This is a genomic window from Anoxybacillus sp. FSL W8-0382 (assembly GCF_038003845.1).
In the GTDB taxonomy this organism is placed as follows: domain Bacteria; phylum Bacillota; class Bacilli; order Bacillales; family Anoxybacillaceae; genus Anoxybacillus; species Anoxybacillus flavithermus_G.
This window is the reverse complement of record NZ_JBBOPX010000001.1, coordinates 1,198,368-2,121,113: the sequence shown is the minus strand read 5'-3', so window position 1 is coordinate 2,121,113 and position 922,746 is coordinate 1,198,368. Positions and strand designations below refer to the sequence as shown.

General features: G+C 41.8%; 895 protein-coding genes, 2 tRNA genes, 1 other RNA gene, 73 pseudogenes, 2 CRISPR repeat arrays, 7 riboswitches and 1 other annotated feature (2 of these 981 running past the window's edge). Of the genes and pseudogenes, 613 read left to right on the top strand and 358 right to left on the bottom strand.

The window, feature by feature from the left end; genetic code table 11:
- A protein-coding gene (locus NSS60_RS11205; protein WP_340720857.1) for an FtsW/RodA/SpoVE family cell cycle protein crosses the window boundary here: on the bottom strand, nt 1-358 show its start. Its footprint begins 806 nt before the window's first position; 358 of the gene's 1,164 nt are visible here — the first part of the coding sequence; the start codon lies at nt 356-358; its stop codon lies off the left edge, out of view.
- 113 nt (nt 359-471) lie between these two features.
- On the opposite strand from NSS60_RS11205, the gene mgtE reads away from it, so the two are divergent.
- From mgtE to NSS60_RS11170, 7 genes are all read left to right on the top strand, one after another.
- Nucleotides 472-1,794 (top strand): magnesium transporter, encoded by a 1,323-nt coding sequence (gene mgtE / locus NSS60_RS11200; protein WP_340720856.1) that lies wholly within the window; start codon nt 472-474, stop codon nt 1,792-1,794.
- A 90-nt stretch (nt 1,795-1,884) separates the two neighbouring features.
- Nucleotides 1,885-2,661 (top strand): enoyl-ACP reductase FabI, encoded by a 777-nt coding sequence (fabI, locus tag NSS60_RS11195; protein ID WP_004891773.1) that lies wholly within the window; start codon nt 1,885-1,887, stop codon nt 2,659-2,661.
- Between the two features lie 393 nt (nt 2,662-3,054).
- Complete coding sequence (locus tag NSS60_RS11190) at nt 3,055-3,474, top strand: hypothetical protein (protein WP_004891771.1); 420 nt, start codon at nt 3,055-3,057, stop codon at nt 3,472-3,474.
- Nucleotides 3,475-3,793: 319 nt separating this feature from the next.
- On the top strand, nt 3,794-4,570 hold the full coding sequence (locus tag NSS60_RS11185; RefSeq protein ID WP_230456210.1) for a hypothetical protein: 777 nt from the start codon (nt 3,794-3,796) through the stop codon (nt 4,568-4,570).
- Between the two features lie 150 nt (nt 4,571-4,720).
- Nucleotides 4,721-5,542 carry a multinuclear nonheme iron-dependent oxidase gene (locus NSS60_RS11180; protein ID WP_155116437.1) on the top strand — a complete coding sequence of 274 codons (822 nt, stop codon included), beginning with the start codon at nt 4,721-4,723 and terminating at the stop codon, nt 5,540-5,542.
- A 74-nt stretch (nt 5,543-5,616) separates the two neighbouring features.
- On the top strand, nt 5,617-5,973 hold the full coding sequence (locus tag NSS60_RS11175; protein WP_035018832.1) for a CotO family spore coat protein: 357 nt from the start codon (nt 5,617-5,619) through the stop codon (nt 5,971-5,973).
- A 254-nt stretch (nt 5,974-6,227) separates the two neighbouring features.
- Nucleotides 6,228-6,560: a DUF1360 domain-containing protein gene (locus NSS60_RS11170; protein WP_004891761.1), complete on the top strand. Its 333-nt coding sequence runs from the start codon at nt 6,228-6,230 to the stop codon at nt 6,558-6,560.
- A gap of 21 nt (nt 6,561-6,581) precedes the next feature.
- Here NSS60_RS11170 and NSS60_RS11165 read toward each other — a convergent pair whose 3' ends face one another.
- The gene (locus tag NSS60_RS11165; protein ID WP_064214206.1) at nt 6,582-7,271 is read right to left on the bottom strand and encodes a hypothetical protein; all 690 of its coding nucleotides are present in this window, start codon (nt 7,269-7,271) and stop codon (nt 6,582-6,584) included.
- Between the two features lie 199 nt (nt 7,272-7,470).
- On the opposite strand from NSS60_RS11165, the gene NSS60_RS11160 reads away from it, so the two are divergent.
- Nucleotides 7,471-7,731, top strand: a complete 261-nt coding sequence (locus NSS60_RS11160) for a hypothetical protein (RefSeq protein WP_004891751.1) — start codon at nt 7,471-7,473, stop codon at nt 7,729-7,731.
- Between the two features lie 33 nt (nt 7,732-7,764).
- Here the strand turns inward: NSS60_RS11160 and NSS60_RS11155 are convergent, their stop codons facing one another.
- The gene (locus tag NSS60_RS11155; protein WP_064214207.1) at nt 7,765-8,484 is read right to left on the bottom strand and encodes a hypothetical protein; all 720 of its coding nucleotides are present in this window, start codon (nt 8,482-8,484) and stop codon (nt 7,765-7,767) included.
- Nucleotides 8,485-8,639: 155 nt separating this feature from the next.
- Between NSS60_RS11155 and NSS60_RS11150 the strand changes: the two genes are divergently transcribed.
- The 13 genes from NSS60_RS11150 (at nt 8,640) to NSS60_RS11090 (ending at nt 14,333) form a co-directional block, all read left to right on the top strand.
- Nucleotides 8,640-8,906, top strand: a complete 267-nt coding sequence (locus tag NSS60_RS11150; RefSeq protein WP_064214208.1) for a hypothetical protein — start codon at nt 8,640-8,642, stop codon at nt 8,904-8,906.
- A 71-nt stretch (nt 8,907-8,977) separates the two neighbouring features.
- Entirely contained in the window at nt 8,978-9,100 is a 123-nt protein-coding gene (locus NSS60_RS11145; protein WP_269194780.1) for a hypothetical protein, read from the top strand.
- 18 nt (nt 9,101-9,118) lie between these two features.
- Complete coding sequence (locus NSS60_RS11140) at nt 9,119-9,310, top strand: hypothetical protein (RefSeq protein WP_004891742.1); 192 nt, start codon at nt 9,119-9,121, stop codon at nt 9,308-9,310.
- Nucleotides 9,311-9,394: 84 nt separating this feature from the next.
- Nucleotides 9,395-9,598, top strand: a complete 204-nt coding sequence (locus NSS60_RS11135; protein WP_064214209.1) for a DUF1657 domain-containing protein — start codon at nt 9,395-9,397, stop codon at nt 9,596-9,598.
- Between the two features lie 59 nt (nt 9,599-9,657).
- On the top strand, nt 9,658-10,113 hold the full coding sequence (locus tag NSS60_RS11130; RefSeq protein ID WP_064214210.1) for a YhcN/YlaJ family sporulation lipoprotein: 456 nt from the start codon (nt 9,658-9,660) through the stop codon (nt 10,111-10,113).
- 12 nt (nt 10,114-10,125) lie between these two features.
- On the top strand, nt 10,126-10,608 hold the full coding sequence (gene spoVAC / locus NSS60_RS11125; RefSeq protein ID WP_340720855.1) for a stage V sporulation protein AC: 483 nt from the start codon (nt 10,126-10,128) through the stop codon (nt 10,606-10,608).
- Entirely contained in the window at nt 10,605-11,621 is a 1,017-nt protein-coding gene (gene spoVAD / locus NSS60_RS11120; protein WP_064214212.1) for a stage V sporulation protein AD, read from the top strand. The genes spoVAC and spoVAD overlap by 4 nt, the downstream gene beginning before the upstream one ends.
- Nucleotides 11,618-11,974 (top strand): stage V sporulation protein AE, encoded by a 357-nt coding sequence (gene spoVAE, locus NSS60_RS11115; protein WP_004891731.1) that lies wholly within the window; start codon nt 11,618-11,620, stop codon nt 11,972-11,974. The genes spoVAD and spoVAE overlap by 4 nt, the downstream gene beginning before the upstream one ends.
- Before the next feature lie 6 nt (nt 11,975-11,980).
- Nucleotides 11,981-12,187: a DUF1657 domain-containing protein gene (locus tag NSS60_RS11110; RefSeq protein ID WP_088223447.1), complete on the top strand. Its 207-nt coding sequence runs from the start codon at nt 11,981-11,983 to the stop codon at nt 12,185-12,187.
- Nucleotides 12,188-12,189: 2 nt separating this feature from the next.
- Nucleotides 12,190-13,047 carry a DUF421 domain-containing protein gene (locus NSS60_RS11105; RefSeq protein ID WP_340720854.1) on the top strand — a complete coding sequence of 286 codons (858 nt, stop codon included), beginning with the start codon at nt 12,190-12,192 and terminating at the stop codon, nt 13,045-13,047.
- A 296-nt stretch (nt 13,048-13,343) separates the two neighbouring features.
- The gene (locus tag NSS60_RS11100; protein ID WP_019418193.1) at nt 13,344-13,571 is read left to right on the top strand and encodes a helix-turn-helix transcriptional regulator; all 228 of its coding nucleotides are present in this window, start codon (nt 13,344-13,346) and stop codon (nt 13,569-13,571) included.
- Between the two features lie 5 nt (nt 13,572-13,576).
- The gene (locus NSS60_RS11095) at nt 13,577-13,870 is read left to right on the top strand and encodes a hypothetical protein (RefSeq protein ID WP_019418192.1); all 294 of its coding nucleotides are present in this window, start codon (nt 13,577-13,579) and stop codon (nt 13,868-13,870) included.
- Nucleotides 13,871-14,039: 169 nt separating this feature from the next.
- Nucleotides 14,040-14,333, top strand: coding sequence for a hypothetical protein (locus NSS60_RS11090; RefSeq protein WP_230456209.1), 294 nt, complete (start codon nt 14,040-14,042; stop codon nt 14,331-14,333).
- Between the two features lie 20 nt (nt 14,334-14,353).
- On the opposite strand, the gene NSS60_RS11085 is transcribed toward NSS60_RS11090, so the two are convergent.
- Nucleotides 14,354-14,674, bottom strand: a complete 321-nt coding sequence (locus NSS60_RS11085; RefSeq protein WP_004891717.1) for a thioredoxin family protein — start codon at nt 14,672-14,674, stop codon at nt 14,354-14,356.
- Nucleotides 14,675-14,760: 86 nt separating this feature from the next.
- Here NSS60_RS11085 and NSS60_RS11080 point away from each other — a divergent pair, with 86 nt between their 5' ends.
- From NSS60_RS11080 to NSS60_RS11070, 3 genes are all read left to right on the top strand, one after another.
- Complete coding sequence (locus NSS60_RS11080) at nt 14,761-15,003, top strand: hypothetical protein (protein WP_004891715.1); 243 nt, start codon at nt 14,761-14,763, stop codon at nt 15,001-15,003.
- A 68-nt stretch (nt 15,004-15,071) separates the two neighbouring features.
- On the top strand, nt 15,072-15,206 hold the full coding sequence (locus NSS60_RS11075) for a YjcZ family sporulation protein (protein ID WP_004891713.1): 135 nt from the start codon (nt 15,072-15,074) through the stop codon (nt 15,204-15,206).
- 87 nt (nt 15,207-15,293) lie between these two features.
- Entirely contained in the window at nt 15,294-15,548 is a 255-nt protein-coding gene (locus tag NSS60_RS11070) for a stage VI sporulation protein F (RefSeq protein WP_004891710.1), read from the top strand.
- 17 nt (nt 15,549-15,565) lie between these two features.
- Here the strand turns inward: NSS60_RS11070 and NSS60_RS11065 are convergent, their stop codons facing one another.
- Nucleotides 15,566-17,689 carry an ATP-dependent helicase gene (locus NSS60_RS11065; protein WP_340720853.1) on the bottom strand — a complete coding sequence of 708 codons (2,124 nt, stop codon included), beginning with the start codon at nt 17,687-17,689 and terminating at the stop codon, nt 15,566-15,568.
- Nucleotides 17,690-17,798: 109 nt separating this feature from the next.
- On the opposite strand from NSS60_RS11065, the gene NSS60_RS11060 reads away from it, so the two are divergent.
- A complete protein-coding gene (locus NSS60_RS11060) occupies nt 17,799-17,936 on the top strand; it encodes a hypothetical protein (protein ID WP_192954434.1) in 138 nt (45 codons plus the stop codon).
- On the opposite strand, the gene NSS60_RS11055 is transcribed toward NSS60_RS11060, so the two are convergent.
- The 3 genes from NSS60_RS11055 to NSS60_RS11045 form a co-directional block, all read right to left on the bottom strand.
- A complete protein-coding gene (locus NSS60_RS11055; RefSeq protein WP_064214214.1) occupies nt 17,933-18,610 on the bottom strand; it encodes a DUF421 domain-containing protein in 678 nt (225 codons plus the stop codon). The genes NSS60_RS11060 and NSS60_RS11055 overlap by 4 nt on opposite strands.
- Before the next feature lie 66 nt (nt 18,611-18,676).
- Nucleotides 18,677-19,108, bottom strand: coding sequence for a GNAT family N-acetyltransferase (locus NSS60_RS11050; protein WP_004891704.1), 432 nt, complete (start codon nt 19,106-19,108; stop codon nt 18,677-18,679).
- Between the two features lie 4 nt (nt 19,109-19,112).
- The gene (locus NSS60_RS11045; RefSeq protein WP_004891703.1) at nt 19,113-19,625 is read right to left on the bottom strand and encodes a YjcG family protein; all 513 of its coding nucleotides are present in this window, start codon (nt 19,623-19,625) and stop codon (nt 19,113-19,115) included.
- Between the two features lie 193 nt (nt 19,626-19,818).
- Between NSS60_RS11045 and NSS60_RS11040 the strand changes: the two genes are divergently transcribed.
- Nucleotides 19,819-20,334 (top strand): phosphatidylglycerophosphatase A family protein, encoded by a 516-nt coding sequence (locus NSS60_RS11040; RefSeq protein WP_003395314.1) that lies wholly within the window; start codon nt 19,819-19,821, stop codon nt 20,332-20,334.
- Between the two features lie 103 nt (nt 20,335-20,437).
- Here the strand turns inward: NSS60_RS11040 and mscL are convergent, their stop codons facing one another.
- From mscL to NSS60_RS11020, 4 genes and pseudogenes are all read right to left on the bottom strand, one after another.
- Nucleotides 20,438-20,833 (bottom strand): large conductance mechanosensitive channel protein MscL, encoded by a 396-nt coding sequence (gene mscL / locus NSS60_RS11035; RefSeq protein ID WP_340720852.1) that lies wholly within the window; start codon nt 20,831-20,833, stop codon nt 20,438-20,440.
- A gap of 13 nt (nt 20,834-20,846) precedes the next feature.
- Nucleotides 20,847-21,023: pseudogene (locus NSS60_RS11030) on the bottom strand (dioxygenase); the annotation flags it as partial.
- Nucleotides 21,024-21,076: 53 nt separating this feature from the next.
- Nucleotides 21,077-22,357, bottom strand: coding sequence for an RNA-guided endonuclease IscB (gene iscB / locus NSS60_RS11025; protein ID WP_340720851.1), 1,281 nt, complete (start codon nt 22,355-22,357; stop codon nt 21,077-21,079).
- Between the two features lie 236 nt (nt 22,358-22,593).
- A pseudogene (locus NSS60_RS11020) lies at nt 22,594-22,806 on the bottom strand (extradiol ring-cleavage dioxygenase); the annotation flags it as partial.
- 852 nt (nt 22,807-23,658) lie between these two features.
- A riboswitch (SAM riboswitch) is annotated at nt 23,659-23,766 on the top strand.
- Between the two features lie 62 nt (nt 23,767-23,828).
- On the opposite strand from NSS60_RS11020, the gene NSS60_RS11015 reads away from it, so the two are divergent.
- Together NSS60_RS11015 and metC are read left to right on the top strand one after the other, a co-directional pair.
- Nucleotides 23,829-24,932, top strand: coding sequence for a methionine biosynthesis PLP-dependent protein (locus tag NSS60_RS11015; protein WP_004891692.1), 1,104 nt, complete (start codon nt 23,829-23,831; stop codon nt 24,930-24,932).
- 4 nt (nt 24,933-24,936) lie between these two features.
- Nucleotides 24,937-26,076 carry a cystathionine beta-lyase gene (metC, locus tag NSS60_RS11010; RefSeq protein ID WP_004891689.1) on the top strand — a complete coding sequence of 380 codons (1,140 nt, stop codon included), beginning with the start codon at nt 24,937-24,939 and terminating at the stop codon, nt 26,074-26,076.
- A gap of 20 nt (nt 26,077-26,096) precedes the next feature.
- On the opposite strand, the gene NSS60_RS11005 is transcribed toward metC, so the two are convergent.
- Nucleotides 26,097-26,633, bottom strand: a complete 537-nt coding sequence (locus NSS60_RS11005) for an HD domain-containing protein (RefSeq protein WP_128356832.1) — start codon at nt 26,631-26,633, stop codon at nt 26,097-26,099.
- Nucleotides 26,634-26,826: 193 nt separating this feature from the next.
- Between NSS60_RS11005 and NSS60_RS11000 the strand changes: the two genes are divergently transcribed.
- A tRNA-Val gene (locus NSS60_RS11000) sits at nt 26,827-26,899 on the top strand.
- An 18-nt stretch (nt 26,900-26,917) separates the two neighbouring features.
- The gene (locus NSS60_RS10995; RefSeq protein WP_064220971.1) at nt 26,918-27,682 is read left to right on the top strand and encodes an Rpn family recombination-promoting nuclease/putative transposase; all 765 of its coding nucleotides are present in this window, start codon (nt 26,918-26,920) and stop codon (nt 27,680-27,682) included.
- A 333-nt stretch (nt 27,683-28,015) separates the two neighbouring features.
- On the opposite strand, the pseudogene NSS60_RS10990 reads toward NSS60_RS10995, so the two are convergent.
- The 4 genes and pseudogenes from NSS60_RS10990 to NSS60_RS10975 all read right to left on the bottom strand — a co-directional run.
- Nucleotides 28,016-29,104: pseudogene (locus NSS60_RS10990) on the bottom strand (IS701 family transposase); the annotation flags it as partial.
- 240 nt (nt 29,105-29,344) lie between these two features.
- A complete protein-coding gene (locus NSS60_RS10985) occupies nt 29,345-30,919 on the bottom strand; it encodes a multicopper oxidase family protein (protein ID WP_340720850.1) in 1,575 nt (524 codons plus the stop codon).
- A 149-nt stretch (nt 30,920-31,068) separates the two neighbouring features.
- A pseudogene (locus tag NSS60_RS10980) lies at nt 31,069-31,942 on the bottom strand (C39 family peptidase).
- Between the two features lie 183 nt (nt 31,943-32,125).
- A pseudogene (locus NSS60_RS10975) lies at nt 32,126-32,364 on the bottom strand (IS982 family transposase); the annotation flags it as partial.
- Between the two features lie 145 nt (nt 32,365-32,509).
- On the opposite strand from NSS60_RS10975, the gene asnB (NSS60_RS10970) reads away from it, so the two are divergent.
- The 5 genes from asnB (NSS60_RS10970) to NSS60_RS10950 all read left to right on the top strand — a co-directional run bounded on the left by asnB (NSS60_RS10970) (nt 32,510) and on the right by NSS60_RS10950 (nt 38,695).
- A complete protein-coding gene (gene asnB, locus NSS60_RS10970) occupies nt 32,510-34,408 on the top strand; it encodes an asparagine synthase (glutamine-hydrolyzing) (protein ID WP_004891673.1) in 1,899 nt (632 codons plus the stop codon).
- Between the two features lie 351 nt (nt 34,409-34,759).
- Nucleotides 34,760-36,109 (top strand): ISLre2 family transposase, encoded by a 1,350-nt coding sequence (locus NSS60_RS10965; protein WP_340720849.1) that lies wholly within the window; start codon nt 34,760-34,762, stop codon nt 36,107-36,109.
- A 244-nt stretch (nt 36,110-36,353) separates the two neighbouring features.
- On the top strand, nt 36,354-36,605 hold the full coding sequence (locus tag NSS60_RS10960; RefSeq protein ID WP_004891660.1) for a FeoA family protein: 252 nt from the start codon (nt 36,354-36,356) through the stop codon (nt 36,603-36,605).
- Entirely contained in the window at nt 36,598-37,332 is a 735-nt protein-coding gene (locus NSS60_RS10955) for a FeoB small GTPase domain-containing protein (RefSeq protein WP_004891658.1), read from the top strand. The genes NSS60_RS10960 and NSS60_RS10955 overlap by 8 nt, the downstream gene beginning before the upstream one ends.
- Nucleotides 37,333-37,339: 7 nt before the next feature.
- A complete protein-coding gene (locus tag NSS60_RS10950; RefSeq protein WP_413432305.1) occupies nt 37,340-38,695 on the top strand; it encodes a nucleoside recognition domain-containing protein in 1,356 nt (451 codons plus the stop codon).
- Nucleotides 38,696-38,739: 44 nt separating this feature from the next.
- On the opposite strand, the gene NSS60_RS10945 is transcribed toward NSS60_RS10950, so the two are convergent.
- Together NSS60_RS10945 and NSS60_RS10940 are read right to left on the bottom strand one after the other, a co-directional pair.
- Nucleotides 38,740-39,357: a histidine phosphatase family protein gene (locus tag NSS60_RS10945; protein WP_004891652.1), complete on the bottom strand. Its 618-nt coding sequence runs from the start codon at nt 39,355-39,357 to the stop codon at nt 38,740-38,742.
- Between the two features lie 39 nt (nt 39,358-39,396).
- Nucleotides 39,397-39,675: pseudogene (locus tag NSS60_RS10940) on the bottom strand (EAL domain-containing protein); the annotation flags it as partial.
- A gap of 482 nt (nt 39,676-40,157) precedes the next feature.
- Here NSS60_RS10940 and NSS60_RS10935 point away from each other — a divergent pair.
- From NSS60_RS10935 to NSS60_RS10925, 3 genes are all read left to right on the top strand, one after another.
- Nucleotides 40,158-41,063, top strand: a complete 906-nt coding sequence (locus tag NSS60_RS10935) for an Rpn family recombination-promoting nuclease/putative transposase (protein WP_004891643.1) — start codon at nt 40,158-40,160, stop codon at nt 41,061-41,063.
- 402 nt (nt 41,064-41,465) lie between these two features.
- Nucleotides 41,466-41,783 (top strand): hypothetical protein, encoded by a 318-nt coding sequence (locus NSS60_RS10930; protein WP_013146668.1) that lies wholly within the window; start codon nt 41,466-41,468, stop codon nt 41,781-41,783.
- Nucleotides 41,762-41,977: a DUF7667 family protein gene (locus tag NSS60_RS10925; RefSeq protein ID WP_230456207.1), complete on the top strand. Its 216-nt coding sequence runs from the start codon at nt 41,762-41,764 to the stop codon at nt 41,975-41,977. The genes NSS60_RS10930 and NSS60_RS10925 overlap by 22 nt, the downstream gene beginning before the upstream one ends.
- Nucleotides 41,978-42,354: 377 nt before the next feature.
- Here the strand turns inward: NSS60_RS10925 and NSS60_RS10920 are convergent.
- Nucleotides 42,355-42,906, bottom strand: a pseudogene (locus NSS60_RS10920) (MFS transporter); the annotation flags it as partial.
- Between the two features lie 42 nt (nt 42,907-42,948).
- Here NSS60_RS10920 and NSS60_RS10915 point away from each other — a divergent pair.
- Nucleotides 42,949-43,481, top strand: a pseudogene (locus NSS60_RS10915) (IS256 family transposase); the annotation flags it as partial.
- 295 nt (nt 43,482-43,776) lie between these two features.
- Here the strand turns inward: NSS60_RS10915 and NSS60_RS10910 are convergent.
- Nucleotides 43,777-43,932: a hypothetical protein gene (locus tag NSS60_RS10910; RefSeq protein WP_155116435.1), complete on the bottom strand. Its 156-nt coding sequence runs from the start codon at nt 43,930-43,932 to the stop codon at nt 43,777-43,779.
- Nucleotides 43,933-44,250: 318 nt separating this feature from the next.
- Here NSS60_RS10910 and NSS60_RS10905 point away from each other — a divergent pair, with 318 nt between their 5' ends.
- On the top strand, nt 44,251-45,432 hold the full coding sequence (locus tag NSS60_RS10905; protein ID WP_088223590.1) for an IS701 family transposase: 1,182 nt from the start codon (nt 44,251-44,253) through the stop codon (nt 45,430-45,432).
- 182 nt (nt 45,433-45,614) lie between these two features.
- On the opposite strand, the gene NSS60_RS10900 is transcribed toward NSS60_RS10905, so the two are convergent.
- The gene (locus NSS60_RS10900) at nt 45,615-46,493 is read right to left on the bottom strand and encodes an IS982 family transposase (RefSeq protein ID WP_088223411.1); all 879 of its coding nucleotides are present in this window, start codon (nt 46,491-46,493) and stop codon (nt 45,615-45,617) included.
- 483 nt (nt 46,494-46,976) lie between these two features.
- Here NSS60_RS10900 and NSS60_RS10895 point away from each other — a divergent pair, with 483 nt between their 5' ends.
- From NSS60_RS10895 to NSS60_RS10830, 15 genes and pseudogenes are all read left to right on the top strand, one after another.
- On the top strand, nt 46,977-48,452 hold the full coding sequence (locus NSS60_RS10895; protein WP_004891590.1) for a SpaH/EbpB family LPXTG-anchored major pilin: 1,476 nt from the start codon (nt 46,977-46,979) through the stop codon (nt 48,450-48,452).
- 42 nt (nt 48,453-48,494) lie between these two features.
- Complete coding sequence (locus NSS60_RS10890; protein WP_004891589.1) at nt 48,495-49,346, top strand: class C sortase; 852 nt, start codon at nt 48,495-48,497, stop codon at nt 49,344-49,346.
- A 36-nt stretch (nt 49,347-49,382) separates the two neighbouring features.
- Nucleotides 49,383-50,348 carry a Cna B-type domain-containing protein gene (locus tag NSS60_RS10885; RefSeq protein ID WP_004891586.1) on the top strand — a complete coding sequence of 322 codons (966 nt, stop codon included), beginning with the start codon at nt 49,383-49,385 and terminating at the stop codon, nt 50,346-50,348.
- Between the two features lie 94 nt (nt 50,349-50,442).
- Nucleotides 50,443-51,609 carry an IS256 family transposase gene (locus NSS60_RS10880; RefSeq protein ID WP_340720588.1) on the top strand — a complete coding sequence of 389 codons (1,167 nt, stop codon included), beginning with the start codon at nt 50,443-50,445 and terminating at the stop codon, nt 51,607-51,609.
- Nucleotides 51,610-51,794: 185 nt separating this feature from the next.
- On the top strand, nt 51,795-55,073 hold the full coding sequence (locus tag NSS60_RS10875; RefSeq protein ID WP_340720848.1) for a VWA domain-containing protein: 3,279 nt from the start codon (nt 51,795-51,797) through the stop codon (nt 55,071-55,073).
- Between the two features lie 81 nt (nt 55,074-55,154).
- The gene (locus tag NSS60_RS10870) at nt 55,155-55,463 is read left to right on the top strand and encodes a hypothetical protein (protein ID WP_004891577.1); all 309 of its coding nucleotides are present in this window, start codon (nt 55,155-55,157) and stop codon (nt 55,461-55,463) included.
- Nucleotides 55,447-55,920 (top strand): hypothetical protein, encoded by a 474-nt coding sequence (locus NSS60_RS10865; RefSeq protein ID WP_155116434.1) that lies wholly within the window; start codon nt 55,447-55,449, stop codon nt 55,918-55,920. Before NSS60_RS10870 ends, NSS60_RS10865 begins: the two co-directional genes overlap by 17 nt.
- Nucleotides 55,921-56,008: 88 nt before the next feature.
- A complete protein-coding gene (locus NSS60_RS10860; RefSeq protein ID WP_004891576.1) occupies nt 56,009-57,184 on the top strand; it encodes an ISL3 family transposase in 1,176 nt (391 codons plus the stop codon).
- Nucleotides 57,185-57,338: 154 nt separating this feature from the next.
- Entirely contained in the window at nt 57,339-58,550 is a 1,212-nt protein-coding gene (locus tag NSS60_RS10855; protein ID WP_064213934.1) for an MFS transporter, read from the top strand.
- Nucleotides 58,551-58,555: 5 nt separating this feature from the next.
- Nucleotides 58,556-58,720 carry a flavoprotein gene (locus NSS60_RS15000; RefSeq protein ID WP_080601159.1) on the top strand — a complete coding sequence of 55 codons (165 nt, stop codon included), beginning with the start codon at nt 58,556-58,558 and terminating at the stop codon, nt 58,718-58,720.
- Between the two features lie 77 nt (nt 58,721-58,797).
- Nucleotides 58,798-59,727, top strand: a complete 930-nt coding sequence (locus NSS60_RS10850; protein WP_340720847.1) for an Rpn family recombination-promoting nuclease/putative transposase — start codon at nt 58,798-58,800, stop codon at nt 59,725-59,727.
- 35 nt (nt 59,728-59,762) lie between these two features.
- Nucleotides 59,763-59,828, top strand: a pseudogene (locus NSS60_RS10845) (urease accessory protein UreG); the annotation flags it as partial.
- A 238-nt stretch (nt 59,829-60,066) separates the two neighbouring features.
- Entirely contained in the window at nt 60,067-61,347 is a 1,281-nt protein-coding gene (gene iscB / locus NSS60_RS10840) for an RNA-guided endonuclease IscB (protein ID WP_340720846.1), read from the top strand.
- A 74-nt stretch (nt 61,348-61,421) separates the two neighbouring features.
- Nucleotides 61,422-62,237, top strand: a complete 816-nt coding sequence (locus NSS60_RS10835; RefSeq protein ID WP_035018805.1) for an urease accessory protein UreD — start codon at nt 61,422-61,424, stop codon at nt 62,235-62,237.
- Between the two features lie 23 nt (nt 62,238-62,260).
- Nucleotides 62,261-62,809 carry an urease accessory protein UreH gene (locus NSS60_RS10830; RefSeq protein ID WP_340720845.1) on the top strand — a complete coding sequence of 183 codons (549 nt, stop codon included), beginning with the start codon at nt 62,261-62,263 and terminating at the stop codon, nt 62,807-62,809.
- Between the two features lie 53 nt (nt 62,810-62,862).
- Here the strand turns inward: NSS60_RS10830 and tnpC (NSS60_RS10825) are convergent, their stop codons facing one another.
- The 3 genes from tnpC (NSS60_RS10825) to NSS60_RS10815 all read right to left on the bottom strand — a co-directional run bounded on the left by tnpC (NSS60_RS10825) (nt 62,863) and on the right by NSS60_RS10815 (nt 66,507).
- On the bottom strand, nt 62,863-64,311 hold the full coding sequence (gene tnpC / locus NSS60_RS10825; protein ID WP_088223283.1) for an IS66 family transposase: 1,449 nt from the start codon (nt 64,309-64,311) through the stop codon (nt 62,863-62,865).
- A gap of 319 nt (nt 64,312-64,630) precedes the next feature.
- Nucleotides 64,631-66,172: a solute symporter family protein gene (locus NSS60_RS10820; RefSeq protein ID WP_004891562.1), complete on the bottom strand. Its 1,542-nt coding sequence runs from the start codon at nt 66,170-66,172 to the stop codon at nt 64,631-64,633.
- On the bottom strand, nt 66,172-66,507 hold the full coding sequence (locus NSS60_RS10815) for a DUF485 domain-containing protein (RefSeq protein ID WP_004891560.1): 336 nt from the start codon (nt 66,505-66,507) through the stop codon (nt 66,172-66,174). Before NSS60_RS10815 ends, NSS60_RS10820 begins: the two co-directional genes overlap by 1 nt.
- 418 nt (nt 66,508-66,925) lie before the next feature.
- Between NSS60_RS10815 and NSS60_RS10810 the strand changes: the two genes are divergently transcribed.
- Nucleotides 66,926-68,332, top strand: coding sequence for an amino acid permease (locus NSS60_RS10810; RefSeq protein ID WP_004891557.1), 1,407 nt, complete (start codon nt 66,926-66,928; stop codon nt 68,330-68,332).
- Between the two features lie 221 nt (nt 68,333-68,553).
- The gene (locus NSS60_RS10805; RefSeq protein WP_004891554.1) at nt 68,554-69,159 is read left to right on the top strand and encodes a DedA family protein; all 606 of its coding nucleotides are present in this window, start codon (nt 68,554-68,556) and stop codon (nt 69,157-69,159) included.
- A gap of 42 nt (nt 69,160-69,201) precedes the next feature.
- On the opposite strand, the gene NSS60_RS10800 is transcribed toward NSS60_RS10805, so the two are convergent.
- The gene (locus tag NSS60_RS10800) at nt 69,202-69,504 is read right to left on the bottom strand and encodes an AzlD domain-containing protein (protein ID WP_004891553.1); all 303 of its coding nucleotides are present in this window, start codon (nt 69,502-69,504) and stop codon (nt 69,202-69,204) included.
- Entirely contained in the window at nt 69,494-70,183 is a 690-nt protein-coding gene (locus NSS60_RS10795) for an AzlC family ABC transporter permease (protein WP_004891551.1), read from the bottom strand. The genes NSS60_RS10800 and NSS60_RS10795 overlap by 11 nt, the downstream gene beginning before the upstream one ends.
- A gap of 126 nt (nt 70,184-70,309) precedes the next feature.
- Here NSS60_RS10795 and NSS60_RS10790 point away from each other — a divergent pair, with 126 nt between their 5' ends.
- Both NSS60_RS10790 and NSS60_RS10785 read left to right on the top strand, forming a co-directional pair.
- Nucleotides 70,310-70,486, top strand: a complete 177-nt coding sequence (locus NSS60_RS10790; protein ID WP_003399256.1) for a hypothetical protein — start codon at nt 70,310-70,312, stop codon at nt 70,484-70,486.
- On the top strand, nt 70,483-71,241 hold the full coding sequence (locus NSS60_RS10785; RefSeq protein ID WP_004891548.1) for a serine/threonine protein kinase: 759 nt from the start codon (nt 70,483-70,485) through the stop codon (nt 71,239-71,241). The genes NSS60_RS10790 and NSS60_RS10785 overlap by 4 nt, the downstream gene beginning before the upstream one ends.
- Nucleotides 71,242-71,254: 13 nt before the next feature.
- Here the strand turns inward: NSS60_RS10785 and NSS60_RS10780 are convergent, their stop codons facing one another.
- Nucleotides 71,255-71,584: a helix-turn-helix domain-containing protein gene (locus NSS60_RS10780; protein WP_035019248.1), complete on the bottom strand. Its 330-nt coding sequence runs from the start codon at nt 71,582-71,584 to the stop codon at nt 71,255-71,257.
- A 179-nt stretch (nt 71,585-71,763) separates the two neighbouring features.
- On the opposite strand from NSS60_RS10780, the gene NSS60_RS10775 reads away from it, so the two are divergent.
- The 8 genes and pseudogenes from NSS60_RS10775 (at nt 71,764) to ytvI (ending at nt 79,601) form a co-directional block, all read left to right on the top strand.
- Nucleotides 71,764-72,774: an asparaginase gene (locus NSS60_RS10775; RefSeq protein WP_004891543.1), complete on the top strand. Its 1,011-nt coding sequence runs from the start codon at nt 71,764-71,766 to the stop codon at nt 72,772-72,774.
- A 3-nt stretch (nt 72,775-72,777) separates the two neighbouring features.
- A complete protein-coding gene (locus tag NSS60_RS10770; RefSeq protein ID WP_164875835.1) occupies nt 72,778-72,939 on the top strand; it encodes a hypothetical protein in 162 nt (53 codons plus the stop codon).
- Nucleotides 72,887-73,110 (top strand): annotated as a pseudogene (locus NSS60_RS10765) (malic enzyme-like NAD(P)-binding protein); the annotation flags it as partial. The gene NSS60_RS10770 and the pseudogene NSS60_RS10765, both read left to right, overlap by 53 nt.
- A 114-nt stretch (nt 73,111-73,224) precedes the next feature.
- Nucleotides 73,225-73,362 (top strand): annotated as a pseudogene (locus NSS60_RS10760) (ATP-binding protein); the annotation flags it as partial.
- 101 nt (nt 73,363-73,463) lie between these two features.
- Complete coding sequence (locus NSS60_RS10755) at nt 73,464-74,351, top strand: Rpn family recombination-promoting nuclease/putative transposase (protein WP_004891539.1); 888 nt, start codon at nt 73,464-73,466, stop codon at nt 74,349-74,351.
- A gap of 192 nt (nt 74,352-74,543) precedes the next feature.
- Nucleotides 74,544-76,063: a CRISPR direct-repeat array (repeat unit 30 nt; unit sequence ATTTGTATCGTACCTATGAGGAATTGAAAC).
- A gap of 225 nt (nt 76,064-76,288) precedes the next feature.
- Nucleotides 76,289-77,371 carry a DUF1611 domain-containing protein gene (locus tag NSS60_RS10750; protein ID WP_035018798.1) on the top strand — a complete coding sequence of 361 codons (1,083 nt, stop codon included), beginning with the start codon at nt 76,289-76,291 and terminating at the stop codon, nt 77,369-77,371.
- On the top strand, nt 77,368-78,468 hold the full coding sequence (locus NSS60_RS10745) for an alanine/ornithine racemase family PLP-dependent enzyme (RefSeq protein ID WP_004891533.1): 1,101 nt from the start codon (nt 77,368-77,370) through the stop codon (nt 78,466-78,468). The genes NSS60_RS10750 and NSS60_RS10745 overlap by 4 nt, the downstream gene beginning before the upstream one ends.
- A gap of 110 nt (nt 78,469-78,578) precedes the next feature.
- On the top strand, nt 78,579-79,601 hold the full coding sequence (ytvI, locus tag NSS60_RS10740) for a sporulation integral membrane protein YtvI (protein WP_004891532.1): 1,023 nt from the start codon (nt 78,579-78,581) through the stop codon (nt 79,599-79,601).
- A 15-nt stretch (nt 79,602-79,616) separates the two neighbouring features.
- Here ytvI and NSS60_RS10735 read toward each other — a convergent pair.
- Both NSS60_RS10735 and NSS60_RS10730 read right to left on the bottom strand, forming a co-directional pair.
- Nucleotides 79,617-79,835, bottom strand: a pseudogene (locus tag NSS60_RS10735) (EamA family transporter); the annotation flags it as partial.
- Between the two features lie 43 nt (nt 79,836-79,878).
- Nucleotides 79,879-80,514 (bottom strand): FMN-dependent NADH-azoreductase, encoded by a 636-nt coding sequence (locus tag NSS60_RS10730; protein WP_004891529.1) that lies wholly within the window; start codon nt 80,512-80,514, stop codon nt 79,879-79,881.
- Nucleotides 80,515-80,808: 294 nt separating this feature from the next.
- On the opposite strand from NSS60_RS10730, the gene NSS60_RS10725 reads away from it, so the two are divergent.
- Nucleotides 80,809-81,480: an N-acetylmuramoyl-L-alanine amidase gene (locus NSS60_RS10725; RefSeq protein WP_340720844.1), complete on the top strand. Its 672-nt coding sequence runs from the start codon at nt 80,809-80,811 to the stop codon at nt 81,478-81,480.
- A gap of 67 nt (nt 81,481-81,547) precedes the next feature.
- On the opposite strand, the gene NSS60_RS10720 is transcribed toward NSS60_RS10725, so the two are convergent.
- Nucleotides 81,548-82,714: a tetracycline resistance MFS efflux pump gene (locus tag NSS60_RS10720; protein ID WP_004891525.1), complete on the bottom strand. Its 1,167-nt coding sequence runs from the start codon at nt 82,712-82,714 to the stop codon at nt 81,548-81,550.
- 137 nt (nt 82,715-82,851) lie between these two features.
- On the opposite strand from NSS60_RS10720, the pseudogene NSS60_RS10715 reads away from it, so the two are divergent.
- Together NSS60_RS10715 and NSS60_RS10710 are read left to right on the top strand one after the other, a co-directional pair.
- Nucleotides 82,852-84,109 (top strand): annotated as a pseudogene (locus NSS60_RS10715) (ATP-binding protein).
- A gap of 97 nt (nt 84,110-84,206) precedes the next feature.
- Complete coding sequence (locus NSS60_RS10710) at nt 84,207-85,622, top strand: amino acid permease (RefSeq protein WP_064221125.1); 1,416 nt, start codon at nt 84,207-84,209, stop codon at nt 85,620-85,622.
- Between the two features lie 236 nt (nt 85,623-85,858).
- Here the strand turns inward: NSS60_RS10710 and NSS60_RS10705 are convergent, their stop codons facing one another.
- Nucleotides 85,859-87,232 carry an IS1380 family transposase gene (locus NSS60_RS10705; RefSeq protein WP_340720843.1) on the bottom strand — a complete coding sequence of 458 codons (1,374 nt, stop codon included), beginning with the start codon at nt 87,230-87,232 and terminating at the stop codon, nt 85,859-85,861.
- A 324-nt stretch (nt 87,233-87,556) separates the two neighbouring features.
- Here NSS60_RS10705 and NSS60_RS10700 point away from each other — a divergent pair, with 324 nt between their 5' ends.
- From NSS60_RS10700 to NSS60_RS10690, 3 genes are all read left to right on the top strand, one after another.
- Complete coding sequence (locus tag NSS60_RS10700) at nt 87,557-88,342, top strand: TerC family protein (RefSeq protein WP_004891520.1); 786 nt, start codon at nt 87,557-87,559, stop codon at nt 88,340-88,342.
- A 56-nt stretch (nt 88,343-88,398) separates the two neighbouring features.
- Entirely contained in the window at nt 88,399-88,902 is a 504-nt protein-coding gene (locus NSS60_RS10695; protein WP_035019246.1) for a ferritin, read from the top strand.
- Nucleotides 88,903-88,965: 63 nt separating this feature from the next.
- Nucleotides 88,966-89,835, top strand: a complete 870-nt coding sequence (locus tag NSS60_RS10690; RefSeq protein WP_004891513.1) for a DnaD domain-containing protein — start codon at nt 88,966-88,968, stop codon at nt 89,833-89,835.
- 12 nt (nt 89,836-89,847) lie between these two features.
- Here the strand turns inward: NSS60_RS10690 and NSS60_RS10685 are convergent, their stop codons facing one another.
- From NSS60_RS10685 to NSS60_RS10675, 3 genes are all read right to left on the bottom strand, one after another.
- A complete protein-coding gene (locus NSS60_RS10685) occupies nt 89,848-91,194 on the bottom strand; it encodes a (Fe-S)-binding protein (protein ID WP_004891510.1) in 1,347 nt (448 codons plus the stop codon).
- Nucleotides 91,191-92,603, bottom strand: a complete 1,413-nt coding sequence (glcD, locus tag NSS60_RS10680) for a glycolate oxidase subunit GlcD (protein WP_340720842.1) — start codon at nt 92,601-92,603, stop codon at nt 91,191-91,193. Before glcD ends, NSS60_RS10685 begins: the two co-directional genes overlap by 4 nt.
- Nucleotides 92,604-92,698: 95 nt before the next feature.
- The gene (locus tag NSS60_RS10675; RefSeq protein ID WP_340720841.1) at nt 92,699-93,802 is read right to left on the bottom strand and encodes a CdaR family transcriptional regulator; all 1,104 of its coding nucleotides are present in this window, start codon (nt 93,800-93,802) and stop codon (nt 92,699-92,701) included.
- 337 nt (nt 93,803-94,139) lie between these two features.
- Here NSS60_RS10675 and NSS60_RS14995 point away from each other — a divergent pair.
- Nucleotides 94,140-94,262, top strand: a pseudogene (locus NSS60_RS14995) (carbohydrate ABC transporter permease); the annotation flags it as partial.
- 9 nt (nt 94,263-94,271) lie between these two features.
- Here NSS60_RS14995 and NSS60_RS10670 read toward each other — a convergent pair.
- A complete protein-coding gene (locus tag NSS60_RS10670; protein ID WP_004891503.1) occupies nt 94,272-94,607 on the bottom strand; it encodes a DUF3905 domain-containing protein in 336 nt (111 codons plus the stop codon).
- An 83-nt stretch (nt 94,608-94,690) separates the two neighbouring features.
- Here NSS60_RS10670 and NSS60_RS10665 point away from each other — a divergent pair, with 83 nt between their 5' ends.
- The 3 genes from NSS60_RS10665 to NSS60_RS10655 are packed head-to-tail and all read left to right on the top strand — an operon-like array spanning nt 94,691 to nt 95,120.
- Nucleotides 94,691-94,831, top strand: a complete 141-nt coding sequence (locus NSS60_RS10665; protein WP_004891500.1) for a hypothetical protein — start codon at nt 94,691-94,693, stop codon at nt 94,829-94,831.
- A complete protein-coding gene (locus NSS60_RS10660) occupies nt 94,831-94,989 on the top strand; it encodes a hypothetical protein (protein ID WP_003396831.1) in 159 nt (52 codons plus the stop codon). The genes NSS60_RS10665 and NSS60_RS10660 overlap by 1 nt, the downstream gene beginning before the upstream one ends.
- Nucleotides 94,986-95,120, top strand: coding sequence for a hypothetical protein (locus NSS60_RS10655; RefSeq protein ID WP_004891495.1), 135 nt, complete (start codon nt 94,986-94,988; stop codon nt 95,118-95,120). The genes NSS60_RS10660 and NSS60_RS10655 overlap by 4 nt, the downstream gene beginning before the upstream one ends.
- Nucleotides 95,121-95,132: 12 nt before the next feature.
- Here NSS60_RS10655 and NSS60_RS10650 read toward each other — a convergent pair whose 3' ends face one another.
- A complete protein-coding gene (locus NSS60_RS10650; protein ID WP_340720840.1) occupies nt 95,133-96,860 on the bottom strand; it encodes a B12-binding domain-containing radical SAM protein in 1,728 nt (575 codons plus the stop codon).
- A 154-nt stretch (nt 96,861-97,014) separates the two neighbouring features.
- On the opposite strand from NSS60_RS10650, the gene NSS60_RS10645 reads away from it, so the two are divergent.
- The 5 genes from NSS60_RS10645 (at nt 97,015) to NSS60_RS10625 (ending at nt 102,958) form a co-directional block, all read left to right on the top strand.
- Entirely contained in the window at nt 97,015-97,734 is a 720-nt protein-coding gene (locus NSS60_RS10645; RefSeq protein WP_064221132.1) for a FadR/GntR family transcriptional regulator, read from the top strand.
- A 104-nt stretch (nt 97,735-97,838) separates the two neighbouring features.
- A complete protein-coding gene (locus tag NSS60_RS10640; RefSeq protein ID WP_340720839.1) occupies nt 97,839-98,555 on the top strand; it encodes a (Fe-S)-binding protein in 717 nt (238 codons plus the stop codon).
- 11 nt (nt 98,556-98,566) lie between these two features.
- On the top strand, nt 98,567-99,985 hold the full coding sequence (locus NSS60_RS10635) for a LutB/LldF family L-lactate oxidation iron-sulfur protein (RefSeq protein ID WP_004891486.1): 1,419 nt from the start codon (nt 98,567-98,569) through the stop codon (nt 99,983-99,985).
- Nucleotides 99,986-100,648, top strand: coding sequence for a LutC/YkgG family protein (locus NSS60_RS10630; protein WP_004891483.1), 663 nt, complete (start codon nt 99,986-99,988; stop codon nt 100,646-100,648). It begins immediately after the preceding gene.
- Between the two features lie 153 nt (nt 100,649-100,801).
- Nucleotides 100,802-102,958: a PAS domain-containing sensor histidine kinase gene (locus tag NSS60_RS10625; RefSeq protein WP_035019245.1), complete on the top strand. Its 2,157-nt coding sequence runs from the start codon at nt 100,802-100,804 to the stop codon at nt 102,956-102,958.
- 334 nt (nt 102,959-103,292) lie between these two features.
- Here the strand turns inward: NSS60_RS10625 and mtnA are convergent, their stop codons facing one another.
- The 3 genes from mtnA to NSS60_RS10610 form a co-directional block, all read right to left on the bottom strand.
- Nucleotides 103,293-104,330 (bottom strand): S-methyl-5-thioribose-1-phosphate isomerase, encoded by a 1,038-nt coding sequence (gene mtnA / locus NSS60_RS10620; RefSeq protein WP_004891475.1) that lies wholly within the window; start codon nt 104,328-104,330, stop codon nt 103,293-103,295.
- Nucleotides 104,331-104,337: 7 nt separating this feature from the next.
- Entirely contained in the window at nt 104,338-105,507 is a 1,170-nt protein-coding gene (mtnK, locus tag NSS60_RS10615; RefSeq protein ID WP_004891473.1) for an S-methyl-5-thioribose kinase, read from the bottom strand.
- A gap of 72 nt (nt 105,508-105,579) precedes the next feature.
- Nucleotides 105,580-105,679, bottom strand: a riboswitch (SAM riboswitch).
- An 87-nt stretch (nt 105,680-105,766) separates the two neighbouring features.
- The gene (locus NSS60_RS10610) at nt 105,767-106,561 is read right to left on the bottom strand and encodes a carbon-nitrogen family hydrolase (protein WP_004891470.1); all 795 of its coding nucleotides are present in this window, start codon (nt 106,559-106,561) and stop codon (nt 105,767-105,769) included.
- 96 nt (nt 106,562-106,657) lie between these two features.
- Here NSS60_RS10610 and NSS60_RS10605 point away from each other — a divergent pair, with 96 nt between their 5' ends.
- The 5 genes from NSS60_RS10605 (at nt 106,658) to NSS60_RS10585 (ending at nt 111,118) form a co-directional block, all read left to right on the top strand.
- Nucleotides 106,658-107,830, top strand: coding sequence for a pyridoxal phosphate-dependent aminotransferase (locus NSS60_RS10605; protein ID WP_004891468.1), 1,173 nt, complete (start codon nt 106,658-106,660; stop codon nt 107,828-107,830).
- A gap of 90 nt (nt 107,831-107,920) precedes the next feature.
- Nucleotides 107,921-108,028: riboswitch (SAM riboswitch) on the top strand.
- A gap of 60 nt (nt 108,029-108,088) precedes the next feature.
- A complete protein-coding gene (gene mtnW / locus NSS60_RS10600; RefSeq protein WP_004891466.1) occupies nt 108,089-109,309 on the top strand; it encodes a 2,3-diketo-5-methylthiopentyl-1-phosphate enolase in 1,221 nt (406 codons plus the stop codon).
- Nucleotides 109,306-109,965: a 2-hydroxy-3-keto-5-methylthiopentenyl-1-phosphate phosphatase gene (locus NSS60_RS10595; RefSeq protein WP_004891464.1), complete on the top strand. Its 660-nt coding sequence runs from the start codon at nt 109,306-109,308 to the stop codon at nt 109,963-109,965. The genes mtnW and NSS60_RS10595 overlap by 4 nt, the downstream gene beginning before the upstream one ends.
- The gene (locus NSS60_RS10590) at nt 109,962-110,567 is read left to right on the top strand and encodes a methylthioribulose 1-phosphate dehydratase (RefSeq protein ID WP_004891461.1); all 606 of its coding nucleotides are present in this window, start codon (nt 109,962-109,964) and stop codon (nt 110,565-110,567) included. Before NSS60_RS10595 ends, NSS60_RS10590 begins: the two co-directional genes overlap by 4 nt.
- 14 nt (nt 110,568-110,581) lie before the next feature.
- The gene (locus tag NSS60_RS10585) at nt 110,582-111,118 is read left to right on the top strand and encodes a 1,2-dihydroxy-3-keto-5-methylthiopentene dioxygenase (protein WP_004891460.1); all 537 of its coding nucleotides are present in this window, start codon (nt 110,582-110,584) and stop codon (nt 111,116-111,118) included.
- An 8-nt stretch (nt 111,119-111,126) separates the two neighbouring features.
- On the opposite strand, the gene NSS60_RS10580 is transcribed toward NSS60_RS10585, so the two are convergent.
- The 4 genes and pseudogenes from NSS60_RS10580 to NSS60_RS10565 all read right to left on the bottom strand — a co-directional run bounded on the left by NSS60_RS10580 (nt 111,127) and on the right by NSS60_RS10565 (nt 115,678).
- Nucleotides 111,127-111,978: a DMT family transporter gene (locus tag NSS60_RS10580; protein ID WP_064214355.1), complete on the bottom strand. Its 852-nt coding sequence runs from the start codon at nt 111,976-111,978 to the stop codon at nt 111,127-111,129.
- A gap of 12 nt (nt 111,979-111,990) precedes the next feature.
- A pseudogene (locus NSS60_RS10575) lies at nt 111,991-112,725 on the bottom strand (ZIP family metal transporter).
- An 11-nt stretch (nt 112,726-112,736) separates the two neighbouring features.
- Nucleotides 112,737-114,152, bottom strand: coding sequence for an ATP-binding protein (locus tag NSS60_RS10570; protein ID WP_004891456.1), 1,416 nt, complete (start codon nt 114,150-114,152; stop codon nt 112,737-112,739).
- Nucleotides 114,153-114,256: 104 nt separating this feature from the next.
- Nucleotides 114,257-115,678, bottom strand: a complete 1,422-nt coding sequence (locus tag NSS60_RS10565) for an amino acid permease (protein WP_004891455.1) — start codon at nt 115,676-115,678, stop codon at nt 114,257-114,259.
- A gap of 129 nt (nt 115,679-115,807) precedes the next feature.
- Nucleotides 115,808-115,986: riboswitch (Lysine riboswitch) on the bottom strand.
- Between the two features lie 138 nt (nt 115,987-116,124).
- Between NSS60_RS10565 and NSS60_RS10560 the strand changes: the two are divergent.
- Nucleotides 116,125-116,247 (top strand): annotated as a pseudogene (locus tag NSS60_RS10560) (TetR/AcrR family transcriptional regulator); the annotation flags it as partial.
- Between the two features lie 125 nt (nt 116,248-116,372).
- A complete protein-coding gene (locus NSS60_RS10555; RefSeq protein WP_004891452.1) occupies nt 116,373-118,475 on the top strand; it encodes an ATP-dependent Clp protease ATP-binding subunit in 2,103 nt (700 codons plus the stop codon).
- A gap of 40 nt (nt 118,476-118,515) precedes the next feature.
- Here the strand turns inward: NSS60_RS10555 and NSS60_RS10550 are convergent, their stop codons facing one another.
- Genes NSS60_RS10550 through NSS60_RS10535 form a run of 4 tightly spaced genes read right to left on the bottom strand, consistent with a single transcriptional unit; the run spans nt 118,516 to nt 121,891 of the window.
- Nucleotides 118,516-118,800, bottom strand: a complete 285-nt coding sequence (locus NSS60_RS10550) for an MspI family type II restriction endonuclease (protein WP_035018781.1) — start codon at nt 118,798-118,800, stop codon at nt 118,516-118,518.
- Between the two features lie 49 nt (nt 118,801-118,849).
- On the bottom strand, nt 118,850-120,256 hold the full coding sequence (locus NSS60_RS10545) for a sensor histidine kinase (protein ID WP_192948385.1): 1,407 nt from the start codon (nt 120,254-120,256) through the stop codon (nt 118,850-118,852).
- Nucleotides 120,243-120,914 carry a response regulator transcription factor gene (locus NSS60_RS10540; RefSeq protein ID WP_004891448.1) on the bottom strand — a complete coding sequence of 224 codons (672 nt, stop codon included), beginning with the start codon at nt 120,912-120,914 and terminating at the stop codon, nt 120,243-120,245. The genes NSS60_RS10545 and NSS60_RS10540 overlap by 14 nt, the downstream gene beginning before the upstream one ends.
- A 2-nt stretch (nt 120,915-120,916) precedes the next feature.
- Complete coding sequence (locus NSS60_RS10535) at nt 120,917-121,891, bottom strand: YncE family protein (protein WP_004891445.1); 975 nt, start codon at nt 121,889-121,891, stop codon at nt 120,917-120,919.
- A 92-nt stretch (nt 121,892-121,983) separates the two neighbouring features.
- Between NSS60_RS10535 and NSS60_RS10530 the strand changes: the two genes are divergently transcribed.
- The 3 genes from NSS60_RS10530 to NSS60_RS10520 all read left to right on the top strand — a co-directional run bounded on the left by NSS60_RS10530 (nt 121,984) and on the right by NSS60_RS10520 (nt 123,931).
- Nucleotides 121,984-122,361, top strand: a complete 378-nt coding sequence (locus NSS60_RS10530) for a FixH family protein (protein ID WP_340720838.1) — start codon at nt 121,984-121,986, stop codon at nt 122,359-122,361.
- Between the two features lie 73 nt (nt 122,362-122,434).
- Nucleotides 122,435-123,430 carry a YkvI family membrane protein gene (locus tag NSS60_RS10525; RefSeq protein ID WP_192948387.1) on the top strand — a complete coding sequence of 332 codons (996 nt, stop codon included), beginning with the start codon at nt 122,435-122,437 and terminating at the stop codon, nt 123,428-123,430.
- A 42-nt stretch (nt 123,431-123,472) separates the two neighbouring features.
- Nucleotides 123,473-123,931 (top strand): hypothetical protein, encoded by a 459-nt coding sequence (locus NSS60_RS10520; RefSeq protein WP_004891439.1) that lies wholly within the window; start codon nt 123,473-123,475, stop codon nt 123,929-123,931.
- A 17-nt stretch (nt 123,932-123,948) separates the two neighbouring features.
- On the opposite strand, the gene NSS60_RS10515 is transcribed toward NSS60_RS10520, so the two are convergent.
- A complete protein-coding gene (locus NSS60_RS10515) occupies nt 123,949-124,074 on the bottom strand; it encodes a hypothetical protein (RefSeq protein WP_268915715.1) in 126 nt (41 codons plus the stop codon).
- Nucleotides 124,075-124,179: 105 nt separating this feature from the next.
- Between NSS60_RS10515 and NSS60_RS10510 the strand changes: the two genes are divergently transcribed.
- Complete coding sequence (locus tag NSS60_RS10510) at nt 124,180-124,293, top strand: DUF6254 family protein (RefSeq protein ID WP_003396753.1); 114 nt, start codon at nt 124,180-124,182, stop codon at nt 124,291-124,293.
- A gap of 46 nt (nt 124,294-124,339) precedes the next feature.
- On the opposite strand, the gene NSS60_RS10505 is transcribed toward NSS60_RS10510, so the two are convergent.
- Both NSS60_RS10505 and phoU read right to left on the bottom strand, forming a co-directional pair.
- The gene (locus NSS60_RS10505) at nt 124,340-124,915 is read right to left on the bottom strand and encodes a hypothetical protein (RefSeq protein WP_088223394.1); all 576 of its coding nucleotides are present in this window, start codon (nt 124,913-124,915) and stop codon (nt 124,340-124,342) included.
- A gap of 96 nt (nt 124,916-125,011) precedes the next feature.
- The gene (phoU, locus tag NSS60_RS10500) at nt 125,012-125,671 is read right to left on the bottom strand and encodes a phosphate signaling complex protein PhoU (RefSeq protein ID WP_004891436.1); all 660 of its coding nucleotides are present in this window, start codon (nt 125,669-125,671) and stop codon (nt 125,012-125,014) included.
- A gap of 138 nt (nt 125,672-125,809) precedes the next feature.
- Nucleotides 125,810-125,854, top strand: a riboswitch (PreQ1 riboswitch).
- A 75-nt stretch (nt 125,855-125,929) separates the two neighbouring features.
- On the opposite strand from phoU, the gene queC reads away from it, so the two are divergent.
- The 5 genes from queC to NSS60_RS10475 all read left to right on the top strand — a co-directional run bounded on the left by queC (nt 125,930) and on the right by NSS60_RS10475 (nt 129,070).
- Nucleotides 125,930-126,595: a 7-cyano-7-deazaguanine synthase QueC gene (gene queC, locus NSS60_RS10495; RefSeq protein ID WP_004891434.1), complete on the top strand. Its 666-nt coding sequence runs from the start codon at nt 125,930-125,932 to the stop codon at nt 126,593-126,595.
- The gene (gene queD, locus NSS60_RS10490) at nt 126,592-127,029 is read left to right on the top strand and encodes a 6-carboxytetrahydropterin synthase QueD (protein WP_004891431.1); all 438 of its coding nucleotides are present in this window, start codon (nt 126,592-126,594) and stop codon (nt 127,027-127,029) included. The genes queC and queD overlap by 4 nt, the downstream gene beginning before the upstream one ends.
- Nucleotides 127,029-127,751, top strand: a complete 723-nt coding sequence (queE, locus tag NSS60_RS10485) for a 7-carboxy-7-deazaguanine synthase QueE (RefSeq protein ID WP_004891430.1) — start codon at nt 127,029-127,031, stop codon at nt 127,749-127,751. The genes queD and queE overlap by 1 nt, the downstream gene beginning before the upstream one ends.
- 18 nt (nt 127,752-127,769) lie before the next feature.
- Nucleotides 127,770-128,261 (top strand): preQ(1) synthase, encoded by a 492-nt coding sequence (gene queF / locus NSS60_RS10480; RefSeq protein WP_004891427.1) that lies wholly within the window; start codon nt 127,770-127,772, stop codon nt 128,259-128,261.
- Between the two features lie 119 nt (nt 128,262-128,380).
- Entirely contained in the window at nt 128,381-129,070 is a 690-nt protein-coding gene (locus NSS60_RS10475; RefSeq protein ID WP_035018776.1) for an oxidoreductase, read from the top strand.
- A gap of 15 nt (nt 129,071-129,085) precedes the next feature.
- Here NSS60_RS10475 and NSS60_RS10470 read toward each other — a convergent pair whose 3' ends face one another.
- The 3 genes from NSS60_RS10470 to NSS60_RS10460 all read right to left on the bottom strand — a co-directional run bounded on the left by NSS60_RS10470 (nt 129,086) and on the right by NSS60_RS10460 (nt 131,125).
- Nucleotides 129,086-129,262 (bottom strand): YkvS family protein, encoded by a 177-nt coding sequence (locus NSS60_RS10470; RefSeq protein WP_003396733.1) that lies wholly within the window; start codon nt 129,260-129,262, stop codon nt 129,086-129,088.
- Nucleotides 129,263-129,357: 95 nt separating this feature from the next.
- Nucleotides 129,358-129,612, bottom strand: coding sequence for a hypothetical protein (locus NSS60_RS10465; RefSeq protein ID WP_004891424.1), 255 nt, complete (start codon nt 129,610-129,612; stop codon nt 129,358-129,360).
- Nucleotides 129,613-129,895: 283 nt separating this feature from the next.
- On the bottom strand, nt 129,896-131,125 hold the full coding sequence (locus NSS60_RS10460; protein ID WP_064214420.1) for an IS110 family transposase: 1,230 nt from the start codon (nt 131,123-131,125) through the stop codon (nt 129,896-129,898).
- A 433-nt stretch (nt 131,126-131,558) separates the two neighbouring features.
- Here NSS60_RS10460 and NSS60_RS10455 point away from each other — a divergent pair, with 433 nt between their 5' ends.
- The gene (locus tag NSS60_RS10455; RefSeq protein WP_003396728.1) at nt 131,559-131,753 is read left to right on the top strand and encodes a hypothetical protein; all 195 of its coding nucleotides are present in this window, start codon (nt 131,559-131,561) and stop codon (nt 131,751-131,753) included.
- Here the strand turns inward: NSS60_RS10455 and NSS60_RS10450 are convergent.
- Nucleotides 131,719-132,207, bottom strand: coding sequence for a sigma-70 family RNA polymerase sigma factor (locus NSS60_RS10450; RefSeq protein WP_004891419.1), 489 nt, complete (start codon nt 132,205-132,207; stop codon nt 131,719-131,721). The genes NSS60_RS10455 and NSS60_RS10450 overlap by 35 nt on opposite strands.
- Nucleotides 132,208-132,454: 247 nt before the next feature.
- On the opposite strand from NSS60_RS10450, the gene NSS60_RS10445 reads away from it, so the two are divergent.
- Complete coding sequence (locus NSS60_RS10445; protein ID WP_413431913.1) at nt 132,455-132,706, top strand: YueH family protein; 252 nt, start codon at nt 132,455-132,457, stop codon at nt 132,704-132,706.
- A 21-nt stretch (nt 132,707-132,727) separates the two neighbouring features.
- Entirely contained in the window at nt 132,728-133,984 is a 1,257-nt protein-coding gene (locus NSS60_RS10440) for an ATP-binding protein (protein WP_004891414.1), read from the top strand.
- A 19-nt stretch (nt 133,985-134,003) separates the two neighbouring features.
- Here NSS60_RS10440 and NSS60_RS10435 read toward each other — a convergent pair whose 3' ends face one another.
- Together NSS60_RS10435 and NSS60_RS10430 are read right to left on the bottom strand one after the other, a co-directional pair.
- Complete coding sequence (locus NSS60_RS10435) at nt 134,004-134,606, bottom strand: nitroreductase family protein (RefSeq protein ID WP_004891411.1); 603 nt, start codon at nt 134,604-134,606, stop codon at nt 134,004-134,006.
- Between the two features lie 139 nt (nt 134,607-134,745).
- Complete coding sequence (locus NSS60_RS10430) at nt 134,746-135,927, bottom strand: IS701 family transposase (protein WP_088223189.1); 1,182 nt, start codon at nt 135,925-135,927, stop codon at nt 134,746-134,748.
- Nucleotides 135,928-136,092: 165 nt separating this feature from the next.
- On the opposite strand from NSS60_RS10430, the gene NSS60_RS10425 reads away from it, so the two are divergent.
- From NSS60_RS10425 to NSS60_RS10410, 4 genes are all read left to right on the top strand, one after another.
- On the top strand, nt 136,093-136,401 hold the full coding sequence (locus NSS60_RS10425; RefSeq protein ID WP_004891410.1) for a winged helix-turn-helix transcriptional regulator: 309 nt from the start codon (nt 136,093-136,095) through the stop codon (nt 136,399-136,401).
- Between the two features lie 57 nt (nt 136,402-136,458).
- Nucleotides 136,459-136,662 carry a DUF1659 domain-containing protein gene (locus NSS60_RS10420; RefSeq protein ID WP_004891408.1) on the top strand — a complete coding sequence of 68 codons (204 nt, stop codon included), beginning with the start codon at nt 136,459-136,461 and terminating at the stop codon, nt 136,660-136,662.
- A gap of 12 nt (nt 136,663-136,674) precedes the next feature.
- Nucleotides 136,675-136,890, top strand: a complete 216-nt coding sequence (locus NSS60_RS10415; RefSeq protein ID WP_004891406.1) for a DUF2922 domain-containing protein — start codon at nt 136,675-136,677, stop codon at nt 136,888-136,890.
- 67 nt (nt 136,891-136,957) lie between these two features.
- Nucleotides 136,958-137,101: a YvrJ family protein gene (locus NSS60_RS10410; protein ID WP_004891403.1), complete on the top strand. Its 144-nt coding sequence runs from the start codon at nt 136,958-136,960 to the stop codon at nt 137,099-137,101.
- Nucleotides 137,102-137,116: 15 nt separating this feature from the next.
- Here NSS60_RS10410 and NSS60_RS10405 read toward each other — a convergent pair whose 3' ends face one another.
- Nucleotides 137,117-137,284: a hypothetical protein gene (locus NSS60_RS10405; protein ID WP_164875837.1), complete on the bottom strand. Its 168-nt coding sequence runs from the start codon at nt 137,282-137,284 to the stop codon at nt 137,117-137,119.
- Between the two features lie 113 nt (nt 137,285-137,397).
- Here NSS60_RS10405 and NSS60_RS10400 point away from each other — a divergent pair, with 113 nt between their 5' ends.
- The 8 genes from NSS60_RS10400 (at nt 137,398) to NSS60_RS10365 (ending at nt 144,241) form a co-directional block, all read left to right on the top strand.
- The gene (locus NSS60_RS10400; protein ID WP_004891400.1) at nt 137,398-139,782 is read left to right on the top strand and encodes a Na+/H+ antiporter subunit A; all 2,385 of its coding nucleotides are present in this window, start codon (nt 137,398-137,400) and stop codon (nt 139,780-139,782) included.
- The gene (locus NSS60_RS10395) at nt 139,779-140,201 is read left to right on the top strand and encodes a Na(+)/H(+) antiporter subunit B (protein WP_004891397.1); all 423 of its coding nucleotides are present in this window, start codon (nt 139,779-139,781) and stop codon (nt 140,199-140,201) included. The genes NSS60_RS10400 and NSS60_RS10395 overlap by 4 nt, the downstream gene beginning before the upstream one ends.
- On the top strand, nt 140,201-140,533 hold the full coding sequence (locus tag NSS60_RS10390) for a Na(+)/H(+) antiporter subunit C (RefSeq protein WP_004891396.1): 333 nt from the start codon (nt 140,201-140,203) through the stop codon (nt 140,531-140,533). The genes NSS60_RS10395 and NSS60_RS10390 overlap by 1 nt, the downstream gene beginning before the upstream one ends.
- Nucleotides 140,526-141,998, top strand: coding sequence for a Na+/H+ antiporter subunit D (locus NSS60_RS10385; protein ID WP_004891393.1), 1,473 nt, complete (start codon nt 140,526-140,528; stop codon nt 141,996-141,998). Before NSS60_RS10390 ends, NSS60_RS10385 begins: the two co-directional genes overlap by 8 nt.
- Nucleotides 141,999-142,004: 6 nt before the next feature.
- Nucleotides 142,005-142,481: a Na+/H+ antiporter subunit E gene (locus NSS60_RS10380; RefSeq protein WP_004891391.1), complete on the top strand. Its 477-nt coding sequence runs from the start codon at nt 142,005-142,007 to the stop codon at nt 142,479-142,481.
- Nucleotides 142,478-142,756 (top strand): Na(+)/H(+) antiporter subunit F1, encoded by a 279-nt coding sequence (locus tag NSS60_RS10375; RefSeq protein WP_004891389.1) that lies wholly within the window; start codon nt 142,478-142,480, stop codon nt 142,754-142,756. Before NSS60_RS10380 ends, NSS60_RS10375 begins: the two co-directional genes overlap by 4 nt.
- Nucleotides 142,737-143,087, top strand: coding sequence for a monovalent cation/H(+) antiporter subunit G (gene mnhG, locus NSS60_RS10370; protein WP_077429818.1), 351 nt, complete (start codon nt 142,737-142,739; stop codon nt 143,085-143,087). Before NSS60_RS10375 ends, mnhG begins: the two co-directional genes overlap by 20 nt.
- A gap of 173 nt (nt 143,088-143,260) precedes the next feature.
- A complete protein-coding gene (locus NSS60_RS10365) occupies nt 143,261-144,241 on the top strand; it encodes a C40 family peptidase (protein ID WP_064214034.1) in 981 nt (326 codons plus the stop codon).
- A 26-nt stretch (nt 144,242-144,267) separates the two neighbouring features.
- Here the strand turns inward: NSS60_RS10365 and NSS60_RS10360 are convergent, their stop codons facing one another.
- Nucleotides 144,268-145,071, bottom strand: a complete 804-nt coding sequence (locus NSS60_RS10360) for a Cof-type HAD-IIB family hydrolase (protein ID WP_004891383.1) — start codon at nt 145,069-145,071, stop codon at nt 144,268-144,270.
- A gap of 195 nt (nt 145,072-145,266) precedes the next feature.
- On the opposite strand from NSS60_RS10360, the gene glcT reads away from it, so the two are divergent.
- From glcT to ptsP, 4 genes are all read left to right on the top strand, one after another.
- Entirely contained in the window at nt 145,267-146,112 is an 846-nt protein-coding gene (gene glcT, locus NSS60_RS10355) for a glucose PTS transporter transcription antiterminator GlcT (protein WP_004891380.1), read from the top strand.
- 229 nt (nt 146,113-146,341) lie between these two features.
- Nucleotides 146,342-148,354, top strand: coding sequence for a glucose-specific PTS transporter subunit IIBC (gene ptsG, locus NSS60_RS10350; RefSeq protein ID WP_004891378.1), 2,013 nt, complete (start codon nt 146,342-146,344; stop codon nt 148,352-148,354).
- An 83-nt stretch (nt 148,355-148,437) separates the two neighbouring features.
- A complete protein-coding gene (locus NSS60_RS10345; RefSeq protein WP_004891375.1) occupies nt 148,438-148,710 on the top strand; it encodes a phosphocarrier protein HPr in 273 nt (90 codons plus the stop codon).
- Nucleotides 148,710-150,425 carry a phosphoenolpyruvate--protein phosphotransferase gene (gene ptsP / locus NSS60_RS10340; RefSeq protein WP_064214033.1) on the top strand — a complete coding sequence of 572 codons (1,716 nt, stop codon included), beginning with the start codon at nt 148,710-148,712 and terminating at the stop codon, nt 150,423-150,425. Before NSS60_RS10345 ends, ptsP begins: the two co-directional genes overlap by 1 nt.
- A gap of 124 nt (nt 150,426-150,549) precedes the next feature.
- On the opposite strand, the gene NSS60_RS10335 is transcribed toward ptsP, so the two are convergent.
- Nucleotides 150,550-151,767 carry an RNA-guided endonuclease InsQ/TnpB family protein gene (locus tag NSS60_RS10335; protein WP_340720837.1) on the bottom strand — a complete coding sequence of 406 codons (1,218 nt, stop codon included), beginning with the start codon at nt 151,765-151,767 and terminating at the stop codon, nt 150,550-150,552.
- A gap of 407 nt (nt 151,768-152,174) precedes the next feature.
- Between NSS60_RS10335 and NSS60_RS10330 the strand changes: the two genes are divergently transcribed.
- Both NSS60_RS10330 and NSS60_RS10325 read left to right on the top strand, forming a co-directional pair.
- Nucleotides 152,175-152,942, top strand: a complete 768-nt coding sequence (locus NSS60_RS10330) for an SDR family oxidoreductase (RefSeq protein WP_340720836.1) — start codon at nt 152,175-152,177, stop codon at nt 152,940-152,942.
- A 15-nt stretch (nt 152,943-152,957) separates the two neighbouring features.
- The gene (locus NSS60_RS10325; RefSeq protein WP_004891367.1) at nt 152,958-153,824 is read left to right on the top strand and encodes an NAD(P)-dependent oxidoreductase; all 867 of its coding nucleotides are present in this window, start codon (nt 152,958-152,960) and stop codon (nt 153,822-153,824) included.
- Between the two features lie 11 nt (nt 153,825-153,835).
- On the opposite strand, the gene NSS60_RS10320 is transcribed toward NSS60_RS10325, so the two are convergent.
- The 4 genes from NSS60_RS10320 to NSS60_RS10305 form a co-directional block, all read right to left on the bottom strand.
- Nucleotides 153,836-154,987 (bottom strand): aminotransferase A, encoded by a 1,152-nt coding sequence (locus NSS60_RS10320; RefSeq protein WP_004891365.1) that lies wholly within the window; start codon nt 154,985-154,987, stop codon nt 153,836-153,838.
- Nucleotides 154,988-155,099: 112 nt separating this feature from the next.
- Nucleotides 155,100-155,333: an IDEAL domain-containing protein gene (locus NSS60_RS10315; protein WP_004891362.1), complete on the bottom strand. Its 234-nt coding sequence runs from the start codon at nt 155,331-155,333 to the stop codon at nt 155,100-155,102.
- Nucleotides 155,334-155,498: 165 nt separating this feature from the next.
- Nucleotides 155,499-155,648 (bottom strand): hypothetical protein, encoded by a 150-nt coding sequence (locus tag NSS60_RS10310; protein WP_164875838.1) that lies wholly within the window; start codon nt 155,646-155,648, stop codon nt 155,499-155,501.
- Between the two features lie 153 nt (nt 155,649-155,801).
- A complete protein-coding gene (locus NSS60_RS10305) occupies nt 155,802-156,380 on the bottom strand; it encodes a TetR/AcrR family transcriptional regulator (RefSeq protein WP_004891359.1) in 579 nt (192 codons plus the stop codon).
- Nucleotides 156,381-156,539: 159 nt separating this feature from the next.
- Between NSS60_RS10305 and NSS60_RS10300 the strand changes: the two genes are divergently transcribed.
- The 9 genes from NSS60_RS10300 to NSS60_RS10260 all read left to right on the top strand — a co-directional run bounded on the left by NSS60_RS10300 (nt 156,540) and on the right by NSS60_RS10260 (nt 168,767).
- The gene (locus NSS60_RS10300) at nt 156,540-156,698 is read left to right on the top strand and encodes a hypothetical protein (RefSeq protein WP_340720963.1); all 159 of its coding nucleotides are present in this window, start codon (nt 156,540-156,542) and stop codon (nt 156,696-156,698) included.
- Between the two features lie 67 nt (nt 156,699-156,765).
- A complete protein-coding gene (locus tag NSS60_RS10295; protein WP_340720835.1) occupies nt 156,766-157,671 on the top strand; it encodes a chemotaxis protein in 906 nt (301 codons plus the stop codon).
- 17 nt (nt 157,672-157,688) lie between these two features.
- Nucleotides 157,689-159,344 (top strand): diguanylate cyclase, encoded by a 1,656-nt coding sequence (locus NSS60_RS10290; protein ID WP_340720834.1) that lies wholly within the window; start codon nt 157,689-157,691, stop codon nt 159,342-159,344.
- Nucleotides 159,345-159,346: 2 nt separating this feature from the next.
- Nucleotides 159,347-160,387 carry a HEAT repeat domain-containing protein gene (locus NSS60_RS10285; RefSeq protein WP_340720833.1) on the top strand — a complete coding sequence of 347 codons (1,041 nt, stop codon included), beginning with the start codon at nt 159,347-159,349 and terminating at the stop codon, nt 160,385-160,387.
- Nucleotides 160,380-161,765, top strand: a complete 1,386-nt coding sequence (locus tag NSS60_RS10280; RefSeq protein ID WP_340720832.1) for a glycosyltransferase family 2 protein — start codon at nt 160,380-160,382, stop codon at nt 161,763-161,765. Before NSS60_RS10285 ends, NSS60_RS10280 begins: the two co-directional genes overlap by 8 nt.
- The gene (locus NSS60_RS10275; protein WP_340720831.1) at nt 161,762-164,944 is read left to right on the top strand and encodes a hypothetical protein; all 3,183 of its coding nucleotides are present in this window, start codon (nt 161,762-161,764) and stop codon (nt 164,942-164,944) included. The genes NSS60_RS10280 and NSS60_RS10275 overlap by 4 nt, the downstream gene beginning before the upstream one ends.
- A gap of 153 nt (nt 164,945-165,097) precedes the next feature.
- Complete coding sequence (locus tag NSS60_RS10270) at nt 165,098-166,561, top strand: spore germination protein (RefSeq protein ID WP_064214028.1); 1,464 nt, start codon at nt 165,098-165,100, stop codon at nt 166,559-166,561.
- Nucleotides 166,558-167,658 (top strand): GerAB/ArcD/ProY family transporter, encoded by a 1,101-nt coding sequence (locus NSS60_RS10265; RefSeq protein WP_081254026.1) that lies wholly within the window; start codon nt 166,558-166,560, stop codon nt 167,656-167,658. Before NSS60_RS10270 ends, NSS60_RS10265 begins: the two co-directional genes overlap by 4 nt.
- Nucleotides 167,655-168,767 (top strand): Ger(x)C family spore germination protein, encoded by a 1,113-nt coding sequence (locus tag NSS60_RS10260; RefSeq protein WP_064214027.1) that lies wholly within the window; start codon nt 167,655-167,657, stop codon nt 168,765-168,767. The genes NSS60_RS10265 and NSS60_RS10260 overlap by 4 nt, the downstream gene beginning before the upstream one ends.
- A 272-nt stretch (nt 168,768-169,039) precedes the next feature.
- Here the strand turns inward: NSS60_RS10260 and NSS60_RS10255 are convergent, their stop codons facing one another.
- Entirely contained in the window at nt 169,040-169,480 is a 441-nt protein-coding gene (locus NSS60_RS10255; protein WP_004891336.1) for a YkyB family protein, read from the bottom strand.
- A gap of 119 nt (nt 169,481-169,599) precedes the next feature.
- Between NSS60_RS10255 and NSS60_RS10250 the strand changes: the two genes are divergently transcribed.
- Genes NSS60_RS10250 through crcB form a run of 4 tightly spaced genes read left to right on the top strand, consistent with a single transcriptional unit; the run spans nt 169,600 to nt 173,916 of the window.
- Entirely contained in the window at nt 169,600-171,111 is a 1,512-nt protein-coding gene (locus tag NSS60_RS10250; protein WP_004891335.1) for a Ppx/GppA family phosphatase, read from the top strand.
- A gap of 2 nt (nt 171,112-171,113) precedes the next feature.
- Nucleotides 171,114-173,186, top strand: coding sequence for an RNA degradosome polyphosphate kinase (locus tag NSS60_RS10245; protein WP_340720830.1), 2,073 nt, complete (start codon nt 171,114-171,116; stop codon nt 173,184-173,186).
- A 14-nt stretch (nt 173,187-173,200) separates the two neighbouring features.
- Nucleotides 173,201-173,587 (top strand): fluoride efflux transporter FluC, encoded by a 387-nt coding sequence (locus NSS60_RS10240; RefSeq protein WP_035019241.1) that lies wholly within the window; start codon nt 173,201-173,203, stop codon nt 173,585-173,587.
- Nucleotides 173,584-173,916: a fluoride efflux transporter CrcB gene (gene crcB / locus NSS60_RS10235; RefSeq protein WP_035018761.1), complete on the top strand. Its 333-nt coding sequence runs from the start codon at nt 173,584-173,586 to the stop codon at nt 173,914-173,916. Before NSS60_RS10240 ends, crcB begins: the two co-directional genes overlap by 4 nt.
- Here crcB and NSS60_RS10230 read toward each other — a convergent pair.
- Entirely contained in the window at nt 173,911-174,759 is an 849-nt protein-coding gene (locus NSS60_RS10230) for a metallophosphoesterase (RefSeq protein WP_340720829.1), read from the bottom strand. The two genes, crcB and NSS60_RS10230, sit on opposite strands and share 6 nt — an antisense overlap.
- 148 nt (nt 174,760-174,907) lie before the next feature.
- Between NSS60_RS10230 and NSS60_RS10225 the strand changes: the two are divergent.
- Nucleotides 174,908-175,006 (top strand): annotated as a pseudogene (locus tag NSS60_RS10225) (SDR family NAD(P)-dependent oxidoreductase); the annotation flags it as partial.
- Between the two features lie 246 nt (nt 175,007-175,252).
- Here NSS60_RS10225 and NSS60_RS10220 read toward each other — a convergent pair.
- Entirely contained in the window at nt 175,253-176,911 is a 1,659-nt protein-coding gene (locus tag NSS60_RS10220) for an IS1634 family transposase (RefSeq protein ID WP_088223227.1), read from the bottom strand.
- Between the two features lie 138 nt (nt 176,912-177,049).
- Between NSS60_RS10220 and NSS60_RS10215 the strand changes: the two genes are divergently transcribed.
- The 8 genes from NSS60_RS10215 (at nt 177,050) to NSS60_RS10180 (ending at nt 182,494) form a co-directional block, all read left to right on the top strand.
- Nucleotides 177,050-178,258 (top strand): EAL domain-containing protein, encoded by a 1,209-nt coding sequence (locus tag NSS60_RS10215; protein ID WP_340720828.1) that lies wholly within the window; start codon nt 177,050-177,052, stop codon nt 178,256-178,258.
- Nucleotides 178,259-178,300: 42 nt separating this feature from the next.
- Nucleotides 178,301-178,534, top strand: a complete 234-nt coding sequence (locus tag NSS60_RS10210) for a hypothetical protein (protein ID WP_004891323.1) — start codon at nt 178,301-178,303, stop codon at nt 178,532-178,534.
- A gap of 99 nt (nt 178,535-178,633) precedes the next feature.
- Complete coding sequence (locus NSS60_RS10205) at nt 178,634-178,873, top strand: YkuJ family protein (RefSeq protein ID WP_003396622.1); 240 nt, start codon at nt 178,634-178,636, stop codon at nt 178,871-178,873.
- 67 nt (nt 178,874-178,940) lie between these two features.
- Complete coding sequence (gene cbpB / locus NSS60_RS10200) at nt 178,941-179,399, top strand: cyclic-di-AMP-binding protein CbpB (protein ID WP_004891322.1); 459 nt, start codon at nt 178,941-178,943, stop codon at nt 179,397-179,399.
- Between the two features lie 61 nt (nt 179,400-179,460).
- Nucleotides 179,461-180,168 carry a 2,3,4,5-tetrahydropyridine-2,6-dicarboxylate N-acetyltransferase gene (gene dapD, locus NSS60_RS10195; RefSeq protein ID WP_004891321.1) on the top strand — a complete coding sequence of 236 codons (708 nt, stop codon included), beginning with the start codon at nt 179,461-179,463 and terminating at the stop codon, nt 180,166-180,168.
- Nucleotides 180,169-180,210: 42 nt separating this feature from the next.
- Nucleotides 180,211-181,338 (top strand): N-acetyldiaminopimelate deacetylase, encoded by a 1,128-nt coding sequence (locus NSS60_RS10190; protein WP_340720827.1) that lies wholly within the window; start codon nt 180,211-180,213, stop codon nt 181,336-181,338.
- 32 nt (nt 181,339-181,370) lie between these two features.
- Complete coding sequence (locus NSS60_RS10185; RefSeq protein WP_340720826.1) at nt 181,371-181,829, top strand: TlpA family protein disulfide reductase; 459 nt, start codon at nt 181,371-181,373, stop codon at nt 181,827-181,829.
- Entirely contained in the window at nt 181,829-182,494 is a 666-nt protein-coding gene (locus NSS60_RS10180) for a potassium channel family protein (RefSeq protein ID WP_340720825.1), read from the top strand. The genes NSS60_RS10185 and NSS60_RS10180 overlap by 1 nt, the downstream gene beginning before the upstream one ends.
- 33 nt (nt 182,495-182,527) lie before the next feature.
- On the opposite strand, the gene rnjA is transcribed toward NSS60_RS10180, so the two are convergent.
- Both rnjA and NSS60_RS10170 read right to left on the bottom strand, forming a co-directional pair.
- Nucleotides 182,528-184,195, bottom strand: a complete 1,668-nt coding sequence (gene rnjA, locus NSS60_RS10175; RefSeq protein ID WP_340720824.1) for a ribonuclease J1 — start codon at nt 184,193-184,195, stop codon at nt 182,528-182,530.
- Complete coding sequence (locus NSS60_RS10170) at nt 184,192-184,407, bottom strand: DNA-dependent RNA polymerase subunit epsilon (protein ID WP_340720823.1); 216 nt, start codon at nt 184,405-184,407, stop codon at nt 184,192-184,194. Before NSS60_RS10170 ends, rnjA begins: the two co-directional genes overlap by 4 nt.
- 447 nt (nt 184,408-184,854) lie before the next feature.
- Here NSS60_RS10170 and NSS60_RS10165 point away from each other — a divergent pair, with 447 nt between their 5' ends.
- The gene (locus tag NSS60_RS10165; protein WP_340720822.1) at nt 184,855-185,631 is read left to right on the top strand and encodes a Cof-type HAD-IIB family hydrolase; all 777 of its coding nucleotides are present in this window, start codon (nt 184,855-184,857) and stop codon (nt 185,629-185,631) included.
- Nucleotides 185,632-185,804: 173 nt separating this feature from the next.
- On the opposite strand, the gene def (NSS60_RS10160) is transcribed toward NSS60_RS10165, so the two are convergent.
- Together def (NSS60_RS10160) and NSS60_RS10155 are read right to left on the bottom strand one after the other, a co-directional pair.
- The gene (gene def, locus NSS60_RS10160) at nt 185,805-186,359 is read right to left on the bottom strand and encodes a peptide deformylase (RefSeq protein WP_004891311.1); all 555 of its coding nucleotides are present in this window, start codon (nt 186,357-186,359) and stop codon (nt 185,805-185,807) included.
- 214 nt (nt 186,360-186,573) lie between these two features.
- Nucleotides 186,574-187,923: an ISLre2 family transposase gene (locus NSS60_RS10155; RefSeq protein WP_088223306.1), complete on the bottom strand. Its 1,350-nt coding sequence runs from the start codon at nt 187,921-187,923 to the stop codon at nt 186,574-186,576.
- Nucleotides 187,924-188,438: 515 nt separating this feature from the next.
- On the opposite strand from NSS60_RS10155, the gene pdhA reads away from it, so the two are divergent.
- From pdhA to NSS60_RS10130, 5 genes are all read left to right on the top strand, one after another.
- A complete protein-coding gene (gene pdhA / locus NSS60_RS10150) occupies nt 188,439-189,545 on the top strand; it encodes a pyruvate dehydrogenase (acetyl-transferring) E1 component subunit alpha (RefSeq protein WP_340720821.1) in 1,107 nt (368 codons plus the stop codon).
- A 3-nt stretch (nt 189,546-189,548) separates the two neighbouring features.
- Nucleotides 189,549-190,526 carry an alpha-ketoacid dehydrogenase subunit beta gene (locus NSS60_RS10145; protein ID WP_004891307.1) on the top strand — a complete coding sequence of 326 codons (978 nt, stop codon included), beginning with the start codon at nt 189,549-189,551 and terminating at the stop codon, nt 190,524-190,526.
- Nucleotides 190,527-190,574: 48 nt separating this feature from the next.
- Nucleotides 190,575-191,858, top strand: coding sequence for a dihydrolipoamide acetyltransferase family protein (locus NSS60_RS10140; RefSeq protein WP_004891306.1), 1,284 nt, complete (start codon nt 190,575-190,577; stop codon nt 191,856-191,858).
- A gap of 4 nt (nt 191,859-191,862) precedes the next feature.
- Nucleotides 191,863-193,275 carry a dihydrolipoyl dehydrogenase gene (gene lpdA, locus NSS60_RS10135; protein WP_004891305.1) on the top strand — a complete coding sequence of 471 codons (1,413 nt, stop codon included), beginning with the start codon at nt 191,863-191,865 and terminating at the stop codon, nt 193,273-193,275.
- A 78-nt stretch (nt 193,276-193,353) separates the two neighbouring features.
- Nucleotides 193,354-193,590, top strand: a complete 237-nt coding sequence (locus tag NSS60_RS10130; RefSeq protein WP_004891303.1) for a hypothetical protein — start codon at nt 193,354-193,356, stop codon at nt 193,588-193,590.
- Here the strand turns inward: NSS60_RS10130 and NSS60_RS10125 are convergent.
- Nucleotides 193,578-193,958 carry a DUF1885 family protein gene (locus NSS60_RS10125; RefSeq protein ID WP_004891301.1) on the bottom strand — a complete coding sequence of 127 codons (381 nt, stop codon included), beginning with the start codon at nt 193,956-193,958 and terminating at the stop codon, nt 193,578-193,580. The genes NSS60_RS10130 and NSS60_RS10125 overlap by 13 nt on opposite strands.
- A gap of 127 nt (nt 193,959-194,085) precedes the next feature.
- Here NSS60_RS10125 and NSS60_RS10120 point away from each other — a divergent pair, with 127 nt between their 5' ends.
- Together NSS60_RS10120 and NSS60_RS10115 are read left to right on the top strand one after the other, a co-directional pair.
- A complete protein-coding gene (locus tag NSS60_RS10120) occupies nt 194,086-194,385 on the top strand; it encodes a DUF3055 domain-containing protein (protein WP_004891299.1) in 300 nt (99 codons plus the stop codon).
- A 132-nt stretch (nt 194,386-194,517) separates the two neighbouring features.
- Entirely contained in the window at nt 194,518-194,631 is a 114-nt protein-coding gene (locus NSS60_RS10115) for a GapA-binding peptide SR1P (protein WP_003395198.1), read from the top strand.
- Between the two features lie 90 nt (nt 194,632-194,721).
- On the opposite strand, the gene NSS60_RS10110 is transcribed toward NSS60_RS10115, so the two are convergent.
- A complete protein-coding gene (locus NSS60_RS10110) occupies nt 194,722-196,191 on the bottom strand; it encodes an aminotransferase class I/II-fold pyridoxal phosphate-dependent enzyme (RefSeq protein ID WP_340720820.1) in 1,470 nt (489 codons plus the stop codon).
- Nucleotides 196,192-196,377: 186 nt separating this feature from the next.
- On the opposite strand from NSS60_RS10110, the gene NSS60_RS10105 reads away from it, so the two are divergent.
- The 4 genes from NSS60_RS10105 (at nt 196,378) to NSS60_RS10090 (ending at nt 198,741) form a co-directional block, all read left to right on the top strand.
- Entirely contained in the window at nt 196,378-197,337 is a 960-nt protein-coding gene (locus NSS60_RS10105) for an NAD(P)H-dependent flavin oxidoreductase (protein WP_340720819.1), read from the top strand.
- 32 nt (nt 197,338-197,369) lie between these two features.
- A complete protein-coding gene (locus NSS60_RS10100; protein ID WP_192951375.1) occupies nt 197,370-197,639 on the top strand; it encodes a UPF0223 family protein in 270 nt (89 codons plus the stop codon).
- Between the two features lie 77 nt (nt 197,640-197,716).
- Nucleotides 197,717-197,908 carry a hypothetical protein gene (locus NSS60_RS10095; protein ID WP_004891291.1) on the top strand — a complete coding sequence of 64 codons (192 nt, stop codon included), beginning with the start codon at nt 197,717-197,719 and terminating at the stop codon, nt 197,906-197,908.
- 50 nt (nt 197,909-197,958) lie between these two features.
- Nucleotides 197,959-198,741 carry an inositol monophosphatase family protein gene (locus NSS60_RS10090; protein ID WP_004891290.1) on the top strand — a complete coding sequence of 261 codons (783 nt, stop codon included), beginning with the start codon at nt 197,959-197,961 and terminating at the stop codon, nt 198,739-198,741.
- 10 nt (nt 198,742-198,751) lie between these two features.
- On the opposite strand, the gene NSS60_RS10085 is transcribed toward NSS60_RS10090, so the two are convergent.
- On the bottom strand, nt 198,752-198,925 hold the full coding sequence (locus NSS60_RS10085) for a DUF5325 family protein (RefSeq protein ID WP_171699735.1): 174 nt from the start codon (nt 198,923-198,925) through the stop codon (nt 198,752-198,754).
- Between the two features lie 104 nt (nt 198,926-199,029).
- Between NSS60_RS10085 and typA the strand changes: the two genes are divergently transcribed.
- From typA to NSS60_RS10065, 4 genes are all read left to right on the top strand, one after another.
- Nucleotides 199,030-200,865, top strand: a complete 1,836-nt coding sequence (gene typA / locus NSS60_RS10080) for a translational GTPase TypA (protein ID WP_340720818.1) — start codon at nt 199,030-199,032, stop codon at nt 200,863-200,865.
- Nucleotides 200,866-200,877: 12 nt separating this feature from the next.
- Nucleotides 200,878-201,180 carry a YlaH-like family protein gene (locus tag NSS60_RS10075; RefSeq protein WP_004891287.1) on the top strand — a complete coding sequence of 101 codons (303 nt, stop codon included), beginning with the start codon at nt 200,878-200,880 and terminating at the stop codon, nt 201,178-201,180.
- Nucleotides 201,177-201,464 (top strand): hypothetical protein, encoded by a 288-nt coding sequence (locus tag NSS60_RS10070; protein WP_192950878.1) that lies wholly within the window; start codon nt 201,177-201,179, stop codon nt 201,462-201,464. The genes NSS60_RS10075 and NSS60_RS10070 overlap by 4 nt, the downstream gene beginning before the upstream one ends.
- A gap of 94 nt (nt 201,465-201,558) precedes the next feature.
- Entirely contained in the window at nt 201,559-202,494 is a 936-nt protein-coding gene (locus tag NSS60_RS10065) for a DarT ssDNA thymidine ADP-ribosyltransferase family protein (protein ID WP_192950879.1), read from the top strand.
- 147 nt (nt 202,495-202,641) lie between these two features.
- Here the strand turns inward: NSS60_RS10065 and NSS60_RS10060 are convergent, their stop codons facing one another.
- A complete protein-coding gene (locus tag NSS60_RS10060) occupies nt 202,642-203,871 on the bottom strand; it encodes an IS110 family transposase (RefSeq protein WP_064214420.1) in 1,230 nt (409 codons plus the stop codon).
- Between the two features lie 432 nt (nt 203,872-204,303).
- Between NSS60_RS10060 and NSS60_RS10055 the strand changes: the two genes are divergently transcribed.
- The 3 genes from NSS60_RS10055 to NSS60_RS10045 all read left to right on the top strand — a co-directional run bounded on the left by NSS60_RS10055 (nt 204,304) and on the right by NSS60_RS10045 (nt 206,609).
- On the top strand, nt 204,304-205,032 hold the full coding sequence (locus tag NSS60_RS10055) for a macro domain-containing protein (RefSeq protein WP_192952422.1): 729 nt from the start codon (nt 204,304-204,306) through the stop codon (nt 205,030-205,032).
- 11 nt (nt 205,033-205,043) lie between these two features.
- Nucleotides 205,044-205,316 carry a hypothetical protein gene (locus NSS60_RS10050; protein WP_192950881.1) on the top strand — a complete coding sequence of 91 codons (273 nt, stop codon included), beginning with the start codon at nt 205,044-205,046 and terminating at the stop codon, nt 205,314-205,316.
- 351 nt (nt 205,317-205,667) lie between these two features.
- A complete protein-coding gene (locus tag NSS60_RS10045) occupies nt 205,668-206,609 on the top strand; it encodes an Rpn family recombination-promoting nuclease/putative transposase (RefSeq protein ID WP_338123207.1) in 942 nt (313 codons plus the stop codon).
- A 26-nt stretch (nt 206,610-206,635) separates the two neighbouring features.
- On the opposite strand, the pseudogene NSS60_RS10040 reads toward NSS60_RS10045, so the two are convergent.
- Together NSS60_RS10040 and NSS60_RS10035 are read right to left on the bottom strand one after the other, a co-directional pair.
- A pseudogene (locus NSS60_RS10040) lies at nt 206,636-206,916 on the bottom strand (IS982 family transposase); the annotation flags it as partial.
- 220 nt (nt 206,917-207,136) lie between these two features.
- The gene (locus NSS60_RS10035; protein ID WP_004891284.1) at nt 207,137-207,337 is read right to left on the bottom strand and encodes a YlaI family protein; all 201 of its coding nucleotides are present in this window, start codon (nt 207,335-207,337) and stop codon (nt 207,137-207,139) included.
- Between the two features lie 93 nt (nt 207,338-207,430).
- Here NSS60_RS10035 and NSS60_RS10030 point away from each other — a divergent pair, with 93 nt between their 5' ends.
- Nucleotides 207,431-207,886 (top strand): pyridoxamine 5'-phosphate oxidase family protein, encoded by a 456-nt coding sequence (locus tag NSS60_RS10030; protein WP_004891283.1) that lies wholly within the window; start codon nt 207,431-207,433, stop codon nt 207,884-207,886.
- A 19-nt stretch (nt 207,887-207,905) separates the two neighbouring features.
- On the opposite strand, the gene NSS60_RS10025 is transcribed toward NSS60_RS10030, so the two are convergent.
- Nucleotides 207,906-208,490 carry a YhcN/YlaJ family sporulation lipoprotein gene (locus NSS60_RS10025; RefSeq protein WP_004891281.1) on the bottom strand — a complete coding sequence of 195 codons (585 nt, stop codon included), beginning with the start codon at nt 208,488-208,490 and terminating at the stop codon, nt 207,906-207,908.
- A gap of 109 nt (nt 208,491-208,599) precedes the next feature.
- On the opposite strand from NSS60_RS10025, the gene NSS60_RS10020 reads away from it, so the two are divergent.
- Nucleotides 208,600-209,931 carry a PhoH family protein gene (locus NSS60_RS10020; protein WP_004891279.1) on the top strand — a complete coding sequence of 444 codons (1,332 nt, stop codon included), beginning with the start codon at nt 208,600-208,602 and terminating at the stop codon, nt 209,929-209,931.
- A gap of 23 nt (nt 209,932-209,954) precedes the next feature.
- On the opposite strand, the gene NSS60_RS10015 is transcribed toward NSS60_RS10020, so the two are convergent.
- Nucleotides 209,955-210,449 carry a peptidyl-prolyl cis-trans isomerase gene (locus tag NSS60_RS10015; RefSeq protein WP_340720817.1) on the bottom strand — a complete coding sequence of 165 codons (495 nt, stop codon included), beginning with the start codon at nt 210,447-210,449 and terminating at the stop codon, nt 209,955-209,957.
- 140 nt (nt 210,450-210,589) lie between these two features.
- Between NSS60_RS10015 and NSS60_RS10010 the strand changes: the two genes are divergently transcribed.
- The 3 genes from NSS60_RS10010 (at nt 210,590) to pyc (ending at nt 215,655) form a co-directional block, all read left to right on the top strand.
- The gene (locus tag NSS60_RS10010; protein WP_004891276.1) at nt 210,590-210,880 is read left to right on the top strand and encodes a YlaN family protein; all 291 of its coding nucleotides are present in this window, start codon (nt 210,590-210,592) and stop codon (nt 210,878-210,880) included.
- A 75-nt stretch (nt 210,881-210,955) separates the two neighbouring features.
- Nucleotides 210,956-212,149 (top strand): FtsW/RodA/SpoVE family cell cycle protein, encoded by a 1,194-nt coding sequence (locus NSS60_RS10005; RefSeq protein ID WP_004891275.1) that lies wholly within the window; start codon nt 210,956-210,958, stop codon nt 212,147-212,149.
- 65 nt (nt 212,150-212,214) lie between these two features.
- A complete protein-coding gene (gene pyc, locus NSS60_RS10000) occupies nt 212,215-215,655 on the top strand; it encodes a pyruvate carboxylase (protein WP_340720816.1) in 3,441 nt (1,146 codons plus the stop codon).
- Nucleotides 215,656-215,679: 24 nt separating this feature from the next.
- On the opposite strand, the gene NSS60_RS09995 is transcribed toward pyc, so the two are convergent.
- Nucleotides 215,680-216,627 (bottom strand): COX15/CtaA family protein, encoded by a 948-nt coding sequence (locus NSS60_RS09995; protein WP_004891272.1) that lies wholly within the window; start codon nt 216,625-216,627, stop codon nt 215,680-215,682.
- Between the two features lie 388 nt (nt 216,628-217,015).
- Here NSS60_RS09995 and cyoE point away from each other — a divergent pair, with 388 nt between their 5' ends.
- The 8 genes from cyoE to NSS60_RS09955 all read left to right on the top strand — a co-directional run bounded on the left by cyoE (nt 217,016) and on the right by NSS60_RS09955 (nt 223,743).
- The gene (cyoE, locus tag NSS60_RS09990; RefSeq protein WP_064220835.1) at nt 217,016-217,921 is read left to right on the top strand and encodes a heme o synthase; all 906 of its coding nucleotides are present in this window, start codon (nt 217,016-217,018) and stop codon (nt 217,919-217,921) included.
- Nucleotides 217,922-218,007: 86 nt separating this feature from the next.
- On the top strand, nt 218,008-219,072 hold the full coding sequence (gene coxB / locus NSS60_RS09985) for a cytochrome c oxidase subunit II (RefSeq protein ID WP_004891270.1): 1,065 nt from the start codon (nt 218,008-218,010) through the stop codon (nt 219,070-219,072).
- Nucleotides 219,073-219,101: 29 nt separating this feature from the next.
- The gene (ctaD, locus tag NSS60_RS09980; RefSeq protein WP_340720815.1) at nt 219,102-220,970 is read left to right on the top strand and encodes a cytochrome c oxidase subunit I; all 1,869 of its coding nucleotides are present in this window, start codon (nt 219,102-219,104) and stop codon (nt 220,968-220,970) included.
- Nucleotides 220,970-221,590, top strand: a complete 621-nt coding sequence (gene ctaE, locus NSS60_RS09975; protein ID WP_004891267.1) for a cytochrome c oxidase subunit III — start codon at nt 220,970-220,972, stop codon at nt 221,588-221,590. The genes ctaD and ctaE overlap by 1 nt, the downstream gene beginning before the upstream one ends.
- Nucleotides 221,591-221,594: 4 nt before the next feature.
- Entirely contained in the window at nt 221,595-221,927 is a 333-nt protein-coding gene (gene ctaF / locus NSS60_RS09970; RefSeq protein ID WP_004891266.1) for a cytochrome c oxidase subunit IVB, read from the top strand.
- 83 nt (nt 221,928-222,010) lie between these two features.
- On the top strand, nt 222,011-222,868 hold the full coding sequence (gene ctaG / locus NSS60_RS09965) for a cytochrome c oxidase assembly factor CtaG (protein WP_004891264.1): 858 nt from the start codon (nt 222,011-222,013) through the stop codon (nt 222,866-222,868).
- A 33-nt stretch (nt 222,869-222,901) separates the two neighbouring features.
- On the top strand, nt 222,902-223,366 hold the full coding sequence (locus NSS60_RS09960; RefSeq protein WP_064214023.1) for a DUF420 domain-containing protein: 465 nt from the start codon (nt 222,902-222,904) through the stop codon (nt 223,364-223,366).
- A gap of 116 nt (nt 223,367-223,482) precedes the next feature.
- Complete coding sequence (locus NSS60_RS09955; RefSeq protein WP_064214022.1) at nt 223,483-223,743, top strand: Asp23/Gls24 family envelope stress response protein; 261 nt, start codon at nt 223,483-223,485, stop codon at nt 223,741-223,743.
- Between the two features lie 6 nt (nt 223,744-223,749).
- Here NSS60_RS09955 and NSS60_RS09950 read toward each other — a convergent pair whose 3' ends face one another.
- Nucleotides 223,750-224,109, bottom strand: coding sequence for a YugN family protein (locus NSS60_RS09950; protein ID WP_004891257.1), 360 nt, complete (start codon nt 224,107-224,109; stop codon nt 223,750-223,752).
- Nucleotides 224,110-224,240: 131 nt separating this feature from the next.
- On the opposite strand from NSS60_RS09950, the pseudogene NSS60_RS09945 reads away from it, so the two are divergent.
- The 7 genes and pseudogenes from NSS60_RS09945 to NSS60_RS09915 form a co-directional block, all read left to right on the top strand.
- Nucleotides 224,241-224,354, top strand: a pseudogene (locus NSS60_RS09945) (CBS domain-containing protein); the annotation flags it as partial.
- A 99-nt stretch (nt 224,355-224,453) separates the two neighbouring features.
- A complete protein-coding gene (locus tag NSS60_RS09940; RefSeq protein WP_340720814.1) occupies nt 224,454-225,464 on the top strand; it encodes a CAP domain-containing protein in 1,011 nt (336 codons plus the stop codon).
- 65 nt (nt 225,465-225,529) lie between these two features.
- On the top strand, nt 225,530-225,859 hold the full coding sequence (locus tag NSS60_RS09935) for a YlbD family protein (protein ID WP_004891253.1): 330 nt from the start codon (nt 225,530-225,532) through the stop codon (nt 225,857-225,859).
- 11 nt (nt 225,860-225,870) lie between these two features.
- Nucleotides 225,871-226,113, top strand: a complete 243-nt coding sequence (locus NSS60_RS09930) for a YlbE-like family protein (RefSeq protein ID WP_004891251.1) — start codon at nt 225,871-225,873, stop codon at nt 226,111-226,113.
- Between the two features lie 45 nt (nt 226,114-226,158).
- Nucleotides 226,159-226,527 carry a hypothetical protein gene (locus NSS60_RS09925; protein WP_004891249.1) on the top strand — a complete coding sequence of 123 codons (369 nt, stop codon included), beginning with the start codon at nt 226,159-226,161 and terminating at the stop codon, nt 226,525-226,527.
- Between the two features lie 71 nt (nt 226,528-226,598).
- Nucleotides 226,599-227,048, top strand: a complete 450-nt coding sequence (locus tag NSS60_RS09920) for a YlbF family regulator (RefSeq protein ID WP_004891247.1) — start codon at nt 226,599-226,601, stop codon at nt 227,046-227,048.
- 19 nt (nt 227,049-227,067) lie between these two features.
- Nucleotides 227,068-227,334, top strand: coding sequence for a YlbG family protein (locus NSS60_RS09915; protein WP_004891246.1), 267 nt, complete (start codon nt 227,068-227,070; stop codon nt 227,332-227,334).
- A 38-nt stretch (nt 227,335-227,372) separates the two neighbouring features.
- On the opposite strand, the gene NSS60_RS09910 is transcribed toward NSS60_RS09915, so the two are convergent.
- The gene (locus NSS60_RS09910; protein WP_004891245.1) at nt 227,373-227,762 is read right to left on the bottom strand and encodes a DUF7147 family protein; all 390 of its coding nucleotides are present in this window, start codon (nt 227,760-227,762) and stop codon (nt 227,373-227,375) included.
- Nucleotides 227,763-227,905: 143 nt separating this feature from the next.
- Here NSS60_RS09910 and NSS60_RS09905 point away from each other — a divergent pair, with 143 nt between their 5' ends.
- The 3 genes from NSS60_RS09905 to coaD all read left to right on the top strand — a co-directional run bounded on the left by NSS60_RS09905 (nt 227,906) and on the right by coaD (nt 230,559).
- A complete protein-coding gene (locus NSS60_RS09905) occupies nt 227,906-229,234 on the top strand; it encodes a hypothetical protein (protein ID WP_064214020.1) in 1,329 nt (442 codons plus the stop codon).
- 258 nt (nt 229,235-229,492) lie between these two features.
- Nucleotides 229,493-230,059: a 16S rRNA (guanine(966)-N(2))-methyltransferase RsmD gene (gene rsmD, locus NSS60_RS09900; protein WP_004891244.1), complete on the top strand. Its 567-nt coding sequence runs from the start codon at nt 229,493-229,495 to the stop codon at nt 230,057-230,059.
- A 2-nt stretch (nt 230,060-230,061) separates the two neighbouring features.
- Nucleotides 230,062-230,559, top strand: a complete 498-nt coding sequence (coaD, locus tag NSS60_RS09895; protein ID WP_004891242.1) for a pantetheine-phosphate adenylyltransferase — start codon at nt 230,062-230,064, stop codon at nt 230,557-230,559.
- Here coaD and ylbJ read toward each other — a convergent pair.
- Nucleotides 230,556-231,761, bottom strand: coding sequence for a sporulation integral membrane protein YlbJ (ylbJ, locus tag NSS60_RS09890; protein WP_004891240.1), 1,206 nt, complete (start codon nt 231,759-231,761; stop codon nt 230,556-230,558). The two genes, coaD and ylbJ, sit on opposite strands and share 4 nt — an antisense overlap.
- Before the next feature lie 99 nt (nt 231,762-231,860).
- Between ylbJ and NSS60_RS09885 the strand changes: the two genes are divergently transcribed.
- Nucleotides 231,861-232,637: a patatin-like phospholipase family protein gene (locus NSS60_RS09885; RefSeq protein ID WP_035018755.1), complete on the top strand. Its 777-nt coding sequence runs from the start codon at nt 231,861-231,863 to the stop codon at nt 232,635-232,637.
- Nucleotides 232,634-233,647 carry a SepM family pheromone-processing serine protease gene (locus tag NSS60_RS09880; protein ID WP_004891236.1) on the top strand — a complete coding sequence of 338 codons (1,014 nt, stop codon included), beginning with the start codon at nt 232,634-232,636 and terminating at the stop codon, nt 233,645-233,647. Before NSS60_RS09885 ends, NSS60_RS09880 begins: the two co-directional genes overlap by 4 nt.
- On the opposite strand, the gene NSS60_RS09875 is transcribed toward NSS60_RS09880, so the two are convergent.
- Nucleotides 233,639-234,844: a nucleotidyltransferase gene (locus tag NSS60_RS09875; RefSeq protein ID WP_004891234.1), complete on the bottom strand. Its 1,206-nt coding sequence runs from the start codon at nt 234,842-234,844 to the stop codon at nt 233,639-233,641. The genes NSS60_RS09880 and NSS60_RS09875 overlap by 9 nt on opposite strands.
- 141 nt (nt 234,845-234,985) lie before the next feature.
- Between NSS60_RS09875 and NSS60_RS09870 the strand changes: the two genes are divergently transcribed.
- The 46 genes from NSS60_RS09870 to pyrE all read left to right on the top strand — a co-directional run bounded on the left by NSS60_RS09870 (nt 234,986) and on the right by pyrE (nt 280,798).
- Nucleotides 234,986-235,501, top strand: a complete 516-nt coding sequence (locus NSS60_RS09870; protein WP_004891232.1) for a YceD family protein — start codon at nt 234,986-234,988, stop codon at nt 235,499-235,501.
- Nucleotides 235,502-235,564: 63 nt separating this feature from the next.
- The gene (gene rpmF / locus NSS60_RS09865; protein WP_003395111.1) at nt 235,565-235,738 is read left to right on the top strand and encodes a 50S ribosomal protein L32; all 174 of its coding nucleotides are present in this window, start codon (nt 235,565-235,567) and stop codon (nt 235,736-235,738) included.
- 22 nt (nt 235,739-235,760) lie between these two features.
- The gene (locus NSS60_RS09860) at nt 235,761-236,594 is read left to right on the top strand and encodes an enoyl-CoA hydratase/isomerase family protein (protein WP_004891229.1); all 834 of its coding nucleotides are present in this window, start codon (nt 235,761-235,763) and stop codon (nt 236,592-236,594) included.
- Between the two features lie 60 nt (nt 236,595-236,654).
- A complete protein-coding gene (locus NSS60_RS09855) occupies nt 236,655-237,101 on the top strand; it encodes an RsfA family transcriptional regulator (protein WP_004891227.1) in 447 nt (148 codons plus the stop codon).
- Nucleotides 237,102-237,168: 67 nt separating this feature from the next.
- Nucleotides 237,169-238,062: a 2-dehydropantoate 2-reductase gene (locus tag NSS60_RS09850; RefSeq protein WP_004891225.1), complete on the top strand. Its 894-nt coding sequence runs from the start codon at nt 237,169-237,171 to the stop codon at nt 238,060-238,062.
- Nucleotides 238,059-238,454: a DUF3397 domain-containing protein gene (locus tag NSS60_RS09845; protein WP_004891223.1), complete on the top strand. Its 396-nt coding sequence runs from the start codon at nt 238,059-238,061 to the stop codon at nt 238,452-238,454. Before NSS60_RS09850 ends, NSS60_RS09845 begins: the two co-directional genes overlap by 4 nt.
- Before the next feature lie 19 nt (nt 238,455-238,473).
- On the top strand, nt 238,474-240,084 hold the full coding sequence (gene bshC / locus NSS60_RS09840; RefSeq protein ID WP_004891222.1) for a bacillithiol biosynthesis cysteine-adding enzyme BshC: 1,611 nt from the start codon (nt 238,474-238,476) through the stop codon (nt 240,082-240,084).
- A gap of 152 nt (nt 240,085-240,236) precedes the next feature.
- Nucleotides 240,237-241,169, top strand: coding sequence for a 16S rRNA (cytosine(1402)-N(4))-methyltransferase RsmH (gene rsmH, locus NSS60_RS09835; RefSeq protein WP_004891221.1), 933 nt, complete (start codon nt 240,237-240,239; stop codon nt 241,167-241,169).
- Between the two features lie 15 nt (nt 241,170-241,184).
- A complete protein-coding gene (gene ftsL, locus NSS60_RS09830; protein ID WP_004891220.1) occupies nt 241,185-241,547 on the top strand; it encodes a cell division protein FtsL in 363 nt (120 codons plus the stop codon).
- A gap of 6 nt (nt 241,548-241,553) precedes the next feature.
- Nucleotides 241,554-243,731, top strand: coding sequence for a penicillin-binding protein (locus NSS60_RS09825; protein WP_128356462.1), 2,178 nt, complete (start codon nt 241,554-241,556; stop codon nt 243,729-243,731).
- Between the two features lie 65 nt (nt 243,732-243,796).
- The gene (locus NSS60_RS09820) at nt 243,797-245,713 is read left to right on the top strand and encodes a stage V sporulation protein D (protein WP_004891217.1); all 1,917 of its coding nucleotides are present in this window, start codon (nt 243,797-243,799) and stop codon (nt 245,711-245,713) included.
- A 70-nt stretch (nt 245,714-245,783) separates the two neighbouring features.
- Nucleotides 245,784-247,250, top strand: coding sequence for a UDP-N-acetylmuramoyl-L-alanyl-D-glutamate--2,6-diaminopimelate ligase (locus NSS60_RS09815; protein WP_004891216.1), 1,467 nt, complete (start codon nt 245,784-245,786; stop codon nt 247,248-247,250).
- 23 nt (nt 247,251-247,273) lie between these two features.
- Nucleotides 247,274-248,248 (top strand): phospho-N-acetylmuramoyl-pentapeptide-transferase, encoded by a 975-nt coding sequence (mraY, locus tag NSS60_RS09810; RefSeq protein WP_004891214.1) that lies wholly within the window; start codon nt 247,274-247,276, stop codon nt 248,246-248,248.
- The gene (murD, locus tag NSS60_RS09805; RefSeq protein ID WP_340720813.1) at nt 248,248-249,582 is read left to right on the top strand and encodes a UDP-N-acetylmuramoyl-L-alanine--D-glutamate ligase; all 1,335 of its coding nucleotides are present in this window, start codon (nt 248,248-248,250) and stop codon (nt 249,580-249,582) included. Before mraY ends, murD begins: the two co-directional genes overlap by 1 nt.
- A gap of 68 nt (nt 249,583-249,650) precedes the next feature.
- The gene (spoVE, locus tag NSS60_RS09800) at nt 249,651-250,715 is read left to right on the top strand and encodes a stage V sporulation protein E (RefSeq protein ID WP_049754165.1); all 1,065 of its coding nucleotides are present in this window, start codon (nt 249,651-249,653) and stop codon (nt 250,713-250,715) included.
- 55 nt (nt 250,716-250,770) lie between these two features.
- Nucleotides 250,771-251,862 carry an undecaprenyldiphospho-muramoylpentapeptide beta-N-acetylglucosaminyltransferase gene (murG, locus tag NSS60_RS09795; RefSeq protein ID WP_004891210.1) on the top strand — a complete coding sequence of 364 codons (1,092 nt, stop codon included), beginning with the start codon at nt 250,771-250,773 and terminating at the stop codon, nt 251,860-251,862.
- 40 nt (nt 251,863-251,902) lie between these two features.
- Nucleotides 251,903-252,811 carry a UDP-N-acetylmuramate dehydrogenase gene (gene murB, locus NSS60_RS09790; protein ID WP_004891208.1) on the top strand — a complete coding sequence of 303 codons (909 nt, stop codon included), beginning with the start codon at nt 251,903-251,905 and terminating at the stop codon, nt 252,809-252,811.
- A gap of 131 nt (nt 252,812-252,942) precedes the next feature.
- Nucleotides 252,943-253,731 (top strand): cell division protein FtsQ/DivIB, encoded by a 789-nt coding sequence (locus tag NSS60_RS09785; protein WP_004891205.1) that lies wholly within the window; start codon nt 252,943-252,945, stop codon nt 253,729-253,731.
- Nucleotides 253,715-254,407 carry a DUF881 domain-containing protein gene (locus tag NSS60_RS09780; protein WP_004891204.1) on the top strand — a complete coding sequence of 231 codons (693 nt, stop codon included), beginning with the start codon at nt 253,715-253,717 and terminating at the stop codon, nt 254,405-254,407. Before NSS60_RS09785 ends, NSS60_RS09780 begins: the two co-directional genes overlap by 17 nt.
- A 10-nt stretch (nt 254,408-254,417) precedes the next feature.
- On the top strand, nt 254,418-255,134 hold the full coding sequence (locus NSS60_RS09775; protein ID WP_004891202.1) for a DUF881 domain-containing protein: 717 nt from the start codon (nt 254,418-254,420) through the stop codon (nt 255,132-255,134).
- Nucleotides 255,135-255,139: 5 nt separating this feature from the next.
- Nucleotides 255,140-255,499, top strand: coding sequence for a small basic family protein (locus tag NSS60_RS09770; protein ID WP_004891201.1), 360 nt, complete (start codon nt 255,140-255,142; stop codon nt 255,497-255,499).
- Nucleotides 255,500-255,579: 80 nt separating this feature from the next.
- Complete coding sequence (ftsA, locus tag NSS60_RS09765) at nt 255,580-256,860, top strand: cell division protein FtsA (RefSeq protein WP_004891200.1); 1,281 nt, start codon at nt 255,580-255,582, stop codon at nt 256,858-256,860.
- 26 nt (nt 256,861-256,886) lie between these two features.
- The gene (ftsZ, locus tag NSS60_RS09760) at nt 256,887-258,005 is read left to right on the top strand and encodes a cell division protein FtsZ (protein WP_004891199.1); all 1,119 of its coding nucleotides are present in this window, start codon (nt 256,887-256,889) and stop codon (nt 258,003-258,005) included.
- A 137-nt stretch (nt 258,006-258,142) separates the two neighbouring features.
- Nucleotides 258,143-259,036: a sigma-E processing peptidase SpoIIGA gene (gene spoIIGA / locus NSS60_RS09755; RefSeq protein WP_004891197.1), complete on the top strand. Its 894-nt coding sequence runs from the start codon at nt 258,143-258,145 to the stop codon at nt 259,034-259,036.
- A 49-nt stretch (nt 259,037-259,085) separates the two neighbouring features.
- Complete coding sequence (sigE, locus tag NSS60_RS09750) at nt 259,086-259,805, top strand: RNA polymerase sporulation sigma factor SigE (RefSeq protein WP_004891195.1); 720 nt, start codon at nt 259,086-259,088, stop codon at nt 259,803-259,805.
- Between the two features lie 65 nt (nt 259,806-259,870).
- The gene (sigG, locus tag NSS60_RS09745) at nt 259,871-260,650 is read left to right on the top strand and encodes an RNA polymerase sporulation sigma factor SigG (protein WP_004891193.1); all 780 of its coding nucleotides are present in this window, start codon (nt 259,871-259,873) and stop codon (nt 260,648-260,650) included.
- Between the two features lie 104 nt (nt 260,651-260,754).
- A complete protein-coding gene (locus NSS60_RS09740) occupies nt 260,755-260,997 on the top strand; it encodes a YlmC/YmxH family sporulation protein (protein WP_004891192.1) in 243 nt (80 codons plus the stop codon).
- A gap of 69 nt (nt 260,998-261,066) precedes the next feature.
- Nucleotides 261,067-261,870: a peptidoglycan editing factor PgeF gene (pgeF, locus tag NSS60_RS09735; RefSeq protein ID WP_035018748.1), complete on the top strand. Its 804-nt coding sequence runs from the start codon at nt 261,067-261,069 to the stop codon at nt 261,868-261,870.
- A 4-nt stretch (nt 261,871-261,874) separates the two neighbouring features.
- The gene (locus tag NSS60_RS09730) at nt 261,875-262,558 is read left to right on the top strand and encodes a YggS family pyridoxal phosphate-dependent enzyme (protein ID WP_004891190.1); all 684 of its coding nucleotides are present in this window, start codon (nt 261,875-261,877) and stop codon (nt 262,556-262,558) included.
- Entirely contained in the window at nt 262,559-262,981 is a 423-nt protein-coding gene (locus NSS60_RS09725) for a cell division protein SepF (protein ID WP_004891188.1), read from the top strand.
- A gap of 1 nt (nt 262,982) precedes the next feature.
- A complete protein-coding gene (locus NSS60_RS09720) occupies nt 262,983-263,255 on the top strand; it encodes a YggT family protein (protein ID WP_004891187.1) in 273 nt (90 codons plus the stop codon).
- The gene (locus tag NSS60_RS09715; RefSeq protein ID WP_004891186.1) at nt 263,255-264,028 is read left to right on the top strand and encodes a YlmH family RNA-binding protein; all 774 of its coding nucleotides are present in this window, start codon (nt 263,255-263,257) and stop codon (nt 264,026-264,028) included. The genes NSS60_RS09720 and NSS60_RS09715 overlap by 1 nt, the downstream gene beginning before the upstream one ends.
- Nucleotides 264,029-264,090: 62 nt before the next feature.
- Nucleotides 264,091-264,594, top strand: a complete 504-nt coding sequence (locus NSS60_RS09710) for a DivIVA domain-containing protein (RefSeq protein WP_004891184.1) — start codon at nt 264,091-264,093, stop codon at nt 264,592-264,594.
- A gap of 44 nt (nt 264,595-264,638) precedes the next feature.
- Nucleotides 264,639-264,854: a binding site (T-box leader), on the top strand.
- A gap of 44 nt (nt 264,855-264,898) precedes the next feature.
- Nucleotides 264,899-267,655, top strand: a complete 2,757-nt coding sequence (gene ileS, locus NSS60_RS09705; protein WP_004891183.1) for an isoleucine--tRNA ligase — start codon at nt 264,899-264,901, stop codon at nt 267,653-267,655.
- Nucleotides 267,656-267,730: 75 nt separating this feature from the next.
- Nucleotides 267,731-268,219, top strand: a complete 489-nt coding sequence (gene lspA / locus NSS60_RS09700; RefSeq protein WP_340720812.1) for a signal peptidase II — start codon at nt 267,731-267,733, stop codon at nt 268,217-268,219.
- A complete protein-coding gene (locus NSS60_RS09695) occupies nt 268,194-269,105 on the top strand; it encodes an RluA family pseudouridine synthase (protein ID WP_004891180.1) in 912 nt (303 codons plus the stop codon). The genes lspA and NSS60_RS09695 overlap by 26 nt, the downstream gene beginning before the upstream one ends.
- Before the next feature lie 154 nt (nt 269,106-269,259).
- A complete protein-coding gene (gene pyrR / locus NSS60_RS09690) occupies nt 269,260-269,796 on the top strand; it encodes a bifunctional pyr operon transcriptional regulator/uracil phosphoribosyltransferase PyrR (RefSeq protein WP_340720811.1) in 537 nt (178 codons plus the stop codon).
- Nucleotides 269,797-269,917: 121 nt separating this feature from the next.
- Nucleotides 269,918-271,210 (top strand): solute carrier family 23 protein, encoded by a 1,293-nt coding sequence (locus NSS60_RS09685; RefSeq protein ID WP_004891177.1) that lies wholly within the window; start codon nt 269,918-269,920, stop codon nt 271,208-271,210.
- A 142-nt stretch (nt 271,211-271,352) separates the two neighbouring features.
- Complete coding sequence (locus tag NSS60_RS09680; protein WP_340720810.1) at nt 271,353-272,276, top strand: aspartate carbamoyltransferase catalytic subunit; 924 nt, start codon at nt 271,353-271,355, stop codon at nt 272,274-272,276.
- Complete coding sequence (locus NSS60_RS09675) at nt 272,242-273,528, top strand: dihydroorotase (protein ID WP_004891175.1); 1,287 nt, start codon at nt 272,242-272,244, stop codon at nt 273,526-273,528. The genes NSS60_RS09680 and NSS60_RS09675 overlap by 35 nt, the downstream gene beginning before the upstream one ends.
- Nucleotides 273,525-274,619 (top strand): carbamoyl phosphate synthase small subunit, encoded by a 1,095-nt coding sequence (locus NSS60_RS09670; RefSeq protein ID WP_340720809.1) that lies wholly within the window; start codon nt 273,525-273,527, stop codon nt 274,617-274,619. The genes NSS60_RS09675 and NSS60_RS09670 overlap by 4 nt, the downstream gene beginning before the upstream one ends.
- On the top strand, nt 274,612-277,803 hold the full coding sequence (carB, locus tag NSS60_RS09665; protein WP_004891173.1) for a carbamoyl-phosphate synthase large subunit: 3,192 nt from the start codon (nt 274,612-274,614) through the stop codon (nt 277,801-277,803). Before NSS60_RS09670 ends, carB begins: the two co-directional genes overlap by 8 nt.
- A complete protein-coding gene (locus NSS60_RS09660) occupies nt 277,800-278,564 on the top strand; it encodes a dihydroorotate dehydrogenase electron transfer subunit (RefSeq protein WP_004891171.1) in 765 nt (254 codons plus the stop codon). The genes carB and NSS60_RS09660 overlap by 4 nt, the downstream gene beginning before the upstream one ends.
- Nucleotides 278,561-279,499 (top strand): dihydroorotate dehydrogenase, encoded by a 939-nt coding sequence (locus tag NSS60_RS09655; protein ID WP_004891170.1) that lies wholly within the window; start codon nt 278,561-278,563, stop codon nt 279,497-279,499. Before NSS60_RS09660 ends, NSS60_RS09655 begins: the two co-directional genes overlap by 4 nt.
- On the top strand, nt 279,471-280,184 hold the full coding sequence (pyrF, locus tag NSS60_RS09650) for an orotidine-5'-phosphate decarboxylase (protein WP_004891168.1): 714 nt from the start codon (nt 279,471-279,473) through the stop codon (nt 280,182-280,184). Before NSS60_RS09655 ends, pyrF begins: the two co-directional genes overlap by 29 nt.
- Entirely contained in the window at nt 280,184-280,798 is a 615-nt protein-coding gene (gene pyrE / locus NSS60_RS09645; RefSeq protein WP_004891167.1) for an orotate phosphoribosyltransferase, read from the top strand. Before pyrF ends, pyrE begins: the two co-directional genes overlap by 1 nt.
- Nucleotides 280,799-280,840: 42 nt before the next feature.
- Here pyrE and NSS60_RS09640 read toward each other — a convergent pair whose 3' ends face one another.
- Nucleotides 280,841-281,476, bottom strand: coding sequence for a hypothetical protein (locus NSS60_RS09640; RefSeq protein WP_004891165.1), 636 nt, complete (start codon nt 281,474-281,476; stop codon nt 280,841-280,843).
- Between the two features lie 307 nt (nt 281,477-281,783).
- Between NSS60_RS09640 and NSS60_RS09635 the strand changes: the two genes are divergently transcribed.
- The 18 genes and pseudogenes from NSS60_RS09635 (at nt 281,784) to NSS60_RS09550 (ending at nt 304,561) form a co-directional block, all read left to right on the top strand.
- A complete protein-coding gene (locus NSS60_RS09635) occupies nt 281,784-282,965 on the top strand; it encodes an IS701-like element ISBsm1 family transposase (protein WP_088223322.1) in 1,182 nt (393 codons plus the stop codon).
- Between the two features lie 78 nt (nt 282,966-283,043).
- Nucleotides 283,044-284,021, top strand: coding sequence for a helix-turn-helix transcriptional regulator (locus NSS60_RS09630; protein ID WP_340720808.1), 978 nt, complete (start codon nt 283,044-283,046; stop codon nt 284,019-284,021).
- A gap of 55 nt (nt 284,022-284,076) precedes the next feature.
- Nucleotides 284,077-284,907, top strand: a complete 831-nt coding sequence (locus NSS60_RS09625; protein WP_340720807.1) for a GTPase — start codon at nt 284,077-284,079, stop codon at nt 284,905-284,907.
- Nucleotides 284,864-285,772 carry a hypothetical protein gene (locus NSS60_RS09620; protein ID WP_340720806.1) on the top strand — a complete coding sequence of 303 codons (909 nt, stop codon included), beginning with the start codon at nt 284,864-284,866 and terminating at the stop codon, nt 285,770-285,772. Before NSS60_RS09625 ends, NSS60_RS09620 begins: the two co-directional genes overlap by 44 nt.
- A gap of 6 nt (nt 285,773-285,778) precedes the next feature.
- Nucleotides 285,779-287,533 carry a dynamin family protein gene (locus NSS60_RS09615; RefSeq protein ID WP_340720805.1) on the top strand — a complete coding sequence of 585 codons (1,755 nt, stop codon included), beginning with the start codon at nt 285,779-285,781 and terminating at the stop codon, nt 287,531-287,533.
- A 19-nt stretch (nt 287,534-287,552) separates the two neighbouring features.
- The gene (locus tag NSS60_RS09610) at nt 287,553-289,151 is read left to right on the top strand and encodes a GTPase (RefSeq protein WP_340720804.1); all 1,599 of its coding nucleotides are present in this window, start codon (nt 287,553-287,555) and stop codon (nt 289,149-289,151) included.
- A gap of 374 nt (nt 289,152-289,525) precedes the next feature.
- Nucleotides 289,526-290,074, top strand: a pseudogene (locus tag NSS60_RS09605) (transposase); the annotation flags it as partial.
- A 124-nt stretch (nt 290,075-290,198) separates the two neighbouring features.
- Nucleotides 290,199-291,764, top strand: a complete 1,566-nt coding sequence (locus NSS60_RS09600; RefSeq protein ID WP_340720803.1) for a hypothetical protein — start codon at nt 290,199-290,201, stop codon at nt 291,762-291,764.
- 27 nt (nt 291,765-291,791) lie between these two features.
- On the top strand, nt 291,792-292,826 hold the full coding sequence (locus NSS60_RS09595) for a hypothetical protein (RefSeq protein ID WP_340720802.1): 1,035 nt from the start codon (nt 291,792-291,794) through the stop codon (nt 292,824-292,826).
- 26 nt (nt 292,827-292,852) lie between these two features.
- On the top strand, nt 292,853-293,323 hold the full coding sequence (locus NSS60_RS09590; RefSeq protein WP_340720801.1) for a hypothetical protein: 471 nt from the start codon (nt 292,853-292,855) through the stop codon (nt 293,321-293,323).
- 88 nt (nt 293,324-293,411) lie between these two features.
- The gene (locus NSS60_RS09585; protein WP_340720800.1) at nt 293,412-294,245 is read left to right on the top strand and encodes a DUF4352 domain-containing protein; all 834 of its coding nucleotides are present in this window, start codon (nt 293,412-293,414) and stop codon (nt 294,243-294,245) included.
- 403 nt (nt 294,246-294,648) lie between these two features.
- Nucleotides 294,649-296,076, top strand: a complete 1,428-nt coding sequence (locus NSS60_RS09580; RefSeq protein ID WP_230456200.1) for a dynamin family protein — start codon at nt 294,649-294,651, stop codon at nt 296,074-296,076.
- A gap of 20 nt (nt 296,077-296,096) precedes the next feature.
- Nucleotides 296,097-298,346 carry a dynamin family protein gene (locus NSS60_RS09575; RefSeq protein WP_340720799.1) on the top strand — a complete coding sequence of 750 codons (2,250 nt, stop codon included), beginning with the start codon at nt 296,097-296,099 and terminating at the stop codon, nt 298,344-298,346.
- 22 nt (nt 298,347-298,368) lie between these two features.
- Nucleotides 298,369-298,833 (top strand): hypothetical protein, encoded by a 465-nt coding sequence (locus NSS60_RS09570; protein ID WP_004891157.1) that lies wholly within the window; start codon nt 298,369-298,371, stop codon nt 298,831-298,833.
- 249 nt (nt 298,834-299,082) lie between these two features.
- On the top strand, nt 299,083-302,229 hold the full coding sequence (locus NSS60_RS09565; RefSeq protein WP_004891156.1) for an ATP-binding protein: 3,147 nt from the start codon (nt 299,083-299,085) through the stop codon (nt 302,227-302,229).
- Entirely contained in the window at nt 302,226-302,921 is a 696-nt protein-coding gene (locus NSS60_RS09560; protein WP_004891153.1) for an HNH endonuclease, read from the top strand. The genes NSS60_RS09565 and NSS60_RS09560 overlap by 4 nt, the downstream gene beginning before the upstream one ends.
- 25 nt (nt 302,922-302,946) lie before the next feature.
- The gene (locus NSS60_RS09555; RefSeq protein ID WP_051035087.1) at nt 302,947-303,375 is read left to right on the top strand and encodes an SMI1/KNR4 family protein; all 429 of its coding nucleotides are present in this window, start codon (nt 302,947-302,949) and stop codon (nt 303,373-303,375) included.
- A 140-nt stretch (nt 303,376-303,515) separates the two neighbouring features.
- Nucleotides 303,516-304,561, top strand: a protein-coding gene (locus tag NSS60_RS09550; protein ID WP_088223366.1) for an IS630-like element ISBs2 family transposase whose coding sequence is annotated in 2 segments (ribosomal slippage) — nt 303,516-304,019 and nt 304,022-304,561 — 1,044 coding nt in all. Because the reading frame shifts where the segments join, the coding sequence is not laid out codon by codon here.
- Nucleotides 304,562-304,670: 109 nt separating this feature from the next.
- Here the strand turns inward: NSS60_RS09550 and NSS60_RS09545 are convergent.
- Entirely contained in the window at nt 304,671-306,380 is a 1,710-nt protein-coding gene (locus NSS60_RS09545) for an Rqc2 family fibronectin-binding protein (protein ID WP_004891150.1), read from the bottom strand.
- A 100-nt stretch (nt 306,381-306,480) separates the two neighbouring features.
- Between NSS60_RS09545 and NSS60_RS09540 the strand changes: the two genes are divergently transcribed.
- The 16 genes from NSS60_RS09540 to spoVM all read left to right on the top strand — a co-directional run bounded on the left by NSS60_RS09540 (nt 306,481) and on the right by spoVM (nt 323,608).
- The gene (locus NSS60_RS09540; RefSeq protein ID WP_004891148.1) at nt 306,481-309,150 is read left to right on the top strand and encodes a calcium-transporting P-type ATPase, PMR1-type; all 2,670 of its coding nucleotides are present in this window, start codon (nt 306,481-306,483) and stop codon (nt 309,148-309,150) included.
- A 108-nt stretch (nt 309,151-309,258) separates the two neighbouring features.
- A complete protein-coding gene (locus tag NSS60_RS09535; RefSeq protein ID WP_088223365.1) occupies nt 309,259-310,137 on the top strand; it encodes a YicC/YloC family endoribonuclease in 879 nt (292 codons plus the stop codon).
- Nucleotides 310,138-310,167: 30 nt separating this feature from the next.
- Nucleotides 310,168-310,782 (top strand): guanylate kinase, encoded by a 615-nt coding sequence (gmk, locus tag NSS60_RS09530; protein ID WP_004891145.1) that lies wholly within the window; start codon nt 310,168-310,170, stop codon nt 310,780-310,782.
- A 1-nt stretch (nt 310,783) separates the two neighbouring features.
- Nucleotides 310,784-310,993: a DNA-directed RNA polymerase subunit omega gene (gene rpoZ / locus NSS60_RS09525; protein ID WP_003395016.1), complete on the top strand. Its 210-nt coding sequence runs from the start codon at nt 310,784-310,786 to the stop codon at nt 310,991-310,993.
- Between the two features lie 69 nt (nt 310,994-311,062).
- Nucleotides 311,063-312,265 carry a bifunctional phosphopantothenoylcysteine decarboxylase/phosphopantothenate--cysteine ligase CoaBC gene (gene coaBC / locus NSS60_RS09520; protein ID WP_004891143.1) on the top strand — a complete coding sequence of 401 codons (1,203 nt, stop codon included), beginning with the start codon at nt 311,063-311,065 and terminating at the stop codon, nt 312,263-312,265.
- Nucleotides 312,262-314,676 (top strand): primosomal protein N', encoded by a 2,415-nt coding sequence (gene priA / locus NSS60_RS09515; protein WP_004891141.1) that lies wholly within the window; start codon nt 312,262-312,264, stop codon nt 314,674-314,676. The genes coaBC and priA overlap by 4 nt, the downstream gene beginning before the upstream one ends.
- A 17-nt stretch (nt 314,677-314,693) precedes the next feature.
- Entirely contained in the window at nt 314,694-315,167 is a 474-nt protein-coding gene (def, locus tag NSS60_RS09510) for a peptide deformylase (protein WP_004891139.1), read from the top strand.
- Nucleotides 315,164-316,108 carry a methionyl-tRNA formyltransferase gene (fmt, locus tag NSS60_RS09505; protein ID WP_004891137.1) on the top strand — a complete coding sequence of 315 codons (945 nt, stop codon included), beginning with the start codon at nt 315,164-315,166 and terminating at the stop codon, nt 316,106-316,108. The genes def (NSS60_RS09510) and fmt overlap by 4 nt, the downstream gene beginning before the upstream one ends.
- A complete protein-coding gene (gene rsmB / locus NSS60_RS09500; RefSeq protein WP_004891135.1) occupies nt 316,101-317,441 on the top strand; it encodes a 16S rRNA (cytosine(967)-C(5))-methyltransferase RsmB in 1,341 nt (446 codons plus the stop codon). Before fmt ends, rsmB begins: the two co-directional genes overlap by 8 nt.
- The gene (rlmN, locus tag NSS60_RS09495) at nt 317,438-318,487 is read left to right on the top strand and encodes a 23S rRNA (adenine(2503)-C(2))-methyltransferase RlmN (protein ID WP_004891133.1); all 1,050 of its coding nucleotides are present in this window, start codon (nt 317,438-317,440) and stop codon (nt 318,485-318,487) included. Before rsmB ends, rlmN begins: the two co-directional genes overlap by 4 nt.
- Before the next feature lie 58 nt (nt 318,488-318,545).
- Nucleotides 318,546-319,295, top strand: coding sequence for a Stp1/IreP family PP2C-type Ser/Thr phosphatase (locus NSS60_RS09490; RefSeq protein WP_004891132.1), 750 nt, complete (start codon nt 318,546-318,548; stop codon nt 319,293-319,295).
- A 6-nt stretch (nt 319,296-319,301) separates the two neighbouring features.
- Nucleotides 319,302-321,230: a Stk1 family PASTA domain-containing Ser/Thr kinase gene (gene pknB / locus NSS60_RS09485; protein ID WP_192950951.1), complete on the top strand. Its 1,929-nt coding sequence runs from the start codon at nt 319,302-319,304 to the stop codon at nt 321,228-321,230.
- Between the two features lie 12 nt (nt 321,231-321,242).
- Nucleotides 321,243-322,124, top strand: a complete 882-nt coding sequence (gene rsgA / locus NSS60_RS09480) for a ribosome small subunit-dependent GTPase A (RefSeq protein WP_004891130.1) — start codon at nt 321,243-321,245, stop codon at nt 322,122-322,124.
- Between the two features lie 2 nt (nt 322,125-322,126).
- Nucleotides 322,127-322,783 (top strand): ribulose-phosphate 3-epimerase, encoded by a 657-nt coding sequence (gene rpe, locus NSS60_RS09475; RefSeq protein WP_340720798.1) that lies wholly within the window; start codon nt 322,127-322,129, stop codon nt 322,781-322,783.
- A 31-nt stretch (nt 322,784-322,814) separates the two neighbouring features.
- Nucleotides 322,815-323,453, top strand: a complete 639-nt coding sequence (locus NSS60_RS09470; RefSeq protein WP_004891126.1) for a thiamine diphosphokinase — start codon at nt 322,815-322,817, stop codon at nt 323,451-323,453.
- A gap of 74 nt (nt 323,454-323,527) precedes the next feature.
- Nucleotides 323,528-323,608 (top strand): stage V sporulation protein SpoVM, encoded by an 81-nt coding sequence (gene spoVM, locus NSS60_RS09465; protein ID WP_003394991.1) that lies wholly within the window; start codon nt 323,528-323,530, stop codon nt 323,606-323,608.
- 57 nt (nt 323,609-323,665) lie between these two features.
- Here the strand turns inward: spoVM and rpmB are convergent, their stop codons facing one another.
- On the bottom strand, nt 323,666-323,851 hold the full coding sequence (gene rpmB / locus NSS60_RS09460; protein WP_003394988.1) for a 50S ribosomal protein L28: 186 nt from the start codon (nt 323,849-323,851) through the stop codon (nt 323,666-323,668).
- Between the two features lie 220 nt (nt 323,852-324,071).
- On the opposite strand from rpmB, the gene NSS60_RS09455 reads away from it, so the two are divergent.
- From NSS60_RS09455 to NSS60_RS09225, 47 genes are all read left to right on the top strand, one after another.
- On the top strand, nt 324,072-324,434 hold the full coding sequence (locus NSS60_RS09455) for an Asp23/Gls24 family envelope stress response protein (RefSeq protein WP_004891123.1): 363 nt from the start codon (nt 324,072-324,074) through the stop codon (nt 324,432-324,434).
- A 17-nt stretch (nt 324,435-324,451) separates the two neighbouring features.
- Nucleotides 324,452-326,110, top strand: a complete 1,659-nt coding sequence (locus NSS60_RS09450) for a DAK2 domain-containing protein (protein ID WP_004891121.1) — start codon at nt 324,452-324,454, stop codon at nt 326,108-326,110.
- Between the two features lie 83 nt (nt 326,111-326,193).
- Nucleotides 326,194-326,856 (top strand): L-serine ammonia-lyase, iron-sulfur-dependent subunit beta, encoded by a 663-nt coding sequence (gene sdaAB, locus NSS60_RS09445; RefSeq protein ID WP_004891119.1) that lies wholly within the window; start codon nt 326,194-326,196, stop codon nt 326,854-326,856.
- A 23-nt stretch (nt 326,857-326,879) separates the two neighbouring features.
- Nucleotides 326,880-327,767 carry an L-serine ammonia-lyase, iron-sulfur-dependent, subunit alpha gene (gene sdaAA, locus NSS60_RS09440; protein ID WP_004891117.1) on the top strand — a complete coding sequence of 296 codons (888 nt, stop codon included), beginning with the start codon at nt 326,880-326,882 and terminating at the stop codon, nt 327,765-327,767.
- The gene (gene recG, locus NSS60_RS09435; RefSeq protein WP_004891115.1) at nt 327,760-329,808 is read left to right on the top strand and encodes an ATP-dependent DNA helicase RecG; all 2,049 of its coding nucleotides are present in this window, start codon (nt 327,760-327,762) and stop codon (nt 329,806-329,808) included. The genes sdaAA and recG overlap by 8 nt, the downstream gene beginning before the upstream one ends.
- 75 nt (nt 329,809-329,883) lie before the next feature.
- Entirely contained in the window at nt 329,884-330,480 is a 597-nt protein-coding gene (fapR, locus tag NSS60_RS09430; RefSeq protein ID WP_035018741.1) for a transcription factor FapR, read from the top strand.
- Complete coding sequence (gene plsX, locus NSS60_RS09425) at nt 330,464-331,450, top strand: phosphate acyltransferase PlsX (RefSeq protein ID WP_004891110.1); 987 nt, start codon at nt 330,464-330,466, stop codon at nt 331,448-331,450. Before fapR ends, plsX begins: the two co-directional genes overlap by 17 nt.
- A gap of 14 nt (nt 331,451-331,464) precedes the next feature.
- The gene (fabD, locus tag NSS60_RS09420; protein ID WP_004891108.1) at nt 331,465-332,406 is read left to right on the top strand and encodes an ACP S-malonyltransferase; all 942 of its coding nucleotides are present in this window, start codon (nt 331,465-331,467) and stop codon (nt 332,404-332,406) included.
- Between the two features lie 3 nt (nt 332,407-332,409).
- Complete coding sequence (fabG, locus tag NSS60_RS09415) at nt 332,410-333,147, top strand: 3-oxoacyl-[acyl-carrier-protein] reductase (protein ID WP_004891107.1); 738 nt, start codon at nt 332,410-332,412, stop codon at nt 333,145-333,147.
- 59 nt (nt 333,148-333,206) lie between these two features.
- Entirely contained in the window at nt 333,207-333,443 is a 237-nt protein-coding gene (acpP, locus tag NSS60_RS09410; RefSeq protein WP_004891105.1) for an acyl carrier protein, read from the top strand.
- Between the two features lie 70 nt (nt 333,444-333,513).
- Complete coding sequence (rnc, locus tag NSS60_RS09405; RefSeq protein WP_035018739.1) at nt 333,514-334,230, top strand: ribonuclease III; 717 nt, start codon at nt 333,514-333,516, stop codon at nt 334,228-334,230.
- A gap of 59 nt (nt 334,231-334,289) precedes the next feature.
- Complete coding sequence (smc, locus tag NSS60_RS09400) at nt 334,290-337,850, top strand: chromosome segregation protein SMC (protein WP_064214142.1); 3,561 nt, start codon at nt 334,290-334,292, stop codon at nt 337,848-337,850.
- A 6-nt stretch (nt 337,851-337,856) separates the two neighbouring features.
- Nucleotides 337,857-338,855, top strand: a complete 999-nt coding sequence (gene ftsY / locus NSS60_RS09395; protein ID WP_004891102.1) for a signal recognition particle-docking protein FtsY — start codon at nt 337,857-337,859, stop codon at nt 338,853-338,855.
- Nucleotides 338,856-338,926: 71 nt separating this feature from the next.
- The gene (locus NSS60_RS09390; RefSeq protein WP_004891101.1) at nt 338,927-339,259 is read left to right on the top strand and encodes a putative DNA-binding protein; all 333 of its coding nucleotides are present in this window, start codon (nt 338,927-338,929) and stop codon (nt 339,257-339,259) included.
- A gap of 12 nt (nt 339,260-339,271) precedes the next feature.
- The gene (ffh, locus tag NSS60_RS09385) at nt 339,272-340,612 is read left to right on the top strand and encodes a signal recognition particle protein (RefSeq protein WP_004891100.1); all 1,341 of its coding nucleotides are present in this window, start codon (nt 339,272-339,274) and stop codon (nt 340,610-340,612) included.
- Nucleotides 340,613-340,707: 95 nt separating this feature from the next.
- On the top strand, nt 340,708-340,980 hold the full coding sequence (gene rpsP / locus NSS60_RS09380) for a 30S ribosomal protein S16 (RefSeq protein ID WP_004891099.1): 273 nt from the start codon (nt 340,708-340,710) through the stop codon (nt 340,978-340,980).
- Between the two features lie 3 nt (nt 340,981-340,983).
- Nucleotides 340,984-341,211, top strand: coding sequence for a KH domain-containing protein (locus tag NSS60_RS09375; RefSeq protein ID WP_004891098.1), 228 nt, complete (start codon nt 340,984-340,986; stop codon nt 341,209-341,211).
- A gap of 49 nt (nt 341,212-341,260) precedes the next feature.
- Nucleotides 341,261-341,644, top strand: a complete 384-nt coding sequence (locus NSS60_RS09370; protein WP_004891096.1) for a YlqD family protein — start codon at nt 341,261-341,263, stop codon at nt 341,642-341,644.
- On the top strand, nt 341,644-342,165 hold the full coding sequence (gene rimM / locus NSS60_RS09365) for a ribosome maturation factor RimM (RefSeq protein WP_329403935.1): 522 nt from the start codon (nt 341,644-341,646) through the stop codon (nt 342,163-342,165). The genes NSS60_RS09370 and rimM overlap by 1 nt, the downstream gene beginning before the upstream one ends.
- Nucleotides 342,162-342,899 (top strand): tRNA (guanosine(37)-N1)-methyltransferase TrmD, encoded by a 738-nt coding sequence (trmD, locus tag NSS60_RS09360; protein WP_004891093.1) that lies wholly within the window; start codon nt 342,162-342,164, stop codon nt 342,897-342,899. Before rimM ends, trmD begins: the two co-directional genes overlap by 4 nt.
- Before the next feature lie 125 nt (nt 342,900-343,024).
- Nucleotides 343,025-343,369: a 50S ribosomal protein L19 gene (rplS, locus tag NSS60_RS09355; RefSeq protein ID WP_003394943.1), complete on the top strand. Its 345-nt coding sequence runs from the start codon at nt 343,025-343,027 to the stop codon at nt 343,367-343,369.
- Nucleotides 343,370-343,441: 72 nt separating this feature from the next.
- Entirely contained in the window at nt 343,442-343,993 is a 552-nt protein-coding gene (lepB, locus tag NSS60_RS09350; protein WP_004891091.1) for a signal peptidase I, read from the top strand.
- A gap of 14 nt (nt 343,994-344,007) precedes the next feature.
- A complete protein-coding gene (ylqF, locus tag NSS60_RS09345; protein ID WP_192948324.1) occupies nt 344,008-344,862 on the top strand; it encodes a ribosome biogenesis GTPase YlqF in 855 nt (284 codons plus the stop codon).
- 57 nt (nt 344,863-344,919) lie between these two features.
- Complete coding sequence (locus NSS60_RS09340; RefSeq protein WP_340720797.1) at nt 344,920-345,699, top strand: ribonuclease HII; 780 nt, start codon at nt 344,920-344,922, stop codon at nt 345,697-345,699.
- Nucleotide 345,700: 1 nt separating this feature from the next.
- A complete protein-coding gene (locus tag NSS60_RS09335; protein ID WP_340720796.1) occupies nt 345,701-345,964 on the top strand; it encodes an EscU/YscU/HrcU family type III secretion system export apparatus switch protein in 264 nt (87 codons plus the stop codon).
- Nucleotides 345,965-346,085: 121 nt separating this feature from the next.
- Nucleotides 346,086-347,246: an ADP-forming succinate--CoA ligase subunit beta gene (gene sucC / locus NSS60_RS09330; protein WP_004891085.1), complete on the top strand. Its 1,161-nt coding sequence runs from the start codon at nt 346,086-346,088 to the stop codon at nt 347,244-347,246.
- A gap of 19 nt (nt 347,247-347,265) precedes the next feature.
- A complete protein-coding gene (sucD, locus tag NSS60_RS09325) occupies nt 347,266-348,168 on the top strand; it encodes a succinate--CoA ligase subunit alpha (protein WP_012575319.1) in 903 nt (300 codons plus the stop codon).
- Nucleotides 348,169-348,229: 61 nt separating this feature from the next.
- Complete coding sequence (gene dprA / locus NSS60_RS09320) at nt 348,230-349,117, top strand: DNA-processing protein DprA (protein ID WP_077429204.1); 888 nt, start codon at nt 348,230-348,232, stop codon at nt 349,115-349,117.
- A 104-nt stretch (nt 349,118-349,221) separates the two neighbouring features.
- Entirely contained in the window at nt 349,222-351,291 is a 2,070-nt protein-coding gene (topA, locus tag NSS60_RS09315; RefSeq protein ID WP_004891082.1) for a type I DNA topoisomerase, read from the top strand.
- A gap of 45 nt (nt 351,292-351,336) precedes the next feature.
- Nucleotides 351,337-352,635, top strand: a complete 1,299-nt coding sequence (gene trmFO, locus NSS60_RS09310; protein ID WP_064214144.1) for an FADH(2)-oxidizing methylenetetrahydrofolate--tRNA-(uracil(54)-C(5))-methyltransferase TrmFO — start codon at nt 351,337-351,339, stop codon at nt 352,633-352,635.
- Nucleotides 352,636-352,695: 60 nt separating this feature from the next.
- On the top strand, nt 352,696-353,598 hold the full coding sequence (gene xerC / locus NSS60_RS09305; protein WP_004891079.1) for a tyrosine recombinase XerC: 903 nt from the start codon (nt 352,696-352,698) through the stop codon (nt 353,596-353,598).
- An 8-nt stretch (nt 353,599-353,606) separates the two neighbouring features.
- Nucleotides 353,607-354,155 carry an ATP-dependent protease subunit HslV gene (gene hslV, locus NSS60_RS09300; protein WP_269767874.1) on the top strand — a complete coding sequence of 183 codons (549 nt, stop codon included), beginning with the start codon at nt 353,607-353,609 and terminating at the stop codon, nt 354,153-354,155.
- 12 nt (nt 354,156-354,167) lie between these two features.
- On the top strand, nt 354,168-355,547 hold the full coding sequence (hslU, locus tag NSS60_RS09295) for an HslU--HslV peptidase ATPase subunit (RefSeq protein WP_004891077.1): 1,380 nt from the start codon (nt 354,168-354,170) through the stop codon (nt 355,545-355,547).
- A 12-nt stretch (nt 355,548-355,559) separates the two neighbouring features.
- Entirely contained in the window at nt 355,560-356,339 is a 780-nt protein-coding gene (codY, locus tag NSS60_RS09290; RefSeq protein WP_004891076.1) for a GTP-sensing pleiotropic transcriptional regulator CodY, read from the top strand.
- 141 nt (nt 356,340-356,480) lie between these two features.
- Nucleotides 356,481-356,861, top strand: a complete 381-nt coding sequence (flgB, locus tag NSS60_RS09285) for a flagellar basal body rod protein FlgB (RefSeq protein ID WP_004891075.1) — start codon at nt 356,481-356,483, stop codon at nt 356,859-356,861.
- Between the two features lie 3 nt (nt 356,862-356,864).
- Nucleotides 356,865-357,302, top strand: coding sequence for a flagellar basal body rod protein FlgC (gene flgC, locus NSS60_RS09280; RefSeq protein WP_004891074.1), 438 nt, complete (start codon nt 356,865-356,867; stop codon nt 357,300-357,302).
- 12 nt (nt 357,303-357,314) lie between these two features.
- Nucleotides 357,315-357,608, top strand: coding sequence for a flagellar hook-basal body complex protein FliE (gene fliE / locus NSS60_RS09275; protein WP_004891073.1), 294 nt, complete (start codon nt 357,315-357,317; stop codon nt 357,606-357,608).
- A gap of 26 nt (nt 357,609-357,634) precedes the next feature.
- Nucleotides 357,635-359,221, top strand: coding sequence for a flagellar basal-body MS-ring/collar protein FliF (fliF, locus tag NSS60_RS09270; protein ID WP_004891071.1), 1,587 nt, complete (start codon nt 357,635-357,637; stop codon nt 359,219-359,221).
- A gap of 13 nt (nt 359,222-359,234) precedes the next feature.
- Entirely contained in the window at nt 359,235-360,245 is a 1,011-nt protein-coding gene (gene fliG / locus NSS60_RS09265; protein WP_064214146.1) for a flagellar motor switch protein FliG, read from the top strand.
- The gene (gene fliH / locus NSS60_RS09260) at nt 360,229-361,008 is read left to right on the top strand and encodes a flagellar assembly protein FliH (protein WP_340720795.1); all 780 of its coding nucleotides are present in this window, start codon (nt 360,229-360,231) and stop codon (nt 361,006-361,008) included. Before fliG ends, fliH begins: the two co-directional genes overlap by 17 nt.
- The gene (gene fliI / locus NSS60_RS09255; RefSeq protein WP_004891067.1) at nt 361,005-362,318 is read left to right on the top strand and encodes a flagellar protein export ATPase FliI; all 1,314 of its coding nucleotides are present in this window, start codon (nt 361,005-361,007) and stop codon (nt 362,316-362,318) included. The genes fliH and fliI overlap by 4 nt, the downstream gene beginning before the upstream one ends.
- A gap of 7 nt (nt 362,319-362,325) precedes the next feature.
- Nucleotides 362,326-362,769, top strand: coding sequence for a flagellar export protein FliJ (gene fliJ, locus NSS60_RS09250; protein ID WP_064214148.1), 444 nt, complete (start codon nt 362,326-362,328; stop codon nt 362,767-362,769).
- Nucleotides 362,770-362,775: 6 nt separating this feature from the next.
- A complete protein-coding gene (locus tag NSS60_RS09245; RefSeq protein ID WP_088223356.1) occupies nt 362,776-363,384 on the top strand; it encodes a MotE family protein in 609 nt (202 codons plus the stop codon).
- 14 nt (nt 363,385-363,398) lie between these two features.
- Nucleotides 363,399-364,838, top strand: a complete 1,440-nt coding sequence (locus NSS60_RS09240) for a flagellar hook-length control protein FliK (protein WP_004891063.1) — start codon at nt 363,399-363,401, stop codon at nt 364,836-364,838.
- An 11-nt stretch (nt 364,839-364,849) separates the two neighbouring features.
- Nucleotides 364,850-365,317 carry a FlgD family protein gene (locus NSS60_RS09235; protein ID WP_004891062.1) on the top strand — a complete coding sequence of 156 codons (468 nt, stop codon included), beginning with the start codon at nt 364,850-364,852 and terminating at the stop codon, nt 365,315-365,317.
- Between the two features lie 13 nt (nt 365,318-365,330).
- Nucleotides 365,331-365,693, top strand: a complete 363-nt coding sequence (locus tag NSS60_RS09230; protein WP_004891061.1) for a TIGR02530 family flagellar biosynthesis protein — start codon at nt 365,331-365,333, stop codon at nt 365,691-365,693.
- Nucleotides 365,694-365,769: 76 nt separating this feature from the next.
- Nucleotides 365,770-367,092, top strand: coding sequence for a flagellar hook-basal body complex protein (locus NSS60_RS09225; protein ID WP_340720794.1), 1,323 nt, complete (start codon nt 365,770-365,772; stop codon nt 367,090-367,092).
- A 203-nt stretch (nt 367,093-367,295) separates the two neighbouring features.
- Here NSS60_RS09225 and NSS60_RS09220 read toward each other — a convergent pair whose 3' ends face one another.
- Nucleotides 367,296-368,669, bottom strand: coding sequence for an IS1380 family transposase (locus NSS60_RS09220; protein ID WP_088223251.1), 1,374 nt, complete (start codon nt 368,667-368,669; stop codon nt 367,296-367,298).
- 312 nt (nt 368,670-368,981) lie between these two features.
- The gene (locus NSS60_RS09215) at nt 368,982-370,355 is read right to left on the bottom strand and encodes an IS1380 family transposase (protein ID WP_088223305.1); all 1,374 of its coding nucleotides are present in this window, start codon (nt 370,353-370,355) and stop codon (nt 368,982-368,984) included.
- 149 nt (nt 370,356-370,504) lie between these two features.
- On the opposite strand from NSS60_RS09215, the gene NSS60_RS09210 reads away from it, so the two are divergent.
- The 16 genes and pseudogenes from NSS60_RS09210 (at nt 370,505) to NSS60_RS09135 (ending at nt 384,743) form a co-directional block, all read left to right on the top strand.
- Nucleotides 370,505-370,732 carry a flagellar FlbD family protein gene (locus NSS60_RS09210; RefSeq protein ID WP_004891058.1) on the top strand — a complete coding sequence of 76 codons (228 nt, stop codon included), beginning with the start codon at nt 370,505-370,507 and terminating at the stop codon, nt 370,730-370,732.
- Nucleotide 370,733: 1 nt separating this feature from the next.
- Nucleotides 370,734-371,147, top strand: a complete 414-nt coding sequence (gene fliL / locus NSS60_RS09205; protein WP_004891056.1) for a flagellar basal body-associated protein FliL — start codon at nt 370,734-370,736, stop codon at nt 371,145-371,147.
- 31 nt (nt 371,148-371,178) lie between these two features.
- A complete protein-coding gene (gene fliM / locus NSS60_RS09200) occupies nt 371,179-372,177 on the top strand; it encodes a flagellar motor switch protein FliM (protein ID WP_064214582.1) in 999 nt (332 codons plus the stop codon).
- A complete protein-coding gene (gene fliY, locus NSS60_RS09195) occupies nt 372,167-373,318 on the top strand; it encodes a flagellar motor switch phosphatase FliY (protein WP_064214583.1) in 1,152 nt (383 codons plus the stop codon). The genes fliM and fliY overlap by 11 nt, the downstream gene beginning before the upstream one ends.
- A 19-nt stretch (nt 373,319-373,337) precedes the next feature.
- Nucleotides 373,338-373,697: a response regulator gene (locus tag NSS60_RS09190; protein WP_003394872.1), complete on the top strand. Its 360-nt coding sequence runs from the start codon at nt 373,338-373,340 to the stop codon at nt 373,695-373,697.
- A gap of 12 nt (nt 373,698-373,709) precedes the next feature.
- Nucleotides 373,710-374,336, top strand: coding sequence for a flagella biosynthesis regulatory protein FliZ (fliZ, locus tag NSS60_RS09185; RefSeq protein ID WP_064214584.1), 627 nt, complete (start codon nt 373,710-373,712; stop codon nt 374,334-374,336).
- Nucleotides 374,329-374,994 (top strand): flagellar type III secretion system pore protein FliP, encoded by a 666-nt coding sequence (gene fliP, locus NSS60_RS09180; RefSeq protein ID WP_004891046.1) that lies wholly within the window; start codon nt 374,329-374,331, stop codon nt 374,992-374,994. Before fliZ ends, fliP begins: the two co-directional genes overlap by 8 nt.
- 14 nt (nt 374,995-375,008) lie before the next feature.
- Entirely contained in the window at nt 375,009-375,278 is a 270-nt protein-coding gene (gene fliQ, locus NSS60_RS09175) for a flagellar biosynthesis protein FliQ (protein ID WP_035018732.1), read from the top strand.
- Nucleotides 375,275-376,054 carry a flagellar biosynthetic protein FliR gene (gene fliR, locus NSS60_RS09170; protein ID WP_004891044.1) on the top strand — a complete coding sequence of 260 codons (780 nt, stop codon included), beginning with the start codon at nt 375,275-375,277 and terminating at the stop codon, nt 376,052-376,054. Before fliQ ends, fliR begins: the two co-directional genes overlap by 4 nt.
- Nucleotide 376,055: 1 nt before the next feature.
- On the top strand, nt 376,056-377,138 hold the full coding sequence (gene flhB / locus NSS60_RS09165) for a flagellar biosynthesis protein FlhB (protein ID WP_192952087.1): 1,083 nt from the start codon (nt 376,056-376,058) through the stop codon (nt 377,136-377,138).
- Nucleotides 377,139-377,168: 30 nt separating this feature from the next.
- Entirely contained in the window at nt 377,169-379,205 is a 2,037-nt protein-coding gene (flhA, locus tag NSS60_RS09160; protein WP_340720793.1) for a flagellar biosynthesis protein FlhA, read from the top strand.
- Nucleotides 379,202-380,307, top strand: a pseudogene (flhF, locus tag NSS60_RS09155) (flagellar biosynthesis protein FlhF). The gene flhA and the pseudogene flhF overlap by 4 nt, the downstream one beginning before the upstream one ends.
- Entirely contained in the window at nt 380,304-381,173 is an 870-nt protein-coding gene (locus tag NSS60_RS09150) for a MinD/ParA family protein (RefSeq protein WP_064220596.1), read from the top strand. The pseudogene flhF and the gene NSS60_RS09150 overlap by 4 nt, the downstream one beginning before the upstream one ends.
- Nucleotides 381,174-381,185: 12 nt before the next feature.
- Nucleotides 381,186-382,256, top strand: coding sequence for a protein-glutamate methylesterase/protein-glutamine glutaminase (locus NSS60_RS09145; RefSeq protein ID WP_064214589.1), 1,071 nt, complete (start codon nt 381,186-381,188; stop codon nt 382,254-382,256).
- A gap of 14 nt (nt 382,257-382,270) precedes the next feature.
- Nucleotides 382,271-384,292: a chemotaxis protein CheA gene (locus NSS60_RS09140; protein WP_064220595.1), complete on the top strand. Its 2,022-nt coding sequence runs from the start codon at nt 382,271-382,273 to the stop codon at nt 384,290-384,292.
- Between the two features lie 25 nt (nt 384,293-384,317).
- Nucleotides 384,318-384,743: a chemotaxis protein CheW gene (locus tag NSS60_RS09135; RefSeq protein ID WP_340720792.1), complete on the top strand. Its 426-nt coding sequence runs from the start codon at nt 384,318-384,320 to the stop codon at nt 384,741-384,743.
- 130 nt (nt 384,744-384,873) lie between these two features.
- On the opposite strand, the gene NSS60_RS09130 is transcribed toward NSS60_RS09135, so the two are convergent.
- A complete protein-coding gene (locus NSS60_RS09130) occupies nt 384,874-385,989 on the bottom strand; it encodes an IS4 family transposase (RefSeq protein WP_032101754.1) in 1,116 nt (371 codons plus the stop codon).
- 178 nt (nt 385,990-386,167) lie between these two features.
- On the opposite strand from NSS60_RS09130, the pseudogene NSS60_RS09125 reads away from it, so the two are divergent.
- The 48 genes and pseudogenes from NSS60_RS09125 (at nt 386,168) to NSS60_RS08890 (ending at nt 435,783) form a co-directional block, all read left to right on the top strand.
- A pseudogene (locus NSS60_RS09125) lies at nt 386,168-386,804 on the top strand (chemotaxis protein CheC).
- The gene (locus NSS60_RS09120; RefSeq protein ID WP_004891035.1) at nt 386,797-387,297 is read left to right on the top strand and encodes a chemotaxis protein CheD; all 501 of its coding nucleotides are present in this window, start codon (nt 386,797-386,799) and stop codon (nt 387,295-387,297) included. Before NSS60_RS09125 ends, NSS60_RS09120 begins: the two are co-directional and overlap by 8 nt.
- The gene (locus NSS60_RS09115) at nt 387,297-387,611 is read left to right on the top strand and encodes a hypothetical protein (protein WP_088223351.1); all 315 of its coding nucleotides are present in this window, start codon (nt 387,297-387,299) and stop codon (nt 387,609-387,611) included. Before NSS60_RS09120 ends, NSS60_RS09115 begins: the two co-directional genes overlap by 1 nt.
- 37 nt (nt 387,612-387,648) lie before the next feature.
- Entirely contained in the window at nt 387,649-388,377 is a 729-nt protein-coding gene (locus NSS60_RS09110) for a FliA/WhiG family RNA polymerase sigma factor (protein ID WP_004891033.1), read from the top strand.
- A 37-nt stretch (nt 388,378-388,414) separates the two neighbouring features.
- The gene (locus NSS60_RS09105; RefSeq protein ID WP_004891032.1) at nt 388,415-388,672 is read left to right on the top strand and encodes a hypothetical protein; all 258 of its coding nucleotides are present in this window, start codon (nt 388,415-388,417) and stop codon (nt 388,670-388,672) included.
- 10 nt (nt 388,673-388,682) lie between these two features.
- Entirely contained in the window at nt 388,683-389,138 is a 456-nt protein-coding gene (locus tag NSS60_RS09100) for a hypothetical protein (protein WP_004891030.1), read from the top strand.
- A 139-nt stretch (nt 389,139-389,277) separates the two neighbouring features.
- Nucleotides 389,278-389,985 (top strand): 30S ribosomal protein S2, encoded by a 708-nt coding sequence (gene rpsB, locus NSS60_RS09095; protein WP_004891029.1) that lies wholly within the window; start codon nt 389,278-389,280, stop codon nt 389,983-389,985.
- A 125-nt stretch (nt 389,986-390,110) separates the two neighbouring features.
- Entirely contained in the window at nt 390,111-390,992 is an 882-nt protein-coding gene (tsf, locus tag NSS60_RS09090; protein WP_088223350.1) for a translation elongation factor Ts, read from the top strand.
- Between the two features lie 62 nt (nt 390,993-391,054).
- Entirely contained in the window at nt 391,055-391,777 is a 723-nt protein-coding gene (gene pyrH / locus NSS60_RS09085; RefSeq protein WP_088223349.1) for a UMP kinase, read from the top strand.
- 1 nt (nt 391,778) lies between these two features.
- Entirely contained in the window at nt 391,779-392,330 is a 552-nt protein-coding gene (gene frr / locus NSS60_RS09080; RefSeq protein ID WP_004891025.1) for a ribosome recycling factor, read from the top strand.
- 93 nt (nt 392,331-392,423) lie between these two features.
- Nucleotides 392,424-393,188 (top strand): isoprenyl transferase, encoded by a 765-nt coding sequence (locus NSS60_RS09075; protein ID WP_004891024.1) that lies wholly within the window; start codon nt 392,424-392,426, stop codon nt 393,186-393,188.
- Between the two features lie 6 nt (nt 393,189-393,194).
- On the top strand, nt 393,195-393,962 hold the full coding sequence (locus tag NSS60_RS09070) for a phosphatidate cytidylyltransferase (protein ID WP_004891023.1): 768 nt from the start codon (nt 393,195-393,197) through the stop codon (nt 393,960-393,962).
- 6 nt (nt 393,963-393,968) lie between these two features.
- Nucleotides 393,969-395,123 carry a 1-deoxy-D-xylulose-5-phosphate reductoisomerase gene (dxr, locus tag NSS60_RS09065; RefSeq protein ID WP_080601152.1) on the top strand — a complete coding sequence of 385 codons (1,155 nt, stop codon included), beginning with the start codon at nt 393,969-393,971 and terminating at the stop codon, nt 395,121-395,123.
- Between the two features lie 15 nt (nt 395,124-395,138).
- On the top strand, nt 395,139-396,395 hold the full coding sequence (gene rseP / locus NSS60_RS09060) for an RIP metalloprotease RseP (protein WP_004891020.1): 1,257 nt from the start codon (nt 395,139-395,141) through the stop codon (nt 396,393-396,395).
- Nucleotides 396,396-396,420: 25 nt separating this feature from the next.
- Nucleotides 396,421-398,115, top strand: a complete 1,695-nt coding sequence (locus NSS60_RS09055; RefSeq protein WP_004891018.1) for a proline--tRNA ligase — start codon at nt 396,421-396,423, stop codon at nt 398,113-398,115.
- An 83-nt stretch (nt 398,116-398,198) separates the two neighbouring features.
- On the top strand, nt 398,199-402,491 hold the full coding sequence (locus tag NSS60_RS09050) for a PolC-type DNA polymerase III (protein ID WP_004891017.1): 4,293 nt from the start codon (nt 398,199-398,201) through the stop codon (nt 402,489-402,491).
- A gap of 148 nt (nt 402,492-402,639) precedes the next feature.
- Complete coding sequence (rimP, locus tag NSS60_RS09045; protein ID WP_004891016.1) at nt 402,640-403,110, top strand: ribosome maturation factor RimP; 471 nt, start codon at nt 402,640-402,642, stop codon at nt 403,108-403,110.
- 27 nt (nt 403,111-403,137) lie between these two features.
- Nucleotides 403,138-404,241, top strand: a complete 1,104-nt coding sequence (gene nusA / locus NSS60_RS09040) for a transcription termination factor NusA (RefSeq protein ID WP_004891014.1) — start codon at nt 403,138-403,140, stop codon at nt 404,239-404,241.
- A gap of 1 nt (nt 404,242) precedes the next feature.
- Nucleotides 404,243-404,527 carry an RNase P modulator RnpM gene (rnpM, locus tag NSS60_RS09035; RefSeq protein ID WP_004891012.1) on the top strand — a complete coding sequence of 95 codons (285 nt, stop codon included), beginning with the start codon at nt 404,243-404,245 and terminating at the stop codon, nt 404,525-404,527.
- Nucleotides 404,517-404,816, top strand: coding sequence for a YlxQ family RNA-binding protein (locus tag NSS60_RS09030; RefSeq protein WP_004891011.1), 300 nt, complete (start codon nt 404,517-404,519; stop codon nt 404,814-404,816). The genes rnpM and NSS60_RS09030 overlap by 11 nt, the downstream gene beginning before the upstream one ends.
- Nucleotides 404,817-404,834: 18 nt before the next feature.
- Nucleotides 404,835-407,018, top strand: a complete 2,184-nt coding sequence (gene infB, locus NSS60_RS09025; protein WP_004891009.1) for a translation initiation factor IF-2 — start codon at nt 404,835-404,837, stop codon at nt 407,016-407,018.
- The gene (locus tag NSS60_RS09020; protein WP_004891008.1) at nt 407,015-407,293 is read left to right on the top strand and encodes a DUF503 domain-containing protein; all 279 of its coding nucleotides are present in this window, start codon (nt 407,015-407,017) and stop codon (nt 407,291-407,293) included. Before infB ends, NSS60_RS09020 begins: the two co-directional genes overlap by 4 nt.
- Before the next feature lie 14 nt (nt 407,294-407,307).
- Complete coding sequence (gene rbfA / locus NSS60_RS09015; protein WP_003394813.1) at nt 407,308-407,667, top strand: 30S ribosome-binding factor RbfA; 360 nt, start codon at nt 407,308-407,310, stop codon at nt 407,665-407,667.
- Nucleotides 407,668-407,714: 47 nt separating this feature from the next.
- Nucleotides 407,715-408,611, top strand: a complete 897-nt coding sequence (truB, locus tag NSS60_RS09010; protein WP_004891007.1) for a tRNA pseudouridine(55) synthase TruB — start codon at nt 407,715-407,717, stop codon at nt 408,609-408,611.
- 9 nt (nt 408,612-408,620) lie between these two features.
- Complete coding sequence (ribF, locus tag NSS60_RS09005; protein ID WP_004891006.1) at nt 408,621-409,592, top strand: bifunctional riboflavin kinase/FAD synthetase; 972 nt, start codon at nt 408,621-408,623, stop codon at nt 409,590-409,592.
- A gap of 82 nt (nt 409,593-409,674) precedes the next feature.
- The gene (gene rpsO / locus NSS60_RS09000; RefSeq protein WP_004891005.1) at nt 409,675-409,944 is read left to right on the top strand and encodes a 30S ribosomal protein S15; all 270 of its coding nucleotides are present in this window, start codon (nt 409,675-409,677) and stop codon (nt 409,942-409,944) included.
- Between the two features lie 109 nt (nt 409,945-410,053).
- Entirely contained in the window at nt 410,054-412,162 is a 2,109-nt protein-coding gene (gene pnp, locus NSS60_RS08995) for a polyribonucleotide nucleotidyltransferase (RefSeq protein WP_004891003.1), read from the top strand.
- A gap of 120 nt (nt 412,163-412,282) precedes the next feature.
- The gene (locus NSS60_RS08990) at nt 412,283-413,245 is read left to right on the top strand and encodes a polysaccharide deacetylase family protein (RefSeq protein WP_004891002.1); all 963 of its coding nucleotides are present in this window, start codon (nt 412,283-412,285) and stop codon (nt 413,243-413,245) included.
- On the top strand, nt 413,238-414,479 hold the full coding sequence (locus tag NSS60_RS08985; protein WP_004891001.1) for a M16 family metallopeptidase: 1,242 nt from the start codon (nt 413,238-413,240) through the stop codon (nt 414,477-414,479). Before NSS60_RS08990 ends, NSS60_RS08985 begins: the two co-directional genes overlap by 8 nt.
- A gap of 58 nt (nt 414,480-414,537) precedes the next feature.
- Nucleotides 414,538-414,774, top strand: coding sequence for a YlmC/YmxH family sporulation protein (locus NSS60_RS08980; RefSeq protein WP_004891000.1), 237 nt, complete (start codon nt 414,538-414,540; stop codon nt 414,772-414,774).
- A gap of 114 nt (nt 414,775-414,888) precedes the next feature.
- The gene (gene dpaA / locus NSS60_RS08975; protein ID WP_004890998.1) at nt 414,889-415,791 is read left to right on the top strand and encodes a dipicolinic acid synthetase subunit A; all 903 of its coding nucleotides are present in this window, start codon (nt 414,889-414,891) and stop codon (nt 415,789-415,791) included.
- Nucleotides 415,788-416,381 (top strand): dipicolinate synthase subunit B, encoded by a 594-nt coding sequence (dpaB, locus tag NSS60_RS08970; RefSeq protein WP_004890997.1) that lies wholly within the window; start codon nt 415,788-415,790, stop codon nt 416,379-416,381. The genes dpaA and dpaB overlap by 4 nt, the downstream gene beginning before the upstream one ends.
- 105 nt (nt 416,382-416,486) lie before the next feature.
- Nucleotides 416,487-417,536, top strand: coding sequence for an aspartate-semialdehyde dehydrogenase (gene asd / locus NSS60_RS08965; RefSeq protein ID WP_004890995.1), 1,050 nt, complete (start codon nt 416,487-416,489; stop codon nt 417,534-417,536).
- Nucleotides 417,537-417,558: 22 nt separating this feature from the next.
- Nucleotides 417,559-418,788 carry an aspartate kinase gene (gene dapG / locus NSS60_RS08960; protein WP_192948331.1) on the top strand — a complete coding sequence of 410 codons (1,230 nt, stop codon included), beginning with the start codon at nt 417,559-417,561 and terminating at the stop codon, nt 418,786-418,788.
- Between the two features lie 12 nt (nt 418,789-418,800).
- Nucleotides 418,801-419,670: a 4-hydroxy-tetrahydrodipicolinate synthase gene (gene dapA / locus NSS60_RS08955; protein WP_004890993.1), complete on the top strand. Its 870-nt coding sequence runs from the start codon at nt 418,801-418,803 to the stop codon at nt 419,668-419,670.
- Nucleotides 419,671-419,772: 102 nt separating this feature from the next.
- Nucleotides 419,773-421,434, top strand: a complete 1,662-nt coding sequence (locus tag NSS60_RS08950; RefSeq protein WP_004890992.1) for a ribonuclease J — start codon at nt 419,773-419,775, stop codon at nt 421,432-421,434.
- Between the two features lie 112 nt (nt 421,435-421,546).
- The gene (locus NSS60_RS08945; protein ID WP_004890990.1) at nt 421,547-422,260 is read left to right on the top strand and encodes a ClpP family protease; all 714 of its coding nucleotides are present in this window, start codon (nt 421,547-421,549) and stop codon (nt 422,258-422,260) included.
- A complete protein-coding gene (locus NSS60_RS08940) occupies nt 422,257-422,481 on the top strand; it encodes a YlzJ-like family protein (RefSeq protein WP_004890988.1) in 225 nt (74 codons plus the stop codon). The genes NSS60_RS08945 and NSS60_RS08940 overlap by 4 nt, the downstream gene beginning before the upstream one ends.
- Before the next feature lie 64 nt (nt 422,482-422,545).
- On the top strand, nt 422,546-424,780 hold the full coding sequence (locus NSS60_RS08935) for a DNA translocase FtsK (protein WP_004890986.1): 2,235 nt from the start codon (nt 422,546-422,548) through the stop codon (nt 424,778-424,780).
- A 180-nt stretch (nt 424,781-424,960) separates the two neighbouring features.
- On the top strand, nt 424,961-426,076 hold the full coding sequence (locus tag NSS60_RS08930; RefSeq protein WP_032101754.1) for an IS4 family transposase: 1,116 nt from the start codon (nt 424,961-424,963) through the stop codon (nt 426,074-426,076).
- A 316-nt stretch (nt 426,077-426,392) separates the two neighbouring features.
- Nucleotides 426,393-427,118: a GntR family transcriptional regulator gene (locus tag NSS60_RS08925; protein WP_004890985.1), complete on the top strand. Its 726-nt coding sequence runs from the start codon at nt 426,393-426,395 to the stop codon at nt 427,116-427,118.
- A 112-nt stretch (nt 427,119-427,230) separates the two neighbouring features.
- Nucleotides 427,231-428,304: a BMP family lipoprotein gene (locus NSS60_RS08920; RefSeq protein WP_004890982.1), complete on the top strand. Its 1,074-nt coding sequence runs from the start codon at nt 427,231-427,233 to the stop codon at nt 428,302-428,304.
- Nucleotides 428,305-428,426: 122 nt separating this feature from the next.
- Complete coding sequence (locus NSS60_RS08915) at nt 428,427-429,956, top strand: ABC transporter ATP-binding protein (protein ID WP_004890981.1); 1,530 nt, start codon at nt 428,427-428,429, stop codon at nt 429,954-429,956.
- Nucleotides 429,953-430,999 carry an ABC transporter permease gene (locus NSS60_RS08910; protein ID WP_004890980.1) on the top strand — a complete coding sequence of 349 codons (1,047 nt, stop codon included), beginning with the start codon at nt 429,953-429,955 and terminating at the stop codon, nt 430,997-430,999. Before NSS60_RS08915 ends, NSS60_RS08910 begins: the two co-directional genes overlap by 4 nt.
- Nucleotides 431,000-431,953: an ABC transporter permease gene (locus NSS60_RS08905; protein ID WP_004890979.1), complete on the top strand. Its 954-nt coding sequence runs from the start codon at nt 431,000-431,002 to the stop codon at nt 431,951-431,953.
- 107 nt (nt 431,954-432,060) lie between these two features.
- A pseudogene (locus tag NSS60_RS08900) lies at nt 432,061-432,720 on the top strand (proline dehydrogenase family protein).
- Between the two features lie 131 nt (nt 432,721-432,851).
- Nucleotides 432,852-434,309 carry a sodium/proline symporter PutP gene (putP, locus tag NSS60_RS08895; RefSeq protein ID WP_064220584.1) on the top strand — a complete coding sequence of 486 codons (1,458 nt, stop codon included), beginning with the start codon at nt 432,852-432,854 and terminating at the stop codon, nt 434,307-434,309.
- Nucleotides 434,310-434,550: 241 nt separating this feature from the next.
- Nucleotides 434,551-435,783: a GntP family permease gene (locus NSS60_RS08890; RefSeq protein WP_192950945.1), complete on the top strand. Its 1,233-nt coding sequence runs from the start codon at nt 434,551-434,553 to the stop codon at nt 435,781-435,783.
- A 148-nt stretch (nt 435,784-435,931) separates the two neighbouring features.
- Here the strand turns inward: NSS60_RS08890 and NSS60_RS08885 are convergent, their stop codons facing one another.
- Nucleotides 435,932-436,306 (bottom strand): zinc ribbon domain-containing protein, encoded by a 375-nt coding sequence (locus NSS60_RS08885; protein WP_004890970.1) that lies wholly within the window; start codon nt 436,304-436,306, stop codon nt 435,932-435,934.
- A 169-nt stretch (nt 436,307-436,475) separates the two neighbouring features.
- On the opposite strand from NSS60_RS08885, the gene NSS60_RS08880 reads away from it, so the two are divergent.
- The 7 genes from NSS60_RS08880 to NSS60_RS08850 all read left to right on the top strand — a co-directional run bounded on the left by NSS60_RS08880 (nt 436,476) and on the right by NSS60_RS08850 (nt 446,377).
- Nucleotides 436,476-437,138, top strand: a complete 663-nt coding sequence (locus NSS60_RS08880) for a DUF975 family protein (RefSeq protein WP_004890969.1) — start codon at nt 436,476-436,478, stop codon at nt 437,136-437,138.
- 252 nt (nt 437,139-437,390) lie between these two features.
- A complete protein-coding gene (locus NSS60_RS08875) occupies nt 437,391-438,881 on the top strand; it encodes a malate:quinone oxidoreductase (protein ID WP_064214598.1) in 1,491 nt (496 codons plus the stop codon).
- Nucleotides 438,882-438,971: 90 nt separating this feature from the next.
- Nucleotides 438,972-439,151 (top strand): hypothetical protein, encoded by a 180-nt coding sequence (locus NSS60_RS08870; protein ID WP_043966531.1) that lies wholly within the window; start codon nt 438,972-438,974, stop codon nt 439,149-439,151.
- A 118-nt stretch (nt 439,152-439,269) separates the two neighbouring features.
- Complete coding sequence (locus tag NSS60_RS08865) at nt 439,270-440,025, top strand: HIRAN domain-containing protein (protein WP_340720791.1); 756 nt, start codon at nt 439,270-439,272, stop codon at nt 440,023-440,025.
- Nucleotides 440,026-440,321: 296 nt separating this feature from the next.
- The gene (gene hsdR, locus NSS60_RS08860) at nt 440,322-443,567 is read left to right on the top strand and encodes a type I restriction-modification system endonuclease (protein ID WP_340720790.1); all 3,246 of its coding nucleotides are present in this window, start codon (nt 440,322-440,324) and stop codon (nt 443,565-443,567) included.
- The gene (locus tag NSS60_RS08855; protein ID WP_064214601.1) at nt 443,568-445,046 is read left to right on the top strand and encodes a class I SAM-dependent DNA methyltransferase; all 1,479 of its coding nucleotides are present in this window, start codon (nt 443,568-443,570) and stop codon (nt 445,044-445,046) included.
- Complete coding sequence (locus NSS60_RS08850) at nt 445,043-446,377, top strand: restriction endonuclease subunit S (protein ID WP_340720789.1); 1,335 nt, start codon at nt 445,043-445,045, stop codon at nt 446,375-446,377. Before NSS60_RS08855 ends, NSS60_RS08850 begins: the two co-directional genes overlap by 4 nt.
- 463 nt (nt 446,378-446,840) lie before the next feature.
- Here NSS60_RS08850 and NSS60_RS08845 read toward each other — a convergent pair whose 3' ends face one another.
- Both NSS60_RS08845 and NSS60_RS08840 read right to left on the bottom strand, forming a co-directional pair.
- Nucleotides 446,841-447,338 (bottom strand): PIN domain-containing protein, encoded by a 498-nt coding sequence (locus NSS60_RS08845; RefSeq protein ID WP_004890937.1) that lies wholly within the window; start codon nt 447,336-447,338, stop codon nt 446,841-446,843.
- Between the two features lie 3 nt (nt 447,339-447,341).
- A complete protein-coding gene (locus tag NSS60_RS08840; protein WP_128356953.1) occupies nt 447,342-447,638 on the bottom strand; it encodes a hypothetical protein in 297 nt (98 codons plus the stop codon).
- Between the two features lie 81 nt (nt 447,639-447,719).
- Here NSS60_RS08840 and NSS60_RS08835 point away from each other — a divergent pair, with 81 nt between their 5' ends.
- The 5 genes from NSS60_RS08835 to NSS60_RS08815 all read left to right on the top strand — a co-directional run bounded on the left by NSS60_RS08835 (nt 447,720) and on the right by NSS60_RS08815 (nt 452,886).
- Nucleotides 447,720-448,043 carry a hypothetical protein gene (locus NSS60_RS08835; RefSeq protein ID WP_241736782.1) on the top strand — a complete coding sequence of 108 codons (324 nt, stop codon included), beginning with the start codon at nt 447,720-447,722 and terminating at the stop codon, nt 448,041-448,043.
- A gap of 225 nt (nt 448,044-448,268) precedes the next feature.
- The gene (gene iscB / locus NSS60_RS08830) at nt 448,269-449,549 is read left to right on the top strand and encodes an RNA-guided endonuclease IscB (RefSeq protein ID WP_004892226.1); all 1,281 of its coding nucleotides are present in this window, start codon (nt 448,269-448,271) and stop codon (nt 449,547-449,549) included.
- 389 nt (nt 449,550-449,938) lie between these two features.
- A complete protein-coding gene (locus tag NSS60_RS08825; RefSeq protein WP_340720788.1) occupies nt 449,939-450,367 on the top strand; it encodes an NUDIX hydrolase in 429 nt (142 codons plus the stop codon).
- A gap of 130 nt (nt 450,368-450,497) precedes the next feature.
- A complete protein-coding gene (locus NSS60_RS08820; RefSeq protein WP_340720787.1) occupies nt 450,498-451,622 on the top strand; it encodes a conserved virulence factor C family protein in 1,125 nt (374 codons plus the stop codon).
- A 562-nt stretch (nt 451,623-452,184) separates the two neighbouring features.
- On the top strand, nt 452,185-452,886 hold the full coding sequence (locus NSS60_RS08815) for a DsbA family oxidoreductase (RefSeq protein WP_340720786.1): 702 nt from the start codon (nt 452,185-452,187) through the stop codon (nt 452,884-452,886).
- Between the two features lie 50 nt (nt 452,887-452,936).
- Here the strand turns inward: NSS60_RS08815 and NSS60_RS08810 are convergent, their stop codons facing one another.
- A complete protein-coding gene (locus tag NSS60_RS08810) occupies nt 452,937-453,506 on the bottom strand; it encodes a Uma2 family endonuclease (RefSeq protein WP_004890919.1) in 570 nt (189 codons plus the stop codon).
- A gap of 161 nt (nt 453,507-453,667) precedes the next feature.
- On the opposite strand from NSS60_RS08810, the gene NSS60_RS08805 reads away from it, so the two are divergent.
- The 3 genes from NSS60_RS08805 to NSS60_RS08795 all read left to right on the top strand — a co-directional run bounded on the left by NSS60_RS08805 (nt 453,668) and on the right by NSS60_RS08795 (nt 455,312).
- Nucleotides 453,668-454,447, top strand: coding sequence for a GNAT family N-acetyltransferase (locus NSS60_RS08805; RefSeq protein ID WP_004890916.1), 780 nt, complete (start codon nt 453,668-453,670; stop codon nt 454,445-454,447).
- Between the two features lie 73 nt (nt 454,448-454,520).
- A complete protein-coding gene (locus NSS60_RS08800; protein ID WP_004890914.1) occupies nt 454,521-454,949 on the top strand; it encodes a thiol-disulfide oxidoreductase DCC family protein in 429 nt (142 codons plus the stop codon).
- 27 nt (nt 454,950-454,976) lie between these two features.
- Nucleotides 454,977-455,312 (top strand): hypothetical protein, encoded by a 336-nt coding sequence (locus NSS60_RS08795; protein ID WP_004890909.1) that lies wholly within the window; start codon nt 454,977-454,979, stop codon nt 455,310-455,312.
- A 65-nt stretch (nt 455,313-455,377) separates the two neighbouring features.
- Here the strand turns inward: NSS60_RS08795 and NSS60_RS08790 are convergent, their stop codons facing one another.
- The 3 genes and pseudogenes from NSS60_RS08790 to NSS60_RS08780 all read right to left on the bottom strand — a co-directional run.
- Nucleotides 455,378-456,850 carry a potassium/proton antiporter gene (locus NSS60_RS08790; RefSeq protein ID WP_128356775.1) on the bottom strand — a complete coding sequence of 491 codons (1,473 nt, stop codon included), beginning with the start codon at nt 456,848-456,850 and terminating at the stop codon, nt 455,378-455,380.
- Nucleotides 456,851-456,962: 112 nt separating this feature from the next.
- Nucleotides 456,963-458,651 (bottom strand): phosphomethylpyrimidine synthase ThiC, encoded by a 1,689-nt coding sequence (thiC, locus tag NSS60_RS08785; RefSeq protein WP_004890904.1) that lies wholly within the window; start codon nt 458,649-458,651, stop codon nt 456,963-456,965.
- Between the two features lie 107 nt (nt 458,652-458,758).
- Nucleotides 458,759-458,873: riboswitch (TPP riboswitch) on the bottom strand.
- A gap of 89 nt (nt 458,874-458,962) precedes the next feature.
- A pseudogene (locus NSS60_RS08780) lies at nt 458,963-459,217 on the bottom strand (Sir2 family NAD-dependent protein deacetylase); the annotation flags it as partial.
- 206 nt (nt 459,218-459,423) lie between these two features.
- Between NSS60_RS08780 and NSS60_RS08775 the strand changes: the two are divergent.
- Nucleotides 459,424-459,597 (top strand): H-type small acid-soluble spore protein, encoded by a 174-nt coding sequence (locus tag NSS60_RS08775; RefSeq protein WP_004890899.1) that lies wholly within the window; start codon nt 459,424-459,426, stop codon nt 459,595-459,597.
- Nucleotides 459,598-459,635: 38 nt separating this feature from the next.
- On the opposite strand, the gene NSS60_RS08770 is transcribed toward NSS60_RS08775, so the two are convergent.
- Nucleotides 459,636-460,517, bottom strand: coding sequence for a LysR family transcriptional regulator (locus NSS60_RS08770; RefSeq protein WP_003397454.1), 882 nt, complete (start codon nt 460,515-460,517; stop codon nt 459,636-459,638).
- Nucleotides 460,518-460,653: 136 nt separating this feature from the next.
- On the opposite strand from NSS60_RS08770, the gene NSS60_RS08765 reads away from it, so the two are divergent.
- The 17 genes from NSS60_RS08765 to NSS60_RS08685 all read left to right on the top strand — a co-directional run bounded on the left by NSS60_RS08765 (nt 460,654) and on the right by NSS60_RS08685 (nt 483,694).
- Nucleotides 460,654-462,435: an assimilatory sulfite reductase (NADPH) flavoprotein subunit gene (locus NSS60_RS08765; RefSeq protein ID WP_128356777.1), complete on the top strand. Its 1,782-nt coding sequence runs from the start codon at nt 460,654-460,656 to the stop codon at nt 462,433-462,435.
- Nucleotides 462,436-462,446: 11 nt separating this feature from the next.
- A complete protein-coding gene (cysI, locus tag NSS60_RS08760) occupies nt 462,447-464,162 on the top strand; it encodes an assimilatory sulfite reductase (NADPH) hemoprotein subunit (RefSeq protein ID WP_340720785.1) in 1,716 nt (571 codons plus the stop codon).
- Nucleotides 464,163-464,273: 111 nt separating this feature from the next.
- Complete coding sequence (locus tag NSS60_RS08755) at nt 464,274-464,591, top strand: YbjQ family protein (RefSeq protein WP_004890888.1); 318 nt, start codon at nt 464,274-464,276, stop codon at nt 464,589-464,591.
- 555 nt (nt 464,592-465,146) lie between these two features.
- A complete protein-coding gene (locus NSS60_RS08750) occupies nt 465,147-465,719 on the top strand; it encodes an NYN domain-containing protein (protein WP_035019232.1) in 573 nt (190 codons plus the stop codon).
- Between the two features lie 60 nt (nt 465,720-465,779).
- Nucleotides 465,780-466,064, top strand: a complete 285-nt coding sequence (locus NSS60_RS08745) for a type II toxin-antitoxin system HicB family antitoxin (RefSeq protein ID WP_004890881.1) — start codon at nt 465,780-465,782, stop codon at nt 466,062-466,064.
- Between the two features lie 279 nt (nt 466,065-466,343).
- Nucleotides 466,344-469,214 (top strand): SNF2-related protein, encoded by a 2,871-nt coding sequence (locus NSS60_RS08740; protein ID WP_004890877.1) that lies wholly within the window; start codon nt 466,344-466,346, stop codon nt 469,212-469,214.
- Nucleotides 469,215-469,231: 17 nt separating this feature from the next.
- Nucleotides 469,232-470,830, top strand: a complete 1,599-nt coding sequence (locus NSS60_RS08735; protein ID WP_340720784.1) for a site-specific DNA-methyltransferase — start codon at nt 469,232-469,234, stop codon at nt 470,828-470,830.
- Between the two features lie 12 nt (nt 470,831-470,842).
- Nucleotides 470,843-473,512, top strand: a complete 2,670-nt coding sequence (locus tag NSS60_RS08730) for a DEAD/DEAH box helicase (RefSeq protein ID WP_340720783.1) — start codon at nt 470,843-470,845, stop codon at nt 473,510-473,512.
- 148 nt (nt 473,513-473,660) lie between these two features.
- On the top strand, nt 473,661-475,565 hold the full coding sequence (locus NSS60_RS08725; protein ID WP_035018706.1) for an ATP-binding protein: 1,905 nt from the start codon (nt 473,661-473,663) through the stop codon (nt 475,563-475,565).
- A gap of 163 nt (nt 475,566-475,728) precedes the next feature.
- Nucleotides 475,729-476,046, top strand: coding sequence for a YbjQ family protein (locus NSS60_RS08720; RefSeq protein WP_004890869.1), 318 nt, complete (start codon nt 475,729-475,731; stop codon nt 476,044-476,046).
- A gap of 204 nt (nt 476,047-476,250) precedes the next feature.
- Nucleotides 476,251-477,573, top strand: a complete 1,323-nt coding sequence (locus tag NSS60_RS08715; protein ID WP_340720782.1) for a radical SAM/SPASM domain-containing protein — start codon at nt 476,251-476,253, stop codon at nt 477,571-477,573.
- Nucleotides 477,574-477,810: 237 nt separating this feature from the next.
- A complete protein-coding gene (locus NSS60_RS08710; protein WP_064220759.1) occupies nt 477,811-478,089 on the top strand; it encodes an autorepressor SdpR family transcription factor in 279 nt (92 codons plus the stop codon).
- On the top strand, nt 478,086-478,712 hold the full coding sequence (locus NSS60_RS08705; protein ID WP_340720781.1) for an SdpI family protein: 627 nt from the start codon (nt 478,086-478,088) through the stop codon (nt 478,710-478,712). The genes NSS60_RS08710 and NSS60_RS08705 overlap by 4 nt, the downstream gene beginning before the upstream one ends.
- Nucleotides 478,709-479,476, top strand: coding sequence for a YhfC family intramembrane metalloprotease (locus NSS60_RS08700; RefSeq protein ID WP_004890864.1), 768 nt, complete (start codon nt 478,709-478,711; stop codon nt 479,474-479,476). The genes NSS60_RS08705 and NSS60_RS08700 overlap by 4 nt, the downstream gene beginning before the upstream one ends.
- A 172-nt stretch (nt 479,477-479,648) precedes the next feature.
- Nucleotides 479,649-480,566, top strand: coding sequence for an aldo/keto reductase (locus NSS60_RS08695; RefSeq protein WP_004890860.1), 918 nt, complete (start codon nt 479,649-479,651; stop codon nt 480,564-480,566).
- A 123-nt stretch (nt 480,567-480,689) separates the two neighbouring features.
- On the top strand, nt 480,690-482,378 hold the full coding sequence (locus NSS60_RS08690; RefSeq protein ID WP_064213994.1) for a formate--tetrahydrofolate ligase: 1,689 nt from the start codon (nt 480,690-480,692) through the stop codon (nt 482,376-482,378).
- 125 nt (nt 482,379-482,503) lie between these two features.
- Complete coding sequence (locus NSS60_RS08685) at nt 482,504-483,694, top strand: MFS transporter (RefSeq protein WP_004890855.1); 1,191 nt, start codon at nt 482,504-482,506, stop codon at nt 483,692-483,694.
- A gap of 157 nt (nt 483,695-483,851) precedes the next feature.
- Here NSS60_RS08685 and NSS60_RS08680 read toward each other — a convergent pair whose 3' ends face one another.
- The 3 genes from NSS60_RS08680 to NSS60_RS08670 are packed head-to-tail and all read right to left on the bottom strand — an operon-like array spanning nt 483,852 to nt 485,463.
- Entirely contained in the window at nt 483,852-484,556 is a 705-nt protein-coding gene (locus NSS60_RS08680) for a pirin family protein (RefSeq protein WP_340720780.1), read from the bottom strand.
- An 11-nt stretch (nt 484,557-484,567) separates the two neighbouring features.
- The gene (locus tag NSS60_RS08675) at nt 484,568-484,966 is read right to left on the bottom strand and encodes a DoxX family protein (protein WP_035018704.1); all 399 of its coding nucleotides are present in this window, start codon (nt 484,964-484,966) and stop codon (nt 484,568-484,570) included.
- Between the two features lie 56 nt (nt 484,967-485,022).
- Nucleotides 485,023-485,463, bottom strand: a complete 441-nt coding sequence (locus tag NSS60_RS08670; RefSeq protein ID WP_004890850.1) for a MarR family winged helix-turn-helix transcriptional regulator — start codon at nt 485,461-485,463, stop codon at nt 485,023-485,025.
- Between the two features lie 180 nt (nt 485,464-485,643).
- On the opposite strand from NSS60_RS08670, the gene NSS60_RS08665 reads away from it, so the two are divergent.
- The 7 genes from NSS60_RS08665 to NSS60_RS08635 are packed head-to-tail and all read left to right on the top strand — an operon-like array spanning nt 485,644 to nt 492,249.
- The gene (locus NSS60_RS08665; RefSeq protein ID WP_035018702.1) at nt 485,644-486,066 is read left to right on the top strand and encodes a c-type cytochrome; all 423 of its coding nucleotides are present in this window, start codon (nt 485,644-485,646) and stop codon (nt 486,064-486,066) included.
- A gap of 18 nt (nt 486,067-486,084) precedes the next feature.
- The gene (gene nosZ / locus NSS60_RS08660) at nt 486,085-487,950 is read left to right on the top strand and encodes a Sec-dependent nitrous-oxide reductase (RefSeq protein WP_192950971.1); all 1,866 of its coding nucleotides are present in this window, start codon (nt 486,085-486,087) and stop codon (nt 487,948-487,950) included.
- Nucleotides 487,951-487,999: 49 nt separating this feature from the next.
- Entirely contained in the window at nt 488,000-488,563 is a 564-nt protein-coding gene (locus tag NSS60_RS08655; protein ID WP_340720779.1) for a hypothetical protein, read from the top strand.
- Nucleotides 488,563-489,861, top strand: a complete 1,299-nt coding sequence (gene nosD / locus NSS60_RS08650; RefSeq protein WP_340720778.1) for a nitrous oxide reductase family maturation protein NosD — start codon at nt 488,563-488,565, stop codon at nt 489,859-489,861. Before NSS60_RS08655 ends, nosD begins: the two co-directional genes overlap by 1 nt.
- Nucleotides 489,858-490,655, top strand: a complete 798-nt coding sequence (locus tag NSS60_RS08645) for an ABC transporter permease subunit (protein WP_064213992.1) — start codon at nt 489,858-489,860, stop codon at nt 490,653-490,655. The genes nosD and NSS60_RS08645 overlap by 4 nt, the downstream gene beginning before the upstream one ends.
- On the top strand, nt 490,652-491,323 hold the full coding sequence (locus NSS60_RS08640) for an ABC transporter ATP-binding protein (protein WP_004890837.1): 672 nt from the start codon (nt 490,652-490,654) through the stop codon (nt 491,321-491,323). Before NSS60_RS08645 ends, NSS60_RS08640 begins: the two co-directional genes overlap by 4 nt.
- The gene (locus NSS60_RS08635; protein WP_004890835.1) at nt 491,320-492,249 is read left to right on the top strand and encodes a FixH family protein; all 930 of its coding nucleotides are present in this window, start codon (nt 491,320-491,322) and stop codon (nt 492,247-492,249) included. Before NSS60_RS08640 ends, NSS60_RS08635 begins: the two co-directional genes overlap by 4 nt.
- Here NSS60_RS08635 and NSS60_RS08630 read toward each other — a convergent pair.
- The 5 genes from NSS60_RS08630 to NSS60_RS08610 all read right to left on the bottom strand — a co-directional run bounded on the left by NSS60_RS08630 (nt 492,246) and on the right by NSS60_RS08610 (nt 495,032).
- Nucleotides 492,246-492,551: a metal-sulfur cluster assembly factor gene (locus NSS60_RS08630; RefSeq protein ID WP_004890833.1), complete on the bottom strand. Its 306-nt coding sequence runs from the start codon at nt 492,549-492,551 to the stop codon at nt 492,246-492,248. The two genes, NSS60_RS08635 and NSS60_RS08630, sit on opposite strands and share 4 nt — an antisense overlap.
- A gap of 14 nt (nt 492,552-492,565) precedes the next feature.
- Nucleotides 492,566-493,819, bottom strand: coding sequence for a hypothetical protein (locus NSS60_RS08625; RefSeq protein WP_414429492.1), 1,254 nt, complete (start codon nt 493,817-493,819; stop codon nt 492,566-492,568).
- The gene (locus NSS60_RS08620) at nt 493,816-494,025 is read right to left on the bottom strand and encodes a DUF2249 domain-containing protein (RefSeq protein ID WP_064220755.1); all 210 of its coding nucleotides are present in this window, start codon (nt 494,023-494,025) and stop codon (nt 493,816-493,818) included. Before NSS60_RS08620 ends, NSS60_RS08625 begins: the two co-directional genes overlap by 4 nt.
- 5 nt (nt 494,026-494,030) lie before the next feature.
- A complete protein-coding gene (locus NSS60_RS08615; protein ID WP_035019229.1) occupies nt 494,031-494,261 on the bottom strand; it encodes a DUF2249 domain-containing protein in 231 nt (76 codons plus the stop codon).
- A 78-nt stretch (nt 494,262-494,339) separates the two neighbouring features.
- Entirely contained in the window at nt 494,340-495,032 is a 693-nt protein-coding gene (locus NSS60_RS08610) for a Crp/Fnr family transcriptional regulator (protein WP_004890822.1), read from the bottom strand.
- 423 nt (nt 495,033-495,455) lie between these two features.
- Here NSS60_RS08610 and NSS60_RS08605 point away from each other — a divergent pair.
- Nucleotides 495,456-495,722, top strand: a pseudogene (locus NSS60_RS08605) (GTP 3',8-cyclase MoaA); the annotation flags it as partial.
- 40 nt (nt 495,723-495,762) lie between these two features.
- Here NSS60_RS08605 and ric read toward each other — a convergent pair.
- Entirely contained in the window at nt 495,763-496,467 is a 705-nt protein-coding gene (gene ric, locus NSS60_RS08600) for an iron-sulfur cluster repair di-iron protein (RefSeq protein ID WP_004890817.1), read from the bottom strand.
- Nucleotides 496,468-496,745: 278 nt separating this feature from the next.
- Here ric and NSS60_RS08595 point away from each other — a divergent pair, with 278 nt between their 5' ends.
- The 12 genes from NSS60_RS08595 to NSS60_RS08540 all read left to right on the top strand — a co-directional run bounded on the left by NSS60_RS08595 (nt 496,746) and on the right by NSS60_RS08540 (nt 512,339).
- On the top strand, nt 496,746-497,333 hold the full coding sequence (locus NSS60_RS08595) for a cell wall hydrolase (RefSeq protein ID WP_004890814.1): 588 nt from the start codon (nt 496,746-496,748) through the stop codon (nt 497,331-497,333).
- A gap of 589 nt (nt 497,334-497,922) precedes the next feature.
- Nucleotides 497,923-500,115 (top strand): CRISPR-associated helicase Cas3', encoded by a 2,193-nt coding sequence (gene cas3 / locus NSS60_RS08590; protein WP_192949375.1) that lies wholly within the window; start codon nt 497,923-497,925, stop codon nt 500,113-500,115.
- 19 nt (nt 500,116-500,134) lie between these two features.
- Complete coding sequence (gene cas5c / locus NSS60_RS08585; protein WP_035018693.1) at nt 500,135-500,845, top strand: type I-C CRISPR-associated protein Cas5c; 711 nt, start codon at nt 500,135-500,137, stop codon at nt 500,843-500,845.
- Nucleotides 500,826-502,601, top strand: a complete 1,776-nt coding sequence (gene cas8c / locus NSS60_RS08580) for a type I-C CRISPR-associated protein Cas8c/Csd1 (protein WP_155116429.1) — start codon at nt 500,826-500,828, stop codon at nt 502,599-502,601. Before cas5c ends, cas8c begins: the two co-directional genes overlap by 20 nt.
- Nucleotides 502,598-503,713 carry a type I-C CRISPR-associated protein Cas7/Csd2 gene (cas7c, locus tag NSS60_RS08575; protein ID WP_004890797.1) on the top strand — a complete coding sequence of 372 codons (1,116 nt, stop codon included), beginning with the start codon at nt 502,598-502,600 and terminating at the stop codon, nt 503,711-503,713. The genes cas8c and cas7c overlap by 4 nt, the downstream gene beginning before the upstream one ends.
- Before the next feature lie 22 nt (nt 503,714-503,735).
- A complete protein-coding gene (gene cas4, locus NSS60_RS08570; RefSeq protein WP_004890794.1) occupies nt 503,736-504,347 on the top strand; it encodes a CRISPR-associated protein Cas4 in 612 nt (203 codons plus the stop codon).
- Nucleotides 504,344-505,375 (top strand): type I-C CRISPR-associated endonuclease Cas1c, encoded by a 1,032-nt coding sequence (cas1c, locus tag NSS60_RS08565; protein WP_192949376.1) that lies wholly within the window; start codon nt 504,344-504,346, stop codon nt 505,373-505,375. The genes cas4 and cas1c overlap by 4 nt, the downstream gene beginning before the upstream one ends.
- A 6-nt stretch (nt 505,376-505,381) precedes the next feature.
- Nucleotides 505,382-505,672 (top strand): CRISPR-associated endonuclease Cas2, encoded by a 291-nt coding sequence (gene cas2 / locus NSS60_RS08560; RefSeq protein WP_004890789.1) that lies wholly within the window; start codon nt 505,382-505,384, stop codon nt 505,670-505,672.
- A 222-nt stretch (nt 505,673-505,894) separates the two neighbouring features.
- Nucleotides 505,895-506,869: direct repeats of the CRISPR family, unit length 37 nt; unit sequence GTTGCACCCAGCATAAAAGCTGGGTGAGGATTGAAAC.
- A 14-nt stretch (nt 506,870-506,883) separates the two neighbouring features.
- Nucleotides 506,884-507,066: a hypothetical protein gene (locus tag NSS60_RS08555; protein ID WP_155116428.1), complete on the top strand. Its 183-nt coding sequence runs from the start codon at nt 506,884-506,886 to the stop codon at nt 507,064-507,066.
- Between the two features lie 132 nt (nt 507,067-507,198).
- Complete coding sequence (locus NSS60_RS08550) at nt 507,199-509,382, top strand: malate synthase G (protein ID WP_004890787.1); 2,184 nt, start codon at nt 507,199-507,201, stop codon at nt 509,380-509,382.
- 59 nt (nt 509,383-509,441) lie between these two features.
- Nucleotides 509,442-510,206, top strand: a complete 765-nt coding sequence (locus NSS60_RS08545) for an IclR family transcriptional regulator (RefSeq protein ID WP_192949634.1) — start codon at nt 509,442-509,444, stop codon at nt 510,204-510,206.
- Between the two features lie 66 nt (nt 510,207-510,272).
- Nucleotides 510,273-512,339: a GDYXXLXY domain-containing protein gene (locus NSS60_RS08540; protein ID WP_340720777.1), complete on the top strand. Its 2,067-nt coding sequence runs from the start codon at nt 510,273-510,275 to the stop codon at nt 512,337-512,339.
- 36 nt (nt 512,340-512,375) lie between these two features.
- Here NSS60_RS08540 and NSS60_RS08535 read toward each other — a convergent pair whose 3' ends face one another.
- Entirely contained in the window at nt 512,376-513,140 is a 765-nt protein-coding gene (locus NSS60_RS08535; RefSeq protein ID WP_035018685.1) for a CAP domain-containing protein, read from the bottom strand.
- Nucleotides 513,141-513,367: 227 nt separating this feature from the next.
- On the opposite strand from NSS60_RS08535, the pseudogene NSS60_RS08530 reads away from it, so the two are divergent.
- Both NSS60_RS08530 and NSS60_RS08525 read left to right on the top strand, forming a co-directional pair.
- Nucleotides 513,368-513,808, top strand: a pseudogene (locus tag NSS60_RS08530) (PTS transporter subunit EIIC); the annotation flags it as partial.
- A gap of 244 nt (nt 513,809-514,052) precedes the next feature.
- A complete protein-coding gene (locus tag NSS60_RS08525) occupies nt 514,053-514,442 on the top strand; it encodes an ATP-binding protein (protein ID WP_035018683.1) in 390 nt (129 codons plus the stop codon).
- A gap of 29 nt (nt 514,443-514,471) precedes the next feature.
- Here the strand turns inward: NSS60_RS08525 and NSS60_RS08520 are convergent, their stop codons facing one another.
- Nucleotides 514,472-515,308 carry a response regulator gene (locus NSS60_RS08520; RefSeq protein WP_340720956.1) on the bottom strand — a complete coding sequence of 279 codons (837 nt, stop codon included), beginning with the start codon at nt 515,306-515,308 and terminating at the stop codon, nt 514,472-514,474.
- Between the two features lie 19 nt (nt 515,309-515,327).
- Nucleotides 515,328-516,461 carry an IS4 family transposase gene (locus NSS60_RS08515; RefSeq protein ID WP_064214037.1) on the bottom strand — a complete coding sequence of 378 codons (1,134 nt, stop codon included), beginning with the start codon at nt 516,459-516,461 and terminating at the stop codon, nt 515,328-515,330.
- A gap of 477 nt (nt 516,462-516,938) precedes the next feature.
- Between NSS60_RS08515 and NSS60_RS08510 the strand changes: the two genes are divergently transcribed.
- The 4 genes from NSS60_RS08510 (at nt 516,939) to NSS60_RS08495 (ending at nt 520,892) form a co-directional block, all read left to right on the top strand.
- Nucleotides 516,939-518,087: a YcaO-like family protein gene (locus NSS60_RS08510; protein WP_064220516.1), complete on the top strand. Its 1,149-nt coding sequence runs from the start codon at nt 516,939-516,941 to the stop codon at nt 518,085-518,087.
- Nucleotides 518,088-518,117: 30 nt separating this feature from the next.
- Nucleotides 518,118-518,873, top strand: a complete 756-nt coding sequence (locus tag NSS60_RS08505; RefSeq protein ID WP_004890727.1) for a hypothetical protein — start codon at nt 518,118-518,120, stop codon at nt 518,871-518,873.
- 65 nt (nt 518,874-518,938) lie between these two features.
- Nucleotides 518,939-519,649, top strand: coding sequence for an AAA family ATPase (locus NSS60_RS08500; protein ID WP_155116425.1), 711 nt, complete (start codon nt 518,939-518,941; stop codon nt 519,647-519,649).
- Nucleotide 519,650: 1 nt separating this feature from the next.
- The gene (locus NSS60_RS08495; RefSeq protein ID WP_064214547.1) at nt 519,651-520,892 is read left to right on the top strand and encodes a M16 family metallopeptidase; all 1,242 of its coding nucleotides are present in this window, start codon (nt 519,651-519,653) and stop codon (nt 520,890-520,892) included.
- A gap of 6 nt (nt 520,893-520,898) precedes the next feature.
- On the opposite strand, the pseudogene NSS60_RS08490 reads toward NSS60_RS08495, so the two are convergent.
- From NSS60_RS08490 to NSS60_RS08460, 7 genes and pseudogenes are all read right to left on the bottom strand, one after another.
- Nucleotides 520,899-521,388 (bottom strand): annotated as a pseudogene (locus tag NSS60_RS08490) (IS66 family transposase); the annotation flags it as partial.
- Nucleotides 521,389-521,777: 389 nt separating this feature from the next.
- Nucleotides 521,778-522,020, bottom strand: a pseudogene (locus NSS60_RS08485) (iron-containing alcohol dehydrogenase); the annotation flags it as partial.
- Nucleotides 522,021-522,114: 94 nt separating this feature from the next.
- Nucleotides 522,115-523,157 (bottom strand): IS630-like element ISBs2 family transposase gene (locus NSS60_RS08480; RefSeq protein ID WP_269767873.1). Its coding sequence is split into 2 segments (ribosomal slippage): nt 522,115-522,654 and nt 522,657-523,157, totalling 1,041 coding nucleotides; the frame shifts between segments, so codons are not numbered across the junction.
- A gap of 173 nt (nt 523,158-523,330) precedes the next feature.
- Entirely contained in the window at nt 523,331-524,449 is a 1,119-nt protein-coding gene (locus tag NSS60_RS08475; RefSeq protein WP_004890711.1) for an NAD(P)/FAD-dependent oxidoreductase, read from the bottom strand.
- A gap of 173 nt (nt 524,450-524,622) precedes the next feature.
- Nucleotides 524,623-525,741 carry an RNA-guided endonuclease InsQ/TnpB family protein gene (locus NSS60_RS08470; RefSeq protein ID WP_339170009.1) on the bottom strand — a complete coding sequence of 373 codons (1,119 nt, stop codon included), beginning with the start codon at nt 525,739-525,741 and terminating at the stop codon, nt 524,623-524,625.
- A gap of 138 nt (nt 525,742-525,879) precedes the next feature.
- Complete coding sequence (locus tag NSS60_RS08465; RefSeq protein WP_004890710.1) at nt 525,880-526,869, bottom strand: sodium-dependent bicarbonate transport family permease; 990 nt, start codon at nt 526,867-526,869, stop codon at nt 525,880-525,882.
- 120 nt (nt 526,870-526,989) lie between these two features.
- Complete coding sequence (locus tag NSS60_RS08460) at nt 526,990-527,349, bottom strand: DUF2294 domain-containing protein (protein WP_004890707.1); 360 nt, start codon at nt 527,347-527,349, stop codon at nt 526,990-526,992.
- Between the two features lie 301 nt (nt 527,350-527,650).
- Here NSS60_RS08460 and NSS60_RS08455 point away from each other — a divergent pair, with 301 nt between their 5' ends.
- On the top strand, nt 527,651-528,568 hold the full coding sequence (locus tag NSS60_RS08455) for a diacylglycerol/lipid kinase family protein (RefSeq protein ID WP_064214265.1): 918 nt from the start codon (nt 527,651-527,653) through the stop codon (nt 528,566-528,568).
- A gap of 80 nt (nt 528,569-528,648) precedes the next feature.
- On the opposite strand, the gene NSS60_RS08450 is transcribed toward NSS60_RS08455, so the two are convergent.
- Entirely contained in the window at nt 528,649-528,786 is a 138-nt protein-coding gene (locus tag NSS60_RS08450; protein ID WP_003398171.1) for a hypothetical protein, read from the bottom strand.
- A 337-nt stretch (nt 528,787-529,123) separates the two neighbouring features.
- On the opposite strand from NSS60_RS08450, the gene NSS60_RS08445 reads away from it, so the two are divergent.
- Genes NSS60_RS08445 through NSS60_RS08430 form a run of 4 tightly spaced genes read left to right on the top strand, consistent with a single transcriptional unit; the run spans nt 529,124 to nt 532,696 of the window.
- Nucleotides 529,124-529,411, top strand: coding sequence for a MerR family transcriptional regulator (locus NSS60_RS08445; protein ID WP_340720776.1), 288 nt, complete (start codon nt 529,124-529,126; stop codon nt 529,409-529,411).
- A 47-nt stretch (nt 529,412-529,458) separates the two neighbouring features.
- Entirely contained in the window at nt 529,459-529,734 is a 276-nt protein-coding gene (locus NSS60_RS08440) for a hypothetical protein (protein ID WP_004890702.1), read from the top strand.
- Nucleotides 529,735-529,770: 36 nt separating this feature from the next.
- The gene (gene yidC, locus NSS60_RS08435) at nt 529,771-530,505 is read left to right on the top strand and encodes a membrane protein insertase YidC (protein ID WP_088223728.1); all 735 of its coding nucleotides are present in this window, start codon (nt 529,771-529,773) and stop codon (nt 530,503-530,505) included.
- Between the two features lie 46 nt (nt 530,506-530,551).
- Nucleotides 530,552-532,696, top strand: a complete 2,145-nt coding sequence (locus NSS60_RS08430; protein WP_004890695.1) for a DNA topoisomerase III — start codon at nt 530,552-530,554, stop codon at nt 532,694-532,696.
- Between the two features lie 12 nt (nt 532,697-532,708).
- Here NSS60_RS08430 and NSS60_RS08425 read toward each other — a convergent pair whose 3' ends face one another.
- Both NSS60_RS08425 and NSS60_RS08420 read right to left on the bottom strand, forming a co-directional pair.
- Entirely contained in the window at nt 532,709-533,077 is a 369-nt protein-coding gene (locus NSS60_RS08425) for a rhodanese-like domain-containing protein (RefSeq protein ID WP_004890691.1), read from the bottom strand.
- 117 nt (nt 533,078-533,194) lie between these two features.
- Nucleotides 533,195-534,313, bottom strand: coding sequence for an RNA-guided endonuclease InsQ/TnpB family protein (locus NSS60_RS08420; RefSeq protein ID WP_340720613.1), 1,119 nt, complete (start codon nt 534,311-534,313; stop codon nt 533,195-533,197).
- A 255-nt stretch (nt 534,314-534,568) separates the two neighbouring features.
- Here NSS60_RS08420 and cysK point away from each other — a divergent pair, with 255 nt between their 5' ends.
- From cysK to NSS60_RS08295, 25 genes and pseudogenes are all read left to right on the top strand, one after another.
- Nucleotides 534,569-535,486, top strand: a complete 918-nt coding sequence (gene cysK, locus NSS60_RS08415) for a cysteine synthase A (RefSeq protein WP_004890688.1) — start codon at nt 534,569-534,571, stop codon at nt 535,484-535,486.
- A gap of 46 nt (nt 535,487-535,532) precedes the next feature.
- Nucleotides 535,533-536,810, top strand: a complete 1,278-nt coding sequence (gene yfmF, locus NSS60_RS08410) for an EF-P 5-aminopentanol modification-associated protein YfmF (protein ID WP_004890686.1) — start codon at nt 535,533-535,535, stop codon at nt 536,808-536,810.
- Nucleotides 536,807-538,087 carry an EF-P 5-aminopentanol modification-associated protein YfmH gene (gene yfmH / locus NSS60_RS08405; RefSeq protein WP_004890684.1) on the top strand — a complete coding sequence of 427 codons (1,281 nt, stop codon included), beginning with the start codon at nt 536,807-536,809 and terminating at the stop codon, nt 538,085-538,087. Before yfmF ends, yfmH begins: the two co-directional genes overlap by 4 nt.
- Before the next feature lie 6 nt (nt 538,088-538,093).
- A complete protein-coding gene (ymfI, locus tag NSS60_RS08400) occupies nt 538,094-538,807 on the top strand; it encodes an elongation factor P 5-aminopentanone reductase (RefSeq protein ID WP_004890681.1) in 714 nt (237 codons plus the stop codon).
- 65 nt (nt 538,808-538,872) lie between these two features.
- A complete protein-coding gene (locus NSS60_RS08395) occupies nt 538,873-539,121 on the top strand; it encodes a DUF3243 domain-containing protein (RefSeq protein ID WP_004890680.1) in 249 nt (82 codons plus the stop codon).
- 179 nt (nt 539,122-539,300) lie between these two features.
- A complete protein-coding gene (locus tag NSS60_RS08390) occupies nt 539,301-540,092 on the top strand; it encodes a DUF3388 domain-containing protein (protein WP_004890678.1) in 792 nt (263 codons plus the stop codon).
- Nucleotides 540,093-540,101: 9 nt separating this feature from the next.
- Nucleotides 540,102-540,977, top strand: a complete 876-nt coding sequence (locus NSS60_RS08385; protein WP_004890675.1) for a helix-turn-helix domain-containing protein — start codon at nt 540,102-540,104, stop codon at nt 540,975-540,977.
- Nucleotides 540,978-541,006: 29 nt separating this feature from the next.
- Nucleotides 541,007-541,585 carry a CDP-diacylglycerol--glycerol-3-phosphate 3-phosphatidyltransferase gene (gene pgsA, locus NSS60_RS08380; RefSeq protein ID WP_004890673.1) on the top strand — a complete coding sequence of 193 codons (579 nt, stop codon included), beginning with the start codon at nt 541,007-541,009 and terminating at the stop codon, nt 541,583-541,585.
- Between the two features lie 22 nt (nt 541,586-541,607).
- Complete coding sequence (locus NSS60_RS08375) at nt 541,608-542,840, top strand: competence/damage-inducible protein A (protein ID WP_004890671.1); 1,233 nt, start codon at nt 541,608-541,610, stop codon at nt 542,838-542,840.
- Between the two features lie 106 nt (nt 542,841-542,946).
- Nucleotides 542,947-543,984, top strand: coding sequence for a recombinase RecA (recA, locus tag NSS60_RS08370; protein WP_004890668.1), 1,038 nt, complete (start codon nt 542,947-542,949; stop codon nt 543,982-543,984).
- Nucleotides 543,985-544,260: 276 nt separating this feature from the next.
- Nucleotides 544,261-545,817, top strand: a complete 1,557-nt coding sequence (rny, locus tag NSS60_RS08365) for a ribonuclease Y (protein WP_004890666.1) — start codon at nt 544,261-544,263, stop codon at nt 545,815-545,817.
- A gap of 97 nt (nt 545,818-545,914) precedes the next feature.
- The gene (locus tag NSS60_RS08360; RefSeq protein WP_004890664.1) at nt 545,915-546,709 is read left to right on the top strand and encodes a TIGR00282 family metallophosphoesterase; all 795 of its coding nucleotides are present in this window, start codon (nt 545,915-545,917) and stop codon (nt 546,707-546,709) included.
- A gap of 126 nt (nt 546,710-546,835) precedes the next feature.
- Complete coding sequence (gene spoVS, locus NSS60_RS08355) at nt 546,836-547,096, top strand: stage V sporulation protein SpoVS (protein ID WP_003181955.1); 261 nt, start codon at nt 546,836-546,838, stop codon at nt 547,094-547,096.
- A gap of 48 nt (nt 547,097-547,144) precedes the next feature.
- Nucleotides 547,145-548,104: a dipeptidase gene (locus NSS60_RS08350; protein ID WP_004890661.1), complete on the top strand. Its 960-nt coding sequence runs from the start codon at nt 547,145-547,147 to the stop codon at nt 548,102-548,104.
- 202 nt (nt 548,105-548,306) lie between these two features.
- Nucleotides 548,307-550,043 (top strand): 2-oxoacid:acceptor oxidoreductase subunit alpha, encoded by a 1,737-nt coding sequence (locus NSS60_RS08345; protein ID WP_064213983.1) that lies wholly within the window; start codon nt 548,307-548,309, stop codon nt 550,041-550,043.
- Nucleotides 550,044-550,045: 2 nt separating this feature from the next.
- The gene (locus tag NSS60_RS08340) at nt 550,046-550,912 is read left to right on the top strand and encodes a 2-oxoacid:ferredoxin oxidoreductase subunit beta (protein WP_004890656.1); all 867 of its coding nucleotides are present in this window, start codon (nt 550,046-550,048) and stop codon (nt 550,910-550,912) included.
- A 117-nt stretch (nt 550,913-551,029) separates the two neighbouring features.
- Nucleotides 551,030-552,610: a tRNA (N6-isopentenyl adenosine(37)-C2)-methylthiotransferase MiaB gene (gene miaB / locus NSS60_RS08335; RefSeq protein ID WP_004890653.1), complete on the top strand. Its 1,581-nt coding sequence runs from the start codon at nt 551,030-551,032 to the stop codon at nt 552,608-552,610.
- A 1-nt stretch (nt 552,611) separates the two neighbouring features.
- Nucleotides 552,612-553,043, top strand: a complete 432-nt coding sequence (locus NSS60_RS08330) for a RicAFT regulatory complex protein RicA family protein (RefSeq protein WP_004890651.1) — start codon at nt 552,612-552,614, stop codon at nt 553,041-553,043.
- 154 nt (nt 553,044-553,197) lie between these two features.
- Complete coding sequence (locus NSS60_RS08325; protein ID WP_004890648.1) at nt 553,198-553,734, top strand: outer spore coat protein CotE; 537 nt, start codon at nt 553,198-553,200, stop codon at nt 553,732-553,734.
- Nucleotides 553,735-553,809: 75 nt separating this feature from the next.
- A complete protein-coding gene (mutS, locus tag NSS60_RS08320; RefSeq protein WP_004890644.1) occupies nt 553,810-556,374 on the top strand; it encodes a DNA mismatch repair protein MutS in 2,565 nt (854 codons plus the stop codon).
- 13 nt (nt 556,375-556,387) lie between these two features.
- Complete coding sequence (gene mutL, locus NSS60_RS08315; protein ID WP_004890642.1) at nt 556,388-558,214, top strand: DNA mismatch repair endonuclease MutL; 1,827 nt, start codon at nt 556,388-556,390, stop codon at nt 558,212-558,214.
- Between the two features lie 102 nt (nt 558,215-558,316).
- The gene (miaA, locus tag NSS60_RS08310; RefSeq protein ID WP_004890639.1) at nt 558,317-559,252 is read left to right on the top strand and encodes a tRNA (adenosine(37)-N6)-dimethylallyltransferase MiaA; all 936 of its coding nucleotides are present in this window, start codon (nt 558,317-558,319) and stop codon (nt 559,250-559,252) included.
- A gap of 35 nt (nt 559,253-559,287) precedes the next feature.
- On the top strand, nt 559,288-559,512 hold the full coding sequence (hfq, locus tag NSS60_RS08305; RefSeq protein ID WP_004890637.1) for an RNA chaperone Hfq: 225 nt from the start codon (nt 559,288-559,290) through the stop codon (nt 559,510-559,512).
- 116 nt (nt 559,513-559,628) lie between these two features.
- Nucleotides 559,629-560,558, top strand: a complete 930-nt coding sequence (spoVK, locus tag NSS60_RS08300) for a stage V sporulation protein K (RefSeq protein ID WP_004890634.1) — start codon at nt 559,629-559,631, stop codon at nt 560,556-560,558.
- A 19-nt stretch (nt 560,559-560,577) separates the two neighbouring features.
- Nucleotides 560,578-560,829 (top strand): annotated as a pseudogene (locus NSS60_RS08295) (steroid 3-ketoacyl-CoA thiolase); the annotation flags it as partial.
- A 35-nt stretch (nt 560,830-560,864) separates the two neighbouring features.
- Here NSS60_RS08295 and NSS60_RS08290 read toward each other — a convergent pair.
- Nucleotides 560,865-561,473, bottom strand: coding sequence for a trimeric intracellular cation channel family protein (locus NSS60_RS08290; RefSeq protein WP_004890631.1), 609 nt, complete (start codon nt 561,471-561,473; stop codon nt 560,865-560,867).
- A gap of 144 nt (nt 561,474-561,617) precedes the next feature.
- Between NSS60_RS08290 and hflX the strand changes: the two genes are divergently transcribed.
- From hflX to glnA (NSS60_RS08270), 4 genes are all read left to right on the top strand, one after another.
- Nucleotides 561,618-562,865: a GTPase HflX gene (gene hflX, locus NSS60_RS08285; protein ID WP_004890629.1), complete on the top strand. Its 1,248-nt coding sequence runs from the start codon at nt 561,618-561,620 to the stop codon at nt 562,863-562,865.
- 13 nt (nt 562,866-562,878) lie between these two features.
- A complete protein-coding gene (locus NSS60_RS08280; protein ID WP_064214152.1) occupies nt 562,879-564,147 on the top strand; it encodes a methionine gamma-lyase family protein in 1,269 nt (422 codons plus the stop codon).
- Nucleotides 564,148-564,248: 101 nt separating this feature from the next.
- Entirely contained in the window at nt 564,249-564,653 is a 405-nt protein-coding gene (locus tag NSS60_RS08275; RefSeq protein WP_004890623.1) for a MerR family transcriptional regulator, read from the top strand.
- A gap of 54 nt (nt 564,654-564,707) precedes the next feature.
- Nucleotides 564,708-566,042, top strand: coding sequence for a type I glutamate--ammonia ligase (gene glnA / locus NSS60_RS08270; protein WP_004890621.1), 1,335 nt, complete (start codon nt 564,708-564,710; stop codon nt 566,040-566,042).
- Between the two features lie 44 nt (nt 566,043-566,086).
- On the opposite strand, the gene lexA is transcribed toward glnA (NSS60_RS08270), so the two are convergent.
- Nucleotides 566,087-566,704, bottom strand: coding sequence for a transcriptional repressor LexA (lexA, locus tag NSS60_RS08265; RefSeq protein WP_004890619.1), 618 nt, complete (start codon nt 566,702-566,704; stop codon nt 566,087-566,089).
- Nucleotides 566,705-566,851: 147 nt separating this feature from the next.
- Here lexA and yneA point away from each other — a divergent pair, with 147 nt between their 5' ends.
- The 8 genes from yneA (at nt 566,852) to NSS60_RS08225 (ending at nt 572,279) form a co-directional block, all read left to right on the top strand.
- Nucleotides 566,852-567,154 carry a cell division suppressor protein YneA gene (yneA, locus tag NSS60_RS08260; protein WP_004890617.1) on the top strand — a complete coding sequence of 101 codons (303 nt, stop codon included), beginning with the start codon at nt 566,852-566,854 and terminating at the stop codon, nt 567,152-567,154.
- A gap of 15 nt (nt 567,155-567,169) precedes the next feature.
- Nucleotides 567,170-567,865 carry a YneB family resolvase-like protein gene (locus NSS60_RS08255; protein ID WP_004890614.1) on the top strand — a complete coding sequence of 232 codons (696 nt, stop codon included), beginning with the start codon at nt 567,170-567,172 and terminating at the stop codon, nt 567,863-567,865.
- Nucleotides 567,866-567,871: 6 nt separating this feature from the next.
- Entirely contained in the window at nt 567,872-568,102 is a 231-nt protein-coding gene (locus tag NSS60_RS08250) for a DUF896 domain-containing protein (protein WP_004890611.1), read from the top strand.
- A 148-nt stretch (nt 568,103-568,250) separates the two neighbouring features.
- On the top strand, nt 568,251-570,254 hold the full coding sequence (tkt, locus tag NSS60_RS08245; RefSeq protein ID WP_004890608.1) for a transketolase: 2,004 nt from the start codon (nt 568,251-568,253) through the stop codon (nt 570,252-570,254).
- 119 nt (nt 570,255-570,373) lie between these two features.
- On the top strand, nt 570,374-570,586 hold the full coding sequence (locus NSS60_RS08240; RefSeq protein WP_003398951.1) for a YneF family protein: 213 nt from the start codon (nt 570,374-570,376) through the stop codon (nt 570,584-570,586).
- 113 nt (nt 570,587-570,699) lie between these two features.
- Entirely contained in the window at nt 570,700-571,404 is a 705-nt protein-coding gene (locus NSS60_RS08235) for a cytochrome c biogenesis CcdA family protein (RefSeq protein WP_064214153.1), read from the top strand.
- A gap of 26 nt (nt 571,405-571,430) precedes the next feature.
- On the top strand, nt 571,431-571,790 hold the full coding sequence (locus NSS60_RS08230; protein ID WP_004890603.1) for a response regulator: 360 nt from the start codon (nt 571,431-571,433) through the stop codon (nt 571,788-571,790).
- Between the two features lie 21 nt (nt 571,791-571,811).
- The gene (locus NSS60_RS08225) at nt 571,812-572,279 is read left to right on the top strand and encodes a CcdC family protein (protein ID WP_004890601.1); all 468 of its coding nucleotides are present in this window, start codon (nt 571,812-571,814) and stop codon (nt 572,277-572,279) included.
- A 14-nt stretch (nt 572,280-572,293) separates the two neighbouring features.
- On the opposite strand, the gene NSS60_RS08220 is transcribed toward NSS60_RS08225, so the two are convergent.
- Both NSS60_RS08220 and NSS60_RS08215 read right to left on the bottom strand, forming a co-directional pair.
- Nucleotides 572,294-572,734: a DUF2621 domain-containing protein gene (locus tag NSS60_RS08220; RefSeq protein ID WP_004890598.1), complete on the bottom strand. Its 441-nt coding sequence runs from the start codon at nt 572,732-572,734 to the stop codon at nt 572,294-572,296.
- 78 nt (nt 572,735-572,812) lie between these two features.
- A complete protein-coding gene (locus NSS60_RS08215; RefSeq protein ID WP_006318326.1) occupies nt 572,813-572,956 on the bottom strand; it encodes a small acid-soluble spore protein P in 144 nt (47 codons plus the stop codon).
- A gap of 103 nt (nt 572,957-573,059) precedes the next feature.
- Here NSS60_RS08215 and NSS60_RS08210 point away from each other — a divergent pair, with 103 nt between their 5' ends.
- Nucleotides 573,060-573,320 carry a hypothetical protein gene (locus tag NSS60_RS08210; protein WP_004890593.1) on the top strand — a complete coding sequence of 87 codons (261 nt, stop codon included), beginning with the start codon at nt 573,060-573,062 and terminating at the stop codon, nt 573,318-573,320.
- A 17-nt stretch (nt 573,321-573,337) separates the two neighbouring features.
- On the opposite strand, the gene sspO is transcribed toward NSS60_RS08210, so the two are convergent.
- Nucleotides 573,338-573,487: a small acid-soluble spore protein O gene (gene sspO / locus NSS60_RS08205; protein ID WP_004890592.1), complete on the bottom strand. Its 150-nt coding sequence runs from the start codon at nt 573,485-573,487 to the stop codon at nt 573,338-573,340.
- A 169-nt stretch (nt 573,488-573,656) separates the two neighbouring features.
- Here sspO and acnA point away from each other — a divergent pair, with 169 nt between their 5' ends.
- Entirely contained in the window at nt 573,657-576,365 is a 2,709-nt protein-coding gene (gene acnA / locus NSS60_RS08200) for an aconitate hydratase AcnA (protein ID WP_004890589.1), read from the top strand.
- A 24-nt stretch (nt 576,366-576,389) separates the two neighbouring features.
- Here acnA and sspL read toward each other — a convergent pair whose 3' ends face one another.
- Nucleotides 576,390-576,521 carry a small, acid-soluble spore protein L gene (gene sspL, locus NSS60_RS08195; RefSeq protein ID WP_035018667.1) on the bottom strand — a complete coding sequence of 44 codons (132 nt, stop codon included), beginning with the start codon at nt 576,519-576,521 and terminating at the stop codon, nt 576,390-576,392.
- Nucleotides 576,522-576,990: 469 nt separating this feature from the next.
- On the opposite strand from sspL, the gene NSS60_RS08190 reads away from it, so the two are divergent.
- Nucleotides 576,991-577,461, top strand: a complete 471-nt coding sequence (locus NSS60_RS08190) for a divergent PAP2 family protein (RefSeq protein WP_340720775.1) — start codon at nt 576,991-576,993, stop codon at nt 577,459-577,461.
- Here NSS60_RS08190 and NSS60_RS08185 read toward each other — a convergent pair.
- Both NSS60_RS08185 and NSS60_RS08180 read right to left on the bottom strand, forming a co-directional pair.
- Nucleotides 577,456-578,352 carry a DMT family transporter gene (locus NSS60_RS08185; protein WP_004890580.1) on the bottom strand — a complete coding sequence of 299 codons (897 nt, stop codon included), beginning with the start codon at nt 578,350-578,352 and terminating at the stop codon, nt 577,456-577,458. The two genes, NSS60_RS08190 and NSS60_RS08185, sit on opposite strands and share 6 nt — an antisense overlap.
- A 59-nt stretch (nt 578,353-578,411) precedes the next feature.
- Nucleotides 578,412-579,095, bottom strand: a complete 684-nt coding sequence (locus NSS60_RS08180; protein ID WP_004890578.1) for a queuosine precursor transporter — start codon at nt 579,093-579,095, stop codon at nt 578,412-578,414.
- 109 nt (nt 579,096-579,204) lie between these two features.
- On the opposite strand from NSS60_RS08180, the gene NSS60_RS08175 reads away from it, so the two are divergent.
- Nucleotides 579,205-579,864: a ribonuclease H family protein gene (locus NSS60_RS08175; protein ID WP_035018665.1), complete on the top strand. Its 660-nt coding sequence runs from the start codon at nt 579,205-579,207 to the stop codon at nt 579,862-579,864.
- Nucleotides 579,864-580,052, top strand: a complete 189-nt coding sequence (locus tag NSS60_RS08170; RefSeq protein ID WP_035018664.1) for a zinc-finger domain-containing protein — start codon at nt 579,864-579,866, stop codon at nt 580,050-580,052. The genes NSS60_RS08175 and NSS60_RS08170 overlap by 1 nt, the downstream gene beginning before the upstream one ends.
- Before the next feature lie 32 nt (nt 580,053-580,084).
- On the opposite strand, the gene NSS60_RS08165 is transcribed toward NSS60_RS08170, so the two are convergent.
- The 3 genes from NSS60_RS08165 to NSS60_RS08155 form a co-directional block, all read right to left on the bottom strand.
- Nucleotides 580,085-580,366: a DUF2564 family protein gene (locus tag NSS60_RS08165; protein WP_004890571.1), complete on the bottom strand. Its 282-nt coding sequence runs from the start codon at nt 580,364-580,366 to the stop codon at nt 580,085-580,087.
- Nucleotides 580,367-580,475: 109 nt separating this feature from the next.
- On the bottom strand, nt 580,476-580,676 hold the full coding sequence (cspD, locus tag NSS60_RS08160) for a cold-shock protein CspD (RefSeq protein WP_003398931.1): 201 nt from the start codon (nt 580,674-580,676) through the stop codon (nt 580,476-580,478).
- Between the two features lie 383 nt (nt 580,677-581,059).
- Nucleotides 581,060-582,289 (bottom strand): IS110 family transposase, encoded by a 1,230-nt coding sequence (locus NSS60_RS08155; RefSeq protein ID WP_064214420.1) that lies wholly within the window; start codon nt 582,287-582,289, stop codon nt 581,060-581,062.
- A 433-nt stretch (nt 582,290-582,722) separates the two neighbouring features.
- On the opposite strand from NSS60_RS08155, the gene NSS60_RS08150 reads away from it, so the two are divergent.
- The 4 genes from NSS60_RS08150 (at nt 582,723) to glpK (ending at nt 585,660) form a co-directional block, all read left to right on the top strand.
- Complete coding sequence (locus tag NSS60_RS08150) at nt 582,723-582,971, top strand: hypothetical protein (RefSeq protein WP_004890569.1); 249 nt, start codon at nt 582,723-582,725, stop codon at nt 582,969-582,971.
- A gap of 120 nt (nt 582,972-583,091) precedes the next feature.
- The gene (locus NSS60_RS08145; RefSeq protein ID WP_004890566.1) at nt 583,092-583,493 is read left to right on the top strand and encodes a secondary thiamine-phosphate synthase enzyme YjbQ; all 402 of its coding nucleotides are present in this window, start codon (nt 583,092-583,094) and stop codon (nt 583,491-583,493) included.
- Nucleotides 583,490-584,044, top strand: coding sequence for a glycerol-3-phosphate responsive antiterminator (locus NSS60_RS08140; protein WP_004890563.1), 555 nt, complete (start codon nt 583,490-583,492; stop codon nt 584,042-584,044). Before NSS60_RS08145 ends, NSS60_RS08140 begins: the two co-directional genes overlap by 4 nt.
- Nucleotides 584,045-584,175: 131 nt before the next feature.
- Nucleotides 584,176-585,660: a glycerol kinase GlpK gene (gene glpK / locus NSS60_RS08135; protein ID WP_004890561.1), complete on the top strand. Its 1,485-nt coding sequence runs from the start codon at nt 584,176-584,178 to the stop codon at nt 585,658-585,660.
- Nucleotides 585,661-585,951: 291 nt separating this feature from the next.
- On the opposite strand, the gene NSS60_RS08130 is transcribed toward glpK, so the two are convergent.
- The gene (locus NSS60_RS08130; RefSeq protein WP_032101754.1) at nt 585,952-587,067 is read right to left on the bottom strand and encodes an IS4 family transposase; all 1,116 of its coding nucleotides are present in this window, start codon (nt 587,065-587,067) and stop codon (nt 585,952-585,954) included.
- A 187-nt stretch (nt 587,068-587,254) separates the two neighbouring features.
- Here NSS60_RS08130 and NSS60_RS08125 point away from each other — a divergent pair, with 187 nt between their 5' ends.
- The 6 genes from NSS60_RS08125 to NSS60_RS08100 all read left to right on the top strand — a co-directional run bounded on the left by NSS60_RS08125 (nt 587,255) and on the right by NSS60_RS08100 (nt 595,090).
- Nucleotides 587,255-587,836, top strand: a complete 582-nt coding sequence (locus NSS60_RS08125) for a DUF5317 domain-containing protein (RefSeq protein WP_004890556.1) — start codon at nt 587,255-587,257, stop codon at nt 587,834-587,836.
- Nucleotides 587,837-588,022: 186 nt separating this feature from the next.
- Complete coding sequence (locus NSS60_RS08120; RefSeq protein ID WP_192948550.1) at nt 588,023-589,852, top strand: diguanylate cyclase; 1,830 nt, start codon at nt 588,023-588,025, stop codon at nt 589,850-589,852.
- 152 nt (nt 589,853-590,004) lie between these two features.
- Nucleotides 590,005-590,754, top strand: coding sequence for a DeoR/GlpR family DNA-binding transcription regulator (locus tag NSS60_RS08115; RefSeq protein ID WP_004890553.1), 750 nt, complete (start codon nt 590,005-590,007; stop codon nt 590,752-590,754).
- A complete protein-coding gene (gene pfkB / locus NSS60_RS08110) occupies nt 590,754-591,677 on the top strand; it encodes a 1-phosphofructokinase (protein ID WP_035018662.1) in 924 nt (307 codons plus the stop codon). Before NSS60_RS08115 ends, pfkB begins: the two co-directional genes overlap by 1 nt.
- Nucleotides 591,674-593,530 (top strand): PTS fructose transporter subunit IIABC, encoded by a 1,857-nt coding sequence (locus NSS60_RS08105; protein ID WP_004890550.1) that lies wholly within the window; start codon nt 591,674-591,676, stop codon nt 593,528-593,530. The genes pfkB and NSS60_RS08105 overlap by 4 nt, the downstream gene beginning before the upstream one ends.
- A gap of 210 nt (nt 593,531-593,740) precedes the next feature.
- Nucleotides 593,741-595,090: an ISLre2 family transposase gene (locus NSS60_RS08100; protein ID WP_339172569.1), complete on the top strand. Its 1,350-nt coding sequence runs from the start codon at nt 593,741-593,743 to the stop codon at nt 595,088-595,090.
- 205 nt (nt 595,091-595,295) lie between these two features.
- On the opposite strand, the gene NSS60_RS08095 is transcribed toward NSS60_RS08100, so the two are convergent.
- Nucleotides 595,296-596,477 (bottom strand): IS701 family transposase, encoded by a 1,182-nt coding sequence (locus tag NSS60_RS08095; RefSeq protein WP_192952838.1) that lies wholly within the window; start codon nt 596,475-596,477, stop codon nt 595,296-595,298.
- Nucleotides 596,478-596,683: 206 nt separating this feature from the next.
- Between NSS60_RS08095 and NSS60_RS08090 the strand changes: the two genes are divergently transcribed.
- A complete protein-coding gene (locus NSS60_RS08090; protein ID WP_004890548.1) occupies nt 596,684-597,124 on the top strand; it encodes a flavodoxin in 441 nt (146 codons plus the stop codon).
- 72 nt (nt 597,125-597,196) lie between these two features.
- Here NSS60_RS08090 and NSS60_RS08085 read toward each other — a convergent pair whose 3' ends face one another.
- Entirely contained in the window at nt 597,197-598,504 is a 1,308-nt protein-coding gene (locus NSS60_RS08085; RefSeq protein ID WP_004890545.1) for an ATP-binding protein, read from the bottom strand.
- A gap of 193 nt (nt 598,505-598,697) precedes the next feature.
- Here NSS60_RS08085 and NSS60_RS08080 point away from each other — a divergent pair, with 193 nt between their 5' ends.
- Nucleotides 598,698-599,504, top strand: coding sequence for a uroporphyrinogen-III synthase (locus tag NSS60_RS08080; RefSeq protein ID WP_004890543.1), 807 nt, complete (start codon nt 598,698-598,700; stop codon nt 599,502-599,504).
- Between the two features lie 21 nt (nt 599,505-599,525).
- On the opposite strand, the gene NSS60_RS08075 is transcribed toward NSS60_RS08080, so the two are convergent.
- Nucleotides 599,526-600,158 (bottom strand): methyl-accepting chemotaxis protein, encoded by a 633-nt coding sequence (locus NSS60_RS08075; RefSeq protein WP_230456192.1) that lies wholly within the window; start codon nt 600,156-600,158, stop codon nt 599,526-599,528.
- Nucleotides 600,159-600,347: 189 nt separating this feature from the next.
- On the opposite strand from NSS60_RS08075, the gene NSS60_RS08070 reads away from it, so the two are divergent.
- On the top strand, nt 600,348-601,721 hold the full coding sequence (locus tag NSS60_RS08070; protein WP_088223305.1) for an IS1380 family transposase: 1,374 nt from the start codon (nt 600,348-600,350) through the stop codon (nt 601,719-601,721).
- 276 nt (nt 601,722-601,997) lie between these two features.
- On the opposite strand, the gene NSS60_RS08065 is transcribed toward NSS60_RS08070, so the two are convergent.
- A complete protein-coding gene (locus tag NSS60_RS08065; RefSeq protein WP_004890538.1) occupies nt 601,998-603,104 on the bottom strand; it encodes an acyltransferase in 1,107 nt (368 codons plus the stop codon).
- Between the two features lie 165 nt (nt 603,105-603,269).
- Between NSS60_RS08065 and NSS60_RS08060 the strand changes: the two genes are divergently transcribed.
- On the top strand, nt 603,270-603,770 hold the full coding sequence (locus NSS60_RS08060) for a metal-dependent hydrolase (protein ID WP_004890537.1): 501 nt from the start codon (nt 603,270-603,272) through the stop codon (nt 603,768-603,770).
- A gap of 65 nt (nt 603,771-603,835) precedes the next feature.
- Nucleotides 603,836-604,312 (top strand): ribonuclease E activity regulator RraA, encoded by a 477-nt coding sequence (gene rraA / locus NSS60_RS08055; RefSeq protein ID WP_004890534.1) that lies wholly within the window; start codon nt 603,836-603,838, stop codon nt 604,310-604,312.
- A gap of 231 nt (nt 604,313-604,543) precedes the next feature.
- Here the strand turns inward: rraA and NSS60_RS14990 are convergent, their stop codons facing one another.
- Nucleotides 604,544-604,642, bottom strand: a complete 99-nt coding sequence (locus tag NSS60_RS14990) for a hypothetical protein (RefSeq protein ID WP_369126949.1) — start codon at nt 604,640-604,642, stop codon at nt 604,544-604,546.
- Nucleotides 604,643-604,698: 56 nt separating this feature from the next.
- Nucleotides 604,699-604,980, bottom strand: a pseudogene (locus NSS60_RS14985) (IS3 family transposase); the annotation flags it as partial.
- 60 nt (nt 604,981-605,040) lie between these two features.
- On the opposite strand from NSS60_RS14985, the gene pxpB reads away from it, so the two are divergent.
- The 4 genes and pseudogenes from pxpB to NSS60_RS08035 all read left to right on the top strand — a co-directional run bounded on the left by pxpB (nt 605,041) and on the right by NSS60_RS08035 (nt 607,785).
- The gene (pxpB, locus tag NSS60_RS08050) at nt 605,041-605,763 is read left to right on the top strand and encodes a 5-oxoprolinase subunit PxpB (RefSeq protein ID WP_004890530.1); all 723 of its coding nucleotides are present in this window, start codon (nt 605,041-605,043) and stop codon (nt 605,761-605,763) included.
- Nucleotides 605,747-606,757 (top strand): 5-oxoprolinase subunit C family protein, encoded by a 1,011-nt coding sequence (locus NSS60_RS08045; protein ID WP_064214217.1) that lies wholly within the window; start codon nt 605,747-605,749, stop codon nt 606,755-606,757. Before pxpB ends, NSS60_RS08045 begins: the two co-directional genes overlap by 17 nt.
- Nucleotide 606,758: 1 nt before the next feature.
- Nucleotides 606,759-607,546: pseudogene (gene pxpA / locus NSS60_RS08040) on the top strand (5-oxoprolinase subunit PxpA).
- Nucleotides 607,547-607,554: 8 nt separating this feature from the next.
- Nucleotides 607,555-607,785, top strand: coding sequence for a purine/pyrimidine permease (locus tag NSS60_RS08035; RefSeq protein ID WP_064214218.1), 231 nt, complete (start codon nt 607,555-607,557; stop codon nt 607,783-607,785).
- Nucleotides 607,786-607,806: 21 nt separating this feature from the next.
- Here NSS60_RS08035 and NSS60_RS08030 read toward each other — a convergent pair whose 3' ends face one another.
- Nucleotides 607,807-607,941, bottom strand: a complete 135-nt coding sequence (locus tag NSS60_RS08030) for a hypothetical protein (RefSeq protein WP_268915713.1) — start codon at nt 607,939-607,941, stop codon at nt 607,807-607,809.
- A gap of 64 nt (nt 607,942-608,005) precedes the next feature.
- Between NSS60_RS08030 and NSS60_RS08025 the strand changes: the two genes are divergently transcribed.
- On the top strand, nt 608,006-608,680 hold the full coding sequence (locus NSS60_RS08025) for a class I SAM-dependent methyltransferase (RefSeq protein WP_004890518.1): 675 nt from the start codon (nt 608,006-608,008) through the stop codon (nt 608,678-608,680).
- Nucleotides 608,681-608,689: 9 nt separating this feature from the next.
- On the opposite strand, the gene NSS60_RS08020 is transcribed toward NSS60_RS08025, so the two are convergent.
- Both NSS60_RS08020 and metA read right to left on the bottom strand, forming a co-directional pair.
- Nucleotides 608,690-610,192, bottom strand: a complete 1,503-nt coding sequence (locus NSS60_RS08020; protein ID WP_064214219.1) for an MDR family MFS transporter — start codon at nt 610,190-610,192, stop codon at nt 608,690-608,692.
- A gap of 90 nt (nt 610,193-610,282) precedes the next feature.
- The gene (gene metA / locus NSS60_RS08015; RefSeq protein WP_004890517.1) at nt 610,283-611,191 is read right to left on the bottom strand and encodes a homoserine O-acetyltransferase MetA; all 909 of its coding nucleotides are present in this window, start codon (nt 611,189-611,191) and stop codon (nt 610,283-610,285) included.
- 144 nt (nt 611,192-611,335) lie between these two features.
- Here metA and NSS60_RS08010 point away from each other — a divergent pair, with 144 nt between their 5' ends.
- The 3 genes from NSS60_RS08010 to NSS60_RS08000 are packed head-to-tail and all read left to right on the top strand — an operon-like array spanning nt 611,336 to nt 612,753.
- Complete coding sequence (locus tag NSS60_RS08010; RefSeq protein WP_004890513.1) at nt 611,336-611,770, top strand: BrxA/BrxB family bacilliredoxin; 435 nt, start codon at nt 611,336-611,338, stop codon at nt 611,768-611,770.
- Nucleotides 611,771-611,810: 40 nt separating this feature from the next.
- On the top strand, nt 611,811-612,587 hold the full coding sequence (locus NSS60_RS08005) for a class I SAM-dependent methyltransferase (RefSeq protein ID WP_004890511.1): 777 nt from the start codon (nt 611,811-611,813) through the stop codon (nt 612,585-612,587).
- A 34-nt stretch (nt 612,588-612,621) separates the two neighbouring features.
- Complete coding sequence (locus NSS60_RS08000; protein ID WP_080601142.1) at nt 612,622-612,753, top strand: YuzL family protein; 132 nt, start codon at nt 612,622-612,624, stop codon at nt 612,751-612,753.
- Between the two features lie 116 nt (nt 612,754-612,869).
- On the opposite strand, the gene NSS60_RS07995 is transcribed toward NSS60_RS08000, so the two are convergent.
- Complete coding sequence (locus NSS60_RS07995) at nt 612,870-613,160, bottom strand: GIY-YIG nuclease family protein (RefSeq protein WP_230456191.1); 291 nt, start codon at nt 613,158-613,160, stop codon at nt 612,870-612,872.
- Between the two features lie 166 nt (nt 613,161-613,326).
- On the opposite strand from NSS60_RS07995, the gene NSS60_RS07990 reads away from it, so the two are divergent.
- From NSS60_RS07990 to NSS60_RS07970, 5 genes and pseudogenes are all read left to right on the top strand, one after another.
- Nucleotides 613,327-613,521, top strand: coding sequence for a twin-arginine translocase TatA/TatE family subunit (locus tag NSS60_RS07990; RefSeq protein WP_035018658.1), 195 nt, complete (start codon nt 613,327-613,329; stop codon nt 613,519-613,521).
- An 88-nt stretch (nt 613,522-613,609) separates the two neighbouring features.
- Nucleotides 613,610-614,329, top strand: coding sequence for a twin-arginine translocase subunit TatC (gene tatC, locus NSS60_RS07985; protein WP_192948883.1), 720 nt, complete (start codon nt 613,610-613,612; stop codon nt 614,327-614,329).
- A gap of 160 nt (nt 614,330-614,489) precedes the next feature.
- Nucleotides 614,490-615,560, top strand: coding sequence for a hydrogenase small subunit (locus NSS60_RS07980; RefSeq protein ID WP_004890503.1), 1,071 nt, complete (start codon nt 614,490-614,492; stop codon nt 615,558-615,560).
- Between the two features lie 2 nt (nt 615,561-615,562).
- A pseudogene (locus tag NSS60_RS07975) lies at nt 615,563-617,286 on the top strand (nickel-dependent hydrogenase large subunit).
- An 11-nt stretch (nt 617,287-617,297) separates the two neighbouring features.
- A pseudogene (locus NSS60_RS07970) lies at nt 617,298-617,717 on the top strand (cytochrome b/b6 domain-containing protein); the annotation flags it as partial.
- Nucleotides 617,718-617,863: 146 nt separating this feature from the next.
- Here the strand turns inward: NSS60_RS07970 and NSS60_RS07965 are convergent.
- Entirely contained in the window at nt 617,864-618,979 is a 1,116-nt protein-coding gene (locus tag NSS60_RS07965; RefSeq protein WP_032101754.1) for an IS4 family transposase, read from the bottom strand.
- A gap of 131 nt (nt 618,980-619,110) precedes the next feature.
- On the opposite strand from NSS60_RS07965, the pseudogene NSS60_RS07960 reads away from it, so the two are divergent.
- The 20 genes and pseudogenes from NSS60_RS07960 to NSS60_RS07865 form a co-directional block, all read left to right on the top strand.
- Nucleotides 619,111-619,248, top strand: a pseudogene (locus NSS60_RS07960) (Ni/Fe-hydrogenase, b-type cytochrome subunit); the annotation flags it as partial.
- Nucleotides 619,249-619,324: 76 nt separating this feature from the next.
- Nucleotides 619,325-620,773, top strand: a complete 1,449-nt coding sequence (gene tnpC / locus NSS60_RS07955; RefSeq protein ID WP_088223283.1) for an IS66 family transposase — start codon at nt 619,325-619,327, stop codon at nt 620,771-620,773.
- Nucleotides 620,774-620,845: 72 nt separating this feature from the next.
- Nucleotides 620,846-621,106, top strand: a pseudogene (locus NSS60_RS07950) (cytochrome b/b6 domain-containing protein); the annotation flags it as partial.
- Between the two features lie 145 nt (nt 621,107-621,251).
- The gene (locus tag NSS60_RS07945; RefSeq protein ID WP_088223305.1) at nt 621,252-622,625 is read left to right on the top strand and encodes an IS1380 family transposase; all 1,374 of its coding nucleotides are present in this window, start codon (nt 621,252-621,254) and stop codon (nt 622,623-622,625) included.
- 142 nt (nt 622,626-622,767) lie between these two features.
- Nucleotides 622,768-623,256 carry a HyaD/HybD family hydrogenase maturation endopeptidase gene (locus NSS60_RS07940; protein ID WP_004890493.1) on the top strand — a complete coding sequence of 163 codons (489 nt, stop codon included), beginning with the start codon at nt 622,768-622,770 and terminating at the stop codon, nt 623,254-623,256.
- Entirely contained in the window at nt 623,253-623,672 is a 420-nt protein-coding gene (locus tag NSS60_RS07935) for a hypothetical protein (protein WP_004890490.1), read from the top strand. Before NSS60_RS07940 ends, NSS60_RS07935 begins: the two co-directional genes overlap by 4 nt.
- A complete protein-coding gene (locus NSS60_RS07930) occupies nt 623,665-624,024 on the top strand; it encodes a hydrogenase maturation nickel metallochaperone HypA/HybF (protein WP_003397239.1) in 360 nt (119 codons plus the stop codon). Before NSS60_RS07935 ends, NSS60_RS07930 begins: the two co-directional genes overlap by 8 nt.
- Nucleotides 624,021-624,692 (top strand): hydrogenase nickel incorporation protein HypB, encoded by a 672-nt coding sequence (gene hypB, locus NSS60_RS07925; protein ID WP_035018657.1) that lies wholly within the window; start codon nt 624,021-624,023, stop codon nt 624,690-624,692. Before NSS60_RS07930 ends, hypB begins: the two co-directional genes overlap by 4 nt.
- On the top strand, nt 624,665-626,944 hold the full coding sequence (gene hypF, locus NSS60_RS07920) for a carbamoyltransferase HypF (protein WP_340720774.1): 2,280 nt from the start codon (nt 624,665-624,667) through the stop codon (nt 626,942-626,944). Before hypB ends, hypF begins: the two co-directional genes overlap by 28 nt.
- Nucleotides 626,935-627,174 (top strand): HypC/HybG/HupF family hydrogenase formation chaperone, encoded by a 240-nt coding sequence (locus NSS60_RS07915; protein WP_003397236.1) that lies wholly within the window; start codon nt 626,935-626,937, stop codon nt 627,172-627,174. Before hypF ends, NSS60_RS07915 begins: the two co-directional genes overlap by 10 nt.
- Entirely contained in the window at nt 627,143-628,243 is a 1,101-nt protein-coding gene (hypD, locus tag NSS60_RS07910; protein WP_004890482.1) for a hydrogenase formation protein HypD, read from the top strand. The genes NSS60_RS07915 and hypD overlap by 32 nt, the downstream gene beginning before the upstream one ends.
- A 3-nt stretch (nt 628,244-628,246) precedes the next feature.
- On the top strand, nt 628,247-629,239 hold the full coding sequence (hypE, locus tag NSS60_RS07905) for a hydrogenase expression/formation protein HypE (RefSeq protein ID WP_004890479.1): 993 nt from the start codon (nt 628,247-628,249) through the stop codon (nt 629,237-629,239).
- A gap of 88 nt (nt 629,240-629,327) precedes the next feature.
- On the top strand, nt 629,328-630,122 hold the full coding sequence (gene thyA / locus NSS60_RS07900; protein WP_004890477.1) for a thymidylate synthase: 795 nt from the start codon (nt 629,328-629,330) through the stop codon (nt 630,120-630,122).
- 13 nt (nt 630,123-630,135) lie between these two features.
- Nucleotides 630,136-630,630: a dihydrofolate reductase gene (locus NSS60_RS07895; RefSeq protein WP_004890475.1), complete on the top strand. Its 495-nt coding sequence runs from the start codon at nt 630,136-630,138 to the stop codon at nt 630,628-630,630.
- A 123-nt stretch (nt 630,631-630,753) separates the two neighbouring features.
- On the top strand, nt 630,754-632,022 hold the full coding sequence (ilvA, locus tag NSS60_RS07890; protein WP_004890473.1) for a threonine ammonia-lyase IlvA: 1,269 nt from the start codon (nt 630,754-630,756) through the stop codon (nt 632,020-632,022).
- Nucleotides 632,023-632,119: 97 nt separating this feature from the next.
- The gene (locus NSS60_RS07885; protein WP_004890472.1) at nt 632,120-632,371 is read left to right on the top strand and encodes a YpmP family protein; all 252 of its coding nucleotides are present in this window, start codon (nt 632,120-632,122) and stop codon (nt 632,369-632,371) included.
- A gap of 141 nt (nt 632,372-632,512) precedes the next feature.
- Entirely contained in the window at nt 632,513-633,355 is an 843-nt protein-coding gene (locus NSS60_RS07880) for a DegV family protein (protein WP_004890470.1), read from the top strand.
- A gap of 13 nt (nt 633,356-633,368) precedes the next feature.
- Nucleotides 633,369-633,941: an SCO family protein gene (locus NSS60_RS07875; RefSeq protein ID WP_004890468.1), complete on the top strand. Its 573-nt coding sequence runs from the start codon at nt 633,369-633,371 to the stop codon at nt 633,939-633,941.
- A gap of 65 nt (nt 633,942-634,006) precedes the next feature.
- Nucleotides 634,007-634,759, top strand: coding sequence for an SGNH/GDSL hydrolase family protein (locus NSS60_RS07870; protein ID WP_004890466.1), 753 nt, complete (start codon nt 634,007-634,009; stop codon nt 634,757-634,759).
- Nucleotides 634,760-634,762: 3 nt separating this feature from the next.
- Nucleotides 634,763-635,323, top strand: a complete 561-nt coding sequence (locus tag NSS60_RS07865; protein ID WP_004890463.1) for a YpmS family protein — start codon at nt 634,763-634,765, stop codon at nt 635,321-635,323.
- A 30-nt stretch (nt 635,324-635,353) separates the two neighbouring features.
- On the opposite strand, the gene NSS60_RS07860 is transcribed toward NSS60_RS07865, so the two are convergent.
- Nucleotides 635,354-636,718 carry an RsmF rRNA methyltransferase first C-terminal domain-containing protein gene (locus NSS60_RS07860; protein WP_088223308.1) on the bottom strand — a complete coding sequence of 455 codons (1,365 nt, stop codon included), beginning with the start codon at nt 636,716-636,718 and terminating at the stop codon, nt 635,354-635,356.
- Nucleotides 636,718-637,299 carry a glycerol-3-phosphate 1-O-acyltransferase PlsY gene (plsY, locus tag NSS60_RS07855; protein ID WP_035018654.1) on the bottom strand — a complete coding sequence of 194 codons (582 nt, stop codon included), beginning with the start codon at nt 637,297-637,299 and terminating at the stop codon, nt 636,718-636,720. The genes NSS60_RS07860 and plsY overlap by 1 nt, the downstream gene beginning before the upstream one ends.
- Before the next feature lie 135 nt (nt 637,300-637,434).
- Between plsY and NSS60_RS07850 the strand changes: the two genes are divergently transcribed.
- The 4 genes from NSS60_RS07850 (at nt 637,435) to NSS60_RS07835 (ending at nt 642,792) form a co-directional block, all read left to right on the top strand.
- Entirely contained in the window at nt 637,435-637,839 is a 405-nt protein-coding gene (locus NSS60_RS07850; RefSeq protein WP_004890457.1) for a CoA-binding protein, read from the top strand.
- Between the two features lie 123 nt (nt 637,840-637,962).
- Nucleotides 637,963-639,936, top strand: a complete 1,974-nt coding sequence (gene parE / locus NSS60_RS07845; RefSeq protein ID WP_340720773.1) for a DNA topoisomerase IV subunit B — start codon at nt 637,963-637,965, stop codon at nt 639,934-639,936.
- A 4-nt stretch (nt 639,937-639,940) separates the two neighbouring features.
- Complete coding sequence (gene parC, locus NSS60_RS07840) at nt 639,941-642,337, top strand: DNA topoisomerase IV subunit A (RefSeq protein ID WP_340720772.1); 2,397 nt, start codon at nt 639,941-639,943, stop codon at nt 642,335-642,337.
- Nucleotides 642,338-642,405: 68 nt separating this feature from the next.
- Nucleotides 642,406-642,792, top strand: coding sequence for a PilZ domain-containing protein (locus NSS60_RS07835; RefSeq protein ID WP_035018652.1), 387 nt, complete (start codon nt 642,406-642,408; stop codon nt 642,790-642,792).
- A 103-nt stretch (nt 642,793-642,895) separates the two neighbouring features.
- Here the strand turns inward: NSS60_RS07835 and rpmG are convergent, their stop codons facing one another.
- Complete coding sequence (gene rpmG, locus NSS60_RS07830; protein ID WP_080601141.1) at nt 642,896-643,069, bottom strand: 50S ribosomal protein L33; 174 nt, start codon at nt 643,067-643,069, stop codon at nt 642,896-642,898.
- A gap of 98 nt (nt 643,070-643,167) precedes the next feature.
- On the bottom strand, nt 643,168-644,016 hold the full coding sequence (gene speE, locus NSS60_RS07825; protein ID WP_035018651.1) for a polyamine aminopropyltransferase: 849 nt from the start codon (nt 644,014-644,016) through the stop codon (nt 643,168-643,170).
- Nucleotides 644,017-644,257: 241 nt separating this feature from the next.
- On the opposite strand from speE, the gene NSS60_RS07820 reads away from it, so the two are divergent.
- The 10 genes and pseudogenes from NSS60_RS07820 to NSS60_RS07775 all read left to right on the top strand — a co-directional run bounded on the left by NSS60_RS07820 (nt 644,258) and on the right by NSS60_RS07775 (nt 654,705).
- Nucleotides 644,258-645,076: a formate/nitrite transporter family protein gene (locus NSS60_RS07820; protein WP_004890446.1), complete on the top strand. Its 819-nt coding sequence runs from the start codon at nt 644,258-644,260 to the stop codon at nt 645,074-645,076.
- Between the two features lie 90 nt (nt 645,077-645,166).
- On the top strand, nt 645,167-646,069 hold the full coding sequence (purU, locus tag NSS60_RS07815; protein ID WP_004890443.1) for a formyltetrahydrofolate deformylase: 903 nt from the start codon (nt 645,167-645,169) through the stop codon (nt 646,067-646,069).
- Between the two features lie 111 nt (nt 646,070-646,180).
- Nucleotides 646,181-647,512, top strand: coding sequence for an IS4 family transposase (locus NSS60_RS07810; RefSeq protein WP_340720650.1), 1,332 nt, complete (start codon nt 646,181-646,183; stop codon nt 647,510-647,512).
- 306 nt (nt 647,513-647,818) lie between these two features.
- Nucleotides 647,819-648,193 carry a helix-turn-helix transcriptional regulator gene (locus NSS60_RS07805; protein WP_003397201.1) on the top strand — a complete coding sequence of 125 codons (375 nt, stop codon included), beginning with the start codon at nt 647,819-647,821 and terminating at the stop codon, nt 648,191-648,193.
- A 61-nt stretch (nt 648,194-648,254) separates the two neighbouring features.
- Complete coding sequence (locus tag NSS60_RS07800) at nt 648,255-648,518, top strand: metal-sensitive transcriptional regulator (protein WP_003397198.1); 264 nt, start codon at nt 648,255-648,257, stop codon at nt 648,516-648,518.
- Between the two features lie 196 nt (nt 648,519-648,714).
- Nucleotides 648,715-649,536, top strand: coding sequence for an AAA family ATPase (locus NSS60_RS07795; protein WP_230456253.1), 822 nt, complete (start codon nt 648,715-648,717; stop codon nt 649,534-649,536).
- Between the two features lie 10 nt (nt 649,537-649,546).
- Complete coding sequence (locus tag NSS60_RS07790; RefSeq protein WP_004890435.1) at nt 649,547-651,451, top strand: vWA domain-containing protein; 1,905 nt, start codon at nt 649,547-649,549, stop codon at nt 651,449-651,451.
- 69 nt (nt 651,452-651,520) lie between these two features.
- Nucleotides 651,521-651,643, top strand: a complete 123-nt coding sequence (locus NSS60_RS07785; RefSeq protein WP_268915712.1) for a hypothetical protein — start codon at nt 651,521-651,523, stop codon at nt 651,641-651,643.
- A 119-nt stretch (nt 651,644-651,762) separates the two neighbouring features.
- Nucleotides 651,763-651,957 carry a hypothetical protein gene (locus NSS60_RS07780; RefSeq protein WP_006318467.1) on the top strand — a complete coding sequence of 65 codons (195 nt, stop codon included), beginning with the start codon at nt 651,763-651,765 and terminating at the stop codon, nt 651,955-651,957.
- Between the two features lie 659 nt (nt 651,958-652,616).
- A pseudogene (locus NSS60_RS07775) lies at nt 652,617-654,705 on the top strand (DNA topoisomerase III).
- Nucleotides 654,706-654,728: 23 nt separating this feature from the next.
- On the opposite strand, the pseudogene NSS60_RS07770 reads toward NSS60_RS07775, so the two are convergent.
- Nucleotides 654,729-655,553, bottom strand: a pseudogene (locus tag NSS60_RS07770) (FAD-dependent oxidoreductase); the annotation flags it as partial.
- 541 nt (nt 655,554-656,094) lie between these two features.
- Complete coding sequence (locus tag NSS60_RS07765; protein ID WP_032101750.1) at nt 656,095-656,478, bottom strand: hypothetical protein; 384 nt, start codon at nt 656,476-656,478, stop codon at nt 656,095-656,097.
- A gap of 120 nt (nt 656,479-656,598) precedes the next feature.
- Here NSS60_RS07765 and NSS60_RS07760 point away from each other — a divergent pair.
- Nucleotides 656,599-657,069: pseudogene (locus NSS60_RS07760) on the top strand (helix-turn-helix domain-containing protein); the annotation flags it as partial.
- 109 nt (nt 657,070-657,178) lie between these two features.
- A complete protein-coding gene (locus NSS60_RS07755) occupies nt 657,179-657,682 on the top strand; it encodes an IS630 family transposase (protein ID WP_445290610.1) in 504 nt (167 codons plus the stop codon).
- Nucleotides 657,683-657,912: 230 nt separating this feature from the next.
- On the opposite strand, the gene NSS60_RS07750 is transcribed toward NSS60_RS07755, so the two are convergent.
- The gene (locus NSS60_RS07750; RefSeq protein ID WP_088223306.1) at nt 657,913-659,262 is read right to left on the bottom strand and encodes an ISLre2 family transposase; all 1,350 of its coding nucleotides are present in this window, start codon (nt 659,260-659,262) and stop codon (nt 657,913-657,915) included.
- Between the two features lie 146 nt (nt 659,263-659,408).
- Between NSS60_RS07750 and NSS60_RS07745 the strand changes: the two genes are divergently transcribed.
- Nucleotides 659,409-660,512, top strand: coding sequence for an IS4 family transposase (locus NSS60_RS07745; RefSeq protein ID WP_088223726.1), 1,104 nt, complete (start codon nt 659,409-659,411; stop codon nt 660,510-660,512).
- 218 nt (nt 660,513-660,730) lie between these two features.
- Here the strand turns inward: NSS60_RS07745 and NSS60_RS07740 are convergent, their stop codons facing one another.
- The gene (locus NSS60_RS07740; RefSeq protein ID WP_032101754.1) at nt 660,731-661,846 is read right to left on the bottom strand and encodes an IS4 family transposase; all 1,116 of its coding nucleotides are present in this window, start codon (nt 661,844-661,846) and stop codon (nt 660,731-660,733) included.
- Between the two features lie 232 nt (nt 661,847-662,078).
- On the opposite strand from NSS60_RS07740, the gene NSS60_RS07735 reads away from it, so the two are divergent.
- Together NSS60_RS07735 and NSS60_RS07730 are read left to right on the top strand one after the other, a co-directional pair.
- Nucleotides 662,079-662,633, top strand: coding sequence for a recombinase family protein (locus tag NSS60_RS07735; protein WP_004890419.1), 555 nt, complete (start codon nt 662,079-662,081; stop codon nt 662,631-662,633).
- A gap of 27 nt (nt 662,634-662,660) precedes the next feature.
- The gene (locus NSS60_RS07730) at nt 662,661-665,618 is read left to right on the top strand and encodes a Tn3 family transposase (protein ID WP_004890417.1); all 2,958 of its coding nucleotides are present in this window, start codon (nt 662,661-662,663) and stop codon (nt 665,616-665,618) included.
- 44 nt (nt 665,619-665,662) lie between these two features.
- Here NSS60_RS07730 and NSS60_RS07725 read toward each other — a convergent pair.
- Nucleotides 665,663-666,508: pseudogene (locus tag NSS60_RS07725) on the bottom strand (FAD-dependent oxidoreductase); the annotation flags it as partial.
- Nucleotides 666,505-666,912: an Hg(II)-responsive transcriptional regulator gene (gene merR, locus NSS60_RS07720; protein WP_004890413.1), complete on the bottom strand. Its 408-nt coding sequence runs from the start codon at nt 666,910-666,912 to the stop codon at nt 666,505-666,507. The pseudogene NSS60_RS07725 and the gene merR, both read right to left, overlap by 4 nt.
- Nucleotides 666,913-666,949: 37 nt before the next feature.
- Between merR and NSS60_RS07715 the strand changes: the two are divergent.
- Nucleotides 666,950-667,012, top strand: a pseudogene (locus tag NSS60_RS07715) (VOC family protein); the annotation flags it as partial.
- A gap of 131 nt (nt 667,013-667,143) precedes the next feature.
- Here the strand turns inward: NSS60_RS07715 and NSS60_RS07710 are convergent.
- From NSS60_RS07710 to NSS60_RS07695, 4 genes and pseudogenes are all read right to left on the bottom strand, one after another.
- Nucleotides 667,144-669,825, bottom strand: coding sequence for a helicase-related protein (locus tag NSS60_RS07710; protein WP_192948447.1), 2,682 nt, complete (start codon nt 669,823-669,825; stop codon nt 667,144-667,146).
- A 61-nt stretch (nt 669,826-669,886) separates the two neighbouring features.
- Nucleotides 669,887-670,684 (bottom strand): ABC transporter ATP-binding protein, encoded by a 798-nt coding sequence (locus NSS60_RS07705; protein WP_004890407.1) that lies wholly within the window; start codon nt 670,682-670,684, stop codon nt 669,887-669,889.
- Between the two features lie 227 nt (nt 670,685-670,911).
- Nucleotides 670,912-671,772, bottom strand: a complete 861-nt coding sequence (locus NSS60_RS07700) for an oxidoreductase (protein ID WP_004890406.1) — start codon at nt 671,770-671,772, stop codon at nt 670,912-670,914.
- Nucleotides 671,773-672,024: 252 nt separating this feature from the next.
- Nucleotides 672,025-672,699 (bottom strand): annotated as a pseudogene (locus NSS60_RS07695) (DMT family transporter); the annotation flags it as partial.
- 99 nt (nt 672,700-672,798) lie between these two features.
- Between NSS60_RS07695 and NSS60_RS07690 the strand changes: the two are divergent.
- The gene (locus NSS60_RS07690; protein ID WP_088223305.1) at nt 672,799-674,172 is read left to right on the top strand and encodes an IS1380 family transposase; all 1,374 of its coding nucleotides are present in this window, start codon (nt 672,799-672,801) and stop codon (nt 674,170-674,172) included.
- Between the two features lie 208 nt (nt 674,173-674,380).
- Here the strand turns inward: NSS60_RS07690 and NSS60_RS07685 are convergent.
- A pseudogene (locus tag NSS60_RS07685) lies at nt 674,381-674,641 on the bottom strand (EamA family transporter); the annotation flags it as partial.
- A gap of 123 nt (nt 674,642-674,764) precedes the next feature.
- Here NSS60_RS07685 and NSS60_RS07680 point away from each other — a divergent pair.
- Nucleotides 674,765-675,165, top strand: a pseudogene (locus tag NSS60_RS07680) (LysR family transcriptional regulator); the annotation flags it as partial.
- A 396-nt stretch (nt 675,166-675,561) separates the two neighbouring features.
- The gene (locus NSS60_RS07675; protein ID WP_004890399.1) at nt 675,562-676,482 is read left to right on the top strand and encodes a CobW family GTP-binding protein; all 921 of its coding nucleotides are present in this window, start codon (nt 675,562-675,564) and stop codon (nt 676,480-676,482) included.
- A 13-nt stretch (nt 676,483-676,495) separates the two neighbouring features.
- Here NSS60_RS07675 and NSS60_RS07670 read toward each other — a convergent pair whose 3' ends face one another.
- The 20 genes and pseudogenes from NSS60_RS07670 to NSS60_RS07575 form a co-directional block, all read right to left on the bottom strand.
- Nucleotides 676,496-677,098: a ribonuclease H1 domain-containing protein gene (locus NSS60_RS07670; protein WP_004890398.1), complete on the bottom strand. Its 603-nt coding sequence runs from the start codon at nt 677,096-677,098 to the stop codon at nt 676,496-676,498.
- Between the two features lie 73 nt (nt 677,099-677,171).
- Nucleotides 677,172-677,264 (bottom strand) — tRNA-Ser (locus NSS60_RS07665).
- A 50-nt stretch (nt 677,265-677,314) separates the two neighbouring features.
- Entirely contained in the window at nt 677,315-678,274 is a 960-nt protein-coding gene (locus NSS60_RS07660) for an MBL fold metallo-hydrolase (RefSeq protein WP_004890395.1), read from the bottom strand.
- Nucleotides 678,271-678,909 carry an NUDIX hydrolase gene (locus tag NSS60_RS07655; RefSeq protein WP_004890393.1) on the bottom strand — a complete coding sequence of 213 codons (639 nt, stop codon included), beginning with the start codon at nt 678,907-678,909 and terminating at the stop codon, nt 678,271-678,273. Before NSS60_RS07655 ends, NSS60_RS07660 begins: the two co-directional genes overlap by 4 nt.
- Nucleotides 678,909-679,889 (bottom strand): ABC transporter permease, encoded by a 981-nt coding sequence (locus tag NSS60_RS07650; RefSeq protein WP_004890391.1) that lies wholly within the window; start codon nt 679,887-679,889, stop codon nt 678,909-678,911. The genes NSS60_RS07655 and NSS60_RS07650 overlap by 1 nt, the downstream gene beginning before the upstream one ends.
- Complete coding sequence (locus NSS60_RS07645) at nt 679,882-680,793, bottom strand: ABC transporter ATP-binding protein (protein ID WP_004890389.1); 912 nt, start codon at nt 680,791-680,793, stop codon at nt 679,882-679,884. The genes NSS60_RS07650 and NSS60_RS07645 overlap by 8 nt, the downstream gene beginning before the upstream one ends.
- Nucleotides 680,793-681,587, bottom strand: coding sequence for an SGNH/GDSL hydrolase family protein (locus NSS60_RS07640; RefSeq protein WP_004890386.1), 795 nt, complete (start codon nt 681,585-681,587; stop codon nt 680,793-680,795). Before NSS60_RS07640 ends, NSS60_RS07645 begins: the two co-directional genes overlap by 1 nt.
- 99 nt (nt 681,588-681,686) lie before the next feature.
- A pseudogene (glnA, locus tag NSS60_RS07635) lies at nt 681,687-683,048 on the bottom strand (type I glutamate--ammonia ligase).
- A 271-nt stretch (nt 683,049-683,319) separates the two neighbouring features.
- The gene (locus NSS60_RS07630; RefSeq protein ID WP_004890380.1) at nt 683,320-683,520 is read right to left on the bottom strand and encodes a cold-shock protein; all 201 of its coding nucleotides are present in this window, start codon (nt 683,518-683,520) and stop codon (nt 683,320-683,322) included.
- A 189-nt stretch (nt 683,521-683,709) separates the two neighbouring features.
- Nucleotides 683,710-684,270 carry a thioredoxin family protein gene (locus tag NSS60_RS07625; RefSeq protein WP_004890377.1) on the bottom strand — a complete coding sequence of 187 codons (561 nt, stop codon included), beginning with the start codon at nt 684,268-684,270 and terminating at the stop codon, nt 683,710-683,712.
- An 83-nt stretch (nt 684,271-684,353) separates the two neighbouring features.
- Nucleotides 684,354-686,820 (bottom strand): annotated as a pseudogene (locus tag NSS60_RS07620) (DUF3656 domain-containing U32 family peptidase).
- Nucleotides 686,821-686,920: 100 nt separating this feature from the next.
- Nucleotides 686,921-688,846, bottom strand: coding sequence for a DUF6449 domain-containing protein (locus tag NSS60_RS07615; RefSeq protein WP_004890372.1), 1,926 nt, complete (start codon nt 688,844-688,846; stop codon nt 686,921-686,923).
- Complete coding sequence (locus tag NSS60_RS07610; RefSeq protein ID WP_064214268.1) at nt 688,821-689,720, bottom strand: ABC transporter ATP-binding protein; 900 nt, start codon at nt 689,718-689,720, stop codon at nt 688,821-688,823. The genes NSS60_RS07615 and NSS60_RS07610 overlap by 26 nt, the downstream gene beginning before the upstream one ends.
- Complete coding sequence (locus NSS60_RS07605; RefSeq protein WP_004890367.1) at nt 689,707-690,102, bottom strand: GntR family transcriptional regulator; 396 nt, start codon at nt 690,100-690,102, stop codon at nt 689,707-689,709. The genes NSS60_RS07610 and NSS60_RS07605 overlap by 14 nt, the downstream gene beginning before the upstream one ends.
- Before the next feature lie 119 nt (nt 690,103-690,221).
- A complete protein-coding gene (locus NSS60_RS07600; protein ID WP_004890365.1) occupies nt 690,222-690,863 on the bottom strand; it encodes a nitrous oxide reductase accessory protein NosL in 642 nt (213 codons plus the stop codon).
- A gap of 98 nt (nt 690,864-690,961) precedes the next feature.
- The gene (locus tag NSS60_RS07595; RefSeq protein ID WP_004890363.1) at nt 690,962-691,171 is read right to left on the bottom strand and encodes a DUF6501 family protein; all 210 of its coding nucleotides are present in this window, start codon (nt 691,169-691,171) and stop codon (nt 690,962-690,964) included.
- A gap of 14 nt (nt 691,172-691,185) precedes the next feature.
- Nucleotides 691,186-691,389, bottom strand: a complete 204-nt coding sequence (locus NSS60_RS07590; RefSeq protein WP_003398692.1) for a hypothetical protein — start codon at nt 691,387-691,389, stop codon at nt 691,186-691,188.
- 97 nt (nt 691,390-691,486) lie between these two features.
- Entirely contained in the window at nt 691,487-692,695 is a 1,209-nt protein-coding gene (ilvA, locus tag NSS60_RS07585; protein ID WP_064221399.1) for a threonine ammonia-lyase, read from the bottom strand.
- 156 nt (nt 692,696-692,851) lie between these two features.
- Nucleotides 692,852-693,748: a manganese catalase family protein gene (locus NSS60_RS07580; RefSeq protein ID WP_004890357.1), complete on the bottom strand. Its 897-nt coding sequence runs from the start codon at nt 693,746-693,748 to the stop codon at nt 692,852-692,854.
- A gap of 13 nt (nt 693,749-693,761) precedes the next feature.
- Nucleotides 693,762-693,968: a YuzF family protein gene (locus tag NSS60_RS07575; RefSeq protein ID WP_003398689.1), complete on the bottom strand. Its 207-nt coding sequence runs from the start codon at nt 693,966-693,968 to the stop codon at nt 693,762-693,764.
- A gap of 168 nt (nt 693,969-694,136) precedes the next feature.
- On the opposite strand from NSS60_RS07575, the gene NSS60_RS07570 reads away from it, so the two are divergent.
- Nucleotides 694,137-695,390: a two-component system sensor histidine kinase NtrB gene (locus NSS60_RS07570; protein ID WP_004890354.1), complete on the top strand. Its 1,254-nt coding sequence runs from the start codon at nt 694,137-694,139 to the stop codon at nt 695,388-695,390.
- Nucleotides 695,391-695,414: 24 nt separating this feature from the next.
- Here NSS60_RS07570 and NSS60_RS07565 read toward each other — a convergent pair whose 3' ends face one another.
- Nucleotides 695,415-696,830 carry an alanine/glycine:cation symporter family protein gene (locus NSS60_RS07565; RefSeq protein ID WP_004890353.1) on the bottom strand — a complete coding sequence of 472 codons (1,416 nt, stop codon included), beginning with the start codon at nt 696,828-696,830 and terminating at the stop codon, nt 695,415-695,417.
- 155 nt (nt 696,831-696,985) lie between these two features.
- Between NSS60_RS07565 and NSS60_RS07560 the strand changes: the two genes are divergently transcribed.
- Nucleotides 696,986-698,326 carry an MATE family efflux transporter gene (locus NSS60_RS07560; protein ID WP_004890351.1) on the top strand — a complete coding sequence of 447 codons (1,341 nt, stop codon included), beginning with the start codon at nt 696,986-696,988 and terminating at the stop codon, nt 698,324-698,326.
- Nucleotides 698,327-698,353: 27 nt separating this feature from the next.
- On the opposite strand, the gene NSS60_RS07555 is transcribed toward NSS60_RS07560, so the two are convergent.
- The 4 genes from NSS60_RS07555 to NSS60_RS07540 all read right to left on the bottom strand — a co-directional run bounded on the left by NSS60_RS07555 (nt 698,354) and on the right by NSS60_RS07540 (nt 700,487).
- On the bottom strand, nt 698,354-698,467 hold the full coding sequence (locus NSS60_RS07555; RefSeq protein WP_006318569.1) for a YjcZ family sporulation protein: 114 nt from the start codon (nt 698,465-698,467) through the stop codon (nt 698,354-698,356).
- Nucleotides 698,468-698,493: 26 nt separating this feature from the next.
- Entirely contained in the window at nt 698,494-698,598 is a 105-nt protein-coding gene (locus NSS60_RS07550) for a YjcZ family sporulation protein (protein ID WP_021094060.1), read from the bottom strand.
- Between the two features lie 104 nt (nt 698,599-698,702).
- Nucleotides 698,703-699,602, bottom strand: a complete 900-nt coding sequence (rarD, locus tag NSS60_RS07545) for an EamA family transporter RarD (protein WP_004890348.1) — start codon at nt 699,600-699,602, stop codon at nt 698,703-698,705.
- Between the two features lie 21 nt (nt 699,603-699,623).
- Nucleotides 699,624-700,487, bottom strand: coding sequence for a cation diffusion facilitator family transporter (locus NSS60_RS07540; protein WP_035018641.1), 864 nt, complete (start codon nt 700,485-700,487; stop codon nt 699,624-699,626).
- Between the two features lie 179 nt (nt 700,488-700,666).
- On the opposite strand from NSS60_RS07540, the pseudogene NSS60_RS07535 reads away from it, so the two are divergent.
- Nucleotides 700,667-700,906 (top strand): annotated as a pseudogene (locus NSS60_RS07535) (Na+/H+ antiporter NhaC family protein); the annotation flags it as partial.
- Nucleotides 700,907-700,985: 79 nt separating this feature from the next.
- Entirely contained in the window at nt 700,986-701,318 is a 333-nt protein-coding gene (locus NSS60_RS07530; RefSeq protein ID WP_035018639.1) for a hypothetical protein, read from the top strand.
- Between the two features lie 2 nt (nt 701,319-701,320).
- Here NSS60_RS07530 and NSS60_RS07525 read toward each other — a convergent pair whose 3' ends face one another.
- Complete coding sequence (locus NSS60_RS07525) at nt 701,321-702,124, bottom strand: M15 family metallopeptidase (RefSeq protein WP_004890339.1); 804 nt, start codon at nt 702,122-702,124, stop codon at nt 701,321-701,323.
- Nucleotides 702,125-702,197: 73 nt separating this feature from the next.
- On the bottom strand, nt 702,198-702,902 hold the full coding sequence (gene deoD, locus NSS60_RS07520; RefSeq protein WP_004890338.1) for a purine-nucleoside phosphorylase: 705 nt from the start codon (nt 702,900-702,902) through the stop codon (nt 702,198-702,200).
- A gap of 302 nt (nt 702,903-703,204) precedes the next feature.
- Here deoD and NSS60_RS07515 point away from each other — a divergent pair, with 302 nt between their 5' ends.
- Nucleotides 703,205-704,578 (top strand): IS1380 family transposase, encoded by a 1,374-nt coding sequence (locus NSS60_RS07515; protein ID WP_088223305.1) that lies wholly within the window; start codon nt 703,205-703,207, stop codon nt 704,576-704,578.
- A 203-nt stretch (nt 704,579-704,781) separates the two neighbouring features.
- On the opposite strand, the gene NSS60_RS07510 is transcribed toward NSS60_RS07515, so the two are convergent.
- The 3 genes from NSS60_RS07510 to NSS60_RS07500 form a co-directional block, all read right to left on the bottom strand.
- Nucleotides 704,782-705,051, bottom strand: a complete 270-nt coding sequence (locus NSS60_RS07510) for a hypothetical protein (RefSeq protein ID WP_241737708.1) — start codon at nt 705,049-705,051, stop codon at nt 704,782-704,784.
- A gap of 302 nt (nt 705,052-705,353) precedes the next feature.
- On the bottom strand, nt 705,354-705,704 hold the full coding sequence (locus NSS60_RS07505) for a hypothetical protein (RefSeq protein ID WP_004890336.1): 351 nt from the start codon (nt 705,702-705,704) through the stop codon (nt 705,354-705,356).
- A gap of 111 nt (nt 705,705-705,815) precedes the next feature.
- On the bottom strand, nt 705,816-706,586 hold the full coding sequence (locus NSS60_RS07500) for a sporulation protein (RefSeq protein WP_004890333.1): 771 nt from the start codon (nt 706,584-706,586) through the stop codon (nt 705,816-705,818).
- A gap of 241 nt (nt 706,587-706,827) precedes the next feature.
- On the opposite strand from NSS60_RS07500, the gene NSS60_RS07495 reads away from it, so the two are divergent.
- Nucleotides 706,828-708,201, top strand: a complete 1,374-nt coding sequence (locus NSS60_RS07495) for an IS1380 family transposase (RefSeq protein WP_088223330.1) — start codon at nt 706,828-706,830, stop codon at nt 708,199-708,201.
- A gap of 185 nt (nt 708,202-708,386) precedes the next feature.
- Here the strand turns inward: NSS60_RS07495 and NSS60_RS07490 are convergent, their stop codons facing one another.
- The 6 genes from NSS60_RS07490 to NSS60_RS07465 all read right to left on the bottom strand — a co-directional run bounded on the left by NSS60_RS07490 (nt 708,387) and on the right by NSS60_RS07465 (nt 712,829).
- Nucleotides 708,387-708,542, bottom strand: a complete 156-nt coding sequence (locus tag NSS60_RS07490) for a YozD family protein (RefSeq protein WP_340720769.1) — start codon at nt 708,540-708,542, stop codon at nt 708,387-708,389.
- Between the two features lie 232 nt (nt 708,543-708,774).
- A complete protein-coding gene (locus NSS60_RS07485; RefSeq protein ID WP_004890325.1) occupies nt 708,775-708,969 on the bottom strand; it encodes a hypothetical protein in 195 nt (64 codons plus the stop codon).
- 83 nt (nt 708,970-709,052) lie between these two features.
- Nucleotides 709,053-710,042 carry a biotin synthase BioB gene (gene bioB, locus NSS60_RS07480; protein ID WP_004890322.1) on the bottom strand — a complete coding sequence of 330 codons (990 nt, stop codon included), beginning with the start codon at nt 710,040-710,042 and terminating at the stop codon, nt 709,053-709,055.
- Between the two features lie 107 nt (nt 710,043-710,149).
- Entirely contained in the window at nt 710,150-711,586 is a 1,437-nt protein-coding gene (locus NSS60_RS07475) for an NAD(P)/FAD-dependent oxidoreductase (RefSeq protein WP_004890319.1), read from the bottom strand.
- Nucleotides 711,587-711,734: 148 nt separating this feature from the next.
- Nucleotides 711,735-712,673 (bottom strand): magnesium transporter CorA family protein, encoded by a 939-nt coding sequence (locus NSS60_RS07470; RefSeq protein WP_004890318.1) that lies wholly within the window; start codon nt 712,671-712,673, stop codon nt 711,735-711,737.
- 24 nt (nt 712,674-712,697) lie between these two features.
- Nucleotides 712,698-712,829 carry a hypothetical protein gene (locus NSS60_RS07465; protein ID WP_268915711.1) on the bottom strand — a complete coding sequence of 44 codons (132 nt, stop codon included), beginning with the start codon at nt 712,827-712,829 and terminating at the stop codon, nt 712,698-712,700.
- A gap of 164 nt (nt 712,830-712,993) precedes the next feature.
- Between NSS60_RS07465 and NSS60_RS07460 the strand changes: the two genes are divergently transcribed.
- Complete coding sequence (locus tag NSS60_RS07460) at nt 712,994-713,281, top strand: HesB/YadR/YfhF family protein (protein WP_035018635.1); 288 nt, start codon at nt 712,994-712,996, stop codon at nt 713,279-713,281.
- An 18-nt stretch (nt 713,282-713,299) separates the two neighbouring features.
- Here the strand turns inward: NSS60_RS07460 and NSS60_RS07455 are convergent, their stop codons facing one another.
- From NSS60_RS07455 to NSS60_RS07420, 8 genes are all read right to left on the bottom strand, one after another.
- The gene (locus tag NSS60_RS07455) at nt 713,300-713,719 is read right to left on the bottom strand and encodes an acyl-CoA thioesterase (protein WP_004890314.1); all 420 of its coding nucleotides are present in this window, start codon (nt 713,717-713,719) and stop codon (nt 713,300-713,302) included.
- A 92-nt stretch (nt 713,720-713,811) separates the two neighbouring features.
- Nucleotides 713,812-714,039 carry a small acid-soluble spore protein Tlp gene (tlp, locus tag NSS60_RS07450; RefSeq protein ID WP_004890313.1) on the bottom strand — a complete coding sequence of 76 codons (228 nt, stop codon included), beginning with the start codon at nt 714,037-714,039 and terminating at the stop codon, nt 713,812-713,814.
- Between the two features lie 124 nt (nt 714,040-714,163).
- Nucleotides 714,164-714,307, bottom strand: coding sequence for an acid-soluble spore protein N (locus NSS60_RS07445; RefSeq protein WP_004890310.1), 144 nt, complete (start codon nt 714,305-714,307; stop codon nt 714,164-714,166).
- 34 nt (nt 714,308-714,341) lie between these two features.
- Nucleotides 714,342-714,473, bottom strand: coding sequence for an FbpB family small basic protein (locus NSS60_RS07440; protein WP_077428929.1), 132 nt, complete (start codon nt 714,471-714,473; stop codon nt 714,342-714,344).
- 80 nt (nt 714,474-714,553) lie between these two features.
- Complete coding sequence (locus tag NSS60_RS07435) at nt 714,554-715,075, bottom strand: peroxiredoxin family protein (protein ID WP_004890304.1); 522 nt, start codon at nt 715,073-715,075, stop codon at nt 714,554-714,556.
- A 50-nt stretch (nt 715,076-715,125) separates the two neighbouring features.
- Complete coding sequence (locus NSS60_RS07430; protein ID WP_088223298.1) at nt 715,126-715,266, bottom strand: hypothetical protein; 141 nt, start codon at nt 715,264-715,266, stop codon at nt 715,126-715,128.
- A gap of 60 nt (nt 715,267-715,326) precedes the next feature.
- Complete coding sequence (locus tag NSS60_RS07425; protein WP_004890299.1) at nt 715,327-715,599, bottom strand: YpbS family protein; 273 nt, start codon at nt 715,597-715,599, stop codon at nt 715,327-715,329.
- A complete protein-coding gene (locus NSS60_RS07420) occupies nt 715,592-719,227 on the bottom strand; it encodes a dynamin family protein (RefSeq protein ID WP_340720768.1) in 3,636 nt (1,211 codons plus the stop codon). Before NSS60_RS07420 ends, NSS60_RS07425 begins: the two co-directional genes overlap by 8 nt.
- Before the next feature lie 380 nt (nt 719,228-719,607).
- On the opposite strand from NSS60_RS07420, the gene NSS60_RS07415 reads away from it, so the two are divergent.
- The 4 genes from NSS60_RS07415 (at nt 719,608) to NSS60_RS07400 (ending at nt 722,620) form a co-directional block, all read left to right on the top strand.
- The gene (locus tag NSS60_RS07415) at nt 719,608-720,063 is read left to right on the top strand and encodes a chemotaxis protein CheX (RefSeq protein ID WP_004890295.1); all 456 of its coding nucleotides are present in this window, start codon (nt 719,608-719,610) and stop codon (nt 720,061-720,063) included.
- A gap of 266 nt (nt 720,064-720,329) precedes the next feature.
- On the top strand, nt 720,330-720,479 hold the full coding sequence (locus tag NSS60_RS07410) for a cytochrome c oxidase subunit 2A (protein ID WP_003396066.1): 150 nt from the start codon (nt 720,330-720,332) through the stop codon (nt 720,477-720,479).
- Between the two features lie 21 nt (nt 720,480-720,500).
- Nucleotides 720,501-720,974, top strand: coding sequence for a cytochrome c oxidase subunit II (locus tag NSS60_RS07405; RefSeq protein WP_035018632.1), 474 nt, complete (start codon nt 720,501-720,503; stop codon nt 720,972-720,974).
- Nucleotides 720,971-722,620, top strand: a complete 1,650-nt coding sequence (locus NSS60_RS07400) for a b(o/a)3-type cytochrome-c oxidase subunit 1 (protein WP_064214400.1) — start codon at nt 720,971-720,973, stop codon at nt 722,618-722,620. Before NSS60_RS07405 ends, NSS60_RS07400 begins: the two co-directional genes overlap by 4 nt.
- A 103-nt stretch (nt 722,621-722,723) precedes the next feature.
- Here the strand turns inward: NSS60_RS07400 and tnpC (NSS60_RS07395) are convergent, their stop codons facing one another.
- The 8 genes from tnpC (NSS60_RS07395) to NSS60_RS07360 form a co-directional block, all read right to left on the bottom strand.
- On the bottom strand, nt 722,724-724,172 hold the full coding sequence (gene tnpC, locus NSS60_RS07395) for an IS66 family transposase (RefSeq protein WP_088223283.1): 1,449 nt from the start codon (nt 724,170-724,172) through the stop codon (nt 722,724-722,726).
- Between the two features lie 98 nt (nt 724,173-724,270).
- A complete protein-coding gene (locus NSS60_RS07390; protein ID WP_004890289.1) occupies nt 724,271-725,785 on the bottom strand; it encodes a carboxypeptidase M32 in 1,515 nt (504 codons plus the stop codon).
- Between the two features lie 53 nt (nt 725,786-725,838).
- Complete coding sequence (locus tag NSS60_RS07385) at nt 725,839-727,767, bottom strand: ATP-dependent DNA helicase (RefSeq protein WP_004890285.1); 1,929 nt, start codon at nt 727,765-727,767, stop codon at nt 725,839-725,841.
- Nucleotides 727,768-727,863: 96 nt separating this feature from the next.
- Nucleotides 727,864-729,015 (bottom strand): THUMP domain-containing class I SAM-dependent RNA methyltransferase, encoded by a 1,152-nt coding sequence (locus NSS60_RS07380; protein WP_004890284.1) that lies wholly within the window; start codon nt 729,013-729,015, stop codon nt 727,864-727,866.
- A 6-nt stretch (nt 729,016-729,021) separates the two neighbouring features.
- On the bottom strand, nt 729,022-730,755 hold the full coding sequence (locus tag NSS60_RS07375) for a putative bifunctional diguanylate cyclase/phosphodiesterase (protein ID WP_004890281.1): 1,734 nt from the start codon (nt 730,753-730,755) through the stop codon (nt 729,022-729,024).
- Between the two features lie 57 nt (nt 730,756-730,812).
- Nucleotides 730,813-731,205: RNase P RNA component class B (gene rnpB, locus NSS60_RS07370), an RNA gene on the bottom strand.
- Nucleotides 731,206-731,272: 67 nt separating this feature from the next.
- Nucleotides 731,273-731,569: a cell division regulator GpsB gene (gpsB, locus tag NSS60_RS07365; protein ID WP_004890279.1), complete on the bottom strand. Its 297-nt coding sequence runs from the start codon at nt 731,567-731,569 to the stop codon at nt 731,273-731,275.
- 124 nt (nt 731,570-731,693) lie between these two features.
- Complete coding sequence (locus tag NSS60_RS07360; protein ID WP_004890278.1) at nt 731,694-731,927, bottom strand: CotD family spore coat protein; 234 nt, start codon at nt 731,925-731,927, stop codon at nt 731,694-731,696.
- A gap of 372 nt (nt 731,928-732,299) precedes the next feature.
- On the opposite strand from NSS60_RS07360, the gene NSS60_RS07355 reads away from it, so the two are divergent.
- The gene (locus NSS60_RS07355) at nt 732,300-732,836 is read left to right on the top strand and encodes a protoglobin domain-containing protein (RefSeq protein ID WP_445290609.1); all 537 of its coding nucleotides are present in this window, start codon (nt 732,300-732,302) and stop codon (nt 732,834-732,836) included.
- 22 nt (nt 732,837-732,858) lie between these two features.
- Here the strand turns inward: NSS60_RS07355 and NSS60_RS07350 are convergent, their stop codons facing one another.
- From NSS60_RS07350 to thiM, 3 genes are read right to left on the bottom strand one after another with little or no spacing between them, the layout of a single operon-like run.
- Nucleotides 732,859-733,665: an enoyl-CoA hydratase gene (locus NSS60_RS07350; RefSeq protein ID WP_004890274.1), complete on the bottom strand. Its 807-nt coding sequence runs from the start codon at nt 733,663-733,665 to the stop codon at nt 732,859-732,861.
- Nucleotides 733,666-733,707: 42 nt separating this feature from the next.
- Nucleotides 733,708-734,361: a thiamine phosphate synthase gene (gene thiE / locus NSS60_RS07345; RefSeq protein WP_004890272.1), complete on the bottom strand. Its 654-nt coding sequence runs from the start codon at nt 734,359-734,361 to the stop codon at nt 733,708-733,710.
- Nucleotides 734,362-735,156 carry a hydroxyethylthiazole kinase gene (gene thiM, locus NSS60_RS07340; protein ID WP_081253644.1) on the bottom strand — a complete coding sequence of 265 codons (795 nt, stop codon included), beginning with the start codon at nt 735,154-735,156 and terminating at the stop codon, nt 734,362-734,364. It lies immediately after the preceding gene.
- A 56-nt stretch (nt 735,157-735,212) separates the two neighbouring features.
- Nucleotides 735,213-735,328, bottom strand: a riboswitch (TPP riboswitch).
- A 163-nt stretch (nt 735,329-735,491) separates the two neighbouring features.
- On the opposite strand from thiM, the gene hcp reads away from it, so the two are divergent.
- On the top strand, nt 735,492-736,781 hold the full coding sequence (hcp, locus tag NSS60_RS07335; RefSeq protein WP_004890267.1) for a hydroxylamine reductase: 1,290 nt from the start codon (nt 735,492-735,494) through the stop codon (nt 736,779-736,781).
- Between the two features lie 30 nt (nt 736,782-736,811).
- Here hcp and NSS60_RS07330 read toward each other — a convergent pair whose 3' ends face one another.
- The 24 genes and pseudogenes from NSS60_RS07330 to NSS60_RS07215 form a co-directional block, all read right to left on the bottom strand.
- A complete protein-coding gene (locus NSS60_RS07330) occupies nt 736,812-737,339 on the bottom strand; it encodes a thermonuclease family protein (RefSeq protein ID WP_004890265.1) in 528 nt (175 codons plus the stop codon).
- Nucleotides 737,336-737,961, bottom strand: a pseudogene (locus NSS60_RS07325) (histidine phosphatase family protein). Before NSS60_RS07325 ends, NSS60_RS07330 begins: the two are co-directional and overlap by 4 nt.
- Nucleotides 737,962-738,010: 49 nt before the next feature.
- Nucleotides 738,011-738,712, bottom strand: coding sequence for an ABC transporter ATP-binding protein (locus NSS60_RS07320; protein WP_004890263.1), 702 nt, complete (start codon nt 738,710-738,712; stop codon nt 738,011-738,013).
- On the bottom strand, nt 738,705-739,514 hold the full coding sequence (locus NSS60_RS07315) for an ABC transporter permease (RefSeq protein WP_004890260.1): 810 nt from the start codon (nt 739,512-739,514) through the stop codon (nt 738,705-738,707). The genes NSS60_RS07320 and NSS60_RS07315 overlap by 8 nt, the downstream gene beginning before the upstream one ends.
- Nucleotides 739,511-739,957: a nitrous oxide reductase accessory protein NosL gene (locus NSS60_RS07310; RefSeq protein WP_004890257.1), complete on the bottom strand. Its 447-nt coding sequence runs from the start codon at nt 739,955-739,957 to the stop codon at nt 739,511-739,513. Before NSS60_RS07310 ends, NSS60_RS07315 begins: the two co-directional genes overlap by 4 nt.
- A complete protein-coding gene (locus NSS60_RS07305; RefSeq protein ID WP_004890254.1) occupies nt 739,941-741,272 on the bottom strand; it encodes a right-handed parallel beta-helix repeat-containing protein in 1,332 nt (443 codons plus the stop codon). Before NSS60_RS07305 ends, NSS60_RS07310 begins: the two co-directional genes overlap by 17 nt.
- Nucleotides 741,273-741,370: 98 nt before the next feature.
- Nucleotides 741,371-741,787 (bottom strand): annotated as a pseudogene (locus NSS60_RS07300) (EAL domain-containing protein); the annotation flags it as partial.
- A 74-nt stretch (nt 741,788-741,861) separates the two neighbouring features.
- On the bottom strand, nt 741,862-743,310 hold the full coding sequence (gene tnpC / locus NSS60_RS07295; protein WP_088223283.1) for an IS66 family transposase: 1,449 nt from the start codon (nt 743,308-743,310) through the stop codon (nt 741,862-741,864).
- A 68-nt stretch (nt 743,311-743,378) separates the two neighbouring features.
- Entirely contained in the window at nt 743,379-744,068 is a 690-nt protein-coding gene (locus NSS60_RS07290; RefSeq protein ID WP_241737913.1) for a bifunctional diguanylate cyclase/phosphodiesterase, read from the bottom strand.
- The gene (locus NSS60_RS07285) at nt 744,028-744,798 is read right to left on the bottom strand and encodes a sensor domain-containing diguanylate cyclase (protein ID WP_241737912.1); all 771 of its coding nucleotides are present in this window, start codon (nt 744,796-744,798) and stop codon (nt 744,028-744,030) included. Before NSS60_RS07285 ends, NSS60_RS07290 begins: the two co-directional genes overlap by 41 nt.
- 117 nt (nt 744,799-744,915) lie before the next feature.
- Nucleotides 744,916-746,979 (bottom strand): heavy metal translocating P-type ATPase, encoded by a 2,064-nt coding sequence (locus NSS60_RS07280; RefSeq protein WP_004890249.1) that lies wholly within the window; start codon nt 746,977-746,979, stop codon nt 744,916-744,918.
- Between the two features lie 11 nt (nt 746,980-746,990).
- The gene (locus NSS60_RS07275) at nt 746,991-747,296 is read right to left on the bottom strand and encodes an ArsR/SmtB family transcription factor (RefSeq protein ID WP_340720767.1); all 306 of its coding nucleotides are present in this window, start codon (nt 747,294-747,296) and stop codon (nt 746,991-746,993) included.
- A gap of 87 nt (nt 747,297-747,383) precedes the next feature.
- Entirely contained in the window at nt 747,384-748,103 is a 720-nt protein-coding gene (locus NSS60_RS07270; RefSeq protein ID WP_004890245.1) for an exonuclease domain-containing protein, read from the bottom strand.
- 3 nt (nt 748,104-748,106) lie between these two features.
- Complete coding sequence (locus NSS60_RS07265) at nt 748,107-749,135, bottom strand: DUF294 nucleotidyltransferase-like domain-containing protein (protein WP_004890244.1); 1,029 nt, start codon at nt 749,133-749,135, stop codon at nt 748,107-748,109.
- Between the two features lie 13 nt (nt 749,136-749,148).
- Nucleotides 749,149-750,462 carry an ammonium transporter gene (locus tag NSS60_RS07260; RefSeq protein ID WP_064214479.1) on the bottom strand — a complete coding sequence of 438 codons (1,314 nt, stop codon included), beginning with the start codon at nt 750,460-750,462 and terminating at the stop codon, nt 749,149-749,151.
- Nucleotides 750,463-750,617: 155 nt separating this feature from the next.
- Nucleotides 750,618-751,580, bottom strand: a pseudogene (locus tag NSS60_RS07255) (hypothetical protein); the annotation flags it as partial.
- Between the two features lie 87 nt (nt 751,581-751,667).
- Nucleotides 751,668-751,973 (bottom strand): contact-dependent growth inhibition system immunity protein, encoded by a 306-nt coding sequence (locus NSS60_RS07250; RefSeq protein WP_019417960.1) that lies wholly within the window; start codon nt 751,971-751,973, stop codon nt 751,668-751,670.
- Nucleotides 751,974-752,149: 176 nt separating this feature from the next.
- Nucleotides 752,150-753,598, bottom strand: a complete 1,449-nt coding sequence (gene tnpC, locus NSS60_RS07245) for an IS66 family transposase (protein ID WP_088223283.1) — start codon at nt 753,596-753,598, stop codon at nt 752,150-752,152.
- 58 nt (nt 753,599-753,656) lie between these two features.
- Nucleotides 753,657-754,877 (bottom strand): peptidoglycan-binding protein, encoded by a 1,221-nt coding sequence (locus NSS60_RS07240; RefSeq protein WP_340720765.1) that lies wholly within the window; start codon nt 754,875-754,877, stop codon nt 753,657-753,659.
- 108 nt (nt 754,878-754,985) lie between these two features.
- Nucleotides 754,986-755,663, bottom strand: a complete 678-nt coding sequence (locus NSS60_RS07235; protein WP_004890232.1) for an N-acetylmuramoyl-L-alanine amidase — start codon at nt 755,661-755,663, stop codon at nt 754,986-754,988.
- The gene (locus NSS60_RS07230; RefSeq protein WP_004890231.1) at nt 755,663-755,917 is read right to left on the bottom strand and encodes a phage holin family protein; all 255 of its coding nucleotides are present in this window, start codon (nt 755,915-755,917) and stop codon (nt 755,663-755,665) included. Before NSS60_RS07230 ends, NSS60_RS07235 begins: the two co-directional genes overlap by 1 nt.
- Entirely contained in the window at nt 755,917-756,114 is a 198-nt protein-coding gene (locus NSS60_RS07225) for a hemolysin XhlA family protein (protein ID WP_004890228.1), read from the bottom strand. Before NSS60_RS07225 ends, NSS60_RS07230 begins: the two co-directional genes overlap by 1 nt.
- Nucleotides 756,115-756,207: 93 nt before the next feature.
- On the bottom strand, nt 756,208-756,432 hold the full coding sequence (locus NSS60_RS07220) for a hypothetical protein (protein WP_035018629.1): 225 nt from the start codon (nt 756,430-756,432) through the stop codon (nt 756,208-756,210).
- A 66-nt stretch (nt 756,433-756,498) separates the two neighbouring features.
- A pseudogene (locus NSS60_RS07215) lies at nt 756,499-756,996 on the bottom strand (endonuclease I family protein); the annotation flags it as partial.
- A gap of 120 nt (nt 756,997-757,116) precedes the next feature.
- Between NSS60_RS07215 and NSS60_RS07210 the strand changes: the two are divergent.
- Complete coding sequence (locus NSS60_RS07210; protein ID WP_088223189.1) at nt 757,117-758,298, top strand: IS701 family transposase; 1,182 nt, start codon at nt 757,117-757,119, stop codon at nt 758,296-758,298.
- Nucleotides 758,299-758,354: 56 nt separating this feature from the next.
- Here the strand turns inward: NSS60_RS07210 and NSS60_RS07205 are convergent, their stop codons facing one another.
- Entirely contained in the window at nt 758,355-758,810 is a 456-nt protein-coding gene (locus NSS60_RS07205) for a hypothetical protein (RefSeq protein ID WP_230456183.1), read from the bottom strand.
- A 347-nt stretch (nt 758,811-759,157) separates the two neighbouring features.
- On the opposite strand from NSS60_RS07205, the gene NSS60_RS07200 reads away from it, so the two are divergent.
- Nucleotides 759,158-760,084, top strand: a complete 927-nt coding sequence (locus NSS60_RS07200; protein ID WP_004890221.1) for an MBL fold metallo-hydrolase — start codon at nt 759,158-759,160, stop codon at nt 760,082-760,084.
- 25 nt (nt 760,085-760,109) lie between these two features.
- On the opposite strand, the gene NSS60_RS07195 is transcribed toward NSS60_RS07200, so the two are convergent.
- On the bottom strand, nt 760,110-761,876 hold the full coding sequence (locus tag NSS60_RS07195) for an ABC transporter ATP-binding protein (RefSeq protein WP_004890217.1): 1,767 nt from the start codon (nt 761,874-761,876) through the stop codon (nt 760,110-760,112).
- Nucleotides 761,873-763,627, bottom strand: a complete 1,755-nt coding sequence (locus NSS60_RS07190; protein WP_004890216.1) for an ABC transporter transmembrane domain-containing protein — start codon at nt 763,625-763,627, stop codon at nt 761,873-761,875. Before NSS60_RS07190 ends, NSS60_RS07195 begins: the two co-directional genes overlap by 4 nt.
- A gap of 168 nt (nt 763,628-763,795) precedes the next feature.
- Here NSS60_RS07190 and NSS60_RS07185 point away from each other — a divergent pair.
- Nucleotides 763,796-764,054 (top strand): annotated as a pseudogene (locus NSS60_RS07185) (FAD-dependent oxidoreductase); the annotation flags it as partial.
- Between the two features lie 65 nt (nt 764,055-764,119).
- Nucleotides 764,120-764,656, top strand: a complete 537-nt coding sequence (locus tag NSS60_RS07180) for a hypothetical protein (protein ID WP_004890214.1) — start codon at nt 764,120-764,122, stop codon at nt 764,654-764,656.
- 30 nt (nt 764,657-764,686) lie between these two features.
- Here the strand turns inward: NSS60_RS07180 and NSS60_RS07175 are convergent, their stop codons facing one another.
- Complete coding sequence (locus NSS60_RS07175; RefSeq protein ID WP_230456182.1) at nt 764,687-765,553, bottom strand: DUF3992 domain-containing protein; 867 nt, start codon at nt 765,551-765,553, stop codon at nt 764,687-764,689.
- A 192-nt stretch (nt 765,554-765,745) separates the two neighbouring features.
- Between NSS60_RS07175 and NSS60_RS07170 the strand changes: the two genes are divergently transcribed.
- Nucleotides 765,746-766,087 (top strand): DUF3992 domain-containing protein, encoded by a 342-nt coding sequence (locus tag NSS60_RS07170; protein ID WP_004890209.1) that lies wholly within the window; start codon nt 765,746-765,748, stop codon nt 766,085-766,087.
- A gap of 34 nt (nt 766,088-766,121) precedes the next feature.
- Here NSS60_RS07170 and NSS60_RS07165 read toward each other — a convergent pair whose 3' ends face one another.
- The 6 genes from NSS60_RS07165 to NSS60_RS07140 form a co-directional block, all read right to left on the bottom strand.
- Nucleotides 766,122-766,556 (bottom strand): DnaA N-terminal domain-containing protein, encoded by a 435-nt coding sequence (locus tag NSS60_RS07165; RefSeq protein WP_004890207.1) that lies wholly within the window; start codon nt 766,554-766,556, stop codon nt 766,122-766,124.
- 52 nt (nt 766,557-766,608) lie between these two features.
- Complete coding sequence (locus NSS60_RS07160) at nt 766,609-766,854, bottom strand: DUF1450 domain-containing protein (RefSeq protein ID WP_004890203.1); 246 nt, start codon at nt 766,852-766,854, stop codon at nt 766,609-766,611.
- A gap of 79 nt (nt 766,855-766,933) precedes the next feature.
- Nucleotides 766,934-767,446: a hypothetical protein gene (locus NSS60_RS07155; RefSeq protein ID WP_004890201.1), complete on the bottom strand. Its 513-nt coding sequence runs from the start codon at nt 767,444-767,446 to the stop codon at nt 766,934-766,936.
- Nucleotides 767,447-767,450: 4 nt separating this feature from the next.
- The gene (gene menC / locus NSS60_RS07150) at nt 767,451-768,572 is read right to left on the bottom strand and encodes an o-succinylbenzoate synthase (protein ID WP_004890197.1); all 1,122 of its coding nucleotides are present in this window, start codon (nt 768,570-768,572) and stop codon (nt 767,451-767,453) included.
- A gap of 164 nt (nt 768,573-768,736) precedes the next feature.
- Nucleotides 768,737-769,636 (bottom strand): DMT family transporter, encoded by a 900-nt coding sequence (locus tag NSS60_RS07145; protein ID WP_004890195.1) that lies wholly within the window; start codon nt 769,634-769,636, stop codon nt 768,737-768,739.
- An 89-nt stretch (nt 769,637-769,725) separates the two neighbouring features.
- The gene (locus NSS60_RS07140; RefSeq protein WP_340720764.1) at nt 769,726-770,247 is read right to left on the bottom strand and encodes an MFS transporter; all 522 of its coding nucleotides are present in this window, start codon (nt 770,245-770,247) and stop codon (nt 769,726-769,728) included.
- A 296-nt stretch (nt 770,248-770,543) separates the two neighbouring features.
- Between NSS60_RS07140 and NSS60_RS07135 the strand changes: the two genes are divergently transcribed.
- A complete protein-coding gene (locus tag NSS60_RS07135) occupies nt 770,544-771,725 on the top strand; it encodes an IS701 family transposase (RefSeq protein WP_088223189.1) in 1,182 nt (393 codons plus the stop codon).
- Between the two features lie 62 nt (nt 771,726-771,787).
- On the opposite strand, the pseudogene NSS60_RS07130 reads toward NSS60_RS07135, so the two are convergent.
- The 6 genes and pseudogenes from NSS60_RS07130 to NSS60_RS07105 all read right to left on the bottom strand — a co-directional run.
- Nucleotides 771,788-772,321, bottom strand: a pseudogene (locus NSS60_RS07130) (MFS transporter); the annotation flags it as partial.
- A 101-nt stretch (nt 772,322-772,422) separates the two neighbouring features.
- Nucleotides 772,423-772,719, bottom strand: coding sequence for a rhodanese-like domain-containing protein (locus NSS60_RS07125; protein ID WP_004890191.1), 297 nt, complete (start codon nt 772,717-772,719; stop codon nt 772,423-772,425).
- An 11-nt stretch (nt 772,720-772,730) separates the two neighbouring features.
- Nucleotides 772,731-774,371, bottom strand: a complete 1,641-nt coding sequence (gene cdr, locus NSS60_RS07120; protein ID WP_004890189.1) for a CoA-disulfide reductase — start codon at nt 774,369-774,371, stop codon at nt 772,731-772,733.
- A 72-nt stretch (nt 774,372-774,443) separates the two neighbouring features.
- Complete coding sequence (locus NSS60_RS07115; protein WP_340720763.1) at nt 774,444-774,797, bottom strand: sulfurtransferase; 354 nt, start codon at nt 774,795-774,797, stop codon at nt 774,444-774,446.
- Between the two features lie 66 nt (nt 774,798-774,863).
- The gene (locus tag NSS60_RS07110; protein ID WP_004890184.1) at nt 774,864-776,015 is read right to left on the bottom strand and encodes a toxic anion resistance protein; all 1,152 of its coding nucleotides are present in this window, start codon (nt 776,013-776,015) and stop codon (nt 774,864-774,866) included.
- A complete protein-coding gene (locus tag NSS60_RS07105; protein WP_340720762.1) occupies nt 775,999-776,274 on the bottom strand; it encodes a 5-bromo-4-chloroindolyl phosphate hydrolysis family protein in 276 nt (91 codons plus the stop codon). Before NSS60_RS07105 ends, NSS60_RS07110 begins: the two co-directional genes overlap by 17 nt.
- Nucleotides 776,275-776,365: 91 nt before the next feature.
- Between NSS60_RS07105 and NSS60_RS07100 the strand changes: the two genes are divergently transcribed.
- Complete coding sequence (locus NSS60_RS07100) at nt 776,366-777,547, top strand: IS701 family transposase (protein ID WP_088223288.1); 1,182 nt, start codon at nt 776,366-776,368, stop codon at nt 777,545-777,547.
- A 33-nt stretch (nt 777,548-777,580) separates the two neighbouring features.
- Here the strand turns inward: NSS60_RS07100 and NSS60_RS07095 are convergent, their stop codons facing one another.
- The 7 genes from NSS60_RS07095 to NSS60_RS07065 form a co-directional block, all read right to left on the bottom strand.
- Complete coding sequence (locus NSS60_RS07095) at nt 777,581-778,027, bottom strand: 5-bromo-4-chloroindolyl phosphate hydrolysis family protein (RefSeq protein ID WP_340720761.1); 447 nt, start codon at nt 778,025-778,027, stop codon at nt 777,581-777,583.
- A 136-nt stretch (nt 778,028-778,163) separates the two neighbouring features.
- The gene (locus NSS60_RS07090; RefSeq protein WP_004890179.1) at nt 778,164-778,793 is read right to left on the bottom strand and encodes a PEGA domain-containing protein; all 630 of its coding nucleotides are present in this window, start codon (nt 778,791-778,793) and stop codon (nt 778,164-778,166) included.
- A gap of 206 nt (nt 778,794-778,999) precedes the next feature.
- The gene (locus NSS60_RS07085) at nt 779,000-780,241 is read right to left on the bottom strand and encodes an MDR family MFS transporter (protein ID WP_004890176.1); all 1,242 of its coding nucleotides are present in this window, start codon (nt 780,239-780,241) and stop codon (nt 779,000-779,002) included.
- Nucleotides 780,242-780,505: 264 nt separating this feature from the next.
- Entirely contained in the window at nt 780,506-781,375 is an 870-nt protein-coding gene (locus tag NSS60_RS07080) for a metal ABC transporter permease (RefSeq protein WP_004890174.1), read from the bottom strand.
- Nucleotides 781,372-782,271, bottom strand: a complete 900-nt coding sequence (locus NSS60_RS07075; RefSeq protein ID WP_004890171.1) for a metal ABC transporter permease — start codon at nt 782,269-782,271, stop codon at nt 781,372-781,374. Before NSS60_RS07075 ends, NSS60_RS07080 begins: the two co-directional genes overlap by 4 nt.
- 5 nt (nt 782,272-782,276) lie before the next feature.
- A complete protein-coding gene (locus NSS60_RS07070; RefSeq protein WP_004890169.1) occupies nt 782,277-783,017 on the bottom strand; it encodes a metal ABC transporter ATP-binding protein in 741 nt (246 codons plus the stop codon).
- Entirely contained in the window at nt 783,014-783,925 is a 912-nt protein-coding gene (locus NSS60_RS07065) for a metal ABC transporter solute-binding protein, Zn/Mn family (RefSeq protein ID WP_004890167.1), read from the bottom strand. The genes NSS60_RS07070 and NSS60_RS07065 overlap by 4 nt, the downstream gene beginning before the upstream one ends.
- Before the next feature lie 312 nt (nt 783,926-784,237).
- Here NSS60_RS07065 and NSS60_RS07060 point away from each other — a divergent pair, with 312 nt between their 5' ends.
- A complete protein-coding gene (locus tag NSS60_RS07060) occupies nt 784,238-785,548 on the top strand; it encodes an APC family permease (RefSeq protein ID WP_004890165.1) in 1,311 nt (436 codons plus the stop codon).
- Nucleotides 785,549-785,564: 16 nt separating this feature from the next.
- Here the strand turns inward: NSS60_RS07060 and NSS60_RS07055 are convergent, their stop codons facing one another.
- Nucleotides 785,565-785,774, bottom strand: coding sequence for a DUF1722 domain-containing protein (locus NSS60_RS07055; RefSeq protein WP_035018628.1), 210 nt, complete (start codon nt 785,772-785,774; stop codon nt 785,565-785,567).
- A gap of 362 nt (nt 785,775-786,136) precedes the next feature.
- Here NSS60_RS07055 and NSS60_RS07050 point away from each other — a divergent pair, with 362 nt between their 5' ends.
- From NSS60_RS07050 to NSS60_RS07040, 3 genes are all read left to right on the top strand, one after another.
- A complete protein-coding gene (locus NSS60_RS07050; RefSeq protein WP_004890162.1) occupies nt 786,137-787,507 on the top strand; it encodes a YjiH family protein in 1,371 nt (456 codons plus the stop codon).
- Nucleotides 787,508-787,603: 96 nt separating this feature from the next.
- Entirely contained in the window at nt 787,604-788,200 is a 597-nt protein-coding gene (locus NSS60_RS07045) for a Stand-alone sensor domain-containing protein (RefSeq protein WP_035018626.1), read from the top strand.
- 146 nt (nt 788,201-788,346) lie between these two features.
- On the top strand, nt 788,347-788,721 hold the full coding sequence (locus tag NSS60_RS07040; protein ID WP_081254018.1) for a hypothetical protein: 375 nt from the start codon (nt 788,347-788,349) through the stop codon (nt 788,719-788,721).
- A 42-nt stretch (nt 788,722-788,763) separates the two neighbouring features.
- On the opposite strand, the gene NSS60_RS07035 is transcribed toward NSS60_RS07040, so the two are convergent.
- A complete protein-coding gene (locus NSS60_RS07035; RefSeq protein ID WP_004890157.1) occupies nt 788,764-789,690 on the bottom strand; it encodes an alpha/beta hydrolase in 927 nt (308 codons plus the stop codon).
- Between the two features lie 95 nt (nt 789,691-789,785).
- Between NSS60_RS07035 and trhA the strand changes: the two genes are divergently transcribed.
- Complete coding sequence (gene trhA, locus NSS60_RS07030) at nt 789,786-790,439, top strand: PAQR family membrane homeostasis protein TrhA (protein ID WP_035018625.1); 654 nt, start codon at nt 789,786-789,788, stop codon at nt 790,437-790,439.
- A 30-nt stretch (nt 790,440-790,469) separates the two neighbouring features.
- Here trhA and NSS60_RS07025 read toward each other — a convergent pair whose 3' ends face one another.
- The 4 genes and pseudogenes from NSS60_RS07025 to NSS60_RS07010 all read right to left on the bottom strand — a co-directional run bounded on the left by NSS60_RS07025 (nt 790,470) and on the right by NSS60_RS07010 (nt 792,752).
- Nucleotides 790,470-790,634, bottom strand: a complete 165-nt coding sequence (locus NSS60_RS07025) for a hypothetical protein (RefSeq protein WP_230456181.1) — start codon at nt 790,632-790,634, stop codon at nt 790,470-790,472.
- A 30-nt stretch (nt 790,635-790,664) separates the two neighbouring features.
- Nucleotides 790,665-791,108, bottom strand: a pseudogene (locus NSS60_RS07020) (acetyl-coenzyme A synthetase N-terminal domain-containing protein); the annotation flags it as partial.
- Between the two features lie 113 nt (nt 791,109-791,221).
- On the bottom strand, nt 791,222-792,112 hold the full coding sequence (locus NSS60_RS07015; protein ID WP_340720955.1) for a FapA family protein: 891 nt from the start codon (nt 792,110-792,112) through the stop codon (nt 791,222-791,224).
- 22 nt (nt 792,113-792,134) lie between these two features.
- Complete coding sequence (locus NSS60_RS07010; protein ID WP_340720760.1) at nt 792,135-792,752, bottom strand: flagellar assembly protein A; 618 nt, start codon at nt 792,750-792,752, stop codon at nt 792,135-792,137.
- Nucleotides 792,753-792,836: 84 nt separating this feature from the next.
- Between NSS60_RS07010 and NSS60_RS07005 the strand changes: the two genes are divergently transcribed.
- On the top strand, nt 792,837-793,367 hold the full coding sequence (locus tag NSS60_RS07005; RefSeq protein WP_004890151.1) for a helix-turn-helix domain-containing protein: 531 nt from the start codon (nt 792,837-792,839) through the stop codon (nt 793,365-793,367).
- 26 nt (nt 793,368-793,393) lie between these two features.
- Nucleotides 793,394-793,897: an IS630 family transposase gene (locus NSS60_RS07000; RefSeq protein ID WP_088223292.1), complete on the top strand. Its 504-nt coding sequence runs from the start codon at nt 793,394-793,396 to the stop codon at nt 793,895-793,897.
- On the opposite strand, the gene NSS60_RS06995 is transcribed toward NSS60_RS07000, so the two are convergent.
- Entirely contained in the window at nt 793,850-794,335 is a 486-nt protein-coding gene (locus NSS60_RS06995) for a Jag N-terminal domain-containing protein (RefSeq protein WP_232467198.1), read from the bottom strand. The two genes, NSS60_RS07000 and NSS60_RS06995, sit on opposite strands and share 48 nt — an antisense overlap.
- Before the next feature lie 167 nt (nt 794,336-794,502).
- On the opposite strand from NSS60_RS06995, the gene NSS60_RS06990 reads away from it, so the two are divergent.
- Complete coding sequence (locus tag NSS60_RS06990; RefSeq protein ID WP_088223189.1) at nt 794,503-795,684, top strand: IS701 family transposase; 1,182 nt, start codon at nt 794,503-794,505, stop codon at nt 795,682-795,684.
- A gap of 143 nt (nt 795,685-795,827) precedes the next feature.
- Nucleotides 795,828-796,298, top strand: a complete 471-nt coding sequence (locus NSS60_RS06985) for a PCYCGC motif-containing (lipo)protein (protein ID WP_004890144.1) — start codon at nt 795,828-795,830, stop codon at nt 796,296-796,298.
- Between the two features lie 25 nt (nt 796,299-796,323).
- Here NSS60_RS06985 and NSS60_RS06980 read toward each other — a convergent pair whose 3' ends face one another.
- The gene (locus tag NSS60_RS06980; RefSeq protein ID WP_004890142.1) at nt 796,324-797,553 is read right to left on the bottom strand and encodes an ABC transporter permease; all 1,230 of its coding nucleotides are present in this window, start codon (nt 797,551-797,553) and stop codon (nt 796,324-796,326) included.
- Nucleotides 797,543-798,445 carry an ABC transporter ATP-binding protein gene (locus tag NSS60_RS06975; RefSeq protein WP_004890140.1) on the bottom strand — a complete coding sequence of 301 codons (903 nt, stop codon included), beginning with the start codon at nt 798,443-798,445 and terminating at the stop codon, nt 797,543-797,545. The genes NSS60_RS06980 and NSS60_RS06975 overlap by 11 nt, the downstream gene beginning before the upstream one ends.
- A gap of 432 nt (nt 798,446-798,877) precedes the next feature.
- Between NSS60_RS06975 and NSS60_RS06970 the strand changes: the two genes are divergently transcribed.
- The 5 genes and pseudogenes from NSS60_RS06970 to NSS60_RS06950 all read left to right on the top strand — a co-directional run.
- Nucleotides 798,878-800,107: an IS110 family transposase gene (locus tag NSS60_RS06970; RefSeq protein WP_064214420.1), complete on the top strand. Its 1,230-nt coding sequence runs from the start codon at nt 798,878-798,880 to the stop codon at nt 800,105-800,107.
- A 526-nt stretch (nt 800,108-800,633) separates the two neighbouring features.
- Nucleotides 800,634-801,755, top strand: a complete 1,122-nt coding sequence (proB, locus tag NSS60_RS06965) for a glutamate 5-kinase (RefSeq protein WP_004890135.1) — start codon at nt 800,634-800,636, stop codon at nt 801,753-801,755.
- Between the two features lie 21 nt (nt 801,756-801,776).
- Nucleotides 801,777-802,181: pseudogene (locus tag NSS60_RS06960) on the top strand (gamma-glutamyl phosphate reductase); the annotation flags it as partial.
- Nucleotides 802,182-802,286: 105 nt separating this feature from the next.
- Entirely contained in the window at nt 802,287-803,420 is a 1,134-nt protein-coding gene (locus NSS60_RS06955; RefSeq protein ID WP_064214037.1) for an IS4 family transposase, read from the top strand.
- Nucleotides 803,421-803,426: 6 nt separating this feature from the next.
- A pseudogene (locus NSS60_RS06950) lies at nt 803,427-804,278 on the top strand (glutamate-5-semialdehyde dehydrogenase); the annotation flags it as partial.
- 34 nt (nt 804,279-804,312) lie between these two features.
- Here the strand turns inward: NSS60_RS06950 and NSS60_RS06945 are convergent.
- The 3 genes from NSS60_RS06945 to ilvD form a co-directional block, all read right to left on the bottom strand.
- On the bottom strand, nt 804,313-805,146 hold the full coding sequence (locus NSS60_RS06945; protein WP_004890127.1) for a 5'-3' exonuclease: 834 nt from the start codon (nt 805,144-805,146) through the stop codon (nt 804,313-804,315).
- Between the two features lie 329 nt (nt 805,147-805,475).
- Nucleotides 805,476-805,664, bottom strand: coding sequence for a hypothetical protein (locus NSS60_RS06940; protein ID WP_081253619.1), 189 nt, complete (start codon nt 805,662-805,664; stop codon nt 805,476-805,478).
- Between the two features lie 190 nt (nt 805,665-805,854).
- Complete coding sequence (gene ilvD / locus NSS60_RS06935) at nt 805,855-807,570, bottom strand: dihydroxy-acid dehydratase (protein WP_051035070.1); 1,716 nt, start codon at nt 807,568-807,570, stop codon at nt 805,855-805,857.
- 155 nt (nt 807,571-807,725) lie between these two features.
- Here ilvD and NSS60_RS06930 point away from each other — a divergent pair, with 155 nt between their 5' ends.
- Complete coding sequence (locus NSS60_RS06930) at nt 807,726-808,841, top strand: IS4 family transposase (protein WP_032101754.1); 1,116 nt, start codon at nt 807,726-807,728, stop codon at nt 808,839-808,841.
- Between the two features lie 243 nt (nt 808,842-809,084).
- Here NSS60_RS06930 and NSS60_RS06925 read toward each other — a convergent pair whose 3' ends face one another.
- Together NSS60_RS06925 and gltB are read right to left on the bottom strand one after the other, a co-directional pair.
- Nucleotides 809,085-810,530 carry a glutamate synthase subunit beta gene (locus NSS60_RS06925; RefSeq protein WP_004890122.1) on the bottom strand — a complete coding sequence of 482 codons (1,446 nt, stop codon included), beginning with the start codon at nt 810,528-810,530 and terminating at the stop codon, nt 809,085-809,087.
- Between the two features lie 35 nt (nt 810,531-810,565).
- Complete coding sequence (gene gltB / locus NSS60_RS06920) at nt 810,566-815,110, bottom strand: glutamate synthase large subunit (RefSeq protein ID WP_004890120.1); 4,545 nt, start codon at nt 815,108-815,110, stop codon at nt 810,566-810,568.
- Nucleotides 815,111-815,229: 119 nt separating this feature from the next.
- Between gltB and NSS60_RS06915 the strand changes: the two genes are divergently transcribed.
- Nucleotides 815,230-816,129, top strand: coding sequence for a LysR family transcriptional regulator (locus tag NSS60_RS06915; protein WP_004890118.1), 900 nt, complete (start codon nt 815,230-815,232; stop codon nt 816,127-816,129).
- Between the two features lie 89 nt (nt 816,130-816,218).
- Here the strand turns inward: NSS60_RS06915 and NSS60_RS06910 are convergent, their stop codons facing one another.
- Nucleotides 816,219-816,482 (bottom strand): GtrA family protein, encoded by a 264-nt coding sequence (locus NSS60_RS06910; RefSeq protein ID WP_230456179.1) that lies wholly within the window; start codon nt 816,480-816,482, stop codon nt 816,219-816,221.
- A 219-nt stretch (nt 816,483-816,701) separates the two neighbouring features.
- On the opposite strand from NSS60_RS06910, the gene NSS60_RS06905 reads away from it, so the two are divergent.
- Nucleotides 816,702-817,163 carry a GyrI-like domain-containing protein gene (locus tag NSS60_RS06905; RefSeq protein ID WP_004890116.1) on the top strand — a complete coding sequence of 154 codons (462 nt, stop codon included), beginning with the start codon at nt 816,702-816,704 and terminating at the stop codon, nt 817,161-817,163.
- 53 nt (nt 817,164-817,216) lie between these two features.
- Here the strand turns inward: NSS60_RS06905 and NSS60_RS06900 are convergent.
- Together NSS60_RS06900 and asnB (NSS60_RS06895) are read right to left on the bottom strand one after the other, a co-directional pair.
- Nucleotides 817,217-817,657 (bottom strand): annotated as a pseudogene (locus NSS60_RS06900) (AEC family transporter); the annotation flags it as partial.
- Between the two features lie 213 nt (nt 817,658-817,870).
- Complete coding sequence (gene asnB, locus NSS60_RS06895) at nt 817,871-819,763, bottom strand: asparagine synthase (glutamine-hydrolyzing) (RefSeq protein WP_064214459.1); 1,893 nt, start codon at nt 819,761-819,763, stop codon at nt 817,871-817,873.
- Between the two features lie 247 nt (nt 819,764-820,010).
- Between asnB (NSS60_RS06895) and NSS60_RS06890 the strand changes: the two are divergent.
- The 3 genes and pseudogenes from NSS60_RS06890 to NSS60_RS06880 all read left to right on the top strand — a co-directional run.
- Nucleotides 820,011-820,244, top strand: a pseudogene (locus NSS60_RS06890) (multicopper oxidase family protein); the annotation flags it as partial.
- Nucleotides 820,245-820,360: 116 nt separating this feature from the next.
- A complete protein-coding gene (locus NSS60_RS06885; RefSeq protein WP_088223189.1) occupies nt 820,361-821,542 on the top strand; it encodes an IS701 family transposase in 1,182 nt (393 codons plus the stop codon).
- A 63-nt stretch (nt 821,543-821,605) separates the two neighbouring features.
- Nucleotides 821,606-822,964, top strand: a pseudogene (locus NSS60_RS06880) (multicopper oxidase family protein); the annotation flags it as partial.
- Nucleotides 822,965-823,029: 65 nt separating this feature from the next.
- Here NSS60_RS06880 and NSS60_RS06875 read toward each other — a convergent pair.
- The 10 genes and pseudogenes from NSS60_RS06875 to NSS60_RS06835 form a co-directional block, all read right to left on the bottom strand.
- Nucleotides 823,030-823,368, bottom strand: coding sequence for a HepT-like ribonuclease domain-containing protein (locus NSS60_RS06875; RefSeq protein ID WP_004890112.1), 339 nt, complete (start codon nt 823,366-823,368; stop codon nt 823,030-823,032).
- A gap of 19 nt (nt 823,369-823,387) precedes the next feature.
- A complete protein-coding gene (locus NSS60_RS06870; protein ID WP_004890110.1) occupies nt 823,388-823,663 on the bottom strand; it encodes a nucleotidyltransferase family protein in 276 nt (91 codons plus the stop codon).
- 153 nt (nt 823,664-823,816) lie between these two features.
- Nucleotides 823,817-823,903, bottom strand: a pseudogene (locus NSS60_RS06865) (copper-binding protein); the annotation flags it as partial.
- A 301-nt stretch (nt 823,904-824,204) separates the two neighbouring features.
- Nucleotides 824,205-825,250 (bottom strand): IS630-like element ISBs2 family transposase gene (locus tag NSS60_RS06860; RefSeq protein WP_015374552.1). Its coding sequence is split into 2 segments (ribosomal slippage): nt 824,205-824,744 and nt 824,747-825,250, totalling 1,044 coding nucleotides; the frame shifts between segments, so codons are not numbered across the junction.
- Nucleotides 825,251-825,452: 202 nt separating this feature from the next.
- The gene (locus NSS60_RS06855; RefSeq protein ID WP_004890104.1) at nt 825,453-825,743 is read right to left on the bottom strand and encodes a hypothetical protein; all 291 of its coding nucleotides are present in this window, start codon (nt 825,741-825,743) and stop codon (nt 825,453-825,455) included.
- A gap of 88 nt (nt 825,744-825,831) precedes the next feature.
- Nucleotides 825,832-825,933, bottom strand: coding sequence for a cytochrome bd oxidase small subunit CydS (cydS, locus tag NSS60_RS14980; protein ID WP_413431589.1), 102 nt, complete (start codon nt 825,931-825,933; stop codon nt 825,832-825,834).
- Complete coding sequence (locus NSS60_RS06850; protein WP_004890102.1) at nt 825,933-826,961, bottom strand: cytochrome d ubiquinol oxidase subunit II; 1,029 nt, start codon at nt 826,959-826,961, stop codon at nt 825,933-825,935. Before NSS60_RS06850 ends, cydS begins: the two co-directional genes overlap by 1 nt.
- Complete coding sequence (locus NSS60_RS06845) at nt 826,958-828,304, bottom strand: cytochrome ubiquinol oxidase subunit I (protein ID WP_340720759.1); 1,347 nt, start codon at nt 828,302-828,304, stop codon at nt 826,958-826,960. The genes NSS60_RS06850 and NSS60_RS06845 overlap by 4 nt, the downstream gene beginning before the upstream one ends.
- Before the next feature lie 294 nt (nt 828,305-828,598).
- Nucleotides 828,599-829,237: pseudogene (locus NSS60_RS06840) on the bottom strand (SpoVR family protein); the annotation flags it as partial.
- Between the two features lie 224 nt (nt 829,238-829,461).
- Nucleotides 829,462-829,932 (bottom strand): annotated as a pseudogene (locus NSS60_RS06835) (transposase); the annotation flags it as partial.
- Nucleotides 829,933-830,092: 160 nt separating this feature from the next.
- Between NSS60_RS06835 and NSS60_RS06830 the strand changes: the two are divergent.
- Nucleotides 830,093-831,442 carry an ISLre2 family transposase gene (locus tag NSS60_RS06830; RefSeq protein ID WP_075039588.1) on the top strand — a complete coding sequence of 450 codons (1,350 nt, stop codon included), beginning with the start codon at nt 830,093-830,095 and terminating at the stop codon, nt 831,440-831,442.
- A gap of 96 nt (nt 831,443-831,538) precedes the next feature.
- On the opposite strand, the pseudogene NSS60_RS06825 reads toward NSS60_RS06830, so the two are convergent.
- Nucleotides 831,539-832,467, bottom strand: a pseudogene (locus NSS60_RS06825) (IS1380 family transposase); the annotation flags it as partial.
- Between the two features lie 209 nt (nt 832,468-832,676).
- Between NSS60_RS06825 and NSS60_RS06820 the strand changes: the two are divergent.
- The 3 genes from NSS60_RS06820 to NSS60_RS06810 all read left to right on the top strand — a co-directional run bounded on the left by NSS60_RS06820 (nt 832,677) and on the right by NSS60_RS06810 (nt 834,826).
- The gene (locus NSS60_RS06820; protein WP_192952348.1) at nt 832,677-832,850 is read left to right on the top strand and encodes a hypothetical protein; all 174 of its coding nucleotides are present in this window, start codon (nt 832,677-832,679) and stop codon (nt 832,848-832,850) included.
- The gene (locus NSS60_RS06815; protein ID WP_340720758.1) at nt 832,804-833,868 is read left to right on the top strand and encodes a C39 family peptidase; all 1,065 of its coding nucleotides are present in this window, start codon (nt 832,804-832,806) and stop codon (nt 833,866-833,868) included. The genes NSS60_RS06820 and NSS60_RS06815 overlap by 47 nt, the downstream gene beginning before the upstream one ends.
- 490 nt (nt 833,869-834,358) lie before the next feature.
- A complete protein-coding gene (locus NSS60_RS06810; protein WP_004890085.1) occupies nt 834,359-834,826 on the top strand; it encodes a hypothetical protein in 468 nt (155 codons plus the stop codon).
- Here NSS60_RS06810 and NSS60_RS14975 read toward each other — a convergent pair.
- The 4 genes and pseudogenes from NSS60_RS14975 to NSS60_RS06795 all read right to left on the bottom strand — a co-directional run.
- Nucleotides 834,781-835,005, bottom strand: a pseudogene (locus NSS60_RS14975) (hypothetical protein); the annotation flags it as partial. The gene NSS60_RS06810 and the pseudogene NSS60_RS14975 sit on opposite strands and share 46 nt — an antisense overlap.
- A 288-nt stretch (nt 835,006-835,293) precedes the next feature.
- Nucleotides 835,294-835,497: a copper chaperone CopZ gene (gene copZ, locus NSS60_RS06805; RefSeq protein WP_035019187.1), complete on the bottom strand. Its 204-nt coding sequence runs from the start codon at nt 835,495-835,497 to the stop codon at nt 835,294-835,296.
- 21 nt (nt 835,498-835,518) lie between these two features.
- A complete protein-coding gene (locus NSS60_RS06800; RefSeq protein WP_004890082.1) occupies nt 835,519-837,915 on the bottom strand; it encodes a heavy metal translocating P-type ATPase in 2,397 nt (798 codons plus the stop codon).
- Between the two features lie 15 nt (nt 837,916-837,930).
- On the bottom strand, nt 837,931-838,242 hold the full coding sequence (locus NSS60_RS06795) for a metal-sensing transcriptional repressor (protein WP_004890079.1): 312 nt from the start codon (nt 838,240-838,242) through the stop codon (nt 837,931-837,933).
- 246 nt (nt 838,243-838,488) lie between these two features.
- Here NSS60_RS06795 and NSS60_RS14970 point away from each other — a divergent pair.
- Nucleotides 838,489-838,675: pseudogene (locus NSS60_RS14970) on the top strand (IS1634 family transposase); the annotation flags it as partial.
- A 312-nt stretch (nt 838,676-838,987) separates the two neighbouring features.
- On the opposite strand, the gene NSS60_RS06790 reads toward NSS60_RS14970, so the two are convergent.
- From NSS60_RS06790 to NSS60_RS06725, 14 genes and pseudogenes are all read right to left on the bottom strand, one after another.
- On the bottom strand, nt 838,988-839,260 hold the full coding sequence (locus tag NSS60_RS06790) for a hypothetical protein (RefSeq protein ID WP_021095624.1): 273 nt from the start codon (nt 839,258-839,260) through the stop codon (nt 838,988-838,990).
- 60 nt (nt 839,261-839,320) lie between these two features.
- Complete coding sequence (locus NSS60_RS06785) at nt 839,321-839,506, bottom strand: hypothetical protein (protein WP_004890077.1); 186 nt, start codon at nt 839,504-839,506, stop codon at nt 839,321-839,323.
- 159 nt (nt 839,507-839,665) lie between these two features.
- A complete protein-coding gene (locus NSS60_RS06780) occupies nt 839,666-840,790 on the bottom strand; it encodes an IS4 family transposase (RefSeq protein WP_064221133.1) in 1,125 nt (374 codons plus the stop codon).
- A gap of 118 nt (nt 840,791-840,908) precedes the next feature.
- On the bottom strand, nt 840,909-841,352 hold the full coding sequence (locus NSS60_RS06775) for a hypothetical protein (RefSeq protein WP_004890076.1): 444 nt from the start codon (nt 841,350-841,352) through the stop codon (nt 840,909-840,911).
- Between the two features lie 61 nt (nt 841,353-841,413).
- Entirely contained in the window at nt 841,414-842,877 is a 1,464-nt protein-coding gene (locus tag NSS60_RS06770) for a transposase (RefSeq protein WP_230456178.1), read from the bottom strand.
- A gap of 8 nt (nt 842,878-842,885) precedes the next feature.
- Nucleotides 842,886-843,287 (bottom strand): IS200/IS605 family transposase, encoded by a 402-nt coding sequence (gene tnpA, locus NSS60_RS06765; RefSeq protein WP_004890072.1) that lies wholly within the window; start codon nt 843,285-843,287, stop codon nt 842,886-842,888.
- Between the two features lie 97 nt (nt 843,288-843,384).
- A complete protein-coding gene (locus NSS60_RS06760; protein WP_004890070.1) occupies nt 843,385-843,621 on the bottom strand; it encodes a hypothetical protein in 237 nt (78 codons plus the stop codon).
- 198 nt (nt 843,622-843,819) lie between these two features.
- Nucleotides 843,820-844,794 carry a F510_1955 family glycosylhydrolase gene (locus NSS60_RS06755; RefSeq protein WP_004890068.1) on the bottom strand — a complete coding sequence of 325 codons (975 nt, stop codon included), beginning with the start codon at nt 844,792-844,794 and terminating at the stop codon, nt 843,820-843,822.
- 57 nt (nt 844,795-844,851) lie between these two features.
- Nucleotides 844,852-845,406 carry a TVP38/TMEM64 family protein gene (locus tag NSS60_RS06750; RefSeq protein WP_004890066.1) on the bottom strand — a complete coding sequence of 185 codons (555 nt, stop codon included), beginning with the start codon at nt 845,404-845,406 and terminating at the stop codon, nt 844,852-844,854.
- A complete protein-coding gene (locus tag NSS60_RS06745) occupies nt 845,391-846,065 on the bottom strand; it encodes a response regulator transcription factor (RefSeq protein ID WP_035018615.1) in 675 nt (224 codons plus the stop codon). The genes NSS60_RS06750 and NSS60_RS06745 overlap by 16 nt, the downstream gene beginning before the upstream one ends.
- Nucleotides 846,040-847,441 (bottom strand): annotated as a pseudogene (locus NSS60_RS06740) (ATP-binding protein). Before NSS60_RS06740 ends, NSS60_RS06745 begins: the two are co-directional and overlap by 26 nt.
- A gap of 223 nt (nt 847,442-847,664) precedes the next feature.
- Nucleotides 847,665-848,033 carry a PIN domain-containing protein gene (locus NSS60_RS06735; protein WP_035018613.1) on the bottom strand — a complete coding sequence of 123 codons (369 nt, stop codon included), beginning with the start codon at nt 848,031-848,033 and terminating at the stop codon, nt 847,665-847,667.
- Nucleotides 848,020-848,262, bottom strand: a complete 243-nt coding sequence (locus NSS60_RS06730; RefSeq protein WP_004890056.1) for a hypothetical protein — start codon at nt 848,260-848,262, stop codon at nt 848,020-848,022. Before NSS60_RS06730 ends, NSS60_RS06735 begins: the two co-directional genes overlap by 14 nt.
- A gap of 167 nt (nt 848,263-848,429) precedes the next feature.
- A pseudogene (locus tag NSS60_RS06725) lies at nt 848,430-848,531 on the bottom strand (RHS repeat-associated core domain-containing protein); the annotation flags it as partial.
- Here NSS60_RS06725 and NSS60_RS06720 point away from each other — a divergent pair.
- Nucleotides 848,531-848,722: pseudogene (locus NSS60_RS06720) on the top strand (IS3 family transposase); the annotation flags it as partial. The pseudogenes NSS60_RS06725 and NSS60_RS06720 sit on opposite strands and share 1 nt — an antisense overlap.
- Nucleotides 848,723-848,815: 93 nt before the next feature.
- On the opposite strand, the pseudogene NSS60_RS06715 reads toward NSS60_RS06720, so the two are convergent.
- The 5 genes and pseudogenes from NSS60_RS06715 to NSS60_RS06695 form a co-directional block, all read right to left on the bottom strand.
- Nucleotides 848,816-850,132: pseudogene (locus tag NSS60_RS06715) on the bottom strand (glycoside hydrolase family 32 protein); the annotation flags it as partial.
- An 84-nt stretch (nt 850,133-850,216) separates the two neighbouring features.
- Nucleotides 850,217-851,665 (bottom strand): IS66 family transposase, encoded by a 1,449-nt coding sequence (gene tnpC, locus NSS60_RS06710; RefSeq protein ID WP_088223283.1) that lies wholly within the window; start codon nt 851,663-851,665, stop codon nt 850,217-850,219.
- Between the two features lie 91 nt (nt 851,666-851,756).
- Nucleotides 851,757-851,924: pseudogene (locus NSS60_RS06705) on the bottom strand (glycoside hydrolase family 32 protein); the annotation flags it as partial.
- 59 nt (nt 851,925-851,983) lie between these two features.
- Entirely contained in the window at nt 851,984-852,844 is an 861-nt protein-coding gene (locus NSS60_RS06700) for an amidase (RefSeq protein ID WP_339174325.1), read from the bottom strand.
- A 152-nt stretch (nt 852,845-852,996) separates the two neighbouring features.
- The gene (locus NSS60_RS06695) at nt 852,997-854,178 is read right to left on the bottom strand and encodes an IS701 family transposase (RefSeq protein ID WP_088223189.1); all 1,182 of its coding nucleotides are present in this window, start codon (nt 854,176-854,178) and stop codon (nt 852,997-852,999) included.
- Between the two features lie 148 nt (nt 854,179-854,326).
- On the opposite strand from NSS60_RS06695, the gene NSS60_RS06690 reads away from it, so the two are divergent.
- Entirely contained in the window at nt 854,327-855,031 is a 705-nt protein-coding gene (locus tag NSS60_RS06690; protein ID WP_035019183.1) for a polysaccharide deacetylase family protein, read from the top strand.
- An 80-nt stretch (nt 855,032-855,111) separates the two neighbouring features.
- Nucleotides 855,112-855,942 (top strand): aldo/keto reductase, encoded by an 831-nt coding sequence (locus NSS60_RS06685; protein WP_004890037.1) that lies wholly within the window; start codon nt 855,112-855,114, stop codon nt 855,940-855,942.
- A gap of 150 nt (nt 855,943-856,092) precedes the next feature.
- Here the strand turns inward: NSS60_RS06685 and iscB (NSS60_RS06680) are convergent, their stop codons facing one another.
- Nucleotides 856,093-857,373, bottom strand: coding sequence for an RNA-guided endonuclease IscB (gene iscB, locus NSS60_RS06680; protein WP_340720757.1), 1,281 nt, complete (start codon nt 857,371-857,373; stop codon nt 856,093-856,095).
- Nucleotides 857,374-857,726: 353 nt separating this feature from the next.
- On the bottom strand, nt 857,727-858,548 hold the full coding sequence (locus NSS60_RS06675; RefSeq protein WP_004890033.1) for an undecaprenyl-diphosphate phosphatase: 822 nt from the start codon (nt 858,546-858,548) through the stop codon (nt 857,727-857,729).
- 333 nt (nt 858,549-858,881) lie between these two features.
- On the opposite strand from NSS60_RS06675, the gene NSS60_RS06670 reads away from it, so the two are divergent.
- A complete protein-coding gene (locus tag NSS60_RS06670) occupies nt 858,882-859,013 on the top strand; it encodes a hypothetical protein (protein ID WP_006319602.1) in 132 nt (43 codons plus the stop codon).
- A gap of 236 nt (nt 859,014-859,249) precedes the next feature.
- A pseudogene (locus tag NSS60_RS06665) lies at nt 859,250-859,450 on the top strand (hypothetical protein); the annotation flags it as partial.
- Here NSS60_RS06665 and NSS60_RS06660 read toward each other — a convergent pair.
- From NSS60_RS06660 to NSS60_RS06570, 19 genes and pseudogenes are all read right to left on the bottom strand, one after another.
- Entirely contained in the window at nt 859,441-859,734 is a 294-nt protein-coding gene (locus NSS60_RS06660) for a nucleotidyltransferase domain-containing protein (RefSeq protein WP_192949410.1), read from the bottom strand. The pseudogene NSS60_RS06665 and the gene NSS60_RS06660 sit on opposite strands and share 10 nt — an antisense overlap.
- Before the next feature lie 61 nt (nt 859,735-859,795).
- Nucleotides 859,796-859,993: a hypothetical protein gene (locus NSS60_RS06655; RefSeq protein ID WP_340720756.1), complete on the bottom strand. Its 198-nt coding sequence runs from the start codon at nt 859,991-859,993 to the stop codon at nt 859,796-859,798.
- A gap of 164 nt (nt 859,994-860,157) precedes the next feature.
- Nucleotides 860,158-861,378, bottom strand: a complete 1,221-nt coding sequence (locus tag NSS60_RS06650) for an IS110 family transposase (protein ID WP_340720755.1) — start codon at nt 861,376-861,378, stop codon at nt 860,158-860,160.
- A gap of 60 nt (nt 861,379-861,438) precedes the next feature.
- Nucleotides 861,439-862,644, bottom strand: a complete 1,206-nt coding sequence (gene iscB, locus NSS60_RS06645; RefSeq protein WP_340720754.1) for an RNA-guided endonuclease IscB — start codon at nt 862,642-862,644, stop codon at nt 861,439-861,441.
- Nucleotides 862,645-862,940: 296 nt separating this feature from the next.
- Nucleotides 862,941-863,177 (bottom strand): annotated as a pseudogene (locus NSS60_RS06640) (3'-5' exonuclease); the annotation flags it as partial.
- Between the two features lie 24 nt (nt 863,178-863,201).
- Entirely contained in the window at nt 863,202-863,417 is a 216-nt protein-coding gene (locus tag NSS60_RS06635) for a DUF262 domain-containing protein (RefSeq protein ID WP_192952281.1), read from the bottom strand.
- A 384-nt stretch (nt 863,418-863,801) separates the two neighbouring features.
- Nucleotides 863,802-864,008 (bottom strand): annotated as a pseudogene (locus NSS60_RS06630) (YdbC family protein); the annotation flags it as partial.
- Between the two features lie 12 nt (nt 864,009-864,020).
- Complete coding sequence (locus tag NSS60_RS06625) at nt 864,021-865,700, bottom strand: UvrD-helicase domain-containing protein (protein WP_241737705.1); 1,680 nt, start codon at nt 865,698-865,700, stop codon at nt 864,021-864,023.
- Nucleotides 865,675-868,182 carry a hypothetical protein gene (locus NSS60_RS06620; protein ID WP_241737706.1) on the bottom strand — a complete coding sequence of 836 codons (2,508 nt, stop codon included), beginning with the start codon at nt 868,180-868,182 and terminating at the stop codon, nt 865,675-865,677. Before NSS60_RS06620 ends, NSS60_RS06625 begins: the two co-directional genes overlap by 26 nt.
- Nucleotides 868,175-870,484, bottom strand: coding sequence for a UvrD-helicase domain-containing protein (locus NSS60_RS06615; protein WP_241737707.1), 2,310 nt, complete (start codon nt 870,482-870,484; stop codon nt 868,175-868,177). The genes NSS60_RS06620 and NSS60_RS06615 overlap by 8 nt, the downstream gene beginning before the upstream one ends.
- Nucleotides 870,485-870,766: 282 nt before the next feature.
- Nucleotides 870,767-875,680, bottom strand: coding sequence for an AAA domain-containing protein (locus tag NSS60_RS06610; protein WP_340720753.1), 4,914 nt, complete (start codon nt 875,678-875,680; stop codon nt 870,767-870,769).
- A gap of 490 nt (nt 875,681-876,170) precedes the next feature.
- A pseudogene (locus NSS60_RS06605) lies at nt 876,171-876,650 on the bottom strand (DUF4411 family protein).
- Between the two features lie 20 nt (nt 876,651-876,670).
- Entirely contained in the window at nt 876,671-877,828 is a 1,158-nt protein-coding gene (locus NSS60_RS06600) for an ImmA/IrrE family metallo-endopeptidase (RefSeq protein ID WP_192953567.1), read from the bottom strand.
- A gap of 579 nt (nt 877,829-878,407) precedes the next feature.
- Complete coding sequence (locus tag NSS60_RS06595) at nt 878,408-881,419, bottom strand: type I restriction endonuclease subunit R (protein ID WP_340720752.1); 3,012 nt, start codon at nt 881,417-881,419, stop codon at nt 878,408-878,410.
- On the bottom strand, nt 881,398-882,732 hold the full coding sequence (locus NSS60_RS06590; protein ID WP_340720751.1) for a restriction endonuclease subunit S: 1,335 nt from the start codon (nt 882,730-882,732) through the stop codon (nt 881,398-881,400). Before NSS60_RS06590 ends, NSS60_RS06595 begins: the two co-directional genes overlap by 22 nt.
- Entirely contained in the window at nt 882,722-884,215 is a 1,494-nt protein-coding gene (locus NSS60_RS06585) for a class I SAM-dependent DNA methyltransferase (RefSeq protein WP_340720750.1), read from the bottom strand. Before NSS60_RS06585 ends, NSS60_RS06590 begins: the two co-directional genes overlap by 11 nt.
- A gap of 155 nt (nt 884,216-884,370) precedes the next feature.
- Nucleotides 884,371-886,266 (bottom strand): N-6 DNA methylase, encoded by a 1,896-nt coding sequence (locus NSS60_RS06580; protein ID WP_340720749.1) that lies wholly within the window; start codon nt 886,264-886,266, stop codon nt 884,371-884,373.
- 176 nt (nt 886,267-886,442) lie between these two features.
- Nucleotides 886,443-888,848, bottom strand: coding sequence for a DEAD/DEAH box helicase family protein (locus NSS60_RS06575; RefSeq protein WP_340720748.1), 2,406 nt, complete (start codon nt 888,846-888,848; stop codon nt 886,443-886,445).
- Nucleotides 888,841-889,167: a nucleoside triphosphate pyrophosphohydrolase gene (locus NSS60_RS06570; protein ID WP_340720747.1), complete on the bottom strand. Its 327-nt coding sequence runs from the start codon at nt 889,165-889,167 to the stop codon at nt 888,841-888,843. The genes NSS60_RS06575 and NSS60_RS06570 overlap by 8 nt, the downstream gene beginning before the upstream one ends.
- Before the next feature lie 238 nt (nt 889,168-889,405).
- Between NSS60_RS06570 and speD the strand changes: the two genes are divergently transcribed.
- Complete coding sequence (speD, locus tag NSS60_RS06565) at nt 889,406-890,176, top strand: adenosylmethionine decarboxylase (protein WP_340720746.1); 771 nt, start codon at nt 889,406-889,408, stop codon at nt 890,174-890,176.
- A 33-nt stretch (nt 890,177-890,209) separates the two neighbouring features.
- Here the strand turns inward: speD and NSS60_RS06560 are convergent, their stop codons facing one another.
- The 6 genes from NSS60_RS06560 to NSS60_RS06535 all read right to left on the bottom strand — a co-directional run bounded on the left by NSS60_RS06560 (nt 890,210) and on the right by NSS60_RS06535 (nt 895,773).
- Nucleotides 890,210-891,223 (bottom strand): FecCD family ABC transporter permease, encoded by a 1,014-nt coding sequence (locus NSS60_RS06560; protein WP_340720745.1) that lies wholly within the window; start codon nt 891,221-891,223, stop codon nt 890,210-890,212.
- Nucleotides 891,220-892,194, bottom strand: a complete 975-nt coding sequence (locus NSS60_RS06555; RefSeq protein ID WP_340720744.1) for a FecCD family ABC transporter permease — start codon at nt 892,192-892,194, stop codon at nt 891,220-891,222. The genes NSS60_RS06560 and NSS60_RS06555 overlap by 4 nt, the downstream gene beginning before the upstream one ends.
- Nucleotides 892,195-892,255: 61 nt before the next feature.
- Nucleotides 892,256-893,188, bottom strand: a complete 933-nt coding sequence (locus NSS60_RS06550) for an iron-hydroxamate ABC transporter substrate-binding protein (protein WP_429636038.1) — start codon at nt 893,186-893,188, stop codon at nt 892,256-892,258.
- Nucleotides 893,124-893,996, bottom strand: a complete 873-nt coding sequence (locus NSS60_RS06545) for an ABC transporter ATP-binding protein (RefSeq protein ID WP_340720743.1) — start codon at nt 893,994-893,996, stop codon at nt 893,124-893,126. Before NSS60_RS06545 ends, NSS60_RS06550 begins: the two co-directional genes overlap by 65 nt.
- A gap of 221 nt (nt 893,997-894,217) precedes the next feature.
- Nucleotides 894,218-895,339 (bottom strand): glycerate kinase, encoded by a 1,122-nt coding sequence (locus NSS60_RS06540; RefSeq protein WP_340720742.1) that lies wholly within the window; start codon nt 895,337-895,339, stop codon nt 894,218-894,220.
- Nucleotides 895,336-895,773, bottom strand: a complete 438-nt coding sequence (locus NSS60_RS06535) for a hypothetical protein (RefSeq protein ID WP_004889966.1) — start codon at nt 895,771-895,773, stop codon at nt 895,336-895,338. Before NSS60_RS06535 ends, NSS60_RS06540 begins: the two co-directional genes overlap by 4 nt.
- Before the next feature lie 117 nt (nt 895,774-895,890).
- Here NSS60_RS06535 and NSS60_RS06530 point away from each other — a divergent pair, with 117 nt between their 5' ends.
- The 5 genes from NSS60_RS06530 (at nt 895,891) to NSS60_RS06510 (ending at nt 899,949) form a co-directional block, all read left to right on the top strand.
- Nucleotides 895,891-897,123 (top strand): aminopeptidase, encoded by a 1,233-nt coding sequence (locus NSS60_RS06530; protein ID WP_192954033.1) that lies wholly within the window; start codon nt 895,891-895,893, stop codon nt 897,121-897,123.
- A gap of 167 nt (nt 897,124-897,290) precedes the next feature.
- Nucleotides 897,291-898,259, top strand: coding sequence for a hypothetical protein (locus NSS60_RS06525; RefSeq protein WP_340720741.1), 969 nt, complete (start codon nt 897,291-897,293; stop codon nt 898,257-898,259).
- Between the two features lie 11 nt (nt 898,260-898,270).
- A complete protein-coding gene (locus tag NSS60_RS06520) occupies nt 898,271-898,531 on the top strand; it encodes a hypothetical protein (RefSeq protein WP_340720740.1) in 261 nt (86 codons plus the stop codon).
- Between the two features lie 73 nt (nt 898,532-898,604).
- Entirely contained in the window at nt 898,605-899,030 is a 426-nt protein-coding gene (locus NSS60_RS06515) for an Hsp20/alpha crystallin family protein (protein WP_004889956.1), read from the top strand.
- A 73-nt stretch (nt 899,031-899,103) separates the two neighbouring features.
- Nucleotides 899,104-899,949 (top strand): EcsC family protein, encoded by an 846-nt coding sequence (locus NSS60_RS06510; protein ID WP_340720953.1) that lies wholly within the window; start codon nt 899,104-899,106, stop codon nt 899,947-899,949.
- Between the two features lie 82 nt (nt 899,950-900,031).
- On the opposite strand, the gene NSS60_RS06505 is transcribed toward NSS60_RS06510, so the two are convergent.
- The 3 genes from NSS60_RS06505 to NSS60_RS06495 all read right to left on the bottom strand — a co-directional run bounded on the left by NSS60_RS06505 (nt 900,032) and on the right by NSS60_RS06495 (nt 903,388).
- Nucleotides 900,032-901,363 carry an IS4 family transposase gene (locus tag NSS60_RS06505; RefSeq protein WP_340720650.1) on the bottom strand — a complete coding sequence of 444 codons (1,332 nt, stop codon included), beginning with the start codon at nt 901,361-901,363 and terminating at the stop codon, nt 900,032-900,034.
- A 112-nt stretch (nt 901,364-901,475) separates the two neighbouring features.
- Nucleotides 901,476-903,122, bottom strand: a complete 1,647-nt coding sequence (locus NSS60_RS06500; protein ID WP_340720952.1) for a glycerol-3-phosphate dehydrogenase/oxidase — start codon at nt 903,120-903,122, stop codon at nt 901,476-901,478.
- Nucleotides 903,123-903,235: 113 nt separating this feature from the next.
- Nucleotides 903,236-903,388 (bottom strand): hypothetical protein, encoded by a 153-nt coding sequence (locus tag NSS60_RS06495; protein ID WP_155116420.1) that lies wholly within the window; start codon nt 903,386-903,388, stop codon nt 903,236-903,238.
- A 124-nt stretch (nt 903,389-903,512) separates the two neighbouring features.
- On the opposite strand from NSS60_RS06495, the gene NSS60_RS06490 reads away from it, so the two are divergent.
- The gene (locus tag NSS60_RS06490) at nt 903,513-903,935 is read left to right on the top strand and encodes an Hsp20/alpha crystallin family protein (protein ID WP_004889949.1); all 423 of its coding nucleotides are present in this window, start codon (nt 903,513-903,515) and stop codon (nt 903,933-903,935) included.
- A gap of 21 nt (nt 903,936-903,956) precedes the next feature.
- On the opposite strand, the gene NSS60_RS06485 is transcribed toward NSS60_RS06490, so the two are convergent.
- Nucleotides 903,957-904,292: a YppG family protein gene (locus NSS60_RS06485; protein ID WP_004889947.1), complete on the bottom strand. Its 336-nt coding sequence runs from the start codon at nt 904,290-904,292 to the stop codon at nt 903,957-903,959.
- Between the two features lie 153 nt (nt 904,293-904,445).
- Between NSS60_RS06485 and NSS60_RS06480 the strand changes: the two genes are divergently transcribed.
- The gene (locus NSS60_RS06480; RefSeq protein WP_004889946.1) at nt 904,446-904,658 is read left to right on the top strand and encodes a YppF family protein; all 213 of its coding nucleotides are present in this window, start codon (nt 904,446-904,448) and stop codon (nt 904,656-904,658) included.
- Nucleotides 904,659-904,695: 37 nt separating this feature from the next.
- Here NSS60_RS06480 and NSS60_RS06475 read toward each other — a convergent pair whose 3' ends face one another.
- Nucleotides 904,696-904,899: a hypothetical protein gene (locus NSS60_RS06475; protein ID WP_006319523.1), complete on the bottom strand. Its 204-nt coding sequence runs from the start codon at nt 904,897-904,899 to the stop codon at nt 904,696-904,698.
- A 384-nt stretch (nt 904,900-905,283) separates the two neighbouring features.
- Between NSS60_RS06475 and recU the strand changes: the two genes are divergently transcribed.
- Both recU and NSS60_RS06460 read left to right on the top strand, forming a co-directional pair.
- Complete coding sequence (gene recU, locus NSS60_RS06465; protein WP_004889942.1) at nt 905,284-905,883, top strand: Holliday junction resolvase RecU; 600 nt, start codon at nt 905,284-905,286, stop codon at nt 905,881-905,883.
- A gap of 15 nt (nt 905,884-905,898) precedes the next feature.
- Nucleotides 905,899-908,565, top strand: coding sequence for a penicillin-binding protein 1A (locus NSS60_RS06460; RefSeq protein WP_088223256.1), 2,667 nt, complete (start codon nt 905,899-905,901; stop codon nt 908,563-908,565).
- A 25-nt stretch (nt 908,566-908,590) separates the two neighbouring features.
- On the opposite strand, the gene NSS60_RS06455 is transcribed toward NSS60_RS06460, so the two are convergent.
- From NSS60_RS06455 to bshA, 15 genes are all read right to left on the bottom strand, one after another.
- Nucleotides 908,591-909,082 (bottom strand): YpoC family protein, encoded by a 492-nt coding sequence (locus tag NSS60_RS06455; RefSeq protein WP_340720739.1) that lies wholly within the window; start codon nt 909,080-909,082, stop codon nt 908,591-908,593.
- Complete coding sequence (nth, locus tag NSS60_RS06450; protein WP_004889938.1) at nt 909,083-909,733, bottom strand: endonuclease III; 651 nt, start codon at nt 909,731-909,733, stop codon at nt 909,083-909,085. It abuts the gene before it with no gap.
- Nucleotides 909,734-909,746: 13 nt separating this feature from the next.
- Nucleotides 909,747-910,418, bottom strand: a complete 672-nt coding sequence (locus tag NSS60_RS06445) for a DnaD domain-containing protein (RefSeq protein WP_004889937.1) — start codon at nt 910,416-910,418, stop codon at nt 909,747-909,749.
- Nucleotides 910,419-910,485: 67 nt separating this feature from the next.
- A complete protein-coding gene (gene asnS / locus NSS60_RS06440) occupies nt 910,486-911,778 on the bottom strand; it encodes an asparagine--tRNA ligase (protein ID WP_340720738.1) in 1,293 nt (430 codons plus the stop codon).
- 116 nt (nt 911,779-911,894) lie between these two features.
- A complete protein-coding gene (locus NSS60_RS06435; protein ID WP_340720737.1) occupies nt 911,895-913,082 on the bottom strand; it encodes a pyridoxal phosphate-dependent aminotransferase in 1,188 nt (395 codons plus the stop codon).
- Nucleotides 913,079-913,561, bottom strand: a complete 483-nt coding sequence (locus NSS60_RS06430; RefSeq protein ID WP_339173852.1) for a cell wall elongation regulator TseB-like domain-containing protein — start codon at nt 913,559-913,561, stop codon at nt 913,079-913,081. The genes NSS60_RS06435 and NSS60_RS06430 overlap by 4 nt, the downstream gene beginning before the upstream one ends.
- Before the next feature lie 12 nt (nt 913,562-913,573).
- Nucleotides 913,574-913,744, bottom strand: a complete 171-nt coding sequence (locus NSS60_RS06425; RefSeq protein WP_006319505.1) for a YpmA family protein — start codon at nt 913,742-913,744, stop codon at nt 913,574-913,576.
- A 183-nt stretch (nt 913,745-913,927) separates the two neighbouring features.
- On the bottom strand, nt 913,928-914,686 hold the full coding sequence (locus NSS60_RS06420) for a ComEC/Rec2 family competence protein (RefSeq protein ID WP_340720736.1): 759 nt from the start codon (nt 914,684-914,686) through the stop codon (nt 913,928-913,930).
- A gap of 34 nt (nt 914,687-914,720) precedes the next feature.
- On the bottom strand, nt 914,721-917,363 hold the full coding sequence (gene dinG / locus NSS60_RS06415; RefSeq protein ID WP_340720735.1) for an ATP-dependent DNA helicase DinG: 2,643 nt from the start codon (nt 917,361-917,363) through the stop codon (nt 914,721-914,723).
- A gap of 54 nt (nt 917,364-917,417) precedes the next feature.
- Nucleotides 917,418-917,801 carry an aspartate 1-decarboxylase gene (gene panD, locus NSS60_RS06410; RefSeq protein ID WP_340720734.1) on the bottom strand — a complete coding sequence of 128 codons (384 nt, stop codon included), beginning with the start codon at nt 917,799-917,801 and terminating at the stop codon, nt 917,418-917,420.
- 12 nt (nt 917,802-917,813) lie between these two features.
- Nucleotides 917,814-918,662: a pantoate--beta-alanine ligase gene (gene panC / locus NSS60_RS06405; RefSeq protein ID WP_004889918.1), complete on the bottom strand. Its 849-nt coding sequence runs from the start codon at nt 918,660-918,662 to the stop codon at nt 917,814-917,816.
- A gap of 2 nt (nt 918,663-918,664) precedes the next feature.
- Nucleotides 918,665-919,495 (bottom strand): 3-methyl-2-oxobutanoate hydroxymethyltransferase, encoded by an 831-nt coding sequence (gene panB / locus NSS60_RS06400; protein ID WP_004889915.1) that lies wholly within the window; start codon nt 919,493-919,495, stop codon nt 918,665-918,667.
- A 229-nt stretch (nt 919,496-919,724) separates the two neighbouring features.
- Nucleotides 919,725-920,705 (bottom strand): bifunctional biotin--[acetyl-CoA-carboxylase] synthetase/biotin operon repressor, encoded by a 981-nt coding sequence (locus tag NSS60_RS06395; protein ID WP_035018588.1) that lies wholly within the window; start codon nt 920,703-920,705, stop codon nt 919,725-919,727.
- Nucleotides 920,675-921,868, bottom strand: coding sequence for a CCA tRNA nucleotidyltransferase (locus NSS60_RS06390; RefSeq protein ID WP_004889913.1), 1,194 nt, complete (start codon nt 921,866-921,868; stop codon nt 920,675-920,677). The genes NSS60_RS06395 and NSS60_RS06390 overlap by 31 nt, the downstream gene beginning before the upstream one ends.
- On the bottom strand, nt 921,865-922,746 hold the 3' portion of the coding sequence (gene bshA, locus NSS60_RS06385) for an N-acetyl-alpha-D-glucosaminyl L-malate synthase BshA (RefSeq protein WP_004889912.1). The gene runs 252 nt beyond the window's last position; 882 of the gene's 1,134 nt are visible here — the last part of the coding sequence; its start codon lies off the right edge, out of view; it ends in the stop codon at nt 921,865-921,867. Before bshA ends, NSS60_RS06390 begins: the two co-directional genes overlap by 4 nt.

Here is a 922,746-nt window from a genome sequence, read left to right as displayed (position 1 = left end):
TTAGCTCAGACGGCTGAAAGTTTCCGCCCGGCAGGCTGTACCAGCTCGTTGCTCCTTTAATCGTTAATGTACCCGGAACGTTTAATTCTAATCCAAGTAAAAGAATCATCCCGAAGCCGTACAAATACCAAGCGATTTTAAACAGCCGGTCGTAATCGATAAGCATCGTCACCGCGATGACGACGGCTCCGATGGCGTACCACATGAGCTGCTTTTGCGCAAAGTTAATATGTTGCAGTTTAGCGGGGAGCGTCTCGCGCGCGCTTTCGATGGCAATGGCGCTGACGATCGCAATTAAAAATAAAATGAACAATAAATGATAATCTATTTTCGATTGAACGGTTTTTTCGTTTTCCATTTTTGTTCCCCCTGCGTTTCATCGTGCATTATCATTTTACATTGTCGGTTGCAAGTTGGCAAAGATTCGCGCATAATAAAAAAAGCGATTTTCGTCGAGAGGAGGGAAACATCATGTTGCAAGCTTTATACGACGAAAAGATGGAAGAGTTTCGCCGACAGTTTTTAAAATTGCATCCGTATGATCGGGCGAAGTTTTACGTTGAACAAAGCCCAGAAGTGAGAAAACGCATGTATGAATATTTGTCGCCAGCGGAAATGGCGGAAATTTTTGACCACCTCGACATTGAAGAAGATGAATATAAAATTTATTTGTCGGAAATGGATCCGTTATTTGTGGCGCAAATGCTCGCGCACATGTATGCCGACAATGCGGCGGACGTATTAAATGAACTAGATAAAAACGAAGTAGCGAATTATTTAACGATTATGGACGATGAAGCGGCGAAAGATATTCAAGGGCTGCTTCATTATAAAGAATATACGGCCGGAAGCATTATGACAACGGAATATATCGCCATTCACGCCAATCAAACGGTGCGTTCGGCGATGCAAATTTTAAAAAGAGAAGCAGCGAATGCGGAAACGATTTATTATTTGTATGTCGTCAATGAACAACGGCAGCTCGTTGGGGTATTGTCGCTACGCGAGCTGTTGACATCGGATGATGATGCGATGATTTGTGATGTCATGAACGATCGGGTCGTTTCTGTATTTGTTGATGAAGATCAAGAAGAAGTGGCGCGCAAAATGCAAAACTACGATTTTTTAGCGCTTCCTGTCGTCGATATGAACAATCATTTGCTTGGTATTATTACCGTCGATGACATTGTCGACGTCATTTCGGAAGAAGCGACAGACGACTATTCGAAACTCGCGGGGGTTCCGGATGTCGATATTCAGCGCAATCCGTTTGAAGCGGCGAAAAAGCGGTTGCCGTGGCTCATTATTTTACTGTTTTTAGGCATGATGACGGCGAATTTAATTAGCCGTTTTGAAGATACACTGCAAAAAGTTGCGATTTTAGCCGTCTTTATTCCGCTCATTGCGGGCATGTCGGGAAATACAGGGACGCAGTCGTTGGCGGTGGCGGTGCGCCGACTGGCGATGGGCGATTTCGAAAAAGAAGGAAAGTGGAGTATGATCGCGCGTGAGGCGTTGACAGGGCTGATTATTGGGTTGTCGTGTGGCATCGTCATTACGATTGTCGTGTATGTATGGAAGCAACAATTTTTCTTAGGGATGCTCGTCGGGCTGGCGTTATTTGCGACGCTGACGGTTGCCACAGTCGCTGGGGCGCTCATTCCGCTTTTTATGCATAAACTGCGCATCGACCCTGCCGTTGCCTCTGGTCCGTTTATTACGACGATTAACGACTTAATTAGCATTCTCATTTATTTCGGTTTAGCAACGATGTTTATGGACTATTTATTATAATTCCCTATTTGAAAGTAGGGAATTTTTTGTTATAATCATATTAATACTAGGTTCTAATAACAAATCATAATTTTAAGGGGATGAACGAACATGCAATTATCATTACAAGGAAAAACGTACGTCATTATGGGTGTGGCAAATAAACGAAGCATCGCTTGGGGCATTGCGCGCGCGCTTCATGCGGCAGGGGCGCGATTAATTTTTACATATGCAGGTGAGCGCTTTGAAAATGAAGTGAAAAAATTAGTTGCGACGTTAGAAGATGACACAGCGCTTGTATTGCCTTGCGATGTGACGAAAGATGAAGAAATTGAAGCATGCTTTGCGCAAATCAAAGAACAAGTAGGCGTCATTCACGGCCTTGCGCATTGTATCGCGTTTGCGAATAAAGAGCATTTAGAAGGCGAATATATGAACGTGGATCGCGAAGGATTTTTGCTGGCGCACAATATTAGCGCATATTCATTAACAGCTGTGGCGAAAGCGGCGAAAGAGTTAATGACGGAAGGCGGAAGCATCGTCACGTTAACGTATTTAGGAGGCGAGCGCGTCGTACAAAACTATAACGTTATGGGCGTAGCGAAAGCGTCATTGGAAGCGAGCGTCAAATATTTAGCAAACGACTTAGGCAAATACGGCATTCGCGTCAACGCCATTTCCGCAGGTCCGATTCGCACATTATCAGCTAAAGGCGTCGGCGACTTTAACTCGATTTTAAAAGAAATTGAAGAACGCGCACCGCTGCGCCGTACAACGACACAAGAAGAAGTAGGCGATACTGCTCTATTTTTATTTAGCGACTTATCGCGCGGCGTGACAGGCGAAATTATCCACGTTGACTCTGGCTACCACATTTTAGCACGCTAATTTGAAAGCTGTTTGGCATTTGCCGAACAGCTTTTTTTCTGTACACATCAATCCAAATAACATTTTAAAGTCCTCTGATGGGTTTTTACCAGCATGTGGCGTGTCGCGTTAGGGGTTAATATGTGGTATAAGTAAACAACTGGATTAAGATCTCTTGAATTTAATCGATTTTTATTTTTGGAAAATTTTTTATTGACAAAATTATATATATATATATATAATTACTAATGTATTTAATTTTTGGAGAGAGGAGGAAAAACATGCAGGTAAAAGTGATTAAGAAATCTAAGAAAAAGTTGGCTAAGGAGACTTGTTATAACTGGTAAATTAACTTTCCGTGACTGGTGACTTTACTCAGTCACGGAGACCATCTTTTACTTGCATGTGCATTAAATGTGTATTTATTCGAAAGATGAGATTTTTAAAAAGTTTGTTGTTCAATCCCTTGATAGATTTATGATTGTGTTCAAACAGTATTTACCTAAAAATGTTGAACTTCCTCGTGATGTTCAAGTTGATATACTTCGGATCTACTTTGAAAAAGAATGTTCATTTTCTTTCTTTTTTTTCTTAGAAGTTGTTAAGTATGCCTATGAAAAAGAGATGAATGTTATCGTAGAATCACTTTTACAAACAATAGTTATCTACTTTGAAGATTTTAACTATGGTGTGTTAGTGAAGTATAAAAATGGTTATGAGCTATATGTTTCTGAAATAGGTGAGGATGCCTCTGTCTTTTTCTTTCATGATAAGCTAGAGTTTGAAAACTTCAAGGAACAAAAAAAGGGAATTACGTATTATGAAATATGTTAAAATAATACATAAATTAATTTTATTGTATTTGTTCTTAGTTTTGTCTTCAGGGATGACCTATTCCTACACGATTACTAGAGTTGTGTCAACTTCTAATTTATCGCCTTTTTTAGTTATAGTTATAAATTCAATTATTAGCATCTTAGTCTTTATTTTTATAAAAAAAATATCGATTTTGCATTTTCGAATTATTAGTTTGATCACAAGCTTTTCTTTGTTGATATTATTTTTTCTATCTTACTTTTTACAAAGTGAGATAATCATTCTATTGGTTACATATGTAGTTTTATTTTTTTCATCTTCATATGTAGGGAGAAGCTTGGAGGAAAAGATATTTGAGAGTGAGGAACGTCTGTTTGGTGGTATGGCAAAAATAAGCATAGCTGGGAATCTAGCTAAACTTATAGGATTTGGATTAGGGGCTTTCATTTTTAATATTCCGTCGACGATATATATCTTCTTATCACTAGTTTTGTTTATAGTAATCGCGAGTATAAATGTCGAAAGTAACTTTTCATATGATAAAGTTGTTACTATATCTCCCAGAAAAGTAGAAAGTGTATTTTTGTTAATATTTATGAGTTTTATATCATCTATCCCAATGCTTTGGATCCCATCTTTAGTAGAAAGATTTGATCAAGAAGGAATGATAAGGTTATCCTTTATTCCATTTATTTTACCAGGAATAATGAATGTTTTATTTTTGAGGTATCTCAAAGACAAGGAGTATAGTAGATATATTCCCCTTTCTTACTTTGTGATATCCTTACTTTTTATGGTGATATATTTCACCGATACTCCCCTTATCTTTCAAGTTATCATGCTAAGTACTACTATCACTTTAGGCGTATCCATAAATGTTTACATCAATACGATTTTTATTCACAAAAATAAGACAAGAGATAAGAGGGAGTTAATGCAAATCATTCAAGTGTCTATATCGATTTCCAATCTATTATTTAGTTTTTTGGGTATGTACATTCATTCTATAGTTCACTTTATGTTATTAATAAACGCTATTTTAAGTTTAGTTTTTTTTATATCTTTCGAGCGCATGAAAGTGAATGAAAAGGGATACAGCAGCCCTAAACGGTAGTGTCAAAAGTTTTATGAAAAGCATCAGTGGGGGGACGGAAGGTATGATGGAGTAGGATTCCCCTTTGACCAGTACTCGCTAAATATACAAAAAAAATAAAATTTCCAGTCGTATATATTTAACAAAAGAAGGTAGGTGTCTTCGCTAATCATGAAAATAGGAATATGTTATAGAGATTCTATCCATGAGGATCTTATCAATGAAATCATTGAATATGTAGATTTTATTGAACTTATGCCTGATATAACAGGATATAAGGAAACGAAAAGATTGTTGGAAATTTGTAAGGATAAAAATATTGGGATAGGTATACATTGTCTAAGATCTTCCTTAGGGTCAAAGGAAGGAATATATAGATCGGCAATTGAACAATATGCTTTTTATAGTGATTATGTAGAAGCTGAATATTATTCAGATCACGTCGCCTACTCCCATATGCACGGGGTTTATTTATCAAAAGTTTTTCCGATAGAGTATGATGTAGAAAATGTACTCATAATGAGGAGGAACTTAGAAATTATATTAAGCTTCTTTTCTAACCAAATACTCGTAGAGAATATTACGCAAAATAAATTGTCTAACAATGATCAATTAAATGAGGGAAGATTTTTCAGCGAATTATTGAAGGATGCAAATCCTAGGATAAAAATTTTGTTTGATGTTACAAATGCTTACGTAACAGCCTTAAATAATAACCACTCTTTCGAAAAATATGTTTCAGAATACCCTTTTGAAAAAATTGAATGCATTCATGTTTCTGGATTTGAGAGGGATGGTAAGGGAACGCTGAGAGATACTCATTCCAACTCCCTTAATGAAGAGATTTTAATATCAACGGAGTGGATGTTGCAACGCGTGAATCCAAAGTACATACTGATAGAGAGAGATTTTAATGTTCGATCCATTGATGATGTGTTAGAGGATATTTATAAACTTAGGGGCATCGTTCATAAAAAGAAGAGTATCTTGTAAATTTGTTACTCATTCCTTTAGCATGCCCCTTTCTTTTTGCGCATATAGTAGTCGTAAAAAGGAGGGGTATGGAAATGAAAAAGCATGTGGAAAATGCACCGTTGTTGTATATCGTTCAGCCGAATTTAGGGCCGAAAACGTGCTATATGCAACAGACGTTTCGGACAAAAAAAGAAAAGCCGTCGTATCCACCGCCATCGTTTGCGAACTTTCGCGACATGGATACGATCGAGCGCATTGAGTTTTTAGCGACGCTCCCGAATGAACTTCGCCCGGTGACGTGCGAATTAAAAACGAAAAACAAGACGTATGAAGGGGTTATTCAAACGTGCGATAAGAAAAAAGTCGTTTTTACATTGAGTGAAGAAGAAAAAACGATCACGATCCCGCTAGAACATATCGTATCCGTATCGCTTATTGGCAAATCGTAATATATACACGATCGAGCTGCTCGGCTGTGTTTGCGAATGAAAACGTCGTTTCTGCCCGTTTTCGTCCTTCGCGAGCAAGTGCGAGCGCTTTTTCTTTATTTGTTTTTTTTTGCTAAAAAGTCTTTGCTGAAAAAAATGCGATACATTCGTTCCACTCCTTTCTTCGTCTAGTACGGAAAGGAAAAGGGGAATGGGCGGTTTGCCGACATTTTTTCATCGTATGTCACATACAGTAGAGCGAGGAGGCGAGAAAGATGGATGCGTTTCACTTTTTTCTTTTATGTATTGCTTCGTTTCGCTTGACGCACCTCATTGTATATGACCGTATTACGTCGTTTTTGCGCGCGCCGTTTCACGATGAAGTTGAACAAGATGGAGAAACGTATATCGTCATAAAAGGAACAGGAATACGGAAATGGATCGGAGAACTGTTAAGCTGTCATTGGTGTACAGGGGTATGGTGCGCAGCGGCGTTGTACGTTGGCGTGATGTTCGCCACGTACATTGTCATGCCGTTTGTGTGGATATTAGCGATTGCGGGAGGTGCTGCGCTTATCGAAGTCGTTGTCCAACAATGGAGCCGATAAAAAAAGCGGGCAAATGCCTGCTTATTTATTGATAACGATATGATTGAAGGAGGGGATTCCTTGTTTGAGCTGGCGGAAATAAACGAACGCTTCTACAACGATCGTATGGAATATGCTCAATTCAAATGACGGAAAGCGCAGTTGTTCGTTCGGTAAAAGCGTTGTCTGGTCGATCGGTTTTAGCCAATATTCCCCTTCTTTTACTTTTTGGCGCCAATCTTCGACCGCAAACGTCCATCCGCCTTCTTCTTGCAGTTGGCGAAATGAAAATTTTCCGCTTAACTGAGCGTGATGTGCGGGGCGGAGACGAAGACAAATGATCGGGTCATTGAGCGGCGTATTGCCGATATTTTCAATGACGAAATCGCCAACAATCGTCACATGTTCTTCTTTTTCTTCCGGGATCATGACGGCATATGCAAAATAGGCGTGGGCGCGCACGATCTCTTCTTTTTTTGTTTCTTTTTTTGTTTCTTTTTTTCGCTTTTTTTCTTCTTCAAGCGCCACTTCGTAAAACAGAAGCTGTTGTTCGAGCTTTTCGATCGTTTGTTCATATTCATCCATTTGTTCAAGCTGTTTTTGTAAATAATGATTGCGCAGCTGCTCACGTTTTAGTTCGGTTTCAGCAAGCTGCAAAAGTTGTTTATATTTGGCCACTTCCGAGCGATAATGAATCACTTTTTGTTGAAGTTGAATATGTTGGTCGTTCATCTCCTCCCCCCTATAAGCATTCTGGACATCCTTGCCAACCATTTGGAGTCATATGACTTGGTTGAATGATAAACATCGAACAAATGAAAAATACGACCAATATTTTTTTCGTCATTTTATGCCATCCTCTCTTTTTGTTGTTTCAATATTCATTTTATTTTATCATATGTCATATATACCAAAATAAAGGTTTGATTGAATGGGAACATCGCTTTCTATTTTGACTACAATCGTATTTTTATTTTTTGTTCCATATGCCGCAAGTGAAAAAACAGGCGTGCCATATATGGAATGGACGTTTCTTGTCGGTGTGATTGCCACAAGTTTTCTCTTCTATATACATGGAAGTGGGTATATGTGGAATAGGTCTTCAGAAGAAGTGAAAAATACGTGCTATCGTTCTTATTCCTTTTGGATTGCTTGCACATATACGGTAATCAGCTACATGTTAAACATATAAAAAAGCAGGCTGTATGTGAGCCTGCTTTACTCATTAATGTGCTGGGAATACTTCAGGGCATTGCGGTGGGAATTTGTCTGTTGGGCAAAGCGTCGCTTCTAAAATTTCTTCGCGCGGCTGGCAGTAGCGTGCTTCGACTTCAAGTTTTACCTCGGCTTCCATTTGCACTTCTAAACATAATGTAATCGATACATCGAGCTGTGAGAAGTTGTCGGTGCAAATTAAGCTAGCGTCACATTCGAAAAATGAAATGTGGCAATCAAGCGTCGTTCCTTCTGGGGCGCATAAAATAAATGTTTGCGCTGTCGCGAATGGAATTGGATTTGATTCACAAACAACGTAGCCATTTGCGTTTACGACTTGCACAACAACGTGGCCTTTTACGAGCACTTTTACTTTTTGTAATGTAACTGTGTCGCCTGATGGAAGAGTGACGTGAACAGGTTGGCGTCCGTCTGGTTGCAAAATTTCTTGGCAAATAAGAGCATTGTTATCTACTGTTTGATCGATGCGGTTTCCTTCATCGTCTGTTAAAAAGCAGCGAATCGAGAAATCGCCAGCGCTTAAGCCGTTGGACGCGAAGAAATCACAAACCGATTGCCCTCCACGCGGACATTTGCATTCAGGAAAGATATTTTCCAAATCCCCATTTGAAAAACTACGCAACGGCACATCGACTTGACGAGTAACCCAGTCATACACTTTGCGTGTTTTAATACACACTTTTTCTTTACATTCTTTATGATGCGTCATGCCTCGTTCCTCCTATTTCAGTTTTTCCCGTCGCATGTATCGGGACTACTGTATAGTATGAGAAAGGTAGGTAAGTGTGCAGGGATATGTGCGGAATCTTTTTGTCATAAATGAGCGCAATGTTGAATTGTTATGTAGTAGAGAGGAGGCGGCATATGCAAAACGAGTTAGACGTGTTGCGGGCGGAAAATGTGTTGTTAAAAGAATTAGCAGCGTTAAGTGAACAGCGCTATCAAGAAATGAAACGGTTAAAAAAAGAAAATGAGGAGTTAAAAAAGCAGCTCGAACAAATGACCAAACAGTTATTTGCCCAAGGAACAGATTCATGGTTTATGCACAATATCAAGCGACAACAGACGTTAAAGCATGACGGACAGCTGCCACTTTCGACCCCATTTTCGTTTGCGGAAAAAAAGAAATAGGGAAAACGCATAGTCGTTCGCTCCATCTTTTTCATATGTTATTGTATCTTACATGTGTGGAGGGTTACAAAATGGAAAAGAAAAAGACGATGGCGCTTTACGGAACACAGTCGGCAAAAGTATATACGTCTTCCCCAGCACCTGTCAAAAAAACGGGTGGCTGCGGATGTGGAAAAAAAATAAAAAAACAATAAGCACGGGGTGAGAAGAAGATGGAGCGTTTTAAAAATTACGGGCTATGGCTCGCGATCGGCGCTTTTATACCGCTTTTTTTGCAAACGTTTGGAGTCGATATTGATTTAGGAAAATATGAGCAATTATGGAACGCCTTTTTAAGTATTTTAGTCATGGCTGGAATCATCAATAACCCGTCGCTCGGAAACGGATTTCGCGATAAATGTTAGCTCCTTCGGGGGCTATTTTTTTTGTATAACTTTACGAGATGTGTGCACACTATGGGATGAAAAAGAAAAAGGAGGTTTTTCAATATGACTGTTGCAAGTTCTGTGAAACAAACGTTAGCTGGATTAAAATCGGCGCAAGCAAGTTTTGAAACGTTTGCCCTGCAAACAGAAAACCAACAAGCGAAACAATTGTATCAACAAGCGGCTCAACAAACGCAAGCGATCGTTGATATGTTGTCCCCGCGCCTGCAAGAAATTGAACAAGAAGAGCCACAATACAAACAGTGAGTGAGTCGGGTGTCCAATCGTGGGCGCCCTCTCATTACATGAACAGAAAGGTGAATGCGATGAGACAATTGCTCGTAATGATCCTCTTTTTTTTCATCATAGGTTGTGCACATGAGCCAAAAGAACAAAAACAGTCGCTGCAAAACGAAAACATCACGAACGTAAGCCATGACGGGAGCGCAAGTCGAAGCGACCAATGGCACGCAAAAAAAGCGGTCGATATGTTAAAAGCACGACGCGATGTGAAAGATGCGGTGGCGGTCGAAGCGAACGGACGACTGCTTGTTGCGTATCAAGTGAAGCATATGCAACGATTTCGTATGAAAGATATTGAAAAAGATATAGAGCGCATGTTAAACGATACGTTCGATAAACAAGTGATCGCTTCACGCGATTTAAAAATTTTTTGGGAAACGAAAGCGTTAAAAGAAAAACTCGAAACGAAGCATATGAGTGAAAAAGAGATTGAAAAAAAAATGATGACCATTCAGAAATTAAGCGAAGAACAAACGTAGCGAGGTGAGATGATGGCAAACGAAAAACGAAAAAATTCAACACCCGTTCAACAAGAATATCATCAGTTTGAACAAGCGCGTGAAACGAAGCGACCGGTGTTAAAAAATTGCGTGCGTGCCTTTCTTGTTGGCGGTTTGATTTGTGCGATTGGCCAAGCCATTTCTTATTTTTACATGTACTTTTTCGACTTTACAGAAAAAACAGTCGGCAATCCGACGGTGGCGACGATGGTGTTTATCGCGATGTTATTAACGGGGTTTGGCGTATATGACCGATTGGCGCAGTTTGCCGGGGCAGGAAGTGCGGTGCCTGTCACCGGATTTGGAAATGCCGTCATTTCGCCTGCGATTGAGCATCGGACGGAAGGGTTTGTGCTCGGTGTCGGTGGAAATATGTTTAAATTAGCGGGCCCTGTCATTTTATTTGGCACGTTTTCTGCCTTTGTCGTTGCGCTCATTAAAACGATTGCGGTGAGATGGGGTGGTCTCGGATGATGAAAGGGCATCGTACGTGGGTGTTTGAAAACCGTCCGGTCATCGTCTCCACCGCCACAGTCGGCGGACCGTTTGAAGCGAACGGAAAGATTGCCGATGATTTTGATTTGCTTCACGAAGACCTTTGGCTCGGGGAAGATTCGTACGAAAAAGCGCATAAAGTGTTGATTGAAGAAGCGTTTTTTCAAGCGATGAAAAAAGCGCGCATCGAAAAGGAACAAGTGCAGTTTATTATTTGTGGCGATTTAATTAATCAAATGACGCCGTCAAGTTTTGCGGCGCGCACGCTTAGCACGCCGTATCTCGGTGTATTTGGCGCATGTTCAACGTCGATGGAGGCGCTCGCACTAAGCGCGTTTATCGTCAATTACGGCGGCGCAAAGTACATATTAACAGGAGCGGCAAGCCATAATACAGCGGTCGAAAAGCAGTTTCGCTATCCGACGGAATACGGGGGACAAAAGCCGCCGACGGCACAATGGACGGTGACCGGGGCAGGCGTGGCGCTCGTCGGGGGCGAAGGAGACGGTCCGCGCATTACGTCCGCAACGATCGGGCGCGTCGTCGATATGGGATTGACCGATCCGTTTAATATGGGGGGAGCGATGGCGCCAGCGGCTGTTGATACAATTGAGGCGCATTTGCGCGATATGCAAGTCGATGCGTCGTATTATGACTTAATTGTCACAGGTGATTTAGGAAAAATTGGCCGCACCGTCTCGCTCGATTTATTGCGGAAAAACGGAATGGAGCTAGAGGAGGAGCGATATCAAGATTGCGGGTTAATCATTTATCGCGAAGGGCAGCCGGTGTTGTCAGGTGGAAGTGGGGCGGGATGTTCTGCGACGGTCGTGTACGGTCATTTGTTGAATCGTATGAAGCGAGGAGAGATAAAGCGCATGCTCGTCGTCGCGACGGGCGCACTTTTGTCGCCGCTGACGTTTCAACAAGGGGAAACGATTCCTTGTATTGCTCATGCAGTGGCGATTGAATATGGAGGCGATCATTCATGATAGCGATGTTTTTTTGGGCGTTTGTCGTCGGAGGGCTCATTTGTGTCATCGGGCAGTTGATGTTTGATGTATTCAAACTTACCCCAGCCCATACGTTAAGCACGCTCGTTGTCGTCGGAGCGATTTTAGACGGCTTCGGCTTATACGAGCCGCTTATTGATTTTGCTGGAGCGGGTGCGACTATTCCAATTACAAGTTTCGGTAATGCGCTCGTGCACGGAGCGATGCAAGAAGCGGAAAAGCATGGCATCGTCGGGGTGTTGACGGGCATGTTTGAAGTGACGAGCGCCGGCATTTCGGCAGCCATTGTATTCGGCTTTATCGGAGCATTATTATTTAAACCGAAAGGATAGAGGAAGATGACCATTGGTTCACAAGTAAAGCAAAGTTTAGCGAACATGAAGGCCATTCATGCGACGCTGCAACAGTTGGCGCTCACTTCGACAAACGAGGAAGCACAACGGGCGTTTCATGAAGCGATGCTTAAAACGGAACAAATGATTGCGGCGCTGAAAGGTCGAATATCGACGCTTGAACGCGAGGAGCCGCAATACAAGGGGATGTAAATATGCCAGCATGGTTAGAAGTTGCGATTCGCTCCATTTGCATTTTAATCGGACTGTTCATCATTACGAAATTGTTAGGAAAAAAACAGTTGTCAAAGCTGTCGTTTTTCGAATATATCGCCGGCATTACGATCGGGGATATTGCTGGCACGATGTCAATGGATTTAGATATTCGATTAACGGAAGGGATTACGAGCATTTTAATTTGGACGCTTTTCCCCGTCGCCATCTCGCAAATTTCGTTACGAAGCAAAAAATTTCGTGATTTTGTCGCAGGAAAGTCAACCGTATTTATTAAAAACGGAAAAATCTTAGAAGATAATTTGAAAAAAGAGAAATATACGGCGGACGAATTGCTTGAACAGCTGCGGAAAAAAGATGTGTTCCGCGTCGCCGACGTGGAATTTGCGACGCTTGAAGCGAACGGTGATTTAAATATTTTATTAAAACGCGACAAACAGCCGTTGACGCTCGGAGACATCAAACCGTATGTGCCAGGAGAAAAAGAACCCCAAACGGTCATTATGGACGGCAAAATTTTAGACGAACCGCTCACAACTGCGCGCTTAAACCGCGGCTGGTTAAAGCAGCAACTCGATCAAATGGGCGTCGCTATCGAAAACGTCTTTTTAGCGCAAGTCGATTCGTACGGCCAGCTGACCGTCGATTTATATGACGACCGCATTCAAGTACCAGCACCGCAACAAAAACAACTATTGCTTGCCTCGATGAAAAAAGCAGAAGCGGACTTTGAACTATTCGCCTTGCAAACGAATGACGAGGACGCAAAGCAAATGTATGAACAACAAGCAAAACAAATGCAGCAGCTTATTCAAAAATTGAAGCCGTTTCTTATGTGAAAGATAAACACCGCTCTTATGCGAATAGGCATAGGGGCGGTATTTTTGTTTTTCTAAGGGGAAATGGTTCAGCTTACATATAGAAAGCAAAGTGGACGATGGGTCATTGTCGCATGTAGTGGTTAAGCGATTTAACGTTGACACATGCGAACATTTCATTTTGCCAAGTTATTTTCGGATAGTATACGAGTTCTAGGTGAAAAACGTAACGTTTTTATGTAAAATAAACTTTACATTTTGTAAAAAATACTTTACTATGTGTATATAGAAATCTTTGCATAATGGAGGTGTGATAAATGACAAAGAACAACGGCTCTTTATCCAATCGAATCAACGTTTTAAGAGCCGAACGGAAAATGACACAAAAAGATTTAGCTGAAAAAGTAGGGGTTAGTAGACAAACGATTATTTCAATTGAAAAGGGAAACTACACACCCTCGTTAGTATTAGCGTTTGAAATTGCAAATGCTTTTGGAGTGGACATTAATGATGTATTCCAGTTTAAAAAAAATGAGGAGGTTTGATAATAATGGGTACTTTCGTTCATTTTACTAATATTTTAGCAGTATTAGCACTGGCTGCTTTTTTAGTTTTAATTTTTTTGATTAAGCGAGAAGGTAACGATGAAAGAACACAATATATGGTTTATAAATTGTTTAGTTTTCTGTTTACTTTCCTGCTGATCGGACTATCTTTAATTATAATTGTGACAGGGTGGAAAACTATAGATTATACTTTGCTTAGAGTTAGCATCACTACTTTAATGTCATTGAACATTTTTGTTGGACTTGTTTATTGGATATATCTTAGTAAAACAGCTTAGTAAAAATAAAAGTTGTACACCATTTTTTATAACATGTTGTACTGACATTTATACGAAAGAATAAGCAAATGAATGATGTTTTCACATTCTTGTTCAGGAGAGAGCATCATTTGTCAAGTACATGTTGTGATAATGAACCAAAAAATTTTATCAAAAAATGAAGGAACATTTGAAAGAGGCAGCTGAAAAACCGTATGCCGATATTTATTTACAATCTTCTGTTCCGTTTGTTTTTGTTGATTCCCAAAAAGTATATTTAGCGTTTGTGGATGGCAATCTCAGCTATGAGCATGCGCATGATATGAAATCGGGCGATTATCTTGTTGGATTTTACAAAGATACGTATGTTGGTTTTGGGCTATACAACAACATCAAAAATGAAAAAACGATTCAAGACTGTTATTCACGGTTGTTTACTGTATTAGAAAGAATAAAATATACAGGAAAAGTGGAGATTCGATAAAGAAGGGCTGACATCATTTGTCAGCCTTTAATTGTTTGCAGAAACTCCTCGACTTGTTCGCGTGTTTTTGCATTGGCGCTATGCAAGTGGGCGATTTTTTCGCCGTTTTGGAATACAAGTAAGCTCGGAATGCCCATGACGTTGTACGTTTCGGCGATGTCTGGCACATCGTCGCGATTGATGTCATACCATGTAAATTGTGGGTAAGCGGCAATGACTTCATCAATAAACTGATCCATTCGTACGCAATCTGGGCACCATGTTGTAAAAAATTTCACGACAACAGGTGTAGCCGATGCGATTGCTTGTTCAAATTGTTGTGCGTCTTGTAGCCGTTCCATATGACACGTCCTTTCTTTTGATTTCGTCTTTTATTTTAGCACATGTTTTCGTTTTTTACGTATGAAAAAGCAAGGGGGGAAAAACGATGGATCGATTGGAAAAAGAACTGCAATCGTATACGCGCGCCAAACATCAAAAGCACGATGCGTTCATGAAGGAGTTTGACACATGGGGGAAAGAAGTCGAAGCAACGCTAAGCAAACTTGAAAACATAAACGGTAAGCTATTGCAACAATTTGAAGCAAACATGAGCGATGCAGAAGCGTTTTTTGCGAAAAAAGAAAAGCAGTTCGCGCGGATGTTTCGGCAAGGAGGGGAATTTTTATAGGAGCGCCCATACCAAATTCATTTGTATGCATATGATGTAAGCGACAACGTTCAAGGAGGTGGAGTTTCATGGGCTTCGGATATTGCGGATATGGTTACGGTGGCTACGGCGGCGGATACGGCGGCGGATACGGTTCAACATTCGTGTTGATCGTTGTGTTGTTCATCTTGTTGATTATCGTTGGTGCAGCGTTCGTTCACTAAGAAGAGACGTTCCAAAGGGCATACCTTTGGAACGTTTTTTTTTGTTTTTTCATATGCTGAAAAAGAAAAGTGAAGGAGGTAGCGAAGATGGATCAACATTTTTTTAAAAACATTGAAAAGAAAACGGGTGTGAATATGCAAGACATTTTTGCGCTCGCCAATTCGTTGCAACATGCGAACTTTAAAGATGAAAAAACGGTGCGCGATATCGTGAAGCGCGTGGCGCAAATCGCGAATCGCAACGTGCCGAAAGAATTGGAAGATAAAATTGTTCAATCGATTATCAACAACGGAAAACAAATGGACTTCAATACGATCGCGAACATGTTAAATAAAAAATAACGCAAAAGCGAAAAGTCTTAGACGAGGCCTTTTGCTTTTGTTTGAAGAAAGGAAAGCAAGCGCGAGGCGTTTGCTTTTTTTAATCGGCGCATCGACGGGACGGAAATAAAGAGACGCTCTTTGGCGCGCGTGACGGCGACGTAAAGAAGGCGGCGCTCTTCTTCAAGCGGTGCGACATCGCCGTTTCGGTACGCCTCAAGCGCATAATCGTGAGGCAATAGTCCGTCCACCGCCCCGATGATATAGACGATTGGAAATTCTAGCCCTTTTGAGCGATGAATCGTCATAAGTTGAACGCCATCGTCGCACGTTTTATTGGCGTATGCTTGAACGCGTTTGACGTGAGATAGAAACGCTTGAATCGTTTTAAATTTGCGCGCGACAACTTTTACATCGCGCACGTCGTCGGATCCTTTTTCAATTGCGTTACCTTCGTTGCCGCGCTTTTTTAAAAAGTCGCCAAACCCCATTTCTTTTTCAATGAAATCGATCGCCTCAAACGGCTTCATCTCTTTCACTTTCGCAAACAGCGGGGCGATCGTGCGCAATTTTTGTTGTTGAAACGGTGCGATACGATCGAGTTTAGCGAGCGCCTCCACGAGCGAACAGTCTTGTAAAATGGCGTTCGCCTTTAAGTCGTTCATAATCGTTTGTTTTAAAAACAAAACGGTGGCGACGTCGGTCATTGCTTGTTCGTCATTTGGATCGAGCGCAAGTTGAAAAAAGCTTAACAAATAGCGCACGATGCGACGGTTGTAAAACGAATCGCCGTCTGTCGTGACGGGGATGTGAAGTTGTGAAAGCCGTTCAAAGACGGCGCGCGCCGATGCGTTCGTGCGACATAAAATGGCGATATCGCTCGGTTTCGCACCTTGTTTCATTCGCTCTTGTATGTCGCAGGCAATCATCGTCGCTTCTTCTTCTTCATCGTACGGAAAGAAACATATCGGCATATGTGCGCTATCCGTTTGGGCGTTCATTTGTTTCGGAATGCGCGTGCGACTTTTAGAAATAATGCTGTTGGCAAGCGATACGATCGGATGTGGCGAACGATAATTTTCCGTTAACTTTACGATTTTTGTATGTGGAAAATCTTGTTGGAATTGATGAATAAACGATGAATCAGAGCCGCGAAACGCATAAATCGCTTGATCGTCATCGCCGACGGCGCATATATGGTGCGTATGTGACGCAAGCAACTTCATCGTTTCATATTGCACGCTGTTAATGTCTTGAAATTCGTCGATTAAAAAGTAATGAAACCGTTCGTGATATTGTCGCAATCGTCTTTCGTCCGTCCGCAACATGTCATAGCACGCGTATAACATATCATCAAAATCAAACAATTCGAGCTGTTGTTTTTTCGCTTCATATTGTTTGTACAATTGCACAACGCGCTCGTCCCATTCGTTTTCAATGGTGATGGTGTGAAGGGGCGTCAGCGTATTTTTCCAATATGAAATACGTTGCATCGCTTCATCGTACGGAAAATCGCGCTCATCGATGCCGATGTCGCGCCCGATTTCTTTCATCATCTTCTCTTTTTGCCAGTCGCGAATGAGCCGCTCATGTCGCCAACGGAACGGATCGGCATGTTGCAACATGCGATAAAATAAGCTATGAAATGTGCCGATTGTCGGCAGGACATCAAGGTTGTATGCATACAGTCGTTCCGCTAGCTCTTTTGCCGCTTTTGTCGTAAAGGTGACGATCATCATGTTTTTCGATTGAATGCGATGATGTGCGATCATGGCGGCAGCCCGCGTCGTTAACGTGCGCGTTTTGCCGCTTCCTGCACCGGCGAGGACGAGAAGCGGTCCTTCGACGTGGCGGACAGCTTCATATTGATCCGCATCGAGCGACACTCCGCATACGATCGTCTGTTTTTTTTCTTTCGCTTGAAACGGTTGGTGCGGTCGAATAGCAACCGCGTTTCCTCGTTGTCGTTCTTTTTTTATGCACGGATTCGAAACATGATAAAAGTGCGGGGCATGTTCAATCGCTAAATGAAAGCGAACGATTCCACCGCACATCGGGCACGTCCATTTGTTGCGTAAACTTTGTTCGTAAACGAGCTCGTATTTTTCCCTTGGTAACGTATGAATGTCAAACAATTTGCCGTTATATTGCGCCTTATTCATCAGTCAAACTCCTTCGTCTAACGTCAACGTCTATGTTAACAAAACATACAATAAGAGAAAAGGAGTTTTTTGTTGGTTGGCGAATATATAAACAAAGGAGGCGATTTGTATGCACATCCCACCGATTCGTTCAAACCCGCTTCATATTCCGCGCGTCACAAACATACAACGAGCAACAAACGAGAAAAAACAAGAAACGTCCCAAAAGAAAAAACGACCTCAAGATCGTTCTTTAAAAAAGCGTTAGTATGATTGTACGTGCATGCCTTTGCCGTCTTGCCATTCGGCGTATAAAATGTCGCTATAGTTTTCAAAGCCCGCATGGCGCATATGTTTTTTCAGCCATTGTTCGTCCCAGCCGTTTTCACGTAAATTGTCCCAAATGACTTCCCCGTCGATAATGACCGTCACAGGCAATACCGCTTCAGATGCAGATATGTTGTGGTCTTGGCGCGTCGGTTGTTCGTATGGGGCTTTTTTCATGACGCTTACGGTTCCGTCTGTTTCTAAAATGGCGTATTCGACTTCGCGAATGGAAAAGACGTTGCGAGAGCGAAGTAAATGTTGCAGTTGGTTTAAATCAAGCTTCGTTTTTTTCAATGCGTCATATAAAATTTTTCCTTTTGAAATGACGATCACCGGTTTTCCTTCTAGCAGTTCCCTCAGCTCTTTTTTCTTTTGCGTAATCATTTCAGTTGCGTAAATTAAAAGTCCCCAAAGAGCGATTGCGAACAATACTTGCGCAAGTCCGACATTTACATCGTATAGTCCATTTCCGACAAGCTCTCCGAGAACGAGGGCGGAAATGAAGTCAAATGGTGTAATTTGCGTAATTTGTGTCCGTCCGAGTATTTTCGCCATAATAAACAAGGTGATATAACCGACAATGAGTTCGACCGCAATTTGTCCAAATTCGTTCATCACGATATCCTTTCTTCTGTCGCTTTTTTTGTTAGTATGCCAAGGGAAAAAGAAAACATGCGACCGTTATGATCGCATGTTGATTGCTTTGACCATTGTCACATGTGGAATGCCAGCGTCAAGGAAGACGCCTGATACGGTTTCATAGCCGAGTTGTTTGTAAAACGGTTCGGCGCGTGTTTGGGCGTTTAGCTTCACTTTCGTCACGTGCTGTTTCGCGTATTGTTCGATCGCTTCCATGATGCGTTTGCCAAGGCCGCGTCCGCGATAAGAAGGGAGGACGCAAATGCGTTCAATTTTACCGACGTCGTCAATCGTTCGGAAGCGTCCTGCCGCAATCGGTTTGTCATCGTCGTATAGTACGAAATGAATGGACGTTTGTTCAAATGCGTCAATTTCTTCCTCTTCCGATACCCCTTGTTCGTCAATAAAAACGGCGCGGCGAACGATCAGGGCGTCGCGCCAAAGCGTTTCCTCTTGTCCGTATTTGACGTACATATGATTATTCCTTTCCGAGATGAAATGTTTCGTATGTCGACCAAGATCCGTTGTCAAGCTGATATAACAGATGGAAGCGGTCGACTTGTTCTTCAAAATGGATGGACTGCATGTTAAAGCGTCCGAATACGTCGGAATATTCGTCGTTTGATAAATCGCATGCGATCGTAATGTGCGGTACGAACGCATAGTCCGTTTGTTCGATAAACGGTGGACGATGTAATTTTTCATGTAGTTTGATGAGCGGCTCTGTTTTTTCCACTTTTAAATAAATGACATTGTTGACTGGATAAAACGAACTAAATTTCGTGACGCGCAACGTGAATGGCTCTGTTTCGCGCGCGACGTTGCGAAGTTGTTGAACGAGCTCATTGAGCTTGTCCTCTTCCACCTCAAACGCATACTTTAACGTGATATGCGGTGGGATTAAGGCGTAGTGAGAGTCGTACCGTTTACGATACGAATTTGCAAAATCTTGAATTTTTTTTGATGGAAAAATCGCGATACCACATTTCATGCGATTTCCTCCTTTCGTCATTATATTTATATATTATAACAAATTTTCGGAAAATACTGTTCCATTTCAATAACTTTTTTTAACTCTTGCATGTTCTCCCATCCTTTTACGACGTTGTTCTTTTTTATCGTATCACATTTCTGCATTTTTTGTCGTTGCGTGATATAATGATAGAACGAGAGGAGGATGAGGAATGAAGCGTGTGACAAGTAAAGAAGTGTACGAAAGAACGTTGCAGTTATTAACAGAACGTGGGGTAACGATTCCAGCCATTGCTGAGATTGTATATGAAATGCAAAGTCCTTACAACAAAGAGCTAACGATGGCAGAATGTATCGAAAGCGTCGAAAAAGTGCTACAAAAACGCGAGGTGCAACATGCGATTTTAGTTGGCATCGAGCTTGATAAACTAGCAGAGCAAGGCATGCTGTCCGAACCGCTTCAGACGATTGTTGAAACGGACGAAGGACTGTTTGGCGTCGATGAAACGTTGGCGCTCGGCGCAGTGCTCGGATACGGAAGCATCGCGGTGACAACGTTTGGTCATCTCGATAAAAATAAAGTCGGGATCATTAAGCAGCTTGATACGAAACGTGGCAAAGGCGTGCATACGTTTTTAGACGATTTAGTCGCAAGCGTTGCCGCAAGCGCCTCTGGTCGCCTTGCGCACAACTTGCGCGACGAGGAAGAAGCTGCGTTGAATGCGTAAAAAAAGCCGTAAATCCGCATGGGTTTACGGTTTTTTTTACGGAGAAAATGTGAAATATAAACGGCTTGCTTATTATGCGAATGAAGCCCCCAAACTTTGAGGGCTACGGTGTTTCTTTTTGCTGTTTTAACAAATCGCGAATTTCTGTGAGTAGTTGTTGTTCTTTTGTCATCGTTGGTGCGGTTTGTTTCGTTTCTTCTTGTTTTTTCATTCGCTCGTGCAAGTTGTTTAAAAGTTTGACAAATAGAAAAATCGAAAAGGCGATAACTAAAAAGTCAACGACGGTTTGAAGAAACGCCCCGTATTTCACTTCCGCTTCGCCGACTTTCCAAGATAACTCGCTAAAATCAATGCCGCCTAAAATAAGACCAACGAGCGGCATAATGATGTCGTTGACGAGAGAAGAAACGATTTTCCCGAACGCCCCGCCGATAATGACCCCGACAGCTAAGTCGATGACGTTGCCCCGTACTGCGAATTTTTTAAATTCTTGCCACATCCGAACCCCTCCTTTAAAACGATACAGCCATTAAACTTAAGCTTCCGTACTCGTATGCTCGAAATAAGACGCGTGGAGCTTCTTTGCGGTCGCCTGCTCCGTAAGCGATCCAGTACGGTGCTAAATGTTCTGGTGTTGGGACAGCTTGTTTCGCATAAGGGGCTTTTTCTTCATAGTGAAACACATCTTCACGAAACTTACGCAAGGAAGCCCCTGCCTTTAGGCACGGGGAGGAATTGCACCTTACGCAAGTTCCGCCACCCCCTTTCCATAAGCATATCCGTCAAATCGCTGAATGACTTGGACATATCTATAATTTATTCCTTGTGCGATACGCTTTCCGTCCTTGCCTTTAATATCGAAACTTCCAGTCTTTCTACATGCGACTTCGCCAAACCAAACGCCTTGATATTTCCCTCTTGGGACAACAGCCTTAACCATGTCCCCTGTTTGGAAGCCAAAGAAGAATTTTTGTCTTGCAAGATAACCTCTTGGGAAGCCATATCTATCTAGGTTTGTGCGTGAACGACTACCACGCCCTTTTGCCTTGATAAATAACACTTCTTTTGTTTTGAAATATAAGTGATTTGGTGTGCTTTCTCCCACGCAACAAGCGTCAAAATAGTGTGTTTTCGGCAAGTCTAAACGAATACGATTCATTTTCGTTCGTGCACCTGTTCCACACTCGACATCTAATCCTGTCTGCTTTAACACTTCATACGCTTTCCATCTTGTCGAGTTGATAGCACTTGCATCCTTTAATGATTCTTTGACTTGCTTTTGAATGTGCGGATACCCGAATTCTTCTGCTGTCTTACTTCCTTTGCGCTGATTACAGTCATGACAGGCAAGACATAGGTTATCCACTCGGTCTGTTCCACCTCTCGATTTTGGAATGATATGCTCCACTTCAAGTGGAACATTTTCTTTTCCGCAATAACAACACTTCCGCCCAAACTTTTCAAGCAAATACTCCCGTACTTCATATCCTTGTAGCGTGCCTTGTTGATACTCTACACCATTGATTTCAGGATTTCGCATGAGTTGCGTGTCGAATTTGGCATTTTCGTATGATATATGTCCAATGGGGCATAACTTTTTTAGACGGCTAACCCATGTTTGGATATTTTGCACACGACTCTCTAGTGATGGAGGCAACCATCCCTCCTTTCGCTTGCGGTTCAGAAAGCGTGGTTTTCTGTATCTTGTTTTTCGATTTCGTCTTGCTCGACGAAAAGCACGCCTTTTATCTATTCTTTCCTTGATGTCTGTGCGATGGTCAAGTTGCCCTAACCATACCACTTCTTGTCCTCGCAAAATCGCTAATCCTGTATGCCTGCTTCCATAGTCGATTTTTAGCCGATATGTTGCTTTAATTTCTGATTCGTCTACTGATTTTTTCAAGATGATGGTAAATGGAAATCGCCTGTAAATCGCCGCCTTCCCTTGTTTCAACAGCTTTCTTGCAACTGCTTCGTGACAAGGAGCAAGCGGACGTTTGTTTGTGTCTAACACAAAAACCATAGGGTTCTCCCCTTTCCTCTGCATAAAGCAGGTCATATTCTCCTCGACCATGTTATAGATGCTTGTTATGTGCAAGACACTAGCGCTACCCACCACGCTTGTTTAACCTTGCACGACAGAGGAACGGGCTGGAGAAGCACCCGAACGTGTCATGACATCTATAACGTAGGCTCTGTTTCAAGCCTTGGTCTGGTCAACATGGGGCTTACAAGCCCATGACCTTAGTCATTGGGTTGTTGACGTGGGAAGCCGGAAAAGTCATAAATCATCTCATACGTTCCGTCAATCGACGAAACGGTCGGTTGACGCGTCGTCCAATGTGCAGTGAAGACGACGATAGCTTTTGGATGCATCTGTTTTCCGAGCGTTGTTAAAAACGATGCATATGAGCTATCTTCAATCGCTAACATCGGTGATCCATGCGCAAGAAATAAAGCAGGTGCTTTCATTATCTCACTCCTTTTTTTAATGTACCATATATATTTCTGATTTGTCGATTTTTGCATCCGAGGCGCATGGTCGGGCAGTTGTGCATAACATGACGATGAATGTGATTAATCATGAAAAAGAGGTGAGAACATGTATTATTACATTATCTCTTTTTATGATTTTGTTCTATTAGTAATTGGATAATGTGTTCGTTTTGTTTAATTTGTATATCGCTATTTTTTTTTAGCTGGTAAGCACATTTCAAAAGAAAAAATAGTGAAAATGCAAAAATAATAATGGCTACAAGTGAAAAGTATCCCATTGCTCTCCGTCCTTAGTAATTAGTTACTTTGTCATAATTCATGCTTTCCGATAAAATAAAGGGCTCAACGATAAAGGTTATTTCTTTCCCAAATTCATTGACGATACTCATCTCGTGTTTTTCTTGATTAGACAAATCGAACTGAACGACAATCTCTTTTTCGTTTTCTGTTTCTTCTGTAATAATTATAATTTAAGATATATTTTACATGATTTATAGTCAAAAATTCTATATAATTCACATTATTGTAAAAAATAAGGTTTGTCATATTCCTATATAAGGAGGTATGCGTTCCGTTATATCAGATAAGACTTATTTGTTGTTTTTTATATAAAAAAGGGGTTCATCATCACAACATGTGCTTGACAAGCGATATGCTCTCCTAGACAAGGATTTGCAAAAATCATTGACTCACTGATTTTTCCTTACAAGCGCGAGGGGGGCATGTTGCGAAAAAATCAAGCACAACTTTTAGTGAAGAAAACAGTTGCAATTTTGTTGTAAATGATGTACATTAGTTAAAAATCAGAAAATTCAATACCGTTTTACGTTCTTATCAAGAGAAGGGGAGGGACTGGCCCGATGAACCTTCAGCAACCAGCCGAAAGCGGTCAGGTGCTAAATCCAGCGAATTGGCGTTCAATTCGGAAGATAAGAAGAAGCGACTGTAAAAGCCTTCTTCTTTGAAGGCTTTTATTTTTTTAGAAAGGAAGAGAGCGAATGAGTCATGTGGAAACGATATTAGCGCAAATTGGCAATCGAAGCGAGACGGTGACAGGGACGGTCAATCCGCCTGTCTATTTTTCAACAGCGTATCGGCATGAAGGGATCGGACAGTCGACAGGGTACGATTACATTCGAACCGGCAACCCGACGAGACGTATTGTCGAGGAGGCGATTGCGCAGTTAGAAGAAGGGGATCAAGGGTTTGCGTGTAGCTCAGGTATGGCAGCGATTCAAACGGTGTTTGCTCTGTTTGAAAGCGGCGACCATTTTCTCGTTTCCGCCGACTTATATGGCGGAACGTATCGGCTATTTGAAAAAGGGTGGAAGAAATACGGTTTGTCGTTTACATACGTCGATTTTCGCGATCTCGATGCGGTAAAGGCGCATGTGACTGAAAAAACGAAAGCGATTTTTTTAGAAACGCCGACAAATCCACTTATGCAAGAGGCGGATATTGAAGCGGTGGCAACGTTCGCGAAGCAATATGGGCTTCTTCTTATCGTCGATAATACGTTTTATACCCCTGTGTTACAAAAGCCATTAACGAAAGGAGCTGATATCGTCATTCATAGCGCGACAAAATATTTAGGCGGACATAACGATGTGCTAGCCGGGCTCATTGTCGCCAAAGGAAAAGAGCTGTGCGAGCAACTCGCGATGTATCATAACGCGATCGGGGCGGTGTTATCACCGTTTGATTCATGGCTGTTAATTCGCGGCATGAAGACGCTTGCGCTGCGCATGCGCCAGCACGAACAAAACGCAAAGGCGATATATAAATTTTTAGTCGAACATGAAGATGTGACGGACGTATTGTATCCGGGGAGAGGCGGCATGTTGTCGTTTCGCGTGCGCGATGAAAAATGGGTGAATACCTTTTTACAAAGTTTAAAACTGATTACGTTTGCGGAAAGTTTAGGCGGTGTCGAAAGTTTTATTACGTATCCCGCAACGCAAACGCATATGGATATTCCAGAGGATATTCGCATCGCAAACGGGGTGTGTAATCGTTTGTTACGTTTTTCGGTCGGCATTGAACATGCGGACGATTTAATTGCCGATTTAACTCAAGCGTTTCAACGCATGAAAGAGGTGTAAAAGGATGGATTTACAAACGCAACTTGTTCATAATAAATGGCGAATTGATGCGCAAACAGGGGCAGTTAGCGTCCCGATTCATCATGCATCGACGTTTCATCAGTTTGATTTTGATACGTTTGGCAAGTACGATTATAGCCGTTCTGGCAACCCGACACGCGAGGCGCTTGAGGAAACGATTGCGGAACTGGAGGGGGGCGTCAGCGGTTTTGCGTTCGCATCGGGCATGGCTGCCATTTCAACAGCATTTTTATTGTTGTCAAAAGGAGATCACGTATTAATTACCGATGATGTGTATGGTGGAACGTATCGCATCATCACGGACGTATTGAGCCGATTTGGCATCGAACATACGTTTGTCGATATGACTGATTTAGATGCGGTAGCGCGTCACATTCGCCCGAACACGAAAGTCATTTATATGGAAACGCCATCGAATCCGCTTTTGAAAATTACGGATATTCGTGGGGTTGTGAAGCTTGCGAAAGCGCACGGTTGTTTGACGTTTTTAGATAATACGTTTGCGACCCCTTTGTTGCAGCGTCCGCTTGATCTCGGCGTCGATGTCGTTTTGCATAGCGCGACGAAATTTTTAGCTGGCCATAGCGACGTTGTAGCCGGGCTGGCGGTTGTAAAAGACGAGCGTCTCGCAAAACAGCTGCGCAAACTGCAATATTCGTTCGGGGCGGTGCTTGGCGTGCAAGATGCGTGGCTCGTGTTGCGCGGGTTAAAAACGCTTCACGTTCGGTTAGATTATGCTTCACGTTCGGCGTTGCAGCTGGCGCAGTTTCTCCATCATCATCCGAAAGTTGCGCACGTATATTATCCTGGGCTTTCTTTTCATGAAGGACACGATATTCATCGCGATCAAGCGCGCGGATTTGGTGCGGTGCTGTCGTTTGAATTGGAGGACGAACAAGCGGTGCGGACGTTTGTGAAACATGCGCGCATCCCTGTGTTTGCGGTCAGTTTAGGAGCGGTCGAGTCGATTTTATCGTATCCGGCGAAAATGTCGCACGCAGCGATGCCGAAAGCGGAGCGCCATCGCCGCGGCATTACGGACGGCTTGTTGCGCTTAAGTGTTGGATTAGAGGCGACCGATGATTTGCTTGCTGATGTGGAACAGGCGTTATCATATGTATAGGCTAGGAACATCGCCTAGCCTTAGCTAATTTGGTCGAGCGCGTCACGCTTCATTTGCTGTTCGACCATGCGATCAAGTTGTTGAATTTTTTTCAAGGCGAGTTTGTCATCGATTTGGCGATAATGATGTTTGCCACCCGGTTCTTCATCTGCTTCATCGGCGAGCTTCACGATCGTTTGGAGCGGCTTTCGTTTTAATTCTCCTTCTGGAAGATACGAATCGGTATGAAGCAAAATGGCGAGGGCGATTTCTTTGGCGTGTTGAGGATGTTCACCGAGTCGAATAAGCAGTTTATGTGCTCGCTCCGCCCCTTTAATCGCATGAATGTCGTTTTGTTTATATGTTTCATAGTCCCATGTTCCATTAGAGTACCATTCATAATGCCCGATATCATGAAGCAATGCGGCTTTTGTTGCTAAATCAACATTCACTCCATATTGCAAGGCAAGGCGATACGCATGATATGCGGTCGCAATGGCGTGCGCGACGCCTGAACGTTTTAAATATTTTTGGGTGATGGGGTGAAGGAAGATGTCAGTTAATGTGACACGTCTCATAGCTCACCATCCCTTTCAAATGTTTTTCTAATTATCATATCATGTCTTTTTTAAAGAAGGCAATATCTATTTTTACAGAAAAGAAAAAACAGACGAAAGACGTCATGACGAAAAAATTTTTTAAAAAAAGTATTTGACAAACTAGGGAACGATACGTATAATGAAAAATGTGTTCGATAACACAACAACATACGATTCCGTAGCTCAGCTGGGAGAGCGCCACCTTGACAGGGTGGAGGTCGCTGGTTCGAGCCCAGTCGGAATCATCGCAAACCCCGAGTTCGATGAAAGAGCTCGGGGTTTTTTGTTGTTTCTCCCCTGTAGTGGCAGGGGAGAAGTATCGCGTTGATTTGCTTGTGGAAACGAAGCTGAGAGGGGAGGATAGCTTAATTATCGTTCATATCGAAAATCAAAGCTACGTTCAATCGTCGTTTTCCGAACGGATGTTTATTTATTTTAGCCGTTTGTTTGAAAAGTACCGTAAAAACATTGTACCAATTGCTGTATTTAGCTACGATACGATCCGCGACGAGCCATCGACATTTACCCTCCAATTTCCTTTTGGCCACGTGCTTGACTTTCGTTTTTTTACTGTCGAATTGCGCAAACAAAACTGGCGCAACTACATCCGCCAAGACAACCCGATCGCCGCTGCACTACTAAGTAAAATGGGGTATACTGAAAGTGAACGGGTAGAATTGAAAAAACAATTTTTACGCATGCTTGTCCGAATGGAATTAGACGAAGCGAAACAACGGTTATTGTTTGGCTTTTTTGAAACATATGTGAAACTATCAGATGAAGAAGAACGAAGACTGCGAAGCGAGGTGAATGAAATGGAGACGAAAGAAAAAGAACAAGTGATGGAATTGATTATTTCTTATGAACAAAAGGCGTTAGAAAAAGGAAGAGAAGAAGGGGTGAAGCAAGGAATAAAGCAAGGAATGAAGCGTCTTGTACAAACGATGGCGAAAAAAGGGATGAGTGTAAAAGACATTGCGAACGTCACGGACCTTTCGGAAGAAGAAGTGGAGCGGTTGTTGGAGTAGGGGGGACTGTCGTCGACCTTTTTGGAGACGGCAGTTTTTTGTTTTACAATGAGTGGGTGCCAATATGATGTTCGTTTGCCGTTTAACACGCTTTCTTCTAACGTTGCAAATTATCACGAATATTTCTTAAGATGTTCTCATTTTGTTGTCATTGTGCGTGTGTCCGTAAGTATGAGTGTGATAAAAATTTTCATTGACAAACATTTAAAAATCATCAATCCTTCTAAATAAGAGCGTCATTAGTACTATCGTTTATAGTGAAGAAGGGATTGGATTGAAAATAGCTAAGGTACTGTAGTTGAGCAATTTTAATCACAATAATTACCATGTAATCTTGCGCAGGAGATCGAGCCCATCCGAAACATCACTGTTCGAATCGAACATGCTGTACACGTAAGCAAGCTGCACCAAGATCCAGTAGCGTTTCACCGCCCGACGCCCGCGAACGCGGTATCCATCGAGTTTCAGCTGGTCTTTCGCTTGACGGAAAAAACATTCGATCGACCAACGTGCAGCATAGTAGCGCAAGATCTCTTCATCGCTTAGCTCGCGATCGGTGCTCAACACGCAATGAAGATGTTCCGATGTCATCGATTGATCGGCTTTCCATGCGAGCAGCACCACGGCATCATCGAGACCTTTGAGAGAGCCTTCGTAGCGATAAACCCGATAACGCTCTTCTCCCACCGTGACGAGGTGAGTGTCTTTCGGTTCGATGTAGCGGGCAAACTCCCTCACCTGAACCGCAATGCCTTTTGGATAAAGAAGCCGATTGGCCTTGAGCATTGCGATGACGTGGAATCCCTTTTTCAGACAAGCTTCCACGAGCGTTTGCGATGGATACCAAGAGTCCATCAGCACATAAACAGGACGGTGTACATCCAAAGAAGAAAGCATCTCGATCGCGAGTTCCCCCTTGCTTTTCCCAGCCGCCTTGTCGTAGAGGCGGAACGCAAAGGGAAAAGCCTGGGTCATCGCATGAACCATGAGCCAAACGAGAGAATGTCCCCAGATCGACTTTTTCTCTGTGTGAGAATAGTGCCAATCACACCCTTGAATGGCGTGCGTTGCCCGTGACGAGGGCTTCGTTTTTTGGCAAATCGTATCATCGATCGAAACAAAAATGGGTTGATTCTCTCGTTTCGAGCTGCGTTCGACACGATGAAGCACCCACTGTTGGAGTTTGCGAAGCAGCGTCTCTTCCTCCCATGGGCTTTTCGTGAAAAAATGGCTCAGTGTCGTGCGATGGTTCGGATGAAAACTCCCATGATGTAGATCGGTCAGCGTTCCCGAAAAGCCCTTTGTAATCATCGCATCCACGATATGAACGAGATGCTTCATGACAGGTTTTGAAAAATAAAGTGCCAACCCCAACATCGTGAAAAACTTGTGAATTCCTTGATGATGTGCTAATCTATTCATGAGACATGAACCTCCTTGTGGATAGTTGTGGCACATCTATTCTAATCAAGGAATCGGGTTCATGTCTCTTTTTTTGTTTGGTTGTAAATTTATGTTAGCGAATTTGCTCATCTACAGTTCATTATTATTTTTTTCTAACTAAAAAAAATAAACTGGAAATAAAAACAAAAAAATAAGAGGCTGTCTCAAAAGGGTGTTAACCTTTTGAACTCAGCCTCTTTTATTTACTACGATAAGCTGTTATTCCCCTTTATTCGTTGTGTCATTCGGATCTGGGGTATAGTCCGATTTGTAATCGGTATATTTTACTTCTGTGACCATTCCGGCTGAAGCATGGTGCAAGTCATGGCAATGGAACATCCAATTTCCCGGATTATCCGCTTTAAACGCGACGACATATTCTTCACCAGGGTTTACATTTAAGGAATCCTTTATCAATGGAGAGCCTGTGACCGGCTTGCCGTTTTTGCTTAATACTTGGAAGAAATGTCCGTGTAAATGCATCGGATGTACATCTTTTGGTGAATTGTTCACTATTTTTACTTTTACTAAATCTCCTGTCTTCACATTGACAGGTGCTGTTTCAGGATACGTTTTCCCATTAATCGTGAAGACCATGCCATCTTTGCCCATGGCTGTTCCTAAATCCATTGTGTACTCTACATCATATTTTTGGTCTAGTGTAAATTGACCTACTTCATATTTTCTGTATGTTGTCATATCCACAACAGGGAGATTTTCTTTTGCGTTCGCTTTGTCCGTATTGTTTGTCTGGTCTTCGTATTGAATTTTCACTTTCATGCCATCGGTACCTTCCATATCACCATGACATTCTAATAACCATTCACCCGGGTTATTCGCGATAAATTCAATATCATAACGTTCACCCGGAGCAATACTTAAAAGTTCATCTTTGATTGGTTGCGGGTTCTTTAACGGTTGGCCGTCAGTTGCGACAATTTTAAACTCATGACCATGCAGGTGAAGCTTGTGGGACATGTACCCTGCGTTAATTAGGCGAAGTCGCACTTTTTCGCCTTTTTTCACTTTTAACGGTTTGACAGCAGCCCCGCTTTTTCCGTTAATCGTGAAAATATCGTACATATTCATATTATGTCCCATGCTGCTCATATCCATTTGTTGATTATCAGAGCTATTTCCATTATTCATATTACTATGATCCATTCCACTCATATCCATATTTCCTTCATCCGGATTGCTCATCCATTCATCTAACACAAGTGTATAATCTCGATCGACTTTTTCTTCATTTTTCGGTTCTACGATTAATGTACCGTATAATCCCTTGTCCACTTGCTCGGCGCTTTTTTGATGGGAATGATACCAATACGTTCCCGGCACGGTTGCTGTAAATTCATACGTAAACGTTTCACCCGGTTTAATGGCGTCCATCGTGACACCCGGTACTCCATCTTGGTTATTTGGAACAGGGTAGCCGTGCCAGTGAATCGTAGTCGGTTCTGGCAATTCATTTTTTAAAACAATTTTCACATTATCCCCTTGCTTTACGCGGATTTGCGCACCGGGTACCGATCCATTATACGTGTATACCGGGAGTTTGACTTTATCATTTATTTGTAATAATGCTTCCTTAGCAGTAAGATTAATCTCTTTACCGGATAAAACTTCTGTATTGGTTGCCAAAGGCAGTTTCTTACTGGAGTCCTGTGCGGTGTTTTCTTCCTTCATATTCATGTTGGACATGTCGTGTCCTTGCATCGAAGAATTATTTGAGCAAGCTGCACCAATCGCAACAACTCCTGCCAAAACAGTTCCTAACAATAATTTCTTCATCGCTTTCCCTCCATAAACTTGTGATGTAAGTCATAGTAACATCATCATAAAAAATAAATGTGCAAAATTTATGGGGAAAAATTATATTTTTTTCACACGAAGTAGTTCGAAGATTAAAATAAAAAAGATAAGCCACTACCTATAACCGGTTAATTGCGGTTATAGGTAATAGCTTGTTTGCCCATTTGTATCCAAGCTTGAATAAATTCAGACTTAGGTGCTTTTTTATTTTTCGTACCTGTCAATGGGTCATTAAAATAAATATATTTCTCATCATATCCGGTGATTAACACGGAATGCTCCCGGTATGTTATTTTTATAGGGCCTTGCGGGGTCTGCCATTCAATAAATTCAGACGGAGGAAGTATACGAAAGGTTGTGTTGGTAATAACCCAAACTGGGGTACCTTCAGACAAATACTTATATATTTCTTCAAATGATTGTCCTGTTAAATCAACGATTTGGTTTGGTAAATAAATCTCGGCTAATTCTTTTATAGGTTTATGATAGACACCATATCCCGGTTTCTTTATTGTATACATGTCACCAACAAACCCTTCATTTGGATGTCCATAAAATACTTTTCCATTATGTATTCGATAAGGGGTTGGATTTTTCTTTATTTGCTTCGCTAGTGTCATCTTGTCTACATTGATTCCCGCGTGATTCAAAAGCATTGCCAGACTTGTTACCTCGCACCCCCCTTGGTAGTTCTGGGAGTTGCGAGAAAAGGGGGGCATCAATGAGAGCTGATTTAACCGGGATTTGTTCTTTTGAATGTCTAGATGATGGATTTCTCGCTTCAACTTTATTTTTATATGATGTTTTCTGTACTAGATTGTTTATAGCGTCGACCATATTTTCAGAATTTACATAATGGAAAAATAGAGTTAAAAACAATAGGAAAAAAGCGATATAGGATCCTATTGCTAGTTTATATAACTTCTCATTGGTTGGCTTTCGTAAAAGAAAAATAGAAAGTGAAACAATCATAAAGGCTAAAAAAAGTATAATCCCTAACATGATAGTTGCAACTCCTTTGTTAAACTTGCTGTTTTTATATTATCGACTACATATGCAGAAACAATGGAGATGATTCTTATCATGTAATTATGTAACAATTATGTAACAATCTCAAAAAATCCATAATTTCTCCACATTTTATTGTTTTAATATGTTAGAGGAATGAAAATATCGCAAGCAGGTCAAGTTCCCAGTCACAAAGCGATGCCATGCATGTTCGGAAGAGAAGCCAAGCAGCTTTCCTAAAAGATGTAAAAGATGAATAGCAATGATCACCGTATCTTCTTGTTTCACCAAATGACGATTGCGACGTTGAAGATAGCATTGAATTTGTGACAGCTGGGCAGAAACAAAAAGAAAATGACTGCATATTGTTTTTGAATCTTTGCTTGATCTGTAGTAAAATGAAAGTGCTCTTGCATAGGGATTCTCCTTTCGAATGTTGGATCGCCCTTTCATTCTACAGGAGATCCACAAGCAAGGGCTATTTTTATGCTTACTCGATTTTATCTAGCACCACGGGTTCTATAAAATTTAAATTTAATAAAGTGGGGGAATAACAACATAATGTGCGGTTTTATTGGTTGTATTCATGATCATCCAAGAATCATTGATGAAAAATGGAAAGAAACGTTTCAAGAAATGAATGATATCATTACTCATCGTGGTCCTGACGATGGTGGTTATTTTTTTGATGAATATGTGAATTTTGGATTTCGACGTTTGAGTATTATCGATCTTGAGACAGGGCACCAGCCATTGTCCTATGAAAATGAACGATATTGGATCATATTTAATGGGGAAATCTACAACTATGTGGAATTGCGAGAAGAATTGCTTGCAAAGGGATATAAATTTACTACTCATTCCGATACAGAAGTCATTATTGCTCTTTATAGTGCTGAAAAAGAAAAAGCTGTAGAAAAGCTTCGAGGTATGTTTGCTTTCGTCATCTGGGACAAACAAGAGAGAACGATTTTTGCGGCACGTGACCCGTTTGGCATAAAACCATTTTTCTATATGGAACAGGGCGACCGTACGTTTTTTGCTTCCGAGAAGAAAAGTATTTTGCTAGCTCTTAAAAATGATTTATTAGACTATGATTCACTGCAGCATTATTTAACATTCCAATATGTACCTGAACCAATGACGATGTCTGTTGGTATTAAAAAGTTAGAACCGGGTCATTATATTAAGAAAAAAATCGGTGAAAAATTAACCATTCATCGCTATTGGAAAGCCCAATTCCAACCTATCATCAAATCAGAAGATGAACTTGTCAAAGAAATTCGCAACGCGCTGTTCGATTCCGTGCAAGTGCATATGCGCAGCGATGTGCCGGTAGGTTCGTTTTTATCAGGAGGAATTGATTCATCCTTCATTGCAGCAATTGCTAAACAATTCAATCCTAATATCAAGACATTTTCTGTCGGCTTTGAGCGGGAAGGCTTTAGTGAAATTGATGTGGCAAAAGAAACAGCGGAAAAGCTGGGCGTTGAGAATATTAGCTATGTCATTTCACCAGAGGAATATATGGCGGAATTACCGAAAGTTATGTGGCATATGGATGATCCACTTGCCGATCCTGCGGCAGTACCGCTTTATTTTGTTGCCCGGGAAGCAAGAAAGCATGTAACGGTCGTTCTTTCCGGTGAGGGAGCTGACGAGTTATTTGGCGGTTACAACATTTATCGTGAGCCACAGTCATTGGAACTTTTTGAGCGAATGCCAAGTACGGTTAAATCAGCTTTGAGAGTGATTGCATGGCTACTCCCGGAAGGAATAAAAGGAAAAAGCTTTATTGAGCGCGGTACAACACCAATGGAAGAACGATATATCGGCAATGCGAAAATGTATAGCGAGACAGAAAAACAAGAACTGCTAAAAGGATATAAGAGGGGATTAGAATATATATATATTACAGCTCCTTTTTATAGAGAAACAACTCATTATCCTCCTGTAAACCGGATGCAATATATTGATATTCATACATGGCTGCGAGGCGATATTTTATTAAAAGCCGACAAAATGACGATGGCCCATTCATTAGAGTTAAGGGTTCCATTTTTAGATAAAAAGGTATTTGAAGTAGCCGCCAAAATTGCTCCGGAAATGAAAACGACAAACAAAACGACGAAATATATTCTACGAAAAGCAGCAAAAGGAATTGTTCCAGATCATGTTTTAAATCGCAAAAAATTAGGATTTCCGGTGCCAATTCGTCATTGGTTAAAAAATGAAATGCATGATTGGGCGAAAAACATTATAAAAGAAAGCGAAACCGATCATTTATTTAATAAAGATGTATTGTATCGTTTACTAGACGAACATTGCAAAAATAAAGCAGACCATAGCCGAAAAATCTGGACCGTCCTTGCTTTTATGATTTGGCATCAAGTATACATGGAAAAGAAATACGATTTTACAAATATATATAGAAAAGACAAGCTGTCGCTATTAATCTAATTTGACTGATTTTCGTTGCCTGTCTTCTATTGTCGGCCTCCAATCTTGCAAAAACTCCGGGGGATTGACGACAAATGTACCAATCCATAAAGATGATGGACTAAACTTAACCCCAGCTATGTTCAGATAGCTGGGGTTTCGTATATTTGGGCATATGAGACGAGACATGATGTTCTTATCCATTGTTGTCAAGTATGAGTAAAATGTTTGTGGGAGAAAAAAAGACAGGTTCCTGATTTGGTATAATAAGGAACCTGTCAGATATGTAAGCAAAATAGATGAAAAACGGGCTCTCCTCCTGGTAAGGTAGTAAGTGAGAAAAAAATACAACCAAAGAAAGGAGTGGAGCCCATGCAGGATTATATCACAAACGGCTTGACATTAAAAGAGATCGAACAGTCTTTATTTAGACATATGCAAAAACAATATGGTCATCTCCTTCAACAGGTGTTGGAGGAGATCGACCGCACATTGGCAGAACAGCGGGACAAGAAACGATATGCGCTCAAAGATAAGCGGACGATCCGACTCCAAACGCTATTTGGAGAGGTGGAAGTGAAGCGAAACTACTACTTTGACCGTGAAAAAAAGGTGTATACGTCTTTACTCGATGTCTTTCTTCAGTTCGATGGGGCGCATGGAGTGAGTCCGCTATTAGAGGAGACAGCGATTCATCTCGCCGTGACGGGTTCTTCGTATCGACAGGCTGCGCAGTCGCTTGAAAAGCTGGTGGGGTATGCATGTATGAGTCACGAAACGATTCGCCAGTCCATCATCGAGGCAGAGGTGGAAGGGCACCGTGCGATGGAGAAAAAAGGGCGCGTGTTTTTTATCGAAGCAGACGGGTTGTACGTGAAACGTCAACGAAGCCGCATCAAAGGAAAAGAAGAAAAGATCATCACGATTCACCAAGGATGGGAGAAAAACGGGAAACGCGTATCCTTAGTGAATCGACGGTATATGGTTCATCAAACGAATGAACCGATTTGGGAAGCTGTAGAGAATTTTCTGATGAAGGAATACAGCTATGATCCGTTTGAGGATTGGGTGGTCATCAATGGAGATGGAGCCCCATGGATTACAGCGTGTCGAGAATATTTCGGGGACAGGGGGTACTTTCAGCTTGATCGGTTCCATGTGGCAAGAGAGATTCGTCAATTGTTCCGAGGTCATGCGAGATATCGGGTGATTCGAAAGAAGTTAGCATCATGGGATGAAGAAGGTGTGTTACGAGAACTCACAAGTGCCATCGGTACGTTAGAACATGAGGAGAAGGAAAAGCAACTCGAGGCGCTTGTTCGTCGAATCGAGGAGATACCAGGATGTTTACGTGACTATCGCGTATGGTTGAAGGAAAAAGGGATTGACACGACAAACATGAGGGCGATGGGGAGTGCGGAAGCAACGATGCATGTGTTTGCGAAACGAAGTAAAAACGGTCGAAGTTGGAGGGATGCAGGGATTGAAGCGATGTTGCGAGCGATCGTCGCGATAAAAGATACGTTACTCATTCGGACACGCGATGGAGTGATGTATGGCGTGGAAGAACGAGAAGAAACGAAACGAGAAACGATCGTGAAAAAGGCACTGAAGCGCGTGCAAACGCAAATGACAGAAGTGGTACGAGATAACATCCCATACCTTCGCCAATCTTCAGGGACACCGATTTACGAGGCATTGCAAGCATTGAAAGGTTTTTAAAACGAGAGAAAACGCACATACCTACAGGATGAGAGTAAGTAAAAGCGCTTACATATAACGATTTTATAAAACCATATATAACCAAAAAAATCGGTCGAGAAAAAAATCTCCCACAAAGTCTTGACTCAAACAAAACAAGCAAAATCGTTGACAAAATGACATTCGCTGAATAAAATAAGATTAAAAGTTGGTTTAGGGAAAAATTATAACCTCTGTACAAATTGTTAATAGGAGGGAAACTGTTATGACTCAAGCAAAACTCGAACGTTTATGTGATGCTCAACCAGGAGAACGTTTTCGTATCACAAAGATTAATATAGAAGGAACAATGAAGCGGAGACTGCTTGATTTAGGGTTTGTGCCCGGCTGTGAAGTAACAGTCTTGCAAAAAAGTCCGTTAGGTGACCCAACGGCTTATCGTGTCAGCCATACGACCATTGCTTTAAGAAAGGAAGAAAGTTCTAATATTTACGGGGAGAGGATCGGCAATGAATAATCGTGAATATACGATTGCACTCGCAGGAAATCCAAATACAGGAAAAAGTACGTTATTTAACGTGTTAACGGGCTTGCGGCAACATACAGGAAACTGGCCGGGGAAAACGGTCGTTCACGCCGAAGGCTTTTTCACCTATAAAGATGAACAATATCGAATCATCGATCTTCCCGGAACGTATTCGTTATACTCTAACTCCGTGGACGAAGAAGTGGCGCGGGATTTTATCATTTTTGCCAAGCCTGATGTTACGCTCGTCGTGTTGGATGCAACGGCGCTGGAGCGAAATTTGAATTTAGCGTTGCAAGTATTAGAAATGACCGACCGTGTCATCGTCTGCCTCAACTTAATGGACGAAGCGAAAAAGAAAGGAATTGTCATTGATATCGCTAAACTTTCCAAAAAACTAGGCGTTCCGGTTGTACCGCTTGCGGCGCGTAATAAAGAAGGCATCGAGGAATTGCTCGAAACAATCGTCCGGATGGTTCATGGGGAAATCAAAACAAAACCGATCGTTGTTTCATACAGTCGCGCGATCGAAGAAAAGATCACCAAACTTCTCCCGCTTGTTAAAGAAATTGTCGGGGAGGAATATCCGGCGCGCTGGGTTGCGCTTCGTTTATTAGACGGAGATACGTCATTGCTTCACGCCTTGCAGCATCAGCCGCATCATTTGTTAAAGGGGGTGCCGAACTATGCGTGCCACTGTTCCGCTAAATCCATTTGATGAATTGATGGATTATGCGAAAAGTTTATCGGACGGCGATACAAGGGAACAAATTGTTTCCGCTATTTTCCAAACATCAAGAGACATTTGCAAAGAAACTATTACGTACACAAAACGTGAAAAGCTGCATGAAACCGAAAAGCTCGATCGTATTTTTACTTCAAAAATCTGGGGATTCCCTATTATGCTCGCCATGCTTGCCGTCGTTATTTATATCACAATCGCTGGCGCAAACGTTCCTTCTTCGCTGCTCGCTGAATTTTTCGGATGGTTTGAAGGATATATAACGCTTGCTTTTGAGAAAATGCATGCCCCAGAGTGGCTGCACGGAATTCTCGTGCTAGGATTGTACCGTGGCACAACGTGGGTCGTGAGCGTCATGTTGCCGCCGATGGCGATTTTCTTCCCGATTTTTGCTTTGCTCGAAAACTACGGATATCTTCCACGCGTTGCTTTTAACATGGACCGGTTATTTAAAAAGTCAGGAGCGCACGGAAAGCAGTCGCTGACGATGGCGATGGGGTTCGGCTGCAACGCTGCGGCGATCATGTCCACAAGAATTATCGAGTCGCCACGTGAACGAATGCTGGCCATTTTAACGAACAACTTTGTCCCTTGCAACGGCAGATGGCCGACGTTAATTTTGCTTGCTTCATTATTTATGGCAGCTGGCTATACAGGTGGCTGGAAGACGTTGATGACAGCAAGTGTGGTCGTCGCGATGGTCGTATTTGGAATCGTCGTCACCCTCACCGTTTCCTGGGTGTTATCCAAAACCGCGTTACGCGGCATGCCGACCCATTATACGCTCGAACTTCCGCCATACCGGCGGCCAAAAATATGGGATACGATTGTTCGCTCCACATTGGATAAATCCATTTGCGTCTTAAAGCGGGCTGTAACAGTCGCTGCTCCAGCTGGCGTGTTGACATGGGTGTTAGCTAACATTCATATCGGTGATACAACAGTCCTTGCTTATGTCGCCCATTTGCTTGATCCGTTTGCCCGCCAGTTAGGACTCGACGGCTACATTTTGATGGCGTTCATTTTAGGGCTCCCTGCCAATGAAATTGTGCTTCCGATTTTATTGATGGGGTATTTATCGACAGGAGCGTTAACCGAAGTTGATGGGCTTCATTCTCTGAAACAAATTTTCCTCGACCACGGCTGGACATGGCTGACGGCGTTAAATATGATGCTGTTTTCGTTGCTTCACTATCCGTGCGGGACAACACTCATCAATATTTATAAAGAAACGAAAAGCAAAAAATGGACGTTTGTGGCGTTCGCACTTCCAACAGGTATTGCGATTGCCGTAACGTTTACAACCGCCCATATCGTACAGTGGCTAGGGCTCCTTTAATGAACATCCCGCTTCCTTAGTTAAAAGGCAAGCGGGATATTTTGTTATACCTCTTTCACTTCCTCTAAATGCGACACATCTGCTTCTACAAGCAACTCCAATCGCCCGTCTTTCACTCGAACGGTTGTAAGACTCGCACCATGCATAAACGGCCGAGCCCAAAGTTCTTCCAGCGGGGCTTGTTTCAGACGAGTCACGATCGTTTTTAAGACAACTCCGTGCGTTACAATTACAATATTGCCGGAACGGTACTCATTGATGATGTCAGTTAATGCAGCAAACGCCCGATTTTGCACGTCACTAAATCGTTCCCCTCGCTTCGGGGCGTACAAGTGCGGCTCATTCCAAAAATGGTGAAACAAAATGGGGTCGAACCGCTGAATTTCGTCATGCGTTTTTCCTTCCCAATCCCCGAGATGGATTTCCCGCAATCTTTCCTCTTGATAAATCGGAATCAACCGCTCCCCACGGATGATCTTTGCTGTATCAAGCGCCCGTCCGCTTGTGCTCGCATAAATTGCTGTCAAATCGACTTCCTCTAACCTTTTCCTAAGCCGGCGCGCATCTTCCCTGCCTTTTTCCGTCAGCGGCGAATCTTGCCAACCTTGCATGCGCTTCTCTATATTCCACTCCGTTTCCCCATGTCTTGTCAAATATAGCATAAGCACGCTAGTCCCCCCTTGTAACATACCCTCTCACCATTACGTGTTAGAGGGCATGTTTGCTCGGTTATATTGCTCAAGCCATTGCTTTAACTTTTCCGCTTCGAGCGATTTGCTGAAATAAAAGCCTTGGGCAAAATCACAGTGCATTTGTTGAAGGAGAGATAATTGGTGATTCGTTTCGACCCCTTCTGCAAGTACTTGAATATCAAGGCTTTTCGCTAAATGAATAATCGTATCGACAATCGTTGCATCTTTTGAATTTTCAACAATCCCTTGAATAAAGCTGCGGTCAATTTTTAACATCGACACCGGCAAATAGGATCGGTGCCTGTCACCGCCCGAAGTATGTCGAAAAGCTCTGCGGAGAGAAATCTCTGCGGGGCTTTTCTTTTGTCTTCCCTTTCTTTGATTAAAAAGAAAAAAGGCAAAGCGACAATGGCTTTCCCCTGAAATGGATGTGGATGATATCTAGTCATCTGAGACTTTAATCAAAACTTCTTCTCTTTTCCGTTTTATTCGTTTCCAAAGATATGGTCCAGCGAAGAATAAACACTTTGTAACTATTCAGCCACATGATCAAGTGGGCTGAATTTAAACAGTTGGAATTTATTTTATCTTTTAATCACTCTCTCCCTTCAAAAATTAAATTTTCAACCTAAAAAACGGTTCATCCTCTCACTTTTTTACCCCATTTGTCATAAAAATTTTCCGCAAAATTCAATTTTCTACTTTTGCATTTCCCTTATTTCCCGATTTTAATCAAATTGTCCCTTATATTCTACGAAAGGATGATTTGTATGCAATACCTCGATTTAAAAATGGATTTTATGTTTAAACAACTGTTCGGCCACCCAAGTAGAAAGTCAATCACGATGGCGTTTTTAAATGCGTTGCTACATCGGACTGGAGATGATCGCATCATCGACGTACAGTTTGAAAACACCGAACTAACGAAAGAAACAGAAGACGGTAAGACTGGACGGTTAGATGTCATCGTTCGCACAAACCGCGGCGAGCGCATTCACGTTGAAATTCAAATCATCCCACAATACGGTATGCCCGAACGGCTATTGTATTACTGGGCAAGGTTGTTTTCATCTTCACTATCGAAAGGAGAACGGTACGACATCCTCCCTCCAACGATTATGATCGCCATCTTAAATTATCCCCTTTTCCCACATGAAACAGATCGCTTCCATACCGTTTTTCACATTCGTGAAGACGAAGAACAGTTTCTTTGGAGCCATCACCTTGAATTTCATGTACTCGACTTGTCACAATTTATGGTAAAATGGAAGAAATATCGGAGAGAAGTGAAACAGTCACCAGAATGGCCATGGCTAACGATGTTGTCGGCTGTCGATGGACGAACGAAAAAAATGGATGAAGAGATGTTTCGTGAATTGGAGGGAATAGCCATGACAGAACAAGACATTTTAGAAGCGCTAGAAGAATGGCAAAACTTAAGCGTCGACCCCGAAAACCGCTACGCATACGAAATGCGGCTGAAATGGCTCCTTGATCAACTCTCAAACATTCGCGGCAGTCGGGAAGAAGGATTGAAAAAAGGATTAGAACAAGGTCGAGAAGAAGGGAAAAATGAAACGATTCGAAAAATGGTCGAAAAAGGAATGAGTATAACAGACGTTGCCCATATTCTCGACATGACAGAGGAGGAAGTACGGGAGCGGTTGGGAGATTAGCGAACGGTGTCGGGTGCTGTTCAACTATGTTGTGTCCCTCTTTGTCCCACGTCAATGATGTTGCACAGGTGATTGGAGAGCGATCAGAAAATCGATTCGCTGTTCAAATACGTCCTAAATTAGCGAACGGTGCCAGGCACTGTTTAGCGAACAGTGCCAGGCACTGTTCGTAAGGACTACGGCAGTAAAAAGGTAGCAGATACTATCAGGGAATATGCCGATAATATTGCTGATACCTTGCGGACCATAGCTTCTTGGAAAGACCTTTCTATCCAAATCATTCAAGATCAAGTTAGCGGGGCGTTATATGATCTGGGAGTACCACTGAGTACAGCGAGACAGGTTGGTTGGGTCATTTCAAAATTCGTAGACTGGGTATTACTATAGTACAAGGAGGGTGCTATGAACGAGGAAAGAATCAAGGATCTTGAAGCAAAATTGAGTCTAGCCACCGACGCAATTACGTTACTCTTAGATATGGTGAACAAGGAGCACAAAAGCTTTGCGATTCTGGCCTTAGCCACTGGCTTTACTGCCGACGAGTTGGAACGCCTGGAAAAGCTGTTTTATCACGCTGGCAAATCACAGTGGGACAAGGACACATTTGTGGCAGAGTTCGAGAAGCAGCTTCCCAAAAGAAGTGCAATGTTGAGAAGCATTTTGGAAGGGCTAAAGTCAGATGGAAAGTTCGTATCGTTATGCGAGAAGTATTTGGATTGACAGAAAAAACCCGCCCATGTCGAGGCGGGTTTATTTTTCTTCAAAACATCCAAATCTTCACCAAACGATTCTGTCAATGTCAAGAGAGTATGGAGATCGCGAAACTCAAAAACCTGTCGCTACTGGCCAGCATGACCGGCGACGTTGAGTGGCAGCATGAGTTGTGCGCGAGGCTGGAGAAGTTGTCGGGATGAAAAAGGAGCCCTTCTCGCTTGATATTATCCCTCTAGTGTAGACAGTTGGGAAAATGCCCATACTGTCATGAAAAACACTGGAGGGATTTGTTTATGTTCGAGACCAAGCAAACACCGAAAGGGAAGACCACCTATTCCGTGGAGTTTAAATGGAGGGCTGTCCAGATGTACATCGAAGAAGGATGGGGATATAAGCGGATATGCCAAGAGTTATAGGGATTCCCTGCACGAAAACGATCAGACTTTGGGTAAAACGTTATCATGAACATGGTCGAAAAGGGCTCGAAGAACGGCGCGGGACATCCAAGTCTCCATTCAAGGGAAGACCCCGAAAAAAAGAGTGCAGTTTAGAGGAAGAGAATCGAAGACTGAAAGCTGAGGCGGAGGCGCAAATAGATCGCATACAGCGCCGGAATCGCCGCCAGCCATAACGCCGTCCGCCAGCCGTAAGCTGGTATGACGAAATACGAGATGAGCGCTGCCAATAGCCAACCGCCAGCCCAAAAGCTCTCGAGCAGCACGACAGCCCGGCCGCGATCCTTAGCTGGCACCGCTTCTGAGACGAGCGTTGACGCGACCGGCAGCTCGCCGCCAAGTCCCATGCCGATCAAAAAGCGGAGCGCCAAAAACGCCGCCAACGTCGTCGTCAGCGCCGACAGCCCACTGCCAAGCGAGAACAGCAACAATGTGAAAATAAAAACGTTTTTCCGCCCGATCCGGTCCGCAAGCAATCCGAACACGAGCGCCCCGACCGCCATGCCGATCGAGTTGACGCTGCCGATCCAGCCGACTTGTTCGGCTGTCAAGTTCCAGTCTTTTTGCAAGGCGGCCATCAAAAACGACAACATGCCGACATCCATCGCGTCAAACAGCCAACCGAGATCGGCAATGCCTAACAGCTTGCGCTGGGAAATCATCGGTTGATTCATGTGTATCCCCCTGTCATCAATATGGTGCCAGGCACTGTTCGTAAGGAAGTGCTTTTAGGCGTATTTGATGGTCTTCCGGGGCTGGAGGAAGCCTTTCGGGCGGTTTATCCGAAAGCTGACGTACAGCGTTGTGTCGTTCACAAAGTCCGTAACACCCTCAGCCGTGTTCGGAAAAAAGACCAATTCGAAATGGCGGAGGATCTCAAACTGATTTATCGCGCACCGAATAAGGGGATGGCGTTACAGATGTTTCGACAGTTTGAATCGAAATGGTCGAGCAAGTACCCGAGAGAAGTGCAATCTTGGGCCAATGAGTTGAATGTCCTCCTCACCTTTATGAATTATCCAAACAGTATTCGAAGTGTAATTTACACGACGAATGCCATCGAACGAACGATCAAGGAGATTCGAAACGTCTAAAGCCGATGAACAGTTTGAGCAGTTTAGAAACCGCTGAAAAAGTCGTGTATTTGACCATTCAAGATTTTAATGAGAAATGGGCAGGGCGAAAGTTACGAGGATTTGCCGAAGCGCATGAAGCCCTCGAGCGAATGTTTGAAGAACGTTATCATTAACCAAATAATGCAAATGACAAAGTAAGGGGATGCTCCCTTTCCGCACAGGAGACAGAATATTCTGTCTCCTGTGCGGAGGAAACCGACTCCTTATCCATTCTAAATCCATTCAGAGATACCCTATCTATCTTACATTACACAAAATTCCTGACGGTACCTAGTTCGGTCAAGTCCTGATTATTGTGTAAAATTTCGCTCTCGTTCCAACGAATTTAGGCCTTGGGAAAATTAAACAGCTTTTTGGCGTTTCTTTTTACACAAAAACTCGGACTTCATCGAATTATCAATCAGAACTTTAATCTCTTTTGTTCTTTTCATTTAAAATTTTATCTATTTTTTCAGTTAATCTAGAGCTATCTATAGCTCTTCTAACTGCTGTTTCAATTATTACATATAAAATTAACCCTGAAAGAAGACACCAAAATATTAGTAACCCCAAAGATACTTTCACAATCTTCCCCCCAAAACAGATGTTTATCATATTATAACACATAGTTATATTTTTCCTCTTAATAAAACATATCCTACTTTTTGTCTATTTTATTTTAAATTTGGATCTTCATCGAAAGTTGTACTATTCTTTGGTTAAGAAATAGTAAACCTCATTATCTTTTTGCGGATAATGAGGTTTATTGTTTTTAGCTAATAGACTGTAGATGAGCAAATTTACTAACATAAATTTACAACCAAACAAAAAAGAAGACATGAACCCGATTCCTTGGTTAGAATAGATGTGCCAACAAACCATTCACAAGGAGGTTCATGTCTCATGAATAGATTAGCACATCATCAAGGAATTCACAAGTTTTTCACGATGTTAGGGTTGGCCCTTTATTTCTCGAAACCTGTGATGAAGCATCTCGTTCATATCGTGGATGCGATGATTACAAAGGGCTTTTCGGGAACACTGACCGATCTACATCACGGGAGTTTTCATCCGAACCATCGCACGACACTGAGCCATTTTTTCACGAAAAGCCCATGGGAGGAAGAGACGCTGCTTCGCAAACTCCAGCAGTGGGTGCTTCATCGTGTCGAACGCAGCTCGAAACGAGAGAATCAACCCATTTTTGTTTCGATCGATGATACGATTTGCCAAAAAACGAAGCCCTCGTCACGGGCAACACACGCCATTCAAGGGTGTGATTGGCACTATTGTCACGCAGAGAAAAAATCGATTTGGGGACATTCTCTCGTTTGGCTCATGGTTCATACGATGACTCAAGCGTTTCCTTTTGCCTTTCGCCTCTACGACAAGACGGCGGGGAAAAGCAAAGGGGAACTCGCGATCGAGATGCTTTCTTCGTTGGATGTGAGTCGCCCCGTTTATGTGCTCATGGACTCTTGGTATCCATCGAAAACCCTCGTGGGAGCCTGCTTGAAAAAAGGGTTCCACGTCATCGCGATGCTGAAGACGAATCGGATTCTCTATCCAAAAGGGACGGCCATTCAAGCAAAGGAATTTGCCAAATCTATGGAGCCACGGGATACCCGCCTCGTCACGGTGGGAAAAGAGCGTTATCGGGTGTATCGCTACGAAGGTGCTCTGAACGGTCTCAAGGATGCCGTGGTGCTGCTCGCATGGAAAGCCGATCAGCCGATGACGCCGAAACATCTTCATTGCGTCTTGAGCACCGATCGCGAGCTAAGCGATGAAGAGATCTTGCGCTACTATGCTGCACGTTGGTCGATCGAATGTTTTTTCCGTCAAGCGAAAGACCAGCTGAAACTCGATGGATACCGCGTTCGCGGGCGTCGGGCGGTGAAACGGTATTGGATCTTGGTGCAACTTGCGTATATGTACAGCATGTTCGAGTCGAACAGTGATTTTTCGGATGGGCTCGATCTCCTGCGCAAGAGAAAAGGACATAGCCTCGTGGAGTTCATTTACCGTGCAGCGAAACAAAATATTCCCATTGATACCGTGAAAAAACAGCTCCACGTGGCATAAGGGGTACCCTGTTTGTCTCTTTTTAAATGGTAATTATTGTGACGAAAATTGCTCAACTACAGTAAATACTTGAATAATAAAAGAAATGGGGTATAATATATTCAAACGGAAATTTGAATATGAAAGGGGGATAATGAATGAGTAAGAAAGATACATGTGAAACCCGTGGTGCTAGTTGAGCGCTAGCGCTCAACTAGCCCAAGTGTTACAAGTGAATACACCAACAATATGCCATCTAGTGCTACTTCAAATCCCGCAATCGAATTCGCACGAATGTCTGTGATACGATACTGGTCAACGAGGACAGAGAACACCGTTTCAATGACTTTCCGTTTTTGTTTGAGCCATTTCTCCCATGATTCAGATGGGCGGTGTTTCTGATTTTTGCGAGATGGAGTCCAAAAAGCGATTTGGTACGCTTCATACAACTTTTTTTGCAATTCGCTACTGATAAATCCTTTATCACCCAAATTAAAAGGATGAGGAATTTGGGTCATGACGGTTTCCGCTGCGGTTCGATCGTGACAGGACGCCTCCGTTACCACGTATCCCATGGGCAGTCCTTGGTCGGTCACTTGAAGATGAAGCTTAAACCCATAGTACCACTGCTGTTTCGACGCACAAAGCCCGATGTCCGCGATTCCTTGGAATCGTTTGACACGGTACATTCTTGCGGCATGGCACAACTCGAGTGGCATACTATCTACGACTGCATAGGCGTGGTGCTGCCCACGTTTGGCTAGCTCATGGCGAATCCATTTGATCGCAAAGCGTAGCGCTCGACAACGACGATTGTAGCGAGAACGTTCGAGAAAATGTCCATCCGTAAACAAGTTCCCAGTCACAAAGCGATGCCATGCACGTTCGGAAGAGAAGCCAAGCAGCTTCCCTAAAAGATGAATAGCAATGATTACCGCATCTTCTTGTTTCACCAAATGACGATTGCGACGTTGCAAATACATTTGAATCGATGGCAGTTGAGCAGAAACAAAGAAAAAAATGGCTGCATATTGTTTTTGAATCTTTGCTTGATCTGTAGTAAAATGAAAGTGCTCTTGCATGGGAATTCTCCTTTCGAATGTTGGTTGGCACTTCCATTCTACAGGACATCCACAAGCAAGGGCTATTTTTATGCTTACTCGAGTTTATCTAGCACCACGGGTAACAGTATTGAATTAGTAAGCGATTTATACGTAAACAAAAGTCTAAGATTATTGCCATTAAAAGTCTGATATTATTGACAGTGGTTCATCACCAAAAGATGTACTTGACTTTTAAAGACAAACATGATAGCAATGTTGCTCAAAGAGATGTGTGGTATAAAAAGGAAAAATGCTGTTTTGATTTTCTCTATCATAATCGTCTTTCTTTGTCAAGTACACTTTGTGGTGAAGAGCCTTGACAGTCAAAGTTAGAATTAAACCAAAAAATTTAAATGGAAGGAGGAGTTAAAAGACAATAATTAATGACAAATAAATCTATACGACATCAGTGTTTTATTACACAAATAAGAAACTAAAAATCAAGTCATAAGGAGGAAAAACATGACAAAAAAAATTAAAAGTTTACTAGGTATAATGATGGCACTAGCAATGATTCTATCAGCAGGCTTTGGAAGTTCAAAGGTATTAGCTGCTGGAGGTAATGGAGAAATTGAAGTAACAGGAACAACACAAGGTAAGAGTTATTCAATATATAAGATTTTTGACTTAACTCAAAGTGGAGAAAATGTTTCGTATACTATTGCAAAAGAATGGGAAGACTTTTTCACTAATGGTGCAGGTAAAGAATATATCGCTGATAAAAATAATGAACAAGGAAACCTAAATCCAATAGTAGTAAGCGGTGCTGTTAAGTATATAAATATAACCAACGAAAATATTGCTGACTTTGCAAAAGCTGCATTGGGTGAATTAAATAAGGAAAGTATAAAGAAAACTCAGACAAAAAAAGCATTAGGAGACTCGGTGACTTTTAGTGGATTAGAACTTGGTTACTATTTAGTACATCCAGAAGGAGCTACAGATAAAGCAGATGGCCAAAATTCAATTGTGTCTTTAACTTCAACAACTCCAAAAGCAGAAGTTAAAGTGAAAGCAACATATCCAACTGTAGAAAAGAAAGTGGATAAGCCAACAGCTGACATTGGACAAGAACTTACTTATACATTAACAAGTAAAGTTCCTGACACTACAGGATATAGTAAGTATACCTTTAAAATGAAAGATACATTATCAAAAGGGCTAACTTTTATTTCTAAACCTGAGGAAGTAACAGTAACAATTGGTAGTGACCCTATTGAAGAACATGTAACAAAAAAAATAAATGGGCAAGTCTTAGAAGTATCTTTTGATATGTTACAACTACAAGATAAAGTAGGTCAAACAATTACGATAACATATAAGGCAAAACTAAATAAAGATGCAGTGATTACAGATAAAGCTAATCCAAACGAAGTTACTCTTGAATATAGTAACGATCCAAAAGATCCTGAATCAACAGATACAACAAAAGATAATGAAAAAGTGTTTACAGCTAAAGTTATAGTAAATAAAGTTGATGGAAAAGACCAAAAAGCTTTAGAGGGTGCAAAATTCAAGTTAAAAAATGACCAAGGTAAATATTATAAAGTTGATGAGTCAACTAAAGAAGTAACTTGGGTTGACAAAGAAGAAGCAACAGAAGTTGAAACAAAAATCGGAACTGATGGAAAAGCAACTGCTTCTTTTGAAGGTTTAGCTGCTGGAACATATTATTTGGTAGAAACTAAAGCACCAGAAGGATATAACCTATTAACAGAAGAAAAAGTAGTAGAAATTAAAGTGACTAAAGAAAATGAAACTGTTACTGCTATTATAGATGGTCAAGCAACAGTTGAAAATAATTCAGGTGTAGAACTTCCAGGAGTTGGTGGTATGGGTACAACCCTATTTACAATTTTAGGTGGAGGAGTTATCTTAATCGCTCTATTTGGTCTTGCAAAAGGAAAAGTAAAAAAAGGAAAGGAGCTAAAAATTTGAGTAGAGGTGGACTTACCACCTCTACTTAAATAATAGTTAATTATGAAAAAAAGCAAATCAATTTTTTTTCGCGTTCTTTTATTAATAGGTTGTAGTATTTTCTTCTACCCTACTATTAGTGATTATGTCAATAGCATCACTCAATCCAGAGCGATTGTTGAATACCAAGAAGCACTAAGTCAGCTCGAAGGGATGGAGATAGAGAAAATAAAAGAAAAGGCGGATAAGTACAATCAAAATTTATTAAAGATAGAACATCCCTTATCCAACCCTCTTTCACTCAAAGGATATAAAGAAAACCTGGATCCTTTTAAAAACGGAATGATGGGAACGGTAATCATAGACAAAATAAATGTCAACTTACCTATTTACCATGGTGTCAACGAGGGGGTACTCCAAGTAGGAGTTGGACACCTTCCGGGATCTTCTTTACCGGTAGGAGGCAAAGGCACACATGCTGTAATTACAACTCATAGTGGACTGCCATCGGCTAAATTATTTACTGATTTAAATAAACTGAAAATAGGTGATGAATTTACCTTATCTGTCTTAGGGGATAATTTAACCTATAAAATAAATCAAATTATTACTGTTTTACCAAAAGAAGTAGAAGCCTTAAAAATTGAAGAAGATAAGGACTATGTAACCATGGTTACATGCACACCCTATGGAATAAATACTCATAGGCTTTTAGTAAGAGGAGAAAGAGTAATAAAAGATACAAATCATAAAGAAGCAAAAACTCTTGAAAAAGCAGAAAAAAGTATAAAAACACATCTAATTAAGATGATATTTTTCTTGATTGTATTCCTTATTATTCTATTTACTATTATAAAAGATTTAATATCTTTGATAATAAATAGGAAAAAGCATAAAAACCAAGATAAAAATTAAAAATTTGCTTAAAGCAAGATTTATTGGTGGTGAAAGATGAATAAAACTAAAAAAATCCTACCATTATTTCTTATGTGCTTAATATTAAGTCTTATTATATTTCCTTCAAAGATTTTAGCAAGTAGTGAGTTTGATGCAAACAAAGACGTTGAGTTTACTATCGACTATCAGAATGAAGGTAAAAGATTATCTAATGCGGAATTTGACATATATAAAGTGGCAGATGTTGATAAAGATTTAAACATTAAACTTACAGAGGAATTTAGTAAATATCCTGTGGATTTAACAAAATTAAATCAAGATGGTTGGAACGATTATGCTCTGACTCTTAAGGGATATGTACAAAGTGACGGGGTAAAACCCTTACAGACAGGAATAACTGATGCCAAAGGAATTTACAAAACAAAACTAAAAGCAGGCTTGTATCTTGTTATCGGTAAAAATCTAACTTTGGATAATTATATATATGAGTCTAGTCCTTTTCTAGTATTACTACCTAATGTCGAAAAAGAAACAGGAACATGGAATTATGATGTTATCTCAAAGCCAAAGACAACAAGAAATGAAAAAATCATAAAGGAAGTATCTAAAAAAGTCATTAAGATTTGGAAAGATAAAGGATTTGAAAACTTACGTCCTAAAGAAATAGAGATTGAACTATTAGGAAACGGGAAGCTAAGAGAGACCATAGTTTTAAGTGAAAAAAATAATTGGCAACACACATGGCATAAATTAGACGAAAGTGTTAATTGGACATTGGTAGAAAAAGGCGTGGATAAAGGAAAATATAAAGTATCTATAAGTGAAGAGGGGGATACTTTTATAGTTGAAAATACCTATATACCACCTAAAAGACCACCAAAAGAACCACCCAAAAAAACAAAAGAACCCTTGCCACAAACGGGTCAGTTATGGTGGCCGGTGTATACACTAGTTGGTCTCGGCTCAGTCATGATTGTGTTAGGCTTTATTCAAAATAGAAGAAAGAAGGATGATGTATAAAATTTTGTGTAAAGCATTTTGCTAGGCAAAAAGAAAAAAGGTAGGGTATTCTCTGATTTGAACCAAAAATCTTAGAGAAAGGAGTACCCTACCTATGTCTAAAAGTATACCGAATGTAGACTGGGCAAATCAACTGGAAAGTGTCATTCGTCAGTTTGTAAAGGAAAAATTAGAACTGATCATGCGGGAAGAAATCAAACATTTCCTCGAAATCGAACAGGCCGGAACATCGAATATGAGAAACGGCTACTATCAACGAAATCTAGATACGCAATATGGCCGAATTGAAGGCCTTTTGGTCCCAAGGGATCGAAATGGGGAATTTCAAACGCAGCTGTTTGCCCCTTACCAACGTCATACTGGTTGGCTCGAGGAAGCCGTCATCAAAATGTATCAAAGTGGCATGAGTACGAGGGAAATTGGCAAGTTTATCGAACGAATTTTAGGAAATGCCTATTCTCCAACGACAATCAGTCGTATTACCGATGTAGTGAAGGAAGACATCGAGAAATGGCACAATCGTCCTCTACATCAGCGTTATTCGGTTTTATATTTGGATGGTTTATACGTAAAACTTCGTCGCGAAACCGTGGAGAAAGAAGTCATTTATGTGGTGTTAGGGGTGAACGAAGAAGGATATCGCGAAATTCTTGATTTCTTTGTGGGAGGACAAGAAAGCGCCTATGTATGGCAGGAAATCCTTCAACACCTCTATCAAAGAGGCGTCAAGGAAGTGCTTCTGGGCGTATTCGATGGACTACCGGGGTTGGAGGAAGCCTTTAAGGCGGTTTATCCGAAAGCCGATGTGCAGCGTTGTGTCGTTCACAAAGTCCGTAACACCCTCAGCCGTGTTCGGAAAAAAGATCAATTTGAAGTGGCAGAGGATCTCAAACTGATTTATCGCGCGCCGAATAAGGAGATGGCGTTACAAATGTTTCAACAGTTTGAGTCGAAATGGTCCAGCAAGTATCCGAGAGAAGTTCAATCTTGGGCCAATGAGTTGGATGTCCTCCTTACATTTATGGATTATCCAAGCAGTATTCGAAGTGTGATTTATACGACGAATGCCATTGAACGAACGATCAAGGAAATTCGGAAACGCCTAAAACCGATGAACAGTTTGAATAGTTTAGAAGCCGCTGAAAAAATCGTGTATTTGACCATTCAAGATTTTAATGAGAAATGGGCAGGGCGAAAGTTGCGAGGATTTGCCGAAGCGCATGAAGCCCTTCAACGAATGTTTGAAGAACGTTACAATTAACCAAATATTGTAAATAAACAAAATAAGGGGATTCTCCCTTTCCACACAAGAGACTGAATATTCAGTCTCTTGTGTGGAGGAAACCAGTCTCCCCTCTATTCTAAATCTATTTCAGAGATACCCTATCTATTTTACATTACACAAAATTCTTGACGGTACCGAAAGAACCGAAAGAAGGTGGATGAATGAAAATTAAAATTAAAATGAAAAAAATTATATCGATAGTTTTAGCGTTGCTAATATTATTTTCAAATTCCCCTCTTTCTCTAGCTATGGGTAAAGATTCTTTTGATGAGAATACAAAAGAAAGTAATTCAATTGTTACAACAAACACACAAGAAATAAAAAAAGGCTCATTAGACGAAAAAAAGAGTGAGAGTAATTCACTAGATGAATTTATTCAGCTTGAAAAGAGTTTATCAGGTAATAAGAAAATTACTATTGAGGGGTTGAGAAAAGACTTTTCAGAATTAGAAGGTGAAATACAGCTTGAGGTAAAAGAACTTAATCCAAACAATGGGAAAGATAAAGAGCAAATTGAAATTATCGAGACAGAGATGGAAAAATTTATTCCTGAAAAAAGTGATTCCATTAAGATCAATTGGCATCATTATGATATAAGCATCTTGTTAGATGGGGAGGAAATTGAACCTGTTAATAAGTTAAGGGTGTCCTTCTCAGGTTTTGATACTACTGATCTTGATGATGCTACAAAGGAAGTAAAGGTTCTTCATCTGAATGAATTAACAAATGAGGTAGAAGATAAGGAAATTGAAATTGGGGAAAACGGAGTTATAGAAGCTGAATTTGATAGCTTCTCTCCTGTGACAGTTGTTGAAGTAATAGCAGATCATCCCTCTACTCTTAAGGCAACAGACTTTGTTAATGATGTTAAGCACTATATAGAATATGCTCCCGGTTCTCTTGGAAAAGCAGTAATAGACTCTTCTCAAATACTGAATCCAGGTCGTACTTCCGATGCCTTTGGTAATATAGTTCTTGAACATGGCCAAGTTATAACAAAGAAAACAGCAACACCTGTTAAGGGAAAGGTTAATACTTGGGATATTACTGTTCGTGTAGAAGGTAGGGACAACATACCTGATACTACAGATGTTGTTCTAGTTCTTGATAATTCATATAGTATGTATAAAAACAAACTAGCTGATGGACGAACTCGTTTTCAAGCGGCACAAGAGGCTGCTAAGAAATTTGTTGATATAGCACTGAATGAAAATCCTAACTTAAGAATTGCTATAGTAGTTTATAATGGTGAGGTAACGATAATCTCTGGGGATATTAAACAACCATTTTCACAAGACAAACAAGCACTATATTCAAATATTGATGCGATTAAAAAACCGCCTTCATTTGACCCAGAGAAGAAAGGGGGAACTTTTACTCAAGCAGCTATTAAACAGGCTGGTGAAATTTTAAAAGGTTCTTCAGCAGATAATAAGCACATGGTGCTTATGACTGATGGTTTTCCGACTTTTAGTTATGACTTAGATTCTTCATCTTGGGATGAGAAAATAGAACAAACAGAATTATATTACCAGCCAGGTGGTCCTTTTAATATAAAGGATCTTTATAAAAAGACTAAATACTACAGACTACCTGAAGATGAAAGTAAGATTCAATTTAATTACAATAATAGGGTAGGTTTGGGAACTGAAAATATGTCGTCAGCAGCATATAAGACTCTGAAAGTTAATAAGAATATACGAAATGTTTACTGGTATACCTATGGAGAATATAAAACAGGTACTAAAGATCCGAATAATATAGACCTAACTGTACAAGCTCATCGTTATCATGTGGACGGTGAGAACTTTGCAAGAGAATACAGATATTCACATCAAAAATCAACTGTTTTAGAAGCTAAAAGATTAAGAGAAGACCCAAACATAGGTTTGGATACTTTGTATGCTGTAGGTGTTGGCTTTGAAACCTATACTGGACAAGCATTGGAAATTGCTGTTAGAACGCTAAGCGAAATTGCTGATTCTGGAAAGTTTTATGATGTTAGAAATGAGGAGCGATTGACAGATACCTTTAAAGAAATAGCAAAAACTATTAGTATCAAAAGTGCTATGCGTGACTTCAAAATCGTTGACATCATGGGTAAAGGCTTTACGGTAACAGATGAGTCAAAAATAAAAGTAAGTGAAGGGAAAATAAGTTTTGATCGAAATTCAGAAACAATAAATTGGGATATAGGAACTGTAACTAAGAGTGTGGCTGCAAAAAGTGACGTAAGATATGCAGAATTAACTTATAGAATTGAAATCAACGATGATATTCTAACTCTACCAGGTGCAAAGACTAATCAACACGAGAAGTTTATTACCAATGCCGTAACTGATTTGACTTATACAGATATTAAGGATGAGAAGAAGACCGTATCAATTGATTCTCCAAAGGTAGATCCAGTTCTTTTGAAGGTTAAAAAGGTCTTATTAGATATTAATGGAAAATTATTAAATGAAGATATAACATTTACAATTAATGTTACTAATGATTTGAAGACCTACGATGAAAGCCATGTATTAAGTCCAAATGAAGATTATAAGTGGCGTACTACTCTGAGAGATGAGGGAACCTACTCGGTTGATGAAATAGCTACTCCAGAAAAAAACTATATTACGACTATTAAGATTGATGGAGAAGAAACTAGTAAGTTCTTGGTAAATCATGAAGGTGATATTCCGAGAGGAGATGTTAATATTGAGGTTATAAATCAGGAATTAGGAGGCTATGAACTGCCAACAACTGGTGGATCAGGAAATACTATATTCAGATTAACTGGGCTTTTAGTGTTAGCCATTGCCTTAATCATCCCTTATAGAAAGAGACAATTTAGAATGCGAAAGGTAAATAAGTTTTTCTTATTTGGTACTATCTGTATTTTAGCAGGACTTGTACTTTTTTCTAAAAACTTATGGGAAGATTATCAGGTTGGAAAAGAAACCGAGATTATCAAAGAAAGGCTTGAAGAAAAGAAGGTCACAAAAATTGAAAAACCAATTGATGATAGACCTGATTATGTTAAAAACCCGTATATGGAAATGCCAAAAACAACGATTGATGGCAATGACTATATCGGATATGTAATTATACCGAGCTTAGAGCTGGAACTTCCGGTTCTGAGCTCTTGGTCTTATCCTAAGCTTAAGATCGCCCCGGCAAGATATGAGGGATCGGTATACCTAAATAATATGATCCTGTTAGCACATAACTATAAAGCCCATTTTGGCAAGCTTCATCGATTAAATATTGGAGATATCATTCAATTTAAAGATATGAATGACAATCTTTTCGATTTTACTGTAGAAAAGAAAGAAGAGTTAGATGAAATACAAGTTGAAGAGATGGTCTCTGGAGATTGGGACTTAACATTATTCACTTGCACTCTAAGTGGTGAAGCAAGAACAACTATACGATGTAAAAGAATTGAAAAATAGGCAATAATTTTTCTTCATATATCATTGTAGAAATAAAATTTAAGAGAGGTTATATTTTGAAAAGAGAAAATTTTTGTAGATATGACATCAAACAAAGCAAAAGAAATAAATAAAAAAGATAAACTTGTAGGAAAAAGGTTTGGAAAATTAAAAGTATTATCTGTTTATAAAAAAGGCAAGTACAAAAAATGTAAATGTATTTGTGATTGTGGAAATACTACTGATGTATACTATAGCAATCTTGTTTCAGGAAGAACAGTAAGTTGCGGTTGTCGAGGGGCAGAGATTGCTAATAGCTATAAAAACATAGTAGGGGAAATATATCACGATCTTATAGTCGAAGAGAAGACTGAAAAACGTGAAGATGGCTTAATTGTTTGGAAAATGTAGATGTCTTAAATGTGGAAAATATATTGAAGCCACTAAAAAGCAACTGGACAGAGGATATGTCAAAGACTGTGGGAATCATAAATATGAAGACTTATTGGGACAAAAAATCGGAGAACTTACAGTTATCTCATTTGATAAAAATAGAGAAAAATATCTTTGCCAATGTTCTTGCGGTAAGTCCACTTATGTATCCAGATCTAATTTAATCAGCAGGCATACACTTATTAGTTGTGGTCATCTTGGTAATGACCGAAAATATAACTATGTAGACGGAGCTTTACCATACCTATTAACAGGAAAAGTTCCATCAAATAATACCAGTGGTGTAAAAGGCGTTAGTCAAACTAAAAGTGGCAAATGGGTTTCTTATATTACCTTAAGAAAAAAGAGATATACACTGGGAACATTTAAGAAAAAAGGCTCTTCACCACAAGTTGTACTTGATCATTTAAGGTAGGTGTGCATAGAGGAAATAGAGGGTACAAAAAATGCGAATTTTCCTGTATGGTAAAGGTGACCAAACCAAACCATGGAGGGAAATTCGCATGTACTCTCAGTTTATCAAAGAACTCATCGATTTACCAGATGTTTTGATTCAAAAGGTGCGGAAAGAAGGGGAACGTTGGATTTTCGAACTTTCTCTACCCGAACAATGCCCGTTATGTCCTGTCTGCTTGAAGCGCACGATCAAAATGACAGACAAAAAGAAGCAATGGATGCATGGCTATGCTCAGCGAATCGGAATTTTTTGGATCGAACTTCCTGTCGAGCGCAGACGTTGTAGCACGTGTGGCGTGACGTTCAGCACGTCGTATCCAGCCATCTCTCCTCGAAGTGTGGCGACGGATGCTTTTCAGCGATGGGTCGCGCAATCTTGCATCGGAACATCCATTCAGGCGGTGGCTCGTATGCTCAAGCTTCCTTACACGACCGTTGAACGCTGGTTTTATACCCATGCCCCTTCCTTCCTATCGAATGACGTCCAACCAAAGGCGGTTTGTGTCGATGAGTTTGCTTTTCGAAAAGGGCACGACTATGGAGTGGCGATCATGGATGCCGAAACGGGAGAAGTGTATGCCATGGAAGCAGGAAAGAACGAGGAAGCCATTGGGCGTGCATTGGCTCATGTGTCTCGTTCCGTTCAGTATGTCGTGAGTGACTTGACTCCAGCGATGAAAAAAGCGATTCAACGGGTTTGCCCAGAGGCGACACATGTCGTCGACTATTTCCATGTCATTCAGCTGTTTACCGATGCTTTAGAACGTTGTCGCAAATATTTGGGCAAAGGAGGCAAGAAACACGGAAATGTTCGTTACGTTTGCCGTTTATTGAGCCAATGTCCAGAGAAATTGACGGAGGAAGAACGTCAAATCATACGAGAATGGTGTAATGAAAGCGATTACTTAAAGTCTGTTTACCAATCGCTCCAACATGTTCGCTATGTGTTCAAAAGCAAAGATGAGCAACAGGCGAAACGTCGTTTGAACGCCTGGGTTCATCGGTATTTGTTTTGTCCTTGTTCTGCTGTTCGCGCCATCGCAAAATCACTCGTCAAACGAACAGACGAAATCATATCGTGCATTTTATCCCCTTATTCAAATGGGAAAATGGAGGGAACAAATAACAAGATCAAGCTGATGAAACGTCGGGGATACGGATACAGAAATATCCAGCGTTTTGCATTGCGGGTTCGGCTAGAAACAGCTAACATACTTTCATGACAGGTGCAAGTACAACTTTTGGTGATGAACCTAATTATTGTAATAATTGTAATATAATGAATCTTTAGTTATATTAAAACCGCCCCTTATCCTATGTTTTGATTTTGTTCTGTTTCACAAGTGCATTACATGCCTAGTCTCAATCTTTCTAAGGGTGATCATTTTGAACGCTACAAAATTTTGTATAGCAACGTTTCTTTCAAACTTGGGGGATGTCATATACAGTGTTGTTATAGCTTGGTATATTGCTGATGTTTTACAATCAGGTTTTTTGATGGGAGCAGTTTTATTTTCCCTAGGTTTGTCGAGATTTATTGCTGGGCTTCTTTGCGGACCGGTTATTGATCGAATAGGGGCAAAGTTGTTTCTGTGGTTGTCAGACATGATAAGGGCAATCATTGTGTTAGTTTTGGCTATTCTGTTATGGGATCATACTATCTCTTTTGTAATTCTCATAATGGTCTCCGTTTTGTTTGGAGCGATTGATGCTTTTTATTGGTCAGCCTCAGAATCAATAAAGCCAAGATTAGTCGCTACTGAATATTTGAGTCGTCTCAATAGTCAATACTTCACTGTTGTAAGAACAACGATCATTTTGGGACCTTTAATCGCCGCTTGGACGGTTGAATCAATCTCAATAGAACATTCCTTGATAGCCATTTCTATCTTATATGTATTTTCAACTTTTTTAATTTTGTTTATTGACTCTAAAAATAGTCATCTTGAAAATATGAACGATAATAATGACAAAACTTCTTACTTTTCGGATTTAAGACTTGGTTTTAGTTTTTTGAATAGACAAAAAATGATTTTTTATTTGGTTATAACTATGTTTTTTGTAAATATTGGAGCAAACGGGGTTAATGTATTGTTCCCTTTTTTAGCTAAAAATGTTAGTGATGATGCTAAGTATTTAGGATATATATATTCATCGATGTCAATGGGAAGTTTGTTAACTGGTTTAATCTTTTCAGTTAAAAGCATTCACAGGGTTGAATTGAAGATTATTTATTTATCTTTTCTTTTACAAGCTACTGGTATTGCCGCACTATGTTTCACCCGAAATTTTTTGATTATTCTAATTTTTGTTTTTGTAATTGGCTTAATTACTGGTTTTATAGGAGTCCTTATACCTACTTTTGTTCAACGTTCTGTACCTATTCATTTATTAGGAAGAGTTAATAGTATTATGATGGCGATTTCAATGCTTTCAACGCCAGTAGCCCAGTTTATTTTTGGGGTCAGTGTCGATTATTTCAATATAAAATATCTTTTCTTCATTGCAGGTGCTTTGGGTATAGTTACTAGTTTATCTTCGTTATTAATTAATGAGAGAAAAGGTACGCCAAGAGAAACTGTAATGTAAAGGAGGTGTTAAGCTTGAATATATTAGTTGGCGTTACAGGTTCTTCAGGAGTTGTTGAACTACCTATGTATTTACGAGTTTTTAGAGAAAAACTAGATGCTAACATTAGACTAGTTTGTACATCGAACGTTCAGAAATTTATTGCGAACGGTGCCAGGCACTGTTCGTAAATTTTCCACTTTTGCATTTCCCTTATTTCCCGATTTTAATCAAATTGTCCCTTATATTCTACGAAAGGATGATTTGTATGCAATACCTCGATTTAAAAATGGATTTTATGTTTAAACAACTGTTCGGCCACCCAAGCAGAAAGTCAATCACGATGGCGTTTTTAAATGCGTTGCTACATCGGACTGGAGATGATCGCATCATCGACGTACAGTTTGAAAACACCGAACTAACGAAAGAAACAGAAGACGGTAAGACTGGACGGTTAGATGTCATCGTTCGCACAAACCGCGGCGAGCGCATTCACGTTGAAATTCAAATCATCCCACAATACGGTATGCCCGAACGGCTATTGTATTACTGGGCAAGGTTGTTTTCATCTTCACTATCGAAAGGAGAACGGTACGACATTCTCCCTCCAACGATTATGATCGCCATCTTAAATTATCCCCTTTTCCCACATGAAACAGATCGCTTCCATACCGTTTTTCACATTCGTGAAGACGAAGAACAGTTTCTTTGGAGCCATCACCTTGAATTTCATGTACTCGACTTGTCACAATTTATGGTAAAATGGAAGAAATATCGGAGAGAAGTGAAACAGTCACCGGAATGGCCATGGCTAACGATGTTGTCGGCTGTCGATGGACGAACGAAAAAAATGGATGAAGAGATGTTTCGCGAATTGGAGGGAATCGCGATGACAGAACAAGACATTTTAGAGGCGTTAGAAGAATGGCAAAGTTTAAGCGTTGACCCCGAAAACCGTTACGCGTACGAAATGCGGCTGAAATGGCTCCTTGATCAACTCTCAAACATTCGCGGCAGTCGGGAAGAAGGAAGACAAGAAGGATTGAAAGAAGGATTGAAAAAAGGATTAGAACAAGGTCGAGAAGAAGGGAAAAATGAAACGATTCGAAAAATGGTCGAAAAAGGAATGAGTATAACAGACGTTGCCCATATTCTCGACATGACAGAGGAGGAAGTACGGGAGCGGTTGGGAGATTAGCGAACGGTGTCCAAAAGGTGCCAGGCACTGTTCGTAAAAGCGGCGGCGATAATTTGGCCGCCACATTCAGTCCGGAGCTCGTTGACTTCTCTATTTATGTCAACAACCCAATGACTAAAGTCATGGGCTTGTAAGCCCCATGTTGACCAGACCAAGGCTTGAAACAGAGCCTACGTTATAGATGTCATGACACGTTCGGGTGCTTCTCCAGCCCGTTCCTCTGTCGTGCAAGGTTAAACAAGCGTGGTGGGTAGCGCTAGTGTCTTGCACATAACAAGCATCTATAACATGGTCGAGGAGAATATGACCTGCTTTATGCAGAGGAAAGGGGAGAACCCTATGGTTTTTGTGTTAGACACAAACAAACGTCCGCTTGCTCCTTGTCACGAAGCAGTTGCAAGAAAGCTGTTGAAACAAGGGAAGGCGGCGATTTACAGGCGATTTCCATTTACCATCATCTTGAAAAAATCAGTAGACGAATCAGAAATTAAAGCAACATATCGGCTAAAAATCGACTATGGAAGCAGGCATACAGGATTAGCGATTTTGCGAGGACAAGAAGTGGTATGGTTAGGGCAACTTGACCATCGCACAGACATCAAGGAAAGAATAGATAAAAGGCGTGCTTTTCGTCGAGCAAGACGAAATCGAAAAACAAGATACAGAAAACCACGCTTTCTGAACCGCAAGCGAAAGGAGGGGTGGTTGCCGTCATCACTAGAGAGTCGTGTGCAAAATATCCAAACATGGGTTAACCGCCTAAAGAAGTTATGCCCCATTGGGTATATATCATACGAAAATGCCAAATTCGACACGCAACTCATGCGAAATCCTGAAATCAATGGTGTAGAGTATCAACAAGGCACGCTACAAGGATATGAAGTACGGGAGTATTTGCTTGAAAAGTTTGGGCGGAAGTGTTGTTATTGCGGAAAAGAAAATGTTCCACTTGAAGTGGAGCATATCATTCCAAAATCGAGAGGTGGAACAGACCGAGTGGATAACCTATGTCTTGCCTGTCATGACTGTAATCAGCGCAAAGGAAGTAAGACAGCAGAAGAATTCGGGTATCCGCACATTCAAAAGCAAGTCAAAGAAACATTAAAGGATACAAGTGCTATCAACTCGACAAGATGGAAAGTGTATGAAGTGTTAAAGCAGACAGGATTAGATGTCGAGTGTGGAACAGGTGCACGAACAAAAATGAATCGTATTCGTTTAGACTTGCCGAAAACACATTATTTTGACGCTTGTTGTGTAGGCGAAAGCACACCAAATCACTTATATTTCAAAACAAAAGAAGTGTTATTCATTAGAGCAAAGGGGCGTGGTAGTCGTTCACGCACAAACCTAGATAGATATGGCTTCCCAAGAGGTTATCTTGCAAGACAAAAGTTCTTCTTTGGCTTCCAAACAGGGGACATGGTTAAGGCTGTTGTCCCAAGAGGGAAATATCAAGGCGTTTGGTTTGGCGAAGTCGCATGTAGAAAGACTGGAAGTTTCGATATTAAAGGCAAGGACGGAAAGCGTATCGCACAAGGAATAAATTATAGATATGTCCAAGTCATTCAGCGATTTGACGGATATGCTTATGGAAAGGGGGTGGCGGAACTTGCGTAAGGTGCAATTCCTCCCCGTGCCTAAAGGCAGGGGCTTCCTTGCGTAAGTTTCGTGATGTTGGTAGGGTTAGAAGAATGAGCTGGTCAGGACTGTTGCAGTGTACGGCTGTGGAGAAAAACGGCCGTACGGTTATTTCCGATTGCTATTATGAAGGAGCGTTGAAGTTGACCCGGCCGGTATACCTTCACCCGTCTCAGCCGACGATTTACTTGATTCATGTAGGGGGAGGGTATGTAGACGGGGATCGATATAAAACGGAAATAATGTTGCAAGAAGGAGCACATCTGATTGCCACCACCCAATCGGCAACGAAAATATACAAGACAGTCAAGGTGCCGGTACAACAATATACGTCAGCTTACTTGGATGATCAAAGTGTGCTCGAATTTTTTCCCGATCCAGTCATTGCTTATGAAAAAGCTCAATTTTATCAAGAAATGACCGTTTATATGAAAGAAAGTTCTACATTTATTTATGGGGATATTATTACGCCAGGGTGGTCAGAAAGTGGCGAGTTGTTTCGCTACGATTGGATCCGCTCTAAATTAAAGATATATTATGAGGACAATTTAAAGTTGTTTGATCATCTCTATTTAGAGACAAGCACAGGGATGACAGGAATTTTTCAGATGGAAGGATATACTCATTTTGGTTCGCTTTTTGTGATTAGCCCTTTTATGACACAGGATCTTCTTCAAAAATTTGAATCGATGGCAGCGCGTTTTCCTGCTTCTGTACACCTTGGCTGGTCCATCCCTATGATCCCTGGATTGGTTATTCGTGTTTTGGCCCATGAAACGCATGCTATTGAAACGATTTTTCAAATGATTCATCAGTTTATTCGCGAAGAATGTTTTCAAGAGGAACCTATTTTTCTGCGAAAGTACTAAAAAGATAAGGAGATGGAGTGTTGGTGAGTACCGTATTACCGATTTTACTTTTTGGATTTGTCTTAGGCATCAAACATGCAACCGAACCGGATCATGTCATTGCTGTATCCACCATTGCCAGCCGAACAAATAAGCTTTCGCTTTCATCGCTTGCAGGGGTTTTTTGGGGGATCGGCCATACCGTAACCCTGTTTGTCATTGGCATGGTTATAATAGGGATGGAGCAACAAATACCAGAAACCACAGCAATGTGGCTGGAACTAATCGTTGGAGTGATGATCGTAGTCTTAGGAATTACAAGCTTTCGTTCCGCTTATATGATTCCTATTAGAAAAGAAATGAATATAAACCATCTGCATTTAAAGTCGACCTTAATTGGAATTATTCATGGATTAGCCGGCAGTGCCGGGATGGTGCTTTTAACGTTAACAACTGTTGATAATCGATGGCAGGCGCTGCTGTTTATACTCATATTTGGCGTAGGAACGATCATTGGCATGATGTTATTCACTACTTTTCTAGGGCTTCCGTTCATCTGGATGAAACAGAAGCGTAACTATTCACTCCGATAGTAGTATGTAAAGAAGCGCAACACAAATAGGGCATCCCCGTAATAGAAAATGCCCTAAGTGGTAGAAAGAACGCGATCAAGCGTGTCACCCGTCAACAGAAGACATAACGAATCCCACACGTTTTTTTCGTGTTTCGTCAGTGTGGAAACGATGCTTCTTGTGATACAAAAAGACTGGGCGAATGTTTCTACGCGAAACGTACCCGAAATGTTCTCTTTGACTTTAACCATGCGAAGATCGCGTTCGGCTTGGTTGTTGTCAAAGGGAACATGTACTTCACGTAAGAAACGCAACGCTTCTTCCTTTCGTTTCTGAAGCCGTCGAACAAAAGCGAGTGCTTTTTTCGGAAGAGGTGTCATCGTTTCCAATCGATGTTGTGCTCTTTCTAGGATGCGATCATACACTCGTTCCCACCGTCTCGCTTCTTCTTCGGAAAGTGCACCGTGATGGGCTTCGACGGCTTGCTTGGCGGCTAACAGAAACGTGGTCATGCGCATCGCCCACGTATGCCCTTGTTCGATGAATCCTTTTAACTCACGCAAATGGTGGGCATGACAAAGGGCATGGGTGGCATGTGTGTATTTCGGATACGTACCGAACCCATCGTGCATCATCGTCCCTTTGTATTGTGGAAGAATCCCGATCTCATCCGTTGCTTTCTTTCCACGAGAAGCGTGAGAAGCCAAGTATGTATATCTCGATGTACACGCGACATGCACCCATGCGAGTTTCCCATTGATGCGCAAACTCGTTTCATCGACATGCAGGATGTTGGATTCAAGTAAGGCGTCTTCGATGATGTCCATATTTGATTCCAGCGCTTCGCGTCCTCGTTTCACCATATTGGCAAGGGTTCCTGTACTAATCGAGTGTTGATATAACGCTTCGATTGTATCACTTAAACGCTTGTACGGGATCAATTGGATATGATGTAAATAAACAACGAGCGCAGTAAGGCGTGGACCGTATTGCACATGATTCGTGACATGGGATGGGAATTCGGCTTGTTGCACGCATCGACAATGCGGACACGATTTCACTTCACGTTCATGTTGTGTCACCTCGATCGCCACAGGAGGGACATCAAACACTTGACGGATATCGACTTTGAACGGTTTGACGTCACGCAAAGAAACCCCACATCCTTGACACGTATGCACACGGTGGACGACACGATGATGTGGATGTTCCACTTGACGGAGCGTCGTTCCTTGATGTCCTTCTTGTCCGCCTGGCTTGTTGCCAGATGGTTGACGAGAAGAACGTGTGTTGGCAAAACGGTCAGAAGATGGGGGCAAATGGCTATTGGAGCTGTTTTTTTTCGTGCGTGCTTCCAGCTCTTGAACACGGTACTTCAGTTGTTCATTTTCTTTGCGTAGCTGTTTGTTTTCTTTCAACAGTTGCTCAATGACTTGTTGTTGGTGAGTAATGAGCTGCTTTTGTTGTTGGACTTTGCTGATTAAGCTTTCAACTGTAAATACAGCTTGTTGTACCGTCAACATGCGATTCACCTCCTTGTCTATCAATATTCACATCATGGACAGGAAAAGCAAAAAATATTCAGCTCACTTTATGATGTGGCTGAATAGTTACACAGAAGCAAACGATTTATCAGTTCATTGTAAAAGTAGTTTCCTTAATTAGTATAGTATATGGTTTATACTATATGTATCGCATAAGTAGTGAAATCATTGTTTAATCGCTTGCAAGGTTCGAAACGAAAAGCATAAGCGAACGGTGCCAGGCACTGTTCGTAAAAAGAATCAGAGCAATTTCGCCCTGATTCTTTCAGATGATTGTTTCGGATGTACCGATCGAACATTAATGTGTTAGTTCTTTTATGCCGGTATTTGCTTTGACGAGAATTTCTTCGTATTTTTTCTCGTCTGCTTTTTTCGACGAGAGGAGCGTACCGACAATAGCCCCGATAAAGCCTAACGGAATGGACACAATTCCTGGGTTTGAAAGTTTGAAAATTGGTTCGCCAACGAGAATGGCTACACCAGGTTCTGGTGCCCAAACGTTCGGGCTAAGCGCTACAAGCAAGAGTGAGCTAAACAAGCCGACGAGCATGCCTGTAATGGCGCCTGTTGTATTAAAGCGCTTCCAAAAGATCGTTAATAAAATGATTGGCAAGTTGGCGCTTGCTGCTACGGCGAACGCTAATGCAACGAGGAATGCCACGTTCATTTTTTGAGCAAATAACGCTAATAAAATGGACAATACGGAAACTCCAACTGATGCCCAACGCGCAGCCAACATTTGCTCTCTTTCTGTTGCTTGCCCATGACGAATAATATGGCTATAAAAGTCGTGGGCAAATGCTGATGCGGCAGATAAAACAAGTCCAGCGACAACCGCTAAAATGGTTGCGAATGCGACCGCAGAAACGAATGCGAACAAGAAGTCGCCGCCTAACGTTTCAGCTAATAATGGCGCAGCCATATTTCCAGCTGGGTTTGCTGCAACGATTTTATCGTAGCCTACAAACGCTGCTGCTCCGAATCCTAAGAAAATCGTCATAACATAGAACAATCCGATAATCCACGTTGCATATACGACTGATTTTCGAGCTGTTGGTGCGTCTTTTACTGTAAAGAAACGAATTAAAATGTGTGGAAGTCCTGCTGTACCTAAGATGAGAGCCAAGTTGAGTGAGATGGTGTCAAGTGGATTTTTAAACTTATTGCCTGGATTTAAAAACGCTTCGCCTAACGGTGTTGCTGTTTTTACTTCTTCAAACATTTTGAAAATGCTAAAATCAAATTTCGCAAATACCATGATGGAAATAATGAACGTACCAACCATCAATAAAACAGCTTTTACAATTTGCACCCAGCTTGTTGCTGTCATTCCGCCGAATACGACATAAACGGTCATCAACGTTCCGACGATTAAGACGGAGTACACATAATCAATACCTAATAAAAGTTTAATGAGGGCACCTGCACCGACAAGTTGTGCAATCATGTAAAAAATAGAAATCGAAACGGTGTTTAATGCTGCCACACCGCGCACTTTTTTATCATCAAAACGTGCAGCGATCATGTCTGCCATCGTATACTTCCCTAAGTTGCGAAGCGGCTCTGCAACGATGTAAAGAACGACAAGATATGCGACGAGGAAGCCGATGCTGTAGAAAAATCCGTCAAAACCAACTAACGCAATCATTCCGGCAATACCTAAAAATGAGGCAGCTGACATGTAGTCTCCGGCGATTGCTAATCCGTTTTGCCAGCCAGTTAATGAACTGTCGGCTGTGTAAAATTCACTCGTTGTTTTTGTTCGTTTAGAAGCAAAGTACGTAATAATAAGCGTTAATGCAACAATCGCTAAAAATAGGGTGAATGCTAATCCGTTCATTACATGTTGCCTCCTTTTACTTCTTGTTTCATTTTTTCAACGATTTCATCAAAACGTGCGGCGCGCTTAGAGTACAACATGCAAAGCACCCATGTCATGATGAATTGAGCGAAAGCAAACACCCAAGCCCAGCTAATGGAGCCGAATGCTGGAGTATTGAGCACAGTTGAATACGATGTTAAAATCGGCAACGTAAAATAAAACGCTAAAAAGAACAATGAGAAAGGTAAAATGAATCCGCGTTTTTCACGCATAAGCTGTTGGAAAGAAGCTGATTGAACGACTTTGCTATAGTCAATCGTTTGCTGTTGAGAAGAAAATTCTTTCAAAGCCATGATTTAACTAACCCCCTCTTACAAATATTTTTTTGCTTTTGATGGGCAAGATAAAAGTAATGTGATCCTCCTTTCATTTCGTTTTCATAAGTATGACACATGATGTTCACAAGTATGTCACAATTTCATTATACATTTATCTGAAAAATTAGTAAATTAAAAAATTTAAAAAATTAATTGTCATTTAACTATATTTTTATCAGAAAAACAACCGAAATTATTTTTGTAAAATTAAAATAATAATTTATTTTCTGATAAATAAGGTAATTTTCGTGTTTAGAAGATGAGTTTGTGAAAAAAGAAAAGTAATCGGACTATTTCTTTATTTTTCAACTTTACAAAAAATATCGAATAGTATACAATTTCAGTCGTGCAACTTCTGCAACATTCGACAAAAAACGACAAGGAGAGACAGCGGATGAATTTATTCAGAAAGAAACCGATTGATGTCCTTCTGAGAGAAGCAGAAGGAAAAGGGGCATCACTAAAAAAAGAATTAGGTGCATTTGATTTAACGATGCTCGGAATTGGTGCGATCATCGGTACAGGAATTTTCGTACTTACAGGGGTAGCAGCAGCAGAACATGCCGGGCCAGCACTTGTTCTTTCATTTATTCTTTCCGGTCTTGCGTGCGTGTTTGCGGCACTTTGCTATGCAGAATTTGCATCGACTGTTCCGGTATCGGGAAGTGCGTATACGTATAGCTACGCAGCTTTTGGTGAATTAATGGCTTGGATTTTAGGTTGGGACTTAATTTTAGAGTACGGGGTCGCTTCCTCTGCCGTTGCGGTAGGATGGTCCGGTTATTTTCAAGGGTTGTTAGCAGGTTTTGGCATCGAACTTCCGAAAGCACTTACAAACGCTTACGACCCAGCAAAAGGAACATTTATTGACTTACCAGCCATTTTAATCGTTTTACTTATTACGTTCTTATTAACGCGTGGAGTAAGAAAATCGGCTCGCTTTAATGCGGTGATGGTAATTATTAAAGTTGCGGTTATATTATTGTTCCTTGCAGTTGGCGTATGGTATGTGAAGCCAGAAAACTGGACGCCATTTATGCCGTACGGTTTCTCAGGCGTTGCGACAGGAGCGGCGACAGTATTTTTCGCATACATCGGATTTGACGCCGTTTCTACTGCTGCGGAAGAAGTGAGAAATCCACAACGCAATATGCCAATCGGAATTATCGCATCACTTTTAATTTGTACGTTATTGTACATTGCCGTTTCACTCGTATTAACAGGTATTGTTCCGTATGATCAGCTAGGCGTAAAAAATCCGGTAGCATTTGCTTTAAACTACATCCAACAAGATTGGGTCGCTGGATTTATTTCACTTGGAGCAATTACAGGAATTACAACAGTATTGCTCGTTATGATGTACGGTCAAACTCGTTTATTCTATGCAATTAGCCGTGACGGATTGTTGCCAAAAGTATTTTCACGTGTTAGCCCAGTTAGACAAGTTCCATTTGTGAACACATGGCTAACAGGTTTATTAGTTGCGTTCTTTGCAGGAGTTGTACCATTAAATAAACTTGCAGAATTGACAAATATCGGAACATTGTTCGCGTTTATCGTCGTTTCAGCGGGTGTTCTTGTTTTACGTAAAACGCAGCCAGATTTAAAACGGGCGTTTAAAACACCACTCGTTCCACTTGTGCCATTATTGGCGGTGGCGTTCTGCGGCTATTTAGTGCTTCAATTGCCGTTAACGACGTGGATCGGTTTCGTGACTTGGTTATTGATTGGTCTTGTGATTTACTTCACCTACGGACGCAAACATAGCACGCTAAACGAAAAAGCTTCTGCTAGCGAATAATGTAAAAAGGTCTTTGCTACATGTTAGCAAAGACCTTTTTACATAGCGTCAAAGTTGACTGTATGGTTGTTTTTTTATATCCTTCTGTTTAAGGTTGTGCAATATGTTGAATTCTATAAATAAGTAGTAAGCAGGAGGTAAGGTGACGAACTTAGGTGAATATTTATTGCTTGGTCATATTATAATATTGTAGTCTTTGAAATTCATTCATGAGGTGGGTTATGGAAAATTGGATTATACATATTATAGAACAATACGGGTACATCGGCATTCTCTTTTTAATTGCGTTGGAAAACGTATTTCCCCCGATCCCTTCTGAAGTGATTTTAACTTTTGGCGGATTCATGACGACGAAAACGAATTTAACGATCGGTGGCGTAGTAGTTGCATCGACGCTAGGTTCTGTGTTTGGGGCTGCAATCCTTTACGGTGTCGGTTTGTTGATGGATATTGAGCGGCTCGGAAAAATCGTTGACAAATGGGGACATATTCTCCGCCTGACGAAAAAAGATGTCGATCATGCGAATGCTCGCTTTTTAAAATACGGGGTGTGGGCGGTATTTTTATGCCGTTTTATTCCTTTAATAAGAAGTTTAATTTCCATCCCAGCTGGCATGGCGCACATGAAATTTAGCATCTTTTTATTGTTGACAACGATTGGTACAGCCATTTGGAATATTGTACTCATTAAAATTGGCGCGATGGTTGGCGAATCGTGGGAAAATATTGTCGAGTATATGAACATGTATTCACATGCTGTTTATGCGTTGTTAATCGTTCTTTTTATTGCTTTTATTGTGTGGTTAATGAAAAAGAAAAGAGCTTAAATGAACATCCCCCACTTTCACTTGTTGAAGTGGGGGATTGTTTTATAGTGTCGTATACACGCTTAACACAAGCACCGCAACGAAAACGACGATCATGACGTTAGCGCCGAGTGAAGCGGCGAGTACGGCGCTAAAAAAGCCGAGAATGCCAAACCACGGATCGTCTTGGATAAGAAAAATGCCTGGGATAATGAGCGCACCAAGCGTAGCGTATGGTACGTTTCGCAACACGCCGCGCCAAAACGGCGACAAGTCGATGCGATGAAAAAGCGTCAATGGAAGCATGCGCGGAATGTATGTGACGATGCCCATGCCGAGAATGATAAAAATGATGTCACTGCGCATATTCCGTCTCCTTTCCTTTCTCGGCAAGCCATTGGATGACCACAGCCGATACAATCGTGGCGATGACGATCGCCCATCCTTTTGGGACGTTGAGCCATAAGAAGAGCGCGCAGTTCATTAGCCCGGAACTGATCGCGAGCCAAAGCGCTTTTCGCTCTGTTTTGATGGCTGGGACTAACAAGCCGATAAACATCGCATACAAGGCGACAGATAAGCTTTGTTGTACGTTTTCCGGCAAATATGCGCCGACGATATGCCCGATCGCAGAGTTGATTACCCAGCTGCTGTAAGAAATAAAAATAAGCCCGAACATATACGAAGCGGAGACGGTCCCTTCTTTCATCGCAGCGACAGAAAACGTTTCGTCCGTTATGCCGAATGCGTACAACGCTTTTTTCCAAAGCGACTCGCGTTCGGCTTTTTCGTTTAATGATGCCGACATTAAAAAATGGCGAATGTTTAAAATAAATGTCGTTAAAATGATTTCAAATGCGCCTGTCCCAAGAGAAAGTAAATTGAGCGAAATGTATTGCGCCGCCCCCGCAAATACAATCATGCTCATCAGCGTTGTTTCTACAATCGAAAGTCCTGTCGACTTGGCTAACAAACCGAACGTTAGCGCAACGGGCGCATATCCAATCGCAATGGCGATTCCTGCTTTGACACCACTATGAAACATATGTATCCCCCCTTCCTGTGTATTTTCTTAAAATTTTTTCTATTTCGCAAGGATATACTTTAAATATGAAACTTTTTTCTTATTTTTCCGTATAGTAAGCTATCCGTTATGAAGGGGATGATAACCATGCTGAAAAAATTGCTTGAGATGCTTTTACACAAAAATATGCACAAGCATCGTTACAGCAGCAGCGATCGCTATACGTACCGTCCGCATCGCCATCCGTCGCAATACGGCTACAAACATTATAAAAAGAAGCATCGTAGCCATAGCGTATTTTCTAGCTTTTTTGGCAGTTCATGATTTTTATTGAAAAGCCGTATCGGGAAGGAACGGTCGTAAACGGGCGATACACGATTGAAGCGCGGCTCGGTGAAGGAAGCTACGGGATAACATATGTGGCGCGCGATGAGGAGACGAACCAGCTTGTCGTTGTAAAGCAAATGAAGCGGACGAAAACAAAGAAGCGAATCGCATCGTTTGAACGAGAAGCGCTCATGTTACGAAAGCTAAACCATCCGCAAATTCCAAAGCTATATGATATGTTCGATGTGCGCGGCATTCCGCATCTTGTCATGGAATATATCGATGGAGATACGATCGAAACGCTTATTTTTGAGAAAAAACAAACGTATGGGGAAAAAGAAGCGTTTTCGTTATTGGCAGATGTGTTACGTGTCGTGCAATACATCCACGCGCACGGCATTGTGCATCGCGATTTGCGCATTCCGAATATCGTCTTTCGCAATGGGATTGTATATGTGCTCGATTTTGGGCTTGCGCGCTTTTTATATGAAAAAAACGAACGGTTGTTCACGCTTGAACAGCGGCTAAGGCGAAGCATTCATGTAAAGAGCGACATATATGCCCTCGGTCATTTTTTACTGTTTTTGTTATATTCGTCTTATGAGCCAACAGAGGACAAAGAGAAAAGTTGGGAAGACGAACTTTCCTTGTCAATAGAAGCACGCCACGTGTTGCGGCGCATGTTGCAGTTGGATCTGCCGTATGCATCTGTTGAACGGCTAGCGCGCGATGTCGCATACGTGATGAAGTAGGCGTTGTTGACGCCTATTTTTTATTTTCGATGTCGCGTTTTGCGCGGATGAATGCGATGAGTTGAATGATTTCGTCTTCCGTTAACGGTTCACCGTCTACTGTCAGTCGAACCGTCGGGCGAGTGAGCTCGATCGACGGTTGTTCCTCGTCTGTTGTCCCGAGTAAGTAGTCTGTTGTTGTGCCAAACAACGTTGCCAGCTCCTTGACCGCTTCGAGCGACGGTTGGCGATACCCAGATTCATAGCCTGCGTACGTGCTTTTAGCAATATTTAGCTGGTCGGCAATATATTGCAGCGACCATTGCTTTCTCTTTCTTAATTCCGATAGTCGTTTTGAAATCATCATGTTTCCCCCCTTATTGCTGTTCGCGAAATGAATAAAAACACTTGTTATTTTCTTTTTTCCTAAATATAATTGAAATGAATGTACGCGAATCGCGAACGAATGTATTCATAGTTTACACTACATGACACAAACAATACAATAGATGACTTAAAATCGCCATATTTGAGGTGACGATGATGAAAAAAATTTTGTTGCTTGCGACAGGCGGCACAATTGCTTCCGTGCCAAGTGAAGAAGGATTGACACCGAAACTAACCGCAAAAGAATTAACAAGCTACATTACGATTGAAAATCAGCCGTATCATTTAGATAGCCAAATTTTAATGAACATCGATAGCACAAACATGCAGCCGGAGCATTGGCGTGACATTGCGGAGGCGATTTATGAGCAATACGATCGCTATGACGGCTTTGTCGTGACGCACGGAACGGATACGATGGCGTATACGGCAGCTGCGTTGTCATATATGCTTCAAAACGTGAATAAGCCGATTGTATTGACTGGCTCTCAAGTGCCGATCGGCTTTCCGAAAACGGATGCGAAAAAAAATATACGCGATGCGCTTCGCTTTGCGTGCGAAGATGTGAGTGGGGTGTTCGTCGTTTTCGATGGGCGCGTTATTTTAGGTACGCGGGCAGTAAAAATGCGGACGAAAAGCTATGATGCGTTCGAAAGCATTAACCATCCGTACGTCGCTTACATTCATCACGATCGCATCAATTATCAATACGAACTGCCAAAGCCGAGCGGCGAGTTGCAATTTGATCCGTCGCTTTGCCCGGACGTGTTTTTACTGAAGCTTCATCCGGGTACGAAGCCAGAAATATTTGATTACATTCGCCATTTATATCGCGGTGTGATTATTGAAAGTTTTGGAAGCGGGGGCGTGCCGTTTCAAGGGCGTAATTTATTGCCGAAAATGAAGGAACTGATCGACGATGGCATGGCGGTTGTTATTACGACGCAATGTTTAGAAGAAGGAGAAGATTTAACATTATATGAAGTCGGGCGAAAAGTGGCGCAAAATACGGTCATTTTATCAGGCGATATGAATACGGAAGCGATCGTACCGAAACTGATGTGGGCGTTAGGAAAAACGAGCAATTTGATGGAAATTAAAAACATGATGGAAACGCCAATCGCAAACGACATGACAAAAAAACATGAAGAAAGTTGGGATGCATAGATGTTGCAAACAAAAGCAGTACGAATCGAACAAGATTTGCTCGGCGAAAAAGAAATTCCGTACGATGCGTATTACGGCATTCAAACGATGCGTGCGGCGGAAAACTTTCCGATGTTTCCCTGGCATTTTCCGCGGGGCGTTGGACTGCCGCGCCATCGAAATTAACGAAGAAATGAAACTTGCCGCGGCCCAAGCGATCGCCTCTGTCGTCACCGACGAAGAATTAAGCGAACAAGCGTCTTTAACAACAAAGTCGCCGAACGCGTGCGCGAAGCCGTCATGAAAGCGGCATACAAAACAGGCGTTGCCCGTAAAGACGATATGATGTTTCGATAAAAACATGGCGCAATGACGCCATATTTTTTGTTAACCTTTTCCGCCCATATCACGTCTTTCTTATTTACGAGGAAGCGCAAGAAAGCCCCTTTAGACACTGGGATGAATTGCAACACGACAAAGTCATCGGGGACAGGCTTAGGGCTGACGATCGTGAAACGAATTATTGAAAACCATGGCGGAACGATTGCGCTTCACGACAGTTCGGAGAAAGGAACGACGTTTGTTATCAGCTTGCCGATTAGGCGATAAAAAGCCAGCTCGCTAGGAGTTGGCTTTTTATTATGACATGCAGGAAAAGAGATGATATTGTCGAATAAAACCATCGAAACGATTGTATGTGAGGTGAATGTATGCCGATTGACCACGACCGTTTGTTTAAAGAATTGATCCAAACGTTTTTTGAGGAGTTTATCGTTCTCTTTTTTCCAACGATGCATGAGCATATCGACTTTCGCCACGTATCGTTTTTATCGGAGGAGTTGTTTACCGATGTAACGGCAGGGGAGAAATACCGCGTTGATTTGTTGGTCGAAACGAAATTAAAAGGAGAGGATAGCCTCATTATTGTCCATATCGAAAACCAAAGCTACGTCCAACCGTCGTTCCCTGAACGCATGTTTATTTATTTTAGCCGTTTGTTTGAAAAGTACCGTAAACATATTGTACCGATTGCTGTATTTAGCTACGATCCGATCCGCGACGAACGATCTACATTTATGATCCACTTTCCTTTTGGCAAAGTCCTCGATTTTCATTTTTTCACTGTGGAACTTCGGAAACAAAACTGGCGCAACTACATCCGCCAAGACAACCCGATCGCCGCTGCATTGTTAAGCAAGATGGGTTATACTGAAAGTGAACGGGTAGAACTGAAAAAACAATTTTTACGCATGCTTGTCCGAATGGAATTAGACGAAGCGAAACAACGGTTATTGTTTGGCTTTTTTGAAACATATGTGAAATTATCAGACGAAGAAGAACGAAGACTGCGAAGCGAGGTGAATGAAATGGAGACGAAAGAAAAAGAACAAGTGATGGAGTTGATTATTTCGTATGAACAAAAGGCGTTGGAAAAGGGAAGAGAAGAAGGGATAGAACAAGGAATCAAACAAGGAATCAAACAAGGGATGAAGCACCTTGTACAAACGATGGCCAAAAAAGGGATGAGTGTAGAAGATATCGCAAACATCACAGACCTTGCGGAAGATGAAGTGCGTGAGTTGTTAGAAAAGGAATAAGTAATTTGCGCATAATTTCACAACCGTCGTCGACCTCCAATCTTGCAAAAACCCCAGGGGATCGACGACAATTTGTTTTTTGCAACTTTTTTAGACGTATCAACGCATCAAGACGATTGACAGAATTTTCGAATGTATGTATAATGACATTGTATAGCTTTTCCAAGTATTGATTTATCAGCACTTTTTGGGATTTGTATCGTACCTATGAGGAATTGAAACCGCTGCAGAAGGTTGTGTCGAAGTTGAAACGCGGTCATATTTGTATCGTACCTATGAGGAATTGAAACCTAATTCAACCTCATTGATCTCTACCCCCTCTTTTAGAATTTGTATCGTACCTATGAGGAATTGAAACTTCTCTTTAACATCGTAATAGGCATTTTGTAAAGTAACTAATTTGTATCGTACCTATGAGGAATTGAAACTCATATGATCACGTTCAACGCGCCGTATGTTCCGCATTTGTATCGTACCTATGAGGAATTGAAACACTTCTTCACTTTCCGAATGGCCAACTGTGCAATACGCATTTGTATCGTACCTATGAGGAATTGAAACTCGTCTGTACGGACATCGTACACTACTGTGTAGCCGTACATTTGTATCGTACCTATGAGGAATTGAAACTTTCAACATCATAATCATATCCGTTTTCTGTTAAGTGAAATTTGTATCGTACCTATGAGGAATTGAAACGACGATGCAAGCCTTCCCCCGTTTTTTTTGCTAAAATTTGTATCGTACCTATGAGGAATTGAAACAGCTCATCGAAAGAGGTCTTTATGGTTATCATCAGCAATTTGTATCGTACCTATGAGGAATTGAAACGACAACACAATGAAAAAGCCGCTTCTGCTTCTTCGTCCATTTGTATCGTACCTATGAGGAATTGAAACTTTAAAAAAAATGGGGGGGTATATCATGCTTCAGCTATTTGTATCGTACCTATGAGGAATTGAAACATTGGTACGACAAGGTGGTTGATACTAGTATTGTACATTTGTATCGTACCTATGAGGAATTGAAACTTTTGGGCAGCGCGGCTCGCATGGATTCGTTCGTATAATTTGTATCGTACCTATGAGGAATTGAAACTGATTTTGAAAATGATTTCGGTGAGCGTGTGAAGGGCATTTGTATCGTACCTATGAGGAATTGAAACTCAGCAGGAGTCACCAGATGCGGACAAGGTTGTTCAAATATTTGTATCGTACCTATGAGGAATTGAAACAAACAACAGGGGTTATTTCACGCGCAACTTTTGCCCAATTTGTATCGTACCTATGAGGAATTGAAACGAGAGCAAGATAGATGCGCAACTGCTGAAAAAGCGGAGCATTTGTATCGTACCTATGAGGAATTGAAACGAATGATGTTAACAGTTGTTAAAAAATGATGTAGGAGTGATTTGTATCGTACCTATGAGGAATTGAAACTGTATTCGTACAAGTGGTATCAAACGAAATTGCCCGCAAATTTGTATCGTACCTATGAGGAATTGAAACACTGTCGTTGACCCAGCACCTCTCAATTCGGTTTCGAAATTTGTATCGTACCTATGAGGAATTGAAACTCAGACTCCAGCCGATCAACCGATCCAACAGGTTGAACAATTTGTATCGTACCTATGAGGAATTGAAACATGTACCCCATGTACATAAGTCATAGGCGATGAATTAATTTGTATCGTACCTATGAGGAATTGAAACACCTTTGTAAAAATTCTTCAATTACTTGAGCTTTTTCGTTTGGTTTGTATCGTACCTACAAGAACCAGTATGTTAGGGTCTGGATTTTTTTGTATATACCATTTTACTTTTTCTTTAACATTTGTTATAATATAAGGTAGAGAACATCTTTCTTTCCGATTATGGTAAAGTGAGATGTTTTTTTCGTGGAAATATTGATTTCACAAAGAAATGGAGGGATTTCTGATGAAGAAATACGCCATTGTGTATTGTGAACATCAATTTGGTTCCATGGATGGAAAAACAGCGAATGGGCTTGTGCGCGATTCAGGGCTGTATGAGATCGTTGCAGTCATTGATTCGACAAAAGCTGGTCAAGATGCCGGAGAGGTGCTTGATCAAAAGAAAAATGGCATTCCGATTTGTAAAAACCTTCAAGATGCAATAGCCTCCGCAAAAGAAAAACCGAACTACTTCATCTTAGGAATTGCTCCAGCGAACGCTTTTCTCAAAAAAGAAGAACGCCAAGTAATCATCGAAGCAATGGAAGCAGGCATGCACATCATTAATCCACTTCAAGAGTTTTTAACAGAAGATGAAGAAATGATGACGATGGCGAAGCGATACGGGGTAACGATTCGCGACGTTCGCAAACCGCGTCCGAAAAAAGAATGGACGTTGTTTACGGGACGTATTTTGCAAGTGAAAACGCCAATTGTGGCGGTGCTCGGGACAGACGGAGCGTGCGGGAAGCGGACGACAGCGATGATCGTTGATAAAGCATTACAAAAGCGCGGCTATAAAACGGCATTTGTTGCCACAGGGCAAACGGGCTTAATTCAAGGCGCTTCATACGGCTTTGCGATGGATGCGTTTCCGCTTCAATATATGATCGGCGAACTTGAACGAGAAGTTGTGCGCGCATATGAAACAGAACGTCCAGATATTATTATCGTTGAAGGCCAAGGGGCGCTTAGCCACCCAGCTTACGTCAGCTCGGCTGGCATTTTAAAAGGGGCGCGGCCGCAAGCCGTTATTTTACAACACCCACCGAAGCGAAAAGTGCTTGGTGATTTCCCGTTTGTTGAAATGCCAACAGTTGAAAGTGAAATTGCGTTAATTGAACATTTCGGAAAAACAAAAGTTGTTGCGATTACGTTAAATCATGAAGGTATGACAGATGACGAACTAAAACAAACCATTTACGAATACGAACGAAAATTCCGTATGCCTGTGACTGATGTATTAAAATACGGAGCCGACAAAGTCGTTGATCGTCTCATTGACTATTTCCCATCTCTACAAAAACTTGAGGTGGCGGTGTCATGACGGCGAAAGTCGAAATTGACTTGCGGAAAATTCGTCATAATGCTAAAACGCTGAAAAAATGGTGCGAAGAAAAAGGAATTCAAATGACCGCTGTCATCAAAGGGGTAAACGGAGATATGGAAATTGCCCGCGCTCTTGTCGATAGCGGTATCACAAGTTTAGCGGATACGAAAGTCGAGCGCATCGCAAAATTAAAATCAGCGCAAATTCCAGCAACGTATATGCTTATTCGCACGCCTGCGCTAAGCGAAGTGAGCGAAGTTGTTCGACATGTCGATGTGAGCGCTCAATCGGAAATCGACGTCGTGCGTGCCATCTCTGCAGAAGCGGTGAAGCAAAACAAAACGCATGCGATCATTGTGATGGTCGAGATGGGCGATTTGCGCGAAGGCGTCATGCCGAAAGATGTGCCGGCGTTTATTGAACAAATCTTGCAGTTGCCAAACATTCAAGTGGTCGGCATCGGGGCGAATTTCGCCTGCTTTGGCGGCATTATTCCAACAGAGCAAAAAATGCGTGAGCTTTCGTCACTTGCGAAACATATTCAAAAAGAGTATTCGTTATTTTTACCGTACGTATCCGGTGGCAATTCCGCGAACTATTATTGGTTAAAACAAACGAAAGACGTCGGTTGCATTAACCATTTACGATTAGGTGAAGCCATTTTTTTAGGACGCGAGACGATTCGTGGCGCAGCCATCCCCGGCCTATATCAAGATGCGTTTTGTTTCGTCGCAGAAGTGATTGAAGTAAAAACGAAACCGTCTGTCCCATATGGTGTACAAAGCCGCAATGCATTTGGCGAAGCGCCGACGTTTCCAGAGCGCGGCATGATGAAACGCGCCATTGTCGGCATCGGCCGCCAAGACGTGTACGTCAACGGATTAACTCCTCTACAACCCGTTCAAATCATTGGCTCAAGCAGCGACCATATGATTGTTGACGCTACATACACCGACATTCAAGTCGGCGACCATCTTCGCTTTGCGGTTGACTACGGTGCGATGATTTCGCTCATGACGTCCCCGCACGTTCAAAAAACGTATGTACAAACAGATGAAAAAAACGGTCGTTTTCCGACAAAAACGTCGGCGTAAACAAGCCAGCGCATTAGGCGCTGGTTTTTTTTGATAGGTGACAGGAAGCGCGAGAGTGTTATATTATGATAAAGTAGGAATTGAAAAAGAAATGGGTTGAATGAAGCATGATGAAAAAGTGGCTTGTTCTTGCACTATTGGCAGCAATCGCGTTTTTTTTGCTTCCGTACAGTTTACCGCTCGTGTTTGCGTTCTTTACCGCCCTTCTCCTTGAGCCGGGAGTACAAAAGCTGCAAAAAAGCGGATTGAAACGAATCCACGCAGTAACGATTACGTTTATGCTCTTTTTGCTTGCGATGGGAGGACTTGCTTATTTTGTTGTTGCGATTCTCGTTGAACAGACGATGATGTTTTCGCAAAAAATGCCGCTCTTTTTATCGGAAATTACCGCAGTTGTCAATGAGCTCATTCAAAAATGGCAGTCGTATTCTAGCGACATTCCGCGTGAAATCATTACATCGCTCGAAAATAGCGTCGAAACGGTGAAAAATATGCTTTTGTCGTTTGCGACAAATTTGACGCAAGCGATGATTGGCTATTTGACGAAAATTCCAGAATTTTTAATTCATTTTCTCGTCTATTTAGTTGCGCTTTTTCTTATTAGTCTCGATTGGCCGCGGCTCAAAAAAGCGCTCGAAAAACATTTGTCCGAGCGCACAAAGCAACGGTTGACAATCATTATAACGCAGCTAAGCCGTGCAGGTGTCGGCTTTATTAAAGCGCAGTTTTTATTGAGCGTCATTACGTTTTTGCTTGCGTTAGGCGGCTTGCTTATGTTAAGGGTCGATTATCCGATTCTTTTTTCCTTGTTAATTGTTGTTGTCGATATTTTGCCGATTTTAGGGACAGGTTCGGTGTTAGTGCCATGGGGAATTTTTCATATTGCCAACGGACATAGCGCGACAGGCATTGGGTTAATTGTCCTATTTGTCGCCATTACGGTCATCCGCCGAACAATCGAACCGAAAATTTTCTCGTCGAACTTAGGCATTAGCCCGCTCGCCGCATTAGTAAGCGTCTACTTAGGATTCCGCCTCCTTGGCTTTCTTGGACTGTTCGTCGGCCCTGCCATCGTCATTGTCATTGAAGCGATGGTAAAAGCAGGGATTATTAAATTCACATTTAAACTGTGACAAGCTGACGACATGTCAGCTTTTTTGTTCGACAGATGGCGCGTATCGTCTCACATGTTTTCGCGGCATTTCGGCGTATAAAATGCCAAAAAGCACAAGTGCAGCACCGATGTACCCTTTGACTGACAATACTTCTCCTAAAAACAAATAGCCAAACAGCGCCGCAAATACAGGTTCGAGGGAGAAAATTAGTCCAGCATGGGTAGCGGTCGTTTGTATCGTACCTATGAGGAAATAAAAAAGTCAGCGCTGAACACGCTGACTTTTTTGTTTGTTATTAAAACTGTTTCGCTGCTTCTTTTGCTCGTTCGATTGCTTGTTGTTTAATGGCTTCTGCTTCGTTTGGAAAAGCGTTCATGCCTTCGACCGCAATCGTTTGAACGTCTGTTATGCCGATAAAAGCGAGAACAGCTCTTAAATAGCGGTCACCAAACTCCATTTCTTTCGCCGGACCTTCAGAATATATACCTCCTCGCGCTTGAATGTGGAGCGCTTTTTTCCCTTTTAGTAGTCCAACAGACCCTTCTTCTGTATATTTAAACGTTTTTCCGGCGATACAAAGCGTATCGATATATGCCTTCAATTTTGGAGGGAAGCTAAAGTTCCACATCGGTGTGACGAATACATATTTGTCAGCTTCAATAAATTGGTCGCATAATTCGTTGATGCGCGCTACTTTTTGTTGTTCATCTTTGCTTAATTGGTCAAATGCTTGTCCTTGTTGTAGTTTGCCCCAGCCGCTAAATACATCAGCATCAATGTAAGGGACGTCGATATCGTACAAGTGTAGTTCAACGATTTCATCTTCTGGATGATGTTGTTTGTAAGTTTCTAAAAACGCACGACCGACTGATAAACTAAATGATTGTTGTTCTTGTTTTGGATTTGCAGTAATATAAAGTACTTTTGCCATAACAGATCCTCCTTGATGTAAGTTTATACTTACTTATATTCCGCTTTAATATGAAAAGCTATAACTATAATATAGTTTGTTACTCACTTTTGTAAAGTAAAAAGATTGCTGATTAGATGATAAACAGCGAAGGAATAGGCAAAATACGTATGTAGGTATAAAAATAAAAGGACGGATGATTCATGTGCGGGCGAAAGAAAAAATAGATAAATACGAAAAGGCCGTATCCTTTGTCCGAGATCATGTATATGTCATTAGCAGAGAGAAAATTTGTTAGAAAGGTGTGAGGATATGATGGTAAAAATTGTTTTAGATGCAGGGCACGGAGGACGTGATCCGGGGGCGGTCGGAAACGGACTTCGTGAAAAAGATGTAACGTTAACGATTGTGACGAAAATAGGGGAGATGTTGAAAGAGTATGAACGTGTCGATGTACACTATACGCGGACAGACGACCAGTTTATTGAACTCTCGGAACGGGCAGCGATGGCGAATCGGATCGGTGCGGACTTCTTTTTATCCGTTCATGTGAACGCAGGTGGTGGAACAGGATTTGAATCATATATATTCAATGGAAATGTGAGCAAAGAAACTGTTTCATATCAAAACATCATTCATGATGAAGTGATGAAAGCGATTGGAGATGTGCGCGATCGCGGAAAAAAACGTGCGAGCTATGCGGTGCTTCGTCAAACGAATATGCCAGCTTTATTGACGGAAAACTTATTTATCAACAACGCAGGAGATGCCGCAAAGCTGAAATCAGACGAATTTCTGTCGCAAATTGCCCGCGGTCATGTAGAAGGAATGGCGAAAGCGTTCGGATTGCAAAAGAAACCGCCTGCTCCACCGAAAGACGATGGAAAGTTATACCGCGTGCAAGTCGGAGCATTTCGCGATAAAAAAAATGCAGAACGTCTCGTCGAAGAGTTAAGAAAAAAAGGATACGATGCGATCATTGTTTAACCTCTGCGATTGGCAGGGGATTTTTTATTTGTTGTTAAAAAATACAAGTCATAATCTAAGGCTCCGATTACGCGGAGCCTTTTTGCATCATTGCTCGTTGAAACGACTGAAATAGGGCGAACGAAACGAACGTCAGCAATATGCCTGTCACATACGGCAAACTCGGTTTTAATGTAAACAGCCAACCTGCGATTGCCGGACCGCCGATGCGCCCGAGCGAATCGAACGATGATAATACGCCTGTCGCGCTTCCTTGTCCGCCCGTTGTATATTTCGTAAGCAAGGACGATACACATGGGCGAATGACACCGTTACCGATGCCGAAAATCGTTAAGTAAAGCGCCGCTGTCCAAAAATGATTGATGAACAAAATAAGAAAAAAGCCGAGCGCTGAAAGAAATAAACCAGCGCGAATGACCGTTCTTTCACCGAACGATGCGATCAGTTTTCCGAGCAGTCCCCCTTGAACGATCGCACCAGCAAGTCCCATAATCATAAAAATGTAGCCGAGCTCTTTTGACGTAAGACCTGCGCGTTTTGCGGCAAAATAAGCGAACGTCGCTTCAAGACCAGCGAGGGAAAATGTGACGATCAGCTGCAACATATATAAGCGCGCCAAAGGTCCTTGAAGGGCGGAGGAAAGCGATGGCCGTTTCGCTTGTCCGATCGAACGCTTTTCTTTCGGAAGTGACTCTTGTAAGAAAAAGAAAACGAACACGGCAGTCAAGAGCGATAAACAGCCGGCGATCCAAAATGGGACCGTTAAGCTTGTAGCGGAAAAGATGCCGCCGATCGCTGGTCCGAAAATAAATCCGAGTCCGACAGCCGCACCGATCATGCCCATTCCTTTTCCGCGGTTTTCTTCTGTCGTTACATCAGCCACATACGCCATCGCTGTCGGCATCGTCGCGGCAGATAAGAAGCCGCCAATGATGCGGGCCGCAAACAACATCCAAAGTTTTGTTGCTAAGGCGAATAAGAAAAACGACAGCGCCAAGCCGGAAATACCGATAAGTATCATCGGCTTTCGCCCGTATCGGTCAGATAAGTTTCCCCACATCGGTGCGAACAAAAATTGCATAAAAGAATACACAGCCATGAGCCAACCGAGCTCTGTTGGGGTTGCACCGATGTTTTCAGCGAAAAACGGAAGGACGGGAATAATAATTCCGAATCCCATCATGACGAAAAACATGACAATAAATAAAAGCGGCAAATAACGCCGTTCGTTCATATGACCATCTCCACTATGTAGTTTGCATCTTTATCATAATGGAAACGAGGCAATTTTTCAAAGATGTCGATGCGTTGACAACAGAAAAAATTTTAGCGAAACTGAACGTGTATGAATGACGCCGGGAGAGATGAGAGATGACATATATAAATGAGCACGTGTTAAACAATTTATTTTACATGCTAGTGAGCATTTTTTTTCTTTTATTTTTTATACGATCACGTTCGGTTTTTCCAGAGAAAAAAGGCGCATCAACGATTGTTGCTTATCGCATGTTCAAGCGTTCCGATCATTTTATGTATGAAATATCCGATTTACATCGCCCCTGATTGCGTGCACGATTTGCGGCAAGTTCCGTTTTTACTTGGCACGTTTTACGGCGGATGGACGGTCAGTTTTCCCCTCTTGCTTATTTTGCTGCTCGCGCGCTGGGTGATGTACGGCTATCAATTCATTACCGTCGCTGTTTATGTCATGATGTTCGTTTTCGGTAGTTTGTTTTCTCCTATTTTCCAACGGCTGTCGAGAAAACAACGATTATTCGCTTCGGGGGTGGTGACGTTTATATTAGCGATTGTTGCTACGATTTTGGCGATCGTCATTTCTGATTTTCAAGTGACAGAGTCGTACATCATTCACTTTATTCTCGTTCCTCCTTTTGCCGTATCGTTCGTTGTGCTTATCGTTGAAACGTTGCGTGAAGCGTTGCTCGTTCGCTCGGAAGCGATTAAGCTTGAAAAAATGGAAGTCGTCAGCCAGCTTGCCGCAAGCATTTCTCATGAAATACGCAATCCGTTAACCGTCGTCAAAGGATTTTTGCAGCTCATGAAATCAAAAGACATATTAGCGGAAACGAGAGAACAATATATCAATATCGCCCTTGAAGAATTAAACCGCGCCTGCGCCATTATTGACGATTATTTAACGTTTGCGAAGCCGTTTCCAGAAAAAATGGAGCCGCTTGACGTGCATCATGAGTTAACGAAAGTCATTGACATGTTGCGTCCGTTAGCGAACATGTCGGGGGTAGACATCGTGTCAACGCTCATGCCTGCGAAAGTAAGTGGCAACGCCCAATATTTTCGGCAATGTTTTTTAAATATAATAAAAAATGGAATAGAAGCGATACAGCATGGCGGTGCGGTATATGTCCATATGCACGTCGATGAACGAACGGTGACGATCGTTGTGCGCGATGAAGGAGCCGGCATGACGAAAGAGGAAATCGCGCGCTTCGGAGAACCGTATTTCAGCATGAAACAAAAAGGGACAGGTCTTGGGGCGATGGTGGCAGTTCGCATCATTGAAATGATGAACGGCACGTGGACGATAAAAAGCAAAGTCGGATCCGGAACGACGATGACGGTGACGCTTCCTTTGTTATTAGAAAAATAAAAATATTTCGAAATAATAAAAATGTATTGCCTTTAACGATTTTGGGCGTTAAAGTATAAAACAAGATGTTTATTTTTCAAAAGGGGAGTTTACAACGATGAGTTTGTTCAGGAAAAAGTCGATTGACGCGCTCATGAGCGAGTCAGGAAAAAGCGGCGCTGCACTAAAAAAAGAATTAGGCGCCTTTGATTTGACGATGCTTGGCATCGGAGCGATTATCGGGACGGGCATTTTCGTCTTGACGGGCGTAGCGGCGGCAGAGCATGCGGGACCAGCGCTTGTTCTTTCGTTTATTTTATCTGGATTAGCGTGCGTATTTGCGGCGCTCTGTTATGCGGAATTTGCATCGAGCGTGCCCGTATCGGGAAGCGCGTATACGTACAGCTATGCGACGTTTGGTGAGATCATCGCATGGATGCTTGGCTGGGATTTAATTTTAGAATACGGTGTGGCTGCATCGGCGGTAGCGGCCGGATGGTCGGGCTATTTCCAAGGGTTGCTTGCCGGTTTTGGCATTGAGCTTCCGCATGCCCTCACAAGCGCATACGATCCATCCAAAGGAACGTTTATTGATGTGCCAGCCATCGTTATTGTTTTACTTATTACGTTTTTATTGACGCAAGGTGTGAGAAAATCAGCGCGCTTTAATGCGGTGATGGTCGTCATTAAAGTGGCAGTCATTTTATTGTTTATTGCGGTTGGCGTATGGTATGTGAAGCCAGAAAACTGGACGCCGTTTATGCCGTTTGGCTTTTCTGGTGTTGCGGCAGGAGCGGCGACGGTGTTTTTCGCATATTTAGGGTTTGATGCGGTATCGACAGCGGCAGAGGAAGTGCGCAATCCGCAGCGCAACATGCCGATCGGTATTATCGCTTCGCTTGCTGTTTGTACGTTGTTGTATATTGCGGTGTCGCTCATTTTAACAGGAATTGTACCGTACGATCAATTAGGTGTGAAAAATCCAGTTGCTTTCGCGTTAAATTACATTAACCAAGATTGGGTTGCTGGATTTATTTCGCTCGGTGCGATTACAGGCATTACGACGGTGCTTCTTGTCATGCTTTATGCACAAACGCGCCTCTTTTATGCGATTAGCCGCGACGGCTTGCTTCCGTCATTGTTTGCGAAAGTGAGCGAACGGAAACAAGTGCCCCTTGTCAATTCATGGGTAACAGGTATTGCTGTTTCCATTTTTGCCGGTGTTATTCCGTTAAATAAATTAGCGCATTTAACAAATATCGGAACGTTGTTTGCATTTACGACTGTTGCGATCGGCATTTTAGTGTTGCGAAAAACAGAGCCGAACTTAAAACGAAGCTTTATGGTGCCGTTTGTACCGGTCATTCCGCTTCTTGCGGTCGCGTTTTGTACGTATTTAGCCCTTCAGCTTCCTGCCATGACGTGGCTTAGCTTTGGCGGTTGGCTCGCGATTGGTCTCGTCATTTACTTTTTGTATGGTCGCAAGCACAGCAAGCTAAACGAGGTGCATGCGGAACAAAAACAAGTAAGTTGACGGGTTGACAAAATGCGTTCATGTCTTTATCCTGAATCCGTGATGGATTGACATCGACTTTGACTTTTTTGCTGGTTTTATGGATGTGTGATCCACCATTCCCTTTTTATGTTTAAAACAGATGTCATCTTCACTCTCAGAAATGAAATAAATATCTTTTTTAGGTATATAAACCAAAGAAAAAACAAAAAAGGACAGAGGGTTAGGATGAGTACAGAATTGCGAACAATCGTTCGTTATGCTCCTTCTCTCCATTTTATGTAAATGTTCAGTAGGGGCTCGCTATAGCCACTCCTTCGCGTCAGTTTCATCCAGATCTGTCGTGATCGGCGGACGAGTCGACCTGCCATCGTGATCACCGTCTGAATGATCGTCTTGATGCGGCGGCGTTTCACTTTATGATGTAATGGATGTCTCGGATCGCTTAATAGATCTTGTCCAATCAGGCGAAGAAGGTTGTACACGAATGCTCCCATGACTAACACGAGCGCATTCGTTTTCATCTTCCCTGATGGAAGTCGCTCTAAATCTAAGTCGCTTTTCAGTTCGCTATGAAACTGTTCGCATGTCGCATGATCGTGATACAATGCGAGCACATCACTCATTCGAACATGCTCGTATCCTTCGAGGCGCACCCAGTAGCTTTCGACTTCGTAATTAGGAACGAGCATCAGCTGTCCATTTCGTTCCATCGTTCGTTCCGTCACTTGGGTGACTTGAACGTACGTATACGTGTGTCCATCGATTGCTGCGGTCTGTGGAAGGCATAACTCATACGTTTGTACTCCTTCTGTTTGTCCATCATCGACGCGTCTGCCCTTTTGCGAAGCGATCTGGAACCAAAGCGCTTTCGATTCTCGGCGTAAGTTTCGCTTGATGACAAAGTCCACGTCTTCCTTTAGACATACGTGCACATTCGCTTCCGCATCGTTTCCTGCATCCATGCGGACAAGCAGACGAGACGAGGTCAGCGGACGAGCTCGACGGATGGCGGTAGTTAAAAACGAAGGCATGTTGTCTTGTACATGTTGTTTCCCTGGACGCAGCTCGGCATGAACGATATACCCTTCCTTCCCTGCGTACGCAAACAACGGCGTAAAACCGTCAAATCCTTTATACGTTCGACTCACTCCTTCTTTCTTCGTATCGGAGTTGTCAAATGGGGAAGCATCTATATCAAGGGGAAGCCATGTCGTTTTCCCTTTCGCCCAACAAGGGGACAAGGTAGCGTGTTGTCGAACCAACAGACGCATCGATTCCTCCCAAATGATTGCTTCGGTCATCGGAAGACAAGCGAGCTGATCGAGACGCTGTCGCAACGTTGGGGAGGAAGGCACGTGCTGAATCCCCATCGATGCCGAAAAGATATCGTCCTGACGATACGCTTCGATATGATCGAAATCCGTTTTTCCTGTGGCAAGCAAGCCAATCATCGAGCGAATGACATCGCTATGGGAAATGTGCACATCTCGACGAACCGTTGGGAGCCGAAGGGCGTTTACTCGTTTATCCAGCTTCGTTTGGTGCAGTAAGTAGCCCACGAGAGCAAGCCCAGCACTTGGAGTAATCGCTTCATCTGTCAATACAAACCGAATCGGGAAATCTTTCATCACATTCACCTACTTGATGAAGAATCGTCAACGTCGTTTTCCCTTATCATATCAACGGTTTGCGACCATTGTAAAGATGTTTTGTCACGGATTCAGGTTTATAATAAAATTACAGTTAAATTATAGTTTTCCTTTTACAAAGGGGAGTAGCGTTCAGGCGTTGCCTGAAAACAAAGTCGTCAATTCGTGGACCTTGTCCATCGGCTTTGTTGGCACAACATGTGTCTAGCGAGACCTTTGCCGTTCGGCGAAGGTCTTTTTTGCGTTTTCATGATTTTTTGCCGACGGGCGAGGGAAAACTACATATTACAGGAGGGATCATTGATGGATGTATCATTGTTGTTAGAGTATGGTTGGGTGCTTCTCGTTTTAATCGGATTGGAGGGCATTTTAGCGGCCGATAACGCTGTCGTCATGGCGGTGATGGTCAAACATTTGCCAGAAAAACAACAAAAACGGGCGCTCTTCTACGGGCTTGCCGGGGCGTTTATTCTTCGCTTCGCTGCGCTTTTCGTCATTTCGTATTTAGTGAATATTTGGCAAATTCAAGCGCTCGGCGCGTTGTATTTAATGTTTATTGCCGTACATCATTTTATAAACAAAAATCGAGACGGTTCGCATAAAGAAGGGAAAAAGCAATCTGGTTTTTGGATGACTGTACTGAAAGTGGAGATCGCTGACTTAGCGTTTGCGATCGATTCGATTTTAGCAGCGGTCGCTTTAGCGATGACGTTGCCAGATACGAACTTACCGCCTATTGGAGGCCTGGACGGCGGAAAGTTTTTAGTCATCTTCGCTGGTGGATTGATTGGTGTCATTATTATGCGTTTTGCGGCAAATGCGTTCGTGAAATTGTTGCATAAACGCCCAAGCCTAGAATCGGCCGCATTTTTAATCGTCGGCTGGGTCGGTGTGAAGTTGGCAGTATATACGCTTGCGCATCCGAGCTTAGCTGTCGTTCCTGAACATTTCGCGCATTCGGCGTTATGGAAAGCGATTTTCTGGATCGTTCTTTTAGCGATTGCTGCTGGCGGCTGGTTTTTCTCCGGAAAAGAAACGAAACAACAGAAAGAAGCGATTCAAACGTTGAAAAAAGCGCAAAACGAATAAGGGGAGGCACGTTCCTCCTCTTTTTGTTATAATAAAGAAAGAGAGGAGTGTTGATGTTGTTAAGTGAAAAATTGTTAAACGGACTGAATGAACAAATGAATTTCGAATTTTATTCCGCACATGCGTATATGGCGATGGCGGCATATTGCTCAGCGGAAGGATTGGATGGTTTCGCAAATTTCTTTTTAGTGCAAGCGGAAGAAGAACGTTTTCATGCGATGAAGTTTTACAACTTTATTAATGCGCTTGGCGAACGGGCCATTATGACAGGTTTTCCTTCACCGAACAACGAATTTACATCCGTTCGTGACTGCTTCGAAAAAGCGCTCGCTCATGAAAAAGAAGTGACGCGCCGCATTTATAAACTATCTGACTTAGCGTTAGATGAGCGTGAACACGCGACGATGAACTTTTTGAAATGGTTTATCGACGAACAAGTAGAAGAAGAGTCGATGTTTGATACGCTTATTCAAAAACTGAAACGCATCGAAGGCGACAGCAATTCGCTATTTATGCTCGACAACGAACTCGCACAACGTACATTTACACCAGAACCGTAAAGGGAATGCGAAGGCATTCTCTTTTTTATCCCCCCTAACCAAATGTCGTGTATGAGGCGATAAATGGATATAGGGGGGATTGTGATGAAGAAGTGGTTAGTCGATGATGAGCCGTTGTTCGTATTGCCGACGGTGGCGGTAAAGCTTGGACTAAATGAAAGCATTTTTTTACAGCAGCTTCATTATTGGCTCGGAAAAAGCACGCATACGCATGATGGACATGTATGGGTGTACAACACGTACGAAGGGTGGAAAAAGCAATTTCCGTTTTGGTCAGAAAGTACGATTCGGCGCACGATCGTACGGCTTGAGAAAAAAGGGATCGTCGTCTCGCGCTATCGCTCACAGATGGATAAAACGAAATGGTATCGCATTGACTACGATGTGCTTGCCAAAGTGCTTGACACAAACGTTGTACATGACGAGCAAGTGACGGAAGATGACGAGAACATGTGTATCGAAAAAACGAACGGTCAACATGACGAGCGGACGATGCAACATGACGCATCGCACGCGTCAACTTGCCAAGACGCACGTCGCAATATGAACAGACAAACAGAAATAACAACAGATCATACGTTACAAAACTTGATTTATTTTTATGAACAAAACGGTTTCGGGACGATCAGTAGCTATGTCGGTGAACAGATGGCGCTATGGGTGAATGACACGTCAGCGGAATGGGTGCTCGAAGCGTTAATGATCGCGTTAAAAAACGGAGTGAAAACGTGGAAATATGCCGAGGGGATTTTGCGCAATTGGAAGAAGCATGGTCGCATAAAAAAAGAAAAACGAGCGGTGCGAACGGAATTGATTCCGGAATGGCTACATATCGACTATACGCAATATGAGCGAAAAACGTATAGCGAAGCGCAGTTAGAACAAAAGCGTGCTGAATTAGAAAAGCGTTTAAAAAAGAGGGTAAGGGCATGAATGTCCATACCCTTACCCTGTTTGTTTCACCGGCTCGTTTGCTTCTTTTGTCGCTTCTACCGCTTCTAAAAGCAGCTCGACAAGGTGAACGGCACGCACGTTCGTCAGTCCTTCTCGTTCAATGCCGAGCTTCATTTGTAGTAAACAGCCGGGATTGGCGGTCACAATCGTCGTCGCTTTCGTTTGTTTTACTTGTTCCATTTTGTAATCAAGCACTTGCATCGACATGTCTGGCTCGATGATGTTATAAATGCCTGCTGAACCGCAGCATCGATCGGCATCTTTCATTTCGCGAAACTCGACGCCGGAAATGGATTGAAGCAACAGGCGCGGCTCGTTTGCGGTTTTCATGACGTTGCGTAAATGGCATGAATCTTGATACGTCACGATTTGCTCAGGCAAGCGCCATCCTTCGAGATGAAAGCCGAGTTCGACTAAAATGACGGACACATCTTTTATTTTTGCGACAAACGCTTTCGCACGCTCTGCCCAAATCGGATCGTCTTTTAATAAATGGTCGTATTCGATTAAAAACGCCCCGCACCCGCCAGCGTTTGTGACGATATAGTCGACATCGAGCGCTTCAAACGCTTCAATGTTTTGTTTCGCGAGCGTTTTCGCGTCCGCTTTTTCGCCGCTATGCCCGTGAAGTGCACCGCAACACGTTTGGGCCGGTGGAATGACGATGTCGCAGCCGACAAGCTGCAATAGTTTCATCGTCGCATCGTTCGTGTCCATAAACATCGTATCCATTAAACAGCCGCTAAAAAAGGCGACCCGTTTTTTTCGTTTCGTTTCCGCTTCGATGTGCGTTGGTCGTTCGTTCATTTGTTTCCACGTCGGCACGTTCGGCAACACGTTTTCCATCATCGCTAAATGATTTGGCAACACGCGCAATAAGCCGAGTTTGCGAACGAGCGCCTGCAACCCTGAACGTTGATAAAAACCGATAAGTGCCGTCAACATGCGCATCCGCTTTGGATGCGGAAAAAGTTGTTTAAATACGACGTGGCGAACGAGACGAACGAACCACGGATATCGTTTATGTTGCGCAATAATATCGCGCGCTTCTTCTAATAAATGGCCGTAGCGCACGCCAGAAGGGCAAACCGGTTCACACGCGCGGCAGCCAAGACAGAGTTGAAGGGAACGTTCGACATCTTCGTCCGGTTCAATCAGTCCATCGACGACTGCTTTCATTAATGCGATCCGGCCGCGCGGCGAGTGCGACTCTTGAAAGCCGGATTCAATATACGTCGGGCATGTCGGCAAACAAAAACCGCACCGCATACAGTTTAGTAGTTCGTCTTCATTCATGCGCGCTTGAAATTGTTGTTGGATGAGCTGTTCGTTTTTCATCGCGTTATCACCACCCGTTTGCGCGTGCTTTTTGCGAACACTTTCCCTGGATTCATAATGTTGTTCGGATCGAGCGCTCGTTTAATCGCCTGCATCGCAGCGATTCCTTCTTTGCCGAGCTTCCATTCTAAATACGGCGCTTTCATGACGCCGACGCCATGCTCGCCAGTAATCGTGCCGCCAAGCTCAATCGCTTTGGCGAATATGTCTTCAAACGCCTGCTCGACGCGATGCAGTTCGTCTTTGTCGCGCACATCGGTCGGACATGTCGGATGAAGGTTGCCGTCACCTGCGTGACCGAACGTGCAAATGTTGACGTTATATTTTTTAGCAATATCGTTAATCGCTTTCACCATATTTGCAATTTGCGAACGTGGAACGGTCGCATCTTCTAAAATCGTCGTCGGTTTTAAGCGAGCGAGCGCCGATAGCGCTGAGCGACGCGCTGTGCGTAAATTGTTTGCTTCTTCTTCCGTTTGTGCCACTTGAACAGAAATGGCGTGTTGTTCGCGGCAAATGCGCGCCATCGCTTCCATATCGCGCTCAACGACTTCTTTCGGGTCGTCTTGTTCGATGAGCAACACCGCTTTCACGTCCGTCGGCAAGCCGATGTTGACGAACGACTCGACGACTTGTAACGTCGGCTGGTCTAAAAATTCAAGCGTCGTCGGAATGATTTTGTTGGCGATAATGGCGGAAACGGAGCGTGCTGCCGCTTCTAAATCTTCATAAAGCGCGAGCATCGTTTGTTTCGTCTCCGGCATCGGAATGAGTTTTAACGTCGCTTCTGTAATAATGCCGAGAGTGCCTTCTGAGCCGACGAATAGGCGCGTTAAATCGTAGCCAGCGACGTCTTTTGCGAGCTTGCCGCCCGTGCGAATGATGTCGCCGTTGGCGAGTACAACTTCAAGCCCCATGACGTAATCGCGTGTGACACCGTATTTCAATCCGCGCAAGCCGCCGGAATTTTCGTTAATGTTTCCACCAATCGTTGAAATTTTCATCGAGCTTGGATCAGGTGGATAAAATAATCCTTTCGCTTCGACCGCTTGAATGAGGTCGAGTGTAATGACTCCCGGTTGAACGGTCACCGTCAAATTTTCTTCGTCAATTTCTAATATGCGATTCATATGTTTAAAAATGATGACGATGCCGCCTTCCGTTGGACATGTGCCTGCACAAAGATTTGTTCCTGAGCCGCGTGGAACGATCGGAATGCGCTCGTTGTTGCAAATTTTTACGATTTCACTCACTTCTTTTGTGTTGCGTGGTGCGATAACTGCGTCAGGAAGCGATTGAAAGTTTGGTGTTGCGTCATAGGAATAAACGAGCCGTCCGGCTTTCGAATCGTCGTAGTTTTCTGCGCCGACAATTTGAATGAACTGTCGTTTCACTTGTTCAGTAATCATATCATCCACCTTCTTCCCTTTGTTTGTACTGTAAGCATATAAAAAAGCGGGAAAACCCGCTATGTATAAACATATAAAAATAAAACGCTTACACATTATTTTTTTGTTGTTTCATCTAAAAAACGAATAGCTAAGTATAAGGTGATGATATGTTCGAGATGGCGCACGTTCAGTTTCGTATAATCTTGTATTTTTTTTAGCCGGTAATGAAGTGTATTAATGTGAATGTGAAGCGCCTCTGCCGTTCGTTTGAGCGATAAGTCGTTAGCGAACAACGTCCGCAGCGTATGCAACAATTCTTCATCGTGTATGAGCGGTTCAATCGTTCGTTTAATAAGTTCTTGTTTTGTCGCAGGCGAAATGTCTTCTAAACACATGTCCAATCGTAAATCTTCATCGAAAACGATGTCGCCTGTTTGTTTGGAGATATGAAGGGCACGTTCAGCTTGCTTATACGAATGGTACACCTGTTTACTATCTCCCATTTTTCCGCATCCGATATGAAGCGTCACATCGTATTTGTCTAATAATGAGCGTTGCATCGTTTTGAGTTTAGCGATCGTTCGTTCTTTGTCGTCGTCTGTTTGTAAAATAAGTAAGCGATCGTTTCCCCAACGGACGATGACATCACGTGCATCGCTCCAAACGATTTGAACGTATTTCCACATGTCAACGGAAATCGTTTGTTTTGTTTCATTTAACGAAGCGATAATGACGCGCCGCGAGCAAGCGAGGTCGATATGAAACAGTTGGGCTCGCTCGTGCAAGGATGGCGACCATTCGCGCGCTTGCAGCCAATCGAAGACGAACGTTTCAAGCGCACGCGCTTCAAGTTGTAACTGTTCCGTATAGTAGTTTTCTTGAATGAGAAGCTCGGTCATTTTTTTTAATAGCTCACCGTATGGTGATACGTTCGCTGGATCTCCTGTAATGCCGATGACGCCAATGACGTCACCGTGAAAAAAAACAGGTAAGTTGATGCCAGCTTTTACTCCTTTGAGCTTTCCTTCGTCTTCTTTCGTAATGATTCGTTTTTGTTTTTCTTGGCAAACGAGAAACGCGCCTTCATGAAATTGCCCGATGCGCGTCGGGTCGGTGCTGGCGATAATGATGCCATGCGTGTCGACGATAATGAGATTTTCATGAATGAGGCAGCGGACGTCCGACACAATTTTTTTCGCAAGGTGAGGGGAAAGCATGCGTCCACTTCCTTTCTGAGTGAATACAAACGAAGAAACCGTCCTTTTGATGATGCGAAAGGACGGTTATCTATTTGTTACATTTGAAAGCGTGCGACCGCCTGACGAAGTTGCTCTGCTGTGCTTGCGAGTTCTTGCGACGAGGCGAGCAGCTCTTGCATCGTTGCGTTTTGTTCTTCTGTCGTTGCGGCGACTTGTTCAATATTATGGGCGGATTGAGATGATTATAGCACGACAGTTCGTGGGAAGGGGAGAACATTTTTGGACAAAATACCACGAATTTTGTTACAAATTTTTTGTTGCAATCGGTTTCAAGTTTGGTTGAAATTCAAATCAACAAGGACAATACATTAGCTATTGGAAGTACATTATGGCGGCGTCGATGGTGTTTACGATGCCTGTGTTAGTCATTTATGCATTTTTTAATCGCTACTTTCTCAAAGGTATTTCGTTTACGGGGGAAATAGCTTTAATCTGCCCCATATCCGACGTCTTTGTCTGGATGCATAAACGGAGCGTTTTCGCTTCGTTTTTCTTCTAATTGGGCACGGTTTTCAGGGGTGTTCCAGCCGATGTCGTTCGTCGGATGCACCCATTCATCACCCGCCATGACACTCGGATCTGTTTCATCGCTCCATTGATTGAGCGGGGAGTTTGGCGAATTGTATTTACTGTCGCCAATAACGCCCCCGTGTTGATTGACAAACGGCGGCTGCATGCGCATGCCCGTTCCTTTAAACGACGGAGCATGTATTTGATGCGGTTGTGTTTCGTCCAAAATTGGCGATTCGATATCTTTTTCCATCCATCATCACCTCGCTATTAATATGGCTTAACAACGTATAAAATATGTCGTTTTGCATGACATTACTTGTAGGGGGGATTTATATGCGTTTTCCTATTGCGCAGTTGCATGAGCGCGACATCGCCCAAGTGCAACAATTTGAGCGAAAGCTTCGTGAACAAACGGGCGAAGACATTATACTCATTGCATACAAAAAAGAACAAACAGACGGACGAGGTGAATGATGATGAAGCGAAAAGTGACACACGATGCAGCGAAGACGAACAATCAAACACCGACGGAAAGCATGCCGAAAGATGAATTTGCTGCGCAATACGCTGGTGGCGAAGATATGAGCCGCGGCGCGAATCGCAATTCGAAAAAAGGACGGCAAGGAAAATGAAAAATAAACAAGCAGGGAAAACGATTCCAATTCCAAGCGATATATTAAAGGAAGAATTCGGGAGCGAACAAGGCGACATCAATGCGCATAAAGTGATGGAGTTAATGGAAGAGGCAAAGAAGAAAAAGTAGGAGTGGAGGCTCCTACTTTTCCATTTCCAAAAAATACGTCTCTGCTTTCATTGTCGTTTGGTTAAAGTATACGATCATCGCCATGTTGCATATGCGCACTTGTTTCGTTTGTAAATAATGCGGCAAGTCGAACGGGATCATTTCGACGACGGTATGTTTAAATAGTTCTTTTTCGCTTAGTGAAAGAAGGTGCGGTTGTTCGGACAGTTTTTCATATACGCGCGCGCGTACATGTTTGTCCGTTTTTTCATCCCACCACGGTTTGCGTGGTTTTTGTTTTTGATTGCGCAAATAGTCGTATTTCATGAGCGCTTCGACGATCGGCAAGTCGTTCGTGTGTAACGTTTGTAAAAACGAATAGAGGCGGCGGAATAAATCTTCAAGTTGATGTCCGATGCGCGCCCATCCTTGTTCGTCCCAATACGTGCCGAATGATTGGAAAAAGTCAAACGGTGTGTCAAATAAATGGGTGACGATATATTCAATCGTTTCGTCCATCCGATGGTCGTTCCAATATTTTTCAAGCACATCTTCGACTTGTTTTAAGCGAATGACGTCGTCAAATGATAGCACGCGGTTGCGCAACATTTCATACGGTGCCCGATCCATAAAGATGTAGCCGTACTCGTCTGCTTGACGGCGCAGTCCTGTGCCGCGCAACATTTTTAAAAACCCGAGCTGCAATTCTTCAGGGCGAAGGGCAAACACGTCGTTAAACGTTTTTCGAAACGATGTGTAATCTTCTTCAGGAAGTCCGGCAATTAAATCGAGATGTTGCGCAATTTTTCCACCTTGTTTTACCATCGTAACCGTTCGGGTAAGTTTATCAAAATTTTGTTTCCGCATGACGAGTTTATTCACTTCATCGTTCGTCGATTGCACGCCAATTTCAAAACGGAATAGCCCTGGCGGCGCTTCACGGTTTAAAAACTCGATCACTTCTGGGCGCATAATATCCGCTGTAATTTCAAATTGGAACACGACGCCCGGCACGTGCTCGTCAATTAAAAATTGGAACATATCCATCGCATAGCTGCGGCTAATGTTAAATGTGCGATCGACAAATTTAATGACTTTCGCTCCGTGTTTCATTAAGTAGCGTAAATCTTCTTTTATTTTTTCACGATCAAAGTAGCGGACGCCAACTTCAATCGACGATAAACAAAATTGGCAACTAAACGGACAGCCGCGGCTCGTTTCGACGTATGTGACGCGTTTGGACAAATGCGGAATATCTTCTGGAAAGCGAAACGGCGACGGCATATTCGCTAAATTGATTTTATTTCGCTGCGGATTGATGACCGGTTTGCCGTCTTGATGAAAGGCAAGTCCAGCGATCGTTGCGACATCTTCACCGCGATGAAGCGCTGTCAGAAGCTGTTTAAACGTTTCTTCTCCTTCGCCGATGACGATATAATCAAACTGTGGTACGCGCTCAAGCCAATAAGCAACGTCGTATGACACTTCTGGTCCACCGACGACGATCGTAACGGTCGGATGCACTTTTTTCAAAAGCTGAATAACTTCAATCGTCTGTTCGATGTTCCAAATGTAACAGCTAAACCCGACGACATCGGGTTTGCGGCGATATAAATCGGTGACGATGTTTAACACAGGGTCTTTAATCGTATATTCGACAAGCTCCACGTCAAACTCTGGCTGGGCGTATGCTTTCAAATACCGGATCGCTAAGTTTGTATGAATATATTTCGCATTTAACGTTGTACAGATGATATGCACTGCAAACGACTCCTTTGCATATATGTTGCGACGAATTATTATATCACATAGGAAGGGAAAGAAAAAAGGAAGGAAGATAAACAACAATTTTATTTTTTAGAAAAATACGATATGATATGCTATTTACATAGGGGAGTAAACAAAAGATGATGGGGTGGACAATGTGTACAAACAAATTAAGCCGAAAAAAATATATGAAGAAGTAGCCGAAGCCATTTTACATATGATTCAAACGGGACAGTTAAAGCCCGGAGATAAACTCGACTCCGTTCAACAACTAGCTGAAAATTTCCAAGTCGGCCGCGCGGCCATTCGCGAAGCGTTAACGGCGCTTAGGGCGATGGGGCTCATTGAAATGAAACAAGGGGAAGGCACATACGTGCGCGAATTTGACCCAGCGATGTTATCGTTTCCGATTTCTGCTGCTTTGCTGATGAATAAAGAAGACGTGGCCCATTTATTAGAAGTGCGCAAACTGCTTGAAGTTGGCGCAGCTGGATTGGCGGCGCTAAAACGGACGGAAGAAGATTTGCGCGCCATGCAAAGCGCCCTTGCGCAAATGCGTGAGGTGATCGGCGATGAAGAGCTTGGCGAAAAAGCCGACTTTTTATTTCATATGGCGATTGCGGAGGCAACGAAAAATCCGTTGTTAGTTAGCTTAATGAACAACGTGTCGGGAATGATGATGGAAACGATGCGTGAAACGCGACGCATTTGGCTGTTTGCGAAACAAACGACGACGGAGCAGCTGCTTGAAGACCATATCGCCATCTTTGAAGCGATTCGCGAACAAAACATCGAACTTGCGCAAGAGCGAATGAAAGACCATTTAGGACACGTAGAAAAAGTGCTTTCTGACTACATTTCTTTATGATGGGAGGGCTCCCTCCACACATACTCATCAGATGACCGGTTGACTAATTTGGCAATTGCGTGTAAAGTGAAGGAAAAGAAAACGTTTTCGAAAGGGGATCGGGGATGAACGTTACATTATTCGTTACATGTTTAGTTGATTTATTTCACGTGAACGTCGGAAAGGCGACCGTTGAACTATTAGAACGGCTCGGCTGTACGATACATTTTCCAGAGGGGCAAACGTGCTGTGGTCAGCCTGCGTACAATAGCGGGTATGTAAAAGAAGCGAAGGAAGCGATGAAACATATGATTCGCACGTTTGAACACGCAGAATATATCGTGACCCCATCCGGTTCGTGTGCAACGATGTTTAAAGAATATCCGCACATTTTTCAAGGTGATGGGGAATGGGAAGAACGCGCGCAACGCCTCGCCGATAAAACGTACGAACTGACGCAATTTATTGTTGATGTGCTAAAAGCGGAAGATGTTGGCGCGCGGTTAGAAGGGAAGGCGACGTACCATACATCATGTCATATGACGCGCCTGCTCGGCGTGAAAGACGCGCCGTTTACGTTATTACAACACGTGAAAGGGCTGGAAGTTGTCCCTTTGCCAAACGCGCACAATTGCTGTGGATTTGGCGGCACGTTTTCAGTAAAAATGGGGCCGATTTCGGAACAGATGGTCGATGAAAAAATTCAATGCATTGAACAAGTCGAAGCCGACTATTTAATCGGTGCAGACTGTGGCTGTTTAATGAATATCGGCGGGCGCATCGAACGAAAAGGCAAACCGATTCGCGTCATGCACATTGCCGAAGTGCTCAATAGTAGATAGGGGGGATTCATATGGCGATGAAAATTAACATGGGAGAGTTTCACGAACGCGTCGAGAAAGGAATTCATAATACGTTTATGCGCGGAGCGGTTGCTGGAGCGCAAGAGCGGCTGCGCACGCGCCGGTTGGAAGCAGCTGCTGAGCTTGGCAACTGGGAAGAGTGGCGCGCGCTCGGAGAAGAAATTCGCCAACATACACTTGAAAACTTAGACTATTATTTAATGCAACTGAGCGAAAATGTAAAAAAGCGCGGCGGCCATGTGTTTTTTGCGCAAACGGCAGAAGAAGCGAACGACTACATTTGCCGCGTCGTTGCAAGCAAACAAGCGAAAAAAATTGTGAAATCGAAATCGATGGTGACGGAAGAAATTCATATGAATGCCGCATTAGAGAAGCTTGGCTGTGAAGTCATTGAAACGGATCTTGGTGAATACATTTTGCAAGTCGACGACCACGATCCACCGTCTCATATCGTTGCGCCGGCGCTTCATAAAAATAAAGAACAAATTCGCGACGTATTTAAGGAAAAGTTAGCGTACACAAAAACGGAAAAGCCGGAAGAGCTTGCCCTTCATGCGCGCCATATGCTTCGCCATGAATATATGACAGCTGATGTGGGCATTACCGGATGCAATTTTGCGATTGCCGAGTCCGGTTCGATTACGCTCGTGACGAACGAAGGAAACGCCGATTTAGTCACCGCATTGCCGAAAACACAAATTACAGTCATGGGAATGGAGCGCATCGTACCGACGTTTGAAGAAATGGAAGTGCTCGTTAGTTTACTGACGAGGAGTGCGGTCGGGCAAAAGTTGACGAGCTACATTACCGTATTAACCGGTCCGCGCGAGGAAGGGGAAGTGGATGGACCAGAAGAATTTCATCTCGTCATTGTCGATAACGGGCGTTCTGACATTTTAGGAACGGAATTTCAGTCGGTGTTACAATGCATTCGCTGCGCGGCTTGCGTCAACGTCTGCCCGGTATATCGCCATATCGGCGGTCATTCATACGGTTCGATTTATTCCGGGCCGATCGGGGCGGTATTGTCCCCGCTTCTTGGCGGTTACGATGATTATAAAGAATTGCCGTATGCGTCCACGTTATGCGCGGCATGTACGGAAGCGTGCCCGGTTAAAATTCCGCTTCATGAACTGTTGTTAAAACATCGTCAAACGATTGTCGAACGGGAAGGAAAAGCGCCGATTTCAGAAAAATTAGCGATGAAAGCGTTCGGATTAGGTGCGGCATCGTCGCTTTTATATAAAATCGGGTCAAAAGTGGCGCCGAGCGCTATGAATCCGTTTACCGTCAACGACCGCATTTCGAAAGGACCGGGACCGTTAAAAGCGTGGACGGACATTCGCGAGTTTCCAGCGCCAGAAAAAGAGCGATTCCGCGACTGGTTGAAACAAAGGGGGAACGAATAAATGGAAGCTTTTTTACAACGAATTGCTTCACGACTTGGACGCGATGTGCGTACGTCTGTAGAACGCCCGAAATGGAAACATGCCCCGCAACATACCGTATTTCAAGGGTATAGCCAAGACGAGTTGCTTGATGAATTAAAAAAGCAATGTACGCGCATTCATACGACGCTTGTCGAAACGACAGCAGATTGTCTCGTTGACGCGATAGACGACGTTATAGCGGCACATGGCGGCGGCTCGATTGTCGTCGCAAACGATGAGCGTTACGAGCAGTTTGGATTAAGCTCGCTTTTCACGCGCGAAGATGTACACGTATGGGATCATACGCTCGGACGGGCGAATATCGAAGCGGCTGAGCGAGCCAATATTGGCATCACCTTTAGCGACATCACATTAGCTGAATCAGGAACGGTTGTGCTATTAAACAACCGCGATCAAGGGAGAACGATTAGCTTTTTACCGACGACGTATGTGGCGCTTATTCCGAAAAGTACAATCGTTCCCCGAATGACGCAAGCGGCGCACATCATTCGGGAGAAGCATGTTCCGTCATGCATCAATTTCATTACAGGTCCGAGCAACTCCGCAGATATTGAAATGAACTTAGTTGTCGGCGTGCATGGGCCGGTGAAAGCAACATATATCGTCATTACCGATCGATGAGCAGCGAACAAGCTGCTCTTTTTTATTCCGATCAGATTAGTGAAATTATCAGAAAGTTAAGAAGGAATAACAAAAAATGTAGCGAATATAATCAAAAATATAGTAGAGAGGGAGTTAGTCGGGGAGGGAAACCATTTGAGTGCGAAAGGAAATATGATTGAAAAACCTCAATCCATCCACATGGCCAACCAAGAAAAAGAAGCGATAGAGGAGAAAATTCGTCAATATCGTTTTATTTTTGAACAAGCGATAGATGCGATTGCGTTAGTGAATAAAGACGGTGCGTTTATCGACATGAATGAAGCGGCGTGCCGCCTGTTTCGTGCGTCAAAAGAAAAACTGCTACAAAAACATTTTCAAGACTATTTGCATCTTGTTCCTGAACATATTTTCCAATTTCAAAAACAAATGCTTCATAAGTTCGGGTCATACGATGACGAGCTTGTCATCCGTTTAGCTGATGGCGAAACGAAGCATGTGCAATTGTTTATGCGCCGCCACCCATCATTTGATTTATACATCATCCGCGACATTTCCTCAAAAAAAGTGCTTGAGCGTGAACGTTCGATTAACGAAACGTTATTTAAAGATTTGTTTAACCGCGCAGGTGATAGCATCATCATTTTTGATGCACGAGGGCGATTTATTGATGCGAATCCTTCCTTTTGCGCGAGCGTCAACGCAAACAAAGAGGAGCTGTGCAAGCTTTCTATTCAAACATTTATCCCGATCGAATATCATCATTTGTTCGAACAACTGTTGCTGATGTTAAAGCGCACAGGGACAGTATCGAGCGAACTGCCGTTTATTTTAGCGGACGGCATGCAAAAGTTGTTTGAAATGACGCTCACGGCGAACGTACATAGCGGCTTTTTTATGGCGATTATGCGCGACGTCACCGAAAAGCGAAATATGGAAATGAACTTACAGCGAAGTGAAGAGCGATTTCGTGCCATTTTTGAACAAGCTCACGAAGCGATTTTCATTTGCGATGATTTTGGCAACATTTTGCGCGCCAACCCTGCGGCAAGCCGAACGTTTGAATTGCCGCTCCACGATCTTGTCCGTGCGAACTTAATGCAGTTTATTGATGCAAAAGATGAAAAAGTACGTCGCGTATTACGGCAATTTTTCCGCGACGGAGAAATTCGCGACGAATTAACGTTTCATATGCCAAATGGAGAGCGAAAACAGCTTGAATTTACGTCAAAAAAAGGAGTCATTAACGGCTACCATTTAACGATTTTTCGCAACGTTAGCGAACGTAAAAAAATGGAGAAAGAGTTGCGCGAACAAGAACAAAAGTTTCGCAGCATATTTAATCATGCGATGGACGGGATGATGTTAATTGACGATGAGCAGCGCATTTTTGATGCGAATCCGGTAGCGTGTCGCATTTTCGCTTTAAAAAAAGAACAGTTGATCGGAAAACGTGTGCACGCTTTTATCGAAACGAATCATTTAAAACATTTTCAAACGTGGTTGAGCGAAGCAGGGGAAGAAGAATTCGTCATGGTGGACGGAAAAGGGAAACAAAGAATTGTTGAACTGTCGTTTAAACGAAACGTCATTGAACATGTTGGACTTATGATGGTGCGCGACATCACGGAGAAAAAAGAAATGGAAGAACGTCTGCGCAAGTCGGATACGTTAAACGTCGTCGGGCAGCTTGCGGCAGGAATCGCCCATGAAATTCGCAACCCGATGACGGCGTTAAAAGGGTTTATTCAACTGTTACAAGGAAGCATGAGTCATGAGAGCGAAACGTATCATATGTACTTCGAGGTCATTACGTCGGAATTAAAACGAATTGAATCGATTATTACCGAGTTTCTCGTGCTCGCTAAACCGCAAGCCACTCATTATGAAAAAAACGATGTCGCGAAAGTGATGCAAGAGACGGTTGACTTATTAAGCGTGCAAGCGACGATGCATAACATTCAAATTGAAGCCACATATGAGCCGGTTCCGCCCGTTTATTGCGATTCGAAACAACTGAAACAAGTGTTTATTAACATGTTAAAAAATGCGATCGAAGTGATGCCAAAAGGCGGGACGATTACCGTGTCCGTTCAGCATGTCGACGAAGGCGTGCGCATTGCCATTCGCGACCAAGGTTGCGGCATTCCGAAAGAAAAAATAAAAAAAATAGGCGAGCCGTTTTATACGACGAAAGAGCGCGGAACGGGACTTGGCTTAATGGTCAGCTATAAAATTATTGAAGAACATCGCGGACGCATCGATATTGAAAGCGAAGTAGGTGTCGGCACGACGTTTTATATTACTCTGCCAGCGACGAACGATATGTAGTACAATAGACTGACAGCTAAAGAGGTGGATATGATGTCTTCGTTCGGCAGTAAGCGAACTGCTTGAAGGACGTCGATACGTTATCGTATAGCCATTTTACAACGGAAGATTTCGCAAAGTTAAAACAAATTGATGAACTCATTGCCCGCACAAGCAAGAAATATTTGCCGAAGTCATTCGTCTCATCGATGAACTCATCGAAAAAGTCGAAAAAGAACGGACGTTTGAAACCCACCTCGCATAAGGTGGGTTTATTTTTTTACGATATGGGACAACGCAAGTGCGAAAATTAAAATGGCGCCTTTGACAATATCTTGAGCGTAATATGGCACGTTCACACGAAAACCTCCTCAAATAATGTCGGTAGCTTCGTTTTGTAGTCGCCAGACACGATGCCTTTTTCGGTAATGATGCCGGTAATGAGTTCATGCGGCGTAACGTCAAATGCAGGATTGTACACGTTCACATTCGGCGCGATGTTTACACCAGCGATATGGGTCACTTCTTCTTTCGCCCGTTCTTCAATCGGAATGTCGTCGCCTGTTTCCGTCTGTAAGTCGATCGTCGATAGCGGAGCGGCGACGTAAAACGGAATGTTGAACGCGTTCGCTAAAATCGCTAAGCCGAGCGTGCCGATTTTGTTCGCTGTATCGCCGTTGGCGGCAATGCGATCGGCGCCGACGATGACTGCGGAAATATGTTTGGCTTTCATCGTTTGCGCTGCCATATTGTCTGTAATGAGCGTCACATCGACGCCAGCTTGCGAAAGTTCCCAAGCGGTAAGTCGCGCACCTTGCAGCACAGGGCGCGTTTCGCAAGCGTACGCATGAAGCGTCATTCCTTTTTCTTTCGCTAAATGAAACGGTGCGAGCGCCGTGCCGTATCGGGCGGTAGCAATCGCCCCCGCATTGCAAATTGTCATGATGCGGTCGCCGTCTTGGAACAAAGAAAGGGCATGTTCGCCGATGCGTCGGCATACGTCTTCATCTTCAACTTGAATGCAAATCGCTTCATGAATGAGCGTCGTTTTCGCTTCATTGACCGAGGTGGCGTTGGCGACGCTTTTCATAAGCCGGTCAAGCGCCCAAAATAAATTGACGGCAGTCGGGCGCGAGCTCGCTAAATAGTCGCGGTCGCGCTTTAAATTGGCGTGAAACTGTGCTAAGTCGTTTGTTTCATATGATTTTGCCGCAAGCGCTAACCCGAAGGCAGCAGTCATGCCGATCGCCGGCGCCCCGCGCACTTTTAACGCGACGATCGCGTCCCATACGTCTTTTATGTTTTTTAAGTCTAAATATTCAGTCTTATGAGGCAACGCTTGTTGGTTTAAAATCGTAATATGCGTATCATGCCATTGTACAGATTTCATCATTTTCCTCCTAGCTGTTGACATGTGCGGTTTGTTGTACGAGACGTTTGATAGCATGAATCGGCAAATGTTCACGTTGCACGATGAGTTCGCGTCCGAGGCGAAGAGCGTGCCGTTTTGCTTCTAGCCGCCGTTCAAGCGGCAATTCATCGAGGTCCGCCACATGCGCTAAGCCGATCGTGCGGCGAATGACTTCGCAACCCGCAAATCCGATCGCTTCGACGAGCGCGTCGCTTACGATGTCGTCGAGCACGAAAGAAACGCGCGCATACGGTTCGTTGCTTTCTTGCCAACATGTTGTAAATGTACGAACAAACACGTCCCACGTTTTTTCAATATGCGTAAAGAGCGGCTCGCGTTCGCTTTCATGGCGAGAGAGGGCGTTTAATAGTAAATTGGCAAAAAATTGCCCTAAATCAAAGCCGATCGGACCGTAAAATGCAAATTCTGGATCAATTACTTTCGTGTCATCGTCGCTTGCGAATATGCTTCCGGTATGTAAGTCGCCATGAAGCAACACGTCTGCTTTTGTTAAAAAGAGCCGTTTTAATTTCGCTGCTTCGCGCTTGAGTTCATCATCTTGCCAAAGCTGCTCGACATCAGCACGAAGCTCCGTTTCAAAGCTGTTCGTGTCGTGGTCAAAAAACGGGTCGGTAAAGACGAGATCTTCCGTAATTTTACAAAGTTCAGGGTTTGTAAATTGTTGGGCGAGCTTCTTTTTTTGTTGTTGATTCATGCCAAAATCAGACGTATAAAACGCCGTTTTCGCGACAAACTCGCCGATATGTTCAGAAAGCTTCGGAAATGTTTTTCCTTCGATCAGCCCGCGACGTGCAATTTGTAAATGGGATAAATCTTCCATCACCGTAATCGCTAAAGTCTCATCGGAATAATACACTTTTGGTACATACTGAGGGACGTAGCTTGCGAACGTGCGCAACGCTTGGCTTTCGATTGTCGCGCGCTTTAATGTAAGCGGCCAGCTTTCGCCGACGACTTTCGCGTACGGCAATGCTTGTTTTATGATGATGCTGTCGTTTGTGCGCTCGTTGACGATGCGAAAGACGAGGTTTAAGTTGCCATCGCCAATTTCTTGGCATGAAAGAAGCGCATCTTCTTGGAATAGCCCTAAACGAATCGCGAGCGCGACCGCCTTTTGCTCTGTTAACGGTTCGTACATAGTAATTCCTCCCTTAGCATAAATAAAAAACCTCTTTCGCTGAACGAAAGAGGTTTGAAGTTTGCTTCGCACCTCTTATCTCTCAGCCTACTGCTGCAAGAATTAGCACCGTGCGTCATCGCCGGTTGCCGGGTTTCATCGGGCTCGTCCCTCCACCTGCTCTTGATAAGAGTGTTTATCATTATTTGAATGTTTTGAATAGTGAAAACGTTTCGTGAATTCGCTTGATTTGAATCATACATCGCTTCTCGCTTGTTTGTCAATCTTTTTTTTCAAAAATTTTATACACGTCTGGACGACGATCGGCAAAAATCGGGATGCGGGCGCGTACGCGTTGTACTTCGCTTATGTCGATCGTTGCCTTGATGACTGTTTCTTGTTCGCTTCCTTCTGCAAGAATATTTCCCCACGGATCGATAATCATCGAATGCCCAGCAAACGTGTTGTTCGGGTCTTTTCCTGCGCGGTTGCACGCGACGACGTAACATTGATTTTCGATCGCTCGCGCCATTAATAACGTGCGCCAATGATGAAGGCGCGAAAGGGGCCATTCCGCAACGACAAATAACACTTCCGCACCGTTTAGCGTATGCGCGCGAATCCATTCTGGAAAGCGAATGTCATAACAAATGACGCCTGCGCCCGTCACACCGTCAAGCGAAAATATACCCGTCGTTTCCCCAGCTTGCAAATGTTTATGTTCATCCATCAATTTGAACAAATGAAGTTTACTATATTCACAAACGACATCGCCGTTTCGATGGACGATATACATCGTATTCGTTATGTTGTCCGCCACTTTTTTCGCGACCGATCCACCGACGATATGCACACGATACGTGCGGGCAAGTTCGGAAAGAAACGCCTTCGTTTGTTCGCCGTTTTCATCGGCAATATGAGTAAGCCTCGTTAAATCGTAACCTGTCGTCCATAGTTCAGGTAAAACGACGACATCGGCTTCTTTCGCGATTTGTTCCATGTAGCGCACGACTGTTTGTTTATTTTTTTCCGGTGCTCCAAACGCAATGTCCATTTGCACGCAAGCGATATTCATCTCATTCACCTCAAAAAAATTTTCTTTACATTTTGATTTTTACGATATATGATTCTTGACTAGAATTTCAACCTTTTTGTGAAGTAGGTGTGAAAAATGAAAACATTTCCGCAATCGAACTTGTTACAGCAACTTCCGAAGCAATTTTTTGCTTCGCTCGTGCAAAAAGTGAACGCAGTCATTGCCAAAGGGCATGATGTCATTAATCTCGGACAAGGAAATCCAGATCAGCCGACACCAGCGCACATTGTAAGCGCGATGCAACAGGCGGTAGCAAAGCCTAAGTATCATAAATATTCACCATTTCGCGGCTATTCGTTTTTGAAAGAAGCAGTGGCGACGTTTTATAAACGCGAGTATGGCGTGACGATTGATCCTGAAAAAGAAGTCGCTATTTTGTTTGGCGGAAAAGCAGGGCTTGTTGAAATGCCGCTTTGCTTATTAAATTCGGGCGATGTTGTGCTCGTTCCTGATCCCGGTTATCCAGACTATTGGTCGGGGGTCGTGCTTGCGCGGGCGCGCATGGAAATGATGCCGCTACGGGCGGAAAACGGCTTTTTACCTAATTACGAGGAGCTAAACAAAGATGTCGTTCGCAAGGCGAAACTGATGTTTTTAAACTATCCGAACAATCCGACCGGCGCAACCGCAACGAAATCGTTTTTTCAAGACACGGTTTCGTTTGCTGAAAAACATCGTATCGGTGTTGTACACGATTTCGCATACGGAGCGATCGGCTTTGACGGGAAAAAGCCAGTAAGCTTTTTACAAGTCGAAGGGGCCAAAGACGTCGGCATTGAAATTTATACGTTCTCAAAAACGTACAATATGGCAGGATGGCGCATCGGTTTTGCGGTCGGTAACGAAAGCATGATCGAAGCGATCAACGTATTACAAGACCATTTATACGTCAGCATGTTCGGGGCGATTCAAGAAGCGGCAGCAGTCGCACTACTTGATTCGCAACAATGCGTCGCCGAGCTTGTCGCGACGTATGAAGCAAGAAGAAACACGTTCGTTCATGCATTGCGTGACATCGGCTGGGATGTGCAAGCGCCAGCAGGTTCGTTTTTCGCTTGGCTTCCGGTGCCAAACGGCTATACGTCGGAAACGTTTGCTGACCTTTTGCTTCAAAAAGCGCACGTGGCGGTCGCTCCGGGCATTGGGTTTGGCGAACATGGGGAAGGCTATGTGCGCACAGGGCTGCTCACAAGCGAAGCAAGACTTCAAGAAGCAGCGGAACGCATCGGGCGGTTGCAACTTTTTTAAAAAAATGATTGACAAACGCCACATGTGCTGTCATAATTCGAATTAAATTTGTGAAAAACGAACTGTTTGAAAAATTTTATACATTGCGAATTCTTATCAAGAGTAGGCGGAGGGACGAGCCCGATGAAGCCCGGCAACCGACTTAACAAGTGTTAAGCACGGTGCTAATTCTCGCAGCAGTGCGCTGAGAGATAAGAAGAGACGAACGATTGAGCCTCTTCTTATGAAGAGGTTTTTTATTTGTAAAGGAGTGGGAAGATGATTACCGCAACATATTTGATCCATGACGACAAAGACTTAGTGAAAAAAGCGGAAGGGATTGCGCTTGGATTGACTGTCGGGTCGTGGACCGATTTGCCGCAGCTTGAACAAGAGCAGTTGAAAAAACATAAAGGCGTTGTTCAGTCCATTGAACAGCTCGAAGAAGATGAGCGGGTCAATACGTTTTTTGGCAAAAGACTAAAACGTGCGCTCGTGCGCATTTCGTATCCGAGCGTCAATTTTAGCGCCGATTTTCCAGCGATTTTGACGACGACGTTTGGAAAATTGTCGCTTGACGGAACGATTAAACTTGTTGACTTAACGTTTTCGGACGAACTGAAGCGTGCTTTTCCCGGCCCGCGCTTTGGCATTGACGGCATACGCGAAAAGCTTAGCGTTTTTGACCGTCCGCTTGTGATGAGCATTTTTAAAGCGGTCATTGGGCGTGATTTACAATACGTCACCGAACAATTAAAACTGCAAGCGCTCGGTGGGGTCGATCTCGTCAAAGACGATGAAATTTTATTTGACAATGACTTAACGTCGTTTGAAAAGCGCATTGTCGCAGGAAAACAAGCGCTACAAGACGTGTACGAACAAACAGGGCATCGGACGTTATATGCGGTCAATTTAACAGGTAAAACGTTTGAACTAAAAGACAAAGCGAAGCGTGCGGCGGAGCTAGGGGCGGACGTGTTGTTGTTTAACGTGTTTACATACGGACTTGACGTGTTGCAAGCGCTTCGTGAAGATGATGACATTCGTTTGCCGATTATGGCGCATCCGTCGTTTAGCGGAGCGATCGCTTCGTCGCACGTGTATGGCGTCAGTTATGCGCTTTTACTTGGGAAATTGTTGCGCATGGCAGGGGCAGATTTTTCGCTCTTTCCATCGCCGTACGGAAGCGTTGCGCTTGAAAAGCAACAGGCGCTCGCCATTTCTGAGGAGTTGACGAAAGAAGATTTGTTTTTACGCGCATTCCCTGTTCCATCTGCCGGCATTCATCCAGGGCTTGTGCCGCTTCTTATGCGCGACTTTGGCATCGATTGTGTCATTAACGCGGGCGGTGGAGTGCACGGACATCCGCAAGGCGCTGTCGGTGGCGGGCAAGCGTTTCGCGCCGCGGTGGAAGCGGTGCTTTCTGGGCGTTCGCTTCATGAGGCTGCGACGGAAAACGAAGCGTTAAAACAAGCGCTTGACTTATGGGGGAGCGCATGATGAAGCCGGTCATTTTTTGCGATTTTGATGGGACGATTACGTTAAACGATAATATTATTGCTTTAATGAAACAGTTTGCTCCGCCGGAGTGGGAAGCGATCAAAGACGATATATTGGCGCAGGCATGTACGGTGCAGGAAGGAGTCGGGCGCATGTTTTCGTTGTTGCCGACGACGCTGAAAGAAGACATCGTGCAATTTCTGATTGACACCGCCCGCATTCGCGACGGATTTTCCGACTTTGTCGCGTTTACGAACGAACGGCAAATCCCGCTTTATATCGTGAGCGGCGGCATCGACTTTTTCGTTTATCCGCTGCTTGACGGACTGATTGAAAAAGAGCGCATTTTTTGTAATAGCGCCGATTTTAGCGGGGAAACGATCCACATTACGTGGCCGTATGCGTGCGATGAACATTGCGAAAATGAATGCGGGTGCTGCAAGCCGTCGCTTCTTCGTAAACTCGCGCCAAAAGGGGCAAAAACGATTGTGATTGGCGATTCCATTACCGATTTAGCGGCGGCGAAACTAGCCGATCACGTCATCGCGCGCGACTTTTTACTTGAAAAATGCCGTGAGCTAAACTTACCGCATACGCCGTTTACGACGTTTTATGACGTCATTCATGTGTTGAAAGAGAGCGAGGTGATTGTATGAAAGAGAAATGGGAAGAGCTAGCGGAAGTCAAACGAGAGCTAGCGGCGCGCGACTGGTTTATGGCGACAAGCGGCAATTTGTCGCTGAAAGTGAGCGATGAGCCGCTTACCTTTCTTGTCACCGCAAGCGGAAAAGATAAACGAAAAGAGACGGCGGAAGATTTTTTACTTGTCGATGCTGACGGACAGCCAGCGGAGGCGACGCACTTGAAACCGTCCGCAGAAACGTTATTACATGTCGAAATTTACAACAAAACGAACGCCGGTTGCGTTTTGCACGTGCATACGGTCGACAACAATATCGTTTCAGAACTGTACGGTGACGAAGGGGAAGTCGTCTTTTCGAATCAAGAAATAATTAAAGCGTTCGGATTATGGGAGGAAGATGCGCAATTTCGCATTCCGATTATTCCGAATTTCGCCCATATTCCGACGTTAGCAAAAGCGTTCGCCGACCATGTCCATGGAGATGCTGGTGCGGTGCTTATTCGCAACCACGGCATTACCGTTTGGGGAAAAGATGTGTTAGAGGCGAAAAAGTTTTTAGAAGCGTGCGAGTTTTTATGTCAATATCATGTGAAATTATTGCTTATTAAACGATAAGGGGGAAAATATGTATGGCAGTCATTAAAGTGCGAAACACAGGGGAAGTGATTGAAGGAAAAGAAAACGTTGCGGCGTTTTTAAACAACCAAGGGGTGTTGTATGAACGGTGGGATGCAAGCAAACTTCCTGCTCATTTACAAAACAAGTTTGTATTAACAGACGAAGAAAAAGCGGACATTTTAGCGACGTTTCAGACGGAAATTGAAGATTTAGCGAAGCGGAGAGGCTATAAAACGTGGGACGTCGTGGCGCTTTGTGAACAAACGCCAAATTTAGAAGAGTTGTTGAAAAAATTTGAACAAGTGCATACACATACGGAAGATGAAGTGCGGGCGATCGTCGCTGGTCATGGCATTTTCGTCATTAAGGGCGATGAACAAACAGGTTATTTTGACGTTGAACTAGAGGCAGGCGACGTTATTTCCGTACCAGAAGGAAATCCGCATTTCTTTACGTTAATGGACGACCGTCAAGTCGTTGCCGTCCGTTTGTTTATTGATCCATCCGGATGGGTGGCACATCCATACGTAGAAAAAGAAGGGGAATAACGCCCCTTCTATTTTTTTGTAAACAGCACAACGCCTGTGATCGTAATGAACGAACCGATCCATTGTGCCACCGTTAACGTTTCATGAAGCAATATGTATGCAAACAATGCGGTAAAAAGCGGATTAAAATTTAAAAACATCCCTGCTGTTGTGGCACCGACTTGTTTCACGCCGACGTTCCAAAGAAACATCGCAAGCACTGTCGCCCCGATGCTCGTATAGATGAGCGCAAGCAAAAACGAGACGTTTACGTGATGAACGGAAAAGGAAGATACAAATGGCAACAATCCAACGACGCCAAAGACGCCTGACCAAAACGTTGCCGCAAGCGGAGAATACCATTTCATGACCGCTTTTGCGCATGCGGAATAGATGCCCCAAACGATGACGGCAGCGATCATCCATACATCGCCGATATTGACGTGTAGCACGCGATGAAGCTGTCCGTGCGTCATAAATAAAAGGACGCCGATAAGGGAGACGGTCATGGCTAACCATTGTCTCATCGTCAGTTTCTCACGGTATACGACGTAAGCAACAAGCGCAATCGCCATCGGATTTAACGTTGAGATGAGCCCGACGTGATCGGCCGATGTGTAGCGAAGCGCCTGAAACATAAAAACGTTAAATAATACGACGCCTGTCATGCCCATCGCAATAAGCGGGATAATGCCGCGTTTTTGCAGGCGGACGGACCGTTCTTTTTTTAATACGATCGGAAATAAAAAAAGAACTGCGATCGTCCAGCGCATAAACGTTAATGAAAGGGGGGAGGCGTGCGGCACGAGCAGTTTGCTTGCGACAAAGTTGCCTCCCCATAGTGCGCTTGTCAATAAAAGAAGCATATAATATTTCGACATGATCCTCATCCTTTAAAACGTTTCGATTAAAAAGACCATCAGTAACAATCCGATAATAAAGGCATACGTGGACGATTGTTCGTTTCCGTCGCCATGGCTTTCCGGGATCAACTCTTTATAAATGATAAACAACATCGCGCCAGCTGCGAACGCCAAACCGTACGGAACGAGCGAATCGACGACGGACGTTAAATAATAGCCAGCGATCGAAGCGACGAGTTCAATAAGTCCTGTGCCCATCGCCATGAAAAACGCTTTTCCTTTTGAAATGCGTTGATTAAATAAAAAAAGCGCAACGAGCAATCCTTCTGGAGCGTTTTGAAAGCCGATCGCTAAGGCGATTAAGTTGCCGATTTCGCCCCCTTCCCAAGAGGCGTAGCTCACGCCAACTGATAGTCCTTCCGGGATGTTATGGAGCGTAATGGCGGCGAGCACAAGGAGCGATTTTTTATCAACAGCTATGCTGCTTTCAGTATGCTTTAAATCAATATGCGGCACCATTTTTTCAAGAAGCGTTAACGTCAATACGCCGATGCATAGTCCAACCGCAAGCGAGAGAAACGTTCCTGAAGATAGCGCTTGAGGAATGAGGCCGAGCATGGATGCTGCCATCATGACTCAAGCGGTAAACGCAAGCAACATATCGCGCCATTGGTGCGTAAGGGAGCGCGATAAAAATAAAATGGGAATCGCGCCAGCACCTGTTGCTAGCGCAGATAACGTACTGCCAACAAGCATGTCAAACATGTTTCCACCTCCTACTGTAAAGGAAGGCGAACGGTAATCGTCGTTCCTTTATTTTCTATACTATGAATGTCGATCGTTCCTTCATGCATGTCAACGATTCGTTTACATATGACAAGCCCGAGTCCTGTTCCCGTTTGCTTCGATGTGACAAACGGTTGAAACAGTTTGTTTTTTACGTCGTTTGGAATGCCGCATCCATTGTCCGCCACTTGCAGCACCGCCCAGTCGTTTTGTTTCGTCAGCAAAATCGTTAGCTCACCGCCATCGGTCATCGCTTCGATCGCATTTTTTGCTAAATTTAAAACGACTTGTTTTAAATGGTCTTTATAACAGCGAATAGGTAAAGGTACGCGAGCGCATTGCAACGAATACACGACGTTATGCAAATGCGCTTGCGATTCAATAATTGGATGAATGCTTAAAACGATATTGTTCAAATCGCACGTTTCAAGTTTTTGTGCCGTCGGTTTGCCGAGAATTAAAAACTCATTGACGATGTCGTTAATGCGTGTAATTTCGTTTTGAATGACCGAAAAATAAAGTTGTGATTCGGTATCTTTATGCTTTTCACTCAACAGTTGGATAAATCCTTTAATGCCGGCAAGCGGGTTGCGAATTTCATGCGCGGTGCTTGCGGCGAGTGTGCCGACTAATTCAAGTTTTTGTGCTTCGGTCTCTATGCGTTCAAGCATCGTTTGCCGTTTTAATAACCAATATTGAATCAGTAGCCAAACAATATGGATGGCGACGATCAGCAATAAGATGTATGGAAGGGATGTTTGCACATTTTGTTTCATCGTTACGTGCGGCACGTTCGCTTCAATTATCCATGGTGCATAATTTAAATGAACCGTCACCGTTTGTTGTGATGGGCGAATGTCGTTTGTTGCCAACAACATCGTTCCACGCTCATCATATAAACGAAACGATGCGTCTTGGTCAATGATTTTCATCCGTTTTTTTATGTAATCCATACGTAATTCCGCCACAAAAAAACCGACTGTATCACTTGTTTTTTCATCGACAATCGGTGTGACGATTGTTGTTGTATGATCGCTGTCAATGACCGTTTGTTTTGTCGTTTTCGCCAATCGCATCGCTGAACTTGTACTTTCAGAAAAAAACGATATGTGATGAAAACGAACGTCTTGTTTTTCTATTTGTTGCAACATGTCGTTTATGTCTTTTTCGCTTAACATCGCCATATGTTTGCTAACCATAAACGCTAACGTCTCGAGTTTTGTCGTTGTCTCCGCAAGAAAGCGATCGAGATCGTTTTTATGTATATTCGCAAACAAGAGCGTTTCTTCGAGCAATTGTTGTTGCTGTTGTTCATCTTGCCAAAGCACAATCCACGCGCTTCCTACAAGGCATGGGATCATAACAAGCAAGATGTACAACCATCGTCTCATTCTCTCTCTCCCCATATACGCTCCCTCAACAAAACAAAATTCAAGGAATATTATAACATAAAGATGAAAAAAAGACTGAGAAAATGAAAAAACCCCGCCAAATATGGACGGGGGTTTTGTTATGCTGATTGTTTTTGTTTGTTCGGTTGTTCGTTATGTTGTTTGACAACAAGCGGATAGAAAAGTAAGCTGCTTGCAAGCAAGGCGACGCCGAGCAAAAATGTTTTCATATCGGCCGTTCCTGCTTTGACGAGCCAAATGGAATAAACGGTCGCAAGAAGGGCGATGATGCCGTCTGTCATTCGTTGTTTCGTCGTTTCATATGTTTCACCCGTCCAAACGAGCTTCAATTGGAAGACGGAGGCGATGAAATACGGAACGAGATACGATAATGTTGCAATATAAATGACGAAATCAAATGCGGCCGCCATTGAGTTTGAAATCGTTGAAAAAATAAATAATTGGGCAATCATATTTGAGACGATTAAAGAAAAGCGCGGCATGCTTTTTTCGTTTTCTTGTAAAAAGGCGCGAATAAATAATCCTTGTTTCGCTGCTTGGTACGGCACTTCAGCACTTAAAAAAATCCAGCCGAGCGTTGAGCCGATTAAACTAATTAAACCGAGTCCGGCAAGCAGTTGCGATCCGATAGGACCTAATACCGTACCGATTGCATCGACGAGCGGTTTTTCAGATTGAATGAGCACATCTTGTTTTAACAGACCCATGACGAGTATGCTAATGCCAATATAAATGGCTAAAGCAATGAATAGTCCGACAATCGTTGCGCGTTTGACATCGCTTTGTTTTCGGGCACGCGAAGCAAAAACGATCGCTGATTCAATGCCGATAAACGCCCAAAGTGTGCTTAACGCGACGTTGTTAATTTGCGAAAGCAATCCGAGCGTATGACCTGCTTCATCGTAACGCGGAGCAACAAACGGTTGGAGATAGCTTTTTTCAAACGCAAACAATCCGATAACAATGAATAAGAAAAAGCCAAGCACTTTCGTTGCCGTTGCGACAAAGTTCAACTTTCCGGCACTTTCTGCTCCTTGTAAAATGATCGCATGCATCATCCATAAAAGTGCGGTGCAGACGAGAAACGTGAGCAGATTGCCAAGTTTTAATGTAAATGAGCCAACAGAGAAGACGACATGTCCGCTCGTTAAAATAGGGAAGAACGTCGATAAATAACTAGCAAACGTCGTAATGATCGCAACGTTTCCAGCGACGTTGCCGATCCAATAGCCCCAAGAAGCCATAAAACCGGATAAAATGGATGCTTTTGAACCTTTCGGAAACAGTTCCTTCGCGTAAATTTGCGGTCCGCCGTTTAATTCCGGTTTACGAATAGCTAAATTGCCAAAAATGATCGCAATCATTAACACCCCAGCCCCCGTCAGCAGCCAACCGAGCAACACGCCAGCAGGGCTTGCCGCCTCAGCAAGCGAGCGCGGAAGCATAAAAATGCCCGATCCGACCATATTGCCGACAACGAGCGCTGTCAATAACCAAAACCCGAGTTGTTGTTGTTTCATGTTCGTCATCCTTTCATTCATGATTATGGCGACGCAGGCGGGCGGAGGGCTGTTGTCATACGAAAAATAAAAAAGTGCACCCTAAGTTTTCAACGGGTGCACAATATATGACACATCCGCATCAAACTTAAGATCGATAGCTCTCCACCGCATGCGCGATGACAGTCCTGCACCTATTCGGTCACAGGCCCAGCTTATAGCGCCAGAGCACGCTATAAACTTCGGCGACAAATCCTTTCATTCCACTTCATCGGCGTCTCTGCGCCTCGATGAAACTACTCTTATTTGCCGCGACCTCTATCTCATCTTAGTTGACGAGAAAGATTTCGTATTTCATTGTCGTTTCTATCGTACAAAAATCTTTTCCTTTCGTCAACGAAAAAATTTTTAGCACATATTTACAAGAAGGGAACGGAATATATATAATATCCACTTCCGCCGAAAAGGTCACGACAATTGCCGGTTTTTTATTAACGCGCCTTATCGTCATGCCGGATTATCCGTGGGATGATGAAAAAGAAATCGATCGGACGATTCAGTTTTTGATGAATGGGTTGAAGAAAACATGATAGGGAATTTTTCTATCATTTTTTTTTATTTTTTTTTAAAAAAGGTCTTGAAAATCAAAAAAGGTCAAATTATAATAAAGACAGAAAGGTCAAATATAGTCAAAGTCAAAAGGAGGTTGGTGCCTATGATGTGCCAAGTATGTAAACAAAAACAAGCGAACGTCTTTTTACACGTGCAAGTCAATAACGAAAAACAACAATTACACCTTTGCGATGCGTGCTATGAAAAACAAAAACAACAATTAAAAGTTCCAGCAGGATTCCACTTCGATCATTTCGATCAATTGTTCTCCGACTTCTTCGCACCGCTGACTAGCGAATCTGTTTCCCATGTCCAACAACAACAAGAACAACAACCGAAACGAAATGGATTGCTTGATCAATTCGGTCGCAACTTAACACAACTTGCGAAAGCAGGACTTATCGATCCGGTTATCGGACGCGAAAAAGAAATTGAACGCGTCATCGAAATTTTAAATCGCCGCAACAAAAACAACCCGGTATTAATCGGTGAACCGGGCGTCGGTAAAACAGCGATCGTAGAAGGATTAGCGCTTAAAATTGCCGAAGGGTCTGTTCCGACGAAACTATTAAACAAAGAAGTGTACGTGCTTGACGTTGCATCGCTCGTTGCCAATACAGGCATTCGCGGTCAATTTGAAGAACGAATGAAACAATTAATTGCCGAATTGCAACAACGGAAAAACGTCATTTTATTCATCGATGAAATTCATTTACTCGTCGGAGCAGGTTCGGCAGAAGGCTCGATGGACGCAAGCAACATATTAAAACCGACGCTTGCTCGCGGCGAATTACAAATCATCGGCGCAACAACGTTAAAAGAATATCGTCAAATTGAAAAAGACGCTGCGCTTGAACGCCGTTTCCAACCTGTCATCGTCCATGAACCGACGATCGAGCAAGCGATTAACATGTTAAAAGGCATTCAGCCAAAATATGAACAATTCCATCAAGTGAAATATACAGATGAAGCGATTCACGCCTGCGTCACATTGTCGCATCGCTACATTCAAGACCGCTTCCTTCCTGACAAAGCGATTGACTTATTAGACGAAGCGGGCTCAAAAGTAAGCTTAAAAGCGACACCGACAAATAAAGAAGCGATCGAACAACGTCTCGAACAAATTAGAAAAGAAAAAGAAAAAGCTGCGCAAGAAGAAAACTACGAATTAGCGGCGAAATTGCGCACAGAAGAATTGCAACTTGAAAAACAATTACAACAAAACGGACAAGCGGAACAACCTGTCGTTGACGTCATTCACATTCAACAAATCATTGAAGAAAAAACAGGCATCCCAGTCGGCAAATTACAAGCTGAGGAACAAACGAAAATGAAACATTTAGAAGAAAACTTAGCGAAAAAAGTGATCGGTCAAGAAGAAGCGGTGAGAAAAATCGCGAAAGCCATTCGCAGAAGCCGCGCTGGCTTAAAAGCGAAAAACCGTCCGATCGGTTCGTTCTTATTCGTCGGTCCGACTGGCGTAGGTAAAACAGAATTATCGAAGACGCTTGCTGAACAATTATTCGGCTCAAAAGATGCGATGATTCGCTTAGATATGAGCGAATATATGGAAAAACATGCTGTATCGAAACTTATCGGTGCACCTCCTGGCTACATTGGGCATGAAGAAGCTGGTCAATTGACGGAAAAAGTGCGCCGCAACCCTTACAGCATCATTTTGCTTGATGAAATGGAAAAAGCGCATCCAGACGTTCAACATATGTTCTTGCAAATTTTAGAAGATGGTCGTTTAACAGATAGCCAAGGCCGCACCGTCAGCTTTAAAGATACGGTCATCATTATGACATCAAACGCTGGTACGATCGGAGAAGGTGACTTACTTCAACGCCTCAGCCTATACTTTAAACCAGAATTTTTAAACCGTCTCGACGCCATTGTCGAATTTAAACCGCTTGAAAAAGCGCATATGTTGCAAATCGTTGACCTTATGCTTGCGGAATTGCAACGTACGCTCGCTGAACAACATGTGACGATGACGATTAGCGACAAAGCGAAAGAAAAATTAGCTGAACTCGGCTATCATCCAACGTTCGGTGCTCGTCCGCTCCGCCGTGTCATTCAAGAACATGTCGAAGATCAAATTGCCGACGTGTTGCTTGATGAACAAGATGTGCGCACGATTCATATCGACGTAGAGGACGATCGCATCGTCGTAAAAGCTGAAAAACATGAGAAGGTGTCCTAAAAGATTTGGACACCTTCTTACATTTTCCAAATAGAAAAAGTTAAACGATCTTTCCTTTTAGCTGTATGGATTTTCCTTTTTTCTTAGATGGATAAGTCCATTGAAAAGAAGTACCCATTTGTCCTTTCGTATTTTGTAGTATATTTTTAATGTACGTATCCATTTTTTCCATTTCTATCTCTTTTGTTTCATTTTTGAAAACAACCATATATTTTGCCCAATGAATCTTTGGATCCCCATAGCCTCCAATTCCTGCATAAGCCCATTGCGCTAATTTTTTATTGAGGTTAGGGAGTTCATTTTCCATTATTTTTAGGAATAGCATGTAATTTCATCGCGCTGTGTCCTTCTAATCATGGGGTAAGTCTGTTGTACTATATCGCATCGTATAGCGGCAATTCGATGTATACGGTCGTTCCATTCCCTCGTTCGCTTTCAAAACGAATCGAGCCGCCGTGTAGCTTGACAATTTGTTTAGTAATCGCAATGCCAAGTCCTGTGCCGCCATGTTCGCGCGAGCGCGAGCGGTCGGCGCGGAAAAATCGTTCGCCTAATCGTTCGATATCTTCTTTTGACATGCCGCATCCGGAGTCAGCGATCATGAGTTCGCACATCGGCTGTTTGTTTACTGCACGCAACGAAATCGTTCCGCCGAAAGAAGTATAGCGCAACGCATTATCGAGCATATTTTGCAACACTTGTTCGATACGGTCGGGATCGCCATCGACGATTAAGTCATGATCGAGGTCAAGCAAAAGGCGAATGTTTTTTTCTTGCAACATCGGTTCATATTTTTCAATCGTCTCCTCGACTAATTGTGCAATTGAAAATGGTGTGCGTACAAGCGGATACGTGCCTTCGAGTTGTGCTAAATCGAGCAAATCGCGCACGAGGCGTTGCATGCGGCTCGCCTCGCGATGAATGAGTTTTATATATTTTTTTTGTTGCGCTTCATCTTTCACGACGTCGTCTAGTAGCGCTTCGCTATATCCTTTCACATAGCTTAGCGGCGTGCGCAATTCATGAGAGACGTTTGCTAAAAATTCTTTTTTTCGTTCATCTTCTTGCGCGAGCGCTTTTGCCATTTGGTTAAATGTTTTGGCAAGTTGCCCAATTTCGTCTTCCGCTTCGACGTTCACTTGTGCGGAAAAATCGCCTTGCGAGACGCGATAGGCGGCTTGTTGCATATGTTGCAGCGGTTTCGTGAAATGCATCGCGATTTTTCGTCCGACAAATACAGTAATGAGTAAAAAAAGGCTTCCACCAATAATGATGAACGTTTGAATGCGCTTAAGCACATCTTCAATCGATGCAAGCGGCACGTACAAATATAAAATGCCCATGAGGCGATGTTCATCGAGTAGCGGGATGATGACACCGACAATATGCCGATTAAATGTTTGTTCATATCCTTTTTTCGTTACCGTTTTTCCAGCGAGTAGTTGTTGTCGTTCCGCTTCGCTAATAATCGCATGATGGTCGACTTCAAACGGCAAGCATGCGCTCAATTCACGTGGGTTGTTCACGAGTACAATTTCCGTATCGGATACGTCATTGATGATAGAAACGGTGTTGCGAAACGAGTCGGTGAGTGCACCGCCTTTATATTTTGCGGCAATGTTCATTCCTTCTTGTAATAAACGTTGTTCGACGTTGGTGATATAAATGTTTTCATATATATAAACAGCAACAGCATATAAAAGCAACACCGCAAGCATTAAAAAGGCGCTAATCGTTAGCCATAGTTTTTGTTGGAGTGAGAGAGAATTAAATCGTTTCATCAAATTTATATCCCACTCCCCATACTGTTTGAATGCACTGTCCGGCTTCGCCGAGTTTAATGCGCAACGTTTTAATATGCGTATCGACGGTGCGCGTGCTGCCGACGTAATGAATGCCCCAAACGCGATCTAACAGCTGTTCGCGTGTAAATACTTGACCGCGATGTTTGACAAACAACACGAGCAGTTCAAACTCTTTTAACGTTAATACAACCGGTTTTCCGTTTACGATCACTTTTCGTGCTTTTTCATCAACAACAATTGGGCCTGCTTCATATGACGTCGTTACGTCTGTTCCTTTCGTTCGGCGAAGGACAGCGTGCACGCGTGCGACGACTTCATTTGGGCTAAACGGTTTCACGATGTAGTCGTCCGCGCCAATTTGTAATCCATAAACGCGATCCCACTCATCGCTTCGTGCTGTTAAAAAAATGATCGGCACTTGCGAACGTTCACGCACGTGCATGCAAAAGCGGTAGCCGTCTAGTTTTGGCATCATAATATCGAGCAAAATTAAATCGATATGTTTTCGTCCGAACTCGGCAAGTCCAGCTTCACCGTCTTCTGCTTCGATGCACGTAAACCCTTCAGGTTCTAAATAAAGACGAAGCAATTCACGCATTTCTTTTTCATCGTCAACAATTAAAATCGTTGGCATATTTATTCCTCCTTCGCATCGCGGAAAAAGATGTAAAACGGCCCTTGTCCGACGGAAACGGTTTTCGTTTGTTTGAATGTTTTTTCATCGACAAAAACGAGCTCGTTGCTGTCGTAGCTAGCGATGATAAGCTCGCTTTTTGTTTTTATCATCGCAAAAGGATTCGCGCCAATGTTAAGTGAGTGTATGACATGTTTCGTTTTCGGTTCAAATGCATATAGCATGTTTGAACCGTGACAAAGTACATATACCGCTTCGCTCGTTTGCGAAAATTGAATCGGCATCGTTTCTGCCTTCACACGCGCAAGCAACCGTCCGTCGACAAGCGAATGAACATACGCTTCTTGCTGAATATACGCTCCGCTGCCATGTCCACCGACCCATAGTTCATCCGTTTCAGCAACAACTAAGCCGCTGACCGCAAAATCGAGCGTATCGACCGTTCGTTTGACTTGTTTTGTCGCCTGATCAATGAATGAGATTGCTCCGTCTTTAAAATGAATGACAATCCATTGCCGATGTTTGTCGTCGGCGACGATGGAAAAAGGGGAGGGGGGAGTAGCGATCGTCTCTTTTACTTTTCCGTCGAACGTCATGACCGATACCGTTCCGTCTTTTTCGTTCACAACGAGCAATTCGTGTTTTGTGACGAGCACATCGGTAACCCCTTTGTTTACGCGCCAACGTTTTTTCTCTTTCCCTGTCGATAGCGTGTACATCATCATTTCATCCATGTCTTGTCCAAACAACATGACCGTATCGCCATCAGGAAGGAGGATGGCTTTCGTTACCGGATTTTTCATCTTCCATGTTGCCATCGTTTTTTTTGTGTTATAATCAACGAAGGATAAGCTTTGCTCCTTTATATTGACGACCCCAACGACCGATTTGTTTCGGGGAATTGGGGTGTACGTCTCTGGTGTGCAGCTTGCCAATAAAACGACGATGATAAGTAAAAAAAAGAAACGAACTTGCATCGTACGCATCCTCCATCGTGTATATGTATCATCATTGTAGCAAACATTTGTGATGATTTTGTGAAATTATTGTAACATGGAAGGAGATTAAAATGAAAAAGTGGTTGTTGTTGTTGTTTGTCTTCGCTTTGCTTGTTGTGGCAGGTTGTGCAAACAAAGCAGAAGAAGAAGAGCTGGCGTATTTAGACGTCAAAATGGCGGTAGAAGAAAAGCTTCCGGCAAATGAAGAAGTCGAGCTTGCATGTTTTGTGACATACGGTGACGAAAAAGTGACCGATGCATCGGAAGTAAAATTTGAAGTGTGGAAACATGGCGATGACAATCGCGAAAAGATTGAAGGAAAGCATGCGGGCGACGGAAAGTATGTCGCGCGCTATACGTTTGAAACGAAAGGGACGTATACCGTCGTCGCACATGTGACAGCAAAAAATATGCACAATATGCCAAAAGTCGATATAGTTGTAGAATAAGAAAAACGGCGGAAAATATTCGCCGTTTTTTTTCATATACATATAGAAAAAATGGACGAGTGGGGGAGAGCGTATGTGGATGCGGGCGATTCAAATTGCGTTTGTATATGTCGGAACGGTAGTCGGGGCTGGATTTGCGACAGGAAAAGAAATTGTACAGTTTTTTACGCAATACGGAGCAATTGGGACGGTCATGATTGCAGGAAGCGGAGGTCTATTTATTTTTTTAGGGACGCGTTTAATGGTGATGGCAAATCGGCTTCAAGCGCGATCGTATGAACAAATGAATGCATATTTGTTTGGAAAAATGAGCGCAGTTGTCAATTTGTTTATGTTTGTTGTGCTATTTAGCGTGACGTCTGTTATGTTGTCTGGGGCGGGGGCGGTGTTTGAAGAACAGCTTCATATGCCGGCGCATGTCGGGCTTATGTTTACGGTGTTGCTTGCGTTTGTGACGATGTTGTTTGGTTTAAACGGCATTTTAAGCGTCAATCTCATTGTCGTGCCGCTTATGATCGCATTTAGTTTATCGATTTCGTTTATGAATGGGGGAGAGATCGTTTGGACAAAGCCGCCGCTTGCCGCTTTTTTCTCTCCGTTTGCGTATGTGGCGTTTAATTTAGCGATGGCACAAGTTGTGCTCGTTCCGCTTGCAACTGAAGTAAAAGATGAACGGGCGATTCGCCTTGGGGGATGGCTTGGCGGCTTATTGCTTATGTTTATTTTATTTAGCAGTCATTTCGCGCTTTCTTTACTTCCTAATTTGCTATCTTACAGCATTCCGATGGCGGAAGTCGTGAAACGTTCGCTCGCTTCGTTTTATGGGCTATATGTTGTGATCATTTACGGTGAAATTTTTTCATCGTTTGTTGCAGGGGTGTTCGGACTGCATCGAAAATTGGCGCTTTTTTCTCAAACGCCGATCTTTGTTCTCATCGTGCTTTTACTTATGATGTATGCGTTTAGTTTAGTCGGGTATCATGCGCTTTTAACCGTATTGTACCCTTTGTTTGGGTATGTTAGTATCATCTTTATTTTTTTACTTTTCTATCGAAAAATGCCTAGCTAGAAAAAACGAAATGTAGTACATTGAATGTAAGGGGGTGATCTCATGCGGCAAACGGTTATCGCTATTGTAGCTTTGCTTATTGTATTTACACTTGAGACATTCCACATCATTCAATGGTACGATGCACGTGTATGGCCTCTTATTGTTTTTTCTTTTGGACTTATCGTTCATATATATGTGTTTAAGCGCGGTGTACGGGAGCACGAAGCGTTTCTTTTATTGCCGGCTGCCATTGCGCTATGGGGCGGGGCGTTTGCGTTTAGCCAGTACTTTTTGCTTAACGACGGAACGATGTATGTGTTGGCGTTTACGATAGGATTGTTAGAATGGTGGATGTTTAGCCATGAAGCGTGGTTAAAACAGCCGCTTCTCTTTTGTTTCGGATGTAGCGTCGTAGCTAGTTTAGAAGCAGGGGAGATGCTTTTACCGTTCGTTCTTTCCGTCATCGGGATCGGGGCATACGTTTATCGCACAAAAAACGAGCGAGCCAATGCGCACTAGGCTCGCTTTTGTCGTTTTTATGAAATACCAAACCGATGTAAAATTTGTTTCAGCTGATTGACGTTTTCTGCCAACACGGCTGCTTCTTTCGCGACTCGTTGCACTTTTTGTAACGCTTTTTTTGCTTGTTTCGATTGTAGCAATTTCCTCTCCCTCTTTTCCCCTTATCTAAAATATACAAAATTTTCAAACAATAAAAAAGTCATAAAATAAACGAATGGACAAATGATAAAAGGGGAGGTGGCACAATGACTCAATCGAAACGACAAAAAGAGCGACAATGGACCGTTCGAAAGCAAGCGCAAAATGAACCGCACGGGAAAGTGAAGTCGTTTGAACAACTAGCAAAAGAGGAAAAATAAATGGAAAAGGCTGTCCCAAGGAAGTTTGTGACAGCCTTTTGCGTCGTTATTTTGCTTTTAGTGCACGAATTTCGTTTTCATGTACAAGTGATCGAACAGCAAGCGACTGAATCGCGAGCTCGTGTCGTGCTTGGGTTGCGATGACATCTTCAAGTTTCTCGGACATGTCAGCGAGGTTTTGCTTGATCGTTGGGATTTCATTGACTGCCTCTAGTATTTCAAATACAGCTTGTTTAATAAGAGGAAGATCTGCGATGTCATCTTTCGTGGCCATACGTTGTTCGATGCTGGCGATATCGTCTTTTGTAGCCATACGTTGTTCGATGCTGGCGATATCGTCTTTCGTGGCCATACGTTGTTCGATGCTGGCGATATCGTCTTTTGTAGCCATACGTTGTTCGATGCTGGCGATATCATCTTTCGTGGCCATACGTTGTTCGATGCTGGCGATATCGTCTTTCGTGGCCATCGTTTGCTCAATGTGCCCGATACGCTTGTCCATGGCGGCGATATCGTCTTTTGTAGCCATACGTTGTTCGATGCTGGCGATGTCGTCTTTTGTAGCCATATGTTTGCGTAGCGATGCAAGTTCATCGAAAATACGTTTGAGCATCTCATCCATGTTCACTCACCTCCCCCCGACACGATTATATCACCAGATCATAGAAAAATCGACATAATAAAAAGATGCCTCAAACGGTATGAGGCATCCGAATGTTTAATAATTTAAATCAATACGAATTCCTTTAACGCTATATAAAATATTTTCAGCGATGTTTGTTACATGGTCGCCAGCGCGCTCAAGATTGCGCGTCACAAACGATAATTGTGTAATTTGGTTTGTAAACTCAGGTTTTTCGCTCATTAAGTCGATTAATTCTTGAATAATTTTTCCTTGCAACTCATCTACGCGATCATCTTCAAGCGCAATGCGTTTCGCTTCTTCAATATCATCGTTATGGAACGCATGAAGCGCATGATCTAACATTTCATTGACGATTGCTGCCATTTCAGGAATGTGAACGATCGGTTTCACGTGTGGCTCTGTGCCGATAAATTTGACGGATTTGGCGATGTTGACAGCGATATCTCCGATGCGTTCTACATCAGATGAAATTTTTAGCGCAACAATTAATCGGCGTAAATCGGATGCGACCGGTTGTTGCTTTAAAATCGTCATAATCGCAAGCTCATTAATTTCGCGCTCAAACTCATTAATTTTTTTATCATTTTCGATAATTTCGTCCGCTTTCGCCAAATCTTGTGTTTTGAGTGCTTCAATTGCTTCGTGTAAAGCATGTTGGGAAGCAGACACCATCGTCATTAATTTTTCTCGCAGTTGTTGAAGCGCTGCATCAAATGTAGGGCGTTTTGTCATGTTGAATCACCTAACTTTTTTTGTTGTTATTATATCCTGAAAACAGTTCACAAATAAAGCATAATTTTTTTGTAGAATGAATATATGTTTTATGATATATTGTTAGGCGTACAATTGAAGAAGAATTCTGTGCGCGGCGCAGGAGAGGTTCTAGAACACCCTCTATAAAAAAACTAGGGATAGCTATGTCCGTAGAGGGATAGCTTTTTTGTTTTAGAACGCTCTTTCTTCTCACGATGTTAGAAAGGGGAGCGAAAGATGAAAAAAGAAAAAGCAGTCGTCGTGTTTAGTGGCGGCCAAGATAGCACGACTTGTTTATTTTGGGCGAAAAAGCATTTCGCTGAAGTCGAAGCTGTAACGTTCGATTACAATCAACGCCACCGGCTTGAAATTGACGTTGCTGCATCGATCGCAAAACAGCTGGAAGTGCCGCATACGGTGCTTGATATGTCGCTATTAAATCAGCTCGCACCAAATGCGCTTACAAGAAGCGATATAGCAATCGAGCAAAAAGAAGGACAATTGCCGTCCACGTTTGTCGATGGGCGCAATTTATTATTTTTATCGTTTGCGGCGGTGCTTGCGAAACAAAAAGGAGCACGCCATCTGGTGACAGGTGTATGTGAAACGGACTTTAGCGGCTACCCAGATTGCCGTGATGTATTCATTAAATCGCTAAACGTCACGCTTAACTTAGCGATGGATTACCAATTTGTCATTCATACGCCGCTCATGTGGCTCAATAAAGCGGAAACGTGGAAGCTTGCTGATGAGTTGGGAGCGCTTGAATTTGTGCGCACGCAAACGCTCACATGCTACAACGGCATCATCGCAGACGGCTGCGGCGAATGCCCGGCGTGCGTGTTGCGCAAACGCGGTCTCGACCAGTATATGAATGAGAAGAAAGGAGCAGATGCGCAATGATTCAACAAATTTATCCGCAAGTGATACACCCGTTTCGCTACGAGCTAAATAAAGATATGCAAATCGCTGCAGCGCACTTTATTCCGCACGAAGCGGCGGGGCAGTGCGCGAATATGCACGGGCATACGTATTTTGTCAACATTACTGTCGCAGGCGATGAACTCGATGAATCAGGCTTTTTAATTAACTTTCAACAGTTGAAAAAAATTGTTCACAACCGTTTCGATCATACGGTGATGAATGACCATACAGATTTATTTAGCAATACATCGGCCGAACATTTTCCGACGACAGAAGTGGTGGCGCGGAAAATTGCGGAAATTGTTCAAGCGCATTTAGACACGCTGCCAAACAAACCGACGTGCGTGCAAGTGTTTGTGCGCGAGTCCCCAACAAGCTACGTCGTATATCGTCCGAAAGCAGGGAAACAATAATGGAGCGCATCCCGGTCATTGAAATATTCGGACCGACCATTCAAGGGGAAGGGATGGTCATCGGACAAAAAACGATGTTTGTGCGCACAGCGGGATGCGACTACCGTTGCCGTTGGTGCGATTCATCGTTTACGTGGGACGGTTCTGCAAAAGATGAAGTAAAGCAAATGACGGCGGAAGACATTTGGCAACAGCTGAAACAACTTGGTGGTGACCGTTTTAACCACGTGACGATTTCTGGAGGCAACCCAGCGTTATTAAAAGGACTTCGTGCTCTTATTTCATTATTAAAAGAACATAACATGCGCATCGGCTTAGAAACGCAAGGAAGCGTATGGCAAGATTGGTTTTATGACATTGACGATTTAACGATTTCACCAAAGCCGCCAAGTTCAAATATGGAAACAAATTTTACAATGCTTGATACGATAATGGAACGACTCACAGCGCATCGCGGGCATGTGAGTTTAAAAGTTGTCGTGTTTAACGATGAAGATTTTTCTTATGCGACGTATGTGCATCAACGTTATCCGTCCGTTCCGTTTTACGTGCAAGTAGGCAACGATCATATACATGAAGCAGACGATGTGATTCTTCGCCTAAACCTATTACAAAAGCTTGAATGGCTCGTTGACAAAGTAGTACAGTCTAAAGAGATGAACAACGTCCGCGTCTTGCCACAACTACACACGTTATTATGGGGCAATCGCCGCGGCGTATAACTAAAGGAGGAGAAAGCGATGAGAAAAGATGAAGAACTACAAGGCGTCACACTTCTTGGCAACCAAGGAACGAAATATGTATTCGAATATAGTCCTGACATTCTTGAAGTGTTCGATAACAAACATCCAGACCGCGACTATTTCGTCAAATTTAACTGTCCGGAGTTCACGAGCCTATGCCCGAAAACGAATCAACCAGATTTTGCTACTATTTACATTAGTTACATTCCTGATAAAAAATGTGTTGAAAGTAAGTCGCTCAAGTTATATTTATTTAGCTTCCGCAATCATGGTGATTTCCATGAAGATTGCGTCAATATTATTATGAACGACTTAATTCGCGTCATGGAGCCACGCTATATTGAAGTGTGGGGCAAATTTACGCCGCGCGGCGGCATTTCGATCGACCCTTACTGCAACTGGGGTCGCCCAGGAACGAAATATGAACAAATGGCAGAATATCGTTTGTTAAATCACGATTTATATCCGGAAAAAGTCGATAATCGTTAATGGGGCTGGCTTGCATAAGCCAGCCTTAAAAAATTCAAAAATAATAGCTAGTTTTTTTTCGTAAACGGGTATATAATGACAAATTGTTATGAACCTTTTTTCGTTTGGGGGGTCTTCATTTGAGACAGAGAACGGCTCTTTTGATCGGAGCAACCGGATTGGTCGGAGGCGAGCTTCTCGAGCGATTGCTTCGTTCAGAGCATTATGAACGAGTGACGGTGTTTGTGCGAAAGCCTATCGCTTGTACACATGAAAAATTACAACAAGTCATCGTCGATTTTGACCGAATTGAACAATACGAAGAATATTTCCACGTGGATGACGTATTTAGCTGTTTAGGGACGACGATGAAAAAAGCAAAGACGAGACAACAATTTATTAAAGTTGATTACGAATATACGTTGCGTGCCGCAAAACTGGCGGAAAAATGTCACGTCAAAACGTTTTTATTCGTTTCTGCGATCGGTGCTGATCCGCACTCGATGTTTTTTTACAATCGCGTCAAAGGGGAAACGGAAGAGGCGTTGCAGCGACTGACGATTCGTTCACTTCACATTTTCCGTCCGTCTTTGTTGACAGGAGCGCGCGAAGAATTTCGCCTCGGCGAAAAAACAGCGGAATGGCTATGTTCCGGTTTTTCATTTGCATTCGTTGGCAAATGGGAAAAATATAAACCGATTGCAGCTAAGCAAGTGGCGGAAGCGATGTATCGTGCCGCGCTTTCGGAAAAGCAAGGTGTATATATTTACGAATGTAGCGAAATGAAAGGGCAATGTGAACAAAAAAGAGGGCTGTCTCATCAACAATAAGCAGCCCTCTTCTCGTTATTCCACAATTTTGTAGTTTTTATGATTGACGACCGTTCGTTCTTGCAAGTCGAGTTCTTTATAGTTTTCCATGTACGTTAAATCGACAATCACAGAATTTTCGTTTACTTTTTCAACGATTCCCCGCAGCCCATTTTTAAATTCAATGACGTCGCCAATTTGCGCTTTTTTCATTGAAAATCCCCTTTACTTTTGAATTTTTAAACCTTTTTTCTATTTTGCATGATTTTTCCTCATTCGTAAAGGGCATTTTTAACTAGAAAACAATTTTAGCGCTGTGGCCAATACGGCATCGGCATGCCCGGCCAATATGGCATTTGTTGCGGCATTTGTGGGAACGGCATTTGCGGCCACATCGGTCCGACCGGAGTGCCACAGCCGCAATCGCCCGGCATCATTTGCGGCATTGGCATCATTTGCGGCATTTGTTGTGGCATTGGCATCATTTGCGGCATCGGCTGCGCTTGTTGTGGCACCATTTGTTGATCCATGCGGAAATCTTCATACATATTCCAGTCATTCATCGTTCATCTTCCTTTCTTTCATTTAGAATCCACCAACATTGTATGTGCGTTTTTTATAGACGTGTGTCAATATAACAAAATTAGGCATTCGCACATCGTATTGACATTCCCATTGAAGCGCGTTAAAACAAAGAAAGTCCTGCGGTAATATGTCAAGGTGAAAAATCATCGAAATTGGAAATTCGATTGTCCGATGACCCGAAAAAAGGCAATACTTAAGAAGCCCAGTCTTGTCTTATGTCATTAACTGGGTTTTAATGCAAAATCAGTTAGATCGATACCCCTATCGATCTTCCCCCTTTCTTGGCGTGTAGATTTGACCGTTGCGTAGCAGCGCATCGATCACACGCACGAGTTTTCGAGCGGTGAGGACGAGGGCTCGTTTGTGTTGGTGCTTTGGTACTTCCTCATACTTCTTCCGGTAATAGGTGCGAAACGACGCATCATGCCGTTGTACCGAGTTGGCAGCCTCCACTAGGTAGTAACGGAGATAGCGATTGCCGGAACGAATGAGGGAAGTCTCCTCGGCTTGGAACCGACCGGACTGGTGCTTAGACCAAGTCAAACCTGCATACTTTGCTAAGGCGGCTTGGTTGTCAAAGCGCTCGATTTGTCCAATTTCGGCTAAGATGCCAGCGGCGTAGACCGGACCAATGCCGGGAATCGTTTGTAACGTATTTGGGATGCCTTCCAAATGGCGAGTAATCGCTTTATCTAGCTCTTTAATTTGCGCTTGAAGGCTACGGATGGATTGAATCGATAGCCCTAAAAGCAAGTCGATGGAATCCTCGACACATTTGGAAAGCCGATACGACGAACGAGCCGCCTTTTGAATGGACTTGGCGATGCATTCCGGATCGGCAAAGCGATTGCGTCCTTTTTGGCGCAAGAAGTCAGCGAGCTGTTGCACGTCCATCTGACTGATTTCGTCTAAGCTAAACGACTCGAGAAGAAGCTCTAAGATGGCATGTCCGAACACGGAGCTGTCCACCTCTTGGGTAAAGGAACTGCACTTGTAAAACAAGTGTTGGAGGAAGTACTGCTTTTCCCGAGTCAGCTGATGGACGAGATGATAGCGCATGCGCGTGAGCCGTTGAAGGGCGATAAACTGTTCTTGCATGACAGCTGTCACTTTCAAACGGCCAAAGCGAAGCCGATCGGCGATGATCCACGCATCGATGCCGTCCGTTTTATCCAAGTCAGTGTACGCTTCTTTAAATTTGCGAATGAGCTTTGGATTGATGGTAAACACCTTGACATTCCAAGACTTCAGCTCCTCCTGTTGGTGGAAAAACATCGCTGGATGCCAGCTGTAGACCGAAGTGGCTTCCATCCCGATGAGAATTTCGGATGGTTGGAGCTTGTTGGCCCACAGGAGGATTTGATCGCGAAGGAAGGTCGCGCCAAGGAGATGATTGTCCACCTTGAATTGGGCGCACGTGTTTCCTTCTTGATCCATGATACACGTGTATAAGTCCGTTGAGCTCACGTCAATCCCGACGTAGAGTTTCATGAGATCACCTCCAATCGTAGTAGGATCGTGGGGTTGGGACTCTTCGGGATGCCCCCGGACCGCGCCTGTTGACCAGTCACCCTCGCATATGAGAACTCACGTTGGGCCATGGGCTGCCTGGAAGCTGCTCCTTCCAGCATGGGAAACCAACGGGAACAGCCTGCGGGTTAGAAGTCCGAACAGGAGCCGGGGAGACAGACTTTCTAAGTAGTCAAAGCTACAGGAGAGAGAAGAGTGTCCCCGATGATCCTAAGACCATTATCCAAGAACATCGCGAAAAGTCCAACCCCGATGTAGTGCCATCCACGGGGGAGGGGCGCGCCCCTCCCCCGTGGGCAAATCACTTACACATATGCGATTGTCAAGGAGCATATCCAACTGGAAATTCGATTTAAAAATCTTTCTAAACATACTATACGAGGGAGGGATGAACGTGACTGAGCAAGAAGCGAAACAACATATTGAACAGTTACGCACGCGAAACATTCCACATCTCCTTGTGAAAAAAGAACATTTTTTAACGTTTCGCCATGTGCTCGTCCAACAAGAAGATTTCAAACATTTTCGCGGCGTCGCCCAGCGCGGCGGTGATGTCATTTATTACTACATGGATGAGCCGCGCAGTTAACGTATCGCTTCAGCTTTTTTACAGCGGATATGCGCCATTGTTTCACCGCATGGACGGTAACGCCTTCTTCATCGGCAATTTGTTTCAACGTCTTTCCTTCGATGACATGGCGAACGAGCCATATTCGCTCGCGCGGCGTCATGTCGCGCATTGCGTCTTCCCATATGATGTCGGTAAAAAAATCAACGTCTTCTTTCAACATTTGTTCGTCTAATAACGGAACGGCGACGTTTTTCGTTTCTTTACGCAACTGTGATATGATGCGCCAACGAATCATTTTAAACGCAAACGAATGAAACGATCCTTTCGTCTCATCGTATCGCTCGTACGCTTCCCAAAGTGCGATGAGCCCGATTTGCATATACTCATCGACGACGTGACGGCGAATATGCAGCTTGCGAATGATGTAAGAAATAAGCGGACGATATTGCTCGACGACCGTTTCAAACGACATATGTGCTTCCTTTCCCGAAAGCGCGCCCTCGATGATTCCGCGGTACGTTTAGCTTATCAAAGCGGCTCGTTTGGCGCGAATCGGAAAATAGAGCGAACGAACCGGTTGACATGTTCGCATATGCATCATATTCCTTAAGGAAATAAGGAATATGGGGCGGAAAACGGTGGGGAAATGGAGCGTTTACGAAAAAAATGTTTTGAACAATGGGAAAATTTTGTGCTATCATGATAAAAAGTGGAAAGGTATGAGCAACATGAAAATAAGAAAAACGATCATAAATGAACAATCGTCACAACAAAACGTATACATTTACGAAAATAAAAAGGAACAATATATCGTTGTTGCCATTCCTTATTTAGAATGGTCTATGCAAGTGACTTATGACGATTTAGCGAATATTGAATCACGCTTACATCACTCGCTCCGGCGCGTGTTGGACGAACAATATGTGCGATCGCTTGCGGTGAAGCTCGCGCAATGGATGCGTGAAATGTAAAAAGAAAGGTTCCGTTGTCAAATGAAATACGCCGTTTTCCTCTATGTAATTGTTAGTTTCGCTTGGATTATATTGACTGACTTGTATGTAGACAAGTTGCCTGTTCCATCACATATCGCGCCATACGTGCAAACTTTAAAAGGGTCGCTTTTTGTCGTGCTATCGGCGGTATTTATGTATATCGCCTTAAAAAAACATCGCGCGTTAAAGCAAATGAGCGAAAGGGAGCAAGAATTGTTGACGCTCATTCATGCGATGCCTGATTTCGTATCGTTTAAAGATGGACAAGGACGCTGGCTAAGAGTGAACGAATTTGGATTGAAGTTATACGGGCTCGAGCATGTCGATTATAAAGGAAAAACGGATGCCGAGCTCGCGGAATATACTCCGCATTTTCGCGAAGCGCTGCTTTATTGCATTGATTCCGATGAAGAAGCGTGGCGAGCGAAAACGGTAACGCGCGCAGACGAATCGTTTCCGATGCCGAACGGTGAAATGAAAACGTTTGACGTCATTAAAGTGCCGCTATTTTACGAAAATGGGAAACGAAAAGGGCTTGTCGTCATCGGGCGCGACATTACGCAACAAAAAGTGGCAGAGCAGCTGTTATTGAAAAAAGAAAAACTATCGGTTATCGGCGAATTGGCGGCAGGCATCGCCCACGAAATTCGCAACCCGCTCACATCGATTAAAGGCTTTTTACAAATGATGAAAGAAACGAAACAAGTAGATGAGCGGTTCGTGCAAATTATGTTAGACGAAATTGAGCGCGTGAATCAAATCGTCACCCAACTTCTCGTGCTCGCTAAGCCGCAAATGAAAGCGTATAAACCACTTCATTTAAACGATGTCATCGATTACGTCATCGAGCTGTTTACGTACGAGGCGATTTTGCAAAACGTGCAAATCAAATACGAACCGCGCACGACAGCGATCGTGTACGGCGATAAAAATGAGCTCATTCAAGTCGTCGTCAACGTGGTAAAAAACGCACTCGAAGCGATGCCGAAAGGGGGGGTGCTGACGATCACAACGGAAGACGAAGACGATCGCGTCCATCTTGTTATTGAAGATACAGGAAAAGGCATTGAACAAGAACGGTTGAAACATATCGGGGAACCGTTTTATACGTTAAAAGAAAAAGGCATGGGTCTCGGCTTAACGACGAGCATGAAAATCGTTCATGAACATAAAGGAACGATGCACATCGAAAGCAAAGTCGGCGAAGGAACAAAGGTTCATATCGTGTTGCCGCTTCATAAAAATGACCCGTCGTAACAACGGGTCATTTTTATGATCATTGTATCCATGTCGTGAGCTCATCAATCGGTAAACGGTACGACGAATGGGCAGGAGCGGCCGCTTTTCCGATCGTAATTAGCATGACAGGAACGTATCGGTCTGGAATATGGAATGTTTTCATAAATGCTTGTGGGTCAAAACCGCCGATGGCGCATGTGTCGAACCCTTCTGCTTTGGCAGCAAGCATCAATTGCATGGCAGCTAACGATGCGTTTGTGAAGGCGGCGTCACGGGCATATTGCGCATTCGTATACGCGCTTTCAATTTGTTTAGCGAGCGTTTCTTTAATGTCTTTCGTCATCTTTCCTTCTGCGACGAGCGGATCGTACACCGCATCTATTTTTTGATGAGCTTGTAAGTCGCCGAGCACCGCAACGACCGCAGACGCCTCAACGATTTGTTGTTGATTGTAAGCGATCGGAAGGAGCTTTTGTTGCGCTTCCTTTCCGTAGAAGACGATGAAATGCCAATGTTGCAAATTCCAAGCAGAAGGCGCCTTGCCTGCTAACTGCAACAGTTTCGTTAATTGTTCTTTCGAAATTGTTGCAGTTGGATCATATTTTCGAACGGATTGTCGTTGTTCAATAACCGAAAGCATATATATCCTCCTTTTATACACACAAAAATATCTTTACTTACTTTTTATAAGTAACAATATTTATGCTAACTTAGTTACTGTAGTTGAGCAATTTTCGTTACAATAATTACCATTTAAAAAGAGACAAACAGGGTACCCCTTATGCCACGTGGAGCTGTTTTTTCACGGTATCAATGGGAATATTTTGTTTTGCTGCACGATAAATGAACTCCACGAGGCTATGTCCTTTTCTCTTGCGCAGGAGATCGAGCCCATCCGAAAAATCACTGTTAGACTCGAACATGCTGTACACATACGCAAGTTGCACCAAGATCCAATACCGTTTCACCGCCCGACGCCCGCGAACGCGGTATCCATCGAGTTTCAGCTGGTCTTTCGCTTGACGGAAAAAACATTCGATCGACCAACGTGCAGCATAGTAGCGCAAGATCTCTTCATCGCTTAGCTCGCGATCGGTGCTCAAGACGCAATGAAGATGTTTCGGCGTCATCGGCTGATCGGCTTTCCATGCGAGCAGCACCACGGCATCCTTGAGACCGTTCAGAGCGCCTTCGTAGCGATACACCCGATAACGCTCTTTTCCCACCGTGACGAGGCGGGTATCCCGTGGCTCCATAGATTTGGCAAATTCTTTTGCTTGAATGGCCGTCCCTTTTGGATAGAGAATCCGATTCGTCTTCAGCATCGCGATGACGTGGAACCCTTTTTTTAAGCAGGCTCCCACGAGGGTTTTCGATGGATACCAAGAGTCCATGAGCACATAAACGGGTCGACTCACATCCAACGAAGAAAGCATCTCGATCGCGAGTTCCCCTTTGCTTTTCCCCACCGTCTTGTCGTAGAGGCGAAAGGCAAAAGGAAACGCTTGGGTCATCGTATGAACCATGAGCCAAACGAGAGAATGTCCCCAGATCGACTTTTTCTCTGCGTGAGAATAGTGCCAATCACACCCTTGAATGGCGTGTGTTGCCCGTGACGAGGGCTTCGTTTTTTGGCAAATCGTATCATCGATCGAAACAAAAATGGGTTGATTCTCTCGTTTCGAGCTGCGTTCGACACGATGAAGCACCCACTGTTGGAGTTTGCGAAGCAGCGTCTCTTCCTCCCATGGGCTTTTCGTGAAAAAATGGCTCAGTGTCGTGCGATGGTTCGGATGAAAACTCCCATGATGTAGATCGGTCAGCGTTCCCGAAAAGCCCTTTGTAATCATCGCATCCACGATATGAACGAGATGCTTCATGACAGGTTTCGAGAAATAAAGGGCCAACCCCAACATCGTCAAAAACTTGTGGATTCCTTGGTGATGTGCTAATCTATTCATGAGACATGAACCTCCTTGTGAATGGTTTGTTGGCACATCTATTCTAACCAAGGAATCGGGTTCATGTCTTCTTTTTTGTTTGGTTGTAAATTTATGTTAGTAAATTTGCTCATCTACAGTTAGTTATAATAAGTTTGTCAAATTTCATGCATAGGGTGATGATTGATGGAACATTCGCATGTCTGTCCGAAAATTGAAGCAGCGTTTCAGCTGCTTGGGAAGCGATGGAATGGACTTATTATTCACGTTTTATTTCGCGGACCGCTTCGGTTTAAAGATTTAGCAGAAAGCATTCCAGAAATTAGCCAAAAAATGTTAACAGAACGATTAAAAGAGTTGGAAGAAAAACAAATTGTCGTTCGTCATGTGTATCCTGAAAAGCCTGTGCGCATTGAATATGAATTAACGGACAAAGGGAAAGATTTGCGCATTGTGATGGAAGCTGTGCAAGTATGGGCAGAAAAATGGATGTAGTCCCTAACCTTTTACGCTCGTCGTTGCGATAGTAATAAGTGAAAGGAGGGGAGAGACATGCTTCAACGTTCTCAACTTCGCTTAACGTTTGAAGTCGGTGTGACAGAAACGGGCAAACCGCTATATAAAAACAAAACGTATACGATTAAGCCAAACGCAACGGAAAGCTCGCTCGTCTCTGTTGCCCAAGCGCTTGCCTCTTTGCAAAGCGCTCCGCTCGTTCACGTGTATCGCAACGATGTGCATGTATTAGGTGAATAGGGGGGATAATGAATGAAAACGCTTGAATTACAGTTTGTGAATGAAGAAGGAAAGACGGTTCGCTTAAGCGTGGATGCCCCGCGCGACGATGTGACAGAAACACAAGTGGCTAACGTGATGGACGTGATCATTGCGGCAAACGTCTTTCCATCGAGCGGAGGCGATCTTATCGCGAAAAAAGGAGCGCGCCTCATTGACACAACTGTGACACAATGGACGTTTGCATAAACGATGAAAGGTGCCCTGCGCGTCGGGGCACCTTGTTATGTATATCACATAGAAAGGGATGAGCAAGATGGAAGCATATTTGTCACTTCTTTCCGATGTCGGTTTTCCGATTGCGGTCACGTTTTATTTACTGCATCGGATTGAAGGCAAATTAGATGCCATCATCGACTCGATTCGCACGTTAGGCGAGCAATGGAAAACACCTAGCTAAATGGGTGTTTTCTTTTTATTTTTTTGTTTTTTCCTCATGCTTTTCGATTTTACGAATGTATTGTCTCGGTTGAAACGGCTCATAATGCCTTTCGTTTACCGTCGCGTAAATGGAAGGCTCAATTTTTTTCTCCACTGTATCATAGTTATCGATCATGATGGTGAGCATAAGGAAAAGAATCATTGCGTTACTCCTTTCTTTCTTTTATCATTTATTTTGAAAAAAATGAAACTTTTTATACATATGACTCGTACAAAAAAGAGGATTGCTATGTCAGAAGGAGGTTGATTTTTTTTATGTCAACATTACATATGACGATGTTGGCGCCATTTTTGTTGGCGATACTTGTTCCGTTTTTATACAAATTTGTTCGTTCGCTTCATGTCGGATGGTTTGTTCTTCCACTCCCTATCGCGCTATTCATTTATTTTTTGTCTTATATGGACGAAGTGCGCAAATACGAAGTTGTTCGAGCAACGATGCCTTGGATTCCGTCGCTCGACATTTCGTTCGACGCATATGTCGATGGATTAAGTTTGTTGTTTGCCCTATTGATTACCGGAATCGGTTCGCTCGTTGTACTGTATTCCATTTACTACTTACAAAAAGAAAAAGAACAGCTTGGCAACTTTTACGTCTACTTGCTTTTATTTATGGGCGCGATGCTTGGGATCGTGTTATCCGATCACCTCATTGCGTTATACGTCTTTTGGGAGTTGACGTCCATTTCGTCGTTTTTGCTCATCGCTTATTGGTATAAACGTGATCGTTCGCGCTACGGGGCGCAAAAATCGATGTTTATTACAATGTTTGGTGGATTGCTTATGCTCGGGGGATTTGTTGCCCTTGCCATCGCAGGTGGGACGTATAGCGTTCGTGAGCTCATGCAAGCCTCGTTAACAGAACATGCCCTCTTTATTCCTGCACTTTTCCTTATTTTGTTTGGTGCTTTTACGAAGTCAGCCCAATTTCCATTCTATATTTGGTTACCTGACGCGATGGAAGCACCAACGCCTGTTAGTGCCTATTTGCATTCAGCGACAATGGTGAAAGCAGGCATTTATTTAATTGCGCGCTTGACACCTATTTTTGCCGTATCTTCTCTTTGGGTTTGGACAGTTGCGCTCGTCGGGCTTGTAACGTTATTTTGGGCATCGTTTTTAGCGTCGAAACAAACCGATTTAAAAGCAATTTTAGCTTACTCAACTGTCAGCCAGCTCGGGCTCATTACATCGCTTTTAGGCGTCGGTGGGCTTGCGTTTCATTACGATTGGATGGAAGAAAATTTATTTATGGTCGCAGTTTTAGCAGCGATTTTCCATCTGTTTAACCACGCGACGTTTAAAGGTAGTTTATTTATGGTTGTCGGCATCGTCGATCATGAAACGGGGACGCGTGACATTCGACGGCTTGGCGGATTAATGACGATCATGCCGATCACGTTTACAATCGCATTGATCGGCTCGCTTTCGATGGCAGGCTTGCCACCATTTAACGGCTTTTTAAGTAAAGAAATGTTTTTTACCGCCATGTTGCGTGCAAAAGACGTACAAGCATGGGCCGTTATTTTACCCGTTGTTGCTTGGGTAGCGAGCATTTTTACGTTTTTATACAGCGTATTGTTAGTGAGTCGAACATTTTTTGGAACGTACAAGCCACATTTATTAGAAAAAGAAGCGCATGAAGCGCCGCTTGGCATGCTCGTTGCACCGATCGTGTTAGCGTCGCTCGTTGTAGTCATTGGCATTGTGCCGAACGTGTTATCTCACTCTGTGTTAGGACCAGCGGTATATGCGGTATTGTACGGATTGTTTGCACCAAACGAACAAATCGATATATATATTTCGCATTGGCACGGTTTTACCCCTGAGCTTTTTATGACGATTGGGGTATTATTGTTCGGAATGCTGCTGTATCGCACGTTTTCGAAATGGAGCGGACTATATAATCGCCTCTCCGAACGCATGTCTTTAAATTTCGTTTATGACCAATCTTTCATTTGGATGGAAAGGGGATCACAGTCGCTCATGTCGCGCATCATGACCGGCTCGATGCGCACGTATTTAATGTACATTTTTACGGCGAGTGTTGCTTTGCTTCTGTTTACGGTCGGTTTGAAAAAACAATGGCATATCGATTTAAGTCATTTGGCGCCTGTGCGAGTGTATGAAATCGTATTGGCAGTTGCCATGGTCGTTGCAACAGCGACAACAGTTGTTGCTAAATCGCGTTTAACAGCGATCGTTTCACTAGGGGCAGTCGGTTACGGGGTCGCGCTGTTTTTCGTTCTGTTTCGCGCGCCTGATTTAGCGTTGACGCAGCTTGTGATCGAAACGATTTCCGCTGCGCTCTTTTTACTTTGTTTTTATCATTTGCCGAAGTTTAGCCAAAAGCAAGAAAGCGTCGGTTTTCACTTAGGAAATGCCTTCATTTCCATTGCGGTCGGGGTGACGGTCAGCGTCATTGCCTTTTTAGCTTACGCAGGAAAGCATTTCGATTCGATTTCACAATATTATGTGGACAATACGTATGAAAAAGCGGCCGGGAAAAATATGGTTAACGTCATTTTAGTTGATTTCCGTGGTTTTGATACGTTGTTTGAAATATGTGTGTTAGCGATTGCTGCTTTAGGTATTTACGCAATGGTGAAATTGCGGCTAGCGAAGGAGGATGAAAAATGAGGCGAAATGATGTCGTTTTGCGAACAATCACAGCTGTCGTCGTACCAATCATCGTTTTATTTTCCGTCCGACTGTTTTTTGCTGGGCACTATTATCCGGGCGGTGGATTTATTGGGGGATTGATGACTGCTGGTGCGATCGTGTTGTTGCTTTTGGCGTTCGACATTGAAACAGTTCGAAAAATGATTCCGATTAATTATAAATGGCTTGTCGCCATCGGATTGTTGTTTGCGGTCGGAACGGGCATGAGCAGCATGTTTCTTGACCGCCCATTTTTAACGCATGCGTACGAATACGTTCATTTGCCGTTGCTTGATTATACTTCTCTTCATACAGCTGTGCTGTTTGATTTAGGAGTTTACTTTGTCGTTATTGGCGTGACGATGATTATTATCGAAACGATAGGGGAGAGTCACTAATGGAACTGATTATGATTGTCGTTATCGGTTGTTTATTTACCGCTGCGACATACTTGTTGCTCAGCAAAAGTTTGCTCCGCATTATTATCGGGACGGGTTTGCTCAGTCATGGTGCCCATCTTTTATTGTTAACGATGGGGGGGTTAAAAGTTGGAGCGCCTCCGCTTTTAGGGGAGAAGGCGGCACGATACGTCGATCCGTTGCCGCAAGCACTCATTTTAACAGCGATCGTCATTAGTTTTGGGGTAACAGCGTTTTTCTTAGTGTTGGCATACCGTTCGTACCAAGAAATTGGAACAGATCATATAGAAGGGATGAAGGGAGATGAATAACCTTCTGCTTTTGCCTATTCTCATTCCGCTTGTCACAGCCATTATTCTTATTTTCTTTCCGAAGCACGTGCTTTGGCAACGCGCTGTCTCTGCGCTTGCAACGATGAGTTTAGTCGTCGCAAGCAGCGCCTTGCTTTATCGTGTGCATACAGACGGCATTCAAACGTTAAACGTCGGAAATTGGCCCGCGCCATTCGGTATTACGCTCGTGTCCGATTCGCTGTCCGCTTTACTCGTATTGACGACGAGCATCATCGCGCTCGCTTGTTTACTATATTCGTTTTATGCGATTGGGCATAAGAGAGAGACGTTTTATTACTATTCATTTTTTCAATTTTTAATCGTCGGTGTGAATGGGGCGTTTACGACAGGTGATTTGTTCAACTTGTTCGTCTTTTTTGAAGTGATGCTTATGTCGTCTTACGTGCTGTTTGTGCTCGGAGGCACGAAAATACAGCTGCGTGAAGCGATTAAATATACGCTTGTGAACGTTATTTCTTCGGCGCTATTTGTCGTTGGAGTCGCGTATTTATATGCAGTAACAGGTACGTTAAATATGGCGCATTTAGCGGAGCGTATAAGCGAAATAGGAATGTCGCCTATTTTAACGGTTATTGCGGTATTGTTTATTATCGTATTTGGTTTAAAAGGAGCGATTTTTCCGCTATATTTTTGGCTTCCAGCAGCCTATTACGCCCCGCCTACCCCGATATTAGCCTTGTTTGGAGGTTTGTTGACAAAGGTTGGTGTGTACTCGATTTTGCGCACGTTTACGCTTTTATTTACGAGTGATGTCGGCTACACGCATACGTTGCTCGCTTGGCTTGCGCTCGGCACGATCGTCATCGGTGTCATTGGAGCAGTTGCATATAACGATATGCGCTATATCGTCATTTACAACATTATCGTTGCAGTCGGCGTTATGATTTTTGGGGTAGCGATGATGACGCCAGAAAGTTTAGAAGGAACGATTTTTTACATGTTGCAAGATATGGTCATGAAAGCAACATTATTTTTACTAGTCGGTATTGTTTTTTCCATCACTAGTTCAAATAACATTCGTTCATTTTCGGGGTTAATGTCGTCTTATCCGCTGCTTGGGTGGTCATTTTTCATCGCTGCATTGTCGCTTGCAGGCATTCCGCCGCTTAGCGGATTTATCGGAAAGTTATTAATTGTGAAAGCAAGTTTGCATGCTGGTTTGCTTTTCGAGGCAATTGTCATCTTATTGTCCAGCTTGCTCGTGTTGTATTCGGTCATGAAAATATTTATGAACGGCTTTTGGGGTGAGGAAAAAGGATTTGAAAGAAAGCCGCTCGATGGACGATTCGTTCCTGTATTGTTGCTTCTCGTTTTATCTATTGCATATGGAGTTGGAATTGAATTTATCCGTCCGTTTGTCGTCGACGCGGTTAACGTGTTAGCGGATCCGAATATGTACATTCAAGCGGTGTTAAAGGAGTAGAAAGCGATGGCATTTCAAATTTTATTAAATGTATGTTTAGCGTTCGTCTGGATGTTTTTAACCGTTTCATTTAATGGGGCATCGTTTATTATTGGGTACGTCATCGGGTTGCTTATTATTTTTATGTTGCGTCGATTCTTCCATTCGCGTTTTTATCTCGTTCCGGTGTTTGTCATCATCAAATTGCTGTTCATTTTTTTCAAAGAGCTCATTTTATCAAACATCGCCGTAGCGAAAGTCGTTATGCAACGTTCGTTAACGATTCAACCTGCCATTTTCGCTTTGCCGACACAATTAAAAAAAGAATGGGAAATTACATTGTTAGCGATGCTCATTACGCTCACGCCAGGTACGCTCGTTTTAGATGTATCTGATGATAAAAGCACGTTGTATATTCACGCCTTAAATAGTCCAGATGTGCAAGAAGCGATTCAAAGCATTAAGCAATCGTTTGAGAAAACGATTATGGAGGTGAGCAAATGATTTGGAATGTAGCTCTCGTTATTCTTTCTATAGCGATGGTTGGTTTTTTATACCGCGTTGTCAAAGGTCCAAGCGCTGCTGATCGAGTGATTGCTCTAGATGCGATGGGCATTACGCTCGCTGGGATCGTTGCGATCGTTTCTATACTGCTAAATACGAGCGCGTTTTTAGACGTCATTTTGCTCATCGGTATTTTAGCGTTTGTCGGTACGGTCGCGTTTGCGAAGTTTTTAGAGAAAGGGGTTGTCATCGAACGTGGTGATCGCGATCGGTAATGTGCTCGTCGCAGCACTTGTTTTGTTCGGAGCGGTGCTCGTGCTCTTGTCGGCAGTTGGTGCGATTCGTTTGCCGGATGTATATACGCGCAGCCATGCCATCAGCAAAAGCACGACGCTTGGCATGATGTGCATTTTACTCGGTGCATTTTTTCACTTTTTGCTTGAAAACGGTGAATTTAACTCACGGCTTTTGCTTGGCATCGTGTTTATTTTTATGACATCTCCTGTTGCGGCTCATCTCATTAGCCGCGCTGCGTATTACACAAACGTGCCGCGCTGGGAAGGAACGGTTCGTGATGATTTAAAAGAAAAAGCTGGCGGAAAATAACCGTCAGCTTTTTCTTAAAATGTATAAGGCATCTCACATCTTCCTTTCATTTTCATTTATGCTTATTTCAATTTAATGGAAGAATAGTTTAAAAATATACGGTTAATAGATTAATAGTTTCATGTTATGATATGAGCAAGGAAGCGCTTCAAAAAAGGAAGGAGTTTGGGGCGATGAAAAAGACGATTGTAGCTGGAGCGGTATTATCGACGTTATTTTTAGGGGAAAAAGCGGTTGATGCGGCACAATATACAGTTAAGTCGGGCGATTCGTTATGGAAAATTGCTCAAACGTTCCGCATATCGGTTAATGAATTAAAAACAGTGAACCGATTAACAACAGATGTCGTTTATGTCGGACAAGTATTGCAAGTGCCTGATGTACAAACAACTGCGCCAACGACACAAACAACAACATATACGATTCAGCGAGGCGATACGTTATCGACGATCGCACGGCAGTATAATACGACCATTACACGTCTTCTTGAACTAAACCCGACGATTACAGACGTAAAACGCATTTACGTTGGCCAAACGTTAACAGTACCGACAACGAATACAACAAATACAACAAGCCAACTTATATCGCCGGGACCGGCATCAACAGCGCCGACAAATAGCGCAAGTAAATCGTATATCGTCCAACCAGGCGACATATTGTCGACGATTGCTAGAAAATTTAATGTGACGTTAGACGATTTACTCGCACTAAATCCAACGATTACAAACGTGAACTTTATTCGCGTTGGACAAACGATTAACGTGCCGCTTTCATGGGAAGAGCGAGCGAATGCGATTATTGAAACAGGAAAAAAATATCTCGGAGCGGCGTATTTGTTCGGTGCACCAACGACGCGCACAGACGTTTTTGATTGCTCATCGTTTACCCACCGCGTGTATAGAGAAAATGGTATTACATTGCCGCGCACATCGCGCGAACAAGCGATGGTTGGAACAGAAGTGCCGCTTGCGAGCGTGCGCAAAGGTGATTTAATCTTTTTTGATACGACAGGAGATGGAGTCATTAACCATGTTTCCATCGTTGTAGATAGCGAGACGTTATTGCACGCTGCCACAAGCACAGGTGTTGCTTTCGCGAATATGAGACCTTATTGGGCGCCGCGTGCGGTCAAAGCTGTTCGTCTTTTTTAACGGAGCAGCGAGCAAAAAGATGCCTCTTACATTTGAGGCATCTTTTTGTTTATCGTTAGCACCGTTTCAATCGCTTCATGAACAGAGGAAACGATGTAACGAGCTTCTTTTTTTACTTGTTCGGGCGCATGCGACATAACGAAACTATGTGGAGTGAGGCGAAACATCGGGATATCGTTAAATGAATCGCCAAAACAAGCGACGTCTTCCGGTTGAATGTTGAGATGATTCATAAGCAACCGAAGCGCCTCGCCTTTACTAATTTGTTTTGGCATAATATCTAAACAGCGCGGTTCAGAAATGAACGTATCGACATATCGATCCCATTGTTTATGAACGAACGACTGAAAACGATTGATGACGTCTTCTTCAGCAATAACGGTAATTTTTGATGGAGAAAGATCATGGCCGATCGCATCGAGCATCTGTTTCTTTTCAACAATATCGAAAAATAGTCGCGATCGCATATGCTCCATTTGTTCCGTTTTTGTTTCGACAAAGCTCGTTTGTTCGTTACATACGAGCACGATCGCTTCAAGTGTGCGCGCTTGTTCGTAAATGGAACGGGCAAGCGCTGGGTCAAATGTACGCTGATGAAGAAGATGATGGTCGCTTGTGTATACGAATGCCCCGTTTTGGCTAATGCGATGAGCGTCATGACCGATTTCTTTCAACACTTCTAAAATTTCATTGTCCATTCGTCCAGAAGCGACAGCAAAGTCGATACCGTTTGTAATCGCGCGCACGACTGCTTCACGATCTTCTTCTTTTACACGACGGTCATAACCGAGCAGCGTACCGTCTAAATCAGTAACAATGAGTCGAATCATGCTTGGCAAGCTCCTTCCATTTTTATGATGAACAAAAGTTTAATCGAATACATGCATTTGTGCAACTGAAACACCTTTTTGTCAAAAAACATCCATAGCTGTCTTGACAAAAAACATCGCATTTCCATTGACGTAGCTTTGTTCGTTTCGTAACATTGAAAGTAATGTAAACGTTTTTAAAGGGGCGAACTAGACGTGGAACAATCGTTTCGCATTGAAAAAGTGTTAAACAACAACGTGCTCATTGCCTCCCATCCGACGTATGATGAAGTCGTATTAATCGGAAAAGGAATTGGATTTGGCAAGAAAAAAGGGGACGTCATTGAACAAAAAGGTGTAGAAAAATGGTTCATTTTAAAAAATGAGCGTGAACAAGAACAATATAAAAAATTGCTGCCACACGTTGATGAAGAATTTATCGGCTTAATGAACGATATCATTCGCCACATTCAAAAGCGGACGAACAGCTCGTTAAACGAACATATTCACGTGGCGTTAACAGATCATATTTTGTTCGCAATCAAGCGATTAGAACAAGGGATGGACATTAAAAATCCATTTTTAGTTGAAACGAAAAGTTTATATCCGCTTGAATACGGCGTAGCAACAGAAGTCGTTAACATGTTGAATGAACGGTTACACATCGAGCTTCCGGAAGGGGAAATCGGCTTTATTGCTTTACACATTCATAGTGCGTTAACAAATCACCAACTGTCCGAAGTGAACCAACATTCACAGCTCATTTCCCGCCTCGTGTCCGTTGTTGAAGAACAGCTCGACATTCGCATTGATCGTGAAAGCATTCATTATTTACGATTTGTCCGCCATTTGCGCTATGCGATTGAGCGCGTGAAAAAAGGCGAAAAAATTGAAGAGCCAAAAAAATTGTCGAATATATTGAAAGAGACGTACCCGCTATGTTATAATTTGTCGTGGAAGCTCATAAAAATTATGCAGCAAACGTTGCAGCTTCCGGTAGATGAAGCCGAAGCCGTATATTTAACGTTGCACTTGCAGCGGTTAACTGGAAAAAGTGAATAACGACGCACTTATCTTTACGTGTTACTGATTCGATCAGGCATGAGTAAAGGAGGCGGAAAAGAGGTGGATCATTGTACCCTTTTTCTGTCGTTCTTTGCCCATGCCTTTTTGTTTTCCATCGTTTGCAAATGCTTACATTTGTTAGACGTCTAATGTGTTGTTTCATCTACTTTTGATGCATGAAAATGGCGTTTGTTGCGAACGTTAACATGATGAAGGAGGGTTTTATATGAAAAAAGCGTTTGGTACGTTACAAAAAGTCGGTAAAGCGCTTATGCTTCCCGTTGCGATTTTACCGGCAGCAGGTATTTTGCTTGCGTTTGGTAACGCATTGCAAAACCCAGCATTAATTGAAAAAATTCCGGCGTTAGAAACAGGCTGGGTTGAAATGGTTGCAAAAGTGATGGAGCAATCTGGTGGTATTGTGTTTGCCAACTTGCCTCTTTTATTTGCGGTAGGGGTAGCCGTCGGATTAGCTGGCGGTGAAGGAGTTGCTGGTTTAGCAGCGATTATCGGTTACTTAGTTATGAATGTAACAATGAGCGTCATTTTAGGTGTAACGTCCGATCAAATCGACACAGACCCATCGTTTGCAAACGTATTAGGTATTCCGACGTTGCAAACAGGGGTATTCGGCGGGATTATCGTCGGTATTTTAGCCGCGTACATGTACAACAAATACTTTAACATCGAATTGCCATCTTATTTAGGTTTCTTTGCAGGAAAGCGTTTTGTTCCGATTGTGACAGCTGCATCGGCATTAATTCTCGGTATTGTGATGACATGGTTATGGCCACCTGTCCAACACGGCTTAAACACCTTTTCACACAACATGATCGATGCAAACCGTACATTAGCGGCATTCGTTTTCGGTGTCATCGAGCGTGCATTAATTCCGTTCGGTTTACACCACATTTTCTACTCACCGTTCTGGTTTGAGTTCGGTCAATACGTGAACAAAGCAGGCGAGCTTGTGCGCGGTGACCAACGTATTTTCATGGAACAAATTAAAGACGGTGCTGAATTAACAGCTGGGACATTTATGACAGGAAAATTCCCGTTCATGATGTTCGGTTTACCAGCGGCAGCGCTAGCGATTTATCATGAAGCGCGTCCAGAAAACAAAAAAGTCGTTGCCGGCATCATGGGATCTGCAGCGTTAACATCGTTTTTGACTGGGATTACCGAACCGATCGAATTTTCGTTCTTGTTTGTCGCTCCGGTGCTGTTTGCCATTCACTGCGTTTTTGCTGGCTTGTCGTTCATGCTCATGCACATCTTAAACGTCAAAATCGGTATGACGTTCTCTGGCGGTGTCATCGACTTCTTATTATTCGGTGTGTTGCCAGGACGTACAGCATGGTGGCTTGTCATTCCGGTCGGTTTAGTGTTTGCGGTCATTTACTACTTCGGCTTCCGCTTTGCGATTCGTAAATGGGATTTAGCAACACCAGGTCGTGAAAAAGAAACGACAGACACAACAGCGACAGCGGATGCAGGCGAACTCCCGCACGAAATTTTAGCAGCGCTTGGCGGAAAAGAAAATATCGCGCATTTAGATGCGTGCATCACACGTTTACGCGTTTCAGTAAACGATGTTCAACACGTCGATAAAGATCGTCTAAAAGCGCTCGGAGCAGCTGGCGTATTAGAAGTTGGAAACAACATTCAAGCCATTTTCGGACCGAAATCAGACATTTTAAAAACACAAATTAAAGACATTATGGAAGGTCGCGTACCGACAAAAGCAGTAGAAAAAGCAAAACCAGTAGTACAAGCGACAGGAGAAACAGAACAAGTCGCATCGCCATTAACAGGAAAAGTCGTTCCGCTTTCTGAAGTGCCAGATCAAGTATTTTCAACAAAAATGATGGGTGACGGTTTTGCGGTTGAGCCAACAGAAGGGACAGTCGTATCGCCAGTAGACGGCACGATCATCAACGTCTTCCCAACAAAACATGCGATCGGCATTCAATCAAAAACAGGTCGTGAAGTGCTCATCCACTTTGGCATTGACACAGTAAAATTAAACGGCCAAGGATTTGAAGCGCTTGTTTCTGAAGGAACAGAAGTGAAAAAAGGACAACCGATTTTAAAAGTCGACCTTGCATATGTGAAACAACATGCGCCTTCTATTGTTACACCGATTATTTTCACAAACTTGCAAGCAGGAGAAACGGTAAATATCGCGAAACAAGGAACAGTAACAAAAGGCGAAGACGTTGTCGTCGTTCAAAAATAATTTACTTGCAAAATGCGTCATTTTTCGGTAAAAAAACATAGAGGGTTTTCGCCCTCTATGTTTTCAAAATATAAAGTGAGGAGATGAGCAAAATGGAAAAAACGTTTAAAGTAACTGCAGAATCTGGTATTCATGCCCGTCCAGCAACGATGTTAGTGCAAGCAGCGAGCAAATTCGATAGCGACATTCAATTAGAGTACAACGGCAAAAAAGTCAACTTAAAATCGATTATGGGTGTCATGTCTTTAGGTATTCCACAAGGTGCGCAAATTACAATTTCAGCTGAAGGTAGCGATGCAGCAGACGCAATTAACACATTAACAGAAACGCTAGCAAAAGAAGGATTAGCGGAGTAATGAAACGATTACAAGGGATTGCTGCATCGAATGGCATTGCCATTGCGAAGGCGTACCGTTTAGAACATCCCGATTTAACAGTTGAAAAACAAACGATTGAAAACCCAGCTGAACAAGTAAGCCGCTTCCAACAAGCGCTCGCCAAAGCGAAAGAAGAACTTGAAGTCATTCAAGCGCATGCGTTAAAAGAACTTGGCGAAGATAAAGCGGCCATTTTCTCCGCCCATTTGCTCGTGCTAAGCGATCCAGAGCTCGTGCAAGCGGTCGAACAAAAAATTGAACAAGAACGTGTGAATGCAGAATTTGCACTTCATGATGTCACATCAATGTTCATCGCGATGTTTGAAGCGATGGATAACGAATATATGAAAGAGCGTGCAGCGGACATTCGCGACGTCACAAAACGCGTCCTCGCCCATTTACTAGGCGTTACGATTTCAAACCCAAGCATGATTACAGAAGAAGTCATCATTGTAGCTGAAGATTTAACGCCGTCTGACACAGCGCAATTAAATCGAAAATATGTGAAAGGTTTTACAACAGACATTGGCGGTCGCACATCCCACTCTGCCATTATGGCACGCTCGATGGAAATTCCAGCTGTCGTCGGAACGAAAGAAGCGACAGCAACGATTCAAAACGGCGACATCGTCATTATTGACGGGCTCGACGGGGAAGTGATCGTTAACCCAACCGAAGAAACGATCGCGGAGTACGAACAAAAACGTGCCGCATTCGCTGCCCAAAAAGCAGAATGGGCAAAGCTCGTTCATGAACAAACGACGACGAAAGACGGTCATCACGTTGAGCTTGCGGCAAACATCGGAACACCAAACGATGTCGAAGGTGTACTTGCAAACGGTGCAGAAGGTATCGGCTTATACCGTACCGAATTTTTATACATGGGACGCAACGAATTGCCGACAGAAGAAGAACAGTTTGAAGCATATAAAACGGTGCTAGAAAAAATGGAAGGAAAACCGGTCGTCGTTCGCACGCTAGACATTGGCGGCGACAAAGAATTGCCGTATTTAGACCTTCCAAAAGAAATGAACCCGTTTTTAGGTTTCCGTGCCGTTCGTCTTTGTTTAGATATGCAAGAGATGTTCCGTACGCAACTTCGTGCGTTGTTGCGCGCAAGCGTATATGGCAATTTAAAAATTATGTTCCCGATGATCGCGACGTTAGACGAGTTCCGTCAAGCGAAAGCTGTTCTTTTAGAAGAAAAAGAAAAGCTTGTCGCTGAAGGTGTTGAGGTATCCGATCATATCGAAGTCGGCATGATGGTTGAAATTCCAGCAGCTGCTGTATTGGCGGATCAATTTGCAAAAGAAGTAGACTTCTTTAGCATCGGAACGAACGACTTAATCCAATATACGATGGCGGCTGACCGCATGAACGAGCGTGTATCGTATTTGTATCAACCGTACAACCCTGCCATTTTGCGCCTTATTTATAACGTCATTGAAGCGGCGCATAAAGAAGGCAAATGGGTTGGCATGTGCGGGGAAATGGCTGGCGAAGAGCTAGCTGTGCCAATTTTATTAGCGTTCGGCTTAGACGAATTTAGCATGAGCGCGACATCGATTTTACGCGTTCGCTCGCAATTAAAGAAACTGTCCAAACAAGAAGCGGAGCGAGTGAAAGATCACATTTTATCGCTTGCCACAACAGAAGAAGTCGTTCGTTTTGTCAAAGAAACGTTCCAACAATAAGAACCGGGCGCCCCGGTTCTTTTTTATGGCAAAAATCAGTACAAAACGGTCAGGTTATCAATTTTATTAAAATCATAGAATAATGATAAAGATTTTAATAAAATTGTTTATCCGTCCACGTCGTTTAAGCGACATGTACTCGGATTGGGTGTAACCCCACACCCGCTATCCCATTGGCGAACGCCTTTGGGAATACTTTTCTCATGATGTTATATGCCCCGTTGACATCTGCGTTAATCAGTATTCCATTTTCAGATTGAAACAGTCCTCGCTTGATGCGCGTTCCTTTGTATTGCTTTTGCTTTTTGATTTCTTCCATGTCTAAAAAACTGCATTTCGATGTATAGCTTTCTTCTGTCACGATGACACGAATCCCATGCTGTGCTGCTTTGTACTGCAACTGATGAAGAAACGTTTGATACGGGATGTGAACGAACGCTTGATTTGTGCGCTTTCCGAGATGGACTTCACGCTTCCAATCTTTATTCATCCCCACCACAATCGTATCGCAGTCTAAAGACAGCGCATGTTTGATGACAAAGGCACTCGCTTGGTGCATAAAGTTTTCCACGATGCGGTTTCGTTTTTCTGTCATTTTGCTCATTCGTTTTGTCCAATCGAGTCCATTCATCTGTTTCGCTACTTTGCGGTAGTGGCTCATTTGTTTGTTATAGTATTGATTGGCGGATTTTAGACCTTTACCATTGATGACAATCGGTTGTTTGCCCACATTGTTCACAATGGTTGCGAAGTTATCTAATCCCAAATCAATACTGATATATCTGTTGTTATCTTGTTTTTGTGTTGGAATAGGGATTTTGTAAACGACTTCGACGATGATATGGCGGTGTTTCGGAACGAATCGGACTTGTTGTAGCTTCCCTTTCATGTTTGTCTTTAACCGAAACCCTTGAAAACAGGAAGGAAACGTGATTTGTTCATCGACGACTTTGCATGATTGATTCGTTAGCACAAGTACATATCGTCCGTCTTTTTTGAGATATTTGGGCGGTTTCGGTCTGCCTGTATATTTGTCTTTGTTTTTTGCCCAATCTTTCATCGACTTAAAAAATGATTGCCAATTTTGATGCAACATTCTTAACGTTTGTTGAGCACATTGAGCCATTGGCATCGCTCGATAGTCTGTATCCATCCCTTCTGTTTTCAGCAGCTTGTCTAGCTTGTTGTAAGAAAGATACGTGCCGTGTTGGAAAAACGTTTGCCTCACTTGATAGTTGGCGAAGTTGTACAAATTTTTTGACCGAAAACAATACTCATCGATCATCGGATAATACGGATGAGTGGCGAAAATCATATGCCTTTCCACTCGATTCGCCATCATGATCGTTGTTCACCTCGCTTTCTCTTTTACTATACATGTTCATAAGAGAACCATGCAATAAGATGTAAAGATAATCACGAAAGAAGTGGGATCTCAAATATATTTTATCAAAATTTTTAATATATTTTTACGATTGGATGAAAAAACAGAACCATATCGTAAATCTTTTATAACAAAAAAGCGATTCCTCCCCCACCTACTCCCTTTGGTCGTTGAAGTGGGGGTCTCCTCGCCAAAGACGATGAAACTGCGACTTTATTAATTTTTCGACAACAATCGACATAGCTGAAGGGGGACCGCTTTGTTTCGGTCATTAACGATGAAATTAACTAGTTTAAAAAGCAAAACGAACAGGGAGGAATCGCGGCATCGTTAGCGAATGTACATATCGAAGGGAAGCGGATGAAATGAAAACAGCGATTGTTGCTGCATCAAGCCAAGGTCTTGGGAAAGCGATTGCGACAAAACTTGTTTCGCAAGGTGTAAACGTCATGCTTGCTAGCCGTGACGAACGAAAGCTACACGATGTTACCGAACAGCTCAATGCGCTCGGAAAAGGGAAAGCGGCATACGTCGTAACGGACGTGACGAACAACGCGATGATTGAACAACTCGTGGAAAAAACGGTGGGGACATTTGGTGACATTCATGTATTAGTCAATAACGCTGGCGGCCCCCCGACGGGAACGCTCGCGACGTTAACAGATGACGATTGGCAACAGGCGTTTGAGTTAAATTTATTGAGCTATGTGCGAATGATTCGCGCGGCATTACCACATTTGAAAAAAACGAAAGGGAAAATCGTCAACATTGCCTCATCGTCCATTAAAGAGCCGATTCCGGGGTTGCTTTTATCGAATACGTTTCGGCTTGGCATTGTCGGCTTAACGAAAACGCTCGCGCAAGAGCTTGCCCCATACGGTATTCTAATTAATACTGTTGCACCGGGGCGCATTGCGACGGAACGCGTCGCTTATTTAGATGAACAAAATGCAAAAAAACTCGGCATTCGCAAAGAAGAAATGGAAGCGCGCATGAAAGCGACCATTCCGCTCGGTCGTTACGGCACGCCAGAAGAATTTGCGAACGTCGTCGCCTTTTTATTGTCCGATGAGAATACGTATATGACCGGTCAATCGCTTTTAGTCGATGGCGGCATGGTCAAAGCAATTTAGAATGGGGAGAGAACGATGCAAACGATCGGATTTATCGGACTTGGTGTGATGGGGAAAAGCATGGCAAGAAACTTGCTTCGGGCAGGCTATTCGCTCGTCGTATATACACGTACAAAAGAAAAAGCAGAAGATTTACTAGCAGAAGGTGCCGTGTGGAAAGAAACGGTAAAAGACGTTGCTGAAGCGGCGGATGTCGTTATGACGATGGTTGGTGAGCCGCAAGATGTGGAACACGTATACTTTGGCGATGACGGCATTTTAAAACATGCGAAGCGCGGAGCGTACGTCATTGATTTTACGACGTCAAAACCTTCGCTTGCGATTCGCATTTACGAAGCGGCAAAAGAAAAAGGCATATATGCGCTCGATGCGCCTGTGTCAGGCGGCGATATCGGCGCGCGCAATGGCACGCTATCAATTATGGTCGGTGGGGATATGGAAGCTTTTTCTGCGTGTATGCCGTTATTTTCGCACGTAGGAAAAAATATCGTTTGGCAAGGGAAAGCAGGGGCAGGGCAACATACGAAAATGTGCAATCAAATTGCGATTGCGACAAATATGATTGGTGTATGTGAAGCGCTTGTTTATGCCGAAAAAGCAGGGTTAGACCCAGAACGCGTCTTACAAAGCATTTCACAAGGAGCGGCATCTAGCTGGTCGCTTTCTTATCTTGCGCCGCGCATGCTTGCTGGCGATTTCGCCCCGGGCTTTTACGTGAAACATTTTATTAAAGATATGGGCATCGCACTTGCTGAAGCGGAAACGCTCGGTTTATCACTGCCGGGCTTAAAACTCGCGAAGCAATTGTATGAATCGCTTGCGGAGCGCGGGGAAGAACAAAGCGGTACACAAGCGTTATATAAATGGTATAAAGAATGGTGAAAAAGGTGCTGTTAACGAGCACCTTTTTTTATGTACGATTCCATGCGATCCAACCCTTTTTCTAGCTCTTCCATTGAACAAGCGTATGAGATGCGAACGTATCCTTCGCCATATGTCGAAAACGCACTTCCAGGCACGACCGCGACTTTCGCTTCTTTCGCTAGCTGTAATGCAAAGTCAAAAGATGATTGATGAAACTGTGCAATGGAAGGAAAAATGTAAAATGCTCCGTTCGGTTTTTGGACGTCAAAGTCCATGGCACGAAGGCGATCATATACATATGTCATTCGTTCCGCGTATTGCTTTTTCATATCGTTCGCATCGTTTATTCCGACCGTTAACGCTTCTAACGCTGCTTTTTGCGCAATGGATGTGGCGCATGACACGTTATATTGGTGCACTTTCAACATATGTTCCACGATCCATTGTCGCGCAAATAAAAACCCGATGCGAAACCCGGTCATCGCATGCGATTTACTAACGCCGTTAATGACGATCGTTTGATCAGGAAGCCATGTCGCAATCGACTCGTGTTTCCCTGTAAACACAAGTTCGCTATAAATTTCATCGGAAATGACCCAAATCGGTTTGCCTTTTACAAGTGCAGCGATTTGTTTCAGTTCATCGCTCGTTAACGTCATTCCTGTCGGATTGGACGGATACGGCAATACGATGCACCGCGTCCGCTCGGTGATAAGCGGTTCGATGTGCTCGGCTAACAGTTTAAAGCCTGTTTTTCTCGTATCGACATGTACAGGTGTTGCCCCACATAAACGAATAATCGGTTCATATCCTGGATACACAGGGGCAGGGAGAATGACTTCTGCGCCTTCCGTTAAAATGGTACGAAACGCAATATCGAGCGCTTGGCTTGCGCCGACGGTGACGATCACTTCATCGGTCGTATAGCGCAGTCCATATTTCGTTTCCACAAAGCGACAAGCAGCTTCACGCAACGGTAAATATCCGGCGTTATGCGTGTAAGATGTAAAGTGTTCATCGAGCGCGCGCTTCGTCGCTTCTTTAATATGATCAGGGGTCGGAAAGTCGGGCTGACCGATCGTTAATGAAATCATATCTTTCTCGTTCGCAACGAGATTAAAAAATTGCCGAATGCCAGATAGTTGAATATGGCGTACACGTTCATTCATCGGAAGCGTCATGATCGTTCACCTCTTCGTTTTTTTCTTTATTAAACAATAAAAGGTGAACGTTTCGCAATGTGTTTTGCTGAAAACGTTCACCTTATGTGCTGTTCTGTCGTTTCACAGTCGATCATGCCAAACTCTCTAAGTGACGATAGCGTTGAAGAAGCTCATTGTATTGGGCTGAGAGGGTAAGAAACAACGCTTCATCCCGCTGCTCAAGCGACTGATCGATGTCGCGCATCAACCGATCTCTTTCAAATCGAAACAACGCCTGTTCGATTACAAACTGTGCCGCTTGTTTGTAATCTGTGAGATCATACGGTTGAGATATGAGTGCCATGTCATTGTATTTTTCATACATGTTTCATTCCCCCTTAGCGAGAAGAATAATCTCCTCCCTTTTCTACATTATAAAGAGTTTTTTGTAAAATGTAAATAAAATTCCGAAAAATAAAAGAAAAAAAAATAAAAGCTGACGAATGCCAGCTTTTTAAACGATAGGCAGGCGCTTTTCGCTTTTCTTATATTAATAACCGTAGTCCCAGTCGATTTCTTCACCGTGCCAAAGAACTGCTTCTGTTTCTTCGTCTACCACTTCTTCAAGTTGTTCTTTTTCTACATCTTCTAAAATCGTGACCGTATGATTTTCTTCAAAAAGAATGGCTAACCCTTTCATGTTGACACCTTCTCTTTTCGTGTTTTTTTTCACAATCATTGTAACGCGCCATATTTGTCCACGTCTATCATGTTCATAAAGCTGTCAATATGTTTATTTTTTCTGAAAATAAAAACGAGTGTAGTCGTCCTTCTTCTTATGTTACGAAGGGGATTAGTCCCCTTCTTTTTCTATGTAATGGACAAACATGTTCCACGCATTCGTCATAAACGTAGCGAGCGGATCGGTCACATATGAAAACATCCATAAATGTAGCGCACCGACGTACAATTGCATCGCGATATGCGCAAGCGTCGAAGCGGATTGTTTCGTCCGCACATGCCCGCACCGTTTTCCTTCCTCGAATAAGCGCGTCAATACGTCATGCAATGGAGCGAGCCAACCCGCCTCTTTCGTTTTTCGGGTATGAATGTGGAGCACCGCTTTCGCTACTTCCCGTCCGAGCTGTTCGTGCATCGTCGCTAACTCATCAAATATGGAATCGATTTTTTTGTGCCAATCGTTGTTGCTGTTCATCGTTTTTTGACATATGCTCTCTATACGTGAAAAAAATACGCTTTGTAACACTTCTTCTTTCGTCCGAAAATAATTAAAAAATGTTCCTTTTGCTACCCCGGCTTCATTTGTAATTTGCAAGATGGTCGTCTGTTCATATCCTTGTTTTTGAAAAAGATGAAGTGCTGTTTGTTGCAACAATATTCTCGTTTGCTTTTTTTGTCTCTCTCTTTTCATGGAAAATCCCCCACTGTCTCTATATATTTTTATTATAGTGGTTTTTGCCTAGGAATAAAGTAATATTTATATAGGTTCACAATTTTATTTATATATGTATCATTCACATACACTTTCACATACATTATGGAAGGAAGTATAAAAAAGGAGGAATGATGCATGTGGGGCGTTGATTCAGCGGCGAAAGCACCAACATTTCGCCCGAACGTCCCGAACTGCCGTGTAAACGTCTGGATATGGCAATACGGGCGCGATGCCGACCTTTGCCCGATCGACACGAACGTCGCGAATCGAAAAGTAAGCGAGTACTTATATTAAATTTTGTTCGTGCACACAAGAAATATGATAAAATGGCAATAAATGATGTTGTAACGGAGGCTGTTTCATGGAAAATAAACATGGAATTTTGTTAGAAAGTGGAACGAATGAACTAGAAATTGTCGAATTTTTAGTCGGTGACAATCGTTTTGCGATTAACGTTATTAAAGTAAAAGAAATTATTCAGCCGATCGCACCGACAAAAGTGCCGCATGCGCACCCGTACATTGAAGGCATTATCGAATTGCGCGGCGAGGTGCTTCCGCTCATCGATTTAGCGAAAGCGCTCGGATTCGGACCATCGCAAAACCCAGCGCAAGATAAATATATTGTTGCGGAGTTTAATCAACAAAAAGTTGTGTTTCACGCCCATAACGTTACACAAATTCATCGCATATCATGGAAACAAATCGAAAAGCCATCGCAAATGTATCAAGGATTAGAAAGCCAAATTATCGGTGTAGTGAAATTAAACGGAAATATGATTTTACTGCTCGACTTTGAAAAAATCTTTGTCGACATTAATCCGCAATCAGGCATTCACGTCGACCGCGTGAAAAAACTAGGTCAACGCGACCGCTCGAATAAAAAGTTAATCGTCGCTGAAGATTCTCCGCTTTTGCGCAAACTGCTTCACGATACGCTTGCTGAAGCGGGCTATGTGTACGTTGAGTTTTTTGAAAATGGGGAAGATGCGTTAAACTATTTACAATCGATCGTTGAAAAAGGAAAGCCAGTTGAAAGCGAAGTGCAGCTCGTTATTACCGATATTGAAATGCCACAAATGGACGGTCATCATTTAACGAAACGCATTCGCGAACATGACAAACTAAAACATTTACCTGTCGTCATTTTCTCTTCGCTCATTACAGATGACCTTCGTCATAAAGGAGAGCGTGTCGGTGCGACAGCGCAAGTGAGTAAACCAGAAATTGCTGAACTCGTTCAAGTGATCGATCAATACATTTTATAAAACAGTAGGGGATTGTTATGGATCGTTACGACAAATATCGACAACATTTTTTGAAAAATATTCGCAAACGGTTAGAAGAATGGGAAACGGTTGAAGAAATCGCCCATCAAGACGTCTATCGTCTTCTCCATTCCATTGCCGGTACAGCGGCGATGATCGGCATGGACGATATCGGCAACTATGCTCGGAAGCTGATGGAACAATGGGGTGAAGATGAACAAAAAAAATGGGGGGCAAAAGAAGTGAAAGAGCGGCTCGCTCCGCTTTTTCAACTTTGTTACGAACATCAAATTGGAGACGTGGCATCAAATGAGCAAGGGGCGAAAGAAGGAGGCGAACCGACCGTTTTACTCATTGATGATGACCCGTCGTTTTTAATGTACGTCAAAGAACAGCTCGAACAAATCGGATGGTATGTCGCCGCCATCGCTGATCCGATCAAAGCGGTCGCTTCTTTTTATGACGTCCGCCCGGATTGCGTCGTCATCGACATTCATATGCAAACGAAAACCGGCTTTGAAGTATTAACGTTTTTAAAAGAAAAACTAAAACAACAATTCGTGCCGATGATTGTGGTGAGCATTGACGACCGAAAAGAGATGCGCATGAAAAGTTACGAAATGGGCGCGGACGATTTTATTCCAAAGCCGTTTGCGATCGACGAATTTATCGTGCGCATTCGCCGCCAGCTCGAACGGAAAAAGCTCATTGATGAACTGCTTTTATTAGATGAATTGACGCACGTCTATAATCGAAAATATTTAAAACAAGCGTATGAACAGTTAAAAAGCGACTGGCATCGTACGCATGAACCGTTTTGTTTAGCGGTACTCGATCTTGATCATTTTAAACGAGTAAACGACCAATACGGCCATTTAATTGGCGATGTTGTCTTAAAACAATTTGCCCAATTTGTAAAAACGAACGTTCGCGCGCGTGACATTGTCATTCGTTTCGGCGGGGAAGAATTTGTCGTGTTATTGCCGGCGACCGAAGCAAGCGAAGCGTTTCTCGTGTTTGAACGACTGCGCGAACAGTTTGAACGCATTCCGTTTCAAAGCGGTGAAACGACGTTTTCGTGTACGTTTTCGACCGGCATTGCTGAAGTGAACGACCCGTCTAAACCGATTGGATATTGGATTGAATTAGCAGATTCCGCATTATATAAAGCGAAAAACACAGGAAGAAACTGCGTCGTACTTGCGAAACAACAAGAAACATCGCTTCGTCGGACGGTGAAAGTAGCGATTGTCGATGATGATGCGATTGTGCGTGCTATTGTAACAGATGTCGTACAAAAAATGTTCGCTAAAGAACGAGTGGCGCTCGAGTTGCGTACGTTTAAAGATGGAGAGGAATTTATATCATCCGATTGGCATGAAGGAAAAGAGCCGTGTCTCGTCATTTTAGATGGCGTCATGCCGAAAATGGATGGGCTAGAAGTGCTCCAACAATTGCGCAACAAAAAAGATGCATCGCGCTACAAAATTATTATGTTAACCGCGCGAAAAAGCGAAAACGATATTGCCCGCGCCCTTGAGCTTGGCGCAGACGACTATATGACGAAACCGTTTAAATTGCTTGAGCTTGGCGCAGACGACTATATGACGAAACCGTTTAAATTGCTTGAGCTTGAAGCAAAAATACGTCATATGTTAAAAAGGATGAATTAACGATGTCGAATCCACTTATGTTATTTAGTTTGATCGTCGTGACATTATGGATCATTTTGCTAGCGATCTTCCTTTATTTAATTGTGCAAAAAAGAAAAGACTTGCGTTGGAAAAAAGAAGTAGAGACGTACAAACGATTGTACGAACCAATATTACTTCGTTATGTAGCGTACGGAGATGAACAAGTGCCCGCTCCATCTTCGTCTGCGCAATATGTCGCGATGATCGAATTGCTCGACCATTTTATCCGCGTGCTCGCCAACGGAGATGTGAGGGCGCGCGTGACATCGTTAGCTGAAACGTATTTTGCTGACTATTTGCATAAGCAATTGTATCATCGCCGACTCGGCAGACGAATGAACGCCCTCTTTTACATTGAAGATTTTGAGCTTCGCTCCTTTTTGCCCGAATTAGAAAACATGTATGAACAAAAACGTGTGACGACGATGGAAAAGCGCCAACTATTAAAAATGTTTGCGCTTTTTCAACATCCGCACGTATACGAATATATGAAACAAACAGACGATTCATTTACACAGTTTGACTACCGTCTTATTTTATCGCGCATGGATGACGAGACGTTTGCGAAAATGGTCGATCATTTTTTTGATTGGAACGAAAAAATACAATACGCCATCATTGATATGATCGGCATTATGCAAAAATTGGCGCACATTCCGTTTTTACTTACATTGCTCCGACATAAACAAAGCGAATATCGCATTCGTGCGTTAAAGGCGTTAGCACAAATGGCATATCCACTCGACGTTGAACAACTACACATTCATTTCCAATCTCCCGTTTGGCAAGAGCGTTTAATGGCATTACGACTGTGCGCACGTACGCGCCGGCAAGAAATGGTCGATCATATTGTCTTGTTAATGAAAGATGCTGTATTTTCCGTTCGGTCGCAAGCAGCGGAAGCTTTGTTGCGCATGCCGAACGGACTGAACATACTCGAACACATTGCGCAAACATCAGACGACCGCTACGCGCGCGATATGGCGCTTGAATGGTTAGAAAGGGGTCGGGAACATGATTGAAATGGCAGCGATGTTCGTCTTTTATTTTATGGTGGCGGTCATTTTGTTTTATACGTTTTTACTCGTTGTTTCGTTCGTTCAATTGCGACGCATGTACGAATTGGACGAATGGGAACCGTATGAAGAAATGCTCGATGTCAGTTATACGAAACCGGTTTCTATTTTAGTGCCTGCTTACAACGAGGAAGCTGGTATTCTTGCGACGGTGCGCTCCCTTTTAAGCATCGAATATCCGGAGTATGAAATTGTTGTCATTAACGACGGATCAACAGACGATACGCTTGAGCGATTGAAGCGAGATTTTGACCTTGTTGAAATGAAGCGCGTCATTCGCCAACAGCTGCCAACGGCACGTGTCCGCGCAGTATATCGCTCGCGAAAGTTTTCCCATTTATTCGTCATCGATAAAGAAAATGGTGGGAAGGCGGATGCGTTAAACGCGGGCATTAATTTTTCATCTTATCCATACGTTTGCTCCATTGATGGCGATTCTGTCATTGAGCGGCGCGCCTTTTTAAAAGTGATGAAGCCGATCATCGACTCAGATGAAGAAGTGATCGCATCAGGCGGAAGTGTGCGTATCGCCAACGGCTGCGACATTGAAAAAGGAGAAATCGTGCGCATCGGGCTATCCCGTCAGCCGCTCGTCGTCATGCAAGTCATTGAATATTTGCGCGCGTTTTTAGTGGGGCGCATTGGACTAAGCCGCCACAATTTACTGCTTATCGTTTCAGGCGCATTTGGCGTGTTTTCGAAACAATGGGTCATTCGCGCGGGCGGGTATGCGCATACAGTCGGGGAAGATACGGAGCTTGTCATCCGTCTTCATCGACTAGTGAAAGAAACGAACGCGAATAAAAAAATTGTGTACGTTCCTGATTCGGTTTGTTGGACGGAAGCACCAGAGTCGATGACAGATTTACGCAAACAGCGCCGCCGCTGGCATCGCGGGCTACTTGAAAGCCTTTGGCTTCATCGCCGCATATGGTTTAACCCGCGCTACGGTTCGATCGGGCTCATTTCGATGCCATATTTTTTACTTATTGAATTTTTTGGACCTGTCGTCGAACTGTTTGTCTATATCCTCATCTTTCTCTCTCTCATCTTAGGAGACATATATGTTGAATTTGCGATTTTACTATTCCTCGTTTTCGTTTTGTACGGCTCGATTTTTTCAATGGCTGCTGTATTGTTAGAAGAATGGACAATGCGAAAAATTTCAAACGTATCCGACGTCGTGCGCCTCTTTTTTTACTCTTTTACAGAGACGTTATGGTATCATCCGTTGACAGTATTATGGCGCTGTGAAGGCATTGTCGATGCGCTCTTAAAAAGAAAAGGTTGGGGAGAAATGAAAAGAAAAGGTGTGTCGAAATGATGAAACGACAACGATGGCTCATTGTATACGTACTGTTTATGTTTTTCGCTATTTCTTCACCGTATTGGCTATGGAAGCTGAATCCAGAAACAACGTTAAACGTGCTTATTATTAATAAAACCGTCCCCGATGAGACGTATCGCGAACATGCAGGGCTCGTTTGGCTATTAAATCAACAAAAATATGTAAAACCAAACGGAACGCGCTATAAATTATCGAAAGATTACGTCGGTTTTATGCCGAATGGGAAAAAAGAACGACCGTGGCCGACATCGTTACAACCGTACGATGTCATTTATGTGGCGGATACGTATGGTGTATATGAAAATGATTTCACTGCGGAAAAAAAAGGGAAACGCTCGAAAAAAGTGTATGGCGGTTTGACAGAGCAAGAAGTGAATCGCTTGCACGATGCGATGTTTGCAGGAAACAAAACGCTTATTGCGGAGTTTAACTCGTTTGCGAGCTCAACGGATCGAGCTGTTCGTGAAAAATTTTATGCGTTATTAAACGTTGAATGGACGGGTTGGATTGGCCGTTATTTTCCGAAGCTTGAAGATGACGAAGTGCCTGTATGGGTGAAAGAAAACTACGAAAAACAATATAACAAACGATATACATTCACCGGACCGGGCTATGTGCTTGTCGATGAATATGACCGGCTTATCATTTTGCATAAAAAAGAAATCGGCAAACAAGGCGTGCTTTTTACTCCGACAAAAAAAGGGGAAAAAGAGCTTGGCGTGAGCGGTTCGATTCCGTATTCGTATTGGTTTGATATTGTCAAACCGTTACACGACGAAGAAGTGTTAGCGACGTATACGCTCTCATTATCAAAAAGCGGAAAAGAGAAGTTGCAAGCGATCGGTTTGCCGACGACGTTTCCAGCGATCGTTTATCATCGCAACAATCGGTACGATGCGTACTATTTTTGCGGCGATTACGCTGATTACGGAGATGTCCCGAGCATTTACCGAACGGCCGGTATCGACATATGGCGGAAATGGACGACGCGCCACGATCCGAACAGCACCGCATCGTTTTATTGGAAAGCGTACGTTCCAATGATGAAAACGATTTTAAAACAAGCGTCTAACGATGACAAGCAATGGAGCGAGCGTGCGATCGCCAAAACAGACGACGGCATTCAACTCGCTGGTCGCGTTGGTGAACAATATATACAAATTTACAAAAATGGCAAATGGGAAAATATGTTGTTGAAAGGGGTCAACATGGGCATCGCAAAGCCGGGGCATTTCCCGGGAGAAACAGCGATTACGAAAGAACAATATTTTCGCTGGTTTAAACAAATTGGGGCGATGCATGCGAATGCCTTACGGGTGTATACGATTCATCTACCTGCGTTTTATGAGGCTTTTTACGAGTATAATCAAATCGCAAAACAGCCTTTATATTTATTTCACGGTGTTTGGGTGAATGAAGAAACGTTTTTACGTACAAACGATGCATTTGCAAAAGAAAATACAGATGAGTTTGTCGCAGAAATAAAGTGGACGATTGACATTGTGCATGGACGGGCAACGATTTCACCTCGTCCCGGTCATGCGAGCGGTGTGTATAAACACGACATTTCACGATATGTACTCGGTTGGATTTTTGGCGTCGAGTGGGAGCCGACCGTCGTCCATGCGACAAATACGAAACATGCGGGCTTGTCAGATTATCAAGGGGCGTATGTGTATACAAAAGGTGCTTCCCCATTTGAAATTTGGCTCGCGCGCATGATGGACGAAGCGATCGCCTATGAAACGAAAACGTACAACTGGCAACGGCCAGTCAGCTTTACAAACTGGTTGACGACCGATTTGTTAACACATCCGAGCGAACCGTTAGAAAAAGAAGATTTCGTATCGGTCAATCCGAACGTCATATATGCGACAAAAGCGATGCATAGCGGCTTGTTTGCTTCGTATCACATTTATCCGTATTATCCAGACTTTTTAAACTATGAGCCGAAATACGTCAATTATATCGACCATCGCGGTGAGAAAAACAACTATGCAGGTTATTTGCACGATATGAAGCAAGTGCATCGTATGCCAATCGTCGTCGCCGAATTTGGCGTCCCTTCATCGCGCGGCATGACGCACCGTAACGTATACGGGATGAATCAAGGGTTTCATTCCGAGCAAGAGCAAGGTGTTATCAACAAAAAACTATTTGAAGATATCGTCCACGAGAAGATGGCGGGCGGATTTATTTTCACATGGCAAGATGAATGGTTTAAACGAACGTGGAACACGATGGACTACGACAATCCAGATCGTCGACCGTTTTGGTCAAACGCGCAAACGAACGAACAGCAATTCGGTCTATTAAGTTTTGACCCTGCGCCAGACGAAACGAAAATGATGAAAGTCGATGGGAGAAAAGAAGACTGGGCATTGCAAAAAATCGCTCCAGCGTTCCAACAAAACGGTCGTGCGCTATATATGACAAGCGACGAACGATACGTATACATTCGTTACGATACAACGGTAAAACAAAACAAAGACGTATATATATTATTTGACACGATCAACAATCAAGGACAATCGACTATTCCCGATGTGCCGAACGTACGAACGGAAGGCGTTGACTTCGTCCTCCATTTACGCGGTGAAAAAGAAGGGCGATTATTGGTTGATAGCTACTACGATTCGTTTTATTATCATTACGGACATATGTTGCAAATGATTGATCGCCTGCCGTATGCGCACAAAAAAAATAACGGCATGTATCATCCGATTCGCCTTACGCTCAATAAAAAGTTACCAATTAAGGGAAAAACGTATCCGTTCGATTTTTATGAAACAGGTATCATGACGTTCGGTACAGCTAATCCGAATGACGAAGCATACAATTCATTGACGGACGTCAGTGTCAGCCAACAAAAAGACGGATATGAAATTCGCATCCCTTGGGCGCTTCTTAACGTAAAAGACCCGAGCATGCATGAAGTGATGGGAGATATGTGGCAAGGTGGACTGACAAGCAGCAAAACGATTGACGGCATTCGCATCGGCGTATATGAAAAAAATTTTTCATATCCGGCCCATTTAGATCCAAACCATTTTTATCTCTATACATGGGATGGTTGGGAAGAACCGACATATCACGAACGGTTGAAACGTTCATATGACATTGTAAAACAAACATATAAAGGGGAGACGAAGTAATGGCGAAAATTTTACTTTCGAAAAAGTTTAGCAAGACAATTTATTCCGTTGCCAGAGGAGGAAGCCAATTAAGGTTTCCTCTTTTTTTGCATAAAAATGAGCCGTCATTGCAAACTAGTAAAAAACGGAGCGGAAGAAAAAGGGGGCAACATCATGTGGTTTACGGAAAAAAATCGAGTCGATGATGTCGCGAAACGGCTCGCCCATTCGCCAGATTTCAAGTGCCGTCGCATTCAATGCAAAGGAAAAATGGTCGACGTCTTATTTTTAAGCAATTTAATTAATCACAATTATTTGCAACAAAACGTGTTGGCATTTATTCATGAACAAGAGAACGTATCGATTGAACAGTTGGCGCGCTGTTTGCCGATTGGCGCGGTGCACATTTGTGAAACGACGGACGATATGGCGACATATATACGTGATGGCTGGGCAGGCATTTATATTGAAAAAGAAAAGAGCGGGCTTGCCGTCAAAATCGCAGAAAATATCGAACGGTCGCTTGAAAAGGCAGAGACGGAATCGCTCGTTTTAGGACCAAAAATATCATTTACCGAGTCGATTGATACGAACATTCGCATTTTACGTCAAAATATTACCGATCAAAAGTTAGTAACTGAAAAAATGACGATCGGTGAGCGCAACAAGCTTGAAGTGCGCGTCGTGTACATCGAAGATATTGCCGATGAAGAAAACGTTCAAACGGTGAAACAACGGCTGTCTGAGCTTCACATTGACGAAGTGACCGACAGTTCCGTATTAGCTCAACTATTGGACGATCATACGTATACGATTTTTCCGCAATATTTATTAACGGAGCTTCCTGACCGACTAGCGTACAATTTAATGAACGGGCGCATCGGCATTTTCGTTGATCGCAGCCCGACGGTTATTATTTGTCCGACGACGTTTTTTAGCTTTTTTGAAACGACAGAAGATATTTATTTACGTTGGACGATGAGCACGGTGTTGCGCGCCATTCGCATGCTCGGCATTTTTTTCTCAATCTTTTTATCGCCGCTTTATGTTGCTGTCATTACGTATCATCCCGAAGTCCTTCCTTCCGCTTTGCTTTTGACGATTGGTCAATCGCGTTCGCGCGTCCCGTTTCCTCCGGTCATCGAAGCGCTATTGCTTGAATTTATGATTGAACTGTTGCGCGAAGCGGGGGCGCGCTTGCCGACAAAAGTCGGTCAAACTATGGGTATTGTTGGTGGTATCGTCCTCGGACAAGCAGCGGTAGCGGCAGGCTTTACGAGCAACGTGCTCATTATTATCGTCGCATTAAGTGCGCTCGGTTCATTTACATCGCCGAGTTATGAAATGGGGGCGACGATTCGCATTTTACGCTTTCCGATTATTGTTTTAGCGGCGTTTTTGGGGCTCGTTGGCATTTTTGTTGGCTTTGGCTTTTTGCTCACTCATTTATTAAAACTTACATCGCTCGGACGTCCATATTTATCGCCTGTTTATCCGTTTCGTTTGGCGGATATAAAATATGCGCTCGTTCGCCTTCCAATTAAATTTTATAGCCAACGTCCGAAAACGAACCGTCCGCAAAACTCCCGCCGTTTTTCATGGCGGGAAGCGGCGAAACGAAAGGATTTGGATGAATGATGAAAACGCCACGCGAACGGATATTGATTAACGCTTATCTCGTTTTTTTTCTCGTTCACGACATGCAAATCGGGCTTGGCATCGTCGGTGTGCAGCGTGTCATTTTTGTCGAAGCGCGCCAAGATGCGTGGATTGCTGTGTTACTGAGCGGCTTATGGATTCATCTTGTCGTTTTCATCATTTGTCAAACGTTAAAACAAACAGAACATGACAACATTTTTTCGCTTCATACGTTCGTCTACGGGCGCGTGCTCGGCTGGATCGCCAATGGCGCAGTTGTTGTTTATTTTTTAATGGTGTATACGTCCCTTTTGCTCGGTTATGCTGAAATAATGTCAACGTGGATGTACCCTGATTTTCCGCTTTGGAGTGGGGCATTAGTTTTATTACTGTTAACCGTATATGCGTTGTACGGGGGAGGACTTCGCTTTGTAGCAGGTGCAAGTTTTTTAACGTTTTTTATGACGATTTGGATTGTGTTTGTCTTCTTTCAACCGCTCAAATACGCGGAATGGATTCATTTACTTCCTATTTGGGAAGCGACGCCAAAACAAATGGCAAACGGCGTATTAAAAACAGCATACACAATGCTCGGATTTGAAGTATTGTACATCATTTATCCGTTTGTAAAAGAAAAAGAACGCGTGCATCGTTATGCCCAATTTGGTGTTTTATTAACGACGTTTCTTGTAGCTGTAGTGACTGTCATCGCCATCGTCTTTTTTAGCCCGAAGCAACTCGATGGCACCATTTGGGCATCGTTATCGATGGTTAAAATCGCCAAGCTCCCATTTTTTGAGCGATGTGAATATCTCCTCATTCCGCTTTTGATTCTTGTCATTTTACCGAATTTACTTATGTCTATGTGGGCGATGACGCGCGGCGGAAAAGAGCTTTTTCGTGTGAAACAAAAATATTTACTTTTCGTTTTTGCGTTTTTATCGTACGTTGTTGCGATTATTTTTGAAAAGCGGGCAACGATTAACGAATTTATTGACCAAGTCGGTTATTACGGATTTGGGCTTAGCTTTGTATATCCGTTTATATTGTACGTGCTTGTGCGCATAAAAAAATGGGCAAAGGGGAGCGCTAAATGAAACGGCTTATCGTTTGTATGTTATTGTTAAGCGGATGTGTATCGCCGCGCATCTTAGAAGAAAGAGGCATTATTACCGCTACTGCCTTCGATAAAAAAGGAAAGTCGTATGAAGGTGGTGCAGTGATACTTTCGTTTCAAACGAACAAATCTTCGATGTCCGAAGTGATTGAAGCGACGGACAAAACGGGCAAAGGATTTCGTCAAATTTTAGAAGCGCGAACGAGCCACGATTTAGACTCAGGGCAATTACGCGTTGTTGTGTACGGAAAGGAACTAGCGGAGGAAGAAGGCATTTTTACGATGACCGATTCGTTGCGGCGCGATGCCAGTATCGGATCGCTCGTTTATTTAACCGTTTCCGAACCGAGCGCGAAGCAAGTGATAAAAAGTAAAAAGTATGAAGATATGACCGACATTGGCACGTACTTATATCGATTAATTGAAAAAAACTTGCGCAGCGAATCATTGCTTGCGGCAACGTTGCATGAGTTTGTTAGTAGTTATTACGATGTCGGCAAAGATCCGGTATTGCCTTATTTATCGATGCGGGATGATAAACCGATTATTGAAAAAGTGGCGTTATTTCGCGGAGACAAACTAGTCGGAAGCGTGCCGCTCGATGAAAGTTTTTATATTAAAATATTAGCTTCCGAATATAACGCCGGGTTGAAAAGAATATCGGTGTCTCGCGACGAAGTAGCTCCGTTGCTGCCCAAGAAAAAAGGGAAGAAGGTGAATATCGTCATGAACGAAATTCACACAAAACGGAAAATTAAACTCATCAGCCAAAAGCCAGCGCCGCATTTTCGTGTCACAGTAAAAATGCAAGCAGAAATTTTAGAGATGTCGGAGAAAATGAAGCCGATTACGCAAGCGAATATACGCACACTTGAACGAGCGATTGAAAAACAAATGAAAAAAGAAATAGAGAAACTATTAAATAAACTAAAAGCATACAAAACCGATCCGATCGGCTTCGGGCAAATATACGACCACTCGGTGCGCGCATTGCAGTTGACGGATAAACAATGGTACGAATTGTATCGAGAAGCTCAAATGGATGTGGATGTCAACGTATCGATTTTACGCACAGGAAAAATTGACTAATCTGTATTTCTTCGTGAAAAGCTATTTTCAATCTTTATCACGTATGGTTTAATAAGAAAAGGAGGGACAATACAAAAAGCGAGGATTACAGCATGAATGAACAACAGTTTCTGTACCAACACCCCCATTCATGAAATGGGAGGTCGTTGGGCAACAGTTTGATCAATATGCCATTTTTTTATTACGAATGAAAAAGGGCGATCTCATTAAGAGGTTGCCCTTTTGTGTAATATGATAAAGTATGTTTGCCGTTTTTCGAGGAAGGTTTGTCCTTAGCGAAATGTTTTCCCTAACCGATTCGTGCGTGGCCACTCGTAGCGTTTCGGCTTCGGCTGTACATCTTCTGGCGAAATGCCTGTATACGCTTGTAGTAATCGCTTCGCTTGAGACAAAGGCATTTTAACAACAGGGTTGCGATAAGAATCGTCCAACGTACCGAGATGAGGCAAATGCTTGAAGTCTTCTTTTGTTGGAGGTATGTGGAAGTAGTACGCACCGATCGCCACAAGCACATCCGATTTTTGCTGGCTGTACTTCGGATTTCGGGAAAAATGAAGCCCAACTTTTTTCGCTTTTCCTTCTTCGAGCATTTTTTCAATCGTTTTTTTCTTCAACAAATACAAGTACGAAGGATTTAAAGCGGTTTTCGCATGACGATTGACAGTAAACAGCGCAACCGACAAATTTTCAACGGTGCATTCGACTGTTTCCATTGGCATTCAACCCCTTTTCATTTGGTTACACTTTTATTATACACGATAACCTATGTTTTTGGAAAATTTTCAATTTATTTTTTTTTTTTTTACATTTTATTCATAAGGGAGGACGAACGTTGAAATACGGCATTATTGATATCGGCTCAAATACGATGCGCCTTGTCATTTACGAACGAAGCAAAAGCGGTCGCTTGAGAGAGCGAGAAAATGTAAAAATCGCAGCCCGCTTGCGCAACTATTTAACGGAAGACGGATGGTTGACAGACGAAGGATTACATGTGCTTTTAGAAGGGTTGCTTACCTTTCAAGATGTTACGCGTTTTCATCGCTTGCACGATGTGAAATGTGTAGCGACGGCAACAATTCGCCAAGCGCGCAATCGCGATGACATCGTTCGCATCGTCGCGGAGCGCACTGATTTTCATATTCGTATTTTATCCGAATATGAAGAAGCATACTACGGTTTTTTAGCGGTTGTCCAATCGACATCGTTTCACGAAGGCATTACGGTTGATATTGGCGGAGGAAGTACGGAAGTGACGTATTTTCACAATCGCGAACTTGTCGATTATCATAGCTTTCCATTTGGGGCGCTATCGTTAAAGCGCGATTTTGTTGCGGGGAACGTTCCGACCGATGAAGAGTTGCAGAAGTTGCGTGCGTACGTCGAAAAACAATTTCAGTCGCTTCCGTGGCTAAAACAACGCCGTCTGCCAATTATCGCGATTGGCGGAAGCGCCCGCAACGTCGTGCAAGTGCATCAAATGCTGCAAAACTACCCGATTGCTGGCATTCATCAATATGAAATGAAGCGCGACCATATCGTTGAAGTAAAAAAATATTTACGTTCGTTGACATTTGAACAGCTACAAAAAGTGGAAGCATTATCGAAAGATCGAGCCGATTTAATTATTCCTGCGGTTGAAGTATTTCAAACGTTATATGAAACGGTAGATGCCACGATGTTTATTTTAAGCCGAAAAGGCTTGCGCGACGGCATTTTTTATGAACAGTTCGGACCGAGTGCTTTTCCCAGCGTATTAGAAGAAAGTTTTTTTGAATTAGCCCAAGACTACGAAGTGAATACAAATCATGTCCAACACGTATTAAAACTTGTCATTCCATTGTTTGAACAAGTGCGCGCGCTCGCCCTTTTTCCGCTTACCGGGGAAGACCTCGTCTTATTAAAACGCGCTGCTCATGTGTTTTATTTAGGGCAATATGTCGATGAAGAAGCGAGCAGCCAACATACGTTTTACATTTTGGCGAATCGAACGATTGACGGATTAAACCATCGCGATCGCGTGCAGCTTGCGCTTGTCGCTTCATTTAAAAATAAAACATTGTTTAAACAATATATTCAGCCGTTTCATTCGTGGTTTACTCGTGCAGAACAAAAAAAGCTTCGTTTTCTTGGTGCATTATTGAAATTTGCTTATAGTTTAAACAATACGAAACGAAACATCGTCAACCGTTTGCAGCTTGAACGTCACGAGGAAACGATCGTGATACACATCTTTTGCAACGAATCGTTTAAGGCGGAAGAATATCAAGCCGAAAAACATAAAAAGCATATCGAAAAAATGTTAAAACGACCGATTTTATTACAGTTTCATATGGGGGGATGAGGATGGATTTTAGTCATCCGATGTATTACAATAACCGCGAATTAAGTTGGCTCGCATTTAACGAGCGCGTTTTGCAAGAAGCGATTGACGAGCGCAATCCGCTATTAGAACGATTGAAATTTTTAGCGATTTTTAGTTCGAATTTAGATGAATTTTTTATGGTGCGCGTGGCCGGTTTAAAAGACCAAGTGAAGGCTGGTTTTAATAAGCCAGAAAATAAAGCCGGGTTAACGCCGAAAGAACAGTTGAAAAAAATTGCGAAAAAAACGCACGAGCTTGTCAAGTTGCAGTATGACATGTACAATCGGACGTTGTTGCCGATGCTACGTGCTGAAGGGGTACATTTGCTTGCCCCAAATGAATGGAACGACGAACAAACAACGTATTTGCAGTCGTATTTTATGAAAAACATCTTTCCTGTTTTAACGCCGATGGCTGTCGATGCGTATCGTCCGTTTCCGATGTTGCTAGATAAAAGTTTAAACTTGGCGATCGTTCTTGATGACGATGAGCGAAAAAAATTAGCGATTGTGCAAGTGCCGGCTGTGTTAAATCGTTTTATCCCTCTCCCGACGAACAACGATATTCGCGCTTATGCGCTGTTAGAGGATGTCATTACGACGTTTATTCATACGCTATTTAAAGGGTATACGGTGCTGTCTGTCACGCAATTTCGCATTACGCGCAATGCGGATTTAACGATTCATGAAGAAGGGGCGCGCGATTTATTAAAAGAAATTGAAAAAGAGTTAAAAAAGCGGAAATGGGGCGCAGCGGTGCGGCTTGAAATGAGCAAAAAAGGATTTGACGAATGGGTGCTCGATTATTTATTAGATGAGCTAGAAATTCACGAAAAAGATGTGTACAAAATAGATGGGCCGATTGATTTGACGTTTTTATTTTCGTTTTATCATGAAGTGGCGCGCTACAAAGAACATTTGATTTTTGAAACGCTCATTCCGCAGCCGCCAAAAGACTTAGATGATGAAGAAGACGTATTTGAAAAAGCGAAAGAGCGCGATTTATTGTTTCATCATCCGTATGAGTCGTTTGAGCCAGTAATTGATTTTATTTCCGATGCGGCAGATGACCCAGATGTGTTGGCAATTAAACAGACGCTGTATCGCGTCAGTGGCGATTCGCCAATTATTGAAGCGTTAAAGCGTGCAGCAGAAAACGGCAAACAAGTGACCGTTCTCGTCGAATTAAGAGCGCGGTTTGATGAAGAAAATAACGTGCAATGGGCGAAAGAGCTTGAGAGAGCAGGCTGCCATGTCATTTATGGCATGACGCATTTAAAAACGCATAGTAAAATTACGTTAATCGTTCGGCAAAAACATGGAAAAATTGAGCGGTTCGTTCATTTAGGAACAGGCAATTATAACGATGCGACTGCGAAAGTGTACACCGATTTCGGCTTCATTACCGCCAATGAACAATTTAGTGAAGATGCGACAAACTTTTTTAATTATTTAAGCGGCTATATGGAAAAACCGGAATTTCATCATTTAGTCGTCGCCCCGTTTGATTTACGGCAACGATTTTTACAGCTCATTGACGACGAAATTCGCTCTCATCAACAATACGGAGATGGTCGCATCATCGCAAAAATGAACTCGCTTACGGATAAACAGCTGATTATGAAGCTATACGAAGCGTCACAAGCGGGCGTACAAATCGATTTAATTGTGCGCGGCATTTGTTGTTTGCGCCCGCAAATCAAAGGAGTAAGCGAAAACATTCGCGTGCGCAGCATCGTCGGCCGCTTTTTAGAACATAGCCGCGTTTATTATTTTCATCATCATGGAAAAGAACGCGTCTTTTTATCGTCTGCCGATTGGATGACGCGCAATATGGATCGCCGCATCGAAATTTTATTCCCGATTTTCCGTCAACAATTAAAAGAGCGGCTTATTGAGGTGTTACACATTTTGCTTTCTGATAACGTCAAAGCGCGCGAACAAAATGAAGATGGCGAGTACGAATATGTGAAACGAAAAGAAGACGAAGAAGAAGTCGATAGCCAAATGATGTTGTTTCAAATGGCGTATGATGTGGCAGACGATGAAGAATGAGGTGATGTGATATGATGAAAGAAAGCGGAGCGGTCGCCATTGGGGGAGCATTCGGAGCGTTATGCCGATACGGCGTTGCGCTTCTTTTCCCGTTTCTTACATTTCCGTGGGGAACGTTGTTTGTCAATTACATCGGTTCGTTTTTGCTTGGCGCATTGACTTCTTACGTCGGAAAAGGAAAAATGGCTGAATGGTTGCGGCTTGCGATTGGTACAGGATTTTGCGGCGGATTGACGACGATGTCGACGTTTAGTAAGGAAACGGTCGTGTTATGGCACGTACAGATCGCTAGCGCAAGTTTGTATGTTGTCGCTTCACTTGTTGGTGGCTTGCTTCTTTGTTATGCAGGAATATATGTCGGTGAACGAGTTGGTGCAAGAAGCGTAGGTGAGGCGTCATGATGTATGTCGCACTTGGTGGCGCGTTAGGGGCGTGGTGTCGGTACAAGCTTGGCATATGGCTGATGCGTTGGACGAAACAGTCACCTGTGCCTCTTTCCATTTTATTTATTAACTGGATCGGTTCGTTTGGGCTCGGTATCGCGCTTGCCTACGACGTCCAGTCGGTTGGAGTGACGGTCGGATTTTTCGGCGCGTTTACGACGTTTTCAACATTTAGCGTCGAAGCTTTACAGCTGTTATTGGGCAAACAATATAAAGAAGCGTTTTTGTACATAAGCGCTTCAATCATTGGGAGCATATGCTTGTTTCAAGCCGGGTTCATGTTATGACCCGGCTTTTAACGTAAACAACGTAAGTTCTGGCGGCGTTAAAAAGCGAAACGGCATGCGCGTCGTACCAAGTCCGCGATTGACGTACAAGGTGAGCTGCCCGATGTCATAAAATCCTTCAACATACTGTTTCGCAAGCGGAGGGGTTACGAGCGGGCCGATCCAAGGCAGTTGAATTTGTCCCCCATGGCTATGACCTGACAATTGAAGATGAAACGGATAGACGCTCGCTTGCGTCACAAGGTCAGGTTCATGAATTAAAGCGATCGTGTACGTTTCTTTCGGCAACTGTTGCACCGTTTTGGCGAAATTAGGCTTACCGAGCATAAAATCATCTAACCCCGCGATCGCAATTCGTTCATGTCCTCGTTCAATCGTTACCCATTCATTGACAAGTAGTCGAAATCCGCTTGCTGTCATCATTCGTTTATATATGTCTGTACCGTATCCGCCATGATCGTGGTTTCCGTAAATGCAAAATTTCCCAAGAGGAGCGTGAAGTTGTTTCAATAATGTCGTAATCGTTTCAACGTGCTCATATTTGTTCGGCTCATCAAGCAAATCACCTGTAAAACAAATCAGATGCGGATCGAGCGCATTTATTTGTTCGACTACTTGTCGAAAATGACGAACAGTATAATGGTACCCGATATGCACATCGCTAAATTGAAGCAGCCGGCATCCGTCAAAGCTTTTTGGAATAAGCGGATGCACGACATCATAACGGCGCACCGTCAACCGTCGCGGTTCAATATATTTCGCATACATATATCCCGCTGTTGAAAGCAACGCCCCTTTGACGAACAAAGAAAAAAACGTTTTTAAAAAATCTCGTCGTTTCATTCGCTTCAAACCTTACTATGAAAATGTTCTCCACTCATTATAAAAGAAAAAAGTCGATAAAAACAACAAAAAACAATGTTAAAAATTTTCTAAATATATAGTACAATAAAAATGAATGAATAACCATCCATAAAAAGAGGTTGAGAAGATGAACGGAAAAGTCATTATTGTTACAGGTGGTTCAAGCGGTATGGGGAAATATATGGCGAAGCAGTTCGCTGAACAAGGGGCGCATGTCGTCATTACAGTTGACGGCGGTCAATGGCTCAATCAACATCCGTTTTAATGCGACGTTTGCCGACGTCGCTTTTTTTCTCGGATGATGTACGATGAACGCGCGCGTTTCTTATGATATTTATGATATAACTCATATTTCGCACCTTGGTAGGGCGGAACAAAAGGATTTTTTATTCAGTTTTTTAGAATAACTTTTAAACCAACACCAAAAGCGATGGTATCCTTTTTTTACCATCGTTGGTCGTTCTTTATCCCATTAGACGTAAATGCTCTCGTCCATCCCTAATCCTTGCAGAATCCTTCGCTGCTCGTACGTGAGCGGTTGACCTAACGCGCGTTGAATTCGTCCATCCGGCAGTTCCAACAGGACGACTCTGACATACCAAAACAATTGAAAAATCGCTTGTCCGGTCGGTCGGGTCAGTTTCCGGCCTCCCGCGCCCTTTAATGGGTGTTCCGGGGTGATGAACTGACGCACCCGGCGCTGGAAGACGCGGTAAATCGCCAAGGCCAACAGAAACAAATAGCCCAATACCGCGACCCGTTCCGGTTTTTTTACGTAAATCTCATCCGTAAAGAACGGGTCTTTCAAGAAAGAGAAGTTCATTTCCACCGAGATTTGGCCTTTATACAACTTCAAGATCTCTTTCGCATCCATCGGTTGACCTTTCCATTCCTCCGGAACTGTCGTGACAAGGACAAACCGGGACGCTTTCCGTCTCGCCTGTTCCCACGCATCTTGGTCGAATTCCACGTTCAAGCGAAGGGCGTACAGCGTTTCCATGTCCGGTTCCGCCCCTTTTTTCGGACGTCCGCGCCGTTTTTTCGGACGCACGATCGCTTCGACCGACGCCTCGACGCGATGGAACCGGAGACGAAGGGACGCCTTTAGAGACGCTAGGGCTTGTTCGGCGTCTTCCCGGCACGAAAACAGACGGCTTTCCCACTGGGTTTGTTTCTGCCGAAGAAGCTCTGCTTCTTGGTTTCGCTCTTTTTCGAGCGTCTTTCCTTTTCGTTGGTCGAGCGCGCTGGATTCAACGACGATCAACCGGACCGAATGACCTTCGTACGTCGATGTCGTTTCCCACACCCGGTAGGTGGCTCCGTTTTTCTCCGCTAAGGAGAACGGATCGCTCCACGGCGTGTCTTGGGCATCAGCTTTAGCCAGCGCGGTTTTGACGATCCGGAGCGAAGAAGGGCCTCTTGTGATCAAAAAGGCGTTGGCGGCCTTCGTTTGCGCCAGTGTGTCTTTCGTCATGGCGGCAGAATCGGCAACATAAATCCATTCATCTTCGATCTTCGCCTGCTTCAGCTGTTTCTGCACACGGGACAACACCTCGGGATTCCACGTCTTATCCGGCAGGTTGCCGTCGTGTACATCGCCATAAAACGGGATGCCATCCTCGTTGCCAATCAGCCCAAATCCGATCTGCTTTTGCCAACGATGATGCCGGTTGTAGCCATGCGTAATCTGCAAGGCATCCGGCGAGGCCGATTCATACGCGCCATAAACGGTCTTGTCCGTCGTATCGGCGTGGAAGACGCGAAGAGAGAGGCCTTCTTTCTTGTAGATCTGCACGAGGCAAGACGAAAGGACTTGATGGATATTCGCCTCATACAGGCGATCCAAATGACGCGCGATGGCATCGTCGTTGAACCAAGACGGCTCCAGCCCTGGCCGAATCAGCTTCGGCAAATCGATGTCATGCGCCCATTGTTCCAAATGAACGAGCGCTTGCCGGCCGCTCAAGATATCCAGAACGATTAGTTTGACGATATCGCTGGCTCGAGTTTGGCATTGCGGATCCACGGGAACGAGACGATCAATCAACTGAGGAAGGTCAAGATCTTTGAACAGGGCGCTTATTATATTCAAATAAGAACTTTCATAAATGGCCCGAATTTGAACGTCCATGATGAGCAAACTCCTTTGCTTTCCTTGTATTACAAGGTTTTATTCGACAGGAAGATAAAAAAATCCTCCCGATTTTTGTCGAGAGGGTGCGAAATGTGAGATATAATGAGTGGAAAAAACGGGGGAGGAGGCGTCGTTTTGGATGCGCTAGACATTTTAACACATATCGATCAAGTCGTCCCGCATTATCAGCCGATTTTTAGTGCTGATGAGCAGTGCATCGTTGGATATGAAGTGCTCGGTCGCTTTCAACAAGATGGTGAAGTCATCAGCCTCGGTCCATTTTTTCACGACGAAACAATTCCAGAAGAGTTTCGTATGGAAGTCGATGTTGCCATAACGACGAAGGCGCTCGAACAGTTTGTCAACGAACAGCCAGCATCGCTTATTTTTATCAATCGTGACGCAAACGTGTTAATGCTTGATCGAGGCGAATCATTTTTACAATTACTTCTTCCATATAAAGAAAAAGGATTGCGATTAAACCAAGTCGTCCTTGAAATAACCGAACATCATTTCAAAGGCGACATTCAACAGCTCGGGCACGTATTGACGTATTTGCGTACATACGGCATTCAAATTGCGGTTGATAACATCGGAAAAGAAAGCAGCAATTTAGATCGCATTCGTCTGTTGGCACCCGATTTATTAAAAATTGATTTACATTCGTTGCGCACGTCAACCGTATCGTACGATGATGTGCTGTATTCGATCTCGCTTTTAGCGCGCAAAATTGGCGCAACGTTTTTGTATGAAGACATTGAAAACGCCTTTCAACTGCAATACGCGTGGCGAAATGGGGGAAGATATTATCAAGGCTATTATTTGCACGAACCTTCGCCATCATTTCTTCCGAAAGACTTATTAAAAGAAACGTTGCGCAATCAGTTTCATACGTTCATTCAGCACGAAAAAAAGAAACTGCAAACGTTGTATGACATTTCCGAACAGTTTCAAGCGCGCATTTCCGAGCTCGTTTCTAAATATAAAAAAGCGTCATCGTTTAACGAACTCATTTCTGCCTTAGCCAAACAGTTAAGCGATTGCAGTTTTCGCATTTACATATGCGATGAAGACGGATTTCAACAGTCCGCAAACATATTTAAGCAAGGCGAAACGTGGGAGTTACAGCCCCAATACGAAATGAAAAACTGGAGCTGGCGTCCGTACTTTTTAGAAAACATTATTCGCATGCGCTCACGCAAGCGCGGCATTTTATCAGATTTGTACAGCGATATTGAAACAGGTGAAATGATTCGCACATATTCGTATCCGATTGATGAACACCATTATTTATTTATCGACTTAACGTACGAGTATTTATTTGAACATAACGCCCATTTGTAATAAAACGTCGCTTGCGGTGGAAAAGTAAACGTGAGGTGAGTGATGATGGATATGTTGTCTTGGATGCTTTTACTGATCGCAAGCGGGGTATTAGTCGGGGGATTTGTGTATACGTATCAAGTTGGCAAGCGCCAAAAAACGCAAGGCGAATACGATACGAGCGTTGGCGAGAAAGTGGCAGCTCATCCGTATGTACGCAATCCGGTATTTATTGCTTACATCGTGTTTGTCGCTCTTTTGCTCGGTTATATTGCATACGTCGCGCTTCAAACGTAAGCCCGCTATGGTGGGCTTTCGTTTTTGTTTACTTTTTATGCGAATCTTGGTACAGTAGTGAATAGTCGTTGAAATACGTATCGGAAAGGAATGAACGTCATGTCGCAATTATTAGGCATTATCCAACGTTTAATTAGCTTGCAAGAACAAAAAACAGGAACGAATGAAGCGCCACAACGTAACTTCGAAGTGAACGGTGAAAAAAAATGTAGCGTCACATATTACGAAAAAACGAACACGTTCGTATTAGAAGTGTACGAAAAAGGCGAGAAGCCGAAATCGTATCAGTTTGACAACATTGATATGATCGCCATCGAAATTTTTGATTTGTTGAATTAAGTCTTCACATCGGTGAAGGCTTTTTTTTACACTTCTCGCTTTTCCATATCGAAACGAACATGGTACAATGACAAATGGGGATTATATTGTGAAAGGCGGAATGACGATGCAACGACCACCGCTTATTGAACTGATGATTCCGTCCGATAAAGTGGCGCACGTGCAAGTAGGGAACCATTTAGAACACGCATTATTAGTATTGACGCGCACAGGATATTCAGCCATTCCTGTGTTAGATATGACGTACAAACTACAAGGGCTCATTAGTATGACGATGATTATGGATGCGATTTTAGGCATTGAACGCATTGAATTTGAGCGGTTAGAGACGATGAAAGTCGAACAAGTGATGCAAAAAAATATGCCGCGTTTACATGTGAACGATTCATTTTTAAAAGCGTTGAAGCTGCTTATTGACCATCCGTTCGTTTGCGTCGAAAACGATGACGGCTACTTTGTAGGGATCGTGACGCGCCGAGAAATATTAAAGCGGTTCAATCGCTCGATGTACGAAAAGCGACAATAAGCTTGTCACCGTTTGTTTCATTTGTTAAAGTAAAAAATAAAACGACAAGGAGGAGCTGACCATGATGATGGATGCGAATGAAATTATTTCGTTTATTCAAAACAGCAAAAAGAAAACACCTGTGAAAGTATACATAAAAGGAGACATTGCCGACATCGATTTCGGTCCGAGCGCGAAAACATTTATTACAGGTCAGACAGGCGTCGTATTTGGAGAATGGGCAGACATTGAAGCGGCACTTGAAGCAAACAAACATAAGATTGAAGACTACGTCGTTGAAAACGACCGCCGCAATTCAGCCATTCCGCTTCTTGATTTAAAACATATTAAAGCGCGCATCGAGCCGGGAGCAATCATTCGCGATCAAGTGCAAATTGGCGACAATGCGGTTATTATGATGGGGGCGGTCATTAACATCGGTGCCGTTGTCGGTGAAGGTACGATGATTGATATGAATGCGGTGCTCGGCGGACGGGCGACAGTAGGGAAAAACTGTCACGTTGGGGCAGGCGCTGTGCTTGCCGGCGTCATCGAACCACCATCCGCAAAACCGGTTATCGTAGAAGACGATGTCTTGATCGGAGCAAATGCGGTTATTTTAGAAGGTGTAACGGTCGGAAAAGGTGCGGTCGTTGCGGCTGGGGCGATTGTGACAGAAGATGTGCCGCCATATACGGTCGTTGCAGGTGTACCTGCGCGTGTCATTAAACAAATCGATGAAAAAACGAAAGCGAAAGTAGAAATTAAACAAGAACTTCGTCAACTATAAAGCGTGGATTGATTCCACGCTTTTTTCAAAAGGGGGATCGAAATGTTTGTAAACATTCGGCGCGATTTGCATCAAATTCCTGAACTTGGCTTTCAAGAATTTAAAACACAACAATACATATTGAACTATATCGCAACGCTTCCGCAAGAACGAATACAAATCAAAACATGGAAAACGGGCATTTTCGTTCGTGTGCTCGGCACGGCGCCAACGAAAACGATCGGTTATCGCGCCGATATGGACGGGCTGCCGATTGATGAACAGACGGACGTCCCGTTTCGCTCGACGCATGAAGGACGCATGCACGCCTGTGGGCACGATATGCATATGGCGATTGCGCTCGGCGTGCTTACTTACGTCGTCCATCATCCGATTCGCGATGACATGTTGTTTATTTTTCAACCTGCCGAAGAAGGACCGGGCGGAGCGCTTCCGATGCTTGAGAGCGATGAAATGAAACAATGGATGCCCGATATGATCCTCGCTTTGCATATCGCTCCGGAATATCCGGTAGGAACGATTGCGACAAAAGAAGGATTGTTATTTGCGAACACGTCCGAGCTGTTTATTGATTTAATCGGCAAAGGTGGGCATGCCGCATTTCCGCATGAGACGAAAGATATGGTCGTTGCGGCCAGCGCCCTCATTATGCAACTGCAAACGGTCGTCTCGCGCAACGTCAACCCGCTTGATAGCGCCGTCATTACGATTGGCAAACTGACAAGCGGCACCGTACAAAACGTAATCGCGGAGCGGGCGCGGCTAGAAGGGACGATTCGCACCCTTTCGCCAGAAGTGATGGAAAAAGTGAAAGGGCGCATCGAAGCGATCGTGCGGGGCATAGAAGTGGCTTACGACTGCGAGGCGCATATCGATTACGGTGCAATGTATTATCAAGTATACAACGATGAGAAGCTAACGAATGAATTTATGCAATTTGTTGAAAAAGAAACGAACGTCCGCCTCATTCGCTGTCAAGAAGCGATGACGGGCGAAGATTTCGGCTACATGCTTGCACGCATCCCTGGGTTTATGTTTTGGCTTGGCGTCCAATCCCCGTTCGGTTTGCACCATGCGAAATTAAACCCGAACGAAGAGGCGATTCATGTTGCGATTCAGCTACTGACGCGCTACGTCGCTTGGAAAGGGAATGACAACGTCCTAAAATAAAAACGACATGACAAAGCAAAGGAAGAAGAACGATGAAACTACGAGAGCCGATGCCGTCATTAGACGGAGCAACGATCGTATGGAATGGAAACGTCACACGTGAACAGCTCATCGGAAAACCGACGCTCGTTCACTTTTGGGCAGCAAGTTGTCACCTTTGTAAAGAAGGAATGAAACAAGTGAACGCTTTTCGTGACCGCTATCAAGGAGAATTAAACGTCATTTCCATTCATATGCCGCGGCGCGAAAGCGATAAAAATGTTGAAGTCGTCAAACAGCTTGCTGAACAATACGGCATTACGCATCCGCTTTTTATTGATAACGATCATCGCTTGAAAGAAGCGTTTGACAATCGCTGCGTGCCGACATATTACGTGTTTGATGCAGATGGCATATTTCGCCACTATCAAGCAGGAAGCGGTGGCGTGCACATGTTAGAAAAACGGATTTTGCGTGTGCTTGAACAATATCGAACAAGGGGGGATTATTGATGAAGAAAAAAGAATTTGCAGTCATCGGTCTTGGGCGCTTTGGTGGCAGCGTATGCCGGACGTTAAGCGAACAAGGAATGGAAGTGCTTGCGATTGATATAAACGAAGATAAAGTGAACGAATATGCATCGATCGCGTCACAAGCGGTCGTTGCCGATTCAACGGACGAAAACGTCTTAAAAAGTTTAGGCATTCGCAATTTTGACCATGTCATCGTCGCCATCGGTGACAATATTCAAGCAAGCATTTTGACGACATTAATTTTAAAAGAGCTCGGTGTCGAAAAAATTACAGTCAAAGCTACGAGCGATTATCATGAAAAAGTGTTGAAAAAAATTGGAGCGGACCATATCGTTCACCCGGAACGAGATATGGGCGAAAGAATTGCAAACAATATGATTTCAAACAACGTGCTCGATTATTTAGAGCTATCTGATCACCATAGCATCGTCGAAATTGTCGCAAACAAACAGCTCCACGGTCATTCGCTTCTCGAGTTAGACATTCGCGCGAAATACGGCATTAATATCGTGGCGATTAAACGAAATAACGACATTATCGTCTCGCCGCTTGCGTCAGAAATCATTTGCGAAGGCGACATTTTAATTGTCATCGGTGCGGATCACGATATTGACCGCTTTGAAAACGAAGTTGTTGGGGAATAAGAAAAGAAGGTGTCCAAATGGGCACCTTCTTGTTTATACTTCCATAATAATCGGTAAAATCATCGGTTTTCGCTTCGTTTTTTCGTATAAAAACGGTGCGAGCGTATCAGTAATTTCCGTTTTAATGTCGGACCATTGATTTGTTCCTTGTTCGAGTAGCTGTTGTAAATGTTTCGCAATCAGCTGTTGTGCATCGCTAATTAAATTGCCTGATTCACGCATATAGACGAATCCGCGTGAAATAATATCTGGTCCTGCAGCAATTTTCATTTCTTTCATATTAATGCTCACAACGACAATAACTAATCCTTCTTCCGATAAAATGCGGCGATCGCGCAGAACGATGTTGCCGATATCTCCAATACCGCTTCCGTCAATATACACCGAGCCGGATGGAATTTTGCCGACAATGCTTGCGCCTTCTTCACTAATGCCGAGCACATCGCCGTTGTCCATAATGAAACAGTTTTCTTCTGGAACACCACAATCAACCGCAAGCTTCACATGCATTTTTTGCATGCGATATTCTCCGTGAATCGGCATAAAATATTTCGGTTTCATGAGGCGAATCATCAGCTTTTGTTCTTCTTGGCCGCCGTGACCGGATGTATGAATGTCGCTAAGCGGTCCGTGAATGACTTCCGCACCTGCGCGCGCCAGCATGTTAATAATGCGGTTGACGCTTACTGTATTGCCTGGAATTGGGGAAGATGAAAAGACGACCGTATCCCCCGGCATAATTTGAATTTGGCGATGTGACCCGTTGGCGATGCGCGATAACGCTGCCATCGGCTCTCCTTGGCTTCCGGTGCAAAGAATCGTGACGCGATGAGCAGGAAGGCGGTTAATTTGCGCTGCATCAACGAACGTATCTTTCGGACATTTAATGTAGCCGAGCTGCTGTCCAATTTCAACGGCCGCTTCCATGCTGCGACCGAAGACAGCAATTTTTCGATTGTTTAATACCGCTGCTTCCGTCACTTGTTGTAAGCGGTGAATGTTCGAAGCGAACGTTGCGAAAATAATGCGTCCTTGCACTTTTCGGAAAATGTCATGAATGCCTTCCCCGACGCGCCGCTCAGACATCGTAAAATGCGGAATTTCGCTATTTGTACTATCCGACAATAAACAAAGGACGCCTTCTTTTCCGATCTCGGCCATTTTCGTTAAGTTCGCTGGCTCGCCAACAGGAGTAAAGTCGAATTTGAAATCGCCTGTATGCACAATTTGACCGACTGGCGTTTTCACGACGATCCCGTAGCTATCCGGAATGCTGTGCGTTGTGCGGAAAAATGTCACCGCTGTTTTTCCGAACGAAATGACATCATCTTCTTTAATTTCAATCAGTTTCGTTTGACGCAACAATCCGTGTTCTTCTAGCTTATTGCGAATAAGTCCGAGCGCCAATTTGCCGCCATAAATCGGTACGTTCACTTGGCGAAGCAAATACGGAATGCCGCCAATATGGTCTTCATGTCCGTGTGTAATAAATAGCCCTTTAATGTTTTCAGCATTTTTCACTAAATAGCTATAATCAGGAATGACGTAATCAATTCCGAGCAATTCATCTTCGGGAAACTTAATGCCGGCATCAATCACGATAATTTCGTCTTCATACTGCACGCCATATGTATTTTTCCCGATTTCGCCTAGACCGCCGAGAGCGAAAACACCAACTTGTTTATTTTTTAAAATGTTCATTGTTCAATCTCCAATACGTGAAAATTAGGGTTTTGTTGCTCGTACGCTAAATACGCCCCCTCAAGCGGTTGAATGTATTCAATATTGATATGACGGTCTTGTAATTTTCGGCGTACATCTCGCTCGCTTTCCGCTTCAATATAGAGCGTCTTCGTTTTTTCTCTTACCGGCACTTCATCGATCGTATCTTGGTAAAACACTTTAAAAATCAACGTTCATCTCTCCTTATGTGTAATGTTGCTTTTTTTACTATACTACAATGCATCGTTCTCTTTTAGAAAGTAAAGCGATATGTAGCTCCGGACGCTTTCCGCTTTTCTTATTATATATAACAAAGTGGGGAATGGGAAACAAAATTGAAAAGAAGCCCTTCGATCGAAGGGCTCGTACAACTAAGCAATGGATTTTCTGCGCAAAAGTTCTTTCCATTGTTTGAGCAGCTTGCGTTTCAACTTTTTCAACATGACGCATCACTCCTCACTTTTATTGTATCCGATTTTGATGGAAAGTAAATGTCTTCTCTATATATTTATTATAAGAAGATGATCGACAAATTTTGCGTAGGAAAATATATACATTGAAACAACCAATTTATTGACAATATGGCGCAATTCCGTTAGGGTAAGTTTGTGAACTTTTACACGAGGAGCGCGAGAAATATGGAGAGAAAGATCGTCTTTTTTGATATTGACGGAACGTTGTTAGATCATGATAAACAGTTGCCGGAATCGACATATGAAGCGATACATGAATTAAAAAAACAAGGGGTATATGTAGCGATCGCCACCGGACGAGCGCCGTTTATGTTTGAATCGTTGCGAAAAGAACTCGATATTCAATCATTTGTCAGCTTTAACGGACAATATGTCGTTTTTGAAGGGGAAGTGATTTACAATCAACCGCTTGATCGCAAGCAACTTCGTGCATTAAAACAAATGGCACGCGACAATGACCATCCGCTTATTTTTATGGACGCCGACACGATGCGTGCAAGTGTAGCCGATCATCCGTACATTCACGAAGGCATGGGAAGTTTAAAATTTACTCATCCACCGCACGATGAAACGTATGACGAACGAAACGACATTTATCAAGCGCTTTTATTTTGTAAACCAGAAGAAGAACAGCCGTATATTCAATCGTTTCCGACGTTTCACTTCGTGCGCTGGCATGCGGTGTCAACGGACGTATTGCCGTATGGCGGATCGAAAGCAGAAGGAATTAAAAAAATGATGAACGAACTCGGCATTCCGCGCGAAAACGTTTATGCGTTCGGCGACGGGTTAAACGATACAGAAATGCTTCGCTTTGTCGGTACAGGTGTCGCGATGGGAAATGGGCATGAAGAAGCGAAAAAAGTAGCTGATTTCATTACAAAACCGGTCGATGAAGACGGCATTTTATTCGGCTTACGCCACCTTGGTTTGTTAAAATAAAAGGGCTCCGTCATGGTAGCCCTTTTTGAAAAGAAAGTATAAAATTTCGAATTGATGTCTAGCTCCAAGCGCCATCGGCTCGAGTCGCTCCGTCCCACACTGCGGCGGCGACAGCCTCCTCGGTGGGGCTCGTGCTCTCTTCGCCGATAGGCGGTCGCTTTCCGCTTTTCTTATTACCTTTCAATCGGGATAGCGCCAGCTGGCACGTCGTAAGGGTTTTGTTTATTAATATGGTCATAAAACATCACGCCGTTTAAATGGTCGATTTCATGTTGAAACACGATCGCTGGAAGCCCTTTTAAGCGCAGCTTCACCGTTTCGCCTTCAAGCGTCGTTCCGGTGACGGTAATGCGCATATAGCGCGGCACGTAACCCGGAATTGCTTCGTCCACAGACAAACAACCTTCTCCGCTCGTTAAATAGCACATCTCAACCGAATGGCTCACAATTTTCGGATTAAATAACGCATAGCTATGCAACGTTCCTTTTTCATCCGTCACATGCACAGCAATCATCCGTTTTGAAACGTTAATTTGTGGGGCAGCTAAGCCAATGCCTGGACGAAGCCCGTATGCCTTCGCTAGTTCAGGATCTTGGCTCATTTTTACATATTCCAATAAACTCGCTAAAATGCGGCGATCTTCTTCAGAAGGGGGAAGGGGAACTTCTTCCGCTACTTTTCGTAACGTCGGATGTCCATCTTTAATAATATCTTTCATCGTAATCACGTCGTTTCACTCCTTATCCACAAAGTAGACTACGTTTTATTATGGGCGATTATGCACAAAAGTGCAATTGGCTGACGAAACATGTTTGAGTCAAGACTTTGTGGGAGATTTTTTTCTCGACCGATTTTTTTGGTTATATATGGTTTTATAAAATCGTTATATGTAAGCGCTTTTACTTACTCTCATCCTGTAGGTATGTGCGTTTTCTCTCGTTTTAAAAACCTTTCAATGCTTGCAATGCCTCGTAAATCGGTGTCCCTGAAGATTGGCGAAGGTATGGGATGTTATCTCGTACCACTTCTGTCATTTGCGTTTGCACGCGCTTCAGTGCCTTTTTCACGATCGTTTCTCGTTTCGTTTCTTCTCGTTCTTCCACGCCATACATCACTCCATCGCGTGTCCGAATGAGTAACGTATCTTTTATCGCGACGATCGCTCGCAACATCGCTTCAATCCCTGCATCCCTCCAACTTCGACCGTTTTTACTTCGTTTCGCAAACACATGCATCGTTCCTTCCGCACTCCCCATCGCCCTCATGTTTGTCGTGTCAATCCCTTTTTCCTTCAACCATACGCGATAGTCACGCAAACATCCTGGCATCTCCTCGATTCGACGAACAAGCGCCTCGAGTTGCTTTTCCTTCTCCTCATGTTCTAACGTACCGATGGCACTTGTGAGTTCTCGTAACACACCTTCTTCATCCCATGATGCTAACTTCTTTCGAATCACCCGATATCTCGCATGACCTCGGAACAATTGACGAATCTCTCTTGCCACATGGAACCGATCAAGCTGAAAGTACCCCCTGTCCCCGAAATATTCTCGACACGCTGTAATCCATGGGGCTCCATCTCCATTGATGACCACCCAATCCTCAAACGGATCATAGCTGTATTCCTTCATCAGAAAATTCTCTACAGCTTCCCAAATCGGTTCATTCGTTTGATGAACCATATACCGTCGATTCACTAAGGATACGCGTTTCCCGTTTTTCTCCCATCCTTGGTGAATCGTGATGATCTTTTCTTCTTTTCCTTTGATGCGGCTTCGTTGACGTTTCACGTACAACCCGTCTGCTTCGATAAAAAACACGCGCCCTTTTTTCTCCATCGCACGGTGCCCTTCCACCTCTGCCTCGATGATGGACTGGCGAATCGTTTCGTGACTCATACATGCATACCCCACCAGCTTTTCAAGCGACTGCGCAGCCTGTCGATACGAAGAACCCGTCACGGCGAGATGAATCGCTGTCTCCTCTAATAGCGGACTCACTCCATGCGCCCCATCGAACTGGAGAAAGACATCGAGTAAAGACGTATACACCTTTTTTTCACGGTCAAAGTAGTAGTTTCGCTTCACTTCCACCTCTCCAAATAGCGTTTGGAGTCGGATCGTCCGCTTATCTTTGAGCGCATATCGTTTCTTGTCCCGCTGTTCTGCCAATGTGCGGTCGATCTCCTCCAACACCTGTTGAAGGAGATGACCATATTGTTTTTGCATATGTCTAAATAAAGACTGTTCGATCTCTTTTAATGTCAAGCCGTTTGTGATATAATCCTGCATGGGCTCCACTCCTTTCTTTGGTTGTATTTTTTTTTCACACTTACTACCTTACCAGGAGGAGAGCCCGTTTTTCATCTATTTTGCTTACATATCTGACAGGTTCCTTATTATACCAAATCAGGAACCTGTCTTTTTTTCTCCCACAAACATTTTACTCATACCGAAACAGGAACCTGTCTTTTTTTCTCCCACAAACATTTTACTCATACCGAAACATACATAAACACGTTGTAAAACAGAAATAATACAGATTTTAAAAAAAGTATAACAGATTCATAACACAGTTAAAATTTTCTAAATTTCATTTTTACATAGAACGTGTCAAGCAAACTGATTGACGTGCGTCTTCGAAAGGTGTAAACTGAAAGATGTAAAAAAACAGTTGTATTAATCGTAATTGCTTTTTTTATTAATACAGCTTTTCATACACAAGCGTAGTAAAAACAAATCGTTTTTGGGCAAATTAAGAGGTGCATCATTTTACGTGTTGAAAAAGAAAGGATGAGGTGAACAACATGGGTAAAAAGCCCCTATTTGATGTGAAAAAGCAACTTGAAAAAGTCGCTGAGCAGTTCCCGACATTTCAAATTTTAAATGAAGAAGGCGAAGTCGTAAACGAAGCGGCAATGCCAGATTTAACAGATGAGCAATTGAAAGAATTAATGCGCCGCATGGTATACACGCGCGTACTTGACCAACGTTGCATTTCGTTAAACCGTCAAGGACGTCTTGGCTTCTATGCGCCAACCGCAGGACAAGAAGCGAGCCAATTAGCGAGCCATTTCGCGCTAGAAAAAGAAGACTTCATTTTACCGGGCTATCGTGACGTTCCGCAAATGATTTGGCACGGTTTACCGCTTTACCAAGCATTTTTATTTTCACGCGGACATTTCCATGGCAACCAAATTCCTGAAGATGTAAACGTGTTGCCGCCGCAGATTATTATCGGTGCGCAAATTATTCAAGCAGCCGGCGTTGCGCTCGGCATGAAAAAACGCGGCAAAAAAGCGGTTGCGGTTACATATACAGGTGACGGCGGTGCATCACAAGGGGACTTCTACGAAGGAATGAACTTCGCAGGGGCATTTAACGCACCAGCGATCTTTATCGTTCAAAACAACCGTTTTGCGATTTCGACACCAGTCGAAAAACAATCTGCGGCAAAAACAATCGCCCAAAAAGCAGTTGCAGCAGGTATTCCGGGCATTCAAGTTGACGGAATGGACCCGCTTGCAGTATATGTCGCAGTTCGTGACGCTCGCGAGCGTGCAATTAACGGCGGAGGACCAACATTGATTGAAACGCTTTGCTTCCGTTACGGTCCGCATACAATGGCAGGAGACGACCCAACACGCTATCGTTCGAAAGAGCTTGAAAACGAATGGGAGAAAAAAGATCCGCTCGTTCGCTTCCGCAAGTTTTTAGAAAACAAAGGATTATGGAGCGAAGAAGAAGAAAATCGCGTCATCGAACAAGCGAAAGAAGATATTAGAGAAGCGATTAAGAAAGCGGACGAAACACCAAAACAAAAAGTAACAGACTTAATGTCGATCATGTACGAAGAAATGCCAGCGTTCTTAAAAGAACAATACGAAATCTACAAAGAAAAGGAGTCGAAATAAGCCATGGCGCAAATGACAATGATTCAAGCAATCACGGATGCGTTGCGCGTAGAAATGCGCAAAGACCCGAACGTTCTTGTGTTCGGTGAAGACGTCGGTGTAAACGGCGGGGTATTCCGCGCGACAGAAGGATTGCAAGCGGAGTTTGGCGAAGATCGCGTATTCGACACACCGCTTGCAGAATCAGGAATCGGTGGTTTAGCGATCGGTTTAGCGTTGCAAGGATTCCGCCCTGTGCCTGAAATTCAATTTTTCGGATTCGTCTATGAAGTGATGGACTCGATTTCTGGTCAAATGGCGCGCATGCGCTATCGTTCTGGCGGACGCTTCCATGCGCCAATTACCGTTCGTTCGCCATTCGGTGGCGGCGTACATACGCCAGAATTGCACGCTGACAGCTTAGAAGGGCTTGTTGCACAACAGCCAGGATTAAAAGTTGTCATCCCATCGACACCGTACGATGCGAAAGGGTTATTAATTTCAGCCATTCGCGACAACGACCCGGTCATTTTCTTAGAGCATATGAAATTGTACCGTTCGTTCCGTCAAGAAGTGCCAGAAGGCGAATATACAATTCCGATCGGAAAAGCAGACATTAAACGTGAAGGAACAGACGTATCGGTCATCACATACGGTGCCATGGTACACGAATCATTAAAAGCAGCAGCGGAACTTGAAAAAGAAGGCATTTCTGTTGAAGTTATTGACTTGCGTACAGTTCAACCGTTAGACATTGAAACGATTATCGCATCAGTTGAAAAAACAGGTCGTGCGGTTGTTGTACAAGAAGCACAAAAACAAGCAGGTATTGCCGCAAACGTTGTTGCAGAAATTAATGAACGTGCGATCCTTAGCCTTGAAGCGCCAGTGTTGCGCGTTGCGGCACCAGATACAGTATATCCGTTCTCGCAAGCAGAGCCGGTATGGTTACCGAACTTTAAAGATGTCATCGAAACAGTGAAAAAAGTAATGACGTTTTAATGGAGGGGGCATTCCCCTCCCCATTTAAGAAATAGGAGGTTGAGATCCATGGCATTTGAATTTAAATTACCGGATATCGGTGAAGGAATTCACGAAGGTGAAATTGTCAAATGGTTTGTAAAGCCGGGCGATGAAGTAAACGAAGACGACGTGCTTTGCGAAGTACAAAACGATAAAGCAGTAGTAGAAATTCCATCTCCAGTCAAAGGAAAAGTATTAGAAATTTTAGTGAGCGAAGGCACAGTCGCAACGGTTGGCCAAACGTTAATTAAATTTGATGCGCCAGGATACGAAAACTTAAAATTCAAAGGCGATCATGGCGATGAGCCAAAAGTAGAAGAAAAGAAAGAAGAAGTAAAACAAGAGCCAGCTGCACAAAGCACGGAGCCGAAAAAACGCGTCATCGCGATGCCATCAGTGCGCAAATATGCGCGTGAAAAAGGTGTCGACATTCGCCTCGTACAAGGAACAGGCAAAAACGGCCGCGTATTAAAACAAGATATCGATGCGTACTTGGCAGGCGGTGCAGCGCCACAACCAGAAACGAAAGCACCACAAGCAGAAACAGTTGCGCCAGCGCAAGAACAAAAAGCGGCACCAGCACCACAGCCAGTTGTTCTTGAAGGCGAGTTCCCAGAAACACGCGAGAAAATGAGCGGCATTCGTCGCGCGATCGCCAAAGCGATGGTGAACTCGAAACATACCGCACCACACGTTACATTAATGGACGAAGTCGATGTGACAAAACTCGTTGCGCATCGTAAGAAATTTAAAGACGTCGCGGCGCAAAAAGGCATTAAGTTAACGTTCTTACCGTATGTCGTTAAAGCGTTAACGTCTGCGCTTCGCGAATATCCAGCGCTTAACACATCCATTGACGATGCAACGGAAGAAATCGTTCATAAACATTACTACAACATCGGAATTGCAGCGGACACAGATAAAGGCTTGCTCGTTCCGGTTGTGAAACATGCCGACCGCAAATCGATTTTTGCGATCGCAAAAGAAATTAACGAGCTTGCAACAAAAGCGCGCGAAGGCAAATTAATGCCAAACGAAATGAAAGGTGCAACGTGCACAATTACAAACATCGGTTCAGCAGGCGGCCAATGGTTTACACCAGTTATTAACCATCCGGAAGTAGCGATTTTAGGTATCGGTCGCATTTCAGAAAAACCGATCGTGCGCGATGGCGAAATTGTTATCGCTCCAGTATTAGCGTTGTCGTTAAGCTTCGACCACCGCATGATCGACGGTGCAACGGCACAAAATGCGTTAAATCATATTAAACGTTTATTAAACGATCCTGAATTATTATTAATGGAGGCGTAATGCGATGGTAGTAGGCGATTTCGCAATTGAAACAGAAACTCTCGTCGTCGGTGCAGGTCCTGGCGGTTACGTCGCAGCGATTCGTGCGGCGCAGCTCGGCCAAAAAGTAACGATCGTTGAAAAAGGAAACCTCGGCGGTGTGTGCTTAAACGTTGGATGTATTCCATCGAAAGCGCTCATCTCTGCCGGTCATCGTTACGAAATTGCAACACATTCACAAGATATGGGTATTTTTGCAGAAAACGTAAAAGTTGACTTTTCAAAAGTGCAAGAATGGAAAGCGAGCGTCGTGAAAAAATTAACAGGTGGCGTAGAAAGTTTATTAAAAGGAAATAAAGTCGAAATCGTGCGCGGCGAAGCGTATTTTGTTGACGAAAATACCGTTCGCGTCATGACAGAAAATAGCGCGCAAACGTACAAATTTAAAAACGCCATTATCGCAACAGGTTCTCGCCCAATCGAGCTGCCAGCGTTTAAATTTTCAAAGCGCGTCCTTGACTCGACAGGCGCATTAAACTTGCCTGAAATTCCAAAATCAATGGTCGTCATCGGCGGCGGTTACATCGGTACAGAGCTAGGGACAGCATACGCAAACTTCGGAACGAAAATTACGATTTTAGAAGGTGCAGATGAAATTTTATCTGGCTTCGAAAAACAAATGAGCGCCGTCGTTCGTCGTCGCTTGAAGAAAAAAGGTGTTGACGTCTTTACAAACGCGCTTGCGAAAGGTGTCGAAGAGCGTGAAGACGGCGTAACGGTAACATTTGAAGTAAACGGCGAAACGAAAACGGTCGATGCCGAATACGTGCTCGTTACTGTTGGTCGCCGTCCGAACACAGAAGAAATGGGACTTGAACAAATTGGCATCAAAATGACAGAACGCGGTTTAATTGAAATCGACAAGCAATGCCGCACGAGCGTGCCGAACATTTACGCGATCGGTGACATCGTGGCAGGACCACCGCTTGCGCATAAAGCATCATACGAAGGAAAAATTGCGGCAGAAGCGATCGCTGGTCATCCGTCTGAAATTGACTACTTAGCGATTCCAGCTGTTGTCTTCTCCGATCCTGAATGCGCGTCTGTCGGTTACTTTGAAAAACAAGCGATCGAAGAAGGCATTGACGTCATTACCGCAAAATTCCCGTTCGGTGCAAACGGCCGTGCCCTTGCGTTAAACGAAACAGACGGCTTCTTAAAGCTCGTCTTAACGAAAGACGATGGCGTCATTATCGGTGCACAAATCGTCGGACCGAACGCATCGGATATGATCGCAGAGCTTGGCTTAGCGATCGAAGCAGGCATGACAGCTGAAGATATTGCGATGACGATTCATGCGCATCCAACGCTCGGTGAAATTACGATGGAAGCAGCGGAAGTGGCGATCGGTAGCCCAATTCATATTATTAACAAATAAAAGAGGATGGCTTCGCCGTCCTCTTTTTTCATGATTTTTTTGAGACGATCATATGATGTTTGTAAGGGGTGTATAAACATGTATATCGTCTTTTTACTTCAAATGATTTTATGGAGTTTGTTTTCGCTCATCGAATGGAGATCGGCCCACGATCATTTTATTTTTAAAGCGTTGTTGTTTGTCATGTTTATGTATGTTGCTTTTTTGCTTGCGCTTCGGTTTCGTTTAACGAAAAGACAAGCATGTTGGACAACCGTCTCGACGATTGCCATTTATTTTCTTTGCCGCGAGCTTTTTTGGGCTTATCGTTTGTAATAATACATCACTCGCCCGTTAAATAAATGCAGTTTTCCTGCCATTCGTTTAGCGAAAAATTTACATAGTTCATTCGCTTTTCCTTTATCGCCATGCGTCGCTTGTTTCGATAAAGCAAACTCCACCGCACGCTCATGAATGCGGCATTCAATCATATGATAACGTGCATCTTTTCCGACGAGAATGATGCGGTCTTCGTTTATGACGATATCGTATGGAAAAGCGTACTGTTCGTAGTCCCAGCCAAGCTGTTCGCCCGTTTTGCGCGCGATATCGCGAAATTGTTCGAGCAGTTGTTTGCATTGTTCTAACGTCACCGTCTCCCACGTTGATGCAGGGACAAGTTCAATGGTAGCTGTATGAGCCATTTTGTTCACCTCAAACATGTTGAAATCACTTTCATTGTATCATGAATATATATAAAAAAACAAATAATTGCGAAAATATAAACGATGCGGTATAATGAATGTTAACCTATTAGAAGGAGGGAATGATATGCACGTATTTGAAAAAATGTATGATGAGCATGAAAAAGTAAAAGTGAGGTTCGTCGGTTTTACGACAAAAGACGTTCGCTACGATTTTGGCATCGTTTATACGAGCATGTTTTTTGGCAAACCACTTGTCATCTGTATGCAAACAGGCCGCTCCGCTCTCCTCGACCCGAAAGACATCGAAGACCACGACTACTTACAACGAATATTTCGCATCGACACAAAAGAACAAGCTGAAGATTTAGCTGAATTTTTCTCAGACATTTTACCAACGACACCTTATGTTGAACAATATGAGTAAGAGGCGTGAAATACGTCTCTTTTTTTGTTTAAATATGTCATACTAATTCCTATTTACAAAATAAATGTGACATATTATTATGTAATCAGTAAAACGTTTTCAAACATTCCAAAGGAAAAGGGGTTATCGGGGATGGGTACAATTGTATGCCAAACATGCAATGCGACAATCGATCATTTTGAAGATGAAAAAGTAACGGTATTGTACGGTCAATGTTGCACATGCGATTGTGAAGACGAGGAATAATAAGCTTTGGGGGATGGGGAGGATATATATAGAAAAGAGACTGGTTTTCGCCAGTCTCTTTTTTTAAAAGCGGAGTGCTACACTCCGCTTTTATCGTCTATGATGTTCTTTAATGACGCGCAACGTTCGCAACGTATCGTCTTCTGGACCTTGAACAGGCAAGCCGACTTCGATATTTTTGCGAATGTAATTTAAATTTTCTTCCGTAATAATTTCGCCCGGGATGAAAATCGGGATGCCAGGTGGATATACCATGACAAACTCCGCGATAATGCGCCCTGCCGATTCATCAAACGGCACGACTTCCGTTTCCGCATAAAACGCATCGCGTGGGGTGAGCGCAAGCACAGGAATATCTGGTAAAATCACTTCCGCTTTTTTCCCGACTTCCGCTTGATGGCGAAATTCATTCGATAAATGACGAAGCGCATCAACTAATACGTTCGTTTCCTGCTCCGTATCGCCCGGTGTAATAATACATAAAATGTTATATAAATCCGACAATTCGACTTCAATATTGTAGCGTTCACGAAGCCATTTTTCCACGTCGTAGCCAGTGAGTCCAAGCTCTTTGACTGAAATAATGAGCTTCGTCGGATCGTAATCAAACGTTGCTTCTGTCCCGAGAATTTCTTTTCCGACGCAATATAAATAATCGATGTCGTTAATTTGCTTCCGCGTTTCATTTGCCAGGCGAATCGCTTGTTCCGCAAGCTCATGTCCTTCTGTCGCTAGCCGTTTACGCGCGACATCGAGCGAAGCGAGCAATAAGTAAGATGTTGATGTCGTCGTTAACATGCTTAAAATCGCTTGCACGCGCTTCGGTGACACAAGCCCTTCTTTCACGTTTAAAATGGAGCTTTGCGTCATCGAACCGCCTAGTTTATGCACGCTCGTCGCTGCCATATCCGCACCTGCTTGCATCGCTGATAGTGGCAACTCTTCATGAAAGTGAATGTGCACACCGTGCGCCTCGTCCACAAGAACAGGAACGCCGTATGCGTGCGCAATGTCAACGATGCGTTTCAAGTCGCCAGCAATGCCGAAGTATGTCGGGTTAATGACGAGCACCCCTTTGGCGTCGGGATGTTGCTTTAATGCCGCTTCTACCGCTTCTGGTGTAATGCCGTGCGAAATGCCGAGCTCTTTATCAATTTCAGGATGAACGAAAATCGGTGTCGCTCCCGAAAAGACGATGGCAGACATAACGGATTTATGCACGTTTCGTGGGGCGATAATTTTATCCCCAGGTCCTGCGACAGACATGACCATCGTCATAATCGCTCCGCTCGTTCCTTGCACGGAGAAAAACGTATAGTCCGCTCCAAACGCTTCCGCTGCTAGCTGTTGCGCCCGTTTAATCATTCCTTTTGGCTGATGTAAATCATCAAGCGGACCGATATTAATTAAATCCATCGCTAACGCATTTTCTCCAATAAAGGAGCGAAACTGCTCGTCCATGCCTGCTCCTTTTTTATGGCCAGGAATATGAAATTGAATCGGATTTTTCTTTATATGCTCTAACAGTCCGGTAAATAACGGTGTTTCATACTGTGACAATTTCGCTGTACACCTCTTTAACTTGGATTTACATAAAACAAAGTGAATTATAGCACTTCTTCATACGTTTGCAAAGATGGTTTTTTTGTTTAAAAATGAAAGGCGGTGTATGTTTCTTCATTTATTGTTTGTGAAGGACTTTTCTTTATAAGTGAAGAATGATAAAAAGTAAAGGGGGAATGGGTTGTGAACTGGAACACGAGGGTAACCGAGCTGTTAGGCATTCGTTATCCGATTATTCAAGGAGGGTTAGCGTATTTAGCATATGCCGATTTAGCGGCGGCGGTATCGAATGCCGGGGGGCTCGGGCAAATTACAGCGATGTCGCTTGAGACGCCAGATGCGTTGCGGGAAGAAATTAAAAAAGTGCGGGAAAAAACGGACAAACCGTTTGGTGTGAATTTTGCGATCGGACAACATGGACGTCCGTTTGCGCACATGCTTGAGGCGGCGCTTGATGAGGGCGTGCCGGTCGTCTCGGTCACAGGCGGCAATCCGGCGCCGTTTTTTGAACTGCTGAAAGGAACGAACGTCAAAACATTAGTGCTTGTCGCAGCTGTTCGCCAAGCAGTGAAAGCAGAGGAGCTCGGCGCAGATGCGGTTATGGTCGTCGGGCAAGAAGGGGGCGGACATCTCGGCAAACACGATATCGGAACGTTCGTCCTAGTGCCGCGCGTCGTCGATTCCGTATCGATTCCTGTCATCGCGTCAGGCGGCATTGGCGACGGGCGTGGGCTGATGGCTGCCCTTGCGCTTGGAGCGGAAGGAATCGAGATGGGCACGCGCTTTATTGCGACAAAAGAGTGCATTCATGCCCATCCTGTGTACAAACAAATGCTTGTGGAACGTACAGAAAGCGACACCGTCGTCATTAAACGATCGCTCGGTGCCCCTGCGCGCGCTTTGTTGAACGAATGGACGGAAAAAATTTTACAGTTTGAACGAGAAGGAAAAGGGTATGAACAACTAAAAGAGTACATTAGCGGACAAGCGAACAAACGATTTATTTACGACGGTCATACGGAAGAAGGGTTTGCATGGGCGGGGCAAGTGATCGGACTTATTCACGATGTGCCGACCGTTAGCGAACTTTTTGCGCGCATCATTCAAGAGGCAGAACAAATTCGCACCCGTTGGGCAAACTAAAGGAAGACAACGATGGGAGAAAGGTGAACATCATGAAATATGCTTATCCAATTGATTACAGTTGGTCAACCGAAGAAATCATCGACGTTATTAAATTTTACGAAGGCATTGAGCGAGCGTACGAACAAGGGATTGAGCGAGAGCAACTCATGAACTTATATCGCCGCTTTAAACAAATCGTTCCAAGCAAAGCGGAAGAGCGAAAACTGTGCGATGAATTTGAAAAAGTAAGCGGCTATTCGTCGTACCAAACAATCAAAAAAGGAAAAGAGTTGTCCAACGGAGAGATTGTGAAAATGTAAAGTTGCATATCCCCCTTCCGTTACATAATATATAAAAAAGAATTTTCAGAAAAAAAAGAGCGGAAGGGGTGCACGATATGAGAAAAACAGCCGATGGATTTAAAAAAATGGATGGAGAACGCCGAATTAAAGTATTAAAGCTCGAAGTTGATTACGAACTAGCCACCCTTTATGAAGCGATGTTAGAAAATAATGAAGCGAAAAAAAATGAATGTAAACGAAAACTCGAAAGACTACGCCAAGAACTCATTCGTCTGTCGTCGAAATGAAAGGCGGCAAGCGCCGCCTTTTCTACATAAGTATATGCAGGAGGTTTTTTATGTGGAACGAAATTGATCAACATATGCAGCATTGGATTCGCGAAGCAGGGGAGCGCATACGCGATGCGTTTCAAACGAAACTAAAAATCGAAACGAAATCAAGCCCGTCCGATTTAGTAACAAATGTCGATCGCGAAATTGAACAATTTTTTATTGAACGCATTCGCCGAACGTATCCGACGCATCACGTTTTAGGGGAAGAAGGATTTGGTGATCAGCTCGAGGCGTTAGACGGCACCGTTTGGATCATTGATCCGATTGACGGCACGATGAATTTTGTCCACCAGCAGCGTCATTTCGCCATTTCAGTTGGGGTGTTTCACGATGGGGTAGGCATGCTCGGCTACATATATGATGTGGCGTTTGACGAGCTATATTACGCCCAAAAAGGAAAAGGGGCGTTTTTAAACGGCACTCCCCTCCCCCCACTTGAAAAAACATCGCTCGACCGCGCGATCATTTCACTAAATGCAACGTGGGTGACAGAAAACCGTCGCATCGACCCCCATGTGCTAGCACCGCTTGTGAAAAAAGCGCGCGGCACGCGTTCGTACGGTTCTGCGGCACTTGAGATGGCGTACATCGCATCAGGTAAACTAGATGCGTACATTACGCTTCGGTTGTCGCCGTGGGACATTGCTGGTGGGATGGTTATTGTTGAAGAAGTAGGCGGCGTGGTGACAAATTTGTACGGTGAGCCGCTCAATATGATTGAAAAAAGCTCGGTGTTTGTTTCAAAACCGGGATTGCATGAAGAAATACTTGCGATGATCAAGCGCTAACTATCGCTCGTTAGCGCTTTTTCTTTTTTTTTAGTGAAAAACTAAGCCCCATCACGCCAAAAAAGGCAATAAGAGAACCGACGATCGCTGGTACATGTCGATAAGCGATCGCAATGCCGGTGCCTATTAACGTTATCGTCGCAAGTAGCGCCATTATAAAAAAAAGCGGTTGAAATTTATTCATATGTTTTCCTCCTCTTTCCTTTAGATTACAACAAAACATTCCGCTTTTCTACTATGTTTGTGCTATAATAGACGCGCAATGTTGAAAAATAGGAGTTGAAACCATTGAGAAACGATATTCGCAACATCGCGATTATTGCGCACGTTGACCACGGAAAAACGACGTTAGTCGACCAATTGCTTCGCCAATCCGGCACGTTTCGGGCGAACGAACAAGTGGAAGAACGGGCGCTTGATCGCAACGATTTAGAGCGTGAACGAGGCATTACGATTTTAGCAAAAAATACAGCCATTCAATACAAAGGCACGCGCATTAACATTTTAGATACGCCGGGACATGCCGACTTCGGTGGAGAAGTCGAACGCATTATGCGGCTCGTTGATGGGGTGTTGCTCGTCGTCGATGCGTACGAAGGATGTATGCCCCAAACGCGCTTCGTGTTAAAAAAAGCGTTAGAACAAAACTTAACGCCGATTGTTGTCGTTAATAAAATTGACCGCGAATTTGCGCGCCCACACGAAGTCGTCGATGAAGTGATCGATTTATTTATTGAGCTTGGCGCAACGGAAGATCAGCTTGAGTTTCCGGTCGTGTACGCTTCAGCGATTAACGGGACGGCAAGTTTAGATGCAGACAAACAAGACGCCGACATGACAGCGCTATTTGAAACGATTATTGAGCATATTCCGGCTCCAATCGACAATAGCGATGAGCCGCTTCAATTTCAAGTCGCCCTTCTCGACTATAACGACTACGTCGGTCGCATTGGAATCGGACGCATTTTCCGCGGGCGCATGCAAGTGGGGCAGCAAGTCGCGCTGATGAAGCTAGACGGCTCTGTGAAAACGTTTCGCGTCACAAAACTGTTTGGCTTTCTCGGATTAAAACGCATCGAAATTGAAGAAGCGAAAGCGGGCGATTTAGTGGCTGTTTCCGGCATGGAAGATATTAACGTAGGTGAAACGGTATGTCCGCTTGACGCGCAAGAAGCATTGCCTCCGCTTCGCATTGACGAACCGACGTTACAAATGACATTTCTTGTGAACAATAGCCCGTTTGCAGGACGGGAAGGAAAACATGTGACCGCAAGAAAAATTGAAGAACGTCTTCGCCTCCAGTTAGAAACGGACGTATCGCTTCGCGTTGAGCCGACCGATTCCCCTGATGCATGGATCGTGTCAGGTCGTGGGGAGCTTCATTTATCGATTTTAATTGAAAATATGCGCCGTGAAGGTTTTGAACTGCAAGTATCAAAGCCAGAAGTCATTATGAAAGAAATCGATGGCGTCATGTGCGAGCCGGTCGAGCGCGTGCAAATTGATATTCCAGAAGAATATACAGGAGCGATTATGGAGTCGCTCGGTGCGCGCAAAGGGGAAATGATCGATATGGTCAATAACGGAAACGGACAAGTGCGCCTTATTTTCCTCGTGCCTGCGCGCGGATTAATCGGCTATCGAACAGAATTTATGTCGCTTACGCGCGGATACGGCATTTTAAACCATTCGTTCGACAGCTATCAACCTGTCATCCAAGGGCAAATTGGCGGGAGACATCAAGGGGTGCTCATTTCGATGGAGACAGGAAAAGCGACGGCTTATGGCGTTATGCAAGTCGAAGACCGCGGCGTTATTTTCATCGAGCCGGGAACGGAAGTGTATGAAGGGATGATCGTTGGCGAACATAGCCGCGACAACGATTTAGTCGTGAACGTATGCAAAATGAAACATGTGACAAACGTTCGCTCATCGACAAAAGAACAAACGGTGACGATGAAAAAACCGCGCCTCATGACGTTAGAAGAAGCGCTCGAATATTTAAACGACGACGAATATTGCGAAGTGACGCCACAATCGATTCGCTTGCGCAAAAAAATATTAGATAAAAACGAACGCGAAAAAATTGCGAAAAAGAAAAAACTCGCCGAGCAAAAGAAATAGGGGGAAGTCGTCATGGATGTGATCGGTCGCCTGTCATTTTTCGCTTCGCTATACAACGTGCACGAACAGCCGATAACAGGGATGTGGTTGTTGTACGCGACGATCGTCGTGTTAGCGATCATTGTGTATCGTCTCGGCTTTGCGCGTAAATTACCGATGTTAAAAAACGTCGTCATTTATACGCTACTTGTGCTCGGTTGTACGATTTTAACGTTTTTTGCTGTCTTTTTACCTGTGGCGGAAGGATTGCTTGTCGCTGCCGTCGTGTTAATCATTTATAAATGGCGTCTTCGTCGCGAGGGGGAAAAGGCGTGAAATTACAAGATGCGGTATACAATTGGCTGACAATTAAAGTGGTTGCGCAGGCGCGCCCAGACGATACGGCAGCACAAGAGACGGAACAATTTTTTGCCGACTTGTTACGCGAAGATCATGCGGTTGAACAAATCGCATATACAAAAGAAGACGACGTTTATACAGTCACTTTTGCTGTGAACAATGAAGCGCGCACGCTTCGCTTTCCAGCGGAACTTGTTGAAACAATGCTTGATCAAATTAATCGCGAGCCAGAAAAATATATCAATTACCCGTGGTGCTAGTTGAGCGCTAGCGCTCAACTAGCACCACGGGTACTTAGATGTATTTGATCAATAAGTGAATGTTTTGAGTTAGTAAAACAGGGGGATATTATATATGAAAACAGATCATAAGCAGATTAGAAGAACGGTTGAACGATTGAAAAAAGTTTATGATTTTAAGGGTCCATTACATTTTACTGACTTTTCAAATTTAGGATCGATAATTAATTCAGGATATATTTATAGTAGAAAATTTTGTCATAATCATAATATTGAATTTTATGATGTTGCCGACCAAGAAGTAATTCGACATACTAAACTAGACGTGCAAAATTGTGTTAGATTCTATTATAAGGAAAAAACCATGACACTATATAGAAATGAAGGTATTAAGGTAGAGGGTTCTCATCCTCATATTCCAATACCTGTGTATTTATTGTTTGATGAAGAAATCCTTTATTTAGACTATACAGTATTTGCTGATGGCAATGCAGGGTCACAGTATACAACCTATGGTAAAAATTATGAGTTTTTTAACGATATTATGGATTGGGACACAATATTTCATAGAGGGCCAATCTATTTAGATGAGGGACCATATAAATGGGAATTTAAGCGAAAACGTCAAGCAGAATTATTATCAACACAACCCATATCATTAGAGTATTTGAGAAAAATAATATTTAGATGTGATACTGATTATAAAAGGGCCTGTAATCTCTTTGGAAAAAATGACTTATATGTTGTAGATAGAAATATGTTTAATAATGAGAGAAATTTTATAAAGGATTATAGAATAGAAATAGATAATTCAATTAATAAAAGGAGTTTATTATTAACGTTCAGTACTAATCTACCAGTTGTTAATCATGCCAAACATGAATACAAATTGTTTGATATGAATAATAATCAACTATCTAGGGTGCGCATTAAGTACCCACAAACAAATAATACCGAATTTAATCTTAAAATAGATAACATACCCAATACTGCAATTAAGTTTATGTTTTGGTTTTATGGTATATTAAGCATAGAAGAACAAATACAGTAAGTCCTGCGGTAATATGTCAAGGTGAAAAATCATCGAAATTGGAAATTCGATTGTCCGATGACCCGAAAAAAGGCAATACTTAAGAAGCCCAGTCTTGTCTTATGTCATTAACTGGGTTTTAATGCAAAATCAGTTAGATCGATACCCCTATCGATCTTCCCCCTTTCTTGGCGTGTAGATTTGACCGTTGCGTAGCAGCGCATCGATCACACGCACGAGTTTTCGAGCGGTGAGGACGAGGGCTCGTTTGTGTTGGTGCTTTGGTACTTCCTCATACTTCTTCCGGTAATAGGTGCGAAACGACGCATCATGCCGTTGTACCGAGTTGGCAGCCTCCACTAGGTAGTAACGGAGATAGCGATTGCCGGAACGAATGAGGGAAGTCTCCTCGGCTTGGAACCGACCGGACTGGTGCTTAGACCAAGTCAAACCTGCATACTTTGCTAAGGCGGCTTGGTTGTCAAAGCGCTCGATTTGTCCAATTTCGGCTAAGATGCCAGCGGCGTAGACCGGACCAATGCCGGGAATCGTTTGTAACGTATTTGGGATGCCTTCCAAATGGCGAGTAATCGCTTTATCTAGCTCTTTAATTTGCGCTTGAAGGCTACGGATGGATTGAATCGATAGCCCTAAAAGCAAGTCGATGGAATCCTCGACACATTTGGAAAGCCGATACGACGAACGAGCCGCCTTTTGAATGGACTTGGCGATGCATTCCGGATCGGCAAAGCGATTGCGTCCTTTTTGGCGCAAGAAGTCAGCGAGCTGTTGCACGTCCATCTGACTGATTTCGTCTAAGCTAAACGACTCGAGAAGAAGCTCTAAGATGGCATGTCCGAACACGGAGCTGTCCACCTCTTGGGTAAAGGAACTGCACTTGTAAAACAAGTGTTGGAGGAAGTACTGCTTTTCCCGAGTCAGCTGATGGACGAGATGATAGCGCATGCGCGTGAGCCGTTGAAGGGCGATAAACTGTTCTTGCATGACAGCTGTCACTTTCAAACGGCCAAAGCGAAGCCGATCGGCGATGATCCACGCATCGATGCCGTCCGTTTTATCCAAGTCAGTGTACGCTTCTTTAAATTTGCGAATGAGCTTTGGATTGATGGTAAACACCTTGACATTCCAAGACTTCAGCTCCTCCTGTTGGTGGAAAAACATCGCTGGATGCCAGCTGTAGACCGAAGTGGCTTCCATCCCGATGAGAATTTCGGATGGTTGGAGCTTGTTGGCCCACAGGAGGATTTGATCGCGAAGGAAGGTCGCGCCAAGGAGATGATTGTCCACCTTGAATTGGGCGCACGTGTTTCCTTCTTGATCCATGATACACGTGTATAAGTCCGTTGAGCTCACGTCAATCCCGACGTAGAGTTTCATGAGATCACCTCCAATCGTAGTAGGATCGTGGGGTTGGGACTCTTCGGGATGCCCCCGGACCGCGCCTGTTGACCAGTCACCCTCGCATATGAGAACTCACGTTGGGCCATGGGCTGCCTGGAAGCTGCTCCTTCCAGCATGGGAAACCAACGGGAACAGCCTGCGGGTTAGAAGTCCGAACAGGAGCCGGGGAGACAGACTTTCTAAGTAGTCAAAGCTACAGGAGAGAGAAGAGTGTCCCCGATGATCCTAAGACCATTATCCAAGAACATCGCGAAAAGTCCAACCCCGATGTAGTGCCATCCACGGGGGAGGGGCGCGCCCCTCCCCCGTGGGCAAATCACTTACACATATGCGATTGTCAAGGAGCATATCCAACTGGAAATTCGATTTAAAAATCTTTCTAAACATACTATACGAGGAGTTTTTAATATGATACATTACTATGATGGTACAGTTTTTAATACACCCGCTAAGACGTTAGTTAATACAGTAAATTGTTTTGGAGTTATGGGTTCAGGTATAGCATTAGAATTTAAATTGAGATATCCTGAAATGTTCGAGGATTATGTAAGAAAATGTAAGCAAAAAGAAATAAGAATAGGGAGACCTAGATTATTCAGATATTCTGAAGACTTATGGATTATGAACTTTCCTACAAAAAATCATTGGAGAAATCCTTCTAAGATGAGTTATATAGAAGAGGGATTAAAATATTTTATTGAAAATTATAAGAAAGTAAACATCGATTCTATAGCCTTTCCCAAATTAGGCACTAATAATGGTGGATTGGATTGGAATGATGTCAAAACTGTAATGGAAAAATATTTGAAAAGAGCAGACATAGATGTATATATATGCTTGGACGAAAAGGAAGAAGCAGAAGGCATAGAGGCAAAAATGGTTAATTCACTCAATGAATTTACAGATAAAATGTTAGTTAATCAGATTGGCATTACAAAAAGACAAGCGAATATTGTCAAATCTAATATGCCGATTAAAAGATTTTGGGAATTAAGTAAGGTAAAGGGAATAGGAGAAAAAACATACGAAAAATTATTTAGGTATTTTTATGAAAAAGAATTATTGGTAGAAAATCTCAGAAATAAGAGGGATAATAAGATGGAAATTCAGGTTGGAGAACAATTAAGTTTATTTTAGGGGGGCAATAGATGGATAAGTATATAGGAAAACTAATTGGAAATACAGGGAATCCAAATGACATTAAGATTGCATTAGAAGACAGTTTCTCTGCCAAAAGGGGAGAGTTTGTTAAAATTAAACATAAGGAATCCATGGATGAACCAGAGACTTGGTTCGGTGCCTGTGCATTGCGAAGTATGTCGAAAAGCTCTGCGGAGAGAAATCTCTGTAGGGCTTTTCTTTTGTCTTCCTTTTCTTTGATTAAAAAGAAAAAAGGCAAAGCGACAATGGCTTTCCCCTGAAATGGATGTGGATGATATCTAGTCATCTGAGACTTTAATCAAAACTTCTTCTCTTTTCCGTTTTATTCGTTTCCAAAGATACGGTCCAGCGAAGAATAAACGCTTTGTAACTATTCAGTCACATGATCAAGTGGGCTGAATTTAAACAGTTGGAATTTATTTTATCTTTTAATCACTATCTCTCTCCCTTCAAAAATTAAATTTTCAACCTAAAAAACGGTTCATCCTCCCACTTTTTCCCCCCATTTGTCATAAAAATTTTCCACAAAATTCAGTTTTCTACTTTTGCATTTCCCTTATTTCCCGATTTTAATCAAATTATCCCCTATATTCTAAGAAAGGATGATTTGTGTGCAATACCTCGATTTAAAAATGGATTTCATGTTTAAACAACTGTTCGGCCACCCAAGTAGAAAGTCAATCACGATGGCGTTTTTAAATGCGTTGCTACATCGGACTGGAGATGATCGCATCATCGACGTACAGTTTGAAAACACCGAACTAACGAAAGAAACAGAAGACGGTAAGACTGGACGGTTAGATGTCATCGTTCGCACAAACCGCGGCGAGCGCATTCACGTTGAAATTCAAATCATCCCACAATACGGTATGCCCGAACGGCTATTGTATTACTGGGCAAGGTTGTTTTCATCTTCACTATCGAAAGGAGAACGGTACGACATCCTCCCTCCAACGATTATGATCGCCATCTTAAATTATCCCCTTTTCCCACATGAAACAGATCGCTTCCATACCGTTTTTCACATTCGTGAAGACGAAGAACAGTTTCTTTGGAGCCATCACCTTGAATTTCATGTACTCGACTTGTCACAATTTATGGTAAAATGGAAGAAATATCGGAGAGAAGTGAAACAGTCACCGGAATGGCCATGGCTAACGATGTTGTCGGCTGTCGATGGACGAACGAAAAAAATGGATGAAGAGATGTTTCGTGAATTGGAGGGAATAGCCATGACAGAACAAGACATTTTAGAAGCGCTAGAAGAATGGCAAAACTTAAGCGTCGATCCCGAAAACCGCTACGCGTACGAAATGCGGCTGAAATGGCTCCTTGATCAACTCTCAAACATTCGCGGCAGTCGGGAAGAAGGAAGACAAGAAGGATTGAAAGAAGGATTGAAAAAAGGATTGAAAGAAGGATTAGAACAAGGTCGAGAAGAAGGGAAAAATGAAACGATTCGAAAAATGGTCGAAAAAGGAATGAGTATAACAGACGTTGCCCATATTCTCGACATGACAGAGGAGGAAGTACGGGAGCGGTTGGGGGATTAGCGAACGGTGTCGGGTGCTGTTTGCGATTTGATCGCAAAGCGCAGCGCTCGGCAAGAACGTTCGAGAAACTGTCCATTCGTGAACAAGTTCCCAGTAACAAAGCGATGCCATGCACGTTCGGAAGAGAAGCCAAGCCTAAAAGATGAATGGCAATGATCACCGCGTCTTCTTGTTTCGCCAAATGACGATTGCGACGTTGAAGATAGCGTTGAATGTGTGACAGCTGGGCAGAAACAAAAAAGAAAATCGCTGCATATTGTTTTTGAATTTTTGCTTTGTCTGTAGTAAAACGAAAGTGCTCTTGCATGGGGATTCTCCTTTCGAATGTTTGGTCGCACTTTCATTATTCTAAAGGAGATCCGCAGGCAAGGGCTATTTTTATGTTTGCTCGATTTTATCTAGCACCATGGGTATCAATTATGAATAAGCACCCATGTCTCGTGCATGGTGCTTTTTCTTATTTTCATACATAGCTGTCGTCGCCCACCAATGTTGCAAAAGTTTTTGGGGGGACGACAGTATTTGACTTACCATTCTGTTTCATGTTTGCTCGTGCGGAAAAAGCGAAATTTGCCCGTTGCAAGCCGTTCTTTCGTTTTTTGCGCAATGCGCTCATGGCACGTTTCACACATATACGTATGAATCGGGCGATTGCGCAATCGTTTTGCAAGCAACGTTTCATCGTTTAACGTATCTATTTTTTCACAAAGAATGCATCGTACTCTCATCGTCAAACCTCACACGTTTTTTTAAAAATTAGTATATCATATTGTTTGAAACTGTGTGAAAAAAAGGTATGATAAAAATAAGGAGGGATACATATGCCAAATGCGGTAGAGCCAACATTAATTGAACCGTTGTTCCAAGCGTTACAAAAAGAACGATATGTCATTGTATGTACGGTTGACCACGAAACAGGTGCACCAAATGCAAGTGCGATTTCATGGGTGTATGCGCCTGCCCATGACAAAGTATATTTTGCGGTCGATCAACGTTCCCGCATCGTTGCGAACGTGAAAGCAAATCCAGCGATTTCGATCGTTTTAATCGCCAACGAATCGACGTACTCCATTAGCGGAAAAGCGCACGTGAAAGTTGAAAAATTAGAAAATGTTCCGTTGAAGCTCGCCGCGGTTCAAGTCGATATTGAAGAAGTGCGCGATGTCATGTTTTACGGAGCAAAAATTTCCGTCGAACCGAAATACGAAAAAACGTATGATGCACAAGCTGCAGCGAAACTTGATCAACAAGTGATGAGCGCATTAAAACAAGCATAAGCCGAGCAATACGCTCGGCTTATTTCATATGGTCGTTTGATTGTTTTTGTTGTTCGTTTTCTAACTGCTGCTCTTCCCCTTCATTTAGCTGCTTATCGTTTTGTCGTGTTGGGCGCGGATTTCTCATTTGCAGAAAGTCGCTTGGAATTTCAGGCATGACCCGTCCGACGATGGCGGCGAGTTCATCCATAAATCCTTGAATCGGCTTTCCTTCCTCCACTTGTTTTTGAATGGCTTTTAACCTCGTATTCAAATCCGCATCAGCGATAACGATCGCATTCGCCCCGTACGGATCTTTTTGTAAGCTTTCCACGACAGAATATTTCACCGTCCCTACCCGTGATGGATCGAGTTTAGCGTTGACGTCGATGCCGACTAACGCATATTTCCCGACAACTAATACGGTCGCATCGTTTACATTCGGCACGCTGCTCGCAAGATGAGCGAGATGACGGGCAATTTGTTGTCCTGATTTATTTACAATTTCTTCATTTGTCGTATTTTTCACATGAATGAGCGAATCGCGATCGTTCGGCTGTGCTTGTTGTCCACAGGCGCTCATAAAAAGCAACATGAAGATGAAGATATATTTCAATCGTTCCACCCCTTTTCGTCTTTAAGTTTATTTTGCGAAACTTCTTCTATCTTTATACGCCTGTTCATATATATAAACAACAATCCCGTCCAACGACGGTCGTCAAGAGGGAGAAAACGTGGGCAAAAAAATATACGTATTAGATACAAACGTTCTTTTGCAAGATCCGTATTCCATTTTTTCCTTTCAAGATAATGAAGTTGTCATCCCGGGTGTCGTGTTAGAAGAAGTGGACTCAAAAAAGCGATATATGGACGAAGTAAGGAGAAACGCGCGCCAAGTGTCCAAACTTATTGATCAATTGCGCCAAAACGGCAAACTCCATGAAAAAATCCCGCTTGATAACGGTGGGGTGTTGCGCATTGAATTAAACCATCGCTCCTTTCAGCAGCTGCAAGAAATTTTTGTTGAAAAAACGAACGACAATCGCATTTTAGCGGTTGCGAAAAATTTATTGCTTGAAGAACAAACGAAAGAAAACGGTCGCCCGGTTATTTTAGTGAGTAAAGATGCGCTCGTGCGCGTCAAGGCAGATGCGATTGGACTAGAAGCGGAAGATTTTTTAAGCGATCGCGTCGTTGAAGTCGACCATATTTATACCGGATTTTTAGATTTGTACATAAGTCCGGAGCATTTGTCACGCTTTTATGAAAAAGGTGAGCTTGTGCTAGCGGAAATTACAAACCACCCGTTTTATCCGAATCAGTTTATTATTATGAAAGACGCGCTTGGCGGTTCGTCATCGGCGCTTGGCATCGTTGACCATACCGGGAAAAAAGTGCGCAAACTTGTATTTCATTACGATCACATCTGGGGCATTCGCCCGCGCAATGTACAGCAAACGATGGCATGTGAATTGTTGCTTCGCACCGACATCCCGCTTGTGACGCTGATCGGAAAAGCTGGGACAGGAAAGACGCTGCTTGCGTTAGCGGCAGGACTGATGCAGACAGAAGATATGCGGCTATATAAAAAATTGCTTGTCGCTCGTCCGATCGTGCCTGTCGGCAAAGATATCGGCTATTTGCCAGGCGAGAAACAAGAAAAGTTAAGGCCGTGGATGCAACCGATTTTCGACAACTTACACTTTTTATTTGATACAAAAAAACCGGGAGAACTCGATGCGATTTTATCAGGCATGGGGTCGATTGAAGTCGAGGCGCTTACGTATATACGCGGCAGAAGCATTCCAGAGCAGTTTATTATTATTGATGAGGCACAAAACTTAACGAAACATGAAGTGAAAACAATTTTAACGCGCGTCGGGGAACGAAGTAAAATTGTATTAATGGGTGATCCTGCCCAAATTGATCATCCGTATTTAGATGAATACAATAATGGGCTCACATACGTCGTTGAAAAATTTAAAGAACAAAAAGTGGCTGGGCACGTGCGGCTCATTAAAGGCGAACGGTCATCGCTTGCGCAGCTTGCCGCCGATCTTTTATAAGAAAAGAGGCGAAGCGCCTCTTTTTACTCGACGATAAACGCCCGCACGTGTGTGATCGGATTGTCGCGGTTCGAGCCGTCGCCGAAATAAATATGGACAGGTCCATCTTCTTTGAGTGGTTTGCCGTCTTTTGAAAAACATAATAACAACTCGTAAGCTTCAGCAAGTGAAATCGTCGTATCGCCGTTTTCTGTGATGATCACGACCTTTGTAGCATTCTCGTTCGGCTCTGCATTGCGCAAAAACGGGGCGAACGGCATGCCGAACGTGCCTGTTAATATTTTTTCTTTTTCAAATTGCTTTTCGGTTTGCAACGTCGGAGGCGACACAGCTCCTTCTTGAATTTCGCGATCCCAATATGCTGAAATTTTTTGAATGTCGTCGCTGTCTTCTCGTTGTTCTATTTCTGGATGGCGTGTAAAATAAGTATGTACATCTACTTTGCGATCGTCAAAAATCCACACGCTCGGGTCGAGTGTAATCGTAAATTTGACGTTTCCCTTGATGACGATGACCATGTTTATTCCCCCTATCTGCCTTTCATTATATGATGAAAGCGCTTGTTTGTAAAACGAATCGTCCGAGGCGTGATGCTTGCATTTTTCTCGTATTCACGATAAGATGAAAAGACAGGAACGTACGGAACGGAGGGGTCAACGTGACGCCTGAAGTGGCGATAAACTTTCGAGAAAGAGCCTATTCGTTATTGCAAGCGGATGCGGAGAAAATTGTGAAGCTGATTCAAGTGCAAATGGATCATTTAACGATGCCGCAATGTCCGCTTTATGAAGAAGTGCTAGATACGCAAATGTTCGGGCTATCCCGTGAAATTGACTTTGCGGTCCGCTTAGGGCTTGTCGATGAAAAAGACGGGAAGGCGATTTTAGACCGACTTGAGCGGGAGCTTTCGGCATTGCATGAAGCGTGCACGAAAAAAAAGAAAAAATGACAAAAACTCAAACGAATTTCGTTTGGGTTTTTTCTGTTTTGTAGTACAATGCAAAGTAAGAAAATGAAAAGGAAGATGGGGCGAATGCGCTTGAAAACGTTTCTGAAATATCATGATTATCCGTTAATCATCGCTGTCATGTTATTGTCGTTGTTTGGGCTTATCATGGTATATAGCGCAAGCATGATTACAGCGGTCGTCCGTTTTCATACGGCGAGTGATTATTTTTTCCAAAAACAAAAATGGGCGTGGATCATCGGTGCATGCATGTTTTTATTCACTGCATTTGTTCCGTATAAACATTATGCGCGCAAAAAGTTTTTGCAATTCGTTTTTTTTGTTATGCCTTTGCCGCTCATTTACGTCCTTTTGTTTGGACATACAGCAAACAATGCGACAAGTTGGATTAAACTAGGTCCGGTTAACGTTCAGCCCGCAGAGTTTGCGAAAATTGGCTTAATTGTATATTTAAGCGGGGTGCTTGCAAACAAACAAAAAAAGCTACAAACATCGCCGCAAGAGGTGCTTTTTCCGATTTATTACATGCTGTTTATTTGCTTGCTTGTTTTTCTTCAACCAGACGCTGGAACAATGCTCATTATCGTTGCGATTTGTTTAACAATCATACTTTCATCAGCAACAAGCAAATGGCTATTAATTAAACAAGGCGTATTATTCGGGATTGTTTTTCTCTTATCCCTTCCGTTCATATATGACAAAGTTTTTACTGAAGTGCGCAAGGCGCGGCTGTACAGCTTTTTAGATCCGTTTGCATACGCACAAAAAGAAGGATATCAACTCATTAACTCATATTTCGCAATCGCAAACGGGGGACTAAAAGGTCTCGGTCTTGGACAAGGCATTCAAAAATACGGCTATTTGCCAGAAGCGCATACCGACTTTATTATGGCAGTCATCGCAGAGGAGCTTGGTTTATTCGGCGTTTCATTCGTCCTTATTTTACTATCGTTTATCGTATTGCGCGGCTTTGTCATTGCAAGGAGATGTCCAGATGCGTTCGGCAGTTTATTAGCTATCGGTATTTCCGCAATGATCGGCATTCAAGCGTCCATCAATCTCGGTGGGGTGACAGGTATTATCCCGCTTACAGGGGTGCCGCTTCCGTTTGTCAGCTACGGCGGTTCTTCGCTCGTTTTACTTATGATGTCTGTGGGAGTGCTTGCCAACATTTCCGCTGTCGCAAACTACGAAAAATACAAAACAGAAAAACAAAACAATATTCAAAAAAATCACGTTTCTTTTTCGTAATCCTATTTACAAATACAGAAAATTCGTTATAGTTTTTATTATGAACGACAGGGGGAGGATGCATAATGAGGCGTATTCAAAAAGTACTTGTTGCAAACCGTGGGGAAATTGCGATTCGCGTGTTTCGTGCGTGCAACGAGCTTGGCATTCGCACTGTTGCCATTTACTCGCGCGAAGATGCTGGATCGTACCATCGCTACAAAGCGGATGAAGCGTATTTAGTTGGAGAAGGAAAAAAGCCGATTGAAGCTTATTTAGACATCGAAGGGATCATCGAAATTGCTAAAATGCATGATGTTGATGCAATTCATCCGGGATACGGCTTTTTATCGGAAAACATCGAATTTGCGAAACGATGTGAAGAGGAGGGTATCATTTTTATCGGACCGCGCCAACAACATTTAGATATGTTCGGCGATAAAGTAAAAGCGCGCCACCAAGCGAAACAAGCGGGCATTCCGGTCATTCCGGGAAGCGATGGCCCTGTGCAAAGCTTGGAGGACGTGTTGCGCTTTGGTGAGACATACGGTTATCCGATGATCATTAAAGCTGCGTTAGGCGGCGGCGGTCGCGGCATGCGCATCGTTCGTTCGCAAGCGGAAGTGAAGGAAGCGTACGAGCGCGCCAAATCAGAGGCGAAAGCGGCATTTGGTAGCGACGACGTGTATGTCGAAAAATTAATCGAACGTCCAAAACATATTGAAGTACAAATTTTAGGTGATGCATACGGCAATATCGTTCACTTATACGACCGAGATTGTTCGGTGCAGCGTCGCCATCAAAAAGTGGTCGAAGTGGCGCCAAGCGTGTCACTTTCGAAGGAGCTTCGCGAAGAAATTTGTGAAGCGGCAGTCAAACTTATGAAAAACGTGCAATATGTGAACGCAGGAACGGTCGAATTTCTCGTTTCTGGCGATGAATTTTATTTCATTGAAGTAAACCCGCGCATTCAAGTTGAACATACGATTACCGAAATGATTACCGGCATCGATATCGTTCAATCGCAAATTTTAATTGCGGAAGGGTATGCGTTACATAGCGAAAAAGTTGGTATTCCAAAGCAAGAGCACATTTTTGTTCACGGCTATGCGATTCAGGCGCGCGTCACAACAGAAGATCCGCTAAATAACTTTATGCCAGATACAGGGAAAATTATGGCGTATCGCTCAGGCGGCGGTTTCGGCGTTCGTTTAGACGCAGGAAATAGCTTTCAAGGGGCGGTCATTACCCCGTATTACGATTCGCTGTTAGTGAAAGTGACGACATGGGCATTAACGTTTGAACAAGCGGCGGCGAAAATGTTGCGCAACTTGCGTGAGTTCCGCATTCGCGGCATAAAAACGAACATTCCGTTTTTAGAAAACGTCGTGCAACATCCGAAGTTTTTAACAGGGGAATATGATACATCGTTTATTGATACGACGCCAGAGCTGTTTATTTTCCCAAAACGAAAAGACCGTGGTACGAAATTGTTATCGTATATCGGAACAGTAACTGTAAACGGATTTCCGGGCATCGGAAAAAAGAAAAAGCCGATCTTTGACCCTCCTCGCATCCCGAAAGTGAGCTATATCGAACCGATGCCGAAAGGGACGAAACAAATTTTAGATGAGCGCGGAGCTGACGGGCTCGTCCAATGGATTAAAGAGCAAAACCGAGTGCTGTTGACAGATACGACGTTTCGTGACGCCCATCAATCGCTTTTAGCAACGCGCGTGCGCACAAACGACTTGTTGCGCATCGCTGAGCCGACCGCACGCTTATGGTCGCAACTATTTTCGATGGAAATGTGGGGCGGGGCGACGTTTGATGTCTCATATCGCTTTTTAAAAGAAGACCCGTGGGAGCGCCTCATTCAATTGCGTGAAAAAATTCCAAACATCCTGTTTCAAATGTTGCTTCGCGCTTCCAATGCCGTTGGGTATAAAAACTATCCAGATAACGTCATTCGCGAGTTTGTTGCGAAATCAGCCGAAGCGGGCATTGACGTATTCCGCATTTTCGATAGCTTAAACTGGGTCAAAGGAATGACGGTTGCGATTGATGCAGTACGTCAATCTGGAAAAGTGGCGGAAGCAGCCATTTGTTATACGGGCGATATTTTCGATCCGGCGCGCACAAAATACAACCTCGACTACTATAAAAACTTAGCGAAAGAGCTTGAACAAGCTGGCGCTCACATTTTAGCGATTAAAGATATGGCAGGGCTATTAAAGCCGCAAGCTGCCTATACGTTTATTTCTGCTTTGAAAGAAGTCGTCGACATTCCGATTCATTTGCATACGCACGACACAAGCGGAAACGGCATTTATACGTATGCTAAAGCGATCGAAGCGGGAGTCGATATTGTCGACGTAGCGGTAAGTGCGATGGCCGGTTTAACGTCACAGCCGAGCGCCAACACGCTTTATTATGCGCTAGAAGGAACGGAGCGCGCGCCCGAAGTCAATATTACATCGCTTGAAAAACTGTCGCGCTATTGGGAAGATGTGCGCAAATATTACGCCGACTTTGAAAGCGGCATGAACGCACCGCATACGGAAGTGTATATGCACGAAATGCCAGGCGGACAATATAGCAATTTGCAACAACAAGCGAAAGCGGTCGGTTTAGGAGATCGTTGGGATGAAGTAAAAGAAATGTACCGCCGCGTCAACGACATGTTTGGCGATATTGTCAAAGTGACACCGTCATCGAAAGTTGTCGGTGATATGGCGCTATATATGGTGCAAAACAATTTAACCGAACAAGACATTTACGAACGCGGGGAGACGCTTGATTTTCCTGATTCGGTTGTTGAACTGTTTGAAGGATATCTCGGTCAGCCGCACGGCGGATTCCCAGAAACGTTGCAGCGTATTATTTTAAAAGGGCGCGAACCGATTACCGTTCGTCCGGGCGAGCTGTTAGAGCCGGTCGACTTTGAGAAGTTGCGCGAAGAGTTATATCATATCGTTCAACGCGAAGTGACCGACTACGACGTGTTAGCGTATGCGCTTTATCCGAAAGTGTTTGTCGAATACGCCCGCACCGTTGAACAGTTTGGCGACGTATCTGTTTTAGATACACCGACGTTTTTATACGGCATGCGCCTTGGCGAAGAAATTGAAGTTGAAATTGAAAAAGGAAAAACGTTAATCGTCAAGCTTGTTGCCATCGGTCAACCACAGGCGGACGGAACGAGAGTCGTTTACTTCGAACTAAACGGCCAGCCGCGCGAAATCGTCATTAAAGACGACAGCATTAAGACAACTGTCGTTTCGCGTGTAAAAGCGGATCGTAACAATCCGAACCATATTGCTGCAACGATGCCAGGGACGGTTGTAAAAGTGCTCGTTGAAAAAGGGGAAAAAGTGAAAAAAGGCGACCATTTAATGATTACCGAAGCGATGAAAATGGAAACGACCGTTCAAGCACCGTTTTCAGGTGTTGTAAAAGACATTTACGTCCAAGGTGGCGACGCGATTCAAACGGGAGATTTATTAATTGAATTAGCCGAAAAATAAAAGAACGAGGGATCCCTCGTTCTTTTATTTTAATACGGCAGACGGAATGACGTTCGATCGTTGCGGCGCATCTTCTTGTTTTTGACTGCGCGTTGCCAGTAGCACAAAGTAACTTAACACACCGAACAAACAGGAAATAAAAAACGCATGTGCTAAGGCGATGTATAAGTTCAACTCTGTAAAGACGACGAGCGCCCCTGTTGCGACTTGGCAGCTGACAAGAACGAACGCAATCAGCCAGCCCCAATACATAATTGGCTGTTGTTTATATCGTTTCATCGCATATATCGTCGCTATGAAAATCCAAATAAATAATAATCCCGCGGCGAAGCGGTGACCCATTTGCACCCATTCATGTAATTGGGTTGGGAAGAACCTTGTTTGTGCGCAAAACGGCCAGCTTGGACAAGCTAAGCTCGCCTGCTTATGACGAACGAGCGCGCCTGTATATACGACGATATAGCAATACGCAATAATGCCGTAAATATGAAATTTCATCGTACGATCAAGCACGACGGACGCGGCATCAAATTTTTTATCGACTTCAAAAATAAACAACGTCAATAAAAAGACGGCCGCAAATGAAATGAGCGAAATGCCAAAATGAAGCGCTAGCACAACGTCCGATTGGCCCCATACGACCGCGGCAGCGCCGATGAGTCCTTGCAAGACGAGAAACACGAACGACACGATCGCCAAAAACTTCGTTTCACGAATATGACCGATCGCTTTCCAAGCCCAAATGGATAAAATAAGTACCATCAACCCAACGACGCCAGAGACAACACGGTGGCTTAATTCAATTAAAAGCTCAGCCGTAATGTTAGATGGGATGAGTTGTCCGTGACAAAGCGGCCACGAACGACCGCACCCCATGCCTGAGCCTGTTTTTGTGACGAGTGCGCCGCCAATTAAAACGAAAAGCATGCCGATTGTTGTCGCTACCGCAAACCATTTCAAAAGCCGTTGCAATGTATCCACTTCCTTAATGCGAAATTTGATCTAGCAAATATCTAGTAAAAACTGTATAATAAATGTGAAAAATGTGAAATACGTGTGAAGAAATTCTAACCTCATATTAGCGGAAAATGCCGAAAAGCGCAAAGTTTTATTATTTTACAACATAGCAATCGTTGCAAATGTGGTTGAATATTTGTGCGGAGTTTGCTAGAAATATAAATGCAGTTATTTTTCAACGTTTTCATCGTAACAATCTCATTTTGACACAAATTCGACACAATTAAGACAAAAAAAGTTCACAATTTGACGAAGAAATGTGCTTTAATATACAGAGACGACATATCGTTATCGTGTATAGATTGGAAACGCCTTCAAAGGCATAAGAGAGGAGTGGCGGCAGATGGCGGATGTAGTCGAAGATGTCAAACCGACAAAAATACAAACAGGTGTTTTAAAAGATGTGTTGGCAGTCGTTAAAATTGGCATCGTCAATTCCAATTTAATTACGACATTTACGGGACTTTGGTTAGCCCTTCATTTTACCGGAAAAGGGTTTTTAAGCAATTTGCATATCGTGTTTTTTGCGCTTATTGGATCTGCCCTTGTCATTGCAGGTTCGTGCGCATTAAATAACTTTATTGATCGCGACATCGATCACTTAATGGAGCGGACGAAAAATCGTCCGACGGTAAGCGGAAGCATGGAACCAAAGCGCGTGCTCTGGTTTGGCGTGTTTCTCATTGCTATCGGCACGTTAAGCTTGCTTATGACAACTGTCACCGCCGCAGTGATCGGACTCATTGGCGTTGTGACGTACGTCTTTTTATATACGATGTGGTCTAAGCGAAGCAATACGTTCAATACCGTTATCGGAAGCATTTCAGGTGCTGTCCCGCCTGTGATCGGTTGGACGGCGGTCGATGACTCTTTCCATATCGTTCCTGTCATTTTATTTTTGCTTATGTTTTTATGGCAACCGCCGCACTTTTTAGCGCTGGCGATGAAGCGATGTGAAGAGTATCGCGCAGCAGGCATTCCGATGCTTCCTGTCGTTCACGGATTTGCGATGACGAAGCGGCAAATCATCATTTGGATTGTAGCGCTTTTACCACTTCCATTTTACTTATTTTCATTAGGCGTTCCGTTTTTGGTGATTGCCACGTTGTTGAACGTTGGTTGGCTAGCGCTCGGACTAGCTGGTTTTAAAATGAAAGACGATATGAAATGGGCGAAATGGATGTTTATTTATTCGCTCAACTATTTAACGATTTTGTTTGTCACAATGGTGATCGTAACAATTGATTAAAGAGGTTTACAATTCTTTCTTTTTGTAAAGAAAGAATGTATATATTTCACTTTATTTCATAATCGAAAGAGGGGTTTGATTAGGCTATGAAAAAGTGGCTACGAAATTGGCGCTTGGTTTCTCTTGTATCCGCCATGGCGCTTTTGCTAGCTGGTTGCGGTAAGCCGTTTTTATCGACGCTTCAACCAGCAGGAGAAGTAGCTGACATGCAGTACAACCTTATGCTGCTCAGCACGGCCATCATGGTCATCGTCATTGCGGTTGTAACAATCATTTTCCTTTACGTTGTGACTCGCTTCCGTCGTCGTAAAGGGGAGGAAAACAAAATTCCAAAGCAAGTGGAAGGAAGCCATACGCTTGAAATTATTTGGACAGTTATTCCGATTATTTTGCTAATCATTTTAGCTGTTCCAACGGTTTTATACACGTTTGAGCTTGCGGATGTAAAACCGATGAACAAAAAAGAACGCGACGTCGTTGTCGTCAACGTTCGTGCGAACTTGTACTGGTGGGAGTTTGAGTATCCAGATTACGGCATTATTACAAGCCAAGATTTAGTCGTTCCAACAGATGAACGTGTGTATTTCAACTTAAAAGCGTCTGACGTTAAACACTCGTTCTGGATTCCAGCTGTCGGAGGAAAAATGGACACAAATACAGATAACACAAACCAATTTTTCCTCACATTTGATGAAAAACGCGCCGAAGAGGCAGGACGTCTATTTTACGGAAAATGTGCGGAGCTTTGCGGCCCGTCACACGCTTTAATGGACTTTAAAGTAAAAGCGCTTCCTCGTGCGGAGTTTGATCAATGGGTAGAAAAAATGAAAAATGCTAAACCTGTTGCTTCAACAGATCCAGTTGTGCAACGAGGGGAAGAAATTTTCAACAAAAGCTGTATTGGCTGTCATGCTGTCACACCAATTGATGGTCGTCCAGAGCAAGCTCGCCTTGCGCCAAACTTAGGCAACTTTGCAGATCGTTCTCGCATTGCTGGCATTTTAGAACATAACGAAGAAAACTTAAAAGCTTGGCTAAAAGATCCAGAGAAAATTAAGCCAGGCAATAAAATGACAGATACTTATCCAGCATTGTCTGATGAAGAGTTAGAAGCATTAACAAAATACTTAATGACATTATCTGTTGAGTAAGGGGATTATCGATAAAGGGAGGTTAAACTGTGAGTACGTTAGCTCGGAAAAAAGGTGTCGGCGCAGTCATTTGGGACTACTTAACGACAGTAGACCATAAAAAGATTGCGATTTTGTACTTAATCGCCGGCGGATTCTTCTTCTTGCTTGGCGGTTTAGAAGCGATGATTATTCGCATTCAGCTCGCCGTGCCAAACAACGACTTCATTAGCGCAGGGTTTTACAATGAAGTGTTAACGATGCACGGAACGACAATGATTTTCCTTGCGGCGATGCCGCTCGTGTTTGCGATGATGAACGCGGTTGTACCGATTCAAATCGGCGCGCGTGACGTTGCGTTTCCGTTTTTAAATGCGCTTGGATTTTGGTTATTTTTCTTCGGTGGTGTGTTTTTAAACTTATCATGGTTTTTAGGTGGCGCACCTGATGCTGGTTGGACATCGTATGCATCATTATCGCTTGCATCACCAACACACGGGATCGACTTTTACGTATTAGGTTTACAAATTTCCGGTCTCGGAACGTTAATCGGTGGAATTAACTTCCTTGTGACAATCATCAACATGCGCGCACCGGGAATGACATATATGCGCATGCCGATGTTTACATGGGCGACGTTTGTCACATCTGCGCTTATTTTATTCGCGTTCCCACCATTAACAGTCGGTTTAATTTTCATGATGATGGACCGTTTGTTCGGTGGAAACTTCTTTGATCCAGCGCTTGGTGGAAATACGATCATTTGGGAGCACTTGTTCTGGATTTTCGGTCACCCAGAAGTATACATTCTCGTATTGCCAGCGTTCGGTATTTTCTCTGAAATTTTTGCGACGTTTTCACGTAAACGTTTATTCGGCTATTCATCGATGGTATTTGCAACGGTGTTGATCGGATTTTTAGGATTCATGGTGTGGGCGCACCATATGTTTACGGTCGGTATGGGTCCAATTGCGAACGCCATCTTTGCGGTTGCGACAATGGCAATTGCCGTTCCTACAGGAATTAAAATTTTCAACTGGTTGTTTACGATATGGGGCGGAAGCATTCGCTTTACAACACCAATGATGTATGCCATTGCGTTTATTCCGTCGTTCGTCATCGGTGGAGTGACAGGGGTTATGAACGCAGCAGCTGCGGCAGACTATCAATATCACGATAGCTATTTCGTCGTTGCGCACTTCCACTACGTTATCGTCGGTGGGGTTGTATTCGCACTACTTGCAGGTGCTCACTACTGGTGGCCAAAAATGTTCGGTAAAATGTTAGATGAAAAATTAGGAAAAGTGACATTCTGGTTGTTCTTCACTGGTTTCCATTTAACATTCTTCATTCAACATTTCCTTGGCTTAATGGGAATGCCTCGTCGCGTATTCACATTCTTACCTGGTCAAGGATTTGAAACAGGAAACATGATTAGTACAGTCGGTGCATTTTTCATGGCAGCAGGTACAATCGTGTTATTAGCAAATGTTGTCATCACAACAGTAAAAGGAAAACGCGTTGGCAACGATCCATGGGAAGATGGCCGTACGTTGGAATGGGCAGTATCTTCACCAGCGCCAGAATACAACTTTGCCCAAACACCACTTGTGCGTGGTTTAGACGCATATTGGATTGAAAAAATGGAAGGCAAAAAAGGCTTAACACCAGCAGAACCGCTTGGCGATATTCATATGCCAAATCCGTCGATTTTGCCGTTTGTTATTTCGCTCGGCTTATTTGTAGCCGCATTCGGTTTCTTGTTCCATCAAGATCATGCGTGGGGAACACCAGTTGGCGTATTCGGCTTGCTCATTACGCTCGGTGCGATGTTCTTCCGTTCAATTATTGATGACCACGGCTTCCATATTCCTAAAGAAGAAGTAATGGAAGCAGAGAAGAAGGGGGCTGGGGCATAATGCATGTGGAAGAAAAATTAACGCCGGAGACGTTCCCGGCAGAGCCTGAAAAAGCGACCCTTGAAGGGAAAAATAAGTTTTTAGGTTTTTGGTTTTTCCTCGGCGGAGAGACGGTATTGTTCGCCTCTCTCTTCGCCACATATTTAGCGTTGAAGGATTCTGTCGCAGGCGGTCCGTCTGCAAAAGAATTGTTCCAAATGCCGATCGTCTTTTTAGCGACGATGTTGCTTTTAACGAGCAGTTTAACGAGCGTATATGCGATGCATCATATGCGCAACTTTGACTTTAAAAAAATGCAGCTTTGGCTCGGCATTACCGTATTGCTTGGCGCCGGCTTCTTAGCGCTTGAAATTTACGAGTTTACAGAATACGTACATGAAGGATTTAAGTTTTCAACAAGCGCCTTTTCTTCAGCGTTTTATACGCTTGTTGGTACGCACGGTGCCCACGTCGCATTTGGTTTACTTTGGATTTTAACGTTAATGATTCGCAATGCGAAACGCGGGTTAAACTTATATAATGCACCGAAGTTTTACGTTGCCAGCTTATATTGGCACTTTATCGACGTCGTTTGGGTGTTCATTTTCACGGTCGTATACTTAATGGGAATGGTGGGGTGATTGTATGGCAAATCATACACATGTACAAAACCCAAAAGTAGATGTACAATATCGCCGCAAAAAAAATGCGGAAGAAATGAAACATCAAATCATTTCGTTTACGTTAATGATCTTTTTAACGCTTATCGCCTTTTTTGCGGTTGGATATGAAGGATTTTCCGCTTGGTTTTCTGTACCGTTCATTTTATTGTTAGCGGTCGTGCAAGTCATTTTCCAGCTATATTACTTCATGCATATGAGCCATAAAGGGCATGAACTTCCAGCGCTTTTCTTGTACGGCGGGGTAGCCGTGGCGTTTATTACGATTTGGGCGTTTTTAACAGTCGTCTGGATTTAAGAAGCTAGCATTGGCTAGCTTCTTTTCTTTTCACGTTTGTTACGTTTGTAGTATAATAAAGTTGGAAAAAAAGCGAGGTGAGTATGATGCCGTTAAGTATATTTGGTTTTGAAGCGATGTGGAGTCCATACTTTTTTATTTTTTTAGTCGCTGTGACGATCGTTTATTTTTGGCTTGTCAATCGCTCAAAAGAACAAACGACGACGAAACAAAAAACGTTGTTTGTGACTGCGATTGTTTTGCTTTATATTTGTAAAGGTTCTCCTGTCGATTTGTTAGGTCATTTAATGTTTAGTGCGCATATGACGCAAATGGCTGTTCTTTATTTAATGGTGCCGCCGCTACTTATTAAAGGCATTCCGTCGTGGATGTTTGAAGCGTTATTTCGCATGCGCATCGTCCGTTCAATGTTTACGTTTTTCACAAAACCGTTAATTGCGTTATTTTTGTTTAATGGCATTTTTTCGCTATATCACGTGCCGCTTATTTTCGATGTTGTGAAAACAAATATGTGGCTTCACGCGCTCATGACGACAGCTATTTTTATTGCGGCGATGATGATGTGGTGGCCACTTGTGAACGACGTTCATGGTTTTCCGAGATTATCGGGTGTGAAAAAAGTTGGTTATATTTTCGCTGATGGTGTATTGCTTACACCTGCTTGTGCGCTTATTATTTTCGCCGATACACCGTTGTATGCCACATATTACGATCCAGCTGCCTGGATGAACGCGTTAGCGCTTTGTGTGCCGCAAACGACATTAGCGTCACTTGAATTGAGCGGACCGGAAATGTTTAGCTCGATGTCTCTGTTACACGATCAACAGCTCGGTGGCGTTTTAATGAAAATTATTCAAGAAATTGTGTATGGGGTTATGTTATTTTTCATTTTTATTGAATGGTATCGAAAAGAAAGAGATGAAGAACACGTGGCTGTTTAGACGACAAAATGATCAAATAGGAGAGGGAATACGATGGGTTCGTTACCGATTTTACCTACGATTAGTACAAGCTTTATCGTCATTAGTGCTATCCTTGTAGCAGTCGGCTGGTATTTTATTCGCCAAAAGCAAGTGAAGAAGCATGAAAAAACGATGTGGCTTGCGGCCGCTTTCGCACTAGCATTTTTCATCATTTATTTATCACGTACGATTTTCATTGGAAATACAAGCTTTGGTGGACCGGATCATTTGAAAATTTACTACACACTCTTTTTGTTTTTTCACATTTTTTTAGCGACTGCCGGCGCGGTGTTCGGCATTGTCACGTTGCTTTCCGCGGTGAAAAAAAATTGGGTACGCCATAAAAAGCTCGGTCCGATAACAAGCATCGTTTGGTTTTTCACCGCGACAACAGGCGTTGTTGTGTATTTGTTGTTATACGTATTTTACCGCGGCGGTGAAACGACATCGGTCATTAAAGCCATTTTAGGATTTTAAAAAGAGGGTGGGCATTCACCCTCTTTATCATTTGTATCATAAAGTAATGGCATCAAAACATAAATATTTTGAACGACGAAGCGGCATCTGCTTTGATTTTAGTGTGGGGGATGGATATGCATAAACCCGTTATAACGATTGTTGCGATGAGTGTACAACCGTTTGATCATGTCATATTAGAAGAAGTGAACGTGTATGAACGACAAAACCGATTGACGATTTCCATGACCATTTCTGTCAAGCTGCATGGCAATATGCTCACCTTATGTGAACGTATTCAAAAACAAGTGATCGATGACATATACGACATGACAGGAAAAGAGGTTGTTTCTGTTCACCTGTACGTCCGTCGTCTCATTGACGGAAAAAACGCATGAGCGCGCTCATGCGTTTATAGTTGCAAGACCTTCTTTCACTTTTGCTAAAAGAGCTTCACATTGGTTTACTAATGATGAAGGGAAGTTCTCTCCCTCACCATATTCGACACCATGTGGATAATAATACTTGCCAAGCAACGGCTTCATCAGTTTAATGACCGCATGGCGACCACCAACGTCTCCTTCAATCGCATAACCTTGCACACGTAAATAAAAGACGTCATTTTTAATTTCAAATTTGCGGTCATATGTGACACGTTCGTAATCCCATTGACCGGCACGTACGAAGCCGAGGCTTTCCATTAAGTCATCTAAACGTGTTAATGGCGCTGTTTGATTTTCAATACCTGTATTTTCGAAGCGCATCGTTTAAGTCCCCCTTATGTAAAATAAAACATTCCTCCATTAATGATAGTACGAAAGCGCATAACTTTCAATGACGAGCTTTATAATTGTTTCGATTTTGGTGAAACTAATGTGTGAAAGGAGAGATGCACATGCCAAAAGTAAAAGAAATGATGACAACAGAAGTCGAATGTTGTACACCGCTCGATAATATGTACGAAGCAGCGGTAAAAATGCGCGATTATAACGTCGGTGCTATTCCGATGAATGAGGGCTATGTTTTTTGCGTAGCCTTTATTTTTTAGTGTTGCAATGCAGACAAGCTGTATATAATGGAAGTATCAACAGCTAAGGGAGAATGATGGATGCGTTGGATCATTGCTCTAATTACGATCTTTATTTTTATTTTTTCTTTTTTTCCAACTAATGAACAAGCCCCGCTAAATGATACATCGATCATGAGTGAACAAACGAGCGAGAAAATTGTTGCAGAAGGGTTAGGGGCGTGGATTGGCAAGACGGAAGAAGAAGTGAGACAAACATTCGGACAACCAGCACGTATCGATCCGTCCGCTTACGGTTACGTATGGTGGGTATATAACGACCCGAAAACGTATATGCAAATCGGTATTGTTGACGGACGGGTTGTCACAATTTATGCGTGTGGACCGAAAGTCAACGTTGCACCGTTTCAGTTCGATCGCTCGATTAACGAACTATTACAAACGATGCCGCTTCACGATACAATTCATGTGCAACTGGACGATGGCGTATATCGCTTTCAATTGACAGAAGAAGATTTACTCATTCAACCGCTTCTTTCGTTTGACGACGTTTACGTACAATTGTATATTGATCGTTTTACCGGCAAATTATCAAGCATTCGCTGGGTCGACGGAGAAACGTTAGTGAAGCTTCGTCCATATGAACTTGAATATCGTGGTCCGTTACCGAGCATAGAAATGGATGAAACGCTCGAAAAACAAGTCGAGCAAGCAAATGCACAACAAATTTTTGAGATTACAAACGTCATGCGCATTCGTCACGGTGTTCCACCGCTTACATGGGATGAGCGCGTGGCGGAAGTGGCGTACGGACATAGTAAAGATATGGCAGAAAATGATTTTTTTGCGCACGAATCGCCAACGAACGGAGATTTACAACAGCGGTTGACGAAAGCAAACGTTCGTTTTGAATTAGCGGGAGAAAATATCGCCTCGGAATATGTCGATGGACCGGCGGTTGTCGAAGCGTGGCTTAACAGCCGTAGTCATCGGCAAACGTTGTTAAATGCTGAGTTGACGCATTTAGGCGTTGGTGTATATAAACGTCATTATACGCAAAACTTTATTCGCCCTTTTTCTGAGCCAAAATAGGCGCACGCATTGGCTGTTCGGTCGTAATATATGATAGGCAAACAAACAAGGAAGGAGCGACCGATATGTCCATCGAACAATTTAAACAGTTTGTGAAAAACCATCCGAAACTGATTGAAGAGGTGCGCCAAGGGAAAAAGACGTGGAAAGAGTTATATAACGATTGGTACGTGTTTGGCGAAGACGATGACATGTGGGACGAATATCGCCCAAGCGATGTCAAACAAGATCAAGGGGATTTGATGCAAAAGCTAGCCAGTTACGTCAAACAACTTGATGTTAATGAACTTCAAACGTACATTGCAAACGTTCAACAAGCGATCGCATCCATCCAAGAAGTCGTCCGCCAAATGCAGCAGACGAAAAAAGATCCGTTTTCGTTTCGAAAAGATTAAGGAGATAGGCGATGAGAAAAGACGTATACGAATACATTGTAGCAAAGCCGAAGCTTCATCAATTTTTACGCGAGCAACCGATATGGTATCGGCGATTAGCAAGACGTCCGATGGATGTGAAAGAAATGGAAAAACAAGCGCGTCACTATTATAAACAAACGTTGCCGCATAAAGTCGAACAAGTCGTTCAAACGGTTGAAATGGCTAAAATGATGATGGCGATGATGAAACTGATGAAAGACACTCATAATTAAGCGAGAAACGCAAACACTATCACTTATAAACAAAATGAAAGGACGGTGAAAGTGTTGCGCTTCTTTTTTTTATGTATTGCGCTTTTGTTTTCTACGTATGTTCATCACGACAGCACAATCGTTTTTGCTGAGCAAAAACAAACGTTATTTGTGAAACATCTCGTCAAAGGAAATAACGTATTTGTCGAATGTATTGTCGATCAGTTTACGTTTACAAAAGGAACGCATCCGAAAAAAGACGGACAAGGACGCATATACATTTACGTGAACGGGAAACGAGTGGGCGAAACGACAACGGCGGCTTTTGTCATTCGGGGGTTGCCCGTTGGAAAACATGCGATTCGGTTGGAACTTGTCCATAACGATGCAAGTAAATATAACATCTCACATGAATTTACGGTGACGATTTCATAAGTCTGGGGCAACCAGACTTATTTGTTTTGTTGGCGAAATCATGTTATGATACCGTTGTGGAGGTGTTGCTCGTGATTGTAGCAACGATCGAACGATTACAGTTGTTAGACTTTGCTGAAGAGCTTGGCAAAATGATTGTCGAATCAGACGTGGCGGAGGAATACCGTCGCTGTTTTTATCATATGCAACAAGATGAAAAAGCGCAGCAACTTATTCGCCGGTTCGTTCAGCTAAAAGAACGGTACGAAGAGGTGCAGCGTTTTGGCAAATATCATCCAGACTACAAAGAAGTCACAAAGCAAGTGCGTGAGGCAAAACGCGAACTGGATTTACACGGTCCGATTGCCGCGTTTAAACAAGCAGAAAAAGACATGCAGTCGCTGTTAGATGAAATTAGCACGATGATCGGTCGCGCCGTATCTGAAAACATTAAAGTGCCGACAGGAAATCCGTATTTCGATTCTTTATCTTGCGGTGGAGGATGCGGATCTGGCGGTGCGTGTGGCTGTCGGACGAAGTGAAAAAGGGGATGGGATTTTTATGTTTCCAATGCGTCAAGGCATTATCGTTTGGCTGTATTCGTTAAAACATAGTAAACAGTTGCGGAAATACGGAAACGTTCATTACGTATCGAAACGGTTAAAATACGCCGTTTTATATTGCAATATGGACGAAGCAGAAGAGACGATGCGAAAACTCGCTTCGCTTCCGTTTGTTAAACGCGTCGAACCTTCATATCGCCCGTATGTGAAAGTGGAATTCGAATCAAAAGCAGACAAAGAGAGAGAATACGAATACGGCATATAAAAAAAGGATGTCAATCGCTGACATCCTTTTCGCTTTTCTTACTGTAGTGGCGGAATAAATCGATTCATGCGCATAATGCCGATTAGATGCTGATAGTACAATTGTAAGTCCGCAAAAAAGTTAGACGGTTTGACGTCCAAATGAATGATTTCTTGATTCAGTTCCTTCGCTAAATCGAGGAACAACTCATATCGTTTTGTCACTTTCACAGAAGGGTGTGGAATGCCTTCACGGCAAATGTATAGCGGTTGAAAGTCGCCAGGATCTGTCGGATGAAGCACGACGACGAACGACGTGAGCGCCTTGCCGTCTTTCATCGTATGAAAAGCAAACAAACCCGATAAACGATGACGGTTTGATTTCGCAATTTCAATTAACTCATAAATGTCAGAATATCCTTCCCCTAATTCAATAAAACGTTGAATCATCACCATTCCCTCACTTTATGTTGTATTCCCTCATTTACTTTAACACGTTCAACTTTTTTCGACAATTAGTGAAAACGGTGTATGACAATGCATCGGAATTTTGCTATTGTTATAATATAAACTGCTGAATGAGGAGCCATCGTATGTGGAAAGTAGCTTTTATTTCAATGCTCCTTTTCCTTGGCGTTAGCGCAGGAGCTTTATATTACCAATGGAACGAATATCATACGGAAGCGACGAAACAATCAGTGTTGCAACATGATATTGAAGCAACATTTACTGGAAAAACGATCGAAGTCGTTCATCATATACGCGGTGCGGTTGCTGACGCATATGAAGTGACGGTGCCAAAAGAAGTGACAAACATTTCCTGTGCGAAGAAAAAAACGTGCGTCGAACAAAAAAATGGGAAAACGATCGTCGACGCATCGAAAACAAATACACTTTCGCTCACTTATCGCGTGTCGATTGTTCCAAAAGAACCGCTTTTCATTCAACAATGGCTCGTTTATTTTCATACGACACAGCCACAACAAACAAACGTATCGTTCACCGATGTCGTTCATCCGGAAGGGGTATGGGCAGCAGACGGAAAGCTCGTTGGTTACGTCTATAAACCGTCTTTTTCCTTTTTTATGTGGGAAAAAAAAGGCGGACAAACCGTTCCGCTTTATTTTCAATCGCAACCGTTGCAGCCAACGTTTAACGGTGATTTAGTCATATACGCGACAAAACCGCTTCACGAAACAGCGTTATCGTTTTGGAAAGAAAGCGATGTGCAAACGTTAATTGTTACTTCATCACGTTTGCAATATATGACGCCGACGTTCGTTATTATATCGGATACAGCTTCCGTTTCTGACATACAGCGCGCTTACGTTCGCGTGCAGTTACAGCACCGTTTTCCAAATAGCGCTGTCCCCGATTCGATATGGGATTTGCTCGTTTCATATATGACGAAAACTGAGCCGGTGACAAAAAGGGCGAAACTTGTTTTTCAGCAATTGCAACAGACGTTAACGGAAGAACAACAACAAACGTTTTGGACGTTAGTCAATAAAAATGAAGGTCAGCCGTTGACGTTGAAAAAATTAGACGAATGGCTAGGCGAAGCGTACGAAGGAAACACGACATTTTTTCAAAACGAGGAACCATACATGACGTTTACAGAGCGAAAAATGCTCGTCGTCAATGACGTGAAATTGCCAAACGCTCACGTTTTATTAAAAGACGATCAACAACTGTTTCCGTTTATTCCGATTATGCGCACGCTCGGCTATACTGTTCAACGTTCGGGAGAAGCGGTATTTATTGAAAAAGGGAATGGTCGTTGGAGATTTTTTACAAACAGCGCAAATGCAGTCATTCGAGAATGGAACGGGACGCTATACATTGAACGGACGGAATTTCCGAAATGGTTTTCCGTCTACATTAGCGAAACGGCTGAAGAAATACACGTGGTTGGTCAGTAAGGAAAAAAATGCCCTGTGGCATATGCCGCAGGGTCCCTTCCATTCTTTTTCGGACAAGCCGAAAAAGAGAAGGAAAAAAGGGAGAGGAGAAACCGGAGGAAGAACTTATGGGGAACGTAAGTCTTCTCCGTGGTTGGCAACAACATCATTAACGATGTTGTTACTAACAGTATGACCATTGTTTTTCATTGTATACATGATCATCATATTTTTCTTCTCTTCGGTTATGTTACGATAATAAGAAGTGAGGTGAAAGTGATGCGAGTCATATCAGGGAAGTGTAAAGGAAAGCTGTTACAAGCTGTACCAGGGATGACGACACGTCCAACGACAGATAAAGTGAAAGAAGCGATGTTTAATATGATCGGTCCGTATTTTTCTGGCGGACTTGGGCTTGATTTATTTGGCGGAAGCGGTGGACTTGGCATCGAAGCGTTAAGTCGCGGATTAGATCGCGTTATTTTCGTCGATCATGACGCAAAAGCGGTGCAAACGATGAAAAAAAACGTCGCTGCCTGTCGTTTGACCGATCAAGCGGAAATTTATCGCAACGATGCCGAACGTGCATTAAAAGCAATTATAAAAAGAGGGCTGACCTTTCGCTTAATTTTTCTTGATCCGCCTTATAAAAATAAACAGTTGGAAGCGCTTATCGCGATCATCGATGCACATCAACTATTGCAAAAAGACGGTTTTATCGTTGCTGAACATGGGGTTGAAGTCGAGCTTCCCATTCACATCGGTCGTTTAACAAAAGTGAAACACGAAACGTATGGCATCACGGCTGTATCGATTTACGCTTACGTAGACGAGGAAGGAGAATAGAGATGGCAAGTATTGCGGTATGCCCAGGAAGCTTTGATCCTGTCACATATGGACATTTAGATATTATTCGCCGCGGAGCGAAAGTGTTTGACAAAGTATATGTTGTCGTGTTAAACAATTCATCAAAAAAACCGTTGTTTTCAGCAGAAGAGCGAGTGCAGCTGCTAGAAGAAGTGACAAAAGATTTACATAACGTCTTCGTTGACAGTTATCAAGGTTTGCTTGTTGATTATGCGAAAAGTAAACACGCAAGCGCCATTTTGCGTGGCTTGCGTGCTGTTTCCGATTTTGAATACGAAATGCAAATTACGTCTATGAATCGCATATTAAATGAGCAAATTGAAACGTTTTTTATGATGACAAACAACCAATACTCCTTTTTAAGCTCAAGCATCGTGAAAGAAGTCGCGAAATATAACGGCAACATTTCCGAACTTGTGCCAAAAGTTGTCGAAGAAGCGCTCCGAAAAAAGTTTGCTCATGCAGAAAACCACCTTTAAACAGGTGGTTTTTCGCGTCGGAAAGCCGAAAAGACATATAGGAAACATGCGATTGCCGTCACAAAAAAGCCATATTGCTCGATCCAATGTATGTACAATATCGGCCAACGGATCGTCGCTTCCGGAAGCCAAACAGGCAACGTTTCTGCCGACTCAAGCGGCTGAACATACAGCGGTTTCCAAAGAATGAATGCGAAAAAAGCAGCGAAAAAACCGTGAAATATACGAGCGATAAAAAACGGTTGAAAGCGAATATGTGCTTCCGCTAAAATGCTTGCGACTTGAGCTTGGACGGAAAAACCGCCAAAAGCAAGGATGAAGCTTGTGACGATGACTTTTTGTAATAGCGTTGCGTTTGTTGCTTCGCTTGCCATTTGGCTGCCGAGCGTAATTTCAAACAACCCGGCGATGAACGGAACGCTTAATTCGCTAGGTAAGTGAAAGAATGCCAAGGCGTATTGTACGATGTCGGCTAGCCATTTCGTTATGTTTGTAATATAAAGTAGCTTATTCAAAACAGAAAATAAAATAATAAATCCACCGATCATTAAAAGCGTTTGAATGGAGGAACGAACCGCATCTCCAAGCAGCTTTCCGATGGCTTGGCTATGTTTTAAGCGTGTTTCATGCATGGCGCGAAACGCCTGGCGCAAAAGGCTTTTTGTTTGTTTTTGAACCGCGTTGCTTTCGTCTTTTCCGTAAAAGCGCATCATCAACCCGACGCAAATGTTGCCGAGATAATGAGACAAAGCAAGAATGATGCCGATGTTCGGATTATGAAAAAAACCGACGGAAATCGCCCCGAAAATAAAAAGCGGGTTAGATGAGTTTGTGAACGAAACGAGCCGCTCCGCCTCGATGGCGGAAAGTTGTTGTTGCTGTCTTAGGCGAGCAGTCAGTTTTGCACCGGCAGGGTATCCCGAAGCCATGCCCATCGCCCAAACAAATCCGCCGATGCCCGGCACTTTAAATAGCGGACGCATGAACGGCTCAAGCAATACGCCGAGAAAATGAACGACGCCAAAGCCGATCAAAATTTCTGATACAATAAAAAAAGGAAGAAGAGATGGGAAGACGACATCCCACCACATATGCAATCCACGCACCGCCGCTTCAAATGAATGTTGCGGATAGCGAAGTAATGCGATACATAAACAAATAATGATCGATGATAACAGCAATGTTTTCCATTTTTCTTTCATCGTTCGTTAGCCTCCTCATTTGCCGATCGTACTCGTTTTAATATACGAGTATATGTGGACATTTTAGACCATAGTATTGAACAGGAAGGGGGAGCAGGAATGAAAATCGGGTTGGCGTTAGGTTCGGGCGGTGCGCGCGGCCTTGCGCATGCCGGGGTCATTAAAGTGTTGGAAGAAGAAAACATTCCGATTCATATGATCGCCGGAAGTAGCATGGGGGCGCTCGTTGGTGCGTTGTACGCATCAGGCATGACAACGGAACGATTATATCGGCTCGCGACAGCGTTTCGACGCAACGATTACATCGATTGGACAGTCCCGAAAATGGGACTCGTTGCCGGGCGTCAAATTAAACATTTCATTTCGGTCATGACAAAACAAAAGCGTATTGAAGACGCCCATATTCCGCTTGCGATCGTGGCGACCGATTTACAAAAAGGGGAGAAAGTTGTGTTTCGCAAAGGAAGTATAGCAGATGCGGTGCGCGCCAGCATTTCCATTCCGGGCATTTTCGTGCCAGAGCGATGGAACGGGCGTCTGCTCGTGGACGGCGGAGTGATCGATCGCGTACCAGCGACCGTCGTGCGCGACATGGGAGCTGACGTCGTCATCGCTGTCGACGTCGCTTCCGTGAAAAAAAACGATACGATCACCTCAATTTTTGATGTCGTTTTACAAAGTTTAGATATTATTCAAGCTGAACTTGCTTCCCACCGTATCGCCCAAGCGGATGTCGTCATTCGTCCATCGCTTGAGCGTTATAGCTCGTATGCGTTCACCCATGCGAAAGAGATGATTCAAATGGGAGAAGAAGCAACGCGCCAACAGCTTCCGATCATTCGTCAATTGCTTGCAGAGAAGGGGTTTAAACAATGAATAAAAGACGGTATATTCGAATCACGATCATCGTCGCACTACTACTCGCTTTTGCGACTTTTTTTCACTTGCCGTATTATGTGACGATGCCTGGAACGGCAGAACCGTTGCGTCCGCTCGTTGAAGTGCAAGGCGGCTATAAAGAAAAAGGACAATTTATGTTAACGACCGTTCGCATGGGGCAAGCCAATCTTTTTTCGTTTATGCTTGCGCATGTGAGTAAATATAACGAGTTATACCCCATGGATGAAGTAAGACAAGAAGGGGAAAGCGACGAAGAATATACGCATCGTCAATTAAAAATGATGGAAAATTCAAAAGAAACGGCGATCGCTGTCGCCTACAAAAAAGCAAACAAATCGTTTTCGTATCGAAATAAAGGGGTGTATGTGTTATATGTCGTTGATGGCATGCCAGCTTCAAACGTGCTGAAAAGCGGCGATCAATTAGTTGCGATTGACGGGCAACGTCTCAACGACGCAGATGAATTTATTCAATACGTAAGCGGAAAGAAAAAAGGAGATCGCGTCCAAATTACGTATAAACGATCAGGAAAAGAAAAAACAGCAACGTTGACGCTTGCGCCGTTTCCAAAAGAAAAGCATCGCGTCGGTCTCGGACTTTCCGTCATGACCGACCGCGATATCGTTACCGATCCGCCTGTCCGCATTGAATCCGATCAAATCGGCGGACCGTCCGCTGGGCTTATGTTTGCGCTTGAAGTGTACAATCAATTGATCCGAGAAGATTTAACGAAAGGGTATCGCATCGCTGGCACCGGAACGATCAACATCGACGGCGAAGTCGGACCAATCGGCGGCATTTCTCAAAAAGTGATTGCTGCTCATAAAGCAGGAGCGGACATTTTTTTCGCGCCGAACGAACGCGGAGCGAAACATTCCAATTATAAAGAAGCGGTCAAAACAGCGAAAGATATTGGCACAAACATGAAAATTGTACCTGTTGATACGTTTGATGATGCCGTTCAATTTTTACAAAAGTTATCGTAACGGCGGAGTTTTATACTCGCGCTGTAACGCTTCCGAACAAAGCGGCTCAGGCAAAATCGAAAAATACGCCTGCGTCGCTTTTTTTTCTATTTGATATATCGGATCGTGTCTCATTTGTTTGGCGTTTGTCACAAGTGGCAACGTCATGCGCTTTTTAATTTCTTGTAAATACGCTCTCCCTGTTTCGTTCATCGCTAGCGGACGAACGTATGTTGCACGCTTGTTTTCGATTGCTTTCGCTATTTCCTTTTTCATGACGTTCGTTAATATGTGGGTGCATATACGTTGCAATCGTGTCCACGTATATCGTTTCGTTTTGACAGCCGAAAGAAAATCGTGAAATGACGTGGCGTGAATGATTGTCTTTTTCAGACGATGCTCAATTCCTTCTTCCACTTCAGCAATTTGGCGAATGTCATCTACTTCCATCGTCAATAACCGATATTTTAAAAACGGAAAATATTTTTCCCAATCATGCCACGTCATATACGTATGGCGATACGTTTGTAACGTTTCATATGTTGTATGCGGAACGTAGCGTGCGACATCGTTATAACTAATTTGTAAAGAGCGACGAATGCTCGTTGCGCTCGCAATGTTATCGTTTGCTGGAAGCGTTTCGTCGTGATAATGAGCAGCCGTTCGTTGAATCGTTTCTGGCATCATCTTGCTTCGTTGTTCGATAATCGCCTTGACGTAATGTAACCCTAAAATGTTGTTCGGTTGTGAAACGTCAAGCGTATCGTGACCAATGTCATGAAGGGCAAGCGTATACGCTTTTGCATAGTTGATACCTTGTTGCATATATTGTTTTACTTTTTCGTTATGTTGCTCTTTTTCATAAACAAGAAGTTGAGCCGTTTTTATAAACGGTTCGATGCTTCCGTCCTCGCTTCCGAAACATAATTGCTCGCAAAAAAGCGCATCGAGAATCGAAATAGCCCCTTGAGCGAACCATTCTGCTGTTTGAACAGCAAACGTATAAGGAAGTTCAACAACGAGATCGACGCCGCCTGCAAGCGCCATGCGAGCGCGCTCCCATTTCGGTACGATCGCAGGTTCGCCCCGTTGTGTAAATGAGCTACTCATGACGGCGATGACGCAATCTGCGCTCGTTTTTTTTCTCGTTTGTTGCACATGATATAAGTGCCCGTTATGAAACGGATTGTATTCGACAACGATGCCAACCGCTTTCATGTATTGTCCACCTTTCTTTTTTATGTAAAACGTGGTACAGTGAGTATAAGCTGATTATAATGGAAGTAGTGTAAAGAAAAAATATTGACAAAACCGTTGTTCAAACGTATAATTTTCTTTGTTGTCTTGAGGTGATTATCATTGAGATGGTCTATTCATCAACTTCATCAGTTGCAACATAAAGGGCTGTCGATTGACGAAATGGCTGATGTGTCCGAATTGAAAGAAGTGGACGACTCGATTCGCGACATTTCCCCTGTGCGTGTTCATGGACGGGCAGATGTGAGCGCGAAAAAGTTCACGTTCCACTTAACGATTGAAGGGACGATGACGTTACCGTGTTCCCGTACGCTTGTGGACGTATCATATCCATTCGCCATCGAAAGCACAGAAACGTTTTTTTTGAACGATTATGATGCAACCGATGAAGAATCGCATGTTGTTCAAGGAGAGGCGATCGACTTAATGCCGATCGTAAAAGAGCTCATTCTTCTTGAAATTCCAATGCAAATTTTTAGCGAGCAGCCGGATCATCCGGATGCCGTTCCGCAATCAGGAAAAGATTGGGCGGTCATTTCGGAAGAAGAACATGAAAACAAAATTGATCCGCGCCTTGCGAAGTTAGCCAAGTTTTTTGAAAACAAAAATGAATCATAAGGGAAGATCCGGAACTACACCGGCCTCCATATTCGCCTAAATCTCTTTAAGGAGGTGGAAATGATGGCAGTACCTTTTAGAAGAACATCGAAAATGAAAAAGAGACTACGTCGTACGCACTTCAAATTGCGCGTACCTGGTATGGTAGAATGCCCAAACTGCGGTGAAATGAAACTTGCTCATCGCGTATGTAAAGTTTGTGGAACATACAAAGGAAAAGACGTTGTAAACAAATAAGAAAAGCGTAAGGGCCATCCCCTTGCGCTTTTCTTATTTGGAAGGAAAAAAGAACGGGAAAGCGAATAAAAAAGATGGACATGCAGTAAAGGGGAGAGGGAAAATGATCGAAGAACAACATGGCATCGTCTCGTTTACCATTTGTCGTCCGTCAAGACGAAATGCGATTGATTATGCAGTCATGGATGAACTCGAGCAAGCGCTGACGCTCGTTGAACAAGATGATGAGGCGAAAGTGCTCGTCATTACAGGGGAAGGAGAAGAGGCGTTTTGCGCGGGTGGCGACTTACAAGTGTTTCATCAGCTGAAAACAAAAGAAGAAGCGCATGCGATGTTAGCGAAAATGGGAAACATTTTATATCGTTTATTGACGTTATCGAAGCCAACGGTTGCGTTAATCAATGGAACTGCGATCGGCGGAGGTTGCGAATTAGCGACCGCATGCGATTTTCGTTTCGCGCGTGCCGGGGTGCGCCTCGGATTTGTGCAAGCGAATTTAGCGATCACGACCGGCTGGGGCGGCGCGACGATGTTATTTGAAAAAATGCCGTACGATCAAGCGCTCAATATATTGTTGCGCGCGAAAACGATGACAGCGGAAGAAGCGGAGCATATCGGCTTTGTACATCGCGTTTTTCCTGACTCGTTGCGCGAACGATGTGAAAAAGAGTTAAGGGAGTATACGAATAAATCAACGGCTGTATTGCGCGCTTATAAAGAAGCCGCGGTGGCACGTTGGAAAACAGAGCAGTTTCGCCAACGGTTTTTCGCTGAAATCGAACGATGTGCATATTTATGGGAAAGCGAAGAACACGATCAAGCGGTGCAATCATTTTTAACGAAACGAAACAAATAGTCTTCTATCTTCTCTATTAGCTGCATACTCATATAGTAAATGTAGCGAGGAGGGATAGAAATGACGCGCCAAGATGCATGGACAGAAGAAGAAGATGTATTGCTCGCTGAAACGGTGCTAGCCTTTGTGCGCGAAGGGAGCACCCAATTACGCGCGTTTGAAGAAGTAGGGAAAAAACTATCACGAACGGCAGCCGCTTGTGGTTTTCGTTGGAACGCATATGTGCGGAAGCAATATGAAGAGGCGTTAGAGCTTGCTAAACAGCAACGAAAAGAGAAAAAAGAACCGCAACTAGCCGAGCGAAACATGACGTTGCAAGATGTGATCTCTTTTTTACAAACGTTGCAACAACGCGGGGAAGGGCAACAAGAAATCGAACAGTTGCGCGAACAAGTACGGACGCTCCAAAAAGAAAAAGAAGAGCTTGAAAAGAAACTGCAAGCGGTGCAACAAGAATATCAAACGGTGATGCACATTTTAGAACGCGCACGTCAATTGTCTGTGTAGTAGCTGATAGACGCCAGCTACTTTTTTTTATACAATAAAACATAGCAAAAAAGAGGAGGATCGCATCGTGCGCATCGGAATTATAGGGGGCGGAGCAGTCGGCTTATTGATGGCAGCTTATTTCAGTAACCACTATGACGTGACGGTTTATACGCGTCGGCAAGAACAAGCAGAACAATTATGTACGCATGGGCTGACGGTCATTTGTGGCGATGAACGGACGACGCATCGTGTTCATGCTGAACCGTTCGTTCGTGAAACGAATGTAGATGTGTTATTTATAGCGGTGAAACAATACGACTTAACAAACATATTGAAAACAAACATGCATATGCTTCGAGCGGACGCTGTGATGTTTTTGCAAAACGGCATGGGGCATGTGTCCCATTTACCGCACATGCCTCATCATCATATTGCGCTTGCGGTTGTTGAACATGGCGCGTTCAAAATCGACGATACGACGGTTTCCCATACGGGTGTCGGTAAAACGAAATGGAGCGTGTGGCGCGGAAAAAAAGAAACGTTTTCTTTTCTATATACGACAGACGCCCGTTTTCCGTTCCAATATGTCGACGATTGGGAAATGATGTTAATTGAAAAATTAATGGTGAACGTTGCTATTAATCCGCTTACCGCTCTATTGCAAGTACCAAACGGCATGTTAGTGACACATGCGCCGTATCGGCAAGCGATGGAACAGTTGTTTCATGAAGTCACATCTATTTTTCAGATTGAACAGCGAGAGCGTATATGGAAGCATATTGAAACGGTTTGTCAACAAACGGCTGCCAATCGCTCATCGATGTTGTGTGACATCGAGGCGGGGCGAATGACGGAATTAGATGCGATTTTAGGCTATGTGATCGAGCGGGCGAACGAGCGATGCGTCCCAGCCCCAATTAGCACGTTTTTATATGCGCTTATGAAAGGGAAACAATTAGAGGGGGAGACGGAGAGATGAAAGATATACTCACCTCTTTCATTGCTATCATGATTGTTATGCCGTTTTTGTCGTTTTTTTTTATATTTACACTTGCCAAAGCGGTTTTTAAGCGAAAAGGGAGGCGTGCGTTCCACGTCGCTGTAAACGGATCGACCATTTTTTTTATTTTTGCTGTTCATGTTTTATTGCAAGCTATTTTTCGGCGATCATATATTGTTGAACTACTTATTTTTTTTATTGTAACATTAATGATTGGGATCGTTTGGTATTGGAAAAAAACAGGCGACGTATCGTTGCAACGAACGTTTAAACTATATTGGAAAATGCAGTTTTTATTATTTACTGCCGCTTATATTGGATTATTTATATATGGGATCATTCATCGTGTCATGATCGCATTTTCATCATGAAGGAGAAAGGAAGTTCACAATGGAAGTCATCGAGCTGTCACTGCCAGCAACAAACCGTTTAGCGACGGAATACATGGAAGGGGCGTTTCCTGTTCACGAGGCGTTCCATCCTTGTTCTTTTGAAGAACGTTTGCATGAGTTACAAAAGCGGACGTATGCCCGTGATGCGCTCGTTGATCATTTGCTTGCGTATCATAAACAGTTTCAAGCAAGTGAAGAAACGATTGCAAACATTGAAAAATTGCGTCATCGAGAAAGCGTCGTCGTCATCGGCGGGCAACAGGCAGGTCTTTTAACCGGACCGCTCTATACGATATATAAAATCATTTCCATCATTACATTAGCAAAACAACAAGAACAACAGCTTCGTGTGCCGGTCGTTCCGGTATTTTGGATGGCATCTGAAGACCACGACATTGCAGAAATTAATTACGTCCATGTCGCACAACGTGGAAAAGTGAAAAAACATGTGTATTCGCCACTAGCGAAAGAAAAGCGAATGGCTGCTCACATCGAGCTTGATGCAGATGCGTTGAAACAATGGATAGATGATATATTCAAAACATTTGGCGAAACAAATGTAACAAACGAATTGCGCACGTACATATATGAATGTATGGCAACGTCAAAAACGGTGGCCGACTTTTTTGCGGCGATCGTACTTAAGTTGTTTGCGAAAGAAGGGATTGTAATTGTCGATGCAGCACATCCGCATTTGCGGGCGATTGAGCGCGAATGGTTTATGACGCTCGCTCGTGAACACGAAGCGATTACAACTGCGTTGCAAACTCAACAACGACATCTCGCCCAACTCGGCTATGAGCAATCGATTGATGTATCGCCGATGTGCGCACATTTATTTTATGATGACGGTCAACGTCGCTTGTTATATTATGACGATGAGCAACATTGTTTTTACACAAAAGATGGGGTGTATCGTTTCACGCGAGACGAATTAAGACAGCGAATCGAAAGTGAGCCGCAATCGTTTAGCAACAACGTTGTTACACGACCGCTTATGCAAGAATGGTTATTTCCGACGCTCGCCTTTATCGCTGGTCCAGGGGAAATTGCTTATTGGGCGGAATTAAAACGAGTATTTGAGCATTTCCATTGGCATATGCCGCCGATCGTGCCGCGCCTTTCGCTCACGCTTATCGAGCGTCATATTGCTACGGACTTGGCGGATGTGCAAATGACAGTAGCAGAGGCGTTGACAAACGGCACGAAGCAAGCGTTAGAGGAATGGGTGCGCAACAATCAACCTGTGGCGTTTGATGAGACGTTTCATGAAGCGAAAAAACAGATAGCGCACATTCACGAGCAACTTCGCCAACTCGGCATGCAAGTCGATCCGCATCTTGAAAGAGTGATGTTGAAAAATGCCGAACGAGTCGAGACACAAATCGATTATCTTCAACAATTGATTACACGACGCATGTTGCAAAAACATGACGTACATGTGCGCAAATATGAACGCATTGAACTGTCGCTTCGCCCGAACAATATGCTACAAGAGCGGGTTTGGAACGTGCTTTACTATATGAATCGCTACGGCTTAGACTTTGTGGATCGTCTGCTTCATGTCGATTATCGTTGGAACGGAATGCATAAAATTGTATATCTTTAACTATTTTCGTCGATAAAAAAATCCTGTCGCGTACAGGATTTTTTTTATGTACAATAGAATAGTTCGGAAGTAAGTAGTGAATTTTGTGAAATGATGGTACAATACAATTGCACTCATTTTTTATGTATATGTTGTTTAGGTAGGTGACATCATTGTTTCATCACGTAACCGTATTATTGAAGGAAACAGTTGACGGATTAAATATTAAAAAAGATGGTACATATGTAGATTGCACGCTCGGGGGAGCTGGACATAGCGAATATTTATTATCACAATTATCGCCAGAAGGAAGACTATTTGCCTTTGATCAAGATGATATCGCGATTCGTCATGCGCAACAGCGACTTGAACGATATCGTGGTCAGTTTACGATCATTAAAAGCAACTTTCGCTATTTGAAACAACAGCTGGCGCTTTACGGTGTGCATGAAGTCGACGGCATTTTGTTTGATCTTGGTGTATCGTCCCCGCAGTTAGATATGCCTGAGCGTGGCTTTAGTTATCAACATGAAGCGCCGCTCGATATGCGCATGGATCGTGACCAAACGTTGACAGCATACGACGTTGTCAACACATGGTCGTACGAACAGCTCGTGAAAATTTTTTTCCAATATGGTGAAGAAAAATTTTCAAAAGCGATCGCTCGTAAAATTGAGCAAACACGCAAGCAAAAGCCAATTGAAACGACAACAGAACTTGCAGAAGTCATTAAAGAAGCGATTCCCGCACCAGCGCGTCGAACAGGGGGACATCCAGCCAAACGCGTGTTCCAAGCGATTCGCATTGCAGTCAACGACGAATTGCGCGCGTTTGAAGAAGCGATTGAACAAGCAATTGATCTATTAAAGCCCGGAGGAAGAATTAGCGTCATTACGTTCCATTCGCTAGAAGATCGCATTTGCAAAATCGCATTTAAACAAGCAAGTGAAACACCGCACTTGCCGCCGGGATTGCCGATCATTCCAGATGAATATAAGCCGAAATTAAAAATCATTACAAAAAAACCGATCGTCCCGTCTGAAGAAGAATTGCAACATAACCATCGTGCACGATCTGCAAAATTGCGCATTGCTGAAAAACTGTAAAAAGGGGGAAAATGTATGGCTGCTGTTCGCATTCAACAAAAAGTACAAAAAGTACAACAAGAACAACACGTCCAACGCGCGCCAAAGAAAAAGCGAAAACGAAATATACGTTGGACGATTGGGGAAAAAATGGTGTTCGTTTCGTTTTTTGCCTTCGCTTTGTATAGTAGCGTCACAATCGTTTCGAATCAATTTACGATTTATCATGTCAATAAAGAAGTGCAACAATTACAAACAAGCATTGAGGAGCAAGAAAAACGAAACCGCGATTTATACGTACAAGTGAAAGAGTTAAGCACGTATGAGCGCATTTTAGCGAAAGCGAAAGAACTTGGCCTTACATTAAACGAAAATAACGTAAAAGTTGTGCAGGACTGATGCAAAATGAGAAAGCATAAACATACGCATAGAGGAGCAGCTATATGTTTTGTTTTTTTTAGCTTGCTCTTTTTTATATTGTTTGTACGTTTCGTTTATTTACAAGCTACAGGTGTTGTAGATGGACAAGTGTTAGCGGTCGAGGCACAAAAACGTTATTTCAAAAAACAAACGCTTGAAGCGAAGCGTGGAACGATTTTCGACCGAAGCGGAGAAGTAATTGCTGAAGACATTCCTTCGTATACAGTGGCCGCCATTCTCGATCCGAACATGCCGCAACATGTGACCGATCCGGAAGAAACCGCACGTAAACTTGCGCCGCTATTAAACATGAATGCAGCGGATGTCGAGCGCATTTTAAAAAAGAAGGCGAAGCAAGTTGAGTTCGGCCCGAACGGCCGCGGCATTAGCCAAACGGTGAAACAAAAAATTGAGGCGTTACAGCTTCCAGGCATTACGTTTATACGCGATTCAAAACGATTTTATCCAAACGGCACGTTTGCCTCATACGTCGTCGGCTATGCGCAAAAAGATGAAGCGACGAACGAAGTCGAAGGAAAAATGGGCATTGAAAAACAGTTTAATGAGCAGCTGAAAGAAAAAGACGGAGAGATCACGTATGAAAGCGACCCAAAAGGATTTAAACTCCCATATGCAGATGAACAAATCGTTCCACCGCAAAACGGAAAAAACATTTATTTGACGATTGATAAACATATTCAAACGTTTTTAGAAGACGCGATGAATGCCGTCGAAAAACAATATACACCGAAAAAAATGATCGCCATTGTCGCTGACCCGAAAACTGGGGCGATTTTAGCGATGAGCACCCGTCCGAGTTTTGATCCGAACAAACGAAACATCGAAAACTATTTTAACGATGCGATTTCGTATCCATATGAACCGGGATCGACGATGAAAATTTTTACGCTCGCCGCTGCGGTGAATGAAGGGGTGTTTGAGCCGAATGAAACGTATCAATCCGGTTCGTATCAAATTGGTTCTCATCGCGTTCGTGACCATAACAAAATCGGATGGGGGAAAATTACGTTTCTTGAGGGAGTACAGCGCTCGTCAAACGTCGCATTCGCAAAAATTGTGCGTGAAAAACTAGGGGAAGATCGTTTTTTACAATATTTGCATCGTTTCCGTTTTAACGAACCGACAGGCATTGAATTGCCGGGTGAAAAAGCTGGAAACATTTTGTATCGTTATCCGATCGAAAAAGTGACGACAGGATTCGGACAAGGAACGTCAGTCACACCGATTCAACAAATTCAAGCAGCAACCGCCATCGCAAACGGTGGAAAAATGATGAAACCGTACGTTGTTGACCGCATTGTTGACGGAGATACAGGAAAAACAGTGATGAAGCACGAACCGGTTGTTGTCGATACACCGATTCCAAAAGAAACAGCTGAAAAAGTACTAGACATTTTAGAAACGGTCGTCACATCTGAAAAAGGAACAGGGCGTCCGTATCAAATTGAGGGTTATCGCGTCGCAGGAAAAACAGGAACAGCCCAAATCCCAGATCCAGAAGGCGGGTATTTAACTGGGCATCAAAACCACATTTTTTCATTTTTAGGGATGGCGCCGCGTGAAAATCCGCGCTTAATTATGTATGTTGCTGTGCAACAACCGAACATTTCATATACAGAAACAGGGGCAGAACCTGTATCGATGATTTTTAACTCGGTGATGAAAAATAGTTTACAATATTTAAACATTGAACCGACCGTTAAGAAAAAACAAGTGAAAAAAGAAAAAAGCATCGCTCTTCCTTCGTATATTGGTCAGTCGGTAGAGCAAGCAACACAGTCATTGAAAAAACAAGGATTGCGTGTGACGGTCATCGGAAAGGGAACGAAAGTGCGTGCCCAATTTCCACAAGCAGGCGAATACGTCGTTGCGCCAGATCGCGTGTTGTTGCAAACGGACGGAGATGCGATCATGCCGGATGTGACAGGCTGGTCGTTGCGCGATGTCATGAAGCTCGCTGAATTGTTGCAACTTAAACCGAGCTTTATCGGAAGCGGATACGTATTTAGGCAAAATATCGCTCCAGGAGCGGTGATAAAACAAAACGATTACGTCATCGTTGAGCTTGCGAAACCGTCAGACATCGATGAAAAACAACAAGCAAGCACTGAACAGCAAGAGATAGACGGCCCAGTCGATTAGTTCTATATAAAACGGTACAAGCATATAGTGGAACGAGCCGAAATAGATGAAGGAGGTTCCGCTGTATGCGTGCAGTAACAGTTCGAAAGCGATTGACGGCCGTTTTATTGATCGGATTTTTCATTTTTGCAATTATTGATATTCGTCTCGGTTATGTGCAATTTGTATTAGGAGATATGTTAACAGAACGAGCGAAAGATTTATGGAGTCGAAACATTCCGTTTGAACCAGAGCGTGGGGAAATCGTCGATCGTAACGGAGTGCCTCTCGCAACAAATATGAGTGCTCCATCCGTGCTCGTCGTTCCACGACAAATCGAAAACCCATCGGAAGTAGCGAAAGAGCTTGCGCGCATATTAAATATGCCGGTAGAAAAAGCGTATAAACATGTGACGAAAAAAACGTCGATTGAACGTATTCATCCAGAGGGGCGAAAAATTTCAAACGAACAAGCGAAACAAATTCGCGATTTAGGGATGAAAGGAGTATACATTGCGGAAGATTCGAAGCGTTATTATCCGTTCGGGAGCTATTTATCACATGTACTCGGCTTTGCAGGTATTGACAATCAAGGATTAATGGGACTTGAACTTTACTACGATAAACAGCTAAGCGGAAAACCGGGTTCCGTTCAATTTTATTCCGATGCGAAAGGAAAACGCATGCCTGGGATGGCGGATGCGTACACGCCACCCGTGGATGGACTTGATTTAAAATTGACAGTTGATACGCGTGTACAAACGATTTTAGAGCGCGAGCTAACGATTGCGGAAGCGACGTATCGCCCTGACGGAATGATTGCGATTGCGATGAATCCGAACAACGGAGAAATTTTAGGGATGGCAAGCCGTCCGACATTTGATCCCGCTGATTTTCAAAACGTGCCACCTGAAATTTTTAACCGAAACTTACCGATTTGGAGCACGTATGAACCGGGATCCACGTTTAAAATTATTACGCTCGCGGCAGCGTTAGAAGAAAAAAAGGTCGATTTATTGAAAGAACATTTTTATGATCCAGGACATGTGAAAGTGGCAGGAGCGACGTTGCATTGTTGGAAGCGAGGAGGACATGGCGACCAAACGTTTTTAGAAGTAGTACAAAACTCGTGCAACCCGGGATTCGTTGAACTTGGTGATCGACTCGGCAAAGATAAACTATTCGAATATATTCGCGCGTTTGGTTTCGGTGAGAAAACGGGCATCGATTTGCAAGGGGAAGGAAAAGGAATTTTATTCCCACTTCATCGCGTTGGACCGGTCGAACAAGCAACGACTGCTTTCGGTCAAGGGGTAGCTGTTACACCGATTCAACAAGTGGTAGCGGTCGCTGCTGCGGTAAATGGAGGGATTTTATACCAACCATACATCGCAAAAGAATGGCTCGATCCGGTTACAGGAGAAGTAATTCAACGACAAACACCGAAAGCAAAAAGAAGGGTTATTTCCGAGGAAACGTCTAAACAAATTCGTTATGCCCTCGAAAGCGTGGTAGCCCAAGGAACAGGGAAGGGAGCGTTTGTCGACGGTTACCGCGTTGGCGGTAAAACCGGAACAGCTCAAAAAGCGAAAGACGGTCAATATTTAAAAGACAACCATATCGTTTCATTTATCGGTTTTGCGCCAGCAGACGATCCACAAATTGTTGTATACGTGGCGGTCGATAATCCGAAAGGCACAGTACAATTTGGTGGTGTCGTCGCCGCTCCGATTGTTGGAAACATTATGGAAGATAGCTTGCGCGCGCTCGGTGTCAAACCGCGCAAACAGCAAATTGAAAAAGAAACGACATGGCTCGACCCACGCTATGTAGAAGTGCCAAATTTAATCGGTTTAACAAAAAAAGATTTGCAACAGCAACTTTTTAACTTAAAATTAGATGGTAGTGGCGAAGGCGATACGGTTGTTGAACAGGCGCCGAAGCCTGGAGTCAAAGTGAAAGAAGGAGCGACGATCCGGGTTTATTTTGGAACGAAACGGTAAAGCCTAGAGGAAGGTATCCTCATGGCTTCTTTTTCTGTTTAGATAAGAAAAAAAGAAAGGAACGATCGGTATGAAGTTACAAACGTTACTTCAACATTTACATAGCTTTACCCCACTTGCAACAGAAAATCCAACGATTACATCGATCGAAATGGATTCAAGGGAAGTCAAACAAGGTTCATTATTTGTTTGCATCAAAGGATTTACAGTGGACGGACACGATTTTGCGGAACAAGCTGTCGCGCGCGGAGCAGTTGCAGTCGTGGCAGAAAAACCGCTCGCATTGCCTGTACCGGTCATTTATGTGAACGATAGCCGACGTGCTCTCGCTGTATTAGCCGACGCCTTTTACGGTCAGCCGACGCACCACCTTCATTTAATTGGGGTAACAGGAACGAACGGAAAAACGACGACGACGCATCTTATCGAACGCATATGCCGTCACGCTGGAAAAAAAACCGGACTCATCGGTACGATTAACATGAAAATTGGCGATGATACGTATGATGTAAAAAATACAACACCTGAATCGCTTATTTTACAAAACATGTTTCGGAAAATGGTTGATGCGCACGTGGACGTCGTTGCGATGGAAGTATCGTCTCATGCGTTACATATGGGGAGAGTACACGGATGCGATTTTGATGTCGCGGTGTTTACAAACTTAACGCAAGACCATTTAGACTATCATCAAACGATGGACCATTATCGTTGGTCGAAAGGGTTGTTGTTTGCGCAACTCGGTAACCGTTTTGATCACCGACGTCCAAAATTTGCGATATTGAATGCAGACGATGCTGCCTCAGAAGAGTATAAAAAAAGTACGGCCGCAACAGTTGTGACGTACGGCATTCATCATAAAAGCGACATTATGGCGAAACAAATTGAAATAACTACAAGTGGTACGACATTCCAACTTGTTACCCCAATCGAAACGGTACAAGTGAGAACGAAGCTTATTGGCATGTTTAATGTTTATAATTTGTTAGCTGCAGTCGGCGCTTGTCTCGTTTCAAACATTCCGCTCTCTACGATTGTCGAAGCCATCGCCGATATCGAAGGTGTTCCCGGTCGCTTTGAAGTTGTCGATGCCGGACAACCGTTTACTGTCATCGTCGATTATGCACACACACCAGATAGTTTAGAAAACGTATTGCAGACGATTCGACAGTTTGCGAAAAAACGTGTATTTGTCGTCGTCGGCTGCGGTGGAGATCGCGATCGGACGAAGCGTCCATTAATGGCGCAAATCGCTGTCAAATATGGCGATGTCCCGATTTTTACATCGGATAATCCACGCTCGGAAGACCCGATGGCCATTTTAAACGACATGAAACAAGGCGTAACCGAAGACGTTATATGTATCGTCGATCGAAAAGAAGCCATTACATATGCGATCGAGCAAGCCGAAAAAGACGATATCATTTTAATCGCTGGAAAAGGACATGAGACGTATCAAATCATCGGGAAAGATGTGTTCCATTTTGATGATCGTGTCGTCGCACGCGAAGCTATTCAACGAAGAAAAGATAAATAGGAAATGAGGAAGGTGCAACGATCATGAACGAGAAAGTCATTTTGTTTACGGCGGGGCTTGCCTTTATTATTACCGTTGTGTTATCGCCCATTTTTATTCCGTTTTTAAGACGATTAAAATTCGGGCAAAGCATTCGTGAAGAAGGACCAAAATCTCATCAAAAAAAATCAGGTACGCCTACGATGGGCGGGTTAATGATTTTATTGTCGCTTTCTATCACCACATGGATCATGAGCGATATATTTTTTGAACGCACAGCGCACACATACATGTTGTTGTTCGTTACGGTCGGATATGGGTTGCTCGGTTTTATTGATGATTTCATTAAAGTCGTCATGAAGCGCAATCTCGGTTTGACGAGCAAACAAAAACTAGCTGGGCAATTGCTTATCGCGCTCGTATTTTACTTTTTCTTTCAACGTTACAGCATGTCAACCGTCGTCTCCATTCCCGGAACAGACGTGTCCATTGATTTAGGTGTCGCTTATGTTTTGCTTATTATTTTTATGCTTGTTGGCGGCTCGAATGCAGTTAATTTAACAGACGGCTTAGACGGCTTGCTTGCGGGTACAGCGGCGATTGCGTTTGGTGCATATGCTGTATTGGCATGGAACCAAGGGCAATATGACATCGCCATTTTTAGCGTCGCTGTCGTCGGTGCGGTGCTTGGATTCCTCGTTTTTAACGCTCATCCTGCGAAAGTGTTTATGGGCGATACCGGTTCCCTTGCGCTTGGTGGGGCGATTGTGACGATTGCCATTTTGACGAAACTTGAAATATTATTAGTCATTATCGGCGGTGTGTTCGTCATCGAAACGTTATCCGTCATTATTCAAGTCATTTCGTTTAAAACGACAGGCAAACGCGTGTTTCGCATGAGCCCGATTCATCATCATTACGAATTAATCGGCTGGTCGGAGTGGCGTGTTGTCGTGACGTTTTGGGCAGTTGGCTTATTGTTTGCCATTTTAGGAATTTACATAGAGGTGTGGGTATAATGTATAACGGAAAAAAAGTGTTTGTATTAGGTTTAGCGAAAAGTGGATTCGCAGCGGCGAAAAGGCTTCGTGAGCTAGGAGCGGATGTCGTCGTCAACGATCGAAATGAACCGAGCGAGCAAGATAAACGCGAATTAGAGGCGCTTGGCATCCGCCTCGTATGCGGAGGGCATCCGCTTGAACTACTTGACGAGCCATTTGATGTTGTCGTGAAAAACCCAGGCATTCCATACTCAAACGCGCTCGTTCAAAAAGCGCTTGGCAAACAAATTCCGGTCATTACGGAAGTTGAAATTGCCTATGAAACGTCTAAAGCGCCTATTATCGGCATTACAGGCTCAAACGGAAAAACGACGACGACGACCTTGATTTATCACATGTTACAAGAAGCGAAACGTCGGCCGCTTATTGCAGGAAATATCGGAACGGTCGCATGCGAAGTGGCGAAACGCGCGACAAAAGATGATGTGATCGTCATGGAATTATCTTCGTTTCAACTGCTCGGAACGATTCGCTTTCGTCCGCACATCGCCGTGTTGTTAAATATTTTTGATGCACATTTAGACTATCACGGAACGAAAGAAGCGTACGCAGAAGCGAAAGGAAACATTTTTAAAAACCAAACGGAAACAGACTACGCGGTTGTCAACGCCGATGATCCGATCGTCATGCAATTAGCGAAAAAAAGCCGCGCACAACACGTGCCGTTTTCTGCGACTACGCCATTATCGTACGGTGCGACGGTGAAAGAGGGAGCGATTTATTTTCATGACGAGCGGATCATTGATGTCACAGATGTGGCGTTACGCGGGGCGCATAATATCGAAAATATATTGGCGGCTGTTGCAGCAACAAAACTAGCAGGTGCAGACAACGAGGCGATTCGCCGTGTCTTAACGACGTTTACAGGCGTTCCTCATCGCTTGCAATTTGTCGCTGAAATCAACGGAAGAAAATTTTATAACGACTCAAAAGCGACAAACATATTAGCGACGCAAAAAGCGTTAAGCGCCTTTCATGAGCCGGTCATTTTACTTGCCGGTGGGTTAGACCGCGGCAACGAGTTTGATGAGTTATTGCCGTACTTCAAACATGTGAAAGCCGTCATTACATTCGGGCAGACGGCACCAAAAATTGAGCGCGTTGCGCGCGAAGCAGGAATACAGCAACTGAAACGTGTCGATAATGTGGAACAAGCAGCTTTTGCCGCATATGAATGGTCGTCACCGGGCGATATTATTTTACTTTCCCCAGCGTGTGCAAGTTGGGATCAATATAAAACTTTCGAACAGCGTGGGGACATGTTTGTACATGCGGTGCATAAGCTTAAATAAGACGAATTTTAAGTAAATTGAGGTGTTCTGCATTGCATGGAAAAAAGTCTGCACCTGATTTTTTGTTAATGATCATCACGTTTTCGTTGTTGGCAATCGGGCTTGTTATGGTGTATAGCGCTAGCGCCATATGGGCGGATTACAAGTTTCATGATTCGTTTTTCTTTGCGAAACGCCAACTATTGTTCGCAGGGGTTGGCATCGTCGCGATGTTTTTTTTCATGAACATCGACTATTGGACGTGGCGGACGTGGGCGAAAGTGTTGCTTATCGTTTGTTTTATCCTTCTCATTCTCGTCTTAATTCCGGGCATCGGCATGGTGCGCAACGGCTCACGTAGCTGGATTGGTGTTGGTGCGTTTTCCATTCAGCCATCTGAGTTTATGAAAATGGCGATGATCGCGTTTTTAGCGAAATATTTATCTGAAAACCAAAAAAAAATCGCGTCATTTAAACAAGGTTTACTTCCGTCTTTAACGCTCGTATTTATTGCGTTCGGAATGATTATGTTGCAGCCCGATTTAGGGACGGGAACGGTCATGGTCGGCACGTGCGTCGTCATGATTTTTGTCGCTGGTGCGCGTATGAGCCACTTTGTTCTTCTTGGCTTGCTTGGTTTGGCTGGTTTTGCTGGGCTTGTGTTATCCGCTCCGTATCGCATCAAGCGCATTACGTCATTTTTAAACCCGTGGGAAGATCCGTTAGGAAGCGGTTTTCAAATCATTCAATCGCTTTATGCGATCGGGCCGGGCGGGCTATTTGGGCTCGGGCTCGGACAAAGCCGCCAAAAGTTTTTTTACTTGCCTGAGCCACAAACGGACTTTATTTTTGCCATTTTAGCAGAAGAGCTTGGCTTTATTGGCGGCTCGCTCGTTTTGCTTCTGTTCAGTTTACTGCTTTGGCGTGGCATTCGTATCGCTTTAGGAGCACCAGATTTATACGGCAGTTTTTTAGCTGTCGGTATCATTGCGATGGTGGCCATCCAAGTGATGATCAATATCGGGGTCGTGACCGGACTTATGCCGGTAACGGGGATCACGTTGCCGTTTTTAAGTTATGGCGGCTCGTCATTGACGCTCATGCTTATGGCGATTGGTGTTTTGTTAAACATTAGCCGTTATGCGCGATATTAAGGCTGACTTCCCGGAAGTCAGCTTCTTCTGTTACTTTTGATGAGGGGGAAAAACGATGAAAATTGTAGTAAGTGGTGGCGGAACAGGAGGTCATATTTATCCTGCGCTTTCGTTTATTCATGAAGTGAAAAAACAACATCCGAACGTCGATGTATTATATATCGGGACAAAAAAAGGGTTAGAAAGCACGATCGTTCCAAGAGAAAACATCCCGTTTCATGCGATCGACATTAGCGGATTGAAACGTAGTCTTTCATTTGAAAACGTCAAAACGATCGTACGTTTTATAAAAAGTGTGCGCGCATGCAAAAAACTGTTGAAACAATACAAACCGGACGTTGTGCTCGGCACAGGGGGATACGTGTGCGGACCTGTCGTATATGCGGCAGCTAAACTAGGTATTCCAACGATCATTCATGAACAAAACAGCATTCCGGGGCTGACGAATACTTTTTTAAGCCGTTATGCCGATAAAGTGGCCATTTGTTTTGAAGAAACAAAACAATATTTCCCACAAGAAAAAGTGGTGTTAACAGGAAACCCGCGCGCTTCAGAAGTCGTAGGAAAAGACGGACGAGAAGCGAGACGGTCGCTCGGATTAGATGAGAAGAAAAAAACGGTGCTCATTGTCGGTGGTAGTCGCGGTGCACGTCCGATCAATGAGGCGTTTTTGCAAGTGCTGCATGAAGTTGAACAAAAGCCGTATCAATGTTTATATGTTACAGGTGACGTTCATTATGATAAAGTAATAAAGGCGGTAAACGATGTCGGCAATCCTTCAAACGTCATCATCCGTCCGTTTATTCACAACATGCCGGAAGTATTGGCAGGGGTCGATGTCATCGTCGCTCGTGCAGGCGCAACGACACTCGCAGAAATTACAGCGCTCGGCATTCCAAGCATTTTAATTCCGAGCCCGTATGTGACAAATAATCACCAAGAAAAAAATGCGCGGGCGCTTGAAAAAAAGGGAGCAGCGATCGTTCGTTTAGAAAGCGAATTGACAGGCGGGCGCTTGCTTGATGATATCGACCGCATATTGTTAGACGAACAAACGTTGAAAAATATGAAAGAAGCAGCGTTTCAATTAGGCATTCGTGACGCGGCAGAGCGTTTATATCGCGTCATGGTGGAGATGATTTCATAAGTTGCATACGATATAGGAAAGAGGTAGAGGAGGTAGACCATTGGAAAAACTACGTGAAGAGCTCCTGCAAGCTAACGTGGGAACAGTAAAAGAAAACGAACGCATGGCTAGTCATACAACGATTAAAATCGGTGGGCCTGCTGATTTGTTTGTGGAACCGAAACATATAGATGGTTTAAAAAAGACGATAGAAATCGTACGAAAATATAATGTGCCTTGGCGTGCGATCGGTCGCGGCTCCAACTTACTTGTGCGAGACGGAGGCATTGAAGGGGTCGTCATTAAACTTGGCGAAGGATTAGATGATTTATACATTCATGATACTGAAGTGACAGTCGGCGGGGGATATTCGCTCATTAAACTAGCGACGGTCATTAGTAAGCAAGGATTGTCTGGGTTGGAGTTTGCAGGAGGCATTCCGGGCACAGTTGGCGGAGCGGTGTATATGAACGCTGGTGCTCACGGATCGGATATGTCGCGCATCGTAAAAAAAGCACAAATTTTATTTGAAGACGGAACGATTGAATGGTTAACGAATGAAGAGATGGAGTTTTCGTATCGCACATCGGTATTGCAGAAAAAACGAAAAGGCATTTGTGTTGCAGCAACGCTTGAAATGAAAAAAGGAAACCGTGATGAAATTGTCGCAGCGATGCAAAAAAATAAAGATTACCGCCGCGAGACGCAACCGTGGAACTATCCGTGTGCGGGAAGCATTTTCCGCAATCCGCTTCCGCAATACGCCGGTCAGTTAATTGAACAAGCAGGGCTAAAAGGATATACGATCGGCGGGGCGAAAATATCTGAACAACATGCGAACTTTATTGTCAACGCAGGCGGAGCAACGGCAAACGACGTGCTCGAACTCATCGATTATGTGAAAAAGACGATTCACGACTTATATGGCGTGTCGTTGCAAACAGAAGTTGAAATTGTTGGGCGGAAGTAATGCAATTTCCCCATCCTAATTTTTGCTATATTATGCTATAATAGAAATGGAGATGATGAACTAACGGTGGCTGACATGCGCCGTTAGTTTTCTTGTTATTTTGATTTGGTCCATCGACCGGGGTGGAGTGAATGGGAAAAGAAAAAGGAAAAGTTGTTGTTCTTGAAGAACGTGTACCAAAATTAAAGGAGCAGCGACGACAGCGTGCTAATCGCTTACTTGTTGCATATATCGCTTTATTTTTTATGCTTTTATTAGGCGTTGTTTATGCCCAGTCGCCACTTAGCAACGTCGCAGTCATCCACGTCGAAGGAAATCATCATATCGCTTCGCAACAGATCATCCAACTAAGCGGTATAACGAAACAAACGAGCTTTTGGAAAGTGAAAAAAGACGAGGTCGAACAGCGAGTGAAACAACATCCAGAAGTGAAAGACGTCAGCGTAAAAAAACGAATTCCGAATCGTATCGACATCGTGATCGTCGAGCGAACGCGCATCGCTTACATTTTGGACAAGCATTCCTTTTTGCCGATTTTAGATAACGGAAAAGTGTTGACGTATGCGAAACAAGTGATTCCGAGCGATGCTCCGATTTTAGTCGGATGGAAAGAAGGAGAGGCTATTCAAGACATGGCTGCCCAATTGGCGAATACGCCAAATTCGATTTTAAACCTTATCTCAGAAATTCATTATACCCCAAACGCATCGGACGAAAGGCATATTACTGTCTATATGAATGACGGCATCGAAGTGAGTGCTACAATCGATCGTTTTGCGAAAAAAATTGTGCATTATCCTTCGATCGTTAGTCAGTTACAACCGGGGGTAAAAGGCGTTCTTCATTTAGAGATGAGCGCATATTTCAAACCGTACAAAGCGGATGAAGGGGATGACAAAGACGATGAAAATGAACGGTAGCCACGTCATTTTGTCGTTCGTTTGTTTAGTTTTAGGCTTTATGTTGGCCTTTTCTTATCAGATAACGAAAAAAGAGACGACCAATCGCCAGCTTGAACGTCAATGGAATAAAGAATATGAATATCGTCAACAGCTCATTGAACAACAAGAGCAAAACAAAAAGTTGCAAGCTGAATTGTTTAAAAAACAACAACGCGTACGCGAAATGGAAAAACAATTAGCAAGCGAAGAACAAATTTATTTTAACCTCGCTGAAGATGCAGAACGGTTGCGCATGTATCTTGGCAAAGTGAAAGTGAAAGGAAAAGGGGTCGAAGTGACGCTATCTGATGCTTCATACATTCCTTCAGAAGCGAACGCCACAAACTACATCGTCCATGAACAACATGTGTTTCAAGTCGTCAATGAACTACTGATTGCAGGGGCGTCTGCAATATCGATTAACGGACAGCGATTATCGCACCGATCGTATATTTTGTGCAATGGTCCGGTCATTGAAATCGACGGGATACAACATCCAGCCCCGTTCGTTATTCAAGCGATCGGCGATCCAAACGTACTTATTTCGGCGTTAACGATTGCTGGTGGGGTGAAAGACCAGCTGACGAGCGACCATATTATTGTTGACATTACGGAAAAATTGGAAATTACAATGGAACCGTTGATGCAAAAATAGAGGAGGACCGATGTTGACGAAAAAAACGATATGGCATTTCACGCTTGTGTCGCTCATTATTGGCTTTATGTTAGCTGTCCAATTCCGAACGAACAACGAGCCAGACGTGCGCGATACACGTGACATATGGGAAATTAGACAAGATTTAAAAAAAGAACAAGAGCTACATAAACAACTATTAAACGAAATACGAAAATATGAAGAAACGTTAGAAAAATACGAACAGCAACGTTCAGAAAGCAAAGGAGCGATTCTTCGCCAAACGGTAGAAGAACTAAAAAAAGAAGCTGGGTTAACGGAAGTTGTCGGGGAAGGTGTCGTGCTTTATGTCGAACAAATGTATGATGAATCGTACGTCGGCCCGATTAGCGATACGGTGTCGGCAGAGTTGCTTCGCCGACTCCTTAATGAATTAAACATGTATGGCGCTCAATACGTATCGATTGCCGACCAACGCATCGTCAACACGACGGTCATTCGCGACATTAACGGTGTGACGAAAGTCGATTCGTATCCGCTTCGCTCTTTCCCATTTGAAATTAAAGTCATTGCGGCGGACGCCGAAAAAATGTACAACCGGCTAAAAGCTTCAACGATTGCTGATGACTTTGCCATTGAAAATTTGCTTCTTACGATTTCAGAACCGCAACAGCGTGTCGTCATTCCTCCGTACGATGGAGCAGTGCACGTCAAACAAATGGAAGCAGTTGAAGATGCTAGGAGGTGAACATGATGTGGCTTCCCCTGCTCGGCCTCGTCATTGGCATATTGCTCGGCTTGTTGACGGATTGGCGCATTTCGAGCGAATATGCCAACTACTTATCGATCGCGGTGCTCGCAGCGTTTGATACGCTCATAGGTGGTATTCGCGCACATTTGCAAAATATTTACGATGAGCACGTGTTTGTATCCGGATTTTTTTTTAATATTATTTTAGCAACAAGTTTAGCTTTTCTCGGTGTGCATCTTGGTGTAGACTTGTATTTAGCAGCTGTATTTGCGTTCGGTGTGCGCCTGTTTCAAAACATCGCTGTCATCCGCCGAATTTTGCTAACGAAATGGTTAGAAAGCCGCCAAAAAAATCGTTTATAAAAAAGGGAATGCTGTTCGAATGTGGAATATAGTGTTGATATACATAGTAACGTTCATTTTGTAAAGGAGGTGCCACCAGAATGAACAGCAACGATTTTTATGTTAGTCTTGACATCGGTACGTCTAGTGTAAAAGTTATCATTGGCGAAATGATTAACGATCAGTTAAACATTATCGGTGTCGGCAATGTGAAGTCGCAAGGGCTAAAAAAAGGCTCTATTATTGATATAGATGAAACGGTACAATCCATTAAACGAGCGGTTGAACAAGCGGAACGGATGGTCGGTGTAACGATTAAAGGCGCCATTGTCGGAGTAAACGGCAACCACATTCAACTTCAACCGTGCAACGGGATTGTCGCTGTATCAAGCGAAAATAAAGAAATTACAACTGAAGACGTCACACGCGTCATTGAAGCGGCACAAGTCGTCTCCATTCCACCAGAGCGCGAAATTATTGACGTCATTCCGAAACAGTTTATCGTTGACGGCCTTGATGGCATTAACGACCCGCGCGGTATGTTAGGTGTCCGATTGGAAATGGAAGGAACGATGATTACTGCATCGAAAACCGCTTTACATAACGTGCTTCGCTGTGTCGAACGAGCGGGGTTAGATGTGCTTGATGTGTGTCTTCAACCGCTGGCTGCCGCCTCGATTGCGTTATCGAAAGATGAAAAAAATTTAGGTGTGGCACTTATTGATATCGGTGGTGGTTCAACGACGGTCGCTGTGTTTGAACAAGGCTTTTTACAAGCAACGACCGTACTTCCGATCGGTGGTGAACATATTACAAAAGATTTATCGATCGGCATGCGTACGTCGACAGAAGATGCAGAACGCATTAAACTTAAGCATGGACATGCTTTTTACGACCTCGCTTCGGATGAAGAAGTATTTAGCGTTCCGATCATTGGCACCGACCAACAGCAACAGTTTAGTCAATTGGAAATTGCGGATATAATCGAAGCGCGTGTCGAAGAAATTTTGCAAATGGCGCAAGCTGAAATTCGTAGACGTGGATTTCGCGATTTGCCTGGCGGATACGTGTTAACAGGTGGGACAGTCAATATGCCGGGCGTATTAGAACTTGCCGAAGCGATTTTTGAACATACTGTTCGCGTGGCGATGCCGGATTATATTGGTGTTCGTGATCCACAATATACAAACGGTGTCGGTTTAATTCAATTCGCCTATAAAAACGCGAAGTTGCAAGGAAGAAACGTTCCTGTTCTTTCTTCGAGCGCGACAGACGATTTCCAACCGGAGAAAAAGGTGCATAAAGCGCCAGCAAAACCAAAACAAAAAGAAGAACATTTAGGACATAAAGTCAAGAAATTTTTCGGATACTTTTTTGAATGACAATTTGAATGGCTAGGAGGATTATCATGTTGGAGTTTGACACGACTGTTGATCAGTTAGCGACAATTAAAGTAATTGGTGTCGGTGGCGGCGGAAATAACGCTGTCAATCGCATGATTGAACACGGAGTACAAGGTGTTGAATTTATTGCGGTCAATACAGATGCTCAAGCGTTAAACTTATCAAAGGCTTCAATTAAGCTACAAATTGGCGCGAAATTGACACGTGGATTAGGTGCAGGGGCAAATCCAGAAGTAGGAAAAAAAGCAGCAGAAGAAAGTAAAGAACAAATTGAAGAAGCGCTCAAAGGAGCCGATATGGTATTCGTCACAGCCGGCATGGGCGGAGGAACAGGAACAGGAGCGGCGCCAGTTATTGCTCAAATCGCACGCGATTTAGGTGCGCTTACTGTCGGCGTCGTCACGCGGCCGTTCACATTCGAAGGAAGAAAGCGCGCGATGCAAGCGGCAAGTGGTATAGCAGCGATGAAAGAAGCCGTTGATACGCTCATCGTCATTCCGAACGATCGTCTATTAGAAATTGTTGATAAAAATACGCCGATGTTAGAAGCGTTCCGCGAAGCAGACAACGTGCTTCGTCAAGGGGTACAAGGCATCTCTGACTTAATTGCCGTACCGGGATTAATTAACTTAGATTTTGCCGATGTGAAAACGATTATGTCAAATAAAGGTTCAGCCTTGATGGGAATTGGCGTAGCGACGGGCGAAAATCGCGCGGCAGAAGCGGCGAAAAAGGCGATCTCGAGCCCGCTATTAGAAACATCGATCGACGGTGCCCAAGGCGTATTAATGAACATTACAGGCGGTACGAACTTAAGCTTGTACGAAGTGCAAGAAGCAGCTGATATCGTCGCATCTGCTGCTGATCAAGACGTCAATATGATTTTCGGTTCGGTTATTAACGAAAACTTAAAAGACGAAATTGTCGTTACGGTTATCGCGACAGGATTTAACGAAGAAGTGAATCAAGCGAAAGCGACGCGACAAGCGGTTGTCAAACCGACAGTTGGCGTCAAGCGCGAGAAAAAAGAAGAGCCAGTCGACTACTCGCCAACACGCGGACAACAAGTCGAGGATCCACTCGACATCCCTGCCTTTTTACGCAATCGCAACCGTCGCCGTTAAAAAAACGCTCACTACGTGTGGGCGTTTTTTTATTTCCATCATCATATGACAAAATCTCTGAAGAAATGACGTCATCGTTTGACACACTTTTCTATTGGAAGTGCTATATACTAGTTTCAAGATGTTGTAAGGAGGGGATGCCGCTGATTTATGCCGATCTCGTATGGTTATTAAATTTTTGTTTTGATGCGATGTTGCTATGGCTTGCGGCAATTATGTTAAAGCGCCGCGTTCGTTTATGGCGGCTTATGCTTGCAGCATTATTCGGTTCGTTGCTCGTCTTGCTTGTTTTCACTCCTTTTGCTTATATGACATCTCATTTCGTAACGAAACTTGTCATCTCTTTTTTCATCGTGTGGATTTGTTTTGGTTTTCATCGCTTTCGCTTTTTTGTGGAAAACGTGCTCGCTTTTTATTTTGCCACGTTTATGATGGGGGGAGGGATGGTGGCCTTTCACTTTTTGTTGCAAAGTGAAATCACGCCTTATTCATCGGGTTGGCTCACTCATTCAACTTCGATCAGCTGGTTGTTTATCGTCATCATGTTTCCAATTTTATGGATGTTATCAAAAGTGCAAATGGGAACGATTCGCGAAAAAAAATTGCGGTTTGAACACGTCATCGATGTGCGTGTCACATGTTTTGGACAAACGGTATGTTTAAAAGGATTAATCGACAGCGGAAACCAGTTGCGCGACCCATTCACAAACACACCGGTTATGATCGTCGAATTGCAACCGTTCGCACATATTTTCCCTCAAGCTGTTTTACAAATGATTCAAAAACGTACGTACACAGATGACATCCCGAACGAATGGGTGAGCCGGATACGTTTCGTCCCGTACCGTGCCGTTGGCGTCGAGCAACAGCTGTTAGTGGCGATGAAACCAGACGACGTACAATGGTTGGACGGAAAACAATGGATATCTGTCAAAAAAGTGCTTGTTGGCTTTTATCCGTCATCATTATCAGCAGACGGAGAGTATAACTGCATCGTTCATCCGCATATGGTTATGTCGCAAGCTTCGTAATTATTATTATCATACGGCCGTTCGTGCTGAAATAGAAGGAGGTTTTTTTATGAAGTTATTCAAATTACGTCTCACTTATTTATGGTACAAACTATTAAAAAAATTAGGGCTTAAAGCGGACGAAATTTATTACATTGGTGGAAGCGAGGCATTGCCACCGCCGCTCACAAAAGAGGAAGAAGAAATGTTATTAAAAAAACTTCCTTCTGGGGATGAAACAGCGCGTTCGCTCCTTATTGAGCGAAATCTTCGCCTCGTCGTCTACATCGCCCGAAAATTTGAAAATACCGGCATTAACATTGAAGATTTAATTAGCATTGGTACGATCGGATTAATTAAAGCAGTCAATACGTTTAACCCGGAGAAGAAAATTAAACTCGCTACATATGCATCGCGCTGCATTGAAAATGAAATTTTAATGTATTTACGACGCAACAATAAAGTACGTTCAGAAGTATCGTTTGATGAACCGTTAAACATCGACTGGGACGGCAACGAACTGCTGTTGTCGGACGTATTAGGCACAGAAGATGACGTCATTACGAAAGATTTAGAAGCAAATATTGACCGAAACTTATTATTTCGTGCGCTCGATCAATTAAGTGAACGCGAGAAACAAATTATGGAACTTCGCTTCGGGCTAAGTGGTGGAGAAGAAAAAACACAAAAAGATGTCGCGGACTTGTTAGGTATTTCTCAATCGTACATTTCCCGTTTAGAAAAGCGAATTATTAAACGATTGCGAAAAGAATTTAACAAAATGATGTAATGCATATTTTTCCCTTCAAAGGAGATACTGAAAGCTGACAGCATCTCCTGCAAGGAGGGAAAGACATGGCAAGAAACAAAGTTGAAATTTGCGGCGTTGATACATCGAAACTTCCCGTACTGAAAGACGAAGAAATGCGTGAACTATTCCGACAAATGCAAGCCGGTGACATATCGGCACGCGAAAAATTAATCAACGGGAATTTACGGCTCGTATTAAGCGTCATTCAGCGATTTAACAATCGTGGTGAATATGTCGACGACTTGTTTCAAGTCGGCTGCATCGGACTTATGAAATCAATTGATAACTTTGACTTAAGCCAAAATGTTAAGTTTTCCACGTACGCTGTGCCGATGATTATTGGTGAAATTCGCCGATATTTACGTGACAATAACCCGATTCGCGTGTCCCGCTCGCTGCGCGATATTGCATACAAAGCGCTACAAGTGCGCGAAAAAATGATGGGCGAAACAGCGAAAGAACCGACAGCAGAAGAAATTGCAAAAATTTTAGACGTCCCACACGAAGAAATTGTGTTTGCATTGGATGCGATTCAAGATCCTGTTTCCTTATTTGAACCGATTTACAGCGATGGCGGCGACCCGATTTATGTGATGGACCAGCTGAGCGACGAGAAAAACCGCGATATAAATTGGATTGAGGAAATCGCGCTGAAAGAAGGGCTACGTCGGCTAAATGAGCGCGAAAAAATGATTATTCGCAAACGATTTTTTCAAGGGAAGACACAAATGGAAGTGGCCGAAGAAATCGGCATTTCGCAAGCGCAAGTATCTCGTTTAGAAAAAGCGGCCATTAAACAAATGAATAAAAATATTCAATGGTAACATCCCCCACACAGCTGGGGGTTTTTCTATGCTTTCAACATGACTACAACCTTCGATTTACGCATACATATAGGAGATAGAAAGAAGAAAAGGAGCGGGGGAACATGGTGAAAATTTCTGAACTCCAACAAAAAGACGTCGTCAATGTCGCAAACGGCAAACGGCTTGGAAATATTGGAGATATCGATATTAATTTAACGACCGGTCAAATTGAAGCTATCATCATTATCGGTACGGGAAAAGTGCTCGGTTTATTTGGACGGGCGGATGAAATGATCATTCCGTGGCGCGATATTGTGAAAGTTGGTGCCGACGTCATTCTCGTTCGATTAGATGGCAATGAATAATTCACGTTTTCGGCAAGCTGTGATAAAATAGGAAAAAAAGTGATAAAATTGTACGAAGGATGTCGAACGATGAATGAAATATTTCGACAAGCGAGCGAGTCATTGCTTTTGTTTGATGGATGGGAAAATGTGAGCGTTGCGTTTACGACAAAACGAGGCGGAGTGAGCACAGGGGCGTTTGCCACGTTAAACCTCGGCATGCATGTCGCAGACGATTGCGATGTCGTATATGAAAATCGAAAAAAAGTAGCCGAGCAGTTAAACGTTTCGCTTGATCGCTGGGTATGTGCCGATCAAGTGCATGGCGTACACATCGAAAAAGTGACGAACAATCATGCAGGAAAAGGGGTACGCGCGTACGATACCGCTGTGCCTCATACAGACGGTCTGTATACAAGCGAACAAGATCTCATGTTGGCGCTTTGTTTTGCGGATTGCGTTCCGCTTTACTTTTTTTCGCCAAGTAAAAAGCTAATTGGACTTGCACATGCCGGCTGGAAAGGGACGGTGCATAACATCGCGGGTGAAATGGTGAAACGGTGGGAAGAAGAAGGCGTCGCTCCCCAACATATTCATGTTGTGATCGGTCCGTCGATCGGCCGTTGTTGTTACGTCGTCGATGATCGCGTCATTGAATTCGTTCAAAAGGCGCTAGTCAACTCGCCACAATCTCTTTATAATGAAACAAGTAAGGGACAGTATGCGCTTGATTTAAAAGAAATGAATAAACAGCTTTTGCAGCAAGCAGGTGTTCCGAGCGAACGTATCGCTGTTTCATCGTATTGCACAAGCTGTGAGCGGTCATTATTTTTCTCCCACCGTCGCGATGGTGGAAAAACAGGAAGAATGATGGCGCTTATTGGCTGGAGGTGATCATATGTCTGTGAAACAACGCTTACAAACGATTCAACAACAAATTGCCGAAGCGTGTGAAAAAACAGGACGAAGCGCATCAGACGTTCAAATCGTTGCGGTGACGAAATATGTAAGCATCGCGCGCGCAAAAGAAGCGATCGAAGCGGGGATCGTTCATTTAGGCGAAAGTCGTGCCGATGGCTTTTTACGCAAATACGAAGCGATTGGAAACGAAGCAACGTGGCATTTTATCGGCACGTTGCAATCAAGAAAAGTGAAACAAATCATCGATTACGTTGACTACGTTCATTCGCTCGACCGTCTTTCATTAGCGGAAGAAATTAACAAACGAGCGAATCGAACGATCAAATGTTTTGTGCAAGTTAACGTATCAGGAGAGACGTCTAAACACGGATTAGCACCAGAAGACGTATTGCCGTTTATTGAAACATTATCCGCTTTTTCGCGTATCGAAGTTGTCGGATTAATGACAATGGCGCCATATACGGATGATGAGGCGACGATTCGTCGCTGTTTTCGGACGTTGCGCGAGTTAAAAGAACAAGTACAAGAAAAACAATTGCCGCACGCCCCTTGTACACAATTGTCCATGGGGATGTCAAACGATTATGTAATTGCAGTCGAAGAAGGAGCAACGTTTCTTCGACTTGGTACATGCCTTGTTGGTGAAGAGGAGGTGGAGTAAATGGGATTTGTGAAAAAAATTCGTGATTTTTTCGATTTAGATGAGGAAAAATGGGAAGAAGATGAATACGAGGAAGAAGAAGTCGTTCAACAACCGAAAGCCGAACAAAAACAAAATGTTGTGAGTTTACAAAGTGTACAAAAATCGTCCAAGCTCGTTTTATTTGAGCCGCGCGCATATGCGGAAGTACAAGAAATTGCCGACCATTTAAAAAACCGGCGTGCTGTCGTCGTCAACGTCCATCGTGTTGACCGCGATCAAGCGCGGCGCATCGTCGACTTTTTAAGCGGAACGGTGTATGCAATAGGCGGAGACATTCAACAAGTCGGCTCGACCATTTTTTTATGCACGCCAGATAACGTCGATGTGAGCGGTTCAATTTCGGTCGTATCGGACGATGACTCAACGATAAAGAGGTGGTAAAATGTATCAAATAGCAAATGTTGTTGTGACAATTATTCAAGTATATTCGTATGCGATTATTGTTTACATTTTAATGTCTTGGTTTCCAAATGCGCGCGACACAAAAGTCGGGCAGTTTTTCGCCAACATTTGTGAGCCGTATTTAGAGCCGTTTCGTCGCTTTATTCCGCCGATTGGTATGATCGATATTTCTCCAATTGTCGCCTTGCTTGTTTTGCGCTTTGCGACAGCAGGCGTTTATGGGTTAGTTGATATGGTTAATAGAGGGCTGTAATGGACATTTATCAACATTTCCGCAAAGAAGAGCATCATTTCATCGATCTCGTGTGCGAATGGAAGCGGCTCGTGACGGAACAATACGCTCCGAAACTAACCGACTTTTTAACTCCGCGCGAACAGCAAATTGTCCGCTCGATTGTCGGCCATCACGATGATGTACACGTTGCGTTTTTTGGCGGTTCATCGTCGGTCGAACGAAAGCGTGCGCTATTATATCCGCCGTACATGCAACCGAATGAAGAGGATTTTCAACTATCGTTATTTTCCATTCGCTACCCGAAAAAATTTGTGACGCTCGGGCATCGCGACGTGCTCGGCGCACTTTTGTCGCTCGGTGTGAAGCGGGAAAAGTTTGGTGACATTATCATCGTTGATGATGTTATTCAATTTGTCGTTGCTAAAGAAATTGCGCCGTTTGTTCAAATGAACGTCACAACGATTGGAAAAGCAAAAGTATCGTTAGAAGAACAACTGCTTTCGCAACTTCTCGTCGTGGAAGAACAGTGGGAGGAAGAGACGTTTACCGTTTCTTCTTTGCGACTTGACGCCATTTTAGCGCAATGTTTTCGCATATCACGCCAAAAAGCGCAAGCGCTCATTGACCAAAACTTCGTGAAAGTGAATTGGAAAACGGTTGACCAAGCTCATATGGAGTGCCAAGAAGGCGATTTATTGTCGCTGCGTGGGTATGGGCGCTGCCGACTGCAAGCGATTGTCGGTCAAACAAAAAAAGAAAAATGGCGCATCGTTGTCGAAAAAGCAAAATAAAAGCAGGATTTCCGCAAAAGATGTCGAATAACCCGATACGTACATAAGATGGAGGTGGCCGCATGCCGTTAACGCCGTTAGATATTCATAATAAAGAATTTAGCCGAGGCTTTCGCGGATATGATGAAGATGAAGTAAACGAATTTTTAGATCAAGTGATTAAAGACTACGAAATGGTGTTGCGTGAAAAAAAGCAATTAGAAGAAAAAGTGAAAGAGCTGACAGAAAAACTCAACTATTTTACAAATATTGAAGAAACGTTAAATAAATCGATTTTAATTGCGCAAGAAACAGCCGAAGAAGTGAAGCGAAACGCGCAAAAAGAAGCGAAGCTCATCATTAAAGAAGCGGAAAAAAACGCGGATCGCATCATTAGCGAGGCGCTCGCCAAAACGCGGAAAATCGCGATGGAAGTCGAAGAATTAAAACGGCAAGCGAAAGTGTTTCGCAGTCGTTTTAAAATGTTAATTGAAGCGCAGCTCGATATGTTAAACAACGACGATTGGGATCATTTATTAGATTACAAACTTGATGATGAAGCGGTGCAAGAAATAACAGAGTCTTGACGATGGCTATTGTGATTGCCTATAATATCGATTACAGTTATATCGTAAAAACGATGAAGGGGACAGTAGTTCTTTCATCAGCTTATTACAGCGAGCCGAGGGCGGTGGAAGCTCGGCATAAGCGAAAGAATGAAAATCACCCCGGAGTTCCGTGCTGAACAAATAGTAGGCCACGGCGCGTCATTCCCGTTACGAATGTCAAGTGGGCTATGTTTACATAGTCAACAAGGGTGGTACCGCGAGACCTTCTCGTCCCTTTTGGGCATGAGAAGGTTTTTTTATTTACATAAAAGGAGGTTACATGATGGATTACAAAGATACGTTATTAATGCCAAAGACCGATTTCCCGATGCGCGGAAATCTTCCACAACGTGAACCACAAATGCAAGCAAAATGGGATGAAATGGACATTTATCGAAAAGTGCAAGAGCGTACAAAAGATCGCCCGCTTTTCGTATTGCATGACGGACCGCCGTATGCGAACGGCGACATTCATATGGGACATGCCCTTAATAAAATTTTAAAAGACTTTATCGTTCGCTATAAGTCAATGAGCGGCTATTGTGCTCCGTACGTACCGGGCTGGGATACGCACGGCTTGCCAATTGAAACGGCGCTGACGAAAAATAAAGGCGTCAATCGGAAAGAAATGAGCGTTGCGGAATTCCGCAAGCTATGTGAGCAATATGCATACGAGCAAATCGACCGCCAGCGCGAACAATTTAAACGCCTTGGTGTGCGCGGCGATTGGGACAATCCTTACATTACGTTAACGCCAGAATATGAAGCACAACAAATTAAAGTATTTGGTGAAATGGCAAAAAAAGGATTAATTTATAAAGGATTAAAACCTGTGTATTGGTCTCCATCAAGTGAATCGGCGCTTGCCGAAGCGGAAATCGAGTACAAAGACAAACGTTCCCCATCGATTTACGTCGCTTTTCCTGTCAAAGACGGAAAAGGAGTGCTTGATGGGGATGAAAAAATCGTCATTTGGACGACGACGCCATGGACGATTCCAGCGAACTTAGGTATCGCTGTTCATCCAGAGTTGCAATATAGCGTCGTTGAGGCAGACGGTGGCAAATATGTCGTTGCATCCGAGTTATTACAATCGGTACAAAAAGAAATCGGCTGGGAGCATGTGACTGTATTAAAAACAGTGAAAGGAAGCGAACTCGAATACGTCGTTGCGAAACATCCGTTTTACGACCGCGATTCGCTCGTCATTTGTGGCGAACACGTCACAACAGACGCCGGAACAGGTTGCGTTCATACGGCCCCAGGACACGGGGAAGACGACTTTATCGTCGGCCAAAAGTACGGCTTAGGTGTCCTTTGCCCTGTCGATGAGCGCGGATATATGACAGAAGAAGCGCCAGGGTTTGCTGGCATGTTTTACGATGACGCAAACAAAGCGATTACAGAAAAGCTACAAGAAGTAGGTGCTTTATTAAAACTATCGTTTATTACGCACTCATATCCGCACGACTGGCGGACGAAGCAACCGACGATTTTCCGTGCGACAGCTCAATGGTTTGCGTCCATCGACAAAATTCGTGAGCAATTGTTGAAAGCTGTCGAAGAAACGAAATGGGTGCCGGCATGGGGTGAAATTCGCATCCACAACATGATTCGCGATCGCGGCGACTGGTGCATTTCGCGCCAACGCGCATGGGGGGTACCAATTCCGGTCTTTTATGCCGAAAATGGTGAGCCAATTATTACAGACGAAACGATTGAACACGTATCGAACTTGTTCCGCCAATACGGTTCAAACGTTTGGTTTGAGCGCGAAGCGAAAGATTTGCTCCCAGAAGGGTTTACGCATCCAGGTAGCCCGAACGGACGCTTTACGAAAGAAACAGATATTATGGACGTATGGTTCGACTCTGGTTCTTCTCATCAAGCGGTATTAGAAGAACGCGATGATTTACAACGTCCAGCAGATCTTTATTTAGAAGGGTCCGACCAATATCGCGGCTGGTTTAACTCATCGCTTTCCACCGCAGTTGCAGTTACCGGAAAAGCGCCGTATAAAGGCGTATTAAGCCACGGCTTCGTACTAGATGGCGAAGGACGAAAAATGAGCAAATCGCTCGGCAACGTCGTCGTGCCAGCAAAAGTCATGGAACAGCTTGGTGCCGACATTTTGCGTCTTTGGGTTGCTTCTGTCGACTATCAAGCGGACGTGCGCATTTCTGACAACATTTTAAAACAAGTCGCAGAAGTATATCGTAAAATTCGCAACACGTTCCGTTTCATGCTCGGGAACTTATTCGATTTCAATCCTGCAGAACATACGGTAGCGATCGAGCAGTTGCGCGAAGTGGACCGTTACATGCTCATTAAATTAAATCGTCTCATCGACAAAGTAAAACAAGCGTATGAAACGTATGAATTTGCGACGATTTACCATGAAATAAACAACTTCTGCACCGTCGATTTAAGCGCTTTTTACTTCGATTTTTCAAAAGACGTGTTGTACATCGAAGCGGCAAATAATCATGAACGTCGTTCGATTCAAACGGTGTTGTATGAAACGCTTGTAGCGTTAACGAAACTTGTTGCGCCAATTTTACCGCATACGGCAGATGAAGTGTGGTCGTACATTCCACACGTCAAAGAAGAAAGCGTACAGCTTGTCGATATGCCAGAAGCGGTGCATATTGATGATGCAGATCGCATCGTTGCGAAATGGGATGCGTTTATGGAATTGCGCGATGAAGTATTAAAAGCGCTAGAAGTGGCGCGCAATGAAAAACTAATCGGCAAGTCGCTAACGGCGCACGTCATTTTATATCCGACGGACGACACGAAAGCGCTCATCGATTCAATTGAAGAAGATATGAAACAGCTATTAATCGTTTCAGCATTTTCGATCGGCGGAACGTTTGCTGATGCACCGAGCGAGGCGCAAACATTTACGAAAACAGCGATTGTCGTCAAACAAGCGGAAGGAAAAACGTGCGCACGTTGCTGGGTCGTTACACCAACAGTCGGCGAAGATGCAGACCATCCAGAGCTATGTCCACGTTGTGTGGCCATTGTCAAGCAATAACACATATCCCCCCTCGCTTTCAAGGGGGGATTGTTTATGATAAAATGAAAAAGAATTTTGCTTTGGAGGGGTATGATGTTATATTATTTGCTTGCTTTTGTCGTTATATTGATCGACCAATGGACAAAATGGCTTGTCGTTCGCTATACGGAATTAGGGGAAAGCATTCCAATTATTGAAAACGTGTTATACATTACATCGCATCGCAATCGTGGAGCGGCATGGGGCATGTTGCAAGGACAATTTTGGCTGTTTTATTTGATTACAATTGTCGTCGTTGTCGGCATCGTCATATACATTCAACGGTTGCAACCGACGCAACGGCTGTTTGGCATCGCGCTCGGGCTCATGCTTGGCGGCGCGCTCGGGAACTTTATTGATCGCGTATTTCGAAAAGAAGTTGTCGATTTCATTCATGCGTACATATTTAGTTACAGCTTTCCGATTTTTAACGTTGCTGATGCCGCGTTAACGATTGGTGTCGCGCTCATGTTTATTTATACATGGACCGAAGAAAAACAACGAAAGGGAATGAACGATGGAGCAAATTCAACTCACGATTGAAGAACAACACGATGGAGAGCGCATTGATAAAGTCATTGCCGAATTAAATGAACAATGGTCGCGCTCCCAAGTACAACAATGGCTAAAAGAAGGCCGCGTGCTTGTCAACGGCAAAGCGGTGAAACCGAACTACAAATGCCATGTCGACGATGAAGTGGTCATTTCCATTCCTGACCCAGAACCGTTAGATGTTGAGCCGGAGCCGATTCCACTCGACATTTATTACGAAGATGCGGACGTGCTCGTTGTCAATAAGCCGCGCGGCATGGTCGTTCATCCAGCACCAGGGCATATGCACGGGACGCTTGTTAACGCGTTACTTGCACATTGTCAAGACCTTTCCGGCATTAACGGTGTGCTTCGACCGGGCATCGTTCATCGCATCGATAAAGATACGTCCGGTTTATTAATGATTGCCAAAAACGATTTGGCGCATGAGTCGCTTGTCAATCAACTTGTAAACAAAACGGTGACGCGCAAATATGTCGCGATCGTTCACGGTGTTATTCCGCACGATTATGGGACGATTGATGCTCCAATCGGGCGCGACCCACGCGATCGTCAAAGCATGGCCGTTGTTGAAAATGGGAAAGAAGCGGTGACGCATTTTCGCGTTCTTGAACGATTTGAACATTATACGTTTTTGGAGTGTCAACTCGAAACAGGGCGAACGCATCAAATTCGGGTTCATATGAAATATATCGGCTATCCGCTTGCGGGTGACCCGAAATACGGTCCGCGCAAAACGCTACCGATTGATGGACAAGCGCTTCATGCCGGCGTATTAGGGTTTCATCACCCGCGCACAGGCGAATATTTGCAGTTTGAAGCCCCGATTCCTCACGAATTTGAACGATTGCTCGATATGTTGCGAAATAATCGTTGACAAACGAAACAAGGAAACGTAAAATGAACTCAAGTGAACAAGGGCCTTTAAATTCAGTCCCGTGAGGCTGAGAAGGTGTCGGATTTAGGTGACGTCTGCCTACATATACCCTCTCGCCAAACGGTGAGAGGGTTTTTTGTATGGAGGTGGAACGATGCAAAAGGCCATTGTATTAGACGAACAAGCGATTCGACGCGCGTTGACGCGCATTGCTCACGAAATTATTGAGCGCAATAAAGGGATTGACGATTGCGTCCTCATCGGTGTTAAGACGCGCGGCATTTACTTAGCAAAGCGATTAGCTGAACGCATTGAACAAATTGAAGGAACGTCTATTCCTGTTGGCGAGTTAGATATTACATTATATCGTGATGATTTAACAGTAAAAACAGACGATCGTGAACCGCTTGTGAAAGGAACGGACGTCCCATTTTCTGTTACAAATCGAAAAGTCGTTTTAGTTGATGACGTATTATTTACAGGCCGAACGGTGCGCGCCGCCATGGATGCCGTTATGGATCTCGGTCGTCCGGCGCAAATTCAATTAGCTGTTCTCGTTGACCGCGGTCATCGCGAGTTGCCGATTCGGGCCGATTTCGTCGGCAAAAACATTCCGACGTCAAGCTCGGAAATGATCGTCGTCGAATTAAAAGAAGTAGACGACATCGATCAAGTGAGCATACATGAATAAAGCACCCTTTTTAAAGGCAGTCCAGCGAGGCTGACAAAGGGGATTCGTTTCCTATACCCTCTTTGTGCCTTCGTACGGACAAAGAGGGTTTTTTATATAAATTGAGAAAGGGAGAGAGAAGATGAACAAACCGGTATTAGACGTGAAAGATGTTCCTTCTTTCGGACAGCTTGTTACACTTAGTTTACAACATTTGTTTGCGATGTTTGGTGCAACGATTTTAGTGCCATATTTAGTCGGATTAAGTCCAGCGATGGCGCTCATTTCCAGCGGACTCGGTACAATCGCCTTTTTGATTGTAACAAAATGGCAAGTCCCTGCGTACCTTGGCTCATCGTTTGCGTTTATTACGCCAATTATTGCGGCAAAGGCAGCTGGTGGTCCGGGTGCGGCGATGATCGGTAGCTTTTTAGCGGGACTCGTATACGGGATCGTCGCTTTAGCAATTAAAAAAGCAGGTTATCGTTGGATCATGAATTTACTTCCGCCGATCGTTGTCGGTCCAGTCATTATCGTCATCGGCTTAGGATTAGCAAACGTTGCCGTCAGCATGGCGATGAACGGTCCAGACGGAAAATATAGTTTAACGCACTTTTCCGTTGCGATCGTGACGCTCGCGGCAACGATTGTATTCTCGATTTTATCGCGAGGAATGTTTAGCCTTGTACCTGTCCTTATGGGCATTATCGTCGGCTACGTGTACGCATTAGCTGTTGGTGTCGTCGATTTATCAGGGGTAGCAAAAGCAAAATGGCTTGAGATGCCTGATTTCTTGTTGCCGTTCGTTCATTACGATGTCCGCGTGACACTCGATATTGTGCTATTGATGGTGCCTGTCGCCATTGTGACATTATCTGAACATATCGGGCATCAGCTCGTATTAAGCAAAGTCGTTGGGCGCGATTACATTAAAGAACCAGGTTTACATCGCTCGATTTTCGGTGATGGATTAGCGACGATGATTTCAGCCCTCATCGGCGGTCCGCCGAAGACGACATACGGAGAAAATATCGGGGTATTAGCAATTACGCGCGTATATAGCGTATATGTGTTAGCTGGTGCGGCTGTGCTCGCGATCGCATTCGGATTTTTAGGAAAAGTGACGGCGCTTATTAGCTCGATTCCGACGCCGGTCATGGGTGGCGTATCGATCTTACTGTTCGGAATTATCGCTTCTTCAGGTTTGCGCATGCTCGTCGACAGCAAAATTGATTTTGGTGACAAACGAAACTTAGTCATCTCATCAGTTATTCTTGTCATCGGCATCGGGGATGCGGTTGTGAAAGTATCAGAACAATTTGAAGTGCACGGTATGGCGCTTGCAGCAATCACAGGTATCGTATTAAACCTCATTTTGCCTGGTCGTCCGAAAGTGTCGGATAGCGTATTTGAACAAAAACATGATGTCGCATAACACACCTTTTAAAAGAAGTCCAGCGAGGCTTACAAAGGTGTACTAGAGGAAACCCGTTCATCGAAACGGTCTATTTCCTCGAGCTTTCAAACACCTTGCCTCGCTCGGCAAGGTGTTTTTTTACTAAAAAGGAGGAGTTTATATGCATTTACTAACGTTAGCAGAGCTCTCGGTTGATGAAGTGCTCGCCATTTTGCATGAAGCGGAACGATTTGCGAACGGTGAAACGTGGAAAGTCAATAAACAAACGTTTGTCGCCAACTTATTTTTTGAACCGAGCACGCGCACAAAATGTAGTTTTGAAATAGCGGAACGAAAACTTGGGCTTGAAGTCATTCCGTTTGATGCAGACATGTCGAGCGTCCAAAAAGGAGAAACGTTGTACGATACGATTCGGACGTTGCAAGCGATCGGAGTGGAAGCGGTCGTCATTCGCCACCCATCCGATCATTACTTTGAACCGTTGCGCCATACGATTGACATTCCGATCATTAATGCAGGCGACGGGTGCGGTCATCATCCGACGCAATCGTTATTAGATTTACTGACGATTCGTCAACAATTTGGCACATTTATCGGACTGAATGTTGCCATTGTCGGTGACATTCGTCATAGCCGAGTAGCACGTTCGAATGCTGAAATATTAACAAGGCTCGGCGCAAACGTCTTCTTTTGCAGCCCTCCTGAGTGGCAAGATATAACGAATCCGTACGGCACATACGTCGATCTTGACACGGCAGTGAAAGAAGCAGACGTCGTCATGCTTCTTCGCATTCAACATGAGCGGCATGAAGAAAAAATGGGATGGACGAAAGAGCAATATCATGAACAGTACGGTTTAACGATCGCGCGAGAAAAACAGATGAAGAAAACGAGTATTATTCTACATCCCGCTCCTGTCAATCGCGATGTAGAAATCGCAAGTGAACTCGTTGAATGTGAACGATCACGCATTTTTAAACAAATGGAAAACGGTGTATACGTGCGCATGGCTGTTTTAAAACGAGCATTACAAAAAGTAGGAACGAAACATGGCTATCATTTTCAAACGTGCGCGTTTGCTTAATGAGCAAGGCGAGTTCATATCGGCCGATATACAAATTGACGAAGGTCGCATCGTTCATATTGCCCCTGACCTCGATGCAAGCGATGACGATGAAGTGATTGATGTTAACGGCCAATTTGTCGCGCCAGGATTTGTCGACGTACACGTTCATTTGCGCGAACCCGGTGGGGAACATAAAGAAACGATCGCGACAGGTACGCTCGCTGCGGCGAAAGGTGGATTTACAACGATTGCAGCGATGCCAAACACAAAACCAGTACCTGATACGAAACAACAAATGGAGTGGCTCGTCAACCGCATTCGCGAAACGGCGCACGTGCGCGTGTTGCCGTATGCCGCCATTACCGTGCGCCAAGCAGGAAAACAGCTCGTTGATTTTGCCGCATTAAAAGAAGCAGGAGCGTTTGCATTTACAGATGATGGCGTGGGAGTGCAAAGCGCGCGCATCATGTATGAAGCGATGCAACAAGCGGCAGCTCTCGATATGCCAATTGTCGCACATTGTGAAGACGAAACGCTGACGTATAAAGGATGCGTGCATGACGGAGCGTTTGCGAAACGACACGGACTGACCGGTATTCCTTCCGTTTGTGAAGCGGTACATATTGCACGCGATGTGTTGTTAGCCGAAGCGACCGGGTGTCACTACCACGTTTGCCATATAAGCACGAAACAGTCGGTGCGCATCGTGCGCGAGGCGAAACAAGCAGGCATTCGGGTCACTGCTGAAGTGACTCCGCACCATTTACTGCTTTGTGATGAAGACATCCCAACGTTAGATGCGAACTTTAAAATGAATCCACCGTTGCGAACGAAAGAAGATCAACAAGCGTTAATTGAAGGATTGCTTGATGGAACGATTGATTTTATCGCAACCGACCATGCACCGCATACAGAAGAAGAAAAAAGCGAAGGGATGGTGCTTGCCCCGTTTGGCATCGTTGGATTAGAAACCGCCTTTCCGCTTTTATATACGCATTTTGTTGAAAAAGGAATATGTACGTTAAAACAGCTTGTTGACTGGCTTTCAAAAAAACCAGCCGAGACGTTTCGCATTGACGGCGGGGAACTAAAAGTTGGCGCCAAAGCAGATTTCGTCATTATCGATTTACATAACGAACAAGCCATTGATCCAAACACTTTTGTATCGAAAGGAAAAAATACACCGTTTGCAGGCTGGACGTGTAAAGGATGGCCAACGATGACGATTGTAGATGGAAAAATGGTTTGGCAGAAAGGAAGAGGAGAATGAAACGACAACTCATTTTAGAAGATGGTACACGTTTTGTTGGCGAAGCGTTTGGAAGCGAACGACAAACAGTCGGTGAAGTCGTTTTTAACACCGGAATGACAGGATATCAAGAAATTTTAACGGACCCGTCGTATTGCGGACAAATCGTAACGATGACGTATCCTTTAATCGGAAACTATGGCGTCAACCGCGACGATTTCGAATCAATCGAACCGCATGTGTTTGGATTTATTGTGAAAGAAGCGTGCCTATCTCCGTTCAATTGGCGAAGTGAGCTAACGATTGACGAATATTTGCGCATGAAAAATATCCCCGGCTTAGCAGGTGTCGATACGCGGAAACTGACGCGCATTATTCGTCAATACGGCACGTTAAAAGGGATGATTTGCGACATGGACGTGTCTGTGACGGAGGCAGTCGCTTATTTAAAAGAAACGGAGCTTGCGCGCGATCAAGTGAAACGCGTATCGACAAAAAGTCCGTACGCTAGTCCAGGGCGCGGCCATCGCATCGTTTTAATCGACTTTGGCATGAAGCACGGCATTTTGCGTGAATTAAATAAACGCCATTGCGATGTCATCGTGTTACCGTACAACGCAACGGCCGAAGAAGTATTGCAATGGCATCCCGACGGTGTCATGTTATCGAACGGACCAGGGGATCCGAAAGACGTACCCGAAGCGATTGACATGATTCAACACATACTTGGCCACGTTCCGCTTTTTGGCATTTGTCTCGGCCATCAACTGTTTGCGCTCGCTTGTGGGGCGAATACGGAAAAAATGAAGTTTGGTCATCGAGGTTCGAATCATCCTGTGAAACATATTGAAACAGGAAAAGTAGCGATCACCTCGCAAAATCACGGCTACACTGTCACGGAAAAGTCGCTCGTTCATACGCGATTAGAAGTGACGCATATCGCATTAAATGACGGAACGATTGAAGGGCTTCGCCACCGCGACGTTCCTGCGTTTACCGTGCAATATCATCCGGAAGCGTCGCCAGGTCCAGAAGACGCAAACGGTTTATTCGACGATTTTATTGCGATGATTGAACAGTTTAAAAAAGAAAGAGGTGCCGTTCATGCCTAAACGTCAAGATATTAAAACGATTCTCGTCATCGGTTCTGGACCGATCGTCATCGGGCAGGCAGCGGAGTTCGATTATGCGGGAACGCAAGCCTGCTTGGCGTTAAAAGAAGAAGGATATAAAGTCATTCTCGTCAACTCCAACCCGGCAACGATTATGACCGATACAGAAATTGCTGACAAAGTATACATGGAACCGTTAACGCTCGAATTTGTCTCGCGCGTCATTCGGAAAGAACGGCCCGATGCCATTTTGCCGACGCTTGGCGGGCAGACGGGATTAAACTTAGCTGTCGAATTAGCAAAAGCAGGAGTGCTTGAAGAGTGCGGCGTTGAAATTCTCGGCACGAAATTAGAAGCGATTGAAAAAGCAGAAGACCGCGAAAAATTTCGAGCGCTTATGAACGAACTTGGCGAACCGGTGCCGGAAAGCTCAATCGTGCATAGTTTGCAAGAGGCGTATGCGTTCGTTGAACAAATCGGGTATCCGGTCATCGTTCGCCCTGCATTTACGCTCGGTGGAACAGGCGGAGGCATTTGTACGAACGAAGAAGAGCTAATCGACATCGTCTCAAGCGGTTTAAAAATGAGCCCTGTTCATCAATGTTTATTAGAAAAAAGTATCGCAGGCTATAAAGAAATTGAATACGAAGTGATGCGCGATGCGAAAGATAACGCCATCGTCGTTTGCAATATGGAGAATATTGATCCTGTCGGCATTCATACGGGCGATTCGATTGTCGTTGCGCCAAGCCAAACGTTAAGCGATCGCGAATATCAACTGTTGCGAAACGCCTCGCTCCGCATTATTCGTGCGCTCGGCATTGAAGGGGGTTGCAACGTGCAGCTTGCCCTTGATCCGCACAGTTTTCAATATTACGTCATTGAAGTCAACCCGCGCGTCAGTCGCTCATCGGCGCTTGCATCGAAAGCAACGGGGTATCCGATTGCGAAGCTTGCCGCAAAAATTGCGGTCGGTTTAACGCTTGATGAAATGATGAATCCGGTGACGGGAAAAACGTACGCTTGCTTTGAGCCAACGCTCGATTACGTCGTCACAAAAATTCCGCGCTTTCCATTTGACAAATTCGAATCAGCGAACCGCCATCTCGGCACGCAAATGAAAGCGACAGGCGAAGTGATGGCGATCGGGCGCACGTTTGAGGAGTCGCTATTAAAAGCGGTCCGCTCGCTCGAAACGAACGTCTATCATTTAGAATTAAAAGAACAAGTCGATGATGCATTGCTACAAAAACGCATTCAAAAAGCGGGTGATGAACGGTTATTTTACATTGCGGAAGCGTTTCGCCGCGGCGTAACAGTCGAACAAGTGCATGCATGGAGCCAAATCGATCCGTTCTTTTTAACGAAAATTTCAGGCATCGTACAGTACGAATCCGTTTTACGCGAACATGTTGGTGATATCGACGTACTAAAAAAAGCGAAAGAAATGGGCTTTTCTGATGTAGCAATCGCGAAATATTGGCAGATGACCGAACGCGACGTGTACGAAATGCGGAAACGTGCTGGCATTACACCTGTATATAAAATGGTCGACACGTGCGCAGCGGAATTCGAATCAGAAACGCCGTATTATTACAGCACGTATGAAGAAGAAAACGAATCTATTGTTACAACGCGTGAAAGTGTTGTCGTCCTCGGTTCGGGTCCGATTCGGATCGGGCAAGGGATCGAATTTGACTATGCGACCGTTCATTCCGTATGGGCGATTAAAGAAGCGGGATACGAAGCGATTATTATTAACAACAATCCAGAGACGGTTTCAACCGACTTTAGTATTTCCGATAAGCTTTACTTTGAACCGTTAACGATTGAAGATGTGATGCACGTCATCGATTTAGAACAGCCAATTGGCGTTATCGTTCAATTTGGTGGACAAACAGCGATCAACTTAGCGGCGGAATTAGCGGCGCGTGGGGTGCGCATTCTCGGCACTTCGCTTGAAGATTTAGATCGCGCCGAAAACCGCGACAAATTTGAACGAACGCTTGCGCAACTCGGCATTCCGCAACCGAAAGGAAAAACAGCGTTTTCGGTTGAAGAAGCGGTACGCATTGCTGAAGACATCGGCTATCCTGTTCTCGTGCGCCCATCGTATGTGCTTGGTGGTCGTGCGATGGAAATCGTATATAAAGAAGAAGAGCTGTTACATTATATGGAGCATGCAGTGAAAGTCAATCCGCAACACCCGGTATTAATTGACCGTTATTTAATTGGAAAAGAAATTGAAGTCGATGCGATTTCCGATGGGGAAGATGTGTTTATCCCAGGCATTATGGAGCATATTGAGCGCGCCGGTGTTCATTCGGGCGATTCGATCGCCGTCTATCCGCCGCAGACGTTAACAAGAGACATCAAACAACAAATTGTTGACTATACGATTGCGTTGGCAAAAGGATTGCGCATCGTCGGATTGTTGAACATTCAGTTCGTACTATATGACGGCGATGTGTACGTGTTAGAAGTGAATCCACGTTCAAGCCGCACCGTTCCATTTTTAAGTAAAATTACGAACGTGCCGATGGCAAACATCGCAACAAAAGTCATTTTAGGCGCAAAGTTAAACGAGCTTGGTTACTACACTGGATTAAAAGAAGAAAGTGAAGGGGTATATGTGAAAGCGCCTGTGTTTTCATTCGCAAAGTTGCGTAACGTCGATATTTCGCTCGGTCCAGAAATGAAATCGACGGGTGAAGTGATCGGGAAAGACGACACGTTTGCGAAGGCGCTTTATAAAGGGCTTGTCGCTTCTGGCATCCACATTCGTCCGCACGGTGCCGTCTTATTGACGATTGCCGATAAAGATAAAGAAGAGGCGATTGATATCGCGCGCCGCTTTTACAACATTGGTTATCAGTTGCTAGCGACAAACGGCACAGCGCAAACGTTGCGGAAAGCGAACATTCCTGTGACTGTCGTCAATAAAATTCATACCGGCTCACCAAACATTCTTGACGTCATTCGCCAAGGCGAAGCGCAAGTCGTTATTAACACATTAACAAAAGGAAAAGAAACAGAAAGCGACGGCTTCCGCATCCGTCGCGAAGCGGTAGAAAACGGCATTCCTTGTTTAACGTCGCTCGATACAGCGAAAGCGATGCTTCTCGTCTTAGAAGCGATGACGTTTTCGACAACAGCGATGGCAGAAAAGAAGGTGGGCGTATGAAGGAAAATATGACGATTATCTCCAATCGCCAAATCGCAAAAGACATTTATGAATTGACGCTCGCTGGTTCACTCGTTCGGCGCATGCGTACGCCCGGACAATTTGTGCATGTTAAAGTGGGACATCGTGAACCGTTACTAAGACGGCCACTCAGTCTTTGCGACATTAATCCCGAAGCAGGAGAATGTACGATCATTTACCGTGCGGAAGGGGCAGGAACAATGCTCCTTTCGCAAAAACAGCCTGGGGAGTCGCTCGATGTGCTCGGTCCGCTCGGAAACGGCTTTCCGCTTTCCGCTCTTTCAAGCGGGCAACATGCCCTTCTTGTCGGTGGTGGCATTGGGGTGCCGCCGTTATATGAACTAGCAAAGCAACTAGTGAAAAACGGTGTATGTGTCACAGTCGTGCTCGGTTTTCAAACGAAAGAAGTCGTCTTTTACGAGCAACAATTTGCTTCGTTCGGTAAGACGTACGTTGCAACGGCAGATGGTTCGTACGGCATGAAAGGATTTGTTACCGACGTCATTCAACGTCACGCCCTTTCGTTTGATGTGCTATATGCGTGTGGACCGAAGCCGATGTTAAAAGCATTACAACAACAATTTCCGCATAAAGAACTATATTTGTCATTAGAAGAACGAATGGGTTGCGGCGTCGGCGCTTGTTTTGCATGCGTATGCCACGTGCCAAACAGCGAAACAGCATATAAAAAAGTATGTAGCGATGGGCCGGTGTTTCGAGCAGGGGAGGTCGTGTTATGAACCGATTAGCAGTTGAATTGCCAGGACTTTCATTAAAAAATCCGATTATGCCTGCATCGGGCTGTTTCGGATTCGGACGGGAATACGCGAAATTTTACGATTTAAGCGTTCTCGGAGCAATTATGATTAAAGCGACGACGCTTGACGCGCGCTTCGGCAATCCGACGCCACGTGTCGCCGAGACGGCAAGCGGCATGTTAAATGCGATCGGGTTGCAAAATCCCGGCGTTGATTATGTGCTTGCCGAAGAACTGCCGTGGTTAGCGCAATACGACGTGCCGATTATCGCAAACATTGCCGGTTCTACGATGGAAGAATATGTGGAAGTCGCCAAGCGCATATCAAAAGCGCCAAACGTTCATGCGCTCGAGTTAAATATTTCATGCCCCAATGTAAAACAAGGTGGCATTGCGTTCGGTACTGTGCCGGAAGTTGCCGCCGAACTGACGCGGGCGGTAAAAGAAGTGTCTGCCGTGCCTGTGTATGTGAAACTATCTCCAAACGTGACAAACATTGTCGCGATGGCGAAAGCGATTGAACAAGCAGGCGCGGACGGATTGACGATGATTAATACGTTATTAGGCATGCGTATTGACGTCAAAACAGGGAAGCCGATTTTAGCGAACGGAACAGGCGGATTATCCGGTCCAGCCATTAAACCGATTGCCATTCGAATGATTTATGAAGTAAGCCAAGCGGTATCGCTTCCGATTATCGGCATGGGCGGCATTCAAAGCGCCGAAGATGTCATCGAGTTTTTTTACGCTGGTGCGAGTGCGGTCGCGATCGGAACAGCGAATTTTATCGACCCGTACGTTTGTCCACATATTATCCGCGATTTGCCACCGCTTTTAGATGAACTTGGCATTCATCATATTTCGGAATGTACGGGGAGGGGCTGGAACAATGGACAAACCGTTTATTGTGGCACTTGATTTTTCATCAAAGGAAGAAGTGCGGTCGTTTTTGCAGTTATTTTCTGACACATCGCTTTTTTTAAAAGTCGGCATGGAGCTATATTTTCAAGAAGGTCCAGCGATCATCGACGAATTAAAGCAGCGCGGACATGATATTTTTTTAGATTTAAAGCTTCATGATATTCCACATACAGTAAAACGAGCAATGAAAGGATTGGCGAAATTAGGCATTGATTTAGTGAACGTTCATGCATCAGGGGGAAGCGCGATGATGCGCGCAGCGATCGAAGGATTAGAAGAAGGAACGCCGCCTGGAATGAAGCGTCCCCGTTGCATCGCGGTGACGCAGCTAACGAGCACAAGCGAACGAATGCTTCATGATGAATTGTTGATTGACCGGACGATGAATGAAACGGTGCTTCATTACGCTACGCTTGCGTATCGTAGCGGGCTTGACGGCGTCGTTTGTTCGGCGCAAGAAGTGCCGTTTCTTCGCGCATCACTTGGCGCATCGTTCATCACCGTTACCCCAGGCATTCGTTTTGCGGATGATCAAGCGGACGATCAAGTGCGCGTTGTAACACCATATGAGGCGAAACAGCTTGGAACAAATTATATCGTCATCGGACGAAGCATCACAAAAGCGCACAATCCATATGCGGCATATGAACGGCTAAAACGAGAATGGGATGGTGGACAATGATGAAAAAAGAAATCGCAAAACAACTTCTTTCGATCGGTGCAGTATCGTTAAGCCCAAACGAACCATTTACGTGGTCTTCCGGCATACAAGCTCCTATTTATTGCGACAATCGGCTGACGTTAGCGTACCCAGCGGTGAGAAAAATGATTGCCGATGAACTCACTTCGCTTATTCGCATGCATTTTCCGGATGTGGAAGTTATCGCTGGCACAGCGACGGCAGGCATTCCCCATGCGGCATGGGTGAGCGAACGACTCGATGTACCGATGTGTTATATTCGCAGTCAAGCGAAAGGACATGGAAAAGGGAAACAAATTGAAGGGAAAGTCGAACGAGGGCAACGCGTTGTTGTCGTAGAAGATTTAATTTCAACAGGCGGCAGCTCGCTAAATGCTGTACGGGCTTTGCGCGAAGCAGGATGCCACGTGCTTGGCGTCGTTGCCATTTTCACATACGGATTACAAAAAGGCAAACGAGCGTTTCAGCAGGAACAAGTCCCATACTACACCGCCACTGATTACGATACGCTCATCGAAACAGCAACAGAGCTTAGTATCATTACCGAAAAAGAGCGAGCAACGTTACACCAGTGGCGCGAGCAGTTAGAAGCATAAAAAAAGGGTGTCCGATGAGCGACACCCTTTTTGATTTTACACTTATTTCGTGGAAATCGTGTTTGTTTTTAAGTAGTGGATATCGTTTGCTTGTTGAATCGAACGGAGTGATAATGCTTGTAGAATCGTTTCTTGATGCGCCATTTTTTCAAATCCTTCTTCCATTTGTTGCGACAATTGTTCGATTTGCTGTTTTATGGCCGGAATTTCTTGCACATGCAACTCAACAACAGTCATTCGTTCCATCAACTGTCCAACCATTTCCCGAATAGCTGGCACAAGCGCCACATCGTCTTTCGTCGCCATACGTTGCTCGATGCTTGCGACATCGTCTTTCGTAGCCATTGTCTGTTCAATATGCCCCACTCGATGCTCAAGCGTATGCATACTGTTTTGCAAAGCGGCAACATCGTCTTTCGTCGCCATACGTTGCTCGATGCTTGCGATATCGTCTTTTGTAGCCATGCGCTGCTCGATGCTTGCGACATCGTCTTTTGTCGCCATACGCTGCTCGATGCTTGCGACGTCGTCTTTTGTCGCCATCGTCTGTTCGATATGACTCACGCGGTTTTCTAATACGCGAATGTCATCTTTCAACATAGCGACGTCTTCTTTCGTTGCCATATTCGCACGCAAATATGCCAGCTCATCAAAAATGCGTTGCAACAACTGTTCCACCCATCTCACCTCCTCTTTCCGTTTCTATTATACCATCATTCGACAGAAAGAAGGGAGACAAAACGAAAAAGTACGACAATTTTTTTGAATTTTTTTCTTCTTGTACATATATTGTCCATGTAAAATAGTAATATATTGTTATAAAAGATAAAAAAACGGGTGATTTATATAGTATTTCTATTTATGGACTGTAGATGAGCAAAATCACTAACATAAATTTACATCGAAACAAAAAAGGAGACATGAACCCGATTCCTTGATTAGAATAGATGTGCTACCAAACCATTCACAAGGAGGTTCATGTCTCATGAATAGATTAGCACATCATCAAGGAATTCACAAGTTTTTCACGATGTTGGGGTTGGCCCTTTATTTTTCAAAACCCGTTATGAAGCATCTCGTTCATATCGTGGATGCGATGATCACGAAGGGATTTTCGGGAACATTGACCGATCTTCATCATGGGAGCTTTCATCCGAACCACCGCACGACACTCAGCCATTTTTTCACGAAAAGCCCATGGGAGGAAGAGGCGCTGCTTCATAAACTCCAGCAGTGGATCCTTCGTCGTGTCGAACGCATCGCCAAACAGGAGAATCAACCCTTGTTTGTTTCGATCGATGATACGATTTGCCAAAAAACCAAGCCTTCGTCACGGGCAACACACGCGATTCAGGGATGTGATTGGCACTACTCTCACTCAGAGAAAAAATCGATTTGGGGCCATTCTCTTGTTTGGTTCATGGTTCATACTGCAACCCAGGCGTTTCCCTTTGCCTTCCGCCTCTACGACAAGACGGCGGGAAAAAGCAAAGGGGAACTCGCAATCGAGATGCTTTCTTCGTTGGATGTACGCCGTCCCGTTTATGTGCTGATGGATTCGTGGTATCCATCGAAAGCGCTCGTGGAAGCTTGTCTGAAAAAAGGATTCCACGTCATCGCGATGCTCAAGACGAACCGGATTCTCTATCCGAACGGCGTTGCCGTCCAAGCGAAGCAGTTGGCCCGCTCCATCGAACCGAATGACACTCACCTCGTCACGGTGGGAGAAGAGCATTATCGCGTCTATCGTTACGAAGGAGCGCTCAACGGTCTCGACCATGCGGTGGTGCTGCTCGCTTGGAAAGCCAATCAGCCGATGACATCGGAACATCTTCACTGCGTCTTGAGCACCGACCGGGAGCTAAGCGATGAAGACATCTTGCGCCACTATGCCCAACGCTGGTCGATCGAATGCTTTTTTCGACAAGCGAAAGACCAGCTGAAGCTCGATGGGTACCGTGTTCGTCAGGTTCGAGCGGTGAAACGCTACTGGATCTTGGTGCAGCTTGCTTACGTGTACAGCCTATTCGAGTCGAACAGCGATTTTTCTGATGGGCTCGATCTCTTGCGCAAGAGAAAAGGACATAGCCTCGTGGAGTTCATTTACTGTGCAGCGAAACAAAATATTCCCATTGATACCGTGAAAAAACAGCTCCATGTGGCATAAGGGTTACCCTGTTTGTTTCTTTTTACATGGTAATTATTGTTATGAAAATTGCTCATCTACAGTTATGGAGTGAAAAGTGTGAGTGAACAGTGTTCTAAACCTTGGAGAATTTTATCCATTTACGACCGTCTACGAGAAGGGGAGACTATTTTAAAAAAGCAAGAAGCTGATCGTTTTAGTGTAGATGAAAAAACGATTCAACGAGACATTGAAGAATTGCGGGCGTATATCGCAGACACGTTCTATGATTCGGTTACAATTGACTACGACCGTCAAAAAAGGGGATACGTATGGCGCCAGAAGGAATCAAAACAAAGGTGTTTGACAAATGAAGATATTCTTATTATTTCTAAAATATTACTTGAAAGTCGTGCATTAAAAAGGGAAGAAATGGATCGGCTATTAAAAAAGCTTATTTTTCAATCACATCCACAAAATCAGCGTTTTATCCAAGATGTCATCCGAAATGAACATTTTCACTACGTTTCGTTACAACATGACCAACCGCTCATTCAGACGATTTGGGATTTAAGTCGTGCGGTGCACACAAAACGAGCGATTGTCATTGATTACAAGAAAGAAGGAGAAGATTCGCCAATCACAAGGAAGTTAAAACCTGTCGGAATCGTTTTCTCAGAATATTACTTTTACTTAATCGCCTTTCTTATAGACTATGAATTTAATTTTCCAACAATTTATCGAGTAGATCGCATTGTTCGTTACACCGTTACGAATGAGCATTTCCAATCCGATTATAAAAATCGGTTTGAAGAAGGAGAATTTCGCAAACGAGTGCAATTTATGTATGCGGGGGAACTAATGAAAATTACGTTTCGGTTTTGGGGACCTTCCTTGCAAGCGATTTTAGATCGCCTTCCTACTGCTAAAGTCATTGAAACAGATGGACAAGTATCGGTCATTGAAGCAGAAGTTTACGGACGCGGCATTAAGATGTGGCTGTTAAGCCAGGCGCAATATTTGGAGGTAATCAAGCCGGAAGAATTTCGCGAGGAGATGAGGGAGACGATTGAGAAGATGTTGGAAAATTATAGGTGAGAGGTTGGAATTAAGTTAGTTTAAAAAGAATGTTTATAGGGAGTTTGATATACGTATGTCGCTTACGATAATAGAAGAACTTACAGATGTTAGTCAAGAGTTTAAACCATATATAAACGTTGATGAAAAAATGGAGGAACTACAACAGCTTTTAAACACATTCGTTTCGAAACCTGCTATTGTCACTGCTGGTATAGTGAAATCGGGTAAAAGCTCTTTGCTAAATGCGCTTGTACAAAAACCAGAGTATTTCCCAACTGGTGCTGTTCGACAAACGACTGCAAATAAAGTCTTAGAGTTAGACGATTACTTTCTGGTCGATACACCTGGTGTTAATGCCAATCAAGAAGATACAGATGAGGCTATCAAGGCATATAAACAGGCTGATTTACTATTGTTTGTTCATAATCTTGTGGATGGGGAGCTGCAAAGAGTAGAGGTGGAATTCATTAAGAGATTAATGCAATATTTTCCGACAAAAGATGAATTTTGGAATAGATTCGTTTTTGTTGGTTCCAATAGGCATCAATTAGAGAATGAACAAGTGTCGAAAATAACAGAGATAATTCAAGAACAAATTTTTAGGGAGCTTGATACTAAAATTGATGTTTTTTTTACAGTGGACTCCGTTTCATATTTAAGAGGAATGATAGAAGAAAAGGAGAAGTTGCGCGAGTCTAGTGGAATAAGCGAATTATTGTTTTATATTAATGGCAAAAACCAAGAATTGAAAAATAAAAAAATAGATATTTTTTGTGAGAGGGTTCACTCAATCACTACAAAAATAGAAGAGTCTATTAGAAATTATTTAATAAGTCGACTACCAGATGTTGAATCTTTAAATGCAAAAAAAACAAAAGTTTACAAAAGAGATACATATGCTTGAAGAAATAAAGAGCTATATACAAAGTGAGTTATCAACAGAACAGCAGCGTTTGAATAAACTTACAGAAAATTTTCTTGTTTTACCGTCGACATATATTTATTTTTCTGCTAACCCATTTTCACAATACAATTATCGTTCTGAAGAAGCAGCTGAGCGAGCAGCAAAAGAATCTTTCAGGGAAAAATGTTACAGCCATGTAAGTAGTAAAATGTATTCTTTTCAAAAAGAACTAATCAATGCAATAAAACCTTATCAATACTATGAAAAATCTGCTAATAATCCCTATTTTAAAGTTGAGTTAGAATTACAAAAAAATTTAGTTCGACTTACAGATAATGTATTGCAAAGGATAGGAGAACTTGAATTAAAGTATCCGTTCGACTCTCAAATTTCTTTCAATGTTAGTTCTATTAATGTAAATGTTAATACTAATGATATTTTAGAAGCTCTTAACGATTATGATAGTTGCGACTGGTATTTAAAAGCTAATGTCGATACTTATTATATTACTAGGTATGAAAAAGGATGGTTTGGAAGCGAAAAAGAAGTGGAATATTATCAATATGATTTTTCTAAGGCAAAGTCGGATTTAGAAAAAGATCTTAATGCGAATATTGATCAAGCAAAAAGAATTGTAAAAGACGCTTTTTCTCCAGCTATTAAAAAGTTTATCCGTGAGTTGGAAGAAAGCTTAATAAAACATACAAATAAGCTGTTGAGAAGCCTCTCTAAAAATAGTGAGAATATTTTATCGCAAATAAAAGACATAGATTTGCAGTTATCATATATCAAAGCTGAAGAGAAAAAGTTAGAAAAAGCGATAAAAAAATTAAAAGATTATGTAGAAAATTGTTTGGGGAAGTGATTAAATATGTTAACCATTCAACAATATGTTGATTCGTTTTTAGCAAATATTAAAGAAGGATCTGAAAAACTAAAAAATTACACAATGGAAGTAAACGATCGGCAAAAAGAAATTAAAAATCAGTTAAAGTTATTAGACGATTTTATGAAATCTATGTCAAGTAAAGCAGTGAATATGGAAGAAGACGAACTAAAAAAAATGATGATGGAAACAATAGAATTGTATCAACAAAAAATAAAGAAGTGGATTGATCGGGTAGACAATTATATAGCAGGGAAAGAATTTATTCATCAGTTTGAAAAGTCTATTTTACTAGCGGTATTTGGAAACGTTAATTCTGGAAAAAGCTCGCTTGGTAATTTTATTGCTGGCATTCCTTTTGAACAAAGTAAAGTCAGTTATACAACACGACCTCAATTTTATGTGTATGACTGGAGCACACAAGCAAAAGAGCGAGGTGCCGTTCCGCTACAAACGAATGAGTTTAAGGAAAACGATGTGGAGGAAACGAGCACAATACAATACTATACATTAAATGACGGGCTTACATGGGTAGATACACCGGGAATCCATTCACTAAATAAGGAAAATGAAGAGTTGGCTAAAAAATATGTTGACTATGCTGACTTAATTTTGTTTGTTGTTTCCTCGTCTTCCCCGGGTCAAGCTGATGAAATTGTTGAACTAGAGAGATTAATGAGAAAAGAAAAGCCTGTGCTTGTTGTGATAACCAAATCAGACAAGACGATAAAAGACGAGATTGACGGACAACTAGTAACCATTCTTATGCCGAAAGATGAAGAGACAAGAAAAACGCAAGAAAGGTACGTACAAGAAGTAATCTCAAAGAAAGGCATAACAAGCTATTTAAAAAATCAAACGTATTTAAGTGTATCTGTAAGAGTAGCTAAGAAAGCCATTATCGAAAATGATAATGAATTGTTTGTGAAAAGCAACATGCCTAAATTGTACGAGCAAATAGGTAGAACCATTAGTGACAGAGGATTGGAATTAAAGATTGAACGCCCACGCAAAGAAGTTAATAGTACGATTAAAGAAATTCAAGAAGGTTTCAGTGTTGGTGATAATTATTCTATCGGTCTGTTTGAAATGATGGAAACAATCAAGCAATTAGTCGCAAAAATTGATTCGAAAAAACAAGAATTACATTCGTTAAGGAAAAGAATTCTTCCCCAATTAAAAGTTGAAATTACGCCAATCATTGAAACTTCATTAATGAAACTATCCTTAAAACATGATGCGGGCGAAAAAATTGATTCAGAACAGATTGCGCAAAAATTGCTGTACGATATACAGCCAAAATTTAATAAAGTCTTAAGTCAAAACGTAACGGAAATTATAAAAGACTACCAACATATACAACTTCAAGCACTTTCATTAGATATTAACGTTAAATTTGAAGATAAATACGAAACTATAAAATACCAAGAATATGACATCGTTAAAAGGCAACGTGATCCACAGGGAATTTTAGAGCATATCCAACATTTTTTTGGAAAAAAATTTGAGGAAATTGCCCATGTCAAGCGAGAAAAAGAAAAGAAAATTCGTCTAGGCAACAATGTTGTCGATGTTACGGAAAAAGTACTTGATCAAGTATATAAGCAACTAGACTTATTTGTTGAAGAAGCAATTGATGTAATTGCTAATAGTTACTTTAATGCTGTGGAACAGACTTTAAATGAAATAATTAAAAAAATGGAAGAAGTTAATTCTCGGCTTGAACAATTAAAATTTTAAACAGTGGGATGGGGATAGAATGACAGCAAGCAAACTATTAGATTTTAAAAAGTTGTTATCAGAATACTTAGCAGAAACAACTGCATTATTAAACAAACATGGATTTGAGCATACAGCTGTTTCTTTAAAGTCTGAAATTGAACCAAGACTAAAAGAATATGCGCCTAGCCTGATGTTTTATGGAATTTATAATGCCGGAAAAAGTACTCTACTAAATGCGATTTTCGGCGAGGAAAGAGCTTCCGTTGCAGATGTCCCGGAAACAAAGAGTGTAACTAGATATGCTTGGGGTGGATACGATTTAGTTGATACTCCAGGAATTAATGGTCCTGAAGAAGATTATCGGCTATCTCGAAACGAATTAGAAAAACATGATGTCATTTTATTTGTTATTGATGATAGTGAAACGTTTGATAACCGGATTGTTACCCAAGAAATTTTAAAAATTATCCAGATGAATAAGCCATTAATTATTGTTTTAAATAATAAGCAAATTGCAGATAGTGACGAAGGGGACGAAATGCGTGCCCAGCAAATACGAAAAAAAATATTCGCCAATTTGCAACGGGAAGCTGAAAACTATGGGATTGAGAAGATTCAATCTAAATATACTTTTTTACGAGTCAATGCTGAGTCAGCATTGCGAGGAAAATTACAAAATAAGCATATACTTATGCAAAGCAGTGGTATTGAAGACTTGGAAATTACGATTTTAGAAAAATTGAGGGAAGTAGACGGTCCGAAGATTTTGCGCCCTCCAATCTATATGATATTAAAGAATTTGACGGATCTGTTAGAAAATCTTAAACAGTCGATCAAAAAAGAAGACGAAAAAAATTTGCTGCATTTATTAACAACGCTATCTACACAAAAAAATACTTTGTATCAAACTGTTTACTTGAGGGTGAGACAACAAATTTATTCCATTGGCGATGAAATTTATCGTTTTGCCGCAAACGGTCAAGACATTCAATTTTTGGTTGAACAGCTCCAGCGGATTATTGAAACAATTGTTAATGAAGAAATACAGCAAGCTATGTACACTTGGAAAAAGAGTATAAAGACACAAGTAAACATTCCGGCGTTAAATATTCCACGAAGCATCCCCAACTTAAATGAATTAACAACTGTAGCTATAAACATACCGGAAGTAAGCCAAGTGGAAAAAGTGATAGAGGTCGATTCATATGATTCGATTTCCGGGAATATTTTTCGTAGTTTAGTTCGACCAATCATCAAAGAAACTATTTTAATAGAGATAGTAAGAATGATTTTAAATTACCATAAACAGCGTGAGCAGGAACAGAAGGAATTTGAAAAACTAAAAGCTCAGGTAGCTGAGGCTAATGCCAAACAGCAAGAATTACTCCATGCCCAAATAGCGATGTTACAAAATTTGAATACGAAAATACGATTGAGTTTGTTTAAATTTGAAGAGGAAACGATAAGAAATGTCCGGGAAACAATTGACAATCTGTTTACGGAAATAGAGAAAGAAATTAGAGAGCAAATAAACGATGTCGAACGTGATAACGTTGAAATTGAAACTAGTATTAATGCTGTTACCCAGCTAATGCATAAGTTGCAAGTGCTTGATTTGCAATTGGATTCTATATAAATCCAGTTTGAAAATTTGGCATGTTTAACTTAATGCCTGTCCTTGTTTGTCTAAGGTAGTTTAATTAAAGGGCTATGTTTTAAAGCAAGATGAAAATGAATAACTGACGAACGAAAAAATTCTCGTCATAGCGACAGTGTTGCTAGAAAACCGAACATGTCAAAACGGGAAATGTGTCAGTTGCTTAAAGAGTTGATTTTACAATTACATCACAAAATCAAAACTCTGAATTCGCAGCAGTTTTATTCGTCATCACTTAATAATATTCTTTCCGTTTCGTCTTTTCGCCTATTAGGTGAAAAGACGAAATAATAAAACCTCTTGTTGTTTTGATCCTCGTTTGTAAGGGAATGAAGCCAAGTTTTTTCAAAATATACCTAGATGAAGCGATTGCGCGATTAGATCAGGAGATCGAGGAGAGAACGCGCCCTTTTGAAGAAGCGCTGGAGCTCTTAGATACGATTCCGGGAGTCGGGCGGCAAAGTGCGGAACAAATTTTGGCAGAAATCGGAACCGATATGAGTCGCTTTGCATCAGCGAGCCATCTGGCATCGTGGGCAGGCATGGCACCAGGAAACTACGAGAGTGCGGGGAAACGGTTATCAAGCCGAACGAGGAAAGGGAACAAGAAGCTGAGAGCGTGTTTAGTAGAATGTGCCCGTGCCGCCGCGAGAAAGAAGGATGCGTATTTATCCGCGAAATATCACCGCATAGCCGCAAGAAGAGGGGCGAATCGAGCGAGTATGGCAGTTGGACGAACGATATTAGAAATCATCTATTACCTGTTAACTCGGAAGGAACCGTATAAAGAATTAGGGGCAGACTATTGGGATCGTCAACGGGAAGCAAAGATCGTGCGTCAAACGGTGAAGAAATTAGAGGGGTTAGGGTACGAAGTGAAGTTAGAAAAAGTGAGTGCATAAGGGAATTAAACCATATATAAACTTTAATACCTTCCTTTGGAAATTATATTCCAAAGGCTAGGTGGGGGTTGTTTTTTGCCAAATTTTGTTTTCAGGATAGATAGTAAATGAAGGGGAATTATCTATGAATGAAAAAAATAAGAAGAAAGATCATAGCGGACTTATTGATTCGGTCATTGGGGCAACAACAACTGAGAATGTTGAAAGGTATGGTAGAGCAGCGGCTGAATATATTAAGGGCTACAAGGATAATGTTTCAGCTGACGGACACATAATTAAAAAGGGTCTTAAACAAGTAGCAGAATCCAATGTCAATCCTAATTTTGAATATCAGAACCTTAAACAGCAAGCTGGATTCGCTGCAGAAATCCATTATGTCGATAAAACAAATGCAGATAATATAATTAACAGGAAAAATACTCGAGTAAGTAGATCAAATGATGTTGGTCTCGGGAATCATACTCAGTTTGATATTTTAGCAGTGGATGTAGATGGAAACCCAATAGTAAACGCAAATCAACCTCTATGGAGTGCACAGATGAAATTTTGTGGAGGTTATCAAACTCAAGAACAAATACAAAAAAGTTCAGAAAAACTTGTTAGAAAATTAGTAAGTAAAGATTGGGATAGATATAGGGGAAATAAAGTTCTTGTTCCTTCTGAACAATATGAGTTAGCAAAAAAATATGCACAAGAACAATCAGAAAAGTTAAGTGCCAAAGCAAAAGAATTTCGTACAAATGGGAATTTAGAAAAAGCTAAAATGCTTGAGGATAAAGCCAAAAAATATAGGCAGGCAGCAAAGGATATTACAGACAGTGGGATAAGTTCTCGAGAAGCAATGTTTTTAAGAGAACATCCTAAATTGGCTACTGCTAAATATGTTGCTAAGACTGCCCATCATTCCGGAGTAGAGCAAGCAAAAGCCGTAGCAGTTATTTCAGCGGCAATTTCTACATCAAAAAATATTGTTTGTGTAATGAGAGGGGAAAAGGAAATTAAGGATGCATTAAAAGATGTTGCTATAGATACGGTAGGAGGAAGTACAAGTGCTTATATTATTGGTGCGAGTGATACCGCAATAAGAGGTTTTATGGCTTCAAGCAAGAATAGTATCTTTGTAAATTTATCCAAGACTAATTTGCCTGCAACAATTGCTACGGTAGGTGTCCAAGTAGGAAAATCGTTAATACGATATGCAAATGGAGAGATAGATGCAATTCAATTAGTTGAAGAGTTGGGTGAAAAAGGTACAGGGGCTATTGCAGCAAGCTGGGGAGGAGCAATTGGGACAGCTATCTTTCCAGGGGTAGGGACAGCTATAGGTGCAATGATTGGATATATAACATCTTCAACAATATATGGTGCTGCAATGCAAGTGTTACATGAAGAACAAATTTCTGTAGAGCGTCGTGTGAGGGTTCATGCTATTGCTACAGCTGCAATTGAGTCAATGAATTCTCAACGTAGAATATTAGAAAAAATGATAAATGAATTTTACAGCAATCGAGAAATACTCTTTCAGCAGAGTTTTCAACTTATAGATTTAGCTATTAAGAACGATAATTTAGAACAATTTACTGAAGGGCTAAATAAAATAGCACTAGAGATGGGAAAAGCCTTACAGTTTAAAAATTTTGATGAGTTTAATAATTTTATGCTCAATCAAAATATAGCACTTGAATTTTAATAATTTTATAGAGGGGAGTAGATATTTATGCCATTACCGCTTATACCAATTATTTTAGGAGGAATTGCAGCATCTACTGCAGCAAAGGGTCTTAAAGACGGAATTGAGGCCAAAAGAAATATGAATGAAGCCAAAAAAGTAAATGAAGCTGCAAAAGCAATAGCTAAAGAAGCAGAAGACTTTATTGCTATGGCTAAAGATAAGACAAAAGGAGCTATAGAGGCTCTGGGACATGAGAAAATACGATTGCTTACCACATCTATGCATGACTTTGTAACAAGCTTCGAAAAAATTAAGAATATTAATTTAAAAAATAGTCAAGGAATTGACGAGTTAAGGAATTTTAACCCATCGAGTGAAAGTTTCAGGCAATTAAAAGAAGCTACTTTTGAAGCCAAGCAAGTTGCGGTTAACGGTCTTGCCGCTGTTGGATCTGGTGCATTACTTGCTTATGGTACATATAGCGCTGTTATGAGCGGCTTAGGCGGTTTAATTGTTACATCTACAACAGGTACAGCACTTGGAACTCTTTCGGGAGCAGCTGCTACAAATGCAACATTAGCTTGGCTTGGTGGTGGGGCACTTACAGCTGGTGGTTCTGGTATGATGGGAGGAATGATCGTTTTAGGTGGGCTTGTTGTAGGACCAGCACTTGCAGTTGGTGGAAGTATTTTTGCAAGTCAAGCTCGTAAAGCGTTAAATGATTCTTATGCAAACTATGATAAAGCCAAGGCATTCAAGGAGCAGGCAAAAAATATTGGGGTTGCATTAAAGGGGATATTTATTAGAGCAAATCAGCTCACGGAGTTATTACAAAAACTCGATACTTATTTTGTAAATTATGTATCTAAAATGAAAGTTACAATTAATAATCGAGGAGTTGATTGGAATAATTATAGTTTAGCTGAACAACAGGACATATATAGATGCGTACAATTAGCCCAAACAATAAAGACTGTGCTTGATACTTCTTTGTTAAAGGAAAATGGAGAATTAGAAGAGGCAACAAATAGAGTATTGGAAGATGGAAATCGTTATTTACAGATGATTGAGCGTATGTAGGTTAAAATGTTGAGGAGGTTATAAAAATGGACGATAAGAAACGAAGAATGATTGAAAAAGAGGAAGAAATAACTAGTGGTTCTGGTATCTGGAGTGGTTATTCAATGGGAAACGATCCAAGTAATGAGTATTCAGTTAAATATCTTAGTAGAGCAGCTGAAAAGATATGCGATAACAGAGTAAAGTGGAGGGATATCATTATCTTATTTAGTGATAGTTTTTTCGGTGAAGGTAAATCAGGATTTGTTTTATCTACTGATGGAATATATGTAAAGTCATCATTAAATAAACACTCAAAATTTAGTGTTCAATACTCTGATATTGATTTTGTATTTTATGATACGCTTGAAAGTAAGCCTGTACTTAAAATATACACGAAATATGATGATTGTAAAATTATTGATCACCCATGGTTTAATTTAGAGGTATTATGTGATCTGATTGATGCAATGAAAGAAATAGAAGACGAGTATGATAATCTTAAATTAGAGTGGTAGGCTTATCAATTCTACTATTAGGGATAAATCATGTTGGATGGGGAATCTTTAAGTTGGATTTTACTTTTCGAAGGGAGAAACGATAAACATGAAAAGACTTTTATCGCTATTTTTTGCATTTGTATTGCTACTTGTAGCTACAACAGGTTGCTCATCCGAACAATCATCCAGCAGCAAAAATGACGACAAAAAACAAGAATCGAAAGAACCATTGTCAAAAGAAGAATTTACTAAAATGATTTCTAACCCAGATAAGTATAAGGGCTCTAAAGTGGATTTTTACGCTAAAATTTTTGTTGAACCAGAGAAGGATGATGACGGAATTTACATTCAAGCATTTGCTGATCCAAAAAATAGCGAACAGAATGTGATTGTTGTAGCTGACCCGAAGACTGATGTGAAAAATGAAGACATCATTCATGTAGTTGGAACTGTTAGAGAATCATTTGAAGGTGAAAACGCACTAGGTGGAAAAGTTACTGCTCCAATTATTGATGCAGAAAAAGTGGAAAAAGCAGATTATGTAACGGCGTTCTCCAAACCAATTAAAACTATTGAAGTAAATAAAGAAATCAATCAGCATGGTTATATCGTAAAATTGAATAAAGTAGAGATTGCAGAAGATGAAACAAGAGCGTATGTTACGATTTCAAACCAGAGCAATTCCAAAATTAATTTCTGGGAGAATAATGCAAAGCTTTTAGTAGGTAATACACAACTTGATAGAGCGGATAACTTTGAAGCAGGCTATCCTGAAATTCCGACAGATATTTTACCAAAAACAAATGTAGAAGCAATCATTCCTTTTCCGGCTATCGACGCAAATGAACAAGTAATCAAATTTTATTTCGAAGGAAGTTCTGAAAACTATGATATTAATATCGAGCCGTTCCAATTCGAAGTAAGCATTGCTCAACAGTAAAATGGTGAAGTGAGGGAATTGTGAGTAAATCAACATTCCCTCGCTGTCCGTTGTTTTACAGAGAGTAATAGACACCGATCAAAATGACAAAAATAATGTTTCGATTTTTGGAACCTTCACTGCAAGCTTAAATCGTCTGCCCATGGCAAAGCCGTTGAAAAAGATGGTGATTAAGCCAGAATAATTTCGCGTGAAGACGATAGAAAGCATGTTAAGGAATTATACATAAGCTTTATAGACTTGTCGATATATGTCATCTTTTCAGGAATTTTATCTAAAATTTCATCGTTAAATGTATAGTAAAATATACCTATAAATTGCTAATTTACATGTTTCTTGTCGAAGGAGAATAGGATGTATGCTGGCTGTAGAGGATAACGTTCGCATTCGGAGAGAAAGTAGTTTGGAATATTACAAAATGATTTGTTCATTTCCTTATCAAAATCACCCAATCTTTTATGAAAATAAGGCTCTCCGAAGGGCATATATAATATTGCTGCATCATTATGCAAAAGAAGATGTGGATTATCAGAGGTACTGCAAACCGATCATTACATTATATGAACATTGTTTCAATATAGAAGAAATTTATAAGGAACAAACCTCGCAGAGTAGTCTAAAATTTATCAAAGAAATTCGAAAGACAAGATGGAAATTCGAAAAAGCGAAACTTCATGTATATAACTACAAATACTTGTTTTTCGCGCATTATTTGTTGTTAATATATGGATATATATCAATGGATCATCCTTATGTATTAGACGTAATCGATAAACAACATTTAAAGATTCATAATAAAGATGCAGAGTGCATTGTTCATTTTGTCAATGCGCTAAAAACAGGAGATTTCGAAGCAGCAAAGTCGTATTTGAATCGAAAGAAGTTTCATCATTTGCATTTTTATTATGATGCATATAAGAAACAAACACAATTTTTAAAGGGTGTGGAAAAAAGATATTTAATTGTGGGAACGATGAGTTCCGGCAAATCAACTTTTTTAAATAGTTTAATAGGAAAAGAGATATTTCCTTCGCAAAATGAAGCATGTACCTCAAAACTGTTTACATATGTTCATCGACCTTCTGTAGAACATTTCATTTTGCAATGGGATCAACATGAATCTTTTGATTATGTGACTGATGACATTATGGGGAAAATTGATGAGTTAAATAAACATTCGACAGTTAAGCGAGTGCAAATCGAAGGAAAAACGTCCCCCATATTGTCTTTTGAACATCGTGTTGTATTTATCGATACACCTGGAACGAATAATTCTATGAATCGCCGTCATGAGGAGGCTACTTTGGAAGCGATTCGAAACGAACAATACGATACAATCTTTTATTTAATGAACGCTACCCAGCTTGGTACAGACGATGATCGAAGGCTGCTTAGCTATGTAAAAGAGCATATTGAAAATCATAACGATAAGCCAATTATATTCATTGTAAACAAAGCCGATGAAATCGATGAAGAGGCAAATGAATCGCTTCAAGAACTGTTGGAGAGCACAAAAACATACTTAAAGCAAAATGGATTTGAAAACCCTAGCATAATACTGCTTTCCGCCTATATAAGCAACCTATGTCAAAAAGTTTTAAACGGCGAAAGCTTAACGAGAAGGGAACAAAATCAATTCGATTTCTTTTACGACTATTTTGCGGAAGAAACACAAGACTTGACAAAATATGCAACAGAACCTTGCGCATTTCGACCAGAGATTCCGAATGATCAACGGGAGGTGAAAACAAAAAATAAACCATATGATATTAAGCGTATTTATACCGTTTTACAGCACTCAGGAATGTATCAAATTAAAAACTACATGTAATTTAGGGGGAAGAGCACTCAATGGTTGATGTGTATATGAAATATAATCCATACACTGTTGAAACTGTCATCGAAATAGATGGGAAAAATGTGATGGAAAACGGAAAGCTAAGCAAGTATAAAAATGAAAGATTGCAAGTGTGGATTCATGAATTGCTGCCTACATTGATTGAAGAGTTAAATGAAGATAGCATACATATTCGCTTTAAAGGAACATTGCCTGACTATGAAGATTTACGGGAAGCTTGCCAACAGTTTTCTTCTATTCGCATTGAACATATCCCAGCAAAAGAAAGCGCCGATAAAATGGAAGAATTAAAGAAATTAGTTGAACATATGCAAAGCGGTCCTTTCGAATCGTTGCGTAACGAAAAAGTGAAAGAAAATTTCTATAAAGCGCTAAATAGCGAATTTGAAATCGCTGTTATTGCCACGATGAGTTCTGGAAAATCAACATTAATCAACGCACTATTAGGAAAAGAATTAATGCCTTCAAAAAACGAGGCGTGCACAGCGACCATCGCTCGAATTAAAAACGTTCCTGAACGTTCCACTTTTTCAGCTGTTTGTTACGATGCTGATGGGAATGAAATTACGTCCAAAGAAAATGTAACTTATGAAGATATGGATGACTTTAATAATAATCGAACAGTGTCTGTCATTGAAGTGGAAGGAAATATTCCGCCGATCTCGGCAAAGACAATGAATTTAGTGCTCGTGGATACTCCAGGTCCTAATAACTCAGTGGACAGTAGTCATAGGGAGCACACATATCGCGTGATTAAAGATGACGACAAACCAATGGTCCTATATGTTTTAAATGGAACGCAACTGCATACAGATGATGATTATTTTCTGCTAAATAGTGTTGCAGAGGCAATGAAGGTAGGCGGCAAACAATCAAAAGATCGTTTTATTTTTGCCGTCAATAAAGCGGATGAATTTGATCCAGAAAAAGGAGAAGACTTACGTGGCGTTTTAGAGCGTGTCAAAAAATATTTAGAAAAGCATGGAATTGAAAATCCGAATATTTATCCTGTATCAGCTGAGACGGCAAAAGTCATTCGAATGTATCAAAATGGATTAGATTTAACTAGACATCAAAGAAAAACATTAAATAGTATTGATTTATTTATTGAGGAACCAGTTATGCATTTAGAGCAGTATGCTCCTTTAAGCCCATCGTTAAAGAATAAGATAGCAGATCAAATTATGATAGCAAGAGATAACAATGATGAGTATACGGAAGCATTGTATCATTCTGGAATTCCATCCATTGAAGCAGCGATTAATGAGTATTTAGATAAGTATGCAGTCACATCGAAAATTACAAATGCTGTAAATTCGTTTAAAAAGATTGTTGAACGCGAGCAGATGATGCAAAACCTCCAAGAAGAAATGGCAAAGGACGAGGAAAAACGCCAAGAAATAAAAAGACAAATGGAGCGCATTGAGAAAGAGTTAGCTCAGGGAGAAAAAGCTAAGCAATTTAAAGAGCAAATTAATAAGCTAGATTTTAATGTAGATGAATACTTTGAAAAGGTATATCAAAAAATCTTTGTAAAGTTACAAGAAATTGCAGATAAATTTCGTAATGAACGAATCCCAAAATATAAAGCGGATGCCATTTTGTATGGTGTAAAAAAAGATATAGAAGCGCTTCAAAGCGATGCAATTACCGATTTAGAAAAGATCATTATAGATGTATTGCGTAACAGTGCACAAAAATATATCGATGAATATCGAACGTACATTAAAAATATTGTCGGCTTCAATGAAGGAAAAGTGTTAAACTGGATGCCTGTTGAATTTTTTGAATCGGAATTACCTGATGTAGAAGATTTAATAGATTCCTATACTTATAAAGAGAAGGAATGGGCTGGGACACGAACAGTGAAGAATCATCGAAAAAAATGGTATAAGCCGTGGACATGGTTTGAAGACAGTTATATTGAAGAAGATGTATACGAATATAGGGAATACGTTGATTTAACGAAAATTCGTGAAGAATTTTTAGCACCTATTAGATTCTCTTTGGAAGAAAATTTTAATAGCACAAAAGACTATGCAGAAAGAGAGAAAAATAATCTAAAAGCATACTTTATTTCTGAAATTAATCAGCTTGAACAATTGATGAAATCACGTGTACAAGAAATTAAACAATTAGCTAGTCATAGCAATGAACTGAAGGAGCGAATAGAAGAAAATAAAAAGAAAAAACAATGGCTCGATAATTTCGTTGCAAGATTAGATTCTATTCTTGATATATAAACTATGAAAAAGGAGTAATAGTATGGGAAATTCCAAAACGTTTTTAGAACAAGCAATTCAAGAAAAAAATATTCGTAAAATCCGCAATGCTATTGGTTCATATATTATGGCAGATCCACTGGATAGAAATGGAGAAATAGCGAACGCAGTTCGAAAGGTAGAAGCTGCCGGTATCAATATATGGCAAGAACATGACGGTAGAGACTTTGAATATGACTGCACAAAATGGGATAAAGAATACTTCACATTACTGCAATCACAATTAACATTAAATTTTTCAAAAAAGCGCTTTGAACATATGTTGGAAGTTGGTAGAAAAGTATATGAAGCAGAGCAAACAATAAGATCTTCTGATTCTTTCACTTTAAAAGTAAAGCCAACTCAATCTTTAAAAGGGAAACAAGATCCTTTGGGAAAGTTTTTGACAGCAGGAACGGTGGTGATCGCTGCTGCAGCAGCAGTACTTTATTATCTAATAAAGAAATAAACGATGAACTAAGAGAACAGATTCGAAAATATCATCTACTTAATGAGCGGCTTGAAAAGGAAAATGAGAAACTATTCAAAGAAAATAAAAAACTTCGTCAAGAAAATGAAATGTTGCAAACAAGAGTTAGAGATTTGTTGCAACGAATTGAAGAATATGCGAGCATTGATGACATTCAAAAGGTTAAAGAATTAATGAATTTTTCACGAAATAGGGATTACTAATTCATAGTTAAAAGGGGAATTTTTTATGAACTCACTTGATGTCAGAAAGGAAAACGACCTTATTCAATCGTTTCAGTTGGCAAGTGAATTTGTCGAAAAAAACTACTTATCTGAGCTAACAACACATGAGGTGGTTCCTATACCACCTCATATTGAAAGTTTAACAGTGAGACAGCATATTCGTTTGTTTAAAATCACCAAAATTGTTTATGATCAAAACGAGGATATTTCAGAAAAGCTTATTAACATTTTTAATACGGTGGGAAACTTGAATAGTTCTCTTATTCTCATTCTCGACAGTAAAGGAACGGATGTAGATTTATATATTGGAGTGCGCTCGATCGATCCACAGCGAAGCATAAATGAAGCGAAAGAAGGATTGCAAAAAAGTTTTAACGGCCATTTCCCAGGAACAGAACTGCGTAATTTGCGAAATAGTGAAATTGAGAAAGTTGTAGAAAATTTATTTCAATCACGCTTAAGTGAATTGAATAAAGTGATTACAGCAGTCTCAGGTATTCCTGCGCTTAAAGATGTTGATAAAAAAAGCTATATACAAGGATTGGAAAAGTTAATTGACTCGATGAAAGGTGAGACATTTTCAGCCATATTTATTGCTGAGCCTGTACAACCGAAAACAGTCGCTGAAATTTATCAAGGCTACGAAACATTATATTCACAGCTTGTCCCATTTCAACAAACGGAACTTTCTTTTAGCGAAAATGATAGTAAAGCGGTCGCCGAAGGAATCAGTAATAGTGTTACGAATACCATTAATGAAAGCCTTGCTAAAACACAAAGTCATACAAAAGGTTCAACGGAAGGAAGTTCCCGGAATGAGAGTGTTTCTAAAGGGGGAAACACGGGATTTTCTCTCTTTTTCTCAGTAGGAACAAATCGAACATCAACGAAAGGAGTAACAATTAGTTCAACGTTAAGCACGTCAGATACAGAAGGAACAACGACAACGACAGGGACATCAAAATCAGACGCAACAACAACTAGTAAGACAGAAACGATTACAGAGGGGACAAGCAGAAGTTTGCAAATTAAGTTTGAAAATAAATCGGTTACAAATTTACTTGAAAAGATCGATGAACAATTAAAACGTCTAAAAAGCTCAGAAGACTATGGCTTATGGAACTGCGCTTGTTATTTTGTCGCAGAAGACGCCCAAACTGCAAAAGTGGCTGCAAGTACGTATCAATCGATTATGCGAGGAGATAATTCCTCTGTTGAACATTCCGTTATTAATACGTGGGATAATGATAATCAACAAAAATTAGAAATGATTACGAAGTATTTAACTAAATTGCATCATCCGCTCATTCGCCTGCAAGTGAATAATGGGCTAAACGTTCCTTACGTATCTCCGGGGACGCTCATTAATGGAAGAGAACTGGCGATTAGTTTTGCGTTGCCGAGAAAATCGGTCAGCGGGTTGCCAGTTCTTGAAGCAGTGGAGTTTGGGAGAAATGTTTGGACATACGATAATAACGATGATGGGAAAACAAAAATAAAATTAGGTAAAATATTCCATATGGGACGTTCTGAAGAAACGGAAGTCACTCTTGATCTACAAAGTCTTTCTATGCACACATTTATTACAGGATCTACAGGATCTGGTAAATCTAACACAGTCTACACTTTATTAGATCGTCTTGAAAAAGAAAATATACATTTTCTAGTCATTGAACCTGCTAAAGGTGAATACAAACAAGTATTTGGTGGACGAAAAGACGTTTATGTTTTTGGAACGAATCCAACGTTGTCTACTTTATTAAAAATTAATCCGTTTCGTTTCCCAAACGGTATTCATGTGTTGGAGCACATTGATCGACTAATTGAAATTTTTAACGCATGTTGGCCGATGTATGCCGCCATGCCAGCAATATTAAAAGAAGCAATTGAGCAGAGTTATGAGAAATGTGGTTGGGACTTAGAGGAATCCATCAATATTTATGAAGAGCCTGTTTTTCCAACATTCAAAGATTTACTTAACACGTTGCCGGAAATCATTCATAGTTCCGCTTATTCGCAAGATACGAAAAGCGATTATACCGGCGCGTTAGTGACAAGGGTTCACTCATTAACAAATGGTTTAATTGGGCGTATGTTCTCTGACGATGAGACGGATAATATGAAACTATTTGATCGAAACTGTTTGATCGACTTAAGCCGTATTGGTTCAACTGAAACGAAAGCGTTAATGATGGGGATTTTATTGATGCGGTTACAAGAACATCGTATGTCATTCACATCAACTATGAATCACGAATTACAACACGTAACGGTATTAGAGGAAGCCCATCATTTATTAAGACGTACAAATTTTGATCAAGCTCAAGAAAGTGCCAATCTTCAAGGGAAAGCGGTTGAAATGTTGGCAAATGCCATAGCTGAAATGCGGACATATGGTGAAGGATTTATTATTGTCGATCAGGCTCCTGGACTATTGGATAGATCGGTGATACGTAACACAAATACAAAAATCATTCTTCGCCTGCCGGATCGGTATGATCGTGAAGATGTCGGACAAGCTACAACATTGAATGAACAGCAAATGAACGAAGTAGCAAAATTAAAAACGGGGGTTGCTGTTATTTATCAAAATAACTGGCTTGAACCTGTTCTATGTGAGATTGATGAATTTAAAAGCGCGAAACCTTATATTTATATGAATGATGCCAATAACGACAATGATAAGCAAATGCGGAGTAATATTATCCAGCTGCTTTTAGAAGGACGGGTAGCTACAGAACAAAAACTCGATTTAAGCCATCTCGATATCCATTCACTTATAAAATGGTTGGAACAGCAAGAGATTCATTTGAAAGAAAAGCAAATATTAATAGATAATTTGTACCAATATATAGAAAAGGGAGCAATGAGTCTATGGGAAACAAATCGTTTTGAGGAATTGGCGCATCTTGCTGCTCTTTTTGTGCCAGTAGAAAAATTATTGCGATTTGCAAGAAGTTCTAAAGATTTTAATGAATGGAACGAACGTGTAAGTTTAGCATTGAAGAGATATGTTGACTTACAAGAAAACGATGCATACGAGAAGGTATTTATTCAATGTATCCTTCGGGAGCGATCGAAAGAAAATGATGAGTTTAAAGATTTTTATTTTAAGTGGATTGAACATTATCGCAGGGAGAGTGCAGTATGATTGAAGTTTTTGTAGCAGAAATAGCCAAGAAAGAAATTGGCTCATTATTAAAAGATATCCCGACATTTGTGAAGGATTTGAATGCTACTGAGGTATTAAACTATGCAGAAGCGGACAAACCTTTATATGAACAAGAAATGAGTAAAAAAGATATTATTGACCTAAACCGTATAAACGGCGATTTAAGCGAAGTACAAGTGGATAAACAGTTACAAGAACTATATCCTGAACGACAGAGACATACGGTTATTGATGAAGCACATTTTCCTATCGCTAGAATAGAGACAATTAATGATCATTTAGAAGGAACTGTTCACCCAGAAACAGGTGTACCATTTGAAGCAAAAGTAATTGAACTTACAGACGGCACGAGAATTGAGGGGGTTTTTCCGCAATTCGACCCCACTTTTGATGTGCAATTACCTGAAAATATGTATTTAGACACTGATTACCGGCAATTTTCCTATGCAAATCAACAACTTAAAGAAGCGATTCAACAAAACCCGGAATTGGCTAAGCGGTTTAATGCTCTTCAGCTTGAACAGATTGAAGAAGGGGAAACACCAGATGGATTTACATGGCATCATAGTGAGGAAGTCGGGAAATTACAATTAGTTGATGAAAGGATTCATGCTCTAACAGGTCATACTGGAGGACGGAATATATGGGGTGGAGGTTCGCCGCACCGTTAATAAAGATTTAGGGAGGATAATGAAGATGTTTCCGCAAATTGAATGGAAATTTACTAAGTCACCAATTGATAGAGAGACCATTTCTAATATTGAGAAGTATTTTGATATAGAATTTCCAGAAGAATATAAGAAAATTGTATTAAATTATAACGGGGCTAGACCGAAACCTAACGTATACGATACCGAAAAAACAAAAGAACGTACAGTTAAATCATTATTATCTTTACATCAAAAAGATGAGGGAAATATTTTGGATGTAATGAATTGGATATCAGGAAGACTACCTTCTAAGTTTATCCCATTTGCAAATGATGATAGTGGTAATTACTTATGTTTTGATTACAGTAAAAATCACAAAAATCCTCCAATTTACCTATGGCTTCATGAAGAAAATATGGCTGAAAAAGTAAGCGAAAGTTTTGTAAGCTTTTTATCGAAACTTTATTTACCATAGATGATTTAGCAAACAGTGAAGTTAAAGAGGCGAGAAAGATAATAAAATTCCCTATGGTGCTATATAAATTGAAATAAAGGTTTTCTCCCGTTCCACGGCGAATAAATACAAAGAGAAAATAAGGGAACGGAGAGAAAACTATGATGCCAAATCACAAAGACGAGATCGAAAAGTTGTCCACTGCCATGAAAGAAGCAAAAAGTAAACGAGCATATGAACGCTACCAAGCGATTTGTCTTCATTTGCAGGGATATACCAAAGGAGAAATCGCAACGATTATTGGTCGATCCAAGAAAACTATTTATAACTATATTCATGCCTACGCCCAGCGCGGTCTTGATGGACTGGAGATGAAATACTCACCTGGCGCCCCACGTCGATTGACCCCTGAGCAGGAAAAAGAGCTGGCTTTGATCATTGAACATCAGCTCCCCGTAGATGTGGGATTCGAAGCAAAATATAATTGGACGCTTGCGATAATCGCTGAACTCATTCAACAAAAGTGGGGGCCAACATACACGCTTCGCGGAACAAGTGACATTCTGCATCGGTTAGGGCTAAGCTATACGAAACCGACCTATACACTAGCCAATGCCGATGAAGAGAAACAAAAAGAATTCGTCGAAATCACCTTCCCTGAAGTAAAAAAAAACTGGTAGATGGGAACATCGCCCATGTCCTCTTTCAAGATGAGTCGATGATTCGTGATTACCAAGCGATTCAAAAAACATGGTTTGTCAAAGGAAAACAACGAATCATTCCGACGTTTGGAAAACATCAAGGGCTGAAGCTGATTGGCACGTTGAACTACGAAACAGGGGAAGTGTTTTGCATCGAAGAAGAACGCTATGACGCGGAAACATTTCTTCGATTTCTTCAACTTGTGTTAGAACGCTATCCCACAGGCAAAATAGTGATGATTTTAGATAACGCTCGAATTCACCATGCCAAACTCATTCAGCCATTTTTAAAAGAACACGAAGATCGGTTAGAGCTCGTCTTTTTGCCACCATACAGTCCGCAATTGAACTTGATTGAAGGGCTATGGAAATGGCTGAAATCAGACGTGATTTACAACGTGTTCTATTCGAGTGTGCAAGAAATTAGAAAGAATGTCCAAGCCTTTATTCAGCGAATCAACCAGAAACCAGAACAAACGATCGATCGTTTGTGTGTTCAGTTGTAAATCTTTAATTCAACTTATATAGATTATGAAAAATTCATTTCGGGTAAATAACTGGACTTTGTGAAATATGAAAAATATGGAGAAAAAGCAAAAACCCGCCTGCCCATTGTCAGACGGGTTTTTTCATCCTCACAACTAACTCCTCATCCGGTGTGACGTAAACGGTCTGTTGGTTTTCGTAAATGACAAAGCCCGGTTTGGCACCGCTCGGTTTTTTAACGTAGCGGACGCGCGTGTAGTCGACCGGGACGGAGCTCGAGTGGCGCGCTTTGCTAAAGTAGGCGGCTAAATGGGCAGCTTCGATGATCGTTTGTTCCGACGGTTGTTTACTTTTAATCACGACGTGCGAACCCGGAATGTCTTTCGTATGAAGCCAAATGTCGTCTTTGCTTGCGAATTTGTTTGTTAAGTAGTCGTTTTGTTTATTGTTTTTGCCGACAAAAATCTCCGTTCCGTCACTTGAGATGTAGCGTTCAAGTTCAATCGTGCGCGGTTTTTGTTTTTTCTGTTTTGTCGCCCTGGCGCGCAAATATCCTTGTTCGATTAATTCGTCGCGAATGCCCTCAATATCTTTTGACGAGGCGGTTTCTAGCTGCTGCAATAGCGTATCGAAATACACGATTTCTTCTTTTGTGCGTTCGATTTGCTCTTGGACGATCGCAAGCGAGTTTTTCGCTTTTTGATACTTTTGAAAATAGCTTTGCGCGTTTTCCGATGGCGTTTTTTGTTCATCAAGTGGAATCGTGACCGTTGCACCATTTTCGTCGTAATAGTTAACAACTTCCACTTCTTTCATTCCGCGTTTGACTGCATAAAGATTTGCGGTTAACAATTCCCCATATAGTCGATATTGTTCCGCCTGCTTTGCTTCCTCTAACGTTTTTTCTAATTTCAACAGCTTTTTCTCATTTTTCGCTTTTTCATTCGCGACAAATCGCTCTAAATCGTGTGCTTGTTGTTTGACACGGTCGCGTTCGGCCTTTCCGAAATAAAAGCGGTCAAGCATCTCGCTTAATGTGTCAAACGACTGCACTTCCCCGTCCATATGCGTAAGAGGTAAAGCGTAAAATATTTCTTTTTGTCCGCGATATATACACGGAGTAAATGCTTCATTTCGCACTTCTGCGATGAGTGACATAAAACTTTTCGGTAGCGTCGTCCGATTAGCTAGCCCTGCCCGATGAACAGCTTCGCGCGCAAACAGCGGAGAAATGCCCATAAATGTGGCGACGAGTTGATCGGCTAATTTTCCAGCGAGAAAATCGATTTTTTTTAACACCGTTTCTTCCGTCGCATCAAGCGGATTCAGTTTGTTGTGTGATGGCGGCGAAATGTAAGGCGCCCCCGGCAGCACCGTTCGATAGCGGTTCACAGCAGGTGAAAGATGTTTGACGCTGTCGATGATTGTATTCGTCTGTGCATCGACGAGAATGATGTTGCTGTGGCGGCCCATCATTTCAATAATGAGTTGCTTCGTACATACATCACCAAGCTCATTTCTTGCTTTCACGTGAATGATGATGATGCGATCAAAATCGACTTGCGTAATCGCTTCGATGACGCCTCCTTCGATATGTTTACGGAGAAGCATACAAAACATCGGCGGCTCTGATGGATGATCGTACACCTCATTGGTTAAATGAATGCGCGCATAAGTAGGATGAGCAGATAATAACAGTTTATAGTTGTTTCCGTACGAACGAATATGAAGTACTAATTCATGTGGAAACGGTTGATAAATTTTTGAAATGCGCCCCCCGACAAGCGTGCGCTGCAATTCTTTTGTCATCGCATATGTAAATACTCCGTCAAACGACATAAAAAACACCTTTCTCTTTTTCTTTTCATTATACCATATCATTTTTTCGTACATGCCTGAATAAGCTGTCATAGATAAGATAAGCGGAAGGGGGAAAGAAATGAGCTGGCACGGACTGCGTGTTGAACAAGTCGAACAACAAGTAAACACAACAATCGGTTTCGGATTAACGGAAAAAGAAGCGAAAAAACGATTAAAACAATTTGGAAAAAATGAGCTATCAGAAGAAAAAAAGCCGTCTGCGTTCAAACAATTTATCGGGCAGTTTCAAGACTTTATGGTGCTCGTTTTATTGGCGGCAACGGCGATTTCTGCCGTATTAGGGGAATACATTGATGCGATCGCCATCGTAGCGATTGTGATCATTAACGCATGCCTAGGATTTATACAAGAGCGGCGAGCGGAAAAGTCGCTTGAGGCGTTAAAAAAACTATCCGCCCCAGAATCGCTCGTTTTACGTGATGGTCAATGGATGAAAGTGCCGTCTGCCGACCTTGTCGTTGGTGATATTGTGAAATTCGCAAGCGGCGATCGTATCGGGGCTGACGTACGCCTTATTGAAGCGAAGGGACTATATATTGAAGAATCGTCTTTGACAGGGGAGTCGCTTCCGATTGAAAAACAAACAGCGCCACTTCCCCAAGACGTTTCGTTAGGTGATCGGACGAATATGGCGTTTATGGGCACGCTCGTGACGAAAGGAAGCGGTGCAGGTATTGTCGTAGCGACAGGGATGAATACCGCGATGGGACAAATCGCCCATTTATTGCAGTCTGCACCAACGATGATGACACCATTACAGCGAAAGCTTGAACAACTCGGAAAAATTTTAATTGTCATCGCTTTAGCGCTCACAGCGCTCGTTGTTGTGCTTGGTGTATGGCAAGGACATGAACTGTATGACATGTTTTTGGCAGGCGTGTCGCTTGCGGTTGCGGCGATTCCTGAAGGATTACCAGCTATTGTCACCGTCGTATTAGCGCTCGGTGTGCAGCGAATGATGAAACGAAACGCCATCGTGCGCAAACTTCCGGCCGTTGAAACGCTCGGGTGCGCGTCCGTCATTTGTTCCGATAAAACAGGAACGATGACAGAAAATCAAATGACCGTCACACACGTATGGGTAAATAACCGATTATGGACGGTCAGCGGGACGGGCTATGAACCAAAAGGAACGTTTTTGTTGAACGGGAAACAAGAAAAAATAGACACATCGTTGCAACAACTGTTACTGTTCGGGGCGTTGTGCAATCATGCCGAGCTGAAGAAAAAAGGAAAAACATATATGATTGACGGCGATCCGACAGAAGGGGCGCTCGTTGTAGCTGCTGCGAAAGCCGGATGGACGAAAGACAAAATCGCTAATGAGTTTACGATTGAACATGAATTTCCATTTGATTCGACGCGCAAAATGATGACCGTCATCGTGAAAGATCGTTCGAATCGGCGCTTTATCGTGACAAAAGGAGCACCAGATATGTTGCTCGAACGATGCCGTTTCCTATACATGAACGGTCAAGCGAAACCGTTGCATGACCAAGAACGAAAAACGGTGCAACAAACGGTCAATACGCTCGCCTCACAGGCGCTTCGAACGATTGCGATCGCGTATCGTCCGCTTTCATTCGCCGAAGCGATCAACGATGAAACGAAAGCAGAAAGCGACTTAACGTTCATCGGTTTACAAGGAATGATCGACCCACCGCGAAAAGAAGTGAAACAAGCGATAGCCGAATGTAAAAAAGCAGGCATTAAAACGGTGATGATTACAGGCGACCATATTTTAACCGCGAAAGCGATCGCCCAGCAACTTCACATGTTGCCGCCAAACGGAAAAGTAATGGACGGAAAGACGTTATCGCAACTCACTGTCGATGAGTTAGAAGACGTTGTAGAGGATGTGTATGTTTTTGCGCGCGTATCGCCAGAACATAAATTAAAAATCGTACAAGCGTTGCAAAAAAGAGGGCATATTGTCGCAATGACAGGCGATGGCGTCAACGATGCCCCGGCTATTAAAACAGCAAACATTGGCATTGCGATGGGGATCACAGGAACGGACGTCTCAAAAGAAGCGGCTTCCCTCGTTTTGTTAGACGATAACTTTGCGACCATTAAAGCTGCCATTGAAGAAGGGCGAAACATTTACGAAAACATTCGTAAATTTATTCGCTATTTGCTTGCATCAAACGTCGGAGAAATTTTAGTCATGTTATTTGCGATGATTTTAGCTCTTCCACTCCCGCTTGTACCGATTCAAATTTTATGGGTCAATCTTGTGACAGATGGATTGCCTGCCATGGCGCTCGGATTAGACCCTGCAGAAGAAAACGTCATGAAACGGCCGCCACGCCATCCGAAAGAAGGGGTGTTTGCGCGCGGGCTCGGTTGGAAAATTGTTAGCCGTGGCTTTCTTATCGGTATGGTGACGCTTATCGCGTTTCTCGTTGTGCATACGCGACATCCGGAAAACTTAACGTATGCGCAGACGGTCGCCTTCGCAACGCTCGTGCTCGCTCAGCTCATTCACGTTTTTGATTGTCGAAGCGAACGATCGGTGTTTGACCGCAACCCATTTGAAAATATGTATTTAGTGCTTGCGGTTTTGTCGTCGCTTCTACTGTTACTTGTTGTCATTTATTATCCGCCGCTACAACCAATTTTCCATACCGTTTCGCTACCGGTTACCGATTGGTTGCTTATTATCGGCTTATCGGCTATTCCGACGTTTTTACTGGCAGGTTCGCTATTTGCGCGTCGCCGTTCATGAAATGTTTTCGCTATATAGTGATATGTGCTATAATAAGAGAAGGTAATGGAGTGAATCTATTACCTTCTTTTGTTGTCGATATTTCATATGTACAATGGATGTGAGAACATGATCGTCAGTATGACAGGATTTGGCCGAGGGAAAAAAGAAGGCGAAAACGTACGCGTTACGGTGGAAATGAAATCCGTCAATCACCGTTTTTGTGAAATTTCGATCCGCATGCCTAGACAGTGGATGATGTTTGAAGATAAAATAAAAAGGGTAATTACAGAACATATTGCACGTGGACGTGTTGAGGTGTTTGTGACGATTGAAGGGGAACAGCTCGTTGAACGAACGCTACACGTTGACTGGCAGCTTGTCGATGCGTATTATCGGATGCTGACTGATGTGCGCAGCCGGTTTCATTTGAAAGACGATGTATCGCTTCGAGATGTTGTATACATGCTATCAGATGCGGTGGAAATGACAGAACAGCCGTTACAAAACGATGCGCTTCTTTCTTTGCTTTTAGAAGCGACAAAAGAAGCGGTGGAGCAACTGAAATATATGCGCGAACAAGAAGGAAAAGCGCTATTAGCAGATATGCTGACGCAATTGGAAACGATTGAAAAAAGTGCACGTCGCATTGAACAACTTGCGCCAACGGTCGTCGCTTCTTACCGCGATCGCATACATAAGCGAATGCACGAGTTTGTACAAGGTATCGTCGACGAACAACGGCTATTAACAGAAGTCGCTTTATTTGCAGAAAAAGTCGACATTAATGAAGAATTAAAACGCATATATAGCCATATCGAGCAATTCCGTCGCATCGTTTCCGAAGGAGGATCTGTCGGACGAAAGCTCGACTTTCTCGTTCAAGAGCTCCATCGCGAAACGAATACGATCGGTGCTAAAGCAAACGATAGCCACATTGCTTCGGAAGTTGTTAACATGAAAAGCGCCCTTGAAAAAATTAAAGAACAAGTGCAAAATGTGGAGTAGTTTGTTTATTACAGAAGGGTAGGGATCAACGTGAAAGAGCGAGGTTTATTAATCGTTTTATCAGGACCGTCCGGTGTCGGAAAAGGGACGGTGCGTAAAGCTTTATTTTCACAGCCAGACATTCAATTACAATATTCCATTTCCGTCACAACGCGCAAACCGCGCGAAGGTGAAGTGGATGGCGTTGATTACTTTTTCAAAACGCGAGAACAGTTTGAACAAATGATTCGCCAAAATGAATTGTTAGAATGGGCCGAATATGTCGGAAATTACTACGGCACGCCAATTGAGTACGTGGAAAAAACGTTGCAAGAAGGAAAAGACGTCTTTTTAGAAATTGAAGTGCAAGGAGCGATGCAAGTTCGCAAAGTGTTCCCAGAGGCGCTCTTTATTTTCTTAGCCCCGCCAAGTTTAAGCGAATTGCGAAAACGAATCGAAATGCGCGGAACTGAATCGGAAGAACTCATTCGCGATCGGTTAAAGGCGGCAAAAGAAGAACTAGAAATGATGGATGCGTACGATTACGTCGTCGAAAACGACCAAGTCGAGCTTGCGTGTGAACGCATTAGAGCGATTGTGATGGCAGAGCATTGCCGACGCGAACGCGTCGCACAACGATACAAAAAGATGTTGGAGGTTGAGTAATATGTTGTACCCTTCCATTGATTTACTTATGACAAAATTAGATTCAAAATATACGCTTGTGACCGTGGCGGCGAAACGCGCCCGTCAATTGCAAGTCAAAAACGATTTAACAATCGAAAAACCTGTGTCGAAAAAATTTGTCGGCAAAGCGTTAGAAGAAATTGCGGCGGGTCATATTGAAGTCGTTAGCGAAGAAGAAGCAACGCAATAACCTACTTACGACAACCTAGTTTTAGGTTGTTATTTTTTTACAAATATCAAAACGAAAGGGGCAACGTTGATGCTTGAGCAAAAAAACATTTTATTATGTGTTACCGGTGGCATTGCGGTGTATAAAGCAGCAGCGCTCACAAGCAAACTTGTACAAGCGGGGGCGAACGTCAAAGTCGTTATGACGGAAGCTGCTTGTCAATTCGTCACACCGCTTACGTTTCAAGCGTTATCAAAAAATGAGGTGTACGTCGATACATTTGATGAAAAAAAGCCAAACGTCATTGCACACATTGATTTAGCTGATTGGGCACATGTCGTACTCGTTGCCCCTGCGACTGCAAACACGATCGCAAAGCTCGCACACGGTTTAGCTGACAATATGGTGACAACGATTTTGCTTGCGACAAAAGCACCGGTGTGGCTTGCACCAGCGATGAACGTCCATATGTACGAACACCCAGCCGTCCAACAAAATATGCGCACGTTGCAGTCGTTCGGTTATCGCTTCATTGAACCAGCCGAAGGGATGCTTGCGTGCGGCTATGTTGGAAAAGGACGATTAGAAGAACCGGAAACGATCGTTACGTTGCTTGAACAACATTTTGCAACAAATCACATATTAAAAGGAAAAAAAGTGTTAGTAACCGCTGGTCCAACGCGTGAAAAACTTGACCCTGTTCGCTTTTTCAGCAATCATTCGACAGGAAAAATGGGCTATGCACTTGCAGAAGCCGCACGTGATTTTGGAGCGAATGTCGTTCTTATTTCTGGTCCGACGGCGCTTCCTAGCCCTCCGGGTGTACAAATGATTCGCGTTGAAAGTGCGCAAGACATGTATGAAGAAGTGATGAAACATTTTCATCATAGCGACATCGTCATTAAAACAGCCGCCGTTGCTGATTATCGCCCAAAATACGTCGCTGACAATAAAATAAAAAAGCAACAAGGGGACTATACCGTTGTTTTGGAACGAACGATCGACATTTTACAAACGCTCGGTGAACAAAAAACGCATCAATTTTTAGTCGGCTTTGCGGCAGAGACGAACGATGTCGAACAATATGCCAAAGATAAGCTTGCGCGCAAAAACGCCGATATGATTGTCGCTAATAACGTCGTACAAGAAGGGGCGGGATTCGGAACGGATACAAATATTGTGACACTGTTTAAACGGGACGGAACAGTGAAAAGCCTTCCGCTTTTACCAAAGTCGGAAGTGGCAAAAGAAATTTTGCGTGAAGTTCATCGTGAAATTGAGGGACGCTTATGACGATTGCTTCTGTCATTGTTGATATTCCAGCGAGTCAAACGGATCGCCCGTTTGATTATATCATCCCGCCTAAGTTTGTCGATATCGTACAACCAGGCATGCGCGTCGTCGTGCCATTTGGCAATAGACTTTTACAAGGATTTGTCATCGAAGTAAAAGAAACGACCGATATGCCCATCGAGCAACTAAAGCCAATTCATTCCCTTCTTGATGTCGTTCCTGTATTAAACGAGGAATTACTTCAATTAGGGAGGTGGCTAACCGAAACGACACTTTGTTTTATGGTATCTGCCTTTCAAGCGATGTTACCTGCGGCGATGAAAGCGAAATATGAGAAAGATATTCGACTCATCGAACAACATATGCCCCTCGTCCACGAAAACGTGCGCGCGCTGTTTCGTGATCGTCTCACCATCCCATGGAGCGAGGTTGAGCAAACGCCATATGTGCGCCTATTACAAAAAGAAATTGCAAAAGGTCATATTGAAGTCGTTTATCGAGTTGAAGAAAAAGGAAAAATAAAAACAGAAAAATGGGTCGAATTATGTGCAAATGACGAACACGTCACCCATGCACTTGCATCACTTTCAACGCGCGCAATGAAACAAAAGCAAGTGCTCGAACATTTGTTGACAGCACGAGCTTTGCCTTTAAAACAGCTGTTGAGCGAAACAAATAGCACATGGGCAACTGTTCAAACACTCATTAAAAAACAACTTGTCGCTGTGAAAGAGAAAGAAATATATCGAGATCCGTACTCCAATCGCTCATTTTCAAAAACAAAACCATTCGTCTTAACAGATGAACAACATCAAGCGTTACAAGCGATCGGACAAGCCATTGAACAAAACGTGCACGATGTTTTTTTAATGTACGGTGTTACCGGGAGCGGAAAAACGGAAGTGTATATGCAAGCGATCGATCTCGTTTTAAAAAAAGGGAAAGAGGCGATTGTGCTCGTCCCTGAAATTTCGCTTACGCCTCAAATGGTCAGACGGTTTAAAGAGCGATTCGGCTCCAAAGTAGCCGTTCTTCATAGTGGATTATCACTCGGAGAAAAGTATGATGAATGGCGGAAAATTCAACGAAAAGAAGTGAAACTTGTCGTTGGCGCTCGCTCTGCCATTTTCGCCCCATTTGAAAACATCGGCATCATCATTATTGATGAAGAACATGAAACGAGCTACAAACAAGAAGAATCGCCTCGATATCATGCGCGCGATGTGGCTATTTTTCGTGGTCGTTACCATCGTTGTCCGGTTGTGCTCGGCAGCGCTACGCCATCACTTGAATCGTTTGCGCGTGCGAAAAAAGGGGTATATAAGCAAGTGACGTTAACGAAACGAATGAATGATCATGCGCTCCCACCTGTTGAGATTGTTGATATGCGTGAAGAACTGCGCGCAGGAAACCGTTCCATGTTTTCTCGTCTTTTATATGAAAAATTAACGGAGCGGCTACAAAAAGGGGAGCAGTCTGTTTTGTTTTTAAATCGTCGTGGTTATTCATCTTTTGTCATGTGTCGCGATTGCGGTCACGTCATTCAATGTCCACATTGCGATATTTCGCTTACGTATCATCGCGTGCAGCAGCAACTGAAATGCCATTATTGTGGATACGAACAGCGCATGTCTGCCCATTGTCCTGCTTGTCAAAGCGAACATATTCGTTTTTTCGGAACAGGAACACAAAAGGTGGAAGAAGAATTAACTAAACTTCTCCCTCATGCTCGCGTCATTCGCATGGATGTCGATACAACGAGCCGAAAAGGAGCACATGAACGGCTGTTAAACGAGTTTGGCGACGGAAAAGCGGACATTTTACTCGGCACGCAAATGATAGCGAAAGGGCTTGACTTTGCGAACGTCACATTAGTTGGCGTATTAGCGGCAGACACGATGCTTCATGTCCCTGACTTTCGGGCGGCCGAAAAAACGTTTCAACTGTTGACGCAAGTGAGTGGCCGAGCGGGGCGGCATCATTTGCCGGGAGAAGTCGTTATTCAAACGTATACGCCCGAACATTACAGCATTCAACTAGCAGCCGATCATCACTTCGAAGCATTTTATGAGCGCGAAATGATGAACAGAAAAAAACATGGATATCCACCGTTTTACTATTTAACGCTCATTACCGTATCCCATGTCGATGCGCTAAAAGGAATAAGCATCGCTGAAAAAATCGCTGCACATGTGAAAAAACATTTGTCAGCTGAAGCGGTCGTGTTAGGACCTGTTGCTTCGCCAATTGCACGCATGAACGATAGATATCGTTACCAATGCATGATAAAATACAAGCGGGAAACGAACTTAACGACAGCGCTTCGCGCGATTGTCGAACATTATCAGCGCGACATGGCGCGCGGCGATGTGACGATTACGATCGATTTAAATCCATATATGATGATGTAAATAAGGGAGGAACCATTTTGGCCATTTTACCGATTGTGACATATCCTGCACCCATTTTAGAAACGGTTTGTCAACCAGTCACCGTATTTGACCGAAAGCTAATCAAGTTATTAAATGATATGTACGATACGATGCTTGCGGCCGATGGAGTTGGATTAGCTGCTCCACAAATTGGTGTCGATCAACAAATTGCCATTGTCGATATTGGCGACCGTCATGGGCGCATTGAATTAATTAATCCAATCATCGTTGCCCAAAACGGCGAGCAAATCGGTCCCGAAGGCTGTTTAAGTTTTCCGGGACTGTTTGGGGAAGTAAAACGTTTTCAATACGTGAAAGTACGTGCGCAAAATCGTCGCGGTCGCCCGTTTGAAATCGAAGCGACCGGCTTTTTAGCGCGTGCCTTACAACATGAGATTGACCATTTACATGGCATATTATTTACGTCAAAAGTGATTCGCTATTATGAAGAAGGGGAGTTCGAACAATGAACATTGTGTTTATGGGAACACCTGATTTTGCTGTTCCGATTTTAGAACAATTGATCAAAGACGGATACAACGTGGTCGGCGTCGTTACACAGCCAGATAAACCGAAAGGGCGAAAACAACAATTGACGCCACCACCTGTCAAAGTGGCAGCGGAATCGTACGGCATTCCGGTATTTCAACCAACGAAAATTCGCGAGAAAGAACAATACGAGCACGTCATCGCTCTACAGCCTGATTTAATTGTGACCGCTGCATTCGGACAAATTTTACCGAAACCGCTTCTTGACGCACCAACGTACGGTTGTATTAACGTGCATGCCTCGCTTTTGCCTGAGTTGCGTGGAGGGGCACCGATTCATTACGCCATTTTACAAGGAAAAGAAAAAACAGGTATTACCATTATGTATATGGTTGAAAAACTAGATGCAGGCGATATATTAACGCAAGTGGAAGTGCCAATCGATGAGCGCGATACCGTCGGAACATTGCACGACAAACTAAGCCAAGCAGGAGCACGACTACTTTCTGAGACGCTCCCAAAACTGCTTCGAGGCGACATTATGCCGATCAAGCAAGATGATGAACAAGCGACGTTTGCGTACAACATTAAACCAGAACAAGAGCGAATCGATTGGACAAAAACAGGAGAAGACATTTACAACCATATTCGCGGCATGAATCCGTGGCCTGTTGCCTATACGATGTATGGTGAGGAACGGTGGAAAATTTGGTGGGGAGAAAAAGTACCCGCTTCTTCACAAGCGAAACCTGGTACCATTGTCGCCGTTGAACAAGATGGCATCATCGTTGCGACAGGGAATGAAACGGCAATTAAAATTACGGAACTACAACCAGCGGGGAAACGGAAAATGAGCGCAACTGACTTTTTGCGCGGCACGACGATTTCCATCGGGACAGTATTAGGAGGAACGAATGAGTAACGTGCGAAATGTAGCATTAGATGTGCTAATCGATATTGAAAAAAAACGAGCATATAGCAATTTATCATTACATCATGTGATCGAAACGAACGAATTATCCGCCCAAGACGTTGCCCTTTTAACAGAATTAGTATACGGCACGATTCAGCGACGCGATACGCTTGATTACTATTTACAGCCGTTTATCAAAGGAAAAATCGAGCCGTGGGTGCACCTACTACTTCGCATGTCGCTTTATCAAATGGTATATTTAGATCGAATCCCTGATCGGGCGGTGTTATTTGAAGCAGTCGAAATTGCCAAGCGTCGTGGTCATCGTGGCATCGCTTCGCTCGTCAACGGCATATTACGTTCTGTTCAACGGCAAGGATTGCGCTCCTTGGACGACATAAAAGATGAGAGCGAACGGTTAGCCATCGCGACAAGTCATCCCGTATGGCTTGTGCGCCGATGGATCGAACAGTTTGGCTTCGATGAAACGAAACGGATGTGCGAAGTAAACAACTTCCCACCAGAACAAACAGCGCGAGTAAACGTGATGCGCGTAACCGTTGAAGAAGTTATCGATCGCCTAAAAGAAGAGGGAATAGAAGCTATCCCTTCTTCCATCGTTCCGATTGGCATTAAAATAACAAAAGGAAATGCCGCTAAAACGAGCGTGTTTCGCGAAGGGCTTATAACGATTCAAGATGAAAGTTCGATGCTTGTCGCTTATGCCCTTTCTCCAAACGAAACAGATGTCGTGTTAGACTGTTGTGCGGCTCCAGGCGGAAAAACGACGCATATCGCAGAGCGCATGAACAATCGCGGGCGCGTTGTCGCGTTAGATATTCACGATCATAAAGTAAAACTGATTGAACAGCAGGCGAAGCGACTCGGCTTGTCGAATATAGAAGCGAAACAGCTCGATAGCCGTCAAGCGCATACGCAATTTGCCACTGAAACGTTCGATCGCATATTAGTTGATGCCCCGTGTTCAGGGCTTGGTGTCATTCGTCGCAAACCGGAAATTAAATATGCGAAAAATGAAAAAGATATTACACAACTTGCGAACGTTCAACTCAATATTTTACGAGCGGTTGCCCCGCTTTTAAAGCGTGGCGGAACGCTTGTATATAGCACATGTACCGTTGATCGCGAAGAAAATGAACAAGTCATCGCCCAGTTTTTAGCTGAACATCCCGAATATGATCGCGACGAAACACTTGCTTCGCGTCTACCATCGTCTGTTGCGTCATATGTAGATCGCGGCATGTTGCAATTGCTTCCTCATCACGTATATAGCGACGGATTTTTTATCGCAACATTGAAAAAGAAAGGTGACATCATATGAAACTATCCATTTACTCAATGCGTTTAGAAGATTTACAAAGTTGGATAGAACAGCAAGGGGAAAAGCCGTTTCGCGCCACACAAATTTTTGAATGGCTATATAAAAAACGGGTGACGTCATTTGAAGACATGACGAATATTCCGAAAGCATTGCGCGAGCGGTTAGATGAACATTTTGTCATCACAACGTTAAAAACGCTCGTACAGCAAACATCAAAAGACGGAACGATGAAATTTTTATTTGAGCTTCATGACGGTTATTCGATTGAAACGGTGCTTATGCGCCATGATTACGGAAATTCAATTTGTGTCACGACCCAAGTTGGCTGTCGCATTGGGTGTACGTTTTGCGCTTCGACATTAGGCGGATTAAAGCGCAATTTGCAAGCAGGTGAAATCGTTGCTCAAGTCGTCAAAGTGCAAAAGGCGCTCGATGAAACGAATGAACGTGTAAGCAGCATCGTTGTAATGGGAATAGGCGAACCGTTCGATAACTATGATGAGCTAATCAAGTTTTTAAAAATCGTCAACCACCCAAAAGGGTTGCATATCGGCGCGCGTCATATTACTGTATCGACAAGTGGTATCATCCCAAAAATTTACAAATTCGCTGATGAAAATATGCAAATTAATTTTGCGATTTCGCTTCATGCGCCAAATACAGAATTGCGCTCAAAACTAATGCCGATTAATCGAGCTTATAAATTGCCAGAACTCATGGAAGCGGTGCGCTACTACATTGAAAAAACGGGACGACGCGTCACATTTGAATACGGTTTATTTGGCGGTGTAAACGATCAAATTGAACATGCAGAAGAGCTTGCGGAGCTCATTAAAGGATTGAAATGCCATGTCAATTTAATTCCAGTCAACTACGTACCTGAACGCAACTACGTTCGTACACCGCGTGAACAAATTTTTGCGTTTGAGAAAACGTTAAAAAAACATGGTATTAATGTTACGATTCGTCGCGAGCAAGGACACGATATTGATGCTGCATGCGGACAGCTGCGCGCAAAAGAACGAAAAGAGGAAACGAAAGCGTAAGATGTGGCAACACCTATATGAAGGGAGGAAGCGATACTCTTGTGAGTGTCGTGCGTGTATGAAGGCGGTGTTTCAAACGGATGTCGGGAAAATTCGGTCACATAATGAAGATAATGGTGGAGTTTTTATTAATCAGGCGGGCAATTATTTAGCTGTTGTCGCTGACGGGATGGGGGGGCATCTCGCTGGCGACGTGGCGAGTGAAATGACGATGACGCAACTAAAACAATTTTGGGAAGAAACAGGCGAAATGACCTCGCCGCAACAGGCAGAAATGTGGTTAAAAGAACATGTCATGAAAGTAAACGAATCGCTTTTTCATCATTCGCAAACGAACGAGCATTGTCAAGGAATGGGTACGACCGTTGTTGCTGCTATTTGTACAAATCAGTTTGCGACAATTGGACACATCGGTGATAGCCGTTGTTATTTATTGAACGCAAACGGATTTCAACAAATGACCGAAGACCATTCCCTTGTGAATGAATTAGTGAAAAGTGGACAACTATCAAAAGAAGATGCGGAGTACCATCCGCGTAAACATGTACTATTGCGTGCGCTCGGAACGGAACAGACGATTCAGTTAGATGTCAAAACGGTTACGATCGACAAAGGAGATATGTTGCTCCTTTGTTCTGATGGGCTTTCTAATAAAGTGACGGAACAGACGATGATCGACGTATTAACGTCTGACCGTTCGCTTGAGGAAAAAGCGCAAGCGCTTATCAACGTCGCAAACGAGCACGGCGGCGAAGATAATATTACGTTAGCGATCGTACAATTTGTAGATGTGGATGAAAGTAGGTGATCGCTCGTGCTCATCGGCAAACGATTAAACGATCGCTATAAATTGTTGCAACTTATCGGCGGCGGTGGAATGGCGAACGTTTATTTAGCTAGAGATATCATTTTAGATCGCGACGTTGCCGTCAAAGTGTTACGCTTAGATTTTGTAAACGATGAATTATTTATTAAACGTTTTCGCCGCGAAGCACAAGCCGCAACAAGTTTAAATCATGAAAATATTGTCACGATTTACGATGTTGGGGAAGATGACGGCATTTATTATATGGTCATGGAATATGTGCGCGGCTGTACGTTAAAACAATATATTCAACAACATGCCCCGCTTCCTGTACAAGAGGCGCTACGCATGATGGATCAACTAACAGGAGCAATTGCTCACGCGCATCAAAACGGCGTTATTCATCGTGATATTAAGCCGCAAAATATTTTAGTGGCGGAAGACGGAACGGTTAAAGTGACTGATTTTGGCATCGCTATCGCACTAAGCTCGACAACGATTACGCAAACGAATTCTGTTTTAGGGTCTGTTCACTATTTATCGCCTGAGCAAGCAAAAGGCGGCATGGCGACAGAAAAATCGGATATTTATTCGCTCGGTATCGTCATGTTTGAGCTATTAACCGGTCATTTGCCGTTTTCTGGTGAATCAGCTGTCGCAATTGTACTAAAACATTTACAAACGGAGACGCCTTCTTTGCGGCGATGGAATCCGAATATTCCACAGAGCGTAGAAAACATTGTATTAAAAGCAACAGCAAAAAATCCGTTGCATCGCTACAATAGCGCGCTGGACATGCAGCAACATATTCGTACGGCTCTTTTACCTGAGCGCATCAACGAAGCGAAGTTTACGTTGCCTATGGAAGACGATGATGAAGAAACAAAAGTAGTGCCGATTGTCAAATCACCCGCTCCTCCGTCGCCAGAAAAAAAAGAAAACGTTTCTGCTCCAAAAGAAAAGCGACAAAAAAAATGGCTCATTTTATGGACGGTGTTTCTTTTCTTATTTATTGGTGCTAGTGTGAGTGCGGTTACATGGCTTCCCGATTTATTTTTCCCGAAAGATGTTACTGTACCGGATGTGACGAGCAAACATTATGATGATGCGATCGCGGAACTGACATCATTAGGTTTAAAAATCGAAGAAACGATCGAACAAGAACATGATGACATCGCCGAAGGATTTGTTATCCGTACGAATCCACAAGCTGGAAAAGTCGTGAAAGCAGGAACGGCTGTCACCATTTATAAAAGTATCGGAAAGAAAAAAGTCGCGTTCGAAAATTATGTGGGTGAACAAATTGCTGATGTCGAACCGCAATTGCGTTCAGAAAAATATTTGCTTATCGATAAAAAAGAAGTATATAGCGATAAGCCAGCAGGGACGATTATTGAACAATTTCCGCTTCCGGGTGAAAAAGTTGTACCAGAAGAAACAGAAGTGCGCTTTACGGTCAGCCTTGGACCAGAAAAAATCATTTTAAAAGATTTAACAGGATATACGGAAAAGAGCGTACGTGACTACGCGGCAGATCAACAATTGTATGTCATCGTCAAACAACAATATTCCGATACGGTCGAAAAAGGACTCGTTATTTCTCAAACGCCACAAGCGAATGCAAAACTAGAAAAAGGAGCAACCGTTACGGTCGTCATTTCCCTCGGAAAAGAGCCGGTACAAACAAAGAAAGTAATTCAAGACATCGACATTCCGTATGAACCGCCTGTTGATGTGAACGAACCAGTCATGGCAGAATTATATATTGAAGACGAAAATCATTCGTTCGCCCAACCGTACAAACGTTATCGCTTAACTAATGACGTGAAAGAGCGTGTCGAATTCGTCATTCAACAAGGAAAACAAGGACGCTATCGCGTCGTTGTAAACGGCACGACGGTACGCGAAGGCATTGTTCCATATCCGACAACACCTTAAAGGAGGGAAGCTATGGCAGAAGGAAAAATCATTAAAGCGCTCAGCGGCTTTTATTACGTGTTAAGTGATGGCAAAGTGTATCAATGCCGCGGCCGCGGGGTGTTTCGCAAGCGGAAAGTAACGCCGCTTGTCGGCGACTACGTTTCCTTTCAGGCGGAAAATGAACGGGAAGGCTACATATTAGATGTATTTGAGCGGAAAAATGAACTCGTTCGTCCGCCGATTGCCAATATCGATCAAGCGATTTTAGTGTTTTCAGCAGTAGAGCCAGATTTCAGCCCTGGATTACTCGATCGTTTTCTCGTATTAATTGAAGCAAAAGACATTCGTCCGCTTATTGTTGTGAGTAAAATGGATTTAGTAGACGATGACACAAAGCCTCGTATTGAACAATATATTCGCGATTATCGTCAAATCGGATATGAAGTGTTCGAAGTTTCGGTCAAAACGCGCGCAGGTATTGATGCATTATTGCCTTATTTTGAAGGAAAAGTATCGGTATTTGCAGGGCAATCAGGCGTCGGGAAGTCGTCTTTATTAAATGCATTACGTCCGAACTTGCAGTTAAAAACGGGCGACATTTCCCATCACCTTGGGCGTGGAAAACATACGACAAGACATGTCGAGTTAATTGAAATCGGAGGCGGTTTTGTCGCAGATACACCAGGATTTAGCGCGCTAGAATTTGATGATATTGAACTTGAACAATTACCGCTTTGTTTTCCGGAGTTTGTCACAAAAAGCAGTGATTGTAAATTTCGCGGTTGCACGCATACGGCTGAGCCGAAATGTGCGGTCAAAGAAGCATTAGCATCAGGAGACATTCCTCCTTATCGCTATGAACATTACATGAGTTTTATAGAGGAAATCAAGGAACGAAAGCCGAGGTATTAAACATGATCAAAATTGCGCCATCCATTTTATCTGCTAATTTTGCTAAACTTGGCGAAGAAATTGTGGACGTAGAACGAGGGGGAGCTGATTACATTCATGTCGATGTGATGGACGGCCATTTCGTTCCAAACATCACAATCGGTCCGCTCATCGTGGAGGCGATTCGTCCTGTAACGAAACTGCCACTTGACGTTCATTTAATGATTGAACAGCCGGATCGCTATATTCCAACGTTTGCGAAAGCGGGAGCCGATTATTTAACGGTGCATGTTGAAGCTTGCCCGCATTTACACCGGACGATCCACCTCATTAAAGAACATGGTGTGAAAGCAGGAGTAGCGTTAAATCCGCATACACCGATTTCGATGATTGAACATTTGATTGAAGACCTCGACCTCGTTTTATTTATGACGGTCAACCCGGGTTTTGGTGGACAATCGTTTATTCCAGCAGTGCTCCCAAAAATTCATGCGTTTTCAACACTCGTTCGTGAACGAGGGCTTTCTGTTGAAATTGAAGTAGACGGTGGCATTCATGCAGAAACGGCAAAACTTTGTGTCGAAGCAGGCGTGGATGTTCTTGTTGCAGGATCAGCCATTTATAACAAAGCGGATCGTGCCCAAGCCATTCGCATGATTCGTGAGGGTGTGTCACGTTGACACATCCTTCTTTATTAGGGAGGTGAATTTGTTGATTATTCATCTTGTTGCAGGTGGTCCGACAAGTTTTTTACCTCATTTAAAAACATACGACGGAGAGGACGTATGTTGGGTAGGGGTAGATCGTGGCGTTTTAGCGCTGCTCGATGCGGGAATCATGCCAAAACGGGCGTTTGGCGATTTTGACTCCATTGCCGAATATGAGTTGCAGCAATTACAAACACAATTGCCGCATATCGACATATGGCCAGCTGAAAAAGACCAAACGGACACAGATATTGCGCTCGATTGGGCGCTTGAACAACAAGCGACAAAAATTCGCCTATTTGGAGCAACAGGCGGACGGGTCGATCATTTCTTTGGCAACGTTCAACTTTTGTTCAAAGGAAAAGACGGGCAGATTGAGTTAATCGATCGTCAAAATATCGTTACGCTTTATCGAAGTGGAAAACATGTCGTTGAAAAAAAAGACGAATACCGATACATTTCATTTATTCCTATGACTCCGATTCGCGCTTTAACGCTTCGCGGATTTAAATACCCGCTCGATGCGCACGATGTGCCGCTTGGATCAACATTATGTGTAAGCAATGAACTCATCCATAGTTTTGGTACTTTTTCATTCACTGAAGGCATATTAATGATGATAAGAAGCAAGGATGAAAAATAACGCTTCGAGGTACAATTTGTGCGGAGATGAATATATTAAATGGAAGAGTGTGCACAGTAGGGGAGGGAATGACCGTGAAGTTTTATACGATTAAGTTGCCAAAATTTTTAGGTGGAATTGTTCGGGCGATGTTAAATTCGTTTAAAAAAGGATAAAAAGCACCAATCATTTGGTGCTTTTTTCTATGAGGCGTGCGCTTTCCGCTTTTTTTATTACACACGTTCTACTTTTCCGGATTTTAATGCGCGAGCAGAAACCCAAACGCGCTTTGGTTTTCCGTCAACTAAAATGCGAACTTTTTGAAGGTTTGCTTTCCATGTGCGGCGGCTCGCATTCATTGCATGAGAACGAGCGTTTCCGAATGATTTTTTCTTACCAGTCACAAAGCATTTTGCCATTTTGTTTCCCTCCTCACTTGCCAAACTACGTGCTCAAAACACTACTATAATTTATCATACATAAAAACGGATTGCAATACTTCCGATCAACTGTTTCAAGAAAATAACCTTGACATCTGTTTTCTGTTTCGGGTAAATATACTATGGGTAGAAGCTTTTAAAAATAAGCCGAGTATAGTACAATGGCGTTAGCTACCTAATAAGAAAGGGGACTTGAGCGATGTCCATTGAATTACAAACGAAATACGGTCGTGTTGAAATTAGTAACGATGTCATTGCAGCGATTGCCGGGGGAGCGGCAGTAGATTGTTACGGTATTGTCGGTATGGCATCAAAAAATCAATTAAAAGACGGCATTGCTGAAATTTTACGCCGCGAAAACTTTGCAAAAGGCATTGTCGTTCGCCAAGAAAACGATGAAGTGCATATTGATTTATACGTCATTGTTAGCTACGGCACAAAAATTTCGGAAGTTGCGCACAACGTACAAACGAAAGTCAAGTATACGCTAGATAAAACGTTAGGTTTATCTGTTCAATCGATCAACATTTATGTTCAAGGGGTTCGCGTCACGAATCCGTAGTGAGGGGGAACTAATCTGTGGCAATGACAACATTAGATGGAAAACGCTTTGCACAAATGGTGCTGCAAGGCGCGACACATTTAGCGAACAACGCAAAAACGGTAGACGCATTAAACGTCTTTCCCGTTCCAGATGGGGATACAGGAACGAATATGAATTTGTCGATGACGTCCGGTGCGAAAGAAGTAAAAAACCACGTATCTGATCATATCGGAAAAGTGGCGGGCGCATTAGCGAAAGGATTGCTAATGGGAGCGCGCGGCAACTCGGGCGTTATTTTATCACAACTATTTCGTGGATTTGCGAAAGCGATCGAACAAAAAAGTGAAATTAACAGCAAAGAGTTTGCGGCAGCGCTTGAAGCGGGCGTGCAGACAGCGTATAAAGCGGTGATGAAGCCGGTTGAAGGCACGATTTTAACGGTTGCGAAAGATGCGGCAAAGCGCGCAGTAGCTGTGGCGAAAAAAGAAGCTGACATCGTCGTTGTAATGACGGAAGTATTAAAAGAGGCAAAAGCATCGCTGAAGCGCACCCCTGATTTACTTCCTGTATTAAAAGAAGTAGGTGTCGTCGACAGCGGCGGCCAAGGTCTCGTATTTGTGTACGAAGGATTTTTAGCGGCGTTAAAAGGTGAAACGATTGCAGAAACAGAAGCGTTGTCGATGGGACAGCTCGTTCGTACCGAACATCACCGCAACGTGCAAAGCCATCTTAGCGCAGATGATATTGAATTTGGGTATTGTACGGAATTTATGGTGAAGTTTGAACAAGATAAAGTAGCGAAACATCCATTTCGTGAAGAGACGTTCCGTCAAGATTTGAGCCGCTTCGGCGATTCGCTACTTGTCATTGCAGATGATGAAGTAGTGAAAGTGCATATTCACGCAGAACAACCGGGCGAAGTGCTCACATACGCGCAACGTTACGGAAGCTTAATTAATATTAAAATCGAAAATATGCGTGAACAGCATGCAAATATCGTCCATCAAGAGATGCAGCCGCCGAAAAAGCAAGAACGCATCCCGTACGGCATCGTTGCGGTAGCCATGGGCGATGGCATTGCTGAATTATTTAAAAGCATTGGTGCTCATGCGGTCATCGAAGGCGGACAAACGATGAATCCGAGCACAGAAGACATCGTAAAAGCAATTGAAGAAGTAAATGCCCAAACGGTATTTGTGTTGCCGAATAATAAAAACATTATTTTAGCAGCCCAACAAGCTGCGTCTGTCGCTTCATGTGATGTAGTCGTCATTCCATCAAAAACCGTTCCACAAGGAATGACAGCATTGCTTTCCTTTAATCCTTCTGCGACAAAAGAAGAAAACGAGGAAGTAATGACAGAGGCACTTGCCCGCGTAAAAACAGGACAAGTAACGTTTGCTGTACGCGATACAAACATTGACGGCGTTGAAATTGAAAAAGACGATTATATGGGAATTGCCGATGGCAAAATTGTCGTATCTCATAAAGAGCTTCATTCTGTCGTTGAGACGCTACTTACGCATATGATTGGCGAAGAAGATGAAATTGTAACAATTCTTTCTGGTGAAGATGCGACCGAAGAACAAACTGCGCACATCGTTCAATTTATTGAACAACAATTCCCGCATGTGGAAGTTGAAACACATCATGGCGGTCAGCCGTTATATCCGTTTATTTTTGCGATTGAATAAAACGCATGGTTGCTATTCACATACGATAAAAGAAGGGGAACGTTCCCCTTCTTTTTCATGAAGATAACAAAGGGGAGGAAAAAATGAAATATCGCAGTGTATTTGATATTATCGGTCCGATTATGATTGGTCCGTCGAGCTCGCACACGGCAGGAGCAGTACGCATCGGCAAAGTGGCACGCAACTTATTCGGCAGAAAACCAACGTGGGCGGATATTTTCTTTTACGGTTCATTTGCCCAAACGTATAAAGGACACGGAACAGATGTCGCCATCGTCGGCGGTTTATTAAATTTCGATACGTTTGATGAACGAATGAAAACATCGTTGCAAATCGCCAAACAAGAAGGGATTCGCATCACGTTTCATGAAGAGGAAGCCATTCCTCCTCACCCAAATACAGCAAAAATTCGCCTCGGTGATGAACAAGGTGAGCTTGAGCTTGTCGGCATTTCCATTGGCGGTGGGAAAATCGAAATTATTGAGCTAAACGGTTTCGAGCTGAAGCTTTCTGGTCATCATCCTGCCCTTTTAATTATGCATAATGACCGTTACGGTGCCATCGCAGGAGTAGCGAACGTGCTAGCGAAATATGCGATTAATATCGGCCATATGGAAGTATCGCGAAAAGAAAAAGGAAAACAGGCGTTAATGGCGATCGAAGTCGATCAAAATATTGATGATGCGATCGTTGAGCAATTAAAAGCGTTACCACATATTATTGATGTAGCAAAAATTGTTGAGTAAAGCGGTGCAAAGGGGAGACAACGATGTTTCGAAATGTAGCAGAACTCGTTGAACGAGCAGAACGAGAACAAATGAAAATTGCAGAAGTAATGATTCGTCAAGAGATGGAAGTGACAGAGCGCAGCCGAGAGGACATTATTGCGCAAATGGAGAAAAACTTACAAGTGATGGAGCAAGCCGTCATTCGCGGACTAGCGGGTGTTCGTTCGCATTCCGGATTGACAGGCGGCGATGCGACACGCTTACAGCAATATATTGCACGCGGCCAATTTTTATCGGGAGAAACGATTTTAGATGCCGTCAGTAAAGCGATGGCAACGAACGAAGTAAACGCAGCGATGGGAATGATTTGTGCAACACCAACAGCAGGATCAGCTGGTGTCGTTCCGGGCACATTATTTGCGGTGAAAGAAAAACTGCAGCCGACGCGTGAACAAATGGTTGAGTTTTTATTTACAGCTGGTGCGTTCGGATTTGTTGTCGCAAACAATGCATCCATTTCCGGTGCGGCAGGAGGATGCCAGGCGGAAGTTGGTTCAGCGGCAGGTATGGCGGCGGCAGCGCTTGTCGAGATGGCTGGCGGCACGCCAAGACAAGCGGCAGAGGCGATGGCGATCGCTTTAAAAAATATGCTTGGACTCGTTTGTGACCCCGTTGCAGGGTTAGTGGAAGTACCGTGTGTCAAGCGAAATGCAATTGGAGCAGCAAATGCAATGATTGCTGCTGACATGGCGCTTGCTGGCATACAAAGCCGCATTCCGTGCGATGAAGTCATTGAAGCGATGTTCCGCATCGGCCAGACGATGCCAGTGTCATTAAAAGAAACAGCACAAGGAGGGTTAGCGGCGACGCCGACCGCTCGCAAATTCGAAGCGGATATTTTCGGTAAGCCAAACAACGAACGTGAGTGACGTATTACATCAATCAGTCACAGCGATTAAAGGAATTGGAGAAGAAACAGCCGCCGCGCTTCATGAAATGGGGATTGATACAATTGAACAACTGTTGTATCATTTCCCTTTTCGTTACGAAGATTATCGCATATGTGCATTAGAAGAAGCAAAGCACGATGAAAAAATTACGATCATTGGCAAAGTGTATAGTGAGCCTGTGCTTACGTATTATAGCCGCAAAAAGTCGCGCTTAACGTTTCGCGTCCTTGTTGACCGATTTTTAGTGACGGCTGTTTGTTTTAACCAACCGTATTTGAAAAAAAAGCTCACCCTGCACGAAACGGTGACGATCACAGGCAAGTGGGACAAACATCGTCAAACGATCACCGTACAGCAGCTGCATATCGGCGAAATGAAGCGACAAAAAGAAATCGAACCGGTCTATTCAACGCGTGGCGACTTGACAGTAAAAGGCATGCGTCGCTTTATTGCACTCGCTTTACAACAATACGGTGATGCGATTGTCGACCCGTTGCCGAGCGAGCTATTGCAAACATATCGCCTTATATCAAAACGTGATGCGATTCGGGTGATTCATATGCCGCTTTCGCACGAGCAACTAAAGCAAGCACGACGCCGTCTCGTTTACGAAGAGTTTTTACTTTTTCAATTAAAAATGCAAGCGTTAAAAAAATATCGTCGTGAACAGTCACCAGGTATTGCGCATCGCTTTTCAGATGGGCAACTTCAATCGTTTATTCAATCGCTTCCGTTTCCGCTAACGAATGCTCAGCAACGCGTTGTACGTGAAATTGTGCAAGATTTAAAATCGCCATATCGCATGAATCGCCTACTACAAGGAGATGTCGGTTCCGGAAAAACAGTCGTTGCTGCCATTGCATTATATGCGGTGTATTTATCAGGGTATCAAGGAGCGTTAATGGTACCGACGGAAATTTTAGCCGAGCAACATGCTGAATCGCTTCGTGCGCTGCTTGAGCCGATGGGTATTCGTGTCGAACTGTTGACAAGTTCGGTAAAAGGAAAAAGGCGCAAACAGCTACTTGAACAGCTCGCTTTAGGTGACGTTCATGTTGTTGTCGGCACGCATGCCCTTATTCAAGACGACGTGAATTTTGCGAAACTTGGCGTTGTCATCACAGACGAACAACATCGCTTTGGAGTAGAGCAGCGACGCATTTTACGTGAAAAAGGACAATCGCCTGATGTGCTATTTATGACCGCCACTCCGATTCCACGCACGCTTGCCATTACGGCATTTGGAGAAATGGACGTCTCGATCATTGATGAAATGCCAAAAGGAAGGAAAAAAATTGAAACGTATTGGGTGAAACACGATATGCTTGAGCGTGTATTTCAATTTATGGCGAAACAAGTTGATGCGGGTCATCAAGCATACGTCATTTGCCCGCTCATTGAGGAATCGGAAAAACTGGATGTCCAAAACGCGATCGACGTGCATGCGATGTTGACGCACTACTATAAAGGGCGGTATCGCATCGGGCTTATGCACGGCCGTCTATCTTCAGAAGAAAAAGAAGAAGTGATGCGCGCATTTAGCGCCAATGACATTCATATTTTAGTATCAACAACGGTCGTAGAAGTCGGTGTAAACGTCCCGAACGCAACCGTGATGGTCATTTACGATGCCGACCGTTTTGGTCTTTCGCAACTTCATCAGCTACGCGGACGAGTTGGGCGCGGACAAGCCCAATCGTACTGTATTTTAGTCGCTGATCCAAAATCAGAAGCAGGAAAAGAGCGAATGCGCATTATGACGGAAACGAACGACGGTTTTGTGCTGTCGGAAAAAGATTTAGAGCTGCGCGGACCGGGCGATTTTTTTGGGACGAAACAAAGCGGCATGCCTGAATTTCGTCTCGGCGACATCGTTCACGACTATCGCATTTTAGAAGTTGCCCGTCAAGACGCTGCTCGCCTCGTTGATTCGCAAGCTTTTTGGCATGACGATAAATACGCTTTTCTTCGCGACTATTTACAACAATCAGGCATTTTAAACGGCGAAAAATTAGATTAAAAGTTGTTGAAATGGAAGCACGGGTGTTATATACTACTATTAGTACCTAGTAATAATTCGGATGGTGGATCGAAAATGAGAAGAAATAAACGCGAACGGCAACGACTACTGCAAGCAACGATTGAAGAAAATCCATTTATTACGGACGAACAACTTGCCGAAAAATTTTCAGTCAGCATTCAAACGATCCGCCTCGATCGCTTAGAACTATCGATTCCGGAGTTGCGTGAGCGCATTAAACATGTCGCTGAGCGCACATTTGCTGACGAAGTGAAGTCGTTGCCCATTGAAGAAGTGATCGGAGAAATTATCGATATGCAATTGGACGAAAGTGCAATTTCCATTTTCGATGTAAAAAAAGAACATGTATTTAAACGAAATCAAATTGCACGAGGACATCATTTGTTTGCGCAAGCGAACTCGCTCGCAGTCGCGGTCATTAACGATGAATTAGCATTGACCACCAAAGCAAACATTCGCTTTATGCGCCCGGTGAAAGAAGGGGAGCGAGTCGTTGCCAAAGCAAAAGTAAAAAATTTAAACGAAAACGGTCGCACGATCGTCGAAGTGAATAGTTACGTAGGTCAAGAGCTTGTTTTTCAAGGAGAATTTCATATGTACCGCTCAAACGTTGTTAAAAAGGATGGAGAAAATGATGAAAATCGCAATTGATGCCATGGGAGGAGATCACGCACCAAAAGAAGTCGTGATCGGTGCACAAAAGGCGATTGAGCATTTCAACGATATCGAAATTACGCTTATTGGGAACGAATCGCTCATTCGCCCGTACATAACAAACAATGAACGACTATCGATCATTCATACGGAACAAGTCATTGAAGCAACAGATGAGCCCGTTCGTGCCGTTCGCCGCAAAAAAGAGGCGTCCATGGTGCTAATGGCAAATGAAGTAAGCGAAGGACGTGCCGATGCGTGCATTTCAGCTGGGAATACAGGCGCTTTAATGGCGGCGGGGCTGTTTATCGTCGGTCGCATCGAAGGCATTGACCGTCCAGCGCTTGCGCCGACGCTCCCAACGATTGATGGAAAAGGGTTTGTACTGTTAGATGTTGGTGCTAACGTAGACGCCCGTCCAGAACATATATTGCAATATGCGTTTATGGGTGCAGCATACGCCGAAAAAGTACGCGGGGTTGAACGACCGCGCGTCGGGCTGCTAAACGTAGGGACAGAAGACCAAAAAGGCAATGAGCTAGCTAAAAAAGCGTTTCAGCTTATCCAACATACATCGTTAAATTTTGTCGGCAACGTAGAGGCGCGCGATTTATTAGAAGGCGTAGCTGATGTTGTTGTTACTGACGGATTCACCGGCAACGTCGCACTAAAAACGATCGAAGGCACGGCAATCGCTATTTTCTCGATGTTAAAATCGGCATTGACAAGCAATGTTGTAAGCAAAATGGCGGCGCTTGCGTTAAAGCCACAACTTATGCAGTTGAAGAAAAAAATGGATTATGCAGAATATGGCGGTGCAGCACTGTTCGGTTTACGAGCACCTGTCATTAAAGCGCACGGTTCATCTGATGCTCACGCGATGTTTCACGCTGTGCGTCAGGCGCGAGAAATGGTTGCAAACGAAGTAGTACAAACGGTAAAGCAATCGATAGCGGAAATAAAATAATAAGAGGTGACATGATGGGGAAAATTGCATTTATTTTTCCAGGACAAGGTTCACAAACGGTCGACATGGGGAAAGAATGGGCAGAAAAAGACGAGGCGGTAGCTGCGATCTTTCGCCTAGCAGATGAACGGTTGCAAATGTCTTTGTCACAACTTATTTTTGAAGGACCACAAGACGTATTAACAAAAACAGAAAATGCCCAACCGGCATTACTCACGACAAGCATCGCGTTTTTGCAAAAAGTAAAAGAAGCAGGTATTGCCCCTCATTATGTGGCAGGACATAGCCTCGGGGAATATAGTGCACTTGTTGCAGCATCGGTGCTGTCGTTTTCTGACGCTGTATATGCGGTGCGTAAGCGCGGAGAATTTATGGAAAAAGCAGTGCCGTCAGGACAAGGAACGATGGCTGCGGTGCTTGGGATGGATGAAGCTTTATTGCAACAAGTAGTCGATGAAGCTTCAACGGAATCATCTCCGGTTCAATTAGCGAACTTAAACTGCCCGGGACAAATTGTCATTTCAGGAGCGAAAGAAGCGGTTGAGCGAGCGTCACAACTAGCAAAAGAAAAAGGAGCGAAGCGAGTCATTCCGCTCGAAGTAAGCGGGCCGTTCCACTCCATTTTAATGAAACCGGCGGCAGAACAGTTTTTATCGGTACTTGATACGTTGGCGTTTCAAGAAAGCGCTGTGCCAGTCATTTCAAATGTGACAGCTGAGCCGATGACAGATCCAACAGAAATCAAACAACGTCTCGTTGAACAGTTATACTCTCCGGTTCGTTGGGAGCAATCTGTTCAAACGATGATTGACTTGGGTGTAGATACGTTTATCGAAATCGGTCCTGGAAAAGTATTAAGCGGTCTAGTGAAAAAAATAAACCGTCATGTCAACGTCCATTCGATTTTTGATGAAGCTTCGTTTATAGCGACAGTGACGGCGTTGAAAGGGGAATGAAGCATGGAAGGGAAAGTAGCGATTGTGACCGGGGCGTCACGTGGGATTGGGCGTGAAATTGCTTTACATTTAGCTCGTCTTGGTGCAAAAGTAGCAGTCAATTATGCAGGAAGTGAAGCGAAAGCAAATGAAGTTGTTGCTCAAATTGTTGAACATGGTGGCGAAGCGTTCGCTGTGCAAGCGGATGTCGCAAATAGTGAAGCCGTCGATCGCATGGTGAAAGAGGTGCTTGAGCGTTGGGGCCGCGTCGATATTTTAGTTAACAATGCAGGCATTACGCGTGACAACTTGCTTATGCGCATGAAAGAAGAAGAATGGGATGCGGTCATCAATACGAACTTAAAAGGCGTCTTTTTATGCACGAAAGCTGTGACGCGTCCGATGATGAAACAACGATACGGTCGAATTGTGAACGTGGCGTCCATCGTCGGTGTAAGCGGCAATCCAGGGCAAGCAAACTACGTTGCAGCCAAAGCAGGTGTAATCGGATTAACAAAAACAGCTGCCAAAGAACTCGCAAGCCGAAATATTACAGTCAATGCGGTTGCCCCTGGGTTTATTACGACAGATATGACCGATCAATTAAGCGAAGATGTGCGTCAAACGATGTTGCAACAAATTCCGCTTGCACGTTTCGGAAACCCTGAAGATATTGCGCACGTTGTCGCATTTCTCGTCTCAGACGGGGCAAGCTATATGACAGGGCAAACGATTCATGTAGATGGCGGCATGGTTATGTAAAAATTCGTTTTATTTTCTTGTATAATTCAGTATAATGACTTGAGGGGAGGTGAATAAAAATGGCGGGCGTATTAGAGCGTGTAACGAAAATTATCGTTGATCGCCTTGGTGTAGAGGAGTCACAAGTGACGCTTGAATCTTCATTTAAAGAAGATTTAGGAGCAGATTCGCTTGATGTCGTTGAGCTTGTCATGGAATTAGAAGATGAATTCGATATGGAAATTTCAGATGAAGAGGCGGAGAAAATCGTTACTGTCGGAGACGCAGTAAACTACATAAAAAGCCGTCTATCATAATAAGTAAAGTCCCGTTTTGTAAGCGGGGCTTTCTATGCTTTTTACGTTTATTAGTTGGAGGTTCATATGCATGTCTAAGCAACGGCCATACATGAAATTTAAACAGTTCCAAGAGCAGATTGGCATTTTTTTTCGCAATGAAAAATTGTTAATGCAAGCATTTACCCATTCATCATATGTGAATGAGCATCGAAAGCGGCTACATGAAGATAATGAACGTCTGGAGTTTTTAGGAGATGCCGTTCTTGAACTGACCGTCTCTCAATATTTATTTGAACAGTTTCCGCAAATGAGCGAAGGAGAACTAACGAAATTGCGGGCAGCGATCGTCTGTGAACCGTCGCTTGTTACGTTCGCTCATGCGCTATCGTTTGGCGATCTCGTCTTGCTTGGCAAAGGCGAAGAGTTAACGGGGGGGCGCATGCGTCCGTCGCTGTTAGCTGACGTATTTGAAGCGTTTATCGGGGCGCTTTATTTGGATCAAGGCATGGAGGCGGTCGTACAATTTTTAGAAAAAACGATTTTTCCTAAAATTCGCGAAGGTGCTTTTTCTCATGTGATGGATTACAAAAGTCAACTACAAGAATTTGTACAACGTGATGGAAGTGGAGTATTAGAATATAAAATTTTACAAGAACGAGGGCCTGCTCATAATAAAGAGTTCGTATCGCGCGTATCGTTAAATGGCGAGGAGCTCGGTGTTGGAGTTGGGCGCTCGAAAAAAGAGGCAGAGCAGCGCGCCGCGCAAATGGCATTAGCTAAGCTAAAACAATTACAACAAGGCTGATCCGGTGCGAAAGGACAGCCTTGCTTGTTGTGACATCTTTTAGATAAAGGGGGATATATGTGTTCCTCAAACGGTTAGAAGCTATCGGATTTAAATCTTTTGCGGATCGTATTTCCATCGATTTTGTTTCGGGGATGACGGCAATCGTCGGTCCGAACGGAAGTGGAAAAAGCAACATTACGGACGCGATTCGTTGGGTGCTTGGTGAACAGTCCGCCAAGTCGCTTCGCGGCGCAAAAATGGAAGACGTCATTTTTTCGGGAAGTGAATCACGCAAGCCGTTAAACATGGCGGAAGTGACATTAACGCTCGATAATAGCGATCAATTTTTGCCGCTCGAATACGAAGAAGTAAGTATAACAAGACGTGTCTATCGTTCCGGCGATAGCGAATTTTTTATTAATAACCAGCCTTGCCGTTTAAAAGATATTGTCGATTTATTTATGGATTCTGGCGTTGGTCGTGAAGCTTTCTCCATCATTAGTCAAGGAAAAGTAGAAGAAATTTTAAGCAGTAAAGCAGAAGATCGCCGCATGATTTTTGAAGATGCAGCTGGCGTCTTAAAATATAAAACAAGGAAAAAAAAGGCAGAGCAAAAACTAAACGAAACAGAAGATCATTTGCAGCGTGTGCAAGATATTTTACACGAACTAAACCAGCAGCTCGAGCCGTTGAAACAACAAGCGTCAATCGCCAACGAATATCTTGAGAAAAAAGAGCAGCTACAAACATATGAAGTCGGCTTAATTGTTTATGAAATCGAGCAGCTACATGAAAAATGGGAAGCGTTGAAAAAACAACTCGCTTTACATCAACAAAACGAAATGGAATTAGCGACGACGTTACAAAAAGAAGAAGCGCACATCGCTCAGTTGCGTCATGAACTGACAGCGCTTGATGAGTCGATAGATGGCTTACAGCAAGTATTGTTGCTTGTTAGCGAAGAGCTTGAGAAAATGGAAGGGAAAAAACAGTTATTAAAAGAGCGAAAAAGCAACGCCTATAAGCAACAACAGCAAATGGAGCAAACGATGGGGCAACTTGCTGAGCGAAAACGTGCACTTGAAGCGACAATTGCTGAAAAAAAGAAAGTGCTGCAACAGCTTCAAACAGATGTGCAAGCGCTTCAAGCGCAATTAAAAGAACAAAACAACATCCTTTCTGCTTACGGTCCAAAAGCGGAGGAAGAAATTGAACGGCTAAAAAGCGAATACATTGACCTCGTTCACGAACAAGCGACGTTAAAAAATGAGCGCATGCACATTGAGTCCCAGTTGCAAAAAAATGAAGAAAAACAACAGCAGCTCATCACTACAAACAACGAACATATTCAAGCATACGAACAGATCGTTGAACAATGGGAACAAAAACAAAAACTCATCCATGAGTTGCAAGAACGCATCGCTAAACAAGAGCAAACGCTTCAAACAAAAGAAGAACAATTGACCGCACGAAAAGAACAATATCGAAAAAAAGAAACGACGTTATATGAAGCGTATCAATATGTACAAAAAGTAAAATCAAAAAAAGAAATGTTAGAGGCGATGCAACAAGAGTATGCTGGATTTTTCCAAGGGGTAAAAGAAGTATTAAAAGCAAAAGATCGGTTAAACGGCATTCATGGAGCGGTTGTTGAGTTGATGACGGTGCCATCTGAGCTTGAAACAGCGATCGAAGTGGCGCTCGGGGGAGCGGCGCAACATATCGTCGTAAAAAACGAACAAAGCGCACGTGAAGCCATTCAATTTTTAAAACAAAATAAGTATGGACGAGCGACGTTTTTGCCGCTCGACGTTATTCAGCGAAAACTATTTCCTCCATCCGTTCGAGAAAACATTGCCAAACACCCCGCTTACGTTGGCATTGCTTCCGAATTAATTTCGTATGAAGCAACGTACGAAAACATTATGACAAACATTCTTGGAACAGTCATTGTTACACGTGATTTAAAAGGGGCAAATGAGCTTGCTCGCCAATTGCAATACCGCTATCGTCTCGTCACGCTAGAAGGGGATGTTGTGAATCCAGGTGGGGCGATGACGGGAGGAACGGTAAATAAACAGACAAACTCATTATTTAGTCGTGCGCGTGAGCTTGAAGAAGTGACAGCACACTGGCGCGATGCTGAGCGAAAAACGCTGGAGCTTGAACAGCTTGTGCAACGAGAAAAAGAAGCCATTGCACAAGCTGAGCAAGAGCGAACAGCGCTTTATACTGAGCTAGAAGCAAGCCGTATGGAGCTACAAGAAGAAAAAAGCGCATGGATGGAACTCGATCTTCGTAAAAAACATATGGACGAACGACTAGCTGTGTATCGCTATGAAAGACAGACACTCGAAGAAGAAAAGAAACAATTGACTGCTCGACTTCACGATATTATGCATTCGCTCCATGCACTTGAGAAACATATTGCTTCTATCGATGAACAAGTGAAACAATGGACAGAAAAAAAACAGTTAGAGCAGCAATCGAAGGAGCAAATACAAGAAAAGTTGACCGCATTGAAAGTCGCGCTCGCTGAAAAGCAAGAACATGTCAGAAATGAAGAGCAACATGTGCATCGACTAACGGAAGAATGGGAGGAAGTGAAGCGAACACTTACGCACATCGAAAAAGAACGCAATGAACTTGTACGCCATACGAACGAACAAACGGAAGATGAACAGCAGCTCGAGCGAATATGCGAAGAAAAAACGAAGCAAAAAGAAGAAACGATTCAGCTCATCGCAAGCCGACGCGAACAGCGGTTACACTATCAAACAAAGCTTGAGCAACTCGAAAAAGAAATAAAAGAATTGAAACGACAACATAAACAACTCACAGATACGCTAAAAGACGAGGAAGTGAAGCTTGCTCGCTTCGATATGGAGCTTGACCACTTACTAAACCGCCTTCGTGAAGAATACAAACTGTCATTCGAAGCAGCGAAAGAAGCGTTCCCGCTCCATATCCCTGCTCAAGAGGCGCGGAAAAAAGTGAAGCTCATCCAGCTCGCTATTGATGAACTTGGGACGGTCAATCTCGGTGCGATTGAAGAGTATGAACGTGTCTCTGAACGCCACCGTTTTTTAACTGAACAAAAAGAAGACTTACAACAGGCAAAAGATACGTTATACCAAGTGATTGATGAAATGGACGATGAAATGAAACGAAGATTTGCGACAACGTTTGAGCAAATTCGGACGCAATTTGCACGCGTGTTCGTTGAATTGTTTGGAGGAGGAAAGGCCGATTTACAGTTGACTGATCCGAACGATTTACTCCATACGGGTGTCGACATTGTCGCACAGCCACCGGGAAAAAAACTGCAACATTTAAGTTTATTATCAGGCGGGGAGCGAGCATTGACGGCGATTGCGCTTTTATTCGCCATTTTAAATGTTCGACCTGTTCCGTTTTGCGTGCTTGATGAAGTAGAAGCAGCACTTGATGAGGCGAACGTACAACGATATGCGAAATATTTAAAGAAGTTTAGCGACGATACACAATTTATCGTCATTACCCATCGAAAAGGAACGATGGAAGAAGCAGATGTACTATATGGAGTAACGATGCAACAATCAGGTGTATCGAAGCTCGTTTCTGTTCGACTAGAAGAAGCAGATGAAAAGAAAGGATGAGAAACGGTGAGCTTTTTTAAAAAATTAAAAGAAAAAATCGCAAAACAAGCAGATACAGTAACGGAAAAGTTTAAACGTGGTTTAGAAAAAACGCGCGACTCTTTCGCAGGAAAAGTAAACGATCTAATCGCGCGTTATCGAAAAGTAGATGAAGAGTTTTTTGAGGAGCTAGAAGAAATTTTAATCGCCTCAGACGTTGGTGTCGCAACGGTCATGGATTTTATCGATGAGTTAAAAATGGAAGTGAAACGTCGCAACATTCAAGACCCGAAAGAAATGTATAGCGTCATTTCCGAAAAATTGATTGACATTTACGAAGCAAGCGGCAATGAAACGACAGAACTAAACATTCAACCAAACGGCTTGACGGTCATTTTATTTGTCGGTGTCAACGGCGTCGGAAAAACGACGACGATCGGGAAACTCGCGTACAAATTAAAAAGCGAAGGAAAAAAAGTGATGCTTGCCGCTGGCGATACGTTCCGGGCAGGTGCAATTGAACAGCTTGAAGTATGGGGCGAGCGCGTTGGTGTGGAAGTCATTAAACAGTCTGCTGGCTCTGATCCAGCGGCGGTGATGTATGATGCGATTCAAGCAGCCAAATCGCGCAACGTTGACATTTTGTTGTGTGATACAGCTGGCCGCTTACAAAACAAAGTGAATTTAATGAAAGAACTTGAAAAAGTGAAACGTGTCATTGAACGAGAAGTGCCGGGCGCACCGCACGAAGTATTGCTCGTATTGGATGCAACGACAGGGCAAAATGCGATGAGCCAAGCAAAAACATTTAAAGAAGCAACGAATGTCACCGGCATTGTGCTTACGAAACTGGATGGAACAGCAAAAGGCGGCATCGTATTAGCGATCCGCCATGAGTTAAACATTCCGGTGAAATTTGTCGGTTTAGGAGAGAAAATGGACGATTTAGAGCCGTTTAACGCCGAACAATTCGTGTATGGGTTATTTGCATCGTTTATGGAACGAGAAGAGGCGCAAGGAGAATAACTTGACAGCATCGGTTAAAACATATACACTAAATTCATGTAAAGGCGTTTCACTTAACAGGGGGGAGTTTCATGCTAGAAAAAACAACGAGAATGAACTATTTATACGACTTTTACCAATCGTTGTTGACGCCGAAGCAACGAAACTATATGTCCCTTTACTATTTAGACGATTACTCCCTCGGTGAAATTGCCGAAGAGTACGAAGTGAGTCGTCAAGCTGTATACGATAACATTAAACGGACGGAAGCGATGCTAGAAGATTATGAGCAAAAGCTATTGCTCTTTCAAAAGTTTCAACAACGTCACAAACTATTGCACCGATTAAAAACGCATATAGCTGAACGCTATCCGAACGATGAGGAGCTGATGAGGCTCGTTATGGAGTTGGAGAAATTAGAGTAGGGGGCGGTAACGATGGCATTTGAAGGATTGGCCGACCGTCTGCAACATGTCATGAATAAAATTCGTGGCAAAGGCAAAGTCACGGAAGCCGATGTAAAAGAAATGATGCGTGAAGTGCGGCTCGCGCTATTAGAAGCGGATGTCAATTTTAAAGTCGTCAAAGACTTCGTGAAAAAAGTAAGCGAACGAGCTGTCGGGCAAGAAGTAATGAAAAGTTTGACCCCAGGACAGCAAGTCATTAAAGTCGTAAAAGAAGAATTGACGGAGCTGATGGGGGGAGAAAATAGCAAAATCGCTGTAGCGAGCCGCCCGCCAACTGTCGTCATGATGGTCGGTTTGCAAGGGGCGGGAAAAACGACAACAACGGGAAAATTAGCGAATTTATTACGTAAAAAACATAATCGTAAACCGTTGCTTGTCGCAGCTGACATTTATCGGCCGGCAGCGATTAAACAGCTTGAGACGTTAGGGAAGCAGTTGGACATCCCTGTGTTTTCGCTCGGCGATCAAGTGAGCCCGGTGGAAATTGCGAAACAAGCGATCGTAAAAGCAAAAGAAGAGCATTATGATTACGTATTAATCGATACGGCCGGACGCTTGCACATTGACGAAGCGCTCATGGACGAACTAAAGCAAATTAAAGAAGTGACGAAACCTGATGAAATTTTTCTCGTTGTCGATGCGATGACGGGACAAGATGCGGTCAATGTCGCGCAAAGCTTTAACGAACAACTTGGACTGACGGGCGTCATTTTGACGAAGCTTGATGGTGATACGCGAGGCGGGGCAGCCTTATCGATTAAAGCGGTCACAAATACGCCAATTAAGTTTGTCGGTATGGGCGAAAAGCTCGATGCGCTTGAGCCGTTTCATCCGGAGCGGATGGCGTCGCGCATTTTAGGTATGGGGGACGTGTTGACGCTCATTGAAAAAGCGCAAACGGCCGTCGATGAAGAAAAGGCAAAAGAGCTCGAACAAAAAATGCGTACCGCATCATTTACACTTGACGACTTTTTAGAACAGCTTGGGCAAGTGCGCAAACTCGGTCCGCTCGATGAACTTTTAAAAATGTTGCCGGGCGCTAACAAAGTGAAAGGTTTAAACAACTTACAAATTGACGAAAAGCAAATTAGCCGCGTCGAAGCGATTATTCGTTCGATGACAAAAGAAGAAAAAATGAACCCAGACATCATTAACTCTAGTCGCAAAAAGCGAATTGCAAAAGGGAGCGGAACGACGGTTCAAGACGTCAACCGCTTATTGAAACAGTTTGACGAGATGAAAAAGATGATGAAAATGATGACAACCATGCCAAAGGGGAAAAAGAAAGGGTTCCGTTTCCCGTTCATGTAAACAAAATAACAGTGTTAAGAAAAAACACTTTACAAACAAAACGTTTATTGCTAATATACTATCTTGTGTGAAATATTTTCGGAGGTGCTATAATCATGGCAGTAAAAATTCGTTTAAAACGTATGGGTGCAAAAAAATCACCATTTTATCGTATCGTTGTTGCAGACTCTCGTTCTCCACGTGACGGTCGTTTCATCGAAACAATCGGCACATACAATCCGTTAACAGAGCCTGCAGAAATTAAAATTAATGAAGAGCTTGCATTAAAATGGTTGCAAAACGGCGCAAAACCATCTGACACAGTGCGCAACTTGCTTTCAAAACAAGGAATTTTAGAAAAATTCCACAACTTAAAGTACGGAAAGTAATATATGAAAACGTTGCTTGAGACGATCGTTCGGTCACTTGTCGATCATCCAGAATGCGTCGTCATTCGCGAAACAGAACAACAACAATCGATCACATATGCGATTGCCCTTCATCACGAAGACGTTGGGAAAGTGATCGGAAAAAACGGGCGAATGATTCAAGCCATTCGCACCGTTGTTCAAGCAGCCAATGAGTCAAAGAAGCGAATAGACGTACGCATCGAAGAGTAAGGGAGAGGGAAGACACCTCCCCTTTTTTCGTTCAGAAAGGCGGTGCGCCATGAAAATCATTCAAAAAGTGGAAGTGAGACAGCGATTAACTGAGAACAGTAAACAGCAACTCATTCAACAATTTATGCAACAAAAACAACAACTGGAACAACAATGTGAGCAGCTCATCTTTGAACAAAAACGAATGGAAAAGCACACTTCGTTTTCACAAAAACAAATTAAAGAAAAATTTGGACGAGAAATGCAAGTTCGCCGCCAAAAAATAGCGGAACTTGATTTCCTTCTTGAACAATTGCGCATATTACCGATAGGAAGTGAAATAAAAGAAAGAGATGTCGAGGCGATCATCGACGTCCAAATAGGGATGCGATGGGAATCTCCGAAAACGATTGTCATTGAAGATGGAATCGTTGTGGATATACGCGAGGGGTGATCGTTGTGAAATGGTTTCATGTCGGAAAAATTGTGAATACGCACGGTATTCGCGGTGAAGTGCGCGTTATTTCACGCACAGATTTTGCAGAAGAGCGGTATAAAATCGGGAATGTATTATATATTTTTATGGAAAATAAGCCACCGGTTGAAGTCAAAGTGGCGAGCCATCGAGTTCATAAGTCGTTCGATTTATTAACGTTCGAAGGATACGATAACATCAACTTAGTCGAACCATTTAAAGGGGCGATGATTAAAATACCAGAAACGCAATTGCAACCGCTTAACGAAGGAGAATATTATTTTCACGAAATTATCGGTTGCACAGTTGTGACCGAAGATGGTGAACCGATTGGCGAAATAAAAGAAATTTTAACGCCAGGTGCAAATGACGTATGGGTCGTCAAACGAAAAAAAGGCGGAGATGTGTTAATCCCTTACATTGATGATGTCGTCAAACAAGTCGATGTTGAAAATAAAACGATTACGATTCATGTGATGGAAGGATTGCTTGACGAATGAAAATCGATGTGCTCACCTTATTTCCAAATATGTTTACTGGCGTGTTGAACGAGTCGATTTTAAAACGTGCGCAAGAAAAAGGTGCCGTTACATTTCAGCTCGTTAACTTTCGCGAATTTGCCGATAATAAACATCAAACAGTGGACGACTACCCTTACGGCGGTGGGGCTGGCATGGTATTGAAGCCGCAACCGATTTTTGATGCGGTCGATCACTTAACGAAACAAAGCGACCATCGTCCGCGCATTGTTTTACTTTGTCCACAAGGCGAACGTTACACACAAAAAAAAGCAGAAGAACTTGCTAAAGAACAACATATCATTTTCATTTGTGGACATTATGAAGGGTACGACGAGCGTATTCGTGAGCATCTAGTAACCGACGAAATTTCTATTGGAGATTACGTCTTAACGGGCGGAGAACTGGCAGCAATGGTCGTCATTGACAGCGTCGTTCGTTTGCTTCCTGGCGTGCTTGGCAACGAGCATTCCTCTATGCTTGATTCTTATAGCTCTGGTTTGCTCGAACACCCACATTATACGCGCCCAGCCGATTTTCGTGGCATGAAAGTACCAGATGTCCTTCTTTCAGGTAATCACCGTTTAATTGAAGAGTGGCGTCAAAAAGAATCGTTGCGTCGCACATGGCTGCGCCGGCCAGATTTGCTCGAAACGTATGAACTAACGGAAAAACAAAAAAAATGGATTGAACAATGGGAAAAAAATGAGCGGTAACTCTTGCATCCTGTACATCTTTATGCTAGTATAAACGTTGTGACTTATGTCGCACGTAAAACGATGTTCCGCTGCTATGAACGATACACATAAGCATGAGCATCTGTTGGAAGGAGATGAATACGATGCATCATTTAATTCAAGAAATTACAAAAGAACAACTACGTAACGATCTTCCAGAATTTCGCCCTGGTGACACTGTACGCGTTCACGTGAAAGTTGTTGAAGGAAACCGTGAGCGTATCCAAGTATTCGAGGGCGTTGTAATCAAGCGTCGTGGTGGTGGAATTAGCGAAACATTTACAGTTCGTAAAGTGTCTTACGGTGTAGGTGTTGAGCGTACATTCCCATTACACACGCCGAAGATTGCAAAATTAGAAGTTGTTCGTCGCGGTAAAGTTCGTCGTGCGAAGTTGTACTACTTGCGTCAACTCCGCGGTAAAGCAGCACGCATCAAAGAAATCATCTAACAAAAGAAATGATTGCGAGGAGCTTGATCATCAAGCTCCTTTTTCAACATGTATCATATAGGTGGGAGAAGGATGGAAAAACAAAAGAATGAATGGTTTGAATGGGTGAAAGCAATTCTTATTGCAGTGGCGTTAGCAGGTGGCATTCGCTACTTCATTTTTGCTCCGATTATTGTCGAAGGGGAATCGATGATGCCGACGTTACACAATCAAGATCGGATGATTGTCAATAAAATGGCATACAAAATTGGCGAACCGAAACGGTTTGATATTATTGTGTTTCATGCCGAAGAAGGAAAAGATTATATTAAGCGCGTCATTGGATTGCCAGGCGACCGGATTGAATATAAAAATGATACGTTATATGTCAATGGAAAGCCGTATAAAGAGCCGTACTTAGATGAAGAGAAAAAACAACTATTTGACGGTCCGCTAACAGAGTCGTTTACTCTTGAAGAGCTATGGGGGGAAAAAACAGTCCCAGAAGGCCATTTATTCGTGCTCGGAGATAATCGTCGATATAGTAAAGATAGCCGCCATATCGGATTTATTCCGATGGAAAAAGTGGTAGGGAAAACGTCGGTCGTTTATTGGCCTCTTTCTGATGCGCGCATTGTTGAATAACATAACTAAAGTAGGTGGCAGCGATGACGATTCAATGGTTTCCCGGTCATATGGCGAAAGCAAAGCGGGAAGTAACAGAAAAATTAAAACTTATCGATATCGTATTTGAGCTAGTAGATGCCCGCATTCCTATTTCATCGCGCAATCCGTTAATTGATGAAATTGTGGCGAATAAACCGCGCATCATATTGTTAAACAAAGCGGATATGGCTGATCCCGATGTGACAAAACAATGGATCGACTTTTTCGCTGCACAGCAAATTGACGCCATTGCGATCGATTCGCAAAGCGGAACAGGCGTCAAGCAAATGGTAGCGGTCGCAAAAGAGAAGTTGCGCCCAAAATTTGAAAAAATGATAGCGAAGGGAATTAAACGTCCTCGGGCGATGCGTGCGCTTATTGTCGGCATTCCAAACGTCGGAAAATCAACGCTCATTAACCGACTCGCAGGAAAACATATTGCCAAAACAGGCGATACACCGGGAGTGACAAAAGCGCAACAATGGATTAAAGTCGGCAAAGAGCTCGAGCTACTTGATACGCCTGGAATTTTATGGCCGAAGTTTGAAGATGAAGAAGTCGGATACAAACTTGCAACGACGGGAGCGATTAAAGATACCATTTTAAACTTACAAGACGTTGCTGTGTATGCGTTACGTTTTTTATCTACTCATTATCCCGATCGTTTAAAAGAACGATATGCGCTTGCGGACATTCCAGAAGACATCGTCCAATTGTTTGATGACATCGGAAAAAAACGAGGATGTTTAGCCGCTGGTGGTGTCGTCGACTACGATAAAGTTGCTGAGCTTGTGTTGCGCGATATTCGTACAGAAAAATTAGGCCGACTTAGTTTTGATCGCCTGTAAGGTTCGCATAAGCGAGCCTTTATTTTTTTGTTTATTTGTCGATATAAGGGATAAGGGGTGATGACGGTGAATATACAAGAAATAAAAAAAAGACTACAAACGATTCACGATGAAACAGATGAATGGTTTCAAAAACTATTACACGATGAACGAAAAGGCGTCCAGCGCCTCGTTCAACTATGGTATAAGCAAAAAGAAGAAGAAAAACGGGAACGCGAACGTTTTTTGCATATGTTGCAATATGAACAGGCGCTATACGACAAAGGAATCCGCTACATCGCGGGGGTAGATGAAGTAGGACGAGGGCCGCTTGCCGGTCCGGTTGTTGCTGCTGCGGTCATTTTGCCACAAGACGTGTTTCTTCCGCATTTAGATGATTCAAAAAAGCTATCAGAAACGAAGCGAGAACAACTGTTTTCTGTCATTCAACAAACGGCGCTTGCGATCGGTATTGGCATCGTTAGCGCACACGAAATTGATGAGCTAAACATTTACGAAGCGACGAAAAAAGCGATGATGCAAGCTGTCCACGCGCTTGCGATCGTTCCAGAACATTTGCTCATTGATGCGATGCACATTCCACTATCTATTCCACAAACATCGATCATTAAAGGGGATGCGCATAGCGTTTCCATTGCAGCAAGCTCCATTATCGCGAAAGTGACGCGCGATCGCATGATGAAACAGTTAGGTGAGAAATATCCACAATACGGATTTGAAAAGCATATGGGATACGGCACGAAAGAACATTTGCAAGCGATTGAGCGATATGGAGTCATTGAAGAACATCGTCGTTCGTTTGCCCCGATTCGCGAACGATTAAAGCGGGGGAAATGAGATGAAACGAAAACGTGCCGTTGCTTTATCGTACGACGAACAACATGTTGCCCCTATCGTTGTAGCAAAAGGAGAAGGAGCTGTGGCTGATCGCATCATTGAACGCGCGAAACAATACGACGTCCCCATTTATGAAGATGAAACGCTCGCGACGATGCTCGGTCAATTACAATTAAACGAAACGATTCCAGAAGAACTGTACAAAGTCGTTGCCGAAGTATTCGCGTTTATTTATCAAGTCGAAAAAAAGGCAGAGGGGCGATGACAACGATCGCTTCTTTTTCTTTTGTTAAAGAATTTTCTGTCTAAATGGTAGACAACTGACAAAGTATCATTATACAATGAAAGCGCTAGTACTTTTATTTTTATACATAGGAGGATGGGGTATGAATATTCATGAGTATCAAGGAAAAGAGATCCTCAGAAGCTACGGAGTGAGCGTGCCGAACGGCCGCGTGGCGTTCACGGTTGAAGAAGCGGTTGAGGCGGCGAAAGAGCTCGGCAGTAGCGTTTGTGTCGTGAAAGCGCAAATTCATGCCGGCGGTCGCGGAAAAGCAGGGGGAGTAAAAGTCGCAAAAAGTTTAGAAGAAGTTCGTACATATGCGAGTGAGCTGTTAGGCAAAGTGCTTGTCACACATCAAACAGGTCCAGAAGGAAAAGAAGTGAAGCGCCTTTTAATCGAAGAAGGATGCGACATTAAAAAAGAATATTACATCGGGCTTGTTGTTGACCGTGCGACATCCCGCGTAGTATTAATGGGATCAGAAGAAGGCGGAACAGAAATCGAAGAAGTGGCTGCAAAAACGCCAGAGAAAATTTTTAAAGAGTATATCGACCCAGCTGTCGGTCTACAAGCGTTCCAAGCGCGCCGGATGGCGTTTAACATCAATATTCCGAAAGAGCTTGTCAATCAAGCTGTAAAATTTATGTTAGGCTTATATCAAGTGTTCGTTGAAAAAGATTGCTCAATCGCTGAAATTAACCCGCTTGTCGTAACGGGTGATGGAAAAGTCATGGCGCTTGATGCGAAGCTTAACTTTGATTCAAACGCGCTATATCGTCATAAAGACATTTTAGAATACCGCGATTTAGACGAAGAAGATCCAAAGGAAATTGAAGCGTCAAAATACGATTTAAACTACATTTCGCTCGATGGGAACATCGGCTGCATGGTTAACGGTGCAGGCTTAGCGATGGCGACGATGGACATCATTAAATATTACGGTGGCGAGCCGGCAAACTTTTTAGATGTTGGTGGCGGTGCGACGACAGAAAAAGTAACAGAAGCGTTTAAAATCATTTTATCTGACCCGAACGTCAAAGGCATTTTCGTTAACATTTTTGGCGGCATTATGAAATGTGATGTCATCGCTAACGGAATTGTTGAGGCGACGAAGCAAGTTGGTTTAAATCTTCCGCTTGTCGTTCGTTTAGAAGGAACGAACGTTGAATTAGGGAAAAAGATTTTAGAAGAGTCCGGACTAAACATTACAGCGGCTGAATCGATGGCGGACGGCGCGCAAAAAATCGTTTCGCTAGTAAGCTAATAGAAGGGATGGGAGAAACGTGAGCGTTTTTGTTAATAAAGATACGAAAGTAATCGTGCAAGGAATTACAGGTTCACAAGGATTGTTCCATACGAAACAAATGATTGAATATGGTACAAACATCGTTGGTGGGGTAACACCAGGAAAAGGTGGCACAGAAGTTGAAGGCGTACCTGTGTTTGATACGGTTTCAGAAGCGGTTGAAAAAACAGGAGCGAACGCTTCAGTCATTTACGTTCCGCCAGCATTTGCGGCAGATGCTATTATGGAAGCAGTTGATGCAGAAATCGACTTAGTTGTTTGTATTACAGAAGGCATCCCTGTATTAGATATGGTCAAGGTGAAGCGCTACATGGAAGGTAAGAAAACGCGCTTAATCGGACCAAACTGCCCAGGCGTTATCACACCAGAAGAATGTAAAATTGGTATTATGCCAGGCTATATTCATAAAAAAGGGCATGTCGGCATCGTTTCACGCTCCGGTACGTTAACGTATGAAGCGGTTCACCAATTAACACAAGCAGGCATCGGGCAATCGACAGCGGTTGGGATTGGCGGTGACCCAGTCAATGGAACAAACTTCATCGACGTATTAAAGGCGTTTAACGAAGATGAAGACACATATGCGGTCATTATGATCGGGGAAATTGGTGGAACGGCAGAAGAAGAAGCGGCCGAATGGGTAAAAGCGAACATGACAAAACCGGTTGTCGGCTTTATCGGCGGACAAACAGCACCTCCAGGAAAGCGCATGGGACATGCTGGTGCGATCATTTCTGGCGGAAAAGGAACGGCGGAAGAAAAAATTAAAACGATGACAGCATGCGGCATTAAAGTCGCAGAAACGCCAGCAGTGATTGGCGAAACGCTTATCTCGGTATTAAAAGAGCGCGGCTTATACGAAAAGTGTAAAACACATTAATAATCGCGAATCGTCCTAAGGCACAAACCTTAGGACGATTTTTATAAATAGGAGGGATATCATGTACGATACAACTCGCGAACGGCTCATCCATTTGCATCATTGTCGTGGCATCGGGTGGAAAAGTATCGCACGCTTGCTTCATGCAGACCCATCGCTAGCCTCCATTTTTCATCTTTCGTCACAACAACTTCAACGACTACTTCCGATCCCCCAAAAACATTTCACTGCTTTTTTCCATGATTTGCATTGTCACAAATTGAAACGTATGATAAAAACATATGAGGAACAAAACATTCATATTGTAACAATAAAAGATGATGGTTATCCGGAGTGGCTGAAACATATATATGATCCACCGTGGGTACTATATGCGAAAGGAAACGTAGCGTTGCTTAAGCGAAAAAAAATAATTAGCGTCGTAGGGACACGGACGCCCACTCGTCAAGGAATCGCAGCGATGCATATCGTCCTTCCGCCCCTCATTCAAAACGGCTGGATCGTTGTGAGCGGACTAGCAAAAGGTATTGATGCTGAAGCACATCGTTTATGTTTACGGCATCATGGTGAAACAATTGCGGTCATTGCGGGCGGATTGCATTACATATACCCACCTGAAAATGAATCATTATTTCGACAATTAGTGACAACGCAATTAATTATTTCAGAATATCCACCATTCGTTCGCCCACAGACGTGGCATTTTCCAATGCGCAATCGCATCATTAGCGGTTTGTCGCTCGGTACGCTTGTTGTACAAGCAAAAGAGCGAAGCGGCTCGCTCATCACCGCTCATTTTGCGCTCCAGCAAGGAAGAGAAGTGTTTGCGATTCCCGGTGACATCACAACAAAAGAGGCGCTCGGGACTAATCGGTTGATTCAACAAGGAGCAAAATTAATATTGTCAAGTGAAGATATTGAGGAGGAATTTCGACATCTTTTTACATGAACGAAAGAAAAAATCGAAAAATGATGTTTGACAAATGAACGAATCATCATTAATAATAATGAGGATTTTACTTTACGAATTACCTCTTGAGGGAGGGCAAAATAATGTCAGACTACTTAGTCATTGTAGAGTCGCCAGCCAAGGCGAAAACGATTGAACGGTATTTAGGAAAAAAGTATAAAGTAAAAGCATCAATGGGTCATGTGCGCGATTTGCCAAAAAGTCAAATGGGCGTTGATATACAAAACGACTATGAGCCAAAGTATATTACGATTCGTGGAAAAGGCTCCGTGATTAAAGAGTTGAAGGCAGCAGCGAAAAAAGCAAAAAAAGTATTTCTTGCCGCCGACCCCGATCGTGAAGGGGAAGCGATCGCTTGGCATTTAGCACATGTACTTGATTTAAACATTGATTCACCATGTCGCGTCGTGTTTAACGAAATTACGAAAGATGCGATTAAACAGTCATTTGAGCAGCCGCGTGCCATCAATATGCATTTAGTTCATGCCCAGCAAGCGCGGCGTGTGCTCGATCGTCTCGTCGGCTACAATATTAGCCCGTTGCTTTGGAAAAAAGTAAAAAAAGGATTAAGTGCGGGGCGAGTGCAATCTGTTGCCCTTCGCTTAATTATCGATCGCGAAAAAGAAATTCAATCGTTTCAACCTGAAGAATATTGGACGATTCAAGGCACGTTCATGAAGGGAAACGACACATTTGAAGCGCAATTTTATCGCTTGAACGGTGAAACGTTCGACGTAAAAACGGAGCAAGACGTACAACATGTATTAAGCCACATTCAAGGAAACGAATTTGTCGTCACATCGGTAACGAAAAAAGAGCGAAAACGCAATCCTGTTGCCCCGTTTATTACATCGTCTTTACAACAAGAAGCAGCGCGGAAATTAAACTTCCGCACGAAAAAAACGATGATGGTTGCTCAGCAACTGTATGAGGGGATTGACCTTGGAAGCGAAGGAACTGTCGGTTTAATTACATATATGCGTACAGACTCGACGCGCGTATCAGAAAGCGCTCAACAAGAGGCAATGCAGTATATTGAACAGACGTTCGGAACATCATATGTAGCGACAGAAAAAAGAAAAGAAAAACAAAAAGCGAACGCGCAAGATGCGCACGAAGCGATTCGTCCAACGTCCGTCTGGCGTCATCCTAGCGCGATTAAGCCATATGTGACACGCGATCAATATCAGCTATATAAACTCATTTGGGAGCGTTTTATCGCGAGCCAAATGGCGCCGGCTGTGCTCGACACAGTAGCAGTGGAACTATCAAACGGAACTGTCATCTTCCGTGCGACTGGTTCGACGGTTAAGTTTCCTGGCTTTATGAAAGTGTATGTAGAAGGAACGGACGATCCGAAAGACGAACAACAACGACTATTGCCAGACTTTGTTGAAGGAGAGCGTGTATTTAGTAAAGATATTGAAGGAAAGCAACATTTCACACAGCCTCCACCGCGCTATACGGAAGCTCGGCTTGTGAAAACGCTAGAAGAGCTCGGCATCGGTCGCCCATCGACATATGCACCAACGCTTGATACGATTCAAAAACGGAATTACGTAACGCTTGAAAATAAGCGATTTGTCCCGACTGAACTTGGTGAAATTGTACTAGATTTAATGATGCAATTTTTCCCAGAAATTTTAGACGTTGAATTTACAGCGAAAATGGAAAAAAACTTAGACGACATCGAAGAAGGAAAAGTCGAATGGGTGCGCATTATTGATGAGTTTTATCGCGAGTTTGAAAAACGGTTAAAAATTGCGGAAGTTGAAATGGAAAAAGTTGAAATAGCCGATGAATCAGCAGATGTCGATTGCGAAGTATGTGGAAGCCCGATGGTGTACAAAATGGGGCGCTTCGGAAAGTTTATCGCCTGCTCAAACTTCCCGCATTGTCGCAATACAAAAGCGATCGTCAAAGACATCGGAGTGAAATGTCCGCGTTGCCATGAAGGGAACATTGTGGAACGAAAAAGCAAAAAGAAACGAATGTTTTACGGCTGTGATCGTTTTCCGACGTGCGATTTCGTGTCATGGGATAAACCGATCAGTCGTCCGTGTCCGAAATGCGGTGGCATGCTTGTTGAGAAAAAAGGGAAAAAGAGCGTGCACATTCAATGCACGCAATGCGAATATAACGAACAACAGTAAGGTGAGGCGCATACCCTCACCCATTTTATCGAGGAGGGAATATGAATGGAAGTAACAGTAATTGGAGCAGGACTAGCAGGAAGCGAAGCGGCGTGGCAGCTAGCGAAGCGCGGCATTCGTGTCAAATTGTATGAAATGCGCCCGGTGAAACAAACCCCAGCGCATCATACCGACAAATTTGCTGAACTCGTATGCAGTAACTCGTTGCGTGCGAATACATTAACGAATGCAGTTGGCGTGTTAAAAGAAGAAATGCGTCGATTAGACTCTGTCATTATGAAAGCAGCAGACTCTTGTTCTGTCCCAGCCGGTGGGGCTTTAGCAGTAGATCGTCACGAATTTGCTGCAAAAGTAACAGAAATGGTGGCAAATCATCCGAATGTGACTGTTGTGCGTGAGGAAGTGACGTCGATTCCAACCGGTCCGACGATTATAGCAACCGGCCCGCTAACATCGCAACCGCTTTCGGAACAGCTTCAAGCGTTAACAGGAGAAGCATATTTATATTTTTACGATGCCGCTGCACCGATTGTTGAAAAAGAAAGCATTGATATGGAAAAAGTATATATAAAGTCTCGCTATGATAAAGGGGAAGCGGCGTACATTAACTGCCCGATGACAGAAGAGCAGTTTGAACGATTTTATGATGCGCTCATTTCTGCTGAAACAGTTCCTTTAAAAGAATTTGAAAAAGAAATTTATTTTGAAGGATGTATGCCCATTGAAGTGATGGCACGACGCGGGAAAAAGACGTTGCTGTTTGGTCCGATGAAGCCCGTCGGTTTAGAAGACCCACGTACAGGGAAACGTCCTTTTGCCGTCGTCCAGCTTCGTCAAGATGATGCCGCTGGAACGTTATACAATATTGTCGGTTTCCAAACGCATTTAAAATGGGGGGCACAAAAAGAAGTCATTCGCCTCATTCCAGGGCTTGAACAAGCTGAAATTGTGCGATATGGTGTGATGCATCGCAATACGTTTATTAATTCGCCGAAATTATTAAAACCGACGTATCAATATAAAGAGAGGGAAGATTTATTTTTCGCAGGACAAATGACCGGTGTTGAAGGATATGTTGAGTCGGCAGCATCAGGACTTGTGGCGGGGATTAATGCCGCACATTATGTGCTCGGGAAAGAACTGATCGTATTTCCACAGGAAACAGCAATCGGCAGCATGGCGCATTACATTACGTCAGCGAACCCAAAACATTTTCAGCCGATGAATGCCAATTTCGGCTTATTTGCCCCGCTTGATGAGCCGATTAAAGACAAAAAGAAAAAAAATGAACGGTATGCAGAACGGGCGTTAGAAACAATTCAGAATTTTTTAAAAAAGTTGTGAAATTCATTGCAAGAGCTGCTAAATTATGCTACTATTTAGTAGCTCTTGTGAGGTGATCGAATGGAAAATGTGAATTTTACGTTACATTTGTTTATTGAATATTTACAAATAGAAAAAAATTATTCAGAATATACAATTGCGTGTTATAAGCATGATATTGGCGAATTTTTCGAATTTATGGAGCGCGAACAAGTCAAACGATTGCAAGACGTCTCTTACAGCGACGTTCGCCTGTTTTTAACGGAGCTTCATAAGCGGAAGCAATCTAGCCGTTCGATTGCCCGAAAAATGTCGAGTTTGCGCAGTTTTTATAAATTTTTAGTGCGTGAAAAAATCGTTTTTGAAAATCCGTTTGCCCTTGCTTCGTTGCCGAAGAAAGAACAGAAAATTCCACATTTTTTGTACCAAGACGAATTAGAACAGCTGTTTGTTGTTAATGATTTAAATACAGCGATCGGTCAACGAAACCAAGCCATCATCGAGCTGTTGTACGCAACGGGTGTACGGGTAAGTGAATGTTGTAACATTCGCTTATCACACATTGATTTTTCTGTATGCACCATTTTAATTTACGGAAAGGGAAATAAACAGCGATATGTCCCGTTCGGTACGTACGCCAAAGAAGCGCTCGAACGATATATACAAGACGGACGTCAGCAACTAATAAGCAAAGCAAAAGTGCCGACGGATGTGCTTTTTTTAAATGCGCGCGGTGGCGCGTTAACACCAAGAGGGGTGCGTCATATTTTAAATGACATCGTCGAACGAGCGGCACTTTCTTTGAAAGTAAGTCCCCATGTGTTTCGACATACATTTGCGACCCATTTGTTAAACGAAGGCGCTGATTTACGTTCTGTGCAGGAATTGTTAGGTCATGCACATCTTTCATCAACGCAAGTGTATACACATGTAACGAAAGATCATTTGCGCTACGTTTATTTACATTCCCATCCGCGGGCATAAAAAGGAGGATGTTTATGAGTCAATTTCATGCGACGACGATATTTGCGATTCGCCATCAAGGAAAAGGAGCGATGGCAGGCGATGGTCAAGTGACGTTCGGCAATGCTGTCGTGATGAAACATACCGCCCGGAAAATTCGTAAACTTTTTCATGGCAACGTGTTAGCTGGTTTTGCAGGAGCAGTGGCGGATGCGTTTACGCTGTTTGAAATGTTTGAAGGGAAGTTAGAAGAATATAACGGAAATTTACAGCGTGCTGCGGTTGAATTGGCGAAAGAATGGCGGAGCGACAAAGTGTTGCGCCGATTAGAAGCGATGTTGATCGTCATGGACGCCACGCATTTACTCCTCATTTCCGGAACGGGAGAAGTGATCGAACCGGATGATGGTATATTAGCGATCGGCTCAGGGGGCAACTATGCGCTAGCGGCAGGGAGAGCGTTAAAGGCGTATGCGGGTGAGCATTTAACAGCGAAGCAAATTGCAGAAGCTGCATTAAAAGTGGCGAGCGATATTTGCGTATACACAAACGATTGCATTATTGTCGAAGAGCTGTAAGGGGGGAGCGGCATGTTAACGCCAAAACAAATTGTTGAAAAGCTTGATCAGTTTATCGTCGGTCAGCATGAAGCAAAAAAAGCGGTGGCCATTGCGCTGAGAAATCGCTACCGTCGCAGTTTATTAGATGAAAAATTGCGCGATGAAGTCGTGCCGAAAAACATTTTAATGATTGGACCGACGGGCGTAGGAAAAACGGAAATTGCGCGGCGATTAGCGAAACTTGTTGGCGCTCCATTCGTAAAAGTAGAGGCAACAAAATTTACGGAAGTCGGTTATGTTGGTCGCGACGTTGAATCGATGGTACGCGATCTCGTTGAAACGTCTGTGCGCATCGTCAAAGAGAAAAAAATGAACGAAGTAAAAGATCGCGCGCAAGAGTTGGCGAATAAGCGTCTTGTTGAATTGCTCGTGCCTGGAAAAGCGAAGCAGCCGATGAAAAATCCGTTTGAACTTTTGTTTGGTGGTACGCAAGAGCAGGTGGATGGCGGGCACGAAGAACAGCATATTGCTGAGAAGCGGAGACAAATCGCTTGGAAACTAGCAAACGGTGAGCTGGAGGATGAATTGGTCACCGTGGAAATTGAAGAACAACAACCGCTCATGTTTGATTTATTTCAAGGCGCTGGCATCGAGCAAATGGGCGTCAATATGCAAGATATGCTCAGTAGCTTTATGCCGAAAAAACGAAAAAAACGAAAATTAAAAGTGAAAGAAGCCCGTCATGTACTAGCAAACGAAGAAGCGCAAAAGCTTATTGACATGGATGAAGTGACGCAAGAAGCGATTCGATTAGCTGAACAATCAGGCATTATTTTTATTGATGAAATTGATAAAATTGCGCGAAAAGGGCAAGCTGGTTCATCAGCTGACGTTTCGCGTGAAGGTGTGCAGCGCGACATTTTGCCGATTGTTGAAGGTTCAACCGTCATGACGAAATATGGACCAGTTAAAACGGACTACATATTATTTATTGCGGCCGGGGCGTTTCATATGGCGAAACCGTCTGATTTAATTCCAGAATTGCAAGGACGTTTTCCGATTCGCGTAGAATTGACGAAGCTTACCGTCGATGATTTTGTCAAAATATTAGTCGAACCAAATAACGCGCTGTTAAAACAATATGTTGCTTTACTTGCGACAGAAGGTATACAACTTGAATTTTCTGACGATGCTATTCGTAAAATTGCCGAAGTTGCTTTTGAAGTCAATCAACAAACAGATAACATTGGCGCGCGCCGTCTTCATACGATTATGGAAAAACTGTTAGAAGATTTATTGTACGAAGCACCAGATGTACATCTTGAAAAAATTGTTATCACCCCGCAGTATGTGGAGCAAAAACTCGGAAATATTGTGCGGAATAAAGATTTAAGTCAGTTTATTTTATAAGGAGGATGCAATATGAATTTACTTGAAAAAACAAGAAAAATTAATGCGATGTTACAAAACGCAGCTGGAAAACCAGTAAACTTTAAAGAAATGGCAGAGACGCTTTGCGAAGTAATCGAAGCAAACGTGTTCGTTGTTAGCCGTCGCGGAAAGCTGCTTGGCTTTGCGATTAAACAAACGATTGAAAACGAACGAATGAAAAAAATGTTAGCGGATCGTCAATTCCCAGAAGAATATACAAAAAATTTATTTAACATTACAGAAACGTCGCCAAACCTTGATATTCATAGCGAGTATACGGCATTTCCTGTCGAAAATAAAGATTTATTTAAAAACGGGCTAACGACGATCGTGCCGATTATCGGTGGCGGTGAACGTCTAGGAACGCTCATTTTATCTCGCTTAGATAAAGAATTTCACGATGACGATTTAATTTTAGCAGAATACGGAGCAACGGTTGTCGGAATGGAAATTTTGCGTGAAAAAGCGGAAGAAATTGAAGAAGAAGCGCGCAGCAAAGCTGTTGTTCAAATGGCAATTAGCTCGCTTTCGTATAGTGAATTAGAAGCAATTGAGCATATTTTTGAAGAGTTAGATGGGACAGAAGGATTGCTTGTTGCAAGTAAAATTGCTGACCGCGTCGGTATTACACGTTCAGTCATTGTTAATGCGCTTCGCAAACTAGAAAGTGCCGGAGTTATTGAATCTCGTTCGCTTGGAATGAAAGGAACGTACATTAAAGTATTAAACGATAAGTTTTTAACAGAACTTGAAAAATTAAAACATCATTAAAAACAAGAAGGCATCTTTGCAAGAAAGATGCCTCTTTTGTTAAAGTATGTGAAAAATAGTCCAATGTTCCCTATATACAATATGTAAATAATTTTTTACAATAAAGGTGTCGAACGGTGTCTTCACAAGGAGGAATATGTCGTGAAATTGTTTTCGAATACAATACAAATATTAGAACAAGGGTTAAATTATTCATCGTTGAAACAAAAAGTAATCGCCAACAACATTGCGAATGTCGATACACCGAATTTTAAAGCGAAAGACGTTCAATTTCGAACGGAATTCCATCAAGCATTGCAAGCGTACCGCACCGATCCACGCCATTTTGAGTTTAAAGGCGGAACAAGCAAATTTCTCGTGACAACTAAAAACGATCTCGTTTACACTCATAATAACAATAATGTCGATTTAGATAAAGAAATGTCGGATTTAGCGCAAAACCAAATTTATTACAACGCGTTAGTTGAACGGTTGAATGGAAAGTTTAACTCTTTGAAAACGGTCATTAAGGGAGGAAAATAATATATGTTTCAAAGTTTCAATGTATCCGCCTCTGCGTTAACAGCTCAGCGGTTACGCATGGATGTCATTTCTGCAAATATGGCAAACGTCGATACGACGCGGGCGAAAATGGTCGATGGGAAATGGCAGCCATATCGTCGCAAAATGGTTGTCATGCAACCAAACGAATCGTTTTCCTCTTTTTTAAACAAAGCGATGAACGAGCGGTCAGCAGGTGGAGTAAAGGTAACGAAAATTGTTGAGGATCAAACGCCATTTAAACTTGTCTATGACCCATCTCATCCGGATGCAGATGAAAACGGATATGTGCAGCTACCAAATGTTGATCCGTTAAAAGAAATGGTCGATTTAATGAGCGCCACACGCTCGTATGAAGCGAATGTGACGGTGTTAAACGCAACGAAAGGAATGTTAATGAAGGCGTTAGAAATCGGGAAATAGGGGGAATAAGCGATGATTGATCGCATCCAACGTACAGTTTTATCACCAGCTGTACAGCAGCAATCGATAAAGCCCGCGGAAGCACAACGGGCGTTTTCTCAATTTTTAAAAGAAGCGATTAACGAAGTAAATAAACAGCAAATGGAATCGGATCAGTTGACAACGAAGTTAGTAAAAGGAGAAAACGTTGATTTGCACAATGTGATGATCGCTTCACAAAAAGCAAGTGTGTCGCTTCAATTAGCAATTGAAGTGCGTAATAAAGTGATCGAAGCATATCAAGAAGTGATGAGAATGCAAGTATAGACCTCATGAGATAGCGGAGGAAGCATATGAACGAGCGATTAAAACAAGCGATAGAACGATTAAAATTGTTTTGGAGCGAGAGAACAAAACAACAAAAAATGATGGCTTTAGGTCTTGTGGGATTGTTGGTTGTTGCCGTTGCGCTTACCGCTTTTTTGGCGACGCGAACGAATTTTGTTCCTCTCTACAGCAATTTATCGCCGCAAGAAGCGGGACAAATTAAGGCAACGCTTGATCAGCGCGGTATTCAGTCGCAAGTTGCCGATAACGGCACGACCATTTTAGTGCCCGAACAGCTTGTCAATACGTTAAAAGTCGAACTAGCCGCTGAAGGCATTCCCGATAGCGGAAGCATCGATTATTCGTTTTTCGGAAAAAACTCTGGTTTCGGCATGACAGATAACGAATTTAACGTATTAAAAATTGAGGCGATGCAAACCGAACTTGCCAATTTAATAAAAAGTATCGACGGGGTAGAAGACGCAAAGGTGATGATTAATCTACCCCAGCCGACGATCTTTGTTGGCGACCAACAGGAAGAGGCATCTGCATCGATCGTTTTGAAAACAAAGGCAGGGTATAAATTTAATGAGCAGCAAATTAAATCATTATACCACCTTGTTTCCAAAAGCGTACCGAACCTTCCTACTGAAAATATCGTCATTATGAATCAATATTTTGAGTACTTTGATTTAAAAAATGAAGAAAATTTTTCGTCTGGCAAAACATTTGCTGAACAATATGAAGTGAAACAACAAATTGAACGCGACATTCAACGCCGCGTCCAACAAATGTTAGGAACGATGATGGGACAAGATAAAGTCGTCGTTTCTGTCACAGCAGACGTTGATTTCACGCAAGAAAATCGCCAAGAAGAGCTTGTTGAGCCAGTAGATAAAGAAAATATGGAAGGCATCGCTGTAAGCGTACAGCGCATTACAGAGACGTTTTCCGGTCAAGGGGCTCAACCAGGCGGCACAGCGGGCGTAGGGGAAAACGAGGTGCCAGGGTATGAAGGAGCAAATGGCGAGACAAACGGGGATTATGAGCGAATTGAGGAAACGATTAATAACGAGGTTAATAGAATAAAAAAGGAAATTGTTGCAAGTCCTTATAAAGTAAAAGATTTAGGCATTCAAGTGATGGTTGAACCGCCAAAACCTAATGATCCGAATTCGCTGCCTGCGCAAACGGTAGATGATATTACAAAAATTTTAGGAACGATTGTGCGTACGTCAGTCGACAAAGAAGTTGCGGGACAATGGACGGACAACGATTTGCAAAATCGCGTCGTCGTTTCTGTACAACCGTTTAACGGAAAAGTGCAGTTTGACGAAGAAACTACAACGATTCCGACATGGGCATATATAGCTGGTGGCGGAGCGCTTATTTTGCTTCTTGCTTTGATCGTCTTTTTATGGTTGCGCAAACGCAAGAAAGAAGAAATGGACGAACAACCAGTGCAAGAACAACAAGTGGCAGTAGAAATTCCAGACGTCAACGAAGAAGTCGAAACAGAATCCACATTGCGTCGCAAGCAACTTGAAAAACTCGCAAAAGAAAAACCAGAAGAATTTGCGAAATTGCTAAGAACATGGCTTGCAGAGGAATAAAGGAGGGGATTGTATGGCAAAAAAAGGCGAACTAACAGGAAAACAAAAAGCGGCCATCCTCCTCATTTCGTTAGGTCCTGACGTGTCAGCATCCGTATATAAACATTTATCTGAAGAAGAAATTGAAAAGCTAACGCTTGAAATTTCTAACGTTCGTCAAGTTGATGCTGAGAAAAAAGAAACGATTTTAGAAGAGTTTCATCAAATCGCCTTAGCGCAAGACTACATTTCACAAGGCGGTATTGCTTATGCGAAACAAGTGCTTGAAAAAGCGCTCGGTCCAGAGCAAGCGATGAACATTATTAATCGTTTAACGTCTGCCTTGCAAGTGCGTCCGTTTGATTTTGCACGGAAAGCCGATCCGGCGCAAATTTTAAACTTTTTACAAAACGAACATCCACAAACGATTGCACTCGTACTTTCGTATTTAGACCCTGCTCAAGCCGGCCAAATTTTATCTGCGCTTCCACAAGAAATGCAAGCGGATATCGCTCGCCGCATTGCCCTTATGGACCGCACATCGCCGGAAATGATTAATGAAGTCGAACAAGTGCTTGAACGGAAACTATCGACGACAGTTGTACAAGATTACACGCAAACTGGCGGCATTGAAGCTGTTGTTGAAGTGTTGAACGGTGTCGATCGCGCAACCGAGCGCGCCATTTTAGATGCCCTTGAAATTCAAGATCCAGAGCTAGCAGAAGAAATTAAAAAGCGCATGTTTGTATTTGAAGATATCGTTACGCTTGATAATCGTGCGATTCAACGCGTTATTCGCGAAGTGGACAATGCAGACTTGTTGCTTGCGTTGAAAGTGTCTAGCGATGAGGTGAAGGAAGTTATATTCCGCAACATGTCTTCTCGTATGGCGGAAACGTTCAAAGAAGAAATGGAGTTTATGGGTCCTGTTCGCCTTCGCGACGTAGAAGAAGCGCAATCGCGTATTGTTGCAGTCATTCGTCGTCTCGAAGAAGCGGGTGAAATTGTCGTCGCTCGTGGCGGAGGAGATGATATTATTGTCTAAAGTTATTAAAGCCCCTTTTGCTCGCACGTGTACCGAGCAACAGGCGGTCATTCAAGTGAGAAAAGTATGGTCTGACGTGCAGCAAGAAGAACATGAACAACCTGCCGAAACGATGATGCAACATGCACAAATGTTAATCGAGCAAGCCGAGCAACAAGCGGCAAATATTCGTCAAGAAGCGGACATGTATTACGCATCTGTCCAACAACAGATTGCAGAAGAACGGAGAAAATGGGAAGAAGAACGAAACGAATGGATAAACGAAGCGCGTCAAGAAGGATATGCGGTCGGTTTAGAACAAGGGCGCGAAGAAGGATTTCAACAGTACATGGAGGCAATTCGTGAAGCGAAGAAGATTGCACAATCCGCCAATGAACAGTTTTATCACATGTTGCAGTCGGCCGATGAAACGATTTTACTTGTTGCATGCAAAGTAGCGGAACGAATTATCGGTGAGCGTCTTGCTGAAAACAAAGAACATTTTCTTGGCCTTGTGAAACAAGTCATTCAAGAAGTTCGTGAACATGAAGAAGTGAAAATATACGTTCATCCGGCTTATTATGACGTTGTCGTTCGTCAAAAGGAGGAGTTAAAAGCATTATTTAGCCAAGACGTTCATTTGTTTATTTATCTTGATGAAACATTAGCTGAAACAAGTTGCATTGTCGAGTCGCCGTTTGGACGTATTGATGCAAGCGTTGACACGCAACTCGAGCAACTGAAGCAACAATTGCTCGAGCGGATCGAGGGGGCGGACGAATGAATTGGCAGGCACTTATCAATGAAATTGAGTTGCTCGATCCGTATAAGCGATTTGGCAAAGTGACGCGTGTGATCGGCTTAATGATTGAAGCAAAAGGACCAGAAAGTTCCATTGGAGATGTTTGCTATATTCATATTGGCCATAAAAAAAAGAAGAAAATTCAAGCGGAAGTCGTTGGATTTCGCGATGAATACGTACTATTAATGCCATATGCAACCGTTCAAGATATTGCCCCCGGTTGTATTGTAGAGGCAACGGGGGCTCCACTTGAAATAAAAGTCGGTTCAGCGCTTGTCGGACGTGTTATTGACGCATTAGGAGCCCCGCTTGACGGTCAACCGCTTCCAAAAGGATTGACGGCTGTTCCAATCGATCGCCAACCGCCCAATCCAATGACGCGTCCTCCGATTTCAGAGCCGATTGAAGTCGGGGTGAAAATGATCGATAGTTTATTAACGGTCGGAAAAGGGCAACGTGTCGGTATTTTTGCTGGTTCTGGCGTTGGAAAAAGTACGTTAATGGGGATGATTGCTCGCAATACAAATGCGGATTTAAACGTCATCGCACTCATCGGTGAACGCGGACGCGAAGTGCGAGAATTTATTGAACGCGATCTTGGTCCCGAAGGATTAAAACGCTCCATTGTCGTTGTTGCGACATCTGATCAGCCTGCCCTCATGCGCATCAAAGGAGCGTATACAGCGACAGCCATTGCGGAATATTTTCGCGATCAAGGACTTAACGTTATGCTGATGATGGACTCTGTCACGCGTGTGGCGATGGCGCAACGTGAAATTGGACTGGCGATCGGAGAACCGCCGACAACGAAAGGATATACGCCGTCCGTTTTTGCGATTTTACCAAAACTACTTGAACGGACAGGAACGAATGAACATGGGACGATTACCGCTTTTTATACGGTGCTCGTTGATGGCGATGATATGAACGAGCCGATTGCTGATACCGTTCGCGGCATTTTAGATGGTCATTTCGTATTAGAACGCCAACTAGCCAATAAGGGTCAATATCCAGCAATTAACGTATTAAAAAGTGTAAGCCGCGTCATGAACTACATTGTCACGCCAGAGCATCGAAAAGTGGCAGAAAAGTTGCGTGAGTTGTTGGCGACGTATGTGCAGTCTGAAGATTTAATTCAAATCGGTGCCTATAAACGAGGATCGTCGCGAGAAATCGACGAAGCGATCCGTTATTATCCGAAAATTATTTCGTTTTTAAAACAAGATGTTCATGAATGTTATACAATAAACGAAAGTGTTCAACAGTTGTTTCAACTTATCGAACAAGGGTGAATAGGCGATGACATCATTTCAATTAACGAAAATTTTAAATTTAAAAGAGTATGAAAAACAAAAAGCGCTACACGAATATGAAGAGGCGCGCCGTCGCTTTGAAGAAGTGGCAGAAAAACTGTACCACTTTTTAAAACAAAAAGAAGACTACGAGGAACAACATAAACAACAATTACAATCAGGGTTGGCTGTTCAACATATCCGTTCGTTTCAACAATTTATGAACAATTTGCAGCGCATCATCGACCATTACCAGCATCTTGTTATGCAAGCGCGTCAACAAATGGAGTTGAAACAACTAAAGTTAGTTGAATTGAATGTAGAGGTGAAAAAATACGAAAAAATAAAAGAAAAACATGATGAAATGATCGCGCAACAAATGCGAATTGCAGAACAAAAGCAAATGGATGATATTTCAATTCAACAATATTGTTATCGAGAAACAAGGTGAGCGTCAATGGAACAGTTTGAAAAAGATGAAGAAACGAAAAAAACAAGCAAGTTGCAATGGTTTCTCTTTGTCGTCTTCATCCCGCTTTTATTTACGATCTCGGTTGTTTTGTTGATTTTAACATTCTCTGGCATTAACGTATTTGAACAAGGGAAAAAATATGCAAGTCAATTGCCGTTTGTTTCGCAATGGATTGAAGGAACAGAAGCAAACGAAAAAAAGAAACTAGAAGAGCAAATCGTTGAGCTAAAAGCAACCATTGTTGAGAAAGAAAAGGAGCTTACAAAAACGAAAGATACTATAAAAGAAAAAGATGCAGAAATTGATGCGCTTAAGCAAGAAATCGCACGTTTGCAGACGGAAAAAGAACAAGCGCAACAGCCGACAACACCGTCAACAGAGCAGACAGATGCTACGCGTGTAGACGTTGTGAAAATGTATGAAACGATGTCACCAAAAAAAGCAGCGGAAATTATTCCGCAAATGTCGGATCAAGAAGCGGTTCATTTATTATCAAAGTTAAAAACAGACAAAGTGGCGGCCATTTTAGAAAAAATGGATGCACAAAATGCGGCGAAATATACGAGCTTGCTTGCGAAAAAAGCGAATAATTGAAAGGAGGTGAAAAAATGAATATCGCGGCGATTTCTTCCATGGCTCCATTCAGCGGATCAAATCAACAAACGACTGTTGAAACGGGCGATGGACATGCATTTGCTCATTTGCTTTCCTCGTTGCGTCAAAAATCGGAGTCGGTACAACCGTTGTCCGAACAGTCGGAAGCGATGCAACGAATCGATTGGGAACAGTTGCAGCAATGGTTTGCTCAACTTCCTGTTCATGACGGGTATGCAGACAAGCACATATTATCAACTGAAATAATACAATCGTTTCTTTCTCTTTTACCAGAAGAAACGAAAGAGCAAATTGTTCAACAATTTTCAGCTGAGCCACCGTTTGAAACGATGTTTTCAGCGTCCGATGATCATGATGAAAAAGATGAACTGATGCTCATCATTGCTTTGTTTCAACTAAAACAAAAGCAATGGACGATTCCAGAACCAATAATTGAACAGGCACGTGCAACGTTACGCCATTTGTTTGAGGCACATGATGAGCGAAGTGGAACAATTACAACGATGATTCAAACGATGATAGACAGCCAAAAGCGATTAGTCAACGAATTTCGTACGGATAGCGATCAAGGCAAAGCAATTCAATTGATGACGGAAACAACGATAGACAGCCAAAAACGATTAGTCAACGAGTTTCGAACGGATAGCGATCAAAGCAAAGCGATTCAATTGATGCCGGAGACAACGATAGACAGCCAAAAACGATGGGAAACGAATGAAAACATACAACATGGTGAAACATGGAAATCACTTTTATTTGCTCGTGAGCGGTTAGCTCCAAATGTCGAACAACGTTTAACAGATGGAAACGTAAACGATGAAGCGTTGCAAAAATATTCAGTACGTTCTTATGCGCAATCAACAAATACACGTTTCCAAACAGAACAATCACCTGATTCTGTACAGAAGAAAGTTGTACAATTGCCACAAGAGCGCAAACAATGGACGAGTCAGTTGTCTCATTTGGTGCACGCTGTTCAACAATCAGATGATAAACATGTCCCGTTTGACCGACCAACGATTGATACGACGAATGAAACACCGTTTGTCGCACAGTTTGAGCGAATTGTTCGTTCAAGTCAATTCACGCGATGGAAAAACGGCAATGCACAAATGCTGATTCGCCTTCATCCTGAACATTTAGGATATATAACAATTAAGCTTATTCAACAAAAAGGGAAGCTAACGGCAAAAATGATTACGTCTACAGAAGCAGCGAAGCAGCTAGTTGAACAACATATTCATCAGCTAGCGCATATTGCTGATCATATTACGGTAGAGCAATTCAATGTGTTCGATCAAGCTAAATTTCGCGACCATGCATTCCACCAACAAAAGCAGCAACAGCAGCAACAACAGCAAAAAGAAGAAAAAAAGCAGCCTGATCAATCGTTTGATGAATGGTTAAAAGAGTTGTTTCATTTCGACGTGTAGAGGTGATAGTTGTGACAGCGATCGATCCAAGTTTGCTTTTATCGCAACGCCAAGTCGCGCAGCGTGAAACAGGAAAAAGTTCGCTAGGAAAAGATGATTTTTTAAAAATTTTAATTGCCCAATTGCAACATCAAGATCCGTTAAATCCGATGGAAGACCGTGAATTTATTTCACAAATGGCAAACTTCTCATCGCTTGAGCAAATGGTCAATATGTCAAATATGATGAGCAAGTTTATTGAATCGCAAACGAGCACATCAGAAAAACTCGGCAGCACGTTAGATGCATTGCAAAAGCTTATGCAACAACAATCTGCACCGTCGCTCGCTCAATATAGCGAATGGATTGGCAAAACCGTCACATGGGATGAACAAAGCGGTGTAGTGAGAGCTGTCGTCCAAAAAGGAACAGACATATGGTTAGAGCTTGAACAAGGAGAAACGGTGTTAGCCTCTCGCGTCACAAAAGTGTCGCAATAAAGGAGGTGAAGAAATGGATCGCATTCAGTTTTTTCCGCACACCCCATTGATTCCGGCGAAAAAGCAGACGGTTGTTTCAACGGAGCGGCAATCGTTTCGCGATGCGCTTGCTGAAGCAGGACAAGTATTAAAAATAAGCAAACATGCACAACAACGTTTGCAAGAACGAAATATTCACATTAACGATGAACAATGGGCGGTCATCGGGCAAAAAATTGTAGAAGCAAAACAAAAAGGTGTGCGCGACTCGCTCGTTATTACAGATGAAGCCGCCTTAATCGTGAGCGCTGTCAATCAAACGGTTATTACAGCGATGCATCGTGAAGAAGCACAGAGCCAATTGTTTACAAACATTAACGGAGCCATTATTATATAAGGCTGGACCTTTACAGGAAGCCTTTGAGCGTGTGGAATGACAGAAGCCGCTCAAACAAAGAAAAGGAGAGGATTATATGTTACGTTCCATGTTTACTGGTATTGGTGGTATTCGCAACTTCCAATATAAATTAGACGTCATTGGTAACAATATTTCTAACGTCAATACGTACGGCTATAAAAAAGCGCGCGTCACATTTAAAGATCTCGTTTCCCAACAAATTTCCGCCGCGACATCATCGACAGGAACGCGCGGAGGAATTAACGGAAAACAAATTGGTTTAGGAAGTGGACTTGGTTCGATCGAAACGATTCATACGCAAGGATCGACGCAAACGACGGCACGTCCGCTCGATTTGGCGATCGGTGGCGACGGCTTTTTCGTTGTCGGTTCGATTAATGATGTCACATTAATTAGCATGGATGAACCAGCTGGAAAGCTCGGAACGAATAAAGTGAATACAGGTGTGCCGATCGACCGCGTGTTTAACTTAAGCTTTACACGTGCAGGGAACTTTTATTTAGATGAATACGGCTATGTGGTAAATGCAGACGGGCAATATTTAATCGGGGAAGCAGCGATTAAGACGTTACCTTCTGACAAAAATCTCACTCAAGTTAACAATCTCAGAACACAGCTTGATAACTTTGTTAATGGACGAGATGGACTAGTTAATTTTGTGCAAAATTGGAAAAATAATTTTGATCCTTCTTCTTCGTTTACTAACTTTAATAAGTTTATCGGTGACTTTAATAAGCAAATCGATGTTATGAATGAGAGTGTTAGGAACTTTAACGACGCCGTTTCACCAAAAGCAAACATCAATAACATGACAAAAATTCCGAATAATGGATGGCCGAATACGTTAGATCAGGCCGAAAAAATGATGGGACCGTACTTAGAGCAAATTAGCGGTTTTGTGGAAAGCGTCCAGCAAGTATTACAAGATTATAGTGAACCGAAATACGGAAATGTGACTAGCTTTGAGCCAGGACTCATTCAAATTCCAAAAACAGCGAAAAGTTTCGGGATTACAGCGGATGGAAAAGTAACGTTCATCGATAGCAATGGACAATTAAAAATTGCAGGTCAAATTTTATTAGCGCAATTTCCAAACCCAACAGGTTTAGAAAAAATGGGCGGCAATACGTTTAAAGAAACAAACAACTCCGGTAAGCTCGACCGAAATGCTAACGGGTTAACGATTAATGAGTTATCACGACCTGGTTTAAACGGTGCAGGTGAAATTATTTCTGGAGCGCTTGAAATGTCAAACGTTGACTTATCCGAAGAGTTTACCGAAATGATCGTCGCGCAACGCGGATTCCAAGCAAACACGCGCATTATTACAACATCGGATGAGATTTTACAAGAATTAGTTAACTTAAAGAAATCCTGAATCCGTGATGGTTGGAAATCAACTTTGATTTTGGTGTTAGTTCTATGGATATATGATCCATACATCCCTTTTTTTGATGATTCCCTGCACCACTTTCATGTTTGAAAACGAGATAAATCCTCTTTTATGGAGATACAAACCAAAAAAGAGACAAAAAAAGTACAGGGGGGAGTGATGGATATGAGTACCCGAACATCTGTTTGTTATCTTGCCTCTTTCCATTTTTGATACACATTCAGTAGGAGTATACTGTACCCACTCCTTCGCGTCAGTTTCATCCAGATCTGTCGTGATCGGCGGACGAGTCGACCTGCCATCGTGATCACCGTCTGAATGATCGTCTTGATGCGGCGGCGTTTCACTTTATGATGTAATGGATGTCTCGGATCGCTTAATAGATCTTGTCCAATCAGGCGAAGAAGGTTGTACACGAATGCTCCCATGACTAACACGAGCGCATTCGTTTTCATCTTCCCTGATGGAAGTCGCTCTAAATCTAAGTCGCTTTTCAGTTCGCTATGAAACTGTTCGCATGTCGCATGATCGTGATACAATGCGAGCACATCACTCATTCGAACATGCTCGTATCCTTCGAGGCGCACCCAGTAGCTTTCGACTTCGTAATCAGGAACGAGCATCAGCTGTCCATTTCGTTCCATCGTTCGTTCCGTCACTTGGGTGACTTGAACGTACGTATACGTGTGTCCATCGATTGCTGCTGTCTGTGGAAGGCATAACTCATACGTTTGTACTCCTTCTGTTTGTCCATCATCGACGCGTCTGCCCTTTTGCGAAGCGATCTGGAACCAAAGCGCTTTCGATTCTCGGCGTAAGTTTCGCTTGATGACAAAGTCCACGTCTTCCTTTAGACATACGTGCACATTCGCTTCCGCATCGTTTCCTGCATCCATGCGGACAAGCAGACGAGACGAGGTCAGCGGACGAGCTCGACGGATGGCGGTAGTTAAAAACGAAGGCATGTTGTCTTGTACATGTTGTTTCCCTGGACGCAGCTCGGCATGAACGATATACCCTTCCTTCCCTGCGTACGCAAACAACGGCGTAAAACCGTCAAATCCTTTATACGTTCGACTCACTCCTTCTTTCTTCGTATCGGAGTTGTCAAATGGGGAAGCATCTATATCAAGGGGAAGCCATGTCGTTTTCCCTTTCGCCCAACAAGGGGACAAGGTAGCGTGTTGTCGAACCAACAGACGCATCGATTCCTCCCAAATGATGGTTTCGATCATCGGAAGACAAGCGAGCTGATCGAGACGCTGTCGCAACGTTGGGGAGGAAGGTACGTGCCGAATGCCCATTGATGTCGAAAAGATATCGTCCTGACGATACGCTTCGATATGATCAAAATCCGTTTTTCCTGTGGCAAGCAAGCCAATCATCGAGCGAATGACATCGCTATGGGAAATGTGCACATCTCGACGAACCGTTGGGAGCCGAAGGGCGTTTACTCGTTTATCCAGCTTCGTTTGGTGCAGTAAGTAGCCCACGAGAGCAAGCCCAGCACTTGGAGTAATCGCTTCATCTGTCAATACAAACCGAATCGGGAAATCTTTCATCACATTCACCTACTTGATGAAGAATCGTCAACGTCGTTTTCCCTTATCGTATCAACGGTTTGCATCCATTGTAAAGATGTTTTGTCACGGATTCAGGAGAAATACCTGAATCCGTGATGGTTGGAAATCAACTTTGATTTTGGTGTTAGTTCTATGGATATATGATCCATACATCCCTTTTTTTGATGATTCCCTGCACCACTTTCATGTTTGAAAACGAGATAAATCCTCTTTTATGGAGATACAAACCAAAAAAGAGACAAAAAAAGTACAGGGGGGAGTGATGGATATGAGTACCCGAACATCTGTTTGTTATCTTGCCTCTTTCCATTTTTGATACACATTCAGTAGGAGTATACTGTACCCACTCCTTCGCGTCAGTTTCATCCAGATCTGTCGTGATCGGCGGACGAGTCGACCTGCCATCGTGATCACCGTCTGAATGATCGTCTTGATGCGGCGGCGTTTCACTTTATGATGTAATGGATGTCTCGGATCGCTTAATAGATCTTGTCCAATCAGGCGAAGAAGGTTGTACACGAATGCTCCCATGACTAACACGAGCGCATTCGTTTTCATCTTCCCTGATGGAAGTCGCTCTAAATCTAAGTCGCTTTTCAGTTCGCTATGAAACTGTTCGCATGTCGCATGATCGTGATACAATGCGAGCACATCACTCATTCGAACATGCTCGTATCCTTCGAGGCGCACCCAGTAGCTTTCGACTTCGTAATCAGGAACGAGCATCAGCTGTCCATTTCGTTCCATCGTTCGTTCCGTCACTTGGGTGACTTGAACGTACGTATACGTGTGTCCATCGATTGCTGCTGTCTGTGGAAGGCATAACTCATACGTTTGTACTCCTTCTGTTTGTCCATCATCGACGCGTCTGCCCTTTTGCGAAGCGATCTGGAACCAAAGCGCTTTCGATTCTCGGCGTAAGTTTCGCTTGATGACAAAGTCCACGTCTTCCTTTAGACATACGTGCACATTCGCTTCCGCATCGTTTCCTGCATCCATGCGGACAAGCAGACGAGACGAGGTCAGCGGACGAGCTCGACGGATAGCGGTAGTTAAAAACGAAGGCATGTTGTCTTGTACATGTTGTTTCCCTGGACGCAGCTCGGCATGAACGATATACCCTTCCTTCCCTGCGTACGCAAACAACGGCGTAAAACCGTCAAATCCTTTATACGTTCGACTCACTCCTTCTTTTTTCGTATCGGAGTTATCAAATGGGGAAGCATCTATATCAAGGGGAAGCCATGTCGTTTTCCCTTTCGTCCAACAAGCGGACAAGGTAGCGTGTTGTCGAACCAACAGACGCATCGATTCCTCCCAAATGATGGTTTCGGTCATCGGGAGACAAGCGAGCTGATCGAGACGCTGTCGCAACGTTGGGGAGGAAGGTACGTGCCGAATGCCCATTGATGTCGAAAAGATATCGTCCTGACGATACGCTTCGATATGATCAAAATCCGTTTTTCCTGTGGCAAGCAAGCCGATCATCGAGCGAATGACGTCGCTATGGGAAATGTGCACATCTCGACGAACCGTTGGGAGCCGAAGTGCGTTTACTCGTTTATCCAGCTTCGTTTGGTGCAGTAAGTAGCCCACGAGAGCAAGCCCAGCACTTGGAGTAATCGCTTCATCTGTCAATACAAACCGAATCGGGAAATCTTTCATCACATTCACCTACTTGATGAAGAATCGTCAACGTCGTTTTCCCTTATCGTATCAACGGTTTGCGACCATTGTAAAGATGTTTTGTCACGGATTCAGGGAAATAATAAGGGAGGGGAGGGCACTAGGCTCTGTCTAGTGCCCGCATACATATGATTACATTAACGCGGTTAAATGGAAAACAATTCACACTAAACGCGATATACATAGAGCAAGTTGAAGCGTTCCCAGACACGACCATTACGTTAACGAATGGCAAAAAGTTTGTCGTGCGGGAGTCTGTAGAAGATGTTATGTCATTAGTAGAAACGTTTTATCGTAACATTTCTGTTCTCGGATTAAGGAGAGAGGCGGAGGGATCCGACGTTGAAAGACAATAAAATGTTAAAAATGATGCTAATTATTATGGGAGTGATTACGCTTGTTAGCGTCGTTGCCCTTGTTGTCGTTATGAAATTTATGGGGAATGATGAACCGAAAGAGCCGTCGGTCGATGAAATTGTTGCAAGCTCGTTTGACGTGCCCGAAATGATGACGAATTTAATGGATGGAAGCTTTATTAAAATCGCGTTTAAAATTCAAACAGACAGCGAAAAGGCAAAAGAAGAAGCAGAAAAACGAGATTTTCAAATTAAAAGTATCATTATTGAAGAGCTGTCGGAAATGACGGCGGAGCAGTTTAAAGGAAAGCAAGGAAAACTTCTTTTAGAGAAAAAACTTCGCGAACGCATAAACGAGCTTATGCAAGAAGGAAAAGTTGAGAAAATTTATATAACCTCCTTTATTCTCCAGTAAACAAAATGAATAGGAGTAGGAGGTGAGAACAGTGTCAGGAGAAGTTTTATCACAAAGTGAAATTGATGCCTTGCTTGCAGCGTTATCTGCTGGAGAGATGGACGCGGATGAGCTGAAAAAAGAAGAAGCAGAGAAAAAAGTGAAAGTGTACGACTTTAAACGGGCGTTGCGGTTTTCTAAAGACCAGATTCGCAGTTTGACGCGCATCCATGAAAACTTTGCCCGATTGTTAACGACGTTTTTTTCCGCACAACTGCGTACGTATGTGCAAATTTCTGTCGTATCGGCCGATCAGTTGCCATACGAAGAATTTATTCGCTCTATTCCAAAAATGACGATTTTAACGGTGTTTGAAGTTCCTCCGTTGGATGGACGCGTGCTGTTAGAAGTCAACCCAAACATCGCCTATGCTATGCTTGACCGCGTATTGGGAGGCAGAGGTGTCAGCTTAAATAAAATTGAAAATTTAACCGAAATTGAAACAAAAATTATGTCGAATTTGTTTGAAAAAGCGTTTAGCAATTTGCGAGAAGCGTGGGAGTCCGTCGTAGATATTGACCCGATGCTGATAGATTTCGAAGTCAATCCACAATTTTTACAAATGGTATCACCAAATGAGACGGTTGTCGTTATTTCGTTAAATACACAAATTGGTGATACGAGCGGAATGATTAATATTTGTATTCCGCACGTTGTGTTAGAACCAATCATTCCGAAATTATCTGTTCATTACTGGATGCAAACGCAAAAAAAGGCTCGTGAACCTGAAGAAGTTGCGACGTTGCAAAAGCGATTAAAGCAAACGAAGGTGCCGATGATCGCAGAGCTCGGTACATCGACGATCTCCATTCAAGAATTTTTGCAACTCTCTGTTGGTGATGTCATTCAACTCGATCAAACGGTACGTGATCCACTCGTGATTAAAGTAGGAGACGTGCCGAAATTTATCGGTCAGCCAGGAAAAATGAATAAACGATTAGCCGTACAAATTTTGGATGTCATAAAGGGGGAAGACGGCGATGATGAGTGACGATATGTTATCTCAAGATGAGATTGATGCGTTGTTGCGAGGAATTGAAGAAGACCCGATGCCGTCTAGCACAATGTCGATTGATGAAGTGTTGACGCCGATTGAACAAGATGCGCTTGGTGAGATCGGGAATATTTCGTTTGGCAGTTCAGCGACAGCGTTATCGATGTTACTAAATCAAAAAGTTGAAATTACGACGCCGAACGTTTCGCTTATTGAGCGTGCGCGCATCGCTGAAGAGTTTCCGCATCCGTACGTTGCGATTCAAGTCAGCTATACCGAAGGGTTTTTAGGAACAAATTTACTTGTCATTAAACAATCTGACGCTGCGATTATCGCAGATTTAATGATGGGGGGAGATGGCACAAATCCACCCGATTTTATGGACGAAATTCAATTGAGTGCTGTACAGGAAGCGATGAACCAAATGATGGGTTCGGCTGCGACGTCGATGTCGACGATCTTTAGCAAAAAAGTTGATATTTCGCCACCAAGTTTACACTTACTTGATTTATCGGAAGGCGAAGGATTTGAATATTTACCGCCGGACGATGTATTTGTTAAAGTATCGTTCCGTTTAAAAGTAGGCAATTTAATTGATTCGAATATTATGCAACTGTTGCCAATTCATTTTGCGAAAGAATTAGTCGAAAATTTATTAAATCCGTCTAGTACAAAGACCGAAACATCAGCTACAATAAATACGAACGAGCCACATCAAACCGCGCCATCCGCACAGACGAAACTAGCGCCTTCATCGGCTCAACAAACGCAAAAAGAAGCTCCTCAACATTTTGGGACGGGAGCCGTGCAGCAGCCTGTCAACGTCCAGCCTGTTGCTTTTGCAAGTTTTGAACCAGCGCCATTGCCAGAAGCGGAATCACGCAATCTTGATATGTTGCTTGATATTCCGTTGCAAGTGACGGTGGAACTCGGGCGAACGAAGCGCTCTGTGCAAGATATTTTAAGTTTATCATCAGGCTCCATCATTGAACTTGATAAGCTGGCTGGTGAACCGGTTGACATTTTAGTTAATAACAAATTGATCGCGAAAGGTGAAGTTGTCGTCATCGATGAAAATTTCGGCGTGCGTGTGACGAGTATTATTAGCCAAAGCGATCGGTTAAACAAATTACGATAATTCGGGAGGTTTTTGGAGAATGGCGAGAATTTTAATTGTTGATGATGCAGCATTTATGAGAATGATGATTAAAGATATTTTAACGAAAAATGGGCACGAAGTCGTCGCGGAAGCAGCTGATGGGGCGCAAGCGGTCGAAAAATATAAAGAGTTTCGCCCAGACTTAGTCACAATGGACATTACGATGCCAGAGATGGATGGCATTACGGCGCTGAAAGAAATTAAAAAAATTGACAGCAACGCCAAAGTCATTATGTGTTCAGCCATGGGGCAACAAGCGATGGTTATTGATGCGATTCAAGCAGGAGCAAAAGATTTTATTGTCAAACCGTTCCAAGCAGATCGCGTCATTGAAGCGATTAATAAAACGCTCGGTTAGAGGTGGAATTCATTGCGCTATATTCGCATCATCATGTTGTGCGCATTCGTTGTTCTGCAAGCAGTTTCCCCTGCTTTTGCAGAACAAGCGAACAGCGTAAAAGAATGTGTAGAACATCCAGAAAAGTGTAAAGAACAACAAACAAATGAGGCAACTCAAACGGCAACAGTTTCAGAATCGACTCCGATTACCGTTTGGGATTTCGTTAAACTGATTGGTGCAACTGCTTTTGTTATATTTTTGTTATATGCGCTTTTAAAATGGTTAAATAAACAAAACCGATTTTATGAGCGAAAAGGGCTCATTCAACATTTAGGCGGGGCAAGTTTAGGAACGAATCGAACGATTCAAATTGTAAAAGTCGGTCGGCGTGTGTTAGTTGTTGGTGTAGGAGAATCGATTCACTTATTAAAAGAAATTACCGATGAACAAGAAATTGAAGAACTGCTTAAGCAACATGAAGCGCGCCTCGATTCATTGCTTGATACAAACGTATGGAAATCATTGCAATCGCTTTTACAGCAAAAAACGAACGAGCCTCGTTTTCGCCAATTGTTCGATCGAGAGTTACAACAGTTGGTTGAGAAGCGAAAACAAGCGATGAGAGCGCTGGAAAAAGAAAGGGATTCACATGAATGAAGTGATGCAATTTTTTAACAATAGCGCGCCCGAAAACGTAGCGACATCTGTGAAGCTGTTATTGTTGCTGACGGTCTTATCGATTGCGCCAGGCATTTTAATTATGGTGACGTCGTTTACGCGCATCGTGATCGTCTTATCGTTTGTCAGAACAGCGCTCGGCACGCAACAAATGCCGCCGAACCAAGTCATTATCGGGCTATCTTTATTTTTAACATTTTTTATTATGGCACCGACGTTTCAACAAATTAACCGCGATGCCTTGCAGCCGCTGTTTGATGAAAAAATTAATTTAGAGCAAGCATATGAACGAGCCGAAGCACCATTAAAAGAGTTCATGAGCAAACATACGCGACAAAAAGATTTAGCTTTATTTTTAAGCTACGCAGGGGCTGAACAGCCAAAAACAGTACAAGATATTCCGATATCAGCGCTCGTCCCTGCTTTTGCGATTAGCGAATTAAAAACAGCGTTTCAAATCGGCTTCATGCTATTCATTCCGTTTTTAGTTATTGATATGATTGTGGCAAGCGTATTAATGTCGATGGGAATGATGATGTTACCGCCGGTCATGATTTCGTTACCGTTTAAAATTTTACTGTTTGTTCTTGTGGATGGTTGGTATTTAGTTGTGAAATCATTATTAGAAAGCTTTTAAAGTAGGTGGGAAAAATGAGTCCCGATTTTGTCATTCAAGTTGCGGAACGCGGTGTGTACATGGTGCTTGTCGTATGCGGACCGCTCATGTTGCTTGCGCTTGCGGTCGGACTATTGATTAGCATTTTGCAAGCGACGACGCAAATTCAAGAACAAACGTTAGCGTTTGTTCCTAAAATTGTTGCCGTGTTACTCGGTCTCGTTTTTTTCGGACCGTGGATGCTTTCGCGCATGGTGTCATATGCATACAATATTTTTAGCAACTTAAGTAAATTTGTAGGATGAAGCGTATGGAGCTATACACGTATGTACCAACTTTTTTACTTATTTTTGCGCGCGTCGCTTCATTCTTTGTGACGATGCCGCTTTTCTCATATCGAAACGTGCCAAACGTTCATAAAATCGGTTTTGCCTTTTTTATTAGTTGGCTCATGTTTTTTTCGCTTGATCCAAAGCCATTGGATATTGACGGGACGTATATGATGTTGTTAATCAAAGAAGTGCTTGTCGGGTTATTGATTGGGCTTGTTGCATTTATCATTATGTCGGCTATTCAAATTGCGGGCGGATTCATCGATTTTCAAATGGGGTTTGCGATTGCAAACGTCATTGACCCACAAACAGGTGCCCAAAGCCCGCTAATGGGACAATATTTATACACGATCGCTTTGTTTTTTTTACTCGCCGTCAATGGACATCATATGTTGTTAGACGGTATTTTTTATAGCTATCAATTCATTCCGCTCGATCATCTCGTTTCGTTTGGAAATGAACAAATCGCAGAACAAGTTGTTCGTTTATTTCAAGCGATGTTCGTCATTGCTTTACAAATGGCTATTCCGATTGTTGGATGTTTGTTTTTAGTCGATGTAGCACTTGGTATTGTCGCGCGAACTGTCCCACAGATGAACATTTTTGTGATCGGTCTTCCCGTAAAAATTATCGTTAGTTTTGTGCTGTTTGTTATCGTATTTTCAAGTATGTTTGCCGTCACAAAGCAATTGTTTGAATTCGCTTTTATATCGATGCGCGGCATGATGAAATTGTTAGGAGGGGCGTAGCGTGAGCTGGTTGTCGGTCGATCTGCAGTTTTTTGCAGGAGAAAAAACAGAAAAAGCGACGCCAAGAAAACGGCAAGAAGTTCGTAAAAAGGGACAAGTAGCAAAAAGTGCAGATGTAACAGCTGCCTTTTTAATGCTTATCGTTTTTCTCGTCCTCTCTTTTTCTTCCGGTATGTGGGGAGATGCAATCGTTCGATTATTTCGCCAATCGTTTCAACATTATTTTTTTATGGATGTGACGATCGATTCTGTACAGCTCATTTTCGTTGATCTCCTACAGCAACTTGCATTGCTCGTTGGACCTATTTTTTTAGCGGCAATTGCGGCGGCGTTATTTGCTAATTTTGTGCAAGTCGGTTTTTTATTCACAACGGAACCGCTGCAAATGAAGTTAAGTAAACTTGACCCGATTCAAGGGTTTAAGCGCATCTTTTCGCTCCGCGCCCTTGTAGAATTGCTCAAATCGATTTTAAAAGTATTGTTTGTTGGTGTTGTCACATTTTCTGTTTTATGGTTGCACATCGATGATATTTTATCGTTGTCGCATAAATCGATTGGGGCAATTGCCGCGACGCTTGGACGTTTAACGATTCAAATGGGGATTGTTGCTTCTGTCGCTTTACTATTTCTTTCGCTGTTCGATTATTTATATCAACGGTATGATTTTGAAAAAAATATTCGTATGTCAAAGCAAGATATTAAAGACGAATACAAAAAGACAGAAGGAGACCCGTTAATTAAATCACGCATTAAGCAAAAGCAACGAGAAATGGCGATGCGCCGCATGATGCAAGAAGTGCCGAAAGCAGATGTCGTCATTACAAACCCGACGCATTTTGCTGTGGCGTTAAAGTACGATGAACAGCAAGCAGACGCTCCGATCGTTGTCGCGAAAGGAGCAGATTATATGGCACAAAAAATAAAAGATATCGCGAAAAAAAATGACGTCATGATCGTTGAAAATCGGCCGCTTGCTCGCGCACTATACGATCAAACAGATGTCGGGATGGTCATTCCAGAAGCTTTTTTCAAAGCAGTAGCAGAAATTTTAGCGTACGTTTACAAAACGAAAAATAAACTTTAATTTTATGTATGCGAACAGGAGAGAACGTTTATGTCGGCAAGGGACTTATCTGTATTAATTATGGTTGTATTAATTGTAGCGATGCTCATCATTCCTCTACCATCATGGTTGCTTAGTGTCCTCATTATCATGAACATTTCTGTTGCGTTGCTCGTTCTCTTAACATCGATGAATATGCGCGAACCGCTCCAATTTTCGATCTTCCCTTCGCTCCTCCTTTTGCTTACCTTATTCCGTCTCGGTTTAAACGTTTCAACGACTCGCTCGATTTTAAGCAAAGGAGAAGCGGGAGGGGTTGTTGAAACGTTTGGAACGTTTGTCATTGGTGGTAATGTTGTTGTCGGTTTCGTCGTCTTTTTAATTTTAGTTATTATCCAATTCGTTGTTATCACAAAAGGGGCAGAGCGCGTATCAGAGGTGGCTGCACGTTTTACGCTTGATGCGATGCCGGGAAAACAAATGAGCATCGATGCCGATTTAAATGCTGGCATCATTTCCGAACAACAAGCGAGAGAGCGACGCGAAAAAATTGCTCAAGAAGCGGATTTTTATGGAGCGATGGACGGAGCAAGTAAATTCGTGAAAGGTGATGCCATCGCAGGAATTATCATCGTATTAATTAATATGTTATTTGGCATGGTCATTGGGATTGTACAACAAGGTATGGATATAGGTGAAGCAGCGAAACGATATACGTTGTTAACGGTTGGTGATGGGATTGTGAGCCAAATTCCTGCATTATTAATTTCAACTGCAACAGGAATTGTTGTTACGCGCGCCGCTTCGGATGATAACTTAGGCGCCGATATTATGCAGCAATTGTTTGCGTACCCAAAAATGTTATACGTGACAGCAGGGACGATTTTTTTACTTGGGCTATTTACCCCAATTAATGATTTGTTAACAATTCCGATCGCTTCGTTGCTCGCTTTTGGGGCATACCAATTTACAAAACAAGCCGATGCGCCTGAATCAACAACAGAAGAGACTGAAGAAGAAATCGAAATGGATCAAATGAAAAGTCCAGAAAGTGTTGTCAGTTTGCTTAGCGTTGATCCGATTGAGTTTGAATTTGGATACGGATTAATACCGCTTGCTGATGCGAATCAAGGTGGAGACTTACTAGACCGCATCGTCATGATTCGTCGACAACTCGCTTTAGAGCTCGGTATCGTTATTCCTGTTGTCCGCATTCGCGATAACATTCAGCTGCAGCCAAATGAGTACCGATTAAAAATTAAAGGAAATGAAGTGGCGCGTGGCGAGTTGTTACTTGATCATTATTTAGCGATGAGCCCTGGCATTGATGACGATGCCATTGAGGGAATTGATACAGTAGAGCCAGCGTTCGGATTACCAGCGAAATGGATTTCTGAAGAAATGAAAGAACGAGCTGAAATGTTTGGCTATACGGTCGTTGATCCACCATCTGTCGTATCTACGCATATTACTGAGCTGTTGAAGGCGCACGCACATGAATTGCTCGGTCGTCAAGAAACGAAACAGTTAATCGACCATGTGAAAGAGTCGTATCCGATTTTAGTGGAAGAAGTGACGCCAAATCCGTTATCCGTTGGCGATATTCAAAAAGTGCTTGCGAACTTATTACGTGAAAAAGTATCGATTCGCAATTTGCCGGTTATTTTTGAAACGCTTGCGGATTTTGGACGAATGACGACAGATCCAGATCTTTTAACAGAATATGTTTGTCAAGCGCTTGCCCGTCAAATTACGAGCCAATACGTTGTTGAAGGACAGCCATTACGGGTAATTACATTATCAGGAAAAGTAGAGAAAATGATTGCCGAAGGTGTGCAACAAACGGAACATGGCAATTACTTAGCGCTTGATCCGGTCGTCTCGCAAGCGATCGTTGAAGCAATTGCGATGCAAATTGAACAATTTCCGTTTCAAGATCAAACGCCAATTTTACTTTGTTCACCGGCTGTGCGCATGTATGTGAGACAATTGACTGAACGATATTTCCGTCACGTTCCAGTATTGTCGTATAATGAACTTGAAGCAAATGTGGAAGTTCAAAGTGTTGGGGTGGTGAATGTGGAATGAAGGTAAAAAAGTTTGTCGCTTCGTCTATGCCAGAAGCGATGAAAATGATTCGAGCGGAACTTGGCAATGACGCCGTCATTTTAAATTCGAAAGTTGTGCAAAAAAAGGTTTTCTTGGGTTATTTTCCAGAAAAAATATTGAAGTGATTGCTGCTGTTGATCCAAAACCAGCCACTCCGCCCGTTCAAAAAATAAAAGAAAAACAAAAAGAGCGCACAGAATCGATGCGTGATGAACAGTTATTAAAGGAAATCCATGAATTAAAAGCAACGATTCGTCAATTATCGCAAGGAGGAGGAGTTGAGCATTATCCTACTCCATTAAAAGCAATCGATGCGCATTTAATCGACCAAGAAATAAGCGACGATGTGCGAGCGATGCTGATGTCCACGTTGTTGCAGCGTTGGTATACGTCGGAAAAAAATGCCACATATGACGAGGTGAAGCAATGGCTTCATGAAGAAATCGTTCGTGCATTATCTTCGCTTTCGTTTGGGGGAATTTCGTTTCAAAAAAAATTTATTAACGTTGTTGGACCAACGGGGGTTGGCAAAACGACGACGCTTGCGAAAATGGCCGCTGATTGCGTCATTAAACATCGGAAAAAAGTTGCATTTATTACGACAGATACGTATCGCATTGCCGCCATTGATCAGTTGAAAACATACGCAAAAATTTTAAACGTTCCTCTTGAAGTATGTTACAATCTCGACGATTTTCGTAAAGCGAAAGAGAAGCTAGCATCGTATGACATTGTATTTATTGATACGGCAGGACGAAATTTTCGCAACGCTCAATATGTAAATGATTTAAAAGAAATGATCGACTTTAATGAGGAAATGGAAACGTTTCTTGTGTTATCACTCACAGCAAAATGGAGAGATATGAAAGACATTTATACACAGTTTTCACTCATTCCGATTCATAAATTTATTTTTACGAAAGTAGATGAAACAAGCCGACATGGTGCGATGTTAAATATGATGATTCAATGCCGTATCGGCGCAGCGTACATGACGCACGGACAAAACGTGCCCGATGATATTGTTGAAGCCACTCCACAGCTTGTTGCAAATATGGTTAACGGGGTTGAGCTACGATGATGAGAGATCAAGCGGAAAGCTTACGTTTACGCGTGAAAAAAATGCAGCACGGAACAGAAACGAAAACGATTGCTGTATTAAGCGGCAAAGGCGGAGTTGGAAAATCGAACGTTTCGTTAAACTTTTCATTGGCGTTACGCCAACGCGAAAAACATGTATTGCTGTTTGATATGGATATTGGTATGGGGAATATCGATATTTTACTTGGACAATCGTCATCTTATACAATGATCGATATTTTTCGTCCAAACGTTACCATTCATGATACTATAAAGACAGGACCTGAACAGTTATCGTTTATTGCTGGCGGAACAGGGTTCACAGAAATTTTTCATATGGACGAACAAAAAGTCGAGTATTTTATTGAACAATTGCAACTCGTTTCCGAGCAATACGATTATCTTATTTTCGATATGGGAGCAGGGATGTCCGAAGATCATCTGCAGCTGCTCAAAGCGGTTGATGATATTTTTATCATAACAACTCCGGAACCGACCGCTTTGACAGATGCATATGCAACGGTGAAATACATTCACTTAGCAGATCCGCAACTCCCGATTTATGTGTTAGTCAATCGCGCACGTTCGGATAAAGAAGGAGTAGAGACACTCCAGCGTTTAAAACAAGTGGCAAAACGTTTTTTAGGAAAAGAATTACACGCATTAGGATATGTACCTGAAGACCGAACGGTAAGTAACGCTGTCATTCGTCAAACGCCTTTCCTTTTATTTGATCCGAGTGCAAAAGCAAGCAAGGCGCTTATGCGAATGACTGATCGCTACTTAGCGAACGGGGAACACGAGGAGCAAACGAAACGTCCGTTTCACTTTTTTGCAAAGCTTCGCCAATACTTTTTGGAAAGGTAGGTTATCATCGCTATGAATAAGGTGAAAGTGCTCGTCGTTGATGACTCTGCTTTTATGCGAAAATTAATTAGCGATTTTTTGTCAGAACATCCGCGTTTGCACGTCGTAGGTACAGCGCGCGACGGACAAGAAGCGTTGCAAAAAATTGAGCAACTCAATCCGGATGTCGTGACGTTAGATGTTGAGATGCCTGTCATGAACGGGCTTGAGACGTTAAAGCATATTATGCAAAAAAAGCCACTTCCTGTCGTCATGATTTCAAGTACGACGACAGAAGGAGCGGAAAATACAATTTTAGCGTTGCAATACGGGGCGGTTGACTTTATTGCGAAGCCTTCAGGAACCATCTCACTAGATTTATATAAAATTAGAGATAAGATGATCGAAAAAGTGCTCTTAGCAAGCGAAGCGAATTTGCGAACAGTGAAAATAAAGCAAAAAATGTCTATGTTGCCACAAAAGCAATATAGTAAAATAGGAGTAAGCGAACGGAACAACGCAATCGGAAAGAAAAAAATTATCGCCATCGGCACATCAACAGGAGGACCACGCGCGCTTCAACACGTATTAACGAAATTTCCAGCGACCATTGACGCGCCGATTTTAATCGTCCAACATATGCCGAAAGGGTTTACAAAATCGTTAGCGACAAGACTTGATTCGTTGTGCAACATTCGTGTCAAAGAAGCAGAAGATGGAGAAGTGATTCAAAAAGGGATAGCATATATCGCCCCAGGTGGGAATCATTTATATGTGAAACGCGTAGGCACATCGTTAGCCATTCATTTAGATGAAGCAGCGCCGCGCAATGGGCATCGACCTTCTGTGGACGTGATGTTTGAATCGTTAAGCGCTTTAACAGATTACGAAAAAGTAGCTGTCATTATGACAGGCATGGGGTCAGACGGTACGGCAGGATTAAAACAGTTAAAGGCATCTGGCAACACGTTTGTCGTTGCAGAATCTGCCGAATCTTCCGTTGTGTTTGGTATGCCTAAGTCAGCCATTGCTGCAAACGTTGTTGATGAAATCGTTCACGTTGACGATATTGCTGAAGCGGTAATGAGACACGTACAAGTTTGAGGGGGATAGGAACAATGGACATGAGTCAATACCTCGAAGTGTTTATTGATGAAAGTAAAGAGCATTTACAAACGATTAACGAGCAACTGCTAGAACTTGAAAAAAACCCAGACGATGTGGCGATCGTTAATGAAATTTTCCGCTCTGCCCATACGCTAAAAGGAATGTCAGCAACGATGGGATTTGAGGACTTAGCAAATTTAACGCATCAAATGGAAAATGTACTTGATGCCATTCGCAATGAGAAAATTTCGGTCACACCTGAACTGCTTGATGTCATTTTTCGCGCTGTCGATGATTTAGAAGCGATGGTTGTCTCTATTTCAGAAGGTGGAGACGGAAAGCGTGACGTCACCGAAGTCGTTGCGCAGTTAAAGCAAATTGAAAAAGGGGATGTTGTTGCAGTCCCTCAAAAAAGCAACTCAACGTATGAACAAACGTATGAACAAACGTATGATGAATTTGAATATACCATTTTAAAGCAGTCCGCTGAACAAGGGTTCCACAGTTATGAAGCCACGATCAAACTACGTTCTGACTGTCTATTAAAAGCTGCTCGTGTATTTATGATTTTTGAAGTGATTGAACAAATTGGAGAAGTGATTAAATCTGTTCCGACCGTTGAAATGTTAGAGGCCGAACAGTTCGACGATCAATTTGTCGTGACCGTCGTGACAAAAGTGTCACAAGATGAATTACAAAAGCGCATTATGAAAGTGTCGGAAGTGGAGCAAGTTATCGTTCAACGAGTGAACTTACATCGATCTACAGAAGAAGAAAAAACGACGGAAACAAAACACGAACAAAAAGAAGAACAGCAAGCAGTAGAGCAAGCGGTTGAGAAAAAACAAGAAGCACAAGAAGAAAAAGCAACTGGAAAACAAGTAAGCAACAAGACGATTCGCGTCAACATTGAACGTTTAGACGTACTAATGAACTTGTTTGAAGAGCTTGTTATCGATCGCGGACGATTGGAGCAAATTTCGCGCGAACTGAACAATCCAGAATTACACGAAACGGTTGAACGGATGTCACGCATTTCCGGAGACTTGCAAAACATTATTTTAAATATGCGCATGGTGCCCGTTGAAACGGTATTTAACCGCTTTCCGCGCATGGTTCGTCAATTAGCTCGCGATTTAGGAAAGAAAATTAACCTTGAAATTATCGGTGCTGAAACAGAACTCGATCGTACGGTGATTGATGAAATTGGCGATCCGCTCGTTCATTTATTGCGCAACGCCATCGATCACGGCATAGAAACGCCAGATGTACGTCGCGCAAAAGGAAAACCGGAAGAGGGAACAGTCAAATTAAAAGCATATCATAGTGGCAATCATGTATTTATTGAAATTGAAGACGACGGTGCAGGCATTAGTCGCGAAAAAGTGCTGAAAAAAGCCATTAGTAAAGGCATTATTTCTGAACAAAATGCGGCGAACTTAACGGATAAACAAGTATATGAGCTTATTTTTGCTTCAGGTTTTTCTACAGCGGATAAAGTATCCGATATTTCAGGCCGTGGTGTCGGATTAGACGTTGTAAAAAGTACAATTGAGTCGCTAGGTGGATCCGTGTCGATTGATTCAGAGGAAGGAGTCGGCTCGATCTTTTCGATTCAACTACCGCTTACACTATCCATTATTTCTGTTATGCTCGTTGAAATTCAACATGAAAAATATGCGATTCCGTTGTCATCGATTATCGAGACGGCCATCGTGAAAAAAGAAGACATTTTACATGCCCATAACCAAAAAGTCATTGATTTCCGTGGCAAAGTTGTTCCGCTTTTATTTTTGAAAGATATTTTTGAAGTACCTGTTGTGAAGGGAGACGACGATTTCTTGTCCGTTGTTATTGTGCGGAAAGGTGAAAAAATGGCTGGACTTGTCGTTGACTCGTTTATCGGTCAACAAGAAGTGGTGTTAAAATCGCTTGGCAACTACTTAACATCTGTGTTTGCCATTTCTGGCGCGACCATTTTAGGAGATGGACAAGTGGCGCTCATTGTTGATTGCAACGCGCTAATTAAGTAGGGACAAGCGAGAGGGGGAATTTGATGTGGCTGAGCTGAAAGTAATTGTGTTTCAATTAAAAGACGAAGAATATGCGATTCCAGTGCAACAAGTGCGCTCCATCGAAAAAATTCAACATATTACACGCGTTCCTCGCGTGCCGAAATATGTGAAAGGTGTCATCAATTTACGTGGGGTCGTTACACCAATTATTGATTTACGCATGCGTTTCGGATTAGAAGAAGCGCAATTTTCCGATCATACGCGCGTCATTATCGTCGCGCTTGACGACATTGAAGTCGGCTTAATTGTTGATGCAGCAAACGATGTAATAGATATTTCGACAGAAGCGATTGAACCGCCACCGGAAGTAGTTGATGCAACAACAGCGGACTATATTAATGGTGTTGTAAAAATCGGAAAACGTCTATTCATTTTATTAAACTTAGAAAAAGTCATTAGCATTGCATAAATATAGTTAGAATTTTCTGTTAATTATTTTTTGTGAATTTGTGCCAAAAAGATAAAACCTAAAGAAAGGTGGTACTGCCCATTTGGTAAATATATACAGTTAAATCAGAGTGACAACGACAAAAGGGAGATTATGGACTGGCTCGCCCATCAAATTTTCGCAACCAAACATAAGCTGGTTTCCACAGAGCTCTCTTTAACCAACGAGTAATTCGAAGTAGGGATTTCTTACTTTTCATCTCCAATTGAATGAGAACATGTAAGCAATACGTGATAAGGGCTAAGAAAATTTGATTTTGAATAGCTGTTTCACTCATTCCATAAAAGTGCTTAATTTCTACGTGTTGCTTAAGCCATTTGAAAAAGAGTTCAATAGCCCAGCGAGATCGGTAAATACCACTTATCTCTTCTGCTTTTAAATCAAATCGGTTGGTAATTAAACGAAGTAAGTTCCCTTTTGTGTCCATAACTTCTAGTAGACGATAGACATTTTCAGTACGATTTTGTGTGGTACCAATATAGACCATTTTATCGGATAGAACGTGACAATCATCAGGAAGTGAAAATGTATAGACTTCACGAATGACTGCGTTTTTCTTCAGTCTTGAAACGAAGAAATAGCCATCATCTGTCATCCGGTCAAAACGTTCATAGTCCACATAACCGCGGTCAAACACATACATGGCTTCTTTATCATCCACTAGGACTTCGAGTTGATTTCGGTCATGTTCTTTTGCTGTCGTAATCACTGCTTTTTCAGGATAGACGGTGTCTTTATCCATGAAAACGAGCCGTAAGTGTAGCTTTACACCAGCTTTTGTTTTACGGAATTTTGCCCATTTATAATTGGTCAAATTCAACGGGAGTGTACTCGAATCAATGATTTTCAGTGGCATATTCTTTCCGTTTTTATAATGGTACCGTTGAATTTTCCAAACAAGATCCAAGAACAAATTTGCAAGAATTAGTGGGTTGATCTGATTGTTTTTTCGGGATAGCTGAGAGGCACTTATCGATTCAAATCCGAGTGCTTTTTGAAGATCTTCGTCTACAAGTGCATCACTCATTTCCTCTAAGCTCTTAAATTCGAGCAGTTGGGCTACCAATAAAAATTTAATATAGGCTTCTGTTGTCAGCTTTTTTGTGTAATAGTCCTGTTTCAATTCTTTGACTTGTTCGCTAAGTTTTTGAATATTTATGGGTGAAACCCATTTACCAAATGATGAAATTAGTGTATTCTTGTCCATAACAGTTATCCTTTACGATTGGATTTGGACAGGAACCACCTGTACTTCCATTGTAAAGGATTTTTTTGTTTCGAAATCAATAAAAAATTGAACATTCTTAGTATTTTGAATCATCAGATTTAATTACTGCAATGCTAGTGAGAAAAAGTATTAAAAACAAAGAAAGGATAAATCGTCCATGTCATATTTTGAACAGATGGATGACGTCCATATGGACATACTAAAAGAAATTGGAAATATTGGTGCGGGTCACGCAGCAACAGCGTTATCAAAGCTGTTAAATAAAAGAATTGAAATGACGATTCCGGATGTGCGCATCATTTCATTTGATGAAATGATGGACATTGTCGGAGGAGCTGAAAATGTCGTTGCTGCTGTTTTTTTTGCGCATTGAAGGGGATGCGCCTGGCAATATGTTTTTTGTATTATCGATCGAGCAAGCAGAACGATTTATCCAACAAATGATTGGTGACGAACAATTTAAATTAGAACAAGATTGTTCGGAATTATCGTTGTCCGCATTGCAAGAGCTTGGCAACATTTTAGCAGGCTCGTATTTATCGTCTTTATCAGATTTCACGCATTTAAAATTATATCCATCTGTTCCTGAGCTCAGCATTGATATGATCGGGGCGATTTTAAGCTACGGCTTAATCGAAATGTCGCGCGTCGGTGATCATGTTATTGTTATTGATACGGCTATTCATGAAGAACATCAATCGAATGATCGTGTAAGTGGCCACTTTTTCTTGCTTCCTGACCCCGAATCATTTCGTATCATCTTTCGGGCTTTAGGTGTGGGCGATGATGAGTGAAATTGACCAAGTAGTGAAAGTCGGCATTGCTGATATGAACGTTGTAAAGGCACCGCATGTCATTCGCACATGCGGACTCGGCTCGTGCGTTGGTGTTGTTGTATATGATTTAGTGAAAGAAGTGGCTGGCATGGCGCACGTCATGTTACCTGATTCATCGTTAGCAAAATCTGACCAAATGAATGTAGCCAAATATGCCGACACCGCGATTGAAGAGTTAGTGCGGCGCGTCATCGGGGCAGGAGGACGAAACGGTCATTTAAAAGCGAAAATGGCTGGTGGTGCACAAATGTTTCAATTTCGTACAGGAACGACAGATATGATGCGCATTGGGCCGCGCAACGTTGATGCTGTTCGCGAGCAGCTTCAGCGGTTTCGCATCCCGATCGTTGCTGAAGATGTTGGAGGGAGTAGTGGACGGACGATTGAATTTCATCCGAAAACAGGCATGTTGCTCATTCGAACAGTAAATCAAGGGGTACGGGAAATTTAATGGCTGGTACATGGAAATTTAACGTTATTTTTGCTTTATTCAGCTGTATAATCGCCTTGTTTTCCTCATTATTGCAAAATAGCATATGGACGTCTACTATACGTGCGTTGATTGCATTTGTTGTTTTCTTTATTTTTGCTTTTATCATTCGTTGGATGATCGCATTTATTCAAAAAGATACATCAACGTCAAATGTCTCTTTCACACAATCAGACGATGTACATGTCGAACAAATGATAGAGAACCTAAACGAAGAAGAGCAGGAAAAAGTAGCAGAATATATTCGTCAATTATTAAACCGCGACGAAAAATAATTCAGCTTTTGAAACGTAGCTTAGGGGGGATGATATATTGTGCTGGCAAAAGTGGATAGACGTACGAGATCGTGAAGCGGGCGACCAACTCATTGAAAGATATATGCCGCTTGTCGATTATCACGTACAACGTATTGCCTCATCCCTTCCGAAAAGCGTAAAAAAAGAAGATTTGAAAAGCTTAGCTTTATTCGGATTATACGATGCGCTAGAAAAATTCGATCCTTCACGTGATTTGAAATTCGACACGTATGCTTCATTTCGTATTCGCGGGGCCATTTTAGATGGATTGCGCAAAGAAGATTGGCTTCCGCGTAGCGTGCGGGAAAAAGCAAAAAAAATTGAAGCGACGATTGAACAGTTGCAACAAACATATATGCGTGATGTAAGTGCAAAAGAAGTTGCTCATGCATTAAACATGTCAGAAGATGAAGTATATGCTGTCATGAGTGAACAGTTTTTCGCCAATGTTTTATCGCTTGATGAGCGTCCGTTTGACGATGATGACCAACCATCGTTTACCATTCGCGATGATCAATCGCCGTCGCCAGAAGAACACGTTTTGCGTGAAGAACGAATTGCCCAATTAGCGAACGTCATTCAACAATTAAATGAAAAAGAGCAGCTCGTCATTAGTTTATTTTACAAAGAGGAACTGACGTTTACAGAAATCGGTCATATTATGGGGTTGTCAACGTCACGAATTTCCCAAATTCATGCAAAAGCGTTGTTTAAAATGCGCAAACTGATTGAGCAAGCGATATGACAGTCCTTCATCAATCTTTATGAAGGAAGTGAAACCGATGAGTTTAAAGTTAATCGAGTTACAAGTAGCGTTACCGAAAACGCATGAGCTCGGAAAATGGCAAGAACATATGCAACAGTACGGACAGCTTGCTCAACAACAGCTTGCAGCAGAAATGAAAAAACAAGATGAGCGCATTCGGCAACAAGTGACGAAAGCTGAACAAAGCGAGCGTGCTAAATGGAAAAAACAATCTGAGCAAAAAGAAAAAAGCAAACATCCTTACAAAGGAACGCATATTGATTTTATCGGATAAGAGGGATGATATGACGACGTTTTTATGGTTTGCTAGCTTCGTTTTGCACGGTATTTCGCTCTTTCTTATTATTCTTTTGTCTTTAAAATGGGTAAAAATTAAAGAGACGGAAAGAGAGCAAGCGGAGCTTATTCGTGAGATGGAAACGATGATGACAACGTATTTAATGCAATTTAAAGAGGAAAATGAGCGCTTTGTTAAACAAATCACATCATCGGCTGTTCGTCAAAAGAAAAGAGAAACTCCGCCTTCGCTTCGAGAAGAACAACCGTCGCTTCCGATTGACGACGTTGTCGACCGCATCGAGTTATCAACAACTACACCAAAGGGAGAGCAATCGCTCGACTCGCTCGTTTCGGAAGCATTAAAACTGCAACAACAAGGAAAAACGATCGACGAAATAGCGAAAGCGTTAAAACGTGGCAAGACAGAAATGGAGCTTTTGCTTAAATTTCACCAAAAGTAGTTGAATGTGTTTTTTAATTGTGATATAGTTCTATTTGGTGTGAATACACACGCTCATCGATTTAAGCAACGGTGCTGCTTTGCAGTCTTGCTTAAAAATGACATGAGCGGAGGAAAAAAACCGTGTAGGAGGATGAAAAATGTCTGTTATTTCAATGAAGCAGTTGCTTGAAGCAGGGGTTCACTTCGGGCATCAAACACGTCGTTGGAACCCAAAAATGAAAAAGTATATTTTCACTGAGCGCAATGGTATTTATATCATTGACTTGCAAAAAACAGTGAAAAAAGTAGAAGAAGCGTATAACTTCGTCAAAGAACTTGCGGCAAACGGCGGCAAAATTTTATTCGTTGGTACGAAAAAACAAGCGCAAGATTCTGTGAAAGAAGAAGCAGAACGTTCTGGCATGTTTTACGTGAACCAACGTTGGTTAGGTGGAACGTTAACAAACTTTGCAACAATTCAAAAGCGTATTAAACGCTTAAAAGAAATCGAAAGAATGGCTGAAGATGGCACATTCGATGTATTGCCTAAAAAAGAAGTGGTAAAACTAAAGAAAGAGTTAGAGCGTCTTGAAAAGTTTTTAGGCGGTATTAAAGAAATGAAAGAGTTGCCAGATGCGTTGTTTGTTATCGACCCACGCAAAGAGCGCATTGCCGTTGCGGAAGCTCGTAAATTAAACATTCCGATCATCGGAATCGTGGATACAAACTGTGATCCAGACGAAATCGACTACGTCATTCCTGCAAACGACGATGCGATTCGTGCTGTGAAACTTCTTACTTCTAAAATTGCTGATGCGATTTTAGAAGCAAAGCAAGGCGAAGAAGCTGTTGTCACAGCTGAGTAAGCATGCGAAAGGTGATAAGAGGGGGAGCCTTTTATCACCTTTTTTTAAGAAAGTTGGGCATACTAAGCCGGCGAACCGTTTCGGTTTGTATACATACGAGGCACATAAAAAGGAGGATGTTTAACATGGCAATTACTGCTCAAATGGTAAAAGAATTGCGCGAAAAAACTGGCGCAGGAATGATGGACTGCAAAAAAGCGTTAACAGAAACAAACGGCGATATGGAAAAAGCGATCGACTGGCTTCGTGAAAAAGGAATGGCGAAGGCAGCGAAAAAGGCAGATCGCATTGCAGCTGAAGGAACAACATTAATCGAAGTTGACGGAAATGTAGCAGTCATTTTAGAAGTAAACTCTGAAACAGACTTCGTTGCGAAAAACGAAGGATTTAAAACATTAGTCAAAGAATTAGCAGATCATTTATTAAAACATAAACCTGCAACAGTAGAAGAAGCGTTACAACAAAAAATGGACAACGGTGCAACAGTAGAAGAGCACATCAACGCGGCGATTGCTAAAATCGGTGAAAAAATTACGTTGCGTCGCTTTGCTGTTGTAGAAAAAGGCGACAACGCAGCATTCGGTGCATATTTACACATGGGTGGTCGCATTGCTGTATTAACAGTATTAGAAGGTACAACAAATAGCGACATTGCAAAAGATGTAGCGATGCACATTGCTGCTATTAATCCAAAATACGTTTCTCGCGATGAAGTATCTGCAGACGAAATCGCTCGTGAGCGCGAAGTATTAAAACAACAAGCATTAAATGAAGGAAAACCAGAAAACATCGTTGAAAAAATGGTTGAAGGCCGTTTAGGTAAATTTTTCGAAGACATTTGCTTACTTGAGCAAAGCTTCGTAAAAAATCCTGATGTGAAAGTACGTCAATTTGTAGAATCTAATGGCGCAACTGTAAAAAGCTTCATCCGTTACGAAGTAGGCGAAGGCATTGAAAAACGTCAAGATAACTTCGCTGAAGAAGTTATGAGCCAAGTTCGTAAGTAATGAAGACAAATAGGGAACACATACGTGTTCCCTATTTTTAAAGAACGGTATGGAGGTTTAAAATGGAAAGCCCAAAGTATAAACGTGTCGTTTTAAAATTAAGCGGTGAAGCGTTAGCTGGTGATCAAGGATTTGGCATTAATCCGTCTGTCATTAAATCGATTGCCCAGCAAGTGAAAGAAGTAGCTGAACTTGGAGTCGAAGTTGCTGTCGTTGTTGGCGGCGGGAACATTTGGCGTGGAAAAATCGGCAGTGAAATGGGCATGGATCGCGCCACAGCCGATTATATGGGCATGTTAGCGACGGTGATGAACTCGCTCGCCCTGCAAGACAGCCTAGAGCAACTCGGTGTACAAACGCGCGTACAAACGTCGATTGAAATGCGCCAAGTGGCAGAACCGTACATTCGTCGACGGGCGATTCGTCACTTAGAGAAAAAGCGCGTCGTCATTTTTGCGGCAGGAACAGGAAACCCGTACTTTTCAACAGATACGACAGCTGCGCTTCGTGCTGCCGAAATCGAAGCAGACGTCATTTTAATGGCGAAAAACAACGTAGACGGCGTATATAGCGCCGATCCGAAAGTAGATAAAAATGCAGTCAAATATGACGAGCTATCTTATTTAGAGGTTATTAAACAAGGATTGGGCGTCATGGATTCGACCGCCTCATCGTTATGTATGGATAACGATATTCCGCTTATCGTTTTCTCGATTATGGAAGAAGGAAATATTAAACGTGCTGTATTAGGCGAAAATATTGGAACAATTGTAAGGGGGAAATAAGATGCAAGTATTAACGAACGCAAAAGAAAAAATGGATAAAGCTGTTCAAGCTTTTTCGCGTGAGCTCGCAACCATTCGTGCAGGTCGTGCCAATCCTGCGTTGTTAGAAAAGATTACAGTAGATTACTACGGCATGCCAACACCAATCATTCAATTAGCAAGCATTCAAGTGCCAGAAGCGCGTCTTCTTGTCATTCAGCCGTATGACAAATCCGTATTGAAAGAAATTGAAAAAGCGATTTTAGCATCCGATTTAGGTTTAACACCTTCAAACGACGGTTCAGTTATTCGCATCTCTATTCCGCCACTAACGGAAGAGCGTCGTCGCGAGCTTGTTAAACTTGTAAAAAAATATGCTGAAGAAGCGAAAGTTGCTGTGCGCAACATTCGTCGCGATGCAAACGACGAGTTGAAAAAACTCGAAAAAAATGGCGAAATTACAGAAGATGAGTTGCGTGGTTATACAGAGGATATCCAAAAATTGACGGATGATCATATCGCAAAAATTGATGCGATTACGAAAGAAAAAGAGAAAGAAGTCATGGAAGTATAAGTCCCTCTATGTTTATAGAGGGTTTTTTGCTATAATTACGAAATAGGGCGCACAGCCTAATCATGTTGGATCAAAGCTGGAGGATACGCGCTAATGTTTGAAAAGATGAAAAGATGGAAAAACAAAGAAGAAGGGCATGAAAAAGAAACGATTTTACAAGGTCCGATCCCTGCGCATGTGGCAATCATTATGGATGGAAACGGACGATGGGCGAAAAAGCGTGCATTGCCACGCATGGCTGGGCATTATGAAGGGATGCAAACGGTTCGGAAAATTACGCGCTTTGCGAATGAACTCGGCGTGAAAGTGTTAACGTTATACGCATTTTCAACAGAAAATTGGAAACGACCAAAAACAGAGGTCGATTATTTAATGCAGTTGCCGGAACAATTTTTGAACACATTTTTGCCAGAGTTAATCGAGGAAAACGTGCAAGTACGCGTGATGGGGCATAAAGATGAACTACCTTTACATACGTTACGTGCAGTTGAAAAAGCGATCGAAGAAACGAAGCAAAATGCAGGTTTAATTTTAAACTTTGCTCTAAACTACGGAAGTCGCGCAGAAATTGTACATGCGGTACAAAAGCTCGTTACTGATATTCAAAGCGGAACGATTGAAGTAAACGATGTCGATGAGCAGTTGTTCCATTCGTATTTGATGACAAACGGTTTGCCTGATCCGGATTTACTCATTCGTACAAGCGGGGAAATTCGGTTAAGTAATTTTATGCTTTGGCAGTTAGCTTATACGGAGTTTTGGTTTACAGATGTATTATGGCCAGATTTTACAGAGCAACATTTTTTACAGGCGGTACATGCATTCCAGCAACGAAGCCGTCGATTTGGAGGCGTATAATTTCATATGAAACAAAGAATTGTAACAGCGATCATTGCAGCTTCAGTCTTTTTACCAATCGTCATATATGGCGGATGGCCATTTTTCGTTTTGACGTATGTACTAGCTACAGTTGGTTTATTTGAGCTCATTCGTATGAAACACATATCGCTCTTTTCGTTTCCGAGCGTTGTCAGTTTTCTCGTTTTATGGCTCTTTTTATATCCATATGAACATATGATAAACATATGGATGCTCATCATCGGGTTTTTATTGTTGCTTATTTATACGGTTATATCTAAAAATGCGTTTACGTTCGATGACGCCGGTTTTATGATTGCTTCTTTGTTATATGTAGGCGTCGGATTTTATTCCTTTTTACAAGTGCGAGAAGCAGGATTGTCTTATATTTTTTATGCTCTATTTTTAATTTGGGCAACAGATAGCGGAGCGTATTTTATCGGTCGAGCGTTTGGGAAGCGTAAATTATGGGAGCATATTAGTCCGAATAAAACGGTAGAAGGTGCAATAGGCGGTGTGTTATGTGCGCTTCTTGCTGTGAGCGTTTATGAGTGGCTATCGCCGTTTGCCCCATCGTTTCTTTTGTTGCTTATTGCAACGGTCGTCTTATCAATTTTCGGTCAGTTAGGTGATTTAGTTGAATCCGCGTTTAAACGCCACTATGGAGTAAAAGATTCAGGGGCGATTTTACCAGGGCACGGCGGCATTTTAGATCGTTTCGACAGTTTGCTGTTTATTTTACCGATTTTATATTTGTTTTACCTCGTTGTGTAAAAAGGAGTGAATAGTTTGCGAGCAATTAGTTTATTAGGAGCGACTGGCTCGATCGGCATGCAAACGTTAGATGTTATTCGCGCTCATTCTAATGCGTTTCGTCTCATTGCTTTTTCAGCCGGACGAAATATTGAACAAGCAAGAATCATTATTGAGCAATTTTCTCCGAAAGTTATATGTGTCGCTCAAAAAGAAGATGCTGAACGGTTACAAAGCGAATATAAGGGACGAGTACGCATCGTTTTCGGTGAAGACGGGCTCATTGAAGTAGCAACAGTTCAAGAAGCGGATATTGTCGTTAATGCGGTTGTAGGAAGCGCCGGACTAGTGCCTACGTTAAAAGCGATAGAGGCGGGAAAAACAATCGCATTAGCGAACAAAGAAACGTTAGTTACTGCGGGTCATCTCGTCATGAAGCACGCCGCTGCCTATGGTGTCTCGATTTTGCCGATAGATAGTGAACATTCCGCGATTTTTCAATGTTTACAAGGGGAAAAACAGAAAAACGTTGAATGTATTATTTTGACCGCATCCGGAGGTAGTTTTCGCGATCGTACGCGCGAACAACTACAGCATGTTACGGTGGAAGAGGCGTTAAAACATCCGAATTGGTCGATGGGAGCGAAAATTACAATTGATTCTGCGACGATGATGAACAAAGGACTCGAAGTGATCGAAGCACACTGGTTGTTCCACTTACCGTATGAGCAAATTCATGTGCTCTTACATAAAGAAAGCATTATTCATTCCATGGTACAGTTTCATGACGGAAGCGTCATTGCCCAACTTGGAACGCCAGATATGCGCGTGCCCATTCAATATGCATTAACATATCCAGATCGCTTTCCGCTCCATATTGAGCGACTAAACTTAGCAGAAGTGGCCACGTTACATTTTCAAAAAGTGGACATGAACCGGTTTCGTTGTTTACAATTTGCTTATGAGGCAGGAAAAATAGGCGGGACGATGCCGACCGTATTAAATGCGGCCAACGAAGAAGCGGTGTCGGCCTTTTTAACTGGACGAATATCGTTTTTAGCGATTGAACAATACATTGAACAAGCAATGAATTGGCACGTACCGATCGCTCATCCGGATTTGGAAACGATTCGTACAGTTGATCGCGAAACGCGACAATATGTAAAATCACTATACATGTAAAAGGTGGTTGAAACGTTGGAAACGGTTATTTCTTTTATTGTTATTTTTGGTGCGCTTGTATTTTTTCATGAATTAGGACATTTCATTTTTGCTAAGCGTGCAGGTATTTTATGCCGTGAGTTTGCGATCGGATTTGGTCCAAAAGTGTTTTCGATGAAAAAAGGGGAAACGACGTACACCATTCGTTTACTTCCACTCGGTGGTTTTGTGCGCATGGCTGGCGAAGACCCTGAGATGATTGACGTTAAGCGCGGTCAAGTTGTCGGATTATTGTTTGACTCGGAAGGCAAAGTGAAAAAAGTCATCGTCAATCATAAAGATGAATATCGAGATGCCAAAATCATTGAAGTAGAACGCGCTGACTTTGAACATGAGCTATATATTGAAGGCTATGAAGGTGATGATGATCACTTACAACGTTTTGAATTAAGCGATCCAGCTTACATCGTTATTGATCGGGAAGAAGTGCAAATTGCACCGTATCATCGTCAGTTTGGTTCAAAAACGCTCGGACAGCGAGCGATGGCCATTTTCGCTGGTCCGCTTATGAATTTTGTTCTAGCGCTTGTCATCTTCATTGTTATTGGACTATTACAAGGCTATCCTGTTGACAAACCGATCATTGGCGAGTTAACCGAAGACGGTGCAGCACGTGAAGCTGGGTTAAAGCAAGGGGATGTTGTCGTTTCCATTGATGGACAGTCCATGTCTTCGTGGACGGATGTGGTGACAATGATTCGGAAAAGCCCAGAAAAACCGCTCCAGTTTCAAATCAATCGCAACGGTGAAATGATCGATCTTACCGTTACACCGGAAAAGAAAACGATTGAAGGAGAAACAATTGGACTAATTGGCGTGTATGGACCGATGGAAAAATCGGTTGTTGGTGCTATAAAGCAGGGCGCGCTAGAAACGTACTATTGGACAAAAGAAATTATCGTTGGGCTAGGTCATTTATTGACAGGGAAATTTTCATTTGATATGTTATCTGGACCTGTTGGTATTGCGGTTTCGACTCATAAAGTCGCCCAATCTGGCGTGTATTACTTAATGAAATGGGGAGCTATTTTAAGCATTAACTTAGGGATTATTAACTTGCTTCCACTTCCGGCGCTCGATGGCGGACGATTAACGTTTTTTGCAATTGAGGCGTTACGTGGAAAACCAATTGATCGCCAAAAAGAAGGCATTGTACATTTTATCGGTTTTGCTCTTCTCATGTTGCTTATGCTTGTTGTTACATGGAACGATATTCAAAAATTTTTCTTATAAATCAATGAAGTAAGAGGTGCAAGAGATGAAACAAAGTATGTCATTTATTCCTACGTTGCGTGAAGTACCAGCAGATGCGGAAATTAAAAGCCATCAGCTATTGCTTCGCGCCGGCTTCATTCGCCAAAATGCGAGCGGAGTATATAGCTTCTTACCGCTTGGTAAACGTGTATTACAAAAAATTGAAGCGATCATTCGTGAAGAAATGGAACGGGCAGGTGCGGTAGAGCTACTAATGCCAGCGCTTCAACAAGCAGAGTTGTGGCAAGAATCAGGCCGTTGGTATTCATACGGACCGGAATTAATGCGTTTAAAAGATCGCCATGATCGCGACTTTGCGCTTGGGGCAACACATGAAGAAGTCATTACGGCACTTGTGCGCGATGAAGTGAAGTCATATAAACGTTTGCCGCTTACGCTTTATCAAATTCAAACAAAGTTTCGTGACGAAAAGCGTCCACGTTTCGGTTTGCTTCGTGGTCGTGAGTTTATTATGAAAGATGCATATTCATTTCACGCTTCACACGAAAGTTTAGATGAAGTATACAATAAAATGTACGAAGCTTATGCCAATGTGTTCCGTCGTTGCGGATTAAATTTCCGCGCTGTCATTGCCGATTCTGGGGCGATGGGTGGAAAAGATACGCATGAATTTATGGTTTTATCCGACATCGGTGAAGATACAATTGCATATTCAGACTCGTCTGACTATGCTGCGAACATTGAAATGGCTCCTGTCATTACGACATATGAGCGGAGCGATGAGCCGCATGCACCGCTTGAAAAAGTGCATACACCAGAACAACGTACAATTGAAGAAGTAAGTCAATTCCTTCAAGTGCCAAAAGAAAAATGCATTAAGTCGCTATTATTTAAAGTAGATGATCGCTATGTGCTCGTTCTTGTGCGTGGTGACCATGAAGTAAATGATGTAAAAGTAAAAAATATATTAGAAGCAACAGTGGTGGAGTTGGCGACACCAGAAGAAACGAAACAAGTGATGAATTGCGAAATCGGTTCACTTGGCCCAATCGGTGTCCGAAACGATGTGCTTGTTTTGGCAGACCACGCGGTAAAAGCGATTGTCAACGGTGTATGCGGGGCAAATGAAGCACACTATCATTATAAAGGGGTCAATCCGGATCGTGATTTTGTTGCGCAATACGCGGATGTTCGTTTCATTCAAGAAGGAGATCCATCACCAGATGGAAAAGGAACGATTCGCTTTGCGCGCGGAATTGAAGTAGGGCATGTATTTAAACTCGGCACGCGTTACAGTGAAGCGATGAATGCAACATACTTAGATGAAAATGGACGTACGCAACCGATGATTATGGGTTGCTATGGTATTGGTGTCTCTCGCACGCTTGCAGCGATTGCTGAACAATATAATGATGAGCATGGACTTATTTGGCCGACAGCTGTTGCTCCGTTCCACGTCCACCTCATTTCTGTCAATCCGAAAGTGGACGAGCAACGAGAACTTGCTGATGAATGGTACGTACGTTTGCAACAAGAAGGATTTGAAGTGTTGTATGACGATCGTGCCGAGCGTCCAGGTGTGAAATTCGCTGACAGCGATTTAATCGGCTTACCTGTGCGTGTAACAGTCGGAAAACGTGCAAGTGAAGGAATTGTCGAAGTAAAAGTTCGCAAAACAGGTGAAACAGAAGAAGTACATGTGTCGCAATTAGTGGAGACTTTGCGCCGATATTTGTAAAAGGCAGAGAGGGGGATCCCCCTCTTTCCGTCGTCTATCACTCCCAACCAACGTACAAAAAAAGGGAGGTTTAACGAACAACGATGAGAGAAGAACAAAAAGAGCGATTTTCTATTTTACTACAACAACTACAGCTCACTTCTTCGAGTATAGCAAACGACTTAGCACACGGACGGATTAACAAAGTTGTTGTTAATAAACAAACGAAATGTTGGCATTTTTATTTTCAATTTCCTACGATTTTACGAGCGAATGTATATGCCGAATTTCGTAAACGATTAATCGAACAATTTCGTCATATCGCTCACGTGCAATGTACCATTGAAGCAGAGGATCAAACGTTTACCGCTGAAGACGTCATATCGTATTGGCCGATGTTTGTGGAGACGATTCAACAAAGCTCGCCTCTTCTTTCACTACTGACAGAGCAGCAACCGCACGTCAAAGGAACGAAAGTAATTGTCCAAGCACGCAATGAAGCAGAAGCGATTGCTTTAAAAAAACGATTTGCGGAAATATTTGCCGAGACGTATGCTTCATTCGGCTTTCCGCATTTACAATTAGAAGCTGATGTGAAGCATGATGAACAACAATTTGAACAATTTTTAGCTCAAAAACAAAAAGAAGATGAAGAACGAGCGTTAGCCGCATTTATGGAAGCGATGCCGAAACAAGAAGAGACAAATGTAACTGAAGCAAGCGGCCCGCTTGTAATTGGCTATCAAATTAAAGATGAAGAACATATTCGTTCGCTCGATCAAATTGTGGAAGAAGAACGTCGTGTCGTCGTACAAGGATACGTCTTTGATGCCGAGGCAAAAGAACTAAAAAGTGGCCGTACGTTATTGACGTTAAAAATGACGGACTATACAAACTCTATTCTTGTGAAAATGTTTTCACGCGATAAAGAAGATGCGGAATTAATGCAACGTGTAAAAAAAGGTATGTGGGTTAAAGTGCGCGGTAGCGTGCAAAACGATACGTTTGTACGCGATCTTGTGCTCATTGCGAACGACTTAAATGAAATAAAGCCGAACGAGCGACAAGATACAGCCGAGGAAAAACGTGTGGAATTGCACGTCCACACACAAATGAGTCAAATGGATGCGGTCGCTTCGATTACAAAACTCGTTGAACAAGCGAAAAAATGGGGACATGAGGCGATTGCTGTGACGGACCATGCCGTTGTTCAGTCGTTTCCGGAAGCGTATAGTGCGGGAAAAAAATATGGTGTGAAAATTTTATATGGACTAGAGGCTAATATTGTTGATGACGGGGTACCGATCGCTTACAATGAAGCGCATCGACGGCTCATGGACGATACGTTTGTCGTGTTTGACGTGGAAACGACAGGACTGTCGGCCGTATACGATACAATTATTGAATTAGCAGCGGTCAAAGTCAAAAACGGAGAAATTATCGACCGTTTTGAGTCGTTTGCTAACCCGCATCATCCGCTTTCTGCGACAACTATTGAATTAACGAAAATTACAGATGATATGTTAAAAGATGCACCAGACGTCGAAGAAGTATTAGAAAAATTTTATCATTGGATCGATGACTGCGTGCTCGTTGCCCATAATGCAACGTTTGATATTGGCTTTTTAAATGCAGGATTTAAAAAAATCAATCGCGGCAAAGTAACTAATCCAGTGATTGACACACTTGAACTTGCTCGTTACTTATATCCAGAGCTAAAAAACCATCGTTTAAACACGCTTTGTAAAAAATTCAATATTGAATTAACCCAACACCATCGTGCCATTTATGACGCGGAAGCGACAGGGTATTTACTCATTCATTTGTTGAAAGAACTTGATGAAAAAGGAATTCAATACATTGATCAGTTAAACGAAGCATCAAAAGAACAAGGAGCGTTTCAACGATCTCGGCCGTTTCATGCCACGTTGCTTGTCCAAAATGAAGTGGGGTTAAAAAATTTATTTAAACTCGTATCGCTTTCACATGTGAACTATTTTTATCGTGTTCCCCGTATTCCGCGTTCCGTCTTGCAACAACATCGTGAGGGTATTTTAGTCGGATCAGGATGCGATAAAGGGGAACTATTTGAAGCGATGATGCAAAAAGGGATCGAAGAAGCAGAGGCGATTGCTCCGTTTTATGATTTCCTTGAAGTGCATCCGCCAGAAGTGTACGCACCGCTTATTGAAATGGAATATGTGCGCGATGAGGACGCGCTAAAAGAAATTATTACAAATATTGTGCAACTTGGCGAACGGCTCGGCATTCCGGTTGTTGCGACAGGAAACGTGCATTATATCAATAAAGAAGACAAAATTTATCGCAAAATTTTGATTCATTCACAATCCGGTGGCAATCCGTTAAATCGTCATGAACTGCCAAACGTTCACTTCCGTACAACAAACGAAATGTTAGAAGCATTTTCGTTTCTTGGTGAACAAAAAGCAAAAGAAATTGTCGTTACGAATACAAAAAAAATTGCCGATCTCATTGGGGAAGTAAAACCGATTAAAGATGAGTTGTACACCCCAAAAATTGAAGGAGCGGACGAAGAAATTCGGCGAATGAGTTACGAACGAGCGAAGAGCATTTATGGTGATCCACTTCCGGACATCGTTGAGAAACGGTTAGAAAAAGAGTTGAAAAGCATTATTGGTCATGGCTTTGCAGTCATTTATTTAATCTCTCATAAACTCGTAAAAAAATCGCTTGATGACGGCTATCTTGTCGGTTCACGTGGTTCAGTTGGCTCATCGTTTGTTGCGACGATGACCGAAATTACAGAGGTGAACCCGCTTCCGCCGCATTACGTTTGTCCGAACTGCAAACACTCTGAGTTTTTCGATGATGGTTCGGTCGGCTCGGGATTTGACTTGCCTGATAAAGACTGTCCAAAATGTGGCGCACGGTACAATAAAGATGGGCACGATATTCCGTTCGAGACGTTTTTAGGATTCAAAGGTGATAAAGTACCAGATATTGACTTAAACTTCTCAGGTGAGTATCAACCGCGAGCGCATAACTATACGAAAGTGCTATTCGGTGAAGATAACGTATATCGTGCTGGAACGATTGGTACAGTTGCTGATAAAACAGCGTACGGATTTGTCAAAGGGTATATAAGCGATAAAAATCTTCATGTACGTGCGGCAGAAATCGATCGTTTAGCTGCTGGATGTACGGGAGTGAAACGAACGACAGGGCAACATCCAGGAGGTATTATCGTCGTTCCAGATTACATGGACATTTATGATTTTACGCCAATTCAATATCCAGCCGACGATACAGAAGCAGAATGGCGGACGACGCACTTTGATTTCCACTCTATTCACGACAATTTATTAAAACTCGATATTCTTGGACACGATGATCCGACAGTCATTCGGATGTTACAAGATTTGAGTGGAATTGATCCGAAGACGATTCCAACAGATGATCCTGAAGTGATGAAAATTTTTAGTAGCACAGAATCGCTCGGGGTGACACCGGAACAAATTATGTGTAACACAGGAACGCTCGGTATCCCAGAGTTCGGTACGCGCTTCGTTCGTCAAATGTTAGAAGAAACAAAGCCAAAAACGTTTTCCGAGCTTGTGCAAATTTCGGGCTTATCGCACGGGACGGACGTTTGGCTTGGTAACGCGCAAGAGCTTATTCAAAACGGCACATGTACGCTATCAGAAGTGATTGGATGTCGTGACGACATTATGGTGTATTTAATTTACCGCGGTTTAGAACCGTCATTAGCATTTAAAATTATGGAATCCGTTCGTAAAGGAAAAGGATTGACGGCAGAATTTGAAGAAGAAATGCGCAGACATGACGTACCAGAATGGTATATTGAATCATGTAAAAAAATTAAGTATATGTTCCCGAAAGCGCATGCGGCAGCCTACGTTCTCATGGCGGTACGCATTGCGTACTTTAAAGTACATCATCCGCTCCTTTACTATGCATCTTATTTTACCGTACGTGCAGAAGATTTTGATTTAGATGTCATGATTCAAGGATCTGCGGCGATTCGTCGACGCATTGAGGAAATTCAAGCGAAAGGGCTTGACGCTTCCGCAAAAGAAAAAAACTTATTGACGGTGCTTGAAATTGCCCTCGAAATGTGTGAACGAGGATTTTCATTCAAAAATATCGACTTGTATCGTTCACAAGCAACCGAGTTTATTATTGATGGCAATTCGCTTATTCCGCCGTTTAATGCCATTCCGGGACTTGGGACGAACGTAGCGCATAGCATCGTACGTGCTCGTGAGGAAGGCGAGTTTTTATCGAAAGAAGATTTGCAACAACGCGGTAAAGTATCGAAAACGATTTTAGAATATCTGGAAAGCCGCGGTTGTTTGCAGTCGTTGCCGGATCACAATCAATTATCACTCTTTTAAACGAGTTGCAATTTTTTTGCCAATATGTTATAGTTCTAGTGGAAATGGTAAAGATAATGTACAAAAAGAGTGGGGAAACCCACTCTTTCGTATTGATTCGAGATTCCTTGCCGTTGCAAGGGATTTTCTTGCAGTTAGGAGGACCAAGATGAAAAAAGTGACGCACATTGTTGAAGAGCTCGTCACCCCGATTTTGACAGAGATCGGATTAGAGCTTGTCGATATTGAATATGTGAAAGAGGGAAAGAACTGGTTTTTACGCGTCTTTATCGATTCCCCAACGGGAGTTGATATCGATCAATGCGGTGTCGTAAGTGAGCGGTTAAGCGAAAAACTTGATGAAATCGACCCTATTCCCCACAATTATTTTTTAGAAGTATCATCACCAGGGGCGGAGCGTCCGCTCAAAAAGATGAAAGACTTCGAACGCGCTGTCGGAAAAAACGTTTATGTGAAAACGTATGAACCGATTGATGGCCAAAAAGAGTTCGAAGGGTCGTTGACCGCGTTTGATGGGCAAACCGTGACGGTAGAAGTGAAAGTGAAAACAAAGAAAAAAACAATCAAGATTCCATATGAAAAAGTAGCTAGTGCACGGCTAGCTGTCATCTTTTCTTAATTCACGTTAGAGGGGGACGACCGGTTCATGAATACAGAGTTGTTAGATGCTTTAACGGCGCTTGAGCGCGATAAAGGCATTAGTAAACAAGTGTTAATTGAAGCGATAGAGGCGGCGATTGTGTCCGCTTATAAGCGCAATTTTAATCAAGCCCAAAACGTTCGCGTTGATTTTAATCAAGAAACGGGAACGATTCGCGTGTTTGCTCGCAAAGAAGTCGTTGATGAAGTGTACGATTCACGTTTAGAAATTTCGCTTGATGAGGCGAAGCGAATCAATCCGAATTATCAAGTAGGCGACGTTGTTGAAATTGAAGTGACGCCGAAAAACTTCGGACGTATCGCTGCCCAAACAGCAAAACAAGTCGTCACGCAGCGTGTTCGCGAAGCAGAACGAGGCGTCATTTATGCCGAGTTTGTTGATCGTGAAGAAGACATTATGACGGGAATTGTACAGCGGACGGACTCAAAATTTATTTACGTCAGCCTTGGCAAAATCGAGGCGTTGCTTCCGGTGAGCGAACAAATGCCGAATGAAACATATAAGCCGCATGATCGCATTAAAGTGTACATTACAAAAGTAGAGAAAACGACAAAAGGACCACAAATTTACGTATCGCGCACACATCCAGGACTACTAAAACGATTGTTTGAATTAGAAGTGCCGGAGATTTATGACGGGACGGTCGAAATTAAGTCCGTTGCACGCGAAGCAGGAGATCGCTCGAAAATTTCCGTTCATTCGGATAACCCAGAAGTCGATCCGGTTGGTGCATGTGTTGGACCAAAGGGACAACGAGTGCAAGCGATTGTAAACGAGTTAAAGGGCGAAAAAATCGATATCGTTCGTTGGTCAGCCGATCCAGTTGAATTTGTGGCCAATGCGTTAAGTCCATCTAAAGTGCTTGATGTCATCGTGAATGAAGAAGAGAAAGCGACGACGGTCATTGTGCCGGATTATCAATTATCGCTTGCGATCGGAAAACGTGGTCAAAATGCTCGTTTAGCGGCAAAATTAACAAATTGGAAAATTGATATTAAAAGTCAATCGGAAGCGGAACAATTAGGTATTTACCCTCGTTCTTCATCATCGTTCGAAGTTGACGAAGAGGAGATTAGTGAGGTGGAATAACATGCCAAAAAAAATTCCGATGCGTAAATGTGTAGTCACAGGGGAAATGAAACCGAAAAAAGAGCTCATTCGCATCGTTCGTTCGAAAGAAGGCGATGTGTCGATTGATCCTACAGGAAAAAAAGCCGGGCGCGGTGCGTACATTACGTTAAGTAAAGAATGTATTTTGCTTGCGAAAAAGAAAAATACACTTGCGCATCATTTAAAAGCGACTATTGACGATTCGATTTACGAACAGCTATTACAGCTTGCCGAGAAGGAGAACAGAGAAACAAATGAATCATAAACCGTGGGTCTCTTTTCTCGGACTGGCGAATCGGGCGCGCAAAGTCATTTCGGGAGAAGAGCTTGTTGTAAAAGAAATTCAGCGTAAACGCGCGAAGCTTGTCATTTTATCGGAAGATGCGTCAGAAAATACAAGAAAAAAAATTTTCGATAAATGCGCGTTCTATCGCGTTCCGCTTTGTTACGTAGATAATCGCCATGAATTAGGTGGGGCGATTGGAAAAGGAGCACGAGTCGTTGTAGCGATTACAGATGAAGGATTCGCACAAAAGCTGAAAACGATGCTCTAACATTTTGGGGGTGAATGTATGTCAAAAATGCGTGTATACGAATATGCGAAAAAACATAATGTGTCAAGTAAAGATGTCATCCATAAATTAAAAGAAATGAACATCGACGTATCCAATCATATGACGATGATTGAAGCCGATGTTGTCAAAATGTTAGATCGTTCATTTAAACCAACACAAGAGCAAGAACGAAAACAACAAATGACAAAAGAAGAAAAGAAGCAACCAGCAAAGAAACCTGTTTTAGAACAATTTGAAGAAGATGACGATACAGTTATTCAAAAGAAAGTGCCAATTAAAAAACCAGTAGTAAAAAATCGCGAAGGGAAAAAACACGACTTGCAAATCCAACAAAAAGAAAAGAAAATTTTCAATAACAAAAAAAACAAAAAACAAAAGCCTCAGCCAGCTCCACAGCCAGAAGTGCAAAAGAAAAAAGAAAAAGAGCTTCCGAAAAAAATTACATTTGAAGGTTCATTAACGGTCGCTGAGCTAGCGAAAAAACTAGGTAAAGAGCCTTCAGAAATTATTAAAAAGTTATTTATGCTCGGCATTATTGCAACAATTAACAAAGATTTGGATAAAGATGCGATCGAGTTAATCTGCTCCGATTACGGCGTGGAAGTAGAAGAAAAAGTAACGATTGATGAAACAGAATTTGAGACAATTGAAATTGTCGATAACCCAGAAGATTTAGTCGAACGTCCGCCAGTTGTTACGATTATGGGGCACGTTGACCACGGCAAAACAACGTTACTTGACTCGATTCGTCAAACGAAAGTGACAGAACAAGAGGCGGGCGGTATTACACAACATATCGGTGCGTACCAAGTCGTGGTGAACGGCAAAAAAATTACGTTTTTAGATACACCGGGTCATGAGGCGTTCACAACGATGCGCGCGCGTGGAGCGCAAGTAACGGATATCGTCATCCTTGTTGTTGCAGCCGATGATGGTGTAATGCCACAAACTGTTGAAGCGATTAACCATGCGAAGGCGGCAAAAGTTCCAATCATCGTCGCAGTCAATAAAATCGACAAACCAACAGCGAACCCTGATCGCGTCATGCAGGAGTTAATGGAATACGAACTCGTTCCAGAAGAATGGGGCGGAGATACAATTTATTGTAAATTATCGGCGTTAACGGGTGAAGGAATTGACAACTTGCTCGAAATGATTTTGCTTGTGAGTGAAATGGAAGAATTAAAAGCAAATCCAAACCGCCGTGCGACAGGAACGGTCATTGAAGCAAAATTAGATAAAGGTCGCGGTCCGGTTGCAACGCTTCTCGTTCAATCGGGTACGTTGCGTGTTGGTGATCCAATTGTTGTTGGTTATACGTACGGACGCGTGCGGGCAATGACAAACGATCTTGGTCGTCGCGTGAAAGAGGCAGGTCCATCTACCCCTGTTGAAATTACGGGATTAAACGAAGTACCGCAAGCAGGCGATCGCTTTATGGTATTCGAAGATGAGAAAAAAGCGCGTCAAATTGGCGAAGCGCGTGCGCAAAAACAAATTGCTCAACAACGAAGTGTAAAAGCGCGTGTCAGCCTAGACGACTTGTTTGAAAAAATTAAGCAAGGCGAAATGAAAGAGTTAAACATTATCGTCAAAGCGGATGTACAAGGTTCCGTCGAAGCGCTCGTTGCCGCATTGCAAAAAATCGAAGTCGAAGGTGTGCGAGTGAAAATTATTCACTCTGGTGTTGGGGCAGTAACAGAGTACGACATTATGCTTGCCTCGGCATCGAATGCGATTGTTATCGGCTTTAACGTTCGTCCGGATGCGAACGCCAAACGTGTCGCAGAAGCAGAAAAAGTAGACATTCGTCTCCACCGCATCATTTACAAAGTCATCGAAGAAATTGAAGCGGCGATGAAAGGGATGCTTGATCCGGAGTATGAAGAAAAAGTCATCGGCCAAGCAGAAGTTCGTCAAACGTTTAAAGTATCGAAAGTTGGTACAATTGCAGGATGCTATGTAACAGATGGGAAAATTACGCGCGATAGTAGCGTTCGCCTCATTCGTCAAGGCATCGTCGTTTATGAAGGACAAATCGATACGTTAAAACGTTACAAAGACGATGTAAAAGAAGTGGCACAAGGATACGAGTGCGGAATAACGATTAAAAACTTTAACGATATTAAAGAAGGCGACGTTATCGAAGCGTATGTCATGCAAGAAGTGGTACGTAAATGATCGGATACGTCGAATGTGAATGCATCATTTACGACGTCCAATCATTAAAAGAAAAGCGAGCCGTGTTGCAACGCATTGTCACACGGCTCAAACAAAAATATAATATATCAGTAGCTGAAGTCGATTATCAAGACGTATGGCAACGAACGAAGCTCGGAATTGTAGCTATTACGGCCGAACGAGCTGCGACAGAACAAGAGCTTCAACGTACGTTGCAATTCATTGATTCGTTTCCAGAAATCGAACGAACAGTTACAACATTCGAGTGGTTTTAATCGAGGTGATGATCATGAGTTTGCGAGCCACACGTGTAGGCGAACAAATGAAAAAAGAGTTAAGTGATATTATCGGTCGCAAACTAAAAGACCCACGCATTGGCTTCGTTACTGTAACAGATGTTCGAGTAACGGGCGATTTGCAACAAGCAAAAGTGTACATTTCTGTTCTTGGAGATGAAGAACAAAAGAAAAATACGCTCAAAGGATTAGCAAAAGCAACTGGATTTATTCGTTCGGAAATCGGTCAGCGTATTCGTTTGCGCAAGACTCCAGAAATTTACTTTGAAATTGATGAAACGATCGATTACGGACAACGCATTGAAAGTTTAATTAAACAAATTTCCGAAGAAAAAGAACATAAAGAAGAATAATGGATAGACATGCGTCTATCCATTTCCGCTATTTTAGAGGTGAAGCGATGGACGGAGTGTTATTGTTACATAAACCTGCGGGCATGACGTCGCACGACTGCGTCATGCGCATTCGTAAGCTATTTCAAACAAAAAAAGTTGGTCATACAGGAACGCTCGATCCTGACGTGCGTGGTGTGTTACCCATTTGCATTGGCAAAGCAACAAAAATTGTTGAGCTATTAACAGCGGAGAAAAAAACGTATGAAGGAGAAGTGACGTTAGGGATAGCAACGACAACAGAAGACGCATCGGGCGATGTTGTTTCAATCAAACCGATAGAGCGGTCGATCGCTCGCCATGAAATTGAACATGTATTGGCTAAGCTGACAGGGGAAATTGAACAAACTCCACCGATGTATTCTGCAGTAAAGGTAAATGGAAAAAAATTATATGAGTATGCGCGTGCAGGGATTGATGTCGAACGACCGAAACGACATGTACATATTTACGAGTTGCAACTCCTTGATGACAGGCAAGTATTTACAGGTGAGCGTATATCGTTTCGTTTTCGGGTGACGTGTAGTAAAGGGACATATGTGCGTACACTTGCGGTTCAAATAGGCGAACAACTTGGATACCCAGCGCATATGTCCCGCCTTGTTCGTACAGCGTCCGGATCGTTTACGCTTGATCAATGTGTGACATTTGCTGACATCGAACAACACTTGTCGGCTGGTACTGCACATATGTTACTTTTACCGATTAAACGAGCGTTAGCCCATTTGCCGACATATGTACTGAATGATGAAGAAGAGAGAAAAGTAAAAAACGGAGCGCTTTTGCCAGCCCTGTCTGACATGCCTGCGCGTCTATTGATGATAAATAAGCAAGGTGAAGCATTAGCGATTTACATGCCTCATCCGACAAAGCAAGGCTGTATGAAACCTTTAAAAGTATTGTAGGTGAAAACAATGAAAACGATTTGGCTTTCCCATCCGTTAAACGAAAAAAACAATGGTCCGCTTGTCATGGCACTCGGATATTTTGACGGTGTTCATCTTGGGCACCAAAAAGTGATTCAGACAGCGAAGCGAATTGCGGACGATCATCAATATAAAAGTGCGGTTATGACGTTTCATCCGCATCCGTCTGTCGTGCTAGGGCGCTCGAAACAACATGTTCGTTTTATTACGCCATTAAAAGAAAAAGAAAAACAAATAGCTAAACTCGGTGTCGATTATTTATACGTCGTTGAATTTACACCGGCATTTGCCCATTTGTTGCCACAACAATTTGTCGATGAATATATCATCGGACTCGGTGTGAAACACGTTGTGGCAGGGTTTGACTTTACGTACGGTCGCTTAGGAAAAGGAACGATGGAAACGTTGCCTTTTCATTCTCGACAGCAATTTACACAAACGGTAATCCCGAAACAGACTTTTGGCGAAGAGAAAATTAGTTCGACATATATTCGCCAGTGTTTAGCTGAAGGGGACGTTGAGCAACTTCCGCATTTGCTTGGGCGATTATATGAAGTGACGGGCACAGTTGTTCATGGGGATAAACGCGGGCGTACAATTGGATTTCCAACGGCGAACGTTGCGCTTGACGATGATTACATCATTCCGCGTATCGGGGTATATGCGGTAACGGTCACGATCGACGGTAACACGTGGACGGGAGTATGTAACGTTGGGTATAAGCCGACATTTCATACGGAACAGCCGAAAGAGCCAACGATTGAAGTGCATGTATTCGATTTCTCAGCAGACGTTTACGGTGCGAGCGTATCGATCCAATGGCATAAACGATTGCGTGATGAACGAGCGTTTTCTTCTGTTCAAGAGTTGATTGAACAAATTCATCGCGATGCGCAAGCGGCACGCGAATATTTTCAAAACCCCCTTGCATTTTATCGGAAAAACATGTATTCTATTTAATGTATGTTAACCATTGCTGGGCGATACGAGTCACCGCCGTTTGCTCGGTAATTGGGGCTGAAAAAAGAGGAGGTGAACAAGGATGGCATTAACACAAGAGCGTAAAAACGAGATCATCAACCAGTTTAAAATTCACGAAACTGACACAGGTTCTCCTGAAGTACAAGTTGCTATCCTTACAGAGCAAATTAACAACTTGAACGATCATTTACGCGTTCATCGTAAAGACCATCATTCTCGTCGTGGTCTTTTGAAAATGGTTGGTCGTCGTCGTAACTTACTTACGTACTTACGCAACAAAGACATCAACCGTTATCGTGAATTGATCAACAAACTCGGATTACGCCGATAAGTAAAAAGCGGGAGCATTCCCGCTTTTTATTAGTATTTGCACCGATATTTGATTATACTAAAACAAATACGATTTTTCATTTGTACATAGAGAGGGGTACTCGGTTTATATGGAACAAGAAAAACATGTGTTTTCGATCGACTGGGCAGGTCGGCCGCTAACTGTTGAAATTGGCGAATTAGCCAAGCAAGCAAACGGCGCTGTGTTAGTGCGTTACGGCGATACGGTCGTATTGAGCACAGCAACAGCATCGAAAGAACCAAAAAGCGTAGATTTTTTTCCGTTAACGGTGAACTATGAAGAACGGTTATACGCTGTCGGTAAAATTCCAGGGGGATTTATTAAGCGCGAGGGGCGTCCGAGTGAAAAAGCGATTTTAGCGAGCCGTCTCATTGACCGCCCGATCCGTCCATTGTTTGCGGAAGGATTTCGAAACGAAGTGCAAGTTGTCAGCATGGTCATGAGCGTTGATCAAGACTGCTCACCGGAAATGGCAGCCATGTTTGGGTCTTCCCTTGCGTTAACGATTTCCGATATTCCGTTTGAAGGACCGATTGCAGGAGTGACAGTTGGTCGCGTCAATGGGGAGTTTGTCATTAACCCGTCTGTCGCGCAAATGGAACAAAGCGATATGCACCTTATTGTTGCAGGGACAAAAGACGCAATTAACATGGTTGAAGCAGGAGCTAATGAAGTACCAGAGGAAGTTATGCTTGAAGCGATCATGTTTGGTCATGAAGAAATTAAGCGTCTTATCGCCTTTCAAGAAGATATCGCAGCAAAAGTCGGCAAAGAGAAAATGGAAGTTGTTCTCTATGAACTTGACGCTCAGCTAGAAGCAGAGATTCGTGCGCGCGTGGAAGGGGAAGTGAAACGCGTTGTTCAAGTACCTGAGAAATTGGCGCGTGAGGCAGCGATTGAACAATTAAAAGCGGAAGTTGTTGCTGCGTACGAAGAACAAGAAGCGGACGAAGAAACGATTAAACAAGTAAAAGAAATTTTATATAAACTTGTGAAAGAAGAAGTGCGTCGCTTAATTACAGAAGAAAAAGTGCGCCCGGATGGACGAAAAGTTGATGAAATTCGCCCGCTTTCGTCAGCTGTGGGACTTTTGCCACGTACGCACGGATCTGGTTTGTTTACGCGAGGGCAGACGCAAGCACTTAGCGTATGTACGCTCGGAGCGCTTGGTGATGTACAAATTTTAGATGGGCTTGGCATTGAAGAAACGAAACGGTTTATGCATCATTACAATTTCCCGCCATTCTCCGTTGGAGAAACAGGAGCGATGCGTGGACCAGGCCGTCGTGAAATCGGGCATGGTGCGCTTGGTGAGCGCGCACTTGAGCCAGTCATCCCATCTGAAAAAGAGTTCCCATATACGATTCGTCTCGTGTCTGAAGTGTTAGAATCAAACGGTTCCACGTCTCAAGCAAGCATTTGTGCAAGTACGCTTGCCATGATGGATGCGGGAGTGCCGATTAAAGCACCTGTTGCAGGTATTGCGATGGGGCTTGTGAAAAGCGGTGAACATTATACGATTTTAACAGATATTCAAGGTATGGAAGACCATCTTGGCGACATGGACTTTAAAGTGGCCGGTACAGAACAAGGGGTCACCGCCTTGCAAATGGATATTAAAATTAAAGGATTGTCTCGTGAAATTTTAGAAGAAGCGTTGCAACAAGCGCGCAAAGGTCGTCTCGAAATTTTAAAACATATGATGCAAACGATTAGCGGACCGCGTAAAGAGCTATCGCCATATGCACCAAAAATTTTAACGATGCAAATTAATCCTGATAAAATTCGTGATGTGATCGGTCCAAGCGGAAAGCAAATTAACAAAATTATTGAAGAAACAGGCGTAAAAATTGATATCGAACAAGATGGAACGATCTTCATTTCATCAGTAAATGAAGAAATGAACAAAAAAGCGAAAAAGATCATTGAAGATATCGTTCGTGAAGTGGAAGTTGGACAAGTATATTTAGGCAAAGTGAAACGGATTGAAAAATTTGGAGCGTTTGTCGAATTGTTTAGTGGAAAAGATGGTCTTGTACACATTTCAGAATTAGCGGAGGAACGCGTCGGAAAGGTAGAAGATGTTGTTTCCATCGGCGATGAAATTTTAGTGAAAGTAACAGAAATTGATAAACAAGGTCGCGTAAACTTGTCGCGCAAGGCCGTATTACGCGATCAAAAAGAAGCCGAGCAATAAAATTGGAGCCTTGGGTTCGCATCCCCTTGGCTTCTTTGCTATGTGTAAAATTTTTTCATGCTCGTTCTACCTTGTCCCTCTTACACATACCCTCTTTATTAGAAAAGGAGGGGACGAAGCGTGCGGCGAGCGTTTTTCTTAACGATGATCATATGTATGGCGGCTATGATTGTACAAAACCCATGGACGACAACGTACATCCATGAGTTACGGCATGTGACGGTGGCAAAACAAAGCGATCCGCTATACATTCAAATTACGGAGCGAGCAGAGCAGTATAATATTCCTGCGCAAAATGCGAAAATAGATGCTGTATGGAAAGCCATTCCTGGATATAATGGGCTAGTCATAGATGTTGAGGCATCATATAAGCAAATGAAGCAAAATGGGACATTTTCTGAACAACAGCTTGTATATAAACAAGTATCGCCGTCTATTCACTTATCTGATTTGCCCCCATCGCCTATTTATCGGGGACATCCAGACAAACCGATGGTCTCTTTTTTGATTAATGTTGCATGGGGAAGCGAACATATCCCAAGTATGTTACATATTCTTGAAAAATACAACGTACGTGCAACGTTTTTTTTAGAAGGGCGTTGGGTAAAAGAAAATCCACAACTAGCGAAAATGATTGCAGATGCCGGGCATGAAATTGGCAATCATTCATACAATCATCCAGATATGAAAACGATGAGTAAACAAGCCATTCGGGAACAAATTGTCAAAACAAATGATGCAATTGAGGCGGCAACAGGAATAAAACCTCGTCTATTTGCTCCGCCAAGCGGCAGTTATCGTGATGATGTCGTATACATTGCCCATGAGCTTGGCATGTATACGATTTTATGGACGGTCGATACAATTGATTGGCAAAAACCATCACCTTCTGTTATAGTGGAACGAGTAACATCAAAAGTGCATAACGGAGCGATGATTTTAATGCATCCGACCGTATCAACGGTAAAGGCGTTAGAGCCGTTAATTCAATCATTACAAAAACAAGAATACGCAATTGACAATGTGTCCACATTATTAAGTGAGGAAAGAATTGTAAAAAGTAGGAGGAAGGGACTTGATTAAAACATATACATGTCAAAACGGGGTAAGAGTTGTACTCGAACACATTCCAACGGTTCGATCCGTGGCGATCGGCATTTGGATTGGCACCGGATCACGCAATGAAAATGAACAAAACAACGGTATTTCACACTTTCTTGAACATATGTTTTTTAAAGGAACGAAAACGCGCACAGCGCGCGATATTGCGGAATCGTTCGATCGCATTGGCGGTCAAGTCAATGCGTTTACGTCAAAAGAGTACACGTGCTATTATGCCAAAGTGTTAGATACACATGCGTCATTTGCTTTAGACATACTAGCCGATATGTTCTTCCATTCGACGTTTGTAGACGAAGAATTACAAAAAGAAAAAAATGTTGTATTCGAAGAAATTAAAATGTATGAAGATACACCAGATGATCTCGTTCATGATCTATTGAGTAAGGCAAGTTACGGCAACCACCCTCTCGGCTACCCGATTTTAGGAACGGAGCAAACGTTAGCGACATTTACAGGCGATACGTTGCGGCAATACATGTACGAAACGTATACTCCAGATCGGGTCGTCATTTCGATCGCAGGGAATGTCGATGAATCGTTTATTCAACAAGTAGAAGCTTACTTTGGTTCGTTTACGAGACAAAAAGGGAACGACGTGTATGTAGCACCATCGTTTTACCCGAATAAAATCGCGCGCAAAAAAGAGACAGAGCAAGCGCACGTATGCATTGGATTTAATGGGTTACCAATTGGTCATGAAGATGTTTATAGCTTAATTATTTTAAACAATATTTTAGGTGGAAGCATGAGCAGCCGACTGTTTCAAGAAGTGCGCGAACAACGTGGATTAGCTTATTCCATTTTCTCATACCATTCCGCATATCGCGACGGAGGAATGGTAACAATTTATGGTGGGACAGGAAGCCAACAACTTGATCTTTTATTCGATACGATTCAACAAACAATTGAACAATTAAAACAAGATGGCATTACGGAAAAAGAGCTAGAAAATAGTAAAGAGCAAATGAAAGGGAACTTAATGCTTAGCCTAGAAAGTACAAACGGCCGTATGAGCCGAAATGGAAAAAATGAACTTCTGCTTGGCCGTCACCGCTCGCTTGACGAAATTATTGAAAGCATTGATCGCGTAACAAAAGAAAGCGTTGACCGCATGGCGCAAACGATTTTTACAGATGACTTCTCTGTTGCGCTAATCAGCCCGGAAGGAACATTGCCAAAAAGCCTGCAACAATGAACTTGCAGGCATTTTTTTATGCCCTTTTTTCTACAATGATAAAGAAAGGGGGCATCATATGCGATTAAGTGAATTAAGCGGAAAAGAAATTGTTGATATGAAGCGAGCAGAGCGGCTCGGTATTTTAGGACAGACTGATTTAGAAATTAATGAACGAACAGGTCAAATTCAAGCACTTTTAATTCCAACAACAAAATGGTTTGGCTTTCGGAAAGATGGAACAGATATACGCGTACCATGGAGCCGTGTAAAAAAGATCGGCTCAGATATGATTTTAATTGATGTCGATGATTAGACACCTCAAGGGGTGTCTTTTTTCATTTTCCGCTCACCGTTTGATGACTGACATCATAAGATGTGAAAGTAACGACGGGCAAAAAACTAGATGTATAAGAGGGTGAATGAACTCATGCTGACAGGAATGCACGTTGCGATCATCGGTGGGGACGCTCGGCAGCTTGAAGTCATTCGGAAATTGATGGAACTTGACGCAAAATTGTCGCTCGTTGGCTTCGATCAATTAGACCATGGCTTTGCTGGAGTAACGAAAATGAAAATTCACGAAGTCGATTTTCACGAAGTAGACGCCATTATTTTACCTGTTCACGGAACGAGCATGGACGGTGAAATTCAAACGGTATTTTCAAACGAAAAAATGACGTTTACTGAAGAATTGCTTCGTCAAACCCCGGCGCGTTGCACCGTTTATTCAGGAATTACAAATGACTATTTAGACCACGTCGTCAAATCCGTTGGTCGAAAACATGTGCAACTATTTGAGCGAGACGATGTCGCCATTTATAACTCGATTCCAACGGCAGAAGGAACGGTCATGATGGTCATTCAACATACAGATGTGACGATTCATGGATCACGCGTTGCTGTTTTAGGTTTGGGACGTGTAGGGATGACGGTCGCTCGAACGTTTGCAGCTTTAGGTGCAAAAGTAAAAGTGGGAGCCCGCCGCTCCGAACATTTAGCGCGCATTGCAGAGATGGCGTTAGAGCCGTTTCATTTAAACGATTTAGAACAACACGTGGAAGATATTGACGTTTGTATTAATACGATCCCATATCCTGTTGTAACCGCAAGCGTCATTGCGAAAATGCCTGCTCATACGCTTATTGTTGACTTGGCATCAAAACCTGGTGGCACGGATTTTCGATATGCGGAAAAGCGCGGCATTCAAGCGCTATTAGCCCCGGGACTTCCCGGCATTGTCGCGCCAAAAACAGCGGGGCAAATTGTCGCAAATGTATTGGCGCAACTTCTTTCTGCAGATTTGAAAAAACGAAAGGAGAATAAAAAATGAACGTACAAGGAAAGCGCATTGGTTTTGGTTTAACAGGCTCTCATTGCACATATGATGCGGTAATGCCGGAAATTGAAAAATTAATTGCGAAAGGGGCAGACGTCATCCCGATTGTTTCGTATACGGTGCAATCGACAAATACCCGATTCGGTAAAGGAGAAGAATGGGTGAAAAAGCTTGAAGAGATGACAGGTCATCAAGTCATTGATACAATTGTAAAAGCGGAACCATTAGGACCGAAATTACCGCTTGATTGCATGGTTATTGCGCCACTAACCGGAAATTCGATGAGCAAATTAGCGAACGCGCTGACGGATTCGCCTGTATTAATGGCTGCAAAAGCAACGATGCGCAATCATCGTCCCGTTGTTGTTGGCATTTCGACAAACGATGCGCTCGGTTTAAACGGTGTTAATTTAATGCGATTAATGGCAGCAAAAAATATTTACTTCATCCCATTTGGGCAAGATGATCCGTTCAAAAAACCGAATTCGATGGTTGCTCATATGCCGTTGTTGCTTGATACGGTAGAAGCGGCGCTCGAAGGTCGGCAAATTCAACCAGTCATCGTTGAATATCGTCGCTCATAAATAAACAGTTGAAAGAAAATTTATAAAAAACGTCTCTCCTTTACGAATGAATGTGCTAAAATAAATGATATTAAAATTGCCTATGAGTTGGAAGGAGAAGAAGAGATGGAGCAAAAAGGATTACATGTCGCCGTCGTTGGTGCGACAGGAGCTGTCGGACAACAAATGATTCAAACGTTAGAAAAAAGAAATTTCCCAATTGCAAAACTATCTTTACTTTCATCGGAGCGTTCAGCTGGAAAAAAAGTCGTATTTAAAGGTGAAGAAATTGAAGTGCAAGTAGCAAAACCGGAAAGTTTTGAAGGTGTGCATATCGCGCTATTTAGCGCAGGTGGATCTGTATCAAAGCAACTTGCTCCCGAGGCGGTGAAACGCGGAGCGGTCGTTGTTGATAATACGAGTGCATTTCGCATGGACGAAAACGTACCGCTTGTCGTCCCTGAAGTAAACGAAGCAGATTTACATTGGCATAACGGAATTATCGCAAATCCAAACTGCTCAACGATCCAGATGGTTGTGGCGCTCGAACCGATTCGTCAAGCGTTCGGATTAAAGCGCGTCATCGTCTCGACATATCAAGCGGTGTCAGGCGCAGGAGCACAAGCGGTAGAAGAGTTAAAAACGCAAGCAGCGCACATGTTAAACGGCGAAGAAGTGACGCCGGAAATTTTACCGGTAAAATCGGATCGCAAACATTATCCGATTGCATTTAACGCCATTCCACAGATTGATAAGTTTCAAGACAATGGATTTACATTTGAAGAAATGAAAATGATTAACGAAACGAAAAAAATTATGCATATGCCTGAATTGGAAGTAGCGGCAACATGCGTGCGCATTCCGGTGATGGTAGGGCATTCGGAATCTGTATATATTGAAATTGAGCAAGAAGGCGTAACGGCCGAGCAGTTGAAGTCGTTACTAAAAGAAGCGCCTGGTGTCGTGTTGCAAGACGATCCAAGCGAGCAGCTTTATCCGATGCCGTTGTTTGCAACAGGGCAAAATGACGTATTCGTCGGTCGCATTCGCAAAGATTTACATCGTGATACAGGGTTCCATTTATGGATCGTTTCTGATAACTTGTTAAAGGGAGCGGCGTGGAACTCTGTTCAAATCGCTGAAAGTCTTTTAAAATTAGGGCTTGTGAAAGCGTAAAATCAGCATCGAGGTGTTGACGTTGAAAATTATCGTTCAAAAGTTTGGTGGCACGTCTGTTCGTGATGAACACGGCCGGAATTTAGCGCGCAAACATATTGAAAAAGCGTTGCAAGACGGTTATAAAGTCGTTGTCGTCGTTTCTGCGATGGGGAGAAAAGGGGATCCGTATGCAACAGATACGTTGCTCAGCCTCATTGATGGAGCGAATGCACATGTGACAAACCGCGAAAAAGATTTATTGATGGCGTGCGGGGAAATTATTTCAAGCGTCGTTTTTACAAACATGTTAAATAAACATGGTATCAAAGCGACAGCCTTTACAGGAGCGCAAGCTGGTTTTCGCACAAACAACGACTATACGAATGCAAAAATTATTGATATGCGTTGTGAACGGTTGTTGCGTGCGCTAAAAGAGCATGATGTTGTCGTTGTCGCAGGCTTTCAAGGTGCTGCTGAAAACGGAGATGTGACAACGATCGGGCGCGGCGGAAGCGATACGTCGGCAGCTGCGCTTGGGGCTGCACTCGGTGCAGAATGGGTTGACATTTTCACTGACGTCGAAGGTGTAATGACGGCGGATCCGCGCATCGTAGAAAATGCGCGACCGCTTGATGTTGTAACATATACAGAAATTTGCAATATGGCATATCAAGGGGCAAAAGTCATCCATCCGCGTGCGGTCGAAATTGCGATGCAAGCGAAAGTGCCTTTGCGCATTCGCTCGACGTATTCTGATTCACCGGGAACGCTCGTTACATCGATTGGAAAAAAAGGAAGCGATGTAAAAGAACGATTAGTCACAGGAATTGCCCACGTTTCAAACATTACGCAAATTAAAGTGCCTGCAAAAGAGGGACATTACGATTTACAAGCTGAAGTATTTAAAGCAATGGCAAATGAAGGAATTAGTGTAGACTTTATTAACATTTCACCAAATGGCGTTGTATATACGGTATCAAGCGACGTCGCAGATCGAGCAATCGCCACGTTGCAAAAGCTTGGCTATGAGCCAACCGTCACGCGCGGTTGCGCGAAAGTATCGACTGTCGGAGCGGGTATTGCTGGCGTTCCGGGAGTAACCGCAAAAATTGTGACAGCACTATCTGAACGAGGCATTCAAATTTTGCAGTCGGCTGATAGCCACACAACCATTTGGGTACTTGTGAAAGAGGAGCATTTAAAAGAAGCGGTAAATGCATTACATGATGCATTTCAACTTGCGGAACAAAAACAATATGATTTCAGTTAGGAGTGAAACATTGTGGTTCAATTTGGTCAAATTGCCACAGCGATGGTCACCCCATTTGACAATAAAGGGAACATCGATTTTGCGAAAACAACGCAATTAGTGAACTATTTAATTGAAAACGGTACAGATTCACTCGTTGTTGCTGGAACAACAGGAGAATCTCCAACGTTAACGACAGAAGAAAAGTTGGCGCTTTTCCGTCACGTTGTCGACGTTGTTGATGGACGTGTCCCTGTTATTGCTGGAACAGGGAGCAACAATACGCGTGTATCGATTGAACTAACGAAAAAGGCAGAACAAATCGGTGTCGATGCGGTGATGATCGTCGCGCCGTATTACAACAAACCGAACCAAGAAGGAATTTACCAACATTATAAAGCGATTGCTGAAAGCACGTCGTTGCCTGTCATGGTGTACAACATTCCAGGGCGAGCTGTCGTCAATATTTCCGTTGAAACAATCGTTCGCCTCTCCGAAATTCCAAACATTGTAGCTGTCAAAGATGCAAGCGGAAATTTAGATGCGATGACGGAAATTATAGCAAAAACGCGCGATGATTTTATGCTATATAGCGGAGATGATGGATTGACCCTTCCTGTATTAGCTATTGGTGGAAAAGGTGTCGTTTCCGTTGCCTCGCATATTATCGGCAACGAAATGAAAGAAATGATAGAAGCTTTCATGAGCGGAGACAATAAAAAAGCGGCAACGATACACCAAAAACTATTGCCGATCATGAAGGCGCTATTTGCTGCTCCAAGTCCTGTACCAGTAAAAACTGCTTTACAGTTGAAGGGATTAGATGTTGGTTCTGTTCGACTACCACTTGTACCGTTGACGGAACAAGAACGTTTGCAACTCATGCACGTGCTACAACGTTAAAAGAAAGGGAATTCATCCCTTTCTTTTTTATTGTTGAATCAGTTATAATGGATGTAAGTGACTTTGAGCGGGTAAGTTTGGTTGACTGTAGGAGGATTTAAGATGAAACAAGCAGAGAAAATTCGTGTGTTTGCTCTCGGCGGCGTGGGAGAGGTAGGCAAAAACATGTATGTCGTCGAGGTGGACGAAGACATTTTTGTCCTTGATGCAGGACTTATGTTTCCAGAGGACGAGATGTTCGGCATTGATATGGTTATTCCTGATATTTCGTATTTAGTGGAACAACAAGAACGTATTCGTGGCATTTTTTTAACACACGGTCATGACGATCATATTGGCGCAATTGCATACGTGTTGCGAAAAATTACTGTACCTGTGTACGGGGCAAAGTTGACGCTTGCGCTCATGGAAGAAAAATTGAAAGAGCAAGGGATTACATCGAAAGCGAAGCGCATCGAAGTACATGCTGACAGTGAAATTGTGTTTGAAAAAGCGATTGTGTCGTTTTTCCAAACGAACCATAGTATCCCGGATTGTCTTGGTGTAAGCATTCAAACATCGCAAGGCGCCATTGTATATACGAGCGATTTTAAATTTGATCAAACACCTGTTGGCATATGTCGCACCGATTTTGGTAAAATGGCGAAAATCGGAGCGCAAGGAGTGCTTTGTTTACTATCCGACAGTACAAACGCAGAAAAACCGGGATATACTGGTTCTGAAGCGATTGTTGGTCAAGAAATTTCCGATGTTATTTACAATGCCCATGGGCGTGTGATTGTCGCTTGCTTTGCCTCGAACATTACACGCATTCAACAAGTGCTAAACGCTGCTCGTGATCATCGACGGAAAGTGGTCATTATGAGCCGTCATATGCATAAAGTCATCGATATCGCGGTGCGCCTTGGGTACTTGAAATTGGATGAAAACATGATTATTTCGATGGGGGAAGTCGACCGTTACAACGATCGTGATTTAGTCATTTTAACGACAGGCAATCAAGGAGAACCGATGGCGGCGTTAGCACGCATGGCGAAACAGGCGCACAAATACATCAATATTAAAGAAGAAGACACAGTTATTGTCGCTTCTTCTCCGATGCCAGGGCATGAGTTATTTATTGCTCGCACAATTGATGCTCTATATCGTGCAGGAGCAAATGTCGTGTACGGACAACGTCAAGTCCATGTGCCTGGGCACGGGTATCAGGAAGAATTAAAGCTTATGTTAAATTTTATGAAACCAAAATATTTTATTCCGGTGCATGGAGAGTTTCGTATGCAAAAGGCGCATGGGAAAATTGCCCAAGCGGTCGGCATTCGTCAAGATGCGATTTTTCTAATTGAAAAAGGGGAAGTTATCGAATTTCGCAACGGTCACGCCCGTCTTGGTGGCAAGGTGCCGAGCGGTCAAATTTTAATTGATGGGTTAGGCATTGGAGACGTAGGAAATATTGTGTTGCGTGATCGTCGCTTACTGTCACAAGATGGAATTATGATCGTTGTTGTAACGTTAAGTAAACAAGAGAAGCGCGTCGTTGCTGGGCCAGAAATGATTTCACGCGGATTTGTATATGTGCGTGAATCCGAAACACTTTTCGAAGAATCAATAAAAATTGTGAAAGAGATTGTGGAAAAAAGTATGGAAGATTACGTCATTGAATGGTCTTCATTAAAAACAAACATTCGTGATGCACTTAGCCAATATTTATTTGAAAAAACAAAACGAAAACCGATGATTTTACCAATTATTATGGAAGTATAAAACAACATGCTCAAAGTCAAGAAAACACCTGCGGCGCGCAGGTGTTTTTTGTATGAACATGTCGATGTTCACGCATACTAACGACATCACACGACAGAAAGGGGATTGTGTTATGGACGAGCGTGATATATCTCAAGAGGAAACGAAGCCGTCTCCGACAGAAAATATTGTACAGCTCGGTCAAACGAATATTCCACAACTTCCTTCAGATTCAACGATCCATTGTTTAACGATTGTTGGACAAATTGAAGGGCATATTCAATTACCGCCACAAAACAAAACAACGAAATATGAACATCTTATTCCACAAATTGTAGCGATTGAGCAAAATCCGAATATTGAGGGTTTGCTCGTCGTATTAAATACAGTAGGTGGTGATGTGGAAGCAGGGTTAGCCATTGCAGAAATGTTAGCCTCGATGTCTAAGCCGACTGTTTCGATTGTGCTCGGCGGTGGACATTCGATTGGTGTGCCAATTGCGGTTTCGTGCGACTATTCGTTTATTGCAGAAACGGCGACGATGACGATTCATCCGATTCGCCTCACAGGTCTTGTTATTGGTGTGCCACAAACGTTTGAGTACTTAGATAAAATGCAAGAGCGCGTTGTCAATTTTGTTGTTAAACATTCAAACATTAGTGAAGAAAAATTTAAAGAACTTATGTTTTCGAAAGGTAATTTAACGCGCGATATCGGAACGAATGTGGTGGGAACAGATGCTGTGAAGTACGGTTTAATTGATGAAGTCGGGGGACTGTCACAAGCGATGCGCAAATTGCGCGAACTCATTGACCATTCACATCAGCAAGGAGCGATGTTACAATGATTTTACATACGATCGTTCCGGAGTTTATCGTTTTTCAAACGAACGAGGCGGAGTATAAAAAGCAACGCACCGTTCAATATAACGGAGTGACGTTACTTGTGCAACAAACAGAAATGAACGAGTATGAAATTGTGCGTGTATTAAGTAGCGATCCACAACATTATTTAACGTATGAACCGGGTACAAAACTTTATGCGACATCACTACAATTTATGGTATAATAAGAACAAGCAGCCACGCTTCTCTGTTGGCTGCTTTTTCATCTTATATGTTGGAGTGGGCGAAATGGGAAAGAAAAATAAGCGTCGCACAAACAAACAAGAACAATGGAAAAAAACGTTACGTTTTGAATTAATCGGTTTAACGATGTTAGCATGTACGGTCATTGCGATGGCAAACGTCGGAGCGGTCGGCCGTTCACTCGTTTTTACTACGCGCTTCTTTATGGGTGAATGGTATATTGTTGCGCTATTAGGGGCGCTTGTGACATCGCTATATGTCATTTGGAAGCGCGCATGGCCTCCATTTTTTCAACGCGTTCTCGTTGGGCTGTACTTGATTGTTCTTTCCTTATTGTTGTTTAGTCACGAAGCGTTATTTCATATTTTATCAAGAAATGGGAAATTAGCAAATCCAAGCATTATTCGAACGACATGGGAACTATTTTGGGCAGATGTGCATGGAGAAAATAGTTCTTTTTCGGATTTGGGCGGTGGGATGCTTGGCGCCTTGCTGTATACGATCAGTTATTATTTATTTGATCAATTAGGAACAAAATGGATTGCCTCATTATTGATGATCATTGGTGTATTACTTCTTACAGGAAAAACGTTACGTGATACAGCCGGCAAAGGAATTGAATGGTTCCTTTCGTTTATTCGAGCGCAAACGAAAGCAGTAATTGCGGACGCTCGTTCATTTTTAAGCCGTCCGAAAAAAGAAAAACAACAGCCAACTCATATTGAAGTGGTGACAGCGCTCGAGGAAAAAGAAGAAAATGAAATAGAAGAAATTGTTGTTGAAGGACCTGTTATTTCTAATTTTAATGAAGCTGTTGAAGAAGGAAAGCCGATATCATTTACGCAAAATCATGCGGCGGATTATGCATTGCCGCCAATTGATTTACTTTTCCCACCAAAAGCGGTCGATCAATCGCGGGAAAAAGAAAATATTTATGAAAATGCCCGCAAGCTTGAAAAAACGTTTCAAAGTTTCGGGGTAAAGGCAAAAGTAACGAAAGTGCATATTGGTCCAGCTGTAACGAGATATGAAGTATATCCAGACGTCGGTGTGAAAGTAAGTAAAATTGTAAGCTTAAGTGATGATTTAGCGCTTGCGTTAGCGGCGAAGGACATTCGCATCGAGGCACCGATTCCGGGAAAATCAGCAATTGGTATTGAAGTACCGAATGAAGAAATTGCGATGGTATCTCTACGCGAAGTGTTAGAAGCGAAAGAAGCAGATAAACCTGAAGCAAAACTGTTAATTGGACTTGGGCGTGACATATCGGGACAAGCGGTGCTTGCTGAATTAAATAAAATGCCGCACTTACTTGTTGCGGGTGCGACGGGAAGCGGGAAAAGCGTATGTATTAACGCCATTATCGTTAGTTTATTGATGCGCACGAAACCGCATGAAGTAAAGATGATGATGATCGATCCGAAAATGGTTGAGTTAAGCGTGTACAACGGCATTCCACATTTGCTTTCTCCTGTCGTCACCGATCCGAAAAAAGCGTCCCAAGCATTAAAAAAAGTAGTGAGCGAAATGGAGCGACGATACGAGCTATTTTCGCATACAGGAACGCGTAATATTGAAGGATATAATGAATATATTGAGCGGCATAATGAAACAGCGGAAGTGAAACAACCTCTTTTACCATACATTGTCGTCATTGTAGATGAGCTAGCAGATTTAATGATGGTTGCTTCAAGCGATGTCGAAGATTCGATTACACGTCTTGCCCAAATGGCGCGGGCAGCAGGCATTCATCTAATTATCGCAACGCAACGTCCATCTGTTGATGTCATTACCGGCGTCATTAAAGCGAACATCCCATCGCGCATCGCGTTTAGCGTATCGTCACAAACAGACTCGCGCACGATTTTAGATATGGGAGGGGCCGAAAAGCTGCTCGGGCGTGGTGATATGCTCTTTTTACCTGTCGGTGCCTCTAAGCCCGTTCGCGTGCAGGGCGCTTTCGTTTCCGATCAAGAAGTGGAAGCGGTCGTGCAATATGTTATTTCACAACAACAAGCGCAATATGAAGAAACGATGATCGCACAAGATGATGAACCGCAAGAAGCGTTTGATGATGAGCTGTTTGATGAGGCGGTTCAGCTCGTCATCGAAATGCAAAGCGCATCCGTTTCTATGTTGCAGCGACGGTTCCGCATCGGCTATAATCGGGCGGCACGTTTAATTGATGCGATGGAAGCGCGCGGTATTGTCGGGCCTTATGAAGGAAGTAAGCCGCGCGCGGTGCTCGTATCTCCGAGCGATCAAGCAAAAACGTCATGAAAGAGGCTAAAAGTAAGCCTCTTTTTTGTATAAATGGGACCACTAGCATTGCAGTAATTAAATCTGATGATTCAAAATACTAAGAATGTTCAATTTTTTATTGATTTCGAAACAAAAAAATCCTTTACAATGGAAGTACAGGTGGTTCCTGTCCAAATCCAATCGTAAAGGATAACTGTTATGGACAAGAATACACTAATTTCATCATTTGGTAAATGGGTTTCACCCATAAATATTCAAAAACTTAGCGAACAAGTCAAAGAATTGAAACAGGACTATTACACAAAAAAGCTGACAACAGAAGCCTATATTAAATTTTTATTGGTAGCCCAACTGCTCGAATTTAAGAGCTTAGAGGAAATGAGTGATGCACTTGTAGACGAAGATCTTCAAAAAGCACTCGGATTTGAATCGATAAGTGCCTCTCAGCTATCCCGAAAAAACAATCAGATCAACCCACTAATTCTTGCAAATTTGTTCTTGGATCTTGTTTGGAAAATTCAACGGTACCATTATAAAAACGGAAAGAATATGCCACTGAAAATCATTGATTCGAGTACACTCCCGTTGAATTTGACCAATTATAAATGGGCAAAATTCCGTAAAACAAAAGCTGGTGTAAAGCTACACTTACGGCTCGTTTTCATGGATAAAGACACCGTCTATCCTGAAAAAGCAGTGATTACGACAGCAAAAGAACATGACCGAAATCAACTCGAAGTCCTAGTGGATGATAAAGAAGCCATGTATGTGTTTGACCGCGGTTATGTGGACTATGAACGTTTTGACCGGATGACAGATGATGGCTATTTCTTCGTTTCAAGACTGAAGAAAAACGCAGTCATTCGTGAAGTCTATACATTTTCACTTCCTGATGATTGTCACGTTCTATCCGATAAAATGGTCTATATTGGTACCACACAAAATCGTACTGAAAATGTCTATCGTCTACTAGAAGTTATGGACACAAAAGGGAACTTACTTCGTTTAATTACCAACCGATTTGATTTAAAAGCAGAAGAGATAAGTGGTATTTACCGATCTCGCTGGGCTATTGAACTCTTTTTCAAATGGCTTAAGCAACACGTAGAAATTAAGCACTTTTATGGAATGAGTGAAACAGCTATTCAAAATCAAATTTTCTTAGCCCTTATCACGTATTGCTTACATGTTCTCATTCAATTGGAGATGAAAAGTAAGAAATCCCTACTTCGAATTACTCGTTGGTTAAAGAGAGCTCTGTGGAAACCAGCTTATGTTTGGTTGCGAAAATTTGATGGGCGAGCCAGTCCATAATCTCCCTTTTGTCGTTGTCGCTCTGATTTAACTGTATATATTTACCAAATGGACAGTGCCGCCTTTCTTTAGGTTTTGTCTTTTTGGCACAAATTCACAAAAAATAATTAACAGAAAATTCTAACTATATTTATGCAATGCTAATGAAATGGGACATAATAATGATATATTATTAAAATCGCTTACATATGATTTTATACGACTTTTTTCGACAATTTTTTTATTCGGTATTTATTTATGAATAAAAAAATGTTATATTATCAATAAGAAATTTGTCTAACATCAGATGTCTGATATCTAAGGTGGGGGATGGTGAATGTCTGTTAAAACAGATCATCGACATTTATATTTACAAGTCATTGATCGGATTAAAAAAGATATTGAACAAGGGGTATACAAGGAAAAAGAAAAACTCCCTTCGGAATTTGAATTAGCCAAGCAGTTAGGAGTTAGCCGCTCGACGTTGCGTGAAGCTTTGCGAGTGTTAGAGGAAGAAAACGTCATCATCCGCCGCCATGGCGTTGGAACATTCGTTAGTTCCCGCCCGATGTTCACCTCTGGCATTGAGCAGCTAAGTAGCGTGACGGAGATGATTCGCCAAGCCGGACGCAAACCGGGAACGATTTTTTTATCTTCTTCTATTCAGAAACCGACTGAAGATGATATAAAGCGCTTTCAATGTGATAAAGAGGAAGATTTACTTATTGTTGAGCGGGTGCGAACTGCAAATAATGAACCGGTCGTTTATTGTATCGATAAAGTTCCTTGTAAATATTTACCTAAAGGGATTGCTTATGAAAATGAGTCATTATTAGAGATATTACATAATGAAGCGAATCGATACATCGCCTATGCGGTTACCCACATTGAGCCGCTCGGCTACCATGAAAAGGTGTCGCCTATTTTGCAATGTGAGCCAGAAACAGCGCTTTTAGTTTTAAAGCAAATGCATTTTGATGAAAATGACGAGCCGATTTTGTACTCAATTGACTACTTTGAATCAGATAAGTTTAGCTTTCACGTGTTGCGAAAACGCGTGTAGCTTCTTATACAAGCGCTTATCCTGTTAAGGAGGTGACATTGGAGGGAGAAGGTTCGTTCACATTTCAAATGTTTTACTTATCCATATTTTTAAATTGAGGGGGTAATGATTGATGAAGAAAAAGCGTTTTGGATTGTCAATGTCTTTATTATTAACTGCCGGCATGCTTCTTGGCGGTTGCGGACAAGCAAAAGAAGAGCCGAAAAAAGAAGAAGGAAAAGCGTCTGAATTTAGCGTAGCAATGGTTACAGACGTTGGTGGAATTGACGATAAGTCGTTCAACCAATCTGCATGGGAAGGGTTACAAAAATTCGGTGAAGAAAACGGCTTGAAAAAAGGAAAAGGCGGCTATGACTACTTACAGTCACAAAGTGATGCCGATTATGCAACAAACTTAAACAAACTTGTACGCAACGACTTTGATCTCATTTTTGGTATTGGGTTTTTAATGCCGGATGCCATTACAGAAATCGCAGAACAAAAGCCAGATAACAAATTTGCGATCGTTGATAGCGTCGTAAAAAAACCGAACGTAGCGAGCATTGCGTTTAAAGAGCACGAAGGTTCGTTCCTCGTTGGGGTTGTCGCTGGCTTAATGACAAAAACAAATAAAATCGGTTTCGTTGGCGGTATGGAAATTCCGTTAATTGAAAAATTCGAAAGCGGTTTTATTGCAGGAGTAAAAGCAGTAAATCCAAATGCCAAAGTTGAAGTGCAATATGCAGGTGCATTCGACAAAGCAGATAAAGGAAAAGCTATTGCTTCAAGCATGTACGCTTCTGGTATTGATATCATTTACCATGCAGCTGGTGCAACAGGAAACGGTGTGTTCTCAGAAGCAATCGACTTGAAAAAACAAGATCCAAACAAAGAAATTTGGGTGATCGGTGTTGACCGTGACCAATATGAAGAAGGAAAAGTGCCAGGAACAGACAAAAGCGTAACATTAACATCGATGGTAAAACGTGTTGACGTTGCTGTATATGACTTAGCGACAAAAACGAAAAATGGCAACTTCCCAGGCGGTCAAGTAGTTGAATACGGCTTAAAAGAAGATGGTGTAGGTATTGCTCCGACAACGAAAAATAACGTTCCTGAAGATGTGTTGAAAAAAGTTGATGAGTGGAAACAAAAAATTATTAACGGTGAAGTGAAAGTGCCTACAACTCGCGCAGAGTTAAAATAGGTAGATGATCGTTCTCCGAAGGGCTCCTTCCCTTCGGAAAATTCACTAAATGAAGGGTTGCAACATGTTGCAGCTCTTCATTTAGTGATGTAAATCATGCTCATATAAGGAGTGGATCACGTTTGGAGTACGTAATCGAAATGCTAAACATCCGCAAAGTTTTTGGGAATTTTGTGGCAAATGATAACATTACGCTGCAACTGAAAAAAGGGGAAATTCATGCGTTATTAGGCGAGAATGGTGCAGGAAAATCGACGCTAATGAACGTGTTATTCGGTTTATATCAACCAGATGGTGGGGAAATTCGCGTCAAAGGAAAAAAAGTAAATATCGTCAACCCGAACGTCGCCAACGACTTAGGAATCGGAATGGTACACCAACACTTTATGCTTGTTGATACGTTTACAGTAACGGAAAACATCATTTTAGGAAGCGAGCCAACAAAAGGGGGACAAATCGATATTGAAAAAGCAGAGCAAGAGGTGCGTGAGCTTTCTGAACGATACGGTTTAGCTGTTGATCCGAAAGCGAAAATCGCAGACATTTCTGTCGGTATGCAACAACGGGTAGAAATTTTAAAAACGTTATATCGCGGGGCAGATATTTTAATTTTTGACGAGCCGACAGCTGTATTAACACCGCAAGAAATTCAAGAGCTCATCCAAATTATGAAATCGCTTGTACGTGAAGGAAAATCAATCATTTTAATTACGCATAAATTAAAAGAAATTATGGAAGTGTGTGATCGCGTTACTGTCATTCGACGCGGAAAAGGCATTGGCACATTAAACGTATCGGAAACAAATCCGAACGAACTTGCTGCGTTAATGGTCGGTCGTGAAGTGCATTTCAAAACAGAAAAACAGCCTCCGAAAGCGGGCAAACCTGTACTTGAAATTGAAAATTTAGTCGTTAAAGATTCTCGTGGTGTGACTGCTGTCGATCACTTGAATTTAACGGTACACGCAGGAGAAATTGTCGGAATTGCAGGGGTAGACGGCAACGGGCAAACGGAGCTTATCGAAGCGATTACGGGCTTAATCAAATCAGAATCAGGCTCCATTCGTTTAAACGGCAAAGAAATTCGTAACTTAACACCGCGCCAAATTACAGAAACAGGTGTTGGGCACATTCCACAAGACCGTCATAAACACGGCCTTGTCCTTGACTTCTCGATCGGAGAAAATATGGTGCTTCAAACATATTACAAAGAGCCATATTCTAAACGAGGCGTTTTAAATTTCAAAGCTATTTACGATAAAGCGCGCCAACTTATTCAAGAGTTTGACGTTCGTACGCCAGATGAATATACGAAAGCGCGGGCTTTATCAGGAGGAAACCAACAAAAAGCGATTATCGGACGTGAAGTGGATCGCGATCCAGATTTACTTATTGCCGCGCAACCAACGCGTGGACTCGACGTCGGAGCGATTGAGTTTATTCACAAACGTCTGATCGAACAACGAGATAAAGGAAAAGCAGTATTGCTTGTTTCGTTTGAATTAGATGAAATTATGAACGTTAGTGATCGCATTGCTGTCATTTATGAAGGGAAAATTGTCGCCATTGTCGACCCGAAAGAAACGACAGAACAAGAGCTTGGTTTGTTGATGGCAGGAAGCAAACGGAAGGAAGCAGGTGTATCATCATGAGTGAAAATCGTTTAACAAATATTCTCGTTCCTGTTTTTGCGGTTATTCTCGGAATTATTGCTGGCGCCATCGTGATGATCGTCAGTGGATATGACCCAATTGCTGGCTATTCCGCTTTATTGTACGGTGCTTTTGGGGATCGATATTACATTGGGGAAACGATTCGTCAAGTGACACCATATATTTTAGCGGGGTTAGCGGTTGCGTTCGCTTTTCGCACCGGGCTATTTAACATCGGTGTAGAAGGACAACTGATCGTCGGCTGGCTCGCTGCGGTTTGGGTAGGCGTTGCGTTTGAACTTCCAAAAGTTATTCATTTGCCGCTTGCTATTTTTGCAGCTGCAGCGGCGGGAGCGCTTTGGGGATTCATTCCGGGATTTTTAAAAGCGCGTTTTCGTGTTCATGAGGTAATCGTCACGATTATGATGAACTATATTGCTTTATACGTGTCGAATGAGATCATTCGCTCTGTTTTATCTGATCAAGGATTTAAGTCGGAAAAAATTCATCCGACTGCATCGTTACGTTCGGAATTTTTACAGTCATTAACTGATTACTCTACCCTTCATTACGGCATTATTATTTCGTTAATTGCAGCTGTTGTCATGTGGTTTTTACTTGAGAAAACGACAACAGGATATGAACTTCGTGCCGTCGGTTTTAACCAACATGCATCACATTATGCAGGTATGAACGTTAATCGCAATATTATATTATCGATGGTTATTTCTGGGGCATTTGCTGGTATTGCTGGAGCGATGGAAGGATTAGGAACATTTGAAAACGTCTCAGTCAAAGCTGGATTTACCGGGGTCGGATTTGATGGAATTGCCGTCGCCCTTCTTGGTGGAAATAGCGCCTTTGGCATTATTTTAGCAGCTATTTTATTTGGAGCGTTAAAAGTCGGAGCGTTAGAGATGCCATCAGCGGCTGATGTGCCGACAGAACTTGTTGACATCGTCATTGCGTTGATCATTTTCTTCGTTGCTTCTAGCTATTTAATTCGTCTTGTGCTTACGCGCTTGAAAAAGGAGGGAAAATAAATGTTACACATCCTTGAAATTATTATTCCTTCCGCGATTTTCTTTGCGGCACCGCTCATTTTCACGGCGCTTGGTGGCGTATTTAGTGAGCGTTCCGGCGTTGTAAATATCGGATTAGAGGGCTTGATGGTCATCGGAGCGTTTACTGGTGTAGTATTTAACTTAACATTTGCAGATCAATTTGGTCAGTTAACTCCATGGCTTGCGATGGTTGTGGCGATGGTTGTTGCTTCTATTTTCTCGCTTATGCATGCGGTCGCAGCCATTTCGCTTCGTGCTGACCAAGTCGTTAGCGGGGTGGCGATTAACTTTTTATCGTTAGGGTTATCGTTGTTCCTCGTTAAAATGTGGTATGGAAAAGGACAGACAGACCAAGTACAAGTTGGTTTTGATAAAATTGATATTCCGATTTTAAGCAAAATTCCAGTTATCGGTCCGATTTTTTTCTCAAACGGATATGTGCCATCTTATTTAGCGATTGTATTAGCGTTTGTCGTATGGTACGTCATTTATAAAACACCGTTCGGACTTCGCCTTCGTGCCGTTGGGGAACATCCGATGGCGGCAGATACGATGGGGATTAATGTGACAAAAATGCGCTACATCGCAGTGATGTTAAGCGGTGCACTTGCAGGAATTGGCGGTTCGATTTATGCGACGATTATTTCACGCGATTTCAGCCATGCGACGATCTCTGGTCAAGGATTTATGGCGCTTGCTGCAATGATTTTCGGAAAATGGCATCCGCTTGGCGCGATGGGAGCGGCTCTTTTCTTCGGATTTGCACAAAGTTTAAGCATCGTCGGACAGGCGATTCCATTTTTGAAAAACGTACCGACTGTTTATTTGCTTATTTTGCCGTATGCTTTAACGATTTTAGCGTTAACTGGATTTATCGGACGTGCGGATGCGCCAAAAGCGCTCGGTACGCCGTATGAGAAAGGAAAACGTTAATAGAAAAAGACTTCGGGCTGCCCGAAGTCCTTTTTTCACGCCTTTGATCAAGTGTTGTACATGCAATCAAAAACAGTGAGCGAAATGTTTTAAAAGAGGTGAATACGGTGTTTGCACAATTATCGAAAAACATCTTTTTGTATGCTTCGCAAAGTAAAATGTTAAATCAAGCAGCGAGAAAATGGGGGATCCGTTTTGGAGTTTCCCAAGTCGTTGCGGGTGAAACGATTGAAGGCGCTATCAAAAAAAGTGCGTAAACTGAATGAAAAAGGACTTGTTTGTACGCTTGACCAACTTGGGCTCGACATTGATTTTAATTTTTTGTTTAAATAACATGCGTCAAATTGTTGACACAGCAAAACGATATAACAACTTTGTGCGCATGGATATGGAAGATTTAGGGCATTGTCAAGCGACGCTCGATCTTTTGCATGAGCTTCGGCAAATGTATGATAATGTTGGAACAGTCATTCAAGCATATTTATATCGCGCTGAACAAGATGTGAAAGATTTAAAAGGTGTATCGCTTCGTTTAGTGAAAGGTACGTATAAAGAGCCGCCGGAAGTGGTGTTTCAAGATAAGCAACAAGTCGATGAAAACTACATGAACATCATTCAACTTCACTTATTGAACGGAAGCTATACAGCGATTGCAACACACGAAACAGATATGCAGCAGCAATTGGTGAAAGAAGGATACACTATGCGCGTATATGTACCGTTTTGGGAACGATTGGTTCGGATATTTTATGAGCCGGCTTGCATAACGCCCGCAAAACGTCGCGTTCGCATTAAAAGGCTTTTTTTGGAAATAATTTTTTGTACAATTGTGAACATATTTTAGTATAATGATAAATACAAAGGGGTTTCAAAGACAACAAAGGAAGGGGAGATTGTTTTGGTTATTGCATCTGTTGTCGTATATATGGTGGGGATGTTACTCATTGGGTATTGGGCATATAAACGGACGTCAAACTTGTCTGATTATATGTTAGGTGGAAGGACGCTCGGCCCAGCGGTGACGGCATTAAGCGCTGGGGCGTCAGATATGAGCGGTTGGTTGTTGCTCGGTTTACCTGGGGCGATGTATGCACAAGGGTTAAGCGCTTCATGGATCGTCATCGGACTAGCTTTAGGGGCGTATGCGAACTGGTTATACGTTGCTCCACGCTTGCGTGTGTATACAGAAGTGGCAAACGACTCGATTACGATTCCGTCATTTTTAGAAAATCGTTTCGGCGATACATCGAAGTTGTTACGCCTCGTTTCAGGATTCGTCATTATGATTTTCTTTACGTTTTACGTTTCTTCTGGTTTCGTTTCTGGCGGGGTCATGTTTAAAAACTCGTTCGGTACAGATTATCATACGGGGCTATGGATTGTCGCTAGTGTTGTTATTGCGTACACGTTATTCGGGGGATTTTTAGCGGTCAGCTGGACAGACTTTGTGCAAGGTCTCATTATGTTTATTGCACTTATTCTCGTACCTGTTGTGACATTGATGCATACAGGGGGATTCACAGAAACGACAGCAACGATTCGAGACACCGATCCGAATTTGCTCGATTTGTTTAAAGGAACAAGCGTAGTCGGCATCATTTCTTTATTCGCTTGGGGACTTGGTTATTTTGGACAGCCTCACATTATCGTTCGCTTTATGGCGATTTCATCGGTGAAAGAGATGAAACAAGCTCGTCGGATTGGAATGGGCTGGATGATTTTTTCAACTGTCGGCGCGATGCTCACAGGTCTTTTTGGAATCGCCTACTTTAAACAAGCCGGCATGACGTTAGAAGATCCAGAAACGGTATTTATTAAACTTGGGGAAATTTTATTCCATCCGCTTATTACAGGGTTTTTACTTGCAGCCATTTTAGCGGCAATTATGAGCACGATTTCATCGCAATTGCTTGTTACATCAAGTTCGTTAACAGAAGATTTATACAAAATTTTATTCCGTCGTTCAGCATCGGATAAGGAGCTCGTTTTTGTCGGTCGTTTATCTGTATTGCTCGTATCGATTGTTGCTTTATGGCTAGCATACGAGCAAAACAACACAATTTTAAATCTTGTCGGTTATGCGTGGGCCGGGTTCGGCGCTTCGTTCGGTCCTGTCATTATTTTAAGCTTATGTTGGCGCCGCATGACAAAATGGGGGGCGCTTGCCGGAATGGTGGCAGGAGCGACAACGGTAATCGTGTGGGCGAACTCTTCATACGCCAAAGTGATGTATGAAATGGTGCCGGGCTTTATCGCTAGCTTGATCGCTATCGTCGTCGTCAGTTTATTGACAGCAGCGCCAGATAAACAAGTGACAGAGCAATTTGATACGTTTAAACGTACGATTTCATCATAAGAAAAAGGTGTCCGCATCGGGCACCTTTTTTACGTGATGAATTGTAATATTAAGTGTAACACCTTGTAGGTCAAAATAAAGGAGTACTATATACAAAATTAGTTGACAATACATGAATATGTATTTTTTGAATGTTTTTACACAGTATTTACATGATCTATGATATATTTTTACAAAAGGCAAGTGCATACAATTCGTTTATGTATTCCGTTTTGGTGGTTGAGGGGGGATAAGAGTGAGCATGTTTGGGGCGGTAGTTGCTTTTCTTTCTGCGATTATTCTTATACTACGAAATGTTCCAGTCGCATACGGAATGATGTGTGGGGCGTTTATTGGTGCTTTACTCGGCGGGGCTTCTGTCGATGAGGCAGTTCGTCTAATGATGGATGGTGCAAAAGAAATGATTCCGTCTATTTTGCGTATTTTAGCTGCTGGTGTGCTTGCAGGTGTGTTGATGCAGTCGGGGGCTGCATTAGCAATTGCTGAAAAATTAGTGAGGGCATGTGGGGAGAAGTATGCACTATTTGCGTTATGTTGTACAGCAATGGTGCTAACGGCTTGTGGAATATTTGTTGACGTAGCAATTATGACGATTGCACCGGTTGCGCTTGTCATTGCCCAACGTCTTTTCATTTCACGTTTTGCGATATTACTCGCACTAATTGGTGGAGGAAAAGCAGGAAACATCATTTCACCTAATCCGAACACTATCGCAGCGGCGGAGGCTTTTCATGTGCCGCTTTCTTCGCTTATGATGGCCGGGATTGTGCCTGCTTGTATCGGTCTTTTCGTGACGTACAACATAGCAAAACGATGGTCCGTAGACAGTACGCAAAAGGTGGAAGTCGAAATCGTTCAAAAGGAAACTCCTTCTTGGACGAAAGCGATTGTCGCTCCCGTTGTAGCTATGACTCTTTTATTGTTGCGTCCTCTTTTTAGTATTCATATTGACCCGCTAATCGCTTTGCCGGCCGGTGCTCTCGTTGGTGTGGTAGCTATGAAAAAGACGAACGAGCTGAATGATTTTTTGCGCGTTGGCATGGAGAAGATAAGCGGTGTTATTTTCATGCTTATTGGTACAGGGGCGCTCGCCGGTGTGATCGCAAACTCATCGCTACATGATTCCTTTATGCAAACACTTCAATCATTCGGTTTTTCGTCGTATACAATCGCCCCGCTAGCCGGTGCGTTGTTATCAGGTATTACAGCATCGACGACCGCAGGCACAGCAGTAGCGAGCCACATTTTTAGTGGAGCGCTTATTGAAGCGGGTGTTTCACCGCTTGCTGGTGCAGCGATGGTACATGCTGGAGCGACGATGCTTGACCATTTGCCGCATGGCAGCTTTTTTCATGTGACGGCGGCAAGCGTTCATATGTCAACGAAAGAGAGATTAAAATTACTTCCGTACGAAACGGCAATTGGTTTAACTATAGCAGTAACGTGTACAATTATTTTTGTTATGTTTTCATAAAACGATGTTCTAAATAATCAACAAATAAAACAAAAATTGTTCATTTATCAGCAAAAATAAATAAGCCGACATGGCTTGTACATGAAAGATAATGTTGAACAAGGGGGGGAGTTCGTTCAGAAATTAAAACCGAGCATATCGCTCGGTTTCATAGTTCTTTCCCACAAGATGGACAAAATTGAAAGCTTGTTTGAACCATCGTTCCACAATACGGACAAAACTTTTCTCCTTCATTACGACCGAAGCGCTCATTTAGCGGATCTTTCTCTTCATGTTCATCAACGATATCGACGATGGACATCCGCTCTTTTCCTGTCGCATTTTTATAATGGTAGACGGCTTGAAAAATACCAAGCCCAACAAAAATCAGTCCGAACAGCGGAAATATTTGTGTTCCTGGAAACGGAGAGTCTTTTGTAATCGAAAAAGTCATAAATGTCCAAAAAATACCAAAAATAATTGAGAAGAGGCTTCCGACAAATCCTTGCATCGACGGTCCACGGCCAGGCTTTATGCTTTTCATGTTTTTTCTCCTTTCGCTATATTCATACATTCCATTATACACAAGAGACAGGAGAAATTCATTTCATATTTTGATAAAAAAGGTATCATTTTTCAAATATGTATGCTAGACTAAGTAATGACATCATAAACTACATATGTAGGCAATACGCAAAAGGAGGGATTAGTTTATGACCTTATCATCGTTAAGGCGGCAGGCGAGAGATGCATTAAGAGGGAAATGGGGTAGTGCAGCACTTTTTATGCTCGTGTATGCGGCTGTAACCATTATTTTTCCAATGATCATTGAGGTTGCGCTAAGCGGAGGATGGGAAACATGGCTTGATCAAGAAGAAGTACCAACTTCAGCCTCTATCGCAAGCATGATTGTCTCCTTTGCGCTCATTCCTCTCACTATCGCGATGTATTGGGTGTTTTTAGATGTGTATCGGAATGAACCGGTTCGTATTTCTCCGTTATTCACGGTGTATCAAAACGGAAAATTAGTTTTGAAATTGATCGGTACGTCGCTATTAATCGCTCTTTTTGTCATTTTATGGAGCTTATTGTTCATTGTCCCGGGAATTATTAAATCGTTATCTTACTCACAAACGTTCTTTTTATTGAGAGATCACCCAGAATATGGTGCACTTCAAGCGATTAGTGAAAGTAAAAAGCGCATGAAAGGATATAAAGGAAAGTTATTTTTGCTATATGTTAGCTTTATTGGCTGGGGGCTTTTGTCCATCATTACGCTTGGAATCGGACTTTTATGGCTCATTCCGTACGTTTACACATCGCTTGCTGCATTTTATGATCAATTTATTCGTACACAAGAAGCACCGATTGAATAAAACGAACAAGGGCAACCTTGTTCGTTTTTTATAAATAAAGCTAGCAAAATATCAAATTATTTTGTAAAATCATTAAAAGAAGAATATTGTTTCTTTTTGTTGAACATATGTGAGTATATTCGTTTTTATTTAATTATATAAACATTTTTGTAATCGTGTAGAACAATAGTGACATACTATAATTGAAATATGTTATAATAAATGTGGAGAAGTTTTTGGTCGAATCGATGGGAACGTTTAGGGGGTCCAATGATGAAAACAGATGTGATTTTAATTGGTGCGGGGATTATGAGTGCGACATTAGGGACGTTGTTGAAAGAGTTAGCGCCAGAGTGGGAAATTACGGTGTTTGAAAGACTTGATCAACCGGCAGATGAAAGCTCGAATGAATGGAACAATGCCGGAACCGGTCATGCTGCACTTTGTGAACTAAACTACACAGTAGAGAAGGCGGACGGATCAATTGATGTAAGCAAAGCGATCAAAATTAACGAACAGTTTCAAGAGTCGCTCCAATTTTGGTCTTATCTCGTTCAAAATAAGCACATTCGCAACCCGAAGGACTTTGTTATGCCAATTCCGCATATGAGTTTCGTGCAAGGGGAAGAAAATGTTGCGTTTTTGAAGAAGAGGTTTGAACAGATGGTGGATAATCCTTTGTTTAAAGGGATGGAGTTTTCTGATGATCCGCAAAAATTAAAAGAGTGGATTCCGCTAATGATGGAAGACCGCATCGTGACAGAACCGATTGCAGCGACGCGGATTGAAGCGGGAACGGACGTCAACTTTGGCGCTTTAACGCGCATGTTATTTGAGCATTTAGAACATAAGCATGTGAATTTGTATTATAAGCATCATGTTGAAGATATGAAACGAACAAGTGACAACTTATGGGAAGTAAAAGTGCGCAATTTAGCGACTGGTGAAGTTGAAGTTCATCACGCGAAGTTCGTCTTTATCGGGGCGGGTGGCGGAAGCCTACATTTGTTACAAAAGTCAGGTATCCCTGAAGGAAAAGGAATCGGTGGCTTCCCAGTAAGCGGACTATTTATGGTGTGCAACAATCCAGACATTATCGCGCAACATCATGCGAAAGTGTACGGCAAAGCGAAAGTTGGTGCACCCCCAATGTCTGTTCCACATCTCGATACACGTTTTATTGACGGTAAAAAAATGTTATTGTTCGGGCCGTTCGCTGGCTTTTCGCCGAAGTTTTTAAAGAACGGATCGATGTTCGATTTAATTACGTCTGTTAAGCCACATAATGTGTTGACGATGCTCGCGGCAGGAGCGAAAAACATGGCGTTGACAAAATATTTAATTGAACAAGTCATGTTATCGAAAGAACAACGGATGGAAGAATTGCGCGAATTTATCCCGCATGCGAAAAGTGAAGATTGGGATGTCATTATTGCTGGTCAGCGTGTACAAGTCATTAAAGATACGGAAGCGGGCGGCAAAGGTACGCTTCAATTCGGTACGGAAGTTGTTGCCGCACACGACGGCTCGGTTGCTGCGCTACTTGGGGCATCACCGGGTGCTTCAACAGCTGTTCACGTCATGCTTGAAGTGATTGAAAAATGCTTCCCGAACGAAATGAAACAATGGGAAGCGAAAATTAAAGAGATGATCCCATCATATGGTGTATCGCTAATGAAAAACGAAGCGCTTTTACGCGATGTCCAAACGCTCGCTGCTCAAACGCTTGGCCTAAAAGAAAATATGCCACTTCAAATTGCATAAACATAAAAGGCAGAAGTCGGTGGACTTCTGTCTTTTTTTGTAGCGATCGTGCATGCATTTGTTATAATGAGGAAAAAGGGGGATGAGTGAATGATTTACCTTTGCTTTGTGGTTTTACCGATTATCGCAGGTTTATGGTTTTTTAATTTGGCATTGCTGTTGAAAAAATTGCACCAAGGCCGTGATATTCATAACGAAACGGTGTTAGGTACAGTGTACACAGCGATTTTTGTTTTTTTCTTTATGTACGTATGGATTGGGATGTTATAAACGAGAAAAAAATACTTTTGATTTTTAGTTGCATGAATGATATTTACAAGCGGTGGGTATCAAAATTACTACTGCATCGCAAACAATGGTTGATCAAATGGTATATGGAGGTGAAAGGATGAGTCGACCTTTTGTACTTTGGCTTATTTGGCAAAATGAACGTACTCGTCAGCGATATCATGTAGGCAATTTAGTGCATCATGAAGGAAAATACATGTTTTATTATGAGAAACATGCGAAGAGAAGAGGAGTTATCGAAGCATTAAAAAACGGATATCATCTACATTTAGCTTTCCCAGATGTAAATAAAGTTTATGTATCTGAGCGTTTGTTTGGCCCTTTTGAACGACGGTTACCCGATCGTCGTCGTCCAGATTTTCAAGAAATTCTACGGGCGCATGGCTTATCCAATGATTATACAAATATGGATTTATTGCGTGCGACCGGTGGAAGACTTGCGACTGATACGTATGAGTTTGTACCACCCATTTATGTATATGGCAATGAGTTTGACTTTGATTTTTACATTGCTGGATGGAGATATTATGAAGGGGAACGAGTACTTGACCGCTTGCAAGTGGGGGATGACGTGACGCTTCAACTAGAACCGACAAATGAAAAAGATCCGAAAGCGGTTGTCGTATTGACGAAACAAGGCGAAAAATTAGGATATGTCCCCGCTTTTTATAGCGAATTTATGTTTCGGCTTATTGACGAAAGTGGCGGAACATATAAAGCAAATATCCAATTTATTCATCCAAATGCTAATCCGCAGTTAAAAGTAAACGTTTATGTACACGGAACGCTGACGCCAACAATGAAAAAGCTTCAACGAGACATGGTGCATGATATGGAGTTAGTCGTTACGGTGTAGTAGAAAATAACGCAAAACTTTGAGAGCATGGAACAGGCAGCTATCGTCCTTGTTGGAGATGCGACGAGAGTGAAAATTTTCATGAAGTTTTGTGGAATGGATCCATAGCGGGAGTGGCTATGGATTTTTTGTTCTAACATAATTGCATCATTTTTCACACGACAATAATATATATTATGTAAACTATTGAGAAGAAAGTAAGGCGGGAAATGCTATGTCTGATTACAAAATATAAAATATATGGTAAAATGAAGCTGATAATTGGACGATGAATAATAAAGAATGGTGGGAGGTATATGTCGCATAACTTTCGCTTTTTAGAAGAAAAGTGGGAAGTACTTGCAAGAGTTGGGGAGACGGCAGAGCGCAATGTATATGAAAACCCGAACGTAACGATTAGCGAACTTCGAAAATTTGCTGAAACGATCACCAAGTGTATTTTAGCATTGGAAAACATTCGCGAAGAAAAAGGAACGGACCAGCAAGAACGACTTAAAGTGCTGTTTTATGACCAAATCATCCCAAAAGAAATATATGATTTATTCACGGTCATTCGTTTAAAAGGGAATCTAGCGGTACATAACCCGAGTTACGGGGAAGTAGAGGAGGCAAAAGCGTTATTACATATGGCGTTTCGCATTGCTGTTTGGTTTATGGAAGTGTACGGCGATTGGTCGTTTGAACCACCAGCATACGTCGAACCAGTGCCACGTGCTAAAATGCATGAGGAAGAACTACAGCGTGTGATTCAGTTTTATGAACAAAAACTTTCCCAGCTAGAAACAGAACTTGAGAAAATCCGCAAAGAACAACTCTATGTCCCAAGCGAAGAGAAACAAAAACGGCGTGAACTTTCACAACGGGCAGTTAGTCATATGGAATTGACCGAAGCGGAGACACGCATTCTTATTGACCAACAGCTACAAGAAGCAGGCTGGGATGCCGATTCGGAGAATTTGCGATTTTCGAAAGGTGCTCGTCCACAAAAAGGACGGAACATGGCGATCGCTGAGTGGCCGTTACAAAATGGCTACGCGGACTATGCTTTATTTGTTGGACTGGAATTGGTCGGGATTATTGAAGCAAAGCGAGCGAGCAAAGATATTCCATCCGATATTGAACAAGCAAAAAAATACGCGAAGTCGATTGTTCGCCACGGCAATGAAATCATTCACGAACCGTGGGGCGATTATTTTGTCCCATTTCTTTTCGCGACAAACGGCCGTCCTTATTTAAAACAATTAGAACAAAAATCAGGCATTTGGTTTTTAGATGCACGAAAATCAACGAACCATCCGCGCCCACTGCAAGGGTGGTATACGCCGCAAGGATTAAAAGAACTGCTTGCTCAAGATATTGAACGTTCCGAGCAGCTGTTGCGTGATGAAAAGTTCGACTATTTAAAATTGCGCCCTTATCAAGTAAAAGCGATTCAAGCGGTTGAAAAAGCGCTCGAAGAGAAAAAACGCAACATTTTAATCGCGATGGCGACGGGAACAGGGAAAACGAGAATGGCGATCGGGTTAGTTTACCGACTAATTAAAGCAAACCGCTTCCGCCGCATTTTATTTCTTGTGGATAGAAAAGCGTTAGGCGAACAAGCCGAAGGGGCATTTAAAGAAAGCAAGCTTGAAAACTTCTTAACGTTTACGGAAATTTATCATTTGCAGTCGTTGTACGACCAAAAACCAGACAACGAAACGAGAGTGCACATTGCGACGGTGCAAGGAATGTTAAAACGCATTTTTTATAACGATCGGTCAGAAGACGTTCCGCCAATCGACCAATACGATTGCATTATTGTCGATGAAGCCCATCGTGGATATACGTTAGATAAAGAAATGGATGAAGTGGAACTGCAATTCCGTGACCATCAAGATTATGTAAGCAAATACCGCAAAGTGCTCGACTATTTTGACGCCGTTCGCATTGGGTTAACAGCGACGCCAGCATTGCATACGACCGAAATTTTCGGTCCGCCTGTGTTCACGTATTCGTATCGGGAAGCGGTCATCGACGGATATTTAGTCGATCACGAACCTCCTTATCAATTTGAGACGGTGCTAAAAAAAGAAGGGATTACGTGGACAAAAGGGGAAACGGTCGATGTGTACGACACGGTGTCCGGAACGATTTCACAAGAGTATTTAGAAGACGAAGTGAATATCGACGTAGCGCAGTTTAATACAAAAGTCATTACCGAAAGCTTTAACCGTGTCATTATTCGTGAATTGACGAAATACATTTCCCCTGACGATGAAGGAAAAACATTGATTTTTGCGGCGACGGACGATCATGCCGATTTAGTCGTGCGCATTTTAAAAGAAGAATTTGAAACAGTATATGGAGCAGTCGAAGATCAAGCAATTATGAAAATTACAGGCTCGATTAAAGACCCTTCCGGCGCCATTCGCCGCTTTAAAAACGAAAAGTATCCAACGATTGTCGTGACAGTCGATTTGTTGACGACAGGCATCGACGTACCAGCCATTACCAACCTTGTATTTTTGCGCCGAGTTCGTTCGCGCATTTTGTATGAGCAAATGCTAGGACGTGCGACAAGAAAATGTGACGAGATTAAAAAAGACCATTTCAATATTTTTGACGCGGTCGGTATTTATGAGTCGTTAAAACCGTATACGAGCATGAAACCAGTAGTAACACGACCAAATATCTCGTTAACACAACTTGTCGAAGAATTAGAGAGCATGGAGAAACAAGAACATCTCCAATACCAGAAAGAACAAATTATCGCGAAAATACAGCGGAAAAAGAAAACATGGTCGGAGCGTCAACACCAAGACTTTCACGTGCTATCTGGCGGAAAAACGGTCGATGAATTTATTGATTGGATAAAAGACTTGCAGCCGGAGCAATTACCTGTAGAATTGAAAGAGTACAAATCAATGTTCCGCTATATGGACGAAAATCGCTACCGAGAAAATAAGCAATTTATTTCGAATCATGAAGATGAACTGATTGCGGTAAAACGCGGATACGGCAATGCGGAAAAACCGGACGATTATTTGCAGTCATTTGGCGAATTTATTCGCAACAATATGAACAAAATCCCTGCACTCATGGTCGTTTGCCAACGCCCTACCGAATTAACAAGGGAAGAGTTAAAAAAGCTTTTACTTGAATTAGACCAAAAAGGTTTTTCTGAGAAAAAGCTACAAGCCGCATGGCGAGAAGCAAAAAATGAAGACATCGCGGCAGACATTATTGCTTTCATTCGCCAGCAAGCATTAGGCGACCCGCTCATTAGTCATGAAGAACGAATTAAAAACGCGATGAAAAAAATTTATCAAATGAAAGCATGGCCGCCGGTGCAAAAGAAATGGCTAGAACGCATCGAAAAGCAGCTATTGCAAGAATACGTCCTCCATCCCGATCCAGAAAAAGCGTTTGAATACGAGCCATTTAAGAGCCATGGCGGATTTAAGCAAATCGACAAAATTTTCGACGGACAACTCGCGCAAATTGTCCGCGAAATTAACGTCAACTTATATAACTATCACACAAAGAAGGAGCAAGCCTAAATGAACAACCGAGAAATTGTGCAGAAGCTTTGGAATTTATGTAACGTTCTTCGCGATGATGGAATTACGTACCATCAATACGTGACCGAGCTAACGTATTTGCTGTTTTTAAAAATGATGAAAGAAACAGGACAAGAGTATATCATTCCAGAAGCGTATCGCTGGGATTCGCTCGTGACAAAAAGCGGCATTGAATTGAAAGACCATTATCAACAGCTTTTACTTGCATTAGGAAAAGAAGAAAATGAATTGTTAAAGCAAATTTACACAGACGCCGCTTCGAACATTCGTGAGCCGAAAAACTTAGAAAAAATCATTCAATCGATTAATAGTCTTGATTGGTACAACGCGAAACAAGAGGGACTAGGCGATTTGTACGAAGGGCTTTTAGAGAAAAACGCGAACGAAGTGAAATCAGGAGCGGGGCAATATTTTACGCCTCGCCCGCTCATTGAAGTCATTGTCGAATTAGTGAACCCACAGCCAGGGGAACGTTGCCATGACCCAGCGGCAGGAACGTTTGGTTTTATGATTGCCGCCGATCGCCACGTTCGCAAGCAAACAGACGATTATTTCGATTTGTCACAAGAAGAAATAGAGTTTCAAAAATATAAAGCGTTCTCTGGTGTAGAGCTTGTCCGAGATACGCATCGCCTTGCGGTCATGAATGCACTGCTTCATGACATTCATGGGGAAATTATATTAGGGGATACGCTTTCATCGTTAGGGGAAAGCTTGAAAAACTATGATGTTATTTTAACAAACCCGCCGTTTGGAACGAAAAAGGGCGGTGAACGTGCGACGAGAACAGACTTTACGTTTATGACATCGAACAAACAATTGAATTTCTTGCAGCACATTTACCGTGCGCTCAAACCGAACGGAAAAGCCCGCGCAGCAGTCGTTCTGCCGGATAACGTCTTATTTGAAGGCGGAGTCGGGGCGGACATTCGTCGCGATTTAATGGATAAATGTGAGCTCCATACGATTTTACGCTTGCCAACAGGCATTTTTTACGCCCAAGGGGTAAAAACGAACGTCTTATTTTTCACGCGCGGCACAAGCGATGTCGGCAATACAAAAGAAGTATGGGTGTATGATTTGCGGACAAACATGCCGTCGTTTGGGAAACGCAATCCGCTTACGAAAGAACATTTTGCCGACTTCATCAATGCGTATACAGCAGAAGATCGCCATCAAGTACAAGATGAACGCTGGAACGTATTCACGCGCGAAGAAATTGCGAAAAAAGGCGACAGCTTAGACATCGGCTTAATCGCCGACGAATCGCTATCGATTTACGAAAACTTACCAGACCCAATCGACTCAGCAGAAGAAGCCGTCGAAAAATTAGAACTAGCCATTTCCTTATTAAACGAAGTCATCGATGAACTAAAAGCGGTTGAACAACTGAACAGCTACCAACCATCGAACGACACATTAAAAGTAGCAGAAACATCTGAGGTGCTGAAAAAATGAGCAAAACAAAACAAAAATCAATCGACGAGCTACTAAAAGAAGCACTAGTGCCCAAAGACGAACAGCCGTATCAAGTGCCAGAGAATTGGACATATTTTTACTTCACTTCAATATTAGATATTCAGGGTGGAACACAGCCTCCTAAAAGCCAATTTATAAATGAGCCAAAGGAAGGTTATATAAGACTAGTTCAGATCAGAGATTTTGCATCAGATGATTATTTGACATATATCCCATACACAAATAAGTTAAGATTGATTGAAGAAGAAGACATCTTAATAGCAAGGTATGGAGCTTCAATTGGCAGGATTTTAACAGGACTAAGCGGTGCATACAATGTTGCATTAGCTAAAGTAGTTTATCCAAAAGAACATATTTATAGAAAATACTTATATTGGTTACTACAAACAGAACATTTTCAAGGACCTTTGAAAATGATCTCTCGTTCAGCCCAAGCAGGATTTAATAAAAATGATTTGTCTAACATTAAATTACCATTACCTCCTTACAATGAACAAAAACGCATTGCTGAGAAGGTCGAGCGGCTTTTTGCTAAAATTGATGAAGCGAAGCGGTTGATTGAGGAAGTGAAGGAATCGGTTGAACTAAGAAGGGCGGCGATTTTGGATAGGGCGTTTAGGGGGGAGTTAGGAACAAATGATCCTTTTGAACCTCCTAATCAAATAAATGAAAAAGAAATCGTTCCACCAAATGAACAACCTTATAAAGTGCCGGGAAATTGGGTGTGGGTAAAACTGAAATCATGTTTAAAAAATTTGCAGTATGGATACACAGCTTCATCCTCAGCATCAGAAGAAGGTCCGAAATATTTGCGTATAACCGATATACAAAATAGCCGTGTTGATTGGGAAAAGGTACCGCATTGCAAAATAGATGAAGAGCAACTAGAAAAGTACCGTCTCAATAAAGGGGACATTGTTATCGCTAGAACGGGTGCAACCACTGGAAAGAGTTTTTTGATCGATGACGTGCCTTGTGCAGTGTTTGCTTCTTATCTTATTCGATTGACTACAAATGATTATTTAGATGCCCGCTATTTATGGAACTATTTAAAAAGCCCAATGTATTGGAAACAAATTACTGTTGTGCAAAAGGGAATTGCGCAGCCAGGGGCAAACGCCCAGATTATAGGTGGACTTAGTCTTCCGTTACCCCCTGTTAGGGAGCAACAACGGATTGCAGAAAAAGTAGATTTTCTACTAAATAAGTTGGACTCAGAAAAACAACTCGCTTTAGAAATCGAGCAAAAAATAGACTTAATAAAACAATCCATCCTTTCCAAAGCCTTCCGCGGGGAGCTTGGCACATGATCCGAACGATGAGCATGCGATTGAGTTGTTAAAGGAAGTGCTAAAATCTAAATAAACTATAATCTAGAAGCTCACTCGACACATATAGAGTTGTTTTGGTACGGTGCCTGTCACGCCCCGAGGATTGGCGAGATTTGTAGAAATAGAGAGTCATAGCGCGTGTACTCCTCCGTGATCTTTGACTCTCTTTGCTTTTTATTGTAGGAAATGTGCCTTCACATTTTGAAATTCAAATTGTTCCCTTAGGGACGCCTGCGATACGATTAGGGTTGGCTGTTTTTGTTCTCGCTGTCGAAAAAGTGTATTTTGCGTTTCCACATTGCAGCAAGCGGGTTGGGAAATATCTTGTTGCGGAAGGAGTATTTTGAAAATATTTTGGTGATGAGGTCACGAATGTCGTTAATGGAGATGTCGTGTAATACGTAAAGGGTAATATGTTCGAATAAAAATGCTAACGTTCTTTCTAAACCCCTCTGCTTTCGATATAGGCTTTGACAAATTCGCCGTAAGCTTTCTTATCCATTATGGGATTTACATAATTTAACTTTCGATCTTTATAAGTATAGTTCTCTCGAATCCAGCGAAAGTCTTTATCGTTATTACTAACTAATGTGGCATTATGTATAAGAGCTGCAGCTGCAACAAGAGCGTCTGGTGCTTTAATACTCTTTTTGCGTGTACGATCGGCTCTTGCTTTCCTTCTTATGTCAGCTGCTAGCTCTGTATCTTCTCTAGTGATGTCATAAATTTGATCAGCCAGTTGAATATATCCTTTTCTATTTTCTCTTATGTCAGGATCTGTTTCGATTTCGAAATGAGACATGATTTCCATCTCAATCAAGGTAGTCATAATAATCTCTGCCTCATCTTCAATTAGCTGTTCAATGAACTCCACTGCATCAGGGTAACCCATTTCATGTGCCGCATATATATTTGTATCAATTAGTATTTTTGTTGACACCGCTTAATCCTCCCACTCTTCCCTGTTTGCAATTCTCAATGATTCCAACACGCCTTCTTTGCTAAATAACTTTCCACTACCAGCTAGACGTTTGTGTAACGCTTTTTTTTCTTCTTTGGTTAGTTTTTTCTTTTCAGGTCGCACTTGAATGACCTCCTTCATTTGCCCTTCTGTTAGAACAGGCACTTCGATTCGGTAATGATGACGGTTCTGACGCACGATTCTCTTTAAAATTGGTCGTTTTGCTGTTCCAGTTGTTATATGATAGGCGCCACGGTTCCCTTTTTTGTTAGTTCTCATTTGTATCCCACCTTGGTTGAGGTTTTATACACATTATACCATATTTCAAGAAGTCATGATACGGTGCCACCGCCCCGAAGATTGTCGAGATTTGTAGAAGCAGAGAGTGATAGTTTTCTCTCTCCTTTTTCCATTTCTAAAGAAGGAACATCACCAATTTTGTCGAAAATACACCACAAAATAGAAAGCGAGGTGCATATATGTCCATTGACCATGATAGGTACGGTGCCTGTCACGCTCAAAAAGAAAAAAGCGCTAGAAAAAGGTTTGAAAGAAGGACTACAACAAGAAAAGCGCCACATTGCGAAAAAGATGCTGGAAAAAGGCTACGACGTACAGACAATTCATGAACTAACGGAATTGTCTGTGGAAGAGATTGAGGGGTTGAAGTCAACAACCCAATGACTAAAGTCATGGGCTTGTAAGCCCCATGTTGACCAGACCAAGGCTTGAAACAGAGCCTACGTTATAGATGTCATGACACGTTCGGGTGCTTCTCCAGCCCGTTCCTCTGTCGTGCAAGATTAAACAAGCGTGGTGGGTAGCGCTAGTGTCTTGCATATAACAAGCATCTATAACATGGTCGAGGAGAATATGACCTGCTTTATGCAGAGGAAAGGGGAGAACCCTATGGTTTTTGTATTAGATACAAATAAGCGTCCACTCGCCCCTTGTCATGAGGCGGTCGCAAGAAAGTTATTAAAGCAAGGAAAAGCAGCGATCTACAAACGCTATCCATTTACGATTATTTTAAAAGAAATTGTCGATAATTTTCGACCGAAAACACCGTATCGGCTCAAAATCGATTACGGAAGTAAACACACAGGACTTGCGATTGTGCGAGGACAAGAAGTGGTATGGTTAGGGCAACTTGACCATCGCACAGACATCAAAGAGCGATTAGACAAAAGACGGGCGTTTCGTCGTGCAAGAAGAAAGCGAAAAACTCGATACAGAAAACCACGTTTTCTTAATCGTAGGAGAAAAGACGGGTGGTTGCCACCATCGTTAGAGAGTCGTGTGCAAAATATTCAAACATGGGTGGAGCGTTTAAGGAAGATATGTCCGATTGAGCATATATCGTACGAGAACGCAAAGTTTGACACGCAACTCATGCGAAATCCTGAAATCAATGGTGTAGAGTATCAACAAGGTACGCTACAAGGATATGAAGTACGGGAGTATTTGCTCGAAAAGTTTGGACGAAAATGCTGTTATTGTGGAAAAGAAGGCGTTCCGCTTGAAATCGAGCATATCATTCCAAAATCGAGAGGTGGAACAGATCGAGTGGATAACCTATGTCTTGCCTGTCATGACTGTAATCAGCGCAAAGGAAGTAAGACAGCAGAAGAATTCGGGTATCCACATATTCAAGAAATGGTCAAAAAAACGCTAAAAGACGCAAGTGTAGTGAATGCCACTCGATGGAAAGTGTATGAAGTGTTAAAACAAAGCGGATGCGAAGTAGAGTGTGGAACAGGCGCACGAACGAAAATGAATCGAATACGATTAGGACTACCGAAAATTCACTATTTTGATGCTTGTTGTGTAGGCGAAAGCACGCCACTCCAATTGCATTTCAAAACAAAAGAAGCATTATTTATCAAGGCAAAAGGACGCGGAAGTCGCTCTCGTACAAATCTTGATAAGTATGGCTTTCCAAGAGGATTTTTGGCAAGACAAAAATACTTCTTTTGCTTCCAAACAGGCGACATAGTCAAAGCCAATGTACCAAAAGGGAAATATCAAGGCGTTTGGTTTGGCGAAGTCGCATGTAGGAAAAATGGAAGTTTTGATATGAAAGACAAAGACGGAAAACGAATCGCACAAGGAATCAGCTACAAATATTTTAATATCATTCAGCGATTCGACGGATACACATATCGAAGGGAGGGAATGAACATTGCGTAAGGCGCAATTCCTCCCCGTGCCTTAAGGCAGGGGCTTCCTTGCGTAAGTTTCGTGATTTGAACATTCAGACCCAAGAAATAAAGGAAGCAAATTTTTTTCTGCTAACTAGCAAAAACATTTCAAAATATATAACGAGACCGCATATCGCTTCACGAGTACAGGATGCGATGAAATGTAATTGTTTAGTACCGTATGAAGCATGGGAAGTGTCACCGTGTCGAACGCTAGGAAGGGTGGGCGTATAACCGAACCTGCTTATCACGCCTATTTTCAAGATCATGATCCGAAATCACTTGAACGGTTAGGTGAAACAGAACAGTTAGAGTTGTTTTGAGCATAGGGAAAAAAGAGTCATTGTCTTTGATTTTCAATAATGTGGAGGAAAATGTATGTATCCGAATTATCGAATTTCTGTTGAAGTGATTGTATGGCACGATGGGAAAGTTCTTTTAACAAAACGAGCAGAACATTGTAAGGTAGCTCCGAATGTATGGAACGTTCCAGCTGGAAAAATAAAATATGATGAGATTCCTGTGCAAGGTTTGTTTCGAGAAGCGAAAGAGGAATTGAATTTGGATGTAGAATTGATAGAAGAACTATTCGTTCGAAATTTAAAAAGCAAAAGTGGTGACGAAGATATATATCGGGTTGTTTTCACGTATCTTGTCAAACCAAAAAATGATGATATTTCTTCACTTACACTAAACGACGAACATTCTGAATTTGCTTGGGTAACGAAAGAAGATCTCAACGATTCTAAGTATGAAACGCTTCATGACGACATACGACACATTTTGTTGACAAAGGTGTTTGTGTAAGACGATGTGAAACCATCTCTGCAATTTATGGAGGTGGTATTTTTTATTGAGCGAAACTTTTGCTTTTCTTTGTTTCTTCCTTTTTAATGAAGTTACGAGGTATTTTTTGTAGAGGATAGGAGAGAAACAAATGAAGATTCAATCCATTGAACCGACGCCAAGTCCCAATACAATGAAAGTGTTGCTTGATAAAGAGCTTCCATTTGGCACAAGTTATAACTATAAGCCGTCGCAAGCGGAACAGGCTCCAGAAATTATTCAACAATTATTGAAAATTGAAGGCGTGAAAGGCATTTATCATGTCGCTGATTTTTTAGCTATCGAACGGCATGCGAAATATGACTGGAAACCGATTTTAACGAAGGTGCGCGAAGTATTTGGCGAGCAGGTGGAGGAACTCCAAGATAATGAGCCCGTACGCAACGATCATTTTGGCGAAGTGAAAGTGTATGTGCAAATGTTGTATGGCTTGCCGATGCAAGTGAAGTTAACGGACGGTCACGAAGAGAGACGTGTTGGCTTGCCAAAGCCGTTTGTCGATGCGGTGCTAGAAGCGCAAAAACATGCGGGGAATATCGTCATAGAGCGAAAATGGGTCGAAAAGGGCGTGCGGTACGGAACGTTTGAAGAAATCGGCGCTGATATTGTTGAGGAATTGTCTGCCGCTTATCCACCCGAACGGCTTGAACGGCTCGTGCACATGTTTAAACAAGGCGAACAGGCAAAAACACAAAAACGAACAAGCATTCAAGTAACAGAACAAATGCTAGAGAACCCAGACTGGACGAAACGATATGCGGCGTTGGAACAAATGATAGAGCCGAAGGAAACCGATTTGCCTGTATTGGCAAAGGCGTTAAAAGACGAAAAAGTCGCCATTCGTCGCTTAGCGACTGCGTATTTAGGAATGATTGGTGGCAAAAGCGTGCTTCCGTATTTATATGAGGCACTAAAAGACCCGGCCGTTTCTGTGCGCCGTACCGCTGGTGACTGTTTGTCTGACATTGGTGACGTGGAAGCCATTCCTGTCATGGTTGAAGCGCTAAACGACGCAAGCAAGCTCGTTCGCTGGCGTGCCGCGATGTTTTTATACGAAAATGGTGATGAATCCGTCTTGCCTGCATTAAAAGCGGCCGAAAACGACCCGGAATTTGAGGTAAGCATGCAAGTAAAAATGGCGATTGAACGCATCGAAGGCGGCGAAGAAGCGAAAGGATCCGTTTGGAAACAAATGACGGAGAGTAGGAAGAGATAAATATCGTTATTTTAGTGGAGAGGAGAATTTTAATGCGAATACGCAAATGCGCTAGGGCAGTAATCACCAGTCAACTACCCCCACTTAGCTAACGCTTGAAGTGAGGGCTTGCAACTCCCCAGAAGTGCAAACGGACTTCTTCCTCCTTCCTTGACTTGGGGTTGCATCAGGGGCAGGTTGACGACTACCCAACGACGCAGGTCATGCCTGCATCGTTACCGATTCTCTCGGTGTGTCTGTTGGCAGTACTTGGCTTCCACACACAACAGACGGACCTACGCTCGATGTTTTACGGTTACAACGTTTCCTGTAACCAACTCCATACATCGAGTAGCAGTTATTGGAGTGCCTTTATTGAACGGTTTTCTCCACGCCTTTATTATATCATACACAAAAGAAAGGGGGAACGCGCATTCCTCTCCCACTTACTCCCTTTGGTCGTTGAAGTGGGAGTCTCCTGCGCGAAATAGGATGAATATCATGAAATTTTTCTTCAAAAATTTGAATTTACAATAAGGAAGAAAATTCCCTCCGATCTGGAGGACAAAACCGAGGTGTGACGATGAAAATTGAAGTATGGTCCGATTTTGTTTGTCCGTTTTGTTATATCGGAAAGCGACGATTAGAAGAGGCGCTCGAGTCTTTTCCGCATCGGGAGAATGTCGAGGTCGTCTTCCGTAGTTTTGAACTTGATCCGCATGCAAAAAAAGAAACGCCATTTAGCATTCACGAAATGATTGCGCAAAAATATGGCATTTCCGTTGAAGAAGCGAAGCGTGCAAACGCCGATATTGGCAAGCAAGCGGAGGCGCTTGGTCTTACGTTCCGTTTTGAGACGATGAAACCGACCAATACGTTTGATGCCCACCGTCTCGCGCAATATGCAAAGGAAAAAGGGAAGGAAGTAGTGGAGCGGCTGTTTTACGCCTATTTTACCGAATCGAAGCGAATTAGCGACCGCGATGTGTTGCTTGAACTTGCCGAAGCAGCAGGGCTTGACCGTAAAGAGACGGAAGCGGTGCTTGCTGACGGTCGCTATGCAGAACAAGTGCGAAACGAAGAAGCGATAGCGGCTCAACTCGGCATCCGGGGCGTTCCGTTTTTCGTGCTCAATCAAAAATACGCCATTTCCGGTGCCCAGCCTGTTGACGTATTTAGGCAGGCGCTAGAGAAAGTATGGGCAGAAGAACAGCAGTCCTCATCGCTGCAATCGCTAGCGGAAGAAGGAAAAACGTGCACGGACGGAAATTGCGCTATCGACTAAATTTAAGCAAATGAAAAGCCGGTTAGGGAACTCTAGCCGGCGTTATCTTATTACACATCATCCATATGCAAGATGGAATCAAGCGAAATTGCTAAATCTGGATACAAAAAAGACGTTAACACATCTTTCGGACCGAATACTGCGCGTTTTTGAAACCGCCCGTCTTCTAAGCCGATGACTTCAATCGTCCGATTGCTTGGGTCGACCATCCAATACTCTTTCACGCCGTTTGTTTCATATAAATAATATTTTTGGTTTCGATCTTTAATTCCTGTGCTAGCGGATAACACTTCGATCACGAGATCAGGTGCGCCTTGTACTCGGTTTTTCTTCAGTTGATTTAAATTGCAAATGACGAATAAGTCTGGCTGTACAACGGTTTGCGCTTCTTCTTCATTGTTATCTGTATCGAATTGCACGTCAAATGGGGACAAGATGAGGCGGCATCCACGTGCTTTGAAGTAAGGAGCTAAGGCGAGATACAGTTCGCCGACGACATATTGATGAATATACGAAGGCGATGCAAGCAAATAAGGGACACCGTCAATCAGCTCCCAATTTCCTTCCCATTGCTGAATCTCTTTATATGAATACATACGACCGTGTTGTGCTTTTTCCATCTCTTCCACATCCTTTTTTCTACATTATATCATAATGAGAAAGTACTTTTGACATACGACGAAACCGACACTTCATTTGTTTTGTCTGGACAAAATTCGACAAAATTTTGTGTGTATATTTGCTATAGTAGAATTAATATTGATCGTAAAGGGAGATGGACATGATTCGTAAGTTGAATAGCGCAGATCATCATGTTGTGTTTTCTTTTTTAAGGCAGGAGCCTTCATTGAATCTTTTTATTATCGGTGATATTGAAGCGTTTGGATATGAACAAGAGTTTCAAGAGCTGTGGGGCGACTTTGATGAGAATGGCGAGTTGCGAGCTGTATTGTTGCGATTTTATGATTCGTATATTCCATATGCTCCAGGGGAGTTTGATATAGAGGGATTTGCGAAAATTATGAGACATGCCGCTCAGCCTGTTCGACTCTCAGGCAAAACCGAGCTTGTCGCAAAATTTGAACCTCTCTTATCACTTGGAAAAAAGCGTGTGACGTATTTTTGCGAATGTAACGAAATCATATTTCCGGAAGTGGAAAGCCGCTATGAAATAAAACAAGCAACGATTGATGATGTCGATCGAATACTTGAATTGCGCAGTCGCATTGCTGAGTTTTCGGTGCTTCCTTCATCGCGTGATATGCTTGTCAAATCGTTAGAAACAAATACAGGGCGTGTGTACTATATCGAGGAAGATGGTCGCATGGTGTCGTCTGTTGCGACAACTGCAGAAAATACGCTATCTGCGATGGTTGTCGGCGTTTGCACAGATCCGAATGATCGTCACAAAGGGTATGCAAGCGAAATCATGAAACGAGTTATCCAAGACTACATTCGCGCAGGCAAAACGTTATGTTTATTTTATGACAATCCGAATGCGGGACGCATTTATAAAAGACTCGGTTTTTATGATATCGGGATGTGGACGATGTATGGATAATTTCTAGCTATGATATGAAAAGCGTGAAGTTGCCGAGCTTCACGTTTTTCTTTTGTTGCATAGGTGAGCTATAATGGAGAGGTTAGATGAACGGAAGGGGAAGGATTGGTCGGTTATGCACATCATATTATTTGATGGCATTTGTCATTTTTGTAGTGCAACGGTTCGGTTTATTATTGAAAGAGACGAAAAAGCTTATTTTCGTTTTGCTTCGTTGCAAAGTGAAGTAGGTCAAGCGTTGCTTAAGAAATATCATATCCCTCAACAACTCGATAGTTTTGTATTCATCGATGAATCTACATACTATGTTAAATCTACTGCAGCGTTACGCGTATGCAAACATTTGCGAGGGTTTTGGAAGTACTTATATTGGCTTATTCTTATCCCATCTCCTATTCGCGATCGAGTATATGATTGGATCGCGAAAAATAGGTATCGTTGGTTCGGAAAGAAGGATTGTTGCTTTGTTCCGACAGAGGATATAAAAAAGCGCTTTTTATAAGGAGCTGTTGTCAGTGAAGGAGGAAAAATGATTCAAGGAGAAAATTTGTTGCTTGTAGCAAGTTTGGTTATGACATATTTATTTTTTTATTATGGTGTGTTCGTTTTAAAAGCGGAACGACGCATGATGGATGTTATTTTTAACAGTTTCATATATGGCTTAGTCATATGGAAATTGAGTTACGGTATTGTACATCCAAACATGGTGCTGGAAAATCCGTTAACGCTTCTTTATTTTAACGGTGGCGTTGTTGGACTTGTTTTAGCGGCTGTGTTTATTGTTTTTTATACATATTGGCATTTGAAAAAAGAGCATATAATGTCTTTGGGGATATTGTCTAGGCAACAAGGGATCTTTCAGTAGAAATAATCGAAACAGGCATTGAAGAGGAAAGCAAGAGCAGGGGGAATGTCCTGCTCTTGTCTTTATTAGAATGACGTATCTTCGGTAATTGAAAATATTTTATAAATCTCTGATCTTCTTCCTTTTTCGATTAATATATAAACAACATCATTTTCGTGTAATCTCACGTTTCCTTTCGGGGTAATAATTTTATCATTACGAATAATAGCCGTAATTAAGCAATCCTTTGGCAATGGAAGTTGGCTAATCGTCATATTTAGTAAATGTGACTGCTTATTACTGATATGGACTTCAACAATTTCCTTATTTGCTTTATTTGCTTTCGTCGTTGACATCAGTTCGATGGAGTGAGCCACTTCCCTCTTTTCTCCGAGTAGCAGTCCTAAATGCTTGGCTAAAAAAGAAGTTGTTGATCCTTGAATAAGGGCGGAAATGAGCACAATAAAGAAAACAATATTAAAAATGAGCTGACTATTTTCAATGTTCGAGGTAAGTGGGTAAGTTGCCAAGACGATCGGAACAGCACCTTTTAGCCCAGCCCAAGAAAGGAATAGCTTTTCCTTAATAGAGAAATTCATGTTTATTGTACTTATCATGACGCTGATCGGCCTTGCCACAACAATAAGTAGGATAGCTAGGGCGACACCTTCCCATGCTACTTTTACTAGTTCATTTGGAAAAACGAGTAGTCCGAGTAAAATGAACATAAATATTTGCATCATCCATGCTAGCCCTTCGTTAAAACGAAAAATAGAATGGCGATAAACGAGTTGTGCATTGCCGACAAAAACGCCCATAATATATACCGAAAGAAACCCACTACCTTTTAGCAGGGCTGCTATACTATAAGAGAGTATCGCAAATGATAAAGATAGAGTGGGGTATAATCCCGAGGAATCAAGATTTATTTTATTCAAACACCACACAGTTAATTTTCCTAATCCAAGCCCAACAAGAATACCGATAACGATCTGCCAAATAAAGCTGAGAAAGGTGTGGGAAATAGTTAGTTCTGGCTGTTGGATAAATGTAATCAAGGAGAGGGTTAAAATAACGGCCATCGGATCGTTCATCCCCGACTCAGCTTCTAGTGTTGCTGAGAGACGGCGTTTTACATTGACGCTTCCTAGCGTAGCAAATATTGCTGCAGCGTCAGTCGAAGAAACGATAGCGCCTAATAGAAATCCCTCGGCCCATGAGACGTGTAAAATGTATTTGGCAAATATGCCTACGCAAATGGCAGTAATTAGCACTCCAAACGTTGCAAGGGAGGAAGCGGGAACTAAAACTTTTTTTAATGTATTCCACTTTGTGTTCATCCCACCTTCAAACAAAATAATGATTAACGCAAAAATGCCAACAATCTGGGTGAGAAAAGCGTTATCATAATATATAAATTTGGATAAAATCATTCCGACGAGTATGTAAAATACAAGTGATGGCACGCCTAGCCAAGAAGAAAACTTCGTTGTTAATACACCGATGATTAGAAGTAATCCTAACAAAAAAATGATGAAATCTGTGAGCAAGCAAGTCACCTCTTTCCATACTTTCTACTTAAAGTTACGACTTAAATTTAAGCTATAGTAAGTGGAATGTCAATGAATATGACTTAAATAACATTTTTTGTAAAAAAGTACAAGCTGAGCGCTATCTCTCAGCTTGCATGATGTTTGTATATTCAACAAATTGTTTTGCCTTTTCTTTCATTCCTTCGCTTTGTAGTGTTTTTTGTAATTCATGAGAAATATTCATTGAACAAAATTTCGGACCGCACATCGAACAAAAATGAGCAAGCTTTGCTCCTTCGGCCGGTAGTGTTTCATCGTGATATTCACGTGCGCGCTCAGGATCTAGTGACAAGTTGAATTGATCTTGCCAACGGAACTCAAATCTCGCCTTTGATAATGCATCATCACGCGTTTGTGCGCCAGGGTGTCCTTTTGCTAAGTCAGCAGCGTGGGCAGCAATTTTGTAGGCGATGACTCCTTGGCGGACGTCTTCTTTATTCGGTAGTCCAAGATGTTCTTTTGGTGTCACATAGCAAAGCATGGCCGTACCGTGCCAGCCGATAAGCGCTGCACCGATAGCTGAGGTGATATGGTCGTAACCTGGTGCAATGTCGGTAGTGATAGGACCTAGCGTATAAAAAGGTGCCCCGTGACAAATTTCAATTTGTTTATCGACATTTTCTTTAATTTTATGCATTGGAATATGCCCTGGACCTTCGATCATCACTTGGACATCATGTTCCCAAGCGATTTTTGTCAACTCTCCAAGTGTTTGTAACTCGGCGAATTGCGCCTCATCGTTTGCGTCTGCAATTGAGCCTGGACGTAATCCATCCCCAAGTGAAATAGCAATATCGTAAGTTTTTAAAATTTCGCAAATTTCTTCGAAGTGGGTGTATAAAAAGTTTTCTTCATGGTGTGCTAAACACCATTGTGCCATAATTGAGCCACCCCGAGAGACAATACCAGTTGTTCGATTGACTGTTAGTGGGATATAGCGAAGTAAGACACCTGCATGAATAGTAAAATAGTCTACGCCTTGTTCGGCTTGTTCAATTAATGTTTCTCGGTAAATGTCCCATGATAAGTTTTCGACAATGCCGTTCACTTTCTCTAACGCCTGGTAAATAGGTACAGTTCCAATCGGCACAGGGGAGTTTCGAATAATATATTCTCGCGTCTCATGTATATGTTTTCCTGTCGATAAGTCCATGACTGTATCGGCACCCCAACGAACAGCCCAAAGCATTTTTTCAACTTCTTCATCCATCGAGGATGTAACAGAAGAGTTTCCAATATTCGCATTAATTTTTACATGGAACTTGCTTCCGATGATCATTGGTTCACTCTCAGGGTGATTGATATTAGCTGGGATAATTGCCCTTCCTGCTGCCACTTCCTGTCGAACAAACTCTGGATCCATCTGTTCGCGAATAGCAACAAACTCCATTTCAGGTGTAATGATTCCTCGTTTTGCATAATGCATTTGGGTCACAACTTTCCCTTTTTTCGCACGAAAACGCCTAGGTGAAAAAGGAATGTTTGTTCTCACTAATGAAGGGCTATATTCTTCTACATCGCCACGCTCCGTTATCCATTTTTCTCTTAATTTTGGCAATCCTTTATCAATATTCGGCGCGAAAAGTGGGTCAGTGTATGGTCCACTCGTGTCATAAACTCGAATAGGCTCATTTTCTAGCATCGTTGTACCTGTCTTGGTTGGCGACAGTTGAATTTCTCGCATTGGCACACGAACATCTTCACGCGTTCCGGGCACATACACTTTTTTACTCGAGGGAAATGGCATTGATGAAAATAAGTCTTTCATTTTTAATCGCTCCTTTTCATTTTTTAGTTGGAGCAACGCCAATACGTAAAAAGATCAGGCTCCATAACGAGAACCTGATCTTGTCCGCAAATAGCACAAGTAAAGAACACTCGCGCCATCTACTTCCCTACGCTGGCATCACCCAGATCAGGTTCAAAGGGTCAAAGAACTTTTGCGCGTTCTTCTCTCAGTCCAAGCTATTGGACTCCCCTAGTAGATGATAAATTATGAATTTTAAAAATAGTCTAACATATGATAAAAATGTTGTAAAGTTATAAATGAAAAACTTGTTAAAATGGAGGCATAGTGGATTGCCAATTTGCTAAAATTGTATGTCCGATATGTGGTTGGCATTCAAGAAGTGTGCGAATACGATATTGATAAAATGCGATAAACTCGTCTCGATTATGTTGCATAGCATACGTACTTGCCAATTGTTGTGGATTTTTCGTGCGCCAAAGTCCTGATTTTGTCGAACGAAAATCGGGAAGCCCGCTTTCTGTAGACATTCCTGCTCCAGTAAATACGACTGTATACGAAGACTCTTTCAACCATCTTTCTAGCATTATCTCCCTCCTCTATAGATCAACAATTACTTCTATGTTCGCCCTGTTCTTCCTTTATTTTCACATATGTTTATGAGAAAAAAAGGACTTTCGATTCATGTGTATAAAAAATAAGAGCAGCATACCAACCTTGTGGGTGCTCTTTTTTTGTATATTTTTAACGTGAAGCGTAGATGATAATAATCATTTGAAGGGAGGGAAACAGCATGAACGTAACACGTGCGCAACAAATTGCTCAATCGCCCGATATGAAAAATGTAACGTATAATGGAAAATCGGTATATATCGAACATGTCGATGCGGAAACGGCAACAATCCATTTTTTAGACAATTCGGAAAATCAACAGCGTGTTCCAGTGTCACAGCTAGCAGAGCATTAAGACGAAAAGGGTGTAACAGAGCAGGATAGCCGTGCTCGTTACATCTTTTTTCGTTCGAGAAAATCAATAAATAAATGAACAATTTTTTTGCTTTTCATTGTCGGTGCATAAAGATAAGAAAACGTTCGGTAAAAAGGGGGGTGCTTTAAACAGACGATCGATAAGTGACCTTGTTTTAATTCACGCTCAATCACATGACGTGAAAGAAAGGCTAACCCGTTTCCGCGCATTAACGTTTCTTTAATTCCTTGATTGCTGCTGATGATCATGAGCGATTTAATTTTTAATCCATTTGAACGAATAAAATGGTTAAAGTATTCACGTGTGCCAGAGCCTAATTCGCGCGTAATCCATATTTGATTTTGTAGATCGCTTATACATACTTCTTGTTTGTGAACGAGCGGGTGATCGTTTGAAGCCACGATGACAAGCTCATCTTGCATGAATGGATAAACAGCCAATTCTTTTTCGTTCGTTTGCCCTTCAATTAAGCCAATATCGGTTTCATATGAACGGACAAGCTCGACGATCTCCTTCGTGTTGCCAATCATCACTTCGAAGTGTAGTTCTGGATAATCGTCTTGTAAAGAAAGTAAAAAAGAAGGAAGCACATATTCCCCGATCGTAAAACTAGCCCCGATTTTCAACGTTCCTTTCACACAATCGTGGTATTCTAAAATATCTTGTTTTGTTTGTTCGTACAAGGCAATCATTTTTTTAGCTCGATCGTAAAGTAATTCGCCAGTCGCTGTCACTTGTAGTTTTTTTGGCGAACGAATAAATAGTTTCGTTTGAAATTCTTTTTCTAAATTTTTAATGTGCAAACTGACGCTCGGTTGGGATAGATGGAGAATTTCCGCAGTTTTTGTGAAGTTTTTCACCTCTACTAAAGTCATAAATGTTTTTAATTCGTCGTACACAGCTATCGCTCCTTAATCATTAAAAAAATAAATAGTTCTGATAATTTATATTTATTTTACTAATTTTATTTTTTGCGGTAAAGTCAAATAAAACATACTTAATTTATAGGAATAGTAAAAAAACGAGAGGTGAAAGATGTTGCCGTTTCAAGTGACGAATAGCCCATTTAACGAACAACAAGTTGACTTGCTCAACCGACTTTGGCCGACATTAACGCCAGCGCAAAAGCTTTGGTTAAGCGGATATTTAGCTGCTACCGAATTTGCGAGCACAGCGGTACAGCAAGAAGCCCACGTATCGAAAGAAATAACGATCCTTTACGGCTCACAAACAGGAAATGCACAAAAATTGGCAGAAAAAACTGGAGAAGTACTCAAAAGCCATGGGTTTCATGTTCATGTTTTATCGATGCTTGATTTCAAACCAAACGACTTAAAAAAAATCGACACGTTGCTTGTTGTCGTTAGCACGTATGGTGAAGGGGAACCGCCAGATAATGCTTTATCATTTTACGAATTTCTCCATAGCAAGCGCGCACCAAAACTTAACCATCTGCGCTTCTCGGTATTGGCGCTTGGCGATACGTCGTATGAACATTTTTGTAAAACAGGAAAAGACTTCGATCAACGGCTAAAAGAACTCGGAGGAGAGCGGTTATACGAACGCGTTGATTGTGATGTCGATTATGAGGAAGCAGCGGCGAAGTGGCTTGATGGGGTGCTTAGTGAGTTGAATAAGCAAGGCGGGGGTTCCGTCACCGTCCTTCCCCAGCAGTCGCAAGTGAAACCTGTTTCTAACTACTCGCGCAAGCATCCGTTTCAAGCAGAAGTATTAGAAAATATCAATTTAAATGGACGCGGCTCGAACAAAGAAACACGCCATATTGAATTATCGCTCGAAGGTTCAGGATTGGTATTTGAACCAGGCGACGCGCTTGGTGTTTTCCCGAAAAACGATCCAGAACTTGTCGATCTCATTATTCAAGAAATGAAATGGAATCCAGACACACCGGTTTCTGTTGAAGGAAAAGAAGAATCGTTACGCGAAGTGCTGCTTTCCCGATTAGAAATTACGGTGTTAACCGAGCAATTATTGCAAACATTGGCTTCGTTTTCACGTAATCAAGCGTTTCATGTGCTCCTTTCTGCTGAGCAAGAAGTGAAAAGAAAGGAATATATGAAAGGGCGCGATGTGCTCGATGTTCTTCGCGATTTCGGTCCGTGGGATATGTCGCCAGATCAGTTTGTTTCTTCTTTACGTAAGTTGCAGCCGCGCTTTTATTCAATCGCAAGCAGTTTAGCGGCGTATCCAGAAGAAGTGCATATCACCGTTGGTGCAGTGCGTTACGAAGCGCACGGACGTTTACGTAAAGGTGTTTGTTCAACGTTTTGTGCGGAGCGCCTGCACATTGGTGATAAACTTCCGGTGTTTATCCATCACAATCCGAACTTTAAACTGCCGAAAGATGCGAATACACCAATTATTATGATTGGACCAGGTACAGGGGTTGCGCCGTTCCGCAGCTTTTTGCAAGAGCGCGAGGCAATAGGGGCGAAAGGGAAGTCGTGGCTATTTTTTGGCGATCAACATTTTGTGACGGATTTCCTCTATCAAACAGAGTGGCAAGCGTGGTTGAAAAATGGTGTGTTGACAAAAATGGATGTTGCGTTTTCACGTGATACAGATCAAAAAGTGTACGTGCAGCATCGCATGCTAGAACGAAGCAAGGAGCTGTTCCGCTGGCTTGAAGATGGAGCTGTCGTTTACGTTTGTGGTGATAAGCAGCATATGGCGCGCGATGTACATCAAACGCTTATTCATGTGATTGAAAAAGAAGGAAACATGACAAGCGAACAAGCAGAAGCGTATATAGCTGAGATGCAAAAACAAAAACGATATCAGCGCGATGTATATTAGGGGGGATATGAATGGAAAAGTTTGTATTAACACCACCAGATGGACCACCGAGCGATGTTGAGCGCATTAAACGGGAGAGCAACTATTTGCGCGGCACGTTAAAAGAAACGATGGAAGATCGCATTACTGCCGGTATTCCAGAAGATGATAACCGGTTAATGAAATTTCATGGCAGTTATTTACAAGATGATCGTGATTTAAGAGCAGAGCGGCAAAAACAGAAGTTAGAACCTGCATATCAATTTATGATTCGCGTTCGTACGCCAGGCGGAGTAGCAACACCAGAACAGTGGCTTGTGATGGATGAACTAGCAAGAAAATACGCCAACGGGACATTAAAGCTTACGACACGACAAGCGTTTCAGTTTCATGGTGTATTGAAATGGAATATGAAAAAAACGCTTCAAGCGATTAATGATGCCCTACTTACAACGTTGGCGGCATGTGGTGACGTGAACCGGAATGTTATGTGCAATCCGAATCCGTATCAGTCAGAAGTACATGTGGAAGTGTATGAATGGGCGAAAAGGTTAAGTGACCATTTATTGCCACAAACAAGGGCGTATTACGAAATTTGGTTGGATGAAGAAAAAGTAGCCGGTACACCAGAAATAGAGCAAGAGCCGATTTACGGACCGCTTTACTTGCCACGGAAATTTAAAATCGGCATTGCCGTCCCACCGTCAAACGATGTCGATGTGTTTTCGCAAGACCTTGGTTTTATTGCGATTGTCGAACAAGGAAAGCTCGTTGGTTTTAATGTAGCGATCGGTGGGGGGATGGGAATGACGCATGGCGATCGTACGACATATCCACAGCTAGCAAAGGTGATCGGTTTTTGTAAACCTGAACAAGTTATTGATGTCGCCGAAAAAGTTGTCACGATTCAGCGTGACTATGGGAATCGTTCTGTGCGCAAACATGCTCGATTTAAATACACGATCGATCGCCTCGGCCTAGAAGCAGTGAAGGCTGAGCTAGAGAACCGCCTTGGATGGAAGCTAGAGGAAGCGCGCCCATATCATTTCGAGCATAACGGCGATCGCTACGGCTGGGTTGAAGGGGTAAACGGGACGTGGCATTTTACCCTATTTGTCGAAGGTGGTCGGGTGAAAGATACAGATGATTATCCGTTAATGACAGGCTTGCGAGAAATTGCAAAAGTGCATACAGGGGACTTTCGCTTAACAGCTAATCAAAACTTAGTCATTGCGAACGTGCCAAGCGAGAAAAAAGAAGAAATTGATACGCTTATTAAGCAATACAAATTAACAGATGGGAAACATTATAGTGCTCTTCGCCGTAACTCGCTCGCCTGTGTGGCGTTGCCAACATGCGGATTAGCGATGGCGGAAGCGGAACGTTATTTGCCAAAGCTGCTTGATAAAATTGAAGAAATTGTTGAAGAAAACGGCCTTCGCGATGAGGAAATAACGATTCGTATGACGGGCTGTCCGAACGGCTGTGCCCGTCATGTGCTTGGAGAAATTGCGTTTATCGGCAAATCCGTCGGTAAATATAATATGTATCTCGGTGCGGCGTTTGACGGCAGTCGTCTTGGAAAATTGTATCGAGAAAATATCGGAGAAAAAGAAATTTTATCCGAACTTCGTACGCTCTTTTCTCGGTATGCGAAAGAACGCCTCCCTGGCGAACGTTTTGGCGACTTCGTTATTCGTGCGGGCATTGTGAAAGAAACGACAGATGGAAGGAACTTTCATGACTAAACAAATCGGCTTCCTGTTTGGGAGCCGATTCGTTTTTGGAGAAAGGATGATTTTAAACGGTGGAGAATATAATAAAGGAGTTCATTTTATTTATAGAAAGGGGTAATTGACATGATCGTTACAACAACAAATAGCATTGAAGGAAAGCAAATTGAGCAATACCTCGGTTTAGTGTCTGGTGAGGTGATTTTAGGGGCTAACGTCGTACGCGATTTTTTAGCGAGCATTACAGACATTATCGGTGGACGAAGTGGAACGTATGAAAGCAAGTTAGCTGAAGGACGGGACATGGCTGTAGAAGAAATGGTAAAAAAAGCGCGCAATATGGGAGCAAACGCGGTCGTTGGCGTCGATCTTGATTTTGAAACGTTGCGCGATGGCATGATGATGTGCATTGCGACAGGTACAGCGGTGAAAGTGAAGGAATAGGGAATGTGAGAAGAAGCGGAATCGGCTTCTTCTCTTTTAATTAAGGTAAGAAAACATTCTTGTTAGAAAGGTTTTCGGGGACTTGAAAGAAAAAAGCTCTCTTGGTATGAAGAGGGGGTGCCGATGGAAGGTTGACCCTAACATCAGACGTACACAAAATTGCGAAATTGAACACTTGTGGTGAAGAACCTTTGTTTTTTTCTCGTGTATGCATGGCTTGGGGTGTCATGAATGATTGACAATACCGACGTAATATATAAAAATCACACAAAGCGTTCAGAAGAACAGGCAGTCATCGCCCTTGGTGGAGATGCGGGAGTGAAAGCCCGCCTGAAGTTTTGTGAATGAAGTCGATCCATAGCGGGAGGGGCTATAGATTTTTGTTTTACCACTATGCAATAGGCGAGCTCGTTACGTGACAAGGATGGTGTGTGTTGCCATTGTCGTGTTTTTGTTGTATAATTGTGCATAGAATAAACGCTGTCGTTCGTATGGATGGCAGGTCAAGAAGGGAGCGGCATCGTGTCGCTCCTTTTGTTTTTCATGTGGGGAGGGATGTTTTTGTATTCACGAATCGCCTTATTTATTGATGGCGGGTATCTTGACAACGTATTGAAATGGCATGGAAAAACAAAAATTGATTATGGTAAGCTTGCTGCAGCTATGGCTAACGACCACTTGCTTCTGAGAACGTACTACTATCACTGTCTCCCTTATCAATCTCCAAATCCATCTTCAGAGGAAAAAGAGTATTTTTCCAATGCTCAAAGTTTTTTCAAAAGATTGAACAGGCTAGAAGGCTTCACTGTTCGAGAAGGAAAACTTGCATTCCGCGGTATTGATGATCGCGGTTTCCCTGTGTTCGAGCAAAAGCGTGTCGATGTTATGCTAGCGACAGACTTAGTTATGCATAGTACGAAAAAACTGATTACGCATGCAGCTCTTTTAACAGGGGATAGTGACTTTTTGCCAGCGTTGCAAATTGCACAATCAGAAGGAGTGCATATTACTCTCTATTATTCTGATGAAAGCGACGACATTCGCCCGCATGATGAACTGTTGGATATTGTAGATGATCGGAGGTTGATCAATAAGGAGTTCATCCATAGCATTCAAAGAGGATCATGACATAGTGTATTACATTGGTCATTGAAACGAATCTATGCTCCAATAGAGAGGAAAGTGTATATGAAAAAAGACCGCTATATTTATCCGGCTATTTTCGATGATGGCAGTGACGGAATATCTGTGGAATTTCCTGATCTTCCTGGATGTTTCACGTGTGGCGATACAGAAGAAGAAGCGCTGCAAATGGCAAAAGAAGCGTTAGCATTGCATTTATACGGATTAGAACAGGAGAATGAAGTCATTCCGAATCCTTCAAAATTGTCGGACATTCCATACAAAAATAATAAAACCGTTGTCTTTATTGAAGTATGGATGCCGACTTTTCGACACGAAATGGAAGCTTAGCTATAAAAAAGACGTTAACGATTCCAAAATGGCTTGATGATTTAGTGGAAGAACAGTATGTGAACGATTCGCAAGTTCTGCAAGATGCATGAAAGAAGTATTTACGTATTTACGAGAGTGAAATGCCCTCTTCCTTGACAATGAGGGAGGGGGCTTGTAGTATTTTTAAAAATGATAAATATAGAAATGTCATGTTTTGTCGAATGTCTGTTCTTGTAAAATAATGTCGGGTATAATAAGACATAGATAGTTTGTTCGGATATATAGGGGGTTTTTGTAGTGACAACGCCATACCAAAGCCAATATTTTGCTTACGAGCTAACCCGGCAACATTCTTCACGTTCAATCGGTCGGTTAAGTCAGTCACTAATTAACGCGACAGTTGATTTAAACCCTCATCAGGTAGAGGCGGCTTTATTCGCTTTTCGAGCCCCGCTTGAGAGAGGAGCGATTTTAGCCGATGAAGTAGGATTAGGAAAAACGATTGAAGCAGGGCTCATTATTAGCCAATTATGGGCAGAACGAAAGCGCAATATCCTTATTATTGTACCGCCACCACTAAGGAAGCAGTGGAATCAAGAACTTTGGGAGAAATTTTATATTCCGTCGATCATTTTGGAAAGTAAAAACTTTAATGAAATGGTGCGTTCAGGTCATCGCAACCCTTTCTTGCAGCAAGATCAAATTGTCATTACTTCCTACCAATATGCACGAAATAAAGCGGATATGTTACGAAAAGTAAACTGGGATTTAATTGTTTTCGATGAAGCCCACCGGATGAGAAATGTATATAAAAAATCAAACAAAATTGGCAGAGCTTTGCGTACAGCGACTGCTGGATGCCCGAAAATTTTACTTACCGCTACACCATTGCAAAATTCATTAATGGAATTATATGGATTAATTAGTTTTATCGACCCACATATTTTCGGGGATGAAACGACATTCCGGCGCCAGTTTGCGCGCGGGGCGAAAGAAATGTCGGATGCGGATTTTCTCGATTTGAAACGACGCATTAAACCTGTTTGCCACCGGACGTTGCGGCGGCAAGTGACGGAGTATGTGAACTATACGCAACGTATCCCGATTACGCAAGAGTTTATGCCGACGAACAATGAATGGGAATTGTACGAAAAAGTATCGGCGTATTTGCAGCGGGAACAACTTTTTGCGTTGCCGACAAGCCAGCGGGCGCTAATGACGTTAGTTGTCCGCAAATTGCTCGCTTCTTCTTCGTTTGCGATTTCTGACACACTGCATTCTCTCATCAAACGATTGGATCAATTATTGATCGAGCTAGAGCGGGGTAAGCTTGAGACGGCGGCAGGATGTTTTGACGTTTACGAAGATGTTGATGAATTCAACGAAACAATGGAAGAGTGGGAAGAAGAACAATCAGCACATAGTATTGACTTATCGCTCAATGAAATGAAGCGGCTCATCTTACAGGAAAAACAAGAATTAGAACAATACTATGCGCTAGCGAAATCGATTCGTGAAAACTCAAAGGCAGAAGCGTTGTTAATCGCTCTCGAAAAAGGATTTGAGAAATTAAAAATGATAGGCGCGAATGAAAAAGCAGTTATTTTTACCGAATCACGCCGAACGCAAGCGTATTTGCGCGAATTTCTTGAACGCAATGGGTATGCAGGGAAAATCGTATTATTTAATGGGAAAAATGAAGATGAACAGTCAAAACAAATTTATGCACAGTGGCTAGAAAAACATCAGCACAGCGACAAAATAACTGGCTCAAAAACAGCGGATATGCGGGCAGCTCTTGTAGAGTATTTTAAAGAGCAGGCATCGATTATGATTGCAACAGAATCAGCATCAGAAGGAATTAACCTGCAATTTTGCAGCTTAGTTGTGAACTATGATTTGCCATGGAATCCGCAGCGGATTGAACAGCGGATCGGTCGCTGCCACCGTTACGGCCAAACGCATGATGTTGTCGTGATTAACTTTTTAAACCACAAAAATGAAGCGGATAAAAAAGTGTATGAAATTCTTTCTGAAAAGTTCCGGCTGTTTGAGGGAGTTTTTGGCTCTTCGGATGAGGTGCTAGGCGCGCTTGAATCCGGTGTCGATTTTGAAAAGCGAATTCAACAAATTTATCAAACATGCCGCACAGCCGAGGAAATCGAGCAAGCATTTAAACATTTGCAAGCAGAGCTAGATGAGCAAATTCAACTGAAAATGAAAGAAACTCGTATGCACTTGTTAGAGAATTTCGACGATGAAGTGCGGGAGAAGCTACGAGATCATTACCATCAAACAAATTTGCATCTCAATCGGATGGAGCGCTATCTCTGGGGTTTGTCTAAGTATGAAGGTGCAAAAGAAGCGATATTTGATGATGAAACGTTAAGCTTTACGAAAGATGATGAAACGTACCAAATGATATCGCAAGCGAAAAAACAAGATCGTTCAAACGTCCATCATTATCGTTTTTCCCATCCATTGGCGCAAAAATGGATCGAACAGGCAAAAAGCCGCCAGCTTATCCCAAAAGAAATTACTTTCCGCTATTCAGATTATGAGGGAAAAGTGACGATTTTGGAACAATTGATTGGGAAAGAAGGATGGTTGTCGTTAGATTTGCTTCATGTTCAATCGTTGGAAAACGAGCAGCATTTTATTTTTTCAGCAATTGATTTAGAAGGGGAGCAACTTGATCAAGAAATTTGTGAAAAAATGTTTGAGTTGCCTGCTGTGGAAGGAGAAGAAATCGAACTTTCCGAATCAATCGGAAATACGCTTCAGCGTATTAGCGAAGCACAGCAACAATCGATTTTAAATGACATTATGGAGCGGACATCCACTTATCTCGACGCGGAATTAGAAAAATTGGAAAAATGGTCACAAGACTTGAAAAATAAGCTCGAAAAAGATATAGATGAAGTGACGGTGGAAATTGAACATTTGAAGCGGGAAGCGAAACTAACCCGCAATCTTGCCGAAAAGCTAGAAATGAACAAGCAAATTAAAGAGCTGGAAAAAAAGCGAAATGAAATGCGGCGAAGTCTTTATGACCAGCAAGATGAAATCGATGAACAAAAAGATCGGCTGTTTGAAGAAATCGAGAAAAAACTCGAACAACGAACCAAGACAGAGCATCTTTTTACAATCAAATGGAGAATCGTATAGCAACAGGAGGGAGTACATTGGCACAAAAACTAGAGTTAACGTGGATTGGCAAAGGCGAACAGCCAAAGCTCGAACCGCGTATTCTTCTTGAAGATCCGGAACTTTCTTATCACGCGAAAGAACGGGTAACAGAAAATGATATTTTCGATAATCGGTTGATTTTTGGGGACAACTTGCTGGCGCTGAAAGCATTGGAGCAAGAATTTACAGGGAAGATTAAGTGCATTTACATCGATCCGCCGTATAATACAGGAAACGCGTTTGAACATTATGATGATGGATTGGAGCATAGTATTTGGTTAACATTGATGAAACAACGTTTAGAGTTGTTGAAAACGCTTCTATCAGAGGAAGGTAGTATCTGGATTAGTATAGATGATGATGAGGGACATTATCTTAAAGTAATGGGTGATGAGATTTTTGGGCGCTCAAATTTTGTAGCCACTTGTGTATGGCATAAAAAACATACAAGAAGTAATGACACAAGATGGTTTTCGGATAATCATGATTTTATATTAGTTTGGGCTAAGAACAAAAACGTTTGGAGACCAAATCTATTACCGAGAACAGAGGAGAGCTTAAAAGGGTATGCGAATCCAGATAATGATTCGCGAGGACCTTGGACATCTGGTCCTTGTCATGCCAAAACACCTAACCCAAAGGATATATATCCTATTACTACGCCATCTGGGCGTGAAGTTTGGCCACCTCCAGGGACAAGTTGGAGATTTTCAAAAGAGAAATTTAAAGAATTAATCGATGATAATAGGATTTGGTTTGGAAAAGACGGAAATAATATTCCACGCTTTAAAAGATTTCTTTCTGATGTTCAAGACGGCTTTGTACCAACAACCTTGTGGTTTAGAGATGAGGTTGGAGATAATCAAGAAGCCAAAAAAGAAGTGAAATCATTTAATAACCAAGATGTATTTGCAACTCCAAAACCCGAACGTTTAATACAACGAATTATTCATTTAGCAACTAACGAAGGCGACTGGGTTCTTGATTCTTTTGCCGGCTCTGGTACGACTGGGGCGGTGGCGCATAAGATGGGGCGACGTTGGATTATGATTGAGCTTGGCGAACATTGCCATACGCATATTATTCCACGGATGAAGCGAGTGATTGATGGAACGGATCAAGGCGGAATTAGTAAAGCTGTCAATTGGCAAGGCGGCGGCGGTTTCCGCTATTATAAACTAGCACCAAGCTTATTAAAGAAAGACAAATTCGGCAATTGGATTATCAACCCAGAATATAATGCCGAAATGCTTGCGGAAGCGATGTGTAAACATGAGGGATTTACGTACAATCCAGACCCGCACGTCTTTTGGAAACAAGGTCAATCGACAGAAAATGATTTTATTTTCACAACAACGCAGCTTGTCACTCACCAAATGGTCGCTGGCATTGTAGAACAAATGAAAGAAAATGAAACGCTGTTAATTTGCTGCAAGGCATACAATGTCAATGTCGATGAATTTCCGCAAATCACCATTAAAAAATTGCCGCAAGCAATTTTAAATAAATGCGAATTTGGCCGTGATGATTACAGCTTGAATGTCAATAATTTGCCAATGAAAGAAAGAGAACCAGAACAATTGGAGCTATTTTAGGGGGAAGAGGTCATGAATCGTATCGTTAACGCTATTTCATCCCGTCTTAGCCTGCGCAAACCACAGAAAGAGTCGTTAGAAATTCTTGCCGAAGTGATTGAGCACTTCGGCTTAAATAAACAAAACGATCCCCAATCATTACAAGAGAAGTTATCTGCTGTTAACGCGAACTTTCCAAGCGTAACAGATTTTGAACGCGAATTTCCTTCGCTCTGCTTTGCTTTGGCAACAGGCGTCGGGAAAACACGGCTGATGGGGGCGTTTATTGCTTATTTACATATGGCGAAAGGAATTCGCAACTTTTTTGTGTTAGCACCGAACTTAACGATTTATGAAAAATTAATCCAAGATTTTACACCAAATACACCAAAGTATGTATTTAAGGGGCTTTCATCGTTCGCAAATAAACAGCCAAATATTATTACAGGGGATAACTATGAACAACAAGCCCTCTTTTTAGAAGATCCTCTAGCTGTAAATATTAATATTTTCAATATATCTAAGATTAACAGCGAAGTAAGGGGAGGAAAATCGCCGCGTATTAAACGGTTAAGCGAATATTTAGGACAAAGCTATTACGATTACTTAAAATCGCTTCCTGACCTTGTGCTTCTAATGGACGAATCGCACCGTTATCGCGCAACGGCAGGGGTAAAAGCAATTAACGAATTAAATCCGATTCTTGGTTTGGAATTAACTGCGACCCCGCAAGTCGAGAGCGGAAGCAAAACGATTCCGTTTAAAAACGTGATTTACAGCTATCCTCTTTATAAAGCGATGGAAGATGGGTATGTAAAAGAACCTGCTGTTGCAACGAGGGAAAACTTTAATCCAGAGAAATTAAATCAGGATCAGTTAGAGCGTTTAAAACTTGAAGACGGCGTTCGAGTTCATGAGGAAACAAAACTAGAATTAGAACTATATGCTCGTGAAAACAACGAAAAATTAGTTAAGCCGTTTATTCTTGTTGTGGCTCAAGATACGAAACACGCAGAAGATCTCATGAATATGATGGAAAGCGACGACTTTTTTGAAGGACGTTATAAAGGAAAAGTCATTACCGTTCATTCCAATCAGCGTGGGGAAGAAAAAGATGAAACAATTAAAGAACTGTTAGCGCTTGAAGATCCTCATTCAAAAGTAGAAATTGTTATCCATGTGAATATGTTAAAGGAAGGCTGGGACGTCACAAATTTATATACGATTATTCCGCTTCGAGCGGCAAATTCAAAAACGTTAGTTGAACAATCGATTGGTCGCGGTCTTCGTCTTCCGTATGGAAAACGTACAGGTGTGCCGGCAGTTGATCGTTTAACGATTATTGCCCATGATAAATTCCAAGAAATTATTGATGAAGCGAACAACCCTAATTCTGTTATCCGCCGTGGTGTTGTCATTGGTCGTGATATAGCGCAGACAGAGAAGAAAATCGTTGTTGTGGAATCAAAAGTAGAGGCTACGCTTATTGAACAACTTGTTGGTGAAAATAAACCCGTTACTCCTGAGGAAGAAAAGAAAATTGAACTGAAGAAAAGTATGGCAGAAACTGTGGTGAAAACGATTGCAAATAAGCAAACGTTGTATAGTTCCAAACAATTAAAAGACCCTTCAGTCCAGCAACAGATCATTCATGAAGTCAATGAGCTTTACGCATCGTCTCAGTTGTCCTTATTTGAAGAGGAGTCGCAAAAAATAGTGGAAAACATGGTGGCAAAGGCGGTTGAGTTAATTCCTGATTTGTCCATTGAAATTCCAAGGGTGATTTTACAACCGACGGGCGACATTTCATGGGGGTATTACGATTTTGATTTAGATTGTAGTGCGATTCCGAAATTGCAACCAGTTGCGGAAAATATTTTAATTGAGCATTTACGTACTCATGAACGGGAATTATTACAAATCAAAAAAGACGTCCAAGGAACAGAAGAGCATTTAGAAAATTATATTGTGTTTCATCTCATAGATTATCCGAACATTTCGTATGATGACCATGCGGAATTGTTATATAAACTATCAGGACAACTCATTGATTATCTTCGTAGTTATTTGAAAGAGGATGATGTAAAAAATGTTGTTATTTACAATGCACAACGACTAGCTCAACTTATTTATGTACAAATGAAAGCACATTATTATGAAGAGCAAACGAATTATGAAGTGATTGTTCGGGTAGGATTCGACACATTAAAGAGCAACGTAGTAACCGTCGATGCTGATGAAGAAGTGCGCGATTTTCGCCAACCTATTACGAATAAATCCTCGATTCGTGGCATGTGCTTTGGCGGCTTTACAAAATGCTTATATCGAACGCAAAAATTCGAGTCCGACGCAGAACGAAAATTCGCTACCATTTGTGAAAGCGATCCATCCGTTTTAAAATGGCTGAAACCAACGCAAAACCATATCAAAATTTACTACAACCAGACAAAGGCATACATTCCAGACTTTATTGTTGAAACGATTGACAAAATGTATATATGTGAGATCAAAGCGGCCAATAAAATCGAAGACGATAAAGAAGTCAAAGCGAAAGCGAAAGCAGCGATCACTTGGTGCCAACACGCCTCCAACCACGCCCGCGAAAACAACGGGAAAGAATGGATATACTTGCTAATCCCACACGATGATGTTGATTCGAATAAGACGATAAAAGGGTTGGAGGCACTATATAGACAAAATTAGCGAAGAAAGATACAGCTCAGCCATCCATTTACGACAGAAGTTGCTAAAACTTCTGTCTTTTTTTGTTTTTAACGACAGAATTCGACAGATTTTTTTGTGGAATTTATTTAAGATAAGGGTGGATGCTTGTGAGGGGAGGTTTCAGAATATGAAATTACATAGTCTCTATTTAAAGAATTTTCGAGGATATAGGGAGGAAATGATAGATTTTTCTGAGGGTATGAATGTTATTATCGGCAAAAACGATATTGGTAAATCGACAATTATGGAAGCATTAGAAATATTTTTTAACGGTGAGAATAAGGATGCTCTAGTGAAACTAGAGGTAGAAGATTGTAATGTAAATAGTACAGAGAAAGTTATAGAAATAGGCGCATGCTTTACATTCGAAGAAGAGGAAATTACAGTAATAGACTCTTCTAATCCGACATCCCTGAAAGATGAGTATTTATTAAATAAAGACGGATTACTAGAAATTAAAAAAATTTGGGATTGCTCTAAAGATAAAATAACAGCTTCAAGTTTAAAGGTTTATTTAGTAGCACACTATCCAAAAGGAATTGATAAACCTTTGATTACTCTGAAGCAAGAGGAGTTAAGAAGAGAGTTGCGTAACATTGCTGAAGAGATTGATAATTATGATTTAGTTAATAAAAATAAAAACGCAGAAATGAGAAAGGCATTATATAAATATTTGGTAAATGAAAAGACTGAATTTGAAACAAGGTTTATTGAAATTCAAAAAATTGATAAGGATAGTAAAGATATTTGGGAGAAAATCAAATCAAATTTACCATTATATTTTTTATTTCAGTCAGATCGGAGTAACTCTGACAATGATAGTGAAGTGCAAAATCCTCTTAAAATTGCCACGAAAAAAGCATTAGCGGAGATGGAAGATCGATTAAACACTGTTGTAAAAGAAGTTGATGAAAAGGTTTCGACTATTGCAGAAAATACTATTAATAAATTAAAAGATTTCAATGGTCAAATTGCAAATAGGCTAAAAACTAAGCTTAATCATAAACCTTGGGATTCCTTATTCTCTTTCCAACTAGAAAGTGACGATGGTATTGCATTAAATAAGCGGGGAAGTGGTATTAGGAGATTAATTCTTATAAGTTATTTTCGTGCTGAAGCGGAAAGAATTGCGGAAGAAAGAAATAATAAGAATATTATCTATGCAATAGAAGAGCCTGAAACTTCTCAACACCCAAACTTTCAAAGGATGATTATTGACTCGCTCCTAAAAATTAGTTCGGATGATAAGCATCAAGTTATTATCACAACTCATACACCAGAAATTGCAAAAATGGTAAATTTGGATAGTTTGATTTTTATAAGTAAAGATGAATATGGTCCTAAAATAGTGAGAGAAGAAGAAGAAAAGCTGAAGGGGATAGTCAAATCACTAGGAATTTTACCAACTATTGAATCAAAGGTAGTTATTTGCGTTGAAGGGGAAAATGATATTAACTTTATAAGAAATATTAATCAAGCTATTGATGATTTCAAAAGTATAATAGATTTAGAAAAAGCCAATATAAGCATGATTGGAATGAAAGGGAGTAACCTAGTAAACTGGGTAAATAGAAACTATTTAAAAAATTCAAATGTTATTGAGTTTCATCTCTATGACAATGATAGGGAGGATTATAGAAAAACAATAGAGGAGATTAAAGCTAATAATGATGGAAGAAGGTTTGGAGAAATAACTTCAAAACGCGAAATGGAAAATTATATTCCACCAGAATTGATTGAAGAAGAGTTTGGTATAAATTTAGACTTAGAAAAAATGAATTGGGATAATGTAGATGTACCAAAGCTTTTGGTAAGTAAAATTATGCAACGTATCAAATGTTCCAAGAAAAGAGAAGAAGCTATAAAAGGGTGCTTGAATGGACAGCTTTCTAAGAAAATTACAAAAGAACATTTAATCTATTGCAATAGCTATGAAGAAATAAAATCATGGTTTGAACAAGTAGCGTATTTATACAATAAAAATTGGTATGAACAGCTTCTTCAATCTCCTACAACTTCTTTAAACAATTAATATTTATGTTCGAGAGGATAGTGTTACTGTTCGCCTATCGAGTACGGTACCTCTGCATTGCGATCCAAAAAGTAGATAATATAAAATCGGTTTGGTTTCGGTGCCTGTCACCTGTCGACGATAAAGGGGCAAATTTTATTTTTTATAGAAAGGAGTTATTCACATGATCGTTACAACAACAAATAGCATTGAAGGAAAGCAAATTGAGCAATACCTCGGTTTAGTGTCTGGTGAGGTGATTTTAGGGGCTAACGTCGTACGCGATTTTTTAGCGAGCATTACAGACATTATCGGTGGGCGAAGTGGAACATACGAAAGCAAGTTAGCTGAAGGTCGAGACATGGCTGTAGAAGAAATGGTAAAAAAAGCGCGCAATATGGGAGCAAATGCAGTAATTGGTGTCGATCTTGATTTTGAAACGTTGCGCGATGGCATGATGATGTGCATTGCGACAGGTACAGCGGTGAAAGTGAAGGAATAGGAAATTTTGGGGAGAAGCCAAGTCGGCTTCTTTTTTCTTTTTTACGGTTGAGCGTGTATTCAAAATTTCGTTGAGAAACTGACATACAATGTTCAATGATGAACGAATTCTAAAGTGCATATATTTTTTACAATAAAGATTGTGATACATTCAACAGAATAAAGAGACGTTTTTCGTTAAAATGAGGCGAGGAGAGTGAGTGAGATGAGGTGGGTTCCTTCACGATTTAATGCAATCTCGCATACAGATTCAGGTGAAATGATCATTTACAATAGTTATACAGGTGCCATTGTGGCAGTTGATGAACAAGAAAAGTCTGAAGTATTGTATGCATTACGCAAGGGGATAGGCGATGAACGGGCTGATATCTTTCAAACGCTTGTACAATGTGGATTTTTAGTTCCAAACCAAACGGATGAAAGACGGCGAGCGCAATTTTTACATGCTTCCATGCATCGAACAGATGTCATGCATCTTATTATTTTACCGACTGAAGCATGTAATTTTCGCTGTACATATTGTTATCAGGACTTTGCCCGCGGACATATGAAACGGGAAATCATTGAAGGGTTGAAACGTTTTTTAGAACAAAATATGGCACGGTTACGACATTTAACGGTTAGTTGGTTCGGTGGAGAACCGTTATTGGCGCTTCACATTATTCAAGAATTAAGTGAATGGATCATTTCGTTAGCGGAGAGATATGGTGTAACGTATGAAGCGGACATCTCGACAAACGGTTACTATTTATCAAAAGAAACGCTGCAACAACTGTTACGTTATCACGTCCGTCGCTTTATGATTACCATCGATGGAGCAGAAAGGATCCATGATGCCCGTCGTTTTCTAGCGGATGGACAAGGTACGTATCATACAATCATGCAACATTTACGGGATATTCGTACGTTACACGACTCATTTGATATTTATCTTCGTCTGAACTTTGATGAGGCAAACATCGATCATGTTCCATCATTCCTTGCCGACTTAGCACACGAATTTGCAGGGGATGCTCGTTTTCAATTGTTTTGCCGTCCAGTTGGAAGATGGGGTGGAAAAAATGATGAACATTTGCCGATCTGTGATGATCGCACAGCTGAAAGGAAAATATGGGAATTGACTGAACAGGCTGTAAAACAAGGGATTTCGATGAGTAAGATTATTGAGTCGATGCTTACACCTGGAGGGGCGGTTTGTTATGCAGCTAAGCCCCATTCCTTGGTAATCGGAACAGACGGACAGTTGTATAAATGTACGTGTTTTTTAAATGAGCCATATAATCATGTTGGTAAACTTCATACAGATGGAACGATACATATTGACTATGATCGTTTTGCATTGTGGGTGACGTCGGGCGAAGAACAAGATGAAACGTGCCAGTCTTGTTTTTTTCGACCAGCTTGCCAAGGGAATCATTGCCCGCAGTATCGAATTAGGAAAGGTAAACGTCCTTGTCCGTATGAAAAAAGAAAAATAAAACAAGTATTGCGACTTATTTACCGACAGGAGAAGGAGGTGATCCGATGAAAATTGTACGGCCAGCTGTTTCCCCAACAGCAACTTCAGCTTCAGGACGGTTGTCTAAATCTGTACCGGGCAACTTGAAATAATGGGGAATCAAGGTTTTCCTTGGTTCCTTTTTGTATATTGACTCATGTATAAAAAAGGGATATGATGCAATTAGAAATTTGTCTAAATATCTAATTTTTTTTGAGTGATATTTAGACATTTATCTAAATATATAAAAGAAAGTTGGTGAAAAAAATGTCGTTTAACGGAGCGTTTAAAGCGATTGCTGATCCGAACCGAAGAAAAATTCTTTCTTTATTAAAAAAAGGGGACTTAACCGCAGGGGAAATTGCCGAACATTTTGATATGCAAAAGCCGAGCGTTTCCCATCACTTAAAAATATTAAAACAAGCCGATTTAGTGGAAGATCGCCGAGTTGGTCAGCATATTTATTACTCATTGAACACAACTGTTTTCCAAGATTTAATGAGCTGGTTTTATGACATATTACAAAAAGAAGGTGATGAATCATGAAAAAGCATTCGTTTGTTATTTTTCTTATTATATGTAGCTATATCTTAAGTTTATTAGCTATTCCATATTTGCCGAATGAGGTAGCCATTCATTGGAACGTTGCGGGAGAACCAGATGGCTTTACAAACAAATGGTGGGGCGCGTTATTATTACCGATTTTGTTAACAGGAATTGTTGCTCTCATCGTCTTTTTGCCGAAAGTGGATCCACGCAAAGAAAACTACGAGAAATTTGAAAAAGTATATCGTATTTTTTTACATGTATTTATTTTGTTTTTATTTAGCATACATGTGGTGACGCTCGCATATAATCTCGGGTTTCCTGTGCAAGTTGATATTGTTGTGCCTATCGGGGTGGGTGTTTTATTTATTGTCCTTGGCAATTATATGCCGAAAATTAAACCGAATTATTTCATTGGCATTCGCACCCCTTGGACGTTAGAAAATGAAGTAGTTTGGCAAAAAACGCACCGTGTCGGTGGAAAAGTGTTTGTTATCATGGGTGTATTGATTATGTTCACGATATTTGTAACAAGTGTGTGGCGCTTTATTTTTCTTATGATCATCGTATTTGGTGGCACGATGTATTTGTTTATCCAGTCGTATTTATTTTCGCGTAAATGAAAGGGGAGATCGATTTGGTTGGGATGTCTATTCAGTTGTTTCTTTCTTTGATTGTTCCTTTTGCACTTATCATATATGGACGAAAAAAAGGATGGCTTTCTTGGAAAGCGTTCGGTGTCGGCTTGCTTATTTTTGTTTTATTTTCACAAGTGTTAGAGAAGATGCTTCACTTTCTCGTAATTGATCCGAGCGGCACATCACTAAAAGGAACAAGTAGCGTTTGGGCGTTTGTCGCTTACGGAGCTTTAGCAGCCGGAGTATTTGAAGAGATAGGGAGATATGTTGGATTTCGTTTCATGTTAAAAAACAATCGATCGTATGGGGATGGGCTATCATTTGGCTTAGGACATGGAGGAATGGAAGCCGTGCTAATTGGTGCTTTTAGCGCTGTGAACATGATGGTCATTTCTCATCTCGTCGAAACAGGGCAGTTTGAGCAAATTGCTTCCTCTCTTCCTGCTACGCAAGTGGAGATGCTCAAAACTATGTTAAATCAGCCTGATTGGATGTATGTATTAGGTGGTATAGAGCGAACATTTGCGATAGTGATTCATGTTGCGCTTTCGCTTCTTGTTTTATACGGGGTTCGGAAAGGACAATTCCGTTATGTGGTGTATGCGATTTTGATTCATACGTTAATTGATGTAGTCCCTGCGTTATATCAAGTGAAAATCATTTCGAATGTTTGGGTGATCGAAACAATCTTTGCTTTTTTGGCAATCGCTTCACTTGTCTTCATTCGACGTATAGCAGAAAAATTTTAAAAACATATTGCATCGAAACGCGTTTCATACCTTATGCTTGCGTCAAAAGCATAAGGGAGGAGAATTTTATGGGTATATTGTATATTTTTATTTTATGTGTTATTGAGTTAATCGGAGCACAGTTCGCCATAGAAGCAGATTCAAAGCGAAAGTAAAAAGGGGGGATGGACAAATGAAACAAATAAACATTGGTAACTCTAGCCTAACAGCATCGGAAATTGTGTTAGGGTGCATGCGAATTTCGGGAATGTCTGTTTCTGAGCTATCGCGGTATATAGACGAAGCGCTTGAAGCAGGAATTACGATGTTTGACCATGCAGATATTTACGGAAAAGGGCGTTGTGAAGAGCTGTTTGGCGAAGTGCTTGCTTCTCGTCCGCATTTGCGCGGACGCATTCACATTCAAAGCAAATGTTCGATTCGTGATGGCTATTATGACTTATCAAAAGAGCATATTTTAGCATCGGTCGATGGCATATTGAAGCGACTTCAAACCGATTATTTAGACATGTTGCTTTTACATCGGCCGGATACACTGATGGAACCAGAAGAAGTAGCAGAGGCGTTTGAACGTTTACATGAAAGTGGAAAAGTTCGGCATTTCGGGGTGAGTAACTTCAATAGTATGCAAATTGAGCTATTGCAAGCATACGTTAAACAGCCGATTATCGCGAACCAAATGCAGTTCAGTATTATGCATGCGAATTTAGTGACAAGCGGCATTCAAGCAAATACGCTATTTGATGGAGCAATGAACCGCGACGGACATATTTTAGAATATTGTCGCCTAAAAAATATCACCCTCCAAGCATGGTCTCCGTTCCAATACGGCTTTTTCGAAGGAGTGTTCATTGACAACGAAAAATTTCCAGAAGTTAATGAAGTACTCGGACGGCTAGCGGAGGAAAAAGGAGTAAGCAAGTCAGCGATTGCTGTCGCTTGGATTTTGCGCCATCCAGCGAACATGCAAGTGATCGTTGGCACAACAAACTCTGCTCGCTTAAGAGACATTTGCCAAGCAAGTCACGTGCAACTCTCTCGACAAGAGTGGTACGAAATCTATCGTACGGCAGGTCATCGGTTGCCGTAATTGACGAAAACACTTTTTTGGCGATTGCTGAAAAAGTGTTTTTTCATTGCTTAAGCTCTGTCATCTTTTCATACCACCGTGCTAAAATAAGGGGGGATTATTTTTATACTGGGGGACTGAACGATGACAATGACGACGAAGATTAAAACAGACATTGAAATTGCCCAAGAAACGAAATTAAAGCGCATTCAAGACATTGCAAGTGAACTGGATTTGTTAGAAGAAGAGATTGAACCGTATGGGCATTATAAAGCGAAAATTTCCCTTCATGCACTGAAGCGGTTAGCGACGAAACAAGATGGTAAAGTCATCTTAGTGACGTCGATTAATCCAACGCCAGCGGGAGAGGGAAAATCGACGGTCACTGTCGGTCTTGGTCAAGCATTACATAAAATGGGTAAAAAAGTGATAATTGCGATGCGGGAACCTTCCCTTGGTCCGACGATGGGAATAAAAGGCGGTGCGACAGGTGGAGGGTATTCACAAGTGTTGCCGATGGAAGACATTAATTTGCACTTTACAGGAGACTTACATGCGATTACGACCGCGAACAACTCCTTAGCTGCGCTTATTGACAACCATATTCACCAAGGAAATGAATTACGAATCGATACGCGCCGCATCGTTTGGAAGCGAGCAGTTGACTTGAATGACCGTGCACTACGTAAAGTCGTGGTCGGATTAGGTGGACCGACGCAAGGCGTGCCACGCGAGGACGGATTCGATATTACCGTTGCCTCTGAAATCATGGCGGTGTTTTGCTTAGCAACCGATTTGCAAGATTTAAAGCGACGTTTAGCAAACATGGTGGTAGCATATAACGTGGATCGTCAACCTGTGACCGTAGCGGATCTTGGCGCCGAGGGAGCCCTCACACTTTTATTAAAAGATGCGCTAAAACCGAATTTAGTCCAAACGGTAGAACATGTACCTGCGCTTGTGCACGGTGGTCCGTTTGCCAATATCGCTCACGGATGCAATAGCGTTATCGCAACAAAAATGGCGCAAAAGCTTGGGGACTATGTCGTGACAGAGGCGGGATTTGGTGCGGATTTAGGTGCGGAGAAATTTTTACATATTAAAGCGCGCACGGCAGGAATTGAACCATCAGCAGTTGTCATTGTGGCAACGGTTCGGGCGTTAAAAATGCACGGCGGGGTAGGGAAACAACAACTAGCGAGCGAAAATGTCGAGGCATTAAAAAAAGGACTAGCCAATTTAGAGAAACATATTGAAACGATTCAAGCGTTTGGTTTGCCGTTTGTCGTTGCTATTAACCGTTTTATTACGGATACAAATAAAGAAATTCAAGCATTAACGGCATTTTGTGAAGAAAAAGAATATCCTGTATCGTTAACGGAAGTATGGGAAAAAGGTGGGGATGGCGGAATTGATTTAGCTCATAAAGTATTAGAAGTAATCGAAAATACAAAAAGCACGTACACTCCGTTATACGAATTAGATGAACCGATTACGGATAAAATTCAAAAAATCGCGCGCGATGTTTATGGTGCAAGCGACGTTTCTTTTTCTGACAAGGCGAAAAAGCAAATCGAACAATTTACATCGTTTGGGTGGGACAAGCTCCCGATTTGCATGGCAAAGACGCAATATTCGCTTTCCGATGACCCAACAAAGCTTGGCCGCCCGACCGATTTCACGATCACAGTGCGCGAATTAAAACCATCGATTGGCGCTGGATTTCTCGTCGCCTTAACAGGGGATGTCATGACGATGCCAGGCTTGCCGAAACAACCAGCAGCGCTTCAGATGGATATCGACGAACATGGAAACGCACGCGGACTTTTCTAAGTGAGCAATAAGGTAGCGTCTCATCTGTGTGATGAGGCGCTTTTTATGAGTAAACAAAAAATTGAAATGTTGGCAGAAGGTATTATAATGTAAATATTCAATTTGTTTTCTAGGGAGAGAGGAAGATGCAAGCAAGTGTTGAACAACGCACAAATATGCAAACAGTCGTTTATCCGATTTTAATTGCCATTAGTATTGGTCATTTATTGAATGATGCCATGCAAGCTGTGGTGCCAGCGCTATTTCCGATTTTAGAATCATCCATGCGCTTATCTTATACACAAATTGGTTGGATTGCATTTACGCTGAATATGACTTCGTCTATCCTACAGCCGGTTGTCGGCTTGTTTTCCGATCGGTATCCATCGCCGAGCTTTTTGCCGCTTAGTATGGGAGCGAGCCTATTAGGTATGATTGGATTAGCGTTTGCACCTAATTTTTTCTTTGTGTTATTGTCCGTTTTATTCATTGGATTTGGTTCAGCTATATTTCATCCAGAAGGTTCGCGCGTCGTTTATTTTGCCGCTCGGGCGAGAAGGGGGTTCGCTCAATCCATTTATCAACTTGGCGGAAATACAGGCAACGCTCTTGCACCATTGTTTACAGCGCTCATTTTTGTTCCATTTGGTCAAAAGGGAGCAGTTTGGTTTGTCATTGTTGCAGCACTTGGAATGATTGTTTTATTTTGGGTGTCGAAGTGGTATGCTGTTCAATTGCATCAAGTGAACAAACGCCGGAAGGAAACGATGGGAGAGAAGAAACAAATAAGTCAAAAGATTATATTTGCACTTATCCTCCTAGTTCTTTTAGTATTTGCACGTTCGTGGTACTATGCTGGAATTTCAAATTATTATCAATTTTATTTGATGAAATATTACGATATTTCCATTCGTGAGGCGCAGCTTTATTTATTTGTTTTTATGATTGCTGGAGCGATCGGTACCGTTTTTGGCGGTCCGCTTGCTGATCGATTTGGGAGACGAAATTTAATTTTTGCATCCACGCTCGGTACGGCACCGTTTGCGCTCATTTTGCCATATGTGCCACTTCATTTTGTTTTGCCAATTATTTTTGTCACGGGTTTTATTTTATCGTCTAGTTTCGCTACGTTTGTCGTCTATGCACAAGAATTGCTTCCAGGAAATGTTGGGATGGCTTCGGGATTAATTGTTGGTCTTGCGTTTGGGATGGGGGCGCTTGGAGCGGTTGCACTTGGAAAAATTGCTGATGTGTATACGTTAAAAGCACTTATGGTCATGTGTAGTTTCCTTCCCTTATTTGGTGTCTTGACATTTTGGCTACCTAAGGAAACGTAAGTATCGCTTGTGGCTATACAGATGCCCGTTCAATAAGGCGAACGGGCATTTTTTCTTTTTGGGACTGTGTAAAAAAGTCATGCATTCGCATGTTAAAGTAATGAAAAAGCATATAGACATCAATCCGGCTTGCCCGTTTTTCTAGGCAAGTTGGCAACTATGGTAAGTCGATAAGCATAAATTGGCTATCTGCTTTTGCGGTAATATGCAATATTGGCGTATTTGTTATACGGGCGGCGTCACGACGGTGTAATATCGTTTCGTCGTTTAACGTAATCTCCCCCTCGATAACAAACAAATATATTCGACGTCCTTCTTGTTGTTGGAATGTAACGTGCTGGTTACTTTCTAGATTAGATAAATACATCGTTATGTCTTGATGAATGTAGGCAACTTCATTTCCGGCCTGTGTTTTCGAAACAATAGGCAATAAACGGTTCTTCATTTTTTGAATATCGTATGAAACTTGTTCATATGACGGGGTAAGGCCGCGTGCTTCAGGTAGAAACCAAAGTTGTAGAAGATTGACTTCTTCTGTAGCAGATGGATTCATTTCTGAATGTACAATGCCTGTTCCGGCTGTCATCCGTTGTACTTCACCGAATGAAATGATGCGATGATTGCCGAGATTATCGCGATGTTCAAGTTGTCCTTTTAGAACGACTGTAACAATTTCCATTTCTTGATGGGGGTGCGCTCCAAAACCACGTTGTGGCGCGATGATATCATCATTAAATACACGTAATGGACCAAAGTGCATATTGTTTCGATCAAAGTATTCAGCGAATAAAAAACTAAAATAGCTTTGTAGCCAACCGTGGTTTGATTGAAACCGTTTATGTCCAGGATATACGTGAATCATGGTGTGCCTCCTTATTTTATGAGTGCATCAATTGAGTAGTCGCCTGCGCCGATAAGAGCAATACCGATCACAACAACAATCAAAATAAAGTTGTACTCAAAGCCATTTTGAGTGACCCAAAATCCATTCGGAGCGTGCACTTTTACAATAGCGACGACCATTGTAGCAGCGAGCAACAAAGCGGCAAATGGGGTGAACAGCCCGAGAGCAAACAACAATCCCCCAACGAACTCCGCTAGGCCAGCAATGAGTGCCATTGTCACTCCCGGTTTTAACCCAATGGACTCAAGCCACCCACCTGTTCCTTTTAAGCCGTATCCTCCGAACCATCCAAACAACTTTTGAGCCCCATGACCGACAAACGTTAAACCAACAGCGAGACGAATAAGTAAAATACCAATGTGCATCATGATCATTTCTCCTTTCATATATCTTGATTTCAAGATAAAAGTTGTGCGATAGGCCTTTAAAAAGGCGCTAATGAAAGACCTATCTTTTTGAGCAAATGAATCGCCATTTCTTTTTCATCTGTGGACAAAGATTGGAAAATCTCCAACATTTTTTGTGCGTGTTGCGGAAAAATGTGATCCATTAGTGCTTTTCCTTCGTCAGTAATAACAGCGTACGTAATGCGCCGATCTTTTTCACAACGTTGCCGGACAATATATCCTTTTTCTTCGAGTTTGTCGACGACATATGTCATACTTCCACTAGTGAGTAAAATTTTGTCACCTATTTGTTGAATCGGCTGCGCTCCTTTATGATACAGTAAATCGAGCACACCAAACTCCGTTGGGTTTAGTCCGTAACGTTGGATGTCATGCTTAACATGTTCGGATACGGCTTTATGTGCCCTAGAAAGAACAACGAATAGTTTTAACGATAATGTTTGCTCGTTTTGATTCATACGCATCAACCTTTATCTTGACTTCAAGATAATTATAAACTTACGAAAAGTAAGTTGTCAACGGTTAATATGTCATCATTTGTTCAAAAAATTCCATCGTCAAGTGATTTGTAGCACAACTTGAATTTTATGTAAGACATTATAATAGATTGTGAAGGAAAAATGAAAAGAGGTGAGGAAATGAAACAGTCACTGCTTATTTTTTTGCTTAGCGCTGTTATAGGCTTGGCGGGTGGATATACATATTTCCATTTCGCTAACAAAGAGCCTGCCAAAGAACAACCAACAGCTACTGAGCAAAGCAACGAAACATCGACTGAACAAAAGGACACCACTGTAAGTTCGAAGGAGGGGGAAATCTTTAAACAAAAAGGGTGTATTTCTTGTCACGCTATTTCTAAATTGAACGTGCAAGGCGGTACGACAGGACCGGACTTATCGAACGCTTATGTAGAAGTCGAAGAAAAACATGGAAAACCAATTGATGAGTTTTTAAAGGAGCCAACGTCTGCGGTGATGTCTGGCGTAATCAAATCGAATCCATTAACGGATGAAGAACGAAAAGCGATCGTTCAAGCGTTAAAAGTTGCCTCGGAAAAATAAACGAAAAGAGGTGTTCGTATGAAGAAAAAATGGATTTCCGCCATTTCTGGATTGGCTGTCGGTGTGTTAGCTTCCACTGTTTTTTTCGGCGATTTTTCTCCAAAACAACCGACTTCAACGGCATCTGCGAAAACTAATGCGGAAAAAGTATACGTTCCGTTTGGTGAGAAAGATGAATACTACTTATTTGCTTCTGGTGGCCACTCAGGACAGTTATTTGTATATGGTGTTCCATCGCTTCGACGCATTCGAACTGTCCCTGTATTTTCACTTGACTCCGCTACTGGATATGGATGGGACGAACATTCGAAAAAAATGCTTGGCGGCTACACATGGGGAGATTTGCACCATCCTGCGCTTTCCGAAACGAACGGAGATTATGACGGAAAATATTTATTTGCGACCGATGTCGCCAACAGCCGTGCGGCAGTGATGGATTTGAAAACGTTTACCGTTAAAGACATTATTAGTGTGCCAAATACAAGCGGTCCACACTGTGCGGCATTTGTGACGGAAAACACGGAATATTTGTTTTTGCCGACGCGTTTTGCCGTTCCGCTTGGGGATAAATATGAATCGCTCGATGACTACAGCACAAAATACCGCGGCGTGATGAGCGCTGTCACATTTGATGAAAACGAGCAAAAATTAAATATTGCCTACCAAGTGGCGTTGCCGCCATGGTCATATGACTTGTCCGATGCAGGAAAAAAAGTATCAAAAGACTGGGCGGTTATTACGACATATAACACAGAAGAAGCAACAACGAACTTAGAAATTAACGCTTCCAAGGAAGACCGCGACTTTATCGTTTTATTTAACTGGCGGGAGCTTGAGAAAATGGTGAAAGAGGGAAAATACGATACGGTTGAGGGGCAAAAAGTGATTTTCCCAGAAAAACATGAAGGCGGCATTTATTTAATACCGGTAGCAAAATCGCCGCACGGAGTAGATGTCACCCCTGATGGCAAGCGATTTATTGCTTCAGGTAAACTAGCACCATTGCTTACCGTATTCTCGTTTGAAAAGGCGTTTAAGGCGATTGAAAATAAAGACTTCGCCGGTGAACGAAACGGCATTCCGATTTTAAAATATGAATCGGTGGTAGAACGTGAAGTAAACCCAGAAAATGCAATTGGACCACTTCATACCCAATTCGATGATAAAGGAATGGCGTATACGACGATGTTCATTTCTTCTGAGGTCGTCAAATGGGATCCGAACACAGGCGAAGTGCTTGACCGTGTGCCGGTGCAATATTCGCCAGGCCACTCGGTTGCTGCGGAAGGCGACACCGTTTCTCCAGACGGAAAATATTTAGTTTCGTTGAATAAATTGGCAAAAGACAGCTATTTATCTGTTGGACCATCGCACCCAGAGTCGATGCAGTTAATTGATATTAGCGGCAAAATGGAAGTGATTCAATCGGCACCGGTCGATCCGGAACCGCACTACGGGCAAATGATTAAAGCAGATAAAATTAAAACGATTGAAGTATATCCAAAAGACGAGAAAAACCCGTACGCTGTCTTTAATCAAAAAGATACGCGCATCGTCCGCAAAGGGAACGAAGTGCACGTATATGGTATTGCGATGCGTTCGAAATTCATTTTTGATGCGAAAGCAAAACGTCCAGATGTCATAGAGGTAAACGAAGGCGATAAAGTATTTATCCATCTCACGAACATCGACCGTGACGAAGATATTACACACGGCTTTGCGATTAATAAATACAACATTAATATTGAAGTGCAGCCAGGGCAAACGAATACGGTCGAGTTTGTGGCGGATAAAGCAGGAACATATCCAATTTATTGCACAAATTTCTGTTCAGCATTGCACCAAGAAATGACAGGATATTTACTCGTCAAACCAAACCAATAAGAAAAAGGGGGGAATCTTTCCCCCTTTTAATTAAAAGGAAGTGAAAAGAATGAAGAAAGCGAAATTATCTATTTCATCCGCACTCATCATTAGCTGTGCGGCTGCTTTAATCGGTGCATCGCTCTTTTTTCCGTGGTGGGGAATGCGGTTTGTTGCACCGCAATATCCTGAGGGACTCGATATTATTGTCTATCCCAATAAGCTGAAAGGAAATATCGACATTATTAACGGGTTGAACCATTATATCGGCATGAAACCGTTCAGTGAAGAAAGTTTTCCGGAATTGTCGTATTTGCCGTACGTTATCGGGGCGCTGGCGGTTTTGACGTTAGTGGTCGCGTGGCTTCGCGATAAACGATGGCTTTTCGGACTAATCATTGTTTTTGCTTTCGGAGGATTGTTAGGGCTTTATGACCTTCATCGCTGGTTAGTTGACTTCGGAACAAATTTAAGCGATGATGCACCAATTAAAATCGAACCGTTCGTTCCGCCAGTGTTTGGGGAAAATCGCATCGCTAACTTTGTGACGAACAGCTATTTTTCTACCGGTGCGTATATGATTGGGGCAGCATTTCTTTTACTTATACTTCCGTTATGGAAGGAGCGAAAATGATGAAAAAGTGGTTGCTTGGGCTTGTCCTTCTTTTCTTTCCGTTCTTCTCTCCACTGGCGACTTATGCAGAGGGGACGCTGCAACAACTAATTGATGAAACGCCAGCGAACGGAACGCTTTTATTAAAAAATAAAACATATGTCGGCGATATCGTTATCGAAAAGCCGATAACGATTAAAGGGGCAGCCCATACGGTTATTAAAGGAAGCGGCAACGGCAACGTCATCAGTATTCGCGCACCGCATGTGACGATTTCGAACGTGGTGGTGACAAATAGCGGGAAAAGTCGTAGCACACAAGAAGAGTATGCTGCGATTAAAGTATATTCCGATAATAACACGTTGAAACATATTACGATTACCAATTCGTTTCACGGTATTTACTTAAGCCAAGCTCATCATAATGTCGTCGAATATGTGCGCGTCATTGGGAAAAGTGGGGAGATAGCTGGACAAGGGAATGGATTGCACGTGTATTACTCTAATTTTAACAAGCTTGCCCATAATACAATTGTCGGAACGAGAGACGGCATGTTTTTTGACTACGCCAATCATAACGTTGTGAAAGATAATGACGTTTCGCGTACAAGATACGGACTTCATTATATGTATTCAGACGATAACGAGTTTTACCGAAACCGATTTACGTTAAATACTGGCGGTGCGGCAATTATGAATTCGAATCGCATCGTGTTAAAAGGTAATGAATTTTTGTTAAATAAAGGAATGCGTTCGTTCGGGGTGTTGTTGCAAATGGCGAATGACAACAAAATTATTGGTAACGAATTTTATCAAAACGAACGAGCGTTCTATATTGATCAATCGACGAACAACTTTATAGAGGGCAATACGATTGTCAAAAACCAAATTGGCGTTGAATTATGGGGAAGTTCACAGCGCCAAACATTTACGAACAATCGTTTTTGGAATAATACGATTTCTGTATTAAGTTTAGGGGGCGAAGAAAATAATCGCTTCAGTTTTCGTGGCGTAGGAAATCATTGGGGAGACGACGCGCACTTTTTCGACTTAAATCAAGACGGAAAAGGCGATTCTCCGTTTCAATATAAATCATCGTTACACAAAATCGTCGAACAAAATGAATTAGCGTATTTATTTTTAAATACACCAAGCATTAAACTATACGAAAAAATAAACGAGTTGATGCACGAAACAGAAGTTATGGCAACCGACAATCATCCGTTTGTCGATCGCCACAGCATGCCGTGGACAACGATATTATTTGCGCTTGTAATGATGGTCTGGATTTTACAAAGCAAAAGGGGTCAACGACAATGAACTTTATTTGGAAAGAATGGTTAGAAATTTCTCGTGGAAAAGCGTTTTGGCTTTTCTTTATTTTGGTAGTTGCTACGTCTTTTTCCGTTTTTTTAAACACAAAAAATTTGCCGGTAGATGAAGGATTTGCAGTGTTTTTATTAACGCTGTTTGAAATGAATATTTATGTCATCCCAATTCTTTGTCTCTTTTTTGCTTCATTTGCTGTGATGCAAGAAAAAGAGTTTAAGACGCTCCTTATGATGATGGCGCGCAGCGGTTCATACGGCTCGTTTTTATGGCGAAAAAGCGTAGCAGTGCAAACGATCACGATCGGCATGTTTCTCCTTTCGTATTTTGTACTGATGATACCAGTAAAATTTGTTTTTTCGTTTCACGCGACACATTTTCTTTCTTTTTTAGCTGCTATCACGGTGCTCATTGTCATCTTTAATCAAATTGGGCTATTGTTAGGAAGCGTTTGCCGAACGAAAATTCAACTGATCGGTGCGAACTTATTTGTTCTTTTCTTTTTCTTATATTTGTACGATTTCGTGTTGCTTTATATGTTGCCGAACGTCACTTATGATAACGTCCAAAGCTTTGCGCTCCTTTATTTCTTGCAGCCGATGCATACGCTTCGTTTCTTTTTAGAAACGTCGCTTGGTGTTTTTTCGCTCGATTATTTATCGCGAACGATGGAAAAATTTTTCTCATTTCCAGCGCTAACGTTAGTAGCACTCAATATCGTCGTTTGGGTTGGTATCGTCTTTTTCGCTTCTGTCTTGTTTTATCGGAAGGGGGAACAAGGATGATTGTTATGGAACATGTCACCGTCGCGTACAAGCAGAAAAAAGTGTTAGACGATGTTTCACTTGTCGTGGGGAAAGGAGAGCGGTGCGCGCTTATCGGAAGAAACGGAGCGGGCAAATCGACGCTTATTTCGAGTGTGTTAAATATGATCCCGATAAAGCAAGGGAAAATTTCGATTTGCGGCATCCCAAACAAACAACACCAGTGGAAACCGCATGTCGCTTATTTGCCGGAAAAGTTTCAGCTATATCCTCATTTGACAGGAGAAGAAAATATTCGCTTTTTCGCGTCATTGAACGGTTCGGCTGTCAATGAACAAAAAATCGAAGAGGCGTTGAAATTAGTCGGATTGTGGGAAGAGCGAAACGTCCGAAGCAAAGAATATTCCAAAGGGATGCTTCAACGGCTTGGGCTTGGAATTATGCTTTATTATGATGCCGACCTTTTTATATTGGATGAGCCGACGAGCGGACTAGACCCGATGGGACGGGCCGATATTTTGTCGATTTTGCATTCGTTGCACGGCAAAACGATTTTTCTATCTTCGCATCATTTAGACGAAGTGAAGCAAATTTGTACTCATATTGCTTATTTAGAGAACGGAAAAATGACGAAATATACGTTAGCGGAATTTGAAGCTAACGTGATGTATGGGGAGGAGAGAAGATGAGGAAACTAACCGTTTTTCTTTTCAGCTTGTTATTTTTGTTCACAGGATGTTCGAACGGTGACTGGGAAGTGACGATAAAGACGACTCCATTTTATAAAGAAGGGGTAGCGGCTCCGTTTGCCGTACAAATTAAAGAAAACGGAAAACTAGCTAAACAATTAAAAGTTCATGCGACGTTTGAAATGAGCAATATGGATCATGGGAAAATTGAGGTAGATTTGCACGAGAAAGAAAATGGCGTTTACGAAGGAAATGTACAGCTACCAATGGAAGGAGATTGGGAAGCGCTTCTTGTCATTAAGAAAGGGAATGACAAAGTCGAAAAATTGCTAAAAATGCATGTAAAAAAAGAAACAGCAGTCGCCAAAATCGGTAAAGAAAAAATTACGATGAACGACGTTCGTTTTTATCAAGCGTTGAGTAAAATCGAAATTGCGATTCAAAAAGAACGCGCGCAAGCAACGTATAAAGGAGCCGCGCTAAACGAACAACTTGCCTACTGGAATCGAAGAGAGCAGTACGCACATCGATTGGATCAAGCTTTGTCACACTTAGTAGAGTTGCAGGTGATGGCTTTATTAGCTGAAGAAAAAGGACATGTTGTTACAAAGCAAGAAATCACGAAAACGATTGCTGCGCTTCGCCATCAATATGAGCGCTATGAAGTTGTTCAACAAATGATTGATACGTATGGAGAAAAAAAGTTTTGGGAAGATTATTCCCACTATAGTAAACTCCGTTTGCTGGTGAGCGATGTTTACAACGATTTGGCAGGTGCAGTGAGAAAAGCGAACCCAACCGTCAACGACAACGAGATTCGCTATTTAGCGCAAAAACAATATAACGAGTTGTTTATTTCTCAAATCAATTCATTGCAAATCGATTTGTATATTCAGGGGCAAACAGAAGGTCGTTTGCCCCATTAATTTGATAAAAAGCCCAATTGCCGTAGTGCGGCTTCGCTCATTCGCTCTGGTGTCCATGGCGGATTCCACGTAATTTGTACATCGACATCTTTTACCCCCTCCATGTGTGCAAGCGCTCGTTTGACACCACCAACAATGGAATCGTGAAGCGGGCAGCCTGGGGTAGTAAGTGTCATCACTATTGTCACAACTCCGTCATCAATTCGCAAATCATAAATTAACCCTAAATCCACGACATTAATTCCTAGTTCTGGATCATATACGGTGCGCAGTTGCTCCATGACCATTTCTTTTAATTCCATTTGTTTTTCCTCCCTTATTTTCGTAATACGGCGATGATTGTTCCTGCAAACAAAAGAGAAAATGCAACCATTCCACCTTGCGCAACATAAAATAACGGCAAGCTAGAAACAATAAGCGCTAGGATGACACCGATAAAGCTAACGAGAAATAGCCCGCAGGTAAAAACAGTACATTTTTCATTTATCATTTGCTTTAACGTCGGTACGTTTTCTTTGCCGATTTTTTGGCTATAGCGGTGCGTCCACCATAAAAACGGCACGATTTTATATAAATAACCGACAATGCTTAAAATAATCCATCCGAAAAGATACCCGTATATAATCACGCCAAAACCGGCCGTATTTCCTATGATTGCGAACAGAAAAGCGAATCCATGTAGGCAAAGCGCGATAGCGATTGCGAAAAGCGCAAATAAAAACGGACGATCTAATTTTTTCTTGACCCGCTTTCGCAAAATCGTTACGATATGGTAGCTAAATAGCGCAAACCCAAGCAACAAAAGTCCTGTTCCACTAGCGAAAAGAGCAGAACTGTTCATGAAAAAGCTGAAAAAGGTAACGGCGAGTCCGCTGACGTAAAAGGTGTACACATAGCGGGCAAGCGTCATCGAAAATCCGTGCGCCAACGAAAACATCGGCACCATTTTGTAAGAAAAGCCGATAATAAGCAACGTAAACCATCCGGCAATTCCTAATAATAGATGTGTTTTTAGCATGAATACATGATCTGCTATTTTGCTGCCGCTAAAAAAATGAAACGAAAGCGCTATTCCTAAAGAAACCGTCAATAGCAAGCAAAAAAGCGCTGTACTGACAAATAACGTCATGATATTTTTTGCCGGCTGTTTTTTTAGCGTCATCGCCATTTGGATGAAAAAAAGAACAAACCCGAGCATAAGCAACAAGCCAGCGAAAAACACGAACTCCATTTTCCAAAGGAAACTAATCGAAAGCAGAAAAATGCCAAGTGCGGTGATAAAAAATTGCACAAATCCTAATGTTTCGTTCCATATCGGCGTTAAAAAGGCAACTGGAACGAGTTGATACATCGCGCCCATCGCGACCATTAACGCCCAACCGAGCACTGCTAGATGCATCGCTGCCCATACGCTAGGGATACGGAACGCCCCTTGAACGAGCGATGTGCCGGAAAAAAGCAACATCGCTTCAGAAGCGATGAACGCAGCGACGCCAAATAAAATAAAAGAAAACGGCAAGCGAATATTTGTTTCATACGTTTGTTGTGTCGAAGGAAACATCGTCGTCATCCCTTTGTAATCGTAATTTCAAAGCTCCCATCCTCGCGCTCTTTCGTTTCATAAAGGTAGCCAAGTTCATCAAGCTGTTCGTATAAAAACATCGGGCGGCGGTCATTAATAATCGTTAATGTCTCTCCTTTAGGAAGCGTTTCTAATGCCGCAAGCGTCCGTATCATCGGTTGCGGTGGTTCTAATCCACGATTATCTAAGATCATCGTTCTCACCCCTGCTTGACAAACGTCACTTTCCAATGTTTTTTGTCGAGTTGTTCCGCTTCATACGTAAATCCTTTCGCTTTCATTACCGCAAAAAGTGGGACGGGCTTAAACGGTGCATGTAAAATAAACGTATCACCCACTTCGAGCGGTTGAACAGCGTTCATAATTTTTTGGAACGGCTCCAACTTTTTTTGCAAATCATCACGAACATCCAACTCCACGATTTTTCCCATCGTTCTCCCCCTTTCATGATCTCTTCACTTTCTATGATAGTGATTTTCACTCGTGGGTATTGTGATTTCTGTCACATATTATAAAAAAATCTCCTTTTCCAATTTTTCTGCATCAATTAAGTAATAGCCATTGTCATCAATATCGATCAGTCCTTTTCGCTTCAATTGGCTGAGCGTACGACTAATCGTTTCGCGCGATGTGCCAATCATATTGGCGAGTTCGCGGTTTGTAAAATGCGTCGTTAAGCGATGGAATCGTCCTTGCGAGACTGCGTTTGTTTTTGTCAGTCGCAATAAAAGCAAAATAATTTGTTCATACGTATTATGGAGAATTTGTTCTTCTAGGCGGTTTTGTAGGTCGATAATTTTTTCTCCCATCACGCGAAATAGTTTCATGCACAATTCTGGGTAACAAATAAGCGTTTGTTCAAATTCGGCGATTGGAATGGCAATGAGCGTTGCTTCTTCCATCACTTCCGCATGGGCTGGGTAGCTTCCACGACGGAAAAAGCCAGCGTGCGGGAACATTTCTCCTGTTTGCAAAATCGACACAATTTGTTCTTTGCCGTTAATATCCGTTTTGTAAATCTTTACTGTTCCTGATTGAATAAAAAAGACACGTTCAAGCGGCTCTCCTTGCATAAAGACGAACGTTCGCGGTTTATAAACACGCACTTGAGAAATTTTCACGATTGAGTCAAGTTCTTGATCGGATAATTCCCGAAAAAGCGCGACATTTTTCAACCTTGTTTTAATCCAATCATGCGTCATATTATCCACTCCTTATGGAATTTCTAAGCAAAATTTTACGTTGTTTTCTATTGAGAAGCTGTGACATAAATCATAACTTTTCGTGAACGTGTGACGAAAATCATAGGGAACGTTTGCGACATCTCACATAACGGAACATTTTTCAGCGCTACAACGAGAACGAAAGAACGAAAAGGAAGGTGGAGGGATATGGAAATAAACCGGAACGTTCGCGCATCGGTCGCTCGTTCAACGCAAAACAGCTTTTTAAAGTCTGTCTTTTTGTAGAATGTTTTCGGACGTTGTTTTTCCAATTGATATGGTATACTTGTTCGTAATACCGTTTTTGTTGTGTGGGCGATGTCACAGAGCGATGAACGGTTGTTTCCTATAGTGAAAATAGAACGATGCGTAAAATAATGATGGATAAAGAATTTATGCTTGGTCGGCTTTATTTCCTCAGTGACGGAATCTTTTTGCCAAAGCTGTACACGAGCGCGCATTTCTGCTAATGGGACGCTTTATACGTGCTTGTTCGCTACGGAAGGGGTATCATTGAAACAACTGTTGCGCCAAGGAGCAGATCGAACAGCGCTGAAACAGCTTATTGTTGATACGTGGAACAAGCGAACCGATCGTTATTCGGATGAGCGAACGGAGCAAACCGCGAAAATGCGCAAGAAAATCGAAATGTCCTATATTGGTGGATAAAAAATGGGATCGCTTTTATCAAGCGATCCTGTTTTACTGATTATTTCGCATTAGCAAGAATGCGTGGAAAGAGAATATTATTCTCAAGATGAATATGAGTGAATAGATCTTCCTCTAGCGCTTCAAGCCGATTGTAAACTAGTCGATACGTTCCGCATGCATCAAAAGGTGGTGTAAAATCGTTCGTGATTTTGCGAATTTCTTTAATAATATCTCCTGCCGTATCGTGTTCGGTAACAAGTTCTTCAATAACTTCTCTCATCGCTTGTTCATTTTCTTTTGTCGGATATTGTTCGAATTGGATGATTAATGGAAATGCTTTTGTTTCTTCTTTCATTAAATGTTGCTCTAGATCGGCTTTTAAATCGTTGAACAGTTTATGCACTTGCACTAAATGCGGCTGTTCTGGTCCGTGCACGCGCAATACTTTTGTCACGTACGGGCTGAGCTGTGGCAATTCCTCCATTAAAAAACGGTGGTGTTTTTGGATAATATGATCGATTAATTCTGTATAGGAAGCCTCCATCCAGTTTTTTTCTACCTTTTCGAGCGATTTTTCATACAGTGATTGTAGCTCGCTTAAAATTGTTTCTATATCTAATTGTTTTTCAGCGAGCACTTCAGATAAGGAACGATTTCCACCACAACAAAAATCAATTTTATATGCTTTAAACAAATCGCCCGCTTTTGGGAACATCGCCACAATTTCACCGACCGTCGATTGTGCATTGAATATATTTTCCATAATTTTCTCCTCCGAAATGTATTGATATTTACAATGTAATCATATCTTCTTTTTTGTCTGTTTGTTGTGATGCTCATCACATGATTCTTGTGATTTTGGAAAAAACTTTGACAAATAAACTGTTCATATTGAAAGTATAATAGTTTATGAATAAATTTCCATATACCTTCTCGGGCTTTGAGCGCCATATGATCCGGGTGTTTTCCATAAATTAGATAATGATAGATTGCTAAATCCCTGCTAGTCTTATAAGCGAGCAACGGACTAGGAGGGATAACATGAGGAGATTATTAGCACTTGCTTCTATGTTTGTAGTTGCTTTTTGTTTTTCAACAAATGAAGTAGCTGCACAAACGACAGTTCATTATGTAAAGCCAGGTGAAACGTTTTGGACGATTGCAAAAAGTTACAATGTTTCATTGCTAGAGCTTCAACGAATCAATCATAAACAAACGGATGTTTTATTCGTTGGGGAAACGTTGCGTATCCCACAGCCGATCTCTCAAGCTGATAAAGACTTATTAGCTCGTCTCGTTCATGCAGAAGCAAAAGGGGAACCATATGCAGGAAAAGTAGCGGTGGCAACTGTCGTTTTGAACCGTGTCGATCATCCAAATTTCCCAAATACGATTCGTCAAGTCATTTATGATCGTTCAGGAGGATATTATGCGTTTACTCCTGTACAAAATGGCGAGATTAACAAACCAGCAGATCGTGAAGCATATCGAGCGGTTGAAGAAGCCATTGCTTTTCGCGGTTTAGGAAGCGGATCATTATATTTTTACAATCCAAAAACGGCGAAAAGCGAATGGATCCGCTCGCGCCAAGTGACAGTTGTGATTGGAAACCATGTATTTGCGAAATAGTTTTTTTCTATGTAGTTGGAGAGCGCTGAAAAAGTTCACGAGAACTGTGAACTTTTTCAGCCTTTTTTATTTCTGGTGATTTAAGTCTATATCTTGAGATTGAAGAGGATCTGCTTTTTCACGTTTTAGATTATGACAGTGATTCAAACTCCTGTACGTGTGGGACCCCATGTAACGTGCAAAACGTAGCTGGTGGAGTTTTTTACTTTCCGAAAAACTTCGTTCAATGGGGAAAGGCCGAATAAGTTCAAAGACTTTCCTATTTCCTCAAAGACCTCTCGATGAATCGAAACTTGTAATACTTGATTGTTTTTTTCTTCCGCTGCAGGGCAACTAAATTCGTAACTTTTTTAATTCCGACTCATAGTACATACTCGACATTATTCGACTAATGTGGGAAATATCGTGCCCGAAAAGGTGAACATAAAGCGGAGTACATACTCGACATTATTCGACTAATGTGCAGAAAAAATATATGTTAAAATTAAAGAAACTTTTTATTTAGGAGGATTATGAATATATTAGTCGAAATATTATAAATATATTAGTCGAAATATAACGAAAAACATGTGATGGAGTCGAAACGAAGATGGATAATGTATATGCTCATACCCCACGGAAAAATGATCAAGAATGGCATTACTTGAAAGATCATTTGTTAAGCGTAGCGGAATTGGCACGGTCGTTTGCTGAGCCTTTTCAAGGTGGAAGAGTAGCTTATTTATGTGGACTTTTACACGATCTCGGCAAGTTTCATCCCCTTTTCCAAACATACTTAAAAAGAAAGGAAGATGGAGAGAATGCCCGAAGTGTTCCTCATGCAATTTGGGGGGCGGCTTTTATGTATCAGCTGTATTATGAAAAGTTAAAACATCCACACATTTGGAAATGGTTTGCCTTGCCGATTGCCGGTCATCATGCAGGTTTGAACTCATCTTTTTATTTATCTCTCACTTTAAAAGAGAATTTGAAAAAAAATTTCGCCCATTTTTCAGAAATTTTACAGCAGGCTGAACTGTTCTTAAAAGAGTTCGTATTTCCTTCGATGCGGTCGGGGATCGACACTTTGCCATGTTCTGAAACAGAAAGAGAGATGTGGATTCGTCTTGTCTTTTCAGCGCTCGTCGATGCCGATTATTTAGATACAGAGCGACATTTCCAACCAGAACTGTCTCAATCCCGTCAACCATTGGTTTCTATAGAAAGTTTATGGAACGGTTTTGTTGCCAATCAGACGAGATTGACTAAAGAAGCTGATGATACAGTCGTCAATCGGGTGCGAAGAGAAGTATATGAGGAATGTATTTATGCTGCAACCAAGCCACAAGGGATGTTTCGTTTGACAGTGCCAACTGGAGGAGGAAAAACAAGAAGTAGTCTGGCTTTTGCGCTGAAACATGCTATGGAGCATCGTCTCGATCGCGTCATTGTCGCGATTCCGTATACAAGCATTATTGAACAAACAGCAAACGTGTATCGCGATATTTTCGGGAATGATGCAGTGCTCGAACACCATAGCCAAGTTGAAGTAGATGATCAGAGGGAAACTGGAGAAGAACAAATTATCCAGCAACGTTTGTCGGCTGAAAATTGGGACGTGCCTCTCATCGTCACAACGACGGTACAGTTGTTTGATAGCTTATTCAGCAACCGGCCAAGCAAAGTGCGCAAACTGCATAACTTAGCGAACAGTGTAATTATTCTTGATGAAATTCAATCGCTACCAGCTGAGTTGTTGAAGCCCACATTAGACGCACTTACTATGCTAGTCAAGCATTGTAAAACAACGGTTGTTTTATCAAGTGCTACTCAGCCGTTTTTTGAAGAAAGCAAGTTTTTGAATGTGTTCTCACGAATAGAAGTAAGTGAGATCGTGCCATCACTGCTAGTAGACAAACACTTTCAGCAAATGAAACGCGTGGAATATGACGTATGGAAAACACCTATTTCAATGCAAGAGCTTGTGCACTTCATTCGGCAACAAAAACAATTGTTAGTTGTGTTTAATACGAGAAAAGAGGCGAGAGAGTGTGTTGAACTCCTTCGAGAAGATGAGGGGGTATTTCATCTGTCCACTCTTCTTTGCGGAGCGCATCGTCGGCGAATTTTAGATGAAGTGCGTGAGCGTCTGCGGAAGAATGAGTCAATTCGTCTAATTAGCACGCAAGTTGTTGAAGCAGGAGTTGACTTAGATTTTCCTATCGTCATGCGGCAAATGGGACCGCTTGATCGGATCGTCCAAGCAGCAGGGCGTTGCAATCGTGAAGGAAAGATTGACAAGGGGAAAGTAATTATTTTTGAAACAAAAGAAATGCCAAGTCCAAAAGGTCCGTATAAAACAGCCATGGAAACAGCGCGATTTTTATTGGCTCAAAGGCAACCTGAAGATTTGTATAACCCAAATATATTTCGTGAATATTTTCGCCGTCTATTCGCTGCGGTGGATGTGGATTCGAAAAACATACAAAAAGATCGGGAAACACTTGATTATCCATTAGTTGCTGAAAAATATCGCCTTATTGATCAGGATACGGTTTCCGTTATCGTTCCATATGCAGAGGCATTGAAATGCTTGCGAATGTGGGAATCTTCTCCGTCCCGCTATTCGTTTCGCCGTTTGCAACCATATATGATCCAGTTGTATCGTTTTGAGGCAGAGAAAAAAGAAAAAGATGGATGGTTGCGTGAAGTGGCGGATAATGTTTATGAATGGCTCGGTGATTATGATGAACGGTTAGGAATTATAGAAGAAGTTCATGATCCGTTCAGTCTAATTGGATAAAAAGAAAGGTGATAATATGATGCAACGTCAAGCAAAAGTGCAAGTAAAAGTGTGGGGGGATTACGCTTGTTTTACAAGACCAGAGTTCAAAGTAGAGCGCATTAGCTATCCTATCATGACGCCAAGCGCAGCGCGGGGAATATTGGAAGCGATTTTTTGGAAACCGGAATTTCGTTACGAGATTCGAAAGATCGGGATTTTGAGTTTGGGGGGGCAGCAAGCAATTTTGCGCAACGAAGTCACAAGCAAGCAAAACGAAAGTCCGATCGTGATTGAAAGTGTCCGCGCCCAGCGCACGAGCTTGATTTTAAAAAGCGTCGCCTATTGGATTATTGCAGAGATCGTGTTAACAAATCGCGCGGTTGATCCAGCGGCAAAATACCGAGATCAGTTTAACCGCCGGGTTGAGAGAGGGCAGTGCCATCATACGCCATATTTAGGAACGAGGGAGTTTGCCGCTTACTTTTCATCTATAGACGTAGATGATGTTGTTCAGCCAATCAATATGGACATTGGCACGATGTTATTTGATTTTGCTTTTATTGAAGATGATTCTAGAAAAGAAATGGAGTTTATCCGCCATGATGAGACAGGTACACGAACGGCGGCGGGATTTGCGAAGCCGCTCTTTTTTGAAGCAAAAGTAGAAAACGGTTGGCTACGTGTTCCAAAAGAAACATATGAGCAACTGTATGCATTGGAGGGACAAGATGCTTTACGAGTTGATTGAGTTTGCCACTAAGTTGCAGACAGAAAAGAAAATGCCTCCTCTTTGCTATGAAAAAAAACAAATCAATTGGATTATTGATTTAAGTGGAGAAACCCCTTATTTAAAAGGTCCGTTTGAAAAAGGGGAATATCGCATGATCGAAGCTCCGATTCGCCAAAGGTCAGGACAAGTGTCCGAGAAAAACTTGAAGCCGTATTTATTAGTCGACGATGCACGATATGTGTTGGGCATTCCAGAAAATAAAGAATCAAAAAAGATTGATGAAGCACAGCTTATGCATCAGGGCTATGTCGAGCTTATAAGAGAGGCTTATGAGCAGACAAGTATGCCAGAACTAAAAAAAATTCTTGACTTTCTTCACAGCCCTTTGAAAGTACAGTTTTTTCAATCGATCAAACCAAGAGATATTGTCACATTTCAAGTAGATGAAGAATCACTGATTTGTGAACATCCGAAAATCCAACGATTCTGGGTTCGACATTTAGAGCAAGAGCTGGTGTCTAATGATAGAAACTACTGTACGATTTGTAGAAACTACGCCCCTTATGTGCGTATTTTTCCAAGTGGGATTTCACTATTTAGTCAACGGCGTGGATTAACAACCTTTAATGAAAGAGCATTTGAATCGATGGGTAAAGATCAGACGAATAATGCCCCTATATGTTTTCATTGTGCAACGTTGACCGTAGACGTTTTCAATTACTTGTTGCGGGAAGATAAACATCATACAGAGTTATACAGGGACAAAAAAAAGAAAGACACTTTGCAAGCCCAAATGGCTGTATATTGGATCAATGATTCTACGAATGAAGGAAAACGAGGCGAAATACAAATCGATGAGAGTGTGTTCGCTTCCATACTTGAACTACAATCTTTTGAAGACGAGATATACGACTTGGCACCTCCCCCTGAGTTGAAGCAGTTGGAAGAATTACTTTCTCTTCCGAAAACGGGGCGGGAACAGGCGTTTCATTTAGATAAGACATCTTTTCACATGGCCGTTCTTTCTGCCAATAAAGCGAGATTAGTCGTTCGTGAGTGGATTCATACATCCATTTCCCAGTTGCTTGTACATTTGGAACGGTATACAACGGCTTTGCGTATTGTTCAGACAAATGGAGAAAATGGTCGTTTGTTGCCGCTAGCCACATTGATTCAGGCGGTTGATATGTCTCCAAGTTTAGTGCGTCAATATTTGCGTACAATTTACCAAGGAGCTTTGCCCCCTGCTGAACTATTGTCATTAGCTCTTCAACGTTTTCGCTTGCCGAAAGTGTTAGGCGAAGTGAAAGAGGCATGGAAATATCATGCCCTAGCATGCTTATTAAAACTATCTTTGACTTATGGAAAGGAGGAAGCAAGTACAATGGAATCTTTGAACATTCATTATTCACAGCCATCTTATATTTGCGGCCGCTTATTGGCGATATTGGAAGAAATTCAGTTGCGTGCTTCCGGATACCGACTTGGGAGCACAATTGTCGATCGTTTTTACGGCGCTGCTTCAACCGCTCCAGCATCAACATTTGGTTCGTTGCTACGACTTTCAACGACGGCTCATCTTTCGAAAGTGTCTGTTGAGCTTAGAAGTTTACTCGAGGAAGTCATGAAGCAATTGGATGAATGTGGAGGATTTCCGATAACCTTGAATTTAAGAGGGCAAGCAGAATTTGCTCTTGGATTTTATCATCAGCGCGCAGAATTTAGCAAACACCGTCCAAAAAATCAAACAAATAAAGAGGGGGAAAAATCATGACAGAACGCTATATAGATCCGAAAAAAAGACATGAGTTTGTACTGCTATTCGACGTAAAGGATGGAAACCCAAACGGAGATCCGGATGCTGGAAATATGCCCCGTGTTGATCCAGAAACGATGCATGGTATCGTAACTGACGTTGCTATTAAGCGGAAAATTAGAGACTACGCTGCAACGGTTTTAGGTAAACCAATTTTTATTCAAAGCCAAACAGCGTTAAATACAGTCATTTTTCAAGCGTATCAAGAAATTGGCGTACAGTTTGCTGAGATAAATTTAAGCAAAGAAGAAAGAGAAAATGAATTGCTGATCGATTGGATTACCCAGCTGGAAGAGAAAGGAGTGGAGCTCGAGGAGGGACGAATCATTTATACAGGGGAGGATGTCAAAGAAGCTGATATTCGCAAAAAACTCACTGAAGGTCTCGAAGAAGCGGGGCTTAAAAAGCAACTCGAATCCATGTTGCGAAATATCGCAAAGCGTTTAGTACAAGCTGCAAAAAATACGAAAATTGATGAACAAACGCGCCAAAAAGCGCAATACGCTTTGTGCCAAAAATACTATGATATTCGTATGTTCGGTGCTGTTATGTCAACAGGACTAAATGCTGGTCAAGTGCGTGGTCCAATGCAACTGACATTTTCTCGATCAATTGACCCGGTATTTCCATGGGATTTAACCATTACACGCTCAGCGATCACTAAAGAGTCGGATCGCCACAGAAAACAAACGGAGATGGGAAGAAAGCCGTTAATTCCATACGGCTTGTATCGCTTGCATGGATTTTACAATCCATTTTTCGGGGAGAAAACAGGAGTTACTGCGGAAGATCTAGCTAATTTTTGGGATGCACTCATTCATTTATTTACATTTGATCATTCTGCAGCCCGAGGCGAGATGAATGTGAGAGGTTTGTATATTTTCAGTCATGAAAATGCCAAGGGGACGGCGGCAGCTCACAAGCTGTTTGAATTGGTCAGAGTAGAGCGCTGTCAAGCCGAAGCGCCACGGTCGTTCAATGATTATGTATTGCTCGGACCTGTGGATGATGGACAAAAAGATGTCCCACTTGAACGATTCCCTGGCGTCACAGTGACGCGTCTCGTATAAACGTTGGAAAAGGATTGATCCCATGTGTTGGAACGAAGATGAATGGATTATGCTATCTGCTTTGCAACATTATGTATATTGTCCACGTCAATGTGCCTTAATCCATCTTGAACAGACATTTGAGGAAAACGTATTTACACTTCGGGGAAACCGGGTACATGAGCGTGTTGATAAACCAGAAGGGGAACAATTAGGGGACAAAAGAATTGAACGAGCGCTCCCCATTTGGTCTGAGCGTCTCGGGGTCATGGGAAAAGCAGATTGTGTTGAATTTTTTTCTGATGGAACACCATACCCAGTTGAGTACAAAGTCGGAAAGAGAAAGACAAAGCAGGCAGACATAGTACAGCTGATCGCTCAAGCTCTTTGTTTAGAAGAAATGTTTAATCGGCCCGTGACGAAAGGGGCTTTATACTATTACCAGTCAAGAAGACGATTAGAAATCGACATGACACAGGAGTTACGGAAACTAACGGAAGAAATAATACAGAGTGTAAGGAAAATGTTGAAAAACGAGCAACTGCCGCCACCCGTTAACGATGCGAGGTGTCGCGATTGCTCGTTACAAGACGTTTGCATGCCACAAGTTCCTGCTAATGTGATTGTATGGATGAACGAGGAGAATGGACAGTGATTAGAGTATTGTTAAACACACTATACATTCAGACGCCACAGGCGTATTTGCGTCTTGATCATGAAACAATTGTTGTCGAGGTGGAGGGCACAAAAACATTACAAGTTCCTATTCACCACATTGGTGCCATTGTTATGTTTGGACATGTTTCTATCAGCCCATATTTGCTCGGTAAATGTGTCAATCGAGGTATCTCTGTTATTTGGTATGATGCATACGGTCGTTTTTTAGCTCGAGCAGTAGGGAGGACGAATGGGAACGTGTTGCTTCGGAGAGCACAACATCGAGTGTTAGAAGATGAACAACAAATATTGCATATTGCTTCACGTTTTGTGTTTGGCAAGATTCGCAACAGCAAGAGCGTACTACAGCGGGCGATGCGTGATTATCCGGAGCAACGTCCACGCTTAGAACAATCGGTAAAACAGCTGAATCAGAGCTTGCGAAATATCGCAAAACAAACCACGTTAGATGAACTGCGGGGAGTTGAAGGGTATGCTTCATCTGTGTACTTTGAATCATTTACATCGCTTATAAGGTCGGATGAAGACGAGTTTTTTGCCTTTACCGTAAGATCCCGTCGTCCTCCGCGTGATCCAATCAATGCATGTTTGTCTTTTGCTTATAGCATTTTGACGCAAGATTGCATTTCAGCTCTAGAGGGCGTGGGGCTGGATCCACAGATTGGCTATTTGCATGCACTGCGGCCAGGAAAACCATCGTTGGGATTGGATCTTGTTGAGGAGTTTCGGCCATACTTAGCAGACCGTTTTGTTTTGACATTAATTAATCGAAAACAACTAGATAAAAGCGATTTTGACATGCGTCCAGGTGGGGCTGTATTTTTGAATGAAAAAGGAAGAAGAACATTTTTGGCTGCTTATCAAAAGAGGAAACAAGAAGAGATCCAACACCCTATTATAAACCAAAAAGTTCCATTGGGGTTACTGCCCCACGTACACGCTCGACTATTAGCCCGACATTTGCGTGGAGATATAGATGAATACGTGCCGTTTATCATGAGGTGATTACTAGTGGATATTTTAGTGACATATGATGTTGAGACATTGGAGTCAGATGGTCAAAAACGATTACGAAAAGTAGCAACTATTTGTCAAAATTTTGGACAACGTGTGCAAAAATCTGTTTTCGAGTGTAATGTCAGCCAAGCGCAGTTGGAAGAAATGGAACATCAATTGTTGAAAGTTATTGATCTAGAAAAAGATAGCTTACGAATATATACGTTATATGGTCAACGATCCAAAGCAGTTCGCTCCTATGGAAAGGACCATTACATTGATTATAATGATCCGATTATTTTGTAAGAGTAGAACATATACAATATGTGTAGCAGTTATGAATTTTGGTGCGCGAACATAAAGCAATAGTAAACAATCAGGAGGATCGCGATGAGTAAAAAAGGCTTAGTAAAGCGAAGATCCAAAAATTCATCAGAGACTATCTTTAGCCACAATGCACACCAGACAAAACAGTTCGCGTTTTTATACTTTTACACTTGCTTCACGCATAGGATTGAAGCGTAGGCTGTTGCACCCAGCATAAAAGCTGGGTGAGGATTGAAACCATATAATTCGAACAATAAGGAATCTATATATTTATAAGTTGCACCCAGCATAAAAGCTGGGTGAGGATTGAAACACCTCCACGTGTCGCGACACAGCCACGCTCCAAGGGTTGCACCCAGCATAAAAGCTGGGTGAGGATTGAAACGCATAACTATCGTATAAATCGCGCAAATAATCGGTTGCACCCAGCATAAAAGCTGGGTGAGGATTGAAACACGTAAAAGCCGTCAAGCGTGTACTTTTTGCTACAGTTGCACCCAGCATAAAAGCTGGGTGAGGATTGAAACCAATGTGAAAAATCGTCACCGTTTTTTTCTGCCTCGTTGCACCCAGCATAAAAGCTGGGTGAGGATTGAAACTTGCTCTCGCCTTCGAGAAAAAAGTCAATCAGCGTTGCACCCAGCATAAAAGCTGGGTGAGGATTGAAACACACGCGTCGCTAAACCGCTGCGAGAACAGACTTTCGGTTGCACCCAGCATAAAAGCTGGGTGAGGATTGAAACCCTCCTTACATAAATATCATGCGGCAAAACAGAAGGTTGCACCCAGCATAAAAGCTGGGTGAGGATTGAAACTCGAAAGTTTAGGGCTTGAGAAAGAAACGATTGATAAGTTGCACCCAGCATAAAAGCTGGGTGAGGATTGAAACTTCTTCGGTCTTAAATTCAGCAAGCTCCTCAATCCACGTTGCACCCAGCATAAAAGCTGGGCGAGGATTGAAACACATTACTCATTACCTCCTGTATCCATTAGATTGTTGCACCCAGCATAAAAGCTGGGTGAGGATTGAAACTACAAGGTAGAACTCAACAAGGAAGTCACCATTGTGTTGCACCCAGCATAAAAGCTGGGTGAGGATTGAAACATAACAAGCCGAGCGCAGCCGATGATATCAAAATGTTGCACCCAGCATAAAAGCTGGGTGAGGATTGAAACTGCAGAAGGAAGTATTGCGTAATAACGTATGTGCTGAAACTGTCGTGCGCATGACGATGTTGATCGTGGAACAATTATCAAATAAGTACATGCAACTGTATAAACATAAACAATATGATCCCATTCGGCAAGGGGATTTGCTTGTACGGGAGTTAGAGGAATATGTGAATATTATAAAATATGGAATTTACAAGTAAAGGCGGGGCTTTTCCCGCCTCATTTATTTGTAAGAAAATTATTGAAATTTTCTGTTTTTATATGATATGATATTCTCAAGGAATTTGAAACTATGTTTCGTAATACGCAACAAAAAAGAAAGGGGAATAATGATGGGGGAATATGTACAAGTTGGACGTTTGCAAGTCGCTAAGTTGTTTTATGAATTTATCGTTGAAGAAGTATTGCCAAATAGCCAAGTAGATAAAGATAAATTTTGGAAAAACTTTGAGCAACTCATTAATGAGTTAACACCAAAAAATAAAGCGTTGCTTGCCAAACGCGATGAGCTGCAAGAAAAAATTCATGAATGGCATAAACAACATCGTTCGCAGTTCAATTTTGAACAATATAAATCGTTTTTACAGGAAATCGGCTATTTAGAGCCGGAAGTCGAGGACTTTGAAATTACGACAGAAAATGTCGATGATGAAATTGCTAAACAGGCAGGACCGCAATTAGTTGTTCCGATTACAAATGCGCGCTATGCACTGAACGCAGCTAACGCTCGTTGGGGAAGTTTGTACGATGCGTTGTATGGAACAGATGTCATTAGTGAAGAAAATGGTGCGGAACGCGGGAAAGGATATAATCCGGTGCGCGGTGAAAAAGTCATCGCTTACGTTCGCACTTTTTTAGATGAAACGGTACCACTTCGCGGATATTCGCATAAAGATGCCGTTCAATATGCTGTCGTAAACGGCGTGTTAACCGTAACGGTAAAAGATGGGCAAGCGACAACGTTACGAGATGAGGAGAAATTTGTCGGGTACCAAGGTTCGCCTGAGCAACCGTCTGCCATTTTGTTAAAAAATAATGGTCTACATATTGAAATACAAGTGGATCGTAACCATCCGATCGGGCAGACTGATCTAGCAGGGATAAAGGACGTTTATGTAGAAGCAGCTTTAACAACAATTATGGATTGTGAAGATTCCGTTGCCGCAGTAGACGCGGAAGATAAAGTACTTGTATATCGCAATTTGCTCGGTTTAGTTCGAGGTGATTTAACGGCGAGCTTCGCGAAAGGAAGCAAAACGGTTACACGCGAGCTAAATCCAGATCGTGTATATACAACGCCAAGTGGAGAAACGTTCACATTGCCAGGACGCTCACTTATGTTTGTACGCAACGTCGGACATTTAATGACAAACAATACAATTTTGCTTGAAAACGGAGAAGAAGTGTATGAAGGTATTTTAGATGCGGTTGTGACGACGTTAATTATGAAACATTCGCTTCTTGGTAATGGAAAATACGTCAATTCAAGAAAAGGTTCGATTTATATTGTAAAGCCAAAAATGCACGGTTCAGAAGAAGTAGCATTTGCGAACGAATTATTTGATCGTGTGGAAGATATGCTCGGTCTTGAACGCAACACGATTAAAATTGGTGTAATGGATGAAGAACGACGGACAACGTTGAATTTAAAAAATTGTATTTATCAAGTAAGAGATAGAATTGTTTTTATTAATACAGGCTTTTTAGATCGCACAGGAGATGAAATTCATACGTCTATGGAAGCGGGTCCGATGATTCGGAAAAACGAAATGAAATCATCAACATGGCTGCAAGGCTATGAAAAATCAAACGTTAGTGTGGGATTGGCGACAGGCTTTCAAGGACGTGCTCAAATTGGTAAAGGAATGTGGGCAATGCCAGATATGATGGCAGAGATGGTGAAGCAAAAAATCGCCCATCTTCAAGCGGGAGCAAATACAGCGTGGGTGCCGTCCCCAACAGCAGCGACGTTACATGCGCTTCATTACCATCAAGTAGATGTATTCGCGGTACAAGACGAATTGAAAAAGGATGTAAAGAACTATCGTGATGATATTTTACAAATTCCTGTCGCTATCAATCCGCAATGGACGCCAGAAGAGATTCAACAAGAGTTAGATAATAATGCACAAGGTATTCTTGGTTATGTCGTTCGTTGGATTGATCAAGGGGTTGGATGTTCTAAGGTACCGGATATTCATAACATCGGTCTCATGGAAGATCGTGCAACGTTGCGTATTTCAAGTCAACATATTGCCAACTGGTTGCACCATGGCATTTGTACGAAAGAACAAGTACTTGAAACGCTAAAGCGAATGGCGAAAGTTGTTGATGAACAAAATGCAGACGACCCAGCATATCGACCAATGTCGACTGATTATGATAACTCAGTTGCTTTCCAAGCAGCATGCGATCTTGTTTTTAAAGGCTATGAGCAGCCAAATGGCTATACGGAGCCGATTTTACATCGTCGTCGTTTAGAAGCAAAAGCAAAATATGCACATGTAAAACAATAGTAAGATGGAGGGCATTCTATACGAGTGCCCTCGTTATTATGTTAAAGGTGGGAAATGTAATGAGGGAAGATTCGTTTGTGAAATCAGTCAGCCGAGCATTGCAAATTGTCGATATGGTAAGCAACTATCGTCATGGCGTAGGGGTAACCGAAATTGCTAAGCAAATTGGCATTCATAAAAGCTCGGTGTATCGGTTATTATCAACGCTTGTTGAGCATGGGTATATCGAACAAGATGAAGAAACAGAGCGTTATAAACTTGGCTATAAATTTTTAGAAATGAGCTCGAAGTTGTTGGAATCGATTGATTTGCGTAAAGAAGCAAAGCCGTATTTACGTGAGTTAGAACAAATGACGAATGAAGTGGTGCATCTTGTCGTGTACGATCAAGGGGAAGTCATTTATATTGAAAAATTGGATGGGAACGAAACATTGCGCATGCATTCGAAAGTCGGAAAGCGGGCTCCAATGCATTGTACGGCTGTTGGTAAAGCAATTTTAGCGCACTTACCAAAGCACGTTGTCATGGACATTTTAGAAAGAAAAGGACTACCGCCACATACAGATTATACGATTACAGAGCGAGAGGTGTTGTTTCGTGAACTTGAATGTGTTCGAAAACGCGGTTATGCGCTCGATTTAGAGGAAAACGAGTACGGCATCCGTTGTATAGCTGTGCCTATTTTTGATCACACAAAGCAAGTTGTTGCAGCAGTCAGCGTTTCTGGGCCGACGATTCGTATGACTGATGAACGACTAGAACAACTTCGCATACAAATGAAAGCGATTGGAAAACAAATTTCTGAGCGGCTCGGGTATCGATGAATAATGTATACGTTTGGCTTCTAGTCATAGTATAATGTTAAAAAGGATGTTTAAGGAGGCCGCTTTATGGCACAACGTGTTGTGAAAACAACCTACTTGCTTGGGCTTTTGTTTCTCGTTTCAGCACTTGTTTATTTTTTTGCTTCGAATTGGCCGGAGCTTGGACGGTTGACGAAAGTCGGGATTGGTGCTGGGTTTATGATTTTGTTTTATAGCCTGAGCGCCACGGTTTTTCGCCATCATTTTTTTAGTAAATGGTTGCTTATTTTTGGAGCGATTACGTTCGGGATTTGTGTTGCATTAATTGGGCAAGTGTATAATTCACACGCTGATAGCTTTTTGTTGTTTTTTATTTGGTTTATTCCTACTGCTATTTTGGCATGGCTTACTCGCGGTCGATTTCTCTCTATATTCAGTTTTGGGTTGCTGCAGCTTACATTTTGGTTTTACTATTTTCCGTCTTCGTATCAAATTGAACGTGGAGAATGGCAGTCGTTTTTTATTTTATTGCTTTTTGCTGTAATAAATGGAATGATTGCACTTCTTGGGCGCTCATCCATCTTGTCTGTTCTATCGTATTTCGCGATGCATAGTTGGTTATTTGTCGTATTTTTTGAAGGGATTTCCACTGATCAGTTTCATTTTTGGTCATACGCATATGCTGTTATTCTTGTGTTGTTTTTAATGTATGTAAAAAAACAACCGTATTTTATATGTACTGTGTTGTTCACAGGTATGTTTTGGATCGTGCAATATTCTCGCTTTGTTGAGCGACATTTTGGGGGTAATTGGTATATATTTGGGTTTGTATTAGCTGCTATCATCGTTTATATAGGCATTTATGTACTTCGCTGGATGAAAAGGCGAAGCAACGGAAAAGTAGAAAAAGTTTCCCTTGTCGCTTTTCAAATCATTGTCACAGGGGTTGCTTCAGTCATTGTGATTGGAAGTATTATGCAGTTATTATCGTTTTGGTTTGATGTGTTTTCTCCCTATTGGTTGTTTAGTATATCTGTTTTTTTATTTGTTGTTCCTGGGCTGTTATGGAAAAGATGGAACGATGTTGTTCGTTACACGTTGCTTGCGATTGGATATATGCTCGGTGCGTTTAGCGTTAGCGTAACAGAGATTTCCTTTATCGTAATTAGTGTATATATCGCTGGATTATTTATTGTTTCATGGCGTATGCCAGCAGGTGTGCGAACGATGACGAATATCGCTGTTTCGCTTTATGCTGCTATGATGATGCTTGATGAATGGAGCGACATTCGTTTCATGTTATTTGCTGTATTTGTTTTTTACGGCATTATTTATTGGGTTACAAAACATACGTATGAGCGACTCGTGTTCCTCATTTTTTCATTCACTTCGTTTCTGTTATTGACGAGTGCTGATTCAGTTGAGATGGATTGGATGTATGTTGTATGGAACGTACTGTTTCTTTGCTTTGTTGCCTTTGTTCTCTTCTTCCGTACAAATGAAAAGGAACAATCGATTGCTTGGTTGTATACTTTTTTGTTTTTGATTCTAAAGTATTATGAGTGGGTTTGGAGTTTATTGCATAAATCTATGGCGTTAGCGATTGTTGGGGTATGTTTATTGATCGTTGCTTCGATCGTACAAAAAAGAAAAGCGATTTCGTTTTCCGTCCGTGAACAAAAATGGTTACTCCTTTTGGTCGTCATCACCTTACAAGTTGTATTTATCGCGTATGTGACATTTGATAAGGAACGACATATTCGGCATGGTGAGCAAATCAAACTGCAGCTTGAGCCCATCGATCCACGTTCACTTATTCAAGGAGATTATGTTCGTCTTCAATACGATATTTCAACGATTGAAAGGATTGATGAATGGGGCAAGGTTCAAGTCATTTTACGAAAAGATGATACGGGGGTTCATCGATTTGTCGGTATTTATTCGGTTAATGGAAAGAAGCGCAATCCGCATTTGTACCGCGAGAGCGATGTGTTAGTGAATGGGAATATATATGGAAACACGATCATTTACGGAATTGAAACGTACTTCGTTCCGGAGAAGACAGGATTAGATATACAGCAACGTGCTCGCTTTGCGTATGTACGCGTCAGTCAATCAGGCGATGCGTTGTTAGAGAAAATTGTTGAGCAGTGAGAAGACCCGCCGCCTCACACCGAGACGGCGAGTTTCTTATTTCCCAACAAACATTTGTGTCCAATAATTTCCGTTTCCATCGAATCCGACACCGATATGCGTAAAGTTACGATTTAAAATGTTCGCTCGGTGTCCTGCGCTATTCATCCACGCATGGACAACCTCCTCTGGGGTCCGTTGCCCTTTGGCGATATTTTCTCCCGCCGTGCGATAAGAAACGCCAAAATCGCGCATCATATCGAAAGGAGAGCCGTACGTTGGGCTCGTATGTGAGAAATAATTGTTTTTACGCATATCTTCCGATTTTTTTTGTGCAACAAAACTAAGCTGCGCATCAGCACGTAATGCTGGCAGTCCTGCGCGCGCTCGTTCTCTATTTGTTAAATCAATAACTCGTTGGGCATATTGACTAATTCCAGTTGTTGGTGTCGTTCGTCTTGTTTGTTGCTGCGTCGGTTGTTGTGTTTGTCTGTTTGGCTGTGTCGGTTTCACTTGATTTGGACGTTGATACACATTTGGTGCTTGTGTATAAGGTCTTGGTTGCATATACATTCTTTGCTGTTCCATCAACGATCGTTCAATTTGTGTGTGCAGATTGGCTGCGTCTTTCGGATCGATTGGAACAAATTTATAACGAGCTTCTTGAATCAATATCGCTTTTGTATGAGGATATTGATCGCTCGATAGCGTTGTATGCAAAGCAGAAATGTTTGAACGATTGTTCATATCCATTGCGTTGTTACAGCCAACAATGGCAAGTAAACTTAAGGCGGCAATAGATTTTGTCAACTTTGCTATCATTTGCTCATCCCTCCTTGGCATATTTCACCGTCATGCACCGTTAGTTTTTACAATGATGAGGCAAACTAAAGATGGAAATGGTTGAGAAATGTTTTTTCCTCTTTTTGTTTTTTAAAAATGACAAGATTGTGACAGACAAAATGATATTTACTTTACATTGAACGTGACATGTAAGCGCTTTAATATTAAGCTATAGCAAGACCAAATAAAAAAGAGGAGGAGAAAACATGGAAAATCAAACAGGTTTTCGTGTAAATGTGCAACGTTTTGGCAGTTATTTAAGCGGAATAATTATGCCAAACATTGGGGCATTTATTGCGTGGGGAATTATTACTGCATTATTTATCCCAACAGGTTGGTTGCCAAATGAAACATTCGCTAAATTAGTTGGACCGATGATTACGTATTTATTGCCATTATTAATCGGTTATACAGGCGGAAAAATGATTTATGACGTTCGCGGTGGTGTTGTCGGTGCAACCGCAACGATGGGGGTTATTGTCGGTTCAGACATTCCGATGTTTTTAGGGGCAATGATTATGGGTCCGCTTGGCGGATATGCAATCAAACAGTTTGACAAGCTATTCCACGGAAAAGCCAAACAAGGTTTTGAAATGTTAGTGAACAACTTTTCAGCAGGTATTATTGGCGGATTGCTCACATTTGTTTAAAATACATGGAGATGTCAAGTAACAAACGAGAACCGGCTAGTGTACAAAGAAAAAGACATACTAGTGCTTTGATCGATTTTTAGGAAGCATGAACATCTTCTTCACTCCTTTATCTTTTTTTTATTATATCTCATCAATGGCTTTTTAGGGATAAACGATCATAAAAAACCCTTGTTGCTTATTGTCGTTGTTTTCCATAGAATGATAGAGTCAAACTATTACAGATAGGTGAATACATTTCATGAAACGATTATTTGCACTATATGTGACGCTCATTTCTTTGTTTGGGTGTGCATTATTTCTATACGTATGGCCATTTTCTAGTGTGCATGTGAAAGAGCAGTGGTTGTTGTTATTGTTGTTTGCTAGCTCGGCAGTTTTGTTAAGTAGGTATGTGATATATTTACCACCTAATGGGAATGCTTTCACTTTAGAGTCTTCCGTTTACCTGTCTCTACTTTTTATTTATAGTTTGCATTTTATGACAACGAAACCGTTAGGGACAGGCTTAGGGTTAACGATTGTCAAACGAATTATTGAAAACCATGGCGGAACGATTGCGCTTCATGACAGTTTGGAGAAAGGAACGACGTTTGTCATCAGCTTGCCGATTGGGCGAAAAGAAGAATAGAAAAAGGTGTCCGTTACGGGCACCTTTTTCTATCCATTTTTTATCTCCATATAAAAAGCGGTTAAAAATTTTTTTACGTTAATGCGACATTTTGTTGCTTTTTCCCCAGCTTCTAACTCTTGCATGCGCAGGCGAATTTCTTCAAAGTCAAACAAGCGTGGAGCGAAATGTTCAAATGTCGGGTTTGTGTAGTCAGCTAATCCGAGCGATGATAAATGTGTAAACGCTTGTAACACCATGCGGCGAATGCGTTGTTCCATGGCACGTATTTCTTTTTGAACTAATGGTTCCTCTTTATATACCCGCTGCAATGTTTGGGCATATAGCTCTTTTAATGGTGGCAAGTCATGAATGGATCTCCCTTGCTGTTCTTGCTCAAAAAGCCAACGTATAATAGCTAATAAGTCGGCTGTTCCTGCTTCGCCAGCGATGCCTAAAACGAGAAGAAGCTGTCGGGCTTTTTGTTCGAGCGTTGGTTCATGATTGGTGGCTGTTGGTTGCTTTGTATTTTCTAACGTTTGCACGAGACGACGAATCGAGTCAAGCGATGAAGCAACAGAAAGGTAATCGGCGACCCGTTTTAAAACGGAGACGACTTCGTAACGATTAATCGGTTTATGAATGTATGTATCGATGCCGTGAAGATACGCTTGGCCAATCATTTCTTTATTTTCTACTTGAGAAATCATAACAAATGGACCGGTAAACCCTTGAGCACGCAACTTTTTGATCGTTTGAATGCCGTCAAGCCCTGGCATAAGCAAATCGATCAGCACAACGTCAACACCATATAGCTGATCGATCGATACGTGCAGCCCGTCTTCGGCTTGTCCAACGACTTCCCCAAGCCCGCTTTCATGAATGATTTTTTCTCACGGCTGTTGATTATCCAAAATTAGGCATACTCCTCCCATATATTCGGGCATACTCAAATAAGACAGCTGCCATCTCGGATTTCCATTCGAGAGGAAGTTGCCCAGAGAAAAAACGACGGACAAACGAAAGAAAGGTAAGGGACGAGGTTGTCCGTTTTTCCGTTCGATGATATAGCCATCTCAGTAACACATAAGCGATAAATGCCGCAAAAAGTTGGTTGTATACCGCATGCTCGTTGTTGCCAAATAAGGTCGGAACGTTTAGATATTGCTTGATCCATCGGAAAAACACTTCCACTGTCCAACGTTCTTGATACATCTCGGCAATCTTTTCCGCCGATGCCTCTAAGACGTTCGTGACCACACGGATTTCATGCCCGTTCGCATCCTGAAAGATCACGACGCGATGGCGCTTTTTGGAACGACATTGTTTCGTTCCTAACTGGCAAGTAAAATCCGCCACAATAGAAGAAGAGGAGGAAGAAAGGCGCTTTAGGCTCTTTTTTTGATGGATCTCGACATTGTCTTTCATCCGAATCACAAACGGTTGCTTCTGTTCGACAAACCGATCGAGGCGTTCAATTTTAAAGTACGCTCGATCTTCGACAAGAACCGTTTGTACGTCTGTGAGCCGCTCTCCCACCGGTCCATCGTGGCGCAACCCTACGGTTTCTACGATGTCGCTCGGCATTTGTTGCTCAGGGGAATACGCGACGTGCATTTTCACTCCGGATCGTTCCCCATGATAGGGTGCCCATGTCAGGCGGTTTTTCCCCACGGTGACGGTCGTGGAGTCTACTATACGCAATGCTTTTGGAAAGCGAAGCGAACGGCGGGTTTGGCGATTGCACTTAGAAACAACCAAAGCAAATAAGCGCTTCATCACCTCGTACGGAACTTCTTTCGCTTTCTTAGAAACCGTCGAGTAATGAAACGTCGGCAATCCGTACATTTTCGCCACATCGGCACCATGACGGAAACTTTTCCATTCGTGAAGTGCCGCCAGCAGAAAAAAATCAACCAACGTGCGCACCGTAAACGTCCGCGAAGTGTCATGGTAGCCAACGGCTTCGGTAATCGACTGGAGATCTTCATCAGAAACAATTTTTTGCATCAAATTTGGGAGTGTGGTATGCTTGTGCATAGAGAGCACCTCCTAGGTTTGTTTGTGTTGTTACTTACATTCTACAGGAAAGGTGCTCTTTTTTCTATGTTTTTTATGGATATTATTGGTTAATCAACACGCCTGTAATTATATATTAAATACAAATTATTTAGGAAAAGATAGTTCTGCACAAGTAAAGAGTGATATTCAGTTGGAATATCTTTTAGAAATGGATGCCTTACCTTATTATATTTCTTCAGACAGAACATATTCAGATGGGGATATTAGAGATTGTTTTCCAAAATGGTTAACCAATCTACATATTATTATGCTACAAAATGAGCTTTATCCATTATTAAAGTGCGTAAAGGTTTTTTCATTAGATCTATATAATCATGTCCCTATTAAACAATATTTAAAAGTGAATCAAAAAATTAATGTGGAAACTGTTAAGATATCGAAAGATGTCTTGTGTAAAATTCCTGATTGCATTTTTGTGTGAGGTGATTTATGTAAATGTATATATTTAATCAAAAAGGTTCACCTTTTATATTGAAGGAAGCCGGTGTATATCGTTCATTGTTTCAAAATGCACCCAAAAAAGTATTTATCCGTCCCTCTCTTTTAGAAGGGGCTCATGGGGGAGCGACTCATTTTGAAATTTCTCGAGTAATCAAAGCTGCCTTAGGTGAACATATTGAGCGTACTTCTTTATATTTGAATTTAGGGAATTTTAAACAAAAAACTGTACACGCTTTAAACTTAGTAACATTAAAAACAATCGAAATCCCATTAAAAAGAGTTTTGCTTTGTTATAATGCTAAAGTTTTTGATGGAGATCTAGAGGAAGGAATCGATTATAACGATTCATGTGGTGTTGCATCACATGTTAGTTCTTTTCGCGCAGTAAATAATGCATTTTTAGAGTTTTTTGAAAGACAGTGCTTTGTACATAACTGGCTTACACAGTCTTCAGGTAGAGAAATTAGGCAAGAAACAATAACTAGTGAATTGCTAAAGGAATTAATATATAAGGCAAAGCAGTTTGTAGACGATGTTTTCTTTTTTGACATTTCTTTACATAACAACTTGTATGTTATTCTCACATTAGGCTTTGGTAAACAGTATATGGCAATAGGATTAAGTAGCCATTGGAATTTGGAAGAAGCTATGTGTAAATCATTAGAAGAATGGTTTCAGTTTTTTGGTGGTAAGGTGAGTAAATACTATCTTTACGAAAAAAATAATATAGATTACAAAATGGCACATAGAGAATACAAGAGCAATTCTAACTATGTTCATTATGATCCTTGTTACTATTCTAACTACTTTTTTAGCACTTTCACACCTAGTAAGTTAAAGGAGAGCTTTGGTTACTTATTTGAACGTTCCATATCTATTGATTATAGAGAGCAAAGTAACCATCGAAGTGTTTCTTTTACAAACTGTATAAAAGAGATTTCAGAGGATTTACAATTAGATATTTTATGTGTATTTATTCCTTGCGTTTTAGAGAATGTTCCAGCAAAAATAGTTAAGGTTCTTTCTGAGAATGGTTATCCTCATATGCTAACGCAGTGGCTTAACCCACGGGATTACGTGTTTAGTAGGGTATTTAACCAAAAGGAGTTTCCAAACGAAGGCAAGCCCATTCCGTTTCCATGATAACTGATAAGAGAGGGAAGAGACGATTGTATGTTAAGAAGAACATGGGAATTTTTCGTTTTGTTCAATAAAGAGGTTTTTTATAATAAGATTGCGTTTTTTTGGACACTTATTATTCCAATCATTTTTATTGTTTTTAATAATCTTGATTGGTTCTTAAAATACCCAGATTATAGTACTTTTCGACATAATATATCCTTTTATTGGTGCTACATGATTTTGATTACTGCCATAAATGGAGTCGGAGTAAGTATTTTAATTCTTCGGGATAATGGGTTTTTAAAGATGTTTAAGTTTATTGCGCGAACCAAAACTCCTATCATTGTGGGAAGAATTTGTTCACAGTGGCTTTTCACAGTTGTTAATATTGTCATTTTTACTGTTGTGAGCTCACTGCTATTCCGCCAACCGATTTTCCCATTATTAAGTGCTATCATGGTTATTGCTTTCATAGCGCTATTACCTGTTTTTCTTTCTTTTTTATGGATCGGTTCTCTGCCATATCGTCAGGAATCAGTTTCTCCTATATTTACAATTTTAGTGTTTATACTTATATATTTGACGAAATTTTCTTTAAAGGAAGGTAATATGTTTGTATTAGAATGGCTTAATCCAGCAGTGTTTATTTTGTATTTGTCTAAACTAGTTTGGACTTTTGAACACAATTGGAATGGAGAATTAATTTATCAATTACTACTAACGATTTTAGTTTATGTTTTTATAGGAGTCATATCCTATCGCAGAATTAATGTTATTCCAAAAATAGGAATAAATGAGAGAGAATAATTCTATTTTAAATGCTCTATTCCGAAAAAAGGTAATAAAAAATGATTTTTGAGGGAGGAGAAACTGTGAAAGTAAACTCTTTGACATATTATTATAAAGATCAGGTGAAACCAGTATTAGATAAATTATGTATAGAGTTTGAAACTGGAAAATTAAACGTTATTATTGGGCCAAATGGTGCGGGTAAAACTACATTATTGGATATTATATCTGGGGTTATATCTACAAATCAGTTTAAAAGCCCTTTTTCTGAAAAAGATATAGTATACCAATTACAGGGGATTCCTCTTCCCGCAGCAATGAAGGGAAAAGACGTTATTCGCGTAATCTTTAACTGTGATAGTGAATTTCCTTTTATAGAAAGAATAAAATTATTTGAACAATCTTTGAATTCGAGAGAAAGAGAATTGTTCAATAAATTATGGGATCGAAAAATTGGACATATGTCTGTTGGTGAGAGAAGATGGCTACTTATTCGTTCTATATGTCAACTTGAACGGGAATTGTATATTTTCGATGAACCAACGTCCGGAATTGATCCAGACGCAAGACTTTTTATTCTTGAGAGTATCGACAATTTGGTTAAAAAAGGGAAATTAGTAGTGATGACAACTCATATTTTATATGAATTGGAATATATAGATTGTAAATTATATTTTTTGCATAGAGGGAATATTTTATATGCAGGAGACTATATATCGTTTTTAAATAAATATAATACCCAAAATCCTGATGTCGCCTTCCAATTATTTCTGAATGGGGATGGAGATGCATAATATGAAAAAGTTATGCTTGTCTAACGGTCTACGTTTAATTATTGATCAAGTTCCAAATAGCCGATCGATTTCTATAGGTGTTATGATTCGCGTAGGCACAAAACATGAAACAAAGAAAACAAATGGAATAGCACATTTTATTGAACATCTTTTATTTAAAAATCGCATCGGTTCTGATAATTTGTACGGAAATATCTATATTGAGGAGTTAGGGGGGAAAATTAATGCATTTACGGGGAAAGAGTTTACATGTTTTTACATGCATATTTTAAATGAATATCTAAACGAAGCTTTATGCATATTAAGAGATATGGTTTTTTCTTTTTCGATTTCTAATTTTGATTTTGAAAATGAAAAAAGAGTAGTGATCCAGGAGATATATCAGTATCAAGATAATACATTAGAAAAAGTCAAGATAGCATCTCTAGCGCATGCTTTAGGTGAAAGTTCTTATGCATTTGATATTTTAGGCACAGTATCTAATATAGAGTCGTTTACGTTAACTGAAGTGTATGAGTTTTATCGGAAATTTTATTTATCAAATAATACTGTTGTTTCGATTTCAGGAGATGTAAAAGAGGACATGTTACATGATATAGTGAAAATATTAGAAAATATCGGTTTCGGAAAGACAGTAGACAAGAAAACACAACCTATAATGTTTAATGGAGGTATTAATTACATTCCTATCCACAGTCAAGAATACCAGTCTCACATGTGTATATTGTTTCCTGCTATTTCATCTGATGTTCCTATGCGTGAGTATTATACTTATTATATCATGAGCCATCTTTTTGGAGTAGGAAGAAATTCTCGATTAAACAAGGTGTTACGTGAAGAAAGAGGGCTAGTCTATAATATCCAGTCTCATCCAATAGTGTTTGAAGAGGTAGGATTGTTTCGAATCTTAGCTTCAACGGGCAAAGAAAATTTGTGGGATGTGCATAGTGCAATTATGGAAGTTATTGAAAGTGTCAAAGAAGTAGGGATTACACTAGATGAATTTAATCGTTCTAAAAGAGTTCTTAAGAGCGAAATAATATTCTTAACTGAGAATACGATACAAAGGATGTTTTTCTTTGGCCAGGAGGAGCTTTTAGGTATACATAAATCTTCTGATGTTGATAAAATTTTGGAAACTATTGATGCTATTGATGTATGGGAAGTAGAAAATACATTAAAGGGTATATTTGACGATATTTACTCTTTAACTGTAACTATTCCCCCCAGTGCTAGTGTGTAAAGTAGCCTAGCACATATAGGATGATTCTGTCATAGAAAATGCCCTACGTAGTGTGGAAAGAACACGATCTATTGTTTTATCCGACAATAGAAGGAGCCAGTTCTACCCGTTTTTCCGTGCTTGTTGAGTGTAGAAATGATGCTTTTTGCGATACAAAACAACTGGGCGAACGAACATTCCTGAGATGTTCTATTTAACTTTGAACATACAAAGATCTCGTTCGTCTTGGTTGTTGTCAAAGGGAACGTGGGTTTCACTCAAAAAAGCGCAACGCTTTTTCCTTTCGATTTTGAAGTCTCTGAATCAATGAGAGCACTTTTTTCGACAACGGCGTCATCCCTTCCAACTGATGTTTGGCTTTCGCGAGTATGCGATCATACATGCGATTCCAACGTTTTGTTTCTTTTCCAAGCAGAAAGCCACCATATTATTCGACCACTTGTTTAGCGTCTAATAGAAACGCAGGTACATGTTTCGCCTGTGTATGCTCTTGTTCACCGGAAAATATTTCAACTTACTCTATAATGTGGCTGATTATTTATCTATTCGTTGTGTATAATCTAAAATAACATTAGAGATTCCATCCCACGGCATTCATCGTTTCCTTTCTCTTGGGAGGTACTGCATTTTCTGTAATCACCAGATTGAATGACAAGGGTTATTTTCTCTTGATTGAATCGTTCTAGACCGATTCGTACGACGACCTCTGCTGACTTCTGATGTTCAGCTACTTTAGGTTATGAAGCGTACTTCGCGTATCCATCAGACCTCCCCGAGTAAGCGTGCCATCTTCCCTTCCATCTATCTGCTTCATTCCCTCTGTATCACCTTTAGCAGAAAAGCTTTTGTTTAGCAAACTCATTCAATGATATCTAGCCTTATTATGAAGAACGCCGTAATATTCGACATTAAATCACCGATGCCTGCCAAAATAAATCGTTCAGGAGCTTGCTGAATGATATGTAAATCAGCTAAAATGCCGAACGGTACTTTGGCGGGAACGGTTGTTTTTCTACCATGAACAAGTAACGAGCAGTTTGTGCTTGCAAAACCGTCATTTGACGCAGATGTTGGTATGCTAAGAAACGGCACTTGTCGTAAAAACGCCATATACTTGCCGCAGTCGATATCTTTTATTTTTCCAGCACGCCATTGTTCGAATAATCGTTTCCCTTCAGGAAAATATTTTTCAATAACAATCCATATAAGTTGAATTAAAGATTTACAACTGAACACACAAACGATCGATCGTTTGTTCTGGTTTCTGGTTGATTCGCTGAATAAAGGCTTGGACATTCTTGCTAATTTCTTGCACACCCGAATAGAACACGTTGTAAATCACGTCTGATTTCAGCCATTTCCATAGCCCTTCAATCAAGTTCAATTGCGGACTGTATGGTGGCAAAAAGACGAGCTCTAACCGATCTTCGTGTTCTTTTAAAAATGGCTGAATGAGTTTGGCATGGTGAATTCGAGCGTTATCTAAAATCATCACTATTTTGCCTGTGGGATAGCGTTCTAACACAAGTTGAAGAAATCGAAGAAATGTTTCCGCGTCATAGCGTTCTTCTTCGATGCAAAACACTTCCCCTGTTTCGTAGTTCAACGTGCCAATCAGCTTCAGCCCTTGATGTTTTCCAAACGTCGGAATGATTCGTTGTTTTCCTTTGACAAACCATGTTTTTTGAATCGCTTGGTAATCACGAATCATCGACTCATCTTGAAAGAGGACATGGGCGATGTTCCCATCTACCAGTTTTTTTTTACTTCAGGGAAGGTGATTTCGACGAATTCTTTTTGTTTCTCTTCATCGGCATTGGCTAGTGTATAGGTCGGTTTCGTATAGCTTAGCCCTAACCGATGCAGAATGTCACTTGTTCCGCGAAGCGTGTATGTTGGCCCCCACTTTTGTTGAATGAGTTCAGCGATTATCGCAAGCGTCCAATTATATTTTGCTTCGAATCCCACATCTACGGGGAGCTGATGTTCAATGATCAAAGCCAGCTCTTTTTCCTGCTCAGGGGTCAATCGACGTGGGGCGCCAGGTGAGTATTTCATCTCCAGTCCATCAAGACCGCGCTGAGCGTAGGCATGAATATAGTTATAAATAGTTTTCTTGGATCGACCAATAATCGTTGCGATTTCTTCTTTTGCGTACCCCTGCAAATGAAGATAAATCGCTTGGTAGCGTTCATATGCTCGTTTACTTTTTGCTTCTTTCATGGCAGTGGACAACTTTTCGATCTCGTCTTTGTGATTCGGCATCGTATCTTCTTTCCGTTCCCCTATTTTCTTTTTTTATTATTCACCGTGGAACGGGAGAAAACCTTTATTTCAATTTATACAGTAAAAGTCTTTATGCGAAATCGTCCCGTCAAAATCAGAAACAAACGCCCATTTGTTCATGAGATAACCTCCGTTTTTTGTATATGCATTCATCAAAGAAATTGAATCGCTTGGGCAACATCGTAGTCGCTTTGTTGTAATGTGGTAGATTGCCCAAGAATCATTTTCGCAAGCTCTGCTCCAACATACGGTCCTGCAGTCAAGCCGGATGCGCCAAGCCCATTCGCCACGTAAAGGCCTTCGATTTGTGGTACTGAACCAAATATAGGTAAAAAGTTCGGTGCATGGGGACGGAAGCCAACACGTGTTTCCACATGGGTCCAATCCGCTAAGTGAGGGGCAATAGTTAATGCTTTATGTAACACTTCGTATAATCCACCAGCAGTCACACGACAGTCGATATCGACACCGTCTTCATGTGTAGCTCCAACAACCATTTTTCCTTTTGGAAAGGCGAGTAAATATTGATTGTTTGGTGGCATGACGACAGGCCAATGATCGGTATGTTGTTCGGGATGTTGTAGATGGACAATTTGTGCTCGCTGCGGTGTGATGAGAAAATGAATGCCGAGCGGCAAAAGCAATGATTTCGCCCAAACACCTGCTGTGACAACGACCGCATCTGCTTCAAAACGTTCATTCCCAACTGTTGCGCCAATGACCCGTCCATTTTTATGCAAAAGGGTCGCGCTTCCTTTTACATATGTTGTTCCTAGTTGAATGGCAGCATGAATAAGAGCACGTCTTAATGCACGCCCATCCACTCGGGCAGCACCGCTTACATATATCGCCTCGTACCCATCGCTTAATACGGGAAAGCGCGTTATGACTTCCTCCGAAGACAAACGCGTAACCTCTCCGATTTCAGGGGCCTCTTCACGTCGTTTGTACACGCGTTCTTCCATACTTTGCAACTTGTCGGAATCATAATGTAAACAAATGACCCCGACACGTTTGTATCCTGTTTGATGACCGTACGCTTGCAATTGTTCAATGAGATAAGGGTAAAATGCTGCTCCTCCTTTTGCAAGGGCATACCATTTTTTGTTTCTGCGTTGCGATGTCCATGGACAAATTATTCCCGCCGCAGCATCAGTTGCTCGCCCTTGATCTTCACGGTCGATTAAAATGACGTTTGCTTTTTCTTTTGCTAAGTGAAAAGCAACAGAGGAGCCAACAATTCCACCGCCAATGACGATATAACGATTCATCGTTTACACCTTTCCTTTTCGTGATACTGTATCATTACGATAACATAGGACGTCAACTACCCAACGACTAAAGCCGTGGGCTTGCAACTCCCCAGAAGTGCAAGCGGATGTTATCCTCCTTCCTTCACTTGGGGTTGCATCAGGGCAGGTTGACAACTACCCAACGACGCAGGTCATGCCTGTGTCGTTCCTTCAACGATGTACTCGATTCCTTTTCGTTGAAGGTTCATCGCACCAACTCGGTCATCGTTTGAGGTATATCCGCATGTTCGACAACAAAACGTGTGCGTTTTCTTATTTCGGTTTGCTTTCTCTGTATGTCCGCATTTTGGACATGTTTGGGATGTGTATGTTGGGTCTACCACAATCACTTTGGCTCGGTGTTTGTGTGCTTTGTACTCGATTTTTTGTCTTAAATCATAAAACGCCCAAGATACCATTTCATACCGATGGTTAACGGACACTTTTTCTGTTCTTTGGCGAACACCTGTTAAATCCTCTAACACAAACAGCGTGTTCTTACCATAACGCTCAACGAGTGCCTTACTGATGCAATGGTTGACATCTTGCATCCAACGGTTTTCTCGTTGACCGATTTTCTTTAATCTTCTACGAGCAGACGGAGTTTGCTTTTTTTGTAGTTGTCTGCGGAGTTGTTTATACTTTGCTCGTTTGTGTTTGATGTGTCTACCTTTGAAAAATAACGTCTGTCCGTTTGAATCATAAACAGTCGCAAGAAAATTTACACCCATATCTACGCCAACCACTTGGCAAATGTGATGAAGGTTTGCTTCTTCCATTTCTTTGGATACAGGGATATGGAGAAACCACTTTTGATGTTTATTCACTAACTTTGCTGTTCCAAACGTCCATGTTCCGTCGAAATACGTTTCAAGTTCTTTCGTTTGAAAAGGAACTTTGATTCGTCCTTCTAACGTATTGATGGAAAACAACCCTTTGGTTAGGCTGTAATCTCGATTAAAAACGAGGTCTATTTGCGGTTTTTTAAACGCAATCTGACAACGCTTATGTCCATTGGTTTGGTTGGTTTTATATTTTGCAATCACCGTTTTTAACACAGACTGCGCCATTTGAGATTTTAAGCCAAATGTAGAGCGAAGTTTGCGGTACGTCATCTTGTGAAGTTTGGCTTGCACAAGGGTGTTTTCTTTGTATATCACTTCCGACACCGCATTGCACGCATCACGATATGCTTGCATCGTTTTTTGAAGAAGTTGTTCTTGTTCAGATGTCGGTAAAATTTTAATTTTTGCTGTTAAAGTCAATTTCATGTCCTCACCACCTTTCACTAATTTTATTTTATATTTTTTTAGCGAAAAATAAATAAAAAACGCATTCCTCCCCATGCTTGAAAGCAGGGGTTTCCTGCGTGATTAATCATGAAAAAAGCAAGGGTCTTCCCTTGCCTTTTAATAAAACCATTTTGCCATTTCATAATATAATGGCATGCCGATTGTTAAGTTAAATGGGAAGGTGAGCCCGAGCGCCATGCCGAGATAAATAGCAGGGTTTGCTTCTGGAACGGATGCACGCATCGCAGCTGGAGCTGCAATGTATGAGGCGCTAGCGGCAAGTACGCTAAGTAAAATCGTTCCTCCAAAAGATAGACCAGAATAATAGCCGATCACAACGCCTAAAAAGCCATATACAGGGGGGAGAAGAATGCCTAAGGCAAGCAATTTGAGCCCGTATTTGCGCACGGCCGCAAGTTGATTTCCGGCTGTTAACCCCATTCCGAGTAAAAAGAGAACAAGAATGCTCGGATATAAATCAATAAATAAAGGTTTTACAATGGTAAGAGCTCGATCTCCACCAATGAGCCCGACGAGAAGGCTGCCGACCATTAAAAAGACGCTTTTTCCAAATAACCCTTCTTTAATGATTGGTCCATACACAGATGTAGCAGAGAAGCGATATACCATTTCTTGTTTATGTGAACGACTTTCTAACAATTTCAATATGACAAGCGATACAATAATCGCAGGACTTTCTAATAAGACGACAAATGCGTTCATATAGCTTTCGTAAGGGATGTTTGCTTGTTCGACAAAAGCAAGTGCAGCACCAAATGTAACGATACTAACCGATCCGTACGTCGCTGCAATACCGGTAGCATTATTCCGATCAATGCCAAGACGACGACAAACAGCAAACGTAATAATTGGGATGATGATACCAAGTAATAATGTTCCAACTAGTGGACGAATAAGCTCACTAAAAGAATGTTCCGCAAGTTCAATGCCACCTTTCATACCGATGGCGATTAATAAATAAATGCTTAACGATTCATTTAATCCTGTTGGTAATTTTAAATCCGATTTGACGAGAGCAGCAATAATGCCAAGAAGAAAAAATAAGATGGCTGGTGACGTTAAATTGTTGATAATCATTTCTTGCATAACGTTCCTCTCCTTTTGTGTTCTTTTCTATATTCAACAGAAAAGCCGGAAACATTTTTCGATCGGATCGAAAAATATTTCCGGCTTATCTTTTACTGACCGTAAAAGGCCCTTAGAAGATCAACCTTGTGTATCGACTGGTTCCTGTAATAGAAACACGAGGATTCGTTCCCCTGTTTTCGTACTAATATCGGTATGCATACTTGCGACTTGTTTATTTGTTAGCCTATAAATAAGCTCTTTCAACTGCTCGCTACCTGATTCAATTAAATCGGCACGAATGCGTTTAATAGACAACATTCCTTCTTTTGTTTCACACAATGCTTTTTCGGCAGGAGTTAAAATACCGCGCAACTGTACGATGACCATATTTCGTAAAATATCCGTTTTGACGGAGAGAGGACCGCGGCCTAAATATTCCTTCTCCCATTGAGTAAGGGCGCGACTAATTTGATCTTCTAGTTCTCCTTTTGTTCTCATAAGAATCCCCCTTTAGAAACGAAAATCGGCATGCTTCACGTATACACCATGTGAAACATACCGATGCATCTTTAGCCTAAACAGTTTCAACGTTTGCCTTTTCGCTTTCGCCATGTCACCACGTCAAAAGCGCTAAGGTAAAACAATGGAACTGCTTGGCTATCAATCACTCGGTGCGATAATTTGTTTTTAATTGTATAAAGCTTCAAAAATTATGTCAAGGGAAAAGATTAATGTTATCTATCGATATGCCATGATAGAATAATAAGGAAAGGAGAAGATAGGGAATGGGGGAGAAAGTTTGAAACTATATTTTATTGTCAATCCTTCGGCTAAAAATGGAAAGTGCAAAAAAATATGGAATAAAATTGAGCGGATGCTTCAACAGCAGCATATTTGTTATCGTGTTGTGTTCACACAAAAACAAGGAGACGGAGCGAAATTAGCACAACAAATAGCAGAACAGACAAATGAACCGATTGCATTCATTGCGGTCGGTGGGGACGGGACAATTCACGAAGTCATGAATGGGGTGGCCATGTACAGCCATGTGACTACAGGGTATATGCCCGCCGGGACAGGAAACGATTTTGCTCGTGGGATACAAATTCCAATAAAATGGAGCGAGGCTCTTAGCTATATGTTGTCGAGTGTTAAGGACGGTCATGTGGATGTGTATGACATCGGAACGTTCAAAGGAGCAAAGCAAGGTGTTTTTGTTAATAATGTCGGTTGTGGATTTGATGCGCATATTTCACGTAAGGTAAATGCGTCCAAATGGAAACATATTTTAAATCGCTTATATTTAGGGAAGTTTGTCTATATGTTTTATTTATTGAAAGGATTATTTACATATGAACCGACAGCTGTAAGAGTGACTGTTGATCAAAAACAATATACGTTTTCAAATGCGTGGCTTGTCACCGTTGCGAATCATCCGTATTATGGCGGTGGAATGAAGATTGCTCCATTTGCGCAGTCAAATGACCAGCAGTTTGACGTGATCGTTGTAAATGATGTGTCGAGATTAAAATTACTCGCCTTATTTGTGACGGTTTTTTGGGGTGGTCATATAAAGATGAAAGAAGTACATACGTTTCGAGGGAAATATATTCATATTTGCAGCAACACGTCTCTTCCTCTCCATGCAGACGGCGAGCAAATTGGTGAAGGTGAGATTACGATTTCTGTGAATAAGCAAGTGCGTGTATTTCGATAGCTTAAGTGGAACCATTGTTCACATACTAGAACAACCATATGTGTATGAGTACTAAAGGCTCTTGACGGTGACAAGAGCCTTTAGTACTTGTTTTGCATATATCGCAATATTTCATACGCACGATCACCAAGTAGTTCGAGAAGTTGTTCAAACATCTCATCGCGCCGTAAATCGAGCTCAATAATCTGTTTCGCTAAGTCCATGATTTTTTTCTCCATTTTTTATCTCCCCCCGATATCGTTCATATTGTTTTCGAAGTTCAGCTACGGTCCAGTAGTGTAATGGATGAAACTCAAACTTTCCTCCCTTAGTTAGCTTATCAATATAAAATTGCTTCTGTTTCATCGTAGTTTGTAAAAGAGTACCCATTTTCCATCCTCCTGTGTATGTTATTTAACTACCATTGTAGTCATTTTTGTTATTTTTTTCACCTTTTTTGTTATATTTTATAACACAGATTATTTATTTTGTTAAAATTTATAACAAAAATCGCGTAAATTTTGCTAGAATTGTGTATGATCATGTTATAAATAATTACATTGAGGAGGGGGTTAAATGGATTCATATAAACATAAAAAAGTTATTTCAATTGGTATTGTGAACGAATTAACAGGGTTGTCGCCGCGGCAAATTCGCTACTATGAAGAACGTCAACTCATTTTTCCAGATCGATCAAAGGGAACGAGGAAATATTCTTTTGCCGACGTCGAATGGCTCGTTGAGATTGCAAACAAACGAGAGGAAGGAGTGCAAACACGGGAAATTCGCTATGAAATGATGAAAGAAATTCGTGAAACGATGAGAAAGGGACAAATTAATGCTCATTTCCGTTCGCGTATGTAAATGACTCATTTCCGTGTTATAATGATAGCGGAAGGAGAGTTTCGGGCATGTTTATTGAGTTCCCGTTGGATCTGTTTACGTATGTATCGCTTTTTAGCGTTTTTATTGTCGCGATGACGTGTTATGTGACGCGTCAAGCGAAGCATCCTTTCTTCGTTCAGCGTTTCATCGCTCACGATGCAAGCGATGTTGTAATGGCAAGTGATATGTATGATATGCCGCTGTGTATGCGATTTGTTACGTTTCGACAGCGGAAAATTCCGATAAATGAGCAGTCGCATGCTAGCGATGAAGAAGGAAGGTGGCTCCTTGTTTGCTTATAATTACAAACAAGGAGGCATAAAATCGTGAAAAAATGGATGTTTTCGTTTTTTGTTGTAATATTAAGTGCATGTAATCGAAATGTGCCGATTACAGAGCATAGTCAAGGTGTATGGGATCATTATTTTGTTTACCCAATGTCAAAGCTATTACTGATGCTTGGACACGCATTTCAAGAAAATTACGGGCTTGCAATTATTGCGTTGACGATTGTTGTCCGTTTTGGGTTGCTTCCGCTCATGATTAAACAATTTCGTGCTAGTATCGCAATGCAACGCATTCGTCCTGAAGTACTAAAGCTCCAGCAAAAATACAAAGCAACAGACATGGAGACACAACGAACGCTACAACAAGAAATGATGAAACTATATCAAAAGCACGGTGTCAATCCAATGAGCGGTTGCCTGCCGATTTTTATTCAAATGCCTATTTTCATGGCTCTATATTACGCGATTTCGCGTACAGAAGAAATTAAACTACATTCATTTTTATGGATGCAACTCGGTCATCGTGATCCATATTTCATTATGCCGATATTAGCAAGTTTAACGACATTTATTTCGATGCGTTTATCTCCATCTGCCACAACAACAGAAGTAGCGACACAAATGAAAATCATGTCATATGTTATGCCTGTGATGATTTTTATGGGGGCAAGTTCTGTCCCTTCCGCTTTATCGCTATATTGGGTCGTTGGTGGATGTTTTTCGATTATTCAGTCGCTTGTGATGCGTGCGCAATGGAAGAAGCATCAAGTAGAAACTGCCAAATAACCTGCTCGCTAGCTGAGCAGGTTTCTTTTCGTCAAGGGGTGAAAAAATGAAAGTGATTATTGCAGAAAAGCCTGATCAAGGAATGACGCTTGCATCGATTTTTCAAACAAAAAAACGAGAAGGATACATTGAAATTTTACCAAATGAGTTGTTTCCGAAAGGGGCTTATATGACATGGGCTGTTGGACATTTATTTGAATTAGCCTCTCCAGAAAAGTATGAAGCAAGTTGGAAACGATGGACGCTCGATACGTTACCGATTATTCCGAATCGTTTTCAATATGAGATTGATCGAAAAAAGGCGAAACAGTTTTCGATCATTAAGCAATTGCTTCATAAACCGGAAGTGACTGAAATTATTCATGCTGGTGATGCAGGGCGAGAAGGGGAATTAATCATTCGAAACATCATTTATATGAGCGGTGTAAAAAAACCGATCAAGCGTCTTTGGATTTCATCGTTAACACCAAAGGCGATTGAACAAGGATTTCGTCAGTTGTTGGATGAAAAACAGACACGTCCTTTATACGAGGAAGCGTATGCGCGAACATGTGCAGATTGGCTTGTCGGTATAAACGCCTCGAGGGTGTATACGATTTTATTGAAGCAAAGGGGAATGAACGATGTCTTTTCCGTTGGACGTGTACAAACGCCAACACTCGCTCTAATTGTGAAAAGAGAAAAAGAAATTGAACAGTTTCGCTCGGAGCCGTTTTGGGAAGTTGTTGCTACATTTGATGTGGACGGAAAACGATACGAGGGAAAGTGGTGGCACGAAAATGAGACGCGCACATACGATCGAGAGCTTGCTGAGAAAGTGAGCGCGTTTTGCAGACGAAAACAAGTAGAGGTAGCAGAAGTTGTATGTGAACGAAAAACATTTTTACCGCCGCTTTTATTTAATTTATCAACATTGCAGGCAACGGCAAACAAGCGGTTTAAATATTCGCCACAAAAAACGTTAGATATATTACAAAAACTATATCAAAAAGGATATGTATCGTATCCACGCTCCGATTCACAATATGTAACTAAAGGAGAAGCGGAAACATTTCCACATATCTTAAAACAACTTTCACAAAAGGAAGAGTATGCTCCTTATTTTCCACTTGTTCATGAATCAATTTTACATAATAAACGTTATGTAAATGAAAAGAAGGTAACAGACCATTATGCCATTATTCCAACTGAACAAGTGCCGAATTTGACAAAGTTAAGTCAGGATGAGCGAAATATTTACGACCTTGTCGTTCGGAGATTAATTGCTGCTCATAGTGAAGAAGCTATATTTGATTATACAACGATTGTAACCGTTGTCGATGGACGTGCTCGTTTTATTTCAAAAGGAAAGAAACAAATACAAGCAGGATGGCGGGACGTCCTTATGTCACAAGATGATGATGTACAACTTTTACCGAATGTACAAAGTGGAGAAAAAGGAACGGTATATGATGTGTATGTGAAAGAAGGAAAAACACAGCCGCCAAAGCGATATACAGAAGGCGAACTGATCACGTTAATGAAGACAGCAGGGAAGTTTTTAGATGATGAACAACTGGAGAAAGTATTAGCGAAAACAGAAGGACTTGGGACGGAAGCTACCCGCGCCTCCATTATTACAACGCTAAAACAGAGAAATTATATTGAGATAAAAAATAATCAAGTATATGTAACTGATAAAGGAAAAGTATTAATTGACGCAATCGGCCCGCACCTTTTGGCGTCTCCTGAAATGACAGCAAAATGGGAACAACGATTAAGTGAAATTGGCGAAGAAAAAGCATCGGCCACAGCATTTATGGAACAAGTGAAAAAATTGGCAGCGAAAATTGTGGCCGATGCGGTACAAGTGGCAAATCATTGGTCATTTGAAGGACTAGATACCACTTCGATTCAGCAGAAGAAAAAAACAACGATCGGAAAACATGTCGGGGTTTGCAAGCTTTGTGGGGGCTCGGTCATTGATAAAGGCTCGTTTTACGGTTGTGTCAACTATGCAAAAACAAAGTGCTCATTTACTATTTCAAAAACGATATTGGGCAAATCGATCTCACAAGCAAACGTCAAAAAATTATTAGCAGAAGGAAAAACGAGTGTTATCAAAGGGTTTAAAAAGGGAGAAAACACATTTAATGCTGCGGTTATATGGGATGAAAAAGAAAAACGTATATCGTTTTCGTTTGAAAAATAGGAGGCTTCCCTCCTATTTTTCAACTTCGCCTTTCCACTCATTCATACCGCCGGTCATATTATATATACTTGAGAAGCCTTCTTTTACTAGCAATTCGCTTGCTTGCGCTGAGCGATTACCGGAACGACAAACGACAATATACGTCTTGTTTTTGTTCAGTTCATCTACACGATCTGGAAGATGTTGTAAAGGTAATAAAATAGCTCCAGGAATATGACCGGAAGCATATTCCTCTTCTGTACGGACATCGAGCACAACAACGTCCTCTTTTTGCATCATTTGTGCAGCTTCATCGACAGAAATGTTTGTATAACGGTTTTGTGCACATCCGCTTATGATGAAAAGAAATGTAAATAAAAAAGAAAACCATTTTTGCGTCAACTACCCAACGACTAAAGCCGTGGGCTTGCAACTCCCCAGAAGTGCAAGCGGATGTTATCCTCCTTCCTTCACTTGGGGTTGCATCAGGGCAGGTTGACAACTACCCAACAACAAAAGTCATGCTTTTGTTGTTTCTTCAACGATGTACTCGATTCCTTTTCGTTGAAGATTCATCGCACCAACTCGGTCATCGTTTGATGTGTATTGGCATGTTTGGCAACAAAACGTGTGCGTTTTCTTATTTCGGTTTGCTTTCTCTGTATGTCCGCATTTTGGACATGTTTGGGATGTGTATGTTGGGTCTACCACAATCACTTTGGCTCGGTGTTTGTGTGCTTTGTACTCGATTTTTTGTCTTAAATCATAAAACGCCCAAGATACCATTTCATACCGATGGTTAACGGACACTTTTTCTGTTCTTTGGCGAACACCTGTTAAATCCTCTAACACAAACAGCGTGTTCTTACCATAACGCTCAACGAGTGCCTTACTGATGCAATGGTTGACATCTTGCATCCAACGGTTTTCTCGTTGACCGATTTTCTTTAATCTTCTACGAGCAGACGGAGTTTGCTTTTTTTGTAGTTGTCTGCGGAGTTGTTTATACTTTGCTCGTTTGTGTTTGATGTGTCTACCTTTGAAAAATAACGTCTGTCCGTTTGAATCATAAACAGTCGCAAGAAAATTTACACCCATATCTACGCCAACCACTTGGCAAATGTGATGAAGGTTTGCTTCTTCCATTTCTTTGGATACAGGGATATGGAGAAACCACTTTTGATGTTTATTCACTAACTTTGCTGTTCCAAACGTCCATGTTCCGTCGAAATACGTTTCAAGTTCTTTCGTTTGAAAAGGAACTTTGATTCGTCCTTCTAACGTATTGATGGAAAACAACCCTTTGGTTAGGCTGTAATCTCGATTAAAAACGAGGTCTATTTGCGGTTTTTTAAACGCAATCTGACAACGCTTATGTCCATTGGTTTGGTTGGTTTTATATTTTGCAATCACCGTTTTTAACACAGACTGCGCCATTTGAGATTTTAAGCCAAATGTAGAGCGAAGTTTGCGGTACGTCATCTTGTGAAGTTTGGCTTGCACAAGGGTGTTTTCTTTGTATATCACTTCCGACACCGCATTGCACGCATCACGATATGCTTGCATCGTTTTTTGAAGAAGTTGTTCCTGTTCAGATGTCGGTAAAATTTTAATTTTTGCTGTTAAAGTCAATTTCATGTCCTCACCACCTTTCACTAATTTTATTTTATATTTTTTTAGCGAAAAATAAACAAAAAAAACGCATTCCTCCTCATGCTTGAAAGCAGGGGTTTCCTGCGTGATTAATCATGAAATTATCGCCTCCGCATATAATCAAATACCCATATGTGTATTCTAGCTTATTTTTCGATTTCTTCAAACGTTTCGACACCATTGTTACGTCTATATGTAGTACAATAGGAAGAAAGGTTTACATGGAAAGAAGGAGAGAGCATGTGCGGATCTATCATCGACTTGATTGGAAATACGCCCGTTGTTAAGCTCAATCGGGTTGTTTTTCGGGAGGGAGCAAGTGTATATATAAAGCTCGAGTCGTTCAATCCGGGTGGAAGTGTAAAAGATCGTGCGGCCAGACGAATGATTGAGCGGGCAGAGCAAGAAGGGAAAATTGTCCCTTTTCAAAGCACGATTATTGAACCAACATCAGGGAATACAGGAATTGGGTTAGCGATGGTATGCGCAGCGAAAGGTTATCGTTGCATCATCACGATGCCAGATAATGCGACAAAGGAACGAGTGAATTTATTGAAAGCATATGGTGCGGAAGTTCACTTAACTCCCGCTTCTTTACGTATGCAAGGAGCGATTGATGAAGCATATCGGCTTGCGGAGAGTATTCCAAACAGCTTTATCCCCATGCAGTTTGAAAATAAAGCAAATCCAGATGCTCACCGAATAAGTACAGCAGTTGAAATTGTAGAGGCATTTCCAGAAGGAATTGACGCGTTCGTGCTTACAGCAGGAACAGGGGGGACGGTAACAGGAACAGGGGAGGAGTTGAAGAAAACATTCCCTCATTTACGCATTTATGTTGTGGAACCATATGGGTCTCCCATCCTTTCGGGTGGGCAACCGGGGCCGCATAAAATTCCAGGTACTGGACCAGGTTTTATTCCGCCTATTTTAAATCGCAAGGTGTATGATGATATTTTGCTTGTCAAAGATGAAGAAGCACAGATGATGGCGCGGCGATTAGCTGCAGAAGAGGGGGTTTTAGTGGGGGCTTCAGCTGGGGCAGCTGCCTTTTGTGCGGTTCAAGTGGCGCGAACTCTCCCGAAAGACGCACGTGTGCTTTGTATGGCACCAGATACAGGAGAGCGATATTTGTCCTCCGATTTATTTAACGGATAAGAGAGAGAAAAATTGTCGAGGCTATGAAATAAAAAGGAGTGATTGTATGTTTCGAGAAGAAGTAAAAACAATAGGAGGCCTTCGTCTTCATGTCATTCCGACGAAAAAATATAAGACGAATACGCTCGTATTAAAGATGAAAGCACCGTTATGTGAACGAGATGTAACGATGCGAGCTCTTATTCCGTATGTGTTACAAAACGCTACCGAGCGACATCCGTCGATGAAAGCGTTACGTACATATTTAGACGAACTATATGGTGCTACGTTACAAGTCGATTTAGCGAAAAAAGGAGAAAATCATATTATTACGATTCGAATGGATGTGGCAAACGAAAAATTTTTAGGCACCACATCTCCACTATTACGCGAAGCGTTGACCCTCTTTAGCGACATACTATTTCGCCCACTTACTGAACAGGGTGAATTTTCTGTTGCGATCGTTGAGCAAGAAAAACGGGCATTGAAACAAAAAATACAATCGTTGTTTGATGATAAAATGCGATATGCTCAACATCGACTCATCGAAGAGATGTATAAAGGCTCGCCCTATGCGCTCGATGTTCACGGTAAACTGAGCGATATCGATATAATTGATGCTAAACGTTTATATAAACATTACGAACACATGCTGAAACACGATGAAATAGACTTATACATTGTCGGAGATGTGGCGTTAACGGACGTAGAACATGATGTTGTGGAACGTTTTCCGTTAGAAGCTCGTTCGTTATGTTCAACTGAAACGACAACGTTAACAAAACGAACAAGCGTGCAAGAAGTTATAGAAAAACAACATGTGAAACAAGGAAAGCTACATCTTGGTTATCGAACAAATACGACATACAACGATGCAGATTACGATGCGTTACAAGTATGGAATGGGATCTTCGGTGGGTTTGCACATTCAAAATTGTTTATGAACGTGCGCGAAAAGGCAAGTTTAGCTTATTATGCAGCTTCGCGTATCGAAAGTCACCAAGGAATGATGATGGTCATGGCAGGAATTGAACCGAGCAATTATGAGCGTGCACTTGAAATTATTCATGCTCAGGCAGAGGCGATGCGTAACGGGCAATTTAGCGATGAGGAAATTATTCAAACAAAAGCAGTCATTCGTAATCAATTATTAGAAACGGTTGATACAGCGCGTGGAATGATTGAAATTTCTTATCATAACGTCATCGCGACGCGGCAACGTCCATTAGATGAGTGGTTAGAAGCGATTGAAAAAGTGACGTATGAGGATATTGTTCGTATAGGTGAAAAAATTGAATTAGATACAATTTATTTTTTAACAGAGAAGGAAGGTGAGAAAAAATGAAGATTATTCGCTACGATCAGTTGCAAGAACAATTATTTTATGAGCGATTAAACAACGGATTAGACGTTTACATTTTACCGAAAAAAGAATTCAATAAAACATATGCAACGTTTACGACAAAATACGGTTCGGTGGATAACTATTTTACTCCATATGGAAAAACGAGTATGAAAAAAGTGCCGGATGGCATCGCTCATTTTTTAGAGCATAAATTGTTCGAAAAAGAAGATGGCGATGTATTTCAAATATTTAGTAAGCAAGGGGCATCAGCGAACGCTTTTACATCTTTCACACGCACCGCCTATTTATTTTCGAGTACGACAAATGTAGAAAAAAACTTAGAAACTTTACTTGATTTTGTTCAAGAACCATACTTTACAGAGCAAACAGTCGAAAAGGAAAAAGGGATTATCGCTCAAGAAATTCGTATGTATGACGATAACCCGGATTGGCGTCTATATTTCGGAACAATTGAAAGCATGTATCACAATCATCCTGTAAAAATTGATATTGCAGGAACAGTGGAGTCGATTTCACATATTACGAAAGACTTATTGTATGAATGCTATGCAACGTTTTATCACCCGAGTAATATGTTGTTGTTTGTTACCGGTCCAGTTGATCCATTGACTATACTCGAACAAATTCGCACAAATCAAGCAAAAAAAACGTTCCGTTCACCAACAGACATTGAGCGATTTCACTATGAAGAACCATCCCATGTCGCCCGTGAAAAACATGTCATTGAAATGAATGTACAGACATCTAAATGTCTCGTTGGTATAAAGGCAAAAAATGTATATACAAAAGGAAAAGAAAAATTGAAACATGAATGCGCGATGGGATTATTGCTTGATCATTTGTTTGGAAAAAGTTCATCGCACTATGAGCGGCTATATCAACAAGGATTAATTGATGAAACATTTATGGTTGATTATACAGAAGAAAGTGATTTTGGGTTCGGTTTAGTTGGCGGTGATACATCGCAACCTGATCAATTAGCAGAAGAAATTCAACGTATTCTTGTGCAGTTTTCCGATATTGGTGATGAACAAGTGGAGCGGATGAAAAGAAAAAAAATTGGCTCGTTTTTACGATCGTTGAATTCGCTTGAGTATATTGCGAATCAATTTACTCGTTACGCATTCGACCAAATGAGTTTATTCGATGTTGTAGAGGCGTTACAATCATTGACATCGGATGATATAAAAACGGTAGCCCGTGAATGTTTTGTACCCGAACAGTTTACGGTATGCCAAGTTGTTCCGAAAAGGTGAAATGTGATGAAATATGCTTTAGTTACAGGAGCGAGTGGAGGAATTGGACGGGAAATTGCTCGACAACTCGCAAAAGAAGGATATGGATTATATTTGCATTACTACAAAAATGAACAATCTGTTCAATCTTTAATGAAGCAATTATCAACAGACATATATGCCATTCAGGCCGATTTATCTCATCCTTTTGGGGTCGATACGTTAGTGTCGTCTCTTTTTCATCCAATTGACGTGCTCGTTCATAATAGTGGAATGAGTACATATGGGCTGGTGACGGACATGACTGACGAACAAGTCGAGCGCATGGTACAGCTGCATGTGACAAGTCCGTTTTTATTGACGAAACGGTTGTTGCCCTCTATGATTCAGCGACGTCGCGGACAAATTGTTGTCATTTCATCGATCTGGGGACTCACAGGGGCGTCATGCGAAGTATTGTATTCGATGGTGAAGGGCGCGCAAAATACGTTCGTCAAAGCGTTAGCGAAAGAAGTTGCGCCAAGTGGCATACGAGTAAATGCCATTGCTCCAGGAGCCATTGATACACCGATGCTTCAGGAGTTTACTGCAGAGGAGTTAGAAGCGTTAGCGAACGAGATTCCACTCGGGAGAATCGGGAAACCAGAAGATGTAGCTAAAGCGGTATCGTTTTTAATTTCTGACGATGCATCGTATATTACAGGACAAATTTTATCCGTCAATGGCGGTTGGTATTGTTAAGCAAGCATAATTTTTTGTTTCATAAAGCAAACTGTTCTTGAAACGAATTTCAAGGAGGTTTGCATATGTCTGTTCTTGATAATTTTGAGCAATGGAAAAGCTTTTTAGCTGATCGTCTTCATCAAGCGGAAGCGCAAGGGATGAACCAACAAGTCATTTCGGATATCGCTTATCAGATTGGCGACTACTTGGCAAAACAAGTCGATCCGAAAAACCCGGAAGAGCGTGTACTTGCTGATTTGTGGCACGTAGCAAATGAGCAAGAGCAACATGCAATAGCCAACATGATGATTAAACTTGTACAAAATAAGTAAGTAATATGGGCAAGCTGGTGACATTCGCCAGCTTGTTTTACTATGTTTATCTGTTCACAAAAAACGGTTGTCTGTCCTTTTCATTCTCGCATTCAGATGGTAAAATAAACATACATGCGTGTTTCGACAAAGTGTTGCTTTAGGATCGTATCGTGTAACGTAAAGGGGAGAAGGGGTATATGGAAAAGAAAGAATGGTATTTAGAATATGAAATACATATCAATCGTCCGGGATTGTTGGGGGATATTGCATCGCTACTTGGTATGTTGTCCATCAACATCATCACAATTAACGGAGTGGACGATTCACGTCGAGGGATGCTTTTGTTATGCAAAAGCCATGAGCAAATTGAACGGCTACAATCCATTTTGGCAACGATGGAAGATATCACGGTGACGAAGTTGCGCGAGCCGAAGCTACGCGACCGTCTCGCCGTTCGGCATGGGCGTTATATTCAGCGTGATGCCGACGATAAAAAAACGTTTCGGTTCGTTCGTGACGAATTAGGATTGCTTGTCGATTTTATGGCCGAGTTATTTAAACAAGAAGGTCACAAGTTAATTGGCATTCGTGGCATGCCGCGTGTTGGAAAAACGGAATCCATCGTAGCTGCGAGCGTATGTGCGAACAAGCGTTGGCTATTTGTCTCATCTACGTTAATTAAACAAACAGTTCGTAGCCAATTAATTGAAGATGAGTATAACGAAAATAATGTATTTATTGTTGATGGGATTGTATCAACACGTCGTTCAAACGAGCGGCATTGGCAACTGATTCGTGAGTTGATGCGATTACCAGCAACAAAAGTGATTGAACATCCCGATATTTTTGTAAGGCATACGGAATATAAACTTGATGATTTTGATTATATTATTGAATTGCGTCATGATGCAGATGAGGAAATTACGTACGATCTTGTTGACCAATCTTCTTTCTTCGGCAACGACGGTTTTTCAAATATCGACTTTTAAAGATGGAAGGTGTTTCCGTTGACAGAGTTAGGGAAGCGTTTAAAAGAAGCGAGAGAACAGAGCAATATGAGCTTAGATGATTTACAAGAAATCACTAAAATTCAGAAGCGATACTTGATCGCAATTGAACAAGGAAATTATGTGATTATGCCCGGGAAGTTTTATGTTCGCGCGTTTATTCGTCAGTATGCTGAAGCGGTCGGCCTTGATCCCGAAGAGCTGTTTGAACAATACGCAAACGAAATTCCAAATGCTCAGCAAGAAGAACTTCCTGGCGAATTATCGCGTGTTAAATCGCGACAATTATCAGAACAAGGTGAAAAAGTACTGAATATCCTCCCCAAAATTTTAATCGGTATGTTAGCTGTTGGAGTAGCGGTTGTTCTATGGTTTTTCTTTCAAAACCGAACGATGGATGAACAACCGCAAGAGCAGGTGATAAATGAGGAGACAGAATTTGAGCAATCTGAGCAGGCGAACGAACAACAGCCTGAAAAACAAAATGAACAACAATCTGAAAAACAGAACGAACAACAACTAGAAAAAGAGCAAGAGCAACCATCGACAGCAATGATTAAGGTAGTAGACACGAATGGTCGAAAATCGACACTTGAAGTCACGGGGGAACAGTTGATCATTGACATTGCAACAAAGGGTGATGCGTGGATTGAAGTGAAAAATGGGAAAGGCAAAGCATTCACACGAAAAATGATGTATGCTAATCAAGCTGAAACGTTCGATTTGACGAACGAAACAGAAGTGTTGTTAGTCATCGGACAAACATTAAATACAGAAGTGAAAATAAACGGACAAACACTTGAATACCCTGTTAATCCAAGTGATCACGTTCGTCAAGATATTACGATTGTTTATAAAAAACAATGATGTTGTATGACGTGTTGGAGGTTAGTACTGTGAATATACCGAATCAAATTACAATTGCCCGAATGCTACTTATTCCTTTTTTCCTAATTTTCCTCTTGGCACCGATTGACTTAGGTATGATTCAAATCGGAACAGAGCAATTGCCGATGACACACGCTGTTGCCGCGCTTATTTTTATTATTGCATCAACAACAGACTGGATTGATGGATACTATGCACGAAAATATGGGTTAGTAACGAATTTAGGAAAATTTCTTGACCCACTTGCAGATAAATTGCTTGTATCGGCTGCGCTCATTGCGCTCGTTCAATTGGATTTGGCGCCAGCGTGGATGGTCATTGTTATTATTAGTCGTGAATTTGCGGTAACCGGATTGAGGCTTGTGTTGGCTGGAGAGGGGGAAGTGGTGGCAGCGAACATGCTTGGAAAAATTAAAACGTGGACGCAAATTGTAGCGATCGCCGCCCTTCTTTTGCACAATCTTCCTTTCTCCCTGCTGTCGTTTCCGTTTGCGGACATTTCTTTATGGATTGCACTCATTTTCACAATCTGGTCAGGATGGGATTACTTTGTTAAAAATAAACACGCATTTCGTCATTCGAAGTAAATAAAAAAGGGATGGGAGAAGGATGAAAGCAGAAATTATCGCCGTTGGCTCGGAGCTCTTGCTTGGCCAAATTGCAAATACAAATGCTCAATTTTTATCTCAACAATTAGCTGAAATAGGGATAGATGTATATTATCATACGGTTGTTGGAGATAATCCTCAAAGGCTTACACATGCGATTGAAGTAGCAAAGCAACGCTCGAATTTGATTATTTTTACGGGGGGACTTGGACCGACGAAAGATGATTTAACAAAAGAAACGATTGCAAAGATGTTAAATAAATCGCTCGTTTTAGACGAAGAAGCATGGCAATCCATTTGTGATTATTTCTCAAAAACAAATCGTCCGATGTCCCCAAACAATCGAAAACAGGCGCTTGTGTTAGAAGGAAGTCACGTGTTAAAAAATGAACATGGGATGGCTCCTGGAATGGCACTTGTTGTTGATCATGTGACGTACATGCTTCTTCCAGGGCCACCAAAAGAAATGCAACCGATGTTCATGAAATATGGACGTCCTTTTTTATTGCAAAAGCGTCACGTTCGCGAAAAAATTGTTTCGCGTGTTCTTCGCTTTTTTCATATCGGGGAATCACAGCTAGAAACAGAAATTGAAGATTTGATCGATGCGCAAACGAATCCGACGATTGCTCCACTTGCGTCTGACGGTGAAGTGACTCTCCGCTTGACAGCAAAGCATGAACGTGAAGAAGAAGCGAAGCGAATGATTGACGAGGTAGAGGAAAATATTTTAGCGCGTGTTCGCCCTTATTTTTACGGTTACAATGATGAAACGTTGTTTAGCAAACTGTTAGCGACGTTAAAAGAAAAGGATAAGACACTTGCTGTTGCTGAAAGCTTAACGGGGGGGTTGTTTTTAAAGGAAATGACTGCTCTTCCGACAGCTTCTTCTGTCATAGCAGGAGGGGTTGTATGTTATACAAATGAAATAAAGGAAAATGTGCTTCATGTGCCGAAAGAAATATTACAAACAGAGGGGGCAGTAAGTGGGCGATGTGCACAATTGTTGGCGGAAAATGTTCGAAAACTTTGTCGAAGTGATATCGGTATAAGCTTTACAGGCGTCGCAGGACCGGACGATTTGGAAGGGAAGCCAGTAGGAACGGTATGGATAGGGATTGCCACAGAACGAGGGACAAAAACGTTTGCGCTTACATTATCTGGTAATCGTCAAGCCATTCGGATGCGTACTGCAAAATATGGTTGTTATTATTTACTACAATTGTTGCATTGATTTACGAACATCTATTCGTTTTTTCTTGGCAAATAAACAGAAAACATGTATAGTAATAAGTAGCGGTCACTGCTTTATTTTTTGTAAGTATAAAGGAGGAGTTTCTTTGAACGATCGTCAAGCAGCATTAGAACAGGCGTTAAAGCAAATTGAGAAACAGTTTGGAAAAGGCTCCATTATGAAGCTAGGGGAGCAAACAGATCGTCAAATTTCGACTGTATCAAGCGGCTCTCTTGCACTTGATATTGCTCTTGGAGTAGGAGGATATCCGCGCGGGCGTATTATTGAAATTTATGGTCCAGAATCTTCGGGTAAAACGACAGTTGCCCTTCATGCGATTGCTGAAGTACAAAAGCAAGGTGGTCAAGCGGCGTTCATTGATGCAGAACACGCTTTAGATCCTGTTTACGCTGAAAAGTTAGGTGTTAATATTGATGAATTGTTGCTTTCACAGCCTGATACAGGAGAGCAAGCGTTAGAAATTGCTGAAGCGCTTGTGCGTAGTGGAGCGGTTGACATTATTGTTATTGACTCCGTTGCAGCCCTTGTTCCGAAAGCAGAAATTGAAGGGGAAATGGGCGATGCTCACGTTGGATTACAAGCACGGCTCATGTCCCAAGCGCTACGTAAATTATCAGGCGCGATTAACAAGTCTAAAACGATCGCTATCTTTATTAACCAAATAAGGGAAAAAGTGGGGGTTATGTTCGGGAACCCCGAGACAACTCCTGGAGGTCGTGCATTGAAGTTTTATGCGTCTGTTCGTTTAGAAGTGCGTCGTGCAGAACAAATTAAACAAGGCAACGACATGGTTGGAAATAAGACGAAAATTAAAGTCGTGAAAAACAAAGTGGCGCCTCCGTTTAAAACAGCGGATGTAGATATTATGTATGGCGAAGGAATTTCAAAAGAAGGCGAAATCATTGATATGGGTGCTGAACTCGACATTATTCAAAAAAGTGGCGCTTGGTATTCATATAAAGATGAGCGATTAGGACAAGGGCGAGAAAATGCAAAACAATTTTTAAAGGAAAATCCACACATTATGGAAGAAATTGCGCGTGAAATTCGCCAACATTATGGCATTACAGCAGGGGCATCGACGACATCTGTGCGCGAAGATGATCTAGACTTTTTAGAGTAAAAAATTGATTAAAAAGGTCGCCTTGCTTCAATAAAAAAGTGATTATGTGCATATATAATTATGGAAAGGGTGCTCCGTTATTTTTGGAACACCCTCTTTTTTGGAAAATAAAAAGATATGAAACGCTTTCCCACAATGACAAGCCTTGACAATATGGAAGGTCACCTTTAAAATGTACATGTATATTTGACAATTTTGAAGTGTATGTTGAATGGGTGCAATGTACATGCCGACATTGATGAAGTAACGAATTTATAGCAAGAGGAGGTGAGGATAATGGGTGAAACGATCATCTCCGCTTTGCTTGCCCTAGTCGTCGGTGCAGTTGTTGGCTTTTTTGTTCGTAAATCCATTGCCGAGGCAAAAATTGGCGGTGCACAAGCAGCTGCCAAGCAAATGATTGAAGAAGCGAAAAGAGAAGCAGACGCATTGAAAAAAGAGGCGCTCCTTGAAGCAAAGGATGAGATTCACAAACTTCGCGTGGAAGCAGAACGAGAAATTCGCGAACGAAGAAGTGAATTACAAAAACAGGAAAACCGCTTGTTACAAAAGGAGGAGAATCTCGATCGAAAGGACGAATCTTTAAACAAACGGGAAGCGTTGCTTGAGAAAAAAGAGAATTCTCTCAATGAAAGACAACAGCATATTGAAGAAATGGAAAGCAAAGTGGAAGAACTCGTTCGAAAGGAACAAGCAGAGCTTGAGCGTATTTCTAGCTTGACTCGTGAAGAAGCACGGCAAATCATTTTGGATCGTGTAGAAAAAGAGCTTTCTCATGAAATCGCGCTCATGGTCAAAGAAGCAGAAGCGAAAGTAAAGGAAGAAGCCGATAAAAAAGCAAAAGAAATTTTATCGCTTGCTATTCAACGTTGTGCTGCTGACCATGTTGCCGAAACGACCGTATCTGTTGTGAACTTGCCGAATGACGAAATGAAAGGTCGGATTATTGGACGCGAAGGACGTAACATTCGCACGTTGGAAACGTTAACAGGTATTGATCTCATCATTGACGACACGCCGGAAGCAGTCATTTTATCAGGCTTTGATCCGATCCGTCGTGAAACGGCACGAATTGCGTTAGATAAACTTGTTCAAGACGGGCGTATTCATCCGGCGCGAATTGAAGAGATGGTTGAAAAAGCGCGAAGAGAAGTGGATGAACACATTCGTGAAGTGGGAGAACAAACAACGTTCGAAGTGGGTGTTCACGGGTTGCACCCGGATTTAATTAAAATTTTAGGCCGATTGAAATTCCGTACAAGCTATGGACAAAATGTTCTTAAACATTCGATGGAAGTTGCGTACTTAGCTGGTTTGATGGCAGCTGAGTTAGGGGAAGATGAAATGCTTGCAAGACGAGCAGGTCTTCTTCACGACATCGGAAAAGCTGTTGACCATGAAGTAGAAGGAAGCCATGTTGAAATTGGTGTAGAGCTCGCAACGAAATATAAAGAACACCCAGTCGTTATCAATAGCATTGCTTCCCATCATGGTGATACGGAGCCGACGTCTATTATCGCTGTGCTTGTTGCTGCTGCGGACGCATTATCTGCTGCTCGGCCAGGTGCCCGTAGCGAAACGTTAGAAAACTATATTCGTCGACTTGAAAAACTTGAAGAAATCGCTGAATCGTATGAAGGTGTTGAAAAGTCGTATGCGATTCAAGCTGGACGCGAAATTCGCATTATGGTAAAGCCAGATATGATCGATGACTTGGAAGCGCATCGTTTGGCGCGTGACATTCGCAAGCGCATTGAAGAAGAGCTTGATTATCCAGGTCATATTAAAGTTACAGTAATCCGCGAAACGCGAGCTGTTGAATATGCAAAATAAAGCTACTCCTCGTTTGGAGTAGCTTTTCGTATTGATAAAAGCTTTGTTTTGTGCGAAACTGAAAAATAGAAATCATGAGTATAGAAAGGGTAATACGATGAAACTATTATTTATCGGTGATGTCGTAGGACAACCGGGAAGAAAAATGGTTGATGAATACGTCCCGAAGTTAAAAGTGAAATATAAACCACATGTGATTGTTATCAACGGTGAAAATGCTGCTGGTGGGAAAGGAATAACAGAAAAAATATATCGGCGCTTTTTAGAAATAGGAGTGCATGTAGTAACCCTTGGGAATCATGCGTGGGATAATCGTGAAATATTTGAGTTTATTGATCAAGCGAAAGTACTTGTTCGTCCAGGAAATTTTCCAGCAGGTACACCTGGAAAAGGAATTGTATTTATTCAAGCAGAGGGATATGAAGTTGCAGTCATCAGTTTGCAAGGGAGGACGTTTTTGCCAGCGATTGATTGTCCGTTTAAAAAAGCAGATGAGTTAGTAGAAATGGCGCTCGCACGCACTCCTGTCATTCTGGTAGATTTTCATGCGGAAGCAACGAGTGAAAAACAAGCGATGGGATGGTATTTAGATGGGCGAGTAAGCGCTGTCGTTGGTACGCATACACACGTTCAAACAGCGGACTCTCGTATTTTGCCAAACGGCACCGGTTATATTACTGATGTCGGTATGACAGGTCCTTACGATGGCATTTTGGGTGTGGATCGTGAGGCAGTATTACGTAAATTTTTAACGGGCTTGCCGGTTCGTTTCGAAGTGACGACGGGGCGCGCGCAGTTGAATGCTGTGCTTATCGATATAGATGAAAAAAGCGGGAGAACGAAATCAATTCAACGAATTATGATTAATGATGACCACCCATATTTCGACTAGTCTCTCTTTTTAGATTTTTCTAAAAAATGCATATAAATAGCAGGAATACGAGTGAACAGAGGTGAATATATAGTAAACAGTACGAATTTTTTACAAGCAATTGTTAGAAACAAGGAGGAGCTAGAAATGGAAATATTAAAAGTTTCAGCAAAGTCTAATCCTAATTCTGTAGCTGGTGCACTTGCTGGCGTGCTAAGAGAACGCGGTGCTGCTGAAATTCAGGCGATCGGTGCAGGTGCATTAAATCAAGCCGTGAAGGCAGTAGCGATCGCGCGAGGATTCGTAGCACCGAGCGGAGTCGATCTCATTTGTATTCCTGCGTTTACAGACATTCAAATTGATGGAGAAGAGCGGACAGCAATCAAACTTATTGTTGAACCGCGTTAATGCACATAAACCTGTTTGCTTGCATAGCAAACAGGTTATTTTTATCATATGCTACAGAGCGAATTTTCGTATGGAGGGGTCGTTGTGCGTATATTTGACGCTCATTGTGACGTTTTATATCAACTATTTTGTGACCAAGATGTATCGTTTGAGCGAAGCTCATTGCTACATGTCACGTACGATGGATTGCAGCAGGCGGGTGTAACAGTACAAGGATTTGCTATTTACATCCCAAAACATGTAAGGCCAGAATCGCGCTTTTTTGTAGCTTTAGAGATGATTGATTATTTCTATGAGAAAGTTGTGTCACAGCCAAATATGAAAGTAGTTTGTTCAAAAAAAGAAATTGATCAGTTACAACCAAATGAAATCGGAGCCATGCTCACATTAGAAGGGTGTGAAGCCATTGGCGAAAGTTTAACGCAATTGCGCACACTTCTTCGGCTTGGCGTTCGTTCTGTCGGTTTAACATGGAATGATGCAAATATGGTAGCGGATGGGGCATTTGAGCAACGAGGGGGAGGTTTAACGAAATTCGGGAAAGAAGTTGTCCGCTTATTGAACGAACAACAATGTTGGACAGATGTGTCGCATTTAAGTGAACGAGCGTTTTGGGATGTCATTGAATTAGCCCAATATCCGATTGCTTCACATTCAAATGCGTATACGCTTTGCCCGCACCCACGCAATTTGCGCGATGACCAGATTCAAGCTTTGATTAAGAAAAATGGGGTGATCGGTGTGACATTCGTTCCGCAGTTTTTACGTCATGATACGCAAACGACAACAGTGACAGATGTATTGCGTCATGTCGACTATATTTGCTCGTTAGGCGGCGAAAACCATATCGGGTTTGGATCTGACTTCGATGGCATTTTTGAAACGGTTGACCAATTAGCTAATGTTTCGCATTATACCCATTTCATTAATGAATTGCTGAAGCATTTTAAAGAGGAACAAGTGAGAAAATTTTTGTTTTGTAATTTTTATGAGCGAATCCCGCAATAAAAAATTCGGAAGAACAATTCACATTTTTGTGACAAATATGTTGCAATTTTTTTTCAATAGAGCTAGAATGAAAGCGTTTAGTAAATGAAATTTTTCGAAAAATTTATTAAGCGAAATGGTAGAGCTTTTTCTGGAAAAGTGCTACACTTATAATCGTATAATGTTACGTTACAATTGATGGAACTTTAAAGGGGTGTAAGACATGATTAGTCAACTTTCATGGAAAGTTGGAGGACAACAAGGGGAAGGTATTGAAAGTACGGGAGAAATATTCTCCATTGCGCTCAACCGACTAGGCTACTACTTATATGGTTATCGCCACTTTTCATCTCGTATTAAAGGTGGTCATACGAACAATAAAATTCGTGTTAGCACAACGCAAGTTCGTTCGATTGCCGATGATCTTGATATATTAGTAGCTTTTGACCAAGAAACAATTGATTTTAACTTTCACGAGTTACGTCAAGGTGGAATCGTCATCGCAGATGCAAAGTTTAATCCAACGATTCCAGACGAGTCAAGAGCTACGCTGTATGCGGTTCCATTTACAGATATTGCAACAGAATTAGGAACAGCATTAATGAAAAACATGGTTGCAGTCGGAGCTTCTAGCGCTGTACTCGGTCTCGATATTAGCGTATATGAAGGGGTCGTTCAGGAGATTTTCGGTCGCAAAGGCGAGCAGGTTGTTTCCAAAAACATGGAAGCGATCAGAGCGGGCGCTCAGTTTATGCGTGAACAACTTGGTGACAACATTCAACTCATGCAACTTGAGAAGGCGGACGGCAAAAAGAGAATGTTTATGATTGGAAACGATGCGATTGCGCTTGGTGCACTTGCGGGTGGCGCTCGTTTTATGGCAGCGTATCCAATTACCCCAGCGTCAGAGATTATGGAATACTTAATTAAGAAGCTTCCACAATTTGGTGGTACAGTCATTCAAACAGAAGACGAAATTGCAGCTTGTACAATGGCTATTGGTGCGAACTATGCGGGTGTTCGCACGTTGACAGCTTCGGCCGGACCAGGTCTTTCGCTTATGATGGAAGCGATCGGATTAGCTGGAATTACAGAAACGCCAATTGTCATTGTTGATACGCAACGTGGTGGTCCGAGTACAGGTCTTCCGACGAAACAAGAACAGTCCGATTTGATGGCAATGATTTATGGAACACACGGAGAAATTCCGAAAGTAGTCATGGCGCCAAGTACTGTACAAGAAGCGTTTTACGATATGGTTGAAGCGTTTAACATTGCAGAAGAGTATCAATGTCCAGTCATCGTTTTAACAGACTTGCAACTTTCGTTAGGTAAACAAACAGTTGAGCCGCTAGAATACGATAAAATTGAAATTCGTCGTGGCAAACTTGTTACGGGAGAACTCCCTGAAATTCCAGACAAAGGTTGTTTTAAACGATATGAAGTGACGGAAGATGGCGTGTCACCGCGTGTATTGCCAGGAATGGAAAACGGTATTCACCATGTGACGGGCGTTGAGCACGATGAAACAGGCCGTCCTTCTGAAGTAGCAGCGAACCGTATTGCACAAATGGATAAGCGTCTGCGCAAGTTGAAACATATTCAATTCCCGACACCAGTTCATAAACATGTGAAGCATGAAGAAGCCGATGTGTTAATCGTTGGGTTTAACTCAACGCGTGGAGCGATTGAGGAAGCGATGGAACGTCTAGAGCGAGATGGCATCAAGGTAAATCATGCTCACGTTCGTCTCATTCATCCGTTCCCAACGGAAGAAATGTTGCCACTTGTGCAATCAGCAAAAAAAGTTATTGTTGTTGAAAATAACGCAACAGGACAGCTCGCCAACATTTTAAAAATGAACGTTGGACATGCTGAGAAAGTATTTAACGTGTTGAAATATGATGGCAACCCGTTCTTACCGCACGAAGTTTATACAAAATGCAAGGAGTTGTTTTAAACATGGCGACATTTAAAGATTTCCGAAATAACATTAAACCGAACTGGTGTCCAGGTTGTGGTGACTTTTCTGTGCAAGCAGCTATTCAACGTGCGGCTGCCAACGTTGGACTTGAACCACATGAGCTTGTTGTTGTCTCTGGAATTGGTTGTTCTGGACGTATTTCTGGTTACATTAATTCGTATGGTTTTCATGGTGTTCACGGTCGGGCACTTCCGATTGCCCAAGGGGTAAAAATGGCCAATCGTGACTTGACTGTCATTGCTGCTGGTGGTGACGGTGATGGATTCGCGATCGGAATGGGGCATACGATCCATGCGATTCGTCGTAACATCGACATTACGTACATCGTTATGGATAACCAAATTTACGGCTTAACAAAAGGACAAACATCACCACGTAGTGAAGTTGGATTTAAAACGAAAAGCACACCACAAGGATCGGTTGAGCCAGCGTTGTCGATTATGGAGATGGCGTTGACAGCAGGGGCTACATTCGTCGCCCAAAGCTTTTCTAGTGATTTAAAAGAGTTGACGCAATTAATCGAAGAAGGCATAAAGCATAAAGGATTCTCGCTCATTAACGTATTTAGCCCGTGCGTCACGTACAATAAAGTAAACACATACGATTGGTTTAAAGACAATTTAACGAGCTTGAGCTCCATTGAAGGATATGATCCATCTAACCGCGAAATGGCGATGCAAACGTTGATGAAACATAAAGGGCTTGTTACAGGGCTCATTTATCAAAATAAAGAGCGCAAATCATATCAAGATCTTGTGCCTGGTTATAGCGAAAAACCATTGGCAGAAGCAGATTTAGCAATGAGCAAGGAAAAATTTGATCAGCTTGTGGCTGAGTTTATGTAAGAAAAAAGAGGGTGGTGAAAGCCATCCTCTTTTTCATGGAAAAAACATTGTTTAAAAGTCCAGAAAATAATATACTATGTTAGTGTGCGTCTATGAACAAAAGAAAGGGGAATTATGATGAACGAAAAACAACGTTTACAGTACACAGCACAAATTGAAACAGATCATCCAACGGACAAAAAATCCGCTTTGGATGAAAATTTGCAACGTCTCAAGCAAAAAACGAGTCAAGACTATGAAAAATATTTTTCAACTGTATTTGTTCCTCCATCTTTAAAAGAAGCGAAAAAACGTGGAAAAGAGGAAGTGAAATATCATAAAGATTTCTCTATTCCAGAAGAGTTTCGAGGCATGGGGAACGGTCGTAAATTTTACATTCGTACGTACGGCTGTCAAATGAATGAACATGATACAGAAGTGATGGCTGGAATTTTTATGGCGCTCGGCTATGAACCAACGGATCGCCCAGAGGATGCCAACGTCATTTTGTTAAATACGTGTGCCATTCGTGAAAATGCAGAGAATAAAGTATTCGGAGAAATTGGACATTTAAAGCCACTCAAACAAAATAACCCGGATTTATTGCTTGGGGTATGCGGCTGTATGTCACAAGAAGAATCAGTCGTCAATAAAATTTTGAAGCAATTCCAATACGTTGATATGATCTTTGGCACGCACAATATTCATCGTCTTCCGTATATTTTGAAAGAGGCGTACATGTCAAAAGAAATGGTTGTTGAAGTATGGTCAAAAGAAGGCGATGTCATCGAAAACTTGCCGAAAGTACGCAAAGGAAATATTAAAGCATGGGTTAATATCATGTACGGTTGCGATAAGTTTTGTACGTACTGTATCGTTCCGTATACACGCGGTAAAGAGCGTAGCCGTCGCCCAGAAGATATTATTCAAGAGGTACGTCACTTAGCTGCACAAGGGTATAAAGAAATTACGCTTTTAGGACAAAACGTGAATGCGTATGGAAAAGATTTTACTGATATGAAATATGGTCTTGGCGATTTAATGGACGAACTGCGCAAAATTGATATTCCGCGCATTCGCTTTACAACAAGCCATCCACGTGATTTTGATGATCGTTTAATCGAAGTGTTAGCAAAAGGTGGAAATTTAGTTGAGCACATTCACTTGCCTGTACAGTCGGGAAGTAGTGAAGTGTTAAAAATGATGGCGCGTAAATATACACGTGAACAATATTTAGAGCTTGTTCGTAAAATTAAAGAAGCCATTCCAGGTGTGGCGCTTACAACAGACATTATTGTCGGATTCCCGAATGAAACAGATGAGCAATTTGAAGAAACGTTGTCGCTCTATCGCGAAGTCGAATTTGATTCTGCATTTACGTTTATTTACTCGCCACGTGAAGGAACACCGGCAGCAAAAATGGTTGATAACGTGCCAATGGAAGTGAAAAAAGAACGTTTACAACGCTTAAACGCATTAGTAAACGAAATTTCTGCGAAAAAAATGAAGGAATATGAGGGACAAGTTGTCGAAGTATTAGTAGAAGGGGAAAGTAAAAATAACCCAGACGTTCTCGCTGGATACACACGTAAAAACAAGCTTGTGAACTTCGTTGGACCTAAGTCTGCGGTCGGTCAACTTGTAAACGTGCGCATTACAGAAGCAAAAACGTGGACATTAAATGGAGAAATGGTAGAAGAAACGATCGAGGTGAAATAACGTGGCGAAATATACAAAGGATGACATCGTCCAAAAAGCAAAAGAATTAGCTAAAATGATTGCTGAAACGGAAGAAGTAGAGATTTTTAAACAAGCAGAAGCCAAAATTCATGAAAATGAAAAAGTACGCACGATGATTGCTAAAATTAAATCGTTACAAAAACAAGCTGTAAACTTGCAACATTACGGAAAAGTTGAAGCGTTAAAAAAAGTAGAAGCAGAAATTGATGAAATTTACGAACAGCTATCAGACATTCCGATTGTAGAACAATTTAAACAATCGCAAGTAGAAATTAATGATTTGTTGCAGCTCGTTGCATCCACGATTTCAAAGACGGTGACAGATGAAATTATTACATCGACAGGTGGCGATGTGTTACGAGGAGAAACGGGTGCCCAAATGAAACATAGCCATTGCGGCCATTGCCATTAAAGAGTCCATTTGGGCTCTTTTTTTATTTTTGTCACATATTTCGAACAAGTTGCATACAATGAACTATACGGAATGATTGTTTTTTTATGTACACTTTTAGTTTTTTCGTGCATAGGATAAAATGAACAATGCATTTTTGAGGAGGGTTTGTTTCATGTCCCAATACAGGGAAATTATTACAAAGGCAGTTGTTGGAAAAGGGAGAAAGTTTACGCAATCGACGCATACCGTTTCCGCGCAACATCGTCCAACGAGCGTGCTCGGTTGTTGGATTATTAATCATCGGTACGAAGCGAAAAAAGTGGATCGTAGTGTTGAAATTCATGGGAAGTATGATGTGAATGTTTGGTATTCGTACAACGATAATACAAAAACGGAAGTGCTCACAGAAACGGTATCTTATACCGATGTCATTCCGTTGAAGTATCGTAACGAAGAACTCATTAGCGAAGAACAAGAAGTGATTGCACGTGTTGTTCAGCAACCAAATTGTTTAGAATGTACGATTGCTTCAACTGGAAACAAGGTAACTGTGGAAGTAGAGCGAGAGTTCATCGCTGAGGTCATCGGGGAAACAAAAGTACGGATTGCGGTTGTTGATACATCATCTGAAGAAGTCGATGAGGATATTGAAGCTGAATTAGAACAGTTGGATGAAGAGCTTCTTCAAGAAGGAAGCAATAAAAACTAGGAAGTTTGTTCTTCCTAGTTTTTATTTTTTGTTATAATAATTGAAGTCAAGATTTCGGACGTTGGAGGAAAGGTCATGGCTTATACACCAATGATTCAGCAATATTTAGCAATTAAATCACAATATAAAGATGCCTTTTTATTTTTTCGTCTCGGTGATTTTTATGAGATGTTTTTTGAAGATGCGATTAAAGCATCACAAGAGCTAGAAATTACGCTTACTAGTCGTGACGGGGGCGGAGAAGAACGCGTGCCGATGTGCGGTGTACCTTATCATTCAGCCGCGATGTATATTGAACGTTTGATTGAGAAAGGATATAAAGTTGCGATTTGTGAACAAGTTGAAGACCCGAAAACTGCCAAAGGGGTTGTGCGACGCGAAGTCGTTCAACTCATTACCCCTGGAACAGTTATGGAAGGGAAGCAACTGGAAGACAAAGCAAATAACTATTTAGCTTCATTGACATCATTTGAGGATGGTACGTATGGATTTGCATATGCAGATTTAACGACTGGAGAAAGTCGTATGACGATGCTCCATGCATTTGAAGATGTGCTCAATGAAATTTATTCTATTGGCGCGAAAGAAATAGTCGTTCCAACAGCGTATCAAGAAAAATGGGAATTATTTCAAGAAAGATATACTATTACCATTTCGTATGAAGATGAAACAACCATTCCGCTTGGTTGTACGTCTATTGTTTCACATTTGAAACAAGAAAAATTACTCGTGACGTTTGGGAGATTATTAAATTATTTAGTAAAAACACAGAAGCGACATTTAGCTCATTTACAGCCGGTCGAACTGTACGAAGTCGATGCACATATGAAAATCGACATGTACTCTAAACGTAATTTAGAGTTGACGGAAACAATTCGGAGTAAAGGAAAAACCGGTTCTCTTTTTTGGCTTCTGGACGAAACGATGACTGCGATGGGTGGACGTCTACTTAAGCAATGGATTGATCGTCCGTTATTAGATCGTGAAAAAATTGAACAGCGATGGCATTTTGTTGAACAACTGTTGATCCATTATTTCGAGCGTCAAGAATTACGCGAATATCTTCGCAGTGTATATGATTTGGAGCGATTAGCTGGGCGTGTGGCGTTTGGAAATGTGAACGCGCGTGATTTAATTCAATTGAAAAAGTCGTTAAAACAAGTACCTTTCATTTCCTCACTTCTTATGCAAATTCAAGATGATCACGTTCAATCATTTGCAAAACATTTAGATGCATGTGAAGAACTTGTTCAATTGTTGGAAGAAGCAATTGAGGAAAACCCACCGCTTTCCGTGAGAGAGGGTGGCATCATTAAAGATGGTTATAACGAAACGTTAGATCGCTTCCGGGATGCTAGTCGTAATGGGAAAACATGGATTGCACAGTTGGAAGCAAAAGAGAGAGAAGTAACAGGGATTAAATCATTAAAGATTGGTTACAATCGCGTATTTGGATACTATATCGAAGTAACAAAAGCGAATCTACATTTATTGCCAGAGGATCGATATGAACGTAAACAAACGTTAGCGAATGCTGAACGTTTTGTGACAAAAGAACTAAAAGAAAAAGAGGCACTAATTTTGGAAGCAGAAGAAAAAAGCATGGAACTTGAATACGAGCTGTTTGTTTCTATACGTGAACAAGTGAAACAATATATTGTTCGTCTACAAAAATTAGCGAAATACATGAGCCAATTAGATGTTTTACAATGTTTTGCTACGGTTAGTGAAAAATATAATTATTGTAAACCGCAGTTTTCTTATGATCGCCGTCTTGTCGTTCGACAAGGACGACACCCCGTTGTAGAGAAAGTGTTAGGAACAAATGTTTATGTTCCAAACGATTGTTATATGGATGCTGAACGAGAAATGTTGCTTATTACAGGTCCGAATATGTCTGGAAAAAGCACATATATGCGTCAAATCGCATTAACGGCGATCATGGCACAAATTGGTTGTTTTGTCCCGGCGGAAGAAGCGGTATTACCGATCTTTGATCAAGTATTTACGCGCATTGGAGCGGCTGACGATTTAGTTGCCGGGCAAAGTACGTTTATGGTAGAAATGCTTGAGGCGCGTCATGCGATCGTTCACGCAACACAAAACAGCCTCATCTTGTTTGATGAAATTGGTCGCGGAACATCCACATACGATGGGATGGCGCTTGCGCAAGCGATGATTGAGTATATTCATGATCGTATCGGCGCTAAAACGCTATTTAGTACCCACTATCATGAATTAACAGCGCTTGAACAACAATTGCCGCGTTTAAAAAATGTGCATGTGAGTGCAGTTGAAGAAAACGGTAACGTTATCTTTTTGCATCAAATTAAAGAAGGTCCAGCGGATAAAAGTTACGGCATTCATGTCGCGCAATTAGCGAAGCTGCCGTTAGACTTAATTCAGCGGGCGGAGCAAATTTTGCGGGAATTTGAGACAAATGCAACACCGATCGTTAAAGAAAATAGAGAGCAGTTTGAGCAGTTAAGCATGTTTGAAGAACAACGCGACGAAGGGCGCTCAAGTGCATCGAAAAAAGAAAAAGAAGTGATCAAGCGTATCCAATCTCTTAATTTACTTGATATGACACCGTTAGAAGCAATGAATAAATTATACGAAATTCAAAAATTATTAAAGTGAAAGGAGGGAAAACGTGGGGAAAATTCGTAAGCTTGATGAGGCGTTAGCGAATAAAATTGCGGCAGGGGAAGTTGTAGAGCGCCCGGCTTCTGTCGTGAAAGAACTTGTTGAAAATGCGATTGATGCTCATAGCACGATCATTGAAGTGGAGTTAGAAGAAGCGGGATTAGCGAAAATTCGTGTCGTTGACAATGGGGATGGTTTTGAGGAAGAAGATTGTTTTTTAGCGTTTGAACGACATGCAACGAGCAAAATTAAAGATGAGGCAGATTTGTTTCGTATTCGTACGCTCGGCTTTCGAGGAGAGGCGTTGCCTAGCATTGCTTCCGTCTCACATTTAGAACTGAAGACGAGTACCGGTGAAGGACCAGGGACGTGGCTCGTTTTAAAAGGTGGAGAACTTGTGCAGCATGGTCGGACAAGCAGTCGAAAAGGAACAGATGTTACCGTTTCTCATTTATTTTTCAATACGCCAGCGCGTCTAAAATATATGAAAACCATTCATACGGAACTTGGTCATGTTGTTGATGTGATAAATCGTCTAGCGCTTGCACATCCGCATATTTCATTTCGGTTAACACATAACGGAAAACAACTGTTTTATACGAACGGAAATGGGGATGTAAGGCAAGTATTGGCAGCGATTTACGGATTGGATGTCGCCAAAAAAATGATTGCGATTCATGCGGAGACGCTCGATTTTACAATTGACGGTTACGTTGCTTTACCTGAGGTGACGCGTGCGTCTCGGAATTATATGACGACGATCGTAAATGGACGGTATATTAAAAACTATTCGTTATATAAAGCGATTGAAGAAGGATATCATACGCTTCTCCCAATTGGACGGCATCCGATTACCTTTTTAAATGTTATGATGGATCCGCTTCTTATAGATGTGAATGTTCATCCAGCAAAATTGGAAGTGCGTTTTAGTAAAGAAGCCGAGTTAAACGAGCTTGTTCAACAAACGATTCGCCAATCATTTCAAAAAAAGACGTTAATTCCTGAGGTAACGGCACCGCGAGTAGAAAAAACGAAAGCAGAACAACAAACGTTTTCGTTTGAACATATCGTGAAAGAATCGAATACGATGTCACCTCGTGTAACGGAGATATATCGTGATCAAGAAAAGAAAACAGAAGAGCGAATCGTGTTGGAGAAAAGTGATGAACGTGTTCGTGATCAAGATGTCACACTACTTGATGTAGAATCCGTTGTTCCAAGCGAACATGTAACAGGAGAGATGGAGCAAGAACGCATTCCGCCATTATATCCGATTGGTCAAATGCATGGGACGTATATTTTAGCCCAAAATGAAAACGGGCTATATATTATTGATCAACATGCTGCTCAAGAACGAATTAAATACGAATACTTTCGTGAAAAACTAGCAACCGTTACAAATGAGTTACAGCCGTTGCTTATCCCATTGACGCTTACTTATTCATCAAGTGAGTATGTACTTATTGAAAGTTACCGTGATCAATTAGCTGCTTGTGGTGTGTTTTTAGAGCCGTTTGGTCATAACAGTTTTATTGTTCGTTCTCATCCCCAATGGTTTCCGAAAGGGGAAGAATTAGAAATTATTGAGGAAATGATTAAGCAAGTGTTAACGATGAAAAAAGTGGATATGAAGCAACTAAGAGAAAAAGCTGCCATCATGATGAGTTGCAAACAGTCGATTAAAGCGAATCAATTTTTACGTAACGATGAAATATTTGCGTTGCTCGAATCGTTGCGAAAAACGAGCGATCCGTTTACATGTCCGCACGGTCGCCCAATTATTATTCATTTTTCTACGTATGAATTAGAAAAAATGTTTAAACGCGTCATGTGAAAATGGATGTTTTTTCACATTTTTTCAAAATGAAATGATAAAATGCATATTGTTTGTCTATAATAGATGAATGTGAATTAGAATGGAAAGTAGTGGTATTTTATGGGAGAGAAAGTCGTTGTGTTAATCGGTCCAACGGCTGTAGGGAAAACGAAAATGAGTATACAATTGGCGAAACGCTTAAACGGGGAAATTATTAATGGCGATTCGATGCAAGTATATAAAGGATTGGATATTGGAACAGCTAAAATTCGTCAAGAAGAAACGGAAGGTATTTCACATCATTTACTAGATATAAAGGAGCCGCATGAATCTTTTTCTGTGGCAGAGTTTCAGACGCTTGCCCGTTCACTTATTAAAGATATAACGAAACGAGGAAAACTTCCGATCATCGTTGGTGGTACAGGGCTATATATCCAATCTGTTATTTACGATTATCAATTTTCAGACGCCCCTTCTAACGACTTGTATCGCCAGTCACTTGAACGTTGTTCACCTGATGAGTTGTATGAACAACTGAAACAAATTGATCCCTTAAGTGCAGAACGCATTCATCCGAATAACGTTCGTCGTGTCATTCGTGCGTTAGAAATTTATCATTGTACAGGAAAAACAATGACAGAATGGCTGAAAGAGCAAAAACGTCAGCTGGTATATAACGTAGCACTTATTGGATTGACAATGGAACGAGAGAAGCTATATGCACGTATTAATCAACGAGTAGATCAAATGATTGATCAAGGGTTGATTGAAGAAGTGAAACGATTATATAAACAAGGTTTACGTGACTGTCAAGCAATTCAGGCAATCGGCTATAAAGAGTTATATGCGTATTTTGACGGAATGCTTACGCTGAAAGAGGCAATCGAACAATTGAAACAAAACTCTCGTCGCTACGCAAAGCGTCAGTTCACATGGTTCCGAAATCAAATGCCTGTTCAATGGTTTGACATGACCGATGATACAATATTTGAAAGACGAGTCAATGAAATTTTGCATTACATAGAAGGAAAGTTTCACTTTCAGTCGAATATGTAAACGTAATGTAGAGAGAAAAAGAGGAGGACGAAGCAATGAAAAACACGATAAACATTCAAGATCAGTTTTTAAACCAATTGCGGAAGGAAGAAACAACGGTTACTGTATTTTTGCTAAATGGATTTCAATTGCGTGGGTTAGTGAAAGGATTTGACAATTTCACAGTATTGTTAGAAGTGGATGGAAAACAACAATTAATTTATAAACATGCCATTTCCACATTTGCACCACAAAAAAACGTAAAAATTGAGATTGAGTAAGATATATCGCTCACCTATATCGGTGGGCGATTTTTTCGTTAGGCATTTGTCACGAAATGGGCGATGGTAGCGTATATTGATAAAAGAAGCAACGATGAAGGAGAGGTGACGTTGCCTTGTCAGAGTTGACGATGAAGCAAACAAAAAGTCAAATTAATATCGTGCTTAATGCGAAAAACGTTAATTATTTACCGAAAGAAGAAACACCGAATCGCATTGATTATCATCAACACGCAGTATTGAAAGAGATTCAGAAGGAACTAGATGAGTTAGTTGGACTAAGTGAAGTGAAAAAATTAATTAAGGAAATTTACGCATGGTTATACATTAATAAAGCACGTCAAGCAAATGGATTAAAGGGAAATAAACAGTCTCTTCACATGATTTTTAAAGGGAATCCCGGGACTGGGAAAACGACAGTTGCTCGTATTCTTGGTAAGTTATTTTTAGAAATGAATGTGTTATCTAAAGGACATTTTATTGAAGCAGAACGTGCGGATTTAGTTGGCGAATATATCGGTCATACCGCCAATAAAACACGTGACTTAATTAAGAAAGCACGTGGAGGTATTTTATTTATTGACGAAGCATACTCCCTTGCGCGTGGAGGGGAGAAAGATTTTGGAAAAGAAGCGATTGATACGTTAGTAAAAGGAATTGAAGATTTTTCTGATGACTTAGTCGTTATTTTAGCAGGATATCCAGCCGAAATGGACTATTTTTTATCTTTAAATCCAGGATTGCCGTCACGCTTTCCGTTAATACTTGAATTTCCTGACTATACAGCAGAGGAACTTGTACAAATTGCAAAACAAATGCTTCATATAAGAGAATACGAGCTTACTAATGAAGCAGAACGAAAGCTACGTGAACATATTGAGCAACTATTAGCCGACGGATATCAAAGAAAATTTAGCAACGGCCGTTACATTCGAAATTTGATTGAAAAAGCAATTCGAAAACAAGCGGTACGTCTGTTGCACGAAGGGCGTTACGATAAAAAAGAATTAATGATTATACGTGAACGTGACCTAGTTGTTGAATAAATAGGGGAGGGAAACCTTCCTTGTCGAAATTAACGAAGCGTTTGCGCCTGTCGTCCTCGCTTGGCAAAAAGAGATCGGTGCTCCCCTTTCGAAAGTGAACGTTAACGGTGGTGCTATCGCTTTAGGCCATCCGCTCGGCGCAACTGGCGTGAAACTGATGGCATCCCTCGTTCACGAACTCGAACGACGAAAGGGGCGCTACGGCTTATTAACGATTTGCATTGGGCACGGCATGTCCACTGCGACCATCATCGAACGGTGGGAAGAATAAAAAGAAATCGGATGTCTCCATCGAGACATCCGGTTTCAGTTTCCTGCCTTCAACGACTTATTTGGCAATTTCCAGTTATATGTATACGATAAAATGCGCAATGTTGCAACAATAACAAACAATACATACAAACTAATTGAAGAATGTGCGATTCCGGTTCCGACTGCAATGCCAGCGACAATGGCCCACACAGCATAAATTTCATCCCGTAATACGAGCGGTTTTCTTCCGGCCAATACATCGCGGATCATTCCCCCACCGCTCCCGGTCAATACAGCAGCGACGATGACTGCACTCAACGGACGATTCATTTGAACAGCATATAGCGCTCCTTGAATAGCGAACGCTGAAAGACCGAGGGCATCAAAAAAGTTCCCCCACCGCTGCCAATGTGGTAGCATTTTTTGCGGAAACAAATAGACAATCGTCATCGCAATAAACGCAATCAAAAAAAGAGTTTGTTGCTGCCAGAGGATCGATACAGGTACACCAATTAATACGTTGCGTACAGCACCGCCGCCGAATGCAGTTACAATCCCGAGAATATACACTCCTAAAACATCGTATTCTTCTTCCATAGCAACAATAGCTCCGCTAATTGCAAAGGCGATGGTGCCAATCATACTTAATACTTCCCAAGTCATCGTCGCATTCCTTTCTGTCTGTAACATCACGTTAAAATTTTATGTATAAAATATAAAAAAATCAATGCTCATTTTTCAGTCATAGCACTTTTACATAAGATTTGTTATGATGAGAACAGACGTTCAACAGGAAAGAGGGAAAATATGCAAAAAGAAAGAGTGATTATTGTTGGGTGTCAGTTACCACATGTTGATGATGAACGGTTTTCGTATTCGATGGAAGAGCTTTCCTCGCTCGTTCATACGGCAAATGGTGAAGTAGTCATAAGCCTCACACAAAGACGGGACACGATCCATCCGGCGACATATATCGGCAAAGGGAAAGTGGAAGAGCTTGTTCGACTTATTGAACAGTTTGAACCAGATGTTGTTATTTTTAATGATGAATTGTCACCAAGCCAAAACCGCAACTTAACAAAGGTATTAAACGTGCGTGTCATTGACCGGACGCAGCTTATTTTAGACATTTTCGCAAGCCGCGCCCGCTCTAAAGAAGGGAAATTGCAAGTCGAGCTTGCTCAATTGCAATACATCTTGCCGCGGTTAAGTGGGCAAGGTGTAGAACTCTCTCGTTTAGGTGGTGGAATTGGAACGAGGGGACCGGGGGAAACGAAACTAGAAACTGATCGTCGTCATATTCGTCGTCGCATCGATGAAATTAAAGCGCAGCTAAAAGCGGTCGTCGAACATCGTGGACGGTATCGTGAGCGGCGGAAGAAAAACGCTGTGTTTCAAATTGCGCTCGTCGGCTATACGAACGCTGGCAAATCAACGATTTTTAATCGGCTTACGAACGCGGATGCGTTGGAAGAAAATTTATTGTTCGCTACGTTAGATCCGCTCACTAGAAAGCTTGTGCTGCCAAGCGGTTATACCGCGCTGTTGACGGATACGGTCGGCTTTATTCAAGACTTGCCGACAACGCTCGTTGCAGCGTTTCGTTCGACGTTAGAAGAAGTGAAAGAAGCCGATTTGATTTTACATATTGTCGATTCATCGAATCCTGATTATATTCAACATGAACAAACGGTCTATCGCTTGCTTGAAGAATTGGAGGCGACGACCATTCCAATCGCTACTGTATATAACAAACGTGATATCACTCTTCCAAGCTTTGTTCCAAGCCCGAAAACAGACTATATATTAGTAAGTGCGTTTAGTGAACAAGATGTACAAAAGCTGCGCCGATTTATTGAATCACACATGATCGAAGCGATGGAACGTTACGATGTAGCGATTCCTGCATTTGAGGGGAAACTGCTCGCACAGCTAAAAGCAGAAACAATTGTGCAGCACATATATTACAATGAACAAAGTGGCATGTATGAATGTAGCGGCTACATATTGTCGGAACATCCACTTTTAGCACAACTAAAAACATATCAAAAATAGAAAGGGTTGTTTTATGTTTCAACATTTAACTCATGGAGAAAAAATTGAAGCGCTCGTCAAAGAAATTGAAGCACAAATTGCCCCAGTTCATCGGGCAATTGACGAGCGAATCGACTATAACCAATATCGTGTTTTGCAGAGTTTTCGTCACCATCAAGTGAGCGATGCTCATTTTATTCCATCAACGGGATATGGTTATGATGACATCGGACGTGATACGCTTGAAAAAGTGTATGCGGATGTATTCGGTGGGGAAGCGGCGCTCGTTCGCCCACAAATCATTTCCGGTACGCACGCCATTACGATTGCCTTATTTGGTATTTTACGTCCCGGCGATGAACTTTTGTACATTACCGGCAAACCGTACGATACACTCGAAGAAATTGTCGGCATTCGCGGCAAAGGTATCGGTTCGTTAAAAGAGTTCCATATCGGCTATCAGAGCGTACCGCTCACTCCAGAAGGAAAAGTCGATTTTGTAGCAGTCAAACAGGCGATCAACGAACGGACAAAGATGATTGGTATTCAACGATCGAAAGGGTACGATCCTCGACCATCGTTTACTATTGCCGAAATAAAAGAGATGATTGATTTTGTCAAAGCAATCAAACAAGACGTTATTGTGTTTGTTGATAACTGTTACGGAGAATTTGTGGAAAACCAAGAGCCGTGCCATGTTGGCGCCGATTTAATGGCGGGTTCACTTATTAAAAATCCAGGTGGCGGATTAGCAAAAACGGGAGGATATCTCGTCGGTAAAAAAGAATATATCAATATGTGTGCATATCGTATGACCTCGCCAGGAATTGGTGCGGAAGCAGGCGCCTCCTTGTACAGTTTGCAAGAAATGTATCAAGGCTTTTTCTTGGCCCCCCATATCGTTGGACAAGCGTTAAAAGGCGCGGTCTTTACTGCAGCTATGCTTGAACGAATCGGAATGAACACGTATCCGACGTGGGATGCGAAGCGTACGGACTTGATTCAGTCCGTGCAATTTGACGATGCAGAACAAATGATTGCGTTTTGTCAAGCCATTCAATTCGTCTCTCCTGTCAATTCGCATTTTACTCCATATCCGAATTACATGCCGGGTTATGAGGATGATGTCATTATGGCGGCGGGGACGTTTGTACAAGGGGCAAGCATCGAGCTATCAGCCGATGGCCCGATTCGGCCTCCATATGTTGCATACGTCCAAGGGGGACTAACGTACTCACATGTCAAAATCGCTGTTTGCATGGCGATTGATCGATTGCTCGAAAAACAATTGATTCAATTATAAAATCTCTCAGAAAAAAATATGTAATAAAATATAACGTATCATTGACATATAGAGTAACATAGAATAAAATAAAAGTACGTATTACGTAAGGAGGGGTCGACATGAATAGTCAAATTCGTCGCTCCATGCCGTTATTTCCTATCGGTATCGTTATGCAGTTAACAGATTTATCAGCACGTCAAATCCGTTATTATGAAGAACACGGTCTTATTTCACCTGCACGGACAGAAGGTAATCGGCGGTTGTTCTCGTTTAATGACGTGGATCGGTTGCTTGAAATTAAAGATCTAATCGAGCAAGGGGTTAATTTGGCGGGAATTAAACAAATTTTTGCTTCACGTCAGCAACAACACGCTGAAGCAACGCCACCTGTTGCGCCGAAAGTCATGAAGCAAGGTTTGTCGGAAGCGGAGTTGCGCAAACTTTTGCGTGCCGAGCTGATGCAAGCAGGTCGCTTTAATCGCGCTTCACTTCGTCAAGGCGATATCGCTCGTTTTTTTCATTAAAAAATTTATGTTTTTTAACATAAATGATCTTTTCATTTTGGGGGAGGAATATGTATGACTAAGTACACAAAAGAAGACATTTTTCGTATTGTAAAGGAAGAGAATGTAAAGTATATTCGCTTGCAGTTCACTGACATTCTCGGCACGATTAAAAACGTAGAAATTCCAGTGAGCCAGCTACAAAAAGCGCTCGATAATAAAATGATGTTTGACGGATCATCGATCGAAGGATTTGTTCGCATCGAAGAATCAGATATGTACTTGTACCCAGATTTAGATACATTCGTTATTTTCCCATGGACAGCTGAAAAAGGAAAAGTGGCACGCTTTATTTGTGACATTTATAATCCGGATGGTACACCGTTTGAGGGATGTCCGCGTTACAACTTAAAACGTGTACTAAAAGAAATGAAGGAGCTCGGATTTACAGAGTTCAACCTAGGGCCAGAGCCAGAGTTCTTCTTGTTTAAGTTAGATGAAAAAGGAGAGCCTACATTAGAGTTAAACGATAATGGCGGCTACTTTGACTTAGCACCAACCGATTTAGGAGAAAACTGCCGACGGGATATTGTATTAGAATTAGAAGAGATGGGATTCGAAATTGAAGCGTCTCACCATGAAGTTGCGCCAGGGCAACATGAAATTGACTTCAAGTATGCAAATGCGGTAAAAGCGTGTGATGACATTCAAACATTTAAGCTTGTCGTCAAGACTGTTGCACGTAAACACGGTTTGCACGCGACATTTATGCCAAAACCACTTTTTGGTGTAAACGGATCTGGTATGCATTGTAACTTGTCGCTCTTTAAAAATGGTGAAAATGCCTTTTTTGATCCGAACGGTCAGCTACAACTAAGTGAAACAGCATTACAGTTTATTGCAGGTGTGTTAAAACACGCGCCAAACTTTACAGCGGTAACAAACCCAACGGTAAACTCTTACAAACGTCTTGTTCCAGGCTATGAGGCACCTTGTTATGTGGCGTGGTCGGCACGCAACCGTAGCCCGCTTATTCGTATCCCGGCGTCACGCGGCATGAGCACACGCATTGAAGTGCGTAGCGTAGACCCAGCAGCTAATCCATACTTAGCGATGGCTGTATTATTGGCGGCCGGACTAGATGGAATTAAAAACAAGTTGACGCCTCCTGCGCCAGTTGACCGCAACATTTATGTGATGACAAAAGAGGAGCGTTTAGAAGAAGGTATTGTTGACTTACCTGCGACATTAGCAGAAGCGCTCCAAAACTTAAAATCGGATGAAGTAATTGTTAATGCGCTTGGTAAACATTTATTCGAACACTTTGTCGAAGCGAAAGAAATTGAATGGGATATGTTTCGCACGGCTGTGCATCCATGGGAACGTGAACAATATATGAGCCTTTACTAAAAAAGCTAACGGTTTTTCCGTTAGCTTTTTTCCGTTTCTTTTTCTTAATGGATAGATCGATATACGCCGATGACTTTTCCTAAAATTGTAGCGTTTTGGACAATGATCGGCTCCATTGAAGAGTTCTCAGGTTGCAAACGGATATGATCTTTTTCTTTAAAAAACCGTTTTACTGTCGCTTCATGATCTTCCGTCATCGCTACAACGATATCCCCATTATTTGCTGTTTGTTGTTGACGGACGATTACGTAGTCTCCGTCTAAAATACCGGCTTCAATCATGCTTTCTCCGACAATTTGCAACATAAATACTTGATCATCTGGTGAGACGAACCGTTCTGGGAGGGGGAAGTATTCTTCAATATTTTCAATTGCAGTAATTGGTTGTCCGGCTGTGACTTTTCCGACGATTGGGACATTGATGACATTTGTTCTCGGGATGGATTCATGTTCGTCCAAAATCTCAATGGCACGAGGTTTTGTTGGATCACGTCTAATGAACCCTTTGTTTTCTAAACGAGCTAAATGTCCGTGAACGGTAGAACTTGAAGCTAAACCAACTGCCTCGCCAATTTCCCTCACAGATGGTGGATACCCTTTCGTGCGCACTTCTTGTTTAATAAAGTCCAAAATTTGTTGTTGTCGTTTTGATAATTTCGCCATCTTTATACACCTCTTCCTTTTCAATCTTTGTCCACATTATAACATATATTCGTACATGGATACAAACATAAGTTCGAGAAATAGTTGACACGAACAAAAGTTCGCGTTATCATAAATACAAACAAATGTTCTTGGGGGGTAGGTTTGATGAGCAAAATACATTATATAATAATGATCTTATTTAGCTTTTTGTTTGTATGGGCATTTGTGCATGTCACACAATCTGTTGATAAAGAAAAATATGTGGAGATTACGGTATCAGCTGGCGATACACTATGGGGGCTTGCAGAGCAATATAAACATGAACATCAATTGTCACGGCAACAATTCATTGAATGGGTAATGAAAGTAAATAAACGTTCAGACGATCAATTGATCGTTGGTGAGAAAATTGTCATACCTGTGTTAAAATCAAATAGCGAAAATCAGCTCGTTGCTAATAAACCATAAAGAAAGGGATGACGGATGAACGCGATTATTTATTGTCGTGTAAGTACGACAAAAGAGGCACAAGAAACATCGCTGCAAAGACAAAAAGAAGAGCTTCAGCAACTTGCTAAGGAATACGAAATGAATGTGATCAAGATCATTGAAGAACAGGCAAGTGGTTACGACATTGAACGCGAAGGAATTATGGAGTTGCTTGATACGATGAAACAACATCGCATCGACGTCGTTCTCGTTCAAGATGAAACAAGACTTGGACGAGGAAATGCAAAAATTGCTCTTCTTCGTTGTTTACAAAAGGAAGGGATTCGCGTGTATACGGTAAGTCATCGCGGGGAGCTTCAATTATCAGAAGCAGACTCGATGGTGTTAGAGATTATTAGTATTGTTGAAGAATACCAAAGAAAGATACATAACTTAAAAATTAAACGCGGTATGCAACGAGCTGTCCAAAACGGATATCGTCCAGAAAACAATTTGCGCAACATTGGTGGACACGCTGGACGCGATCGGAAAGATGTGCCGATTGAAGATATTGTTCGTTTACGCCAAAATGGCTTAACGTTTACAGAAATTGCGGCTACGCTTCGTTCATTTGGTTATGATGTATCTAAAGCGACTGTTCATCGGCGATACAAAGAATACGAACAACTTGTCAACAAAGAAAAGTTTTTGTATGATGATACGAGCAAAAAAATCAATACAAAGGAATGAGGTTGAATGTTATCTTCTGAAAAAATTGCACGAATTAATGCATTAGCTAAAAAAGCAAAACTAGAAGGGCTGACAGCGGAAGAGAAGCAAGAGCAGCTGCAGCTCCGCGCTGAGTATATTGCAGCGTTTCGCGAGTCGATGATTGAAACGTTGCATGCTGTAAAAGTGATTGATCCAAATGGCAATGATGTCACACCAACAAAATTAAAGGATAGTAAGAAAAAACGCCTGCATTAATACGCCTATCATGGAGAGCATACAAGTATAGATGTTCTCTCTTTTTTTATCAGTTTGTCAAAAAAAAGTGTTGTGAATTGTTGTACATTTCATGTACTTTTCTATATCATAAAAGATGAGAATGTTTGCAAATGAAAGGATGAAGATGATGACACACTCTATCGAACAATTGTCGATTGCGGCAATTCGCACATTGTCGATCGATGCCATTGAAAAAGCAAATTCAGGTCACCCAGGAATGCCGATGGGAGCTGCACCGATGGCGTATACGCTATGGACAAAGTTTATGAACCATAATCCGCGCAACCCAAAATGGTTTAATCGTGACCGCTTTGTATTATCGGCAGGACACGGTTCGATGTTATTGTATAGCTTGCTTCATTTAAGTGGCTACGATGTTACGATGGAAGACATTAAGCAGTTTCGCCAATGGGGAAGTAAAACACCGGGGCATCCCGAATACGGTCATACACCAGGTGTCGAAGCAACGACTGGACCGCTTGGGCAAGGGATTGCGATGGCTGTTGGAATGGCGATGGCAGAGCGTCATTTAGCAGCTACATACAACAAAGACAATTTCGAAATTATTAACCATTTTACATATGCGATTTGCGGCGACGGTGATTTAATGGAAGGAGTTTCTGCTGAAGCTGCTTCGTTAGCTGGTCACTTAAAACTTGGCCGCCTCATCGTTCTTTATGATTCAAATGATATTTCGCTAGATGGCGAATTACATCTTTCGTTTTCAGAAAGCGTTGAGCAACGTTTCAAAGCGTATGGATGGCAATATATTCGTGTCGAAGATGGAAATAACATTGAAGAAATTGCTCAAGCGATTGCTGAAGCTCAAAAAGATTTGGAGCGCCCGACGTTAATTGAAGTAAAAACAATAATCGGTTACGGTTCACCAAACAAAGCGGGAACAGCTGATGTACATGGCGCTCCGCTAGGTAAAGATGAAATTAAGTTAACAAAAGAAGCATATAAATGGACGTTTGAAGAAGATTTTTACGTTCCAGATGAAGTATATGCTCATTTTGAAAAAGTAGTTAAAGAAGCCGGAGAGAAAAAAGAAGCTGAGTGGAATGCTTTATTTGCTGAATATGAAAAAGCATATCCAGATTTAGCGAAACAGCTAAAAATGGCGATTGAAGGTAAACTTCCTGAAGGTTGGGAAAAAGCGTTGCCTGTATATGCTGAAGGGAAGAGTCTAGCAACACGTGCTTCTTCTGGAGAAGTATTGAATGCTATCGCAAAAGTTGTGCCACAATTTTTAGGTGGATCCGCAGACTTAGCAGGTTCAAATAAAACGTTGATTAAAGGAGCAGGAGACTTCTTACCTGGAAGTTATGAAGGTCGTAACATTTGGTTTGGTGTACGTGAATTTGCGATGGGCGCAGCGTTAAATGGTATGGCGCTCCATGGCGGTGTAAAAGTGTACGGTGGTACGTTCTTCGTCTTTTCAGATTATTTACGTCCAGCGATTCGACTTGCTGCACTTATGGGATTGCCTGTCACATATGTATTTACGCACGATAGCATTGCTGTTGGTGAGGATGGTCCAACGCATGAGCCAATTGAACAACTCGCTTCATTAAGAGCGATGCCAAATGTATGCGTCATTCGTCCGGCAGATGCGAACGAAACAGCAGCTGCATGGCGGTTAGCGGTAGAATCTACGGATCGTCCGACAGCGCTTGTGTTGACACGTCAAAACCTTCCTACGCTAGCGACAACAGCAGAGCGTGCGTATGAAGGAGTGAAAAGAGGAGCGTATGTTGTTTCTGAAGCTCAAGGAGAAGTACAAGCCCTGTTGCTAGCATCTGGTTCAGAAGTTAGCCTAGCAGTAGAGGCACAAAAAGCGTTAGCGAATGAAGGAATTCATGTTTCTGTTGTGAGCATGCCTTCATGGGACCGTTTTGAGGCTCAGCCAGCTGAGTATAAAGAAAGCGTCATTCCAAAACGTGTGAAAAAACGTCTTGCGATTGAAATGGGCTCATCTCTTGGTTGGGAGCGTTATACAGGCGATGAAGGCGATATTTTAGCCATTGATCGCTTTGGAGCTTCTGCCCCTGGAGAAAAAATTATGCAAGAATACGGATTTACAGTGGAAAACGTTGTTGCCCGAGTCAAAGCGTTGTTAAACAAATAATAAAACGGGGAGATGAGCTCCCCGTTTTATTATCGCATAAAGATTTTTTACTGAACATATTGTACAAACCGTTATTGTTTAGTATAGTGTAGTGTAGACAACATGAAGGAGGAAAAAATATGTGGGAAATGATTTTAGTAGGCATTGTAGCGCTTGCTGCTGGCGTTGCGCTCGGATTTTTTATCGCGCGTAAAACAATGATGAACTACTTAAAGAAAAATCCACCGATTAATGAACAAATGATTCGAATGATGATGATGCAAATGGGAATGACGCCATCGCAAAAAAAGATCAACCAAATGATGAAAGCGATGAACAATCAGTTGAAATAAAGGTAAGGCACTCACAACGAGTGTCTTTTTTAGCATGGAAAGAAGCTGTTGCCCGTATTTGTATTTTTTTGATAAAATATAGCTAAATGAAGAAAGAATGGAGTGCCAATCATATGGACATTCAACTGTTTGTTGCGTTTGGGGCAGGTGTGTTGTCGTTTATTTCTCCTTGCTGTTTGCCGCTTTACCCAGCCTTTTTATCATATATTACGGGAGTTTCAGTTAGTGATTTAAAGTCTGATTATGCATTGTTACAAAAAAGAAGTTTGTTACATACGTTATTTTTTTTGCTCGGTTTTTCTTTTATCTTTATTGCGATCGGTTTCGGCACATCGATTCTTGGACGTTTTTTTCATACGTACCAAGATCTTATTCGGCAAATTGGTGCAATACTGATGGTGTTTTTCGGATTTGTTATTATCGGCATCTTTAAGCCGACCTTTTTAATGACGGATCGTCGTTTATCCTTTCAACAACGTCCATCAGGTTACATCGGATCTTTTCTTATTGGCATGGCGTTTGCTGCCGGTTGGACGCCGTGTACAGGTCCGATTTTAGTATCCGTGATTGCTCTAGCAGCGACAAACCCAAGTTTAGGTGTAGTGTATATGACGGCGTATTCACTCGGTTTTGCTTTGCCTTTTTTGCTTTTATCGTTTTTTATTGGGAAAATGGGTTGGATTCGGAAACATCATGTTAAGCTAATGAAAGTCGGCGGATATGTCATGATAGGCATGGGGGTTGTACTGTTTTTTGATTGGATGACGAAAATTACGATTTATATGACAAACATATTTGGTGGCTTTACAGGTTTCTAGTTTCTTATGGTGTGGAGGGAAAGGAAATGGCAGGAATTTTAATTGTCGATGATGCAAAATTTATGCGTATGACGTTAGCAAATATTTTGAAAAAAGCGAATCATGAAGTGGTTGGGGAAGCAGAAAACGGAAGGGAAGCTGTTGAATTATATATAGAGTTAAAGCCAGACGTGGTGACACTCGATATTACAATGCCAGTGATGAGTGGTCTTGAAGCTGTGAGGGAAATTAAACGTCATGATCCTCATGCGAAGATTATTATGTGTTCCGCGATGGGGCAACAAAAAATGGTTGTTGAAGCTATTGAAGCAGGGGCGCTAGATTTTATCGAAAAACCATTTGATGAAAGTCGCGTCATGGAGGCTATTCAACGTGTGTTACAGTAAGATGAGAAAGGAAGATTGATTTTGGCTATTTTTAGTTCGGTATTTGCGGTGTTTATGGCTGGACTTGTTTTCTTTATTCGCATGAAAGCAGCAGAAAAACCGACAAACGCCAAAAAAATTATATTACCCCCTATTTTTATGAGCACAGGCGCCCTTATGTTTCTTCATCCAATGTTTCGAGTAACGATGTTAGAATGTGTAGAAGCAGTTTTTGTTGGAGCGCTTTTTTCTATTTTGTTAATTAAAACATCTTCGTTTGAAGTTCGAGGCAACAAAATTTATTTACAACGTTCAAAAGCGTTCGCTTTTATTTTTGTTGGCTTAATTGTATTGCGTCTCGCTTTAAAGACATATTTAAGCCGCACCATTGAGTACGGAGAACTTGCGGGAATGTTTTGGATTTTAGCCTTCTCGATGATTGTTCCGTGGCGAGTGGCGATGTATGCATCATATCGTCGCCTCCAACGCGAAATAAAAGAAAAAAGCTAATCAGCAACAGGCGATTAGCTTTTTTTTGTTAGTAGTAAATGTTCGTATTTTGTAAAATCAATTTGTTTTTCTCTTAGCGCTTTAATTAAAAATTTATGATCGCGTTTTGGTGTAGCGAGAATATAACCACGAACAACTAAATCTTCTGTAATTCGATCCGCCTGTTCTTGTAAAGCCAATTCTCCAATTTTACCAGCGATTTTTTGTCGAGCAACATCACGAAATAGCTCAGGAACAGGGCGAACTAAATCTTCGAGTAATGCTTTTTCTTTTTCAGACCATAGATGCCGTGTTTGTTCAATGTAATATTGTTGCCAATCCAATTCCGACTTTCCATCCTCTTTTGGCAGCCGCTTTAAAAATTTCCGAAACATGAAGAAGCCACCGATCGACATCGTAACAAGAAGAAAAACGACCCAAAATAAAATAAACCATAAAAACCAACCTGTTAGCATATATTCCACCTCAACGTTTATTATGTAAAAAAACAATGGTAGAATCAAGTAAAAGAGCTGACAGTTGCGTCAGCTCTTTTACATATCGTGACTTGAGTTATGCTTTTGACGGGTATGATTTTGATTTTTTACTTTTTTTGAACCACTAAGCGGTTCTGGTTGTCCTGGGTTATCTCCTTTTGGGGCATTTTTACGCATGTCTTTGCTTGTATTTTTGTTCACGCGACACACTCCTTTCTTTCATATGATGGCATGATAAACTGTATTTATGCATATTTCACCCGTCAATAGGCACGATAATAATAAAAAGAGGGGAGTGAAAGCGATGCCTTATCATAAAAATAAGCAACAGGCGTTTGAAGCTGCACAACAAGGAACAATGGAGGCAAAAGAATGGTATGATCATCTGGTGAAAAGTGACGCAGACTATGGAAGTCAGTTGCATCATCTAAAGCAAGAAGTAAACGAGGCGTTTGAACAAATTAATAACGCGCTTGAAGTAGCCTCGGAAAAACAACGCAAACAGCTTGAACAATTTCGTCATGATTTGCAAGCGATTGTCGAAGAAGTGAACATGTATGAATAATCCCGCTTCAAGCGGGATTATTGATTTTTCTTTCGTTTTTTATTATTTTGTTTTTGAGCTTCGGTGAGTGGCTCGTTGGAGAGCTCCTCATTGTAGCCAGCACCTTTTCCTTGTGCGCTCGCATCGTTCATGCCAGGAATGACATGATTTGCTTTTCTTTTTACCATCTTTTTTCACCTCCTACAACTATTGTTGGAAATAGAGCAAAAAAATATGCATTTATCTGAAACTTATAAACAATTATTATTTACTTATGGAGAGCATTGTATTAAGATAAAAGCGTAGGAATTTTGTGGGTGTGGGAGAAGATGATTTGTTAGAAGGGGGTAATACATAATGGTGAAAAATGATGTATTTCAAGCGCGTGATACGTTTGAGGTGAACGGGAAAAAATATCATTATTATCGTTTACAAGCGCTTGAAGAAGCAGGAATCGGAAATGTATCGCGTCTTCCGTATTCTATTAAAGTGCTTCTTGAATCAGTACTTCGTCAAGTTGATGGACGTGTCATTACGAAAGAGCATGTTGAAAATTTAGCGAAATGGGGAACGAGCGAACTAAAAGATGTAGACGTTCCGTTTAAACCATCTCGCGTCATCTTGCAAGACTTTACAGGTGTCCCTGCTGTTGTTGACTTAGCTTCTATGCGAAAAGCAATGGCCGACATCGGCGGAGATCCGTATGAAATCAACCCCGAAATTCCTGTTGATCTTGTGATTGACCACTCTGTCCAAGTGGATAAAGCAGGGACAGAAGATGCGCTCGAGTATAACATGAATTTAGAATTTGAACGCAATGCAGAGCGCTATAAGTTTTTAAAGTGGGCACAAAAAGCGTTTAGCAATTATCGTGTTGTTCCTCCAGCAACAGGTATTGTGCATCAAGTCAACTTAGAGTATTTAGCGAATGTGGTGCATGTTGTTGAAGGGGAAAATGGTGAGTATGAGGCGTTCCCAGATACGCTTGTTGGCACAGACTCCCACACAACAATGATTAACGGTATTGGCGTACTCGGTTGGGGTGTTGGTGGTATCGAGGCGGAAGCAGGCATGCTTGGACAACCGTCCTACTTCCCAGTACCAGAAGTAATCGGTGTGCGTTTAACAGGAAAATTACCAAACGGTACAACGGCAACAGACCTTGCGTTAAAAGTTACACAAGTGCTTCGGAAAAAAGGTGTTGTCGGTAAATTTGTTGAGTTTTTCGGCCCAGGTGTTGCGACGCTGCCATTAGCCGACCGTGCAACTGTGGCCAACATGGCGCCTGAGTATGGTGCAACGTGTGGCTTCTTCCCTGTTGACGCAGAGGCGCTTGATTACTTGCGTTTAACAGGTCGTGACGAGCAACATGTTCAAGTCGTTGAAGCATATTGTAAAGCAAACGGTTTGTTCTATACTCCAGATGCACAAGAACCTGTATTTACAGATGTCGTTGAAATTGACTTATCAGAAATTGAACCAAATCTTTCTGGACCAAAGCGTCCACAAGATTTAATTCCGCTTTCAAAAATGAAAGAATCGTTCCGTCAAGCCGTAGTTTCCCCGCAAGGAAATCAAGGCTTTGGCTTGACTGAAGCAGATTTTGATAAAGAAATCACAGTCACGTTAAACGGCGAAGAAGTAAAAATGAAAACAGGTGCGATTGCGATTGCAGCGATTACAAGCTGTACAAACACGTCTAACCCATACGTGTTAATCGGTGCAGGCTTAGTGGCGAAAAAAGCGGTGGAAAAAGGATTGAAAGTACCAAAATACGTAAAAACATCACTTGCACCTGGTTCGAAAGTCGTCACAGGATATTTAAAAGATTCAGGTCTTCTCCCTTACTTAGAGCAAATTGGCTTTAATATTGTCGGTTACGGTTGTACGACATGTATCGGTAACTCTGGTCCGCTTGCTCCGGAGCTTGAAAAAGCGATTGCCGAAAACGATTTGCTTGTCACGAGCGTATTGTCTGGTAACCGAAACTTTGAAGGGCGTATTCATCCGCTCGTCAAAGGCAACTATTTAGCATCACCGCCGCTTGTCGTGGCATACGCTCTTGCCGGAACAGTCGACATCGATTTGTTAAATGATCCGATCGGTAAAGATCAAAACGGCAATGATGTGTACTTTAACGACATTTGGCCATCTACAGAAGAAGTGAAAGAAGTTGTGAAAAAGACGGTGACACCAGAATTGTTCCGTAAAGAATACGAGCGAGTATTCGACGATAACGCGCGATGGAACGCGATTGAAACGACGGACGAGCCGCTTTATCAATGGGATGAAAACTCAACATATATTCAAAATCCGCCATTCTTTGAAGGATTATCGCCAGAAGTGGAAGAAGTAAAACCACTTGTTGGTTTGAGAGTGGTTGGAAAGTTTGGCGACTCTGTTACAACAGACCATATTTCGCCAGCTGGATCGATCGGGGTAAACACGCCAGCAGGACAATATTTAATTTCTAAAGGTGTTGATCCGAAAGACTTTAACTCGTACGGTTCTCGACGTGGTAACCACGAAGTAATGATGCGCGGTACGTTTGCAAACATCCGTATTCGCAACCAAATCGCGCCAGGTACAGAGGGTGGCTATACAACATATTGGCCAACAGGCGAAGTCATGTCGATTTACGATGCTTGCATGAAATATAAACAAGATGGTACAGGGCTTGTTGTTATTGCTGGAAAAGATTACGGAATGGGAAGCTCACGCGACTGGGCGGCAAAAGGAACATACTTGCTCGGTATCAAAACGGTTATTGCGGAAAGCTTTGAACGTATCCATCGTTCAAACCTTGTACTTATGGGTGTGTTACCACTCCAATTCAAAGAAGGGGAAAATGCTGAGACGCTTGGATTGACAGGTAAAGAAGTATTTGAAGTGCATATTGATGAAAACGTCAAACCGCGCGACTACGTCAAAGTAACAGCGACAGACGAGCAAGGAAACAAAAAAGAATTTGAAGTGCTTGTTCGTTTCGATAGCGAAGTAGAAATCGACTACTACCGTCATGGTGGAATTTTGCCGATGGTATTGCGCGAGAAGTTAAAACGATAAGAAGAGAGCGATCTGCTCTCTTCTTTATTTTGTGTTTGTCTTTTTCGCTGCGTTTTCTAATGCACTTTTTGGATCAGGGGTAAATGTGGCATCATATCCTTGTGGATTGACGCTTGGAGCGTTTTGCCCACGATTTCTTCCGTTATTTTTACTCATCATGTCCACCTCCTGCGCATATTGTATCCGTCTTTTTCAAAAAATATATATAAGAGGAGGCAGTGACGTCAACTACCCCCACTTAGCTAACGCTTGAAGTGAGGGCTTGCAACTCCCCAGAAGTGCAAACGGATTTCGTCCTCCTTCCTTGACTTGGGGTTGCATCAGGGGCAGGTTGACGACTACCCAACGACGCAGGTCATGCCTGCATCGTTACCGATTCTCTCGGTGTGTCTGTTGGCAGTACTTGGCTTCCACACACAACAGACGGACCTACGCTCGATGTTTTACGGTTACAACGTTTCCTGTAACCAACTCCATACATCGAGTAGCAGTTATTGGAGTGCCTTTATTGAACGGTTTTCTCCACGCCTTTATTATATCATACACAAAAGAAAGGGGGAACGCGCATTCCTCTCCCACTTACTCCCTTTGGTCGTTGAAGTGGGAGTCTCCTGCGCGAAATAGGATGAATCGAGCCATTCAAACAGCATTGTGTACAATTGCTTTAGCCCAATTTTTAAAAATTCCATTGACGAAAAGAAAAACGAAAAAGTGGGATTGGTCGCTTTTTTTTGAAACGGGAGGCATGCCAAGTTCACATTCTGCAGGTGTTACCTCCCTTGCCACATATGTTGCTTTAAAAAGAGGAGTGCATAGTATAGATTTTGCCCTTGCAGCCATTTTTGGTTTAATTGTTATGTATGACGCCCAAGGAGTGCGTCATCAAGCAGGAGAGTTAGCTATTCGTGTGAACGAATTAACTGAGGAAATCGAACGGTTAAAAGGTGCTCAAGACGACGGAAAGTTGGACCGAAAAGAGGAGTTGTTGCGCGAACGGCTTGGTCATCAACCAATTGAAGTGATTGGAGGGGCGTTTCTTGGTATCGTTACAGGAGGATTATCTTATGTAATAAGTAGGTGGAAGCGCTTGCTATGAGAGGTGAGCGCTCTTTTTTCTTTGCCATATATGTTGAGGGAGTTCTGACAAAATCATCCCTAATAAAATAAGTCCAGCTCCAAATAAGGCCGCTTGTTGAAGATACTCATCATTCCATATATATGCAGTTAGAGCCGCAAAAACAGGTTCTAAAGCGAAAATTAAGGCAACACGTGTCGGTGATGTATATCGTTGAAAATGCGTTTGAATAAAGAAAGCAATCGTTGTTGCGAATAGTGCGGTGATGAGTAGAGCCAGCCACACATCAAATTCAAAAAAAGTGGATAGTGGAATAAGAGACCAGTCTTCAAACAAATATGAACATATAAAACAAATGATGGATACTGTTTGAACTTGAATCGTTGTTAGTAGGATAGGTGAAAATTTTGTTGCATATATGCTTGTCGTTACGATATGTAGCGAGAAAGCGATAGCGCACAAAAAGACGAACACATCTCCTTTATTGATCGACATATCTCCGCTTGCGGTTAAAAGATATAGTCCGCATGTAGCGAGTATGCTTCCGACAACGGCGTTAAACGAAGGTCTTCGCTTTAAAATGATAAATGAAAGGAAAGGAACGATAACAACATTTAACCCGGTAATGAATCCCGCTTTTGATGAAGTCGTATACAATAAGCCAATCGTTTGAAAGGTATATCCAAGACATAGCCATATACCAAGAAGCAATCCAGCACATATAAGTTGTCGATCGAGAGGTTTACGTTCGAAGATAAGCACCCAAGCCCATAGCAGTACGCTAGCGATCGCAAAACGTACGCCATTAAACATTAACGGAGGTAAAAAAGCAATGGCGTTTTGAACGATGACAAACGTAGCCCCCCAAACAAATGCAACAAATAATAAACTAATATCAGCTTTGTATTTCATTTGACTCTCCTTTACAAAAAATGTTGTATAAGACAAAAGTCTCATACAACATTTTACCATTATTCTGTATATTTTGGAGATATTTTTTTTGCAAAATATACAAAAGGTGTATCCAACATTGCAACAATCCATTTTAGTACATACGTTGTCATAAAAATTTGTATCCAATCATGCAACGGAAATACACCGAGAAATGCAATGGATGTGAAAACGAATGTATCGATCAATTGGCTAATCATTGTGCTTCCATTATTGCGAATCCAAAGTTGCGAATCGCGCGGAAATTTCTTTTTAAACCAATGAAATAAGTGAACATCAAGCGATTGACTAATTACAAAAGCAAGTAAGCTACCAAACGCAATACGTGGCAATAAACCAAAAATCGTTTCTAACGCTGGTTGAGCAAAATCGCTCGCATGCGGCTTAAATAATAAAGCGATTTGCATGACGATTGTGAGTGAAATAAGTGTAAAAAAGCCGAGCCATACCGCTTTTTGTGCTTCTTTTTTTCCGTATTTTTCACTTAAAATGTCAGTCACTAAAAAGGCGGTTCCGTACATGACGTTTCCGAGTGTAGCTGTCATACTAAGCAATTCAACGGTTTTGACGACTTGTAAATTAGCAACGACAGTAGAAAAGCCGATCCATACGAATAAACCTGAGCGACCGAAGAAACGATAAATGAGCAATACAAGTGAAAATGTGAAGATGGCAGAAAAAAGACCGAGTATTTCGTTAAACATCGTGATCCCTCCTCGTATGAAAATATAAAGACACAAGCGATATTATACAACTGACATCATTTTTTGTCTAAACTGTTATAATAAAATAAAAAGAAAAGGTGAGTGACATATGAAGGTTTTTATGGAATGGACATATGTAACACCGAAGAAAAAGGAAATGGTGTGGACATCAACAGAGATGGAAGTGACAGAGGCTCTATTTTTTGCAGAGGATATAGAAAGAACAGGGAGAGTGAAACAACTTTTATTTTATGATGCAAGTGGTGTGGCTTGGACGAAAAAGGAGTTAATGAAGCTTATGAAAGAAATTGAAACGGAGCCGCACGACGTGATTGCTTATTTTGATGGCGGTTATGATCGTCAATCAAAAAAAGCAGGAATTGGAATCGTGATTTATTATAAACAAAACGGTGCACAATTTCGTAGGCGAGCAAATGCGCAGTTAGACGAATTGCAGTCAAATAATGAAGCAGAGTATGCAGCCTTTTATTTTTTACTCGAACAAATCGAGCATCTCGGTGTTCATCATTTGCCTGTTGTATTCCGTGGGGATGCGCATGTTGTATTGCATCAATTGTCTAATGATTGGCCTGTATTTTCAGACGAGGGGAGATGGGTGGAGCGAATTGAGCAAAAAATGAAAAAGCTTCGTATTTCTCCAATTTATGAACCCATTAATAGAAAAGAAAATAGTGAAGCAGATCAGTTAGCAACACAAGCTCTTCGTGGGAAGATAATTGTAAGTACAATACAATTGGAGCGTGAATGATGAATCGAAAAGATGTGTTACTTCGAATAAATGAATTATTTGACACGTATTGTGAGGAGTGTTTTGTAAAACGTGCACTCCGTAAAGAATACGGGAAATTATATGCACAATCGTTTTGCATCCAAACATGTACAATAGGAGAAAAAATGAAGCAATACGGTCAGTTGCTTGTGAAACAAAAAACGTAACAAGGTGCCCCGAGATACGGGACACCTCATCATTACGTGTGGTGGATCGTTTCTGATAATTGATGATATGCGTCTGCTAATTCCTTTTCACATTGTAATAGCAGTGGATCCTCGATGTTTGTTTTAGCGCGTGCGATCGCTTCTTTTGCATTTTCGATCGCTTGTTTTGCGTGATCGAAAGTGTGACTGTCTAAACTCATCGTTGCCGCTGCAACCATCTTTTTTGCCGATTCAACCGCTAAATGTGCATCTTCAATTTTCGTAAATACGCTATCTGCCTGAAGGTGTGGCTTTTTTGGGTTTTGTGTCATCATGATCCCTCCTCACTTGTAGTATTTGTGTGAAAAGAGGAGAGTATGTAACAAAAAAGACCAGCATATTGCTGGTCTTTTCGTCGAGCTATATATGAATCATCTCAGACGATTATAATTTCACTACGTTTGCAGCTTGAGGGCCACGGTTTCCTTGAACGATTTCAAAAGAAACAGCTTGACCTTCTTCTAACGTTTTGTAGCCTTCACCTTGGATTGCTGTGAAGTGTACGAATACATCGTCTCCACCTTCAACTTCGATGAATCCGTAACCTTTTTCGTTGTTAAACCATTTTACTTTACCGTTTTGCATAATACTGAATCCTCCTAATACCTTTTAGCCAACAGGCTAATGAAAAAATTTTTCATATAACGGAATATACTCACAGCAACCAAGTCGGTGCAGGACATATATTCAGTTAGATGATAATTAGACTATACACGAATGATGAGGAAGAGTCAAGACAAAAAGGCGATTTTTTCAAAAAATTTTTTTAGAGGAGGATTTTTGTAATAAGTGCATAACATTAACAGTAAGCAGTATAGAAAGTCCTGCGGTAATATGTCAAGGTGAAAAATCATCGAAATTGGAAATTCGATTGTCCGATGACCCGAAAAAAGGCAATACTTAAGAAGCCCAGTCTTGTCTTATGTCATTAACTGGGTTTTAATGCAAAATCAGTTAGATCGATACCCCTATCGATCTTCCCCCTTTCTTGGCGTGTAGATTTGACCGTTGCGTAGCAGCGCATCGATCACACGCACGAGTTTTCGAGCGGTGAGGACGAGGGCTCGTTTGTGTTGGTGCTTTGGTACTTCCTCATACTTCTTCCGGTAATAGGTGCGAAACGACGCATCATGCCGTTGTACCGAGTTGGCAGCCTCCACTAGGTAGTAACGGAGATAGCGATTGCCGGAACGAATGAGGGAAGTCTCCTCGGCTTGGAACCGACCGGACTGGTGCTTAGACCAAGTCAAACCTGCATACTTTGCTAAGGCGGCTTGGTTGTCAAAGCGCTCGATTTGTCCAATTTCGGCTAAGATGCCAGCGGCGTAGACCGGACCAATGCCGGGAATCGTTTGTAACGTATTTGGGATGCCTTCCAAATGGCGAGTAATCGCTTTATCTAGCTCTTTAATTTGCGCTTGAAGGCTACGGATGGATTGAATCGATAGCCCTAAAAGCAAGTCGATGGAATCCTCGACACATTTGGAAAGCCGATACGACGAACGAGCCGCCTTTTGAATGGACTTGGCGATGCATTCCGGATCGGCAAAGCGATTGCGTCCTTTTTGGCGCAAGAAGTCAGCGAGCTGTTGCACGTCCATCTGACTGATTTCGTCTAAGCTAAACGACTCGAGAAGAAGCTCTAAGATGGCATGTCCGAACACGGAGCTGTCCACCTCTTGGGTAAAGGAACTGCACTTGTAAAACAAGTGTTGGAGGAAGTACTGCTTTTCCCGAGTCAGCTGATGGACGAGATGATAGCGCATGCGCGTGAGCCGTTGAAGGGCGATAAACTGTTCTTGCATGACAGCTGTCACTTTCAAACGGCCAAAGCGAAGCCGATCGGCGATGATCCACGCATCGATGCCGTCCGTTTTATCCAAGTCAGTGTACGCTTCTTTAAATTTGCGAATGAGCTTTGGATTGATGGTAAACACCTTGACATTCCAAGACTTCAGCTCCTCCTGTTGGTGGAAAAACATCGCTGGATGCCAGCTGTAGACCGAAGTGGCTTCCATCCCGATGAGAATTTCGGATGGTTGGAGCTTGTTGGCCCACAGGAGGATTTGATCGCGAAGGAAGGTCGCGCCAAGGAGATGATTGTCCACCTTGAATTGGGCGCACGTGTTTCCTTCTTGATCCATGATACACGTGTATAAGTCCGTTGAGCTCACGTCAATCCCGACGTAGAGTTTCATGAGATCACCTCCAATCGTAGTAGGATCGTGGGGTTGGGACTCTTCGGGATGCCCCCGGACCGCGCCTGTTGACCAGTCACCCTCGCATATGAGAACTCACGTTGGGCCATGGGCTGCCTGGAAGCTGCTCCTTCCAGCATGGGAAACCAACGGGAACAGCCTGCGGGTTAGAAGTCCGAACAGGAGCCGGGGAGACAGACTTTCTAAGTAGTCAAAGCTACAGGAGAGAGAAGAGTGTCCCCGATGATCCTAAGACCATTATCCAAGAACATCGCGAAAAGTCCAACCCCGATGTAGTGCCATCCACGGGGGAGGGGCGCGCCCCTCCCCCGTGGGCAAATCACTTACACATATGCGATTGTCAAGGAGCATATCCAACTGGAAATTCGATTTAAAAATCTTTCTAAACATACTATACGAGGGAGTGAGCGGTATGTATCGTGGTCAAATTCGTGGAAAAGAAGTGATCATTAAGTTAAGCAATCATGTACGGAAGCAAAAAGTCGATCAAGAAAAGTTATATCAAACAATTTTAGCATTTGGTGAAGCAGCATTTAATCAACAAAAAGAACAATTCGGCATTGTAAGCAAGCAGGGGTTAATTGTAGCCTCAGTTGAACAGCACGATTTGCCTGTGATTTCGGTCGATTATATTATCCCTTCTCATCATGTGTATGAATAAAGTCCAGTAAAGTCTGGGCTTTATTTATGTTATAGTCGTCAATAGATGAATTTTTTATAGAAAACAATTGTGAAAATATGTATGATCATAAATATATGAGGATAAAGGTGGGAACGTATGATGATCAAACAATGGACGATTCAGACGACGAAGCGAGATGAATTTGTAGACATTACTTCACTTGTTCAATCCTTTATTACAGAGAGTGGTGTACAAGAAGGAGTTGTTGTTGTTTATTGTCCACACACGACAGCAGGAATCACAATTAATGAAAATGCTGATCCAGATGTTAAACGGGACATGATTCGCCGTTTTGATGAATTGTATCCATGGTATCATTCTCTCGATCGGCATAGTGAAGGAAACACAGCTGCTCATATGAAAGCAAGCACGGTTGGATCATCTGCGCATGTCATTGTCACAAAAGGTCAGTTGCTTCTCGGAACATGGCAAGGCATTTATTTTTGCGAGTTCGATGGACCGAGAACGAGAACATTTTATGTGAAGGTGATTGAAGGATGAACGAACAACGTATTTTGCCGGCAGTACGTTCGATGAAAGATTTTGACAGGCTATTAAAAATGAATTATGAATATGGTGTGTTTTTAGACATTCATATCGGTATGTTGAAAAGTGTGTATACATATGCAAATGAACATGGGAAAAAAATGTTTCTTCACGTTGATTTAATACAAGGGCTAAAAAGTGATGAGTATGCGACAGAATTTTTATGTCAACTCGTTAAACCGTACGGATTGATTTCAACCAAAAGCAGTGTGATCACGAAAGCAAAACAAAAAGGTGTTGTTGCGATTCAACGAACATTTATTATTGATTCGAACGCCTTTGAACGAAGTGTTCAACTTGTCGAAAAAACAAATCCTGATTATATTGAGGTATTACCTGGTGTTGTTCCGAAAGTTATCTCTCAACTTCATGAACGAACTGGGAAAGAAATTATTGCTGGAGGATTAATAGAAAACGAAACCGAAGTGGAAGCGGCGATTGCTGCAGGGGCTGTTGCGGTAACGACATCAAATGTCGAACTTTGGCGATATTTCGAGCCAAAATAAATATATTGACAGCGTTTTCGAAATCGATTAGTCTTATAGTAAGTTCATCATGTTAGTGGCAGAGAAACGGAGACTCACACGCATTTTTATTGATTGCGGTGTGGGTCTTTTTTTGTAAGGGGGATAGGTGTATGTACATTTTAGCTCTTGATCAAGGAACAACGAGTTCACGTGCTATTTTATTTAATCAAAAAGGGGAAATTGTTCATATTGCACAAAAAGAGTTTACACAATATTTTCCACAGCCAGGATGGGTGGAGCATAACCCAAATGAAATTTGGGGTTCTATTTTAGCTGTCATTGCAACGGTATTGTCAGAGGCAGCTGTCGAACCAAAGCAAATCGCCGCAATCGGTATAACAAACCAGCGTGAAACGACAGTCGTGTGGGATAAGCAAACAGGCCAGCCAATATATAATGCCATCGTGTGGCAATCGCGCCAGACAGCACAAATTTGTGAGCAGTTAAAGCAAGCTGGATATGATGATGTGTTTCGTGAAAAAACAGGTTTGCTTATTGATGCTTACTTTTCAGGAACGAAAGTGAAATGGATTTTAGATCATGTGGAAGGAGCACGAGAAAAAGCGGAACGAGGGGAGTTATTATTTGGAACGATTGATACATGGCTTACTTGGAAGCTATCTGGTGGAAAAGTGCATGTGACAGACTACTCTAACGCTTCAAGAACGTTAATGTTCAATATTTATGAACAAAGATGGGATGATGAACTCCTTAACATTTTGCATGTGCCAAAAGCGATGTTGCCAGATGTTCGACCATCTTCAGAAATTTACGCACATACAGCACCGTACCATTTCTTCGGGCAAGAAGTGCCGATCGCTGGTATTGCAGGAGATCAACAGGCAGCTTTGTTTGGGCAGGCATGCTTTGAAGAAGGTATGGCGAAAAACACGTATGGAACAGGTTGTTTTATGCTGATGAATACAGGGGAAAAAGCTGTGCAATCGAATCATGGTTTGTTAACAACGATTGCATGGGGAATTGATGGAAAAGTTGAATATGCGCTAGAAGGAAGCATTTTCGTTGCTGGATCTGCCATTCAATGGTTGCGTGACGGATTACGAATGATTAAGGAAGCAAAAGATAGCGAAGCATATGCGACAAAAGTACAATCAACAGATGGGGTATATGTTGTGCCTGCGTTTGTAGGACTCGGAACGCCATATTGGGATAGCGATGTACGAGGAGCGGTATTTGGCTTGACACGCGGAACGACAAAAGAGCACTTTATTCGCGCAACGCTTGAGTCACTTGCATATCAAACGAAAGATGTGCTAACTGCAATGGAAGCGGATGCGGGGATTACGTTAAAAACGTTACGTGTTGATGGTGGAGCGGTAAAAAACAATTTTCTAATGCAATTTCAAAGTGACATCCTCGGCGTACCCGTTGAAAGACCAGTTGTGAACGAAACGACTGCTCTCGGTGCTGCTTACTTAGCAGGGCTCGCGGTTGGCTATTGGCAAAGTAGAGAAGAGATTGCGAAACAATGGAATATAGATCGTGCTTTTGAACCAAAAATGAATGTTGATGTTCAACAACAACTTTATGATGGATGGAAAAAAGCAGTTCGTGCTGCCCAAATGTTTAAATAAAGAGTCAAACCGACTGTCTTTTGGGCAGTCGGTTTATTTTTATAAATAAAACTATGTTCTAAATAATCAATAAGAAAAACAAAATATTTTGTTAATATAACCGTTTTCACATCCGAAAAAATGTGATAATATAATCAATAAAAAACATTAGCATTGCATAAATATAGTTAGAATTTTCTGTTAATTATTTTTTGTGAATTTGTGCCAAAAAGACAAAACCTAAAGAAAGGCGGCACTGTCCATTTGGTAAATATATACAGTTAAATCAGAGCGACAACGACAAAAGGGAGATTATGGACTGGCTCGCCCATCAAATTTTCGCAACCAAACATAAGCTGGTTTCCACAGAGCTCTCTTTAACCAACGAGTAATTCGAAGTAGGGATTTCTTACTTTTCATCTCCAATTGAATGAGAACATGTAAGCAATACGTGATAAGGGCTAAGAAAATTTGATTTTGAATAGCTGTTTCACTCATTCCATAAAAGTGCTTAATTTCTACGTGTTGCTTAAGCCATTTGAAAAAGAGTTCAATAGCCCAGCGAGATCGGTAAATACCACTTATCTCTTCTGCTTTTAAATCAAATCGGTTGGTAATTAAACGAAGTAAGTTCCCTTTTGTGTCCATAACTTCTAGTAGACGATAGACATTTTCAGTACGATTTTGTGTGGTACCAATATAGACCATTTTATCGGATAGAACGTGACAATCATCAGGAAGTGAAAATGTATAGACTTCACGAATGACTGCGTTTTTCTTCAGTCTTGAAACGAAGAAATAGCCATCATCTGTCATCCGGTCAAAACGTTCATAGTCCACATAACCGCGGTCAAACACATACATGGCTTCTTTATCATCCACTAGGACTTCGAGTTGATTTCGGTCATGTTCTTTTGCTGTCGTAATCACTGCTTTTTCAGGATAGACGGTGTCTTTATCCATGAAAACGAGCCGTAAGTGTAGCTTTACACCAGCTTTTGTTTTACGGAATTTTGCCCATTTATAATTGGTCAAATTCAACGGGAGTGTACTCGAATCAATGATTTTCAGTGGCATATTCTTTCCGTTTTTATAATGGTACCGTTGAATTTTCCAAACAAGATCCAAGAACAAATTTGCAAGAATTAGTGGGTTGATCTGATTGTTTTTTCGGGATAGCTGAGAGGCACTTATCGATTCAAATCCGAGTGCTTTTTGAAGATCTTCGTCTACAAGTGCATCACTCATTTCCTCTAAGCTCTTAAATTCGAGCAGTTGGGCTACCAATAAAAATTTAATATAGGCTTCTGTTGTCAGCTTTTTTGTGTAATAGTCCTGTTTCAATTCTTTGACTTGTTCGCTAAGTTTTTGAATATTTATGGGTGAAACCCATTTACCAAATGATGAAATTAGTGTATTCTTGTCCATAACAGTTATCCTTTACGATTGGATTTGGACAGGAACCACCTGTACTTCCATTGTAAAGGATTTTTTTGTTTCGAAATCAATAAAAAATTGAACATTCTTAGTATTTTGAATCATCAGATTTAATTACTGCAATGCTAGTGAATAAAAAAGAAAAAAAATTTTGTTTTTAAAGAAATGTGAGGACTATATGGTATATGATGGGATTATTTTGAGCATTTTAATCGGTTTATTTCGCGGAGGCAATTTTAAAGGGATCGCGACATTAAAGTTAAAAGGCGGTTGGATCTTCCCTGTGCTGTTGCTTGTGCAATGGATTTTCTTCCTATTGCAAGACCGAATTGCTTTTCTAGCGAATATAAGCAACGTCACATTTATTATCGTTTACATCGTTGGACTAACATTTATTTGGCTTAATCGCCATTATCCGGGAATGAAAACGATCTTCGCAGGCGTGCTTTTAAACTTTATTGTTATTGCATTAAACGGTGGTAGAATGCCTGTATCACTTGAAGCTACCCAAGCCGTTTTAGGACAAGAATACGTTGAACTTTTAAAAACGGGACTTTACGGAAAGCATACAGCTATTACAGCTGATACGATATTTCCGTTCTTAGGCGACATCATTCCGTTAGCGCCACCTTATCCGCGAGCGAAAGTGATTAGCATTGGCGACGTTGTCATGAATATCGGTGTCTTTTTGTTTATTCAGTATTTAATGATGAAAGAGAAACAAACAAATGCTTCCCAACCAATACATGAAGGGAGGTGAAACACATGAACGCACGCGTGAAAAACGTACTTATTAATCTCCTCGTTATCGGTTCTGTTGTTGTTGCGTTGACATCTGCCATTAAAGTGATTGGGTAGAAAAAAGAGGGAGGATAACTCCCTTTTAATGTATATGTTTATATAATTATGATTATAAAAATACAGCTTTAGGATGAGTGATTAGTGTATGACAACAGTTTGGTCGAGAGTGTATATTTGTGTTCTGGGGGTAGTTACCTGTGCACTAAGTGTCTTCGTATTTAATTTTTCCTTTCGTTTTCCGCATCTTGAAGAGTGGGTATGGATTTATTTTTTATCTATCTCCGCGTTTATTTTGAGTCGTTTTGAAATTCAAATCGTTCAAAATAAAAGTTCATTTTCTATGGACTCTGCTGTTTTCTTAGCGACAGTTCTCCACTTTGGATTGTTCGTAGCCTCTTGGGTATTGTTGTTATTTTACTTGATTCAAATTATGTATAATCGTACTGTTCCGATATGGGCTCATCTTTTGAATTTCTTTATGTATTTAACCATGATATTTTTCACTAGCTTTTCATTTAGTTTTCTAAATGGAAAGGTGGGGGGGGAGATTGTATATAATCTCTATCCTTATTTCTTAAGTTTAATTGTATATTTTGTGATAAATGTAGTAATTTTAATTGGTTTTTATCGCTCCATACAATCGAAGTTTACAGGTATATTCAATTTTGGACTCTTAAAAGAAGTTTTTTTTATTTATTTCGTCACACTCCTGCTCTCTTTAGTGCTTATTATCTTAATCGATAACGAAGGGTTTTTTGGATTGTTTTTGTTTACGGTTTTAGTTGTTTTGCTGTCTATTACATTCGGAAAAGTGCTTGAGTGGTATCAAGAAATGGCCAATCAGGCAAATAAAGATTACCTCACCGGCTTATATAACCACGGATATTTTAAAGATTACTTAAAGGAATTATTTCGGGAGACGAAAAAAACAGGTGCCCAGTTTTCGATCGCTTTTTTAGATTTAGATGATTTTAAAAAATATAATGATTATCATGGTCATGTGCAAGGTGATCGATTATTAAAGTTTGTTGGGGAATTTTTGAGAAACGAAACAAAAGATTTAGGATATATTGTTGCCCGTTATGGTGGAGAGGAGTTCGCGATTGCTTTACCCAGAATAACAAAACATGAAGCAGCAGCTTTTATGGATCAATTACGAAAAAAATTAAACGATACACCATTTGACGGAGTTGACCGCCTTCCGTATCGTTGCATTTCGTTTTCATGTGGAGTTGCGGAGTATGAGTCTGACATGTATGAAGAAAGTGAACTATTACATAAGGCTGATCAAGCGCTTTATTATTCAAAAGCACAAGGGAAAAATAATGTACAATTGTACGATGCGAAAAGAATATCGCGTGATGCATTGAAATTTAAAGAAGATTTAGATGCGATTGAAGAGCAGTTAAAATTGTTGCTTTATAAAGATGTATATACATACCGTCATAGTAAACGTGTATTTAAATATGCAATGGAATTTAGCGATCGTTTAACTCTTACGGAAGAGGAAAAACGTACACTCGTTTTAGGGGCGCTTGTTCATGATATTGGAAAAATCGAAGTTTCACGAGATATTATTAACAAAACAAGCAAGCTTGATCCAGATGAATGGGAAATAATGAAAAAACACGTTATATGGGGGAAAGAAATTGTCCTTTCGGATGGTCGGTTTGAAGAAGTGATTCCTCTTGTTGAACTTCATCATGAACGTTATGATGGACGAGGATATCCTTATGGACTGAAAGGCGAAGAGATCCCGAAATTAGCACGTATTTTGTGTATTATTGATTCATTTGATGCGATGACAACAGACCGCCCGTATCAACGAACAAAAACATTCTCCGAAGCAATTGTTGAATTGCGCCGCTGTTCTGGGACGCAATTCGATCCTCAATATGTCGAGCCATTTATCCAAATGATTGGAGAATATTATCCTGAGAAAGTCGGAAATGAAAACAAAACTGTCTCACCGTGAGGCAGTTTTTATTTTTTCTGAAAATTGATCGTTTGTGAATGATATATGAAATAAAATGATTATTTTTGATTAAAATTGAATGAATTTGGTTGATTTTTTGTATATATTTCAGTATGATAAAAATGTAAGCGGTTTAAAAAGGAGGTGTAAAGTTGTTAACACCAGAACGGCATCGTATTATTTTGCAGTTGTTACAAGAAAAAGAAGTTGTAAAGTTACATGAATTGGTCGAAGCAACGCAATGCTCAGAATCGACGATTCGTCGTGATTTAAGCCAGCTGGAAAAAGAAAAAAAATTGAAGCGTGTCCACGGCGGAGCAGCGCTATTACAACAAAAAAGAGAAGAGTTGAGCGTTTTTGAAAAATCGACGAAAAACATTCATGAAAAACAGCTCATCGGCAAATATGCGGCTAGTCTTATTCAAGATGGAGATTGTATTTATTTAGATGCGGGAACGACAACGTTACAGATGATTCCTTATATCGAAGCAGAAAATATCGTCGTAGTCACTAACGGTATTATGCATATTGAGGCACTATTAGAAAAAGACATTCCAACATATCTCGTTGGGGGGTTCATTAAGAAAAAAACGAATGCGTTAATTGGTCGAGGAGCGATCCATTCGTTGCAACAATATAGCTTTGATAAATGTTTTATTGGAGTAAATGGTGTTCATATTGACTTTGGGTATACAACTCCAGATCCTGAGGAAGCATATATGAAACAAACAGCGATTCATTTATCCCGACAAGCTTTCGTATTAGCGGATCATTCAAAACTTAACGAAAGCACATTTGCGAAAATTGCAGAATTACGAGAAGCAACAATGATTACAAATGAAACGGATGAAGAATTGCTAGCGATGTACGAAACAAAAACGACAGTAGAGGTTGTGAAATGATGATTTATACATGTACGTTAAACCCTTCCGTCGACTATGTTGTTGAAGCGCAACAGATCGAACTTGGAAAATTAAATCGTGCGACAAAAACATCCTATTTTCCTGGGGGGAAAGGAATTAATGTATCACGCGTGCTAAAACGACTACACATTCATAATATTGCCCTCGGGTTTATTGGTGGATTTACCGGACAGTTCATTGCTGATGAATTGAAACGAGAACATATTTTAACGGATTTTATTACTGTACCTGGACAAACGCGATTAAACATTAAGTTAAAAGGAGAAAGAGAAACAGAAATAAATGGCGAAGGGCCTGTCATTAGCGATAAACATAAAGAAGCGCTGATCGATAAAATTAAGCAGATAAAAAAAGGAGATATACTTGTTTTAGCAGGAAGCCTTCCGCCGTCGATAGATGATACATTTTACGTCATGATGATGGAAGAAGCGAAAAAACGAAAAGTTGCAGTTGTTGTTGATACGAGTGGTAGTGCATTGAAACAAGCAATCGCATACGAACCATTTTTACTTAAACCGAATCAAATGGAGCTTGGGGAATTGTTCGGAGTGAGTATTCATAGTCGCCATCAAATTATAGAATACGGAAAAAAACTAATTGACAATGGTGTGCAACATGTCATTGTTTCCCTTGCTGGAGATGGGGCAATTTTGTTCCATAAAGACGTCATATTAATCGCTCAAGCCCCAAAAGGAATGGTAAAAAATTCAGTTGGGGCAGGTGATTCGATGGTAGCAGGATTTTTAGCTGCGTACGTGAACGAAGCACCACTTGAAGAAGCATTTCGATATAGCGTTGCGGCCGGTAGTGCAACAGCTTTTTCTGAAGATTTATGTACGGAGGACGGGGTTCATCGTTTGTTAAGTGAAGTGACTATTACAAGAATGGAGGATGCTGTATGAGGATTACGGATATATTGACAGAAGATACAATTGTCCTTGATTTGAAGTCAAAAACAAAAACAGAAGTCATCGAGGAATTAGCAGATGTGCTAGAGAAGACTGGGAAATTGTATGATCGCGAAATGTTTCTAGAAGCGATTTTTGCACGAGAGGCGCAAAGTACGACAGGAATTGGTGAAGGAATTGCTATTCCACATGCGAAAACGAAAGCAGTTCGTACCCCGGCGGTTGTTTTTGGACGCTCAAAAGAAGGAATTGACTACGATGCGTTAGACGGAAAACGAAGCCATTTGTTTTTTATGATCGCAGCGCCTGAAGGAGCAAATGACACACATTTGGAAGCGCTCTCCCGATTATCGACGTTGTTAATGGACGCATCATTCCGTTTGAAAATTGAAAGCGCTTCAACAAAGCGCGACATTATTCAAGCGATACAAGAAAAGGAGGGGGAAACGATGACAGAAGAAAAACAACAGTTTGGGAAAAAGAGAATATTGGCTGTTACAGCTTGTCCGACAGGGATTGCGCATACGTATATGGCTGCTGATGCTCTGAAGGCGAAAGCAAAAGAAATGGGAGTGGACATAAAGGTAGAAACGAATGGTTCAAGCGGGGTGAAAAATGAGTTAACACAACAAGAAATTGAAGATGCTGTTGCCATTATCGTTGCAGTAGATAAACAAGTAGAAATGGATCGCTTTGACGGTAAACATGTTATTCAAGTACCGGTTGCTGATGCGATCCGTAAACCAGAGCAACTCATTGAACGAGCATTAAAACAAGATGCCTCAATTTATCGTGCAAGTGGTGGAAACCGTTCGTATGCGTCAAAAGAACGAACAGGTTTTTATAAACACTTAATGAATGGCGTATCGAATATGCTTCCGTTCGTTGTTGGTGGCGGAATTTTAATTGCGATCTCATTTATTTTTGGTATTAAAGCGTTTGATCCAAATGATCCGTCATTCCATCCGATTGCAAAAGCATTAATGGACATCGGTGGTGGTAGTGCATTCGCACTCATGATTCCTGTATTGGCTGGCTTCATTGCAATGAGCATTGCGGATCGCCCAGGATTTGCACCGGGGATGGTCGGAGGATTTATGGCAGCGAATGGTGGCGCTGGTTTTTTAGGTGGACTAATTGCGGGATTTTTAGCCGGTTATCTCGTTGTTGGATTGAAAAAATGGTTTAGCCGTTTGCCACAATCACTCGAAGGAATTAAACCTGTTCTTCTTTATCCGTTATTCGGTATACTACTTACAGGACTTATTATGATGTACGTCGTTATTGATCCGGTAAAAGCATTAAATGAAAGAATGAAGACATGGCTTGAAAATATGGGCACAGGTAACCTTGTTTTACTTGGCCTTGTCCTTGGAGGAATGATGGCAGTCGATATGGGTGGACCAATCAATAAAGCGGCGTTTACGTTTGGAATTGCGATGATTGATGCAGGGAACTATGCACCGCATGCAGCTATTATGGCAGGTGGAATGGTTCCACCTTTAGGATTAGCGATTGCGACAACATTATTTAAAAAGAAATTTACAAAAGCAGAGCGGGAAGCAGGAAAAACATGCTATATTATGGGGGCTTCATTTATCACAGAAGGAGCCATTCCGTTTGCAGCGGCTGATCCAGGACGTGTCATTCCATCAATTATTGTTGGTTCAGCGGTTGCCGGAGCGTTGACGATGATGTTTGGCATCGGTCTCCCAGCTCCACATGGTGGAATTTTTGTAATCCCGATCGTAAAAGGAAACCCGTTGTTATATGTGCTTGCCATTTTAATTGGTTCACTTGTGACTGCATTCATGGTTGGTTTGTGGAAAAAAGAAGTAAAAGAATAATAGATAAAAAGTAAGCGTGCGATGACAACATCGCGCGTTTTTTTCTTTTGTATGAGTAAAATGTTTGTGGGAGAAAAAAAGACAGGTTCCTGATTTGGTATAATAAGGAACCTGTCAGATATGTAAGCAAAATAGATGAAAAACGGGCTCTCCTCCTGGTAAGGTAGTAAGTGTGAAAAAAAAATACAACCAAAGAAAGGAGTGGAGCCCATGCAGGATTATATCACAAACGGCTTGACATTAAAAGAGATCGAACAGTCTTTATTTAGACATATGCAAAAACAATATGGTCATCTCCTTCAACAGGTGTTGGAGGAGATCGACCGCACATTGGCAGAACAGCGGGACAAGAAACGATATGCGCTCAAAGATAAGCGGACGATCCGACTCCAAACGCTATTTGGAGAGGTGGAAGTGAAGCGAAACTACTACTTTGACCGTGAAAAAAAGGTGTATACGTCTTTACTCGATGTCTTTCTTCAGTTCGATGGGGCGCATGGAGTGAGTCCGCTATTAGAGGAGACAGCGATTCATCTCGCCGTGACGGGTTCTTCGTATCGACAGGCTGCGCAGTCGCTTGAAAAGCTGGTGGGGTATGCATGTATGAGTCACGAAACGATTCGCCAGTCCATCATCGAGGCAGAGGTGGAAGGGCACCGTGCGATGGAGAAAAAAGGGCGCGTGTTTTTTATCGAAGCAGACGGGTTGTACGTGAAACGTCAACGAAGCCGCATCAAAGGAAAAGAAGAAAAGATCATCACGATTCACCAAGGATGGGAGAAAAACGGGAAACGCGTATCCTTAGTGAATCGACGGTATATGGTTCATCAAACGAATGAACCGATTTGGGAAGCTGTAGAGAATTTTCTGATGAAGGAATACAGCTATGATCCGTTTGAGGATTGGGTGGTCATCAATGGAGATGGAGCCCCATGGATTACAGCGTGTCGAGAATATTTCGGGGACAGGGGGTACTTTCAGCTTGATCGGTTCCATGTGGCAAGAGAGATTCGTCAATTGTTCCGAGGTCATGCGAGATATCGGGTGATTCGAAAGAAGTTAGCATCATGGGATGAAGAAGGTGTGTTACGAGAACTCACAAGTGCCATCGGTACGTTAGAACATGAGGAGAAGGAAAAGCAACTCGAGGCGCTTGTTCGTCGAATCGAGGAGATGCCAGGATGTTTGCGTGACTATCGCGTATGGTTGAAGGAAAAAGGGATTGACACGACAAACATGAGGGCGATGGGGAGTGCGGAAGCAACGATGCATGTGTTTGCGAAACGAAGTAAAAACGGTCGAAGTTGGAGGGATGCAGGGATTGAAGCGATGTTGCGAGCGATCGTCGCGATAAAAGATACGTTACTCATTCGGACACGCGATGGAGTGATGTATGGCGTGGAAGAACGAGAAGAAACGAAACGAGAAACGATCGTGAAAAAGGCACTGAAGCGCGTGCAAACGCAAATGACAGAAGTGGTACGAGATAACATCCCATACCTTCGCCAATCTTCAGGGACACCGATTTACGAGGCATTGCAAGCATTGAAAGGTTTTTAAAACGAGAGAAAACGCACATACCTACAGGATGAGAGTAAGTAAAAGCGCTTACATATAACGATTTTATAAAACCATATATAACCAAAAAAATCGGTCGAGAAAAAAATCTCCCACAAAGTCTTGACTCAAACTTTTCTTTTTAACTGTAGTTGAGCAATTTTCGTTACAATAATTACCATTTAAAAAGAGACAAACAGGGTACCCCTTATGCCACGTGGAGCTGTTTTTTCACGGTATCAATGGGAATATTTTGTTTTGCTGCACGATAAATGAACTCCACGAGGCTATGTCCTTTTCTCTTGCGCAGGAGATCGAGCCCATCCGAAAAATCACTGTTAGACTCGAACATGCTGTACACATACGCAAGTTGCACCAAGATCCAATACCGTTTCACCGCCCGACGCCCGCGAACGCGGTATCCATCGAGTTTCAGCTGGTCTTTCGCTTGACGGAAAAAACATTCGATCGACCAACGTGCAGCATAGTAGCGCAAGATCTCTTCATCGCTTAGCTCGCGATCGGTGCTCAAGACGCAATGAAGATGTTTCGGCGTCATCGGCTGATCGGCTTTCCATGCGAGCAGCACCACGGCATCCTTGAGACCGTTCAGAGCGCCTTCGTAGCGATACACCCGATAACGCTCTTTTCCCACCGTGACGAGGCGGGTATCCCGTGGCTCCATAGATTTGGCAAATTCCTTTGCTTGAATGGCCGTCCCTTTTGGATAGAGAATCCGATTCGTCTTCAGCATCGCGATGACGTGGAACCCTTTTTTCAAGCAGGCTCCCACGAGGGTTTTCGATGGATACCAAGAGTCCATGAGCACATAAACGGGGCGACTCACATCCAACGAAGAAAGCATCTCGATCGCGAGTTCCCCTTTGCTTTTCCCCGCCGTCTTGTCGTAGAGGCGAAAGGCAAAAGGAAACGCTTGAGTCATCGTATGAACCATGAGCCAAACGAGAGAATGTCCCCAAATCGATTTTTTCTCTGCGTGACAATAGTGCCAATCACACCCTTGAATGGCGTGTGTTGCCCGTGACGAGGGCTTCGTTTTTTGGCAAATCGTATCATCGATCGAAACAAAAATGGGTTGATTCTCTCGTTTCGAGCTGCGTTCGACACGATGAAGCACCCACTGCTGGAGTTTGCGAAGCAGCGTCTCTTCCTCCCATGGGCTTTTCGTGAAAAAATGGCTCAGTGTCGTGCGATGGTTCGGATGAAAACTCCCGTGATGTAGATCGGTCAGTGTTCCCGAAAAGCCCTTTGTAATCATCGCATCCACGATATGAACGAGATGCTTCATCACAGGTTTCGAGAAATAAAGGGCCAACCCTAACATCGTGAAAAACTTGTGAATTCCTTGATGATGTGCTAATCTATTCATGAGACATGAACCTCCTTGTGAATGGTTTGTTGGCACATCTATTCTAACCAAGGAATCGGGTTCATGTCTTCTTTTTTGTTTGGTTGTAAATTTATGTTAGTAAATTTGCTCATCTACAGTTTTTAAAAAATTGACAAAGATAATCATTATCATTTAATATAATTATTGAAAGTGATTATCACTTATATACGTAGGGGGGACTATGCATGCCAAAAGCAATAATGATATTTACAAGTATGACAGGGAATACAGAAGAGATGGCTGAAGCGATTGCCGAAGGAGTTCGTGAACAAGGGATCGAGTTGGATGTAAAAGAAGTGTTAGATGCCGTGGCGGTAGAGCTTGAACAATATGACGGGATTTTGCTGGGGGCGTACACATGGGGAGATGGAGAATTACCTGATGACTTTTTAGATTTTTACGATGAACTAGATGACGTTGATTTAACAGGTAAAAAAGCTGCTGTTTTCGGTTCGTGCGATTCGAGTTATGAGAAGTATGGTGCAGCTGTCGACATTTTAATTGAAAAATTACAGGAGCGCGGCGCAGAAGTCGTCCTCGAGGGACTGAAAGTAGAATTGACGCCGACAAAAGAAGAAAAGCAACTATGTATTGCGTTTGGTCGTAATTTTGCCAAACAGTTGTAAAAGGTCGTGTACGAAACGACCTTTTATTTAATTAAACTATGTTCTAAATGATCAAATTAAAAAAAGAACAAGTTAACAACTAACTTGTTCAACAGAGCGTTTGGATGATTTTTCGACATCTGATTTATAATATGAAGGAAAGTACATATATACGTCTGTTCCTTGACCGACTTCACTATGAATAAACAAATCGCCTTTCATTGTTTCAACAATGCGGTAAACAACCATCATTCCAAGGCCTGTCCCTTTCGTTCCTTTTGTTGTGAAGTAAGGTTCACCTAGACGTTCAATTTGTTCTTTTGTCATTCCAACTCCGGTATCACTAATATGAATCAACACATAATCTTTATCAATCGATACGTTAATGCGCAACGTTCCTCCGTTTGGCATGGCTTCAATGGCATTTTTCATTACGTTCAGTAAACATTGTTGAAATTTTTGACGCTCTCCTTTTACGGCAAATGGCAAAAGGAAAGCTTGAATTTCGATACTACTCATGTTTGCAAGAGGACGTAAAATATCAATGACTCGCTCAATTTCGGTTTTGACATTTAACCTTTCGACGTGTTCTGGCGCAGGTTTAGCAAATGTCAAATAATCTGTAATGATTGCTTCCGCGCGATCAATTTCCTCAATGGCAATTTGAATATACTGTCTATCCTTATAGTTTACTCGTTCACTTTGTAACAACAATTGCATAAATCCTCTAGATACGGTTAACGGGTTTCGTACTTCATGTGAAATGGAAGCAGCTAAATGTCCAACAACTTCTATTTTCTCAGCGCGAATGATGCGACGTCGAAGATCGCTATGTTTTTGAATCGCCTCGGTAATATAAGAACCTAAAAATGCTGTAAGTGGTTGAGCTGAAAAATATGTCGAAAGCATACGGATAAGCTGTCGCTCATCATTCATCCATATATGAGATAATATGATCGTTAAAACAGCTGTTCCAACTGATAGAGCAGTGATGGTGGTAATTCGTTGTTTGGAAGATAAATGTGTTTGAAACTTTTTATAAAAAAATAAACAGACGATGATTTGAATGGTCGTAATGATTATTGTGACAATAATACCTTCCGTTCCGCCAATCATCATCCGATAAATTATAGTGATCATTGCAAGAAAAAGGGTAGAGAACGCCCCACCGTACAAGCCACCAATCCAAATCGCCACTTGCCGTAAATCAAAAACGAACCCATTTGTTGTTTGAATAGGAAACATCATACAAAAGACAATACATATGCCGATTGAAAACGTTTTTAAAATGGCCTTTGAGCGATCGGATATGCGACGTTCTTCAAGCCAAATAGGAGCAATTAGCAACGCCAATATAATAAAAAATAGGTTAAGCAATACTTCTTCAATTAGTGGGGGCATATAAGCCCGCTCCTTTCGACATGTATTTCAGAATAATAAGAATATTTATGTCGGATGATTTCTTTTACATTGTAAGCTAATGTAGTTACGTTGTGAACACAAAACAGTTCGATGTTTTATGTCAAGATTCAACAAATTTTGCACTACTTTTCACTTTTATATGATATGATGGGAAGAAAAAGGGGGACGACGTATGGAAAAGGCATTAGCAAACAAAAAGATTGTGCTATGTGCTTCACGAAAAATTGAAGAAATGAGCGCGCTCATTATCAAACAAGGGGGGATTCCGATTTTGCGACCCGCCCAAGGAACGACATTTTTGAATGAAGAGTTAGAGCAACATCTTCATCATATCGTTCACGAACAAAATGATTGGTTTATTTTTACAACGGGGATTGGTGTAGAGGCATTGATCAAAAAGGCAAAGGAATATGGGATTGAACAATTACTGCTTCAGTCCATTCGTCGTGCACATGTAGCGGTGCGTGGTTATAAAACGATGAATGTATTACGTACATATGGAATTACCCCTTGCATATGTGCAGACGACGGAACAACAAAAGGTTTGATCCGCGCATTACAAGAAGTCGACTGGAAAAGTAAAAAAGTTGTTGTCCAGCTTTATGGAGATTCCATTCCATCATTACAACAATTTTTAGTGAAGCGAGGGGCTTTATATAAGGAAATATGGCCATATCGACATACTCCGCCTACATTCGATGTAATGAAGCAGCTTACTGATGATATTATTTCCCGTGCTGTGCAAGCGGTTTGTTTTACATCAGCGATTCAAGTTCGCTTTTTCTTCTCGTTTGTTCGTGAGCACGGATATGTCGAACAGATCAAGCAGGCTTTTGCTAAAGATATCGTAGCTGTTGCTGTTGGAAAAGTAACGAAAGAAGCGTTACAAGAGGAAGGAATTAATCGTGTGATCGCACCGGCTCATGAAAGAATGGGAGCGATGGTCATCGAGTTAGCAAAGTACTATAGCATGATGTAGACGTGCACAAATATGGCACGTCTACATACGAAATGACTCAACTGTTGTGCGGAGTTGCTCGTCGAGTTCGGCAAGCGTTTGGGCACTAGAAGTGATTTGTTCGTTCATAGCTAATTGTTCTTCAACTGTTATTATGCTTTCATTGCTTCTTTGCATCACTTGCTCAGAAAGTTGCTTCAGTTGACTCATTGTTTGGATTAGCTCGTTGGAAATGGCGGTTATTTGCTCAATAGTTGCCGATGTGGTTTGCACTTTAGAAAACACTTGTTCCACAGACTCGTCAATTGCGCAAAATGAGCGTTCTGCAGTATCGTAATATGTCTCGCCATCAACGAGTTTTCTTGTACTATGTTCCATGGATTGCGATACTTTTTTTGTTTCCACTTTTATTCTATCTAGCATTGTTTCGATTTCTTTTGCCGCTTCTTTTGACTGCTCGGATAGTTTGCGGACTTCATCAACGAGCACAGCGAATCCTTTTCCGTGATCACCGACCCGCGCGACTTCAATAGCAGCATTTAAGGCAAGCAAATTAGTTTGTTCCATGATGGCAGTGATCATATTTTTAATTTTCTCAATTTTCTCTAAGTCATTGCAACATTTTTTTGCTGTTTGTAAAAAGAGTTCACCAGTTTTTTTGTAGTTCAGTGACAACATGTGCGCGTTCTTGTTCGTGAGCTGCGCGTAAAAATTGTTGCACGAGTAGAAAATATTGATATTCCAGTTTCTGTAGCTCTATTTGTTCACCTGAATCCGTGACAAAACATCTTTACAATGGTCGCAAACCGTTGATACGATAAGGGAAAACGACGTTGACGACTCTTCATCAAGTAGGTGAATGTGATGAAAGATTTCCCGATTCGGTTTGTATTGACAGATGAAGCGATTACTCCAAGTGCTGGGCTTGCTCTCGTGGGCTACTTACTGCACCAAACGAAGCTGGATAAACGAGTAAACGCACTTCGGCTCCCAACGGTTCGTCGAGATGTGCACATTTCCCATAGCGACGTCATTCGCTCGATGATCGGCTTGCTTGCCACAGGAAAAACGGATTTTGATCATATCGAAGCGTATCGTCAGGACGATATCTTTTCGACATCAATGGGCATTCGGCACGTACCTTCCTCCCCAACGTTGCGACAGCGTCTCGATCAGCTCGCTTGTCTCCCGATGACCGAAACCATCATTTGGGAGGAATCGATGCGTCTGTTGGTTCGACAACACGCTACCTTGTCCGCTTGTTGGACGAAAGGGAAAACGACATGGCTTCCCCTTGATATAGATGCTTCCCCATTTGATAACTCCGATACGAAAAAAGAAGGAGTGAGTCGAACGTATAAAGGATTTGACGGTTTTACGCCGTTGTTTGCGTACGCAGGGAAGGAAGGGTATATCGTTCATGCCGAGCTGCGTCCAGGGAAACAACATGTACAAGACAACATGCCTTCGTTTTTAACTACCGCCATCCGTCGAGCTCGTCCGCTGACCTCGTCTCGTCTGCTTGTCCGCATGGATGCAGGAAACGATGCGGAAGCGAATGTGCACGTATGTCTAAAGGAAGACGTGGACTTTGTCATCAAGCGAAACTTACGCCGAGAATCGAAAGCGCTTTGGTTCCAGATCGCTTCGCAAAAGGGCAGACGCGTCGATGATGGACAAACAGAAGGAGTACAAACGTATGAGTTATGCCTTCCACAGACAGCAGCAATCGATGGACACACGTATACGTACGTTCAAGTCACCCAAGTGACGGAACGAACGATGGAACGAAATGGACAGCTGATGCTCGTTCCTGATTACGAAGTCGAAAGCTACTGGGTGCGCCTCGAAGGATACGAGCATGTTCGAATGAGTGATGTGCTCGCATTGTATCACGATCATGCGACATGCGAACAGTTTCATAGCGAACTGAAAAGCGACTTAGATTTAGAGCGACTTCCATCAGGGAAGATGAAAACGAATGCGCTCGTGTTAGTCATGGGAGCATTCGTGTACAACCTTCTTCGCCTGATTGGACAAGATCTATTAAGCGATCCGAGACATCCATTACATCATAAAGTGAAACGCCGCCGCATCAAGACGATCATTCAGACGGTGATCACGATGGCAGGTCGACTCGTCCGCCGATCACGACAGATCTGGATGAAACTGACGCGAAGGAGTGGGTACAGTATACTCCTACTGAATGTGTATCAAAAATGGAAAGAGGCAAGATAACAAACAGATGTTCGTGTACTCATATCCATCACTCCCCCCTGTACTTTTTTTGTCTCTTTTTTGGTTTGTATCTCCATAAAAGAGGATTTATCTCGTTTTCAAACATGAAAGTGGTGCAGGGAATCATCAAAAAAAGGGATGTATGGATCATATATCCATAGAACTAACACCAAAATCAAAGTTGATTTCCAACCATCACGGATTCAGGTGTTCAAACATTATATGTTTGAAATAAGAAGTGGTTTGTGTGAACAAAATAAAAAAGCATCCCAAATATTAACTTGGGACACTCTTTTTAGATTTCGATAGCGATAGGATAGAAATAGTCCGATGTTCGCGCGCTTGACCGATAAACAGCAAGCTAAGTGGTGTAGCATGTATAATATAGCAAACGCCAATGGAAACGATTGTTGTGATTGTAAATAATATAACAGCTTGCAACATCGAATACATCGTTGTCGGAATGATTGGTGCAAACACGTATAAGAAAAACATATGTGCAATATATGCTCCATAAGTATATCGACTAATGAAACGTAACGCCGTATACAATCGAGATTTTGTTTGCACAATGGTAATCGATAAAGCGTATAGCAAGAAAATTTCTGATGTGACATACAACACCATCGAAGGCTTTAAATACGTAATCGTCGTTAAATCGATAGAAAAGATGCCTTGTGATGTAAATAGCTCATAACTAACAAAGATAAAAAGTGATAAAAACAAAAATGTGTTAAGTGGAATAACTCGAATGACGAATTTCCGCCATGTTGGGAGCGTGTACGCAGCCATGCCGCCTAGGCCAAAATAAAAGAAATAAGCTAAAAACGTACGATCGATATAATGTATATATGACGTGCTTTGAACAATTGGAGAAATGAACGTAATGAAGCCAATGTAAATAATTGCGCTAACGATAATAAATGATTTCCAATACTTTTTTTGATCAAGCCAACGGAAAAATGGAACAATGATTAAAATGAGTAAATGAAATTGTATAATCATTACGACGTACCATAAATGCGGTGCTGCCTCGCCGAGCAGTAGTTGTTTCATTGCATCAAGTACATGCAGATGACTAGAAAATAATATAAAGTAAACAAATGACCATATGATATACGGAATCATGAGTTCTACCCATTTATGGGATACGTAACGTCGATAATGAATCGCTTCTTTCTGTTGCACCATATGAAATCCTACTAAAAACACGAACACAGGAGCAGAAAATTTGACGAAATGAAACAGCATGCCAATCATAATCGCTTCCTCTGGATGAGGGGAACGATAATTCATTACGTATAGTAACGCGCTTTGAAAAACAACAGCTAAAAATGCTAAACTTTTCATAACGGTTAATTCTGCGGGTGTACTCTTTTTCATTTTCCTCACCAGCTTTATTTGTCAGTTTGTTCATACATTAGTATAATGCTAATAGTTTCACAAAGTTGGCTGGAGCGGTGAACATTTATTGAAAAAACCGTCTCGAATTCATGAATATTAATAACGAATATTATATAAAACGTTTACAAAAGGAAGGGAAAAACGATGCGTTATCATACTCATATTGTTTCATCATTAGCGGTTGGAACCGGGATTGCTGCGTACACTCCTGTTTCATTTACAATCGCCTATGCGGCTGGGCTGACGCTCGGGAGTTTGCTTCCAGATATTGATGAGCCTAACTCATACATCGGTCGTCGCTCGTTTGGGGTTGCCAAGCAGGTGAATAAGGCGTTTGGTCATCGTGGGTTTACCCATTCATTATTAGCATGGGGGGCTATCACTATCGTTTTATTATTGCAATATTTTTCTCCTTTTACGCTCGGGTTATGTCTTGGATATGCGTTTCATGTTTTAGCTGACTATTGTTCAAGTCAAGGTGTTCCGTTACTATGGCCATTTTCTAAAAAAAGATATCGGTTTGTGATAACGTATCGTACGTCTAGCTTTTTGGAAACACTCCTTTTTTATTGCTTTCTTGTTTTGTTCATTTATTTTTTAACAAATGGTGCGATTGAAGATAGTAGCTCGATCTTCTTATTTTAATTTATTGATTTTTTAGAATAGATTGACTATTATTGTGATGAGATTGACAAAAGTGGGGGATGAGGATGAAAACGGCAGATTTGTGTGATCAATATGGAGAAAGTGTCCGTGTTTGCTCTCTTTCATTCCGAAATTACGGTGGAAAAGCAACGTTTTATGGACGAATTACAACCGTCGATGTATGTGATGATAACGTTCTTGTTCGGGAAGCGCTAGAAACGGCACCGGCAGGAAGCGTCGTCGTTGTGGATGGCAAAGGTTCAAACAAGTGCGCTCTTGTTGGAGATCGGCTTGCACAAATTGCGTGTGACCGTCAATTGGCTGGCATTATTGTACATGGGTGCATTCGTGATTCAAAAGAAATAGGAAATATGCCAATTGGCGTACTTGCGCTTGGGACATGCCCACGCAAAAGTAAAAAAGAAGGAAAAGGGATGCGAGATACAATTGTACATTTTGGCGATATTGAGTGGAAGCCGGGTGCATACGTATATGTTGATGAAGATGGAGTGGTTGTTTCAGACGAGCCTTTGCATGAATAACGATTTGTTCGGTTATTCTATCGTCTAAAGGGGGAATAGACGATGGATAAAAAGCGAACGATGATAGAAGACGAGGTAGCATTTGTTGAACATGAGATCTGGTATTATGTCAAGAAAATAGACACGTAAAGTCGAGAGGTGGCCTCTTGAGAAGGAGAACGGTTTGGTAAACCCTTCCCCTTCTCAAGAGGAAAGATGCCCCTTATATCGTGACTTTGTGGAGAGAAGAGTTCACTGCTTTTTGCCTTGCTGATACATCTTCTCATACGCCATCGGAGACATGTACTCATTAGCAGAATGAATTCGCTTGGCATTATAAAAACACTCAATATATTCAAAAATCCGATGTTTGATCTCTTCCCTTGTTGCAAAGGTCTCGTGAAAAATAAGTTGGGATACACAGGCGAATGATGCTTCGAGTTTGTGGTTGCCTTATATTTTTTTGTTTTTGAACGAATATCACCATCTTTCATGATTCTGGCGACCGTTTTTTGAGATACCTTAACCCCTTGTTTCTGAAGGATTTCTGTGATTTTTGGACTGCCATACGCTTCTCTTGACTCGATATGAATCTTTTTGATTTGCTTTTTCAATGCTTCCTGTCTTTTCTTTTGTTGACTTTCTGGTCGTTTGGCCCATGCATAGTGTCCACTTCTTGAAACGCCTAAAAATGTTAATATAAAAAGTAAGATTTTGCTTATTCCTAAAAATGGTTAGGAGTTGTAAAAATGGATTATCTTTTTCATCCATTGGGTGATAACGCAGTAATAATTGAACTGGGCGAAGATATTAATTTAGAGACTCATCAAAAGGTAAACATGGTTACAACCTTGTTTGATGAACAGCCATTCGAGTGGATGATCGAATATGTTCCTGCATTTACAACAGTAACTGTGTTTTATGATCCGTTAAAGATTTCAGATTTTAGCTCTCATACACTCCCGTATGATTACGTTTGTGGGCAATTGAAACCCTTATTGGAATCACTTAAGATCGGTGAATTTTCATCTGAAAGGATCGTGGAGATTCCAGTTTGTTACGGGGGAGAGCTAGGACCTGATTTGGAATATGTTGCGGAATATAATGGTCTCACGCCTGAAGAAGTCATTCATATCCATTCCAGCGGTGATTATTTAGTGTATATGATCGGATTTGCCCCTGGATTTCCATACATAGGAGGCATGTCGGAGAAAATTGCCACACCGCGAAGAGAATCTCCGCGATTAAAAATTCCTGCCGGTTCTGTTGGTATTGCTGGTAAACAGACCGGTATTTATCCGATCGAAACGCCAGGGGGATGGCAACTTATTGGCCGAACACCGATAAAGCTGTTTCGTCCTGATGACAAATCACCTAGCTTATTAAAGGCGGGGGATAAAATCCGATTTAAACCCATCACTATAGAAGAATACAAACAATGGAAGGAGGACGTCAGTGATAAAAATCATTAAGCCGGGCCTCCTTACGACGATTCAAGATTTAGGAAGATACGGTTTTCAAAAATTTGGAGTGATTGTAAGCGGGGTAATGGATTCACTGTCACACAGAATTGCAAATCTATTAGTTGGTAACGAAGAAAATGCCCCTACTTTAGAAATAACAATGGTAGGTCCTGTTATTGAATTTGAAAGAGATACACTAATATCTATTTGCGGGGGAGATTTATCACCTTCTATTGATGGAAAATTTGTTCCGTTATGGCGACCAGTTCTTGTAAAGAAAGGTAGTCAGCTTCGTTTTGGGCAATGTAAAACAGGCTGCCGAAGCTATCTAGCTGTTGCGGGAGGATTCGATGTTCCGCGTGTGATGGGGAGTACTTCCACCTACCTTAGAGCGGGCATAGGCGGATTTAAAGGACGTCCATTAAAGACCGGTGACGAGTTAAAATTATCTCCCCCTAATAATCGATCGGTCCAAATGATTCATGATTTTTCTACAAAAATAGGAGATCAAAAGTTTGTAGCGACGAAATGGTCGGTATCTGCTGGATTTATTCCCATTTCTAATAAAATTCCTTCCATTCGGGTAATAAAGGGGAGACAATACCAACTATTTTCAAAAGAAAGTCAAAAAAGTTTTTTTCGTGAACCATTTGAAATTACAACCCAATCCGACCGGATGGGATATCGTTTGAAAGGCTCCGTTTTGTCGTTAACATCCGCGGAAGAAATGATTTCGGAAGCCGTAAATTTTGGTACCATTCAAGTTCCGCCTGATGGAAATCCGATTGTGCTTCTAGCTGACCGGCAAACGACAGGCGGTTATCCGAAAATCGGACAAGTTGCCACCGTGGATTTACCATACATCGCCCAATTAAAACCAGGTGACAAAATAAAGTTTGTTGAAGTTTCTCATGAAGAAGCACAAAGACTTTATTTAGAAAGAGAAAGAGAGATCCAACAACTGAAACGAGCATTATCAATAAAATGGAAAGGAGAAATGTAACATGCATATTGTCGATTTGAACTGTGATATGGGAGAGAGCTTTGGTGCTTATAAAATGGGGAGAGACGAAGAAATTTTAGATTATGTTACATCAGCCAATATCGCTTGTGGTTTCCATGCGGGCGATCCGTCAACGATGAGGAAAACAGTCCGTTTAGCCCTTGAAAAAAACGTCGGAATTGGCGCTCATCCCGGATTTCAAGATTTAGTGGGATTTGGTAGAAGAAACATCGATATTACTCCTCAGGAAGCTTACGACATTGTTGTGTATCAAATTGGCGCCTTATATGCATTTGTAAAATCTGAAGGTGGAAAGCTTCAACATGTAAAACCACATGGAGCATTATATAATATTGCCGCTAAAAACGCTGCGATTGCTCAAGCCATTGCAGAAGCAGTTTATAAAGTAGATCCGGAATTAATCTTGTTAGGATTAGCGGGTGGAGAGCTTGTCAAAGCGGGAAAAAAATCGGCCTTAAAACCGCTAGCGAAGTGTTCTCCGACCGCACTTACCAAGAGGATGGGTCCTTAACATCAAGACGGGAAGCGAATGCTCTCATCAAAGACCATGACGTAGCTTGCCAGCAAGTTATTCGTATGGTAAAAGAAGGAAAAGTTACATCTCTTCAAGGGAAAGATGTATCGATTCAAGCTGATACGATCTGCATACACGGAGATGGGGAACATGCATTAGACTTTGCAAAATACATACGTAAAGCGTTGAAGGAAGCCAATATCACAGTTACAAAACTTGGTGATTTTCTAAAATATGGTTCATTTTCATTTTAGCAGGGAGTGTGGTCGCCCCGTTAGCCATCGGTGAGGCTTTCGGGCTTTCTCTAAGGGAAATAGCGGGTTTTGTACAAAGAACTTTTTTCGTCATTGGTCTCGTTTCGATCATTCAAAATATTTTTGGCCACCGAATGCCTATTGCAGAAGGTCCTGCTGTTTTATGGTGGGGAGTTTTCCTCGTTTTTTTAGGTTTAAATGGAACAAATAATGAAACCCATTTTGTCAACAGTCTGTAGTCGGGCTAATCGCCCGACTTTTTAATGGTCGGTTTTATCGTTTTGGCTTTTGTTTTGTTTGCGTCCTTTACTGTTGTCGCCTGCCCCCTCATTCAACTTGCCATGTTGTGTCGGTGCGTTTTGATTTTTGCTTCCTTCGTTCACTTTTTTTGTCATGTTCTTTGCTCCTTTCTGCTACAATAAACGTAACATGTTTATTTTTTCAAAAAGGGGTGGAGTTATGCGCGGGTGGCATAAAGAGGCTGAAAAACAATGGGATGAGCGAGCAGAGTGGTGGCATCAAAGCAGCGAGGAGATGTGGGAGAGAGGAAGTCGAAAAACGATTATTCCGTTTGTGACGACATATATGCCGAAAGAAGGATATATTGCAGATATTGGATGTGGGGATGGATACGGATCGTATAAGCTATGTCAACAAGGATATCGTGTCATCGGATTAGATTTATCGAGTGAAATGATTGAATTAGCCAAAAACCGAAGAACTCATGAACATCTTCATTTTCAACAAGCGGATATTATGAATTTACCTTTTCCAGATGAAACGTTTACAGGTGCGATGATTATTAACTGCTTTGAATGGACGGAACGTCCGCTTGCTGCGCTTGAGGAAGTGCGGCGTGTATTAAAAGCAAATGCATATGTTTGTGTAGGTATCCTTGGACCGACAGCTGCCCCGCGAGTAAATAGCTATCGCCGCTTATATGATGAGGCGGTGATCTGCAATACGATGATGCCATGGGAGTTTGAACGGCTAGCTACTGAAAATGGTTTTACAGTTGTTGATGGAGAAGGGGTGTATAAGCGCGAAATTGATAATTCTATTATCCGACATTTACCGACAGAGTTAAAACAGGCCGTTTCTTTTATGTGGTTATTTATGTTGCAAAAAAGGTAGGGAGACGCATCATTGCCCCCTACCTTTTTGTTGAACTTCTAATTTTTCGTTTCCCATGAAGAAAATAGCTATTGCACTAAGAGCGATCGGAATTAATGCAATAGAAAATGTAAATGTAATTGACGAAGCCATCGCATCGACAATTTTTTGCAGCACGTTCGGTGGTATTTGAGCCCGCGCTCCTGTTTCAAACAACGCATGTGGATCTAGCGAAAATGTTGTCGTATTCGCACCGAATGATTCGCGTAATTCAGCAGCTAGCTTATTTGATTGAATCGTTCCGAAAATGGTTATACCAATTGTCATGCCGAGCGAACGAAAAAATGAATTTGTTGAATTCGCTGTCCCACGGAAACGGGGCTCTAAATTATGCATAGACGCCGATGGCAAAAGTGAAAAAGAAAATCCAACCCCAAATCCAGCTAATGCCATATAAACAGTTAACCATAGTCGCGATGTTTCTGGTGTCATCATACTGAGAAGAAGCATACCAAAAAAATAGGCGATAATCGAAACGAACATAATGTTTCGATAAGATGTTTTCGTTTGGGAAATTCCTGCCGTCGAGCTTCCCGCAACAGAACCAAGCATCATTGGCATTAAAATAAGCCCTGCGTTTTTGGCCGTTCCGCCATATACCGCTTGTACGAATATAGGAATAAAGACAGTTAAAATAACGAATGTCGCTCCGTATAAAAAAGCTAATAGTTGTGCGATCGCAAACGTGCGCCGTTTAAACAAAACAAATGAGATGATTGGCTCTTTTGCTTTTGTTTCTACATATAAGAAAGCAATAAAGAACACAAAGCTAATAGAAAACAATGAAATGATAGGTGCAGATTTCCAATCGTATTGTTTTCCACCTAATTCTAATGCAAACATTAAACTAACGACAGCAACAACGAGAGTCAAAGCGCCAAACCAGTCAATGGCTTGTTTTGTATGCTGTGTCGATTCTTTGTAATAACGAACAATGAAAAAAATGGACAATAAACCGATTGGGACATTCACATAAAATACCCAATGCCAACTTAAATAATCGGTAATATAAGCACCGAGCAATGGACCAAGCACGCTTGACATCCCAAAGACCGCCCCGAGCAATCCTGTCATTTTTCCACGTTTTTCTGGTGGGAACACGTCAAATACGATGGTAAATGCAATCGGCATTAATGCCCCGCCACCAATTCCTTGAATCGCGCGGAAAATGCTAAGTTGTACAATGCTTTGCGCTAAACCACAGAGCGCAGAACCGATTAAAAAGACGATTAATCCGAATAAAAAGAAACGTTTTCGACCATACATATCTGACAATTTCCCGAATATCGGCATACCAGCCATGACGGTCACCATGTAAGCGGATGTGACCCAAATAAATTGATCTACGCCGCCTAAATCTGCGACAATTGTACCGATTGCGGTTGCAACAATTGTATTATCCATTGCTGCCATAAAAATAGCTAATAACAGTCCCGCTACAATAAAAGAAATATGTCGGGTTTGATCAACCACGTGTACATCTCCTTTCTTCATGTATACAAAACATTATATTCTTTTTTTACATACTTACAAATAAAAAAGCTCTCGCAGAAAAGCGAAAGCCTACTCCCAAATGTAGGGGGTTTCCTGATACACATAATAATTGAGCCAGTTGACGAACAATAAATTAGCGTGAGAGCGCCATGTGTTATACGGTTGTTTATTTGGATCGTTATGTGGAAAATAATGTTTTGGAATTTGTATATCCAACCCTTTAGCCACATCACGTTCATATTCTTCTTTTAGCGTTGTGGCATCATACTCTGGGTGCCCTGTTAAAAACACTTGTTTGCCATCGTTTGAAATGACGAGACAGACGCCAGCTTCTTCGGATGAAGATAAAATCGTTAACTCTGAAACCGCTTCGATATGTTCACGTTTCACATCTGTATGGCGTGAGTGTGGGATTTTATGAATATCGTCAAATCCACGAATCAGTTTCACGTGCTTTTGTTCTAACACATGATCAAATACACCAAAACATTTTTGTGGTAAATCGTATTTTGGAATACCATAGTGATAGTACATCCCTGCTTGTGCACCCCAACAAATATGTAACGTAGATGTGACATTTGTTTTTGTCCATTCCATTATTTTGGTCAATTCATTCCAGTAATCGACTTGTTCAAACGGTAAATGTTCAACAGGTGCCCCGGTAATGATCATACCGTCATACTTTCGATGTCGTACATGTTGAAATGTTGTATAAAATTGGTCAAGATGGTGTTTCGATGTTGTTTTTGCTTCATGTGTTTCTGGACGCAAGAAGGTTACATTCACTTGTAGCGGTGAATTTCCAAGTAAACGTAGCAATTGTGTTTCCGCTTTTTCTTTTTGGGGCATTAAGTTTAAAATAATAATGTTTAGCGGTCGAATGTCTTGAGAATAGGCGCGATCTTCATCCATGACGAAAATATTTTCTTGTTCTAGTACCTCTTTCGCAGGAAGATCACGTGGAATATTAATTGGCAATGTCCTCAACCTCCATTTACATTATATAAATACATTCATTATAAAAATTTTTAGAAAATTATTCAATGTTTTTTATTTTATTGATTTTTCTATTTACATTGTTGTATTCTTGTAAAAGCAAGAATGATTTGGAGGGATGTACGTATGTTTATGTCATATGAAGAATATATGCGTCAAGTTGTACAACCGATGCGTGATGAATTAGTCAATGGTGGATTTACAGAGTTACGTACGAGTGAAGAAGTGGAACAATTTATGGAACAAGTGGAAGGAACAACTTTTGTTGTCGTTAATTCTGTTTGTGGTTGTGCAGCAGGGCTTGCGCGTCCAGCAGCTATTCAGGCGGTACAAATGAGCGAGAAAAAACCGAATCATCTCGTTACTGTTTTTGCAGGGCAAGATCGAGAAGCGACAGCTAAAATGCGTGAGTATTTTGTCGGTATCGAACCTTCTTCTCCATCGATGGCATTATTAAAAGGTAAAGAAGTTGTTCATTTTATTCCACGTCACGATATCGAAGCAAACTCGCTCGAAAATATTATGCAAAATATTATGCAAGCTTTTGAAAAACATTGCTAAGGGTGTCCTACAGACATCCTTTTTCTTTTGAGGTGAACGTATGATTGTGACAACTGCAGGTAGAACGAATGACCAAATGATCGAGAAAGCGAAACAAATTGCGTTAGAATTACAAACTTCATACATTCCGCGTCGAAAACGTTCCATTACGACCATCCACCAATTCGTAACTCAACCTGTTCTTGTCGTTGGAAAAGAGAGATTAGAACTCCATTTTCCGAACGGACGTGAACCGTTATTTTTTCATCCTAATTCTGCTTCTTTTCGAGCAAAGCGCATTTTAAAAGGAGAAAGTGAACCGTTTTTACAAGCTACGAAGTTACAAAAGGGGATGACGTTTTTAGATTGTACGCTTGGATTGGCGACCGATAGTATTATCGCCAGCTTAGCTGTTGGTTCGGAAGGAAAAGTGGTAGGAATTGAGGGGAGTGTATATATCGCTTACTTAACAAAACAAGGGTTACGTCATTGGGATAGCGATGTAGTTGAACTTAATGAAGCGATGCGACGTATTTGTGTGCATCATGATGATTTTCGCTCATTTTTAGCGCAATGCGATGATAAATCATATGATGTTGTTTATTTGGATCCGATGTTTGAAGTAAGTATTGAAGAGTCGGATGGGATAAAGGGATTAAAACAGGCAGCGCTATATACGAACGTAACAAAAGAAGATATCGAACAGGCGAAACGAGTAGCCCGTCAACGAGTTGTGTTGAAAGATCATTGGCAAAGCTCGCGATTTCATCAATTTGGTTTCTCTGTTTATCGAAGAAAAACAGCAAAATTTCATTTCGGTACGATTGAACTTTCGTAAATGGCACAAAATAAAGCAGTAGGGGGTGAATCAGATGGGAAAACGAAAAAAAGATGCTTCGAAAACAGGATTAAGTGCGCCAGAAATTAAGGGACAAGGAACAACAGAACAGGAAACAGGAAACATTGAGTTGGATTCAAGTCGTAAAAAAACAAAACGGATGTAACTTACTACTTCTTTCTCCTCTTTTCCGAGCGAAGTTGAATACGTGTTGCAGGAAAAGGAGCAAAATCGAAAGAAACATATGGGGAATAAAGGTTAACGAGGGAGTGTATCCCTCGTTTATTCTTTATAGTAAATAAGGTGGGAAGGACAACGGCAGTCAGATGAACCAAATCCTTTTACGATCCATTGTCCTTTGTATTGTTGAAAAAGTTGTTGAGCGCGTTCACATTCGCTAAGTTCAGAGGAATACGTTTGAACGTGTATGATTTCTCCATATGGACGAATGTAATCGATATGCCAACGTTTTCGTTTTTCCAGTTGCATATGACGTCGAATACGTGATTGAATGTTTCGTTTCGCACTCCCTACATAAATATAGTTTCCGCTCGGAAATAAAAAACTACCCAATTTACCGACTTCTACAGTAACATTGCTAGTTATGGTGAAGAATATAGCATATACTGTATGTTGATTGTCAAACATTTATCACACCTCTTAAAAACTAGTCATTGAAAAATGAAGATCTTAGCAATACAATAAAAGAAGCGTATGTATGAAAAAAGGAGATGACGTTATGCTTTCAAATATCGGAGTGCCTGGTTTAATTTTAATTCTTGTCATCGCTCTTGTCATTTTCGGACCGAAAAAACTGCCTGAAATTGGACGTGCTTTCGGTGAAACGTTGCGTGAGTTTAAAAAATCAACAAAAGGATTGCGCGATGAAGTATTAGAAGAGCTTGACGAAAAGAAAGAAACGCGTAAATCATAAAGCGGCAACGATGTGTTGCCGTTTTTAACATGGAAAAAGGTTGGTGTTTACGCTCGTGGAAGAAAAGCAACGATATGAAGATAAAGAGATGACGTTAGTTGAACATTTAGAAGAATTGCGCAAGAGAATTTTTATTGTTGTTGGAGCGCTTATTTTATTTTTTATTGTAGGATTTATTTTTGTTCAAGATTTATATCGCTGGCTTATTGCTGATTTAGATGTAAAATTAACCATTTTAAGTCCTACTGATATTTTATGGGTATATGTCATGTTAGCTGGCGTATTCGCGATTACGATGACGATTCCTGTATTTGTTTGGCAACTATGGATGTTCGTGAAGCCTGCTCTTACTCCAAGAGAACGAAAAGTAACGTTATCGTATATTCCAGCGACATTTTTGTTATTTGTTCTCGGTTTATGTTTTGGTTACTTTGTTGTTTTGCCGATGGTGTTCCACTTTTTAATGAGTCTTGGCGAAGATTTGTTCGCGACGATGTTTACAACAGAGAAGTATTTTCGATTTATTTTAAACATGACGATTCCTTTTGCTGTATTGTTTGAATTACCAATTATTATTATGTTTTTAACAAGCATTGGTTTAATCAATCCATATGCGTTACAAAAGATGAGAAAATATGCATATTTTATATTAGTTATTATTGCAGTAACTATTACGCCACCAGATTTTATCTCTGACTTTTTAGTAACTATTCCGTTGCTGTTATTGTATGAGGTGAGTATATCTATCTCAAAATTTGTGTATAAACGAAAAGAAAAACAGGTTGAACAAGAAGCGTCTTCAGAATAGAAGGCGCTTTTTATTTACCCGTTTATTATAATAAAAACTATTTTCATGTTGCTAATATATTTAAGAACATTTTGTTACATTTATCCCATGAAAATAACATAAAGGTAAATAATGATATATAATCAATTGTAAACGTTATCATGTAAAGGGGAGGAGCTATGTGAAGAGAAAGACGATTTTGGAAGAAGTGCTTGATCGCGGCCTTACGAGACGCGATTTTTTAAAAATGTGTACAGCACTGGCGGCGACAATGGGATTAGATTTTTCGCAAACCGATCAAGTTGTTGCGGCAATGGAAAAAAACTACCGCGTCCCAGTCATTTGGCTACAGTTTCAAGACTGTACAGGTTGTTCTGAATCATTTATTCGCTCTACGCATCCAAAAGTGGAAAGCGTGCTTTTCAACATGATTTCTCTCGAGTATTCAGAAGCGCTTTCTGCTGCTTCAGGCCATCAAATTGAAGCCGCACTTGAACATGTTCTGGAACATTATCCGGGGGAATACATACTTGCGGTAGAAGGAAGTTTGCCAACAGATGATGCGTTTTTAACTGTCGGTGGCGTGTCGGCAAAAGAGACGTTTCTTCGCGCTGCTAAAGGAGCAAAAGCGATTATTGCATATGGAAGCTGTTCGTCGTGGGGCGGAATTCCTGCTGCATATCCGAATCCGACAAAAGCTAAGCCGATTACATATTTCGTGAAAGATAAACCGATCATCTTAGTACCCGGGTGTCCACCGATCGCAGAAGTGATGACGGGAGTGGTTGCCCATATGATTACGTTCGGTAGACTTCCAGAGCTTGATCATCTCGGCAGACCGAAAGCGTTTTATCGTCATCGTATTCATGATAAATGTAATCGTCGCGCATATTTTGATGCGGGATTATTTGCGGAATCGTTTGACGACGAAGGAGCAAGACAAGGATATTGCTTATACAAAGTAGGGTGCAAAGGACCGACAACATATAACTCCTGTGCAGAGATGCGTTGGAACGGAGGAGTGAGCTACCCGATTCAATCTGGAAATCCGTGTATTGGTTGCTCTGAAAAAGGATTTTGGGATAACGGTCCTTTCTTTGTTCGTCGCGCGAAAATCCCTGCTTCTCAAACAACGATTAATCCAGAAACAGTCGGAGCGATTGCTGTCGGTATAACGGCTGCAGGTGTTGCTGCTCACGCTGCTGTCACAGCGTTGAAGAAAAAAGATGAACATCATGATCGAGGTGAATAAAGATGACAGAACGTATTGTTGTCGACCCAGTCACGCGAATTGAAGGTCATTTACGCATTGAAGTAGATATTGACGAGAGAGGTGTTATTCAAGAGGCGTTTAGTTCAGGAACAGCAGTCCGCGGTATTGAGTTAATCGTGCGCGATCGTGATCCAAGGGACGTTTGGGCGTATGTGCAGCGCATTTGCGGTGTTTGCACAACTACACATGCTTTAGCTTCTATCCGATCCGTTGAAGATGCGCTGGATATCAAAATTCCAAAAAATCCCCATCTTATCCGTGACATTATGAATGCTGCAGTTTTTTTACATGACCATGTCGTTCATTTTTATCATTTACATGCATTCGATTGGATTGATGTATTAAGCGCTCTGAAAGCCGATCCGAACGAAACGAGCCGCATTGCTCAGTCTCTCTCCAATTGGCCAAAATCGTCACCAGGTTATTTTAAAGAGATTCAAATGAAGGTACAAAAAGTTGTTGATAGCGGCCAACTTGGCATTTTTGCAAACGGGTATTGGGGGCATCCAGCGTATAAGTTACCGCCTGAGGTGAACTTGCTTGCTGTTGCCCACTATTTAGAAGCGCTTGATTGGCAAAAGGAAATTGTTAAAATTCATACCATTTTCGGGGGGGGAAAAACCCGCATCCTCATTATGTTGTCGGCGGAATGGCCACTCCAATTGATATAAATAGTGATAATGCAATTCACGCAGAGCGTCTTATGCATGTTTCGCAAATTATTGATCAGGCAGTAGAGTTTGTAAACCATGTTTACATTCCCGATTTATTGGCGATTGGTTCGTTTTATAAAGATTGGACATATGGCGGAGGATTAAATAACTATTTATGTTATGGGGATTTTTCGACAGGTGATATTCGGGACGTGCATTTATATCGTTTCCCACGTGGTGTTATTTTAAATGGTAATTTAAACGAAGTGCTTGATGTCGATCCGAAAGATCCAGAACAAGTAAAAGAATTTATTGATCATTCGTGGTACACATATGATGGGAAAGAGGGGGGAGTTGGCAAACATCCGTGGGAGGGAGAAACATCACTCCGTTATACAGGGCCAAAACCACCGTTTAAAACATTAAATACAGATGAAAAATATAGTTGGCTAAAATCTCCAAGATGGAAAGAGCATCCGATGGAAACAGGACCACTTGCGCGCATGCTAGTTGGCTATGCGTTAAAGAAAGATGAGTTTGTTGGATTAGTAGATGATACATTAAAGAAATTGAGTTGGCCACTTGAAGCGATGAGCTCGGCACTCGGACGTACAGTAGCACGTGGGCTTGAGTCTATTCTCGTTGCCAAATGGATGCGCGATGATATGGACGCATTGCTTGCGAATATTCGCAACGGAAATCAAATTACATTCGATCGGACAAAATGGGAGCCAAGCACGTGGCCTAAGCGAGCGAAAGGAGTAGGATGGATGGAGGCGCCACGTGGTGCGTTAGGCCATTGGATTGAAATTGAAGATGGGAAAACGAAAAACTATCAAGCCGTCGTTCCAACGACATGGAATGCTTCACCGCGTGACCATAAAGGGCAAATTGGTGCGTATGAAGCGTCTTTAAAGGGAACGCCATTGCTTGATAAAGAAAAGCCGTTAGAGATTTTGCGCATCATCCATTCGTTCGATCCATGTTTAGCATGTGCGGTTCATTTAACCGATCTTGAATCGAAACAAACAACGCATATTCGTATTGGGTAGGAGGGGAGTGTATGTCAGTCCCGACAAATCCAAAAATTGAACAAAAACAGACGGAAGTCATTTGGAAGCGATCGCGAAAAGCAAAACGTATTGAGCTAAATGATCACATGGTGAAAGTGTACGTATGGGAATTACCTGTTCGTATTTTTCATTGGATTAATGCTTTTTCTATCATAGTTTTAATGATTACGGGCGTGTTTATCGGCCGCCCGTTCGTGTCTGCCTCCATTCAAGAAGAAGCGTATTACTCGTTTTTGATGGGGTGGGCACGTTATATTCACTTCTTCGTTGCTTTCCTTTTTACTATTAATTTAGCTGTTCGTTGGTATTGGGTATACAAAGGAAACGAACATGCGACGTCGAACCCATTTCGACTTTCTTTTTGGAAAGAAGCATTTGAAACTATCAAATATTACTTATTTATGAAAAATCATTAGCATTGCATAAATATAGTTAGAATTTTCTGTTAATTATTTTTTGTGAATTTGTGCCAAAAAGACAAAACCTAAAGAAAGGCGGCACTGTCCATTTGGTAAATATATACAGTTAAATCAGAGCGACAACGACAAAAGGGAGATTATGGACTGGCTCGCCCATCAAATTTTCGCAACCAAACATAAGCTGGTTTCCACAGAGCTCTCTTTAACCAACGAGTAATTCGAAGTAGGGATTTCTTACTTTTCATCTCCAATTGAATGAGAACATGTAAGCAATACGTGATAAGGGCTAAGAAAATTTGATTTTGAATAGCTGTTTCACTCATTCCATAAAAGTGCTTAATTTCTACGTGTTGCTTAAGCCATTTGAAAAAGAGTTCAATAGCCCAGCGAGATCGGTAAATACCACTTATCTCTTCTGCTTTTAAATCAAATCGGTTGGTAATTAAACGAAGTAAGTTCCCTTTTGTGTCCATAACTTCTAGTAGACGATAGACATTTTCAGTACGATTTTGTGTGGTACCAATATAGACCATTTTATCGGATAGAACGTGACAATCATCAGGAAGTGAAAATGTATAGACTTCACGAATGACTGCGTTTTTCTTCAGTCTTGAAACGAAGAAATAGCCATCATCTGTCATCCGGTCAAAACGTTCATAGTCCACATAACCGCGGTCAAACACATACATGGCTTCTTTATCATCCACTAGGACTTCGAGTTGATTTCGGTCATGTTCTTTTGCTGTCGTAATCACTGCTTTTTCAGGATAGACGGTGTCTTTATCCATGAAAACGAGCCGTAAGTGTAGCTTTACACCAGCTTTTGTTTTACGGAATTTTGCCCATTTATAATTGGTCAAATTCAACGGGAGTGTACTCGAATCAATGATTTTCAGTGGCATATTCTTTCCGTTTTTATAATGGTACCGTTGAATTTTCCAAACAAGATCCAAGAACAAATTTGCAAGAATTAGTGGGTTGATCTGATTGTTTTTTCGGGATAGCTGAGAGGCACTTATCGATTCAAATCCGAGTGCTTTTTGAAGATCTTCGTCTACAAGTGCATCACTCATTTCCTCTAAGCTCTTAAATTCGAGCAGTTGGGCTACCAATAAAAATTTAATATAGGCTTCTGTTGTCAGCTTTTTTGTGTAATAGTCCTGTTTCAATTCTTTGACTTGTTCGCTAAGTTTTTGAATATTTATGGGTGAAACCCATTTACCAAATGATGAAATTAGTGTATTCTTGTCCATAACAGTTATCCTTTACGATTGGATTTGGACAGGAACCACCTGTACTTCCATTGTAAAGGATTTTTTTGTTTCGAAATCAATAAAAAATTGAACATTCTTAGTATTTTGAATCATCAGATTTAATTACTGCAATGCTAGTGATGAAAAATAACAAAAAACATTATATCGGACATAATCCGCTCGCTCAATTAAGCTATTGGATTTTCATTGGATTAGGCTCAATTATTATGATGCTTACAGGATATTATTTATTAGTAACTATTCAGCCACATCATAAAGTGAGCTGAATATTTTTTGCTTTTCCTGTCTATGATGTGAATATTGATAGACAAGGAGGTGAATCGCATGTTGACGGTACAACAAGCTGTATTTACAGTTGAAAGCTTAATCAGCAAAGTCCAACAACAAAAGCAGCTCATTACTCACCAACAACAAGTCATTGAGCAACTGTTGAAAGAAAACAAACAGCTACGCAAAGAAAATGAACAACTGAAGTACCGTGTTCAAGAGCTGGAAGCACGCACGAAAAAAAACAGCTCCAATAGCCATTTGCCCCCATCTTCTGACCGTTTTGCCAACACACGTTCTTCTCGTCAACCATCTGGCAACAAGCCAGGCGGACAAGAAGGACATCAAGGAACGACGCTCCGTCAAGTGGAACATCCACATCATCGTGTCGTCCACCGTGTGCATACGTGTCAAGGATGTGGGGTTTCTTTGCGTGACGTCAAACCGTTCAAAGTCGATATCCGTCAAGTGTTTGATGTCCCTCCTGTGGCGATCGAGGTGACACAACATGAACGTGAAGTGAAATCGTGTCCGCATTGTCGATGCGTGCAACAAGCCGAATTCCCATCCCATGTCACGAATCATGTGCAATACGGTCCACGCCTTACTGCGCTCGTTGTTTATTTACATCATATCCAATTGATCCCGTACAAGCGTTTAAGTGATACAATCGAAGCGTTATATCAACACTCGATTAGTACAGGAACCCTTGCCAATATGGTGAAACGAGGACGCGAAGCGCTGGAATCAAATATGGACATCATCGAAGACGCCTTACTTGAATCCAACATCCTGCATGTCGATGAAACGAGTTTGCGCATCAATGGGAAACTCGCATGGGTGCATGTCGCGTGTACATCGAGATATACATACTTGGCTTCTCACGCTTCTCGTGGAAAGAAAGCAACGGATGAGATCGGGATTCTTCCACAATACAAAGGGACGATGATGCACGATGGGTTCGGTACGTATCCGAAATACACACATGCCACCCATGCCCTTTGTCATGCCCACCATTTGCGTGAGTTAAAAGGATTCATCGAACAAGGGCATACGTGGGCGATGCGCATGACCACGTTTCTGTTAGCCGCCAAGCAAGCCGTCGAAGCCCATCACGGTGCACTTTCCGAAGAAGAAGCGAGACGGTGGGAACGAGTGTATGATCGCATCCTAGAAAGAGCACAACATCGATTGGAAACGATGACACCTCTTCCGAAAAAAGCACTCGCTTTTGTTCGACGGCTTCAGAAACGAAAGGAAGAAGCGTTGCGTTTCTTACGTGAAGTACATGTTCCCTTTGACAACAACCAAGCCGAACGCGATCTTCGCATGGTTAAAGTCAAAGAGAACATTTCGGGTACGTTTCGCGTAGAAACATTCGCCCAGTCTTTTTGTATCACAAGAAGCATCGTTTCCACACTGACGAAACACGAAAAAAACGTGTGGGATTCGTTATGTCTTCTGTTGACGGGTGACACGCTTGATCGCGTTCTTTCTACCACTTAGGGCATTTTCTATTACGGGGATGCCCTATTTGTGTTGCGCTTCTTTACATACTACTATCGGAGTGAATAGTTACATTTATTATTCGAGCCACAACCTGAGTCCATTTACGGAAAAATGTTTATGTGGGTTGCCCATTTATTTGGCGGCGATAGCTATTCTGTTCGTTCGTGGCACCATCTCGTTGCATGGGGATTTATCATTTTTACTGTTGTACACGTGTACATGGCATTTCGTGAAGACTACTTGCAACGGAATGGAACGATGTCATCCATTTTTACTGGCTATAAAATAGAGAGAAAAAAAGAAGCATTAGGTGAACACGATGAAAAATAAAAAAATAACCGTTCTCGGAATTGGGAACTTATTGTATTCTGACGAAGGCCTGAATCCGTGACAAAACATCTTTACAATGGTCGCAAACCGTTGATACGATAAGGGAAAACGACGTTGACGATTCTTCATCAAGTAGGTGAATGTGATGAAAGATTTCCCGATTCGGTTTGTATTGACAGATGAAGCGATTACTCCAAGTGCTGGGCTTGCTCTCGTGGGCTACTTACTGCACCAAACGAAGCTGGATAAACGAGTAAACGCACTTCGGCTCCCAACGGTTCGTCGAGATGTGCACATTTCCCATAGCGACGTCATTCGCTCGATGATCGGCTTGCTTGCCACAGGAAAAACGGATTTTGATCATATCGAAGCGTATCGTCAGGACGATATCTTTTCGACATCAATGGGCATTCGGCACGTACCTTCCTCCCCAACGTTGCGACAGCGTCTCGATCAGCTCGCTTGTCTCCCGATGACCGAAACCATCATTTGGGAGGAATCGATGCGTCTGTTGGTTCGACAACACGCTACCTTGTCCGCTTGTTGGACGAAAGGGAAAACGACATGGCTTCCCCTTGATATAGATGCTTCCCCATTTGATAACTCCGATACGAAAAAAGAAGGAGTGAGTCGAACGTATAAAGGATTTGACGGTTTTACGCCGTTGTTTGCGTACGCAGGGAAGGAAGGGTATATCGTTCATGCCGAGCTGCGTCCAGGGAAACAACATGTACAAGACAACATGCCTTCGTTTTTAACTACCGCTATCCGTCGAGCTCGTCCGCTGACCTCGTCTCGTCTGCTTGTCCGCATGGATGCAGGAAACGATGCGGAAGCGAATGTGCACGTATGTCTAAAGGAAGACGTGGACTTTGTCATCAAGCGAAACTTACGCCGAGAATCGAAAGCGCTTTGGTTCCAGATCGCTTCGCAAAAGGGCAGACGCGTCGATGATGGACAAACAGAAGGAGTACAAACGTATGAGTTATGCCTTCCACAGACAGCAGCAATCGATGGACACACGTATACGTACGTTCAAGTCACCCAAGTGACGGAACGAACGATGGAACGAAATGGACAGCTGATGCTCGTTCCTGATTACGAAGTCGAAAGCTACTGGGTGCGCCTCGAAGGATACGAGCATGTTCGAATGAGTGATGTGCTCGCATTGTATCACGATCATGCGACATGCGAACAGTTTCATAGCGAACTGAAAAGCGACTTAGATTTAGAGCGACTTCCATCAGGGAAGATGAAAACGAATGCGCTCGTGTTAGTCATGGGAGCATTCGTGTACAACCTTCTTCGCCTGATTGGACAAGATCTATTAAGCGATCCGAGACATCCATTACATCATAAAGTGAAACGCCGCCGCATCAAGACGATCATTCAGACGGTGATCACGATGGCAGGTCGACTCGTCCGCCGATCACGACAGATCTGGATGAAACTGACGCGAAGGAGTGGGTACAGTATACTCCTACTGAATGTGTATCAAAAATGGAAAGAGGCAAGATAACAAACAGATGTTCGGGTACTCATATCCATCACTCCCCCCTGTACTTTTTTTGTCTCTTTTTTGGTTTGTATCTCCATAAAAGAGGATTTATCTCGTTTTCAAACATGAAAGTGGTGCAGGGAATCATCAAAAAAAGGGATGTATGGATCATATATCCATAGAACTAACACCAAAATCAAAGTTGATTTCCAACCATCACGGATTCAGGGAAGGTGTTGGCATTCATATTTTGCCATTACTGGAAGAAAGGCTTGCGCAATACGAAGATGTTGAAGTAGTGGAGGGTTCGACCGATGGAATGCGGCTACTTGGAACAATCGAAGAGACGGAGTATTTAGTGGTAGTCGATGCTGTCAATGCAGGAAAAGAAGCGGGAACGATTATTACATTAGTCGATGATGAAATTCCAGCTTATTTTGGAATGAAAATGTCCATTCATCAACTTGGTTTTCAAGAAGTGTTATTAGCTGCGAAACTACGCCAAACCATTCCAAAACAAATGGTGTTATTCGGGGTTCAACCTGCCTCCCTAGTTCTTGGTTTAGATTTATCTCCAATTGTGCAAGCACAACTTCCATATGTTGTCGAGCGAGTTGTGCGTCAAATAGAAGAGTGGTGTCACACTCCATGAATCGTCTCCAATTTTTAAAGATGATGCGCAATAGTTTAATGGAAACGGTGAAAGAAGCTTCTGCCCCGCTATTAGAAGATGAGGTGGAAAAAGTGAAAACATTGTTTTTTAGTCATCGCACGTGGCATTCCATTGGCCTGTGCGACGATGTACATGGCGTTGAAATGAAAACCGTTGCCCGCATTCCGATTGTCGTTTATAAACATGCCGGAACATTACATGTAAAAAAAGCGATTTGTTCGCACTGTCACGTGATGCCACATTATATCGAGCAAGATCATCGTTTCATTTGCTTGTACTGTGATCGTGAATGGTACGTATTGTCACAAGAAGGAACGTTGCATATGCCAATTCTCCAAACAAAACAAGAAGGAGATGAATGGTATGTGCAAATAGAAGGGGATTCGTATGCATGAGATGGCGTTGATGGGAGAAATCGTTCATTTAATTGAGCAAGACGCTCGAAGCAAAGAGATGAAACAAGTAAAAAAAGTGGAGTTGTTAGTTGGTACGTTAAGCAATGTGCTTCCAGATGCATTACAGTTTGCATTTGATGTGTATAAAGTGCAAGCGGATAATTGCTTAACGGCAGATGCTGAATTGGTTATTCATATGGAAAGAGCGAGAGCAATTTGTGCAATTTGCGGAAAAGAATATGAACCAGCTACAAAAATTACGCAATGTCCAACATGCTTGCTTCCGAGCGGAAACATTGTAGCAGGGGAAACATTTCGCATTCTAGCATATGAAGGGAGTTTAACAACATGAGAATTACATTGGAAGTTGATGTGTTAACAAACAATAACCGAGCGGCTGCGTTTAACCGTCAATTGTTCGAAGAAACGAATACGCTTGTCATCAATATAATGAGCTCTCCAGGAGCAGGAAAGACAACGATTTTAGAGAAAACGATTGAGGCGCTAGCTAGTGAATTTCGTATTGGGGTCATCGAGGGTGATTTAGCGACAGAAAAAGATGCGGAACGTATTCGGGCTCTTGGTGCGCAAGCTGTGCAAATTAATACGCACGGAGGATGTCATTTAGACGCTCGCATGATTGCAGCTGTTTTACCCCAATTTAATTTTCAGCATCTCGATATTTTGTTTATTGAAAATGTCGGAAATCTTGTTTGTCCCTCTGGCTATGATTTAGGACAGCAACATAAGGTGGCTGTATTAAGCATACCAGAAGGAAATGATAAAATACCGAAATATCCGACGATGTTTATGCGAACAGAACTCGTTTTACTAAATAAAATAGATTTATTGCCGTATCTTGATTTTAGCGTAGAGCAAGCAAAAGAAGATTTATTGTGTATTAACCCACAGTCTAGGTTATTGACGATATCTGCGAAAACGGGTGAAGGTATGGATGAATGGTTACATTGGATTCGGGAAGGGGTTGCCCGATGCAAAAAGCAGTCAATATTACGGTAAAAGGACGAGTGCAAGGAGTTGGCTTCCATCCTTTTATTTTCGCACTCGCAAAGCGTTATAACGTAAAAGGAATTGTACAAAACAATATGGACGGGGTCTTTATTCATATTGAAGGGGATGCTTACGCAGTCGATCAATTTATTCACTCTTTACCGGTAGAAGCCCCGCGACTATCCTGTATTGATGAAATGATTGTGACTGCAGCCCAATGGCAAGCATGTAACGATTTCTCCATTATTCCGAGCGAACGAACGGGAAGTTCTTCGCTCGTTATTCCGATCGACACAGCTGTTTGTAATGATTGTTTGCGAGAAATGTATGATCCAAATGATCATCGATATCGTTACCCGTTCATTAATTGTACACAATGCGGCCCACGCTACACGATTATTGAACAGCTACCGTATGACCGCCCGTTTACATCGATGTATTCATTTCCAATGTGTAAACGATGTAACGAGGAATATAACGATCCTATGAATCGTCGCCATCACGCTCAGCCTATTGCTTGTCCAGCGTGTGGTCCTTCTATCATGCTACGAAACCGTGATGGAAAAATGGTACAGGGGGATGCGATCGAGCAGGCGAGGGCGTATATTCAAGCCGGGGCAATTGTTGCGATTAAAGGCTTAGGCGGATATCACTTAGCATGTGATGCGACAAATGAAAGGGCTGTTCAACAATTAAGAATGCGAAAACAACGGCCAAATCGACCGTTGGCTGTGATGGCTGCTTCTGTTGACATTGTAGAACAATTATGTGACGTAACGGAGGAAGAAAAACAATTGTTAACCTCGCCGGAAGCCCCGATCGTTGTTGTTAAACAAAGAAAAAACACAATGATTGCTTCGTTGGTCGCTCCTGGGTTACAAACGGTTGGGGTGATGTTGCCGTACACTCCCCTCCATCATTTATTGTTGGATGATCAATTACCTGTCATTGTCATGACAAGTGCTAATCGTTCAGGAGCACCGATCATATACGAAGATGAACGGGCTTTTTGTGATTTGCAAAACATTGCGGATTATTTTCTCGTTCATAATCGCCCAATTGTACATCCGCTTGATGATTCTGTTGTCCAAATAGAAAATGGGAACACCCATTTCATTCGACGGGCGCGTGGCTTCGTTCCAGATCCATTATGGACAAAGCAAGATGTACATGAGATTGTAGCGCTTGGTGGGCAGCAAAAAAATGTATTTGCGTTCGGGAGACACCAGCAAATTTTTTTAGGGCCCCATATAGGCGATTTAGAACATGTAGAAGTAATCGAACATTTTGAGAGAGAATACGAACATTTACGCACGTGGATGGGAGTAACACCTAAAATTATTGCTGTTGATTTACATCCAAACTACGAAACGTGGAACATCGCAAAACAATGGGATGCCGACATTGTAGCTGTACAGCATCATCATGCGCATATGGTTTCATGTATGGAAGAAAACCATATCTCAACTTCATGTTTTGGTCTAATTTTAGATGGAACAGGGTACGGCGAAGATGGGCATATATGGGGGTTTGAGTTGTTATACGGAAACGCTTTGCAATATGAAAGAATCGGACATTTGACATATACCCCACTTCCTGGTGGAGAACGTTGTGCGAAAGAACCGTGGCGTACAACAGTTGGCATGCTTGGATACTATTTAGGGGAAGAAGGATACGCTTTAGCGCAGCAACGATTTATAGAGCGAGCGAGAGACGTTGATGTGCTGAGACAAATGATCGAAAAAGGGCTACATTCCCCTCTAGCAGGGACGTGCGGTCGATTGTTTGATGCTGTGAGCGCCTTCTTATATGTTTGTACGCATAGCACATATGACGGGGAAGCGGCGATTCGGCTTTCCGAATTGATTGATGATACGAAAATATATGAGGCTTATCCGTTTAATGTAGAAAGACGTGAAACATGGGAAATTGATTTAAAAGAAATGTGGCGGGCGATCATAAGAGATGTCGATGACGGTGTACAAACGAATACCGTTGCTGGACGTTTTCACGAAACAGTTGTTCAGGCGTCTGTTGAAATGGTTCGTCTTGCTTTGCAACAACATCCAACATATGAGCGTAACATCGTTTTATCAGGCGGAAGTATGCATAACCGCTACATCGTTAAACGGCTTCGCCAAGAGTTTTCTCAACTTGGATTCAATGTTTATACACATCAAAAAGTACCGTGCAACGATGGAGGATTAGCACTTGGACAGTTAATGATTGCAGCACATAGGAGGGGACAGGCATGTGTGTAGGAGTGCCGGCAAAAGTGTTACATATCGAAGGTTTTTCTGCGTTAGTCGACGTGATGGGCTCACAAATGAACGTTGGAATCATTTTTGTTCCTGAAGTGAAAATCGGTGATTATGTCATTGTGCACGCTGGCCAGGCGATGTCTATTATTGACGAGCAATATGCACAAGAAAGTTTAGAAGAATGGAGGAAGTTAGTCGATGCTAGAAGTGACGGATCACTCAACACTTAGTCAAATGCTGTTACAGGAAGTGAAGACGTTAGCCGATCGGTTTCAACAAACGTTCGGGCGAATACCTTCCTTCATGGAAGTTTGTGGTTCACATACCATGGCTCTCGCTCGTACAGGGGTGAAAAAAGCGCTTGAAGGATACGTTCGTCTTATTTCTGGCCCTGGTTGCCCTGTTTGTGTCACTGATCAAGTAACGATTGATGCAATGATTTCTTTGACAGATGGTGTGAATCGAATCATTTGTACATTTGGCGATATGGTTCGAGTGCCAGGATCTTATGGTACGTTGATGCAAGCGAAGACAGAAGGAAAAGATGTACGAGTTGTCTATTCTCCTGTTGATGCCGTTCGCATCGCCGAACAACACCCACATCAAGAAGTTATTTTTTTAGGCATAGGGTTTGAAACGACGATTCCGATTTTAGCTGCAGCTGTAAAAGAAGCGGAAGAGAAACAAGTAAGAAATTTTTCTATGTGGATGTCCACAAAGCTAGTGGAACCGATTTTACGCCAGTTGCTTCATGACGGAGAAGTGGCATTAGATGGATTTTTACTCCCTGGACACGTATCGATGGTAATGGGAAGAAAACATTTTGAATTTTTAGCAACAGAATACAATATACCTGCAGTAATTAGCGGGTTTGAAGCGCTTGATATGTTAAGTGCACTTCGTCATTTGTTGCTGCTATCGCTTGAACAACGCGCTGTTGTATTAAATGATTACAAAAGTGTTGTGACTGAACAAGGAAATGTGCAGGCAAAATATTGGATGAATCATTACTTTACATTATGTGACGAGGCGTGGCGTGGCATCGGTGTCATTTTTGATAGTGGAATGGATTTTAAGAGTGAGTATAATCAGTTTAACGCTAAGGTGAAATTTCCTATTCCAACACGTGAACCACGTCGAACAAAATGTCGATGTGGTGAAGTGATTCGTGGTCTCATTGATCCACCTCAATGTGCGTTGTTTGGGAGAGCATGTACACCCCTCAATCCAATTGGTCCATGTATGGTATCGTCGGAAGGTAGTTGTGCAGCTTATTATCAATATATGAGGGAGGAGTAACGAATGGAGCGAATAACGCTTGCGCATGGGGATGGTGGGGAGTTAGCTCACAAACTAATTACAGATGTTTTTGTTTCTACGTTTCGTAATGAGCGTCATGCAAAGTTTGATGCCGCTACGTTTGCGTTAGGAACACATGAGCTCGCTGTGACAACGGATAGTTTTGTCATCAAGCCAATTTTCTTTCCGGGTGGAAATATCGGAAAGTTAGCGGTAGCTGGAACAATAAACGATTTAGCAGTTGTTGGGGCGATCCCAAAAGTATTAACGTGTAGCTTTATTATTGAAGAGGGGTTTCCTATTCGTCATTTAAAAACAGTCGTTCAATCGATGGCAGAAGAAGCGAAAAAAACAAATGTAGCAATTGTTGCAGGGGATACAAAAGTTGTTGAACGTGGAAGTGCAGATGGATTATATATTAATACAACAGGAATTGGCATTATTTCGCACCCGCTTGAACGGAACATGGATGAAGGGGACTCGGTTATTGTCAGTGGTTCGGTTGGAGATCATGGTGTAGCTGTATTAGTTGCACGAGGAGAATTAGGGCTTGTATCAACGATTGAGAGCGACTGTACTTCATTGTATCTACTCGTCGCAAAAGCTTTAGAGGCAAGTCAGCGCATTCGACTGATGCGCGATCCAACGCGCGGTGGGCTAGCGACCACTCTTGTAGAAATTTGTGAAGATTTCGGTGTAACGATTGAATTAGAGGAAGAATGTATCCCAGTGAAGAAAGAAGTCAAAGGGGCATGTGAATTACTTGGTTTTGATCCTCTTTACTTAGCCAATGAGGGAAAAGTAGTCATGATCGTTCCAAAAGAAGATGAACAAGCAGTGCTTGATGCGCTCCGTTCGCAACCAGAGGGAAAAGATGCTGCTGTGATTGGAACTGTTCGGGCAACAAATAAAGGTCAGCTTTTATTGCGGACGCCGCTCGGGACAACAAGACGATTATATCGATTAACAGGATTAATGTTACCACGTATTTGTTAGCCGTAGGATTGTCCTACGGTTTTTTCTTTCCTAGTTGTATGCTTTATGTCATAATAAATGACAGTATATAAAAGAAGGTGAGGGTGTTATGAAGCAATATTTACAATTACTTGAAGATATTTTACAAAACGGGGTGTATAAGGACGATCGCACAGGAACGGGGACGATTTCCGTATTCGGACGTCAATTACGATTCGATTTACGTGAAGGTTTTCCTTTGCTTACGACAAAAAAATTACATATTCGTTCGATCATCCACGAATTGCTTTGGTTTTTGAGTGGAGAGACAAATATTCGTTATTTAAAAGAAAATGGTGTAACGATTTGGGATGAATGGGCAGATGAAAACGGGGATTTAGGACCGGTGTACGGAGCGCAATGGCGTTCATGGAAAGGGGCCGATGGTCGAACAATTGATCAAATAAGTGAAGTGATTGAACAAATAAAAACAAATCCAAACTCCCGCCGTCTTTTAGTGAGCGCGTGGAACGTTGCAGAATTAGATCATATGAAATTGCCACCTTGTCATTATGCTTTTCAGTTTTATGTGGAAAATGGGACATTATCATGCATGTGGCAACAGCGATCTGTCGATACGTTTTTAGGTCTTCCGTTCAATATCGCAAGCTACGCGTTACTTACATATATGGTTGCTCAACAATGCGATCTGCAGCCAAAAGAACTTATTTTTACTGGCGGTGATGTCCATTTATATATGAACCATATTGAGCAAGCAAAATTGCAGTTAACGAGAGAACCGCGACCGCTCCCGAAATTGATAATCAAACGAAAGCCTGCTTCTATTTTTGAGTATCGTTTTGAAGATTTTGAAATTGTTGATTATGATCCACATCCGCATATTAAAGCGGACGTGTCTGTATAAGGAAGTGATTTAGTTGATCTCTATTATTGTTGCGATGGATCGCAATCGGGTGATTGGTTATAACAATACGTTACCTTGGCATTTGCCGGCGGATTTAGCTTATTTTAAGCAAGTAACGATGGGACATCCGATTGTGATGGGAAGAAAAACGTTTGAATCAATAGGTCGCCCCTTGCCAGGAAGAACGAATATCATACTTACACGCGACAAGTCCGTCTTGAACATCTCTTGTTGTCAAGTTATTCATTCGATTGATGACATAAAACAAGTCGAACAACAATACGGTCATGTATTCGTTATAGGAGGGGCACAAGTATTTGAACAAGCGATGCCGATAGCTGATCGATTGTACGTTACACATATTGATGCAACGTTTAATGGGGATACATTTTTTCCAAACATTGATGAACAGCAATGGGAGCTCTGCTCAGTACAGCCTGGCGTGCAAGATGAAAAAAATCGCTATCCACATACATTTTGCATATACAAACGAATAGCTCGCAAATAACAAGCGAGCTTTATTTTTTCGGATAATTTTTAGAAAATTTACTTTTCTTTATTCGAAAATATGATATATTTTAGAATAACATAATTTTGACGACGAAATTACAAACGGAAAGGAAACGAGAAAATGGAACAACAAGTAAAACGAAAACATGGCGTATACGTAGAAGATATTTTAATTGCTTATCAAACGTTAAAAGATGTCGTGTATCATACTCCTTTACAAAAAAATGAATTGCTTTCAGAACGTTATGATTGCCACGTATACTTTAAACGGGAAGATTTACAAATCGTTCGATCGTTTAAAATTCGCGGGGCATATTATCGAATGAAAAGTTTATGTGAAGAAGAAAAGAAAAACGGCGTTGTCTGTGCAAGTGCAGGAAATCACGCCCAAGGCGTTGCTTATTCGTGTCGAGTACTTGGCGTACACGGTAAAATTTATATGCCGTCTACCACTCCACGCCAAAAAGTATCACAAGTACAATTTTTTGGTCGAGAATTTGTTGATATCATTTTAGTTGGTGATACATTTGATGACTCTTATGAGCAGGCGATTGTTTGTGCCAAAAAAGAGCAACGAACGTTTATCCATCCGTTTGATGATGAGGCTGTCATTGCTGGACAGGGAACGGTCGGGGTTGAAATTTTAAATGATTGTGAAGAGCCGATCGACTATGTGTTCGCAAGTATTGGCGGGGGAGGGCTTATTTCTGGTGTCGGTACGTATATAAAAAGCATTTCACCAACGACAAAATTAATCGGTATCGAACCTGAAGGAGCTCCTTCGATGAAAAAATCGTTTGAAGCAAAAGAAGTCGTTACTTTAAATGGAATCGACCCATTTGTAGATGGTGCAGCAGTCAAGCGCGTGGGTGAAAAGACATTTACGTTAGCGAAAGAGCTCGTTGACGATATTGTAGTCGTTCCTGAAGGAAAAGTGTGCACAACAATTTTGCAACTTTATAACGAGAATGCGATCGTTGTAGAACCTGCTGGAGCGTTGCCAGTTGCTGCACTTGACTTATATAAAGATCACATTCGTGGCAAAACGGTTGTTTGCATTATTAGTGGAGGAAACAACGATATTGGACGTATGCAAGAAATTAAAGAACGATCTATGATTTATGAAGGACTTCAACATTATTTTATTGTGAATTTTCCACAACGTGCAGGCGCTTTACGTGAATTTCTCGATGAAGTATTAGGACCAACAGACGACATTACACTCTTTGAATATACGAAAAAAAATAATAAAGACAGCGGCCCCGCTCTCGTTGGCATTGAATTAAAATGTCGTGAAGATTACGGTCCGCTTATCGAACGAATGAAGAAAAAAGGTTTTCCGTTTATGGAAGTGAATAAAGATAGTAGTTTATTCCATTTGCTCATTTGACAAAAATTTTTTATAAGTCGATGACGAAATGTGACATACTTCAACACAAAAATCGTGTATAATATAAGTAAATCGGTCAAAAAAGAGGATTGATATTTTGTTATTCAAAAGCCTAGAGTTTAAAAACGTAGATGGGCAAAAAGTAAAAATTATTGAAATTCCGGTATTGGAGGACGATAACCCTTATCAATTTATGGTAAAAGTAAGGTTACAAACGTTTATTGCACAAGTGTATGCGAGCAAAAAAACAAAGAAGGTGCATTCGTTTAAAGATTATTTAAAACGTGTGTTGAAGTGGCCGGTATACGAACAAATATTTAAATCTGAAATTTTAAAAAACAATGCATAAATGACGAAGGAGCTGTTTTGCTAATGTGCAAATCAGCTCTTTTTTTACAAAAAATTTTATGAAAACGAAGACACGCAGGGCGATTTTATTATATAATTTCACCGTACGAAAATTTTAGAATGAAATACAGGAAGTGAAAAAATGAGTAAAGTAAAAATTGTAACAGACTCTACGGTCGATTTACCAAAAGAAATAATTGAAGCGTGGGACATTCGTGTCGTTCCATTATCCATCTCTATTGATGGGGAAACATATTTAGATGGTATTGACCTAACTCCACAACAATTTATTGAAAAAATGAAACAAGCAAATGAACTTCCGAAAAGCTCTCAACCGTCTGCAGGACAGTTTTTACAAGTGTATGATGAACTTGGAGAAGCGGGATACGATGTTATCTCGATTCATATGACAGGAGGAATGAGCGGAACGGTGCGCTCTGCCGAAAGTGCAGCTGCGATGACAAAGACGAACGTCACCGTTGTCGACTCACGCTTTATTTCTCTTGCACTTGGCTTTCAAGTATTAGAAGCGGTCAAAATGGTCTCTGAGGGAAAGACAGTATCAGAGATTGTTTCCCATCTCGATACAGTTCGTGCGAATACACATTTATTCGTTGTTGTTGATACGCTTGAAAATCTCGTCAAAGGTGGACGTATTGGACGAGGGAAAGCGATGATAGGTTCGTTACTAAACATCAAACCGATCGCTTCATTAGAAGATGGGGTATATACGCCTGTCACAAAAGTTCGGAGCCAGTCCCAAATTGTCAAATATTTAACCAATCAATTTGTTGAACATACGAAGGGAAAAAAAGTTCGAGCAGTCGGAATTGCTCACGCAGAGGCGCTTGATTTAAGTGAACGATTAAAACAATCCATTGCGGAAACGACAGGATGGACACAGACGGACATTGTGTATACAACTCCAATCATTTCGACACATACAGGTCCAGGAGCGATAGGGTTTATGTACTATACGGAATAGGAGGACATAAAAGGTGAAGCGTATACGCTTATGGCTGTTTGCTGTGCTTTTGTTGTCGCTTGTCGCTTGTCAGCAAGCGATTCCAGATGCAAAAAATTGGCCGATCGAAGATTTCACATTTACTGACCAACATGGTCAACAGTTTGGTCTAGCTGATTTAAAAGGAAAAGTGTGGGTAGCCGATTTTATTTTCACACGATGTACTGACGTTTGTCCACCGATGACAGCAAATATGGCGAAACTACAAAAAATGGCTAAGGAAAAAGGGTTAGATGTGCACTTTGTTTCATTTAGTGTAGATCCCGAAAACGATACACCAGATGCGTTAAAAACGTATGTTGAAAAGTTTCAAGGAGATTTAAGTAATTGGCACTTACTTACAGGTTACACCCAACAAGACATTGAACGCTTTGCGCAGAAAAACTTTAAAGCCGTTGTAAAAAAGCCACAAGAAGGGGATCAAGTCATTCACGGTACAGATTTCTATCTCGTTGACCAAAATGGAACGATCGTGAAGTATTATAGTGGCTTAAACGATGTACCGTACGAAGAAATTTTAAAACATATTGACATGTTACAAGAATAACATATGCAGACAAAAATGATGACCGTGTCATTTTTGTCTTTTCTTTTATAGAGAGGGGAGCCCATATGAACAAACTGCTTCTTCTATTTCTTTGTGTATGTTTAGTCGGATGTTCCTCGACCTCTACAACTACTGTCCCAACGACCATACAAGAAAATGAACAAGAACAAATAAAGCCACGTGATTTACATGTTGTAGCGTTAGGTGATTCGTTAACGAAAGGGGTAGGGGATGGTAAAGGTGGCTATGTCACATTCATTAAGCAATATTTAGAGCAACGTGAAGATGTGAATAAGGTGTTTGTTCAAAATTTTGGCAAACGGGGGTTGCGTAGTGAACAACTAACTGATGTCATCATGAACAATGAATCGGTCATTCGAAAAGCAGATGTTATTTTGATTACAATTGGCGGAAACGATGTCATGAAAGTTGTCCGGTCACATTTTTTATCCTTAACGTATGAATTGTTTGTTAAAGAACAACAGATGTTTGCTTCCCGACTTGACGAGCAATTGCAACTTCTTCGCTATATGAATCCAGATGCTTATATTGTACTTAGCGGGTTATACAATCCGTTTTCTTCAGCATTTCCAAATATACCAGAAATGGATGAGATTATACACATGTGGAACGAGGGAAGTAAGAAAGTGATCTCGCGTTATGATCGTGCGCTATTTGTACCTATTGACGATTTGTTTGAAGAACGTGATGATATATTGTATGACGATCAATTTCATCCGAACACACGTGGCTATGAACTAATCGCACAACGTATGTATGAACATCTACAAAAACACGAAGAATGGATAGGAGAATAAATAGTGAAGTGGAAAGTGTTATTTTTTAGTTTGTTAGGAATAAATAGTTTAGTGATGGCGTTATTACTTTTTTATATGTTTCAATCATCTCCTTCCCCATATATATCGAATGTTAACGTGGAAGGACCGACATTTACTGTTCAAACATCTAAACAACATCTAAATGCGTTAGTGAACGACTATATTCAGAAGCATGAAAAAAAAGGTGGTTTGCCTTACAATGTTCAATTAGCTGATCGGTTGTATATAACAAGTGCTATCCCGATATTTGGAAAGCCTGTTGATTTGACAATGGCATTTGATCCAAAGGTGGATGAGAATGGTCATGTTGTACTTGCTCATCCGACGATGACGTTTGGGCAACTCCGTTTACCTGTACCGTATGTATTAACGTATATCAATAAACATGCTTCATTGCCAAATTGGGTGAAAATCGATGCGAAACATGAACGCATTTATATTGTTGTAAGCAACATTCGTATAAAAGAAGGACTCGTGTTGAAGGCGAAAACGTTCGATTTAAATAAAAATGATATCACTTTTACAGTTACTATAACAAAATAATGAGGATGTCTCTCATTACTGAGGGACATCCTATTTGATTCGCAATCCTTTAGGATAAAAGTTTTTTACAACTCCTTTTACTTCTTTGCCCCAACCAAGCGGATATCCATCAATAGTCACTAATATCCATCCACGATCTCCGTTCGTTTGTAATGTTTCTCCTTTCATATATCGGAGGCTTTCTTCAAATGTAAGAGACAGATATGCTTGTACTTGTTGTTTTGTTAATGCCATCGCTAAAGCGTGGTTTGGTTCAAAGCGATTTTTTTTCCATTCCCCGATATGGAGACCAGGGCGGACGACTTTTAAACCATCTAAGCGAGGGCATGAATGTGGGAGGGCAAATAAGTGCGTGCCAAACGCATACATCGTTCCTTTTATTGGTGTTTGGATGGTATGATTCATAAACGTTTCATAATCACGCCACATCACTTTAGGGACGTTACATGCAACTGTTTTTCCATTCCAATGTTTTGTGCTCCCTCGTTTGCGCATTTTCGCAACGAAATGTCCTTCCCCTTTTAGATGATGCGGCCAGAGCCTTGCTGTATGTGCAATGTTTCCACGATGTGTGTTTGTCCAATGTGACACACCTGGTTGAATACCATCTTCTTTTTCAATTGGTATTAATTCCATATCCTCGTAAGTTGCTAAAAACCAGTCAATGATTTGCTCGTTTTCTTCTGGAGAAAATGTGCATGTCGAGTAAACGAGTGTGCCTCCTTCGCTTAACATCTTATAAGCACATGATAAAATGTGCCGTTGTGTTTGTGCACATTTTTGAACGTGTTCTAAACTCCAAAATTGGATCGCTTCTGCGTCTTTTCGAAACATGCCTTCTCCTGAACATGGAGCGTCAACTAAAATTTTATCAAAAAACTCTTCAAACGTTTCCGATAATTTTTCAGGCGTTTCATTTGTCACAACAGTATTTGTAATTCCGAGCCGTTCAATATTTTCAGATAAAGCTTTGACGCGTTTTGGATGAATTTCGTTTGCCAGTAGAAAACCTTCGTTATTCATCATCGCTGCTAATTGTGTCGTTTTCCCCCCCGGTGCTGCGCATAAGTCGAGCACTCGTTCTCCTGGAGATGGGGCAAGCACTTCAGCGACAAACATGGCGCTAGGTTCTTGAATGTAATACAATCCGGCAGCATGATATGGATGTTTTCCGGGTTGGGCGTTGTAATAATAAAATCCTGTAGGACAAAAAGGGATCGGTTCAAGTTCCCATGGGCTTATGTTTAAAAATGTTGATGGTGATACTTTCAATGAATTGATCCGTAAACCGTTGACTTTTTCTTCATTGTACGTCGCAAAAAAACGCTCCGCTTCATCTCGAAGCAAAGCATTCATTTTCGTTACAAATTGTTTTGGTAAATGACATGTAGCCACTATAACCACTTCACTTTCGGTTCTGTTTTGTTTAAAATACGTTTTATGTTCGCTCGGTGACGATAAAACACAAAAAGTGTTAATAATGTGACGACAATGCGCAAAGGAACGTCATCTGTCCACACGAATGCATAGACGGTCGCATACACGCCTGTTAACATAGATGAAAGTGAAACGTATTTTGATATATATAGAATGAGAAAAAAGACAGCTAACATCGTCATAAATAGAACGGGTGAATAAAATAACAACACTCCACCAGATGTAGCAACCGCTTTTCCACCGCGAAATTGAGCAAACACCGGATATGTATGACCAAACACAGCAAACATTCCTGTAAGAAGCGGGTGAATATCTACAGAAAACAATATAGGTAGACTCGCGGCTAACGTCCCTTTTAAAATATCAGCAATTGTCACAATTAATCCCGCTTTTCCACCGAGCACGCGAAATGTATTTGTTCCACCTAAATTGCCGCTCCCGTGTTCACGTATGTCAATTCCATACCCTATTTTTCCAACGATCAATGCGAACGGAATTGAACCAAGTAAGTAACTGAAAATCACAAGCAAAACAGACATCATATGCCCCCTCTACTCCATTCATAGTTCCTCTATGGATGTTATGTTTTTATTGTAACATGCTTTTTTAAAAAATGAAGGCAGGATTATTTTTTTACATGAAGAAGTACTAGTTTATTATGGGAGGTAGATGATATGGGTCCAAGTCGTGAACAAATTAAACAAATTTTAAACAAGGCGAAGCGAATTGCTGTGGTAGGATTGTCAGATCGTCCGGAGCGTACATCTTATATGGTTGCAAAAGCAATGAAAGAGGCAGGCTACGACATTATTCCGGTTAACCCTCTTATTAAAGAGTGGGAAGGCATTCCAGCCGTTGCTACGTTAACAGATATCGAAGGACATGTCGATATTGTTAATGTGTTCCGTCGCTCTGAACATTTGCGTGAAATCGCTGAACAGTTTGTTCAAATGGATGCAGACGTGTTTTGGGCGCAATTAGGTGTATATGATGAAGGCGTATATCATGATTTAACAAAAAAAGGGTATACGGTTGTGATGGATCGCTGCATCAAAGTAGAACATGCGCTCACACGGTAAAAACGACCATTCTTTTTGTAATGGTCGTTCTTTTTCTTCACGACGTTGGACGTTTTACGAATGTATGTTAAAATAGAGAAAGTCAAAAAAAACAGAAACAAATGTTCTTGTTGTGAAAGGGGAATGATTGTGACAGATAAGCAGCTTCTTACATATAACGAAGACGCCATTCAAGTGTTAGAAGGGTTAGAGGCGGTTCGTAAACGTCCGGGGATGTATATTGGAAGTACAGATAGTCGCGGTTTGCATCATCTTGTATATGAAATTGTTGATAATGCGGTTGATGAGGCGCTCGCAGGATATGGGAGACGCATTGTTGTAACGATACATAACGATCAAAGTGTAAGCGTGCAAGATGAAGGACGTGGGATGCCTACAGGCATGCATAAGTTAGGAAAGCCGACTCCCGAAGTTATTTTAACGGTATTACATGCTGGAGGAAAATTTGGGCAAGGTGGCTATAAAACGAGCGGTGGGTTACACGGTGTTGGCGCTTCTGTTGTGAATGCTTTGTCTGAGTGGTTAGAAGTGACCATTCATCGTGATGGGTTTATATATTATCAACGGTTTGAACATGGTGGAAAACCTGTGACTACACTTGAGAAAATCGGAGTAACAAAACAAACAGGGACAAAAATTCAATTCAAACCAGACCCAACGATTTTTAGCACAACGACGTTTCATTACGAAACGATTAGTGAACGGTTGAGAGAATCTGCATTTTTATTAAAGGGGTTAAAAATTGAATTATACGATGAACGAACAGGTTTGCGCGATACATTTTATTACGAAAACGGCATTGAGGCGTTTGTGCAATATTTAAATGAGGAAAAAGACGCGCTTCACCCTGTTGTATTTTTTAATGGTGAGCAAAGTGATATTGAAGTCGAGTTTGCTTTCCAATTTCATGACGGATACTCAGAAAACATGCTTTCTTTTGTAAACCATGTCCGTACGAAAGATGGAGGGACGCATGAAATTGGGGCTAAAACAGCGATGACTCGCGTGTTTAATGAATATGCACGAAAAGTAGGTTTATTAAAAGAAAGAGATAAAAACTTAGAAGGGACAGACATCCGTGAAGGATTATCTGCCATCATTTCTGTTCGCATTCCAGAAGCACTTTTGCAATTTGAAGGGCAAACGAAAGGCAAATTAGGAACACCTGAAGCTCGTTCCGCTGTTGAAGTTGTCGTTAGTGAAAAACTGACGTATTTTTTAAATGAAAACCCAGATATTGCAACGCTGTTAATTAAAAAAGCGATTCGCGCGTTTCAAGCGCGTGAGGCTGCACGAAAAGCTCGGGAAGAAGCAAGGTCGGGGAAAAAGCGCAAGGGAAAAGAGCACGTATTAAGCGGAAAGTTAACGCCTGCTCAAACGCGAAATCCCAAAAAAAATGAGTTGTATTTAGTTGAAGGGGATTCAGCTGGTGGATCTGCGAAACAAGGTCGTGATCGTCGCTTTCAAGCTGTATTACCTCTTCGTGGAAAAGTGATTAACACGGAAAAAGCGAAATTAACCGATATTTTTAAAAACGAAGAAATTAATACAATCATTCATACCATTGGTGGCGGTGTCGGGGCTGATTTTTCACTCGATGATATTCATTATGACAAAGTGATCATTATGACTGACGCGGATACAGACGGTGCGCATATTCAAGTATTGTTGTTAACGTTCTTTTATCGCTATATGCGACCGCTTATTGAAGCGGGCAAAGTGTTTATCGCTCTTCCACCGCTGTATAAAGTGAGTAAAAAAGTTGGCAAAAAGGAAGTTGTGGAATATGCATGGACGGATGAACAATTGCAGTCGATTTTGAAAAAGGTCGGGAAAGGATATACAATTCAACGTTACAAAGGACTCGGTGAGATGAATGCCGATCAATTATGGGAGACGACAATGAACCCTGAAACACGGACGCTTATTCGTGTTCGTATTGATGATGCAGCCCGTGCAGAACGTCGTGTAACAACATTAATGGGCGATAAAGTAGAACCGAGAAGGAAATGGATTGAATCAAATGTGCAATTCGGTTTAGAGGACGATATGAATATTTTAGAAAACGATCATGTGATGACAGCTGAGGGGGAATAAGGGAATGGAACGCGTATTAGATTTACCATTTGAAGATGTGCTTGGAGACCGATTCGGCCGATATAGTAAATATATTATCCAAGAGCGCGCCTTGCCGGATGTGCGCGATGGATTAAAGCCGGTGCAACGCCGCATTTTATATGCAATGTACGTAGATGGAAACACATCGGATAAGCCATTTCGTAAATCGGCTAAAACGGTCGGAAATGTCATCGGTAATTTTCACCCGCACGGTGATTCTTCTGTATATGAAGCGATGGTACGCATGAGTCAGGAATGGAAAGTAAGAAATGTACTTATTGAAATGCATGGGAATAATGGGAGTATTGATGGAGATCCACCCGCAGCGATGCGTTATACAGAAGCAAGATTATCTGCCATCGCATCAGAATTGTTGCGCGACATTGAAAAAGAAACGGTAGAGTTTGTACCGAACTTCGATGATACGAGTAAAGAACCAGTTGTATTACCAGCGATGTTTCCGAATCTGCTCGTCAACGGTTCCACAGGCATTTCAGCAGGTTATGCCACAGAAATTCCACCACATCATTTAGGAGAAGTAATTGATGCCGTTATCATGCGTATTAATCATCCGACTTGTACGGTTGATGATTTAATGACGGTACTGAGAGGACCAGATTTTCCAACTGGTGGTATCATTCAAGGAAAAGAAGGCATTAAAACAGCCTACGAAACAGGAAAAGGTAAAATCGTTATTCGTGGGAAAGCCACGATCGAGCAAGGGAAAGGTGGTAAACAAGCGATTGTTATCACAGAAATCCCTTATGAAGTGAATAAAGCGAACTTAGTTAAAAAAATTGATGAATTGCGTCTAGAAAAAAAAATGGATGGAATTGTTGATGTGCGTGATGAAACAGATCGTACAGGATTACGCATTGTTATCGAAGTGAGAAAAGACGGCAACGCGGAAGGTATTTTAAATTATTTATATAAAAATACAGATTTACAAATTACGTACAATTTCAATATGGTCGCTATTCATGAGCGTCGACCGAAATTATTAAATTTACTGCAAATGTTAGACGCATATATTGAGCATCAAAAAGAAGTAGTTGCCAATCGTTCGCGTTATGAATTACGAAAAGCAAAAGAGCGTGCTCATATTGTAGAAGGATTAATGAAAGCTGTATCCATTTTAGATGAAATCATCGCAACGATTCGCGCTTCTCAAGATAAAAAAGATGCTAAAACGAATTTAATGGATCGATATGGGTTTACAGAACCTCAGGCAGAAGCCATTGTCACATTGCAGTTATATCGTTTGACGAATACAGATATTTATGATTTACGTGAAGAAGCAAATGCGCTTCATGATAAAATTGAGCAGCTAACATCGATTTTAGAAAGTGAAAAAAAGCTATTATCTGTCATTAAATCGGAATTAAGAAAAATGAAAAAAACGTATGCCGATGAACGAAGAACGACCATTGAAGAAGAAATAAAAGAAATTAAAATTGAAATGAACGTTGTTGTTCCAGAGGAAGATGTCATTGTCACTATTACAAAAGACGGATATATTAAACGCACGAGCCTTCGATCCTATAGCGCCTCGAACGGACAGGACATCGGAATGAAAGATGGCGATAGGTTGCTCGGAATGTTTGAGATGAATACAACACATACGTTATTGTTATTCACAAATAAAGGAAACTATTTATATTGTCCTGTTTATGAACTTCCAGACATTCGTTGGAAAGATCTTGGTCAACACATTTCTCATATCATTCCGCTTGATCGAGACGAGCAGTTGACTAGTGCCATCCCAATCGCAAGTTTTAACAACGGGTATTTATTATTTATTACAAAACAAGGGTTGGTGAAAAAAACACATCTCGTTCATTATAAAGCGCAACGTTATTCTAAGCCGCTTGTTGCTATGCGATTAAAAGAAGATGATGAAGTTGTGAACGTATATCAAACAAACGGAATGGGACATATATTTCTTGTCACACAATATGGATACGGATTATTGTTTTCAGAAGAAGAAATTGGAGAAGTAGGCGTTCGAGCGGCGGGAGTAAAAGGCATTCATTTAAAAGATGGAGATTATGTTGTTTCTGGTCAACAGGCAACAGACGAAAACATAATTCTTGTAACAAAACGTGGAGCGGTGAAAAAAATCGCTCGGGCAGAGGTCGAACCATCTACTCGTGCGAAACGAGGACAACTTCTCATTAAAGAAGTGAAAACGAATCCACATCGATTAGTAAGTTGTCACTTCCTTTCACATGGTCGCGTTATCTTAAGGACAGAGAAAGGAATGACGGAAGACGTCCGTGTCGATGAGTTACGACTAAGCGATCGATATGGTAATGTTACGTATGTAATTGATTGTGACGAAACAGGTAACGTGACAGATACATGGGTGAAATGGTCATAATTCCCTTGCATTTATTTATGATTTCAATTATATTGAAGAAGGTATAGTTTGTATGTGGGGGATTTATGATGAGGTTTAAACGTCAAGAACCTTTTCGATATCAATTTGGTCAACCGCTTCCTTGTACATTTCGTATTACACATATTGGGGAACGGGAAGTAGAAACGGATAAAGGAGCGGCCGAAATTCACGATATTAGTCCACGCGGTATTCGACTGGAGACAAACTTAAATTTACCCATTGACTCCGCCAAAGGTGAACTCGAAGTGGAGTTGCAATTTACAATCGTTGATCAACCAATCAACGTGCGTGGGATTGTCATTTGGAAGAAAACATATGTAAACAAATTTCAATACGGTCTTTCCCTAGAGATTTCAAAACAAGAGGAAATACAATTAATTGGCGAAATTAAACGACACGCGGCGATGTATGCACGAAAAAAAGAAAGTAAATAAATGTGAAAAAGATGTCCACAAGGGCATCTTTTTTCTTTGAAAATTATTTGAAAGCGGTTAACTAACTTGTATATACAAGTTTACAAGAAATGTTGTAATCGCTTTAACTAAGGAGGAATAAATGATGCGACAATCTGTGGAGCAAATTGTTCAAGCTTTTGATAATCTTATTAAAGAAGCGCATAAGCGCAACAAAAAGATTGTTACGCTTATTTTTCGTTGTTATGTAGTTGCGATCTCCAGTTTCTGTACATTGTAAAACAACTTTCACACGCATATAGGCACTCTCCTTATAAAGAAAATAGGAATCATTGCGTTTTGTGTCATAATATAAAAACGCCTCTTTGTCAACACTCGCAGCCGGAATGATTCCGACTACGATTGAAGATGTTCCTTCATAAATTGTGGAAGACGGAAACATTGGCTTAAAATATCAGCGTTTGCATATTTCGTTTGCTTTGTGAAAGTGTGGAGCCGTTCAAATAAAATCGGCTGTTTTGCACCAAGAGTGAAGCTCCATAGCCCACCAGGATACGTTGGAACAGTAGCTGTATATACGTGAACATGCGGGAATAAATGACGAATATTTGCATATGTTTGTTTCAATACGTCCATATGGAAAATCGGCGATTGGCTTTGACAAACCATCATTCCATCTTCTTTAAGCGCTTTATGCACACTTTCATAAAAATCGTATTCAAATAATACTTGGGCAGGACCAATAGGATCAGACGAGTCAATGATAATGACATCGTACGTATTCATATGATCTTTCACAAATTGAACCCCATCTTTATATACGTACTGAACACGTGGATCGGAGAGATTTCCCGATACTTCAGGTAAATGTTCTTTACATGCTTGAACAACAAGTTCATCGATTTCGACGAGATGGATTTCTTCTACCTCTTCATATTTCGCCACTTCACGAGCTGCACCACAATCGCCCCCACCGATAATTAAAACTTTTTTTGGCGACGGATGAAGAGAAAGAGGAACATGTGTGATCATCTCATTGTAAATATGTCCATCAATAGAAGTTGTTTGTACAATTCCATCAAGCACAAGCATTCTTCCAAAGTCGTATGAGTCTAAAATCATCACATGTTGAAATGGTGAACGTTCTGAGTAAATAATCTCTTTAATACGATAACTAATTTTTAAATTTTCACGCTCATCTTCTGTTAACCATAGCTGTCCATTTTGCTCTTTTATGTAGTTCATAGCTTCCTCCTCTAACAATGTATTTTGCGCCTTCTTTATATTAATACATTTGTGCATGAGTTTGCAAAGGATGAGAACATCAGATAAAAAAATTGCAATAGTCATTTTATTCGTAAACGTTTACAAAAATAAAGTGTTGACAGTTCTCTTAACATTTACACAAATGCATTGAAAAATAGAACGAAGAGGAGTAGGATAAATGTGAAAAACATCACAAAAAAGAAAGAGAAGTGAGAAAACAATGGAAGCTTTACAAACATGTAAAGAGCTTGCATTAAAGAAGCGCTCCATTTTGCAAACAACGCCTCTTCAATATATGATTCGTGCTGCGTTGGCAGGTGTATACATTGGTTTTGCTCTCGTTCTTTGCGTACGTATCGGACAATACTTTTATGAGGCGCATTCACCTGTAACGTATTTAGTGAGCGGTATTTTCTTCGGAATTGCCCTTGTGTTGATTATGTATGGCGGTGCAGAACTATTTACAGGGAATACGATGTACTTTACTGTAAGTACGCTTCAAAAAGAAACGACGATTGGTGACACGCTTCGTAACTGGGTGGCGTGTTATAGCGGCAACTTGCTTGGTGCGATTTTCTTCGCCTTTTTGATTGCACAGTCAGGTATTTTTCATGACATTCCGATGGATCATTTACTTTTTGCAATTGCCTTGAAAAAAATGCACGCAACAACGATACAATTGTTTGTCAAAGGGATTTTATGTAACTGGCTTGTTTGTTTAGCTATTTTTATTCCAATGCAAATGAAGGAAGATATGGCAAAAATGTTTGCGATGATTTTAATCGTTTTCGTCTTTTTTGCTTCCGGATATGAACACTCTATTGCAAACTTTGTTATTTTTTCACTTGCTTTAGCTGTCGAGCATCCAGATACAATTCATGTAGCAGGGATTATCCATAACATCGTCCCTGTAACGCTTGGGAATATCATTGGTGGCTCATTATTTATGGGGGCGTTATACACATATCTTTCATCTAATAAACAATCTACGCCTGTGTGGAAAGGGGCGTTTGGAGTAAGAAAAATATTGAATAAGTAAAAAATAGTCGGGATATGTTCTCGACTATTTTTTTATTTGTTATAATAAAAGTTATTATTTTATTTCATTTTTCTGTCTATGGGGGGAGTTATGATGTATTTTCAACAAAAACATGTGCAAAAGTTTATGAACAAATATAAAGAGCGAGCACGCTTGCTTATTTCATGCCCAGATCAACCAGGCATTGTGGCCGCTGTCACTACTTTTTTGTACGAAAAGGGAGCTAATATTGTGGAATCCAGTCAATATTCGACAGATCCTGAGGGCGGTACGTTTTTTTTACGAATCGAGTTCGATGCTCCGAATATATTAGAAAGAAAAAAGACGATAGAGAAGGAATTTGCAACGATTGCACAACAGTTTGAGATGAATTGGCGATTGAGCTTACATACACATGTGAAAAAAGTAGCGATATTTGTTTCAAAAGAAGAGCATTGTTTATTAGAGTTACTATGGGAGTGGCAAGCGGGTGAATTACTTGCAGATTTTGCTCTAGTTATTAGCAATCATGAGCAAATGAGAGAAACGGTAGAGTCTTTTGGAATCCCATACTATTATATACCGGTAACAAAAGAAACAAAAGAGGAAGCGGAAGAAAAACAAATCCAACTATTAAAGGAACACGATGTGGATGTCATTGTGCTTGCACGTTATATGCAAATTTTATCACCGCATTTTGTTGCAACTTTCCCAGCACAAATCATTAATATTCATCATTCGTTTTTACCGGCATTTGTTGGCGCACGACCATATGAGCAAGCTTATCGACGCGGAGTGAAACTGATCGGTGCTACTTCTCATTATGTAACAGATGATTTAGATGAAGGCCCAATTATTGAACAAGATGTCGAGCGGGTGGATCATAAGCATCATGTAGAGGACTTAAAGCGAATCGGGCGTATGATCGAAAAAACGGTTCTTGTCCGCGCCCTAAAATGGCATTTAGAAGACCGTGTCATTATTCATGAAAATAAAACAATTGTTTTTAAATGAAGGAGGGGGAACCTTCTCATAGCCATCAAGTTAAGCATTTGGGCCTTTGTACACCGTTAAAAACATGGTATCCTTTCTAGCGAATACTCTTCGTTAGAAAGGATTTTTTCTATGGAAAATCAAATGCAAGCATGGATGAAAACCATCCGCCAACTTTTCTCGCCTGAGACATTGACTCATCTTGCTCAAGAAACAGGATTTATCCAACGAAAACGAGCATTAACGGCAGAAGCATTTTTGACTCTTTGTGCATGGGGAGATGGCTCACTGGCACAACAATCACTCCAACGGTTATGTACGTCTCTCACGCTCCGCCATGACTGTTCCCTGTCCAGCGAAGGATTGAATCAGCGCTTTACCGAGCGAGCCGTGGCGTTTTTGCGAGAAGTGTTTTTCCTTCTCCTCCAACGACAACGCCCATTGCTTTGGTCCACCATCCAAACCTACCGGACGTGTTTTACTCGCTTGCGGATTTTGGATTCGACCAGTTTTTTGGTTCCTGCCGACTACGGGGAGGACTACCGAGGTTCCGTCTCATCAGGAGCGAAAATTCAGTTTGAATATGACTTGTTGTCTGGTGCCTGTCTTCAACTATGCGTTCAATCGGCCAATGACTCGGACGCCCGTTTTGCCTATCATGCCCAGCACACGATTTTGCCGAATGACCTATGTATTCGGGATTTGGGCTTTTTCTCCGTTGCCGCACTAACCGAGATCGACGCCCGAGGAGCGTATTATATTACTCGGCTCCGTTCCGATATGAAAGTGTATATCAAAGAGAATAGCCAGTGGAAGGAATGGGATTGGGAATCTCTTGGGAATCAATTAAAGGAAGGGGAATCAGTAGAAATGGAACATGTATACATCGGGCATGAGCGTTTGTATATCCCACGCTTGATTTTTCGACGTTTGACGGAAGAAGAATGGCAAAAACGGATGGCGTATGTGCGAAAAAGGGAAAAAAGAAAAGGGAAGGCGCTGACACGCCAAACCCTCGAACAAAAGAAATACCACATCTTACTGACTAATTTACCACAAGAGTCGTTTGATGGGCAACAGGTTTATGGGCTTTATTCTTTGCGGTGGCAAATTGAACTGCTGTTTAAAGCGTGGAAGTCCGTTTTTGATTTGGAGAAAGTGAAGAAGATGAAGAAAGAACGGTTCGAATGCCATGTATATGGGACGTTGATTGCCATTTTGGTGACTCAAACCTTTCTGTTTCAAGCTCGAACGTATTGGCAACAAACAGAAGGGATTCAAATCAGCGAACGGAAAGCACTAGATGTTCTCCAATCCTATTGGCAACAACTGCTTTTGCGCCTATCCAAGGAAGAAATCAGCCTTTCTTCTCCCCTCCTTCTATTGAGAAAACATGGAAGAAAGGATCGAAGGAAAGGAAAAGAAACGGCATCGGATCTCTTGGTTAAATTGGGTATTTATTGATTAGATTCATAAAAACGCCAAATAACCCTCTCCAAGAGGGTTATTTGGCATGCCTAAAACATGTGGTATTCTTTTTCTTCAGCTAATGATCACAAACATTGCGTATGGACACAACGACCCTTAACACTAAACTTGACGGGTATGGGGAACCTTCTTCTTTTTTTTTTTTTTTTTACAAAAAATTGATATCATAAAACTATGTTCTAAATAGAAACTGAATAAAAATAAAAATGTTCAATTATAATGGAAATGGAGAAGGGATTTTCTTTTAAGTGAAGAAAGTGTCATATGAAAGGAGGAGAAAAAATGAGTGAAAAAAGAAAACCGAGCGGATTTTTATTAAAGCAACGCGCATTTTTAAAGTTATATTTAATTACTTTAACTGAACAGGAACGATTGTATGGGTTGAAATTGTTAGATGTGCTTCGTGAAGAGTTTCAACCATTTGGATATCGCCCGAATCATTCAGAAGTATACAAAGCGCTACATGATTTGATTGAAGATGGCATTTTAGAACAAGTAAAAAAGAAAAAAGAAGGGATGAAATACCAAGAAGTTGTTTATTATCGTTTTACTGAGGAAGGATATAAGAAAGCCCAGTTGTATAAGCGACAATTAAAAACAGAACTTGATCGTTGTGAAGCGCTTATCCGTAAAGCGATCAAAGATAATTTTAGTTGACAAAAGAATTATATTTCATTTAATATACTGATAAGGGTATAAGAAAAGGGGTTTGATGAATATGACATATGATAATCAAGTGAAGAACCGTTTAAAACGAATTGAAGGACAAGTTCGCGGCGTACTAAAAATGATGGATGAGCAGAAAGACTGCAAAGAAGTCGTTGCTCAATTGTCAGCTATTCGTAGTGCTGTTGATCGTGCCATTGCGGTTGTTGTAAGTGCTAATTTAGAGCGTTGCATTCGTAAGGATATAGAAACAGGATCATTAGAAAGTGAAAAACTTATTCAAGAAGCGGTAGAGCTACTCGTCAAAAGTCGATAATGCCGAGTGGCTCCCTTTCTCATTCATTTGTTAACATAATATAATTATGTTAAACTATTCTTTTGTTTGTACAAATCCATTTGTTTTTTGTACAATACGTACGTATAAAAATATAGAAAGGAATGACATCATGATTTATACACAGTCATTTACACTACCAGAAACGATTGAAGCGATCATTAAAGAAAGAAGAGAGATGTTTAAAAATAACATAGACGAACAGACTGGATATACGGCATATACACCCGCTCATGAGTCTATTTTATACGATGCAATTATTGCTTTGGCCCTAGGGAAAAATGTGTTGTTAAAGGGGCCGACAGGATCCGGAAAAACAAAATTAGCTGAAACGTTATCGCTTTTCTTTGGACAGCCAATGCACAGCATTAATTGTTCAATTGATTTAGATGCTGAGGCGATGCTTGGTTTCAAGACGATTCAACAAACAAATGGGCAAGCAACAATTGAATTTATCCCCGGGCCTGTGATTCAAGCAATGACAAAAGGGCATCTGCTATATATTGATGAAATTAATATGGCTAAGCCGGAGACGTTACCGATTTTAAACGGGGTACTCGATTATCGAAAAATGATTACAAATCCATTTACTGCGGAAGTTGTTAAAGCGAAGCCGACATTTGGCGTCATTGCAGCGATTAACGAAGGATACGTTGGAACAGTACCATTGAATGAAGCATTGAAAAACCGTTTTGTTGTCATTGATGTGCCGTACGTCCAAGGTGAAGCATTAAAACGTATTTTACAACAACAAACGAAGCTAACAAATGAAGTGTTATTAGATCGTTTTGTTACACTATCTGCAGATTTAATTGTTCAAGTGAAGCAAGGATATGTATCAGAAGAAGCTGCTTCCATTCGGGCGTTGATCGATGCTTGTGATTTAGCGGTGTATATTCCACCTCGACGCGCCATTGAACGGGCGATCGTCGAGAAATTAGAAGACGAGCGGGAAAAAGCTGCGGTGCGCAATTTAGCCGAAACGTTGTTTGATGAATGAGGGTGGTTACATGAACCGTTTTATTATGTTTAATGATAAAAAAGTTGATTCTTTTTTGTTTATGGAGCTATCTGATTTAGTGAAAACATTAACAAAAGATGAGGAAATGGAGCTCGAGTTCGGTTATCAGTCGTATCTTGATCGGCAACATAAAAAAGTCGTTGTCAGTTACTTTTGGGATAACCGTCCAAAAGAACAGTACGTATATGGATTAAAAAGCGATGTGTTTTTGCGCACGATCGGAAATTTTTATCATACAAATGACGAAGATATCCTTTTTTTTCTTAACCAAATAAAATCATATTGTATCCCAAACTTTGCTAAACAATTGTTTGTGTTGCTTGAAGACATGCGGTTAGAAGATATATGTCGGCATGTACGTCCTGGTACAAAAAAAGCGTTCGTTATTCGGAAACATGTATATCGCCATTACTTTGAAACTCAATGGAATGTGAATATGATAAAAAGCGTTTATACAGATGCATTGTTTAATTATTTATATTTACTATTAACAGCGGAACAACCCGTAAACGATATTTTTCTTCCTGAACGTTTACGTTTAGCTCTTCCATTTGTTGAGCGCGAAATAAGAAATGTATATGATGCAAAATCAACCGCTCATATTTCACATATTGTACTTACAGTTATAGATGTGTTAGATGAATTGTTAGATACTGATATGCTAAACACGTATTTTCATCTCCCGGAGTATATTTACGTTAATCAGCAACAAGATAGGGAAGATATCCGACGAAAAGATCCATTGAAAAATCATGACGTACTTGATAAGAAATCGGAAAATGAAGATATTTTTCAAGAGACGATGCATACATGGCATCGTGAAACAAGCGATATGACGAATAGTTTTTTACAGTTTGATCTCGAGCAAGGTTCACAGACTGACTTGCTCGGGGAAGGGGTTCGTCAAGGGGAAGCGGGAGATCAAGCTCTTGGGATAGTGCATGGTTCATCACAAAAAACAACACATAATGATTATACGCATTTAGAACAACAAGAGCAGCGCCACGAACTTTCTGGACGTTCCGAGTATGAATACGGAAAAGAAAATCGTTATGCTAAGCCGATATTTGTGGATGCTTTGCCACCGACAACTGAGCAAACTAAACAGTATGAACGTAACCAGGGAGTAATTGCGCCATATCAAAAAAAATTGACACAATCCATTGAAAAAGTGCTTGAACATAAAAAAATGCACCCACGTACAGATTTACATGCAGGTCGTTTAAATAAAAAGCTATTACGCTTTTTTACAGAAGAACATCCGCGTTTATTCTATAAAAAACACGAAACATCCCCGTTATTAGATGCTGTTTTTGTTTTGCTTGTCGATTGTTCTGCATCGATGTATGACAAGATGGAAGAAACAAAAAAAGGAATTATTTTATTTCACGAATCTCTTAAAGCGCTTCGCGTTCCGCATAAAATTGTTGGTTTTTGGGAGGATACGAACGACGCTACATCGTCTTATCAACCTAATTATTTTCAAACTGTTATTGATTTTGATGATTCTCTAAGAAAAGATCATGGGGCAAGAATTATGCAATTGGAGCCACAAGAAGATAATCGTGATGGTTTGGCTATTCGATTAATGACAGAAGAATTGCAAAAAAGAAACGAAAAACAAAAATTTTTACTCGTCTTTTCGGATGGGGAACCAGCTGCTTTCGGCTATGATCAAAATGGGATTGTAGATACACACGAGGCAGTTACCGAAGCGAGAAAATTAGGAATTGAAGTAGTAAATGTGTTTTTGGCGAATGGAATAATTAGCGAAAGTCAACAAAAAACGATTGAAAATATATATGGACATTATAGTGTACTCGTTCCAAACGTAGAGCAATTACCAATATTTTTAGCCCCATTGCTAAAGAAATTACTGCTGCATAAATTGTAAAACACCCAGAATGGTGGGTGTTTTTATGTTAATCATCAAAAAAATTTTTTTAAAAAGCTTGATGACTATATGATAAAACGGAAACGCGGAGAAAATCCAGTATTCTATGCTGATGATATCGAGGGGTTAAAAGGTGTTGAATGCTGGCCAATTCGTGAAGAAGAACAAATGAAAAAAGTTGCTGGAAAATGAGTATAAAAGTTTACAATGTTGTAACAGTTTCAATCTTTTTTGTAATACAGGTTTGCATTATAATAATAAACGAAATGATTATAATGAATATATAAATAAATTGAGAGAGGAGGATGTTTATGAAACAGTACATCTTCACTTTTAGTACACATCACCAACAACCAGTTGTATGGGAAGAAGCCATTATTGCAGATGGCATGATGGATGCGTGTGTAAAAGCGAAAAAATTGTGTCGCCAGTATGAACAAGAAAAACAAATTCCGATCCGTATTCAATACAAAGGCGTTCGCTATTATAATGAAGATATCGCATAAGTGACATAAGAAAGGACGGATTATATAGTGTTTGTTTCATCACAAGCCCGTAGCTAGTTACTAATGTATTGTATTTATGAGCAGCTGCGGGCTTATAATTTCTTCTTCCGTCTCAAAAATAAAAGTTTACTTATTATATGAGATACAATTTGTTCAACTTCCTATAATTTATGTTATGTAAACTAAAAACGCATAAAAAAAGAAAGGTGCATTTTATACTGCCCTTTCACGGTTAAGATTCGTTTGTCGCTACGCGTCGGAATATTTGTCGTATAATCCGCTATTTTTATGTTGTTCATCCTATGCTCAAAATCATCTGGGCATTCTGATGATATTTTTTCAGATCGAATTAAATCGCACTATATCCTTTGGTAATTGCCTTTTCCGTGTCTTACATAAACTTTGCAACAGTGGATTTCACCTTGCTTTCTTCATTTTATCCCGATCTTAATCTTATGAGCTATTAACGGATCGATGAGCACGACTCCCCTTCTAAATTAACGTCCCAATCGTAGCGGAAACGATAACGATGACTAAAGGTTGTTGGCAATCTTATCTCATTTTATTGCAATCCTTTTTTCGTTTGAAGTGTCAAGTGTGCAAAACTCCCCCCTTTCCGCTATACTGAACAAGTAGTCTTGTGGCTAGGAGGAAAACGAATGAAATCACCAGTTCTTGCTGAAAAGCCGAGTGTGGCGCGGGAAATTGCTCGCGTACTTGGGTGTCGGGAACAACATAAACATTATTTTGAGGGGCCGAAATATGTCGTCACATGGGCGCTCGGGCATTTAATTGAATTGAAAATGCCGGAACATTATAATCCCGCTTATAAAACGTGGCGGCTAGAAGATTTGCCGATTATTCCGGAAAAAACGGGACTGAACGTCATTCGCCAAACGAGTCATCAGTTTCGGGCGATCGAAACATTAGCAAAACGTCCGGATATGAAAAACTGCATCATCGCCACCGATGCCGGACGGGAAGGCGAACTTGTTGCACGATGGATTTTGCAAAAAATCCGTTGGAAAAAGCCGCTCCTTCGCCTTTGGATCTCGTCCCAAACCGATCAAGCCATTCGGGATGGATTCCAACATTTAAAACCAGGAAAACAGTTTGAGCGTTTATACGAATCGGCTGTTTGTCGCGCAGAAGCTGATTGGCTTATTGGGTTAAACGTGACGAGAGCGTTAACGACTAAATACAATGAACCTCTTTCTGCAGGTCGTGTTCAAACACCGACGCTTGCGATGATCATCGAGCGGGAAAAAGAAATTCAGTCGTTTCAACCGGTGCCATATTGGACGATTCATGCCAACGTCGGGTCTGTTCCTGCTGTTTGGGAGCGTAACGGGGAAAAACGAATTTTTTCGAAAGAACTAGCGGAACAGCTATATGAAAAGCTAAAAAACAAGCAAGCGACGGTTATTTCTGTTGCGCGAAAAATAAAAAAAGAAGCACAGCCTCTCCCTTACGATTTGACCGAATTACAACGAGACGCAAATAAACGATTTAGCTTTTCAGCGAAGAAAACGTTAAGCGTGTTGCAGCGGCTATATGAACAACACAAACTCGTCACCTACCCGCGCACCGATTCGCGCTATTTAACAACTGATATGGAAAACACGATGTTTGAGCGGCTAGAGGCAATGAAATCTGGATATGTAGACGAAGTTATCCCGTTGTTAAAGAATAAGGGAAAAGTGATGGCTCGACGAGTTTTTGATAACGAAAAAGTAACAGATCATCATGCGATTATTCCGACAGAAGAACGGCTTGACATCAGCAAGCTCTCTGCTGATGAACGAAAACTATATGACTTGATCGCTCATCGCTTTTTGGCTCTTTTTTTATCCAGCTTGCGAATACGAAACGATTCATGTTGTTTTTTCTATTGATGGAGAATCGTTTGTCGCGCGGGAAACAAGAATCGTGAATGCTGGATTCCGCCGCATCTTAGAAAAGCAAGAGGAGCAGCCGACCTTCCCTACGTTTACGAAAGGGCAACGGGTTTCTGTTATGTTAGAGAAAAGGGAATCGCTAACAGCCCCCCCCCCTCTTCGTTATTCTGAAGCAGATCTTCTGTCACAAATGGAAAAGTACGGACTAGGTACGCCAGCGACACGTGCGGAAATTATTGAACGCCTCGTTGAAACAGAAACGGTCGAGCGGAAAAATGGGCGGTTTTATCCAACATCGAAAGGAAAACAGTTAATTGAACTTGTAAATGAGGAATTAAAATCACCACAGTTAACGGCAAGGTGGGAAAAACAACTAGAAGCCATTGCTCGCGGAAATGGGAATCCGAAAGCTTTCCTTCGAAACATCCGCAAACAAACAGATCGTCTAGTCGCAGAAATAAAACAGAGCGAGCGAACGTACCGCCCCCATAATTTAACTGGCTCGATGTGTCCAGAATGTGGCTCGTTTTTAAAAGAACGAGTGACAAAAGAAGGTCGCATGCTCGTATGTTCGAATATGACATGCCGATTCCGAAAACGAAAAGATCCAAAACTTTCGCATCGTCGCTGCCCACAATGCAAAAAACGGATGGAAATTCATGAAGGAAAAGCAGGTATCTACTTTCAATGCCGCCCTTGCAATGTTATTGAAAAAGCAGAAGAACAGAAAAAAACAAAACTTGGGCAAAAAGAACGGGCACTACTGAGAAAATATAGTGCCGAGAATGATTCGTTTAGTACAAGCTTAGGAGATTTGTTAAAACAAGCGTTAGATAAGAAAAAAAACTAGAGCCGCTTCTGCATGGAAGTGGCTCATCCTGCGCAACAAGATAATTTTTCGACATCTTGGTCGAACGTTAACGCCGCTAGTTTTAATCCTTCTGCCATCGTTAAGTACGGCGCGAGCGTTTCGCGAAGGTCGTCTATCGTTAAGCCGAGTTTGACCGCGAGTGTCGCTGCATAAATGACTTCTCCCGCATGTTCTGCTACAATGTGGACTCCTAGCAATTTCCCTGTTTTTGCATCTGCCACTAGTTTAAAGACACCGATCGTTTCGTGATTGACAATTGCTCTCGGGACAGCTTCTAACGGCAAAACAGATGTTTTTACTTCGTATCCTTTTTCTTTTGCTTGCTGTTCCGTTAGTCCAACCGTTGCGACCGCCGGAGAACTAAATGTAACCGCTGGGATGGTGTCAAGCTGAGCTTTTTTATTTTGGGCACCAACGGCGTTTGCTGCGGCAATCGTTCCTTCGTATGCGGCGACATAAACAAATTGTGGGCCGAGTGTGACATCTCCCGCTGCGTAAATGCGCGGATTTGTCGTTTGTAAATAGTCATTAACAATAATTTCGCCACGCGAACCCGTTTTCACCCCAGCCGCTTCTAAACGTAACGCTGCAGTATTCGGTGTTCTCCCAGTGGCAATCAGCAATTCGTCCGCTTCGATCACCTGTTTTTTTCCATCGATTTCTATATATATTTTTTTGACGTTTCCGTCTTGTTCGACGCGTTCAAAGGACGCTCCTGTGAGGAGGTGGATGCCTTGAGTCGTGAGCGCTTTTGTCATCGCCTCTGAAACTTCTGGCTCATATGTTTTTAATAGTCGTTGGCTCCGTTGCATCAATGTGACTTCAGAACGGGGTCCTACCAACAAAAAGCGCAAAACATACGCTAAGCAAATTTCGACATAAAAAAAGCCGATTGTTCCTACGCTAAGGAATCATCGGCTTTATTACAGACTGAGGCAATATAATCTTTTTCAATAAGAGATCCTACCGACAAAACACAAATATTATACATTAAGGAATTTATTGAGACGAAAAATAGAGTAAAAAGTCACTTTTTGAATACTTGATAACGAGAAGGCATTAAAATTAATTAATCTTATTTGAATAACCTATGCCTTTTAATTCATTAGAACGCCTTAAGGCGTTCTTGTTGCATTCATGGCAACGATCTGTTGTAGAATTCGTGTAGGGAGACTCGATTTTAAGAATAATACGTTGTTCACATGTCCTTAATGTAAAAACCTTATCAAATCAAGGTTTTTTTAGTCCTAAGTATAGATAAATGCCGTTTGTCGGCAGGACCCTAGTTTTTTCCTAAAAAATCTGAACGTTTTTATAAAACAAAAAAGGACAACTCTAATCGGTCATCCTTCTCTGATATATATTTTGTTAAACACTTTTAGAATTCGACTGAAACAAAGATAGAACTGCAAATAGTGGGAAAATTAGATACAAAGACTTTAATTCAAAATTTTTTAATACCCAAATATCAACGCAACCTATTAAAATTAAACCTACAATATTAAATAAAACAAATGATATTAATTTATTATCAATTTTCTTAGTTATATAAATATTAATAGGTACTACAAAAGCAATAGTAAATAAATAGATTGTTAAAAAGATCATTGTAAACATCATTAGATTTTCAAACATCGTAAAGTGAAGTAACTCCGATTTCAAAGTTCCCTCAATGAATTGAACGCTTAACGTAGTAACTAAAGCTACTATTATCGGCAATAAAAGTATCATTACTTTATAACTTTTTTTCATTTAAGCTACCTCGATTAGTTTTTATAAACCAGTCTAGACTGGTTTATATATACATGCACTTTAAAGTAATGACTTCTGTATGAACACCCTTTTCCATGGCTATACTGCTCCTAAATACTCATGTGTAAAAGGAGCGGAAATGACATGAAACGTCTTAAAATTACAAATGATCACGGTTGGACGCCTCGAACACTTCGGAAACAAGAACGGAAAATCAAAGATGCTTCGCTTCGCGTTCGGGTGACCGCTGTTCGTCTCGTCATGGAAGGTCATCTTGGCAAAGATGTGGCCAAAATGGTCAATCTGTGCCGTCAATCGGTTGCCCTCTACGTTGCACGTTTTAATGAAGGAGGGCTCGATCATCTACTCGATCGTCGGTTGCCGCCTGGTCGCGTGCCATTTCTGACGGAAGAACAACAACAAGAAATTAGACAACTCGTGTTAACTACTACACCTGCGGATGCTGGCTGGGGCATTGCTTCATCATGGAACACGCGTATTTTACAATCCTACATCCAACATACCTATGGCGTTTCGATGTCACGTGAAGGCATTCGTAAGTTATTGCATCGTCTTCGTTTGTCATGGACACGTCCGACGTATAAGCTTGTGAAAGGGAATCCAGAACATCAAGCTGCTTTTCAAAAGGAACTCGAATTTATAAAAAAAACTAATCACCGAGAACGTCACTATGTTTTATGTGGACAAAACGCATGTTCGTGCGTATCAAGCGCTTCGTACGACATGGGCAGAAGTAGGAAATCAAAAACAAGTGCCAAGCTATGGTCACCACGCCCACGTTTCTATTTTTGGCGCCGTCGATGTTCAACAAGGCGATGTAGTGTTTCATCGTGCATCATCCGCCAATGCCGAAACCTTCCTCTACTTTCTGCGCCGATTGAAAGAGAAATATGCCGATCGATTCCTCGTGCTTGTGTTAGACAATTCGCGTATTCATCATGCCAAGATGGTACAAGCCTTTCTTGATGGCGAGGAAGGCGATGCTTTTCATTTCATCTTTTTGCCACCGTATTCCCCACAGTTGAACCCGATTGAACGGCTGTGGAAGTGGTTGAAAGATGAAGTGATTGCCAACGTTTTTCACAAGGATCAAAACGATATTGCCCAATCCATTACTCGTTTTGAACAGTACGTTCTACAACACCCGGATGAGGTGTTGCGTCGCATCGGGTGTACTGCGTAAATCAGAGGTTAAAATGTCAATTTGGATGTATATAGGAGGTGCTCTCTATGCACAAGTATACCACACTCCCAAATTTGATGCAAAAAATTGTTTCTGATGGTTTGAGTCAAGACTTTGTGGGAGATTTTTTTCTCGACCGATTTTTTTGGTTATATATGGTTTTATAAAATCGTTATATGTAAGCGCTTTTACTTACTCTCATCCTGTAGGTATGTGCGTTTTCTCTCGTTTTAAAAACCTTTCAATGCTTGCAATGCCTCGTAAATCGGTGTCCCTGAAGATTGGCGAAGGTATGGGATGTTATCTCGTACCACTTCTGTCATTTGCGTTTGCACGCGCTTCAGTGCCTTTTTCACGATCGTTTCTCGTTTCGTTTCTTCTCGTTCTTCCACGCCATACATCACTCCATCGCGTGTCCGAATGAGTAACGTATCTTTTATCGCGACGATCGCTCGCAACATCGCTTCAATCCCTGCATCCCTCCAACTTCGACCGTTTTTACTTCGTTTCGCAAACACATGCATCGTTCCTTCCGCACTCCCCATCGCCCTCATGTTTGTCGTGTCAATCCCTTTTTCCTTCAACCATACGCGATAGTCACGCAAACATCCTGGCATCTCCTCGATTCGACGAACAAGCGCCTCGAGTTGCTTTTCCTTCTCCTCATGTTCTAACGTACCGATGGCACTTGTGAGTTCTCGTAACACACCTTCTTCATCCCATGATGCTAACTTCTTTCGAATCACCCGATATCTCGCATGACCTCGGAACAATTGACGAATCTCTCTTGCCACATGGAACCGATCAAGCTGAAAGTACCCCCTGTCCCCGAAATATTCTCGACACGCTGTAATCCATGGGGCTCCATCTCCATTGATGACCACCCAATCCTCAAACGGATCATAGCTGTATTCCTTCATCAGAAAATTCTCTACAGCTTCCCAAATCGGTTCATTCGTTTGATGAACCATATACCGTCGATTCACTAAGGATACGCGTTTCCCGTTTTTCTCCCATCCTTGGTGAATCGTGATGATCTTTTCTTCTTTTCCTTTGATGCGGCTTCGTTGACGTTTCACGTACAACCCGTCTGCTTCGATAAAAAACACGCGCCCTTTTTTCTCCATCGCACGGTGCCCTTCCACCTCTGCCTCGATGATGGACTGGCGAATCGTTTCGTGACTCATACATGCATACCCCACCAGCTTTTCAAGCGACTGCGCAGCCTGTCGATACGAAGAACCCGTCACGGCGAGATGAATCGCTGTCTCCTCTAATAGCGGACTCACTCCATGCGCCCCATCGAACTGGAGAAAGACATCGAGTAAAGACGTATACACCTTTTTTTCACGGTCAAAGTAGTAGTTTCGCTTCACTTCCACCTCTCCAAATAGCGTTTGGAGTCGGATCGTCCGCTTATCTTTGAGCGCATATCGTTTCTTGTCCCGCTGTTCTGCCAATGTGCGGTCGATCTCCTCCAACACCTGTTGAAGGAGATGACCATATTGTTTTTGCATATGTCTAAATAAAGACTGTTCGATCTCTTTTAATGTCAAGCCGTTTGTGATATAATCCTGCATGGGCTCCACTCCTTTCTTTGGTTGTATTTTTTTCGCACTTACTACCTTACCAGGAGGAGAGCCCGTTTTTCATCTATTTTGCTTACATATCTGACAGGTTCCTTATTATACCAAATCAGGAACCTGTCTTTTTTTCTCCCACAAACATTTTACTCATACTTTCTGATGAAGATCTCCAGTCGATTACCGAAGCCGTTGGCTACCATGACACTTCGCGGACGTTTACGGTGCGCACGTTGGTTGATTTTTTTCTGCTGGCGGCACTTCACGAATGGAAAAGTTTCCGTCATGGTGCCGATGTGGCGAAAATGTACGGATTGCCGACGTTTCATTACTCGACGGTTTCTAAGAAAGCGAAAGAAGTTCCGTACGAGGTGATGAAGCGCTTATTTGCTTTGGTTGTTTCTAAGTGCAATCGCCAAACCCGCCGTTCGCTTCGCTTTCCAAAAGCATTGCGTATAGTAGACTCCACGACCGTCACCGTGGGGAAAAACCGCCTGACATGGGCACCCTATCATGGGGAACGATCCGGAGTGAAAATGCACGTCGCGTATTCCCCTGAGCAACAAATGCCGAGCGACATCGTAGAAACCGTAGGGTTGCGCCACGATGGACCGGTGGGAGAGCGGCTCACAGACGTACAAACGGTTCTTGTCGAAGATCGAGCGTACTTTAAAATTGAACGCCTCGATCGGTTTGTCGAACAGAAGCAACCGTTTGTGATTCGGATGAAAGACAATGTCGAGATCCATCAAAAAAAGAGCCTAAAGCGCCTTTCTTCCTCCTCTTCTTCTATTGTGGCGGATTTTACTTGCCAGTTAGGAACGAAACAATGTCGTTCCAAAAAGCGCCATCGCGTCGTGATCTTTCAGGATGCGAACGGGCATGAAATCCGTGTGGTCACGAACGTCTTAGAGGCATCGGCGGAAAAGATTGCCGAGATGTATCAAGAACGTTGGACAGTGGAAGTGTTTTTCCGATGGATCAAGCAATATCTAAACGTTCCGACCTTATTTGGCAACAACGAGCATGCGGTATACAACCAACTTTTTGCGGCATTTATCGCTTATGTGTTACTGAGATGGCTATATCATCGAACGGAAAAACGGACAACCTCGTCCCTTACCTTTCTTTCGTTTGTCCGTCGTTTTTTCTCTGGGCAACTTCCTCTCGAATGGAAATCCGAGATGGCAGCTGTCTTATTTGAGTATGCCCGAATATATGGGAGTAGTATGCCTAATTTTGGATAATCAACAGCCGTGTTTCTATAATTTTATTTTTTTCTTCCATTCTCACTAGTGTTGTATTAATTTAATTTTAATCATTAGCATTGCATAAATATAGTTAGAATTTTCTGTTAATTATTTTTTGTGAATTTGTGCCAAAAAGACAAAACCTAAAGAAAGGCGGCACTGTCCATTTGGTAAATATATACAGTTAAATCAGAGCGACAACGACAAAAGGGAGATTATGGACTGGCTCGCCCATCAAATTTTCGCAACCAAACATAAGCTGGTTTCCACAGAGCTCTCTTTAACCAACGAGTAATTCGAAGTAGGGATTTCTTACTTTTCATCTCCAATTGAATGAGAACATGTAAGCAATACGTGATAAGGGCTAAGAAAATTTGATTTTGAATAGCTGTTTCACTCATTCCATAAAAGTGCTTAATTTCTACGTGTTGCTTAAGCCATTTGAAAAAGAGTTCAATAGCCCAGCGAGATCGGTAAATACCACTTATCTCTTCTGCTTTTAAATCAAATCGGTTGGTAATTAAACGAAGTAAGTTCCCTTTTGTGTCCATAACTTCTAGTAGACGATAGACATTTTCAGTACGATTTTGTGTGGTACCAATATAGACCATTTTATCGGATAGAACGTGACAATCATCAGGAAGTGAAAATGTATAGACTTCACGAATGACTGCGTTTTTCTTCAGTCTTGAAACGAAGAAATAGCCATCATCTGTCATCCGGTCAAAACGTTCATAGTCCACATAACCGCGGTCAAACACATACATGGCTTCTTTATCATCCACTAGGACTTCGAGTTGATTTCGGTCATGTTCTTTTGCTGTCGTAATCACTGCTTTTTCAGGATAGACGGTGTCTTTATCCATGAAAACGAGCCGTAAGTGTAGCTTTACACCAGCTTTTGTTTTACGGAATTTTGCCCATTTATAATTGGTCAAATTCAACGGGAGTGTACTCGAATCAATGATTTTCAGTGGCATATTCTTTCCGTTTTTATAATGGTACCGTTGAATTTTCCAAACAAGATCCAAGAACAAATTTGCAAGAATTAGTGGGTTGATCTGATTGTTTTTTCGGGATAGCTGAGAGGCACTTATCGATTCAAATCCGAGTGCTTTTTGAAGATCTTCGTCTACAAGTGCATCACTCATTTCCTCTAAGCTCTTAAATTCGAGCAGTTGGGCTACCAATAAAAATTTAATATAGGCTTCTGTTGTCAGCTTTTTTGTGTAATAGTCCTGTTTCAATTCTTTGACTTGTTCGCTAAGTTTTTGAATATTTATGGGTGAAACCCATTTACCAAATGATGAAATTAGTGTATTCTTGTCCATAACAGTTATCCTTTACGATTGGATTTGGACAGGAACCACCTGTACTTCCATTGTAAAGGATTTTTTTGTTTCGAAATCAATAAAAAATTGAACATTCTTAGTATTTTAAATCATCAGATTTAATTACTGCAATGCTAGTGATAAACCCTGTAAATAAATCTATGTTCAGATATTACCTACCGATTAAGTTATGTTACGATAAAAACAGAATAATCAAAAGAGGATGAAATAAATGAAGGTAGGATATGCGCGCGTTTCCACAGGTATTCAAAATTTAGATTTACAATTAGATGCGCTTAAAAAACATGGCTGTGGGGAGATATTTACCGATAAGATCAGTGGAGCTAAAGATAAACGACAGGGATTAGAAGATGCTCTCCGTTTTGTTCGAACTGGTGATACTTTAGTGGTCTGGCGCTTAGATCGATTGGGAAGGAATATGCAGCATCTTATTAAGATTGTCAATGATCTCAATGATCAAGGCGTCAGTTTTCATAGTCTGCAAGAAAACATTACGATGGACAAGGCTAGCGCTACGGGACAACTTATGTTTCATCTCTTTGCGGCTTTTGCCGAATTTGAGCGTAATCTTATTCACGAACGTTCGGCAGCCGGACGTGCTGCAGCAAGAGCCAGAGGACGATTAGGAGGAAGACCGGAAAAGTTAGATAAGAAAGAATTAGAGATGTTAAAGACACTAGTGGCAAGTGGGACACCTATTACAGATATTGCCCAAATGTGGGGAGTTTCACGAACAACCGTTTATCGATACCTAGAAAAGAAATAAACTAAACTTATGAAGGGACGGGAGGAAATGGCATCAAGAGGAAAGGAACTGCTTACAACTGATCAAAGAGCAGAATTTGTAAGAATTCCGGCTGATATGACCGAACGGGAACTAGAAACCTACTATACTTTTTCTCAATATGACATAGAGATTATTAAAAGGCATAGAAGAGATCATAATCGTTTGGGATTTGCTGTCCAATTATGTGTACTGCGCTATCCCGGATGGTCTCTCACAGACGTTGAACCTATACCAGATTATATAATCCAATATATAGCTAAACAAATCAATGCTAATCCTGATTCTTTCTCTTTATATGCCCAACGTGACCCAACCAAGCATGAACATATGGAAGAAATTCGACAGGTATATGGATATCAGAATTTTTCTTTAAGTACATATCGGGAATTAGCTCAGTATCTTTTGAAACATGCTCTTCAAAATGGAAATTCCATGTATCTGCTTCGAACTGTTCAAGAAGAACTTAGGAATCGAAAAATAATTCTTCCTGGAGTGACTACAATAGAGCGACTCGTGTGGGAAACTCGTCGTAGGGCAGAGGAAAAGATTTTTAAAACCTTAACTGCCACTCTTTCAGTGTGGCAAAAACATAAATTGGATCAACTTATAGATCCTTTTGTGGACAGCAGGAAAACCCCATTAGCATGGTTGAGAGAACTTCCCGGCCAATCATCACCCGATGCCTTTCTGAAAGTAATAGAACGTTTAGAATATATTCGAGAGTTGAAACTCCCATTAAACATGAATGAAGTTCATCCTAATCGATTACTTCAATTATCTCGCATTGGGGCTCGTTATGAACCTCATTCATTTCGTAGATTTAAAGAAAATAAGAAATATGCCATTCTTATAGCATACCTAGTAACACTAAGTCAGGATTTAATTGACCAAGCAATTGAAATTCATGATCGACAAATGATGATTTTACAATCGAAAGGCCGTAAAACACAAGAGGAAATGCAAAGGGAAAATGGAAAAGCAGTTAATGAAAAAGTTGTTCATTTTGCAGATATTGGGGCTGCACTTACCCAAGCACGAGATGAAGGACTTGATCCATTTAGCACCATTGAAAAGGTAATGCCTTGGGATAAAATCGTTGCTTCCGTTGAAGAAGCAAAAAAATTAGCCCGACCAATGGATTATGATTACCTTGATTTGCTAGAGAATCGATTTACTTATTTGAGAAAGTACACCCCTGCTCTTCTGAAATCGTTAGAATTTCGTTCTACAAAAGCAGCAGAACCATTATTACGTGCATTAAAAACATTGAACGAGATGAATAAATCCGGCAAAAGAAAAGTACCAGATGGAGCTCCGTTAGATTTCGTCCCAAAACGATGGGAAAAGCATGTGTATGACGAGGAAGGAATTATTAATCGACATTATTATGAAATGGCTGCCCTAACGGAATTAAAAAATCATATTCGTTCAGGAGACGTATCTGTAGTCGGTAGTAGGCTCCATAAAGACTTTGAGGATTACCTTGTTCCCAAAGATGAATGGACAACAACCAATTTAAAGGAAACTAGACTGGCAGTTCGTTCATCAGCAGAGGAATATCTTGAAGAAAGAAGAAAGGCTCTAGCTGAACGCTTTACATGGATTTCAAATAACCTTGATAGTCTTGAAGGAGTAAATATAGAAAAAGCAAAACTTAGAGTGGATCGTTTAGAAAAGAATACCCCAGAAGATGCACGAACCTTCAGTTTATCCTTATATAATATGCTTCCAAGAATTAAGCTCACTGATCTTTCAATGGAAGTAGCACACTGGACAGGATTTGATGAAATGTTAATACACGCTTCCACCAATCGCCCTCCGAAGGGAGAGGAAAAGGTCATTTTGATGGCTGCACTTATGGCGATGGGAACGAATATTGGGTTGACTAAAATGGCAGATGCTACACCTGGAATTACTTATCACCAGATGGCCAATGCCGCACAATGGCGATTGTATGATGATGCTATAAATCGAGCACAGGAAACTTTGGTAAATTTTCAACACAAACTTGCTTTAGCCTCTTATTGGGGAGATGGCACCACATCTTCATCTGATGGAATGCGAGTACAAGTTGGAGTTTCATCGTTACATGCCGAGGCAAATCCTCATTATGGTACAGGGAAGGGGGCAACCATTTATCGATTTACGAGTGATCAATTTTCATCTTTTTATACGAAAGTCATTAATACAAATGCAAGAGATGCTGTACATGTCATCGATGGACTGCTTCATCATGAAACCGAATTAAATATTGAGGAGCATTATACTGATACGGCTGGTTATACCGATCAAGTTTTTGGTTTAAGTCATTTGTTAGGTTTTCGTTTTGCACCAAGACTTCGTGATTTAGCTGATGCTAAACTATACACCATTCAAAAGCCAAGTGATTTTCCTGATCTAGAAAAATTACTTCGTGGGCGAATTAACACAAAGATTATTCAAAAAAACTTTGATGATGTGCTCCGTTTAGCCCATTCGATTCGAGAAGGAAAAGTGTCTGGTTCGCTGATTATGGGGAAATTAGGGTCATATGCAAGACAAAACAAGTTAGCTACTGCCTTACGAGAAATGGGAAGAATCGAAAAGACTATTTTTATTTTAGATTATATATCTAATGAAGCCCTACGTAGGCGTATTCAGCGAGGATTAAATAAAGGAGAAGCTATGAATGGCTTGGCAAGAGCGTTATTCTTTGGAAAACGAGGCGAATTACGAGAACGAGGACTACAAGATCAACTTCAACGTGCAAGTGCTTTAAACATTATAATTAATGCCATTAGTGTATGGAATACCGTATACCTTACCGAAGCAATAAATTTGTTGAAGGAAAAAGGAGATTTGCGAGAAGACTTGCTAAAACATATTTCACCATTAGGATGGGAGCATATCAATTTTCTTGGTGAATACACCTTTGATATGAAGAAAATAGCTAGTTTAAATTCACTGCGCCCTCTTATTCAATAAAAATAAAAGCCGAAATTTCCTTAGCGTAGGAAAACTCGGCTTTATTCATGTCGAAATTTGCTTAGCGTATGTTTTGCGCTTTTTGTTGGTGGGACCCCAGAACCAAGATGATGAAACAGTTGGCCGAGTTCGATACCAATATAACCAGAACCGATGACCGCTAATCGTTTCGGTACTTCTTTTCGTTCAAGTAGCGTCGTGCTTGTGACGTAATCCACACCCGCAAGCCCAGGAATATTAGGAACTGCCGGAGAAGCACCTGTGGCAATCAGGAAGCGGTTCGCTGATAATTTTTTCCCATTGACTTCTACTGTCGTTTCGTCTAAGAATACCGCTTCTCCTTGTATGAGCGTAAATCCATATTCGTTGATGAGATTTACATATTTCGTTTGGCGTAGATCGCGCACTAATTCATTTTTTTGCTCGATTAGTGCAGATAAATCGACCGTTCCTGCAGACGTATGCAGCCCAAGAAACGGATGATTTTTTGCTAAGTAGTTTATTTCTCCTGCCCGGAGCAACGTTTTTGAAGGGACACAGCCGATATTAACGCATGTTCCTCCTATCGTTCCTCTTTCAATCATGACAACTTTCGCCCCGTACTTGCTTGCCTCGATTGCCGACGCAAAAGCGGCAGCACCAGAGCCAATGATGATGTAGTCATATTCTCTTGTTGCATCAACTTCCCCTGCTTCTATCGGCTCATAACCAGCCATAGTTATGGCTTGTTTTGCCGTTTCCACGTTGGCATGAGGAAGTTCAAACACCGCTTCTCTACGACGAAAACTAACATCAATGGATTTTGCGCCGATTTGTTTAAGAATCGAAGCAATATGTTTTTCACAGCTTGGACACGTCATTCCTTCAATGAGCATCATATATCTTTTCATGTTGAAAATTCCTCCTCAATTAGCATTTCAATCATCGGGCACTCGTATAACGCTTTTTCGTCCGGGCACCGCTTCTGCAAGTCTTGTAGCACATGTACTACTCGCTGCAAGTCTTTGATTTGCTTTTGCACTTCTTCCACTTTTTTCGATACAAACACATACATATTCGCGCATCTTTCCTTATCTTGATCGACAATGCCAAGTAGCTGATGAATTTCCGTTAAAGAAAATCCGAGTTGTTGCAGACGTTTAATGAATTGGACGCGCTTTGCATCTGCATCTGAATATAAACGATACCCCGCTTCTGTTCGCATAGGGAGTGGAAGTAGCTGTCGCTTTTCATAATAGCGGATCGTTTCTTTATTCACGCCACACCGTTTGGCTAGTTCGCTAATCCGATACATTGAATGACCTCACTTCCAATTTAAGTATAAACTTTGTACTAAGTTTGCATGGGTAGAAGACCGATACGGTGTATCATGGCAACTGTCTCTCGGAAATTAGTAGCTAGAAGAAAATAAGCTGTTGACACAAGCTCAACAGCTTATTTTTATCTCATCCGCTTTTATATAGAAGGAAATAAGTTTTTATATTGTTCATTTATGAAAAATTCTCCTAGAAAGATAAGCAGCAAATTAAAAAGACATCTCCACATACATATATTCATGACAATGATGGCAATGGGGATATGGAAAATCCCAAGGCAATTCCTGATTGCAAATTTTACATTTTTTCATATAGCGTATCAAATGTTTAGATAGTACTTCAAATATTTTTTCAGAAATTTTTTCTTTTAGTTCAAAAACCTCTTCTTCGTTAAAAGACAACGATTGAGAATAAGCAAATGACGTAAATAACATAAGCTGTTTATAGCCGTTCTCCAATTCATCAATTGCATCGACCGACGTAAGGATAGGCGGCAGAGATACCTTCCCTTCCGTTAAATATTCTCTAATCATCGTTAGCCAACAATCTGTTATCTTCGTTTCTTCGATTGAAAACGGAACGAAACAGAAAGATAATTTCTTCCAAAGAGGAAGTTCGATCTTCATCTTTTTCAATGCTTTCTCTAAAACGAACATTTTTCTTTCCCATTCGCTTATTTCACGAACACGATAAGGCGTTTCTTTTAATTCGTTTTGATAAAAGCTCCATGCCCGTTTGAATAAATCGAATGATTCGTAAGGAAATTTTTTTAGTGATTCGATTGATATAGGGAGAAAACTATATTCAATAGGAGCTACCGGCGCCTCTAACAACTTTTTTATTTTTTTTCGATTTACCATAGCGCAGACGAACCCTTCTTCATATATTCCTTTTCTTCCTGCTCGTCCTGCGATTTGCTGTACTTCTTCTGCTTTTAACGTTCGAACGGCTTTCCCATCAAACTTTTTACTTTCCATAAAGATGACTCTTCGAATAGGAAGATTCATTCCCATGCCGATAGCATCGGTTGCTATTAATATATCGGTTAACCCTTTCCGAAATTGCCTGACTTGTTTTCTCCTTGTTTCAGGAGGCATGCTTCCGTACAAAACCGAGACGTTATATCCTCGTTTTACGAGTGAAGCGGCAACATGGAGAACGTTCTTTTTTGAAAAAACAATAAGTGCATCTCCTTTTTGCAAGTCATTTGGAAAAGAAAAATCCTTTTCTTCCCAAATGAGTGGAGTGGTACGTTTGTGTTCGATTACTTCAAAATCAAACTGATGGTAAGTTAGCAGTGTTTGAAGCAAGCCAACAGCATGCGGTGCAACAACCAAATGAATTTCTTTCGCTTTCGCCCCGATAATCGCTTTGACCCAAGCAGCCCCCCTCGTTTCATCCGCTAATAATTGACATTCATCAATAACGACAACTTCAAATTCCTCGTTGACATTCACCGACTCGACCGTTGCGCTTATATGTGTACTGCCATGTACATTTTTTCTTTCTTCCCCTGTTATTAAGGCACATGCAATACCGTGGGAACACATCTCTTCAAACTTTTCTAACGCAAGCAATCTCAATGGGGCTAAATACATCCCTGTTTTCGCTTGAAGCAACCGTTGCATCGAATCATATGTCTTTCCAGAATTAGTCGGACCGACATGAACGACATATTTTTTGTGAACCGATGAAGCGGAAAGTGATAAAGGGTGGTCAAAAATTTGCTTGCTTATCGCCTTTAAGTGGCGGTTAAACTCTTTAGAATGAAGAAACGAGCGTTCAAATTCCTCCATTGATGTAAACCACGTACTCAACCAGCGGTTCATTTTCTGTGGATTCCATTCTGTTGAACATTGATATTTTTCGTTTAGCAACTGTACATACGTATACGCAATTTTAGATAAAATCGCTTCGTATTCCTCTTTCGTTCTTCGTTTTTTATCCACTTCTTTTATAAAAGTCGGATAGTGCCGCATTTTATCAAGAATTATTATCATCTCTTTAGAACAACTATTCTCGAGCAAGCGACAGAGCTCCTCCCATTCATCGTACAGGGCTTTTGCTTCTTTTTTTACTTCATGGAGCCATATGCCTACGTGTTGATCAATAATGGATTCACAAACTTTCCATATAGATGTTTGACGAATGGCAAGAAAGGCTTGGAAGCGAGTTTTTATTTCGTTCGTCAATTCTGTTTCTACGTATTTAACTATTTGTGCTAGGTGTTCTTCATCCACCACACCAAAAAAGGCTTGTACTAGCTTCTCGCTCGAAAAAGCTGTTATCTTTAATGAATCATCTAACAGCATTTCCCCGTACTCCTCTTGAATTTGTTTTTTTATCTGTTCCTTTCTTGCAAATAACCAAGAAGATAGAGCATTGTTCAAAAAATGCAAATCCACTGGTTTTTCTATTTGTTTACATAACTGTTGAAACGGATATTCTTTGCGATAGAGAAATGACAATTCATACTGGCCAAAATGCTCAAGCAAATCCAATGTGATTTCTTCAATTTCCCAGTCTAATAGCTCATTTACCCCATAAATAAGGTCTTCCATGTCCATTTCTTCTACCTCATTTGACCACCCTTGGGTGATGAGATACGTACGTACTTCGTCCACTCCTAATTCCCTCACACAATCAGCAAGTAGGTCATAAAGAAACGTTTGTATTTTCTCTTCGCATCGATTGAATAAATTTTCATCGAAACAATACAGATCTATATCGTCCCAAACGTCCTTTACTGTACGAAAAGGTTCGGGCGTAATTTCTAACGACACCAATTCTTCTTTTATAAGATGAAAGATGTCTTCTTCCAAAATCGCAAACCGATGACTTAATCGCGCTTGTAATTTCTCTAGTATATTTGTTGGCTTCTTTACGGACATTGAAGTGAAATTTTCCTCCCTTTTCTCATTCATTTTACGCCTTTCGTCCTCCTTTATTTTCCTATTTACTGAAGTGCAGGGCTTTTTTTATCGATACCCACGGCCGATTATGTTCCCAACGGACGTGCACATCTATTTGAAACGTTTCTGACAAATAATCGTCAGTGAGTATTTTTTCTTTTTGTCCGGCTGCTATAATTTTTCCATCTTTTAATAATAAAACATGGGTCATTTCTTCGATGATTTCTTCAATATAATGTGTGACATATAACACGTGGCATACTTTTTTCATGATAACGTCTTTAATGAGTGCTAAAAGTTCTTCTCGTGTTAACATATCTAGTCCTACGGTTGGTTCATCCAGTATGAGTAGCTTTGGCTTTGCCATTAGTGCTCGAGCAATCAGTACCTTTCTCTTTTCTCCTTGCGATAAGGTGCGATACGTTTTTCCTTTTAAGTAACCAATTCGAAAGACATTCATCCATTGTTCGGCTTGATGAAAATCTTCGACTGTGACAGGCTCATACAGCCCAATCGAAGCAAATTTTCCGCTAACAATTACCTCTTCCACCGTTTCCGATTCTAATGTAGGTTGAAATCTCTCAAACGAGTTGCTTACAAACCCGATGTGTTTGCGGAGTTCTGGCAAATTTGTTTTTCCAAATCGGTGCCCTAATACGGAAACTTCTCCTTTTGATGGGTATTCATAACCTAATAAAATATTAAGTAGCGATGTTTTTCCTGAACCATTTAACCCGAGAATGACCCATTGTTCATTTTCTTGCACTTCCCAATGTAGACGGTCTAGAATGACGCGCCCTTCTCTAATAAATGAAACATTTTTCATCTCAACAATCATTCCTCTTCCCCCTTCTTTACAAACTTCTCAAGCAACATCGACGAAATAAATCCCGGAAATCCGGTGAAAAAAATAAACATTTCCCATCTCTTTCGCCACCTGCTTAATTCTTGGTCTAAAGCATTTTGTTGATCAATCCCCAACGATTTTACACATCATTTCGCTAAAATTGACAAAACTCCTACTTCCAAATGTATGTTTTCTACAACTCTACATGAAGGTTGTGCTTATTTCTGTTTATTAAACGTTTTCAGGAAAATCCGCTCCCACCACTTCCATGGCAACCAGTTTTTCAGCATTAACGTCAGTTTGACTCCTCTCCCTACAGGGTAACGCAAACGAGGAGTCGGCGATTGGACGGCTTTAATGATTTGCCTAATGACTTCGTCAGGGGGTGGTGCTGTTTTAGCTACTCGATTCACGTATTGCACAATGGTTTTCATTTCTTTTGCATATGGTGAATCGGAACGGACGGACACTCCTTGAAGTCCTTTCGACCAAATATTTGTTTTGAATGACCCAGGCTCGATTAAGACGACATGTACTCCGTACGGCAACATTTCTAAACGAAGCGATTCGCTAAATCCTTCGACAGCAAATTTTGAAGCGACATATGGCCCCATCGCCGGAAAACCGACTCGTCCACTAATGCTACTAATGTTGATAATCTTACCGCTACGTTGCGTTCGCATAATCGGCAAAACAGCTTTTGTGACGGCAACTAACCCAAAAAAGTTCGTCGCAAATTGACGCTCCCACTCTTCAATTGAGAGTTCCTCGACAAAACCACCAACGGCAAACCCTGCGTTGTTAACTAATACATCGATTCGTCCATAGCGATTAGTTACATCATTCACGACCGATTCCACCGTAGCGAAATCGGTGACATCGAGAGATATGACTTCTATCCGATCGTACACGCCGGCTTCAGACGCCACGGTTGTAAGCATTTCTTTGTTTTGCATGTTTCGCATCGAAGCAACGACCTGATATCCTTCACGCGCAAGTGCAACACTGACGAGTAGTCCAAACCCGCTTGAGGCTCCTGTCACTAGCGCCACCGACGGGGAGTTTACATTTTGGTTCACAACAATCCTCCTCGCTACTATAAAGAAACATTTATTGGAATTAGATAACGATAGGCAATATTCCTGCCATTTTGAAAAATCGACCTCCATCACGTACTGATGGAGATCGATTTTTTCTTTGGTTTAAGTTCTTTTGTTGTGACAACAAGCATAGCTCCACTCAACACAATCAGTCCCCCAATCATTTGAATAGACGACATGTTTTCATGTAAAAATACCATCGATAGAAGAAACGTCACGATTTACAAAAATTTATGTGTTTGCTTCTTTTTTGTTGAGAGAAAACACCATGTTTTCTTGTTTGCTGTAAATATTAAGTAAAATACCACTAAAGACAAACGCTGCGCCAATAATATGAGTGAATGTCAAATGTTCATTAAAAAACATCGTACCCATCACAGTAGCAGAAATAGGCATGACATTAATGAAAACAGAGGCGGTTGAAGCACCTACTTTTTGAATGCCGTTATACCACCAAACAAAGCTGATCGCTGAAACAAAAATAGCAACGTATAGAACGCTCAACCAAACATCCCATCCGCTCGCTTCGATGGATGCGAAGGAAGTATAATATAGCGCAAACGGCGCTAGAAATAGCGTCCCAAAACCTGTTGCATATGTTGTTGCCGCAAGAGGACTAAACTTTTTCATCGCGATTTTTCCGATGACAGAGTATGTACTCCAGCTAAGACATGCCCCCACTAGCACGAGATCGATTGGGGAGAATCCTATGTCAATAAGCACAGAAGGATGACCATCTGTAATAATATATATAGCTCCAAATACTGCAAGAAACATTCCTAGTACGCTTCTTCTGTTCAATTTTTCTTTTAAAAACAACGCAGATAAAAGCGTAATGAGCGGTGCATTGACTGCAATGACTAATGAACTTTTGACAATTGGTGCATATTTTGTAGCGATAAAAAAGACCTGAATCCGTGACAAAACATCTTTACAATGGTCGCAAACCGTTGATACGATAAGGGAAAACGACGTTGACGATTCTTCATCAAGTAGGTGAATGTGATGAAAGATTTCCCGATTCGGTTTGTATTGACAGATGAAGCGATTACTCCAAGTGCTGGGCTTGCTCTCGTGGGCTACTTACTGCACCAAACGAAGCTGGATAAACGAGTAAACGCACTTCGGCTCCCAACGGTTCGTCGAGATGTGCACATTTCCCATAGCGACGTCATTCGCTCGATGATCGGCTTGCTTGCCACAGGAAAAACGGATTTTGATCATATCGAAGCGTATCGTCAGGACGATATCTTTTCGACATCAATGGGCATTCGGCACGTACCTTCCTCCCCAACGTTGCGACAGCGTCTCGATCAGCTCGCTTGTCTCCCGATGACCGAAACCATCATTTGGGAGGAATCGATGCGTCTGTTGGTTCGACAACACGCTACCTTGTCCGCTTGTTGGACGAAAGGGAAAACGACATGGCTTCCCCTTGATATAGATGCTTCCCCATTTGATAACTCCGATACGAAAAAAGAAGGAGTGAGTCGAACGTATAAAGGATTTGACGGTTTTACGCCGTTGTTTGCGTACGCAGGGAAGGAAGGGTATATCGTTCATGCCGAGCTGCGTCCAGGGAAACAACATGTACAAGACAACATGCCTTCGTTTTTAACTACCGCTATCCGTCGAGCTCGTCCGCTGACCTCGTCTCGTCTGCTTGTCCGCATGGATGCAGGAAACGATGCGGAAGCGAATGTGCACGTATGTCTAAAGGAAGACGTGGACTTTGTCATCAAGCGAAACTTACGCCGAGAATCGAAAGCGCTTTGGTTCCAGATCGCTTCGCAAAAGGGCAGACGCGTCGATGATGGACAAACAGAAGGAGTACAAACGTATGAGTTATGCCTTCCACAGACAGCAGCAATCGATGGACACACGTATACGTACGTTCAAGTCACCCAAGTGACGGAACGAACGATGGAACGAAATGGACAGCTGATGCTCGTTCCTGATTACGAAGTCGAAAGCTACTGGGTGCGCCTCGAAGGATACGAGCATGTTCGAATGAGTGATGTGCTCGCATTGTATCACGATCATGCGACATGCGAACAGTTTCATAGCGAACTGAAAAGCGACTTAGATTTAGAGCGACTTCCATCAGGGAAGATGAAAACGAATGCGCTCGTGTTAGTCATGGGAGCATTCGTGTACAACCTTCTTCGCCTGATTGGACAAGATCTATTAAGCGATCCGAGACATCCATTACATCATAAAGTGAAACGCCGCCGCATCAAGACGATCATTCAGACGGTGATCACGATGGCAGGTCGACTCGTCCGCCGATCACGACAGATCTGGATGAAACTGACGCGAAGGAGTGGGTACAGTATACTCCTACTGAATGTGTATCAAAAATGGAAAGAGGCAAGATAACAAACAGATGTTCGTGTACTCATATCCATCACTCCCCCCTGTACTTTTTTTGTCTCTTTTTTGGTTTGTATCTCCATAAAAGAGGATTTATCTCGTTTTCAAACATGAAAGTGGTGCAGGGAATCATCAAAAAAAGGGATGTATGGATCATATATCCATAGAACTAACACCAAAATCAAAGTTGATTTCCAACCATCACGGATTCAGGAAAGAAAATGTTATATAAAAATACTCCTGTTAGGCCAAGAAGTGCTAACACTCCCCAGTCTTTTTTTATAGGGATGGGTCTATTTGGTTCTTTCCAATGTAATAGCGGAAATAAAATCAAACTAGCTCCGAAAAAGCGAAAAAAAGCAACTGACACCGGATGTAAAGTCGTCGTTGCGATTTTTCCAGCAACGAAGGCACCACCCCAAATGGTAGTGGTTAAAAATAAAAGTATATACGTGTTCAAATTTTTTGTTGACATGAAATATCCCCCTCGTTTATCTTTACATTTCTGTTATAATCAATTTTACAAGTATTTGGTCATAGGTGTTATTGATAATAATTGATATCGTTCATCAATATTTTTGATGGGGAGTTGGGGAGTATGAATCTTGATTATTTGCATACATTTCGTGAGGTAGCGAAATGGAATAGTTTTACGAAAGCTGGTGAAATGTTAGGATACGCCCAATCGAGTGTGACAACACAGATAAAAAAGCTAGAAGAGGAATTTGGTGTTGTTTTGTTTGAACGTTGGGGCGGGAAAATTAAACTGACATCTGCTGGAGTGGAACTACTTGAATATGCAAATAAGATTGTTAGTTTGATTGATGAGGCGAAACAAAGTCTTTCTGAGCAAACGGAGCTCGCTGGGAGTTTATCAATTGGCACGATTGAGTCAGTCGCTGGGTTTTATCTCCCACCTTATTTACAAGCATTTAAGCAAAAGTATTAAAGGAAGGGAAATATGATTTAGCTATTATTCTCGATGAATATAGCCATGATCGTGAGTCTTGTTTTGTCGCCTAATAGCTTTAACATATTTGCCGCCTCTTCGATGTGATACATAATACTCCCTCCTTCATCCGTAAATTATTATATAATTATATAATCAAGTAAAGATTTTGTAAAGAAAAAAGAGCTGATCCACTGATCAACTCTTGTCGCATAAAACTAATCGTCATCTACCGTCCATGTTATATTTGTTTTTGTTTGCTGTTGTTTCATTTTTCATTCTCCTTTCAACATGTATTTTTCGTCTAAATTAAAACAATTGGTACATTGAACATTTTCGATCCATCATCTTTTCTTCAAATTGTCCATCGATGTACGATATATTTTCTTGTGCTATTTATTATTTTTGACTATGATCAAAAAGGAACATGTAGAAGGGAGATCTTTATGAAACATACAGACATATACATCTTATCTGGATTTCTTGGAAGCGGGAAAACGACACTATTAAAGCGTTTCTTGCAAAGTGAAAAAGAACGAGGACGAAAAATAGCGGTTGTGATGAATGAAATTGGCCAAGTGTCCATTGACTCACATGCTGTTTCAGAAGATGCTGTACTAAGCGAATTATTAAGCGGCTGTGTATGTTGTACCATTCAAGATCAATTTGAAGTAGAGCTTTATTCGTTGCTCCAGCAACATTCATTAGATGTCATTTACATTGAAACAACAGGGGTAGCGCATCCTGTTGAAGTGCTCGATGCGTGTGTGTCGCCATTACTTGCTCATCGTCTTCAAATGAGAGGTATCATCACGACAATCGATGCAACACGTTGGATGAATCGTCAACAACTCTCCATTCCCTTGCAAATGTTATTAAAAGAACAAGTTCGTCACGCGGATGTATTAATTGTCAATAAGACAGATGAATTATGTGTAGATGCGCAGGCGAAATTATCGTTTGAGTTACAAGCAATCAACAGTGATGCGCGCATCATTTTCACAACGTTTTCTAATGTGCGAATGGAAGATATTCATTTGTTATCGAAGCGGGTAAGAAACGAGCATGAGCGAATGAACATCGAAAGATTACGCATTCAAACATACGTACATACATTTACAAGCCCGATTGATTTAGATGTGTTCGAACAATGGGTACGGCAGTTACCTGATACCATTTACCGAATGAAAGGGTTTTTACGCTTTACTCGTACAAGTGGGGTTTATTTTTTTCAGTATGCATACGGTACACCGCTCTATATGAAAGAGGAAATGAATGTTCCGCTACATTTTGTTGTGATTGGTGAACAATTGGATAAACAAACACTAAAACAACAACTCGATAATATGCAAAAAGGAGAAGGTTAATATCCCTCTCCTTTTACTTTCGACCAAAGTCAGCTTTAATTTCTCCCCATTGTTCCGTTTCCCACTTTATAATTTCGTTTGTATAATGGTGTGTGCGCAACCACGCTTCGGCGCGTTCAATGAGCTGCCAAACACGTTCCGTTTCAGCAGTACGGGCAAGCGTCGTATTCGCTTTTTTTTCTTTCACCCATTTTATAGCCGTAGCGGAGTCTGAATAAATCGGCCAATTTTTGTTTTGTTTTTGTAGCCACGCTAGTCCATGTACAATGGCTAAAAATTCACCAATGTTGTTCGTACCGATCATCGGTCCAACACGAAAAAGCTCTTCCCTCGTTTTCGTATGTACCCCTCGATATTCCATCCATCCTGGATTCCCGCTACATGCTGCATCTACGCAAATGCTTTCTTCTATATAACTCATTGAACGTTCGACGATCTTATTCTTCTTCGTGCCACCCATCATTGGACCAGATGCAAATGCTTGCTCCGCTTCTTCTTTCGATAAAAATGAGCGATATTTTGCCCCGGGAATGCCAATGACGTACTGTTTACACTCGTCCCAAGAAGAAAAAATACCTGTTTTCGCCCCTTGCCAAACGACATAATACTTTTTCAATTTGTCACATCCTCACGAATTGGAATAAAGAAACAAAGTTGAAGGTCACAAAAGAAGGAATGAAAGAGGAAGATGGCGGAGGAGGGGGGATTCGAACCCCCGCGGGCTTTGACACCCCTATCGGTTTTCGAGACCGACCCCTTCAGCCGGACTTGGGTACTCCTCCGTACAGTGGGGTGCCAAAGAAATTATAGCGAAAACGTTATATTTCGTCAATTACCTTTTTTGTTTCTCAACGTAATCAACAAGCCCCATTGCGCATACTTGTAAATCAAGTTGAAGTAGTTGATATACATCAGCATCATCTGGTACTTGTTGTTTACGCAAAAAGGTGCGAACGATCTCAAATAAACGATTGAAAACGGCCTCGGTTTTTTCTGTAAACGATTGATTGGCTTGTTCACTCAAGACTTCATTGCCTACTTGAACAAAAATAGGAAGCCAGTAGTGCAACTGTTCCCAAACCGTTTGCACTTGTTGCGACATGCCAAAATGACCGAAATATATACGCCCCGGACGTAATGCCTTAAATCTTTCAATGGATGCAAGCATCGCCTCGGGATCAAATTGATTTGGTGATGTAGATGGCAAATATAACTCCATGTCATATGAAAGTAACTGTGGATAAAAAACACCTGCCGTATCACCTGTAAAAATACCGTTGCTTTTTTCGTCATAAATAGAGAAATGGTGATTCGCATGCCCTGGTGTATGAAGAAACGTTAATGTACGATCTTCTCCGATTTGTAACGTTTCCCCATCTTCTTTTATGACCAGTCGGTCTTCTGGAATTGGAACGATCGGATCAAATAACGCATCAAATTTTTCACCATAAACCGCTTTTGCTCCTTGAATAAGACGAGACGGATCAGCCAAATGTCGCATTCCCTTCGGATGAACAAATACGCGAGCATTTGGACAATGCTGCAATAACACACCCGCCCCGCCCGCGTGATCTAAATGAATATGAGTGACGATAATATTTTTCACATCGTGTAAGTTAATGGACAATGCTTCTAACCCTTTAATTAAATGTGGGATCGAGGGGCTTGCGCTCGTTTCAATAATTGTCACTTCTTCCTCTTGAAATACATATGCTCCTGTTCGTTGAGCAGTTTGTAAGTCATATAAATCAATAAGCGAAATACTAAACCCTAAATCAACTGGTTTTGTCATGCGTATTCCCCTTCCATTGTTTGAATGAGTCGGGTGAAATGATAAACGATTTTTGCTGTCAGTCCCCAAATGACTTTATCCTTGTAATAATAAAAATGTTCTTCAATTTGTCGCGGCCGCCAATTATACTGCCTTCCCCCTGGGATATGTTCGAATGGAAAATGCTCTTCGGGTTTCGGTTCAAGCTGAACGTGATATATGTCTGGCTTTGTTTCAACAAAGAAGGATAGCGGAACGGTAAATACTTCTGCCACTTCTTTTTCATTTATTTTCATGCACGTCATATCTACAAACGCAGCAAACGGATAAATGACCATACCGAAAGGCGACAACATGTAATCAAGCGGGACGATGTGTGTAATATTTTCTTTTTGAATACCTAGCTCTTCACACGTTTCACGAACAGCGGCATTGCTCGGATTTTGATCACATTCGTCTATCTTTCCACCTGGAAAACAAATTTCCCCCGGTTGACGACGCAAATATAATGAGCGTACTTCAAATAAAACAAATATATCGTCATTTTGACGGACGAGCGGGAGAAGTACGGCATATTGAGCAAATGTGTCAAAGTCCATGATCGTTGGCGTTCGCTGTTGCAACTTCTCCATCGCGGTATACAACCTTTTTTTCATCAGTAAACATCCCTTTTCGTAAATACATAAAAAGAAATGATAAGCGCCACAAGCGCCCAAATGGCTAGTACAGTCATCGAAAATGAAAGTGTCATTCCATCAATAGGCGGTGCCATGCCACTAACGTAGCTTGTGAGTCGCAAATTGACCATAAACAAATATTTTGCGGATTCCCACGACGACACCATGCTTGATAAAATCGCTCCAGAAATAAGAGCGGCGAGCATGATTCCCATTACTGCTGCTGTGCTACGCAGCAACACGGAAAGCATAAATGTAAGCGTGCCGACGACGAGTGCAACAAAAAAAGCAAGTCCAAATTCAATAAGTAAGTATTTCCATTGAGGAATGAGGTGAACACCCGCTGTATTTAATTCTTCACCTTGGATCGAAAATCCTGTTAAAAGAGGCAAATTCCATCCGCCATATCCAAATACAATGCCCGAGATGGCATACGATAAAACTGCAACGGAAAACACGATAAAGGATGTAGATAAAATCATAGCGATATATTTGCTCATTAAAATTTTCCATCGTTTCACAGGACGTGTCAACAATAGTTTAATTGTTCCCCCGCTTGCTTCTGACGAGACAAGGTCAGCGGCAATGACCATAACAAGAAGCGGCAAAAACAGTTCAATCGAATTTTCGATGAACATGCGCATAAACGTCGGTGCACCAGGTGCCATCGGATTAATGTCATTGTCTAAATAATATTGTTGTTGTTGTAAACGAATTTTAAGAAATTTTTTCCACTCTTCAGAAATTCCTGTCGAATTTAACCGATTTTGTGTATCGATGATTTGTTGTTGTAGTTGTGTGCGCCAATCTGTTGTTCCGATTCGTTCTCGGATCGTTTCGACTTGTTTAAATTGCGCATATGTAAATAAGCTAACGAGAACAGCAACAATTGCTGCGATAATAAACAACCGTTTTTTACGAACGATTTTTAACATTTCATTGTATACGAGATTAATCAATCGTTTCCCCTCCTGTTAATTCGATAAATAAGTCTTCGAGTGTTGGAAGTTTGCGCTCAATACTACTCACACTCACTCCAGCTTCAATTAGGCGGGCATTACAACGGGCGATGACTTCGTTTGATTCGTAAACTGTAACGATGAAGTCATCTTTTTCACCTAGAACGGTTGTTTCGTTTTTTAATATTTGTTTTGCGATATGAATCGGGTGAACATTCCAGTATATCCGTGCTTGTTCTTTCAATAAATGTTCAACTGTATCAATACGAATAATTTCCCCTTTAGACATGATGGCCACCCGATCACACATCAGTTGTATTTCGCTTAACAAATGGGAAGAAACGAGAACGGTTAACTGTTCTTGTTCGGCAAGTGTACGAATAAATTGTCTCATTTCACGAATGCCGACAGGGTCTAGACCGTTCGTTGGCTCATCTAAAATGAGCACGGTAGGTTTTCCAAGTAACGCTTGTGCGATACCGAGACGCTGCCGCATGCCAAGAGAGTATGTTCGAACAAGATCATGAATCCGATTTTGTAAGCCGACGAGCTCAACAACTTCTTGAATGCGTGTTGTAGAAATGGATGGCAACATACGTGCAAAATGCTCAAGATTTTCCCATCCGCTTAAATATGGGTAAAGTTCAGGATTTTCAACGATACAACCAATATGTTGAATGGCTTTTGTAAATTGTTTTTGCAAGTCATATCCGCAAACAAAAATCTTCCCGGATGTCGGCTTGATTAATCCGACGAGCATACGAATCGTCGTTGTTTTTCCTGCGCCATTTGGGCCTAAAAAGCCGAACACTTCTCCTTTTTTTAAAGAAAATGAAAGTCCTTTAATAATTTCTTTTTTTCCAATCGTTTTTTTTACGTTTTGTACAACTAACGTTTCTTCCATTATTTCTCTCCTTCCGTTAATGTGATAAGTGCGGCGACGCGTTCACCTATTCGTTTGTATCCCTCTTTATTTGGATGGAATTTATCCGTATATAAATAGTCGTTTACTTGAAGTTCGAACAAATCGTACGTTGGAACACAAATGATGGACTTGTATTGGGCGGCCACTTCGGATGCGGCATAGTTCCAATTTCGCACAATCGCCGACGTTTCTTTTCCGTTGTCTAAATCATTAAATGGATTGTATAAGGCGATATAAAATACAGGTGCATCTTCGTTCATCTCACGTATAAGTAGGAAAATTGTATTTAGTTGTTCAATAAATTTTTTCTTCTCTTTTTCTATTTGTGTTGTCGACAAATCGCGTAATGCTTCACCACCGCGAAATAAATCATTTCCTCCAATCGTCATCAAGATGATGTCTGCTTCTATTATTTGACGTTGCACTTCTTTTTGTTTCAACTGTTCAATAAGCTGTGCAGACCGTTGCCCTTTAATTGCTAAATTAGTAAATTGAATTTGTTTGTCTGTTCGTTTTTTAAGTTCATCCATCACATGACCGACATATCCTTTTCCTGTTTCATCTCCAGTTCCACGCGTTAACGAATCGCCGAGAGCGACAATCGAAAGCGCATCTTTTTGTTTTGAGTTTGAATTTGTCACCTCGATTTGTTTTGTTGATGAAGAAGATTCATAAAAAAATTGGTCTTGAATAGTAACGATTAAACCGAAAATCCATAACATCGTTGTGGCAACACAAATGGCGACAACGATTGAAATGATTCGTTTAGCCACGATATCACCCTTTCCTTTTTTCTACCTCTCATCATATACCATTTGTTGTGTAAACACATAATGAAAACATGCAAAAAAGCGAGCCCAATGTGCTCGCTCTTAAAACTTCGTTTGATAATGTTCAATTTCCCAAGTATGAACAGCTGTCCGATAGCTATCCCATTCATTCTTTTTCATCGCTACGTATTCGTTAAATACGTGATCTCCTAATGTATGACGGCCAATTGTGCCATTTTCTAGTTCTTCAATCGCTTTCCCTAAACTACCTGGAAGGTTTTCAATACGAAGCTCTTTACGACGTTCATTCGTCATATGGAAAATATCTTCGTCGATTGGTGCTGGACAAGTGAGTTCTTTTTCTACACCATCAAGCCCTGCCTCAGCAATAACTGCAAATGCTAAATACGGATTGGCAGATGGATCTGGACAACGAAGCTCAACGCGTGTTGCCAATCCTCGTTTTGCAGGGATGCGAATTAATGCGGAGCGGTTCGATGCCGACCACGCAATATAACAAGGCGCTTCATATCCTGGGACGAGACGTTTATACGAGTTGACTAATGGATTCGTAATGGCTGCGAAACTTTTTACGTTATTCAATAAACCAGCAATAAATTGATATGCCGTTTCAGATAATTGATTGTCATCGGCTGGATCAAAAAACGCATTTTCTCCATCTTTAAATAAAGAAATATTTACGTGCATTCCTGAACCGTTAATACCAAAAATCGGCTTTGGCATAAACGTAGCGTGCAATCCGTATTTTTTAGCAATCGTTTTTACAACCCATTTGTATGTTGTGGCGTTGTCAGCAGCACCTAACGCATCGGCATATTTGAAATTAATTTCATGTTGACCCTCAGCAACTTCATGGTGTGAGGCCTCGACTGTAAATCCCATTGCTTTTAACGCACGATAAATATCTAAGCGGACACGTTCTCCAAGATCTTTTGGAGATGGCTCAAAATAGCCACCGCTATCTTGTGGTTTTGTTGTTGGGTTTCCGTTTTCATCCGTTTCAAATAAGAAGAACTCTAACTCAGGACCGACGGAGATCGTGTATCCTTTTTGCTTTGCGCGTTCCACCGTTTTTTTCAATACGTTACGCGGGTCTCCTTCGAATAATGTTCCGTCGGGATTGACGACAGAACAGAGAAAACGCGCCTCCGCGTATCCATTCTCTACTGTCCAAGGCAATACAGCGAATGTTTGTAAATCAGGGAGTAAATATAAGTCCGAACGATTGATCGGTTAGAATCCTTTAATCGATGATCCGTCGAACATTATTTTTCCTTCTACTACATCATCTAGTTGCTCCGCTGTAACTGTGACATGTTTTAAAATCCCTTCAATATCAACAAACTGCAAATGTAATAGTTCAACATGTTTTTGCTTTATCACTTCTTTAATTTGTTCAAGTGTCGAAGTGTTTGTTTGTTCAGAAACAAGCAATTTACTCATGTTACATTACCTCACATTCTTATGTATAGTTTTATAACATGAGTTTATTATATGGAATCATTTATCGTTTTTCAATAGTTTTTTATCAAATTTTCTGTATTTTTATTTTAAAAAAGACACGCTTTCCATAAGCGTGTTTGAACAAACAAAAACGACGGAACCCCTACCTCTCCTCCGTCCTTGCAGCTCCGAAGCTGCGCCAGTGTGAATTTGTTTTGTTGCATATAAAAACGGGATCTCACGAAAAGCGAGACCCCGTACGTTTGACGATTTATGCTTTTTGGACGTTTGCCGCTTGCGGCCCACGATTGCCATTCACGATGTCAAATGTTACTTTTTCGCCTTCTTCCAACGTTTTGAATCCAGTACTTTGGATCGCTGTGAAGTGAACGAATACGTCTGTACCTCCGTCCGTCTCAATGAATCCAAAACCTTTTTCTGCATTAAACCATTTTACTTTACCTGTGTTCATGTGAAATTCCTCCAAAACAATTTTAAAGATTGACCACCGTTGCATTACTCATAAAACAAAAGCTACACTTTTGCCAAGTCCTTATAAGATGAACCCGACAAAGGTGCAGCTTATAACGATCATTGATATAACGAACGAAATGGTACTTCTTTAGTATATAGGCTCGAAACGAGAATGTCAAATGTTTTTTTATTTTTCTTTCCATTTGATACTACAACCGATGCTCGGCTTTTGTTCTTTCGGGACAGGTTCGCCTGATAGTAATGCATTTAAAGCGGCTCGAATGGAAGATCCAGTCACCGGGATCCCATTGCTTGGTCGTGAATCGTCAAGCTGTCCGCGGTAAACGCATTGTAGTTCCCCATTAAATATATAAAAATCCGGCGTACATGCAGCTTGATATGCTTTTGCGACTTCTTGTGTTTCATCAAATAAATATGGAAACGGATATCCGAGTTGTTCGGCTACTTCTTTCATTTTTTCTGGAGAATCGTCTGGATATTTTTCTACATCATTTGAATTAATCGCAATAAATGAAACTCCCTTTGGTTGATAATCATTAGCCAAACGAACAAGTTCTTCTTGAACATGTTTCACAAATGGGCAATGATTGCAAATGAACATGATTACTGTTGCAATATCCGACTTGACATCTTCTAAACGAACGGTTTGGCCATTGATGACGTTAACAAGCTCAAACGACGGAGCTTTTTCTCCTAATGGAAACATATTTGATTCAACAGCTGGCATACAAATCACCCTTTCTTTTCCTCGTTCATTTACTATTATAGCAAAATGTACAAATATCAAAAAATAAGCAAGCTTGAGCCCGCTTATTTTTTGATTAGCTGTCCGCGTGTTACACCAAGTTGGTTAATAGCTTTCAGTGTACGCCATACGCTCGTACCGCTTCGTTTACCCTCAAGCGCTTCACGATATAAATTGACAACTTCTTCTACTTTTTTCGGCGACTCTTCCAAAAACTCAACACGATATGAACGAACACCAAGGGATAAAAAGTTTGGAATATATTCTGCCCCAGATTGTTCAATGGCGTTGTACACTGTATTTCGGCAACCGATATCGACACGAACTGGATGAAGCATACCGATACGATCTCGCAAGGAGACACGATGCTTTTCACATGGTCGTCCACAGTTTGTAAAATCAGTTCCTTCGCTTAAAAATGTACAATATACACAATGTTCAGTATGAAACATTGGTAAATGTTGATGAATGACAATTTCGATATGTTCTGTTGGTGCCGCCTCAAGTAAATCAATCATCTGTTGAATGTTTAAATCGTATGAAGGTGTAATTCGATCGAGTCCTCGCTCTAGAAACAATCGTGCAGATAGATGGTTTGAAATGTTAAGCGAAAAGTCTCCAATTAGCTGTTGTTGCACCGATTGACTTGTATAATACTGTACTGCACCTAAACTACGAACTAAAATAGCGTCTGGTTCAGCCTTTAAAATCCCTCTCAAAATTCCATTTTCTCCAGGCATATGAATACGTGGGGTAGCTAGGGCAATTGGTTTATTTGCCGACCGTGCTATCTCGACAGCTTTCGGATAGTCGGTTGTAAACTCAAAATCTGCATATACCATGTCTACATCTGTATGGCATGCGACTTCTACCTGCTCCATTGTACGGCAAAGAACCATCAAGGCAGGGGTTGTAGTTCGTTGCTTTTGTCGATAGGGGGATGTCAAATCCACTGTTTGTTTTATATACAACCGTGGTTGTTGACGTTTCTTAATGAGCTGTTCAACCGCTTTTCTTCTCATTTGGTTTAATTCTTTAACCGGAAGAATGACGTCACCATTCATATGCATATCAACGTCTTTTAGCTCAAAAATAGTCCCACCTAATCTGCCAAACTGTTCTTTTATAAAATCTAACGTTAATGGCCGTTTTTGCGCAACATTTAACATTTGTTCGGATTGAACGACGACTTCATTCCCTGTTGTTTCGTCACGCCACGTTGAAACAAGCGGCTTCCCTGCTTCGCCATATACATGTACAGTCACCGGAAACAACTGATATGGTCGCTCCGTTTCAAATGTTTTACGCAGGCGGCGATCAAGCTCTTGGTCACTCGTTTTCCAAATGCGATCTCCGACATGTATACGTGTTAAATTGACATCATGCCGGCCGGGGATTATTTCAACAAGACCTTTTTCCACTTCACCTTCGATTTTTTTACCATGTTTCCTCAAGTCATATACCCGTCCGCCTTCTTCTTTTTCTTCTGGACGTCCTGCGTCGGAATACAATTCCATCACCGCGCTTTAATGGAGCTTGTAGATCGCATAGCACCCCATCTTTTAATACTTTTTTGACCGTCCCTAGAAATACACCTCGGCTTTTCGGAAAAGTTCCATCAACGAGCTGCTTATTGTTCGTTCCTTTTAAAAAGCCATGTGTAAATCCACGGCTAAAGCTTTGTTGTAGCTCACGTATTTCTTCTTTTGAAGGGGTGTAATAACGTCCTGCTAAATATTCATCAATTGCTTTTCGATATTTGCTCACGACGTTAGCTACATATTCTGGTGATTTTAATCGCCCTTCAATTTTAAACGTATTTACACCAGCCTCGATAAGTTCTGGAACAAGATCAAGCGCTGCTAAATCTTTTGGAGAAAGTAAGTAAGCGACGTTTCCCATTTCTTTTTGTTCGCCGTCAACGATTAAATCATATGGAAGACGGCATGCTTGTGCACACTCGCCGCGGTTAGCCGAACGTCCTCCCCACATTTCTGACGTTAAACATTGTCCGGAATACGATACGCAAAGTGCCCCATGGACGAACACTTCTAATGGCACGTTTGTTTTCTCAGCAATTTTTTGAATATGAGATAAATTATTTTCCCGACCGAGAACAACAACTTCCAAGTGATAAGGCTTTAAAAATTCAACCGCTTCCGGCGATGTAACTGTCATTTGTGTCGATCCGTGAATCGGAAAGTCGGGTGATATGTCTCGAATAAGTTTAACAAGACCTAAATCTTGTACAATGAGCGCATCCACCCCGGCATTTATACATGCTTCAACTAACTGTTTTGCTTCTTGTAATTCATTTTCAAACACTAAAATATTAAAAGTGACATATCCGCGAACATGGTATTTATGCAAATAAGCCATGACATCGTTTAACTCTTCCATACGGAAATTTTTCGCCCGTACACGCGCATTATATTTATCGACACCAAAATAAACCGCATCTGCTCCGTTTGCGACAGCTGCACGAAGACAGTCCCAATCTCCTGCTGGCGCCAATAATTCAATTTGTCTCACAACTAGTCAACCTCTCTATTTTTTATCATGGACAACAATATATTACCGAATATACGTGGCTTTTGCCAACAACGAAAAAAAGACCTGAGCACTCAGGTCTTCAATGAAGGAATGGAGGGATAAAATGTTTAGTAAATGACTGTATGTCGGCATATCCACTTTTATAGTAGGTAACGACAATATAATCCGCACGTTCATCCCAACCAGCCACTTGCATACATTGTTCTATTTTTGTTTTATCTTTTACGACGATTCCCTCGGCTCGTTCAATCATGTCATCTGTCCACTCATATGTTTTCAACCGTTTTGTGTTTTTAATTATTTTCACTTCGCTCACGTCTTCTACTGTCGCCCGTGCTTGCTGCAATAAACCGCGCTGCTGCAACCATTCATCTACGAGATGATACGACTTTTTCCACTTGATCATAGTTTCCTCGGTTATTCCTTTTTGTTTTTCATACGTGACGATAATTGCTCCCCATTCTCGATTCCATGCGATTGGATCAAATGTTTCATCTACCAACTGACGCTGTAGTATGTGTAAAAACGATTCGATCTCCTCACGATCACGCAATCGAACGGCTTTCCCTCCTAAATTAGAATCTATTCGTACTTGTAAAACGTTTTTGAAATCATTTATACGCAAAATTGGATAGTGATTTTTCTTAAACTCAAGCGAATGAAAAATAGGTTTGTAAAACTGATTATATACTTCTAATGGTACAGCATATTGACGAACAATCCGTTTTCCGTTTTTCAAGTCATAACCAATGACAACATGTTTAGTATTTTCAGTTTGCAATTTTTGCTGCTTCATTAACTGCTGATGGAACAAATAAATGTGCTCGATGTTGTCTCTTTCGTAGAAAAACGCATTCTCCCCGTTTTCATTATCATTTTCAAAATAGTATATATCATCACCAAAATATGCTCGTTCAATGTCATTTAACGGGGGTTGGTATTTCCCAAAACCAAATAAGTCAAATGCAAATAATAAACTGACAACGGCAATAAAACCTATATATTGAACGTATGCTTTCCAATGCGTGAACACGCGCCATGTTTTTTCTAAAATGATACGGGCAATGAAGTAGCCGATCAATGAAGCAAATACATATCCAAAAATGATCCAAGTTATTCGTTGTTGCATCTCCCCGAAATATGCTCCACCGACAAGCATGACACAAAATGTAAAACCATATGTGAATACGGAGCGGAGCGGACGAAAAGCGATCGCATCTGTTGCTGCTTCAACATGTCGTTTTTTGTATAGCCATACACTCAATACATAAAATATAAAAGCGAGCACAATATATATATATATTTCGATTGGTTGAATAGGTTTTGATTCCCAGGTCAATGCCCGAATAAAAGGCGCGATTTTGTCAATGTTATAGGATAAATAATATTCATATGCAAAACCGTGTAAAAAATATTTCAAGTTAAACATAAGTAAAACGAATATTCCTGCTGAGAAGAAAAACAGAACATAAGCAAACACGCCTTGTAGCATGGACATGCCAGTAAACATCCCAACAAACACCGTTCCAGAAAATAATAATACATTCATTGCCAGCGTACCTGTAAACCAAATGGCTATATGCTTCAGTGAATATAGCGAAACAGGAAGAAGCGGTTTCATGATTATTAAACATCCCGCAATCATTGCGACGGGCACAGTAAGAATGATCATCGCAGTAACAATATGCTGAAGAAACAGTGCCTCACGTTTAACTGGCAGACTATGAATGTAATCTGCAGACAATCTCACTTGCATATAGCGAAATAAAAAGATGGCAAGCAACACAGGAAGTGTGAACATAAGGGAAAACTGAATTATACTTCCGATATCAAATATGCGACCCGTCTGATGATGCATAAGCCAATTTTCATCTTCAGTCATCATAAAAATATGGATAGGTAGTGCAAAAAGAAGGCCGACGAAATAAACAAGTGCAACCCATCCGACGTTGCGAACAATTTGACTAAAAATTCCCCGATTAAACAAGAATGTTTTCAATGGCATATCCTCTTTCCCCCAGTTCATAAATAAAAATTTCTTCTAACGTTAGCGGCAATAAATCAAATAAAATGGGCTCATACTTGTGAATATGCGCGCTGATTTGTTCCTCTTCTCCACGAATGATACAAAGAAGGACGCTACCGCGACGTTCTTGATAAACAACATCCAAATGTTGAAGGAAAGTAGAAGGAGGTTGACCGTGAAACGCCACTTGCACTTTATGGATGTTTGTTTTCAAATTGTCTAATTCTTTTTCGATAATGAGTGAGCCATTATGCAAAATGCCGATACGGTCACACAAATCTTCTACTTCAAATAAGTTATGCGAAGAAATAATGACGGTCATTTCTCTATCTGCTACGTCTTGAAATAAAATGTTTTTCACTTTTTGCCTCATGACAGCATCTAGTCCGTCGAGCGGCTCGTCTAAAACGAGTACATCAGGCATCGCTGAAAATGTTAACCAAAAGGCGACTTGGCGCTGCATCCCTTTGGACATACGTTGTATTTTTTGGTTTATGTCAATAGGAAATAGCTCTTTCATTTCGCGAAAACGTTTTCCGTTCCATTTTGGATATATATGACGATAAAAATCGGCCATTTGTCGGATTGTTGTATGCGGAAAAAAATAAAGTGCATCAGGTAAAAAAATGAGCCGTTCTTTCTGTTTGATGTTTTCAAAAATCGGTTCACCATCAACGGTGATTGACCCTCTGTCTTGTTTATAAATACCTGCTATCATTTTCATTAGTGTTGTTTTTCCAGCACCATTTGATCCGAGTAACCCATATATTGATCCTTTTGGGACGGAAAATGTCACATCTTTGATCGCCTCTAACTCCCCAAACCGCTTGCTTACATGATTAATTTGAATCATGTTCCTCTCCTCCTCGTATCGCACGTTCTGCGCGTTCAACAATTGAAAAAATTTGTTCTTTTTTTAATCCGATATAGAATGCTTCCTGACATAGTTTCAACATATTTTCTTCTAGTTGCTTGACTTTTTCACTGTAAACAGCCTCTTTTTTATTAGCAACAAAACTTCCTTTCCCTGGAATAGAGTAAATATACCCTTCTCTTTCTAATTCTCGATACGCCTTTTGAATTGTATTTGGGTTAATCGTTAACTGTTTAGCTAGCAAGCGAACAGATGGTAGTTGCTCGTTCGGTTTCAGCACACCATGAATAATCATTTCTTTCATTTTCTCGATAAGCTGCTCGTAAATTGGTTTTCGACTTCGTAAATCCAGATCAAACATGACGCCCTCCCTTCCTTTCCTGTACTAACTGTTATATCTGTATTATATTACATAATACGGTTTATGTAAATATTAATATTTCTAAAAAAATAAAAAAGCCGCCAAAATGACAGGCTTTTTTATTTATGGCTATGTCCATTTTGATGACTATCTTGTTGCATATTGTCGTTATGACCATGACCTTGTCCATCTTCCTTGTTTTGCATCATCTGTTTCTTTTTCATATAACGTTCGTGGGCGACCTTATCAACAGCTTCCCATGATACGATCATCGCGCCCGGTTGTTCACTTACAAACTTGTCAGCATCTTCTTTTTTGGCAAAAAACGCATATCCATAGTTCATTGGTGTTTTAATATCAGCTTTCACAACTGTCGCATTTTGTAATTCAATCCATTCTAACGTATTGTAGTCGCGTACATATTTTTTTGCAGCTTCGCTGTGGTCTCTTTCATAGTTGAATAAACATCCGATATCATCAAAAAACAAGACGTCACCGTTTTCAGTTGCTGATTTGGCTGTAAATTTACCGAGCTCATGTTCTTTTGGATATACTTTCATGTTGCAAAATACACACACTGTATTTTCGTCTGGTTCCGCCATCGCAGCTTTCATAAACACGTCTTCTTGCACGGTCTTTTCTACTTCTCTGTTTTGCTCAACTTGTTTCGTCTCTTCTTGATTATCTCCTGCTTGATTGTTGTTGCATCCTGTCAATGCGAAAATAAAGAGCACTACCAATAAAATCATCCATTTTTTCATTGAAAAAATCCCCCTCTTCATTCAATCCGTAGTTCAATGTACTATATATTTGTGAAGTTTGTTTGAAACAAATGTGTTAAAAATGAAAAAAAGCGGTGCTATACCGCTTTTTCTGTAAAATAGTGCTTATAGTATCCGCCAACTTTTCCACGGTTATCAACAATGAAATAAAAATCGTCTGTTTCGTTTTTTACTTCATATTCTTTACCTGGAGTTAATACATTGTGAACAATGTACTTTTCCGCGTTCGTATGATTACATACAACTGTTTTTATTGTTGGACGTTCATGCCAGCTCAAATGAATCATGAGCGATGCCTCCTTCAAGAACCTTTATATTTATTTAAAAATTTAGCGAGTTCATGTAGTGCTTGCAATACTGCAAAATGTTTATCGTTCCCGCTTGCCTGCGCGGTGGCCACATCCTTAAATTTGGCGTGCGCTTCATACGTTCCATTTTTTTTGTATACATCTACTCGTACAGTTCCCCTTGGGTGCGGAACGATAAAAAACTCCATTCGTTTCATTTTCTCTCCCCACCTTTAACATCAAACGTGTATTTAATTTAATAATAGTAGAAAATGTATACGTTTAAAAGCATTATTTCATACAAAAAACTACCTTTTAATCAAGACGATGAATGGTGTAACCAGATTCGATTAACACATGTTGAATTTGATCAATATGCTCCCTATTTTTTGTTTCAAGGGAAAAACGTATTTCGGCTTGTCCTGGGAGAACGTTTGTTCCCATTCGTTGATGATCAATGGACATGACATTAGCTTCTAAATCGGAGATAATGCGCAACAATTTATTTAGTTGTCCCGGTTTGTCTGAAATGACTGTTGAAAATGTAACAAAGCGTCCAGATTCAACAAGTCCCCGTTCGATAATGCGTGAAATGAGCGTTACATCGACATTCCCCCCGCTTAAAATGGCTACAATGTTTTTTCCTTCAAGCGGAATTTTTTTGTACAATAAAGCAGCTAATGAACAAGCCGCTGATCCTTCAACGAGCAATTTATTTCGCTCGAGTAAATATAGCATTGTTCGTGAAATATCTGTTTCTTCCACACAAACAATATCATCCACATATTTTTGTATGTATGAGAACGTTAAATCTCCAATTCGTTTAACAGCGATCCCGTCTGCAATTGTATTTGATGGAGTAATCATAACGGGTTGATTATATTGTTTAGCCGCTGTGGTGCTTGCGCAAGCAGCAGATTCAACGCCATATATGCGGATAGTAGGCTTTTTTTGTTTCATAGCAATAGCTAATCCTGCAAGTAACCCACCACCACCAACAGGGCAAACGACTGCATCAATATGGTCAAGCTGGTCAAATAATTCTAAACCAATTGTACCTTGTCCAGCAATAACGGTTGGGTCATCAAACGGATGAACGAATGTTGCACCTGTTTCTTGCTGAAGCTTTCGGGCATATTCTAACGATTCGTCAAATACATCACCGTGTAGAATAACGTTTGCGCCATAACTTTGTGTCGCTTGAATTTTACTTAATGGCGCCCCCTTCGGCATGACAATGGTACATGGTATTCCGATCATGCTGCTAGAATAAGCTACCCCTTGTGCATGATTTCCCGCTGAAGCTGCAATTACCCCACGCCTTTTCTCTTCTTTGCTCAATGAAATGATTTTATTGTACGATCCTCGAACTTTAAATGAACCTGTTTTCTGTAAGTTTTCTAATTTCATGTACACTCGATTATTTGATAGTCGACTAAACGTTTGTGAAAATTCAAGAGGAGTTTTGTGAACAACTGATTTCATTCGTTGTTGCGCTTCGTATATGTGTTGTAGCGTGATCAATTCATCTCATCCTCCTTTGCGTCTTTTTCATTATATGTTATTTGATCATAAACAAGCAATTGCCTATTTTCTTTCTTTGATTTTTAATTGATTATTTAGAACATAGTTCTATTATTTAAATTTGGGCAGAAAAAAAAGCTATGCATATTGCACAGCTCACAACCCCGCTGATTGTTGAAGACGTCTTGCAATTTCGAGAAAATCCTCGTATGAAATTCCTGGGGCAAATGTTTCCTCGACTGATTCCAAATCGGGGATCGGCGCTCCCGCTGGTGTTCCTTGAATCACTTCGAGCTGTCCCCCATCAAGCGGATGCGTTCCTTTCCAAATTTGCTTTACGTCTTGATAATCATGTTCACTAAATGTGTACAACTTCCGATGCCATCCTTGCTGTTCGTATTTACGTGCTACATCAAATTTATCATTGCTTAAGTTAGGGATTGGTAACATTTTTGTCACATCAACACCTGTGACAATTTGAAGTGCTTTCGCATAAGCGATAATGTGCACTCCTCCACGCACAAGTAAATAACCAATCATTTCTCTTGCGACAGGATGATCGGTCATCTCATATACTCTCATTTTATGTGTACGGGCACCACATTCTAAGAAAAAATTGTGCAGCAAATCTAAAACTAAGTTCCCGCTGTTGAAGACGTAATCCCCTGACCACGATTTTCCCATTGAATCCCCTGGTAAAGCAGTTTGTGCTGTCGCGATAAAATGGTACGTATTTCGTTTATCTACCCCGCTTTGCATCGGAGTAACATCCGGATCCCCTTCAAACGTTGTTCCCGTCAAACATAGATTAATCGCCGTTGTAACGAGTTCGACATGACCTAATTCCTCTGCTGTAATACTTGCAACTAAATCATAAAAAGGTTTTAATTTTTTCTTTTCACGAAAGTTGAACGACTGAAACAAATAATTATTTAACGTTGACATTTCCCCGAATCTTCCGCCGAGCAACTCTTGTACTGCTGCGGCAGCATTTGCATCCGCGTACGTAGATTTCGGCAATTCAATCTGCAGTTTGTTCACTCTTGTAAACATTGCACTCCCCCTCTTATTTTGGCATAATCCAAATGATTTGCTGAATGCGAACAAAAAAGAGGGTATCGCTACTTTTTAATACAATGTGATCTGGTTTTACATCTTGAATTATGCCTTGCATATTTCCACGTACCGTTTCGATTACTACTTCCCTTCCTTTAATCGTTTGTAACGTTTGATAAACATAAGGGTCGATGAAAGCCATAAATTGCGGTGTCATTTTCCTCCCCCTTTCTAACTTTTCCTTTCCAGTTTATTCACTCGTATTTGTGTTTATTACATTTTTTATTTAGAACATAGTTTTATAAAAAATAAAATACATACTAGCTGATTTATTTGTTTTACGATAAACTTCAACATAGAAATAGTGAAACAAGGGGTTAGAACGATGGAAACTCATGAGCAATTAAAACGAAAAATAAACGATCTTGAAGAAGAAGTGAAATTATATAAACGTTTTATCGAACACATTCCTTTCCCATTTTCGTACGTCGATCACGAAATAGGAAAGATGTTGAAAAAGGAAAATGATATATCTACTCCGATCGTCGAAAGAATAAAAAAAAATGAGCGACAAAAACCAATAATACAATGGAAAATGAATTTACAAAAAGATTATCCATTTGAACAAGTTGAACAATTTTTAGCGCCTATTTTTGATCTTGTTTCCCATCATATCGTTTTTGTTGATGCGAACGGAATCATTACATTATGTAACTTACAGGCAGCGAACGACATTGGCGTCAATCGGGATGAAATCATTGGAAAACATATTCGGGAGTTGTTAAACATTCCTGACGAACAGATTATGACGCTAAAAACACTGCGGACAAAACAACCGCTTTACAATTGTGAAGTGCTTGATCGGTACTATGGCATTATTAATACACGTATTTTATACAATGAAGATGGATCAATTAAACGCGTCATTAGCATGTTTCAATCGCTTAATCAAATGAAAGAAGCTGAAAAATTAGCGATCGCTGGGCGAATTGCTGCCGGGATTGCGCATGAAATTCGAAATCCGTTAACTACCGTAAGAGGATATTTACAGTTTTTGAAAGAACAACTACCTGAACATATTGTCACACTCATCGAACAACTGTTAATTCCCGAACTCGATCGAGCAAACGATATTATTACAGACTTTTTAAACGTTGCAAAACCAAACGAAATGAAAATAGAGTGGATTGGCATAAACGAATTTATTCAAAACGATTTAGATCTTTTATTACGAAGCGAAGCCCTTCTTCACAATGTAGAGCTTTCATACGATCTAGATGAAAAACTACAACATCGTGGTGTTTATATTGACAAAAATCAACTGATGCAGGTGTTTATTAACTTATTGCGCAATGCGATTGAAGCAAAAACAGAAAAGTCATTGAATGTACACATTCAAACAACTCTGCACAATGACCTTGTTCAAATTTACGTCCGCGACAATGGACCTGGCATCCCTCCTACAATTATTCATCACATCTTTGATCCGTTTTTTTCGACGAAACAAACGGGAACAGGTCTCGGTCTATCTTTGTCGCGAAAAATTATTGAACTTCATAAAGGTTCAATGCGTGTGCAAAGCGAATTCGGACGTGGTACATGTTTTATTATCGAACTGCCCGTTTATGTAAAAAAATGAGGCTGCTTCATCGCAGCCTCATTTTTACGCTTCTTTTTTCTGTTCCACTTGTTCCTCCTTCCAGCATTCTACTTGATTGTCCATACCTATATTACGTGCGTAAAATACCGGATTTTTTCCTTGTTTTCGTTGCGTTGTATAGTCTTGTAAGGCAGCAAAAGCAACACGACCGAGCAAGAAAATCGAAATTAAGTTTACAACTACCATAAACGCCATGAATAAATCAGCTAAATCCCATACGATTTGAATGCTCGATACAGATCCCCAAATAACCATGAATAATACAGCTAAACGATAGATCAATAATGATACCTTGCTCGAACGAATGAATTCAATATTTGTTTCACCGTAATAATAGTTTCCAATAATCGAACTGTATGCAAATAAAAATACGCTGACTGCCACAAATCCTTGTGCCCACTCACCAATGTGTGTGCTCAATGCCGTTTGTGTTAACGTGATTCCATCAAGCCCTTCCTTCATATAGTCGCCTGATAATAAGATCATGAACGCTGTTGCGCTACAAACTACTAACGTATCTACAAATACACCTAATGTTTGAATTAAACCTTGCTTTACAGGATGGGAAACTTCTGCTGTCGCCGCAGCGTTCGGCGCGCTTCCCATACCGGCTTCGTTAGAGAATAAACCTCGTTTAATCCCCATCATAATTGCTGCACCAAATCCTCCACCTACAGCTTGTTCAACGCCAAATGCATTTTTCAAGATCAAAGCAAATACAGATGGTAATTCAGCAATGTTTGTCAACACGACATAAAACGCAGTCAATAAGTATAAACCGGCCATAACGGGAACGATGATCGACGATGCTTTCGCAACACGATGCACACCACCGAAAATGATAAATGCCGTCAGAACAGTAAGTAAAATACCGATGACGATCCGATCCATTTGAAATGCATGCTCAAAGGCAAACGTAATCGTATTTGCCTGAACAGAGTTAAATACAAGACCAAATGAAAACGTAATTAAAACAGCAAACAATATACCAAGCCAACGTTTCTTGAGCCCTTGCTCGATATAATACGCTGGGCCTCCACGATAACCATTTTTATCTTTTATTTTATAAATTTGAGCAAGTGTGCTTTCCACAAAACTTGATGCCCCCCCAATTAGAGCAATTAACCACATCCAAAATACCGCACCAGGTCCACCGACAGAAATCGCTAACGCAACACCGGCTAAGTTACCTGTTCCAACGCGGGACGCTGTACTCATAAAAAACGCTTGTAACGACGAAATCGCACCTGTTTTTTCTGGCCCTTCTGTAATGACACGGAACATTTCACCGAAATAACGAAATTGAACAAACTTTGTGCGGAACGTAAAGTACAACCCAACGATAATTAAAAGTGCAATCAAAACGTACGACCATAATATGTTGTTTAAAAATGATACGATCGTTTGTAATAATTGCATACTCGTCACCTCACCTGATGTTTATAATTAAAAAACGACTTTTTTAATGTAACAAAACATAACATGAAAAGCAAGAGGATTATCTATGAATATGCAAAAATGATATGTTATAATATCGTCTGTCTATATTTTTACACGTATTTTTGGAGGAAAAAATGAAAGAAACATCTACGTTAAAAGAAAAAATAAAACAGTTCTTACATATACTACTTCCTGTTTTTCTTACCCAAATCAGCCTATATATGATGAACTTTTTTGATGTGACAATGACAGGAAAATATAGCGCAGTTGATTTAGCAGGTGTAGCCATCGGCTCAAACATTTGGGTTGCTATATTTACAGGAATTGGCGGAGTATTGACAGGTCTAACCCCAATCGTTTCCCAAGCATTTGGGGCAAAAGATCATGAGCGTATTTCTCGAACAATCGAGCAGGCAATATACTTGGCGATCGTTTTTGCCTGCTTTGTGTTGACAATTATTTATTTTCTCGTCCCTATTTTATTGGAAAACATGTATATCGAGAGCAATGTTCAAATCGTTGCCCATCAATATTTACAAGCATTATGTATTGGCATTATCCCAATTTTTATTTATTACGTTCTCCGCTCCTTTATGGATGCCCTCGGTCAAACAAAGGTTACAATGATGTTAACGTTATGCTCACTCCCTTTAAACGTTTTACTAAACGATATATTCATTTTCGGACGATGGGGTATCCCCGCATTCGGGGGAGTCGGTGCAGGATATGCCACAAGCATCACGTATTGTTGCTTGTTACTATGTGCGTTTTTGCTCGTTCGCTTTCGTAAACCTTTTTCAACGTACAATATACTTAAGAAATTTCATCCGATCTCGTTATCCATTTGGAAGCAATTAATTTTGATCGGTACACCTATTGGACTAGCGATCTTTTTTGAAACGAGTATTTTTTCTGCTGTCACGTTGTTAATGAGTCAATTTGGAACAACGGCAATCGCCGCTCATCAAGCAGCATTAAATTTCGGTTCACTTTTATATATGATTCCACTAAGCATTTCGCTTACTTTAACAATTATTGTTGGTTTTGAAGTAGGTGCTAGTCGCTCAGAACATGCCAAACGTTATTGTATCATCGGCATTTCATCTGCTGTAATGATGGCTATTGTTGCCTCTATCGTTCTACTATTATTTCGTGAACCGATCGCTTTCCTATATACGAATGATGAACACGTTTTGCAATGGACGAAACAGTTTTTGTTATACGTTTTATTTTTCCAATTTTCTGATGCTGTTGCTGCCCCTATTCAAGGCGCATTACGTGGATACAAAGACGTTCGTTTCCCGTTTTTTATTGCGCTCGTATCGTATTGGTTCGTCGGTTTGCCTGTCGGATATATATTCGCTCATTATACAACTGCTGGACCGTTTGGATATTGGATCGGTCTTATTACCGGTTTAGCCTCAGGTGCCATATTGTTATTCGTACGGTTACGACAAAAATGGAAACATATATAAAAGCAAGAGGGAGCCCCCTCTTGCTTTTTAGCACCAAGCTGCACCGACGATAATAAGCAAGATAAAAAGTACGACGATGAGCACAAATGTTTTTCCGTATCCTGGATAACCATATCCATATCCATAGCCATATCCATACATGATGCATTTCCTCCTTTATCGTTTAATTAATATCCCCAGCCACCAATATAAGCACTACCAACAATGATTAACAAAATAAACAATACAACAATTAACGCGAAACCACCGCCGTGATGATGTCCTCCACTCATCTTCTGACACCTCCTTCTTGTACTAACAACCTATTCAACGACTAGGGAAAACGTTATGGTTTTTGAAAAAATGGGTAAAAAAACGCCTGTCTCACCGACAGACGTTATGCGTTTAATGATTTTTCTCTTCGTTTCTCCCATGTGCTTGAAAGTGAAAATAAAAGCAAAGCCGTCCAAATACAACCAAATGCATACATGTGAGCGTTTGTAAACGGCTCGTGAAACAAAAACACACCAAGAAGTAAACTTAACGTTGGTGAAATATATTGCAAAAATCCTAAAAAGGTTAACGAAATATGCTGAGCCCCCTTGGCAAAATATAAAAGGGGCAAGGCAGTCGCTGGACCAGCCCCTACAAGCAATAACATCGTTGCAAACGAAAAAGAAGCAACGTTTAGCTGTCCAAACGAGTGTATAATGAATATGAGCGCAAAAGGAGTCACAAGCATCGTCTCAACAGTCAAACCAATTGTTGCGTCAATCGAAATCACTTTTTTCACAAGACTATATAGCGCAAAGCTACAGGCAAGTGAAAGCGCAACCCATGGAATTTTTCCATATTCAATCGTCATAAGTAAAACTCCAGCAGCTGCTAGAATAAACGATACTGCTTGCCATTTGTAAAGACGCTCTTTTAATACAACGATACCTAACAATACGTTTAACAATGGATTCATATAATATCCTAAACTTGCTTCAACCATATGATTATGGTTGACAGCCCATATGTAAATAAACCAATTAACGCTAATGAGTAGCGATGCAACGATTAAAGCGATGGCACGCTTTTTTTCTCGCCATAACAATCGACATGTATGCAAAAATGTAGACCAATTTTTTTGAACGATCAACAACGCAATCATAAAAAAAAATGAAGCAACAATACGATAAGATAAAATTTCCTTCGCCTCGATATGTTCGAGTAATTTCCAATACAAAGGCAATATTCCCCACAATACATAAGCGAGCAGGGCATAGATCGTGCCGAGTTTTTTATTTTCCATTTTGCAGCTCCTTCCTTCATCTCAATCCTCATGCTCATACGGCTCGATATGCACATGAGCATAAACAACGCCATATTTTTGTTCAAGCAAACGCTCAACTTGATCCGCAATGTCGTGACTTGTTACAACATTTAAATGCGGGGCGACACAAATAATAACGTCTATGACAACATCATTGCCATACATTCTCCCCTTAATATCTACCACCTGCTCCACGCCGTTAATATGCTCAATGTCCTGTTTATACTTTTGTAGCGTTTTGTCATCAAACCCATCCGTCAACATATGAGACGCCTCTTTAAAAATGCCCCATGCGGTCTTGCAAATGATAAATCCAATAACAAAAGCGGTGACAGGGTCGAGCCAACGCATCTGTAACTGGGCACCTATCACACCAACAATGGTTCCTACACTAACAAGTACATCGGACAAATGATCTTTGGCAGCAGCGGCAAGCGCTTGGCTATTTGTGACGATAGCTAAACGCTTATTGAACATATATACAGCAAACATAAATACGGCTGAAACGCCAGCCGTCCATACTGCTACTAAATCCGGCTTTACATACTCCCCTTCCTTCAACGTTTGCACGGCGTTTACTAATACGTCTAATCCGATAGACATCATAATAAACGCTGCGATTAAAGAAGAAATATGTTCTGCACGCGAATGGCCATACGGATGGTTATCATCACGAGGTTTTTTTGCGATGAGTAATCCGATTAAAATGGCGATAGAAGCAAGAATATCAGTAAAATTATTCCACCCATCTGCTTTTAATGCTTCAGAACTTGACATATATCCGACGTACAACTTAGTTAAAGATAAAACAATATAAGCACCAATACTTACCCATGCCCCTATCTCAGGCTTCATTTGTGTCATATGCTCCACCAACTTCTCAATCATTTTTGCGTTAACATTGTACCAAGCGTACATCGTGTGGGTCTATAGCAACAAAATTGGTTCATTGAAGAACAGTAGGAAACATGCAATAACATTGCCTTTAACCAAATTTACTGTTGACGTCTAATAAAAAAATGTGATAAAGTGTTTGATGTTTCATCACTCTACCAATTTGTATGAAACTTGGGCTTAGTCCGATGGCAACGATTGCGATTATTGGTGCTGCTGGTGCACTTGGTGATGCTGGATCACCTGCCTCTGATAGCACACTCGGCCCAACATCGGGTTTAAATGTTGATGGTCAACATCACCATATTTGGGATACATGTGTTCCAACATTTATTCACTACAATATTCCCGTTATTATTTTCGCATGGATCGCAGCAATTGTGTTATAAAAAGGGAGCTACTTTCAAACAGTAGCTCCCTTTTTGTCGAAATTTCGGCGCACATTCCGACATTTTTTTTAAACGAAATATGTTAATGTATTGTAAAGTATATTTCGAAATTGTAAATACGCTCGAAGGAGGAATGATAACGATGATTTCGCAATTTATCGACCAAACAGAGGCAGCAATCCTTCGCTTTTCTGTCTCCTTATTGACAGAAATTGAGTTAAAAATTATGAAAAAACAAATTATTTCACAACACCAGGCGATGAAATACGCTAAACATCAAATTGATTTATTCGTTAAACAAATGCATTTCCGTCAAGCACTAAGTGCAGTATATCGGTCAGAAATATACATTTATATTTCTACAAAACTTGCTCGTGTGTTTGAACAATATCGTGTATTCAAATGTGTATAACTTTATATTTTCTTTACAATTTGAAAATATTCCTCTAGCGTGATTTGTTTTTCATAAATAATTTTGGCTGCCTTCACGCCGACATAACGCAAATGCCAAGGCTCGTATTGATATTTTGTAATATGCTCTTTTCCTTTCGGATAGCGAATAATAAAACCAAATTCATGCGCATGCTCAGCTACCCACTTTCCTTCTCGCGTGTCACCAAAAGCAGGGGTAATGGTATATTGAACACTCGGACTTGTAATATCCATCGCTAATCCGGTTTGATGTTCACTTTTCCCAGGCATCGCAACGGCAACAACTGCTTTTTCTTCTCCTGATCGTTGAACTTCAAATGTAAACAACTGTTGTTGCCGTTCATACGAACGATAGCCAGATACAGCATATAACAAAACTTGTTGTTGTTTCGCTGCTGTAAACATCGATTCTAACGCTTTTGCAGCTTCTGCACGCATGTGTCGTTTTTCAACATCCGTTTCTTTAAATGTAAACGGAACATTTGGAACAACTAAGTCAGCCGGCTTATAGTCAGCAGGTAATTGCTGCTCCTTATTTACTAAAGCTAGTATATTATCTGGATTTATGATGACTTTTACCCCATTTTGCACTTCGATTTGATTCCAAAATCTCTCTTCAAGTACAAGCTCTTCTTGTTCCTTCGTTTCAGAAGATGGTATCGGTGCTTCAGAAGATGGCTCTTCAACTTGTACGGGGGGTTTAGACGGTTTTTGTTCAGGTTCAAGTGATCCAAAGGATTGACAGCCACTAGTTATTATCAAAAAACAACATAACCATTTTTTCATCTTTTTCTCCCTCACGAATAGAAGAAAGCTCCGCGAGGAAAATGATTCGCAGGAGCTTTCTTTATTTTTTAGTTTATTGGCGAATCGCTGTTTCAAGAGCAACTTCGATCATTTCGTTAAATGTTGTTTGGCGCTCTTCAGCCGTTGTCTCTTCCCCTGTTAAAATGTGATCGCTTACTGTTAATACCGATAATGCTTTTCTGCCAAATTTAGCGGCTAATGTATAAAGCGCTGTTGTTTCCATCTCTACAGCCAGTACACCGTATCGTGCTAGTTTTTCAAATTGTGCATTTTCATTATAAAACATGTCCGCCGTAAATACACTACCAACTTTTAATTGTAATCCTTTTTCTTTTCCAATTTCATACGCTGTTTTCAACAAGTCAAAGTTAGCCGTTGGAGCGTAATCAATCCCTCCAAATGTCATGCGATTCATCTGAGAATCTGTTGAAGATGCCATTGCTAAAATGACATCACGAACTTTGACATCTTTCTGGATCGCCCCACATGTTCCGACGCGAATTAATGTTTGAACGTTGTAGCTTTGCATCAGTTCAGTAATATAGATAGAGATAGACGGAACCCCCATCCCTGTTCCTTGAACGGAAATACGATGCCCTTTATATGTACCGGTAAATCCAAGCATTCCGCGAACTTGGTTATAGCAAGTAGCTCCCTCTAAAAACGTTTCAGCGATATATTTTGCGCGAAGTGGATCTCCTGGAAGTAAAATTTTATCTGCAATCTCGTGTTCTTTTGCTCCAATATGAACACTCATATGTATCCTCCTTTAATCTTTATCGTTGCATATATACTATACCACACTCCTATATTTCACTAAAGCATTGTTTTTCATGTAAAAAAAGAGGGGATTCCCTCTTTACGACATTTTGCGAAAATACTTCGGTTTCACGTATAAAACCTTTTTATCTTCACTTACAACATATTTTTTCTTCGCTTGCTCATAATGTTCATATATTAAACCTGAATCCGTGACAAAACATCTTTACAATGGTCGCAAACCGTTGATACGATAAGGGAAAACGACGTTGACGATTCTTCATCAAGTAGGTGAATGTGATGAAAGATTTCCCGATTCGGTTTGTATTGACAGATGAAGCGATTACTCCAAGTGCTGGGCTTGCTCTCGTGGGCTACTTACTGCACCAAACGAAGCTGGATAAACGAGTAAACGCACTTCGGCTCCCAACGGTTCGTCGAGATGTGCACATTTCCCATAGCGACGTCATTCGCTCGATGATCGGCTTGCTTGCCACAGGAAAAACGGATTTTGATCATATCGAAGCGTATCGTCAGGACGATATCTTTTCGACATCAATGGGCATTCGGCACGTACCTTCCTCCCCAACGTTGCGACAGCGTCTCGATCAGCTCGCTTGTCTCCCGATGACCGAAACCATCATTTGGGAGGAATCGATGCGTCTGTTGGTTCGACAACACGCTACCTTGTCCGCTTGTTGGACGAAAGGGAAAACGACATGGCTTCCCCTTGATATAGATGCTTCCCCATTTGATAACTCCGATACGAAAAAAGAAGGAGTGAGTCGAACGTATAAAGGATTTGACGGTTTTACGCCGTTGTTTGCGTACGCAGGGAAGGAAGGGTATATCGTTCATGCCGAGCTGCGTCCAGGGAAACAACATGTACAAGACAACATGCCTTCGTTTTTAACTACCGCTATCCGTCGAGCTCGTCCGCTGACCTCGTCTCGTCTGCTTGTCCGCATGGATGCAGGAAACGATGCGGAAGCGAATGTGCACGTATGTCTAAAGGAAGACGTGGACTTTGTCATCAAGCGAAACTTACGCCGAGAATCGAAAGCGCTTTGGTTCCAGATCGCTTCGCAAAAGGGCAGACGCGTCGATGATGGACAAACAGAAGGAGTACAAACGTATGAGTTATGCCTTCCACAGACAGCAGCAATCGATGGACACACGTATACGTACGTTCAAGTCACCCAAGTGACGGAACGAACGATGGAACGAAATGGACAGCTGATGCTCGTTCCTGATTACGAAGTCGAAAGCTACTGGGTGCGCCTCGAAGGATACGAGCATGTTCGAATGAGTGATGTGCTCGCATTGTATCACGATCATGCGACATGCGAACAGTTTCATAGCGAACTGAAAAGCGACTTAGATTTAGAGCGACTTCCATCAGGGAAGATGAAAACGAATGCGCTCGTGTTAGTCATGGGAGCATTCGTGTACAACCTTCTTCGCCTGATTGGACAAGATCTATTAAGCGATCCGAGACATCCATTACATCATAAAGTGAAACGCCGCCGCATCAAGACGATCATTCAGACGGTGATCACGATGGCAGGTCGACTCGTCCGCCGATCACGACAGATCTGGATGAAACTGACGCGAAGGAGTGGGTACAGTATACTCCTACTGAATGTGTATCAAAAATGGAAAGAGGCAAGATAACAAACAGATGTTCGTGTACTCATATCCATCACTCCCCCCTGTACTTTTTTTGTCTCTTTTTTGGTTTGTATCTCCATAAAAGAGGATTTATCTCGTTTTCAAACATGAAAGTGGTGCAGGGAATCATCAAAAAAAGGGATGTATGGATCATATATCCATAGAACTAACACCAAAATCAAAGTTGATTTCCAACCATCACGGATTCAGGTTAAATAACAAACAACATAAATTGGTAACATCGCTTCTAAAGACGCTAAATAAATGAGGTAAAATGGGTGCTCGCTTGTTTCAAACATCCCACTAAACACATAGTAAGCGCTTGCAATAACCACGTTAGTGAAGCTAATGTTTGCCAAATGAAGGAGGAAAATTTTCTTTCTCCGCCCAATGAGCCGCTCTAATTCGAATTTAATAAACAAGGAACAAAAAATCGCAACAATTCCGACGATGGAAGAAATCATAAATGCAAACATCGTTTTTCCCACCCTGTATGTATATTTTTTATGATGTTGTCGATGTTAATGGATGTAACTACACGTAAAGGAGGTTTCCAATTGGGAAAAAAACATCGTAACCGTATCAATAGCCCGAAGAAAAATAACCATGTTCCGAAAGAAACATTGATCGCTGAAGCACACGATAAAGAGTACAATGCTGATAAACGAAAAAAATAATCCCCTTGCACGCACAAGGGGAATTTTTTATCATACTCTAACCTTGTGCTCATTGTCTATATACAATATAGCACAATTTTGTGAACATTTAAAGACATTTTTTAACGCACATGCATACGGTGAATACGTTCCCATCCATCCGAGCTTAAACGATAAAAAAATTGACCGTATATCCCTTCATCAATAAGCAATATATCACCTGTACTAACATATCGCGCACGATAATCTTTCGGTACTAAATCTGGAACATTAAACATGCGATAAACTTCAGCTAATACGTCATCATGATCCTCACCACTCACCGTCAATCGATATACTTGGCGATAGCCTTTCGTTTGACCAAATTGTGGTGTTTGAAATAACGTTACATCATAGCTTTTTGTTGATTTTAATATTTTCCCCATAAACATCCGAATCACTAACATCCACTCCCTTTTTTCTTTACGTAACATATTAGTGATTCATTTTGTCGATTCCTTTTGCGTTTTTTTACTATTTTTGTCGAATATATATAAAAATTCCGACATAATAAAAAGATTGGGAATCCCCAATCTTTTTAAGTTTTAAGCGTATCGGCGAATGAGTGAAGCAAGATCTGTTTGTAATGTGTGCATATGTTGTTCACGGATTGTGATGCGAATAAATGTTTCATCTAAATCAAGCGCCTCTGCAAATAATCCAGCTAACCCACGCGCTCGTCGATCGACTTGTATAAGCAATTCACATTCATCTAGCGCATGTGGGAAAAAGATGATTTCTACTTCATCCAACTTCCCGCGAAATTCCCCGCTAATCGGTACAAATTCAAATTCTTGAACAAAAGGGAGTCGTTTACGGACATGGTAGGCAGCTTCTTTGCACTCGGCTTCTTTTAAGCGGAAGCCTAAGTTTTCCACCACACGAAATACTTTGTTCATCATCCGATTAGGTTGAACACGAATGTAATCTTCATCTGTCGGATCGACAGCATTTTTTATGTCAAGTCCTGTGTGTAACCACACTCTTGTTTTTCCAACTGTAATTGGTGTGTCAAGCGGAAGGGAAAAAGAAAATGGAAATTCTTTCTTTTCTCCAGCACGAATTTTGAATGATTGGGCGATTTTCCATTTTTCAATAATTGCTTGCTTCGTTACTTTGCGATCATCTACTTCTTTTGTATATGTAGCGCAGAGAGATAAATATATATCATCAATTTGTTGTTCTATATTTCCTCCCGTTACCTCTACAACCCCAGTCACACTTTCACCGAGTAATAAATGTGACTCATGCAACTTTGTATCTACTTTCGCCGCACCAATCCCAATACTCGCTAAAACTTTATTAAACAGACCCATAAAAACCCTCCTCTTATTTATCAATACACTACGTTGTACGAATAAAAAAAAGAAAATGTTTCAAATTTCAAGCAAAAAAACGACGGGACATCCGCCGTTTTATTCATCAATTACTTCCTCATCAATAATACTTTTTTCAATCAACCTGAATCCGTGACAAAACATCTTTACAATGGTCGCAAACCGTTGATACGATAAGGGAAAACGACGTTGACGATTCTTCATCAAGTAGGTGAATGTGATGAAAGATTTCCCGATTCGGTTTGTATTGACAGATGAAGCGATTACTCCAAGTGCTGGGCTTGCTCTCGTGGGCTACTTACTGCACCAAACGAAGCTGGATAAACGAGTAAACGCCCTTCGGCTCCCAACGGTTCGTCGAGATGTGCACATTTCCCATAGCGATGTCATTCGCTCGATGATTGGCTTGCTTGCCACAGGAAAAACGGATTTCGATCATATCGAAGCGTATCGTCAGGACGATATCTTTTCGGCATCGATGGGGATTCAGCACGTGCCTTCCTCCCCAACGTTGCGACAGCGTCTCGATCAGCTCGCTTGTCTTCCGATGACCGAAGCAATCATTTGGGAGGAATCGATGCGTCTGTTGGTTCGACAACACGCTACCTTGTCCCCTTGTTGGGCGAAAGGGAAAACGACATGGCTTCCCCTTGATATAGATGCTTCCCCATTTGACAACTCCGATACGAAGAAAGAAGGAGTGAGTCGAACGTATAAAGGATTTGACGGTTTTACGCCGTTGTTTGCGTACGCAGGGAAGGAAGGGTATATCGTTCATGCCGAGCTGCGTCCAGGGAAACAACATGTACAAGACAACATGCCTTCGTTTTTAACTACCGCTATCCGTCGAGCTCGTCCGCTGACCTCGTCTCGTCTGCTTGTCCGCATGGATGCAGGAAACGATGCGGAAGCGAATGTGCACGTATGTCTAAAGGAAGACGTGGACTTTGTCATCAAGCGAAACTTACGCCGAGAATCGAAAGCGCTTTGGTTCCAGATCGCTTCGCAAAAGGGCAGACGCGTCGATGATGGACAAACAGAAGGAGTACAAACGTATGAGTTATGCCTTCCACAGACAGCAGCAATCGATGGACACACGTATACGTACGTTCAAGTCACCCAAGTGACGGAACGAACGATGGAACGAAATGGACAGCTGATGCTCGTTCCTGATTACGAAGTCGAAAGCTACTGGGTGCGCCTCGAAGGATACGAGCATGTTCGAATGAGTGATGTGCTCGCATTGTATCACGATCATGCGACATGCGAACAGTTTCATAGCGAACTGAAAAGCGACTTAGATTTAGAGCGACTTCCATCAGGGAAGATGAAAACGAATGCGCTCGTGTTAGTCATGGGAGCATTCGTGTACAACCTTCTTCGCCTGATTGGACAAGATCTATTAAGCGATCCGAGACATCCATTACATCATAAAGTGAAACGCCGCCGCATCAAGACGATCATTCAGACGGTGATCACGATGGCAGGTCGACTCGTCCGCCGATCACGACAGATCTGGATGAAACTGACGCGAAGGAGTGGCTATAGCGAGCCCCTACTGAACATTTACATAAAATGGAGAGAAGGAGCATAACGAACGATTGTTCGCAATTCTGTACTCATCCTAACCCTCTGTCCTTTTTTGTTTTTTCTTTGGTTTATATACCTAAAAAAGATATTTATTTCATTTCTGAGAGTGAAGATGACATCTGTTTTAAACATAAAAAGGGAATGGTGGATCACACATCCATAAAACCAGCAAAAAAGTCAAAGTCGATGTCAATCCATCACGGATTCAGGAATCAAATAATCAAACATAATATCTGCTATTTCTTCCATTTCACGCTCTGTTGGGACAAACCCTCGCCGAACAAGTTCATTGTAAAAGAACTCCGCAATTTCTTCCGTATCGATCACAACTTCAATTTCTTTCACAACATCGCCCCCTTTGTATTATGTTATGAAAAAATGATCCATTTATGTCAGCCGTTTTTATGTATATTTACCGCTATGTACACATACGTTGAAGGTAAAAAGGAACGGAGGGCAAGCTTATGAACGAACGAATCGATCGATGGATGGAAACGATCACGAATGTATTATTCTATATCATACTCTTTTTCTGTATTCCTTATTTCATATCTGTATTATCGCAATGCATATAATTTCATTCGCGTCGTCTCCGTCGGGTAAACTTTTTTAATTGCTCAATGATTTGTTCCATCATCTGTTCGTACTGTTCATCACCAAATCGTTCGTACAACCACTTGTAATCGTTATAAATATCTAGTAAACCGTCAATAATCTCTTTTTCTTCTTGTTTTCGACGCAATCGCTCGTTTTCAAATTTTCGAGATATCACATGAACTTCACTCCAATGTTGAGCATCGTAATTAGTAATAGTATATGTACAGATAAAAAAGCCGACACACAACGTCGGCTTTTTTATCTCGCATAAGATGCTGGGGCAAAATCAATATCAAATCCTAAATCTTCAAGCATTTGAAAATCAGCATGTTTTTCTTGTCCGGCAGTCGTTAAGTAATCGCCAACAAAAATGGAGTTCGCAGCATACAAGCCGAGTGGTTGCAAACTACGTAAGTTTACTTCTCTCCCTCCAGAAATACGAATTTCTTTCGTAGGGTTAATGTATCGAAATAATGCTAATACTTTTAAGCAGTAACGTGGATTTAGTTCTTTTGTCCCCTCTAACGGCGTTCCATCAATTGCATGAAGGAAATTTACAGGGATCGAATCCGCATCTAACGCTTTTAAACTTCTCGCCATTGCGATTACATCTTGTTTTGTTTCTTTCATACCGATAATCACCCCTGAACACGGAGACATCCCTGCTTCCTTGACCGTTTCTACCGTACGTACCCGATCATCGTATGTATGGGAAGTCGTAATATGAGGATGATGTTCCTTTGACGTATTAATATTATGATTGTAGCGATCTACACCTGCTTCTTTTAAGCGCAACGCTTGTTCTGGCTTTAGTATTCCTAAACAGGCACATACTTTTAAGCCGTACGTTTCTTTAATTTCTTTAACCGCAGATACAACGATATCAATTTCTTTATCGCTCGGTCCTCTTCCGCTTGCAACGATGCAGTATGTTCCTATTTTGCCCTCATACGCCCGCTTTGCACCTTGCAAAATTGTCTCTTTGTTTACCATTTTATATGTCGGAATCGGGGCTGTTGATATAGAAGATTGGGAACAATATCCGCAATTTTCCGGACACAATCCCGACTTTGCATTCATAATCATATTTAATTTCACTTTATTTCCGTAGTACGTTTTACGGATGCGATAAGCACCTTGCAACAATAGCAATAGCTCATCATCGGGACAATTTAATATTGCAAGCGCCTCATCATCTGTAATGTCTCCCCCATCTAACACACGATTTGCTAATAGTAACCAATCCATTGTTCTCCCCCTTTTACTTCTAATTACCAATAATCGTATTCGATTAGAAGTTATATGTCAACATTGTTTTTATTTAAGTTAACAAAAAAACTAGCGAACAACCTTCGCTAGTTAGACGTTTCGACAATATTTCGGGCAATCCATACCCCACATGCCCCCGCTTGCGCCAGACCGCGTGTAATTCCTGCGCCGTCTCCTCCAACATATAGCCCTGATATTTCTGTTTCGAAACGTTCATTTAATTTTGGACGGGCAGAATAAAACTTTGCCTCTACTCCGTAAAAAAGTGTATGTTCTGAAGCAATGCCTGGGGTTACAGCGTTTAATGCTTCTGTCATTTCAATTAAACTTTTCATTGTGTTATATGGAAGAACGAGCCCTAAATCTCCAGGAACAGCCTCCTTTAACGTTGGTTCGATGAAGCCTTCTTTAATCCGTTTTTCTGTTGAGCGTCTCCCTTTTAAAATATCTCCGTATTTTTGTACAATAATGCCGCCGTTAGATAATGCATTCGCTAAACGAGAAATTTGATGGGCGTATTCGTTCGGTTGATCGAACGGATCTGAAAATTTATGAGAAACAAGAAGAGCAAAGTTTGTATTGTTGCTTCCTAGTTTCGGGTCTTTATACGCATGACCATTTGCAAGCATAATTCCTGAATGATTTTCGACAACAACATGACCAGAAGGGTTACTACAAAATGTCCGAACTTGTGTTCCGACGGATGTGTTAAAAATAAACTTTCCCTCATACAAATGTGTATTAATTTCCTCCATAACGACGTTAGACGTTTCGACACGAACGCCAATATCGACTTGATTATTGATCATTTTCAACCCACGACGCTTCAATATGTTTGTTAACCAAGCAGAGCCATCACGTCCTGGAGCGATGACGACACGATCGGCATATAGCATATGTCCATTTTTTAATTGAATTCCTTTTACATGATGCGTGCCATTTATTTTTTCCGTCAAAATATCGCTTACTTCCGTTTTGAACATCATATCAATATGGGTACGTAAATATTCATATATGCTCTTTAAAATTTCTAAATTTTGTTCTGTACCGAGATGACGAACTTGTGCGCGCAACAATTTCAATCCAGCAGCATAAGCACGCTTTTCGATTTTTCTCACTTCATCTGTCAATGGATCGGTCAATGTATGCGTTGCACCATGTTTCAAGTTAATTTCGTCCACATAACGAATGAGTTGTAACACCGTTGAATCAGGTAAATAGTCTGTCATCCATCCACCAAACTCGCTCGTAATGTTAAACTTACCATCGGAATAAGCTCCTGCCCCACCAAATCCATTTGTAATCGAACAAGCAGGTAAACAACCTGCGTAATCTTTTTTTCCAACTGGTGGCGGACATTTTTCAATCTTCTTCTGCAAAATCGGACAATTTCGTTTATAAATATCGTGCCCTTTATCAATTAACAGCACACGTGCCCCTCGTAATTTTAATGTCAATTCATAACAAGTGAAAATCCCTGTCGGACCTGCCCCAACAACAATTACATCGTAACGATTGTTCATCATTCATCCCTCACCCTCCGTTTTCCGAATGTTAATATACTAAATAACATATAGTCAGTCAATAAAAAGCGATCTTTTTTTAAAAAAAATAATTTAATGTTCGTGTTATCTTAACATATAAAAAAAAGAACGGCTAACACCGTCCTCGCTAAAAGTAACGTTTCTTCCAAAAAACAAACGCCGTAATACTTGAAAGCACGAAAGAAATGCCTAAAGCAACTAAATATGCATACGGTTTATCTTGATACGGAATCGGAACGTTCATTCCATAAAAACTTGTTACCATCGTTGGAAAGGAAATAACAATTGTAATCGCAGCTAAAAATTTCATGACGATGTTTAAGTTGTTTGAAATAACAGAAGCGAAGGCATCCATCATTCCACTTAAAATGCTGCTATATACTTCTGTCATTTCAATAGCTTGCTTGTTTTCAATAATGACATCTTCTAACAATTCTTGATCGTCTTCATACATCCGTAAATAATTTAAACGAAGCAATCGTTCCATCACAATATTGTTCGCTTTTAACGATGTCGTAAAATAAACAAGGCTTTTTTCTAAACTAAGCAAAGAAAACAACTCTTTATTTTGCATCGATTGATGTAGCTGTTTTTCAATTTCGCTCGTTTTTCGATTAATTTGCTTTAAATATCTTAAATAATACGTAGAAATCATATATAACATTTGTAACGCAAAACGCGTTTTCATATACGTATAAAAATTTTTCACCTTGTTCTTTGTAAACTCTTCAAAAATCGGGTTTTCTTGAAGGCAAACGGTGATAAAACATGTATTTGTAATAATCATTCCAATTGGAATGGTTTCATATGTTGGAATATTTCCTTCATCGTACGTAATAATTGGGATGTCTACGATGATGAGTACATGGTTATCTTCTTTTTCGATGCGTGAACGCTCTTCATCATCGAGTGCATCTTTAATAGAATCGATGGGAATATTGAGATGTTCTGCAATGTAGCGAATTTCACTCTCCGTTGGAGAGATGAGATTTACCCAACAACCATTTTTTAGTTCGTGAATTTCTTCTAATTTTCCTTGGTCATTCGATAAATAAATGTTCATCATGGCGTAACCCCCCTATCTTCTCTACTAGAGGTAAGCGCCACTTTTTTGCCGTTGGAGCGCCTGTTTCGTTTGTGAGCAGTACGTTCCAGCGCCAAAAAACGAAGCTACTTCCTCTATTATTGCTGGTTCTGGTTCATTCGTGTTCGCCCTGCTCATAACGGAACTGTCACTCCTTTCGTTTTCACAATCATTACGGATTAATGATACATGTTTTGCCACCATTTGTATAGTTCATTTTTTATTTTTTCTCGAATGGCATGTACAAAATAGAAAAATATTTCTCGTTCTTTTATAATCATTTATGAAAGGTGGTGAATGTCATGAACATATTTATATGTGATCAAGCATTTCAGTGGTATAAAGAAGAACTTCAATTACAGCGCGGGGACTATGTTCGTTTTTTTGCTCGATATGGCGGATGTAGCAATGTACAAAAAGGTTTTTCTTTAGGAGTAAATAAGGAAGAGCCGATCGATGCTGCAGTTACACTAGAAAAGAACGGCGTCATCTTTTTTGTTGAACAAAACGATATGTGGTATTTTGACGGTCACGATTTACATATTGAATTTGATGAAAAGCAAAACGAGCCGGTATTCACATATAGATAAAAGCGGGGGATCCCGCCTTTATCTTTTTTTTGCCCGCTCGTATGCCTCGTGCCAATCTGGAAAATATTTTCTGATTAAAACTGGTTGAAACGTTTCTTTTGTCACACAAACATGTTTTGAAGTTGCTGTTGCTGCGATTTCATTTGTCGGGGTCAATACTTCGTATCCATAAACAACCCGAATACCATCATATGATTCCACCCACGTTTTAATCGTAGCTATTTCCCCATATCGTAACGGCTTCTTATAAGAAATTTGCAAATCAATAACTGGGGACACAATCCCTCTTTTCTCCATATCAGCATATTGAAAACCAAGCTGTTGAATAAAATGAGCTCGTCCTATTTCTAACCAAATTAAGTAATTCGCATGATAAACAATCCCCATTTGATCCGTTTCTGCGTAACGCACTTCAATCTCTTTTTGTGAAATGACCATCATTTCCCACTCTCCAACATAACGATACTTTATCACTATTTTACCATAAACATAGGAAAAGCAGAAAAAAAAGAGCCGCACATATGCAGCTTTTACAATTCGTATCCTTTTTCTCGTGCTCTTGCCTCGTCTTTAATCTCTGCACGCATCGCCTCAATTGCTTCTTCACGGCGATGATTTTTTTCTCTAATTTTCTCCCGCTCCTTTGGACTAACAAACGCCATTGACTCTTCCGTCTTTTCAATATTTTCAAGCATATTTTTTACCATGTCTTGTAACTTTTCTACATTATCGCGACGATCATCATAATTTAGTTTCATTATTCATCCTCCTCATCGAAATAAATATACATCCTTTATCATGTACGATTTTTCTATATTATGCACGTTAATTCGTTTATCATAATAAAATTATGTAAACTTAAATAAGGGCGAATATTCGCCCTTACTCACCCTTCGTTTGAATGACTTGTGGATGTTGACCAGATTGATCTTGCATTTGCTTTCCTTTATTGCCACCTGCTGATCGCGGTTTCGTTCCGATATGTTGCGGCACAAATGGCTGTTGATTACTTTTTGGATTACCCATTTTTCATCCCCCTCTCCCTTGTAGTATGGCTATATTACTCTGCTTTATGAAGCCAACGTGTTTCCATTTTTTCTTCCAGTTTTTCTAATGCGCTGACATCATTTAATAGTTGTCTTTTATTTTCCATGACGAGTTCTGCAAATGTCCGTTTTCTTATTTTTCGCATGATGTATTCACCTACTTTTTGTTTTTTTCTATCTTTTCCAAACATAATGAAAAATATACAAAAAATAGCCGACTCCTCGGCTATTTTCCCCATTTTTCTGCATACTGTACCATTTGCTCATATGACATAGGACCGATTTGTTTTTCGCGAATTATTCCTTGACGGTCGATAATAAACGATGTTGGAATCGGTTGAATGTCATATTGTTTCATCACATTGCCATCAACATCTAGCACAACTGGAAACGTTAAATGGTAATCCTTAATAAACTCACGTACTTTTTCTTGCGAATCTCGCACCATCACATTTACGGCTACAATTTCTACTTGTCTATAATACTGTTCATAAAATGTCTGCATATCTGGCATTTCTGCACGACAAGGCGGACACCATGTTGCCCAAAAATTCACAATAACTGCTTTTCCGCGTAATTGTGAAAGTTGTACGGTTTTCCCATCAATCGTTTTTAAAGAAAAGTTTGGGGCCTTCATGCCAATATGAATACCTGTTTTGATTGTTTGTCTCTCCGCCGTATGTTCCCAAAACATATATGCAAAAAAACTAAATAAAACGATGATGGCCATCCACTTTTTCATCAACATACCTACCCTTCTATTTGTCATCTCATAAGAAAAGGCGCATGTGCGCCTCCTTATCGAATATTTTTATGCTCATTGCTCATTTTTTTTACTTCCACTTCAGCATATGAAGCAAATTCCGTTTTTAATTCGTTTTTATGCTTCGCATTATTATTTCGTTGGGCATTAGCATTTCCAAATTTTGTTCGTCCCATCGCTTTATCCTCCTTTTATACATGATGCACAGATAGTATGCGCGAACGGGACGTTTCACACTACGACGATTTGTTATTTAATTTTTGGACATACTCCTTTACCATGTCAACTGTTACATATTTTCGCTGTGGTACAATTCCATTTTTCGCTAGTTCATTTATTTGTTTTGTCACTTCATTAATTTTTTGTACAGAAAATGACTCTCCTCGTTGACATAAGGCAATGGCTTCTTCAATATATGTTTCCCGTTTCGTATTTAGCTCGACAAATGCCCGAACGAGTGCGTGTTGTTTTTGCGAATGCGCTGTAATCGCTCGGTGAACTTCAGTCATTATTCATTCCTCCAATCGTGTCATAAATATGTTGTAATTCATCTATTGACGCTTGGGCTGTTAAAGCAGCACTTAAACCGGTGAAATGTTCATTCAATTGCTCACGCATATGATGGTGAAGTTGCTCAATCATTATATTCCATTGCTCCTTATAGTGAACAAGCAAACGCTGTTTCTGCTCAGTTATATATGCTTTTACCGGTTCATGCAATTGCCGTTCCAATTCTTCTTTCATCAATCGTTTTTCATCTTTTTCAAAAAATGATTTTGCGTTTTTATACAACGCTAATGCCTTTTTAAACATGTTGCGATCTAGTTGTTCAAAAGCAAGTGGAAATTCCATTGTTGGAAAAACAGGAAGATCCGCTTTTGTTACAATGAGATCATGAACTTCCTTCCATTGTTTTTCTAACGCCATAAAATGAAGATCATAACGTTTGCTTATAAATGCTTCGATTCGCAAACTAGTTGCACGCATTTCTTGCGCCAAATCAAATCCAATGGAATATAAAAATTCATCCAAACATAATTGTAACGCTTTTTTTATGTTGCTCTGTCGATCATGAAGAACAGAGGGATTGAACGACTCTTTAAACCAATCCGGTAAACGAAAAAAGACGCGCTGTTGAATATAATAAACTAATTCATTTAATTCTTGCTCGATCGCATGAACGTCGTGATTTGCTTCGTATTGTTCGATAATCCGCTCAAGCTGTTGTTGCTCTTGGTGCAATATGTGCAACTTTTTACGTTTTGTTTCATCGCTTTGTTTTGCTTCTGCAATATATTCTGCTAGTCGCTTTTGCGCTTGTTTTATTTGCAAACGAGCGGAAGCAAGCGCTAGCGAGCTAAGCTCTTGATTAATGAACGGATAAAACGCCTGCTCAAATGCGTCCATTCCCGAATTGGATAGCACATCATGTTTCCACAACTCTCCCTTCTTTTCTGCGAGCGCCCATTTACTTGATAGCGAAAAAAGACGAGGATGACGAATACCAAATTGTAAAAGCTGATCTTTCACATAGTGAACAACAGCTTGTAATTCCTCTATTGTATGTGCTAAATCCGCTGCATTAATGATGAAAAACATCTTATCTAAACTAAACGTATCCTTTACTCGACCAAGCTGAATTAAAAATTCGCGATCCGCTTTTGAAAACGCATGGTTATAGTATGTGACAAAGAAAATCGCATCAGCATTTTTAATGTAGTTAAATGCAACTCCTGTATGACGAGCGTTAACAGAGTCCGCGCCTGGTGTATCGACAAGAATAATGTTTTCGCGCGTTAATGGGCAATCATAATATAGCTCAATCCATTCAACAAAACACGATTTTGTTTCATTCGCTACATATTCATGAAATTGCTGAAGTGAAATCGTAAGCAATTGTCCAAGCTTTTCTTTCATTTGTTCATATCCGCGCACAACGGCTTGTAAAAACGCCCAATGCACTCGTTCCTTAGCATCAACAGCTTCATTACGAATAGCTTTTTTACTTTCTTCGATCGCCTCTTGTAATGAATGAACTTGCATACCGAAAAAGCGCAAAGAGTGTTGTAAATCGTTTAAAAGCTGCTGTTCCGTTTTTACTTGTACGACAACGGTTCCATGCGGACGATCACCTGTTGGTGGAACAATTTTGTTAATGGTTGCCGTCGTCGGATGTGGCGAAACAGGTAAGACATGTTCACCGATTAACGCGTTTGCAAATGAAGATTTTCCTGCGCTAAAGGCGCCAAACAAAGCAATCGTAAACGTCCGTCGTTGAAGCTGCTGAGCTTTTACTTCCATTTCATTTGCTAGCTGTTTCATTCCTTTAATTGGGGCGATCATTTGACTAATCGTCCGCAATTTTTCGATCATTTGCTCGGTCGTCTCATTTTCTATTTGCACCGTTTGAATTGGATGTTGTTCTTGCGTTGATTCATTTCCATGTGGAACTTCTTCTTTGCTTTCACTGCTTGTTCTTATTGTAAACGTCTCATGAACAAACGGATAAACAGCATCATCGCTTAACGAATTGGCATTTTCGACGACTTTTTGCAATTGTTGACGCGTATGTTCACGCTCACGAGCAAGTTGCTTCAATTGCTCCCAGCATGCCCGTTCCCCCATCAACTTATTGAGTTGTTGTTGATACATACTCAATTTTTGTTGTACTTTTCCCTTCTCAATGATTTGTTCGACAAGTTGAATAGCTGCATCGCGATATAACCGTTTCATTTCGTTTGCTATGTCGTTCGTATATGTTAATACATAATCGCCTGTGACAACTGGTTGATTTTGTTTTCGTTCAACAATCCATTGTTCTGAAAACGGGACGGTTAATTGTTGAATACGATGCAATAATTCATGGTCGTGAACATCATATTGTTGATAAAACTGCTTCAATAAGTCACGGATGTGCCATTCAAGCTGACTTTCGATTTTTTGATGTAAATCTTCATAAAACGCATGCAACCGCTTTTTACGTTCTTCCTCTGTTTTTTGCTTTGTAAATAAAAAACCGACTTTAAAATCAGGTTGACACGCTTCTAAATAGGCACGCGCATACTCTCGTGTTTCATAAGGCATCACATATGCGTTGTGTAACGTTGTTTCCAACTGTTGTTCAATATGTTGCTTAGCATTTGTCCACGTTGTATGAATATGATCAATCACTCGCTCGATTTCTTCAAGTTTTGCAAGAAGCTCATGTTCATGATCAAACGAGAGTAACTGACGTATATTTCGCTTTTCTTCTTCCTGTTGAGCGATGACGATCTGCATATGGTCGTCGATCATTTGGTCGACAGCGATATGGATGTTTTGATGAAGTCGTTCCTCTTTTTCATTAAAAAGTGACTGCAATAATTGTTTTAATGTCTCAAGTTCGTTGTATATATTATCTTTTTGTTTCAGCGACGTATAAAATATTCGTTCAAATGTGATGCCCCACTGCTGAAACGATTCCTCGACAGAACGAGTAAACTGTGAAAATAGAAGTTCTTCATCACGATGTTTATCAATTTGATTCACAACTAAGTATAGCGTTTTTCCATACTGTGACAAACGCTTCGTAAACTCGAAGTTCAATTCCGCTTGAACATGATTGTAATCCATCACATAAAATATGACGTCCGCTAAATGAAGTGCCGACTCTGTCGCCAAGCGATGAGCATCATCGGTTGAATCAATACCTGGTGTATCCATAAGTACTATTCCGGACGGAATCACCTCTGTTTCATCGCTAATCTCGATCATGTCAATGGTGTCGCCATCCCGACAAAACGTTTTCACTTCGTCGTAATCATAAGGAGCCGTATATTCAATCCGTTCGCCAGATTTATAATATACACGCGCATACGGTTTCCCTGTTTTTACTTTCACAAGATTTGCACTTGTCGGAATTGGACTAGACGGTAAAAGCTGAGCACCGATCAACTCATTAATTAAACTAGATTTTCCTGCAGAAAAGTGTCCACAAAGAGCAATCGTAAACTCTTTATGATACACTTTTTTAATTAATTGTCTTGTTTTATTTGCTTGAGTCATGTCACCTCTTTTGATAAATTCGTCATGAAGTGCGATGAGACAATATAACCATTGTTGCAATGATTGTGTTTTTGTCATATGCATTTTCCCCATACCCCTTTTAAAAAATCTACCTTCATTTTACTGTAGTTCACAGAAAAATAAAATCCCCCTACTTATGAGGGGATTTTAATAAACGTAGCGCCTGTTCCTCTACACGAATTTACCACCTGGATGTACGACAAAATGTTCAATTTGCGAAACACAAATCCCGTTTTTTCTTAAAAACAATTTAAGTAAAAAAGCCTCCCTCACCACAATAGGAGGAAAGCTTTCGACGTTTTGAAAGGAGGTATGTTGTTGTGCACTTCCATTATAACGCAATTTATTGTTTCGTCACTATGTTTTTTTTATGTTTTCTTTGTCTAGATTTGTCGAAAAATGATGTAATCGAAACGAAAAATTTGTTATGATGAAGAAAAAGGGGGCTTGTTATGGCTTTAGATGAGAAAATTACAACGATTTTAAACGGAACGATCGAATCGATTCGCTCTGTCATCCCGCTAGCAATGACAATCGAAAAACCTTCATTGTTTACACAACCTTTCACTCAAACGTCCATTAATGTATTGATTGGGATGACCGGAGACTTACGGGGACGCCTAATGATTGAAGGGCATGAAACGATATTTGGAAGTATCGGAGAAACGATGTTCGGCATGCCTTTAGAAGGTGAAATGCTCGAATCATTTACCGGTGAGCTCGGCAATATGATTGCAGGAAACTTAGCAACGATCGTATCTCAAAAAGGAATTACAATCGATATCACTCCTCCTACTGTTCTTGTTGGTCAAACAAGAATTTACGGTTTTGATAAAGCATTTCGCGTGCCGATTCACTTTGAAAATAAAGGAGAATTGCAGCTTATTTTAACAATTGATAACGAATAAGTGCAAAGAGAAGCTTGCGTTTGTAAGCTTCTTTTTTATTTTTTATCCATCTTTTTCTAAATATTTCACACTTTTTTCACAACCTCACAAAATTTGTGTGACAAAAGTCACAGCTACTCCTTATTTTTACGGTTATGATGATGGTAAAGTAACGAATGAACAATTTGTGAAATGTACGAAGAAAGCGTTTCATTTCGCAAATTGTTTTGTATGATGTAAGTGTATACATTTCTAATTAAGGTTTATTTAGGGAGGGAGGAATAAAAATGAAAACCCAATTAAACACAAACACCCCAAAAACAAAAGTGGAGAAAGAGCCTACATTGAAAGGAACGCTCGCTTCTGTTTTATTTTTAGGATTTTTCCTCATTTTCACGTGGGTAAGCGTATATTTCTTGTTTTTGAATCGTTTATAGAGAGAAAGGAGACGGGACGTTATGCACATGCATAAATATGAAAAAATTTGGCTGTTTTTCGGCATCGGTTCATTATTTGTATTTTTAGCTGTCTTAGGAGTTGGTGCATTCGCACAAGGAACACAGCCGCCAAGCTGTTTAACAACGATCGATCCGGAAAAAGTCGATCAAACACCACCATTTGATAAACCTGGTCTTATTAAAACTGGAGACAATGAATATCAACTCAATATCGTTGCTTCTGCATTTGCGTACACGCCAAATCAAGTCGAAATTCCAAAAGGAGCAAAAGTAACGATCAACGTAGCAACGAAAGATGTCATTCACGGATTTGAAATGGCCGGAACAAACGTAAATATGATGGTTGAACCTGGTTATGTAAGCAGCTACACACAAACATTCGATAAAGTCGGTGAGTATGTCATTTTGTGTAACGAATATTGCGGTGCCGGTCACCACTTAATGACGGCGAAAGTGAAGGTGGTTGAACAATGATGAACGGAACTTGGAAAGTAGATGCACGTGATGGCAAATTAGCCATGGCCCATATTTATGTCGCTTTCGTTGCTCTGGCGTTAGGAGGACTCGCTGGTCTATTACAAGTACTTGTACGCTCTGGAAAACTAGAATTACCGGCAGGCATTAGCTATTATACAATTTTAACAACGCATGGCGTATTGCTTGGACTCGTTTTAACTACATTTTTCATTATCGGTTTTCAATTTGCAGCTGTAAGTCGGACGGCTGGAACGCTTTCTGATCGCGCACGCTTTTGGGGATGGGTCGGTTTTTGGCTCATGACAATTGGTACAGCAATTACTGCCTTTTACATTTTAATTGGTGAAGCTTCTGTTTTATATACATTCTATGCACCACTACAAGCACACGCGGGTTTTTATATTGGTTTAACACTTGTTGTTGTCGGTAGCTGGGTGAGTGGATTTGCGATGTTCGCTCATTATGCAAAATGGAAAAAAGCTCATCCTGGTCAAGTAAGTCCGTTACTTACGTTCATGTCTGTTGTTAACATGGTGTTATGGCTCGTTTGCTCGCTCGGTGTTGCAGCAACTGTATTATTCCAACTTATTCCTTGGTCATTAGGTTATGTCGATCGCATTAACGTACTTGTGAGCCGAACATTGTTCTGGTACTTTGGTCACCCGCTCGTCTATTTCTGGTTATTGCCTGCATATATGATTTGGTATGTGATTATCCCAAAAATTATTGGCGGAAAAATGTTTTCAGACTCACTTGCTCGCATGTCGTTCATTTTATTCTTAATTTTCTCGATTCCTGTCGGTTTCCACCATCAACTTGTGGAGCCTGGAATCGATCCAGCTTGGAAATACTTACAAGTTGTTTTAACGTTTATGGTTGTTATTCCATCATTAATGACAGCGTTCTCGATGTTTGCAACGTTTGAGATGTACGGTCGCTCCAAAGGGGCAACAGGATTGTTCGGATGGTTACGTAAACTCCCTTGGGGTGATGCTCGTTTCTTTGCACCTTTTATCGGTATGTTGTTCTTTATCCCTGCTGGTGCCGGTGGTCTTATCAACGCATCACATCAATTAAACCAAGTTGTTCATAACACGATTTGGGTAACGGGCCACTTCCACTTAACATTAGCGACAACCGTTGTATTGACATTCTTTGGTGCAGCTTATTGGCTCATCCCACATTTAACAGGACGTGTGATGACAAAAGCGATGAACCGTTTAGCGATCATTCAAACGATCGTTTGGTCGATTGGTATGATTTTCATGTCTGGTGCAATGCACTTTGCAGGGTTGCTTGGCGCTCCTCGCCGTTCAGCATTTTCAACATACGGAGATGCACCACAAGCGCTAGAGTGGATTCCTTACCAAATCGCTCAAGCAGTTGGCGGGACAATCTTATTCATCGGTATTATTCTTGTGCTCATTATCGTTACAAACTTAGCATTTTTCGCTCCAAAAGGTGAGACAGAGTTTCCAGTTGCTGAAGTTGCTGAACAGGCTGAGCGTACACCACTCGTATTTGAAAACTGGAAATTATGGATCGGCATTACTGTTGTACTCATTTTAATTGCATATACTGTTCCATTTATCGATATGATCCAAAATGCACCTCCTGGCTCAAAAGGATTTAAACTTTGGTAAAAAAAACCGGGCGTTTGCCCGGTTTTTTTTGTAACTATTCACTCCGATAGTAGTATGTAAAGAAGCGCAACACAAATAGGGCATCCCCGTAATAGAAAATGCCCTAAGTGGTAGAAAGAACGCGATCAAGCGTGTCACCCGTCAACAGAAGACATAACGAATCCCACACGTTTTTTTCGTGTTTCGTCAGTGTGGAAACGATGCTTCTTGTGATACAAAAAGACTGGGCGAATGTTTCTACGCGAAACGTACCCGAAATGTTCTCTTTGACTTTAACCATGCGAAGATCGCGTTCGGCTTGGTTGTTGTCAAAGGGAACATGTACTTCACGTAAGAAACGCAACGCTTCTTCCTTTCGTTTCTGAAGCCGTCGAACAAAAGCGAGTGCTTTTTTCGGAAGAGGTGTCATCGTTTCCAATCGATGTTGTGCTCTTTCTAGGATGCGATCATACACTCGTTCCCACCGTCTCGCTTCTTCTTCGGAAAGTGCACCGTGATGGGCTTCGACGGCTTGCTTGGCGGCTAACAGAAACGTGGTCATGCGCATCGCCCACGTATGCCCTTGTTCGATGAATCCTTTTAACTCACGCAAATGGTGGGCATGACAAAGGGCATGGGTGGCATGTGTGTATTTCGGATACGTACCGAACCCATCGTGCATCATCGTCCCTTTGTATTGTGGAAGAATCCCGATCTCATCCGTTGCTTTCTTTCCACGAGAAGCGTGAGAAGCCAAGTATGTATATCTCGATGTACACGCGACATGCACCCATGCGAGTTTCCCATTGATGCGCAAACTCGTTTCATCGACATGCAGGATGTTGGATTCAAGTAAGGCGTCTTCGATGATGTCCATATTTGATTCCAGCGCTTCGCGTCCTCGTTTCACCATATTGGCAAGGGTTCCTGTACTAATCGAGTGTTGATATAACGCTTCGATTGTATCACTTAAACGCTTGTACGGGATCAATTGGATATGATGTAAATAAACAACGAGCGCAGTAAGGCGTGGACCGTATTGCACATGATTCGTGACATGGGATGGGAATTCGGCTTGTTGCACGCATCGACAATGCGGACACGATTTCACTTCACGTTCATGTTGTGTCACCTCGATCGCCACAGGAGGGACATCAAACACTTGACGGATATCGACTTTGAACGGTTTGACGTCACGCAAAGAAACCCCACATCCTTGACACGTATGCACACGGTGGACGACACGATGATGTGGATGTTCCACTTGACGGAGCGTCGTTCCTTGATGTCCTTCTTGTCCGCCTGGCTTGTTGCCAGATGGTTGACGAGAAGAACGTGTGTTGGCAAAACGGTCAGAAGATGGGGGCAAATGGCTATTGGAGCTGTTTTTTTTCGTGCGTGCTTCCAGCTCTTGAACACGGTACTTCAGTTGTTCATTTTCTTTGCGTAGCTGTTTGTTTTCTTTCAACAGTTGCTCAATGACTTGTTGTTGGTGAGTAATGAGCTGCTTTTGTTGTTGGACTTTGCTGATTAAGCTTTCAACTGTAAATACAGCTTGTTGTACCGTCAACATGCGATTCACCTCCTTGTCTATCAATATTCACATCATAGACAGGAAAAGCAAAAAATATTCAGCTCACTTTATGATGTGGCTGAATAGTTACTTTTTTTTTATAATCGATAAATATGTTTATATTTATCTTCCAAATAGCGAATCAAGTAAGTTGGATTTAACCCCTCTCCAGTTACTTCATACAAAATCTCAAGCGGCTTTTTCGTCTTTCCATATTGGTGAATATGGTTTGTAAGCCACTCTCGAATACGCCCGAATTCCCCGTTTTCAATCAACTGATCAATATTTGTCAACTCTTTCTCCATTGCGTATTTAAACTGGGCGGCATACATATATCCGAGGGCGTATGACGGAAAATAACCAAAACTTCCCCCAGCCCAATGAACATCTTGAAGAATCCCTTCTGCATCACGTTTTGGACGAACACCTAAATACGCCTCATATTTTTCATTCCAAATATGTGGTAGATCTCTTACTTCAATTGCGTCATCAAACAACGCTTTTTCCATTTCATATCGAATAATAATATGTAATGGATACGTCAACTCATCCGCTTCAATGCGAATAAGAGACGGTTTGGACTCATTAATTGCGCAATAAAAATCATCCAATGAAATGTCAACAAAATGCGGAGCATATTGTTGTAGCAAGCTATAATATCGCTTCCAAAACGAATAATGACGAGCAATAAAGTTTTCATAAAACAGCGACTGCGACTCATGAATGCCCATCGACGTACCATCGTAAAGCGGTGTACCTGCCCATTCTTTAGAGATGTTCTGTTCATAAAGAGCGTGGCCGCATTCATGAATCGTACCAAATACTGCTGTTCGAAAATCGTTTTCGTCATATTTTGTTGTAATTCTGACATCCCCTTCATTTAACGTTATCGCAAAAGGATGTACAGTTTCATCAAGTCGTCCTGCATCAAAATCATAGCCTAATTCTTTTAAAAGGACTAGACTAAACGCTCGTTGCTTTTCTTTCGGAAATGACTGAAATAAAAAGTTCGTTTTCGGTTTGTTTCGCGACTCGTTAATTTGTTGAACGAGCGGAACAATATGATTGCGTAATTTTGAAAACACATCATCTAACAAGTCGACAGTCACACCAGGTTCGTATAAATCTAATAACGTATTATATGGGTGTCCATTTGTCCCCCAATATGTGACAAAGCGTTTTGTGAAATCAACAAGTTGCTTTAAGTATGGTTCAAAAAGCGAAAAGTCAGATTTCGCTTTCGCTTCTTCCCACACACTCTCTGCTTTTGATTGTAAAATGACATATTGTTTGTATTCATCAGCAGGAATTTTTTTGTTGCGTTCATACTCTTTTTGGCATTCTGCTAACGTATAACGAGTGACCGACGATACTTGTTCTTGTACAGACTTCGTTGAAAGTTCCGCAATATATGCGGCCATTTGCTCGGACGTTGACATATGAAACACCTCTTGTGATAACATCCCGATCACTTCCGAGCGTTGGTCAATCCCTTTCTTCGGCGCCCCTGTACGTAAGTCCCAATACATAAGCGAAATCGCTTCCTTATATGCCATTATTTTTTTGACATACTGTAAAAACTGCTTCTCTACTGCTTGAATATTTTTTTTCATCTTCTCCCTCCATTCCATTGTATTTGTTATTCTACAATACTTATAAATTTCCTTCATTTTTGATGTACGTCTGTCGGCAGTACACGCTTTATTGTTTCAATCACTTGCATAGGTTCATCGTCTGTCACAAAAATACATACAATTCCCCGATCATCTCGTTGGCGAATAAGTCTGCCTACCCCTTGTCGTAATCGTAAAATCATGTATGGAACATCGACTTCCCAAAATGGATTGTCTGTTTGTTTTCGTTTCGCTTGAAAAACAGGGTCATCTGGCGGATAAGGGAGCGCCCAAATGATGACGTTGCTTAGTGACGGACCAGGAATGTCTAATCCTTCCCATAAATGTTGGGCACATAAAATCGTTTCCTCTTCGTTTTGAAAGCGCGAAACGAGTTCGCTAATTTCTTGATCGCCTTCAAATAAAAAAGTGAGTCCTTCTTCTTGTTGTGCACGAGCTTTAAATTCATTCAATTGTTCGCGCGTTGGGAACAATACAAGTGCACGCCCGTTTGTTTCCCGAATTTTTTCGATAGCGTATGCGTATTTCTTTTCAGATGTGCGTTCGTTATTTTCAAATATCGGCATATAAATCGCCATTTGTTCATCATAGTCAAACGGGGAATCAACATGAAATGATAAATACTCATCAATACCCAGACTTTTTGCCATATAATCAAATGATTTTTCATTGGATAATGTGGCAGATGAAAAAATAAATGGTATACGTTTAGAAAATACTTTTTCGCGCAACACTTCTTGAACCGTTCTCGGCATAATAACAAGCGTGTTGCCATCGAGCGACGATTCGAGCCATGTAATCGCATCCCGATTATGAATGAATAAATATAGTGAATGGTGAATTTGATCTAAGTATTCATCAACAACTTTCAATTGATAATGGTCGATCGTATACGTCTCACTCTCAAATACGAGCTCGTCTCCAATTTGTTCAACTTTTGTTCGTAACGTTTGTGCTAGTTGTAACAGAGACGGAGTGAACATTAATTCTTGACGATTGGATCCTGGTACCGCTTTAGCATGATTCATCAACTCATCAAAAAACCGTGCACTAAGTTCTAATGTATCTTCGATTAAGTAAGCTAATTGTTCGCGAATATCATTTTCTAATAAACGAGAAAGCAACGTTTCTAACGTCGCCTCTTTCATGCGATATGTTAACGCTTTTTGAGCAGCAAATTCTAATAAATGCCCTTCATCAAAAATGACACAGCTCGCTTCAGGTAAAAGTGGTAACTGCCCTTCGCGTTTCCGTGCTTCATACGTCCAAATATGTTCCATATAAAAATCGTGAGAACAAATAATTAAATCCTTCGCTTTGCGATAGTAATCGCGCGATAACGTTTGCCCACAACGATGACGTTTTTCACACGCTAAACAGTCTTGAAACGGATCCCAAGCAATTTTTGACCATTGCTCATCGCTTAAGTGAGCGTAATCTTTTCGATCGCCATAATGGTAAAACGTTTGAAGCGGAGCATGGTCATGAACAAATGAAGGCAATTCATCAAAAATTTGTTCATATAATTCCTCTTCCTCCGTCATCAATATATCGTCTAATTTGTTTAAACATAAATATTGATCGGGCGATTTCGCTAGGCGAACGTCGATGTTTATGTTTAAAACGCGTGAAATTTTAGCAATATCTCCTTCTTTTTTTACAAGCTGTTCAATTAACGTTTCATCTGCACAGGCAATAATGGCTGGTTTTCCGATATAACGTGCATAACAAATGGCATAAAGCAAATATACAATCGTTTTTCCTGTTCCTACTCCAGCTTCAGCAAACATCACTTTTTTCTCTTTAAATGCCCGCTCAAGTTGAAATGCCATAAAAATTTGTTCATCTCGCAATTCAAAACCTGCTTCAGGTAAAATATCGTAAAATACATCCCCGATCCATTCGTTAAGTTTATCAAAAAAATTCTCATTTTTATTTAATACAAACGGATATTTGTTCATACTTTTTAGCTCCTCCATTAATTTTAACGAAGTACACAAACATTAATTATTGACCAAAAAAAGAAAGATGTCAATGAAGTTGAAAAGAAAAAGCTGTCAATGAGACAGCTTGTCATATGAACGTGGCGGACGAGGTCCCCAAAATTGATAATATTGTGTTTCAATGAAACCGTTAAATAATTTGCGACGCTTCGTTGCTTGCTTCCCGTACAATTGCTCAAAATGGCGGTGAGAGGTCAATATATAAATCGACCACGTATCGAGTGCAGCGAATGTTTTTCCCATTTCTCGATATAACTGTTCTACTTCTTCCTTTTCTCCTAATCGTTCACTATAAGGAGGATTGCCGACGATGACGCCATATTCCTCTTTCGTTCGAAAATCTTTCACTTGCATTTGCTTAAATGTAATCAAATCTGCTAATCCTGCTTCTTGTGCGTTTGTTTTCGCGATGTCGACCATGCGGTGATCAATATCAAATCCGACAATATGTAGCGGTTGATCATAGCGTGCTAAATCTTCCACCTCTTCCCGCGCTTCATCCCATAAATGAGGTGGAATCCAACTCCATTGTTCAGATACAAAATCGCGGTTAAATCCTGGTGCGATATTTTGACCAATCAGCGCCGCTTCAATCGCAATCGTTCCCGACCCACAAAACGGATCAACGAATGGACGATCTGGTATCCAATTCGTCAACCGAACGAGCGCTGCCGCTAATGTTTCTTTTAATGGTGCCTCTCCTTGTCTTACGCGATATCCTCTTTTATGCAACCCTACCCCGCTCGTATCGATCGTTAATGTAGCAACATCTTTATGGAGAGCAACTTCAATACGAAACAACGCACCCGTTTCTTCAAACCACGAAACACCGTAATGTTGCTTTAAATGTTCTACAATCGCTTTTTTTACAATCGCTTGGCAATCGGATACACTAAACAATGTTGATTTGACTGATTTTCCTACAACAGGGAATTGGGCATCAACCGGTAAAAACTGTGCCCACGGAAGCGTTTTTGTTTGTTCAAATAACTCATCAAACGTCGTTGCGCGAAATTCCCCTACTTTTACCTTTACACGGTCAGCTGTGCGAAGCCATAAATTTGTACGGCAAATCGCCCGCTCGTCCGCCACAAATGTCACTTTTCCATTGTCCACTTGACAATCATACCCGAGCGCACGCACTTCATCTGCAACAATCGACTCAAGCCCCATTGCTGCAGTAGCAATTAATGTGATCTGTCCCATATTCATTCACCTTTCATTGATGTATTCGTCCCATTCTTGAACAAATTGTTGTACCTCGTCGATTGGCATCGGTTTAGCAATGTAATATCCTTGCACCATATCACATTGTTGTTTATTTAAAAATTCATATTGTTGCTCTGTTTCGACCCCTTCGGCCACAACAGCTAAGTGCAAATTGTGTGCCATCATAATAATTGTAGATACAATCGTCGCATCATCACTATATAAGGAGAGACGTCGAATGAACGATTGATCAATTTTTAAAATATCGATTGGGAAACGATGCAAATAACTTAAAGAAGAAAAACCTGTCCCAAAGTCATCAATCGCCAACTTAAAACCGTACCGTTTAAGCTGTACAAGTTTTTGAACAGATTCCTCTGCATTTGGCATAATCGTACTTTCCGTCAGTTCTAATTTAAAAAAGCGTGGGTGAACATTGTTCGCTTTTACAATATGTGATACTTGTTCAACAAAATCATCTTGTTGAAAATGGACAGCTGAGATGTTTACTCCGACTTTCATATGCGGAGCGAACGAATGTATCGCCTTTATATGTATACACGTTTGTTCTAACAGCCATTTCGTAATTGGAACGATAAATCCTGTCTCTTCTGCTAATGGAATAAATTGCGCAGGAGAAACGAACCCGATATTCGGTTGTTTCCAACGCATTAACGCCTCTAATGCTTCAATTTTTTTCGTTTTCATATTGACAATCGGTTGATAGTAAACAAATAATTCATTTCGTTCAATCGCTTTTCGCAAATAATTTTCTAACGTCACTACTTTGCTTTGATAGTCTAATTTAGCCGTATATAGTTCAAAACGATTTCTTCCGCTTTCTTTCGCTTTTTGCATAGCGCGATCGGCACGACGTAATAACGTTTCCCCATCATCTCCGTCGTTCGGATACATGCTTATCCCAATGCTTGCCGAGATGTATATATCTTTGTTATGTAATAGAAAAGGAGCTTGTAATGATTCAATCATTTGTTCTGCTATGCTAACAGCTTCTTGAACGTCTTTTAATTTCGGCAAAATAACAACAAATTCATCTCCACCAATGCGAGCTAACGTATCTTTCGTGCGCAGTAGCTTTTTTAGACGATTGGCTACTTTTTTTAACAATATGTCTCCACTATAATGACCGAATTCGTCATTAATATATTTAAATCGGTCCAAATCGAGAAATAAGATCGCTAACTGTTGGTTATGACGTTGCGCCATATGAAGTAAATGTTGTAAACGTTTTGTAAATAGTTGGCGGTTTGGAACGTTGGTCAACACGTCATAATTTGACAGCCGTGCTAATTGCTCCATCGTCCGTTTATGTTGTGTCACATCTGAAAAAATGGCCACATAATGCGTCGGTTTTCCAGTAGCATCGCAAATCGCCTTAATCGTTAACCATTCAACAAACAATTCACCATTTTTTCTTTTATTCCAAATTTCTCCTTTCCAAATCCCATGGTCACGTAACGTTTCCCACATGTTTTCGTAAAACGTACGATCATGCAATCCGGAGCGAAGAATATTTGTCTTCCTTCCGAGCACTTCCTCTTGTGTATAGCCTGTTACCGTTTCAAAGGCCGGATTAGCTAATAAAATATGCCCATTTTCATCGGTAACAATTATTCCTTCATCTGCCTCTTGAATAATAGTATAGGCAATAGCTAAAAATGTATCTGTTTCAAACAACGTCGACATCCGTTTCTTCACAACACGCTCTCCCCTCATGTCTGCAAAACAAAAACTCCCCTGACGTAATGCAGGAGAGTGGTGCCATGAACCATGTTCTGTAAGCCATGTTCTGTTCCGTCGTACTGCAAACGGCTTGCGCCTCGTACTTCGGTGGTAATCATCTATCTACAGGCTGCACGCCTGTCCTTCTCTCCGTTCATTTCCTTTGAGAAGGTGCCCCTACCATCATTTGGGTTTCTCGCTCGTGGGGTTTACCGCGTTCCACTCTTGCCGTTTCCAGCAAGACTACGTCACTGTGGCACTTTAAAGGTAGTCGAGCCATATCCGTTGAAGGACGTAGGCTCTTTCCCTGCCGTCAGCCCAGCGCAACGCCAGACTGCCCTAGCTTATGAATTCGCTAGGCACGAACACTACGGGCATCTCAGCACCGTGCGAGCATGGACTTTCCTCTACGATGCATACACATCGCAGCGATTACCCGAACATGATTCATGTAAGCATATGCTAGTATATCCGAAACGATAAGCCAAATCAATAGAAAAGGTTGGAATATTTATTCGTAAAGTTTGTTTCCGAAAACATGTTTTTCTAAATTGGAAAGACGTTGTAAAATATCGAAGTTCGTCGTCCCTGTTTGAGATGGCTGACGTTTTTGTGCCTCCTGCAATTGGCTTTTCAATTTTGCATTTTCTTGTTGCAATTGTTCAATCATTTGATGAAATGTTTCATAGTCTTTAATGACTAAATCAAGAAAGCGATCAACTTCATCTTGATTGTATCCGCGCATGCTTATTTTAAACTCTTTTTCAAGAATGTCTTTTGCTGTTAAGTTGATGCGATCCGAAAGCACGTTTGCTCACCTCAATTATCCATGTCTACACCTATTCTTTCAAAAAAAGCAGTCGTTGTCAATTTTTCATTTTCACAAAGTTCGTCTTTTTTTCGACAAAAAACCGAAGGCGAATTGCCTTCGGTTAAAATGGACGTGGAAACGGACCAGGCCCTGGACAAACAACATGTTGATGGGATACATCGTTTACAACAGATTGCGTATGCGGAAAATAATGTTGATGTTGAAATACATGATGGTTCACATACGTCGTATGTGACGGATGAATGTGCGGCACAATCGTTGTTTGTATTTGATGTTGTGTACAGCACTTCGTCGGATGAACGATTGGCGGCATCATATTTGGGCGACAATGCATATTTCATACCCCTTTCGTATTGAATTTCGTTACATTACTAGCGTATGTATCAAGGGGTATACATGTACTAATGGAAATACCTATTTTACATGAACGTATAAATGTTATGCTTCATATTGGCAAAAATGATAACTATAGCTCCCACTAGCACAAAAAATAAATATAAAATTTTTTTACTCATCGCTTCTCTCTCCTCTATTCTTATTGTTCATAAATAAACATTCTACTTCGTTCTTCTTTGTTCGACAAGCAGGGAAAACTTTGTCATTTTTTGCGCTTCCCTCGGAAATAACATAAAAATTTTCCTTCTTCTTTTTTTGCACATGATATAATGTTTTTGGGGAATTTTTTATGAAAATTGGAGGGAATGCGATGTCAAAATGTCCGTTTCATGCTCTTTTTAATGAACGTGGAGCCATGCAATTTTTTCGCAAAAAGCACCAACAAGAAAAAGAAAATACAACTTCTCGCTCTCCTACCACTGAACATGTTGCTACATATTATCGCCAACTCGCCTCAAGCGATCAGAAGCAACAAGTTGCGTTCGTCAAATTAACAGAGGAAGATGTACAACGACTTACTTCGATTCGCCCACTTTTTGCTAAACATGTCGAACGAATCGTCAATGCGTTTTACGATCAAGTTGGGCAAATGCCTCATTTAAGACGCATTATTGATAATCATTCAACGATTGATCGCTTAAAACAAACGTTACGCGCGTATTTAATGGATATGGTATCGGGGGAAATTGGTGAGCAATATATTATTCGTCGCAAAGTGATCGGCAATGTTCATAACCGAATCGGTTTGTTTCCAGAATGGTACTTAGGTGCTTACACAATCATTCAAAATAAACAAAAAAACGCATTCCTCCCCATGCTTGAAAGCGGGGGTTTCCTGCGTGATTAATCATGAAAGTTTTGCAAATTTTTTATTTTCCGCTAAAATGCGGACGTCGCTTTTCTAAAAATGCTCGAATCCCTTCTTCGTGGTCTTTTGTTTTGCGCATTTCCGCTTGATACGCTGTCTCCATTTGTAACGTGTTAAACAACTGTTGTTCGCTTAAACGAGCATATAACTGCTTCGTCGCAATCATCGCACGAATCGGTTTTGCTAGCCATTCATTCACTTTGTGCTGAATCGCTTGTTCATCACCGATTTCATCAACGAGTCCCACTTCATATGCCTCTTGTGCACTCATTATTTTTCCTTCCCATATGATTTGTTTTGATTTGACATCTCCAATTTTTCGATTTAAAAAGAAATGTCCCCCACCATCTGGAACTAAACCAATGCCAATGAAATTCATTGCAACGCGCGCTTGTTCATTTGCGATTACATGATCGCAAGCAAGGGCTAAACTAAATCCTAATCCTGCAGCGGCACCATGTATGTAGCTAATCGTTAGTTTCGGCAATTGATGCAATGTCATCGCTATTTGTTTAATCGTTTCCATCACTTCAATGAATGAATGTTCATTCGTTGATTGCAACATCGTCTTAATGTCGCCCCCTGCGCTAAATCCTTTGCCACGCCCACGAATGATGACGATATCCGCTTCACTTGCTTCAACTTCTTTTAACGCTTGTAACAACTCTGTTAACATTTGTTCATGTAAGGCATTTAGCGCATTCGGACGATTCAATTCAATGGTTGCGACGCGATTTTCGTATGATAGTACGATATGTTCCATCTTCTCCATCCCCTCTTTCGTTTGTTCGCTATTTTCTTTCGACATATATGAATAAAATCCTGCACAGAACAAAACAAAAAGACGACATCATCTGTCGCCTTTTTGTTTTGCATGCATGACAATCTCATATAGTCGTTTTGTTTGTTCGTAAATATGTTCAGCACGGCAAATGGCCGAAATGACAGCAATTCCGTCTGCACCCGCTTCGATCACTTGTTTGGCTGTTTGTTCTGTAATTCCACCGATCGCAACGAGTGGAACACGTTTTTCATGGGCACGAATATGTTCAATCATCGTCAGTCCACATGCTTGCTTTGCATCTTCTTTGGAAACAGTTGGGAAAATCGGACCTAATCCAACATAATCGGCGCAAGCAGCAAGCGCTTTTTTTACTTCATTTAAGTTGTGAACAGATACGCCTAAATATTTATCTCCTATGCGATCGCGAACGCGTTCAGCTACTTCGTCTTCTTGACCGACATGAACGCCATCTGCCTGTAAAGCGAGGGCTAAATCGACATCGTCATTCACGATAAAAGGAATATTATACATTCGGCATCGTTCAAGTAATTTCTCGGCTAAGCGGTATTTTTCAATCCCCGTAAGCGCCCCCTTTCCTTTTTCGCGAAACTGAAACATTGTAATACCGCCTTTAATTGCTTCATCAAGCACAGCGAGCGGATCTTTCGTACAATCGATACTTCCCATAACGAAATACAACGATAGCTTCTGCTTCATCATTTATTCCCCTTGAATACGCGCGTATTGATCAACTTCTTCTGCGCTCGTTTCATGTAAAGCATTTAAAAAAGAAAGTTGAAAAGAACCAGGTACTTTTGCTTGTTTGGCTGCTTTTTCAGCCGCCACACCGTAATAAGCGAGGGCAGCAACTGATGACATCATCATATCGTCTCCTATACCTGCAAATGCACCTAATACCGAACTTAACAAACAACCTGTCCCGGTTACTTTCGTTAACATCGCATCACCATTTGAGACGATTACAATACGTTCTCCATCGGTTACTACATCATCTTTCCCTGTGACAACAACTACAGAGCGAAACATGAGTGCTGCTTTTTTCGCTACATCCACGAGGTCACTTTGAACGTCTCCTGCATCGACTCCTTTTGTACGTACTTGTTCACCCGCAATGCTCGCAATTTCCGATGCGTTCCCACGTAAAATCGAAATGTTTACTTCACGTAATATACGTCTGGCTGTTTCGGTGCGGTACGCTGTCGCACCAGCTCCAACAGGATCGAAAATGACAGGAATGTTTGCCTCATTTGCTGCTTTTCCGGCAATTAACATCGCCTCTACGTCTGTTTCGTTTAGCGTGCCAATGTTTAACACTAAAGCACGAGCTAACCGAACCATATCCGCTACTTCTTCTTTTGCATACGCCATAACAGGAGATGCGCCTACAGCAAGCAAACCATTCGCAACAAAATTGGTCACCACAACATTTGTCATATTATGTACGAGTGGTGACTCCTTCCTAACACGCGTTAACCATTGTCCTACATTCATCATTCATTCCCCCTAAAAAAAATAAAAACTAGTCGGACAGAGTCGACTAGTTTGCGTACTGAAAACATAGCCTACTTCCCTCCGCTGGTACAAACCAGATCAGGTTCAAAGGGTTGGAAAACTGATTGCGCGTTTTCCTCTCAGCCATCGCCATCCGGCACCCCTAGTAGTTTGATTGATTCAAATTTCTTTCATTTTAATACATTTTTTCTCTTGATTCAATATGGATTATTGTCAAATTCCGTTCACATTTTTGTATGAAAGTGTGATATGTATCACTTACGACGTACATATTTTCTCCTATTGTTAAAGTGTCAATAAGAAAAGGAGGGGTCATCATGTTTTGTCATCAATGTGAACAAACACCAACAGGGGGATGTACTGTTGTTGGAGTTTGCGGGAAAGATGAAACAATTGCAAGTTTGCAAGATACGATCGTATTTGCATTAAAAGGAATTGCAGCATATCGCACGCATGCCCATCAACTTGGGTATACCGATCCGTTCGTTGATACAACGACACATGAAGCGTTATATATGACGTTAACAAACTCTAACTTTAACGTACAAGAACATATAGACATGGCGATGAAAGTCGGAAGAGCAGCCATTCGCGTAATGGAACTACTCGATCGAGCACATACAGAACGACTTGGCATTCCTCAACCTGTTCGTGTAACGCAAAATAGAATTGAAGGAAAATGTATTCTCGTTACAGGACATAACTTATTTGCCCTTGAACAACTATTAAAACAAACAGAAGGAAAAGGAATTAACATTTACACACATTCCGAAATGCTTCCAGCACATGGTTACCCACAATTAAAAAAATATAAACATCTGAAAGGAAATGTCGGAAAAGCATGGTACGATCAACGTCGCCTATTTGAAAAATTCCCTGGTGCTATTTTAGCGACAACAAACTGTGTCATGCCGATAAAAGGTTCATATGCTGATCGCATGTTTTCATATGATGTAGCCGGATTAGAACATGTGCAAAAAATCGAAAACGATGATTTCACGCCGTTAATTGAGAAAGCGCTACAACTTCCAGAAGCAAACATTGAATCGGATGAAACGTTAGTGACTGGTTTCCATCACGAAACTGTAATTCAAATTTCACCAGAAATTATTCAAGCTGTAAAAGAAGGAAAAATTGAACGCTTTTTCGTTATCGCAGGTTGCGACGCTCCTGGAAAAGGCGGTGAATATTATCGCACGTTAGCTACATCGTTACCGAAAAACACTGTCATTTTAACGACATCCTGTGGGAAATTCCGCTTTAACGATGTCGACTACGGGGTTGTTCCTGGCACGAACATTCCACGATATATTGATTTAGGGCAATGCAACAACTCGATTTCGACTGTCAAAATTGCAATGGCGCTTGCGGAAGCATTCGGCTGTGAGGTCAATGAGTTACCGGTCAGCATCGTTCTTTCATGGTTTGAACAAAAAGCAGTTGCAATCTTACTCGGATTGTTTAGTTTAGGCATTCAAGACATTCGAATTGGACCGAAAGCACCGCACTTTATTTCTGAAAGTGTGTTACGCGTCCTACAAGACATGTTCGGTCTCAAACTTATCGGCGATGTAGAAGAAGATATGCAAGCGATGCTCGCACATTAAAAGGGCTGTTTCATCCAGCCCTTTTCACATTTACGAAGCTTTATTTAACCATACACTCATATTAAATCCTTCTTCTGTCACGTATCCATCGACACTCCATATTCGTTTTTTTGCTTTTTTTGCTTTTTCTTGTGCTTTATACAATTTTTTTGCATATTTTGTGTCCGGTTCAAATACGTAAGCAACACGCGCAAACCCTTCTTGTACAATTTTTTCTTGGTATAAAGTTCCATCCTCTAACCATATGTACGCAAGCAATCGACCATAACGATCGTACGGTTGTTCTTTTGCGCTTAGTTCAACTGTCACTTTTTTGTGAAGCAAAACGTCTTTAGCGAATTGTTTTGCCTCTTCGCCATACGCCTGTTTTTCGCGATACGTTTCGGGGGTATCGATATTTAGTAGACGAACCGTTACGATTTCGCCATCTTTTTTTATTTTTACTGTATCCCCATCAACAACATATTCTACTGTCGTAACAAATGTTTTCTCTTTATTTTGCGATGTACAACCGACAATAAAGACAATTGCCGTAAAAAACATAATCCATTTTCTCATAAATGTGTCAGCCCACTTTCAAGATGTGAAATGTCTGATTCACATTCCATATCCCACTTTTCCCCGTCAAACGATACGATCGTCACACTCGTACCGTATACACGGCTATTTTTCCACAACTCCGCAAGCGTTTGTTGTTTCCAATATACAAGAAGCGTGCGAATCACCATACCATGTGTAACGACAAGAATATGACCTTCTGAATGATTTTTAGCTATATGTTGGATCGTAGCAACAGCTCGACGTTGAACATCAAAAAACGTCTCGCCAATAATCGGCTTGTATGCATCTGGATCATGATAAAAATGATAATGATTTTGCTCGTCGGATTGCGCAATTTCTGCAATCGTTTTCCCTTCCCAATCACCTAAGTAAATCTCACGTAGCCGTTCATCAAAATATATTGGCACATGACGTTGCCCTAAAACAATTTGTGCTGTTTCTTTCGTACGATCACTTGGACTACAATACGCAGCAGTAAACGGAACTGTACGAAACCGATCGTGTAAAAGTGCTGCCTGTTTTTTTCCTTTTCAGTTAAAGGCGAGTCTTTCCATCCTTGCATGCGTTGTTGTGCATTCCACTCTGTTTCAGCATGACGAATGACGTATAATTTTAACACTTTACCTCCCCCTTCGAATGAAAAAAGCAAGCAATATTTGCTTACTTTTTCAGTATGACATATGTTGTGAAATTTGTGCAAAAAATATAGACTCTAACGATTTTCCATCTTGACAAAGCGCGGAAACCGAATCGTATATAAGCATTTGTCCTTGATGAATAAATACGACAGTATCTGCAATTTCCTCAACTATTGACAGCATATGTGTCGAAAAAATAATAGCTTTTCCCTTTTCCTTTTCCAAACGAATAAGTCGTTTAAATTCCCATACCCAATACGGATCTAAACCGTTTGTTGGTTCATCTAAAATAAGCAATGCGGCATCCGCTAAGAGCGCTTGCGCAAAAGCGAGCCGCTGTTGCATGCCTTTTGAATACATCCTTACTTGCTTATGTTGATCATTCGTCAGTCCGACAACATCTAAACATTGTTTCACCCGCTCGTCTGTTGCTCCTTGCCATTGTCCAAATAAAGATAACACTTCATAACCTGTTAAAAGCGGGGGAAATTGAAGATGATCCGGCATAAACGAAAACCATTGCTTGTCGTTGTTTTGAATTGGTTGTTCGTTTACATACATGTCTCCTTTCGTCGGTGGGAGCTGTCCGATTAGCATTTTAATAATCGTGCTTTTTCCTGCACCGTTACCGCCGCATAACGCTAAACATTGTCCTTCTTGAACAGAAAAAGAAATGTTTTCTACTTTATTTTGTTCGTTATATATTTTCGTCAATTGTCTCACTTCAAGCATAACGTTTCCCTCGTTTCATCCATACGTTTACTAAAAACAACGGCACAATGATCCATATGCATGCGATTGCAATAAAGGTAAGCTGGCCACTTGCACTCTCTGCCCATTTTGACCATTCATATAATTGCGGACCAAATAGTGCGCTACTTTTCAGAGCAGCCACGGTCCAAACACGCACGAGTTCAACCGGATTCAATATGATAGATAAAGCAAATAAAAAAATGGTCCATTGCTTTGGAACAACTGATAATAAAAATAATACGATAAATTCATAAAATAAAACGGAAAACGCCCAAATAAATAAACTAATGCCGAGGGCTTGTAAACGATTAGAGGCAACAAGTCCAACGAATAAAGCAATCGCTAAAAAAATACTTGTTAATACAATGGTGAATACAAATGAAAGGAAAACAAACGTCGACCACGTCCCTCCTGTTGCAAAAAGAGCGATACTTGCACTTCCATACCCGAGCGCAACAACTGTCCATAATGATATGCAGCTCCCCACATATAAACCAAGCGTTAAAGAGTGAGTGGAAACCGGATATGTTAATATAAGCGATAATCGGCCGTCTTCCTTTTCCCCCGCAATAAACAAACTACCTGCTAATAAAGCAACGAGTGGGACAAGCAAAAGGGACAAATTTAATAAAGCCGCGGTCGAACGTGTAAATACTCCTGATGCCTCGTGTCCGCTACTTGCGATCACAGTTGATGATAAAACGGCAAACAAAACGGCAAAAGTGATAAGCCATTTGCTACGAATCATCATCATCCATTGGTACTTTATCGCTGTATTCATTGTTCAAATCCCCACCGATGTTTTTTTAATTGCTCATACGTCCATAACTCTCCATTTCCTTCTTGTTCCATGTATACTTTGGCATGTTTTTCGTTTGCAAATGAAACGACTCCATAATTCATCGGCGTCCAATAATTTGGATTGTATACAAAAACAGCGTGCTCAAGCTCAATCCACTCCCCGTTTGTTACATCGCGAACGTATTTCTTTGCAATGTCCTCTTTGCTTTTATTCATCCACTCGATCATGCACCCAATATCATCAAACTTATGCACCGTTCCATCTTTTAAAATTATTTCTGTAGCATATGGTTCTGCTGTTATACTCATATTACAAACTACACATACATCAATATCTGGATTAATTTCTTCAGGCTCGTACGTTTTCGCTCCACTACATGCGACGAGAAAACATACAAAGAAAAGGCTAGCAATTTTTTTCATATGTCATTCTCCTTCCATATCCAATCATAAGCAAGCTGCTTACAAATAAAATGCTTCCAAACAGCAACAGTTTCCACGATCTTTCGATTGTTTCGTTTTTATTGCGATCGACTTCTATAAGTGGAAAGCGGTCTTCCCCTTGCGCCTGTGCTTGCGTAAAAAATGACTCCGTTGTATCAAGAAGTGATAACGCCGGACTTTGAAAATAAAATTGCACACTTGGCCATTTCCGCAGCAGTCGACTATACATAGAACGAATGCGATGTGGGGTATCACCGACTCCATCATCATTGAAATCATAAAACTGATAAGCATCCCAATAATTCCCTTTTATTCCGTCATCAAATGTAATGGGCGCTCCTTGGATAAGTGCATCTTCCATATTTCCTAAAAATTTATTTTTCACAACAATGATGTTGGGATTTTCATATAAGCTGTGCAATGCACGATAGTTACCGATAAATTCATTATCTTTTACATGACAATGACGTGCGTTTTGTAACGATAAAGCTGTGCTATTATAACGGAAGGTGTTGTTGTGCATCACTACATGTTCACTATCGTAAATGAGCGCTCCGTATCCACGATAATCTAATTGTTTAGCAATCGTATTATATCCAATCGTAAACTGCTTGGACATCATCATCATCATTCCATTAATATTTTCTGCGAGCACATTTTCTTTTGCCATCCCGTCTTCAGCATACATGAAATGAATGGCATAGCGTGCATTCGTTACTTCGTTTTTTTCGATCATTGTATGTTTAGCCCAATCTAAATAAATGCCATCTTGCACACGTGAAATATGATTTTCTCGCACAACAACCCCGCTTGTCTTCAATAGGTGAATACCGTTTCCTCGTTGAGCGAAATGAATATCTCGTCCACGAATGACATTGTTTAAAAGGTTGATATTTGTTCCTTTTTCTACATAAACACCGTAATGTACATGTTCTATACGTACGTGTTTTAACGTAACATGTGAACTTTTTTGAATGAGCACACCAGCTCCTTTTCCATATGCGCTGTTGCGAATCGTTAATCCTTCGACATGAACGCGAGGAGCACGAATTGTCACAACATATTCGCTTCCTTCCCCATCAACTACCGCTCCGGGTTCAGCAATGAGATGAATCGGCTTATGAATGATGATCGGACCTTTGTATATCCCTTTTTTCACGATTAACACGTCGCCAGCATGTGCTTCATCAATAGCTTGTTGCAGTTGTTTATGTGCTTCAATCTTTTCTCCATATACCGTTTTTGTAAACAAAAGTGTAACGATCGGTATGAGCAAAAAAAATAAGCTACGCATGTCCACTCCGTCCTCATGTTTGTCATTTATATATCCACATTAATGTAAATTTGTGAAGAAAAAAGAAAATATATGTGAACAAAACGTGAAAAGAGACGCTAATGTAGCGCCTCTTTCGATTGATTATGTTGTTCAAGCCATTGAAGTAACTTTTCTGCTTCTAACGATTGACTAAAGTAAAACCCTTGGGCAAAATCACAATCCATCTTCTGTAATAAAGAGACTTGATCGTCGCGTTCTACCCCTTCAGCGAGCACTTGTAAATCTAAACTTTTAGCGAGATGAATAATTGTATCGACGATCGTTGCATCTTTCGAATTGTCGGTAATATCGCGAATAAATGAACGATCGATTTTTAATAACGAAACAGGCAAATTGCGAATATAAGCAAGCGATGAAAAGCCGGTACCAAAATCGTCAATCGCAACTTGAATGCCGATCTGTTTTAACTCTGTTAAAATATGTTTTCCTGTTTCGATGTTTTCCATTAATCCGCTTTCCGTTATTTCTAAAATTGTAACTATTCACTCCGATAGTAGTATGTAAAGAAGCGCAACACAAATAGGGCATCCCCGTAATAGAAAATGCCCTAAGTGGTAGAAAGAACGCGATCAAGCGTGTCACCCGTCAACAGAAGACATAACGAATCCCACACGTTTTTTTCGTGTTTCGTCAGTGTGGAAACGATGCTTCTTGTGATACAAAAAGACTGGGCGAATGTTTCTACGCGAAACGTACCCGAAATGTTCTCTTTGACTTTAACCATGCGAAGATCGCGTTCGGCTTGGTTGTTGTCAAAGGGAACATGTACTTCACGTAAGAAACGCAACGCTTCTTCCTTTCGTTTCTGAAGCCGTCGAACAAAAGCGAGTGCTTTTTTCGGAAGAGGTGTCATCGTTTCCAATCGATGTTGTGCTCTTTCTAGGATGCGATCATACACTCGTTCCCACCGTCTCGCTTCTTCTTCGGAAAGTGCACCGTGATGGGCTTCGACGGCTTGCTTGGCGGCTAACAGAAACGTGGTCATGCGCATCGCCCACGTATGCCCTTGTTCGATGAATCCTTTTAACTCACGCAAATGGTGGGCATGACAAAGGGCATGGGTGGCATGTGTGTATTTCGGATACGTACCGAACCCATCGTGCATCATCGTCCCTTTGTATTGTGGAAGAATCCCGATCTCATCCGTTGCTTTCTTTCCACGAGAAGCGTGAGAAGCCAAGTATGTATATCTCGATGTACACGCGACATGCACCCATGCGAGTTTCCCATTGATGCGCAAACTCGTTTCATCGACATGCAGGATGTTGGATTCAAGTAAGGCGTCTTCGATGATGTCCATATTTGATTCCAGCGCTTCGCGTCCTCGTTTCACCATATTGGCAAGGGTTCCTGTACTAATCGAGTGTTGATATAACGCTTCGATTGTATCACTTAAACGCTTGTACGGGATCAATTGGATATGATGTAAATAAACAACGAGCGCAGTAAGGCGTGGACCGTATTGCACATGATTCGTGACATGGGATGGGAATTCGGCTTGTTGCACGCATCGACAATGCGGACACGATTTCACTTCACGTTCATGTTGTGTCACCTCGATCGCCACAGGAGGGACATCAAACACTTGACGGATATCGACTTTGAACGGTTTGACGTCACGCAAAGAAACCCCACATCCTTGACACGTATGCACACGGTGGACGACACGATGATGTGGATGTTCCACTTGACGGAGCGTCGTTCCTTGATGTCCTTCTTGTCCGCCTGGCTTGTTGCCAGATGGTTGACGAGAAGAACGTGTGTTGGCAAAACGGTCAGAAGATGGGGGCAAATGGCTATTGGAGCTGTTTTTTTTCGTGCGTGCTTCCAGCTCTTGAACACGGTACTTCAGTTGTTCATTTTCTTTGCGTAGCTGTTTGTTTTCTTTCAACAGTTGCTCAATGACTTGTTGTTGGTGAGTAATGAGCTGCTTTTGTTGTTGGACTTTGCTGATTAAGCTTTCAACTGTAAATACAGCTTGTTGTACCGTCAACATGCGATTCACCTCCTTGTCTATCAATATTCACATCATAGACAGGAAAAGCAAAAAATATTCAGCTCACTTTATGATGTGGCTGAATAGTTACCTAAAATTAAATAGTTAGGTGGAAACTGTGTTTCTTGCAAAATATTTTTCACATGCATCACAAATTCTTTTCGATTGAGTAAAAATGGTGATAAGTTTACTGCGAGCTTTAATGTCGGAAAATGAGTTTTCCATTGTTTTACTTGTTGGCACGCTTCTTTTAACACCCATGTTGTAATTTCAAAAATGAAGCCGTTTTTCTCAGCAATTGGGATAAACTCTAATGGCGAGATCACTCCGAGCGTCGGGTGTGTCCAACGCATGAGCGCCTCGACCCCCATAATTGATTTATTATCTAACGACACTTTCGGTTGATAACATAAATAAAACTGATTGTTCAATAACGCAAGCGGTAACTCTTGTTCAATCATCGTTTTTCGATTTTGTTGAGGGTGATAAAAGTGATACCCTTTCCCACGTTCCTTCGCATAGCAAAGCGCTTGGTCGGCTTGTTTCAGCAACGTGTCTAAATCCGTACCATCTTGCGGAGAGAACGTCACCCCAATAGAAAGACCTGATTGGATGACATGCTCTTTATATCGAAATGGCTCTACAAACGATTGAAGCAAATGGTCCATGCGCGCAACCATCGTCTCTTTGTTGACATCATGTAACACAATGACAAACTCATCGCCACCGATACGAGCAAAAAAGTCTTCTTGTTGCAAATGTTGCTGAATGCGACGAACCGCCTCTTGTAAAAAAAAAGTCCCCTGCTTGATATGAAAAATGATCGTTAATCCACTTAATTTTGTCAAAATCAATGTAGCATAATGCAAATGGACGCATTTTTTGAATCATGTGTTGCACATACGTTTCAAAATAAAAGCGGTTTGGAATATTAGTTAGCGAATCGAAATGTTTTAATTTGATCAGTTCTTCCTCACAACATTTCCATTTTGTAATATCTTTTGCCACAACAATCACGTGTTCTATCTCATTTTTTTCATTTAGTAACGGCTGAGCATGCATATCAATCCATATGAAATGCCCTTTGTGTGTTCGCCAACGACATTCAACAGTTGTTTCTTTCTCTTTTGTCGCGTAAATCGTATGTAATTTTTCCATCAAAAGCGGGATGTCATCATGATGAACGAAAGAAAACAACTCATGGTTACACACTTCTTCTGCGCATTTTAGCACGTGTTGAGCGCTTGGTGAAACGTATGTAATTTCACCTTCTGATGATAAAATAAATGTAAATTCAGACGCCATTGAAGCCATAGAAGAAGTGAGACGCATATCAATAAACGGTGCGTCACGATACGTCACAACAATGGCTTGTAGCATACCTGTTTTGTTACATAGAGCGGTGGCTTGAACATATATATTTTTACGCTCATCTTCCTTCAAAATATCATACGAAACGATGCGACCATGTTGTGCATCATGAATCAACTTTTTTAACAGCTCTCGATTCACACGAAGATGATAAAAATGGCGAAAACGGTGAAAAAATCAACAACGTTTCTAATATTTCTGAACAATATCCTTTTTTTAAAAAAGCGCACAACTTTAAATCGTGCGCTTTTCCCATAAAATGAATAAGCTCAGTATGCTAACGAAAATCGTTGCCCCCATATCCGATAAAATGGCGATCCATAATGTTAACCAACCTGGAATGGTTAATAGTAGCGCCGTTGCCTTTAACAAAAGGGCAATTGCGATATTTAAACGAATGGTGCGATTTACACGCCGGGCAATAACAATCGCCTCTGGCAATTTCTCGAGATGATCTTGCATAAGCACGACATCAGCAGTTTCAATGGCGCTATCTGTTCCTTTCCCCATCGCGATCCCAACGTGAGCATGAGCAAGGGCAGGGGCGTCATTCATTCCATCTCCTACCATTGCCACTATATCTGTTTTCATTAACTCCTTTATTTTTTCTACTTTTTGTTCCGGAAGAAGTTTTGCGAATGTATGTGTCACTCCAACTTGTTTAGCAACCTGTTTAGCTGTTTTTTCGTGATCTCCTGTTAACATGACCGTGCGCCGAATACCAATACGGTGTAGTTGCTGAATGATCTTTTTACTCTCTTCACGTATTTCATCAGCGATACCAAATAAACCAAGTATACGTTGTTCATCTGCGACAAAAACAATCGTACGCCCTTCACATTTTAACTTTTCTGCATCTTGTTGAATTTGTTCGGTAAACAATTGGTGATCAAACATTCTTTCGTTTCCGATACGATACCATATCCCATCGACTTTTCCTTCCATACCGCTTCCTGTTCGTGTTTCGACTTGTTCTGGTTGTTTGTATGCAATATGGTGTTGCTTTGCTTTTTGGACAATGGCCTGTGCAAGCGGATGGGAAGATACACTTTCTAAAGACGCAGCAATATAAAGCAGTTCATTTTCATCGCTATATGCAATCACATTTGTTACGTGTGGCTTTCCTTTTGTTATCGTTCCTGTTTTATCAAAAGCAATCGTACGTACGCGTCCAAGCGTTTCTAAATGAACGCCACCTTTCACTAACACGCCGTTCTTCGCGTTGCGCGTCATGCCAGCTAATAAAGCGATTGGGGAAGATAAAATAAGGGCGCAAGGACATCCGACAATTAATACAGCTAACCCTTGATATAACGAATCATGCCAAGACGCTTCAAACCATAACGGTGGAACGAGCATGACGAATAACGAAACAATCATAATAAAGGGAGTATAATATTTTGCAAAACGATGAATAAACAATTCAAGTGGTGTTTTTGTTTCTTGCGCTTCTTGTACAAGATGTAAAATTTTCGCCAAAGAGCTGTCTTTATATTGTTTTGTAATTTGAACGTGTAACACCCCTTCGTTATTTATACTTCCGCCGTACACGTTCATTCCTAATTCTTTTTCGATCGGCATGGCTTCGCCTGTAATCGCTGCTTCATTCACAGAGCTTTTCCCCTCAATAACGACACCGTCTGAGGGAATTTTTTCGCCAGGGCGAACAACCACCACATCGCCAACTTGTAGCGAATCAATGGAAACGACACGCATGTTTCCGTTCGATATAAGAAGTGCTTCTTTTGGCGCTTGTTTCAGCAGCATATCAAGCGAGCGACGCGCTCGTTCCATCCCTAGTCCTTCTAAATATTCGTTAATACCAAATAAAATAGCAACGACAGCGGCTTCTTTCCATTCACCAATTCCAAATGCGCCAATTAGTGCAATCGTCATTAACGTATCCATATTAAAACGAAAACGAATGATATTTTTTAATCCTTTAACAAATGTTTTATATCCGCTCAGTGCTATCGCAGTCATATAAATAACAATGCTCGCACCATCTATGTCCAAATGCTCAAGCACAAGCGCCATCAAAAAAAGAAAAAGAGAGGCACCTACGAGATAGAGGAGCGGATTTCGTTTTTTTTGCGTCTGTTCATCGTCTGCTATATATGCCCCATCTGTTGCTAAAATCGTCCGTACTTTTTCTAAATCGATGCGTTCATGTACGCGTAATTTTCCGCTATTATAGTTCAACGTTGCTCCGTCGCCATATGGAAGTGACTGAATTTGTTCTTCTAATGCCCGCGCACAATTAGCGCATGTTAATCCTTTGATTTCATACTCTTTCATTTGATTCCCCCCTAATGATCGCGCGCATGGCGAATCGTTTGTTCAAGAATGTGCAAAACATGTTCATCATCATGCGAATAATATAGTGTCGTTCCTTCCCTCCGATATTTAACGAGACGTAAGTTTTTCAAAAATCGAAGTTGGTGGGATACAGTCGATTGTAAAAGTGACAACCGATTCGCAATTTCAGTTACTAAAAACTCGCCAGATGAAAGCAAATGTAAAATACGAATACGCGTCGGGTCACTTAACGCTTTAAATGTTTGTGATACGATGAAAAGCGTTTCTTCATCTAACTGCTCATATTGATGTTCCATACGATCCCCTCTCTTTCAATATATGAATATATGTTCATATAAGTTAATCAAATTGTATAGTTTTTCACAAAAAAAGTCAACGCTCGTTTACGAACATTGACTAAGTAATGTATATAAGTCGTGCAACGTATCAATTTGTAACTGTTGCAACTCTATAAACACTCGCTTCCACATTTCAAATAAACTCATGACATCTCCTTTTGCTGTATGACGATCAATCGGAGTTAGATGATAAAATGAAAGAGCATCATCAAGCGTCGGAAATGAGTCGTGATATATACATTCCATAATTTTTCTCATTTCTATTGTTGTTTGTTGTAAAACTGTACGATAATTTCGTGATAAAAATTCATTTAAAAACGCCACATCATGCTGAATATGATAACCGAGTAAAATGCCATGGTTCAAAAAAGAAAGAATATGATGAATTTCCTCCTCTAATAACGGAGCGCATGCAACATCGTCGTTTGTTATCCCTGTAAGCACCTCAACATGTTCGGGAATGCGGCGTTTTGGTCGGAAGTTGGAACAATATAAATCAAGCGGGTCACCGTTTTTTGTTTTTAAGGCTGCAAGTGAAAAAATTTCATCTCCCCTTTGTGGAGAAAAACCTGTTGTCTCTGTATCTAATAAAATAAACGTCACGTCAGAAAGCGGCGTTTCGAGCGAATACGTATGCTTCTTTGCTTCTTTCATTATTTTTCGAATCCACGCCTCTTGTTGAAAAGCTGGACCGACCGCTGTTGCTTGATCGTATCGAAGACCAAGCGATAGTATGCGACTGATCCATTGAAACGGTCGCTCCATCAATCACACCCACTTCCTTGCATCACGTTGTACTCGTTTAGCTACTGCTAGCGCTCTTTTTAGTCGCTTTTTTTCTTCTTTCGATAAATGATGGATGACTAAATTAGTTCCTTCTAACGAACAACGTAAACGGAAATATAAAAACGTCTCAAGTGCCTCTTTTATGCGTTCAAATTGCTGTTGTGAACAACCATTTTCATCATACCAACGCGTTAATCGCTCGAATGTTGAATGCGCATCAATAAATTGTTTTTGAACGGCAACCCATTTTAACATATAACTGAGCTGAACATACCCCCCTTGCTTTATATCAACCATGCCGCTTTTCTCCCCCCAACGTTCGACGTACACCCGTCCAAAAGGTCCAATCGGCACAATGGGAATACGAACGCTATCAATCATTCGACTACGTAAAGAAAAAGTCGTCGCAATCTTTTTATACAATGTCGTTTTCAGCTGATTAGCAAGTGCATACTCGCCGTAAATTGGCCGCATATCAGCTAACATAGATAAATAACGAATATCATCTATATGTTCGTTTGCTACATATTTATCAATTTGTTCATTCCAATCATCTGCTTCTTTTAGCCATCTTCTATTTGTTGCCATCACATACCCACTACAATACGGATACCCTATTTCATTCAAAAAAAGAACACCAACGCGCGCATACTCACGCATATATACGTAGCATTCTTCTTTTTCATTGCAAAAGCATGAAAAAATTACTCCGTTATCTTGATCTGTCCAAATGGTCGGCTCCTTCCGTCCGCTGCTCCCCATCACAAACCAACAAAAAGACGAGGGCTTTTTGCCAATTCCTTTTCGATCAACCTCCCGTTCAGCTAACGACAGCGCCTGTTTCATGAATGCATCGTGGCACATACAAAGCATATCGTATACTTCAAATATACAGGAAAAAGAAATTGAAAAAGAGGAGAGGAGAAAAGCAACTTCATCGTGAAGTTGCTTCAATTCTGACATATTGTTGCATTGTTCCGCTCGAACGATGATTGCTTCAAAATTATTCATGACATCACCATCTTCATGACGAACGAGATGAAACGACTGTTGTCGTTTGTTTATAAGCTGGATCTAATTGTTCTGGATACCCATATGAACCATGCTCACTAATATCAAGTCCAGAAATTTCTTGTTCAGGCGTCACTCGTAAGCCGATCGTCTTTTTTAAAGTATATAAAACAATAAATGAGACAATCGCCACGTACAACGCTGCACCTAAAACGCCGACTGTTTGAACGATAAGTTGATCAGTTCCTCCACCATAAAACAATCCCGGTTTTCCAATTCCTGTGATCTCTACTAAACGTGGTGAAGCAAAAAAGCCCGTTGAAATCGTACCAACAATACCGGCGATACCATGAACTGAAAACGCGTAAATCGGATCGTCAATGCCTTTTCGCTCAAAATATACAGACGTCCAAAATGTAAACGATCCCGCAACGGCACCAATGACTGCAGCTGCCCATGGCTCAACAAATGCACATGCTGCTGTAATCGCAACGAGAGCTGCTAATACACCGTTGACCATGGCTGGAATATCCGCTTTTCCAACGAGCCATTTTGCCGTCAAAATGGAAGCGATCGCGCCAGCTGCTGCCGCAATATTTGTCGTTAACGCTACATAACCGAAAAATCCATCTGCAGTTCCCATTGTGCTTCCCGCATTAAACCCAAACCAACCGACCCATAATACGAAGCCACCAATGACTGTGTATACTTGATTGTGTCCTGGGATGTAATTCGGTGTCCCATCTTTATTAAACTTGCCAATGCGCGGCCCTAACAACATTGTCGCAATGAGTGCTGCAATCGCTCCTTGTAAATGGACAACCGTCGAGCCCGCGAAATCTTGCATTCCCATTTCTCCAAGCCAACCGCCTCCCCATACCCAATGACCGATGACTGGATAAATGGCGATCGTGAAAATCGTTCCAAAAATGAAGTAAACAGATAGTTTTGCTCGCTCAGCAAATCCTCCCCACGCGATCGCTAAAGATACACCAACAAAGGCAAGTTGAAATAGAAATTTCAACTCAAGTGGAACGTTTGCCCACGAAAGAGAAGAAAACGTCTCTTTTCCTTCCTTTAAAAACCATCCTTCTGTGCCAATGAATCCATTCCCTTTTCCGAATGTAATTGCGAAACCTGCTGCCCAAAACGCAAGTGATGCAATCGCAAAACTTAATATTTGTTTTCCAGCGACATGACCTGCGTTTTTCATTCGTGTTGACCCAGCTTCTAACAAAGCAAATCCGACTTGCATTCCAATGACTAAAATCGCTCCTAACATAACCCAAAGTGAATCAAGCGCCAAACTCAACTGTGCCTCATTCATTCCCATCTCTCCCTTATGTTATTTTTTATAACATTTATGGTTATAATATATTACATAAACAGAAGGAAATGCAACAGTTTTTCGAAAATTTTTTTATTTTTATGTTATGTTTTGTAACATAAAAAAGAGTGCCTCCATAGAGACACTCTCTTGAATTAAATAAGAAACATGGCGACAATTGTCGTGACAATCAATCCTGTAATAACCGACACAACATTTCGTCTCGCTAACTCAAATGGGCTAACACCACAAATCGCAGCTGCTGGAATAAGCGCCCAAGGCACTAATGTTCCTCCACCAACCCAAATGGCTGCAATTTGACCAAGTGCTGTTAATGTAGCAATTCCTGTTCCGATTGCCGTTGCAAACAATTTGGCAATAGAACCAACAAGAGAAATGCCTGAAAAACCTGATCCATCCAATCCGGTAATCGCTCCTACTCCTGTTAACGTAATCGCTCCTACCTCTTTGCTTAATGGAACGACACTAGATAAAGCAACACCTAAGTCATTCACAATACCATGCGACTGTTTTGGTAAAAACTCTCCTATAATTGTTTGAAATCCTGAATCTCCTAAGTAGAAGAAAGCGGCAATCGGAATGACCGGACCGAACACTTTAAACCCAAATTGAAATCCTTGAATGAACAAATCTGTAATTTGTTCTAAACTTTTCTTTTTATATGCAACGACTGATAAAAGAGATAAAATGAAAATCGCTGTTCCACCAATTAATGCCGTTGCATCTCCACCTTGCAATTGAAAATAGTACATCGCTACAACATCTAATCCAAATAAAATGGGGATGAGAAACGCAAATGTTGTTTTCATCCTTCTCGTTAATAAGTGAGACTGCACTTCGTTTTCTTCGATCGAAATGGCTTCGCTTTGTGGAATGTTACCTTTTTTTACATCTCGACGCAATAAGAAAAATGCGGTTGTCACGGTGACGATCCCCATGATAAAAACGAGAGGAATGCTTGCTGAAATGACGTCGGAAACAGGAATCCCCGCTGCGTCTGCTGTTAATTTCGGTGCTCCTTGAATAATAAAATCACCTGATAGTGCAATGCCGTGCCCGAATAAATTCATCGCCATCGCCACACCGATAGACAACAAAAGAAACAATAAAAACAAGGCGGATCACTCCGCCTTCTTTTCGTTGCTCATATTCCGCCTTTTTTAATTAAATTGGGTAAGGATATTTTAGTTTTTATTATCCAGAACATTTAAAACACGATTAATAAACGCTTGACCATCTTCAAACTCAATATATCGTAAACTATTATCATGCAATAAAATCTCTACTTTTTTAAATGTTTCTCTATCCCCATTGTCTATTAGTTTTTGTAATTCAGCTAATTCAGCTCTTAATGCGTTAACCAAACTCTCTGGTTCTTCGTCTCTAAATTCTCTAATCATGTCGTCAAATTCATGATCATCGATTGATTGATTATAATATCCGTCTACAAAGTATTTAAGCGTCTTAAATTTTCTCTCAATTTCCATCATATTCATCACCACTTCGGATAAGATGTAACAATATAAAAACCATATGGAGAATTAGGATCTCTTTTTAATAATGTGAAAGTATTTCTTAGGTCATAATCAATTTGTAACTATTCACTCCGATAGTAGTATGTAAAGAAGCGCAACACAAATAGGGCATCCCCGTAATAGAAAATGCCCTAAGTGGTAGAAAGAACGCGATCAAGCGTGTCACCCGTCAACAGAAGACATAACGAATCCCACACGTTTTTTTCGTGTTTCGTCAGTGTGGAAACGATGCTTCTTGTGATACAAAAAGACTGGGCGAATGTTTCTACGCGAAACGTACCCGAAATGTTCTCTTTGACTTTAACCATGCGAAGATCGCGTTCGGCTTGGTTGTTGTCAAAGGGAACATGTACTTCACGTAAGAAACGCAACGCTTCTTCCTTTCGTTTCTGAAGCCGTCGAACAAAAGCGAGTGCTTTTTTCGGAAGAGGTGTCATCGTTTCCAATCGATGTTGTGCTCTTTCTAGGATGCGATCATACACTCGTTCCCACCGTCTCGCTTCTTCTTCGGAAAGTGCACCGTGATGGGCTTCGACGGCTTGCTTGGCGGCTAACAGAAACGTGGTCATGCGCATCGCCCACGTATGCCCTTGTTCGATGAATCCTTTTAACTCACGCAAATGGTGGGCATGACAAAGGGCATGGGTGGCATGTGTGTATTTCGGATACGTACCGAACCCATCGTGCATCATCGTCCCTTTGTATTGTGGAAGAATCCCGATCTCATCCGTTGCTTTCTTTCCACGAGAAGCGTGAGAAGCCAAGTATGTATATCTCGATGTACACGCGACATGCACCCATGCGAGTTTCCCATTGATGCGCAAACTCGTTTCATCGACATGCAGGATGTTGGATTCAAGTAAGGCGTCTTCGATGATGTCCATATTTGATTCCAGCGCTTCGCGTCCTCGTTTCACCATATTGGCAAGGGTTCCTGTACTAATCGAGTGTTGATATAACGCTTCGATTGTATCACTTAAACGCTTGTACGGGATCAATTGGATATGATGTAAATAAACAACGAGCGCAGTAAGGCGTGGACCGTATTGCACATGATTCGTGACATGGGATGGGAATTCGGCTTGTTGCACGCATCGACAATGCGGACACGATTTCACTTCACGTTCATGTTGTGTCACCTCGATCGCCACAGGAGGGACATCAAACACTTGACGGATATCGACTTTGAACGGTTTGACGTCACGCAAAGAAACCCCACATCCTTGACACGTATGCACACGGTGGACGACACGATGATGTGGATGTTCCACTTGACGGAGCGTCGTTCCTTGATGTCCTTCTTGTCCGCCTGGCTTGTTGCCAGATGGTTGACGAGAAGAACGTGTGTTGGCAAAACGGTCAGAAGATGGGGGCAAATGGCTATTGGAGCTGTTTTTTTTCGTGCGTGCTTCCAGCTCTTGAACACGGTACTTCAGTTGTTCATTTTCTTTGCGTAGCTGTTTGTTTTCTTTCAACAGTTGCTCAATGACTTGTTGTTGGTGAGTAATGAGCTGCTTTTGTTGTTGGACTTTGCTGATTAAGCTTTCAACTGTAAATACAGCTTGTTGTACCGTCAACATGCGATTCACCTCCTTGTCTATCAATATTCACATCATAGACAGGAAAAGCAAAAAATATTCAGCTCACTTTATGATGTGGCTGAATAGTTACATCAATTTTATTTGCACCCTTTTTAACTCCTCTTCCCACCGGATGTTTATATTTATAATTTAGACTTAATGTTGTACTTTCGGAGTTTAACAGCCAACCAGCAATTTTATCAGCATTCGCTTTTATTGTTAGTTCAATCACATTATTGGCAGTAGTTTTATTAGTATAAGTACTTACGTCTTTTCTTTCTGATTTCATACGATCAATTAATTCATTATCTTTTAAAGAAACATGTTTTAGAATTGTATGACCTTTATCTTCAGAATAATTTAATAATGTTCCTGCGTCAATATTGTTTATTTTATCTGAAATGAATTTGACTGCAGCATCATCAATTTTATCTGTTCCTTTTTTTACCGTCGTTTTGATTACATCGACTGCTTTCCCAATATTTTTTAAGTCTTTTAAGTCTCCAATAACAGGTATGAATGCAAATAATGCTAATCCAACTTCTTTAGCAGTAGCATTAGGATTAAATAAAGTATTGACAAGATTATATGCGTCTTTAAATTGACCAACAACAGGAACAAAATCGGTGACCACATCCATTAGTGACTTAGCTAATTCCTGTTTCTTCTTTTCCTCTGCCTCTTTTTGAAGTCTTTGTGCTTCTTTAGATATATCAACTGTTACGCCCTTATTAGCTTTTGATGAGATATAAGACTTTAGACTTCTATAAGTTTGCGCCCCGGCTACACCATCAACAGATATACCAACTGATTTTTGAAAACTTCTTACAGCTCCCTCTGTCTCGGAACCATATACACCATCCACTTTAATATTATATCCTGCCGAATTTAACATTCTTTGTAATTCCTTTACAGCCTCTCCTTTGCTTCCTTCTCTAAGCGTCTGACCTGTCCAATGATCATCGCTACCTGATGAGTTTGATCGGGACACTGTTGTTTGTGTTCTCACATACTCTTGTAGAGCTTGGTACGTTTGTTTCCCCGCAATTCCATCGGTCGTGATTCCAACCTTCTTCTGAAATTCCTTCACAGCCTTCTCTGTATTTGCTCCATAAACTCCATCAATTCCCCCAGGGTTAAATCCGGCTTTGTAAAGCCAAGATTGCAGCGTTTTCACATAATCATTTCGATCACCTCTTTTTAGCGTTTGCCCACTCCATAAATTATTTGCAAAGTTAGATGGATAAGTGACTCTACCAACACTATCCACAACGTACATTTTTGATCCCCCTAGTTATTTTTTGTTTATTATCATATCAGACAACCATCATGAAAAATGTCGAAACATGTCATAAAAACAAAAAAATCCCCTGCCGAGTAGCAGGGGTCACACGATGATAGACGGATATCCTTTCTTTTTCAATTCCTCCGCAAGCCGTTCTGCATTTTCTATGTCGCTGAACGCCCCGACTTGCACTCTATAGAGTTTTCCGTCAGGCACTTTTTGTTGTGGTTGTGTTTTTGCTTTTTTCTTCAACCCAAACACTTTCACGATACCTTCAACGTGACCATGCGCGACTTGTAGAAGGAATTGCTCTGACTTGAGTTTCGCCGTGTCATTGGCATTGTCGATGAAAAGATTCTCCGTCAAGATGACCGGCATGTGTGTTTCGCGCAAAACAGCATAGTTAGCTCGCTTCTTACCACGATCAGTCACGTTGCCGATCGCTTTCATGATTTCCGCATGAATTACATTTTGATACGCAATCGTTGCTGAGTTAGCGTTTGGGTGCACATATGATTCGAATCCCGTGCCGCCGCCGGCATTGATATGGACGGAAATGAAGTAGTCGGCTTTCAATTTGTTTGCGAGCTCCGCGCGTTCGGATAATTCCAAGAATCGGTCATCGGTACGTGTATAATGCACTTCTACGCCTTCATATTCACCAAGCATACGCCCAATATGCTTGACGATAGTAAGTGTTAAGTCCTTCTCTCTCAAGCCGTTCCCGACCGCTCCTACATCCTTTCCACCATGTCCTGCGTCAAGCACAATTCTCACCATTATTTATCTCCCCTTTTTTCAAGTGCATATTTCACAGTCGCCACCGAACCAACACCGTACAGTGCATATTGAAGCCCCTGGACTAACACTTCAAAAGAAAAAGCGTTCTTCTCAAAGATAGAGAAAGCAACGCCTAACACAACCGCGACAATTGGGATATAGCGATTAGGAATGTTTGTTGCTTCACGAATGGCATACAACAACACGGCCAACGCTACATACGCGGTAAATTCAACTGAAAGAATAGCTTCCATTATTGCATTCCTCCTCGAAACATGAAAGTTAATAAAGCTCCTACAATCCCGCCTACAATTAACCGTAAAATCCATGTTGTGTTGTTCTTGATTGCCGAAATATCTTCACGCATATCTTTGATGTTTGATTCTGCGACCGCCAAGCGTGTTTTTACATCCACCATGTCTGCCTCCAATTTTTGAATGCGTTGTTCCATCCACTCACAACCTTTCCGGAAAGAATACAAAAAGACAGTGAACTACCTCACTGTCTGCATTAGCATTATTTAAGTAGACATTCCTAATAGTAACTAATCACCTCCCTCACAACGGATGTTTTGAAGAACGCTGGATCCATACCGAATATATCCGCTATGTCGTCTTCGCTGCGGTAAAGATCCTGTCGCTGTAATCGCTAACAAAAAAATGCCTACCATACAAGCTAAAGATGTATCTTTACGCCAAATCATCAATGCGATAATGATACAAATAAATGAGACGTAAATCCAATGTAACGCTGTTAACTCCACACCCATCGTCCTCTTCCCCTTTTCATAAACTGTAATACAGCATATGAAAAAGGGAACGATGTGTGCGAACGCCTAATCACTTTTACGTCCAATCAAAAAATAAAGTTGATCAACAAGATTTGGTTTATCGATGAATGGATTGCGATTTCCTTGAATGCGGAAAATGGCTGCGTTACGATGTTTTTCATACATTGTAACTGGAAACTGTTTATGCCATTGAATGAGTAGCGAAATATTAATTTGGTCAATAAACGACTGTTTGATTGCTCGTGGATAGCGAACGAGAAAGTATAGCATCGCTCGCGCCACCGCCCCTTTTCCGTGTTCAGGTTCAAAATGTTCCCCGTATGCCACGCCACAATCGTTTTGAACGATTTCATTAGGAGACTCTGGTTCATAAAACGGAAAATCCGCATACGGAAAATTCGAGCGAATAGAATTGCATCGCGGTTCACAAACAAATAAGTGATGCAAATCCCCTTTCATTGGTTCCTTTGCCCCAAACCACGATTGTGGCACGACATGTTCGGCATTAAATTTCAATTGTTGATCAACCAATTTTATTTTTTGACTGTAGATGAGCAAATTTACTAACATAAATTTACAACCAAACAAAAAAGAAGACATGAACCCGATTCCTTGGTTAGAATAGATGTGCCAACAAACCATTCACAAGGAGGTTCATGTCTCATGAATAGATTAGCACATCACCAAGGAATCCACAAGTTTTTGACGATGTTGGGGTTGGCCCTTTATTTCTCGAAACCTGTCATGAAGCATCTCGTTCATATCGTGGATGCGATGATTACAAAGGGCTTTTCGGGAACGCTGACCGATCTACATCATGGGAGTTTTCATCCGAACCATCGCACGACACTGAGCCATTTTTTCACGAAAAGCCCATGGGAGGAAGAGACGCTGCTTCGCAAACTCCAACAGTGGGTGCTTCATCGTGTCGAACGCAGCTCGAAACGAGAGAATCAACCCATTTTTGTTTCGATCGATGATACGATTTGCCAAAAAACGAAGCCCTCGTCACGGGCAACACACGCCATTCAAGGGTGTGATTGGCACTATTCTCACGCAGAGAAAAAGTCGATCTGGGGACATTCTCTCGTTTGGCTCATGGTTCATACGATGACCCAAGCGTTTCCTTTTGCCTTTCGCCTCTACGACAAGACGGTGGGGAAAAGCAAAGGGGAACTCGCGATCGAGATGCTTTCTTCGTTGGATGTGAGTCGACCCGTTTATGTGCTCATGGACTCTTGGTATCCATCGAAAACCCTCGTGGGAGCCTGCTTAAAAAAAGGGTTCCACGTCATCGCGATGCTGAAGACGAATCGGATTCTCTATCCAAAAGGGACGGCCATTCAAGCAAAAGAATTTGCCAAATCTATGGAGCCACGGGATACCCGCCTCGTCACGGTGGGAAAAGAGCGTTATCGGGTGTATCGCTACGAAGGCGCTCTGAACGGTCTCAAGGATGCCGTGGTGCTGCTCGCATGGAAAGCCGATCAGCCGATGACGCCGAAACATCTTCATTGCGTCTTGAGCACCGATCGCGAGCTAAGCGATGAAGAGATCTTGCGCTACTATGCTGCACGTTGGTCGATCGAATGTTTTTTCCGTCAAGCGAAAGACCAGCTGAAACTCGATGGATACCGCGTTCGCGGGCGTCGGGCGGTGAAACGGTATTGGATCTTGGTGCAACTTGCGTATGTGTACAGCATGTTCGAGTCTAACAGTGATTTTTCGGATGGGCTCGATCTCCTGCGCAAGAGAAAAGGACATAGCCTCGTGGAGTTCATTTATCGTGCAGCAAAACAAAATATTCCCATTGATACCGTGAAAAAACAGCTCCACGTGGCATAAGGGGTACCCTGTTTGTCTCTTTTTAAATGGTAATTATTGTAACGAAAATTGCTCAACTACAGTTTTTGATTAAAATCGAGTTCGCTTTTTTTTGCCTTTTTTACAAGCTGAACAAATTGTTCATATCGCTTTTGAATGATCTCGTAATCTTGTAAAATAATTGTACGTGGATCTTTCTTTTTCCCCGAATAAATGCTTTTTACTGTTCCATCCGGCTGCAAATCGACCCATGTGTATAAATAGTAATCTTTGCTTAAAAAATACGGGATGCGACGTATATGCGTCCGTTTCATTAAATCGTGATACGCTTGAAATAACAACTTTCCATCCGTTTGATGATCGATGTGTTCGTAATATCGGTCAATGATGCGCTCTTCTTCCTTTTCGTTATAATATAAAGCGTTTTGTTGCCGAATTTTTTGTTGATTTTCAATAAGTTCTTGCAAAATTTCTTTCTGTTTTTCTTCCCAACGCTTCAGCTGCTCTGCATGTTGATGGATAACATCTTCCACCATTCTTCTCTCCAATCATTTTTACTATAATGTATTCGTATATTGTCCATTACGTCTCCGCTCTTTTGTTTCATACACCTATTATAATCAATATGTACACAATAAAAAATAGAACAGAGCATAGTGACTCCCCTTACTAAAATATCTCTTAACAAATATAGAAAGCTCTTGCCTTTCATTTTCACCAGCAAGCCTTTCTTTTGATAAAATAGATAGTGACAAAAATCGAACATAGATATATTTTTTATTAATACGAACAAAAAACAATGAAATTATGTTATATAACAATAAAGGATTATATATAGAATGTAATACTTGAAAGAAACACCCATATCGGAGGAGAAAAAATGAGAAAGCGATATGAAAATTTAGGTGGCGTCCCAACAACGAAATCGTTTGCTGACTTGCGGAAATGGTATGCGGAAAGAAGACAAAAAAAGAAAGATTGGTCATATACTTTGCCTTGCGAACATATTCAACCTTCGTTGCTACATACAAATACGGGGCAAACGCTACTCACATGGATAGGGCATGCGACATTCATTATTCAAATAAACGGATTGACGATTGTTACAGATCCAGTTTGGGCAAAACGATTAGGAACGATCCGCAGACTAACGGAGCCCGCTCTGTCGATTGACGATCTACCTCCCGTTGACGTCATATTAATTTCTCATAGTCACTACGATCACCTACATTTTGCGAGCATTAAAAAACTGAAAGGAAACCCACTCATTCTTGTACCGAGCGGGTTGCGTTCATCCTTTCTGAAAAGAGGGTTCGAGCATGTTGTGGAATGCAATTGGTGGGACACCGTTGTCGAACGAGATGTTTCATTCACATTCGTTCCTGCACAACATTGGTCGAAACGAACGTTATTTGATACAAATACGTCCCATTGGGGTGGATGGGTGATTGAAGCAAAAGATAAACCGACGTTTTATTTTGCAGGGGATAGCGGATATTTTCATGGATTTCGCGATATTGGGGAACGTTTCCATATCGATTACGCTTTATTGCCGATTGGTGCATATGAACCCGAGTGGTTTATGGGGCCTCAACACGTTACCCCTGAAGAAGCCATTCAAGCATTTGTCGATTGCCGGGCGAAAACATTTATTCCGATGCATTATGGCACATTCCCGCTAGCTGATGATACACCAAAAGAAGCGTTAGATCGCCTTTATGCTGAATGGAAACGTCGCAACTTTCCGAACGAACAACTACGTGTGCTGAAATTAGGCGAAATCGTACATTGTGAAACCGCCACATAAAGCGTGGCGGTTCAGACTTATTCTCTTATATACATATATCTTCCGTTACCCCATTTTGCAATACGTACATGCGATAATACAATCCTCGTTTTGCAAGCAATTGCTGATGAGTGCCACGCTCGACAATTTCCCCTTGATGCAAGACAAGAATTTGATCTGCATCCTGAATTGTTGATAAGCGATGGGCGATGGCAATCGTTGTTCGCCCTTTTCTCATCTTTTCAAGCGCTTGTTGAATCGCTTCTTCTGTTTCTGTATCAATGTTTGCAGTCGCTTCATCAAGCACTAATATTTTTGGGTTCATCGCAATTGTACGAGCAAACGCAATGAGCTGACGCTGGCCGCTTGAGAACGTCGTCCCTCTCTCTGTTACGGGATGATCATACCCTTTTGGCAACTTTTCAATAAACGCATGAGCTTGAACGAATTTGGCAGCTTGCTCAATATGTTCATCCGTCAAATGTTGATGATGGAGCCGAATGTTATCTCGTACCGTCCCATAAAACAAAAACGGGTCTTGAAGCACAAGGCCGATATGTTTCCGCAACTCTCTCTTTGGATACTCTTTAATCGAATGACCATCAATCAAAATATCACCACGTTCAAACTCATAAAAACGCATGAGCAGTTGAATAATTGAGCTTTTTCCGCTTCCGGTATGCCCGACGAGCGCAACTGTCTCTCCTGGTCGAGCAATAAACGAAATATTTTTTAGCACATCGCGTTTTCCATCGTAGCTAAACGATACGTTGCGAAATTCAACCGTTCCTTTTTCAATAACAAGCGGTTTTTCAGCTTGTTTCGGTTCTTCTTCTTGTTCATCTAACAATTGAAATACACGTGAGGAAGCAACAAGCGCTTGTTGAAACATCGATAGCCGCATCATCATTTGGTTAATCGGTTCAAAAAAACGCTCTAAATAATTGACAAAAGCATATAACACTCCAATTTCAACTGGACTTTGAAAGGAAGAAATACCGAAATAACTTAACACAACAATGAGCGAAAACACATAAACTAAGTCTGTTGCTGGACGAAGCAATAAACTATCTAGTTTAATATTTTTCATCGCTGCCGTATAATGTTTTTCATTAATGACTCCGAATTGCTCTTTCATCCGCTTTTGTTGACGGAACGCTTGAATGATCGCCATTCCTTGAAGTGACTCATTTAATTTCGCATTGAGTTGACTTAAATATTCGCGTAAATCGCTATAAAACACCGAACTGTACTTCCGATACGTACGGATAATAAAATAAATGGTCGGTAAAATGACTAAACAAAAAGCAGCTAATCGGACATCAAGCAAAAACATTGCGACAAACACGCCGACTAAGAAAAAAGCACTTTGAATAAACGTGACAAGCACTTCAACAAACATTTCTTTAATGGCTTCTGTATCATTTGTCACTCGTGAAACGATGCTTCCAGCTGGCGTGCGATCAAAGTAACGCATTCCTAATGATTGCACTTTCGCAAACACGTCTATGCGCAATTGTTGAATGATTTTTAATGCAATCTCTTGGAACTTTAATAATTGAAAATAAGAAAGAAACACTTTTCCGATATGAATCATGATATACGCTGTCGCTAGTCCGATCATTGCTCGAAGCGGAAATGTCATCTGCGCTAAATAATCGTCAATAAAAATTTTTACAATGATCGGACCAAGTACGTCTCCAGCAGTCGTTAACGCTAAAAGAAAAAAAGCGAACAACAACGACTTTCGATGCGGTGCAGTATAGCCCATCAGTCGCATAAACACTTGTCGTTGATTCATATTTGATTTCATTGCGCACCCCCACGTTCCACAAATTGTTCAAGCTGTTGACGAACGTACATATCCCGATACCATCCGTCTTGTGCAACGAGCTCGTCATGCGTGCCACGTTGAACAATTTTTCCATCTTCAAGCACTAAAATGAGATGTGCATGTTGAATGGCACTTAACCGATGTGTCGCAATCATTGTCGTCTTTCCCGCACGATTTTCTTTCAATGACTGCAAAATACGCTCCTCTGTTTGTGCATCTACAGCCGATAGCGAATCATCTAAAATGAGCACTTCTGGATTAAGCAACAGCGCACGAGCAATCGACAACCGTTGTTTTTGTCCTCCAGATAAAGAAACGCCTCTTTCGCCAACGACCGTTTCATATCCTTCTGGAAACTGCATAATATCATCATGCACTTGAGCGAGTTTAGCGACCCGTTCCACTTCTTCTTGACTTGCATCAGGGCGAGCGAACGCAATATTATCTCGGATGGAAGCAGAAAAAAGAAAATGATCTTGCGGGACATAGCCAATCGCTTCACGCAATCGTTCTAATCGATATTGCGTGATCGAATATCCACCAAAATACACGTCTCCATCTATTCCAACAAACTCCCGCAGCAACACTTTCAAAAGCGTTGTCTTTCCGGCTCCTGTTTTCCCGACAATTCCTAACGTTTCCCCTTTCTTTAACGTAAACTGAATGTGTTGCAATATCGGTTCCGTTTCATTCGGATACGTAAAGGAACGAATGTCATATGTGATGTCACCTGTCGGCACTTCATCAAGCAATCCATCGTCTTCTTGTATATCCGATTTTTCACGCAACAATGATGACACCCGATCATACGAAGCCCTACCGCGTTCGACAATATTAAACAACCATCCAAATGCTAACATCGGCCAAATGAGCAGTCCTAAATACATCGTAAAAGAAACGAGCTGTCCAATCGTTAGCTCTCCTTGAACGACAAAACGTGCCCCAAAAACAATCGATAAAAAAAACGACACGCCGACAATGAGCGAAATCGTTGGATCAAACAACGAATCAATGCGAGCAACTGCCATATTTTTTCGAACGACGTCATCAACTTGCGCTCGAAACGATTCAATTTCTTCTTTTTCTTGTCCAAACGTTTTTATTACTTTGATTCCAGCGATGCTTTCTTGTACTTTATCGTTTAAAGCAGAAAATGCCTCTTGCGCATAATGGAACCGTTGATGAAGCAAAGAACCGTAATAGCTTGTTAAATACGCCATAAGCGGCATCGGCAATAAACAAATAAGCGTCAGTTTCCAGCTAATTGTTAACGCCATTGTCGCGATGACAAAGCCCCCAATGCATAATGAGTCAACAAGCGTCAAGACGCCAACACCTGCTGTTTGTTGAATCGCTTGTAAATCATTTGTCGCATGCGCCATTAAATCACCGATGCGGCGATTTTGGTAAAATGACGGCGACATCATCGTAAAGTGCTCATATAGCCGATCGCGCAACAACCGGGCGAGCTTTGCTGCTGAGCCAAAAATCATCGTCCGCCAAACGTAACGACAACCGTACATACAAAGCGCAACACCTGCAAGCAAGCTTAACCACATAATCAGCTTTTCTTTCGTCAGTTCTCCTGCTTTTACAGCATCCACAACATGCCCAATTACTTTTGGGGGAACGAGCTCAAGCAATGAAACGATCGCAAGTAATATAATGCCGATTATGTATGCTTTTTTTTCTTGTTTAAAAAACCACATTAAATCGAGAAATACTCTCATACACTATCCCTACCTTTTCGTACTTCGATTGTCGTTTCGTTCTATTTTATCAAATATTCCAAAAATAAGAAAGTTTTTTTGTTATGTTAGTATATAAATAGTGTTACTCTTATCGCATACTTTTACATATGCAAGCCAATCTAAAAAAGACTAAAACGAATAAAAAAGATGGTTGTTGCGATGGATTTACAAACAGGAAAATTATACTGGCCAACGACATTTCCTGATGCCCCCTTCGTATCCACCGCTAGACAACGACATACAATGCGACGTATTAATTGTCGGAGCGGGCAGATCAGGAGCGTTATGTGCTTATTATTTGAGTGAAACGGATTTAGACGTTGTTGTCATCGACAAACGAAAAGCAGGATACGGAAGTACGATGACAAAACTACGCCTTGCTTATGGAATGGCGCAATCCGTTTTTATAGCCGCCCGTCCACACCGTTCCTCTCTCTCATTCATAAGATAAAATAGAGAGGAGGAAACGAAATGAAAAAATGTTGTTGTGCACCTGTGCGTCATAAACCAATACCACCACAGCGCGATGAATGCCCGTGCTGTGTCGAAGGAATGAAAGAGGTGCTAGCACAGCTAAACGGAAAAAAAGTCGATGTTGCCATGCTCGATCAAACAGGGCCAGGGCAAGGAAATAATAATTTTACTGTTAGTGAGATCGTAAATGACTTGATTGTCACCGGTACGATCCCTGGAAGCGGACAAAATAAACGTTCAGCAGCATTTTCGATTTGTAACGTCGTCGGGGTGAGAGGAAATGTGTTAAAGGATATTCCTCTTCCTGCCATTGACGAAACGTGTGATTGTTGTGAACGTTCAATTACAAGCTTTTTGCAACGTATTCAAGGACAAACGGTAGATGTCGATACACTTGCGACGGGACAGTTTAACAATATACAAAATGTTACAATCGATGCCGTCGGGAAGGGAACCGTGCGTTTGACAACAATGAACAACACATGGATCATCAACAGCTGTTTTATTTCGGGCATATTTGGCTTTACGCGATAAGAGAGCTTCGCTTGACGCGTCGCTCTCTTTTTATATCGGACAACTGGGTATGTGATGTGGTGGGCATATGTCGACTTGTTGTTCGACGCGCGGCGTGCATGTTGTTCCTTCAATTTCAATTTTGACACGTCCGAGCGATTGAATATGTTGACAAAGATGAACAGAAATGAGTATTTGCGGGCACGTTGTTGAAAGAAGCGCTGCTTTACAGTCAGCAACAACCGTTTCACAAACGATATCCGTCTCTGGCGGGGCACATAATAATACGTCCTCGATCGTTGCTAGTGAAATCGGTTTTGTTTTCCATACCGTCCCATCTTTTCGTGTACATTGTAATACAATAAATGTTTCAACGAGAACATATATTTTTTGCAATGCAACTTTCTTTCCGTTTGGCAACGTGACATGCACCGTCTGGCGTTCATCAAGCACACGACAAGTCATCTGTTCTGGCACAATCGGCTGACCGCACGCATCGGTCAATATACAACGAATATGTTCACAATCGTCAAGACGATCGAGCTGTTGATGAAGTTGAATGCATACACGTCCGACGCACGTCCCATTTCCTTTACATTCAACATGCACATCGCGCAAATGTGACATCGTCAATGAACGGGATTCCCCTTCTTGTAATGAACATACGATTTCTCCGTTAATCAAAACGTCCATTTGTCGTCCGCACCCTTGTTCATAATATACAACCGTCACCGTTCCAAACGCATGCACATGTTCTTCCGCTGACCATACGATCGTTTTTTCCTCGCATGGCGCGCAAATGTTAACACAAATATTATGCTCGACAATCGGCTCGGTCAACGTCTCTCTTTTCGTTAATTTTATCGAACGCGAAACCCAATCAAACACTTTTTCCACATGAATACAATGCTTCTCCACCTGCCACTCCCTCCTTTTCATTCGATATATCATACTATGTGTCGATATACATTCGTGCATAGACGTACGATGAAAAAATGTAATAAAAAATAGGTACGAAACATAGGACAACATCCTACACACTTTTTTGTTTGCTGCATTGTATATAAGGGAAGAGCATTTTTCCATAAAAAACAAAAAGGAGCGGATATAATGAGCTGTGGCGGATGTTGTCCAGACCGTCCAATCGCGACGGATGAAGTTTGTCAAAACTGGGAGTTTCGTTGCGACAGTACAGATCGTACGATTTGGGAAGCAGATGGGGATGTCATTAAACCATTTGGAACCGTAACGGTATTAGTGGAAAATAGTTGTGATGGTGTCGAAGTATATGTGAACGATACATTAATTGCTACGTTAACAGAAGGACAATCGTTTTCTAAAACATTTAATAGTTTGAAAAAAGTATCAATTACATGTCTTAAACCCGACGGATCAACTGGTTCTATTTGCTGTGGAAAGTTATGTATGACTGTGCATTATAAAAAATGTTAATGAATGAAGGTGTTCCGTTAGTTGGAACACCTTTTTAGTGAATATACGTTTTCGATACTGGTTGTTCCTCAGCAGATAGCAACCGTTCAAGAAAATCGGTGCGCTCTTGTAGTTGAGCGACTTCTTTTTTTATTTCTTCCATTTGTCGTTCGACTTTCGTTACACGCGCTTCGAGGTTCCACGTTTGTTTTTCGAGGGCGATCATGTAGTTCCACATGCGCATAAATTGTTCGTCAGACAGCTCATGAGGCGCCTCTAACTGAATAATCATTCGCTTCCTGTAAACTTTTTCAATCGCTTGTTCAATGTGAGGCATATACAACGCTTGTATCCAATTTTTTTGCAGTGGGTTTGTACAATGAATGATGACTTTATCGTCTTCCATCGTCGCTGTCGTTCCTTCAATCCATGTTTCAAAAGCAAGTGAGGACATCATGCGAGATAAAACGTTTTTCACTTCTGACCACATTGTTTTCCCCCCTTTCACACATGAAATTAAACAAAAATAAAAAAATTCCTGCTTATTTTTTTCGAAACGCCCACCATTGTTTTGTCACTTCATAAGAAATGCGATCATACAATTCATCCGTTGTTGTCGCTTTAACGACTTCGCCATCGATTAGGACAAACGGGCAATGTTTGCATGTTTTACATTTACCAACGCAATCTTTTCGTTTTATTTTGACATGTTTGAATGTTTGTTTTAGAAACATATATAACGTTTTTGTTGCAAACTTATTTTTCTTGCAAAAGTGCACTTTTTTCATTTCGTCACACTCCAAGTATGATAACTATAATCATTTTCATTTCTATCATACTTTGAATGTTTGCTTCCTTCAATGATTTTTACTTGGCATATTGTTGTAAATGCTCAAGCGAACGAATGATGTACGGAATCATCTGCAATAAATCGTCGACATGACTTTCGTTAATCATGCGTTCGAAATCAATCGTCACTTGATGAGTATATCGCTCATGTTTTGGGTATGTATACGTTAACGTTTGTATAACTGTGCGCTGTTCCCCCCAAATGTGCTTTAGCATCTGTTCTACAGCTTGTCCATCGACATGTGTAGCCGAAAAAGAAAACGAAACGGTCATCGTGCATCCGGCCTGCGAGATTTCTTCATATAACAATTCGTTTGCAATATGTTGAAGCGTCATCGCGAGAGAAATAGTGCACGTCACTTTACGCGCATGCCGCAATTGAAAAGAAAGCGCATATGCGCGCGTAAATTTCGCTAAATCAATGATGTCTGAGCGATCAACAACTGTTACGAGTTCATCTGTTACATCTAAATCATAAACAGCTCCTTCTATGACCGTTTTTAAATTGTCGAAAATCGTTGGGTCAAACATATGCTCATCCTCTCGATTTTTTATATATTTTTGAGCGAACGATACGCCGCTCGACTTCTGTCAGATTAACGGTGTAACCGATTCCAATCTGTTGCCGAACGAAAATTCGTCCATTGTCAACGGTTACTTCCGGATCAATGAAATCCCGTTCCCAATAATTTGCTGATGCCGCTGTATCCCCCGGGAGAGAAAAATGAGGGAGAGTTGCTAAAGCAATGCTATGGGCTCGTCCGACTCCGCCTTCTAACATACCACCACACCATACAGGAATATGATGTTGTTGACATAAATCATGAATGCGTTTCGCTTCTGTCAGTCCACCGACCCGACCAATTTTTATATTGATCACTCGGCAACTTTTTAACTCAATCGCCCTTTTCGCATCTTCATACGAACAAATGCTTTCATCTAAACAAATCGGCGTTTTTAATTTCGCTTGTAGTTTTGCATGATCGACAATATCATCTACAGCAAGAGGTTGTTCAATCATCAGTAACTCATAGTCATCAAGCGCTTTCAGGCGGTCGATATCCCGTAGCGAGTAAGCGGAGTTTGCATCTACCATGAGCGGAACGTCTGGAAAATGATGACGAATCTCTCGAACAACATTTACATCCCATTCGGGCTTAATTTTTATTTTTATACGTTGGTATCCTTCCGCAAGCGCCTGTTCGATCCGTTTTAATATATTTGTTATCGGTTGAATGCCAATGCTGACGCCGACTTTCACTTCTTTTTTTTCACCGCCGAGCGCAGAGCTTAACGACACCCCATGTCGTTTCGCAAACGCATCCCAAACGGCTCCTTCAAGCGCTGCTTTTGCCATGTAATTGCGGCGAACAATCGAAAATCGGTCACGCAATTCGTCAGGATGATAAACGGGTGCTTGAAAAAGAAGCGGAATTAAAAATGTTTCGAGCATATGCCACGTCGTCTCAATCGTTTCTTCTGTATACCACGGAGCAGAAAACGCGACACCTTCTCCCCAGCCACACACACCGTCTTCATCAACGACTTCAACTAATAAAACAGGACGCGTTTTCATCGTCCCAAAACTTGTTGTAAATGGTGATTTTAATTCCATTTGTAAGTATCGTAAAATAACTGTATGTATTTGCACAAACATCCCTCCGAAACAATTATACAATAAATGAAAAAAGCTGACCGAGAAAACGATCAGCTTTTTTATCTAACTTGTTTTCCGTTTTCGGCTAGCAACATCAATCCAAACGGCCAAAATTAAAATGCTTGACGCTTGGCGTCTCCTTTGACTAGCATGTATATATTTTTTCACGACGGAGACGCCATTTTTTGTTTTCCTAAAAGAATCACTGTCGCAATAATGAGTAAGCTTCCAACCGTTTGAAAAAAGCCGAACGATACGTGTAAAAATAAAACGGACGCAACAATAGCCGACAGAGGCTCTACACTTGATAAAATGCTTGATTCCGTTGGTGATAAATACCGAATGCTTTCAATAAATAGCAAAAATGCAAGCAACGTCCCGCATACAACAATAAATAAAAGCGAAGCAACCGTTTGAAAATCAAATGTTGCAAACGGCGCAAAAAATGAATCAACGCTCGGCATTATAGCGATTCCGCCGATCACCATCGCCCATCCGACAATAATAAGCGAATCCCATTTTTTTAATAGTTTCGCTGAACAAATCGTATAAAACGCAAGAAGCACTCCCGACACAACCCCCCATAAAAACGCGGGAAAAGAAATGCTTAGCGCCCCTATTTTTCCATTTGTTAACAACAAAAATGTACCGCAAATCGCTAGCATAAGAGCACCCCAAATCGAAACAGATGGATGTTTCCGCTCACGAATAAAAAAATATAATACGATGTAAATGGGCGCTAAATATTGCAATAACGTTGCAGCCGCAGCATTGCCATATGCAATAGACAAAAAATACGTATATTGCACCCCGAGCATGCCAACGAAACTAAATAAAATGAGCAACAACCGGCTATTTCGCTCGCGCCAAATGTGAAACAAGGGAATGCCACGGAATGATGCAAAAGCTAACAAACAAAAGCCAGAAACGATCATCCTCACACAAACAAGCCATTCCGTCCCTACATGTTTTTGTTGGAACACCCATTGTGCCGCTGTGCCAGAAAGCCCCCACATCGTCGCAGCAATGATTACCATCCATAATCCTTTTGTACGCGCTGACATGCGCCTCAACCTTTCACTATTTGTTAGTTCCCATTATAAACAAACGAAAAATTTTGTAAATACAAATATTTCTTTATTAGAAAATAAATTTACATTTTTTCGTGGTCCTTAATAAAAATTTGTGCCCTTTCGCCTTTTAACACAGCTTCTTTTTTACGAAACATCGTGTACACAATTAATAACAACGATAAAACACCAAACAAGACAACCATATATTCTAGTCCGATCGTATCTAATAAAAATCCCGTAGCTAACAATACGACTTGGAACGTCACGCGATCAAACATATTTTTAAATGAAAAAAAGCGACCGTGATACAATTTCGGAACGCTCGTTTGAAAAATCGTCGCGATCATCGGAAAAAAACAACCGACGCATATGCCAAACAATCCAAATGAAACGAGCGAAACCCATTTGACATGAGCGAAATATAAAGATAATTGTGTAAAAGCAATAAAACATGTTAATCCATACATCCATTTTACGTATGTTTGTTCACGAGCGATATATTTAATGAGGAAGGCCCCAAATAAAAAACCAACGCCTTCAATCGTATATAACCACCCTTTAATCGAAGGGTCATTTTGTAATTCACTAATATTAATAACCATCAAATTGAATCCCCCAATAAACAACTGCGGTACAATCGTTAAAACAACAGCCGTATAAACAACAGGCAATCCGCGAATGATCGGGAATATGTCTGTAAATCGTTGTTTTTCTTTTGTATAACTGCTTATGTCTCTCTTTTCTTCTTTTATATCAATAAAAAAAGTAAGTAAAAATAACTGTAGATGAGCAAATTTACTAACATAAATTTACAACCAAACAAAAAAGAAGACATGAACCCGATTCCTTGGTTAGAATAGATGTGCCAACAAACCATTCACAAGGAGGTTCATGTCTCATGAATAGATTAGCACATCACCAAGGAATCCACAAGTTTTTGACGATGTTGGGGTTGGCCCTTTATTTCTCGAAACCTGTCATGAAGCATCTCGTTCATATCGTGGATGCGATGATTACAAAGGGCTTTTCGGGAACGCTGACCGATCTACATCATGGGAGTTTTCATCCGAACCATCGCACGACACTGAGCCATTTTTTCACGAAAAGCCCATGGGAGGAAGAGACGCTGCTTCGCAAACTCCAACAGTGGGTGCTTCATCGTGTCGAACGCAGCTCGAAACGAGAGAATCAACCCATTTTTGTTTCGATCGATGATACGATTTGCCAAAAAACGAAGCCCTCGTCACGGGCAACACACGCCATTCAAGGGTGTGATTGGCACTATTCTCACGCAGAGAAAAAGTCGATCTGGGGACATTCTCTCGTTTGGCTCATGGTTCATACGATGACCCAAGCGTTTCCTTTTGCCTTTCGCCTCTACGACAAGACGGTGGGGAAAAGCAAAGGGGAACTCGCGATCGAGATGCTTTCTTCGTTGGATGTGAGTCGACCCGTTTATGTGCTCATGGACTCTTGGTATCCATCGAAAACCCTCGTGGGAGCCTGCTTAAAAAAAGGGTTCCACGTCATCGCGATGCTGAAGACGAATCGGATTCTCTATCCAAAAGGGACGGCCATTCAAGCAAAAGAATTTGCCAAATCTATGGAGCCACGGGATACCCGCCTCGTCACGGTGGGAAAAGAGCGTTATCGGGTGTATCGCTACGAAGGCGCTCTGAACGGTCTCAAGGATGCCGTGGTGCTGCTCGCATGGAAAGCCGATCAGCCGATGACGCCGAAACATCTTCATTGCGTCTTGAGCACCGATCGCGAGCTAAGCGATGAAGAGATCTTGCGCTACTATGCTGCACGTTGGTCGATCGAATGTTTTTTCCGTCAAGCGAAAGACCAGCTGAAACTCGATGGATACCGCGTTCGCGGGCGTCGGGCGGTGAAACGGTATTGGATCTTGGTGCAACTTGCGTATGTGTACAGCATGTTCGAGTCTAACAGTGATTTTTCGGATGGGCTCGATCTCCTGCGCAAGAGAAAAGGACATAGCCTCGTGGAGTTCATTTATCGTGCAGCAAAACAAAATATTCCCATTGATACCGTGAAAAAACAGCTCCACGTGGCATAAGGGGTACCCTGTTTGTCTCTTTTTAAATGGTAATTATTGTAACGAAAATTGCTCAACTACAGTAAAAATAATAAACTGTATGCGACTATTGCGCCAATATATAACGTTTGCAAACTTGTAATCATAAGGAGAGCACCACCAAAGGCGGTACCAGAAATTCGTGATAGCGCTGAAATATTCATATGCATCCCATTGATCGTCATGAGTTGTTTCTCATCCCGCACAACAAGTGGGATGATTGCTTGCAACGTCGGGAAATAGAAAGCAGCTGCGACTTGAATGGAGATCATAAAACATATCATGAGAAAAATAGATTCATATTTTAATGCAAACAGCATAAAAATAACGCTACATACACGACCGATTCCGGCGTATAAAAGAATACGTTTTTTTGCATATGTATCAATCCACTTCCCCGCGATTGGACTAACAATCACACTAGCAAGCAATCCCGAAAATAAAATAAGCGACTTTACAAAGTCAGATGGGACATGCTTTTGCATGAATTCTAAGTTTCCGATAATCCCAAGCCATAAACCAATCCCAGCAATAAACTCACCAATAAAAATAAGAATGACATTTTTATCTTTCCACATATGTATTCCCCTTCATTCCTTTCTATCTTCCAATACATGTATTTTATTGTACAATAAAACGATGCCAATGCATAAAAAATAAGACTGGCATACCACCAGTCTTATTCCACGTCTCCTTCCCAATTCATTATGCCGCCTACCATGTTTTTTACATGGAAGCCGCGTTCAGATAGCCATTCGCACGCTAATGCACTTCGCCCACCTGAATGACAAACAACGATATACGTTTTATTTCGATCAAGCTCGTTTAAACGAGCAAATAGTTGCCCGAGCGGAATATGGCGCGCATTTGGAATTTTTCCTGCCGCCACTTCATGCACTTCCCGAACATCCAGAACTTCGACATTTGCTTCATGACGTAGCTTATCCGCTTGTGTCGGTAAAATGTTTTCAAACATACCTACTCCTCCTACTTCACACTCGAGTACAATTTATAACCACCGTCTAAATTTTTGGCTTCAAAGCCATGTTCTTTTAAAATACGAGTAGCTAAATATCCGCGCAAACCGACTTGACATGTCACATAAATCGTTTGATCTTTCGGTAATTCATGGAGGCGGTCGCGCAAATCATCAAGTGGAATGTTGATGCTTCCTGGAATTGCTCCTCTTGTTTCTAATTCTTTCGGTGTGCGAACGTCAATGAGCAATCCACCGTTCGCCACAATATTATCAATTTCATGCCATTGCACCGTTTCTACCATACCATCTAACAAGTTTGACGCTACATATCCAGCCATATTGACTGGATCTTTTGCTGATGAAAACGGTGGAGCATAGGCCAATTCTAAATCTGGTAAATCATATACTGTCAATCCACCTTTTATCGCTGTGGCAATAACGTCAATACGTTTGTCCACGCCATCTTGTCCGACTGCTTGCGCTCCATAAATGCGACTTTGACGATCAAAAATTAATTTTAACGTCATTTGTGTTGCGCCTGGATAATAGCTCGCATGGCTCATTGGATGAACGTGAACAACTTCATAATCGATGCCGTGGTGTTTTAATATTTTTTCGTTCAATCCTGTGGCTGCTACAGTCATATGAAAAATTTTAGCGATTGACGTGCCGAGTGTTCCGTTGTACTTCACATCATGGCCATTAATGTAATCAGCAACAAGCCGCCCTTGTCGATTCGCTGGCCATGCGAGCGGAATGAATGTTTCAAATCCATGAATGAAGCTTTTCACTTCAATAGCATCACCGATCGCAAAAATGTTCGGATCAGACGTTTGTAAATGTTCGTTCACTTTAATGGCACCACGAAAACCAAGTTCTAATCCTGCCTCTTTCGCCAATTGGTTTTCTGGCTGGACACCAATGGCTAAAATAATCATATCTGTTTCGATCGTGCGTCCACTTTTTAACACGACGCGCCGTCCTTCGTTTTCAAACGCCTGTACGCCATCTTCTAAAATCAAGTCAACGCCGTGCTCTTTCATATGTGTATGCACAATCGCTGCCATCTCGTAATCGATCGGTGCCATCACTTGATTCGCCATTTCTACAAGCGTCACATGCACACCGCGTTCTGTTAAGTTCTCAGCCATTTCTACACCGATAAAGCCACCACCGATAACGACAGCTCGTTTCGGTTTTTCATTATCAACGAACGAGCGAATACGATCCGTATCAGGCACATTGCGCAACGTAAAAAGCGCTTTTGCTTCGTCTATACCTGGAATTGGTGGGACGATTGGTTTTGCCCCTGGCGATAAAATAAGAACATCATACGGTTGTTCATATTGTTCATCTGTTCGTAAATGTTTTACCGTTACCGTTTTTCGCTCACGATTAATACTCGTCACTTCACTTAAGTTACGCACATCAATACGAAACCGTTTTGACATGCCATCAACCGTTTGAACAAGCAACTTGCTTCGTTCTTGAATGACATCCCCAATGTAATAAGGGAGCCCGCAGTTTGCGAATGAAATATATTCACCGCGTTCAAACATAATGATTTCATCTTTTTCGCTTAACCGACGCAAACGTGCCGCAGCGGAAGCACCTCCAGCCACACCACCAACAATGACGATTTTTCTCATTGTACATCCCCTCTGTATACAAGTACGTGTAACCGTATTATAACAAACAATTGCTTCATAAAGTTTGAACAGTTAGTGACATTTTACCATATTTAACTCTTTTACATGCTCGTGCCCTTTTATATAATATCCTTCTATTGAGAAATGATAACGTCTAAGTAAACGGATCGCGACATTTTTCGCTAGATTGCTTTTTGCAATGACAATCACTTGACGGTTCGGAATGGTTTGATAATAACGTTTTAAGTATGCAACGGGAACGCGGAGAGCCCCATTCATTTCGTCTGCCTCGTTGTAGTCACGTACATCAAGCAACGTCACTTGTTCATATGATGATAAAGACGTCAACTCTTTGACACCACGAACAGGTACATAGCGATAATATAAAGCATATAGCACGAGCACACCGATTACTATATAAGTCATGTTGTCTTACCTCCCTTTTACATCATACCCTAACAGGTATATAAAATCAATAAAAAAGAGCTGATTTTATTCAGCCCTTTTTAGTGTAAGCAACCTCTGTTTTAATTGTTCTTCCATTTCAACAAGCTCTCGTTCCACTTGCTGACGCTTCATGCGCCCTTCTTGTTGAATTTTCAATGTTTCTTCAAGTGTTTCTAATAAATTTTCTTGCGTCTTTTTTAACGTATCGATGCTAACAAGCCCTTCTTCATTCTCTTTGGCTGCTTCAATCGTATTCATTTTTAACATTTCCGAGTTACGCAGCAACAGCTCATTCGTCGTTTTTGTTACCGCTTTTTGTGCCTCTACCGCTTTCTTTTGGCGGAAGAGCGTTAGTGCGATAACAAGTTGATTTTTCCAGAGTGGAATGGCTGTTAAAATGGACGATTGAATACGTTCAACTAACGTTTGATTGACATGTTGAATGAGCCGAATTTGCGGTGCCGTTTGAATTGTAATTTGTCGACTTAATTTTAAATCATGAATCCGTTTTTCAAGTCGATCAGCAAATTGAATCATATCATTGACTTCTTGCACGTCCATTTGATTTTGTGACTGTAATGCCTTTTTCTCTAGCTCTGGAATCGTTTTTGTTCGCAGTTGCTCTAATTTCAACTCCGCTGCAGCGATGTAAATGTTTAAGGCATCAAAGTATTCTTTATTTTTTTCATATAATGTTTCTAACATCATAATGTCACGAAATAACATTTGACGATGTTTCTCAAGTTGATCCGCGATGCGATCAATCTCCACACCAAGTTTTTGATATTTAGATAAAATATGTTGAACGGACTGTGTAACAGATTGAAGCATGCGAGCTAAGAAGCTTTTTTTAGTCATTGTCAATTCTTCTACATTAACTTCTCTCATTTTAATCATAAGTTCATGAATGACTTCCCCAACAGGTCCAACATCTTTCTTTTGCACATGATTTAAAATCGAATGGGAAAAGCGTGACAACTCCGCTTGCGCTGCTACTCCATATTGTAAAATAGCTTGATGATTGCGCGGATCAATTTGCTCAGCAAGTGCTAACGCCTTCTGTCGATGCTCTTCTTTTAATTGATCAATGAGACGCGGAGATGATGGATTGACGCTTGCTTCTGTCACTTCGCCAAATGGACTGGCAAGCAACGAATCGATCGAACTTGTCCAAAGCATTTCATCGTTTTTGCTCATGCTTTTTCTCCTCCGTCACTGTTATTGTATGTTTTGTTGGTAAAGAAAAGGGATCGTCTGATGCAATCGTATGTTTCACAAGCTTTACTTCCGTCTTTAAATCAAACAAATCTTCTTCAAGCATGTCCAACAGTTCATTTTCCGCTTTCATTAGCGCCAGATCAAGTGCTCCCTCTGCTTCCCTCATCGCCTGTCGAATCTCCTCACTTTTTACGGGTTGTTTTGTTAAATAACTGTAGATGAGCAAATTCGCTAACATAAATTTACAACCAAACAAAAAAGGAGACATGAACCCGATTCCTTGGTTAAAATAGATGTGCCACAACTATCCACAAGGAGGTTCATGTCTCATGAATAGATTAGCACATCATCAAGGAATCCACAAGTTTTTCATAACGTTAGGGTTGGCGCTTTATTTCTCGAAACCTGTGATGAAGCATCTCGTTCATATCGTGGATGCGATGATTACAAAGGGCTTTTCGGGAACACTGACCGATCTACATCACGGGAGTTTTCATCCGAACCATCGCACGACACTGAGCCATTTTTTCACGAAAAGCCCATGGGAGGAAGAGACGCTGCTTCGCAAACTCCAGCAGTGGGTGCTTCATCGTGTCGAACGCAGCTCGAAACGAGAGAATCAACCCATTTTTGTTTCGATCGATGATACGATTTGCCAAAAAACGAAGCCCTCGTCACGGGCAACACACGCCATTCAAGGGTGTGATTGGCACTATTGTCACGCAGAGAAAAAATCGATTTGGGGACATTCTCTCGTTTGGCTCATGGTTCATACGATGACTCAAGCGTTTCCTTTTGCCTTTCGCCTCTACGACAAGACGGCGGGGAAAAGCAAAGGGGAACTCGCGATCGAGATGCTTTCTTCGTTGGATGTGAGTCGCCCCGTTTATGTGCTCATGGACTCTTGGTATCCATCGAAAACCCTCGTGGGAGCCTGCTTGAAAAAAGGGTTCCACGTCATCGCGATGCTGAAGACGAATCGGATTCTCTATCCAAAAGGGACGGCCATTCAAGCAAAGGAATTTGCCAAATCTATGGAGCCACGGGATACCCGCCTCGTCACGGTGGGAAAAGAGCGTTATCGGGTGTATCGCTACGAAGGCGCTCTGAACGGTCTCAAGGATGCCGTGGTGCTGCTCGCATGGAAAGCCGATCAGCCGATGACGCCGAAACATCTTCATTGCGTCTTGAGCACCGATCGCGAGCTAAGCGATGAAGAGATCTTGCGCTACTATGCTGCACGTTGGTCGATCGAATGTTTTTTCCGTCAAGCGAAAGACCAGCTGAAACTCGATGGATACCGCGTTCGCGGGCGTCGGGCGGTGAAACGGTATTGGATCTTGGTGCAACTTGCGTATATGTACAGCATGTTCGAGTCGAACAGTGATTTTTCGGATGGGCTCGATCTCCTGCGCAAGAGAAAAGGACATAGCCTCGTGGAGTTCATTTACCGTGCAGCGAAACAAAATATTCCCATTGATACCGTGAAAAAACAGCTCCACGTGGCATAAGGGGTACCCTGTTTGTCTCTTTTTAAATGGTAATTATTGTAACGAAAATTGCTCAACTACAGTTAAATAAATATATTTATCAATAATGGTAACAATGGAGTCCAATGTTGTGTTAAAAAACGGTTGCGCGACAGCGAGACGATCTGGTTGCTTTTCGACAATTTCAATTATTTTTTGACAGATGGAGTATAAACGAGAAAGCTTAGAAAACATCGAAATCGAACGAATTCGCCATAAACTTTGTCCGATTTTCCGAACCTTTTTTTTCGCATCTTTCAATCGCTCGTCTTTAAAATCATGCAATCGATCCTTCTTTTCTTTTTTCTTCATGTAAACGGAATAAATCACTCCTACACTTACACCAATCAAAAATGAAATGAAAAAAGGCAAACGAAATGCAAGCAGCGAGATCAGAGCACTAAATAAACCGATATTCCATGATACAAACCATCGCCATATTGTTCGAATGAACCGTTTCATTGTTGTCCTCCCATCGTCTATGTTCCTTTATTTTACTATGATTTTTTATGAAATGAAAATGATGACTATATTACGTACGAACGAGAAGATATGTTTCGACTTTGACAAAAAAAGACGCAACATGTCGTTGCATCTTTTAGTTCGAATCGAAACGAACGATACGAATCCGCTCTCCTCCAAAGAGCGATATTTGCTTCGTTTGTTCTCGTTCATCTGTCACCATTTTCACTTCATATAGGCCTGGAACATACTCTCCTACTTTCACTAACGATGCATTCGTTTCACCGACGTATGTGTCGTTAATCAAAATACGAGCCCCTTGCTCGTTCGTTTGCACATATACATGATACAGCGTCGGTTCAAATTTGTACGTTCCTTGCGACAATTTCATTAAAAAAATCGGCGGAGTTGACGTTAATCCTTTTATGTAAACTCGATCATCTTTTTGTTGCGCTAACTCTTTCCTTATTTGGTCATAACCCTCTGGATGTTTACGTAAATACGCAAAAAGTGGTAAAAGTGACGCCTTTTCTTCTAATGGAGCATCAATGAACTGTTTCAACGTATTCATATCTTCTTGACGTAACGCGGTGATGAATTGCTCAATTACTTTCTGTTCACTCGTCTCTTGTTTCGCCACTCCCCATGCACCGACGACACACGCGCTTACAACGAATAATAAACATACAAAAACAAATCGTTGTTTTCGTTTTCGTCGTTCGCTTCGTGTCATCGCTTCTTTTTGTAATCCCCCTTTTTCATTCACACGTATTTCCCCTCTTTTCTCATATTTACATCATCATATGTATGAGAAGAAAAGGGAAAATATGAGAAAGAGAAGGGGCTACACACCATATATGTACATCACGGTGTGCGCCTTGTCAACGATAACGTCACAACTTCCCAATATGCCTACTTTTTCTTGCTTGTGTACCATTTTACAAACAGGCTTTCCATGCCGAATGAGAATAATCATGCACGCTTTCCTCCCATCATTTGAAACATAACAGCATACAACCATGCGCTACATACGGCAAGTAACATTAAAATAAAAAACGTCCAATGATACGCAAAAGGAAGCGTCAAAGCGAGTGGAGCCATCATGCGCCCAAGCGTAAAACGTAGGCTCGCTGCAGCAAAATATTGTCCACGCATATGATCAGGGGCTAATCTAGCGACAAATGTTTGTTGTAAACCAACCGTCATAAGTTCCGCAAGTGTAAATATACCGATTAAAATGACCATGATCCAAAGGGATGTCGTTTGACCGAAAAAGAAAATAGCGAGTCCATACAAAAGAGAGGACCATACAAATACCGACTTTTTTTTGTAGTTTCCCATCCATTTCGTTACCGCCACCGTAAATAAAGCAACAAGCAATCCATTTTCAGCAATAAGTACACTAAATGCTTTTTCTCCGCTCAACGAAAGTGACCAATGATCGGTAGAAATTAACGTTTGCTCTGAAACAACGTCTTTCACATACACAGGGATTAAAATATCAAGTTGCATAAACGTTTGGGCAACGAGGACACCAGCAATGATAAACAAAAGAAACGTGCGGTCTTTCGCAATAAGACGATAATTTTTTAATTGCTCAACAAAAAAGGTGTACCATGTTCCTGTCGTTTTCGCCCACAACGGTGCCGTTTCCTCTAAGTAAATGAACAAAACGGTAGCAACAATTGCACAAAATATTCCGGCAACGAGCAGTAAGTAAAAAAAATGTTGTGGATAAAAAATTCCTCCAAGTAGCGGACCAATAACGACCATTACATTATTCATCGTGTAAAATACAGCAAATACACTACTTTGATCCTTTTCTGCCACGACATCGGCAACCATCGCTTGACTAGCAGGCCAATAAAGTGAACCGCATACGCCTACGAGGGCAAAACAAATAAAACTCATCACAGGTGATGAGAATAGTGGAGAATTGACTAATGCAAATAAGAAAAAAGCAACTGCCTGCCCACACGCAGCGAGCACCATCATTTTTTTTCTTCCAAAGCGATCAGCAAAATACCCTCCAAGTAAATTAGCAATTACCGAAAATAATTGCGAAATAACAAGCAATACACCTGTTTTTTCTCGACCGAATATGCCAGAAAAATAAATAGCGATAAAAGGAAATATCATCCAAAAAGTAACTCCAACGAGTGATTCCCCAATTAAACGAATACGTAAGTTTCGATCCCAATCTCGTATTCGCATCGTATCCCCCCTTAAAAACAACTATTTTTTTATTATACCATTTTCGTACAAAAATTTCTCTTGTAAAAAAATATTGACAAAAATACAAAAAATTAAGAAAATAAAATCAGAAGGAAGTGAACACAATGAAAATAATGAAAAAATATTATCGTCTCATATGCGACAGTTGTGACAATTATAACGTTACTTCCTGCTTTTTTAATCACAAATGATGTAGGCGTTGTTGATGCATTTCTTTCTGCCATAAAAGATTAAATCTCCTGCCTAGGCAGGAGATTTTTTCATCCATTTCCGCAATACCCCATGTTTTGGAGCGATCCATAATGAAACAAAGAAGATGACACCGGTTGATACAGAAATTGCTCCAGAAATAGAGACGTTGAATGCTGTCGCTCCCACGTAGCCGATCACCGATGCCAATACACCGATAAAAGCACTACATATAAGCATCGTGCTAAGTCGATCCGTCCACAAGTAAGCCGTTGCACTTGGTACAATAAGCATCGCTACAACTAAAATGGCACCAACACTATCAAATGAGGCAACAGTCGTTAACGACAACATCCCCATTAATACGTAGTGAATCAGCACGACCGGAATTCCAAGCGTAATTGCCATTTCACTATCAAATGAGCTAATTTTTAATTCTTTGTAAGCAAAAACAATAACGAATATATTGATCGCTAAAACAAATCCAAGCAACCAAACGGCTTTCGGTCCAATACTTCGTCCGCCAACTTCCAGCACATCCCACGGCACAAATGCAATTTCACCCATCAGCGCATGTTCGACATCTAAATGAACACGATCTGCGAATAAGGAAATGAGGACAACCCCGATCGCAAACAAGCATGTAAACACAACCCCGATGGCTGCGTCACTTTGCACCCCCTTTTGATGCAACAATTGGACGAGAAATGTTGTTAGCAATCCGACAAGCAAAGCGCCGATGAGCATAGACACCCCTTGCAGTTGATGGCTTACCATATACGCCCCCACAATTCCTAGCAATACGCTATGACTGATCGCATCAGAGAGCATCGACATTTTCCGTAATACGAGAAATGTACCGACTAATCCACAGTTAATCCCGACAAGAGTTGCAGTAAGCAAAATCCAAATCGTATAACTCATAACTGCTCCCCTCGCTCATACATTAGTTGTTTCACGCGCAATTTTTTTCTTTCTACATGCCGACGAATGATTTTGCTACATAAACCACGTTTCGGGGCGAATAAAAACGAGAAGAGAAACAGAGCCGTCGCAAAAATAATAACGAGTGGACCGGTAGGCACATAAGCAATCAAACTCACATATGCCCCAGCAACTCCAGATAAAGCACCAAATACGCCGGCTAACAATGTCATCCATCCGAGTCTTTCAGTCCAATATCTTGCAGCTAACGCCGGCGTAATGAGTAGCGCAGACATTAACACAACGCCCACAGCCTGTAAACCAATCACAACAACCGAAACGATTAAAAACATAAGCACACCATTCAACAACGACACAGGTATACCGACTCCTTGCGCAAATGCTCGATCAAATGTAATGATTTTGAACTCTTTGAAAAAAAAGAGGATCGTTATAACCATTAGTACAGCCGTTATGGTTAAAACGTTCACATCATTTCCAGTTAACGATGCTGCTTTTCCGAACAAAAAGTCATTGATCCCGCTCTGATTTCCACCTTCATGTTGATTAATCCATGTTAATAGCACAATGCCTAAACCAAAAAATACAGACAATACGATGCCAATGGCAGCATCTTCTTTAATGCGCGTATGTTTTACAATAAACTGAATAAATACTGTTGCCATATAACCTGAACAAGCAGCACCAATTAAAAAAACGAGAAGCGATTTTTGTCCATAGAAGAGAAAAGCGATACAAATGCCTGGTAACGCGGCATGTGCCATTGCATCCCCTATTAAACTTTGTTTCTTCAGCAAGGCAAACGTGCCAATCATCCCACTCGCCAATCCGAGCAAAGCCATGCTTGTAAATACCCATTGAACATTAACATCCATTTCGTTCACCCCACAATATGTGTGGTAGAGAGAAAAGTCACTTTTCCACCATACGTGTTTTGAATATGATCATACGTGAATGTGCGTTCTGTTTCACCAAACGCTATGACACATTTATTTAACAATAAAACATAATCGAAATAATCTCGCACCGTTTGCAAATCATGATGGACAACCAATACCGTTTTTCCACGCGTTTTTAGTTCATTTAACAGTTGAATAATCGCTTTTTCTGTTGCGGCATCCACTCCAACAAACGGTTCATCCATAAGATAAATAGAAGCATCTTGTGCGAGTGCACGCGCTAAAAACACACGCTGCTGCTGTCCACCAGATAGTTGGCTAATTTGCCGTTTCGCATAAGACAACATGCCGACTTTATCTAAACATTGCATTGCAATCTCTACGTCTTCTTTTCGTGGTCGTTTCCATAGTCCGATATGACCATATCTCCCCATCAATACAACATCAAGCGCATTCGTTGGAAAATCCCAATCAACAGAATTTCGTTGCGGAACGTATCCGACAAGATGTCTTTGCTTCTCATACGGTTGACCATATACGAAAACATTCCCGTGCATACGCGGAATAAAATTTAACATCGCCTTCATTAATGTTGATTTTCCTGCTCCGTTTGGACCGATAATCCCTACTAACTTTCCTTCTGGAACAGAAAATGATACGTCTTCTAATACAAGTTGCCGATCATACGCAACTGTCATTTGGTCAACAACTAGCGGATTCATCGTCCTTCCCCCTTCAATGCTTGTGCAATCGTTTTAACATTGTAACGATACATACCAATGAACGTCCCTTCTTCAGTCCCCTTTTTTCCGAGCGCATCTGAAAATAGTTCTCCACCAATCGAAACGTGATGGCCACGCTGTTTTGCTCCTTCAACAACCGCTTCAATTGCCTTTTTCGATACACTGCTTTCCACAAATACAGCTTGAATATTTCGGTCAACAATCATATCAACAAGTTCTTGAATATCTTTCAATCCGTATTCTGCATCTGTACTTAACCCTTGTAGGCCAACTACTTCGATATCATACGCACGACCGAAATAATGAAAAGCATCATGGGCTGTAATTAAAACACGCTGTTTTTTTGGAATGGCGTTCATCTCTTTTTTGGCTTCCTCTTTTAACTGCATGAGTTGAGATTCATATGCTTCTGCTCGTTTTTGATATATTTGTTTATGTTTCGGATCCACTGCACTTAATTCGTCTCTTACCTTTTGCGTTGCATATCTCCACAAATCAAGATCAAACCATATGTGCGGATCATACACTCCGTCTATTTCAATTAACTTCTCTTTCGGAATCGTTTCACTTACTGCGACGACTTTTTTCGTTTTTGACATTTTTGTGAATATTTCTCCGAGTTTTCCTTCTAAATGAAGCCCGTTATAAAAGATGATGTCTGCTTGACTTAACTTCTGAATGTCACCTTGTGTCGCTTTATACAAATGCGGATCTACCCCTGGCCCCATCAACGCTTCCACATGAACATACTCTCCCCCGACATGTTCAACTAAATCTGCAATTTGCCCCGTTGTAGCGACAACGTAAATAACGTCTTTTTTAGGTGCTTTCGTTTCACAACCGAACAACAATAATAAAACGGTCCATACAACCAACCATTTTTTCATATACATCCTCCTTCAAAAGTTGTATAAGGATATAAAAGTTTCCTCAATGCAACATAAAGCCAAAAAAATTTGTTTGCCGCCCATTATATGCCCATTATATGCATGAACAAAAAACGTGTGACATGTGGAACAAGCAAACAATGATGATTAAGGTTAAAAAAGTTTCTTTAAACCAAATTTAATTTTATCTTATTCTTTTCTTTTCTCCCTGTCAATATTTTAATTTTCAAAAAAAGAAGTTTTCATTCATCTCATGCTATAATATCGATTGTCCGACACAAAAAAAACAACTGTTTTTTAGAGGTGAACAACATGACGAAAACAGAATTGAAACAAAGCATCGGCTTTATTACAGCAACAGCCATCGTCGTTGGTACTGTGATAGGATCCGGTATCTTTATGAAACCCGCTGTTGTCATTGAAGCAACTGGAAATTCAACATTTGCTCTTCTCGCTTGGATTATCGGGGGAATCATTACGTTAGCTAGTGGGTTAACGATTGCAGAAGTGAGCTCAAAAATTCCTGAAACAGGTGGATTGTACGTATATATTGAAAAAGTTTACGGGAAGTTTTGGGGCTTTTTATGCGGATGGGTACAAACGATCATTTACGGTCCTGCCGTTATCGGTGCACTAGGGCTGTATTTTGGTACACTGTTTGCAGGTATTTTTTCTCTACCAAAAGAAAGCGAACTTTGGATCGGGATCATGGCAGTCTTGTTTTTGTCCGTTGTAAATACGCTCGGCTCACAGGTTGGTGGAATCGTTCAAAGTGTTTTAACAGCGGCGAAATTATTACCTATTTTTCTTATCATTGTCTTCGGGGTGTTCAAGGGTAATGTACCTATTTTCGGCATGGATAGCGACTCTAGTCAAGCAATAAACTTCGGGGCGGCAGTTTTAGCAACATTGTGGGCGTACGATGGATGGATGAACGTTGGGTTTGTTGCTGGGGAAATGAAAAACCCTGCGAAAACATTACCGAAAGCGATTATTACCGGTATTCTTATCGTGATGTTTGCCTATGTAGCTGTGAATGTAGCATTACTTCACGTGCTTCGCGCTGATGACATTGTTGCACTCGGTCCGAATGCAGCGAGTGAAGCTGCAACCATTTTATTCGGGTCATTTGGTGGAAAATTGATCGCTATTGGCATTTTAATTTCTATTTTTGGTTGTTTAAATGGAAAAGTACTCACGTTCCCTCGCATGCCATTGGCAATGGCAATAGATGGGCTATTTCCACTTGCTCGTTATTTTTCTCGCATCCATCCAAAGTGGCGCACACCTGTATTAGCAACGTTCATGCAAATTACTATTGCAACTATCATGATGTTACTTGGTAATGCAGATCGCTTAACGGATATTGCTATTTTTAGTGTCTTTTTATTTTACGGCTTTGCTTTTTATGCGGTATTTTTATTACGAAAATCATTACCATCTAACGAACAATTATATCGAGTGCCATTTTATCCTTTCACCCCGATTGTTGCTATTGTTGGCACAGCATATATTATTATAAGTACGGTACTCCATGCACCGCTCGATACATTTTTATCGATTGTTGTGACGATATCTGGCATTCCGGTGTATTATATCGTTACAAAAAAGCGACAAGGATAACCCTTTGTCGCTTCTTTTAATAATCTCTTCCTTTTCCTGAATCCGTCACGTCAAGTAACGGTTCTGGATAAGGTTGAAAATATCGTTGTTTCAACAAATATTCGTTTTGATAGCGAATGGCCCATGAACGAATGACGGCTGTTACACTACTTAGCGGCAGCTTGCCTGCCCGATATTTTTCTAACAGCTCATGGACATACCGTTTTTCCTCACCATAATGCCACACTACCCGTACTCCTTTCACACATATTTTCGCTTATCATATCGCATAAACAGAAAAAATACACGCATCAATGTGTTGAAAAAAACAAAAAATTTTGAATTTGAACGTTTATACAAAAAAATGATTGATTATATCGTCACTTTGTTTTATTATGCTTTATGTTGCCTATTTTACTATAACTTAATTATTATTTATTCGTATTTGTGTATTTGTATAATTTTATACTTTCATATTTATGCAGTCCTTATCGCTCATTTATATTTCTGAATCATTTTGCTATATTGACTATTTTCATTTTTATATTACGATAGTAGTAATGTTATGTATCCGTTTTCAAAACATAAAATGGAAGGTGGTTTTAGAAAATGAATGTCGTACAAAAAGAAAAACATACACAATCGCATCATCTCTCTGACATACTGAAATTTCTTATTCCTTCGCTTGTTGGGGTATTTTTATTTATGATCCCTGTTCCTTATAAAGGCGAGATGACGATCCCTGTAGCTATTTTAGCTAAATGGGTCGAAGGAAACTTTTCTTCAGTCATTCCGACAATTTCTGTTTTATTTATGTTTATCGCTACGGTTGGCACAATCGTTGCAAAAATTGCTTATCCTTCTTTCATCATGAACAGCCCATTTCTTCGGCGTTTATTCGATGTGAATGGTTTGTTCGTCGTTGCGCGCATCGTTGGAACAATTTTAGGAGCGATGACGTTGTGGCAAATCGGTCCGGAATGGGTATGGTCAGAAAATACAGGTGCTTTGCTGTTGTATAGTCTCATTCCCATTTTGTTTTCCGTCTTTTTATTTGCAGGCTTGTTTTTACCTTTACTATTAGATTTCGGATTACTTGAATTATGTGGCGCACTTTTAACAAAGATTATGCGTCCGGTATTTAAATTACCTGGTCGCTCGTCCATTGACTGTATTGCTTCTTGGTTAGGGGACGGAACGATCGGCGTATTGTTAACAAATAAACAATATGAAGACGGCTTTTATACGAAGCGGGAAGCAGCGGTGATTGGAACAACTTTTTCCGTTGTATCGATTACATTTAGCATCGTTGTCATCACGTATATGAAACTTGAACATATGTTTGGCGCATACTATTTTACGATCGTCGTTGCTGGTCTTGTAGCCGCGATCATTATGCCGCGTATCCCTCCATTATCAAAAAAGCCAGACACATATTATCATGAACATCACGCTCCCGTTGATGAAACAGTACCAGCTGGCTATACTCCTTTTCAATGGGGATTAAAACAGGCAACAGAAGTGGCACAGCGCAATAACGACATGGGGAAATTATTGAAAAACGGTGTACAAACCGTGATCGATATGTGGTTAGGCGTATTACCTGTCGTTATGGCCATTGGAACGGTCGCACTAATTATCGCCGAAACAACACCGGTATTTGAATGGCTCGGTAAACCGTTTGTACCGATCTTGACGCTCCTACAAGTGCCAGAAGCGTCAGCCGCTGCACAAACGATGGTTGTCGGCTTTGCGGACATGTTTTTACCTGCCATTATCGGTAGCGGCATTGAAAGCGAATTTACTCGCTTTGTTATCGCTTGTGTTTCTGTAACACAATTGATTTACATGTCCGAAGTAGGCGGATTGCTACTTGCGTCAAAACTACCAATTACGTTTAAGGATCTCGTTGTCATTTTCCTTCTTCGCACATTTATTACGTTACCAATTATCGTTTTTATTGCACATTTCATTTTTTAACGCAAAAGGGCAGTCATCTCGCCCTTTTTTTATTTCACTTTTATTTGTCCATCCCAATGGCGCGTTTGATTCATAGTATGGAGAGAGGTGACGTATATGCTTAAACAACATATCGGAAAAACAATCGGCTTATTCGTTAGCCAACTTGTATTGTTACCAGAAATAATGGCTATGAACGGTACAATTGATTTAACACAACTCCATGGAACAGAATTATATGTTGTCATTGGTTTTTACGTGTTTCAGACGATTATCGGCATTTATTTTGGTAATCGATATGATCGAAAAGCTTGTGTAAAAGATCTAATATATCAGCTAAAAAGCAAAGACTTTGCTGCGAGTACATTCGAAAAAATCGCAGCGCTCGTTGATCGCGACCCAGATAGTCGTTTAACAATCTATTTGCTCCAAACGAAAAAAGACAGTCATCCCCAACAACAAACTGCCTTCGAACAGCTGTTAGTCGAGACAACGAGAAAAAGTGACATCGTAGCCAAATGGTCAAATGACCAGTATTTAATTATCGCTGTCGAAAATAACGCAAAACCATCTACAATAATTAAGCGAATTAAACAAAATAGCCCGATATCTTTTCTCGTCGGCTATGCGACATATCCAATCGAAGGGGAACAATTACAACAGTTATTACAAGTTGCGAAAGAACGCATGTATGCTACACGTACGACAAAATAAGCGATTCAAACACATATATAAAAAATAGTTTGTCCATTTCGACAAATTATGATAAGATGACGGCAAAGGCATTTCATCAAACTCCTCTTCATATTTCCCACTAGAAATGCCGTATACCTTTATGATGAAAGGTAGGTGAATCAGGCGTGCAAGAACAACTTCTCCTCCAGCTCGTTAACCTCGTCCAAAACTTATCCGAAGACATGCAATGGATGAAGCAAGAAATACAAACAATGAAGCAAGAGATGCATGAATTAAAAACAAAAGTGCATAAGCAGGAAGAAGATATTCATTGGTTAAAAGAGCAAATGAAAGAAAATACGGCAATGATTAAGGCTATTCGAGACAATCAATTAGAACAACGTAGCCTTCAAGATGCTATGCGTCATGAAATTGCCCACATTCGTGGGGAAATGGCTACAAAGCAGGACATTGCCTATATCCACGAACGACTTGACTATCAACTCGGCCGTATTGCACGTGCAGAGGAAGAATTGCACATGCTCAAAAAAGCAAACTAAAAGCAAAGCCGTCGCTCCCCTCTTGGAACGACGGTTTGTCTTTTATTTTTGCACTTTTTCTAGAAATGCTAACATATGCTTAATATATTCCTCTTCATACATCGCAAAACTTTTCACATGTTTGGCTTTGTCCGTGAGCCAAAGTGCAAACACTTCTGGATGTTTGTTGTACATCTTTACACTTTCTTCATATGGAATAGATAGATCGGCTTTGCTATGAATAAATAAAATCGGCCGTGGAGCAATTGCATCAACCGCTTTGATCGGCACCGACTCGGCTGGATCTAAATCAGTAATCATCGGAATAAGGGTAATGATTAAATACGTAAACGGAACATTCGGTAAATGCGTCCATACAGGCATATATGTGCGCAAATATCCTTCTAAATCGCTAAACGGGCTGTCAGCAATAACCGCTTTCACCTCTTTATCCATTCCTGCTGCTAAAATCGACGTTGCTGCTCCCATCGATACTCCATACAGAACAATCGGTTCGGCATAATGTTGTTTTGCATAATCAATGACACCAAGCAAATCATATTTTTCTTTTGCGCCAATCGTTGTCATGTCTCCTTCCGATTCGCCGCTTGCGCGAAAATCAAACATAATGACGCGATATCCTTCGTCTGTTAGTACTTTAGCAATTGGCAAAAACGGGACGTTTGGTTCGTAGCGATTGCCGCCATATCCATGCGAAAAAATAACGGTCATTTTCGCTTGTTTCTTTGGCTCAATCACCCACCCTTTCAGCTTTAGTCCGCCGTCTTTACTTGTAAATGTCACATCTTGATAAGCCATTTCATAAGCCTTCGGCGTTTCGACGACTGCTTTTCGCTCTTTATGTGTCAAATTCCAACCGACGTAAATGGAAATGGCGACACACGCAATCGCCGCAAGCAACAATACACCAATAAACGATGGTACAAGCCATTTTTTTGTCTTTCGTTGCCTTTCTACCTGTATTTGCATCGTCCTCACCTCTCTTTTTTCCATTATGTCGCGAACGAAAACAACAATGCACAAAAATGTATATCGATGTGATATAATAAACAAAATGTCTTTCAATGAAAGGAATGAGACTATTGGCTTTTACCCATACGTTTACGAAAGAAGAAGAAATCGTGCATGCGATTACTCATGGCATCGGTGCGGTGTTTAGTATCGCGGCGCTCGTTATTTTGACGGTCATGGCTGCGATGTACGGAAATGCATGGCACGTCGTTAGTTTCACGTTGTTTGGAAGCACGATGCTTATTTTGTATTTGTCATCAACGATTGTGCACGCGTTGCCGGAAGGGCGCTGGAAGCGATTGTTTGAGATTTTCGACCATTCGGCGATTTACTTTTTTATTGCAGGCACGTATACGCCGTTTCTGTTTTTAGCGGTGAGAGGAGCGATCGGTTGGACATTGTTTGGCATCGTCTGGGGGCTTGCACTCTTCGGTACCGTATTTAAATGCTTTTTCGTCGATCGGTTTTTATATACATCGACGATTATATATATCATCATGGGCTGGTTGATTGTATTTGCATGGAAACCGCTCGTTTCCAGCCTTTCGCCAAACGGTGTGTTATATTTAGTCATCGGCGGAATTTTGTACACAGTCGGCGCTGTTTTTTACGTATGGCGCGGCTTTAAATTTCATCATGCTGTCTGGCACTTGTTTGTATTAGGCGGGTCTGTGGCTCATTTTCTGGCTGTATTTGTTTTACTATAAGGCAAGGAACCGACTTGGTCCCTTGCCTTTTTATACTTCTACCTCTTTCGTTTCATTCATCACTAAATCAAAATGACGAACCGATAACATCTCGGCATCGAATAAATCGCATCCCCAAATATGCTGTAAGAAAAGGCGGGCGATAATTTGTTTTCGTTCGTTTTCTTCCGCTTCTTTTAACGCTATGACGCCCAAATACAAGTCGCAAAGGCGATTGGCGATTTAAGCAACGACGCGATCTCCTTGCTTGACCCCCAGTTTTTTCAGCACCGAAGCGACGGCTGCCGTTTGTTGTTTTAACTCTTTCCACGTCACTTCACGCACCGAAACGTGTTCGGAACGGAACAAAAGCGCTGGCTTCTCCTGCATGTTGCGAAAAATGTGTTCCACATAGTTTAGCCGTGCCCCTGGAAACCAGTTTGCCCGTGGCATTTTTCGTTCTTATAACACACTGGTATACGGTGCAGACGACTGAACGCTGCAATATTCCCACACCGTTTCCCAAAATTGCTCAAGATTCTCGACCGATCATTTCCATAACGCCGCATGCGAATCAAACGTAAGCCCTTTTTTTGCTTCTAGCCAATTCATATACTTTTTCACGCTTGATTGTTCGATTTGTTCTTTCGTTGGCGTCCATAAAATATCCCTATCCGTAGTCGCTTTCATTTTCTAGCCCCTTCTTCAAAAAGAAAGAAAATTAAGAACATTTACATTATACTATATGATTATCCGAAAAATATACAAAAAGACGCATCTGCTTTGTTGGCCATGCGTCTTTTTTATCCAAATACAATTTCTTGACGTTCGTCGTCCCATTTCATTTCAACGTGTTTTTTCTCTTCATAAAATGTATACGTCTTTTTACCAAATTGTACAACTGTTCCTTCCCATGCGTGTTCAATATAGATCGTCTCCCCTTTTGGAACAGCTAATACAGTCTTAATCCCGAGCGAAGAGCCAACTTCTTTAATTTTCATCCCTTTTTGCGCATACGCTTCACCACCGCGTAACACTCCGTGAACAGTCAATGTGCCTCCAGCATAAATGTTACAATTGTAACACCCTTTTCCCGTTACAACGACATCTCCACTTCCGTGAATGACGCTATTTAAAGCGTAAGAAAGCTCAATTGCATCGTTTTCTTCGCGGTCGTATTGCCCGATAAACGTATTTAGTTCTCGAAGCAAATTCGCCATGCCTGCTAAACAATGAAAATGATTCGGACGATCAGCGAGCAAGCAACCATCCAACTGTGAGCCAATATCGAACCATTGTTCACCAATTTGTTCGCGTTTTTGTTCGCACATCATTTTATACTTTTTCATTGCTTCCATCATCGTTTGAAACTTACTTTCAAGCAGCCTTTTCGTTAGCGGATAAATATCTTGTTCGCGAATTTTTGACATGACCATCAATTGTTGAATGGCAACAATCATTCGTTCAAGCGAGTGGCGAATTTGTTGTAATAAACTGATAAGCTGTGTAACGAGCATTTTATTTTCACCTGATGTGACTGTACCGCCAATGACGTTTTGTTGAATAAAAATAGATTGTTGCGCACGAATTTTTGCTCGATTGACATTTTGTAAAATCATAATACTACCAAGCGCTTCAACGACCATCTCGTCTTGAACATTGCCTGTAATTTCAACATCACCTTTAAAATGAATGTTTCCTACCGATAAATCGACATCACCTTGATGAACGAGCTTTGGAATAATGGAGACAACGACCGTTTTTCCTTTTTTTTGCTATTTGTGACCTTCCTCCTGTTGTTGCTAAAATGCGGTTTTCATCCATCGTTACACCTTTGCCTAGTTTAACCATGACTGGATGCACTTCGCGAACAGGAATCACTTCATTCGTCACCTTTAATCCCGGCTTTCCAGGCTGCGGGGGATGAACAATCGCGATTAAATCTCCTTCACCGACCGTTGCGATCGTTTCCATTTCACGATAATCAACCGTTCCATCTTCACGTACTTTCGGCTTCCTTTTCCCCTCTCCTACTTTTACTTCCACCCAACCGTCTGTTCCTTCAATTGGCTCAACTCCTTTTGCTATAGTCGTGCTTACTTTTTTCTCCGACTGCAACACTTCTCGAATCATGTCTTCGTTCACGCCGTAAACAATCCCTAACTCTTGCAGTTTCGCCATCACTTGCTCATATGACACATCATAAATGAGCTCATTCTCCATTTTTGCTTGTATATGTAATTTGTTAGATGGTTGCTGATCTTCAAGTACATATCGACGTCGCACCCCAGGCACAAACGTTAATGTTGCTTCTAACTTTCTATATACATGCACCTTAAAACCATGACTTCTGTATGAACACCTTTTTCATGGTTATACTGCTCCTAAATATTTCTATACAAAAGGAGCGGAATTGGCATGAAACGTTTGAAAATCACAAATGATCACGGTTGGACGCCTCGAACACTTCGGAAACAAGAACGGAAAATCAAAGATGCTTCCCTTCGCGTTCGGGTGACCGCTGTTCGTCTTGTCATGGAAGGTCATCTCGGTAAAGATGTGGCCAAAATGGTCAATCTATGCCGTCAATCCGTTGCCATCTACGTTGCACGGTTTAATCAAGGTGGGCTCGATCATCTACTCGATCGTCGGTTGCCGCCTGGTCGTGTGCCGTTTCTTACGGAAGAACAACAACAAGAAATTAGACAACTCGTGTTAACTACCACACCTGTGGATGCTGGCTGGGGCATCGCTTCATCATGGAACACGCGCATTTTACAATCTTACATCCAACAAACTTATGGCGTTTCGATGTCACGTGAAGGGATTCGTAAGTTGTTGCATCGTCTTCGTTTGTCATGGACACGTCCGACGTATAAGCTCGTCAAAGGAGACGCTAAGCGTCAAGCTGCCTTTCAAAAAGAACTTGAATTTATAAAAAAAAACTAATTACCGAGAATGTCACGCTGTTTTATGTGGATGAGACACATGTTCGTGCTTATCAAGCGCTACGTACGACATGGGCAGAAGTAGGAAATCAAAAACAAGTGCCAAGCTACGGTCACCATGCCCACGTTTCTATTTTTGGCGCCGTCGATGTTCAACAAGGCGATGTGGTTTTCCATCGTGCTTCATCTGCCAATGCCGAAACGTTCCTTGACTTTTTGCGCCGATTGAAAGAGAAATATGCCGATCAATTCCTCGTGCTTGTGTTAGACAATGCGCGTATTCATCATGCCAAGATGGTACAAGCCTTTCTTGATGGCGAGGAAGGTACTGCTTTTCATTTCATCTTTTTGCCGCCGTATTCTCCACAGTTGAACCCGATTGAACGGTTATGGAAGTGGTTGAAAGATGAAGTGATTGCCAATGTTTTTCACAAGGATCAAAATGACATTGCCCAGTCCATTACTCGCTTTGAACAGTACGTTCTACAACACCCGGATGAGGTGTTGCGCCGCATCGGGTGTACTGCGTGAACCAGAGGTTAAAATTTTAAATTGGATGTATATAGCATCTACATCAACTCTCCAAACGGATTGTGCAATGCTTTCTTCTTTTGGGCAAATGCGAACGTCGTCGCCTTCTTGTAACGTCACCTTTCCTTCGATCGCTTTCCCGTTATGCAAACAAATGACTCCCTCGCCAATAATGATCGTCGGGCCTACGTCCAAACATTCGTAACAAAAATCTCCGTCTTGTATCCACGCTTTTCCTTCTTTCTGCTGAACAGTTTGCTTTGTTTGATGCTTCTTCGTTAGTCGAACAACAGCTGGTTGCGAAACGATACCAAACAGCTTTTTACGCTCTTGTTGAACGATTTCAACGACGACATCTTCACGCGTCGCTTGAAGTTGTTTTAGCCCTTCTGCAATCGCTTCTTCTAGCGTGTTTCCTTTTACCTCGATGCAATCCATTTTTCCCCCGCCTTTTTCCCTTATCATTTTCCATTATTTTTATTATAACTGTAGATGAGCAAATTTACTAACATAAATTTACAACCAAACAAAAAAGAAGACATGAACCCGATTCCTTGGTTAGAATAGATGTGCCAACAAACCATTCACAAGGAGGTTCATGTCTCATGAATAGATTAGCACATCACCAAGGAATCCACAAGTTTTTGACGATGTTGGGGTTGGCCCTTTATTTCTCGAAACCTGTCATGAAGCATCTCGTTCATATCGTGGATGCGATGATTACAAAGGGCTTTTCGGGAACGCTGACCGATCTACATCATGGGAGTTTTCATCCGAACCATCGCACGACACTGAGCCATTTTTTCACGAAAAGCCCATGGGAGGAAGAGACGCTGCTTCGCAAACTCCAACAGTGGGTGCTTCATCGTGTCGAACGCAGCTCGAAACGAGAGAATCAACCCATTTTTGTTTCGATCGATGATACGATTTGCCAAAAAACGAAGCCCTCGTCACGGGCAACACACGCCATTCAAGGGTGTGATTGGCACTATTCTCACGCAGAGAAAAAGTCGATCTGGGGACATTCTCTCGTTTGGCTCATGGTTCATACGATGACCCAAGCGTTTCCTTTTGCCTTTCGCCTCTACGACAAGACGGTGGGGAAAAGCAAAGGGGAACTCGCGATCGAGATGCTTTCTTCGTTGGATGTGAGTCGACCCGTTTATGTGCTCATGGACTCTTGGTATCCATCGAAAACCCTCGTGGGAGCCTGCTTAAAAAAAGGGTTCCACGTCATCGCGATGCTGAAGACGAATCGGATTCTCTATCCAAAAGGGACGGCCATTCAAGCAAAGGAATTTGCCAAATCTATGGAGCCACGGGATACCCGCCTCGTCACGGTGGGAAAAGAGCGTTATCGGGTGTATCGCTACGAAGGCGCTCTGAACGGTCTCAAGGATGCCGTGGTGCTGCTCGCATGGAAAGCCGATCAGCCGATGACGCCGAAACATCTTCATTGCGTCTTGAGCACCGATCGCGAGCTAAGCGATGAAGAGATCTTGCGCTACTATGCTGCACGTTGGTCGATCGAATGTTTTTTCCGTCAAGCGAAAGACCAGCTGAAACTCGATGGATACCGCGTTCGCGGGCGTCGGGCGGTGAAACGGTATTGGATCTTGGTGCAACTTGCGTATGTGTACAGCATGTTCGAGTCTAACAGTGATTTTTCGGATGGGCTCGATCTCCTGCGCAAGAGAAAAGGACATAGCCTCGTGGAGTTCATTTATCGTGCAGCAAAACAAAATATTCCCATTGATACCGTGAAAAAACAGCTCCACGTGGCATAAGGGGTACCCTGTTTGTCTCTTTTCAAATGGTAATTATTGTAACGAAAATTGCTCAACTACAGTTATAATAGTAAAAAAGATAAAAAGAAATAGTGAAAAAAGTCGGACTGTATAATGAATTTCGTAATAAAAGGATGGGTGATATGAAAAAGCGAGCTACATTTAGCGCAATACTTTCCATTAGTTTATTGCTAAGTGGATGTGCACAAAAAGAAAATGATCATGCTGAGGAACATCAAACAAATGATATACGCGAAGAAACGGCTTCCATTCATCGTTTGCCGTCTTTTTTAGCCAAACATAACGAATCCATGGCTCATTTGTACGAACAGGCTGCAAATCATCAAACGTTGTTAGAAAACATCCCCTGTTATTGCGGCTGTGGTGAATCGGTTGATCACAAAAATAATTATGATTGTTTTGTATATGACAACAAAAGCGACGGTGCCATCGTCTGGGATGACCATGCGACAAAGTGCGGAGTTTGTTTAGAAATCGCAGCCATTTCAATCGAGCAATATGAAAAAGGTATGTCTGTGAAAGACATTCGCCGTCTTATTGATGAAACATATAAAGAAGGCTATGCTAAACCGACACCGACAAAGCCGATGTAAAAAACCGAGCATTTCGCTCGGTTTTTTATTTTTTCGTTAATTGCCATGCCCGCTTGAGATCTTTCCATGAAGATGCTTGATTATACATGAGCACGCCGCCACGATACACTTTTGAACCAAATACGAATAAAAAGGCAATTGTTCCGACGAGCAAACCGATGCTAAGGACAATTTCCCAAGTTGAAACGTTCAACATGCCAATACGTAAAAACATAATCATCGGGGTAAAAAACGGGACAAACGACATTGCTGTAATAAATGGTGACTCCGGTGCATTTAAACCAAACATCGCCATGATAAACGCTGCGACAACGAGCATCGTCACAGGACCAGCCATTTGTTGTACTTCTTCGACGCGGCTGACAATCGAGCCAAGTACCGCAAATAACATCGCATACAACAAATAACCGAGCAAGAAAAAGATAATGCCGTACGTAATTAAAGAAAGCGGGAGTTCATTCATACCAAGCAACTGACGCAATATATCGCTTTGTTTCATCGAGACATAGCCAACTGAAAAAATAAACATAAACTGCGTCAAACTTAACAAAGCAACTCCTAAAATTTTTCCGAACAATTGTTGAACAGGTGAGATACTTGAAATTAAAATTTCCATAATACGTGATGATTTTTCCGTTGCTACTTCCATCATAATCATACTTCCGTACATTAACACGAACATATACATCGCAAACAATAGCACATATACGATCGCTCTTGCTTGATTTAATTGTTCTTCTGTTTTTGCATGTTCTTCAAGCGCTACTTTTTCTATGGCAATTGGAGCATATAATGCGTTTATTTGTTCATACGTTAATCCAATTTGTTTTGCCATCATCGCAATTTTAACTTGTTGCAACGCTTGCTCAATGCCATGAATGACATCACTATCTGCAATATTTTTTGCATAATATGTCACTTTCGGCTGCGCATTTTGTACGTCAAGCACGATATACGCATACCATTGATCCGTTTGAACATATATTTTCGCTTGTTCTTCACTTCCATCATGGCGAACAAGACTTATTTCTTTATTCGATTGCAATTGCGATTGCAATGCTTCGTACCACCCATTTGTTTCATCAATAACACCAATTGTTTTTTGAGCATTATCGCTAAACGCTTCAATGATACGATCTAACTGACTAATACCAAATACAATAAAAGCAGTAATGATCGTTGAAATGAAAAAAGACTTTGATTTTAATTTCGTTACGTACGTGTGAAGAAAAACGATCCAAAACTTATTGTTCATACGCTGCACCTACTTTCTCGATAAAAATGTCATTGAGCGATGGTTCTTCTAGCGAAAACGTACGAATAAATCCTTTTGCATAAATATGTTCAAGAATGCGCTGGGATACACTTTCATCTGCTATTTGTAAGCGAACTCCTTCAACCGTTTTCTCCATTTTTAATACACCAGGAACGTTTGTTAATGTTTCAAACGGAAGTTCTCCGTGAATAATGACATTTTTCTTGCCGAAAGATTGCTTAATTTCTTTAATTGATCCATGAACAATAGGTCTTCCTTTATGCATAATGCATATATGTTCACATAATTGTTCAACATGTTCCATCCGATGACTTGAAAAGACAATCGTTGTTCCTTGTTGTTGTAAATCTATTACTGCCTTTTTCAACATTTCAACATTTACCGGATCTAATCCGCTGAATGGTTCATCTAAAATCAGCAATTGCGGACGATGTAACACCGCAGCGATAAATTGAATTTTTTGTTGATTACCTTTCGATAACTGTTCTACTTTTTGATTTTCATATTGCGGGATTTTAAAACGCTCCAGCCAATTGTGCATTTCTTTCACAATTTCTTCTTTATGTAATCCTCGCAATCTCCCTAAATAAATAAGCTGTTCTTTTACTTTTAACTTTGGATACAATCCTCTTTCTTCCGGCAAATATCCGATGAGATGACTATGTTTATACGTAATATGCTCACCGTTCCATGTAATCTCTCCTTTCGTTGGCTCAAGCAATCCTAAGATCATTCGAAATGTTGTCGTTTTTCCTGCTCCGTTCGCCCCCAGAAATCCAAATATACCCTTTTCCGGAATAGACAACGTCACATCATCTACTGCTGTAAACGAGCCAAACTGTTTTGTTACATGTTGCAACACTAATCCCATGTTTTCCACTCCTCGTATAGTATGTTTAGAAAGATTTTTAAATCGAATTTCCAGTTGGATATGCTCCTTGACAATCGCATATGTGTAAGTGATTTGCCCACGGAGGAGGGGCGCGCCCCTCCCCCGTGGATGGCACTACATCGGGGTTGGACTTTTCGCGATGTTCTTGGATAATGGTCTTAGGATCATCGGGGACACTCTTCTCTCTCCTGTAGCTTTGACTACTTAGAAAGTCTGTCTCCCCGGCTCCTGTTCGGACTTCTAACCCGCAGGCTGTTCCCGTTGGTTTCCCATGCTGGAAGGAGCAGCTTCCAGGCAGCCCATGGCCCAACGTGAGTTCTCATATGCGAGGGTGACTGGTCAACAGGCGCGGTCCGGGGGCATCCCGAAGAGTCCCAACCCCACGATCCTACTACGATTGGAGGTGATCTCATGAAACTCTACGTCGGGATTGACGTGAGCTCAACGGACTTATACACGTGTATCATGGATCAAGAAGGAAACACGTGCGCCCAATTCAAGGTGGACAATCATCTCCTTGGCGCGACCTTCCTTCGCGATCAAATCCTCCTGTGGGCCAACAAGCTCCAACCATCCGAAATTCTCATCGGGATGGAAGCCACTTCGGTCTACAGCTGGCATCCAGCGATGTTTTTCCACCAACAGGAGGAGCTGAAGTCTTGGAATGTCAAGGTGTTTACCATCAATCCAAAGCTCATTCGCAAATTTAAAGAAGCGTACACTGACTTGGATAAAACGGACGGCATCGATGCGTGGATCATCGCCGATCGGCTTCGCTTTGGCCGTTTGAAAGTGACAGCTGTCATGCAAGAACAGTTTATCGCCCTTCAACGGCTCACGCGCATGCGCTATCATCTCGTCCATCAGCTGACTCGGGAAAAGCAGTACTTCCTCCAACACTTGTTTTACAAGTGCAGTTCCTTTACCCAAGAGGTGGACAGCTCCGTGTTCGGACATGCCATCTTAGAGCTTCTTCTCGAGTCGTTTAGCTTAGACGAAATCAGTCAGATGGACGTGCAACAGCTCGCTGACTTCTTGCGCCAAAAAGGACGCAATCGCTTTGCCGATCCGGAATGCATCGCCAAGTCCATTCAAAAGGCGGCTCGTTCGTCGTATCGGCTTTCCAAATGTGTCGAGGATTCCATCGACTTGCTTTTAGGGCTATCGATTCAATCCATCCGTAGCCTTCAAGCGCAAATTAAAGAGCTAGATAAAGCGATTACTCGCCATTTGGAAGGCATCCCAAATACGTTACAAACGATTCCCGGCATTGGTCCGGTCTACGCCGCTGGCATCTTAGCCGAAATTGGACAAATCGAGCGCTTTGACAACCAAGCCGCCTTAGCAAAGTATGCAGGTTTGACTTGGTCTAAGCACCAGTCCGGTCGGTTCCAAGCCGAGGAGACTTCCCTCATTCGTTCCGGCAATCGCTATCTCCGTTACTACCTAGTGGAGGCTGCCAACTCGGTACAACGGCATGATGCGTCGTTTCGCACCTATTACCGGAAGAAGTATGAGGAAGTACCAAAGCACCAACACAAACGAGCCCTCGTCCTCACCGCTCGAAAACTCGTGCGTGTGATCGATGCGCTGCTACGCAACGGTCAAATCTACACGCCAAGAAAGGGGGAAGATCGATAGGGGTATCGATCTAACTGATTTTGCATTAAAACCCAGTTAATGACATAAGACAAGACTGGGCTTCTTAAGTATTGCCTTTTTTCGGGTCATCGGACAATCGAATTTCCAATTTCGATGATTTTTCACCTTGACATATTACCGCAGGACTTTCTCCTTTATTCCATTATAACGTATAAATACAGGTAAAAGTCTCATACATTTACTTTTTTACGTTCAAAAAATCCGTTGACATCTTTGTTTTTTTGTTTCATAATTCTGAAAAAAGGTATATATGGAACGAGGTACGGGACGAGTAAACCGATGGAATGTGACAGAGAATGGAACCCATAGGCTGGAAGGTTCCTCACGGAAAGTCGGTTGAACCTACCCTATACGGCCGCTTATGCAAACATAAGCCGTTCCCCCGACGTTACAGGGCACGAGGTGGGCGCATTGCGCCAAAAAAGGTGGTACCGCGGAAAAAATGCTTTTCCGTCCTTTTCTGTAAGGGCGAAAAAGCGTTTTTTATTTTGTGGAAAGGGGTGAAATGGTGAGAAAAAAGCGAATCGTCGTCAAAATTGGCAGTAGCTCATTAACCGAAAAAAACGGGACGCTTTCGGAACAAAAACTACGTGAACATGTTGAAGCACTTGCGTATATGAAACAACTTGGGCACGATATCATTCTCATTTCTTCCGGAGCGGTCGCCGCTGGGTTTGGGTTGCTTGGGTATCGTTCGCGTCCGAAAACGATTGCGGGAAAACAAGCAGCCGCGGCTGTCGGGCAAGGAATGCTGATGCAAAGCTACATTTCCGCCTTTCGTTCGTTTGATATCGTTGCCGGACAATTGTTGTTAACACGCGCAGATTTTTACGATCGCGAGCGGTTTCGTAACTTATTTGCGACAATTTCTACATTGTTAGAACGTGGCGTTCTTCCAATTATTAATGAAAACGACTCAATTTCAGTGGAAGAGTTGACGTTCGGAGATAACGATTTATTGTCCGCGCTTGTAGCCGGTTTTTTGCATGCGGATGCCTTGATCATTTTAACGGACATTAACGGCCTATATGACCAACACCCAAGCCGCCCGGAAGCAAAAAAATATCATTTTCTGTCTGAAATTACTGACGAACTGTTGGAACAAGCTGGAGGTAGCGGATCAGCGGTTGGAACGGGGGGAATGAAATCGAAGCTGCTTGCCGCACAAAAAGCTCTTTCTTTTGGTGTCAGCGTCTTTATCGGGACAGGAACAGGAAAAGAAAAAATCAAACATATTTTAGAAGGAAAAGGCGACGGGACGTATATCGGCTCTCCTTTTCAAGAACAGATGCAAATGCGCAAACAATGGATTGCATACCATTCCGAAGTCACCGGAGCAATCGAAATCGATGAAGGAGCAGAAACAGCCATTTTGCATAAAGGAAAAAGTTTATTACCTGCTGGGGTGACCAATGTGTTCGGTTCGTTCCAAGCGCTCGATGTCGTCAACGTCGTCAATCAAAAAGGCGACGTGATCGCTAGAGGGCAAGTATATTATGCTGCGGATGACTTACAAAAGGTAAAAGGAATGGCAAGTGAACACGCAAAACAATACTCTTTCCATCACCGCCCAGAAGTCATTCATCGCGATCATTTAGTTTGCTTAAAAAGGACGCCTGTCCACTAAAAACGAAAGGAGCGAAAACGGATGAACGAATTACTAACAAAAGCAAAAAAATTAAAACAGGCCGCGAAACGTTTAGCGATTTTATCGACGGAAGAAAAAAACGAGGCGCTGGCGATCATCGCGGAAACACTAATTGCACGAAAATCGTACATTTTAGAAGAGAATGAAAAAGATATGGCAAGTGGAAAAGAAAACGGGCTCTCCCCTTCCTTGCTTGACCGACTACAACTGACGGAAGAACGTATTCACCAAATTGCTGACGGTGTTCGCCAAGTGATTCAGCTACCAGATCCAATCGGCGAAACGATCGAACAATGGTCGCGACCAAACGGACTCCTATTAAAACAAATTCGCGTACCGCTTGGTGTTGTCGGTATGGTATATGAAGCCCGTCCAAATGTAACAGTCGATGCAGCTAGTCTTTGCCAGGCGTGTTGATTAACCAATAATATCCATAAAAAACATAGAAAAAAGAGCACCTTTCCTGTAGAATGTAAGTAACAACACAAACAAACCTAGGAGGTGCTCTCTATGCACAAGCATACCACACTCCCAAATTTGATGCAAAAAATTGTTTCTGATGAAGATCTCCAGTCGATTACCGAAGCCGTTGGCTACCATGACACTTCGCGGACGTTTACGGTGCGCACGTTGGTTGATTTTTTTCTGCTGGCGGCACTTCACGAATGGAAAAGTTTCCGTCATGGTGCCGATGTGGCGAAAATGTACGGATTGCCGACGTTTCATTACTCGACGGTTTCTAAGAAAGCGAAAGAAGTTCCGTACGAGGTGATGAAGCGCTTATTTGCTTTGGTTGTTTCTAAGTGCAATCGCCAAACCCGCCGTTCGCTTCGCTTTCCAAAAGCATTGCGTATAGTAGACTCCACGACCGTCACCGTGGGGAAAAACCGCCTGACATGGGCACCCTATCATGGGGAACGATCCGGAGTGAAAATGCACGTCGCGTATTCCCCTGAGCAACAAATGCCGAGCGACATCGTAGAAACCGTAGGGTTGCGCCACGATGGACCGGTGGGAGAGCGGCTCACAGACGTACAAACGGTTCTTGTCGAAGATCGAGCGTACTTTAAAATTGAACGCCTCGATCGGTTTGTCGAACAGAAGCAACCGTTTGTGATTCGGATGAAAGACAATGTCGAGATCCATCAAAAAAAGAGCCTAAAGCGCCTTTCTTCCTCCTCTTCTTCTATTGTGGCGGATTTTACTTGCCAGTTAGGAACGAAACAATGTCGTTCCAAAAAGCGCCATCGCGTCGTGATCTTTCAGGATGCGAACGGGCATGAAATCCGTGTGGTCACGAACGTCTTAGAGGCATCGGCGGAAAAGATTGCCGAGATGTATCAAGAACGTTGGACAGTGGAAGTGTTTTTCCGATGGATCAAGCAATATCTAAACGTTCCGACCTTATTTGGCAACAACGAGCATGCGGTATACAACCAACTTTTTGCGGCATTTATCGCTTATGTGTTACTGAGATGGCTATATCATCGAACGGAAAAACGGACAACCTCGTCCCTTACCTTTCTTTCGTTTGTCCGTCGTTTTTTCTCTGGGCAACTTCCTCTCGAATGGAAATCCGAGATGGCAGCTGTCTTATTTGAGTATGCCCGAATATATGGGAGGAGTATGCCTAATTTTGGATAATCAACAGCCGTGAGTCTTTGCTTAAAAACAGGAAATGCCGTCTTGTGGCGCGGCAGTTCTTCCGCTATTCACTCGAATAAAGCGCTCGTGTCGGTCATGCAAGAGGCGTTAAAATGGTCTTCTGTCCCAGTTGACGCGATTCAACTGCTAGAAGATACGAGTCGCGAAACGGCACAACATATGTTTCGTTTAAAAGAATATGTGGATGTTCTCATTCCACGCGGCGGCGCCGGTCTTATTCAATCCGTCGTCGAAAACGCAACGATTCCTGTGTTAGAAACAGGCGTCGGCAATTGCCATATTTTCATTGACGACTCTGCTGAAAAAGAAATGGCGATTGATATTGCCATAAACGCTAAACTGCAACGCCCATCTGTCTGCAATGCGGTCGAAACGGTCATCATCCACCACCAATGGCCATATATAAACGAGTTGCTTGAAACGCTGCATGAAAAAGGGGTCGAACTACGCGGTGACAACCAGCTTGCGGCTACATATCCGTTCGTCCGTGAAGCGACAGAAGAAGATTGGGCAACCGAATTTTTAGCCCCGATTCTAGCGGTGAAGCTCGTTGAAACAGTCGATGAAGCGATAGAGCATATTGAGCGCTACGGCACAAAACATTCCGAAGCAATTATTTCTGAATGTAAGGAACACGTGGAGCAATTTTTCGCTCGCGTCGATGCCGCCGTATTGTACCATAACGCCTCTACCCGCTTCACCGACGGCGAACAGTTCGGATACGGTGCGGAAATCGGCATTAGCACACAAAAACTGCACGCCCGCGGACCAATGGGCTTACGCGCCATCACGACAACAAAAACGCTCGTGTACGGGAACGGGCAAGTGCGGACATAAAAACCAGCCTCTATATGGGGCTGGGTTTTTCGTCTTACCGAATTGCTTCTAATACTTCCGCAAACCACTTACGCTCATCATCCCATCTCGCCTCTTCCAATCGCAACGAAATTGGGATATCGCAATGGATGGCCGCAAGTTTTCGCGACAAATGAAGCAAGTCGAGATGTTCGGTTATTTTTTGTTGCTGTGCTTTTGTTAAGTTCGCAAAATTTTCGATGATTCCTTCAATTGATCCGTATTGTTGAATAAGTTTAAACGCTTGTTTTTCACCGATGCCGCGCACGCCTGGGTAATTGTCGCTTGCATCGCCCATAAGCGCCTTCACATCAATAAGCTGATGAGGCTGAATCCCTTTTTCTTGAGTAAAGCGGTCGAGCGTATACGCCTCATAGTTGCCAATGCCTTTTGCCAACAAATAAACAGTGACATGTTCCGAAAGAAGCTGGAATAAATCACGGTCTCCAGTCACAATCGAAATGCGCATCCCATCACGATATTGCTTTACAAGCGAGCCGATGCAATCGTCCGCTTCGGCACCAAGTACGCCGATATTCGGAATGCCAAGCATCGCAACCGCTTCTTTCGCCAAATCAAACTGCGGCATTAATTCATGCGGTGGCTCGCCTCGATTAGCCTTATAATCTGGAAACCATTCCGTGCGAAACGTCGTGCTTCCCATGTCCCAACAACAAACGACATGCGTCGGCTGAAGTGCATTTGTTGCCGCTTCGATTTGTTTCACTACCCCATATACCGCATTCGTTGGCACACCGCGGCTATTGATCATCCAACGCGGTGCTGTCGCATAAAACGCTCGAAACAATAACGCCATCCCGTCAATTAATAACAAATGTTCTCGTTCCATCTTCGTTGTCCTTTCTATGTATCGATGAAACAAGTATAACAAAAAACCATCCAGTACAGGATGGCGGAAACGTTCAAAAATATTTTGTGCAACGTATCATTTATTGCAAACGTCTTTTTAGAAAACGAACTAGCTTCATGATCGAACATACAATAACAAATACGACACCCTGAACCTCCCGATGGCTAAAGCCACGGGGTTCTTGTGTACAAAAGGGTTTCTCGTACACCTGCGTGTAGAACTCACCCTTGTTCCACAAGACTTTCATGGGCAAACACCTTACTGGTGCTTATCGCCCTGTGCGCCCGGTTCAAGACGCTTTTTATCATTTAAATTTCCATACTACTTACGACACATGAATGAAGATGAAGTCGTTTGATTTCTTCATCATGCAGTCGAATAAATTGATCCCATCTCTCTAAACATTTTTGTCGATCTATTTCTTTTCGATTGTCTTTCACATTCATGATTAAAAATGCGCTGTATAAATCTTCGACAGGTGACAGGCACAACGACATCAGGGCATTTTCTATTACGGGGATGCCTTATTTGTGTTGCGCTTCTTTACATACTACTATCGGGATGAATAGTTACGGGCAAACGTACTATTTTTTCAATTTATTAAAGATTCTTTCACGCTTCAAAAAATAGTAAACGCTTTTTAAGGCTAATATTTTTACAAAAAAAGGAGGGCGATTCGCCCATCCGTTAAATTTTCATAATGCCGCCTGTACTAGCTGACGTGACGAGTTTCGAGTAACGGGCCAAATACCCGGTTTTCACTTTCGGCTCAAATCCTTTCCAATTTGCTTTTCGCTTTTCCCATTCTTCTTCTGGAACGAGGACATCAATTGTTCGTTTCACAATATCAATGACAATATGGTCACCATTTTGTACAAAAGCAATTGGACCCCCTTCGGCAGCTTCTGGCGATACGTGTCCGATCGATAAACCACGAGAAGCACCGGAGAAACGACCGTCCGTAATGAGGGCAACTTTCGGTCCAAGTCCCATACCGACAATTTGCGATGTCGGCGCAAGCATTTCTGGCATCCCTGGTCCACCTTTTGGTCCTTCGTAACGAATAATGACGACATGCCCAGGTTGTACTTTTCCTGCCGCAATGCCTTCAAGCGCCTCTTCTTGAGAATCAAATACGATCGCCGGTCCTTCATGGCGTGTAATGCCACCTTGAATACCACCTGTTTTAATGATGGCGCCGTCTGGAGCCAAATTTCCAAACAAAACAGCCAGTCCACCTGTTTCTGAGTACGGATTGTCAATTGGACGAATGACTTCATAGTTTTTTACTTCGCATCCTGCAATGTTTTCACCAAGTGTTTTGCCTGACACCGTCAATGCATCTAAATGAAGGGTGCCTTCTTTTTTCGACAGTTCGTGCAATACTGCAGATACACCACCCGCTTCGTGTAAATCTTCAATATGCATATCTGATGCTGGTGCCAATTTTGCTAGATGCGGCACGCGAGATGCGACCTCGTTAATACGCTCAAGCGGATAATGAATGCCTGCTTCGTTAGCAATAGCTAGCGTATGTAGCACTGTATTTGTTGAACCACCGAGCGCCATATCAAGTGCGAATGCATTGTCAATTGCTTTTTCGGTGACGATGTCGCGCGGTTTAATATCATGCTCGATTAAATACATTAACTGCTGAGCTGAACGTCGTACAAATTCTTTTCGTGCCGGATCAATCGCTAAAATCGTGCCATTACCAGGGAGCGCTAAGCCGAGCGCCTCGGCTAAACAGTTCATCGAATTTGCTGTAAACATTCCTGAACAAGAACCACATGTCGGACAGCCGTACTGTTCAAGTTCTTGTAACCCTTTTTCATCGATTTTTCCGGCTTGATATGCACCGACTCCTTCAAATACAGAAGAGAGCGAAATTTTTTTCCCATCGCTCGTCACACCTGCTTTCATCGGTCCTCCGCTTACAAAAATAGTCGGGATATTTAAGCGCATCGCCGCCATCATCATGCCAGGTGTAATTTTATCGCAGTTCGGAATGCATACCATCCCATCAAACCAATGGGCAGAAACGACCGTCTCAACAGAGTCAGCAATAATTTCTCGGCTCGGCAACGAATACCGCATACCAATATGTCCCATCGCAATGCCATCATCGACCCCGATGGTGTTCATTTCAAACGGAACACCACCGGCCTCACGGATTGCCTCTTTTACAATTTTACCAAACTCCTGCAAATGAACGTGACCTGGAATAATATCAATATACGAGTTCACAACCGCAATAAACGGCTTATGAAAATCTTCTTCTTTTACCCCTGCTGCACGCAATAAACTGCGATGGGGTGCACGGTCAAATCCTTTTTTAATCATATCGCTACGCAAAACAAATCCCTCCATTTTTTCTGAACTTGTTAAAAAACATTGTAACATTTTTTTAAATAAAATCACTAGCATTGCAGTAATTAAATCTGATGATTCAAAATACTAAGAATGTTCAATTTTTTATTGATTTCGAAACAAAAAAATCCTTTACAATGGAAGTACAGGTGGTTCCTGTCCAAATCCAATCGTAAAGGATAACTGTTATGGACAAGAATACACTAATTTCATCATTTGGTAAATGGGTTTCACCCATAAATATTCAAAAACTTAGCGAACAAGTCAAAGAATTGAAACAGGACTATTACACAAAAAAGCTGACAACAGAAGCCTATATTAAATTTTTATTGGTAGCCCAACTGCTCGAATTTAAGAGCTTAGAGGAAATGAGTGATGCACTTGTAGACGAAGATCTTCAAAAAGCACTCGGATTTGAATCGATAAGTGCCTCTCAGCTATCCCGAAAAAACAATCAGATCAACCCACTAATTCTTGCAAATTTGTTCTTGGATCTTGTTTGGAAAATTCAACGGTACCATTATAAAAACGGAAAGAATATGCCACTGAAAATCATTGATTCGAGTACACTCCCGTTGAATTTGACCAATTATAAATGGGCAAAATTCCGTAAAACAAAAGCTGGTGTAAAGCTACACTTACGGCTCGTTTTCATGGATAAAGACACCGTCTATCCTGAAAAAGCAGTGATTACGACAGCAAAAGAACATGACCGAAATCAACTCGAAGTCCTAGTGGATGATAAAGAAGCCATGTATGTGTTTGACCGCGGTTATGTGGACTATGAACGTTTTGACCGGATGACAGATGATGGCTATTTCTTCGTTTCAAGACTGAAGAAAAACGCAGTCATTCGTGAAGTCTATACATTTTCACTTCCTGATGATTGTCACGTTCTATCCGATAAAATGGTCTATATTGGTACCACACAAAATCGTACTGAAAATGTCTATCGTCTACTAGAAGTTATGGACACAAAAGGGAACTTACTTCGTTTAATTACCAACCGATTTGATTTAAAAGCAGAAGAGATAAGTGGTATTTACCGATCTCGCTGGGCTATTGAACTCTTTTTCAAATGGCTTAAGCAACACGTAGAAATTAAGCACTTTTATGGAATGAGTGAAACAGCTATTCAAAATCAAATTTTCTTAGCCCTTATCACGTATTGCTTACATGTTCTCATTCAATTGGAGATGAAAAGTAAGAAATCCCTACTTCGAATTACTCGTTGGTTAAAGAGAGCTCTGTGGAAACCAGCTTATGTTTGGTTGCGAAAATTTGATGGGCGAGCCAGTCCATAATCTCCCTTTTGTCGTTGTCGCTCTGATTTAACTGTATATATTTACCAAATGGACAGTGCCGCCTTTCTTTAGGTTTTGTCTTTTTGGCACAAATTCACAAAAAATAATTAACAGAAAATTCTAACTATATTTATGCAATGCTAATGAAATAAAATAACAATTCTAAAAATAAAAAAACTCTTTTTCTACAAAAAACGCAGAAAAAGAGTTTTTAAAATATGCACTTTCGCAGATGTCCCCCTCTCAATCCCCCATAAGAAAATGATTTATTTCTTTCGCTGCTTCGCGTCCTTCATGAATCGCCCAAACAACAAGGCTTTGTCCACGTCTTGCATCACCTGCGACAAATACACCTTCAACATTCGTCTTGTATGCTTTACTAATTGTCTCGATTCCAAACTGTTGTAAAAGTTGCGGTTCTGGTCTTTCAAAACCAATAGCGATCAATACGAGATCACACGGCCATATTTTCTCTGTACCTGGAATTTCTTTAAATACAGCACGCCCTTGATCATCTATTATTTTTTCCATTTGGATCGTATGCAGTTCTTTTACTCTCCCTCTCTCATCACCAACAATTTTTTTCGTTTGAATACAATATTGACGCGGGTCATTGCCGAACTTCGCTTCCGCTTCTTCATATGCATAGTCAACTGTAAATACAAGCGGGTATTGCGGCCATGGATTATCGTTTGTACGCTCTTTTGGCAATGCCGGATGTTTGCCGAATTGCACAACGCTTTTACATTGTTGCCGCAATGCCGTCGCGACACAGTCAGCCCCTGTATCGCCACCACCGATTACGATGACATGTTTATGTTTGGCATCAATAAACGTTTCATCTTTTTCGCCGGTAAGTAGCCATTTTGTCGTCATTGTCAAGTAGTCCATCGCAAAATGAACGCCATCAAGCTCGCGTCCTTCGATCATAAGATCGCGTTGCTTTTGTGCTCCAATACAAAGCACAACCGCATCATATTGTTTGCGCAATTCATCCACCGACAAATCTTTTCCGACTTCTATGTTTGTAACAAACGTAATTCCTTCTTTTTCAAGCAAGCGTACACGTCTCTCAACGACGTCTTTTCCAAGTTTCATATTCGGAATGCCGTACATCAACAAACCACCAATTCGATCCGCGCGCTCATACACAGTGACAAAATGACCAGCTTGATTTAGTTCATCTGCACAAGCTAACCCTGCAGGACCAGAGCCAATGACGGCCACCTTTTTTCCGGTTCTCTTTTTCGGAATGCGCGGTTGAACCCACCCTTCCTCAAACGCTTTGTCAATAATCGCTCGTTCAATTCCTTTAATCGCTACTGCCGGATCAGAAATCGCTACTGTACACGATCCTTCGCACGGCGCTGGGCAAACGCGTCCTGTAAATTCTGGGAAATTATTTGTCTTCACTAACCGTTCAAACGCCTCTTTCCATCTTCCACGATACACAAGGTCGTTCCATTCTGGAATGAGATTATGAATCGGACAGCCAGATGTCAAGCCTTGAAGCTCTATGCCCATATGACAAAACGGCGTACCGCAATCCATACATCGCGCACCTTGTCTCGCTAACGTGTCGGTTGAAAATGGAAACGTATATTCATTCCAATCATGTAAACGGGAAAGCGGATCGCGCTTTTTTTCTTCCTCCCGTACATATTCCATAAATCCCGTTGCTTTCCCCATCATTCTCCCCCTTTCACCTATTCGGAAGCGTTCGCCTATTTCGCGACCGCTTCCACCACTTTCACACCTTTTTTGTTTACAACTGTTTCAAACGCCTCAAATACCGCTTCATCATGCGACATCCCGCGTTGCTTCATCGCCTCGATTGTTTCAATCATCAATTTATAGTTTTTCGGGATCACTTTAACGATCCGTTTGACTACATCGTCCCAATTCGCAAGCACATATGCTGCCTTTGGACTTTCTGTATATTTGTAATGTTTCACAATCATTTCGCGCACATCGCTTCTTTCTTTTTCATCGACTAAGGACTCAAATAAAACGAGTTCACGGTTCGCGTTTTTTTGCCACGTATCATCGTAAGCGAATACGTAAGCTACACCACCAGACATTCCAGCAGCGAAATTTTTTCCAACTGATCCGAGAATAACGACGCGCCCTCCGGTCATATACTCACAACCATGATCCCCTACTCCTTCAACGACCGCATGCACGCCGCTATTTCGAACACAAAAACGCTCGCCGGCGCGACCGCGAATATACGCTTCACCGTTCGTCGCTCCATAAAAAGCTACGTTTCCGATAATCACTTGATCGCTACATGCAAACGTTGCCTCGTGCGGCGGACGAATAATAACTTTCCCCCCCGATAAACCTTTTCCGACGTAATCATTCGCATCGCCAATTAATGTCATCGTCATTCCTTTTGGTACGAACGCCGCAAAACTTTGCCCAGCGGAACCGTGAAAACATAACTGAATCGTATCTTCTGCAAGCCCTTCTTCACCGTACCGTTTCGATATTTCGCTGCCGACAATCGTGCCAACTGTACGATGAACGTTTTGGATGGCAACTTGCAATTGTACCGGCTCTTTTTGTTCAATTGCCCGCTTGACTGCTGGCAAAATGACCGTATCATCAAGCGTTCGATCAAGATGATGATTTTGTGGTTTAGAAAACGTTCGCGGTCCTTCCACTTGATACAACAAACGCGATAAATCAAGATGTTTCGCTTTCCAATGCCGCTTTGCCCGCTCGCTTATTTTTAATACATCGACGCGTCCAACCATTTCTTCGATTGTACGGAAGCCAAGTTGAGCCATAATTTCGCGCACTTCTTGAGCGATAAAATACATGAAATTCACAATATGCTCTGGTTTACCTGTAAATTTTTCCCGCAGTTTTGGATTTTGTGTCGCTACACCGACTGGGCATGTATCTAAATGACAAACGCGCATCATGACACACCCTAAAACGACAAGTGGAGCCGTCGCAAAGCCAAACTCTTCAGCACCTAATAACGCCGCCATGACAACATCGCGACCAGTCATTAATTTTCCGTCTGTTTCTAATACGACGCGATCACGGAGTCCGTTTAACATCAGCGTCTGGTGCGTTTCAGCTAAACCGAGTTCCCACGGAAGCCCGGCATGTTTAATGCTCGTTTTTGGCGAAGCACCTGTACCGCCATCATATCCGCTAATGACGATCACATCCGCACCACCTTTAGCCACTCCTGCCGCGATCGTACCAACGCCAGATTTTGCGACAAGCTTCACGCTAATGCGCGCATCGCGATTTGCATTTTTCAAATCATAAATGAGTTGGGCTAAATCTTCAATGGAATAAATATCATGATGCGGTGGTGGCGAAATAAGTTCCACACCCGGCGTGGAGCCGCGTACTTTTCCAATCCACGGATATACTTTATTCGCAGGCAGTTGACCACCTTCTCCAGGCTTTGCTCCTTGCGCCATTTTAATTTGCAGTTCATCCGCATGAACTAAATAATGACTTTTTACACCGAAACGACCGGATGCAACTTGCTTAATTGCACTACGACGAAGATCGCCATTTTCATCCCGTACATAGCGACGCGGATCTTCGCCACCTTCTCCACTATTACTTTTTCCACCGATGCGATTCATCGCAATCGCAAGCGCTTCATGTGCTTCTTCGCTCAATGAACCGTACGACATCGCCCCCGTTTTAAATCGACGAACAATCGCTTCTACCGGTTCGACTTCATCAAGTGGAATTGGCGTACGCGTTTCGTCAAACTCAAACAAATTGCGCAAAAACGTTAGTTGCTCTTCATTGGCCATGTTGGAATATTGCTTAAATAACTCATAGTCATTTTTTCGACATGCCCATTGTAACGTATGAATCGTTTTCGGATTAAACGCATGATGTTCACCGTTTTTACGCCATTGTAATTCACTTCCAGAATCTAATGTTTCATCATAAGACGTGAAAAACGCTTGCATATGGCGCATTTTTGCTTCTTGGGCAATTTCATTCAAACCGATTCCGCCAATTTGCGACGCTGTTCCGGTGAAATATTGATCGATAACATCATCCCCGATACCGATTGCTTCAAAAATTTGCGCACCGCGATAGCTTTGCACTGTTGAAATGCCCATTTTTGACATCACTTTCACAACGCCATCTGTCGCTGCTTTTTTGTACGTTTCAACTGCTTTTTCGTATGTGGAAGCAATAACTCCTTTTTCGACTGCTTCTCGAATGGTCGCAAATGCCAAATACGGATTGACCGCATCCGCTCCGTAACCGATTAACGCAGCGAAATGATGTACTTCGCGCGCTTCCCCACTTTCAACAATTAAACTCACTTTCGTGCGCGTCCCTTTCCGTACGAGATGTTGATGCACCGCGCTGACTGCCAAAAGAACAGGTATGGCTATGCGCTGCTCATTCATTGAGCGATCGGATAAAACAATTAACGTCACACCATTAGCAATTGCTTCATCTACCGCTTGACATAATTTGTCTAACGCTTCTTTTAAATCATTTGTAAAAACAGTAGACAATGTAACGCATAAAAATTCGCGGTATGGATTCATTCGCAATGCTTGTAATTGCTTATTCGTGACAATTGGGGAATACAAGCGAATGCGCCGCGCAGACGACTCATCTGGATGCAACACATCTCCTTCTTTTCCGAGCCACGTGACAGTGGATGTGACAACATATTCACGAATCGCATCAATCGGCGGGTTCGTTACTTGGGCGAACAATTGCTTGAAATAATTGAATAAACTTTGCGGACGTTCGGATAATACAGCTAGCGGCGTATCGTTGCCCATTGCTCCGGTTGGGTCTTTTCCTTCCGTCGCCATTGGAATGATCGTTTTTTCAACATCTTCATACGTATACCCAAATGCTTTCTGCCATGTGATAAGATTGTCAAACGGCTGTTCCTCATCTCCCGCAAACTGCTCGTCAAGTTGTTCAATAGAAACAGTTTGTTCGTTCACCCATTGACGATACGGATGCTTATGCGCAATTTGCTTTTTGACCTCTTCATCAGAAATGATTCGCCCTTCTTCTAAATCAATAAAAAGCATTTTTCCCGGGCTTAATCGTTCTTTGTATAAAATATTGTTCGGCTCTACATCGATCACGCCTACTTCTGATGAAAAAATAATATAGTCATCTTTTGTGACATAGTAACGAGCTGGACGAAGACCGTTGCGGTCGAGAATACCGCCAATTTGCTTGCCATTTGTGAATACGATTGCCGTTGGACCGTCCCACGGCTCCATCAGACAGCTGTAATATTCATAAAACGCTTTTTTATGTTCATCCATCTCTTTATCCCAATACCACGGTTCTGGGATCAACATCATCGCTGTTTCAGCAAGCGACTTTCCGGCTAAAACGAAAAACTCAAACGCGTTATCGAGCATGGAAGAGTCGCTTCCGTTCGTATCTAAAATCGGGAGTACTTTTTGTAAATCTTCCCCAAACATCGGGGAGGAAAACTGCTTCTCACGCGCCATCATCCAATGAATATTTCCGCGCAACGTATTAATCTCCCCGTTATGAATTAAATAACGATTCGGATGCGCTCGCTCCCAACTCGGAAATGTATTTGTGCTAAAACGCGAGTGAACGAGCGCAAACGCGGAGCGAAATCGTTCATCTTGTAAATCAATATAAAAAGCATCCAGTTGCTCAGGGGTGACTAGCCCTTTGTAAACGATCGTTCGACTGGATAAACTCGCAAAATAGTACTCATTGTTTTTTACTAACTTTTCCGCTCGTTTACGAATGACGTACAACTTACGCTCAAAATGTTGCTCATCTGTTACGTCATCGCTCGCTGCAATAAAAAGTTGGCGAATAAACGGTCGACTTTGTTTCGCTAATATTCCGAGTTTTCCGATATCTACAGGTACATCACGCCATCCGAGTAACGTTTGTCCTTCCTCGCAGATAATTTCATTGATTTTCCGCTCTAAAATGACTCTCTTTTGTTCACTATGTTCAAAAAAGAAAACCATTCCGACTCCGTAACGTCCTTTTGCGGGAAGTGAAAATGAACAAACGGATCGAAAATAATCATCAGGAACTTGTACCATGATCCCCGCGCCATCACCTGTTTGCGGATCGCTTCCTTGGCCTCCCCGATGCTCTAGTTGACGTAACATGTGAAGACCTTGCTTCACAATATGATGAGACGCTTCACCTTTTAAGTGAGCGTATAACCCAATCCCGCATGCATCATGTTCAAATTGTGGACGGTACAATCCTTGCACTTTTGGTAGTCCTCTCATGCGAATCCCCCATTCCGTTATCATGTATGTATAATTGTAGGTTTCAATAATCATACAAACAATATATAATTTAGATAATATTCATCTCATTTCGAGAACAATAGAAAGAGGTGGAAAAAATGGAATTAAGACAATTGATTTATTTCACGGAAGTTGCCAAACGAGAACATGTATCGGAGGCTGCTGAAGCGTTACATGTCGCTCAATCCGCTGTCAGCCGCCAAATCTCAAATTTAGAGGATGAACTCGGGGTTAAGTTATTTGAACGAGAAGGAAGGAATGTCAAATTAACACCTATCGGCCGTCACTTTTTACAACATATTGAATTAGCATTAAAAGCAATTGACTATGCGAAACAACAAATTGAGGAGTATTTAGACCCTGAACGAGGAACGATTAAAATTGGTTTTCCAACAAGTCTCGCAAGCTATACGATGCCAATGGTCATTTCAACTTTTAAGCAACAACACCCTCATATTTCTTTCCATCTGCGTCAAGGCTCATATAAATTTTTAATTGAGGCGGTAAAAAAACGGGAAATTGATTTAGCTTTTTTAGGTCCTGTGCCGACAGAAGAAAAAGGCATTCAAGGGGATATTTTATTTACGGAGTCGTTCGCCGCACTCATTCCGACAGATCATCCACTTAGTCAAAAACGAAGCATTGCTTTAAGCGAATTGCGGCACGAACCGTTTATCATGTTTCCCCAAGGATTTATTTTGCGAAAAATAGTCGAAGATGCTTGTAAACAAGCCGGCTTTTCTCCAATCATTTCGTCGGAAGGGGAAGATTTAGACGCGATCAAAGGACTCGTTTCGGCAGGAATCGGGGTAACTCTGCTCCCTGAAAGCACATTTTACGGAACAACACTTCGTTATACAGCGAAAGTCCCGATCGAATTTCCACTCGTTCGTCGCAACGTCGGAATCATTTTACCAAAATGCGACCTCGCACCTTCTGTCAACGTATTTTATCAGTTCGTAAAACAATTTTTTGCTACGTTAAATCAATACCAGTAAGCCAGCTGATAAGCGCAACTGGCTTACTGTGTGACTACATAGACAAATCGATGCCGACAACTCCAACCACGTAACCTAAAAGTTTATCTTTACGACACACTTTTTGTAGAAAACACCCACATACGACTTCCGATCCAGTTGATCGCCATTCCGCTTATCGTCGCTATCATTTTGTTTAAAACAATCGGAAACATTTCTCTGAAACCGTGTAGCATCATGATCGTCACGATGAGAGAACAAAGGTTTACGGCAAGAAAACGAACGAATTGTTTTTTCCCCCCTCCTACTGATCGAAACGTCCACGCCCGATTCCATATGTAGCTATTGATCACACCTGCACTATAGCCAAACATTTGTGCTCACATATATGGCACATGAAGTGCTATGAGGGAGAAAAATAACAAAAAATCCACAAATGTATTACTCACTCCAACAACAGTAAAACGAACCATGCCATGCAACACCTTCTTAAAAAATTTACAAACTCATATTGGATTTTTATGTTAATATAAAAAGGTGAGGAATTTCAATTCACACAAAAATATCCATATCAATAAAAGGAGCTATCAAACATGGAGCACAAAATTGAGACGATTCCATTTGAATTAACCATTGTAGGAAAAGGGTACCGCGTGAAAACAGACGAAGCATTCCAAATGATTCCTTCGCTTTGGGCTTATGCCGAACAAGATGGATTTATGCAAAAACTGATCGATCTCTCATGGGAGCATCCAAAATGCACACTTGAAGGGCTGTTGGGTGTTTGTGGGGAAGAAGCTAAAATAACAGGCGAACAGTTTACTTATTTTATGGGAATACGTTATGACGGGGAAGTTCCGAGCGATATGCAATATATGACGATCAAACATGACACGTGGGTGGTGATTTCAAACGTAACTGAGGCGTGGAATCAATTATATGAATGGCTTCCTTTTTCTCAATATGAACTTGCTGATGCTCCGTGTATTGAATGTTATTATGCGCCGGATCACCGTCCTGAAAATGAATTATGGGTTCCCGTTATACGTAAATAACCGAACAAACATAGCCAAAGGTGCGGGAGCAGAGCACTCCTTTGGCATGCAAGTTAAAAACAAACACGGGCAAGCCCGATGACACCCGATACCGTCAACGGACTAAGTAACGTAGATAAAAATACAGCTTGAGCAGCATACTCTGGATGATGATTATATTCTAATGCGTACAACGCTGTGTTTCGTGAACAAGGATATGCACTAGCGATGAGTAGTGCTTGAGCTGTCGTCCCTTTGATATGTAAAAGTGAAACGATTAAAAAAGCGATCAAAGGAGATAAAACGAGACGACTACCATTCGTTATAAACATAAGACGAGGAAGCCGCTTCATATTCATATAGGCGAGTTGAGCACCTAACGTCAGCAAAGCAATCACCAAAAAGGCATCGGCTACACGTTCGAGCGGCTGCCAAATAAACGATGGTATTGGAATATGAGCGAATCGAAACATCACACCGAGAATAAGTGCGTAAATAATTGGATTTTTTAAATAACTGCCAAAACGTTGCACATTCACACGAAAACCTGTTTGATTTTCCATGTTTTCTCCTCCTTTGATTCCACTATCCTCTTTATTTTCCTTCAAAAGGTAGCCCGTGATGACTTTTCATAGATTTTTTGACGCTACCTTTATATTATTGTATGCATAAAACGCAATAAAAAAGGAGCTCCTAGATAAAAAGAAGCTCCGAACATAACTAACCATTTACACGAACAGTTTTATTTTTTCTTCTTCATTCATAAAGTGATATTTTTTCTCGACATACACTTGATGCCAAACCATGAAAGTGAGTACTGTCCATACTTTCCGACTATGATCCGCTTTGTTTTGACAATGTTCCTCTAGCAGACGATACAATACATCTTTATGAAATAGATGATCTGTTTCACTTTCTTTTATCGTACGTTTCGCCCAGTCATATATTTCATCTTTTAACCAATGCCGAATAGGAACAGGAAAGCCTAGCTTTTTGCGATGTAAAACATGATCCGGAACAATTCCTTCTGCTGCTTTTCGCAAAATATACTTGGTTGTTTTATTTTTGACTTTCATTTCCGGGGCGATTTTCGTGGCTACTTCGAATACTTTTTTATCAAGAAAAGGGACGCGCAGTTCTAAAGAATGAGCCATTGTCATTTTATCTGCTTTCAACAAAATATCGCCTCGCAACCACGTATGAATATCAATATGTTGCATTCGGTTGATCGGAGGATATCCTTCTGTTTCGTGATAAAACGGTGCGGTAATGTTGGTGTATGATACATTTGGATCATATACTTTCAACAATTCTCTCTTTTCCCGCTCACTATACATCTTTGCATTGCCAATGTAACGTTGTTCGATTGGAGTGATCCCACGTTCAATAAAACTTTTCCCCTTTACCCCGTCTGGCAATACTTTTGCGATCATCGCTAAAATAGATCGTATGAAACTCGGGATTTTCTCGAATATTTGTAAAGATTTTGGTTCGTGATAAATGTTATATCCCCCGAACAACTCATCCGCCCCTTCGCCAGAAAGAACAACGGTTACATGTTTTCTAGCCTCTCTTGCTACGAAATAAAGAGGGACAGCTGCAGGATCTGCTAATGGATCGTCCATGTGCCATATAATTTTCGGCAATTCCTCCACATATTCGTCTGGAGAAATGATGTAACTGATGTTTTCAACTCCTAACTTTTCTGCCGTTTCTTTTGCTACATCAATTTCATTAAATCCTTCTCTCGCAAATCCAACTGAAAATGTTTTGATATGCGGATGAAATTGTTTTGCAATAGCTACAATAAGCGAAGAATCAATTCCTCCTGACAAAAATGAGCCGACCGGAACATCGCTACGCATATGAATACTTACCGAATCAAACAACACTTGTCGAATTTCTTTGACGAGTTCACTTTCCGATTGATTAATTGGATGAAATGTAGCCTTCCAATAGCGCTGGATATTTAATTTTTCTCCTATTTTTTTCTTCATATAATGTCCAGGTTCTAGCTTACGAATGTGAGCAGACATTGTCAATGGCTCTGGAACATATTGAAAGGTTAAATAATGTTGCAAAGCTTCATGATTTAGTTCGTCGTGTTCAAGAGCATATAAAATGCTTTTCTTTTCAGAAGCGACAAACAGATGATCGTCTTTTTCTACATAAAAAAAAGGTTTAATTCCGAACGGGTCACGTGCTGCAAAAATTTCTTTCTCTTGTTTATCCCAAATCACAAATGCAAACATGCCACGAAGTTTATTTACCACGTCTTCTTTTTCAATACTATATAAAGCAACGATCACTTCTGTATCAGAATGGGTAGAAAACGAACACCCTTTCTTGATTAATTCGTCACGCAACTCGACGTAGTTGTAAATTTCCCCGTTAAATATAATCCAATATCTCTCATTTTCATAACATAGTGGCTGATGTCCACTTTCAAGGTCAATAATACTTAAACGTCGAAATCCAAAACTTACATGCTCATCAAAAAAATAGCCATAATCATCCGGACCACGATGAGTGATCAGATCGTTCATGTTTTGGAACGTTTCTTTCCAGTTACTATTTATCTCTTTCGGAACATCAGAGATATAGCCAACAAAACCACACATCCTACAGTTTCCTCCATCTAGTCGTCATTTTGCACATGAGAATGATTAAACTTGCTGTTTCGTTTTTGCTATTTTATTTAAACAATAAAATGTGGAGAAATGATGAACAAAAACTCTCATTCACATAAAAGACTATACCATAAATTTTGACCACTGTCTTTATAAGCTTTTCTCCATACATTTTGCACATTTATTTTTTATGATGATGTTACTATGACTTACATCACAAGTTTATGGAGGGAAAGCGATGAAGAAATTATGGTTAGGAACTGTATTGGTAGGAGTCATTGCGCTGAGTGCAGCTTGCTCAAATAATTCTTCGATGCAAGGACACGACATGTCCAACATGAATATGAAGGAAGAAAACACCGCACAGGACTCCAGTAAGAAACTGCCTTTGGCAACCAATACAGAAGTTTTATCCGGTAAAGAGATTAATCTTACTGCTAAGGAAGCATTATTACAAATAAATGATAAACTGTAGATGAGCAAATTTACTAACATAAATTTACAACCAAACAAAAAAGAAGACATGAACCCGATTCCTTGGTTAGAATAGATGTGCCAACAAACCATTCACAAGGAGGTTCATGTCTCATGAATAGATTAGCACATCACCAAGGAATCCACAAGTTTTTGACGATGTTGGGGTTGGCCCTTTATTTCTCGAAACCTGTCATGAAGCATCTCGTTCATATCGTGGATGCGATGATTACAAAGGGCTTTTCGGGAACGCTGACCGATCTACATCATGGGAGTTTTCATCCGAACCATCGCACGACACTGAGCCATTTTTTCACGAAAAGCCCATGGGAGGAAGAGACGCTGCTTCGCAAACTCCAACAGTGGGTGCTTCATCGTGTCGAACGCAGCTCGAAACGAGAGAATCAACCCATTTTTGTTTCGATCGATGATACGATTTGCCAAAAAACGAAGCCCTCGTCACGGGCAACACACGCCATTCAAGGGTGTGATTGGCACTATTCTCACGCAGAGAAAAAGTCGATCTGGGGACATTCTCTCGTTTGGCTCATGGTTCATACGATGACCCAAGCGTTTCCTTTTGCCTTTCGCCTCTACGACAAGACGGTGGGGAAAAGCAAAGGGGAACTCGCGATCGAGATGCTTTCTTCGTTGGATGTGAGTCGACCCGTTTATGTGCTCATGGACTCTTGGTATCCATCGAAAACCCTCGTGGGAGCCTGCTTAAAAAAAGGGTTCCACGTCATCGCGATGCTGAAGACGAATCGGATTCTCTATCCAAAAGGGACGGCCATTCAAGCAAAAGAATTTGCCAAATCTATGGAGCCACGGGATACCCGCCTCGTCACGGTGGGAAAAGAGCGTTATCGGGTGTATCGCTACGAAGGCGCTCTGAACGGTCTCAAGGATGCCGTGGTGCTGCTCGCATGGAAAGCCGATCAGCCGATGACGCCGAAACATCTTCATTGCGTCTTGAGCACCGATCGCGAGCTAAGCGATGAAGAGATCTTGCGCTACTATGCTGCACGTTGGTCGATCGAATGTTTTTTCCGTCAAGCGAAAGACCAGCTGAAACTCGATGGATACCGCGTTCGCGGGCGTCGGGCGGTGAAACGGTATTGGATCTTGGTGCAACTTGCGTATGTGTACAGCATGTTCGAGTCTAACAGTGATTTTTCGGATGGGCTCGATCTCCTGCGCAAGAGAAAAGGACATAGCCTCGTGGAGTTCATTTATCGTGCAGCAAAACAAAATATTCCCATTGATACCGTGAAAAAACAGCTCCACGTGGCATAAGGGGTACCCTGTTTGTCTCTTTTTAAATGGTAATTATTGTAACGAAAATTGCTCAACTACAGTGATAAAGTAAAACTCCCGGTATACACGTATAATGGATCGGTACCCGGTGCGCAAATTCGCGTAAAACAAGGAGAGCGCGTAAAAATTGTCTTTAAAAACGAATTACCTGAGCCGACGGCGATTCACTGGCACGGCTATCCTGTTCCAAATGACCAAGATGGCGTCCCCGGTGTCACCATGGACGCAGTAAAACCTGGTGAAACATTTACGTATGAATTTACGGCAACGATACCTGGGACATATTGGTATCATTCCCATCAAAAAAGCGCCGAGCAAGTGGATAAAGGATTATACGGGACATTAATCGTAGAACCGAAAAATGAAGAAAAAGTCGATCGAGATTACACGCTTGTATTAGATGAATGGATGAGCGACCCGGACGCCGAAAGCCATATGGACATGAATATGAGCGGCATGGATCATAGTAATATGAATAATGGAAATAGCTCTGATAATCAACAAATGGATATGAACAGCATGGGACATAATATGAATATGTACGATATTTTCACGATTAACGGAAAAAGCGGGGCTGCTGTCCAACCGTTAAAAGTGAAAAAAGGCGAAAAAGTGCGGCTTCGCCTAATTAACGCAGGGTACATGTCCCACAAGCTTCATTTGCACGGACATGCGTTTCAAATTGTCGCAACGGATGGTCAGCCGATCAACAACCCACAACCAATCAAAGACGAATTGTTAAATATCGCTCCCGGCGAGCGTTACGATATTGAATTTATAGCGGATAATCCAGGAGAATGGTTACTAGAATGTCACGGAAATATGAAAGGTATCGATGGCATGAAAGTAAAAATTCAATATGAAGGACAAACAAACAACACGGACAAAGTAAACGCAACAGAAAACCTCCCTGTTGTGGATATAACAACATACGGAAAATATGAAGTAGGTTCATTTACGTTAGACCAAACATATGATGTTGAATACACAATGAATTTAGGAACCGCCATGGGCAAAAATGACATGATTTTCACGATTAACGGCAAAACGTACCCTGACACAGCGCCGATCAACGTGAAAAAAGGCGATCTCGTCAAAGTAAAATTCGTGAACAACTCGCCGATGGATGTCCATCCGATGCATTTACACGGCCATTTCTTCCAAGTATTAAGCAGAAACGGCAAGCCAGTCACAGGCTCTCCATTAATTAAGGATTCGTTAAATGTAAACCCTGGTGAAGAATATGTCGTCGCGTTTAAAGCAGATAATCCGGGAAATTGGATGTTCCATTGCCATGACTTGCACCATGCTTCAGCAGGAATGGTCACAGAAGTCAAATATACCGATTACAAATCGGATTATACCCCAGATCCGAATGACACAACGAATAAAGGGGAATAAAAAAGCTGAAGGTGCTGATCAAAAACGCGAATGCGTCTTGGGATCAGCACCTTTTGAATAACAAGCTATTCCCAAACAGCGCATATGGTTTGAATTGAAATCCAACTTTCATTTAGCAATCGTTCAACGTGCTGTTTTAATACAGGAATCTTATTTCGAACAACATCCCAAACAATTCGGTAATTAATGGAGAAATAACCGTGGATCATCATATCCCTCATGCCAGCCATCTTTCTCCACTCGATATGTGGGGATGCCTGTCTCATTTCGTCTGGAATGTTTTTTGCTGTTTCTCCGATTACTAATATGTTTTTAATGACCGCATCTGATATTAAATCATTATCTAGAAAGTCATCATAAGAAAGCCCTTGGGTGTACTTCTCAATTTTTTCTGCAGCGACCAAAATATCTTGTAAAAAAACGCTAGGCTCTCTCTACATACTTAGCACTCCTTAAAATAGTCGGCTTTAATGTCGGTTTGATATCATCTACAATAACTAAATCTACCGGTTTTTGAAAATGATCTTCCAAACTAAATTTCAACTCCATATAATTATCGAATGTCATCGCATGATCTATAAATTCTACCAACACATCAATGTCACTCGATTCTCTTTGTTCTCCACGACTGTATGAACCAAATAGTCCGATTCGCTTTACGCCATACTTTTTGCTCCATATATCTAAATTTTTTGACATTTCACGAAGTATGTCTTAAATGAATCACCACCTTTTTCTTCGTATCTGCTATTTTCATCATAACATCTCGGCTTTTTATTATTCTTCGTGAAAAAGAAAAAATTTGCGCTATTGAAAAGGGGTGCCCGATTATTTTCGGGACACCCTCTCTCCTCACTTCACATCATATCCTTGCTCTTCAATCGCTTCTTTTAGTTTTTCTACGCTTACTTTTGTTTCATCATAATCTACATTAACCGTATCCTTGGTTTCAGATCGCTTCGCAAAAAGACAAACACATCGCTGACGAGGGGATACAAACGTATGAGTTGTGCCTCCCACATTCACTCTTAATCCAATTGAATTATTAATGGAACCATGTCATTTCTATATAAGGAAAAGAGTACAGTACCCCCCTAGAGCATATAGCATCGCTCTATCCTGAAAATACCCGAACTCCAAAATGTGTAAAGTTGTAAAATTCAACATAGAGGTCTTTTCATCCTTCCGATGGTGACGAAATTTTTTTGTCATGGGAGTCTATATAAGTTGAATTAAAGATTTACAACTGAACACACAAACGATCGATCGTTTGTTCTGGTTTCTGGTTGATTCGCTGAATAAAGGCTTGGACATTCTTTCTAATTTCTTGCACACTCGAATAGAACACGTTGTAAATCACGTCTGATTTCAGCCATTTCCATAGCCCTTCAATCAAGTTCAATTGCGGACTGTATGGTGGCAAAAAGACGAGCTCTAACCGATCTTCGTGTTCTTTTAAAAATGGCTGAATGAGTTTGGCATGGTGAATTCGAGCGTTATCTAAAATCATCACTATTTTGCCTGTGGGATAGCGTTCTAACACAAGTTGAAGAAATCGAAGAAATGTTTCCGCGTCATAGCGTTCTTCTTCGATGCAAAACACTTCCCCTGTTTCGTAGTTCAACGTGCCAATCAGCTTCAGCCCTTGATGTTTTCCAAACGTCGGAATGATTCGTTGTTTTCCTTTGACAAACCATGTTTTTTGAATCGCTTGGTAATCACGAATCATCGACTCATCTTGAAAGAGGACATGGGCGATGTTCCCATCTACCAGTTTTTTTTTACTTCAGGGAAGGTGATTTCGACGAATTCTTTTTGTTTCTCTTCATCGGCATTGGCTAGTGTATAGGTCGGTTTCGTATAGCTTAGCCCTAACCGATGCAGAATGTCACTTGTTCCGCGAAGCGTGTATGTTGGCCCCCACTTTTGTTGAATGAGTTCAGCGATTATCGCAAGCGTCCAATTATATTTTGCTTCGAATCCCACATCTACGGGGAGCTGATGTTCAATGATCAAAGCCAGCTCTTTTTCCTGCTCAGGGGTCAATCGACGTGGGGCGCCAGGTGAGTATTTCATCTCCAGTCCATCAAGACCGCGCTGGGCGTAGGCATGAATATAGTTATAAATAGTTTTCTTGGATCGACCAATAATCGTTGCGATTTCTCCTTTGGTATATCCCTGCAAATGAAGATAAATCGCTTGGTAGCGTTCATATGCTCGTTTACTTTTTGCTTCTTTCATGGCAGTGGACAACTTTTCGATCTCGTCTTTGTGATTTGGCATCATATTTTCTCTCCGTTCCCCTATTTTCTCTTTGTATTTATTCGCCGTGGAACGGGAGAAAACCTTTATTTCAATTTATATATATAGAAAACATTCCCTGTATTTACTTGGCTGCCAATCAGTATAACACGTCAGCCAAACGCTTGCAATCCATCCGCCTTCCGCGTATTTCCGACAGATGAAGGCCAAGGGGCCCCCATCCGTCTTACACCAGGTCGTTATCGACGCCACTGTACGATTCAATCGCTTGATCGAGCGCCCGGTAGGCCTCAGCGAAAGCGTTTGTCGCCGATTCATCTCCCGCCTCGGCCAGCTCCATTCGCGCATTGCGCGCGTGAGTCACCGCACGGATGACATCTTCGATCATTTGCCGTTTATCCCTGGCGCTCGCTTTTAACCGTTCAAGCTCATGAATCGCCCCATCAAGACTCGTCGAGCGCGGTTCGTCAAACGATTGTTCCAGCTGCTCTTTCACACGCTCCAATATTTCTTTCATGATCGCCCATCCTTTCTCTATTCGTTGTCATCCGCTAGTGTGGGCGATTGGCGGCAAACTATGCATTACCAGGACGCTGAAATTGTGTTTATTCATCTACGTACACATCTTTCAAACCAGCCCAAAACGCGGCGATGATCGACAGGGCGACGATGATCATCGGCGCATACATGATCAAAAATGTTTGCATTATCCTTTTCCCCCTTCCCATTTTCCTTTAACGTACGCCTTGTTAAACACAAAGAGGCGCATAAGCAAATAAAGTGACGGAATTAATAACAGGAGGCCGGCAATAAACGCGACGATCAACGCCATAGCCATCGTCTCATTCGTAAACCCGTCATAAATCGTCAAATACGGGTATAACAAATACGGATAATGTGAAATGCCATAGGCGTAAAAGGCGAACGCGTATTGAAACAACAGCGCAATAAACGCCCAGCCGAACCGCCGCTGCCGCCAAAGCAGCCAAACGGTAATGACAAAAAACAAAAAGGAAATGACCAGCATCCACGCCACATTCCATAGGTTGGCGTAATGCTCGGGATTATGGTAGCGGAGCTGGTAAATAATGAGCAGCGCTGACAACATCGTCGGCCCGCTCCAAAGAAGAGCGTAGCGGCGCAACAGCGCCCGCGCCCGTTCATCCTTGGCCTCGTCCGCATAGTACGTTAAGAAAACGGCAGAAATGTAAAGAACACTCGTCACACTGAGCAGCACAATGCTCCATGACAACGGGCTTGCAAACAGCTTCCCATAATCCAGCGTAACGCCTGAGGCGCCTACCTCCACAAACCCGCCTTCAGAAATCGTCAACACGATGGACAGGGAGGCCGGAATAAACAACCCCGTCAATCCATAAGCGATTAAATACCAGTTCCGTTCCGTCCCCCCATACGTATGAAACGCATAGTACGAGCCGCGAATAGCTAACAAAATGATGGAGATGCTCGCCGGGACAAGCAAAATAGAACCGTAATAATACGCCGTTTTCGGAAAAAAGCCGACAATGCCGACAAAGAAAAAGACAAGAAAGACGTTCGTCACTTCCCATACAGGGGAAAGATAGCGCTGAATGATGCGGTGCAAAATATGCTGTTTGTTTGCCCAATGGCTATAGGCGCTGAAAAACCCAGCCCCGAAATCAATCGAGCCAACGATAATGTACCCGAACAAAAACAGCCATAACACCGAAATGCCAATGACTTCGAGCGTCATGGCGCCACCTCCCCATTATTGGACCGCTCTGCCAGCTCCCGTTCAACCGGGTTGCGGCGGAACATACGGATGAGCACTATTGCGCTCGCAATTACTAACACCATATACAAAAGGCAAAACAACACAAGCATCGTATCCACATGCGCCGACGATGTCGCTCCTTCCGCCGTTTTCATATAGCCACGCAAAATCCACGGCTGCCGCCCGACTTCCGCTAAGTACCATCCCGCCTCAATCGCAACCATCGCCAGCGGCCCTCCCGCCACCAGCAGTCCAAAAAACCACTTTTTCGCCGTCCACTTCCAGCGGAAAATCGATCCGAGCCAATACGCGGCTGCGACAACCATTAAAAACACCCCGATCGTGACCATCACATCGAATAAGTAATGAATGTACAGTGGTGGGCGTTCATCTTCCGGAAATTCGTTCAGCCCGGTCACAACCGCCCCCGGGTGGTTGTGCGCCAAAATGCTTAACGCATATGGGATTTTAATGGCATACTTCACCTCGCCATCCTCTGTCAGCATGCCAAACAACACGAGCGGCGCGTGGGAGCTCGTTTCAAAATGCCATTCAGCGGCCGCCAGCTTTTCTGGCTGGTATTCGGCTAAAAATTTGCCCGATAAGTCGCCAATCAATACACTGGCTACCGAAAAAATAAAAACTGTTTTCATCATTAAATGAAGTGCCTTGCGATGATAAATGTGACGATTGCCTTTCCATAAATGCCAAGCGGCAATCGAAGCAAGCACGAATGCTGACGTCATATACGAAGTCGCCAGCACATGGGCGACTTTCGTCGGCATCGCTGGGTTGAACATAGCCGCGATTGGATCGATGTTGACAAACTCGCCGTTTTTAAATTCAAACCCTTGCGGCGTATTCATAAACGCGTTCACCATCGTAATAAACATGGCTGATGCTGAAGACCCGATTGCCACCGGGATAAGCAAAAGCAAATGTTTTTTCTGATTTTCGAACCGATCCCATGTATACAAATAAATGCCGAGGAAAATGGCTTCAAAAAAGAAGGCGAACGTCTCCATGAACAGCGGCAAGCTGATCACTTGGCCAGCCAGCTGCATAAAGCTCGGCCATAAAAGCGACAGCTGCAAGCCGATCGCTGTTCCTGTCACCACGCCAACCGCTACGGTGATGACAAAACCGCGCGTCCAGCGGCGAGCGAGTAAGATGTAATGCATATCATTTTTGCGAATCCCAACCCACTGGGCAATGGCGATCATCAGTGGAACCCCGACGCCGATCGTGGCATAAATGATGTGAACCGTCAGCGTCAATCCCGTCAAAATACGGCTAAGCAGCACCGGATCGTAACCGTTCACGATTCATCCCCCCTTATGAAAACAAGCGACCAATCAAGGAAAGCAAGACAACAGCCGCAACAGCAAAGCTAACAAACACAAGCGTTTTTTCATGCCGCTTCCACATATCTACCCCCCGAGCAAACAAACAGTGGTGAAGAATTTGTGACAATCATCACAAATTATCCACTTCATATTATTTCATATTATTTCATAAAATCGTGGACGCTATTCGGCATGATTTCGAATAATTTGTGTCATTTTTCACATATTCATCGTGACAAACAAAAAAAGCAGGGGATCCCTGCCCTCATGTTATAAATATTTCCGATGCACCTTTTTCCCGTCATACGTAAACAACATCGGCTTTTCCTCGACGACCGTCTCCATATGGACCGGACGGCCCCACAACTGATAAATGTATGGGAGCACTTTTTCTAAATACTTCAGATCGAGTTCGATTCCTTCATACCAATGCTTCAAATACAACTCTCCGTTGCGCATATAATCGCCGTCATTGACCGTGATATACGGGAATCCGCCGTTTACCCGCATGCTGACGAGTTAGTCGCGGATATGATCCCAGTTTTTGTCGACGATTTTATATTCTTTCCCCTGTTTTTGGAACAAATACATATCTTCGCGCATAACGAGCTCTTTCGTTAAATAGTTGCGCAAAAACGAAATGTCGGATTCGAGTTCGCGCACTTCAAAAATTTTCGCCCTCCCCGACCCCGGCTTGACGCCGTATTTTTTCATCTCCTCAGTCGGGTTGTTCCACCGCTCTTCAATGTCTTCAAAAATTTTCAGTCCTAAATAACACGGATTGATGCCAGTGCGCGACGGTTGCACGACGTTGGCGTTCAGTTTCGCAAATTCAATCGCCTCATCGCTCGTCAAATCCATCTCGCGCAAAATGCGCTGATGCCAATACGTCGCCCAGCCTTCGTTCATCTAAGGTGATTATTTTATCCTGAATCCGTGATGGATTGACATCGACTTTGACTTTTTTGCTGGTTTTATGGATGCGTGATCCACTATTCCCTTTTTATGTTTAAAACAGATGTCATCTTCACTCTCAGAAATGAAATAAATATCTTTTTTAGGTATATAAACCAAAGAAAAAACAAAAAAGGACAGAGGGTTAGGATGAGTACAGAATTGCGAACAATCGTTCGTTATGCTCCTTCTCTCCATTTTATGTAAATGTTCAGTAGGGGCTCGCTATAGCCACTCCTTCGCGTCAGTTTCATCCAGATCTGTCGTGATCGGCGGACGAGTCGACCTGCCATCGTGATCACCGTCTGAATGATCGTCTTGATGCGGCGGCGTTTCACTTTATGATGTAATGGATGTCTCGGATCGCTTAATAGATCTTGTCCAATCAGGCGAAGAAGGTTGTACACGAATGCTCCCATGACTAACACGAGCGCATTCGTTTTCATCTTCCCTGATGGAAGTCGCTCTAAATCTAAGTCGCTTTTCAGTTCGCTATGAAACTGTTCGCATGTCGCATGATCATGATACAATGCGAGCACATCACTCATTCGAACATGCTCGTATCCTTCGAGGCGCACCCAGTAGCTTTCGACTTCGTAATCAGGAACGAGCATCAGCTGTCCATTTCGTTCCATCGTTCGTTCCGTCACTGTATGAGTAAAATGTTTGTGGGAGAAAAAAAGACAGGTTCCTGATTTGGTATAATAAGGAACCTGTCAGATATGTAAGCAAAATAGATGAAAAACGGGCTCTCCTCCTGGTAAGGTAGTAAGTGAGAAAAAAATACAACCAAAGAAAGGAGTGGAGCCCATGCAGGATTATATCACAAACGGCTTGACATTAAAAGAGATCGAACAGTCTTTATTTAGACATATGCAAAAACAATATGGTCATCTCCTTCAACAGGTGTTGGAGGAGATCGACCGCACATTGGCAGAACAGCGGGACAAGAAACGATATGCGCTCAAAGATAAGCGGACGATCCGACTCCAAACGCTATTTGGAGAGGTGGAAGTGAAGCGAAACTACTACTTTGACCGTGAAAAAAAGGTGTATACGTCTTTACTCGATGTCTTTCTTCAGTTCGATGGGGCGCATGGAGTGAGTCCGCTATTAGAGGAGACAGCGATTCATCTCGCCGTGACGGGTTCTTCGTATCGACAGGCTGCGCAGTCGCTTGAAAAGCTGGTGGGGTATGCATGTATGAGTCACGAAACGATTCGCCAGTCCATCATCGAGGCAGAGGTGGAAGGGCACCGTGCGATGGAGAAAAAAGGGCGCGTGTTTTTTATCGAAGCAGACGGGTTGTACGTGAAACGTCAACGAAGCCGCATCAAAGGAAAAGAAGAAAAGATCATCACGATTCACCAAGGATGGGAGAAAAACGGGAAACGCGTATCCTTAGTGAATCGACGGTATATGGTTCATCAAACGAATGAACCGATTTGGGAAGCTGTAGAGAATTTTCTGATGAAGGAATACAGCTATGATCCGTTTGAGGATTGGGTGGTCATCAATGGAGATGGAGCCCCATGGATTACAGCGTGTCGAGAATATTTCGGGGACAGGGGGTACTTTCAGCTTGATCGGTTCCATGTGGCAAGAGAGATTCGTCAATTGTTCCGAGGTCATGCGAGATATCGGGTGATTCGAAAGAAGTTAGCATCATGGGATGAAGAAGGTGTGTTACGAGAACTCACAAGTGCCATCGGTACGTTAGAACATGAGGAGAAGGAAAAGCAACTCGAGGCGCTTGTTCGTCGAATCGAGGAGATACCAGGATGTTTACGTGACTATCGCGTATGGTTGAAGGAAAAAGGGATTGACACGACAAACATGAGGGCGATGGGGAGTGCGGAAGGAACGATGCATGTGTTTGCGAAACGAAGTAAAAACGGTCGAAGTTGGAGGGATGCAGGGATTGAAGCGATGTTGCGAGCGATCGTCGCGATAAAAGATACGTTACTCATTCGGACACGCGATGGAGTGATGTATGGCGTGGAAGAACGAGAAGAAACGAAACGAGAAACGATCGTGAAAAAGGCACTGAAGCGCGTGCAAACGCAAATGACAGAAGTGGTACGAGATAACATCCCATACCTTCGCCAATCTTCAGGGACACCGATTTACGAGGCATTGCAAGCATTGAAAGGTTTTTAAAACGAGAGAAAACGCACATACCTACAGGATGAGAGTAAGTAAAAGCGCTTACATATAACGATTTTATAAAACCATATATAACCAAAAAAATCGGTCGAGAAAAAAATCTCCCACAAAGTCTTGACTCAAACCCGTCACTTGGGTGACTTGAACGTACGTATACGTGTGTCCATCGATTGCTGCTGTCTGTGGAAGGCATAACTCATACGTTTGTACTCCTTCTGTTTGTCCATCATCGACGCGTCTGCCCTTTTGCGAAGCGATCTGGAACCAAAGCGCTTTCGATTCTCGGCGTAAGTTTCGCTTGATGACAAAGTCCACGTATGCACATTCGCTTCCGCATCGTTTCCTGCATCCATGCGGACAAGCAGACGAGACGAGGTCAGCGGACGAGCTCGACGGATGGCGGTAGTTAAAAACGAAGGCATGTTGTCTTGTACATGTTGTTTCCCTGGACGCAGCTCGGCATGAACGATATACCCTTCCTTCCCTGCGTACGCAAACAACGGCGTAAAACCGTCAAATCCTTTATACGTTCGACTCACTCCTTCTTTCTTCGTATCGGAGTTGTCAAATGGGGAAGCATCTATATCAAGGGGAAGCCATGTCGTTTTCCCTTTCGCCCAACAAGGGGACAAGGTAGCGTGTTGTCGAACCAACAGACGCATCGATTCCTCCCAAATGATTGCTTCGGTCATCGGAAGACAAGCGAGCTGATCGAGACGCTGTCGCAACGTTGGGGAGGAAGGTACGTGCCGAATGCCCATTGATGTCGAAAAGATATCGTCCTGACGATACGCTTCGATATGATCAAAATCCGTTTTTCCTGTGGCAAGCAAGCCAATCATCGAGCGAATGACATCGCTATGGGAAATGTGCACATCTCGACGAACCGTTGGGAGCCGAAGGGCGTTTACTCGTTTATCCAGCTTCGTTTGGTGCAGTAAGTAGCCCACGAGAGCAAGCCCAGCACTTGGAGTAATCGCTTCATCTGTCAATACAAACCGAATCGGGAAATCTTTCATCACATTCACCTACTTGATGAAGAGTCGTCAACGTCGTTTTCCCTTATCGTATCAACGGTTTGCGACCATTGTAAAGATGTTTTGTCACGGATTCAGGTGCTCATCTACAGTCATAAAAATTAACTATAAATTTACATGATAAGAAGGGAATTCATTAGTAAACGGAGAAAACCATGTTATAACTATAATCACAAAAAAGGATGGTTTGTATGAAAAAAAGAAAACTGATTTCTACCCTAATGTTAGGGAGCATTTTGTGCTTACCTGTAGTCGCGCAAGCTAATTCTCCGAAGCAAGAAATCTCAACACAGTCTATTTCTTATGATACTATCAGTGTTGAGGAGGCTAAAAAAGCCATCAATAATTTTATTAAAAAAAAATGAACAGTTATATAATTTAAGAGACGGTAAAATTGTATTTAAAGAACATCTCTACGATATTGATGATACCGTTGTGGGATATTATTTCGCTGTGGAGTCCGAAAAGACAAAAGGCTATTTTATTACTTCAGCTGTTGATACAATAGATCCTATGATACAGTATGGTGTAGATGTAGACCTAGAAGAAACTCTGAATAAAAAAATGAAAGATGAAAAAGTTTACTATTTCGGTGTAAACAAATTTAGCTTCGGTAAAAGCGGTAAGGAGGTAAAAGAAAAATTTGAGAAGGCTAAATCTGCAACATTAAAGAAATTAAAAGACGAAAAAAAAGATGGAACAGAAGAGTATAAAAAAGTTGAAAAAGCACAATTAAAATCGTTGAAAAAAGGTGATAAGAGAAGCCCAGGTTGGGACGGTTTGTTGAAAGATAGTGGCAACGGAATGGTATCTATCGCCGCTACAGACTATAAAGTATTAAGTGGCGTTGACCGTATCTATCAGCGTAGTTCCGGAATTAATAATCCGAATTCAGCTTGTGGTCCAACAGTAGCCGCTATGATTATGGATTATTATCATGATGAGTTAGGTTATAATGTTCGAGATAACGCTTATTATGGCTCATGGGCCGCGTTAGTTAATCATCTTTATAACGAGATGGGGAGTACATGGTTAGGAACAACAATTACAATGTGGGCCAACGGTGCTCTTACACACGTTTACCATACAAGTAATGCTTGGAGCTCTAATACAGTAACAGATGCGGTTGGGAATAGTTCTAAGTTTATTGGTGCCATAGATAGCAACGATCCTGTTGCCATCCGTTTTGATTTATTTGACTCTGGTGGAACATCAATCGAATATCATTTTGTTTGTGGAATTGGATATGATAAAAACGGTTCTTATGCAGGCGATTTACATGTCGCTTACAAAGATCCTGATAATGGTGCGGATAATACAGGTACGCACTGGTTTGATTGGACAGACGATGACCAAGACATCGATTTTGCGTGGCTATCCTAAACATAAAACAGCCCTTATGTTAATTAAGGGCTTTTATCATTCATATAAATTTATAAAAATGGATAAGTAGGATCGTGGGGTTGGGACTCTTCGGGATGCCCCCGGACCGCGCCTGTTGACCAGTCACCCTCGCGTATGAGAACTCACGTTGGGCCATGGGCTGCCTGGAAGCTGCTCCTTCCAGCATGGGGAACCAACGGGAACAGCCTGCGGGTTAGACGTACGAACAGGAGCCGGGGAGACAGACTTCACGAGTAGTCAAGGCTACAGAAGGAAGAAGAGTGTCCCCGATGATCCTCAAGATCATTATCTAGGAACATCGCGAAAAGTCCAACCCCGATGTTTGTGAAATATGTTTGCGACCCACGGGGGAGGGGCGCCCCTCCCCCGTGGGCAAGTCACCCAAGAATATGCGATTGTCAAGGAGCATATCGAACTGGAAATTCGATTTAAAAATCTTTCTAAACATACTATACGAGGAGGAATTATATTGAAGTTATTCTCTAAACAACTTATTATATCATTTTTAGTTTGTTTATTGATGTTATATCTAACGGAACTTTTTACGATAGAGCCTCACGTAACTTCAGGGAACGGAAATCCAGGGCTTCTTATTATTATGTTAGCTGCAATTTCATTTTTGTTCTTTGGGAGGGGGTTATGGAAAATCCTCACTAACATGAGTATCTCAAAGAGAGGTTTGTTGTTTATGAGTATTGGTTCACTCTGTATTTTAAGCATGTCCGCTTTTTTAGAAATTATATATGTTTTAGACTTAATTAAACAACTCGGAGGACCCCCATCTAACATAAATTCTAGAATCTACCGTTTTAGCTGGATAAATCAATATACAAATACTGTTTATGTTAATGCTTATACGTTGTTAATCTTTATTTCAAGTATTCTTTTAATTTATTCCATACAAAAACTGTTTACAAAAACCCGTGGTGCTAGTTGAGCCTCAGCGCTCAACCAGCCCGACCAGGGAATAAGCCAACAAAGATTAATAACTTTCTTTGCGGTTACAGAAGAGTGAGCTTGTTTCTGGTCGAATGATAGTCCATCGAGTAGCCAGCGTAATTGGCGTGGACTAATTTTTAAAGGTTCCGAGTGATGCTCAGAAGGCCAATCAAATGTTCCACGTTCGAGTCAGCAATAATACAACCAAAATCCGTTATGATCCCCACGAATAATTTTCAATTTTATCCATATCTAAACTGCTTTAATTAAGATTTTGAAAGAAATTATGACATGGATATAGGGATAAAACTAGGTGGGAAGAGTTTGACGCTTACTTTTATACATACCTGTTATTTTCATTATAAATTATAACATCTCGTTTTTTCATTATTCTTCATAAAAAGAAAAAAACTTTCGATACTACAAAAAGGGCATCCCTTCGACAGAGGAATACCCTTTTCTCCCTTACTTCACATCATATCCTTGCTCTTCAATCGCTTCTTTTAGTTTTTCTACGCTTACTTTTGTTTCATCATAATCCACATCAACCGTACCTTCTTGCAAATGTACTTCGACGCGGCTGACTCCATCTAACGTTTGAAGTGCATTTGTCACCGCCGCTTTGCAATGTCCGCATGTCATTCCTTGTACTTGTAACGTAATCGTCATCATCCATTCCTCCTTAAATGTTTATATTTTCACGCGTTTCAAACGAAGCGCGTTTGTCACAACGGATACAGAGCTAAATGCCATCGCTGCCCCAGCGATCCATGGTTCCAATAATCCGAGAGCGGCTACAGGAATGCCAACTGTATTATAGAACAAAGCCCAAAACAAATTTTGCCGAATGTTGCGCATCGTTTGCCGGCTCAGTTCAATCGCTTTTGGAATATGCAGTAAATCGCCGCCAACAAGCGTCACATCCGCCGTTTCAATCGCGACATCTGCGCCTGTGCCAATCGCCATCCCAATATCCGCTTTCGCAAGAGCTGGAGCGTCGTTAATTCCATCACCGACCATCGCCACTCGTTTCCCTTGCTTTTGCAATTCCTCGACGATGTTCGCTTTGTCTTCCGGAAGCACTTCCGAATACACATGTTCTATGCCGACTTGTTTGGCGATCGCTTCGGCTGTTCGTTTGTTATCGCCTGTCACCATATATACATCGATGCCCATTTGTTTTAATGTCGCAATCGCTTGCTTTGATGTCTCCTTGATCGTATCAGCAACAGCAATCATTCCAGCAAGCTGTCCGTCGATGGCAACGAGCATGACCGTTTTTCCTTCGTTTTCAAGCTTTATCATGGCTAGTTCATGTTCGGCGATTTCGATCCCTCGTTCGTTCATTAATTTTCGTGTGCCAATGAGTACATGTTTTCCATTCACCGTTGCTTCAATTCCATGTCCAACAAGCGCAGAAAATTGCGTCAACGGCTGCGCGATAATTCCGTTTTCTTTTCCATAAGCCACAATCGCTTGTGCCAATGGATGTTCTGAAGCGCTCTCGGCTGAAACGGCATAGTCAAGCATGTTTTCTTGGAATTGTAACACATCTGTCACTTCCGGTTTTCCTTTTGTCACTGTTCCTGTTTTATCCAGTAATACGGCATTGATTTTATGCGTTCCCTCTAGGTACTCACCTCCTTTAAAGAGAATTCCTTGTTCTGCCCCTTTTCCTGTACCGACCATAATCGATGTCGGCGTGGCAAGACCGAGCGCACAAGGACACGCAATGACAAGAACAGCGATGGCCACTTCAAGCGCTTTTGCCAAATCACCCGGCGCAACAAAGAAGTACCATATAATGAATGCAACGACAGCAATTCCTACAACAATCGGTACGAAAATGCCGGAAATGGTATCCGCCATCCGCTGAATCGGGGCTTTCGACCCTTGCGCCTCTTCAACGATTTTAATGATATTGGCCAGCGCGGTATCTTTTCCGACTTTTTCGGCACGAATGGTCAGTACGCCATTCGTATTCATCGTCGCCCCGATCACATAGTCGCCTTCCTTCTTATCAACTGGAATCGATTCACCAGTAATCATCGATTCATCTACGGAAGATGCCCCGGCGATGACCGTACCGTCTACCGGGATTTTTTCTCCTGGCTTGACAAGAATCGTATCGCCGATCACCACTTCCTCGAGCGGAACCTTTCTTTCCTCCCCATTACGGATGACAGTCGCTTCCTTTGCCTGAAGGCTCAACAGCTTAGAGATCGCTTCGGTTGTTCTCCCTTTCGCAAGATCCTCAAAGTATTTGCCGACAAGCACAAGCGTAATCAAGACGGCACTCGTTTCAAAATATAATCTTGGCATATATTCAGGATTCCCAAGCGTCCGAAAAGCTTCATACAAGCTGTAAAAGTACGCAGCCGATGTTCCAAGCGCTATGAGAACGTCCATGTTTGCGCTTTTATTTCGTAACGCCCGGTACGCCCCGACATAGAAGGGACCGCCGATGTAGAACTGAACCGGTGTAGCTAAAAGAAGCTGGAACCACGGATTCATCAGCAGATGCGGCATCGGCAAGCCTATATCAAACGGCATATGGGCAAGCATCGTATAAAGCAGCGGCAACGATAAGATGATAGAAATCGCGAGTTGCCGTTGTTTTCGTTTCAGCCGCTCTTCTTTCCGGCCAGCATCGTCTTGTTCTTCGTTTCGAATCTGCCCCTTGTACCCAAGCTTTTTGATTTTTTCTAAAATGTCTTCGACAGATGTAACGCCTTCCTTGTATTCGACAACAGCACTGTTTGTCGCCAAGTTTACAGCAGCGCTTGTCACACCTTCCATCCGATTTAACCCTTTTTCAATCCGTGTCGCACATGCCGCACATGTCATTCCTTCAATATCAAGCGTCACTTTTTCTGTCGCAACGCCATACCCCAAATTCTCAATTTTCGTTTCGATATCGGCGATTGTTTGTTTCGATGGATCATATTTAATCGTTGCTTTTTCCATCGCCAAATTGACATTGGCTTCTACTCCATCCATCTTATTTAGTACTTTCTCAATCCGATTGGCACACGCGGCACATGTCATGCCAGTCACCTTCAGTGTCACGGTTCTTTGTTCATCCATCCACCTTTCCCTCCCTTACTTTGAGAATTGCTTAATGACATCCATTAATTCACGAATCGATTCTTCTCCGCTTCCTTCACGGATCGCCTTGGAAACGCAATGACTGACATGGCGTTCGAGTAAATTTAATCCGACTTTATTTAACGCGGCCGTGATTGCAGAAATTTGCACTAAAATATCGATGCAATACCGATTGTCTTCGACCATTTTTTGCACCCCGCGCACTTGTCCTTCAATGCGCTTCAAGCGCTTCATAATGCTTTCGATCTCTTCTTCTGTACGCGGAACCATTTTTTTATCCATATTATGATCTTCGCAATGGTTCATCAAATATCACCTCTTCAATTACATTATACCGGTAATGGGTATATAAAGCAACGAAAGTGTTGACAACATTATTATCGTCAACGTTTTCCCATGATCTATTCACTTTTGGTAGATTTTTTATGAAACAAAAATTCTATCACTTCAGTTTGTCGAGAGGGTACGAAATGTAAATTATAAAAACTTTACTCGTGGTGCTAGTTGACCGCTAGCGCTCAACTAGCACCACAGGTCAATTATAATATAGGCATGTACATACGACGAGTCACACGCAAAAACAAAGATGGAACGATCATGGCCTATCTCCAGCCTGCTCACAACGAATTGGAACCCGAAGTCCAAATATGCGAAAGCGAAGGTGATGGATTCGTTCGGGCACGAAGACGAGGTGGATCGCGCTGTCTTGGGGCGTTTGGCCAAAAGTTGCGATTCCTTTCCCCTGACTCATGAATCATATCCGAAAGTAAGAGAAGAGTGTGAGCGTCTCATGCTTGGACATTTTTCTTCCAAAAACAGAGACTTTTCTCAACGAATCGAACTGACGGACAAACAGACTCAACTCTTTGCGGCTCTAGGGCTGAAACTTCCTCCGAAGATTCTATGCATCCATCCTCGCACCTAGATACACGCCCGAAGTATGCCCAAATGCCTCTCGTCCCTTTTGTATCAACGGATGAGAGACATTTGGTTTGCCTAGTCACTGTCGAACTCAGGCATGACAATCAAAACAAAAAGAAAACCACCTCTTTTATAAGGTGGTCTTTGGTTCACGCCGGATATATTTTTCTTTCAGGTTCAAAGCTTTCACAAAAGTTTCAACTGATCTCGTCACAGTAGCAGGTCCGATTGTCCTTTGTGTTCTTCTAAATGTTTGAAGATCTCTTGCACCATATACTCCAATGCTTGCTTCTGGTGTTTTAGAACGAATGTATTTGTAGGCTATTTTAGCCTCTTTTGTTGACGGTAATTCCAGAATAACCGACTTATCATCCGCAGCAGAAATAATATAAACTTTGCTCATTTTTCATTTCCCCCACTTATTACGTGAATTATACCCGACTGATACCTAACTTTACCCATTTTAATATTGGTCAACGTCATCAATATCTTCATCGTTTTCATCTAAATATTTGTTTGAAAATGCTTGTTCATAAATATAGTCTACATATGACTTAATTGCAACTTCATCGCTATTAGGAAATCTTGGAACACTTTCAAGCCACTTACTCAAATCCAACGCATATTGATTTAATTGATCATTATCCATTTTGTATATTTGTTCACTACCGTCGCATAAATGATGTCTGAATTTTCAGTTTTATTTTTTCTGGACTTTAGAGAAAAAACGAAAACACCTAAGCGAGGGTAGTATACATCCATTTTTTTACTATAACCTATGACTTGTGCAACAACGACTGGCAAACCTTTATGGGACGCTGTTTCCTTCGATTTTTCGTAACCAAATGTGAGCGGATTTCCACAAAGAAGCCTTCAAATAGCGACTAATTTGTAAGTAACTGCGTTCGCTATTCGTGTTCAACTGAGCTAAAACATTCAGACAGTACACTATCATGGCTACGTACACTTGATTATGTACAGCTTGTTCACTGTGACCAAAAAACTTTTTAATGTTCAGATGTTGTTTCATCCATTTGAAAAAAAGTTCGATTGCCCAACGTGATTGGTAGATTTCTGCAATTTCATCTGCGTCAATGTCAAACCGATTTGTCAGTAAATGAAGCTTATTTCCTTTTGTATCTTGCAATTTGAGTAAGCGAAACACGTTTTCAGAACGATTTTGTGGTGTTCCAATGACAACCATTTCATCAGAGAATACGGGTGAATCTTCTGGTAACGAAAAGGATTCTAACACTCGGACAACAGCGTTTTTACGCAAACGGGTCACAAAGAAATAGCCATCTTCCGTCATTTGATCAAAGCGCCTATAATCCAAGTAACCACGATCAAACACGTACATGCATTCTTTGTCATCCACGAATACTTCTAGTTGACCACGATCATGTTCGTTGGCATTCGTGAGTACGGCTTTATCTGGATAGGAGAGTCCTTTTTCCATAAAAACAAGTCGTAAGTGAAGCTTTACTCCTGATTTTGTCTTTCGAAACTCTGCCCACTTATGATTGGTCAAATTAAGCGGTAATGTACTCGAATCAATGATTTTCAAAGGCGTTGTCACTTTTCTTCTTGTTTGGAAATTGGTTTTCCGATGAATTTGTGCCACTAAATCGAGAAAAATCGTTTGAAAGAACTCAGTTGGGATGGTATTGATTCGTCTCCCTAACTGTGAAAAACTAATCGATTCCAATCCCGTTGCTCGTTGTAATTCTTCTAAAAAGACAGCGTCACTCAACGCCCGTAAACTCTCGGTTTCATGGAGTTGGGCATACAAAAGCAGTTTCATAAATGAAGCCATATAAAGTTTCTTGGTATAGTGATTTAATTGATGTGTTTTCACTAGGTCGTCAAATAATGGACGATTAATCGGTGAAAACCATTGTTCAAATGATGTTTTTCGTGTAAACTTATCCATGGTTTTGTCCTTTGTATTGGATTTGGATGGTTTACTACCACCCAACCATTATAAAGGATTTTTTTGTGTTTGGATTATATTTCAGAAAATTCGGTTTATTTAAAGGTGTTAAATTATTTTAATGCGACACTAGTGATATTTGTTCATGTAAATATTCATTCAATAATGCATGTGTTCTTGTCCAAAATTGAATTTCAATAGGGAAAACATAATTATTTGGTCTTATATAAACGTGAATAGCTTTATACCCATCATCATAAGTTTTCCCTAATGTTTGATCAACAATGTTGCATGCATCTTGTCCATACGGACAACATGTTACAAATTCATGAACTATCTGTTTCAACTCTGCAGTCTCTGCTTTAATAATAAATCGTATTCCTAAAATGTCGTTTGCAATTTTGTAGAGCTGTTTTGTCAATTGATTACGTTCTAATTTCAGCTTTATTGATACAGGATCCTTCTGAACCTCCCGATGGCTAAAGCCACGGGGTTCTTGTGTACAAAAGGGTTTCTCGTACACCTGTGTGTAGAACTCACCCTTGTTCCACAAGACTTTCATGGGCAAACACCTTACTGGTGCTTATCGCCCTGTGCGCCCGGTTCAAGACGCTTTTTATCATTTAAATTCCCATACTACTTACGACACATGAATGAAGACGAAGTCGTTTGATTTCTTCATCATGCAGTCGAATAAATTGATCCCATCTCTCTAAACATTTTTGTCTATCTATTTCTTTTCGATTGTCTTTCACATTCATGATTAAAAATGCGCTGTATAAATCTCGTTGCACTCTATGTCCGTCTACTTCGTGCCATCGTTGGGAAAGTGTTTTCTTGTTGTACTCATCGTTTTGGTGGTCGTATTGACTTGCCTTGACGCGAAATGTGTCGATGTACTGAAGGGAATAGCCTTCATATTGCAGTTTTTGATTCAGTATGTTTAAAAACAAACTTGGTGCACGATTCGCAATACTTTTTCCAAATCGTTTTTTCTTTTTGTATTTTCCGTTGGCATCGACTTTTGTTTCTTTTGCCTTTGCTTGAAGTGCTCTGAAATTCATTTTTTCTACTTGGATATGATGACCTAATGCGATGATCCAATTGGCAAGCCGTTGATGATCTTGTTTCCGTTTATCTGCTATTTTTCTTTGTAATTCTGCTAACTGATTTCTCGTTTTGAGATAATTTTTACTCCAAACCCATTTTTCCTTGTTGTCTTTTTTTATTGTCCCATCTTCATTGTATTTGTGCGGATTATTCGCCCGTCTTTGACGATCCAATTTTCGTCGAAGAACTCGCTTTTGCTTTTCTATGTTTTCGATGCTCGGCGCAAGAATGAGCAACTTGACATTATTCATCGAGCAAATAGCGACGGTTTGTGTTCCTATGTCGATACCAACATCGCCTCGCCCTATTGGATGTTTTATTTCTCCTGTTTGGCGGTTTATTTTCTTTGGTGGCACACCTCCAAGAGTGAGTTGAAGAAAATACTTGATTTTTCCTCTAATTCGTCTACGGACGATGCGACAATATTTTATACGGTCTTGTAGAGCCAGATGTGCATATATGTCGTTTGGGTGAATTATAACAGGAATAGATAAACCATTCCAAAGCAAATGTTTGTTTTTGAAACGGATGCCTGTGCTATTTGTTTTTCCTTCTAATGAATCCATATCGTTGTATTTCTTAAAAGACACTTTTTTTGCATTACCAAAGATGAGTTTTTCCATTGCTATCCATGCTCTCGTAGCGATTTTTTGTGCGGTGTGTGAGTCGATGTGTTTCTTGAAATGGTGTTGCATTGGCTTAACAAAATCGTGCATAGCGTATTCATTGATTCCGTACTGACGATATAACTCATTTAGCAAGTTGTTTCTTTCTTTTGATTTTGGTTGTTGGGCTAGATGACGATACTGCTTATCATGTTGTAATTTTTTATGCCGTTTCAGCAATTCGCCCAAACAAGCGTTGTATATTTTTCTGCCAATTTCAAAACGTTTCTCTAATATGTGCGCCTGCCATAGTTCTGTTTTGAGTTTCAACGTCAGCACGTAACTTTTGGTTTTTGTTTTCGCCAACGACACCACTTCCTTTATACGTTCTTTTGGTTTTCGATGTATTGTTTAACCGCTTCTTCTGAAATATGGCCGACAGTACAACAAAAATAACTTCGTGTCCATAGCGACGGTAGTCTGCTTTTTAACGAAGGATATTTCTCCCTTAATATTCGACTGCTTTTCCTTTTAAACGCTTGTATAATTTTGTGCAAATGTTGACGAGGGTCAAAAGAAATGAACAAATGAACATGATCAGGCATAATTTCCATTGCTTTGATTTGTACATCATGTTCTTTGGCAACTTCTTCAAAAATTCTTTTTAAATCTCGTTCAATATCTCCAACTAACACTTTTCTACGGTATTTTGGACAAAACACAATATGATATTGATTGAGATAAACAATCCCTTTTTTATCGGTGTATTTTTCGTTTTCCAAAAACAATCACCTCTATACTAAATATACCATAAACAATAGATAAAATAAACACATCTAATAAATTTATCAAAAAAAAATACGCAATTCATCCCCGTGTCTAAAGACAGGGGCTTTCTTGCGCTTCCCCCGTAAAGTCAATTTCAGGAATATGTTTAATTAATTCAACGATTTTATCTGGATATTCTGCTGTATTTAAATAATACTCTTCTACCTTATTTTTTAGTTCCTCAAAAAGTTCTTCGTCAAAACCTTTGTATCTGCGAGAAGTCTTGATTTCCGGCCCATGTTCAATAATTTTTTCTATAATTCCCCAAATTCCTTCATACGGCAACATAAAATTTCCCCTGCCAGATAAAAAATCTTAACTACTAATAGCATAACGTGATTAACGTATGTTGTAAATTATCATTACAGGGAGAGAGTCCTTTTTGCATCTTTTTTGCTCATCCCCCTTCTGTTCAAGGAACCCTCCCCTTGAAACATATGGAAGAGGATTTAGCGCCCTCCCACAAACATTTTACTCATACTCTTTTTATATTTTCCCTTTCGATGCTAGTTTTGTCCAGCTTGCACCGTTATTTTTCGTCATGAAAATATCCCCGTTCATCGTCGCAATTACTATTTCGTTGTCATTTGCTGGATTAAAAGTGATATACATGATATGATCTTTTTCATCCAATGCAGGAACGGAAAGAACTTCTTCTTGTTTTGTGTCTAGTGATTGTTTGATGAGGATCGGCTTATCGTTCTCTACAGCTGCAAATACAATGGATTTTTCTTGGAACGCAAACGTCGTCGTATTGATTTTTCGCGTGAACCGTTCAAACGTATTCCCATTATCTCTTGAAACAAAAATTCCTTCCGATGTACTAATTCCAACCATATTTTCATCCGTTGGGTGGGCAGCAATCGTTCCCGCTGCTGTTTGCGGCAAGCCGTTCAATTGACTTGGCGACCACGTTTTGCCGTCGTCTTTACTGTAAAATACCCCTTGTCCGAGCGTTTTGTTTTCTTCTTGGTTCACCACATAAATGGTATGGCTTTTATAGCCAACGGTCATATAATGAAAATCAGATTCTTTATAAAATCCTAAATTCATCAATGTTTGTCCATTATCAAAACTTTTCACAAGACCAAGTGGATTTCCTAAAGATGAACCTTCTTCCGGATGCCCTGATGAGTAAAAGCCGTCGTCTGTAGCTGAAAAGCCCATATAATCGTGTTTATTCGAAATCGTTTCATACCACTTATTATTTTGGTAAACAAGTAAACCTTCATGTGTAGCAAAGTAAATCGCATTTTGGTTGCCTGCATAACCAATTCCATGTAAATGTTCGAACTTTCCTTCTTTCTTTTCTTTAAAGAAAGGATTATTTGTAACAGATGTGTTGGATTTTGCTTGTTCTTTGCTCGTAATAAAGGACTGTTCTTTTTCATTGGATGATGAACAAGCGCTTAGAAGAAGAATGGATGATGTAATGATGATCGCTTTCGTCATTTTTGTCATGATTGATTCTCCTTTGTATAAACGTAGATTTTGTATATGCAAGATGTAATGGGGCGTTTACGTCTTGTTCTGAACAACTTTTTTCCAAGTAAAGATAAATAAAAAAACAGCAAAAACAGTCGATATCACTTTCCCTTGCCATGTCCAATTCATCACTTGATACACCGAATATGCCTCTAACAAAAGTGCTGGCAGCTTTCCGAGCGAGCTGGCGGCTGTAAAAAGGAGAAGCGATATGCGCCCAATAGCGGCAACGAACGTGACAATTCCTGATGGAACAAATGGCAGAAGACGCAACGATAAAACGAGCAAAAACGCTTCTTTTCCTTCTGCCGCAAGCAAACGTTTGACTTTCGGATAGGAAAACCATTTCGTTTCCGAAAGTTTCCGAAAACCTTTTCGATACAACAGAAACGATACAATCGCGCCAACCGCTTCCCCTACAAACGATAAAAAGGTGCCTTTCCAAAAACCGAATACCGCCAAGTTAGCCGCAGTAAGAAAGACGCTCGGGACAACGCCTAAAATACTGATCCCGATATTAATGGCAATGCTGATGAGAAAAGCGATCGATGGATACGTATGAAATAAAGCAATTACTTGCTCTTCCATTTATATCCTACACCCCAAACGGTCTGCAAACATTCATCGATCGGAAAACCGGCTTGGCGGAGCTTTTCGCGAATATTTTTCACATGTGAATCGACAGTTCGTTCTTCCGTATTGGCGTTATATCCCCATAATGTCACGATGATCTGTTCTCGGCTAAATACTTGGTTTGGATGTGTGAGAAAAAGACCTAAAATGGCAAACTCTTTTGGTGTGAGAAAAATATCGTGCCCATCGTATTGAACTTTATGCTGCGCTTCATCCCAAACTAAGCCGTTAAACTCGAGTTTCGTTTGTTTTCCGACCGAACGGCGCAATACCGCCTCAATCCGAGCGAGCAATTCGGATTCGTCAAACGGTTTTGTAATATAATCATCCGCGCCAATTTTTAGTCCTTGCACAACATCTGTCGTTGCATCCCGTGCAGTAACCATAATGATCGGAACGTTTGAAAACTCCCGTATTTGTTTGCACGTTTCCCATCCGTCCATCTCTGGCATCATTACATCCAGCAACACAAGGTCCGCTTTATTATTTTCTAAATAGCGGATCGCCGCTACTCCCGACTCGCATGTCACACAACGGTACCCGTTCGGGATCAAATACAACTCTAGTAAATCCAACATTCGTTTTTCGTCATCCACTAGTAATATCGTGTACATGTTCATCTCCCTTCGGTAACGTAATAATCATCGTCGTCCCTTTTCTACAGTGGCTTGTTGCATAAACCAAACCGCCGTGCGCTTCGACAATTTCTTTCACAATCGCCAGACCTAACCCTGTGCCCCCGCCTGTTCGCGACCGTGATTTATCGACTCGGTAAAATCGTTCAAAAATATGCGGCAAATCTGCTTCAGGAATTCCTATTCCTTCATCTGAAATAGCGATCATCACATTATTTTTCTCCATTCTCCCATCAATGGAAACGGTAGAGCCTTGATGCGAATATTTTAACGCATTGTCTAAAAGGTTGATCATCACTTGTTCAAAACGCTGTCGATCAATATGGACAGTAATGTCTTCATCACAGCGGTAGACAAGCGACATATTTTTCGCCTGAAACGCGGGATACATTTTCACGTATACTTTTTTTAAAAAAAGGCAAAGCGGAGTTGGCTCTTTCTCGATTTGAAACGAATGTTGATCCATTTTCGCAAGCTCAAACAAGTCTTTCACTAATTTTTGCATATGCTCTGCTTCCTCATAAATAATGGACAAATATTTTGCTCGTTCTTCCTCGGCGATGTTCGGTCTGCGCGCAATGTCGGCATCCTTTCACATAAGTAAGCGGAGTGCGCAACTCGTGTGAAATACTCGCTAAAAATTCATTTCGTTCTTTCTTTAAATATTCCAAATCGGTCGCAAGGGTTTGAATCGCTTTTCCGAGCTGTGCTAACTCATCTTCTCCTTTTACTTGCACACGAACTGAAAAGTCCCCCTTGCTTAGTTTCTCAGTCGCTTGTTTCATTCGAACGAGCGGAATCGTAATCACCCTCGATAAGAAAAAAATCGTCAAAATCGTCAAAAAGACAGAAAGAATGCCGACAACGAGAAAATGGTGTTTTAATTTGGCAATCATGTTTTGAATGGAAGCCGTCCGCTGAAACATATAGACATGTCCTTTTGTTTTGCCGTCCATCCGAATCGGGCTGGCGGTGGCGATATACGATTCATTTTTCCAGTTGCTTTGCACGACCATTCCGCTATGTGGAATGTGGCGGACATCCACAGACGGAATAAGTTTTTTCGCAAACGGCAAAATATGATCAGAAAAATACAACACATTCCCTTTCGCATCGGTAATGACGACATCCGTTTCCGCTTCCGACTCCATCATGACGACATGTTCTAACGTGGAAGGGTGATAGCTTTTTTCCAATACATCCCGGTGATTGTTTCCTCTTGCCAGCAACTGCTCAAATTCTTCATTAATCCTCGCGTTCACAAGTGTCACGTATAACGACGCAAATAATACCGTTTCGATTCCTAGTACAAAGACAAAAAACAATAGCCCTAACTTAAACGAAAGTTTTCGCACAAAAATTCCTTCCTTACTGGCGTTTTTCTTCATTATAGCAAAAAAAATATGGAGAAAATGTGGAGGAACGACATGCGCTTGTGGAGTTGAGACAGCGGACTGCACGATATCTAACCCGATCAACAAAAAAGTAACCAGCTTCTTCCGTTAGTTTTTAGGGAAGTGGTTACTTCTTTCGGTTTATTTTATATAGTGATAATCAATGTCCACATTCCAATGATGCCTATTCCTTAAGTAACTGATTTAGCTTCTTATCGAACGTATATACCTGGTACCCCTTCACTTTATTATAGGCGTATAAAAGAGTATCAACAAAGTCTAGCCGTCTTTCTCTAAAGAGAATGAGCGCCTCTTCTAATATTTCCATATCATCCACGTCGATATTATCGTACTTAAACAGCTCTAAAAGAGTATCACATATCTCGTCATTTTTTACTCTGTACACTTTTTCAAGAACATAAACAACTTCAACTACTATCTCATTCGGCAATAACACCTTGTTATTTTCAATAATCATTGCTGCTTTCGCTGACAAATCATCATGATCATTAAGCAAATATCTTAGAACAATGTTTGCATCAACGATTTTCATATTGATCCACCACGTTTTTAGACCAAGCATCGCTTTCTTGATTTTGCAAAACCTCATTTTTGTACTTTGATAGAGCTCCCCTCAAGCTCTTTTTTTTCCCTTGTTCTATATCTTCTTGATCTGTATAAGGAAGGATAATAATCTCTACTTTCCTATTCTTTAATCCTTCAGGTATATCTATAAACTTTTCCAAATCATTACTGTGTTTTATTACTCGTACAAAATCCATGCTTTTTCACTCCTTTCAATTAAGGCGGGGCTTATTAAACATATTATACCATTTCACTATGTACGATAACATAAAAATTCGCTTTAATTCTGACAATTCCCCCTACTTCTAAGAACCTTCTCCTCACACCAATATCCTCTCCTTGCTCTTTTTCATCCGATCATTTTTATGACGCCATCCACGTTCTTTTGAATGCGGCGGCCGCCTTCATCGTATTGGTACGCCACAAACGGCGTGCTTTCGCCTTTTCGGGTGATAGCGACAAGCTTATACATTCATTCATACGCATAGAAAGGAGTTTCGCGTGGCGAAGACGTGTGAAGTCTTAGGCGTTTCAAGAAGTGGATACTATGCATGGGTCAAACGACCAGAAAGTCAACAAAAGAAAAGACAGGAAGCATTGAAAAAGCAAATCAAAACGATTCATATCGAGTCAAGAGAAACGTATGGCAGTCCAAAATCTTGACATAATACCAAAGATATACAAAAACAGTTTAACGAAGCGATCAGCAAATATGTATAAATCGCCCACGACAAAGGTGGGCGATTCGTTTTATTCCTCACCCCAAATATCTTGCAACGTCCATGCCTCAACAGAAAGCACCGTCAAAATTCCACCCTCTGCGAACAATTTAATCCCTTGACTCGTTTCAGACGGATAAATCCTCCCTGTCATGACAAGCCGGCCGCCGTTGACAAATAGTTCAACAGAAGAACGGTCAATAAAGACATGGAACGTGACGACGTCTTCTTGCTTATCCAATACGGCACGGCGAATGCCGCCCTCTCCTTTTCCGGACCGGTTTCGGTCAAACGTCACGATCGAGTCTTTCACATCATAGCGGAAGATCGTTTCTTCACTTCCATCACTCGAACAGCGCACTTTGACACCAAATGCATTCCCACGAAAATCGGTTAACGAAAAGCGGACGAGCAACTCTAAACGGTCGTCTTTCACAGGTAACGTATATGTACCTTCTCGAATTGAAATCGATTCCATCCGCACGTGACCTTCGCGTAGTAACTGCAATTCCGGCACCGGCTTCATCAACAGTTTCTCATCATCCGCTAATTCCAAAAGACGAGGGATCGTCAACGCCCCTGCCCAACCATGTGCTTGCGTCGGCATAAAAGACTCCCACATATCCATCCAGCCGAACAAAATGCGTCGTCCTTTTTCATCTTCGAACGTTTGAGCGGCATAAAAATCAAATCCTTTATCCAACTCTTCAAACGCTCCGTGCGCTAGTTTTCCTGTTTCATAATCAAGCGTTCCGACAACGTAGCCCGTTTGATGGAGATTTTGAAAACGATCACCATCTGGTTCGATTCCTTGTGGGGAAAACAGCAATATATCTTTTCCATTCAAATGAAAGACGTCCGGGCACTCCCACATATATCCTAAGCTACCATCGCTCTGTGCAAGGATGTTGACATATTCCCATTGACGCAGATCTTTCGACTTATATAAAACGACTTTTCCGTTATTCCCCTCTCTTGTCCCAAGCACCATATACCAGTCGTCGCCACGCTTCCACACTTTCGGATCGCGAATATGCCCTTGGCAGTCAAATGGTGGCTCGGAAAGCACAGGATTGGACGCGTCTTTTTCAAAATGGATGCCATCTTTGCTTGTTGCAATACATTGATGTTGTTTCAGTTCCGTTTGTTCCTCATTTAGCCAAACGTTTCCTGTGTAAATGAGTGTCAGGACACCATTATTATTGACTGCGCTTCCAGAGAAACAACCGCCTTCGTCGTACCACTCACTCGGTGCAAGCGCAATCGGTGCACGCTCCCAATGTACGAGGTCTTTACTTTTCACATGCCCCCAATGCATCGGCCCCCACTTTGGACTGTCGGGATGGAACTGATAAAATAGTAACTATTCACTCCGATAGTAGTATGTAAAGAAGCGCAACACAAATAGGGCATCCCCGTAATAGAAAATGCCCTAAGTGGTAGAAAGAACGCGATCAAGCGTGTCACCCGTCAACAGAAGACATAACGAATCCCACACGTTTTTTTCGTGTTTCGTCAGTGTGGAAACGATGCTTCTTGTGATACAAAAAGACTGGGCGAATGTTTCTACGCGAAACGTACCCGAAATGTTCTCTTTGACTTTAACCATGCGAAGATCGCGTTCGGCTTGGTTGTTGTCAAAGGGAACATGTACTTCACGTAAGAAACGCAACGCTTCTTCCTTTCGTTTCTGAAGCCGTCGAACAAAAGCGAGTGCTTTTTTCGGAAGAGGTGTCATCGTTTCCAATCGATGTTGTGCTCTTTCTAGGATGCGATCATACACTCGTTCCCACCGTCTCGCTTCTTCTTCGGAAAGTGCACCGTGATGGGCTTCGACGGCTTGCTTGGCGGCTAACAGAAACGTGGTCATGCGCATCGCCCACGTATGCCCTTGTTCGATGAATCCTTTTAACTCACGCAAATGGTGGGCATGACAAAGGGCATGGGTGGCATGTGTGTATTTCGGATACGTACCGAACCCATCGTGCATCATCGTCCCTTTGTATTGTGGAAGAATCCCGATCTCATCCGTTGCTTTCTTTCCACGAGAAGCGTGAGAAGCCAAGTATGTATATCTCGATGTACACGCGACATGCACCCATGCGAGTTTCCCATTGATGCGCAAACTCGTTTCATCGACATGCAGGATGTTGGATTCAAGTAAGGCGTCTTCGATGATGTCCATATTTGATTCCAGCGCTTCGCGTCCTCGTTTCACCATATTGGCAAGGGTTCCTGTACTAATCGAGTGTTGATATAACGCTTCGATTGTATCACTTAAACGCTTGTACGGGATCAATTGGATATGATGTAAATAAACAACGAGCGCAGTAAGGCGTGGACCGTATTGCACATGATTCGTGACATGGGATGGGAATTCGGCTTGTTGCACGCATCGACAATGCGGACACGATTTCACTTCACGTTCATGTTGTGTCACCTCGATCGCCACAGGAGGGACATCAAACACTTGACGGATATCGACTTTGAACGGTTTGACGTCACGCAAAGAAACCCCACATCCTTGACACGTATGCACACGGTGGACGACACGATGATGTGGATGTTCCACTTGACGGAGCGTCGTTCCTTGATGTCCTTCTTGTCCGCCTGGCTTGTTGCCAGATGGTTGACGAGAAGAACGTGTGTTGGCAAAACGGTCAGAAGATGGGGGCAAATGGCTATTGGAGCTGTTTTTTTTCGTGCGTGCTTCCAGCTCTTGAACACGGTACTTCAGTTGTTCATTTTCTTTGCGTAGCTGTTTGTTTTCTTTCAACAGTTGCTCAATGACTTGTTGTTGGTGAGTAATGAGCTGCTTTTGTTGTTGGACTTTGCTGATTAAGCTTTCAACTGTAAATACAGCTTGTTGTACCGTCAACATGCGATTCACCTCCTTGTCTATCAATATTCACATCATGGACAGGAAAAGCAAAAAATATTCAGCTCACTTTATGATGTGGCTGAATAGTTACATAAAATACATGGTACTCTCCATTCCATTGAATCAATCCGTTTGGATCATTCATCCAGTTTACCGGCGTCATAATATGGTATGCTAAGCGATACGTGCTGTCCATTTTTTCTTTTGCACGCTGTACTCTTGTTTCTGCTTCGTTTATAAGTTTCGTATGTTTAGACATACATGAGCCCCTTTCCATATTTCACTTCATATTCTCCAACAAAACGCGAAAAAAATTTTTTATTCAAACACAATTCCATTTCGTTTCATCCATTGTTCTGTATGGTGCACCGCGATACCAGAAAAACTTTTTGTTCGGGCGTAATGTTTTTGGACAATAGCAAGTTGCTCGTTCATGTATGCCTCATCTTCTTCAAAAGTGGAAACGTCATCTCCTTCACCGACTTGTCCCGTTTCTACGCCGACGACAACTTGTTTTCCGTATTTTTTAGCTAATCGCATTTCTTTTTCCACAATGTTAATGATCGCATCAGCCCGATCGCGATAAGCCATGATCGTTACGCCATCCACATGAGCAATAACCCATTCCGCGAGCGTTTTATCCCTATGTTTTACTTCGTCAAACCAAAATGGGATATCCACCTCGAACCGCAACGATCGCTCATTCGCTAGTTGACGGGCGCGCTGTAAAACAGATTGGTACGAGACGATCGCCTTCTCGCGATTCGTACGCCACCATACGTGCAAGTACGGTTCAACGTCTAAATGTACGCCGCTAAACTTTTCATTTGGCTGAGCGTCATTTTCATATTGATCTAGCCGTTGAAATAGGCGCTCCAACGCTTCTTCATGTTCAATCCAATTTGGGGCTCCATCGAGCGCATAAACTCGAATGCCCTTCTCATTTGCACGACGAATAAATTGCCGGTACGCATCTATTGGAACTTCTTTGTCAATTTGCACATATACGTCGCTTATTCGCTTGTTTTCTAAAAACGAAAGGACGCGGTCTTCATCTTGAATGAATAACCATGGATTCCAAAGCCACGTCGCCCGCACTGTTTCATTTCCTTGCGCTAACAAATAACCGCCCCCCACGATCGCTGTGAAAACGATAATAATTGTCACAAATGTTTTCATATACTCTTCACTCCCATCGTGCGTTATTTTTATTGTACTACGTCTTTCGAGAAAAAGAGAATGGCAAAACAACTTTTTTCACATGATATACTGTAGTTGAGCAATTTTCGTTACAATAATTACCATTTAAAAAGAGACAAACAGGGTACCCCTTATGCCACGTGGAGCTGTTTTTTCACGGTATCAATGGGAATATTTTGTTTTGCTGCACGATAAATGAACTCCACGAGGCTATGTCCTTTTCTCTTGCGCAGGAGATCGAGCCCATCCGAAAAATCACTGTTAGACTCGAACATGCTGTACACATACGCAAGTTGCACCAAGATCCAATACCGTTTCACCGCCCGACGCCCGCGAACGCGGTATCCATCGAGTTTCAGCTGGTCTTTCGCTTGACGGAAAAAACATTCGATCGACCAACGTGCAGCATAGTAGCGCAAGATCTCTTCATCGCTTAGCTCGCGATCGGTGCTCAAGACGCAATGAAGATGTTTCGGCGTCATCGGCTGATCGGCTTTCCATGCGAGCAGCACCACGGCATCCTTGAGACCGTTCAGAGCGCCTTCGTAGCGATACACCCGATAACGCTCTTTTCCCACCGTGACGAGGCGGGTATCCCGTGGCTCCATAGATTTGGCAAATTCTTTTGCTTGAATGGCCGTCCCTTTTGGATAGAGAATCCGATTCGTCTTCAGCATCGCGATGACGTGGAACCCTTTTTTTAAGCAGGCTCCCACGAGGGTTTTCGATGGATACCAAGAGTCCATGAGCACATAAACGGGTCGACTCACATCCAACGAAGAAAGCATCTCGATCGCGAGTTCCCCTTTGCTTTTCCCCACCGTCTTGTCGTAGAGGCGAAAGGCAAAAGGAAACGCTTGGGTCATCGTATGAACCATGAGCCAAACGAGAGAATGTCCCCAGATCGACTTTTTCTCTGCGTGAGAATAGTGCCAATCACACCCTTGAATGGCGTGTGTTGCCCGTGACGAGGGCTTCGTTTTTTGGCAAATCGTATCATCGATCGAAACAAAAATGGGTTGATTCTCTCGTTTCGAGCTGCGTTCGACACGATGAAGCACCCACTGTTGGAGTTTGCGAAGCAGCGTCTCTTCCTCCCATGGGCTTTTCGTGAAAAAATGGCTCAGTGTCGTGCGATGGTTCGGATGAAAACTCCCATGATGTAGATCGGTCAGCGTTCCCGAAAAGCCCTTTGTAATCATCGCATCCACGATATGAACGAGATGCTTCATGACAGGTTTCGAGAAATAAAGGGCCAACCCCAACATCGTCAAAAACTTGTGGATTCCTTGGTGATGTGCTAATCTATTCATGAGACATGAACCTCCTTGTGAATGGTTTGTTGGCACATCTATTCTAACCAAGGAATCGGGTTCATGTCTTCTTTTTTGTTTGGTTGTAAATTTATGTTAGTAAATTTGCTCATCTACAGATGATATATATAAAAAAGTGGGGATGAACATGAACGTATTTTCGTTGCTTTTGTCTTTAGTTCTAGTCGCTGCAACTCCAGTACAACGTATACATGACGATATTGTTTGGCACGTTCCCGTCAATGAAAAAATGGTTGCGATTACGTTTGATGACGGCCCAGATATGTTATATACACCTGACATTTTAGCGATTTTAAAACAATACGATGCAAAGGCGACTTTTTTCGTCGTCGGATTTCGTGCTGAAAAATATCCCGACATCATTAAACGACAAATAGAGGAAGGGCATGAAATTGCCAATCATACGTACGAACATCGCGATTTTCGTGGCCAATCAAAAGAAACGATTGTGGAAGAAATACAAAAAACAGAAGAAGTATTGTACAACATCACAGGAAAGCGCCCGACATTATTTCGTCCACCGCTTGGGTATTACAATCAACGCATCTTGAACATCGCAAAAGAACAAGGATATACGGTCGTCATGTGGTCGAAGCATCAAGATACATACGATTGGCAAAACCCCGGAACGAATCGAATCGTCCGCCGCGTCATTCGCCACATTCAGCCTGGACAAATTATTTTGTTTCACGACCATGGAAGCGGTAGCCGAAAACAGACGGTACAAGCATTGAAAGAAATTTTACCGATTTTAAAACAGAAAGGGTATACGTTTGTTACTGTTTCTGAACTGTTAAAGCATCATCCAAATTATCGTGACTTGAATTTATAGCGTCGTATAAGCATATGTTTTGCTTTTTCACAGAAACAGGCTAATAATAAAATAGATAAATATTGGAAAGGGGTAGAGCGATGAAACATTTACAAGATGGGGCAACGTTACATAACGGCGTTCGCATGCCGTGGCTCGGATTAGGGGTTTACAAGGTAGAAGAAGGAGACGAAGTGAGACGAGCTGTTCGAACGGCGCTAGAAGTGGGCTATCGCCATGTAGACACCGCCGCGTTTTATCAAAATGAAGAAGGAGTCGGACAAGCGATTCGCGAATCTGGCATCCCTCGCGACCAAATTTTTGTCACTACAAAAGTGTGGAACTCCGATCAAGGATATGAATCGACGTTGAAAGCGTTCGACACAAGCTTAAAAAAGCTCGGTTTTGATTATATTGATTTGTACTTAGTCCATTGGCCAGTGAAAGGGAAATATAAAGAAACGTATAAAGCGCTTGAAAAATTGTATAAAGATGGGTTTGTTCGGGCGATTGGGGTAAGCAACTTCCAAACTCACCATTTGGAAGATGTTCTCGCCGACTGTGAAATTAAGCCGATGGTAAACCAAGTCGAATTCCATCCCCGCTTAACACAAAAACCGCTTCTTGAATTTTGTAAACAGCATCATATCCAATTAGAAGCTTGGTCACCGCTCATGCGCGGCGGCGAACTGTTGAACGAGCCAACACTTGTCAACATTGCGAAAAAGTATGACAAGACGCCGGCTCAAGTCATTTTACGATGGGACTTACAACATGAAGTTGTCACAATTCCAAAATCCGTCACACCTGAACGCATCGCGCAAAATGCAAACATTTTTGACTTTACGTTAACGAAAGAAGAAATGGATGCGATCGATGCATTAAACGAAAACCGCCGCATCGGTCCAGATCCAGATAACTTTGATTTTTAATTGTACATCATCCCAAACCACGCTCGCGTTAAGCGAACACGGTTTGGGATTCCCCTTTTTCCCTCATGCGCTCTGGTATATATACGCAAAACGGTTCACGAAACTTACGCAAGGAAGCCCCTGCCTTTAGGCACGGGGAGGAATTGCACCTTACGCAAGTTCCGCCACCCCCTTTCCATAAGCATATCCGTCAAATCGCTGAATGACTTGGACATATCTATAATTTATTCCTTGTGCGATACGCTTTCCGTCCTTACCTTTAATATCGAAACTTCCAGTCTTTCTACATGCGACTTCGCCAAACCAAACGCCTTGATATTTCCCTTTTGGTACGTTGGCTTTAACCATGTCCCCTGTTTGAAAACCAAAGAAATATTTTTGTCTTGCAAGATAACCTCTTGGGAAGCCATATCTATCTTGGTTTGTACGAGAGCGACTACCACGCCCTTTTGCCTTGATAAATAACACTTCTTTTGTTTTGAAATATAAGTGATTTGTTGTGCTTTCGCCTACACAACAAGCGTCAAAATAATGTGTTTTCGGCAAGTCTAAACGAATACGATTCATTTTTGTTCGTGCACCTGTTCCACACTCGACATCTAATCCTGTCTGCTTTAACACTTCATACGCTTTCCATCTTGTCGAGTTGATAGCACTTGTATCCTTTAATGATTCTTTGACTTGCTTTTGAATGTGCGGATACCCGAATTCTTCTGCTGTCTTACTTCCTTTGCGCTGATTACAGTCATGACAGGCAAGACATAGGTTATCCACTCGGTCTGTTCCACCTCTCGATTTTGGAATGATATGCTCCACTTCAAGTGGAACATTTTCTTTTCCGCAATAACAACACTTCCGCCCAAACTTTTCAAGCAAATACTCCCGTACTTCATATCCTTGTAGCGTGCCTTGTTGATACTCTACACCATTGATTTCAGGATTTCGCATGAGTTGCGTGTCGAATTTGGCATTTTCGTATGATATATACCCAATGGGGCATAACTTCTTTAGGCGGTTAACCCATGTTTGGATATTTTGCACACGACTCTCTAGTGATGACGGCAACCACCCCTCCTTTCGCTTGCGGTTCAGAAAGCGTGGTTTTCTGTATCTTGTTTTTCGATTTCGTCTTGCTCGACGAAAAGCACGCCTTTTATCTATTCTTTCCTTGATGTCTGTGCGATGGTCAAGTTGCCCTAACCATACCACTTCTTGTCCTCGCAAAATCGCTAATCCTGTATGCCTGCTTCCATAGTCGATTTTTAGCCGATATGTTGCTTTAATTTCTGATTCGTCTACTGATTTTTTCAAGATGATGGTAAATGGAAATCGCCTGTAAATCGCCGCCTTCCCTTGTTTCAACAGCTTTCTTGCAACTGCTTCGTGACAAGGAGCAAGCGGACGTTTGTTTGTGTCTAACACAAAAACCATAGGGTTCTCCCCTTTCCTCTGCATAAAGCAGGTCATATTCTCCTCGACCATGTTATAGATGCTTGTTATGTGCAAGACACTAGCGCTACCCACCACGCTTGTTTAACCTTGCACGACAGAGGAACGGGCTGGAGAAGCACCCGAACGTGTCATGACATCTATAACGTAGGCTCTGTTTCAAGCCTTGGTCTGGTCAACATGGGGCTTACAAGCCCATGACTTTAGTCATTGGGTTGTTGACTTTCCATATAACCGCCCGTCACATTCATTATAGACTGATTATCCAGCACTACGTTCGTGCGTTTTTGACGATTTTTTAACATAAAAAAATCTCCACAAGCCATCGTGGAGATTTAAGCAAAATACAAAATATAAATGACCGCTGCAAGCACAATACGGTAAATGGCAAATGGAACGAGGCGAACACGATTAATTAAACGTAAGAAAAAGCGAATAGTAATTAACGCAAAAATAAACGCGCTAATAAAACCAACAACGAAAAATGGTAGCGCATCAAACGTGATGTACTGCCAGTTCTTCAATAACGAAATGGCGCTTGCTCCTGCCATAATTGGCACCGCCATAATAAATGTAAAATCAGCTGCAGCACGATGGCTCATGCCAACAAGTACGCCACCTGAAATGGTCGAACCTGAACGCGAAAACCCAGGCCAAAGCGATAAACATTGAACAAGACCGACAATAAACGCCTGCTTATACGTAATGTCATCTACAGTTTGTGCTACTGTTCGTTTTCCGAAACGATCCGCTGCGATCATCAACAAAGCTCCAAGCACGAGCCCAATGAGCACCGTTTTTGTGGAAAATAAATGTTCATCAATATAGTCTTCAAATAAAACCCCCAACACTCCAGCAGGAAAAAGACCAACGAAAATGTGCATCAGCGTCAAGCGTGGTCCTTTTCTCACTTCACCTTTTCGTAAATAAAGCAACTCAAAAAATTTATCTTTAAACACAACAACAGCAGCTAAAACTGAACCGAGCTGGATGACGACTTTAAACGTATTCGCCCCATATTTTCCTAAAAATTCGCTCGATTTTAGCCACATATCATCAACAATAATCATATGACCTGTCGATGAAACAGGTGCAAACTCTGTCGCTCCCTCCACTAGCCCTAAAATAAGCGCTTTAATTAGCTCTATGATATGCATGTATGTCCATCCTTTCTTGTTTGGTTAAATATGTATAATCCCTTACAGGCGCCTACTCTATTGTACTACAAACATTTTCATTGTACTACTTACATGCGAAAATTACTTAAAACAAGAAAAAAACGGCCACGCACAATAGTGCACATGGCCGTCTTTGTTTTATTTAATCCGATATTTACGCACATATGGGATAACCCATCGATCAATCCCAAACTTTCCTGCATTCGCTCCTGCAACAAGAATAAAAAATAATTATATAACAGATATTGATTTTTTAAATCTGTTATAATACAATGTAACTAACAAAAGAAATGTGCGAAAGGGGTTTTGTTTATGGATATGTATACAAAAGCTTACCAAAGATACGTTGAAAAATGTCGTGAGTTCGGCATTGAAGCAATTGATTTAATCGAATTTATTCGCAATTTGACAACTGAACAAGTCCAACATATGATCCAGAGTTAAAGATTGGAGTGAAACGATGAACGGAGATACAGATGTAAACGTATAAATCCCCCATTTTATTCTGTAAACAGAATGAAATGGGGGATTTTTATAATTTTTTTGATAAAAGTATTTTTATACTTTAATATTAAATATTAATTTAGTATAATTCTAATGTAATAATTATTATCACTTCATTGTGTATACAACTGAGAGACAATTCATTTTATTTATATGCTAGAAAGGGGAATAAAAGAGTGGAAAACAAAAACGAACACGTATCCAAATGCCCATTCCATGGGAGCGTGACAAGTCACGCTTCAAACAAAACAACAAACAAAGACTGGTGACCAAATCAACTAAACTTAAACATCCTTCATCAACATGACCGAAAAACGAACCCACATGACGAAACGTTCGATTATGCGGAAGAGTTTCAAAAGCTTGTTTATTTCTCATAAATAACGACTCCGTCACGCTTAATTTGCTGTGCGATTTCTTTGTTCAACGAGTCAGCAAACAACACATCGAACGAATAAATACCGACGATTTCATCAATCGCATCGATGACTTTCCACTTTTGCTTTCCTGTATAATCAATGCATAGGTCAATGTCAGAGTTATAGCGTGCCATCCCTTTCGCGCGCGAGCCGAATAAAATAACTCGTCGGATCTCTTCTTCACTTTGAAAATATGCCATTAAGCGTTCAAATACGGTTTGGTTAATTCCATATGTTGTCACGATCAATCACGAAACTTACGCAAGGAAGCCCCTGCCTTTAGGCACGGGGAGGAATTGCACCTTACGCAAGTTTCGCCACCCCCTTTCCATAAGCATATCCGTCAAATCGCTGAATGACTTGGACATGTCTATAATTTATTCCTTGTGCGATACGCTTTCCGTCCTTGCCTTTAATATCGAAACTTCCAGTCTTTCTACATGCGACTTCGCCAAACCAAACGCCTTGATATTTCCCTCTTGGGACAACAGCCTTAACCATGTCCCCTGTTTGAAAACCAAAGAAGAATTTTTGTCTTGCAAGATAACCTCTTGGGAAGCCATATCTATCCTGAAAACAAAATTTGGCAAAAAACAACCCCCACCTAGCCTTTGGAATATAATTTCCAAAGGAAGGTATTAAAGTTTATATATGGTTTAATTCCCTTATGCACCCACTTTTTCTAACTTCACTTCGTACCCTAACCCCTCTAATTTCTTCACCGTTTGACGCACGATCTTTGCTTCCCGTTGACGATCCCAATAGTCTGCCCCTAATTCTTTATACGGTTCCTTCCGAGTTAACAGGTAATAGATGATTTCTAATATCGTTCGTCCAACTGCCATACTCGCTCGATTCGCCCCTCTTCTTGCGGCTATGCGGTGATATTTCGCGGATAAATACGTATCCTTCTTTCTCGCGGCGGCACGGGCACATTCTACTAAACACGCTCTCAGCTTCTTGTTCCCTTTCCTCGTTCGGCTTGATAACCGTTTCCCCGCACTCTCGTAGTTTCCTGGTGCCATGCCTGCCCACGATGCCAGATGGCTCGCTGATGCAAAGCGACTCATATCGGTTCCGATTTCCGCCAAAATTTGTTCCGCACTTTGCCGCCCGACTCCCGGAATCGTATCTAAGAGCTCCAGCGCTTCTTCAAAAGGGCGCGTTCTCTCCTCGATCTCCTGATCTAATCGCGCAATCGCTTCATCTAGGTATTCCACATGCCGCCATTGTTCGGCTAACATCATCCGTTGATGAGGGCCGATTACCCCGTGTAATGCGCGCTGGAGTTCTTTCACTTTTTGTTTCAATTTCCCTTTTGCGAGCTGAGCGATGACCATCGGATCGTTTTTCCCTTCGATCAACGCACGAATCATTTTTCGTGCCGATGCCCCATTGATATCGGAAACAACGGACGACAACTTGATGTTCGCTCCTTCCAATACTTTTTGAATCCGATTCAATTCCCGCGCTCTTTCTTCGATCAAACTGCGACGATATCGAACGAGTTCTCGCAGTTCTCGTTGGGCTCGGTCCGGAATATAACTTCCTTTCAACAATCCATGGCGAAGCAAGTTGGCGATCCACTCGGCATCCTTCATATCCGTCTTCCGTCCAGGAACCGCTTTAATATGCCGGGCATTGACGACAAGCGTTTCGATTTGTTCGAGTTCGAGCAAATTGTACAACGGTTTCCAGTACACGCTTGTCGATTCCATCGCCACGTGCGTCACCCCTTTTTCTTTCAACCAGTTCACAAACTCCAGCAATTCATCGGTCATGGTACCGAATGTTCGTATTTCTTTTCCTTCAGGGGTGATGGTACAAGCGGTAATGGATTTTTTATGCACGTCTACTCCACAACAACGTTCATATAATACCTTCATCGCTTTCCCTCCCTGCTTCATTTCATCTTCAGCTGGTGCAGTAGCCTATGACGAAGCATTCTATCCTGCGTGCTTCCCAACTCGGGAGCGACATTCCGTGGTGCACCAGGCTACTGGGGTCCGTCTATCTTTCGGACTCTTGCGTACCATAGATACATCGACCTCATGACCCCAGCTGCAAGGAGATATTTCGACAATATTCGTTTTCATCCTTCCGATGGTGCCGAATTTTTTTCGGCATGGGGGTCTATCTAGGTTTGTACGAGAGCGACTACCACGCCCTTTTGCCTTGATAAATAACACTTCTTTTGTTTTGAAATATAAGTGATTTGTTGTGCTTTCGCCTACACAACAAGCGTCAAAATAATGTGTTTTCGGCAAGTCTAAACGAATACGATTCATTTTTGTTCGTGCACCTGTTCCACACTCGACATCTAATCCTGTCTGCTTTAACACTTCATACGCTTTCCATCTTGTCGAGTTGATAGCACTTGCATCCTTTAATGATTCTTTGACTTGCTTTTGAATGTGCGGATACCCGAATTCTTCTGCTGTCTTACTTCCTTTGCGCTGATTACAGTCATGACAGGCAAGACATAGGTTATCCACTCGGTCTGTTCCACCTCTCGATTTTGGAATGATATGCTCCACTTCAAGTGGAACATTTTCTTTTCCGCAATAACAACACTTCCGCCCAAACTTTTCAAGCAAATACTCCCGTACTTCATATCCTTGTAGCGTGCCTTGTTGATACTCTACACCATTGATTTCAGGATTTCGCATGAGTTGCGTGTCGAATTTGGCATTTTCGTATGATATATACCCAATGGGGCATAACTTCTTTAGGCGGTTAACCCATGTTTGGATATTTTGCACACGACTCTCTAGTGATGACGGCAACCACCCCTCCTTTCGCTTGCGGTTCAGAAAGCGTGGTTTTCTGTATCTTGTTTTTCGATTTCGTCTTGCTCGACGAAAAGCACGCCTTTTATCTATTCTTTCCTTGATGTCTGTGCGATGGTCAAGTTGCCCTAACCATACCACTTCTTGTCCTCGCAAAATCGCTAATCCTGTATGCCTGCTTCCATAGTCGATTTTTAGCCGATATGTTGCTTTAATTTCTGATTCGTCTACTGATTTTTTCAAGATGATGGTAAATGGAAATCGCCTGTAAATCGCTGCCTTCCCTTGTTTCAACAGCTTTCTCGCAACTGCTTCGTGACAAGGAGCAAGCGGACGTTTGTTTGTGTCTAACACAAAAACCATAGGGTTCTCCCCTTTCCTCTGCATAAAGCAGGTCATATTCTCCTCGACCATGTTATAGATGCTTGTTATGTGCAAGACACTAGCGCTACCCACCACGCTTGTTTAACCTTGCACGACAGAGGAACGGGCTGGAGAAGCACCCGAACGTGTCATGACATCTATAACGTAGGCTCTGTTTCAAGCCTTGGTCTGGTCAACATGGGGCTTACAAGCCCACGATTTTAGTCGTTGGGTTGTTGACGATCGTATAATTCATCTATGGTCATTTGTGATAATCTTCTCATAAAAATGCCCCTTTAGTGTCTGGCACGGTTCTTCTTTTCCTTCTGCAATCTGCTCAGTCGCACTTGTTCAAAATAACGTGTGAACTCTGACTCTCCTGAATAAGACAGACATAAGTATTCTTTCGCCCTTGTCATGCCGATATATAGTAACGAAACTTCCCGCTCGCGGTCTTCTTCAAGCGCGAATGGCATATTGTCAACATTGACGATAAAAACAGCTTGGAAATCGAGCCCTTTACTACTTTCAATAGCCCCGAACAGTGCCTGGCACCGTTATCCATTTTTTGTTCGCTTTAAAACGAGTGAACCAAGGAAATACTCGCTATCGCGTTTATTCATAAATGCGTAATACAAATCGTCAATTAAATCCTGTATATTTTCCGATTGCCAAACATAGGAACGTTGGTATTCTGGTATAACAAACCAAAAATCCGGCGAAAAAATTTTCTGTAGTACTCTTTTATCGGCATCTATTTTTCCATGTGTCATCGTATATACACCTCATTGTTAAGAACTCAGAAAACAGTGTTTGAACCCATTTTCCTGATACACTTACTGTTTCAATGTCATAAAAAACTGCTCCACCTGTTCCAGTTTTAATGTTCGAAGCAATTGGACAAATTCAGCATACTCGACTTCGTGTATGCTACGAATAGTTTCTATTTCATAACGGAGCGCCTCTTCAAACTCAGGAAAAACGGTGGCATACAGCAGCTGTCTTTGCTTCTCCAGCGGGTATTGGCGTTCTTGCAAATATAATAAAATATTTTTCAACTGCTGAATAAACAAGGGGGCCCGCTGTGTCCATCGCTCTAATAAACCGTTCCACGAAACATCTTTCCCCTCATTTCCTTCTTCTTCTTCAAACCAGCGCTGCAAAGCGTGGTACAACGCCTTCAGCTCATCCTCTGTTAACGTAACCCCTTTTCCCATTTTCTCATGAGCTGCATCCCAATCCCGTATATCAAATTTCGCCGGATAGCCGTTCCAGCTAATGAGATTAAGCTCCTTGCTCCATCCCTTCCCTGATTCCGACAGGACGGCAATCTTTTGTTTAATGTCAAACTGAATTTTAGTCATAGAACCTCACCTCTACTTCGAATAAATCGCTGAATCAAAGCCAAAGGCGTCATAATCCGCTCGGTAAAAATCGCGCACAAACGGTGAAATGCTGCGGAACGTCTTTCCAGTATACATGAGCTGCACTTCTTTTCTCGCTCGCGTCACCGCAACATACAACACTTTCTTTTCATCGTTTAATATCGCGTCGTAATCGGCGTTGTAGCTGTCGCTGTTTTTATTATCGCCCGCTCTTTTGTCCAAATCCTCGATTCTTCTTTTATTCGGATAATGTTCGCGATCGAAATGAATTAAAAAGACGTAATCAAATTCCAATCCTTTCACGCTGAACGCATCGGTAAAAAAGATCGGCTTTTTTTGTTTATTCAAATCAAACCGCTTGCCATATTGTGAGACCGTCACAACGTCAAAATTGCGATTGAGCTCCTGGAAAACAGGGCATTGGCGAACGAGATGTTCATCTGCATCGTGCCGATGGATGACCGCGATTGTCGCTTCCGGATCGTGGTGATGAATGTCTTTCACTTGGCGGATGAGATGATGGTTCAATTCCTTCGCATACGGGAAGTAATAAATACTAGGTTTCTTCCCTTCCCGCACAAATCGTTGATCATCGAAGCGATCGTTTTCTTCATCTAAAAATTGCAAACTGCTCGCCAACTTCATAATTTCTTTTGTCGAGCGATAGTTTGTCCGCAAATTTCGTGTCTTCCGCCCTTCAATGTGCAAACCTAACTCACGGTATGAAAACGGGCTACGCTTGTAAATACGCTGTTTCGGATCCCCAGAAACGACAATCGATTTTTTTACAAGCCCGATGAGTGCCTTCAACTGCATCGCCTGTAAATCTTGTACCTCATCAACAAAAATATAATCATACTTTAACGACTCTGGGATGTCTTCTAAATGTTTCAAAAGCAACAATGCGTAGTCCTCTAAATCCAAATGATTATGAAACTGTTTCTTCAATAACTCTTGGTATTGCTTATATAAGTAAAAAATCGTTCGGCGCTGCTCTTTTGTTAAACGCGGATTGTTCCCCCTGCCAGAGCGCTCACAATCGTAATAAGACTGCTCGGTAACCAAACCGTTCGCCTTCATCCAAAGAATTTCATCCATTAGAAACGTTCCCGCATGTGTTTTATAAAGCTTTTGCTCAGGCGGAAGTTGTTGATACTCGGCGCTTTCCATGAACGAATCGACAAGGGCAATCGTGCGACGGATAATCGCATCCTCATATCGGCGCATGTTTTGCAAATTCATTCGTAAAAACTCGGCATTCTTAAAACCTATTTCTCGTAGCAACTCGGCGGCCATATTGTGAAACGTCGTCATATGAAGCGTATGTTTGTCTTTCACTTCATGGAACCGCGGCGATTGAGCCACCCGTTTTCGCGCGTCTTCGATGAGCGTCGTATTGAATGAACAATATAAAATACGGAGTGGCCCATTTTCCTGTTCCATCACTTTCAGCAATTTATACAATAGCGTCAGGCTTTTTCCGCTACCTGCCGACCCATTAATTAGCATCTGCTCTTCTTCCTGCTGCACAACGGAAATTTGTTCTGCGCTCAACGTAATATTCGGCAAAAGACCTTGGGCATCAAAATAGTTCTGCCATGCTCTTGCCGCTTTTTTCGCAAAATCAAGCCGTTTTTTATGAAGATCAATTGTTCGCTGCATCAATGACATATTCACCGTCCTTACATACGTGAAGGAATGGGCACATGCGGCAATGTATTCCGCTCTCCGCTTCCACTTCATGGACGCCGAAATGGTTCATCAATTCGCGGATATGTTCATCCACTTTAAACGTATCGTTATCATACTGGTGTCTTGCCTTCCAATTTTTTGTGACAAGATACTTACTTTTCAAACGCTGAAGGTATTTCATCGCCTTCGGGTAATAGATGTTCTCGTATTGTTTGTAGACACGTAATCCTGAAATTCCTAACGTATCAAGCAAATTTTGCTTGAACGCATTCGTCCATTGCGGAAAGAGTGGAAATATCGTTTCGCGAAACAATGCCTCCCCATCCCCTTGTTCGCTCAGAAGACGACCAATTATTGAAAACGCTTGCTGTTGATGGAAATCATTTTCATAAACCGGATGATGTTCAATCAACGCGTTCAAAAAGAATTTTCGTTTACAAAAATCGCTATCGATCCATAACAAATCAGGAATGTGCCGAAGCGCTTCCACCGGAAATGACTGTTCCTCAATCGTCGGCACTTCCCACAACAACTCATCCTCTTCTTCCACAAACGTCGTTTCTTTCATTCCATATAATTCTTGCAATATAGTAAAATAAATGCTCGGTCCATCGTATTCGCGCCAATTTTGGATATAACTAAACGTGACCATTTCATTTCCAAACGCTAATAAGTGGTAGAGAGCGTATACAGCCGTGCTGTTAGCTGCATGCCGCGAATAATAATCGACTAACAAAGCGTTAATTCTCATTGTTTGGTTCCAACCGATAAACGAGCGGCGAATGCATTCTTTCATCCACGTATACGTCAGCGCGTTTGGCAGTTCCGGCGTTTTCCATGGAAACAGTTGAAACGACATGCCCGTCAGATGCACGTGTTTCGCACTCAATGCCTTGCCCGCTAACTGATCGAAATTCAAAATTTTATCGTGCTTATGTTCCTTCGCTCCGAAATGGAGAGAAAGAAATAAATACATTTCTTCTTTCGCAAACTCCCAATGCTCCGGTATCGAAAGCGAAAAGAGCTTCTCCATCTCCATTTGTGACTTTGCGTCCCATTGTGTTTTCACAGAATCATACACTTGCTTCAATTCATGAAGATACACACGAACATTTCGCTTCTCTCGCTCCCCTAATAACAACCGTTGCACTTTACGTGCTAAATCTTTCGTACACTCCATTAGTTGCTTAATAGTGATGTCGTATCGAGAACGATGGACGTATGAAAAGCTGCGAAATGGATTGCTCAAATATTGCTTTAGTTGATGGCGACCGGTTTGTTCTTTAGCAACCTCATCAAAAGCGGCGCTCACCTCTTGCAGATCAATGAGTGATTGCAACCGATCTATAATATCCGCAAATGTCGCGACCCCTTCCATGTAATTACGTAAATCAATTAACAATGTGAGTGCTTGCGACCCATCAATTGCTCCATAATGCACCCATCCGGAGGTCATCATGTTCACATAGTCGTCATACGTCAGAAGAACGCCCGCCTCTGTTTTTTTGCATCTTTGCAACGATAGAAAAAATTTTCCGTATCGACTCGCATAAAAATGAGAATTTCGATGGTGACCGACGTACACGTTCAACTCTTCTTCGTAAGTCGCCAGCACCTCATGCCGCTCTTTTTCGATCGGACACCGTTCTAAATAGTTTTTTAAATCCGTAGGATGAGCAAACGAAAGAAAATTAATGCCGTCAAACGAATCATCTGAAATCGAAAAAGAAGCATCGACGTACTGGGCAAACTTCGCCCCCCGTAGTGGCTGCGACTCTTCTACGCACTCCCAATTCCCTTCATCATTGCTCACATGCCGATAAATGTCACGCCACGTTTTATATAAGTTTGGTGCCCCTGGGTTAAACGGAATGTAAAAAACAACATCAAATCCAACTTGTGCGAGCAAATAAAATAGCAACATTTTAGGTGCGTCAATATAATCGACGTGATGGACGCAAATCACATGTGCGTCATCCTCAAGTCCCAACGCTTCGGCTACGCTTTTTCGCGAAAGGTGGGCGCGCGCTTTCCAATATTCTAATAAGACGTTATCAGAGCGTAATGTTTCCATCATGCCAATGAAAAACCTCTGCTCCTCGTTTAACTTTAACGAAGGAAGAGGAGATAAAGAAAATGGCCCGATTTCTGCCAAAAAACGGACAGATGCATAAAAATCATCGAGCCGTTTTTCAAAGTACGTCACCTTTTCCTTCGGTGCGTGACGATGTACGTAATCGCGAACGAGCGAGCGTATGTACACCTCCGTGTAAGGATGATGCCAATGCGGAAACAGTGCCTCAATAAATGGCGGATATGACCAGACGCGATTTGCTTGACCGCCGATACTGCTTAAGTAGTCGGCCAAAGCAGCACTTTGGGTAATATGAATCTCTCCGTTCTGGATGCGGAATTGCTCATAAAATTTTTTTGTATGCTTATAATACTTCACTTTAAACATACAGCACTCCTCCACTCTCAAGCAAATCGTCCCAGCATTGCGCCGTGTATTGAGTCATTGGCGAAGAACTATTAACGTACACCGCCCTTTTTGCTCGTGTTAAAGCGACATATAACAGCCTTGCTTCTTCTGCTGCTATCTCTTGTTTTTCTTCCCCTATGTGCTCTTTATAGTGGTTATTTTGTAATTCAAACCCATTCCAATTGACGTAATAGCCGACATTCCATCTAGAACCGTGAGAGGTAAGAAATACATCGGTCGTTCCTTGTTTTGTAAAATGGTTTTTCGTCAGCGGCAATATGACATACTCAAACTCCAGTCCTTTCGCCTTATGCACAGTCATCACTTTAATACGGTGAGCCACTTCTTCTTCTAACTTCTCTTCGTTTTCTGTTGTGTCGGTCGCCATCTTTACCGCCAAAAATGCTTCGATATCATATAAGGTAGCACGAAAGCCTCCGAGCTCTTTTTTCAACAAATACATGAGTTTATCGATGTTCAACTTATACTCTTTCATTTTAGCAATCGCCTCTTTTTTCTGCATCTCCACATTCCCATCTGGAAACTTCGTCCGCAAATATGCATAATAGCGACGCCGGAACACTTCATGCGGTCGGATGTCAGCAATGATCTTTTGCAGCACATCAAGCGCTGCTTCCGTATGCCAATTGTAATTTTCATAGACAGACCGATCAAACGGCTCGAGCAATTCGAGAATAAACTGCTTCTCTGCAGAATAAGAGGAGAGCACACGAGCAATCGTTAGGTCGTTTTCGCCATAAGAACTTTGATGAAACAAATACCGATCTTTGGCTACTTTCGGATGGGTTAAGCGTCGGACTAATAAATAAAACTCGCGAACAGGTAATGAGCGGTAAAAATCTCCTGAGATGACTGCGTCGCAAAAAAATCCAAGATGTTCAATCCGTTTGACCATTTCAAGCACTTCACGGTTCGAGCGAACAAGCACGGCGATATTTTTCCCTTTTAAACGAGAAAGCAAATATTGGAGCGATACATCATCCAATTCAAGTGCCACTAACCCTTCTTCCTCTTCTAGATCTTCGCGTCCAGAAAGTAGTTCATCGGTGGAATCGAACGAAAATTTTGTCACGACGTGTGGCCATTTTCGAAATAACGTGTTCAATTGCTGAAGCAGCGTTGGCGTGGAACGGTAATTTTTTTGCAAAGCATATAAACGATATAACGCTCCTATCTCTTCAAGGCGCTGTTGCAGTTGAGAAAATGCGGTATAATCGGCGCCGCGGAACCGGTAAATGCTTTGTTTGACGTCTCCTACTGCAAATAGCTGACAGCCATATTTTTCGACAAGCCAACTAATAAACTCGACTTGCATCTCATCTGTATCCTGCATCTCATCAACAAACAAATAGCGAATGTCAAGCCTTAAGGAATCAGAAGGGAGATCGGAAAGCAACGTTAGGCGACTAATTAAATCGCTCATTTCCAACGTTTCTTCCATTTGTTTCTGTTCATCCAACTCTACAATCGTGCGTTTGACCACATAATCAACGAACACGTGAAAATAATGAGTATCGCTACCGAAATCAAGCGTGTGCACTCGTTCCAAAGGCATCGACTTATTTTGAATTTGTTCAATGATCCCATTCAACGAACGAATAATTTGATAATGAGGAATGTGGCGAAAACGATTATATATATCTGGTTGCTCACGAGAAAATTGGTCAATATATTTTTCAATCGTTTTTCGTCGTTCGTGCTTATATGAGCGGATTTTCATCGTACGGGAAAAGCCAAGCACCTGCCCTTCTGTCACAAGAAATTTGCGGGCGAACGAATGAATCGTTCCAATCGTCATGCCATCGATTTGTTCCATCCACTCTAAATATTTTCGGTCTTTCGTCATATCATAATAGTTTTTTAGTTTTTGCAACAATTTTGATCGCATATGCGCCGCCGCTTCGTTCGTGAAAGTAATCATGACAGCGGTGCGTAAATCGAAAGAAGGATCGATGTGCTTAAGAAACATAATACGGTTAATCATTGTGGTCGTTTTTCCCGTACCTGCACCTGCTTTGACGATGTAATGGCTGCTCATATGATCGTGTTCGAGCAAATATTGTTCTTTATTGAACGAGCTGTTTTGTGACAAATAATCTAATAACCTCGGATCATCTACACGGCCATCTTCAATAAACAATGAACGTCCTTCCCATTCTTTGGAATAGCGAACCATCGATATGTTCAATAATTCTTTTTGATGAGCTTCTTGAAAAACAGGATTTTCCAACAATAGTTCCGGATCATCAAATGTCAACATATATACTTTTCGTCCACTCTGAACATACTGACAAATCTCCTGAAACAACGACAGTTGAAGATCAGGCGAAAAAATCAACAAAGAATACTTCGCGTTGTCCATGGCTCCACAACACTCCTAATTATTCTCATCCACATTCATTATAACGCGGTTTCTAAAAAATAGGTAAACTATTCTATATTTCACCTATCACATTTTTTGGAAAATTAAATAGGCACGCTGGTGAACCACCAACGTGCCTTGTGCATCGTTCGCGTGATAAGAGGGCTAACCTTCTTCCCCTTACATTTCCCAATCTTCTCCTGCCCAATACCAGGCAGCACGGTATGCAGTTGCTTGAACACCGTTCGGTGAATAACGAAAAGTAATACGATGCGACTTTAATGGACTTAATAGTTCTTCCAGCTCTTCGTTTCCTAGCACCCAAAGTGCTCCATTGTTTTCTCGATTGTCGAGTACTTCCAATCCTTTGGACCGCAAATAATCGACAATATTGCTGCTGTCGATGCGTTCCCATTCCTTACTAAAATGGTCGCCTACTTCCCCAACTTTCTCCTCGCTTACAGCTACCTTTTTAACCGTCTGTGCTTCAGTGGACTTTAGTTCAGGCGTTAGTTTGACGTTCGCTAAAACGGCAGCTTCTTCATTCCGAGAATCAACGTGAACCGTTTGTTGTTCTACTGTGAAATTATCCTTAAAACCTTCCCCTCCGTGAGCGGAAGACGCCATTTCGAAATCACTGACATCATCCCCTCCTTTCTCTTGAACAGCGAAATCGCGAACATTTCTTTGTTCATGAGCTGAGTGTACCTTTGGATTGTCGGGCGCGACTTGACGAACAACAGACTGACTCTGAGTTTCATACGTAATCTCTTCATTTATCGACGTACATTCAATATTCGACTGCACCTCATAAGGTTCAATCCCCATTTCCTCTAATTTAACCCACAAACTTGCAAGCGCGCGATCTGGGTCGCGGTAAAAGTCACGGCCGCGCACGCGCCAGAACGTCCAACCAATCCGCTCTAACATATACTGCCGTTCCATGTCCGCTTCCCACTTCTCAATTCCATGGAATTTTTCCCCGTCGCACTCCACTGCCAAACGATTACGCATCCCCTCCACCACGAGGTCAATGCGCCGTCCTGCTACTTTCATTTGCGGAATGACACGGAATCCCCGTGCGCGAATGCGGCGAAGCACTTCCACTTCAAATGGAGAATCACACATTTGTTCTAACTCTTTCATCTCCTCTTGCATGCGCGCTGGATTTAAACAATACGAAAGCAATCGATGCCGCAAATCCTCTGGTTTCAAGTCTTCTAACCCCACCGAATGATAGAGGCGCATTTGATTGCGTGCACGGCTTGCAGCGACGTTAAAAATTTGTTGGAAGTTTTTCTTCGTCAGTGACTGAAAACGACGATTCGGCGCGACGACCATCGACAAGAACATAACATCGCGCTCATCCCCTTGGAATGCGTAGGCGTTGCCGCAGCGAATTTTTCGCTCAATAATTGCTTGCTCACCGATTGTGTTACGCAACATCTTTTCAATGAGCTCGTGCTGTTTATTACCTTGTAACGCTATCACGCCAATTGTCTGACCGTCATATGCTGGATCTTTTAGTAGCGCGGCGATATCCTGAACAATTTTTTCCGCCTCTGGTCTGTTGATTGCTTCTGTTCCTTCTGAACAATAGCCGTCTACTACACGAATCGCTAGAACAGGTGGTGTCAACATTTCTTCCTTCGTCGGCAAACGGAGAGGAATCATGTTGCCGTTATAGCTTAAATCGTTGGAAAACTGAATAATTTCTGGAACGCAACGGAAATGCTCTTTTAACATGAGCCGTCCCGATTTTGGGAAAGTTTGATCGGCTATATCGTATAACGACGTTTGCAAATCAAATAATCTCGCGTTTGGAATGCCTTGCAAATATTGTTGAACGAGGTTCGTGACATCTTCCGATTTTACACCTAAATCGTACGGACTGATTTGCTCGTCATCCCCGACCACAATGGCACGTTTTGCACGAAGCAACACAGGTAAAGCTAAAATGTTACATTGGCTACTTTCATCGACAATCACAACATCAAACTTTTCATTCGTGACCGGGAAGTTCTCCAACACTTGCTGAATCGGCATAATCCAAACAGGAATCGCTCCTTGGCATTTTGCCATTTCTCGCTGCGCTTCTCGTAAATACATCGCCGCATTTTTCCCTGTTCCTTTTCCATAGCGCTTAATATACTTTTTCCATGCAAACAAGGCCCGTTTTTGTTCTTCTGTTATGTTTTCGAGCTGATATTTCCAACTCGATTTCGCAACAATTAGTTGAATAAGCTTTTGTTGAGTACGTTGCTCCAGTTTTATAGACTTTTCCAGTTCCACAGAATCAAAACGATCTAGTTCATGTAGCCATGTATGAAGAGTCTTGAACTTCCAAGCTACATGAAACGATGCTGGCATCGGTTCATCTTGTCCGAGCAGACTTTCGATCCACTGTGCAGTTTTTGGTGCAGCGTTCTTCATCACAGTAAGTAGCGATTCGAAGCGGGCGGCCTTCTGCTTCGTTTCTTGCAGGCGATTAAGGTTGTCAAGCGCTGTTTTCCAAGCGACTACATCTCTCGTTTGCAGTGCTTGTAACAGTTCTTCCCATATTTGATGGATGTTATGTTGCTTCATGCGTTGCTTCAATTCTGCTTGAATTCCTTCATATTTTTCTTCCCATTCGCGCAGCTCACACTTACGAATCTCCTGCTCGACTGCTTGACGAATAAGATGATATGTCGACAGTTCCTCCCATTTTAAAGACATAGAGGCAGCGGCTTCTTTGAGCATTAAGCGAAGCTGGTCTATCTTCCGCACCATTTCAAACACTTGATAAACGACCGCTAATTCATTATCCATTTGGCTAATAGTAGTCGGGCTATCCTCAATGTGTGTTCCCCCAAGTGGTTCCATCATGTTGTTCCATTTTCGAATAAGTCGCTCTTTTTCTTCTTGCGCCTCGATGTATTGTTCGATGATTTCAAACTCTTGCACCGTTTCAACCGGTTTGTTGTTAAGTACTGGTTCCTTAAATAAATATTTGACATCTTTTCCCTTTAACAAAAAGTACAGCGCGCCTGTTTTTCTTTGTTGTAGCGCTTCTTTCGCTTTCATGACATCTTGTTTGAACGCAAACAACGGTTTTGCAGGGAGAGAGATAACATAATCACTCAATCTCTTATAAGAAAGAAGCAACGACTCCATCGTCTGCTTGACTTCAGAAGCAAACTGCTCCCAAATTTCTTTGCGCACACCACCGCTGTCGACATCTTGTAGTATTGCGCGATAAAGCGGTCGTTCAAACAAATGCTCACCCGCTAAAATGTGGTTCAGTATCATTAACACCTCACGCAACACTTCTTTCGGCAATGGAACGGACAAATCAGTTTCTCCCGCTCTCACCCGCGCTGCCAGTGCCTCCCCTTCGGCTAAAAGCGTGTGAAAATCTCCTGGTGAAGGAAGTGATTGACGCTCCGGCAATTCATACATCAAGAGACGGTAATCGGTTGACGTCAGCTCCCCCCTCAATTTCCAAAGCTCCGCGAATTGTTCCTCCGATATCGGCACCGAACGATTCATTTCGATATCATCCGCAATCCAATCATATGGGACAGGTGGTTTTTGCAACATACGTGCTGCATCCGCACGGAAAATGGCTTTTCCATCCCAATGAACCGTTTCATGTTCTTTCAGCGCCAAACGCCGTAACTCTGTTCGATATTGCGCTTCCCGTCTACGGCTATTCTCTAGAGCCTTCTTCGCTTGTTCAATGTCTTTAGTCAATTGATTAATATTGGCACTCCCTAGCTTTTCCGAGATAGAATTGATAGCATTTTCCATTTCTTGTAACGAATCACGGCTGCCACCAAGCATCGGGACACATAGACTCTGAATATCCTTTGGAATTTTATCACGTAATACCCGAAGCGGACTTTCTTTTTGACTTGTAATCAACACTTTTTTTCCATGCGCAAGCAAATGTGACACTAAGTTGGCAATCGTATGTGACTTCCCTGTTCCTGGTGGGCCCTGTACGCTCACACTATAAGAAACCGCAATACGTCTAGCAATTTCTTTTTGGTCTTCATTGGCCGGAAGCGGGAAAAACAGGTCTTCTTGTGCTTGTTTCCATTCGTCGGAATCAACTGGGACAGCCGCTATCGCTTCCCCGACAAGTGATTGAATCGTCGGTGGCACCTCAAGCGTTCCGTTTTGAATCCCTTGCAAAATCATGCGCAAATCCCGTTTTAGCACGCGTTGATCTTTCGGTCGCACCATAAACAAAAAGCGCTGGTACAGCTTTGGAGCATCTCCAGTAGAAAGTGGAGCACGAGTATCCCGAACGTATTCTCCGTTCGCATCGAGCAAATGGACAAGTTTCGCGAACGACTCATCTAGTGCATGAAAGATATCCTTCGTCAACTCCGTCTCTCGCCATTGATCTGCCATGTCTTGAATTTGTGGAGCATTTGGAATGGCAAATCCACTTAATACTTCCAATTCCGCCTGTATACCGTTAGTTGCCGGCTTGAGATGGAATACGCCCTTTTCCGCTAAAAACTCCAGTTCCATGCGCACCGTCGCGATTGGATGCTCAATACTCTCTTCTTTTTTCCATGTGAGCATTCCTGTCCCAAAAACGAACTCTAATCGCTCCCCTTCGCGTTCAAAACGTTGATACACTTGGAAAAGATCCTCATATATTTTCTTCTCACGTTTTTTACGCGCTAAACGATTTCTCCAGTTTTTCCATTCTGCAAGCCACGTTTCATATGCGCGCTGGCGATTAAAATCGTCGGCAAAGCGTTCTGGACGTTCACCATCCTCTCCTTCTATGACCCTCATCGGCTTCGTACGAACGGTTTCAAGCTTCCAGTCGCTATAATTATCTTCAAGCCATCCTTGTAGCGAATTCGGAGGAGACGGCGGAATTTCCTCTTTTTTGTCAATATGTATCTTTCGTACTTCCAACCACACATCATGAGGTTCGCTTGGAAATACGGTACAATTCTCTAGTTTAAGAAGTTCTGCATCCCATATGTAAAAATCGTTATATTCACGATACTTGCGGATCACCTTACTTCCTTGATTGCTTAGTTCAATGAGATACTGAAAAAGACGCTCGATCTTGTTGATACTCATACATTCACCCCATCCCATTTTCCAATAGAACATCTCCATTATAAACATCTTTCACCATTTGCGCGACTTGTAAACGAAAAAACTGCCACACACCTAAAACCACCTATCTTTATATATATCACCTATATATATTTCATGGGTAAGGAAATAATCACCAAGCTTATCGATGTGACCTAACGTAATCTTAAAGAAGCGCTCAATGGATAGAGGCAAGTAAGCGATACACGCTAAACAATAATAAAGCTGAGGGAATTCAAAAAATCCCCTCAGCAATAAGAAAGTGGTGAAAAAGAAAGCACTGCATTAACTTACCGACCGTTTCATAACAATCGCGCCACTCGCCCTGCTGCATTCCGAATTCGGTTATAGCTGATTCGACCGCTGACAAAAAATATCTCACACATTGTTGTTCTGTAAACAGTGGAGCCACATTTCTAATCTATTATTTTTGCAAATTCTCCAGTACAAAAAGGACGGAATACGCATGATACTAAAATTTAACACCTAAGCAGCGTAACATATCAAAGGTATCCGCGTAAGGCACGTTGAATGCGCGGCAAACATTTGGAATGAGGATTCGCCTTTTGGAATTGGGGTCAAATTGCTCATGTGTCACGACTGTAAAATCGTATGTTTTTGCGAACGCGATGAGCCAGCTATCCGCCGCGCTTGCAAACTCGCTTTTAGCTGCATCATGATATTGGTTTTACTGAACGGCCCACGTTATAATGTGCCCATATGTGCTAATAACCTCCGGCTTATCCGTCGGTTCAAACCATCCAGCAAAATGTTCATTCGCCCATTTGCTCAATTCATCTTCTTTATGGAAACTATTCATTTCCTGTTTCACGCGGTCAATGCTGATGATGCAACCGCTTTCCGCATGCTGAACTAAAGCGTTCCAGAAGGAAGGAGCGATGTCAAAAGAATAATACCGTTTATAAGCTTCAATGAAAACATTCGTATCCATCACAAACTTATGGTTAGGGCTCATACAAATCTCCCGCCATCGACATATTTAGCAAACTTATCGAAAGTGGTTCCGGATAGCCCCGTCAATCGATAGGCTTCACGGTAAAGGATCGTTCCTTCCTTTGCAGCTCGTATCACCGCTTCAGCAAAACGGCGGCCAATGCGCATATTTTGAATAGCATAAAAGTTGCCCCCACCGTCCGTTTTCGCTTCTTCCGCCTCTTGTCGGAACCGTTTAATATACGCTTCATAAAACAAACAGAACTCTTCTTTTGCAATCAGTTTTAAGTCTAGAGCTCTGCGGGCAGCCACAATTTCACTGATTTTAAAATGGCGGGCGATTTGTTTAAAACGATCTTCTGACGTGCCGACACGCTTCCATAAACGAAGCAATTCGTCTTCAGGGGCAAGAAACTCCGCTGCAGCTGTGTTACACATACTTTCAATTTTAATATCAGCAGGTTGAAGATTGGCTAAGTCGAACGCAGCGCTAGTCCCATACCAAACATGGGCAAGTTCGTGCGCCAATGTAAACATTTGTTCGGCCTTCCCATCTCTCCCATTCACAAATATTAAGGGAGCATAGTCATCAATAAGGACGAAGCCGCGAAACCCAGCAACATCTAATTTTCGATGCGTATTATTTCCGACTACTCCGTTAATGACCACGATAATCCCAATATCTTCAATTTTTTTAATGAGGTTTCGTAAAGCTTCCTGCCAATTCGGCTGCCTCGATGCCCAATCATTTTCTAACCCTAACGTTTTTCTCATATTTTGGGCAACGAGCTTTGGATTCGTTGATAAGTTCGCACGGCCTACATAATCCAAAGGTTGGTTGCCTAATCGAATTAAATAATCGCGCATCCATTGTTGCCGTCTCTCCATCGTTTGAACCGTTTCCAAAAGATTGGGACTCGGCTGCGTGGCTCCTTCATCCTTCACCGTACGATAATGGGGAATGCTCAACTTCTCCTCCGGCGGACTCGGAAGAAAGAAATAACCAAGAGGGATAGACGTCGCTTTCGCAAGCTTTTCGAGTTGCTTCAACGTCGGTTGGCTCTCCTGGCTAATCCATTTATCGATATGAGGAAACTGATCTTTCAGCTTATCCAAACGATCCGCACGTTTCATCGCCCATTGCAAAACACTCGGTTTTACCTCAACCTTCGTCATCATGTGCCCCTCCTCTTACATACAGTATGACACAAATGATGGAAAAGGAGAAGGGAGTGAGTGCTTTTTATCTGCGGTCGAACCGCTCTACATTCCATATTCGTATGTTCCACGTCCGCGAACAATTTGCGGTGTGTCAGACACCGATTTAAAAGGTAAACGCCAAATAGCCCCTACCTTTTTTGAAGGCCGGGGCTTAGGGTATTATTTAGTTAGCTGATCAAAAGCAATACATAAGGGAGTGTGGTTGACCAAGGAAGCATTCGATCCAATGCGTGCTTGTCTGACAAATCCATATTGGGAAGCTTCTTAAAAAGATAGCGAAGGTAGTAATACGGATTTTGTTGTAGATCATGGTGCTGGCTCGAGCGAACAGTGACAGGCACTGTTCGCTATGCCATACTTATGTGCGTTTTTTGCATGAACAAGCTTCCCTAATTGATCAAATGCTCTTTCCATATAAACAAGAAACCCCTTACAAAATTATTGAATAACGTTTATTTAGTTAATAAACAAATTCCCAAGAGAGACAGCAATTCCATAATTACTGTCTCCCCACACAGGGACTCTCTATCTGCTTCACATATTCATACATTGCAACTTCGCCTGCTCTAACACATCCTCAACCGCCTTCGGCTGTTTGTTTGGCGGATAATCATATTTTCGTAACACTTTTTTTATCTGCAAGCGCATGCGTGCTTGTGCTTGTTCTTTTTTATCCCAATCGTGCGTACGATTTTCTTTCACTGTTTTTGCCAGCTCTTTCGCGATTTTGATTAAAATTTCATCTTCCATTAATTTTTTAATATCCGGATCTGAGCCTAACACATCAAAAAATGCTTTTTCCTCATCCGTTAAACCAAGTTGTTTCCCTGCTTGGATCGCTGCTTCCAATTCTTCTTTAAATTTAATGAGTTCTTCAAATACTTCGTATACATCCGTATAATCGTTACGGTTGTTGTATTTTTCTAATATTTTTTCAAAGCGTTTGGAAAACGCCTTGCTGACCGTCATGTTTTTCTTTTTCACATCTTGCAATTTTTCCTTCAAGACGCGCATGAGAATATTAGCGGCAATGTTCTTTTGCGGCAGCGCGCGAAGTTTCTTTATATTCTCTTCGTTTAACAAGTCAAAACTCTCGGATGAAGAAGCCTGCGTTAATACCATCACTTCATCTTCTAAAATTGCCTCTTCTAACATGTTTGAGATTCGTTCATTGACTTCTTTTAAATCCGGTGTTCCTTTTCGCGAAGATTTCATGATAAACGAACGAACGGCAATAAAGTAGGAAATTTCTTCTTTTTGCTCTTTGGAAAGCAAACCGGTGCAAATTTTATAAACATCTTTCAACTTTTTCGTTTCCGTCATAAACAGCGATTTTCTTTTTTCTGTTTGTTGAACAAATTCCGCTCCGTCGCGAATGACTTCATAGCGCTTTTTATCGCTATCACCGAAAAAGGCACGATAATCAAACGAATAGAACATGTTGCGCAACACTTCGAGGATGTTTAACGCGATGTCGCGAGCTTGGCTGTTTTCTTGCACTTTATCTTGGTCGCGTTTCGTATACGTTTGCAGTGCTTCCATTAAATTTTTCTTTAAACCGATATAATCGACGATCAAACCGCCTGTCTTGCCTGGATAGACACGATTGACGCGGGCGATGGCTTGCATCAAGTTATGTGCCTTCATCGGTTTATCGATATACATCGTATCAAGCGCTGGAACATCGAAACCGGTTAGCCACATATCAACAACAATCACGATTTTGAACGGATGATTGACATCTTTAAATTCTTTCTCCCGCTGTTTCCTCGTTTGTTTATTCCCAACAAGCTTCGCCAATTCTTCTGGATCTTGGTTGTTTTCTGTCATGACAATTTTCACTTTTTCTTTCCAATCGGGGCGTTGTCTCATGATTTCTTGATACATCGCAAATGCTGTTTTTCGCGAATAGGCGACAATCATCGCTTTCCCTGCAACGAGATTTTTGCGTTCCTCGTAATGGCTAATAATGTCGGCTACGACTTCCCTAATCCGGTCTTTATCGCCGATAATTTGCTCCATGCGACTCAAGCTTTTCTGGCTTTGTTCCACAATATAGTCGTCAACGCCTTCGTTAACTTGCATCTTCCAATATTCTTGATCAATTTCATTCATTTTTTTCTCGTCTAGTTTTACCTTCGCCAACCGGGATTCATAATAAATTTTCACGGTTGCCCCGTCTTGAACCGCTTGTGTCATATCATACACATCAATGACATCACCAAACAATCCAGTCGTCGATTTGTCCGTTGTTTCAATCGGCGTGCCAGTAAACGCGATATACGTCGCATTCGGCAAAGCTTCCCGCAAATATTTCGCATAGCCGTACTTTTGTTCACCGGTTTCAATATCGTATGTCGGATCGACACCGTATTGTGTGCGATGAGCTTCATCAACCATGACAATGACATTTTCTCGATCAGAAAGCAAGCCAGTTTCTTCTTCAAATTTTTGAATCGTTGAAAAAATAATGCCACCAGTTTGGCGATTTTCCAATAGCTCTTTTATATGGCTCCGCGTTTCGGCCTGTTGTGGTGTTTGCCGCAAAAATTCACTTGCTCCGGAGAACGTTTCGAATAGTTGTCCGTCTAAATCATTCCGATCGGTAATGACGACAATCGTTGGATTTTTCAATTCTTCCCGTTTCACTAAGTTCCCAGCAAGGAACACCATGGAATAACTTTTCCCACTTCCTTGCGTATGCCAAATAACCCCTGCGCGCCCACCGTTTCCAATCGCCTTGATTGTCGAAACAATCGCTTTGTTCATTCCATAATATTGATGATACGCCGCCATAATTTTTGCTTCGTTTGTAAATAACGTAAAGTTTAACATGACATCTAAAAGACGTTTCGGTTCAAATAAACCAAACATTAATGTTTCTAACTCACGGTTTTCCATTACTTCATCTTCGGCACTAATTTTCTTCCAAGCCATAAACCGGTCAAGCGGCGCGGTGATCGTTCCCGCACGCGCCTGAATCCCATCGCTAATGATAAGAAACGCATTGTAGTAGAACAATGAAGGGATGTGGACGTTCATATAATTTTTTAGCTGCTTATATGCATCTTCAATATTGACTTCTTCGCGTGACGTACTTTTTAACTCAAATACGACAAGCGGCAGACCGTTGACATACAGCACGATGTCTGGGATTTTCTCCTGTCCTTTTTCGATGACTTCTAACTGGTTGACAACGAGAAAATCGTTGTTTTCTGGCTTTTCCCAATCGATGAGTCGAACATGATGGTAAACCGTCTCCCCATGCACAAGCTCAGGCACTACTACCGCTTCTGTTAAGTATTTATGAAACATTTTATTGTTCGTAAATACGTCATTTGTTTCAAAATAGCGGATTTTTCGCATCGCCTCGCGAATGATCTCGACAGGCACTTCTGGATTCAATTTCACTAACGCTTCTTCCAAACGGTTGAGCAATAAAACTTCCTTTTTATCTCGCTTTAACTCCTTCGTTGGCATATATGGGTAGCCGAGCTCTTGGAAATATTCAATGACCGCTTGCTCTAGCTGCTCTTCTGTAAACACGCTTCCACCTCCCGTTCGGCGTCAACGACACGAATTTCTCCGGACATAAGTTTTGGGAGAAGGGTGTCCCTGATTGTTACTAATTTTTTACTCTCAATTCCATTTTCTTGAATTTTTCTTAAAAAAGTGCTAGTAACACTGTGGAAAGATTGAATAATACTATCATCTGGTATTACAATCATATACTTGTCTAAGAATGAATTAATATCTAGATTTTTTATACCAGTTGTTCCATTCTCATACTGAAAAAATACTCGTTCATCATAGAGCTTTTTCCAATAAAAATAGAAAAACTCGGTAAATTTCTTATTAATCAAATTAATTGCTCTACAAAAATTTGTACAAACTACACCCATTTGGAATTTAGACAACACTTCTTCGTTCACATACGTTATTCTTCCAGTAGACTGTGTAGGGCTCCCCCCTGATATTTCAACCACCAAATCCCCATTATTTAATTTTTTGTTATTAAAATTTCTTTCTAATATATATCTCTTAGGCAATGCCCCGTCCCTACCGATTGAAATCTCAGGGATATCCGTTCCTCTTAGACAATATACTTCTTTTATATAATTTCCTTGAGGCGATTCTTTTCCCCAATCACCTCCGATTACATTTTCTGTTAAATTTCTAAAATTTCCAACTTTCCATCCTTCAGGTATCATCCCCAACTCACTTTCCACCAACTTCCCGCCGCTTGATTTGTACGGTTCTCCGTTTGCATTTGGAAACTCGAAATCAACAAACCAACGTTGGAAAATAGCTTGGGCTATTTCTTCCAACGTTTTGTTCATTTCGTTATTGAGCTCGATTTTGTCGTCAATTACAGATAACAGATGCGCTATTCTTTTTTGCTCCTGTAATGGTGGCAGATTAATAATGGTGTTAGCTAACACATCATTTTGTACTCTTTGTCTACCAGATGAACCGGTCATAGATTTTATTGCTATATTTCTAAATTCCGGTGAAATAGTTAAGTAATATACAAATTTGCCGTCAGTTATTCCTTCTTTTGCCCTGAACACGATAAACTCTGTAGAACCAAAAGCAACTTCATCATCCTCAAGAATATCAACATAAGCAGTTTTACCATTTTCTAGACATGGAGTTATTCTTGCAAACAGAGTATCACCACTTTTAAATTTTGAACCGGATGTAAACTCTGCAATTTCATATGACTGTATTTTTCTCGTGAATTCCGCTATGTCTTGCATAGATACTTTTTTGGCTAGAGTTCCTTTTTTTAAGATCGTTCTAGGATTCATCTCTACAGCATCTATTAATTTTACTTCCTTCCATTCACTACAACTCATACCCTATCCCCCCCAACTGCTTGCGAATTTCTTCTTCCAGTTCTCTCGATTTCTTGAATTGTTTTGCTAATGTTGTTGTGAGCCGTTCCATTTTTTCTTCGAATGGTTCTCCGTCTTCTTCCTCTTCTTCGATGCCGACATAGCGTCCCGGCGTTAGGATATAGTCGTGCTCACGAATTTCTTCGAGTGAAGCGGATTTGCAAAAACCTTGAACGTCTTCGTAGTTATCATTGTTTTGCCAATTGATATACGTATCCGCAATTTTACGTATATCTTCGTCTGTTAACTCACGCAATTTACGTGTGACGAGCTGTCCAAATTTGCGAGCGTCGATGAATAATGTTTTCCCCAGATTTTTCTTGTTACGGTTTAAAATCCAAATACAAACTGGAATAGGTGTTGTATAGAACAATTTTTCTGGTAAAGCGATAATTGCGTCAACTAAATCGGCATTGACTATGTTTTTGCGAATTTCCTCTTCGCCAGAAGTCGTGGATGATAACGAACCGTTCGCTAACACAACCGCCGCTTTTCCGTTTTGTCCTAACTTGTCAATGATATGTTGCAGCCATGCGTAGTTGGCGTTTCCTGCCGGTGGTACACCGAACTTCCAACGCGGGTCTTCGACTAATTTCGGCTGTCCCCAATCGCTGTCATTAAACGGTGGATTTGCTAAGATATAATCCGCTTTTAAAGTCGGGTGTAAATCTTCATGGAACGTATCAGCATGTTTCGGACCTAGGTTATTTTCAATGCCGCGAATCGCCAAGTTCATTTTTGCCAGCTTCCATGTCGTCGGATTCGATTCTTGACCGTATATGGAAACATCAAACTTATTTCCAGCATGTTCTTCAACGAATTTTATCGATTGCACGAACATTCCACCGCTACCGCACGCCGGGTCGTACACATATCCTTTGAATGGTTGAATCATTTCGACCATTAGTTTAACGACACATTTTGGCGTATAAAACTCACCGCCTCCTTTTCCTTCACTTGCGGCAAATTTGCCGAGGAAGTACTCGTACACTCGCCCTAACACGTCTTTTTCTTTTGCTTCACTTCCACCGACGTCAATGTTAGAAAATAAGTCGATGATTTCTCCTAAAATGCGTTTATCTAATTCTGGACGAGAGTAATTTTTCGGGAGCACCCCTTTTAAACTATCATTTTCTTTTTCGATAGCATCCAAAGCTTCATCAACTATTTTACCAATTTCTGGTGACTTCGAACGTTCTGCTATGTAATTCCAACGTGCGTTTTCTGGCACCCAGAAAACCCCATCTGCCATATACGCATCACGGTCTCCCGCAAAATCTGGATCCTCTTTCATAAGCTCTTCCCATTTTTCTTGAAATGTATCCGAAACGTATTTTAAGAAAATAAGACCTAATACGACATGTTTATATTCTGCTGCATCCATATTGTTTCGCAGCTTATCCGCCGCCGACCATAACTTTTCCTCAAAACCGATTGTTGCCATGTTATTACCCCTTTCATTTTTTACATAAACAACGGATCTCTTGTCTATTTTACCATAAAAACCATTTTCAAATTTAAGGAAAGTATATTTTTCCATCATTTTCTTTATTTTGCCCCTCTTCTGAGCGCATGCACCATTGAAGAGGAGCTTCAGTATTACGACCCGATAATTTCAAACCCCGAACGAATGCCCATTTTTTCGTACAGTTTTAGTTTGGTTTCGTGTTGTTGTTGCTGTAGTTGTTTGATTTGTTGGTCAAGCCGCTCTTGCTCTTGGAGATAGGATTTCATCATCTCCTGTTGCTCGCTTAAAGGTAGCATTGGAACCGGAATGTCTTCTAAGTCTTTTATACTTAAAATCGATACGTTCGTTCCTACTTGCTTGCTTAGCAACAAATATTGCCCGACCGGACTTTCTAAAAACGTTTTTAAATAAAACGGATCAATCGTTTCATTTAAGCGAATGCCGATAAAGTTATGAGAGATTAATATTTTCCCTTCATGCGGTGGGATGACCGCAACTTTTATTCCCATGCCGCGGCTGGAAATAATGACATCGCCTTCTTGAACAAGATATGATTCGATTTTTGCATTGTTTTTAATTTCGTAAGAGGCGAGTTGCTCGATTAATAGTTCGCCGTTTTGGACATCTGATAATTTAATGACTTTATATTCCCCATTTTCCGTTTCCGCATCTTTCGCGGAAATGTTGATGCCGCGATAAAACGTGCCAAGCTGCTTTAACGGCTGTACTTGCGTCGATTGTTTGATTCGTTCAAGATGGAATTTGACTTTTCCATACGGCTCGATTTCCAATTCGCTGTGTTGCAAATACCGGCTACTTAGTAAATTCGTTTCTTGAATGTCTTGCACCATAACAAATTGGCTTATTTCCTCGATTTCTAGCCCGTTATGGTAGATTTCTGCAATTTTACGAACGTGCTCTTCCCCGAGATACTTTCTCCTTCTCCAGCCTTCTGCGTACTCGTTTTCTGCGTTAATAAACAACACCTTGCCTTTTCTTTCAGCGGCTTTGTTTTTATTTAGCACAAGTAAATTCGTTTGAACAGCTGTGTTGCCCAGCGGTACTGGCAAGGCAATGACTGCTTCAATGACGTCCGCAGCTAATAAATGTTCTCGTATCACCGCTTCAGGGCCGCCTCTAAACAGCGTTCCATTCGGGACAACAAGAACAGCTTTTCCCGTTTCATTTAACGAAGATAAGGCGTGTAATACAAACGCCATGTCGGCACTTGTGCGCGGCAACTTCCCGTATACAAAGCGATGGAACGGATCATGGATAATCGCTTCATAGTTCGTCATTTTCACCCCAAACGGGAAGTCCATCATCACATAATCAAATTTTTTCAGCATGTTCCCTTCGACAAACGCTGGTTGTGTCAATGTATCCCCTTGCGCTAACTGAGCGTCTGTGCGGCCGTGAAATAGTAAGCGTAATTTCCCAAGCGCCCACGTTTGCGGATGCATTTCCTGGCCATATAACGAAATGTCTAGATCGTTTCGCAAGGCGTAGTGGTGGGCGGCACATAGTGTTCCAGCCAATCCAAACGTCCCGTCATAAAAACTTCCGCTTTGCATCTGCAACATTCGGATGCCAAGTTCATTGACGCTGCTAGGTGTGGAAACGATGCCTGTTGCATATGTATCCATATGACTGACACGCGCGAACAACACCTCCACAAATTCCGTCCATTGCTCTTTCGATAAGGCGAGCGAATGAATGCGAGAGAACAGACGATACAATGTGCTGTCGCTGAACGGAATGGACGAATAAAGTGGTTCGTAAACCCCTTTTAAAAAAGGAATTCGTCCCTCTAATTCATTTAACATCGCTTTTAATTTTTCCGCTAAAAACGCACCTTCTTTTAAAAGAAACTCTAACGTAAGGGTAGTGGGCAGATTGTACTGTTCTTTATGTAATTCTAAAAATTTGACGCTTGCTACGGATGTAATTATTTGGAGTGAATCACTGACAGTCGCCTCTTCCCGCAGCATCTCAAACAATGAAAATAATTCCTGTTCGTAGTTCATAAAGTAGACACCCCACAATTATTTTTAGTTAGTAATGATATTATCTTTTGTGGATAACCGTTATTAAAATAAACTCTATACAAAATATACCTCATTAAAGAATAAATAGTCAATAATTTTTTAGTAATTAAATTACTTATTATAAATAATAGGACAGCGCTAACAGCACCGTCCCCCTACTTCCCCCCACTTTTCTTCTCAAAATACACATGCAACCGATACTCGCAAATCTGTTGCGTCCATTCGTATAGCATATGTTCGTCTTCTGGTGCGATGGAGAAGTTGAGCGAGAAGACGTTATTTTCAAACGAAACAAGCCCATTGGAACTGCCGCTCCATTTTGTCATCGGCATTTTGGTGATGAGTTTGGCGACTTTTTGCTCGTCGTATTGCCATAAGCGCTTCGTTTCCCCGTCGGAGAAGTCGATGCGTTTTCGGTATTCTTTTTCCGTCAAATATTGATGGAAAAATGGTGCGGCTTCGGTTGGTGTCATTGGCAAATGCCAACGTGACGTCCCTCGGTTTAGCATCGCCTGCAAGACGACCATTTTGTAGCTTTTTGTCATCACTGTTCGCTCGACTTCGATAAGCCATGACTCGTACTTTAAAAACACTTCTTTTTCCCGCTCGGACAATTCATCTGCCCAGTAAAGAAAGCCGACGTACGATTTGAATTCGTCCCTGTATTCTTTTGCTTCACTTCGTCCATGCAAATGAAGTTCCAAGTACGTCGGACGGCGGCCGAGCTGTTGTTTTACGTCGTAATAGTCTACTAATAATTTTTCTTTGCGTGGTTGGCGTTTTCTGCGCATTTCTTCTAATAAGTGAACGACACGAACATCAAAATCGACAACACATCCGTCAGGGGCAACAGGGATCATAGACTTTTGTTTTTTTCTTTCTTCTTTTTGCGTATCGAATAAGGCGAGTTTCACATCGGCATTGCGATAGTTTCCGATTAAGTCGATAATGACGCAATATTGTTTTTCTGGATGAAGACGCAAGCCGCGCCCGACTTGTTGGGTGAAAATCGTTAATGACTCGGTCGGACGGACGAATAATAGCGTATCAACCGCTGGAATATCGACGCCTTCGTTAAATAAATCGACGGTGAAAATCGCGTCTAATTCGCCTTTTTCGAGTAGTTCAATCGCTTTCGTGCGTGTAATATGTACTTGTTTTGAATGCAAACTCACCGTGCGGTAGCCGTGTTCGTTAAAATAATTGGCCAAAAAATCCGCTTGGCGAATGGAAGAACAAAACACGAGCGTTTTCGTTTGCTTATATTTCTCCCAAGCTTGCAAAATGCGTTCTGCCATTTCGTGACGAAGTTGTGCTTGCAATAGTTGTTCTTCATCGTAGCGGTTGCCGCGCCAAGCGATTTTCGTATAATCTGTATCGTCATATACGCCATAATAGTGAAATGGGGCAAGCCACCCGCGTTGTACCGCTTCGATAAAATCAATGCGGTATGCCACATTTCCGTCGCAAAGCGCGTATACGTCTTTATAGTCATTACGATCAGGCGTCGCGGTAATGCCAAGTAAAAATTTCGGCTGGAAATACGCAAGCACCCGTTCATATGACTTCGCCGCGGCATGATGAAATTCGTCAATGACAATGAGATCAAACGCGTCTTTCGCAAATATTTCTAAATGTTTTTTCATGCTTAGCGTAAAAATCGACGCAAAGACGACATCGGCTTGCCCTTCTTTCATTTTGCCGTCGTAAATGCCAAACGTCTTATCGGAAAGCACTTGCACAAACGACCGCTTCGCTTGATGTAAAATTTCTTCGCGGTGCGCTACAAATAGCACTCTTTGAAACTTTCGGGCAAAAAAAGCAGCCAAGTACGTTTTACCTAGCCCTGTTGCCATAACGACCATCGCGCGATCATAACCTTCTTCGTATGTAGCCTCTAGCTGAGCAAGCGCTTCTACTTGCGCAAAGCGCGGCTGAATGGTCCCATATGAAGCCCTTTCATCATAAATCATTTCCGTTTCTTCTTTCTTTGTCGTTGGAAGCATCAACTCTACTTCCTCTAGCTTCGTCCATTGTCGCACGAGGTTCGTATGACGTTGATGATAAATAGCATATTGTTCTTCATACTGTTGTAACGTTTCGGCATTCACTTGCACCGTTTGTTCGGCGTAAAAAAGCGTTAAAAATTCATTCATTACTTCCACGCATTTATGTATGCCGATACTCCATTCTACACCGCTTGTTAACGCTGAACGAGATAAATTGGACGAACCGATAATAAAATATCCATCATCTTCATTCTCAAATAAATACGCTTTCGGATGGAAAGAAACACCGTCGCTTTTCCATAAGCGAACTTCAATGTTCGGATGGATCGTGATAAGCTGACGCAGAGCCTCGGGTTGTGTGACATATAAATAATCGCCCGCACAGATTTTAATATCGGCTCCCCGCTCCGCTGCACGTTGGAGCGGTTCTTTTATGACCTCTACGCCCGACTTCATCACAAACGACGTTAAAATATAAATTGTTGAAGATGTTTCGATATACTCGTTTAGCTTTTCGATCAAATGACGTTTAATAAACTCGACTTTACTCATCGTGTACCTCAATTAAGAAAATTTTCTCTTTAAACCCTCCTCGTTGTTCCGCTTTCGATGCACGAATGGCTTCGACTTGTTCCATCGTTGCCCCGTGACATGCAGCAAGCGCATGAATAATTTCCAATAAATCAGCTAGCTCTTCGACCGCTGTGACATCATCTGGTGCATTCATATATTCCTCTAATTCCTCAAACGCTTTTTTTCGCAGTTCTTGGCGATATTCCTCATCACTTAATGTTCGCGTTGTAAATGTCTTCCCTGCTTCTTCAATAACTTTAGGAATCAAATCTCGAACCAATTTATTATAAACAGGCATCGTATCCTCTCCTTTTCTTGTTCATCTCTTTCTATTTTACAATATTACCCACTCCTTTGAAATAAAAAACTGTCTCAAGGGCATTATTGTAGAGATAAAAGGAAATAGATAAACATAGAAAATAAAGCCCACTTTCTCATATTCCTTTCCCTCATCTTTTCCTTCCTCTCGCCATACATACAAATCCTCACAAATCGACAACATAATAAACAGCATACATAAGAAAGGGAGGTTTATAATGAAACTGCACGGCTTTAACAACTTAACGAAATCGCTTAGTTTTAATATGTACGACATTTGTTACACGACAAGCGCAAGTGAGCGGGAAGCGTATATTTCATACATTGACGAAGTGTATAATGCGGAACGGTTGACGAATATTTTAAAAAACGTGGCGGATATGATTGGAGCGCACATTTTGAATATCGCCAAGCAAGATTATGTTCCTCAAGGGGCTAGCGTCACAATGCTTATATCAGAAGGACCGATTGAAGTGCCGAAAGAAGAACCGCCTGTGCCACAAGCGGTCGTTTGCGCTCTTGATAAAAGCCATATTACCGTGCATACATATCCAGAATATCATCCGAACGACGGAATTAGCACGTTTCGCGCTGATATTGATGTTGCAACGTGTGGAGAAATTTCGCCGTTAAAGGCGCTTGATTATTTAATTCGTTCATTTGAAACCGATATTATGATTATCGACTATCGTGTACGAGGATTTACACGCGACACTTCAGGAAAAAAGTTATTTATTGATCACGATATTACATCCATTCAAAACTACATTCCTGACGACATTCGCAAACAATACGATATGATTGACGTGAACGTGTATCAAGAACATATTTTTCATACGAAATGCAAATTACGCGAGTTTGATTTAGATAGCTATTTGTTTGAGCTGTCGAAAGATCAACTGACAAAAGAAGAAGCAGATACGATTACACATAAATTACGCATAGAGATGGATGAAATTTTTTATGGAAAAAATATGCCGCATCCATGACAAAATAACAGACAGAGACGAGCGCTCTGTCTGTTATTTTTTATTTCTCCATAACAAATATACAAAATAAGGCGCACCGATGATCGACACGATGACACCAGCAGGGAGGCCATCTGGTTCAATTAAATTGCGTCCAATCGTATCAGCAAGCAACAATAACGCACCACCCATCAGCATCGTCACAGGTAAACTTAACTCGTTTCGAGGACCAACAAGCGCCCGAGCAATATGTGGGGCCATTAAACCGACAAATGCGATACCGCCCGTGACGGAAACAGCCGATGCGGCAAGCGCCACCGCCGTCAATAGTAAAACGAGTCGTTCGCGATCGAGCGATACACCGATGCCAATGGCCACAGGATCATTCAATTGCAAAGCATTCAAGCGATGAGCTTTATATAAAACGAATGGAACGAGAATGATGAGCCACGGCAACAATGCGAGAACGAACACCCAATCGAGCCCCCAAATACCGCCGGCTAACCATTTTGCAATAAAATCGACTCTCGTACGATCTGCTCCTGAAATAAGAACGATCATCAATCCCGAAAACGCCGTAGCAAAACCGATTCCGATTAACACGAGGCGAATCGGTTGAAGTCCTATTTGTTTATTGTACGACAACGTATAGATGAGAATCGCTGTAAGGAGAGCACTGCAAAAAGCGACGAGCGGAATAAGGTAAGCAAATGATTGTGCCTGAATCGGAACAAATAAAAAGAACAAGGCGACACCAACACCTGCGCCCGCATTTATACCGATAACACCTGGATCGGCTAAATCGTTGCGCATCACAACTTGTAAAATGGCACCAGACAACGCTAATGCCACACCTGCAAGCAACGTAATAACGATGCGTGGCAAACGAATCGAAAACAAAATGAATTGCTCTTTAAACGTCCCGTCACCTAAAAGCACCGGAATGAGACGGTCGAAAGATAAAGAAGAATAGCCTGTTCCCATGCTGATGATGGCCGTTATGCAGATGAACATAAATAGAACGAGCAAAATGATGCGCTGTTTTTTTCGTAACTGAGGTACGATCATAGCATTTTCTCTCCTTTACGCACGATGAAAAGAAAAAATGGAAGCCCCATGACAGCCACAACCGCGACGACGGGTGTTTCATATGGTGCGTGAATCATTCGTGCAATCGTATCGGCAAATAACATAAATGTCGCACCTCCGATCGCACTCATTGGCAAAATAAATCGATAATCCGTTCCAACAAACGAACGGACAAGATGTGGAATCATTAAACCGACAAATGCTAAATTGCCAACGAGCGCAACAGACGCACCAGCTAAAACGATGACGACGAAAAAGAGAATTGCTTTGACGCGCGTCAGTTGTTGGCCAAGCCCGACTGCTACTTCTTCGCTCATACTTAAAATTGTTAATTGACGGCTTTGCCAAAAAGCAATAAGCATCGCGAAACAAATGAACGGGGTAACGATTTTTAATTCGTGCCATGTCGTTCCCATCATGCCGCCAGCCGTCCACATCGATACGTCTTTCGATACTTTATACAGAAGTCCGATCCCTTCTGCGACGGCGTATAAAAAAGTAGAAATGGCTGCACCAGCTAGGACGATCCGAAACGGTGAAAATTGTTTACCGCCCGCGCTAAAAACGAGCAAGCCTCCGAACGCAGCACCAGCAAAACAAGCGAGCACCGTTTGTATATAGTTTGTAGAAGGAAAAAAAGCAAACACGATCGCTAAAGCCGCATTCGCTCCTGCCGTTAGTCCAATAAGTCCCGGATCTGCAAGTGGGTTGCGCGTCATCCCTTGCATAATGGCGCCAGCGACAGCCAAGGCTGCACCTACGACGACAGCTGCGGATTCACGCGGCAGGCGCACTTCGTGAATCATCGTTGCTATTTTGTTTGTTTCTGGCGCTGTGATCGCTAGCCAGACGTCTTTTATTGTCGTATCCGCCGCTCCGATCACAATGGCACAAACGAATGTCGTAATCAATAAAGTGAAAGCAAGTACAAATTTTTTCAGCATACGCATCCTCTCTTTTCTATTTACATAAAGAAAGAGGAATTCACGACGAACTCCTCTTTCTTTTATATTACTCTCCTAAGAAGTGCTTTTTGAAAAACTCAAGCTGATATTCTAATGTAATTGGGTCGTTAAAGTAAAATTCTTTTGCATTGGCTTCAAAGACGCGATTGTTTTTCACCGCTGGGATATTTTTATACGTATCTGTTTCTGTGAATGAAAGATCGCCATCTGCATTTTTGCTGAAAATGAGATAATCTCCGGCAAATTGCGGAAGAACTTCAAGGGAAATCGCATAGTATCCATCTTTTAATGCATGTTCTTCTACTGCTTTTGGCATTTTTAATTTCATTTCTTGATATAAAATTTCTGTGCCGCGGCCCCAGTTGTTTCCGAATACATACAGTTGTTTATCGAAGTTTTCAATGACCGAAACGGTTGCATTTTCACCAATTTTTGCGCGAATTTTTTCGCCAGCTTCTTGTGCCCGCTTTTTGAAGTCATCGATCCATTTTTTCGCTTCTTCTTCTTTATTTAATAACTTTCCAATTTCTAAATGTTGTGTTAAATAGTCTACTTTTCCGTAAGTATATGTGACAGTTGGAGCAATTTCTTTTAATTTATCTAAGTTTTTGTTTGTTGACGCAGCGATAATTAAATCTGGCTCAAGCTCGATAATTTGTTCCAAACTTTCATCTGTTACTTCCTTTGCATCTTTCAAATATGGCTCATAACGAGGGTTCATTTTTGCCCAAGAGTCAACCCCAACAATCGGTACATCTAACGCCATCACACTACCTGCTAAAAAGGAAGATAAAACGACAACGCGCTTCGGATTCGTAGGCACTTCGACTGGGCCTGTTTCAGATTGATATGTCATTGTTTTTGGCTCGTTTGCTTCTTTTGCTTCCTTTTCTTGTTCTTTTTCAGCTGCTTGATTACCGCACGCACTCAAGATGAGGACGAACAAAAGAAGAATGGACATCATTCGCTTCTTCAACATGTTCTGCATCTCCTTTTGCATCTCCTTTTATTAAATGATATGTGATACACATCGGTTTGTTTGTTCGAGGGTCACGGCCAATTTCTGCGTCGATATGAAACACTTTTCGTAATACGTCGCGCGTCATCACTTGTTCGCACGTTCCTGCTTGAACAATTTTTCCGTCTTTCATCGCAATCATATAATCTGCAAAGCGTGCTGCTTGATTTAAATCATGCAACACCATAATGATCGTGCGCTTTTGTTCGCGGTTTAAACGTTGCAACAATTCGAGCACTTCTAATTGATGCGCCATATCTAAATACGTTGTCGGTTCATCTAAAAAAATGATATCGGTCTCTTGCGCAAGCGCCATCGCAATCCAGACGCGTTGTCTTTGACCACCTGATAGCGAATCAACTGGACGGTGTTTAAATGCGATCGTTCCGGTCACTTCAAGCGCCCAATCAATAACTTCATAGTCGCGCTTCGTTAGCCGGCCGAATCCTTTTTGGTATGGGAACCGTCCGTAAGAAACGAGCTCACCAACCGTCAATCCCCCCGGACTTTCCGGCGTTTGCGGTAAAATGGCCATTTTTTGCGCCAGCAATTTCGTATGCTCTTGCGAAATTTGTTTCCCGTCTAAAATGACCGCTCCCTCTTGATGACGAATAATGCGTGTCATCGCTTTTAAGAGCGTCGATTTTCCGCACCCGTTCGGCCCGATAATTGTCGTTATTTTTTCATCTGGAATATGTACAGTTAACCGATCAACAATGACGCGTTCTCCATATCCGATCGAAAGTTGCTCTGTATACAACCGTGACATATGTTTACCCCCTCGAACATGTAGCCAACTAATCGATATTGAGAATTAATATCAATACACATTGTAATTTACATGAATTGATTATCATTGTCAATTATTTTTTTATGAAAAAACCAACTTCATTCTGAGGGAAGTTAAAAATGTGTTTTTTTTCTTTTTATTTGTTTATTTAGAACAATGTTTAATAAAAGTAAACTAAGCATTAATGAAGCGGTTTTCGACTAGGAAAACCGCTTGAGTGTACGAGCAATGTTCCGTGCTTTCGCATATAAGAGCGTAGAAGCTGATTGCATGCATTGTTCTACCGTCATCGGTTTTGTCGCAATCGCATCACAGCTAACAAAATATGCGTAGAGCTTTTCAAACCCATCGCCGAGACTGCCTGACAATAAAAAAGCAGGGACGTCATATTCGTTCGCTAATTGTGCGACATAAAATGGTACTTTTCCATATAACGTTTGCTCGTCGCTTTGTCCTTCTCCAGTAATGACAATGTGAGCATGTTTGATTTTTTGCGGCAGTTGCACCGTTTCACCAACAAGTTTTGCCCCGGAAATTAATTTCCCTCCAAGCAATAAAAAGGCAAAACCTAAACCTCCTGCCGCACCAGCTCCGCGCTCACGTGCATATGAACGACCAATTTGCTGTTCGATTGTTTGCGCATACGTATATAGCCATCGATCCAATATACGAACCACTTCATCATTCGCTCCTTTTTGCGGTCCAAATACGTACGATGCTCCTCGCTCTCCACAAAGCGGATTATCGACATCACATGCGATAAGAAACTCGCTTTCATGCAGGCGTCGATCAAGCGATGTCATATTGACATGAGCGATTTGTGGCAAAGAAGACGGGACCGGAGGCAATGGTTCCCCTTTAGCGTTCGTAAACGTCGCACCGAGCGCACATAACATGCCGAACCCACCATCATTTGTACTACTTCCGCCAAGCCCAATGACGAAACGGCGATACCCCGCATCAAGCGCTGTCGCGATCACTTCGCCCACACCATACGTTGTCGTGTGAAGCGGATTGCGCTTTTCCATTGGGACAAGCGGCAAGCCGATCACTTGCGCCACTTCGATGACAGCCGTATCTTGAGCAACGCCATATGCCGCTTGCCGCGTTTCGAAAAGCGGACCGCGAACCGTTACATATTGAACGGAGCCGTTCATAGCGGAAACGATCGCTTCCATCGTCCCTTCTCCCCCGTCTGCCATCGGAACAGCGATGACGGTCGCTTCCGGATATTCATCGGAAAACGCTTTTTTGATTACGGTACACACATCATGTGCCGATAAACTTCCCTTAAATGAATCTGGTGCAATGATAACTTTCATTTCGCAACAACCTTTTTCAATATATTTTTTCCGTCTTGGCGAACGAACAAAACAGTCATCGTTGTTCCACGTTCACATGAAAACGATTCATTCGTCGTCATTATTTCATAATCTCGATAAGGGGAGCGATACATATCAAATAAAAACGACGTTTCATTTACCCACTGAATAAAAATGATGTCGGCAAAATATTCTCCGTTGACGTACGAAAGTGCTGAACCGTCTTTTCGTTCCATTGAAATCAGTTTCTTTTCCCCTTCGATTTCGCAAAACGCCACCCCAACATCGTCACCGGCACAAAAGCCGATTATCGGCTCGTTCGTCGTAGTCGTAAACGTAAGCGTCTCTCCCTTCACTTGCACATCAACTGTTCGTTCATAAGCACGAATAAATATGCCTTCAACACAAAATAATTGTTGGTCACCACATTCCATAAGTCATTCCCTTTCTAGTTATGTTTCTTCCTTCATCATAATACAGACGAAAATGTTTTCACAACATCATCCGTTTTGTTAAAATGGTAGTATGCTTTACGATAAGGAGGTTTTGTTATGTTAGAAAAACAATTGGAAAAATACGCACAATTAGCTGTACGTGTTGGGGTTAACATTCAACCAGGACAAACGTTGTTTATTAACGCACCGTTACCGTCTGCCCCACTTGTGCGCGAAATTGCTAAAAAAGCGTACGAAGCGGGAGCAAAACATGTGCATGTCGAGTGGAGCGATGAAGAGATCACGTACATAAAATTTAAACACGCACCAGAAGAAGCGCTTCATGAATACCCGTCTTGGCTTGCGAAAGGGCGTGAGGAAGTCGCTGAAAAAGGTGGGGCGTTTTTAAGCATTTATGCACCGAATCCAGACTTATTAAAAGATATTGACCCTGCGCGTGTCGCAGCAGCAACGAAAGCAGCAAGCCTTGCGCTACAACATTATCGCAGTCGCCTAATGGCCGATCATAACTGTTGGTCGTTAATTGCTGTGCCGACGCCAGCATGGGCGAAAAAAGTATTTCCGAATATGAATGAAGACGAAGCGATCGCAAAATTATGGGACGTTATTTTCCAAGTGACACGCGTAGATCAAGACGATCCGATTGCGGCATGGAAAACGCATAACGAAAAATTAGCGCGCATTGTCGATTATTTAAACAATAAGCAATATAAACAGCTCATTTATAACGGGCCAGGAACAAATTTAACGGTGGAGCTTCCAGATGGACATATTTGGGCTGGTGGTGCAGCGAAGAGCACAGATGGCATTATATTTAATCCAAACATACCAACCGAAGAAGTATTTACGATGCCTCATAAAGATGGAACGAACGGCGTTGTGCGCAATACAAAACCGCTTAACTACGGTGGAAATATTATTGATGGCTTTACGCTTACATTTAAAGATGGAAAAGTCGTTGATTTTACAGCAGAAGTCGGTTACGATACATTGAAACATTTGCTTGATACAGACGAAGGCGCACGCCGACTAGGAGAAATTGCGCTCGTCCCGCATCGCTCCCCGATTTCTCAATCGAATCTTGTTTTTTATAATACGTTATTTGATGAAAATGCTGCCTCGCATTTAGCGCTTGGCAAAGCATATCCAACAAATATTGAAGGCGGAACGAATATGCGCACAGAGGAGTTGCTTGCACGTGGCGCGAACGATAGTTTAGTGCATGAAGATTTTATGATCGGTTCGCATGAATTAAACGTCGATGGGGTTACAAAAGACGGTGTGCGCGAACCGATTATGCGAAACGGTGAATGGGTCATTTCGATTTAAAAATGTTGCGGCGTTTGTCCGCAACATTTTTTTCGTTCGCATAGCTTGCAACAAATGAAGCGAAACAACAAGGACGAAATCGAACGGTCGTGTATAAAAAGGAATACTTGCATGAAACGTAAAACTATACGACAATAAAAGTAAAAACAATTAAAGGAGCGACAAATATGAAACAACGGTCGAAGTTACTTATTAGCATCGTTGCGGCTGTTACATTGCTTTCCGCTTGCAACGAACAAACAACTGCGCCAGCAAAACAGCCTATTGAAAATAAAGAGCAAAAAAAACAAGCACCGGCACCGCTTGAATTGACACTTGTTGAAAGTACAAATCAACCGTTTACGATTTCATTATTACCGAAGTTTAGTTTAGAGGCAGAAGAGCCAGGAAAAGATGTCGTCATGCATGAAAGTGAGCAAGAGCAATGGATGCGCATTGAACTTTTGCCAAAAGAAGCAAAAGAACAAATGGAAACGTACGCAAAAGAACGGGCTATGGCTGTCACTGAGGAAGCTACTCCGTTTGAAGGGACATTGCCGTTTGAAGATGCTATTGTATACGAAGCATCTGTCGATAATAGTGTCGTATATATTATTGGCGTAACAGAAAATGCACCGATGTTTTTAACGGTGTTTACGAAAAAAGGAGATAATTGGCTTGATACGTTTATGACGATGGCGAAAACGATTCAACGAACCGAAACGGAAACGAGTGAACAACCGAACGAATCATTTTTCACATACAAAAGTAGCAATCAGCCGTTTCAAGCAAACATTTTAAACGGTTATCAAGCCGAAGCGGTCGAACCGGGCAAAGATATGATTTTTCTCGACGAAGAAAAAGCATCGATGACAGTAGAACTTATTGATGATGGTGCGGACTGGTCGTTAATCGAGGAACAAGCAGAACAGTACGTAAAGGCAAGCAGTAAAGACGGCACAGTCGAAAAAGTAACGTGGACAAAAGGAACGCTTTTAAACGGAGCGGACGTATATAAAAGTGCCATTACAGATGGAGAAGTATATGTATTTGTTGTAAAGAGCGGAACGCCGATGCGACTCACCATTTTCGTTCAGCAAGCTGATGGGTTAGATCCGTTTTTGCAAATGGCAGAAACGATTAAACGTATTGACTGAGGAGGGTTTTCATGGAGCTATTAGAAGCATATCGATCATTATGGTCACACCGTTCGTTGCCTGCCACAGAAAACAATGCAGAAACTGTCCTATGCGATGCGATTCGCCGCGATTTATTAGATGAAATGACACATCCTCGTTTGAGAAAATCGCCTTACGAAAAATTTTCATTGGCGCTCAAGCGCATTGCGTCATCATCGCTCGATGCGAAACAACAATACGAACTCGTCCGTTTATACGTACAACAGCTTGAAAACTTGCCTTCCCGCTAAGGCAAGTTTTTTTGTATAACATCTCGTCATTTGCACAAAATATGTAGCGAATATAATACGAGGAGGTTTTTCGATGGATCCGTTTCGTTCATTAGATGTGATGCGACGAGATGTAGAACGTATGTTTTCTAGCTTTCCTTCCCTTTTTTCGCACGTAGATGGTGTGTTTCGTATGCCTCGCGTCGATGTGCATGAAAATGAAAAAGAAATGATTGTGACGTGCGACATTCCGGGGCTAGAGCGAAAAGAAGACGTCGATATTCATATCGATCATCAAACGTTATCGATTAGCGGACACGTGCGCAGACAACACGACGTACACGATGAACATATGCATCGGCAAGAGCGGTTTTATGGGCGGTTTCATCGTACCATTCCTCTTCCCTCCCCTGCCGCACATGAACATGTTCAAGCATCATATAAAAATGGTGTACTTGAAATTCGTATCCCGAAAGCGCAGGCTGATGAGAAAAAACGAATTGACGTACAATTTCATTGACACCGGCACGATCGCCGGTGTTTTTTTGAAACTTTTATGCGGTTCACACGTATGTATGCATGGGGTGAAAGAAATGGATGACAAATCGTTTTTAATCGAGCAACTTCATCTTATTGAACAATGGGAAAAAGAACAAAAGCGCATTTGGTTTTGGGAAAAAATAAGCCGTTTGCCTTTTGCTTTACTTGATCGATTGACCCCGGCGTGGATACATAAAAAAATGGCGCAATTGCTTGATGAGCTTGGCCAATATATTCAAACAGGCGGACAATATTTAGTAAATAAAGAAGCCGTTTTATCAACGTTTTATGGAGTGCCAACGCTACACGCTGTTCGTTCGATTCCTTTACAACGGATGAATGAAGCGTGTGAAACATTAATTGCGAAACGTAAAACGTTTGCGATGTATCAAGGGGCAACGACAGGATTGGGTGGAGCGTTTACGTTGCTTCTCGATATTGCTGTCGTTTTAGGCACCGCTTTAAAAACGTTGCAAGAAATTGCGATCGTATACGGATTTGATCCACATGAGAAAGAAGAACGATTGTTTATCGTCAAATGTTTACAATTTGCGCTTGCTGACGTCGTTGGCAAGCAAGCGATATTAAATGAATGGACAGCAAAAAATGAACGACAAACGATGTCACAATTACAAGGATGGCGCGAAATCGTTTGGGCGTTTCGCGACCAGTACGGTTGGAAAAAGTTGTTTCAATCCGTTCCGATTGTAGGAATGTTATTTGGAGCATGGACAAATCAAACGATGATTCACGACATTGCTGAAGCAGGTGCAATGTTTTATCGTAAACGACGCATTATAGAAAGGTTGGAAGAAATAGAAAAGGCGGGATCCCCCGCATACCCGTCAAGTTTAGTGTTAAGGGTCGTTGTGTCCATACGCAATGTTTGTGATCATTAGCTGAAGAAAAAGAATACCACATGTTTTAGGCATGCCAAATAACCCTCTTGGAGAGGGTTATTTGGCGTTTTTATGAATCTAATCAATAAATACCCAATTTAACCAAGAGATCCGATGCCGTTTCTTTTCCTTTCCTTCGATCCTTTCTTCCATGTTTTCTCAATAGAAGGAGGGGAGAAGAAAGGCTGATTTCTTCCTTGGATAGGCGCAAAAGCAGTTGTTGCCAATAGGATTGGAGAACATCTAGTGCTTTCCGTTCGCTGATTTGAATCCCTTCTGTTTGTTGCCAATACGTTCGAGCTTGAAACAGAAAGGTTTGAGTCACCAAAATGGCAATCAACGTCCCATATACATGGCATTCGAACCGTTCTTTCTTCATCTTCTTCACTTTCTCCAAATCAAAAACGGACTTCCACGCTTTAAACAGCAGTTCAATTTGCCACCGCAAAGAATAAAGCCCATAAACCTGTTGCCCATCAAACGACTCTTGTGGTAAATTAGTCAGTAAGATGTGGTATTTCTTTTGTTCGAGGGTTTGGCGTGTCAGCGCCTTCCCTTTTCTTTTTTCCCTTTTTCGCACATACGCCATCCGTTTTTGCCATTCTTCTTCCGTCAAACGTCGAAAAATCAAGCGTGGGATATACAAACGCTCATGCCCGATGTATACATGTTCCATTTCTACTGATTCCCCTTCCTTTAATTGATTCCCAAGAGATTCCCAATCCCATTCCTTCCACTGGCTATTCTCTTTGATATACACTTTCATATCGGAACGGAGCCGAGTAATATAATACGCTCCTCGGGCGTCGATCTCGGTTAGTGCGGCAACGGAGAAAAAGCCCAAATCCCGAATACATAGGTCATTCGGCAAAATCGTGTGCTGGGCATGATAGGCAAAACGGGCGTCCGAGTCATTGGCCGATTGAACGCATAGTTGAAGACAGGCACCAGACAACAAGTCATATTCAAACTGAATTTTCGCTCCTGATGAGACGGAACCTCGGTAGTCCTCCCCGTAGTCGGCAGGAACCAAAAAACTGGTCGAATCCAAAATCCGCAAGCGAGTAAAACACGTCCGGTAGGTTTGGATGGTGGACCAAAGCAATGGGCGTTGTCGTTGGAGGAGAAGGAAAAACACTTCTCGCAAAAACGCCACGGCTCGCTCGGTAAAGCGCTGATTCAATCCTTCGCTGGACAGGGAACAGTCATGGCGGAGCGTGAGAGACGTACATAACCGTTGGAGTGATTGTTGTGCCAGTGAGCCATCTCCCCATGCACAAAGAGTCAAAAATGCTTCTGCCGTTAATGCTCGTTTTCGTTGGATAAATCCTGTTTCTTGAGCAAGATGAGTCAATGTCTCAGGCGAGAAAAGTTGGCGGATGGTTTTCATCCATGCTTGCATTTGATTTTCCATAGAAAAAATCCTTTCTAACGAAGAGTATTCGCTAGAAAGGATACCATGTTTTTAACGGTGTACAAAGGCCCAAATGCTTAACTTGATGGCTATGGGGATCCCCCGCCTAACGTTACGCTTCATCACAAGGAATGACGGCATCATGAAGCGCCATGTTTACTTGTTGTTCATATCGGTTTCGTTCTTCTTCTGTCCAATGAAAATATGACTGCATAAGTGCAATGACGGCTTCTTTTAGCTGGCGAACCGCAGCGATGTCAAAAAAGAGGGCCCCTGTGCGACGAATGAAAAAGTCAAGCGGCGTAACGGTCATTTCGTGTTCGAGCGCATAGATGCACATCACATACCAATCGAGCGGTAGCGATACGTTATTAGGATCATACGTACGAGCTAATGCAAATAAACGATCAACATTCGTACCGTATCGCTGCACGAGCTGTTTTGCTTCTTTTTCTGTAAACCCGTAAGCAAGCCCTTCAGCTACTTTTTCGGATAGAAACGTATGCCACCGGCTCGCACCACCGACGTCTCCACCAGAAATTGGTAAATGTTTCGTTCGGCAAGGCGGATACGCCCCATCTAACTGTTTAGCAATAAGGTCAACAACCGTTTCCGCCATTTTGCGATAGCCAGTTAACTTTCCTCCCGCAATCGTAATGAGACCAGACGGGGATTGCCAAACTTCGTCTTTGCGGGAAATTTCAGACGGATCTTTCCCTTCTTCATAAATGAGCGGACGAATTCCAGCCCAGCTTGATTCAATTTGTTGTTCCGTCAAACGAACGGACGGAAACATGTAATGAATGGCACGTAATAAATAGTCGCGATCTTCACGCGTCATTTTCGGATGGGCACGATCACCATCATAAAACGTATCTGTTGTTCCCACGTACGTTTTCCCGTCGCGCGGAATCGCAAATACCATGCGACCGTCAGGCGTATCAAAATATACCGCTTGTTTAAGCGGAAAATGTGCTTGGTCAATGACAATGTGCACACCTTTTGTTAAACGTAATTTTTTTCCGACATTTGAGCCATCTTTTTCACGAAGTACATCGACCCATGGACCTGCCGCATTAACTATTTTTTTTGCATGTATCGTAAATGTTTTTCCTGTCGTTTGCTCGCGACACATCACGCCATGGATGCGCCCGTTTTTATCGTACAAAAACGACTCCGCCTTCACGTAGTTGACAGCATGCGCCCCGCATTCTACTGCTTTTTTAATAACTTCAATCGTCAAACGTGCATCATCTGTGCGATACTCAACATAATACCCACCACCGAGCAATCCATCTCGTTTAATTAACGGCTCTTTTTGTAGCGTCTCATCTGCGGACAACATCGTTCGTCGTTCTTCTTTTTTGACGAGAGCTAAATGATCATATACCCATAGCCCGATGGATGTGCTCCATCTTCCGAACGTGCCGCCGCGATGAATCGGCAATAACATCCATTCTGGAGTTGTCACATGCGGACCGTTTTCATATACGATGGCTCGCTCTTTCCCGACTTCTGCAACCATTTTCACTTCAAACTGTTTTAAATAGCGTAATCCTCCATGAACGAGCTTCGTTGAACGGCTCGATGTTCCAGCGGCGAAATCTTGCATCTCAATCAATGCTGTTTTCATGCCGCGCGTCGCTGCATCGAGCGCAATGCCACAGCCGGTAATTCCCCCGCCAATAATCAGCACATCGTACGTCGTTTGGCTCATTTCTTCTATCATTTGCAGTCGTCTTTTTGCCGAAAACATCATCATTCCCCCTTGTAAAACAAAAAGAGACCAAGACAAGCACAATAAGTTTCGCTTATTATGCATGTATGGTCTCTCTTCGTCTCTTGACATGTATGAACTTTAATTTCATTGTATCATATGTGCGGAAAAAAGCAACTGTTTTGCACAAAAAGCCATTTGATGGCCGAACGTGGTTTACATAGGCTAATATTCATTCCTTTTTCTTTATATTTGTTGACGATTTTTTTTACATTTGGTCGTTCATTTTTCCCTCGTTTTCTTTGCACACACTCTCTTCCTTTCTCATCTCTTTTACATATTTACGTCCATCACCTATAAAAAGTTTCGCGAACAATTTATTTTTTCCTGCATATATTACGAACAAACGTATGTCATAAGGAGTGAAAGTTGATGAAAAAAGATTTATCTCACATGCTTGACTCATTTTTTGATGATCGGTCATTAAAAAAACTGTTATACACGCTTGATGAATATGTGCATCGTACATTTTCACCGGTCTATATCCCGATCGATGTACGTGAAACGAATGAAGAATACGTCATTATCGCCCATCTTCCGAATGCGACACGCGATGGCGTCCATCTACAGTTTATAGACAATACACGTCTATTGTTGTCGGTTATTTATGATGAGCAAACAGAAACGATTGATGACGAAAAGAAATTCGTTCAACGCAAACGCACGTATGAACGGGCGACAAAATCGATTTTTCTTCCTTATCCTGTGAGTGAATCAGACACTCAAGCATCATTTCAAGACGGCAAACTGATCATTCGTCTTCCGCAACGAAAAACATTTATTCCAATCGAATAAATGCACGAAAAAACGCAAACGTTACAATTTAAACGTTTGCGTTAATCCTTTTACAAGACCGCTCATCTGGTTCATCACTTGCACCGCCTGCCCCATCGTATTCATCATTTTTGTGATATCATACGTTCCCTCTTTTGTTTTAAACTGCTCAAGCAAGCTTGGCGGTTTCGGGGCAGGAATGAATGGAGACATCGGCGGTACAAAAGGAGAAGCCGCTGGCGGAGCGAATGGAGACATCGATGGTACAACAGGCGGAACGACTGGCTGAGCTGGAAACAACACCGGTTGAGAATAGTATGGATAATAGTTCACTGGTGGAATATGTGGCATTTGCATCGTAGGCCACGATTGATACATATGTTTTCATCTCCTTTCATTACATCGTATTCGCTTGAAGTAAAATGGTTCGTGACTAATCATGTCAATCGATGTCGGAATTCTCAATTTTTTGAATTTAACATGTCGTCTTTTTTTATGTTATGATAAGTGTAAAAGGGGGAGGGCATAATTATGACAATTGTTGAATTAAAAAACAAATTTATCGCAATGAAACAATATGAACCGATCGATGCAAACGAACTGCTTGACTTTGCGCGCCAACTTTATTTGCGCAACGAATTGCCGCTTGGCATGTATCGTCATCTTGTACGCGATTTAGAGGCGCTTGGGGCATACAAACCCGATGACGAACGAGTCGTGCAATATTCGGGAAGCATTGAGTAAGGTGAAAGAATAAAGGTGGCACCATTGGCCACCTTTTTTATATTGCCGGAGCGAACGTATACGTTTCTTTTTTTTCAATTTGCTGTTCGATGTTGTCGAGTTGGCGTTCGATATGTTGTAAACGATCTTGTTGCATATCGTAATGTGTAGCCATTTGTTCTGCCGTACGCTCTTTTAATTTATTTTCTAACTGTTCAATTTCATCAAACAACTGTTGTAGTTGCATTTGAATATGTTCCATCCTCCAACTCCCCTTTCGCCCTTTGCCATACACATTCTCCATCCACTACCTCTTCCCTTCTCACTTGACAAAACTAGAAGAAATTCGGCAAACAAAGTGTTGTGTGTACAAAATTCGACAAATCGATGCGCATGTTTTTGACATGAGCGGTCAAAATAAAAAAGCGAAAGGAGGCATGGCGATGGCGAAAAAAGAACAAAAGAAAAAGCAAAAACCGAAGCAAGAAGAAACGACAGGCTTCGGCGACAAAAAGCTAGAAGGCCCGGATCGTCCTTCTACATAAGGAAAAGAAGCGAGCGAATATGCTCGCTTTTTCTAATTTTCACGAAAATGACGAACGGACGAAACATATGGTATAATGTTGAACATTCAAGGGGGGATGATATGTTTAAATATCCGAATGGGCGGACGTATGAAAAAAAAGAAAATGAACAGACGTTGCGCGCTTGTACTCCTGATACGTACGGGAACCGCGGGATGACACTTGAGGCTGACTTAAATGAAACAAACACGTATTACTTAGCTCAAGGTATTGCTGTCATTCATAAAAAACCGACACCTGTGCAAATTGTGCGTGTCGATTATCCAAAACGAAGTGCTGCCGTCATTAAAGAAGCGTACTTTAAACAGCCGTCCACGACAGACTATAACGGCATATATCGTGGGAAATATATCGATTTTGAAGCGAAAGAAACACGGAATCGCACATCATTTCCGCTTCAAAACTTTCACGAACACCAAATTGAACATATAAAACAAGTGTTAACGCATGGAGCCATTTGCTTCGTGATTTTGCGTTTTACGACGTTTGACGAAACATATTTATTGGACGCACATCACCTCCTTGAATATTGGGAGCGAAAGCAACAAGGTGGTCGTAAATCGATTACAAAAGCGGAAGTCGAACGGCGCGGCCATCTCATTCCGCTTGGCTATCACCCACGAATCGATTATATTCATATTGTGGACAAACTATATTTTTAGAATAGGAGGAACGATATGGCGAATTATCGTTCACGAACAGAACGAAAACAGGCAGAACAAAAAAAACAACGTCCGCGGAAACGAGGGCGATCGATTATGAAAAAAATTGTGCTTATCATGTTGCTTATTATGACGATCGGGATGTTCTCCGGTGTGGCGGCGTTTGCTTGGATGATTAAAGACGCTCCACCGCTCGATGAGACGTTGTTGCGCGATCCTTTAGCTTCGATCATTTACGATGGAAATGGGCAAAAAGTGGTAGAGCTAGGACAACAAAAACGAATTTACGTATCGTATAATGATATTCCAAAAGTGCTCGAACAAGCTGTACTCGCTACAGAAGATGCCCGCTTCTATAAGCATCACGGATTTGACATTGTGCGTTTTTTCGGAGCGGTACTAGCTAACGTCCGAGAAGGATTTGGTGCTGAAGGTGGAAGCACAATTACACAACAAGTCGTAAAACTTTCTTTTTTAACACCTGAAAAAACGATAAAACGAAAAGTACAAGAATTATGGCTTGCCATTCAATTAGAGAAAAAATACTCGAAGCAAGAAATTTTAGAAATGTATTTAAACAAAATTTATTACTCGAGCCGCTCATACGGTGTTGCAAAAGCGGCAGAAACGTACTTTGGGAAAAGCGATTTATCGCAATTGACGCTACCAGAAGCGGCATTGCTCGCTGGCATTCCGCAAAGCCCGAACAATTATAACCCGTTTACGCATCCAGAAGCGGCAGAAAAACGTCGCAATACGGTGCTATCGCTAATGGCGAAACATGGGTTTATTTCGAAAGAAGAAGCAGAAGAAGCAAAAAAAGTGCCTGTACAATCGCTATTAACAGAAAATAAACAACAAAGCGATATTCCGTATGACTCTTTTATTGACCAAGTGATCGATGAAGTAACCGAAAAAACAGGGCTTGATGTGTTTACGGCTGGATTGCACATTTATACAACGTTAGATCCGAACGCCCAATCGTATGTTGAGGAGTTGCTCAATTCTGACGAAGTCATTCGCACAAACAAGGCCGATTTCCAAGCTGGCATTGCGGTTTTAGATACGAAAACAGGAGAAATTCGCGCGCTTGGCGGCGGTCGGAAAAAAGAAGAAGGTGTCACGTTCGGATTTAACTATGCAACGGATACACGAAAACAGCCTGGTTCGACAATTAAACCAATTGTTGACTATGGTCCTGCAATCGAATATTTAAAATGGTCGACGTATCATCAACTAAAAGATGAGCCATATCAATACTCTGATGGAACACCGATTAAAAACTGGGACGGCAAATACGAAGGTCAAATGTCGATGCGTACTGCCCTCGCTCGTTCACGTAACATCCCGGCATTAAAAGCGCTCCAAGAAGTCGGCTTAGAGCGGGCAAAACAATTTGCAAATAAACTTGGCATGGGCTTTGAAGAAATGCATGAAGCATATGCGGTTGGTGGCGTCGGCAAAGGCGTCTCTCCACTCCAAATGGCCGGTGCATATAGCGCATTCGGAAACGGTGGCACTTACATTGAACCACATGCCGTAAAAAAAGTCGTATTTCCAGATGGAACAGAAATGGACCTTCGTCCAGAACCAAAGGTGGCGATGAAAGACTATACGGCGTTTATGATTACTGACATGTTAAAAACGGCCGTGCAATCTGGATCAGGGAGAGCAGCAAACGTACCAGGTCTTCATGTCGCTGGAAAAACAGGAACGACAAACTATGATGAAAAAGATCGTCGGAAATACGGGCTTGAGAGAGGTTCAGTTCCTGACAGCTGGTTTGTTGGCTATACGCCAAACTATACGGCTGCCATTTGGACCGGTTTTAGTAAAAAAAGTAGCGAAGCGTATTTATCGAAGCCTGAACAACAATATGCGAAACAGTTGTTTAAACGCGTCATTTCCCATATTGACGACGGCAGTGGCGGTGATTTTAAACAACCGAAAAGCGTCGTGAAACTGGCGGTGAAAAAGGGAACGAATCCTCCGAAACTAGCAAATGAATATACGCCAGAAAATGAAATTACGTATGAATATTTCGTGCGCGGTTATGAAGAACCGACAGAAGTAGCTGAAGATAAGCCAGAAGTCGTCGAACCAGTAAAAGACTTGCGCGCACAATACGATCCAGCGACACAAATGATTTCATTATCGTGGTCATACACGATCGATCCTGAAAAAGATGTGTCGTTTGAAGTAAGGCAGACAGTAGATGGCCGTAAACCGACCGTTATTGCAACAACAAAAGACTCACAACTAACCGTTGAGGCAAAAGAAGGTTCGGTGTACTTATTTGAAGTATACGTTGTCACAGCAGATGGCACACAAAGCGCACCTGCTACAGCACTTGTGCAAATTCCGAAAGAAGAACCGGAACAACCGAGTGAAAATGAATCACCGGAACAACCGAGTGAAAATGAATCACCGGAACAACCGGGAAACGGAGAAAGTCCGGAGACGCCAACAAACCCGAGCGAGCCAAACCCAAGCAATCCAGAGACGCCAACAAATCCGAGCGATCCGGGAACACCAACAAACCCGACAAATCCAACAAACCCGACAAATCCAACAAACCCGACAAATCCAACAAATCCGAATAACAATTCATCAACAAATTCGTCGGGAACGAACAATCAACAACGAAATGGAAATAGCGGTGGAACAACGAATAATCAATAAGTAAGAAAAGAGACTGAGTGCATCCTCAGTCTCTTTTTTGTTGAGCCATTCGTTTATAAAATAGCTTCATGAGTTCGGTAAATAGTTCATCTAATTGCACAAAAGAATGGTGAAGAGTAGGACGGACGAAAATAAACGAAAGTCGATCCACAACATTTAACGGACGAAGCGGGAGCGACTGAACTTCCTTTTCCCATTCGTATACGTTGCTCACTGCTCGTTCATTAAGCCAATGTAACGCACATAAAAAGTAGCTTATTCCCCGAACGATCCCCTCTTTTGCTTTGTTCGCTTGACGCGCTGCAAATAACGGGGCGAGTTCACGCTTTTCTTCTTCCCAAAGTTGAAATATGGCAGGAAGCGCGCATTCTTTTTGTTGCCAAGGCTCTTCTTTTTGCGTTATATCGTAATAAAATGGCACATGCTTCATCATCATCGGGAACGGTTGAAACGTATGGGTATCAATGAAATCGGCCGAAAAAAAGAGCGGATGTTGAAACGTTTTTGGAACGATCATTTACATCTTTCCTTTCATCCGTTTTTTTCCTTCACGACAAAGATGAAGTAATGGACAAACGTCACATTTTGGTGATTGCGCTTTACAATGATAGCGCCCAAAAAAAATAAGGCGATGATGGGTCACCGACCATTCTTCTTTCGGAATTTTTTTCATTAGCGTTTCTTCTACTTCTAGCACAGAATCCTTCCAACGACAAATGCCAAGTCGTTTGCTGACACGTTCGACATGCGTATCAACAGCAATCGCGGGAACACCGAATGCAACCGATACGACGACGTTCGCTGTTTTCCGTCCGACGCCTGGAAGCTTCATTAATTCATCACGATTTTTTGGCACTTCTCCGTTATATTGTTCAATTAATATACGACATAGTTGTTGAATATTTTTCGCTTTATTCCGATATAGTCCGATCGAACGTATATCTTGTTGAAGCTCTTCTAGCGGAACAGAGACGTAATCTTCTGGTGTTTTATATTTTTCAAATAGTTGCTTCGTCACCTTATTAACGAGCGCATCAGTACATTGCGCCGATAATACAACAGCAATTAATAGTTCAAACGGATTGCGGTGAACGAGCTCACAATGCGCGTTTGGGAACATGTTTGCAATTTCATCTAAACAGTAGCGAATTTGCTGCTTCGTTAACATGTAACCATCCTTTCTACGACTGTTCAAGCCAATTATAAATCGGAACGGTTGGTTTATACGGTTGATCTTGTTTCAACTGGTTTTTTCGAAACTTTTTCGCATGTTGTTGCGCTTGTTCGATCGTTTTAATTCCGTTCTTTTTCCATTCGAATAAAATGCGATCAATGTAACGGAAATTTAGTTTTCCTGATAGTACAGCTTCACGTAACGCCGCTTTAATGATGATCGGATCGTGTTCATCTTGATCCATCCACATCGCTAACGTCTCGCATTCCATCGGGGAAAGCGGACGGCCAAATTCATGTTCAAAAACGGTATACAATTGTTCTTCTTGCTCTTCTTCTTGTTTTTGTTCTTGAAAAACAGCACGAATAAGTTTTTCCCAAAGCGGATCGAGTGAATAGCATTCACTACGAATGTTATCATCCATTCGTTCTTCAATAGCTAAAAATCCTTTTTGCACAAGCTTTCGCAATTGTTGCATGCACATTTCAGATGAAATGGTCATGCGTGCAGCGATTTCATCTGGGGTTGGAAATGAAATGCCTTGTTCAAGAAACGAATGAATGTGTAACAGTAACATAAACTCTGTTTCATTTAACCCAAGCGTTTTATAGCTCGTTAACAATAACCTTGGAATTGCCACACTTCCTTCACGAAAAAAACGAATCATTTCATTATCCATGTCAAACACCTCACGCCCTATTATATCATAAAACAAATCCCCCATGTGAGCACGGGGGATTTCATCATTATGGGTATAAACGATTGAGTAAACGCGGAAACGGAATCGTTTCACGAACATGTTCAACGCCACAAATCCAAGCAATTGTTCGTTCAAGTCCTAGTCCGAAACCTGAATGTGGCACAGAGCCGTATTGACGAAGTTCTAAATACCATTTATACGCATCGAGCGATAACTGATGTTCTTCTAACCGTTGTTTTAATAAATCATAGTCGTGAATACGCTCTGAACCGCCAATAATTTCACCATATCCTTCTGGAGCGATTAAATCCGCACAAAGAACAACTTCTGGGCGATTTGGATCTGGCTGCATATAAAACGGCTTTAATGTCGTTGGATAATGCGTAATAAATACCGGCTTATCGAAGCTTTCCGCAATGGCAGTTTCATGCGGAGCGCCAAAATCATCGCCCCATTGAATGTCGTCAAATCCTTTCTCATGAAGAAGCTGAATCGCTTCATCATACGTAATGCGCGCAAATGGCGGCTTGACATTTTCTAGCTTAGACGTATCACGACCAAGCGTTTTCAGCTCGAGCTGACAATTTTTTAATACCGATTGCACAATATGGGATACGTATTGTTCTTGTACTTGTAAGTTATCTTCAAATTGATAAAACGCCATTTCCGGCTCAATCATCCAAAACTCAATTAAATGGCGGCGCGTTTTTGATTTTTCAGCACGAAACGTTGGACCGAATGAAAATACTTTGCCAAGCGCCATCGCTGCTGCTTCCATATATAGCTGTCCGCTTTGAGAAAGGTATGCATCTTCATCAAAATATTTCGTGCGGAACAATTCCGTCGTTCCTTCCGGTGCACTTCCCGTTAAAATCGGCGGATCAACTTTCACGAAGCCATTTTCATTAAAAAATTCATACGTCGCACGAATGACTTCGTTACGAATTTTCATAATGGCATGTTGACGTTTCGAGCGAAGCCATAAATGGCGATGGTCCATTAGAAATTCGATCCCATGCTCTTTTGGTGTAATTGGATAATCAACAGCCATATGAATAAGTTCAATATTTGTGACGGAAAGCTCGTATCCAAATGGAGAACGTGCATCTTCACGCACTACACCTGTGACATAGAGTGAACTTTCTTGCGTGATGCTTTTTGCCGCCTGAAATACACCTTCGCTCACTTGCGCTTTTTCCACGACTCCTTGAATAAAGCCTGTGCCATCACGCAATTGTAAAAAAGCGATTTTTCCGCTCGACCGTTTGTTCGCAAGCCAAGCACCAATTGTTACTTCTTGTCCTACATATTTATGTACTTCTGCAATTGTCGTTTTCACAAAAAGTCCCTCCAAAGACGTTCAACTATTATGTACATCATCAATATTAATACATTTCGACAAAAAAACGCAAGATGATCGTTTTCACCCATGAAAGAAAAGGCTAGCCATATCGACTAGCCACGCGTTTTTTCATTTATAAATGTTTCGATACGATTGAGAGCCTCATGAAGTGAATCAAGCGATGTTGCATAGGATAAACGCACATTGTTTGGCGCACCAAATCCTGAACCTGGAACGAGTGCGACTTTCGCTTCTTCAAGCAACGCTTCGACAAACGCATCGACATGTTCGTATCCAGTCATTGTTGCCGCTTCTTTTGCGTTTGGGAACAAATAAAATGCACCTTGTGGTTTCACGCATGAAAACCCTGGAATTTGAATTAAACGCTCGTAAATAATATTTAAACGTTGTTCAAACGCTTGACGCATTTGTTCAACTGGCTCTTGTGGCCCGCTATATGCAGCAATTGCAGCGTATTGAGCAATCGATGTTGGATTCGATGTGCTATGGCTTGCCAAATCGGTCATAGCGCCGATAATCTCGGCATCTCCTGCTGCGTAACCAATGCGCCATCCCGTCATCGAATGCGATTTAGATACCCCGTTAATAATGATCGTTTGTTTTTTTAGATCAGGTGAAAGCTGGGCAATCGAAATGTGTTCATGTCCACCGTATATTAGTTTTTCATAAATTTCATCCGACACAATAAGCACATCGTGAGCTAAGCATACTTCACCGAGCGCTTGTATCTCTTCTTTCGTATAAATGACGCCTGTTGGGTTGCTTGGTGAGTTAATAATGACCGCTTTTGTGCGATCTGTCATCGCCTGTTCTAATTGTTGCGGTGTAATTTTAAACTCATTTTCTTCAAGCCCTTCGACATAAACAGGCACTCCGCCCGCTAGTTTCACTTGTTCAGGATAACTCACCCAATATGGCGTTGGAATAATGACTTCATCACCTTCGTCTAAAATGACTTGAAATAGCGTATAAAGCGCATGTTTCGCTCCAACACATACAATAATTTCTGACAGTTTATAGTCAAGTTGTTGATCACGTTGAAATTTTTTTATAATCTCTTGTTTTAATGTCGCCAATCCGCCAGATGGCGTGTATTTTGTATGTCCATCGTACATCGCTTTTACAGCTGCTTCCATAATATGTTGAGGTGTATTAAAATCCGGTTCACCTGCACCAAGTCCGATGACATCATGCCCTGCTGCTTTTAATTCTTTCGCTTTCGCTGTAATAGCAAGCGTTGATGATGGCGTTAATGATGCGACGCGCTTCGCTAACTTCATGAATCCTTCCCCCTCGCAAAATGATATCTTTTCAAAAAGGCCCCGTCTTCAAAACGAACGTAATAAAACGAATAACGGTCTCGTTCGTCAATATATGTAATTTCCCATAGCGGGATCCCTTTTTCCATTCCTAATTTTACTGATACGACTTCTTTCGGATGATACGTTTTAATGGACGATTGCGCTTGTTGTTTCGTAATACCTTCCGAAGCCTTTCGAACATCGATAATTTCCCCTTTTTCTGTCACCCACGCAATCATTTGTTCACCTTCGTCATTTTTTCCTATGACGATCACGTATACCTCACTACCTCGGTACGTATATACGTCATCGATATGGATGATCCCTTTTTTCTCTACCTGTTTCATCGCACGTTGTTCACTTTCGTTTTTAGATGATACCGCATCACTATATGCGTCGATATATAGAAATAACGCCGTAAACAACAAGCATACGAAGGCAATCAAAACCTTCTTCATTTTCATCCCTTCTTACGTTCGATAAATCGTAAATACAGCCTTTTCTTTATTTTCTTCATCAAGCGCTAGTCCAAACATTAAGTCTTTTTCTTTTAACGTCCGGTTTAAACAATCAACAATTTTATATAAGTCTGATGAGTATTCAACTTTTACAGTTGCTAATACTTCGATTTTACTTTCCACGACCCGATCCTCCATGTGCACAAATTTTGTTACTTATATCGTTTATTGCGAACGGAAACAATACAATTACACACCAATTTCGGTGTATAAACATCTTCATTGTAGCAACAATTTCCTACATTAGTCAATTTGAATTAAAAAAAATCCTATCGTACACACCGCGGGCCGAACGCTGGCCCTTTTTTAAAATGTCATGACGTCGTATTCCTCTAAGTTGCATTTCACTACAATGACACCAAAACGATTTGTCTCATAACAATCAATCCAGGCAGCGTACAGCCGCTCAAGCAACCGTTCATTCGTCCAGCTGCCATGTTTCTTAAAAATGATTGCTACTTGTGGATCGACATGTTTTAAAAACGATGTACGCGGGTAATCATTGACGCCGAAATGAGCAATTTTTAATATGTTTACATCACTAAGCGGCATCGTCATCAATTTTTGTTCCACATCGTCGCTCGCATGCGCCATATATAAAAGGCGAAGACGCCCGTACTGAATCGACATTGTTACATCTCCATTGTCAATATAGAGCGGCTGCATCCGAAAATGGGGAAACGGTTCATACACCTTTTGTTCTTTCCATTCGCTCACCACTTTCGGACCGTACGTTTGTTCAATCCATTTCACATTGCCGATATATTCCCGATCATCGCTCGTTAACAAAAGTTCGTCGATTTCGGTAATATGGAAATGTTCAAACCATCTTTTTAGTTCGCGTTCTGTATGCGGAGCCCCTGTATTTAACAATACCGTTTTTCCGCTTGCGTGTTTGAATAACGTCGCTTCCCCATCACTAAGCGGCAAAAAAATAATCGCCATTTCTTCTTCTTCGAGCATCATATCAATTTTTTGAATATGCCCCGCTGATGTTGAAGGATGCATTAAACTATTGCATATCAAAAATAATAACACCCATTGCAAAACGTCCACTCCCTTCATCTACATCTTTTATCTTTTACCGATGAAGGGAATTTTATAGCCATTCGTTTACATGTTGTAAAAGCTCCAAAAGCGGCGCATGATATACCCGAATAGGTGGCAACGACTGTAAAAAATATTTGCTATATGATGCTGTTAACAATCGTTGGTCGAAGACGAAAATGATTCCACGATCTTCTTTTGTCCGAATTAATCGTCCAAATCCTTGCTTAAAGCGTAAAATTGCTTGCGGCAACGATAAATCGTAAAATGGATTGCCTCCTTTTGCGCGAATATAATCGCTTTTCGCTTCCATGACCGGATCATCTGGCGGCGCAAACGGCAATCGAACAATGACAACGCATGTCACTTCGCTTCCTGGAAGGTCGATTCCTTCCCAAAAACTACTTGTGCCAAATAAAATCGCTTGCTCAAACTGTTGAAAATGGCGTGTTAATTTCGCTGCGTTGCCTCCGCTCACTCCTTGAGCAAGCAATACAAACTGATCATCGTTAAATTGTTTCGCATACACATACGTTTGTTTTAACAATTCATACGATGTGAATAATACGAGCATTCGTCCCCTTGTATGTCGGGCGATGCGTATCACTTGTTGGGCTGCATGCTCCGCATATTGCTCAACTGTAACCGAAGGAAACGTCGGTAAGTCTGTTGGCACCATAAGGGCAGCTTGTTTTTCATACGAAAACGGAGACGGAATGATGCGTGTGAATGGATAAAAATCGTCAAGACCAAGACGCGAAATGATAAATGAAAAACGAGCATTTGTCGTTAACGTAGCCGAAGTTAAAATGACGCTCCGCTTCCGTGAAAATAATTGATCAGCAAAAAAATGAGCTAAATCGAGCGGTTGTGAAATAACTGTGACTGCATTCACTGCAGCTTTTGCATCTACTTCGAGCCAACGAACAATATCATCATCATCGCTCGTTAATAAATGTTGCAACGTACATAAAGTATCAATAAACGTCGTAAAAGGCTTCACATCTTCTTTTGGAATATCGTTTATCATTTGTGATAACTGTTGCACGTCATTCATTATGCGCATAAGCAACTCGATCGTTCCGCTCCACTCTTTTCCGTATTCTTTCCACGGGACGAAACGGTAACGCATACGTCCATCTCCTTTTTGACGACGCAACACATAATGACGCAGAGATTGAAATAGTTGATTGAGTTCGTATTCAAGATCCCCTAAAAGCGAGCGAAGCGCCCCCATTTTGTGTATCATAGCGATGTCGTTCATTCGTGTCCACAATAAACGAATGTATTCGTATGAAACGTGCCTTCCGAAAAAGTGAGCAGCTACATCTTCTAAATGATGCGCTTCATCAATAATGAGTTGTTCATACGGTGGCAAAAATTTTTCATCCGCTGTTAAATCGTGCATAACAAATGAATGGTTTGTAATAATAACATGTGCATGTTTCGCTTTTTCTTTCGCGCGAACGAAAAAATCGTATTCTTCATTCGTATCATCGCTATGTACATCTTCCCAAAATAGCGCGCCACCTGCCGTTAAGTTTAGTTCATCAACATCCCCTGTCTCTGTTTCTGTTAACCAAACAAGCAATTGACATTTCGTTAACGCAATATCGTAATTTGTATCGATACGTTTTAACGTGCGAGCAAATTTTCGTACGCTCATATAGTTTCGCTTTCCTTTTAAAACAGCGGTCGTAAATGGGAAAGGGACGAGCTGTGCAACTCGCGGCAACTCTTTTTCAATCATTTGTTTTTGTAGCTGGAGCGTATAGGTGCTAACGACGATTGGCTGCTGTTGCTTCACCGCATAAAAGACGACCGGGAGCAAGTACGCCATCGTCTTTCCGACGCCCGTTCCCGCTTCAATTAACGCATGTTGGCACGTTTGTAGCGCATAGTTAACGTCGTCCATCATTTGTTTTTGTCCTTCTCGATATTCAAACGGCGCCACAAATGGATTTGTCGCAAACCATTGTAAAAAAGATGGAAGATGTTCATGACGATCAACTCGTTTTGGCGAATTCCACGCCTTTAAAGCAACGCCTTCATATTCAACGATGGATTCATTCGTTTGAAGCGAGCGTTCTTTTTTGGAAATGAATTTATCTAACAGAGCGGTCAAATCGCTTTTTAACGGTTGACTATGGCGGCGTAATTGTTTTAATGTCACAAGCGGTAAACGGGATAGCTTGTGCAGTAAAAAAAGAAGCAGTTGCGCCGTTGCTTCTGCGTCGTAATCTGCTTGGTGCGGGCGATCATGCGCAAGCGACAACGCTTCGGCTAAGTGATTCAGTTTATAGCTTGATTGTGTCGGCATAAGAAAACGAGCGAGTTCTACCGTATCTAAAAGCCGACATGTCGGTGGTTGTATTCCGCTACGAATAAATTCCTCTTGTAAAAATGCCCAGTCGAACTGAACGTTATGCGCGACAAAATAAGCTCCTTCCCATTGTTCAACAAGCATCGCAGCGATATGTTGGAACGGCGGAGCATCATGCACCATCGCATGATCAATACCTGTTAGTTGTTGAATAAACAGCGGGATATCCCGCTCTGGCTGAACAAATGTTGAAAAACGTTCACTAACTTTGCCGCCCTCGATGACGACAAAACCGATTTGGATGATGCGATCTTCTTTTTTCGGGGCATTTCCTGTCGTTTCAATATCGACGACGACAAAGCGATCATTCATCTATTTTCCACCTCGCATGTATGTGACAAATAAAAAGAGGCGGCATGGCGCCCGTTATAAAACGGTCGCCGCCGGCTCTTGGACAATGAGTTTTTTAATGCGGTTATGCTCGTCCATAATCGCAATTTTCGGACGGTGTGATGCTAATTTTTCTTCTGGTACGAGTACATATGAAATGACGATGATAATATCATCTTTTTGCACGAGACGGGCTGCTGCTCCGTTTAAACAAAACACACCGCTTCCTCTTTCACCAGGAATAATATACGTTTCAAATCGTGCTCCATTGTTATTATTTACAATTTGTACTTTCTCATTTGGAACCATGCCGACTGCATCTAAAATATCTTCATCAATTGTAATGCTACCGACATAGTTTAAATTGGCTTCCGTCACGCGAGCACGATGAATTTTAGCGTTCATTAATGTGCGAAACATGGTGTTTCCCCCTTATTGTACGTTCATAACGATATTATCAATCAAACGCGCATTTGTAAACCGCACAGCGAGCGCAACAATAATTTTTCCCCGTAACGTGTCGAGCGGCTGCAACTCTGGATACGAATAAATCTCTACGTAATCGATGACGCCGGTTGTATATTGCTCAATATGGTGCACAATCGCTTTTCGTACGGTCTCCACGTCACGTTCTCCTGCTTCAATGAGCGTTTTTCCTTTTTGTAAAGCAGCATATAACGCCGGAGCTTCTTGCCGTTCTTGCTCGCTTAAATACACGTTGCGTGAGCTTTTTGCAAGGCCATCGTCTTCACGTACTGTCGGAACAGCAACGAGTTCGATCGGAAAATGGAAATCGCGGATAAGTCCGTCGATGACCGCCACTTGTTGCGCATCTTTCAGCCCGAAATATGCGCGATGTGGCATGACGATATGAAACAGCTTCGTCACCACCGTTGCGACACCGTCAAAATGACCAGGGCGGGACTTTCCACAAAGCACATCCACTCGTTCATGCACTTTCACTGTGACCGACGGTTCATGCGGATACATTTCTGTCACAGAAGGGTAAAATATAATGTCCACACCTGCTCGTTCAGCTATTTTATAATCACGCTCAAAATCACGTGGATAACGATCGAAATCTTCGTTTGGTCCAAATTGAAGCGGGTTAACAAAAATGCTTAAAACGACGATGTCATTTTCCTTGCGTGCCCGTTCCAACAACGCCACATGACCTTCATGCAAGTATCCCATCGTTGGCACAAAACCGATCGTTTTTCCTTTTTGACGCTCAGCCATTATACAGTCTTGCATCTGTTCGATTTTTTCGATTGTAATCACAATTACTTCCCTCCGTATAACGCTAGCCATTGTTGTTCGTTCATCATAAATGATTGCCCATCGCTCGGGAATTGACGTGTTTTGACGTCAGCCACATACTCGGCTAGCGCTTGCTGCATCGTTTGCTGAACGTTCGCATATTGTTTAACAAATTTCGGTACACGTTCTACACCATATCCGAGTACATCGTGATAAACAAGCACTTGTCCATCCGTACCAACTCCCGCTCCAATACCAATTGTCGGGATGGCTAGTTGTTTCGTAATCGCTTCGCCAAGTTGCTTCGGCACACATTCTAAAACGAGCGCGATCGCCCCCGCTTGCTCGCACGCTTTTGCTTCCTCTAGAAGACGTCGAGCACTTTCAGCATCTTTTCCTTGTACTTTATATCCACCTAACACCCCGACCGATTGTGGCGTTAGGCCGAGGTGAGCAACAACAGGTACACCTGATTGTGTTAAAGAGGAAATGACTTGCAATACAGGACCTGCTCCTTCCACTTTGACAGCATTAGCCCCTGATTGTTGCATGATCGCTTTTGCATGTTGTAACGCATCGTTCACCGTACTGTAAGACATAAAAGGCATATCTGTCACGATAAACGTATGTGGCGCGCCACGGCGAACGGCTTTCGTATGATGAATCATATCTGCAACCGTCACAGGAATCGTTGAGTCGTATCCTAATACGACCATGCCGAGTGAATCGCCAACTAAAATCATGTCAACACCGGCCGCCTCAGCTAGTTTTGCTGACGGGTAATCGTAAGCTGTCAGCATAACGATTGGCTCATGATTTTTTTTCATGTTGAGAAAATCTAATTTTGTTTTCATTAATATCCTCCTCTCATATGCAGAGGAAATGGATAAAAAAAGCCTTCTTTCTGCCAAAATGAGAAAGAAGGACTTTTGTTCTACTCCATCCCTCTGTCCCCGTCCGTTTCATCGGATCAAGGCAGAAATGATCATAAATACGTTGTATGCGTGCGCGCGTGGTGCAGTTCTTACAAAGATACTGCCCAATATCAACCGCTTTCATTTTAACAAATATTTCGGAATTTTCCTACTGTTTTTTTATTTCAATATCTGCAGAATAAATGTAATGAACGGCTCCGTCTTCTGTTTGCACTTTTAACGTGCCCGAATCTGTAATGCCAAGTGCTACACCACGAATGGCTCCATTTAATGTACGCGCTACAATTTGTTGACCGATCGTTACCGAATAGCCTTCCCACAACAGTTTAATCGGTAAAAAACCATGTTGTAAATATTGTTCGTATAACTGTTCTAATTTTTGCAATAACGTTTGAACAATTTTCGGCCGATGGAACGTTCGTCCCGTTTCAATCGCGAGTGATGTCGCAATTGGAGCAATATCGTTTGGAAACTGTTTTTGATTGACGTTCATGCCGATGCCGACGATGACTGCTCGCACTTGATCGGGATCGGCTTGTAATTCCGTTAAAATGCCAGCGACTTTTTTACCATTGATTAATATATCGTTTGGCCATTTAATGTCCGGTACGATATTTGTTATCTCTTGGATCGTTTGAGCGACCGCAACAGCCACTAAAAGAGTTAATTGAGGAGCTTGCTGTAGCGGAATGGACGGACGTAAAATGATGCTCATCCAAATTCCTGTTCCTTTCGGTGAATGCCATGACCGATTTAAACGGCCTCTTCCTGCCGTTTGTTCTTCCGCAATGACAACCGTCCCTTCTTCGGCGCCTTCATGGGCAAGTTGATGAGCCAATTGTTGTGTTGACGGCACGCTTTCTTGATCGTATACACTCCAGCCAAAACGTTTCGTTTTTAATCCGAGTTGTAGTTCATTAGCGTTTAGTTTATCTGGCATTTTTTTTAAGCGATAGCCGAGCTTGCGAACCGCTTCAACTTCAAATCCTTCTTTTCTTAAGTCTTCGATATGTTTCCAAATAGCTGTTCGTGAGCAACCGAGCTGCTCGCTAATTTTTTGCCCGGACAAAAATGTTTCGCCTGCTTCTGTAAATAGTTTTAACAATTGTTTTCTCGTTTCTGATTGCACATCGCCCACTCCTTTAGCTTCTCTTTCTCATTTTCTACTTGACGATGCAATACGGCACGCTCGATGTTTTCAATCATTTCCGATAACCAAGGACCGCCTTTTTTCTTAAATAAAACGAGCAAATCATGACCGTTGATCGCCAACTCTTTTCGATTGCGAATCGGCAGCATTTCCCATTGTTTCAATAACGAGTGAACAGACGGTTTGTCGTCATAAACAGCTGCACGTATACGTTCAATGTGCGGAATGTACGGTCCATACTCGTATAATGCATCGATTGTCCAGTCCGTAAGTGAGCGAATATGTTCAAGCGCCTTTAAACAAATCAAAATGTCACGAATGAGATGATTCGACAATTTCCAATTTTTTAATTGTTCACGATGAAAGTGAACGACAAATGCAAATTGTGCCCATGCTTCAATGCGATCGACTGGTACTAAAGAATAACTACTTAGCTTGATCAGCTCCTCTTTTTTTGTTGCAAGCTCAGGCAAGTAAGCAAATAAATTCGTCTCCACTAAAAGTGCGATCGCTTTCGATACAAATGGACCGAGCAACAATTTCTCAAATTCAACAGCAATGCGCTCAACGGCGATATGTTGTAATAAATGGCCGTATTGTATGATCGCTTGTTTCGTCTTCAGTGATAAAGAAAAACCGAGTTGACTGACAAATCGAAGCGCTCGCATCATCCGCAACGCATCCTCGTTAAAGCGTTCAGCAGCATCTCCAACTGTTTCAATGATGCGCTGCTTTAATGCTTCCACTCCTCCAAACGGATCGATGATCTCACCGTACTCATTCATCGCGATCGCATTCATCGTAAAATCGCGCCGTTGCAAATCTTCGTTAAGAGAACGAACGAACGTGACATCTTTCGGTCTTCGGTAATCTTCATACCGCCCTTCCTTTCGAAATGTCGTCACTTCATATGAAACGCCACGTTCAATGACCATTACTGTGCCATGCGCAATACCAACAGGAACCGTTCTAGGAAAAATGGCCATCACTTCTTGCGGGTGGGCCGATGTCGCAATATCAATGTCTCCAATCGGTCTTTGTAATAAATAGTCGCGCACCGCACCACCGACAAAATACGCTTCATGTCCATGGCGTTTTAACGTTTTAATGACAGAGAGCGCCTGCCGAAACTGTTCGTTCATCGTTCTTCCCCTTTAAGTTGAAAATAAATATGTTCATATTGTGCCACAATTCGCTCAGAATAAAATTTTTCGTATACCGTTTCATATGCGTTTTTCCCCATTGTCTCGCGAAGTGTTTCATCCGTCAGTAAACGAAGCGTTTGACGCGTCGCATCGTTTATATCACCGAGCGCACATAAAAAGCCGTTTTTGCCATCTTCAATTACTTCAGGAATGCCACCGATCGCTGTTCCGACGCATGGAACTCGACACGCCATCGCTTCCAGTAAAACGAGACCGAAACTTTCTTTTTCTGATAATAATAATTTCACGTCACTAATGGAATACAATTCCGCTAAATTTTCTTGCTTTCCTAGAAAACGAACGTGATCGCATAAATTTAATTCTTTTACAAGGCGACAAACGACCGTCATTTCTGGCCCATCACCGACAAGAAGCAATTTTGCAGGTACTTGTTTGACGACGAGCGCAAACGTACGAACGACATCGCATACCCGCTTCACTTTCCGAAAGTTCGACACGTGAATAACTACTTTTTCGTGCGGTGCGATACCGTATTGACGACGGAGTTCATCGTTTCGTCGTCTGCTGTATACACGTTCATCAACAAAGTTGTATACCGTTTGAATCGGCTTTTGCACGTCAAGCAATTCATATGTTTGAACCGCTAACGCATTCGATACTGCTGTGACGACATCGGATTGCTCGATGCCAAATTTAATTAAATCGCTTAATGACGGGTCGTATCCGAGGACGGTAATGTCTGTACCATGCAACGTCGTCACAATTTTCAAATGGTCACCAACCATTTGTTTCGCTAAAAAGGCGCAAAGAGCGTGCGGAACAGCATAGTGGGCATGAATGATGTCGAGCTCTTC

Bases quoted from the DNA above. Each gene is read 5' to 3' on its own strand.
- NSS60_RS07355 (WP_445290609.1), top strand. From the start codon at position 732,300: ATGTCAAAATGTCCGTTTCATGCTCTTTTTAATGAACGTGGAGCCATG.
- hsdR (WP_340720790.1), top strand. From the start codon at position 440,322: ATGTCGCATAACTTTCGCTTTTTAGAAGAAAAGTGGGAAGTACTTGCA.
- NSS60_RS09730 (WP_004891190.1), top strand. From the start codon at position 261,875: ATGTCTGTGAAACAACGCTTACAAACGATTCAACAACAAATTGCCGAA.
- NSS60_RS08085 (WP_004890545.1), bottom strand. From the start codon at position 598,504: ATGCCCCCACTAATTGAAGAAGTATTGCTTAACCTATTTTTTATTATA.
- tnpC (WP_088223283.1), bottom strand. From the start codon at position 724,172: ATGTTGACGGTACAACAAGCTGTATTTACAGTTGAAAGCTTAATCAGC.
- NSS60_RS07470 (WP_004890318.1), bottom strand. From the start codon at position 712,673: ATGATGAACATTTATTTATCGAATGACCAAGGAAAATTAGAAGAAATT.
- NSS60_RS08420 (WP_340720613.1), bottom strand. From the start codon at position 534,313: ATGAAATTGACTTTAACAGCAAAAATTAAAATTTTACCGACATCTGAA.
- ctaF (WP_004891266.1), top strand. From the start codon at position 221,595: ATGGCAAATCATACACATGTACAAAACCCAAAAGTAGATGTACAATAT.
- NSS60_RS10950 (WP_413432305.1), top strand. From the start codon at position 37,340: ATGGATTATGCGAAAAGTTTATCGGACGGCGATACAAGGGAACAAATT.
- NSS60_RS08695 (WP_004890860.1), top strand. From the start codon at position 479,649: ATGAAACAAATAAACATTGGTAACTCTAGCCTAACAGCATCGGAAATT.
- NSS60_RS07320 (WP_004890263.1), bottom strand. From the start codon at position 738,712: ATGCTTGAAGTGAGACAATTGACGAAAATATATAACGAACAAAATAAA.
- NSS60_RS08185 (WP_004890580.1), bottom strand. From the start codon at position 578,352: ATGAAATACAAAGCTGATATTAGTTTATTATTTGTTGCATTTGTTTGG.
- NSS60_RS10365 (WP_064214034.1), top strand. From the start codon at position 143,261: ATGAAAAAGACGATTGTAGCTGGAGCGGTATTATCGACGTTATTTTTA.
- tatC (WP_192948883.1), top strand. From the start codon at position 613,610: ATGACGTTAGTTGAACATTTAGAAGAATTGCGCAAGAGAATTTTTATT.
- pyrF (WP_004891168.1), top strand. From the start codon at position 279,471: ATGGACAAACCGTTTATTGTGGCACTTGATTTTTCATCAAAGGAAGAA.
- fliP (WP_004891046.1), top strand. From the start codon at position 374,329: ATGAATGAAGTGATGCAATTTTTTAACAATAGCGCGCCCGAAAACGTA.
- bshC (WP_004891222.1), top strand. From the start codon at position 238,474: ATGGAAGTCATCGAGCTGTCACTGCCAGCAACAAACCGTTTAGCGACG.
- NSS60_RS08615 (WP_035019229.1), bottom strand. From the start codon at position 494,261: ATGGGAAAAATCGTGGAGTTGGATGTTCGTGATGATTTGCAAAAAAAG.
- NSS60_RS10085 (WP_171699735.1), bottom strand. From the start codon at position 198,925: ATGAATAAATTTCAACCGCTTTTTTTTATAATGGCGCTACTTGCGACG.
- NSS60_RS08720 (WP_004890869.1), top strand. From the start codon at position 475,729: ATGATCGTTACAACAACAAATAGCATTGAAGGAAAGCAAATTGAGCAA.
- NSS60_RS07060 (WP_004890165.1), top strand. From the start codon at position 784,238: ATGACGAAAACAGAATTGAAACAAAGCATCGGCTTTATTACAGCAACA.
- NSS60_RS10395 (WP_004891397.1), top strand. From the start codon at position 139,779: ATGAGGCGAAATGATGTCGTTTTGCGAACAATCACAGCTGTCGTCGTA.
- NSS60_RS09930 (WP_004891251.1), top strand. From the start codon at position 225,871: ATGAGAAAAGACGTATACGAATACATTGTAGCAAAGCCGAAGCTTCAT.
- NSS60_RS09940 (WP_340720814.1), top strand. From the start codon at position 224,454: ATGCGTTGGATCATTGCTCTAATTACGATCTTTATTTTTATTTTTTCT.
- NSS60_RS08445 (WP_340720776.1), top strand. From the start codon at position 529,124: ATGGATTCATATAAACATAAAAAAGTTATTTCAATTGGTATTGTGAAC.
- NSS60_RS09720 (WP_004891187.1), top strand. From the start codon at position 262,983: ATGTATCAAATAGCAAATGTTGTTGTGACAATTATTCAAGTATATTCG.
- NSS60_RS09240 (WP_004891063.1), top strand. From the start codon at position 363,399: ATGAATATCGCGGCGATTTCTTCCATGGCTCCATTCAGCGGATCAAAT.
- NSS60_RS07435 (WP_004890304.1), bottom strand. From the start codon at position 715,075: ATGTTGATGAAAAAGTGGATGGCCATCATCGTTTTATTTAGTTTTTTT.
- NSS60_RS07145 (WP_004890195.1), bottom strand. From the start codon at position 769,636: ATGTCAGCGCGTACAAAAGGATTATGGATGGTAATCATTGCTGCGACG.
- NSS60_RS07280 (WP_004890249.1), bottom strand. From the start codon at position 746,979: ATGAAAGAGTATGAAATCAAAGGATTAACATGCGCTAATTGTGCGCGG.
- NSS60_RS11135 (WP_064214209.1), top strand. From the start codon at position 9,395: ATGACTGTTGCAAGTTCTGTGAAACAAACGTTAGCTGGATTAAAATCG.
- rraA (WP_004890534.1), top strand. From the start codon at position 603,836: ATGAAAACGGCAGATTTGTGTGATCAATATGGAGAAAGTGTCCGTGTT.
- NSS60_RS07505 (WP_004890336.1), bottom strand. From the start codon at position 705,704: ATGTTACGTAAAGAAAAAAGGGAGTGGATGTTAGTGATTCGGATGTTT.
- thiC (WP_004890904.1), bottom strand. From the start codon at position 458,651: ATGAAAGACTTATTTTCATCAATGCCATTTCCCTCGAGTAAAAAAGTG.
- rsmD (WP_004891244.1), top strand. From the start codon at position 229,493: ATGCGAGTCATATCAGGGAAGTGTAAAGGAAAGCTGTTACAAGCTGTA.
- NSS60_RS09675 (WP_004891175.1), top strand. From the start codon at position 272,242: ATGGCTATCATTTTCAAACGTGCGCGTTTGCTTAATGAGCAAGGCGAG.
- NSS60_RS10755 (WP_004891539.1), top strand. From the start codon at position 73,464: ATGCCGATTGACCACGACCGTTTGTTTAAAGAATTGATCCAAACGTTT.
- iscB (WP_004892226.1), top strand. From the start codon at position 448,269: ATGGTTTTTGTATTAGATACAAATAAGCGTCCACTCGCCCCTTGTCAT.
- NSS60_RS08080 (WP_004890543.1), top strand. From the start codon at position 598,698: ATGGAAAAGGCATTAGCAAACAAAAAGATTGTGCTATGTGCTTCACGA.
- NSS60_RS10895 (WP_004891590.1), top strand. From the start codon at position 46,977: ATGACAAAAAAAATTAAAAGTTTACTAGGTATAATGATGGCACTAGCA.
- NSS60_RS11040 (WP_003395314.1), top strand. From the start codon at position 19,819: ATGAAGCGTGTGACAAGTAAAGAAGTGTACGAAAGAACGTTGCAGTTA.
- NSS60_RS07525 (WP_004890339.1), bottom strand. From the start codon at position 702,124: ATGAAAAAATGGTTATGTTGTTTTTTGATAATAACTAGTGGCTGTCAA.
- fliR (WP_004891044.1), top strand. From the start codon at position 375,275: ATGAAGCGTATGGAGCTATACACGTATGTACCAACTTTTTTACTTATT.
- NSS60_RS10960 (WP_004891660.1), top strand. From the start codon at position 36,354: ATGACTCAAGCAAAACTCGAACGTTTATGTGATGCTCAACCAGGAGAA.
- NSS60_RS06915 (WP_004890118.1), top strand. From the start codon at position 815,230: ATGGAATTAAGACAATTGATTTATTTCACGGAAGTTGCCAAACGAGAA.
- NSS60_RS08465 (WP_004890710.1), bottom strand. From the start codon at position 526,869: ATGCAAGAAATGATTATCAACAATTTAACGTCACCAGCCATCTTATTT.
- frr (WP_004891025.1), top strand. From the start codon at position 391,779: ATGCAAGTATTAACGAACGCAAAAGAAAAAATGGATAAAGCTGTTCAA.
- NSS60_RS07590 (WP_003398692.1), bottom strand. From the start codon at position 691,389: ATGAAACGAATGGAGTTTTTTATCGTTCCGCACCCAAGGGGAACTGTA.
- NSS60_RS06970 (WP_064214420.1), top strand. From the start codon at position 798,878: ATGAAACTCTACGTCGGGATTGACGTGAGCTCAACGGACTTATACACG.
- NSS60_RS09950 (WP_004891257.1), bottom strand. From the start codon at position 224,109: ATGCGCTTCGAAAATACAGGTATTGAAAATCAAACAGCGCCATTAACA.
- NSS60_RS08125 (WP_004890556.1), top strand. From the start codon at position 587,255: ATGGTATATGATGGGATTATTTTGAGCATTTTAATCGGTTTATTTCGC.
- NSS60_RS09190 (WP_003394872.1), top strand. From the start codon at position 373,338: ATGGCGAGAATTTTAATTGTTGATGATGCAGCATTTATGAGAATGATG.
- NSS60_RS08705 (WP_340720781.1), top strand. From the start codon at position 478,086: ATGAAAAAGCATTCGTTTGTTATTTTTCTTATTATATGTAGCTATATC.
- yidC (WP_088223728.1), top strand. From the start codon at position 529,771: ATGTTTTCGTTTTTTGTTGTAATATTAAGTGCATGTAATCGAAATGTG.
- NSS60_RS08130 (WP_032101754.1), bottom strand. From the start codon at position 587,067: ATGGACAAGAATACACTAATTTCATCATTTGGTAAATGGGTTTCACCC.
- ileS (WP_004891183.1), top strand. From the start codon at position 264,899: ATGGATTACAAAGATACGTTATTAATGCCAAAGACCGATTTCCCGATG.
- NSS60_RS10035 (WP_004891284.1), bottom strand. From the start codon at position 207,337: ATGAGAGTACGATGCATTCTTTGTGAAAAAATAGATACGTTAAACGAT.
- glpK (WP_004890561.1), top strand. From the start codon at position 584,176: ATGTACATTTTAGCTCTTGATCAAGGAACAACGAGTTCACGTGCTATT.
- menC (WP_004890197.1), bottom strand. From the start codon at position 768,572: ATGTTTGTGCAAATACATACAGTTATTTTACGATACTTACAAATGGAA.
- NSS60_RS07065 (WP_004890167.1), bottom strand. From the start codon at position 783,925: ATGAAAAAATGGTTGGTTGTATGGACCGTTTTATTATTGTTGTTCGGT.
- NSS60_RS09685 (WP_004891177.1), top strand. From the start codon at position 269,918: ATGAACAAACCGGTATTAGACGTGAAAGATGTTCCTTCTTTCGGACAG.
- NSS60_RS07805 (WP_003397201.1), top strand. From the start codon at position 647,819: ATGAGTGAAAAAAGAAAACCGAGCGGATTTTTATTAAAGCAACGCGCA.
- murG (WP_004891210.1), top strand. From the start codon at position 250,771: ATGAAAATTGTAGTAAGTGGTGGCGGAACAGGAGGTCATATTTATCCT.
- NSS60_RS08170 (WP_035018664.1), top strand. From the start codon at position 579,864: ATGAATCGAAAAGATGTGTTACTTCGAATAAATGAATTATTTGACACG.
- mtnW (WP_004891466.1), top strand. From the start codon at position 108,089: ATGATTACCGCAACATATTTGATCCATGACGACAAAGACTTAGTGAAA.
- NSS60_RS10860 (WP_004891576.1), top strand. From the start codon at position 56,009: ATGTACTCTCAGTTTATCAAAGAACTCATCGATTTACCAGATGTTTTG.
- NSS60_RS07410 (WP_003396066.1), top strand. From the start codon at position 720,330: ATGAAAACCCAATTAAACACAAACACCCCAAAAACAAAAGTGGAGAAA.
- hflX (WP_004890629.1), top strand. From the start codon at position 561,618: ATGCAAAAAGAAAGAGTGATTATTGTTGGGTGTCAGTTACCACATGTT.
- NSS60_RS10595 (WP_004891464.1), top strand. From the start codon at position 109,306: ATGATGAAGCCGGTCATTTTTTGCGATTTTGATGGGACGATTACGTTA.
- NSS60_RS09575 (WP_340720799.1), top strand. From the start codon at position 296,097: ATGGTTGATGTGTATATGAAATATAATCCATACACTGTTGAAACTGTC.
- metC (WP_004891689.1), top strand. From the start codon at position 24,937: ATGGATTTACAAACGCAACTTGTTCATAATAAATGGCGAATTGATGCG.
- lpdA (WP_004891305.1), top strand. From the start codon at position 191,863: ATGGTAGTAGGCGATTTCGCAATTGAAACAGAAACTCTCGTCGTCGGT.
- NSS60_RS08190 (WP_340720775.1), top strand. From the start codon at position 576,991: ATGAATCGAGCCATTCAAACAGCATTGTGTACAATTGCTTTAGCCCAA.
- NSS60_RS09915 (WP_004891246.1), top strand. From the start codon at position 227,068: ATGTTTCCAATGCGTCAAGGCATTATCGTTTGGCTGTATTCGTTAAAA.
- NSS60_RS07850 (WP_004890457.1), top strand. From the start codon at position 637,435: ATGGGTCCAAGTCGTGAACAAATTAAACAAATTTTAAACAAGGCGAAG.
- NSS60_RS06775 (WP_004890076.1), bottom strand. From the start codon at position 841,352: ATGAAAGTCTTGTGGAACAAGGGTGAGTTCTACACACAGGTGTACGAG.
- NSS60_RS09935 (WP_004891253.1), top strand. From the start codon at position 225,530: ATGTCCATCGAACAATTTAAACAGTTTGTGAAAAACCATCCGAAACTG.
- NSS60_RS06690 (WP_035019183.1), top strand. From the start codon at position 854,327: ATGAACGTATTTTCGTTGCTTTTGTCTTTAGTTCTAGTCGCTGCAACT.
- mgtE (WP_340720856.1), top strand. From the start codon at position 472: ATGTTGCAAGCTTTATACGACGAAAAGATGGAAGAGTTTCGCCGACAG.
- NSS60_RS10015 (WP_340720817.1), bottom strand. From the start codon at position 210,449: ATGGTCATCGTCATCAAGGGAAACGTCAAATTTACGATTACACTCGAC.
- rny (WP_004890666.1), top strand. From the start codon at position 544,261: ATGGGTGAAACGATCATCTCCGCTTTGCTTGCCCTAGTCGTCGGTGCA.
- NSS60_RS09775 (WP_004891202.1), top strand. From the start codon at position 254,418: ATGTTGACGAAAAAAACGATATGGCATTTCACGCTTGTGTCGCTCATT.
- NSS60_RS09660 (WP_004891171.1), top strand. From the start codon at position 277,800: ATGAAGGAAAATATGACGATTATCTCCAATCGCCAAATCGCAAAAGAC.
- NSS60_RS09390 (WP_004891101.1), top strand. From the start codon at position 338,927: ATGCTAGAAAAAACAACGAGAATGAACTATTTATACGACTTTTACCAA.
- cysI (WP_340720785.1), top strand. From the start codon at position 462,447: ATGGAAAAGTTTGTATTAACACCACCAGATGGACCACCGAGCGATGTT.
- NSS60_RS07455 (WP_004890314.1), bottom strand. From the start codon at position 713,719: ATGGTCATTTCACAAAAAGAGATTGAAGTGCGTTACGCAGAAACGGAT.
- NSS60_RS09030 (WP_004891011.1), top strand. From the start codon at position 404,517: ATGAATCATAAACCGTGGGTCTCTTTTCTCGGACTGGCGAATCGGGCG.
- NSS60_RS07565 (WP_004890353.1), bottom strand. From the start codon at position 696,830: ATGCAATTATTACAAACGATCGTATCATTTTTAAACAACATATTATGG.
- NSS60_RS11060 (WP_192954434.1), top strand. From the start codon at position 17,799: ATGCACATCCCACCGATTCGTTCAAACCCGCTTCATATTCCGCGCGTC.
- NSS60_RS10610 (WP_004891470.1), bottom strand. From the start codon at position 106,561: ATGAATATCGCTTGCGTGCAAATGGACATTGCGTTTGGAGCACCGGAA.
- fliF (WP_004891071.1), top strand. From the start codon at position 357,635: ATGAACGAGCGATTAAAACAAGCGATAGAACGATTAAAATTGTTTTGG.
- NSS60_RS10165 (WP_340720822.1), top strand. From the start codon at position 184,855: ATGGAGAGAAAGATCGTCTTTTTTGATATTGACGGAACGTTGTTAGAT.
- rbfA (WP_003394813.1), top strand. From the start codon at position 407,308: ATGAGTTTGCGAGCCACACGTGTAGGCGAACAAATGAAAAAAGAGTTA.
- spoVS (WP_003181955.1), top strand. From the start codon at position 546,836: ATGGAAATATTAAAAGTTTCAGCAAAGTCTAATCCTAATTCTGTAGCT.
- NSS60_RS10065 (WP_192950879.1), top strand. From the start codon at position 201,559: ATGAAAACAGATCATAAGCAGATTAGAAGAACGGTTGAACGATTGAAA.
- NSS60_RS09815 (WP_004891216.1), top strand. From the start codon at position 245,784: ATGAAGTTACAAACGTTACTTCAACATTTACATAGCTTTACCCCACTT.
- NSS60_RS07115 (WP_340720763.1), bottom strand. From the start codon at position 774,797: ATGACTTATATAGTAATCGGTGTGCTCGTGCTATATGCTTTATATTAT.
- asd (WP_004890995.1), top strand. From the start codon at position 416,487: ATGGAGCAAAAAGGATTACATGTCGCCGTCGTTGGTGCGACAGGAGCT.
- NSS60_RS06870 (WP_004890110.1), bottom strand. From the start codon at position 823,663: ATGTCAAAAAATTTAGATATATGGAGCAAAAAGTATGGCGTAAAGCGA.
- NSS60_RS10640 (WP_340720839.1), top strand. From the start codon at position 97,839: ATGAACGTTACATTATTCGTTACATGTTTAGTTGATTTATTTCACGTG.
- NSS60_RS08710 (WP_064220759.1), top strand. From the start codon at position 477,811: ATGTCGTTTAACGGAGCGTTTAAAGCGATTGCTGATCCGAACCGAAGA.
- NSS60_RS08595 (WP_004890814.1), top strand. From the start codon at position 496,746: ATGAGGAGATTATTAGCACTTGCTTCTATGTTTGTAGTTGCTTTTTGT.
- NSS60_RS06980 (WP_004890142.1), bottom strand. From the start codon at position 797,553: ATGAACAATAAGTTTTGGATCGTTTTTCTTCACACGTACGTAACGAAA.
- priA (WP_004891141.1), top strand. From the start codon at position 312,262: ATGACGATTGCTTCTGTCATTGTTGATATTCCAGCGAGTCAAACGGAT.
- NSS60_RS06790 (WP_021095624.1), bottom strand. From the start codon at position 839,260: ATGAGCAAAGTTTATATTATTTCTGCTGCGGATGATAAGTCGGTTATT.
- NSS60_RS07265 (WP_004890244.1), bottom strand. From the start codon at position 749,135: ATGAATAATTTTGAAGCAATCATCGTTCGAGCGGAACAATGCAACAAT.
- NSS60_RS08340 (WP_004890656.1), top strand. From the start codon at position 550,046: ATGGCGACATTTAAAGATTTCCGAAATAACATTAAACCGAACTGGTGT.
- NSS60_RS08680 (WP_340720780.1), bottom strand. From the start codon at position 484,556: ATGATTCACGTATATCCTGGACATAAACGGTTTCAATCAAACCACGGT.
- NSS60_RS07460 (WP_035018635.1), top strand. From the start codon at position 712,994: ATGAACATATTTATATGTGATCAAGCATTTCAGTGGTATAAAGAAGAA.
- sigE (WP_004891195.1), top strand. From the start codon at position 259,086: ATGAAGTTATTCAAATTACGTCTCACTTATTTATGGTACAAACTATTA.
- NSS60_RS11175 (WP_035018832.1), top strand. From the start codon at position 5,617: ATGAAAAAGCATGTGGAAAATGCACCGTTGTTGTATATCGTTCAGCCG.
- NSS60_RS09220 (WP_088223251.1), bottom strand. From the start codon at position 368,669: ATGAAAGATTTCCCGATTCGGTTTGTATTGACAGATGAAGCGATTACT.
- NSS60_RS06430 (WP_339173852.1), bottom strand. From the start codon at position 913,561: ATGAAGAAGGTTTTGATTGCCTTCGTATGCTTGTTGTTTACGGCGTTA.
- NSS60_RS07330 (WP_004890265.1), bottom strand. From the start codon at position 737,339: ATGAGAAAATGGATTATGTTTTTTACGGCAATTGTCTTTATTGTCGGT.
- NSS60_RS10510 (WP_003396753.1), top strand. From the start codon at position 124,180: ATGACTCAATCGAAACGACAAAAAGAGCGACAATGGACCGTTCGAAAG.
- NSS60_RS09680 (WP_340720810.1), top strand. From the start codon at position 271,353: ATGCATTTACTAACGTTAGCAGAGCTCTCGGTTGATGAAGTGCTCGCC.
- NSS60_RS06390 (WP_004889913.1), bottom strand. From the start codon at position 921,868: ATGAACGAACAGTTTCGGCAGGCGCTCTCTGTCATTAAAACGTTAAAA.
- NSS60_RS06435 (WP_340720737.1), bottom strand. From the start codon at position 913,082: ATGAAGTTAGCGAAGCGCGTCGCATCATTAACGCCATCATCAACGCTT.
- NSS60_RS08450 (WP_003398171.1), bottom strand. From the start codon at position 528,786: ATGGAGAAAAAAATCATGGACTTAGCGAAACAGATTATTGAGCTCGAT.
- NSS60_RS10345 (WP_004891375.1), top strand. From the start codon at position 148,438: ATGAGCAAAATGGAAAAAACGTTTAAAGTAACTGCAGAATCTGGTATT.
- NSS60_RS08280 (WP_064214152.1), top strand. From the start codon at position 562,879: ATGTTTCAACATTTAACTCATGGAGAAAAAATTGAAGCGCTCGTCAAA.
- NSS60_RS08210 (WP_004890593.1), top strand. From the start codon at position 573,060: ATGCCTTATCATAAAAATAAGCAACAGGCGTTTGAAGCTGCACAACAA.
- cas3 (WP_192949375.1), top strand. From the start codon at position 497,923: ATGGATAATGTATATGCTCATACCCCACGGAAAAATGATCAAGAATGG.
- NSS60_RS08525 (WP_035018683.1), top strand. From the start codon at position 514,053: ATGAAACGATTATTTGCACTATATGTGACGCTCATTTCTTTGTTTGGG.
- NSS60_RS07420 (WP_340720768.1), bottom strand. From the start codon at position 719,227: ATGGGGAAAATGCATATGACAAAAACACAATCATTGCAACAATGGTTA.
- NSS60_RS07095 (WP_340720761.1), bottom strand. From the start codon at position 778,027: ATGAAACGGTTCATTCGAACAATATGGCGATGGTTTGTATCATGGAAT.
- NSS60_RS09545 (WP_004891150.1), bottom strand. From the start codon at position 306,380: ATGTCGTTTGACGGAGTATTTACATATGCGATGACAAAAGAATTGCAG.
- NSS60_RS10725 (WP_340720844.1), top strand. From the start codon at position 80,809: ATGGTAAAAATTGTTTTAGATGCAGGGCACGGAGGACGTGATCCGGGG.
- NSS60_RS10945 (WP_004891652.1), bottom strand. From the start codon at position 39,357: ATGCTATATTTGACAAGACATGGGGAAACGGAGTGGAATATAGAGAAG.
- NSS60_RS06530 (WP_192954033.1), top strand. From the start codon at position 895,891: ATGTTAGAAAAACAATTGGAAAAATACGCACAATTAGCTGTACGTGTT.
- NSS60_RS10410 (WP_004891403.1), top strand. From the start codon at position 136,958: ATGGAAGCATATTTGTCACTTCTTTCCGATGTCGGTTTTCCGATTGCG.
- NSS60_RS09560 (WP_004891153.1), top strand. From the start codon at position 302,226: ATGATTGAAGTTTTTGTAGCAGAAATAGCCAAGAAAGAAATTGGCTCA.
- NSS60_RS09780 (WP_004891204.1), top strand. From the start codon at position 253,715: ATGAAAATGAACGGTAGCCACGTCATTTTGTCGTTCGTTTGTTTAGTT.
- rsgA (WP_004891130.1), top strand. From the start codon at position 321,243: ATGGCAGAAGGAAAAATCATTAAAGCGCTCAGCGGCTTTTATTACGTG.
- NSS60_RS09695 (WP_004891180.1), top strand. From the start codon at position 268,194: ATGGAGCAAATTCAACTCACGATTGAAGAACAACACGATGGAGAGCGC.
- NSS60_RS09635 (WP_088223322.1), top strand. From the start codon at position 281,784: ATGAATAGATTAGCACATCATCAAGGAATTCACAAGTTTTTCACGATG.
- NSS60_RS07510 (WP_241737708.1), bottom strand. From the start codon at position 705,051: ATGTTTGCATTTATGATTTCTTCCATCGTCGGAATTGTTGCGATTTTT.
- coaD (WP_004891242.1), top strand. From the start codon at position 230,062: ATGGCAAGTATTGCGGTATGCCCAGGAAGCTTTGATCCTGTCACATAT.
- NSS60_RS09855 (WP_004891227.1), top strand. From the start codon at position 236,655: ATGACGCGCCAAGATGCATGGACAGAAGAAGAAGATGTATTGCTCGCT.
- thiM (WP_081253644.1), bottom strand. From the start codon at position 735,156: ATGATGAATGTAGGACAATGGTTAACGCGTGTTAGGAAGGAGTCACCA.
- NSS60_RS07180 (WP_004890214.1), top strand. From the start codon at position 764,120: ATGAAAAAATGTTGTTGTGCACCTGTGCGTCATAAACCAATACCACCA.
- NSS60_RS07500 (WP_004890333.1), bottom strand. From the start codon at position 706,586: ATGGGTCTGTTTAATAAAGTTTTAGCGAGTATTGGGATTGGTGCGGCG.
- NSS60_RS08800 (WP_004890914.1), top strand. From the start codon at position 454,521: ATGGAGAGGTTAGATGAACGGAAGGGGAAGGATTGGTCGGTTATGCAC.
- NSS60_RS08885 (WP_004890970.1), bottom strand. From the start codon at position 436,306: ATGAAAAGCATAAAGCCTGGCCGTGGACCGTCGATGCAAGGATTTGTC.
- NSS60_RS07935 (WP_004890490.1), top strand. From the start codon at position 623,253: ATGAATCGTCTCCAATTTTTAAAGATGATGCGCAATAGTTTAATGGAA.
- NSS60_RS07220 (WP_035018629.1), bottom strand. From the start codon at position 756,432: ATGGGTGTGGAGTTAACAGCGTTACATTGGATTTACGTCTCATTTATT.
- rlmN (WP_004891133.1), top strand. From the start codon at position 317,438: ATGAAACTATCCATTTACTCAATGCGTTTAGAAGATTTACAAAGTTGG.
- NSS60_RS08360 (WP_004890664.1), top strand. From the start codon at position 545,915: ATGAAACTATTATTTATCGGTGATGTCGTAGGACAACCGGGAAGAAAA.
- NSS60_RS10875 (WP_340720848.1), top strand. From the start codon at position 51,795: ATGAAAATTAAAATTAAAATGAAAAAAATTATATCGATAGTTTTAGCG.
- NSS60_RS08095 (WP_192952838.1), bottom strand. From the start codon at position 596,477: ATGAATAGATTAGCACATCATCAAGGAATTCACAAGTTTTTCACGATG.
- ymfI (WP_004890681.1), top strand. From the start codon at position 538,094: ATGAAATATGCTTTAGTTACAGGAGCGAGTGGAGGAATTGGACGGGAA.
- pnp (WP_004891003.1), top strand. From the start codon at position 410,054: ATGGAACAAGAAAAACATGTGTTTTCGATCGACTGGGCAGGTCGGCCG.
- queE (WP_004891430.1), top strand. From the start codon at position 127,029: ATGGAGCGCATCCCGGTCATTGAAATATTCGGACCGACCATTCAAGGG.
- NSS60_RS07820 (WP_004890446.1), top strand. From the start codon at position 644,258: ATGGAAGCTTTACAAACATGTAAAGAGCTTGCATTAAAGAAGCGCTCC.
- NSS60_RS06945 (WP_004890127.1), bottom strand. From the start codon at position 805,146: ATGGAACGAGAACATTTGTTATTAATTGACGGGATGGCGTTATTGTTT.
- lexA (WP_004890619.1), bottom strand. From the start codon at position 566,704: ATGGCGAAATTATCAAAACGACAACAACAAATTTTGGACTTTATTAAA.
- coxB (WP_004891270.1), top strand. From the start codon at position 218,008: ATGAAAAAGTGGCTACGAAATTGGCGCTTGGTTTCTCTTGTATCCGCC.
- queD (WP_004891431.1), top strand. From the start codon at position 126,592: ATGATTCAACAAATTTATCCGCAAGTGATACACCCGTTTCGCTACGAG.
- NSS60_RS06830 (WP_075039588.1), top strand. From the start codon at position 830,093: ATGCAGGATTATATCACAAACGGCTTGACATTAAAAGAGATCGAACAG.
- NSS60_RS09615 (WP_340720805.1), top strand. From the start codon at position 285,779: ATGTTAACCATTCAACAATATGTTGATTCGTTTTTAGCAAATATTAAA.
- hfq (WP_004890637.1), top strand. From the start codon at position 559,288: ATGAAAAACACGATAAACATTCAAGATCAGTTTTTAAACCAATTGCGG.
- NSS60_RS08350 (WP_004890661.1), top strand. From the start codon at position 547,145: ATGCTACAGAGCGAATTTTCGTATGGAGGGGTCGTTGTGCGTATATTT.
- NSS60_RS07125 (WP_004890191.1), bottom strand. From the start codon at position 772,719: ATGTTTGAAAACATTTTACCGACACAAGCGGATAAGCTACGTCATGAA.
- NSS60_RS06475 (WP_006319523.1), bottom strand. From the start codon at position 904,899: ATGGAACATATTCAAATGCAACTACAACAGTTGTTTGATGAAATTGAA.
- NSS60_RS08390 (WP_004890678.1), top strand. From the start codon at position 539,301: ATGGAAAAGAAAGAATGGTATTTAGAATATGAAATACATATCAATCGT.
- NSS60_RS08250 (WP_004890611.1), top strand. From the start codon at position 567,872: ATGTTATCTTCTGAAAAAATTGCACGAATTAATGCATTAGCTAAAAAA.
- NSS60_RS07430 (WP_088223298.1), bottom strand. From the start codon at position 715,266: ATGGGACGAACAAAATTTGGAAATGCTAATGCCCAACGAAATAATAAT.
- NSS60_RS10115 (WP_003395198.1), top strand. From the start codon at position 194,518: ATGGGTACAATTGTATGCCAAACATGCAATGCGACAATCGATCATTTT.
- merR (WP_004890413.1), bottom strand. From the start codon at position 666,912: ATGTATCGGATTAGCGAACTAGCCAAACGGTGTGGCGTGAATAAAGAA.
- gltB (WP_004890120.1), bottom strand. From the start codon at position 815,110: ATGAGAGGACTACCAAAAGTGCAAGGATTGTACCGTCCACAATTTGAA.
- NSS60_RS10775 (WP_004891543.1), top strand. From the start codon at position 71,764: ATGAAAAAAATTTTGTTGCTTGCGACAGGCGGCACAATTGCTTCCGTG.
- NSS60_RS07210 (WP_088223189.1), top strand. From the start codon at position 757,117: ATGAATAGATTAGCACATCACCAAGGAATCCACAAGTTTTTGACGATG.
- NSS60_RS08815 (WP_340720786.1), top strand. From the start codon at position 452,185: ATGAAAATTGAAGTATGGTCCGATTTTGTTTGTCCGTTTTGTTATATC.
- NSS60_RS06625 (WP_241737705.1), bottom strand. From the start codon at position 865,700: ATGTCATTGATGCAGCGAACAATTGATCTTCATAAAAAACGGCTTGAT.
- sspL (WP_035018667.1), bottom strand. From the start codon at position 576,521: ATGAGTAAAAATAACGGAAGAAATCGTGGGCAAAACGCTCCAAGCGTC.
- NSS60_RS09740 (WP_004891192.1), top strand. From the start codon at position 260,755: ATGGTGAAAATTTCTGAACTCCAACAAAAAGACGTCGTCAATGTCGCA.
- NSS60_RS06570 (WP_340720747.1), bottom strand. From the start codon at position 889,167: ATGCCTGTTTATAATAAATTGGTTCGAGATTTGATTCCTAAAGTTATT.
- NSS60_RS08645 (WP_064213992.1), top strand. From the start codon at position 489,858: ATGAACTTTATTTGGAAAGAATGGTTAGAAATTTCTCGTGGAAAAGCG.
- NSS60_RS08910 (WP_004890980.1), top strand. From the start codon at position 429,953: ATGAGTGAAAATCGTTTAACAAATATTCTCGTTCCTGTTTTTGCGGTT.
- NSS60_RS08690 (WP_064213994.1), top strand. From the start codon at position 480,690: ATGACAATGACGACGAAGATTAAAACAGACATTGAAATTGCCCAAGAA.
- tkt (WP_004890608.1), top strand. From the start codon at position 568,251: ATGACACACTCTATCGAACAATTGTCGATTGCGGCAATTCGCACATTG.
- NSS60_RS06525 (WP_340720741.1), top strand. From the start codon at position 897,291: ATGAAACAACGGTCGAAGTTACTTATTAGCATCGTTGCGGCTGTTACA.
- NSS60_RS10375 (WP_004891389.1), top strand. From the start codon at position 142,478: ATGATTTGGAATGTAGCTCTCGTTATTCTTTCTATAGCGATGGTTGGT.
- NSS60_RS08550 (WP_004890787.1), top strand. From the start codon at position 507,199: ATGGGGGAATATGTACAAGTTGGACGTTTGCAAGTCGCTAAGTTGTTT.
- NSS60_RS08230 (WP_004890603.1), top strand. From the start codon at position 571,431: ATGGCAGGAATTTTAATTGTCGATGATGCAAAATTTATGCGTATGACG.
- NSS60_RS10565 (WP_004891455.1), bottom strand. From the start codon at position 115,678: ATGAAACAACAACAACTCGGGTTTTGGTTATTGACAGCGCTCGTTGTC.
- NSS60_RS07105 (WP_340720762.1), bottom strand. From the start codon at position 776,274: ATGTTAGCGAATTTGCTCATCTACAGTTATTTAACAAAACAACCCGTA.
- NSS60_RS09075 (WP_004891024.1), top strand. From the start codon at position 392,424: ATGTTTGAAAAGATGAAAAGATGGAAAAACAAAGAAGAAGGGCATGAA.
- NSS60_RS10635 (WP_004891486.1), top strand. From the start codon at position 98,567: ATGGCGATGAAAATTAACATGGGAGAGTTTCACGAACGCGTCGAGAAA.
- NSS60_RS11155 (WP_064214207.1), bottom strand. From the start codon at position 8,484: ATGACGCATCATAAAGAATGTAAAGAAAAAGTGTGTATTAAAACACGC.
- NSS60_RS08880 (WP_004890969.1), top strand. From the start codon at position 436,476: ATGACCTTATCATCGTTAAGGCGGCAGGCGAGAGATGCATTAAGAGGG.
- cysK (WP_004890688.1), top strand. From the start codon at position 534,569: ATGTGCGGATCTATCATCGACTTGATTGGAAATACGCCCGTTGTTAAG.
- ctaE (WP_004891267.1), top strand. From the start codon at position 220,970: ATGCATGTGGAAGAAAAATTAACGCCGGAGACGTTCCCGGCAGAGCCT.
- NSS60_RS06575 (WP_340720748.1), bottom strand. From the start codon at position 888,848: ATGAGTAAAGTCGAGTTTATTAAACGTCATTTGATCGAAAAGCTAAAC.
- NSS60_RS07100 (WP_088223288.1), top strand. From the start codon at position 776,366: ATGAATAGATTAGCACATCATCAAGGAATCCACAAGTTTTTCATAACG.
- NSS60_RS10285 (WP_340720833.1), top strand. From the start codon at position 159,347: ATGTCGAATCCACTTATGTTATTTAGTTTGATCGTCGTGACATTATGG.
- NSS60_RS08765 (WP_128356777.1), top strand. From the start codon at position 460,654: ATGTTGCCGTTTCAAGTGACGAATAGCCCATTTAACGAACAACAAGTT.
- NSS60_RS08655 (WP_340720779.1), top strand. From the start codon at position 488,000: ATGAAGAAAGCGAAATTATCTATTTCATCCGCACTCATCATTAGCTGT.
- NSS60_RS09100 (WP_004891030.1), top strand. From the start codon at position 388,683: ATGACGACGTTTTTATGGTTTGCTAGCTTCGTTTTGCACGGTATTTCG.
- NSS60_RS06500 (WP_340720952.1), bottom strand. From the start codon at position 903,122: ATGATGTTTTCGGCAAAAAGACGACTGCAAATGATAGAAGAAATGAGC.
- NSS60_RS09655 (WP_004891170.1), top strand. From the start codon at position 278,561: ATGAACCGATTAGCAGTTGAATTGCCAGGACTTTCATTAAAAAATCCG.
- glnA (WP_004890621.1), top strand. From the start codon at position 564,708: ATGACTAAGTACACAAAAGAAGACATTTTTCGTATTGTAAAGGAAGAG.
- NSS60_RS10630 (WP_004891483.1), top strand. From the start codon at position 99,986: ATGGAAGCTTTTTTACAACGAATTGCTTCACGACTTGGACGCGATGTG.
- lepB (WP_004891091.1), top strand. From the start codon at position 343,442: ATGGAAAAACAAAAGAATGAATGGTTTGAATGGGTGAAAGCAATTCTT.
- NSS60_RS07195 (WP_004890217.1), bottom strand. From the start codon at position 761,876: ATGAAATCAAATATGAATCAACGACAAGTGTTTATGCGACTGATGGGC.
- NSS60_RS10690 (WP_004891513.1), top strand. From the start codon at position 88,966: ATGGATATAGGGGGGATTGTGATGAAGAAGTGGTTAGTCGATGATGAG.
- NSS60_RS08620 (WP_064220755.1), bottom strand. From the start codon at position 494,025: ATGATCTTAGATAATCGTGGATTAGAACCACCGCAACCGATGATACGG.
- NSS60_RS11180 (WP_155116437.1), top strand. From the start codon at position 4,721: ATGAAAATAGGAATATGTTATAGAGATTCTATCCATGAGGATCTTATC.
- codY (WP_004891076.1), top strand. From the start codon at position 355,560: ATGAATTTACTTGAAAAAACAAGAAAAATTAATGCGATGTTACAAAAC.
- NSS60_RS10605 (WP_004891468.1), top strand. From the start codon at position 106,658: ATGAAAACATTTCCGCAATCGAACTTGTTACAGCAACTTCCGAAGCAA.
- NSS60_RS10190 (WP_340720827.1), top strand. From the start codon at position 180,211: ATGTTTGTAAACATTCGGCGCGATTTGCATCAAATTCCTGAACTTGGC.
- NSS60_RS09770 (WP_004891201.1), top strand. From the start codon at position 255,140: ATGTGGCTTCCCCTGCTCGGCCTCGTCATTGGCATATTGCTCGGCTTG.
- NSS60_RS09150 (WP_064220596.1), top strand. From the start codon at position 380,304: ATGATGAGAGATCAAGCGGAAAGCTTACGTTTACGCGTGAAAAAAATG.
- NSS60_RS11130 (WP_064214210.1), top strand. From the start codon at position 9,658: ATGAGACAATTGCTCGTAATGATCCTCTTTTTTTTCATCATAGGTTGT.
- NSS60_RS07785 (WP_268915712.1), top strand. From the start codon at position 651,521: ATGATAAAACGGAAACGCGGAGAAAATCCAGTATTCTATGCTGATGAT.
- NSS60_RS10585 (WP_004891460.1), top strand. From the start codon at position 110,582: ATGGCAGTCATTAAAGTGCGAAACACAGGGGAAGTGATTGAAGGAAAA.
- NSS60_RS10290 (WP_340720834.1), top strand. From the start codon at position 157,689: ATGGATCGTTACGACAAATATCGACAACATTTTTTGAAAAATATTCGC.
- NSS60_RS07570 (WP_004890354.1), top strand. From the start codon at position 694,137: ATGGAAACTCATGAGCAATTAAAACGAAAAATAAACGATCTTGAAGAA.
- NSS60_RS07870 (WP_004890466.1), top strand. From the start codon at position 634,007: ATGAACAAACTGCTTCTTCTATTTCTTTGTGTATGTTTAGTCGGATGT.
- NSS60_RS10730 (WP_004891529.1), bottom strand. From the start codon at position 80,514: ATGGCAAAAGTACTTTATATTACTGCAAATCCAAAACAAGAACAACAA.
- NSS60_RS08890 (WP_192950945.1), top strand. From the start codon at position 434,551: ATGTTTGGGGCGGTAGTTGCTTTTCTTTCTGCGATTATTCTTATACTA.
- cydS (WP_413431589.1), bottom strand. From the start codon at position 825,933: ATGCAAACATTTTTGATCATGTATGCGCCGATGATCATCGTCGCCCTG.
- NSS60_RS08495 (WP_064214547.1), top strand. From the start codon at position 519,651: ATGAAAAAGTTATGCTTGTCTAACGGTCTACGTTTAATTATTGATCAA.
- NSS60_RS10260 (WP_064214027.1), top strand. From the start codon at position 167,655: ATGAAACGGCTTATCGTTTGTATGTTATTGTTAAGCGGATGTGTATCG.
- NSS60_RS08920 (WP_004890982.1), top strand. From the start codon at position 427,231: ATGAAGAAAAAGCGTTTTGGATTGTCAATGTCTTTATTATTAACTGCC.
- infB (WP_004891009.1), top strand. From the start codon at position 404,835: ATGTCAAAAATGCGTGTATACGAATATGCGAAAAAACATAATGTGTCA.
- fabI (WP_004891773.1), top strand. From the start codon at position 1,885: ATGCAATTATCATTACAAGGAAAAACGTACGTCATTATGGGTGTGGCA.
- NSS60_RS07835 (WP_035018652.1), top strand. From the start codon at position 642,406: ATGAGGTTTAAACGTCAAGAACCTTTTCGATATCAATTTGGTCAACCG.
- NSS60_RS09105 (WP_004891032.1), top strand. From the start codon at position 388,415: ATGAGTTTAAAGTTAATCGAGTTACAAGTAGCGTTACCGAAAACGCAT.
- NSS60_RS08515 (WP_064214037.1), bottom strand. From the start codon at position 516,461: ATGCACAAGCATACCACACTCCCAAATTTGATGCAAAAAATTGTTTCT.
- NSS60_RS10180 (WP_340720825.1), top strand. From the start codon at position 181,829: ATGAAGAAAAAAGAATTTGCAGTCATCGGTCTTGGGCGCTTTGGTGGC.
- hypD (WP_004890482.1), top strand. From the start codon at position 627,143: ATGCTAGAAGTGACGGATCACTCAACACTTAGTCAAATGCTGTTACAG.
- NSS60_RS10335 (WP_340720837.1), bottom strand. From the start codon at position 151,767: ATGATGGCGAATCGAGTGGAAAGGCATATGATTTTCGCCACTCATCCG.
- NSS60_RS07705 (WP_004890407.1), bottom strand. From the start codon at position 670,684: ATGATTGTTGAGATGAAAAATGTTTCATTTATTAGAGAAGGGCGCGTC.
- NSS60_RS10120 (WP_004891299.1), top strand. From the start codon at position 194,086: ATGCACGTATTTGAAAAAATGTATGATGAGCATGAAAAAGTAAAAGTG.
- NSS60_RS07155 (WP_004890201.1), bottom strand. From the start codon at position 767,446: ATGTTTGACCCAACGATTTTCGACAATTTAAAAACGGTCATAGAAGGA.
- NSS60_RS07400 (WP_064214400.1), top strand. From the start codon at position 720,971: ATGATGAACGGAACTTGGAAAGTAGATGCACGTGATGGCAAATTAGCC.
- NSS60_RS06610 (WP_340720753.1), bottom strand. From the start codon at position 875,680: ATGAGTATCAACAAGATCGAGCGTCTTTTTCAGTATCTCATTGAACTA.
- thiE (WP_004890272.1), bottom strand. From the start codon at position 734,361: ATGATGAAGCAGAAGCTATCGTTGTATTTCGTTATGGGAAGTATCGAT.
- parC (WP_340720772.1), top strand. From the start codon at position 639,941: ATGGAACGCGTATTAGATTTACCATTTGAAGATGTGCTTGGAGACCGA.
- NSS60_RS08145 (WP_004890566.1), top strand. From the start codon at position 583,092: ATGATCAAACAATGGACGATTCAGACGACGAAGCGAGATGAATTTGTA.
- NSS60_RS07425 (WP_004890299.1), bottom strand. From the start codon at position 715,599: ATGACTGAAGTTCACCGAGCGATTACAGCGCATTCGCAAAAACAACAC.
- cyoE (WP_064220835.1), top strand. From the start codon at position 217,016: ATGGCGGATGTAGTCGAAGATGTCAAACCGACAAAAATACAAACAGGT.
- NSS60_RS10795 (WP_004891551.1), bottom strand. From the start codon at position 70,183: ATGTTTCATAGTGGTGTCAAAGCAGGAATCGCCATTGCGATTGGATAT.
- NSS60_RS10530 (WP_340720838.1), top strand. From the start codon at position 121,984: ATGAAAAAGTGGTTGTTGTTGTTGTTTGTCTTCGCTTTGCTTGTTGTG.
- NSS60_RS10505 (WP_088223394.1), bottom strand. From the start codon at position 124,915: ATGGATGAGATGCTCAAACGTATTTTCGATGAACTTGCATCGCTACGC.
- tnpC (WP_088223283.1), bottom strand. From the start codon at position 753,598: ATGTTGACGGTACAACAAGCTGTATTTACAGTTGAAAGCTTAATCAGC.
- NSS60_RS10030 (WP_004891283.1), top strand. From the start codon at position 207,431: ATGCCAAATGCGGTAGAGCCAACATTAATTGAACCGTTGTTCCAAGCG.
- fliG (WP_064214146.1), top strand. From the start codon at position 359,235: ATGGCAAAAAAAGGCGAACTAACAGGAAAACAAAAAGCGGCCATCCTC.
- NSS60_RS06730 (WP_004890056.1), bottom strand. From the start codon at position 848,262: ATGGATTTTGTACGAGTAATAAAACACAGTAATGATTTGGAAAAGTTT.
- NSS60_RS07110 (WP_004890184.1), bottom strand. From the start codon at position 776,015: ATGAGCAAAAACGATGAAATGCTTTGGACAAGTTCGATCGATTCGTTG.
- NSS60_RS06445 (WP_004889937.1), bottom strand. From the start codon at position 910,418: ATGGATAATGAAATGATTCGTTTTTTTCGTGAAGGAAGTGTGGCAATT.
- tlp (WP_004890313.1), bottom strand. From the start codon at position 714,039: ATGAAACTAAATTATGATGATCGTCGCGATAATGTAGAAAAGTTACAA.
- NSS60_RS09230 (WP_004891061.1), top strand. From the start codon at position 365,331: ATGGATCGCATTCAGTTTTTTCCGCACACCCCATTGATTCCGGCGAAA.
- NSS60_RS08475 (WP_004890711.1), bottom strand. From the start codon at position 524,449: ATGAATCGTTATATCGTCATTGGCGGTGGAATTGTTGGCTCCTCTGTT.
- NSS60_RS10185 (WP_340720826.1), top strand. From the start codon at position 181,371: ATGAAACTACGAGAGCCGATGCCGTCATTAGACGGAGCAACGATCGTA.
- NSS60_RS09585 (WP_340720800.1), top strand. From the start codon at position 293,412: ATGAAAAGACTTTTATCGCTATTTTTTGCATTTGTATTGCTACTTGTA.
- hslU (WP_004891077.1), top strand. From the start codon at position 354,168: ATGTTAACGCCAAAACAAATTGTTGAAAAGCTTGATCAGTTTATCGTC.
- NSS60_RS07605 (WP_004890367.1), bottom strand. From the start codon at position 690,102: ATGTTTGATCTGGATTTACGAAGTCGAAAACCAATTTACGAGCAGCTT.
- NSS60_RS10445 (WP_413431913.1), top strand. From the start codon at position 132,455: ATGAGCAACATGAAAATAAGAAAAACGATCATAAATGAACAATCGTCA.
- NSS60_RS07405 (WP_035018632.1), top strand. From the start codon at position 720,501: ATGCACATGCATAAATATGAAAAAATTTGGCTGTTTTTCGGCATCGGT.
- NSS60_RS07190 (WP_004890216.1), bottom strand. From the start codon at position 763,627: ATGAGAGTATTTCTCGATTTAATGTGGTTTTTTAAACAAGAAAAAAAA.
- NSS60_RS06490 (WP_004889949.1), top strand. From the start codon at position 903,513: ATGAAAAAAGATTTATCTCACATGCTTGACTCATTTTTTGATGATCGG.
- NSS60_RS08535 (WP_035018685.1), bottom strand. From the start codon at position 513,140: ATGATAGCAAAGTTGACAAAATCTATTGCCGCCTTAAGTTTACTTGCC.
- NSS60_RS07225 (WP_004890228.1), bottom strand. From the start codon at position 756,114: ATGGAACAACGCATTCAAAAATTGGAGGCAGACATGGTGGATGTAAAA.
- NSS60_RS06910 (WP_230456179.1), bottom strand. From the start codon at position 816,482: ATGTTTGGCTATAGTGCAGGTGTGATCAATAGCTACATATGGAATCGG.
- NSS60_RS08795 (WP_004890909.1), top strand. From the start codon at position 454,977: ATGATTCAAGGAGAAAATTTGTTGCTTGTAGCAAGTTTGGTTATGACA.
- NSS60_RS10275 (WP_340720831.1), top strand. From the start codon at position 161,762: ATGATGAAACGACAACGATGGCTCATTGTATACGTACTGTTTATGTTT.
- NSS60_RS07170 (WP_004890209.1), top strand. From the start codon at position 765,746: ATGAGCTGTGGCGGATGTTGTCCAGACCGTCCAATCGCGACGGATGAA.
- NSS60_RS07230 (WP_004890231.1), bottom strand. From the start codon at position 755,917: ATGGAAGCTATTCTTTCAGTTGAATTTACCGCGTATGTAGCGTTGGCC.
- speE (WP_035018651.1), bottom strand. From the start codon at position 644,016: ATGAACTACATAAAAGAGCAAAATGGACAGCTATGGTTAACAGAAGAT.
- NSS60_RS08775 (WP_004890899.1), top strand. From the start codon at position 459,424: ATGAACGTAACACGTGCGCAACAAATTGCTCAATCGCCCGATATGAAA.
- NSS60_RS06695 (WP_088223189.1), bottom strand. From the start codon at position 854,178: ATGAATAGATTAGCACATCACCAAGGAATCCACAAGTTTTTGACGATG.
- NSS60_RS11145 (WP_269194780.1), top strand. From the start codon at position 8,978: ATGGAAAAGAAAAAGACGATGGCGCTTTACGGAACACAGTCGGCAAAA.
- NSS60_RS11110 (WP_088223447.1), top strand. From the start codon at position 11,981: ATGACCATTGGTTCACAAGTAAAGCAAAGTTTAGCGAACATGAAGGCC.
- spoVE (WP_049754165.1), top strand. From the start codon at position 249,651: ATGATCATCACGTTTTCGTTGTTGGCAATCGGGCTTGTTATGGTGTAT.
- cas5c (WP_035018693.1), top strand. From the start codon at position 500,135: ATGCAACGTCAAGCAAAAGTGCAAGTAAAAGTGTGGGGGGATTACGCT.
- dpaA (WP_004890998.1), top strand. From the start codon at position 414,889: ATGCTGACAGGAATGCACGTTGCGATCATCGGTGGGGACGCTCGGCAG.
- NSS60_RS06585 (WP_340720750.1), bottom strand. From the start codon at position 884,215: ATGGCAACAATCGGTTTTGAGGAAAAGTTATGGTCGGCGGCGGATAAG.
- tnpC (WP_088223283.1), bottom strand. From the start codon at position 64,311: ATGTTGACGGTACAACAAGCTGTATTTACAGTTGAAAGCTTAATCAGC.
- ftsA (WP_004891200.1), top strand. From the start codon at position 255,580: ATGAACAGCAACGATTTTTATGTTAGTCTTGACATCGGTACGTCTAGT.
- NSS60_RS07380 (WP_004890284.1), bottom strand. From the start codon at position 729,015: ATGGGACAGATCACATTAATTGCTACTGCAGCAATGGGGCTTGAGTCG.
- rimP (WP_004891016.1), top strand. From the start codon at position 402,640: ATGAAAAAAGTGACGCACATTGTTGAAGAGCTCGTCACCCCGATTTTG.
- NSS60_RS08925 (WP_004890985.1), top strand. From the start codon at position 426,393: ATGTCTGTTAAAACAGATCATCGACATTTATATTTACAAGTCATTGAT.
- NSS60_RS10710 (WP_064221125.1), top strand. From the start codon at position 84,207: ATGAGTTTGTTCAGGAAAAAGTCGATTGACGCGCTCATGAGCGAGTCA.
- NSS60_RS10310 (WP_164875838.1), bottom strand. From the start codon at position 155,648: ATGAAAGGGTTAGCCATTCTTTTTGAAGAAAATCATACGGTCACGATT.
- NSS60_RS07465 (WP_268915711.1), bottom strand. From the start codon at position 712,829: ATGAGCAGGGCGAACACGAATGAACCAGAACCAGCAATAATAGAGGAA.
- fliY (WP_064214583.1), top strand. From the start codon at position 372,167: ATGATGAGTGACGATATGTTATCTCAAGATGAGATTGATGCGTTGTTG.
- NSS60_RS06520 (WP_340720740.1), top strand. From the start codon at position 898,271: ATGGAGCTATTAGAAGCATATCGATCATTATGGTCACACCGTTCGTTG.
- coaBC (WP_004891143.1), top strand. From the start codon at position 311,063: ATGCTTGAGCAAAAAAACATTTTATTATGTGTTACCGGTGGCATTGCG.
- NSS60_RS10245 (WP_340720830.1), top strand. From the start codon at position 171,114: ATGGATTTTAGTCATCCGATGTATTACAATAACCGCGAATTAAGTTGG.
- NSS60_RS10545 (WP_192948385.1), bottom strand. From the start codon at position 120,256: ATGAAACGATTTAATTCTCTCTCACTCCAACAAAAACTATGGCTAACG.
- NSS60_RS10815 (WP_004891560.1), bottom strand. From the start codon at position 66,507: ATGGCTTTGAAAGAATTTTCTTCTCAACAGCAAACGATTGACTATAGC.
- NSS60_RS10435 (WP_004891411.1), bottom strand. From the start codon at position 134,606: ATGCTTTCGGTTATTGAACAACGACAATCCGTTCGAAAATATGATCCA.
- NSS60_RS10300 (WP_340720963.1), top strand. From the start codon at position 156,540: ATGTGGGGCGTTGATTCAGCGGCGAAAGCACCAACATTTCGCCCGAAC.
- NSS60_RS06670 (WP_006319602.1), top strand. From the start codon at position 858,882: ATGGATATGTATACAAAAGCTTACCAAAGATACGTTGAAAAATGTCGT.
- rpmB (WP_003394988.1), bottom strand. From the start codon at position 323,851: ATGGCAAAATGCTTTGTGACTGGTAAGAAAAAATCATTCGGAAACGCT.
- NSS60_RS06750 (WP_004890066.1), bottom strand. From the start codon at position 845,406: ATGGAAGAGCAAGTAATTGCTTTATTTCATACGTATCCATCGATCGCT.
- NSS60_RS10255 (WP_004891336.1), bottom strand. From the start codon at position 169,480: ATGGAAACAGTCGAATGCACCGTTGAAAATTTGTCGGTTGCGCTGTTT.
- NSS60_RS06885 (WP_088223189.1), top strand. From the start codon at position 820,361: ATGAATAGATTAGCACATCACCAAGGAATCCACAAGTTTTTGACGATG.
- rpoZ (WP_003395016.1), top strand. From the start codon at position 310,784: ATGTTGTACCCTTCCATTGATTTACTTATGACAAAATTAGATTCAAAA.
- NSS60_RS10265 (WP_081254026.1), top strand. From the start codon at position 166,558: ATGATGAAAACGCCACGCGAACGGATATTGATTAACGCTTATCTCGTT.
- NSS60_RS11170 (WP_004891761.1), top strand. From the start codon at position 6,228: ATGGATGCGTTTCACTTTTTTCTTTTATGTATTGCTTCGTTTCGCTTG.
- NSS60_RS08070 (WP_088223305.1), top strand. From the start codon at position 600,348: ATGAAAGATTTCCCGATTCGGTTTGTATTGACAGATGAAGCGATTACT.
- NSS60_RS10520 (WP_004891439.1), top strand. From the start codon at position 123,473: ATGCGGCAAACGGTTATCGCTATTGTAGCTTTGCTTATTGTATTTACA.
- NSS60_RS06560 (WP_340720745.1), bottom strand. From the start codon at position 891,223: ATGATCGTACCTCAGTTACGAAAAAAACAGCGCATCATTTTGCTCGTT.
- NSS60_RS10100 (WP_192951375.1), top strand. From the start codon at position 197,370: ATGAAATATGCTTATCCAATTGATTACAGTTGGTCAACCGAAGAAATC.
- NSS60_RS08100 (WP_339172569.1), top strand. From the start codon at position 593,741: ATGCAGGATTATATCACAAACGGCTTGACATTAAAAGAGATCGAACAG.
- pfkB (WP_035018662.1), top strand. From the start codon at position 590,754: ATGATTTATACATGTACGTTAAACCCTTCCGTCGACTATGTTGTTGAA.
- NSS60_RS10320 (WP_004891365.1), bottom strand. From the start codon at position 154,987: ATGACGCTTCCGATGAATGAACGTGTACGCCATATTCAACTATCTGGC.
- acnA (WP_004890589.1), top strand. From the start codon at position 573,657: ATGGTGAAAAATGATGTATTTCAAGCGCGTGATACGTTTGAGGTGAAC.
- NSS60_RS10890 (WP_004891589.1), top strand. From the start codon at position 48,495: ATGAAAAAAAGCAAATCAATTTTTTTTCGCGTTCTTTTATTAATAGGT.
- NSS60_RS06985 (WP_004890144.1), top strand. From the start codon at position 795,828: ATGAAAAAGCGAGCTACATTTAGCGCAATACTTTCCATTAGTTTATTG.
- phoU (WP_004891436.1), bottom strand. From the start codon at position 125,671: ATGACAAAACGCCCTACATTTGATGCAGCGCTTCAACAACTGCGAGAA.
- NSS60_RS06455 (WP_340720739.1), bottom strand. From the start codon at position 909,082: ATGATCGTTCCAAAAACGTTTCAACATCCGCTCTTTTTTTCGGCCGAT.
- fabD (WP_004891108.1), top strand. From the start codon at position 331,465: ATGGGGAAAATTGCATTTATTTTTCCAGGACAAGGTTCACAAACGGTC.
- NSS60_RS11015 (WP_004891692.1), top strand. From the start codon at position 23,829: ATGAGTCATGTGGAAACGATATTAGCGCAAATTGGCAATCGAAGCGAG.
- NSS60_RS07235 (WP_004890232.1), bottom strand. From the start codon at position 755,663: ATGGTGAGAATTGTGCTTGACGCAGGACATGGTGGAAAGGATGTAGGA.
- NSS60_RS09670 (WP_340720809.1), top strand. From the start codon at position 273,525: ATGAAACGACAACTCATTTTAGAAGATGGTACACGTTTTGTTGGCGAA.
- NSS60_RS10405 (WP_164875837.1), bottom strand. From the start codon at position 137,284: ATGATTCTTTTCCTTATGCTCACCATCATGATCGATAACTATGATACA.
- rpsP (WP_004891099.1), top strand. From the start codon at position 340,708: ATGGCAGTAAAAATTCGTTTAAAACGTATGGGTGCAAAAAAATCACCA.
- NSS60_RS07200 (WP_004890221.1), top strand. From the start codon at position 759,158: ATGAGAAAGCGATATGAAAATTTAGGTGGCGTCCCAACAACGAAATCG.
- NSS60_RS08275 (WP_004890623.1), top strand. From the start codon at position 564,249: ATGAATAGTCAAATTCGTCGCTCCATGCCGTTATTTCCTATCGGTATC.
- NSS60_RS06930 (WP_032101754.1), top strand. From the start codon at position 807,726: ATGGACAAGAATACACTAATTTCATCATTTGGTAAATGGGTTTCACCC.
- NSS60_RS11005 (WP_128356832.1), bottom strand. From the start codon at position 26,633: ATGAGACGTGTCACATTAACTGACATCTTCCTTCACCCCATCACCCAA.
- NSS60_RS07945 (WP_088223305.1), top strand. From the start codon at position 621,252: ATGAAAGATTTCCCGATTCGGTTTGTATTGACAGATGAAGCGATTACT.
- NSS60_RS11105 (WP_340720854.1), top strand. From the start codon at position 12,190: ATGCCAGCATGGTTAGAAGTTGCGATTCGCTCCATTTGCATTTTAATC.
- ctaG (WP_004891264.1), top strand. From the start codon at position 222,011: ATGATGCCGTTAAGTATATTTGGTTTTGAAGCGATGTGGAGTCCATAC.
- NSS60_RS07750 (WP_088223306.1), bottom strand. From the start codon at position 659,262: ATGCAGGATTATATCACAAACGGCTTGACATTAAAAGAGATCGAACAG.
- NSS60_RS08685 (WP_004890855.1), top strand. From the start codon at position 482,504: ATGCAAGCAAGTGTTGAACAACGCACAAATATGCAAACAGTCGTTTAT.
- sigG (WP_004891193.1), top strand. From the start codon at position 259,871: ATGGCAAGAAACAAAGTTGAAATTTGCGGCGTTGATACATCGAAACTT.
- hypF (WP_340720774.1), top strand. From the start codon at position 624,665: ATGCAAAAAGCAGTCAATATTACGGTAAAAGGACGAGTGCAAGGAGTT.
- NSS60_RS06555 (WP_340720744.1), bottom strand. From the start codon at position 892,194: ATGCGTATGCTGAAAAAATTTGTACTTGCTTTCACTTTATTGATTACG.
- fabG (WP_004891107.1), top strand. From the start codon at position 332,410: ATGGAAGGGAAAGTAGCGATTGTGACCGGGGCGTCACGTGGGATTGGG.
- NSS60_RS09875 (WP_004891234.1), bottom strand. From the start codon at position 234,844: ATGAAAGCGGTTGGCATCGTTGTCGAATACAATCCGTTTCATAACGGG.
- NSS60_RS10880 (WP_340720588.1), top strand. From the start codon at position 50,443: ATGTCTAAAAGTATACCGAATGTAGACTGGGCAAATCAACTGGAAAGT.
- NSS60_RS10005 (WP_004891275.1), top strand. From the start codon at position 210,956: ATGGGGCGAATGCGCTTGAAAACGTTTCTGAAATATCATGATTATCCG.
- NSS60_RS07740 (WP_032101754.1), bottom strand. From the start codon at position 661,846: ATGGACAAGAATACACTAATTTCATCATTTGGTAAATGGGTTTCACCC.
- NSS60_RS08905 (WP_004890979.1), top strand. From the start codon at position 431,000: ATGTTACACATCCTTGAAATTATTATTCCTTCCGCGATTTTCTTTGCG.
- NSS60_RS09910 (WP_004891245.1), bottom strand. From the start codon at position 227,762: ATGATTCAACGTTTTATTGAATTAGGGGAAGGATATTCTGACATTTAT.
- NSS60_RS08675 (WP_035018704.1), bottom strand. From the start codon at position 484,966: ATGATGCACATTGGTATTTTACTTATTCGTCTCGCTGTTGGTTTAACG.
- yfmF (WP_004890686.1), top strand. From the start codon at position 535,533: ATGTTTCGAGAAGAAGTAAAAACAATAGGAGGCCTTCGTCTTCATGTC.
- NSS60_RS06700 (WP_339174325.1), bottom strand. From the start codon at position 852,844: ATGAAAACATTTGTGACAATTATTATCGTTTTCACAGCGATCGTGGGG.
- NSS60_RS07445 (WP_004890310.1), bottom strand. From the start codon at position 714,307: ATGGGTAATCCAAAAAGTAATCAACAGCCATTTGTGCCGCAACATATC.
- NSS60_RS10790 (WP_003399256.1), top strand. From the start codon at position 70,310: ATGCTGAAAAAATTGCTTGAGATGCTTTTACACAAAAATATGCACAAG.
- NSS60_RS10580 (WP_064214355.1), bottom strand. From the start codon at position 111,978: ATGTCGAAATATTATATGCTTCTTTTATTGACAAGCGCACTATGGGGA.
- NSS60_RS09130 (WP_032101754.1), bottom strand. From the start codon at position 385,989: ATGGACAAGAATACACTAATTTCATCATTTGGTAAATGGGTTTCACCC.
- NSS60_RS08005 (WP_004890511.1), top strand. From the start codon at position 611,811: ATGATTGTGACAACTGCAGGTAGAACGAATGACCAAATGATCGAGAAA.
- NSS60_RS11055 (WP_064214214.1), bottom strand. From the start codon at position 18,610: ATGAACGAATTTGGACAAATTGCGGTCGAACTCATTGTCGGTTATATC.
- NSS60_RS08625 (WP_414429492.1), bottom strand. From the start codon at position 493,819: ATGACGACGATGTTTCCTTCGACACAACAAACGTATGAAACAAATATT.
- NSS60_RS08850 (WP_340720789.1), top strand. From the start codon at position 445,043: ATGAGCAAAACAAAACAAAAATCAATCGACGAGCTACTAAAAGAAGCA.
- flgC (WP_004891074.1), top strand. From the start codon at position 356,865: ATGTTTCAAAGTTTCAATGTATCCGCCTCTGCGTTAACAGCTCAGCGG.
- ric (WP_004890817.1), bottom strand. From the start codon at position 496,467: ATGGAAAATATATTCAATGCACAATCGACGGTCGGTGAAATTGTGGCG.
- NSS60_RS06795 (WP_004890079.1), bottom strand. From the start codon at position 838,242: ATGAACCATTGCGAAGATCATAATATGGATAAAAAAATGGTTCCGCGT.
- NSS60_RS06800 (WP_004890082.1), bottom strand. From the start codon at position 837,915: ATGGATGAACAAAGAACCGTGACACTGAAGGTGACTGGCATGACATGT.
- NSS60_RS10705 (WP_340720843.1), bottom strand. From the start codon at position 87,232: ATGAAAGATTTCCCGATTCGGTTTGTATTGACAGATGAAGCGATTACT.
- NSS60_RS07940 (WP_004890493.1), top strand. From the start codon at position 622,768: ATGGATCATATATCCATAGAACTAACACCAAAATCAAAGTTGATTTCC.
- NSS60_RS10385 (WP_004891393.1), top strand. From the start codon at position 140,526: ATGAATAACCTTCTGCTTTTGCCTATTCTCATTCCGCTTGTCACAGCC.
- NSS60_RS07630 (WP_004890380.1), bottom strand. From the start codon at position 683,520: ATGAACACAGGTAAAGTAAAATGGTTTAATGCAGAAAAAGGTTTTGGA.
- cdr (WP_004890189.1), bottom strand. From the start codon at position 774,371: ATGAGAAAAATCGTCATTGTTGGTGGTGTGGCTGGAGGTGCTTCCGCT.
- NSS60_RS10390 (WP_004891396.1), top strand. From the start codon at position 140,201: ATGGAACTGATTATGATTGTCGTTATCGGTTGTTTATTTACCGCTGCG.
- NSS60_RS10280 (WP_340720832.1), top strand. From the start codon at position 160,380: ATGATTGAAATGGCAGCGATGTTCGTCTTTTATTTTATGGTGGCGGTC.
- NSS60_RS06635 (WP_192952281.1), bottom strand. From the start codon at position 863,417: ATGACACATGGAAAAATAGATGCCGATAAAAGAGTACTACAGAAAATT.
- NSS60_RS11045 (WP_004891703.1), bottom strand. From the start codon at position 19,625: ATGAAATGTGGTATCGCGATTTTTCCATCAAAAAAAATTCAAGATTTT.
- spoIIGA (WP_004891197.1), top strand. From the start codon at position 258,143: ATGCCGCTGATTTATGCCGATCTCGTATGGTTATTAAATTTTTGTTTT.
- NSS60_RS10570 (WP_004891456.1), bottom strand. From the start codon at position 114,152: ATGGGGAGAGAGAGAATGAGACGATGGTTGTACATCTTGCTTGTTATG.
- NSS60_RS09820 (WP_004891217.1), top strand. From the start codon at position 243,797: ATGCGTGCAGTAACAGTTCGAAAGCGATTGACGGCCGTTTTATTGATC.
- NSS60_RS09120 (WP_004891035.1), top strand. From the start codon at position 386,797: ATGAGTGAAATTGACCAAGTAGTGAAAGTCGGCATTGCTGATATGAAC.
- NSS60_RS07050 (WP_004890162.1), top strand. From the start codon at position 786,137: ATGAATGTCGTACAAAAAGAAAAACATACACAATCGCATCATCTCTCT.
- NSS60_RS08545 (WP_192949634.1), top strand. From the start codon at position 509,442: ATGAGGGAAGATTCGTTTGTGAAATCAGTCAGCCGAGCATTGCAAATT.
- NSS60_RS10460 (WP_064214420.1), bottom strand. From the start codon at position 131,125: ATGAAACTCTACGTCGGGATTGACGTGAGCTCAACGGACTTATACACG.
- NSS60_RS11065 (WP_340720853.1), bottom strand. From the start codon at position 17,689: ATGAATAAGGCGCAATATAACGGCAAATTGTTTGACATTCATACGTTA.
- NSS60_RS10900 (WP_088223411.1), bottom strand. From the start codon at position 46,493: ATGCAAGAGCACTTTCATTTTACTACAGATCAAGCAAAGATTCAAAAA.
- NSS60_RS10400 (WP_004891400.1), top strand. From the start codon at position 137,398: ATGTCAACATTACATATGACGATGTTGGCGCCATTTTTGTTGGCGATA.
- NSS60_RS08805 (WP_004890916.1), top strand. From the start codon at position 453,668: ATGATTCGTAAGTTGAATAGCGCAGATCATCATGTTGTGTTTTCTTTT.
- NSS60_RS11140 (WP_004891742.1), top strand. From the start codon at position 9,119: ATGGAGCGTTTTAAAAATTACGGGCTATGGCTCGCGATCGGCGCTTTT.
- NSS60_RS08460 (WP_004890707.1), bottom strand. From the start codon at position 527,349: ATGAGAACAAAAGGAGAACTAGAAGATCAAATTAGTCGCGCCCTTACT.
- NSS60_RS09845 (WP_004891223.1), top strand. From the start codon at position 238,059: ATGAAAGATATACTCACCTCTTTCATTGCTATCATGATTGTTATGCCG.
- NSS60_RS10850 (WP_340720847.1), top strand. From the start codon at position 58,798: ATGCAATACCTCGATTTAAAAATGGATTTTATGTTTAAACAACTGTTC.
- NSS60_RS07390 (WP_004890289.1), bottom strand. From the start codon at position 725,785: ATGAAAAAAAATATTCAAGCAGTAGAGAAGCAGTTTTTACAGTATGTC.
- NSS60_RS08865 (WP_340720791.1), top strand. From the start codon at position 439,270: ATGAGTCGACCTTTTGTACTTTGGCTTATTTGGCAAAATGAACGTACT.
- NSS60_RS09825 (WP_128356462.1), top strand. From the start codon at position 241,554: ATGAGAAAGCATAAACATACGCATAGAGGAGCAGCTATATGTTTTGTT.
- tnpC (WP_088223283.1), top strand. From the start codon at position 619,325: ATGTTGACGGTACAACAAGCTGTATTTACAGTTGAAAGCTTAATCAGC.
- NSS60_RS08665 (WP_035018702.1), top strand. From the start codon at position 485,644: ATGAAACAGTCACTGCTTATTTTTTTGCTTAGCGCTGTTATAGGCTTG.
- iscB (WP_340720846.1), top strand. From the start codon at position 60,067: ATGGTTTTTGTGTTAGACACAAACAAACGTCCGCTTGCTCCTTGTCAC.
- NSS60_RS07515 (WP_088223305.1), top strand. From the start codon at position 703,205: ATGAAAGATTTCCCGATTCGGTTTGTATTGACAGATGAAGCGATTACT.
- NSS60_RS06785 (WP_004890077.1), bottom strand. From the start codon at position 839,506: ATGGATAATGATCAATTAAATCAATATGCGTTGGATTTGAGTAAGTGG.
- hcp (WP_004890267.1), top strand. From the start codon at position 735,492: ATGTTTTGTCATCAATGTGAACAAACACCAACAGGGGGATGTACTGTT.
- NSS60_RS10995 (WP_064220971.1), top strand. From the start codon at position 26,918: ATGAAAGAGCTCGGGGTTTTTTGTTGTTTCTCCCCTGTAGTGGCAGGG.
- pyrR (WP_340720811.1), top strand. From the start codon at position 269,260: ATGCAAAAGGCCATTGTATTAGACGAACAAGCGATTCGACGCGCGTTG.
- ribF (WP_004891006.1), top strand. From the start codon at position 408,621: ATGAAAACGATTTGGCTTTCCCATCCGTTAAACGAAAAAAACAATGGT.
- fliL (WP_004891056.1), top strand. From the start codon at position 370,734: ATGTTAAAAATGATGCTAATTATTATGGGAGTGATTACGCTTGTTAGC.
- NSS60_RS08635 (WP_004890835.1), top strand. From the start codon at position 491,320: ATGAGGAAACTAACCGTTTTTCTTTTCAGCTTGTTATTTTTGTTCACA.
- dprA (WP_077429204.1), top strand. From the start codon at position 348,230: ATGTACGATACAACTCGCGAACGGCTCATCCATTTGCATCATTGTCGT.
- rpe (WP_340720798.1), top strand. From the start codon at position 322,127: ATGATCAAAATTGCGCCATCCATTTTATCTGCTAATTTTGCTAAACTT.
- panB (WP_004889915.1), bottom strand. From the start codon at position 919,495: ATGAAAACAAAATTAGATTTTCTCAACATGAAAAAAAATCATGAGCCA.
- NSS60_RS11085 (WP_004891717.1), bottom strand. From the start codon at position 14,674: ATGGAACGGCTACAAGACGCACAACAATTTGAACAAGCAATCGCATCG.
- NSS60_RS10470 (WP_003396733.1), bottom strand. From the start codon at position 129,262: ATGAAAAAAGCGCAAATTGGCGACGTCATTGAATTTAAAAATGGGCTG.
- NSS60_RS10210 (WP_004891323.1), top strand. From the start codon at position 178,301: ATGATGGATATGTTGTCTTGGATGCTTTTACTGATCGCAAGCGGGGTA.
- NSS60_RS10050 (WP_192950881.1), top strand. From the start codon at position 205,044: ATGGATAAGTATATAGGAAAACTAATTGGAAATACAGGGAATCCAAAT.
- NSS60_RS08940 (WP_004890988.1), top strand. From the start codon at position 422,257: ATGATTTTACATACGATCGTTCCGGAGTTTATCGTTTTTCAAACGAAC.
- acpP (WP_004891105.1), top strand. From the start codon at position 333,207: ATGGCGGGCGTATTAGAGCGTGTAACGAAAATTATCGTTGATCGCCTT.
- NSS60_RS07880 (WP_004890470.1), top strand. From the start codon at position 632,513: ATGAGTAAAGTAAAAATTGTAACAGACTCTACGGTCGATTTACCAAAA.
- NSS60_RS10450 (WP_004891419.1), bottom strand. From the start codon at position 132,207: ATGTCGTTTGAAACGGTCGTCGAGCAATATCGTCCGCTTATTTCTTAC.
- carB (WP_004891173.1), top strand. From the start codon at position 274,612: ATGCCTAAACGTCAAGATATTAAAACGATTCTCGTCATCGGTTCTGGA.
- NSS60_RS08730 (WP_340720783.1), top strand. From the start codon at position 470,843: ATGAATCGTATCGTTAACGCTATTTCATCCCGTCTTAGCCTGCGCAAA.
- NSS60_RS10550 (WP_035018781.1), bottom strand. From the start codon at position 118,800: ATGCTATTCCTAAAAATAATGGAAAATGAACTCCCTAACCTCAATAAA.
- NSS60_RS08220 (WP_004890598.1), bottom strand. From the start codon at position 572,734: ATGCTAACAGGTTGGTTTTTATGGTTTATTTTATTTTGGGTCGTTTTT.
- NSS60_RS07165 (WP_004890207.1), bottom strand. From the start codon at position 766,556: ATGTGGTCAGAAGTGAAAAACGTTTTATCTCGCATGATGTCCTCACTT.
- NSS60_RS06735 (WP_035018613.1), bottom strand. From the start codon at position 848,033: ATGAAAATCGTTGATGCAAACATTGTTCTAAGATATTTGCTTAATGAT.
- hypB (WP_035018657.1), top strand. From the start codon at position 624,021: ATGAGAATTACATTGGAAGTTGATGTGTTAACAAACAATAACCGAGCG.
- NSS60_RS08175 (WP_035018665.1), top strand. From the start codon at position 579,205: ATGAAGGTTTTTATGGAATGGACATATGTAACACCGAAGAAAAAGGAA.
- NSS60_RS07140 (WP_340720764.1), bottom strand. From the start codon at position 770,247: ATGGTTATTAATATTAGTGAATTACAAAATGACCCTTCGATTAAAGGG.
- NSS60_RS10955 (WP_004891658.1), top strand. From the start codon at position 36,598: ATGAATAATCGTGAATATACGATTGCACTCGCAGGAAATCCAAATACA.
- dpaB (WP_004890997.1), top strand. From the start codon at position 415,788: ATGAACGTACAAGGAAAGCGCATTGGTTTTGGTTTAACAGGCTCTCAT.
- NSS60_RS08000 (WP_080601142.1), top strand. From the start codon at position 612,622: ATGGGAAAACGAAAAAAAGATGCTTCGAAAACAGGATTAAGTGCGCCA.
- NSS60_RS06655 (WP_340720756.1), bottom strand. From the start codon at position 859,993: ATGGTTAAGGCTGTTGTCCCAAGAGGGAAATATCAAGGCGTTTGGTTT.
- bioB (WP_004890322.1), bottom strand. From the start codon at position 710,042: ATGGATTGGTTACTATTAGCAAATCGTGTGTTAGATGGGGGAGACATT.
- rpmF (WP_003395111.1), top strand. From the start codon at position 235,565: ATGGCAGTACCTTTTAGAAGAACATCGAAAATGAAAAAGAGACTACGT.
- ytvI (WP_004891532.1), top strand. From the start codon at position 78,579: ATGAAAAAGTGGCTTGTTCTTGCACTATTGGCAGCAATCGCGTTTTTT.
- tnpC (WP_088223283.1), bottom strand. From the start codon at position 851,665: ATGTTGACGGTACAACAAGCTGTATTTACAGTTGAAAGCTTAATCAGC.
- NSS60_RS06590 (WP_340720751.1), bottom strand. From the start codon at position 882,732: ATGAGTTGTAGTGAATGGAAGGAAGTAAAATTAATAGATGCTGTAGAG.
- NSS60_RS06990 (WP_088223189.1), top strand. From the start codon at position 794,503: ATGAATAGATTAGCACATCACCAAGGAATCCACAAGTTTTTGACGATG.
- NSS60_RS07990 (WP_035018658.1), top strand. From the start codon at position 613,327: ATGCTTTCAAATATCGGAGTGCCTGGTTTAATTTTAATTCTTGTCATC.
- NSS60_RS08725 (WP_035018706.1), top strand. From the start codon at position 473,661: ATGAAATTACATAGTCTCTATTTAAAGAATTTTCGAGGATATAGGGAG.
- NSS60_RS10125 (WP_004891301.1), bottom strand. From the start codon at position 193,958: ATGGCTCATACAGCTACCATTGAACTTGTCCCTGCATCAACGTGGGAG.
- pgeF (WP_035018748.1), top strand. From the start codon at position 261,067: ATGAATGAAATATTTCGACAAGCGAGCGAGTCATTGCTTTTGTTTGAT.
- cas8c (WP_155116429.1), top strand. From the start codon at position 500,826: ATGCTTTACGAGTTGATTGAGTTTGCCACTAAGTTGCAGACAGAAAAG.
- NSS60_RS09375 (WP_004891098.1), top strand. From the start codon at position 340,984: ATGAAAACGTTGCTTGAGACGATCGTTCGGTCACTTGTCGATCATCCA.
- NSS60_RS06550 (WP_429636038.1), bottom strand. From the start codon at position 893,188: ATGTTGAAGAAGCGAATGATGTCCATTCTTCTTTTGTTCGTCCTCATC.
- NSS60_RS08935 (WP_004890986.1), top strand. From the start codon at position 422,546: ATGGGAAAGAAAAATAAGCGTCGCACAAACAAACAAGAACAATGGAAA.
- NSS60_RS10240 (WP_035019241.1), top strand. From the start codon at position 173,201: ATGAAAGAAAGCGGAGCGGTCGCCATTGGGGGAGCATTCGGAGCGTTA.
- parE (WP_340720773.1), top strand. From the start codon at position 637,963: ATGATTGTGACAGATAAGCAGCTTCTTACATATAACGAAGACGCCATT.
- NSS60_RS08240 (WP_003398951.1), top strand. From the start codon at position 570,374: ATGTGGGAAATGATTTTAGTAGGCATTGTAGCGCTTGCTGCTGGCGTT.
- NSS60_RS07780 (WP_006318467.1), top strand. From the start codon at position 651,763: ATGAAACAGTACATCTTCACTTTTAGTACACATCACCAACAACCAGTT.
- sucC (WP_004891085.1), top strand. From the start codon at position 346,086: ATGAATATTCATGAGTATCAAGGAAAAGAGATCCTCAGAAGCTACGGA.
- NSS60_RS11100 (WP_019418193.1), top strand. From the start codon at position 13,344: ATGACAAAGAACAACGGCTCTTTATCCAATCGAATCAACGTTTTAAGA.
- NSS60_RS09885 (WP_035018755.1), top strand. From the start codon at position 231,861: ATGAAAATCGGGTTGGCGTTAGGTTCGGGCGGTGCGCGCGGCCTTGCG.
- NSS60_RS10220 (WP_088223227.1), bottom strand. From the start codon at position 176,911: ATGGACGTTCAAATTCGGGCCATTTATGAAAGTTCTTATTTGAATATA.
- NSS60_RS06580 (WP_340720749.1), bottom strand. From the start codon at position 886,266: ATGAACTACGAACAGGAATTATTTTCATTGTTTGAGATGCTGCGGGAA.
- miaB (WP_004890653.1), top strand. From the start codon at position 551,030: ATGAACGAAAAACAACGTTTACAGTACACAGCACAAATTGAAACAGAT.
- NSS60_RS07135 (WP_088223189.1), top strand. From the start codon at position 770,544: ATGAATAGATTAGCACATCACCAAGGAATCCACAAGTTTTTGACGATG.
- NSS60_RS08375 (WP_004890671.1), top strand. From the start codon at position 541,608: ATGAAAGCAGAAATTATCGCCGTTGGCTCGGAGCTCTTGCTTGGCCAA.
- NSS60_RS08610 (WP_004890822.1), bottom strand. From the start codon at position 495,032: ATGACGCATGATTGGATTAAAACAAGGTTGAAAAATGTCGCGCTTTTT.
- NSS60_RS08440 (WP_004890702.1), top strand. From the start codon at position 529,459: ATGTTTATTGAGTTCCCGTTGGATCTGTTTACGTATGTATCGCTTTTT.
- NSS60_RS10720 (WP_004891525.1), bottom strand. From the start codon at position 82,714: ATGAACGAACGGCGTTATTTGCCGCTTTTATTTATTGTCATGTTTTTC.
- NSS60_RS08755 (WP_004890888.1), top strand. From the start codon at position 464,274: ATGATCGTTACAACAACAAATAGCATTGAAGGAAAGCAAATTGAGCAA.
- NSS60_RS06850 (WP_004890102.1), bottom strand. From the start codon at position 826,961: ATGACGCTCGAAGTCATTGGCATTTCGGTGTTATGGCTGTTTTTGTTC.
- NSS60_RS07250 (WP_019417960.1), bottom strand. From the start codon at position 751,973: ATGATGGAAATTGAGAGAAAATTTAAGACGCTTAAATACTTTGTAGAC.
- NSS60_RS08945 (WP_004890990.1), top strand. From the start codon at position 421,547: ATGGACGAGCGTGATATATCTCAAGAGGAAACGAAGCCGTCTCCGACA.
- yfmH (WP_004890684.1), top strand. From the start codon at position 536,807: ATGAAGATTATTCGCTACGATCAGTTGCAAGAACAATTATTTTATGAG.
- NSS60_RS07710 (WP_192948447.1), bottom strand. From the start codon at position 669,825: ATGTCCGTAAAGAAGCCAACAAATATACTAGAGAAATTACAAGCGCGA.
- NSS60_RS08640 (WP_004890837.1), top strand. From the start codon at position 490,652: ATGATTGTTATGGAACATGTCACCGTCGCGTACAAGCAGAAAAAAGTG.
- NSS60_RS07495 (WP_088223330.1), top strand. From the start codon at position 706,828: ATGAAAGATTTCCCGATTCGGTTTGTATTGACAGATGAAGCGATTACT.
- NSS60_RS07360 (WP_004890278.1), bottom strand. From the start codon at position 731,927: ATGCATTGTCGCCCAAATATGATGCCGCCAATCGTTCATCCGACGAAG.
- NSS60_RS10675 (WP_340720841.1), bottom strand. From the start codon at position 93,802: ATGCTTTCCCCTCACCTTGCGAAAAAAATTGTGTCGGACGTCCGCTGC.
- NSS60_RS10535 (WP_004891445.1), bottom strand. From the start codon at position 121,891: ATGCAAGTTCGTTTCTTTTTTTTACTTATCATCGTCGTTTTATTGGCA.
- NSS60_RS07315 (WP_004890260.1), bottom strand. From the start codon at position 739,514: ATGAATACAGCGATAAAGTACCAATGGATGATGATGATTCGTAGCAAA.
- trhA (WP_035018625.1), top strand. From the start codon at position 789,786: ATGAAAGGAATGAGACTATTGGCTTTTACCCATACGTTTACGAAAGAA.
- purU (WP_004890443.1), top strand. From the start codon at position 645,167: ATGATGTATTTTCAACAAAAACATGTGCAAAAGTTTATGAACAAATAT.
- NSS60_RS10935 (WP_004891643.1), top strand. From the start codon at position 40,158: ATGCAATACCTCGATTTAAAAATGGATTTTATGTTTAAACAACTGTTC.
- NSS60_RS08060 (WP_004890537.1), top strand. From the start codon at position 603,270: ATGCGTTATCATACTCATATTGTTTCATCATTAGCGGTTGGAACCGGG.
- NSS60_RS08950 (WP_004890992.1), top strand. From the start codon at position 419,773: ATGAAACAAGCAGAGAAAATTCGTGTGTTTGCTCTCGGCGGCGTGGGA.
- NSS60_RS10780 (WP_035019248.1), bottom strand. From the start codon at position 71,584: ATGATTTCAAAACGACTATCGGAATTAAGAAAGAGAAAGCAATGGTCG.
- spoVAE (WP_004891731.1), top strand. From the start codon at position 11,618: ATGATAGCGATGTTTTTTTGGGCGTTTGTCGTCGGAGGGCTCATTTGT.
- NSS60_RS06545 (WP_340720743.1), bottom strand. From the start codon at position 893,996: ATGTCACGGTTGTATACAGAGCAACTTTCGATCGGATATGGAGAACGC.
- NSS60_RS09245 (WP_088223356.1), top strand. From the start codon at position 362,776: ATGGAACAGTTTGAAAAAGATGAAGAAACGAAAAAAACAAGCAAGTTG.
- NSS60_RS08090 (WP_004890548.1), top strand. From the start codon at position 596,684: ATGCCAAAAGCAATAATGATATTTACAAGTATGACAGGGAATACAGAA.
- NSS60_RS09620 (WP_340720806.1), top strand. From the start codon at position 284,864: ATGCAAAAAAAACAAAAGTTTACAAAAGAGATACATATGCTTGAAGAA.
- ilvA (WP_004890473.1), top strand. From the start codon at position 630,754: ATGGAACAACAAGTAAAACGAAAACATGGCGTATACGTAGAAGATATT.
- NSS60_RS09140 (WP_064220595.1), top strand. From the start codon at position 382,271: ATGGACATGAGTCAATACCTCGAAGTGTTTATTGATGAAAGTAAAGAG.
- spoVAD (WP_064214212.1), top strand. From the start codon at position 10,605: ATGATGAAAGGGCATCGTACGTGGGTGTTTGAAAACCGTCCGGTCATC.
- NSS60_RS11070 (WP_004891710.1), top strand. From the start codon at position 15,294: ATGGATCAACATTTTTTTAAAAACATTGAAAAGAAAACGGGTGTGAAT.
- NSS60_RS10870 (WP_004891577.1), top strand. From the start codon at position 55,155: ATGACATCAAACAAAGCAAAAGAAATAAATAAAAAAGATAAACTTGTA.
- NSS60_RS10525 (WP_192948387.1), top strand. From the start codon at position 122,435: ATGTGGATGCGGGCGATTCAAATTGCGTTTGTATATGTCGGAACGGTA.
- NSS60_RS07800 (WP_003397198.1), top strand. From the start codon at position 648,255: ATGACATATGATAATCAAGTGAAGAACCGTTTAAAACGAATTGAAGGA.
- NSS60_RS09210 (WP_004891058.1), top strand. From the start codon at position 370,505: ATGATTACATTAACGCGGTTAAATGGAAAACAATTCACACTAAACGCG.
- NSS60_RS10145 (WP_004891307.1), top strand. From the start codon at position 189,549: ATGGCGCAAATGACAATGATTCAAGCAATCACGGATGCGTTGCGCGTA.
- NSS60_RS06820 (WP_192952348.1), top strand. From the start codon at position 832,677: ATGAAAAAAAGAAAACTGATTTCTACCCTAATGTTAGGGAGCATTTTG.
- NSS60_RS06515 (WP_004889956.1), top strand. From the start codon at position 898,605: ATGGATCCGTTTCGTTCATTAGATGTGATGCGACGAGATGTAGAACGT.
- NSS60_RS10785 (WP_004891548.1), top strand. From the start codon at position 70,483: ATGATTTTTATTGAAAAGCCGTATCGGGAAGGAACGGTCGTAAACGGG.
- NSS60_RS07965 (WP_032101754.1), bottom strand. From the start codon at position 618,979: ATGGACAAGAATACACTAATTTCATCATTTGGTAAATGGGTTTCACCC.
- NSS60_RS08750 (WP_035019232.1), top strand. From the start codon at position 465,147: ATGTTTTTGTATTCACGAATCGCCTTATTTATTGATGGCGGGTATCTT.
- NSS60_RS10425 (WP_004891410.1), top strand. From the start codon at position 136,093: ATGGAACATTCGCATGTCTGTCCGAAAATTGAAGCAGCGTTTCAGCTG.
- fliH (WP_340720795.1), top strand. From the start codon at position 360,229: ATGATATTATTGTCTAAAGTTATTAAAGCCCCTTTTGCTCGCACGTGT.
- NSS60_RS09455 (WP_004891123.1), top strand. From the start codon at position 324,072: ATGTCCATTGAATTACAAACGAAATACGGTCGTGTTGAAATTAGTAAC.
- NSS60_RS06855 (WP_004890104.1), bottom strand. From the start codon at position 825,743: ATGAAAGAAATATTGGAGCGTGTGAAAGAGCAGCTGGAACAATCGTTT.
- NSS60_RS09070 (WP_004891023.1), top strand. From the start codon at position 393,195: ATGAAACAAAGAATTGTAACAGCGATCATTGCAGCTTCAGTCTTTTTA.
- NSS60_RS07600 (WP_004890365.1), bottom strand. From the start codon at position 690,863: ATGAAAAAATGGATGATTTTATTGGTAGTGCTCTTTATTTTCGCATTG.
- NSS60_RS09570 (WP_004891157.1), top strand. From the start codon at position 298,369: ATGGGAAATTCCAAAACGTTTTTAGAACAAGCAATTCAAGAAAAAAAT.
- NSS60_RS06760 (WP_004890070.1), bottom strand. From the start codon at position 843,621: ATGTTGCCGTATGAAGGAATTTGGGGAATTATAGAAAAAATTATTGAA.
- NSS60_RS11080 (WP_004891715.1), top strand. From the start codon at position 14,761: ATGGATCGATTGGAAAAAGAACTGCAATCGTATACGCGCGCCAAACAT.
- iscB (WP_340720754.1), bottom strand. From the start codon at position 862,644: ATGGTTTTTGTGTTAGACACAAACAAACGTCCGCTTGCTCCTTGTCAC.
- NSS60_RS09600 (WP_340720803.1), top strand. From the start codon at position 290,199: ATGAATGAAAAAAATAAGAAGAAAGATCATAGCGGACTTATTGATTCG.
- NSS60_RS10805 (WP_004891554.1), top strand. From the start codon at position 68,554: ATGGAAAATTGGATTATACATATTATAGAACAATACGGGTACATCGGC.
- NSS60_RS07580 (WP_004890357.1), bottom strand. From the start codon at position 693,748: ATGTTTACAAGAGTGAACAAACTGCAGATTGAATTGCCGAAATCTACG.
- NSS60_RS08120 (WP_192948550.1), top strand. From the start codon at position 588,023: ATGACAACAGTTTGGTCGAGAGTGTATATTTGTGTTCTGGGGGTAGTT.
- NSS60_RS06600 (WP_192953567.1), bottom strand. From the start codon at position 877,828: ATGACGAAGGTTGAGGTAAAACCGAGTGTTTTGCAATGGGCGATGAAA.
- NSS60_RS07385 (WP_004890285.1), bottom strand. From the start codon at position 727,767: ATGAACAAATATCCGTTTGTATTAAATAAAAATGAGAATTTTTTTGAT.
- NSS60_RS07645 (WP_004890389.1), bottom strand. From the start codon at position 680,793: ATGGAAGAAACGTTAGTTGTACAAAACGTAAAAAAAACGATTGGAAAA.
- NSS60_RS09050 (WP_004891017.1), top strand. From the start codon at position 398,199: ATGAGAGAAGAACAAAAAGAGCGATTTTCTATTTTACTACAACAACTA.
- NSS60_RS09880 (WP_004891236.1), top strand. From the start codon at position 232,634: ATGAATAAAAGACGGTATATTCGAATCACGATCATCGTCGCACTACTA.
- NSS60_RS10625 (WP_035019245.1), top strand. From the start codon at position 100,802: ATGATTGAAAAACCTCAATCCATCCACATGGCCAACCAAGAAAAAGAA.
- NSS60_RS07270 (WP_004890245.1), bottom strand. From the start codon at position 748,103: ATGGAGCGACCGTTTCAATGGATCAGTCGCATACTATCGCTTGGTCTT.
- NSS60_RS07160 (WP_004890203.1), bottom strand. From the start codon at position 766,854: ATGAAAAAAGTGCACTTTTGCAAGAAAAATAAGTTTGCAACAAAAACG.
- NSS60_RS11095 (WP_019418192.1), top strand. From the start codon at position 13,577: ATGGGTACTTTCGTTCATTTTACTAATATTTTAGCAGTATTAGCACTG.
- ptsP (WP_064214033.1), top strand. From the start codon at position 148,710: ATGAAACGATTACAAGGGATTGCTGCATCGAATGGCATTGCCATTGCG.
- NSS60_RS10930 (WP_013146668.1), top strand. From the start codon at position 41,466: ATGAACGAGGAAAGAATCAAGGATCTTGAAGCAAAATTGAGTCTAGCC.
- NSS60_RS07560 (WP_004890351.1), top strand. From the start codon at position 696,986: ATGAAAGAAACATCTACGTTAAAAGAAAAAATAAAACAGTTCTTACAT.
- NSS60_RS07070 (WP_004890169.1), bottom strand. From the start codon at position 783,017: ATGAATCCGCTAGTTGTTGACCAAATGACAGTTGCGTATGATCGGCAA.
- NSS60_RS10140 (WP_004891306.1), top strand. From the start codon at position 190,575: ATGGCATTTGAATTTAAATTACCGGATATCGGTGAAGGAATTCACGAA.
- NSS60_RS06480 (WP_004889946.1), top strand. From the start codon at position 904,446: ATGACAATTGTTGAATTAAAAAACAAATTTATCGCAATGAAACAATAT.
- tnpC (WP_088223283.1), bottom strand. From the start codon at position 743,310: ATGTTGACGGTACAACAAGCTGTATTTACAGTTGAAAGCTTAATCAGC.
- NSS60_RS10330 (WP_340720836.1), top strand. From the start codon at position 152,175: ATGAAAACAGCGATTGTTGCTGCATCAAGCCAAGGTCTTGGGAAAGCG.
- NSS60_RS08870 (WP_043966531.1), top strand. From the start codon at position 438,972: ATGATTTACCTTTGCTTTGTGGTTTTACCGATTATCGCAGGTTTATGG.
- NSS60_RS07690 (WP_088223305.1), top strand. From the start codon at position 672,799: ATGAAAGATTTCCCGATTCGGTTTGTATTGACAGATGAAGCGATTACT.
- NSS60_RS08980 (WP_004891000.1), top strand. From the start codon at position 414,538: ATGCGATTAAGTGAATTAAGCGGAAAAGAAATTGTTGATATGAAGCGA.
- NSS60_RS10295 (WP_340720835.1), top strand. From the start codon at position 156,766: ATGGAAAATAAACATGGAATTTTGTTAGAAAGTGGAACGAATGAACTA.
- NSS60_RS08290 (WP_004890631.1), bottom strand. From the start codon at position 561,473: ATGACTTGGGAAGTATTAAGTATGATTGGCACCATCGCCTTTGCAATT.
- rpsO (WP_004891005.1), top strand. From the start codon at position 409,675: ATGGCATTAACACAAGAGCGTAAAAACGAGATCATCAACCAGTTTAAA.
- fmt (WP_004891137.1), top strand. From the start codon at position 315,164: ATGAACATTGTGTTTATGGGAACACCTGATTTTGCTGTTCCGATTTTA.
- NSS60_RS09490 (WP_004891132.1), top strand. From the start codon at position 318,546: ATGAAGGCGGTGTTTCAAACGGATGTCGGGAAAATTCGGTCACATAAT.
- NSS60_RS06460 (WP_088223256.1), top strand. From the start codon at position 905,899: ATGGCGAATTATCGTTCACGAACAGAACGAAAACAGGCAGAACAAAAA.
- fliE (WP_004891073.1), top strand. From the start codon at position 357,315: ATGATTGATCGCATCCAACGTACAGTTTTATCACCAGCTGTACAGCAG.
- NSS60_RS09725 (WP_004891188.1), top strand. From the start codon at position 262,559: ATGGGATTTGTGAAAAAAATTCGTGATTTTTTCGATTTAGATGAGGAA.
- NSS60_RS09225 (WP_340720794.1), top strand. From the start codon at position 365,770: ATGTTACGTTCCATGTTTACTGGTATTGGTGGTATTCGCAACTTCCAA.
- pyc (WP_340720816.1), top strand. From the start codon at position 212,215: ATGAGGCGTATTCAAAAAGTACTTGTTGCAAACCGTGGGGAAATTGCG.
- fliJ (WP_064214148.1), top strand. From the start codon at position 362,326: ATGACATCATTTCAATTAACGAAAATTTTAAATTTAAAAGAGTATGAA.
- NSS60_RS08235 (WP_064214153.1), top strand. From the start codon at position 570,700: ATGGACATTCAACTGTTTGTTGCGTTTGGGGCAGGTGTGTTGTCGTTT.
- NSS60_RS06995 (WP_232467198.1), bottom strand. From the start codon at position 794,335: ATGGATTGCATCGAGGTAAAAGGAAACACGCTAGAAGAAGCGATTGCA.
- NSS60_RS08855 (WP_064214601.1), top strand. From the start codon at position 443,568: ATGAACAACCGAGAAATTGTGCAGAAGCTTTGGAATTTATGTAACGTT.
- NSS60_RS10465 (WP_004891424.1), bottom strand. From the start codon at position 129,612: ATGAATGACTGGAATATGTATGAAGATTTCCGCATGGATCAACAAATG.
- xerC (WP_004891079.1), top strand. From the start codon at position 352,696: ATGGAAAATGTGAATTTTACGTTACATTTGTTTATTGAATATTTACAA.
- NSS60_RS09715 (WP_004891186.1), top strand. From the start codon at position 263,255: ATGGACATTTATCAACATTTCCGCAAAGAAGAGCATCATTTCATCGAT.
- lspA (WP_340720812.1), top strand. From the start codon at position 267,731: ATGTTATATTATTTGCTTGCTTTTGTCGTTATATTGATCGACCAATGG.
- NSS60_RS10800 (WP_004891553.1), bottom strand. From the start codon at position 69,504: ATGCGCAGTGACATCATTTTTATCATTCTCGGCATGGGCATCGTCACA.
- NSS60_RS10270 (WP_064214028.1), top strand. From the start codon at position 165,098: ATGTGGTTTACGGAAAAAAATCGAGTCGATGATGTCGCGAAACGGCTC.
- NSS60_RS07730 (WP_004890417.1), top strand. From the start codon at position 662,661: ATGGCATCAAGAGGAAAGGAACTGCTTACAACTGATCAAAGAGCAGAA.
- topA (WP_004891082.1), top strand. From the start codon at position 349,222: ATGTCAGACTACTTAGTCATTGTAGAGTCGCCAGCCAAGGCGAAAACG.
- NSS60_RS10750 (WP_035018798.1), top strand. From the start codon at position 76,289: ATGAAGAAATACGCCATTGTGTATTGTGAACATCAATTTGGTTCCATG.
- NSS60_RS08155 (WP_064214420.1), bottom strand. From the start codon at position 582,289: ATGAAACTCTACGTCGGGATTGACGTGAGCTCAACGGACTTATACACG.
- NSS60_RS07075 (WP_004890171.1), bottom strand. From the start codon at position 782,271: ATGGATGTTAATGTTCAATGGGTATTTACAAGCATGGCTTTGCTCGGA.
- plsX (WP_004891110.1), top strand. From the start codon at position 330,464: ATGAAAATCGCAATTGATGCCATGGGAGGAGATCACGCACCAAAAGAA.
- NSS60_RS10965 (WP_340720849.1), top strand. From the start codon at position 34,760: ATGCAGGATTATATCACAAACGGCTTGACATTAAAAGAGATCGAACAG.
- NSS60_RS08540 (WP_340720777.1), top strand. From the start codon at position 510,273: ATGGCACAACGTGTTGTGAAAACAACCTACTTGCTTGGGCTTTTGTTT.
- ptsG (WP_004891378.1), top strand. From the start codon at position 146,342: ATGAAAAAAGCGTTTGGTACGTTACAAAAAGTCGGTAAAGCGCTTATG.
- NSS60_RS10420 (WP_004891408.1), top strand. From the start codon at position 136,459: ATGCTTCAACGTTCTCAACTTCGCTTAACGTTTGAAGTCGGTGTGACA.
- NSS60_RS07625 (WP_004890377.1), bottom strand. From the start codon at position 684,270: ATGCCAGCTGTTGAATCAAATATGTTTCCATTAGGAGAAAAAGCTCCG.
- hslV (WP_269767874.1), top strand. From the start codon at position 353,607: ATGTTTATGAGTCAATTTCATGCGACGACGATATTTGCGATTCGCCAT.
- NSS60_RS06745 (WP_035018615.1), bottom strand. From the start codon at position 846,065: ATGTACACGATATTACTAGTGGATGACGAAAAACGAATGTTGGATTTA.
- glcD (WP_340720842.1), bottom strand. From the start codon at position 92,603: ATGATTACTGAACAAGTGAAACGACAGTTCATTCAAATTGTCGGCGCA.
- NSS60_RS07080 (WP_004890174.1), bottom strand. From the start codon at position 781,375: ATGAGTTATACGATTTGGATTTTGCTTACTGCAACTCTTGTCGGGATT.
- NSS60_RS07795 (WP_230456253.1), top strand. From the start codon at position 648,715: ATGTTTAAAAATAACATAGACGAACAGACTGGATATACGGCATATACA.
- NSS60_RS06975 (WP_004890140.1), bottom strand. From the start codon at position 798,445: ATGGGATTAGTGTTGCAACATGTAACAAAACAGTTTGGCTCGTTTACA.
- miaA (WP_004890639.1), top strand. From the start codon at position 558,317: ATGGGAGAGAAAGTCGTTGTGTTAATCGGTCCAACGGCTGTAGGGAAA.
- NSS60_RS06510 (WP_340720953.1), top strand. From the start codon at position 899,104: ATGGATGACAAATCGTTTTTAATCGAGCAACTTCATCTTATTGAACAA.
- NSS60_RS06780 (WP_064221133.1), bottom strand. From the start codon at position 840,790: ATGGATAAGTTTACACGAAAAACATCATTTGAACAATGGTTTTCACCG.
- NSS60_RS08255 (WP_004890614.1), top strand. From the start codon at position 567,170: ATGAACGCGATTATTTATTGTCGTGTAAGTACGACAAAAGAGGCACAA.
- NSS60_RS10325 (WP_004891367.1), top strand. From the start codon at position 152,958: ATGCAAACGATCGGATTTATCGGACTTGGTGTGATGGGGAAAAGCATG.
- NSS60_RS11050 (WP_004891704.1), bottom strand. From the start codon at position 19,108: ATGTACGTCAAATACGGACAAGAGGAAACGCTTTGGCGCGACGCCCTG.
- NSS60_RS10925 (WP_230456207.1), top strand. From the start codon at position 41,762: ATGCGAGAAGTATTTGGATTGACAGAAAAAACCCGCCCATGTCGAGGC.
- speD (WP_340720746.1), top strand. From the start codon at position 889,406: ATGAAACTGCACGGCTTTAACAACTTAACGAAATCGCTTAGTTTTAAT.
- NSS60_RS06755 (WP_004890068.1), bottom strand. From the start codon at position 844,794: ATGACAAAAATGACGAAAGCGATCATCATTACATCATCCATTCTTCTT.
- NSS60_RS06925 (WP_004890122.1), bottom strand. From the start codon at position 810,530: ATGGGGAAAGCAACGGGATTTATGGAATATGTACGGGAGGAAGAAAAA.
- NSS60_RS10315 (WP_004891362.1), bottom strand. From the start codon at position 155,333: ATGTATGAAAAATACAATGACATGGCACTCATATCTCAACCGTATGAT.
- NSS60_RS06675 (WP_004890033.1), bottom strand. From the start codon at position 858,548: ATGCATATCATAGAGCTAATTAAAGCGCTTATTTTAGGGCTAGTGGAG.
- NSS60_RS10430 (WP_088223189.1), bottom strand. From the start codon at position 135,927: ATGAATAGATTAGCACATCACCAAGGAATCCACAAGTTTTTGACGATG.
- murD (WP_340720813.1), top strand. From the start codon at position 248,248: ATGTATAACGGAAAAAAAGTGTTTGTATTAGGTTTAGCGAAAAGTGGA.
- NSS60_RS09115 (WP_088223351.1), top strand. From the start codon at position 387,297: ATGGCTGGTACATGGAAATTTAACGTTATTTTTGCTTTATTCAGCTGT.
- NSS60_RS10885 (WP_004891586.1), top strand. From the start codon at position 49,383: ATGAATAAAACTAAAAAAATCCTACCATTATTTCTTATGTGCTTAATA.
- NSS60_RS08745 (WP_004890881.1), top strand. From the start codon at position 465,780: ATGAAAAAAGACCGCTATATTTATCCGGCTATTTTCGATGATGGCAGT.
- pdhA (WP_340720821.1), top strand. From the start codon at position 188,439: ATGGGTAAAAAGCCCCTATTTGATGTGAAAAAGCAACTTGAAAAAGTC.
- NSS60_RS10590 (WP_004891461.1), top strand. From the start codon at position 109,962: ATGAAAGAGAAATGGGAAGAGCTAGCGGAAGTCAAACGAGAGCTAGCG.
- plsY (WP_035018654.1), bottom strand. From the start codon at position 637,299: ATGTCTGTTTTGCTTGTGATTTTCAGTTACTTACTTGGTTCAATTCCG.
- trmD (WP_004891093.1), top strand. From the start codon at position 342,162: ATGAAAATCGATGTGCTCACCTTATTTCCAAATATGTTTACTGGCGTG.
- NSS60_RS07240 (WP_340720765.1), bottom strand. From the start codon at position 754,877: ATGTACGTTGTGGATAGTGTTGGTAGAGTCACTTATCCATCTAACTTT.
- sspO (WP_004890592.1), bottom strand. From the start codon at position 573,487: ATGGTAAAAAGAAAAGCAAATCATGTCATTCCTGGCATGAACGATGCG.
- NSS60_RS07350 (WP_004890274.1), bottom strand. From the start codon at position 733,665: ATGTCGAAAGAAAATAGCGAACAAACGAAAGAGGGGATGGAGAAGATG.
- mscL (WP_340720852.1), bottom strand. From the start codon at position 20,833: ATGTGGCAAGAATTTAAAAAATTCGCAGTACGGGGCAACGTCATCGAC.
- NSS60_RS08025 (WP_004890518.1), top strand. From the start codon at position 608,006: ATGCGCGGGTGGCATAAAGAGGCTGAAAAACAATGGGATGAGCGAGCA.
- NSS60_RS09540 (WP_004891148.1), top strand. From the start codon at position 306,481: ATGAGCTGGCACGGACTGCGTGTTGAACAAGTCGAACAACAAGTAAAC.
- NSS60_RS07655 (WP_004890393.1), bottom strand. From the start codon at position 678,909: ATGAAAAAAAGGTTGTATACCGCGATGGAGAAGTTGCAACAGCGAACG.
- NSS60_RS11075 (WP_004891713.1), top strand. From the start codon at position 15,072: ATGGGCTTCGGATATTGCGGATATGGTTACGGTGGCTACGGCGGCGGA.
- NSS60_RS09535 (WP_088223365.1), top strand. From the start codon at position 309,259: ATGATCGTCAGTATGACAGGATTTGGCCGAGGGAAAAAAGAAGGCGAA.
- NSS60_RS08150 (WP_004890569.1), top strand. From the start codon at position 582,723: ATGTATCGTGGTCAAATTCGTGGAAAAGAAGTGATCATTAAGTTAAGC.
- spoVAC (WP_340720855.1), top strand. From the start codon at position 10,126: ATGGCAAACGAAAAACGAAAAAATTCAACACCCGTTCAACAAGAATAT.
- NSS60_RS06685 (WP_004890037.1), top strand. From the start codon at position 855,112: ATGAAACATTTACAAGATGGGGCAACGTTACATAACGGCGTTCGCATG.
- NSS60_RS08345 (WP_064213983.1), top strand. From the start codon at position 548,307: ATGATTAGTCAACTTTCATGGAAAGTTGGAGGACAACAAGGGGAAGGT.
- NSS60_RS08505 (WP_004890727.1), top strand. From the start codon at position 518,118: ATGTTAAGAAGAACATGGGAATTTTTCGTTTTGTTCAATAAAGAGGTT.
- NSS60_RS08630 (WP_004890833.1), bottom strand. From the start codon at position 492,551: ATGGAATTAAAAGAAATGGTCATGGAGCAACTGCGCACCGTATATGAT.
- cas7c (WP_004890797.1), top strand. From the start codon at position 502,598: ATGACAGAACGCTATATAGATCCGAAAAAAAGACATGAGTTTGTACTG.
- NSS60_RS09565 (WP_004891156.1), top strand. From the start codon at position 299,083: ATGAACTCACTTGATGTCAGAAAGGAAAACGACCTTATTCAATCGTTT.
- NSS60_RS07615 (WP_004890372.1), bottom strand. From the start codon at position 688,846: ATGCCATTGAAAACATTCTTGTTTAATCGGGGAATTTTTAGTCAAATT.
- NSS60_RS06905 (WP_004890116.1), top strand. From the start codon at position 816,702: ATGGAGCACAAAATTGAGACGATTCCATTTGAATTAACCATTGTAGGA.
- NSS60_RS07530 (WP_035018639.1), top strand. From the start codon at position 700,986: ATGTTAATGTATTGTAAAGTATATTTCGAAATTGTAAATACGCTCGAA.
- NSS60_RS10130 (WP_004891303.1), top strand. From the start codon at position 193,354: ATGTATATCGTCTTTTTACTTCAAATGATTTTATGGAGTTTGTTTTCG.
- NSS60_RS07555 (WP_006318569.1), bottom strand. From the start codon at position 698,467: ATGTATGGATATGGCTATGGATATGGATATGGTTATCCAGGATACGGA.
- rnc (WP_035018739.1), top strand. From the start codon at position 333,514: ATGTCTAAGCAACGGCCATACATGAAATTTAAACAGTTCCAAGAGCAG.
- NSS60_RS08430 (WP_004890695.1), top strand. From the start codon at position 530,552: ATGAAAGTGATTATTGCAGAAAAGCCTGATCAAGGAATGACGCTTGCA.
- NSS60_RS07045 (WP_035018626.1), top strand. From the start codon at position 787,604: ATGCTTAAACAACATATCGGAAAAACAATCGGCTTATTCGTTAGCCAA.
- NSS60_RS10440 (WP_004891414.1), top strand. From the start codon at position 132,728: ATGAAATACGCCGTTTTCCTCTATGTAATTGTTAGTTTCGCTTGGATT.
- NSS60_RS07790 (WP_004890435.1), top strand. From the start codon at position 649,547: ATGAACCGTTTTATTATGTTTAATGATAAAAAAGTTGATTCTTTTTTG.
- NSS60_RS10660 (WP_003396831.1), top strand. From the start codon at position 94,831: ATGATGAAGCGAAAAGTGACACACGATGCAGCGAAGACGAACAATCAA.
- mraY (WP_004891214.1), top strand. From the start codon at position 247,274: ATGAACGAGAAAGTCATTTTGTTTACGGCGGGGCTTGCCTTTATTATT.
- NSS60_RS08840 (WP_128356953.1), bottom strand. From the start codon at position 447,638: ATGAGAACTAACAAAAAAGGGAACCGTGGCGCCTATCATATAACAACT.
- pyrE (WP_004891167.1), top strand. From the start codon at position 280,184: ATGAAAAAAGAAATCGCAAAACAACTTCTTTCGATCGGTGCAGTATCG.
- NSS60_RS08510 (WP_064220516.1), top strand. From the start codon at position 516,939: ATGTATATATTTAATCAAAAAGGTTCACCTTTTATATTGAAGGAAGCC.
- NSS60_RS07305 (WP_004890254.1), bottom strand. From the start codon at position 741,272: ATGCGTAGCTTATTTTTTTTGCTCATACCGATCGTTACACTTTTGTTT.
- NSS60_RS07735 (WP_004890419.1), top strand. From the start codon at position 662,079: ATGAAGGTAGGATATGCGCGCGTTTCCACAGGTATTCAAAATTTAGAT.
- nusA (WP_004891014.1), top strand. From the start codon at position 403,138: ATGAATACAGAGTTGTTAGATGCTTTAACGGCGCTTGAGCGCGATAAA.
- NSS60_RS11165 (WP_064214206.1), bottom strand. From the start codon at position 7,271: ATGAACGACCAACATATTCAACTTCAACAAAAAGTGATTCATTATCGC.
- cas4 (WP_004890794.1), top strand. From the start codon at position 503,736: ATGTGTTGGAACGAAGATGAATGGATTATGCTATCTGCTTTGCAACAT.
- hypE (WP_004890479.1), top strand. From the start codon at position 628,247: ATGGAGCGAATAACGCTTGCGCATGGGGATGGTGGGGAGTTAGCTCAC.
- NSS60_RS08670 (WP_004890850.1), bottom strand. From the start codon at position 485,463: ATGAATCAAAACGAGCAAACATTATCGTTAAAACTATTCGTTGTTCTT.
- NSS60_RS09370 (WP_004891096.1), top strand. From the start codon at position 341,261: ATGAAAATCATTCAAAAAGTGGAAGTGAGACAGCGATTAACTGAGAAC.
- NSS60_RS08825 (WP_340720788.1), top strand. From the start codon at position 449,939: ATGTATCCGAATTATCGAATTTCTGTTGAAGTGATTGTATGGCACGAT.
- NSS60_RS10685 (WP_004891510.1), bottom strand. From the start codon at position 91,194: ATGAAAAACGAACAGCTCATCCAACAACAATTTCAAGCGCGCATGAAT.
- NSS60_RS08165 (WP_004890571.1), bottom strand. From the start codon at position 580,366: ATGATGACACAAAACCCAAAAAAGCCACACCTTCAGGCAGATAGCGTA.
- fliQ (WP_035018732.1), top strand. From the start codon at position 375,009: ATGAGTCCCGATTTTGTCATTCAAGTTGCGGAACGCGGTGTGTACATG.
- NSS60_RS07310 (WP_004890257.1), bottom strand. From the start codon at position 739,957: ATGAAAAAAATTGCTAGCCTTTTCTTTGTATGTTTTCTCGTCGCATGT.
- flhA (WP_340720793.1), top strand. From the start codon at position 377,169: ATGTCGGCAAGGGACTTATCTGTATTAATTATGGTTGTATTAATTGTA.
- NSS60_RS06485 (WP_004889947.1), bottom strand. From the start codon at position 904,292: ATGTATCAATCGTGGCCTACGATGCAAATGCCACATATTCCACCAGTG.
- deoD (WP_004890338.1), bottom strand. From the start codon at position 702,902: ATGAGTGTTCATATTGGAGCAAAAGAACACGAGATTGCAGATAAAATT.
- ftsL (WP_004891220.1), top strand. From the start codon at position 241,185: ATGGCTGCTGTTCGCATTCAACAAAAAGTACAAAAAGTACAACAAGAA.
- NSS60_RS09625 (WP_340720807.1), top strand. From the start codon at position 284,077: ATGTCGCTTACGATAATAGAAGAACTTACAGATGTTAGTCAAGAGTTT.
- NSS60_RS07675 (WP_004890399.1), top strand. From the start codon at position 675,562: ATGAAACATACAGACATATACATCTTATCTGGATTTCTTGGAAGCGGG.
- NSS60_RS08395 (WP_004890680.1), top strand. From the start codon at position 538,873: ATGTCTGTTCTTGATAATTTTGAGCAATGGAAAAGCTTTTTAGCTGAT.
- NSS60_RS09590 (WP_340720801.1), top strand. From the start codon at position 292,853: ATGGACGATAAGAAACGAAGAATGATTGAAAAAGAGGAAGAAATAACT.
- cbpB (WP_004891322.1), top strand. From the start codon at position 178,941: ATGACAAATGGGGATTATATTGTGAAAGGCGGAATGACGATGCAACGA.
- NSS60_RS10665 (WP_004891500.1), top strand. From the start codon at position 94,691: ATGCGTTTTCCTATTGCGCAGTTGCATGAGCGCGACATCGCCCAAGTG.
- asnB (WP_004891673.1), top strand. From the start codon at position 32,510: ATGTGCGGTTTTATTGGTTGTATTCATGATCATCCAAGAATCATTGAT.
- nosZ (WP_192950971.1), top strand. From the start codon at position 486,085: ATGAAGAAAAAATGGATTTCCGCCATTTCTGGATTGGCTGTCGGTGTG.
- NSS60_RS10670 (WP_004891503.1), bottom strand. From the start codon at position 94,607: ATGGAAAAAGATATCGAATCGCCAATTTTGGACGAAACACAACCGCAT.
- NSS60_RS09215 (WP_088223305.1), bottom strand. From the start codon at position 370,355: ATGAAAGATTTCCCGATTCGGTTTGTATTGACAGATGAAGCGATTACT.
- queF (WP_004891427.1), top strand. From the start codon at position 127,770: ATGAGAAAAGATGAAGAACTACAAGGCGTCACACTTCTTGGCAACCAA.
- NSS60_RS10055 (WP_192952422.1), top strand. From the start codon at position 204,304: ATGATACATTACTATGATGGTACAGTTTTTAATACACCCGCTAAGACG.
- NSS60_RS07550 (WP_021094060.1), bottom strand. From the start codon at position 698,598: ATGAGTGGAGGACATCATCACGGCGGTGGTTTCGCGTTAATTGTTGTA.
- mutS (WP_004890644.1), top strand. From the start codon at position 553,810: ATGGCTTATACACCAATGATTCAGCAATATTTAGCAATTAAATCACAA.
- asnB (WP_064214459.1), bottom strand. From the start codon at position 819,763: ATGTGTGGTTTTGTTGGCTATATCTCTGATGTTCCGAAAGAGATAAAT.
- NSS60_RS06940 (WP_081253619.1), bottom strand. From the start codon at position 805,664: ATGTCGTTGTGCCTGTCACCTGTCGAAGATTTATACAGCGCATTTTTA.
- NSS60_RS10155 (WP_088223306.1), bottom strand. From the start codon at position 187,923: ATGCAGGATTATATCACAAACGGCTTGACATTAAAAGAGATCGAACAG.
- NSS60_RS09555 (WP_051035087.1), top strand. From the start codon at position 302,947: ATGTTTCCGCAAATTGAATGGAAATTTACTAAGTCACCAATTGATAGA.
- NSS60_RS10205 (WP_003396622.1), top strand. From the start codon at position 178,634: ATGTCGCAATTATTAGGCATTATCCAACGTTTAATTAGCTTGCAAGAA.
- NSS60_RS06505 (WP_340720650.1), bottom strand. From the start codon at position 901,363: ATGGAAAATCAAATGCAAGCATGGATGAAAACCATCCGCCAACTTTTC.
- NSS60_RS08105 (WP_004890550.1), top strand. From the start codon at position 591,674: ATGAGGATTACGGATATATTGACAGAAGATACAATTGTCCTTGATTTG.
- rnjA (WP_340720824.1), bottom strand. From the start codon at position 184,195: ATGAACATTTTAAAAAATAAACAAGTTGGTGTTTTCGCTCTCGGCGGT.
- NSS60_RS10380 (WP_004891391.1), top strand. From the start codon at position 142,005: ATGGCATTTCAAATTTTATTAAATGTATGTTTAGCGTTCGTCTGGATG.
- NSS60_RS11150 (WP_064214208.1), top strand. From the start codon at position 8,640: ATGCAAAACGAGTTAGACGTGTTGCGGGCGGAAAATGTGTTGTTAAAA.
- NSS60_RS06650 (WP_340720755.1), bottom strand. From the start codon at position 861,378: ATGAAGGTATTATATGAACGTTGTTGTGGAGTAGACGTGCATAAAAAA.
- NSS60_RS07915 (WP_003397236.1), top strand. From the start codon at position 626,935: ATGTGTGTAGGAGTGCCGGCAAAAGTGTTACATATCGAAGGTTTTTCT.
- NSS60_RS07930 (WP_003397239.1), top strand. From the start codon at position 623,665: ATGCATGAGATGGCGTTGATGGGAGAAATCGTTCATTTAATTGAGCAA.
- NSS60_RS08930 (WP_032101754.1), top strand. From the start codon at position 424,961: ATGGACAAGAATACACTAATTTCATCATTTGGTAAATGGGTTTCACCC.
- NSS60_RS07005 (WP_004890151.1), top strand. From the start codon at position 792,837: ATGAAACGTTTGAAAATCACAAATGATCACGGTTGGACGCCTCGAACA.
- truB (WP_004891007.1), top strand. From the start codon at position 407,715: ATGGACGGAGTGTTATTGTTACATAAACCTGCGGGCATGACGTCGCAC.
- NSS60_RS10415 (WP_004891406.1), top strand. From the start codon at position 136,675: ATGAAAACGCTTGAATTACAGTTTGTGAATGAAGAAGGAAAGACGGTT.
- NSS60_RS09905 (WP_064214020.1), top strand. From the start codon at position 227,906: ATGTGGAAAGTAGCTTTTATTTCAATGCTCCTTTTCCTTGGCGTTAGC.
- NSS60_RS07475 (WP_004890319.1), bottom strand. From the start codon at position 711,586: ATGAACAATCGTTACGATGTAATTGTTGTTGGGGCAGGTCCGACAGGG.
- NSS60_RS10905 (WP_088223590.1), top strand. From the start codon at position 44,251: ATGAATAGATTAGCACATCATCAAGGAATTCACAAGTTTTTCACGATG.
- NSS60_RS08325 (WP_004890648.1), top strand. From the start codon at position 553,198: ATGTCCCAATACAGGGAAATTATTACAAAGGCAGTTGTTGGAAAAGGG.
- NSS60_RS07275 (WP_340720767.1), bottom strand. From the start codon at position 747,296: ATGGAACATCAATATGAGCAGTTAGATGAAGAAACGCTTTTCATCGTA.
- NSS60_RS09960 (WP_064214023.1), top strand. From the start codon at position 222,902: ATGGGTTCGTTACCGATTTTACCTACGATTAGTACAAGCTTTATCGTC.
- NSS60_RS08810 (WP_004890919.1), bottom strand. From the start codon at position 453,506: ATGGAAAAAGCACAACACGGTCGTATGTATTCATATAAAGAGATTCAG.
- NSS60_RS10360 (WP_004891383.1), bottom strand. From the start codon at position 145,071: ATGATTCGACTCATTGTTACTGATTTAGACGGTACGCTGCTCGGTTAT.
- nth (WP_004889938.1), bottom strand. From the start codon at position 909,733: ATGTTAACGAAGCAGCAAATTCGCTACTGTTTAGATGAAATTGCAAAC.
- NSS60_RS08715 (WP_340720782.1), top strand. From the start codon at position 476,251: ATGAGGTGGGTTCCTTCACGATTTAATGCAATCTCGCATACAGATTCA.
- NSS60_RS08700 (WP_004890864.1), top strand. From the start codon at position 478,709: ATGAAAGGGGAGATCGATTTGGTTGGGATGTCTATTCAGTTGTTTCTT.
- NSS60_RS11160 (WP_004891751.1), top strand. From the start codon at position 7,471: ATGGGAACATCGCTTTCTATTTTGACTACAATCGTATTTTTATTTTTT.
- NSS60_RS10985 (WP_340720850.1), bottom strand. From the start codon at position 30,919: ATGAAGAAATTATTGTTAGGAACTGTTTTGGCAGGAGTTGTTGCGATT.
- iscB (WP_340720757.1), bottom strand. From the start codon at position 857,373: ATGGTTTTTGTGTTAGACACAAACAAACGTCCGCTTGCTCCTTGTCAC.
- NSS60_RS09710 (WP_004891184.1), top strand. From the start codon at position 264,091: ATGCCGTTAACGCCGTTAGATATTCATAATAAAGAATTTAGCCGAGGC.
- dapD (WP_004891321.1), top strand. From the start codon at position 179,461: ATGATGATGGATGCGAATGAAATTATTTCGTTTATTCAAAACAGCAAA.
- iscB (WP_340720851.1), bottom strand. From the start codon at position 22,357: ATGGTTTTTGTGTTAGACACAAACAAACGTCCGCTTGCTCCTTGTCAC.
- NSS60_RS10075 (WP_004891287.1), top strand. From the start codon at position 200,878: ATGGATGTGATCGGTCGCCTGTCATTTTTCGCTTCGCTATACAACGTG.
- NSS60_RS07810 (WP_340720650.1), top strand. From the start codon at position 646,181: ATGGAAAATCAAATGCAAGCATGGATGAAAACCATCCGCCAACTTTTC.
- NSS60_RS06540 (WP_340720742.1), bottom strand. From the start codon at position 895,339: ATGAAAGTTATCATTGCACCAGATTCATTTAAGGGAAGTTTATCGGCA.
- NSS60_RS09595 (WP_340720802.1), top strand. From the start codon at position 291,792: ATGCCATTACCGCTTATACCAATTATTTTAGGAGGAATTGCAGCATCT.
- NSS60_RS06615 (WP_241737707.1), bottom strand. From the start codon at position 870,484: ATGTTGACATTTGATGATCCGGAACTATTGTTGGAAAATCCTGTTTTT.
- sdaAB (WP_004891119.1), top strand. From the start codon at position 326,194: ATGAAATATCGCAGTGTATTTGATATTATCGGTCCGATTATGATTGGT.
- mtnA (WP_004891475.1), bottom strand. From the start codon at position 104,330: ATGATGAAATCTGTACAATGGCATGATACGCATATTACGATTTTAAAC.
- NSS60_RS10810 (WP_004891557.1), top strand. From the start codon at position 66,926: ATGAATTTATTCAGAAAGAAACCGATTGATGTCCTTCTGAGAGAAGCA.
- NSS60_RS09955 (WP_064214022.1), top strand. From the start codon at position 223,483: ATGCATAAACCCGTTATAACGATTGTTGCGATGAGTGTACAACCGTTT.
- NSS60_RS07440 (WP_077428929.1), bottom strand. From the start codon at position 714,473: ATGCGAAAAATAAGAAAACGGACATTTGCAGAACTCGTCATGGAAAAT.
- NSS60_RS10820 (WP_004891562.1), bottom strand. From the start codon at position 66,172: ATGAACGGATTAGCATTCACCCTATTTTTAGCGATTGTTGCATTAACG.
- NSS60_RS06420 (WP_340720736.1), bottom strand. From the start codon at position 914,686: ATGAAGGGAGTGGACGTTTTGCAATGGGTGTTATTATTTTTGATATGC.
- mtnK (WP_004891473.1), bottom strand. From the start codon at position 105,507: ATGTACGAACCGTTAACAGAGCAAAAGGCGGTCGCGCTCGCGATTCGT.
- rpsB (WP_004891029.1), top strand. From the start codon at position 389,278: ATGTCTGTTATTTCAATGAAGCAGTTGCTTGAAGCAGGGGTTCACTTC.
- ilvD (WP_051035070.1), bottom strand. From the start codon at position 807,570: ATGTTACAATGTTTTTTAACAAGTTCAGAAAAAATGGAGGGATTTGTT.
- NSS60_RS08470 (WP_339170009.1), bottom strand. From the start codon at position 525,741: ATGAAATTGACTTTAACAGCAAAAATTAAAATTTTACCGACATCTGAA.
- NSS60_RS10060 (WP_064214420.1), bottom strand. From the start codon at position 203,871: ATGAAACTCTACGTCGGGATTGACGTGAGCTCAACGGACTTATACACG.
- NSS60_RS10540 (WP_004891448.1), bottom strand. From the start codon at position 120,914: ATGCCAACGATTTTAATTGTTGACGATGAAAAAGAAATGCGTGAATTG.
- NSS60_RS09020 (WP_004891008.1), top strand. From the start codon at position 407,015: ATGATCGGATACGTCGAATGTGAATGCATCATTTACGACGTCCAATCA.
- NSS60_RS11190 (WP_004891771.1), top strand. From the start codon at position 3,055: ATGTGTATTTATTCGAAAGATGAGATTTTTAAAAAGTTTGTTGTTCAA.
- NSS60_RS08010 (WP_004890513.1), top strand. From the start codon at position 611,336: ATGTTTATGTCATATGAAGAATATATGCGTCAAGTTGTACAACCGATG.
- yneA (WP_004890617.1), top strand. From the start codon at position 566,852: ATGAGCAAAATACATTATATAATAATGATCTTATTTAGCTTTTTGTTT.
- rpmG (WP_080601141.1), bottom strand. From the start codon at position 643,069: ATGCGTGTGAAAGTTGTTTTACAATGTACAGAAACTGGAGATCGCAAC.
- ftsZ (WP_004891199.1), top strand. From the start codon at position 256,887: ATGTTGGAGTTTGACACGACTGTTGATCAGTTAGCGACAATTAAAGTA.
- NSS60_RS10555 (WP_004891452.1), top strand. From the start codon at position 116,373: ATGATGTGCCAAGTATGTAAACAAAAACAAGCGAACGTCTTTTTACAC.
- rplS (WP_003394943.1), top strand. From the start codon at position 343,025: ATGCATCATTTAATTCAAGAAATTACAAAAGAACAACTACGTAACGAT.
- NSS60_RS10835 (WP_035018805.1), top strand. From the start codon at position 61,422: ATGAGCTGGTCAGGACTGTTGCAGTGTACGGCTGTGGAGAAAAACGGC.
- queC (WP_004891434.1), top strand. From the start codon at position 125,930: ATGAAAAAAGAAAAAGCAGTCGTCGTGTTTAGTGGCGGCCAAGATAGC.
- NSS60_RS08180 (WP_004890578.1), bottom strand. From the start codon at position 579,095: ATGTTTAACGAAATACTCGGTCTTTTTTCTGCCATCTTCACATTTTCA.
- NSS60_RS09145 (WP_064214589.1), top strand. From the start codon at position 381,186: ATGAATAAGGTGAAAGTGCTCGTCGTTGATGACTCTGCTTTTATGCGA.
- nosD (WP_340720778.1), top strand. From the start codon at position 488,563: ATGAAAAAGTGGTTGCTTGGGCTTGTCCTTCTTTTCTTTCCGTTCTTC.
- NSS60_RS10700 (WP_004891520.1), top strand. From the start codon at position 87,557: ATGGATGTATCATTGTTGTTAGAGTATGGTTGGGTGCTTCTCGTTTTA.
- rnpM (WP_004891012.1), top strand. From the start codon at position 404,243: ATGCCAAAAAAAATTCCGATGCGTAAATGTGTAGTCACAGGGGAAATG.
- NSS60_RS06955 (WP_064214037.1), top strand. From the start codon at position 802,287: ATGCACAAGCATACCACACTCCCAAATTTGATGCAAAAAATTGTTTCT.
- NSS60_RS07375 (WP_004890281.1), bottom strand. From the start codon at position 730,755: ATGAGGGGAGAGCGTGTTGTGAAGAAACGGATGTCGACGTTGTTTGAA.
- NSS60_RS08820 (WP_340720787.1), top strand. From the start codon at position 450,498: ATGAAGATTCAATCCATTGAACCGACGCCAAGTCCCAATACAATGAAA.
- sdaAA (WP_004891117.1), top strand. From the start codon at position 326,880: ATGTTTCGAAATGTAGCAGAACTCGTTGAACGAGCAGAACGAGAACAA.
- copZ (WP_035019187.1), bottom strand. From the start codon at position 835,497: ATGACGATTACGTTACAAGTACAAGGAATGACATGCGGACATTGCAAA.
- fliI (WP_004891067.1), top strand. From the start codon at position 361,005: ATGAATTGGCAGGCACTTATCAATGAAATTGAGTTGCTCGATCCGTAT.
- panD (WP_340720734.1), bottom strand. From the start codon at position 917,801: ATGTTTCGCACATTAATGAACGCTAAAATTCATCGTGCTCGCGTGACG.
- crcB (WP_035018761.1), top strand. From the start codon at position 173,584: ATGATGTATGTCGCACTTGGTGGCGCGTTAGGGGCGTGGTGTCGGTAC.
- NSS60_RS07595 (WP_004890363.1), bottom strand. From the start codon at position 691,171: ATGATTCATTTGAGCTGGCATGAACGTCCAACAATAAAAACAGTTGTA.
- rsmB (WP_004891135.1), top strand. From the start codon at position 316,101: ATGAGTAACGTGCGAAATGTAGCATTAGATGTGCTAATCGATATTGAA.
- NSS60_RS07085 (WP_004890176.1), bottom strand. From the start codon at position 780,241: ATGCGAATACGAGATTGGGATCGAAACTTACGTATTCGTTTAATTGGG.
- NSS60_RS06535 (WP_004889966.1), bottom strand. From the start codon at position 895,773: ATGGAATGTGGTGACCAACAATTATTTTGTGTTGAAGGCATATTTATT.
- NSS60_RS08875 (WP_064214598.1), top strand. From the start codon at position 437,391: ATGAAAACAGATGTGATTTTAATTGGTGCGGGGATTATGAGTGCGACA.
- NSS60_RS06620 (WP_241737706.1), bottom strand. From the start codon at position 868,182: ATGTTTAAAGTGAAGTATTATAAGCATACAAAAAAATTTTATGAGCAA.
- NSS60_RS07035 (WP_004890157.1), bottom strand. From the start codon at position 789,690: ATGCAAATACAGGTAGAAAGGCAACGAAAGACAAAAAAATGGCTTGTA.
- NSS60_RS07610 (WP_064214268.1), bottom strand. From the start codon at position 689,720: ATGATTCAAATTAATCATGTAAGCAAGCGGTTTGGGGAGTTAGAGGCG.
- NSS60_RS10090 (WP_004891290.1), top strand. From the start codon at position 197,959: ATGTGGAACGAAATTGATCAACATATGCAGCATTGGATTCGCGAAGCA.
- tsf (WP_088223350.1), top strand. From the start codon at position 390,111: ATGGCAATTACTGCTCAAATGGTAAAAGAATTGCGCGAAAAAACTGGC.
- NSS60_RS10095 (WP_004891291.1), top strand. From the start codon at position 197,717: ATGAGAAAAACAGCCGATGGATTTAAAAAAATGGATGGAGAACGCCGA.
- NSS60_RS07660 (WP_004890395.1), bottom strand. From the start codon at position 678,274: ATGACAAAACCAGTTGATTTAGGGTTTAGTATTTCGCTTATTGATTTA.
- recU (WP_004889942.1), top strand. From the start codon at position 905,284: ATGTTTAAATATCCGAATGGGCGGACGTATGAAAAAAAAGAAAATGAA.
- dinG (WP_340720735.1), bottom strand. From the start codon at position 917,363: ATGAATGATCGCTTTGTCGTCGTCGATATTGAAACGACAGGAAATGCC.
- NSS60_RS09335 (WP_340720796.1), top strand. From the start codon at position 345,701: ATGAAACGAAAACGTGCCGTTGCTTTATCGTACGACGAACAACATGTT.
- NSS60_RS09055 (WP_004891018.1), top strand. From the start codon at position 396,421: ATGAAACAAAGTATGTCATTTATTCCTACGTTGCGTGAAGTACCAGCA.
- NSS60_RS08065 (WP_004890538.1), bottom strand. From the start codon at position 603,104: ATGAAAAAGAGTACACCCGCAGAATTAACCGTTATGAAAAGTTTAGCA.
- NSS60_RS07575 (WP_003398689.1), bottom strand. From the start codon at position 693,968: ATGACACCGCAATTTATGGCTTTCATCGACCCTTATGTTTATCAAACG.
- NSS60_RS07415 (WP_004890295.1), top strand. From the start codon at position 719,608: ATGGCTTTAGATGAGAAAATTACAACGATTTTAAACGGAACGATCGAA.
- pyrH (WP_088223349.1), top strand. From the start codon at position 391,055: ATGGAAAGCCCAAAGTATAAACGTGTCGTTTTAAAATTAAGCGGTGAA.
- NSS60_RS09610 (WP_340720804.1), top strand. From the start codon at position 287,553: ATGACAGCAAGCAAACTATTAGATTTTAAAAAGTTGTTATCAGAATAC.
- NSS60_RS09785 (WP_004891205.1), top strand. From the start codon at position 252,943: ATGGGAAAAGAAAAAGGAAAAGTTGTTGTTCTTGAAGAACGTGTACCA.
- NSS60_RS10230 (WP_340720829.1), bottom strand. From the start codon at position 174,759: ATGAAACGACGAGATTTTTTAAAAACGTTTTTTTCTTTGTTCGTCAAA.
- NSS60_RS07765 (WP_032101750.1), bottom strand. From the start codon at position 656,478: ATGAAAAAAAGTTATAAAGTAATGATACTTTTATTGCCGATAATAGTA.
- fapR (WP_035018741.1), top strand. From the start codon at position 329,884: ATGAGAAGAAATAAACGCGAACGGCAACGACTACTGCAAGCAACGATT.
- rarD (WP_004890348.1), bottom strand. From the start codon at position 699,602: ATGGAAAATAAAAAACTCGGCACGATCTATGCCCTGCTCGCTTATGTA.
- cspD (WP_003398931.1), bottom strand. From the start codon at position 580,676: ATGCAAAACGGTAAAGTAAAATGGTTTAACAACGAAAAAGGTTACGGA.
- NSS60_RS08140 (WP_004890563.1), top strand. From the start codon at position 583,490: ATGAACGAACAACGTATTTTGCCGGCAGTACGTTCGATGAAAGATTTT.
- NSS60_RS10745 (WP_004891533.1), top strand. From the start codon at position 77,368: ATGACGGCGAAAGTCGAAATTGACTTGCGGAAAATTCGTCATAATGCT.
- NSS60_RS10655 (WP_004891495.1), top strand. From the start codon at position 94,986: ATGAAAAATAAACAAGCAGGGAAAACGATTCCAATTCCAAGCGATATA.
- NSS60_RS08030 (WP_268915713.1), bottom strand. From the start codon at position 607,941: ATGACAAAAAAAGTGAACGAAGGAAGCAAAAATCAAAACGCACCGACA.
- pxpB (WP_004890530.1), top strand. From the start codon at position 605,041: ATGGATTATCTTTTTCATCCATTGGGTGATAACGCAGTAATAATTGAA.
- ffh (WP_004891100.1), top strand. From the start codon at position 339,272: ATGGCATTTGAAGGATTGGCCGACCGTCTGCAACATGTCATGAATAAA.
- NSS60_RS10305 (WP_004891359.1), bottom strand. From the start codon at position 156,380: ATGAAAAGAGAGAGACAAAAAAAGCAAACGAGAATATTGTTGCAACAA.
- trmFO (WP_064214144.1), top strand. From the start codon at position 351,337: ATGGAAGTAACAGTAATTGGAGCAGGACTAGCAGGAAGCGAAGCGGCG.
- NSS60_RS07540 (WP_035018641.1), bottom strand. From the start codon at position 700,487: ATGACACAAATGAAGCCTGAGATAGGGGCATGGGTAAGTATTGGTGCT.
- ylbJ (WP_004891240.1), bottom strand. From the start codon at position 231,761: ATGAAAGAAAAATGGAAAACATTGCTGTTATCATCGATCATTATTTGT.
- NSS60_RS07260 (WP_064214479.1), bottom strand. From the start codon at position 750,462: ATGAATGAGGCACAGTTGAGTTTGGCGCTTGATTCACTTTGGGTTATG.
- thyA (WP_004890477.1), top strand. From the start codon at position 629,328: ATGAAGCAATATTTACAATTACTTGAAGATATTTTACAAAACGGGGTG.
- proB (WP_004890135.1), top strand. From the start codon at position 800,634: ATGGTGAGAAAAAAGCGAATCGTCGTCAAAATTGGCAGTAGCTCATTA.